General features: G+C 66.0%; 620 protein-coding genes, 12 tRNA genes, 13 pseudogenes and 1 riboswitch (1 of these 646 running past the window's edge). Of the genes and pseudogenes, 386 read left to right on the top strand and 259 right to left on the bottom strand.

Translation table 11 applies throughout. The annotated features are described in order from the left end of the window. On the bottom strand, window positions 1-3,579 hold a 3,579-nt coding region (locus MPARV_RS22480), incomplete at its 3' end, for a WD40 repeat domain-containing protein (RefSeq protein WP_172636564.1). 164 nt (window positions 3,580-3,743) lie between these two features. Here MPARV_RS22480 and MPARV_RS0108165 point away from each other — a divergent pair. From MPARV_RS0108165 to MPARV_RS0108150, 4 genes are all read left to right on the top strand, one after another. Then, window positions 3,744-4,307, top strand: coding sequence for a TIR domain-containing protein (locus MPARV_RS0108165; protein ID WP_012223386.1), 564 nt, complete (start codon window positions 3,744-3,746; stop codon window positions 4,305-4,307). Continuing rightward, the gene (locus tag MPARV_RS22475) at window positions 4,304-9,235 is read left to right on the top strand and encodes an NACHT and WD40 repeat domain-containing protein (RefSeq protein ID WP_020377887.1); all 4,932 of its coding nucleotides are present in this window, start codon (window positions 4,304-4,306) and stop codon (window positions 9,233-9,235) included. Before MPARV_RS0108165 ends, MPARV_RS22475 begins: the two co-directional genes overlap by 4 nt. A gap of 115 nt (window positions 9,236-9,350) precedes the next feature. Then, window positions 9,351-10,370, top strand: a complete 1,020-nt coding sequence (locus MPARV_RS0108155) for a class I SAM-dependent methyltransferase (protein WP_020377886.1) — start codon at window positions 9,351-9,353, stop codon at window positions 10,368-10,370. Window positions 10,371-10,392: 22 nt separating this feature from the next. Continuing rightward, window positions 10,393-11,760, top strand: a complete 1,368-nt coding sequence (locus MPARV_RS0108150) for a TrpB-like pyridoxal phosphate-dependent enzyme (protein ID WP_020377885.1) — start codon at window positions 10,393-10,395, stop codon at window positions 11,758-11,760. A gap of 171 nt (window positions 11,761-11,931) precedes the next feature. Here the strand turns inward: MPARV_RS0108150 and MPARV_RS0108145 are convergent, their stop codons facing one another. After that, entirely contained in the window at window positions 11,932-12,852 is a 921-nt protein-coding gene (locus tag MPARV_RS0108145; protein WP_012223382.1) for a cytochrome c biogenesis CcdA family protein, read from the bottom strand. 30 nt (window positions 12,853-12,882) lie between these two features. Further along, window positions 12,883-13,713: a DsbA family protein gene (locus tag MPARV_RS0108140; RefSeq protein ID WP_012223381.1), complete on the bottom strand. Its 831-nt coding sequence runs from the start codon at window positions 13,711-13,713 to the stop codon at window positions 12,883-12,885. A 218-nt stretch (window positions 13,714-13,931) separates the two neighbouring features. Between MPARV_RS0108140 and leuS the strand changes: the two genes are divergently transcribed. Then, window positions 13,932-16,832, top strand: a complete 2,901-nt coding sequence (leuS, locus tag MPARV_RS0108135) for a leucine--tRNA ligase (protein WP_020377884.1) — start codon at window positions 13,932-13,934, stop codon at window positions 16,830-16,832. Window positions 16,833-16,913: 81 nt separating this feature from the next. On the opposite strand, the gene MPARV_RS24640 is transcribed toward leuS, so the two are convergent. Both MPARV_RS24640 and MPARV_RS22470 read right to left on the bottom strand, forming a co-directional pair. Then, complete coding sequence (locus tag MPARV_RS24640) at window positions 16,914-17,720, bottom strand: hypothetical protein (protein WP_157789517.1); 807 nt, start codon at window positions 17,718-17,720, stop codon at window positions 16,914-16,916. Window positions 17,721-17,764: 44 nt separating this feature from the next. Further along, on the bottom strand, window positions 17,765-18,283 hold the full coding sequence (locus MPARV_RS22470) for a YggT family protein (RefSeq protein ID WP_012223378.1): 519 nt from the start codon (window positions 18,281-18,283) through the stop codon (window positions 17,765-17,767). A gap of 153 nt (window positions 18,284-18,436) precedes the next feature. On the opposite strand from MPARV_RS22470, the gene MPARV_RS0108120 reads away from it, so the two are divergent. From MPARV_RS0108120 to MPARV_RS0108110, 3 genes are read left to right on the top strand one after another with little or no spacing between them, the layout of a single operon-like run. Next, window positions 18,437-19,378, top strand: coding sequence for an ABC transporter ATP-binding protein (locus tag MPARV_RS0108120; RefSeq protein ID WP_031277709.1), 942 nt, complete (start codon window positions 18,437-18,439; stop codon window positions 19,376-19,378). Window positions 19,379-19,410: 32 nt separating this feature from the next. After that, window positions 19,411-20,565: an ABC transporter permease gene (locus MPARV_RS0108115; RefSeq protein WP_157789516.1), complete on the top strand. Its 1,155-nt coding sequence runs from the start codon at window positions 19,411-19,413 to the stop codon at window positions 20,563-20,565. Next, window positions 20,562-21,722 carry an ABC transporter permease gene (locus MPARV_RS0108110; RefSeq protein WP_020377882.1) on the top strand — a complete coding sequence of 387 codons (1,161 nt, stop codon included), beginning with the start codon at window positions 20,562-20,564 and terminating at the stop codon, window positions 21,720-21,722. Before MPARV_RS0108115 ends, MPARV_RS0108110 begins: the two co-directional genes overlap by 4 nt. A 22-nt stretch (window positions 21,723-21,744) precedes the next feature. On the opposite strand, the gene MPARV_RS0108105 is transcribed toward MPARV_RS0108110, so the two are convergent. Continuing rightward, window positions 21,745-23,190: a carotenoid oxygenase family protein gene (locus tag MPARV_RS0108105; RefSeq protein WP_020377881.1), complete on the bottom strand. Its 1,446-nt coding sequence runs from the start codon at window positions 23,188-23,190 to the stop codon at window positions 21,745-21,747. A gap of 177 nt (window positions 23,191-23,367) precedes the next feature. Here MPARV_RS0108105 and MPARV_RS0108095 point away from each other — a divergent pair, with 177 nt between their 5' ends. The 3 genes from MPARV_RS0108095 to MPARV_RS0108085 are packed head-to-tail and all read left to right on the top strand — an operon-like array spanning window position 23,368 to window position 26,390. Beyond that, a complete protein-coding gene (locus tag MPARV_RS0108095) occupies window positions 23,368-24,552 on the top strand; it encodes an ABC transporter permease (RefSeq protein WP_020377879.1) in 1,185 nt (394 codons plus the stop codon). Between the two features lie 57 nt (window positions 24,553-24,609). Continuing rightward, entirely contained in the window at window positions 24,610-25,707 is a 1,098-nt protein-coding gene (locus tag MPARV_RS0108090) for an ABC transporter permease (RefSeq protein ID WP_020377878.1), read from the top strand. A 5-nt stretch (window positions 25,708-25,712) separates the two neighbouring features. After that, entirely contained in the window at window positions 25,713-26,390 is a 678-nt protein-coding gene (locus MPARV_RS0108085; protein ID WP_012223370.1) for an ABC transporter ATP-binding protein, read from the top strand. A gap of 53 nt (window positions 26,391-26,443) precedes the next feature. On the opposite strand, the gene MPARV_RS0108080 is transcribed toward MPARV_RS0108085, so the two are convergent. Beyond that, the gene (locus MPARV_RS0108080) at window positions 26,444-29,692 is read right to left on the bottom strand and encodes an alpha-mannosidase (RefSeq protein WP_020377877.1); all 3,249 of its coding nucleotides are present in this window, start codon (window positions 29,690-29,692) and stop codon (window positions 26,444-26,446) included. A gap of 90 nt (window positions 29,693-29,782) precedes the next feature. Between MPARV_RS0108080 and MPARV_RS0108075 the strand changes: the two genes are divergently transcribed. Together MPARV_RS0108075 and MPARV_RS0108070 are read left to right on the top strand one after the other, a co-directional pair. Beyond that, window positions 29,783-30,205 (top strand): pyridoxamine 5'-phosphate oxidase family protein, encoded by a 423-nt coding sequence (locus MPARV_RS0108075; protein WP_020377876.1) that lies wholly within the window; start codon window positions 29,783-29,785, stop codon window positions 30,203-30,205. Window positions 30,206-30,254: 49 nt separating this feature from the next. After that, window positions 30,255-30,328: transfer RNA gene (locus tag MPARV_RS0108070), tRNA-Arg, on the top strand. A gap of 42 nt (window positions 30,329-30,370) precedes the next feature. Here MPARV_RS0108070 and MPARV_RS22465 read toward each other — a convergent pair. Continuing rightward, window positions 30,371-30,769, bottom strand: coding sequence for a DUF952 domain-containing protein (locus MPARV_RS22465; protein WP_020377875.1), 399 nt, complete (start codon window positions 30,767-30,769; stop codon window positions 30,371-30,373). A gap of 93 nt (window positions 30,770-30,862) precedes the next feature. Here MPARV_RS22465 and bioB point away from each other — a divergent pair, with 93 nt between their 5' ends. Further along, window positions 30,863-31,894: a biotin synthase BioB gene (gene bioB / locus MPARV_RS0108060; protein WP_020377874.1), complete on the top strand. Its 1,032-nt coding sequence runs from the start codon at window positions 30,863-30,865 to the stop codon at window positions 31,892-31,894. 41 nt (window positions 31,895-31,935) lie between these two features. Here bioB and MPARV_RS0108055 read toward each other — a convergent pair whose 3' ends face one another. From MPARV_RS0108055 to MPARV_RS0108045, 3 genes are read right to left on the bottom strand one after another with little or no spacing between them, the layout of a single operon-like run. Continuing rightward, window positions 31,936-33,162, bottom strand: coding sequence for a glycoside hydrolase family 3 N-terminal domain-containing protein (locus MPARV_RS0108055; protein ID WP_157789515.1), 1,227 nt, complete (start codon window positions 33,160-33,162; stop codon window positions 31,936-31,938). A 27-nt stretch (window positions 33,163-33,189) separates the two neighbouring features. Continuing rightward, the gene (locus tag MPARV_RS22460) at window positions 33,190-34,734 is read right to left on the bottom strand and encodes a DUF3152 domain-containing protein (protein WP_157789514.1); all 1,545 of its coding nucleotides are present in this window, start codon (window positions 34,732-34,734) and stop codon (window positions 33,190-33,192) included. Then, on the bottom strand, window positions 34,731-35,510 hold the full coding sequence (locus tag MPARV_RS0108045; RefSeq protein WP_020377871.1) for a class I SAM-dependent methyltransferase: 780 nt from the start codon (window positions 35,508-35,510) through the stop codon (window positions 34,731-34,733). Before MPARV_RS0108045 ends, MPARV_RS22460 begins: the two co-directional genes overlap by 4 nt. 64 nt (window positions 35,511-35,574) lie before the next feature. Here MPARV_RS0108045 and MPARV_RS0108040 point away from each other — a divergent pair, with 64 nt between their 5' ends. Then, a complete protein-coding gene (locus MPARV_RS0108040; RefSeq protein ID WP_012223301.1) occupies window positions 35,575-36,261 on the top strand; it encodes a metal-dependent transcriptional regulator in 687 nt (228 codons plus the stop codon). A gap of 102 nt (window positions 36,262-36,363) precedes the next feature. Here the strand turns inward: MPARV_RS0108040 and MPARV_RS0108035 are convergent, their stop codons facing one another. The 5 genes from MPARV_RS0108035 to MPARV_RS0108015 form a co-directional block, all read right to left on the bottom strand. Beyond that, window positions 36,364-37,698: an ABC transporter permease gene (locus MPARV_RS0108035; RefSeq protein WP_020377870.1), complete on the bottom strand. Its 1,335-nt coding sequence runs from the start codon at window positions 37,696-37,698 to the stop codon at window positions 36,364-36,366. Beyond that, the gene (locus tag MPARV_RS21080) at window positions 37,695-38,453 is read right to left on the bottom strand and encodes an ABC transporter ATP-binding protein (protein ID WP_202948818.1); all 759 of its coding nucleotides are present in this window, start codon (window positions 38,451-38,453) and stop codon (window positions 37,695-37,697) included. The genes MPARV_RS0108035 and MPARV_RS21080 overlap by 4 nt, the downstream gene beginning before the upstream one ends. Then, a complete protein-coding gene (locus MPARV_RS0108025) occupies window positions 38,446-39,768 on the bottom strand; it encodes a peptidoglycan-binding domain-containing protein (RefSeq protein ID WP_157789513.1) in 1,323 nt (440 codons plus the stop codon). The genes MPARV_RS21080 and MPARV_RS0108025 overlap by 8 nt, the downstream gene beginning before the upstream one ends. A gap of 24 nt (window positions 39,769-39,792) precedes the next feature. Further along, window positions 39,793-41,091, bottom strand: a complete 1,299-nt coding sequence (locus MPARV_RS0108020) for a hypothetical protein (RefSeq protein WP_020377867.1) — start codon at window positions 41,089-41,091, stop codon at window positions 39,793-39,795. 115 nt (window positions 41,092-41,206) lie between these two features. Next, window positions 41,207-42,367: a ferritin-like domain-containing protein gene (locus MPARV_RS0108015; RefSeq protein WP_012223290.1), complete on the bottom strand. Its 1,161-nt coding sequence runs from the start codon at window positions 42,365-42,367 to the stop codon at window positions 41,207-41,209. 109 nt (window positions 42,368-42,476) lie between these two features. Between MPARV_RS0108015 and MPARV_RS22455 the strand changes: the two genes are divergently transcribed. Then, the gene (locus MPARV_RS22455) at window positions 42,477-43,139 is read left to right on the top strand and encodes a TetR/AcrR family transcriptional regulator (RefSeq protein ID WP_081582150.1); all 663 of its coding nucleotides are present in this window, start codon (window positions 42,477-42,479) and stop codon (window positions 43,137-43,139) included. Window positions 43,140-43,202: 63 nt separating this feature from the next. On the opposite strand, the gene MPARV_RS0108005 is transcribed toward MPARV_RS22455, so the two are convergent. Continuing rightward, on the bottom strand, window positions 43,203-45,338 hold the full coding sequence (locus tag MPARV_RS0108005) for a HelD family protein (RefSeq protein WP_020377866.1): 2,136 nt from the start codon (window positions 45,336-45,338) through the stop codon (window positions 43,203-43,205). A 214-nt stretch (window positions 45,339-45,552) separates the two neighbouring features. Here MPARV_RS0108005 and hemE point away from each other — a divergent pair, with 214 nt between their 5' ends. From hemE to hemG (MPARV_RS0107990), 3 genes are read left to right on the top strand one after another with little or no spacing between them, the layout of a single operon-like run. Further along, window positions 45,553-46,707: a uroporphyrinogen decarboxylase gene (gene hemE, locus MPARV_RS0108000; protein WP_020377865.1), complete on the top strand. Its 1,155-nt coding sequence runs from the start codon at window positions 45,553-45,555 to the stop codon at window positions 46,705-46,707. Next, the gene (hemH, locus tag MPARV_RS0107995) at window positions 46,688-47,653 is read left to right on the top strand and encodes a ferrochelatase (RefSeq protein ID WP_020377864.1); all 966 of its coding nucleotides are present in this window, start codon (window positions 46,688-46,690) and stop codon (window positions 47,651-47,653) included. Before hemE ends, hemH begins: the two co-directional genes overlap by 20 nt. 30 nt (window positions 47,654-47,683) lie before the next feature. Further along, window positions 47,684-49,117 (top strand): protoporphyrinogen oxidase, encoded by a 1,434-nt coding sequence (gene hemG, locus MPARV_RS0107990; RefSeq protein ID WP_020377863.1) that lies wholly within the window; start codon window positions 47,684-47,686, stop codon window positions 49,115-49,117. Here hemG (MPARV_RS0107990) and MPARV_RS0107985 read toward each other — a convergent pair. Next, window positions 49,109-49,738, bottom strand: coding sequence for a class E sortase (locus MPARV_RS0107985; RefSeq protein ID WP_202948817.1), 630 nt, complete (start codon window positions 49,736-49,738; stop codon window positions 49,109-49,111). The two genes, hemG (MPARV_RS0107990) and MPARV_RS0107985, sit on opposite strands and share 9 nt — an antisense overlap. Beyond that, on the bottom strand, window positions 49,735-50,241 hold the full coding sequence (locus MPARV_RS0107980; protein ID WP_012223276.1) for a DUF456 domain-containing protein: 507 nt from the start codon (window positions 50,239-50,241) through the stop codon (window positions 49,735-49,737). Before MPARV_RS0107980 ends, MPARV_RS0107985 begins: the two co-directional genes overlap by 4 nt. Before the next feature lie 145 nt (window positions 50,242-50,386). Here MPARV_RS0107980 and lnt point away from each other — a divergent pair, with 145 nt between their 5' ends. Next, window positions 50,387-52,039 (top strand): apolipoprotein N-acyltransferase, encoded by a 1,653-nt coding sequence (lnt, locus tag MPARV_RS0107975; protein WP_020377861.1) that lies wholly within the window; start codon window positions 50,387-50,389, stop codon window positions 52,037-52,039. An 82-nt stretch (window positions 52,040-52,121) separates the two neighbouring features. Here the strand turns inward: lnt and MPARV_RS0107970 are convergent. The 4 genes from MPARV_RS0107970 to MPARV_RS0107955 form a co-directional block, all read right to left on the bottom strand. Beyond that, window positions 52,122-52,217 (bottom strand) — tRNA-Sec (locus MPARV_RS0107970). Window positions 52,218-52,242: 25 nt separating this feature from the next. Next, entirely contained in the window at window positions 52,243-53,181 is a 939-nt protein-coding gene (locus tag MPARV_RS0107965; protein WP_012223273.1) for a sigma-70 family RNA polymerase sigma factor, read from the bottom strand. A gap of 221 nt (window positions 53,182-53,402) precedes the next feature. Continuing rightward, complete coding sequence (locus tag MPARV_RS0107960) at window positions 53,403-54,017, bottom strand: hypothetical protein (protein ID WP_020377860.1); 615 nt, start codon at window positions 54,015-54,017, stop codon at window positions 53,403-53,405. Next, complete coding sequence (locus tag MPARV_RS0107955; RefSeq protein ID WP_020377859.1) at window positions 54,014-56,035, bottom strand: methylmalonyl-CoA mutase family protein; 2,022 nt, start codon at window positions 56,033-56,035, stop codon at window positions 54,014-54,016. The genes MPARV_RS0107960 and MPARV_RS0107955 overlap by 4 nt, the downstream gene beginning before the upstream one ends. 175 nt (window positions 56,036-56,210) lie before the next feature. Between MPARV_RS0107955 and MPARV_RS0107950 the strand changes: the two genes are divergently transcribed. Both MPARV_RS0107950 and MPARV_RS0107945 read left to right on the top strand, forming a co-directional pair. Next, complete coding sequence (locus tag MPARV_RS0107950; RefSeq protein WP_012223270.1) at window positions 56,211-56,777, top strand: DoxX family protein; 567 nt, start codon at window positions 56,211-56,213, stop codon at window positions 56,775-56,777. Beyond that, window positions 56,774-58,243, top strand: coding sequence for a malonyl-CoA decarboxylase domain-containing protein (locus MPARV_RS0107945; protein WP_020377858.1), 1,470 nt, complete (start codon window positions 56,774-56,776; stop codon window positions 58,241-58,243). Before MPARV_RS0107950 ends, MPARV_RS0107945 begins: the two co-directional genes overlap by 4 nt. Here MPARV_RS0107945 and MPARV_RS0107940 read toward each other — a convergent pair. After that, window positions 58,155-59,552: an AI-2E family transporter gene (locus tag MPARV_RS0107940; protein ID WP_012223263.1), complete on the bottom strand. Its 1,398-nt coding sequence runs from the start codon at window positions 59,550-59,552 to the stop codon at window positions 58,155-58,157. The two genes, MPARV_RS0107945 and MPARV_RS0107940, sit on opposite strands and share 89 nt — an antisense overlap. 393 nt (window positions 59,553-59,945) lie before the next feature. After that, complete coding sequence (locus MPARV_RS0107935) at window positions 59,946-60,695, bottom strand: MBL fold metallo-hydrolase (protein WP_020377856.1); 750 nt, start codon at window positions 60,693-60,695, stop codon at window positions 59,946-59,948. 121 nt (window positions 60,696-60,816) lie between these two features. Between MPARV_RS0107935 and MPARV_RS0107930 the strand changes: the two genes are divergently transcribed. From MPARV_RS0107930 to MPARV_RS0107915, 4 genes are all read left to right on the top strand, one after another. Continuing rightward, window positions 60,817-60,904, top strand: a tRNA-Ser gene (locus MPARV_RS0107930). Window positions 60,905-61,026: 122 nt separating this feature from the next. Further along, window positions 61,027-62,181 (top strand): tyrosine-type recombinase/integrase, encoded by a 1,155-nt coding sequence (locus tag MPARV_RS0107925; protein WP_020377855.1) that lies wholly within the window; start codon window positions 61,027-61,029, stop codon window positions 62,179-62,181. A 150-nt stretch (window positions 62,182-62,331) separates the two neighbouring features. Then, on the top strand, window positions 62,332-62,772 hold the full coding sequence (locus tag MPARV_RS0107920) for a DUF6932 family protein (protein WP_031277679.1): 441 nt from the start codon (window positions 62,332-62,334) through the stop codon (window positions 62,770-62,772). Then, entirely contained in the window at window positions 62,769-63,200 is a 432-nt protein-coding gene (locus tag MPARV_RS0107915; protein ID WP_020377853.1) for a helix-turn-helix domain-containing protein, read from the top strand. Before MPARV_RS0107920 ends, MPARV_RS0107915 begins: the two co-directional genes overlap by 4 nt. 499 nt (window positions 63,201-63,699) lie before the next feature. On the opposite strand, the gene MPARV_RS21070 is transcribed toward MPARV_RS0107915, so the two are convergent. Further along, complete coding sequence (locus tag MPARV_RS21070) at window positions 63,700-64,107, bottom strand: excisionase family DNA-binding protein (RefSeq protein ID WP_012223253.1); 408 nt, start codon at window positions 64,105-64,107, stop codon at window positions 63,700-63,702. Between the two features lie 245 nt (window positions 64,108-64,352). On the opposite strand from MPARV_RS21070, the gene MPARV_RS0107905 reads away from it, so the two are divergent. The 5 genes from MPARV_RS0107905 (at window position 64,353) to MPARV_RS0107880 (ending at window position 70,197) form a co-directional block, all read left to right on the top strand. Further along, window positions 64,353-64,652 carry a hypothetical protein gene (locus MPARV_RS0107905; RefSeq protein ID WP_012223251.1) on the top strand — a complete coding sequence of 100 codons (300 nt, stop codon included), beginning with the start codon at window positions 64,353-64,355 and terminating at the stop codon, window positions 64,650-64,652. A 267-nt stretch (window positions 64,653-64,919) separates the two neighbouring features. Then, window positions 64,920-65,630 carry a calcium-binding protein gene (locus tag MPARV_RS0107900; protein ID WP_420886226.1) on the top strand — a complete coding sequence of 237 codons (711 nt, stop codon included), beginning with the start codon at window positions 64,920-64,922 and terminating at the stop codon, window positions 65,628-65,630. Next, on the top strand, window positions 65,618-66,199 hold the full coding sequence (locus MPARV_RS0107895; protein ID WP_012223247.1) for a hypothetical protein: 582 nt from the start codon (window positions 65,618-65,620) through the stop codon (window positions 66,197-66,199). The genes MPARV_RS0107900 and MPARV_RS0107895 overlap by 13 nt, the downstream gene beginning before the upstream one ends. Before the next feature lie 896 nt (window positions 66,200-67,095). Beyond that, complete coding sequence (locus MPARV_RS0107885) at window positions 67,096-68,757, top strand: RNA-binding domain-containing protein (RefSeq protein WP_020377848.1); 1,662 nt, start codon at window positions 67,096-67,098, stop codon at window positions 68,755-68,757. A 726-nt stretch (window positions 68,758-69,483) separates the two neighbouring features. Beyond that, complete coding sequence (locus MPARV_RS0107880) at window positions 69,484-70,197, top strand: transposase (RefSeq protein WP_320408787.1); 714 nt, start codon at window positions 69,484-69,486, stop codon at window positions 70,195-70,197. Window positions 70,198-70,407: 210 nt separating this feature from the next. Here MPARV_RS0107880 and MPARV_RS0107875 read toward each other — a convergent pair whose 3' ends face one another. The 3 genes from MPARV_RS0107875 to MPARV_RS0107865 all read right to left on the bottom strand — a co-directional run bounded on the left by MPARV_RS0107875 (window position 70,408) and on the right by MPARV_RS0107865 (window position 75,855). After that, complete coding sequence (locus MPARV_RS0107875) at window positions 70,408-71,634, bottom strand: IS110 family RNA-guided transposase (RefSeq protein ID WP_020377846.1); 1,227 nt, start codon at window positions 71,632-71,634, stop codon at window positions 70,408-70,410. 228 nt (window positions 71,635-71,862) lie between these two features. After that, the gene (locus MPARV_RS22450; protein WP_020377845.1) at window positions 71,863-75,534 is read right to left on the bottom strand and encodes an Ig-like domain-containing protein; all 3,672 of its coding nucleotides are present in this window, start codon (window positions 75,532-75,534) and stop codon (window positions 71,863-71,865) included. Window positions 75,535-75,648: 114 nt separating this feature from the next. Beyond that, window positions 75,649-75,855, bottom strand: a complete 207-nt coding sequence (locus tag MPARV_RS0107865; RefSeq protein ID WP_012230122.1) for an SHOCT domain-containing protein — start codon at window positions 75,853-75,855, stop codon at window positions 75,649-75,651. 110 nt (window positions 75,856-75,965) lie between these two features. Here MPARV_RS0107865 and MPARV_RS0107860 point away from each other — a divergent pair, with 110 nt between their 5' ends. Next, window positions 75,966-77,060: a trans-sulfuration enzyme family protein gene (locus MPARV_RS0107860; RefSeq protein WP_012230120.1), complete on the top strand. Its 1,095-nt coding sequence runs from the start codon at window positions 75,966-75,968 to the stop codon at window positions 77,058-77,060. A gap of 86 nt (window positions 77,061-77,146) precedes the next feature. Here the strand turns inward: MPARV_RS0107860 and MPARV_RS0107855 are convergent, their stop codons facing one another. Beyond that, complete coding sequence (locus MPARV_RS0107855) at window positions 77,147-79,243, bottom strand: putative transposase (RefSeq protein WP_020377844.1); 2,097 nt, start codon at window positions 79,241-79,243, stop codon at window positions 77,147-77,149. A gap of 252 nt (window positions 79,244-79,495) precedes the next feature. Here MPARV_RS0107855 and MPARV_RS0107850 point away from each other — a divergent pair, with 252 nt between their 5' ends. The 8 genes from MPARV_RS0107850 to MPARV_RS0107815 all read left to right on the top strand — a co-directional run bounded on the left by MPARV_RS0107850 (window position 79,496) and on the right by MPARV_RS0107815 (window position 83,313). Next, window positions 79,496-79,822, top strand: a complete 327-nt coding sequence (locus MPARV_RS0107850; protein ID WP_012230119.1) for an STAS domain-containing protein — start codon at window positions 79,496-79,498, stop codon at window positions 79,820-79,822. A 3-nt stretch (window positions 79,823-79,825) separates the two neighbouring features. Continuing rightward, window positions 79,826-80,281, top strand: coding sequence for an ATP-binding protein (locus tag MPARV_RS21065; RefSeq protein ID WP_020377843.1), 456 nt, complete (start codon window positions 79,826-79,828; stop codon window positions 80,279-80,281). Further along, on the top strand, window positions 80,278-81,048 hold the full coding sequence (locus tag MPARV_RS0107840) for a sigma-70 family RNA polymerase sigma factor (protein WP_020377842.1): 771 nt from the start codon (window positions 80,278-80,280) through the stop codon (window positions 81,046-81,048). Before MPARV_RS21065 ends, MPARV_RS0107840 begins: the two co-directional genes overlap by 4 nt. A 4-nt stretch (window positions 81,049-81,052) precedes the next feature. Continuing rightward, window positions 81,053-81,763 (top strand): ATP-binding protein, encoded by a 711-nt coding sequence (locus MPARV_RS0107835; RefSeq protein ID WP_020377841.1) that lies wholly within the window; start codon window positions 81,053-81,055, stop codon window positions 81,761-81,763. Between the two features lie 79 nt (window positions 81,764-81,842). Then, a complete protein-coding gene (locus MPARV_RS0107830; protein ID WP_020377840.1) occupies window positions 81,843-82,052 on the top strand; it encodes a hypothetical protein in 210 nt (69 codons plus the stop codon). Window positions 82,053-82,129: 77 nt separating this feature from the next. Then, a tRNA-Ser gene (locus MPARV_RS0107825) sits at window positions 82,130-82,218 on the top strand. A 136-nt stretch (window positions 82,219-82,354) separates the two neighbouring features. After that, the gene (locus MPARV_RS0107820; protein ID WP_012230112.1) at window positions 82,355-82,846 is read left to right on the top strand and encodes a group III truncated hemoglobin; all 492 of its coding nucleotides are present in this window, start codon (window positions 82,355-82,357) and stop codon (window positions 82,844-82,846) included. After that, on the top strand, window positions 82,843-83,313 hold the full coding sequence (locus MPARV_RS0107815; RefSeq protein ID WP_012230109.1) for a group III truncated hemoglobin: 471 nt from the start codon (window positions 82,843-82,845) through the stop codon (window positions 83,311-83,313). Before MPARV_RS0107820 ends, MPARV_RS0107815 begins: the two co-directional genes overlap by 4 nt. 33 nt (window positions 83,314-83,346) lie before the next feature. Here MPARV_RS0107815 and MPARV_RS0107810 read toward each other — a convergent pair whose 3' ends face one another. Continuing rightward, window positions 83,347-84,000, bottom strand: a complete 654-nt coding sequence (locus MPARV_RS0107810) for a helix-turn-helix transcriptional regulator (RefSeq protein WP_012230108.1) — start codon at window positions 83,998-84,000, stop codon at window positions 83,347-83,349. A 139-nt stretch (window positions 84,001-84,139) separates the two neighbouring features. Between MPARV_RS0107810 and MPARV_RS25795 the strand changes: the two genes are divergently transcribed. The 7 genes from MPARV_RS25795 (at window position 84,140) to MPARV_RS0107765 (ending at window position 89,668) form a co-directional block, all read left to right on the top strand. Then, window positions 84,140-84,274 (top strand): hypothetical protein, encoded by a 135-nt coding sequence (locus tag MPARV_RS25795; RefSeq protein ID WP_020377838.1) that lies wholly within the window; start codon window positions 84,140-84,142, stop codon window positions 84,272-84,274. Then, window positions 84,274-85,146, top strand: a complete 873-nt coding sequence (locus MPARV_RS0107800) for a YwiC-like family protein (RefSeq protein ID WP_020377837.1) — start codon at window positions 84,274-84,276, stop codon at window positions 85,144-85,146. The genes MPARV_RS25795 and MPARV_RS0107800 overlap by 1 nt, the downstream gene beginning before the upstream one ends. Before the next feature lie 51 nt (window positions 85,147-85,197). Then, on the top strand, window positions 85,198-85,908 hold the full coding sequence (gene ric / locus MPARV_RS0107795; RefSeq protein WP_012230104.1) for an iron-sulfur cluster repair di-iron protein: 711 nt from the start codon (window positions 85,198-85,200) through the stop codon (window positions 85,906-85,908). A gap of 654 nt (window positions 85,909-86,562) precedes the next feature. After that, the gene (locus MPARV_RS0107790; protein ID WP_031277658.1) at window positions 86,563-86,994 is read left to right on the top strand and encodes a nucleoside deaminase; all 432 of its coding nucleotides are present in this window, start codon (window positions 86,563-86,565) and stop codon (window positions 86,992-86,994) included. Between the two features lie 156 nt (window positions 86,995-87,150). Next, window positions 87,151-87,834 carry a hypothetical protein gene (locus tag MPARV_RS0107785; protein ID WP_012230102.1) on the top strand — a complete coding sequence of 228 codons (684 nt, stop codon included), beginning with the start codon at window positions 87,151-87,153 and terminating at the stop codon, window positions 87,832-87,834. Window positions 87,835-88,019: 185 nt separating this feature from the next. Further along, a tRNA-Ser gene (locus MPARV_RS0107780) sits at window positions 88,020-88,109 on the top strand. 393 nt (window positions 88,110-88,502) lie between these two features. After that, a protein-coding gene (locus MPARV_RS0107765; protein ID WP_085951951.1) for an IS3 family transposase occupies window positions 88,503-89,668 on the top strand; the annotation gives its coding sequence in 2 pieces (ribosomal slippage) (window positions 88,503-88,755 and window positions 88,755-89,668; 1,167 coding nt in all). Window positions 89,669-89,704: 36 nt separating this feature from the next. On the opposite strand, the gene MPARV_RS25210 is transcribed toward MPARV_RS0107765, so the two are convergent. Next, entirely contained in the window at window positions 89,705-90,154 is a 450-nt protein-coding gene (locus MPARV_RS25210) for an integrase core domain-containing protein (protein WP_020377833.1), read from the bottom strand. 435 nt (window positions 90,155-90,589) lie between these two features. Here MPARV_RS25210 and MPARV_RS0107750 point away from each other — a divergent pair, with 435 nt between their 5' ends. The 5 genes from MPARV_RS0107750 (at window position 90,590) to MPARV_RS0107720 (ending at window position 96,617) form a co-directional block, all read left to right on the top strand. Further along, entirely contained in the window at window positions 90,590-90,886 is a 297-nt protein-coding gene (locus MPARV_RS0107750; protein WP_012230094.1) for a nucleotidyltransferase family protein, read from the top strand. Next, the gene (locus tag MPARV_RS0107745; protein ID WP_012230093.1) at window positions 90,883-91,221 is read left to right on the top strand and encodes a HepT-like ribonuclease domain-containing protein; all 339 of its coding nucleotides are present in this window, start codon (window positions 90,883-90,885) and stop codon (window positions 91,219-91,221) included. Before MPARV_RS0107750 ends, MPARV_RS0107745 begins: the two co-directional genes overlap by 4 nt. A gap of 654 nt (window positions 91,222-91,875) precedes the next feature. Next, window positions 91,876-92,889 carry a tyrosine-type recombinase/integrase gene (locus MPARV_RS0107740; protein ID WP_238538831.1) on the top strand — a complete coding sequence of 338 codons (1,014 nt, stop codon included), beginning with the start codon at window positions 91,876-91,878 and terminating at the stop codon, window positions 92,887-92,889. 1,078 nt (window positions 92,890-93,967) lie between these two features. After that, entirely contained in the window at window positions 93,968-95,206 is a 1,239-nt protein-coding gene (locus MPARV_RS0107725) for a hypothetical protein (RefSeq protein WP_157789512.1), read from the top strand. A 193-nt stretch (window positions 95,207-95,399) separates the two neighbouring features. Continuing rightward, a complete protein-coding gene (locus MPARV_RS0107720; protein WP_012231293.1) occupies window positions 95,400-96,617 on the top strand; it encodes an IS4 family transposase in 1,218 nt (405 codons plus the stop codon). 332 nt (window positions 96,618-96,949) lie between these two features. Here MPARV_RS0107720 and MPARV_RS0107715 read toward each other — a convergent pair whose 3' ends face one another. Next, complete coding sequence (locus MPARV_RS0107715) at window positions 96,950-97,585, bottom strand: hypothetical protein (protein WP_031277654.1); 636 nt, start codon at window positions 97,583-97,585, stop codon at window positions 96,950-96,952. Window positions 97,586-98,027: 442 nt separating this feature from the next. Between MPARV_RS0107715 and MPARV_RS0107705 the strand changes: the two genes are divergently transcribed. The 4 genes from MPARV_RS0107705 (at window position 98,028) to MPARV_RS0107690 (ending at window position 100,439) form a co-directional block, all read left to right on the top strand. Beyond that, window positions 98,028-98,291 carry a hypothetical protein gene (locus MPARV_RS0107705; RefSeq protein ID WP_012230081.1) on the top strand — a complete coding sequence of 88 codons (264 nt, stop codon included), beginning with the start codon at window positions 98,028-98,030 and terminating at the stop codon, window positions 98,289-98,291. Beyond that, window positions 98,288-98,500, top strand: a complete 213-nt coding sequence (locus MPARV_RS0107700; RefSeq protein WP_012230080.1) for a hypothetical protein — start codon at window positions 98,288-98,290, stop codon at window positions 98,498-98,500. The genes MPARV_RS0107705 and MPARV_RS0107700 overlap by 4 nt, the downstream gene beginning before the upstream one ends. Before the next feature lie 1,186 nt (window positions 98,501-99,686). Next, window positions 99,687-99,887 carry an antitoxin VbhA family protein gene (locus tag MPARV_RS0107695; protein WP_012230071.1) on the top strand — a complete coding sequence of 67 codons (201 nt, stop codon included), beginning with the start codon at window positions 99,687-99,689 and terminating at the stop codon, window positions 99,885-99,887. A gap of 12 nt (window positions 99,888-99,899) precedes the next feature. Then, window positions 99,900-100,439, top strand: coding sequence for a Fic/DOC family protein (locus MPARV_RS0107690; RefSeq protein WP_020377826.1), 540 nt, complete (start codon window positions 99,900-99,902; stop codon window positions 100,437-100,439). 137 nt (window positions 100,440-100,576) lie between these two features. On the opposite strand, the gene MPARV_RS0107685 is transcribed toward MPARV_RS0107690, so the two are convergent. Next, window positions 100,577-101,977: an IS1380 family transposase gene (locus tag MPARV_RS0107685; RefSeq protein WP_012231233.1), complete on the bottom strand. Its 1,401-nt coding sequence runs from the start codon at window positions 101,975-101,977 to the stop codon at window positions 100,577-100,579. A 645-nt stretch (window positions 101,978-102,622) separates the two neighbouring features. Between MPARV_RS0107685 and MPARV_RS0107680 the strand changes: the two genes are divergently transcribed. From MPARV_RS0107680 to MPARV_RS22445, 5 genes are all read left to right on the top strand, one after another. After that, complete coding sequence (locus MPARV_RS0107680) at window positions 102,623-102,832, top strand: YlcI/YnfO family protein (RefSeq protein ID WP_012230069.1); 210 nt, start codon at window positions 102,623-102,625, stop codon at window positions 102,830-102,832. Beyond that, window positions 102,829-103,230, top strand: coding sequence for a type II toxin-antitoxin system death-on-curing family toxin (locus MPARV_RS21060; RefSeq protein ID WP_020377824.1), 402 nt, complete (start codon window positions 102,829-102,831; stop codon window positions 103,228-103,230). The genes MPARV_RS0107680 and MPARV_RS21060 overlap by 4 nt, the downstream gene beginning before the upstream one ends. A gap of 221 nt (window positions 103,231-103,451) precedes the next feature. Continuing rightward, window positions 103,452-103,536: transfer RNA gene (locus tag MPARV_RS24635), tRNA-Ser, on the top strand. Window positions 103,537-104,212: 676 nt separating this feature from the next. Next, window positions 104,213-105,523, top strand: coding sequence for a hypothetical protein (locus tag MPARV_RS0107670; RefSeq protein WP_020377823.1), 1,311 nt, complete (start codon window positions 104,213-104,215; stop codon window positions 105,521-105,523). A 16-nt stretch (window positions 105,524-105,539) separates the two neighbouring features. Continuing rightward, window positions 105,540-107,930, top strand: coding sequence for a TIR domain-containing protein (locus MPARV_RS22445; protein WP_081582140.1), 2,391 nt, complete (start codon window positions 105,540-105,542; stop codon window positions 107,928-107,930). A gap of 384 nt (window positions 107,931-108,314) precedes the next feature. Here MPARV_RS22445 and MPARV_RS0107655 read toward each other — a convergent pair. Beyond that, a pseudogene (locus tag MPARV_RS0107655) lies at window positions 108,315-108,719 on the bottom strand (ISAzo13 family transposase); the annotation flags it as partial. Between the two features lie 110 nt (window positions 108,720-108,829). Between MPARV_RS0107655 and MPARV_RS26255 the strand changes: the two are divergent. The 3 genes from MPARV_RS26255 to MPARV_RS0107645 all read left to right on the top strand — a co-directional run bounded on the left by MPARV_RS26255 (window position 108,830) and on the right by MPARV_RS0107645 (window position 111,172). After that, window positions 108,830-109,006: a pentapeptide repeat-containing protein gene (locus tag MPARV_RS26255; protein ID WP_478210073.1), complete on the top strand. Its 177-nt coding sequence runs from the start codon at window positions 108,830-108,832 to the stop codon at window positions 109,004-109,006. Further along, complete coding sequence (locus MPARV_RS26030; RefSeq protein WP_081582138.1) at window positions 109,003-109,404, top strand: pentapeptide repeat-containing protein; 402 nt, start codon at window positions 109,003-109,005, stop codon at window positions 109,402-109,404. Before MPARV_RS26255 ends, MPARV_RS26030 begins: the two co-directional genes overlap by 4 nt. A gap of 1,672 nt (window positions 109,405-111,076) precedes the next feature. Next, window positions 111,077-111,172, top strand: a tRNA-Ser gene (locus tag MPARV_RS0107645). A gap of 261 nt (window positions 111,173-111,433) precedes the next feature. On the opposite strand, the pseudogene MPARV_RS26025 reads toward MPARV_RS0107645, so the two are convergent. After that, window positions 111,434-111,652, bottom strand: a pseudogene (locus MPARV_RS26025) (integrase core domain-containing protein); the annotation flags it as partial. Between the two features lie 596 nt (window positions 111,653-112,248). Between MPARV_RS26025 and MPARV_RS24630 the strand changes: the two are divergent. Both MPARV_RS24630 and MPARV_RS0107630 read left to right on the top strand, forming a co-directional pair. Then, the gene (locus MPARV_RS24630) at window positions 112,249-112,530 is read left to right on the top strand and encodes a hypothetical protein (RefSeq protein ID WP_157789510.1); all 282 of its coding nucleotides are present in this window, start codon (window positions 112,249-112,251) and stop codon (window positions 112,528-112,530) included. A 108-nt stretch (window positions 112,531-112,638) separates the two neighbouring features. Further along, the gene (locus MPARV_RS0107630) at window positions 112,639-113,025 is read left to right on the top strand and encodes a hypothetical protein (protein ID WP_020377816.1); all 387 of its coding nucleotides are present in this window, start codon (window positions 112,639-112,641) and stop codon (window positions 113,023-113,025) included. A gap of 272 nt (window positions 113,026-113,297) precedes the next feature. Here MPARV_RS0107630 and MPARV_RS0107625 read toward each other — a convergent pair whose 3' ends face one another. Continuing rightward, a complete protein-coding gene (locus MPARV_RS0107625; protein WP_020377815.1) occupies window positions 113,298-113,723 on the bottom strand; it encodes a hypothetical protein in 426 nt (141 codons plus the stop codon). Window positions 113,724-114,208: 485 nt separating this feature from the next. Here MPARV_RS0107625 and MPARV_RS0107620 point away from each other — a divergent pair, with 485 nt between their 5' ends. Next, window positions 114,209-116,656 carry a PKD domain-containing protein gene (locus MPARV_RS0107620; protein ID WP_238538828.1) on the top strand — a complete coding sequence of 816 codons (2,448 nt, stop codon included), beginning with the start codon at window positions 114,209-114,211 and terminating at the stop codon, window positions 116,654-116,656. A gap of 784 nt (window positions 116,657-117,440) precedes the next feature. Here MPARV_RS0107620 and MPARV_RS0107605 read toward each other — a convergent pair. Beyond that, on the bottom strand, window positions 117,441-117,704 hold the full coding sequence (locus tag MPARV_RS0107605; RefSeq protein WP_020377812.1) for a hypothetical protein: 264 nt from the start codon (window positions 117,702-117,704) through the stop codon (window positions 117,441-117,443). A 152-nt stretch (window positions 117,705-117,856) separates the two neighbouring features. Here MPARV_RS0107605 and MPARV_RS24625 point away from each other — a divergent pair, with 152 nt between their 5' ends. The 4 genes and pseudogenes from MPARV_RS24625 to MPARV_RS0107590 all read left to right on the top strand — a co-directional run. Beyond that, a complete protein-coding gene (locus MPARV_RS24625; protein WP_157789509.1) occupies window positions 117,857-118,021 on the top strand; it encodes a hypothetical protein in 165 nt (54 codons plus the stop codon). A gap of 6 nt (window positions 118,022-118,027) precedes the next feature. Continuing rightward, on the top strand, window positions 118,028-118,384 hold the full coding sequence (locus tag MPARV_RS0107600) for an S-layer homology domain-containing protein (protein WP_031277639.1): 357 nt from the start codon (window positions 118,028-118,030) through the stop codon (window positions 118,382-118,384). Window positions 118,385-118,405: 21 nt separating this feature from the next. After that, window positions 118,406-118,615: pseudogene (locus MPARV_RS26250) on the top strand (S-layer homology domain-containing protein); the annotation flags it as partial. 99 nt (window positions 118,616-118,714) lie between these two features. Next, window positions 118,715-120,805 (top strand): annotated as a pseudogene (locus MPARV_RS0107590) (RCC1 domain-containing protein); the annotation flags it as partial. On the opposite strand, the gene MPARV_RS0107585 reads toward MPARV_RS0107590, so the two are convergent. Further along, the gene (locus MPARV_RS0107585; RefSeq protein ID WP_157789508.1) at window positions 120,745-121,245 is read right to left on the bottom strand and encodes a hypothetical protein; all 501 of its coding nucleotides are present in this window, start codon (window positions 121,243-121,245) and stop codon (window positions 120,745-120,747) included. The pseudogene MPARV_RS0107590 and the gene MPARV_RS0107585 sit on opposite strands and share 61 nt — an antisense overlap. Here MPARV_RS0107585 and MPARV_RS0107580 point away from each other — a divergent pair. Further along, on the top strand, window positions 121,244-121,441 hold the full coding sequence (locus MPARV_RS0107580; protein WP_012230053.1) for a hypothetical protein: 198 nt from the start codon (window positions 121,244-121,246) through the stop codon (window positions 121,439-121,441). The genes MPARV_RS0107585 and MPARV_RS0107580 overlap by 2 nt on opposite strands. A gap of 551 nt (window positions 121,442-121,992) precedes the next feature. On the opposite strand, the gene MPARV_RS0107575 is transcribed toward MPARV_RS0107580, so the two are convergent. Further along, on the bottom strand, window positions 121,993-122,331 hold the full coding sequence (locus tag MPARV_RS0107575; RefSeq protein WP_155852263.1) for a hypothetical protein: 339 nt from the start codon (window positions 122,329-122,331) through the stop codon (window positions 121,993-121,995). Window positions 122,332-122,637: 306 nt separating this feature from the next. Further along, a riboswitch (cobalamin riboswitch) is annotated at window positions 122,638-122,775 on the top strand. A gap of 66 nt (window positions 122,776-122,841) precedes the next feature. Here MPARV_RS0107575 and MPARV_RS0107570 point away from each other — a divergent pair. Further along, entirely contained in the window at window positions 122,842-124,476 is a 1,635-nt protein-coding gene (locus MPARV_RS0107570) for an S-layer homology domain-containing protein (protein ID WP_085951950.1), read from the top strand. A gap of 70 nt (window positions 124,477-124,546) precedes the next feature. After that, complete coding sequence (locus MPARV_RS0107565) at window positions 124,547-125,008, top strand: 6,7-dimethyl-8-ribityllumazine synthase (RefSeq protein ID WP_020377806.1); 462 nt, start codon at window positions 124,547-124,549, stop codon at window positions 125,006-125,008. 34 nt (window positions 125,009-125,042) lie between these two features. Here the strand turns inward: MPARV_RS0107565 and MPARV_RS0107560 are convergent, their stop codons facing one another. Then, the gene (locus MPARV_RS0107560) at window positions 125,043-126,452 is read right to left on the bottom strand and encodes a wax ester/triacylglycerol synthase domain-containing protein (protein ID WP_020377805.1); all 1,410 of its coding nucleotides are present in this window, start codon (window positions 126,450-126,452) and stop codon (window positions 125,043-125,045) included. Window positions 126,453-126,666: 214 nt separating this feature from the next. On the opposite strand from MPARV_RS0107560, the gene MPARV_RS22435 reads away from it, so the two are divergent. The 5 genes from MPARV_RS22435 to xseB all read left to right on the top strand — a co-directional run bounded on the left by MPARV_RS22435 (window position 126,667) and on the right by xseB (window position 133,501). After that, window positions 126,667-127,944 carry an S-layer homology domain-containing protein gene (locus tag MPARV_RS22435; protein WP_020377804.1) on the top strand — a complete coding sequence of 426 codons (1,278 nt, stop codon included), beginning with the start codon at window positions 126,667-126,669 and terminating at the stop codon, window positions 127,942-127,944. A gap of 154 nt (window positions 127,945-128,098) precedes the next feature. Next, complete coding sequence (locus MPARV_RS0107550; RefSeq protein ID WP_012230046.1) at window positions 128,099-129,730, top strand: acyl-CoA synthetase; 1,632 nt, start codon at window positions 128,099-128,101, stop codon at window positions 129,728-129,730. 55 nt (window positions 129,731-129,785) lie between these two features. Continuing rightward, window positions 129,786-131,669, top strand: coding sequence for an ABC transporter ATP-binding protein (locus MPARV_RS0107545; protein WP_012230045.1), 1,884 nt, complete (start codon window positions 129,786-129,788; stop codon window positions 131,667-131,669). Window positions 131,670-131,732: 63 nt separating this feature from the next. Further along, a complete protein-coding gene (xseA, locus tag MPARV_RS0107540) occupies window positions 131,733-133,241 on the top strand; it encodes an exodeoxyribonuclease VII large subunit (protein ID WP_012230044.1) in 1,509 nt (502 codons plus the stop codon). Beyond that, window positions 133,238-133,501, top strand: coding sequence for an exodeoxyribonuclease VII small subunit (gene xseB / locus MPARV_RS0107535; protein ID WP_012230043.1), 264 nt, complete (start codon window positions 133,238-133,240; stop codon window positions 133,499-133,501). The genes xseA and xseB overlap by 4 nt, the downstream gene beginning before the upstream one ends. 95 nt (window positions 133,502-133,596) lie before the next feature. Here xseB and MPARV_RS0107530 read toward each other — a convergent pair whose 3' ends face one another. Then, complete coding sequence (locus MPARV_RS0107530) at window positions 133,597-134,280, bottom strand: alpha/beta fold hydrolase (protein ID WP_051011903.1); 684 nt, start codon at window positions 134,278-134,280, stop codon at window positions 133,597-133,599. Continuing rightward, window positions 134,277-135,242: an alpha/beta fold hydrolase gene (locus MPARV_RS0107525; protein ID WP_012230041.1), complete on the bottom strand. Its 966-nt coding sequence runs from the start codon at window positions 135,240-135,242 to the stop codon at window positions 134,277-134,279. Before MPARV_RS0107525 ends, MPARV_RS0107530 begins: the two co-directional genes overlap by 4 nt. A gap of 289 nt (window positions 135,243-135,531) precedes the next feature. Here MPARV_RS0107525 and MPARV_RS0107520 point away from each other — a divergent pair, with 289 nt between their 5' ends. From MPARV_RS0107520 to MPARV_RS0107505, 4 genes are all read left to right on the top strand, one after another. Next, window positions 135,532-135,777 (top strand): hypothetical protein, encoded by a 246-nt coding sequence (locus tag MPARV_RS0107520; protein ID WP_012230040.1) that lies wholly within the window; start codon window positions 135,532-135,534, stop codon window positions 135,775-135,777. A gap of 113 nt (window positions 135,778-135,890) precedes the next feature. Then, a complete protein-coding gene (locus MPARV_RS0107515; protein ID WP_172636562.1) occupies window positions 135,891-137,003 on the top strand; it encodes a sensor histidine kinase in 1,113 nt (370 codons plus the stop codon). Beyond that, on the top strand, window positions 137,000-137,638 hold the full coding sequence (locus tag MPARV_RS0107510; RefSeq protein ID WP_020377802.1) for a response regulator transcription factor: 639 nt from the start codon (window positions 137,000-137,002) through the stop codon (window positions 137,636-137,638). Before MPARV_RS0107515 ends, MPARV_RS0107510 begins: the two co-directional genes overlap by 4 nt. Before the next feature lie 838 nt (window positions 137,639-138,476). Beyond that, a complete protein-coding gene (locus MPARV_RS0107505; protein ID WP_012230034.1) occupies window positions 138,477-140,069 on the top strand; it encodes a peptide chain release factor 3 in 1,593 nt (530 codons plus the stop codon). On the opposite strand, the gene MPARV_RS0107500 is transcribed toward MPARV_RS0107505, so the two are convergent. Next, a complete protein-coding gene (locus MPARV_RS0107500) occupies window positions 140,023-141,042 on the bottom strand; it encodes an alpha/beta fold hydrolase (RefSeq protein WP_157789506.1) in 1,020 nt (339 codons plus the stop codon). The genes MPARV_RS0107505 and MPARV_RS0107500 overlap by 47 nt on opposite strands. Window positions 141,043-141,181: 139 nt before the next feature. Here MPARV_RS0107500 and MPARV_RS0107495 point away from each other — a divergent pair, with 139 nt between their 5' ends. Next, window positions 141,182-142,078 (top strand): AIM24 family protein, encoded by an 897-nt coding sequence (locus MPARV_RS0107495; RefSeq protein WP_012230032.1) that lies wholly within the window; start codon window positions 141,182-141,184, stop codon window positions 142,076-142,078. A 115-nt stretch (window positions 142,079-142,193) separates the two neighbouring features. Further along, window positions 142,194-142,267 (top strand) — tRNA-Ala (locus tag MPARV_RS0107490). Window positions 142,268-142,316: 49 nt separating this feature from the next. Here the strand turns inward: MPARV_RS0107490 and MPARV_RS0107485 are convergent. The 3 genes from MPARV_RS0107485 to MPARV_RS0107475 form a co-directional block, all read right to left on the bottom strand. Further along, entirely contained in the window at window positions 142,317-144,005 is a 1,689-nt protein-coding gene (locus MPARV_RS0107485; RefSeq protein WP_020377798.1) for a SulP family inorganic anion transporter, read from the bottom strand. Further along, entirely contained in the window at window positions 144,002-145,519 is a 1,518-nt protein-coding gene (locus MPARV_RS0107480) for a CYTH and CHAD domain-containing protein (protein ID WP_020377797.1), read from the bottom strand. Before MPARV_RS0107480 ends, MPARV_RS0107485 begins: the two co-directional genes overlap by 4 nt. A gap of 182 nt (window positions 145,520-145,701) precedes the next feature. Beyond that, the gene (locus MPARV_RS0107475; RefSeq protein ID WP_020377796.1) at window positions 145,702-146,568 is read right to left on the bottom strand and encodes a maleylpyruvate isomerase N-terminal domain-containing protein; all 867 of its coding nucleotides are present in this window, start codon (window positions 146,566-146,568) and stop codon (window positions 145,702-145,704) included. A 211-nt stretch (window positions 146,569-146,779) separates the two neighbouring features. Here MPARV_RS0107475 and MPARV_RS21045 point away from each other — a divergent pair, with 211 nt between their 5' ends. Then, a complete protein-coding gene (locus MPARV_RS21045) occupies window positions 146,780-147,241 on the top strand; it encodes a DUF983 domain-containing protein (RefSeq protein WP_157789505.1) in 462 nt (153 codons plus the stop codon). 12 nt (window positions 147,242-147,253) lie between these two features. Here MPARV_RS21045 and MPARV_RS0107465 read toward each other — a convergent pair whose 3' ends face one another. After that, on the bottom strand, window positions 147,254-149,050 hold the full coding sequence (locus MPARV_RS0107465) for an AMP-dependent synthetase/ligase (RefSeq protein ID WP_020377794.1): 1,797 nt from the start codon (window positions 149,048-149,050) through the stop codon (window positions 147,254-147,256). A gap of 195 nt (window positions 149,051-149,245) precedes the next feature. Between MPARV_RS0107465 and MPARV_RS0107460 the strand changes: the two genes are divergently transcribed. Both MPARV_RS0107460 and MPARV_RS0107455 read left to right on the top strand, forming a co-directional pair. Next, complete coding sequence (locus tag MPARV_RS0107460; RefSeq protein ID WP_012229997.1) at window positions 149,246-150,454, top strand: thiolase family protein; 1,209 nt, start codon at window positions 149,246-149,248, stop codon at window positions 150,452-150,454. 67 nt (window positions 150,455-150,521) lie between these two features. Beyond that, window positions 150,522-150,929 (top strand): hypothetical protein, encoded by a 408-nt coding sequence (locus MPARV_RS0107455; RefSeq protein ID WP_012229995.1) that lies wholly within the window; start codon window positions 150,522-150,524, stop codon window positions 150,927-150,929. A 113-nt stretch (window positions 150,930-151,042) separates the two neighbouring features. Here MPARV_RS0107455 and MPARV_RS21040 read toward each other — a convergent pair whose 3' ends face one another. Further along, window positions 151,043-151,462, bottom strand: coding sequence for a hypothetical protein (locus MPARV_RS21040; protein ID WP_012229994.1), 420 nt, complete (start codon window positions 151,460-151,462; stop codon window positions 151,043-151,045). 47 nt (window positions 151,463-151,509) lie between these two features. Here MPARV_RS21040 and MPARV_RS0107445 point away from each other — a divergent pair, with 47 nt between their 5' ends. Next, window positions 151,510-152,097: an anthranilate synthase component II gene (locus MPARV_RS0107445; protein ID WP_012229993.1), complete on the top strand. Its 588-nt coding sequence runs from the start codon at window positions 151,510-151,512 to the stop codon at window positions 152,095-152,097. A 17-nt stretch (window positions 152,098-152,114) separates the two neighbouring features. On the opposite strand, the gene MPARV_RS0107440 is transcribed toward MPARV_RS0107445, so the two are convergent. From MPARV_RS0107440 to MPARV_RS0107400, 8 genes are all read right to left on the bottom strand, one after another. After that, window positions 152,115-153,383: a PASTA domain-containing protein gene (locus MPARV_RS0107440; protein WP_020377792.1), complete on the bottom strand. Its 1,269-nt coding sequence runs from the start codon at window positions 153,381-153,383 to the stop codon at window positions 152,115-152,117. Beyond that, on the bottom strand, window positions 153,380-154,426 hold the full coding sequence (locus MPARV_RS0107435) for a PASTA domain-containing protein (protein ID WP_020377791.1): 1,047 nt from the start codon (window positions 154,424-154,426) through the stop codon (window positions 153,380-153,382). Before MPARV_RS0107435 ends, MPARV_RS0107440 begins: the two co-directional genes overlap by 4 nt. Further along, window positions 154,426-156,495 carry a Stk1 family PASTA domain-containing Ser/Thr kinase gene (gene pknB / locus MPARV_RS0107430; protein WP_012229990.1) on the bottom strand — a complete coding sequence of 690 codons (2,070 nt, stop codon included), beginning with the start codon at window positions 156,493-156,495 and terminating at the stop codon, window positions 154,426-154,428. Before pknB ends, MPARV_RS0107435 begins: the two co-directional genes overlap by 1 nt. 106 nt (window positions 156,496-156,601) lie before the next feature. Next, window positions 156,602-158,152, bottom strand: a complete 1,551-nt coding sequence (locus MPARV_RS0107425) for a peptidoglycan D,D-transpeptidase FtsI family protein (protein WP_020377790.1) — start codon at window positions 158,150-158,152, stop codon at window positions 156,602-156,604. Further along, window positions 158,149-159,480: an FtsW/RodA/SpoVE family cell cycle protein gene (locus tag MPARV_RS0107420; RefSeq protein ID WP_012229988.1), complete on the bottom strand. Its 1,332-nt coding sequence runs from the start codon at window positions 159,478-159,480 to the stop codon at window positions 158,149-158,151. The genes MPARV_RS0107425 and MPARV_RS0107420 overlap by 4 nt, the downstream gene beginning before the upstream one ends. Further along, on the bottom strand, window positions 159,477-160,988 hold the full coding sequence (locus tag MPARV_RS22430) for a Stp1/IreP family PP2C-type Ser/Thr phosphatase (RefSeq protein ID WP_012229987.1): 1,512 nt from the start codon (window positions 160,986-160,988) through the stop codon (window positions 159,477-159,479). The genes MPARV_RS0107420 and MPARV_RS22430 overlap by 4 nt, the downstream gene beginning before the upstream one ends. Continuing rightward, window positions 160,985-161,449 (bottom strand): FHA domain-containing protein, encoded by a 465-nt coding sequence (locus MPARV_RS22425; RefSeq protein ID WP_012229986.1) that lies wholly within the window; start codon window positions 161,447-161,449, stop codon window positions 160,985-160,987. Before MPARV_RS22425 ends, MPARV_RS22430 begins: the two co-directional genes overlap by 4 nt. A gap of 46 nt (window positions 161,450-161,495) precedes the next feature. Then, complete coding sequence (locus tag MPARV_RS0107400; RefSeq protein ID WP_155852259.1) at window positions 161,496-162,152, bottom strand: FhaA domain-containing protein; 657 nt, start codon at window positions 162,150-162,152, stop codon at window positions 161,496-161,498. 124 nt (window positions 162,153-162,276) lie between these two features. Here MPARV_RS0107400 and MPARV_RS0107395 point away from each other — a divergent pair. Beyond that, window positions 162,277-162,360 (top strand) — tRNA-Leu (locus tag MPARV_RS0107395). A gap of 49 nt (window positions 162,361-162,409) precedes the next feature. Here MPARV_RS0107395 and meaB read toward each other — a convergent pair. Beyond that, a complete protein-coding gene (gene meaB, locus MPARV_RS0107390) occupies window positions 162,410-163,423 on the bottom strand; it encodes a methylmalonyl Co-A mutase-associated GTPase MeaB (protein ID WP_020377788.1) in 1,014 nt (337 codons plus the stop codon). Between the two features lie 73 nt (window positions 163,424-163,496). Between meaB and MPARV_RS0107385 the strand changes: the two genes are divergently transcribed. Together MPARV_RS0107385 and MPARV_RS0107380 are read left to right on the top strand one after the other, a co-directional pair. Beyond that, the gene (locus tag MPARV_RS0107385; RefSeq protein ID WP_020377787.1) at window positions 163,497-164,855 is read left to right on the top strand and encodes a hemolysin family protein; all 1,359 of its coding nucleotides are present in this window, start codon (window positions 163,497-163,499) and stop codon (window positions 164,853-164,855) included. Then, window positions 164,852-165,988: a hemolysin family protein gene (locus MPARV_RS0107380; protein WP_157789504.1), complete on the top strand. Its 1,137-nt coding sequence runs from the start codon at window positions 164,852-164,854 to the stop codon at window positions 165,986-165,988. Before MPARV_RS0107385 ends, MPARV_RS0107380 begins: the two co-directional genes overlap by 4 nt. Here MPARV_RS0107380 and MPARV_RS0107375 read toward each other — a convergent pair. The 5 genes from MPARV_RS0107375 to scpA form a co-directional block, all read right to left on the bottom strand. Continuing rightward, window positions 165,985-166,884, bottom strand: coding sequence for a hypothetical protein (locus MPARV_RS0107375; protein ID WP_020377785.1), 900 nt, complete (start codon window positions 166,882-166,884; stop codon window positions 165,985-165,987). The genes MPARV_RS0107380 and MPARV_RS0107375 overlap by 4 nt on opposite strands. A gap of 111 nt (window positions 166,885-166,995) precedes the next feature. After that, entirely contained in the window at window positions 166,996-167,787 is a 792-nt protein-coding gene (locus tag MPARV_RS0107370; protein WP_020377784.1) for an SDR family oxidoreductase, read from the bottom strand. A gap of 144 nt (window positions 167,788-167,931) precedes the next feature. Beyond that, window positions 167,932-168,519, bottom strand: a complete 588-nt coding sequence (locus MPARV_RS0107365) for a mismatch-specific DNA-glycosylase (RefSeq protein ID WP_031277607.1) — start codon at window positions 168,517-168,519, stop codon at window positions 167,932-167,934. 69 nt (window positions 168,520-168,588) lie between these two features. After that, a complete protein-coding gene (gene upp, locus MPARV_RS0107360; RefSeq protein WP_031277605.1) occupies window positions 168,589-169,212 on the bottom strand; it encodes a uracil phosphoribosyltransferase in 624 nt (207 codons plus the stop codon). 41 nt (window positions 169,213-169,253) lie between these two features. Then, window positions 169,254-171,461 carry a methylmalonyl-CoA mutase gene (scpA, locus tag MPARV_RS0107355; protein ID WP_012229973.1) on the bottom strand — a complete coding sequence of 736 codons (2,208 nt, stop codon included), beginning with the start codon at window positions 171,459-171,461 and terminating at the stop codon, window positions 169,254-169,256. 71 nt (window positions 171,462-171,532) lie between these two features. On the opposite strand from scpA, the gene MPARV_RS0107350 reads away from it, so the two are divergent. Then, the gene (locus MPARV_RS0107350; protein WP_020377781.1) at window positions 171,533-172,033 is read left to right on the top strand and encodes a GNAT family N-acetyltransferase; all 501 of its coding nucleotides are present in this window, start codon (window positions 171,533-171,535) and stop codon (window positions 172,031-172,033) included. A gap of 25 nt (window positions 172,034-172,058) precedes the next feature. On the opposite strand, the gene arfB is transcribed toward MPARV_RS0107350, so the two are convergent. Together arfB and MPARV_RS0107340 are read right to left on the bottom strand one after the other, a co-directional pair. Then, window positions 172,059-172,502, bottom strand: coding sequence for an alternative ribosome rescue aminoacyl-tRNA hydrolase ArfB (gene arfB, locus MPARV_RS0107345; RefSeq protein ID WP_100221277.1), 444 nt, complete (start codon window positions 172,500-172,502; stop codon window positions 172,059-172,061). A gap of 107 nt (window positions 172,503-172,609) precedes the next feature. Continuing rightward, a complete protein-coding gene (locus MPARV_RS0107340) occupies window positions 172,610-173,305 on the bottom strand; it encodes a hypothetical protein (RefSeq protein ID WP_020377780.1) in 696 nt (231 codons plus the stop codon). A gap of 122 nt (window positions 173,306-173,427) precedes the next feature. On the opposite strand from MPARV_RS0107340, the gene MPARV_RS0107335 reads away from it, so the two are divergent. Then, window positions 173,428-174,171 (top strand): SDR family oxidoreductase, encoded by a 744-nt coding sequence (locus MPARV_RS0107335; RefSeq protein ID WP_157789503.1) that lies wholly within the window; start codon window positions 173,428-173,430, stop codon window positions 174,169-174,171. A gap of 107 nt (window positions 174,172-174,278) precedes the next feature. Next, window positions 174,279-175,562, top strand: coding sequence for a DEAD/DEAH box helicase (locus MPARV_RS0107330; protein WP_051011902.1), 1,284 nt, complete (start codon window positions 174,279-174,281; stop codon window positions 175,560-175,562). A 10-nt stretch (window positions 175,563-175,572) separates the two neighbouring features. On the opposite strand, the gene MPARV_RS0107325 is transcribed toward MPARV_RS0107330, so the two are convergent. The 3 genes from MPARV_RS0107325 to MPARV_RS0107315 form a co-directional block, all read right to left on the bottom strand. Then, window positions 175,573-177,768, bottom strand: coding sequence for a YceI family protein (locus tag MPARV_RS0107325; RefSeq protein WP_020377777.1), 2,196 nt, complete (start codon window positions 177,766-177,768; stop codon window positions 175,573-175,575). A gap of 102 nt (window positions 177,769-177,870) precedes the next feature. Beyond that, a complete protein-coding gene (locus MPARV_RS0107320; RefSeq protein ID WP_012231256.1) occupies window positions 177,871-178,290 on the bottom strand; it encodes a cupredoxin domain-containing protein in 420 nt (139 codons plus the stop codon). Continuing rightward, window positions 178,287-180,410, bottom strand: a complete 2,124-nt coding sequence (locus tag MPARV_RS0107315) for a YceI family protein (RefSeq protein WP_020377776.1) — start codon at window positions 180,408-180,410, stop codon at window positions 178,287-178,289. Before MPARV_RS0107315 ends, MPARV_RS0107320 begins: the two co-directional genes overlap by 4 nt. A gap of 158 nt (window positions 180,411-180,568) precedes the next feature. Between MPARV_RS0107315 and dcd the strand changes: the two genes are divergently transcribed. Continuing rightward, window positions 180,569-181,138 carry a dCTP deaminase gene (dcd, locus tag MPARV_RS0107310; protein WP_020377775.1) on the top strand — a complete coding sequence of 190 codons (570 nt, stop codon included), beginning with the start codon at window positions 180,569-180,571 and terminating at the stop codon, window positions 181,136-181,138. Between the two features lie 245 nt (window positions 181,139-181,383). Here dcd and MPARV_RS0107305 read toward each other — a convergent pair whose 3' ends face one another. Next, window positions 181,384-182,358 (bottom strand): hypothetical protein, encoded by a 975-nt coding sequence (locus tag MPARV_RS0107305; RefSeq protein ID WP_020377774.1) that lies wholly within the window; start codon window positions 182,356-182,358, stop codon window positions 181,384-181,386. Between the two features lie 87 nt (window positions 182,359-182,445). Continuing rightward, a complete protein-coding gene (locus MPARV_RS0107300) occupies window positions 182,446-184,713 on the bottom strand; it encodes a (Fe-S)-binding protein (protein WP_012229680.1) in 2,268 nt (755 codons plus the stop codon). 128 nt (window positions 184,714-184,841) lie between these two features. Between MPARV_RS0107300 and MPARV_RS0107295 the strand changes: the two genes are divergently transcribed. After that, window positions 184,842-185,267, top strand: a complete 426-nt coding sequence (locus MPARV_RS0107295) for a cyclic nucleotide-binding domain-containing protein (protein WP_012229679.1) — start codon at window positions 184,842-184,844, stop codon at window positions 185,265-185,267. Between the two features lie 13 nt (window positions 185,268-185,280). On the opposite strand, the gene MPARV_RS0107290 is transcribed toward MPARV_RS0107295, so the two are convergent. Next, complete coding sequence (locus MPARV_RS0107290) at window positions 185,281-186,585, bottom strand: epoxide hydrolase family protein (RefSeq protein WP_020377773.1); 1,305 nt, start codon at window positions 186,583-186,585, stop codon at window positions 185,281-185,283. Window positions 186,586-186,698: 113 nt separating this feature from the next. Here MPARV_RS0107290 and MPARV_RS0107280 point away from each other — a divergent pair, with 113 nt between their 5' ends. Then, a complete protein-coding gene (locus MPARV_RS0107280; protein ID WP_012229674.1) occupies window positions 186,699-187,985 on the top strand; it encodes a cytochrome P450 in 1,287 nt (428 codons plus the stop codon). A gap of 85 nt (window positions 187,986-188,070) precedes the next feature. Here the strand turns inward: MPARV_RS0107280 and MPARV_RS0107275 are convergent, their stop codons facing one another. The 6 genes from MPARV_RS0107275 to MPARV_RS0107250 form a co-directional block, all read right to left on the bottom strand. Then, a complete protein-coding gene (locus MPARV_RS0107275) occupies window positions 188,071-190,440 on the bottom strand; it encodes a heavy metal translocating P-type ATPase (protein WP_020377771.1) in 2,370 nt (789 codons plus the stop codon). 45 nt (window positions 190,441-190,485) lie between these two features. Further along, a complete protein-coding gene (locus tag MPARV_RS0107270; RefSeq protein ID WP_020377770.1) occupies window positions 190,486-190,788 on the bottom strand; it encodes a metal-sensitive transcriptional regulator in 303 nt (100 codons plus the stop codon). A gap of 55 nt (window positions 190,789-190,843) precedes the next feature. After that, complete coding sequence (locus MPARV_RS0107265) at window positions 190,844-191,362, bottom strand: hypothetical protein (protein WP_157789502.1); 519 nt, start codon at window positions 191,360-191,362, stop codon at window positions 190,844-190,846. 100 nt (window positions 191,363-191,462) lie between these two features. Next, window positions 191,463-192,983: an aldehyde dehydrogenase family protein gene (locus tag MPARV_RS0107260; protein ID WP_012229667.1), complete on the bottom strand. Its 1,521-nt coding sequence runs from the start codon at window positions 192,981-192,983 to the stop codon at window positions 191,463-191,465. Window positions 192,984-193,055: 72 nt separating this feature from the next. Beyond that, window positions 193,056-194,663, bottom strand: a complete 1,608-nt coding sequence (locus MPARV_RS0107255; RefSeq protein ID WP_157789501.1) for an RNB domain-containing ribonuclease — start codon at window positions 194,661-194,663, stop codon at window positions 193,056-193,058. 6 nt (window positions 194,664-194,669) lie between these two features. Beyond that, a complete protein-coding gene (locus tag MPARV_RS0107250; RefSeq protein ID WP_012229665.1) occupies window positions 194,670-195,740 on the bottom strand; it encodes an alpha/beta hydrolase family protein in 1,071 nt (356 codons plus the stop codon). Window positions 195,741-195,826: 86 nt separating this feature from the next. On the opposite strand from MPARV_RS0107250, the gene MPARV_RS22420 reads away from it, so the two are divergent. The 3 genes from MPARV_RS22420 (at window position 195,827) to MPARV_RS0107235 (ending at window position 199,121) form a co-directional block, all read left to right on the top strand. Next, entirely contained in the window at window positions 195,827-196,849 is a 1,023-nt protein-coding gene (locus tag MPARV_RS22420) for a lysophospholipid acyltransferase family protein (protein WP_020377766.1), read from the top strand. Further along, window positions 196,846-197,571, top strand: coding sequence for an endonuclease/exonuclease/phosphatase family protein (locus MPARV_RS22415; protein ID WP_020377765.1), 726 nt, complete (start codon window positions 196,846-196,848; stop codon window positions 197,569-197,571). The genes MPARV_RS22420 and MPARV_RS22415 overlap by 4 nt, the downstream gene beginning before the upstream one ends. A 110-nt stretch (window positions 197,572-197,681) precedes the next feature. Then, a complete protein-coding gene (locus tag MPARV_RS0107235) occupies window positions 197,682-199,121 on the top strand; it encodes a neutral zinc metallopeptidase (RefSeq protein WP_012229661.1) in 1,440 nt (479 codons plus the stop codon). Window positions 199,122-199,138: 17 nt separating this feature from the next. Here the strand turns inward: MPARV_RS0107235 and MPARV_RS0107230 are convergent, their stop codons facing one another. Genes MPARV_RS0107230 through MPARV_RS0107215 form a run of 4 tightly spaced genes read right to left on the bottom strand, consistent with a single transcriptional unit; the run spans window position 199,139 to window position 204,826 of the window. Beyond that, complete coding sequence (locus MPARV_RS0107230) at window positions 199,139-199,948, bottom strand: NTP transferase domain-containing protein (protein ID WP_012229660.1); 810 nt, start codon at window positions 199,946-199,948, stop codon at window positions 199,139-199,141. Window positions 199,949-199,985: 37 nt separating this feature from the next. After that, window positions 199,986-200,633 carry a TetR/AcrR family transcriptional regulator C-terminal domain-containing protein gene (locus MPARV_RS0107225; RefSeq protein ID WP_020377764.1) on the bottom strand — a complete coding sequence of 216 codons (648 nt, stop codon included), beginning with the start codon at window positions 200,631-200,633 and terminating at the stop codon, window positions 199,986-199,988. A gap of 51 nt (window positions 200,634-200,684) precedes the next feature. Then, on the bottom strand, window positions 200,685-201,824 hold the full coding sequence (locus tag MPARV_RS0107220; protein ID WP_020377763.1) for a hypothetical protein: 1,140 nt from the start codon (window positions 201,822-201,824) through the stop codon (window positions 200,685-200,687). Beyond that, on the bottom strand, window positions 201,821-204,826 hold the full coding sequence (locus MPARV_RS0107215; RefSeq protein ID WP_020377762.1) for a DEAD/DEAH box helicase: 3,006 nt from the start codon (window positions 204,824-204,826) through the stop codon (window positions 201,821-201,823). The genes MPARV_RS0107220 and MPARV_RS0107215 overlap by 4 nt, the downstream gene beginning before the upstream one ends. 132 nt (window positions 204,827-204,958) lie before the next feature. Here MPARV_RS0107215 and MPARV_RS0107210 point away from each other — a divergent pair, with 132 nt between their 5' ends. Further along, window positions 204,959-207,535: a penicillin acylase family protein gene (locus tag MPARV_RS0107210; protein ID WP_020377761.1), complete on the top strand. Its 2,577-nt coding sequence runs from the start codon at window positions 204,959-204,961 to the stop codon at window positions 207,533-207,535. A 26-nt stretch (window positions 207,536-207,561) separates the two neighbouring features. Here the strand turns inward: MPARV_RS0107210 and MPARV_RS0107205 are convergent, their stop codons facing one another. Further along, complete coding sequence (locus MPARV_RS0107205; protein WP_012229653.1) at window positions 207,562-207,987, bottom strand: PIN domain-containing protein; 426 nt, start codon at window positions 207,985-207,987, stop codon at window positions 207,562-207,564. After that, window positions 207,975-208,289 carry a ribbon-helix-helix protein, CopG family gene (locus tag MPARV_RS22410; RefSeq protein ID WP_012229652.1) on the bottom strand — a complete coding sequence of 105 codons (315 nt, stop codon included), beginning with the start codon at window positions 208,287-208,289 and terminating at the stop codon, window positions 207,975-207,977. The genes MPARV_RS0107205 and MPARV_RS22410 overlap by 13 nt, the downstream gene beginning before the upstream one ends. 147 nt (window positions 208,290-208,436) lie before the next feature. Between MPARV_RS22410 and MPARV_RS25320 the strand changes: the two genes are divergently transcribed. From MPARV_RS25320 to MPARV_RS0107185, 3 genes and pseudogenes are all read left to right on the top strand, one after another. Then, window positions 208,437-208,673, top strand: coding sequence for a DUF1905 domain-containing protein (locus tag MPARV_RS25320; protein ID WP_020377760.1), 237 nt, complete (start codon window positions 208,437-208,439; stop codon window positions 208,671-208,673). Window positions 208,674-208,685: 12 nt separating this feature from the next. Continuing rightward, window positions 208,686-208,865 (top strand): annotated as a pseudogene (locus MPARV_RS25315) (YdeI/OmpD-associated family protein); the annotation flags it as partial. A 49-nt stretch (window positions 208,866-208,914) separates the two neighbouring features. Further along, window positions 208,915-209,583 carry a nucleotidyltransferase domain-containing protein gene (locus MPARV_RS0107185; RefSeq protein ID WP_020377759.1) on the top strand — a complete coding sequence of 223 codons (669 nt, stop codon included), beginning with the start codon at window positions 208,915-208,917 and terminating at the stop codon, window positions 209,581-209,583. On the opposite strand, the pseudogene MPARV_RS25525 reads toward MPARV_RS0107185, so the two are convergent. The 3 genes and pseudogenes from MPARV_RS25525 to MPARV_RS0107175 form a co-directional block, all read right to left on the bottom strand. Further along, window positions 209,514-209,972, bottom strand: a pseudogene (locus MPARV_RS25525) (serine hydrolase); the annotation flags it as partial. The gene MPARV_RS0107185 and the pseudogene MPARV_RS25525 overlap by 70 nt on opposite strands. A gap of 79 nt (window positions 209,973-210,051) precedes the next feature. Beyond that, window positions 210,052-210,171: pseudogene (locus MPARV_RS26020) on the bottom strand (hypothetical protein); the annotation flags it as partial. 37 nt (window positions 210,172-210,208) lie between these two features. Continuing rightward, the gene (locus MPARV_RS0107175; RefSeq protein ID WP_155852256.1) at window positions 210,209-210,553 is read right to left on the bottom strand and encodes a hypothetical protein; all 345 of its coding nucleotides are present in this window, start codon (window positions 210,551-210,553) and stop codon (window positions 210,209-210,211) included. A 161-nt stretch (window positions 210,554-210,714) separates the two neighbouring features. Between MPARV_RS0107175 and MPARV_RS24620 the strand changes: the two genes are divergently transcribed. Beyond that, window positions 210,715-210,894, top strand: coding sequence for a hypothetical protein (locus MPARV_RS24620; protein WP_157789500.1), 180 nt, complete (start codon window positions 210,715-210,717; stop codon window positions 210,892-210,894). Window positions 210,895-211,015: 121 nt separating this feature from the next. Here the strand turns inward: MPARV_RS24620 and MPARV_RS0107165 are convergent, their stop codons facing one another. Then, the gene (locus MPARV_RS0107165) at window positions 211,016-211,486 is read right to left on the bottom strand and encodes a MarR family winged helix-turn-helix transcriptional regulator (protein WP_012229638.1); all 471 of its coding nucleotides are present in this window, start codon (window positions 211,484-211,486) and stop codon (window positions 211,016-211,018) included. A gap of 89 nt (window positions 211,487-211,575) precedes the next feature. On the opposite strand from MPARV_RS0107165, the gene MPARV_RS0107160 reads away from it, so the two are divergent. Next, window positions 211,576-212,142, top strand: a complete 567-nt coding sequence (locus MPARV_RS0107160) for a YceI family protein (RefSeq protein WP_020377757.1) — start codon at window positions 211,576-211,578, stop codon at window positions 212,140-212,142. A 4-nt stretch (window positions 212,143-212,146) separates the two neighbouring features. Here MPARV_RS0107160 and MPARV_RS0107155 read toward each other — a convergent pair whose 3' ends face one another. The 4 genes from MPARV_RS0107155 to MPARV_RS0107140 all read right to left on the bottom strand — a co-directional run bounded on the left by MPARV_RS0107155 (window position 212,147) and on the right by MPARV_RS0107140 (window position 214,640). Then, window positions 212,147-213,343, bottom strand: a complete 1,197-nt coding sequence (locus MPARV_RS0107155; RefSeq protein ID WP_157789499.1) for a hypothetical protein — start codon at window positions 213,341-213,343, stop codon at window positions 212,147-212,149. A gap of 44 nt (window positions 213,344-213,387) precedes the next feature. Continuing rightward, window positions 213,388-213,954, bottom strand: coding sequence for a GNAT family N-acetyltransferase (locus MPARV_RS23490; protein WP_012229632.1), 567 nt, complete (start codon window positions 213,952-213,954; stop codon window positions 213,388-213,390). Window positions 213,955-214,030: 76 nt separating this feature from the next. Further along, a tRNA-Lys gene (locus tag MPARV_RS0107145) sits at window positions 214,031-214,107 on the bottom strand. Window positions 214,108-214,181: 74 nt separating this feature from the next. Further along, on the bottom strand, window positions 214,182-214,640 hold the full coding sequence (locus MPARV_RS0107140) for a hypothetical protein (protein WP_020377754.1): 459 nt from the start codon (window positions 214,638-214,640) through the stop codon (window positions 214,182-214,184). Window positions 214,641-214,696: 56 nt separating this feature from the next. Here MPARV_RS0107140 and MPARV_RS0107135 point away from each other — a divergent pair, with 56 nt between their 5' ends. Beyond that, window positions 214,697-214,885: a hypothetical protein gene (locus MPARV_RS0107135; protein ID WP_020377753.1), complete on the top strand. Its 189-nt coding sequence runs from the start codon at window positions 214,697-214,699 to the stop codon at window positions 214,883-214,885. Window positions 214,886-214,923: 38 nt separating this feature from the next. On the opposite strand, the gene MPARV_RS22400 is transcribed toward MPARV_RS0107135, so the two are convergent. Further along, window positions 214,924-215,517: a histidine phosphatase family protein gene (locus MPARV_RS22400; RefSeq protein ID WP_012229629.1), complete on the bottom strand. Its 594-nt coding sequence runs from the start codon at window positions 215,515-215,517 to the stop codon at window positions 214,924-214,926. 120 nt (window positions 215,518-215,637) lie between these two features. Here MPARV_RS22400 and MPARV_RS0107125 point away from each other — a divergent pair, with 120 nt between their 5' ends. The 23 genes and pseudogenes from MPARV_RS0107125 (at window position 215,638) to MPARV_RS0107015 (ending at window position 241,252) form a co-directional block, all read left to right on the top strand. After that, window positions 215,638-215,880 carry a MoaD/ThiS family protein gene (locus tag MPARV_RS0107125; protein ID WP_012229627.1) on the top strand — a complete coding sequence of 81 codons (243 nt, stop codon included), beginning with the start codon at window positions 215,638-215,640 and terminating at the stop codon, window positions 215,878-215,880. Continuing rightward, entirely contained in the window at window positions 215,877-217,367 is a 1,491-nt protein-coding gene (locus MPARV_RS0107120; protein WP_012229626.1) for a hypothetical protein, read from the top strand. Before MPARV_RS0107125 ends, MPARV_RS0107120 begins: the two co-directional genes overlap by 4 nt. Before the next feature lie 108 nt (window positions 217,368-217,475). Then, entirely contained in the window at window positions 217,476-217,886 is a 411-nt protein-coding gene (locus MPARV_RS0107115) for a helix-turn-helix domain-containing protein (RefSeq protein WP_235045280.1), read from the top strand. A 53-nt stretch (window positions 217,887-217,939) separates the two neighbouring features. Next, on the top strand, window positions 217,940-219,169 hold the full coding sequence (locus tag MPARV_RS0107110; protein WP_012229624.1) for a glycosyltransferase: 1,230 nt from the start codon (window positions 217,940-217,942) through the stop codon (window positions 219,167-219,169). A 60-nt stretch (window positions 219,170-219,229) separates the two neighbouring features. After that, window positions 219,230-219,694 carry a YbjN domain-containing protein gene (locus MPARV_RS22395; protein WP_020377750.1) on the top strand — a complete coding sequence of 155 codons (465 nt, stop codon included), beginning with the start codon at window positions 219,230-219,232 and terminating at the stop codon, window positions 219,692-219,694. A 9-nt stretch (window positions 219,695-219,703) separates the two neighbouring features. Beyond that, the gene (proC, locus tag MPARV_RS0107100; RefSeq protein WP_020377749.1) at window positions 219,704-220,555 is read left to right on the top strand and encodes a pyrroline-5-carboxylate reductase; all 852 of its coding nucleotides are present in this window, start codon (window positions 219,704-219,706) and stop codon (window positions 220,553-220,555) included. Further along, window positions 220,552-221,544: an SAM hydrolase/SAM-dependent halogenase family protein gene (locus MPARV_RS22390; RefSeq protein WP_012229621.1), complete on the top strand. Its 993-nt coding sequence runs from the start codon at window positions 220,552-220,554 to the stop codon at window positions 221,542-221,544. Before proC ends, MPARV_RS22390 begins: the two co-directional genes overlap by 4 nt. A gap of 183 nt (window positions 221,545-221,727) precedes the next feature. After that, complete coding sequence (locus tag MPARV_RS0107085) at window positions 221,728-223,257, top strand: AMP-binding protein (RefSeq protein WP_020377747.1); 1,530 nt, start codon at window positions 221,728-221,730, stop codon at window positions 223,255-223,257. Window positions 223,258-223,332: 75 nt separating this feature from the next. After that, the gene (locus tag MPARV_RS0107080; protein ID WP_012229618.1) at window positions 223,333-224,052 is read left to right on the top strand and encodes a redox-sensing transcriptional repressor Rex; all 720 of its coding nucleotides are present in this window, start codon (window positions 223,333-223,335) and stop codon (window positions 224,050-224,052) included. A 129-nt stretch (window positions 224,053-224,181) separates the two neighbouring features. Next, on the top strand, window positions 224,182-225,432 hold the full coding sequence (hemA, locus tag MPARV_RS0107075) for a glutamyl-tRNA reductase (protein WP_012229616.1): 1,251 nt from the start codon (window positions 224,182-224,184) through the stop codon (window positions 225,430-225,432). Continuing rightward, window positions 225,429-226,340 carry a hydroxymethylbilane synthase gene (gene hemC, locus MPARV_RS0107070; RefSeq protein WP_020377746.1) on the top strand — a complete coding sequence of 304 codons (912 nt, stop codon included), beginning with the start codon at window positions 225,429-225,431 and terminating at the stop codon, window positions 226,338-226,340. Before hemA ends, hemC begins: the two co-directional genes overlap by 4 nt. Before the next feature lie 49 nt (window positions 226,341-226,389). Then, window positions 226,390-227,172 (top strand): uroporphyrinogen-III synthase, encoded by a 783-nt coding sequence (locus tag MPARV_RS0107065; RefSeq protein WP_020377745.1) that lies wholly within the window; start codon window positions 226,390-226,392, stop codon window positions 227,170-227,172. A gap of 219 nt (window positions 227,173-227,391) precedes the next feature. Next, window positions 227,392-228,138 carry a polyprenyl diphosphate synthase gene (gene uppS / locus MPARV_RS0107060; RefSeq protein WP_012229611.1) on the top strand — a complete coding sequence of 249 codons (747 nt, stop codon included), beginning with the start codon at window positions 227,392-227,394 and terminating at the stop codon, window positions 228,136-228,138. 128 nt (window positions 228,139-228,266) lie between these two features. Next, window positions 228,267-229,274: a polyprenyl synthetase family protein gene (locus MPARV_RS0107055; protein WP_020377744.1), complete on the top strand. Its 1,008-nt coding sequence runs from the start codon at window positions 228,267-228,269 to the stop codon at window positions 229,272-229,274. Window positions 229,275-229,398: 124 nt separating this feature from the next. After that, on the top strand, window positions 229,399-230,400 hold the full coding sequence (gene hemB, locus MPARV_RS0107050) for a porphobilinogen synthase (RefSeq protein WP_012229609.1): 1,002 nt from the start codon (window positions 229,399-229,401) through the stop codon (window positions 230,398-230,400). Window positions 230,401-230,453: 53 nt separating this feature from the next. After that, complete coding sequence (locus tag MPARV_RS0107045) at window positions 230,454-231,743, top strand: glutamate-1-semialdehyde 2,1-aminomutase (RefSeq protein ID WP_020377743.1); 1,290 nt, start codon at window positions 230,454-230,456, stop codon at window positions 231,741-231,743. A 91-nt stretch (window positions 231,744-231,834) separates the two neighbouring features. Then, window positions 231,835-232,890, top strand: a complete 1,056-nt coding sequence (locus MPARV_RS0107040; protein WP_020377742.1) for a glycosyltransferase family 2 protein — start codon at window positions 231,835-231,837, stop codon at window positions 232,888-232,890. An 80-nt stretch (window positions 232,891-232,970) separates the two neighbouring features. Continuing rightward, window positions 232,971-234,218 carry a hypothetical protein gene (locus tag MPARV_RS0107035; protein ID WP_157789498.1) on the top strand — a complete coding sequence of 416 codons (1,248 nt, stop codon included), beginning with the start codon at window positions 232,971-232,973 and terminating at the stop codon, window positions 234,216-234,218. Beyond that, window positions 234,215-237,673 carry a Wzz/FepE/Etk N-terminal domain-containing protein gene (locus MPARV_RS0107030; RefSeq protein WP_157789497.1) on the top strand — a complete coding sequence of 1,153 codons (3,459 nt, stop codon included), beginning with the start codon at window positions 234,215-234,217 and terminating at the stop codon, window positions 237,671-237,673. Before MPARV_RS0107035 ends, MPARV_RS0107030 begins: the two co-directional genes overlap by 4 nt. A 115-nt stretch (window positions 237,674-237,788) precedes the next feature. After that, window positions 237,789-238,226 (top strand): annotated as a pseudogene (locus MPARV_RS26015) (UDP-N-acetylglucosamine--LPS N-acetylglucosamine transferase); the annotation flags it as partial. Further along, window positions 238,212-238,847 carry a glycosyltransferase gene (locus MPARV_RS26010; RefSeq protein ID WP_420886232.1) on the top strand — a complete coding sequence of 212 codons (636 nt, stop codon included), beginning with the start codon at window positions 238,212-238,214 and terminating at the stop codon, window positions 238,845-238,847. The pseudogene MPARV_RS26015 and the gene MPARV_RS26010, both read left to right, overlap by 15 nt. A 184-nt stretch (window positions 238,848-239,031) precedes the next feature. Beyond that, the gene (locus tag MPARV_RS0107020) at window positions 239,032-240,312 is read left to right on the top strand and encodes an O-antigen ligase family protein (protein ID WP_155852254.1); all 1,281 of its coding nucleotides are present in this window, start codon (window positions 239,032-239,034) and stop codon (window positions 240,310-240,312) included. Window positions 240,313-240,397: 85 nt separating this feature from the next. Then, complete coding sequence (locus MPARV_RS0107015; protein WP_020377738.1) at window positions 240,398-241,252, top strand: sulfotransferase domain-containing protein; 855 nt, start codon at window positions 240,398-240,400, stop codon at window positions 241,250-241,252. A 367-nt stretch (window positions 241,253-241,619) separates the two neighbouring features. On the opposite strand, the gene MPARV_RS25310 is transcribed toward MPARV_RS0107015, so the two are convergent. Beyond that, the gene (locus MPARV_RS25310) at window positions 241,620-242,078 is read right to left on the bottom strand and encodes a beta/alpha barrel domain-containing protein (RefSeq protein WP_202948815.1); all 459 of its coding nucleotides are present in this window, start codon (window positions 242,076-242,078) and stop codon (window positions 241,620-241,622) included. After that, complete coding sequence (locus MPARV_RS21000; RefSeq protein WP_202948814.1) at window positions 242,029-243,186, bottom strand: beta/alpha barrel domain-containing protein; 1,158 nt, start codon at window positions 243,184-243,186, stop codon at window positions 242,029-242,031. The genes MPARV_RS25310 and MPARV_RS21000 overlap by 50 nt, the downstream gene beginning before the upstream one ends. Window positions 243,187-243,242: 56 nt before the next feature. Here MPARV_RS21000 and MPARV_RS0107005 point away from each other — a divergent pair, with 56 nt between their 5' ends. Beyond that, window positions 243,243-243,923, top strand: a complete 681-nt coding sequence (locus tag MPARV_RS0107005) for an isochorismatase family protein (protein WP_012229595.1) — start codon at window positions 243,243-243,245, stop codon at window positions 243,921-243,923. Window positions 243,924-243,985: 62 nt separating this feature from the next. Here MPARV_RS0107005 and MPARV_RS0107000 read toward each other — a convergent pair whose 3' ends face one another. The 3 genes from MPARV_RS0107000 to MPARV_RS0106990 all read right to left on the bottom strand — a co-directional run bounded on the left by MPARV_RS0107000 (window position 243,986) and on the right by MPARV_RS0106990 (window position 247,902). After that, window positions 243,986-244,372 carry a pyridoxamine 5'-phosphate oxidase family protein gene (locus MPARV_RS0107000; RefSeq protein WP_020377737.1) on the bottom strand — a complete coding sequence of 129 codons (387 nt, stop codon included), beginning with the start codon at window positions 244,370-244,372 and terminating at the stop codon, window positions 243,986-243,988. A 61-nt stretch (window positions 244,373-244,433) separates the two neighbouring features. Continuing rightward, window positions 244,434-247,070: an FtsX-like permease family protein gene (locus MPARV_RS0106995; RefSeq protein WP_020377736.1), complete on the bottom strand. Its 2,637-nt coding sequence runs from the start codon at window positions 247,068-247,070 to the stop codon at window positions 244,434-244,436. Between the two features lie 28 nt (window positions 247,071-247,098). Then, window positions 247,099-247,902: an ABC transporter ATP-binding protein gene (locus MPARV_RS0106990; protein ID WP_012229591.1), complete on the bottom strand. Its 804-nt coding sequence runs from the start codon at window positions 247,900-247,902 to the stop codon at window positions 247,099-247,101. 79 nt (window positions 247,903-247,981) lie between these two features. Here MPARV_RS0106990 and MPARV_RS20995 point away from each other — a divergent pair, with 79 nt between their 5' ends. Next, window positions 247,982-252,055: an adenylate/guanylate cyclase domain-containing protein gene (locus MPARV_RS20995; RefSeq protein WP_172636561.1), complete on the top strand. Its 4,074-nt coding sequence runs from the start codon at window positions 247,982-247,984 to the stop codon at window positions 252,053-252,055. Here the strand turns inward: MPARV_RS20995 and MPARV_RS0106975 are convergent. Next, a complete protein-coding gene (locus tag MPARV_RS0106975) occupies window positions 252,052-252,684 on the bottom strand; it encodes a peroxiredoxin (RefSeq protein WP_012229588.1) in 633 nt (210 codons plus the stop codon). The two genes, MPARV_RS20995 and MPARV_RS0106975, sit on opposite strands and share 4 nt — an antisense overlap. 355 nt (window positions 252,685-253,039) lie before the next feature. Here MPARV_RS0106975 and MPARV_RS0106970 point away from each other — a divergent pair, with 355 nt between their 5' ends. Continuing rightward, window positions 253,040-253,372: a hypothetical protein gene (locus MPARV_RS0106970; protein WP_012229587.1), complete on the top strand. Its 333-nt coding sequence runs from the start codon at window positions 253,040-253,042 to the stop codon at window positions 253,370-253,372. Between the two features lie 296 nt (window positions 253,373-253,668). Here MPARV_RS0106970 and MPARV_RS0106965 read toward each other — a convergent pair whose 3' ends face one another. Next, the gene (locus MPARV_RS0106965) at window positions 253,669-254,931 is read right to left on the bottom strand and encodes an FAD-dependent oxidoreductase (protein ID WP_202948813.1); all 1,263 of its coding nucleotides are present in this window, start codon (window positions 254,929-254,931) and stop codon (window positions 253,669-253,671) included. 55 nt (window positions 254,932-254,986) lie between these two features. On the opposite strand from MPARV_RS0106965, the gene gluQRS reads away from it, so the two are divergent. Beyond that, window positions 254,987-255,889 carry a tRNA glutamyl-Q(34) synthetase GluQRS gene (gluQRS, locus tag MPARV_RS0106960; protein WP_020377732.1) on the top strand — a complete coding sequence of 301 codons (903 nt, stop codon included), beginning with the start codon at window positions 254,987-254,989 and terminating at the stop codon, window positions 255,887-255,889. Between the two features lie 6 nt (window positions 255,890-255,895). Here the strand turns inward: gluQRS and MPARV_RS0106955 are convergent, their stop codons facing one another. Beyond that, window positions 255,896-258,232: a penicillin acylase family protein gene (locus MPARV_RS0106955; protein WP_157789495.1), complete on the bottom strand. Its 2,337-nt coding sequence runs from the start codon at window positions 258,230-258,232 to the stop codon at window positions 255,896-255,898. Window positions 258,233-258,283: 51 nt separating this feature from the next. Here MPARV_RS0106955 and MPARV_RS22385 point away from each other — a divergent pair, with 51 nt between their 5' ends. The 4 genes from MPARV_RS22385 to MPARV_RS0106935 all read left to right on the top strand — a co-directional run bounded on the left by MPARV_RS22385 (window position 258,284) and on the right by MPARV_RS0106935 (window position 260,306). Next, window positions 258,284-259,009 carry a helix-turn-helix domain-containing protein gene (locus MPARV_RS22385; RefSeq protein ID WP_012229583.1) on the top strand — a complete coding sequence of 242 codons (726 nt, stop codon included), beginning with the start codon at window positions 258,284-258,286 and terminating at the stop codon, window positions 259,007-259,009. Next, on the top strand, window positions 259,006-259,641 hold the full coding sequence (locus MPARV_RS0106945) for a sterol desaturase family protein (protein WP_012229582.1): 636 nt from the start codon (window positions 259,006-259,008) through the stop codon (window positions 259,639-259,641). Before MPARV_RS22385 ends, MPARV_RS0106945 begins: the two co-directional genes overlap by 4 nt. 64 nt (window positions 259,642-259,705) lie before the next feature. Further along, a complete protein-coding gene (locus MPARV_RS0106940; RefSeq protein WP_155852252.1) occupies window positions 259,706-259,957 on the top strand; it encodes a hypothetical protein in 252 nt (83 codons plus the stop codon). Window positions 259,958-259,979: 22 nt separating this feature from the next. Beyond that, window positions 259,980-260,306, top strand: a complete 327-nt coding sequence (locus tag MPARV_RS0106935; RefSeq protein WP_031277551.1) for a type II toxin-antitoxin system PemK/MazF family toxin — start codon at window positions 259,980-259,982, stop codon at window positions 260,304-260,306. Between the two features lie 18 nt (window positions 260,307-260,324). Here the strand turns inward: MPARV_RS0106935 and MPARV_RS0106930 are convergent, their stop codons facing one another. Both MPARV_RS0106930 and MPARV_RS0106925 read right to left on the bottom strand, forming a co-directional pair. Then, window positions 260,325-262,373, bottom strand: a complete 2,049-nt coding sequence (locus tag MPARV_RS0106930; protein ID WP_020377729.1) for a DNA gyrase/topoisomerase IV subunit B — start codon at window positions 262,371-262,373, stop codon at window positions 260,325-260,327. A 78-nt stretch (window positions 262,374-262,451) separates the two neighbouring features. Beyond that, on the bottom strand, window positions 262,452-263,369 hold the full coding sequence (locus MPARV_RS0106925; protein ID WP_012229578.1) for an SCO6745 family protein: 918 nt from the start codon (window positions 263,367-263,369) through the stop codon (window positions 262,452-262,454). An 82-nt stretch (window positions 263,370-263,451) separates the two neighbouring features. On the opposite strand from MPARV_RS0106925, the gene MPARV_RS0106920 reads away from it, so the two are divergent. Beyond that, on the top strand, window positions 263,452-264,462 hold the full coding sequence (locus MPARV_RS0106920) for an asparaginase (protein ID WP_020377728.1): 1,011 nt from the start codon (window positions 263,452-263,454) through the stop codon (window positions 264,460-264,462). 42 nt (window positions 264,463-264,504) lie between these two features. Here MPARV_RS0106920 and MPARV_RS0106915 read toward each other — a convergent pair whose 3' ends face one another. From MPARV_RS0106915 to MPARV_RS0106900, 4 genes are all read right to left on the bottom strand, one after another. Next, on the bottom strand, window positions 264,505-266,997 hold the full coding sequence (locus MPARV_RS0106915; protein ID WP_012229575.1) for a DNA gyrase/topoisomerase IV subunit A: 2,493 nt from the start codon (window positions 266,995-266,997) through the stop codon (window positions 264,505-264,507). A gap of 88 nt (window positions 266,998-267,085) precedes the next feature. Then, window positions 267,086-267,607: a hypothetical protein gene (locus MPARV_RS0106910; RefSeq protein WP_012229574.1), complete on the bottom strand. Its 522-nt coding sequence runs from the start codon at window positions 267,605-267,607 to the stop codon at window positions 267,086-267,088. Window positions 267,608-267,718: 111 nt separating this feature from the next. Further along, the gene (locus tag MPARV_RS0106905) at window positions 267,719-268,291 is read right to left on the bottom strand and encodes a hypothetical protein (protein WP_012229573.1); all 573 of its coding nucleotides are present in this window, start codon (window positions 268,289-268,291) and stop codon (window positions 267,719-267,721) included. Window positions 268,292-268,381: 90 nt separating this feature from the next. Beyond that, window positions 268,382-269,416: an LLM class F420-dependent oxidoreductase gene (locus tag MPARV_RS0106900; protein WP_200865166.1), complete on the bottom strand. Its 1,035-nt coding sequence runs from the start codon at window positions 269,414-269,416 to the stop codon at window positions 268,382-268,384. A 129-nt stretch (window positions 269,417-269,545) separates the two neighbouring features. On the opposite strand from MPARV_RS0106900, the gene MPARV_RS0106895 reads away from it, so the two are divergent. Beyond that, entirely contained in the window at window positions 269,546-270,829 is a 1,284-nt protein-coding gene (locus MPARV_RS0106895; protein WP_020377726.1) for an acetyl-CoA hydrolase/transferase family protein, read from the top strand. A gap of 320 nt (window positions 270,830-271,149) precedes the next feature. Here MPARV_RS0106895 and MPARV_RS0106890 read toward each other — a convergent pair whose 3' ends face one another. Continuing rightward, a complete protein-coding gene (locus MPARV_RS0106890) occupies window positions 271,150-271,968 on the bottom strand; it encodes a crotonase/enoyl-CoA hydratase family protein (RefSeq protein ID WP_020377725.1) in 819 nt (272 codons plus the stop codon). Window positions 271,969-272,025: 57 nt separating this feature from the next. Here MPARV_RS0106890 and MPARV_RS0106885 point away from each other — a divergent pair, with 57 nt between their 5' ends. Next, window positions 272,026-272,769 (top strand): hypothetical protein, encoded by a 744-nt coding sequence (locus MPARV_RS0106885; protein WP_012229568.1) that lies wholly within the window; start codon window positions 272,026-272,028, stop codon window positions 272,767-272,769. After that, window positions 272,766-273,425, top strand: coding sequence for an RsmG family class I SAM-dependent methyltransferase (locus MPARV_RS22380; RefSeq protein WP_012229567.1), 660 nt, complete (start codon window positions 272,766-272,768; stop codon window positions 273,423-273,425). The genes MPARV_RS0106885 and MPARV_RS22380 overlap by 4 nt, the downstream gene beginning before the upstream one ends. Window positions 273,426-273,990: 565 nt before the next feature. Here MPARV_RS22380 and MPARV_RS0106875 read toward each other — a convergent pair. Further along, window positions 273,991-274,470, bottom strand: coding sequence for a hypothetical protein (locus tag MPARV_RS0106875; protein WP_020377724.1), 480 nt, complete (start codon window positions 274,468-274,470; stop codon window positions 273,991-273,993). Between the two features lie 117 nt (window positions 274,471-274,587). Continuing rightward, entirely contained in the window at window positions 274,588-277,695 is a 3,108-nt protein-coding gene (locus MPARV_RS24615; protein WP_031277542.1) for a hypothetical protein, read from the bottom strand. 239 nt (window positions 277,696-277,934) lie between these two features. Between MPARV_RS24615 and MPARV_RS0106865 the strand changes: the two genes are divergently transcribed. Beyond that, a complete protein-coding gene (locus MPARV_RS0106865) occupies window positions 277,935-279,215 on the top strand; it encodes an acyl-CoA dehydrogenase family protein (protein ID WP_020377722.1) in 1,281 nt (426 codons plus the stop codon). A 46-nt stretch (window positions 279,216-279,261) separates the two neighbouring features. Here the strand turns inward: MPARV_RS0106865 and MPARV_RS0106860 are convergent, their stop codons facing one another. From MPARV_RS0106860 to argS, 11 genes are all read right to left on the bottom strand, one after another. Then, complete coding sequence (locus MPARV_RS0106860) at window positions 279,262-280,344, bottom strand: acyl-CoA dehydrogenase family protein (protein ID WP_020377721.1); 1,083 nt, start codon at window positions 280,342-280,344, stop codon at window positions 279,262-279,264. A 91-nt stretch (window positions 280,345-280,435) separates the two neighbouring features. Next, the gene (locus MPARV_RS0106855; RefSeq protein WP_031277540.1) at window positions 280,436-281,623 is read right to left on the bottom strand and encodes an acyl-CoA dehydrogenase family protein; all 1,188 of its coding nucleotides are present in this window, start codon (window positions 281,621-281,623) and stop codon (window positions 280,436-280,438) included. A gap of 79 nt (window positions 281,624-281,702) precedes the next feature. Then, window positions 281,703-282,494, bottom strand: a complete 792-nt coding sequence (locus MPARV_RS0106850; RefSeq protein WP_157789494.1) for a 3'-5' exonuclease — start codon at window positions 282,492-282,494, stop codon at window positions 281,703-281,705. Window positions 282,495-282,622: 128 nt separating this feature from the next. Next, on the bottom strand, window positions 282,623-284,158 hold the full coding sequence (locus MPARV_RS0106845) for a hypothetical protein (protein ID WP_157789493.1): 1,536 nt from the start codon (window positions 284,156-284,158) through the stop codon (window positions 282,623-282,625). 91 nt (window positions 284,159-284,249) lie between these two features. Then, the gene (locus MPARV_RS0106840) at window positions 284,250-285,515 is read right to left on the bottom strand and encodes a magnesium transporter (RefSeq protein ID WP_012229488.1); all 1,266 of its coding nucleotides are present in this window, start codon (window positions 285,513-285,515) and stop codon (window positions 284,250-284,252) included. Window positions 285,516-285,631: 116 nt separating this feature from the next. After that, entirely contained in the window at window positions 285,632-286,378 is a 747-nt protein-coding gene (locus MPARV_RS0106835; RefSeq protein ID WP_012229487.1) for a ParA family protein, read from the bottom strand. A 71-nt stretch (window positions 286,379-286,449) separates the two neighbouring features. Then, complete coding sequence (locus tag MPARV_RS22375; RefSeq protein ID WP_172636560.1) at window positions 286,450-288,009, bottom strand: tetratricopeptide repeat protein; 1,560 nt, start codon at window positions 288,007-288,009, stop codon at window positions 286,450-286,452. A gap of 5 nt (window positions 288,010-288,014) precedes the next feature. Further along, window positions 288,015-289,343, bottom strand: a complete 1,329-nt coding sequence (locus MPARV_RS0106825) for a P-loop NTPase family protein (protein WP_020377716.1) — start codon at window positions 289,341-289,343, stop codon at window positions 288,015-288,017. Between the two features lie 32 nt (window positions 289,344-289,375). Next, window positions 289,376-291,004 (bottom strand): alkaline phosphatase family protein, encoded by a 1,629-nt coding sequence (locus MPARV_RS0106820; protein WP_157789492.1) that lies wholly within the window; start codon window positions 291,002-291,004, stop codon window positions 289,376-289,378. 23 nt (window positions 291,005-291,027) lie between these two features. Beyond that, window positions 291,028-291,999, bottom strand: coding sequence for a DMT family transporter (locus tag MPARV_RS0106815; RefSeq protein WP_012229937.1), 972 nt, complete (start codon window positions 291,997-291,999; stop codon window positions 291,028-291,030). A gap of 2 nt (window positions 292,000-292,001) precedes the next feature. After that, the gene (gene argS, locus MPARV_RS0106810) at window positions 292,002-293,756 is read right to left on the bottom strand and encodes an arginine--tRNA ligase (protein WP_020377714.1); all 1,755 of its coding nucleotides are present in this window, start codon (window positions 293,754-293,756) and stop codon (window positions 292,002-292,004) included. 75 nt (window positions 293,757-293,831) lie between these two features. Here argS and MPARV_RS0106805 point away from each other — a divergent pair, with 75 nt between their 5' ends. Next, complete coding sequence (locus MPARV_RS0106805) at window positions 293,832-294,764, top strand: DMT family transporter (RefSeq protein WP_012229934.1); 933 nt, start codon at window positions 293,832-293,834, stop codon at window positions 294,762-294,764. Window positions 294,765-294,789: 25 nt separating this feature from the next. On the opposite strand, the gene MPARV_RS0106800 is transcribed toward MPARV_RS0106805, so the two are convergent. The 6 genes from MPARV_RS0106800 to MPARV_RS0106775 all read right to left on the bottom strand — a co-directional run bounded on the left by MPARV_RS0106800 (window position 294,790) and on the right by MPARV_RS0106775 (window position 305,358). Next, window positions 294,790-296,952, bottom strand: a complete 2,163-nt coding sequence (locus MPARV_RS0106800) for a hypothetical protein (RefSeq protein WP_020377713.1) — start codon at window positions 296,950-296,952, stop codon at window positions 294,790-294,792. Window positions 296,953-296,974: 22 nt separating this feature from the next. After that, the gene (locus tag MPARV_RS0106795) at window positions 296,975-298,084 is read right to left on the bottom strand and encodes a glycine betaine ABC transporter substrate-binding protein (protein ID WP_012229931.1); all 1,110 of its coding nucleotides are present in this window, start codon (window positions 298,082-298,084) and stop codon (window positions 296,975-296,977) included. A gap of 18 nt (window positions 298,085-298,102) precedes the next feature. Further along, a complete protein-coding gene (locus MPARV_RS0106790; RefSeq protein ID WP_157789491.1) occupies window positions 298,103-298,954 on the bottom strand; it encodes a class I SAM-dependent methyltransferase in 852 nt (283 codons plus the stop codon). Between the two features lie 143 nt (window positions 298,955-299,097). Beyond that, window positions 299,098-301,860 (bottom strand): lamin tail domain-containing protein, encoded by a 2,763-nt coding sequence (locus tag MPARV_RS0106785; RefSeq protein ID WP_020377710.1) that lies wholly within the window; start codon window positions 301,858-301,860, stop codon window positions 299,098-299,100. 72 nt (window positions 301,861-301,932) lie between these two features. Continuing rightward, complete coding sequence (locus tag MPARV_RS0106780) at window positions 301,933-304,131, bottom strand: bifunctional glycosyltransferase/CDP-glycerol:glycerophosphate glycerophosphotransferase (RefSeq protein ID WP_020377709.1); 2,199 nt, start codon at window positions 304,129-304,131, stop codon at window positions 301,933-301,935. Window positions 304,132-304,371: 240 nt separating this feature from the next. After that, window positions 304,372-305,358, bottom strand: a complete 987-nt coding sequence (locus MPARV_RS0106775) for a hypothetical protein (protein ID WP_012226536.1) — start codon at window positions 305,356-305,358, stop codon at window positions 304,372-304,374. 177 nt (window positions 305,359-305,535) lie between these two features. On the opposite strand from MPARV_RS0106775, the gene MPARV_RS0106770 reads away from it, so the two are divergent. Next, window positions 305,536-307,029 (top strand): IS1380 family transposase, encoded by a 1,494-nt coding sequence (locus MPARV_RS0106770; RefSeq protein ID WP_031277526.1) that lies wholly within the window; start codon window positions 305,536-305,538, stop codon window positions 307,027-307,029. Window positions 307,030-307,380: 351 nt separating this feature from the next. On the opposite strand, the gene MPARV_RS0106765 is transcribed toward MPARV_RS0106770, so the two are convergent. The 4 genes from MPARV_RS0106765 to MPARV_RS0106750 all read right to left on the bottom strand — a co-directional run bounded on the left by MPARV_RS0106765 (window position 307,381) and on the right by MPARV_RS0106750 (window position 312,108). Beyond that, window positions 307,381-308,358 carry a hypothetical protein gene (locus MPARV_RS0106765; RefSeq protein WP_238538824.1) on the bottom strand — a complete coding sequence of 326 codons (978 nt, stop codon included), beginning with the start codon at window positions 308,356-308,358 and terminating at the stop codon, window positions 307,381-307,383. Window positions 308,359-308,500: 142 nt separating this feature from the next. Then, entirely contained in the window at window positions 308,501-309,409 is a 909-nt protein-coding gene (locus tag MPARV_RS0106760; RefSeq protein ID WP_100221273.1) for a PLL family lectin, read from the bottom strand. 196 nt (window positions 309,410-309,605) lie between these two features. Then, entirely contained in the window at window positions 309,606-310,613 is a 1,008-nt protein-coding gene (locus MPARV_RS0106755) for a hypothetical protein (RefSeq protein ID WP_020377704.1), read from the bottom strand. Between the two features lie 91 nt (window positions 310,614-310,704). Next, window positions 310,705-312,108, bottom strand: a complete 1,404-nt coding sequence (locus tag MPARV_RS0106750) for a glycosyltransferase (protein WP_157789490.1) — start codon at window positions 312,106-312,108, stop codon at window positions 310,705-310,707. A gap of 314 nt (window positions 312,109-312,422) precedes the next feature. On the opposite strand from MPARV_RS0106750, the gene MPARV_RS0106745 reads away from it, so the two are divergent. From MPARV_RS0106745 to MPARV_RS0106730, 4 genes are all read left to right on the top strand, one after another. After that, window positions 312,423-313,424, top strand: a complete 1,002-nt coding sequence (locus MPARV_RS0106745) for an acyltransferase family protein (protein WP_012226530.1) — start codon at window positions 312,423-312,425, stop codon at window positions 313,422-313,424. Window positions 313,425-313,835: 411 nt separating this feature from the next. Then, window positions 313,836-314,345: a TylF/MycF/NovP-related O-methyltransferase gene (locus tag MPARV_RS0106740; RefSeq protein ID WP_020377701.1), complete on the top strand. Its 510-nt coding sequence runs from the start codon at window positions 313,836-313,838 to the stop codon at window positions 314,343-314,345. Between the two features lie 219 nt (window positions 314,346-314,564). Further along, window positions 314,565-316,778, top strand: a complete 2,214-nt coding sequence (locus MPARV_RS0106735; protein WP_020377700.1) for a bifunctional glycosyltransferase/CDP-glycerol:glycerophosphate glycerophosphotransferase — start codon at window positions 314,565-314,567, stop codon at window positions 316,776-316,778. Between the two features lie 55 nt (window positions 316,779-316,833). Then, entirely contained in the window at window positions 316,834-317,715 is an 882-nt protein-coding gene (locus MPARV_RS0106730) for a class I SAM-dependent methyltransferase (RefSeq protein ID WP_020377699.1), read from the top strand. 77 nt (window positions 317,716-317,792) lie between these two features. Here the strand turns inward: MPARV_RS0106730 and ligD are convergent, their stop codons facing one another. Next, window positions 317,793-318,800 (bottom strand): non-homologous end-joining DNA ligase, encoded by a 1,008-nt coding sequence (gene ligD / locus MPARV_RS0106725; protein ID WP_012226148.1) that lies wholly within the window; start codon window positions 318,798-318,800, stop codon window positions 317,793-317,795. Between the two features lie 100 nt (window positions 318,801-318,900). On the opposite strand from ligD, the gene MPARV_RS0106720 reads away from it, so the two are divergent. From MPARV_RS0106720 to MPARV_RS0106710, 3 genes are all read left to right on the top strand, one after another. Continuing rightward, on the top strand, window positions 318,901-320,292 hold the full coding sequence (locus MPARV_RS0106720; RefSeq protein WP_081582120.1) for an ABC transporter substrate-binding protein: 1,392 nt from the start codon (window positions 318,901-318,903) through the stop codon (window positions 320,290-320,292). Then, the gene (locus MPARV_RS0106715) at window positions 320,289-322,268 is read left to right on the top strand and encodes an ABC transporter permease (RefSeq protein WP_012226152.1); all 1,980 of its coding nucleotides are present in this window, start codon (window positions 320,289-320,291) and stop codon (window positions 322,266-322,268) included. The genes MPARV_RS0106720 and MPARV_RS0106715 overlap by 4 nt, the downstream gene beginning before the upstream one ends. Window positions 322,269-322,344: 76 nt before the next feature. Beyond that, window positions 322,345-323,289 (top strand): diiron oxygenase, encoded by a 945-nt coding sequence (locus tag MPARV_RS0106710; protein WP_012226156.1) that lies wholly within the window; start codon window positions 322,345-322,347, stop codon window positions 323,287-323,289. Window positions 323,290-323,307: 18 nt separating this feature from the next. Here the strand turns inward: MPARV_RS0106710 and MPARV_RS0106705 are convergent, their stop codons facing one another. Further along, complete coding sequence (locus MPARV_RS0106705; protein WP_012226157.1) at window positions 323,308-324,201, bottom strand: 5'-3' exonuclease; 894 nt, start codon at window positions 324,199-324,201, stop codon at window positions 323,308-323,310. A 31-nt stretch (window positions 324,202-324,232) separates the two neighbouring features. Further along, window positions 324,233-324,913, bottom strand: a complete 681-nt coding sequence (locus MPARV_RS0106700) for a hypothetical protein (protein ID WP_012226159.1) — start codon at window positions 324,911-324,913, stop codon at window positions 324,233-324,235. A gap of 198 nt (window positions 324,914-325,111) precedes the next feature. Between MPARV_RS0106700 and MPARV_RS0106695 the strand changes: the two genes are divergently transcribed. Next, on the top strand, window positions 325,112-327,652 hold the full coding sequence (locus MPARV_RS0106695) for an ATP-dependent Clp protease ATP-binding subunit (protein ID WP_020377696.1): 2,541 nt from the start codon (window positions 325,112-325,114) through the stop codon (window positions 327,650-327,652). A gap of 61 nt (window positions 327,653-327,713) precedes the next feature. Here MPARV_RS0106695 and MPARV_RS0106690 read toward each other — a convergent pair whose 3' ends face one another. Then, a complete protein-coding gene (locus MPARV_RS0106690) occupies window positions 327,714-329,306 on the bottom strand; it encodes an alkaline phosphatase D family protein (RefSeq protein WP_020377695.1) in 1,593 nt (530 codons plus the stop codon). Between the two features lie 159 nt (window positions 329,307-329,465). On the opposite strand from MPARV_RS0106690, the gene MPARV_RS22370 reads away from it, so the two are divergent. The 4 genes from MPARV_RS22370 to MPARV_RS0106670 all read left to right on the top strand — a co-directional run bounded on the left by MPARV_RS22370 (window position 329,466) and on the right by MPARV_RS0106670 (window position 333,897). Beyond that, window positions 329,466-330,728 carry a glycosyltransferase gene (locus MPARV_RS22370; RefSeq protein ID WP_081582118.1) on the top strand — a complete coding sequence of 421 codons (1,263 nt, stop codon included), beginning with the start codon at window positions 329,466-329,468 and terminating at the stop codon, window positions 330,726-330,728. A gap of 41 nt (window positions 330,729-330,769) precedes the next feature. Next, the gene (locus tag MPARV_RS0106680) at window positions 330,770-332,053 is read left to right on the top strand and encodes an adenylosuccinate synthase (RefSeq protein WP_020377693.1); all 1,284 of its coding nucleotides are present in this window, start codon (window positions 330,770-330,772) and stop codon (window positions 332,051-332,053) included. Window positions 332,054-332,228: 175 nt separating this feature from the next. Continuing rightward, entirely contained in the window at window positions 332,229-333,344 is a 1,116-nt protein-coding gene (locus tag MPARV_RS0106675; RefSeq protein ID WP_020377692.1) for a hypothetical protein, read from the top strand. 52 nt (window positions 333,345-333,396) lie between these two features. Beyond that, complete coding sequence (locus MPARV_RS0106670; protein WP_020377691.1) at window positions 333,397-333,897, top strand: PPOX class F420-dependent oxidoreductase; 501 nt, start codon at window positions 333,397-333,399, stop codon at window positions 333,895-333,897. A 53-nt stretch (window positions 333,898-333,950) separates the two neighbouring features. Here the strand turns inward: MPARV_RS0106670 and MPARV_RS0106665 are convergent, their stop codons facing one another. Further along, complete coding sequence (locus tag MPARV_RS0106665) at window positions 333,951-335,204, bottom strand: M20 metallopeptidase family protein (protein ID WP_020377690.1); 1,254 nt, start codon at window positions 335,202-335,204, stop codon at window positions 333,951-333,953. A 110-nt stretch (window positions 335,205-335,314) separates the two neighbouring features. Here MPARV_RS0106665 and purD point away from each other — a divergent pair, with 110 nt between their 5' ends. From purD to MPARV_RS0106625, 8 genes are read left to right on the top strand one after another with little or no spacing between them, the layout of a single operon-like run. After that, window positions 335,315-336,550, top strand: coding sequence for a phosphoribosylamine--glycine ligase (gene purD, locus MPARV_RS0106660; protein WP_040055362.1), 1,236 nt, complete (start codon window positions 335,315-335,317; stop codon window positions 336,548-336,550). Then, complete coding sequence (locus tag MPARV_RS0106655) at window positions 336,547-337,833, top strand: 5-(carboxyamino)imidazole ribonucleotide synthase (protein WP_020377688.1); 1,287 nt, start codon at window positions 336,547-336,549, stop codon at window positions 337,831-337,833. Before purD ends, MPARV_RS0106655 begins: the two co-directional genes overlap by 4 nt. A gap of 11 nt (window positions 337,834-337,844) precedes the next feature. Then, the gene (gene purE, locus MPARV_RS0106650) at window positions 337,845-338,375 is read left to right on the top strand and encodes a 5-(carboxyamino)imidazole ribonucleotide mutase (protein ID WP_031277512.1); all 531 of its coding nucleotides are present in this window, start codon (window positions 337,845-337,847) and stop codon (window positions 338,373-338,375) included. After that, window positions 338,372-339,817, top strand: coding sequence for an adenylosuccinate lyase (purB, locus tag MPARV_RS0106645; RefSeq protein WP_020377686.1), 1,446 nt, complete (start codon window positions 338,372-338,374; stop codon window positions 339,815-339,817). Before purE ends, purB begins: the two co-directional genes overlap by 4 nt. A gap of 13 nt (window positions 339,818-339,830) precedes the next feature. Continuing rightward, window positions 339,831-340,748 carry a phosphoribosylaminoimidazolesuccinocarboxamide synthase gene (locus MPARV_RS0106640; RefSeq protein WP_020377685.1) on the top strand — a complete coding sequence of 306 codons (918 nt, stop codon included), beginning with the start codon at window positions 339,831-339,833 and terminating at the stop codon, window positions 340,746-340,748. Between the two features lie 54 nt (window positions 340,749-340,802). Continuing rightward, complete coding sequence (purS, locus tag MPARV_RS0106635; protein ID WP_020377684.1) at window positions 340,803-341,084, top strand: phosphoribosylformylglycinamidine synthase subunit PurS; 282 nt, start codon at window positions 340,803-340,805, stop codon at window positions 341,082-341,084. Then, window positions 341,084-341,764 carry a phosphoribosylformylglycinamidine synthase subunit PurQ gene (purQ, locus tag MPARV_RS0106630; protein ID WP_020377683.1) on the top strand — a complete coding sequence of 227 codons (681 nt, stop codon included), beginning with the start codon at window positions 341,084-341,086 and terminating at the stop codon, window positions 341,762-341,764. The genes purS and purQ overlap by 1 nt, the downstream gene beginning before the upstream one ends. Before the next feature lie 22 nt (window positions 341,765-341,786). Continuing rightward, window positions 341,787-342,602 carry a DUF429 domain-containing protein gene (locus MPARV_RS0106625; protein WP_020377682.1) on the top strand — a complete coding sequence of 272 codons (816 nt, stop codon included), beginning with the start codon at window positions 341,787-341,789 and terminating at the stop codon, window positions 342,600-342,602. On the opposite strand, the gene MPARV_RS22365 is transcribed toward MPARV_RS0106625, so the two are convergent. After that, window positions 342,592-343,587 (bottom strand): 5'/3'-nucleotidase SurE, encoded by a 996-nt coding sequence (locus tag MPARV_RS22365; protein ID WP_020377681.1) that lies wholly within the window; start codon window positions 343,585-343,587, stop codon window positions 342,592-342,594. The genes MPARV_RS0106625 and MPARV_RS22365 overlap by 11 nt on opposite strands. A gap of 220 nt (window positions 343,588-343,807) precedes the next feature. Here MPARV_RS22365 and purL point away from each other — a divergent pair, with 220 nt between their 5' ends. The 13 genes from purL to tsaB all read left to right on the top strand — a co-directional run bounded on the left by purL (window position 343,808) and on the right by tsaB (window position 359,868). After that, window positions 343,808-346,099 (top strand): phosphoribosylformylglycinamidine synthase subunit PurL, encoded by a 2,292-nt coding sequence (purL, locus tag MPARV_RS0106615; RefSeq protein WP_020377680.1) that lies wholly within the window; start codon window positions 343,808-343,810, stop codon window positions 346,097-346,099. 43 nt (window positions 346,100-346,142) lie between these two features. Continuing rightward, on the top strand, window positions 346,143-346,400 hold the full coding sequence (locus tag MPARV_RS0106610) for a hypothetical protein (RefSeq protein ID WP_020377679.1): 258 nt from the start codon (window positions 346,143-346,145) through the stop codon (window positions 346,398-346,400). 86 nt (window positions 346,401-346,486) lie between these two features. Next, the gene (purF, locus tag MPARV_RS0106605; RefSeq protein ID WP_081582115.1) at window positions 346,487-348,085 is read left to right on the top strand and encodes an amidophosphoribosyltransferase; all 1,599 of its coding nucleotides are present in this window, start codon (window positions 346,487-346,489) and stop codon (window positions 348,083-348,085) included. Then, window positions 348,082-349,161, top strand: a complete 1,080-nt coding sequence (gene purM, locus MPARV_RS0106600) for a phosphoribosylformylglycinamidine cyclo-ligase (RefSeq protein WP_020377677.1) — start codon at window positions 348,082-348,084, stop codon at window positions 349,159-349,161. Before purF ends, purM begins: the two co-directional genes overlap by 4 nt. Window positions 349,162-349,285: 124 nt before the next feature. Beyond that, window positions 349,286-349,750: a 50S ribosomal protein L13 gene (rplM, locus tag MPARV_RS0106595; protein WP_020377676.1), complete on the top strand. Its 465-nt coding sequence runs from the start codon at window positions 349,286-349,288 to the stop codon at window positions 349,748-349,750. Next, entirely contained in the window at window positions 349,672-350,163 is a 492-nt protein-coding gene (gene rpsI, locus MPARV_RS0106590; protein ID WP_420886231.1) for a 30S ribosomal protein S9, read from the top strand. Before rplM ends, rpsI begins: the two co-directional genes overlap by 79 nt. Before the next feature lie 39 nt (window positions 350,164-350,202). Continuing rightward, on the top strand, window positions 350,203-351,582 hold the full coding sequence (gene glmM / locus MPARV_RS0106585) for a phosphoglucosamine mutase (protein WP_012223972.1): 1,380 nt from the start codon (window positions 350,203-350,205) through the stop codon (window positions 351,580-351,582). Window positions 351,583-351,798: 216 nt separating this feature from the next. Further along, the gene (locus MPARV_RS0106580) at window positions 351,799-355,278 is read left to right on the top strand and encodes an SIS domain-containing protein (protein WP_020377674.1); all 3,480 of its coding nucleotides are present in this window, start codon (window positions 351,799-351,801) and stop codon (window positions 355,276-355,278) included. Between the two features lie 14 nt (window positions 355,279-355,292). Then, window positions 355,293-355,841, top strand: a complete 549-nt coding sequence (locus MPARV_RS0106575; protein ID WP_012223974.1) for a holo-ACP synthase — start codon at window positions 355,293-355,295, stop codon at window positions 355,839-355,841. 56 nt (window positions 355,842-355,897) lie between these two features. After that, window positions 355,898-357,340: an NAD(P)H-hydrate epimerase gene (locus MPARV_RS0106570; protein ID WP_157789489.1), complete on the top strand. Its 1,443-nt coding sequence runs from the start codon at window positions 355,898-355,900 to the stop codon at window positions 357,338-357,340. Beyond that, entirely contained in the window at window positions 357,337-358,524 is a 1,188-nt protein-coding gene (gene alr, locus MPARV_RS0106565; RefSeq protein WP_020377672.1) for an alanine racemase, read from the top strand. The genes MPARV_RS0106570 and alr overlap by 4 nt, the downstream gene beginning before the upstream one ends. 4 nt (window positions 358,525-358,528) lie before the next feature. After that, entirely contained in the window at window positions 358,529-359,173 is a 645-nt protein-coding gene (gene tsaE / locus MPARV_RS22360; RefSeq protein ID WP_012223977.1) for a tRNA (adenosine(37)-N6)-threonylcarbamoyltransferase complex ATPase subunit type 1 TsaE, read from the top strand. Further along, complete coding sequence (gene tsaB, locus MPARV_RS0106555) at window positions 359,167-359,868, top strand: tRNA (adenosine(37)-N6)-threonylcarbamoyltransferase complex dimerization subunit type 1 TsaB (protein WP_020377671.1); 702 nt, start codon at window positions 359,167-359,169, stop codon at window positions 359,866-359,868. The genes tsaE and tsaB overlap by 7 nt, the downstream gene beginning before the upstream one ends. A 38-nt stretch (window positions 359,869-359,906) precedes the next feature. Here the strand turns inward: tsaB and MPARV_RS0106550 are convergent, their stop codons facing one another. Continuing rightward, window positions 359,907-360,215 carry a hypothetical protein gene (locus MPARV_RS0106550; protein ID WP_012223979.1) on the bottom strand — a complete coding sequence of 103 codons (309 nt, stop codon included), beginning with the start codon at window positions 360,213-360,215 and terminating at the stop codon, window positions 359,907-359,909. Between the two features lie 199 nt (window positions 360,216-360,414). On the opposite strand from MPARV_RS0106550, the gene mbp1 reads away from it, so the two are divergent. From mbp1 to MPARV_RS0106465, 17 genes are all read left to right on the top strand, one after another. Next, window positions 360,415-360,657, top strand: coding sequence for a microaggregate-binding protein 1 (mbp1, locus tag MPARV_RS0106545; RefSeq protein ID WP_012223980.1), 243 nt, complete (start codon window positions 360,415-360,417; stop codon window positions 360,655-360,657). Between the two features lie 251 nt (window positions 360,658-360,908). Then, window positions 360,909-361,064, top strand: coding sequence for a DUF6131 family protein (locus MPARV_RS25145; RefSeq protein WP_012223981.1), 156 nt, complete (start codon window positions 360,909-360,911; stop codon window positions 361,062-361,064). Window positions 361,065-361,239: 175 nt separating this feature from the next. Next, window positions 361,240-361,443 carry a pyridoxamine 5'-phosphate oxidase family protein gene (locus MPARV_RS24610; RefSeq protein WP_157789488.1) on the top strand — a complete coding sequence of 68 codons (204 nt, stop codon included), beginning with the start codon at window positions 361,240-361,242 and terminating at the stop codon, window positions 361,441-361,443. A gap of 156 nt (window positions 361,444-361,599) precedes the next feature. Further along, window positions 361,600-362,118, top strand: coding sequence for a ribosomal protein S18-alanine N-acetyltransferase (gene rimI / locus MPARV_RS0106530; protein WP_012223982.1), 519 nt, complete (start codon window positions 361,600-361,602; stop codon window positions 362,116-362,118). Next, on the top strand, window positions 362,115-363,152 hold the full coding sequence (gene tsaD / locus MPARV_RS0106525) for a tRNA (adenosine(37)-N6)-threonylcarbamoyltransferase complex transferase subunit TsaD (protein WP_020377668.1): 1,038 nt from the start codon (window positions 362,115-362,117) through the stop codon (window positions 363,150-363,152). The genes rimI and tsaD overlap by 4 nt, the downstream gene beginning before the upstream one ends. Before the next feature lie 96 nt (window positions 363,153-363,248). After that, the gene (gene groES, locus MPARV_RS0106520; protein WP_012223985.1) at window positions 363,249-363,539 is read left to right on the top strand and encodes a co-chaperone GroES; all 291 of its coding nucleotides are present in this window, start codon (window positions 363,249-363,251) and stop codon (window positions 363,537-363,539) included. 31 nt (window positions 363,540-363,570) lie between these two features. Continuing rightward, window positions 363,571-365,211: a chaperonin GroEL gene (gene groL / locus MPARV_RS0106515; RefSeq protein WP_012223986.1), complete on the top strand. Its 1,641-nt coding sequence runs from the start codon at window positions 363,571-363,573 to the stop codon at window positions 365,209-365,211. Between the two features lie 228 nt (window positions 365,212-365,439). Then, window positions 365,440-366,159, top strand: coding sequence for an NUDIX hydrolase (locus tag MPARV_RS0106510; protein WP_157789487.1), 720 nt, complete (start codon window positions 365,440-365,442; stop codon window positions 366,157-366,159). An 81-nt stretch (window positions 366,160-366,240) separates the two neighbouring features. Next, complete coding sequence (locus tag MPARV_RS0106505; protein WP_012223988.1) at window positions 366,241-366,630, top strand: hypothetical protein; 390 nt, start codon at window positions 366,241-366,243, stop codon at window positions 366,628-366,630. 111 nt (window positions 366,631-366,741) lie between these two features. After that, entirely contained in the window at window positions 366,742-367,875 is a 1,134-nt protein-coding gene (locus MPARV_RS0106500) for a GuaB3 family IMP dehydrogenase-related protein (RefSeq protein WP_020377666.1), read from the top strand. Continuing rightward, window positions 367,872-369,434 carry a glutamine-hydrolyzing GMP synthase gene (gene guaA, locus MPARV_RS0106495; RefSeq protein ID WP_012223990.1) on the top strand — a complete coding sequence of 521 codons (1,563 nt, stop codon included), beginning with the start codon at window positions 367,872-367,874 and terminating at the stop codon, window positions 369,432-369,434. Before MPARV_RS0106500 ends, guaA begins: the two co-directional genes overlap by 4 nt. Window positions 369,435-369,619: 185 nt before the next feature. Beyond that, window positions 369,620-370,858: a C40 family peptidase gene (locus tag MPARV_RS22355; RefSeq protein ID WP_020377665.1), complete on the top strand. Its 1,239-nt coding sequence runs from the start codon at window positions 369,620-369,622 to the stop codon at window positions 370,856-370,858. A 228-nt stretch (window positions 370,859-371,086) separates the two neighbouring features. Beyond that, window positions 371,087-372,454: a C40 family peptidase gene (locus MPARV_RS0106485; RefSeq protein WP_020377664.1), complete on the top strand. Its 1,368-nt coding sequence runs from the start codon at window positions 371,087-371,089 to the stop codon at window positions 372,452-372,454. 64 nt (window positions 372,455-372,518) lie between these two features. Next, window positions 372,519-374,816 (top strand): DNA helicase PcrA, encoded by a 2,298-nt coding sequence (gene pcrA, locus MPARV_RS0106480; RefSeq protein WP_012223995.1) that lies wholly within the window; start codon window positions 372,519-372,521, stop codon window positions 374,814-374,816. Then, on the top strand, window positions 374,813-376,384 hold the full coding sequence (locus MPARV_RS0106475; RefSeq protein ID WP_012223996.1) for a class I adenylate-forming enzyme family protein: 1,572 nt from the start codon (window positions 374,813-374,815) through the stop codon (window positions 376,382-376,384). Before pcrA ends, MPARV_RS0106475 begins: the two co-directional genes overlap by 4 nt. Window positions 376,385-376,393: 9 nt before the next feature. Next, on the top strand, window positions 376,394-376,747 hold the full coding sequence (locus tag MPARV_RS0106470; protein ID WP_020377663.1) for a hypothetical protein: 354 nt from the start codon (window positions 376,394-376,396) through the stop codon (window positions 376,745-376,747). A gap of 101 nt (window positions 376,748-376,848) precedes the next feature. Further along, window positions 376,849-377,769: an LLM class F420-dependent oxidoreductase gene (locus MPARV_RS0106465; protein ID WP_020377662.1), complete on the top strand. Its 921-nt coding sequence runs from the start codon at window positions 376,849-376,851 to the stop codon at window positions 377,767-377,769. 45 nt (window positions 377,770-377,814) lie between these two features. Here MPARV_RS0106465 and MPARV_RS0106460 read toward each other — a convergent pair whose 3' ends face one another. Next, window positions 377,815-378,354, bottom strand: a complete 540-nt coding sequence (locus tag MPARV_RS0106460; RefSeq protein WP_012223999.1) for a hypothetical protein — start codon at window positions 378,352-378,354, stop codon at window positions 377,815-377,817. Window positions 378,355-378,441: 87 nt separating this feature from the next. On the opposite strand from MPARV_RS0106460, the gene MPARV_RS0106455 reads away from it, so the two are divergent. Then, window positions 378,442-379,212 carry an alanyl-tRNA editing protein gene (locus MPARV_RS0106455; RefSeq protein ID WP_012224000.1) on the top strand — a complete coding sequence of 257 codons (771 nt, stop codon included), beginning with the start codon at window positions 378,442-378,444 and terminating at the stop codon, window positions 379,210-379,212. A 6-nt stretch (window positions 379,213-379,218) separates the two neighbouring features. Here MPARV_RS0106455 and MPARV_RS0106450 read toward each other — a convergent pair whose 3' ends face one another. Beyond that, window positions 379,219-379,989: an SDR family NAD(P)-dependent oxidoreductase gene (locus MPARV_RS0106450; protein ID WP_020377661.1), complete on the bottom strand. Its 771-nt coding sequence runs from the start codon at window positions 379,987-379,989 to the stop codon at window positions 379,219-379,221. A gap of 204 nt (window positions 379,990-380,193) precedes the next feature. Then, complete coding sequence (locus MPARV_RS0106445) at window positions 380,194-381,081, bottom strand: hypothetical protein (RefSeq protein ID WP_020377660.1); 888 nt, start codon at window positions 381,079-381,081, stop codon at window positions 380,194-380,196. 305 nt (window positions 381,082-381,386) lie between these two features. On the opposite strand from MPARV_RS0106445, the gene sucC reads away from it, so the two are divergent. The 3 genes from sucC to purN are packed head-to-tail and all read left to right on the top strand — an operon-like array spanning window position 381,387 to window position 384,088. Beyond that, the gene (sucC, locus tag MPARV_RS0106440) at window positions 381,387-382,535 is read left to right on the top strand and encodes an ADP-forming succinate--CoA ligase subunit beta (protein WP_020377659.1); all 1,149 of its coding nucleotides are present in this window, start codon (window positions 381,387-381,389) and stop codon (window positions 382,533-382,535) included. 33 nt (window positions 382,536-382,568) lie between these two features. Beyond that, window positions 382,569-383,465: a succinate--CoA ligase subunit alpha gene (gene sucD, locus MPARV_RS0106435; protein WP_012224005.1), complete on the top strand. Its 897-nt coding sequence runs from the start codon at window positions 382,569-382,571 to the stop codon at window positions 383,463-383,465. Between the two features lie 41 nt (window positions 383,466-383,506). Continuing rightward, complete coding sequence (gene purN / locus MPARV_RS0106430; RefSeq protein ID WP_012224006.1) at window positions 383,507-384,088, top strand: phosphoribosylglycinamide formyltransferase; 582 nt, start codon at window positions 383,507-383,509, stop codon at window positions 384,086-384,088. Window positions 384,089-384,094: 6 nt separating this feature from the next. On the opposite strand, the gene MPARV_RS0106425 is transcribed toward purN, so the two are convergent. Together MPARV_RS0106425 and MPARV_RS22350 are read right to left on the bottom strand one after the other, a co-directional pair. Next, the gene (locus MPARV_RS0106425; RefSeq protein WP_157789486.1) at window positions 384,095-385,261 is read right to left on the bottom strand and encodes an SGNH hydrolase domain-containing protein; all 1,167 of its coding nucleotides are present in this window, start codon (window positions 385,259-385,261) and stop codon (window positions 384,095-384,097) included. Further along, the gene (locus MPARV_RS22350; RefSeq protein WP_157789485.1) at window positions 385,170-386,879 is read right to left on the bottom strand and encodes an acyltransferase family protein; all 1,710 of its coding nucleotides are present in this window, start codon (window positions 386,877-386,879) and stop codon (window positions 385,170-385,172) included. Before MPARV_RS22350 ends, MPARV_RS0106425 begins: the two co-directional genes overlap by 92 nt. Before the next feature lie 707 nt (window positions 386,880-387,586). On the opposite strand from MPARV_RS22350, the gene purH reads away from it, so the two are divergent. The 12 genes from purH to MPARV_RS0106350 all read left to right on the top strand — a co-directional run bounded on the left by purH (window position 387,587) and on the right by MPARV_RS0106350 (window position 401,195). Further along, on the top strand, window positions 387,587-389,149 hold the full coding sequence (gene purH, locus MPARV_RS0106405) for a bifunctional phosphoribosylaminoimidazolecarboxamide formyltransferase/IMP cyclohydrolase (protein WP_012224009.1): 1,563 nt from the start codon (window positions 387,587-387,589) through the stop codon (window positions 389,147-389,149). A gap of 46 nt (window positions 389,150-389,195) precedes the next feature. After that, complete coding sequence (locus MPARV_RS0106400; protein ID WP_020377656.1) at window positions 389,196-390,095, top strand: tetrahydrofolate dehydrogenase/cyclohydrolase catalytic domain-containing protein; 900 nt, start codon at window positions 389,196-389,198, stop codon at window positions 390,093-390,095. A gap of 11 nt (window positions 390,096-390,106) precedes the next feature. Beyond that, complete coding sequence (locus MPARV_RS0106395; protein ID WP_020377655.1) at window positions 390,107-391,057, top strand: methylenetetrahydrofolate reductase; 951 nt, start codon at window positions 390,107-390,109, stop codon at window positions 391,055-391,057. A gap of 11 nt (window positions 391,058-391,068) precedes the next feature. Continuing rightward, window positions 391,069-391,542 (top strand): DUF4262 domain-containing protein, encoded by a 474-nt coding sequence (locus MPARV_RS0106390; protein ID WP_155852343.1) that lies wholly within the window; start codon window positions 391,069-391,071, stop codon window positions 391,540-391,542. Next, window positions 391,539-392,474 (top strand): oxygenase MpaB family protein, encoded by a 936-nt coding sequence (locus tag MPARV_RS0106385; RefSeq protein WP_020377654.1) that lies wholly within the window; start codon window positions 391,539-391,541, stop codon window positions 392,472-392,474. Before MPARV_RS0106390 ends, MPARV_RS0106385 begins: the two co-directional genes overlap by 4 nt. Window positions 392,475-392,629: 155 nt before the next feature. After that, window positions 392,630-394,060 (top strand): aldehyde dehydrogenase family protein, encoded by a 1,431-nt coding sequence (locus MPARV_RS0106380; protein WP_012224014.1) that lies wholly within the window; start codon window positions 392,630-392,632, stop codon window positions 394,058-394,060. A 27-nt stretch (window positions 394,061-394,087) separates the two neighbouring features. Next, entirely contained in the window at window positions 394,088-396,016 is a 1,929-nt protein-coding gene (locus tag MPARV_RS0106375) for an ABC transporter ATP-binding protein (protein WP_020377653.1), read from the top strand. After that, window positions 396,013-397,896, top strand: a complete 1,884-nt coding sequence (locus MPARV_RS0106370; RefSeq protein WP_012224016.1) for an ABC transporter ATP-binding protein — start codon at window positions 396,013-396,015, stop codon at window positions 397,894-397,896. The genes MPARV_RS0106375 and MPARV_RS0106370 overlap by 4 nt, the downstream gene beginning before the upstream one ends. A gap of 43 nt (window positions 397,897-397,939) precedes the next feature. Next, window positions 397,940-398,929, top strand: a complete 990-nt coding sequence (locus tag MPARV_RS0106365; protein WP_012224017.1) for a malate dehydrogenase — start codon at window positions 397,940-397,942, stop codon at window positions 398,927-398,929. 47 nt (window positions 398,930-398,976) lie between these two features. Continuing rightward, on the top strand, window positions 398,977-399,384 hold the full coding sequence (locus MPARV_RS0106360) for an SCP2 sterol-binding domain-containing protein (protein ID WP_157789484.1): 408 nt from the start codon (window positions 398,977-398,979) through the stop codon (window positions 399,382-399,384). 3 nt (window positions 399,385-399,387) lie between these two features. Further along, window positions 399,388-400,242, top strand: coding sequence for a DNA-formamidopyrimidine glycosylase family protein (locus tag MPARV_RS0106355; protein ID WP_012224019.1), 855 nt, complete (start codon window positions 399,388-399,390; stop codon window positions 400,240-400,242). Between the two features lie 23 nt (window positions 400,243-400,265). After that, a complete protein-coding gene (locus MPARV_RS0106350; protein ID WP_012224020.1) occupies window positions 400,266-401,195 on the top strand; it encodes a DUF7064 domain-containing protein in 930 nt (309 codons plus the stop codon). Window positions 401,196-401,208: 13 nt separating this feature from the next. Here the strand turns inward: MPARV_RS0106350 and MPARV_RS0106345 are convergent, their stop codons facing one another. Then, a complete protein-coding gene (locus MPARV_RS0106345; RefSeq protein ID WP_012224021.1) occupies window positions 401,209-401,802 on the bottom strand; it encodes a hypothetical protein in 594 nt (197 codons plus the stop codon). A 465-nt stretch (window positions 401,803-402,267) separates the two neighbouring features. On the opposite strand from MPARV_RS0106345, the gene MPARV_RS0106340 reads away from it, so the two are divergent. Beyond that, a complete protein-coding gene (locus tag MPARV_RS0106340) occupies window positions 402,268-403,152 on the top strand; it encodes a hypothetical protein (protein ID WP_155852344.1) in 885 nt (294 codons plus the stop codon). 63 nt (window positions 403,153-403,215) lie between these two features. On the opposite strand, the gene MPARV_RS0106335 is transcribed toward MPARV_RS0106340, so the two are convergent. The 4 genes from MPARV_RS0106335 to MPARV_RS20960 form a co-directional block, all read right to left on the bottom strand. Further along, window positions 403,216-403,995: a succinate dehydrogenase/fumarate reductase iron-sulfur subunit gene (locus tag MPARV_RS0106335; RefSeq protein WP_012224024.1), complete on the bottom strand. Its 780-nt coding sequence runs from the start codon at window positions 403,993-403,995 to the stop codon at window positions 403,216-403,218. A 46-nt stretch (window positions 403,996-404,041) separates the two neighbouring features. Beyond that, on the bottom strand, window positions 404,042-405,976 hold the full coding sequence (locus MPARV_RS0106330; protein WP_020377651.1) for a fumarate reductase/succinate dehydrogenase flavoprotein subunit: 1,935 nt from the start codon (window positions 405,974-405,976) through the stop codon (window positions 404,042-404,044). 10 nt (window positions 405,977-405,986) lie between these two features. After that, on the bottom strand, window positions 405,987-406,745 hold the full coding sequence (locus tag MPARV_RS0106325) for a succinate dehydrogenase cytochrome b subunit (RefSeq protein WP_012224026.1): 759 nt from the start codon (window positions 406,743-406,745) through the stop codon (window positions 405,987-405,989). A 287-nt stretch (window positions 406,746-407,032) separates the two neighbouring features. Beyond that, on the bottom strand, window positions 407,033-407,605 hold the full coding sequence (locus tag MPARV_RS20960) for a L,D-transpeptidase family protein (RefSeq protein ID WP_020377649.1): 573 nt from the start codon (window positions 407,603-407,605) through the stop codon (window positions 407,033-407,035). Window positions 407,606-407,837: 232 nt separating this feature from the next. Between MPARV_RS20960 and MPARV_RS0106315 the strand changes: the two genes are divergently transcribed. The 3 genes from MPARV_RS0106315 to MPARV_RS20955 all read left to right on the top strand — a co-directional run bounded on the left by MPARV_RS0106315 (window position 407,838) and on the right by MPARV_RS20955 (window position 411,939). Continuing rightward, window positions 407,838-409,328, top strand: coding sequence for a sigma 54-interacting transcriptional regulator (locus MPARV_RS0106315; protein WP_081582177.1), 1,491 nt, complete (start codon window positions 407,838-407,840; stop codon window positions 409,326-409,328). 56 nt (window positions 409,329-409,384) lie between these two features. Then, window positions 409,385-411,400, top strand: a complete 2,016-nt coding sequence (locus MPARV_RS0106310; RefSeq protein WP_100221271.1) for a vWA domain-containing protein — start codon at window positions 409,385-409,387, stop codon at window positions 411,398-411,400. Between the two features lie 251 nt (window positions 411,401-411,651). Next, complete coding sequence (locus tag MPARV_RS20955; RefSeq protein WP_020377646.1) at window positions 411,652-411,939, top strand: WhiB family transcriptional regulator; 288 nt, start codon at window positions 411,652-411,654, stop codon at window positions 411,937-411,939. A gap of 54 nt (window positions 411,940-411,993) precedes the next feature. Here MPARV_RS20955 and MPARV_RS22345 read toward each other — a convergent pair whose 3' ends face one another. Next, window positions 411,994-412,650, bottom strand: coding sequence for a 5-formyltetrahydrofolate cyclo-ligase (locus MPARV_RS22345; protein WP_020377645.1), 657 nt, complete (start codon window positions 412,648-412,650; stop codon window positions 411,994-411,996). A gap of 15 nt (window positions 412,651-412,665) precedes the next feature. Between MPARV_RS22345 and MPARV_RS0106290 the strand changes: the two genes are divergently transcribed. After that, a complete protein-coding gene (locus tag MPARV_RS0106290; RefSeq protein WP_012224033.1) occupies window positions 412,666-412,833 on the top strand; it encodes a twin-arginine translocase TatA/TatE family subunit in 168 nt (55 codons plus the stop codon). Window positions 412,834-413,008: 175 nt separating this feature from the next. Here the strand turns inward: MPARV_RS0106290 and MPARV_RS20945 are convergent, their stop codons facing one another. Further along, a complete protein-coding gene (locus tag MPARV_RS20945; protein ID WP_162143608.1) occupies window positions 413,009-413,257 on the bottom strand; it encodes a WhiB family transcriptional regulator in 249 nt (82 codons plus the stop codon). Between the two features lie 147 nt (window positions 413,258-413,404). Here MPARV_RS20945 and MPARV_RS22340 point away from each other — a divergent pair, with 147 nt between their 5' ends. From MPARV_RS22340 to MPARV_RS0106265, 4 genes are all read left to right on the top strand, one after another. After that, window positions 413,405-414,736 carry a S1C family serine protease gene (locus MPARV_RS22340; protein ID WP_157789483.1) on the top strand — a complete coding sequence of 444 codons (1,332 nt, stop codon included), beginning with the start codon at window positions 413,405-413,407 and terminating at the stop codon, window positions 414,734-414,736. A gap of 124 nt (window positions 414,737-414,860) precedes the next feature. Continuing rightward, on the top strand, window positions 414,861-415,142 hold the full coding sequence (locus tag MPARV_RS0106275; RefSeq protein WP_012224035.1) for a hypothetical protein: 282 nt from the start codon (window positions 414,861-414,863) through the stop codon (window positions 415,140-415,142). Between the two features lie 32 nt (window positions 415,143-415,174). Further along, a complete protein-coding gene (gene ppk1, locus MPARV_RS0106270; protein WP_012224036.1) occupies window positions 415,175-417,277 on the top strand; it encodes a polyphosphate kinase 1 in 2,103 nt (700 codons plus the stop codon). A 10-nt stretch (window positions 417,278-417,287) separates the two neighbouring features. Continuing rightward, a complete protein-coding gene (locus tag MPARV_RS0106265; RefSeq protein WP_157789482.1) occupies window positions 417,288-418,673 on the top strand; it encodes an MFS transporter in 1,386 nt (461 codons plus the stop codon). Here the strand turns inward: MPARV_RS0106265 and MPARV_RS0106260 are convergent. Together MPARV_RS0106260 and MPARV_RS0106255 are read right to left on the bottom strand one after the other, a co-directional pair. Next, window positions 418,662-419,192 (bottom strand): beta-class carbonic anhydrase, encoded by a 531-nt coding sequence (locus MPARV_RS0106260; RefSeq protein WP_012224038.1) that lies wholly within the window; start codon window positions 419,190-419,192, stop codon window positions 418,662-418,664. The two genes, MPARV_RS0106265 and MPARV_RS0106260, sit on opposite strands and share 12 nt — an antisense overlap. A 69-nt stretch (window positions 419,193-419,261) precedes the next feature. Continuing rightward, window positions 419,262-420,671, bottom strand: coding sequence for a zinc-dependent metalloprotease (locus MPARV_RS0106255; protein ID WP_020377641.1), 1,410 nt, complete (start codon window positions 420,669-420,671; stop codon window positions 419,262-419,264). A gap of 18 nt (window positions 420,672-420,689) precedes the next feature. Here MPARV_RS0106255 and MPARV_RS0106250 point away from each other — a divergent pair, with 18 nt between their 5' ends. Continuing rightward, entirely contained in the window at window positions 420,690-421,808 is a 1,119-nt protein-coding gene (locus MPARV_RS0106250) for a hypothetical protein (protein WP_020377640.1), read from the top strand. A gap of 13 nt (window positions 421,809-421,821) precedes the next feature. On the opposite strand, the gene arsB is transcribed toward MPARV_RS0106250, so the two are convergent. The 5 genes and pseudogenes from arsB to MPARV_RS22335 form a co-directional block, all read right to left on the bottom strand. Then, window positions 421,822-422,901: an ACR3 family arsenite efflux transporter gene (gene arsB, locus MPARV_RS0106245; protein WP_020377639.1), complete on the bottom strand. Its 1,080-nt coding sequence runs from the start codon at window positions 422,899-422,901 to the stop codon at window positions 421,822-421,824. Continuing rightward, window positions 422,898-423,317, bottom strand: a complete 420-nt coding sequence (locus tag MPARV_RS20940; RefSeq protein ID WP_012224042.1) for an ArsI/CadI family heavy metal resistance metalloenzyme — start codon at window positions 423,315-423,317, stop codon at window positions 422,898-422,900. Before MPARV_RS20940 ends, arsB begins: the two co-directional genes overlap by 4 nt. A gap of 102 nt (window positions 423,318-423,419) precedes the next feature. Continuing rightward, window positions 423,420-423,779 (bottom strand): ArsR/SmtB family transcription factor, encoded by a 360-nt coding sequence (locus MPARV_RS0106235; RefSeq protein ID WP_012224043.1) that lies wholly within the window; start codon window positions 423,777-423,779, stop codon window positions 423,420-423,422. Between the two features lie 144 nt (window positions 423,780-423,923). Then, a complete protein-coding gene (locus MPARV_RS0106230; RefSeq protein WP_020377636.1) occupies window positions 423,924-424,982 on the bottom strand; it encodes a hypothetical protein in 1,059 nt (352 codons plus the stop codon). A 386-nt stretch (window positions 424,983-425,368) separates the two neighbouring features. After that, window positions 425,369-425,707, bottom strand: a pseudogene (locus MPARV_RS22335) (DUF4143 domain-containing protein); the annotation flags it as partial. Window positions 425,708-426,016: 309 nt separating this feature from the next. On the opposite strand from MPARV_RS22335, the gene MPARV_RS20930 reads away from it, so the two are divergent. Both MPARV_RS20930 and MPARV_RS0106210 read left to right on the top strand, forming a co-directional pair. Continuing rightward, window positions 426,017-426,769: a class I SAM-dependent methyltransferase gene (locus tag MPARV_RS20930; RefSeq protein ID WP_040055361.1), complete on the top strand. Its 753-nt coding sequence runs from the start codon at window positions 426,017-426,019 to the stop codon at window positions 426,767-426,769. Between the two features lie 411 nt (window positions 426,770-427,180). Next, window positions 427,181-427,576, top strand: coding sequence for a hypothetical protein (locus MPARV_RS0106210; protein WP_157789481.1), 396 nt, complete (start codon window positions 427,181-427,183; stop codon window positions 427,574-427,576). A gap of 30 nt (window positions 427,577-427,606) precedes the next feature. Here the strand turns inward: MPARV_RS0106210 and MPARV_RS0106205 are convergent, their stop codons facing one another. Then, window positions 427,607-428,692, bottom strand: coding sequence for a hypothetical protein (locus MPARV_RS0106205; protein ID WP_012224048.1), 1,086 nt, complete (start codon window positions 428,690-428,692; stop codon window positions 427,607-427,609). Window positions 428,693-428,836: 144 nt separating this feature from the next. Here MPARV_RS0106205 and MPARV_RS24605 point away from each other — a divergent pair, with 144 nt between their 5' ends. The 8 genes from MPARV_RS24605 (at window position 428,837) to MPARV_RS0106165 (ending at window position 435,731) form a co-directional block, all read left to right on the top strand. Next, entirely contained in the window at window positions 428,837-429,292 is a 456-nt protein-coding gene (locus MPARV_RS24605) for a molybdenum cofactor biosynthesis protein MoaE (protein WP_157789480.1), read from the top strand. A gap of 52 nt (window positions 429,293-429,344) precedes the next feature. Beyond that, a complete protein-coding gene (locus MPARV_RS0106195; RefSeq protein WP_012224050.1) occupies window positions 429,345-429,545 on the top strand; it encodes a hypothetical protein in 201 nt (66 codons plus the stop codon). Between the two features lie 140 nt (window positions 429,546-429,685). Next, entirely contained in the window at window positions 429,686-430,696 is a 1,011-nt protein-coding gene (gene mreB, locus MPARV_RS0106190; RefSeq protein WP_031277456.1) for a rod shape-determining protein, read from the top strand. Window positions 430,697-430,818: 122 nt separating this feature from the next. Continuing rightward, window positions 430,819-431,577, top strand: coding sequence for an ABC transporter ATP-binding protein (locus MPARV_RS0106185; RefSeq protein WP_012224052.1), 759 nt, complete (start codon window positions 430,819-430,821; stop codon window positions 431,575-431,577). Continuing rightward, the gene (locus tag MPARV_RS0106180) at window positions 431,574-432,287 is read left to right on the top strand and encodes an ABC transporter ATP-binding protein (protein ID WP_012224053.1); all 714 of its coding nucleotides are present in this window, start codon (window positions 431,574-431,576) and stop codon (window positions 432,285-432,287) included. The genes MPARV_RS0106185 and MPARV_RS0106180 overlap by 4 nt, the downstream gene beginning before the upstream one ends. Window positions 432,288-432,289: 2 nt before the next feature. After that, window positions 432,290-433,216, top strand: a complete 927-nt coding sequence (locus tag MPARV_RS0106175; protein ID WP_051011895.1) for a branched-chain amino acid ABC transporter permease — start codon at window positions 432,290-432,292, stop codon at window positions 433,214-433,216. Continuing rightward, window positions 433,213-434,388 carry a branched-chain amino acid ABC transporter permease gene (locus MPARV_RS0106170; RefSeq protein WP_012224055.1) on the top strand — a complete coding sequence of 392 codons (1,176 nt, stop codon included), beginning with the start codon at window positions 433,213-433,215 and terminating at the stop codon, window positions 434,386-434,388. Before MPARV_RS0106175 ends, MPARV_RS0106170 begins: the two co-directional genes overlap by 4 nt. Then, window positions 434,385-435,731 (top strand): ABC transporter substrate-binding protein, encoded by a 1,347-nt coding sequence (locus MPARV_RS0106165; protein ID WP_012224056.1) that lies wholly within the window; start codon window positions 434,385-434,387, stop codon window positions 435,729-435,731. The genes MPARV_RS0106170 and MPARV_RS0106165 overlap by 4 nt, the downstream gene beginning before the upstream one ends. 3 nt (window positions 435,732-435,734) lie before the next feature. On the opposite strand, the gene MPARV_RS22330 is transcribed toward MPARV_RS0106165, so the two are convergent. Together MPARV_RS22330 and MPARV_RS0106155 are read right to left on the bottom strand one after the other, a co-directional pair. Next, window positions 435,735-436,412, bottom strand: a complete 678-nt coding sequence (locus MPARV_RS22330; protein WP_012224057.1) for a HEAT repeat domain-containing protein — start codon at window positions 436,410-436,412, stop codon at window positions 435,735-435,737. Between the two features lie 60 nt (window positions 436,413-436,472). Further along, entirely contained in the window at window positions 436,473-436,790 is a 318-nt protein-coding gene (locus MPARV_RS0106155; RefSeq protein ID WP_020377629.1) for a hypothetical protein, read from the bottom strand. Here MPARV_RS0106155 and MPARV_RS0106150 point away from each other — a divergent pair. The 3 genes from MPARV_RS0106150 to MPARV_RS0106140 all read left to right on the top strand — a co-directional run bounded on the left by MPARV_RS0106150 (window position 436,789) and on the right by MPARV_RS0106140 (window position 443,618). After that, a complete protein-coding gene (locus MPARV_RS0106150) occupies window positions 436,789-438,039 on the top strand; it encodes a YlbL family protein (RefSeq protein WP_012224059.1) in 1,251 nt (416 codons plus the stop codon). The two genes, MPARV_RS0106155 and MPARV_RS0106150, sit on opposite strands and share 2 nt — an antisense overlap. A gap of 76 nt (window positions 438,040-438,115) precedes the next feature. Beyond that, window positions 438,116-440,449 (top strand): DivIVA domain-containing protein, encoded by a 2,334-nt coding sequence (locus MPARV_RS20915; RefSeq protein WP_020377628.1) that lies wholly within the window; start codon window positions 438,116-438,118, stop codon window positions 440,447-440,449. 151 nt (window positions 440,450-440,600) lie between these two features. Next, window positions 440,601-443,618, top strand: a complete 3,018-nt coding sequence (locus tag MPARV_RS0106140; protein ID WP_020377627.1) for a UPF0182 family protein — start codon at window positions 440,601-440,603, stop codon at window positions 443,616-443,618. Between the two features lie 9 nt (window positions 443,619-443,627). Here MPARV_RS0106140 and MPARV_RS0106135 read toward each other — a convergent pair whose 3' ends face one another. Continuing rightward, window positions 443,628-444,518 (bottom strand): DUF368 domain-containing protein, encoded by an 891-nt coding sequence (locus MPARV_RS0106135; protein ID WP_157789479.1) that lies wholly within the window; start codon window positions 444,516-444,518, stop codon window positions 443,628-443,630. Between the two features lie 249 nt (window positions 444,519-444,767). On the opposite strand from MPARV_RS0106135, the gene MPARV_RS0106130 reads away from it, so the two are divergent. Both MPARV_RS0106130 and MPARV_RS0106125 read left to right on the top strand, forming a co-directional pair. Beyond that, complete coding sequence (locus MPARV_RS0106130; RefSeq protein WP_031277450.1) at window positions 444,768-447,080, top strand: sodium-translocating pyrophosphatase; 2,313 nt, start codon at window positions 444,768-444,770, stop codon at window positions 447,078-447,080. 150 nt (window positions 447,081-447,230) lie between these two features. Continuing rightward, a complete protein-coding gene (locus MPARV_RS0106125) occupies window positions 447,231-450,161 on the top strand; it encodes a CocE/NonD family hydrolase (RefSeq protein WP_238538820.1) in 2,931 nt (976 codons plus the stop codon). A gap of 36 nt (window positions 450,162-450,197) precedes the next feature. Here MPARV_RS0106125 and MPARV_RS0106120 read toward each other — a convergent pair whose 3' ends face one another. Then, window positions 450,198-451,910, bottom strand: a complete 1,713-nt coding sequence (locus tag MPARV_RS0106120) for a molybdopterin-dependent oxidoreductase (RefSeq protein WP_020377623.1) — start codon at window positions 451,908-451,910, stop codon at window positions 450,198-450,200. 22 nt (window positions 451,911-451,932) lie between these two features. On the opposite strand from MPARV_RS0106120, the gene MPARV_RS0106115 reads away from it, so the two are divergent. Next, window positions 451,933-452,523 (top strand): hypothetical protein, encoded by a 591-nt coding sequence (locus MPARV_RS0106115; protein ID WP_157789478.1) that lies wholly within the window; start codon window positions 451,933-451,935, stop codon window positions 452,521-452,523. Here the strand turns inward: MPARV_RS0106115 and MPARV_RS20910 are convergent. Next, window positions 452,506-454,143: an adenylate/guanylate cyclase domain-containing protein gene (locus MPARV_RS20910; protein ID WP_157789477.1), complete on the bottom strand. Its 1,638-nt coding sequence runs from the start codon at window positions 454,141-454,143 to the stop codon at window positions 452,506-452,508. The genes MPARV_RS0106115 and MPARV_RS20910 overlap by 18 nt on opposite strands. A gap of 288 nt (window positions 454,144-454,431) precedes the next feature. Between MPARV_RS20910 and MPARV_RS22325 the strand changes: the two genes are divergently transcribed. Then, complete coding sequence (locus MPARV_RS22325; protein WP_051011893.1) at window positions 454,432-455,943, top strand: glucosaminidase domain-containing protein; 1,512 nt, start codon at window positions 454,432-454,434, stop codon at window positions 455,941-455,943. A gap of 15 nt (window positions 455,944-455,958) precedes the next feature. Here the strand turns inward: MPARV_RS22325 and MPARV_RS0106100 are convergent, their stop codons facing one another. Together MPARV_RS0106100 and metG are read right to left on the bottom strand one after the other, a co-directional pair. Beyond that, window positions 455,959-456,261 (bottom strand): putative quinol monooxygenase, encoded by a 303-nt coding sequence (locus tag MPARV_RS0106100; RefSeq protein ID WP_157789476.1) that lies wholly within the window; start codon window positions 456,259-456,261, stop codon window positions 455,959-455,961. 71 nt (window positions 456,262-456,332) lie between these two features. After that, complete coding sequence (gene metG / locus MPARV_RS0106095; RefSeq protein ID WP_012224071.1) at window positions 456,333-457,877, bottom strand: methionine--tRNA ligase; 1,545 nt, start codon at window positions 457,875-457,877, stop codon at window positions 456,333-456,335. A gap of 145 nt (window positions 457,878-458,022) precedes the next feature. Here metG and MPARV_RS0106090 point away from each other — a divergent pair, with 145 nt between their 5' ends. Both MPARV_RS0106090 and MPARV_RS0106085 read left to right on the top strand, forming a co-directional pair. Further along, window positions 458,023-459,018 carry an LLM class flavin-dependent oxidoreductase gene (locus MPARV_RS0106090; RefSeq protein WP_012224072.1) on the top strand — a complete coding sequence of 332 codons (996 nt, stop codon included), beginning with the start codon at window positions 458,023-458,025 and terminating at the stop codon, window positions 459,016-459,018. An 88-nt stretch (window positions 459,019-459,106) separates the two neighbouring features. Further along, a complete protein-coding gene (locus MPARV_RS0106085) occupies window positions 459,107-460,603 on the top strand; it encodes an aldehyde dehydrogenase family protein (RefSeq protein WP_012224073.1) in 1,497 nt (498 codons plus the stop codon). 43 nt (window positions 460,604-460,646) lie between these two features. Here MPARV_RS0106085 and MPARV_RS0106080 read toward each other — a convergent pair whose 3' ends face one another. The 4 genes from MPARV_RS0106080 to MPARV_RS0106065 all read right to left on the bottom strand — a co-directional run bounded on the left by MPARV_RS0106080 (window position 460,647) and on the right by MPARV_RS0106065 (window position 465,739). Continuing rightward, window positions 460,647-462,017: an acyltransferase family protein gene (locus MPARV_RS0106080; protein WP_157789475.1), complete on the bottom strand. Its 1,371-nt coding sequence runs from the start codon at window positions 462,015-462,017 to the stop codon at window positions 460,647-460,649. Between the two features lie 83 nt (window positions 462,018-462,100). After that, window positions 462,101-463,012, bottom strand: a complete 912-nt coding sequence (locus MPARV_RS22320; RefSeq protein ID WP_012224075.1) for a class I SAM-dependent methyltransferase — start codon at window positions 463,010-463,012, stop codon at window positions 462,101-462,103. 57 nt (window positions 463,013-463,069) lie between these two features. Beyond that, window positions 463,070-464,455, bottom strand: a complete 1,386-nt coding sequence (locus MPARV_RS0106070) for an NAD(P)/FAD-dependent oxidoreductase (protein ID WP_020377616.1) — start codon at window positions 464,453-464,455, stop codon at window positions 463,070-463,072. A 9-nt stretch (window positions 464,456-464,464) separates the two neighbouring features. After that, complete coding sequence (locus tag MPARV_RS0106065; RefSeq protein WP_274517207.1) at window positions 464,465-465,739, bottom strand: MFS transporter; 1,275 nt, start codon at window positions 465,737-465,739, stop codon at window positions 464,465-464,467. A 187-nt stretch (window positions 465,740-465,926) separates the two neighbouring features. Here MPARV_RS0106065 and hxpB point away from each other — a divergent pair, with 187 nt between their 5' ends. After that, window positions 465,927-466,616: a hexitol phosphatase HxpB gene (hxpB, locus tag MPARV_RS0106060; protein WP_031277436.1), complete on the top strand. Its 690-nt coding sequence runs from the start codon at window positions 465,927-465,929 to the stop codon at window positions 466,614-466,616. On the opposite strand, the gene MPARV_RS0106055 is transcribed toward hxpB, so the two are convergent. Beyond that, window positions 466,609-467,556, bottom strand: a complete 948-nt coding sequence (locus MPARV_RS0106055) for a crotonase/enoyl-CoA hydratase family protein (RefSeq protein WP_012224079.1) — start codon at window positions 467,554-467,556, stop codon at window positions 466,609-466,611. The genes hxpB and MPARV_RS0106055 overlap by 8 nt on opposite strands. Window positions 467,557-468,093: 537 nt before the next feature. Here MPARV_RS0106055 and MPARV_RS0106045 point away from each other — a divergent pair. The 3 genes from MPARV_RS0106045 to MPARV_RS0106035 are packed head-to-tail and all read left to right on the top strand — an operon-like array spanning window position 468,094 to window position 469,728. Beyond that, on the top strand, window positions 468,094-469,065 hold the full coding sequence (locus MPARV_RS0106045) for an isopenicillin N synthase family dioxygenase (RefSeq protein WP_020377613.1): 972 nt from the start codon (window positions 468,094-468,096) through the stop codon (window positions 469,063-469,065). Between the two features lie 57 nt (window positions 469,066-469,122). Next, a complete protein-coding gene (locus MPARV_RS20905; protein ID WP_012224082.1) occupies window positions 469,123-469,428 on the top strand; it encodes an AbrB/MazE/SpoVT family DNA-binding domain-containing protein in 306 nt (101 codons plus the stop codon). Window positions 469,429-469,434: 6 nt separating this feature from the next. Next, window positions 469,435-469,728, top strand: a complete 294-nt coding sequence (locus MPARV_RS0106035) for a hypothetical protein (RefSeq protein WP_020377612.1) — start codon at window positions 469,435-469,437, stop codon at window positions 469,726-469,728. 160 nt (window positions 469,729-469,888) lie between these two features. Here MPARV_RS0106035 and MPARV_RS20900 read toward each other — a convergent pair whose 3' ends face one another. Further along, window positions 469,889-470,860, bottom strand: a complete 972-nt coding sequence (locus MPARV_RS20900) for a S1C family serine protease (protein WP_020377611.1) — start codon at window positions 470,858-470,860, stop codon at window positions 469,889-469,891. A gap of 133 nt (window positions 470,861-470,993) precedes the next feature. Between MPARV_RS20900 and MPARV_RS24600 the strand changes: the two genes are divergently transcribed. From MPARV_RS24600 to MPARV_RS0105970, 11 genes are all read left to right on the top strand, one after another. Further along, window positions 470,994-471,500 carry a winged helix-turn-helix transcriptional regulator gene (locus tag MPARV_RS24600; protein ID WP_157789474.1) on the top strand — a complete coding sequence of 169 codons (507 nt, stop codon included), beginning with the start codon at window positions 470,994-470,996 and terminating at the stop codon, window positions 471,498-471,500. Window positions 471,501-471,578: 78 nt separating this feature from the next. Further along, window positions 471,579-472,010: a VOC family protein gene (locus MPARV_RS0106020; protein WP_040055481.1), complete on the top strand. Its 432-nt coding sequence runs from the start codon at window positions 471,579-471,581 to the stop codon at window positions 472,008-472,010. A gap of 50 nt (window positions 472,011-472,060) precedes the next feature. Further along, a complete protein-coding gene (locus tag MPARV_RS0106015) occupies window positions 472,061-472,300 on the top strand; it encodes a ribbon-helix-helix domain-containing protein (RefSeq protein WP_012224088.1) in 240 nt (79 codons plus the stop codon). Further along, a complete protein-coding gene (locus MPARV_RS0106010) occupies window positions 472,287-472,616 on the top strand; it encodes a type II toxin-antitoxin system PemK/MazF family toxin (RefSeq protein ID WP_020377609.1) in 330 nt (109 codons plus the stop codon). The genes MPARV_RS0106015 and MPARV_RS0106010 overlap by 14 nt, the downstream gene beginning before the upstream one ends. 112 nt (window positions 472,617-472,728) lie before the next feature. Then, window positions 472,729-472,805 (top strand) — tRNA-Met (locus MPARV_RS0106005). 248 nt (window positions 472,806-473,053) lie between these two features. Continuing rightward, complete coding sequence (locus MPARV_RS0106000; protein WP_012224091.1) at window positions 473,054-473,353, top strand: addiction module antidote protein; 300 nt, start codon at window positions 473,054-473,056, stop codon at window positions 473,351-473,353. Between the two features lie 227 nt (window positions 473,354-473,580). Continuing rightward, the gene (locus tag MPARV_RS0105995) at window positions 473,581-473,964 is read left to right on the top strand and encodes a helix-turn-helix domain-containing protein (protein ID WP_031277429.1); all 384 of its coding nucleotides are present in this window, start codon (window positions 473,581-473,583) and stop codon (window positions 473,962-473,964) included. Beyond that, window positions 473,961-474,398: a PIN domain-containing protein gene (locus tag MPARV_RS0105990; RefSeq protein WP_020377607.1), complete on the top strand. Its 438-nt coding sequence runs from the start codon at window positions 473,961-473,963 to the stop codon at window positions 474,396-474,398. The genes MPARV_RS0105995 and MPARV_RS0105990 overlap by 4 nt, the downstream gene beginning before the upstream one ends. A gap of 382 nt (window positions 474,399-474,780) precedes the next feature. Next, window positions 474,781-475,464, top strand: a complete 684-nt coding sequence (locus MPARV_RS0105985; protein ID WP_202948810.1) for a type IV toxin-antitoxin system AbiEi family antitoxin — start codon at window positions 474,781-474,783, stop codon at window positions 475,462-475,464. Next, on the top strand, window positions 475,464-476,348 hold the full coding sequence (locus tag MPARV_RS0105980; protein ID WP_020377605.1) for a nucleotidyl transferase AbiEii/AbiGii toxin family protein: 885 nt from the start codon (window positions 475,464-475,466) through the stop codon (window positions 476,346-476,348). The genes MPARV_RS0105985 and MPARV_RS0105980 overlap by 1 nt, the downstream gene beginning before the upstream one ends. 298 nt (window positions 476,349-476,646) lie before the next feature. Next, window positions 476,647-476,726: transfer RNA gene (locus MPARV_RS0105970), tRNA-Met, on the top strand. Between the two features lie 81 nt (window positions 476,727-476,807). Here the strand turns inward: MPARV_RS0105970 and MPARV_RS26005 are convergent. The 6 genes and pseudogenes from MPARV_RS26005 to MPARV_RS25300 form a co-directional block, all read right to left on the bottom strand. Beyond that, window positions 476,808-477,373 (bottom strand): annotated as a pseudogene (locus MPARV_RS26005) (dihydrofolate reductase family protein). Between the two features lie 97 nt (window positions 477,374-477,470). Next, window positions 477,471-478,565, bottom strand: coding sequence for a YhjD/YihY/BrkB family envelope integrity protein (locus MPARV_RS0105960; RefSeq protein ID WP_020377602.1), 1,095 nt, complete (start codon window positions 478,563-478,565; stop codon window positions 477,471-477,473). 260 nt (window positions 478,566-478,825) lie between these two features. Continuing rightward, entirely contained in the window at window positions 478,826-480,184 is a 1,359-nt protein-coding gene (locus MPARV_RS0105955; RefSeq protein ID WP_012224100.1) for a class I SAM-dependent methyltransferase, read from the bottom strand. A gap of 409 nt (window positions 480,185-480,593) precedes the next feature. Next, on the bottom strand, window positions 480,594-482,048 hold the full coding sequence (locus MPARV_RS0105945) for an amidase (RefSeq protein ID WP_157789473.1): 1,455 nt from the start codon (window positions 482,046-482,048) through the stop codon (window positions 480,594-480,596). Beyond that, the gene (locus MPARV_RS0105940; RefSeq protein ID WP_020377599.1) at window positions 482,041-482,358 is read right to left on the bottom strand and encodes a chaperone modulator CbpM; all 318 of its coding nucleotides are present in this window, start codon (window positions 482,356-482,358) and stop codon (window positions 482,041-482,043) included. Before MPARV_RS0105940 ends, MPARV_RS0105945 begins: the two co-directional genes overlap by 8 nt. 202 nt (window positions 482,359-482,560) lie before the next feature. After that, window positions 482,561-484,984 (bottom strand): IS1380 family transposase, encoded by a 2,424-nt coding sequence (locus MPARV_RS25300; protein WP_020377598.1) that lies wholly within the window; start codon window positions 484,982-484,984, stop codon window positions 482,561-482,563. Between the two features lie 262 nt (window positions 484,985-485,246). Between MPARV_RS25300 and MPARV_RS0105925 the strand changes: the two genes are divergently transcribed. The 5 genes from MPARV_RS0105925 (at window position 485,247) to MPARV_RS0105905 (ending at window position 492,183) form a co-directional block, all read left to right on the top strand. Beyond that, window positions 485,247-487,556 (top strand): zinc dependent phospholipase C family protein, encoded by a 2,310-nt coding sequence (locus MPARV_RS0105925; protein ID WP_051011892.1) that lies wholly within the window; start codon window positions 485,247-485,249, stop codon window positions 487,554-487,556. 1 nt (window position 487,557) lies between these two features. Then, entirely contained in the window at window positions 487,558-488,757 is a 1,200-nt protein-coding gene (locus MPARV_RS0105920; protein ID WP_020377596.1) for a hypothetical protein, read from the top strand. Then, window positions 488,754-489,647: an NHL repeat-containing protein gene (locus MPARV_RS0105915; RefSeq protein WP_020377595.1), complete on the top strand. Its 894-nt coding sequence runs from the start codon at window positions 488,754-488,756 to the stop codon at window positions 489,645-489,647. Before MPARV_RS0105920 ends, MPARV_RS0105915 begins: the two co-directional genes overlap by 4 nt. Before the next feature lie 11 nt (window positions 489,648-489,658). After that, on the top strand, window positions 489,659-491,872 hold the full coding sequence (locus MPARV_RS0105910) for an endonuclease/exonuclease/phosphatase family protein (protein WP_012224110.1): 2,214 nt from the start codon (window positions 489,659-489,661) through the stop codon (window positions 491,870-491,872). A gap of 107 nt (window positions 491,873-491,979) precedes the next feature. After that, window positions 491,980-492,183 carry a heavy-metal-associated domain-containing protein gene (locus tag MPARV_RS0105905; RefSeq protein ID WP_020377593.1) on the top strand — a complete coding sequence of 68 codons (204 nt, stop codon included), beginning with the start codon at window positions 491,980-491,982 and terminating at the stop codon, window positions 492,181-492,183. 12 nt (window positions 492,184-492,195) lie between these two features. On the opposite strand, the gene MPARV_RS0105900 is transcribed toward MPARV_RS0105905, so the two are convergent. Further along, on the bottom strand, window positions 492,196-493,014 hold the full coding sequence (locus tag MPARV_RS0105900) for an SDR family oxidoreductase (RefSeq protein ID WP_012224112.1): 819 nt from the start codon (window positions 493,012-493,014) through the stop codon (window positions 492,196-492,198). Window positions 493,015-493,256: 242 nt separating this feature from the next. On the opposite strand from MPARV_RS0105900, the gene MPARV_RS22310 reads away from it, so the two are divergent. Beyond that, window positions 493,257-493,793 carry a hypothetical protein gene (locus MPARV_RS22310; RefSeq protein WP_157789472.1) on the top strand — a complete coding sequence of 179 codons (537 nt, stop codon included), beginning with the start codon at window positions 493,257-493,259 and terminating at the stop codon, window positions 493,791-493,793. Further along, window positions 493,790-494,218 carry a hypothetical protein gene (locus MPARV_RS0105890; RefSeq protein ID WP_012224114.1) on the top strand — a complete coding sequence of 143 codons (429 nt, stop codon included), beginning with the start codon at window positions 493,790-493,792 and terminating at the stop codon, window positions 494,216-494,218. Before MPARV_RS22310 ends, MPARV_RS0105890 begins: the two co-directional genes overlap by 4 nt. Window positions 494,219-494,225: 7 nt before the next feature. On the opposite strand, the gene MPARV_RS0105885 is transcribed toward MPARV_RS0105890, so the two are convergent. Then, complete coding sequence (locus MPARV_RS0105885; RefSeq protein ID WP_020377592.1) at window positions 494,226-495,215, bottom strand: ferredoxin reductase domain-containing protein; 990 nt, start codon at window positions 495,213-495,215, stop codon at window positions 494,226-494,228. A 504-nt stretch (window positions 495,216-495,719) separates the two neighbouring features. After that, the gene (locus MPARV_RS0105875; RefSeq protein WP_012231233.1) at window positions 495,720-497,120 is read right to left on the bottom strand and encodes an IS1380 family transposase; all 1,401 of its coding nucleotides are present in this window, start codon (window positions 497,118-497,120) and stop codon (window positions 495,720-495,722) included. A 124-nt stretch (window positions 497,121-497,244) separates the two neighbouring features. On the opposite strand from MPARV_RS0105875, the gene MPARV_RS23455 reads away from it, so the two are divergent. Continuing rightward, the gene (locus MPARV_RS23455) at window positions 497,245-497,367 is read left to right on the top strand and encodes a sulfurtransferase TusA family protein (RefSeq protein WP_020377590.1); all 123 of its coding nucleotides are present in this window, start codon (window positions 497,245-497,247) and stop codon (window positions 497,365-497,367) included. 23 nt (window positions 497,368-497,390) lie between these two features. Here MPARV_RS23455 and MPARV_RS0105865 read toward each other — a convergent pair whose 3' ends face one another. Next, window positions 497,391-497,624 (bottom strand): DUF2249 domain-containing protein, encoded by a 234-nt coding sequence (locus MPARV_RS0105865; RefSeq protein ID WP_012224117.1) that lies wholly within the window; start codon window positions 497,622-497,624, stop codon window positions 497,391-497,393. 79 nt (window positions 497,625-497,703) lie between these two features. Between MPARV_RS0105865 and MPARV_RS0105860 the strand changes: the two genes are divergently transcribed. Genes MPARV_RS0105860 through MPARV_RS0105850 form a run of 3 tightly spaced genes read left to right on the top strand, consistent with a single transcriptional unit; the run spans window position 497,704 to window position 500,372 of the window. Next, window positions 497,704-499,395, top strand: coding sequence for a DUF2249 domain-containing protein (locus tag MPARV_RS0105860; protein ID WP_031277412.1), 1,692 nt, complete (start codon window positions 497,704-497,706; stop codon window positions 499,393-499,395). A gap of 1 nt (window position 499,396) precedes the next feature. Continuing rightward, window positions 499,397-499,714: a metal-sulfur cluster assembly factor gene (locus MPARV_RS0105855; RefSeq protein ID WP_020377588.1), complete on the top strand. Its 318-nt coding sequence runs from the start codon at window positions 499,397-499,399 to the stop codon at window positions 499,712-499,714. A 49-nt stretch (window positions 499,715-499,763) separates the two neighbouring features. Further along, the gene (locus MPARV_RS0105850; RefSeq protein WP_020377587.1) at window positions 499,764-500,372 is read left to right on the top strand and encodes a NifU family protein; all 609 of its coding nucleotides are present in this window, start codon (window positions 499,764-499,766) and stop codon (window positions 500,370-500,372) included. Window positions 500,373-500,534: 162 nt separating this feature from the next. Here the strand turns inward: MPARV_RS0105850 and MPARV_RS0105845 are convergent, their stop codons facing one another. Further along, window positions 500,535-501,872, bottom strand: a complete 1,338-nt coding sequence (locus MPARV_RS0105845; protein ID WP_051011891.1) for an ATP-grasp domain-containing protein — start codon at window positions 501,870-501,872, stop codon at window positions 500,535-500,537. Between the two features lie 97 nt (window positions 501,873-501,969). On the opposite strand from MPARV_RS0105845, the gene MPARV_RS0105840 reads away from it, so the two are divergent. After that, a complete protein-coding gene (locus MPARV_RS0105840) occupies window positions 501,970-502,800 on the top strand; it encodes a patatin-like phospholipase family protein (protein ID WP_012224124.1) in 831 nt (276 codons plus the stop codon). Then, window positions 502,797-503,825 (top strand): 1-acyl-sn-glycerol-3-phosphate acyltransferase, encoded by a 1,029-nt coding sequence (locus MPARV_RS0105835; RefSeq protein WP_020377584.1) that lies wholly within the window; start codon window positions 502,797-502,799, stop codon window positions 503,823-503,825. The genes MPARV_RS0105840 and MPARV_RS0105835 overlap by 4 nt, the downstream gene beginning before the upstream one ends. 114 nt (window positions 503,826-503,939) lie before the next feature. Here MPARV_RS0105835 and MPARV_RS0105830 read toward each other — a convergent pair whose 3' ends face one another. Beyond that, complete coding sequence (locus MPARV_RS0105830; RefSeq protein ID WP_020377583.1) at window positions 503,940-505,232, bottom strand: HNH endonuclease signature motif containing protein; 1,293 nt, start codon at window positions 505,230-505,232, stop codon at window positions 503,940-503,942. 206 nt (window positions 505,233-505,438) lie between these two features. Between MPARV_RS0105830 and MPARV_RS0105820 the strand changes: the two genes are divergently transcribed. Both MPARV_RS0105820 and MPARV_RS0105815 read left to right on the top strand, forming a co-directional pair. Then, complete coding sequence (locus MPARV_RS0105820) at window positions 505,439-506,311, top strand: alpha/beta fold hydrolase (protein WP_012224131.1); 873 nt, start codon at window positions 505,439-505,441, stop codon at window positions 506,309-506,311. Next, window positions 506,308-507,744 carry a wax ester/triacylglycerol synthase family O-acyltransferase gene (locus tag MPARV_RS0105815; RefSeq protein WP_020377581.1) on the top strand — a complete coding sequence of 479 codons (1,437 nt, stop codon included), beginning with the start codon at window positions 506,308-506,310 and terminating at the stop codon, window positions 507,742-507,744. The genes MPARV_RS0105820 and MPARV_RS0105815 overlap by 4 nt, the downstream gene beginning before the upstream one ends. Window positions 507,745-507,817: 73 nt before the next feature. On the opposite strand, the gene MPARV_RS0105805 is transcribed toward MPARV_RS0105815, so the two are convergent. Beyond that, a complete protein-coding gene (locus tag MPARV_RS0105805) occupies window positions 507,818-509,026 on the bottom strand; it encodes an amidohydrolase family protein (protein ID WP_020377580.1) in 1,209 nt (402 codons plus the stop codon). A 199-nt stretch (window positions 509,027-509,225) separates the two neighbouring features. On the opposite strand from MPARV_RS0105805, the gene hemG (MPARV_RS0105800) reads away from it, so the two are divergent. Genes hemG (MPARV_RS0105800) through MPARV_RS0105790 form a run of 3 tightly spaced genes read left to right on the top strand, consistent with a single transcriptional unit; the run spans window position 509,226 to window position 512,915 of the window. After that, the gene (gene hemG / locus MPARV_RS0105800) at window positions 509,226-510,620 is read left to right on the top strand and encodes a protoporphyrinogen oxidase (protein WP_012224150.1); all 1,395 of its coding nucleotides are present in this window, start codon (window positions 509,226-509,228) and stop codon (window positions 510,618-510,620) included. Beyond that, a complete protein-coding gene (locus tag MPARV_RS0105795; protein ID WP_020377578.1) occupies window positions 510,617-511,813 on the top strand; it encodes a TIGR04053 family radical SAM/SPASM domain-containing protein in 1,197 nt (398 codons plus the stop codon). Before hemG (MPARV_RS0105800) ends, MPARV_RS0105795 begins: the two co-directional genes overlap by 4 nt. After that, the gene (locus MPARV_RS0105790) at window positions 511,806-512,915 is read left to right on the top strand and encodes a COX15/CtaA family protein (protein WP_020377577.1); all 1,110 of its coding nucleotides are present in this window, start codon (window positions 511,806-511,808) and stop codon (window positions 512,913-512,915) included. Before MPARV_RS0105795 ends, MPARV_RS0105790 begins: the two co-directional genes overlap by 8 nt. 11 nt (window positions 512,916-512,926) lie before the next feature. On the opposite strand, the gene MPARV_RS0105785 is transcribed toward MPARV_RS0105790, so the two are convergent. From MPARV_RS0105785 to MPARV_RS0105770, 4 genes are all read right to left on the bottom strand, one after another. Next, window positions 512,927-513,550, bottom strand: a complete 624-nt coding sequence (locus tag MPARV_RS0105785; protein ID WP_020377576.1) for a class I SAM-dependent methyltransferase — start codon at window positions 513,548-513,550, stop codon at window positions 512,927-512,929. 85 nt (window positions 513,551-513,635) lie between these two features. Continuing rightward, window positions 513,636-514,346, bottom strand: coding sequence for a helix-turn-helix transcriptional regulator (locus MPARV_RS0105780; RefSeq protein ID WP_020377575.1), 711 nt, complete (start codon window positions 514,344-514,346; stop codon window positions 513,636-513,638). A 54-nt stretch (window positions 514,347-514,400) separates the two neighbouring features. Next, entirely contained in the window at window positions 514,401-516,755 is a 2,355-nt protein-coding gene (locus tag MPARV_RS0105775; RefSeq protein ID WP_238538818.1) for a lysylphosphatidylglycerol synthase transmembrane domain-containing protein, read from the bottom strand. Between the two features lie 152 nt (window positions 516,756-516,907). Next, window positions 516,908-519,220 carry a winged helix-turn-helix domain-containing protein gene (locus MPARV_RS0105770; RefSeq protein WP_020377573.1) on the bottom strand — a complete coding sequence of 771 codons (2,313 nt, stop codon included), beginning with the start codon at window positions 519,218-519,220 and terminating at the stop codon, window positions 516,908-516,910. A 315-nt stretch (window positions 519,221-519,535) separates the two neighbouring features. Here MPARV_RS0105770 and MPARV_RS0105765 point away from each other — a divergent pair, with 315 nt between their 5' ends. The 5 genes from MPARV_RS0105765 to MPARV_RS0105745 all read left to right on the top strand — a co-directional run bounded on the left by MPARV_RS0105765 (window position 519,536) and on the right by MPARV_RS0105745 (window position 525,965). Then, window positions 519,536-521,908, top strand: coding sequence for an arylsulfatase (locus MPARV_RS0105765; RefSeq protein WP_031277386.1), 2,373 nt, complete (start codon window positions 519,536-519,538; stop codon window positions 521,906-521,908). Window positions 521,909-521,980: 72 nt separating this feature from the next. Continuing rightward, a complete protein-coding gene (locus MPARV_RS0105760) occupies window positions 521,981-522,796 on the top strand; it encodes a bestrophin-like domain (RefSeq protein WP_012224171.1) in 816 nt (271 codons plus the stop codon). A 51-nt stretch (window positions 522,797-522,847) separates the two neighbouring features. Beyond that, entirely contained in the window at window positions 522,848-523,240 is a 393-nt protein-coding gene (locus MPARV_RS0105755) for an SHOCT domain-containing protein (RefSeq protein WP_012224173.1), read from the top strand. Next, a complete protein-coding gene (locus tag MPARV_RS20880) occupies window positions 523,237-524,166 on the top strand; it encodes a YrhK family protein (protein WP_081582100.1) in 930 nt (309 codons plus the stop codon). The genes MPARV_RS0105755 and MPARV_RS20880 overlap by 4 nt, the downstream gene beginning before the upstream one ends. 77 nt (window positions 524,167-524,243) lie before the next feature. After that, window positions 524,244-525,965: a SulP family inorganic anion transporter gene (locus MPARV_RS0105745; RefSeq protein WP_100221268.1), complete on the top strand. Its 1,722-nt coding sequence runs from the start codon at window positions 524,244-524,246 to the stop codon at window positions 525,963-525,965. Between the two features lie 67 nt (window positions 525,966-526,032). Here MPARV_RS0105745 and MPARV_RS26000 read toward each other — a convergent pair. Continuing rightward, window positions 526,033-526,350, bottom strand: a pseudogene (locus tag MPARV_RS26000) (arsenic resistance protein); the annotation flags it as partial. 282 nt (window positions 526,351-526,632) lie between these two features. On the opposite strand from MPARV_RS26000, the gene MPARV_RS0105740 reads away from it, so the two are divergent. From MPARV_RS0105740 to MPARV_RS0105720, 5 genes are all read left to right on the top strand, one after another. Further along, entirely contained in the window at window positions 526,633-527,691 is a 1,059-nt protein-coding gene (locus tag MPARV_RS0105740) for an extracellular solute-binding protein (RefSeq protein ID WP_012224183.1), read from the top strand. Beyond that, complete coding sequence (locus tag MPARV_RS0105735) at window positions 527,688-529,256, top strand: ABC transporter permease (protein ID WP_020377569.1); 1,569 nt, start codon at window positions 527,688-527,690, stop codon at window positions 529,254-529,256. The genes MPARV_RS0105740 and MPARV_RS0105735 overlap by 4 nt, the downstream gene beginning before the upstream one ends. Window positions 529,257-529,307: 51 nt before the next feature. After that, entirely contained in the window at window positions 529,308-530,378 is a 1,071-nt protein-coding gene (locus tag MPARV_RS0105730) for an ABC transporter ATP-binding protein (RefSeq protein ID WP_100221226.1), read from the top strand. A 29-nt stretch (window positions 530,379-530,407) separates the two neighbouring features. Further along, window positions 530,408-531,160 (top strand): helix-turn-helix domain-containing protein, encoded by a 753-nt coding sequence (locus tag MPARV_RS0105725; protein ID WP_020377567.1) that lies wholly within the window; start codon window positions 530,408-530,410, stop codon window positions 531,158-531,160. Between the two features lie 86 nt (window positions 531,161-531,246). Next, window positions 531,247-532,524, top strand: a complete 1,278-nt coding sequence (locus MPARV_RS0105720; protein WP_020377566.1) for an acetyl-CoA hydrolase/transferase family protein — start codon at window positions 531,247-531,249, stop codon at window positions 532,522-532,524. 64 nt (window positions 532,525-532,588) lie between these two features. Here the strand turns inward: MPARV_RS0105720 and MPARV_RS0105715 are convergent, their stop codons facing one another. The 4 genes from MPARV_RS0105715 to MPARV_RS0105700 form a co-directional block, all read right to left on the bottom strand. Beyond that, window positions 532,589-533,218, bottom strand: a complete 630-nt coding sequence (locus MPARV_RS0105715) for a peroxiredoxin (RefSeq protein ID WP_012224188.1) — start codon at window positions 533,216-533,218, stop codon at window positions 532,589-532,591. Window positions 533,219-533,326: 108 nt separating this feature from the next. Next, on the bottom strand, window positions 533,327-533,548 hold the full coding sequence (locus MPARV_RS0105710) for a helix-turn-helix domain-containing protein (RefSeq protein ID WP_012224189.1): 222 nt from the start codon (window positions 533,546-533,548) through the stop codon (window positions 533,327-533,329). Then, window positions 533,548-534,213 (bottom strand): DUF2975 domain-containing protein, encoded by a 666-nt coding sequence (locus MPARV_RS0105705; RefSeq protein ID WP_031277377.1) that lies wholly within the window; start codon window positions 534,211-534,213, stop codon window positions 533,548-533,550. Before MPARV_RS0105705 ends, MPARV_RS0105710 begins: the two co-directional genes overlap by 1 nt. Before the next feature lie 72 nt (window positions 534,214-534,285). After that, window positions 534,286-534,927, bottom strand: coding sequence for a class I SAM-dependent DNA methyltransferase (locus MPARV_RS0105700; RefSeq protein WP_020377563.1), 642 nt, complete (start codon window positions 534,925-534,927; stop codon window positions 534,286-534,288). Between the two features lie 173 nt (window positions 534,928-535,100). On the opposite strand from MPARV_RS0105700, the gene MPARV_RS24595 reads away from it, so the two are divergent. The 14 genes from MPARV_RS24595 (at window position 535,101) to MPARV_RS0105635 (ending at window position 549,440) form a co-directional block, all read left to right on the top strand. Then, window positions 535,101-535,268, top strand: coding sequence for a hypothetical protein (locus MPARV_RS24595; RefSeq protein ID WP_155852349.1), 168 nt, complete (start codon window positions 535,101-535,103; stop codon window positions 535,266-535,268). Then, entirely contained in the window at window positions 535,265-535,354 is a 90-nt protein-coding gene (gene kdpF, locus MPARV_RS24300; protein ID WP_100221267.1) for a K(+)-transporting ATPase subunit F, read from the top strand. The genes MPARV_RS24595 and kdpF overlap by 4 nt, the downstream gene beginning before the upstream one ends. After that, window positions 535,354-537,090, top strand: coding sequence for a potassium-transporting ATPase subunit KdpA (gene kdpA / locus MPARV_RS0105690; protein WP_020377561.1), 1,737 nt, complete (start codon window positions 535,354-535,356; stop codon window positions 537,088-537,090). The genes kdpF and kdpA overlap by 1 nt, the downstream gene beginning before the upstream one ends. A gap of 8 nt (window positions 537,091-537,098) precedes the next feature. After that, window positions 537,099-539,210: a potassium-transporting ATPase subunit KdpB gene (gene kdpB / locus MPARV_RS0105685; protein WP_020377560.1), complete on the top strand. Its 2,112-nt coding sequence runs from the start codon at window positions 537,099-537,101 to the stop codon at window positions 539,208-539,210. Continuing rightward, entirely contained in the window at window positions 539,210-539,803 is a 594-nt protein-coding gene (kdpC, locus tag MPARV_RS0105680; protein WP_020377559.1) for a K(+)-transporting ATPase subunit C, read from the top strand. The genes kdpB and kdpC overlap by 1 nt, the downstream gene beginning before the upstream one ends. Before the next feature lie 9 nt (window positions 539,804-539,812). Further along, window positions 539,813-542,356, top strand: coding sequence for a sensor histidine kinase (locus MPARV_RS0105675; RefSeq protein WP_020377558.1), 2,544 nt, complete (start codon window positions 539,813-539,815; stop codon window positions 542,354-542,356). Further along, window positions 542,353-543,048: a response regulator gene (locus MPARV_RS0105670; RefSeq protein ID WP_012224203.1), complete on the top strand. Its 696-nt coding sequence runs from the start codon at window positions 542,353-542,355 to the stop codon at window positions 543,046-543,048. The genes MPARV_RS0105675 and MPARV_RS0105670 overlap by 4 nt, the downstream gene beginning before the upstream one ends. After that, a complete protein-coding gene (locus MPARV_RS0105665) occupies window positions 543,045-543,455 on the top strand; it encodes a hypothetical protein (protein WP_012224205.1) in 411 nt (136 codons plus the stop codon). Before MPARV_RS0105670 ends, MPARV_RS0105665 begins: the two co-directional genes overlap by 4 nt. Window positions 543,456-543,467: 12 nt before the next feature. Continuing rightward, the gene (locus tag MPARV_RS24590; RefSeq protein ID WP_155852350.1) at window positions 543,468-543,626 is read left to right on the top strand and encodes a hypothetical protein; all 159 of its coding nucleotides are present in this window, start codon (window positions 543,468-543,470) and stop codon (window positions 543,624-543,626) included. Window positions 543,627-543,698: 72 nt separating this feature from the next. Continuing rightward, window positions 543,699-545,189 (top strand): ABC transporter substrate-binding protein, encoded by a 1,491-nt coding sequence (locus tag MPARV_RS0105655; protein ID WP_081582098.1) that lies wholly within the window; start codon window positions 543,699-543,701, stop codon window positions 545,187-545,189. A 5-nt stretch (window positions 545,190-545,194) separates the two neighbouring features. Further along, window positions 545,195-547,519 (top strand): branched-chain amino acid ABC transporter permease, encoded by a 2,325-nt coding sequence (locus MPARV_RS0105650; protein WP_020377555.1) that lies wholly within the window; start codon window positions 545,195-545,197, stop codon window positions 547,517-547,519. After that, complete coding sequence (locus tag MPARV_RS0105645; RefSeq protein ID WP_012224211.1) at window positions 547,506-548,258, top strand: ABC transporter ATP-binding protein; 753 nt, start codon at window positions 547,506-547,508, stop codon at window positions 548,256-548,258. Before MPARV_RS0105650 ends, MPARV_RS0105645 begins: the two co-directional genes overlap by 14 nt. Beyond that, entirely contained in the window at window positions 548,255-548,959 is a 705-nt protein-coding gene (locus MPARV_RS0105640) for an ABC transporter ATP-binding protein (RefSeq protein ID WP_012224214.1), read from the top strand. The genes MPARV_RS0105645 and MPARV_RS0105640 overlap by 4 nt, the downstream gene beginning before the upstream one ends. A 13-nt stretch (window positions 548,960-548,972) precedes the next feature. Further along, window positions 548,973-549,440, top strand: coding sequence for a hypothetical protein (locus MPARV_RS0105635; RefSeq protein WP_020377554.1), 468 nt, complete (start codon window positions 548,973-548,975; stop codon window positions 549,438-549,440). An 18-nt stretch (window positions 549,441-549,458) separates the two neighbouring features. Here MPARV_RS0105635 and MPARV_RS22305 read toward each other — a convergent pair whose 3' ends face one another. Then, entirely contained in the window at window positions 549,459-550,292 is an 834-nt protein-coding gene (locus tag MPARV_RS22305; RefSeq protein WP_020377553.1) for an META domain-containing protein, read from the bottom strand. A gap of 241 nt (window positions 550,293-550,533) precedes the next feature. Between MPARV_RS22305 and MPARV_RS0105620 the strand changes: the two genes are divergently transcribed. Next, window positions 550,534-551,799 (top strand): amidohydrolase family protein, encoded by a 1,266-nt coding sequence (locus MPARV_RS0105620; RefSeq protein WP_020377552.1) that lies wholly within the window; start codon window positions 550,534-550,536, stop codon window positions 551,797-551,799. Continuing rightward, on the top strand, window positions 551,796-552,725 hold the full coding sequence (locus MPARV_RS0105615; protein ID WP_012224223.1) for an enoyl-CoA hydratase-related protein: 930 nt from the start codon (window positions 551,796-551,798) through the stop codon (window positions 552,723-552,725). Before MPARV_RS0105620 ends, MPARV_RS0105615 begins: the two co-directional genes overlap by 4 nt. Before the next feature lie 52 nt (window positions 552,726-552,777). On the opposite strand, the gene MPARV_RS25130 is transcribed toward MPARV_RS0105615, so the two are convergent. Beyond that, entirely contained in the window at window positions 552,778-553,398 is a 621-nt protein-coding gene (locus MPARV_RS25130) for a TetR/AcrR family transcriptional regulator (protein WP_020377551.1), read from the bottom strand. Window positions 553,399-553,663: 265 nt separating this feature from the next. Beyond that, a complete protein-coding gene (locus MPARV_RS0105600) occupies window positions 553,664-554,167 on the bottom strand; it encodes a hypothetical protein (protein WP_100221225.1) in 504 nt (167 codons plus the stop codon). Between the two features lie 168 nt (window positions 554,168-554,335). On the opposite strand from MPARV_RS0105600, the gene ilvD reads away from it, so the two are divergent. The 11 genes from ilvD to MPARV_RS22300 all read left to right on the top strand — a co-directional run bounded on the left by ilvD (window position 554,336) and on the right by MPARV_RS22300 (window position 567,971). Next, window positions 554,336-556,042, top strand: coding sequence for a dihydroxy-acid dehydratase (gene ilvD, locus MPARV_RS0105595; protein ID WP_020377549.1), 1,707 nt, complete (start codon window positions 554,336-554,338; stop codon window positions 556,040-556,042). Between the two features lie 21 nt (window positions 556,043-556,063). Next, complete coding sequence (locus tag MPARV_RS0105590; protein WP_051011937.1) at window positions 556,064-556,891, top strand: nucleoside phosphorylase; 828 nt, start codon at window positions 556,064-556,066, stop codon at window positions 556,889-556,891. Window positions 556,892-557,048: 157 nt separating this feature from the next. Next, a complete protein-coding gene (locus tag MPARV_RS0105585) occupies window positions 557,049-558,083 on the top strand; it encodes a MaoC family dehydratase (protein ID WP_020377547.1) in 1,035 nt (344 codons plus the stop codon). 2 nt (window positions 558,084-558,085) lie between these two features. Next, a complete protein-coding gene (locus MPARV_RS0105580; protein WP_012224234.1) occupies window positions 558,086-559,654 on the top strand; it encodes a protein adenylyltransferase SelO in 1,569 nt (522 codons plus the stop codon). Between the two features lie 136 nt (window positions 559,655-559,790). Further along, a complete protein-coding gene (locus tag MPARV_RS0105575; protein WP_020377546.1) occupies window positions 559,791-561,590 on the top strand; it encodes a flavin-containing monooxygenase in 1,800 nt (599 codons plus the stop codon). Between the two features lie 55 nt (window positions 561,591-561,645). Next, entirely contained in the window at window positions 561,646-562,002 is a 357-nt protein-coding gene (locus MPARV_RS0105570) for a DUF427 domain-containing protein (protein WP_020377545.1), read from the top strand. Between the two features lie 64 nt (window positions 562,003-562,066). After that, window positions 562,067-562,876 carry a siderophore-interacting protein gene (locus MPARV_RS0105565; RefSeq protein ID WP_020377544.1) on the top strand — a complete coding sequence of 270 codons (810 nt, stop codon included), beginning with the start codon at window positions 562,067-562,069 and terminating at the stop codon, window positions 562,874-562,876. 274 nt (window positions 562,877-563,150) lie between these two features. Then, a complete protein-coding gene (locus MPARV_RS0105555) occupies window positions 563,151-564,464 on the top strand; it encodes an adenosylmethionine--8-amino-7-oxononanoate transaminase (RefSeq protein WP_020377543.1) in 1,314 nt (437 codons plus the stop codon). Then, the gene (locus MPARV_RS20875; RefSeq protein ID WP_020377542.1) at window positions 564,461-564,841 is read left to right on the top strand and encodes a TehB-like domain-containing protein; all 381 of its coding nucleotides are present in this window, start codon (window positions 564,461-564,463) and stop codon (window positions 564,839-564,841) included. The genes MPARV_RS0105555 and MPARV_RS20875 overlap by 4 nt, the downstream gene beginning before the upstream one ends. Window positions 564,842-564,868: 27 nt before the next feature. Continuing rightward, window positions 564,869-564,997, top strand: coding sequence for a hypothetical protein (locus tag MPARV_RS25790; RefSeq protein WP_020377541.1), 129 nt, complete (start codon window positions 564,869-564,871; stop codon window positions 564,995-564,997). Window positions 564,998-565,187: 190 nt separating this feature from the next. After that, entirely contained in the window at window positions 565,188-567,971 is a 2,784-nt protein-coding gene (locus MPARV_RS22300; protein WP_172636558.1) for an MBG domain-containing protein, read from the top strand. A 147-nt stretch (window positions 567,972-568,118) separates the two neighbouring features. On the opposite strand, the gene MPARV_RS0105535 is transcribed toward MPARV_RS22300, so the two are convergent. Next, window positions 568,119-569,837 (bottom strand): glycoside hydrolase family 5 protein, encoded by a 1,719-nt coding sequence (locus MPARV_RS0105535; RefSeq protein WP_157789469.1) that lies wholly within the window; start codon window positions 569,835-569,837, stop codon window positions 568,119-568,121. Between the two features lie 156 nt (window positions 569,838-569,993). Between MPARV_RS0105535 and MPARV_RS24580 the strand changes: the two genes are divergently transcribed. The 8 genes from MPARV_RS24580 to MPARV_RS0105495 all read left to right on the top strand — a co-directional run bounded on the left by MPARV_RS24580 (window position 569,994) and on the right by MPARV_RS0105495 (window position 575,360). Continuing rightward, complete coding sequence (locus tag MPARV_RS24580) at window positions 569,994-570,410, top strand: cupin domain-containing protein (protein ID WP_020377539.1); 417 nt, start codon at window positions 569,994-569,996, stop codon at window positions 570,408-570,410. A gap of 73 nt (window positions 570,411-570,483) precedes the next feature. After that, window positions 570,484-571,938, top strand: a complete 1,455-nt coding sequence (locus MPARV_RS20870) for a glycoside hydrolase family 27 protein (RefSeq protein ID WP_172636557.1) — start codon at window positions 570,484-570,486, stop codon at window positions 571,936-571,938. A gap of 42 nt (window positions 571,939-571,980) precedes the next feature. Further along, complete coding sequence (locus MPARV_RS20865) at window positions 571,981-572,931, top strand: MBL fold metallo-hydrolase (protein WP_157789468.1); 951 nt, start codon at window positions 571,981-571,983, stop codon at window positions 572,929-572,931. Window positions 572,932-572,955: 24 nt separating this feature from the next. Beyond that, window positions 572,956-573,135: a hypothetical protein gene (locus MPARV_RS0105515; RefSeq protein WP_031277352.1), complete on the top strand. Its 180-nt coding sequence runs from the start codon at window positions 572,956-572,958 to the stop codon at window positions 573,133-573,135. Between the two features lie 2 nt (window positions 573,136-573,137). After that, the gene (locus MPARV_RS0105510; RefSeq protein ID WP_012224266.1) at window positions 573,138-573,407 is read left to right on the top strand and encodes a metal-sensitive transcriptional regulator; all 270 of its coding nucleotides are present in this window, start codon (window positions 573,138-573,140) and stop codon (window positions 573,405-573,407) included. A 75-nt stretch (window positions 573,408-573,482) separates the two neighbouring features. Beyond that, a complete protein-coding gene (locus MPARV_RS0105505; protein ID WP_012224272.1) occupies window positions 573,483-574,736 on the top strand; it encodes an ATP-binding protein in 1,254 nt (417 codons plus the stop codon). Between the two features lie 25 nt (window positions 574,737-574,761). Continuing rightward, a complete protein-coding gene (locus tag MPARV_RS24575) occupies window positions 574,762-574,929 on the top strand; it encodes a hypothetical protein (protein WP_012224274.1) in 168 nt (55 codons plus the stop codon). Next, a complete protein-coding gene (locus MPARV_RS0105495) occupies window positions 574,896-575,360 on the top strand; it encodes a bleomycin resistance protein (RefSeq protein WP_202948809.1) in 465 nt (154 codons plus the stop codon). The genes MPARV_RS24575 and MPARV_RS0105495 overlap by 34 nt, the downstream gene beginning before the upstream one ends. Before the next feature lie 93 nt (window positions 575,361-575,453). On the opposite strand, the gene MPARV_RS0105490 is transcribed toward MPARV_RS0105495, so the two are convergent. The 3 genes from MPARV_RS0105490 to MPARV_RS0105480 all read right to left on the bottom strand — a co-directional run bounded on the left by MPARV_RS0105490 (window position 575,454) and on the right by MPARV_RS0105480 (window position 577,092). Continuing rightward, window positions 575,454-575,840 carry a DUF1622 domain-containing protein gene (locus tag MPARV_RS0105490; RefSeq protein WP_012224278.1) on the bottom strand — a complete coding sequence of 129 codons (387 nt, stop codon included), beginning with the start codon at window positions 575,838-575,840 and terminating at the stop codon, window positions 575,454-575,456. 94 nt (window positions 575,841-575,934) lie between these two features. Continuing rightward, window positions 575,935-576,642: an SDR family NAD(P)-dependent oxidoreductase gene (locus MPARV_RS0105485; protein WP_012224280.1), complete on the bottom strand. Its 708-nt coding sequence runs from the start codon at window positions 576,640-576,642 to the stop codon at window positions 575,935-575,937. A gap of 12 nt (window positions 576,643-576,654) precedes the next feature. Next, window positions 576,655-577,092 (bottom strand): nuclear transport factor 2 family protein, encoded by a 438-nt coding sequence (locus tag MPARV_RS0105480; RefSeq protein ID WP_012224282.1) that lies wholly within the window; start codon window positions 577,090-577,092, stop codon window positions 576,655-576,657. Between the two features lie 23 nt (window positions 577,093-577,115). On the opposite strand from MPARV_RS0105480, the gene MPARV_RS0105475 reads away from it, so the two are divergent. Then, window positions 577,116-578,087, top strand: a complete 972-nt coding sequence (locus tag MPARV_RS0105475; RefSeq protein WP_020377533.1) for an SDR family NAD(P)-dependent oxidoreductase — start codon at window positions 577,116-577,118, stop codon at window positions 578,085-578,087. 115 nt (window positions 578,088-578,202) lie between these two features. Here MPARV_RS0105475 and MPARV_RS0105470 read toward each other — a convergent pair whose 3' ends face one another. Both MPARV_RS0105470 and MPARV_RS0105455 read right to left on the bottom strand, forming a co-directional pair. Next, window positions 578,203-579,402 carry an acyl-CoA dehydrogenase family protein gene (locus MPARV_RS0105470; protein WP_020377532.1) on the bottom strand — a complete coding sequence of 400 codons (1,200 nt, stop codon included), beginning with the start codon at window positions 579,400-579,402 and terminating at the stop codon, window positions 578,203-578,205. 393 nt (window positions 579,403-579,795) lie between these two features. Then, a complete protein-coding gene (locus MPARV_RS0105455) occupies window positions 579,796-580,956 on the bottom strand; it encodes an ATP-binding protein (protein WP_020377530.1) in 1,161 nt (386 codons plus the stop codon). A 472-nt stretch (window positions 580,957-581,428) separates the two neighbouring features. On the opposite strand from MPARV_RS0105455, the gene MPARV_RS0105450 reads away from it, so the two are divergent. Beyond that, window positions 581,429-582,997, top strand: a complete 1,569-nt coding sequence (locus MPARV_RS0105450) for an SDR family NAD(P)-dependent oxidoreductase (protein ID WP_012224293.1) — start codon at window positions 581,429-581,431, stop codon at window positions 582,995-582,997. Between the two features lie 327 nt (window positions 582,998-583,324). Here MPARV_RS0105450 and MPARV_RS0105440 read toward each other — a convergent pair whose 3' ends face one another. Together MPARV_RS0105440 and MPARV_RS0105435 are read right to left on the bottom strand one after the other, a co-directional pair. Then, window positions 583,325-584,098 carry a class I SAM-dependent methyltransferase gene (locus tag MPARV_RS0105440; protein WP_020377528.1) on the bottom strand — a complete coding sequence of 258 codons (774 nt, stop codon included), beginning with the start codon at window positions 584,096-584,098 and terminating at the stop codon, window positions 583,325-583,327. Next, window positions 584,098-585,063 (bottom strand): DUF808 domain-containing protein, encoded by a 966-nt coding sequence (locus tag MPARV_RS0105435; protein ID WP_020377527.1) that lies wholly within the window; start codon window positions 585,061-585,063, stop codon window positions 584,098-584,100. The genes MPARV_RS0105440 and MPARV_RS0105435 overlap by 1 nt, the downstream gene beginning before the upstream one ends. 133 nt (window positions 585,064-585,196) lie before the next feature. Here MPARV_RS0105435 and MPARV_RS0105430 point away from each other — a divergent pair, with 133 nt between their 5' ends. The 3 genes from MPARV_RS0105430 (at window position 585,197) to MPARV_RS0105420 (ending at window position 588,016) form a co-directional block, all read left to right on the top strand. Further along, window positions 585,197-585,802: a DUF488 domain-containing protein gene (locus tag MPARV_RS0105430; protein ID WP_200865188.1), complete on the top strand. Its 606-nt coding sequence runs from the start codon at window positions 585,197-585,199 to the stop codon at window positions 585,800-585,802. Between the two features lie 61 nt (window positions 585,803-585,863). Then, window positions 585,864-587,081 carry a hypothetical protein gene (locus MPARV_RS0105425; protein ID WP_020377526.1) on the top strand — a complete coding sequence of 406 codons (1,218 nt, stop codon included), beginning with the start codon at window positions 585,864-585,866 and terminating at the stop codon, window positions 587,079-587,081. An 83-nt stretch (window positions 587,082-587,164) separates the two neighbouring features. Beyond that, window positions 587,165-588,016 carry a patatin-like phospholipase family protein gene (locus MPARV_RS0105420; RefSeq protein WP_012224315.1) on the top strand — a complete coding sequence of 284 codons (852 nt, stop codon included), beginning with the start codon at window positions 587,165-587,167 and terminating at the stop codon, window positions 588,014-588,016. A gap of 25 nt (window positions 588,017-588,041) precedes the next feature. Here MPARV_RS0105420 and MPARV_RS20860 read toward each other — a convergent pair whose 3' ends face one another. Continuing rightward, window positions 588,042-588,404 (bottom strand): TraR/DksA family transcriptional regulator, encoded by a 363-nt coding sequence (locus tag MPARV_RS20860; RefSeq protein WP_012224317.1) that lies wholly within the window; start codon window positions 588,402-588,404, stop codon window positions 588,042-588,044. A 237-nt stretch (window positions 588,405-588,641) separates the two neighbouring features. Here MPARV_RS20860 and MPARV_RS0105410 point away from each other — a divergent pair, with 237 nt between their 5' ends. From MPARV_RS0105410 to MPARV_RS0105400, 3 genes are all read left to right on the top strand, one after another. After that, the gene (locus tag MPARV_RS0105410) at window positions 588,642-590,174 is read left to right on the top strand and encodes a helix-turn-helix domain-containing protein (protein ID WP_020377525.1); all 1,533 of its coding nucleotides are present in this window, start codon (window positions 588,642-588,644) and stop codon (window positions 590,172-590,174) included. Window positions 590,175-590,219: 45 nt separating this feature from the next. Then, window positions 590,220-590,591, top strand: coding sequence for a hypothetical protein (locus MPARV_RS0105405; RefSeq protein WP_012224320.1), 372 nt, complete (start codon window positions 590,220-590,222; stop codon window positions 590,589-590,591). Between the two features lie 147 nt (window positions 590,592-590,738). Beyond that, complete coding sequence (locus tag MPARV_RS0105400) at window positions 590,739-592,520, top strand: AMP-dependent synthetase/ligase (RefSeq protein ID WP_020377524.1); 1,782 nt, start codon at window positions 590,739-590,741, stop codon at window positions 592,518-592,520. A gap of 28 nt (window positions 592,521-592,548) precedes the next feature. On the opposite strand, the gene hutH is transcribed toward MPARV_RS0105400, so the two are convergent. Together hutH and MPARV_RS0105390 are read right to left on the bottom strand one after the other, a co-directional pair. Then, a complete protein-coding gene (gene hutH / locus MPARV_RS0105395; protein ID WP_020377523.1) occupies window positions 592,549-594,078 on the bottom strand; it encodes a histidine ammonia-lyase in 1,530 nt (509 codons plus the stop codon). After that, on the bottom strand, window positions 594,075-594,848 hold the full coding sequence (locus MPARV_RS0105390) for an IclR family transcriptional regulator (protein ID WP_012224326.1): 774 nt from the start codon (window positions 594,846-594,848) through the stop codon (window positions 594,075-594,077). Before MPARV_RS0105390 ends, hutH begins: the two co-directional genes overlap by 4 nt. A 121-nt stretch (window positions 594,849-594,969) precedes the next feature. Here MPARV_RS0105390 and hutU point away from each other — a divergent pair, with 121 nt between their 5' ends. The 6 genes from hutU (at window position 594,970) to hutI (ending at window position 601,477) form a co-directional block, all read left to right on the top strand. Further along, window positions 594,970-596,658, top strand: coding sequence for a urocanate hydratase (hutU, locus tag MPARV_RS0105385; RefSeq protein ID WP_051011889.1), 1,689 nt, complete (start codon window positions 594,970-594,972; stop codon window positions 596,656-596,658). Next, window positions 596,655-597,512: a phytanoyl-CoA dioxygenase family protein gene (locus tag MPARV_RS0105380; protein ID WP_012224330.1), complete on the top strand. Its 858-nt coding sequence runs from the start codon at window positions 596,655-596,657 to the stop codon at window positions 597,510-597,512. Before hutU ends, MPARV_RS0105380 begins: the two co-directional genes overlap by 4 nt. A 52-nt stretch (window positions 597,513-597,564) precedes the next feature. Beyond that, window positions 597,565-598,137 carry a peptide deformylase gene (gene def / locus MPARV_RS0105375; protein WP_012224332.1) on the top strand — a complete coding sequence of 191 codons (573 nt, stop codon included), beginning with the start codon at window positions 597,565-597,567 and terminating at the stop codon, window positions 598,135-598,137. Window positions 598,138-598,259: 122 nt separating this feature from the next. After that, entirely contained in the window at window positions 598,260-598,709 is a 450-nt protein-coding gene (locus MPARV_RS0105370) for a carboxymuconolactone decarboxylase family protein (protein WP_012224334.1), read from the top strand. A 58-nt stretch (window positions 598,710-598,767) separates the two neighbouring features. Next, window positions 598,768-600,186: an amidohydrolase family protein gene (locus MPARV_RS0105365; RefSeq protein WP_020377520.1), complete on the top strand. Its 1,419-nt coding sequence runs from the start codon at window positions 598,768-598,770 to the stop codon at window positions 600,184-600,186. A 34-nt stretch (window positions 600,187-600,220) separates the two neighbouring features. Continuing rightward, a complete protein-coding gene (gene hutI, locus MPARV_RS0105360) occupies window positions 600,221-601,477 on the top strand; it encodes an imidazolonepropionase (protein ID WP_012224338.1) in 1,257 nt (418 codons plus the stop codon). Here hutI and MPARV_RS0105355 read toward each other — a convergent pair. Further along, a complete protein-coding gene (locus tag MPARV_RS0105355) occupies window positions 601,394-601,810 on the bottom strand; it encodes a YccF domain-containing protein (protein WP_012224340.1) in 417 nt (138 codons plus the stop codon). The two genes, hutI and MPARV_RS0105355, sit on opposite strands and share 84 nt — an antisense overlap. Before the next feature lie 218 nt (window positions 601,811-602,028). On the opposite strand from MPARV_RS0105355, the gene MPARV_RS0105350 reads away from it, so the two are divergent. Beyond that, the gene (locus tag MPARV_RS0105350) at window positions 602,029-603,378 is read left to right on the top strand and encodes a glycoside hydrolase family 1 protein (protein WP_020377519.1); all 1,350 of its coding nucleotides are present in this window, start codon (window positions 602,029-602,031) and stop codon (window positions 603,376-603,378) included. A gap of 78 nt (window positions 603,379-603,456) precedes the next feature. Here the strand turns inward: MPARV_RS0105350 and MPARV_RS24295 are convergent, their stop codons facing one another. Together MPARV_RS24295 and MPARV_RS0105340 are read right to left on the bottom strand one after the other, a co-directional pair. Next, window positions 603,457-604,527 carry a nuclease-related domain-containing protein gene (locus tag MPARV_RS24295; RefSeq protein WP_020377518.1) on the bottom strand — a complete coding sequence of 357 codons (1,071 nt, stop codon included), beginning with the start codon at window positions 604,525-604,527 and terminating at the stop codon, window positions 603,457-603,459. 33 nt (window positions 604,528-604,560) lie between these two features. Continuing rightward, window positions 604,561-605,538: an aldo/keto reductase gene (locus MPARV_RS0105340; protein WP_012224354.1), complete on the bottom strand. Its 978-nt coding sequence runs from the start codon at window positions 605,536-605,538 to the stop codon at window positions 604,561-604,563. Window positions 605,539-605,639: 101 nt separating this feature from the next. Between MPARV_RS0105340 and MPARV_RS0105335 the strand changes: the two genes are divergently transcribed. Further along, window positions 605,640-606,362, top strand: coding sequence for a flavodoxin family protein (locus MPARV_RS0105335; RefSeq protein WP_020377517.1), 723 nt, complete (start codon window positions 605,640-605,642; stop codon window positions 606,360-606,362). A 48-nt stretch (window positions 606,363-606,410) separates the two neighbouring features. Here the strand turns inward: MPARV_RS0105335 and MPARV_RS0105330 are convergent, their stop codons facing one another. Together MPARV_RS0105330 and MPARV_RS0105325 are read right to left on the bottom strand one after the other, a co-directional pair. Continuing rightward, window positions 606,411-606,674 (bottom strand): ferredoxin, encoded by a 264-nt coding sequence (locus MPARV_RS0105330; RefSeq protein ID WP_012224358.1) that lies wholly within the window; start codon window positions 606,672-606,674, stop codon window positions 606,411-606,413. Between the two features lie 141 nt (window positions 606,675-606,815). Further along, a complete protein-coding gene (locus MPARV_RS0105325; protein ID WP_020377515.1) occupies window positions 606,816-608,972 on the bottom strand; it encodes an acyl-CoA dehydrogenase family protein in 2,157 nt (718 codons plus the stop codon). 197 nt (window positions 608,973-609,169) lie between these two features. Between MPARV_RS0105325 and MPARV_RS0105320 the strand changes: the two genes are divergently transcribed. The 5 genes from MPARV_RS0105320 (at window position 609,170) to MPARV_RS0105300 (ending at window position 614,387) form a co-directional block, all read left to right on the top strand. Next, window positions 609,170-610,903, top strand: coding sequence for a neutral/alkaline non-lysosomal ceramidase N-terminal domain-containing protein (locus MPARV_RS0105320; protein WP_031277328.1), 1,734 nt, complete (start codon window positions 609,170-609,172; stop codon window positions 610,901-610,903). 172 nt (window positions 610,904-611,075) lie between these two features. Further along, window positions 611,076-611,681 (top strand): TetR/AcrR family transcriptional regulator, encoded by a 606-nt coding sequence (locus MPARV_RS22285; protein WP_020377513.1) that lies wholly within the window; start codon window positions 611,076-611,078, stop codon window positions 611,679-611,681. Window positions 611,682-611,727: 46 nt separating this feature from the next. Then, complete coding sequence (locus MPARV_RS0105310) at window positions 611,728-612,714, top strand: metal ABC transporter substrate-binding protein (RefSeq protein ID WP_020377512.1); 987 nt, start codon at window positions 611,728-611,730, stop codon at window positions 612,712-612,714. Beyond that, window positions 612,711-613,547, top strand: coding sequence for a metal ABC transporter ATP-binding protein (locus tag MPARV_RS0105305; protein ID WP_020377511.1), 837 nt, complete (start codon window positions 612,711-612,713; stop codon window positions 613,545-613,547). The genes MPARV_RS0105310 and MPARV_RS0105305 overlap by 4 nt, the downstream gene beginning before the upstream one ends. Window positions 613,548-613,550: 3 nt before the next feature. Continuing rightward, on the top strand, window positions 613,551-614,387 hold the full coding sequence (locus MPARV_RS0105300; protein WP_020377510.1) for a metal ABC transporter permease: 837 nt from the start codon (window positions 613,551-613,553) through the stop codon (window positions 614,385-614,387). A 61-nt stretch (window positions 614,388-614,448) separates the two neighbouring features. Here MPARV_RS0105300 and MPARV_RS0105295 read toward each other — a convergent pair whose 3' ends face one another. Next, a complete protein-coding gene (locus tag MPARV_RS0105295; protein WP_012224376.1) occupies window positions 614,449-615,372 on the bottom strand; it encodes a cation diffusion facilitator family transporter in 924 nt (307 codons plus the stop codon). Further along, window positions 615,372-615,773: an ArsR/SmtB family transcription factor gene (locus MPARV_RS0105290; RefSeq protein WP_012224378.1), complete on the bottom strand. Its 402-nt coding sequence runs from the start codon at window positions 615,771-615,773 to the stop codon at window positions 615,372-615,374. Before MPARV_RS0105290 ends, MPARV_RS0105295 begins: the two co-directional genes overlap by 1 nt. A 156-nt stretch (window positions 615,774-615,929) precedes the next feature. Between MPARV_RS0105290 and MPARV_RS20850 the strand changes: the two genes are divergently transcribed. Next, window positions 615,930-617,018, top strand: a complete 1,089-nt coding sequence (locus tag MPARV_RS20850) for an isopenicillin N synthase family dioxygenase (RefSeq protein WP_020377508.1) — start codon at window positions 615,930-615,932, stop codon at window positions 617,016-617,018. Here the strand turns inward: MPARV_RS20850 and MPARV_RS0105280 are convergent. Continuing rightward, the gene (locus tag MPARV_RS0105280; protein ID WP_020377507.1) at window positions 616,982-617,548 is read right to left on the bottom strand and encodes a DUF2231 domain-containing protein; all 567 of its coding nucleotides are present in this window, start codon (window positions 617,546-617,548) and stop codon (window positions 616,982-616,984) included. The two genes, MPARV_RS20850 and MPARV_RS0105280, sit on opposite strands and share 37 nt — an antisense overlap. Window positions 617,549-617,769: 221 nt before the next feature. Here MPARV_RS0105280 and MPARV_RS0105275 point away from each other — a divergent pair, with 221 nt between their 5' ends. After that, window positions 617,770-618,411 (top strand): class I SAM-dependent methyltransferase, encoded by a 642-nt coding sequence (locus MPARV_RS0105275; protein ID WP_020377506.1) that lies wholly within the window; start codon window positions 617,770-617,772, stop codon window positions 618,409-618,411. Window positions 618,412-618,466: 55 nt separating this feature from the next. Next, window positions 618,467-619,000, top strand: a complete 534-nt coding sequence (locus MPARV_RS0105270; protein WP_012224386.1) for a hypothetical protein — start codon at window positions 618,467-618,469, stop codon at window positions 618,998-619,000. A gap of 39 nt (window positions 619,001-619,039) precedes the next feature. Here the strand turns inward: MPARV_RS0105270 and MPARV_RS0105265 are convergent, their stop codons facing one another. Together MPARV_RS0105265 and MPARV_RS0105260 are read right to left on the bottom strand one after the other, a co-directional pair. Beyond that, window positions 619,040-619,831, bottom strand: coding sequence for a family 1 encapsulin nanocompartment shell protein (locus MPARV_RS0105265; RefSeq protein ID WP_020377505.1), 792 nt, complete (start codon window positions 619,829-619,831; stop codon window positions 619,040-619,042). After that, complete coding sequence (locus tag MPARV_RS0105260) at window positions 619,828-620,232, bottom strand: encapsulin-associated ferritin-like protein (protein ID WP_020377504.1); 405 nt, start codon at window positions 620,230-620,232, stop codon at window positions 619,828-619,830. Before MPARV_RS0105260 ends, MPARV_RS0105265 begins: the two co-directional genes overlap by 4 nt. A gap of 131 nt (window positions 620,233-620,363) precedes the next feature. Between MPARV_RS0105260 and MPARV_RS0105255 the strand changes: the two genes are divergently transcribed. Next, on the top strand, window positions 620,364-621,623 hold the full coding sequence (locus MPARV_RS0105255; RefSeq protein ID WP_012224393.1) for a cytochrome P450: 1,260 nt from the start codon (window positions 620,364-620,366) through the stop codon (window positions 621,621-621,623). 32 nt (window positions 621,624-621,655) lie between these two features. On the opposite strand, the gene MPARV_RS0105250 is transcribed toward MPARV_RS0105255, so the two are convergent. The 3 genes from MPARV_RS0105250 to MPARV_RS0105240 are packed head-to-tail and all read right to left on the bottom strand — an operon-like array spanning window position 621,656 to window position 623,786. Next, a complete protein-coding gene (locus tag MPARV_RS0105250; protein WP_020377503.1) occupies window positions 621,656-622,423 on the bottom strand; it encodes an SDR family oxidoreductase in 768 nt (255 codons plus the stop codon). Between the two features lie 58 nt (window positions 622,424-622,481). Beyond that, window positions 622,482-623,363: an acyl-CoA thioesterase gene (locus MPARV_RS22280; RefSeq protein WP_012224397.1), complete on the bottom strand. Its 882-nt coding sequence runs from the start codon at window positions 623,361-623,363 to the stop codon at window positions 622,482-622,484. A gap of 45 nt (window positions 623,364-623,408) precedes the next feature. Then, a complete protein-coding gene (locus MPARV_RS0105240; RefSeq protein WP_012224399.1) occupies window positions 623,409-623,786 on the bottom strand; it encodes a hypothetical protein in 378 nt (125 codons plus the stop codon). Between the two features lie 75 nt (window positions 623,787-623,861). Here MPARV_RS0105240 and MPARV_RS0105235 point away from each other — a divergent pair, with 75 nt between their 5' ends. The 4 genes from MPARV_RS0105235 to MPARV_RS0105220 all read left to right on the top strand — a co-directional run bounded on the left by MPARV_RS0105235 (window position 623,862) and on the right by MPARV_RS0105220 (window position 627,203). Next, window positions 623,862-624,437, top strand: coding sequence for a 1-acyl-sn-glycerol-3-phosphate acyltransferase (locus tag MPARV_RS0105235; protein ID WP_012224404.1), 576 nt, complete (start codon window positions 623,862-623,864; stop codon window positions 624,435-624,437). 91 nt (window positions 624,438-624,528) lie between these two features. Continuing rightward, window positions 624,529-624,771, top strand: coding sequence for a hypothetical protein (locus tag MPARV_RS0105230; protein WP_012224407.1), 243 nt, complete (start codon window positions 624,529-624,531; stop codon window positions 624,769-624,771). A 19-nt stretch (window positions 624,772-624,790) separates the two neighbouring features. After that, window positions 624,791-626,131, top strand: a complete 1,341-nt coding sequence (locus tag MPARV_RS0105225; RefSeq protein ID WP_031277324.1) for an aspartate aminotransferase family protein — start codon at window positions 624,791-624,793, stop codon at window positions 626,129-626,131. A gap of 25 nt (window positions 626,132-626,156) precedes the next feature. Continuing rightward, complete coding sequence (locus MPARV_RS0105220; protein ID WP_012224410.1) at window positions 626,157-627,203, top strand: D-2-hydroxyacid dehydrogenase; 1,047 nt, start codon at window positions 626,157-626,159, stop codon at window positions 627,201-627,203. A gap of 356 nt (window positions 627,204-627,559) precedes the next feature. On the opposite strand, the gene sufT is transcribed toward MPARV_RS0105220, so the two are convergent. The 8 genes from sufT to MPARV_RS0105175 form a co-directional block, all read right to left on the bottom strand. Further along, window positions 627,560-628,108 (bottom strand): putative Fe-S cluster assembly protein SufT, encoded by a 549-nt coding sequence (sufT, locus tag MPARV_RS0105210; RefSeq protein WP_031277323.1) that lies wholly within the window; start codon window positions 628,106-628,108, stop codon window positions 627,560-627,562. 17 nt (window positions 628,109-628,125) lie between these two features. Further along, the gene (sufD, locus tag MPARV_RS0105205) at window positions 628,126-629,475 is read right to left on the bottom strand and encodes a Fe-S cluster assembly protein SufD (RefSeq protein ID WP_012224416.1); all 1,350 of its coding nucleotides are present in this window, start codon (window positions 629,473-629,475) and stop codon (window positions 628,126-628,128) included. Between the two features lie 2 nt (window positions 629,476-629,477). Beyond that, a complete protein-coding gene (gene sufC / locus MPARV_RS0105200; RefSeq protein WP_012224418.1) occupies window positions 629,478-630,224 on the bottom strand; it encodes a Fe-S cluster assembly ATPase SufC in 747 nt (248 codons plus the stop codon). Beyond that, a complete protein-coding gene (gene sufB, locus MPARV_RS0105195) occupies window positions 630,224-631,660 on the bottom strand; it encodes a Fe-S cluster assembly protein SufB (protein WP_012224420.1) in 1,437 nt (478 codons plus the stop codon). Before sufB ends, sufC begins: the two co-directional genes overlap by 1 nt. 153 nt (window positions 631,661-631,813) lie before the next feature. Next, a complete protein-coding gene (locus MPARV_RS0105190; RefSeq protein WP_020377498.1) occupies window positions 631,814-632,788 on the bottom strand; it encodes an NAD-dependent epimerase/dehydratase family protein in 975 nt (324 codons plus the stop codon). A gap of 225 nt (window positions 632,789-633,013) precedes the next feature. Continuing rightward, on the bottom strand, window positions 633,014-633,490 hold the full coding sequence (locus MPARV_RS0105185; protein ID WP_020377497.1) for a hypothetical protein: 477 nt from the start codon (window positions 633,488-633,490) through the stop codon (window positions 633,014-633,016). Beyond that, entirely contained in the window at window positions 633,487-634,251 is a 765-nt protein-coding gene (locus tag MPARV_RS0105180; protein WP_020377496.1) for a DUF2786 domain-containing protein, read from the bottom strand. The genes MPARV_RS0105185 and MPARV_RS0105180 overlap by 4 nt, the downstream gene beginning before the upstream one ends. After that, on the bottom strand, window positions 634,244-634,702 hold the full coding sequence (locus MPARV_RS0105175; RefSeq protein WP_020377495.1) for an HAD hydrolase-like protein: 459 nt from the start codon (window positions 634,700-634,702) through the stop codon (window positions 634,244-634,246). The genes MPARV_RS0105180 and MPARV_RS0105175 overlap by 8 nt, the downstream gene beginning before the upstream one ends. A gap of 295 nt (window positions 634,703-634,997) precedes the next feature. Between MPARV_RS0105175 and MPARV_RS0105170 the strand changes: the two genes are divergently transcribed. Next, window positions 634,998-636,659 (top strand): class I adenylate-forming enzyme family protein, encoded by a 1,662-nt coding sequence (locus MPARV_RS0105170; protein WP_172636556.1) that lies wholly within the window; start codon window positions 634,998-635,000, stop codon window positions 636,657-636,659. A gap of 94 nt (window positions 636,660-636,753) precedes the next feature. Here MPARV_RS0105170 and MPARV_RS0105165 read toward each other — a convergent pair whose 3' ends face one another. Beyond that, window positions 636,754-637,509 carry an SDR family NAD(P)-dependent oxidoreductase gene (locus tag MPARV_RS0105165; protein ID WP_020377493.1) on the bottom strand — a complete coding sequence of 252 codons (756 nt, stop codon included), beginning with the start codon at window positions 637,507-637,509 and terminating at the stop codon, window positions 636,754-636,756. Between the two features lie 119 nt (window positions 637,510-637,628). Between MPARV_RS0105165 and MPARV_RS22275 the strand changes: the two genes are divergently transcribed. The 5 genes from MPARV_RS22275 (at window position 637,629) to MPARV_RS0105140 (ending at window position 641,288) form a co-directional block, all read left to right on the top strand. Beyond that, complete coding sequence (locus MPARV_RS22275) at window positions 637,629-638,219, top strand: TetR/AcrR family transcriptional regulator (protein WP_081582090.1); 591 nt, start codon at window positions 637,629-637,631, stop codon at window positions 638,217-638,219. An 83-nt stretch (window positions 638,220-638,302) separates the two neighbouring features. After that, entirely contained in the window at window positions 638,303-639,145 is an 843-nt protein-coding gene (locus tag MPARV_RS0105155; RefSeq protein WP_051011888.1) for an SDR family NAD(P)-dependent oxidoreductase, read from the top strand. A 47-nt stretch (window positions 639,146-639,192) separates the two neighbouring features. Beyond that, window positions 639,193-639,978: an enoyl-CoA hydratase/isomerase family protein gene (locus tag MPARV_RS0105150; RefSeq protein WP_031277316.1), complete on the top strand. Its 786-nt coding sequence runs from the start codon at window positions 639,193-639,195 to the stop codon at window positions 639,976-639,978. A gap of 28 nt (window positions 639,979-640,006) precedes the next feature. Further along, window positions 640,007-640,180, top strand: coding sequence for a hypothetical protein (locus MPARV_RS24570; protein WP_020377489.1), 174 nt, complete (start codon window positions 640,007-640,009; stop codon window positions 640,178-640,180). 154 nt (window positions 640,181-640,334) lie between these two features. Beyond that, complete coding sequence (locus MPARV_RS0105140; protein WP_157789467.1) at window positions 640,335-641,288, top strand: hypothetical protein; 954 nt, start codon at window positions 640,335-640,337, stop codon at window positions 641,286-641,288. Here MPARV_RS0105140 and MPARV_RS0105135 read toward each other — a convergent pair. Continuing rightward, complete coding sequence (locus tag MPARV_RS0105135; protein ID WP_031277314.1) at window positions 641,272-642,495, bottom strand: acetyl-CoA C-acetyltransferase; 1,224 nt, start codon at window positions 642,493-642,495, stop codon at window positions 641,272-641,274. The two genes, MPARV_RS0105140 and MPARV_RS0105135, sit on opposite strands and share 17 nt — an antisense overlap. A 121-nt stretch (window positions 642,496-642,616) precedes the next feature. Here MPARV_RS0105135 and MPARV_RS0105130 point away from each other — a divergent pair, with 121 nt between their 5' ends. Together MPARV_RS0105130 and MPARV_RS0105125 are read left to right on the top strand one after the other, a co-directional pair. After that, on the top strand, window positions 642,617-643,876 hold the full coding sequence (locus MPARV_RS0105130) for an acetyl-CoA acetyltransferase (protein WP_020377486.1): 1,260 nt from the start codon (window positions 642,617-642,619) through the stop codon (window positions 643,874-643,876). A 64-nt stretch (window positions 643,877-643,940) separates the two neighbouring features. Further along, window positions 643,941-645,401 carry a carotenoid oxygenase family protein gene (locus MPARV_RS0105125; protein ID WP_020377485.1) on the top strand — a complete coding sequence of 487 codons (1,461 nt, stop codon included), beginning with the start codon at window positions 643,941-643,943 and terminating at the stop codon, window positions 645,399-645,401. 49 nt (window positions 645,402-645,450) lie between these two features. Here MPARV_RS0105125 and MPARV_RS0105120 read toward each other — a convergent pair whose 3' ends face one another. Further along, a complete protein-coding gene (locus MPARV_RS0105120; RefSeq protein WP_020377484.1) occupies window positions 645,451-646,476 on the bottom strand; it encodes a glutathione S-transferase family protein in 1,026 nt (341 codons plus the stop codon). Between the two features lie 186 nt (window positions 646,477-646,662). On the opposite strand from MPARV_RS0105120, the gene MPARV_RS0105115 reads away from it, so the two are divergent. From MPARV_RS0105115 to MPARV_RS0105105, 3 genes are all read left to right on the top strand, one after another. After that, window positions 646,663-648,360, top strand: a complete 1,698-nt coding sequence (locus MPARV_RS0105115; RefSeq protein WP_157789466.1) for an FG-GAP repeat domain-containing protein — start codon at window positions 646,663-646,665, stop codon at window positions 648,358-648,360. A gap of 111 nt (window positions 648,361-648,471) precedes the next feature. Continuing rightward, on the top strand, window positions 648,472-652,665 hold the full coding sequence (locus tag MPARV_RS22270; RefSeq protein WP_020377482.1) for an Ig-like domain-containing protein: 4,194 nt from the start codon (window positions 648,472-648,474) through the stop codon (window positions 652,663-652,665). 100 nt (window positions 652,666-652,765) lie between these two features. Next, entirely contained in the window at window positions 652,766-653,488 is a 723-nt protein-coding gene (locus tag MPARV_RS0105105; RefSeq protein WP_157789465.1) for a hypothetical protein, read from the top strand. Window positions 653,489-653,549: 61 nt separating this feature from the next. Here MPARV_RS0105105 and MPARV_RS0105100 read toward each other — a convergent pair whose 3' ends face one another. From MPARV_RS0105100 to MPARV_RS0105090, 3 genes are all read right to left on the bottom strand, one after another. Beyond that, a complete protein-coding gene (locus MPARV_RS0105100) occupies window positions 653,550-654,200 on the bottom strand; it encodes a hypothetical protein (protein ID WP_020377480.1) in 651 nt (216 codons plus the stop codon). 101 nt (window positions 654,201-654,301) lie between these two features. After that, window positions 654,302-656,344, bottom strand: a complete 2,043-nt coding sequence (locus MPARV_RS0105095) for a hypothetical protein (RefSeq protein ID WP_031277311.1) — start codon at window positions 656,342-656,344, stop codon at window positions 654,302-654,304. A gap of 20 nt (window positions 656,345-656,364) precedes the next feature. Continuing rightward, window positions 656,365-657,042 carry a glycosyltransferase family 2 protein gene (locus MPARV_RS0105090; protein WP_081582088.1) on the bottom strand — a complete coding sequence of 226 codons (678 nt, stop codon included), beginning with the start codon at window positions 657,040-657,042 and terminating at the stop codon, window positions 656,365-656,367. A 142-nt stretch (window positions 657,043-657,184) separates the two neighbouring features. Here MPARV_RS0105090 and MPARV_RS0105085 point away from each other — a divergent pair, with 142 nt between their 5' ends. Genes MPARV_RS0105085 through MPARV_RS22260 form a run of 3 tightly spaced genes read left to right on the top strand, consistent with a single transcriptional unit; the run spans window position 657,185 to window position 659,886 of the window. Beyond that, entirely contained in the window at window positions 657,185-658,186 is a 1,002-nt protein-coding gene (locus tag MPARV_RS0105085; RefSeq protein ID WP_020377477.1) for a GNAT family protein, read from the top strand. 19 nt (window positions 658,187-658,205) lie between these two features. Then, the gene (locus MPARV_RS22265; protein ID WP_020377476.1) at window positions 658,206-659,048 is read left to right on the top strand and encodes a sterol desaturase family protein; all 843 of its coding nucleotides are present in this window, start codon (window positions 658,206-658,208) and stop codon (window positions 659,046-659,048) included. Next, on the top strand, window positions 659,029-659,886 hold the full coding sequence (locus MPARV_RS22260) for a sterol desaturase family protein (protein WP_020377475.1): 858 nt from the start codon (window positions 659,029-659,031) through the stop codon (window positions 659,884-659,886). The genes MPARV_RS22265 and MPARV_RS22260 overlap by 20 nt, the downstream gene beginning before the upstream one ends. Here the strand turns inward: MPARV_RS22260 and MPARV_RS22255 are convergent. From MPARV_RS22255 to MPARV_RS0105045, 4 genes are all read right to left on the bottom strand, one after another. Continuing rightward, entirely contained in the window at window positions 659,823-660,518 is a 696-nt protein-coding gene (locus MPARV_RS22255) for an aspartyl/asparaginyl beta-hydroxylase domain-containing protein (RefSeq protein WP_020377474.1), read from the bottom strand. The genes MPARV_RS22260 and MPARV_RS22255 overlap by 64 nt on opposite strands. Before the next feature lie 15 nt (window positions 660,519-660,533). Further along, window positions 660,534-662,120: an arylsulfotransferase family protein gene (locus MPARV_RS22250; protein WP_157789464.1), complete on the bottom strand. Its 1,587-nt coding sequence runs from the start codon at window positions 662,118-662,120 to the stop codon at window positions 660,534-660,536. 78 nt (window positions 662,121-662,198) lie between these two features. Beyond that, entirely contained in the window at window positions 662,199-664,304 is a 2,106-nt protein-coding gene (locus MPARV_RS0105050; protein ID WP_081582171.1) for an acetyl/propionyl/methylcrotonyl-CoA carboxylase subunit alpha, read from the bottom strand. After that, a complete protein-coding gene (locus tag MPARV_RS0105045; protein WP_020377471.1) occupies window positions 664,304-665,908 on the bottom strand; it encodes an acyl-CoA carboxylase subunit beta in 1,605 nt (534 codons plus the stop codon). The genes MPARV_RS0105050 and MPARV_RS0105045 overlap by 1 nt, the downstream gene beginning before the upstream one ends. 127 nt (window positions 665,909-666,035) lie before the next feature. Here MPARV_RS0105045 and MPARV_RS0105040 point away from each other — a divergent pair, with 127 nt between their 5' ends. After that, on the top strand, window positions 666,036-666,713 hold the full coding sequence (locus MPARV_RS0105040) for an alpha/beta fold hydrolase (protein WP_020377470.1): 678 nt from the start codon (window positions 666,036-666,038) through the stop codon (window positions 666,711-666,713). A 319-nt stretch (window positions 666,714-667,032) separates the two neighbouring features. Next, a complete protein-coding gene (locus MPARV_RS0105035) occupies window positions 667,033-667,476 on the top strand; it encodes a DUF4177 domain-containing protein (protein ID WP_020377469.1) in 444 nt (147 codons plus the stop codon). Here MPARV_RS0105035 and MPARV_RS0105030 read toward each other — a convergent pair. From MPARV_RS0105030 to MPARV_RS0105010, 5 genes are all read right to left on the bottom strand, one after another. Beyond that, window positions 667,427-668,218, bottom strand: a complete 792-nt coding sequence (locus MPARV_RS0105030; protein ID WP_020377468.1) for a nitroreductase family protein — start codon at window positions 668,216-668,218, stop codon at window positions 667,427-667,429. The two genes, MPARV_RS0105035 and MPARV_RS0105030, sit on opposite strands and share 50 nt — an antisense overlap. Continuing rightward, window positions 668,211-669,212 carry a patatin-like phospholipase family protein gene (locus tag MPARV_RS0105025; RefSeq protein WP_020377467.1) on the bottom strand — a complete coding sequence of 334 codons (1,002 nt, stop codon included), beginning with the start codon at window positions 669,210-669,212 and terminating at the stop codon, window positions 668,211-668,213. The genes MPARV_RS0105030 and MPARV_RS0105025 overlap by 8 nt, the downstream gene beginning before the upstream one ends. Further along, on the bottom strand, window positions 669,209-670,243 hold the full coding sequence (locus MPARV_RS0105020; RefSeq protein WP_012224496.1) for a patatin-like phospholipase family protein: 1,035 nt from the start codon (window positions 670,241-670,243) through the stop codon (window positions 669,209-669,211). The genes MPARV_RS0105025 and MPARV_RS0105020 overlap by 4 nt, the downstream gene beginning before the upstream one ends. A 134-nt stretch (window positions 670,244-670,377) precedes the next feature. Further along, the gene (locus tag MPARV_RS0105015) at window positions 670,378-671,520 is read right to left on the bottom strand and encodes an ice-binding family protein (protein WP_040055360.1); all 1,143 of its coding nucleotides are present in this window, start codon (window positions 671,518-671,520) and stop codon (window positions 670,378-670,380) included. A 143-nt stretch (window positions 671,521-671,663) separates the two neighbouring features. Continuing rightward, entirely contained in the window at window positions 671,664-672,443 is a 780-nt protein-coding gene (locus tag MPARV_RS0105010; RefSeq protein WP_020377466.1) for an enoyl-CoA hydratase/isomerase family protein, read from the bottom strand. Between the two features lie 134 nt (window positions 672,444-672,577). On the opposite strand from MPARV_RS0105010, the gene MPARV_RS0105005 reads away from it, so the two are divergent. Then, the gene (locus MPARV_RS0105005) at window positions 672,578-674,113 is read left to right on the top strand and encodes a flavin-containing monooxygenase (protein ID WP_020377465.1); all 1,536 of its coding nucleotides are present in this window, start codon (window positions 672,578-672,580) and stop codon (window positions 674,111-674,113) included. Between the two features lie 4 nt (window positions 674,114-674,117). On the opposite strand, the gene MPARV_RS0105000 is transcribed toward MPARV_RS0105005, so the two are convergent. From MPARV_RS0105000 to MPARV_RS0104990, 3 genes are all read right to left on the bottom strand, one after another. Further along, on the bottom strand, window positions 674,118-676,535 hold the full coding sequence (locus MPARV_RS0105000) for a CHAT domain-containing protein (RefSeq protein ID WP_020377464.1): 2,418 nt from the start codon (window positions 676,533-676,535) through the stop codon (window positions 674,118-674,120). 29 nt (window positions 676,536-676,564) lie between these two features. Continuing rightward, on the bottom strand, window positions 676,565-677,080 hold the full coding sequence (locus MPARV_RS0104995) for a hypothetical protein (RefSeq protein ID WP_012224506.1): 516 nt from the start codon (window positions 677,078-677,080) through the stop codon (window positions 676,565-676,567). Between the two features lie 90 nt (window positions 677,081-677,170). Further along, window positions 677,171-677,848: an NAD(P)H-binding protein gene (locus MPARV_RS0104990; RefSeq protein ID WP_051011934.1), complete on the bottom strand. Its 678-nt coding sequence runs from the start codon at window positions 677,846-677,848 to the stop codon at window positions 677,171-677,173. 142 nt (window positions 677,849-677,990) lie between these two features. On the opposite strand from MPARV_RS0104990, the gene MPARV_RS20830 reads away from it, so the two are divergent. After that, window positions 677,991-678,488 carry a nuclear transport factor 2 family protein gene (locus tag MPARV_RS20830; RefSeq protein WP_012224511.1) on the top strand — a complete coding sequence of 166 codons (498 nt, stop codon included), beginning with the start codon at window positions 677,991-677,993 and terminating at the stop codon, window positions 678,486-678,488. A gap of 25 nt (window positions 678,489-678,513) precedes the next feature. Here the strand turns inward: MPARV_RS20830 and MPARV_RS22245 are convergent, their stop codons facing one another. Both MPARV_RS22245 and MPARV_RS0104975 read right to left on the bottom strand, forming a co-directional pair. Further along, window positions 678,514-679,137 (bottom strand): hypothetical protein, encoded by a 624-nt coding sequence (locus tag MPARV_RS22245; RefSeq protein WP_020377462.1) that lies wholly within the window; start codon window positions 679,135-679,137, stop codon window positions 678,514-678,516. Between the two features lie 2 nt (window positions 679,138-679,139). Further along, complete coding sequence (locus MPARV_RS0104975; RefSeq protein WP_157789463.1) at window positions 679,140-680,609, bottom strand: hypothetical protein; 1,470 nt, start codon at window positions 680,607-680,609, stop codon at window positions 679,140-679,142. A 94-nt stretch (window positions 680,610-680,703) separates the two neighbouring features. Here MPARV_RS0104975 and MPARV_RS0104970 point away from each other — a divergent pair, with 94 nt between their 5' ends. Further along, window positions 680,704-681,525 carry a DsbA family oxidoreductase gene (locus MPARV_RS0104970; protein WP_012224517.1) on the top strand — a complete coding sequence of 274 codons (822 nt, stop codon included), beginning with the start codon at window positions 680,704-680,706 and terminating at the stop codon, window positions 681,523-681,525. A gap of 134 nt (window positions 681,526-681,659) precedes the next feature. Here the strand turns inward: MPARV_RS0104970 and MPARV_RS0104965 are convergent, their stop codons facing one another. From MPARV_RS0104965 to MPARV_RS0104945, 5 genes are all read right to left on the bottom strand, one after another. After that, window positions 681,660-682,919, bottom strand: coding sequence for a cytochrome P450 (locus MPARV_RS0104965; protein WP_031277295.1), 1,260 nt, complete (start codon window positions 682,917-682,919; stop codon window positions 681,660-681,662). Further along, window positions 682,916-684,220 (bottom strand): amidohydrolase family protein, encoded by a 1,305-nt coding sequence (locus MPARV_RS0104960; protein WP_020377458.1) that lies wholly within the window; start codon window positions 684,218-684,220, stop codon window positions 682,916-682,918. Before MPARV_RS0104960 ends, MPARV_RS0104965 begins: the two co-directional genes overlap by 4 nt. 1 nt (window position 684,221) lies before the next feature. Further along, window positions 684,222-685,094, bottom strand: coding sequence for an SDR family NAD(P)-dependent oxidoreductase (locus tag MPARV_RS0104955; protein WP_012224522.1), 873 nt, complete (start codon window positions 685,092-685,094; stop codon window positions 684,222-684,224). A 6-nt stretch (window positions 685,095-685,100) separates the two neighbouring features. Next, a complete protein-coding gene (locus MPARV_RS0104950) occupies window positions 685,101-685,916 on the bottom strand; it encodes an acetoacetate decarboxylase family protein (protein WP_020377457.1) in 816 nt (271 codons plus the stop codon). A 65-nt stretch (window positions 685,917-685,981) separates the two neighbouring features. Then, entirely contained in the window at window positions 685,982-687,262 is a 1,281-nt protein-coding gene (locus tag MPARV_RS0104945) for an amidohydrolase family protein (RefSeq protein ID WP_020377456.1), read from the bottom strand. A 158-nt stretch (window positions 687,263-687,420) separates the two neighbouring features. Between MPARV_RS0104945 and MPARV_RS0104940 the strand changes: the two genes are divergently transcribed. The 7 genes from MPARV_RS0104940 (at window position 687,421) to MPARV_RS0104905 (ending at window position 700,900) form a co-directional block, all read left to right on the top strand. Then, window positions 687,421-687,954, top strand: coding sequence for a hypothetical protein (locus tag MPARV_RS0104940; protein WP_020377455.1), 534 nt, complete (start codon window positions 687,421-687,423; stop codon window positions 687,952-687,954). A gap of 182 nt (window positions 687,955-688,136) precedes the next feature. Next, window positions 688,137-690,506 carry an MMPL family transporter gene (locus tag MPARV_RS0104935; RefSeq protein WP_020377454.1) on the top strand — a complete coding sequence of 790 codons (2,370 nt, stop codon included), beginning with the start codon at window positions 688,137-688,139 and terminating at the stop codon, window positions 690,504-690,506. A gap of 125 nt (window positions 690,507-690,631) precedes the next feature. Beyond that, on the top strand, window positions 690,632-692,146 hold the full coding sequence (locus MPARV_RS22240) for a DUF2786 domain-containing protein (RefSeq protein ID WP_020377453.1): 1,515 nt from the start codon (window positions 690,632-690,634) through the stop codon (window positions 692,144-692,146). A gap of 150 nt (window positions 692,147-692,296) precedes the next feature. Continuing rightward, window positions 692,297-693,904 (top strand): TIGR02677 family protein, encoded by a 1,608-nt coding sequence (locus tag MPARV_RS0104920; RefSeq protein WP_012224534.1) that lies wholly within the window; start codon window positions 692,297-692,299, stop codon window positions 693,902-693,904. Beyond that, window positions 693,901-695,232: a TIGR02678 family protein gene (locus MPARV_RS0104915; protein ID WP_020377452.1), complete on the top strand. Its 1,332-nt coding sequence runs from the start codon at window positions 693,901-693,903 to the stop codon at window positions 695,230-695,232. Before MPARV_RS0104920 ends, MPARV_RS0104915 begins: the two co-directional genes overlap by 4 nt. Further along, window positions 695,229-699,608, top strand: coding sequence for a TIGR02680 family protein (locus MPARV_RS0104910; protein ID WP_020377451.1), 4,380 nt, complete (start codon window positions 695,229-695,231; stop codon window positions 699,606-699,608). Before MPARV_RS0104915 ends, MPARV_RS0104910 begins: the two co-directional genes overlap by 4 nt. Next, window positions 699,605-700,900: a TIGR02679 family protein gene (locus MPARV_RS0104905; RefSeq protein WP_020377450.1), complete on the top strand. Its 1,296-nt coding sequence runs from the start codon at window positions 699,605-699,607 to the stop codon at window positions 700,898-700,900. Before MPARV_RS0104910 ends, MPARV_RS0104905 begins: the two co-directional genes overlap by 4 nt. 335 nt (window positions 700,901-701,235) lie before the next feature. Here the strand turns inward: MPARV_RS0104905 and MPARV_RS0104900 are convergent, their stop codons facing one another. Beyond that, entirely contained in the window at window positions 701,236-702,030 is a 795-nt protein-coding gene (locus MPARV_RS0104900) for a hypothetical protein (RefSeq protein WP_157789462.1), read from the bottom strand. Between the two features lie 241 nt (window positions 702,031-702,271). Here MPARV_RS0104900 and MPARV_RS0104895 point away from each other — a divergent pair, with 241 nt between their 5' ends. From MPARV_RS0104895 to MPARV_RS0104885, 3 genes are all read left to right on the top strand, one after another. Then, window positions 702,272-703,765: an amidase gene (locus MPARV_RS0104895; RefSeq protein ID WP_020377448.1), complete on the top strand. Its 1,494-nt coding sequence runs from the start codon at window positions 702,272-702,274 to the stop codon at window positions 703,763-703,765. Between the two features lie 198 nt (window positions 703,766-703,963). Then, complete coding sequence (locus MPARV_RS0104890) at window positions 703,964-705,694, top strand: ABC transporter ATP-binding protein (RefSeq protein WP_012224544.1); 1,731 nt, start codon at window positions 703,964-703,966, stop codon at window positions 705,692-705,694. Then, entirely contained in the window at window positions 705,691-707,664 is a 1,974-nt protein-coding gene (locus MPARV_RS0104885; RefSeq protein ID WP_012224545.1) for an ABC transporter ATP-binding protein, read from the top strand. The genes MPARV_RS0104890 and MPARV_RS0104885 overlap by 4 nt, the downstream gene beginning before the upstream one ends. A gap of 70 nt (window positions 707,665-707,734) precedes the next feature. On the opposite strand, the gene MPARV_RS0104880 is transcribed toward MPARV_RS0104885, so the two are convergent. Both MPARV_RS0104880 and MPARV_RS22235 read right to left on the bottom strand, forming a co-directional pair. Continuing rightward, window positions 707,735-708,877, bottom strand: a complete 1,143-nt coding sequence (locus MPARV_RS0104880) for a DUF1214 domain-containing protein (RefSeq protein ID WP_020377447.1) — start codon at window positions 708,875-708,877, stop codon at window positions 707,735-707,737. Window positions 708,878-709,046: 169 nt separating this feature from the next. Then, window positions 709,047-709,727, bottom strand: coding sequence for a dienelactone hydrolase family protein (locus tag MPARV_RS22235; protein WP_020377446.1), 681 nt, complete (start codon window positions 709,725-709,727; stop codon window positions 709,047-709,049). Window positions 709,728-709,778: 51 nt separating this feature from the next. Here MPARV_RS22235 and MPARV_RS25785 point away from each other — a divergent pair, with 51 nt between their 5' ends. From MPARV_RS25785 to MPARV_RS0104845, 5 genes are all read left to right on the top strand, one after another. Next, complete coding sequence (locus MPARV_RS25785; RefSeq protein WP_274517201.1) at window positions 709,779-709,910, top strand: hypothetical protein; 132 nt, start codon at window positions 709,779-709,781, stop codon at window positions 709,908-709,910. A gap of 13 nt (window positions 709,911-709,923) precedes the next feature. Continuing rightward, entirely contained in the window at window positions 709,924-710,775 is an 852-nt protein-coding gene (locus MPARV_RS0104860; RefSeq protein ID WP_040055455.1) for an SDR family NAD(P)-dependent oxidoreductase, read from the top strand. An 11-nt stretch (window positions 710,776-710,786) separates the two neighbouring features. Next, window positions 710,787-712,034 (top strand): DegT/DnrJ/EryC1/StrS family aminotransferase, encoded by a 1,248-nt coding sequence (locus tag MPARV_RS0104855; RefSeq protein ID WP_020377443.1) that lies wholly within the window; start codon window positions 710,787-710,789, stop codon window positions 712,032-712,034. Between the two features lie 41 nt (window positions 712,035-712,075). Beyond that, window positions 712,076-712,903, top strand: coding sequence for an alpha/beta fold hydrolase (locus tag MPARV_RS0104850; RefSeq protein WP_020377442.1), 828 nt, complete (start codon window positions 712,076-712,078; stop codon window positions 712,901-712,903). A 133-nt stretch (window positions 712,904-713,036) separates the two neighbouring features. Beyond that, a complete protein-coding gene (locus MPARV_RS0104845) occupies window positions 713,037-714,410 on the top strand; it encodes a family 4 glycosyl hydrolase (RefSeq protein ID WP_020377441.1) in 1,374 nt (457 codons plus the stop codon). Between the two features lie 73 nt (window positions 714,411-714,483). Here the strand turns inward: MPARV_RS0104845 and MPARV_RS23445 are convergent. The 3 genes and pseudogenes from MPARV_RS23445 to MPARV_RS25995 all read right to left on the bottom strand — a co-directional run. Continuing rightward, window positions 714,484-715,392, bottom strand: a pseudogene (locus MPARV_RS23445) (IS982 family transposase); the annotation flags it as partial. 190 nt (window positions 715,393-715,582) lie between these two features. Beyond that, a complete protein-coding gene (locus tag MPARV_RS0104830; RefSeq protein ID WP_020377438.1) occupies window positions 715,583-716,236 on the bottom strand; it encodes a PIG-L deacetylase family protein in 654 nt (217 codons plus the stop codon). Beyond that, complete coding sequence (locus MPARV_RS25995; protein ID WP_155852561.1) at window positions 716,233-716,625, bottom strand: NUDIX hydrolase; 393 nt, start codon at window positions 716,623-716,625, stop codon at window positions 716,233-716,235. The genes MPARV_RS0104830 and MPARV_RS25995 overlap by 4 nt, the downstream gene beginning before the upstream one ends. A gap of 471 nt (window positions 716,626-717,096) precedes the next feature. Here MPARV_RS25995 and MPARV_RS24565 point away from each other — a divergent pair, with 471 nt between their 5' ends. Next, the gene (locus MPARV_RS24565) at window positions 717,097-717,327 is read left to right on the top strand and encodes a hypothetical protein (RefSeq protein ID WP_157789461.1); all 231 of its coding nucleotides are present in this window, start codon (window positions 717,097-717,099) and stop codon (window positions 717,325-717,327) included. A gap of 205 nt (window positions 717,328-717,532) precedes the next feature. On the opposite strand, the gene MPARV_RS0104810 is transcribed toward MPARV_RS24565, so the two are convergent. Continuing rightward, on the bottom strand, window positions 717,533-718,159 hold the full coding sequence (locus tag MPARV_RS0104810) for a TetR/AcrR family transcriptional regulator (protein ID WP_020377435.1): 627 nt from the start codon (window positions 718,157-718,159) through the stop codon (window positions 717,533-717,535). Window positions 718,160-718,271: 112 nt separating this feature from the next. On the opposite strand from MPARV_RS0104810, the gene MPARV_RS0104805 reads away from it, so the two are divergent. The 3 genes and pseudogenes from MPARV_RS0104805 to MPARV_RS0104795 all read left to right on the top strand — a co-directional run. After that, a complete protein-coding gene (locus MPARV_RS0104805; RefSeq protein ID WP_020377434.1) occupies window positions 718,272-719,189 on the top strand; it encodes a haloalkane dehalogenase in 918 nt (305 codons plus the stop codon). A 10-nt stretch (window positions 719,190-719,199) separates the two neighbouring features. Then, window positions 719,200-719,697, top strand: a complete 498-nt coding sequence (locus MPARV_RS0104800; RefSeq protein ID WP_020377433.1) for an SRPBCC family protein — start codon at window positions 719,200-719,202, stop codon at window positions 719,695-719,697. Next, window positions 719,690-720,120 (top strand): annotated as a pseudogene (locus MPARV_RS0104795) (sulfatase-like hydrolase/transferase); its annotated part runs 1,462 nt beyond the window's last position; the annotation flags it as partial. The gene MPARV_RS0104800 and the pseudogene MPARV_RS0104795, both read left to right, overlap by 8 nt.

Here is a 720,120-nt window from a genome sequence, read left to right as displayed (position 1 = left end):
CCGGATGGTCCCATCGTTCGACCCGGAAACCAGCCTGGTCCCGTCCGGTGACCACCCCACCGACAACACCGAGTTGGTGTGGCCTTCAAGACGACCGAGTTCAGTGCGCTCGTCGGGGTCCCAGACCCGGATGGTCCCATCGTTCGACCCGGAAACCAGCCGGGTCCCATCGGGTGACCACCCCACCGACCACACCCCGCCGGTGTGGCCTTCGAGACGACCGAGTTCGGTGCCATCGTCGGGGTCCCAGACCCGGATCGTCCCATCGGCCGACCCGGAAACCAGCCTGGTGCCATCCTGTGACCACCCCACCGACCACACCGTGCGGGTGTGGCCTTCGAGACGGCCGAGTTCGGTGCCATCCTCGGGGTCCCACACCCGGATCGTCCCATCGTCGGACCCGGAAACCAGCCGGGTGCCATCGGGTGACCACCCCACCGACAACACCGTGTTGGTGTGGCCTTCGAGACGGCCGAGTTCGGTGCCATCCTCGGGGTCCCAGATCCGGATGGTCCCATCGTCGGACCCGGAAACCAGCCTGGTGCCATCGGGTGACCACCCCACCGACAACACCGTGTTGGTGTGGCCTTCGAGACGGCCGAGTTCGGTACGCTCGTCGGGGTCCCAGACCCGGATGGTCCCATCGTTCGATCCGGAAACCAGCCGGGTGCCGTCCGGTGACCACCCCACCGACCACACCCGGTCGGTGTGGCCTTCGAGACGGCCGAGTTCGGTACGCTCGTCGGGGTCCCAGACCCGGATGGTCCCATCGGCGGACCCGGAAACCAGCCTGGTGCCATCGGGTGACCACCCCACCGACAACACCCCGCCGGTGTGGCCTTCGAGACGGCCGAGTTCGGTGCGCTCGTCGGGGTCCCACACCCGGATGGTCCCATCGGCCAACCCGGAAACCAGCCTGGTGCCGTCCGGTGACCACCCCACCGACAACACCGTGCGGGTGTGGCCTTCGAGACGACCGAGTTCGGTACGCTCGTTGGGGTCCCAGACCCGGATGGTCCCATCGGCCGACCCGGAAACCAGCCTGGTGCCATCCGGTGACCACCCCACCGACCACACCCCGCCGGTGTGGCCTTCGAGACGACCGAGTTCGGTGCCATCCTCGGGGTCCCACACCCGGATGGTGCGGTCAAACGAGGACGAGGCAAGTCGCCTGCCATCAGGATCCCAGGCGAGGCCCCACACCGTGGCGGAGTGCGCCTCCCAGGCCGCCAACACCGTGTTGGATCGGGTATCCCACACGCGAATGCAGCAATCGAACCCGGTTACCGCGACACGATCTCCCGTGGGCGCCCAGGCGACGGCGCTCACTCCATCAAGAGGAAGGTCGAGGGATGTACCGCTTCGGCGAGGGTCATGTCCTGCGAGCCGACGTACCTGGGTGTCCCAGCGTCCGGCGTCCGTGGCGCTGGTGGAGTGACGGCTCCACACAGCCGCAGCGGTGTCGCGTGGGGCGGCCGCCTTGGCCGTAGCCGGAGCCTCACTCGTAGCCCGGAGAATGAGATGCTGGTCTCGGCGCCAACACTCGGCTGCCTCTGCGACCAGGCGGCCGGCCGCCGGGTTTCGAAGCGCGAGGCGCTCGGCCATCGAGAGGTCGTCGAGCATGCCCTCACCGACCGTTACCGAAACCCGTCCGCCAATCCAGTTGGGGTCCAGCACGGTCTCTTGAATCTCGTCCGACAATCCGGCGCCCTTGAGGTGATGGAACAGGTGTCCCCACAGGTACCGCTCGGCGGGCGCGAGGGTGGACCATCGGGTGGTTCCGTGTTCTTCCGAGACCAGCGATCTGGCCCACGTCACCAGGTCGAAATGCCAGTCCTCTGGGTATGGTCCCCTCCGAATGAGGAAGTCGAGCGTCACGTCGTGAAGCTGGATGCTGTCGGCGCTCGAGATCGCACCGTCCCGGTGCGGTGCCGCTTCGGCCGCCCCCGATCGAGACAGCAAACCGGCGCGCAGCAGCGCCCGAATCGACTGAAGTGCGTCGTCGAGGTCGGCGCCCCACAGCCCGGCGACCACGTGGACCGGCACGGGGGTGTCTTCGGGAAAGATGGCCAACTTCCAGAACCGCTTCGCCAGCCCGGGTTGCGTTGACTCCAGTTGGCTGACCGACACCTCGTGAGCCCGATACTCGGCATCGGCGTCGGGGCCCCACGCCCGGTCATGATCGGCAATACGCTCCGAGACCTCGCTCCACGACACGTCGCGCTTGATCATCCCGGCGTAGACCGCCAGGCGAATGGGCCGCCCGTCCGCTGCGGCAATCACCGGGGCCGATTCGGCATCCGACAGGTGGGGGAGTCCGGCCAGTTGGGCGAGGAACCGCCGGGCCAGCGCGTCGTCCAACCGGTCAATGGTCACCGGTGTGCCCCCGATGCCCGTCACCACCGTGTCGGACCGGGAGGTGACCAGCACCCGCCCGGCTCCCTCGCGTGGCACCAGCGATCGCACTCGGGCGGGGTCCCACACGTCATCAAGAACCACCAAGGCCGTGCTGACGCGCAACAGGTCCCGGATCACGGCCAGATACTCCGACGGTTGCTCACACGGGGCCGAGAGCAGATCGTTCAGCTTGTCGGGCAACGGTCCGGCGGTGCTGCGTCGCTGACGAATGCCCGCCACCAGGTCGCCGTGCAAACGCTCGAACCGGGACGGGTGCTCCGCTGGGTCGCGCCCCAATGTCGTCCAATAGACGCCGTCGGGAAACGAGCCCAGAATCCGGGGGTCTTCGGTCAACTGGGCGGCCGCGATCGACTTTCCCAAACCTCCCTCGCCCACCACCACCGGCGGGCCGACGACGCCGGTGACGGCCGCCTCAGACAACACCGCCGCTCGCAACCGATCCATCCGCCCGTCGCCCAGGTCGGCCCAGTCGTGGTTCACCGGCCGTCCGCGTTGCTCCAGCGTGCGGCGATCCTCGGCCGAGAGTTCAAACCCGCTGTCCCCGGTGTGCACAAGCGGTTGGGCCGTCGCCGGTTCTTCGTCGGTCGGGTCCGCACCGGGGGAGCGCTCGCCGGTTGGGGGGTTGCGGACGGCGAGTTCGGTGCACAATTGGGAGAGCACGGCGTCCATGCGTCGTGTGTCGGCCGTCGCAGGCCGGGACCCTGGGGCGAGATCGTTCTGGAACATCGACTGGCTGAGGTCCCCCAACGCGTCGAACGTTTGGTCGAGGTCGCCGCCCAGCTCCGGATACGCCCGTGCCAAGGCCTGAAGGTCGGTTGTCCTGAGGTGCACCCAAAATACCGGCACCCCTCGGGCCTCGTGTTCCCTCAGGATCGCCGGGAACTCGTGGTCGCGGATGTAGGGGGATCCGCCATGTTGAGGCCCCACCAGCACGATGAACGCCCCGGCGTCCTTGATCCACTGCTGTATTTGAGGGTGGAATTTCTGGCCCGATTGCAGGTGGTCATCCCATCGGAGACTCCAGCCGGGCAGATCGCCGAGCCTCTCCCCGAGCACCTGGAGGAACTTGCGTTCCTCTTCGTTTGGGTCGATCTGATCGCGGAAGTCGTGCACGCGATAGCAAGCGAAGATGGTTCGCTCGGCCTGCGCTTCCGTCGGCATGGGTACCGACACTACCCGAGCATCCGTGAAACCTCCCGGAACCAACGCTCCAACTTCGGCTAGCGCCTCGGGCAGTTCCCACTATCCCCACCAGTACCCCACCAGGTGCCCGTAATTGCCCGGTAAGGGTTGACGGACGCGCGAGCGTCGCTCATACTGTCCGCATGCACGGCCCCAGTCACACACCCACGACCTCACGGCAGCCTGCCTTTGGCGACGCCACCGACGCCGACTATCAGGGCTTCGTGTCGTACGCCCACGCCAACCAGGCCGCCGCCTGGCAGCTCCTCACCGAGATCGACGTTGCCAGCAAGGTTGCTGCTCCCCCAGGCTCCTGTTTCCCGAGGGTCTCGGGGTGGTGGGATGACCAGATCGCCATCGGCCAAGGCCAGTGGCGACAGCAGATCGCCGCTGCGGTGGCACGCTGCGACTTTGGGATTTTCCTGCTCAGCAACGACCTGCTCCTCAGCGAGTTCGTCCGCCGTCACGAGTGGGAACCCATCAGGGACGACCCGACCAAGATCGTGATCGTCGCCGGGCTGGCACCGGTCGACTTCGGCAGAGCTCGAATGCACGGCTTCGACGACGAGCAGGTGTACCGCTGGCGTGAGCGACCCAACCAACACCACCACTGGTTCACCGAGCTCGGACCCCGAAACAGGCGACGATTCGCCATGGGGCTGATCGAAGGCCTTCGCGATGCGCTCACTCAACGGAGGACGTCATGAACGACATCACCAGGCTGAATCGTGCTGATGCCGTTGCCGCATTGCGGGCGGCCGTGGGTCAGCTGACCGGCGCCAAGACCCAACGCCGCGCCGCCGCGCTCGCCGACGCAGTGGAGGCCGAAGCCTACGACGGGCCCCGGTTCCCCACCGCCACCGCGTTGGCCGTGTTCGAGGGTGCACCCGATCCCGATGACTCGTTTAAGGAGTTCCGGCGTGAGTTTGGGCAGCAGGTGAAGAAGGCAGGGGGTGACACCACCCTGTGGCTGGACGGGGCGGGCCACGCGCGTGCGTGGGGGGTGAGCTCTCCCTCGTTCGACCGCGCGCAGACCACAAAGGAGGCCGTCACGAAACACTCGGAGGGAGCCGTCCCGGCTGAGACCATCGATGCCGGCGCTCGCGGGGTGTCGATCAAGGATTCACAGCCCGAGTACCTGGTGTATGTCGACCTGGCTCCCGGACAGGCGAGAGCCGTGGAGCTTCTGGAGGAGCTGGACAAGCTGGCCAGGGTCGATCGCCATCTGCGCTGCCGCATTATCCGGCCGCCGCGGACGGCGGCGGAACGTCAGACGATGGCCCGCACGTCGCTCATCAAGTCGGCACAGGTGGTGGTGGTGGGCCTGAGCACCGACTACCTCAGCGAGTACCCCATTGCTGAGGCTGATCGGGGTTGGTGGACGAGCGGAAGCGTGCTTCCCGTGGTGCTTGATGACCTCTCGGACCGAGCCGAGGAGTACACCTTCGGGGTTCCGGTGGTGAAGCCGGAGGGAACCCCGTTCGTCCGACGGCGCGGTCCCGAACGTCGCGCTCAATTGGTCCGAGAGGTGTGGGCCGCTGTCGTTCATCTCCTCAGTGCCGGAGAGCTACGGGATCCGTCACGGGACGACCCTGCCGACCCCAGCCCGGCGCCGGGTGAGCGGCCCTTCGAAGCGACAGCCGATCTGGGCCGACCCAATCGCGCTCAACCGGCGGAGGGTCCCGACGACGACGTCGAGGCAGTTCGTGCGGGGGATCGAACTGCTGTCGGCAGCCTCTTGGCCTCCGGGATCCCGCTCGACCCGGACATCGGATTGGCGGACGGGCACGTCCCCGGTGAGCGGGTCGCGATTCAGATGGCGCGCCCGAAGCGCCTCGGGGAGCGATCGGCGCCGCAGGCCAGCGGCGAGGAGGGGGCAGCCACTGACGGCGGATACGTGCAGCCGATGCTGGACGAATGGCTGCAGCGACCCTTGGTATCTGCGGAGTGGCTCCGTCGGGACCGGGCCGAGAACCCAAGTTCCGTGGAGCCCGATCCGGGATCGCCCGAGACGCAGCGCGAGGACTCCGGCGCCCGGCCGTTCCTGATGCTGCTGGGCGAGTACGGCATGGGCAAGACCACCGCCTGTCAGCTCCTCACCCACCGGCTCTTGGAACAGCGCGGGCAGGGCGCCGCTGCCCGGGTGCCCATCTACCTGGATCTCCGGCGCCTCGGGCCGGCCGGGCGGGCCGATCCCGACCTGCGTACGATTCTGGCGGAGGTTGTCTCGCGCGCCTGGGAAGCGGACGGCACTCGGCCGCCGACGCCCGAAGAAATAGTCGAGCTGGTGCGAGAGCACGGGGCGGTGATCCTCTTCGACGGGCTGGACGAGGTGCTCAACCACCTCGACGAGGAGCGTGGGCAACGGTTCATCGCCGAGCTCTGGCGCATCCTGCCCCCACGGGTGTTGCTGGACCCCGATCAGCGAGATCGTTGCGGCCGGGTGGTCATGAGTTGCCGAACCCACATCTTCCGGTCGCTCGCCGAACAGTCGGCGTTTCTTCTCGGGGGTGGGCGCGAGCAGGTGGGTGAGCGCTATTACGAGGCAATCCAACTGCTCCCGTTCGGAGAAGAGCAGATCCGGCGGTTCTTTGAGAACAACATCGTGGAAGCCACCTCGTCCACGGTGGAGCGGGCGTGGCAATCATTGGGTGAGATCCACAACCTGCGAGAACTGGCGGAGCGGCCGGTGAGTCTTCGAATGCTCACCGCTCAGCTCGCCGACATCGAGCGGCTCCGGCTGCTCGGCCATTCTGTGGGAGCGGTCGATCTCTATGACGGCTTGGTCGAGAGCTGGCTCCTTCGCGACAAGAAGAAGCACAAGATTCCCGAGCGGTTGAAGCCGTGGCTGATGGAGGAGCTGGCGATCGAGCTGTGGGCCCGTTCTGAACGCACCATGGACGCCGACGAACTCGAAGACTGGTTTGAGGGTCGGCTCGACGACGACTCGCGGTTCGCTCGGGCGGTGGCCCGGCTCCCCGAAGCGGAGCGGCACCCACAGGTGCTGGCGGAGGACCTGCGAAACGCCACCGTGGTCGTGCGTCAGGAGGCGGATCGCTTCGAGTTCGCCCATACGTCCCTCTTGGAATATTTCGTCGCCCGCCGATTGGCCCGAACAGTCAGCGACATGACCGATGGCGGAGACCCCAACCTTGGACCGTGGAGCACGCCGAACCTCTCCGACGAGACCCTCGGGTTCCTGGTCGAGCTCCTGGAGCAGTCCGACACGAAGAAGACCGATGTCCTTCTGCGTCACGTCGGATCGTCCTACCGGCCTGGAGTGAGCGAACTCGTGGTAGAGGTGCTCGCCAAGTGGGTCGAGCGGTTTCCGGACAGTGCCCACACGCTGACCTTGGACGGTTGGGATCTGCGAGGCGGTCGAGTGGAGGGTCTCCAGCTGGGAACGCCGCGCCGCGCAATATCGGCCAAGCGCACCGACTTCCGTGGGGCTTCGCTGATTCGTTGCTTCTTCCGCCACGTCGATCTCAGCAATTCCAGCTGGGACGAGGCGCAGGTGGCATCGACCGAGCTGTGGGACTGCCGGCTGACGGGGGCCACCTGGCGGGACACCGCGGCTACTGTGACCAACTTTCGTCGATGCGACGATCCGCCGAACCTGGTTGGCTCGACGCAACTCCCCGTCCCCCATACAGAGCCTACCTCCGAGGGTCGATGGGCGATAGTTGGCCCTTCGATGCGAGGGGTGTTGTCGGTGGGGTGGTCACCCGACGGCACCCGGCTGGTTTCCGGGTCCGCCGATGGGACGATCCGGGTCTGGGACCCCGACGAGCGTACCGAACTCGGCCGTCTCGAAGGCCACACCAACACGGTGTTGTCGGTGGGGTGGTCACCCGATGGCACCAGGCTGGTTTCCGGATCGAACGATGGGACCATCCGGATCTGGGACCCCGAGGATGGCACCGAACTCGGCCGTCTCGAAGGCCACACCAACACGGTGTGGTCGGTGGGGTGGTCACCCGATGGCACCAGGCTGGTTTCCGGATCGAACGATGGGACCATCCGGATCTGGGACCCCAACGAGCGCACCGAACTCGGTCGTCTCGAAGGCCACACCGGCACGGTGTTGTCGGTGGGGTGGTCACCCGATGGCACCAGGCTGGTTTCCGGGTCGAACGATGGGACTATCCGGATCTGGGACCCCAACGAGCGCACCGAACTCGGTCGTCTCGAAGGCCACACCCGCACGGTGTTGTCGGTGGGGTGGTCACCCGACGGCACCAGGCTGGTTTCCGGATCGAACGATGGGACCATCCGGATCTGGGACCCCAACGAGCGCACCGAACTCGGTCGCCTCGAAGGCCACACCCGCACGGTGTTGTCGGTGGGGTGGTCACCGGACGGGACCAGGCTGGTTTCCGGGTCCGCCGATGGGACCATCCTGATCTGGGACCCCGACGAGCGCACCGAACTCGGCCGTCTCGAAGGCCACACCGACTGGGTCCGGTCGGTGGGGTGGTCACCCGATGGCACCCGGCTGGTTTCCGGGTCCGACGATGGGACCATCCGGATCTGGGACCCCGACGAGCGCACCGAACTCGGCCGTCTCGAAGGCCACACCCGCACGGTGTTGTCGGTGGGGTGGTCACCCGACGGCACCAGGCTGGTTTCCGGATCGAACGATGGGACCATCCGGATCTGGGACCCCGACGAGCGCAGCGAACTCGGCCGTCTCGAAGGCCACACCAACACGGTGTTGTCGGTGGGGTGGTCACCGGACGGCACCCGGCTGGTTTCCGGGTCCGCCGATGGGACGATCCGGGTGTGGGACCCCGACGAGCGCAGCGAACTCGGCCGTCTCGAAGGCCACACCGACTGGGTCCGGTCGGTGGGGTGGTCACCCGATGGCACCCGGCTGGTTTCCGGGTCCGACGATGGGACCATCCGGATCTGGGACCCCGAGGATGGCACCGAACTCGGCCGCCTCGAAGGCCACACCAACACGGTGTGGTCGGTGGGGTGGTCACCCGACGGCACCAGGCTGGTTTCCGGATCGAACGATGGGACCATCCGGATCTGGGACCCCGACGAGCGCACCGAACTCGGTCGTCTCGAAGGCCACACCGGCACGGTGTTGTCGGTGGGGTGGTCACCCGACGGCACCAGGCTGGTTTCCGGGTCGAACGATGGGACCATCCGGATCTGGGACCCCGACGAGCGCACCGAACTCGGTCGTCTCGAAGGCCACACCGGCGAGGTGTTGTCGGTGGGGTGGTCACCCGACGGCACCAGGCTGGTTTCCGGATCGAACGATGGGACCATCCGGATCTGGGACCCGAACGAGCGCACCGAACTCGGCCGCCTCGAAGGCCACACCAACACGGTGTGGTCGGTGGGGTGGTCACCCGACGGCACCCGGCTGGTTTCCGGGTCCGACGATGGGACCATCCGGGCGTGGGACGCGCAGACGAACGAGGAAGTCTGGCGGATGGTGCTCCTTCCGCCCGACCGAGACGGTGTGACCCAGTCGGCCGGCTTCGATGGCGACGGCAACCTGCTGAGTTGCACCCAGAACACCTGGCCGGCGCTGGTCTGGGTGGCCGCCAACGATCGAGGTCTCCGTGGATACCCCGTGGAGAACGTGGCGCCGGAGCTCGTCAGTTTGTTGCAGGGCTGAAGCGACGCAGCGAGCTACCGGGGCCCTTGCCATCCCACCCGAACAGGTCGCCACCGGAGCGGCTACGTTGATGGGACGCACTGGGGGTGCGTGGTGGACAAAAGGAGGGGGCCCTGTGACACAGCACAAGCCGACGACGGTGTTGGATCGCCTCAAGGCGTTCGGCGACCTGTGGCGGCTGTCCGACGCCGACTATCACGCCTACATGGGCACCTACACCGAGCTGTTCACCGACTCACCGGAGAACACCAAGGCCGACTACGAACTCGGCATCCCCATGAAGGGGTACGACCAGGGCAGCAGCGACGAGATCAGCCAGTTGTACAAGGTGATCCACATCATGTGCACGCTGGGCTCGGTCGAGAAGATGTACATGCCGCCCACCGTCGACCCGACCACGTCGGTGCTCGACAACCAGATCCTGTTCGAGCGGATCGTGGCCGACGATCTCGACGTGAAACCCGGTGCCAAGGTCCTGGACCTGGGTTGTGGCTGCGGTGCGATCGCCGAGCACATGGCCGAGCTCACCGGAGCCGAGCTGTTCGGCATCAACATCGATCGCTCACAGATCGCCAAGGCCTGGCGCAACCCCAACCTGAACGGCGCCAACTTCAACGTCGGCGACTTCAACGTGCCGCTCAACTTCCCGGACGAGACCTTCGATGCGGTCTACGCCATCCAGCCGATGACGTACGTGACCAACCTGGAGGCGACCTGCCGTGAGGTGCTGCGGGTGCTGAAGCCGGGTGGACGGTTCGTGGTGAACGACGTGGCCGCGCTCGACGCTTACGACCGGGACAACGCGCACCAACGGGGGTTGATCCAGGACACCCGTGAGCTCACCGTGTTTGGCGGGTTCTGGTACTACAAGTACTGGGAGGACGCCTACAAGGCGACCGGCTTCGAGCTGCTGGACTCCGAGGGCAGGAGCGCCGTCGAGATGATCAAGCGCGAGGTCTCGCTGTACGGCAGGTACGAGGCGGCGGTGGCGGCGCTGGCCAAAGTTCGGATCATTCCCACGAAGGTCAACGCCATGATCCACCGGATGAACGCCAAGGCCGATTCCTACATCCAGGCCGAAGCAGAGGAGCTGCTCACCCTCAACTGGAAGACGGTGGCCCGCAAGCCGGGGTGACCGGTCGGGTACCGTCTTGGTCATGGCCGACGACATGCCCACCAAGATCCTTCTCAGCGAAGACGAGCAGCCCACGCAGTGGTACAACGTCATCGCCGACCTGCCGACGCCGCCGCCACCGCCGCTGCACCCGGGCACGCACGAGCCCGCAGGTCCCGACGACCTGGCGCCGCTGTTCCCGATGGCGCTCATCGAGCAGGAGATGACCGCCGATCGCTACATCGACATCCCCGGCGGCGTGCTCGACGTCTACAAGCTGTGGCGCCCCAGCCCGTTGTTCCGGGCCCACCGCCTGGAGGCGTTGCTCGACACCCCGGCCAAGATCTTCTACAAGTACGAGGGCGTCAGCCCGGCCGGGTCGCACAAGCCCAACACCTCGGTCCCACAGGCCTTCTATAACAACGCTGAGGGCGTCACCAAGCTGACCACCGAAACCGGCGCCGGCCAGTGGGGCTCGGCGCTGGCCTTCGCCACCGCCCAGTACGGCATGGAGTGTGAGGTGTGGCAGGTGGCGGCCTCGTACCGGGCCAAGCCACACCGCAAGACCATGATGGAGATCTGGGGCGCCTCGGTGCACCCCAGTCCGTCCGAGCTGACCGAGTTTGGCCGCGGGCTGCTGGCCGAGAACCCCGATCACCCCGGCAGCCTGGGCATTGCCATCTCGGAGGCTGTCGCCATGGCCGTGGCCGACCCCGAGACCCGCTACGCCCTCGGCTCGGTGCTCAACCACGTGCTCTTGCACCAGACGGTGATCGGCGAGGAGGCGCTGCTGCAGCTGGCCAAGGTGGGTGTCACCCCCGACGTGCTGGTCGGCTGCACCGGCGGCGGCTCCAACTTCGGTGGCCTCGCCTTCCCGTTCCTGCGCGAGAAGCTGGCCGGTAACATGAACCCGACGATCCGCTGCGTCGAGCCGGCAGCCTGCCCCACGCTGACCAAGGGCGAGTACCGCTACGACTTCGGCGACACGGCCGGCATGACCCCGCTGCTGAAGATGCACACGCTGGGCCACGGGTTCATCCCCGAGCCGATCCACGCCGGTGGCCTGCGCTACCACGGCATGTCGCCGCTGGTCAGCCACGTGTACAACGAGGGCCTGGTTGAGGCGATCTCGATTCCGCAGACCGAATGCTTCGCCGGGGCGATTCAGTTCGCCCGGGCCGAGGGCATCGTGCCGGCACCCGAGCCGACCCACGCCATCGCAGCTGCGATCCGCGAGGCCCAGGCCGCCAAGGAGGCGGGGGAGGAGCGCGTGATCCTCACCGCACTGTGCGGCCACGGACACCTCGACCTGGCGTCGTACGAGAACTACCTGGCCGGTGGACTCAAGGATTACGACCTGCCCGACGAGGCGATCGCCGCCGCCATGGAGGCCGTGCCGGTCCTCGACTGAGCGGAGTCCTGGCCGAGAGTTGCTGGTACCAGTCCAAACCGCTCGGTGGACGCCGCGGCCCGCAAGGTGCTGTCGAATGCAGCCTGCTTCGCCCGCTCCACGATCTCGTTGTCTCCGCGCCGGCTCACTTGGGTCAAGCAAGCATGATGGCAAGCGCGATGTCGGCGATGCCTACGGTCTGCTTGACGGGCCCTGCCGTGAAGCGTCGACCGAATCATCGAAGCTGGAGCTGTCGGTCGTATCCGGGCTGTTCGGACCGGCCTCTGCGGGAGAGGCCCCGCTGCGTCGCCAGGCCACGAAGAGCCACGCCCCGGCGGCAATGAACGCGATCACCGCCAACAGGCCGTCCGGCACGCGCCCGCCGAGGTTGGTGGCCCATTCCTCGGCGCGAGCCCCGGCCAGGGCCAGCGTGTTGGACTCGACCAGGTTGCCCCCGTTGACGACCATGAAAACGCCGACCGCCACCAGGACCAGGCCAGAGATCAGTGAGGTCGAGTGGAACGTCAGTCGTCCCAGGCGGACAGTCCGACCTCGAAGCCAACGGTTGACCCGCTGCCCGATGCTGCCCCAGGTCAGCGCCAGCACGACGAGTGGCACCACCATGCCCAGCCCGTAGATCGCCAGCAGCAGTCCGCCCCGAACCGGCTGCCCACCCGCCGCGGCAAGCACCAGGATCGATCCGAGGATCGGCCCGGTGCAGAACCCGGTGAGGCCGTAGGCCAACCCCAGCGTGTAGATCGACATCGGGTTGGTCTGTGTGACCGCCGATTCGCCCGAACGACGGAACAACACGAACCCCCCGCCGAAGGCGGTGACGATGCCGAGCACGACGATTGCGATGCCCGCCACGGTCATTACCGTCTCCTGGTGCGACCGGACGAACACCGTGGCCGCCGACGCCGACACCCCCAAGGGCACCAGTGTGGTCAACAGCCCGAGGTAGAAGACGCCGGTGCGAGCCAGCAACTGGCTGCGGCGATCGAACGCGTACGAAAAGAAGGCCGGCAACAGCAACGCTCCGCACGGGCTGAGCAAAGCCAGCAGTCCACCCAGGAACGCGGCGACGTAGCCGATCTCGCCGGCCGGACTCACCGCTCTGTCCCGCTCATGGCGCTGGGTTCATCACGACGTCGACTCGCTGGACTCCTGCACCTCTGCCAAAAACTTGTTCATCTGCTCGTAACTCGAGAACCCTCCCTGTGGCACGCCGTTGACCACCATGGCAGGGGTGGCGGTGAACCCAATTTGATTGGCCATCCGTGAGTCGGTGGCCACCCGCTGCGCGGCTTCGGCGGATCGGTAGTCGGTCATGAACCGGTCGTAGTCCAGGCCGACGTCGTCGGCAACCTCTTGGATCTTGGCCAACATTGCGGGCTCGCTTTGGCGTTGGTGGTAGGCGGACATCTCAGCAGCGCTCGGCTTGGCGCCGTCGAAGCGGGGCTCCGCGCCTCCGGTGATGTAGGGGTACATGACCTCGGCCAGTTCCCAGTACTTGTTCTGCATGCCGGCAGCGGTGCCGGCCAGTGCCCCGGGGTTTGCCCGTTGCTCGTAGGGCAGCATGCGGGACTCGATGCGCAGCTTGCCGGTGTCCACCCAGTTCTGGATCAGCTTGGGCATGGTCAACGTGTGGAAGTGGCCGCACCATCCGCACCCGAACGACTCGAAGGTCACCATCACCAGCGGCGCGTCGACATCGCCGATCGTCATACCCTCGTCGGTGACCCGCAGCGGCGCCATCCGTTCCCGGTTGGGCCCATCCACCGGTGGCGGTGTCGTCGTCGGTTCACCCACTTCGGGGCTGGGGCCCAGCGGTTCGCCGTTGTCGGCCGACTCGGCGGTGATACCCGAGGTGTCCACCAGGGCCGGGTCGTCGCCACTGAGGACGGTCACCGCAACGGCGACGCCGGCGGCCACAAACACCACGACGGGTATCAGGAGGCGGGGGAGCTTCATCCCCGGAGGGTAACGATCGGGCTTCGTTCTCCCACATCGCGGCGGTGGCAGTACCTCAGCGGCCACCTGGTGGCGGAGGGTTCAGGAGGCGTCGTCTTCTTGCAGCTCACCTCTGGGGGCCGTCAAGTCGCGGCCTCCCGCGTCGCCCCGGGTGGCGATGAACCCGACGGAGTCGCAAGCGCTTCGTTGGTTCGCGGCCATTCGCCTAACCTCGCCGCGTGGCAGACACGCTCCCCCCGTATCGATACACCCCCGAGTTGGCCGCCGAGATCGAGCTTCGCTGGCAGGACCGCTGGGAGGCCGACGGCACCTACGAGGCACCAAACCCTGCGGGGCCGCTGGCCGATCCCGAAGCGGTGGCCGATCGGCCGCGCCGCTATGTGCTCGATATGTTTCCCTACCCCTCGGGCGCGGGTCTGCACGTGGGCCATCCGTTTGGCTACATCTCCACCGACGTGTACGCCCGTTACCGCCGCACCCGGGGCGACAATGTGCTGCACGCCATGGGTTACGACGCGTTCGGTCTGCCCGCCGAGCAGTTCGCCGTGCGCACGGGCGCACATCCCCGCACGACAACCGAGGACAACATCGCCACCATGCGCCGCCAGTTGCGACGCATCGGCCTGGGCCACGACGCGCGGCGTTCGGTGGCCACCACCGACGTTGAGTTCTACCGCTGGACCCAGTGGGTCTTCACCCAGATCTTCGAGTCGTGGTTCGACACTGAGGCCGATGTGGCCCGTCCGATTGCCGAACTGCTGGCCGCATTCGAGTCGGGCGAGCGGCCTACTCCCGACGGTCGGGCATGGAACGAACTGGCCGAGGGCGAGCGGCGGGCGATCATCGACGATCATCGCCTGGTGTACTCCGCCGAGATGCCGGTGAACTGGTGCCCCGGGTTGGGCACCGTGCTGGCCAACGAGGAGGTCACCGCCGAGGGTCGATCCGACATCGGCAACTATCCGGTGTTCCGCCGCAACATGCGCCAATGGGTGATGCGGATTACTTCGTACTCCGACCGGCTGCTGGCCGACCTCGACCTGCTGGACTGGCCCGAGCCGATCAAGGTGATGCAGCGCAACTGGATCGGTCGGTCCACCGGCGCCAACGTGTGCTTCGCCACCGAGGCGGGCGACGTCGAGGTGTTCACCACCCGGCCCGACACGCTGTTCGGCGCCACGTTCGTGGTGCTGGCGCCCGAACACCCAATGGTGGACGCGCTGGTCGGCGACGCTTGGCCTGACGGCACGCCCGAGCGGTGGACGCAGGCAACCGCCGATGGCGCCGCGGCGCCGTCGCCCCATGAGGCCGTCGAGGCCTATCAAGCCTCCGCATCGGCCAAGACCGACCGTGAGCGCCAGGAAGACCGCCAGAAGTCCGGCGTCGCCATCGGGGCGTTTGCCACCAACCCGGTCAACGGCGAACAGGTTCCCATTTTCGTCGCCGACTATGTGCTGATGGGCTACGGCACCGGCGCCATCATGGCGGTGCCGGCGGGTGACGAACGTGACTTCGAGTTCGCTCGGGATTATGGCCTTCAGATCACCGCGATCCAGCAGCCGCCCGCAGCGTGGTTCGAGGTTCGCGATATCGAACCCAGCCTGGATACGAGCACCTGGCCCGAGGCATTCGTTGGGGAAGGCGAGTACGTCGGCTCTGCTGACCTGAACGGCGGGATCGACCTGAACGGCGAGCACACGATCGCTGAGGCGGTCGCGCTGATCAACGGCTGGTTGGAGTCGGTTGGCCGTGGCGAGGCCGCCATCACCTATCGGCTTCGAGATTGGCTGTTTAGCCGCCAACGGTATTGGGGCGAGCCATTCCCCATCGTGTGGGACGAGCATGGTCCCCGATCGCTGCCCGACTCGGAGCTGCCGGTGCAGCTGCCGGAGGTGGACGACTACTCGCCGCAGGCGCACGATCCCAACGATGCCGACTCCAACCCGGTACCGCCGCTGGGCCGGGTTGAGGAGTGGGTGAACGTCGACGTCGACCTGGGCGACGGCCCGCAGACCTACCGCCGCGAGCTCAACGTCATGCCCCAGTGGGCCGGATCGTGCTGGTACGAGCTGCGTTACCTCGACCCGACCAACACCGCGACTTTTGTCGACCCCGACGTTGAGGCCTATTGGATGGGCCCGCGTCCCGGCGGGGAAGGCGAGCCGTCCACGGTGGGCGGTGTCGACCTGTACGTCGGCGGTGTCGAGCACGCCGTGTTGCACCTGCTGTACGCCCGCTTCTGGCACAAGGTGTTGTTCGATCTGGGCCACGTCAGTGGACCGGAGCCGTTCCACCGACTGGTGAACCAGGGTTACATCCAGGCGTATGCGTTCACCGACGCCCGGGGCCAGTACGTGGAGGCCTCGGAGGTCACCGAGACCGACGACGGCTTCTTCTTCGAGGGCCAACCGGTCAACCGTGAGTACGGCAAGATGGGCAAGAGCCTGAAGAACATGGTGACGCCCGATGAGATGTACGACGCCTACGGGGCCGACACCTTCCGCCTCTATGAACTCTCCGGCGGGCCGCTGGAGTCGTCGCGCCCGTGGAGCACCCGCGATGTGGTGGGCATGCAGCGGTTCCTTCAGCGCCTCTGGCGAAATCTGGTCGATGAGGACTCGGGCAAGCTGACGGTGACCGATGAATCGGCTGATGACGAGACCCGTCGTCTGCTGGCCCGCACCGTGGCCGGGGTGGGAGAAGACCTCGACGCGCTCCACGCCAACACCGCCATCGCCAAGCTGATCGAGCTGAACAATCATCTGACCAAGGCGGCCGCCCCAGTGGCCCGCGAGGTGGCAGAGCCGATGGTGCAGCTGCTCGGCATCGTCGCCCCGCACCTTGGCGAGGAGCTGTGGGCCAAGCTGGGCCACGCCACCTCAGTGGTGTGGGCGCCGTTCCCCACCGTCGACGAGGCACTGCTGGTCGAGGACACCATCGAGCTGCCGGTGCAGGTCAATGGCAAGGTGCGGGGCCACATCACGGTGGCCGCCGATGCGGATCAGGCCACCATGACGGCTGCGGCCCTGGTAGTCGACAATGTGGCCGCCCACCTCGAGGGCGCCGCGCCCCGCAAGGTCATCGTCGTGCCCGGCCGAATGGTGAACGTCGTCGTCTGATCGACAGGTGGTGGTCGCCGCCCTGGCGACGATGGTTGCCTTGAACTGACGTCTTCGGTTTTGTGGGCGTTGTCGTCGAAGTCAGATTTGGGATGCGCGGGCGCTGACGAGCGCCTGGATCCTGGTGGCCAGGGTGTCGCACCTGGCGATCACGGCGTTGCGAACCGGACCGAGCGCATCGAGGTGGCCGCCGGCGTGAGCGCCAAGAGCGTCGACAAAGGTGTCGAGCGCCCCCCGTAGTTGGGCCACCGATCGGCCCACACCGTCGACGGCGTTGGTCAGGAGCTCATCCTGGATGTCGATGCCCGCCGCAGAGCGTTCGATGTCGGCGAAGTGCTCCCGCGCAACCGGCCAGGCAGCGGCGACCCGGCCGACGTCGGTGGCCCGGGCGGCCTCGCTCGCCTGCTGGTGTGCCCATCGGGCATCGTCCAACAATCTGTCGAGGCTCTGGGAGGTCGTCGCCGATGGCTGGGCGGATGCATGATCCCGGCTGCGGGTCGACCACACGATGAGCCCTCCGACGAGTCCGGCCAGCAACACCAACGTGACCAGGCCGAACGGCCCGAGGCCGCTGTCCTCATCGGACGTGTCGACGGCCGGAGCGGTTGACGTCGGTGGAGCGGTTGACGTCGGAGCCTGCGTGTTGGTGGTGGCGCCGCCGTCGGGGGCGGTGATGTCGGGGGTGCTGACGTCGGGCAGCGTGATGTCGGGGGTGCTGACGTCGGGCAGCGTGATGTCGGGGGTGCTGACGTCGGGCAGCGTGATGTCTGGGGTGGTGACGCCGGCATCGTCCGCCAATGAGGAGATCGGGCCGGTGCCTGCGAGCGCACCGTCGTCACCGCACGAAGCGAGCAGCGCCACGCAGGCGATGGCAACGGAGATGGTCACGGCTACAAGTCCGATGGGGGGTCGGCCGGCTTGGCCGTCGGCGTTCACAGAACCTCGGTTGGTGAGGGGTCTGATGTGGGGGTTGCGCCACCCATCAGGTCGGGGCGCTGTACCGGGTAGGTGTCGGCCGAATCTGCGTAGGCATCGAGGCGGGCCTGACGGGAGCGGTCACGGTCCATGCGATGGATTCGATCACCCAACCAGGTGACGCCCATGTGCACCGCAATGCAGACGATGCCGTAGATCACCATGGCGAAGAGAAACGACGTGTCGAACACAGCGGGCACCGCCTGCCTGGATGTTCCCAGCTGGATCGGTTCGAAGATGCCCCGGAATGGGTTCATCGCCCGATCGGAGCTGCGATAGATCCACCTGACGAACTCGCTGGTTGGATTCGCGCCGAGGAGTTGAAGGGTGAACGCAAGCGCCAGCACCACCTCCACCACCACCAGGTAGGCGTAGATCATGTAACCGAGCACTCGCACCACGAGGGCCGGGATCCGAAGCAAGGAGTCGTGGCTCTTGCCAGGTTCGACCGTTTGAGGAGTTTGGTTCTGATTCACCGCAGCATGGTACTGCCGATTCCCGGTGTGACCGTGACCGTGACCGTTCTTTCGCCCGCCGTGCGAGACAGGGTGCTAGACACGAACATCCGGCTTGGAGCCGGACTCTTTCGAACGCAGCACACCCATGGAAACCAGCAAAGGTGGCTCGAAATGACCGATCCCGTGTTGGTGGCGAATGGTTTGGTCCGTCGCTTCGGAGACCTCACCGCCGTCGACGACGTGTCGTTTCGTATCGAGCCGGGCGAAACCTACGGTCTGCTTGGCCCCAACGGCGCCGGCAAGACCACCATCATTTCCATGGTTGCCGGACTGTTGGGGCCCGACGCGGGCGAGACCCGAATCCTGGGCAAGGCGATCGGGCCGGGAGTGGTGTCGGCAAAGGCACACATCGGCCTGGTTCCTCAGGAACTGGCCATCTACCCCGACCTGACCGGCCGAGAGAACCTGCGGTTCTTCGGCCGGTTGCAGAAGTTGGGCGGCGATCAATTGAAACGTCGCATCGACGAGGTGCTGACCGTGATCGGGTTGGAGGATCGCGGCGGCGATCTCACCAAGGAGTACTCGGGTGGAATGAAGCGGCGCCTCAACATCGGCATTGGCCTGCTGCACCAACCCGAACTCCTGATCCTCGATGAGCCGACGGTGGGCGTGGATCCTCAGTCACGCAATTCGATCCTGAAATCGGTTGAAGCGTTGGCCGTTTCGGGGATGGCCGTGTTGTACACCACCCACTACATGGAGGAGGCCGAGCGGCTGTGCGACCGCGTCGGCATCTTGGACCACGGTGTGATGCAGGCCGAGGGCACCCGCGACGAACTGTTGGTGCTCACCGGCGAGACCGATCGGGTGCACCTTGAAGGCACCGGCAACCTTGAGGCGGCTACGACTGCGCTTCGTCGTCTTGGGGCGGTGAAATCGGTCACCGGTGATCGCCGCAACATCGACCTGACCGTGGAGGACGCACCGGTGGCGCTCGCCGGTATCGTCGGGGCGGCTGCTGAGGCGGGCATGTCGGTCACCGATGTGGAGGTGGCGCGTCCCGATCTGGAGTCGGTGTTTCTGAACCTCACCGGCCGTGCCTTGAGGGACTGAACGTGGACCTGTCGGCCATTTGGATCATGGCGGTGAGTGACCTGCGCCAGCGGATTCGTGACCGATCGGTATTGATCTTCGCCCTGGTGGTGCCCATCGCCATCATGATCGTGTTCAACCTGTTGTTCTCCGGGCTGGGCTCTTCGGAGTCGCTGAAACCGATCACTGTTCGGGTGGCCGCCGAACCCGACGACCGGGTTGCGCAGGGGCTGATCCAGGCGCTGTCGGCCGTGGACGGTCTGAAGGTGACCGCCACTCTGGTGGCGCTGTCGTCGGCCGATGACCTCGCCGCCGATGTCGAGTCGGGCTCGGTGACGGTGGGCGTGGTGTTCCCGGCCGGGTTTGACGCCGCGGTCCGGCAGGGCGGGTCACCCAAGGTGGAGCTGATCGAACCCGGCGACGGCGGTTTGGAACCTCGGGTGGCTGGATCAATCGTGTCGGGTTACGTCGAGCGGGTGGCCACCGGATCGCAGGCGGCCACAGCGGCGGGAGGTCTCGGCATTCGAGGGGCGGACGTCTCCAAGATCGCAGAGGCGGTGGCCACGTCGCCTCCGACGCTCACGGCCGAGGCGGGACGGCCGTCCAATGAGCAACTGAGCACTGGCGGCTACCTGGTGGCGGGGCAGGCCGCCCTGTTCATGTTCTTCACCATCGGCTTCGGTGTGATCACCTACATCCAGGAACGGGAGCAGGGCACCTTGCCGCGCCTGGCATCGATGCCCATTCCGCCTCGCTCGATCCTGCTGGCCAAAGTGCTGGTCAGCTTCATACTCGGCGTGGTCTCCACCGCCGTGTTGCTGGGGGTCGGTGCGCTGCTCTTCAGCGCCAGTTTCGGCAGGATGGTGCCGGTGACGGTGATGATCGTCGCTGCGGTGATGGCTGTGACCAGCCTGGTTCTGTTGGTCACCCGGGTGGCCCGCACCACCGAGCAGGCGCAAGCGGCCACCTCGGTGATCGGCATCCTGATGGGTGTGCTGGGCGGATCGTTCTTCCCCATCAGCGGTGGCGGGCTGTTGGCTCGCCTTTCCGATTTGACCCCTACCGCTGCGTTCATCCGAGGCTTGGGTCTCACCAACGGCGGCGCAGGGGTCGCCGACCTGGGTGGACCGTTGGCCGTATTCGCTGTCTTTGCCGCGGTCTCGCTGGCGGTTGCGGCGCTGCTTGGTGATGACGAGGTGTTCACATGAGCGCGGTGCTGGCCATCGGAACCACCTCGCTCAGGAGGTTCTTTCGTGACCGGTCCAACTTCTTTTTCGTGCTGGTTCTACCCATGTTGCTGGTGGTGGCCATCGGCCTGCAGTTCGGCGATTCGGGGTCGGCCGGCCGGGTGATGCTGGTTGGTTCCGGGCCGTTGGCCCAGGAGGTGAGCGCAGGGCTGAAGCGACAGGACCTGGCGGTTGATCGCCTCGACGGTGCGGGTACTGCTCGCGAGGTGGTGGCCAGGGGCCGGGCCGACGTCGCCGTGCTGGTGTCGCCAACCCACGAGGCCAGGTGGGCCGCCGGCCAATCGGTGCAGCTGACCGTGATCCCCGGCAGCCAGGCCAACGGTCAGGCGAGTGTTGCCACGGTGCAGTCGGTGCTCGCCACCCTGTCCAACAACCGGGCGGCGGTGCGGGCGATGACCGACGCGGGGGTCGGGCCAAGCGAGGCGAAGCGCTCGCTCGACAAGGTGGACGGTGTTGGGCCGTCCCTGACGGTCTCCCTGGTGGGGCAGGATCTGGGCGACGAGTTTGCCGGGCTGGGAGAGTTCGATCTCGGCGCAGCGCAGCAACTGTCACTGTTCATGTTTCTCACGGCGCTCACCGGATCGGCGATGCTGATCCAGTCGCGTGAGCTGGGGGTGACCAGACGCGAGCTGTCGGCCCCGGTGACCGCAGGCCAGGTGATTGGCGGTGAGGTGCTGGGTCGGTTTGTGATCTCCTTGACCCAGGGCTTGTACATGGTGGTGGGAACCGCTGTGCTGTTCGGCGTGAACTGGGGTGATCCCCTGGCCACGGGCTTGGTGGTCGCTTCGTTCGCCGGGGTCAGCGCCGCGGCTGCCATGGTGCTGGGGTCGCTCATGGACAATGCCAACGCCGCCGGTGGGTTGGGCATTGGGTTGGGGTTGGTGGTGGCCGGGCTTGGGGGCTCGATGCTGCCCATCGAGCTGTTCCCCAGCTCGCTGACGGTGGTCTCGGCGCTTACGCCGCACCGCTGGGCCTACGAGGCGTACGCCGAGATCCAGCGACGCGGCGGGGGCGTAGCCGACGTGCTCCCGCAGCTTGGCGTGCTGGTCGCCATGACAGCGCTGCTGTTGCCGTTGGGCGCGTGGCTGCTGCAGCGGTCGCTCTCGAGGGCGATGTGATTCCCGGGTTGTCGGGGCCCGCTCAGGCCCCAAACCAATTGGCGTGAAATCCAAAGGGGATTCGTTGGGGCATGGTCACGCGGGCGATGGGCCCGGCTTCGACATCTCGGGCGTCCAGCACACACACGTCGGTGCGGTCGCCACCCTCGTAGTACACGGCGTTGATCAGCCAGCCGTCGTTTTCGGCGGTTCCGGCCGGGTCGGGAGCGAAGACCGATTCGCCCACATGGCCCCCGGCGCCGCTGTGCCACATTGATCGCTCGCCGGTTGATTGGTCGTAGGCCACCATGGTGTCGAAGTCGCCCTGGTTACCGACGCTGCCGCCGAACGCCGACATATAGGCGTAGCGGTTTGGTACGCCGGTGTACGCGTCGTTGATACGACAGAAGTCACCGGGCAGATCATCGCTCGGTTCCCAACCGGCGGAACCCGAGTCCAGGTCGACCCAGTACCTGGCCGGACGACCCGGCTGATTGTCGGCGGCCTGCTCGTCCAGTGGCGAAGTGGGATCGATTCCGAAGTTCGGGTCGGCCAGGCGAGAGCCCGAGAACTCGATCCGGTTGCCCGTGGCCCAGCCGTTCCAGAAGTGCTGGACGTGGCCGGGCTCGATCTCGAACCAACGCAGGTCGGCATTGGTGCCCCGGCGAGGCATGACGCCGATGCGGGTGCCGTTCTCGGGCTTCCAGTTGACCATGGGCCCGGTGCCCAGGTTCTCGAGGTCGAACACGATGGGCGAATCGAGAAACACAGCGTGTTCCTCGGTGATGATGAAGTCGTGCATCATGACGGGCGCGGGTAGGTCGAGATCGACGCTGTGCACCAGCGCTCCGGTCGAGTCGGCCACGTGGTAGCGCAGGTAGGGTTCGAACAACGAGTATGAAAAGAAGCACATCTCGCCGGTTCGGGGGTCGATGCGGGGATGGGCGGTCATCGCCCCGACCAGCCTGCCGCCGAAGTCGTATTCGCCCAGGGTGTCGAGGTTGGTGTCGACCTCGGTGGGTGGCCCGCCCTCCCAAAGCGCCAGTCGCCTTCCGGCGTGTTCGATGATGTGGGTGTTGGCCGGGTTCTTCAACGGTCCCGCGTCGCCGGTGAGTTTCGGGTCGGGGAAGCTCATCACCTCGGCCAGGCCGTGGTAGACGGCGGCGCCGTGAGCGAGCTCGGCACCCAGACCCCGCGAGCGGATCCAACGGTTGCGGTAGGACACACCGTCGTCGCCGAAGGTGATCCCGTGCAGCATGCCGTCCCCGTCGAACATGTGATAGCTGCCCAGCGGTTCGAATGCCGGGTTGGGCCCGTTGCGGATGAAGCTGCCCCGCAAGCCTGTTGGGATGGTCCCATCCACGTGGCAACCGTCGATGTCGATTTCGGAGCGGACCGGCATGAGGTTGCCGCGAAGGTCTGGTTGGTCGGCGGCGTTGGTGACCGTCGAGGCGAGGTTCGCGACCGATGGTGCAGTTGCTGGTGCCATTGGAGCAGATTATGGGTATTCGTGTGCCCACGCTCGGAAGAGAGTTCAACCAATCTCACCAAATCCTCCCGCCAAGAACAGTGATTCGATGAGGTTGGTTGAGCCGTCGCCCCTGTCGTAGCTTGCCAAAGCGTCACCGACCAGGAAGCGTCCTCCCCCCGTGATCACCTGGCACACATGTTCGTAGCGTTCAAGGAGATCCGCCGGTCACTCGGCCGGTTCTCGCTCTTGACGTTGGCCGTGGCATTGCTGGTGTTGTTGTTGCTGTTCTTCCAGGCCGTGGCGGGAACCTTGACCAGCGGCCTGACCGGAGGTCTCGAGTCGTCCTCGGCCCAGGTGTTCGTTTACGACCAGCAGGCTCGCAGCAATCCGGCGACCAGCGTGTTGCGGCCCGGGGCGCAACAAGAGATTGCAGCGGTGGGGGGCGTTGCCGCCACCTCGCCGATCGGCCTGAGCGTATTCACCGCACGTCTGATCGGATCGGCGGCCCCGGGCGACGGGTCCGGCGGCGCTCAATCCGGCGGCGCTCAATCCGGCGGCGCTCAATCCGGCGGCGCTGAGCTGGACGTGCAGTTGGTGGGCGGCGACCCGTCCGGGCCGTCGGTACCGGCCAAGGTTGCGGATGGCCGGCTTCCCAAGGCACCGGGCGAAGCCTTGTTCAGCGGGTCGGCGTTCGACACCCCGATCGATATCGGCCGCAAGGTTGCAGTGGAAGGTATGACCTTCACGGTGGTCGGCAGCGCAGACGACGCGGCCTTCAACGTGCTGCCGACCCTCTACGTTCCGTTCGAGGATTATGTGAAGGTGTCTCAGGAGCGTGCCGGTTCGCCGGTCGACGTGCCGCCATCGCTGATCGGAGTGACCGTGGCCGACGGAGCCGAACCCGCCGAGGTCGCCCAGAGGTTGAACGAGTCGGTCGATGGGATCGAGGCGTTGGACCGGGCCGACGCGGTGGCTGCGCTCCCAGGGGTTGGCCAAATCACGCAATCGTTCACCATTCTGTATTTGCTGCTCTACATCGTTGTTGCTCTCGTCACCGGTGTGTTCTTCCTGATCCTCACCGTTCAAAAGGAGGACGCACTGGTGCTGCTGCGGGCCGTTGGTGCGGGCAGCCGTGATGTGATCACCTCCGTGCTGATTCAGGTACTGGTTGTGGTCGGCTTGGGTGCGCTGATTGGATCGGCGGTCACCGCCGGCCTGCTGGCGCTGTCCCGGGACGTGTTCGGCGCCGGGCTGAGCCCCTCGACCACGGCCGCGACCGTGGGCCTGATCGTGGTGATCGGCCTCGTTGCGTCGGTCGGGGCGGTGCGACGGGTGCTGGCCATCGACCCGGTGCGGGCCACGTCGAAAGGCGGTCGCTAGCGCGATGCGGATGTCGGGTGTCAACGTGCCACAAGACGCTGCGGGGGTGAACTAGCTGTGGGGATCTTCTTCAAGGAGTTGGTGCGCCGTCCGGGCCGGTTCGTTCCGGTCGGTGGCGCGCTGACGATGCTCGTCGTGTTGCTGGTCGTGCTCGGCGGTTTTCTTGACGGCTTGGAGCTCAACCAGACCGGTCCCTATCGCGCCCACGAGGGTCGGTTGCTTGTCTTCTCCGATCAGAGCGATCTACTCATCGGTCGTTCGCGGGTGGACGTGAAGCAGGCTGATGTGTTGGCGAAGGCCGATGGGGTGGCCAAGGTGGGCGTGCTGAACCAGATCGCCTCGACCGCCCAGGACGTCGACGGTGACGTTGTCGACATTGTGTTGTTCGGTTACGACCTTCCCACCGACGTGCTGCCCGCTCCTCCAAGCGATGATGCCGTCATCGACGCCGCCCTTGCCGACCGAAACGACGTCAAGGTTGGCGACACATTGTTGATTGGCCCCACGTCGGAGCCGGTCGAAGTGTCGAAGGTTGTCGATGATCTGTCGCAGGGCTCGCCGACGGTCTGGCTGTCGAGCAAGCGGTGGCGTGAGATCGTCCAGAAGGCCAACCCTGCCGCCGTGTTACCACCCGGGGTGGACCAGGCGCTGGTCGTCCAACCGAGCGACACGGCATTGGATACCGGCGGGTTGGACGCACTGGCCGGTCGGTTGGGCGGCGAGGACGGCATCGATGTCGTCACCCCGGAGCAGGCGATCCAGGCGTTGCCGGTGGTCCAACAGCAGTCGTCGACCTTTCGGGGCATCATCGGCGTCACCTTCGTGGTCACGCTCATGGTGGTGGCGCTGTTCTTTACGCTGATCACGTTGGAACGGGTTGGCCTGTACGCGGTGCTGAAGGCGCTTGGCGCCAGAACGCGCGATCTGCTGGCTGGTATTTCGGTTCAGGCGGTGTGCGTCAGTGTGGTGGCGTTGGTGCTCGGCGTTGTGCTGAGTGCCGTCTTTGTCAGCGTGCTTCCCGCCACCCTGCCGGTTCGGTTGGTGCCCGCTCGGCTGGTCCAGATCGCCGTTGGCGTGCTGTTGAGCGCCCTGCTGGGAAGCCTGTTCACGCTGCGCCGAGTTCTTCGTATCGACCCTGCCGAAGCGATTGGATAGTGCGTATGCCCGCATTGGAACTGGACAAGGCCCGCAAGGTTTATGGAGCCGACGAGGCTCAGGTGGTGGCCCTTGACGACGTGACCCTGACCGTGGCGGAGGACGAGATGATGCTGCTGGTCGGGCCATCCGGGTCGGGCAAGACCACCCTGTTGACGGTGGCCGGCGCGTTGCTTCGTCCAACCTCCGGCAGCGTGCGGGTTGGCGGCACCGAGATCACCGACCTGAACGACAAGGACCTGGCCAATTTTCGTCGGGACCAGGTGGGCTTTGTTTTCCAGTCGGTCAACCTCGTGCCCTTCCTCACGGCCCGTGAGAACCTTTTGGTTGTCCGCCAGTTTGGCGGCGCCCGAATCGACTCCGAGGCCAAAGATCGTGCCGACGAGTTGCTCGATGAGCTCGGCCTGGGTCAGCGGGGCGACAGCCTGCCCTCCCAGCTCTCGGGTGGCCAGCAGCAGCGGGTGGCCATCGGCAGGGCGTTGATGAACGACCCGTCGCTGGTCCTGGTGGACGAGCCGACCTCGTCGCTCGACTCGGAGTTGGGCAAGCAGGTGATGGACCTGCTCGAACGTGAGATCAAGGGTCGAGGCGTCGCCGCCATCATCGTCACCCACGACGAGCGGGTGCTTGACTACGGCGATCGCACGGTGCGCATCGTGGACGGGGCGCTCCAGGCCGACTGACCCGGGAAGGGCAGCCCGTTCACAGCGCGTTGGGGTCGTCACGGGGTGCGGAGCTACCTGGCGAACCGAAGGGTGAGCACCTTGAACGGATGAAGGGTCGCCTTGACGGTGAAGTCGTCGAGCAGCGCTGCCGCGGTTCCGACTCGCCGAGGATCGTCGGTCGGAAGTTCGTCCTCCAAGAGGTCGCAGACCTGCACCGTTGCGGCAGGGGCACCGAGCGTGACGGTGCCCGCAACGCGGCCGCCGTGTACCTCGGACAGGCGGACGACCAGATCACCCGAGCCGTCCTCGGCGGCCTTTGCCGCCTCGACGGTGACTCCCGGAATGTCGCAGGTCACCGGTGGAACTGTTGGAGCATCACTGCGGGCAGCGCGGCGAGCAGCGACAACAGCAACGTCCGCTGCTCCGGGGGCGAGGATGGCTCGGACCGGATTGTTGAGGCGCCAGCCCTCGGCGACGACGTCACCCTCGACGAGGTCGCCGAGGTGCGGCAGCACCGCCAGCGTGAACCGGTGGTGACCCTTGTCGGCGGCTGGATCCGGGTAGGTGGAGGCGGTCAGCAACGTCTGGCGGAGCGTGCCGTCCAGCGCGTCGTGGCCATACTTGGCGTCGTTTAACAGCGCTACGCCGTAGCCCCGCTCGGAGGCGTCGATCCACCGGTGGGCGCAGAACTCAAAGCGGGCCGCATCCCAGGACGTGTTCTGGTGCACCGGCCGCACCACGTGTCCGAACTGGATTTCGGAGGCCACCTCGTGAGTGTGCACGTCCACCGGCCATGCCACCTTCAGCACCTTGTCGGTCTCGGCCCAGTCGATGTCGTACCCGACGTCAACGCGGGCGGAGCCGGCAGTGAGATGGATCACCTGGGTGAACGTCGACGTGTTGTGGCGGCGAGTGACCTTCAGTGAGGCCACCAGGGGACCCGCATCGACCACCTCCACCAGTTCCGCCTCGGCGAGCGTCACGGTCGAGTTGGCGTGGTAGGCCTCCAGGTCCCAGGCGTCGAACTCCAGCGGTAGATCCTCGGAGAGCTCGAGCACGTTGCCCGGCTCGCCTGACCGCAGCACCTGTCGACCGCCCTGCACCCGGTGATCCACCAGCGACGTGACCAGACCGTGGGTGTCCCAGGTGAGGGTGAGCAGACCGTTGTCCATGCTGCCACCACCGGCAGGATCGGTCTCGACCCGTACCCGGTGTTGGGCATGGTCTGCGGCGCCACCAGTGGGCGGCACCACCCAGCCGCCCGCTGGGAGGTCGGCCGCCACGGCCAGTCGTCCGTCTGCGAGGGGTTGCGACCCTGCCGGATGAGGGGCCCCGTCGGGCCAGTCGACCAGGTGCACCCCAACCCGGGGGTGCGGCGCCGGGTTGGCGAGCAACACGCCGGTGGCGACGTCTACTCCATTGGTTGGCGACGTCGAAGAGCCGCCCGCCGCACCGCCCCTGATCCCGGTCACCGAGTCTGCGATTGTGCCCAGCGAGTCGGCGATCAGCGCCTCGCAGCGCCCGATGATGCGCTCGTAGCCTGCCTCGGCCTCGCGATGCACCCAGGCGATCGAGCTGCCGGGCAGAATGTCATGGAACTGGAGGGTGAGCGTCTCCTTCCACAGTTCGTCCAACTCTGCTGTCGGGTAGGCGTCGCCGGGGCTGCCCCCTGCGGCTGCCAGCGCCCACCACTCCACCTCTCTCAGCAGGGCCTCGCTTCGGCGATTGCCTGCCTTGGTTTTGGCCTGGGCCGTGTAGGTGGCCCGGTGCATCTCCAGGTACAACTCACCCACCCAGCGGGGCGGATCAGGCAGCTCGGCCAACGCCTCGGTGAAGAACTCGGCGGGAGAGCCGATCGACACCCGGGGGATCGCCTCACAATCGGCGGCGATGCGCGCCCGGGCCATCATCTCGCGGGTGGGACCGCCTCCACCGTCGCCGTGACCAAAGGGCACCAGCGAGGTGTTGGCCACCGCCCGTTCTGCGAACGTGCGGGCGGCGGGCACCAGCTCACCTGGGTCGATCTCAGCGTTGTAGGTGTTGACGGGCGGAAAGTGGGTGGGCAGCGATGTGCCGTCCAGCCCCTCCCACAAGAAGGTGTGATGAGGGAAGGTGTTGGTGCGGTTCCATGAGATCTTCTGGGTGACAAACGCGGAGGAGCCACCCAGCGCAAAGATCTGCGGCAGCGAGGCCGGATATCCGAACACGTCGGGGATCCACGCCTCCCGACAGGTCACGCCGTAGTGCTCTCGGAAGAACCGTTGGCCGTGAAGGAACTGGCGGGCCATCGCCTCACCTGAGGGCAGGTTGCCATCGGCCTCCACCCACATGCCTCCCAGCGGTACCCAGCGATCCGCAGCGACCGCCTGGGCGATGCCCTCGGCAACCGACGGGTATTCGTCGATCATCCACTGGTACTGCACGGCCTGGGAGCAACCGAAGCGATAGTCGGGGTCGTTGTCGATCAGGTCAAGTGAGTTGGCGAACGACCGGGCGCACTTGCGGCGGGTCTCGCGCAGTGGCCACAGCCAGGCGGTGTCAATGTGGGCGTGCCCGATGGCGAAGCAGCGGTGCTCCGATGCGACCGCCGGGGCGGCGAGCACCTCGGCCAGCTCCGAGCGTGCCGCCTTCGCCGAGCCGACAATGTTGTCCAGATCGAGGGCATCGGCAGCGCGCCCCAGGGCCTGCATGATCCGCAGCTTGCGAGAGCCCGAACCGGTATCCAGTTGCCAGCCAAGGCGGACCAGAAAGTCGATCTCCAACGCCAGGTTCCACACGTCGGTATTGAGGGGTGCGAGCTCGGCCTGAGCCAGGCGATACAGCGGTTGCTTCGAGGCGGTCAACACGTCGCCCAACCGAGTGATCACGTTGAGGTTGACGAAGGGGTTGGCCGCAGCCTCCACCAGCAGGTCCACCTGCTCGCCTCCCAGGGCGTGCGGGCTGACCAGGCTCCATTGGCGGGCGGGGTGCAACCCGTGCACCGGGACGCCGTCGCGCCAGATCATTCCCTCGGCATTGAACCCCACCTGGCCCGAGATGAATCCGAGGTTGACGACCGCCTCCACCCGTCGCCCGGCCATGTCGGGCGGCACCGTGCCCGACATCCGAAACCAGGTGGTGCCCCACGGGGGGCCCCACGGGTCGCCGATGGCGAAAGGTTCGTAGTGTGCCTGCTGTGCAGCCACCACGGCGATGGGCTCCCCAGCAACATGGTGGGCCGTCAGGCTCAGCGGCGCACCCGGGCCGTAGGTGGCCGGCCGGATGCGCTCCTCCAACAGACGGCGGATACGGCGTTCGGCAATGTGGGGCTCGTCGTGCATCGACCCATCATTGCGGAGAGCCCCCTACGGTGCAGGCGAGACCGGGAAGCTGGTAGACCGAGAGCCGACCGACATACCTGGGGGAGGGCCATGACCGCCGACGAAGCGAAGCTGACCGAGGAACTGAGCGTGGATGCGTGTTGGGATCTGCTGACCAAGGCGCGTACCGGCCGTCTGGCGGTTGCGATCGGCGACCAGCCCGACATCTTCCCGATCAACCACGTGGTGGACGGCCGCACCATCGTGTTTCGCACCGACCCCGGTACCAAGCTGGCGGCGGCCGTTTTGGGATCCGGCGTGGCCTACGAGGTGGATCACATCGACGACTCCAACGGTGTCGCGTGGAGTGTGGTGCTGAAGGGCAGGGCAAGAGAACTGCACACGGTGGAGGAGATGGCTCACGCCGAAGATCTGGCGCTGTACCCATGGGACCGTGGCGATAAGCACCATTACGTGGCCATCACCGCCGACGAGGTCACCGGACGCCGCTTCCACACCGACCCCCGGAAGTAGCGCCTCCGGCTGTCGGCCGGCGCTGCATGCTGCGACAATGGTCGACCTCGCCTCGGTAGCTCAGTTGGATAGAGCGACCGCCTCCTAAGCGGTAGGCCACAGGTTCGATTCCTGTCCGGGGCACTCAACACTGGCATTTCGTGACCGCCTCATTCAGCGACCGCCTCATTGCGCCGGTGGTTGGTCCGGCCTCTCAGGATCGCCGAAGCCGATGAAGACGCCGGTGGAAGACCGCTGAGCGGCCCGAACCTCAGTGACCGCTCCGGTTGGGACGGGACCGTAGATGTGGGGGTAGATCAACGGGTCGGCGTCGAAGCGCACCTCGCCGGATACCCGTGCCAGGTCGATCGTGAGGCACACGTAGGGCCGAGTGTCGTCGGTGTAGTAGCGGTTTGCCGGGATCAGCAGCGTTTCCAGGTCGATGGTGGTGTGCACGAATCCTTCGTCGGTGAACGCCTCGGGTGCGTACAGCTCACCGACCCGCTGTGCCTCCCAGACCGGCACCGGGCTGAGGTGATAGGTGAGTCCGGTTGGGGTCGGCCACTGATCGGGTGCGTCACTCATGAGCCTCATGCAACCACAGCCCGGGGCCACTTCTCCGGATCGAGCGGGCGGCAGCCTTTGGATGCCACACCAGAATCCCGCGACACTTTGAGAGTGACCGACACCCTGACGCCCGCAGACGTGACCCCACGCACCGCCGCTCAACCAGCACTTCGATCCGCTGAGGCGCTCGACGAGGAATGCCACGACTGGACTCTCGACGAGGTCACCGCGCTGTTCGAACTGCCGCTGACCGAACTGCTGTGGCGGGCCCAGAGCACCCACCGACGCCATCGTGAGCCCGATGCGGTGCAACTCAGCACCTTGCTGTCGATCAAAACCGGCGCCTGCCCGGAGGACTGCGCCTATTGCCCCCAGGCCGCCCAGTACAACACCGGCCTCACCCCAGAGCCGCTGATGGACGTCGAGCGGGTGGTGGCTGCGGCCCGAACTGCCAAGGAGGCAGGGGCCCAACGGTTCTGCATGGGGGCCGCGTGGCGCTCGCCCAAGGACCGCGACATCGCGCGGGTCGGCGCGATGATCGAGGGTGTCAAGGCCCTGGGGCTGGAGACGTGTATGACCCTGGGCATGCTCACCGACGACCACGCTGAGGCGCTGGCCGAGGCCGGCCTGGACTACTACAACCACAACCTGGACACCTCGCCCGAGTACTACGAGGAGATCATCACCACCCGCACCTACGGCGATCGTCTGGCGACCCTCGAGGCCGTGCGTGCGGCGGGCATGAAGGTGTGCTGCGGCGGCATCGTGGGCATGGGTGAGACCCGGGCCGACCGCGTGGGCTTGCTGGTGACCCTGGCAAACCTGCCCCATCACCCCGAGTCGGTGCCGATCAACGAGCTGGTGCAGGTGCCGGGCACTCCGCTGGCCACCGGCGAGACCCTCGATCCCTTCGAGTTCGTGCGCACCGTCGCCGTCGCCCGGTTGCTGATGCCCAACTCGGCGGTGCGCCTCAGCGCCGGCCGCACCGAGATGTCCGACGAGCTGCAGGCCTTGTGCTTCAGCGCCGGTGCCGACAGCATCTTCTACGGCGAAAGGCTGTTGACCACCGAGAACCCGGAGGGCAACAGCGATCGAGACCTACTCGACCGTCTGGGTCTGCGGGCCGGGCTCAGCGAGGCCTGACCACCTGGCAGCTTGGAATCGGCAACCTGACGTCGTTCGATCTACCCGCCTTGAGGCGCGATCGGGCTCGCGCAGGCACCAGAGGACTTCAGGGCCAAGATCCTGGCGAGCGAGCGATCGACCCGGGCCTCGCTGAGGCGCCCCTCGGCCACCACCGTCTCGAGGTGGTCGAGCACCTCGTTCATCTGGTCGACATCACCGAAGTAGAGCGCCATGTCGTTGCCGGCGACCAGGGCCATCTCAACGGCATCCGGCACCGAGATGCCGCGCTTGGTGATGGCGCCCATCTCGGCCAGCTCGTCGGTGACGGTGACGCCGTCGTACCCCATGGTGTCACGCAGGTACTTCATCGCTTCGGGGTTCAGCGAGAAGGGTTCACCGCCATCGGTCAGCCCCGGTACGTCGAGGTGGCCGGTCATCAGCAGTGACCGGTCGCCCATCGAAGCGATCATTTCCTTGAACGGCAGGAGATCCGACTGTTCCATCGCCGCCAGGTCGGGGGTGCGGGCCGGTGCATCGTCGCCGTGAGCGTCGGCGCGGCCGTGGCCGGGGAAGTGCTTGAACGTGGGGAGCACCCCCGCCGAGCAGAGGCCCTCGGCGAAGGCACCGGCGGTGCGCACCACCTCGTCGGGCTCGGCCGACCAGGTGCGGTCGCCCAGCGGGTTGGTTCCTCCGGCCACGTCGAGCACCGGCGCGAAGTCGACGGTGACCCCCCGCTGGGCCAGATTGGTCCCACGGGACGCCCCGGCGGCGCGTATGCGGTCGGTATCCCAGGCGGCCATCTCCCCTGCTGGAGGGAGCGGCTCCATGATCGACGGCAACAGATCGACCTGGCCCCCCTCACCGTCGGTGGCAACGAAGGGCGGCAGCGTGTTGGCCCGGGCGTTGGTCATGACAGAAGAAGCGAAGAGTGTCTCTTCCTTGCGCCCGACGAAAACCCCACCGGCGCCGGCGTCGATCAGAGCCTGTACCTCGCTCGGGCTGGTGGAGGTGCCGCCCGGTCCAGCGTTGAACCCGGGCATCAACATCTGGGCCAACTTCTGTCGAAGCGGCCACGAGACCGGATCGGGTTCAACCTGCGTGGTCTCCGACGTCGGGGCGGCCACGGGTGAACCGCCGGTCGTCGGGACGGCAACGACTGCTGTGGTTCCGGGTGTCACGACCGTCGACTGGGAGGTTGACGGTTCGTCCTGTGCAGCTTCCGACCCTGCACAGCCCGCCATCATCAGGGCGAGGACGAGGAGTGGCCAGACCCTTGAGCTGAGCATGGTCCCCATTGTTTCAGTCCGACTCAACTATTCGGAGCCGGTCTGCTTGATCATGATTCGAGCACGAGGTCGAGCGGGGGCGATGACCGAGACCTCCACTTCAAGGAGTGCAGTGTTCGAGTGATGTAGCCGCACGACTCCCTGGCGACGAGCGGGCTTCGCCAGGCCGTTGCGGAGTTCGATGACCTCGGCGGCCCCCAGTGCGACCGCCACCACCTCATCAGTTCCGAGGATGGTGAGACCAACCGCCTCATGATCGTCCGGCGCCAGGTATGGACGGGCTTGGAAGAAGCTTGTCAACAGGTCGCCCACCTGTTCGGGCGCGGTCGGGTCGCCGGTCGTTTCAGAGGACGCGTCGGTCGTGTCGGAGAGTGCATCGGTCAGGGCGGTGATGTCACGCTCCTCCCATCGGTTGGGGACCAGCCAGGCCAACCGGCCCTCCTGTTGCGCCGCCCCGCTCAGACTCAGGGTCCACGGCTGATCGCCGGCGAGATCGTCATCGGAGCCGTTTGCGCCCAAGCCGAACGGGACGAAGTGGTCATCGCCAGTGTCGCCGGTGGCCATCTCGACCGTCGCTGGAACGTTGATGGGAGTGGTTCCCGACTCATCAATCACATCCGGAGGGTCAGTCTCGGTGAGGTCGGTGGCCGTGCTGAAACCGTCGGGATTGGTTCCACCGTCGAGGCTGTCCGGTGAAGCTCCGGGTCGACGTCGACGAAGCGCGATCCACGCCAGGCCGGCCAGAAGGATCAGGGCAATGACCCCCAGCGCTACGAGCGCCGCCGGCGACGACGACTTGGTTGTTCCAGTGTTGGCGGGTTCGCCGGTTGCTTTCGGTACATCGGTGCCCAACGTGACCGCTGTGCCGTCCTGGGAGGTCGTCGCAGTCGGGCTGTCGTCGGTTCCCGGCGCCTGGGCGATCTCGACCGGTCGTTTCGACGCGGTCAGCACCTCTGGATCCAAGGGCCAGGCGTTGGGCTGACAGCCCTCCAACCCTTCAAACTGGGGGGCCATCACCGCCGCAGGCTCGCCGGGGTTTGGGCACCGGTCCACCTGCTGTGCCTGGCCAAGCAGGTGGCCGACGAGGTGGTTGATCAGATACTGGCGGTAGGTCTCTGGTTCGGCCCAGCCATCGGGGGGTTGCCGCCACGCGGCTGCGTTGATCACCACGATGGTTTCGCGCTGACAACCGATCGTGCCGTCCGCGTCGGCCCCGGCGCACAACGCAGCCGTTGCATCGGGCTCCGCGAGCAGGATCCTGTTTGGGCTGCTCTCGTCCTCGGTGAAGGTGAAACCCGCCCGGACCCAGCCGCGTTCGTCGCCCAGGGTGGCCAACGCTGTCACCTTCAGGACGTCGGGGCTCACGTCCTCCAAGGGGGATTCGAACGCCAACGCCACGTGCTCCTGTGCGGGCCCGTCCTGGGCACCTGCGTTGACACCGAAGGTGGGTGCAAGCGTGATGGTCGCGGCGGTGGCGAGACCCACCGCAAGCATTGCTGAAGTTCGCCTGGCCGCTCGGCTGAGAGCACCGCGACGAGTCACCTGCTCGAAGGTGTGTGGTAGATAGTTCATGGTCGGTGTCCTAGCACGAGAAACTCCGGAGTGGTGGTGGCCGGGTCAAGTGGCCGGTAGGTGCCGGTTTCGGCAGAATGAACAGCGTCTACCACCAGTTCGGCTCGCTCGAAGAGCAGCCGCAACTCGCGTGGGGTGTAGCAGGTGGTCCACAGGTCGACCTCGTTCGATTCGTCGAACTCCGACCGGATCTCGGTGCGTTCGTGGTTGACCCCGGATGCGGCGTCGAACGTATCGCTCTGTTCCAGGTTGGCCACTTGGAAGTAGGCGGAGAAGGCCGAGACGGCGAAGCGCCCTCCAGGACGGAGTGCCCGGGCAATGCCCCCCAAGACGGCAAGATCCGGTTGCAGCAGTTGGGGGTCGTCGGCGTCATCGGCGGGTCCACCCAACCCGAACGCCCCTTGACACAGCGAGATGGCGGCGTCGAAGGACTGGTCAAAGTTGAGGCGTCGGGCATCGACCCGTTGAAAGGTCGCACCATCAGGCGCTTCGGAGTTGGCCAACTGCACGAAGCGCTCCGAGATGTCCACCCCGGTGGCCTCGATGCCACGCCTGGCAAACTCGTGGCTGTGGCGCCCGGGTCCGCAGCCGACATCCAGTAGTGCCATGCCAGGTTTGAGTTGGAGGAGGTCGAAGAGCGAGTCGACCTCGCGCACGGTTCCCTTGGTGAAGGAATAGCGGAGATAGGCCGAACCGAGGTGATCGGCCAGCCCCTCGAACCAGTGCCCGTCGCCCGGGACAACCGGGGGAGGAGTGGCATGTTGGTTGGCCGCCATTCGCTCCACAGTAACGCCGGCGCAGCGGCGACCCGACGGGTCCGGGGCGACCTATGGTGGTGATATGCAGACGTCGAGCCGAGGCAACGCCAGACTCAACGAGTATCACCCGGCGTTCGAGGAGTATTGCGAGACCATCTTCGAGCTTCGCGAGGACGACGTGGCGGTCATTCAGGCACGCATCGCCGAACGCCTCGACGTCTCTCGGCCGGCAGTGTCGGAAATGGTGCACAAAATGGCCGACGAAGGGCTTCTGACGGTGGCTCGGGCCAAGATCTCGCTGACCGAAGAGGGCACCAAGCTGGCCGAGCAGGTGGTTCGCCGTCATCGCCTGGCAGAGCGGTTTCTCACCGATATCCTCGGGCTGTCCTGGGCGCTGGCGCATCAGGAGGCGGGCAAATGGGAGCACGTGATCTCAACTCCGGTCGAGGAGGCGCTGGCTGAACTCCTCGGCGACCCGACGACGTGTCCCCACGGCAACCCGATCCCCGGCAGCGATTATCGAACCCCCGACCTGGTGCCGCTGTCGGACCTGAAGGCCGGTGCCGGATTCGTGATCACGCGTATCCCCGAGGAACTGGAGTTTGCCAAGGGCATGTTGGAGTTCCTCGAGAGCCACAAGTTGCAGCCCGGCGCAATCGGCACCTTGGTGGCACTGTCGCCTGACGGGTCGGCCACGGTGTCGATCGATGACGACACGGTGGGCATCGGCTCGTTTGCCTCCGAGCGGATCTTGGTGAAGGCCGCCTGATCATCGGTGGGTGTTGGTTGGCTGAGCTGCTGTCATGATCAAAACCCGCTCGGGTTGCTTGGGCGAGGGGCTGAATCATGGGCGGCGGGAGCCAAGGGCAGATCAGGTGGCTGAGCGCAAGGCGTCAACCGGCTCGAGGCGGGCTGCCCGCCAGGCCGGGTAGGCACCGGCGAGGAGACCCGCTGCCGCACCGAGCAGCACGGCCACCAGGGGAAGCCACGGATCGAGGACCGGTGTCCAACCTCGGTTGGCAGCCACCACCACGGTCAGCACGACACCGGTGGCCGAGCCGACCATGCCCGCCAGGGTGCCCAGCAACGCACTTTCGGTGAGGAACTGTGCGGCGATGTGACGGCGCCCGGCACCCAGCGCTCGTCGAAGTCCGATCTCGCCGGTCCGTTCCAGCACCGACACCAGGGTGACGTTGGCGATGCCCAGCATGCCCACCAGCAGTGCCACTCCGCCCAGCACCAGGAACAGGGCCGACACGTCTTCGCTCACGCCGCGTCGCACGTCGGAGGGCTCCCACCCCGCCGTGGCGGTGACGAGGTCGGGATCGTTGGGCGAGAGCGCAAGCGGGATTTGGTTGGCCACTTGCCCGGCAGCTCCAACGTCGGTCTCGGCGATGAGCGAGGATGGCGCCTCCAGGCCGAGGCGCGCCTTGGCGGTACCCTCGGGCACCACGATGGCATCCAGCAGTTCGCGGCGTCGTTGAGCGCCCGAAATGATTCCAATCACCGAATAGGGGTCGTCGCCGATCAGGATTGCCGGGGAGGCCTCCAGCCGGGTGATGCCAAGCTTGGTGGCGGCGTCGGCGCCCAGCACCGCCACCTGGTCGGCCCGCCGGTCATGACCGGAGTCGAAGAATCTGCCGGTGCTGAGACGGCCCCGAACTGCAGCGAGCAGGTCGGGCGATGCCGCCATCAGCGGCGGGGCCACGCTCGGTGCTGCCGATGGGTCGATCACCGGTACCGCCGAGATGGTCTCCCCCTCGGGCAGTTCCAGGTCGCTCAGCGTTGCGGCCCCGTCGACCCCGGCGAGTCGGTTCACCCGCTGAGCGGCATCCCACCCCATCGGGTTGCCCACCACCACCGTTTTGGTGCCGTCCATGCCCCCGGGCACGGTGGCGGGCTGCACGTCCACGGTAGAGGCGGCGAGCTCGTCGAAGCGGTCGACGATCTGTTGCCCCGCCGTGCGGCTCAGCCCGGCGGTGGCCACCAGCGTGACGATGCCCAGTACCGTGCCGAGCGCTGTCAGCACAGCCCTCCCGGGGCGGGCAAAGGCCGAGCTGAGCGCCTCGTCGATCAGGTCGATGGCGGCGATGCTCGAACGCTTCGGCCGCTTCGGCCGCCCCCCGCGGGTGGTGAGCGACGTCAGGGTCGTCGCTCCTGCCTCTGGCTCGACCGGCTCATCGGCCGACGCGTCCAGGTTGCTCACGGGGTCCGTCCGGGGCCGGTTGTAGCGGCAGGTTCGGGCCCGGCCCTCACCACGGTGAGGGCGCCGTCGCTCATCGCAGCGGTGGTGCCACCTCGCCGGGCCACGTCGGCCTCGTGGGTGACCACCAACAGGGTCTGGCCGTCGGCGTGTAGTTCCTCCAACAGGTCCAAAACCTCGCCGGTGGTGGTCGAGTCGAGGTTGCCGGTGGGCTCATCGCACAGCAACAGGTCGGGACGCCCCAGCAATGCCCGGGCGATGGCCACCCGCTGGCGCTCGCCTCCGGACAACCGGGTGACCGAGGCGTCGAGGCGCGAACCCAGCCCAACCCTCACGAGCGCCTCGCGCGCCCGTTCGCGACGATCGCTTCGTGGGCCGCGCCGGTACAGGTCGGCCACCATCACGTTTTCGGTGGCGGTGCGGGTGCTCAGCAGATGAAATGCCTGAAAGACAAAGCCCAGATGGCGCGCCCGCAACCCGGCGCGCTGCGCATCGCTCAGTGATGCCACGTCGGTGCCGTCAAAGCGGTACTCGCCTTGCGTCGGCCGATCGAGGCAACCGATGAGGTTCAACAAGGTGGACTTTCCCGACCCCGAGGCGCCCGTGATCGACCACCACTCGCCCCGCTCGATGCGCAACGTCACGTTGGCGACGGCATGGATCGGCTCGGTGCCTTCCATCGTGCGCCAGACCCCGTCCAGCTGAACCAGCACCGGGTTGGCGGGTTCATCCAGAGCGCGTTCGTCCCGATCAGCCACGGTTGGCGTCGGCGCCATCGTCGGGGGAGGAGCCGGTGGCCCCGCCAACCGGGGTTGAGGTGGGCGTGCCGTCTGCGGTGCCCACTACCACCTCGTCGCCGGCCTTCAGGGCGTCCTTCTCCGCAGGGGTCACCTCCACCAGGCCGCCGGCGGTCAGGCCGGGCTTCACCTTGACCGTTGCGGCCTCCTGCGCTGACACGGCGGAATCCTCTGCTGGATCATTCCCCGCCTGCCCGTCGACGGGTTTCACCACCTCCACCCGGGTGGCACCATCGCCACCCAACGACAGCGCGGCCGCCGGCACCACCAGCACCTTGCCATCGGTGCTCCGCACCCGCAACGTGATGGTGACATCGGCGCCAAAGCTGTTTGCGGGCGCATCAGTGGGCGCCAGGGTGACGGCGTAGCGCTCGGGCCCTGCGCCGTTGGTGCCGGGCTCCGACGCGACCGAGACCACCGTGGCGGAGAAACGGTCGCCCGTATCGGTGAGCTCCACCTGCGCGATCTGTTTCGGTTTCACCAACGTGCGGTCCGCCTCGGCGACGGATGAGCGAATCTGGGCCACCTCGGACCCCAACGTCATGACTGCTCCGTCGATGCGTGAGCCGCGCTTCACCGCCGCCTTTGCCACCCGCGCGGGCAGCCGGGGCGCCAAGACCACCTCGTTGGCGGGTAGGCGGGCGCCAGCCTTGGTGCGGGCGGCCTTGAGTGACGCTTGGGCGCGTCGCAGTGCAGCGACGTCGCGTTCCTTGGCCGCAGCATCGGCCTCTCCGGTGAGTCGGCCGATCTCCTCGGTCACCTCGGCCGGAGCGCCGATGGGGGCGAAACCGCGACCTTGGTACAACTTCTCAACTGCTGCGGCGGTGTCGGCGTCGTAGGTGTCGTCTGCGGTCATGGTGAAGTAGCCCAGGCGCCCCAAGGCCTCCTCGATCAGCCGAACGTCATCGCCCAGGTCGCCGGGCCCGAGGTCTCGGTACATCGGCAGGTCGCCGACCAGCGCGATCACCGGGCGATTGCCCACCACCAGGATCACGTCGCCCTCGTTGACCGTGTCGCCCTGGGCCGGCGCCCGCACGACCACGTTGTCGGGCGATCCGATGGTGGACGGGGCCAGGGTCACCTCGGTGGAGTCGGTTGCACCGAGCGTGCCGCGAATGCGCAGGTCGGCGGACAGCACCCTGCGTTCAATTGGCACGGTGATGGGGCCCGATGGTGGCGCCTTGGCCCCGAGCGCAGCGTCGGCCGGTGATTCGATGCTGCGCCCGACCAGCAATCCCACCAGGGCGGCGACGATTGACAGTAGGACCGCTCCCAACGCGATCCGGCGGGGCGTCACTGCTCAGCCCAACCCGGTCAGCTTGGCGAGCTCGTCCAGGAGCTCGCCGTTTCGGTCGACGAAGCGCTGTTCGGCGGCGCTGCGCACCTTGAGGTACTCCGGCCGGAAGAACTCGGCCTGGCAGTCCCGGTCATCCTTGGCCATCGCCAGCTCGTCGGCCTGCAGCCGATTGAGCGCGGCGATGTCCACATCTGCGGGGTTAAAGGCCTGAACGCGTTTTGTGGCCTGCTCCGAACCCGGGTTGTCACCGCCGCCCGCCACCACCTCGGACTCGCCGCCGCCGGTGGTGCCGGGTGCGGTGGGTGCGGTGGTGGTTGTTGTGGCGGCATCTCCGGGCACGCTGGTGACGCCGCCAAGGTCGGGCTCGGGCGAATCGGCCGAGCCGAACAACACCTCATCGAGTCGCTTGGACAGCTGCTTCGTCGGGTCGTCGATCACCTTGACCCGATGGCCGGCCTGCCCCATGCACTCGGCCCAGCGCTGCTGAGCCGTCTGCAACGCGGGAGTGATCTTCACCAATTGAGCGGTGGAGTTGATGCCGAGTTCATTGGCCGCATCGGCGAGCTTGGCCGAGAGCTGCTCGAGTCGGGCGAGGTCGTCGGAACTCTTGGCTCCCAGCCCGGCCAGTGTGCACGAACCACTGAGCTGTTCCAGGTCGCCCTCCGGTGCCTCGGAGTTGCCGGTGTCCAGGTCGGAGCCACCTCCCACGTTGGGGTCCACGGCCACCCCGTCGCCCGAATTCGGGTTGGCCGCCGGGGCGTCGCCCGGGATGGTTGGCGCTGCGGCATCGTCCGCCGGCACGGCCAGTTCCTTCGCGATGCCGGCGCCGAACAGATCGGAGTAATAGCGGGACTGTTCGGACGGGGACAGCGAGGCGACGTAGGCCTCGTTCGGGTCGGCGGTTCCCGTGGTGGATCCGCTCGGCGCACCGTCGACGTAGCTGCCGTCGTCGGCGTAGATGGTGGAGATGCCGTAGCCCCACTTGGTGCGGTACGTCTCCTTGAACAGGTTGGCGTATTCGTCGAGCGAGCCCAGCTCGCTTTCGAGACCGCCCGGAATGGCCACGGGGGTGTAGTCCCAGCCCCGTTCGGCCATGCACGAGGCTGTGAGTTCCTGTTGCTTGGTGGCCAGGTCGGGCGCATCGCCCAGGCTGAGTGCCTTTGCCAGCGGTGAGGCGTAGATCAGCTCGGCGTCGGGTGTGGCGGCGTCCCCCGTGGCGTTGTCGTCACCTCCAGCGCATCCGGCTGCGAGGAGCACAGTTGCCATCACGCTGATGCCGATGAAGGTTCTGTGTGTGCGCACCGCTGCCTCGTCGCCGTTGGGGCCCGCTGCTCTTCCGGGACCGTGAGCCCCACAGGTTACCGTCGGGTTTGGTCCTGTTCGGGCAGCCCTTGGTGTGGGCTCGGGTGACGACGGCTCAGTTGGTGGTTTTGGCGTCTGCCTCGAAGGCGTCCAGGTTGGCGTATTCCTCCGAGGTGTCCACCCAATCTTCAAACTCGATGACACCCAGATGCTCGAAGCGTTTGCGCAGCCAGCCATCCGAGGCGTCCAGCAGGCCCAGCTTTTTGGTGTTGGGCACGATCTTTGAGAACAGCAGTCGCTGAAAGTCGGCCTGTTGGGGGGCGGGGTGCTCCTGCATCACCTTGAGTACGGCGCGGGGGTCGACGCCCATGCGCTCCCACACGTCAACCATGAAGAACCGGTTGCGAAGTCGCTCGGCGCAGTCGAAGGTGAACTCCTGGCGCTCTCGCATCTCCGCGTCGGAGAGCCCCTCGTAGAACTCGCGCAGCGTCAGCACACCGAAGGCCACGTGGCGTGCCTCGTCAGACATCACATAACGCAACAGTTGCTTGAGGAGCGGTTCGGTGGTGGTGTGGAACATCGCACCAAAGGCTGCGAGGGCCAGGCCCTCCACCATGATCTGCATGCCCAGGTAGGTGAGGTCCCAGCGGGAGTCGGTGAGCGTGTCGGTGATGAGGGCCCCAAGATTGGGGTTCATCGGGTAGGCGCCGCCCAGTTTCTCGTCCAGGTACTTGGCGAACACCTCGACGTGACGGGCCTCGTCGACGGTCTGGGTGGCGGCGTAGTACTTGGCGTCGATCCACGGTGTGGTGGCGGTGACGTATCCCGCCACCATGAGGGCGCCCTGTTCGCCGTGCAGAAACTGGCTGAGCTGAAAGCGCTGCATCTCGACGCCGACCCGCATCCACTCTTTCTCGCCGAAGTTCTTGAATGGAGAGCCGGGCAGCCCCTGGAGCATCTTGAAGCGCTCCATCGAGAACTGCATGAGGCCCCGGGCGATCTCTTCGGGGTCGACGTCGATGCTCCAGTCGAGGTCGGTGGTGCCGTTCCACTGGGAGGTCTTGGCCTTTTCGTACAGCTTGGACAGCGCCGGCCGGGAGCGTTCGTAGTCCCAGGTGAACCAGGCGTCTGCGTTCAGTTCAACCGTGCGGCCAATGTCGTCGGCCCAACCCTTGTCGTCGTAGGCGGCCAGGATGTGGTCGACGTCGTTGACGTCCGTGGGCCGTGCGGCGAAGTTGTCGTCGGACGTCCCGCTTGGCGTGATGGTGGCGGTCATGGTGTCTCCCCCGAGATCGTGTGAGGCAACGCGTCGGCGCGGTGATCGAGGCCGTCGCAGCGCCGAGTGTACGCCGTACAACCGGGCTTCGCATGGTAGACCCTGATTTGTGGAACCTCAACGGGCCGATGCCGGGTCTTCGGTAGATCGTGCGACGGGTCAGCCGGGAGGCGGCGGCCTCAAGCAGCAAGACGCGTCCCGACCCCGGACGCCGCTGAGCCTTGAACGCATCGTTGGCGTGGCCATCGAGCTCATCGAGTCCGAGGGCCCGGATTCGCTTTCGATGCGCCGCCTCGCCTCCCGTCTTGGTTCGTCCACGATGGCCACCTATCACCACGTTGCCGACCGTCAGGCGCTGATGGAGGCGATCGCTCAACGGCTGCTGAGTGAGCTGGACCCGGCCGTCAACCCGGCTGGGTCAAAGGAGCCCGTGGACGCGGACCGGCGCGGCTGGGTCGACCTGGTCCGCTCCGAGGTCAGCGCCTTTCTGGAACTGTCGCGCCGTCACCCCGCCACGTTCGCCGCACTGTTGCGCACCCGACCCACCGCTTTGGTCACCCGTGTTGAGGGCATCGAGGCCGATCTGGTGGCCGCCGGCCTCGACGAACTACCGGCACGCCTGGTGGTGCGCACCACCGCCCGCTATCTGATGGGAAGCGTGATGGGCGAGCAGGCCGCCATATCAGCAGGTCAGACGATGGACGAAATGAACGAGTCGTTCTCCTTCGGCCTGGGTGCCCTGCTCGAAGGCATGGCCGCCCGGGTCGGTTGACCGGTTTGGCCGCCTCCCGGACGTATCGGCCATCTGGGGCTTTCAGCCTCGGTCGGCCACTGATCAACCGACCAACACGGCGGGCAGCGGGCGCTGGTGCACCAGCGACAAGCGTTGAGTGGCTCGCGTGAGGGCCACGTACAGCGCCTGCGCCCCCCGGTCATCGGCTTCCAGAATGTCGGCCGGTTCCACCACGATCACGGCGTCAAGCTCCAGCCCCTTCACCATGCGCACCTCCACCACGGTGACCTGCTGGTCCAGTCCATGCCGGGTTGCACGGCCGAAGCTCACCCCGGCCTTGGTCAGCGCGGCCTCGCAGCGGGCGAGCGCACTGCCGGTGCACACCACGGCCACGCTCCCCTGACCAACAGCGCTCACCTCGCGCTGCACGGCTCCAACCAGTACCTCGTCGAATTCGGGCTCGCCCGGGCCGTCGTTCACCTGGTCGATCACCGGCTCTGAGCCCAGTTCGCGGATCGATGTGGGCGGCTCCAGGTCCGGCGCCGCCAGGGGGAGCAGTCGGGCGGCCAGGTCCATGATGGGGCCGGGCAGTCGGTAGCCGGTGCTCAGTTCCACCCGCACCGAAGGCCGTCGTTTGGGCAGGGCGTCGATCACGTCGTCCCAGCTGTCGTGCGCCCACGGTGAGGTGGCCTGGGCGATGTCGCCGACCACGGTCATCGATCCTCCCAGGCTGCGACGACTGAGCGACCGCAGTTCCATCGGGGACAGGTCCTGGGCCTCGTCCACCAGGATGTGTCCGTAGGTGCGGATCACGTCGCTGTCGCGACGGTTGGGGCGAGGCCCCAGGCGAACCAGCGCCTCGTCCAGGATCGGCGCATCGCCAAAGGCCCACACCCGCTTGGAGGGGTCGTCGTGTCGCGGGCTGACCAGCAGGTCCAATTCGTCGGCGGTCAGGCGGCCCCCGGCGGCGGAGGCGAGCAGCGCCCGGGAGCTGTACAGGTCGTTCAGCAGGTCGGAGGCGCTCAGCACCGGCCACATCCATTCCAACGCATAGCGCACCTCATCGTTGTTGCGGATGCGCGAACGCAGGTCTTCGGGGGAGATCGGCTGGCGAGAGCGCTCGGCCAGCCGGCTGAACACCCGTTCCTCAACCTGTCGGCGGCCCGCGTTGTGGTGACGCACGCGGCGGCGAACGTCGGCCACAATCTCCCGGCTCTCTGCAACGCTGAGGCGCAGGCGCTGCAGCCCGAAGGGCACCACCAGGGGCTCGCGCAGTGCCCGTTGACGGTCCTTGACCGCCTTTCGCAACAGCGGCACCATGCGCAGGTCGCCCTTGATTCGGGCGACGGGCAGGGATTCGGTGATCGCCACCCGGGTATCGGGGATGAGGTCGCCGATCACCGCGGTGTGGACGCCCGCTTCGCCCAGCGATGGCAGCACCTGATCGATGTAGGACAGAAACAGCCGGTTGGGCCCTACCACCAGCACGCCTTGCCCCTCGAGCGGAAAGCGGTGGGTGTAGAGCAGATAAGCGGCCCGGTGGAGCGCCACCACCGTCTTGCCGGTGCCGGGCCCGCCCTGCACCACCAGCACACCGGCCAACGGCGCGCGGATCACCTCGTCCTGCTCGCCTTGGATGGTCGCCACGATGTCGGACAACTTGCCCGAGCGGCGTTCCTCCAGTGCCGCCACCAGCGCGCCGTGCCCCTGCACCGAGCCGTGGTCCAACGCCTCGGCCGCCGAGCCGAACAATTCGTCGTCCATGCCCAGCAGCGATCGACCCCGGATGGCGAAGTGGCGGCGACGAACCAGGCCCATCGGGTCCGATCCGGATGCTCGGTAGAACGGTTCGGCCACCGGCGCCCGCCAGTCGACCACGACGGGGTTCTGAGCTCGGTCGGCCACCGACATGCGTCCGATGTAAAACGACTCGGCGCCGTCGGGGGCGGGGTCGCCCACCGGAGGCGCGTGTGCGTCGGGCGGCTCGTCGGAGCGACCTTCGCCGTCGGTGTCGATGCGACCGAACAACAGGGCGGTGTCACCCAATTCCAGCTGGGCCAGCCGGGAGGCCACCCGATCCCAGATCACGTCCCGCTCGTGACGGGCCTGGAAGGTGCCGCCCGCCTCGTGCATGACGGTGTCGCGGACACCCTCGGCGGCCCGGCGGGTGGCGTCCAGGCACTCATAGGCAAAATCGATGTAGGCCTGCTCGGCCGAGAGTTGGGGATCTGGGCTCACGGAACGGGGAATCCTCCGCTTCTGATCGGTCCAAACCGGGCTTGTGGCGCCGTTTTGGGGACTGGGTACCTTACCGGTCGGGCTGTGGTCCCGGCCCATGCGCCACCTCCGGGCGCTCGGCTGCGAGGCCCCTCATGGGGCGCAGATTGCTGTGACCTGTGGCTTGTCGGCGCGCAGATCGGTCGTCGTTCTGCCGGCGGTAGGATGCGCGCCTGTGACCACGTCTTCCTCCAGCGTCTCCCATGGCGACCCTGCCGCCGATCCCGTCGAGTCGCCATTTCTGACCGCCGCACGCGGCGGCAACCCCGACCGGGTTCCTATTTGGTTCATGCGCCAGGCCGGCCGGTCACTCCCCGAGTACCGGGCGGTTCGGGGCGAGGGCTCGATCATTGACGCCATCGTCCAGCCGGAATTGGCGGCCGAGATCACGCTGCAACCGGTGAGACGGTACGGGGTGGACGCGGCGGTGCTCTACAGCGACATCGTCACCCCGGCGCACGCCATCGGGGTTGGCATCGACGTGGTTCCCGGCGTCGGGCCGGTCGTGGAACACCCGTTCCGCAGCCGAGCAGACCTGGCGCGTCTGCGCCCCCTGGATCCGGAGGCCGACACCCCCTACGTGCTGGAGACCATCCGCAACGTCGTCGGCGCCACCGACGTGCCGCTGCTCGGCTTTGCGGGGGCGCCCTTCACCGTGGCCAGCTACCTCATCGAGGGTCGTCCGTCGCGCACCTACGGCGCCACCAAGGCGTTGATGTTCACCGACGAGGCGCTGTGGTTCGACCTGATGGAGGCGTTGGCCGACCTGGCGATTGCGTCGATCCGCTCCCAGGTGGCGGCGGGATGCAGCGCGGTGCAGCTTTTCGATTCGTGGGCCGGTGCGCTCACCCCGGCCCACTACCGTCGCTACGTGCTGCCGACGTCGCAGCGGGTGTTTGCGGAACTGGCCGACCTTGGGGTGCCACGGGTGCACTTCGGCGTTGGCACCGGCGAGCTGTTGGGCCTGCTCGCCGAGGCCGGGGCCGACATGGTGGGCGTGGACTGGCGGGTGCCCCTGGGCGAGGCCCGGGTTCGTGCCGGCGGGCTACCGGTGCAGGGCAACCTGGACCCGGCGATCGTGCTGGCGGGTGTGGCGCCAACGCTGGCAGAGGCCGAGGTGGTGCTTCGGGAGGCGGGTCCCGGCGGTGCGCACGTGTTCAACCTGGGTCACGGCGTACTGCCCGAGACCGACCCTGAGGTCCTCGAGGCACTGGTGGAGTTCGTTCACGACCGTGGACGTGCAATCGCTGAGGAGGGCACAGCCGGCGGCGAGCCGGCCGAAGCCCACCTGGCCCGCAAGGAGGCGCACGATGCATCCCGTCACCAATGAGTCCGACGCCCGCCGTGGCGCGCTGATCATGGCCTACGGCTCTCCGGAGTCGCCAGATCAGATCGAGGAGTACTACACCCACATCCGACGTGGTCGGCCGCCGACCGAGGAGGCGTTGGCCGATCTGGTGGGCCGATACGAGGCGCTTGGGGGCACCTCAACGCTGCGTCGTCGCACCGCAGATCAGGTGGGGACGATCACCTTGTCGTTGCAGCAGGATCAGCCCGGTCGGTGGGCGTCCGCGCTGGGGCAGAAGCATGCGGCGCCGTTTGTCGAGGACGGCGTGGCGCATCTGCTGGACGTCGGGGTGAGTGACATCGTCGGTCTGGTTCTGGCCCCGCACTATTCGGCGGCGTCGGTGGGGCAGTACCACGACCGGGCGCGTGCGGCGTGCTCAGCCGCCGGCATCGGCTACGCCGCAATCCACTCCTGGTGGTCGTTGGATGCCTATCGAGATTTCATGGCGCGTCAGCTCAGCGCCTGCCTGGCCGCGATGCCGACGAACACCAAGGTGTTGGTGACCGCTCACTCGTTGCCGCTGCGTGTGCTGGACGGTGATCCCTACGTCGAAGGGCTGACCGCCTCGGCCACCGCGATCGCTGGGGCGGCCGGGTTGGACGCTGCCAGGTGGACGCTGGGCTGGCAGTCCGCAGGACGCACTCCCGAACCGTGGGCGGGCCCCGATGTCCTCGAGCAGCTTCGGACCCTGGCCGAGGATGGCCACACCGAGGGTGTGCTGGTGGTGCCACAGGGGTTCACCTCCGACCACCTCGAGGTGGCCTACGACCTCGATATCGAGGCGGCGCGGCTCGCGGGGTCACTCGGTTTGGCGTTCGCGCGAACCGCCGTGGTCAACGACGATCGGTCGGTGATGGCCGAACTCGCCGAGCTGATCCACGATCAGGTTGCAGAATCCGGGTTACCCGGTGAAGCCCTGGAAACCTGAACCCGTGGTGACGACCGGTCGGCCGATGCGGTGACCCGTCGGCTTGTAATCGTTGGCGGCGGCATCGCCGGGCTGGCCGCAGCCTGGGAGGCGTCGGCCTCGCGCGGCGTGAGCGTGAGCGTGCTCGACAACGGCGTTCCGGCCCCAGGAGGAAAGCTCCGCACTTCGCCGTTGGCCGGGTTGCCAACCGACGAGGGCGCCGACATGTTTCTTGCTCGTGTCCCGGAGGCGTTGGCCCTGGTCGATGAGCTGAACCTGACCGACCGGCTGACAGCGCCGGCGGCCGGGGGCGCCGCCATCTGGCTGGACGGCGCGGCCCACCCGATGCCCGGTGGTTTGGTGCTTGGCGTACCCACCGATCCGGCAGCGCTCCGGGGCTCGCCGCTGGTGGAGGCCGCGGACGTCGAGCAGGTGCGTGCCGAGCTGAGCCGTGTGGGTGCACCTGTCACCAAGGACCGCTCGGTGGGTTCACTCATTCGGGAACGCTTCGGCGACCGCATCGCCGACCGGCTGGTGCAGCCGCTGCTTGGCGGCATCAACGCAGGGGTGCTCGATCGTCTGAGCCTGGCGGCGGTCGCACCGCAACTGGACCGGGTGGCGCGGGCGGGGCCGTCGCTTGCTGCGGGTCTGGCCGAGGATCTGGCTGCTTCCCGTCAGGCGGCGGCTGTGGCCGGTACCGTGGCGCCGCCGTTCTACGGGCTGCCCGGCGGCATGGGCGAGCTGATTGCCACGCTGCGCGCCCAGCTGACGAACCGAGGCGTGACGCTGCGCGATGGCGTTCGGGCCCGGTCGGTTCGGACGGCCGGGGGGCGTCTGGCCATCGACGTGGAGTCGACCGGCTCGGGCGAACCTCGTGAGGTCACCGCCGACGCGGTAATTCTGGCCGTGCCCGGTGCGGTGGCAGCGGCGCTGCTCCGTGGCGGCGCCGGCCCGGCCCACCCGACTGCGCCGGGCGCGGTGTTGCTGCTGGACGAATTGCGCACCGCCTCGGTGGCCATGGTGCGCCTGGCTGTGCGCCCGGATCGGGTCACCACCCCACCTGGTCGTTCGGGCCTGTTGGTGCCGCACGGTTCCGGCTTCATCACCGTGGCGATCAGCTACGCATCCACCAAGTGGGCGCACCTGACCACCGACGGGCTGGTACGCCTACGGGTTTCGGTGGGCCACGACGGCGATCCCGACTCGTCCCGTCTGCCAACCGACGAACTGGTCGCACGCGTGCTCGGTGAGGCGCGCACGCTCACCGGGTTGGACGGCCCCGTTGAGGACTGTTCGGTGACTCGCTGGCCCGGTGCGTTCCCGCAGTACGACGTGGGGCATCTCGAACGCTGCGACACCCTTGATGCCACCCTGGCCGACGAGTTGCCCAACGTGACGCTGACCGGGGCGGCCTATCGGGGGATCGGGGTACCCGGGTGCATCCGCCAGGGGCGTGCGGCGGCAGCGGACGCCGTTTCAGGCTGATCGGGCCAGCCGCACCACGATGCGCTTGGCGGCCGAGCCGGGCGGGTGGCAGGCGAACAGCGTGGCGGTCGCCGTCGTTGTAGGACGCGCCACCTCCACCTGGCCGGGGTCGACGATCTCGGTTCCGGTCACCCGGTAGGTCACCACCTGGCCGGAAGCGCCGATTCCAACGTCATCGCCGACGCGTAACTCGTCCAGGCGGCGAAACGGGGCGCCGTGGGTGGTGCGGTGCCCGGCGATCACCATGTTGCCGGTCTGGCCGGGTTCCGCAGTGCCTGGCCAATGGCCAACTCCTCGGGAGAGCGCGCCCAGGTCCACACCCTCCACGACCCGCACGTCCTCGCCCAGGGTGGGCATGACCAACCGAACGTCCTCCCAGTCGGTGATCTCGTCCGGGATCCCCGGCTGCGTTGTGGCGGCCGGGGTGCCGGCCGGCATCAGTACCTCGGCGGTCTCCACCCGTCCGTTCGTGGTATCGGCACCTGGCACCGGCACCACGCTCAGCGCCTGCTCGGAATGGTCGTCGGGGAGCAGTTGTCGCACCGCCGCGATCCCACCCACCAGCCCGACCGCCACCGTCACGGCCCAGATGGCGATGGGCGCGGCGTGGCGGCGTGTCACGTCAGCACCACCGCCGCCAGCCACAGGGCGGCCATCATCGCCACGGTGGTGAACTCGATCAGCATCGACAACCCTACGGCACCCAGCGCCGCCTTGGTGGACGTCCAAGCCAGGGCGTGGGTGCGGAGGCGGTACCACTCGGCCCCGTACACCCCGATCACGAATCCCAACGGGGCCCCGACGATCGGCACGACGAAGAACCCGATGATGCCGACGACGCCACCGGCCAGCATGGTGGTGGTGGGGACGCCTCCGCCCTGCATCCGGCGGGTGGGCACCAGGTACTTCACCACGAAACCGACTGCGGCCAGGCCTGAGGTGGCCAGCAGCACAAGCCAGCCGGTCACCGAGCGTTCCGCCAGCGCCCACAACAGCAGTGCCGCCCAGGCCAGCGCCGCCCCGGGCAGGAGCGGCACCACCACGCCCAGCATGGCCACCAGCAGCACCACGCCGACGGTCACGTCCAACCACACCGGCGAGCCGGTAGCCGCCAGCGTCACCATGACCGAGCACCCGGCGCCGGCCAACCACCTCGATCGCCCACAGAGGCCCGTTCCGGGGTGAGTCGACCGGCGTCCGCGCCCGCTCTGGGTTCCCCCCTTCGATCTCGGTACCCGCTCATCGGGCCCAGTCTGGTGTACTTGCGCGGTGAGCGATGCCCACACAAACGAAGTTTTCGCGAATGATCCGTCGGATTCATCCGAGCTCAGCGATACCGCCGAGGCTTCACCGGGGGCGGTGGGCTCGGGTTGGTCACCTGGCCGACCGTTGGCGGCGGCGGCATCGATAGCGGCCGGGCTGGCGGTGTGCGCCGGACTGCCACCCTGGGGATGGTGGCCGTTGACCCTGCTTGGTGTGGCCGGCTGGGTGGCGTTGTTGGCCGGTGCCGCCCCCAGCAGCCGGTTTTGGCGCAGCTGCGGGGTGGGGCTGGGGTGGTTTGTGCCCTCGTTGTTGTGGATGGTCACGTTCACTCCGCCCGGGTACGTGATCGCCGTCTGTGTGTTCGCGTCGCTGCTCGGCCTCGCCGGGCTGGCCACCCCGCCCGGCCCCAGCAGGGTGCTGGCGCTACCCGCAGCGTTGGCGGTCACCGAGTTGATTCGCTACCACGCTCCGTTCGGTGGGGTTCCCTTGTCGATGGCCTCGCTGACGCAGGCCGACGCACCGTTGGCCCCCATCGCACGGCTTGGTGGTCCGGTGCTGTTGACGCTGGGCATCGCGGCAGTGGGGGTGGGCATCGAGGCGCTGGTCCGGCGCCGTTGGGCGTGGGGTGGCTCCTTGATCGGTGTCGTGGCCGCTGTGGCCATGCTGGGCGTCGTGGCCCCTTCGGGCAACGCAATTGCGCCCCTGCGGGTGGCGGTGGTTCAGGGCGGTGGTCCGCAGGGCACCGTGGCGCTGGACACCGACCCGGCCGATGTGTTCGCCAGGCATCTCACGGCCAGCCAGACCATCGACGGCGATGGGGCGGTCGACCTGGTGGTTTGGCCCGAGAACGTGGTCACCATCAGCGGAAAGCTGGCTGAGGACGAATGGAACGACGTGCTGGCCGATGAGGCACGGAGGCTGGGAGCGCCGTTGGAGGTGGGCGTGGTCGAGGGTGTCGACGCCAAACACTTCGCCAACTTCTCGATTGTCTACGGCCCCGATGGAACGGTTGCCTTAAACGCTGCGGGCTCCCGTTATGACAAGGAGCGGCGTGTACCGTTCGGCGAGTACGTGCCGTTCCGACCGATCATCGAACCGATCGAGGCATCGATCGGCGGGGGCCTGTTGCCGCGGCGCGACCAGTTGCCCGGCACGGGTTTGGCGGTGCTCGATCTTCCGCTGGCATCGGGTGAGACCGTGAAGGCCGCCGCGGTGATCAGTTGGGAGATCTTCTTCCCCCGCCGGGTGCGCGAGGGCGTGGCCGCCGGGGGGCAGTTGGTGCTCAACCCCACCAACGGCGCTTCCTACTGGCTGACCCTGGTGCAGTCCCAGCAGGTGGCCAACAGCCGCCTGCGGGCCATCGAGTCCGGCCGGTGGGTGCTGCAGGCGGCACCCACCGGGTTCTCGGCTGTAGTCAACCCATCAGGCGGTGTGGTCCAACGCACGGCGGTGTCCGAGCAACGGGTGCTCCAAGCCACCATCGAACGCCGCGACGGCAACACGATCGCCCAGACGACGGGCCTGCTGTTTCCGAGCCTGTTGTCAACGGTTCTGCTCCTGGCCGCCTGGGTGTTGGCAAAGCCGGGGGAGAGCGCGCTGCGTGATCGGCTGAGCGACCGTCTGCGACGCGGCCGTTCAGCCGGGCCTCGTCGCCCGTAAGCGCACCCGTATCCAGGACGCGCCCAACCCAAAACGCGCATCGGGCCCGGCCTTGGTGGCCGGGCCCGATGGTCAGTGCGATTGGCGGAGGTGGACGGGAATCGAACCCGCCGGACGGGGATCGCCCGTCCCACCCGCTTTGAAGGCGGGGGAGCCCACCAGGTACCCAGACACCTCCAGGACTGAAACTCCGCCGAGGCTGCTCAGACGGCCAGCAGGTCGCGGGCGCCGGTGTCGGACGATGGGTGGCGCAGCTTGCTCATGGCCCGAGCCTCGATCTGGCGGATGCGTTCCCGGGTGAGGTTGAAGTGCTCGCCAACCTCCTCCAGCGTGCGCGGCTCGCCCCGGTCGAGACCGAAGCGCAGCTTGAGGATTTCGCGCTCACGCTGATCCAGCGGCGACAGCAGCCGGGAGATTTCCTCGGGCAGTAGCGCGGTGGCGGCCACCTCGAAGGGTGACTCGGCCGACCGGTCCTCGACCACGTCGCCCAGTTCGGCATCGCCGTCCTCGCGCAGCGGCTCGGACAGCGACAGCGGTTCGGCCGCAAAGCGCAGCGCCTCGGTGACCTTTTCCTCGGGCATCTCCACTTCGGCGGCCAGTTCCAACAGCGTGGCGGGCCGGCCCAGCTTCAGCTCGAGGCGGGCGCGGGCCTTTTGCAGGCGGGCGAGGGTGTCGCCGGCGTGTACTGGAAGGCGAATGGTGCGGCCGGTATTGGCGATGCCGCGGGTGATCGCCTGACGAATCCACCAGGTGGCATAGGTGGAAAATTTGAAGCCCTTGCGCCAGTCAAACTTTTCGACGGCGTGCATCAGGCCCAGGTTGCCCTCCTGGATCAGGTCCAGCAGCGGCAGGCCCGACGCCTGGTATTTCTTGGCGATCGACACGACCAGGCGCAGGTTGGACTGCACGAACGTCTGCTCGGCTCCGTCGCCCTTACGGGCGGCTCGACGCAGCTCACGCTTTTTGGCCGGGGTCAACGTGATCTCGGGGTTCTCCAACTGCCCTCGGGCATCGGCACCCTTCTCGATCACCTGGGCGAGGCGCACCTCGTCGTCCTTGGTGAGCAGGGGGTATTGGCCGATATCGGTGAGGTACAGGCGGACGAGGTCTTCCTCGTCGCGCTCTACGCGATCTTTCGCCACGTGGTTCCTTCCATTGCTGGGGTCGGTGCTGGGTGGTTCGTCACTGCGGCTCTAGTACGCGCGCCTTCGTCTAAGACGATTTTGACGCTGCGGTGTGCTGCTGTGACGTGGAACTGGGTAGATCGCCTCAGTGGAGAATGGGTGGGTCGGGTGTTCCATCTACGAACTGGGGCACTATGCAGGATACGGACGTCGTCAAGGGGTGCCACCCGATATGCGACCTATTTTGGCCGATGAGTGGGGTTCTGCCCCATGCCCGCGTGCTGGATGTCATCGATCTGCGATGGACCCGGATTCTCACCGAGGGCGGCCAACTTTGCTGTCGCAGTAACGAAATCAGCGGTTGTGTCCGTCAACGCCAGCTCGCAAATCCGGCGGATTGAGGCGTCGGACGGTGCATTCGCCAATTCCAGCAATTGTTTGTAGCAGGTCAAAAACCTCGGCAGGATCAGCTGGGCGGTCAACCTCAGCGCCGCCATCGAGGTGGTCCCGGTCCACGTGGTCTCCCCGGGGGGGCCGAGCGACCTTTGGGCCTCGTCCAGCGCGTTGGCCAGGTCGAGAAGCGGGCCGTCGTCGGGCGTCGGGGGGCCAGCCGGCGAGGCCGCACCGTCGGTTCCGCCCCGCCGTTGGGGCCAGAACGTTCGAAGCTGGTCGGCGCGCCGGCCGTGATGGGCGCTGATCGGGGCGAGGGTTGCGGTGACACCGTCGATCGTGGCGGCGGTCGACCAGTGGCCGGCCATCGCCCAGCTTCGGTGCTCGGCCCAGGCCAGGCCGGTCGTCCATGCCGCCAGCAGGTCCCCACTCAGGTGGTGACCTCCTGGGTCGTCGTTCGTCACGTCCTTGCGGCATCGTGGGCGTCGCCCAACAACTCCAGCAGGTCCACCCCCACGCCGACGAAGGCGGAGACGTCGTTGTCGACGTCGCTCAGGCCCGACCGGGCCCGGCCGGCCACATAAAGACGGGCGGGCCGGTGCGCTGCCAGGGCGGAGATTGCCGGTGCGCCCCAGTCGTCGTAGACGGCATCGGACGAACACACCACCACCAGCGGCGCTCCTGATGCGGCGAAGGCTTCGGCGAGTACTTCGGGCGTGTGGAAGCCGTCGGTCTCCAGGGCCTCGATGCCCGCCGCCTCAAAAGCGTTGCGCGCCCAGGAAGCCCGGGCGATGTGCACCGCCGGCGGCCCCAGGTTGGCGAGGAACACCCGCGGCCGCTCGCCGGTGGCGGCCAGCGCATCGTCGCTGCGTTGCCGGAGCGCCTCCCAACCCTGTGCCCAGCGCACCGTTCCCAGCGGTTCGGGCAGCGTCGCGACGGCAGCGGTTTCCTGAGCGGACGGGGTCGCCTGATCAGAAGCCCCGTCGGTCTCCTCCCAGGCGGCGCGAGCCGTCTGGCGGACCGACGCGAGGTCGATGGTTGCTCGCTCGGGCACCGATTCGGTGAGCAAAGGAAACTCCGAGACGCCGGTGATGGGGCGGGCCCGGGTTGCAACCTGGGCGAGGGTTGCATTTCTGGCGGTGGCGATCTCGGCGCCCCACCATCCGGACGTGAGCGCCGCAACCATGCCGCCGTGACGCTCGATCTCGACGAACAGCTCCCAGGCGTTGGTGCACAGGGTGTCGGTGAGCGACTCGACGTACCACGAGCCTCCGGCGGGGTCGATGACCCGCCCCAGACCCGACTCCTCCTGGGCCAGCAGCTGGGTATTGCGGGCCATCCGTCGCGCCAGTCCGTCGCTGTGACCCAGGGCGGTGTCGAACGGAGCGACGGTCATCGATTCGGCCCCGCCCACCGAGGCGGCGAAGGTGGCGGCGGTGCCCCGCAGCAGGTTCACCCACGGGTCGCGTCGGGTCATCATGGCGTTCGAGGTGCGGGTGTGCACCGCCAGTGCCGCAGAGCCCTCGGGGGCGTCGGCCGAGAGGGCGAGATGGCTCCAGCAGCGGCGAGCCGCACGCAGCAGCGCAACACCGCCCCAGATGTCGGCGTCCAGGGTGAGCGTGGCCGTCACCTGCGCCAGCGCCGCCTCCAGGCTCAGCCCGCCGTCGGTGACCGCCGCCAGCATCTGTCGTCCGGTCGCCAACAGCGCGGCCAATTGCTGGGTGGGTGTGGCGCCGGCTTCGGCATAGGGGGCCGTGTCGATGCTCAGAGCGGTGACCTCGGGAAATGCCTCGTGGGTGCGGGCCGCCAACCGACCGGCGGCGGCCAGAGCGTCCTCGATGCCGCCCGGCAGCGTGCCGGTGGCGGCGAGGGCGCCAACCGGGTCGGCGCCGAAGCTTCCCAATGCCTCCACCGGGTCGATGCCGCGTCGCAGCCAAACACCCACCAGCAGCTCGGCGGCACACTCGAAGGAGGCTCCGGCATCCAGGTTGATGGCCGCCGCCTCCAGGAAGATCCCTTCCAACGCGGCGTCCAGGGCATCAACGGAGAGGGCCAACAATCCGTCCACGCCGGCGGTTTCCGTCCATGCATGGTCGGTTGGGGCCAGCCCCCGGCGCGCAGCCTCGTCGAATCGCACCGTCAGGCTGGATGCTCCGCCGGTGAGGTCGGCCAGAGCGTTGGCCGCAGCGGTGGCCGGGTCGGCTGCGTCGACGACACAGCGAATGTCCCAGGCCCCTTCGGCTCGACCGGCTGGGGCCACGCCCCGGGTAAACGGTGCCTGGCCGGGGTAGGGCAGCGAGATGGGGGCATCAGCGCCGTCGGGTCGGCGGTACAGGGGGGCCACCAAGATGCCGTCGCGCCGCGTGGTTTCGATGGCGGAGATCGGCTTGCCCCGGAGCGCTGTGTCCACCAGCGCCAGCCATTCGGCCTCGTCTGGCGCAGTGAAACCCGCGGTCAGGTCGTCCAGGTCGGCGGTTCCCATGTGGTGTGACTCCTCGGCAGGGCGGCAACGGTCCGTTGCCACGGACCCGCCCAGCGTAGAGAGTGGGCGGCGCCAGGCTAGAGAATGGTGCACGACGCCGTGAAGGGGCCCGTGCCGGCTTCGGAATCTAGGATCGCCCGACACACCCTCCCTCGAATGACCGCAAAGGCCCTCAGTGCTCGCACAGTTGCTCGCTTACAGCCCAGACACCGTTCGCCCCGACGCCGCCGCCATCGATACGGCGCTGCTGCTACTGCGGGTGACATTTGGCGTCACCATGGCCCTGCACGGCTACGGAAAGTTCTTCCAAGGGGGTCGTATCCCGGGCACGGCGGGTTGGTTCGACTCGATGGGCATGAAGCCGGGCAAGGTCATGGCGCTGATGGCGGCGAGCACTGAGGTTGGTGCGGGTCTGGGGTTTGCTCTTGGTCTGTTGACTCCGCTGATGGCGGCCGGGTTGGTCGGCCTGATGATCGTGGCGGGGTGGACGGTGCACCGCCACAATGGCTTCTTCATCGTGAAGAGCGGCTGGGAGTACAACCTGATCCTGGCCGTTGGGGCCGTGGCGGTGGCCATGCTTGGTCCAGGCGCCTTCTCGCTGGACCATGTCCTGGGGCTGGACAAGACGCTGAGCGGTTGGTTGGGCCTGGCGTTGTCGGCCGGGCTTGGCATTCTTGGCGGAGTGGGCCTGTTGGTGGCGGTGTACCGGCCGCCCGCCCCCGAGGCCTCCGACACCCCATGAACGCGCGGCGCGGCCGCTCTGGTCTGCAGGGCGTATTCGAACGCATCGGGGTTTGGAGCCGCAGCCCGCGCAATCCGGCCGAGCACCACGAACTGTCAAGCCGTGACCTGGGCCGTCTCGATCGGGTGTTCAAGCGGCTGACCGACACCACCGAGCTGTCGGGTCGCCGACGGCTTGCCGCCGAGTTGGTCACCCTGTGGGCGGAGGACGTGCCACCCGCTCGGGCCAACCTGCTGCGGGCACTGGCCGAGGGTGCACTCCCCGACGATGCGCAGCGTGTGGCCCTCGGCGTGTTGGGCAGTTCCTCCCCCGAGGTCGGAGCACCGGCCCGGCAGCGCCTCGAGCTGCTGGCCGATGCGCAACGGGCGGTTCGCACGCGTGCTGATGCCATCCTCGACGAGTTGGGTGCCGCCCCCGGGGGTGTCAGGTTCCTGGTCGAGTTGCGGGCCGCTGCCATCGACGTGGCCGCCCGCGACGACGATGCTGCGGCATCTGCTTTGGATCTGTTGGTGCAGGCCCGATTGCAGGTGCTGATGACCCCGGCCCTGATCGAGCTGCAGCGCCTCGACTGGGATACGCCCGCCAGTCTGTTGCAGCGGGTGGCCGCGCTGGAGAAGGTGCACCCCATCGAGTCGATCGACCAGTTGCGAAGTCGTTTGGCAGACGACCGGGCGGCGTTCGCCCTGTTCCACCCCGGTATACACGGTGAGCCGTTGGCGTTCGTGTGGTTGGCGTTCACCAAGGGCATCCCGGACTCTCTCGATCGCATCATCGGCCCGCATGCCGGCACCGTGCCCGTCGACCGGGCCGATACGGCCGTGTTTTGGAGTATTTCGTCCCCGCAGCCCGGCCTGGCCGGTATGGGCTTTGGAAATGAGCTCATCAAAGCAACCGTGAACGAGTTGCGAACCACGCACCCGACGGTGTCGACCTATGTGACGTTGTCGCCCGTCCCTTCGTTCGCACAGCATGTGCTGGCCACCATCTCCGGCGATGAGGACCACGAGGAATTTTCGGGCGCCGGTGCGGCGCCGCCCGAAGGCGTGGCCGGCGCGGGCGCCATCGACCAACCCCCCCGCACGATGCTCGGCACCCTTGGCATGAACCGCCCGGCGGACGAGGTTCAGCGGCTGTTGAGCGACGACATCTGGATGGTCAGCGACGAGGCGGCCCGGTATGGGGGCCGTTTCCTGAAGCTTGCGGCGGAGTACCTCACCGACACCGACGCCGGCGGCCGGTCACCCGATCCGGTGGCCAACTTCCACTTGGGCAACGGGGCGCAGCTGGCACGGCTGTGCTGGGGTGCCAACCGAACCCACGACGGTGTGGCACGGTCGCTCACCCTGATGGCCAATTACCTGTACGAGCCCGATCGGCTCAGCGAGCGGGCGGGTCACTATCGGACTGAGGGTCAGGTGAGTGTGGGTGACGACGTCGCTCGACTGCTCGACGAAGCATCCGACTGAAGAACTCGCCGCTGGGGGTTTCGCCCCGCGAGGCGCCTGCCGGATCGTTCCACAGCTCTTCACCCAGGTCGCCCATGCCACCTGGGCCCCGTAGATCGTCTTCGTCGCCCTGCGACATCGAGACGGCGGTCAGTTCAGAGGTGACCACCTCGTGTCGCTGCAGGAACGCCGAGAGGAACGCCTGCACGATCGCTGCTACGGGCAGGGCCAGCAGGGCGCCGACGGGGCCGATGAGGCTGGCGCCGGCGATCACCGATCCAAACGCCACTGCAGCGTGAATGTTCATGGTGCGGGCGGTCACCCGGGGGGCAAACAGGTAGTTCTCCAACTGTTGGTACACGGTGAAGAAGATCAGCAGCGCCAAGGCGGCGATCGGGGCGTTCAGCAGGGCGATCAGAATGGGCAGAGCGCCGGCCAGGTAGGTGCCGATGACGGGTACGAACTGGCTGAGGACGCCCATCCACAACGCCAAGGCCAACGCGTAGGGCACACCCAGAACCTCCATGGCCACCCAGCTGAATATGGTGCACAGTGCAGCGAGCACTATCCGGCTGTAGAGGTAGCCGCCGGTCTTGGCGATGGCCAACTCCCACAGGTCCAACACCATGCGCTGCCGGTCGGGTGGCAGGCGGCTGCAGATGGTCCGGCGAAACTTTGGGCCGTCGGCGGTCAGGTAGAAGGCGAACAGCCCAATGGTGAGTAGCCGGAACAGAGCGCCAACCGCGGCCGCCGACAGCGTGACCACACGTCCACCCACGTTGGTGGCCATGGTGGACAAGTCGCCCTGGTAGGTCTCGATCTGACTGACGAGGTCGTCGGATGTCACCTCGGTGTTGAACCTGCGGTTCACCCAGTCGGTGGTGTCGCGCACGTAGCGGGGCGCGTCGTCCACCAGCCGGCTGGTTTCGCTGATCACCAGGTCAACCATCGCGTAGGTCAGTAGCGCGCCGCCCAACAGCACCACCACAAAGACCAGGCCGGTGGCGGCGCCGCGGCGCCATCCGCGGTCGGCCAGCCAGTTCACCGCCGGTTCCATGGCGAAGCTCAGAAACAGCGCCACCATCAGCATCAAAAGCAGGTCGCGCAGCAGGTAGATCGTGACCCGCAGCAGCACCAGCGAGGCCACGGTGAGCGCGGTGTAGATCAGGGCTCGCGGGTACCAGGGTGGCAGCCGGTCACCGAGCGGACTTGTGGTTACCTCCCGCTTTTCGTGGTGCCGGGTCCATCCAGGGTCGTCCAGGCGGTCGGGGTCATCGTGGGCGGCCGGGCGGTCGCCCTGTGCGCTTCCCGTTCCGGCCTCGTTGGTCATGGCCACAGCTTGCCAGGTTCGTCGGTGAAGAGTCGGGCCCATCCCTTGCGGTTGGCATCCGGCAGTTAGGTGCAATCTGAAGGTCGTCCGGAGGATTCACATGCCTGAAGAAGATGTGCAACCGTCACACGCCGACGACGTCGCATTACCTGGCTTTCTGCACCACCGCCTGTTGCAGCGGTCGGATCTCAGCCGTTGGTCCAGATCGGTGATATCACCGTCTACCCGGGTTACGTGGTGACTCCTTCGGGGTCGGCCCCTTCGGCTGGGTTGAACTGGACCGTGCGAGACACGTCCTTACTCAGCCAGATACCCGTGCCCAGCAAGTTGCAGGTAGGCACTCTTCAACAGTGGGTGATGTACGCCCGGTCGCTCTCCAACGCCTGATAATGCCTATCGTCCGAACATGCCCATCCATTCGGTGGCATTGCGGGGCGCGAAAACGAAGTTGTGCGTGCGGGTATCGCCCATCGATGCCGATGGCTCGGCCGAGTACAGGTGGCCTGGGTACAGCGTGGTGTCGTCGGAAACTTTTGACAGTCGTTGCGTCAGGCTCTCGTACAGCGCCGCCGGGTCGCCGCCGGGCAGGTCGGTTCGGCCACAGCCCTCCAAAAACAGTGTGTCGCCCGCCACCAGCTTGCCTTCCACCAGAAAGCACTGGCTGCCGGGTGTGTGACCGGGTGTGTGTATCAGCGTGATCGGCACTTCGCCCACCATCACCACATCGCCCGATGTGTGGGTGTGCAGCTGGTCGTCGGAAACCTCGGTCACCTTGCGCAGCCACTCCACCTCATCGCCCTGGATGTGCAGCGGAACCTCCACGCGTTCTAGTAACTCGCGTACCCCAGCGATGTTGTGGCCCATCATGTCCCCACCCGAATGGTCGGGGTGGTAGTGGGTCACCAAGGCCCCGGTCAGCATCATGTCATCGGCCTCAAGTACATCGACCAGCTCGCCGGGGGCGTAAGCCGGGTCCACCAGCACGGCCTCGCCGGTTTGGCGGTCACCTATGGCGTACACAAAGTTCACCATCTGCCGGGCGATCGGGTCGTTCTTGGCAAAGTCCCGGCCGGCCAGTAGCTGGCGGAAGTACAACCGGCTGGAGCCGGGCGTGGCGGTGGAGGTTGCAGTGGCGTCGCTCATGGGCACCAGTGTGGCGCAATGTCGACGGCTGCGCGGTCAGGGGTATGCCCGCCAACCTGTCGGTTGCGCAGCAGCCCGACCGCTTCGCGGCCGCCCGCCAACCGGCTCTAAGGTGATGAATGGAGGGATGGCAGAGCGGACGATTGCGACGGTCTTGAAAACCGTTGAGGTGCAAGCCTCCGGGGGTTCGAATCCCCCTCCCTCCGCCATCTACATCCATACGGGCGACTAGGAAGCAGCCCGATTCGAGCGGGATTGCAACTCCTCGTCTCTAGTCGGTTTGAGGCGTCATCCCATCCAGCATCCCATCCGTCCGGTGGGTTTTGGCAGGATGGGGCACGTGCGCGGGTCACTCAGAAACCTGCCGTCAGGGTCGTGGGAGATCCGACTTTTCCTGGGGACCGACGACACCGGCAAGAAGCGGTACCGGTCAAAGTCAGTCAAGGGCTCGAAGCGTGAAGCCGAGCGCACGATGCGCCAGCTGATCGCCGAGATCGAGGCCGGACGAGTCGAGGGCAGCCGATCCGAGCAAACGCTCACGGTCGATCAGCTGCCCGAACGCTGGCAGACAGCGAACGTCAACGACTGGAGCCCGACTACCGCCCGAGACCACCAACGGACAGCCGAGGGCTGGATCTCGCCGCACATCGGCACCGTCAGGATCAACCGGCTGACGGTTGAACGCCTGGAGGGCTTCTACCAAACACTCCTCTCTGAAGGCGGCAAGGCTGGGCGTCCGCTGTCGGCGCAGTCGGTCAAGAAGGCTCACAGCATCCTCAGGGCAGCGCTGTCTGCTGCTGTGCGCTGGCGGCTTATCCCCAACAACCCGGCACTGATCGCCCACACCCCACGCGTCGAGCCCCACCAACACAAAGTGCCCGACCTCGACACGGTGGCGGCGATCATCGGGAAGGCCGACCCGAGGATGGCCACGATTATCCGCCTGGCGATCGCCACCGGTGCCCGCCGAGGTGAACTCGGCGCGTTGAAGTGGTCCGACATCGACGTCGAGCAGCGGCTGATCACGTTCCAGCGTTCGGTCGTTGATGGGGGTCCGGCATCGAAGGTGAAACCGACCAAGACCCGTACCACCGGTGTCGTGTCCGTCGGTGAGGCCACGATGGCGTCGATCGAGGAATGGCGAGCCCACCAAACCGACGCAGCCAGCAAGGTCGGTCTCGGCTCGCTCGGAGCGGACGGGTGGGTGTTCCCCTCACGGGACTGGAACCATCCGTTGACGCTCAACCAGATCACCAACGACTGGCGAACCCTCGCCGACGCCCATGGGCTCGACGGCGTCAGATTTCATGACCTCCGCCATGCAACGGCCACCCACCTCATCGCCAATGGCACCGACGTCCGCACCGTCGCTGGACGTCTCCGCCACGCCAGCCCAACCATGACCCTCGACGTCTACGCCGCCCGCACCACCGAAGCCGACCAGGCAGCCGGGGAACTCATCGACACCCTCCTCGACAAGCCGTAAGCGATCGCTGACCGGCAACGCGCCGCCCTCGCACAACACCTCGAGGGGGTCGCACGGCATCCCATCGTTCGTCCCATCGAAACGCCGATTCGGGTCCAAGGGTCAGGCTTGGCCGCCTGGAACGTCTGACCCAACTGGTATGTTGTGTTGATGGTCCCGCGGTTCGTCGATGGTGTGTTGCCCCCGGGTGAGTGGCTGGCGTCCTGGGCCGAGGTCGAGGCAACGTTTGGGGGAACCGATTGGCGTGTTCACCTCCTCGAGGGTTGCCGCCGGGCGTTGCTGTCGCTGAAGGCGGCCGGGTGTCGACGTGCATGGATCGATGGGAGCTTCGTGACGGCCAAGGTTCACCCCGGCGACGTCGATGCTTCGTATGACCCGATAGGGGTCGACCGGTCGGTGCTGCATCCGGCGTTGTTGGACCTGTCACCCGGGAGGCCTGCACAAAAGGCTGCGTTCGGTTGCGAGTTCTTTCCCAACATCATCGAAGGATCGTCGGGCCGGTACTTCGTGGAGTTCTTTCAACGCGATCGTGATGGCCGCCCAAAGGGCATCGTCGTGATCGACCTGACCAACGAGGGGTTCGAACAATGATCAAAAATGAGCGTCAGTACAAGATCACTCGGTCCAAGGCCGATGAGGTTCGGGTAGCGATCAGTGAGCTGGAGCGGGCGCCTTTGCCCGAGGGGCTGTCTGCCGAGATGCGCGAGCTGCAGATGCAGGCACTCAGCGGGACGTTGGGCGACTTCGAAACCGAGCTGGCGGACTTCGATGCGTTGCATGACGCGACGCTGATTGAGGCGACCGGAATCGGGGAGTTTCCGACTGCGTTGATCAGGGCGCGGATCGCTCGCGGATTGACCCAGCGCGAACTGGCAGATCGGCTCGGAATCGCAGAGCAGTCGATCCAGCGCTACGAGGCCGGCGACTATGCCGGTGTGAGTTTCGCCCGACTCGTCGAAATCGCCGAAGCGCTCGCGGTGACCGTCCACTACGACGTCCGTCTCGCTTCAGCAAGCTAACCGCCCGGGATACGGGGTCGTCCCCAGTTGCTCAGGGGTTCCCCTCGCTGCCGCGATTGGAGGCCTCAAAGGGGCGCCGCGCGGTACACCACGACATGGGGTTCACCCGTGATCTGGCGTTGGCGGTGCGGGCTACCGCATCGGCACGCCCTGGCACCGCCCGTTGCCCATCATGGGAAGGAGGCGTACGCGCTCATCTGAAATGGCAAATTCAGGTTGCGCCCGATTGCGACGTTGCGCCGCGATGTGCGTGGTTCACGATGCGCCCGAGATTCTCAGGATTTGAGGGCGGATCACTCCTCGTCCCGCAACAGGTCGACAGAATCTGGGCAACCGAGGCAACGACAATCTGTCTGGAGGAAACGGTCGGCGTCCCACGCAGCGAAACTTGTGGGCCGGTTCGGGAACCGTCGGTCCAGTTCCTCAGCGCTTAGTCGTTCGGGTGCCACATGCCCAAACTAGAGCCAAGGACGCCAGCCTTCACACGGGACGTTGTCGGTCACGAGGCGCTGTCACGACGGGCGACCCGCTCCCGAGCGCGATCGCGGGCGGCGGCCGTGCGCCTGGCGGCCGCATCATCGTTGGGAGCGTCCCGAACGGCGGCGACCGCGGCTCTTCCAGCTTCCATGCGCCTGAACTTCAGTTCCCACACCGACGTGAGGGGAATCTTGTGATGCGATCCTGTTTTCTGATCTTGCAGGATTCCCTGGTTGATCCAGCGAACAACCATAGGGCGAGAGACGCCGAGCAACTCCGCTGCCTTTGCTGGGGACACGGTCTCCAGATCATCGAGGACAAGGTCGACTAGGTCCGCTTGTCGTGGCGTGAGTTGCACCTCGGTCCCGTCAGCACGCAGCACCAGCTGGGGCCTCTTCGAATGCTGTTCCGTTGTTGTCGGTCCGGCCATCGGCAACCCTCCCGTCAAACTGAAACAACTGTAACCCCTGCCGGACATTTCGCCTTCGTCGCGCCCCGCTATTGGACCCGCCGGTTGGCCTCAGAGTGTTGATCGAGGGCTTCGGGATAATCCGACAAGGGAACGCCGCTGTGACGCCCCGCAAAACCCGAAACTCGCTGAAGTTGGGAACCCAGCAAGAAACGGCTCACATAGTCGTACGTAAATTTGTACATCAATGCACTAGGATTCACGCGATGTCGGTGACCAGACCTCTTGAGATCCTCCCTACCACCGAAGCCCGGGCCAAGCTCTCTCAGATCTTGGCCGGTTTCGAACTCGACGGGGTTAACGCCGAACCCGTCACTTTTGGCAGCCACCGGCGGCCACAAGGGGTCATCATCGGTTGGGACCTATGGCTAGAGATTCTCCCGGCGATTGAAGACCACCTTGACGCGACCGAAGCGCGCCGACGTCTCGATGACGCAGGTCCAGACCGAGTGAGCTTCGATGAAGCCGCCCAGGCCGTCGGCCGACGACCCGACTCGTACTCCTGACGAGCAGGAACCCGACACCGTCGAAGTGCTCGCCATTGGACCGCGCGGAGGCCACGCTGCCTACCAGGCGGCCACGGGCAGAGTTGGGACCGAGTGAAGCCAGCGACTCGTTGACGACGTTGGTTCAGCGTCGATCTTCGGGCGCGGGCAACCCGATGTCGACTCGCCCGAGATATCGTCGCTCACGAGGCGCCCTCACGACGGGCAACCCGGTCACCAGGCGAGATCACCGGCGGCGGAGGTAGGCCTGCGAATGCGCCTGGCGATGTGCGAGAAGCTCCATCCTCGAGCTCAGATCCGTCAGCAGCAGCGCGGCTGGTTGCGTGCAGGGTGCAACAGAACGCCTGGGCGGTGGCGTCTAGTAGGTGTGACGACACGCCACGGATCTCATATATCGCTGTCATGACCACAGGGACCGACACATTCACCTACCAGGTATGTGACGATCAGGGCACCTGCTCGACCGGCACCCTCACCGTGGAGGTCATGGACGAGTCGTCCTGCACAATCGTTGGGACCGACGGCGATGACGTCCTCGTCGGCACCGACGGAGACGATGTCATATGCGGGCTCGGCGGCGACGACACCCTCACCGGAGGACCTGGTGGCGACGAGTTGCGAGGAGGCCGAGGAGCAGACGTCCTTCGACGCGGCGACGGTGACGACCTTGCCAGCAGCGGCCGCGGCGAAGACAACATTCGAGGCAACGCAGAGGCACACCAGCTCTACGGCGGGCCGGGAGCAGATGGCGCCACAGGTGGCGGCGGCAACGACGAGCTCCGTGGCGGAGCAGGCCCGGACATCATCGACGGTCAAGCAGGACGCGACACGATCCGAGGAGGACGCGGCGCCGACCACCTCAGCGGCTCAGCTGGCAACGACGATCTGTCCGGAGGAAACGGAAATGACACTGGATACGGTGGCCGGAGCACCGACACGTGCGCCAGCCTGGAGGTAGTGAGAGGATGCGAAACGTAGAACTAACGACTTCATTGCCGCCAAAGAGGTTCTTGGCGGCCATGGCGGTCTGCCTTGGTCTGATCGTGTTGGGGGGCTGCTCCGACGAGTCAGATTCTTCCGCAGCCGGTAGTTCTGAAGCTGATCTAATCCTGGGCGGTGAGCCTCCAATGTCACCGGAGGCGCAGGCCAGGGCGGATTGGGAGCGCGCCGACCTCAACCGTGCTGATATAGCGGTCACAGGCAGTGTCTCGGAGACGAGCGACACCGGCGCGACCCTTGAACTCTCAGTCGCAGTGCTCGACAAGGAGTCGGCTCGTGGCCTAAACCTCGTCGTATATGTTCCGGACGGCACGGAAGCGACTGAACTCAGTAGCGGCGATCACTGTAGCGACGTGCAAAATGGCAAGTTGAGGTGTTCGTGGCAGACTTCGCTGGAAAAGGGCAATCCGTTCCGGGTGGAAATCGACCTGGAACGTCCTGAAAGGTTTGCCGGAACTCAAGCCAGGGCGGAGGTCTACAGCGCCAGCAACCCTCCGGAAAATGACTCCGACCCATACAACAACTATTTGACCCTGGACCTCAGTTGACCCTGTCCGTCACCAATCATTGCGGTTACCGGCTCCCTTTGCCACCTGCGACAGCCGGGCCAGCCCTACCTTGCTCGGGTTGGCTCGCTGTAACGACCAGCCTGCTTCGTCGGGACGACGGCGATGCCGACACCGATGTACTCCCCGAAACGCGGGAACAGCATCGGCTGCAGTCCCTACTTCTCCGACAACGCAACCTCTCACCTGTTGAGCGCCACGTTCGTGGGTGACGCTGGGGTGGGTTCAGCCCCGGCCCGAGAGCTTGGCACCAGCGGCGATGCGCACGTCCGGCCGTCCCGCGTGCGCTAGCCATAGCAGCGGTATTGCGCCGTCTAACCAGCGGGACAGTTTGGCCATGAAAATGGCCATGATTGGAACTCTCAATGGGGCTATGAAGTCCTAAGGAACTACTAGGCCGCCGCGGTTTCTAGGGGTTTCCGGGGGTACAGAAGGGCTGATCAAGCGTCTTGAAAACCGTTGAGGTGCAAGCCTCCGGGGGTTCGAATCCCCCTCCCTCCGCCACCCAACTCCCTTACGGGGACTTGAAAATGGCCCGAAGCAAGTGGTCTCCGGATCAGCTGCTGGCATCTTTCCGGGTGGCTGCTGCCGAGTTGCAGGCGACGGGCTCTGAGACCGGCTTCGAGATGTGTCTGCCTGCGTCCCCGCCGATTTCGTAGTGGGGATCTCGCAACGTGCTGCGCTGGCGCGGCCGGGCACGTGCCGCGCGCTCGGTGTGTCGTGCCACAAGCGGCCCAGGGCCAGACCGCCGTCTCTGAGCGGCACCAGTAGCCACAGGTGATCGACTTATCCACAGAAGGTTTGCCGTCCGTGTCATAGTTATGCCACCGAATGACATAACTCCAGGTGGCGTTGCATAACTGTGGTATAACTCGCTCATGCTGGCGGCCGACCTCGAGCGACTCATCGGTGGGGGCGAGAGCTACAGCCTTGAGTTCAAGCGGGACATCAACGATTCGGAGCTGACCACGAACGTGGTCTGCCTGGCGAACGGCGACGGCGGGCTTCTACTCATCGGGGTTGACGACGATGGCGCCGTGATCGGCGCTCGGCCGCGCCATGGCAAGGCCACTGAACCTGAACGCCTCCCTGCGCTCGTTGCGAACACGACGTCTCCGCCTGTCAACGTGACGGCGTCGACAGTTGACGTCGGCGGCAAGACGGTCATCGTGATCGAAGTGCCGAAGCAGACGTCGCTGGTCTCGACGACCTCAGGTGTCTACGTTCGACGAGCGCTCGATGTCAACGGCGACGCACAGTGTCTACCTATGCAGCCGCACGATGCGATCGCTCGACTTGCCTCGATCGGACAGCGCGACCTGTCAGCAATGCCGGTCCCCGACGCGACCAGCGACGACCTTGGCGAGATCGAGATCGGCCGTTTCCGTGAGTCGGTACGCACGATCGGCGATCGAACGCTGGCCGAATTGTCGACCGAAGATCTGATCTCAGCCCTTGGGTTCCGGACGGTTGACGGTGACCTCGTGGTGGGCGCGGTTCTGATGTTCGGCACTGAACAGGCGCTGAGGCGATTCGTGCCGACGCACGAAGTTGCGTTTCAAGTACTTGACCAATCGAGCGGGGTGCAAGCGAACCGGATCCAGCGGATCCCGCTGGTTCGGGCGATGACCGAACTCAGCAGTGCCATCGCCCCCTTCAACCTGGAGGAGGAAGTTGAGCACGGGCTTTTGCGAGTCGGGCTGCCTCGCTACTCCGACGTTGCGATCCGCGAGACGATCGCCAATGCACTCGTGCACCGAAACTATGGCCTGGTGGGGCAGGTTCGAGTTGCGATCGAGAACGATGTCCTCTCGATAACGAGCCCCGGCGCGTTTCCCGACGGCATCACGATCCACAACCTGTTGTCCGTACCCCCCAAACCGCGGAACCCGCTCTTGGCCGATGCCTTCAAACGGGCAGGCCTGGTTGAACGGACGGGGCGAGGGATCAACCGCGTCTTCGCCGGCCAACTCGAACTCGGCCGGCCGGCGCCCGATTACTCGCGATCCACAAACGACTGGGTCGAGGTCCGGATGCGTTCTGGGCCGGCCGATCAAGAGCTTGCCGCCTTCATCGCAAGTGTCCGCTCTCGCAACGCGGGGATGGTCGACCTGCGGTTCCTCCAGGTGCTCCACGAGGTGCGCCAGGAGCGTCGCATCACCTCGGACCGAACAGCCGAGGTGCTCCAAGTTTCCGTCGATGAGGCGCGTGCCGAACTCAACAAGCTGGTCGAGCAGGGACTGCTGGAAGCAAGAGGTGAGCGAAAGGGTCGCTCGTACCACCTGGCTTCATCGGTGTACGAGCAACTCGGAGAACAGGCCGAGTACGTGCGAACACGCGGCTTCGACACTCTCCAACATGAGCAAATGATCCTGACCTACGTCGATAGGTACGACAGGATCAGCCGATCGGGGGTCGTCGAATTGTGCCAGCTGAAACCAGCCCAAGCGACCAGACTGCTCGGTCGCATGGTCGACGCCGGGAAGCTCGATATGCGCGGCCAGAAGCGCGGCGCCTACTACGTACTTGCACAACCGTGAATGAGTACTTGCACAACCGTGAATGAGCCGACTGGACGCCAGACCGTGCCGAATTTGGTGAGCCGCTGCCCGCAACGACCGACCCCAACACAGGTTCACAATTGAGAATTGTTCATCCCATCCAGAATCCCATCCGATCGGCTGTGGGAGGTAGTGCGGCCCGACGGGGCACCTCGCGAGCCCTCGGGATCACACAGCTTGCAGCAGGTTCGAACAGCCCTCGGCCGCACTTGAAAACCGTTGAGGTGCAAGCCTCCGAGGGTTCGAATCCCCCTCCCTCCGCCATCTACATCCATACGGTCGACTGGGAAGCAGCCGTCAGCAGATGGCAGGGATGAGTGAGGTTCGATCGGCTTGCCCATCACACCTCAGCGGATTCTTTGAGCGCTCTTGTGGTTCAGCGACCTCTTGGGGTATGAGTTTCAAGTTTGGGCAGGCGTCGGCCAGTGTCGCCCTGCTGGAGTCCCCAGTCATTGGAGCCAAGATGGAGCCTACCTCCGCATCGTCCGCTACTGGCAACAGTCTGGCTGTGGTTCAGCATTCGTTGCTGGCGGCGGAGGTGTCAGCCGAGCCGACGAGAGCATCAGCGGCCCCTAGCGCCGATCTGGTAGGCCCGTCTCTGAACGGCTGATCGCTTGCAGACCAAGTCCGCCCTAGCTTCGCCGAGCTCTGCAGCACCAGCATCGAGCAGGTGGAGACCCCGGATGAGTTACCAGAGGCCCACGGATATCTCGCGCTGGTTGGCACCGTGGAATTCTCCCTCATAACGCCCACCAGTTCCTCGAGGCCTGTGTGGAGCGTGACGTCCGGTTCGTGGTCGGCCACGAACTCAACATCAACATCGCCAAGGTCCTGGTCGAAACACCAGACCACCACTGGGTTCCAGCAGTCACTCCCGACGGGACCGAAGAACGCGAACACGCGGTGGTGTGTGAGTTGACCGGCCGGGTCGACCTGACCGGATGGCCCGAAGGAACCCGGATGATCGCCCGACGCGAACCGTGTCACCCCGGCGCGCAACTGACGTTCACCGACGAAGCCGGCCACCGGTTCCAGGTGTGTGTCACCAACCTGGCCGATGCTGACATCGCCTACCTCGAAGCGCTCTACCGCGGACGGGGCCGAGTCGAACAGCGCATCGCTGACGCGAAAGACACCGGCCTCGCGAATCTGCCGTCAGCGTCGTTCGCGATCAACCAGGCCTGGGTCACAACCATGTTGTGCGCCCAAGACCTGATCGCGTGGACCCAACTGCTCTGCCTGAACGGTGAACTCGCGAAAGCCCAACCGAAACGGCTTCGCTACTGCCTGTTCCACACCGCCGCCACCGTCACCCGCAACTCCCGACAGGACAGCCTCAACCTCTCGGACACCTGGCCATGGACCGACCAACTCCTTGACGCGTTCGACCGGGCCCACCACATCCGCGCCGTCACCTGACCGGGCATGCTGAGCCCGCCGCCCTCAGCACCCACACCCGCCCGGCCGCACACAACCCGCCACCCGCGACTCCTACTTCAACACGCCCCACCAGCACCCGAGCACCATTCAGAGCGTCACGGTTCAGGCCATCAACGGCTCACACCCCGACAGCCTCACCCCAGACCACAACTGAAAGGTCTGGGTTAGACACCCCAGGGGTGGAAGGTGTCAAGCAGCAATCTGTGTTTGTGCTGGTTGACGGTGTGCCCAGGCGGTGTGTTCGTCGTAGTGGGTGCGGGTTCGAAGGCATCCGTGGAGGTAGCCGACGAGCCGGTTCCCGAGCGCTCTGAGTGCTTGGTGGTGGAGGTCACCGGCAGCACGGTGTTGGTCGTAGAACTCTCGGCAGCCGGGGCTCGCTGTGATCGCGCAGAACGCCCATTGGTCGATGGCGTCGTAGAGACGCCGGTTGCGGACATGGCGGGCGAGCACGGCGTGTTTCTTGCCTGAGGCGATGGTGAGCGGTGACGTGCCCGCGTAGTTCCTGCGAGACTTGGCGTTGTCGTAGCGGTCGGGGTCGTCCCCGAACTCTGCGAGCACCCGGGCGCCGAGCACAACACCGAGTCCTGGCAGGGAGAGGTAGATGTCGGCGTCCGGGTGTTCATCAAAATGGGCGGCCAGCTCGGTCTCGAGTTCAGCAATGCTGGTGTTGAGCCCGGCGATGACCTCGACCAGCGCTTTGGTGGTCGCAGCGAACGCTGTCGTCACTGCTGGCGGTGCGTCGAGTTGAGGGGTCCGCAACGCCTGTTGGATCTCGGAGGCCCGCCGGTCGAGGTTCCGTTGACGTCCGCCTTTTCGGAGCGCCGAACGGATCTGGGCGATCGACAACCGTCGGGCCTGATCGGGGTGCGGAGCTTTAGTCAACACCGCGATCGTGTCCCGGTCGGCAAGGCTCTCGAACGCCAACAGTGCGGCGGGGAAGAACTCGCGGAGGTCGTTGCGGAGCCGGTTGGTGTGACGGGTCCGGTCCCAGATCAGATTCTGGTGGGCACGTGCGAGGACTTTCAGCCCGTCGGCCTGGTCGGTGTCACCGGCGACAGGCCGATGGTTGTGCCGATCGGTGCGCACCAGATCAGCCAACAGTTTCGCGTCGCCAGGGTCTGACTTCGCGCCGGCGACGTTGTGGCGGTCCCTGTAACGCGAGACCGACAACGGGTTGATCGCGTACACCTGATACTCGGCGGCGATCAGCGCTTGGACCCACAAGCCCCGCTCGGTCTCGATCCCCACGATCACCTCCGTCGGATCGGTGGTGTGTTCGGCGATCAACGCATGAAGACCCGCGATCCCATCGAGCCCCTCAGGCAACCGTTTCGCAGCCAGCTTCTCGCCGGTCTCGCCCATCAGATGGACGTCGTGATGGGCTTCGGCCCAGTCATCGCCCACGAACACTTTCATGGTGTGCCTCCTCGGTTGTGGTTCAACATGGTGAGCCTGCGGGCTTCCCGAGCGGCGACCTAATGGATCAGTGCTCTACGGCACGACACCCCATGAGCGCTTGATGGGCAACCCGAACCTGCCAGCCGGGGCACGATCTAACCCTAGGAATCCCGGAGGGCTCCAGGCGGCAAGAGTGCTCACCGGCCAGCGGCTCGAAGCCAGACTCTCACGAACCCAGCAACCCCATTAGGCGTAGCCGACTGTGCACACGTAGTGACGGAGGAAGGTGGCCATTTGGGCTCGTGTGACCGCGCTGTCGGGCGAGAACACCCCGGGGCTGGTCCCCGTGGTGATACCCACCTCGGCGGCCCAGGTAGCCGGGACCGTGTAGTACTTGCCGGCCGGTACGTCGTTGAACGGATTCGATGCGGCGGTAGCCGGCTGCCCCGCCAGCGCCCAAAGGAAGGTGGCCATCTGTGCTCGGGTGACCGGTGCGTTGGGCGAGAACCTGGTTGCCGATGTTCCACTCGTCACGCCGGATCCGACAAGGTAGGCGACCGCCTCGGCGTAGTAGGCGTCTGAGGGCACATCGGAGAACCCGGGGTTGGCGTTGCCGGTCGGCCTGCCGCGAAGCCCCCACAGAAAGGTGGCCATCTGTGCTCTGGTCGTGCGGGTGTGAGGCCCGTACAACGTGGGGGTTGTCCCGCTCGTGATCCCCATGGCTTTGACCCAGGCGACCGGACCGTCGTACCAATCGCCGGCGGTGACGTCGGTAAATCCATGCGGCGGTGCCGATGTGCACTCGGCCGGCAGTTCCCGCGTCACCGTGAACGTGATCGTTGCCGTATCGGTCAGGTGGCCGTCGCTCACGGTGTAGGTGAAGGTATCGATCAGTGAGGTGCCGATTCGCAAGAGGTTGGCCGCTGGCGGCGGGTTGTAGGTGAACCCGGTGGCGCCAACTCGGGAGATGGTCCCGGTTCCGCCGCTGGGGAGGGCAGGCACGGTCAACGTGGAAACAGCGGTGTCCACGTCGGTATCGGCCCCGTGGCCTGTGACCGGATCGAATGTCAACCCCTGACCGGCGACCGCCGAGTAGCTGTCATTTGCTGCCACGGGAGCATCGTTGACTCCGGTCACGGTGATCGTGATAGTGCCGGTATCGGTGAGGTCGCCGTCGGTGGCGGTGTAGGTGAAGCTCACCTGCTGTGTTTGGCCTCCCCCGAGCGCTTGGAAAGCGTTGCCCGGGTTGAAAACAAGGTTGGTGCCCGAGATGGTGACCGACCCGGCCGATGGCTGGGTGGTCTTGGTGATCGTCAGCGGCTCGACATCAACGTCGGACATCGGTGCCGCAAACGTCAACACCGTGTCCTCGTCGGTCGTCTTGGAACCGTTGGCGGCGACCGGGCGGTCATTGACCCCGGTGACGGTCACGGTCACAGTCCCGGTGTCGGAGGCCGCACCGTCGGTCACGACATAGTCGAAGGTTCGGTTGGCGGACTCGCCGTCGTCGAGTGCATTGTCGGCCGGGCTCGGTGTGAACCGGACCTCATGGGGCGAGACCCGGGTCGCGGAGCCGGCATTGGGAGCGCTGACGCTCGCTACCCCAAGCGAATCACCTTCGGGGTCGATGTCGTTTATTGTGGGATCGAGCGACGCCGACGTCCCCTGCGGGGTGGCTGCGGTGTCGTTCACTGCGACGGGTGAATCGTTGAGTCCGGTGACGGTGACGGTGATGGTGCCGGTCGCGGTGAGGTCGCCATCACTGGCGGTGTAGGTAAACGTCACCTGACTCGTTTGGCCTGCCCTGAGCGCTTGGAAATCGTTGCCCGGGTTAAAGACAAGGTTGGTGCCCGAGATGGTGACCGAGCCCGCCGATGGCTGGGTGGTCTTGGTGATCGTCAGCGGCTCGACATCAACATCGGACATCGGCGCAGCGAACGTCAACGCCGTGTCCTCGTCGGTCGTTTTGGAGCTGTCGGCGGCAACCGGTGCATCGTTCTCACCGGACACCGTCACGGTCACCGTTGCGGTGTCGGTGTAGCCGTCCTGCTGGCGCGTGTAGGTGAACGTTGCATCTTCGGTCTCCCCGGTGTCGAGACCGTCAAAGTCGGTCCCGGCATCGAAGCGAATTCCTTTCGATGGCATCGAGAAGATCGACGCCGAGCCTTTGGCCGGTTGGGTGATTGCAGCAATGGTGGCGGACGGCGCCGGTGAGGGAATGTCGTTGGCGAGCACGAACACCGAGACGATTCCATGTTCGGTGGTGGCGGCGGTGTCATCGACCGCTTCGGGCTCGTTGACGGTGACCGCGAACGTCTTGGTGCCGGTGGCACCCTTGTTATCGGTCACCTTCAGGGTGGCGGTGTAGCTCCCGGGCGCCGAGTAGGCCTTGGTGCCGCTCGCAGAGGTGCTCGTTGTGCCGTCACCGAAGTTCCAGTTGTAGGCCGTGATCGTGCCGTCAGGATCGCTGGAGAGCGAGGCGTTGTAGGAGAGGGTGCCTTGGTACTGAACCGTGGTCGGGGTGATGGTGCCGTTTGCGATCGGTGCTTGGTTGAAGCTTGTGCTCAGGGCGTAGGCACCGAGGCTTCCGTAGTCGGTGTAGCCCGTGCCGAGCGGGTCGCCCCACCCGACACCGTCGACCTCGATGGAATAACGGCCGCCGGCGAGGGACGGCACGGAGAGGGAGGGCGCGCCGAGCTTCTGCGGGTCGGAGGCGGCGACTTGAGAGCCGGCGCTGTTCAAAAGCCGAAGTCGGGCATCGAGGTTTGGATGCTCGTCCCAGAGCGACAGCGACGCTGTAAACGGACCGGAACCATCAAAGGTGAACTGGTCGATGTCGGCGGAGGTGTTGATCAGCCCCTTCACCGGTGTGGCCGGCGTGATCGGGGTTCCTGTGGCGAGCGTGTCGCCATGGTCATCGGGCTTGAGGTCGACCCCGTTCGCCGCGATCAGCGAGAGATCGTCCTCCTGCCGGTTGGCGTCGTCGTACTCCCCCTTCGACCACTGGACGATCGGGCGCCATGCAGTGGAGCCCATAATCGGACTCCAGTCGTCATGGCCCGCGTAGTAGGCCGCTCCCGAAGTGCCGTCGTGGCCGAGGGTGAACGTGTGCCCAAGCTCGTGGCTTGAGACATCGCCGTAGTACTTCGGCTCACCGTAGAGCGTGTCCGTGAAGGCCCACGCCGGGCCGAGGTAGCTGCCGGTGGCATCAAAGGCACCAATGATCGCCACCCCCGCGCAACCCGTGCACATCCCATGATTCGAATTGGAATACATGACCCGTTGACCAAATACCTGGTCGGCCGCATTCGTCCGCTCGAGGGCGGCGAGACCGGGGTTTGCAGTCGTGACGTTGACGTCCCACGGAGCGAAGTCTTCCGCTACCACGTGCCAGGCGGTCTGAATGATCTTCTGCTCGGCGATCGACAGCGTGGCGCTGTTGCCGTCGATGTCCCAGGGCGGAACCACGATCGGGGCGCCTCCCGTGTAAGTGGCATTCCAGTAGGTGTCGGTGACCGTGCCGCCGAGGAAGTCGAGGTAAATCGTTCGATTTGCACCGGGTTTGGAGCTGAGGTTGAACGTGGATCCTGGCACGAACGCTGCGGAATCGGTCTCACCGGTCCTGGCCTGGGGTGGGGCGGGTGGGGCGGGGTCGTCGTAGGTGAGGATGCCGTCCGGCGTGGCTTGCAGCGACGGATCGGTCGTGAACCGGTCGGTCAGCTCTGCCGGTGACAAACCGGCGTCACTGGCGGCCTGAGGAAGTCCGGCACCGAGGGCCTCGATGGCCTCATCCCCCGTCGTTGGCGCAGCGCTGGGGACCGGCTCGCCCTGCTGTGCGCCCGCTTCAGCGGGAATGACGACAAACGAGGTGGCGAGCAGCGCGAGCGCAGCCGCTACCGGGTAAATGCGCGGACTCATGCTGCCTCCGGGGTCGGTACCAGAATTCCGACCGCAACCCGACTGACGGGGCACGACCATCGGGTGAGGTTACTTCAGTAAGGGCCTCGGCGTGGCGTGGAGCAAATGACGAACTTACAAGTTCGGAAGTAGCAACCACTTGCCGAGTATCCGGGCCTTCCGTTCGGCGAACTCGGCGTCACTCAGCAGCCCGCGATCCTTCATGGTGACGAGTTCGCTCAGCAGTTCCACCGGGTCTCGTTGAGGGGGTCCGGGTATCGGCCGGGCGCCGGATCCGGCAGATCCAGGCCCGATCACCTTGGCGTCGTTCTGCTCGGCCATTGCGCAGCGATGGCTTGGGTGTCGGTGGTGGGTGCCCCGCTCGATGCCGACGCGAAGAGCTGCTGGATGAATTTGAACGGCGGGGGAGCTTGCGGTCGTAGTGTCGACCTATGACCAACTGGACGCCTCAAAGCTGGCTGGTGGGCGGGGGTCGAACCCGCACCCCCGGTGATCCGCTCAACGTGTCGCCAGAATTGGCGTCAAACTTTTATCTGCCCGACGAGCGGCTCTACAGCCGTACCCACGGCACCACCACCACCGATGCGCTCGAGGAGCTGGTGGGTGGTTTGGAGAAGGGCAGCGCGCTGGCCTTCGCCTCGGGGATGGCGGCCGCAGCGGCGGTGTTTGGCCGTCTGCCGGTGGGAGCCCGCATCGCCGCGCCAACCGACCCCTACCACGGTGTCGCCGGCATCCTCGCCGAAGGCGAATCCCAGGGCCGCTGGCACGTCGATCGACTCGATCAGGCAGACACGGCCGCTTGGCTCGATGCCCTTGCGGTCAGCGACCTGGTGTGGGTGGAGTCGCCGGAGAACCCGTTGATGACCGTCGCCGACCTCCCCGCCATCTGCGGTGCGCCGCGGCCGGAAGGCGCCCTGGTCGTCGTCGACAGCACGTTCGCCACCCCGCTACTTCAGCTTCCCCTCGACTATGGCGCCGACGTGGTGATGCACTCGGCCACCAAGTTCATCGGCGGGCACTCCGACCTGCTGGCCGGAGTGCTGATCACTCGTGACGACGACCTGTACGCCGAGTTTGTCGATCGTCGCCTGATCTACGGGGCCACCATCGGCGCCATGGAGGCCTTCCTCACCGTGCGGGGCGCACGCACCCTGGGGCTTCGCCTGGAGCGGGCCCAGGACAACGCCATGGAGTTGGCGTTGCGCCTTGATGCCCACGGCGGTGTCACCCGAGTGCTCTACCCCGGGCTGCCCGCCCACCCCACTCATGAGGTCGCCAAGCGGTTCATGGCCGGGTTTGGGGCGATGCTGTCGTTTGAGACAACCGGGGACGGCGACCACGCGGCCGACGTGTGCGCCCGAGTCGAGCTGATTAACCACGCCACCAGCCTGGGAGGCGTCGAGTCGACGATGGAGCGCAGGGCGGCCATCGCCGGGCAGGAACGCATCCCTCCCACCCTGATCCGACTCAGCGTGGGCTGCGAGAACGTCGATGACCTGTGGTCCGACCTCGTGGGGTCGTTGTAGCGATCGGCATGGGGGCAGCCGCCCGAATTGGGTACGTTATGGAGTCCAGGACTCCTGACCCACGCGGATAGTTGGTGCATGGGGGGTCAGGGGTTTTTGGTGGTGTAGGTGAGGGTGAGGTTGGTGCCGGGGTAGAGGGTTTGGGTGGCGGTGAGGTCGTCGCAGAGTGCTTGGAGTGCTCGGGTTCGGCGGGGGTTGGAGAGCGGTGCGATGGTGATGTGGAGCTTGTTGTTGTGGGTGTGGATGTCGGCGGGGCTGGTGAAGATTTCGTGGAGGAGGCTGCGGGCTTCGTGGTTGGCCCGGTTGTAGTGGGGGGCGAGGAGTCGGGCGAGGGCGGTTTCGGCGTTGTAGGTGGCCATGCGGATGGCGTCGTGGATGCGTTTGGTGTTGTCGTTGAGGCGGGCGGCAGCGGGGGTGATGTCGGTGACGGGCACGCGGACGGGGATGGCCCGTGCAGCGGTTTTGAGGTCGGCGAGTTCGGTCCGTTGGATGTCGAGGGCGTCGGCGACGATCCGGTCACCGGCTGGGGTCCGGCCGGGGCTGAGGTGTGCGCGGCCTTCGATGGCTTCGGCTTCGGCGAGCTCGGTTTTGGCTTGCCGGATGTGTTTCGCTGCCGCCTTTTTGGCCGGGTTGGGGACAGTCCGTTCCGGGTTGTCGCCGATGGTGGTGTAGGTGTCGAGCGCTTCGAGCCCGTAGTGGGCTCGCATGTAGCGAAAGAAGTTCTCTTGTCGCCAGCGGGAGAACATGGCGTATGCGAGTGGGGCGGGGTCGGGGTCGGTGCGTGTGGTGATGATCTGGGTTTGATGCCCGGATGTGGGGTCGAGGCGGACGATCTGACGGCAATCGAACCGGCGTTTGGTTTTGTTGTGGGTGTACGCGAGTCGGACGTCCCGGTCGGCGAGGAGGTAGGTCTGGGTCCGACCCAGATCGTCAACGAGTTGGTGTTCTGTGAACCGGTTACGGGGTTCTGGGGTGACCTTGTATTTGCGGTAGGTCGCGATGTCGAACCCGGCCGCGTCGAGTTGTGCGAACAGTGCCGGGGACCAGCCACCCCGATCAAAGATGATCGTCGGCCGCCGGTTGGGGCCGACCAGTTCGCGGATCTCGGTTGCGACCCGTTTCAGTTCGCCGACCAGCGACGCGCCGGGTTCGGCCTGCCAGACCAGGATCCCGTCCCCACGGCCATCTGAGATCCATGTGTCCAACTCGGCGGGCATCGACATCCGGATCCGTGCAACATGGGCTTTCGGGACTTTCGACTGGCCGTGGTAGGCGCGGACGTGCCCGTCGACATAGAACACCCCACACGCCTCAGGGTTGTTGTTGACATGCCGGTCAGCGAGCGCCTTGAAGAGCTCATCGCCGCGGTTCTGTTCACCGAGGGCGGCCATCCGTTGGCGGACCCGACGAACCTCCGGTGCCCGATCCAATCCCAACAATCTGCCCAAATCGACCGGGTTCAGGCGTGTCAGCCCCTCGGCTCTGGGTTCGCCGACCAAGCTGGCGAACACCAGGGTCAACACCAACGACCGCATCCCATAGAACGCCGCCTTCACAGGTTTGAACACGGTGTCCATCGCGTCCAACAGCCCGGTCGCCGCCAACGCCGGCAAGATCACCAACGCACCGGCCAACGGCAGGCTCGCACCCTCACAAATCACCGGTGCCGCTCCGGCCAGCGCGCCACGGCGGGCCGCTTGGCGTTCGGTCTCACGGCCCTCCGGGCGAGCCAACGGCACCAACACCCGCCCCGACCCCGACCCGGGTTCGGGTTCGGGTTCGGGTTCTGGTTCGGGGGTCTGTTTGGAGGCCAAAGCCCGACGGACCGTGTCAGTCGAAACACCGTGACGGTCAGCGATATCCCGCAACGATGCCCCGCCTGCGCGCTTGGAAACGATCGACTCGGCCATGTCATCGGTCAGCTTCCACGGGCCCTTCGGGCCCTTCGGTTCGTTGACCAACGCGCCGGTCCCGGCCTCCTTGTAGTCATTACGCCACCGCCACAACGTCGACTCGTTTAAACCCAGAACCTCAGCAACAGCACGCTGAGATGCGTGTTGGGCGTTCACCAACTGGACCGCCGCCAAACGTCTCGCCGAGTCGTCACCGGCCGCCCAATACCAGGCCGCCATCCCCCACAAGAACACCGACCCGGCACCATCCTCGTCGATCAGAACATCCACACCCGGTCCGACCGGTATCGACCCCCCAGGACCCATCGGCAACGGCGCCATGGCCCATTCCCTGCCTGAAACCGTGACCGCCATCGCACCCGCCAAACGCCGTGAACCCTTGCTCCTATTATCGCACTTATGCCGCGACAAAACAAGCCCAAACCCCCGCCACACCAACAAATCTCACCTCACCGGGTCAGGAGTCCTGGAGTCCGGAAGTTTGGTCCGGGTGATGATTCGGGTACCCCACTGGAGTACGAGATGGCAGGTAACGAGTTTACGGTCGTGCAAGAGCGGTCGGGAGGTGACGTGGTGTTGGTTCTTGATGGCGAGATGGATATGACGTCGGCACCCGTTGTGGAGGCTGCGGTGGATGAGGTGGCCCAGAATGGCGCCGACAGCCTGAGCTTCGACTTGAGTTCGGTGGGCTTCATCGACTCCTCGGGCCTGCGTTCCCTGTTGTTGGCACGCCAGCGCTTCGGTGACCGTAACGATTCGGTCACCCTGCGATCACCCCAGCATTCGACGGTTCGCCTGCTGGAGGTGGCCGGAGTGCTGGACCACTTCACGATTGAACCGAAGGACTGAGTCATGTTGGGCACCGACGAGATCGACGCGACCACGTTGGGGGAACGCAGCGTGCGCTCGGCCATCAACGGTCCCATCACGCTGGGCTTCCCCGCCCGGCCTCAGCCGGTTCGCCTGGCCCGCCTGGTGTCTGCGGCGGTGGCCGGGTCGGTTGACGCCTCCATCGATGACATCGAAGACCTGCGTATTGCTGTGGGCGAAGCCTGCGCCATCCTGGTGGGGCATGCGACGACGGACGGACGGGTGGAGATCACCATTGTGGTCGGCTCGGACTCCATGACCTTTGATTCACGGCTGACGGGCGGTCGTTGCGACGACCCCCAGGTGGACGAGTTGGCGCAACTGGTTCTGGGTTCGCTGGCCGACGACGTCGACTTTCGGTTGTTGGACACGGGCGCCTCGTTGACGTTCCGGTGGCCCCTCGCCGCCGCGGTCGACGCCGACGCGAACGTCGGATGACCAGCCGGGCCTCGGCGACCCGGTCGGAGCGCCGAAGCAGGGCCGAGCTGCGGCGGGCCGACAACGAGCAGCTACTCGAGTGGTGGATCGCAGACCGCGCCGACAACGTTCGAGCCGAGCTGGCCGAGCGTTACCAGCAGATGGCCCAGAACCTGGCCGCCCGGTTTGCCAATCGGGGCGAGAGCCGTGACGACCTGGCGCAGGTGGCCTCCTTCGGCATCCTCAAAGCGCTTGATCGCTACTCGCCCGACCGGGGCGGCAGTTTTGAAAGCTACGCGGTGCCGACCGCGGTGGGTGAGATCAAACGTCACTTCCGCGATCACGCGTGGGGCTCCAAGGTGTCGCGTGGCGTCAAGGATCTGATGCCCCGGGTGCGCCAGGCGGAGGAGGCGTTGACCGCCCGCCTGGATCGTAGCCCGACGGTGGCGGAGGTTGCTGCGGAGGCCGACCTCCCGGCTGAGACGGTGGACGAGGTGTTGGAAGCCAGACGCATGTTCCGGCCCAACAGCCTGGAGGGTCGTCCCGAAGGGGCACCCGACCCGGCGGTTGGTGATGTGGGCATTCAGCACGGCGTCGATCGCATCTTGGTAGAGGGTCTGCTTGAGCGGCTGCCCGACCGTGAGCGCACCATCTTGGAGATGCGATTTTTTGAGGAACTCAACCAGAGCGACATCGCCGAACGGGTGGGCGTCAGCCAAATGCATGTTTCGCGTTTGATCAAACGGGCATTAGAGAGGCTGGCAACCCTCGTGGAACGAAACGAATGACAAGATGAACCTGCTGATTTGTTCTCCGTCCTCGTTCAGCGACGTGTTCGAGCGGTTGTGTGAGTCCTACGACTGGGCCTGCACCTTGGTGGAGGCGTTCAACGACGGCCTGTTGAGCGAACACCAACTTCCCGACGGAACCCTGGTGATCAACCCCGAGAGCGACTGGCCGCTGCATCGCATCATGACCAGCGTTCGTCAGGCTGCGCCCGGGTCTCTGATCGCAGGCGCGTACGTGGATGACAGTGACGAGTCGCTGCTCAGTGGTGACCAGTTTCGAGGCTGGCTCTCACGGACGGTCCCCGGCCCCAACATCGACCCGGGCGCATGGGCCGACGGCTTTCAGTCGCTCCGACTGGAAGACGGGGGCACCCCGGCCGAGGTTCGCAGATGGGTGGTTGAGTGCCTGGTCGACTGGGGCCTCGATGAGCTGGTCATGGACGCGCAATTGGTCGCCTCCGAGCTGACCACCAATGCACTGACGTCGCGCCTCGCCGCCCAACTGGACGACCCCATCGAGGTGGAGGTGGCCCGGGTGCGTAACACGGTCTTGCTGTCGGTGGTGGACACCGCACCCACCTATCCCGAGCCGATCCCGCTGGCGGACGCTCGCATCACCGGTCGCGGGCTGCACATCGTGTCCGAGATTTCCCACTGGTGGGGCGTGACCGCCTGGGATGCATCGAAGGTGGTCTGGGCCGAATTGGCTGCGTGAACCCGAGGTTCGGGTTTGAGTTGGGACCGTCCGGGTATCCACCCGGGTACCAAACCAACCCAAACCAGGAGGGTCACCCATGAGCGAGCACGGTGAAGTGTCGGACGCCATCAAGGACGTGGATGCGGAGGCGGCCCACACCACCGCCCACGCCGATCGTGTGGCAACGCCCGATGAGGAACAGACGGCCGATGCCCAAAGTGGCGCACTGACCGACTCGGTGCGAGAGCACGAGAAGGACATGATGGAGACGGGCGCCAACGTGAAGGGCGAGGGCGCTGTGGAGTGACCGCCGCCCTCGATGCTGGCTCAGTGGGCAACCGGGCTGCGTCCGAGCGGCCGGCTCTACTACGATGGACGGCACTTGGAGAGGTGCCAGAGTCCGGTCGATCGGGCCTCCCTGCTAAGGAGGTGAAGGGGCAACCCTTCCGTGGGTTCAAATCCCACCCTCTCCGCTCGAAGGTGTCGAGAAGACGCCACAGCGAGCCCCTAAGCCATACGGCTTGGGGGCTCGCCTCGTTTTGGTGCCGGGCGACCTGCCAGGGAAGAGGGGTGGTTATTTCCAGTGTTGGCTGGATAAACTCGGCTCCCATGAGCAGCGCAACACAACTCGATAGAGAACGCGACCTGGATTCCCCTGAGGAGATCGCCGAAATGGTGCGTCGCTTCTATCAGGACGTGGCCCAGGACGACCTGTTGGGTCCCATGTTCAACGACGTGGCCCAGGTTGACTGGGCCGAGCACCTGCCCAAGCTGGCAGCGTTCTGGTGCCGTGCGTTGCTGGGCATGCCCGGCTATCAGGGCAACCCTTTTCGTTCCCATGCGCTGGTGCATGCTCAGGTGCCGTTCACCCCTGAGCATTTTCAGCGCTGGCTCGAGCTGTTCACCGAGACCATCGAGGGTGGGTGGCAGGGTCCCGGCCGTGATCGGGCGCTGGCGTTGGCATACAACGTGGCGCGCGTGCACAGCAACCAATTGCTGGGCGCTCCCGTGGACACCTCCGGCATCGAGCCGTCAACGGCGGCCTCCGAGCCGGTGGCCGCCACCATCGGCCCGTCCTCAAGCGCTGGAACAAACCGATGACCCCGGCGCAGGCGACCTCCACCACGAGGGCTCCCGGCACCGGGTCGGCCCCCCCGCTGGAAGATCTCACCACTCGCGCCAACGTGCACGACCTGGTCGTCGACTTTTATCGCGAGATCGTCTTCGACGAACTGCTGGAGCCGGTCTTTGACGAGGTGGCCGAAGTGGACTGGGCAAGCCACATCCCGCGGTTGATCGATTACTGGTGTCGCATCCTCTTTGGTACCAAGGAGTACGTGGGTCAGGTCACCGCAGTGCACCGGCACCTGCACTCGCTTGACGCCGTGCGACCCGAGCACTGTGACCGGTGGTACAGCATGTGGATCGCCGCGGTCGACCGCCAGGGTGCGGGCCCCACCTCCGATCATGCCAAGACCCACGCGGCCTCGCTGATGGCCGGCATGGCCAAGCACATATTTGGCTACGAATGGACGCCGCCCGAACCGGGCGACTCCCCAAACCCGTAGTGCGGGCACCGCATCGTCGGGGTGGTGGTTTGGCTAATCGGTCGAGGTGACGCGGCAACGCAGCACGCAGTGGGCGGTGCGCGGGTCGCGGGGCGACAATGACTCCACCTCGATGCCGCCGATGGCCTCGGCGGCGCCCTCGGCCAGACCCAGGTGAACGCCGCACACCGTGTCGGGTGAAACCAACACGGCCGATGCAAACGGGCACTCTCCCAAAACGATTTCCACCACATCGCCAGAGCCGGTCACCGTCGGGTCGAAACCCTGGTGCGACATTTGGGCCGCCAGGTCTTCAATGGGTCCGGCCGAGCCGCCGGCCGGCCGGTACTCCTCACGCCCGACTCGTCGGCCCAGTTCCACCGGTGTTTCGTTGGTGGCCAGCGCCTCGGCCAGCCACATGGACAGGCGTTCGTAGGGGCCCGTGACACCCCACCGGCTTTCGGCGGCGGGTGCCACCAGGTATTGCAGGCGGGGACGTCCTCGCCCGCTGGGTGCCGCGACCGACTCCTGCACCAGGTCCGCGGAAACCAGCTTGGCCAAGTGCTGACGAATGGCGTTGTGATTCAGGCCGAACTGCTCGGTCAGTGAGGCGACGTCACAGGGGCCGTCGGCAGATGCGATGGCGCGAAAGATCCGGTGCCGGGTGGGATCGCCAAGCGCTCTCGCCTGGATTTGAAGGTGGGGCATGAGGTTGAGAGAGTCCGATCAGGCGAACGACGAGCAGCTGTCGTCGCACGCGGCTGGGATTCACTCTAGCGACTGCTGGAGAAAATGGAAGTACCTCACAGCGACTCGACAGGGAATAATTCTGGGGTACACTAGAGATATGGTGAACCCCTCGAAGCCCGGACAACCTCGGCCCGATGCCGATCGTCCGTCCCATCCGATGGGAGCGTCCCTGCTCGTGGTCGGCGGGGTCACCCTGCTGATCATCGTGCTGGCCGTGCTGAGCGTGTACTGATGGCCGACACCGTTTCGGTTGACGTTCGGGAGAGCGGATCGGGTTTGGACGGCGCCGCGGCGCCGTCCAAACCCACTCGTCGTCCTACCAAAGCCCGATCGCCGCTTCGCTCGGTGGCCCTGCCCAGCGAACACGGCGGTTGGGGGCTCACCCTCGAGCCGGTACTGCTTGGCCTGCTGGTGGCGCACAGCGTCGCTGCGTTGTGCCTCGGCCTGGCGACGGTGCTGGCGTTTCTGGCCCGTACCCCGCTGAAACTGGCTGCCGTCGACGCCCGTCGTGGCAGAACGCTCGACCGTACCCGCCTGGCGCGCAAGGTGGCGGCTGTCGAGATCGTGGCGCTGGTGGCCTTGTTGGCCGTGGCATTCGCCACCGCGACGCCCGGTTTCTGGTGGCCCATCCTGGGCATCGCACCTTTGATGGCCGTCGAACTCTCCTACGACATCCGCTCTCGAAGCCGCCGCCTGGTGCCCGAGTTGGCCGGTGCGGTTGGCATCGCCGGCATGACCTCGATGATGGTCCTGGCCGGCGGCCGCAGCACCTCGGTCGCATTGGGGTTGTGGGCCATCCTCGCCGCCCGGGCGATCGCCGCAATCCCCACCATCCGCGATCAGGTCATGAAGCTGCACGGTCGACCGGCCCACCCGGCGCTCCCGTTGATCGGTGACGTCGTTGCGGTGGTCGTAGTGGTCGTCGCTGCTGTGGCCGAACCGCTGGTGATCGTGGGGGCCGTGGCCGTGTGCGCCGCCATTGCCCTGCAACGTGCGCTCATCGCATGGGTGCCCACGGACCGGGCCGTCGTGCTGGGTATCCGCCAGACCATCATGGGCGTGTCGGTCGTGTTGGCCACCGCGCTCGGAGTGTTACTTGGCTGACGCGATCCGTCCGCCTGCGAAGCAAGCAAACCCCAAGTGAGGAGCGATCCCATGTCCAGTACCGCCACCGCCACCCAGGAAGAACTGCCCACCGACCCGCCTCTGGGCGCTCTCGTCACCGCCAACCCGGCGGCGGCCAGAGTGCTGGAGCGTTTTGGGCTGGACTACTGCTGCGGCGGGCAAACCCGTCTCACCGTGGCATGCCTGGAGGCCGGGGTCGACCCCGACGAGGTGCGGGCTGCGGTCGCCGACCTGGACGTCGCTTCCGACGTTGAGTGGGCCGACCTCGAGCCGGTCGAACTGATCGCTCACATCCTGGAGACCCATCACACCTACCTGTGGGATGAGTTGCCGGCACTCGAGGCGCTGGCAGCCACCGTTGCGTCGGTTCATGGACAGCGACACCCCGAGCTCATCGAGGTGGGCGCCCTGGTGGCCGAGTTTCGGGCAGAGCTCGAACCTCACATGGCTCGTGAGGAACGAGCGCTGTTCCCCATGATCGGTCAATTGGTTGACGGCACGGGTCCTGCGTCCGCCGCCGACCTGGAGTCGGGCCCGATCGCCGCCATGCGGACCGAACACGATCATGCAGGCGACCTGCTTGCCCGTATTCGTCAACGCTCGTCCAATTTCGAACTGCCGGCCGACGCATGCGCCAGTTACACCAGCCTGTACCAACGGCTGGAGGCAATGGAGAACGACACCCACCTCCACGTTCACAAGGAAAACAACGTGCTGTTCGAGGCGGTTCCCGGGTTGTAGCCCGGCCGGCCGGACCGGCGCCGAAAACGGCTGGGGGCCCCGGGCCGATCAGAAGATCGCGCCCGGGGCCCTCAAACACCGGCATCCACCAAACGACTCTTTGCCGGGCATAGCCTGACATTCAATCGTTTCGATTCATCGCCCGTCGCATCCCTGAGGTGCGGCGGGCGATGCCCTTTTCGGAGGTTTGCGGCCTTTCGGCTTTGCTCCCCCTATGTGGCCCGTCCGCCCGTGAGAGCTTCAAGGCCGCCCGCTCCGATCCGAAGGTCGGGGCGGTGGCGATAGTCCGGTGTCCGCACAGACTCGTCAGCGGGTCCATCCGGTCCTGGTGGGCCGAAGCCTCCAGATCCACCTCGGCGCCGAGGCGCTGCTGGTGTTGTCCGTTTGGAGCGCCGACGTTCCGTGTGGAAGGAACACTGTGCGCCCTTCAAGAACGTACGTCAACCGCTCAGTTCGCAATCCCCAAGATGTCCCCAAAGATTCCTGGTTGTCCCCCGCGAATGCCTGGTTCTCCACCGCGTTCCGCACAGTTCGTCCACAGCGGTGGGCTTCCGGGCAAATGCTACGGCCGGCCGTAGGCTGGCGGATGTGAACGCAGCAGAGTTCGGTCGGCCATCGCCCGACCATCCGGCACCGGGCACCATCGGTGCGTGGATGGTGGCGGCGCTGAGTGAGGCCCATTCGGCGCTGGAACACGGTGACGTGCCGGTGGGTGCGGTGGTGGTGATCGACGGACGGATCGTTGCCGCCCGCCACAACGAGCGAGAGCTCACCGGCGATCCGACCGCGCACGCCGAGGTGTTGGCCCTTCGGGATGCGGCTGCCACCCGCGACGGTTGGCGCCTCAGCGACGCCACGCTGGTGGTCACGCTCGAACCCTGCCCCATGTGTGCCGGCGCGGCGCTGGCCGCCCGGGTGGGGTCGGTGGTGTTTGCGGCCCCCGACCCTGCCGGTGGGGCTCTCGGCTCCAGCTACCACGTTGGCTCAGATCCCCGCCTGGGCTACGAGTTTGATGTCGTATCCGGGCCAGGAGCCCTGGAGTCGGCCGAGTTGCTTCGAGCATTCTTTGGGGACCGCCGGGCCTGAGGCCGCCGCGCTGCATCCTGCTGATCGCCGAGCCTGAGGCGCGGTCAACCTTGGAGTTCGATGAGAACCGTCGGTTTCTCACGTGGCTCCAACCTTGACTGCTCATGGTTGTGCATGCCCCGAAGAGTTCGGGGCACCAGAGAGAGGCACGACATCATGAGAACGGCATCCCCCAACCACACCGCCCCATCGGGCTTCAAGAAGTGGGCGGCCGCAGCGCTGCTCGCCGGTGGCCTCGGCGTCACCGGGCTGGCCCTTGCAGGCCCGGCCTCCGCCCAGGACAACACCTCAACCACGGCCAAGACCGAACAGACCCAACCCACACAAGCCGACGCAGGCACCGCCTCGAACAAGGTGGGCGATCAGGCGGATCGCCCGCCCAAGGACGGCAGGGGCGGGCCCGGTTTGGAGGCCGCCGCCAAGGCGGTCGGCATGTCGGTGGACGACCTCAAGTCCGAACTGAACCAGGACACCTCGCTGGCCGATGTCGCCAAGGCACACGACGTGGAGGCGAAGACCGTGATTGACGCCATGGTCACCGATGCGAAGACCCATATTGCCGAGCAGGTCACAGCCGGAGACCTCACCCAGGCGCAGGCCGACAAGCGTTTGGCCAACGTCACCGAGCGCATCACCGAGCGGGTGAACACCGCCGGGCGGCCCGAAGGCCATGGTGGGCCCGGCGGATGCGACAAGGACGGTGCGCCGCCGGCCGATGGTGAGGCACCAGCCAAGGGCGATGAGGCCCCCGCTGACGCTCCGGCCAAGAGTGACGACTCGTTGGCAAGCACCACTGCCGATGCACCAACCACACAGGGACTTGGCGCCATCGTCGGCTGATGGGCTGAACCTCCATACCACCAGCAGCAACAGTGACCTCGGCCAGGCCGGATGCGAACCCCTCCGCATCGGGCCTGGCCGAGGCGCGTGTGCTGGTGCCGCTGAACACTCGGTTTCCGGGGTGCTTCGGCCGTGCTGCGATTCCCAGTGTGAACGGGACGAGACGCCCGACTAACATCACGGACGGAGAGTTGCCAGAGCGGACGAATGGGACGGTCTCGAAAACCGTTGAATGCGCAAGCATTCCAAGGGTTCGAATCCCTTACTCTCCGCCACTACAACCCATGGGGCGACTGGGATGTAGCCTATTTCACCATGTACTGGATTGCGCCGCTGAACTCTATTCCCTCGGAGTTTTGGGTGGTTCTTCCATGGCCAGAGCATTAGCGGAGTGTCCGATTCCCGCTAGGACCCGCTCCGTCACCGTAAGTTGGACCACTGGCGCGGACCACTCCGTGGGTGTTGGTGCCGAGAAGTCATCCGGCACTTCGTCGGCAGCCTGTGCCTGGCTCGGTGAGGTGGTTTGTGTTGTCGGACGCGTTGAAGCTGGCGCTTGCAGTGGTGTTGGTTGACCGGGGAGTGGTTCAGGCGGCGGTTCGGTATGGGGTGCCCCGAGGATTTCGGACAGTGGGTGATTGATAACATCCACTGACACAAAGGAATCCAATATGGTACGCAAACGAACAAAATACTCTGACACTTTCAAGGCCGAGGCCGTGAAAATGGTGATCGACGGTTCCCGGCCGATCGCCACGGTCGCCAACGAGTTGGACATCAACCCGGGCACACTCGGTGTGTGGGTCAACAAGTACCGTGATGCCCACCCGATCGAGGAGGACCCTTTGACCCCAGCCGAACGTATCCAATTCTGCGAACTCCAAGCCGAGAACCGGGAACTCCGAATGAAAAACGAGTTCTTGGGAAAAGCGGCGTCCTTCTTCGCCCAGGAGTATCGGTGATCTCGAAGTACGAGTTCATCGACGGCGAGAAGGCGAACTACCCGGTCACCAAGATGTGTTTATGGGCGGGCGTGTCGAAGTCCGGCTACTACGACTGGCGGAAACGTCCGCTGTCAGCAACCGCGGAACGACGCGAGGAACTGGCGGTCGATGTCCGCAAGGTCTTCGATGCATCCGATGGCACCTACGGGCACCGTCGGGTCCATGCCGAGCTGGGCCGCAAGAAGATCGCTGCCGGCCTTGAACTGGTCCGTCGGGTGATGGTCGAGGGTGACATGGTTGCCTGTCAGCCCAGGCCATACAGGCGAACGACCGACCCTGACGGCACGCCGAGCACGGCGGACTTGGTCGACCGGGACTTCACCGCCGCGGAGCCGGGCGTGAAGCTGGTCGGTGATATCACCTATATCCGCACGTGGGAAGGGTGGGTGTACTTGGCGACGGTGATCGATTGTTTCTCGAAGATGGTGGTCGGGTTCGCGATGGCCGACCATATGCGCACCGGTCTGGTGACCGACGCGTTGCAGGCCGCGATCGACGCTGGCGGCATTCAGTCGAATGCCATATTCCATTCGGATCATGGGGCGCAGTACACCTCTGAGGAGTTCAAAGCGTTCCTTGCATCAAATGACATGGTTGGGTCGATGGGTAAGACCGGGGTGTGTTGGGATAATGCTATGGCGGAATCGTTTTTTGCTTCGTTGAAGAACGAGTTCGTTTATCGGACAGTGTTCCCGACACGAAGAAAGGCTGTTTCGGGTATTGCGCATTGGATCGAGATTTGGTATAATCGTTCCAGGCTTCATTCGGGGATCGGTTACCGGACACCGGTTGAAGTGCATGACAGCTATCGCGACGAGACACGGGCAGCGTAAGGGCTGCCACAGATCACTGTCCGAGAAACGCGGGGCTCACCAGTATTCGCTGATGAGTCCAGCGCAGGTGGTGTGACGTTTGATCGGTTGGCCTGTGCCGATCGGGATGACGTCGGCACTGTCGTTGGGTGCTCGTTGGTGGAGTCCTCGGTGAGGGCGATGGCTGTTGTAGTGCTCGACGTATTCCTCGAGCAGCTGTCGGAGTTGGTATTCGTTCCAGATGATCGTTCGGTCGAGGAGTTCATGACGAAGAGTCCGGACCCATCGTTCGGCGTAGGCGTTTGCTTGAGGTGACCGTGGTGGTGTTCTGATTGCGGTGATCCCGGAGCCGGCGAGGACTGCGTCGAAGGATCGGGTGAATTGTCCGGCACCGTCACGGATCAGAAATTTGAACGGGTGATGTTCACCGAGCTTCATCATCAGGTTGCGGGCGGCTTGGGTGGTCCAAGAGCCGGCTGGGTTGGCGGTGATCCCCTCAAGGTGCACCTTCCGGGAGCGAACAGAACGTGGAACCTGCGTAGGAATGCGTTGTCGACACAAGCGAAGTCGGTAGCCAGGATGGCTTTCGACTGGGAGCGGATGAACTCTGACCACGATGGGCCGGTTCGGTCGCGTGTCGGGTCGATCCCGGCGGTGCGGAGGATCTTCCAGACGGTCGACGCGGCGAGTTTGTGACCGAGCCGTGCGACCTGGCGTTGCAACACGAGGATCTGGTGACGGAGCGCAAGGATCTCAGCGTCTCGGGAATCACCGGCCGCAAATACCCAGCCGATTCGTGTGAGAACGAGGCGTGCAAGCGAGGGAATCAGATCCGCAAGACATCGACGCTACCGATCTCGACGAACACCCAAAATTCTCAGGACCACAGTGCGGATGACTCCTCGGCGCCTGAAGGGTCGATGGGGCCCGTAGTCTGTGGTCATGGCCGTTCCTGCTCTCCAAGAGCTACGAGTTCGCCGTGAGGAGATCCTCGGGTTGGCTGCGGCGCGTGGGGCTCATCGTGTACGGGTGTTCGGATCGGTAGCTCGTGGCGACTCAACCCCCACCAGCGATGTCGACTTCCTGGTCCAACTGGACGACGAGCGCGGGCTGTTTGACCTTGGGGGGCTGCTCATGGATCTCCAGGAGCTCCTCGGTTGCGACGTCGATGTCACCACCGAGGCGGGCCTTCGGCCGCGCGTGGCCGACCGGGTGTTGGCCGACGCTGTTGAGCTGTGAGAGAAGACAGCGATCTCGTACTCGACATGATCGAGATGTGCGACCTGATCCTGGAGCATGCTGCGGATCCGGACCGTATGGAGGTGGACCCTGTCGTTCAGGCGGCCGCGCAACGATGGATCGAGGTGCTCGGCGAAGCTGCCTCGAAAATGTCCGCCGAGGTCAAGGCGGCGCATCCGGAGATCCCGTGGCGAGACATCGTCGGCACCCGAGTGATTCTGGCTCATGCGTACTTCCACATCGATCCGGCCGTCATCGGTCAGGTGATCAGCGCTGACGTCCCGACGCTTCGCCGGCAGCTCGACACAGTCCTCGCTGACCTCGCCGACGGCTGACGGCCGGGACGCCTGTTGGCGCCGAAAGGCCATCCGGCAGCGACGGAGTTCGTTGACGGACTTGTCAGCGCAGCGAATGCGTCCGTACTGGGCGGAGCCGGAGCCGACCGCGCCAATGCTGCGCCGCCAGCCACGTCGATGTCCGCATGTGTCCATGTTCGCACTGCTGGGGGTGTGGGCGGCTTGGGTAGTTGGCGCAACCGCCCGGGTGCCGTCTTGGCCATGAGAATGGCCATGATTGGAACCCTCAATGAGGCTACGAAACCCCTCGAAATTGCCAGGAGGTCGCGGTTGCTAGGGGTTTTCGAGGGTACAGGAGGGCTGTGCAGCCGTCTCGAAAACCGTTGAGCACGCAAGTGTTCCAAGGGTTCGAATCCCTTACTCTCCGCCACCAACATCCCTACGGGGAACTGGGAAGTAGCCGATTTTGGCGGTTGCGAACTCAGTCGAAATCGTGCCTCTTTTGGTGTCGCATCCCATCTGCCATCCCATCCAACGGTTGGGTCTGACAGGGTGGCACACGTGTGCGGGTCACTCAGAAAGCTGCCATCAGGGTCCTGGGAGATCCGACTTTTCCTAGGCACTGACGACACCGGAAAGAAGCGATACCGGTCAAAGTCGGTGAAGGGTTCCAAGCGGGAGGCTGAGCGCACGATGCGCCAGCTGATCGCGGAGATTGAGGCCGGTCGTGTGGAGTCCGGATGGTCCGATCCGACGCTCACAGTCGACCGACTGCTGGAGCGCTGGCAGGCGGCGAATGTCAACGACTGGAGCCCGACCACCGCCCGAGACCACCAACGGACAGCCGAGGGCTGGATCTCACCACACCTCGGCACCGTCAGGATCAGCCGGCTGACAGTCGAACGCCTCGAACGCTTCTACCAAACCCTCCATACCGAAGGCGGCAAGGCTGGCCGCCCGCTGTCGGCGCAGTCGGTCAAGAAGGCCCACAGCATCCTCAGAGCAGCCCTGTCCGCAGCTGTTCGCTGGCAGCTGATCCCCAACGACCCGGCGGTCATCGCCCACACCCCACGAGTCGAGCCCCATCAACACAACGTCCCCGACCTCGACACGGTGGCGGCGATCATCGAGGTGGCCGACCCGAGAATGGCCGTCATCATCCGGCTGGCGATCGCTACCGGCGCCCGCCGAGGTGAGCTCGGCGCGTTGAAGTGGTCCGATATCGACTACCACAAACGGCTGATCACGTTCCAACGTTCGGTCGTCGATGGCGGGCCGGCATCGAAGGTGAAACCAACCAAGACCCGCACCACCGGTATCGTGTCTGTCGGTGAGGCCACGGTTGCTTCGATCGAGACATGGCGGGCCCATCAGACAGCAGTCTCGGAGAAGGCTGAGTTCGGCCCGCTCGACGACGACGGGTGGGTGTTCCCATCCCAGGACTGGGGTCATCCGATCTCGCTCAACCAGATCACCTACGACTGGCGCACCCTCGCGGATGCCCACGGACTCGACGGTGTCCGTTTTCATGACCTCCGCCATGGAACGGCCACACATCTCATCGCGAATGGTACCGACGTGCGCACCGTCGCCGGACGCCTCCGTCATGCCAGCCCAACCATGACACTCGACGTCTACGCCGCCCGAACCACTAAAGCCGACCAAGCCGCCGGACAACTCATCGACGACCTGCTGGACAACCCATGACCAGCCGTCGATTCCACCGCGTTGGCCATTGGCCGCACGTTGGAGGAACGAGCCTGTTGGCCGTCCCATCTCACATCCCATCCAAATGCTGATTTGTGTCCGTGGGGCTCAAAACCCCCGAAACTGCGCGGTGGCGACTCGATCACCGGAAGGCCGGTGCGAATAGAACGGTTTTCTGGGGGGATTCTTGGGTGTCGGCGGGTACACCGCTGACGTGACCGTCAGTGTGGCTTGGTACCCCCCATTTGGTCAGTCCCTCCGCTGGCGTAACCGTCACCCCGCTGTCAGCAACAAGCTGAGTTCGGGCCTGGCGGGCACTGCGATCAATCGGCTCCGGGAACGGAGTCAGCCCGGAAGCCATCACCGCTCGATGATCCACAGCCAACGCCCTCAACCAGTGCCTCGGCCCGACGGATCCCTTCGCATACCTGAACATCGACTTCGCCGCTCCCGAAGTCGTCGAACGACGAGTCCGTCGTGATCGTCACGGTCTTCCCGTCGAATTCGTGCCGGACCGGGACTGGGTCGCCCTCAGTCGTGGAGAACACGACGTCCCAGACGACGGGACTGCCAGCTTCGAACTCGGTCATGAAGCAGTCAGTGCCTTGCTTGGCGATCTGATCATCGAGATCGTTTGAGAGCGATGTTGCTGGGCAAGGTTTGGATTGTTCGCCAAACACCTTCGACCCGTCGGCCCTCGATCCGCCAGCGCCACACCCGGCAGTCAGAACGCACAGTCCAGCCACGGCAACAACCAACGGGAATTTCATTCAGGGAAGGTACCAGCCTCGCCGTTCATGCCAACTGGCTGTCAGCTCATATGGCTCGGCTCAATCGAGGCCGGACCAAGATCCCTGCACCTCCAACAACTCACCAACGATTGGACCTGTTCGGTTCTCCATGAGCCGATCCATGCGCCGGTGTTGGTACGGTCGACGCGATGGGCCGAAGCCAACTCAAACATAAGCGCGGACGTGTACGCCGCCCGACCGTTCTTGAAGCGTTCGGATCTACGGCCCGGCCTGGAATGATGCGACGATCAACAAGACGAGCAGTGAGCGCGTGCGCCGTTCTCTTCGTGGCCTTTCTGAGCGGATGCGGCGAAGAGCACTCGCCGGACGACACCAACCCCGATCCGGGCGCGGTCTCACTCGACGTTGTGTTCGACTCTGGCCCTCCTATCCAGGTTGCGATGGCACCAAAGGGCGGTGGTGTTCTTGTCGGTGGAATAGTCGAGGCTGCGGTCACTACCGGAGCCTGTTCCGTAGATTCTTGTGAGCGTTCAAACCAACCGAGCCTGTCGGGCTCCTACGGGATCTCCATCGGATTCATCACCGACAGTGCTGGCACCGATCTGCTGCACGTCCTTACATGCAGCACTGACATCGAGCCATGTCCGCCTGTAGACCTATCGGTGGAGTTGTTCCAGGCTGGCGGTGACTATGCACCTATCGCTGTCATCCCACTGAAAAACTATGGGCTGATGGGGTCGAATCCCGTTGTGAACGGCACCATCCGAGGCGAAGGGTCGCCGGTGGTGACCGTCGCCGACGAGGTATCGATGAGTTCGATGGTGTTCGTAGTCGACACGGACGAGGGGACGTTCACCGACAACGACGCGAGCGGCGGGATCGTTGCCGTTTCTCCGGCGCCAGATGGTTCGGTCGTCATGGCAACCAAAAAGGTCGATGTCAGTGTCACCGTCGGCGGCGGTCCCGTTGCCCCAGTTCCAGCGCAGCCGCTACCAAGCTTGACTGTGCCCGAAGGCGTGTCAGGATCGAGCGGGTCGGGCGGCAGTTCCCTCGAACCCGGCGGCACGGAAGGACCACCGACCGCCGAAATTGAGATCCTTCGACTCGACACCACCAACGATCTCGGTGTCGTCAGGACAATCTCGGAGGCGTCTCCCTCCACCCAGTTCCTTGCAACACCAGATGGCTTGAACCTGATTGCCACGGGCGACACGATGGCCACGGATGCCGTGACCGAGAAGGAAGTCAGCAGCCTCGCTGAACGCCCTGCAACAGAGGCATCTACGATCACCGCCCAGTTCTGCGCAGGGTCGGTGCCAGGCGCCCTCCTTGTCGATACAACTCAGGTCCTACCGAACCCGCAGTCAACAACACTGTCGTTCAGCGTTCCCGCCGGTGAGATGCTGAGCATTGCCACCTTCGAACAGACTGGCCTTGTGTCCCCCAATGCCGCATGTGCCGTGGGCGACCGTGTTTTCGCGGTGGTAGCCAGAGCGCCAACGAACCCGAGCGACACCCCCAACCAAGAAGAGCGCAGCGGAGCCGTTGAACTCATGGTTCTGTAGGCCCACGGCCCAGGGGGGCGAAGATGCAGCGCATCACGAGACCCTTCGTGCGGAGGCCCTCGTCGCCAACTGTGGCGACCCAATCCCCCTCGCGCTGACAAGCCGCTCACAGAGCGAAAGCACCCGGCGGGCCACGGCCATGGGTTAGTTGCAATACCGTCCAGTTAGGGTCACATTGGTGTAGTTTGGGTGGATGCCACGTGCTGGACAGTTGAAGCCCGAGTCGGATCGTCGTTTGTCGGATTTGGTGTCGGTGGGGGTGTTGATGAGGGCGTTCCCGCCAGATGCTGTTGATCGGGTGATCTTGGAGGCGGGTGCGAAGGAGCAACGCCACCGGGCGTTACCGGCGTGGGTGATGGCCTATTACTCGATGGGCATGGCCCTCTACGCGGACGGCTCGTATGTGGATGTGTTGGCGTTGTTGACCGACGGGTTGTCGTGGACTTCGGGGTGGGAGGACGCCTGGAAGTTGCCGACGAAGTCGGCGATCTCCCAGGCCCGTCAACGTCTTGGGTCCGCGCCGGTGGAGCAGTTGTTCCGTCAGGTGACCGGCCCGCTCGCAACGGTTGATACGCCGGGGTCGTTTTTGGCTGGCCGTCGTTTGGTCGCGATTGATGGGACCACGTTCGATCTTGATGACAGCCCGGCCAACGACGGGTTCTTTGGGCGGCCGGGGGTGAACAAAGGCGAACGGTCCGCGTTCCCCCAGGCCCGGGTTGTTGCGGTCGCTGAGTGTGGCACCCACGCGATGTTCGACGCGGAGATCGGTGTGTACTCGGCTGGTGAACGCGAACTGGCCGGGCCGTTGATCGACCGGCTGGCCCCGGACATGATGCTGCTCGCAGATCGCGGTTTCTACAGTGCTGCGTTGTGGCAACAGGCCGCATCGACCGGTGCGGATCTGTTGTGGCGGGTCTCGAAATCGATCAAACCCCGCCCGGTTGAGGAACTCTGCGACGGGTCGTGGGTCGTGGAGATCCGCCCACCGAAAACCCCTGGGATCAGCCGGGGCAAGGCGTTCCGGGTTCGGCTGATCGATTACACCGTCGACAACCATACCGGCCAAGAACCCTCGGAGATCCGGCTGTTCACCACCGTGATGGACCCGGGCGACATCGGAGCCCAAGAACTCGCTGTGGCGTACACCCAACGATGGGAGATCGAAACAGCTTTCGACGAGTTGAAAACCCATCAGCGCGGAGCGAGGGTGGTCCTCCGGTCGAGGTCGCCGGACATGGTCCACCAAGAGATCTGGGGGCACCTGTGTTGCCACTACGCCATCAGAACGTTGATGTGTGAAGCCGCCCACCACGCCGGCCGAGACCCGGACCGGGTCTCTTTCGTTGCTGCCATCAACATCGCTCGTGCCACCATCGCCCAACCGGGCGACTTTCCCCCCTCAGCACACTGAAAGCCGCTGGACCCAAGCAATCCGCAGGCTCGCCCACCGGCTCAACCCGCCCCGACGGCTCCGCACCAACCCACGGGTCGTCAAACGCAAATACGTCAGCTGGCACGTCAAACGCGTCCGCCACGCACTCTGGCCCCAACCCGACGGTCCACCCCTCATCACCATCCTCCCTTAACTGGACGGTATTGGGGTTAGTTGTAGGTGCCCAGAACGATCAAACCCAGAGGCGTACCTTGCGGCAGGGGCCTCGGGGAGTTCTCCCCATGATACCGGGGCTTCGCTGGCTGCAGGTGTTGAGCGCCCCACCCATCCCACCGTTGAGGTGCCATGCCCTACACCGATTTTCGTTGAAGCACCACCACCGCTGCGACAACTACCAGCGCAGCGGCGACGGCGATGAGCCAGGGAGCAACCGTTCTCGACGCTTCTGGGTTGGGCTGGTCTTGGCCGACGGTCGTTGACTCCGGTGGTGGCGGAGCCGGTTTGGGTGCGGTGGTGGATGGGGGCGTGATTGCCGGTGCGTCGCTGATCCGAAGCCTCGGCTCAACGTAGGGAATGTTCGGAGCGGTCCCGGTTTTTCGTGCGTGCAGTTGGGCGTCGCCCGGCGATGCGTCGGCGGGGACAACCATCTGCACTTCAAATCCGTACTGTTTGTCTGCGTCAACGGTCCCCAGCACCCATTCTGTGTCGTCTTGGGTGAGGATGATCTCGATGTCGGTTGTCGGGCGACCTAGCGCCCCTTCGCCGTTTGGTGGCGGACCGGTGTCGTAGCAGTTGTCACCCCACGCTTCGCCGGTCACGGTCACTTCGCCACCTCGATCCACATCCTGAGGGCTGAACGACATTGATGGGCCCGAACAGTCGGCGGAAGCCGGGGGTGCGGAAACCAGACCGGCAGCCATCATCCCGACAAGGGAAGCGAACACGCCAAGAAGACGGCGTTTGCCGGGTACGGCGCTGCTGGTCATCGCAGGCATCCTCTCCTGGAAGCAGTGCCCGCCGAGTACCGCCTCCGCTAAGACAGCGGCGGTCACGCGCCGCGACAGCACGGGTATGCGGGCGTGACGGTCTCCGACTCGTTGCAGCGATCCCATACTTACTCCGACGGCCGCCGAGCCGCTCGAGTTCCCCAGAATTTGGTCGATTCCAAATTTGCGCCCGCCGGCACTGCCGGCCCCGCTGACCTCGACCGGCACACCGCTATCGCAGGCACCGTCGTACGTGGCGAACGCCTCGTCTCACCAATCTGAGGCCACAACCCACTACCTCAAGACGTGCTCATCGCATTCCTCGCCTTCGTCGCCCAGGTCAGTCCTGCCGGCTACTGGTCGTGCTCGCAGTCCCAGAGGCAGGGGCGGTTGTGGGTCATGCTGGAGTGGTGAACGACGCAGAACGGCCGGGGAGCACCAAGTGAACGAGCCGGTCTACCTGTTCTCGCGGATCGCGTTCCGCCATGACATCGACGAGGCCGACACCCTTCACGCGCTCCGAAACGCGATCGGCCAGTGGCACCTCGATGCCGAACCACCGGACCGTCCCGACGTCCGGCTATTGAGCATCGGCCCGGCCCGAAACGGGCAGCTACTGGAAGTCGCGGTGATTCCGTCGCATACTTCACATCAAGTGATCCACTCGATGAAGCTCCGCCCGAGCACACGGGCCCTGTTCCTATGAACACCAAAACCGCGCCGACACCCACCCCAGAAACACCGCTGTACACCTACGGCGACTACCTCGCCGACACCGACGGGCACCTCTACGAACCCACCGGCACCGCAGTGATCGTCGACGGCAAACACGCCACCATCGCAGCGATCGAGGCCGAAGCCGACGAATACACCAAACACGGATTCGGTCCCTACACCACCCGCACCGCCAGCTGACCACCCCAACACGGGTCCTCGGCTATCTCACATACGGTGGAACCTGCTTGATGTGAGAGGTTTGTCGCGGACACGGGTTGTGAACACATCGTGCTGCGGCCCTCCCCGATCCGACGTCATTGTCAGAAGTCGGGTGGGCCCGCCACGCGACGTTGCAGCCAGCGGCGTAAAATGAGGACCCCATCCCTGGCCTGCTCGGATTGTTTGGACTGTGGTGCTCCGTGCGGTGCCCACGATCACGCAGATCTCTCAGAGCTGCTTGCTGAAATCCCTAACCTTGGGTTGAGCTGGGGCCTCCCATCTGGTCTGTGTTGGCGTGGACCACCCATGGGGACTCTGGCGGTCTTCGACAGCGGCAAGCCCTCGGGAAATCGACTCCCGTCTGCAGCGACGCATCGTCGTGGTGTTTGGCCATGAAATTGGCCATGATTGGAAGCCTCAATGAGGCTATGAGACCCTATAGAATTGCCAGGGCTCCGCGGTTTCTGGGGGTTTTCGGGGGTAGAGGAGGGCTGTACAGCCGTCTCGAAAACCGTTGAATGCGCAAGCATTCCAAGGGTTCGAATCCCCTACTCTCCGCCACTACATCCCATGGGACGACTGGAAAGTGGCCGGTTTCGCCGTCATTGGACTGCGCCGCTGAACTCGATTCCCTCGGAGTTTTGGGTGGCTCTCTCATGGCCAGAGGATTCGCTGAGTATCCGATTCCCGCTAGCACGCGCTCCTTCACCGCAATTTGAGCCACTGGCGGGTACCACTCCGTTGGGGCCCCATCACGCCTGCGTTGGTTCCCTCGGACCGGGCAGCCAGACCTCTGTCACCACTGCGGATAGCGCGTAGGAGCTACACCTCGTGATGGGACTCACCCTATGGCGGCTGCCCATGTCTCCGATCTCTCCCCGCTCGAGAGTTTGGTCGGACTGGTTGAACGTCGCATGTGGCTCCCAAAGGGGTTGCCACATCCGCCAGGCCAGGGGATACTTGGGAGTGCCAAAGGCACGAGCCAGCGGAAGTGAACCCCGGTGCCATCCTCGGACGAGGTGAGCTGGGGTTCTGCGCGTTCAGTCCCAGCGCTCCCTCCCGCTGGCTGCTCCTCGATTGGCCGTCGGCCCCGCCGCCGAGCCGACTCCTCACGGCCATGGCCCCATGGGAGGCAAGAGCGGAACCGACCAGGTAGAATGTTGGGGTGGCTACCACCGCGAAGACCTCCAGTAGGGCAGTCGCAGCTGCGGTCGCCGATGCCCGGCTCGAAGGCATCGAACTCCACCCCGACGCGATCAGCATTCTTGACCAACTCGATGCTGGGCACATCGACTCCGACACCGCAGGTCGGGAACTCCTCGCCCGCCACGGCATCACAGCACCTGCCGGTCACCCCTTCGCCTGAATCAACTTGGCCGTGAGCGCCATCGTTGACCCGTACCTGGAGCCCGGAACCGAGTGCCTTCGCAACAAGCTCGGAATCCGCGACGCGGGTCTGCTCGCCGTCGTAGAGGCCGAGGTCGTCGCCAACCGCGCAATCCGACTTGCCAACAGCCCTGGTCTGGTCCTCCGGACATGGGATTGGACCCACTGGCAGAACCTGCATCGCCACCTCTTCGGTGACGTCTACGACTGGGCGGGCGAGTTCCGAACCGTCGACATCGCCAAAGACGGGCACGGATTCCACCCGGTCTCCATGCTGATCACCGCCACCCGTTACTGCGCCGAGCAGATACGTGCCCTCGCCACTGGACCGAACCCCGGCCGGGGCCAGCTTCCCGCCCGACTCTCAGTCGTTCTCTCGGACATGAACGAAGCGCACCCGTTCCGGGAAGGCAACGGCCGGACACAGCGCGTCCTCCTCGGCCAGATCGCTGAAGTTCATGGCGCTCACCTCGACTGGACACTGATCAGCTCTGACCCGGATATTGCAGCCCGGTTCTTGAACGGCGTGTAGGCCACTGGTTTGGGTGGGTGCTGCCTCTGGTGTGAGGTTGAATGGTGTTTGTCTGGTTTTGGGGCGCGGTGAGGCAGAAGGTTGTGGTGTGGTCGGGTTGTCCGGGCTGAGTCTGGGTGTGTGGGTGCCTGGCCGGGTCAGGCGAACGCGGGCAGGGCCCGGATGCGTGTGAGGGCTTCGATGAACGCGTCGGCCCAGGCGTGGGATCGTGGGAGCCGCAACTCGAGGCCGCCGGCGTGGTTGACAACTCGTGCTGCGACATTGAAGAACGCGAGGCGGAGCCGTTTCCCACGGCACCGTTTGAACGTCGGGGGCAGCCCGAGGTGACGGACCCAGCGGGCGGTGTTGTGAGCAAGCACAGAGGCGTGCCACCACAACCAGTTCCCGAAGAAGTTCTTCACCGGCGCGTGGATCAGCCCAAAGTCTTCCTTGAGTTGCCGGATGGTGTCCTCGGGGATCCCGCCACGAAGCCGATGGTGGGCCTCGACCTCTGCTGGGGGTGCGAACAGGGCGGGAAGGTTCGTGACAATCGCATGGAACCTCCAACCGTCAAGATCATCAAAGGACAACTGGTCACCGGCGCTGGTGCGTTGACGGCGCACGATCATCCGCAACATGCGCCGGGTCTTGCCTTGCCCCATCACGAAAGGTGTTTCTGCGACCTCGGAACCCCGCTTGGCCTCGCCGGCCAACGCTGGCACCCATTGCGTGTCAGGGTTGGTGGCCAACGCCCGGACTTTCGCTTTCACGTTGGACCGTTGTGGCGCGGTCACGGAGAACACCCCACCCAGCGCCTCGACGGTGTCGAACACGGCGTGTTGGTAGCCGGCGGAATCGACACGGACCCACAGGTTCGTTGTTTCCCGGACCGGGCCGGGGATCGCCGACACACACTCTCGAATGAACCCGGCGTTGTCCCGGCCCGGATGGGCATTCCCAGACCGGGCACGGATCGCGAGCACGTCACCGGTCTCACCACACACCCCGATCAGCGGTGACAAGCCAACCTCGCCCCGGTAGGAGAACTTCGAACCTTCCTTGTCCGGCCCGTAGGTGTCGACCAGCGTGGCATCGGGATCAACCGTGACCATCCCACCAGAAGGTCCCGCACCCGACGCCCACGCCCGAGCCAACATCGTCCGGTTCACCGCCGCGGCTTTCTGGACCCGACCAAAATCGGCTCCGCCACAAAACCGGAACATCGTCGCGTGTGAGGGCAACACGTGAGCGCCCCGCAACTGTTGGGTCGGCCCATCCAACAGGGACCGGTCCGACAAGAAATCGCCTCCGGCCAACAGGATCTCGACCAACGCCCGATAGCACTCCCCGCCGGTGTAGCCGCCAGGCCCGATCGGCCGCAACCGGCGCCCATCGGCGACACCGACCAGGTTCAGGTTGTCCAACATCGGTCCCCACAACGCCACCCCGCCCACCCCGGTCACCTTGTCATCGCTCACCTTGACCTTCACCGAAGCACTCCGGCGGCGGGGCTGTCCGATCAGTTCCCCGGCATCAAACAACGCGCCTGTAGCATTCACCTGGCAGGTGCTCCTCTCGCTAGTCGAATAGAGCTGTTCGTACTCTCCATTCTTCCAGCCAGCAGGGGCACCTGCCGCGTCAAACCACCAACAACCCGCTACCCGGCTGCAATATCCGGGTCTGAGGCGAACATCGCAGCGTCCAAAGCTGCAGGCAGCGATGAGTACGCCTTCACCGAACTTCTCACCCGTGCCATGCACCTTGCGGAAGACCACTAATCCGGCGGTTGGCCCTTCACCCCGTGCTGGGCAGGATGACGGCCACCGCTGGCACCCCGCCAGCCTGACAAGCCCAGCCTCGGAAGTCCCAACTTTTTCGGCGTTCCAGTCAGTGAAAGTGACTTGATCCCACCGATTAGGTCTTCGGGTATAGACCGCAAGGGTTTCGCGACGTCTGAAGCTGGCCTTGAGGCACTACCGGCGGGGCCGCTCTCCTGTCGTCGGGGGCCGGGCACTCTCTTTGTCCAAGGCCACCGACGGTTCATGAATTGCATGGTAGATCGGCGTCCGGCTGGCGATCCCGGGGTTTCGGCCGCCATTGGGTCTCGTCTCCGTGGCGTTTGATGTAGTGAGCGCCCGACGTCGGCCGCAGCGATATCAACCCTACGTATGCGAGGCCGGAGCGCATCTTGATATCATGGTGTCATGACAAAGCAAACTACGGTCCGTTTGCCGGACGGTCTCGCTGACGATGCAGAGGCTGTCGCCCGGGTTCGCGGCGAGAGTGTCAACAAGCTGATCATCGACTCCCTTGCGGCCGAGATCGATCGGGTCCGCGCAGACGAGAGCTTCACCGCACGGGCCAAGAAGCTGCTCGATCGTGACCAGGAGATCCTCGACCGACTCGCGAAGTGACCCGCTACCTCAGCCTCGCTGAGTTCTGGTTTCTCGCCGAACAGGTCACCGGCGTCGCCGCTGCAACCCTCATCAACGCAAGCCGTGTCGATCTCGCGGACTCTGCGCTCCACGCGCCCCAAGCTGGCTTCGGAGAAACCGAGTTCTATCCCGACCTGCACGACAAGGCCACTGTGTTGGCCTGTCGGATCGCGTGGAACCATCCGCTGCCGGACGGCAACAAGCGGGCAGCGTGGGCATGCCTTGTTCTGTTCATTGACATCAACGGCGGGTCATGGAACGACGGGCGGCCCGACCCCAATGATGCCGTCGAAGCGATGCTCGCCGTCGCAGCCCACGACGTCGACGAAACTTGGCTGGCTGCCTGGTTGAAGGACCGCGTCGACCTCCAAGCATGAACTGCGCGGCCACACGACCCCGTTGACCTAAATCCGGCTGGTTACGTTGTGAGCGCCCCCCTTGGCTGGCCCCCCAAGCGAGGCGAACAGCCGGACATTGCCCTCCGTCACCGGTGGCCATCACTGGGGTGTTGGCCATGAGATTGGCCATGATTGGAACCCTCAATGAGGCAACGAAAGCCCTTGAAACTGTCAGGAGCATGCGGTTTCGTGGGGTTTTTGGGGGTACAGGAGGGCTGTGCAGCCGTCTCGAAAACCGTTGAGCACGCAAGTGTTCCAAGGGTTCGAATCCCTTACTCTCCGCCACTACAACCCAAGGGACGAGTGGGATGTACCCGATCTGGTGGGCTGGCGGCGGACAGGCATTCTGGCGCGAATAGAACGGTTTTCTGGGGAGCCCTTGGGATTGGCCGTTGTACCCCTGACCTGAGGGGGACACTACGGGGGTCCCTCGGCTTGGCGGACCCGGGATCTGAGCCTCGTCTCCTCGGGAAGAACGGGACCTTCTCGTTGTGCAGGCTTGGCTGGAATGTGGGCTCATCGCCCGCGCTCCTGGATCCTGCCACCCTCACGGACTTGGTCCCGAACGACACCACGTGATGGGACTCACCCTGGAGTGTCCACCGCTGTGGGCCGGCAATCGGGCCTGCATGAAATCGGCCGATGGGCATCCATATTGTGGTCCGCATGGCGGAGGGTCGCGCGGATTCGAGTGAGAACGAGGGGAGCAGTCCACGAGGCGTCGACGACACCGACTTCGGCGAAGACACGAAATCCTCACGATCACAGGGCGGATGACTTCTCGGCATGCACAGGCCAGCAGACAATTCGAAAAGAGGCCAAGCTCCGAAGAGGCCGCGGGGACGCACCGAGCCCACCGACCAGACCCCCCACATCACTACGGAAACACCGCAACGCCCACCCACATCATCAATCAGCCACGTACAGGACGAATTTGATTCGGGCGACACAATAGGCAAGGATGTCGAGCGAGATCGTAGGAAGGCACGAACTCGCTGATCCTGAGGGGGATACAATGAACAGCAACTACGACGACTATGTGGCTACGGTTGCCGACAACACCCGCCTAGGGCTCAGCGAAGGGGCTCTCTCGATTTCCGACGCCCTTCCATGTCATATCGCCCGCGAGCTGGAAGTTCCCGCAAACCGGTTTATCCAATCGGCCGACCCTCTAGCTCTATCGTACCGTAGCCTCCCTCGCGTTCTCACATCGACACACCCACCAATTCCAAGAAAAATTGACTTCGGGAGTGCCGTATATCTCAAGGAAGGGATCATTGATTCCATATACCGCGACACGCCCGTCACGGTGGTGTTCGTCGGCGATGGCAATAGCGATAAACGATTCGCCTACAACACACACCGACTGCTGGCGGAACAAGATGGTCGTTATGAAGTTCACTGCTATGTCGGCAACGAGGGCCTGATCGGCCAGGAATTCGCCGGGGGTGTTGTACCAGAGGGTTGGAGCGGAGGCCTGGAAAGTGCTCCCCTGTTCTACAACGCTCCAGACTGGTCGCAGCTTGACGTGCTCCACGAAGTCGTCGGGCAGGCTGTAGCGCGCAACAGACGAGTCCTCACAATTGTTGACGTCGATGGGACCTACCTTTGCCCGCGCCCGCTGTTCAACCCGATCGTCAAGGAGGCTCGCCGGCGCGCAATTGTTGAGTTCAGCAATGACTGGTTTGATTCATCCCTCTTCTCTTCACAAACTCCGAGCCATGTTGAGAAGCTGCTCGCCTGCTACGACGCCGCATCGGCCACGACGTTCAGTAAAGACTACGATGATGAAGACCTCACAATGCTACTGACCCTCGGGATCTACTGCGGCACCGTCGAGTCGACTGACACACTAGTCAACCGAGGCGACGACGTGGGATTCGTCGAACCGATCGAATTCTTGACCTATTCTGCCTTCAAGATTGACAATGATCACAACTGGCGTGACAAGCTTTCGAGACTCCGGACGTTGTACACACAATGCGCCACCATCCTGCAGAACGGAGGCCCCACTGCATTCCCTCAGTTCCGCTCTGCGGAGGAGCGTGTGCTGCAGTTGTGGAGCCGAGAGGGTGAGGAGGGTGAACCCGAAGCAGTTCTCTCCCGAGAGATGGCGGATTTCGTTCTGTCGATCGTGGAACTTGGTGCATTGCCAATCGCCATGACGGATCGGCCCAACGTATCGTTGGGACTCCGGTCGAACTCCGACCGCGCCCATACAGCCTCACCGGGCGCTGGCGCCTTTATCAGCCGTCAACTGAGACTCGTTTAGGGTATCGGGGGATCCAGTGTCAGACTACATTGTCATTAGCGTTGACGCCCCCGCCACGACCGCCAACTTGGGCGCTGGCTATGACTGCCTGGCGCTGGGCCTTGACTGGTGGAATCAATTCTATGTAGTAGTGCGTCGATCCGGCATCGTTGTGGAACCTCTGGTGAGGCTGGATATCGACTGGACTACGTTCGGGCGGCAGGACGACCTCATCACGAATCCCGTCACGAATGTATTCGTAAAATCTTTCAAATCGACCGTCGAGTATCTCGCTGATGCAACGAAACTAGGCCTTCCGCCGCTAAATATGTTCTTTGGTTCGAGGGTGAATCTCCCTACTGAGCGTGGATTGGGTTCGAGTTCGTCCGCATGCGTTGCGGGAACGGTTGCCGGATTCGAGTTTCTCAAGTGGTACCGCAGCGAGGCAGAAGTAAGCCGACGCCTACAACATTCGTGCGATACCACGATCGAAAACGATCGGCAACGGCGCGATCTACTGGCGAGCCTAGCTCGGCGCCATGATACTTGTCCGGACAATATCTGTGCCGCTCTCTCTGGTGGCTTAACCTCAGTTTTCGTGGATAGCGGGACAGGACGGTCGAGGTTCTCTGAAGAGCTTCACTACTTTAGTTATCCGATTGATGATCCGTCATTAAAGTGCGCAGTAACCATTTTCAATCATGGCATTTCCACGCCGACGGCTCGCGGGGCGCTGGAAAGCACAAACTATCGCATCGATGACGCTGCGTTCAATGTCTCTCGTTCAACGTGTCTGCCAGCCGCACTAACGTCTAGAAGGTACGAATTTCTCGATCAGTTGACCAAGGACCGGCTCCATCAGGGCCAGCGCGCCGGACTCTACCCGATCGACTTGGACCTACTTTCCGATGCTGCGATGGAAGAGGGCGCCTATTGTACGTTCATTAGCGGCGCTGGATCGACACTTGCGACACTTGCGAGTCAGACGAACGCTGAGAAGGCTATCGAAGCAATAGCCGGACGGTTCGACGAATTGATCAGCGAAGGGCGGGCTCGCGATAGCGGGTGGAGCATCGCAGACAGTCGCGTACTCGATCTTTCACTCCAGGGGGCGGAGTCACGAGCCAAGGTGGTGGAAGTTCCGGAGCGGCGAGTAGCTGAACTCCTGGATTCTGATCACCTTGCGACTTGCGTCTCTGCATGGTTCAAGGAGCTTGCTGCATCGGGTCAGGCCTATCGGCCGACAGAGAAGGAACTCCAAACGGCTGTCCCGGAGGACACAATTGCGAAGGAGAAACCTGAACCGGAGCTTGACCTATTCGTGGTAGAGCTGCTCTCGGATGAGCTGGTTGGTGTAAGCGAACAGGTCTTCAACGAACTACCTGCCGCAGAGCAGGCACTCTTCAATCGGCTGAGCGGGGAGATGCAGATTCGGATTGCAGGCAAAGCTGTTGAGTTGCGCGCCGCATCTGATCGCCTTCCTCCGGGGTCTCCCACACAACGCCGTCTCCAGGCGGCTATCTCTCAGTACCTCCAAGAGCTTGTCCGTCAGCCAGACTCGCCAGCGCTCGCTGGAGCAGTTGCTAAGCTTGCGACCCACGTTGAGGAACTGGCCCGAGGCATGCTCGACGTCCTGGCGAAGTCGGTCTACCCAAAGGATGCTGGCCGAGCGCAGACCGAACTCAAACTGCCCAGCAGGAAGATTCTTACAATGAGTCTGGGAAAAGTAGCCGTGGCTCTTCATACTGCACAGAAGCATCCGGACTTCGTACACTATTCAACCATCCTTGATGATGCTAACGTGTCCGGGTTGTTGGCGTTCAGCGAGATTCGAAATCTTTGGATGTACGAAGCCGTAAGCGGCAGCGCGAGTGTACTAATGAATTCAGCCGGTGGCGCAATACTCGATGGCGCTGAGTTGGTCGAATGGTTGTTGCGATCTCGCTCGGAGCTGGCCGAGATGGAGGGCGGGTCGAATGCTGCAGTCGACCTGGAGGCAGGAGCCGCGAACTTCTTCATTAGCCATGCATCGGAAGACAAGGAGGCAATAGCTCGACCGCTCTATGAGGAGTTGAGCGGCCGTGGCTATAAAGTATGGCTTGATGAAGCGGAATTGACCGTCGGTGACAGCTTGCGACAGAGAATCGACGAAGCAATCTCCTCATGCCAGTTTGGGATCGTAGTTCTGAGCGACGCCTTCTTCCGCAAGGATTGGCCCCAGGAGGAACTCAACGCTCTCTTTACGCGGCAGCTCAGTGGCGTGAAGACTATCCTCCCAATTTGGCACGACGTGGACCAGGCGCGGGTTCTCCAGTACTCACCGCTCCTGGCCGACCGGCTGGCGGCCCGAAGCAGTGATGGCGTCGAGGAGGTAGTGAGGCAGGTTCTCGCAGCCTTCGACGCGGAAATCCGTCGGAGAAAACGTTAACGCTGACGGTGTTTGTGCCGAGAAGTCATCTGATATCTCTTCGGCAACCTGGAACTGATTCGGTGATGTCGTTTGGTGTTGTCGGGCGCGTTGAAGCTGGCGTCTGCGGTGGTGTTGGTTGACCGGAGAGCGGTTGGGGCGGCGGTTCGGTTTCCTTGGAGGTTGTTGACGGTGGATCGGTTGGTCTTTGTCGATCGGGGTGACGTTCTCGGTGTCGTTGGGGGCTCGTTGGTGGAGTCCTCGGTGAGGGCGGCGAGAGTTGTAGTACTCGAGGTTTCGTCGAGGAGCTGGTGGAGTTGTTGCTCGTTCTGGATGGTGGTTCTGTCGAGGAGTTCGTGGAGGAACGTCTGCACCTATCGCTCGGCGTAAGGGCCCGCCGCGGGATTAGGGAGTCGTTTGGGGTGTGGCCCCAATGGTGTAGTTCCAGTCGCTGTGCCAGTCGTGTTTGGTGAGCGGGATGGTCTCGAATTGGGTGTCGGTGATCTTGACGCCTTTGGGGTACACGTGGGCGTCGTAGGACGCTTGGATGGTGAGCCCTGTTTGGGTGGTCGTCGCTGAGATCAGGTTGACGACGGTGTAGATGCTGGTGAGGGGCCGGCCCCGCCAGTTCATCGTGATGAAGCTGAACATCCGATGCTCGATCTTGCTCCACTTCGAGGTGCCGGGCGGGTAGTGGCAGACGGTGATCTCGAGTCCGGTCCGTTCGGCGAGGCGGGCGAGATGCCATTTCCATGCGCGGACCCGGTAGCCGTTCGACCCGCCACAGTCGGCGGTGATCAACAGTCGGGTGGGATTGAGTCCCGGCTGGTGGTGTAGTTCGGTTGTGCGATCGTCGGCGTCTCAGGTCTGGCTTGGAGCGTCGACTCTACAATACATTCACCTCTGATAAGATTTGCCGTATGTTTGGTCGTCGGAAGAGAGCTCAAGAACAAGTTGAGGTGCTGGTAGGCGAGGCGGATTTTGCAACGACTCGCGACGGCCCGTACATGCGGAAGGACTTGACCGGGGCGAACTTTCGAGGAGCGGATCTTCGTAGCGCCGACGCAGCCACCGCTCGCCTCGGACAGCCGACCTGACAGGAGCAGACCTACGAGGGGCCAACCTAGCGTTGTCCGTATTGCAGGAATCTAACCTCACGGATGCAAACTTGGCGGGGGCCAGCCTGTTCAATTCACAATGCACCGCTACCAACTTCGAGCGCGCAAACCTGGTGGGGGCCGACCTTTCGATGAGCAGACTCCAGCGAGCTTGCCTCCGAGACGCGAATTTGTCGAATGCCAACTTGAGCGAAGCCAAGCTTGAGGGCGCGGATTCCCACGGTGCCGACCTGACGGGCAAGTCCGATTGCGGCCCAGGATCGAAGCTGCTTTTCTGCATCTTCGACGTCCACGTAGCCGTGTTCTTCATCTCGCCAACGGGCGTGGAGCAGCTTGGCGGACGCTTTCCGGTAGAGGTCGCGATGAGTTTCGGGTAGCACGCCGGCTTCTCCGACGATGCAATACAGCGCGCAAATCAAGGGAACACGCGCTAGCTGGGCACGGCCCGGTTGTTGAGCCAAATGCTGTTTGAGCCTCTCTGCCGCTGAGGGTTTGAGCCATCCGTCGATCATGGCCACGACATCTTTCGGGTAGCTCAGCTCTTGCAGTTCCGCGACGGCGTGGCGTTCGTCCGCTGGGTCGATCGTGAGTTGTTGGTTCCAAGATGACGGGCGACTGGTGATGAGAATCCGCCAACCTTCGACGGTGGTCACTGATCCGAGTCGTCTGGCGTTGACGACACTGGCTTCGTCGAGTGAATCGAGCACGACCAATGCGTGTCCGTGTTCGTCTATCAGTGTCCCGATTGCGTCCGTGAATCTGGCGCACCCGAGATCGGGCAAGCTCCTTTTGGCAGCTGCGAATACTGCCCGACGCACACCGTCACCTTCAGCGAAGAAGTGCTGGCAGGTGGCGTAGATCGGAATCTCGATCCCTTCGACGGGGACGCCGTGGTTGAGCCTGTCGAGGGCAGTCTGTGCGGACCTGCGAGCTGTTCGTTTGGCGAACCACGTCTTTCCAGACCCGGGCCAGCCGAGGACCACAAGCCGGTCAGAGCGGTCAGCAACTGTGTCTCCGTCGTCAGCTGTTTCGGGGGCTCTGGTTGGGGTGTCGTCGTCGCGGACTGTCAGTTTGCGCTCGATGTCGCTCGGCCTGGGTGCGGAGGCAGCCGCCTCCTCTCGTGTGGGCCAAGGGTCGTCATCGAGGTAGTCGATCATCCCGATGAGGTAGATGCGGAGCACGCGGGCGCCGGCCGGACCTGGGGGGAGGCGATCGCGCAGGAACTCGAAGAGCTTTCCGAAGTAGCGGCGGGTCTGGTCTTGCGTGCTCACGAGATCGTCGTGGATCTGGAGGAACGCCTCGTCAACGCCGTGGAGCGTGTCCTTGCGGAGTCGTTCGAGCAGCCCTGCGAGGTACTCCCGGAACATGCCTTCGTCTAGGTCGCTGAGTTGGAAGCCCAACAGGTTGTTCGCAACGGCAGCAGCGAGGTCCTTCCCTTCTTCGGCCGAACGGGTTTGGGTAGGAGGAAAGCAGGACGCAACGAGCTGTTCCAGGTCGTCGGTAGTGCCTTCTGCAACGCGGATCCATGTGTCTTCCTCGCTCAGAAGCTCCTTCAGGGCCGAGAGCTCGGTCGGGGTCAGATCTCCACCCCCGGAGGCTGCCGACAACGCTCGAAGCGTCTCCTCATCCCGGCCGAGCACCTCGTCGATCCAGCGCTTGCCTGAGGTCCCCATGCGCTGAGCCGTCCACGACACCGGCCATCCCACCGCGGCAGGACCTACCCCTTGCGCCAGAAGCCACTCGACCAACGTCACACGACGGATCGTACGAGATTCAGCACCTTCCGTCAGAGAGTTCATCAGCCAACGGCTCTCCTTCTCCATTGCCCGCGCCGCGCTTTAGCCACTCACCCAATCCGATCAGCTGACGGGACCTGCATCCGTTCGGCAGCGTGTCTCGAATTTGTCACGTTGAACGAACTGCGGAGTACCGCAGTCAGGGCATCCATCACCGGCGCGTCGCCGCCTGCTTTGGCCATGAAAATGGCCATGATTGGAACCCTCAATGAGGGTACGAAACCCGTCGGAACTGCCAGGCGGTCGCGGTTTCGTGGGGTTTTCGGTGGTACAGGAGGGCTGTGCAGCCGTCTCGAAAACCGTTGAATGCGCAAGCATTTCAAGGGTTCAAATCCCTTACTCTCCGCCATTCGCAGCCCTACGGGGCACTGGGGAGTAGCCGATCCAAAGGGCTCCCACGAACACCCCCAGCTGATCCCATCTGAGCGGGGCATCCCATCTCTCCCATCTAGCCGTCAGGTTCTCGCAGGATGGGACACATGCGTGTTCGTGCCGAGGAGTTGTCCGGTGCTTCTCCGGCGGCCTGGGCCGGATTTCGGTGATGGGGTTGGTGTTGTTGGGTGCGTTGAGGCCGGCGTTTTCGGTGGGTGTTGGTTGACCGGGGAGCGGTTCAGGCTGCGGTTCGGTACTCGTTGATGAGTCCGGCGCAGTTTGTGTGACGTTGGATCGGTTGGTCTGTGCCGATCGGGGTGACGTCGGCGGTGTCGTTGGGTGCTCGTTGGTGGAGTCCTCGGTGCGGGCGACGGTTGTTGTAGTGCTCGAGGTATTCCTCGAGGAACTGTTGGAGTTGGTGTTCGTTTCAGATGATGGTGCGGTCGAGGAGTTCGTGACGGAGTGTCCGGACCCACCGTTCGGCGTATGCGTTGGCTTGAGGCGACCGGGGCGGTGTTCAGGTCGCGGTGATTGTGGATCCGGCGAGGACAGCGTCGAAGGATCGGGTGAATTGTCCGGCACCATCGCGAATCAAGAACCGGAACCTGTGATGGTCGCCGAGGCGGCTCGTCAGGTTTCGGGCGGCTTGGGTGGTCCAGGAGCCAGCTGGGTTGGCGGTGATCCCCGCAAGGTGCGCCTTCCGGGAGCCGACCTCGATGACGAACAGAACGTGGAACCTGCGGAGCAAGGCGGTGTCGACACAAGCGAAGCCGGTAGCCAGGATGGCTTTCGACCGGCAGCGGATGAACTCTGACCACAATGGGCCGGTTCGACCGCGTGTCGGTCGATCCCGGCGGAGCGGAGGATCTTCCAGACGGTCGACGCGGCGAGTTTGTGACCGAGCCGTGCGAGCTCGCCGTGGATTCGCCGGGATCCCCAGTCGTGCACCTCGTTGGGGAGGCGGATGGTCAGACTCCTGAGTTCCGGGTCGATCGGTGGACGTCCCGTGTTGGGTGTGGGCGGTTGGGTCCAGTGCCGTGCAACGACTCGGCGGTGCCATCGCAGCACCGTCTCCGGTCGGACAATCAGGAACGTCGCCGCCCGCCGCGTGCGATCGGTGGTGCTGCTCAGGAGTGCAAGGATCGTGCGGTCGGTTTCGTTGAGCTTCGGCCGGTCGACCTGGCGTCGCAACACGAGGATCTGGTGACGGAGCGCAAGGATCTCAGCGTCTCGGGAATCACCGGTCGCGAAGACCCAGCCGATTCTGGTGAGAACGAGGTGTGCAAGCGAGGGAAGCAGGTCCACAAAACGTCGACGCTACTGGTCTCGGCGTAGGTCCGAAACCCTCTGGATCACTGGGCGGTTGACTTCTCGGCAACTTCAGGAGCGCTCCAGGACGTTTCGGGCCCCGACGGAGAGCCAACCGGTGACCGCTATCTAGCCTTGGACACCTCCGGTTCCAGCGTCGAACTTGAACGGACGATCGTCCACGAAACCGGCCACCTGATCTTCTTGAAGCCCGGCACCGATGACACCACCGAATACGCGGACGCCTTCAACGAGGAATTTCCTCCCGGCGCCGACTACAGCGCTGACGCTTTCGTCACCGAGTACGCCGCCAGCTCCCCGGAGGACGGCGGCGAGGACATCGCCGAGTCCTGGGCCATGTTCGTCTTCGGCGACACCGAATTCGCAGGCGACGCTGACGAAGACGGTGACCTGGACGTGGTCGAGCCCGACACGCAGGCCGCACAAAAGGTCGCGTTCTTTGAGGACTACCCCGAACTGGTCGATCTTGCAGACCAAATACGACAGAACGCCGGCGTCTAACCAGCAGCATCCCTGACGGGGGTATTCGCGAACCCAACCCTGGCATCGCGAGCCAGCTATCCGAGCCCGCACATAGCGGCTCCACATAAGCCATCCCCGGGTGAAGGCCAGGCCCGCCCTGACAGTGCCAAAGACGTTGGCGGGTTCGAGGGCAATGTGCCACCGCCCGTTGACGATGTGGAAGTTGACGCTACGCGCGAGATGGGACAGATCCGAGGGACTCGCCACCGCTTGTGGGATGCCGGTGAAGCGACGTGGGACTGGTGGCGGTGTCAGCCAGTTGCGCCTTCGATCGCTGCGATTCGTTTGGTGTAGGCCTCTTGGTTGATTGCGTTGGCCTCAAGTAGGCCGTCGGCCAGCGTGCGTCTGGTGGCCGACTCGCTCGCGTCACCGAATGCCGCGTATCCCAGGTCGGCCTCGACGAAGATGGTGAGGCGAGTCTCTTGAGCGCTGCCGTTGCGTGTTATCTCGACGCCGAGCTGGGCCGTGCCCGCGCCATTGTCGGACGCCGTGACGGTTCCGTTGACTGAAGTCGGTTCTCCGTCGGCGCTGAGCTCGGCGGAGACGTCGACGGCCAGTTCAGCTACTCCGTCGTTGTTCTTGGTGAACCTGATCGAGTCGCCCTGGGTCGTCGCTTCGAATCGGGCCTCGAAGTCCACCGGTGTGCCGACGTCCGTGAACTGTTTCGAGAGTTTCAACTGCTTCTGGAGTCCGGTACCCGGTTTGGTTGAAGCGGCGGCTGAGGTCGCAGTTGTTGAGTCGCTGGAACCGTCCGTCGTTGTAGTTGCCGCTGTCGTCGACTCGGTTTTTGAGGTCGGACTTCCAGTTGACTCGCCGCAGCTGCACCCGCACGCAAGCAGCGTGACCAATGTCACGCTCAGAAGGGGGTGTCGGATGAAGTGAGTTTGCACGAAAGCAGCTTATTATCCGCAAAACAATCCGGATGGGTCAGCAACCCGCACGCAGACCACCGGGGCACAGCGAGGAGACATGATAAATGGGTGGTCATAGTTCGACGTTTCAGCGGCTTCGCACCGGGATTGGTCTTGTTGCAGGCAGCATGCTCGTTGGTGCAGTGGTTGCTGGACCCCTAGCGAGCGCCGACCAGGCGTCTGCTCACGCGTCCGATACCGGTCGAGACACTGCAGCAGAACTGATCAACAAGCCGTACGCACCGGGCACGGTGAATATTGACGCATCTGCGCTGGCCTCTGGGGGCGGGACCGTCAAGGTCGTTTCGAACCCCGACGCCGGGTTCACCTCCGCAAGCGTGACCGCTTCGACTGAAGGTGACCTTGTTGATGTTGTCGGCACCCGTACGAAGCCGGTGGCTGCATCCTCGATGGTCAACACGTTCACCGTCGACGTGGCCAACGGTGACTCCGACACCAGTACGAGTGCGCTAACAGCCGAGGCGACATCATCGGACGGGATCTCAACGGTGTCGGCAACCCTCAAGGCGTCCGACGCCTCCGGCACGGTCCGGTCGATCACCGACCAGGTGTGGGCCACCGACTTCGACGGGGTCACCCTGGTCAGCGAGACGGGCGAACAAGACCTTCGTCTCCAAAAGGTCAGCCACCTTGAGAGCGCGGGGACGGTTGACGTCCCCACGGCGACGGCGTTGCGCAGGAAGATCCAAGGCGCCACCGGTTCCACCATGGCGTCCGCTGCCGCACCATGCGCCGACGTGTGTGTGTCCGGAACGATCGAGTGGACCGACTCCGCTGGCGGCACCCACCCGGTGCCATTCGCACCGGTTCAGATCCGCGATGACGAGACCCCGCCCCTCGGAGTTGACTCCGAACTGGTCACCACGGTGACCACGGGCCTCGACGGCACCTACAGCGCCACGGTCGACAACGACGACGGCCCCGGTCAAGGCAACCGTGACGTCTTCGTTCGGGTTCTCGCTGCAGGTGAGGACTTCAGCGTCGGTGGACAGTTCATCGAAAGTCCCGTCCAGTCCGAGGTTCCCTCCGGCACCGAGCTGACCGTTGACCTGACCGCAAACAACACCGATGACAACAACACGGCGTTCTCGCTGCAGAACGCTATGTACCTGGGCACCCAGTATCTCGACACCCGGGTGCCGGGCGGGCTGCGGTTCCTTGACGTCGTGTACCCCGACCCCGAGGGGTCGTTCTACGACGGTGAGGACTTGCACGTGCTGTCGTTGGACCGATTCGACTGGGACGTGATGCTGCACGAGTACGGCCACTTCGTGGCCAACCAGCTCGACATCGAGAACAACCCCGGCGGCGATCACAGCAGCGCCGACAACCTGTCGGTCTCCCGGGAGAGTAAGGAGATCGGCGTGCCGCTGGCCTTTGGCGAGGGCTGGCCCACCTACTTCGCTGTTTCTCTCCTGCAGATCCAGGGTGCAGCCGACCTCGGCGTTCCCAACGCTGGCGATTCGAAGTACCAGGACACCGAAGACCAAGTGATCACCGACGACTTAGAAGAGGGCGGTACGCTTGGCGAAGACAACGAGTTCACCGTCATGTCGGTCCTGTGGGACCTCTACGACACGCCCGAGGACGGACTCGACAAGGTCGCTTTGGGCGACAAAGTCGTCTTGGACCGTCTGGTGGCAGGCGGCGAGGACGACCCCGGGACCCTGTCGGACGCCTATCGCCTGATCGGGCTCGGCGGCGCTGGCGACGTCAACCCGGTGAGCTGCGTGTTCTCGGGCCAGAACGTCGCCCCCAGGTTGGCCGACCCCAAGGTCACCAGCGTGGGTAAGGACGACAAAATCCCGACCTTCACCTGGGACGCTGGCAACGGCGGCGATTTCCCGAACGACAGCTTCGTCGTGGAACTCCGCGACGCGACCGGGAACAAGCTGATCGAGTCGTCCGAGCCACTCGATGACACCAACTACAAGCCCTCCGCTGCTCAGTGGCTTTCGGCGCTGCGCAAGTCGGACGGAACCTTGCGGGTGGCGGTCGTCGGAACCCAAACCGCCGAGCCCGTGACCGGGCCCTACCGCAGCTGCATGACTGACATCGACGTGAAGCCGATTGCTGACGCTGGCGGCCCGTACAGCGGCACGACAGCCAAGGCCGTATCCCTTGACGCTTCAGTGTCGGTGGTTCCCGGCGGAACCATCGCTAGTTACGAGTGGGACTTCGACGGAGACGGCACCTACGACCAGACAACCACCAAGTCGACAACCACCAACGTCTACAGCGAGCCCTTCGACGGGAAGATCAAGGTCCGCATCACCGCTGGGGCCCCAACGATGAAGTCCAGCAGGCTGGCATTGGCCAAGGAAGGCGACACCGACGTCGCCGAGGCGGACGTCAAAATCGTCAGCGCACCCCCGCCTTCCACCAGCACCCCGCCGTCGACCAGCAACCCACCGTCCAGCAACAACAACCCGCCGTCCAGCAACAACAACCCGCCGTCCAGCAACAACAACCCGCCGTCGGACAACGGTCCCGTTGCAACAGCCGCCCCACGGCCAGTGGTCAAGCCCGTTGTCGTGCCGGTTGCCAAGCCGGTCGCGGTGACGCCGCTGCCGTTGGCCCGCACCGGTACTGGCCCACTTGGGCTGCTGCTTGCAGCCGCAGGGCTCCTACTCGGCGGCCTCGCCCTCCAAACGGTGAGGCGTCGCCGCAGGACGTGACCCAGACGGTTGAGCCGCGAAGCGGTCCGGGTGTTGCGTCGCCATGCAGCAGAGTTCAGCGCCGCCCGCCACCGCATCCAGAAGCCATTCGCCGCTGTAGCCGTCGAAGAGCAATAGCAGTTCAGGCAGAGCGGGTGGTGAATGGCGCGAATCCGCGCTCGGCGTACTGGCGTACCTCAGCGTTGGTGCTCTCGATTGACGCGTGGCAGCCGTCGATGATGACAGCTTGTCCAGTCGGTTCGTAGAGGAACCCGTCCGCGATACCCGCCTGCCGGGTACAACGGCGTGTTCGGGGTGGGTTTCGGTGCGGTCTTGGTGGCAGTCATAGAAGGGTTGCCCGGGTGCTTGGGCGGAGCTTCATGGAATGGATCACTCGGTATGAAGTATGGGCCGGAACGTAGACACCCATTAGCTGACCATCACGGGCAGACCTACAACCAAGATTCTATGGTCGGGTCGCTCGGGCGGTTCAGCATCGAGGGGCTATTCTTCGACGCGGTGGCGAAGGGCGTGCATCCTGTGGTGTCGCTGTCTCGGACTGCTCAGGTGGGTAGGTGATGGTGTGACCCGGTCTGGTGACTCTCATGCAGGTCGCCGGTCCTGTGACTGGCGTGGGATGACCCGGCAGGCCGCCATGCCGTCACCGAGTTGAGCTTCGTTGCTGCCGCCGCCCGGGTCGACGGCCAAGTCAGGGACCGATGTCGACGCCATGCGACGTCGATCTGCAGGTGGCTGCCCCTCCCCGACGCAGTGCTGAGCGCCAGCGGCGTGGCCATGAAATTGGTCATGATCGCTCCGGGTTTCCGTTACGTTCGCGGTCTGGCAGGTTCGATACGTCAACGTTCACCCGGTAGCTGGCAGCTGCGAATCTACGCATCCCCTGAGCGATCAGCCGTTCCTGGGCGATGATCAGCGGGGCCACTCTCCCAGTCAGGAAGCGCTTGCGATTGGCGACACACGACCCTTGAACTTCCTCACCGGGTTCGACCAGCGACGCGGCGGTGCTCGCCAAGTCCTGTTCGAAGTCTCGTTCCCCCCATGCGCTCACGCTACCCAAGCTTGGGACTTGCCCTCGGCAGGTCAATGAGTCCGGAACTACATCTACCGAAAACCTGGCTCATCTCGGGACGCGCTTCCGACCCGACCATTGTGTGAGCCGACACCCGGCTTCATCCGAGTCAATCGGGATCAGGATTCAGCATGACCACCCAGCCAGCGACGGCGGCGCTCGCAAAGGTGCAGCCTGGCGGTGGCGGCATCGGTCGGGACTACCAGGGCATCTACACCAGGACCCTCGAAGGTGATTCCCTATTTGCGGGTTCGGAGGTTGGACGTAGACATTGGGGTCATCTGGGCATAGCGTGACTTCCCATGGTTCGTCAATTCGTCCGCCGTGTGTGGGTTGTTTGGTTGCTGGTGGTGGGCGTGACGGGGGCGTTGGGGGCTCCGGTGGGTGCGGAACCGGGAGCGGTGCGGGGGGTCGATGATGTCGGGGGTGGTGGTTCGTGTGTTGCTCCAGAGCCGCACGGGTTCTCTGATGTGCCCACCGGTTCCTATTTTGATGTGGCGGTCAGTTGGCTGGTGAGCGCTGGAATTACGACGGGGACCTCGCCGGGGAAGTTCTCGCCGTCGCAGTCGGTGACCCGGGCTCAGATGGCGGCGTTTTTGTGGGGCAATGAGGGTGCTCCGGCTCAGTTGGGTTCGAACGGATTCTCCGATGTTCCTTAGAATTCGTATTATGCCGATGCGGTGACGTGGCTGGTCGGTGAAGGGATCACCTCGGGGACCTCGCCGGGGAAATTTTCGCCGTCGCAGTCGGTGACCCGGGCACAGATGGCGGTGTTCTTGTGGCGGGTTGCCGGCTCGCCGGAGCCGAAGGGTCCGAACGGATTCTCCGATGTTCCTTCGAATTCGTATTTCGCCGATGCGGTGATCTGGCTGGTCGGTGAAGGGATCACCTCGGGGACCTCGCCGGGGAAGTTCTCGCCGTCGCAGTTGGTGACCCGGGCACAGATGGCGGTGTTCTTATGGCGGTCGTCGTGTTTGAACACACCCGTGGCCATCACTGCCGGCGCGGACCATTCGTGTGCGCTGAAACAGAACGGCACCGTGTTCTGCTGGGGCCGAAATGGATTTGGTCAACTCGGGGAAGGCACGACCGTAAACAGGTCGACGCCCATACCCGTGAGTGGCCTCACCGGCGTGACCGCAATTGCTGCCGGGTCGGTTAATTCGTGTGCGCTAAAACAGGACGGCACCGTGTTCTGTTGGGGCTACAACGGTGACGGTCGGCTCGGGGATGGGACCACCACCAATCGGTCGGTGCCCACTGCGGTGTCCGGGCTGTCAGGGGTGACCGCCATTGCGGAGGGGTCCGCTCACACCTGTGCGGTCAAACAGAACGCCACGGTGGCCTGCTGGGGGCTCAACGGCAGCGGGCAACTCGGGGATGGGACCACCACCAATCGGTCGGTGCCCATTGCGGTGTCCGGGCTGACCGGAGTGAAGGCGATCAGCGCCGGATCCGACCATACGTGCGCGCTGAAACAGAATGCCACCGTGGTGTGTTGGGGTTCCAACAGCAACGGTCGGCTCGGCGACGGAACCACCACCGACCGAAAGACACCCACGCCGGTGTCCGGTCTCACCGGCGTGACCACTATCGCCGCCGGGAAAAGTCATTCGTGTGCGGTGAAACAGGACGCCACGGTGGCCTGTTGGGGCTACAACGGCAACAGTCAGCTCGGTGACGGCACCGCCACCAACCGGTCGACGCCCACCCCGGTGCTCGGCCTCACCGCAGTCAAGGCAGTCACGGCCGGCGAAGCTCATTCGTGTGCGTTGAAACAGGATGGCACTTTGCGTCGTTGGGGGGCCAACGGCGACGGTCGGCTCGGTGACGGCACCACCACCAACCGCTTGACGCCCTACCCGGTTATCGGGCTGCCCGATGTTGCTGCGGTCGACGTCGGCGGTTCTCATTCGTGCGCGCTCAGACACAACGGCACCACATGGTGCTGGGGGGCCAACGGCGACGGTCAACTCGGTGACAGCACCACCACCAGCCGGTTAACGGCTACCCAGGTGTCCGGGCTCACCGGAGTGATTGCGATCAGCGCCGGTTCGGAGCATACGTGCGCGGTCAAACAGAACCGAACCGTGGTCTGCTGGGGGGAGAACGGCAGTGGTCGGCTTGGTGATGGCACCACGGCAGACCGGTTGATACCCACCCTGGTGACTGGGCTCACGGGGGTCACCGCCATCATCGCAGGCCGCGAGTATTCGTGTGCGCTCAAACGAAACGGCACCGTGGCCTGCTGGGGGGACAACTCCCTCGGTCAGCTCGGTGATGGCACCACCACCAACCGCTTGACCCCCACACCGGTGACCGGGCTCACCGGGGTCACCGCCATCACCGCAGGCAGCGATCATGCGTGTGCGCTCAAACAGAACGGCAACGTGGACTGCTGGGGAAGCAACGCCCACGGTCAGCTCGGGGACGGCACCACCACCCTAAAGAAGACGCCAACCCCCGTGACCGGCATCTCCGGTGTGAGTGGGATCGATGCCGGCGTGAGACATTCGTGTGCGTCCAAGCCGAACGGCGTCGCGGCCTGCTGGGGATACAACGACTATGGGCAGCTCGGTGATGGGACCACCACCGAGCTGCTGACGCCAACCCTCGTGACAGGTATCGCCGGAGTCGCCTCGATCACCTCTGGCTCCTCCTATTCGTGTGCGCTCAAACAGAACGGCAACGTGGACTGCTGGGGAAACAACGCCTACGGTCAGCTCGGTGATGGAACCACCACCAACCGACCGACGCCAGCCCCCGTGACCGGTATCGCCGGAGTCGCCTCAATCACCTCTGGGGGTAATCACGAGTGTGCGATCAAACAGGACGCCACCGTGGGCTGCTGGGGATACAACTACATCGGGCAGCTCGGGGACGGCACCACCACCGACCGAACAACACCCACCGCGGTGCCCTGGCTCGACGGGGTGACCGACGTGGCCGCGGGCGGCACCTATTCGTGTGCGCTCCAGAAAAACAGTACGGCGTACTGCTGGGGATCCAACTCCTCCGGTCAGCTCGGGGATGGTTCCATGATCGACAGGGTGACGCCCACACCGGTGGTCCGGTTGTGACGGGGTACTAGCGCGGTCAGTCCAACCGCACGTCGACTGTCACGGTGAAGCGGTTGAGGATGGAGGCGTCTCCTTCCCATGGCCGCCATCGCTTTAGGGCGATCGCGGTCGTTCCTGCGGCGGCGACGCTCAGGCTCGGTAGCCACGCCGCCACTGCCCGCCTCGCCGCTGGACGTCTCGTATCCCGCTTCGTCCAGCACGATGGATACGCCGGTCACGGGCTCGAGCTCCCACCGGTAGCCGGTCGTGGGATCATCCAACACAGCCAGCAGGATCGTGTCGCCGACATCAGCGTCGATCGCCGTTCCATCCTCAGCGTCGGTCACCTCGCTGGTGGCCATGGGCTTCACCCGGCCCGAGACCCGGGGCTCACACACTTCGAGCCGATCAGAGGAATTCGACTGCGATCGATCGATTGAATCCTCGATCATCGGGCTCATGGCGCACCTCCATCTGGATGGCAAGAGTTCGCCGCACTATCCGACCGGCCGTGTGCTCATCGAGAACGTGCTGATGCTGGCAGTGGAGATGGGGGCCGAGCCGGTTGACCGGGCGAGGTGGGACGAATGCTGCGAGCGCAACCGTTTCAACTTCGCGCTCGGCGCTACGTGGGGGCTCCCGGTGAGCCGCGCCTGAGTCACCGGAGCCTCGCAACGCGACGGATTTAGCTGCATGCGAAGAGTTCGCAGGTCGACCCGCAGTCAGGCGTAGCAGCACCTCTGCAGCGTCAGCGGCCCTGAGCGCCGCGCTGTCAGGGTGTCGGGCGTAAAGTGACCTGCCCGGTGGGACGAGGAAATGGTGAGTCGAGCCAAGTCGCGTGGTTGGTCGGACTGTTTGACAATGGGGGCACTGGGGAGTTGCCGATCGGTGGGTCGGCGGCGGCCTGGCTCGAGAGTGCCGTGGCCGGGCCTCTCGAATCGCTTCGCTGGTACGGTCCCCGATTTGGCTTGGGCCGAGGGAGCGAACACCATCCAGTTCCTCGTCGGTCGGATCGAGCTCGAGCGGATCTCCGCCGACGACTTCAACAAGGCCATCTATGAACGCTTCCGCCAGGGCCGCCACGCGGCCCAGTACTTCGATCCGTCCAAAGCAGAGAAAACCGAACCGGATGCCGGGCGGGCGCTGTCGACAGCAACCCGGGCGCTTTCCCAGACCAGAGCAGTCATCGACGGCGGGGCCGTCGGACCTTACTTAACGAGGGTTCGGTCGAGGTCGATTGGCACCAGTGGGCGGGAGGTGACGGTGTGGTGGAAGGGCCCTTCGTCATTGACCGTCCGCCGCCCGTCGTGTCCGGTGAACCGGGCCGTCCACGATCCGAACAGGTAGGCGCGCTCGATGCCCTCGATGTCAGCCAGTGCTGTGCCGGGTGCCGATGGAAACGCTCGTACGAGGATCGCCGAAAGACCCCCGAAGTAAGGCGCTCCCGTCCGCCGACCCAAGTCGGCCACCGAGAATTCGTCGTCCGGCGCGCCCATGATCGATGGCAAGATCTCGGCCTGCTGCTGGGATCGTAGGATCGGCAGCAACGATGGGGTGGCACTCCTCGCCCCATCGGCATCCATAGTTTGAATATGACCTCTCAGTATGCGGATACACCAGCCAATGCCGTTCGCAGGGTGTCGAACGGATCCCTGGTGTGAAATCGGTGAGAGCCGGTGGGTTGTTGGGCGGGTGTGGCTCAGAGTGGGGCGACAGATGAGGATGGGTGTGATCCGGTGCTCCGAGCGCCACTCGAGTGGTGGTTCGACCGTCGTGGCGCCTCGGCGAGATCGAACCAAGTCACAACCTGAGCAGCGGCGGTGACTTCGGGCTCAGCCGTTCGCCGCAGCTTGCGTTAAACCGCCAGCTGTGCTTGTCTGGCTGAGATCACACGAGGACAGGGGAAGCCGGTCAAAATCCGGCGCTGACCCGCAGCCGTAGGTGGGGTTCGCCCCACGAGTCGGAATGCCTGACCCCGTGCGCTCCCCTGTTAACCGTCGAGGAATTGCGGTTCGGAGCGGGACACCCTCCCGCTGTCGTACCCGGGAGAGGCCCCAATGTCATCTATCACCCACCAGCGAGTGCGCCCCGCTCGACGTCCAGCCGCCATGGCGACCGTCGCAGCAGTGCTGCTGACACTCGGCCTGATCAATCCGGTCGCTGCGGCGCCGCCGAACAACCCGGGCTCGTCGGCGGCCGGCTGGCTCGCCGCCCAGGTCAACGCCGACGGGGTGATCGAGGGATACAGCCCGGGCCAGGCCGACTACGGCATGACGCTTCAGGGCATTATCGGGCTTGCCGCAGCCGGCGCCGAAGGACCGACCGCCCGGCAGATGCTCGACGCGGTCAACGACGACATCGACACCGTCGTCGCCCCATACGGCGGGGACGACCCCGGCCGTCTGGCCCTGGCCACCCTGGCCAACGTCGCCCTTGGCGAGGATCCGACCGATGCCGGCGGGACCGACCTGGTCGCACGCCTCCAGGCCACCCGGCGGACAGTGTCGCCCGACATCGGCCTCTACGGCAGCGGCGACCCAACCTATGACGGCGCCTTCCGCCAGGGCCTGGCGCTGTTGGCGTTGGCGTCGGTGAACAACGATGACCCCGACGGTGAAGCCTGGCTGACCGACCAGCAGTGCGACACCGGTTCGTGGGTGGCCTACCGGGCCGACACCGCCGTCCCATGTCCCGCCGTCGACGCCGCAGCCTTCTCCGGCCCCGACACCAACTCGAGCGCCATGGCCCTGATGGGCCTGGCCACCCAGGGGGTCACCCCGGACCACGACGCCGTGACCTGGCTCGACGGCGTTCGCACCTCGACCGGCGGGTGGCCGTACTTCGGTGATGCCACCGAGCCCGCCGATGCCAGCTCGACCGGGTTGGTGCTCGCCGCCCTCCGAACCGTCACGGGCGCCTCCGACACCGAGGGCCTCGCCGCCCTCCGCACATTTCAGATCCCGTGCGAGGCCGGGGACCCCTCCGATGTTGGCGGCCTGTTCTTCCAGGCACAGGAGGATGGCAGCGAACTGCCCGACACCTTTTCGACCACCCAGGGCCTTTGGGGCCTGGGTGACGTTGCGTTCCCGGTGGTCGACGCCGCCATGGCCGATCACATCGAAACCGACTGCCCGGTCTCTTGCTCCTCACCCGCGCCGCACAGCTTCACCGACGTCGCGCCGACCGACTACTTCAACACCGCTGTCTCCTGGCTCGTCGAGTCGGAGATCACCGCCGGCGTCGCCCCGGGCCTCTACCGACCGAACAGCGTCGTGAATCGCGGTCAGATGGCCCAGTTCCTCTGGAAGGCCGCCGGGAGCCCGGAACCCGCCGAGACATACAGCTTCACCGACGTCGCGCCGACCGACTTCTACTACACCGCTGTCTCCTGGCTCGTCGAGTCGGAGATCACCGCCGGCGTCGCCCCGGGCCTCTACCGACCGAACAGCGTCGTGAATCGCGGTCAGATGGCCCAGTTCCTCTGGAAGGCCGCCGGAAGCCCGGAACCCGCCGAGACATACAGCTTCACCGACGTCGCGCCGACCGACTACTACTACACCGCTGTCTCCTGGCTCGTCGAGTCCGAGATCACCGCCGGCGTCGCCCCGGGTCTCTACGGCCCCAACCGCCAGTTGACACGAGGTCAGATGGCCCAGCTCCTCTGGAAGGCCGCGTGCGGGGCTTCGGCCTGACGGCCGCACTTCCGGTCGTTCAGGTTCATGGTTGGCTGCCCCTGCACACCAGGTTCTACGGTGCCAGCTCATGACCGAAACCGACCGCTCTGAAGCCTTTCCCACGTTGGCATTCGTTCGGGCCGGGTGGCACGCCGACCTGGTCGATCAGGCTCTCCGTGGGTTTCTTGAGGTCGCAACACCAGACCGTGCAGCAGTCGAGACGTTCGAGGTTCCCGGGGCCTTCGAGTTGCCCCTCCACGTGAAGGCGTTGGCCACGACCGGTCGCTTCGATGCCGTCGTCGCGGCCGGGCTGGTGGTGGACGGAGGTATCTACCGGCACGAATTTGTGGCAGATGCAGTGATCGGCGGACTGATGCGTGTTCAACTCGATGTGGGCGTGCCGGTGCTCTCCTGCGTGCTGACCCCGCATCACTTCCATGAGCACGAGGACCATCAGCGCTATTTTGCCGAGCACCTGAAGGGCAAGGGCAGGGAAGCGGCAGAAGCGTGCTTCGCAACACTCGAGGCACGCTCCAGACTGGAAGCGTGAGCGAGGTTCTACTCAGCTCGGGGGCTGCTGATCGTCACGTGGGACGACTTGAGCTGTTGCCTTGGCCCCCGCCGAGTTGGAGCACCTCCTCAAACCCCTCGATCAGACATGCAATGAACGCCTCGGGGTCGGCCACCGCGCCGAGGTCGGCCGTGACTCCGACGTTGCACGTACCCGCATAGGACATGAGCGTGAAGTTGGCGCTTGCCCCAATGGTGGGCCCAAAGGGATAGAAGCCAGTCACGCGGGCCCCGCCCACGTAGACGGAGTCACGAAACCCGGGCACGTTGCTGGCCAGGAAGTCGACGTGCTTCAGCATGCCGCCCGTGACCGATTGCGGCAGCAGGTTGAGAGCGCCGGCAATGAGGTTTGAATAGGGGATCGCCGGCTCATGACGCCACTCCTGGCTGATGCGGTCGATGGCCCGGATCCGATCTGCCGGGTCGTCCAGCCCCACCGGAACGACCATGCGGGTGAGGGTGATGTGGTTGCCACCCTCTTGGTCGTCGGCTGTCCGCAGGGACACGGGCATGGTCACCCGCAACTCGTCGACGGGTTGGTCGTGTCGGTCGTGGTAGCGGGCCAGCCCGCCGGCCACGGCCGCCATGAACGCATCGTTGACCGTGCCGCCGGCAGCGTGGCCGGCCCGTCGCAACTCCGCAAATGGAACGTCGAGTGCCTGGTACCGCCAGGCCAGGCGACGGCCGGTCATCAGGGGTGACAGGGTGTGAGTGACCGGTCGGACGAAGTTGGCGATCGAACCCGCCACCTTCAGGCTGCGGCTTGCCGCACCGATCGGGTTGCGGGCGAGGTCGACCATGTCGCCGGGAAGGCGGCGGAGCCGGTCACCTGCAAAAGCGGCGGTGCGGGACATATTGGAAGAGATCGAGTCGATGGCGAGGCGGGCGGTGGAAGTGCGGTCGGCCGGGGGCACATCCGGCATGGGTCCGGGGTCGGCCGGTTCCCGTTGAAGGTCAACCACGTGCTGGGCGAGTTGGATGGCCCCAATCCCGTCGGTCAACGAGTGGTGCACCTTCATCACCAGCGCCGACCGGCCCTCGGTGAGGCCCTCCACCAACGTGAACTCCCAAAGTGGCCGTGCCGGATCGAATGCGGTCATCCCGGAGGTGCAGGCGAAGTTGATGACCTCCTCGAGGGTGTGCGGCGCCGGTGCGGCCACGCGACGCAGGTGCCAGCCGAGATCAAAGTCCGGGTCTGGGACGCGCCGCACCGGACCAAGCCGCAACGGCGGGTGAACGAGGAGCGAGCGAAACGAGGGGGCCAGCCGGGTGGCCCGTTCCATCCGATCGACCAGCACGTCCCAATCGGGCGTGCCGTCAAACAGCGCCACGGCCACGATGGTTGACCGCAGCAACGGGTCCTCCTCCATGTGCATGGCGAACGCATCGGTCTCCCGAACCACCGGATCGAGGTTTGCGGCCATTGGATCTCCCTCGTGGTCATCGACGGACCGAACCTAGGTCCAATGCCGTTCGGCGGCCAGGGTCGATGGTCCCGAAGCAACGGAGTCGACGATGGAGGTGGGGAAGGAGATGGGTGGTCACAGTGATTCATCTGTGAGGTCTCATTTTTGTGGCATGTGACGTTGGGCATGCGCTTCAATGAAAGGTCAACCCGCCCGCACCAAAGGATGTTCCATGCGCAAGCTCGTCTCGGCAGTGATGCTGATGTCCATCGCCGTCGTCGGTCTCGGCTCCGCCAACCCCGCCGGAGCCACAGCCGGCACCACCAACATCGACTATCGATGCGTCGCCACCTATGGGGAACCCACCGTGGAAGGTCTCTACACCGACACGGTGCGCGATGTGGTGCGAGACCAACTCGACGCGGCCTTGGCGGCGAATCCGATATCTGTGAACGTCGCATATTCCACGCCGAGCAACGGCTCGCCCGGCAGGCCGTTGAAGTCGGACCCGTCGTTCAGCGTGAATGCCGCAATCCCGCAGTTTGAGATCCCGGTGGTTCCCGGCTCGGACGTCAAGGAAGCCAACCTGACCGTGCAACCCGGCGGCTACGGAACGGTCAACATGGCAGGTGCCGGTGTGTCGCCCGCAGCGATTCAGCAGAGCTTTCCGGTGCCGGCATGGAGCCCGCTCAACCTGAAGAGCCCGCCCGTTGGCGGCGTCAGCGCGCCGGTCACGATCTCCGGTAGCGCCACACCATCGGCCTTGGGCACCATCAACTACCAGCCCGGCCCGGTTCGCCTGGTGGCTTCGGTGTACCTCAGGGTGAACATCCTCTTCAACAACAACAAGGTCACACAACCGCTGGTGCTCGACTGCCTGCCAGAGGCACCCGTCGCCAACGTGGGCCCAGGTACCAACGTGGTGACCGACCCGTACCCATGCCGGGCAGACCGCCCCGCACCGCCGCACGGCTTTAGCGATGTTGCGTCCAACAAGTTCTATAACAACTCGGTGTCGTGGCTGGTGGCGTCCAACATCACGTCCGGTGTGGCACCCGGCCTCTTTGGACCGGACAAGACCGTGACGCGGGGGCAGATGGCGGCGTTCCTCTGGAACCTTCAGTGCAAGCCCGAAGCCACTTCCAACCATACGTTCAACGACGTGGCCCCGCCCGCCTACTACGACACACCGGTGTCGTGGCTGGTGGAGGCGGGAGTCACCGGTGGCGTTGCTCCCGGTAAGTTCGGGCCGAGCGCCAAGGTGACCCGCGGTCAGATGGCAACGTTCCTGTGGGCGCTCGCCGGTTCGCCCGCCCCTGTCGGCTCGCCCGGGTTTGTAGACGTGAACCCCGAAGCGTCCTATGCGACCCCGGTGGCCTGGTTGGTGGAGGCTGGCGTCACCGGAGGCACGTCGGCCACGACGTTCTCGCCCAGCGCGCCGGTCACGCGCGGCCAGATGGCTGTGTTCCTGGATCAGTACGACCGGAACGTTTGGCCCCCCACCGTCTGAGCGTCCGAGCGTTGCCTGGGCGGGTGGAGCCGCCACTCCGCTCAGGCAACGGGTGTCTCGTCCGACCTTGTCGTCTCGACGATCCACTGTTGTGGCGTTGGTCCGGGCCAACCAGAAACGAGAACCTGTTCTGATTCGGTGCTAGAACCACCCGATGGGGTTCAACATCGCAGATCTGTTCGAGCGCGCCGTGGACGCGGTGCCCGATCGGACCGCAGTCGTGTGCGGTGACAGGTCGCTGACCTTCGCCGAGTTCGATGCCGAGTCCAACCGGCTGGCCAACCACCTGCTGTCCGAAGGCATCGGGACCGGCGACCACATCGGCATCTACGCCCAGAACTCGGTGGAATGGCTGATCGCCATGATCGCTGCGTTCAAGGTGCGTGGCGTGCCGATCAACATCAACTTTCGCTACGTCGAAGACGAACTGGTCTACCTGTTCGACAACGCCGACCTGGTGGCGTTGGTGCACGACCGGGGCTACGTCGACCGGATCGCGTCGGTGACCGAGCGCGTGCCCGGGTTGCGGCACCTGGTGACGATCGAGGATGGGAGTGATGCCGACCCCGCCACGATCGGATCGGTCGCGTGGGCAGACGCAGTTGGGGCGGCGAGCACCGACCGTCCGCAGGTGGAACGCTCCGGCGACGATCACTACGTGCTCTACACCGGGGGCACCACCGGCATGCCCAAGGGTGTCGTGTGGCGCCATGAGGATGTCTTCTATGCGCTGGGTGGAGGCGTGGACGCCTACACCAACGAACGCATCACCCACGGGCAGGAACTGGCCGACAAGGCACGGGCCTCCGACGCACCGATGGTGGCCCTGAACACACCGCCGCTGATGCACGGCGCCGCGCAATGGGGGTCGCTGCGGTTTCTCTTCGAGGGCAACACCGTGGTGTTCGTTCGCAACTTCAGCCCCGAAGCGGTGTTTGACGCCATCGAGGCCAACCGGGTGACCACCATCGTCATCACCGGCGACGCCATGGCCCGCCCGTTGGTGGAAACCCTGGCCGAACAGCCCGACCGTTGGGACCTGTCCTCGCTGTTCGTCGTGTCCTCCAGCGCAGTGGTGTTCAGCCCGTCGCTGAAGGAACAGATGTTGGATCTGCTGCCCGACATCATCATCGTTGACGCCATCGGCTCGTCGGAGAGCGGCATGAACGGCATGGTCGTGCAGACCAAAGGCGAGACAGCCACCCACGGCGGGGGAGGGCCGACGGTGAAGGCCGGGCGCGACGCGGCGGTGTTGGACGACGATCTCAACCCGATGGAACCGGGCACCGGCGTGATCGGCAAGCTGGCCCGGGGCGGCAACATCCCGGTGGGCTACTACAAGGACCCCGTGAAGACCGCCGCCACGTTTGTCACCGCCGCCGACGGCAACCGTTATGCGGTTGCCGGGGACTTTGCCAGGTTGGAGGCCGATGGCACCATCACGCTGTTGGGGCGGGGCTCGGTCTGCATCAACTCGGGCGGCGAAAAGATCTTCCCAGAGGAGGTCGAGGGCGTGTTGAAGGCCCACCCGGCCGTGTACGACACCATTGTGGTGGGCGTTCCCGATGACCGCTGGGGCCAGGCGGTTTGCGCCGTGGTGCAGCCGAGGGACCTTGAGGCGCCGCCGTCGTTGGCGTCGCTGGCCGACCACTGCCGCTCGCATCTCGCCGGGTACAAGCTGCCCCGCCACCTGGTGCTGACCGACGAAATCGTGCGCTCACCCAGTGGCAAACCCGACTATCCGTGGGCCAGTGTGCTGGCAAAGGAGGAACTCGGCCTCGATTGATCTGCGGAGCCGCCTGCGGGAACACATGGCAGCCCCAGTACGTTGAGCGGACCACATGCACACTTTCAGCTACATGCGCAACGCCCGGATGGGCATCGACGAGGACGAACGCCCCACTCGCCAGACCGTCCGCCGGGTGATGACCTTCGCCCGGCCCTACCGTCGTCAACTGATCGCCTTTGTCGCGGTGATCGTCATCGAGTCGGTGCTGGCGCTCATCCCAACGCTGGTCTTTCGGGAACTGATCGACAGCACCATCCCAAACAAAAACACGAGGCAGTTGGCTGTGTTGGCCGCCGCGGTGATCGCCGTAGGACTGGTCAACGCGGCACTGTCGCTGCTGGAGCGGTGGTGGTCGGCCCGTATCGGTGAAGGGCTGATCTACGACCTTCGGACCGCGCTCCACAACCATGTTCAGCGAATGCCGGTGGGCTTTTTCACCCGCACCCGCACCGGTGCCCTGACCAACCGGATGAACAACGACGTGATCGGCGCCCAACGGGCGCTCACCGGCACGCTCGGGTCGGTCGCCTCCAATGGCGCAGCCCTCACCGCCACACTGATCACGGTGTTTGCGTTGGAATGGCGTCTCACGCTGCTGTCTTTGGTGCTGTTGCCACTCTTTCTCGTCCCGGCCAGCCGGGTGGGTAAGCGGTTGGCCGGCATCACCTTGGAGGGCATGAACCTCAACGCCGAGATGAACACCGGCCTGACCGAACGGCTGAGCGCATCGGGTGCCCAGTTGGTGAAGCTGTACGGCCGATACGACGACGAACAGGCCACGCTCGACAGTCAGGCCGCCCGGGTGCGCGACATCGGGGTGCGTCAGGCGATGACCGTGCGCACGTTCATGACCGGACTCGAACTGGTCGGCACGGTCGCCCTGGGTGTGCTCTATTGGCTGGGCGGCATGCTGGTGGTCAATGGTGGACTGACGCTGGGCACGCTTGCAGCGCTTACCATCTTGATGCCCCGAATCTACCAGCCACTCAGTGCGTTGAGTAATACGCGGGTGGACGTCATGGGGGCCCTGGTGAGCTTTGACCGGGTGTTCGAGGTGCTGGATCTCCCCAACCCGATCACCGATGAGCCGGGCGCTATCGGGCTGATCGCTCCGGCCGGTGCGCTCGCCTTCGACCACGTCGACTTTGCCTATCCCGGCAGTGAGTCCACGTCGATCGCCTCGCTGGAGGCGGTGGGGGAGGATCATCGCGAGGGAGGCCCGGTGCTGCGCGACGTGACGGCCACCATCGAGCCCGGCTGGACCGTGGCGTTGGTCGGCCCATCCGGTGCGGGCAAGACCACGCTGGCATCACTGGTGCCCCGTCTGTGGGACGTGACCGACGGCGCCATCACCGTGGACGGGCACGACGTACGGTCGGTCACCCAGGACAGCCTTCGGGCCGCCATTGGCGTGGTACCTCAGGACCCGCACCTGTTCCACATCACCGTGGCCGAAAACCTGCGCTACGCCCGTCCTGATGCCACCGACGAGGAACTGCGCGAGGCCGCACGTGCCGCACAGGTGCTGCACGTGATCGAGGCGTTACCCCAGGGGTTCGACACCGTGGTGGGCGAGCGTGGTTACCGGCTGAGTGGCGGCGAGAAGCAACGTGTGGCCATCGCCCGCATGCTGCTGAAGGACCCGTCGATCGTGATCCTCGACGAGGCCACCTCCAGCCTGGACACCGAGTCCGAGGCAGCCGTGCAGCGGGCACTGGGCACAGCGCTGCTGGGCCGCACGGCGCTGGTGATCGCCCACCGGCTTTCCACGATCGTCGGCGCCGACCTGATCCTGGTGCTGGACGAAGGCAGGGTGGTCGAACGAGGCCGACACGATGAGCTGTTGGCCGTAGAGGGCCTGTATGCGGCCCTCTACCGCACCCTGGTGGAGGGTTCGGGATCGATGCTGCCCGAGGTCGAAGCCGTGGTCGGGTAGGGACTCCTCGGGGTTTGTCGCTCGGTGGAACCCAACCTCCCGATCGGGCGGTAGCCTTCGCCGGTGGCCGCTCCCACCTTCACCGTCGGAGAGCTGATCGATCAGGCCAACGTCGCCCTTGCCGGAATGTTTCCCGGCGAGGTGTGGGTGGAGGGCGAGATCCATAACAAGGGTCGTCCGTCAGCGGCCGGGCACACCTACTTCAGCCTGGTGGAGGCCCGCACCGACCCGCTCACAGGACGGAAGCAGAACGCCACGATCAATGTGGCCTTGTTCAACAAGGCACGCGATCGCGTCAACCGTCACCTGCGACGCGCTCACGGTCAGGTGCGCATGGACGATGGCGTGCGCGTGCGGTTGCGGGGCACGGTGGCGATCTACCCCGCCAGCAGCACGTTTCAAATGGTGATGGTGGGCATCGACCCCACGTTTACGTTGGGCAGCCTGGCCGCCGAACGGGCGGCGTTGCTCGGCCGCCTGGAGAACGAGGGGCTGATCGGTGCCAACGCAGCCCGTCCGCTGAACCCGCTGCCCCTGCGGGTGACGTTGATCGCCAGCCGAGGGTCGGCCGCCGAGGCCGACTTTCTTCACGAACTCGAGCTCAGCCGATTGGGCTTTCAAATCAGAAGCATCGACACCCGGGTGCAGGGTGTCGACGCCCCCGAGGAACTGGCCGCGGCGCTTTCGCTCGCAGGCTCGTGCCCTGCTGATGCGGTGGTGCTGATTCGGGGCGGGGGCGCCCGCACCGACCTCGCCGCGTTCGATGCCGAGGTGGTGGCGCGTGCCATCGCCGCGTGTGGGCACCCGGTGCTCACCGGTATCGGCCACGAGGTGGACACCTCGGTGGCCGACCAGGTGGCTCATGGCGCCTACAAGACTCCCACCGCCGTGGCGGGCGCCTTGATCGAGGCGGTGTCAGCCCGAGCTCACGAGGTCGAGGAGTGCGCTGCCCGGCTGGCACGGGTGGCCGACGCCTCGCTCACCGACGCAGAGCGCTCCTTCGGCGAACGTCGCACCCGGTTGCGAGATGCGGCGGTGCGAACCACCGAGGTGGCAGACGCTCGCGTGGCCGCCGCCTTCCCCCGGGTGGCGGCGGCGGCTCGTCGGTCGGTGGGCCACAACGAGCGCATTGCGCAGAACGCATCGGCCAGGTTGCCGGTCATGGCAAACGCTGTGCTGCGGGGCGCCGAGGCGGTGCTCGCCGAACCCGTGCGCCGACTCGGCCGGGTTGGATCGCAACTGGACCTCGCCGAAGAACGACTCGATCACCTCGGGGCCCTGGTGGAAGCCGTCGATCCGGCGCGCCTGCTGGCCCGGGGATACGCCATGGTGCTCAAGGAGCCCGAGGGCGCGGATTTCAATGGGGGCGCCGGTCGCCTGGTGCGCAACGTGAGTGACGTGGCGGTTGGCGACCGGTTGGGCATCCGCCTCGCCGACGGCACGGTCGCCGCCACCGTCTCCGGGATCGGCCACCGTCGTCGGCCTGATGCGAACCCCGCCGCAGAACGGTCGAGCCCAGACGGCCTGCCGAACAGCCACGTTCACACGAATGACTCCGGAGATGACCAATGAGCGACACCGATGCCCCAGCGACCGGCGATGAGGACGTCGTCAACCCAGCCGACGCACAGATGGGGTGGGCCGATGCGATGAGCGAACTGTCCACGATCCTTGCCGAACTTGAACGAGACGATGTCGATCTTGACGTGCTTGCCGACCGGGTGGAGCGGGCAGCCTGGTTGATCGCAGTGTGTCGGGACCGAATCGCCGGCACTCGGCTGCGGGTGGACGAGTTGGTATCTGAGTTGGCTCAGGATGACTTGACCGAATGATGCGACGTGGCGGAAGGAGTTGACCCGAGCGGCCCACCCGTCGTTCGGGGTGGACGTGTCCAGGACAAGGGTGGGTGCGTTTTTGGCGGAACCGGTTAGGCCAGGTCGCGTTCCAGGTCGGTGAGGGCGTCGGGGATCGATCCCTCCAACACGCCGGCCTCGTCAACCACCGCCTCCAGCCATGGGGGGCGCACGTGGGCGCATACCCACAGCGGGTGCCGGTTTGGATGTGCAGTCAGCACGAACCGAGCGAAGGCCTGGGCGTAGTCCTGTGGGCGCACGTCGGTGGCCAGGTCGGTGAGTGCCCAAGGATCGGGGGTGCCCGCCCACTGCTCCGCCGGGGCAACGATCGAAGGGCTGCCCGGTTCGGTGCCACCACCGGCGATACCCGGACCGTCCGACAACACCACGCCTGGCACCTGGGCTGAGCGGAGCCCGGCCAGCAGCAGCGCCACGTAGGCGCCCAGCCCGCGCCCGACGAGAACCGCCGAGCCGACGTGGCGTAGGGCCGCGTCGGCATCGGCCACCAGGGTCTCGGAGGTGTAACCCCCGCCGCGAGGTATCGAGGAGTCTCCATGGCCTGTGAAATCCAACCCGTAGATCGGACCCTGCCAGGATTGAGCCACCTGGGTCGGTGGCGCTTCAGGTGTGGCTTCGCCCAGGCCGTGGAGCAACAGCAGGTTGGGACCCTCACCGTCCACCAGACGGTGCAGCGCCAGGCTGATACGTCCGTGGCTGATCATGGTGGGAACCGGCGAAGGTGCTGAGGAACGGCTCACGACAGAAACTCTCCAATCATGTCGGCCACCAGCTCAGGGGCCTCGATGTGAACAAAATGACCGACGCCATCGAGCGTCTCGAAGCGGGCGCCGGGGGGCAGGTAGGCATCGACGTCGCCCGGCCGGGTTCCCCAGCCCATCTCCTCCAGTTCCAAGCCGAGCACCCCAAGAAAGGGCACACCCAAAGCTGGCAGCCGAGCCATCGACCACTCGGGCCGCCACGGCCCCAGTCCGCCCATCCGCAGCGTGGGATCGATCTTCCAGCGCCACCCATCGTCGTCTTCTCGCGCTCCAACGGTCACGAGGTACTGCAACCATTCGGGGCTCATGCGGATGTTCATGCGGGCGCGCCGCCGGGCCAGACCCTCGATGGTGCCGGGCCGTCGCTGCTTGCCTTCAAGCGATGCCCGGTGGTTGAGCCAGGCCAGTGCCGCCTCGGACATCATGGCGTTGCGCTGTTCGGCCACGTCGGGAACGAAGCGCCTCGACGGCAGACCATCGAGGTTGATCAGGTGGCTGACGCGGTGGGGCATCACCTCGGAGAGCTGCATGGTGAGCACGCCGCCCTTGGAGTGGCCAATCCAGGGGATTGCCCGATCGGTGGTGCTGTGCAGCACCGCGGCTGCGTCGCGGATGTCGGCCTGAAAGGAGTACAGGTCGGCATGGTCAGAGTCACCATGACCGCGCTGATCCCAACTGACCACCCGCCATCCGGCGTCGGCAAGTAGTGGGGCAAACCCGTTGAGCGTCTCGGCGAAGTCGAAGCCGCCGTGGGCCATCAACAGCGGGGGACCATCGGCGTCACCCCACTCCACCACCGAAATGTTCACACCGGAGGAGTTCACCCGTCGGCGCCGGTCGGGGCGCCGGGCACCCGCAAATGCGCCGGCCACCGCCTCCGTGATGGGACGGGGCGCCTGCTCATCGTCGTCGGCGGGTGGGACTGTTGAGGTATCGCTCACCTGGCAACCTCGCTGTTTTGAAGGGTATCGGTTGACTGTTTGTAACCGGGACGACCGCAGCATACGAAACGCCAACTAGGTCAAGCGTCACAGCTGCTCCGAAACGATGTACGGGAAGCGCCGGTACTCTTACTGCTATCTAGGCAACGACCGCGCCCACTCTGCGCCCCGACGGGGCTGGGCATCGATGGGTCATGCAGGTCGACCTGCGAGGCTCAGCTTCCCCAAAGACTGCGTCGAAAATGCTTTCAACGAGCGTAATCGAGCTGGCCGAGTTGGCCACGCTGCGATGCACCTTGCCTCTGGGTGGAGTGGACGATTCGAACCTGAATCTGGGCCTGCCGCCGGTGCTGCGGCCAACCTGGGCCCGCTGGTCAACTCCCTGCGGTGGGGAGCGCTCGGATACTGGTTGGTCGCTGTGGTCCTGATTGTGGCAATCGGCCGGGGCCCGGCGCTCGGCCTGTTGAGCGCCGGCCTGGGTTGGGCAGCGGTGATCCCGGGCATGGTGCTGACGGCCGAACCCTCCTACCAGTGAGCTCGCAGAAGGTAGTCCCGGTAGCGGCAATGTTGGCTGGGTTGTCTCTGGTCGGGTTCGGACGGAAACGTTTGCTTGACGTTGAGGCCCGGCGGCTCAATCTCAGCCGACGGGTGAGCGCGCTCAGTGAAACCAACGACCTGTTGAGCGCGCTCAACTCCATCGCCAGAACGCTGCCCGACTCGCTCAACATGCGCGATGCGATCGACTCGGTGCGTCAACAGCTGTTGGAGAGCTTTCAACCGCAGGTGATGGCTTTGCTGGAGCGAGACTCCTCCGGGGCGTGGACGCCGCGTCTCGTCGAGGGAACTCAGTTCTCGCTCAATACCGAGACGGAAGAACTGCCGGAGCCGTTGGCCATGGCAGTCGATCAATTCGCTCCTGTCCTGTGGCCTTCGTTGGAGGGAGAACAGGGTCTGAACGAAGGCTCCTCCAGTGGCATGTACACCGCGTTGAGGGCGCGCGATGAACTGGTCGGTGTACTGGGTATCGAGACGACCCGCCCCGTCGGATACGGGCAGCGGGAGGCCAATCTGTTGTCGGGCCTGGCCGACCTGGCAGCGCTCACCTTGGACAACTCTCGACGATTTGGGCACCTTCGCATCTTGGGGGCTCAAAATGAACGGACCAGGATTGCTTGCGATCTGCACGATCGGCTTGGCCAATGGCTCACGTACTTCAAGATGGAGCTGGAGCGCGTCAGTAGCCGCTCCGACCATGACCTGGAGCTGCTCCGGCTGAGCTGGGAAGCGGCCGAAGCGCTCGACGAACTGCGGGAAACCCTGCGCGAGCTCCGGTCGGAGGTCAACGACCAACGCACCTTTGTGGGGGAGGCGAAGGAGTTGATCGTCAGGCTGGAAAGGCGGAGCGGTCTCTCGGTGAGCCTCGTCGTTGTCAACCCCGGCCAGACGTTGACCCCTCCGGTTGAGACCGAGATGCTTCGCATCATGCAGGAATCGCTGAACAACGTGGAGAAGCACGCCAAGGCCTCGATCGTATCGATCACGTGGAACGTGACTCAAGGAGTTGGCGCCCTGACCGTTGCTGATAACGGCAAGGGTTTTGAAAGGTGCCAGAGTGCGCGCGACAACTCATATGGTTTGATGGGAATGCGAGAACGAGCGGATGCCATCGGTGCTCGCATCAACATCTCCAGCGACCTCGGGGTGGGCACCACGGTTACCGTTTCTACGGCCGATCTTCATTCGAAAGGACCTCATACATGACGAGAATTGTTTTGGTCGATGACCATCAGGTACTACGCGATGGCATCAGACGCAGCCTTGAAGACGCCGGTGAGGAGGTGGTGGGCGAGGCCGGTGATGGCGAGGAGGCGGTGGCAGTGGTGGCCCAAACCCGCCCCGATGTCGTGCTGATGGACCTGGAAATGCCGGTGTTGGACGGCGTGGAGTCGTGCAAACGCATTCTGGCGCAGTTTCCCACCACACTGGTGGTGGTCTTGACCATGCACGAGGACGTGGCACGCACGCGGGCCGCACTGTCGGCCGGAGCGGTTGCCTACCTCACCAAGGGCACGTCGATGAACGAGGTGATCGACGCTATTCGCAACGTGGTGGCGGGCGAGACGGTGTTGTCGGTGGAACTGGCAATGTCGATACTGAGGACGGCAGATGAGAGCGGCGAGGTCAACGACCTTCTTTCGGATCGGCAGGTCGAGATCTTGCAGCGCATTGCGGATGGGTTGAGCACGAAGCAGGTTGCTCGTGAATTGGGGATTTCCCATAAGACGGTGTACAACCACCTCAATGCCATCTACCGCCGGTTGGATACTCAGAGCCTGACCCACGCCGTGCTCTCGGCGGTGCGCAAAGGCATCATTCACCTTGATTCAGAAGAGTGAGCCGGAGGCACATTCCGCCCCGTTCGTTCAGGGTCTTGCCCATGTTTTCGAGTGCTTGGGTGTCGAACCTGACTGTGAGAACTCTGGCAACCACGGTCGACGAGATGTGATGAGCCCTTTCCCGCGACGACCAGGACTCGCCCTCACCGGTTCGTTTTCTGTGCGCGTCATGTTGGCCCTGGTGACTTCGTCGGCGGTCACGGCAGGCGTGGCCGGACCGTTGGCTGCCCAGGCGCTCGATGTAAGAAGCAATCAGGTCGGTGTCGCAGCGTTCCCAGACCGGTTGGGTTTCCCGCTCGACGATCAGCCCAATCGTGGCTCAATGGTTGATGTGCGGAATCCAATCACCCAAACGGGCGAAGCCGTACAAAGCGATGCCGTGCAAACCAATGCCGCAGCCCCGAATGCCCCACCTCCAGCCGCTCCGACCGCATCGGACCTTCCGGAAGCAGCAAACGTTCCCGCCGAGGCGGGAGCTTCCAGCGGGCGGTGCCGACGTCGTCACAAGTTGGGTCGAAAGTCGGGAACTTTGCGGGAGACGGTTCCGTTGGCGGAGGCACCAAGGGCGATGGCTCCGGTTCTGGAGGTTCAGAATGGCTCGATGTCGAGACACTCAGCGAGGGTCCGCGCGTGCTCCGTGTTCTTGCCAACGCGCCGGGCCGAGGCGAGGTTGCCGTCTCGGCCACGTTTGCCGTCCGGCCTGCTGTGGGGGAGTAGGGCCACCAAACCGTCGGGTGACCGCCCGGTGGATTCCGTCCGGGACCCTGCAGCCGGGCCCGGTACCATCGAGTGCGAACGGGGCGCAGGCTCCTCCGCTCCCCGACGCAAGGTCACGCTCATGTCCGACGTTCTCAACGAAGCGGCCCGACGTCGCACGTTCGCCATCATCTCCCATCCCGACGCTGGTAAGACCACGCTGACCGAGAAGTTTCTGCTGTATGGCGGTGCGCTCGCGGTGGAAGCCGGATCGGTCAAGGGCAAGGGCGGCCGTCGGTCGGCCACCTCCGACTGGATGGCGATGGAGCAGCAGCGAGGTATCTCGATCACCTCAACCGTGTTGCAGTTCAACTATCGAAACTGCGTGGTCAACCTGCTGGACACCCCCGGGCACCGCGACTTCTCCGAAGACACCTATCGGGTGTTGGCAGGGTGCGACGGCGCCATCATGGTGCTCGATGCCGCCAAGGGAATTGAGCCACAGACGCTCAAACTGTTCGAAGTTTGTCGTGACAGGGGGCTTCCACTTCTCAGCTTCGTCAACAAATGGGATCGACCGGCACGCGAGCCCCTGGAGGTCCTGGACGACATCGAGAGTCAGTTGGGCCTGATCCCCACGCCTGTCACCTGGCCGGTCGGCGCCGACACCGACTTTCGAGGCGTCATCGACCGTCGCGACGGCTCCTACACCCGGTACACCCGGACCACCGGCGGTGCGCGGGTGGCACCGGAAGAGGACGTCGACCCCGCTCGGGCCGAGGAGTTGGACGGCATGCTGTGGCAGCAGGCCACCGAGGAGCTCGGGCTGCTGGACGAGGTGGGATCCGAGTTCGACGTGGAGACGTTTCTGGCCGGTATCACCACGCCGACGCTGTTCGGGTCGGCCATGACCAACTTTGGCGTGCGCAAGTTGCTTGACGCCGTGATCGACCTGGTGCCGTCGCCTCGCCCACGGGTCACCGCCGATGGCGGTGCCCGACAACTTGAGGCCCCGCTGTCCGGGTTCGTGTTCAAGGTTCAGGCCAACACCGACAAGGCCCATCGCGATCGTGTGGCCTATGTTCGAATCTGCTCGGGTCGTTTCGAGCGTGGCGATGTTGCCATCCACGCTCGCACCGGGAAGCCATTCGCCACCAAGTACGCCCATACCGCGTTTGGGTCCGATCGTGAGACGGTCGAGGAGGCCTACCCTGGCGACGTGGTGGGCCTGGTAAACGCTACGGATCTGCGGGTGGGTGACACGCTGTACATCGACGAGCCGGTGGAATTTCCATCGATCCCGGCCTTCGCCCCCGAACACTTTCGTGTGGCCCGACCGGCCGATGTCAGCCGCTTCAAGCAGTTTCGGCGGGGTATCAACCAACTGGACGAGGAGGGTGTTGTTCAGGTGCTGCGCGACATCGACCTGGGTGACCAGGCACCGACGCTGGCAGCGGTGGGACCGATGCAGTTCGATGTGGCCAAGTGGCGGCTGGAGCAGGAGTTCGGCGCTCCGACGTTGTTGGAGTCCACGCCCTATCAGGTGGCCCGACGCACCGATGCCGAGTCGGCGCTACCGCTGCGCCAAATGTCGGGGGTGACCGTGCTGGAGCGGTCCGACGGCGTCCTGCTGGCCTTGTTCGAGAGCCCGTACTGGCTGGATCGGGTGATCGCCGACCAACCGGAACTCACGCTGGAGAAGTTGCTGGCCGAGGGTGCGCTGCGCGAGCGGTAGCGGCGAAGGTTTCGATCAGCTGGGCCAGGCGCCGGGGTGCCTCCTGCATGACTTGGTGTCCGACGTCGGGCAACTCCACCAGTTCGGCCTGGGGGATCAATGCTGCCAACCGGCGGGCCAGACGCGGTGCGGTGAGGTGATCGTTGGCGCCGACGATCACCAGCGCCGGGCCCTCGTAGCGGGCCAGCGAATCGGTCAGGTCGTGGGCGAGGATGGACCGTCCCGCCTCGATCGACGTGACGGCGGGAACTTCGACGATCATCTGGCGCACCGCCTCGATGGCGACACCCGAAGGATTCTTACCGAAGGCAATTCGAACCAGCGAGGCCGACACGTCACCGGGTCGCCATAGATGCTCGACCGGGAGATCGGAACGGGCGGCGATGCCAGCCAACGCACCGGCGCCGGCACCGAGGTACGGCGTGACCCGGTGGGGCGTCAGTTCGGTGGCGGCGGTGGCGAGAAACACCAGGCCGGATGTGTGCTCCAAGCAGTGCTTTCGATGGTCGACCGCGTAACGCCCCAGTGCCATGCCGCCCATTGAATGGCCCATCACGATGGCGTCGGTGGCGTTGAGATGATCCAGCACTTCGGCCAGGTCTCGTCCGATGGCATCCAAGGTGACGCCGTCGTGGCCGGTGGTGGACCGGCCGTGACCACGCATGTCCCAGGCGATCACCCGAAATCGATCAGACAACAGATGGAAGAGCGGATTCCACGTCCACCATTGCAGGGTCACGCCGTGCAGCAGTACCAGCGGTCGGCCTCGCCCCGCCTCGACGACGTGGAGGATGGCGCCGTCGCTGGTCGGCACCTCGTGGTGGGTCAGGCCGGTTGGCGGTTCCAGCAACGGGTCGATGTCGGGCCGTTCGCGAGTGCGAACCCGGCGACCGCCCAACCGCAGCCCCACAGCCGTAGCGATTGCAGCAACCCCCACTACGCCGGCTGCGAGTCCAACGGTCCTTCGGTCCATCAAGCGACCGTACCGAGCGTTCGTCGGCTCACCCAAGGCCGGCTGGGTCGATGGTCGGGCGTTGCGAATCCGTTCAGCATGGTTTCGGGGTGTTCCGGGAGGTTTGGTGATCCTTCGGGCGCCACTATCTTGGTGTCCCATGACCACCCCTGCCGCTTGGTACCCAGACCCTTCCGACGCCTCTCAACAGCGCTACTGGGATGGCACCCAGTGGACCCAGCACACGCGGTCTGCAACGGCCGGCGAAACCCAAGGATCTGCGCCGCAAGAGACACAGGCGAACCCGCAGGCTCAGGCCGAGCAGGCCCAGGTCGCTCAACCTGCCGGGGCAGCGGCGCCGACGTCAGCGCCAGGGGCAGCGGCTTCGGTGGCTGGTATTCAGACCGACCTGCTGACCGATGAACGCTACGCCGAGGTGGGGTCGAACCAACGGGTCATCAAGCAAAACAGCCGCCTGCTGAAGGTGGTGCTTGGTGATGACGTGCTGGCCAAACAGGGCTCCATGGTGGCCGTGCAGGGCCGAATCGACTTCGATCACGAGGGCGCAGGCCTGGGCAAGTTTATGAAGAAGGCGGTCACCGGTGAGGGCCTGCCGCTGATGCGCTGCAAGGGCCAGGGGGAGTTGTTCCTGGCCGATCGGGGCAATCAGGTGCACATCATCCACCTGAACGGCGCCGGGCTCACCGCCAACGGTCGCAACATCCTGGCCTTCGAGCCGGCGCTCAGCTGGGACATCGAGCGGGTCAAGGGCGCCGGCATGACCGCCGGTGGCATGTTCAATACCCGGCTTGAGGGTACCGGCTGGGTGGCCATCACCACCGACGGTGACCCTGTGGTGCTTCGCACCGATGCGCCCACGTTTGTCGACACCGACGCCGTGGTGGCGTGGAGCTCCAACCTGCAGACCAGCCTGAACCGCACCATGAAGGCCAAGGCCGCCATCGGTCTCGGCTCCGGAGAGGCGGTGCAGCTCACGTTCCAGGGCGACGGCATCGTCATCGTGCAGCCGTCCGAGGGCCGAATCGTCACCGCCTGACGGGCATCCACGATGGGCCCCGGCCAGCGATTGTCGACGATGCTGAGCGGCTGAAGGCATTGCCGAAGTCATTGGAGGTCCGAGGCGCGGTTGGGGGTATCATGTGGGATCACTTGGGGCTGTAGCTCAGTTGGCTAGAGCACCTGCTTTGCAAGCAGGAAGTCACGGGTTCGAGTCCCGTCAGCTCCACTCGAAAAACCATGCGCAGCGGTGGTTCGTTGTCTGCCCATCGCACCTGTCACGGATCGATGTCTCCGTCGGCGGAGGAGACATCGGCCAGCGCCCGTTCGAGGCTGGGATAGAAGTGCTCCTGATCCAGGGTTGTGTTGAGGCCATAGGCGCGGACCAGGACCTGCAGCCTGTCCCTCATCTCGACAAAGGACAGGTGGACGCCCTTGTTGTTCAATTCCTCGTCGAGGTCGCGCAGGACCTCCGCTGCCGTGACGTCGATGTCGGTGATGGCCTCGCACTGCAGCACGATCCAGTCGGGCCGGCGTTCCTTTGCGAGGTTGCGCACCTGGTCACGAAACTGTCCGGCGTTGGCGAAGAACAGCGGTGCCTCCCATCGGAACACCACGACGTCGGGCAGCTGTGTGGCGGAGGGGTGCTCCGCCACGCTGTGCCAACCACCCAGCTCCGGGACGTTGCCCAGCACCGCGCCATGTGGCCACCAGTTGCGCCGGAAGAACAACAAAATAGCCAGCACGATGGCGATAACGATGCCCTGCAGGACGCCCAGAATGATGACGCCGACGGCGGCTACCAGGCTGATGACCAGGGACGAAGGACGGATTGCGGCGTAACGACGGAGGGCGCCCAGGTCCATCAGCGATAGGGCAGCGGTGATGATCACGGCGGCGAGCGCGGTCTGGGGCAAATCGGCCAACAGACCGTTGAGGAACAGCAGCAGAGCGGCGACCAGTCCGGCGCCGGCCAGGCCGGTCAACTGGCTCTTGGCGCCGGATTGATCGGCCACCGCTGTGCGGGAACCGCTGACCGACACGGAAAAACCCTGGAACAACCCGGCAGCGATATTGGCCGCCCCGATGCCGATCATTTCCTGATTCGCATCGACTTCCTCGTTGTGCCGGGAGGCGAAGCTGCTGGAGGTGGCGATGGTGTCGGCGAGCGACACCATGGTGATGCCCACCGCCCCGACGAGAAGCGGAACCACATCGGACCAGCCGCTCCAGGGCAACGACGGTGCGGGAACACCCTTGGGAAGCACCCCAACCGTTGTCACCTCTGAAGCGGCGAGATCAAATACTGCTGAAGCCACCGTGGCTCCGGCGACGGCCACCAGCACCGCCGGCACCTTGGTGGTCAAGCGCGGCAACACCAACAGCACGATCAGGACACACAGCCCGGTGATCAAGGTTGTGCGGTTGGTTTGATCGAGGCCGCGCAAAAACAGACGGACCTCGTCGACGAAGCCGTCGGCGTCGGTTGAAAAGCCGAACAGCTTGGGCAACTGGCCCACGATGATGGTCACCGCCAAACCGTTGAGGTAACCAACCCGGACCTCGCTCGAGAGCAGGTCCGCGACGAAACCGAGCTTGGCCAGCCCGAGCCCGATCATGAGGATTCCAACGAGGGCGGCCAGCATCCCGGCCAGCACGATCGCGCTCGACGGGTCTCCCGTGACGACGAGTGGCGTGATGGCGGCCAGGATCAACGGCGACACCGACGAGTCCGGCCCCAGCACGAGCACCTTCGAGGGTCCAAACACCGCGTAGGCCACCAGACACGCGATCGTCGTGTACAGCCCGGTCACCGGTGGCAGCCCGGCCAGTTCGGCATAGGCCATGCCCTGCGGTACCAGAATGGCAGCCAAAACGATGCCCGCCACCAGGTCGGGCCGCAGCCACCTGCGTTTGTACTGTCGGAAGGTACTCAGCCCTGGAGCCCAGCGTTGTAGGGCGTTCACCGGCGGAGACGGTGACGTTGTTGTCTGACTCGTTGCCACGCCTCCGGCCATTCGCTCCACCGGCGTTTCGAATCGGCCCGGAGTGAGGCGATCATCTGACCCGCCACGAGTGCCGTCGATGGTTGTTCGGCCGCAGCGCTTCGGAGCCAGGCCTGAGCCACCTCGTAGTCGTGGATGTCGCCAAGGACATCCTGCAATCCACCGAGTTTCCGATCGAGCCGGGCCGAACCTGGCCCGAGGATCGGCGCGGCCGCCTGCACGGCTGCCCTGTATCGCTTGGTGATGATGCGGGTTCGGTGCAGCGCATGTGGGGTTGGGCCAGAGGCGAGACGGTGAACCCGACGGTTGAGCTTCCTCCATCGTCGCCGCACCAGCCGCCTGAGGTGTTGTTTGGTTTCGGCGTCATCGACCGTTGGCTGCGTTCGATTGACGAATTCCCGGACGGAATCAACCAGCACGTCGAGCAGGTTCAGGTACCGCTCGCTCGTGAGTGCTTCGAGAATGATTCCGTAGGCCAGCTGGGACTGCTCGTCGCAGCGGCAGAGCAACTCTTCAAGCGCTGCGACATCCTGTGGGGCCACCTCGTCCCGTTCCTTCGCCAGGCGGGCGCGAAGGACATCCAGGTCCCGCCTGGCGCTTGTCGTGCCCGCCAGCCACCCGAGTTCGTGACGAAGCGAGTCGGCCGACGCCATGTCGAGCAGGGCGGCGAACGTGGACAGGTCCGACCGCAGTCGGCGAAGCGCCACCCGGAACTGGTGGAGGTCTTCGTCGTTGCCGCCGAGGCGGACTCGGGGGTCGTGGAACAGGATTTGGTCGACCGAGCGGGCCAGGGCGTAACCGACCGCATCGGACACGTTGGGGTCGGATGTCAGTCTCGGCAGGACCACGTCGGGCGGTCCAAGGCCTTCGGCGTCCAACACCCGCATCAGCTTCGGGAGTTGCCGACCACGCCGACAACCGGCGTTGCGAAGCGCTGCCACCACAGCCCGGCGGGCCTGCTTGGCGCCGCGACCGTGCAGTTGCTCAACCTCGATCTCGTCAAACTCGAGCACCCGGCCATCGGCACTTGTTCCACAGACGTGATCGGTGACGATCTCGACCACCCCGGTGCCATCCGGAGCCTCCAGGCGTTGGGTCAGTCGTGTGGTGACCAGCTCCGCCACCACGTGGAGCGTTCGGCCCCGCAGCTGAGCGGCCAGGAGCCGCTGCACTTCCGGGGGTGGCTCCGTGGCTGGTGCATCGACGTCGATCTCTCGTCGCGCAAGATGGTGCTCCTTTCGTGACCGCGCCGGTAGCTTGACGGTCCACCGGGCACCTTCGGGACCCGTCCTGTGCCGCAGCGTGATCGAGGAGCGGGCCAGCGCCAGGTCCTCGGTGTCGAAGTAGCGGGCGACGAGGCACAACGCTTTGACATCGTCGGTGCCGCTCCCAGCGAAACCGAGCCCCTCGACCGCGCCTGACAGGTCGGGCACAACGAAGCCGGGCGGCGGAACGAGTTTTGTCTCGATTTCCATCAACGACCTGCCCCAACTGCGTTCGTCTCCGCCATCGCCCCAGCATGACGGACGACCTGTCCGCTCGCCTCACCTGCAGCGGGTGATTGGTCACATTCTGATCCCGGTAGAGCCGACGGGCCAGAGCGCCGACCAACCTCTTGCGGCACTGGAGTGTGGGTTGGCCGTCGGCGCCGCAGCGCTCAGGGGGTAAAGGACAGGGTGTTCACGATTGCCCGGCCCAGCACGTCGTCGCCATCGAAGGAGACCGCCGTTGGGTTCGCCCCGATGGCTGCTTCGGTGTCCACCCGTCCTCCGCAGAGGCGCATGAAGGTGTCGACATCGATGTGGATCGAGGTGGTGGGGGCGTGCGGGGTTGAGTCGGCCAACAAGGCGCGCTTCTTTCCGGAGACCTCGCGAACCTCGACAGCGAAGGTCGCCTCGGTGGGACCGGTCAGGTTGACGACCACGGTGGCGCCGGCCGGGGCGGCGGCCCGTTTACCGACGATCATCGGCAGCGCCTTTGCAACGTTGTGCCGGAGTACCGACTCGACCACCGGGCCCGCCAGGTGGCCGGGAAGGTCGAGACCATGACGGACGTCCTGCTCGTGCATCCACAGGTCGAACACCCGAATCAGCATGAAGTCGCGGTAGGTGCCGGGCCCCGCGGGCGTCCAGGACTCCGCATCGAACCCGTCGGGTCCGAGCTCTTCCAATGCTTGTCGGCGATTGGCCAACGTCTCGGCCAGTTCGGCCCGAATCTGTGTGGGTGTGTGGTTGCGCCGCAGTTCGACCGGTGCCTCGACCATGGCAGAGAAGTCGTCGTCGACATGAGCGAGGTGGGCCACCGGCGGGGAGTCCTCTCCGAGACCTAGCATCTGGCGTTCCACCCCGATCATGTGGCTGAAACAATCCTGCACCGTCCATCCGGGCAGATCGGTCTCCCGATCCCAGTCGGCGTCGGGGATCTCGTTGGCCAAGGCCACCACCGCATCAAACTGGGCGGATAAAAGCTGTACCACCGGCTCGTCCGCTGAGGCCGAACTGCCCTCATGGTTCTTCTCGGTCATGTGTGGAACCCCCCTGCGCTTCTTTGCGAGCAACCCTGGCACCGTAGCGACTGGCAGAGTGGTGCGGGGCCGGGGGAGAGTGGGAGCGGCGGATGCGCCGCTACAGCCCCGGCGCTTGTGAGGACATGTGACCCGAATCGATCCCCGCACCGGACAGCCTCGACCCAAGGCGAGCGGTGGCGAACCACCGACGACCATGGATCAACTCGGGGTGTCTCCTGCGCGCATCCTGATGCGAGGTGCCACACGCCGGTGCCCGGTCTGTGGCACCGGCGGGCTCTTCTCGGGCTGGTTCAACCTTGCGAAGAGGTGTCCCAGGTGCGAGCTGCGGTTCGAGCGCGAGCCCGGCACCTTCATCGGGGCAATCGGTATGAACACGATCGTCACGTTCGTTTCGCTGTTCGGCATCATTCTGGTGGGCGCGATCCTGACCCAGCCGAACATCCCGCTGGTACCGCTCGCCTCGCTGGCCATGGGCTGGGCACTCGTGAGTTCGGTGGGGGGCATGCCCTTCACCAAGACCCTGTGGCTGGCGATCGATCTCCTGTTGTCGCCGTTACGCGACGACGAGGCTCCGAGGGCTCCTCGTGTGCTACCTCGCACCGACTCCCCTCGCGGGGCAAAGGTGGCGGCCCCAAAACCAAAGCCGCCACCCCGGCCCGACCTCAACTGAGTGCCGGGTGGCTCAGGCGTACATCGACTCGATTTCCACTTCGTAGCGGGTCAGGATGCCGCGGCGCTTGAGTTTTGAGGTGGGCGTCAGTACCTCGGAGTCGGGCTCCCACTCGTCGCCGAGGATGACCCAGCGCTTCACCGCCTCGGCGTGGTTGAATCCTTCCATCGCCTGCGCGACGCCTGCGTCGACATGGGCTCGAACCGCATCGTGTTTGGCGAGTTCGTCGAGCGACTCGAACTCGATGCCATTGCGCTGCGCCCAGATCGGGGCAACCTCGGGATCGAGCACCAACAGGGCGGAGACGAACTTTCGCTGGTCACCGATCGCAGCCGCCTGGCCGACGATGTCAATCATCTTCAGCTCAGCCTCCAGGTTGGCCGGGCTGATGTTCTTGCCGCCGGCGGTGACGATCAACTCCTTCTTGCGGTCGACGATGGTGAGGTAACCGTCGTCGTCGAGCGTGCCGATGTCGCCGGAGTGCAGCCAGCCGTCGATGATGGTCTCGGCGGTCTTTTCGGGCTGGTTCAGGTAGCCGACGAACACGTTGGAACCTCGGAAGATCACCTCGCCGTCCTCGGCCAGAGCGACCTCGGATCCCGGAATCGCCGGGCCGACGGTTCCCGCCTTGGGGTTTTCGACGGTGAAGGTCATCGGGCCGGTTGACTCCGACATCCCGTAAACCTCGCACAGGTTGACACCGATGGCTCGGAACCAAGACAACAGCTCGGCGGAGATCGGCGCAGCGCCGCTGACCGCCAGTTGCAGTTCCTCAAGACCCAGGAGGTTGCGGATGGTCGAGAAGGCGACGTCGTCGAGGAATTGCCACGTGGCGATCTCCTCTTCGCTCGCAGTACCGGCATCCATCTTCTCCATGATGGGGAGCGCCGCCTCGACGGCCTCGGCGACCTTCTGTTCTTTTTCCGGGTCGGCGGAGAGCACTGCGGCGATGCCGGAGTGGATCTTCTCCCACACCCGGGGCACGCCAAACATCAGGTTGGGATGCACCGCCCCGATGTGGGCGGTGAGTTCGGAGAACTCTGGGCAACAACACACGTCGTAGGCCATGATCGCACTGGCATAGTGCGACGTCATGCGCTCGGCGATGTGAGCCATCGGCAGATACGACATCACCCTGACCCCGGCGGTCTCGGGAAATGGGAACGTCTCACGCAGCGACTCCCCGGTCCACACGATGTTGAGGTGACTCAACATGACGCCCTTTGGGTTACCGGTGGTGCCGGAGGTGTAGATGACGGTGGCCAGATCCTCGGGTGAGGCGTTGTTGACCTCAACGGTCAGATCGAGGGGATCGTGGGCCATGAACGCATCCCACGCCACGGCGTCGGCGTCGGCGTCGGCGTCGTTCAGCATCACCAGGCTCTCGAGAGCGGGAAGCTGATCGCGCACGGCTCGGAAACGCGACGCGAAGCCCTCGCCCTCCACGACCGCGACCTTGGCGGCACAGTCGCCGACCAGGTATGCCACCTGGTCTGGTGACGAACTGTTGTAGATCGAGATGGGAGTTGCGCCCAGAAACGTGGTCGCCAGGTCGACGATGTGAAACTCGGGAATGTTGCGCATCATGATGACGACGCGGTCGCCCTTGCCGACACCGACAGCGCGCAGGCCGGCGGCCGCTGTGGCCACCTGTTCGGCGTACTGGTTGAAGGTGAGTTGCCTCCAGCCGTCCCCAACCATCGACCGAAGCGCCACATGGTCGCCATAGGCGGCAACGGTGGCCATGAAGGCGGTGGGAACAGTCTGGCCCTCGACTCTTGCAAGAATCTCGTCGTCGGTCAGCGTCATGGTGATCCTTCCCCTTGCACCCGGCCGGTGCGGGTTCTCGTGTAGGTAGCAGGGTAGTCCTCAGATGTGCGGTGGGTCACAGGCTGCGGTCGCAATGTGCAATCGGCCGCTGCGATTGACCCTCCGGTTGGGTTGAGGAAGACTTGACCGCCCAGTCAAGAAGCCCACTACACAGATTCACTTGGGAGCACCTCCATGCCGAACGCCGTGATCGTCGATGTTGTCCGCACCGCAGGGGGGAGGCGCAACGGCGTCCTTTCGGGATGGCATCCAGTGGACCTGGCGGCCGAGGTGCTGATGGCGCTCCAGAAGCGCAACAACCTGGACCCGTCGCTGGTGGACGACGTGATCATGGGGTGCGTCATGCAGGTGGGCGCGCAGGGGCTCAACATCGGCCGTAACGCTGTGCTGGCGGCCGGCTGGCCGGACTCCGTGCCCGCCACCACCATCGACCGTCAGTGCGGTTCCTCCCAGCAGGCCTATACCTTCGCAGCCCAGGGGGTTATGGCCGGCGCCTACGACGTGGTCGTCGCTGCGGGGGTTGAGGAGATGAGCCTGGTGCCGATGGGTGCCTCGGTTTCCAAGGGTGTCGGGTTTCCCTTCACCGAGGGCATGAACGACCGCTACATCGACCAGGGTGGCCTGGTGCCCCAAGGCATCTCCGCTGAAATGATCGCCGATCAGTGGGGCCTCAGCCGAGAGGACCTGGACGCCTTCGGTGCTCGGTCCCAGCAGTTCGCCGAACGGGCTCGCGACGAGGGCCGCTTCGACAACGAGATCATTCCGGTTCAGGGTCGCCGCCGCGACAAGGAGACCGGCGAGGTCACCATCGAGGATGCGCCGGTCACCCAGGACGAGGGGATCCGCCCCGGGACCACTGCCGAGGGTCTCGCCAAGTTGAAGCCCGCCTTCAAGCCCGACGTCGGCAAGGTGACAGCGGCCAACAGCTCACAGATCACCGACGGTGCCTCCGCTGCACTGATCATGTCCGAGGAAAAGGCGGCCGAGTTGGGCCTCACCCCCCGTGCTCGCTTCCATGCGTTCTCGCTGGCCGGTGTGAACCCGGTGACCATGCTGACCGGCCCGATCCCCTCCACCCAGAAGGTGCTGGCTCGTGCCGGGATGAGCGTGGACGACATCGACCTGTTCGAGGTGAACGAGGCGTTCGCCTCGGTTGTGTTGGCATGGAAGGCGGACATGGGCCTGGATGACGACACCTTCGACGCCAAGGTCAACGTCAACGGCGGCGCCATTGCCCTGGGTCACCCGCTGGGCGCCTCCGGCACCAAACTGCTGGCCACCCTGCTGAACGAGTTGGAGCGCACCGGCGGCCGCTACGGGCTGCAGACCATGTGCGAGGGCGGCGGCTTGGCGAACGCCGCCATCATCGAACGTCTGGGCTGATCCTCGGTGAGCACCCTCGGTCGTCGGCGGTAGGCCGGCGGCCGAGCAACGGGGCAGACTGAAGGTCGTGGATGATCAGACCCCATCGTTGAGCCCGACGCCTGCAGGCACCGACGACGAACCGCAGGAGCCGTGGCAGACGGTGCTGGGGCGACGACGTTCCTGGGTGTTCAGGCTTGCGCTGGCCGCAGGGGTGTGGGGCGCCATGGTGGGTATCTGGGAGGTGAACCCTTGGCGCGCCGCGGTTGCGGTGGTTGCCATTGGTTTGCTGTTGTACCCGGGCATCGCCATGGCCCGTTCGATGTCGACCCCGCTGCCGCCACCACCCGACCCGGGCACCCTTCGCAAGGTCAAGCTGGTGTATCGCTGCAGCCTGTGCGGCACCGAAGTGAGAATGACCGCCGCGTTGGACGAGAACCCCGAGCCACCTCGTCACTGCATGGAAGATATGGACCTGATCACCCCGATCGAGTGATCGAGCGGCGGCGGAATGCCGCCGAGCGGGTTATCCCCACCTGTGGATAAACCTGGGGGCAAGTGACACCGATGTAACTTCCCTGTAACGCTCCAAGTTGAGGGGAGTGAGGGTCAGCGGTATTGGGTGGCCGTCATGATGCCGGCCAGGATGGCCACGAGGCCGCCGATCAGATACCAACCGTTGGCTCCGCCGCTGGTACCGGGCAGCACCCCTGCGTAGTTCAGGATGATGGCCAGACCCCCGCCGCCGATGAAGGTCCACATGAGCGCAGGGACCCACCATGGCGATGGCATGTCCACATGGCTGGGCGGTGTATAGCGCCGAGACTCGCTGTGATCGGCAACCTTCTTGGAACGCTGCTTGGCGTCCGACGCCCCGGTGCCCGGCTTCAGGGGTCGGGCGCGGCCGGCTGCCTCGTCAGCGGCTGCATCGTCTGTACCCGGCCGCTTCGTGGGGGCGTCCTGCCCGCCCTTGGGCGTGACTCGTCGGGAGTGTTCGCCGTCGATGCGGCGCTTGGTGGGCTTGGCCATTCCCACACACTACCGGCCGACGTGAGTGCCGCAGCTAGCCTGCCCGCGTGTCCGCCCGCATTCTGGTGATCGACAACTACGACAGCTTCACTTACAACCTGGTTCAGTACCTGGGTGAACTCGGTGTGGAACCGCTGGTGTTTCGCAATGATGCCGTCACGGTTGATGAGATCGTCGCGCTGACGCCCGACGGGCTCCTCATCTCGCCCGGCCCGGGTCGACCGGTCGATGCCGGGGTGTCGATGGAGGTGCTGGAGAAGCTCGGCGGCCGGATCCCCATTCTGGGGGTTTGTCTGGGGTTGCAGTGCCTTGGGGAGGTGGGCGGGGCATCGGTGATTCGTGCCCCGCAGGTGATGCACGGCAAGACGTCGCTGATCAGCCACGACGGACGTGGTGTTTTTGTCGGGCTGCCCAACCCGTTTGAGGCCACCCGCTATCACTCCCTGATCGTCGATGCCGCAACAGTGCCGGCACACCTCGAGGTCAGCGCAACCACCGAGGATGGCCTGGTGATGGGGCTTCGCCACCGAACCCAGCCGACCGAGGCGGTGCAGTTCCACCCCGAGTCGATTTTGACCACGGGCGGACACGAACTGCTGGCCAACTTCCTCAACCTCGCTCGTGCGGCTGCCTGACCGCGCGGCGACTTCGTCTAACCGCCGGCCACCGGTACCTCGACCGTCGGCGGCGGTTCGGTCGTCTCGGGTGGTGCGGTGACCGGAGGGACCGGAGGCGTGGTCTCGGGTGGTGCGGTGACCGGAGGCGTGGTCTCGGGTGGTGCGGTGACGGGCGGCGGCGCGGTCGGCTCAGGCGTTTGGGGCCCGACGTCCGTGGCCTCCGGTTGCTCGACCGGGGGCTCGATGGTCACCGGGGCCGAGGTGGTGGCCGGGGGCAGCGTTGGTGGGGGCGGCGGCGCTCGACCGACGATCAGTTCCACCTCGAACCCGGGGTCGACGGAGGTCTGTGGCGGAACACCCTGGCTGATGACCCGGCCATCGTCGGGACTCCCGCGCGGTACCTGCAGCAACAGCAACTTGACGGTCAGCCCGGCGTCGACCACCTCGCCCTCGGCTCGACTCTGGGACAAACCCTCCACCGAGGGAACGCTCACTGTGGGCGGCGGCCCTGCGATCACCACGTCGACGGCGGAGTTCCGAGTGAGCACCGTGCCCGCAGGCGGTGACGTCTCCAGCACGTTGCCCGCCTTGGCGCCCTGGCGGTACACCGTGTCGATGCTGCCGACGCCGAGCCCGCTTCGACCGAGCAGGTTGAGGGCTTTTTGGGCCTGCACATCCACCATCTTTGGGACTCTGCGGGGTGCGTAGCCCGCCGATACCACGATGCTGACGGTGCTGCCCTGGGCGGCCTCGGTGCCCGAGCGGGGCCTGCTCTCGATGACCTCGTTCACCCTGACGCTGTCGGAATACTCCGGCACCGCCTTTGGGAGGAGGCCGGTGGCGTTCAGCAATTGCTCGGCTTCCTCAAGTTCCTGGCCGGTTACGTCGGGCACGACGAACTGGGACGGCCCGGAACTACCGATGAGGGTTACTCGTGCGCCCGCCGGCAATTTGGTGCCCTCCAGGGGCCGTTGGGTGAAGATGGTGCCGGGTGGATAGTCGCTCAGATCGTTGGCCCGGAACTCGATGGTGGCCACCAGACCGCTGGCCTCCACCTCCCGCTGGGCATCGGCGAGGCCTTGGCCGGTGAAGTCCTGAACCTGGATGTCGGGTACAGCCAGGTCACGGTCGACGCCCAATCGCTGGCTGAAGGCGTCCACCGAGAGCCACATCAACGCCACGAGCGCGATCAGCGCAAAGGTCAGTGACACCCACCGTCCGCCACCGTCAACCACCTCGAAGCCACCCAACTCGGTGACCCGGTCGTGTCTCGCAGCGTCGGTTGAGGTCGTGGGAGGGCTCATCCGGGAGCACCCCCGCGGGCAACGGTCAACTCGACCACATCGCCCGGGTCCAACATGGTGCCTGCGTCGGGCACCTGGCTGAGCACCTTGCCGTTGTTGGGATCCCTGGGATTCACCAACTCGGTGGTGGTGGCGGCGATGATCCCCACAGACTCCAACGACTCGATGGCCTGGGTCTCCTGGGTTCCCACCAGGCCGGGCACCTTCGCCTGGGGAGGGCCGTCGCTCACGACCAGCTCCACCTTGGTCCCCTTGTTCAGGTTCTGGCCGGCGGCCGGCTTGGTTCGGAGCACGGCACCTTTGGGGAGGAACGGGTCTCGCTCCTTGGTCACCTTCTCCACAATGAACCCGGCATTTCCGAGAATGAATGCAGCACCGTCGGAGGGCAGCCGACGGACCTCGGGCACGTCGCGTCGCTCGGCGCCCATGGAGACCACCAGCGAGAGCGTGTTACCGGTTCGGAGCACATTGCCAGGCAGCGGGTCCTGGCGGATCACCTCGCCGGCAACGTCGTTCTCGCTGGGAAACTCGACGACTTCGACCTTGACCCCGGTATTGTCGAAGAGCTTCTCCACCGAAGCTCGGGTGCTTCCCACCAACTCGGGAACCACGAAGTCCTCCTGACCCCGGGACACCGTGAGTTTGACCTTGCCACCACGCCGCACCGGCTCTCCGGGGGGCGGATCCTGGGCGGTGATCTCACCGCGTGGCGTGTTGGCGGAGAACGCGAAGGCAGACGATGAGCTGAGGCCCTCTCGGACGAGCGCCTGGATGGCCTTTGGCTGAGTCATTCCCAACAGCTCAGGGGCATCTTGATAGCGGTAGCGACCCAGCAGCAGGTCGGCTGGATTGAGGGTGGGCGACAAGGCCAACAGCGGCACTCCGGCGCCAAGCAGCGCCAGGAAGATCAACACCACGAGTCGCCCGGACCGTAGGCCACGCCTGCGCAACTCGTCAGCCGTTTCCCCCTGCGGATGCTCGGGTTGCCCGATGACGGAACCATCGGTTTGGTCCGTCGGCGAAACCGGATCGGGCGTGGACATCAGGGTTGGTTGGTAGTGGTGGGGGCCGTCGTGGTCGGGGGGGGCGAAGAAGTGGTCGTCGGGGCCACGGTCGTTGGCGCTTCGGTCGGGGGCGGTTTCGTCGCCGGTGGCTGGGTGGGAGGTGGCTGGGTGGGAGGTGGCTGGGTGGGTGTGGGTGCCTGGGTGGTGGGCTCACGGAAGCTGCCCACCTGAAGCGTCACGGTCGAGCCCGCCTGCACCGACTCGCCCCCGGCAGGGTTGGACGACAACACGATGTTGTCTGCAGAGCGGTTCTCCGTGGCCTTGGTCTCGGTCTCAGGTTTGAAGCCCTTCGCCCGGAGCTTCTGCTGAGCGGCCTGCTCGGTCAGGTTGACAACCGACGGCACCTCCACGTTGGCGGGTCCGCTTGAGACGAACAGGACAAGTTCGCTGCCAAGATCAGCGCTGCCGGACGGGTCGGTGCGCGTTGCCTTGCCGGCGGCGATGCGGTCGGAGGCCTCAGTGCTGGTGCTGGCCACGACGAAACCGGCGGCCTCCAGCGTCGCTCGGGCCTGTTCTTGAGTCAGGCCGGCAACGCTGGGCACATCGGTGACCGTTGGGATCGGCACGATGCGCAAGGTGATCTCATCGGAGGGTCGAGCCAGGCTGAGCGCCACCGGCAGTTGTTCCTTGACCGTGCCGGGTTCCCCCTGGGCCCCCTCGACATCGGCGGGCTTGACCCTGGTGAACCCCTTGGCGGCCAGCACCGCCTTGGCATCGTCGTAGAGCATGCCGCGAACGTCGGGAACCACCTCCTGGGCGTCGGACGGGTTGTAGACGACCTTGACCGTTGAGCCCTCCTCCGCCTCGACGCCGGCCTTGGGATCCGTGGCGTAGACGGCATTGGCCTTTGCCTTGTTGTTTTCAAGAGCAACGGGCTCCGCCTTGAATCCTTCGTCCTCGAGTATTTTGACCGCCTCATCGAGCGGGCGGTCCAACACGTTGGGCACCTCTGCGGTGGAGGGCCCGCTGTTGAGCGCTGCCACGATGCCTCCCGCCACCAGCAGCGCCAGCACGAGCAGTGCGATCAGGATGAAGACGAACCGCTTGGAACGTGACCGGTCTTCTTCCGGTTCGGGCTCCTCCTCGGGCTGCTGCGCTGGGACCACCTGGGTTGCGTCGACGGCGCCGGGCGTGGTGGTGACGACCTGGGTGGCGGCGGTGCCGCCGGCCGGGGCGGCGGCCTGGGCCCGCTGAAGGGCCATTTCGGCGCGTGTGGTCTGGCCGGCGAGGAACCGGTGCAGGTCGTCGCGTAGTTCGGTGGCGTCCGGATAACGGTTGGCGGGATTCTTTGTCAGCAGTCGGAGGGTGATCGCCTCGGCTGCAAACGGGAGACCCGCCATGATCGATGCCGGTCGGCGCGGTCGTTCCTGCACGTGCTTGTAGGCGATGGCCACTGGCGACTCGGCCTGAAACGGCGCCTCGCCGGTCAGCATCTCGAAGAGCACCGCCCCGAGCGAATACAGGTCGCTGCGACCATCGAGCGTGTGCCCCTGGGCCTGTTCGGGCGAGAAGTAGGTGGCAGTTCCCATGACCGACCCGGCCTTGGTCAGTTCGTTGTTGGGTGCGGTGGCCAGCCGCGCGATCCCAAAGTCGGTCACCTTTGCGCGACCCGTGCTGGTCAACATGATGTTGCCCGGCTTGATGTCTCGGTGAATGACCCCCTCCGCATGAGCGAACCCCAAGGCCTCTGCCACGTCGGCCGCAATCTCTGCGGCGCGTCTCGGGTGCAGAGGGCCCTCAGCGCGCAGCACCTCGGCCACCGATTGGCCGTTGATGTACTCCATCACGATGTAGTAGGTGCCACCCTGTTCGCCCCAGTCGTAGACGCCCACGATATTGGGGTGGTTCAGGTTGCCCGCCGACTTGGCCTCCCGCCGGAACCGCTCCACGAACAGCTGGTCGGTGGCGAACTCGGCAAACATGATCTTGACCGCGACGGGTCGATCAAGCACCCGATCGCGAGCGAGCCACACGTCTGCCATGCCACCGCGAGCCAGCTTTCGGTGTAGTTCGTAGCGATCGCTCAGCACCTCGACCGGCTGGCTCATCGTGGACACACTCTACCGGTGGCGCCATCGTCCAATGGCGCACCGGGCGATCTTCTGTGAGATGGCTTCACCGGAGCGGCTCTGGTCGCATCGGCCAGGGTGCTCATCAGTTGCCCCCAAGCTCGTTCGGCAGCCCTGCGGACGCAGGGACGGGGCTCAGCGCGGCACGAAGGACCCGCTGTGCGATCGGGGCCGCCACTCGGCCCCCGGTTTGTTCGGACACCTTCGGCTGGGCCTCCACGATCACGGCGACGGCCACCTCGGCCGGCTCCCCCTCGGGCCCGGCGTAGCCGATGATCCAGGCGTGCGAGCGGTCCTCCCCTGCGACGGTCTGCGCGGTGCCGGTCTTGCCGCCCACCTTGAAGCCGGGCACGTCCAGTTCCGTGGCCGTGCCGTCCGCCACCACGCCGTCCATGGCGGTTCTCATGGCGGCGGCCTGTTCCTTCTTCAGCGGGCGCTTCCACACGGTGGGCTTCACCTCGCGTACGACGTTGCCCTCGGTGTCGCGAACCTCGGCTGCAACATGAGGCTCCATGATGATGCCCTCGTTGCCGATCGCACCGGCCGTCATCGCCATCTGGAGCGGGGTGGCCCGGGCATTGCCCTGGCCGATTGCCACCTGGGCCAGCGCCGGGGTGTCCTCGTACACCGTGCCGCCGTCCCCATCGGGAAACGGGCCAAGCGCCTTGCCGTAATCGGTGGGGATCTCCGAGGCGACGGCGCCTGGGATGTCGATTGGAGGTTTGGAGCCAAAGCCGAAGTCGACTGCGGTGTCAACCAGCGCCTCGGGCCCGAGGGTGCGGGCGCCCATCTCGGCGAAAGCGGTGTTGCACGAGACTCGGAGCACCTCGATCAGGGGGCCGCCGCACAGGGCTCCGTCGAAGTTGGACAACGGCCTGGTGGTCCCCGGCGGCGTCCACTCGGTGCGCTCCGGGTAGCTCGGTGACATCAAACTCACGTCGCCGGAACGAATCCCGGCGGATCCGGTCACCACCTTGAAGGTGGATCCGGGCGCAAACAGTTCGCGGTACGACCGGGCCAGCAGTGGCTTGTCGGGCGCGCCGTCCAGCAGCGTCTTGACGCCGATGGCGTCGGCACCGTTGTCGTCGACCAGCAGGTTTGGGTCGTAACTGGGATACGACCAAAGCGCCAAGATTGCTCCGGTGCGTGGGTCGAGGGCCACCACCGAGCCGCGACGGTCGCCGAGGCCGTCGCGTGCGGCCTGTTGTACGTCGCTGCGAAGTGACAGCACCACGTCGCCGGTGTTCGCATCGGCGTTGAACAGATTGGTGAGGGCACGGAGCTCAAGGCTGCTGGATTGCCCCGAGAGGTCATCGCCGTAGCTCCGCTCAACCCCCGTGGAGCCCAGCTCGAGCGTGAAGTAGCCGGTGACGTGGGCGAACAACTCGCCGGTTGGGTAGTTGCGCTGGTATTCGAAGCGCTTGCCCTTGACCTCCTCGGTGAAGGCGACCACGGTGCCGTCCGAGGTTTGAATCTTGCCCCGAGGACGATCAAAGTCGCGCAGATTCTGGCGGTTGTTGCCCTCTCTGGCATTCAAATCGCCCGAGGAGAACACCTGCACCACGTTGAGGCGCACGAACAGGGCCGAGTAGAGCAGCACCATGCCCAGGGCCAGGCGACGGATCTGTGTGTTCACTGGCCGACCCCGATCCGAACACGGCTGCGTCGCGCCGCACCGTCGGACCGGTCGTACACCTCGTCGGAGGTGCGGATGAGGAGCGCAACCAGCACGTAGTTGGCCACCAGCGAGGAGCCGCCGTAGGACAGAAACGGCAGCGTGATGCCCGTGAGCGGGAGTACCCGAAGCAGGCCTCCCATGATGACGAAGGCCTGGAAGGTCAGCGACACGGTGAGCCCGGCCGCCAGCAGCTTGTGGTAGGGGTCGTCGGCACGCATGGCGATGCGGAATCCGGCCCCGGCGATGAGGAGGAACGCCGCCAGCACCGCGGTGGACCCGAACACCCCCAGTTCCTCACCGATCACCACGAAGATCGAGTCGGTGGCCACGAATGCCTTGCCCAACCCCGGTATGCCGTAACCCCTGCCCAAGCCCTGGCCGCCCATGCCGCCCCACGCCAGCGCATAGGTGCCCTGGACGATTTGGTAGCCGGACCCACCGGCAACATCCCAGGGATTCAGCCAGGCGGTCACCCGATCCTGTACGTGGCCCAGCTGCGACCACGCAATTGTGGCTCCCGCAGCGAACAACAGGCCACCCATCACCGGGTAGATCAGCCGCTCGGTTGCGATCCACATCATTGACAGGAACAGCACGAAGAACAACAACGCCGAGCCGAGGTCCTTCTGGGCGATCATGACCAGCAGGGCGACGCCCCAGGCCAGGATGACCGGGGCGAGAAACTTGGGTGCGGGCAGGTGCAGCGGCCCGAGCCGCCAGTTGGTCAGCCCGAGCAGTTCACGGTTCTTCACCAAATAGGTGGCAAAGAACAAGATCAGTGCGATCTTGGCGAACTCGGCGGGCTGCACCGAGAAACCGCCGAGGTTGATCCAGATTCTGGCACCGTTGATCTCTTTCCCGACCACGGGGAGCAGCGGTAACAACAGGAGGCCGAGACCGATGAACAACAGCGTGTACCCGTAGTTGGCGAGTGTCTTCACTTTTCGGACCAACGCCAGGGTCGCAACGAATGCCACCACGCCCACTGCGGTCCAGCCGGCCTGCTTGATCGCCAGGTCCTGGTCGATGCGGGCGATGAAGACGTAGCCCAACCCGTTGAGGAGCGCCACCACCGGCAGAATGATGCCGTCGGCGTTCGGGGCCAACCGACGCACTGCGATGTGGGCGACGATGACCAGGGCCACCACCATGGCCAGGAACGGCACCACGTCGGCGGGGAGCGACGCACGGCTGCCAAGGCTGGCGAGCGTGTAGGCGGCGCCGATGATCACCAGGCCGAGCAGGATCAACCCCAGCTCCGTCGTTCGGCGGTCCTTGCCGTTCATGGGCCTCCCGAGGGGAGCGCCCCGGGGGCCGGTCGGTTCGGCGGGGACCGCAGCGAGTTCGCCTTCTTGGCGGTGGTTGCGGGTGCCTGCGGAGCGGTTTGGGGCCGTGCCGTGGCGGGCGACTTGGTGGTCACCGGCTTGGGCTTCGCCGTGGCGCCGACCTTGGGTTGCTGAGTGGTGGTGGCCTTCGGCTTCCTGGTGGTGGTGGTGGCCACCTGAGTGGTGGTGGTGGCCCGGGTGGTGGTGGTGGCCCGGTCGCGAGCACGCTGGTTCAGGTTCGCCACGTAGGTTTCGGCGGCCGCCCGCCCGCTGAAGATCTTTCCGGGGTCGAGCTCCAACAGATCGGCCTGCTCCAGGTCGTCGGTCCGCAGCGCCGTCTGGTCGATCACCGTCGGCTGAAACCATAGAAACCCGCCGGGTCGCCCCTGATACACGGTCACCTGTTCGGTGTCCGAGATGGCGACGAACCATGACATACGGCCCCAGAGGCCCACACCGGCCAGCGCCACGCCGAATGTCAGGACGATGGCGGTGAGGAACGCCATGGTGCGCACCACCGAACGGGAGGGTGGGTCGTCGACCTCCCCGGCGTGAGCCGGGTCGACGTCGCCCTGATCAGGTGCGTTGGTGGGGGCGACGTCGCCTGCCGCCGGTGCCGGCGGCAGTGGATCGTCTGGCTCCTCGGGCGGACGGGCCCCGACGGGAACCGCCACCTCCCGCGTGGTGTCGTCCTCGTGTGTGGCGATCGCCTGATCTGCGAAGAGCACCTGCGTGAGTCGTTCCTCCACCGGGGTGTCGTCGGGCGTGGCCTGCACGTCCACCACGATCACGGTGATGTTGTCGCGACCGCCCCCCTCGTTTGCGGCCTCCACCAGCCGTTCGGCGGCGGCCTGCGGGTCGGGGTGACCTGCCAGAATTCCGGCGATTTGATCGCCTGAAACCTCGTTGAACAGGCCGTCGCTGCACAAAACCAGCCGGTCGCCGTCGACCGGTCGCAGGGTCCAGGCATCAAGATCGACGTCTGCGTCGACTCCGAGAGCCCGCAGAACCACGTTGCGTTGCGGGTGGGTGAGGGCTGCTTCAGCCGTGATCTGGCCTCTGCGCACCATGGACTCCACCAACGAGTGGTCCTCGGAGAGCTGCTTGAGCGTGCCTGAGCGGTACTGATAGATGCGTGAGTCGCCCACGTTGATGAGGGCCAACTGGTCGTCCTCGGTACGCACGACGGCCACCAAGGTCGTACCCATACCGCGCAACTCGGGGTTTGCCGCCGATTCGGTGTGTACCGCAAGGTTGGCGGCGTGGACCGCATCCACCAGCGCCTCCAGGCCCGACGGATTGGAGTTGCGCAGCACGTCCAGCGACCGCTCCGACGCCACCTCGCCGCCGAGGTGCCCACCCATGCCGTCGGCAACCGCGAAGAGCCCATCGTTCGCCAACAGATTGTCCTGGTTCATCGAACGAACTCGGCCGGTGTGGGTGGCACCTCCCCAGGTGAAGGAGATCATGTGACCTCGACCACCAGGTTGCCTGCCTGCACCCGGTCGCCCCGGCGCAACGGCGCCGGTGCCGACATGCGTTTCCCGTTGAGGTAGGTGCCGTTGGTGGAGCCCAGATCCTCCAACAGGTAGTCCCCGTCACGTTCGACAATGCGGGCGTGTTGGTGCGACAGATAGTTGTCCGTGAGCGGCAGAGTGGATCCTGGGTCTCGACCGATGGTGATGTGTGGGGCCATCTGCATGGCACGCCCGGCCCAATCGGCCGGTTCCAGCACTCGAAGACCCTGGGGCGCCCTGGTTCCGCCGGTGGATCTCCGTCGGCTGAACCGCTTGGGTTCCCCCCCGGTGACCACTGCGGACCCGTTGGTGACACTCACCTCGGCCCACACGGCTCGGAGCACGCGCAGGAAGAACAGGTACAGCAAGACCAGCAGACAGATCTTGAGGAGGTTGAGCAGTTGCTCGGGCACGAAGGGAGATTATCGGCCGGCGGCACCGGTCCGGTGCCGCCGAACCTCAGAAGGCCTCGAAGAAGAAGTAGGTGTGACCGAAGCCCAGTTCGTCGCCGTCGACCAATTGGTGCTGGCTGATGCGTTGACGGTTGATGTAGCTGCCGTTTGTGGAGTTGAGGTCGACCAGCACGAAACCGTCGCCTGACGGGCGAACCTCGGCATGACGTCGCGACACCTTGGGGTCACCCAACACGATGGTGCAGTCGGTCTGGCGGCCCACGGAGACGACGTACTGCCCCAGGGGGACCCTGTCGCCCGTGGGCAACAACAGGCTGCCGACCGGCGAGCCATCGCCCTCCTTGTGGGTGGCCTCAACCTCGAACACGCCTGGGCGCAGATCGGGTGAGACCACGAAGGTGGTTTGGATGGGACCGGCAAAGGAGTAGCCCATGTCCCTGGCGTGCTCACGAGCGGCATCGCCCAGGTCCCGGGCGAGCACCCCGGCCATGTCGGCCAGTTGCTCGTAGTCGTCCTCAGCGAGGACGAAGGTGAAGTCGTTTGGAACGATGACGCGGCCGTTGACACCAACCGACCTTTTGTCGTCGAGTGTCCGGACGAGTTTGCGGCCCAATTCGACCGGGTTGAGACCACTGCGGAACACCCGGGCGAAGGTGCCCTCGATGAGGTGTTCCAGCCGACGTTCGAATCCTTGGATACCCACGGGGCACACGATACCCACCTTCGCGCCACTCGTAGGTCGACCGGCTCGATCTTTCCGCCGTGTTCGCTTCGATCCGGGTGTGCACAGCGCCCGTCAAACCTCTACGCTGTGCGACGCAAGCCACGCGCGAGTGGCGGAATTGGCAGACGCGCTGGATTCAGGTTCCAGTGTCCGAAAGGACGTGAGGGTTCAAGTCCCTCCTCGCGCACTACTCAGATCGAGTCGGCAGCAGGTCCCAGCGACGACGGCCACCTGCGTCATCGGACGGGGTGGCCCGCTCGGTCGTCTCTGCCGGTGTAGCGATCCCAGACCGCGGCGGCGGCCACCGGCGCCGGTTCGGTGCCATTGCGCACCCGCTGCTCTGCCTCGATCAGCGCGTCGGCCACCGCCTGACTGCCCCGGAGGTCGGCGCGCATGTGGTCCTCCAACAGGGCCCACAACCACCGGACCTGCTGGTTGCGTCGGCGCTCATCCCACTCGCCGGACGCCGTCATCCGTTGGCGATGCTCGGCCATCTGTGCCCAGAGGTCGTCCAGGCCGGCGTTGGTGAGGGCCGATGTGCTCAGCACCGGAGGCGACCAGTTGGGGCTGGCAGGCACCAACAAGTGAAGCGCTCGTTTGAGGTCGGCGACCGCCAGGTTGGCCCGCTGAACATTGTCGCCGTCGGCTTTGTTGACCGCCACCAGGTCGGCAAGCTCCAGAATGCCCTTCTTGATGCCCTGCAGCTCATCGCCGGCGCCGGGCAGCATGAGGACGCAGAACATGTCCACCATGTCGGCCACCATGGTCTCGGACTGGCCGACGCCCACGGTTTCCACCAGCACCACGTCGTACCCGGCGGCTTCGCAGACCAGCATCGTTTCCCGGGTCATGCTGGTGACCCCGCCCAGCGTGGAGCCGGTGGGCGATGGTCGCACGAACGCCTGCGGGTCGACCGCCAGGCGTGCCATGCGTGTCTTGTCACCCAGGATCGATCCGCCGGTGCGCGAACTGGAGGGATCGACCGCCAACACGGCGACCCGGTTGCCGGCGGCGGTCAGGTTGACTCCCAGCTTGTCGATAAACGTGCTCTTACCCACGCCCGGCACGCCGGTGATGCCGATTCGATGCGCCCCGCCGGTGTAGGGCATCAACCGGGCCAGTACCTCGCGTGCCACCGTGCGGTGTTCGGGACGGCTGCTTTCGATCAGGGTGATCGTGCGGCCGAGTACCGCCCGGTCGCCAGACCTGGTGCCCTGTACGTAGCGCTCGACGTCCCACACCGCAGCCATCGGTCGCCCAACCTAGTTGCCGCCGAGACCGTGCCCCGCGGCAACTAGGCTTCCGCAGGCGTTCGCGCACCCCATGACGACCTTCCTCGGCCTGCTCGCCATCTTCGCTCTCATCGCGGCCAACGCATGGTTTGTCGCAGCCGAGTTCGGCTACGTGGCGGTACGTCGCCACCGGCTGGAGGAGGCCGCCGCCGACGGTGACCAGGCTTCGGGCCGGGCAATATCGGTGTTGAGTCGGTTGGGGTTCATGTTGTCTGGTGCGCAGTTCGGCATCACGGTGACATCCCTGGTGTTGGGGTTCATCACCGAGCCGGTTTTCGAGGCTTTGTTCCGCCCGCTGTTCGAAGCCATCGGTGTCACCGGGGCGATCCGCACAGCCAGTTCCACCGCGTTGGCCTTCCTGGTGGCGGTGGTGGCCCAGATGGTCCTGGGCGAGCTCGCCCCCAAGAACTACGCCATTGCGAAACCCGAACAGGTGGCCCGGCGCCAGGCTCGCGGCCTCGCCATCTACATGCGGCTTTTTGGGCCGGTCGTTCGCCTGTTCGACGGTTCCGCAAATGCGCTCCTGGCGCGCTTCGGCCTGCATGCTGTCGATGAGATCGATGCCACCGTCACCATCGAGGATCTCGACTACATCGTCGAGGCGGCGGCGGAGCAGGGCAGTCTCTCGGCGGGCCAGGCGAGGTTGCTTGGGCGGGTGCTGGAGTTTCGCAACCTCACCGCCGACCAGGTGATGGTGCCCCGTCGCAAGGTCGATACCCTGCCGGACACGGCCACCGGCGCCGATCTCATGGCCGCTGCCGCCATGGCCCACACGCGGTTTCCGGTGGTGCACCGCAGCGCCGACGGCATCGACGAGGTGCGCGGGTTGGTCAGCTTGAAGCAGTTGATCGAGGTGCGCCCCGAGAAGCGTCGAAGTGCCCGTGTCGTCGACCTGATGACCGTGCATCCGGTGGAGGCGGTGGAGTCGACCTCGGCCAAGGATGTGCTGGAGCAGTTCCGTCGGCGGGGCCAGGAGTTGGCGGTGGTGATCGACGAGTACGGCGACCTGGCGGGCATCGTCACGCTGGAAGACCTGGTGGAGCGGCTCCTGGGGCCGATCGAGGATGAGTACGACGCGCCCGACGATGGTCCCGAGTTGGGCGTGGCCACCGCGGACGGATGGCGGATACGTGGCTCGGCGCTGGTGGCCGACGTGATCCGGGACTTCGATCTGCCGCTGCCCGAGGGCCCGTATGACACCGTCAGTGGGTTGGTGATGACCGAGTTGGGCACGGTGCCCGCCGTCGGGGACGTGGTCGACCTTGAGGTCGATGATGGATCCGTTGCGATCGAGGTGGAGGCGATGGATCACCGCGCGGTCGAGTGGGTGTCGGCCTGGTGGAGTGGTGCGGGGTCAACTTCGACGGGCGTGCCGGAGGGCGGCTCGTGAGCGCGCCACTGGCACTTGGCCTGTCGTTGCTTCTGCTGGTGGCCAACGGCGGCTTCGTCGCCGCCGAGTTCGCCGTGCTCACCGCCCGACGTTCGCGCCTGGAGCAGTTGGCCGTCGACGGCGATGGCCGGGCGGCTGCCGCCATTCGGGCGTCCAAAGAGCTGTCGCTCATGCTGGCAGGTGCCCAGTTGGGTATCACCATGTGCTCGCTGGGCCTTGGTGGATTGGCCGAACCGGCGATGTCCCACCTCATCGAGTCGGCGCTTCGGGGGGTGGTCACGTTGCCTTCGGGTGTGGTGCACGCCATTGGCTTCACCGTCGGGCTGTCGATCGTGGTCTTCCTCCACATGGTTCTTGGTGAGATGGCGCCCAAGAGCGTGGCCATTTCAGCACCCGAGCGCTCGGTGTTGCTGCTCGCTCGTCCGTTCGTCTTCTTCGTGTCGTTGTTTCGACCGCTGATCGTTGTGCTCAATTGGTTGTCCAACGCGTTGATTCGGCTGACCGGCACACAGCCCCGTGACGATGCGGCCGCCTACAGTGCCGCCGACCTTGGTCTGCTCATCCGTCAGTCGGGCGCAGGCGCAAGCGGTGTGGGTATCCATCCGGCCGATCAGGAACTGTTGTCACGCGGGCTGCAACTCAACGCCACCCCGGTTTCGGCGGTGATGACACAGCGAAACGACATCGTCGAAGTGAGCGACCACGACGCGGCCGACGCGATTGAGGAGACCTCCCGTCGCAGCGAACGCAGCCGCCTCGTCGTGACCCGGGGCGCCGACTTGGACGATGTTGCCGGCATGGTGTTGGTTCGCGACGTGCTGTTGTTGGGCTCCCAGGACCGGGTCGAGAAGACAGCGGGTGACCTCGTGCGGGGCGTGTCCTCCGTCTCGCCCGACGACCTGGTGGAGGACGTCCTGGTGGGCATGCAACGAGACCGCGTCCACCTGGCGCTGGTGGTGAGCCGCGGCGGGTTGACGCTGGGCCTGGTCACGCTGCGGGATCTGATCGAGGAGGTGGTCGGTGACGTGGCGGAGCCACCCGTGCGGGTGAAGGTTCAGGGACGCCTGCGCAGCGTGCGCCACAACACACGTCGCCGCACCCCCACCCTGCCGGCGCGTGGCGAGCGGCGCTAGCGGCCGGGCCGGGCGCTGAACGAACCAAGGCTCCCCTGAACCGACCACAGGGGCTCGTAGCTCAACGATGCCGGGCCTCGGTAGCGGAACACGTCCGTCGACACCCGATTGCCGTGGTCCTCCGCCCACTTCAACCCTGCGTGGTGGAACGCCAAGCGCAGCTCCTCGTGGTCCGGCATCCTCGGCATCACCAGCAGATGGTGCGCGGTAGGCGCCATCACCGCCACGTCGGGGGGACAGAACAGGTCGGGAATGGCCAACGAAAGGTCAAGCGCATGGCCGGTCACCGCCAGGCCGTCGCCTTCCACGACCGCAAACGCACAACCCTCACGAGCGCTGATCTCGTAGGTCACCGGCACCTGTTCGGCCCGGTTGATTTCGGCGGTTGCCCAGACCTCCTCGATCGAAACCGGCCACCTGCCGGCGTGTTCCTCACTGATCGAACCCATCGCCTTGTCCAACACGATCCCGAGCCCGATGTACGAGGTGGGGCCCAACGGCTTGGCCAACATCTGCCAGCCCTTGTCGTCGCTTTGCCCGCCGAAGATGCGCACCCGCAGCCGGTCCTTCACCTGGTCCCAGTCGGAGAGCATCTCGTCCAGTGCCTTGCCCCCGATCTGGTCCAGGGTCGAGATCATGTCGTACGCCAGCAGTCGCCACTTGCTTGGGGCCGTGTGTTGGGCGACCTCGGCCATCGTGGTCAAGCCAAACATCGGGCCACCATGGGGCACGGTCAGCGACCCGAGCCACGGATCGACCATCGGTGCCTCGTAGCGGTGGGTCACGATGTCGGTCACGATCTTCAGCAGATCGCCGGCCCGCTCCACGGTCTTGAGGGGCCTCGCCCAAGGGGGCAGCACCTCCAGGTTGAACCCCTCGCCTGCGGTTGAGCCCATGTTGTTGCCTCCGTCGTTGACCGAACGATTCGGTCTCGGGGGCGAACCTAGGAATGGGCTGCGATGATCGCCACGGGTCGCGCAGCCCGTTGTGGACGAGCGGACACGGTCCTACCAATACAGGTTGAGCGTGCTTCGCATCACGTCTTCGAATTCGCTGTCGTCCATCGCCGATCGTGCACCAAGCACCAGATGTGCGTCGTCGCCCACCGGCACTCGCAGTGGCGTCTCGCCGTTTTCGATGGCGTCGACGATGGCCGTCGCCACCGGCTCCGGGCCGGGCCGGCCGGCCGGGTTCAGCGAATCCGACCCGGATGACCACTGCTCGGCCAGCGCCTCGTACTCCGTGCCGTCCACCAGCTCGTTCGAGCCTTTGGCGGCCATTGGCGTATCGAAGTAGCCGGGCTGCATGATCACCAAACGGATACCGAAATGTCCCAACTCGAAGTGGGCCGACTCGCTGTAGCTCTCGATGGCCGCCTTGGATGCCGAGTAGATGCCACCCAGTGGCGTGCCCACGCGGCCCTGCACCGACGACATGTTGACGATTACGCCTGAGCCCTGCTCCCGCATGGCCGGGGCGACGGCGCAGGTCATGCGAAACGTGCCCCAAAAGTTGGTGTCCATGATCCAGCGGGCAACGTCCTCAGGGTAGGCCTCCACCGGGCCGTGACGGTCCACCCCGGCGTTGTTCACCAAGGCGTCCACGGTTCCTGCCTCGGCCATGGCGCTGTCGATTGAGGCCTGATCGGTGACGTCCAAGACCAGCCGTTGCGCAACGTCGAGGTCTGTCAGCGTTGTGATGTCCCGGGCGGTGGCCACCACCTCGTGACCCCGGCGGGTGGCCTCGATGGAGGTGGCTCGGCCAAAGCCGGTGGAACAGCCGGTGATGAGGATGCGCATGTCGCCCAGCCTGCCACCCGCCCGGCCCAGGTGCTCAGGGGGTGCCGGGGACCGGCTCTGCCGAGAGGGCTTGTGCCCGAGCAGGCCTGAGTCGATCCATTGGCACCGGCCGATGACGACGCTGTCGCCAACGTCGTAGATGGTTCAGTGCAGGTCGCCCGTCGGGTGCAGTCCCATGCCGGCGGCAATTGCCGGCGCCCGATAGGCCGCTGCCAGGGAGGTGACGGTTTCGTGGGCGTTGAGCCCGCTGGGGTTGGGCACCACCCACAGTTCGATTCCCTCGAAGGTCTCGTCCTGGAGTCCTGTGGTGGCCTTCGGGCGGGCGAACGCATCCCGGTAGGCGGTGATGCCGGCCACCGCCACCACGGCCGGTTGGTGCAGGGCAACGCATGCTCGAAGTCGTTCACCACCGGCTCGAAGCTCGTCGCGCGTCAGCTCCGAGGCCTTGGCGGTTGCGCGATGGACCACGTTGGTGATGCCCAGGCCTCGGCCGAGGAGGTAGTCACGGTCGGCATCGGACATGCCGTCGGAGCGGTCGACGTCCCGCTCGATGATGCCCGCCTTCAGCAGCGCAGGATAGAAGCGGTTGCTGGGTGAGGCGAAGTGGGTCCGCGCAGCCGCGCTCCAGAGTCCGGGGTTGATCCCCACGAACAGCAGCTTGAGGTCCGGCCCGATCATGTCGGGCACCAGTGCGTCGCGAAAGTGCTCCAGTTCGGCCCGAGTGAACCCCACGGTCATGTCCTCCCAGGTGGTTGTGAGCATGAGATGTGTCCACATTGGGCACTTTTGCTGCTCACAACGTCAGGCGAGGCCGTACAGACGATCGCCGGCATCGCCGAGCCCCGGCACGATGAAGGCATCATCGTTCAAGTGGTCGTCGATCGATGCCAGAACCAGGGCGTCCACCGCACCGGTGCGTCGCAGCGTGGCGACGCCGGCCGGCGCGGCCAGAACACACACGGCGGTGACCTTGCCGGGATTGCTGTCACCGATCAACTCGGCAGCGTGAGCGAGCGAGCCGCCGGTGGCCAACATGGGGTCCAGCACCAGCACATCTCGGCCGTCCAGATCGCCGGGCAACGAGTTCAGGTACGGCTCGGGGATCAGCGTGTCGTCGTTGCGGGCCACTCCCACGAACGCGGTCGGTGCGTCCGGTAGGTGGGTCAGCGCCCCGGCCAGCATGCCCAGACCTGCTCGCAACACGGGAATCACGTAGGGCGGCGCGTCGATGCGCACCCCAGCCGTGTCGGTCAGCGGCGTCGTCACGGTGATGTCCTGGGTGGACAACTCCCGGGTGGCGTCGTAGATCAGCATGATGGCGAGCGCGTTCATGGCCGCCCGAAATCCGGCGGCCTCAGTGGATTCGTCCCGCAGCACGGTCAGGGCCGCCTGGGCCAGGGGATGGTCCACAACGGTCAGATGCATGGGCCCATCATGGCCCATCGAATCGGTGACCACGCCGATGCTCAGGTGTGCTGCGATTCCATCAGTTGGTCGAGCAGGCCGCCTGCCGCCTCGGCGATCACGGTGCCGGGCGGGAAGATTGCCGCTGCGCCGGCTTTGCGCAGTGTCTCGAAGTCTTGAGGTGGAATGACGCCTCCAACGACGATCATGATGTCGTCACGGCCTGCCGCCGCCAGTGCGTCGCGCAGCTCGGGTACCAGCGACAGGTGTCCGGCGGCCAGCGAAGAGGCGCCCACGATGTGTACGTCGGCCTCCACCGCCTGGGCGGCCGCCTCGGTGGGAGTCTGGAACAACGGGCCGATGTCCACATCGAAGCCCAGGTCGGCGAAGGCCGAGGCGATCACTTTTTGGCCCCGGTCGTGGCCGTCCTGGCCCATCTTGGCCAGGAGGATGCGTGGCCGTCGACCCTCGACCTCGGCGAAGCGGTCCACTTGTTCGCGGACCAGGTTGACCTGTGTTGCGTTCTCGCCCATCTCGCTGCGGTACACCCCTGAAATCGTTTTGATCTGTGCCTGATGGCGACCATAGGCCTTCTCCAGAGCATCGGAGATCTCGCCCAGCGACGCCATGGCGCGGGCGGCATCGATGCCCAGGGCCAACAGGTTGCCCTCGCCGGTGTCGGCCGCTTTGGTCAGCGCATCCAGCGCTGCGGTGGTCGTCGGTTCATCGCGCTCCTCGCGGAGGCGACGGAGTTGTGCGATCTGTCCGGCTCGCACCGCGGCATTGTCCACCACCCGTACCTCGAGGGGATCCTCCACTTCGGGACGATAGGCGTTCACGCCGATCAACGGCTGACGTCCGCTGTCGATGCGGGCCTGGGTGCGGGCGGCCGCCTCCTCGATCCGCAGCTTGGGGATTCCCGCCTCGATAGCGGCCGCCATGCCGCCCAGTTCCTCCACCTCGGCGATGTGGGCGAGTGCCTTGCGGGCCAGCGCTGCGGTGAGCGACTCGAGGTGGTGGCTGCCGCCCCACGGGTCGATCACGTCGCAGGTGCCCGACTCCTGTTGGAGGAACAGTTGGGTGTTGCGGGCGATGCGGGCCGAGAAGTCGGTGGGCAGCGCCAGGGCCTCGTCGAGCGCGTTGGTGTGCAGGCTCTGAGTCTGTCCCTGGGTGGCGGCCATCGCCTCCAGGCAGGTGCGCATCACGTTGTTGAACGGATCCTGGGCGGTGAGTGACCAGCCCGAGGTCTGGCTGTGGGTGCGCAGCGACAGCGACTTGGGGTTCTTGGGGTTGAAGTGTCGCTTCATCAATCCGGCCCACAACAGTCGGGCGGCCCGCATCTTGGCCACCTCCATGTAGGTGTTCATGCCGATGGCCCAGAAGAAGCTGAGGCGGGGGGCGAACGTGTCGACGTCCATGCCGGCTTCGATGCCGGCCTGTACGTACTCGATGCCGTCGGCCAGCGTGTAGGCCAATTCCAGGTCGGCCGTCGCCCCCGCCTCCTGCATGTGGTAGCCGGAGATCGAGATCGAGTTGTACTTCGGCATGTGCTGCGAGGCGAACGAGAAGATGTCCGAGATGATCCGCATCGAGGGCTTGGGCGGATAGATGTAGGTGTTGCGCACCATGAACTCTTTGAGAATGTCGTTCTGGATCGTGCCGGCCAGCTTGTCGGGCGAGACGCCCTGCTCCTCGGCGGCGACCACGTACAGCGCCAGCACCGGCAGCACGGCGCCGTTCATCGTCATCGACACCGACATTTTGTCCAGCGGGATGCCGTCGAACAACGTGCGCATGTCGTAGATCGAATCGATCGCCACGCCGGCCATGCCCACGTCGCCCGATACCCGTGGGTTGTCGGAGTCGTACCCCCGATGGGTTGCCAGGTCGAAGGCCACCGACAGGCCCTTCTGGCCCTGGGCCAGGTTGCGACGATAGAAGGCGTTGGAGTCCTCGGCGGTGGAGAATCCGGCGTACTGCCGGATCGTCCACGGCTGTTGGGTGTACATCGTGGGGTACGGGCCGCGCACGTAGGGGGCGATACCGGGCAGGCCGTCGAGGAAGCCCAGGTCGGTGGTGTCGGCGGCGGTCGACAACACAGCCACGTCGATGCCCTCGGGCGTGGCGACGCTGAGGTCTCCGGGTTCGTCGCCCGCAATGGCAGCGGCCTCGGCCCGCCAGCGCTCGGCGGCGCCGTCAGCGGCAGTGGCGGCTGGGATCGCTGCGGGGGGTGGGCCGATGGTGGTGTAGTCCGGGAGAACGCTCACCACCTCAGGCTACCGGAGCCTTGGGTGGGATCGGTCTGTTGAGAGGATGGCGATGGCCCTGAGAGAATCGGTGCGTGGACCTCACCGAGCCGACGCTGACCATCGAGGCGGTTGGTCCCAAGCAGTGGGATCGGGTGCGGGCGCTGCGCCTGGCGAGTTTGAGGGAGGACCCGCAGTCGTTCTTCAAGCTGCTTTCGGAGGAGATCGGCCTGACCGAGGACGAATGGAGGGCCCGGCTGGCCTCGGTGAACACCTGGGTGGCGGTGCTCGACGGGGTCGACGTGGGCGTGGTGACCTCCAGCCCGGACCGCGAGAACCCAACCGCTGCGCACCTGTCCGGCCTGTGGGTCGCCCCGGCGGGTCGGCGCCGTCGGACAGCGGTCGCCTTGAGTGGTGCGGTGGTCGAGCGAGCCGGGAGCGAAGGATTCCGCCGGGTGGTGTTGTGGGTGGCGAGTGCCAATCACGGCGCCGACGCCCTCTACGCCGGCCTTGGGTTCACCCGCACGGGTCGCACCGACACGTTCAAGCCGCCGCGTGACCTCTACACCGAATGGGAGCTCGAATTGTTGTTGTAGCAGGGCGGCAACCGTCGGCGTGGTGTCAGTCTGCGGCCGGGCGGCGACGGTTGGCCTTCTTCTCGCTCTGTTGGCGTTTGGCCTCCAGGCGTCGCCGCTGGGAGCCGCGGGTGGGGCGGGTGGCCCGGCGCGGCGCCTTGGGCGGAGCGAGCGCCGCCCTGATCCGACCGGCCAGCTGCGAACGGGCCTCCACCCGGTTCTTCCACTGTGATCGGTGACGGTCGACGATCACCCGGGCCTCGTCACCGAATTGCTGGGTGAGCCGTGAGCGCTGCCGGTCGTCGAGCACGGCCGAGTTGGCGATGTCGAAGCGCACATCAACGCGGGTGTCGGACGTGTTGGCGTGCTGTCCGCCGGGGCCGCCGGATCGTGTGAACTGCCAGCTCAACTCGCCCTCGGGGATGGTGAGACGCTCGGTGACCTGCAAGCCCCGTTCGCTGGGGATCGGTTTGTGTGAGCCGCCTGCCATGGCTCCAGTGTCGCCCATCGGACCCTGACGAGGGAGACGTGTATCGGCGATGGCATCCGGCGGTCCACACCCCGGCGCCGATGGTGGTCACTGGCAGGGCAGCGTGATCAGCCTTCCTGAATCCACCCGGTGATGGTGGACGGAGCGGTCGAGGTGCCGCCAAAGTAGAAGCCGGAGGCCCATTTTGAACCGGTGGTTGACGTGGAGGGGCACTGGCGTGGCAGTTCGGCGCTGACGTTGACCGACCGACCGGGCAGCGTGCCCTCGACCGAGAAGAGGTACTTGGAGTTGTTGGGGCCACCGATGCGAACCGAGTAGGTCAGGGGGTGTTCGCCGTCCACCTCGGCCTCGCTGAGGCTGAGGAGCGGTGCGGACGGGTAGAGGTGAGTGCCGTTGTTGTTGGCGTACTGCACCACCTCAAGACGCTTCGGGTTGGTATCCAACCTCCAGCGCCAGCCAAACATCGCACCGTTCTTGCTCAGGTCGATGTCCCCGCAGTCCGAGAAGCCGGGCAGCTTGTTGTAGTCGAACTGGTCGCTGGGCTGGGTGGGATCGGTGATGACGTACTTGGCGGAGGAGTCGAAGAAGAACTTGAACGTCCGCGACGACACACTGGTGAGACCAGCGATGGGGCTGGTGCCACCGTTGGCGTCGACCGTGGCCGAGTGCGCTCCTGGGGCGATGGAATACTTGGCCCAACCGGTGTGTGGCCCGGCTGCGGCGGCGCACGAGGCGGCAACGAGCACCACTGCAAGCACGGCGGCGGCTTTGGCCGTCGCTGATCGAATCGAACGTGTGGTCATGGAGATCCCCCGGGGTTGCGTTGCGCCTTGAGATGTTAAGGCGGCTCGGTGTTGCAGGTAAGTGGGATGCCAACCATCGTTGAGAGGCGATCTCGCAGGCTGTCATGTCCTACCCTGCGCTCATGGACGGGGCACCGAAGTCGTTGGATGGTCGCCGGGTAATCGTGACCGGCGGTTCATCCGGTATCGGCGAGGCGATTGCACGCTCGTGTGTGGAGGCGGGTGCATCGGTTGGTCTGCTGGCCAGACGGGTCGAGCCGCTCGCCGCGCTCGCAGACGAACTTGGCGCGGCCTGGCGCAGCGCCGATGTGGCCGACCTGGCGGCGGCCACAACGGCGGTCCAGGAGTTGGCGGAAGCACTGGGCGGGGTGGACGGCCTGATCAACAATGCCGGTCGCATGGACCTGGGGTCGCCCACGGCCACCAACCCCGAGGTGTGGCGGGCCGCCTTTGAGGTGAACGTCATGGGTCTGCTCGCCACCACCCATGCGGCCGTTCCTTACCTCCGCCGGAGCGCACACCCCAACCTCATCAACATGTCGTCGATGTCCGGTCGCCGGGTGGCGAGCGTGGACGGTGGCGTCTACGCATCCACCAAGTTCGCCGTCCACGCGCTGGGCGATGCGCTGCGGATGGAGTTGCAACCCGACGGCATTGCGGTCACCACCGTGTCGCCGGGGTTCGTGCGGACCAACCTGGCCGACGATGCCGACGATGAACATCGCCGTCAGTGGCAACACAGCGTGGCCGAGCGTGGCATCGACCCCGAGGTGATCGGCGAGGTGGTGCGCCACCTGCTGACGCTTCCGACCGGGGTCTGCCCGGTGGAGTACGCCCTGACCGCAACGGCCCAACTTCCGGGGTAAGTGTCATCGGGCTCACTCGGCTGAGCACCGACAAGGTTCGCGTTAGGCTGGTCGTTCTTCGCTCGTGCCCATCTCGGGGTTTGGGCACAACAGGAAAGTCCCCCTCAATGAATACCCCCGTTCCTTCGTTCCGCGCGCTTGGCGTGCCCGACGACCTGTCCGCCGTGCTTGAACGCGCCGGCATCGTCTTCCCGTTTGACATCCAGGTCGCTGCCATCCCCGACGCTCTCGCCGGCCGTGACGTGCTGGCTCGTGCCCCAACCGGCTCTGGTAAGACGCTGGCCTTCGGCCTGCCACTGGTCGCCCAGGTGGGGCGCGGCACCACGCGCAAGCCGCGCGCCCTGGTGCTGTCTCCCACCCGTGAGTTGGCCGAACAGATCCGTCGCGAGCTTGAGCCGCTGGCGGCGGCCAGGGGCCGCAACGTGCTGGCCGTCTACGGCGGCGTCGGCATGAATCCACAACGCTCGGCGCTGAACCGGGGCGTCGACGTCCTCGTCGCATGTCCAGGACGGTTGACCGACCTGATCGAGCAGGGCTGTGTCAGCCTCGGTGACGTCGACCAGGTGGTGATCGATGAGGCCGACCGCATGGCCGACATGGGCTTTCTGCCCACGGTCCGCAAGCTGTTGGACATGACGGCCAAGCGCCGCCAGACTCAGCTGTACTCGGCGACACTCGATAACGACGTGAAGGTACTGGTCGACCGCTATCAGCATCAGCCGGTGCGCCACGAGGTTGGGGAAACCGAACCCGACCTTTCCACCGTGAGCCATCGCTTCATCGAAGCCGACCGCCCTCAGAAGCTGGCGCTTTCCGCTGATCTCATCGATGACGCAGGCCCGACGGTGGTGTTCTGCCGCACGCGCCACGGCGCCGACCGGGTGGCGAAGCAACTCAAGCGCGTGGGCATCAAAGCGGCGCCGATCCATGGTGGGCGTTCCCAGGGGCAGCGCACCCGGGCATTGGAAGCGTTCGCCGACGGCAAGGTGGCGGCGCTGGTGGCCACCGACGTTGCCGCGCGTGGGATCCACGTCGACGGCGTGGCCTGCGTGTTGCACTTCGATCTGCCGCCCGACCCCAAGGATTACGTGCACCGCTCCGGTCGCACCGCCCGGGCGGGCGCCGAGGGCCAGGTGGTCTCGCTCGTGCAGCCGGATCAGCGCAAAGACCTCCGCAAACTGCAGCGTGAGGTTGGCCTGCCCCAGGCCGACAGCGAGGTGGCCTTCGTGCCGAGCGTGCGCGCACAGGTGCCAGTGCACGAGCCGTCTCGGCCGAAGGGTGGGGGTGGCAACAAGCGTCGAAACCCTCGCAACTCCGGCGGCGGTTCGAGCCGAGGGAACTCGGGTTCGGGCAGCGGTCGCGCCCGCTCAGGAAGCTCGGGCCGCCGATAGCCTGGGCGACCTAGTCGGCGGCCTCGGGCGAGTCGGCCTCCAGGGTGATCGGATCGATCAGTCCCGGCTCGATCTCGGGACCATCAGGTGGCTGTTCCGTCCCGGTCCAATGCTGTTCACGCGTGGTCAGCGCCGAGTAGCACATCTCGTCCTCGGTGCCCTCGGCCCACGAAACCCAACGGGGCTCGGTTTGTGGGTTGATCAGGTCTCGGTCCCACGAGCATTCCGCCCGCACGATGTCGCCGGGTTTGATCACCACCTCGTCGGCAGGTTCGTAGTTGAGTTGCCAGTTGAAGTCCCAGCGGTCGATGTCGAGCAGGATCTTCTCGTCCGGCGTGTCCGGGTTGAGGGTGAGGCGAAAGCCCACCCCCAACTCGTGCATGTGTCCGAACACCGACACGACCTGCCCGGTCCCCAGGGCCCAGTGATCACACGATGAGTACGACATGCCGTCCTCATCGACGTTGGCGTTCATCTCGGGCGTGCCGCCGCACATGCCGTTGAGGCCGTCGGCGATCACTGGTGCTGACGATCCGTAACGATCTGCGAGGTCGTCCATCATGGCGTCCCGGCCACATAACGGGCCTTTCTCGTCGGGTCGGCAGGGGATCTCGGCGGGTGCGAGGTACTGGGTGACCGCGATGTCGTCGTAGTCGTCGACCGGATCCTTCCCGAACCGCAGGGCCAGTTCGGAGTGGTCGGGTGGTGCCGCGTGCACAAAGTGGTAGTGCACCTGCACCACGAAGAAGTCGCCCTGGTTCAAGCGCATACCCGACCCGTCGGGGAAGGTGCCGCTGCTCTGTCCCGGTGCCCATGCGGCCACCAGGTCGGTTCCGCCGCCCATGCCGCTGGGGCTGGGGACCACCTCATCGGCGCCCACGCCGCCGAAACATCCGTAGCCGGTGCCAGGGTCGGCCTTGTCTCGCGCATCGACGGTGGGGCGTAGGTCGGCCGCCATACGGAAGATCAGTGCGTGGTGGACGAACTCGTTCTTGTCGGGCACGAACTCGTAGCCCGTCAGTGACGTGTCGGTCTTGAGCTCGGGGTCCATGACCAGGCAGCGGTAGTCGTTGGTCAGCTTGGTGGAGCCTTGGTACGGGGCATCGGCCTGCAACGTGACGTCGGGGTCGATTCTGTTGATCACCTTGCCCTTGGGTTTGATGGGGGTGGTTTTGGGGGTGTCGAGTTGGGCGCCGGCTTTGGCCCAGTCTTCGATGGTGGTGATTTGGGTGGTGGTGAGGCGTGGGTCGTGTTGGAGGGGGATGCCTTTGTTGGTGGCGAGGAAGGGGGGCATGTAGCCGGATTTGGTGATGAGTGCGAGGCCGTCGGCGATTCGGACGGCGTCTGATGCGTTGGTGAGTTCCCAGAAGGGTGCGCCTGCTTCGCCGGTTTGGTGGCATGAGGCGCAGCTGGTTTCGAGGATGGGTTTGACCTGTTTGGCGAAGGAGGGTGAGGTGTTGGTGGGTTTGGGGGGTTGGGGTGTTGGTTCGGCGGCGACGCGGTCGGTGTCTTCGAAGTCGGCGGCGTTGATGGCGGTGAGGTTGAAGGTGAGTTTGGCGTTGTCGCCTGATTGGGCGAAGCCGACCATGTTGATGGGGCCGATGTTGAATTCGGAGAGGGAGATGGTGGTGGTGGCGTTGATGGTGAGGGTGTTGTTGTTGAGGGTGCCGGTGGCTTTGAGGGTGGCGGGTTTGGTGGTTTCTTTGACGGTGAGGTTGCCGGTGATGGTGAAGGGGTAGGGGGTGTTTTGGCTGATTTTGGTGGGGAGGCCGTCGAGTTTGGTGGGGGAGAAGGTGGCGGTTTGGTAGTCGTTGGATTCGAGGTAGTCGTGGCGGAGGCGTTCGTCGCGGAGTTGTTGGTCGGAGGTGAGTTGTTGGACGTTGATGACGATGTCGCCGACGCGTGAGGTGGTGGGGTTGTTGGTGTTGAGGGCGATGTCACCGGCGATGCCGCGGGTGGTTCCGGTGGCGGTGTGGGTGGTGCCGGCGAGTTTTTCGTCGACGTTGTAGGTGATTTTGGATTTGGTGGCGTCGATTCGGTACAGGGTTTCGTCGGGTTTGGCGGTGAGGGTGGGGGCGTCGGGGACACCGAAGTAGACGACGGTGGTTTGGAGGCCGAACATTTGGTTGTAGACGAACGCGCCGACGCCGGCGCAGACCAGTACCAGCACACCCAACCCCGCCAACACCGGATGCTGTGCCGTCATCCCGCGGACCCGACCAACCATGGACTGTGCTCATTTCGGTCGGCGGACGGGCGATTGAGGCTACCGGAGGCATGCCGGCCCGGCAGGCCACCCGGCGCTGTCTCAGGTGACGTCGATACGCACTGAGCCCCGGGGGTGCACGGTGCACGCGCCATCAAACACCCCGGGACTGGGAAACTCGTAGGTAACGGTCTGACCCGCAGGTACCTGGGTGACGCTCACGAAGTGGTCGGCGACGTCATGGTTCACCACGGTCAGCGTGTCGCCGGCCTTGAGGCTGAGTTCTCGGGGGATGATCTCGATCAGTTCGCCATTGTCGAGACGCGCCGCAGTGCCCTTCGGGATGACGTAGCGGTGGTCGGCGGCGCCTCCGGTGAGGGCGAACCAGGCACCACCAACGGCCACCATGATGGCGAGCCCGACGAGGGCAAGGCCCACGTTGCGCCCGCTCCGACCGGCACGCGGGCCGTTGGTTGACTCGGACGACTCCACCGAGGACGTCTGCTCGGGCTGGTTGTTCACTCTCGGGGCTTGACGGTGGCGACCGTGGAGAAACACATCTCGTCTTCGGTGCCCTCGGACCAGGTGACCCATCGAGGTTCCGCCTGGGGGTTGATCAGGTTGCGGTCCCAGGAGCACTCCACCTTGATGACGTCGTCCTTGGTCAGGGTGATGTCTTCCTTGGGTACATAGCTGAACTGCCAGTTGAAGTCCCAGCGGTCGATGTCGAGCAGGATCTTCTCATCCGGCGTGTCGGGATTGAGGGTCATGCGGAACGTGCGACCCAACTCGTGCATGTGCCCGTTGACCGACAAGAGCTTGCCGGGGGAGGAAACCTGGTGCTCGCAACCGGTGGTCGAGATGCCGTTGGCGTCGACGTTGGCGGTCTCCTCCGGGGTCGAACCGCATATGGCGTTGAGTCCATCGGCGATGATGGGCGCAGCCGGGCCGAACTCCTCACCCAGCGCCTTGACGGCCGCTTCACGGGTGCACAACGGGCCTTTCTCGTCGGGCATGCAGGGGATCTCGGCGGGTGCGAGGTACTGGCTGACCTGTACGTCGTCGTAGTCCGCGGCATCGCCTTCGCCAACCTGCAGCACCAGTTCGCTCTGGTCCGGTGGTGCAGCGTGCACGTAGTGGTAGTGGATCTGGGTGACGAAGAAGTCGCCGGGTTCCAGCTTCAGCCCCGTGTTGTCCGGATAGCGGCCAGGCAGACCTCCGGGCGCCCATCCGGCCACCAGGGAGGAACCACGTGATCGTCCCGACGGGCTCAGCCCACCGCCGCCTGCGCCCACGCCGCCGAAGCACTCGTAGCCGGTGCCGGGGTCCGCGGCGTCGCGTTCATCGATGCCTTTCCGGCGATCGGCAGACATGCGATACACGAGCGCGTGGTGGACGAACTCGTTCTTGTCGGGCACGAACTCGTAGCCCGTCACGACGGTTGGCTTGGTGACCTGGGGGTCCATGACCAGGCAGCGGTAGTCGTTGGTTTTGGACGTTGAGCCCTGGTAGGGGGCCTCCGCCGTCAGGGTCTTGTCGGCCCTCGGGTGGAGCGCCACGTCGTCGGGCGCCTTGATGGGGGTGGTTTTGGGGGTGTCGAGTTGGGCGCCGGCTTTGGCCCAGTCTTCGATGGTGGTGATTTGGGTGGTGGTGAGGCGTGGGTCGTGTTGGAGGGGGATGCCTTTGTTGGTGGCGAGGAAGGGGGGCATGTAGCCGGATTTGGTGATGAGTGCGAGGCCGTCGGCGATTCGGACGGCGTCTGATGCGTTGGTGAGTTCCCAGAAGGGTGCGCCTGCTTCGCCGGTTTGGTGGCATGAGGCGCAGCTGGTTTCGAGGATGGGTTTGACCTGTTTGGCGAAGGAGGGTGAGGTGTTGGTGGGTTTGGGGGGTTGGGGTGTTGGTTCGGCGGCGACGCGGTCGGTGTCTTCGAAGTCGGCGGCGTTGATGGCGGTGAGGTTGAAGGTGAGTTTGGCGTTGTCGCCTGATTGGGCGAAGCCGACCATGTTGATGGGGCCGATGTTGAATTCGGAGAGGGAGATGGTGGTGGTGGCGTTGATGGTGAGGGTGTTGTTGTTGAGGGTGCCGGTGGCTTTGAGGGTGGCGGGTTTGGTGGTTTCTTTGACGGTGAGGTTGCCGGTGATGGTGAAGGGGTAGGGGGTGTTTTGGCTGATTTTGGTGGGGAGGCCGTCGAGTTTGGTGGGGGAGAAGGTGGCGGTTTGGTAGTCGTTGGATTCGAGGTAGTCGTGGCGGAGGCGTTCGTCGCGGAGTTGTTGGTCGGAGGTGAGTTGTTGGACGTTGATGACGATGTCGCCGACGCGTGAGGTGGTGGGGTTGTTGGTGTTGAGGGCGATGTCACCGGCGATGCCGCGGGTGGTTCCGGTGGCGGTGTGGGTGGTGCCGGCGAGTTTTTCGTCGACGTTGTAGGTGATTTTGGATTTGGTGGCGTCGATTCGGTACAGGGTTTCGTCGGGTTTGGCGGTGAGGGTGGGGGCGTCGGGGACACCGAAGTAGACGACGGTGGTTTGGAGGCCGAACATTTGGTTGTAGACGAACGCGCCGACGCCGGCGCAGACCAGTACCAGCACACCCAACCCCGCCAACACCGGGTGGGCGCCCACGGCGCCCTTCACCTTGTTTGTCATACCTGTCGATCCCCCTCTGTGAAAGCCGGCCGTTCGCAGAAGCGATGGGCAGACCCGACCATGTAACCGGCGAGGATACTCCATCGCCGAAACGCTGCGACAGCACAACGCCGGCCCTGCCGGCGCCTCGTTGAGGGCTCGGCACTAGCTTCGACAGCGTGATCCTTGCCGATGCCTCTATCCGTGCACTCATCGATTCGGGTGCGTTGGTGTTCGACCCCTACGACCCCGATCTGGTGCAGCCCGCATCGGTCGACGTCCGTCTGGGACGGCAGTTTCGGGTGATGCGCAATACCCGCCTCACCCACATCGATCCCATCACGGTGGACGATGCGCTGATGGAGTCACTCGAGGTGCCCGACGGCGAGCCCTTTGTGCTGCACCCTGGTGAGTTCGCCCTGGGCCACACCGCTGAAACCCTGGGGCTTCCCGACAACATCGTGGGGGTGGTGAACGGCAAGTCCAGCCTTGGCCGGCTCGGTGTTCAGGTGCATGCCACAGCGGGCTTTGTCGACCCGGGCTTTCACGGCGTCATCGTGTTGGAGTTGTCCAACGTGTCGACGCTGCCGATCTTGCTGCGCCCTGGCATGAAGGTGGCCCAGATGGTGTTCCAGCACCTCGATCGTTCTGCGGAGCGCCCCTACGGGCACCCCGGCCTTGGTTCCAAATACCAGGGTCAGCAGGGCGCGGTCGCCTCGCGTTATGCGGCCAATTACCCCGACGCCTGAGCTCTGGGCCGCTGAGGCTCAGCGGGAGATGACCAGCGGGTCTCTTTGATGTTGGTGTCGCAGTACCCGCGCATCAGGAGGGTGGTCTGCTGCCCGTCTCAACGTTGCTGATGAACGTTGAGACGGGGGCGCTGGATACGTGATCACCCTGGTGGTTGCAGGAGGGCGGGCTGACAGCGGCCCGCACGATGAGCCCTCCACCGGAACGACGGGCTGAGGCTCGGTCGATCAGCGTGAGGCCCGAGCTACAGCCGGTACCAGCTATAGCCGTAGCAGGAGTTGCGGTACCACGGTCGGTAGTCGCCGCCCACACCGACACTGAGACAGTGCGCCGCTGCCGCTTGATTGAGCCTGCCGCCCCAGTCGCGAATCGAGTTGGAACGCAACACCTGAAAGGACCAGCTCTTGGAGATCCCGGCGACCACCTGGGCATCGTCCAGCTTACGCCAGTAGCCGCCGTAGTTGGTCCAGGTGCGATTCGAGACATCGAAGCACCACACGCCCTTTTTGGCCGATAGGCCGCACTTGAGGTCGATGTCGAAGTCGGCGTTGACCGGTTGGGTGATCTTGCCGCCGCCCCAACGCCAGCGGGCCGACTCGACGTAGTAGAACGCCCCCGCTCGGGAGGTGCCATACACCTGCCCGTCCCAGTCGACGCCGACCTGGCCGAGCTTGCCACCCAGCGAGGTCCATCCGTCGAACCCGTAGTCGCAGATCTTGGCCTGGAAGACGCCGCCGGCTGGGCCGAGCGCAGCCAGATGCACGCAGTCCTCGTTGTTTGCCGGAGCGCTCCGCACCGACACAACCTTGCCGCCGATGCTGCGCCACTTGGAATCCCACGAACAGTACGTCTCGCCGCACGAGCCTTTGCGGTACCAGGTGTCGCCGTTGGCGCGTCGGCCGGTTACGAGGACGGTGCCGTAGTAGTCAAGTTGATTGATCAGCATCGCCTTGAACCCGGTGCCCAGCGTGGTCCAGCCATGCCTGGAACACGTGGTGTCCTCGGTGCAGTCGACGGGTTCCACCTTGATGGTGCCGGTGTTGGACAGCGTGGCCACCACGTAGTCGTCTTCGCCGTGGTGGGCGACGTCGATGTCGGCCAGATCACCTTTGGTGGCGGCGCCAGAGGTGCTCGGTAACAGCGCCAACGTCGAACAGATCATCATCAAAACGCCGGCAAGCCGGGTGAATCGGTGAGTGGATGTGATGGAACGCTGCATGGTGCCCCCCGGTGAAGCCAATGGTTCAACAAACCATCGCACGCGAGATCCCGACTATGCAAGCGCCATCTTCGAATAGGCGACGCTCTACACCGGGTTGGTCACCGCGCTGAGGGGCAGGCCTACCGGGGTCTCGGCCTCTTCGAGGGCCTCGAGCAGGTGCAGCGCGATGTCGCCCACCTTGACGGCGTCCTCATCGACGCCCTCGCCCTTGACGCCGTCGTCGATCATGACGTAGCAGAACGGGCAGGCGGTGGCGATGCGGGTGGCGCCGGTGGCCAGTAGTTCCTGGCTGCGTTCCACGTTGATCTGCTTGCCGGTGTGCTCCTCCATCCACATGCGGGCGCCACCGGCGCCACAGCACATGCCGTCGGTGCCGTTGCGGGGCGCCTCCACCACCTCGACGCCGCCGATGGAGGCGATGATGTTGCGTGGTGCCATGTAGATGTCGTTGTGGCGGCCCAGGTAGCAGCTGTCGTGGTAGACGATCCGCTCGGCGAAGTTGGTGCCCGACATGTCGATCGAGCCCTCGTCGATGAGGCGCTCGAGCAGCTCGGTGTGATGGATCACCTCGTAGTGGCCACCCAACTGCGGGTACTCGTTGGAGATGGTGTTGAAGCAATGGGGGCACTGGGCAATGATCTTCTTCACGCCCATCGAGTCGAGCGTCTCGATGTTCTGCATCGCCAGCATCTGGAAGATGTACTCGTTGCCGGAACGGCGGGCCGGGTCGCCGGTGCACTGCTCGGACGGGCCCAGAATGGCGAAGCTGACCTCGGCACGCTGCAACAGCTTGGCCACCGCCTGGGTGACCTTCTGGTTCTTGTCGTCGAAACTGCCGGCGCAGCCGACCCAGTACAGGTATTCAGCCTCGAGCGGATCGCCGCCTTCGAGGATCTTGATGCCGTCGACCTTGTCGGCCCACTTGGCCCGGTCGCTCTGGGGCATCGCCCAAGGATTGCCCTGGTTTTCCATGCCCTGGTAGGCGGAGCCGAGTTCGGTGGGAAAGTTGGACTCCATCAGCGTGAGGTAGCGGCGCATGTCGAGGATCTTGTCGAGGATCTCGATGTTGACCGGGCAGATCTCGTCGCACGCCTTGCACGACGTGCAGGCCCACACCTCCTCGGGCGTGATGCGCTCGAACAGGCTGTTGGCGCCGATGGTGATCTCGCCGTCGAGCGCGATGGGTGGGCTGACCTGTGGGTCGCCGGTGGCGGCCATGACCTCACCGGTTTTCAGCACGATCTCGCGTGGGTCCAGCGGCTTACCGGTGCCCGAGGCGGGACACACCGAGGTGCAGCGGCCGCACATGGTGCAGGCGTCGGTGTCGAGCAACTGCTTCCAGGTGAAGTCCTCCACCACCGAGGCGCCGAACGTCTCCAGTTCGGTCTCCATCAGGTTGGGCATGGCCTTCATGGCGCCCTTGGGGCGGTCCCGATCCTTCAGATACATGTTGATCGGCGAGGTGAACATGTGGCGCAGCATGGTGGTTGGCAGCACCACCAGGAAGGCGATGAACGAGAGGATGTGCACGATCCACCAGGTGCGGTGCCACCACTCGAGCCCACCCATGCCCTTCAGAGCGTGAGCCAGGGGGTAGCCGATGAAGGCCAGGTTGTCGCCCTCGGGCATGCCCTCAAGAGCGATGCGGAAACCCTCGGCGATGAACCCGGTGACCCCGATGGCCAGCAGCACGCCGAGCCCGATGGCGTGGTCGGCCTTGGTCTTGATGCGGATGCGGTAGGGCTTCTGCACGTAGCGCCTGACGACGGCCCAGATCAGACCAACCACGAAGAACACGCCGGCGAGATCGGCGATGAAGGCATAGGCCCGGTACACGTCGCCGTGCAGAAACTTGAGGGCCACCGGCAGCTGCAGGTTGATCTCGCCGATGGTGGTGATGGCGAGCAGCACCAAGAACGAGAAGTAGATGAAGCTGTGCATGACGCCGGCGGCCGGGTCGCGCAGCAGGGTCTGCATGTACAGGCCCGAGCGCATGTTCTCCAAGCGCTTCTTGACGTTCTTGGGCTTGGTGCGACGATCGTCGGGCCCACCGCGTTCCCAGTTGCGCACCCGATTGGAGAAGTTGAAGGCGCCATACAGGATGGCGCCGACCACCAGCACGTAGAACGACAGGCGCAGCCAGCCCGGGATGTTGTTGAACATCAGCCGGGAGATCGGCTGCTCCTCGGCATACGTTTCGGCCCAGTGCTCGGCCCACAACTGCTCGGCCACATAGGACGCAGCGGTGATGGCCGCAAAGCCACCGCCGATGACGAGCGCGATTTGGTAGGGACGGAACCGGCGCTTGGCGCCGGTGTCGGTCTCGCTGGGAGTCTCGGTGGAGGTCGCCATAACGGCTCCAATCTACTGCCAAAGGTGCGACACGGGGAACTTTTGGGCGGCACCGACCGCCTCGATGTCCTACCTTTGCAACGTGCCCGCCGCTGGGAGCGGCCGGCGAAACCGTGGGGGGAACACCGATGGACGCCTACTTGGAACGCCTTGGAGCGTTGTCCATGTTTGCCGAGTGCAGCACCAAGGAACTGCGCGACGTGGCCCGAATCGTCGACGAACTCAACGTCGAGGAGGGGCGGGTGCTCATGTCACAGGGGGACGCGGGCCAGGAGGCGTTCGTGATCGAGGAGGGCACCGCCGACGTGGTGCGCAACGGTGAACTGCTGGCCACCGTCGGCCCCGGCCAGTACGTGGGCGAACTGGCGTTGATCGATGCCGGCCCTCGCTCGGCCACCGTGACGGCCACCAGCCCGATGCGACTGCTGGTGATCGGCACACGCGAATTCTCCACGCTGTTGGATGAGGTGCCCGGCCTGGCCCGGCGCGTGCTGGTCAGCACCACCCGAAGGTTGCGGGCTGCGAACGAGGGCGCTCACCAACCCATTCACTGAGACGCGTGGTTGTTCAGCGAACGGTTTGGGCGAAGGCCCGGATATCGTCGATCAGCAGGTCGGGTTCTTCGAGGGCGGCAAAGTGCCCGCCCCGGTCGTAGCGGGTATAGCGCTGGAGGTTGTAGCCGGCCTCCACCCACGAACGGGGCGGCTTGGTGATCTCGGCCGGAAACTGGGCGACGGCGGTTGGCACCTCGACCTTGGCGTCGTGGGTGGCGAAGCGGCCGGTTTTCATCGTCTCGTAGTAGATCCGGGTTGAACTGCCGATGGTGCCCGTGACCCAGTAGGTGGTGAGGTTGTCGAGGATCGCCTGTTGTCCAACGGCGTCGAACAGGTCGCCGTCATGGTCGGTCCAAGCCCAGAACTTCTCGAGGATCCATCCGGCCAGACCGGCGGGGGAGTCGTTCAGGCCGTAGGCCAGGGTCTGCGGGTTCTTGCCTTGGATCTCCTGGTAGGCGCAACCATTGGCCAGGAAGTCGCCCATGGCGGTCAGATCGACAGCCTCAGCGTCGGTGATCTCGCCGTCGCCAGGAAAGCCGACCGCCATATTGAGGTGAACGCCGGCCACGTGTTCGGGGTCGACCAGGCCCAGCCAGGTCGAGACGAAGCTGCCCCAATCGCCTCCCTGGGCGATATACCGATCGAAACCAAGGCCTGCCATCAGCTCTGCCCAGGCTTCGGCCACCCGCTTCACATCCCATCCTGGTTCGGGGGTGGGACCCGAGAAGCCGAACCCGGGCAGGGAGGGCACCACGACATGGAAGGCATCAGCGACGTCGCCTCCGTGGGCGGCGGGGTTGCGCAGCGGCTCGATGACGTCGAGGAACTCGGTGATCGAGCCGGGCCACCCGTGGGTGAGGAGCAACGGCATGGCGTCAGGTTCGGGCGAGCGGGCGACGATGACGTGGATGGGCGTGCCGTTGACCTCGGTGCGGTACTGCGGCCAGGCGTTGAGCCGCGCCTCGGTGGCCCGCCAGTCGTAGGTATCACGCCAGGCACGGCACAAACTCTGAAGGACGGAGCGGTTGGTGCCGTATGCCCAGCCGGCGTCGGGCAGCTCGTCGGGCCAGCGGGTGTGGCCGAGACGGAGGCGCAGGTCATCCAAGACCTCGTCCGGGACGTTGATTGAGGTGGCCTCGAATCCGTTGGGGACCGGACCCGGTGCCGTGTGTACCGCCTGAAGCGGCGCAATCCAGTCGTTGTTGGTTGCCGTCATGGTCCCCCCTCGCGTTGCCCTGCGGTCCGATCTTGTCGCGTCCGGCAGTGGGGCGACGAACTGGAGCGGGTGGGTGCTGTGACCGATGGCGCGCACCTCCATGTGTCCGTTGAACGACGAATGTTCTATGGTGCAAAAAACGAGAACCGGTTCTCGTTTCTGTGCATGAAGCGCCACAAAGGCGTGGCGCAGCAACCCATGCTGGGGGAATCAACGTGACCAAGCGAGTGCAGCCCGATTTCGTCGACGTGCTGGACCTGGACCAATACGTCCGAGGCGACCACCATGCCATGTTCCGACGAATGCGGGAGGAGGCCCCGGTCTCCTGGCATGAGGACCCCAACTCGCGCGCACCCGGGTTCTGGAATGTGGTTCGGCACGGTGATCTGACGCATGTGAACCGCGACACCACCTTGTTCTCCTCACAGATGGAGGGCTCGCTGATGCACGATCAGCCACAACCGTCGGGGTTCGACAGCCGCGGCAGCCTGCTGATCGACACCGACCCTCCGCTGCACACCCGGTACCGCCGACTGATCAACAAGGGCTTCACCCCCCGCATGGTCGGCCTGTTGGAGCAGTACCTGCAGCACCGTGCCGAGATCATCGTCGACAACGTGATCGAGAAGGGGGAATGCGACTTTGTGACCGAACTGGCCATGGAGCTGCCGCTGCAGGCGATCGCCGAGATCATGGGCGTACCCCAAGGCGACCGACGCCTGCTCTTCGACTGGACCAACACGATGATCGGGGCCCAGGACCCGGAATACACCGCCGACGGCGAGGTCTCCGACATGCCGGAGGCCACCGCAGCGGCCACCGAGCTGTACATCTACTCCGAGCAGTTGCGAGAGCAGCGTCGCAACGACCCCAAGGACGACATCGTCACCAAGCTGCTGAACGCCGAGATCGAGGGCGACAAGCTCTCGGACGACGAGTTCGGCATGTTCATGTTGCTGCTGTCCGTCGCCGGCAACGAGACCACCCGCAACGCAACCAGCCACGGCATGCACGGGCTGTCGAGCACGCCCGGGCAATGGGACCTGCTGAAAAGCAACCTGCCGGAGTTGATCCCCAACGCGCTGGACGAGATGGTTCGCTGGGGCTCACCTGTGCTGCACTTTCGTCGTCAGAGCTCAGCACCCACCGAGCTTGGCGGGGTCGAGATCGACGCTGACGAAAAGATCGTCATGTGGCACGTGTCGGCCAACCGGGATGAGACGGTGTTCGAGGATCCTGACACCTTCAACATCGAGCGCCATAACGCCCACGACCAGATCGGCTTCGGCGGTGGCGGCGCCCACTATTGCCTGGGCGCCAACCTGGCCAAGGCCGAGCTGCGGATCATCTTCACCGAAATCGCCACCCGTATGCCTGATATCAAGGTGGTCGGTGAGCCCGAGCGTCTACGCAGCAACTTCATTCAGGGCATCAAGCACATGCCGGTGACCTTCACCCCGGGCAAGCGCAAGCACCCGGTGGAGCAACTGGCTCAGACCTAGCCCTAGCCGCTTGGGCCGGTGCGGGACCGCCGTTTGACGTGACCCTGGCCCGGCGGCTCCATCCCGATGCCTCTGCCCGGACGGGCTACCGGGTGGGTTGGAACCGGCGCAGCCGCAGGCTGTTCAGCACCACCAGCACCGATGACGCCGCCATGGCCAACCCGCCGATCAGCGGGGTGAGGAGGCCGACCGCGGCCAGCGGGATCGCAGCCACGTTGTAGCCGAAGGCCCAGAACAGGTTGACCTTGATGGTGCCCAGCGTGGAGCGCGACAGCCGGATGGCATCGACGGTGCCCATCAGCGCACCCGACACGATGGTGAGGTCGGACGCCTCCATCGCCACGTCGGCACCCGAACCCATGGCGATGCCCAAATCGGCAGTGGCCAACGCGGCGGCATCGTTGACCCCATCTCCCGCCATGGCCACACGGTGCCCCTCGCCCTGAAGCCGAGCGACGATGGCGACCTTGTCCTCGGGCATGACCCCGGCCACGACGTGATCGGGGTCGATGCCCACCTGCTCGGCAACCGCCCGAGCCACCGGCTCGGCATCGCCGGTGACCATCCACGGGGTGATGTTGTGCTCGACGAGCGCGGCGATCGCCCGCTCGCTGTCGGGCCGCACCGTGTCGGCCACCGTGAGCAACCCGCGCACCGTGCCGTCCCAACCGGCGGCGACCACCGTGACCCCGTCCGACCCCAACTCGTCCGCGCGAGACCTCAGACCCTCGGGCCACACCAGACCTTCATCAGCGAGCAGACCGGGACGGCCGACCAGAACCAGGGTGTGCTCGCCGGAAGAGATCACGGTGGCTCGAACCCCCAGCCCCGGATGGTTGGTTAATGACTCGACGGGGGGCAGATCGCCCAACTCGTAGCGTGCAGCGTCAGTGATTGCAGCTGCGATGGGGTGCTCGCTGCCCGACTCGGCGGAGCCGACCAGGCGGAGCAGTTCGGCCCGCTCGGTCCCGGGGCCGGGCACCACATCGACGAGGGACATGATTCCCTCGGTGATCGTGCCGGTCTTGTCCAAAACCATCACATCGATATCCCGGGTGGCCTCCAACACCTGCGGTCCGCTGATCAGCAGGCCCAGCTGTGAGCCACGGCCGGTACCAACCAGAAGGGCGGTGGGCGTCGCCAGGCCGAGTGCGCACGGACACGCGATCACCAACACGGCAACGGCGGCCGCGATGGCGGCATCGACCGGCTGCCCGAGGGCCAGCCAGGCCGTCAGGGTAGCGGCGGCGATCAGGAGCACGATGGGAACGAATACGGCCGATACCCGGTCGGCCAGGCGTTGTGCGTCGGCCTTGCCGGCCTGGGCGTCACGGACCAAACGACCCATGCGCGCCAGCTGTGTGTCGGACCCCACCCTGGTGGCACGCATCTCGAGGCGACCCGACAGGTTGACCGTGGCGCCGGTGATCGCATCGCCGGGGACCACCTCCACCGGCACTGACTCGCCGGTGAGCAGGCTGGCATCGATGGTGCTGGTGCCACCGGTGACCTCCCCGTCGGTGGGGACGCGCTCCCCGGGGCGCACGACGAGGAGTTGTCCTACGTTCACCGCGGAGGCGGGCACGGTGACCTCGGTGCCGTCTGCGGCGACCACCCGTGCCTCCTGTGCCCCGAGCCGCAGCAGCGAGCGAAGCGCCGAACCTGCACGGCGCTTGGCCCTGGCTTCTGCCCATCGTCCGCCCAGCAGGAACGTGGGGACGACAGCGGCAACCTCGAGGTACAGCTCGTGAGGGGCGGCGCCGCTTGTGTGGTCCATGCCGGGCATGTCCCCCATGCCCCCCGAACCGGTGGTGGCGGGCAGCCAGCTCATATCCATCTTCATGCCCAGCTCACCGGCGCCGCCGAAGAACAGCGCCCAGAGCGACCACCCGTAGGCGGCCAAGACGCCCAGCGAGACCAGCGTGTCCATGGTGGTCGTCCCGTGCCGCAGGTTGGTCAACGTCGCCCGGTGAAACGGAAGTGCTCCCCACACCACCACGGGGGTGGTCAATGCGAGCGCAACCCATTGCCAGCCTCGGAACTGCCAGGCCGGCACCATCGAGATCACCATGACCGGCAGGGCCAGCGCGGCCGAGACCCAAAAGCGAATCTTCAGGTCGTGCACCTGTGCCTTGGCGGCGGCGTCATCAGCCTCGGCCGCCTCCTCCAGGTCGTCGTTGTCCGTTGGTGCGGGTTCGGCGCCGTAGCCCAGACCCTCAACCACCCCGATGAGGTCGTCGACGGTGAGGGTGGTCGAGTCACGGTTGATGTAGGCCGATGCGGTGGCGTAGTTCACCGTGGCGGTGACACCGACCTGCTCGTTCAGCGCTCGTTCGACCTTGGCGGCGCAACTGGCACACGACATGCCGCTGACCGACAGCTCGGTGGGGTCGAGGGAGCAGAGGTCCGGCGATGCGGCGTCGCCGGGTTTGGTGGAAAGGGTGTGAGTCGTCATGTCTGGATCCTTTCGAGAGGGAGCGGCCTGGCTGGACCGTGGCGGTCAACTGCGGACGAGGCGCGCAACGGCTGCCGAGGCCTCGTTGAGCTTGACGGTGGCCTCGTCGCCCCCGGTGGTCACGGCATGGGCGACGCAATGGTGGAGGTGCTCGTCCAGCAGGTTCAATGCGACGGACTGCAACGCCCGATTGGCGGCTGAGATCTGCGTCAGCACGTCGATGCAGTACTTGTCGTCCTCGATCATCCGTTGCAGGCCGCGCACCTGGCCTTCGACGCGCCGCAGCCGCCGCAGGTGCGCGGCCTTGGTCTCTGCATACCCAGGCGCAACGTCCGCATCATCGCTCATGGGTCCATCATACCCTAGGGGGGTATCCATGTACACCCGGAGGGTATGACTTCGGCTACAGCAAGCGTGCCTTGGCCAGGATTTTGGCGGTTCGCTTGAGTGATGTGACGGTCAGGACCAGTTTGTACTTTTTCCCGGTGGTCGTGATGGTGAGGCGGTCCTCGGGACCCGCCTCCGACCTGTCGACCGTTCGCAACCTCACCTTGGTGATCGTGGCCCGGTCGACTGCGAAGTTCTTCGGATGTTGGGCCAACAGATCATCTGGATTCATGGCGGCGCACTCGTCAGCGAGTGCCTGGTAGGCACCCGCCCGCTCCCGCATCCGGCCTTTCCAGTCCTTACCCTCAGCTTTGGCACCCTCGCTGAGGCCCTTGACCACCCGTTTCAACTCGGCTCCGGTGAGACGCGCGAAAATCAGGCGCTGGTTGGTGATCACCAGAGTGTGGAGGCGACTGTTCACCCCCAGGAAGCCGGCCGTCCTCATAATGCCGGGGATGGTGGCCTGGACCTGCTCGCCAGGTGGAGGGGTCGGCAGAACCGGAGGGGGAGGAGGAGGGGGCGAGAGATCGGACATGGTTGCCAGGATGCCGCATCAGTGGCTCACCGCACAGGGGCGATGGTCCCGAGATGGGGTCTGGACGCTCCGAGCGTCGTAACCGGCAGTGGGCGTCGGCTCAGCGGTGCACCGACGGGTCGCTTTGGTGCACCCGAGCCCGCAGGGTGAACACCGAGTCGCCCGAAAGCACCCCGCCCCGGCCGAACAGCCGACCCTGTTCCCAGTTGGAGAGTCCCAACTCTGGCCGATCGAATGCGTATTGGCCATCGACCCAGCGGGTGAAGCCGTTGCCGATGAACGGTGCGTCCAAGCCCTGGTAGGCGGCCTCGGCCTCGTCGGTCGCGTCGGCGACGATCGAAACGACGAAGTGGGGCGACCATTCGTTGAACCAGCTCATGGCCTGAGCCAGGTCATCGGCCACCGCCAGGCCGATCTCAGGTGAACCCTCCCATTCCCATTCCCGGCCCAGACCCGTCTCGTCCAATGGTTCGGCACCCGGCTCCGTCACGTTGCCCTCGGCTCTGGCGATGGCGGCTTCGGCCATCCACGAGTCGGGCACCAAACCGGTTGCCGACTCGTGCATCCAGAGCTTCGGGTTGGTGTGGAGACTTGCAGCCGCCGCAGCGAGGCCGGCGAGCACGCGGGGCACCAGTTCGTCGGCCCGACTGCGCAGGACGATGGCCGTGTTCAGCGTGTTGCACACCTTGCGGTCGAGCGAGGCGGTCACTGCCGCTTCAAGACGGTCGGCGTCCGCCGAGTCGCCGGCGATGATCCAGGCGCCACCGGTGCCGTGCAAGCTGACGGGCACCCCGGCGCCTTGGGCCACGGCACCCAACTGGGCGACCGCCGCACCCGAGCCACGGGCCACTGCGAGCGCAAGGCGCTGATCAGAGAAGAGCGCGTGTCCGGCGGACCGCTCGGAAGCGGCAACCAGCGACGCCGCACCGTCCGGTAGCCCGGCGGCCTCGATGGCGGGGTTGAGGGCATGTTCAACGATGGCTTCAGCGGTTCCCAGCGCATCGGACCCAATCCGGAACACCACGGTGTTACCCGAGCGGATCACCCCGCAGGCGTCTGCGAAAACATTGGGACGTCCCTCAAATACAAAACCCACGACGCCCAGCCCGGCCCGCTGCAACTCCACCAGCCAGCCCTCGTGCTCGACGCGGTCGACCACCTGGTCGCGTCCCGACGGGGCCGCTGCCCAGGTGCGGAGCCCGTCGATCATGTCGGAGCGCATCGTGTCGCTCAGCACCAGGCGGGTGGTGGAGCGGCTCTTGGCCTGGGCGGCCGCAATATCGGCCGCGTTGGCCATGGCAATCGGGGCGAAGATGGCGTCGTCGGCCAGACGGTCGGCGAACGTTTCGAAGAACGCAGTGACCGCCTGATCGGACACCGCACCCATGTCGGCGAACGCCGCAGCGGCCCGTCCGACCGCCGCTTCGGTGACCCGCCCAACCGAGGCGGGTACATGCAACAGCGCGCCGGTGCTGGGCACCGTCAACAGTCGGTCGCCGTCGGTGAACGAGCTGGCGAGCTCGGCGGTGACCCGCACGATGCGGTCGCCTCCCACCACGATGGGCATGCCCTCGGTGAGTTCGCAAAGTGGCTCGGTTGCAGTGTGGTTGCCCGGGTTCATGGCGCTCGATCGTACCGGGGGTCGACCTGGCGCCGGGGTCCGGGGTGGCGCCCCGTCAAGAATCGCCGTAACTCAGTCGGCCGGTTGGGGGACGACCTTGAAGCGGGTCAGCCGCTTCATCGGGTCGGCGTCACTCAGGCGTACCCGCACGGTGTCGCCGTCGTTCGCCTCCCCAATGGCGTCCGCGATGACCGGCGGATCGGTCACCTGCACCCGGAGGCCGTCTCGCGCGTGCGAAAGCACCACCGCCGAGAACTCGGCACCGATCTGCGAGGCAAGCTCGGCGGCCTCCAGCAGATCGATCACCGCCCGATCCACCGATGCTGCGCGGCGGTTCGCGTCGTTGAGGATCTGAGGCAGGTCGTCGAGTTGGTCGAGCACCCAAGCCGGGACCGGTCGGTGCTCGTACGCGGCCAGCGCCATCTCGGTGGCGTAGCGGTCACCGAGGCGTCGCAGCGGTGCCGTGACGTGCGCGTAGGGAGCAGCCACCGCTGCGTGCGTGGTCAGTTCGGGGGGTTCACCGTGAAACGCTGCATACCCCGAGCCGCGCAGCCCCTTGGTGGCGCTGAGCATGAGCGCGGCCCCGACCGGGGTGGACGGATCAAGCGACCGAACCCATTGGCCGTACACGTGGTTGGGGCCGCCTGCGGCGGCATCGTCGTCAGGGGGCCATCGGTGGCCGAGGGCCTCGGACGCCCGTCGCAGCTCGGCGAGAATTTCAGGCTCGGCGCTGGGGAGCGTGCGGAGTAGGCCGGTTTTTGAGGTCAGCATCAAGGCGGCGGCGGCCATGCCGGTGGCCAGCGACATCTGAGCGTTCCACTCTTCGGCCGGAAGCGAGGGCGTGGCCAGCAACTGCACGTTGCCGGAGGCGTCTACCTGCACGTCCTGTTCCGGTAGCTGCAGGCTGACGCCACCCCGGTCGGCCTGAATGGACAGTCGCAAGCTGCCGAAGTCGCGCAGCGAGGTGGCTACCTCCACCAGGTCGATCCCCCGCTTGGCCGCCGGGCCGAGGGCGTCGCTGCCCGGATCCTGCAGATCGATTGACTGAGCCGAGACCCCAACACCTTCCGCCGAAGCCGCTTCGTGGTTGGTCGCTTCGTGGTTGGTCGCTTCGTGGTTGGTCGCGCCGTCGTGGTCGGCGAGGATGGTGGTGATCACCTCGTAGCTCGTGGCCACCCGCACCCGTACCGTGGCTCTCCGCACCTCGGTGTTGACCAAACCGCCCTCGACGTCAAAGGTGAGCTTCCACCACACGGCCGGACGTGCTGCACCGGGTAACAGGCTGGCGGCTCCCTCGGACAGTTCACGAGGGTGCAGCGGGGCCTTGTGGTCGGGTAGGTACAGGGTGCTGCCTCGCCGGCGCGACTCGAGGTCGATCACATCGCCGGGCACAATGAAGGCGGCGACGTCGGCGATGGCGTAGTGCAGCACCCAGCCGGCGTTGGAGCGGACCAGGGCGAACGCCTGGTCCAGGTCTCGGGCTCCCGGTGGATCGATGGCCACCAGCGGGAGGTCGGTGGCGTCCGTCCGACTGGTGGCGAACCGGTCGGTGGCCGTCTGCGCGGCCCTCGAGACGTTGGGCTCGAATCCGGAAGGTACCTCCAGATCGCGCCGCAGCAGCGCCAACGCCGAGTTCATCGGTTCGTCATCGAGGCGGAGATGTCGACGGGGGATGGGCACGTTGGCTTACTCCCCGGTGTTCAGAATGGCCACGTCGGCGCCGGCCTGGCTGACCACCCGCTCGAGCCGGGCCTGACCCGTCGGGTCGGCCTTGAGCGTGGCGTCGAAGAAGGCCAGCGTGGCGTCGGTGACCACCTCACCGTAAGGGTCGGCGGTTCCGGTGACGTACGGGGGAATGTGCTCACCGCCGACCAACGTGATCAGGCGCCATGGTGGGCCGACTGCATCCACGGCGTTTTGGGCCAGCGCGTAGGGCACGGTGCCGTCGGCGTCGCCGTGAATGGCCAGCAGGGGAGGTCCGTCCTGAACCGGCGCTCCACCGTCCGCCAAACCCGGAAGATAGGACCCGGCCCACTCGGCCACGGCGTCCACCCTGTCGTCGCGCACCTTGGGGTTGTACCCGACGGCCAGCGAGGTGAACCCGCCGAGGGAGTGGCCGGCGACTCCGATTCGTTCGGTGTCGATCTGCCTCGCCAAAGGTTCCTCGGCGGGCAGGTCGGTGGCCCAGTCGATGAGGCGGCTGACGTCGGCGGGCTGATTGACCAGATCGTCGGTTTTGGGCGTACCCGGTGTCTCGGCGCTGGTCAGCGGGAAGGTGGGGGCCAGGACGACGTAACCCGCTGACGCCCATACCTTGAGCGTGTTGACGTAGGCGGGTCCGGTGCCGCCTCGGCCGTGCGAGAACACCACCAGGGGCCACCGACCGTCAGCGGGGGTTGCGTTGGGCGTGACCTCGGGGGATTCGGTATCGCCCTCGGCCGGATACAGCACCTGCGTGGGAAGCGTTCGCTGCGGTAGTTCCGGGCGCCCACCCCACGCGTCGGTGGATCGCGAATCGTCGACCACGGTCACTTGGCGCGAACCCACGGCGAAGCTGCCGGCGTCGTGAACGTCGCCCGCTTTCGTGGGAGAAGTGGAAGTGGGTGCAGTCGAGAGGGATGCGGGGGTGGAGGTGGAGGCGACCGACTTGGCGACGGAGGTTGCGCCGGTGGCGCTGCACGCGACGGTACCCAACAGCGCAGCGACCACTACGGCGGCGGATCGACGGATGCTTCGCTGACTGCGGCGTTGATTCATGTCGCGAGACTACGGTCAGGCGTCTTGTTTTGGAGGTTGGGGCGATGCCATCGGGGGGTACGCTCCCGTGATGGAACATGAATCAAATGGCTGAATCGCCGATGCGCAACCCGCTCACGCGGCGATTGATCACGGTTCCCGCCACCCTGGCCCTCACGGTGACGCTCGTTGTGCTGGCGCCGGTTGCGCTCCCGCTGATGGTGATCGTTGACCTGCTGCGACTCCGTCCCCGTCTGCCCTTGGTGCGTGGTTGGATCTTCGCCATCGCCTACGGCGTTTTGGAGTGCGCGATGTTGGTCGTGGTGGCCATCATGTGGGTCGTGAGCGGATTCGGCCTGGCGCTGAAGAGTGGGCCGAGCCGGCGTGCACATCGCGCGCTCCAGCGTTGGTGGGTTGGGCGGCTGCTGGCGCTGCTCAGCTCCGTGCTGGGTCTGCGGTTTTCCATCGAGGGCGTCGAGCATCTCACGCCCGGACCGCTGATGGTGCTGGGCCGCCACGTCAGCCTGGTGGACACGCTGTTTCCCGCTTTGGCGCTGAGTGATTCCGGGCTGTCGCTGCGATATGTGCTGAAGCGCGAGTTGGAGGTGGTACCACTGCTCGACGTCGTGGGCCACCGCCTGCCCAACTACTTCGCCGACCGCTCCGGCACCGACACCGAAGGGGAACTCGCGGCACTGTCGAGGCTGGCCTCGGACCTGGGGCAGAACGACTCCGTGGTGATCTTCCCCGAGGGGACCCGCGGCACCGAGGAGAAGCGGGCCCGAGCCGTGGAACGTCTTGGGGAGCATCACCCCGAATTGGTGGACCGTGCGGCTGCGCTTCGTCACACGATGCCGCCCCGTTGGGGCGGCACGTTCGCACTGCTCGATGCGGCTCCCGAGGCCGACGTGGTGGTGTTCGCGCACCACGGATTGGCCGGGCTGCGCGGGTTGCGGGCCATTCTGGCCGCCCTGCCATTTCGGCGTCCGGTGACCGTCGAGCTGTGGCGCATCCCGCGGTGTGACATTCCCGACGGGCACGCCGAGCGACGCGAGTGGCTCTTTGACTTGTGGACCCGCCTGGATGTCTGGGTTGAGGAACAAGGCGCTTCGGTACGCTCTGCGTTGTGACTCAGCGGGGGGTGTTTCGGGTGGCGTGTTGGAACATTCATCACGGCGCCCCCGGCAGCACCTGGTTTGCCAAGAGTGAAAGCCTGATCGCCGGGGTCGCCCAGCTGGACGCCGACGTGGTGGTGTTGTGTGAGGTGGACCACCGGGTGTGGCGATCGCGGTTTCGCAACCAGACGCAGATGCTGGCGAAACGGCTTGGCTATCACGCGCTGTTTGCTCCGGCGCGGCGCCTGACGCCCGGGTGGTACGGCAATGCCCTGCTCAGCCGATCGTTGCCCCGACGCACCGAGGTGCTTGCCCTGCCGGCGCGGCGCGGGGCCGAAAACCGTTCGGCCCTGCTCACCGCGATTCCCTTGGGGGGACGCGCCGTCAGCGTGGCAGGCGCCCATCTACAGAACGCCGGGCGCAGCGGTTCGGGCCGAATCGAGGCCATTGCGCAACTCGCTGTGGTCACTGCAGCCATGGCGGCCCGCCCGAACCCGGCGCTGATCACGGGTGACTTCAACCTGACCGAGGAATTCGTCGAGCCGGCCTTCGCGGGGGCGGGCCTGACCGCCGTGCCCACGGGACCGACCTACCCGTACCCCAACGCGCGACGCCGCATCGATTGGATGGGGGTGCGAGGCTTGAGGGTGGTGTCATCGGAGGCGGTGGCGCTGTACGGAAGCGACCATCTGGCCATCACCGCCGATCTCATGCCGGCCGGCCGCGACGGGCCTTAGCCTGAGAAGTGACCCAGTTCGTAGCTGAGAACGCCTGCAGGCCCAGGCCGAATGGCGTTGCCGATCGGCAAGGCCCCGATACCTTCGTGGGATCACCCCAAGGGAGAGACATGAAAACCCGACTGATAGCCCTGATCGCCTTCACTGCAGTCGTTGCTGCCGCCTGCTCCACCGGCCTCTCAGAGCAGCGCGCCCTCACCGGTGCCGCCCCGGCGGGTCCCGGCGGCACCTCGGTTGAGATTCCGAACCGTGAAGACAGGCCCCAGCAGCCCGGGCGCCCGGCGTTGGGGGAGAACGCCCGTCCGTATGTGGAAACGCTGGAGTTGTCGATTGAGGACATCCAGGCGTTCTGGACCACCAAGATGCCGAAGGTCTTTGGACAAGAGTTCGAGCCGATCCCCAACGACAAGATCTTCGCCTACAGCCAGAACAATCCGCCGCCCGCATGCGGTACCGGTCAGCAGCCCAGCGCCGACGACCTCGTGGGTAATGCGTTCTATTGCTCCGAGGGCGGCTTCATTGCGTTCGACGACGAGAACCTGTTCCCCAAGCTGTACAAAAACTTCGGCAGTTACGCGGTGGCCATGGTGCTGGCCCACGAATGGGGCCACGCGGTTCAGGACCAGATGGGGATATCCGGGGGCAACGTACCCACCGTGTACCTCGAGCAACAGGCCGACTGCTTTGCCGGCGCCTGGACCAAATGGGTGGACGATGGGGACAGCCCCAACCTCAGCCTTTCCCCTGGCAGTCTCGACGCGGCACTGGGGGGCATGCTGGAGTTCCGTGACGAGCCGGGCACGAACCCGAACGACCCTGCGGCACACGGGTCGGGATTTGACCGGGTGCGCGCGTTCCGGGATGGGTTTACCAAGGGCCTGCAGGCCTGCGTCGACTACGAGACGACCCCACCAGAGGTGTTGCAACTGCCTTTCACCCAGGAGGAGTACAGCACCGGAGGGAACATGGAGTTTTCGAAACTGGTCGACTCGCTGGTGCCGGACTTCGACGCTTGGATGAAAGCCGCTTTCCCCTCCTTCAAACCGCTGAGCAAGGTGGAGGGCTTCGACCCCGACACCGACAAGGTCACCTGCGGTGACACCACCCTGAGCGCAGGCGACGCCGACGGCAAGGTGTTCTACTGCGCCAGCGACAATTCGATCCGTTTCGATGGACCGTGGATGGCGGAGCTCAACGCCGACTCGGGTGACTTTGCGACCGGACTGTTGTTGGGCATGCACTACGGCGTTGCGCTTCAGGCACAGCAGGGGGCAGACGACGCCAAGATCACCTCGGAGGAGAGTATCGAGCAGCGTGCGTGCTTGGTGGGTGCCTATTCCGGGTCCCTCGTGGCCGATCGAGTGGAACCCGACCCGAACTCGACCCGCGAGCTGTCGATCTCGGGCGGGGACCTGGACGAGGCGCTGTCGGCGTTGATTCAGTTCACCAGCGCCGACGAGAAGGGTGCGTCAGGCTCCAGCCTGGCGTTCGACCGTATCGAGGCATTCCAGAATGGCGTGTTTGAGGGAGTCGACGCCTGCGGCTTCTGACCCGGTTCGGGTGGCGCTTACCCGCCCTCGCGAAGGGCGGCGCGCACAGCGGGCAGATCATCGCGATGGGTCAGCCCGGTCCATCGACCAGAAGACGGCACCACCCCGACCCGTAGCGCCCCCCGGCTCATCATGTGGGCAATCTCGGTGGGAAGGAGAAATTCGTCGTCCGGTCCGGGGTCGTCGGCCAGAAACCGTTGGAAGCGTTCGGCCATGTTGAGCGCCGCTCTTCGGGGGAGCCCCCAGAGGTTCATCGATGCAGGCGTGTCGTTGCGGTAGCGGCCGCCCGAGTCGTCGACCACGCCGCCCTCGGCATCGTTCGGATCGGCCTTCAGCCCATGGGTCTCCACCACCGAGGTCAACGTGCCATCGACGACGTCACAGATGCCCCGGGAGACGCCACCGTGGGGGCTGAGCGTGCCCGCCAACTCGAAACTCACCAGGGTGCCCTCGTCGGGGCGGTCGCCGAGGGCATCGGCCAGCAGACTGAGCGATGGGTTGCCGTACAGGTCGTCGCCGTTGGCCACACCGAAAGGTCCATCCAGCACATCGGCGCATGCGGCCACGGCATGGGCGGTGCCCCACGGACGGGTTCGGGGCGGCCCGGCGAGGTCTTGGCGGACCGATACCACCTCCATGCCGGACACGTGGGTGTCGGCCGCTGCCAGCAAACGTTCCTCCACCTCGGCGCGGGTCACCAGAATCAAGCGCTTGATTCCGGCTCGTGCCGCCGCCGCGGCGGTGATGGCAAAGATCGGTTCGTCGTTGGGACCAACCGGTTCAAGTTGCTTGGGGCCGCCGAAGCGGGTTCCCAGCCCGGCGGCCAACAGGATCAGTGAGGCTGCGATGACGACACCGTAGGGGTCAGATCTGGCCGTGTTCCAGCTCGGCTGAGATGCCTTGCACGAGACATTTCACGCCAAGTTGGAATTCGGCTTCGCGGTCGTCGGGTGTGGTCCCGATCGTGGAGGCGACCAACGGCAGGTCCTCCCGGTTGATGCTGTGGCGAAACGTCGCCACAGTCTCCCGGTCGTAGCCGTCAAAGATCATGGGGGAGGCGCCGGCCTCGGTGAGCGCATGTCCGACGACGAACGACACCAGCACGGTCACCACCTGGCGGGCCCGTTCCAGCGTGAAACCGACGTCGATCAGTGCGGCCAAAGCCAACTCCACCAGCCCCATCGTGTCCACGCTCATGACGGGGCGAGTGGCAACCACCGGCAACAGGTTGGGGTGGGCCATCAGGCCTTCCCGCAGGGCGGTCATGCCGTTGGCCATCTGGTCCTGCCACCGCTCCTCGTCGAGCTTGATTTCGACCCCGTCAAAGATGCGGTCGACCATCAGGTCGAGCAGCGCCTCCTTGGAGCGAACGTGGTGGTACAACGACATGGCCTCCACCCCAAGGCGCCGCGCCAGTTTCCTCATGGACAGGGCATCGAGACCCTCCTCGTCCACCAATTCGATACTGGCGCGAACGATGCGCTCGGGAGTGAGAGGGTGGGGCCGGCTCATCTCCGGAGGCTATCCAGTACCGAACCGGTGGGTGACGAGCAGGGTTCCCGGTCAGTCGCTGCACAGCGTGCCTGGGTCGTCGCTCGGTCCGTCGGCGAGCACCCAGCCAAGTTCGGGATCGGAGCGCAGCAGCCACCATTTGCCCCTGCGGTCGATGCGCAGCTGGCGTCCGGTCGGCCCTGACGTCACCAGGTTGGCCCGCTGCCGAACGCGGCCCCCAAGCGCCGATGCCCCATCGGCCAGGTCGTCGGGATCTGCGTCGAAGCGGTCCAGCAGCACCGCCAGGCCGGCCTCACCGGCCAGCACCCGTGCGCGTCGGCGCACTTCGAGCTCGTCGTTGCTGAGGCCGCTTCTGGCAGCCACCGTGGTGGCAGCCAGACCACGCTCCACCAAACGTTCGGCCAGAACACCCAGGCCACCGTCGGCCTCTGGTTGTGCGTCGGCCAGCAGTGCGGCCGCTCGATGGGCGGCGAGATCGGCCAATGCTCCCAGCGAAGCCCGGCTCAGGCCGCTGTCTGCGGGTGGCGAACCAACCCGCGTGCGTTCGGTGGGGGGCCGGTGAGCTGCGGGCGTCAGCGGGAGCTGCGGGCGTTTCCAGACCGTCTCGGCGGCCACACCGGGGTCTCGCGCCCGCGGCCAGCCCGGTGGGATCTCGTCCAGTTGGGATTGGCCACCCAGGTCCCCCCGGTCGACGCCCCGCAGCATCAACAGGAGCAGTGGGTCGTCTGCCACCTCGTTGGCCACAGCCACCAGCAGCGAAGCCAGGTGAGCGCAGCCATCCCTCCCACAGCCGCACTCCGCCGACAGGTCGGCTCGGCCAGGCATCGGGTCGGCCCGCAGGGACATCATGGTGTGCCGCAGCCTGGGATGGATGCGGCCGGTGGCCAGCGACCGCTCGATCGCCAGGTCGTCGGCCAACGCGCTGCGGGTGCGTGCCCATCGTGCGGGCCCCCACTGGCGAATCGTCATGACGGTGCGATGCGAGGATGCCGGGTCGACGGCCACCACCCGGCCAGGTTCCATGGTGAGACGAAGCGCCGAAGTGGCGTCCGCCTGCGGTTCACCGAGACGCGTCCGCGCCACGGTGAGCGCCCGGGGTGACACGTCGAGGCACTCCGCAGCGGTCTGCAGCCACTGGCCATGCCAGGCCGGAGCCTCGCCGTCCGGGGTGCTGTCGGGTGGGCCGCTCATGCCGCCTCATCGGTGCTGTTGGACGGCCCATGGCGCCTCACCAGGTTGCCCAGTTCACTGTCGTTGAGGCCGCCAATCCAGCCGTCGACGCCGGTGCCCATGACGGCGCCTGCCAGCTGCCGCTTCTGGGTGAGCACGTCGGCCACCCGCTCCTCCACCGTGCCCTCGGAAATCAGTCGGTGCACCGAAACGGTGGATGTTTGGCCGATGCGGTGGGCCCGGTCGGTTGCCTGGTCCTCGACCGCCGGGTTCCACCAGCGGTCGTAATGAATCACCTGGGTGGCCCGGGTCAGGGTCAGCCCGGTGCCTGCAGCCCGCAGCGAGCACAACAGCACCTCGATGCGACCGGCCTGAAACTCGTCGGTAAGGCGCTGGCGCTCGTTGGGGGTCAGCCCACCGTGCAGGATCGCATGACTGATTCCGCGCCCGGCCAGGTGGGCGGCAAGCAGTTTGGCCATGGCGACGTATTGGGTGAACACCAAGGTCGGTTCGGCGCGGGTGTCGTCGCCCGCATCCCGGGTGCCGTCGAGGAGATCGTCGAAGGCCTCCAACTTTGCGGAGCGACCGTCGAGGGCGGAGCCGTCGTCGAGGTAGTGGGCAGGGTGGTTGCAGATCTGCTTCAGCGACGTGAGGAGCGCCAGCACCAGGCCGCGCCGGGCGATGCCTTCGGCGTTGGCGATTCGGTCCAGCGCCTCTGCGACCGCAGCGTCGTAGAGGGCCCCCTGCTCGGTGGTGAGGCCGACCACCACATCCCGTTCGATCTTGTTGGGCAACTCCGGGGCGATCAGCGGGTCGGCCTTGGTGCGACGCAACACCAGCGGAGCGATGCGCTGACGCAGTTGGGCGTTGCGCCCCTGAGAACCGTGTCGTTCGATCGGGTCGGCGAAGCGGTTGCGGAAGTCGTCGTAGGAGCCCAACAGGCCCGGCGTGACCCAGTCGATCAGGGCCCACAGGTCGCCCAGGTGGTTCTCCACCGGGGTGCCGGTGAGCGCCAGACGAAACCGCCCGGGCACCCGCCGGAGCGATCGGGCGGCACGTGACACGGGGTTCTTCACCGCCTGGGCCTCGTCGGCCACCACCATGCCCCAGGTGCGTTGACCCAGCTCGCCGTGGTCGCGGCGCAGCACGCCGTAGGTGGTGATCACCATGGCGTTGTCGGCCAGCTCGCCCAGGTCGCGGCGGGTGCCGTGGTACCGGTGTACCGGTGTTGTGGGAGCAAACTTCTGACATTCCCGTTCCCAGGTGCCCAAGAGCGACGTGGGGGCCACCACCAGCGTGGGGCCGAGCGGAGATGGGAGGGCCTCGTCGGTCTCGACGTTTGAGACAGTGCCGGGTTTGCCGGTGCCGAGCGGCGGGACGCTGGGGGCGTCCGGGCCGTGGAGCAGCTGGTGAAGGGCGATCGTCTGCAGGGTCTTGCCCAGGCCCATGTCGTCGGCCAGCACGCCTCCCATGCCCAGCTCGGCCAGACCGGCCATCCACGCCACGCCGCTGGTCTGGTAGTGGCGCAGGTCGGCCTGAAGGCCGGCGATGTCCAGCCCGGTTGTGGGCTGCTCGTTGGCAAGGTCGGCCAGTCGGCGGGCCCGAGCAACCAGTTCCGGGGCCGCAACCACGTCGGGTTCGGCTGCATGCAGGTCCTCGAGCGCCAGTCGACCCAGCCCGGCACCCTCGGGTTCGCCCAGCTCGTTCCCCAGCCGGGACATGATGTCGGCCATCGCCGCACCGACGGTGATCTCCGGCCCCCGCTGCCTCAGCTTGGATGTGATCTCTTCGGGCACACGCACCCAGCCGTCGGGCGTGCGGATCAACGGCCGCCGAGTGGACAGGAGTTGGTTGAGTTCGTCTGTGCTCAGCTGCCGCCCGTCCACGTGGGCCCGCCACCGCGTGTCGCACAGTTCCTCCATGCCGAAGGCGCCAGACGATGGCGGGCGCAGTTCGACGCGTACCTGCACGGTGGTGAGGTCTGCGTCCTCGGGCCAGAACAGCTTGATGCCCGCCCGCTTCAACTCGTTGGCGGCCTCGATCAGCGCGTCGAGTTGTTCGTCGGTCAACTCGGTGTCGGTGGGGTGATCCACCGCCGCCAGCTCCGGGGGCACCAGCCAGTGGGCGCCGGCGCGTGACAGTTCGTTGCGCAGGTCCTCCCAGGGGGTTGGTCCCAGCCTGTGCCGCTCCTCGCTCGCTGCCAGGATGGCGGCGAACACGGCCACGCTGGGGTGGGCGCGACTGCGCAGCCGCAGGTTGAGCTTCCACGGCTCGCCGCCCTCCATCGAGGTCGGTGGGGCCAGGCACAGCTCCAACGCGGCGCCCCGGCACTTCTCCGAGATGGCCTTGGCCGCCCACGTGCGCAGGTGTGGCACCCGGGTGGGGGACGAGGCCGCATACAGGTGGCTTCCGGCAAGCGATTCGGAGGCCTCGCCCCTCGGCAGCGAGTCGGCCAACGCATCCCACACGGCCAGCACCGTGGCCTCGGCCCCTGACAGCCGAGTGCCGCTGCGGGTGCCCGGCAGTGGGGTGGCGTGCACCTCTGGCGGGAGCGACGCGGCCAGCGCGCTCAATGCGGCCTGGTCGTCGCTGCCCAGCGGTGCGACGGCCCAGGCGTCCCAGCCCGTGGGGGTGACGCACGGCAGCAGGCGTCCGGCGGCGACCAACGCCAGCCCGGTGCGCACGACCTCACCCATGGCGCGCTGAGATGGGGTTGCCGTTGCCGTCGCTGCGAGCAGCTGCGGCACCAGATCGATGAAGGGCACCAAATTGGCCATGATGTCGAGCGCCGTCGGCTTGACCCCGGGGCGTGCGGGCGCAACGTGGGTGAACAGCGTCGGCTCGCCGGGCAGCTTGGGAGGTGTGACCGCCGCGGTGAACAGGTCGTCCTGCTGTTGGTCCGATTGGGGCAGATGGCAGGCGACCAACGAGCGGCGCGGCGGGTCTGCCGGACAGAATGTGACCTCGGCCGCGGGAGGAAGCATCGCAGCGGGGAGAACCGGGGCTGGGAGCGGAGCCACCATGGCGGTGATGTTATCCGATGAACGTACAGGCGTTCGATGTTGGTGCGGAGTTGCGGTCCCCGGTGTGCGCGACCTGGGCTCGCCGGTCTGGGGGCGTCAAAGGCCGTTGAACGCATTAGTGTCAGGGCTGCCATGGCAAACCACACGCAACGCTCGGATCGTCCCGAATCTCCTCGAAGCCGTCGACTGAGTGAGGGGCTGGTCCGAGGCCGAACCCTGCTTGCAGCAGGCCTGGCGGCGGCGATGGCCATCACCGGCTGCACCAACGATGGCGACACCAACGATGGCGACACCGCCAAAGCAACGGTGATCGGCACTGGCGACGCCTACTCGGCCACGATCACCCGTACTCAGGGTGGTGTCCCCCACATCTCCGGGGAGACGTTGGATGACGTCACCTTCGGGCAGGGCTACGCCTCTGGTCAGGATCACGCGTGCAGCCTGGCCGATCAGGTGTTGAAGGTTCGGGGTCGCAAGGCTGAATTCATGGGGCCCGGGGAAGCGGACGAGAACATCAACTCCGATTTTGCCTGGCGCTCGATCGGCATCGGCGATATCGCCGATGCCGATTTCGAGAAGGCCTCCGATGATGTGAAGGACCTGATGGCGTCCTTCGTGGCGGGTTGGAACGCCCAACTGAAGGAGGTGGGTGCCGACGGCGTCACCGGCTGGTGTGCCGGTGAGCCGTGGGTGGTACCACTTGACCCCAAGGATGCGTACGCCTACGCCCGGGCGGTGGCGCTGAATGCCTCCGGCGCCCGTCTCACCGGTTTCATCGCCACAGCGCAACCGCCAAACGCAGCCCCGATCGATGCTTCGTCCACCTCGGTCGAGGAGGGCGGGACGACCACCAGCGTGGTCGCCCCGGAGGAGCAGGGCTCCAACGGCTGGGCGATCGGATCGAAGAACTCGGAGGGTGGCGGCGGCATGCTGTTGGCCAACCCGCACTTCCCCTGGCAGGGAGAGCTGCGCTTTTGGGAGAACCACCTCACGGTCACCGGCGATCAACCCTCCGATATCTACGGCGCCCAGTTGCTTGGTCTTCCAGGCGTGGGCATCGGCACCACCGACGAGTTCGCGTGGACCCACACCGTGTCGGCCGGCAACCGTTTCACCGCCTACAAACTCGCCCTCGCCCCGGGCGACCCCACCTCGTATGTGATCGACGGCCAGACCGAGAAGATGACGTCCAAGGACATCACGGTGAAGGTGGCCGACGATTCGGGCAAGGTCACCGACCAGAAACGCACCATGTGGAGCACCGAGTTTGGTCCGGTCATCGACTTCCCAGGGGTTGGCTGGACCGGGGACACCGCCATCACCTACCGGGACGCCAACATCGACAACGACGAGTTCCTCGAGCAGTACCGGGCGATGGACACGGCGGGCAGCTTCGATGAGTTTGTCGAGGCCCACAAGAAGTATCAGGGCGTGCCGTTGTTCAATACGGTCGCCGTCAGCAAGGACGGCCGGGCCTGGTACGCGGACACCTCGGCCACCCCGCGTTTGTCCGAGGAGGCGCTCGCCGCCTACCAGCAGGCGCTCGACGGCGACTTCATCACGTCGGCAGCGGCCGATTCGGGTGCGGTGCTGCTGGACGGGTCGAAGGGCTACAACCGCTGGGAAGACGTCGACGGCGCCCGGGATCCGGGGCTCGAGCCGTACTCGGAGATGCCCATGTTGGAGCGCGACGACTATGTATTCAACGCCAACGACAGCTTTTGGCTGGCCAACCGCAACAAGCTGATCGAAGGTGACTACTCCCCGCTGCACGGCCGCCAGGACACCGAGCGGTCCGCCCGAACCCTGCAGAATCTTGCGGTGCTCGACGGGGCCGATACCAAGCGCCTCGCCGGGGACGACAACAAGTTCAGTTTGGATGAGCTGCAGGCCGCCGCGCTGGACGACCAGGCCTATACGGCGGCCCAACTGCGCCAGGACGTGGTCGGCCGGTGCGAGGCCGTTGGCGGCCCGGTCAAGGTTGACGCGCTGTTGGGCCCCGCCGGAGAGGACGACAAGCCCGGCGATGGGATCGCCCCTGCCGGCGACATCGATCTCGCGGATGCCTGCAGGGTGCTGGATGAGTGGGACGGTCACTTCGACCCCGACTCGGTCGGTGCCGTCGTGTGGCGCGAGTTTCTCGCAGCATTCGGCGATGTGTCGATCTGGGCCAACGAGTTCGATCCGGCCAAGCCGCTGGAGACCCCCAACGGCCTGGTCAAGGCGGGGCCCGACGGCGACCCGGTGCTCACCAGCCTGGCCAAAGCGGTGCAACTGATGGACTCCCAGCAGCTGAAGGTCAACGTGAAGCTCGGCGAACTCCAGCGGGATGGTCGTGTCGACGATGGGGCCTCCATACCTGGTGGCTTTGGTTCGGAGGGCATCACCAACGTGGTCGGACGCGGGGGGCTGGGCGGCACCAGCGAGCCGGTGCGGGAGCTGCCCGACTGGGTCACCGACGACACGGACCTCACCACCGATGGCTACCCGGTCACCAACGGCTCCAGCTTCATCATGTCGGTGGACTTCGCCAAGGGCGGCCCCCAGATCCGCACGATCCTCACCTATGGACAGACCGATGACCAGACCTCTCCGCTGTTCACCGAACAGACCGAGATGTTCGCCAAGAAGCAGTGGAAGGACGTCTCGCTCGACCCCACGGTGATCGCCGATCAGGCCCTCTCCGACCCGATCACCGTCAAGGGTTGAGCCACGTCAACCAATTGACAACCGGCCTACCCGGTGGTCGCAGGTGAGGGGACCCGCACAACCTGGATCATCTTCGATGCGGCATCGAAATCGTCATCTTGAGTGAGTACTGGGATTCTCAGTGCCAAGGCGGTTGCGGCGATCCAGGAGTCATTGGCCGGCATCCTGCCGGCGAGGCCGCTCCTGAGGCGTACCCAAGCAGTCACCACGTCCACCGGACCGTTATCGTCAAGGCCAACCACTGGTGCACTGCGGGCATCGGTCAGTGTCGCGGCCCTCCGGTCGCGGATCTCCTCGGAGCCGGCAGCCGCTACTCCGAATGACAATTCGGCCACCGTGATCACCGAGACGACGGGCGCCCACTCGGCAAGAACGCCGAGCCCGCGTCGTTCCTGGCCAACGAAGATGGAGGTGTCGAAGACGGCAGGAAGTGGAACGGCTAGGTGGCCCATGGGTCCACCATGTCGTCGGTTGAGTCAGCTCCAAGTGCAGCGGCGATATCGGCAGCGAACTCGTCGTCGGGAAGGGTTGTGATCACATCGGCGCCGGTGAGCCATCGTGACCCCGGCTCGACCCCGAGCAGCGCGCCTACCCGGTCGAGTTCGGCGCGGTTTTGCGCTGCGATGGTGTTCTCGGTCTGAAGTCGAATGGCTCGACGAACCGCCTCGGATCGGGTGAGTCCGTCACGGCGAGCGAGTTCGTCCAACGCCGCAAGGTCGTCGTCATCGAGCCTGATTGCGAGTTGACTTGTCATGCAACGATCATACCCACCGCATGACGGAATCAGGCGGCGGATTGTTAATCATCCGCTTTGTAGCCTGGTTGGTCGGGGTGTTCGACACCCAGGAAGACTAAATCCCTGACAACCAAGAATCAGGCGACGGCGTCGTTCGACACCGAGTTGGCGGCCTTCGGTCACAAGACCGGCATTGTCGTTCCGCCCGAGGCGATCCAGACGCTGGGCGGCGGCAAACGCCCGCCCGTCGACGTCAACCTCAACGGTTACGAGTACCGAAACACCGTTGGGGTGATGGGTGGCCAGTCAATGATCAGCGTGAGCGCAGTGATCCGCAAGGCGACCGGCCTGACCAGTTGGGACCCGATCGGCGTCACGCTCACGCTGAACGACGCGCCTTGAGAGGTCGAGGTCCCGCCGCAGCTCACCGCAGCACTTCAGGCGCATCCTGAGGCGGAGGCGTTCTTTGCCGGATTGTCCAACAGCCTGCAGCGGTATCACTGCGAGCAGGTGGCCGGCGCGAAGTCCGACGAGACCCGACAGCGGCGAATCGACAAGGCGGTAGCGCTCTTCCTCGCCGGTAAGAAGCGCTGACCGCCCCCCTGGCCTACAGAATAGTACCGATACCTGTACTATTCTGCAGGTGGACTTGGCACGACCTCTCTCCGTCATCACCCCGACGCTCGACGCGGATGTCCTCCAAGTGCTCGCGGGTGCGAACGCTTCCTTTACCGCACCGCAGGTTCACAGGTTCGTGGGCGGTCGATCCGAGTCCGGCGTTCGGCGCACGCTCCAACGGTTGGTGGTGCAGGGGATCGTGCATGTCACAACCACTGGCCGCACCAATTCGTACGTTCTGAACCGGCAGCATCTCGCTGCCGAGCACGTGCTCGGCTTGACCCAACTTCGCACTCGCCTTGCCGATGCGATCGCTGAGGAGGTCGAACAGTGGGACCCGTCGCCGCTTGGACTCGCCCTGTTTGGTTCCGCCGCACGGGGGACCATGACCACCAAGAGCGACATCGACGTGTTTGTGGTGCAGCCGGGTGACGGGTTTGAAGATGAGACACCGGCAACCGACGCCACCTATGAACGGTGGGACGAGCAATTGCTCGGGCTGAGCTGGTTGATCACCGAGTGGACAGGCAACGACGCTCGAATTCTGGAGTACTCCGGTCGGGAAGTGTCGGCCGCACGACACAGCGGCTTTCCGCTGGAATCCGTCTTGGTCGACATCGCCGATCACGGCATGTGGATCATCGGTTCCTCGGCGGACCTTCGCCCGGTGCCTGGGGCGGACGGACGGGGCTGACCCCTGGTTGAGACGCCGAAGGCGTCGTACAGGTCGTTGCACACCTGTTCGTTCCGGCCATTCGGTGCCTTGGACAGCACCACGATCACCAGGTCCTTGTCGGGTGCCACGCTGATGCTCTGTCCATCAAACCCGTTGGCGTAGAACAGGTCGGGTCGTTCGGGGTCGAGCCACCACTGAGCGCCGTATCGGCCCTCGTCCATGGTGGGTGTGGGCAAGCGTGAGTAGTCCACCCATCCCGCGGGCAGGATGCGCTTGCCATCCCACGCGCCGTCCCGGGCGTACAGCAGCCCGAACCGGGCAAAGTCCCGGGGTGTCATGTTCATCCACGAACCGCCGCTGACCAGGCCGTTGGGATCGAGCGTTGGCGGTGCCGGTGGAGTAGGCCCAGAACGTGCCGGGCTCGTGGACCAGCGGTTTGTTCGCGGCGTAGTGGGCCCGGTCGAGGTCGCTGCCCAGCGACTTGATCACGTCGGCGCCGGCGTCGGAATAGCTCTCTTCCCATTCCAACCCGCTGCTCATGGGCAACAGGTCGTCCAACGTGATCTTCGCCCGTGGGTCATCGCCCTTCCACCCGGGTGAATCCACCGGCTACTACGAGCAGGGCCTCGGCCTCATTCGGGCACTACCGCCAGAAGCCGCCCGAGTACGTGCTCGACGTCCCGTTCCAGGAGCTCGTCTTCTTGCTCCACGTGATGTGGTCGCGGCCCCGGCGCTCGGCCCGGACACGGATGGAGTGGCCTCGATCGTCCTTGAAGTCGTAGTAGCCGGTGGTCGACCCCTTGGCGACCTTGCCGAAGCTCGACATGCGACCCGTCTCCCTGCTGGTGCAGCTCAGCTCGTAACTGCTCTTGGCGACGCACGAGGGCCCCGTGAGAGCCATCTCGCGGAACGATCTCGCCGTCTCGTCGACCGTGGGCAGCATCTTCACGTTGCCCTCGGGGCGACAGGCGCCCAGACCGACAACCATGAGGATGCCAGCGGCTGCGGCCCCCACTCGCTTGCGAACAGAACGGGCGGTGACGGACGCTGCAACGGTGATGACAGGTGCTCCTGGATCAGGGGTGAATACGCATTCTATCGGCCTCCGTCCGAAGATCAGGGCCCGATCAGCCCAAGGAGGCGATCAGCGTGCCGGCATCCTTCACGATCTGCGCATCGAGATGGTTGCCCGAGCTGCACCAGGCCGCCGAACCCGACCCGTATCGACGGACCGGCTCCGAGGCCATGCGGGAGTTCACCAGGCCGTCGGACCTGCCGTGGACGAAGAACAGCTGGGCACCGGAGCGCTTGTGGGTCGACGGCCAATAGCGCGATGGCGGCGGCCGCCCTTGAGGCACTGCTGGGGCGCCGTCGGGTGTGGTGTGCCGATGTCATGGCGTCACGGTATCGGCCTCGCCGACCGTTGGACCGGTGTGTGGGTGTCGCTCCCTCAGGACCCCGTGGGGTCGGCCGGATCGTGGAGGCGGCCAAGGACCTTCTGCGACACGGCGGAGATCATCCTGAGTTCTTCCGGGGTGAGCAGATCGATGAAAAGGTGGCGGACACTGGCCACGTGGTCGGGCGCGGCGGCCTCGATGGCGGCCTGCCCGGCATCGGTGACGACCGCCAGCGAGCCCCGGCCATCGTTGGGGCACCGGCGCCGTTCAACCAGGCCTCGTTTGGCCATGCGGGTGAGCTGGTGTGAGACGCGGCTGGTCTCCCACCCCAGGCGCTCGCCCAGCTCGGAGATGCGCATCGATTTGTTGGGTTCCTCGCTGAGGCTGGCGAGGACGCCGTAGTCCTGAATCGAGATGGTGTTGCCGAGTTGGCGATCCAGCCGAGCGTCCAGCTGAAACCTCATGGTGGTGAAACGCCTCCACGCCTGGGCCTCTTCATCGGTCAACCACCTGGGCTCGGCCATGGGCGCCAGTGTATCCGAGGTGAAGTTGTTGACACGTCATCTTTCTGGGATATAGTTGATGTATCAACTAACCCCCCTTGGAGTACACCATGAGCACCGACACAGCAACGACCACACCGGCGATCGCCACCGGCACCTACATGATCGACCCGTCCCACAGCGAGGTTGGGTTCGTGGCCCGCCACGCCATGATCACCAAGGTGCGCGGCGCCTTCCGAACCTTCGAGGGCACCGGCTACTTCGATCAGGAGAACCCGTCCAACTCCCACCTGAAGTTGGACATCCTGGCCGACAGCATCGACACGGGCAACGCCGATCGCGATGGCCACCTGCGGGGCAACGACTTTTTCGACATGGAGAACCACCCCCGGATCACGTTTGCGTCCACCAGCATCGAGGCGGCCGGACACGACACCTACCGGGTCACCGGCGACCTCAGCCTGAGAGGCGTGACCAAGCCGGTCGTCGTGGAGTTTGAGTTCGCCGGCACCGCGATCGATCCCTTTGGCAACCACCGAATGGGGCTGGAGGGATCAGTGGTGGTCAACCGAAAGGACTGGGGCCTCAACTTCAACGCCGCCCTCGACACGGGTGGCGTCCTGGTGGGCGAGAAGGTCACCCTCAACTTTGACGTGTCGGCCATCAAGACCGACTGAGACCTCAATTGGCCTGGTTCCGGTCGATGAAGGCAGCGACCATGGCAAGCGCCTCGGGCTCGGTGGCCAACTTGGCATGAGGGTCGTCGCCCGCCCTGGGGGGCACGTTGATGGTGGGCGGCGCCGGTGTGCCGAAGTCCCACACCACCAGGCCGGACCCACCCGTTGGCAGCGCATCGATCGCCGGGATGCCGAAGAGCGCCTCGAGATCGTTGGACCGCCCGTTTGCCGGCGTCGGCGCCCGTCGGGGCACCCCCAGGGTTCGGGCCAGCTTTTCGGTGGAGACGTTGGCCAACTGGTGATCACCGAACGCCTCCAGCAACAGCACATTTCTGTTCGGTGCTCCGTCGTAGGTGTCGGCGGTGAGGTGCTGGGCCCAGCCTGCGTTCTCGCCGCGATCCCACAGCATTTGGATCAACTCGCGTCCGAGTGCCTGGTCGAGCGGGTCGGGGTAGGCCGCGTTCATCGCCGGTGCGAACTTGTCGAAGTTCCAAGCCAACTGCATGTCAGTGGTGTCCAGCTTGGCCGCCTGCAGGCCTTCGACGACCGTGTTGGTGTGGGCGTCTGGTGAGTTCAGCCGGGCGATGTAGGCCTCGTTCGGGGGCATCGGTTGGCCGTTGGGGCCCACCAGGTTGCGGAGTGCGACCACGTGCGTGTGGCCCTCCACCAACGCGGCTGCGGGCACGATCATCAACGGGGTCGCATCGGGGTCGTTGCCGGCCGCATCGAGCTCGGCCCAGGCCGGTACCCGCTCGTTGGCATCGATGTCCAAGACCACCAGCGGCGAGGCATTGCCAAGCGACGCGCCGAAGTCCGTTGACGGCGGCAGTTTCGAGCGCTCCACGTCCAGCCCCGGGATCACCACCATGGCAATCGACGATGGGCTGAACCCGTCACCTCGGTTCTGGTCGGAGACGTCGATGCGGGTGCCGTCGACGTTGGCCGGCACGCCGTCGGTGGGCAGGTCCACACGCAGTCCCGTGGGCGCGCGGGCGTCGGTACGGGTAAGTCGGTCGTTGGGCCAGGGCAGCAGGCAGGCGCTTGGGTCGAGATCGTCGCACGACCCGTTCTTCGGTGCGGCCGCCACATTTCGTTGCCCGGCCGAGGGTGCGGCGTCGCCACGCCGCTGGCCGCCGGTGTCGGTGCACGCCGCAGCGATCACGCTCAGCGCCAGCATCGGCGCGATGAAGCGTCGCGTCATTGCCCCCCTTGGATCCGGCAGGATCGTGCCGGTCTCCTCCGGCTTCAGGTGGCGGCGGCTCGCGCCGCCCAGGCATCCCGGGAGACCTCCCACTGGTACTCGACGCCTTCTTCCCCGGGCGCATCGATGGGCTTGGTCACCTCGCGGGCCAGGATGAAACCCAAGCGCCGAGGCACCGCCCCGCTGGCGGCGTTGGCCCGATCGTGGTGAATGGCCACGCGTTCGATCCCGGGCTGGGTGAAGGCGAGCGTGGTCATTGCTGAACCTGCCTCGGTCATGTAGCCCCGGCCGGTGTGCCCGGCGTGCAGCCAGTAGCCGATCTCAAGTGAATCGGTGGGGCCACGTCTGTGCAGTCCGACGTTGCCGATGTGTTCGTCCTCCAGGAAGATGCCGAAGATGGCGTCGCCGCCGTCACGCCACTCCTGCTCCCAGGTGGACATGAGCTCACGTCGATCTGCCCGGCTGATCGGCTCGTTTGCCATCCACGGGAGCCACGGGCTGATGTGGTCGGCGCTGTCGCGCAGGCTGGCGCCCATCGCCGGTTCGTCCGCGGGGGTCAGTTGCCGAAGCAGCAGCCGTGTGGTCTCGGTTCGTTCGGGGAGCCGCTTCATCACGCGAGCATCGCCCACCCGGTTGCTGTTCCGCCAAGCAATTTCCGTGAGCCTGCCGAAGGCGGTTGTTGGCGATTGGTGGGCCGCCCGAGACTCGAACTCGGCACCTTGGGATTAAAAGTCCCCTGCTCTAACCCGATGAGCTAGCGGCCCGCTCGACAGCGTACCGGGCGAGCCCGACTCCCCGACGATCGGTTGCACGGGTGGTCGGCGACACAGGCAATCGGCTATCCGCCGGTGGTGAGCGGTTCGCACTCCAGAACCGAGCCCAACTCGTCGGGCATCACCACATCCACCCTCCAACCCGACCGACGAAGCGCATCGCGCACCAAGGTTTCGGCCATCGCCTCGGGCAGGTCTCGGCCTTGAGACGTCAGGTGTCGGCGCACCAGCACCTGTGCTCGTCCGGCGTGGTCGCGCTCCAGCGCGCGGATGGCATCGATGAGATCCTCCAGGCGGCCCTCGTCGCTCTCCTCGATCGGCCCGGGGTCGCCGCTGCCGGTGCGGCGGAGTCCCCAGGTGCCGGCCTGAACCTTGCGGATGGTCCAGAATGCGAACGGGGCGACGATGACGAGCGCCAGCAGGAACATGATCACCAACCGGCCGAGTCCCTCGGGGGGATTGTCCGGGTCGAGTTGGGCCAGCAGGTCGCTTCCGGTGCCGATGACCGTTGCCAAGCTCGTCACGGAGTAAACGCTAACCGTGCGCAGCGATCGGGCCGAGTCCGCCTACGATCGGCCAGGTGACCGAACGTCTTGAAGCTCTGGAACAGGACATCGCCGACGTGGACCGCGCGCTCGCCACCCTGGAGGAATTGCACGCCGAGAGCAGGGGGCGGGGCGGCAGAGATGCCGCCGACCACATTCGGGCCGTGGTCAGCGCCGATCGCTTTCCCGCCGAGCCCCGGGTTCCCGCCGAGCCAGGTGCCTGAACTCGGCGACGACCGCCGGTAAACGCTGGCGGCGTGTGCTACTCGATCACCCCGGGGCTGGTGGCGGCGTCGATGAGCTGCACACGGGGTCCGAGCTCCCAGCGGTCTGCGGCATGACCCACCACCCAACGGCCGCCCAGGTTGGGAAGGCGTCCGGCCGGTTCGCCCAGGTGTCGCTCGACCGCCATGATCAGGCCCGAATGGGTCACGACCGCCACTTGTCCGTCCGACGTCTGGACCCACAGCCCGGCCAACGCCGCGAGCGCGCGGGTCACCAACACCTCATCGGCCTCCCACCCCGCCGGACGGCCTCCTTCGGCCAGGTGGCCGGGCCACCCCGCTTCGATCTCGGGCCGTGTCAGGCCCTCCCACGGCCCGGCGGTGCGTTCCATCCAGCGCGGGTCGGTGAGCACCGGACCCACGCCGATGCCGTCGGCCAGCGCCTCCGCCGTTTCGATGGCTCGTTGGAGGGTTGAGGCGACGACCGCATCGAACGCACCGAGTGCCTCAGCGGCACGACGGGCGTCGTTTCGTCCTTCGTCGGTCAGCGGCGGATCGGCCTGGCCCTGCCACCGTCCAGTGGCGTTCCATTCGGATTGTCCGTGTCGTATGAGCAGGACGTTCAGAGGCATTGCCGGGACTGTAGAACAGTCACCCTCGGCGGAGATGGCATCTTCCGCTTCAGGGTGGAGGGCCCGTCTCTTGCCATCAGGTGCGGTCGGTGGCCTCCCAGGCCAAGTACCCTGGCCGACATGGCTGTTTTGCGCCTCTTCGCTCAGGCACGAGAGGCCGCTGGTACTTCGTCGGTTGAGCTGGATGGCGCCTCGGTGGGCGACGTTCTTGCAGCTGCGTCGGCGCTGTTCGGGTCAAACTTCGACCAGGTGGTTGAAAACTCGAAGGTCTGGCTCAACGGGGAGCCGACCGACGTCGCTGTTGGCGTGGGGGCCGACGACGAGGTTGCGGTTCTGCCCCCGATCTCCGGAGGATGCGGGTGAGCGCCGACGCTGACGCCGACCTTCCCACGCATGCTCGGCGCCGCCGGGACGTGGCCATTCCCTGGGGAGACCCCGGCTCCGAGCATGATGGCGAGGCGCCTTCGGAACCCGCGCCTCGGAATGGAACGGCCCCGAGGCCCAACAGGCACGGGGATGAGGGCTCACTTCCCGAGGCGCAGGGACAGTGGTTTGTCGAAGCCCCTTCGGCCGAGGTCGACCCTCGGCTCCAGCCAGAACCGGAGGTCCACCTCGATGGCGACGTGGGCATCGCCGATGCCGGCATTGCGGATTTGGACGAGTTCGAGCATTTTGGTGAGGCCCCCGTCGGGGACTATCTCGATGGGGCGCTCGACGAAGTGCCTGACGAGACCTTGGATTTGGGGTACTCCTCCCTCAATGCCGACACGCAGGCTGACGGCGGACACATCGACGACGGCGGGTATGACGATCCGGTCTACGTCGATGAGGAGCACGTCGATGAGGAGCACGTCGATTCTGGATATCGCGACGAGTCATACGCAGACGTGGCCTACACCGACGTGGCCTACACCGGTGTGGCTCAAGCGGATCTGGCGTACCCCGATGTGGTGCCGGTCGAAGCGACGTATCAATCCGTCGAACCCGAGCCTGCGGTCGAGCCGATGCCGGAGGTGGAAGGTCCTCCGCTGACGCCGCTGGAGGAGCGGCTTGCCCGTCGTGCGGCCAAGCTGTCGTACCGGGGCAGCCGGGTGGAGGCCGTCTACGACGTGAGCGGACCCAAGGTGCGGCTTGGTGTGCTGTGGTTCCTGTTGGCATGGGCCGGCTTTGCGCTGGGCACGCTTGGCGTCGGCGCGGTGTTTGTCACGGCGGCCACCGTCGCGTCACTTCAGGTGGCCGCGCACCTGATGATCGAGGAGGACACCAACAGCCGCGTGACCGCCGCCGTGATCACTGCTGCCGTCGGCACGTCGGCGATCTTTAATGCCCGGGTGGTGGGCGTAGTGATTCTGGTGGCGGTGGCCGTGGCATTCGTGGTTGCCTCACAGACCGTCGACCGAAACATGACCCTGCACGTCGCCGGGTTGACGCTTCGGGCGTCGCTTCCACTGGGCATTGCCATGGCGGCGATCCTGTACCTGCATCGCATCGACGCATGGGTCTTCATGATCCTTTTCGGGATCGTGTCGATCTATGACGCAGGCAACTTCCTGGTGGGGACCGGGTCTCGACGCATCTGGGTGGGCCCGCTGGCGGGACTCATGGGTGCCGCCGCTGTGGTGTTCGGTGCTGCAGGGTTCGAGGCGCCGCCATTGACTGAAAAGACCACCTGGCTGCTGGGCGGTTTGGCAGCCCTCGCATGTCCCTTGGGGCAGATCGTTGGATCGTTCATGCTGCCCCGCCCCGATGCCCGCGCCCCGGCGTTGCGACGCCTCGACACCTATCTGGTGGCCGGCCCGTTGATGCTGGCGCTCTTCCTGGCGATCGGTGGCAACCGCCCACTGATGTAGCAGACCGGCGTCGATGGGTGCCCGAATGCGCACTTGCGCTGCCCGTCGCTGATGGCTGCTCGCGGCGGTGGGTTGGGTGCTCGCGATCGCGCGCATAGCGTGGCCAGGGTGAAGGACGAGATCGATCGCCGCTGGGATGACGTCGGCCAGTTCATCCGCGAGCAGCGCAACCTCGGTGAACTGTCGCTGCGGCGCCTGTCCGAGATGGCGGGCATCTCCAACCCGTACCTGAGCCAGATCGAACGTGGGCTTCGGCGCCCATCGGCAGAGATCCTGCAACAGATTGCCCGAGCACTGCAGATTTCAGCCGAAACGTTGTACGTCCGGGCCGGCATCCTCGATGAACCCACCGGGGTGTTCGACCTGGTGGCCGAGATCCGCCGTGATCCACACCTCAGCGAAGAGCAGAAGAAAACGCTGGTGAGAATCTACGACTCCTTTCGCCGGGAAAATGGAAACCCTCCCCCAGGCGAGGCACCTGTCGGCGGCATGGGCCGGTCATCCGCAAACGACGACTAGTGCAGCGCTGATCAGGTCATGGTGGCCCACCTCGGAGTGAAGGGCATCGCATCATGACGGTTGCCTCGACCAGTGGACGTCGCGTCCGCCGGCTGTGTGTGTTGTCGATGCACACCTCACCGTTGGCCCAGCCCGGCTCGGCCGACGCCGGTGGCATGAACGTGTACGTCAGAGAGCTGGCGACGTCGCTTGCCCAGGCGGGGGTCGTCGTCCGGGTGTACACCCGAAGCGGGCGTGACGCTCCCCCCGGGCCGGTTGCGGTGGAACCCAACCTGGTTGTCGTGTCGGTTCGGGCCGGAGACCCCGACCTGCCCAAGGAGCGTCTTGGGTCGGTGGTCGACGAGTTCGTCGCAGGCGTTGAGGCCGATGTGTTGGCAACGGGTGGTACCGATGCCGTTCATGCCAATTACTGGCTGTCGGCGGTGGCGGGACGAACGTTGGCCCGGCGTTTGGAGGTGCCGTTGGCGGTCAGCTTTCACACCCTGGGGCGGGTGAAGTCGGCCCATGGTGACGCCGAACCGGCGGCTCGCACGTTGGCGGAACAGCGCGTGGTGGACACAGCGGATGTGCTGTGCGCCGCATCGCAAAGTGACGCCGCCGACCTTGAACGGCACTACGCCGCCGACCCGTCCCGAATCGTTCTCGTGCCGCCCGGAGTGCAGCATGCGTTCTTCTCACCGGGCTCACGTGCCGGTGCCCGCTGGGCACTCGGCCTTGGCGAGGATCCTCACCTGCTCTTTGTCGGGCGTATCCAGCCGCTCAAGGGTCTTGATCTGGCGGTGGGGGCATTGGCCGAGTTGGGGCGGAGCGACGTGCGCCTGCTGGCGATCGGGGGCCCCTCCGGGCCACGCGGAGCAGCGGAGCTGACCCGCGTCAACAACCTGATCGCCGCAGCCCGATTGGGCGACCAGGTGAGCCTGATCGATCCGCAGCCCCACCACATCCTGTCCACCTACTACCGGGCCGCCGACGTGGTCGTGGTGCCCAGCCGCACCGAGAGCTTTGGCCTGGTCGCGTTGGAGGCGGCATCGTGTGGCCGGAGCGTGTTGGCCGCCGATGTGGGCGGGCTCCGTGGGCTGGTGATCCACGGCGAGACCGGCCTCCGGGTTCGGGGACGCGACCCTCGTCGTTGGGCGGCGGCCATCGACAAGGTGCTCGGTGACCCCGAACGGGCCGCAAGGTTCGGAACGGCCGGTGCGGCGCTCGGCTCGACCTATCGCTGGTCGGCTACGGCTGCTGCCCTGCTGGGGGCGTTGGAGCAGGCCGCCACCCGAACGCAATGAGCTCACCTGGGTGCGGCCGTCACGGTTTCGCGGTGCTGGTCACGGTGGCACACTGGTTTGATGGTTGACCGTTCTCCACCAACCGAAGCCGTCACGAAGGCTTCGCTCGAAGCGTTGCACGCCTGGCTGGATGAGGCGGCCGGGTACCCCATGGTGGACGCGGTGGTGCGTGACGAAACCACACCGGACGGGCCTGGCGAACGTTGGTTTCTGCGGTTGACCGGTGACGCCAAGTCGGTGTGGTCGTTGTGGGTCAGCGTGCATCAACGGTCGCTCCATCTCGAGGCCTATTTCACGCCCGCTCCAGAGCGAAACGCCGCGCGTTTCTACGAGCATCTGTTGCGGCGGAACCGCTCCACCGACGATGTGGCGTTTTGTATCGGCGAGGAGGATGCGATCTTCCTGCGGTCCCGTCTGGCGCTGGAACGGGTGGTACCCGACGAACTCGACCGGGCCCTGGGTGCCTTCTATACGGCGGTGGAGGACGCCTTCGCCACCGCCGTCCGACTGAGTTTCGCCAAGTAGCGTCCATCCATGACCAACCATCTCGACGGCGCGTCCACCCATCGGTCAGGACGTGACCCGGCAGGCACCGTTTGTCTGCAGTTCATGGGCGGTGGGCGCATGGGCGAGGCACTGTTCGCCGGGTTGATCGCCTCGGGGGCGGAGCAGGCCGAGACGATCGTGGTGGTCGAGCCGCTGGCGGTCCGACGTGACGAACTGCGCACGGCCCATCCTGGGCTGGAGGTGAGTGATGCGCCGGTTTCGGCGCCAACGGTGGTGGCCGTCAAGCCTCAGGACGTCCGGGCGGCGGTGGGGGCGGCGGTCGGTGCGGGGGCCACCCGGGTGTTGTCCGTTGCGGCCGGTGTCACCCTGTCGGCGCTGGAGTCGGCGGCAGGTGGGGGCGTGGCTGTGGTGCGGGCCATGCCCAACACGCCGGCGTTGGTCGGTGCGGGCGTGGCGGCGATCGCCCCGGGCTCTGAAGCCGGTGATGACACGATGGCCTGGGCCGAAGGGATCCTCGGCGCCGTCGGAGACGTGGTGCGGGTGAGTGAGCCGCAATTGGATGCGGTGACCGGGCTCTCGGGCTCCGGTCCTGCGTATGTGTTCCTCGTGGCCGAGGCGTTGATCGATGCGGGCGTGGCCGAGGGTCTTCCCCGGCCGATTGCCGAACGCCTGGCCGTCGGCACCTTGCGGGGTGCCGGGATCATGCTGGCCGAATCGGGGCAGGGCGCCGCCGAGCTGCGGGCGGCGGTGACCTCGCCCGGGGGTACGACCGCCGCAGGGCTGCGTGCGCTGGAGGCATGGGCGGTGCGGGCCGCGCTTGGAGAGGCGGTGGCCGCGGCCACCGCCCGGTCACGCGAGCTGGGTACCGTGCGGCCATGACCTCCGCCCCTCAGCACCCCGATCCTCAGGTGCCACCCGACCCGGATCAAGGCACCTCCAACCAGTCCGATGACACGTTGGTGCCGCCCGTCGTCACCCTGATGACCGATGTCGGCCATGGCGACGAACTGGTGGGGGTGATGCACTCGGTGTTGGCCCAGATGGCACCGCAGGCCCGGGTGATCGACCTCACCCACGACATCGAACCTCGTGATGTGAGCGGCGGAGCGTTGCGCCTGGCCCGAAGCGTGCAGTGGGTGGCGCCGGGCGTGGTGGTGGCGCTGGTGGCGCCCGAGACGGCTGCAGACGGTCGGCTGGTTGCCATTGAGCTCACCGGCGGACAGGCCTATTTTCTTGGGCCCGATAACGGGCTGTTGGCCCCCGCCATGGCCATGGTGGGTGGCGCCGAACGTGCGGTCGTTCTCGATGCCGACGAGTACCACCTGGAGAGTCCGGGTCGGGTGCACCCGGCCCGCGACGTGCTGGTGCCGGTGGCGGCAGCGCTGGTCGGCGGCACCCCGCTGGAGCAGTTGGGCACCCCCGTGGATCCGATGAGCCTTCGCCCCGGACTGTTGCCATTACCGAGGGACGGGGCGGACGGCTCGCTCGGTTGCGAGGTGTTGAGCGTCGACCGCTTTGGCGATGTACAACTGAACGTGCAGGCCGAGGAGCTGGCGGCGTTTGGGGAGCGCTTGTCGCTCAGGGTGGGGGAGAACACCCGGACGGCCGCCCTGGTGGATCGGCGGGTGGATGCGGGGCGGGGATTGGGATGGTGGACCGACTCGATGGGCATGGTGGCGGTGGTGGCCGACCGGGCGTCGGCGGCCGAGGACCTGGGGGTCCTGCCTGGCGACGAGGTGAGTGTGTCCGAGGCCGGGGCGGACGAGGAGGGCGTCACCACGTCGGTAACCTTGGGGGCCGCTCGTGGAGTGGACGACGGCCCGGTGCATGATCCGGTGCAGCATCAACCCGAGGAGCACAACCCATGAGAGCAGGAACCACCGTCGTCGTCGCCATCCTGTTGTTGGTGATTCTGGCCGCGGCCGGGGTCCAATTCTGGCTGGCGGCGGGCAAGGGCTGACGCTCCGAACCGGTGGCGACGCCGGTCGGTCGGCTCGTTCCAGCCCCCCTCGTTGGAGGAGATCCTCTATCGTGTGTCGGGGAGGATACGCGTGAATCTGGCCAGCATCATCGACGGACACGACGACGACCGGGTGGCTGTGATCAGCCGCGGTCGTCCCACCACCTATGGCGAGTTGCGGCGTCAGGTTGCTGGTTTGCGACGGGGATTGACCGATCTGGGCCTCACCACCGGTGATTCCGTCGCCATCATGGCGTCCAACAACCGCTACTTCGTCGTCAGCTACCTGGCGACGCTTGGAGCGGGCCTGGTGGCGGTGCCGCTCAACCCCACCACTCCTGCTTTGGCGGTGAAAGAGGAACTGGAGGCCGTGAAGGCGCGGGCGTTGATCGCCGGTCCGTCCGCTCGGGCCCTGGTGACCGGCAACACCGAGGGCGCGCTCGACAGCATCGAGTTCGTCATCGGGTGCGGATTTGAGCCGGACGGCGGAACCCAATTCGAGACGCTGATCGAATCCGAGTCGGCCGATTGGGTGGAACTTGACGAGGACACGCCGGCGGTCCTGGCCTTCACCTCGGGTACGGCCGGGCTGCCCAAACCTGCAGTGCTCAGCCACGCCAACCTGATGGTCAACGTCCAACAGCAGCTGTCCTCGGCCGAGGACCGCCAGTGCGCCGACGACGTGTCATTGGCGGTGGCGCCGTTGAGCCACATCATGGGGTTCAACCTGGTGTTGGCCACATCGCTCTCGGTCGGCGCGTCGGTGGTGCTGATCGAACGGTTCGATCCGGTGTTGGCGCTGGAATCGATGCAGAAACACGGCGTCACGGTGGTGGTCGGCCCCCCGACCATGTGGGCGGCCTGGTTGAACCTGCCGGATCTACCCTCCGACGTGTTCTCGTCGGTCCGCATCGCGGCCTCGGGCGCCGCCCGGCTGCCGGTGGAGGTGTCGGAGGCCTTCGAGCGGCGATTCGGGTTGCGCCTGTGGGAGGGCTATGGCCTCACCGAGGCATCGCCGATGGTGTGTTCGTCCTATGGCACCGACGCTCCCCACGGCTCGGTGGGCTTTCCCGCCCCCGGACTGGAGGTCCGCCTGGTGGACCGCGAGGGCGACGACGTGTTGATCGGCGATCCGGGCGAGCTGCTGGTTCGCGGCCCCAACATCTTCTCCGGGTATCTCAACGAACCCGAGGCCACAGCCGATGCGCTGGATGGCGACGGTTGGCTGCACACCGGCGACATCGCCGTCGTCGACGAGCACGGCTACGTGTTCCTCGTCGACCGCAGTAAAGACCTGATCATCGTCTCGGGCTTCAACGTGTACCCGGCCGAGGTCGAGACGGCCATCCGCTCGCATCCGCTGGTGGAGGACTGCGTGGTGGTGGGGGTGCCCCATCCGGGCACCGGCGAGTCGGTGGTGGCCTACGTCGTGCCCGCCGACAAGGCGATGTTGGAGGAGGAAGGCGTCATCCGCCACTGCCAGACACGACTGGCCCGATACAAGTGCCCCAAGAAGATTTGGTTCACCGATGAGGTGCCTCAGGACCTTGGAGGCAAGGTGTTACGGCGAATGTTGCCCGCCCGCCCGTCGGCGCAAAAGACCTCGTGGGAGCCCAACTGAGGGCATCTCGCGACACGCGATCTGCGTTCGGGGTGACTTTGTGAATCGCCGCACGAGGCCGGTACGGTCAGGGATATGACCGAGCGAGCGGGCCGTTCCCGCACCGAGGAGGATGCGACCCCCGCCATCGCTGCGGATCCGGTTTCGTCCCTGAATCCGGTCATCCCCGAGGCCACGGTGGCGCGGCTGCCGGTGTATTTCCGTGCCGTCGTCGCCGAGCGGCAGGCGGGCACAATCACGATCTCCTCCGATCGGCTGGCCGAACTGGCGGGCGTCAACGCCGCCAAAGTGCGCAAAGACCTCTCCTTTCTGGGCACCTACGGCATCCGCGGGGTGGGTTACGACGTGGACCGCCTGATGGCCGAGATGGGGCATCAGCTGGGTATGTACCAAAACTGGCCGTGCGTCATCGTCGGTGCCGGCAATCTCGGCGCCGCGCTCGCCAACTATCTGTCCGGTGATGAACGGGGTTTCTCGGTGGTGGCCATCGTCGACGCCGATCCGACCAAGTGGGGTAGCCATATCGGCTCGGTGGAGGTGCACGCCGATGACGACCTGCCCCGGCTGGTCCCCTCATACGACATCGCAATCGGCATCATCACCACCCCCCCGGCGGTGGCCCAGAGCGTGGCCGATCGACTGGTGTCGGCCGGGGTCGGCTCGATTCTCAACTTCGCCCCGGTGGTGCTGACGGTGCCCGACGGCGTCCTGCTGCGAAACGTGGACCTGGCCCTCGAATTGCAGGTGCTCTCGTTTTATCAGGGGCGAACGCGCGAAGACCCCGAGTCCGCGTAACCCGGTCACACAGGGCGGACACGTCGGAGTGACCGACGAGATGTGGCCCGCGCTTGGCGCGCGGCTTCTCAGACGACCAAGCTGTGGGGTAGCCGGTGAGCCCTCGCCGGGGTGTGAGGAGTCCTCCGCGTGTCAGTGTTGCTCATTGGCGTCACACATCGAGACCTGCCCCTGGAGGTCTTCGAACGCTTCGCGGTGACCGCTGAGGACACCCCGAAGCTTCTCGCCACCCTGACCGCACGCGATCACGTGTCCGAGGCGGTGGTGCTGGCCACCTGCAATCGCACCGAGATCTACGTGAAGGCCGAGCGTTTCCACGGAGCGTTCGAAGACCTCAGGGACCTGCTCGTCGAGCTGTCCGATGTGACCCCGGACCGGTTCCTCCCCCACCTCACGGTGTTGTGGGACGATGAGGCGATCGAGCACCTGTTTTCGGTGGCGGCCGGACTGGACTCGGCCGTGCTGGGCGAGGTGGAGGTGCAAGGACAGGTGCGGACGGCGCAGCGCGTCGCCGCCGATGAGGGCACGCTCGGCCCCACCCTCGAGCTGGCCTTTCGACATGCCCTGGGTGCCGGTAAACGGGTGCGCACCGAGACCTCGATCGCCACCCACACCGCGTCGGTGTCTCAGGCGGCGGTGGAGATAGCTCGCGACGCGCTGGGCGGCGACGATTCGCTGCAAGGCTCGATCGTGGTGGTGGTCGGGGCCGGAAAGATGGCCACGTCGATGGCCAGATCACTGAGCCAGGCCGGATCCCGAGTGGTGGTGGCCAACCGCTCCGCCTCCCGGGGTGCCGAACTGGCCGCCGAGGTTGACGGTCGGGCGGTGGCCCTGGACGACCTGTCGGCCGAGCTTGGCGCCGCCCAGGCCGTGCTGTGTGGCACTTCGTCCACGGCGACGGTGCTGGGCGCGGATCAGCTGGCGGGCGCCTCCGACCTGGTGGTGGTCGATATCGCCATGCCGCGCGACGTCGACCCGACGGCCGGTGACCTGGACGGCATCGACCTCTTCGACATGGACGATGTGACCCGCCTGACCGAGGCCGGGCTCGACCTGCGTCGCAACGAGGTGGACTCGGCCCGGCTCATCGTCGAGGACGAGGTGCTGCGCTATCACAATGCCACCACCGCCCGAGCTGCGGGGCCCATCATCGCATCGGTGCGCACCCGCGCCGAGCAGCTGCGGTTGCTGGAACTCGAGCGGCACGCCTCCAAGCTGGAGGCCCTCGACCCCGAAACGCAGGCGCTGGTGGATCAGGTGACGAAGGCCATGCTGGCCAAGTTGCTGCATCAGCCATCGGTGAGGTTGCGCGAACAGGCGGGCACGCTGCGCGGTGACCGCCTGGCCGAGGCACTCCGAGACCTGTTCGATCTTCCTTGAGCGGCTCGCCACACTCGCAGCGCGAGTTGGCTGTTCGGCTGGCCACACGCGCCAGCCCCCTCGCCCGATGGCAGGCCGAGGCCACCGCGGAGGCCCTGCGGGCCGCCAACGACAACCTCGACGCCGAACTGGTGGAGGTGTCCACCGAGGGCGACCGCCGGTTGGACGTGCCGCTGGAGGTCATCGGCGGCAAGGGCGTGTTCGTGAAGGAGGTGCAGGCGGCGCTGTTGGATGGTCGGGCCGACGTGGCCGTGCACTCGGCCAAAGACCTACCGGCGATCGGCCCCGAGGGCCTGGTGCTGGCGGCCTTCCTGCCCCGGGGTGACCCGCGCGATGCAATGGCCGGCGCCCGCATGATCGACCTGCCCACGGGCGCCCGGGTGGGCACAGGGTCGGCGCGACGCAAAACCCAACTGCTCGACCTGCGACCAGATCTGGATGTGGTTGGTTTGCGGGGCAACATTGCCACCCGCCTTGCCCGGGTGGGCGAGTTGGACGCCATCGTGGTGGCGTTCGCCGCGCTTCAGCGTCTTGGGCTCGACGATCGCGCCGACGAGGTCTTGGCACCGGCCATGTTCTGCCCGCAGGTGGGACAAGGCGCCGTGGCGGTGGAATGCCGTGCCGACGACGGCGCCACACTCGCAGCGCTGCGCGCGGTGGACCATGCTCCCACCCGTACCTGTGTGGAGGCCGAGCGGGCGTTTCTGCGAGAGCTTGGTGGCGACTGCACGCTGCCCGCCGGCGCCCATGCAGTGCTCGACGGGCCACGGCTTCGAATCGCGGGCGTCCTGGACGTGGGGGCGGCACGGCCCGCTCGGGCCACCCTGACCGGTGTGGCTTCAGGCGACTCGCCCCCCGCCCTCGGGGTTGAACTCGCTCGAAAGCTGTTGGCCGCGCGCAGCCGATGATTGCCGAGGCGGTCGTGCTGGTGAGCCCGCCGGGCCGAGCCACCAACCCATGACGCAACCGAAGCGGCCGCTGGATGGTCGCACGGTTGTGGTCACACGCGCCGAGGCTCAATCCGGGCCTCTGATCGAGCGGCTCGAATCGCTCGGAGCGTGCTCCCTCGCGGCACCGTGTATCGCCACCGAGCCCCCAGCCGACGGTGGGGCCGCCCTGCGTGCCGTCGTCGGGCGGCTGGGTGACTATGCGTCGGTGGTGCTCACGTCACCCAACGGGGCCCGGGCGCTGGTGGCAGCGTGCAAGTCCGTGGAGGTGGATAGGTCCGATCTTGACGCATGCACGTTTGCGGCGGTGGGGCCGGGTACGGCGGAAGTTCTGTGCGAGGCCGACATCGTGGTCGACCTGGTGCCCGAGGACCACGTCGGCGAGGGATTGCTGGCAGAATTGGGGGACCCACAGTTCGCCGGTGCGAAGGTGTTGATCGTCCGTGCCGAGGTGGCCCGCAACGTGCTTCCTCAAGGGATGATCGAGCGAGGTTGGGAGGTTGACGTGGTGCCTGCGTACCGCACGGTGACCCCGCCGCCAAACCCCGAGCTTGCAGGTCGGGTGGGCCGGGCCGATGCGATCACCTTCACCTCGTCGTCGACGGTGACGGGGTTTCTGTCCCGGTTTGGCGGCAAGGCCGTGCCTCGGCTCGTCGTCTGTATCGGACCCATTGCTGCGGACACCGCACGGCGGGCGGGCTTCACCGTCGATGCTGTGGCCCGGCCTCACTCCCTTGATGGGCTGGTCTCCGCTCTGATCGGCCTGCTGGTGGCACCCGCCGACGTCGGCTGACCCGGTCGGTCCGGCGCGTCGTCCGGCGGACTTGGGGGCAACATTCAAGTGCGGGGTGATTCCGCCGATCGGCGGGGGTGGACTCAACTGGTTTGAATTCAGCCCATCAGCTCGGGAGTTGGCGTTGGCTGCCGTCGCTGCGGCCGAGTTCCTCAGTGGAGCCCCCGTGTGCCAGCCCGTATGTGAATCCCGCAACGGCCGACCGGTAGCGTCCGGACCATGCGCATCATCGAACAACCCGAACTGCCTCGGGTTCAGGCGGGCGAGATACCCCGTCACATCGGCGCCATCATGGACGGTAACGGCCGGTGGGCCCTGATGCGTGAAACCGAACGCACCGAGGGCCATCGCGCCGCCGAGGAGGCGGTGTACTCCAGCGTGCGGGGCGCGCTCAACCTTGGCGTCGAATGGCTGTCGCTGTATGCGTTCTCCACGGAGAACTGGCGTCGTAACGACTCTGAAATCGCGTTCCTCATGGACTTCTCCGAGTGGTTGCTGCACGAGGAACGGGTGGAGGAACTGCGCGAGCTGGGTGTTCGCATTCGGTTCGTCGGACGGCTCGACGACGAGCGCATCCCCGACAGGTCGCGGGCGTACCTCAACGACATCTCCGCCCGGACCGCCCACAACACCCGGCTGCAGTTGGTGATCGCGTTCAACTACGGCGGTCGAGCGGAGATCATCGATGCGGTGCGCTCGCTGCTGGCCGATGGGGTGGAGCCCGAAACGGTCACCGAGGCCGACTTGGAGGCCCGTCTCTATCTGCCCGAGATGCCCGACGTCGACCTGGTGGTTCGAACCTCGGCCGAGCATCGGCTCTCCAACTTCCTGCTCTGGCAGGCGAGCTACGCCGAGTTTGTGTTCACCGAGACGCTGTGGCCGGACTTTCGGGCCTGGCACCTGTACTCGGCGGTGGCCGAGTATCAGTCCCGTCGTCGACGCATGGGCGCGGCGGTTACCGGATGAGCGCAACCTGAGACCCACCACCGGTGTGAGCCCCGGGCCCCGACCGGAAAGGCCATTCGGTTGGGTTCTGTGAGGGCTGCCGGGTTGGTTGTGGGTGCGCTGATGGTGCGCCCGTAGGCTTCCCACCCATGGACCTTCACGAGCTGTCCGAGCTGTTGGCCCTACCGTCGCTGGTCTCCGACCTGGACGCACTCGAGGCGGCCATGGTGGACGTGCTGCGGGAGGCTGACACGCTCGATGCCTTGGTCGAGCCCGGCATCAGGGTGGTGACCGGAGGTGGCAAGCGCCTGCGGCCGACCTTGACGATTGCGGCGGCGGCGGTGGGCGGCGCGCCCGCCAACGATCACGTGACCGCAGCAGGCGTTGCGGTCGAGTTGGTGCAGGTTGGGTCACTCGTCCACGACGACCTGATGGACCACGCAAAAACTCGGCGAGGCGTCGAGACGGTCAACGCTCGCGAGGGGCTCAACTGGGCCATCCTGGTTGGGGACTACCTCTTGGCGGTCGCCGGCATTCAGGCGGCGTCGGTTTCTGCCGACGTGGCCCACAGCCTGGCCCGCACGATCGCCGACCTCGCCGCCGGGCAGGGCCGCGAGGTGACCCGCCAGGGTGATCCGAAGCGCAGCGTGGCCGAGTACGAGGCCTCGATTCTGGGGAAGACCGCCGCCTTGATGCGTTGTTCGGCAAAGGTCGGGGCGCAGGCGGCGGGGATGGGCCCCGCTGAAGTCGACGCGCTGGCGGCGTTCGGCGAGGGCTTCGGCATGGCGTTCCAAATCATTGATGACGTGCTTGACGTCGTGGCCACCAGCGAGAAGCTGGGCAAGCCTGCGGGCAACGACATCGGCGAGGGCGTGTTCACACTGCCGGTGATTTACGCGCTCGAGGGTGCGGAGGGCGATCGGCTGACCGAGCTTCTTGCCAACCGGACCGAGGAGGCGGCGGCAGCTGAGGCCACTGAACTGGTTCGTGGATCCGACGGGGTTCGCCAGGCGCTGGACGCGGCCAGGGACTGGAACGGCAGGGCATCAGACCTTTTGGCCGGATTCGACTCGCCGACCGCCGCGGGCCTGGCCCAACTGCCCGATCGATACCTCACCTGGGCACTCGACCGAGCGGGCTACGAACCCGCCGGCTGAGACGAGCACCGTTCGTCAAGGAGCAGACCGACGCGAGGTTCGCGATCTGCGAGCGACAGGCTCCGGACTTCCCATCCCCCTGCCTGCCTCCGAGGGGCCATGGCCCCACCGGTACCATGACGGCATGGATCTCGACTCGTCCGGCTTCCCCGCCCGCCGACCCCGACGAATGCGCTCGAGCCCGGCGATGCGCCGGCTGGTGGCCGAGACCCGCTTGGGGGTGGACGATCTGGTTGCCCCACTGTTCGTGCGTGAGGGCATCACCAGGCCCCAGCCGATCGACAGCCTTCCGGGGGTCTCGCAGCACAGCCGGGACTCGCTGCGGGCCGAGGTGACGGCATTGGCCGAGTTGGGTGTGCCTGCGCTCATCCTCTTTGGCGTACCCGAACGAAAAGACGACGTCGGCTCAGGAGCATGGGACCCCGACGGGATCGTGCAACTTGCCATCGCCGATGTGAAGGCCGAGGTGGGCGACTCGATGGTGGTCATGGCCGATCTGTGCCTTGACGAGTACACCGATCATGGCCATTGCGGCGTCGTCGACGGAGCGGGCCGGGTGGACAACGATGCCACGCTCGAACTGTATGGCCGGGTGGCCAACGCCCAAGCGGCCGCCGGTGTGGACGTGGTGGCGCCCTCGGGCATGATGGACGGTCAAGTGGCCGCAATCCGGCGTGCACTCGATGGCGATGCCGCCACCGACGTGGCCATCCTGGCGTATTCCGCCAAGTACGCGTCGGCCTTCTACGGGCCCTTCCGCGACGCGGTCGACGTCACCATCGCCGACGGCGGCGATCGTCGCGGCTATCAGCAGGACCCGGCCAATGCCCGCGAAGCCGCTGAGGAACTGCGCATGGACGTCGCCGAGGGCGCCGACATGGTCATGGTGAAGCCCGCCCTCACCTATCTGGATGTGATCACCCGGGCTCGTGACCTGGTGAACGTACCCTTGGCCGCCTACCAGGTGTCGGGCGAATATGCCGCCCTGCATGCAGCCGCTCAACGGGGCTGGCTCGACCTGGAGGCCGCAGCGCTCGAGCAGTTGCTGGCCATCCGTCGAGCGGGCGCAGACTTCATCCTGACCTATTTTGCCCGAACGATGGCCGAACTGTTTGCCCAGGCCTGAACTACCTTTCGCTCTCTTTCCGCCCCGTCAGTTCCAGCCAACAAGGAGCCCCGATGACCTCCAATCACGATCTGTATCAGCGCGGGCTCAGAGTGATGCCCGGCGGGGTCAACTCGCCGGTGCGGGCGTTCCGTTCGGTCGGAGGCACCCCAAACTTCATCGCTGAGGGCCACGGTGCCTACGTCACCGACGTGGAAGGAGCGGTGTTCCTCGACTACGTGCAGAGCTACGGCGCCTCAATCGTGGGCCACGCGCACCCGAAGGTGATCGCCACCATCGAGGCGGCTGCCAAACGTGGCACCACGTTCGGTGCACCCACCGAGGGCGAGGTGCGGTTGGCGGAGACCATGGTGGGCCGAATCGATGGCCTTGAGCAGCTGCGGCTGGTGTCGTCGGGCACCGAGGCCACCATGTCGGCCATCCGTCTGGCCCGAGGCGCAACCGGCCGCAACAAGATCGTGAAGTTCGTCGGCAACTACCACGGCCATTCCGACGCGCTGTTGGCCTCGTCGGGCTCGGGCGTCATCGAGGGGTTCGACCTGGGCGAGACCTCCACGCCGGACTCGGCCGGGGTGACGCCGGGGTCGATCGCCGACACCGTGGTGGCTCCCTACAACGTGGTGCCCACGCTGGACGAGACGGTGGCCGTCGTGGTGGTGGAGCCGGTGGCGGCCAACATGGGCTTGATCGCCCCTCGAGATGGCTTCCTCGAGGGGCTGCGCGACGAGTGCAACCGAGTGGGCGCACTGTTGATGTTCGACGAGGTCATCTGCGGTTTCCGGCTGGCCTTCGGTGGCGCCACCGAGTTCCTGTCGGTCACCCCCGACATCTGGTGCTTCGGCAAGGTGATCGGTGGAGGCCTGCCCGTCGGTGCCTACGGCGCGTCGACCGAGCTGATGAGTCATATCTCGCCCCTCGGCCCGGTGTATCAGGCGGGCACGCTGTCAGGGAACCCGCTGGCCACCGCAGCCGGGCTCGCTGTCTTGGAGTTGCTCACCCCAGATGCATACTCGCAGCTGGAGGACACCGCCGAGGCGCTGGCCGACGGCCTGCATCGAGCATTTTCGGACGCCGGGATCGAGGCGAGGGTGCCAAGGGTGGGCCCGTTGGTTGGGGTGTTCTTTGGCTCCGATCTGCCCGTCGACTTCGAGTCTGCACGCGCCTCGGTGTCGCTGGGCCTGTACCCACAGTTCTTCCATGGCATGTTGGATGCAGGCATCGCTCTGGCTCCCGGGCCATACGAGGTGATGTTCCCGTCCCTTGCCCACCGCCCCGAGGACATCGCCCGCACCGCCGAGGCCGCCGCTCAGGTGGCTGTGCGCATGGCAGAGGGGTCCATTTAGCCCTTCTGCTCAGTGTCTCGTCGGACAGGGTCGGATCGCTGCCGGCCGGCGATACCCTCGCAACGTCCCTGGCGGGACCACGACAATCGGGATGGGCATGCGGGATCAGGCGAGCGCCGGCAGTGAGCGCGTCAAGCAAGCTGCGGTAGGAAATCACCCATTGGCGGCGACGGTTGCGGGCACAGCCGCAGCGTCGTCGCAGCAGGTGTCCGAGGTCGGCGCGGCTTTGGGTCGGCCCCGAGCCTCGGTGGTGATCTGCACCGTTGATCGTCCGAAACTCCTACGTGAGGCGATCGCGTCCATCGTTGCTCAACGGTACGACGGTGTGATCGAAACCCTCGTCGTGTACGACGGCACCGCACCCGATACCTCGCTCAACGTCAACGACGCTCGTCGCCCGGTGACCGTGCTGAGAAACACCCATCGCCGGGGGCTCCCGGCGGGCCGGAACTGTGGGGCGGAGGTGGCGACCGGGGAGTTTCTGGGCTTTTGCGACGACGACGACACCTGGTTGCCAGACAAGACCGAGACCCAGGTGGCGTTGCTGGAGCGTCGCCCCGAGGTCGACGCTGTGGTGTGCGGTCTGCTGGTGGACCACCTCGGCACGATCACCGAACGGCCGCTCCTCACCGAAGCGGTCACGATGGGCGACCTGCTGGACGATCGCATGATGGAGGTGGAATTCGTCACCACCATGGTGCGCCGTGATGCGTTCCTCGACCCCGACCGTCTCGGCGGCGCCGACGAGGAGATCCCCGGCGGCTACGCCGAGGACTACGAGTTTGTGCTGCGCGCCGCGCAGCGCCATCCGCTGCCCACCACCCGGTCCCCGTTGGTGTGCAAGGGGTGGGGGGGAGGGTCGCTGTTTGCGGAACGCTGGCGGACGATCGACACCGCCCTGGGGTACCTGCTGGAGCGGTTCCCGGAGTTCGTTGACCATCCGAGGGGGCATGCCCGCGTGCTGGGCCAGCGAGCATTCGCTGCGGCTTCGGCGGGCAACCGCGTCGAGGCCAGGCGGCTGATCCGCGCCGCGCTCGCCGCCGACCTGCGCCAGCCGCGGGCCTGGTTGGCCATCGGGGTGTGGGCCCGACTGGTGCCGCCGGGGCGGGTGGTCGCCGCGTTGAATCGTCGTGGTCGGGGACTATGAGCAGGCACGGCGGTGGCACACGATCGGCTGAGTCGCTTGACCAGCGTGGACCGGTCACGGAGCGGGGAGCCCGCACGCAGGTGTTCAGCGACGATTCGGTCGCGGTATTGGGTGATCTCCTGGGGCTTCGACCCGTCGCCGTCGCAAGCGACGACGAAACGCATCGGGCGTTTCCCACCGCCGCGAACCCGAGGTTTTACGTACCGACCGAGACCCGCCGAGCGGCCGCAGCCAGTTGTCTGGCCTACAACCGCCTTCGGCCCCCGGCGGTTGCCCGCCGAAGGGCGGTGGTTGGTTGGGGCCTGGGCAGCGGTGTGCTCCAAAGGGTTCAGGGCACTGCGATGACCAGCGGGCCGCCCACCGGACGTTTTGCGGGCGCCGACGAGCAGTTGGTTCCCCTGCTGCATGAACTGGCTCGACGGCTTGGACGTGACGATCTGAGCTTCGCCACCTCGCCCCGCAACGTGGACCCGTTCTGGACGCCAACGCTGCAGCTCTTCGCCTTGGACGGAACGCCGGTGGCTTACGCCAAGGTGGGCTGGACCGAGCTCACGCGTGCCCAGGTCGAGACTGAGGCGGCCGTGCTGCATCAACTGGTACGACGAAAGCGCAGCCAGTTCGCCAGTCCAACGCTGCTGGAACGCTTCGAGTGGGGCGACACGGTGGTCTCGGTCACCGCGCCGATGCCCGCCGACGTGGTGCGCATGTCGGTTGACGACGGGCTTCGACCCGAAGCGCTTCTCGAGGTCGCCGGCCTGGATGGGCCACCGCGGCTCCAGGCGTTCGCGTCGTCGGGTGGAGCCACCTGGGCTGACGCACTGGTCGCGGCACGGCCCGCAGGCCTGGATTCGGCGAGGCGCGACGCTTGGGACCGGTTCGCCGATGCATGGAAACGTGCCGCCGAGCTGATCGCTGACCTCCCGGTGCCACTGGGCCGATGGCACGGCGACTGGGTGCCATGGAATCTGGCGTGGTCGGGCGCCTCGCTGTGGGTGTGGGACTGGGAGTACTCGGGGGCTGACCGGCCGGTTGGCCTCGACGCCTATCACTGGCATTACCAGCAGCTGCACGTCACCGGGTCGGTCGACGTGGCGAGGGCGCTCCAACGGTCGAGGATTCTTGGGGCTCAAAGCCTCGATTCCCTGGGGGTGGGTGCCGATACGGGGCAGGTGGTGGCTTGTGCTCACGTCTTGGAACTGGCTGCGAGGTTGATCGATGCCGCCCGTGCAGGGGCGCCCGGCCACCTCGAGGCGCTCGGTGACCTGCCTGTGTTGTGCGATGAGCTGGTGAACTGCGCCAAGGCCGCAGCTGGGGGAGGGGAGCGGTGAGGTGGCCGCCGTCTCGTGAACTTGAGATGGACATGGCGCTCGGCGCCGGTCCCAATTCGGCATTGCTCCCGCCGCCGGTGATGAGGCACGAACCTGGCCACTCGGGTCCGCAGCCCGCGCCAGGCGTGCAGGCCGTATTCGGCGAGATCCATGTCGAGGTGCAGTCGGATCTGGACCAAGGCGGCGGTCGCGGTCATCTCCCAGATCGGGAGGCGGGCTCCCTCGGCGGGGTGGCACGCGGCGGCGCGCTCAACCTGGTGGCCGCCGTGGTGTACGGCGCTGCCAACTTTGCGCTCCTGTGGGTGCTCAACCATGAACTTGGTACGGAGACCGCCGGTGTGGCGCTGGTGGCCATCGCCGCGTTCAACATCCTGGCTCGTGTCGCCGAGCTGGGGTCGGCAACGGGGTTGATCCGTTGGATCTCCCGCCTGCGCGCCGTGCACGCGGTGGACGTCATCCCCAAGATGATGGCCGTCAGCCTGGTGCCGGTGGTGGGCATCAGCCTGCTGTTCGCCTGGCTGATGGGGGCACAGTCGACGTGGTTGGCCGACCTATTCGCCAACGGTACGGGCGTGCCCCAGCTGGCCCGGGTGTTCTTGGCGTTGGCGCCGCTGCTTCCACTGGCCGTGATCGAGACGGTGTTGGTGAGTTCCACCCGCGGCTACGAGGTGATGTGGCCCCAGGCCGTGATTGAGAAGATTGGACGGGCGTTGTTGCTGCCGGTCGTTGTCCTTCTCACCACCAGGCTGGGTGGCGATGTGGTCGCTGTGGCTCGCGTCTGGGCTTTGACCAACCTGGTGGCTCTGATTCCGGCGGTCGTCGTGTCGCGGCGCCTGCTTCAAGCGGCCCGTTTGACGCCCGACGAACCCCGTATGGCCAGCGTCGCCTCGGGAGCGGACTCGCCCCATGGTGGCCCGAGCTTTGACCGAACGTCGTGGCCGGCCATCGCCAAGGCATTTTGGGCATTCAGCGCTCCGCGTGCCGCCGGGCAGACCTTCGAGGTGTCGATCGCCTGGATTGACACGCTGCTGGTGAGTGCCCTGGTGTCCACCCAGGCGGCCGGTGTCTACGCTTCGGGCACCCGGTACGTGGTGATTGGCGCCTTCATCTCCGAGGCGATCATGCAGGTGGTTGGCCCCAGGGTTTCGAGCCTGATGGCCAGGCATCGTGGCCGTGCCACCTCGCACCTGGTTCGTACCGCTGCGGGTTGGCAGACGGCGCTCACCTGGCCGATCTACCTGGTGACGATCGGGTTCGCCCCGGTGTTGTTGGGGGTGTTCGGCCCGGAGGTGTTGGCAGCCCAGGGAGCCCTGATCGCACTCTCGCTCGGCCTGATGGTGTTCTCCCTGTTCGGTCCGGCGGGATCGGTCATTCTCATGGGGGGCAAGAGTTCCCAGGCCATGGGAAATGCCGGTATCGCCGTCGTCTTCAACCTGGTCGGAAACCTGGTGCTCATCCCCCGGCTTGGCATCACCGGGGCCGGGGTCATCTGGGCGCTCACCCTGGTGCTGCTGGTGGTGTTGCCGGCCTGGCAGGCCCACCAGCGGATGGGTTTGAACATGATCAGCCGCCCCGCAGCGTGGAGCGCCGGTCTTGCCACCGCCTCCGTTGGCGTCGTCACGTTGCTCTGTCGGGTGTCGTTTGGTGCAACCTGGCTCGGCCTCATCGTGGCCGTTGTGGGTGGCACGGTCACCTTCGTCGGGTGTGTGTGGCGGTTCCGAAGTGAGACCGGATTGGACCGGTTGCTCCCCGGTCGGGCGCAGTCTCGACACGGTCGGCTGCCGGCCCGACTTCGTTCCGAGGCGGCCACGCGTCCGCTCACGGCACGCTCAACCAGCGAGCGGGTCGCCCCGGCGCGGCCGTCGACTCTTGCTGCCAACCCCCGACCATCAAGGGAGGCCGTCGTGGACGGTGAAGACACCCCAACCCTGGCCGACTATCTCGGCCTGGCCCGTCGACGGTTTGTCATCATCGCGATGGCCGGCGTGCTTGGAGCGCTGTTTGGTCTGGCCTACCTGGCCAAGGCCGAGCCCGGCTACCAATCCACTGCTCGAATTGTGTTGGAACAGGCACCGACCGCGCCAGGAAGCTCCGGCACCGGCGGGATCAGCCCGGTCGCCACGCTCACCGCCACTCAGAAGAGCATCCTGCGCTCCGACGAGGTGGCACAGCGCGCCGCTGAACTGTTGGGCGACGACGTGTCGGCCGACCAACTCCGGGACCACTCCTCGGTCACGGTACTTCCCGACAGCCTGGCGTTGGACGTCAGCTATCTGGCCGACGATCCGGCGGCGGCACAGGCTGGAGCGCAGGCGCTGGTCGACAGCTACCTGACACTTCGCCAAAAGCAGGAGGAATCCCGACGATCCCGCGTGATCAATGGGCTGGACCAGCAGGTGAAACTGCTTGACGACCTGGTGCTCGCCACCTCGCGCCGACTGGAGGATGTCGACCCCGAGAAGAACCCCACCAAGGCGACCGTGCTCTCCGCACAGCTCAACTCCCAGTTGAGCGAACAGAGCAACCTGAGGGTGGAGAGATCGGGGTGGCAGTCCATGGACAGCACCACGGGCAACGTGGTCAGTCCCGCAACCCTGCCGGTGGACAGCACCAGCCTGGGGGCACCTGTGGTACTCGTCGGGGTTGTCGCCGCAGCCTTGGTTGTCGGGTTCCTCGTGGCGCTCATTCGTGACCGCACCGACCCGAGGGTCCACAGCAGCCAGGACATCCAGGAGCTGGTCGGGGCCACCCCGGTCAACGTGATCACCACCGACGATGATGCCGACGATGACAACAAGGAGTGGTTTGGTGAGTGGTACGGACGCGCCGCCAGCCGCCATGCCCCCGGGGTGGAGGTGGCCGGCAACGGCAACGGTGCCGAGGCCGAGAGCTACCGTCGCCTGGCCCTCCGACTGGGAGGCTGGGAGGGCCCGGGGCCCAGGTTCCTCCTGGTGACGTCAGCGGGTTCTGCCCCCGCTGAGGAGGTCGCAGCGAACCTGGCCGTCACCCTCGGCCGCGAGGGCAGCCGGGTGCTGTTGATCTGGTCGAACCTGCGCCAGGACACGTTGGGTGCCTACTTCTCGGTCCCCCGAGGGCCCGGGCTCGGTGAGGTGTTGGCCAACACGGCCAGGCTGGAGGACGCCGTGCTGGAAATCCCCGGTTGTCAGGGCCTCTATCTGTTGCCGGTGGGGTCACGCGCGGAGGCACGCGATCAACTGTTCCGCTTCTCGGGCCTCAAGGACGCGTTGACCGACCCCAATGGGGTCGCCTTCGATCAGGTTGTTCTGATCGCGCCTTCGCCCACCGATTACGCCGACGCTCTTGCTTTGGCACCGCAGGTGGACGGCGTGCTGGTGACCGTCGAATCGGAGTCGGCCGACCGCAAGGAACTGACTGCCACCGTCGAGAGCCTCCGTTCCATCAACGCGCACCTCTCCGGTGTGGTGGCACTGTGACCGCACGATGCGCAACCTCGGGTTCGATGCCGAGCCGCCACGCCTGCGCGCCGAGGGTCTGACGGTGGCGATTCGTCGCGGCCGAAAGCGTCCGGACGGCACCGAGGCGTTGGTGATGTTGGTGACGTCCTCCGGTGGGCACCTCTCCCACCTGCTGGAGCTGAGTGGGTTCTGGCAACGGCACCGGCGGGTGTGGGTCAGCTTCGACTTGCCTGATGTCGTGTCGCGGTTGCGGGGCGAGGAGGTCGTGTGGGCGCATCACCCGACCGCGCGCAATCTGCCCAACCTGGCTCGCAACCTGGTGATGGCCTGGCGGGAACTGCGGCGCCGGCGGCCCGACCTGATCGTGTCCACCGGTGCGGGTGTGGCGGTGCCCTTCTTCTGGCTGGGTCGGTTGATGGGGATCAAGACCGCCTACCTGGAGGTGTATGACCGCATCGACTCGACGACGATGACCGGCCGCCTCGTGCGTCGGGTCAGCGACGCGGTGTTGGTGCAGTGGCCGGAGCAGGGTTCGCTCTATCCGAACGCTCAGGTGATGGGCACGATCTGGCCCGATGCGCCGATCGTCGCCGTCAACCCACGCGGTCCAAACGGGGCTGAGGACGACGTCGCAATGCGCCGCGCCGGTTCACACCCGGCATTGGTTGTGGTCACGGTGGGCACCGACAGCCACCGGTTCGGTCGGCTGGTGACATGGGCCGGCCGCTGGGCCGACGATCATGCCGACGATGCCCAGGTGGTGATTCAGCGAGGCACCGCCCCGCATCCAGGTGGGGTCGCGTACTGCCCGGAGGCCTTGGACTTTGACGAACTGTTGGATCTGATGTCCCGTGCGGATGCGGTGGTGTGTGCTGCGGGGCCGGGCACCGTGATGGATGCGTTGCGTGCCGGGGTGAAGCCGCTGGTCGTGCCGCGCAACGACGAGATGGGTGAGCACGTCGATGGGCACCAGGTGGCGTTTGCCAAGGTTCTCGTAGAGCGGGGCGTGACGCTTGGTGCCAATACCGAATCCGAACTGCGAGCCCAACTTGACCGTGTGATGGTCCAACCTGGTTGGTGTTCGGTGACACCCCTGAGCTCGGCCCCAACGCCAGGGGGGATTCGCATCTCTGCCGCCTTGGAGGCGCTGGTGTCGCCGGTGCCGCATGACACGGTCGCCCATCGTGGCTGAGCGGCGCCGGTCAGGCGCGGAACCTGTGCCGGTCCGGGTCGAGTGCTTCGAGCATGCCGCCCGTTCGCAACCGCGACCGCCTGGGAACACCACATGGTCATTGGCGCCCCAGCGAAGGCGCAGCACCGATGAGTGCTCGGACCGTTCGTTCAGTGCCCGGAGGTATCTGTCCATCGGGTGGCCCGTGGCCTTATGGTCGCTCGGCATGCCGGTGTTGTGGCTGCTTGGCCTGTACCCGTTCGTGTGGGTGCTGCCGGCAGTTGCGTTCGGGCCGGTGATCCTGGCTCGACCGTCCCGCTTCCGAGTGCCCACCGGCGCTGTCGCTCTGAGCGGGTTCCTCGTCATCGTGGGGCTCTCGGGAGTCCATATCGAAGAGGCCCAGGGGCTGATGCTGTTCGGTTACCGCTGGGTGATCATGGCCTCGCTCTGGGCCTGCCTCGTGTGGTTCGCAAACGTTCCCCGCCAACGCCTGCCGACCCAGGTGGTGCAGTACTGGCTGGGGTTGATCTTCGTCGGCTGTGTCGGGTTCGGTTATCTGGCGTTGGTTGCGGGCACGTTCACCGCACCGAGTGGCCTGCAGCTGATCCTGCCCGAGGGTGTCGCCACCAGCGGGTTCATCGATTCCGTCAGCAGCCTGCGCTTGGCGGAGGTCACCAACTATTTGGGTTACACCCTGGCCCGCCCCTCGGCGCCGATGGCCTTCGCCAACGGCTGGGGTTCCACCATGGGCCTGACCCTCCCGTTCTTTTTCGGGGCATTCGTGCGTTCACCACTGGCACGGCGGCGTCGCTTCGGCCAGGTGATGCTGGCGCTGTCGACCGTGCCGACGGCGTTCTCGTTCAATCGTGGTCTGTGGATGTCCATCGCAGTGCTGTTCGTCTACTGGGCGGCCCGCCGGGCGATGAGCGGCGATTGGACCGGTGCGAAGGTGGCGGTTGGCCTGGCGGTGGTGGTGGCGCTGCTGTTGGCCTTTTCGCCATTGGGTGACCTCGTGTTCACCAAAATTGAGACTGCGACGGATTCAAACGAGTCGCGGGCCACGCTGTACGTGGATGCCTGGGGTGGTGCCCTGGAGTCTCCGCTGATTGGGTGGGGTGCCCCGACCCCACAGGAGGGCACCCCGCCGATCGGCACCCACGGCCTGGTGTGGTGGATCATGTACAACCACGGTTTTGTTGCGCTTGCGCTGTTCGTCTACTGGATGGTGCGCACCACCTGGGCGGCGCTGCGCACCCGCCGCGACGTGGAGGTTTGGTCAGCGGTCGTGTTGGTGATCTTCCTGCTGCAGTTCGGGTTCTACGGGCTGCTGCCGCAGCTCCCAATCGTGGGCGTGGCGGCCGGGCTGGTGCAACGCGATCGCTGGGAGCGGGCCGCCGGCCGCCGTCGTGCCAAGGAGGCACCGGCGGCGGAACCGGCTCCGATCCTTGCCCGTCACCCTCAATCCATCCTGGCGGGAGCCGACTGAGGTCGATATGAGTACCGATCCCACTCAGGAAGTCGAGACACCGTCAGCCTTGCGAGCGGCTCGAGAACGTGTACGTCAGCACCCCATGGGTCCGCACCTGGCCTCAGCGGCCAAGGCCGTTCTCAGTCGATACGGAAGGGCCACCGCCGCTCGGCGCCCCCCGCCCGAATTGTTGATCGTGGGTTCCAAGCGGGGTGGCACCACCTCGCTCTGGCAGTACTTGGCCGAGCATCCGGGCATGCTGACCCAGTTCCCCACCCCCAACTCCAAGGGCACCTACTTTTTTTCCGAGGAGTGGCACCGGGGCGAGCGCTGGTGGTTGTCGCACTTTGCATCTACTCGAACGCGTCGCCGGGCCGAGGGTCGGCTTGGGTACGCGCCGGCGACCGGTGAGTCGTCACCGTATGACCTGTATCACCCGCTCGCCCCCGTCCGAGCTGCGCAGGTGGCGCCCGACGCGCTCGTGGTGGCTGTGCTCCGCAACCCGATCGATCGGGCCTACTCACACTGGAAGGAGCGCAGGCGCCATAGCGAGGCGCTCGGCTTTCCCGCCGCCATCGAGGCGGAGGCCGACCGAACAAAGGGGGAGGCGGCCCGCATCCTGGCCGACCCGACGGTCACCTCGTTTGCACATCGTCACCAGAGCTACGTCGATCAGGGTCGCTATGCGCCGATGCTCCAGCGTTGGTTTGACGCGTATGGCCGCGAGCAGGTGATGGTGGTGACCGCCGAGGTGTTCTACGACGACCCGCAGGCCTTCATCGACCGGGTCACCGATCGACTGGGCCTGCCCCGCCATCGGGTGTTGGACACCTCGCCCCGCAACGATGCTCCGTCCGACCCGATGGATGACGACCTGCGTTCGAGGCTGCGAGTGGACCTCGCCGGTGACATCGCCGCGGTCGAGGACCTGCTGGGCATCAGCACCGGCTGGAGCTGACCCCGGCGGTCGGGGCCGCATGCTCGGGGGATGATCGACGAGGCTCCTGTCCACCAGGCGGCGTTGTGTCGGCACGGGCTGCTCACTCGAACCCAGTTGCGGAAGTTCGGCATCTCCCCTGCGATGGAGTGTCGCCGAGTGGCAAGGGGCCGGTGTTGGGCCTGGTTGGTGGTGCTGCGTGCCGTGGTCGACCAGCGCTTCGAGCAGCCGGGGACCGCCGGCGACATGGAGTTCCTGTTCCCTGAGATCCTTGAGGGCACGTCGTTTCAGCCGCCGCCCAGCCAGCGGAAGTTCCAGTGGGGACGGGTGGACTTCGTGTGGGATGACGCGAGGATCAACCGCCACGCCACCGGGAAATGGGCTCCGCCTACCCCAGCTTGGCCAGCAGTTCCTGTTTCAGATCCCACAGCGACTCGGTGATGGACACGTGGTACGTGTGCGGATTGACCAACCGTCGAACGCCGGGCCCGAGGGCGGCCACGTCGGCCCGCCGGCGTTCAGAGATCACCCCAAGGTCGTTCAGCGCTTCCATGCCGCCGTCGCTCACCACCTCGCCGTCAGCGATCACCCGCTGAAGCAGTTCGTCAGCGCCGGCCCACTCCTCGGCTCGAATCACCCGGGAGACATCTGCACGCGAATGGTGGTGCAGCGCCATGGCGGCACCGGGAAGGAGCGCTTCGTCGGCGGTGGACAACACGTCGGCGGTAGCCATGCCCTGCTGATCGGTGACGCGCCAGAGACGTTTCGTCCCCGGGTTGAGCACCTTCTCGGGCGTGTCAGATCGTTTGATGGCGGGCTGCCACGCACCATCTCGTTTCAGCGCCACCAGCTTGTAGACGCCATCGAGGCTGGGTGACCCGTCGCTGGTGGCCAAGCGCGAACCAACGCCGAACACCAGGCGGTTGATCACCGCCTGGGCATCGAGCCCGGCATGGGACGCCTCCTCCTGAATCTGATGGGTGATCTGCCAGATCGTGAGCTCGTCCAGTTGGCTGGACAAGACAATGGTCGCCTCGTCGAAGCCCGCCTGGTTCAGCTGCCCGGGCGGCTTGGATGGCGAGGTAGGCGAGGTCGCCGGAATCCAGGCGAATCCCCACCGGTCGGTGACCCCGGCGGCGGAGACCTTCAAAGACGGCGATGGCGTTGGGAACGCCGCTGCCGAGCGTGTCGACGGTGTCGACGAGTAGCAGGCAATCGTCCGGGTAGGTGTCGGCGTAGGCCTGAAACGCCGCCCGCTCGCCCTCGCCCAGCGCCAGGTAGGCCTGGATCATCGAGTGGGCGTGGGTTCCAGACGGGTCCACCCCCCAGGTGTATCCGGCGGCGGTGTTGGACGTGGAGGTGGCACCGCCCACCAATGCCGCCCGGGTGGCCGCGTCGGCGCCCGCCTCGGCGGCGCGACGCATGCCGAACTCCAGCACGGGACGGCCCAGTGCCGATTCGCTGACGCGGGCGGCTTTGGTGGCGATCAGCGTGGGAAAGTTCAGCCGGTTCAACAGCGGGGTCTCCAGCAGTTGGGCGGCGGCCAGCGGGCCCTCCACCACGGTGATCGGCGTGTTGGGGTGAACCACACGACCCTCGGGCACCGCGTGCAGCGTGAGCGCCGAGAAGTCGAGGTCGGCGAACCAGCCCAGGAAGTCGTCGCCGAACAACGCCTGACCCGTGGAGCTGCGGTGCCCCCGCAACGCCTCCAGGTCGGCGTCGGTGGGGTGCGCGTCGGTCATCCACTTGGCGAACGGCGCCATCCCGGCGGCCACGCAGTACCCGGCCTGGTGCCGTCCGTAGTCCGGGTAGCTGCGGAAGAAGTGCTCAAAACGGGCCGGGCGGTCGGCCAGTCCAGCCCGGAAGTACAGCTGCGCCATGGTCAGTTGGTAGAAGTCGGTCGACAGGATGCCTCCGAGGAGCCTGTCGCCGGTGCCGGTGTGCGGAACGCTCATCCCCGCAACCTACGGCCGCGTGTCCCCGTTGCGGTACGACCGGGTACCTTCGGGCAATGGGCCAAATCTTCAACATGACCAACCCGGATGACGACCTCGGTGGCCTGTTCGCCGATCAGGGCGCACCGCCGCTGGAGCCCGAGCCCGAGGATGATCTACGGCCCCGCTACGACGAGCACACCGCATTGGTAATCGTCGACGTGCAGAATGATTTCGCAGACCCGGGTGGCTCGCTGTTCGTTTCGGGTGGGCCCGAGGTGGTGAAGGCGACCAACGTCGAAATCGCCGAGGCGACTGCAGCCGGTGCGTTCGTCGTGTACTCCCAGGATTGGCACCCGCCGGCCACCCCACACTTCGTGACCGGCGGTGGGCAATGGCCGGTGCACTGTGTTCGCGACACCTGGGGGGCGGAGTACCACGCCGACCTGGTGGTTGACGGTCCGACGGTTCGCAAGGGCACCGGCGGCGAGGACGGTTACTCGGCGTTTACGATGGCCGACCCCGAGTCGGGCGAGACCTCATCGACCGGTCTGGCCGATCTGCTGGAGGAGCGACACATCGAGCGGGTGGTCGTCGTTGGACTGGCGCTGGACGTGTGCGTGAAAGCCACCGCGCTCGATGCCCACTCGCTGGGCTTCACCACCACCCTGGTGCGCGCCGCCAGCGCCCCTGTCGTGGAGTCCGACGGCGAGCGGACCGTGGCGACGCTGGCCAGGATCGGCGTCGCGATCGCGTAATCACCGCCGTTCCATCACGCCCCAAGTTCAGGGGTGGTGGGGGTTGCTCGGACCCACCACGGTCAGGCCCGGCCCCTGATGTTCTCGACCGCGATCTCGATGACCACCCGGTCGTCCCGTTCCTTGGGTTGGCGATAACGCTCTGCGTAGCGATTGACCCCTTCGGCCACCCGGTCGGGCTCCGAGGTCACCACAGCGGGGCCCTCCAGCGACAGGAACCGACCGCCGTCCACCTGACACACCGACGCTCGGCCGCCGTCGACCAGGTTGCGGGCCTTGCGTGAGGGGGCGAACGTGATGACGCGAGCCAGTCCCGCAGCGTCGTCCCAGGTGAAGCCGACCGCAACCGAATGGAGCGATCCGTCGGGAAGCAGCGTGGTGAGCGTGGCCAGGTGACGCTCAACGAGAAACCCGAGTACCTCGGCTGGAACGTTCTTGGGGTCGATCATGCCCAGCGGTCTACCAGGCTGCGCCCACCGGCGGGGTCGGGGTGGCTCGCGCCCGCGGTGGCTACTCGTATCCGATTGCCGAGAGGATGGGCCGACGGGCGGCCCGCCCGGCTGGCCACCAGCCGGCCGCCATGCCGGCGATGGCCCCACCCAGACCCAGCACCACCAACTGCACCCACGGCACGTGGATGGTGGCTGCCGCGATGTTGCCCGACAGCACGGTGAACAGACCCGCACCAAACCACACGCCCAGGGTGATACCCACCGACGTGCCGATGGAGGCCATGATCACCGACTCGGCCAACACCAGGCGACGGACCTGGACGCGCGTGGCCCCCACAGATCGCAGCAGTCCCAGCTCGCGGGTGCGCTCGTAAATCGAGAGGTACAGCGTGTTGACGATGCCGAACAACGACAGCAGCACGGTGAACCCCAGCATCACGTACACCAGGTTGAGAGCCAGGTTGAACGTGGCCACCGTGTCGTCGAGCCACTGCGGGACCAGTTGCGCCTTGGCGGCGGGTGCAACCCGTCTCAGCTCGCCGTCGATCCGGTCGGCGACCACGGTCGGGTCGGAGCCCGGCGTGACCGAGATGTAGTAGAGCGCGTCCTGGCGGAAGGCCACGGCGGTCACGTCATCGAGGTTCTCCATGGGCATCAGGAAGCTCGCTGTGCCGATGGGGCCCTCGAACAACAGGGAGATGGGGTACTCAACCGCCCCAACCTGGGGGTAGAACACGCTGATGCTGTCGCCGACCGCCCATGCGTTGGCACGAGCGGTGTCCGCGTCAACGGCGACCGTGCCCGGCGTCAGCGAAGCCGCGGTCCCGCCGATGAGCGGCACCTTGACCAGCGAGAAGAACGGCTTGGGGTCGACGCCCGAGACCGATCCGCCCCCGGTGGGGTTGCCGTCGACTCCGGTGACCGTGGCAGGAATGAATCGCACTCGGGCCAGGGTGTCCACGCCGCTGGTGGCGGCCACGTCACCCATCACGCCCTCGGGGAGCCCGCCGGAGGTGGCGCCGCCCAGGCCGGATGACACCACGATCTGGCCGCGCAACTGATCTGAGAAGCCGGCCTTGACGCTGCCGACCAGCGAGGCGACGAACACCGCCAGTGTGGTGGCGATGGCCACGCCGATGGTCAGCGCCGCCGCCGTGGCGGTGGTACGGCTGGGATTGCGGCGTGCGTTTTCGCCGGCGATGTGTCCCACCGGACCCCCGCCCAACCGAAGGGGCCAGCCGATGATCCGACCGACCGGCCCGACCACCACCGGCCCCACTACGAGGAACGACAGCAGGGTGATCGCAGCGCTGACTGAGAACACCACGGTGCGCAGGTTGACCGCTGTGGCAGCGGTGCCCGCCGCTGGATCGCCCGCAACGAGGGTCAGCCTGGCGTTGGCGTCGATGGCGAACAGCGCCAGCGACCCGGCGGCCAGGCCCCCCAGCGCCATCACCATGCCCAGCAACCGACGGGTAACAGAACCGCGTCCCCGGTCCTCCGCCACCTCGCCGAGTGCAGCCACCGGGGAGATGCGGGTGGCCCGCCAGCCCGGCACCATCGAAGCCGCCACTGTGGTCGCCACGCCCACGATCAGGCTGCCGAATACCACCAAGGGCGTCAGCGTTGGCACCGTGGTGGGCAACGTGATCAGGTTCCCCACCAGTTGTAACAGGCCGATGACCCCCACCACGCCAATGCCCAGTCCGACGATCGATCCGAGCACACCCACGAGCGTCGCCTCGATCATGATCGAGCCGAGCACCTGGGCGCGGCTCGCACCGCAGGCACGCATCAACGCCAACTCCCTCGTGCGCTGGGTGATCAGGATCGAGAAGGTGTTCGCGATGATGATGCCCCCGACGAACAGCCCCACGTAGCCAAAAACCGACACCAATTGGGTCAGCAGTCCCAACGCGCCGCCGGCCTGTTTTTGGGTATCGGCCACGTAACGCTCGCCGGTGACCGCCTCGTATCCGGGTGGCAGTGAATCGTTCACGCGGTCGGCCAACCCCTGCTGGCCGACGCCGGGGGCGGCCCGCAGGGTCACGAACGCGAACTGGCCGTCGGCACCGGTGAACTCCATTGCCTGCTCGGAGGAGAGAAACACCACCCGGGCGCCGATGTTGTCCTCGCCGGTCGGGCCCAGCCCGCCGATGCCCACCACCTGGTAGCTGCGCAGGCCGACGGCACCCTGGAGCGACATGGTGTCCCCAACCCGAATGTGTTCGTCGGCGGCGGTCCGCGGGTCCAACACGATCTCGGTGGGCTTCTTGGGGGGGCGACCCACCACCAACGCGCCCTGGGCCAGTTGGGGGTCGGCAATCCAGTTGGTGACGAGCGTGGGGACCAATCCCGAGTCGATTGGTTCGCCGCCGGGGCCGATCACCCGACCGAACCCCTGCACCACCCCTGCGACCCCGGCCACCCCGTCGACGTCGTCAACGTCATCGACCAGGTCGGCGGGCACCGTTTGGCGCACCTCGGCAAAAGCGGAGGTCTGCACCGACGTGGAGCGCACCACTGCATCGGTGCCCTCGAGGGTCGAGGAGATCAGGCCGGTCGCCGTCTCGGTCAGGGTGTTGCCCAGCAGTTGGATGCCGGACAGAAAGGCGACACCGAGCACGACTGCCAGCGCGGACAGCGCCAGCCTGGTTCGGTGGCCCCGCAGCCCGGTCAGCGCAATGCGGATCATGGGGTGGGGCTGCCGACGTCCGTCCTGCTCAGTTGCCCAAGCCCTTCATACGGTCGAGTACCGATTCGGCGGTGGGCTGTTGCAGGTCACCGACCACGCGGCCGTCGACCAGGAAGATCACCTGGTGGGCATAGCTGGCCGCCACCGGGTCATGGGTGACCATCACAACCGTCTGGCCGTAGTCGTCGACGGCCGAACGCATGAAGCTGAGTACCTCGGCACCAGAGGTGGAGTCGAGGTTGCCGGTGGGCTCGTCGGCAAAGATGATCTGGGGACGGGTGGCCATCGCCCGGGCCACCGCCACCCGCTGTTGCTGGCCGCCTGACAGTTCGCTGGGACGGTGCGACAGCCGGTCGGTCAATCCAACGGTGCCGATGACGGTGTCCAGCCAGCCCTGATCCGGCTTGGTGCCGCCCAGGTCGAGTGGCAGGGTGATGTTCTCCGACGCGGTCAACGTGGGGATCAGGTTGAATGCCTGAAACACGAACCCCACCTGCTCGCGCCGCAGCAGGGTGCGTTCCTTGTCGGACAGTGTCGACAGATCGGTGTCGCCGATGAACACCTGGCCGGCCGTCAGGGTGTCGAGCCCGGCCATGCAGTGCATCAGGGTGGATTTGCCCGAACCGGAGGGCCCCATGATGGCGGTGAAGCGGGCCGACGGAAATGCGACGGTCACGTCGTTGAGTGCCAGCACCTGGGTGTCGCCCGCTCCGTAGGCCTTCGTGGCGCCGACCGAGTGGGCCGCCGGTGCATCAGTCGCCACGCCTGAACCACCGGGCACCGAGGACGAATAGGGGGTTGATCCGGTCGGAGGTACAGGAAATTCACTCATCTCCCCACGCTACCGGCTGAGCGGCTTCGCTCACGTCGGGGGGCAGTGATCCGGCCTGGGCGCACGTAGTCTCTCAAGGGTGAAGTGTCCGTCCTGTGGAGCCGAGGTTCCACCCGGCTCGCGGTTCTGTGGGACCTGCGGGATGCCCCTGGGCGTCCCGACCGAGGAGCGACGCGTGGTCAGCGTGCTGTTCGCCGACCTGGTGGGGTTTACGGGCCTGTCCGAACGGCTCGACCCGGAGCAGGTGAAGCACCTGGTGGACGGTGCCTTCGAGCGGTTGGTGCAGGACGTGGTCAGCTTCGGTGGAAGGGTCGACAAAATCGTCGGCGACGCCATCGTGGCGCTCTTTGGTGCGCCCCTGGCACACGAGGACGATGCGGAGCGGGCAGTGCGGGCGGCCCTGCGTATGCAGGAGAGCCTCGCCGACTTCGCAGCCGAGACCGGGGTGGAGGTGCGCATGAGGGTGGGCGTCAACACCGGCGAGGTGCTGGTGGGGGCATTACGCGCGGGTGGCGACTACACGGCCATGGGCGACGTGGTGAACCTGGCGTCTCGGCTCCAGACCTCGGCCGACCCCGGTTCGGTGCTGGTGGGCGAACCCACCCGTCTGGTCACCGAGGACACGATTGCCTACGAATCCCGGGGGAGGTTGGTGGTTCGTGGCCGGGATCAACCGGTTGAGGCGCACCGTGCGCTGGAACCCATCGCCCGGCCAGGCGAGCGCCCGTGGTCTCCCCGGGTGCCCCTTGTGGGTCGACACTCCGAGATTTCACTGCTGGGCGATGCCCTGACCGGCTCGATCGACCGAAGCCGGGCGCTGGTGATGCTGCTCAGCGGGGACGCCGGGGTGGGCAAGAGCCGCCTGGCCGACGAACTGGCCCATCGGGCCGCCGGGCTGAACGGGGCGCGGGTCTTCACCGGTCGGTTTATCCCGTATGGCGAGGCCAATCAGTTCTCGGCGATCGCCGAGGTGCTGCGGCAGGGATTGTCCCTTTCCGAGGATGCTGACGAGGACGAGACCCGACAAGCGACGGTCGCGTCGGTGAACGACCTGCTCGACCCGGTGGTGGACGGCAACGACCTCGACGGCGTGGTCAACGGCCTGTTGCACCTGCTCGGTCACGACAGCCCGCTGCGCGGCACCGACCCGGGCCGGGCGCGGGTGGAGGCCACCAGGGCCCTGGTCAGCTACATGTCGGCCTCGATCCGTCGTGGCCCCATCGTGGTGCGGTTGACCGACCTGCACTGGGGCGACGATTCGGTACTGGCGCTGATCGACGAGATGGTGGAGCGGCTGGCCGCCCATCCGCTGGTGGTGTTGGCGACCGCCCGCCGGTCGTTGGCCCGCCGCTGGTCTCCCCGCGCCGGGCGTCATGACCTGCTGATGATGAACCTCGACCCGCTCGGGGCTGACGACGCCCAACTGCTGCTGCGTCGGCTGACCCGTGACCGGGAGTTGACCGAAGACGTGGCCGCCGAGTTTTTGGAGCGCAGCGGCGGTAATCCGTTGTTTCTCGAAGAACTCGTCAGGTTTGTTCGCCGTCAGGACGACGGCCGTGAAAGCGCCGCTGACGGCTCAGGCGAGCGGCTCGAGGGCCTGCGGTCCATACCCGAACTGCCCGACACGTTGCGGGGCCTCTTGTCGGCGCGGATGGATGCACTCACCGGGCCCGAAGTGGAGGTGGTGGAGGATGCCGCTGTGTGGGGCCCCACCGGTTCGCTCCTGGTCCTCGAGGAAATGGGCCGGGCCAGAGGTGTTGATGCCGGCCTGGTGTCCACCACGGTTCGGCGTCTCGCCGAAAAAGAGGTGTTGGTGCTCGACGGGGTCGACTGGTGCTTTCGCAATGATGTGCTGCGAGAAGTGGCCTACGGTCGACTGACCAAGACAGAACGACTGCGTCGGCACAGTGATGTGGCCACGTACCTCGGCGGTCTGGCCGAAGGGCGGGATGCCGACGACGGCCTGGTGGAGGCGGTGGCACGGCACTTCACCGAGGCGGCGCTGTTGCAGCGGGGACTCCTCGAATCCGATCAGGTCGGTCCGCAGCTTGACGACGCCGCGTTGGCGTGGACCGAGGACGCTGCCGCCAGGGCCGAAGCCGCCGCCAACTGGCTGCTCGCCGATCGGCTTTTCGGGCGGGCGCTCGAGGTGTTGGACGACTCCGACGATGAGCGACGGCTGGCCTACCTGCTGGGTCGGGCCGGTGCCCGGCTGCAGCGCTGGGCCATCAACGAGGCCGGTGCCGACCTCGACGAGGCCGACTCGTTGACCGGCGGCCGCCCGGTCGCTCAGGCCAGGGTTGACCTGCTTCGATCCGATTTGGAGCGCCGTCGGGGTCGCTTCGAACGGGCCGGCCGGCTGGCCGGGGAGGCGTTGGAGGCGCTGGTCGGTGTCGGCGCCACCGCCGAACTGGCGGAGGCCTACCGCATGCAGGCGATGATCCGTCTGTTCAGCGGGGCGGTGGCAGATGCAGAACAACCGGCGACTCAGGCGCTTGATCTTTACCACCGGCTTGGGAATCCCCAGGGCGAGGCCTGGGCCACCCAACACCTGGCCTGGATAGCCTTCATGTTGGGGCGTATCGAGGAGGGCGAGCGCCGCATCGAGGCCTCCGTCCGGATGTTCGAGGCGGTCGGGGATCGCACCGGCATGATGTGGTCATTGGGGCTGGAGGCCAACCTGCTGTTCCATAACGGGTTCGCCGAGGCGGCTGCCGAGGTGGCCGAGGTGGTGTTGGAGGAGGCCCGGCTCAGCGACAACGCCTGGGCCGAGGGGATGATGGTGTCGGTCCTCGCTCAGGTCGATCTGTGGCGGGGCGCCACCGACGTGGCGTTGACGGGTGCCGAGCGGGCGGTGGAACTGCTTGGGCCGTTGGGTGATCCGTTCGGCCTCACGCAGGCCCGCATGCTGCTGGGTCGTGCGTTGGTGATGGCAGGTCGGGTGCAGGCGGGCCTTGCCGAACTCGATCGCGCCACGAGAGAGAACGGGGACAAGCTGACCAACCAGTTCGTCACCAAAGCAGTGGTCGACTCGTTGATCGGAGACCTCTCGGCGGGTGCCGCCAGACAACTCCTGGGTGATCCTCCCGCCGTTCGCAATATTGGCTCGTTGGAGGTGGTGACAGCGGCGGCACTGGCATTGATTTGTGATGGGGCCGACGAGGAGGCGCGTTCGGAACTGTTGGTGTTTTCGGTGGCCGAGTCAGGGACCGATGCGGGGGCGGCGTTGGGTGGCGACCGTGGTCTGGCACCTTGGCGCCGCGACCTGGACCTGTTGCGCAGTGGGCAACACCGTCGTCGCATGGCCCGGGGTGAGGCCGCCTGGGATGGTGGTGGCGACCGGGGTCTGATGTTGGAGGTGGATCCCACCGAGCGACTCGACGGCGGTGAGGGTGCCGATACGTGGGATGACGTCAGGCGGGTCTCTGCACAGATGGAACGCCCACCCAGTTGGTCGCTCCACCTCAGCAATCTTTCGCCGACGACCGGTGCCGACCCGGCCACGGCCGACGCGGCTGTCGAGCCTGGCACCCCCTTCCCCCCGGACGAGCCACTGCTGGCGGTGGCGGGTCCGGCGTACCCCGACGATGTCGGCCCCGATGACAGCGCTGACCCCGGGGCTCGCTCCGGCGAGGACGCGGGTGTCTGCGAGGGGGCCGGCGGTGGAGCGGGTGATGTCGAGGCGGCGTCCGATCCGACCGATGGCCCGGGCGAATCGTCAGAGACCGGTGGGGTGTTGCCGGAGCTTGCTGCTGCCGCCTCGCGTTACCCGGCGCTCGGGGCCGTTGCCGCGCTGGCAGAGGCGGTCGGCGATCAGCCCGAGCGGTCCGAGGTGTTGGAACGCCTGGTCTTGGCATCCCAACGTGCCACCTACCATGACCGGGCGTTGGCGCTGTTGTCGGTCGCTGTGGCCGCAGCCCGCACCGATCGGCCAACCGACGCGATCGTGGCGATCGAGGGCGCTCGTGCTCAGGTTGGGGCCACCGGCGACCGATTGGCCGGTGCGATTGTGGCCCTGGGCTCGGCCCAAATCGCCACCTCGGTGGGTGACGATCGGGCCGAGGACTGGGTGCGCTCGGCCGAGGTTGCCTGGGAGGATCTGGCGGTCAAACCCAAGGGGTGGCGTCGGCTCTGGCGTCGGGTGTTGCCTTAACCGTTGAGGTCGACCAGGCGCAGGTAGGGCTTCTGCTCCTCCCAGCCCTGGGGGAACAGTTCCTTGGCGTCTTCATTGGAGAGCGCCGGAACGATGATTGCCCGATCCCCGTCGGTCCAATCGGCCGGGGTTGCCACCTTGCGCTCCGAGGTCAACTGCAGCGAATCGATGACCCGCAACAGTTCCTGAAAGTTGCGCCCCGTTGACGCCGGGTAGGTGAGTGTCAGCTTCACCGTGTTGTCCGGACCGATGACGAACACCGACCGGACGGTCAAGGTGTTGCTGGCATTGGGGTGGATCATGTCGTAGAGGTCGGCGACGACGCGATCGGGATCGGCGATCATGGGGAAGTTCAAGGCGGCGCCCTGGGTCTCCTCGATGTCCTTTGCCCATTCGTGATGGTCCTCGATGGGGTCGACGGAGAGCCCGATCACCTTGGTGTTGCGCTTCTCGAACTCGTCCTTCAGCTTGGCGACGGTGCCCAACTCGGTGGTGCAGACGGGGGTGAAGTCCTTCGGGTGACTGAACAGAACCGCCCAGCTGTCACCTTTCCATTCGTGAAACCTGAGTTCTCCGTCGGTGGTGTCGGCGGTGAAATCGGGTGCTTCGTCTCCGAGGCGTACGGCCATGGTCTGACTCCTTGTGGTTCGTTGCTGGGGGTGTGTTCTGATCCCATCCCTCGTCGGGAGGTCTGGGTCGATGATGGCGGTCACGCCGGTACGGCGTGACCGCCTCAATACCCGACTAAAGTAGTCGGGTATCTCGGAGGTTCCTAATCCCGACAAGGTTTGTCGGGAATTGGGTCGATCAGCGACTGAGGCGAGGCTCCCGGTGGAGACGTGTCGCAATTCGGTGACAAACGTCATGCTTACTTTTGCTAGCACTGAGTTGACTCCAGTTGCATCGCTAGCTACAGTTAGCAGTGTTCCAACGAAGAGCAAGCGGCTCGGCACTCCAGATCGGGCCCCGCCAGGAGGCACCAATATGAGCACCACCATCCTTGATCGAGTAGTTGAAGTTCAGGACCAGGTTGTCGACGGTCTCGGCAAGGCCAAGAGCCCGGCCGTGAACGCCACCGAGACCGCCACCAAGTTCGTCCAGGAGCGGGTCGAGGTCGCATTGCGCCCCGTGCCCATGGCCGAGAAGCTGCCGACCCCCGAAGAGGTGCTGAACGCCCACTTCGACTTCGCCGGCAAGCTGCTCGACACGTCGAAGGACGTCGCCCTCGCCGTGGCCAAGGCCGCCGCTCCGGTCACCAACAAGTGGCTGGACCGCAAGCCCAAGCCAGTGCGTGCCGCCAAGAAGTCGGCCGCCTGATCGGCCGGGCGGCAACACGCCGCCCATCGGGTCTCCGCCGCTGTCCCCCCGACGGCGATGACCCGAAGTTCTGGAGATCGGGGACCCACCCTCCCCCCCCTCGGGTCCCCGAATCTCCATCTTCCGTTCGCACTCCGTTCTCCCCCCTTACGTGACGTGCGAACGCTGACCGGCCCCCCTCAGTGGGGGCCGGTCGTCTTTTTCCTCAGGTACTCCACAGCTCCACAGCTCCACAGCTCCACAGCTCCACAGCTCCACAGCTCCACAGCTCCACCGCTCCACCGCCCCGGGTCCGGTCAGCGCAACTCCTCGGCGACGCGCTCCCCGATGGCCAGGCTTGCGGTTGCGGCCGGTGACGGCGCGTTCAGCACGTGGGTGATCCGGCCGGTCCGCGCAAGCACGAAGTCGTCCACCAGGCTGCCGTCGCGTCGCAGCGCCTGGGCACGGACCCCTGCCGGTGAGGGCGTCAGGTCGTCGGCCGTGATCTCTGGAACCAGCTCCGATACCGAGTCGGCGAAACGCCGCCTCGACCATGACCGAATGACCTCGTCGATGCCGACCCGCCAATATCGACCTGCCAGACGCCACAGCGCAGGGTTGATTGCCAGGCCCGCCACCTCGGCCGGATCGACACGGCCCCACGTGTAACCGTCCCGGGCCAGGGCCAGCACGGCGTTGGGTCCCGCGTGAACCTCGCCGTCGACACCTCGGCTGAGGTGTACCCCCAGAAACGGCAGGTCCGGGTCGGGGACGGGGTAGATCAGTTCCCGCACCAGGTCGCCCGCACGTTCTCCCAGCCGGTGGTACTCGCCTCGAAACGCCACGATGCGCAACCAGTTACGGCCGGGCCGGGTATCCGGGGGATTCGGTGGTTGCGGCCCGCCTGGTCGATCTGGCCCGGGCATGGGCGCCACGGCGCCGGTTGCCAGCTTGTCGGCCCACAGCCCGGCGCAGGCCACCACCTGTCCGGCGCGCACGGTGCCGTGGTCGGTGTGGATGCTGACGCCTGAGCGCTCGTCGACCAGTTCGATCACCTTCCAACCCAGGCGTAGGTCATCGGGTCCCAGCTCGGCGAGGCGACGCACGACAGCCCGGTAGTCGATCACTCCGGTCTCCGGCACGAACAGCCCGGCTATCCCAACGGCGTGGGGCTCGTGGTCGGCGATCCCGTTCGGGCCCAGTCGATCGGCCTGGACACCGTTGGCCGCGCCGCGCCGGGCCAACTCGTCCAGCCTGGCCCGCTGGTCGAGGCGGGTGGCCACCACCACCTTCCCCCCAATGCGGTGCGGAATCCGGTGCTCGACGGCGAATTCCACCAGCGCCGCCCGACCCCGCACCGCCAGCTCGGCCTTCGACGAGCCGGGCCGGTAGTACAGCCCGCTGTGCAGCACGCCCGAGTTGCGGCCGCTCTGGTGATGGGCCGGTTCGTGCTCCTGCTCCAGCACCACGATGCGGCGGTTCGGGTGCCTCTGGCGCGCGGCCCAGGCCACCGCCAGGCCCACGATGCCGCCCCCCACCACAACCACGTCGGCATCGATCGGTTCGGTGCTGTTGACCACCGTGCCAGTCTGCCTGCGCCGGCCGCGCGCCGCACTTGATGGGACACTGGTGGCCATGGCCAACGGTCGGTTCGCTCCCAGCCCTTCGGGCCCGCTGCACCTGGGCAACCTTCGAACCGCCATGCTGGCCTGGCTGTTCGCCCGCAGCTCCAATGGCCGATTCGCCATGCGCATGGAAGACCTGACCACCGGCGCGGCGCCGGTCGCCGAGGCGGAGCAACTCGGTGACCTCGCGGAGATCGGTCTCACTTGGGATGGGCCGATCACGCGTCAGTCCGAGCACGCCGACCGCTACCGGTCGGCCCTGACGCAATTGGAGGACGAGGGCCGCACCTACCCGTGTTTCTGTTCGCGCCGTGAGATCCGTGAGGCCGCGGCAGCGCCTCACGGCGAAGTTGGTCTGGGTGCCTACCCGGGGAGCTGCCGAACTTTGGGGTCGGTCGAGCGGGAGCGTCGCGCCGAAAGCCGCCCGCCGGCCCTCCGGCTCGATGCCGGCGCCGCCGAGGTCCAGGTGACCGATGCGCTGAAGGGCCCACTCACCAGTACGGTCGATGATTTCGTGCTGCGCCGAGGCGACGGTGTGGCCGCCTACAACCTGGCCGTCGTGGTGGACGACGCGGCCGAGGGGGTCGAGCAGGTGGTGCGCGGCGATGACCTGTGGACCTCCACCCCGCGACAGGTACTGCTGGGTCGGCTGCTCGGCCTGCCCATTCCCAACTTTGCTCACGTACCGCTGGTGCTCGGTCCTGGCGGCGAGCGTCTGGCCAAGCGCGATGGTGCCGTCACGCTGGCCGATCGGAAGGCGTTGGGGGAGACGCCGGCCGAGGTTCGAGCGGCCCTGGCTCGAAGCTTGGGGCTGGCCAAGCCGGGGGAGGAACCGGCAATGGCTCAGCTGATCGCCCGGTTCGACCCGGCACGCCTTCCGGTCGAAACCTGGGCGTTTCACGCCGGCAGGTGATCTCTGTCAGGTGGGCCGTGTCCCTGCGACCACCTGGCTGGTCAGATTGGGATCGCAGCCGATGTCGGTGTCGGTGAACAGCAAGGGTCGGAGATCTCCGGCGGCGAATGCCCTGGCGCCGTCGGCGTGGTGGGCCGATTTCGGATCGCCGCTTTGCCCCGACGCCAGCACGCCCCACCCAATCGGACCGTTCGTGGTCAGCTCCACTGCGAAAAGGAATGTCGCACCGTAGGTCACCTGGTAGCCGCCTTGAGCGAGTCCGGAGGTGGCCGCCCGTTCGGCGATCGGGTCCTTCACGGTGGGTAACGGCTGGCGGGTGGCCAGGCTGAGCGCCCCGGACGGGCCCAGCACGTTCAGCACCCCTTCCCCTTCGCTTCCGCCCGGCACCGGCACCCGTTTGCCGTTGCGGTCGGCCCACTGGCATTCACTCAGCGCAGTGTTGAGGACAACGCCCGCACACCCCAGCGCAACGACGGCGGCGTCGACGGCCCGCAACAACGCGCCGTGGTCGGTGGCCAGGCCGGACGGTGTCTCCAGCGGCGCGGCGGGGTCGAAGGGCACCTTGAACAGCGTCCCGGCGTTGCGGAGGTCGGCGGCACCGATGGTGGCCATGATCTCGCGCCACAGGGCGGTGCCGGGGTCGTTCAGCCCGGCGGTGTCGCCCCACGCCGTCAACACGTCGGCGACTTCGGCGCGACCCTCGGCTCGACAGACGGTGACCACCTCGTCCTTCAGCAACTCGGCGCTGAGCGAGGCTCCGTCGAGCACGGCCGCGATCAGGTCGGTGACGTCCACGCCGCCTCGTTGGGTCAGCGCCTGGGCCAGACGCAGGTTCTGGCGGGTGCGCAGGCTGAGGGGCGTGCGTTCCAACCCGCACAGCACCGAGTATCCCTCCAAAGGGTCATCGGGGTGGCTCAGCCAATGGCTGTCGTTGGCGTTGACGAGGATGTCGCGGCGCAGCAGCTGGGGGTGCCGATCGAAGGGCTCCAACCCGGGCCGGGCGGCTTCGGGATGGTCGAGCCAGTCGTCGTCCGGGTCGCTGCCATCGGTCAACGCCACCCGGTTCTCGTACAGCAGGGCGGCCACCAGGTCCTCGGACAGGCGGCCGGTGAATCGGGCCTGAGCTGCGCTGCTCAGGTGTGGGGTGGCCGACGCGTCGGCGTACCAGGCTGCCCCGGATGTGTCTGCTGCCAGGGTGTTGGCCCAAGGCATGGCGTCCAGCCGGGTGTAGGTGGCGCGCAACTCGGCCACGTCGGCACAACGGTTGGCCGCCACGAACTGCTCGAGGACGGCGGTGTTGGTGTCGTTGGCGTCGCGGTAGGCGAAGCCGACCTCGTTGCCCCACCCCAGCAGCGGCAGGTTGACCATCGGGCCGTGGTGAGTGCGCCACAGTGTTCGTTCCACCGGCTCGATCGAGCCGTCGGGGGCAAGCACGTCGACGCTGTACCAGGCCGACGTCATGTCGCGGACCTCGTCGCCGAAGCGATAGCGGGTGGGCTCGCCGGGATGCAGCTCCAGCCTGCTGAGGGTGAATCGGCTGCCGCCCGAGAAGGTGTGGGTCCAGGCGAGGGTGCGGTTGAAGCCGATCTGCACGCCGGGTAGGCCCAGCAACGACACGCCGTACACGTCGAGTTCGCCGGGCAGGGTGAGGTGGCACTCCCAGAACCGGGCCTCGCCATACCAGGGGAAGTGCGGGTTGCCCAGCACCATGCCGTGGCCGGAGGCGGTGACATCGCCGCCGACGGCCCAGCCGTTGGAGGCGCCGGGTGCCGTCTGTCCCAGGGCCGAGTCGGGCGACGCCGGGACAGGGCCCTCGGGGCCGGGTGCCTCCGCCCGCCCGATGAGGCTCACCAGGTTGCGGCCGCTGGCCATCATGGCCACGTCGGCGAAGTAGGCGTAAAACACCTCTTCGCCCACCGGCTCGATCCACCGGGCGGGGGAGCCGTCGCAGTTGCAGGCCCACGCGGCCGCGCCACCGCTGTGTTGGGCCTCGGCCGCCACCTGGTTGTATCCGGCCACGTAGCCCGTGATGATCTCCCGCACATGGGATGGTTGTGCCTCGCGCATCGCCCGGCCTCGCCCCAGCACGTCGAGTGCCAGGTAGCCCAGATCGCTGGCTACGTTGGCGTCGGCGGCGCCGGGCCCGTGGTGGGCGGCCAGCGAGCTGCGCACTTTCACCAGCTGGTCGGCGATGATCGCCAGGTTGTCCTGAGCGCATGCCAGGCCTTGACCAAAGCCAACGTCGCCCCAGGTCTTGCCCTCGATGTGAGCGACACCTCCGGTGGTGCGGCGCAGGGTGGCCTCGTAGGTGTCGTCGCCGGTCTGTTGCATGGTGTCCCTCACAGCCTGATCGTACCCCTTGACTCCGAAATCTAATGACGTTAGGTTTCCTACGTGGCTACGGAAACTGATCGTCGAACCCGTAAACGCATCGCCCGGCGTCGCGAACTGCTCGACATTGCGGCCGACCTCTGGGACGAAGGCGGCCCCGAAGCGCTGACCCTGGCCGCCATCGGCGAACGGGCCGACCTCACCGCGCCGTCGCTGTACACCTACTTCCCCTCAAAGTCGGCCATCGTTGCGGCGTTGCAGCGGGAGGCGTTGGAGGTGCTGGCCCAGGTGGCCCGGGAGGCGGTGGGCTCGTGGCAGGCGCCCGCTGATGCAGAGCCGCAGGCGGTGGCGCTGGCTCGCCTGGTGGCCTTCTCCGATCTCACCATGAGCGGCCCCGCGAAGTACCCGAGGGAGTTCGGGCTCCAACAACGGCTGATGGCAAACCCCGGCCTCCAAGACCTCGATGATGCCGCCGGGGTGTTGCCGGCCGCTCTTGGGGCGCTGACCGTCCCCGTCCAACTGATCGATCAGGCGGTCAGGGCAGGGGCGCTCGGAGACGCCGGCGCCGGCGCCTCGGCCGACAGCGGCGATTCGTCGATGGTTCGGGCCGTCCGCTGGCTGGCTGCGCTCAACGGCGTACTGGCAACCGATTCGCTGCCCGTTGGGGTGCCCGCCGATGGCCACACCATGGGGCGGCTGCTCAGCGGCGACCTGCTGCGGGGCTGGGGTGCCAACCCCGAACGACTCACCGAAGCGGTCGCTCTGGCCGATGATTGGAAGATCCGATGACCCAATTGCTGTGGATGCTCGTCGCCTTTGTTGGGGGGTGGGTTGCCTGGACGCTCGCCGAATACCTGCTGCACCGCTTTGCCATGCACGCCTTGGGGGGCAAGGGCATCATGAGCCGTGAGCACCTTGAGCATCACGTGACGTCGTCGTGGACGTTCGATCCCGTCATCCTGCTCGCATGGCTGGGCATCTTCGTGGTCGGGTGCGCCGCCTGGATACCGCTCGCTCGACTGGCCGGAGCCTCATGGCCGGTCGCCGCGTCGATCGCAGCGGGTTGGGCCATCGGCTACTTCTTCTACGAGTTCTTCCATGCCCGGGCCCACCTGGTTCCGCCCACCGGCACCTACAGCACCTGGCTGCGCCGCCACCACTTCCACCACCACTTCGGCCATCCGATGGCCAACCACGGGGTGAGCGTCATGTGGTGGGATCGGGTGTTCGGCACGCTGGAGCGGCCCGACACCGTCCGGGTGCCACGCCGCCTGGCCCTGCCGTGGCTGGTCGATGAATCCGGTGAACTGCTCTCCGAGTTCGCCGACGATTACCGCCTGGTCGGCTCGGCCGAAGCCGGCGACCGCGAGGCGATGCTGGACCGGGCAAGGGCCTTCGCCTCGGCGGCACCCGTCGACTGAGCGCCAGACGCGCGATCACCCGCCACCGGATGCAGCATGAGCCGACCGGGGGTAGGCTACTGATGTGGCGCCTACACGGACGACAACTTTACGTCTCCCGGTGGTGCTCCGGGATGAAATCGCCAGGCTCGCCGCGCAACGCGACTCGACCTTGCTCGAGGTGGTGACCGATGCGGTGCGGCGCATGCAACGAGATCAGTGGTGGAGCGGTGTGCACGAGGCGCTTGACGCAATGAACCCCGAAGAGCTTGCCGAATACCGAGCCGAGACCGATCAGCTCGATGGGACTGCGTCAGACGGTCTGCGTGGGGACTGAGCCCACCTGTCGCCGAGGTGACGTGTGGCTGACCGACCTTGGAATCGACCCGGCCGATCCGGAGCAGGCGTTCGTACGCCCGGCTCTCATCGTCAGCGATAATTCGTTGCATCACCCCAAACTCAACATGGTCGTCATAGTGCCAGGAACATCGAAGGTCCGAGGCCTGCCGATGCATGTTCTTGCCCATCCGAATGCGGGGACCGGATTGGACGTCCCGACGTCGTTCCAGATCGAGCAGGTGCGGTCGGTCTCGACCAGGCGGCTCATCCGGCGCCTTGGTCGATTGCGAACCGAGCAACAGCACGCGATCGACGATGTTCTCAAACACGTCTTGTCGCTTCACTAACACCTTCCGGTTCTTCGCTCAGACGTCGAGCGCCGCCGGGTCGACCAGCTCGGAGTTCTCCAGGAGGAACGCCTTGCGCCGGGCGACGTCGGAGCCCATCAGCACCTCGAAGCGGTCGGCGGCGCGGGTGGCCTCCATGGCGTCCTCCATGGTGAGGCGCCGCAGGATGCGGTTGTTGGGGTCGAGGCAGGTCTCCACCAACTCGTGGACATCCATCTCGCCCAGGCCTTTGAACCGAACCCAGTTGAGCTTCTCGGTGTTGCGTCCGGCGGCGGCCAGCTCGGCGGTGAGCGCGTCGCGTTCGGCGTCGGAGAAGGTGTAACGCACCTCGTCGCCCACCTTCACCGAGTACAGCGGCGGCTGAGCGGCGAACACCCGGCCCTCGGTGAGCAGCGGGCGCATGTAGTGGTAGATCAGGGTGAGTAGCAGGCAGCGGATGTGGCTGCCGTCGACGTCGGCGTCGCACAGGATGATGATGCGCCCGTAGCGGGCATCATCAAGGTTGAAGTCACGACCGAACCCCGCACCGATGGCCGTGAACAGCGCCTGGGCCTCGGCGTTCTCCACCACCTGTTTCATGTTTGCCTTGCCCGCGTTCACCACCTTGCCCCGCAGCGGCAGCACGGCCATGTTCTCTGAGTTGCGGCCGGCCTTGGCGGGCCCGGCGGCCGAGTCGCCCTCCACGATCAACAGCTCGGCGTCGATGCCGTGGGTGCGACAGTCGGCCAGCTTGTCGGGCATTCCATTGGCGCCCAGCTTGGCGGCCTTGCGGCGCGCGTCCAGCGTCTGCCGGGCGGCCACCCGGTTGATGACCGCCTGGGCCAGTTTCTCGCGCACCGCCGAGACATGGCTCTTGGTGCCTCCGCCGTCGAACCAGGCCACCATGCCGTCCTTGGTGATTTCATAGGCGATCGACTGCACGCCTGGCGTGCCCAACTCGCCCTTGGTCTGGCCCCGAAACTGCGGCTCGGGAAGCGTCACCTTGAGGGCGGCCACCAGGCCCTCCTGCACGTCGCCCTTCTCGGCGCGACCCTTGCCCTTCTTCTCCAACGCAGCCAGTTTGCGCAGGCCGGGCAGCAGGGTGTCGTTGACCGCCTTGGTGAGCGCACGCTCAAATCCGGCGACGTGCGTGCCACCCTCGGCGGTGGGAATCGTGTTGACGAAGCTGACGATGCGGCTGTCGTAGCCCTTCACCCACCGCAGGGCCAGGTCAACCTCGCAGGTGCGCTCGGTCTCGGTCAGCTTGCCGTCGACGGGCACCTTCTCGGTGAACGTGCCTTCACCCTTGATGGTGATGATCTCGCACAGCGGTTCGCCGATGGTCAGGTAGTCGACGAAGTCGGCCAGGCCGCCCTTTGCCGAGAACTCCTCGGGTTCGGGGGGGTTGGTGCCGCGCTTGTCGGCCAGCCGCACCTTGAGGGTGGGCACCAGGAAACACACCTCGGCCACATGGTCGCGCACCCGGCCGTAGTCGATTCGAGCCTCGGGATCGAAGATGTCCAGGTCGGGCCAGAACCGCACCCGGGTACCGGTACGCCGGGCGGGGATCTTTCTGACCCGCTCCAGCTTGGACGATGGGGTGAAACCGCCCCTCGGACCGACGTGACCGGGCCGACGCTCGGCAAAGTCCAGCCGCCACGTGGCGCCGTCCCGGTCGACTTCGGCGGTCAGCTTGGTGGCCAGAGCGTTGACCACCGAGGCGCCCACGCCGTGCAGGCCGCCCGACGACCCGTAGGCGCCGGAGCCGAATTTGCCGCCGGCGTGAAGCTCGGTGAACACCACTTCAAGCGCAGTGCGACCGTCGGGCTTCTCACCGATGGGGATGCCTCGTCCGTTGTCGGTCACCTCAACCGACCCGTCACGATGGATCGTGACCTCGATCAGGTTGGCGTGACCCGCAGCCGCCTCGTCGACGGCATTGTCGATCAGTTCCCACACCAGGTGATGCAGCCCCGACGAACCAGTGCCTCCGATGTACATGCCTGGCCGCTTGCGAACCGCATCGAGGCCTTCCAGGACCTCGATATGAGAGGCGTCGTAGCCGGATGGGGGCTGGGTGGCGGCCATGGGAGGCAGGGATCTCCTGGGAGCTGAGGCGAGGGACCAAGAATGTTGGCGTTAACGAACGGGTGTTCGTGGACGAGATTACTCGTTGGTGTTGCGCTCGAGACCCATCGGGTTGGGAAATGGCACCTCACCTGAACGCCTCACGGCATCGGCGAGTGGCCGGAGCGACGCCTCGAGACGGTCGAGGTCAGCCGGGTCATGCCGGGCGAAGGCGCCCCACGCCGCCCGGTCGGTTGCCGCCTCCACCCGCAACATGGTGTCGTGGCCCGACATCGTGGCCTGCCCCGACTCGAACAGCAGCCCCCAATCGGCCAGGCCTTCTGCTTCGGCCTGCCATTCGTCGGTATCCCATGCCCGGGCCTTTCGCAGAGCCTCGCCCGGGATGCGCCCGACGCCCACCTGCAACAGGTTGGCCTGCACTCCGGTGAGCCCCTCGGTGAGGTAGGCGGCGACGTGCCCGTCCCCCCGGTGTTCGCGCAGCAGGGTGGCTGCCCGCCAGAGGTCGGCCACCGGGTCGTCCACCCGCTCCACGGTGAGGTTGGCGGCAAAGAGCCCCCGGCCGTCGGGTGGAGCCTCCTCGGCGATGTTGGTCAGCTCGTCGGTCAACTGCTGCAGCGAGGTCTCAGATGCTGGGGACTCCACGCCGTGGTCCGCCCAGATGCGGCGAAGGGCGGTTGCCGAGCCTGATCGGCGGGCCTCCAACATGGCTTCCGGCGAAGTGAAACCCCAAGCCTCAGGCAGTGCCCGCAAAATCCGTCGTGGATGGAAGTTGGCGAACATCGCAATGACCGGCGCGGCCTTCACCGGACCCAGCGGTGCTGCTCGACTTGCCACGTATCCCATCCAGAAGCCCTTGGCGCCCGCCTCGTCGTAGGCCGCAAGCGGCTCGGGGGAGAAATAGGAGACCGCGTGTATCGGCTCCAGCAGTTGCCAGATACGCCGGGAGCGCTCGCGGTCTGTGGGGTGGATCCCTCCACGTGGCGCCGTGCTGGTCACTCCAGCACTCTATGGCGCACCTGCCCACAGCATGTTGTGCGTTGCGCAATTGGTTGATGTTGTGGTGTGTAGCGTGCCGGGCATGTTGAAGCTGACCTGGAGCCGGGGGGACTTCGCCGACGGGGTCAACCGTGTGGCGGTGGCGCTCACCCGTCCGGACGGCTCGGTGTTGGAGCATCCTGCGTGTGATCCCAACCACCGGGCGTTTCTGCGCTCGGCGGCCAAGCCGGCGCAGGCGGTCGGCGCTGTCCGAGCAGGCACGCTGGAACGATTCGGTCTTGACGACCGGCACCTGGCCCTGGCATGCGGCTCGCACAACGGAAGCGACCTGCACGTGGCCCTGGCCGCTGAGATTCTCGAGGCGGCGGCGGTGCCACTCGATGCCTTGACGCCCGGTGACGACGGGCAGGGCGGACCGCTACAGCATCAATGCTCAGGCAATCATGCGTTGGCGTTGGCCTGGTGCGTCGCCAATGGCTGGCCGCTCGACACCTACCTCGACCCGGGCCATCCGCTGCAGGAGGCCATCAACAGGTGGGTGACCTGGTGGCTGGGTTTCAGGCCCGAAGCAGCGCCGGACGGCTGCGGGATGGTGGCGTATCGAGCGACGCTCGCCGATTCGGCTCGCGCGTTCGCCCACCTTGCCCGGGCGGCGGCGGGGGATACCGAGGTTGGCGCTGATGTCGCCCATGGCCCAGACGCCGTCCGCCACGTTGGTCACGCAGGCGGACGGGAGGCGCTGGGCCGTTGCGGCGCCGCCATGGCGGCGCACCCGGAGTTGGTGCGTTGGCCAGGGCAGTTGGACACCGAGCTGATGCTGACGGCCCGAGGAGATGGTCTGGTGGCCAAGACCGGAGCCGAGGGTTTTTGGGCCTGTGGCACGTCCGACGGCTGGGGATTGGCGCTCAAGGTGCTTGATGGCGCCAACCGTGCCTGGCCACCCGCCGGTGTCTGGGCGGTCCGACAGTTCCTGGCTGACGAACTCGACGCCGACCTGATCACGCCGGCGCTGGATGCCATCGCCCAGCCTCCGGTGCTCGACGGCAAGGGCGCCACCGTCGGTGGCGTCACCATCATCGTGGAGCGGTGCTGAGACAACCTTGGCGGCCCGTGCGGTCACCGGCGTCCTGTGCGGTCACCAGCGGCCTGTGCCGATCCCCAACCAGCGCCTGGTGGTGGGCGGGCTGATCAGGTCGCGGCCGGTGACCTCCAGCGTGAGGGGTTCGGGGCTTGGGTCGGGCCGAGCGGGATTGTCCTCCTGCCCGACCACCACCAGGCGCCCGTCCTCGGGCCCCACCCAGGCCCAGTCCAGCCGTTTCTCGTCTCGAAACCTGGTGAGCCGCACCCCGCCGGTGGCTCGACCCTTGACGGGAATCTCGGCGGCGTCGGTGGCTTTGGCGGTCTGACCGTCGGTCACGCTGAGTACCACCGCGTGAGGGCCGACGGGCCCAGCGCCCACCACCGTTGCGCCCTTTGCCAGCTTCATGCCCGCAACCCCGCCTGCGGTTCGACCCTGCACCGAGATGTTTCCGGCCGACGTGCGGAGCGCCTGGGCGTCGGAGGACACCATGATCACGTCGGTGCCGTCCGAGGCCTCGAATGCGGCCACCAGCGAGTCGCCATCCTTCAACTTCATGGCGGGTTGACCAGGACGGGTGCCCACCAGTTCGACATGAGTGATGCGCTTGGCCTGACCCTGAGCGCTGACCATCAGCAGGGTCGGTGTGCCGGCGGCCTCCTCGCCGGAGTTGGTCTCGCTCCCATGCGGCGCCGCGGTGCCTTCAAGGGCGCTTGGAAGCGCAACGAGGCGGAGTACCTCCTCGCCTCGTTCCAGCCCGAAGGCGTCGCCCACGGCCGTGCCGCGGGAGCGACCGGCCACCGCATCCAGTTCGGCGACGGTGGCCGATACGGCCCGGCCCTGGGTGGTGATACCCCAGACGGTCGATCGAGTGGACGAGGCCACCCGATCAATCAGCACGTCATGGCGACCGAACGTCGCCGCCTTGGGGCCGCCAGGCGGTTCCACCCCGATGACGCCGGAGGATGACAGTGCCACCACGCAGGGCTCGTCAGTGGCGGGCTCATCCCCGACGGCAGCCTCGGTGGCGGTCACGTCGCTCAGCGCATCGGGCGACACGATGCGGGTTCGGCGGTCCCGTCCGTAGGCGTCCACCATCTCCCGAAGCTCCTTGAGGACCAGGGTGCGGCGCCTCTGGTCTGAGTTGAGGATCACCTCGAAGTCGGCGATTGCCTCGCGCAGTTCGGCGATCTCGGTCTCGAGTTCCAGGCGAGCGAGCGCGGTCAGGCGTCTCAGCGGCATCTCCAGGATGTCGCTTGCTTGAATCTCCGACAGCGACAGCTCGGCCATCAGCCGATCTCGCGCCTCGGGGGTGTCCTGGGACGACCGGATGATCGATACCACCAGGTCGATGGCGTCCAGGGCGATCAGCCGACCCTCCAAAAGGTGCAGCTTGGCCTGTGCACGGGCCAGGCGGTGCTCCGTCCGACGGACGATTACCTCCAGTCGGTGGTCGATGTAGTGCTGAGCCAGTTGCGCTACACCCATGGTGGTGGGCACGCCGTTGACCAGCACCACGTTGTTGATGCCGAAGCTCTCCTCCAGAGGCGTCTGGCGGTACAGCTCGGTGAGCACCGCCTTGGGGTTGACCCCGGCCTTGCACTCGAACACCAGGCGCAGACCGGAACTGCGGTCCGACAGGTTCTTGACGTCAGCGATGCCGGCGATCTTGCCGTCGCGGATGAGGTCCTGGGCCCGCGTCAGCACCCGCTCCGGACCGACGTTGTAGGGCAGTTCGGTGACGACGATGCCCTGCCGGTTCTTGGTGACCCTGGTGATCTCCGCGGTGGCCCGGATGCGGAACGTGCCCCTGCCGGTGGCGTACGCCTCCGCCAGGCCATCGTCCACCACGATGCCGCCGGATGGAAAGTCGGGGCCTGGGATCACGGCCATGATCTGCTCGATGGTGGGTTTGGGCCGACGCTGGGTCATCACCAGCTCGATCAGGTCGGCCACCTCGCGCAGGTTGTGGCTGGCCATGTTGGTGGCCATGCCAACGGCAATACCGGACGTGCCGTTGACCAGCAGGTTGGGCAGGCGGCCCGGAAGCACGACCGGCTCGTCTCGCTGGCCGTCGAATGTGGGCCGGAACTCTACGGTGTTCTCGTCGAGCTCGGCCAGCATGTCCTGGGCGGCGGGCGTCAGCCGACACTCGGTATAGCGGTACGCGGCCGGTGGGTCGTCGAGGCTGCCGAAGTTGCCGTGCGGGTCGATCAGGGTGACCACCCGGGAGAAGTCCTGCCCCATGCGGGTCAGCGCGTCGTAGATGGCCCCGTCGCCGTGTGGGTGATATTTGCCCATGGTGTCGCCGACCACCCCGGCGCACTTGCGATGGGGCCGGTCGGGCCGAAGGCCCATGTCGTCCATGGCGTAGAGAATGCGGCGTTGCACCGGCTTGAGTCCGTCTCGCACGTCGGGGATGGCGCGTGCGGTGATGACCGACAGCGAGTACGCCAGGAACGACTCCGACATCTCATCGGCGACGGGTGTGTCCAGCACACGCGCCGCAAACGTGGGGGCCTCGGCAAACAGTTCGCCCTGATCGGACACGGGGATGACCTCCGGGGGTGGCAGGCAGAACGGGTGTTCGTCACCCTACCGGCCGCGCGCCCAATCACCATGAGGCGATGCCGGCGGGTTAGGAGGCGGGGGTGATGGTGACGTTGGCGCCCTGCTGGGCTCCGGTGTCACCGATGCCCATCAACGTGACGGTGCCTTCGCTGCAGTTGAGGGTGACGATGGCTCCGCCCGTGGCGGCGGTTGCGTCGTCGGTGGTGCAGCCGGCGGCCTCGGCCTGTCCTTGGAGTGTCTTGACCAATGCCGACCCGGGGGTCTTGCCGGTGAGCGTGACGTTGACCGATCCGTCACCGGAGCTGACGGCCGAGATGGGCTTGAACCCATCGGCCTTCAGATAGTCCGGGTACCCATCGGGATAATCGGTGTCACCACCGGCGGAGAACGATCCGTCGCCGGTCTTGACCTTGACTCCGTCCTTGGAGATGTCGACGTCGCACTCTTCCCCGGGCTTATTGTCCTTGCAGGCCTGCTCGCTCAGCTTCTCGGTGGCCGTTTCGCTGGCCTTCTCGGCAATCTTTCCGCAGCCGCTCAGCGTGATCATGGTGATCGCTGCGACCGCGACCGTTAGCCCTCTGATGCCCATGGTGGGAACCTCCTTTGGTACGCCACACCGACTGCGGCTGAATGGGACGATACCCGCCGCCGGCGCTCGCCGCTGGGACTTTGCAGCGGCGAGCGCCGGGTCATCGGTTGGCTACTCCTTGTCGTGGATCGAGACTAGGAGTAGCTGCTCGGACCCTTGGCGATCGCGCAAGCTGATCCCCACCGGCCCTACCGGGCACGTCAGTCGCGCCGTGCTCATACCCATGTCGGAGAGTTTGGCGTTCAACGAATCCGTATCCCCGTCCGGGGTGCAGCCGGCTTCCTCGGCCTGGCCGCTGAGTGCAGCGAGCGAATCTGCGTCTCCGGCGTCCGGATTGACCATCGTCGTGACAACAAACCCGCCCGCACCGTCGCTCCCGGACCCGTCGTCGCTCCGTATGGTCTGCGTCGGGGTGAAGCCGTCCAACTTGAGGTAGTCGGGGTAACCATCGGGGTAGTCGGCGTTCTCTCCGAACGACATCTCGGTATCGCCACGTTTCACCGTGGCGCCGTCCTTGGAGAGGTCGACCTCGCAGTCGCCGCCGTCCTCGCAGGCCTGTTCGATCACCTTTTCAGTGGCCTTTTCAGTGGCCTTTTCGGTGGCCTTCTCGGCCAGCTTGCCGCAGCCTGCGGCGGGTATGGTCGCCAGCGCCGCTACGAGCAGAGCCACGCGTTTGAGGTTCATAGTGATCCTTCCGTTATGGAGGCCACATCTGCCTCCCCAACAACCAACCTATCAGACCCGACAAAAAAATGAACTTGATAACTCGAAAAGCTACCCTTCGAGGACCAACTCTGCGGCCGTCCGGAGGCCGTGGCTGTCCGAGGCGTGAATCAACAGCGTGGTCACGGGCGAGTCCCTCCAGACGCTGAGCCGTTCTTTGATGCGTTCGGGTGGCCCGACCAGTGCGATCTCGTCGGCAAAGGACGCCGGCACGGCGTCGATCGCTCCCGCCTGGTCACCGGCGAGAAATTTCCGTTGGATCTCCAGCGCGGCGTCACCCAGGCCCATGCGTGAGGCCAGTTTGGTGTGGTAATTCTGACCTTCGGCGCCCATGCCCCCGATGTAGAACGCCAACATCATCCGGATACCGGCGAGCCCCTCGGCAATCTCGGCCTCGGTCGGGCCGGTTACGACGAACGGGCAGATCACGGCGATCTGGAAATCGTCCGATGCGCCGGTGAGCTGATCGGCGTAGACGTCCTGACGCCAAGGGGAGTAGTAGAGGGGAAACCAGCCATCGGCGATCTCGGCGGTCTGGGTGACGTTCTTGGGGCCCTCGGCGCCAATGAAGATCGGGATCTTGCGACGTAGCGGGTGGGTAATCGGTTTAAGGGCTTTGCCCAGCCCGACCGAGCCGGGCCCGGTGTAGGGATGCTGGTAATGCTCACCCTGGAAGTCGACCTTCTCCTCCCGGGCGATCACGCGACGAATGATCTCGACGTATTCACGGGTCCTGGCCAATGGTCGGTTGGATGGCTGGCCGTACCAGCCCTCCACCACCTGCGGACCCGAAACTCCGAGACCGAGGTTGAACCGTCCACCCGACAGATGGTCGATGGTGAGCGCATGCATGGCGGTGGCGGTCGGGGTGCGGGCCGCCAGTTGCGCCACAGCGGTACCCAGCTGGATCTTCTCGGTGACCGCCGCCAGGTAGGCCAGCGGGCTGAACGCGTCTGAACCCCACGACTCGGCGGTCCACACCGAAGTGAAGCCAAGCCGCTCCGCCTCCTGGGTGAGCTCCACCAGGTTGGGGGGCGGCAGTTGGCCCCAGTAACCCCACATCATCCCCAGATCCAGATCGCCCACGTCGGCCTCCTCGTGATGGCCCACCTCTTGGTGGGTCTCCGGATGGCAGTCTCTCACTTGAGGGAGGTCGCTAGGGTCACAGCAACAACTGACGCCGGAGGCATCGTGAGCACGTTCCAACCCGATTCAATGGACGAGGCCGTGGCCTCGATCCGCCCTGTCGACGAGTTGGGCGTGCCGTTGGGGCCTGGTCACCCGATCGGCCTCCTCCACGCGCTTGGTGCACGCGACGACTGGGAGGATCTCACGGTGGCGGGGGCGCTCCTCACCGATCTGTACGACCTGTTCACCAAACCGACCGTGCGGTTTTTGTCCGGCTTTTTTGGGCCGATCGAACGGGGCTACCGGGATGCCGGTTTCAATATCGAGTTCGTCCCGGCCGATTTTCGTCGGTTTGCTCCGGTGCTCGAGGCACAGGCGCCTCGGGTGATGGCCACGGCCGCTGCGCTTCCCGACGCCGCCGGTTGGATGAGCCTGTCGCTTCATGCCGGCGCCACCGTCGACGAACTTCATCGGGCAGGTGCCGATCCCGATCGGGTATTGATCGTCGAGGTGAGCCCCCACTTCCCCCGCACCTTGGGCCTGGGCCCTTATTCGCACCGCATGCACGTCGACGAGTGCGACTTCGTGGTCGAGACCGACCGGTCTCCGATAGCACTGCCCGATCCTGAACCCTCCGAGATCGACCGGGCGATCGCCGGGTTCGCCACTGGCTACATCTCTGATGGGTCAACGATTCAGACGGGCATCGGGTCGATTCCGTCCACCATTGCCAAGCTGTTGGTCGAGGGCGACGGTGGCGACTATGGCATCCACTCGGAGATGTTCACGAGCGGACTCAAGCTGCTGCACGATTCCGGCAAGGTGACCAACAATGCCAAAGGCATTTTCCAGGGCTACTCGATCACCACCTTCGCCGCCGGAAACCAGGGCCTGTACGACTGGCTGAACGACCGTGATGATGTGCGGTTCCTGCCGGTGCACGTGGTGAACTCGGCCGAGGTGATCGCCAACAACGCCAACATGGTGTCGATCAACGGCGCGATGTCGATTGACCTCTTTGGTCAGGTGGTGGCCGACACCATTGACGGCAAACAGTTTTCCGGCATCGGAGGCCACGAGGAGTTCGTCTCCGGGTCGGGCCTTGAGTTGTCCGACCGATCGCTGATCTGTCTCCCGTCGACGGCCACGATCGACGGTCAGTTGCGGAGTCGAATCACGGCGACGCTGATGGCCGGCTCGGTGGTCACCACGCCCCGGCATCACCTGGACGTGGTGTGCACGGAATACGGAGCGGCCGAGATGCAAGGGCGGACCGTGCGCGAGCGTGCGGCGGCGCTGGCTGAGATCGCCCACCCTGATTTCCGCGATGAACTGTTCGAGGCGGCTGCGGGGATGGGTCGAGGCCGCTAACTGAGCTACTGGTCATTTTGATCGCAGCCGAGCGGGCGAAGGTCTGCCTCGAGCGGTTCACGTCTTTTCGGCAGACCGAGGTGGAACTGTCTGCGCTCGATGTGTTGACGTCCTGGTCTTTGGGTGACGGAGCACGGACGCGCCGCGCGGCTCGACCCAGACCGCACCTTCGAAACGCTTCGCACGGATTTGGTCCGCCTACGTCAAGACTCTGGACGGTCCAGTCATGGTGGGCGAGGCCGATTGGGGCGCCTTGCGGCTCTCATGCCCGCACTGGTGAGCGTGGCTCACTTGGCTTGAGCCATTCGGATCGGGTGGGGCTACTTCCCCTTGAAGTTGGGGGTGCGTTTTTCCTTGAAGGCCCGTGGACCCTCCCGTGCGTCCTCAGAGGCGAACACATCCCACCCGTAGGTGAACTCGTGGTCGAGTGCCTCGGTCTCCTGCATACCGTTGGTCTCCCGCAGGGTGCGCAGGATCGCCTTCACGGCAAGGGGACCATTGGCGGCGATGCGCTCAGCGATCTCCAACGCCTTGGTCAGTGCTTCGCCGTCGGGCACCACGTGACCGACAAGGCCCAACTGCAGCGCTCGCTGAGCGTCGATGTGGTCGCCGGTCAGCAACAATTCAGCGGCCACGGTGTACGGGATCTGGCGTGGGATGCGCACCACCGACCCGCCCATCGCATAGAGCGACCAGCGCACTTCGGAGATGCCGAACTTTGCGGACTCCCCCGCCACGCGAATCTCGGTGGCGCCGGTCAGTTCGGTGCCGCCGGCGATCGCCTGCCCCTCGGCTGCGGTGATCAGCGGAACGTTGGGCCGCCAGGTGCGCAGGAGCGCCTTCCACGGTAAATCGGGGTCGGCGGCCAGACGGCCCTGCACGTCGACACCGCTGGTGTCCTCGCCCTGATGGCCACCGGCCATTTCTTTCAGGTCGGCACCGGCGCAGAAGTTCTTGCCTGCGCCGGTGATGATCGCCACCCGAATGTCCGGGTTGCTGTCCGCCTCCAACATGGCGTCGTAGAAGCGCACCAGCACCTCGCCATTAATGGTGTTCATGCGGTCCGGACGGTTGAGGGTGACCACCAGCACGTGGCCCACCCGTTCGGTCAGCACCGCCGGTTCGTGATCGTCGGCCATGGTGTTTCCCCTTCTCAAAGTCAGCGCGGCACGTTATCGGAGACCAGACTGCATCCCATGAGCCGCGTCTACATCCACGAAGAGGTGGCCATCTCCGGGGCCAACCGCTCCCGCTACCAACATCACATGACCGCCAACTGGTGGCCCGACAACGGCCCGGCACGGCGGCAGCTGTGCTTCGGGGTCTTCTCGGTGGTGGGCTCCACCGGGACGTGGCCAAGCGTGGTGAACCTGTGGGAATACGCGGGGTGGGACGACCTGGCCCACAACTTCGGCCACGAACTGGTGGGGCCGAGTCATCAGGACCCAAATCTGGTCCGGTGGTGGGAGGCTGCTGCCAAGTTTCGCCACGGGGGATTCGACCGCATCGCCGTCGCACCCGAATGGTCGCCCGGGATTGAGGCCCATTTGCGGAACGGGTGGTCGGCCGGCGGGTACCTTCACGAGTGGTGGCGATGTCCGGTTGGTCGTAGCGCAGAAATGATCGAGGCGCTCCGCGAGTTGGTGGAGCACTACGGGCGCCAGGGGCTCTCGTTGGCGCTTGCCCTCTCGACAGCGATGGGCGACGACAGCGAGTGTCTGATGCTCTGGGGATTCGACACCTGGGAGACTTGGGCCGATTTCGAATCCTCTCGGGCCGGAGATGCTGAGCTGCGAGGCTGGGGGGGTCGTCATGAGCGCCTGATCAGCGGGCGCCGCAGTTCGTTGCTGGTCGATGCCGAATTGTCGCCACTTCGTACCGGGCGTCAACCCCAAGTCGAGGATCGACGGATGCTGAACGATGGCGTTGAGGCAACATGACCGATCGATTCGAGTTGGACGGCGACCAGATCCAATCGATGCTCGAGGTTCTCGGCGACGCGCAAAGCCTCGGATTTCTGGGTCAGGGGCCGGTGGAGCGACACATCGATCATGCGCTGGGTTTTGCGGAGGCGTGGAGTGACGCCCGGCCGGTGTTGGCACCCGCCCGTATCGCCGACCTGGGTTCGGGGGGCGGAGTTCCAGGGTTGGTGTTGGCGGTTGTCACCGAGGCTCATCTGCTGCTGATCGACGGCAAATCCAAACGCACCGACTGGCTGGCGGAGGCCGCCTGGCGACTCGGGGTTCAGTCTCGGGTGACCGTGCTGAATCGTCCGGCCGAGGAGGTAGGCCAGGATCCGGAGTGGCGGGGCACCTGCGACGTGGTGGTGGCACGCAGCTTCGCTGGGCCCGCCCCAACCGCTGAGTGTGCGGCTGGTCTGGTACAACGCGGGGGTGTGGTGGTGGTTTCGGAGCCGCCCGAGGTCACGGACAGGTGGAATGCGCTGGCAGCGGCGCCACTTGGCTTTGGTCCGGCTCTTCTGGTCGATCTGCCGGGAGGCCACTATGCCGTGCTGATCGCACGGGACGAGCCGCTGGAATCCCGGTTCCCACGCACTTGGGCGGCGCAAAAGAAGCGCCCGCTGTTCGGCCTTTGACGCACACGAAGCCAACGTCGGCTGGGGATGTTGCCACTATCCACGAGCTTGTCGTGGAGCTCGGTAATCCTGTCGGCGCCGACCTCGTCATAGATCTTGTCGCCCCTGCACGACGCCTGCTCCTCTGTGAACGGCGACCCTTCGCCGGTGGCGGCAGCAGCGAACTCTTCTTTGAATTTACTTCGCGAGACCGATTGCTCCTGCGGCGACGCTGTTGAGGTGGTTGAGTTGCCGGTGGTCGTCAAACCCCCTGTTGCCTCTGCTCCGCTGAGATCGTCGCCGCACCCAACAAGAAGTGCCGTGGCGGTGACAACCGCGATGGCGGCGGCGGCGGACCGAAGGAGTAGTGATGACCTGGTCAGCCGCCAATTTTACCTGAGGATGGCTGAACTGGAGTCGGCCGCCGACCGATCATGGCCTACTCGCTGGATCTTGTGGAACGCGCTCGTTCTTTCACGAGCAGTGTGAGCCGCCCGCTGTGGCCAGGACTACATGGCCACAGCGGGGCTCACAAAGCCTGAGGTGATTCGCCCTCAAACCTGATGTGAGGACGAATCAAGCCCATTTAACCGCCGACGCATTTGGTGGCCATGTCCGTAATGGCACCTTGCAAATCGTCTGCTTTCGACTGATCGCCCGCGGCTGAGGCGGCGATGGCGTCCCACACCTGCTGGTTCAAGGCTTTGTCGTCGTTGATTCCAGAAGCGATGCAGTCGGCCTGCTCCGGGGTGATGCCCGACGCGGTCAGCTCATCCTTCAGGAGGTCTCCGGCAGGAACGCACTCCGGGCCGGCCTTGGCCACGGGCGCAATCAGTTCCTTGGGGAACTCGTCGCTGCCTGCGAGTTCGTCATTGAGCTCGGTGATCTTGTCCTCGCCGACCTCGTCGTAGATCTTGTCTCCCATGCAGGTGGCCTGCTCCTTCGTGAACGGCGAGTCCTCACTGGTTGCAGCCTTGGTGAACTCGGCAGTGAAATCGGATTTGGAAACCGATCCGCTGCAACCTGCCACGGCGAGGGTCAATGCGGCGATACCGCCGATGAGCATGGTCTTAGTTCGTCGCATGGGAACTCCTTGGCATGACGCATCCCGAACTTCGGGACCGTCGGTTGAGACTAGCCGGAGCCCTTGCAGCGCTGAGTTGGCGACGCCCGGCATGTGGGCTCAGATGTTCTGTACGACCCAGACGGTGGCCATCAGCAGACCGATGATCGCCAACAGTGCAGCGATGGCACCTATCACGTTGGCGGCTGTTGTTCGGCGAGTGCGTTCAAGCCAGTCGCCGTGCGAGTCCTCGGTGTCCTCCACCCAGCGGTCAACACCATCACGGTCGTCAATGGAATCCAGCTGGGCTGAGCCTGGCTCGGCTTCGTTGTATCGTTCGGAGATCGCCTCGCTGTCGTCGACAACCGAGGTGAAGAGTCCATCGGCCTCGTCGTCATCGGGATCGTTGAGGCCGTCCTTGCCGTCGTCGTCGTGGGCGTCGAAGAAGGCGTGCATTGCAGCCTCGTAGGCGACTGAATCTGGCCCATCGAGCGCATCCAGGTCGCTCGGTTTCGAGGCGGTGGGTGGAGCGGCAAGATCACTCGCGACGAGGCTGATCTGCTCGGTGCCGGTGAGGTCGATGGCCTCGGTGGCATTTGCGGCCGCACGAAATCCGGCCCGGTCGTCGTTGCGTTGGGTTGTGTCTTCGAAGTCCCACCAATCGTGGGAGTCAATGTGACCATCGGTGTCTGGAGCATCGTCAAGAATTCCGCGTATGCCCTCGGTTCCGTCGAGGTCGGCAAGTTCCGCGAAGACGTCGTGGTTTGGCTGGCGGGTGCTTGACGCCCCGCCGTGGGGATCAACAGCAACGCTGTTCAAACCCGCGGGCATCATCGCCGGAATGGCGATCATCGCCTCTGGCCGGTCGCCTGATTCTTCGGGGAGTTCGGCCAGATCGACGACCGGAGTGGCTACCCCAGTCGATACTGCCGGGGGTACCTCGCTCTGGTCTGCGGCCTGCGAAGTGTCATCGAGGATGTCGAATTGAAGGGCTGCGGTTTCCGGGAGGCCATGGTCGTCGGCATCGGTTCGCTCGGGCTGCTTGTCTCGAAGCATGAGAAGGTCAGCCAGAATCCCGTCCAAGCTGAAGAACTCAGTTACGACTGAAACCGCCGGGCCGTTGGCCGCCGGATGAACGATGGGTTCGGATCCATCCGCCCAGGACGGCACATAGTCGTCAAAAAGTTCGAGAGCGTCCTCGGCTGGTTTTTCATGGTTGGCGACCCCGCCGACCATGAAGGCCGCCGCATCAATGGAGAGCCAGTCCTCGTCCTGGTCTTCGGGGGGGATGGCGTCCACTTCAGCGTGGGCCGAGGTGACCAGAGGGTATTCGCTCGGAAAGAGCAGCTCGGGCTCGGGCTCGGGCTCGGGCTCGGGTTCGGGTTCGGGTTCGGGTTCGGGTTCGGGTTCGTGAGTTGGCTCCGGCTCCGGCTCGGATGCGACAGTGCCAATGTCAGTATCGGGGGTGATCGCTTCGCTGAACCCAGCTTGGTTGACGGTGAGCCAGTCCTCGTCCTGGTCTTCGGGGGGGATCGCGTCCACTTCAGTGTGGGTGGCGGTGACCGGAGGGTATTCGCTCGGAAAGAGCAGCTCGGGCTCGGGCTCGGGCTCGGGTTCGGGTTCGGGTTCAGGTTCGGGTTCGGGTTCGGGTTCGTGAGTTGGCTCCGGCTCCGGCTCGGATGCGACAGTGCCAATGTCAGTATCGGGGGTGATCGCTTCGCTGAACCCAGCTTGGTTGACGGTGAGCCAGTCCTCGTCCTGGTCTTCGGGGGAGATCGCGTCGACTTCAGTGTGGGTGGCGGTGACCGGAGGGTATTCGCTCGGAAAGAGCAGCTCGGGCTCGGGCTCGGGCTCTTCAGTTGACTCGGGCTCGGGCTCGGGCTCTAGCTCTAGCTCTAGCTCTAGCTCAGATGTGGCAGCGCCGACTTCGGCATCAGGGTTGATCGCATCGCTCAGCCGAGCGGCTGTAATTTCGTCCAGGGGGTGCCAGTCGGTATCCGGGACCGGCGCAACAAAGAGTTCCGACGCCGCTTCGATGCTGGGGATGTCGACGGCGGCAGTTTCAGGCGCATCGGAAAATAGCGACGCAGCAGCAGCATCATGAGTGTGCCCAAACAACTCACCAGATGCTGGGCGTTCGGGCTCAACGCCTGAGAACTCGAGGATTTGGTCGTCCGTGCGTGACCCTGACGGGGAGACCAACGGCGCTTCGTCGGTCCACCCGATGGAGGTGGCCTCCGGAGGCTCCACGACGAGAGGCTCCACCGTCGGGCCGGTGAAGAGTGAGCCTTTTGGCAGCACGTCGTTGGTGTCGATGATGGGGAATGGCGGGCTCGGCGGCTCTTCTTTCGGCATGCCCGGTACTGCCGCTTCGATCGATTGGAGTGCGCCATCGTCGGTGGTGGCTTCCGTCGATTCCTGCTGCCCTGGGAGTACGACGTTGCGTCGAGGTCTGCGCTGACTCCTTGGAGCGCCAGGCAAATCGGACGAGCCCCCAGGAAAGGGCTCCGGTGTATCGCTGGACGCTTGGTCTTGAGCCTCCCGCTCGTCCTGCGGGTCGCTCGTCTCGGTAGCGGCGAAGGTCGTATCGGACCCCATGACCGGCTCCGGGACGATGGTGGGTGTTGGCGGCTCCTCGCCTCGGCGTCGCCGGCGACCGAACAGGCGGCGCCTTGGTGAACGTTCATCCGGATCGGGCACGGCGACATCACTGATGTCGCTGGGCTCATCGCTCGCGTCCGAAGATGGACCCAAGGTGAGGCTCTCTGGCACCTCGGAGACCGTCTCGGCCGATAAGGGAGGGGGCGCTCCGTCCGATGGATCCAGCGGGCCGAGTTCGTCCAGGGCGAGCGGGACGTCGATGACCGTCGAAATCCCCGTCGGGTCGTTGTCGCCCACCACGATTTCATGATCGTCGGTAGAAGGCTCGGGGCGAGCGAGCTGCTCGATGGGGGGCGTGAGGCCGTCGGGCCAGGTTGGTGTGATGGCGTCGATTTGGCCGGTTGGGGTGGCGTCGTCGGTGGGGGGTGTGGGGTGGTCGGGCCAGGTTGGTGTGATGGCGTCGATTTGGCCGGTTGGGGTGGCGTCGTCGGTGGGGGGTGCGGCGCCGGCGGTTTGCTGCTCCGGGAGCATGCTGAGGTCCAGAACAGGGAGGGCAGCGGTCTCGTCGTTCGGCGGCGGTGCCTCGGGCTCCTGTGCCTGCAACTCGACGGCCTGCAGGTCGACCACACTGGTTCCCTCCGCTGGAGTCGGCTCGCCGGCAGGGAAGTACTCAACCTCCAAATCCGATTCGGAAATGGCGGTTCTTGGCGGCGTCTCGTTGGAGTGAGAGTGTGGACGCGGCGAAGTCACAAGACCTCACACTACTCAGCCAGAACACCGGGTTTGGTGGTCATTGTGCCCTTGGGCGGCGGAACCTGTCGTGTCAACGTGACTTGCGCTAGAAGAAGCAGCTGAAAGAAGGTCCGATGGATTTTGATGACACACCGGAAGAGGCAGCGATCCGTCTCGATGCCCGAAGGTTTCTCGACGCGCACGCTGCTCGACGTCCCGTGGATGACAGCTCTCACCTGGCTGCCCACCGTCCCAACACCATTGAGGCCGACCGGCGACACCGGATCGAGGCAGCGGACTGGCAGCAGACCAAGCTGGCGGGTGGTTGGGGTGCTCCTGCCTGGCCCGTCGAGCAGGGTGGCAGAGGGCTCGGCCCACACCTGGCTGCCATCTTCGCAGAGGAGGAGCGCGACTACGACGTCCGGGCCCGCTACTTCCAGGTTGGGCTCGAGATGGTGGGTCCCACTCTGTTGGCCCACGGCTCGGCACCACAGCTGGAGCGTTTCCTTCAGCCGCTGTTGCGTGGCGATGAGATGTGGTGCCAACTGTTCTCCGAGCCCGGAGCGGGCTCGGACCTGGCAGGGCTGGCCACTCGTGCGGTCCGCGACGGTGATGAGTACGTGATCTCTGGTCAGAAGGTGTGGACCACCGCTGCTCATCTTGCGGAGTTCGGCATCCTGCTGGCGCGGACCGACCCGGACGTGCCCAAACATCGGGGCATCTCTGCGTTCCTGGTTGATATGTCAACGCAGGGGATCGATGTCCGGCCGCTCCGGCAAATCGATGGCGCCGTGCACTTCAGCGAGGTGTTCTTCGACGAGGTGCGGGTTGGGGCCGGCGCGTTGGTGGGCGGCCTGAATGCCGGATGGGGTGTGGCGCTCACCATGTTGAACTTCGAGCGTTCGGCCATCGGTGGAGGCGGCATGATCGAGTGGCCCCAAATCGTCAACCTGGCGCGGGACCACGGTGTGGTGGTGTCAGCGGTTGGAAGGGATCGAACCGGGGCCCCGAAATCCGGCGCCGATGCCGGCGTTGTGACTGCCCGCCAAGACCTGGCCCGCCTCTGGAGCCGTCTTGAGATACTTCGGTTCCTTGGTTACCGGGTGCGCACCGCCATCACCAGGGGTGAACCGCTTGGCCCCGAGAGTTCGGTCATGAAGCTCGCGGTCTCGGGCTTCTACGAAGACGTGGGCAATGTTCTGATGAGCCTCCAGGGGGCCGACGGCATGCTCTGGGGCGATGCCGACCCGAACGGGGGCGTCTATACGGGGATCTTCCTTGCGCAATGGGCGCCCCGTATTGGCGGCGGCACCGATCAGGTGCAGCGCAACATCATTGGCGAGCGGGTGTTGGGCCTACCGCCGGAGGCTCGCCCCGACAAGGCTGCTCCGTTCAAGGACCTTCCCCGCAGCTGAAGCCTTCCCTCAGCCGGCAGACAGGCTGAGGAACCGGGGCTCAAAATCAGCTGGTGGAAACCGGAGCGGCCAGCAGCGCAGCCTGATGGTCGGCCAGTGAGCCGCCACTGAGCTCCAGCAGGCGGGCCCGGGTCACGAATCGGTGCGCCGGATGCTCCCAGGTGAAGCCGATGCCACCGTGGTTTTGGATGTTCACCTCGGCATTGGCGACGGCTGCACGGGTGGCCATGACCCGCGCCGACTCCACCTCGAACGCTGCCGACCCGGTGCTTTGGGCCGAGTCGTCGACCGTGAGTGCCGCCCAGCGGGTTTGGGTGATCGCCGCTTCGGCCCGGGCCGCCATGTCGGCACATCGGTGCTTCACGGCCTGAAACGAGCCGATCGGCTGACCAAACTGCTGACGCTCTTTGGCATAGTCAACCGACATGGCACAGGTTGCCTCGGCGATACCGGCCAGCTGAGCGGCGATCAGCGTGGTGGCCCACCGAGACGTTGCGCCGGTTGAATCGGACGCACCGGGCACCACCGAGGTTGCCCGCATACGTCGAAGCGGGGTCGGGGGGTCGAGCGGTGCGAGGTCGCCTGACGACGTCAGGTCGGATGTAGCCAGCAAGACGGCGTCGGTTCCCGAGATGGTGACGACCCAGGTGGCCCCTTCCGGGTGCTGCACCAGGAGTTCGCCGGTGGTCGGGTGTCCAACAGCGACCGAGGTGTCGGTGGAGAAACCAGAGGGCTCCCCCCAGGCTGCACGCACGGTTCCGTTCGCCAGTGATCCGGCGTCCGCAAGCCCCGCCATCGCCGCCAGGCGGGCCGCGATGATCTGCGCGACAAACGGGCCCGGGGCCACCTGTCGCCCCAACTCCTCGGCTAACAGCACCTCCTCGGCCAGTCCATAGCCCACGCCGCCGTGCGCTTCGGCCAACCCAAGGCTGAACCATCCCAGGTCACCAAAGCCGGTCCATGTCGACGCATCGATGAGGGGCGAGCGGTCGTCTGACGACGACAGGGTGGTGGCCTGGGCACCGATGACGTCGTAGCGATCTCGGTTGCTCATGGGGAACGACGCCTTCAACGCGCTCGCCACGGTTGACGCGATTTCGGCTTGTTCGTCGGTGGGAAGCAGGTCCACGGGTTCGGGTCCTTTGGGAGAGATCGGAAGCGGGGCGGAAAGAAAAGTGAAAAGGTCGGCCGACGGCGGGTTGTCAGCAGCGGTATGGGCGTCAGCGGGGTGGCCGGGGCAGGCCCAGGACCCGCTCGCCGACGATATTGCGTTGGATATCGGTGGTGCCGCCGCCAATCGTGTAGGCGAAACTCTGGAGGTATGGCCCGGTCCAGTTGCCGTCGCCGTCGATAGGTGTGAGGGCTAGAGCGTCCGTCCCCAGAATGTCCATGCCCAGCTGGTACACCCGCTGGTGTAGTTCGCCGTGGAACGCTCGAACCATTGAACCCTCCGGGCCGGGCATGCCGGTGCGGCGGGTGCGGCTGATGCCGGCGACGGTCATCGAGCGCAACGCCGCCACCTCGGCGCGGGCTGTGGCCAGACGTCGAGCGATCTCGTCGTCGTCAATGCGGGCACGGCCTCGGGCGTCGGTGCGGTTGCGGGCTTCGCCGATCAGCGCTTCGACGGTGGCCGCCAGCTCGATCTGGTCGGCCATGAAAGCGGTGCCTCGCTCGAAGCTGAGCGTGCTCATCGCCACACGCCAGCCATCGTTGATCTCGCCCACGACGTTGGCCAGCGGGATGCGAACCTCGTCGTAGAACACCTCGGCGAAGTCGGTGTGGTGCGCCATCGTGTCGATGGTTCGCACCTCGATGCCGGGAGTCTTCATGTCGCAGATCACCCAGGAGATGCCCTTGTGCTTGGGGGCGCTCGGGTCGGTGCGGACGAGCAGTTCCTGGTAGTCGGCCACGTCGGCATAACTGGTCCAGATCTTCTGGCCGGTCACCACCAGTTCGTCGCCATCGATGACGCCCTTGGTGGAAAGGCTGGCCAGGTCAGAGCCGGAGTTGGGCTCGGAAAATCCCTGGCACCACACCACCTCGCCTCGCAGGATCGGGGGCAGGTAATCGGCCTTTTGCTGATCGGAGCCCGAGGCCATGATCGTCGGGCCGCCGTGGTTGTTGCCTACGAAGGTGCAGCTGTTGTTCAGGGTGAAGGGTGGATCGGCCCGTGCGAACTCGGAGTACCAGATCATCTGCTCGATGTCGGTCAGCCCACGCCCGCCAAATTCGGTTGGCCAGTTGATGCCGGCCCAGCCCCCCTCGTGCAGGGTGCGTTGCCAAGCCAGGTCGAATTCGCGCATCGGCTGCCCCATGGCGGGCCGTTGCTCGGTTGGGAGGTGGCCGCGAAGCCAGGTGCGAGCCTGGTCGCGGAACTCCTGTTCCTCCTTGGTGAACTCCAGATCCATGATCGCCTCCAGGTCGCGCCGTGCCCGGGCGCAAACCCCAAGACTACCAAGACCTGACACGTCGTCAGATCTCGATCGCTCAGTCGATCAGCGGAAGATCGCGCGCCGAGGCGACACCGGCGCGGTCCAGCAACGGTCTCAACAGTTTGGCGGTGGCGACGGCGTCGTCGGTGGCCCTGTGTGCGGTTGCAGGCAGTGGCGACTTGAGCGCCCGAGCCACTTCGGCAAGTCTCAGCGGCGCCATACCCAGCCGCCGGGCGAGGTCCAGCGTGCACAGCGGACCAGCGAGCGTTGCCGGTGCGGGCCGCCCGGCCCGCTCGTACTCACGTGTCAGAAAACGAATGTCGAATGGCGCGTTGTGCGCAACCAGGGTGCGTCCACGGAGTGCCCCCGTCACCTCATCAAGGATCTCCCCAAACGTGGGTGCATCGACGAGGTCGGCCTCACTGATGTGATGCACGTGCTCGGCGCCGTGGCGTCCATCGTCGGGACGTATTCGCCAGGTGAAGGTGTTGGTCAACGAGCCCAGACCGTCGGCGTGCACCACGGCAATCTCGATCACCCGGTCGACAGTGGCGTCCAGCCCGGTGGTTTCGGTGTCGACGACGGCGAATGGCAGGGGCAGACGTTTGCCCCCCGCCGGCCGTCGCAACCAAACGATGGTGGCGCCTGCGACCAAGCCGGCGGTGACTGTGGCGACCAGGGTGGTGCGTTTCGCAACCCGACGCTTGCGGCGTTCGCGGGCAACGACGACAGCTGCCGGGAGCGACGCTGCGCCCATCACCAGGAACATGCTGCGGCCTGCACCAAGGCGGTGGTGGTGGCGGATTGGGTAGATCGGTTGGCGACCCTTGCTCAGTCTTGGTCTCACGTTTCGGACCCTACGGACCGCGGGTGACGCTCAGCGCTTTGATGGGAAGAACTGTGGCCGGGCAGTCGAGCGTCGATCGGGTAGGGAGGGCCGTTGGGTGTTGGGGGGAGCCGTCTCGTAATGCCTCGTCACCCCGTGAATGTGGGGCGTAGCGGCACACCGGGGGACGGTTGTGCAGCATTCCGGGGCGCGTTTCCTGCGGGTGCGTTTCCTGCGGGTGCGTTGCGGTTGGGTGCGTTGGTGTTGCCGTCGGCCGGTTCGCCGTTGCTGTCGGGGGATGGATCTTGGGCGCTGCTCGCCTGGGCTGACAGGCGATCCGCGAAGGAACACGCGTCGCTTCCCAACTCTTTTGCCTCGTCACATTCCGGTGTGCCACAGGCCCCCATGTCATCGATGCAGGTGTCGCCGGGCTCTGGCACGGACGGGCCGCAGTCGATCTGCAAATTCGGATCGTCGCAGGGATCGCCGAGCGCGAGCGGCATGATCACCTCGGCCAAACCATCGGCACATGCAGCCGGGTCGCCATCGTCGCAGACCCGGTAGGTGGCCTGTGCACGCACGAATGGCGCAAACTGCAGCCCGGCGAGCATTGGGAATCTCTCGCGCTCCATCTGGTCCGGGCTTTGGGAGCCGTCGGGGTAGGGGGCTCCCGCATTTGAGATCGGCCCTGCCGTAAACGTCAGTTGGTCGCCATTGGTCTCGATGTCCACCAGTTCGTCGGTGGAGGAGACCGACAAGGAGTTCGGGTCGATGGAGCGGCCCGAACCGAGCGCTTCGTCGTTGGCCAGGACATCCAAGCGTGCAGTCGGGGTGGTGGAGAGCAGCCGGTCGGTCCTGGCTCTGATACCTCCTGGCTTGGCGACGAAGCCGTCTGCCAGAGGCTGCGGGGCGGCGATGGGAACTTCGGCGCCGTCCCACTCGGGGTCCGGTCCACTTGGAAACGAGGTCGTTTGAGGTTCGCCTGCGGTTTCGCAGGACATGGACAGGGTGGCGAGGTCCAACTGGCCGGGGTTCGAACTCCGTTGGTTGAGGGCCATTTCCAGGTCGACGTCGTAGTCCAACTGCGCCGGCCCGCCCTGTGGCGAAGGTGTCGCGGTGACGGTGATGTCGACCGAGATGGGCGTGGGCGAGGCGTTGGGGTCCTGGGTCACTGGACCGACGGACTGTTCGGTGGAATCGCCGGTGACGCCCGGGCCGGAGACACCGACGTGGTTGCTGGCTTTGAGGCCGAAAGGAATGGTGATCCCGAGGTGCCTCATTGAGGTGAGGAACCCGTCCGAAAGCTGGACTGAACCGTTGACCCTTACGGCAACTGGAGCGTCGCTGGTCAACATCGCATTCGGAAGGTTGTGGTCCAACTCTGCGGTTGCTGCAAATCCCAGCTGTGGTCCGGGGTAAATCTGTGGTTCGTCTGGTCCTGGCAGGCCGATCTGTCCGATCAGGAAGCCGACGAGGAACTGCGAATCGAATCCACCCGTGGAGGTATCAGGGAAGAGCGCGGCGGAGTCGTTCGAGGTGCCGGAACAGATGAGGTTGACCCCGTCGGCCACTGCCCCAGCCGGGGTCACCGTCGAGGTGATGACGCCCGACAAGGTGCCAACCAAGAGGGCCAGCGATGCCAGGGCCCGCCGTGCAGGCTGCGTGCCTAAGCGTCCGACGATCATGCGACCATCCCGGTGAGTCATATGGCTCCCCCCTTCCTCATCAGAGTAACGATGATCGTTGGAAGGCGATAGGGGTATTCCGGTGGGTCGGCTACACCTTGGCGATCCAGCCGAACGTGCTGAAGGCCACCACCAGTGCCACCACCCCAACGAAGTCCATTGAGGCGGTCACCGTTGGGGTTCCATAGGTGTCGGGGTCAACCTTGAGGCGCCACGCTGCGATGGTGCCGTAGTAAGCCAGCACGGCAACCACTGCCAATGCTGCAACCCCGGCGGTCAGCGTGCCGGCCACCATCGGGAGGAGTCCGGGACTGGCCTGGCCGGTGAGGCGCCCCAGCACCTGGGCGCCAACGGCGTTGTACAGGAACACCGGGATGCCGATGGCGCTGATGGTGAAAATGTCGCGGCGCACGTCGGCGCCCGGCACCACGTCGGGATCAATCAGGCCCAGATGCAGTTTGGTCGACAGCCTGGAACTGAGGATGCCCCCCAATGCGCCGGCGCTGGAGACGAAGGCGGGCTGCAGAATGAAGAGGGCCGGCAGCAGGGCAAAGGCGCTGAGCTGCTTGGTGACCACAACGCCCGCCATGGTGGACAGGGCCGCTGCGACCACCAGGATCGGGGCTGACTCTTTACAAACCTGGGAGAGAACCGGCAGGCGAGAACGCAGTGCAACGACGAACCAGGCCACCGACGCAGCGGCCAACACCCATCCCACCGTGGTGATGGCACCAGCAGGCAGGCCCAGCGCCAGGCTTGCGAGGAACAGGGTTGGCACGGTGATCACATCGCCGAGCGTGGACACCGATGGTGCAACCAGGTTGTCGAGGTCCCAATTGCGGCGGACCCCCACCACGGTCAGCGCCACCGTGGCGATCAGCACCAGAATGCTGGCCGAGAGTCCACCCACGATCGACACCATGGCCAATTGGCCCAGGTTGAGGTTCGACTCGATGCCGAACGCACTGGCCACCACCGAAGCGATGATCGCCAGGACGAATGAGAGCACCGATGAGAGCGCCAACGACGCACTGACGTTCTGGCGCATCAGGGTGCCGTTTCGAATCGACACCGAGAACGTGCCCGTGTGGATGGCGGTCGACAGGCGGTTACCGAGGCCGCCCATGACGTTGCCCCGGAGCCCGATTGCGGCGGGGACGAGGGTGAGCAGCGTGGGGTAACGCTGGAAGGTGCTGAGTGCCGAGGCGAGTATCAGCCCCGCAACGAAGCTGGAGGTTGAATTGAACCCCAGCGCGGTCAGGCTTTGACGCGCCGCATCGCTGGTCGGCCCAACCAGGTCGACCAGGCGACGGCCGACTGCCAGCAGGCGTCGACGCAGCTCTCGGTGGGAGGACATGGGTCCGCCATCGGGGGTCCTTTGCGATTTCGGCTCAACACGAATGGGCCGACACAGCAGTCTACGTGGTGCGGTGCGAATCAACAGGCGTTGCGCGGCGCCTGAATCCAGCCGATCTAGTCCAGCCCGATTCGCTCCGCGACCTCGGCCCAGAGCGACCGATAGCGGCGTGAGGCCAGGGACGCGGGCGAGGTCATCACCGTGGGCCGCCGTTCAAAACCAAGGCGTTCCACGGCGGTGGAGTGGGGGATCGACGTCGTGAGAAACACCGGGTCGGTGGCCCGGTATTCGGCGTACAGGTGGCGCTGGGCCACCTTGGTCTCGTCCAGGAGCGAGAAGAACGCCGCTAGTGGCAGGTTGGTTGTCCGTTCACCGATGAAGTCCTGCATTTGGGCGAGCGTGCGGATGGACAACGGGGTGGGCTCCACTGGAACCAGTGCCAGGTCCGCCAAAGCGATCAGGTTCTCCAACACCAGCGTGGGCCCAGGTGGTGTGTCCACCACGACCAGGTCGTAGGCGTCGGAGAGCCGGTCCACCGCCTTGGACAGCACCCGGGCCGGGTGCCGCCGCTCGGACATGGCGATGTCCAGGCTGCGCAGCGTTTCGTCGGCGGGGATGACGGACAGGCCAGGCACCTTGGTGTTCCTGGCGAGGCGGCTGACTTCTCGCCGACCCCGCACCACGGTCCGGGTTGCGTTTCCCGGCTCTGGCTCGAGGCCAACCGACCAGGTGGCTGCGGCCTGCGGGTCAAGGTCCCACAGCAGGGTTCGCAGCCCGGTTCCGGCCGCCAAAGCGGCCAGGTTCACGGCGGTTGAGGTCTTGCCCACCCCACCCTTCATCGACGCCAAGGCCAGTACCTTCATGGTGATGATCTTAGGAGCCCTGGCGGGCTGGCCCGGTTACCAACCGTCACCAATTTATCGGCCTGAGCATGTCAGCTACCCGGCTCGACCAGATCCTGGAGTTCGCTGAGCTTGTTGAGGCTGATCGAGTGGTCGCGGAGTGCTTCGGGGGTTCCGAGCTGTTCGGCGAGCCGCTCGGCGATGTTGAGGGAGCTTTGGTAGGCGGCTTCGGCCTGGGTCCAGTCGCCTTGTGCCCGGTACACGTCACCGATCTTGTTCAGGCTGATCGAGTGGTCGCGGAGTGCTTCGGGGGTTCCGAGCTGTTCGGCGAGCCGCTCGTCGATGTTGAGGGAGCTTTGGTAGGCGGCTTCGGCCTGGGTCCAGTCGCCTTGTGCCCGGTACACGTCACCGAGGTTGCTCAGGCTGATCGAGTGGTCGCGGAGTGCTTCGGGGGTTCCGAGCTGTTCGGCGAGCCGCTGACGAATGTTGAGGGAGCTTTGGTAGGAGGCTTCGGCCTGGGTCCAGTCGCCTTGTGCCCGGTACACGTCACCGATCTTGTTCAGGCTGACCGAGTGGTCGCGGAGTGCTTCGGGGGTTCCGAGCTGTTCGGCGAGCCGCTCACCAATGTTGAGGGAGCTTTGGTAGGCGGCTTCGGCCTGGGTCCAGTCGCCTTGTGCCCGGTACACGTCACCGAGGTTGCTCAGGCTGATCGAGTGGTCGCGGAGTGCTTCGGGGGTTCCGAGCTGTTCGGCGAGCCGCTCGGCGAGATCCTCTGCCTCAGTGCTCAGAGCCAGTGCATCATCTGCGTCCCCAGCGGACGCGGCCAGGGCGCGGAGCCCCTCAAGCACGATGAGCCGGCCGCGCTGATCTGGCATCGAACCCGCGACTTTGCGCAGGTCATGTCGGGCCCCGGCTGGATCGTTTCCCAGGCGGACTCGTCCTCGCCGTTCGTAGAGCGCTGTCAGCAGTTCACCCTCGCCTGCCTGCTTGGCCTGCTCGATCAGATGGTTGAGCTGCTCTGATGCTCGACCTCCAAGGGCGCTGTCGCTCATGGCGAGCACGGTCTGAATTTCGTCGTAGTCGGGTGTTGTCGTCGGAGGGAGCGTCAGCGGAACACTGGACAGCGTTGTCGGCCCAGCCGTGGGCTCGGATGAAGCAACGTTCGCAGTGAAACCCACGGTCGGCGCCACCTCGACCAGAAAGTCGCGCACCGACCACAAATCGGTGCTCACGCGCATGGCATGCACCTTGATGGAGGGCGGAGCGACGATGATCAGCCCACCAAGCGAGCTGCGCAGCGTGTCACGCCGGTGGTTCAAGCTCTGGAGCAGGTCGATCCATGCGGCATCCCAGCCGAGTGACTGGCCGGGGCCATCACCGGTGTGCACCGCCTCAACCCACGTGCAGCCGCGAGGCGGGTAACCATCTGCTTCGATCTTTGAGACCGAAGCGGCAAGGCCCTCAGGCGACGATGGTTGCAACTCGAGAAACGGTTCGGCACGGAACCGTCGGTTCCAAGAAGCCCGTTCGGCCAACAGGCGGGCGTCCGCCGGATCCGAGACGAATATGAACCCCAGCCAGAACGATCGGGCCCGGTCGAGGTGTGTGTGAAGTTGCCGCCATGCCTCCTCAACGCCGTCGGCTGACGACACCTGCGTCATGTTGAGGAGGGCTGCGATTCGGTGACGAGATCAGCGATGATCGGATGGACGTCGTACCACAGCTCGCCGTTCTGAAATCCCAAGACGAGGTGGCGGTCCAACAGGTTCGCCAGCGTCTCCCACTCGTGCTGTTCCGCCAGGTGAACCTGGTGGGTGGTGGCGACCCGACCGAGATAGGAGATTTCGTCGTCGGCGAGTGGGATGAAACCCTCGCGTAACTCTTGGCGACCACGGGCGATGGCCGCATCTGGAAGCGGTAGCGTGTCGGCGGTTGCGGCGACTGTTGCGCTTCGAATCAAGCGAAAGAAATCGCGAAGGTGGCCGCCGGAGTCGTGAATCAAGCCATCCAACACATCCTCAGTGAGGAAGTCGGTGGTTGTCGTGTCCGGTGGACAGCGCAGCTGAAGAATCGTGCGCATCGTCTCATATCCCGGTTGGAACCGCCGTTTGTCCCGATCTCGAACCTTGATGTTGCTCAACGAGCGATTCGGGGCACCTTCGACGCGAAGCCACGGCGGGACGATGTATGCCGTGCGTGTCGAATGCAGCTGGATGGATGACGCTTGGTGATCCACGACGTCGACCAACGCCCTTCGTACCTTGTCGAAGTCGTCGCCGCGGATGTGATCGAGCGAATCGACGAGTACGACGAGACCTTTCCAGTTGCTCCCGGCTTTGTCTGGCCAAGCTGAGCGAAGCTCGTCGACCAGCTCGTCGACCACCTCGTTGGCTTCGGCGACCAAGGCGCTGAGTCGACCCTCGAGAAACCGGCGAAGTTGCGCAACAAACGACTCGTCCGCGCGCAGGCTTGCTTTGAGCGCAACCTCACCTTGCAAGAACCCCAAGTCTGCACCCGTAGAAAGCTTGGCCTCCGGTTGCATTTCGATCCGGCGCGGCAGCGCCTGCACCCAGTCGCGAAGCCGGGACCAGATACGTGAACCCGCATCGGGGAGCCAGCCGCTCGTTTCGACCTGATCGGCGATACCGCCAACCAGGAAGAAGAGAAACTCGGTGACGTTGATGGGCAACCTGATGTTGAGGTAGTCCTCGGCATTGAGACGAACCACCGCAAACCCCTGTGATTGCAGATTTGCCTGAAGCCGGAGCAACTGGGTGCTCTTTCCCGACCCGCGCAACCCAGAGAGAAAGTACGTCGAACCCGGCGTTGACCAAGCGATGTCGCGGCCGAGTTCCGCAATGACGTCGGGTCCAAAGGACTCCAGGTGATCTTCGAACGGGACGTACCTGACGTCGGTTGGCTCCAACTCCACCTGTTCCAGGTTTTGGTAGAGCTGCCTGAGCAGGCTTTCGACGTCGTCGGGCACAGAGGCGATAGTACATGGGGTCTGGCGCAGCGTCACTCCGTCGGTGATGCGGGTTGGGCGGTGGTGGCCAGGTGGTTGACGAGTGGCCCGCGGGTGTTCCGGAGTCGCCATGCGAGCGTGTCCCGGGCGGCCTCCAGCAGCGCGGGCGCGGCGTCGGGATCGTTGCTGCGGTCGAGGTGGCAGGTGGGATCGGAGGCCAGATCGAAGGCCAGCGGCGGCATCGTCGGCGCCCCGGAGAAGGTGACCGTCAGCCACTCGTCACTGCGGCGGGCCACCAACGAGCACTGGTCAAGTTGTAGCCCGAGCGCCGCCTCGGGCAGGCGGTTGACGGGGTCGCGAAAGTCCCACTCCCAATGCGCGGCGCTGCGCGACGGTGCCGTCGGCTCGCCGGTGAGGTGGCCCAACAGCGAATGCCCATCGAGCTGACCGTCCAACTCGCTGGACATCAACCCCGTCGCGGTCGGCGAACCATCCGCCAGGGCCACGGCATCGAGGATGGTGGGCAGCACATCGACGTGCTCGGTGAACGTATCGACGACCTTGCCCGAGGTTGACTCGTTCCCCCCGGCTGACGTCCGCAGCCCGGCGGGCCAGCGCATCACCAGCGGCACGTGATAGCTCTCGGGAAACCAGCCCAGCTTGTGGCGAAGCCAATGGTCACCAAGCTGTTCGCCGTGGTCGGAGGTGAGGATCACCAGCGTGTCGTCGGCCTGGCCATCGGCGTCCAGCGCGTCGAGCAGCCGTCCGAACTGATGGTCCACCTCGGCGATCATCGACGCATACGTGGCCCGCCAGCCGGCGTTGCCCCATTCAGATGGTTCGGTCAGCTGCGGAATCAGCAGAAAGGTCGCCAGCAGCGGGTGGATGGCGGCCTCGGCGGCTCGATCGGCCGACCGATTGGGTGATGCGACGTCTGCGGCATCGATGAAACCGAACCATTCCTCGGGCAGCACAAATGGTGGGTGCGGCTGCAGGTAGGTGACGTGCGCACACCATGGTTCGCGTCGACCTCGTACGTACTCGATGGTGGAGTCGGTGAGGTGAGCTGCGGGCGAGAGTTCGGCGGGATAGGGCCCCGGGCGCCCGGCGAGCGCCGATGAGGGGTCCGATTGGTCGGCCACACCGTAGGCGGACCACACGTCGGAGAATCGGTGACCGTGCTCGGCCAGCCATTCCAGCCAGGTGTCGGCTGCGGTGTTGACGTTGACCCCGACATCGTCACCGGTGGCGGCGCCGGACCTGAAGCCGGGCATGGGCTGTTCCCAGCTGGATCTGCGGGGGTCGTTCGGCGCCAAGAGTCGAGGGTCGAGCGTGGTATCGGTGTAGCCGAACAGGACCGGGTCGTAACCGGCCGCCTGCATCAGACGCGGCAGTGTGGGCAGCTCTGCGGAAAGTGGGGTGCCGTTGTTCACCGCCCGGTGCCCCATCAGGTAGCGGCCGGTGAGCATGGAGGTGCGGCTGGGCCCGCACGGCGCGGTTGCCGTGTGATGCTTGGCAAACGTCACCCCATCGGCGGCCAGCGCGTCGACGTTGGGGGTGATTGGGAGCGGACATCCGAGGAATCCCAGGTGATCGGCCCGCCACTGATCGAACGTCACCAGCAACACGTTCGGCCGCCGCAGATTCGGTGAGGATGGATCGCTGTTGTGCTGCTGTGTCACCATCCCACCCTACGACGGTCGGCTCAGAGCACCTCGGGGTCCACCTGGTCGATGATCGCCTCGAGAAACTCCGGACGTCGGGCGTTGTAGGCGGTCACGCTGGCCAGGGCGCCGAGGGTGATCACGATCCCGAGAACCTGCACCGGAACGACCGACTGGTCGAGGAACAAGGCCGCCAGGCCGGTGGAGAGCACGGGCATCGCCAAGGTGAGCAGGCTGGTGGAGGTGAGCGTGGTGTGGCCGTGCGCCCAGTTCATGATGACGTGGCCGCTGCCCGGCACGGCGACGATGAGCGCCACCCACCCCAGCCCCGACCACGAGAATGCCTGGTTGGTGTCCAGCCCGGCGATCAGGATCACCGGGGTCAGCATCAGCGCCCCGATCAGGTTGATCCACACCAGGTACTCGTTGTTGTTCACGTGGCGTCGGGCCGACTTGGAGCCGATGAAGTAGCCGGCCCAGCACACGAGCGCGCCGATCGCCCACAGGTTGCCGGTCAGGGAGGCTGCGCCGTCGGTGCCTGCGCCGAGCACCACCATCACGACGCCCACGATGGCGACGGTTCCCCACACCAGGTGGGTTCGGGTGACCCGCTCGCCGAAGAAGAACGCGGCAGCCGCCAACACCCCGATGGGTTGCAGTGCCGAGATGGTGACCGCGATGGCCACGCTGGTGTATTGCAGTGCCAGATAGAACGCAATCAGGTCGGCCCCAAAGAAGAACCCGCCCATCGCCACGGCCCGAAACTGGGACCCGTGCAACCGGACCCCGCGGGCCAGCATGACCAGTCCGTAGCAAGCGAACGCCAGCCACAGCCGCAGAAATGCCAGGCTCAGCCCACCGATGGGCGCGGCGGCCACCAGCACGTTGCCACCACCCCACAGCGAGACCGCCAGCCCCGCTGCCGCCAGGCCGGTGGAGGACGGCTGAGCCTCGCGGCCCGTCTCGGTGCGTCGCAGTCCCCCGTTCGTGGGGCCGTCCGACTCGGCGGACATCGCTACATCCGCTGAGGAGCTTCGATGCCCAGCAGGTCGAGGCCCCGGACCATTACCCGTTCGGTGCCGACCGCCAGCGCCAGACGGTGATGTCGCTGCTCGTCGGTGTCTGCCTTGAGGATGGGAGCCGCCTCGTAAAACCGGGTGAAGGTCTGCGCCAATTCGAAAAGGTACGTGCAGAGGCGGTGCGGTTGAGCTGAAGCAGCGGAGTCCTCGACAACTCGACCGAAGGAGAGCAGCGCCAGCCCCAGCGCTCGTTCCGCCGGTTCGACCATGCCAATGCGGTCGGGGACTGGTTCGTCTCGCTCGCCGGGCACGGCGATTCCCTCGACGCGGGACTTGCGAAGGATCGATCGCACGCGGGCAACCACGTACTGCAGGTAGGGCGAGGTGTTGCCGTCGAAGGCCAGCATGCGGTCAAAGCTGAACACGTAGTCCCGGGTGCGGTCGGAACTGAGATCGCCGTATTTCACGGCGCCGATGCCAACTGCACGGGCCACCTCGGCCCGCTCGGCCTCATCCAGATCGGGGTTCTTCTGGGCGACGATCGCCGCCGCCCGGGCGACGGCCTCGTCGAGGAGGTCAGCCAGCTTGAGTGACGCCCCGGCGCGACTCTTCATCATCTTGTTGTCCTCGCCCAGCACCGAGCCAAAGGCCACATGGTCCACTTCGGTGGCGTCGGTCAGCCAACCCGCGTCCCGGGCCACGGCGAAAATCATGGCCAGGTGTTCGGCCTGCGGGGACCCGACGACGTAGAGCAGTCGGTCGGCGCGTAGCCGATCGATACGGTCGCGGATGGCGGCCAGGTCGGTGGCGGCGTAGCCATACCCACCCTCGCCCTTCTGCACGATCAACGGGAGGGGTTCGCCCTCGCGGTTGCTGAACCCGTCGGGGAACACGCAGCGTGCGCCGTTGGAGGTCTGCAACATCCCGGCTGCGTCGAGGTCGGCCACCACGGTAGCGAGCAGTTCGTTGTAGGTGGACTCGCCGACGAGGTCGTCGATGGTGAGTCGAACCCCGAGCCGGTCATACACGGCCTGGAAGTACTCGGCCGAAAGATCAACCAGGATGCGCCACAACCGCAGCGTTTCGGGGTCGCCTGCCTGGAGTGCCACCACCCGGGCCCGGGAGCGGTCGGCAAACTCGGACGACCCGTCGAACGACACACGGGCCTGGCGGTAGAACGTGTTGAGTTCTCCCAGCGCCAACTCGGCGATGGCACCTTCCTCGCCCAAATCGATGAGGTGTTCGATGAGCATGCCAAACGGGGTGCCCCAGTCCCCGATGTGGTTCTGGCGGATCACCGTGTCGCCCCGCGACTCCAAAATGCGGACCAGCGAATCGCCGATCACGGTGGAGCGCAGGTGGCCGACGTGCATCTCCTTGGCCACGTTGGGGGCCGAATAGTCGATGACCACCCGCTGTGGCTCCTGTGAGGCAACGATGCCTTGGGCCTCATCACCGATGGCTTCAGCGACTGAATGACCCAGAAAGGCCTCGTCGAGGGTGAGGTTGAGGAACCCTGGGCCCGCAATCTCGGCCGTGGCAACGCCGTCGAGTTCTGCGGCATCGAGCACCTGCTGGGCCAACTCTCGGGGGTTGATGCCCATCCGCTTGGCCAAGCCCATGATGCCGTTGGCTTGAAAGTCGGCCCGGTCTGAGGGCCGAACGACCGGGCCGATGCCCCCGGCATCCGGTGCTGCAGCCGTCATGGCATCGGCGAGGCGTTGGGTGAGCACCTTGACGGGGTCGATCATGGTCGCGATGGTCCGTCGCGGCGCGCCCCTGGGTCAACCTCAATCGTTGGGGTCTGCCGGGGTGGGGAGTTCGGGATGGCCCGAGAGGATGTGTTTGCCTTGCCGGTAGCCTGCGCCGCCGTGCCCATCCTTCTCGCCCTGCTCTCTGCCGCTTCCTACGGCGTGGCCGACTTTCTGGGCGGCACGGCCAGCCGACGGTTGCACGCGCTGGTGGTCACGCTGATTTCGATGGTCGTTGGAGCCTCGATCATTGCGGTGGCATGCCTGGTGCAGGGCGGCGTGGTGACCAGTGCCGACGTGGCCTGGTCGCTGGCGGCCGGCGTGGTGGGTTCGATGGGGCTTGCCACGTTCTATTCGGCGTTGGCCATCGGCCCAATGGGAGTGGTGGCCCCGGTGTCGGCGGTGACCTCGGCCATCGTGCCGGTGACGTCGGGGTTTGCGCTCGGTGAGCGTCCGGCACCGATGGCGCTGTTGGGTATCGCTCTGGCCCTTCCTGCAATCGCCATGGTGGCCCGCGAGCGGCGCCTGCCCGGAGAACCTCGGCGGATGGCGAGCAGCACCCTCGTTCGGGCCCTGGCCGCCGGGGTTGGGTTCGGCAGCTACCTGGTGTTGATCAGCCGGACGGGTGAGGCCTCCAACCTGTGGCCCGTGCTGATCGGGCGAGGGTCATCGATCGTCGTGGTGCTGACGTTGGCCGCGGCGTTTGGGGTGTTGCGTTGGCCCCGCCGACATGATCGCGGCGTCGATGGCGCACAAGAAGTCGTCGATGAGCCCGGGCGAGGCCTACGCCTGGCTGCCGCCGGCGGGGTGTTCGATGCGGGCGGCAACGTGTTCTACCTACTGGCGGTCCGGGCCGACCTGCTGGCGGTCGTTGCGGCAGTGCAGTCGCTCTATCCGGCGGCAACCGTGGGCTTGGCCGGGGCCTTCCAAGGCGAGCGGCCCCAGCGGGTCCAGGTGGTGGGCATGGTTCTCGCCTTGGTGGCGGTGGCCCTGGTCAGCCTGGGATAGCGGTGAGCGTGATCCGCCCAGGACGTCAGCCGGGTTCGGAGCGTTCCAAAGCCACCAGCGCATCGAACGCCTCGTCGGCCCACTGCGGGTTGTTCGGGCTGGTGATGAGGGCGCGGGCCAAACGGCCTGCTGGGCTGCTGCCCAGCCCGGCGAGTTGGTCGGTGATCTCGTCGGCAGGTCCGGCGCCGGGGAATGCCCTTCGGTACGCTCGCATTCGGGTGAAACACTCGACCGGAGCGTTGCGTCTGCATGCAGAGAAGAAGTCGTCGTCCGGCAGTATCCGCTCGCTCACGAGGTCACTTGCCAGTTGCAGGTCGGCACGTGCCGCCGGGTTGCGCAGCGTGTAGACGCCGTTGTCGAGCAGGGTCTGACCGTCGCTGCAGGTCCCCGCTTGGTTGAGGTCACCATCTGGGCTGTCAGTGGTATCGGTGTCGATTCGTCGATACGTGGCGTCGAATCGGGGGTCCCGTCGGATGGATCGGTAGGTGCACGACCAGGGTTCGGTCAGCATCCAGGTGTCTGGGGGCATGATGTCGAAGAAATAGCGCTTGGAGATCGCTGCCCTGAGTTTGGTGTTCGGCTCGAGCAGGACGCGGAGCAACAACGGATCCCCAATCTTCCCGAGATCGACCACCTGAGCCTCGTGGCGAAACGCGACCCGCCCGAGATCCGGGTTGGCCACGATGGGTATCAAGCGCTGGTCAACCTGTCCGACCGTCTGTCGTGCCGTCTGCAGCAGGATCGTGTCGCGCGGCGCAATGACCCACCCCAGATAGAAGGTCTTGGAAAACGACTCATCTGCCGGCAGTGAACTCTCCCGCGCGACGATGAGCAGCGTCAGGACGGCGAGACCGGACGCCGTGAGCGTGGCACGGACCCGAACGGCGGTTGAGCGGGGGGTCTCGCCTGCACGTTCCAGCCGATTTCCGATCAGTTTGGCCACGACAACCACCGTGGCCAACGAGAGCACCGGCACCGCCATGGAAACGACGCGAGCCGGGTGAATTCGGCTGGGGCCAAGAATCAACGCGTAACAGGGCACCCACACCACAACGGTGGTGTAGGCCGCCAATCGCTTGGGTCGGGCAGCGGGAAGGCTCCACCCGCTGACCACCGCGCCTGCCGTCCAGATCACCCCAACCGACCACATGGCGGTCATCACCAGGCCTCCGACGCGGCCGTCCCCCACCCGCACACTCAAGGCGGCTGCTGCGATCAACATCGCGCATCCGGCGAGCAGCACGCCCCCCCCGGTTGCGGCACGGTTGCGGCCCGGGGTTTGTCGAGACATGCGGTGGACGGCCCACAAGGTTGCGAGCCACCCGGCGACACCCAGCGCAGCGATGCCCAGCAGGTCCAGGGTCGCCGCGGCATCGCGACTGCGATTGGCGATGGTGGTTGAGCCGACCGATCCGAAGTACAGGTACCAGAGGGTGACGGCCGTAAGTGGGATCAGGCAGGCCGGCAGGGCGAGGGCGCCTACATGTCGCAGGCTGCGCTCCTCGCGGCGCATGAGGCTTTCGATCACGATCACGGCGGTCAATGGGGCAGCAAGGGTGATCGTGTCCAACCGAACGATCGACAGCAGACCGAGCATCACCCCGAGCCACACGGCAGATGGCAGCGAGGCATTGACACGGTCCCATCGCCACATGATCACGATCAGCAGTAGCGCCCCAATCGGATTCTCCATGCCGGAGAACTGCCAACCGAAGAAGCTCCAGCTCCCGAGCTGCAGGCCCGCCACCGCCACCAGGGCGGCCCACCGAATCGGAGCCCGTTCAGTCTGAAGTTCCTCTCCGACGAGAGCACCGGTGGTCGCACCGATTCCGATCAGACACAAAAAGCCCAAGGCCCGACCCAGAAGCTGATAGCTGCTTCCGCCCAGGAGGAAATAGACCACACCCACCATGAAGTGCAGGGGTGCGCTGAACCCGGCCACGCGATCCCCGAATGCCCCGACGGAGATGGAACCTGATTGCACCAGGCTTTTGGCGTGAGCCAACGTGATGATGCCGTCGTCCCGGTCGACGAAGTTGATGGACCCGCGTAGGTGCCACAACAGCAAGGCGCCGGCGACCCAAAGCAAGCCCCCCGACATCGCCATGGTGAGGTTCGTCGGCCGGGTGCCCGATTGCGCCGCTTGATGATCGCTCAGGACGGGAGCCTGCCCACCGGACGTCTCCATGCGCGTCGCCGAGGGCGCCTGCTCACATCAATCCCTGACCCGAGAGGTAGTCCTTGGCGACCGCAGCAGGGTCCTCGCCGTTGGCGACCCGGGCGTTCAGGGTGGCCATGGTGCGATCGTCCAGTGGCTCCAAGATGGCGGTGGCGATGGTGTCGAAGGCTTGCGGCCGTTGTTCGTACAGCGCTTCTCTGACGGTGGCCGAGGCATTGTTGATTTCGAGCTGGTCGTCGGATTCCACGAGCGTCAGGTTGAAGTTGACGATGGCGCCGCTTGTGGCGGCGAACTCGGAGAAGGCGCAGGTGCCATCGGCGGTGTCGGGCCCGATCGTCGCGCTGTCAGCCTGCTGAAGCTGGTTGGACGGAATGGAAAAGCCGGTCAGCTCCTCAAACCGACCCATTCCAGCAGCGCTCAACGTGTTCTTGGGTTGGAGACAGACCGACGCGTCGGGATGGCCCCGCAGGTAGGAGACCATTGAGTCCAGCGTGAAGGGGCCCTGTTCCTCAGCGAGTTGAGGTCCGACCGCAAAACCGTAGGCATTGTTGAACGTAGATCTTCCAAGCCACACGATGCCGTTTTGGTCGCGATCAAGTGCGCCTGCCTGTTTGGTGAACTCGGCCGGGTCGGTCGGAGGGTCCTCGTCGCTCAGCGACCGGGACCAGGCGAGTCCGTTGTACTCGACCGAGGCGTCGATTCGATCCGCCATCATCTTCCGACGAACCGAGGCAGCGCTCCCAGCACCAACCTGCGACTCGACCTTCGCTCCCGCCGACTCGTACGCCACAACGAACATGTAACCAAGCAGGTTGTTTTCCGGAACGTCCCTGGTACTCACACTGACCGACAGACCGCTCAGGTCGGCACCGGCAAACCCGTCAGACCTGCGCACATACAGCGACCACCCCAAGGCCGCTACACCGATGGCCACAGCCAGGAAGCCAATTCCAAGTGCCAGGAGGATGCGCGTGTTGACGCGGGTTCTGGACGCCTGTGGTGGCGCAGCGGTTGGTGGTGGCGTCGACGCAGAGGTGCGAATGCTCGCCTGCTGCGGAGGGGGAGCAACGGGTAACGAGGGCGCGGGCGGCGGGAGCGGCTTGGGTGGGACCGGTGGCATCGTGGGTTCGTCGTAGGCCATGGCAGGACGCTGTCCGAGCTAGGCAGTCAGCCGTTGAACCTTGTTGGCAACCTTGTTGAGGAACTGCTTGATCGGTACCGAGGCTCCTGCTTTGGCTGGGACGGGTGTTGCGCCCGTCTTTGCAGGGGCGGCCGCAGGGGCTGCTGCCGCCTTCTTGGCCTTGTTCGTAACCACCCGGATCACGCGTTCCTCACGGACGATCGTATGAAGATCGGCCCGGAATTCACCCGACTCGGCCAGACGCTCCATCAGTTCGCGTTGGTAGGGCTCCGGATCACCCCAGGTGGCGTACATCTTGCGCTCACTGGCACAGATCGGATGCAGATCGTCGTTGACGATGGTTTCCCAGACCGCATTGGCCGTGCCGATGGTGTGCTCGGTTCGGAAGTCGTCGAAGACCACCACACCGTCTTTCCTCAGCAGCCTTCGGGCTGCAGCGGCGTCCTCTCTGACGTTTACGTACATGTGGGAAGCGTCGATGTGGATGTAGCGACAGCTTCCGGCCGTGACGTGATCTTCGATGGCCGAACTCAGGCCCCGAACGACCTCTGGAAGCGTGTCATGAAAGGCCAGGTAGTTGTTTGCGAACTCTTCTTCCGAGAGTGTTCTGTAGGCATTTCGGTCAGCTTGATGCAGTGTCAATTCTGAGGTGACGTCCTCGAACAGGTCGCACACGGTGAACGTCTCGCCCGGCTGCTGGTGCCTTCCGATGACGATGGCGCTCTTCCCCTTGTACACCCCCAACTCCACGAGATCGCCTGGTGCCTGAGAGCCAACCTGGAAGCTCAGGATGCGCTCGAAGAGCCACTGGTCGGCACGGATCATCCAGCCGGGTACATCGTCCAACTTTTTTGGAGTTGTTGTTGCCATCGAAATTACCTCGGGGGTGAAGGGTGTACTGGGTGGCGCCACCGGAGTGGGATCGCCGAAATTATCACGGTGCGGCTTGCATTCGAGCACTCGCGAGGTTTCCTCAGGCCCCTGCCGCGGGCACACCTTGAGCCCGTGCCGGTTCATGAACCGAATGCGTCACCCGGCTCGATACCTCCGCCAAAGGCGTTCTGGGAATAGGCGATGGATGAACCCCCAGGGCGCTGGGGTGAGGTACCGGCCCGGTTGCGGGCGCCGTCAAAGAAGTGCATGGTTCCCGAATCGACGATGGAGCCCAGGTTCTCGCCGGGCACTCCCACGGTGATGTCCGCCAAGCCGTCGCCGTTTCGATCAAGGATCTCCAGGTGGGCGCCAAAGTGGTCGCCCCATTCGGCGCCGTAGCCGGTGAGTGGGGCGGTTCCCTGAGCGATCGAGCCTGATCCACTCACCCCACCCTCTGCACCAAAGGCGATCCCCACCATGCCGGCGCCGGTGCTGGACCCGAAGCTCTCGTCCGGAGCACCGACGATCACGTCGCCGTAGCCGTCCTCGTCGAGATCGCCAACGGCCACCGATGCGCCTACTGCGTCGTTCGCTTCTGCGCCGCCCGGGAGTGCTCCCGACTGTGTCAACACGCTGGCGTTGGTGCCAACCCTCGACGACGGCGACCCGTGTAACACGGTGGCACTCCCGGCCGATCGCTGGGATCGGACCCAGTCGCCCGGTGTGCCGACAACCAGGTCTGCGGCGCCGTCGCCGGTGACGTCACCCGTCGCCAACGAGGCGGCGAAACGCTCGCCGCCGGCCCACGCCCCGGGCGCGCCGTCCCCTTGAGCTACGGCGTAGTTCCCAGCGGTCGTGAGCCCGTTGGCAGAACCCATCAGAAGGTGCGACATGCCCACGTTCGTCCTGGTTCCGAATGCCTCGCCGGGTGCCCCGATGGCAAGGTCGTCAAAGCCGTCGGCGTTCAAGTCGTCCGCAGCCAGGGATGCAGCGAACTCGTCGCCGGTTTCGGCGACTCCCACCACTGGTCCGTACTGGCCAATGGACACGCTGCCCGAGTCGTTCAGTCCGTTGGCGGTGCCGTAGATCAAGGCCAGGTAGCCCTGGGACGCGTTCTCGCCGGGAACCCCCACCACCAGGTCATCGAAGCCGTCATGGTTGAAGTCGCCGGCCGCCAGCGCAGCGCCAAATCGGTCTCCCGACTCTGCGTACCCGGGGATGGGGCCGTTCTGGTCGAAGGAGCGTTCGCGTCGAGCGTCCAGGCCTGCCGGTCCACCGTTGAGCACGTGGATTGCGCCGGCATCACGTTGCGAACCCACGTCTTCGCGAGGAACGCCGATGACCAGTTCGTCATACCCATCTCCGTTGAAGTCACCAGATGTGGTCACGTCTCCGAAGTAGTCGTTGGTTTCTGTTGCGCCGGTGATGGGCCCGGATTGGCTGAGAAACTGCGGGCGCAGCCGGGCTATGCCGAAGACCGGACGATCCGGGGTGATGCCCGGGTCCTCCCCGTAGCGCACGTTGACGGCGCCGGCGTTCTTGACCGAGCCGATGTCCTCCCCGGGAGCGCTGAGGGCCGCGTCTGCCCAGCCATCACCGTTGAAGTCGGCGCCGATGCGCTCGGACCGGGCCTTACCTGGATGGGGCGCGCAGGTGGTCTTGCCGTATGCCTTGCAAGCGACCACATTGCCAAGTGAATCGATGGCCAATGCCGAGTCGCCCACCGGTTCAGGGTCGAAGATCGGTGCCGAACGGTTCATGAACAGTCCGGTTTGCGAGTCGGTGCCTGGGCCGATCGTGACCCGAATGGTGGCGGAGGGTGCCAGGGTGATGGGTGCGTCGATGGTCTTGATGTGGGGATAGGACTCAAGGCGCCAGTCCTGAAGGTTCACGGTGGTTGTTCCGCGGTTGGTCAGGTCGAAGTAGTCATTGGTGCCCCATGGTGCGGTATCCAACCTGGTGATCTCCACGTTGGGCGCCGCCGTGTCGTTGCAGGGCCCGACACATGGCCAGAAGTTGAATGCCCGCATGTCACGCTGAGGATCGAGAAGGAACGCTCCGTCGATCCCGGAGAAGATCGACGAGGTCTTCCCGAAGTACTGGTCGGTTGCGGTATTGGTGCCCTGCCCGGTGTGAATGGTGAGTGCACCTCCGGGTGAAATCTGGGTACCTGACGGGAAGTTGTAGAACTCCAGAGCGCTGTCCTTCCACTGCCAGCCGGTGAGGTCGAAGGGGGTGGTTCCGTGGTTGCGCAACCGCACGTACTCGCCGTTCAGGTTGCTCTCTTCTGCGCCGTCAGCATCGCCGTTGGTGCTCATGGTGATGGGGAAGTCAGCTCGTGGACCTGCCCCACACAGGTTGGGGTTGTGTATCCCGACGCCCGCCCGGTTGGCCTCCCAGAACGCCGTCACGTAGTCGGCGGCGTAGTCGTACTCGTTGTTCTCGGTGAAGATGATGGGCATGCCGTAGCCCTCCTTCAACATCAACTGGGAGACGTTGGTGCCGTTGACGAACACGTGCCTGATCGCTCGGTTGTCCTTGGTGTATGAATTGGCACGCTGAGCCCGAAGCGTGACCTGTTTGCCGTTCACCAGGCTGGACAGGCGCGCCGTCGCCTCGTCTGCGTAACACTTTGGTGTCTCGTGGTTCTCATTGGTGTTGATGCCCGCCAGTCGGATGACCTTCTGAGGACTGCCACCGCCATCGATCTCCAAGGTGTCGCCATCGAGCACCCTGGTGACCTTGCCGTTCCATGACTGCAGGGCAGCTCCCGCTGGAGTGGGGGCAGCCACCTGGAGCGCGAGCGACAGCGTCGGAACGGCGAACGCAAGGCCGGCGATGACGACCGCCGCCTTGGCAAGGGCGGATGCCTGCCGGATTCGAGAGTTTCGTGAAGAGGGCACAGCCTCATGCTAGACGACGTTCAATCTTGACGCCACTCATCGGGCCGGGTGTTCACCCTGACACCGCTCGGTTTAGCCGGGGCGGTTCAACTCCCAGGTCCTGAGGGCCGGACGGGGTCCGTGGAGCGATTTCGGTGGCTCAGGCTCGTCATCGAGGAAGAACTTCTTGATCACGCGCTCGGCCGCTCGCCCATCGTCGAACTCACAGAAGATCGCCTGGAATCGTGCAAGCCGCTCTCGGGCATCGTCGCTGTCATAGGCCTTCGAGGTAAATACGTCAACAAGTTCGTCCATGGTGCGCACGGCAGCCCCAGGGGGTTCGGCCATGATGTCGAAGTAGGTGCCCCGCTGGGACCGGTATTCGTCCCAGTCATATCCGTAGATCACGATGGGGCGGCCGAGGTTGGCGAAGTCGAACATTGCGGAGGAGTAGTCGCAGATCATGACGTCGGCTGCCAGGTACAGCGGCTCAATCTCCACGTCGTCGCTCACGTCGATGATCCGCCCGGTGTCCACCAGGCCCTCAACCCGGTCGCTCGGGTCGTAGAAGTAGTGACCTCTGATCAGCAGCGTGATGTTGTCGCCGACGCTTTCGATGAACTCGGCTGCATCGAGGCCAAGATCAAATTGCCCCACGCCGTCGCGGTGCGTGGGCGTGTAGAGCACTGCCAGGTTCCCTTCTGGCACTCCCAGCCGTGTTCTGGTTTCTTCGCGAACTTTGTTGTTTGGGTTGATCAGCGCATCGTTGCGGGGATAGCCGTATTCAAGGATGTCGTGGACGGCGGGAAATGCCCTTCGCCAAACCTCGGTCGAGTAACGGTTGGACGACAGGTTGAAGTCCCAGCGGTCGACGCGTTTGAGGAGCCATCCGAACGACATCTTGTTGGCAGCCACCGGGTAGGCCTGAAGGTCGAGCCCCATGAACTTCAGTGGGGTGCCGTGTTGGGTTTGAAGCTCGAGTTGACCGGGCCGTTTCACCAACTCGTTCGGGAAGTTGACGTCGTTCACAAAGAACTTGGCGGAGTGGCAGAGCGCCCGGGCTTCGCGGCTCCCTGCAACGACGTGAGGCAGGGAGCCGACGTCGTCTGTAAACCGCTCGCTGATGATCCACGTGCCCTTGATGTGGGGTGCGTGCTCCGACAGCGCCCGGTAGATGGCCAGGGGGTTGCCAGATGGGGGGCGGTTCCAGAGCGACGTAAAGACAGCAGAGGATTCGTTCAGCCTGGTGCGCTTTGCAGCGTTGGCTGCCGCGCGCAGTTTGGGACCAAACTTCTTCTTCAGCTTCCGGGCGCGGATTCGCTGGCCATTGACCACTTTGAGCGCTTGGAATGCCGGATAGTTGTTCATCGCCACGAGTCGATACTTCAACCCGAGGTCGGTCATGGGGAGCTCGAACATGGGAGGGGCTGTGGGTCCCAGAACGGCGGCCGACTTGTGGAAGAAATCGGCTCGCCGGCTGGCGGGCAGGCGGCTCTCACCGGCGGCGAGCACGGCCAGCACGTGTGAGCCGCCGCGCATCCAGAAATCAGTCGCAAATGGCTGAAGTTCGGGATGCTCCGCCACGATCTCGAACATGCGCTCCAGTTGATCGATCAACTCGAAGTGGCGCTCCCCCGACGACCTCAAGATGCTGCCGCCACGCCGTTGCCGATACGCCATGCACACCCGATCCAACATGGCAATCGACGAGGCGAGGCCCATAACCGGGTAGGTGAAGGGAATGTCTTCGTAATATCCGTGGGGAAACGTCAGGGCGGTTGTTTCCAAGAATTCCCGCTTGTAGGCCTTGTTCCAGGCAACGTTCAGCAGTTTGAGTAGCTCGGGATCGTCCGCCAATGTGAGGACATCAGGCCGGTCTGCGAACAGCCGCGCAAGGATGTTTCTGGAGCGACGATCGTTCCAATACAGCCGTTCGTAGTCGAAGATCACCAGATCGGCGTCGGTGGTGTCGCAGGTTTCGCGGATGGCGTCGAGCGCGCCGGGATAGTAGTAGTCGTCGCTGTCCAGAAACAGCACGTAGTCGCCGGATGCTTCCGCCATGCCAAGGTTGCGTGCGGGGCCCAGCCCGATGTTTGCTTCGGGTCGAAGGATCCTGATTTGCGGGTTCGCCTCGGCGAGTTCCACGGCAATGTCGTGGGAGCGGTCGGTGGAGTGGTCCTCCACCACGATGATCTCGTCGCCGTCGACGACCTGGTCGACCGCTGACATCAGACACTGACGTAGGTAGCCCTCCACGTTGTGGACGGGAATGATCACGCTGAAGTTCACCATGGGCCTACCAAGTTACTCGTGGGAATGACCGCTCCGAATTTGGGGGCGCCTTGATGTCGGAGCAGCGACCCCATCACGGACCACTCAGCAGCCGACCTCGGATGCTGCGATGGTCGCCACACCCCCGCCGACCCGTCGAGCGAGGACGAAACGGAACGGGCCGACCGCACAAGACGATCGGCCCGTTCAATGGGAAGATGACGTGGACCCAGCAATCGCTGGGTGCTCAGCCCTCAGAGGCTAGAGAGCCAGCCAACCGTTCGCCTGGCGGTAGGTGTTTTGATACCAAGGGCCGTAACCTGCACCAACCCCGACCATCAAATCCCCGCTTGTAGCCAATTGGTTCACATTGCCGCCGTAGCTCGTGGCTGCTCTGCCATCATGGGACCAGGCTCGCCAGTACTTGCTGATACCAATGGTCTTGCCATCGTCCAGCTTGCGCCAGTATCCGCCGTAGTTGGTCCACTCGAAGTTGCTGGTGTTGGCGCACCACAGGTTGCGTCCTGCGCCCGCCAGGCCGCAATAGTGGGTGGTCTTTCCAATGTTCACTGCAGGTTGGGTGATACGCCCACCGGCGCTCGTCCAGCCGTAGCCATGGTTCCACCACAGTGCGCCGGAACTAGACGTTCCGAAGATCTTGTTCGAGTAGCTGCCGATCTGGCTGAGCTTTCCGCCTGTGGAACTCCAGCCGGTCACGCTGTCTCGGCAGATCTTGGCTTCGTACACATAGCTGGACGGACTCGTTCCAACCAGGTAGGCACAGCTGTTGCGATTCGAAGTCGCAACCTTGGTGACCTTGCCTCCGAGGCTGTACCAACTTGCCCATGAGCAACTGGTTCCAGCACACGTTCCACGGCGGTACCAGGTGTCACCGTTCGAACGCCGGGCGATCGCCACGACGCCATCGCCGCTTTGCGGCTGCATAGCGACGGACTTGAAGCCTCCGCCCAACGATTTCCAACCATGCTTTTGGCAGTTGGTTGTGCGGGTCGGGCACACCACGACTTCGGCAGAGATGACACCACTGGAGGTAAGCGCTCCAACGACGTAGACACCCTTGCCGGCGGAGGTGACGTCGATGTCGGCGAGGCTGCTTGGCCGGGGCGCCGCGCTTGCCGTACCCGACGTGGCAACCAGTGAGCCCCCAAGCATCAGTAGTATTGCGAACGACTTCAACGGCAGGCTTAGCCTGCGACGTTGTGGCTTGGCCATGGACGTTCGGCTCATGTGAACTCCTCGTGGTCAGGTTTGGGTGGTCTGTCGGGGCACACTTCGAACAGAGCCCCTTGCCTCACTACTAGCCTCGATCCGGCATGGTAGAACCGTGAAGAACTAGGTTCGGACGCGACAAATGCGCTCCGTTCCGGCAAACTTGTGGTTGTCGAGACACACAAGGAGGCTGGGATGGAACGCACCCGTCAGGTGCAATGTAGCGCGTCGGAACCGGTCCGCTATGACGGCGATGATGAGACCGACAAGATCGTCGCGTTGGCTGGCTTGGGGCCGCTCGCTGAGTACACCGACCGGCTGGGAGTGACCGGCGGGTTCGCCGGTGCTGTGCCCTATTTGGGCCCGGGAATACCGGTTGTTGACCGGGGCGGGTTGTTGGTCCATGGCTTGTTGATGTTGAACGCCGGAGGAGATTGCTGCACCGACCTGGCGATGGTCCAAGCCGCCGAAGGTGTGCTGGGTGACGTCGGTTCGGACACGACGTTCCGGCGGATGATCGCCGACTTCGCCAAAACACCCGGATCGACTGGTGCTATCGACGGCGTGATGGCCGAGGTCCGCACCCGGGTGTGGGCCGAACACGGCTGGTCGGACCCCGGCCGTCGGGTGACCTTGGACATCGACGCCACCCTCACCCGTGTGCACTCGGAGAAAGAAGACGCCAAAGGCAACTACAAACGCGGGTACGGGTTCCACCCGGTCGCGTGTTTCGCTGACTGCTCCGGTGAGGCTCTCGCTGTTGAGCACCGGCCCGGCAACGCCGGCGCGAACACCATCGCCGATCTCGTTGGGATCGTCGACGCAGGACTGGACGCGCTCCCCGAAAGCGTCGCCCGGTCCCATCGCCCCGGCGCTGTCGCTGCTGACGCGGCCAACGAAATCCTCGTCAGATCCGATTCGGCCGGGCACACCCTCGGGTTCATGTGGGACATGTGGGACCGCAACGTCCGGTTCTGTGTCACCGGAAGGTCGAACACCGTCTTGAGCTCGGTGATCCTCAGCTTCGACGACAACACCAACTGGGAACAGGCGTTGGAACCCCACAACGTCGACCTCGACGACGAGCATTCCGACGTCGACGCCCGCAAAGCCCAAGTCGTTGAGGTCACCGACGACCCAGCCATCGCCAGATGGGTTGGGCTGAAGAAACGACCCAAAGACGACCTCGATGTTCACTACCCGCCCGGCACCCGAGTCGTCGTCCGACGCGAACCGTTACACCCCGGCGCCCAGCAGCGGATGTTCGACACGAACGGCTGGCGCCACACCATCATCATCTCCGACCTCCCAGGCGAATCAGCTTTGGAGATCGACCGGCTCCAACGCGAACACGCCCACGTCGAAGAGAACATCAAACGACTCAAAACCTGTGGCCTCGACCGGTTCCCGTTCCCCGACACCGCCCGCAACAAGGTCTGGACCTCAATGGTCGGCTGGGCCCACACCCTCTGTCGCTGGTTCCAACTCGACCTCCTCGCCGGCACCGAGTTCGAACACGCCCACCCCAAAAAGCTGAGACGTTGCCTCTTCAACACACCCGCGATCCTCCGCGTCCGCAACCGGCAAACCTGGACGCTATGGCCCAAACAATGGCCATGGAACCCCCACCTCCGCAACGCAGGACGCCGCCTCCGGACCATGAACCCGCCCGCACCACTCCAGATCTGACCGTCACCTACTCCAGACAGCCAGTCCACCAGCCCGAACCTTCGGCCGGGCTACTTCACCGACCCCACACACCAACCCGAACACACCTCAACACACTGGACAGCCGGGTAGCAGCCCTCTGAACCCGCCACGAGCACCCCACCACATCCGATACCAACCCCCCTCACACCAAAACGGCTTTCAGGCCGCCAACACCGGAGAAACGTGCCGGATCGCGGCTAGTCGAACCGCCACTCTCAGTCAAAGCGTGTGGCGGTGGCCGTGGCGGCGAACGTGCGACGGGCCGACCACGTCGCGTGGTCGGCCCGTTGAGGAAAGAGCGTCGCCTACCGGCTTACACCGGAGCGAGAGTCAGAGGGCTCGCCAACCGTTGCCACCTTCGTTGTAGGTGTTCTGGTACCAGGGCTTGTAATCCGCACCGACACCAACCATGAGGTAGTCATTCCACGCCACCTCATTGACTTGCCCACCGAAGCTGACTGCGTCTCGGTAATCGTGGGCCCATGCCCCCCAATATTTGCTAACGCCAACGGTCTTGCCATCATCAAGCTTTCGCCAATACCCACCATAGTTACTCCACTGGTAGGTGTACTGGTCGAAGCACCAAAGGTTGCGACCTTGGCCAGCCAGACCGCACAGCTCGTCTGAGTCACCTACGTGAAGCGCGGGTTGGGTGACCCGGCCACCTGCACCCGACCAACTGTCGCCGTCGAACCACCAAAGGCTTCCCGACGGCGAAGTTCCGAAGATGGAGCTGCTGGAGGTGGCGATTTGGCTGAGCTTGCCGCCCGTGTAGCTCCATCTCTTGAAGCTGTCAGAGCAGATCTCGGCCTTGAAAACAGATCCGGTGCTGCTTCGGCCTGCGAGTTGAGCGCACGAGTAGCTGGTGTCGGCCGCGATGGTGGTGACGGATCCGCCCATGCTGTACCAGCTGTTCCATGAGCAGGTCACACCCGAGCAGTTCCCTCTCTTGAACCACGTTGCGCCGTTCGTCCGCCTGCCAATGAGGACTGGACGTCCATAACCTATGTATTCAACAATGACCGACTTGAAGCCGCTGCCAAAAGATGTCCAACCGTGTTTCTGACAGTTCTCGTAATAGCAGGCCACCACTTCGGCCTGGATGGTTCCCCCACTGGTGAGTGCCCCAACGACGTAGACGTCGTTGCCGATACCCTTCACGTCGATATCGGCGAGATTGCCGGGTGCCGCTCCGGCAGTGGCAGAAGTGGCAACCAGCGATCCCCCGATCATCAGGAGTGCAGCGAGCAACTTGAATGGTAGATGTCGCCACCGGTTGGTGGCTTGGTGATGATCTATCTCGTGCATGGGAACTCCCTTGTTGGACTTCGGTCGGTCGTAAACGGTCACGCTACTCATGAATCTGTTTGCCCGTCGAGGTCGAAGGAATCCCGCGAGTGGCGCCGATCCCTAGATGGCCCTGGTCATCGATTCCACGCTCGGGACGTGCTTAGAGTCCCCGCCAACCGCCTGCAAAGCCCCCGGCGGTGGTCTGATACCAGGGGTGATAGTCGGATCCGACGCCGACCATGAGTTCGAAGTCCTCTGACCAAGCGACTTCGTTCACTTTGCCGCCCCAGCTCGAACGATCGTAATCCTGGCCGTTGGTCCACACATCCCAGGCCTGTCCAATGCCAATAGTTTTCTGGTCGTCCAGTTTGCGCCACGAGCCGCCGTGGTAGGTCCACTGGTTGGTGTACCTGTCGACGCACCACAGATGTCGGGCGCCATCGGAAAGTCCGCACATCTCTCCATATCCGAGGCCCCACACGGGTTGGGTGACGTTTCCGCCGGCCCACCTCCATTCTCCGTATTCATACCACCACATCTGCCCGGAAGCCGAGGTCCCAAAAATGCGGTAGCCGTCGTTGGCGATCTCGCTGAGTTGGCCGCCTGTGTAGGTCCACCCCTGCACCGAGTCACCACATACCTGGGCCTGATACACGCGTTTGGTGGAAGTCTGACCCGCGAGTAGAGCGCATCCGGTCGCATTGGATGCCAAAACATTGATGACGGCGCCTCCCAGGTTTCTCCAACTCTCCCAGGAACAAGCGGTACCGGAGCAGTTTCCACGCTTATACCAGGTGGCACCGTCGTCACGTCGGGCAATCACCACCACGCGTGGTCCGGTGAGGTATTGGACCGTCACCGATTTGAATCCGCTGCCAAGCGAAGTCCAACCATGCTTGTCACATGCTGGCCCGGTGCAGGTGACCACCTCGACCTGGATGGTTCCCCCGACGGTGAGCGCTGCGATCACGTTTGTACCCATCGTGACGGCCGTGACGTCGATGTCGGAAAGGCTGCCGGGTGATGCCCCTGCGGGGGTGGAGGTCGCGGCGAGCGACACTCCTGTCATCAGCAGCACACCGAGCAGGGCTATCGGCAGGCTTCTTCGATGGTTTGTCTGTTGATGGAGAGCGAACCTGCGCATGTGCCGGCCCTTCGTTGGAGGGAGTGGAGCCGCTGGGTCACGCCGCCGGGTTCATGAAGATGCTGTCGGTCACAAGGTCGGGGTTCCGACGCCACCCCAGATGTTGGGGGGAAGGAGTGGCTCAGAGCGTCGCCCAGGTCCCGTGGCTCGTCCCGAGAGTGTCCTGATACCAGGGGCGATAGTCCGACCCGATTCCGACCATGAAATCCTTGGTGTCGGTCCATGCCACTTCGTTGACCTTGCCGCCGAAACTGGTGGCGACGTTATCCTCGTAGTTGTTGCCGGCGTTCGCTTCACCATCGAGAACCCACGCATCCCAACCTCCTCCGATGCCGATTGTGCGGTCATCGTCGAGCTTGCGCCAGTAACCACCGTGATTGGTCCACTTGTTGGTGGATGTGTTAACACACCACAGTTTCCGGCTGCTCTGAGAAAGCCCGCACAATTCTCCATCCCCGAATTTGGCTGCGGGTTCTATGGTGTTGCCGCCCGCCCCCTTCCAGAGCCCATTTTTGTACCACCACATTTGTTGGGACGAGGTGGTCCCAAAGATGCGGTCACCGCTGACGGCGATGTTGTCGAGCTGACCGCCGGTGTAACCCCATCCCTGCACGGTATTGGCGCAGACTTTGGCCTGATAGACCCGTTTGGTGGCACTTTTACCTGCCAGCAAAACGCAATTGCCTCCAGAGGCTGAGGTCGCGATGTCGATGACGGAGCCTCCCAGATCCTTCCAGCTGATCCAGGAGCAGCTGGTCGCCGAGCAGCTCCCACGCTTATACCAGGTGGCGCCGTTATTTCGCCGGGCGATCACGACAGGGCGGCCTTCGGCGAGGTACTCAACATTCACCGATTTGAATCCTCCACCAAGTGAGGACCAGCCGTGCTTCGTGCAGGTCGACAAACATGTCACCACCTCGACCTGGATGGTGCCGCCGGTGGTGAGTGCGGCGACGACGTATCTGCCATCGATATCCGCCACATCGATGTCGGCAAGATTGCCGGGTTCCGCGCCGGCGGGAGCGGAGGTTGCGACGAGCGAACCTCCGATCATCAACAGCACAGCGAACACAGTGAACAACTTGGATCTGCTCGTGCGATACGGATGGCTGTCACCGTTTCGGGTCATGCGAAGGTCCCCTCATGAAATACATGGCTGTCGACCAGCACGCTAAGGAGGGTTTGACCAAAAGTCGAGCGAAAGTTCGTGGTCGTCAGGCTCACTCGGGAGGTGTGCGACCAAGGATGGCGAAGAATCGGCGGGCGTCGCTCAGCCACTCTCCAGGCAGCTCCAAACCATCGGCCAGTCCCTCTCGCCAGTTCGACTCCACCCAATCCACCAGGGGCTGTTTGGTCCAGAGCCGCTCCACGTGGTTTGCGAAGTCCGTGGTCTCAAGGCCGCTACGATCGACGACGCGCTGCAAAAGGGCCGCGTAGCTGGCGCCGAACCAGCGTGCACGCTGCACACGGCCAACCTGCCAGAAGGTGGCTTCACGCCGACCGAGAAGTTCGGCGAGGCGTTGCGGGGCGGTGGGGCTACGATGCAGCGCCGCACGATGATTTCGGTAGAACAGCGGGCGGTCGCCGAACGCCTGCAGCATCATCGCCAGCTGGGGATACATCGTGAGTCCCAGGTATGGCTCCGGGTCGACCGCCATGAACGGTTTGCGGCGCATGACCACCTGGCTGATCCACCCCAGTGATGAATTGACCCCGTTGTAGGTGCCCACATCCACCAAGCGGTCAAAGCGATGCGCCTGGCCTGGGTCCAACTTGATTGGAGCGTTGCCTTCGCGGTCGGGCAGCGGGCGGCCATCCAAACCGATTCGAGATTTTTCGAACAACAGAACGTCGGCCGGAGCAGCCCGAATGTCCTCCAGTACCTGAGCAAAGCCGCTGGGCACCCAGCGGTCGTCGTTGCCGAAGATCCAAAGGTATTCACCGCGACATCCCCTTGCAGCCTCCAGCAGGTTGGCCTCCAGACCGAGGTTCTCCGAGTTGATGCGGAGACCGACGAATGGGTGCATCCGAGCAAACTCAGCCGCCACGGCTGCGGCCCGACGGTCGGGTGACTGGTCGTCGGTGACGACGATCTCGACAGTGCCTGGTTCCACGAACTCCAACTCGGCCACGATCGATGCCAGGCATTCCTCAAGGAGGGACGGACGGTTGAATCCCGGCACGGCAACGCTGAGCAGCGGGTGAGGCGCATCTCTCACCGCCACCGGTGCGACGGCACCGACATCGGTCAGTCGGCCTTCGATCTCATGGCGGAGGGTTGTGCCGGTGTGGACGGCCAACTCCATTGCATCGTTGGCGGTCCTGGTGGCGGTCGCAACCTGGCTGCGGGATTCTGCGGCATGCTGAGCGGCTGCTTCCAACGCGGTTTTGGCACGCGTGAGATCCTCACCAAGGCGTCGTAGTTCAGCGCCTTGGGTCTTGAGCATCTGCTGCTGTTGCTGGGCCAGGCTCTGATTGCTTTGACCAGTCAAGCGAAGGAACCGCAGCTTGATCGCCAGGAGGGCGGCGCTTCCAAGCACGACGACGGCCCCGGTCACCTGCTGTGCGGCCGGTAACCCAGGGCTTCCAAGCACCGCCCACGCGCCAACGCAGCCAAGCCCCACCAATGCCATGGTGCCCTTCGTGATGTTTCTCGAAAAAACCTGACGCAAGTGGTGTCCAGTGACGATCAACGTGACAGGCGCATTCACCTAGTGTTCGGTGACGGTCTGGGAGTGGTCTGCGATCTTACCGAGCACGGTGGAGGCAAGCCGCGTTCGCTCAGCTCCGAAAATTTCGGGCCGGGTGCCAGCAGCGTTACCGTGGGGGATGGCCGAAATGGACATGCAACCCGAGCTTGCCGGATCAGGTAAACGGTTGTGCCCCCGGCGCAGCGCAACCTGCGACGGTTTGCCGTTGGTGGACCGGAGCTCCGTTGGTGACTGAGCGCTCGGCTTGGCACGACAACGTACGGGTGGTGGGAATCTGCCTGGTGGTCGCCGGCCACTGGGGTTTGGCACGAGGCTTCTACCCAGGGGTCTCGGACCCTTCCGGCGATATGATCTTCTTGTTCCACATGCCGCTGTTCGTCATGTTGTCGGGTCGCTTCGTGAAGCCGGCCGCCGCTCCGATGCTGACCTTCCGGAAGAGCTGGGGAAGCCTGATCCTGCCGCTCGTCATGTTTGCGGCCTTCAACCTCAGCGTGGTGGCGCTGGTGGCCGACCGCCCTCGGGTAACCTTGGGCTACGTTCCCTTCGGGCTCTGGTTTCTGGTGTCGTTGTTCTTTTGGAGGCTGCTGGCAACGGTTGTTGGCCGCCGGCGGGTGGTGGACTGGTTGCTGTGGCCCCTTGCGCTGCTTGGCGTCGCGGTCAGCGGTTTGATCCCGAATCACTACTCGATTATGCGAACGCTGGCCTTCTTTCCGGTGTTTCTCTTTGGGATGCAGATACTTCCTCAGATTGAGACCTGGCTGCGCCGGCCCTGGGTGCGCGTCTCGTCAGGCGCGGTGGTCGCCGTTGCCGGTTCCGTCGTCTGGGCCAATGCGGCGAGAATTCAGAACGTGTGGTTTCAACACCGTCTGACCTACGCCGAGCTCGGCGGTTCTGCGACCCGTTCCGCTGGGATACGGATTTTGGTTCTGGTGATCGGCGTGGTGGTGTCCTGTGCGGTGATGTCACTCGTGCCGGAGCGCCGGGCTGGCCGGTTGTCAGAGCTTGGCCGGTACACCTTGTACGCCTACCTGATTCATCTTCCCGTGACTCTCGTCCTCAATTTCTGGTTGTCACCCCGTATCGAAGATCGACCGGCAGCGAGGCTGGCGCTCCTGCTGGCGATGGTGCCGTTCACCTTGCTGGCGATGAGTCGACCTGTTCGTCGGCTCACAGAGCCGATGGTTGAACCGGTGAAGTTCGCGACGTCCGGGCACCCGACTTCGGCGTAGGCGGCCTTTCCGGGAGCGGTCGGCCGATCGAGGCAGCCGGCTTGTAACCCAAGGGTCCAATAGCCGACAGTCGAATTGCGACCCGATAACGTCCCAAGAGGGAAGACCCGGGTGGTGTCACACATCGCGCGATCGACCCGGAAGCTCCCGGTGGTACGCACCACCAGCCACAACCCAAAGAACCCCAGACGGAGTTCATGTGAAGTCGGCAGTCAAGGGCTGGGCGGCACGAGCTGCCAGGTTCCTCACCAACGAGGTAGCTGACGAACTCGAACGCCGAGCGGCGCGCAATCCGGCTGGCGTGGCTTCGTCAGGGCCTCGATTGAAGATCGACGTCCCGGACGCCGTCGCACAACTGGCATCCTCCAAATCGCGTGCTCATCTTCATCACCTGATGGTTTGGAATCATCGGTGGATTGCGAAGAAATCATCCACCTCGATGGCCAGATCCTCGATCTCGGCGTGTACCAAGGGGCCAGCACCAGGACGTTGGCTGGAATCTATCCACATAAGACCATTCACGGATTTGATTCATTCGAAGGTCTTCCGGAGGATTGGGGTCACCACGGGAAAGGATCATTCGGCGAGGTCCAAGGTGCGCTCCCCAATGTGCCCGACAACGTAGAGCTGCACAAAGGCTGGTTCGACGACACGCTGCCAGGTTGGCTTGCTCAGCACAATGAACAGCCGATATCACTCCTGCGTGTGGATTGCGACCTGTACTCCTCAACTCGCAAAGTTCTCACGGTGCTTCGGCCCTTGATTCGCTCGGGAACTTGGATCCTGTTCGACGAGTTGATTGGCTACCGAACGTGGGAAGACCATGAGTATAAGGCATTTATGGAATTCGTGGATGAGACAGGATTCGAATTCGATTACATAGCATACGGCCTGACCTATACGCTCGTGCATTTATTGTGATCTCCGCTTCGTTGAGCGCCAACAGTAGGGACACGGGAAGGAATCCACCGGACTGCTCTCGCCCGTGGGTGCCCTGAGGGATCGCCTGAGCGCTCAGGGCTGCCAGCTTGGCTCCATCATCGGCAAGCTGGACCATCCGTCCCAATCAACTGCTCGCCGCTGCTTCCAAGGCGCCCCCATTTAATAGCAACCGCTAAGTCCACCTGCTAGGATGCACCGATGGCATATCTCACAATCGTCATTCCAGTGTACAACGTGGCCGAGTATGTTCGACAGTGCATCACATCAGTCGTCAGCCAGGCCGACAATGCGGTGGAAGTGGTCATCGTTGAAGACCACTCGACGGACCGGTCCTACGAAATTGTTCAAGAACTGGTGGGCAAGCACGACAACGTAAAGGTGGTGCGCCCCGAGCGAAACTTCGGGCTTGGAGAAGCAAGAAATCTTGGTGTGGCGCACTCAACCGGCACGTATGTAGCGTTTCTCGATAGCGATGACTATTTCGCGCCGGGAGCAATTCGCAGTATTCTCGATAGGTGTAGGAGCACCGAGGCCGACGTGATCTTCTACGATTATGCTCGCCTCTATTGGAATAATAGGAAGGTTCGAAACAAGATGGGTTACCTGCTCGGGTTGCATCACGACCCGATCCGGTTGCAAGACTGCCCAGACCTTCTCAAAATTCTCAACATCGCACACAACAAGGCCTACAAGCGTTCGTTTCTCAACGAGAATCATCTGACGTTTCCAGCTGGATATTACGAGGACGTTCCTTTCACCTATCCCGTTCTCTGCCTGGCTGACTCAATAGCCCTCCTGGATCGTGTTTGTGTGATGTACCGGCAGCGAGTCAAGGGAAGTATCCTTCGGACAGCCGATGCGAGACACATGCAGATTATTGATCAGGTCGATCTTCTGTTGGAACGCTTCGATCATGATGAGCGCCTTGAGCCCTGGCGTGACGAAATTTGGGATAGGTCGGCGAATCACTGTGTGGCGGTCTTGGCGAAGGGCCCCGAGCGTCTCCCCGCTGAGCTGAGAAAGGAGTTCTTCGACAGGGCTTCAGCCGTACTCGCTCGGCACCTGCCAACGCAGCACCAATTTCAACTCAACTCGCAAGGATTGAAGTATCGCTTCCTTGTTCAGGGAGATTATCGCTCTTTCCAAACGCTAAAGCTGGCAAATTCGTACCGAGTCAAGATCCGCAACAAGTATAAGCCCAAAATCCAGCGAGCTTTGAAGCAGGCGAGATCCAGCCCGCTCGTGCTGCCGGCAATCGATGAGAACCTGGCAGTCTTTACAACCATGTGGGGTAGGGAGCCACGAGGCAATCCGCTGGCAATAGCTGAGGGGTTGAAAGAGTGGGCCCCGAAGGTCCGTGCGGTGTGGCTGCTCAAGCAACTTGAGGTCGACGAGTTGGACGGCATCCCAGACTACGAGTTCGTGACCATGGGTAGTGACGACCACAAGCAGTTGATGAAGACTGCGAAGTTCTTCGTCAATGATGTCAACTTCCCCAACTCGCTTCTGAAGCGAGAGGGGCAGGTTCACCTGCAGACTCAGCATGGCACGCCTCTGAAGTTCATGGGGATGGATATGCAGGCATATCCGGTTGCGGCCAACCACATGAATTTTTGGAACCTACTTGGTCGGATAAAGTTTTGGGACTTTGACCTTTCTTCGAATCGGTACTCAACGGAGATTCTCGCCCGGGCCTTTCCAGGCAACCATGAAATTCTCGAGTTTGGCTATCCGAGGAATGATGTGTTGGTGAATCCTCCGAGAGGTATGGCTTCGGACGTCCGGAATCGTCTGGGAGTCTCCGATGAATCCTTCTGCGTCTTGTATACACCAACCTATCGCGATGGCTACACAGAGTTTGATCTGGATCTGGACCCGGAGGCTGTGTTGGAGGCTCTGGGTGAAAATGCAACATTGTTGATCCGAGGACACCACTCGTACCGGGACACGTCGAGTGCCGAGCGGCTCACTGAAGAAGGCCGTGTCATTGATGTGACGGACTGGCCGGAAGTGGCGCCGCTCTACTTGGCTTCGGATCTGCTGATCTGTGACTACTCATCGACGATGTTCGACTTTGCCATCTTGGGTCGGCCAATCGTCATCTACGCGCCCGACTGGAAGCGATATCGGACAACTCGGGGTACGTACTTTGACATTCTTGCGGAGCCCCCTGGCGCTACTGCTCAGTCGATGGAGCAGCTGGTTGGAGTGCTGAGTGACCGTGAGTTCGACTCGGACGAATCTCAGGAGCTGCTGCGCGTCTTTCGCGGTCGATTCTGTGAGTTTGATGATGGGGATGCCACCGAACGAGTGATCAAGCGCGTGTTCTTGGGCGAGTCTCCGGAGCCGCCTGTATCCCGGTTCGATGAGCCGCGCGCGCTCTCTACGTGGAATCTGACGCGACCGGGTTGAGAGTAGCCTACGGAGGTCGACTCCCAACTCCCACTGTGAAAGAAGATGAATTGGTATGATTGATGTTGGCAAGGACCTTCCCAAGAAGTTGGACGATGTGCCCGGATGGCTGTCGTATGGCGATCAACTGGTTTTCCAGTGGCTGCTTGAATGGCAGAGTCGGACCCAGGAGCCCTCGGATCTGGTTGAGGTGGGTGTATATAAGGGCAAGAGCGCGATTCATCTGGGGCGCTTCCTGCGCGACGGCGAGCGCCTGACAGTTTGTGACCTTTTTGACGTCGCCGGGAGTGAGGAGACGATTCGGGACGATGTGAGGCGGGCGTACGCTTCGCTTTCACAAGATGAGTTTGAGTCGAACTACCTGGCCTTTCATGATGAACTGCCGGAGATCATCCGTGGGCTGTCCTCGCTGATCACCGATCATGTGTCGGCGGGGTCTTGTCGGTTGGTACACATCGACGCTTCGCACATGTACGAGCATGTTCGCGGCGACACGTTTGCGGCGAAGGAGATGTTGCGCCAGGACGGCATTGTGGTTTTTGATGATTACCGGACGGAACACACGGTGGGCACGGCAGCTGCGGTGTGGGAGGCGATAGCGAACGATGGGCTGAACCCGATTGCGTGCACGGCGATGAAGCTCTACGCCACCTGGGGCGACCCGGTGCCGGCCCAGAATGAGATCCGTGCGCAGGTCTCCCAGCGAACCGACTACAAACTCGATCCGGTTTTCGTTCAACGAGACCTGCCGGTGCTCCGGGTGGTGCCTGCCAAGAAGCCTCGTCCGGCAGCGGCTCCGGCGTCGGAGAATTCAGTTGAACTGAGGAAGATTGCGGAGGAAGCCCTCGCAAAGGCCACCGAGGCGCTGGCGAAGACGTCGGGTGGCGGCCGGATCGAACGCCTGGCTCGAAAAGTGAGGGCTCGTATCAAGAAGTGACCCAACCGGCGCGACCCAACCCGCTTGCGTGTTCGGCGTCGTTGCTGGGCGGGTTTGGAAATGCTGGGCGAGTGAAGTCACGAGCTCGCTCGTCGGCTGGGTGCCACGCGGCGGTCTTCTCCGGGCATTTTGGGGAACGTGGGCGGCCATGGCGCATCGGGTAGCCCGTTGGCCGTGTCCCGATCGGCCCACGCCAAGAGCCCGCCAAGGGAGCCAGGCGATTTGTCGATGTCTGCATGTGGGTCGCCTTGGGCGGCTACGTGCGCGACACCGTTGGCCACTGTGATATCGCCGGGCTCGATGTCATCGAGATCGGCCCAGCGGAAGGGCGCTGACACGGTGGCCGTGGGTGTGGGTCGCGGGGACCATGCGCCGCACACGGTGCGGTCTCGGCAGTTCTGGTTGAAGTCGACGAACGTCCGCGCGCCGCGTTCCTCTTTCCACCAGGCGGCGGTTGCCAGGTTCGGCGCCCGCCGCTCCAGCTCCCGAGCCAGCGCGACGGCCGCATCCCGCACCTGCACAAAGTCCCAGCTCGGGGTGATGCGCACCAGGACGTGGATGCCGCGCTTGCCCGACGTCTTCGGCCATCCGGTGAGGCCCACCTCCTCCAACACCTCCCGGGTGAGTGCGGCCACCCGGCGGGCCTCGGCAAACCCAGTGCCGGGCGACGGATCCAAATCCACACGGAGTTCGTCGGGGTGATCCGGCCGCCGGCTTCGGGTGGGCCAGGGGTGAAACTCGATGGTGCCCATTTGGGTACCCCACACCAGGTGCGCCACATCGGTCGGACAGAGGGCGTCGGATGCCGTGCCGTTGGGTCCTACGATGTGGGTTCGGTGGATCCAGTCGGGCCGCTGATTGGGGATGCGTTTCTGGAAGAACCCCTGCTCTTCGATGCCCTTGGGGAACCGGTGCAGGTGTACCGGCCGGTTGCGGTACCCCCTCAGGCCAACCTCGCCAAGCGAAGCCCAGTATCGGGCAAGGTCGCCCTTGGTGATGCCGACTTGGGGCCAAAGTACGCGGTCGGGGCTGGACACGCGTACTAACCGGTCACCCGCCTGCACCTCGATCGCCGTAGTGGCCATGGGCGAAGTCTGCCACGGACCCCGCTGTGATCGATCAGGCATTCTCGCCGCCGAGGTGTGACGGGCGTCAACGTCTACGATCGCATCTGGAGGGGGACCCATGAGAGCTCGAGGAGTAAGCGGACGGAACTCGGCGTTGCGCCCGGTTGTCGCCACTGTGGTGTTGTCGGCCGTGGCGCTGGCGGCCGGATGCTCCGAAACCGGTCCGGTTGGGGGCGAGCAGGCCCAAGCAGACCCTGGTGCGGGCGACGTGATGGCAGCGGGTGGCTACGAGGCGGTTCGCAACGACGGGCCTGTGATCGAGCGGTTTCCCGGTGCGAACTGGTTTCATGGCGAGCTTCCGGCCGAAGCCAAGAAGGCAGACCCCGACGCAACGCCGGTGAAGGTGGGTTTTATCGGCATCAACGACGGCCCGATCGCCGCGCTGCCGGAACTGCTTCAGGCCACTGAGACCGCTGTGAAGTTTGTGAACGCCGAGTTGGGCGGTGTGGACGGACATCCAATCGAGTTGGTGCCGTGCTCGGTGTCGCTATCGCCCGAGAGTTCGCAGCGCTGCGCCCGGGAGGTGTTGGATGCCGGGGTGGTGGCGGTGCTCGGTGGAATCAACGTGATGGGCGGGCCCGGCATCGCGCTTTTGGAGGAGGCCGGCGTGCCCTATGTGGGCGGTGTACCGGTCGGGGTGGACGAGATGACGAGCCCGATCAGCTTCCAATTCTCTGGTGGTACCTCGGGGGCGTTTGCGGCATTCGCCGCCGACGCGGCGACACGGATCAAGGCCGACAAGGTGGGGATGGTGTACGTCGACTACGGGGCCATCGCCGACGGAGCACACCGATACGGCGCTCAGCTGATGAAGTCCCTCGGCGTGGACGAGGTGGTGGAGGTGACGTTTCCACTCACGTCCACCGACGTCGTGGCGCCGATCCAGAAGGCCCTCGAAGCCAAACCCGACGCGCTGATCGTCGGCGCTGCAGATACATCCTGCGCGCCTGCGCTCGAAGCCATCGCCGACCTCAAGTTGGATGGTCCGGTGTACATGATGGGCGCCTGTGCCGATAAGAAGTGGCTCGACCAGGTGGGTGTCGAGAAGACGGTCGGCACCATCTTCAACATTGAGGGCCGGCTCAACCAGCGGGTGGTTGACTCGGCCGACACCGAGATCTACAACGCAGCGGTCGGCGAGTACGGCCCCAAGGGCCTCAACCCTGCCGGCGCTGCCACGGTCAGCTTCCGGTCGACCATGAACCTGTGGGCCGTGCTTGACGACCTGGGCGCGGAGGCCACCCCCAAGCAGATCATTGAGAAGTTTCGTACTGCGGTGGACGAGCCCAGCTTTGACGGCCATCCGTACACCTGCGACGGCAAGCAGGTGCCCGACATGCCCTCGCTGTGTTCCCCCCAGCAGGTACTGGCCGAGTTGGTCGGCCCCAACGAGTTCGCCGAGGTCTCCGATGGTTGGATCGACGTACCCGCCCTGCTGAACCAATTGTGAGTTCGCACCTCGGTTACCTGCTGCTTGGTCTGGGAGCGGGGTCCGCCATCGCTGCGCTGGGGCTCGGTCTGGTGATGGTTTACCGGGCATCGGGTGTGATCAACCTGGCCCAGGGGGCGCTGGGCATGTTTGTCGCCCTGGCCTTCTTCAACTTTCGCGAGACCGGTGACGTCACCCTGCCGCTCGTAGGGCTGCCTGCGTCGTTTCATGTGTTGCAACGGCCAACGTTGGCCACTGCGCTGGCCGTGTTCATCCCCTACGGGCTGGTGCTGGGGGCCGTCGTCTACCTGCTGGTGTTTCGGCCGCTTCGTCGTTCACCACCGCTGGCCCAGGTGGTGGCGTCGGTCGGCCTGTTTCTCTACCTGTGGGCGGTTGCCGAACTGCGCTTTCCCGGTGAGGTGATGATTCGAACGATCGTGGACGACTCCGGCCTCAACGTCTTTGGCCGGCTGGTCACGTCCGATCAGTTCTACGTTGCCGCAATGGTGGCGGCCGTGTCGGGAGCGTTGTGGCTGGTCGGCAACCGCACCAGGTTCGGGTTGGCCACCACGGCCGCGGCGGAGAACGAGCGGGGAGCGGTGTTGGCGGGCCTGCGTCCCGACCTGTTGGCCTTGGGAAACTGGTCGTTGGCGGTTTGCCTGGCGGGCACCTTCACCATCCTCGCAGCGCAGATCACCCGCCTCGACCCGCTGACCACCAGCCTGGCGGTGGTCCCGGCCTTGGCTGCCGCCTTGCTCGGCGGCTTCCGAAGCTACGGCGCGGTGGTGATCGGTGGGTTGGTGCTGGGCATGGGCGCCTCCGAATTGACCAACCTGCAGGCCGATCACACCTGGGTGCCGCAGGTCGGGTGGCAGCAGGGACTGCCGCTGTTGGTGATCCTCGGGGTAATGCTGCTGCGCGGTCGTCCATTGCCCGACCGGGGTGCCCTCGCCGCGGTCAGGTTTCCCGGGGCACCACAGCCCCGCCACGCCGTTGTCGTTGCGGCAGTGGGCGTGCCGCTGGCTGCCGCGGCGATGTTCGCGGTGGGCCCTGACCTTCGCAGCGGGCTGATCGCCTCTGCCATCGCCGCGGTGATCAGCTTGTCGGTGGTGGTGCTCACCGGCTGGGTCGGGCAGATTTCCCTGGCCCCGTTGGCGTTCGCCGGAGTGGCCGGGTTCGCTCTGGTTCGACTCTCCGCAGCCAACCTGGGGCTCCTGGCCCCGGTGCTGGCGGTGGTGGTTGCTACCGCAGTGGGTGTGCTGGTCGGACTGCCGGCAGCGCGGGTGCGAGGTATGAGCCTGGCGATCGCCACCCTGGCCGCAGCGGTTGCAATTGAGGAACTGCTGTTTAAGTGGAGCTGGTTCACCGGAGGCGTGGAGGGTGTTCGGGCGCCCAAGCTCTCGCTTTTTGGTGCCGACCTGTCGATCTCGGCGCCGGGTGCCGAATTTCCCCGTCCCATCTTCGGGGTGGTCTGTGTGGTGGTGTGCGGCGCTGCTGCTCTGGTGGTGGCGGGCTTGCTGCGGTCCCGGGTGGGGGTGGCCTTCTTGGCGGTTCGGGGCAACGAGCGGGCCGCCGCCGCGGCCGGTGTCAACGTGTCCCAGGTGAAGCTGATGGCTTTTGCGGTCTCGGCGGCGTTGGCCGGGGTGGGTGGCGTGCTCTTGGCCTATCAACGCCAAAGCCTGTCGGTACAGAGCTATCAGGTGTTCGTCTCGTTGTCGGTGGTGGCGCTGACCTATCTGGCAGGGATCACCTCGATCTCCGGTGCGCTCCTGGCAGGCGCACTCGCACCGGAAGGCCTGGTGACCGCCCTCAGCGGTTCCACCTCGTCGTCGACTACGCAGTTCGCCATCAACGGCATGGCACTCATCGTGGTGGCGATACTTGCCCCGGAAGGGATCACCGGTGTGGTGCGCCACCGCTGGAAGTCGGCCGCCATCGGACGCTCCTTCAACCGAGCCGAACCCCGGGCGGTTCTCAAATCCGAAGTGGGGGGTTGAGCAGGTGGTCACCGAGCGCCGGGCTCCCCGCTTTGTTGTGAGCGCCGAGTTGGGTGAACGGTCGTAGACTCAAACCATGACTGCGACAGCCGAACGTGTTGAGCGACTGAATCGAGCCTCCCTCAAGCGGGTGATCGAACCCGACGTCGACCTGCCCGGAGCGCTGGGCGACGGGCAGTTGATGCCCGACGAACTGCTGAGCACAGCCGGGTTGGATCTTGACCTGACTGTCGACCAGCGCCGAACGCTGAGCCGCGAAGAAGTGGCATCGATGTTTTCCGCGGGGATCCGATTCGAAGCGATCCTCGAGATGGGCTTCGCCCGCCAGGTGGCCTACGCCCCGGACCTGACCGACCCCCGTGTCACCTACCTGCTGCACGAGATGGGGGAGGAGACCCGTCACCAGCGGGTCTTTGCCCGGCTCGTCTCCCAGATCGACCCCCAAGCATCGAACCCCTTGGACGGCAAGGTTTGGGTCGACCGCCTCGACCGCTTCGGTTCCGGCTGGATCACCCGGCACCCCGCCATGTTGTACGTGCTCGTGTTGGCCGGAGAGGAGATCCCCGATCGCATGCAGAAACTGGCGTCGGAGCATCCGGACACCGACCCTTTTCTGGCCGAGGTCAACCGCTATCACCGTCAGGAGGAGGCCAGGCACCTCAGCTTCGCGCGCATGATGCTGCCCGAGGTCTGGGCGGCTGCCTCGCGCGTGGAACGGACCGTGGTGCGTCGCATCGCTCCGCTGGTGATCCACGACCTGTTCCGCTTCATGGTGCAACCCGGGGTGTATGCGGAGGTGGGGCTGGACGCGTGGTCCACGTGGAAGCGGGTCAATCGATGCGACAACCGTGTGCAACTTCGGCGGGTATCGACCCGTCCGGTTCTGGACGCCGTAATCAATGCGGGCATTCTGCAACGTGGCGCCATCCCCCAGGCATGGCAGAACCTCTGCGGAGTCGACGAACACGGCACCGCCGACGAGGTGCTTCCGGGCGCCGGCCGGTTGCTAAGAGCCGAATAACACCGCCTCGCTTGCGGCCTACCTCGTCAAGGCAAGCCGTTCTGCGGTTCGGATGAGGTCGGGTGCGTCGAGCATCGCCGCATACCGCTCCAGTTCGGGGGTGGGGCCGCTCCAGCGCCAGCTGTCCACCGTGCCGACATCGGCGTCGGTGCGCAGGGTGGCGATCGTGCGAAACAGCTGGGCGTCGGCACGTTGCTCAGCGAGGGTGGCCGCCAGTTTGGCGGCGCTGCGCACGCTGACCTCCCACTTGCCAGGGGCGTCGGGGATGTGTTCCAGGTGTTTGTAGTGGGCCAAGACGGTGGCGGCCGATTTGGCGCCCCATCCTGGCAGCCCGGGGAACCCGTCGGCGGTGTCGCCCACCAGGCCCAGCCAGTCCGGGATCGACTCGGGGTCGACGCCGAACTTCTCGCGCACGCCGTCGGAGTCCCGGAACACCTGGTTGCGCCGGTCGTACTGCACCACCTTGGGCCAGGCACAGCACTGGCCCAGGTCCTTGTCCGGCGTGAGGATCACCACGCGCTCCACCGAGGTGTCATCCGAGGCCAGTCTGGCTGCGGCGGCCAGGGCGTCATCGGCCTCCTGCTCCACCATGGGCCAGACGGTGAAGCCGGCCGCCCGTAAGGCGTCCTCGAACAGCCCGAACTGGCCGAACAGGTCAGCGTCGATCCCCTCGCCGGTCTTATAGCCATCGTACAGGTCGTTGCGGAACGATTCGATCACGTGGTCGGTCGCCACACCCACATGGGTGGCCCCGTCATTGAGGAGGGCGAACGTGGAGCGGAGGGCCCCCCGCACCGCCCCCACCTCGACCCCCTGGGCATTCCTCTGGCCACTGTTGCGACCATAAAACTGGCGGAACAGCTCGTAGGTGCCGTCGACGAGGTGGACGTGTACTGCGCCGGTCTGCGTCATGGCATGGCCTGGGTCATATCGCCAGCATGGCTCATGGGGGGTCAGCGAGGCTCGTGCGGCCGCGGTCCCGACTGCGAAACCAGGCCCAAGCGCCGAGCCCGACCAAGGCCAGCAGGCTGCCGAGGCCGATGAGTAAGCCGGCCGCGGCGGTCGCCAAGAAGGTGCCCGCCGCCCCACCAACATCGCCGAGGTCCGGCATGGCACCTGTGGCGATGCCCACCGAAGCCACGTCGCCCGTGCTCGGAGCGACCTGCACCTCGGACGTCCCCGTGGCCGTCGTGCGAAACCGCCCGAGGCTGACCCCCACTACATCGCCTTCGAAACGCCGTGTGGTCGTCCCGCCGCTGAGGAGCGGCACCACCGTGCCGTTGGAGTCGGTGATCCGAACGGCCGGCATGGCGACGTCTTCGGGCACGATCGGGTCGTTGCCGGCTGGATCAACCAGCCCAAACAGTTCCCACACCCGTGGGCCGTCCAGGTCGACGAAGGAGGTTTCGCCGGCGGACACCTCGGCCTCGAGTTCTCCGTCCCGAGAGCTGCGCTCGTTCGCACGGTCCAACGAGTTGTCGAACAGCCCCACCGTCACCATGAGGAGCGCCGCCCCGACCGCCATGGTGACGCAGCCGGCCACCACGAGCCGGAGGGCGGTGCGGGCCGGGAGGCGCTGTGGCGGAGCGGAAACCGTGTCAAAGCGATCTTCGTCGTCTGCCATGAGATCGTCACGGTAGCGGAGGGTGCGCGCCCTTGGTTTGGTGGCGGTTGTTGGGGCCTCGGGGAATGCGAACGATGGTTGGGCGGGTTACAATAAGGGCACAGAAAACCTAAGCGTCCTACCATCAAGTTTGGTTGGGCGTTTCGGGATGCTGCTGCCTGCCACCGCCCACCCCGCATCGACAGAGAGGTCGACAACATGCCCCTCGATCCCAATACCTGGACCCAACTGACCCGCAATGCCGTCGAGGCCGCCCAGGCCGCGGCCCGGGAGCGCGCAAACCCCGAGATCACCCCTGATCACCTGCTTGGAGCGTTGCTCCGTCAGGACAAGGGCATCGTGTTGCCCCTGATCCGGCGTCTGGGGCTGGACCCGGTGGCGGTCCGTAATGCCGCCGACGAGGCCGTGGCGGCCTTGCCCCAGTCCCACGGCGGCGAGACCCGGTTTGGGCGAGAGTTCACGGCGTTGATCGACGCTGCCGTTGTTCTGCGCAAGGACATGACCGACGAATACCTCTCCACCGAGCACCTGCTGCTGGCCCTGGTGGACGCCGACCAGAAGCGGCCTGGCGGCGGCCGCCGCCTGGGGCAGGTCGACCGCGACCAGGTGCTGTCGGCGCTGCAGGAGGTTCGGGGCAGCCAGCGGGTGACCAACGAAAACCCCGAGGACACCTATCAGAGCCTGGAGAAGTACGGGCGCGACCTCACCGAGTCGGCCCGCACCGGCAAGCTCGATCCGGTGATCGGCCGCGACGAGGAGATCCGTCGCGTGATCCAGGTGCTCAGCCGCCGGACCAAGAACAACCCGGTGCTGATCGGTGAGCCCGGCGTCGGCAAGACCGCCGTCGTCGAGGGCCTGGCCCAGCGCATCGTGGAGGAGGACGTTCCCGAGTCGTTGAAGAACAAGCGGGTGATCGCGCTCGACCTGGCGGCGATGGTGGCCGGCGCCAAGTACCGGGGTGAGTTCGAGGAACGCCTGCAGGCCGTGCTGCGCGAGATCACCGAATCGGACGGCGAGATCATCACGTTCATCGACGAGATGCACACCGTGGTGGGCGCAGGGGCCAGCGGCGAAGGTTCGATGGACGCGGGCAACATGCTCAAGCCAATGCTGGCCCGGGGCGAACTGCGCATGGTGGGTGCCACCACGCTGGACGAGTTCCGCAAGCACATCGAGAAGGACGCTGCCCTGGAACGCCGCTTCCAGCAGGTGCTGGTGGAGGAGCCCTCGGTCGAAAACACCGTGGCCATCCTGCGAGGCCTGAAGGAACGCTACGAGGTGCACCACGGCGTACGCATCCAGGACTCGGCCCTCGTCGCAGCGGCGGTCATGTCCGACCGCTACGTCACCGGCCGGTTCCTGCCCGACAAGGCCATCGACCTGGTCGACGAGGCCGCCTCCACGCTGCGAATCGAGATCGACTCGATGCCCACCGAGATCGATGTCATCGACCGCCGCATCCGCGGTTTGGAGATCGAGCGGGTCGCCTTGGCCAAGGAGTCCGATGCCGTTTCGGCCGAACGGCTGGAGGCACTGGACGAGGAGCTGGCCAACCTCAACGAGGAATTGGACGGCCTGAAGGCCCACTGGACCGCCGAGAAGACCAAGATCCACGAGATCCGGGAGATGAAGGAACGGGCCGAGGACCTGCGCGCCGAGGCCGACCGGTCGGAGCGTGAAGGCTCGCTCAGCCGGGCATCCGAGGTGCGCTACGGCGACCTTCCGGTGCTGGAACGCCGGATCGATGCGGCCACCGCCGAACTTGCCGAGCTGCAGGCCGAGAAGCAGATGCTGAAGGAAGAGGTGGATGAAGAGGACGTGGCCGTGGTGGTCAACCGGGTCACCGGCATCCCGGTCAGCCGCCTGATGGAAGGCGAGATGGCCAAGCTGGTGCGCCTCGAGGAGGTGCTCGAGCGACGGGTCGTGGGCCAAGACGATGCCGTCACGGCCGTGGCCAACGCCATCCGTCGCAGCCGCGCCGGAATCTCCGACCCTGACCGTCCAATCGGGACGTTCCTGTTTCTCGGCCCCACCGGCGTGGGCAAGACCGAGCTGGCCCGATCGTTGGCCGACTACCTGTTCGACGACGAACGGGCCATGGTGCGCATCGACATGTCCGAGTACATGGAGAAGCACTCGGTCAGCCGCCTCATCGGTGCGCCTCCCGGGTACGTCGGGTACGACCAGGGCGGTCAGCTGACCGAGATCGTTCGTCGCCGGCCGTACTCGGTGGTGCTGCTCGACGAGGTTGAGAAAGCCCACGCCGACGTGTTCAACGTGCTGTTGCAGTTGCTCGACGACGGGCGCCTGACCGACGGACAGGGCCGCACGGTCGACTTCACCAACGTCGTGCTGATCATGACCTCCAACCTGCCCGGCGAGCCCCGCGACTTCTTCCGGCCCGAGTTCATCAACCGGTTGGACGACATCGTCCGGTTCCGGGAACTCACCCGTGCCGACATCGATCAGATCGTCGACATCCAGCTCGACCGTCTGCGCCGCCGCCTGACCGATCGCCGCATCGGGCTCGCCCTCACCGAGGAGGCGCGCACCAGGCTGGCCGACGAGGGCTTCGACCCCGACTATGGCGCCCGTCCGCTGAAGCGGGTGATCCAGCGCCAGCTGGGCGATCGTCTGGCCATGGCCATCCTGGAGGGCACGGTGACCGAGAATTCCGAAGTCACCATCGACATCGCCGACGGCGACTACCAGCTGAGCTCGGTGGTCAACCCCGCCTGATCGACACGCAGGCAACCGGGGGGTGCAGGGCGGCACCGGAGCGCGCTCTGTGCTCCCCGGCCTATCGCCGCACGAGCTTCCTGGCTCCGGCAGTGAGCTCGACGGTTGCATCCACCGTCGCGGGCGCGTCGTCGTCGCTGACGTTTGCCACGGTCATGAACTCGGTCGTCCATCCCTCCGGGGTGATCGTGACGCGGCAGTAGCCGTGGTCCTCGGCGTTGACGTACACGGCGTCCTCGGCGACCTGCTCCACCAATTGGACGACGTCGGGTCCCAGCTCGGCGATGATCGACAGCGAGGAGATCGATGTGCTGACGAACTCATGGGCAACAGGCACCCGAGTGCCGTTGCGCTCGGCGAACAGGTCGCTGGCCCCTCCGGAATGGATGTCTCCCGACAACACCACCACGTTCTCCCGGTCGGCGTCGATGATGGCGTCAAACATGCGCTCACGGGCGGCGACGTAGCCGTCCCACTGATCAAGGTTGAGCACCAGGTCATTGAGCACCAGCGGGAACACCACCGTTTGCTGCGCAATGACCGTCCACGTGGTGTCGTTGGCGGCCAGGCCATCGGCGAGCCACTGCTCCTGTTCGGCGCCCAGCATGGTTTGGCTCGCTTCCAGCCGCTCGGGACACGCTGATGCCGGTACGGCCAAGCGATCGCCGCACACCTGGTCGCTTCGATACTGGCGCCCATCCAGCACGAAGAACTCAGCCAGCGTGCCCACTCTCACCGATCGGTAGATCTGCAAGGACCCATCTGCCTCGGGCGGGCCGGTTCGAATTGGCATGTGTTCCCAATACGCCTGATAAGCGGCGGAGCGACGGTTGGCGTACCCCGTGGTTGACTCCGGTTCCTGAGGCACCTTCCCGGCGTAGTTGTTGCCCACCTCGTGGTCGTCCCAGGTGACCACCCATGGCACCTGACGATGCACCCGTTGCAACAGCGGATTGCGCTTGTAGGCGGCGTACTGCACCCGGTAGTCGTCCAGCGTCTCGGTGACCCGGGGTGGAACCTTGGGCTCCATGAGCCCCCCGCCGTGCTCGTAGATGTAGTCGCCGAGAAAGACCACCAGGTCGAGGTCGTCCTCGGCCATGGCGCCATAGGCGGCGTAGGTGCCCGAGTTGAACTCCTGGCACGACGCGACGGCCATTCTCAACGTGTCGAGGGTGGCGTCGAACGCCGGCATGGTGCGGGTCCGTGCAGGCACGCTCTGGGTCGCTCCCACCGAGAAGCGATACCAATACCAGGTGTTCGGCTCGAGGCCCGTGGCGTCGGCATGCACCGAGTGCCCCCAGCGGGGTTCCGCCACCTCGGAGCCGGCGGCGACCACGGCGTCGAAGCCCTCGTCGGTGGCCACCTCCCAGGTAACCGGCACCGGCTTGGCGGGCAGGCCGCCGGAGGGGGCCAACGGATCGGCCACCAGGCGGGTCCACAGCATCACCGAATCGGGAAGTGGGTCACCTGATGCCACGCCGATGGTGAACAGATCGTCGGGTAGGCCGTCGGGAAGGGGCGGTGGGGGTTTGGACACGCCGCTGGGGCCCTTGGCCCTGCTGCCCGCCGCATCGTCACCGCTACACCCGGCCAACGCCGCTGCCGCCACGCCCACCACGCCGGCTCCCAACACCGTGCGCCTTGGGGTGGTCATCGTGAACAATCCGGCCCCTTTCAAGCGCGGCCGGGAACGCTACTTCAGCGGGTCGTCCGGCGGGCTGTTCTTGGGGTGGCACCAGGCCGGAGATGTTTGATTCCGTTACCGGGACGAGTCACGGTGAGGTTGGGTGCGGTTGGTCGGTAGCCTTTTGTCATGCCAACGCCCACCCCGCCGCCCACAGAGCGCCGTCCCGTCGCTCATGGTGCCGCCCCGAACCGCGTGCAGAGGTTTGCGGTGGTCGGGGTTTTGGTCACGCTGGTGGACGTTGCGGTCTTGGTGCCGCTGATCCGCCGCCAGGGGTACGACGCGTTTTCCGCAGACCTACTGTCGGTCAGCCTGGCCACCCTGGTGTCACTGCCGCTTCACCGTGTGGTGACGCTGTCCAACAGTCCCACCAGGCGGTGGTTCGAGGATCACTCCGGTTCATACCTGGCCGGGCTGGTGGGCTCGCTGGCGCTCGATGTGGTGATGTTTACCGCCTTCACCCGGGTGCTCGACGTGCGTTCGGTGTACGGGTTGCTGATCGCGAAGGCCGTGTCGCTGTCGGCAGCGGTGTTGTTGCGGGCCACCGCCTATCGCTCGGTGCTGGGTGCGGTGGTTCGGTCCGACCAGTTCGCTCCTGGCGAACCCCCACCGCTTCGCGGCGACGTGCCTCGCCTCAGCGTGGTCATCCCCGCCTACGAGGAGGCCGACCGCATCGCCGGAACGATCAGCGAGGTGCGCACCCGGTTGGCGGGCGTCGCCGATCGGGGTGGGGTCGAGGTGGTCGTGGTTGATGACGGCTCACAGGATGCCACCAGCCGTGTGGCCACCGAAGCCGGGGCCGACCGGGTGGTTTCGCTGCCCGTCAACCGGGGTAAGGGCGCCGCCGTCCGCTCCGGCATGTTGGCGGCCACCGGGTCGACGCGGGTGTTCCTCGACGCCGATCTGGCCTACTCACCCGATCAGGTGCTGGAACTACTCAAGCGCACCGAGGCCGGGTGGGATGTGGTGGTGGGCAGCCGCAAGCACACCGCCACCACCACCCTGGTGCGGGCGGGCCGACTGAGGCAGCTGGGCAGCCGGGCCATCAACGTGCTGACCTCCTTGGTGCTGCTCGGTCGTTACCGCGACACCCAGTGCGGCCTGAAGGCGTTCCGGGCCGAGGCCGCCGAGAAGATCTTTTCGCTGACTCGAATCGATCGGTTCGCCTTCGATATCGAGGTGCTGTACCTGGTGGAGCGACAACGCATGTCGTTGTCCGAGGTGCCGGTGCAGGTGGCCAACAGCCAGCGGACCACGGTGCGGGTGGTACGTGACACCGCCCGCCTACTGCGAGACCTGCTGCGGATCCGTGTGTTGGCTCGAAACGGGGTCTACGACCTGGCCGAGTCCTCGCCCGATCCCGCTTCGGCGGTAGGATCCCCGGCTGCATAGTTCAGGCGCTCCTCTTTCGATGCGCCCGGAAGGAACCAGCCATGCCAGCCACGATCGTGGTCGGAACCCAATGGGGTGACGAAGGAAAAGGAAAGTTCACCGACCTCTTCGCCAAGGAGATGTCGATGGTGGTGCGCTACCAGGGCGGCCACAACGCGGGCCACACGTTGGTGGTCAACGGTGAGTCGTTCGCGCTACAACTGGTGCCCTCGGGTGTGCTCTACGACCACATCATCCCGGTCATCGGCAACGGTGTCGTGGTCGATCCGATCGTGCTGCTTGCCGAGATCGACATGCTGACCGCCAAGGGGGTCGACTGCTCCCGTCTGGCCGTCTCCGGCAATGCACACCTGATCCTGCCCTACCACCAGGAGATCGACGCGCTCACCGAGCGCTACCTGGGCAAAAACAAGCTGGGCACCACCAAGCGTGGCATCGGTCCGGCCTATGCGGACAAGTCCACCCGGGTGGGTATCCGTGTGCAGGACCTGCTTGATCCCAAGATCTTTCAGAAGAAGCTGGAGGCAGTACTCGACGACAGGAACCAGGTGCTGACCAGGGTGTACAACCGACTGCCCTTCGAGGCCGACGAGTTGGCCGAGAAGTATCTGGGCGAGGTGCGAGACCGGATGATGCCCTACGTGGCCGACACGGTCGGCATGGTGCACGAGGCGCTCGAAGCCGGCCAACACGTCCTGTTCGAGGGGGCCCAGGCCACGTTCCTCGACCTCGATCACGGCACCTACCCGTTTGTCACGTCGTCGTCGCCCACCGCCGGCGGTGCCTGCACGGGAGCAGGCGTGGGGCCCCGCCACATCGATCGTGTGGTCGGTATCGCCAAGGCCTACATCACCCGTGTGGGGGCCGGACCGTTCCCCACCGAACTGTTCGACGAGATCGGCGACCACCTGGTGGACGTCGGACATGAGTACGGCACCAACACCGGTCGTCGTCGACGACCCGGGTGGTTTGATGCGGTGATGATGCGCCAGGCCGTGCGGGTCAACTCCCTGTCGGAGATCGCTCTGACCAAACTGGACGTCCTCGACCAACTCGATGAGGTGTCGGTGTGTGTCGCCTACGACGTTGACGGCGAGCGCCACGAGACCCTGCCGTACCACCAGAGCGACCTGCACCACGCCAAGCCGATCTACGAGACGCTGCCCGGCTGGAAGACCGACCTCACCGCCATGACCGAGTCGGGTGAACTTCCGGTGGAGGCGCGCAACTACCTGGCCTTCCTCGAGGCGCAGGTGGGCTGCCCGATCAGCCTGGTCGGTGTTGGCCCAGGGCGCGAACAGTTCGTGCATCGCAACCACGGCTGAGGCTTGGTGGGAGTTCGCGTCCCGTCCCTACGGTTGGGAACCGACACACTTGGTTCGGATTGGGACTAGGTTGCGATTGCAGGTTCACGCTCGTTGGACCCAGCGCCCACGGGGGGTTGCCATGATTGGATCCGGAAGACGTCGTCCTCGACGGAGCGCGTGGTGGGGTGCCCTGATGGGAGCGCTGCTGGTGATGGGTGGGCTGGTCGTCCCATCGGTCGCGGGGGCACAGGTCGAACCGACGGTCGAGTCCCCGGGCTACTGCCCTGCACTCCGAGACCTGGTCGACAGCGCCAACCAACTGCCGACGAATGACGAGGAGTTCGCCCAGCAGCTCTCGGACGGTACCCGGCTCCTGGTCGAGCTTCGTGCCGTCGCCCCGGCCGAGTTACTCGACGACCTGGACGCACTGGAGGCCTTTTCGGTTGCTGCGAACTCGGAGCTCGCTGCTGTCGACGGCGTCGCAGGCCTCGCCGTTACCCAACGCCTGGAGCTGATCAGTCGGTCCGAACTCGTACTGGAGCCGATCATTGCGTTCTACGAGCAGTCATGTCCCGGCGCCAACATCGGCGGTCTGCTCTACCCCGAGTGCAACATCGGCGAGGAGCTGTGGCCGCCGGCGCTCATGGTGTTCAACAATTCTTCCAGGGCCGTTGAAGTGCTCGCCGGTGAAACCACATTCACGGTGGGCGCCGATGACTTCGAAGATTACGAGGTTTCCGCCGACCTTAAGCCCGGCGACGTGTTGATCGACGGGATCGCCGGGCTGGTGAGGGTCGGGCCGTGCGACGACTTTGGTGGGCCGATTGAGGAGGAGTTTGCAGACAACTTCTCCGCCACCTTCATCCCCGGATGCCCGGATTCAAGCCCGCCGACGCCGCCGCGCCTCGTCCTCGGCCTCACACCTCTGGGTCAGGCATCCCTCGACTCGCTCGAGGAGGATCTCGGGCGGGACCCTGGGCTCATTCCGGTGTACTTTCAGGTAAACGGCGACGCTGTCATCGTCGACTTCCCGGGAGGGCTCAACCTGATCTTGCCCGCCGACGCAGAGGTGCCGGAAGTGGGCCTCTACATCGACGGCATCGAACTGGTGGCGGCGATTGCCGAGGCCGATTGTTCGCCGGCGACTCCACCTTCATCGTCGTCCGAGCCGCCACCCAGCGGGTCTGCCGGGCCGTCGTCGTCCGAGTCGGCACCGAGTGGTTCCTCCGGGCCGTCCCAGTCCGGCCGCCCGTCCGCGCTGGTCGGTGGTCCGGTGGCCAAGCCCCTCGCCCCCCGGTTCACCGCCTGAGGAGCCGGTTCCTACGTGCCTCGTTGGAGTGCGGCGGGTGAGAGAGTTGACTATGACCCGAATCCCGCGCAGCGACCCACGGGCGGCACACGTCGCTCGCAACGACACCGTCAGCCGCACAGAGCTCGACAAGTTCGTCGGCTGTCGTCACCGCTGGTTACTGGCGACCTTGCGGGCCGATGGGAGGCCGCAGATCTCACCGGTTTCCGGCGGGTTGATGCCCGATGGTCGCCTGGTGTTGTCGACTTATCCGGAGCGGTCCAAGGTGGCAAACGTCAGGCGCCGCCCTGAGGTGTCGGTTGTGGTCCTCTCCGACGATTGGAACGGGCCGTGGGTGCAACTCGACGGGGACGCGAGGGTGTTGGATCTGCCGGAGGCCCTCGATGGTTTCGTCGAGTACTACCGGTCGATCTCGGGTGAGCACCCGAACTGGGACGAGTACCGCAGGGCGATGAGCGAGCAGGGCAAGTGCCTGATCGGCATCGAGGCCACCCGGTGGGGTCCCATCGCCAGTGGCGGATTTCCCGAGTCGATGTTTGAACCCGAGCCCTGAATCCGGAGATCGCCGACGAGCGCGTGTCTGGTGCTGACGAACCGGGCCCTGCCTCAGGTGTTGCGAGTGAGCCACTCGATGGCGACTCCGGCGTGCATGGCCGCGCCGAGGGGCAGGGCGTCCTCGTTCAGGCGCATGACGTCCGAGTGGCATGAGGGTGCTTCGAAAAAGTTCTCGATGTCGGCTGGGCACACGCCGAGGAACGCCATTGCCCCCGGCACCTGCTGAAGTACGTAGCTGTAGTCCTCGGCGCCCATGACCGGGGAGGGCAGCGGAAACATCGTGTCGGAACCGATGACGGCGTGGCACACGTCGCCCACCAGTGCCGTCATCGCAGCATCGTTGACGGTCACCGGGTAGCCCCGGTGGTACTCGATTTCCGCAGTACAGCCGTGGGCGGCGGTCACCCCGTTGACCACTTCGGCAAACAGCTGTTCCACCCGGCTGCGTGTGTGGTCGGACACGCATCGCACCGTGCCTTCCATCAACACCCGTTCGGGGATGACGTTGTGGGTGGTGCCGCCGGTGAGGTGGGCCACGGTGAGGATGGCTGGATCGAACGCCTCGATGCGGCGGGTGATCATCGAGTTGAGCGCGCCGACAAGTTCGGCGGCGGCGGGCATCGGGTCCACACCGAAGTGCGGCGTCGAGGCGTGTGTGCCCCTGCCACGGATGGTCACGCTGAACTCGTCGGCCGATGCCATGAGGGCGCCCGCTTTCGTGCCCATGAAACCGGTGGGGATGTTGGGGGTGACGTGCATGGCGAACGACCCCGTCACAGGGTTGGTCAGCCCGTCGGTGAGTACGCCTTCGGTCAGCATCACCTGTGCCCCGGCGTGGCCCTCCTCGCCAGGCTGAAACACCAGGCGCACGGTGCCGGGCAGGTCGTTGCGCCGGGTACTCAGCAGCCGTGCCGCGCCGAGCAGCATGGCCACGTGGCCGTCGTGCCCGCAGGTGTGGGCCCTCCCCTTCACCACGGAGCTGAACGACTCGTCGCTGTTCTCTGTCATCGGTAACGCGTCAGTGTCGGCCCGCAGCAGGATCGTCGGACCATCGGGGTCGCCCACAATGTCGGCCGCCACCCAACTGGCCTGCTCGCCGGTGCGAATTGGCAGGCTGAGTGGCGCCAGCGCCTCGATGATGAGGTCCCGCGTGCGAGGGTTGTCGAGGCCCAACTCCGGGTTGGCGTGAATGTCGCGCCGCCAGGCCACCAGATCGTCGACGAATCCGTTGGCTTCGGCCGCCAACTCGGCCAGTGGGCCGTTGTTGATGTCGGATGTGGCGCCGGTTTGCGTGGGGTCCCCCATGGAGCCGGACGCTAGCCCGGCTGCTCAAGCCTGGTGGTGAGGCAGTGAGGCACGGGCCGAGGTGCCACTCCGGTACGGGCGGGTTTCAGCGCGTGGGGCATGATGGGACGGTGAGAGTCTGTGTGGTCGGATCGGGCGGACGCGAAGCTGCGTTGGCCGACGTGTTGGCTCGGGATGCCACCGAGGTGCTCGTCACCCCGGGCAACCCGCTGATTGAAGGGTCGGTCGACATCCCGCCCGAGGATATCGACGCCGATCTGTATGTGATCGGCCCTGAGGCGCCACTGGTGGACGGCCTGGCCGACCGGCTGCGCGCCGATGGACGTCTCGTGTTTGGCCCCGGTGCCGACGGCGCGCAACTGGAGGGCTCCAAGGCGTACATGAAAGACCTGCTGGCCGAGGCCGGCGTGCCCACCGCCGCCTACGGATCCTTCACCGAGGCCCAACCCGCAAGGGCCTTCCTCGACACGATGGCGCCTCCGTTCGTCATCAAAACAGACGGCCTGGCAGCGGGTAAGGGCGTAGTGGTCACCGACGATCTGGCCGAGGCACGCAACTCGGTGGACGACTACCTGTCCGGCGATGCGTTTGGGGACGCGGGGCGGCGGCTGGTGATCGAGGAGGGCCTGGTGGGTCCCGAGGTGTCGGTGTTCGCCGTGTGCGACGGCACCCGAGGTGTGTTGCTGAGCCCGGCCCAGGACTTCAAGCGAATCGGCGATGGCGACACCGGCCCCAACACGGGCGGCATGGGTGCCTACAGCCCGTATGGATCCGATGGCGACCTGAGCAGCGACGAGTTGACACGCACCGTCGCCGACGACTTCATTGCCCCCACGCTGGCAACGCTGCGGCGTCGCGGGATCGACTTTCGGGGCGTGCTCTACGCCGGGTTGATGCTGACTGCGGACGGGCCGAAACTGCTGGAGTACAACGTTCGCTTCGGTGATCCGGAGACCCAGGTGGTGCTGCCTCGCATGACCTCGAGTCTTCTGGAGCTGCTCGGCCAAGCCGCCGCCGGGTCGATCGAGGCGCAGCCGACCTGCTCCGATGATGCGATGGTCAACGTGGTGTGTGCCTCCGAGGGGTACCCGGTGGCCCCACGAATCGGCAACCACATCTCGGGGCTGGAGGCGGCACGCCTGCTGCCCGGCGTCACCGTGTACGGCGCCGGGGTGGCCATCGGGGAGGATGGTGATCTGGTGAGCTCCGGAGGCCGGGTGCTGTCGGTGTGCGGCAGAGGCGCCGACGTGGCCGAGGCGCGGCAGCGTGCTTACGCCGGGGTGGCCGAGCTGAGCTGGCCGGGCATGACGGTGCGCACCGACATCGCCGCGGCCGTGGCCTCATGAGCAGCGCTCTGCGGCCAGAAACCGGGCTCGACCTGCCGCCGGATCGTCCCCCCAGGGTGGGCATCATCGGTGGGGGGCAGTTGGCCCGCATGATGGCCCAGGCGGCGGTGTCGCTGGGTGTGGAGGTTCACGTGCTGGCGGGCTCCTCTGACGAGGGCGTGCCCGGGGTGTTTGCATCGGTTACCACCGGCGATCCCGAAGATGTGGCAGCGATTGACGCGTTCGCCGACACGGTCGACGTGGTCACCTTTGACCACGAGAACGTCAGCTGGGAGGCCCTCGACGCGTTGGTGGCCCGCGGGGTCATCGTGCACCCCGGCCCCGAAACGATGCGTTCGGCCGACAAGGCGTTGCAGCGCGAGCACCTGGCCCGTGCCGGGTTGCCGCTTCCGCCGTTCGAGATCGTCGACCCGGCGGTCCCCACGATCGACGGCGTGCCGGTTGGGCGGGCGGTGCATCGCTTTGTCGAGGCCCATGGCCCGAAGGTGATCGCCAAGATCAGCCGCGGCGGCTATGACGGCCGGGGCGTCTTCGCGCTCGATGGCGTCGATGAGGTCGCCGGCTTTGTGGCCAACTGGTGTGAGGCCACGAGGGCCGATGGCGGCGCCTCTGCCCCGGCCGGTATTTCCAGCGCCGGGGTGCGGCTGGTGCTGGAGCCAGCGCTCGACCTGGCGGCCGAGGTGGCCGTGGTGACCGCACGTCGGCCCGGCGGTGAGCACACCACCTACCCGGTTTTCGAGACCATTCAACGAAATGGCATGTGCAACGAGGTGGTGGTGCCGGCGCGCCTTGACGATTCGGTGGTGGAGGAGGCCGGCCGGGTGGGGGCCGAGGTGGCGCTGGCCGCAGCGGCGGTTGGCGTGCTGGCGGTCGAGTTGTTCATCACCACCGACGGAACGGTGCTCGTGAACGAGTTGGCGCCTCGGGTGCACAACTCCGGCCACCTCAGCGCGGACGCATGCGTCACCGGCCAGTTTGAGCAGCACCTGCGAGCCGTGCTCGACCTGCCGCTCGGCGACATCTCGCTCCGTACCCCGGCCGCCGCCATGGTGAACGTGGTTGGGGCCGGTGAATCCGACCCCGAGGTCACGGAACCACGCGGCCGACTCGCAGCAGGCATGGCGGTCGACCCGGCGGCCAAGATCCATCTGTACGCCAAGACCCCCAGGCCCGACCGCAAGATCGGACACGTCACCGTGTGCGATGGCGACGTCGACCGTGCGCTCGCCAGGGCAACGGCGGTCGCACGGATGCTGGACGGCCGAAGCCCCGACCCGAAATGAGTACCCCCGACATGGCATCAGCCCGTCAAGGCGAGACGACGACCCCCACGGTGGGCATCATCATGGGTTCGTCATCGGACGCCGACACCATGGCACCTGCATCGGAGGTGTTGACCGACTTCGGTGTGCCCCATGAGGTCCGGGTGATCTCCGCCCACCGCTCGCCTCACCGCATGGTCGACTATGCATCGGGCGCGACCGCTCGGGGCCTGTCGGTGATCATCGCCGGGGCCGGCGGCGCCGCCCACCTGCCCGGCATGGTGGCGTCGATGACCCGGCTGCCCGTGATCGGCGTGCCGGTGCCCTCCAAACACCTGTCGGGCGAGGACTCACTGCTGTCGATCGTGTCGATGCCCGGCGGCGTTCCTGTGGCCACGATGGCCATCGGCGGCGCCCAGAACGCTGCACTGATGGCGGTCCGGATCCTGGCGCTCGCCGACCCGATGCTGGCCGACGCCCTCGATGAATACGCACACGCGCTGGAGGCCAAGGCCATCGCCCAGGACGCCTCCCTCAACCAGACCGAAGGGCCCGCCACGTGACCGTCAATTCAACCGGTGCCGCTCCGGCCATCGCCAACGTTTTGGCTGGGCGCTACGCCTCGCCCGAGATGCGCGAGCTGTGGTCGCCGGAGGGCAAGGTGATGCTGGAACGCCGGTTGTGGATCGCCGTGCTCACCGCCCAGGCACAGCTGGGCATGGCCGTGCCCGACGGAGTGATCGCCGACTACGAGAGCGTGGTCGAGGCGGTGGATCTGGCCTCGATCGATGCTCGTGAACGGATCACCCGCCACGATGTGAAGGCCCGCATCGAGGAGTTCAGCGCACTGGCCGGGCATGAGTACATCCACGCCGGGATGACCAGCCGCGACCTGACCGAGAACGTCGAGCAGTTGCAGTTGCGGCGTTCGATGGAGCTGCTCGCCGACCGTGCCCTCGCCTCGTTGGCCCGTCTCGCCACGCTTGCCGCGGAGCACGCCACCACCGTCATGGCCGGACGTTCGCACAACGTGGCTGCTCAGGCGACGACGCTGGGGAAGCGGTTCGCATCGGCGGCCGAGGAACTGCTCGAGGCCCATGACCGGCTGCGAACGCTGATCGACCGCTACCCGCTGCGAGGCCTGAAAGGGCCGGTGGGCACTCAGGCCGATCTGGTCGACCTGCTCGGATCCCACGAGCAGGTGGCCAACCTGGAACGCCGGGTGGCCACACACCTCGGCTTCTCCAACGTGATGACCAGCGTGGGTCAGGTGTACCCCCGCTCGCTCGACTACGAGGTGGTCACAGCGCTGGCACAGCTGTGTTCCGGGCCGTCGTCACTGGCCACCACCATCCGGTTGATGGCGGGTAACGAGTTGGCGACCGAGGGGTTTCGCGAGGGGCAGGTGGGATCCTCGGCGATGCCCCACAAGATGAACGCCCGGTCGGCCGAGCGTGTGTGCGGCCTTCGGGTGATCCTCGACGGCCACGTTGCCATGATCGGCGGGTTGGCCGGGCACCAGTGGAACGAGGGCGACGTGTTCGACTCGGTCGTGCGGCGGGTGGCACTGCCCGACGCTGCGTTCGCCACCGACGGGTTGTTCAACACCTTCATCGATGTGCTCGACGGCTTTGGTGCGTACCCGGCGGTGATCCAACGAGAGCTCGATCGATACCTGCCGTTCCTCTCCACCACCAAGGTGCTGATGGCGGCGGTGCGTCATGGCGTGGGACGCGAGACCGCCCACGAGGCGATCAAACGCCATGCGGTTGCGGTGGCCAAGGAAATGCGTGAGGCAGGCGCCGAGGGCAACGATCTTCTCGACCGACTGGCCACCGAACCGGCATTGGGCCTTGGTCGGGCACAGATCGACGCAGCGCTCGGTGAACCGCTCGACTTCGTCGGCACCGCCCAGCAGCAGGTGGCCACCGTGGTCCAGCGGATCGAAGCGACCCTGAGGATGTACCCCGACGCCGCCGGGTACACGCCGGAACTGGTGCTGTGACGAGGAGCGTGACATGGAACTGATCTACTCGGGCAAGGTTCGAGACATCTACGACGCCGGCGAGGACCGTCTGGTGATGGTCACCTCCGACCGCATGTCGGCCTTCGACGTGGTGATGGCCGAGCCGATCCCCGACAAGGGCAGGGTGCTCACCGCCACTTCGGCGTACTGGTTCGACCATCTGGCCTCGGTCGGCGACGGGTCGATCGGATCGCACCTGATCAGCTGCGATCTGGCCGATGTCCCCGGCGGCGGGGAGCATCCCGAGTGGGCCGGCCGCGTGATGCTCACCCGACGGGCCGAGATGTTGCCGGTCGAGGCGATTGTGCGGGGCTACATCACGGGTTCGGCCTGGCGCGAGTACTCGGCCTCCGGCACGATCCACGGCATGACCGCCCCCGAGGGGCTGGTCGAGTCGTCTCGACTTCCGCAGCCGATGTACACGCCGTCGACCAAGGCCGAGGTGGGCGCCCACGACGAGAACATCTCGGCCGATGCGGCGGCCGAGATTTTGGGTGGCGAGATGGCCCAGCGGGTGAAGGCCGCAGCGTTGGCGCTCTTCGCCGCGGGCTCGGCCGCGGCGGCCGAGCGGGGCCTCATCCTGGCCGACACCAAGTTTGAGTTTGGGTTGATCGATGGCCACCTGGTGCTGTGCGACGAGGTGCTCACCCCCGACTCGTCCCGGGTGTGGCCTGCCGACGGGTACGCCCCCGGTGGTCCGCAGCCGGCGTTCGACAAGGAACCGCTGCGGGCGTGGCTCTCCAAGCAGCCCTGGGACAAGTCCCCGCCTCCGCCCGCCCTGCCGCCCGAGGTGGTGGCCGAGACCGCCGATCGTTATCGAGAGGCCTATGCCCGCCTCACGGGAAGGGCGCTCACCGACTGGCCCGGCGCCGCAGCCGAACGGATCGGCCCCGGCGCCACCGTGAGGTGACGACGTTGTGGCCTCCAGGCCGGTGAGTGCCGAGGTTTGTGCGATCATGGCGCCATGACCTTCGACGTCGTCGTTGATATCAGCCTCCGTACCGGAATCTCCGATCCTGAGGGCGCCACCATCGAGCGATCGTGCGGGGCCCTCGGTTTCGACGGCATCAGCGGCGTGGGGGTCGGTAAGACCGTTCGCTTCACGCTTGAGGCCGCCGACGAGGCCGCCGCACGCGCCGAGGTTGAGGATCTGTGCAACAAGTTCCTCACCAACCCGGTGATCGAGGAGGCCGAGGTTCGCCTCACCCGGTCGCAGGGCACGGTCGCTGCGGCAGGCGTGGCCTGATGGCCCCGGTCGTGGCGGTCATCCGCTTCCCAGGCACCAACTGCGAGTTCGACGCCGCCGAGGTGCTCGCCGACGTGGGTGCCGAGCCCCGGCTGGTATTCCACGCGGAGGAGTCACTTGAAGGAGTTGACGCGGTGGTGCTGCCCGGAGGGTTCGCCCATGGTGACTACCTGCGGCCCGGCGCCATCGCCCGGTTCTCACCGATCATGTCGGCCGTCACCGCCATGGCCCGGGCCGGACGTCCGGTGGTGGGCATCTGCAATGGTTTTCAGGTGCTGTGTGAGGCGGGTCTGCTGCCCGGCGCGCTCCAGAAGAACGCTCAGCTGAAGTTTGTGTGTGGCCCCAGCGTGCTCTCGGTCGCAGCAGGAGACACGCCGCTCACGAGGGGCCTGGAGGTGGGTCGCCACCTGTCGATCCCGGTCAACCACTTTGAGGGCAACTACACGGTCGACGCAGTCACGCTCGCCACGCTGAGGGCCCAGGACCGCATCGTGTTTCGCTACGTCAACAACCCCAACGGCTCCATGGACGACATCGCAGGCGTCTGTAACGAGGCCCGCAACGTGGTCGGCCTGATGCCCCACCCCGAGCGGGCCGCCCACGAACTTCTGGGCTCGACCGATGGTCGGGCGATGATGGAGGCGCTGGTCGAATCGGCGTCCGAGCCGGTGTTGGCCTGAGCGGTCGTCTCGGGTCGCACAGGTGATCACCGGGGGCGTCGACTTTGCCGCCGATCCCAAACGCACAGCGCTGTGCTCGATCGACTGGTCGAACGGTGAGGTGACGTTGTCCAACGGTGCCGTTGACGACGACGCCATCGTCGAACTCGCTCACCGGGCGAAGCTGAGCGGCTGGGACGTTCCACTTGGTTGGCCCGACGCCTTCGTTGGGGCCATCGGTCGTCACCACGTCGACCCGATGCCGGCCAACGACGCGGCGAGCGTTGAAGGTGGCGCCGCGACCGGGGTGATCGAAGCAGGCCCGGATGCAAGACGGTTGATGCGCTACCGGCTGACCGACCGTCGTTTTGTGGAGTCGTCGGCCGGTGGGCGCTGGCCGCTGTCGGTGTCGACCGACTTGATCGGTGTGCCGGCGCTCCGCTCCGCAGCGCTGCAACAACGCCTGCTCCAGGAGGGGCTCAGGGTCGACCGGTCGGGCGTCGGCGGCGTGGTTGCCGAGGCCTATCCGGCCGGTGCGTTGGCGGCGTGGGGTTGGCCATCACGCGGCTACAAGGGTGCCGACGGCGCCAGTATCCGGGCGGATCTGGTGAACCGGTTGGCCGATGCACTGCGCTCGCTGCGGCTTACCGACGATGTTCGGCAGGCACTGACGGGCTCAGATGACCGGCTCGACGCGCTTGTGTGCGCCCTGATCGCCCGGGCGGTCATCACCGGCCGCGGTACCCCGCCACCGTCGGCCGATCTCCCCGTCGCCCGACGTGAGGGTTGGATTCACACGTGTGCGGTTGCCCCATCCATGTTGGAGCACACGGATTCTCGGGGTCGGCTCAGCCGGTGAAGGCCGGCTTGAGGGGTGCGGCCGCCGGGCCGTTGCTTGTCGAGGCCGGGCCGTTGCTTGTCGAGGCCGGTGCGTTGTCTGTCGAGGACGGTGCATCGTTTGCTGAGGACGGCGCATCGTTTGCTGAGGAGGGTGCGGCTGTGGCGGCTGGCTCTTCGGCTTCGGGGAAGTCGTTGGGCAGGATGCTCAGCGAGATGTAGCCGTTGTTGAATGCCTCGACGTCGCTCGCGGGGTTCGCCAGCGTGGAGGTGCAGTCCTGGGTGGTGACGTCGGTGCCAGCGGCGCCGTCCCAGGCCACGTTGACGACCCCCCGGTTGGTTCCCTCGGTGCAGGTTGGGGCGTTGATGCTGGACACCTGCACCGGCTCGGAGCCGTCGCGCAGCGCTGCCTCATGCACGTCAAGCCAGTCCATGGCAGCTCCTACCGACACGGGATAGTCGGGGTTGTCGCTAAAGCCTTGGGACACGGCGAGAGCCGGGATACCCGCCCGGGCGCCGGTCTGGGCGGCGCCGACCGTGCCGGAGAGCGGGGCGAGGAAGCCGATGTTCTGACCCTCGTTGGTGCCGGTCATCACCAGGTCGGGTGCACCCTCGGTGCCGGGGTTGTCCAAGGCGTGCTGGACGGAATCGGCCGGTGTTCCGTCGACCGCCGTGCCGGCAAACCCGCTCTTGGTCGTGCCTGGCGCAGCCGGGGCGTCGGGCGTGGTCGAGTCGCCCTTGCCGCTCTGGTTCTCCTTGGGTGCCGACACGATCAGGGTGAGATCGGGTCGTGTGCGCAGCGCCTCCACCAGTGCATCGATGCCGTCGGCGCCGATACCGTCGTCATTGCTCACCAGGATCACCAACGGATCGGTGCCGGTCTCGGCGCCCGCTTTGGGGGTGCCGAGTGCGGCGACTGCGAGCAGCGTGAGCAGCGCCGCCCCCACCGCGGCGGCCGCCCGTTGGATCGACGGTCGAGCGCCGCCTGTCTGGGTGGTCGGATTCATGTGTGCTCCCCTTCTTCGGCCCGGCATCGATGGCGGGCTCATGTCGCCGGCCTCTGCGGTGGACTGGGGGAATGTTAGCGGCATGGCGGTCCACGCGGCGCTCCAATCGACGGGGTTCCGGCCACCTCTGCCGTTTTGGCGAGGTGGGTGGCGGGGGCGACCGGGCGGACGAGTCGTTCCACCCCGGTTGGTCCTGCGTGATCCCCGGTAGGCTGGCCAGGTGAGCGACCCCTCCCCTCAGGCCGCATCCGACGTCGAATCAGATGGCGTTGCATCCGGTCCCCCCCTCCATCAGGCGCTTGGCCTGACCGACGAGGAGTTCGCCCAGATCGGCGAACTGCTGGGCCGCGGGCCCAACGACCTCGAGCTGGCGATGTACTCGGTGATGTGGTCCGAACACTGCTCCTACAAGAGCTCTCGGATACATCTCCGCCGGTTTCCCACCGAGGCCCCGTGGGTGCTGGTGGGCCCGGGAGAGAACGCCGGGGTCATCGACGTGGGTGACGGCATCGCTGTTGCCCTGCGCATCGAGAGCCACAACCACCCGTCGGCCATCGAGCCCTACCAGGGTGCGGCCACCGGCATCGGCGGCATCGTGCGGGACATTTTCACCATGGGCGCCCGACCGATCGCCCTGATGGACCCGCTGCGGTTTGGTCCGCTCGACGATGCCCGCAGTCGCTGGATCGCCGAGGGGGTCGTCTCGGGTGTGTCGGGATACGGCAACTCGGTGGGCATCCCCACCGTCGGCGGCGAAGTGGTGTTCGACGAAACCTACGCCGAGAACCCGTTGGTCAACGTGTTCTGTCTTGGCATCCTGCCAACCGAGCGGCTCGTGCTGGCCAAGGCGTCGGGCGAGGGCAACCTGGCGGTGCTGCTGGGCAACTCCACCGGGCGAGACGGCATCGGCGGTGTGAGCGTGCTGGCGTCAGCGGAGTTTGCCGAGGGTGATGAGGAGAAGCGCCCCAGCGTGCAGGTGGGGGATCCATTCGAGGAGAAGCGCCTGATCGAGGCCACGCTGGCGTTGCTGGACGCCGGTCTGGTGGTGGGGATTCAAGATCTGGGTGGTGCCGGCCTGACGTGTGCCACCTCGGAGACGGCGTCCAACGCGGGCATGGGGATGGACGTCGACGTCTCCGCCATTCCCCAACGAGAGCCCAACATGAGTGCTGTGGAGGTGCTCACCTCGGAGAGCCAGGAGCGGATGCTGGCGATCGTCGAACCAGTTCACTTGGACGAGGTTTTGACGATCACCGATGCTTGGGAGGTGCGGGCCTCGGCCATCGGCACGGTGACCACCGGCGGGTTGCTTCGGGTGTTCGACGAGGAGGGCGGCGAGTTGCTGGCCGAGGTGCCTGCAGCAACGCTGCACGAGGATGCGCCGCTGTATCGTCGTCCGCTGGCGCCGCCGGACGATCTGGAAGCTCGCTGGACACGGGAGCCCGGCGGTACACCTTCGGGAGGCTCGGACGCCACCGGTGACCAGAGCGATGCGCTGCTGGCGATGATGATGGACACGTCGTGGGTGTACAGCCAGTACGACCACCAGCTCTACCTCAACACCGTGGTGGGCCCGGGTGGTGACGCCACGGTGCTGCGCCTGCGAGACCCGCGCAGCGGGGCCGACACCGGTCGTGGCCTGGGCCTCAGTGCCGATGGCAACCACCGCTGGTGTGCCAGTGACCCGGAGCGGGGCGCCGCCATGGTGGTGTGCGAGTCGGTGCTGAACCTTGCTGCGGTCGGGGCCCGACCGCTGGCGCTGGTGAACTGCCTGAACTTCGGCAACCCTGAGCATCCCGAGGTGATGTGGCAGCTGTCGGGCGCGATCGACGGCATGTCGGAGGCATGTCGGGTGATGGACCTGCCGGTGGTGGGTGGCAACGTGAGCCTGTACAACAGCTCCGGCGGCCGTGACATCGACCCCACTCCGGTGGTGACCACGCTGGGCATGATCGACGATCTCTCGGCGGTGCCGCCGGGAATGGCGCTGAGCGACGGCGACACCGTCGTGGTGCTGGGTTCGTTCGTGGACGGTCTGGCCGGTTCTCGCTGGGCGTGGGATCAGGGCCTCAAGGGCGGTCGGGTGCCCGAACCCAACCTGGCGATGGTCCGTGTCTTGGCCGACCTGGTTCGTTCGCTCGTGGCCGAGGGGTTGGTGACGGCAACACACGACGTGTCCGAGGGGGGGCTTGCGTTGGCACTGGCCGAGATGGCTTTGGCCGGGGGGATCGGCCTGGAAGTCGATGCCGACTCGGATTCCTCCTTGGCTGACACCGTCAGTGGATGGTTTGGGGAGGCGGCCGGCCGCATGGTGGTGACGGTCGACACCGAGCATCTTGGTCAGGTACTTGGTCGAGCCGAATCCGTTGGAATTTCAACGGTTGTTGCCGGCGAAGCCGGAGGGTTCAACCTGCGACTTGGTGCCACGGTGACCGTTGAAGTCGACGTGCTGCAGGGCAACTGGCGCAGCCGGTTGCCTGGGGCGCTTGCCTCCGGCAATCTGGCGGAGTGAACCAAAACTGTTTTGGCTCCGGTGCTGCGTCGAAGGATCAGCCATGACCACGCCCAACCTGAATGCCCCCCACGGGCCGGGCGGCGAAGAACGCTCGTCGGACCTGGACAGCCATGGTGGCGGTGGCTCGAAGCGATCCTTCAACCCCCGAAGGTCGATGCGGGATCTCACTCCGCTCATCTTTTTGGCGATGATCCTGATTCCATCCCTCATCATTCTGTGTCTCGCCATCGCCGATCCGGGCGTCGCTCCTCCGAGTCCTGACGCACCACGCGTGATCACCGCCACACCCGGCTCGTGAACAGCGGCTCGTCAGAAGATCTGCGGTTGGCCCCGATGTCGGACAGAACATGGTGTTGACCGCGCTTCCATGACACACTGATTGAAATGTCTCCCCCGGACGATTTGGCCCTTATCCATGGACCCGGGACGGGCGTCTGCGACGCGCCGACCGAGGTGATCGACCCTGACGCGGATCGGCCCAAGGAGGCCTGTGGCGTCTTTGCGGTGCGGGCGCCCGGTCGTGCCGTTGCGCACCTGACCTACCTGGGTCTCTATGCGTTGCAGCATCGGGGTCAGGAGTCCGCCGGCATGGCGGTCAGCGACCGTGAGCACCTCACGGTCACGAAGGACATGGGGCTGGTCTCGCATGTCTTTGATGATCGAACGCTGGCGGCGCTCGATGGCGAGTTGGCCATCGGCCACACCCGCTATTCCACGACAGGGTCCAGCGAGTGGTGGAACGCCCAGCCGGTGTACCGCTCCACCGGCGACCTCAACTTTGCGTTGGGGCATAACGGCAACCTGACCAATACGGCCGCCCTGGCCGCCGAAACCGCCACGTTGCCGGGCACCATTTCGTCGGACACCGACCTCATGGCCGAACTGTTGGCAGGCGATATCGAGGTCCAACGCAATCGGGGTGTTTCCGACGACGAATTGCTGGTGGAGGCTGTGTGCGCGGTGGCCCCCCGTATGGAGGGGGCGTTCTCGCTGGTGCTGATGGACAACGACCGGGTGATCGGCGTGCGCGATCCCAACGGCTTCCGCCCGCTCGTGCTGGGTTCGCTGGGCGACGACTGGGTCTTGGCCTCGGAGACCGCGGCGCTGGACGTGGTGGGCGCCACGCTGGTGCGGGAGATTGCGCCTGGCGAGGTGGTCGTTATCGATGATGACGGGCCGCAGAGCCACTTTCCCTTTGCTGAGGACCGCATCAACCCCACGCTGTGCCTGTTTGAGTTTGTGTACTTCGCCCGTCCCGACACGTTCCTTGGTGGCCGAGGGGTGCACCAGGCCCGGGTCCGCATGGGGGAGGTGCTGTCCACCCAGCAGCCGGTGGAGGCCGACATGGTCATGGGCGTGCCGGAGTCCGGCATCCCGGCGGCCGAGGGTTATGCCCGGGCCAGCGGTATTCCGTTTGGTCAGGGGCTCGTGAAGAACCGCTACATCGGCCGTACCTTCATCGCCCCGACGCAGGAGGTGCGCGCCCTCGGAGTGCGCATGAAGCTCAACCCGTTGCGCGACACCATCGAGGGTCAACGTCTGGTGGTGGTCGACGACTCGATTGTGCGGGGTACGACCACCAAGGCGATGGTGGCAATGCTCTTTGACGCCGGTGCCGCGGAGGTGCATATGAGGGTCTCGTCCCCGCCGTATCGCTGGCCGTGCTACTACGGCATGGACACCGGCGCCCGTGAGACCCTGTTGGCCGCCAACATGACCGTGCCCGAGATCGAGGAGTACCTGGGGGTTGACAGCCTGGTGTACCTGGAGTTGGACAAACTGCTCGCCGCGGTCGGCCCCACGCCCGGTACCGATCTTGATCCGGCCGACCAGTTCTGCGCCGCATGCCTCACCGGCCACTATCCGGTGGAGATACCCGTCAACCTGGGGAAGCATGTGCTGGAGCAGGCACCGACCCCGGTGACCTCTCAGCCGACCCTCTACGACGACGTCGTGGTAAGCCCGGTCGGCGTCGGGTCGTGACCAACCCCGCGCGCGAAGCGGTCGGAACTGGGGCGACGTACGTCGACGCAGGGGTCTCCCTCGATGCCGGCGACGAGGCGGTTCGGCGCATTCTTCCCATGCTGCGCCGCACGCACACGCCGGGTGTGATCGCCGACATCGGTGGGTTTGGTGGTCTGTTCGAACTACCGGCCGGGTACGCACGGCCGGTGCTGGTCAGCTCCACCGATGGGGTGGGCACCAAGTTGGAGGTTGCCCGCTTGGCCGACCGGTGGAACACCGTCGGGCTCGATCTGGTGGCCATGGTGGTGGACGATCTGGTGTGTTCCGGCGCCAAGCCGTTGTTTTTTCTCGATTACCTGGCCGTCGGTCGCCTGGATCCCGACCGGGTGGAGATACTGATGTCCGGCCTGGTGGAAGGTTGCGAGACCGCCGGGTGTGCGCTGGTTGGCGGCGAGATGGCCGAACACCCGGGCACCATGGACCCCGACGCGCTCGACGTGGCCGGGTTCGCGGTCGGTGTCGTGGAGCGTGACCGGTTGATCACGGGCGATGCCGTGGCCCCCGGCGACGCGTTGGTGGGCCTGGCGTCGCCCGGGCTGCGCAGCAACGGCTTCTCCCTGGCCAGGGCCGTGCTGATCGACCCCGACGATCCTGCGGGTTCGCTGGCCGCAGCCGCCTACGCCGATGCACCCGTTGGGCCCAGCGTGGCCGACGAGTTGCTGTGCCCGTCGGTGATCTACGCCCCGGCGATCATGGCCATGTTGGCCGAGGCGCCGGTGCACTCGATCGCACACATCACCGGGGGCGGGTTGGTGGGAAACCTGCCGCGGGCCATGCCTGAGGGCACCGAGGCCCGCCTGGACCCCACAACCTGGGAACGCCCGCCGATCGTCTCCGAGATCGCCCGTCGAGGCAACGTGGCCGAGGACGAACTGCGTCGCGTGTTCAACCTGGGTATCGGCATGGTGGTGGCTACACCCAACCCCGACCTGGTCATCGCTGCGGCTCGAAGCGTCGACACCGCGGGCGCGGTCATCGGGGAGGTCGCACGGGCCGTGGGAACTCCGCAGGTGCACTTCACCTCCGACATCTGAGCTCGGGGTTGGTGGAAACCGTCGATATGCGTCTACCATGGCGAGTCGCCCTCGCGGCGTCCGACGCTTCTCCTGCGTCGCCCCCGCTCTTCAACACCGTTCTCCATCCGTAAAGGAATCACCGGTGCGCACTTACGCCCCCAACGAAGCCGACATCGAGCGTGCCTGGCACGTCGTCGACGCCGACGGCCTGGTCCTCGGTCGCATGGCCACCGAGGTCGCCACGATCCTGCGTGGCAAGCACAAGCCCACGTTCGCTCCCAACGCCGACGTCGGTGATCACGTGATCATCATCAACGCCGACAAGGTTGTGCTCACGGCCAACAAGGCCGAGCGCAAGCAGATGTACCGCCACTCCGGCTATCCCGGTGGCATCAGCTCCACCACCTACGCCGAGATGCTGGAGAAGAAGCCCGCTGACGCCGTGCGCGGCAGTGTCCGGGGCATGATCCCGAAGAACAGCCTTGGTCGCCGCATGCTCAGCAAGCTGCAGGTGTACACCTCCACCGAATACCAGGACCAGGGTGGTCACCCCCACGCTGCCCAGAAGCCGCAACCGTTGGCCATCGATCACGCCCGGGCGCGCTGAGCCCTCCACAGGAGCACATCATGGGACACCCCCTCGTTCAAGCAACCGGCCGACGTAAGCGTGCGGTCGCCCGTGTCCGGGTCCGTCACGGATCCGGCCAGATCACGGTCAACAACCGTCCGGTGGAGGCGTACTTCCCGAACGAGACCCACCGCATGGTGCTCGCAGAGCCGCTTCGTCTCACCGAGATGGGCGAAAATTACGACATCGACGCCACGATCCACGGTGGCGGCCCCACCGGTCAGGCCGGGGCGATGCGCCTGGGCATCGCTCGTGGCCTCGTGGCACTCGACGCCGAGCTGCGCGACTCGCTGAAGCAGGCCGGATTCCTGACCCGCGATGATCGCAAGAAGGAATCCAAGAAGTACGGCCTGAAGAAGGCCCGCAAGGCGCCGCAGTACTCCAAGCGCTGATGTGGGCGTGCTCCCCGTTACCGGTGGGGCGACGCTGACATGAGTTTGCGCTTCGGCACTGATGGTGTGCGGGGGGTGGCCAACACCGAGTTGACCCCCACGTACGCCCTCGCTCTGGGTTCGGCGGTCGTCGACGCGTTCGACGCCGACGAGGTGGTCATCGGGGTCGACACCCGACAGTCGGGTGCCATGCTGGCGGCAGCCGTGTCGGCCGGGGTGGCGTCGGCGGGGGCCGATGCGATGGAACTCGAGGTGATTCCCACGCCTGCGGTAGCCCGTGAGGCGCGGGTGCGTGGCTGTCCCGGCGTCATGGTGTCGGCATCACACAACCCGTTCTTTGACAACGGTCTGAAGGTGTTTGGCCCCGGCGGGCAGAAACTCTCCGATGCCGAACAGACCCGTATCGAGACCACGATCATGACGATCCTCACCACCGGGCGTGGGGTGCGGGTCTTCGACACCGGCGAGACCGCCGAGGAACTCCCGCCGCCGACCGGTGCCGACGTGGGGCGAATTCAGTGGGAGCCACAGGTCTCCGAGGACTACGTGGCCGAGTTGGTGCGCGCCGGCGGTGGTGACGGTGCGCTCGACGGCATGGTGGCCGTGCTGGACGCTGCCCACGGCGCCGGATCGGCTGTTGGTCCGAGGGCCTTGCGCCGCCTTGGTGTCGAGCTGACCGTCATCGGCGACCTGCCCAACGGCATCAACATCAACGACGGTGTCGGTTCGACCGCTCTCGGTTCGTTGCGTGAAGCTGTGCTGAACACCGACGGCGCCGTTGGCTTCGCGCTGGACGGCGACGCCGACCGTTGCCTGGCCGTCGACGAACACGGCAACAACATCGACGGCGATCAGATCATCGCCGTCTGCGCCTTGGAGTTGGCACGCACCGGGAAGCTGGACAATTCCGCCGTGGCCGTCACGGTGATGTCAAACCTGGGTTTTCGTCAGGCGATGGAGGCCGCCGGCGTCGGCGTGGTGGTTACTCCGGTCGGTGACCGCTTCGTGGTTGACGCGATGGCCCGAGAGGGGCTGGTGCTGGGCGGCGAGCAGTCCGGCCACGTGATCTTTGCCGATGTTGCCACCACCGGCGACGGCCTGCTCACCGCAATTCGTTTGTTGCGGGTGATGGCGAACCGCAGGCAGACGCTGCACCAGTTGGCCGCCGACGCCATGGTGCGCCTGCCCCAGCAACTTCGCAACGTGTCGCTCGATGTGCGTCCGCCCGACCTGCTCGACCGCATCGGTGATGCGGTCGACCGCGCCGAAGCCCGGCTGGGCAACGAGGGCCGGGTGCTGATCCGCCCGTCCGGCACCGAGCCGGTGGTGCGGGTCATGGTGGAGGCGCCAACCGCCGAATTGGCCGCCGAAGTTGCCGACGAACTCGCAGCCGAGGTCGCTCGGGCGGCCGCCGCCTGACCTGCGGCGTCGGTCCACCGGCGGGCAGGGCCGAGTACCAGACCGGATCGCAGAGGTTGAGGCCCGGCCGGTGGTGTGGGAGGCGGGACTGATCGGCAAGTCCTACACTGAGACTCCTGCAACCGATCGTCTGGTGGGCCCGCCACCGCGTGGGCGGCTTCGTCAACCAAGCTCACCAAACACGCCGATCCCCTCTCGGCCCAAGGAGTTGCCACGATGTGTGGAATCATCGCCCTGTTGCGTCGACCCGCGGCGGTGCATCGCCTCGATCTTGCTCCGCTGGTCGCACAGTTGGACCACGCCGCCGATCGTCTCGCAGGCGACGGCCCCACCCCAAGCTGGGAGGCGCTGGGCGCCGCTGCTGCGGCCGCCACCGAGGTTGACCGATCGCTCCGGGGTCTCAACGGGGCTGCGTCGCTGTTGGCCGACCCCCGGCGTGTCACCGAGTTGCGCCTGACCTGCGAACGCCTGAATGCCCTGGCCGATCGCATCGAGGCGGCCGAGGCGGCCGGGGACGTGCCCGCCGATCAGGTTGAGGCGATCAACGCCGGGCTGATCGCCCTGCGGGACCCGTCGTGGGCCATCGCCCGGGATCGTCTTCGGGCAGCCGTCGGCATCGTCGACCTGATGGGCGCGGATCCGTCGCCCGGTGCGATGGCGGCCGGCCTGTCGGTGCACCAGGCACTCTCGGCGCTCGACCGGCTGGAGGTTCGCGGTCGCGATTCGGCAGGTATTCAGTTGTTGGTCACGGGCCACGGCCTCGACCTCGACTCGCCCCAGATTTCGGCGCTTCTGGAGGCCCGGCGGATGCCGCTCTTCGGCTCCGGCGCGGTGCGCACCCCGGAAGGTGCGTTGAGCTTCGTGTACAAGGCTGCTGCTGAGATTGGGGAACTGGGCGACAACACCGCGTCGATTCGCGCGGAAATACAAAACGATGAGCTGCTGAGTCTTGCGCTGGAGTCGCCTGACGCTTGGACGATGGTGCTCGGTCACACCCGTTGGGCCTCCGTCGGCATCATTTCGGAGGCCAACGCCCACCCGCAGTCCAGCGAGGAGGCTGCTGTTGTGGCCGAGCTTCGCGCCGGGGCGACGCCGGTCGGGACCACCCCGTTCACCACGGCGGTGCTCAACGGCGATGTGGACAATCACGCGGACCTGGCGGCTGCGGAAGCCCTCGAGCTTCCTGTCGAAGTCACCACCGATGCCAAGGTCATTCCCGTGCTCTGGAGCCGGCGTCTGGCCGAGGGGCTCGCCGGTGAGGTTGCATTCCGCAATGCGGTGGCGCCCATGGAGGGTTCCGTGGCGATCGCCGGCCACAGCGCGGCGCATCCCGACGAACTGATGCTGGCGCTGCGTGGATCCGGTCAGGCCCTGTACATCGGCCTGGCCGACGACGCGTTCGTCATCGCCTCGGAGCCCTACGGCGTGGTGGAAGAGACCTCCCGTTACGTGCGCATGGACGGTGAGACCCCGAGTGATCCCGCCAATGCGAATGCCACCAGGGGCCAGATCGTCCGGTTGGACGCCGCCGCCGCCGGCCAGGTTGAGGGGATCAACCGTTGGAGTTACGACGGTACCGAGTTGCCGCTGAGTGAGACCGACGTGGTGACCGCCGAGGTCACCACTCGTGACATCGACCGGGGTGATCATCCCCACTTCCTGCTGAAGGAACTGGGCGACGCCCCGTCATCGTTCGCCAAGACCCTTCGCGGCAAACTGTTGGAGCGCGCGGACGGCGGTCACGAGGTGCGGCTTCCCACCGCCACCCTGCCCCAAGACGTCCGCAGCTCGCTCCGTGACGGCACGATCGACCGCGTGTTGGTGATCGGTCAGGGCACCGCCGCAGTGGCGGGTCAGAGCCTGGCCTTTCAGCTCGCCAACCTGCTTGGCGACACCGACGTCGATGTGGAAGCGCTGCCCGCCACCGAGCTTTCCGGGTTCCAACTGCGTTCGGACATGTCCGACACGCTGATCGTGGCGATCAGCCAGTCGGGCACCACCACCGATACCAACCGCACCGTCGACCTGGCCCGCGGCCGGGGCGCCAGGGTGGTGGCCATCGTCAACCGGCGCAACAGCGATCTGGTCGACAAGTCCGATGGTGTGCTGTACACCGCAGACGGCCGCGACGTCGAGATGTCGGTGGCCTCGACGAAGGCGTTCTACTCCCAGATCGCAGCCGGACTGCTGCTTGCGTACGGCATCGCCTCAGAGATTTCAGGCGCCCGCACCGCCGATGACCCCGCCGAACAGCAGGTGTTGGCTGCGCTGGCGCAGATGCCCGTCGTCTTGGAGGCCACCCTCGGGGTCCGTCCCCAATGCGCCGAGGCCGCCCAGCGCTTCGCCGTGTCTCGGCGCTATTGGGCGTTGGTGGGCAACGGGCCCAACATCATCTCGGCCCGCGAACTGCGCATCAAGTTGTCGGAGCTGTGTTACAAGTCGATGGCATGTGATGCCACCGAGGACAAGAAGCACATCGACCTATCGTCGGAGCCGCTGATCCTGATCTGCGCTGCCGGATTGGTGGGCTCCACCGCTGCCGATGTGGGCAAGGAAGTAGCCATCTTCCGGGCCCACGAGGCCGCCCCCATCGTCATCGCAACCGAGGGCGCCAGCGAGTTTCCCGCTGCGATGCACCTGATCTCGGTGCCAGAGACGCACCCTCGCCTCGCGTTCATCCTGTCGGCGATGGCCGGTCACCTGTTTGGGTATGAGGCGGCGCTGGCGATCGATGCACAGGCGGGCATTTTGCGGGAGGCACGGGTAGTGGTCGAGGGGGCGTTGGCCGAGGGCGCAGACGCCGGTGAGCTGTTAACCCGGCTGAACGACGAACTGGCCCAAAGCGCCGCCACCTGGTTCTCGGCGCTCCGGGCCGGTGAGCTGAACGGTCACCTCGAGGCCTCAACCGCTCATCGCGTTGCAACGGCATTTCGTTTTGCGCTGGGCACGTCGCCGCTGGACGCCTACCAGGTGGAGCAAGGCAGGATCGGCACCCCGGCGGTGGTGGTCGACGACCTGACGGCAGCGTTGAACGACGCCATCGACGAGCTGACCCGCCCGATCGACGCCATCAAGCATCAGGCCAAGACCGTCACCGTCGGCATCAGCCGCAGCGACGAGTCCGTGCTGGAGATCCCGCTGGTGAAGGAACTCTTCGCTGCCGGGGCCAACCGGGACCGCATCAGCTACCGCACCCTGCGAACGCTGGCCGACCTGTCGCCTGCGGTGCTCGATGTACGTGGTTTTGTGCGATACGACGTGACCGACGGCGACAGCGATGCCCCCACCGCCACCGTGCTGGACAAGGGCGGGGTCGCCGCTGCACTGACCTCCCGCCTGGAACGTGACCCCCGCTTGCGGGGCACCAAGCACCTGGTGGCCCGCGAACAGGAGTTGCTGGTGACTCGCGGTCGCACCGATGGGCGAACCGTCATCATCATTCCCCAACTGAAGGACGGCATCACCACCGGCCTGGTGCTGTTGCACGTCGAGCTGGCCGATCGGCTGGCATTCTCCACCGCTCGCAGCGTGTTGCAGGGCTATCGCCGTCGCTATCAGGGGCTGAGCGACGCGGTCACCGAGACCGAGGAGCACTTCCGAGACGACCTCCTGGGCGAGCAACGCGTGATCGACCTCCTGGCCTTGCCGGTGCTGGAGCTGGCCGAGCGTTGGCGCAGCGCCCCGGCGTCGGGCTAGCCGGGCGCGGTTCCATGAGCCCGATCCACTGGTTGGCCTCCAACGGTCCGATGCCGGAGCGCCCCAACTTCGCGGACGTCGCAGACCCAACCGAGGCTCAAGCGGGGCTTCACCTGGCCGCCGATGTGCGGTTCAGCGGAGGGCTGCCGGACGGGGAAGGGCCATCGGCAGCCAGGCCGTCCAACGCGGTGGCGGTGGGGATCGACTCGGTGGATGTGCCCCGGTTGGACGCCGTGCTCAAGCGGACCCCCGCGATGCGAGAGCGGTGTTTCACCTCGACCGAGTTGGTCGATGCTGCAACCGGCGGGGATGAGATCGGGCACCTGGGCATTTGCTTTGCGGCAAAGGAGGCGGTGGCCAAAGCGTTGGGATGTGGCATCGGCCCGGTGGGATTCCATGATGTAGAGCTGGTGCGGGGCCCAACGGGAGCTCCGGAGCTCCGGGTCGGCGGAGCTGCGGCTCCACTGGCCGATGCAGCGGGCATCGGCGGATGGTTGGTCTCGGCCACCCACACTGCCACGGTGGCCCAAACCATCGTGATCGCCGTGAGCGCCGCCGGCTGAGCCATCGATTGCGCCACTTCCCCTGACGGTCCGGGGTGGAGTGGCAAACTCTGGGAGTGGAACCGGTACTCACCCCCGACGAGATGGCCGCCGTCGACGCGGCGGCGTCTGAGCGGATGGGCGATCTGGTGCAGCGGGCCGGGGGCGCTGTGGCCCGCTCGGCGCTGGGATTGCTTGGCGGTGGGTACGGGCGGCGGGCGCACGTGGTCGCAGGGCCGGGCAACAACGGCGCTGACGGGCGGGTGGCCGCCGAGCTGCTGCGTCGCCGCGGGGTAAGGGTCAGCATCGGTGACCACGCCGATTCGATCCCAGCCGATGCGGCACTTGATCTGGTGATCGATGCAGCATTCGGCACCGGCCTCAGTCGGCCCTACGCGCCCCCGGACCTGCCGGGCGATGTTCCGGTGCTGGCAGTGGACATCCCGTCCGGCCTCGATGGCCGAACCGGCGGTTTTTGCGGCGCACCGTGGCGCGCAACGGCGACCATCACCTTCGCTGCGCTGAAGAGCGGCCTGTTGTTGGGCCACGGGCCGGAGTTCTGCGGCCGGGTCGAGGTGGCGGACATCGGCCTGAGCGTCGAGGCTGAGGTTGGCACGGGTGATCACCTGACACGGGCGTTGATCACCAACGGGGACGTGGGCCGATGCTGGCCCCGCCGGGCGGCTGACGCCCACAAGTGGATGAGCGCGGTGTGGATCATCGGCGGCGCTCCGGGAATGACGGGGGCTGCTGCGCTGACGGCGGAAGCGGCGGGTCGGGCGGGGGCGGGGTACGTGTTGGTCAGCGCCCCACCGACTGTGGGGTCGCGTTCCAGCACCGACGATGGTCGGGATGTGGCGGGCGGTCACCTGCCCGGCGCACCGCTTCCTGTGGAGACGGTGGTGCGTTCGTTGGCGGCCACCGGTGGTGTTGATGGCTGGCCGCACACGGTCGCCGACGAGCAGCGGGTGGGGGCGTTGGTGATCGGCAACGGTCTGGGCTGCGGGACGCACGTACTCGACGGAGTTGTTCGGTTGCTGGCGCTGAGCGACGCTGCGGTGGTGTTGGACGCTGATGCATTGGGCGCGGGTGGAGCCCGGCTGCTCGATGCATGCGCACATCGACGTGCCACCACCGTGCTCACCCCACACGACGGTGAATATGAGGCACTGATGGGCGAGGCGCCCGGGGACGACAGGTTGGCAGCGGCGGCCAGGCTGGCCGAACGGTCCGGGGCGATCGCGTTGCTGAAGGGTCCCACCACCGTGGTCGCCGCACCGGATGGTCGGGTGCGCCTGAGTAGTGCCGGCGACCAGCGCCTGGCCACCGCCGGCACCGGTGACGTACTGGCCGGGGTCATCGGAGCGGCGTTGGCGCTGGGGGAGGGCGACGCGTTGACCACGGTGGCCGTGGCCGCGCACGTCCATGGCACGGCGGCGATGGGCGGTCCGGCGACCGGGTTTCGAGCGGGCGACCTGCCCAAGCTCGTGGGTGCGGCCCTGGACGACCTGGTCCGATGACGCGTCAGAGCCGCCTCGAGGTTGACCTGGCAGCGATCGCTCAAAATGCGACCGTGTTGGCCGGGTTGGCGGGTCGAGCAGGGTTGTGCGCCGTCGTGAAGGCAAATGGGTACGGCCATGGAGCGGTGCCGGTCGCGCGGGCTGCCGTGGCCGGGGGTGCGGTCATGCTGGGCGTCGCCACCGTCGAGGAGGGCATCGAACTGCGTACCGCCGGCATCTCGGCTCCCATCCTGGTGCTTGGTCCGCAGCCCGCAGATTCGATCCGGGATGCCGTTGCGTACCGGTTGGAGCTGATGGTCACGTCACCGAGCGAGATGGAGGCTGTAGCCGCCGCTCACTGCGGTGCAGCATCGGCCACCAGAGTGCACTTGATGGTGGACACCGGCATGCGCCGTGTTGGGGTCGAGCCTGAAGACCTGGTGGATCTCCACGCGCGGGCGTTGACGCTCGACGGGGTGGACCCCGTTGCCGTCGCCACCCACTTTGCCTGCGCCGACGCGCCTGATGATCCGACCACGGATCGCCAGTTGGTCCGATTCCGCGCTGCGTTGGCTGCCTTGGACGCCGTCTCGGCCGGGCCGCACCTGATTCACGCGGCCAACTCGGCGGGCGCCATCACGCGCCCCGATGCCCGCTTCGATCTGGTCCGCTGCGGGATCTCGCTGTATGGGTTGGAACCATCCCCGCAATTGGAGCACCACGATGCGGTCCGACGGCTGCGCCCAGCCTTGCGGATGGTCAGCGCCGTCAGCTTTGTGAAACGGGTCCCGGCCGATCAGGGGGTGAACTACGGACACCGGTTCGTGACCGGACGTCCCAGCACCCTGGCCACAGTGCCGGTCGGCTACGGCGACGGTGTGCCACGCAATCTGGGGCTCGCCGGTGGTGAGGCGCTGGTCGGTGGCTTTCGTCGCCCCATCGTGGGTGTGGTCACCATGGATCAGTTGGTGCTGGACTGCACCGACGGCCCAGCGGTCGAGGTCGGTGACGAGGTGGTGTTCCTTGGCTCCCAGCCGCGCAGGGGCGAGGTCGGCCGGGCCGAGAGCCATGGCGGTGACGCAGCGGTTGGGCCAGGGGAGTGGGCACGCATTCTCGACACGATCAACTATGAGATCGTCACCCGGCTGGGAGCCCGGCTTCCCCGCCATCACCTCGGAACCTTCGAAGACGCAGCACTAGCCTGAGCTCGTGGCAGCACGACACTCCGCAGCGGAGGACGAACGGTTGACCCGATCTCGCCACCGTCTGTCCACCAGGTCGGCCGGAGGAACGCAGGCGGTGGCGGCGGCGCTGGCCGGCTGGGTTGAGGCGGGCGACGTGGTGGTGCTCACCGGCGACCTCGGTGCCGGCAAAACCACGTTTACTCAAGGTTTGGTTCGGGCGCTGGGGGTGTCGGAGCCGGTGACCAGTCCCACGTTCACCATCGCATCTCATTATCACGGGGTGCGGTTGGGATCAGACCAAACTCAGGCTCTGGTGGTAAATCACCTGGATGTCTACCGCCTGGGATCGTTGGATGAGGCCGAGGCGCTTGGTCTGGACGAGATGCTCGATGGCGATGCGCTCACCTTGATCGAATGGGGCGAGATGATCGAACCGTTGCTGCCGTGCACGCGGCTGATCGTAAAGCTGGAGTTGGTGCCGTTCGATGAGCCCCCGGTCGCGCCGTCTGCCGACGTGCAGCACGTGCCTGATGAGGTTTCCGCCAACCGAAGGGTCGTCGAGGTGGCAACCGAGGGACATGGTGCGGCGCGCCGAGAGCGCCTGGCTGACGCACTGATCGAGGCGGTCGGCCACATTGACGTCGAGCGGGATCGTGACGACCGATGCTGATCCTGGGCATCGAGACTGCGACCGATCGAGTGGGTGCTGCTCTGGTGGACCACGTCGGAGTCCTGGCGGAAACCCACCTGTTGGGAGGGCGCCGCCATGCTGAAGCGCTTGGTCCGACCATCGAATTTCTTATGGCGCAGGCCGATCGGCGACCCCAGGACCTTGCGGCGATTGCTGTCGATGTGGGTCCGGGGCTGTTCACCGGACTTCGGGTGGGGCTTGCGCACGGAAAGGCCATGGCCCATGCGTTGGCCATACCGATGCTGGGGGTTCCCAGCCTCGACCTGGTGGCGTTCCCGCTTCGCTACGGAGACAAGCGCGTCGTGTCGGTCATCGACGCCCGTCGCGGCGAGGTCTACTGGGCGACCTACTGGCCGGTGCCGGGCGGCGTGCAGCGTGAAGGAGAGCATCGGATTGGTGCCCCGGAGCAACTCGTGTCCGAGCTCACCGCCGATCCAGCCGACACACTGCTGGTGGGCGACGGCGCGCACCGCTACGACAACGTTTTCGGTGGCATCGATCACGTGGAATTGGCCGATCCTGCCCTGTCTCGGCCTTCGGCCTCATCGTTGGTGCAGTTGGCGCACCCCCAGGCGATGCGAGAGGAGTTTGTGGATCAATACGAAATCGAGCCCCTCTACCTTCGCAGGCCGGACGCCGAGATCAACTGGGTCACGCGCAACGACCAGGGGTAGTTGGCACTGCGACGATGACGCGACCGGTGTCGACGTCCTCAGCGGTCACGCGCCCGTCTGCTGAGTGCTCGAACCGCAGCGACGTCGTTCGGTGGTGTTTCGGGCCCGAACGCAATTGAGTACAGGCTTTTGTGTTGGCCGCAGTCCAGCGCAAAGAGCACTGCCTCGTCGTCGGGGTTGCTGTCTCCTTCAAAACGGACGACGTCGTCGATCGTCACGTGATCCGGCTCGCAGGTGGATCGACAGCCTGAGCAATGCAACTTTCCATCGTCATGGGCCGCCACGCTTTCGGTGTAACCCGCATGTTCCAGCCGGGTGATTGCTTCGGAGAGGGTTTCCATGGCCATGCCCTGAACCTATCCCGCATGGACGGGCCAGTTCAGCCGGTTCCGCCAGGCGATGGCTGTCACGTCTTGTTCGTCGACGCCCGCCAAACCGGGGCAACGTTCTTGAGCAGCGTTCTCCCCGGATGCGAATTCTGGTAGTGCGGGTTTAGCGGTGGCCCTGACGGGTACTCCCCAATTCCCCGAGACAAAGGAGCCTCCCATGGCTGACCACGATGATTCCGCAGTTGAAAAGGGCGCGAAGGGCGCCTTCGAAGGAGTGAAGGGCAAGGCGAAGGAGGCGGTCGGTTCGGTCGTCGGCAACGATGAACTGAAGCGTGAGGGCGAGGCTCAGCAAGACAAGGCCGACGCTCAGCGTGACGCTGCCGAGAAGCAGACCGAGGCCCGAAAGGCCGACGCACAGGCCGAAGCAGCCGAAGCACGGCAAAAGTCCAACCAGGACTGACATGCACGTACCCTCGTCTACGGGAGGGTCGATGTGACCAATTCACGAGCCGCCGCTTTTCAAGAGCGGCGGCTCGTTCGCGTGGGGTCATCCCCAGGCCACGGTATCGGTCCGATACCACGCACGGCAGCATGGATAAGGCGTGGAAAAAGTTTGACCTGGGTGTTTCTCCGATCGAGTTCCGGGTATTGAGAAGGGGCGAGCGAGACAGGTTGTCTCGACGCCTCAGGCCTTGAGGGAGGGCCCACATCATGATCATTCTTGGTGTCATTCTCATCATCATCGGCGCACTGGCTGACATTGGAATTCTGTACACCATCGGCGGTATTTTGGCGGTGGTTGGTTTGATCTTCTGGATCCTCGGCGCCACCGGCAACGCGATCGGTGGGAGAAATCACTGGTTCTAGGCGGCATGCCCACCGCACCGATGCCGCAGCGGCCCCTGACCTCGTGACGTGCGTGACGAAGGAAAGGGGCCGCTGCCGCGCCCGCTGCCCGATGGTACGTATTCGTCACGAAGCCTCATCGATGGAAAAACGTCAACATCTACTCTCGCTCATAACGAGGCAAGAGGAGTGTCACATGACAAATCGAATTGAAACCGTGGAAGAATTGCAACGCAGGTTGAGTGGTGTGCAGGTTGCGATGTTGGCAACGCAGGATGAACACGGAACGATCTCCTCTTGTCCGGTTGCGCTGCAAGACATTGACCAACGAGGCGACCCGTGGTTCTTGGTTGATCGTCATGGGGGATGGGTCGCACCGACGAACTGCGAGATGGAATGAGCGAGACCTTCTTTACGGGGAATGCCGAGCCGCCGGCAGCGCGGATTGCCGGGAACACGATCGAGTGGTGGACGGCGGGTCGCCGTCGTAACCGGCACGGTTTGTTTTGACGAATCACATCGCGGCGCGGACCGGTGGACGTGCGATCCTGAGCAGGTGAGCGTGAACATCGCCGAGCACCTGCGTATCCGGCCGATGCGTCGGCGACACCTGGCGGCTGTGGTGCGTATCGAGGAGGTGACCAACGGGCACCCGTGGAGTCGCCAACTGTTTGCCAACGAACTGCTCCAGCCGACCTCGCACCACTACCTGGTGGCGATGGTCGGTCCGCAGGTGATCGGGTTTGGTGGCTTGATGCAGGTGGCTGACGAAGGCCACGTGACCACCATGGCGGTCGATCCTACGTTCCGTCGTCGCGCTGTCGGAACGCGCCTGCTGCTGGAGTTGTTGCACCTCGGTTCGGCGGCCGGGGTGGTGGACGCCACCCTGGAGGTTCGGGTATCGAATCAACCGGCCCAGGCGCTCTACCGCCGATTTGGTTTTGCCCCTGAGGGAGTGCGACCCCGGTACTACTCGTCGCCAACCGAGGACGCCTTGATCCTCTGGGCACGCGGTGTGGAGCAGCCAGGGTACAAACGAAGGTTGGAGTCCATCCGCGCGAAACTGGATCCGTGAACGATCACGACCAGACCGATCGGTCGCCGACGACCCCCACCCGTGGCCTGATCCTTGGGATTGAGACTTCGTGTGACGAGACCGCGGCCGCCGTCGTGGCGCGGGGCTCCGATGTCCTCAGCTCGGTGGTGTCCTCCCAGGTGGATCTGCACGCTCGGTTTGGTGGCGTCGTGCCCGAGATCGCCAGCCGCGCGCACTTGGAGTTGCTGGTGCCGGTGGTGGCCCAGGCCATGGTCGAGGCGGGGGTCGCCTCCAACGACCTCGACGCGGTCGCCGTCACCCACGGGCCGGGGCTGATCGGCGCGCTGTTGGTGGGTCTGTCCGGCGCCAAAGGCCTGGCGCTGGGTTGGGGCTTGCCCCTCGTGGGGGTGAACCACCTGGAGGCCCATCTCTACGCGGCTCAACTGGAACATGGTGAAGTGTTGCTGCCTCAGATGGTGTTGCTGGTGTCGGGCGGGCATACCCAGTTGGTGCTGGTTGATGCTCCCGGCGAGTACCTGCTGATCGGTGGAACGCTCGACGATGCAGCCGGCGAGGCGTTTGACAAGGTTGCTCGATTTCTCGGCCTTGGGTACCCGGGCGGGCCGGCGATCGAAGCGGCGGCCACTTCGGGCGACCCGACCGCCATTGATTTCCCCCGGGCCATGGCCAACTCCGGTTTCGACTTCTCGTTCTCCGGGCTCAAAACGGCGGTGATCAATCATGTCCGTCGTCATCGTGAGGTGGCGACCGACGATGTGGCGGCGTCATTTCAGGCCGCCGTCGTCGATGTGCTCGCGCTTAAGTTGGCCCGTGCGGCGGCGGAGCACGCTGTGGCCGGGGTGGCTCTGGCCGGAGGCGTCGCAGCCAACTCCCCGCTACGGGAGCGGGTCGCCTCCGATGCCGCGCGTGCGGGCCTTCAGTGCCTGGTGCCCGGCAGGGAGTACTGCACCGACAATGCGGCCATGGTGGCGGCCGCCGGTTGGTATCGCCTGGCCTCGGATGGGCCGAGTGGGTTGGAGTTGCCGGCGGTACCGGGCCTCCGGCTGGGGTGAACTAGCACTCGCCCTGATCGAGTGCTAGAACTGGCACTCGTCAATCACGAGTGCCAGCTCCCGGAGATGCCGGGCTGCGAACAATGGAGGCATTGCATGAAGCTCAAGCCCCTCGAAGACCGGATCGTCGTCAAAGCCGACGACGCCGAGGAGACCACGGCCAGCGGCCTGGTCATTCCCGATACCGCCAAGGAGAAGCCCCAGCAGGGCACGGTCATGGCCGTCGGCCCCGGTCGTATCGGCGACGACAACGACCGCGTCCCCATGGACATTTCCACCGGTGACACGGTCGTCTACTCAAAGTACGGCGGCACCGAGATCACCGTTGACGGTGACGACCTGCTGATCCTGTCCGCCCGTGACGTGCTCGCCGTCATCGACGCCTGAGCCCACGAAAACGATCTGAGGAGAACAACACATGGCAAAGATTCTGAAGTTTGACGACGAGGCACGTCGCTCGCTGGAAGCCGGCGTGAACGCGCTGGCTGACGCGGTGAAGGTGACCATCGGCCCCAAGGGCCGCAACGTCGTGCTCGACAAGAAGTTCGGTGCGCCCACCATCACCAACGACGGCGTGTCGATTGCACGCGAGATCGAGTTGGAGGACCCGTACGAGAACATGGGTGCCCAGCTCGTCAAGGAGGTGGCCACCAAGACCAACGACGTCGCCGGTGACGGCACCACCACCGCCACCGTGCTGGCCCAGGCGCTGGTGCGCGAGGGCATGCGGAACGTGGCCGCCGGCGCCAGCCCCATGGGCTTGAAGCGCGGCATCGAGGCCGGCGTCGCCGCCGCCGTTGAGGCCATCGCCGATCAGGCCAAGGAGATCGACGACAAGGCTGAAATCGCCCAGGTCGCCGCCATCTCCGCCGCCGACACCCAAATTGGTCAGGTGCTCGCCGACGCCATCGACAAGGTGGGCAAGGACGGCGTGGTCACCGTTGAGGAGTCGAACACCTTCGGCATGGACCTCGACTTCACCGAGGGCATGCAGTTCGACAAGGGCTATCTCTCGCCCTACTTCGTCACCGATCCGGATCGCCAGGAGGCCGTGCTCGAAGAGCCGTACATCCTGTTCGTGAACGGCAAGATCAGCTCGGTTCAGGACATGGTGCCCGTGCTCGAGCGCGTGATGCAGGGCGGCAAGCCCCTGTTGATCGTCGCCGAGGACGTCGAGGGCGAGGCCCTGGCCACCCTCGTGGTGAACAAGATCCGTGGCACGTTCAGCTCGGTTGCCGTCAAGGCTCCCGGCTTTGGTGAGCGCCGCAAGGCGATGCTCCAGGACATGGCCACCCTCACCGGCGGTCAGGTCATCGCCGAAGAGGTCGGCCTCAAGCTGGAGAACACCACGCTTGAGCTGTTGGGCAAGGCCCGCAAGATCGTCGTCACCAAGGACGACACCACCATCGTGGACGGTGCGGGCAACTCCGAGGACGTCGAGGGCCGCATCACGCAGATCAAGCGTGAGATCGAGGACACCGACTCCGACTGGGACCGCGAGAAGCTGCAGGAGCGCCTCGCCAAGCTGGTCGGCGGCGTTGCCGTCGTCAAGGTTGGCGCCGCCACCGAGGTGGAGCTGAAGGAAAAGAAGCACCGCATCGAAGATGCGCTGTCGGCCACCCGTGCGGCCATCGAGGAGGGCATTGTCGCCGGTGGCGGCACCGCCCTGCTGCGTGCTCGCTCCAAGGTGGCTGAAGCCGCCGAAGGCCTGTCGAGCGACGAGCGCACCGGCGCGCTTGCGGTTCACAAGGCTCTGGAGGCTCCGGCTCGGCTGATCGCCGACAACGCCGGCCTCGAAGGCGCTGTCATGGTGCAGCGTGTGGAGGCCGAGACCGGCAACAACGGTCTCAACGCAGCCACCGGCGAGATGGAGGACCTGGTCAAGGCCGGCGTCATCGATCCTGCCAAGGTGACCCGCGCCGCGCTGCAGAACGCAGCGTCCATCGCAGGTTTGCTGCTGACCACCGAGGTACTCGTTGCCGATAAGCCTGAGGAGGGCGGCGCCGGTGGCGGCGCCCCCGACATGGGTGGCATGGGTGGCATGGGCGGCATGATGTGACGCCCTGACCTCAGACATCCTCGGTGACCGCCGAGGTAGATGAGGTCGATGACGATGGGGAGTGCCTCCTTGTGGGGCACTCCCCATCGTCCGTTTTCGGGTGCCGGGCATCCGTCACCTCCGCCTGGTGCTCCTGCCCCCGTGCCAACTACCATGAGTGACCGTAATTCCGGCGAAGGTCACGGAGTGTGGGATGGGTGGTCGGTCGACCGCGTTAGGGTGGTTGGTGTGAGCCCGGGTCGTTCCGCACGTCAACATCTGCCTCGGCCGCAGCTGTGGACACCCGGCGCTGAGGCGCCCTGGGCAGGGCTTCCGTCCGGGGCGCGTCGGCTGACCGTTGCATCGATCGGCAGGTCCATCTCCGCCGGCGCACTCGAGACGTCACCAATCGACGTCGCCGACGTAGGGCCGGCGGCGTCGGTCCTGGCCGTGTTGGCGCCCGCCGCCGACGACGAACTGGAGGTGATCGTCACCCGCCGCAGCCGGCACCTGCGCGCCCACGCCGGTGAGCTCAGCCTCCCGGGGGGCGCCCAAGACCCCGGCGAGGCCCTGGTCGACACCGCATTGCGGGAGGCGACCGAGGAGGTTGGGCTTCGACGTGGCGACGTCGACGTGGCGGGCTACCTCCACCCGCTTCGTACCGCCTCATCCGGGCGTTGGATCGTGCCGTTCGTTGCCGTGGCCGAACATCGGCCCAACGTTTGGATCGCCTCACCCAACGAGGTGGCCGAGGTGCTTCACGTGCCGCTCGTGCACCTGTTGAAGCCGGGGGTGTTCTGGGAGGAACGATGGGGGATGGGCGATATGTCTTGGCCCATCTCGTTTTTCGACCTGGGCCCCGATGTGATTTGGGGCGCCACAGCCGCCATGTTGCGCGACCTGTTGGCGCGATTGCTCGACGTGGCGGTTCCTCCCCGACAGGACCCTGCCACCTGGGTCCGAACGTAGTGAGATGAGGCGCCGTGCCTCGGTGCTGGGCCAACCGGACAGGGGCGACGCAGGCGAGGGTGACAGCGGTAGGGTGCGGTTATGCCGACGCTGAGCTTCGAGGGTGAAACACACGGTGAGATCGTGGTCAAGGTGCGCCGCTGGCTGGCCTCTCTGGAGGGTGAACCCAGCGGTCAGCTGACCCCGGCAGAGGCGATCACACAGGGCGCGGAGGTGACCAAGGAAGCGCTGCGCGTCATTGCTTCGTCGGCGCCGGGCCCGGTCGCCCAGTCAGACTTGATGAAGGCATTGACGACGATGGGTTACAAGGCCACCGACGCGTCGGCCGACGCGCTGATGAGCAGCCTCGACGGCATCGAAGAGGCCACGGGTGGCAGCGTGGTTCGCCAGGTCACCGAGGCCGGGCGCCGGGCGGCCTGGGAGATGAACGCCACGATCGCCAAGCAACTGCTGCGCTCGCTGCGTCCCTGATGCCCGGCCCCGGGGGCCACCTTGGCGCCGGCGCTAGCATTGACCGCTTTCCCCAACCGGTGCGTCGACGTGGTCGACGCCGCCGGATCCAGCCACCCGACGGGAGTAGCCGTGGCCGAAACGCAGATCGGACTGGGTAAGTCCGCCAGACGCGGCTACCGCCTGGCTGAACTCGACATCGTTCCCAGCCGTCGAACACGAAATCCCGCGGAGGTGGACACCTCCTGGCAGATCGATGCGCTGCGCTTTGATTCGCCCATCGTGGCCGCGCCGTCCGACGGGGTGGTCAGCCCTGCAACAGCTGTGGCCATGTCGAATGCCGGCGCACTCGGGGTGCTTCACTCCGAGGGCGTGTGGTGCCGCCACGAGGATCCGGCGCCCGCCTTGGCCGAAATCGCTGGGATCGATCCGGCCGCTGAGGGCGCTGCTGTCGAGGTGCTCGACCGGGTGCATTCCCTTGGGCGGCCCGAGGTCCGCCCAGAATTGGTCAAAGCCCGCGTGGCGGAGATGCGCTCCGGTGGGGCCACCGTGGCATTGGCGGTCAGCCCCGGACTGGTCGAAGCTTCGCTCGAGGCCATCCTGGCAGCCGAACCCGACCTGCTGGTGATCGAGGGCACCGTGGTGTCGGCGGAGCATGTCTCAGATGGTGAGCCACTGAACCTGAAGAGGGTGTTGCGACGCTTGGAGGTCCCCACCATCGTCGGGGGGTGCACCTCGTATTCGGCCGCCCTTCACCTGATGCGCACCGGCGCCGCCGGGGTACTGGTCGGGGTGGGCCCCGGCCGCGTTGGCCCGACCCGCAACGTGTTGGGCATCGGGGCCGCGTCGGCAACCGCCATCGCTGACGCCCGTGCGGCCCGCATCCGACACCTCGACGAAACCGGCGTGTACTGCCACGTCATCGCCCATGGGGGCGTTCGCAATTCGGGTGACCTGGCCGCAGCGATCTGCTGTGGGGCCGATGCGGTGGTGTTGGGCGATCTGCTCGCAGCCGCGACCGAGGCACCCGCCGGCGGGTGGACGTGGGCGCACCGCAGCGATCATCCCACCCTGCCCCGGAGCAGGGTCGAGCACGTCACCACCAACGGTCCATTGCAGCAGATCCTGCATGGCCCGGCAGTCGGCGCCGACGGCACCACCAACCTGGTGGGCGCCCTGGCCCGGTCGATGGCCTTCGCCGGGCACGTCAGCTGCAAGGACTTCCAAAAAGCCGAGTTGCTCGTGGCCGAAGGGGACTTCCGATGAAGCCGCCCCAGGCGATCACCGGTGAGGAAGAGGTGCTGGTCCTCGACTTCGGCGCCCAGTACGCGCAGTTGATCGCCCGCCGGGTGCGTGAGGCCCGCGTGTACTCCGAGATCGTGGCCCACGACATCACCGCGGCCGAATTGGCCGCACGCGCGCCGAAGGCGGTGATCCTCTCCGGTGGGCCCAAGTCGGTGCACGTGGAAGGTGCCCCGGGGATCGATCCCGAGATCTTCGACCTGGGCATCCCAATGCTGGGTATTTGTTACGGCGCTCAGTTGATGGCTCGTGACCTGGGCGGCGAGGTCAACTCGTCCGGGCGGGGAGAGTACGGCCGAACCGAGCTGACCGTTGACGAAGGAACCGGTTCGGAGCTCTTTGGAGGTCTTCCCACCACCCAGACGGTGTGGATGAGCCACTTCGACGCCATCGTGTCGCCCCCCGACGGTTTCGTCGCCACGGCATCCTCGCCGGGGGCTCCGGTGGCCGCGATCGAGAACCCCGACCGACGCATGTGGGCCGTGCAGTACCACCCGGAGGTGGCCCACACGCCCCACGGCCAACGCATCATCGAGCGTTTCGTGCACTCGCTCGCCGGCTGTGCCAACACCTGGACGATGGCCAACTTCATCGACGAGGCCACCTCGGCCATCGCCGCCCAGATCGGTGCCGGCCGAGCCATCTGTGGACTGTCGGGTGGGGTGGACTCCGCTGTGGCCGCCGCCCTGGTGCATCGGGCGATCGGCGCCCAACTGACCTGTGTGTTCGTCGACAACGGCTTGATGCGGGCGGGTGAGGGTGAACAGGTGGTGGAGACCTTCCAGCGGCATCAGGGTATGGAGTTGATCCACGCCCGCGCCGGCGATCGGTTTCTTGAGCGGCTGGCCGGCGTGATCGACCCGGAGGCCAAGCGCAAGGCAATCGGCGAGCTGTTCATCCGGGTGTTCGAGGAGGCCAAGGGCGGACTGGTCGATGCCGATTACCTGGTGCAGGGCACCCTCTACCCCGACGTGATCGAATCGGGCTCGGCAACCGCCGCCATCATCAAGAGCCACCACAACGTCGGCGGTCTTCCCGATGACCTCGATTTCGAGCTGGTCGAACCGTTGCGGAGCCTCTTCAAGGATGAGGTGCGGGAGCTGGGCCGAGAGTTGGGCCTCCCCGAAGAGATCGTGTGGCGGCAGCCCTTTCCCGGGCCGGGCCTCGGTGTTCGCATCGTGGGCGAGGTGACGCCCGAACGGGTTGAGCTGGTGCGCGCCGCGGATGCCATCGTGCGGGAGGAACTGCGCATGGCAGGCCTCGAACGCGAGATCTGGCAGGCGTTCGCCGTGCTGCTGGCCGATGTGCGCAGCGTGGGTGTGATGGGGGACGAGCGGACCTACGGCAGCCCCATCATCGTGCGCGCCGTGACCTCGGAGGATGCGATGACCGCCGATTGGGCCCGCATCCCGCCCGAGGTGCTCGACCGCATTTCCGGGCGCATCATCGCCGAGGTGGCTGGGATCAACCGGGTGGCCTACGACATCACGTCCAAGCCGCCGGCCACGATCGAGTGGGAGTAGTTCGCCATGACCGTTGTGTCACACCTGTGACATTTCGCAGTGATCAACCCGTTGATCGCAACCTCGTTGTAACAATGCGCAACATTTGGTAACCTTTGCAACTCATGCGCTGGATCTCCCCCCCATCTGACCATGTCGCTGCAAGCTGCGCTGGTTCCCCTCGCCGTTCCATTCGCCATGCATCGGTGAAGTCGCTGGCAATCAGCGCACTGGCTGCCATCGCCATCCCCGTGGTTCCGCTGGCGATGGCCGGCACCGCCGGCGCGCAGGACTCGTCCGACCTTGCAGCCAAGGTTGAGCGCATTCAGGCCCGTCGTTCAGAGCTCGGCGACAAGATCTCGCTGCTCGACGAGGAGGCCAACGAGGCCAAGCTGAAGCTGGCCGACCTGGAGAAGCGGGCCAACACCAACCAGGCCGACGTCGAGACCGCCAAGAAGCAGATGAGCGGTGCCAGTAAGGACGTGCGTGCCTATGCGCTCAAGTCCTTCACCGCCAGCCCGGGCACCGAGATGATGGGCAACGAGACCGACCCCAACGCCGCGCTGGTGCGTCGAACGCTGCTGCAGACCGCCCGCGGCAACCGCGAAGAGGCGATCGACCAGGTGCGGGCTGCCAAGAGCGACCTGGCAACCAAGCAGGGCTACCTCGAGGACACGTCCACCGAAATCGCCGCCGCCAAGGCCAAGGCCGATCAGGCTCGCAAGGAGACTCGGGCCACCGAAGCGACGCTCGCCAAAGAGGAGTCGCAGGTGAAGGGGGCGCTGAAGGTTGCGCTGGAGCGTGAGGAGGCCGCCCGTCAGGCGGCCGCAAAGGCCGAAGCGGAACGCCGCCAGGCGGAGGCGGAGGCGGCCGCCGCAGCGGAGGCCGCCGCCCAACTCCAGGCCGCATCCGCAGCGTCGTCGGCGGCCCCGGTGGCCATTGCATCCCAGGGTTCATCTGGCGCGGTGGCGGCATCGCGCTCCGCCGGTACCGCCCGCGCCGGGTCATCAACCCGCAACGTCGCCTCGGGCCGCACCGCCGCACCGCCGGCCGCGGTGGCGCCCGCAGCGCCGTCCCCCGCTCCTCCTCCCGCTTCTGGAGGAGGAAGTGCCGTGTCGGCGGCAATGTCTGTCCGAGGCACGCCGTATCGGTGGGGTGGTGAGAGCCCCGGTGGGTTCGATTGTTCCGGCTTGGTGGTCTGGTCGTTCCGCCAGGCTGGGCGCGGTGGTCTTCCGCATTCGTCTCGGGCGTTGGTGGGCATGGGCCGCCGCATCTCGGTCGGACAGTTGGTCCCCGGTGACCTCGTGGCCTATGGCTCCCCCGTCCACCACATCGGTATCTACATCGGTGGCGGTCAGTACGTGCACGCGCCGCATACCGGCGACGTGGTGAAGGTGTCATCGATCTATCGCGGCTCGGGCTCACCGATCGCCCTGCGGATCTGAATTCAGCGGCACTCTCCAGTGTGGTCGACTGAGTTCGTAGCATGACGTTGCTGTGACGAACACACCACTGTTCGACACCTACTTGTAACAATCGTCATCGTCTGGCAGGATCTACGGATGCGGCGGATTCCCCTCCTTCGACGATCGCTGTCGGTTCTGGCTTCCCGGTCGTTTTCGGCGACGAGCAGGCGTCAAGCCCGGCGATCACTGACATCACGAGCGGCGGCGGTGCCCGCAGCCGGACTCCTGGTGGTCTCCCTCCTGGGCGTGGCCCCGCCCGCATCGGCCCAGGCGCCGGACGGGTCGAAGGAGTTGGCTGCCCGCGTTGATCACATCGTCGCCCGTCGAGCCTCGCTGGGCGATCGCATATCGGTGCTCGACGAGCAGGCCAACCTGGCGGCTGAACAACTGGCGGACGTCAACAATCGAGCCAAAGTCAACGAGTCGGACGTGTCCTCGGCCGAGCAGGAGATGCAGGAGGCGCGTGGGCAGGTGCGTCGCTACGCGGTGCGCGCCTTCACCGGTGGCGTGGGTTCGGGATCTGCCTCTGCCCACGACAATCCGACGGAAGCCATCCGCTCACGCACCCTGCTTGCAACCGCCCAAGGCAATCGAGAGCAGGCCGTGGAGCAGGTGCGGGCCGCCCGTTCCGACCTGACGTCCAAACAGCAACTGCTGGACGAGACCGCCAAGGCCAAGTCCGATGCGCAGCGACGCATCAAATCAGCCCGGACCGAGACGAAACAGGCCGAACAGGAGCTTGCTGCCACCGAGGCGCAGGTGAAGGGCGACCTGGCCACAGCGCTGCAGCGAGAGGAGACGCAACGCATCGCAGCCGAACGCGCCGAGGCCAAACGCCGTCAGGCCGAAGCCGAGGCCGCTGCTCAGGCACAGGCGAAGGCCGCCGCTGAGGCGGAGGTGGCGGCCCAGACCGTCGCTGAGGCCGAGGCGGTCGGCCTCACTGAGTCCGGCTCGCCGAGCGCCGATTCGGCCGGCTCGAATCCGAGCGAGACCCCAAGCCGGTCGACGACGACCAGGCCGCCTGCGGGCTCGAAGCGGGCGTCGGGCGGGACGTCGTCGAGCGAGGCCTCAGCACCGGCAACGAAGATTGCAGCGGAGCAACCGAAGACGCCGGCAACACCAGTTCCGACGACCAACCGGCCCCGACCGACGGTCCCTGCGCCCACCGCCCCGCCCAGACCGGTGGCACCGCCCCCGCCTCCACCGCCCCCGCCGCCTCCATCCTCAACCGGGCAGCGGGCCGTGCAGGCGGCGCTGTCCATGCGAGGTACCCCCTACCGTTGGGGCGGGGAGAGCCCCGGCGGGTTCGACTGCTCGGGTCTGGTGCTGTGGGCCTACGCCCAGGCGGGTCGCGGCGGTCTCCCACATTCCTCCAGCATGCAGGCGTCGATGGGTCGCCGTATCAGCGTGGGCGAGCTGATGCCCGGTGACCTGGTGGCGTATGGCTCTCCGGTGCATCACATCGGTATCTACATCGGTGGCGGTCAATACGTTCACGCCCCGCGCACCGGCGACGTGGTGAAGGTGGCGTCGATCTACCGCTTCAACGGCACGCCCATCGCGGTTCGCATCTAAAGGCCACCCCGGGCGGTCTCGTCGCCGGGGAGGCTGTCGCTGGGGTCCCGTAGGATGGGTCCTCATGTCAGCCCCGCTCCTCGATGGCCTCAACCCAGCTCAGCGCGAGGCGGTGATGCACGGCGAGGGCCCGCTGTTGGTGGTGGCCGGTGCAGGCTCGGGCAAGACCAGGGTGCTCACCCATCGCATCGCCCGGCTGATCGAAGACGACAACGTCTCCCCATTCGAAATTCTGGCCATCACCTTCACCAACAAGGCGGCCGACGAGATGCGTCACCGCGTGGGCTCGCTCGTGGGGCCGGTGGCCCAGAAGATGTGGGTCTCCACCTTCCACTCGGCCTGCGTCCGTATCCTGCGTCGCGACGGGGCGAGGTTGGGATACCCCAGCTCGTTCACCATCTACGACCAGGCCGACGCCACCCGGCTTGTGGGGTACGTGTTGCGCGACCTCAACATCGACACCAAGCGACTTCCGGCCCGCTCGGTGCAGGGCCAGATCTCGTTGGCCAAGAACGAACTGCGCAGTCCCGAGCAGTTGGCCGATGAGGCGACCCACATCATCGAGCGCAAGGTGGCCGATGTGTACGCCGAATACCAGGCGCGCCTGCGGGCTGCGGGTGCCATGGACTTCGATGATCTGTTAGGCGTCACGGTCGAGTTGTTCCGCACCCACAGCGATGTGTTGGAGTCCTACCAGCGACGGTTCCGTTATCTCATGGTTGATGAGTATCAGGACACGAACCGAGTGCAGAACGAACTGGTGATTCTCTTGGCCGGTGCGCATCACAACGTGTGCGTGGTGGGCGACTCCGACCAGTCGATCTACGCTTTCCGCGGCGCCGACCTGCGCAACATCTTGGAGTTCGAATCGGCGTTCCCGGACGTCACCCAGATCGTGTTGGACCAGAACTACCGGTCCACGCAACGCATCCTGGACGCAGCCAACTCGGTGATCGCCAACAACATGTCCCGGCGCCCAAAGGACCTCTGGACCGACGAGACGGGCGGCGCTCCAATCGTTCGTTTCGTTGGCGATGACGAGGGGGATGAAGCTCGGTACGTGGCTCAGGAGATCGCCCGTCTCGTCGACTCGGGTGAGGTGAGTTATCCCGACGTGGCCATCTTCTATCGGGCCAATGCTCAGAGCCGGGTGCTGGAGGAGGCGCTGTTCCGCCAGGGGGTGCCGTACCGCGTTCTTGGGGGCACCCGGTTTTACGACCGGCGTGAGATCAAGGACGCGCTGGCGTACGTGCAGACCATCGTCAACCCGGCCGATGAGGTATCGGCCAAAAGAATCGTCAATGTGCCAAAGCGAGGGATCGGCGACACCACCATCGGCCGGGTGGACGCCTATGCGCGGGCGCACGCGCTGACGTTTGTCGACGCGCTCCGAAAGGCGGACGCCGCCGGGGTGTCGTCACGAGCCCAACGGGGCATCGAGCGGTTTCTGGAGATCATCGACGCACTGGGGTCGACCGACGGCAACGACCCGGCTCCGGCCCCGCTGTTGGAAGAGCTGCTGGAGCGCACCGGCTACATCGCGGAGCTCGAGGCCGAGCACACCATCGAGTCTGAGGGGCGCCTGGAGAACCTGGCCGAGTTGGTGGGCGTTGCCGCCGAATACGAAACCATGCCTGAGTTTCTCGAGCAGGTCAGCCTGGTGGCCGACACCGACAGCCTGCCCGGCGAGGACGATCCGGGGTCCGGCGAGACCGTGATGATGACGCTGCACTCGGCCAAAGGACTGGAGTATCCGGTGGTGTTCCTGGTGGGCATGGAGGAGGGGGTTTTCCCCCACATGCGCTCGATCGGCGAACCGGCCCAGTTGGAGGAGGAGCGCCGCCTCGCCTATGTGGGGATCACCCGGGCCCGCGAGCGCCTGTACCTCACCAATGCCTGGAGTCGCACGTTGTATGGCGCCACCCAGTACAACCCACCCAGCCGATTCCTGGGGGAGATCCCCGAGGAGTTGCTCGAGGAGGCAGAGGGCTCATCCACCCGGGGGTCCCGCCGTCCCGGAACCTCCGGCAGTTGGTCACGGGGCGCTTCCCCGAGCTTCGCCGGGCGGGAGGCGCGTCGGGAGCGGGCGACATCCAGCGGCACCGTTGGATCCGGTTTCGGGGTCACACGGGGAGTCGGCCCGGGCACGGGTTCGGGGTCGTCGCCCAGCGGCCCGCCTGCGACTGCGGGCGTCTACAACCTGAAGGTGGGCGACGATGTTGCACACGCCACTTTTGGAGAGGGCATCATCCTTGATATCGAAGGCCAAGGCGACAAGGCCGAGGCCACCATCCGCTTCCCGGACGTGGGTGAGAAGCGGCTGCTGCTGTCCTGGGCACCACTGGAACGAGTGAGCCCATGACCCGTCCGCTGGTTCGTATCGTGCGGCGTGAGGCGGCCCGTCTGGGCATGTTGCGAGCGGGGCTGACGTTGGGCTCGCTGCTGGAGCGTGCTGCCGCCGTGCACGGATCATCGGTGATGGTCGATCAGGCGGCGGAGCCTCGCACCGGCGTACCGGCCCGAATTCTCACCGTCGCCGCAGCGGCCGAGCTGGTCGACGTTTGGGCGGGTGCGCTGGTTGCAGATGGAAAGCTCGGTGCCGGCGATCGGGTGGTGGTCGCCACGCCAAACTCGGTCGAGATGTTGCTGGCCACCCTGGCAGTGTCCCGTGCGGGCGGTATCCCGGCCCCGGTCAACGATGCCATGCGTGACGACGAGATTGCCCACGTGGTTCGGGACGCTGACGCTTCGGTGGTGATCCGTGGTGTTGACGAGTTGGATGCGCTGGCCTTGCGCCTGGGGGTGAACTCCGGCCTGGGTGAAGACCGGGGGGCGACCGAGCGGGTGGCCGCGTTGTTCTATACGTCCGGAACCACCGGAAGCCCCAAGGGTGCTGCGTTGACCCATCGGGCGTTGGTCGGCGAGCTTGGCCGGCTGGCGGCCCTCCCGGCCGGGCTGCTGATCTCCGAGTTGGCCCTGGCGCTTCCGGTGGCCCATATCTATGGGTTTGCAGCTTTGGTGGCAGCCTCGGTGGGAGGGATTCCGGTGCGTTTCCGCCCGCGTTTTCGGCCGACCGAGGTACTGGACGACATCGAGTCACGCCGCAGCTCTGCCTTCGCCGGGGTACCCACGATGTACCGCATGTTGGAGGAGGCGGGGGCCGATGACCGTGACCTGCGGTCCGTTCGCCTCTGGATCTCCGGTGCGGACGTGATGCCACCGGAGTTGGCCCGTCGCTTCAAACGGCGCGGCGCCGCACTGAGCCTGCCCGGTCTGGGGGCGGTGGGCGAAGCGACGTTCGCCGAGGGGTACGGCATGGTGGAGACCGGCGGGGGAGCTGCGGCCAAGGTGTCGCCGCCCTTCGTGCCCCTGGGCCTGGGCGACCAATTGGGTATTCCGCTGCCCGGCTATTCCTTCCGAGTGGTGGACGAGCACGGCGACGAGGTGCGTCTCGGTGCCGTCGGACAGCTGCTCCTGCGCGGCCCGGGTGTACTCGAGGGGTATTGGGGCGACGCCGATGCCACCAATGCTGTGCTCGACGACGAGGGTTGGCTGTCGACAGGGGACCTGGTCCGTCGGGGCCCGATGGGCACGTTCTCCTTTCAGGGGCGGGAGAAGGCGGTGATCAAATCTGGGGGGTTTTCCGTGTATCCACCCGAGGTGGAACGGGTCATCGAGCAGCACCCCGAGGTCGTCGAGGCGGGTGTCGTGGGCCTCCCCGACGACAAGTTCGGCGAGGTGCCCGCCGTGGCGGTGCGGCTGGTCGACAGCGCCACGGTGACGTCTGCTCAGCTTCTGGCCTGGATGGGCACGCGCCTGTCGGACTACAAGACACCGCGTCGCGTGTTCATCGTGGACGATCTGCCCCGTACGGGAACCAACAAGTTGCAGCGCTCCGAATTGGTCGAGCGCCTCCGCGACCGCGACTGAGCAGGCCTGATGGGATTGCCCCCCCGACAGCTGCAACGCGGTGTCGTCCGCACGGCTGCCTGGATCATCCTCAGCGCAGGAGCCCTTGGGTGCGGAAACTCCTCAGGCTGCGACGACTTCGCCCCCACCAGTCCTCAGTTCGAGGCTGGGCGGACCCAATCGGTGGCCGTGGAGATCAGTGACGGCGGTTGGACGTCGGCCGATGCGGGCGGGAACTTCTGGTCGGCCACCGAGCCGGTTCCTCCCGGCGTCGCCGACGGACTGCTCAAGGGGCAGGCCACACCGATCGCCTGGGATCGGATCAGCGTGGACTTCGGTACTGCCGGAACGATCGAGTTCACCGGCCCGGACTACTGCTACTAAACCTGGCTGCCATCATCGGTGGGTGAGGACGTCCAGCGCGCAGCTCAGGTCTCGTCGCCGGGCGTGACCCGCCAGTTCGTAGCCACGATACGTTGGCAGCCATGGAACTGCGCATCTTCACCGAGCCTCAGCAGGGCGCCAGCTACGACGACCTTCTCGCGGTGGCGCTCCGTGCCGAACGCTTGGGCTTTGGGGCGTTCTTTCGGAGCGATCACTACGTGGCGATGGGGGACGGCTCGGGTCTGCCGGGCCCCAGCGACGCCTGGATCACGCTTGCCGGCCTCGCCCGCGACACCTCGACGATCCGGCTGGGCACGTTGGTCACCTCGGCCACGTTCCGCCTGCCCGGTCCGCTGGCGATCTCGGTCGCCGGGGTGGACGCCATGTCGGGCGGTCGCGTGGAGCTGGGCTTGGGCAGCGGCTGGTTCGAGACGGAACACGAGGCCTACGGCATTCCGTTCCCGCCCCTCGGCGAGCGCTTCGACCGGTTGACCGAGCAGCTCGAGATCATCTCGGGCCTGTGGGCCACCGCCGACGGGGACACCTTCGACTTCCAGGGCGATCACTACTCACTGAGCGGATCGCCTGCGCTTCCCAAACCGATCCAGAGCCCGCCGCCGGTGATCGTCGGAGGGTCCGGCCCGATGCGCACCCCCAACCTGGCCGCTCGCTTCGCTGCCGAGTACAACACCCCGTTTCTCGGCCTCGACGACGTCATCGCCGCCAACGAGCGGGTCGACCGTGCGTGCGAGGACCTCGGGCGTGACCCGACGACCCTGGTGCGCTCGGCTGCGCTGGTCGTGTGCGTCGGTGCCGACGAACCCGAGGTCGAGCGGCGCGCCCGGGTGATCGGGCGGGAGCCCGCCGAGCTGCGCGAGAACGGGGTGGCGGGGCTGCCCGCCGAGGCCGCCGAGAGGTTGGGTCGCTTTGACGAGGCGGGGATCGAGCGGGTGTATCTGCAGGTGCTCGATCTGTCCGACCTCGATCATCTCGACCTGATCGCCGGTACCCTCTGGCAGTAGCGGACCGACCGGTCGAAAGGTCCAGCCCCACGCAAACGAGGCTGGTCAGGGGGTTGTGGTGGTGGGCTTCGTATCGCCGAGCGTGACGAACAGGATGCCGTCGTCGGAAACCTCCCAAGGAAGCTGGCGCAAGCCCTCCCCGTTTTGGGGAAAGGTGGCGTCGTCGCAGCGCTTGCCGCTGGCATCGGCGGAGACCGCGGAATCGCCGATCTCCTCCGAGACGAACCTTTTGATGGTGCGGTCCCAGCGCAGGAAGCAATTGTCCGGGGTGTTCGGTGCCTTGGCCTCGAAGATCGCCCAGCCGAATTCGGGCTCGGGGCCCTCGTGGCTCACGGCGATCGGGCGTGTCTGACCGCGCCCTGAGACATCACTGAGGAGGAACGGGCCCTGCTTGGCGATGGACTCTGCCCGCTGGGCGGCGGGTCCAAGGGCAAACTCGTCGGAGCCCAGGCTGACGGTGGATGGTTCGCCGCCACCGCCTTGACCAAACAGCACCAGCACCAGCGCCAGGCCGGCGCCCACCATCAGCATGGCGATACCGGCGGTGCGGAACTGGTTGGACGTGCTGCGTTGCTCGACCGGCATGGAACTCCCTCGGTTGGGGGATGACTCGGGCGCCACAGTCTGCCCGCTGTGGCCGGATAGCGGAACTCGGCCGTTATCATCACGGCCATGTTGGAACCGGCAACCGCGCGCTCGCTGCCTTCGACCGACCAGCTGTACCTGCGCGATGCCTACCAGCGCACGATGGCTGCGGAGGTGATTGCCACCGATGCTGACCGTGTGGCACTTGACCGCACCGTGTTTTATGCCACGGGTGGGGGTCAGCCCCACGACACCGGCATGATCGAATGGGACGATGTGAGGTGGTTGGTCACCGATGTCCGCAGCGACGGCAAGCTGCTCTGGCACACGCTTGCGCTCCAACCCGGGGGTGCGGGCCCGGTAGCCGCTGCGGTTCCTCCGATTGGTGCCACGGTGACCGGTACCATCGACTGGGCACGCCGACATGGCCTCATGCGTACCCACACCATGTTGCACGTCATGGGCGGGGTGATCTGGAACCGCTGGGGCGTGCCCGCCACCGGCGGCAACATGGAACCGCTCAGCGCTCGAATGGACTTTGGGTTTGGTCCGCTGCCGGAAAGGTTTCGTGACGAGGTGACCGCGGCGGTCAACGCCGAACTGGAGGCCGACCGGCCCATAACGGTCAGCTTCCTCGACCGGGGGGCCGCCGACGTTGACCCGGCCCTCCTCCGCACCAAGGTCAACCTCATTCCGGCATCGGTCACCCAGGTTCGGGTGGTTGACATCGTCGGGCTCGATCGTCAGGCAGACGGAGGCACGCACGTGGCCTCCACCGCCGAGGTGGGACGCTTCGAGATCACCAAGACCGAATCAAAGGGCAAGGGCAACAAGCGCCTGCGCCTCAAGGTGAGCTGACGGGAGCTACCCGCCACTCCTCATCTGCTTGGTGCCGACTCGACGCTGGATCGCCTCGGAGATGCCCGGGGCAACCGTTGCCAGCGTGACGACGGCACGAAGTTCGGAGGGGGCGACGAACAGCTCCGCAGGATTGGTGCGGATCGCCTTCTCGACGGCCTGGGCGACGTCGCTTGGCGACTTGGTGCGGATGCCCTTGGGCAGGTTGATGCCGCCGTTGGCGAACATGCCGGCATCGCGAATGAAGCCGGGCTCCACCATGGTCACCCCGACATCGTGTTCCTCCAGGTCTTGGCGCAGCGAGAGGCCAAACCCTCGAAGACCAAACTTGGTGGCGTTGTACAGGCAGGTGTCCGGCGTGGGGGCCAGACCGGACAGCGATCCGATCAGCACGATCTGTCCGGGGCGTCCGGCGGCGATGCAGGCCTGAGCGAATGCCCCGCTGAGCACCATCGGTGCCCGCAGGTTCACGTCGAGCGCACCATCGATGACCTTCACGCCCAGTTCGGCACCGCCGGCTTCGCCACCTACGCCCGCGTTGGCGATGATCACGTCGAACCCGCCGATGATCTTGACCAACTTCTGTACATCGCTTCGCTTGGCCAGGTCGGCCTCCACCACGGTGCCTCGGGTTTCATCGGCCAGGCTGTCGAGCGCCGGCCGGTTTCGGGCAGTCAGGGTCAAGTGCGCGCCGTAGCGGGCGAGCCGCCGGGCGATCGCCTGGCCCAGGCCGCCGCTGGCGCCGGTGAGCAGGATGCGGCTGCCGGTGAGTTCCATGAGGGGGTCCTGTTCCTTGTGGCTGAGACGGGCGGGGTTGGCTGAGACGGGCGGGGTTGGCTGAGACGGGCTGGCGCGCCGGTCCAGGAGGACCGGCGCGCCTGCTTCCCGTGAAGCTGTGGCGGTCGAACGTTGCCGCGATCGACTCTACCGGCCTGTCACGTCGCTCCCTCAGGCGGCCCTGCCGTTCAGCGGCCCTGCCGTTCAGTGACCTGACAACGCCTTCCGGACCTGGGCAACCAGCAGTTCGGGTTCGTCGGTGTAGTCCCACCAGGTGAACAGCAGCACCTTGATGCCAAGTAGCTCCAGCCGGTTGCGGGCGCGTCGGTCGCCGATGAACGTGGCCCGATCCCGGTGATGGCTCAGCGAGTCCAGCCCGATGGCCAGCGCTTCGGACTGGTTGGGGTAGGCCAGGTCGACCATCTGGATCAGCCCCTCGTCGTCGTAGAAGTTGTGCTCGAGCACGGGTTCGGTCAGCCCGCCGGCGACGAGCAGGTCGGCAACCATGCGGCTGAAGTCGCTCATCGGCACCCGCTCGTCCTCCACAAACTGCGCCAAGACCTCGCCCAAAGCGGCCCGGCCGGGCGTGCCGAGCGGGGTCTCCACATGAAATCGAGCAAGTGTCGCCATGGTGAGGTGCTTCTCGCGGATCAGTTGATCGATGCACGCACGAAGCCGCACCTTGGGCAGGTAGGAAGCCAGCTGGCCGATCAGCACCGCAGGGCCCACGACCGCAATGCCGTTTCGTTCGGAGTGCCCGGCCGGACTCCAACGGCGGGTTCGGTGCACCTTGACGCCCGTCGGTCGAACCCGTCGTTCGAAGGGAACGAGTACCTCAGGCTTCGAGGCACGGAAGCCCTCCAGCTTCCACAGCACCGCAGCCGCCCGGTGGCTGGCCACACCGCCAGTAGTCCGAGTCGCCCACTCCACACGGTGGGTCCAGGTCAGCGGCCGGTCGGCCGGGGCGTACCAACCTCGACCCACTCGTTGCAGACCTCCGGTCGCAGCCCTCTGGCGGAGCGCGTCACTGCTGATGCCGAACGGTTCGGCTTCCGCAGCGCCGAACACGCGATGGGCACGTGAGAGGGCCATCCACCGCTGATCATGAGTGCGACTGTTGTTGGAAGATGCCGATGGCAGTGAAGGAGCCATCCGGCATGGTCGGGGGTGGCGAGCCGTCCGTCCACGGGTCGCGGTACCCGTTGACGTCGGCACGGTAGGGGCGCGTGGGCGGCGAGCAGCCTGGATCGCGGGGGTGTGGAGAGGGAGCAGAGGTGTGGAGCAGAGGTGTGGAGGTGTGCCGGTGAGATTCACCGGCACACCTCCACACCCCTCCGGGACTCCGAGATGATGGGGTCGTATTGCCTGGCGGGCGGGCTTCCTGGAAGGCTTCCCGCGTGGACCTCTTCGAATATCAGGGCAAGCAGTTCTTCGGCTCATTCGACATTCCGGTGTCGGCCGGTGAGGCGGTGACCACCGTCGAGGACGCCGTCGCCGCCGCCGAGCGCCTGAACACCTATCCGGTGGTCGTCAAGGCCCAGGTGCAGGTGGGAGGGCGCGGTAAAGCGGGCGGTATCAAGCTGGCCAACGACGCCGACGAGGTGCGCACCTTCGCCACCGACATCATCGGCATGGACATCAAGGGCCACACCGTGAACGTGGTGTGGATCGAGGTTGCCTCCGACATTGCCGAGGAGTACTACGCCAGCTTCACTTTGGATCGGGCCAAGAAGGCCCACCTCGGCATGCTGTCCGCTGAGGGTGGTGTCGAGATCGAGACCGTGGCCGACGACAACCCTGACGCCATCGCCAAAATCTGGATCGATCCCGTCGATGGCCTGGACGAGGCCACGATCCGCTCGTGGGTGGCCGCCGCCAACCTCAACCCGGATGCCACCGAGGGTGCGGTCGACATCCTGGGCAAGCTCTACACCGCGTACGTCGACGGCGACGCCGACCTGGTGGAAATCAACCCGCTGATCCTCAAGCCCACCGGTGAGGTCCATGCCCTTGACGCCAAGGTCACGCTGGACAACAACGCCGGGTTCCGTCATGAATGGGCTGCCTACGAGGCCACTCAGGAGCGCGACGAGCGCGAGGAGGCCGCCCACGAAGCCGGTCTGGAGTACGTCGGCCTCGAGGGGTCGGTGGGCATCATCGCCAACGGCGCCGGCCTGGCGATGAGCACCCTGGACGTCGTCAACCAGGCGGGCGGAAGCCCCGCCAACTTCCTTGACGTCGGGGGCGGCGCAGATGCCGACAAGTTCGTCGCGGCGCTGACCATCCTCGACAACGATCCCCGCGTGAAGTCCATCCTCATCAACATCTTTGGTGGCATCACCCGCGGCGAGGAGGTGGCCAACGGCATCATCGAAGCGCTCGGTCGTATCGACCTGGCCCATCCGATGGTGGTGCGTTTGGACGGCACCAATGCCGACGAGGGGCGCGAGATCCTCAAGCCCCACCTTGGCGACACATTGCAGATGGAATCCACCATGCTGTCCGCCGCCGCCAAGGCCGTCGAGCTCGCCGCAGCCCGCGCCTGAGCATCAGTTACTAGCCAAGGGACCTGAGAACTCATGAGCATCTTCGTCGATTCCAACACCAAGGTCGTCTACCAGGGCCTCACCGGCTCGACCGGTCGCTACTACGGTCTGCTGAACCGTGACTACGGCACCAACGTGGTTGCCGGTACCAACCCGAAGAAGGCCGGCACCGACGTCGATGGCATCCCCGTCTTCGCCTCGGTGGCCGACGCCGTCGCCGAGACCGGTGCCGACACGTCCTGTATCTTCATCCCCGCCCCGGGCGTGAAGAGTGCCGTCATGGAGGCCGCCGAGGGTGGTATCAAGCTGATCATCGTCATCACCGAGGGTGTTCCCGCCCAGGATGAGGCGTGGTTCTTCAACAAGCTCAAGCGCGACCACCCCGACGTGCGCCTGCTCGGCCCCAACTGTCCGGGCCTCATCAGCCCCGGCCAGGCCAACATCGGCATCACCGCCGGTCACATCGCCAAGGCGCCGGTCGACGGCGAGATTTCGGTGGGGATCGTCAGCCGTTCCGGCACGCTCACCTACCAGGCTCTGTACGAGTTGCAGCAGCAGAACATTGGCGTCACCACCTGCGTTGGTATTGGTGGCGACCCGGTGCCGGGCACCAGCTTCATCGACTGCCTGGAGGCCTTCGAGGCCGACCCGCAGACGTCCGCCGTCATGATGATCGGTGAGATCGGCGGCTCGGCGGAAGAGGACGCAGCGGAGTACATCGCTACGCACATGTCGAAGCCGGTGGCGGCCTACGTGGCCGGTCAGACCGCCCCCGCCGGCAAGAAGATGGGGCACGCCGGTGCCATCGTCTCCGGCGGCAAGGGCACCGCCGCCGCCAAAATGGAGGCGCTTGAGGCCGCCGGGGTGAAGGTGGGGGCCAACCCGACCGAGTGCGGCGAGTTGATGGTTGAGATCGTCAAGAACCTTTAACGGATACGCCCGGGTGAGCGTATGAGGTCGGGTGACAACCGATGAGGCTTGGTGTGATGGTCTCGGGTTCGGGCACGCTGCTTGACGCCATGGTGGCATCCGGCCTTGAGGTGGCGGCAGTGCTGGTCGACCGCCGTTGTGCAGCCGAGCAGGTGGCTCAGCGTCATGGCCTTTCGCTTCAGGTGATCGAACGAACCGACTTTTCGGACGACTTCGACCGGGAGGGCTATACGTGCAAGGTCGTTTCAGCGTGGAATGACGCCGACATCGACCTGGTGGCAATGGCTGGATGGGGAACGATCCTCACGCAGACGGCGTTTGATGCTCGGCCCGGGAACATCATCAACACCCATCCGGCCCTGTTGCCTTCGTTCAAAGGTTGGCACGCAGTGCGAGCCGCTCTTGACGCAGGGGTGAAGGTCACGGGTTGCACCGTGCACGTTGCCACCCTGGAGGTGGACGCGGGTCCCATTCTCGCTCAGGAGGCGGTGCCGGTGCTGCCCGGTGACGATGAGGCCAGCCTGCATGAGCGGATCAAGGCCGTTGAACGCCGCATCTACCCGCAGGTGCTGGCCGAGGTGCTTGAACGCGGCTGGGTGCTGACGAAGTCCCCGGGCCGCTGAGGTCGCTCAGCCGTTTGGTGGGGGCGGAGGCGCGGTTTTCGACGACGACGACGTCGTGGCTGTGGTTGCGTCGGCGTCGGGACTCAAACCCCGCTCCTTGGCCACGCGCTCCAGCTCCTCGGTGAGGAACGCCCCGGCGAGCGGTGAGCTCTCGGAGGAGAAGTGGCCGCCGTCGGGTCGAAGCCGCACGCCGTCGAGTTCCTCAGCGCACTTGGTTCCCTCGCAGATCCAACCGGCCAGGTCGATCAACGCCGCGTCGTCGGGACGGGAGGCCACCAACTCGGTGATGATCTTGTTGAGCGCCACCTCCCGACGCTGGCTTTCGGCGACGTCGGCGTCCTTCGTGATGGACTTGGTCGATGCCACGTTGGGGATGACGGTGGTCAACACCACGAGCGCGCCGGTCTTGGACATCACGTCGATGGTTTGCCCGTAGTACTTCTTGATCCGCCGGCGCATCTCGTCGGAGTCAAACGCAATACGTCGTCCATCGACGTCGCGGTCGAGGATCATCCACTGACTGACCGGGAGGAGGACGACCTGAGGTTGGAACTCGTCGAGATAGGTGGGCCAGCGCTCGGCCCAATCGGGGCATTCGGTGCTGACGGTGCCCGGCAGCCCGAGGCGCGGGCCCGGTGCCGGGTCCGGGTAGCAGGCGAACTCGGCCTGATTCCACAACAGAATCTTCTGATCCGCTGCTTTGGTGGTGCCATGAAAATTGGAGCCGATCGACCATGCCACCGAGTCGCCCACCAAAAGCACACGGAGCTGGTCGCCTGATGCCTCGCGGGCCAGGTGGTCGGTGACCGCCCGGCGGGCCACGCCGGCGAGCGCCGTACCAAATGCCTCTGCGTTGGGGCTGACCACCTCGAACCGGCCCTTCGCAGGGTAAAGACGCGCTTGGTCGATGCATCGCACCGGGCCGCACCACAATCGCTCCATGGAGACCTCCTGGACGGCGCCGTTGCGCCGGACGGTGACCTGCCGGGCCGCCTCGCGGGTGCGTTCCACAACGAAAGGGTCCAGCGAGCCGTCTTCGCTGCGCTTCGGAGCGGTCAGAAACACCACGGTGCGGCCGCCGTCAGCGGTGGGCCCGGCACCAAGCTCCGTCGCCAGCCGATCCATACCGTCGACGAACGCCGATTCGGTCAAAGCCGCATCGAAGACGTCCATCTTGGCGTTGGTATCGTCGAAGGGCTGCCAGTTTCGGATTGCCACCATCACAACGTCGGGTGACGCCTGATCGACGCGCGCCTTCCACCGCTGACGCCAGTCGTCGCACAGCCTGGTGGCGTCGTCGCAAGCGGTTCCAGCCAGCGTGACCGACCCGGTGGCAGGACCGTCGCCGTCCGGGTCGCCCCAGTTGGCGGGAAGGGCGAGCGCCAATTCGTCGCCCAACACCAGGGTGTCGGTGTGGTTTGGCGTGGCCACCGGCGCGACGGTCTGGACAGGCGCCGTTGTGCGTTGGTCGGCGGCGTACGCCTCTTCGAGGGTCAGCTCGCCGCCTGTGGTGGTGACCAGCAGGGCTACCGCCAAGGCAACCGGCACCACCCCGAGGCTCGCGAACTCGACCCGGACCGGCAGCCGCCGCTCTCCGATGGGGACCTCCCGGCACCCCCCCGAGGCTCGCGAACTCGACCCGGCCCGGCAGCCGCCGTTCTCGAATGGGCACCTCGAGCACCAGCAGGCTCACCACGGCCAACGCCACCGAGATGGCGAATCGCAACACGTTGAGCGCCGGCATGGGAAGGCCTGTGCGTTCGGGGGTGAGCGCCAGGATCACCGGCCAGTGCCACAGGTACAGGCCATATGAGATGCGGCCGAAGAATCGGAGAGGTCGGACCGACAAGGCGCGGTCCAGTGATGAACGTGGGTGGGCCATCGCCGCCAGGATGACGACGGCGGTCAGCACGGCGATCAGCAGAAACCCGCCCTGATAGAGCCACGCGGGGGTTACGTCGGTGACGATCGCCACGAGGAACGCCAGCCCTGCGGCCCACCCGGCGGGCACCAACCATGCCGGTGGGGCGGCCATGAGCCGTCGACCGACGGCGTCGAAGAGCGCTGCCAACGCCACTCCAATGAGCAGTCCCTGCACGCGAGTGTCGGTGCGGAAGTACAGGCTGGAGTTGTCGGGCGAGTACAGCACGGCCATCAACGTGGCCGAAGCAGCCGCGCCGATCAGCCCAACGAGCCCGAGCGGCACGTCGTAGCGACGAGCACGATCCAAGGTGCCCTTCGCTCGGCTGCGCCAGGTGAAGAGCGCCATGACCACCAGAGGCCAGACGACGTAGAACTGCTCCTCGATGGCGAGTGACCAGTAGTGCTCCAGCGGACTCTTTGCGGCGAAGGTGTCGAAGTAGCTCGTCTTCTCTGCGGCTCGAGCCCAGTTGGTGACGTAGAACAGTGATGCGAGCCCCTGGCTCCGAATATCGCTGAGCTGCTCGGGCTGGGCGAGAAACACCGCAAACGCGGCGACGGCTGCCAGCACGACGAGCATGGCGGGCAACAGTCGCCGTGCCCGGCGGACCCAGAACCCCTTCAGGTCAATCCGCCCGTGCTTGGTCCATTCGCGGATCAGGAGGGTGCTGATCAGGAACCCGGACAGCACAAAAAACACATCGACGCCCAGGTACCCGCCGCGCATCCACCCAAGTTCGAGGTGAAAGAACACCACGGTGAGTACGGCGAGGCCCCGGATGCCGTCCAGGCAGTTCCGGTGACGCAGCATGGGCGGGTCGCCGGCGCTCGTCGTGGGGGAATCATCGGGCGGAACGGGCGCGGTCGTCACCGGACCGGCACCCTCGACGCCGATCGTCAGGTCGAGGACGGTGCTGTCACCGGCTCCCTCAACCCGTTGGGAGAGCGACCTGGGATTTTCGTCGGCAACGTCGGACCCGTTCGCCGACGCGGACCGGCCACCGCTGTCCGTTGGCGGGTGGTTTCCCGGAGGGTTGGCTGGAGGTGCGCTCGGTGAGGTCATAACCGTTGCAGGCGCGCTTCAAGGGTGACGCACACCGGGGGCACGCTAGCTTCCAAATCGGCCAGGCCGGGGTCGTCACGCCAGGCCGGGCCGATCAGGGGTCAGACCGCAAACGTCATCACCATCAGCAACAGGCCGAGAATCGCTCCTCCAATCAGCGCCACGATTCTGATCAAGGTCTCGATGCTTTCGAAGAAACGACTCACACTGGTCCCCTTCTCTCGCTCGACGAGCGCTGTGCCGGAGGATGGTGAACCAGGAACGAGCCCCAGCGCCGGTGGCAGCGCCCAGCCGAAATGTGTTCTGCGTGGGCGCCGAGACTGCGTTGGCTCGACTGGTGTTCAGTCTTTCTGAGATGGGGTTCAAGGTCAAGTGAATTTCTTGAAAGGGGACCGAAAGGTGCCGTGGGTGCTCGCCGACCCGGGGCCGTTGGTGGCCTCTTGGGGTGGCCCGGTAGGGTCGACCGGCGCCGGCGCCCGAGTGTGACGTCGGCCAACGAACCCCGGAGAGTGATCATGGCGGAACGCCGCCGAGCCCTGCTGTCGACCTATGACAAGACCGGCGTTGTTGATCTGGCGAAGGTGCTGGTGCGAGCGGGTTGGGAGTTGCTCTCGTCCGGGGGCACCGCCGCCGTGCTTGCCGAAGCCGGTATCACGGTGCAACCTCTTGCCGAGCTCACTGGTTTCGGCGAGATGCTGTCGCATCGGGTGGTGACGCTTCATCCTGCGGTTCACGGTGCGCTGCTGGCGGATCGTGATGATCCCACCCACCTGGCCGACCTTGCGGAGCATGGCATTGAGCCCATCGATCTGGTGGTGGTCAACCTGTATCCGTTCGCATCGGACCCGGGCATTGAGCTGATCGACATCGGCGGGCCCACCATGGTGCGGGCCGCGGCCAAGAACCACGCGCATGTCGGGGTGTTGGTCGATCCCTCCGACTACGCGGGGGTGGTGGATGAGGTCGAGCAAACTGGCGAACTCTCGGTCGACACCCGTCGGGCGCTGGCGGTGCGGGCCTTCGAGGTGATCGCCGACTACGACGTTCAGATCGCAGGCTGGATGCGGACCGGGGCTCTGCAACCTGAGGCTTCTGCGTCACCGGCAAACCAGGAGGGCGAGGACGTTACGGACATCAGTGCTCTTCCCGAGCGCTTGACCCTCGCCGCCACCCGGTCCGCCGTGTTGCGCTACGGAGAGAATCCCCACCAGGTCGGCGCCCGGTACCGAACGGGCAACGGTGGGTGCTGGGACGATGCGGTGCAGCATCAGGGTAAGGACCTGTCCTACCTGAACGTCTACGACGCCGACGCCGCCTGGCGCTTGGTCTGGAGCCTCGGCGACGGTCCGGCAGCGGTGGTGATCAAGCACGCCAACCCGTGTGGCGCAGCGGTGGCCGACGATCTGCTGACCGCCTATCGGCGCGCCCACGAGGGCGATCCGGTGTCTGCGTTCGGCGGCATCGTGGCGGTCAATCGAGACCTGACGGGCGAGGTGGCCGAGGCGCTGTCACCCGTGTTCACCGAGGTGGTGGTGGCGCCCGGCTACACCCCCGAGGCCCGGGAGATTCTGGCGAAGAAGAAGAACCTTCGGCTGTTGGAGACCACAGCGCCGACCGAACCGGAGCTCCAGGTGCGGTCCATCTCCGGCGGGCTGTTGGTGCAAACCACCGATCAGGGAGGGTTTGACCGGGCCGCTTGTGTGACCGTGACCGAACGGGCTCCCGATGAGGCCGAATGGCTCGACCTGGAGTTGGCCTGGAGACTGGCGGCAAAGGTCAGCTCCAACTGCATCGTTCTGGTGAAGAACAAGACGGCGGTTGGAATTGGTGCCGGGCAGCAGAACCGCCGGGATGCCGGCCGGATCGCGGCCGAGAAGGCGGCCGGCCGTGCGGTCGGTGGTGCATGTGCCTCCGACGCGTTCTTCCCGTTTCGTGATGGGCTCGATGCCGCCGCTGACGCCGGTGCCACCTGCGTGATCCAGCCGGGCGGCTCGGTGCGGGACGACGAGGTGATCGCAGCGGCCAATGAGGCGGGCATGGCCATGGTGTTCACCGGGGTACGACACTTCCGGCACTGACCGGCCTCACCGGTGAGGTGTATGGGCGGCCGGTTAGCGTGGTCCCATGACTGCGAAGACATTGGACGGGCAGGCGTTGGCCGACCGGATCAAGGCCGAGTTGGCGGTCCGGGTGGAGCAACTTGCGCGCCCCGGCGTTTTGTCGGAGCAGGGTCGTCCTCCGGGGTTGGGCACCGTCCTTGTGGGCGACGACGGCCCCAGCGCCCGGTACGTGGCCGGTAAGCACCAGGATTGTGCCGACGTGGGCATGGCCTCGGTGCACCGAGGCATGCCGATGGGCACGACTCAGGACGAACTCGAGGCTGTCATCGCCGAGATGAACGCCGACGATCGGGTCGATGCGTTCATCCTGCAATACCCGGTTCCAGCGGGGCTCGACTTTGAAGCAGCGATGCTGGCCATGAGCCCGGCCAAGGACGCCGATGGGTTGCACCCGGTCAATCTGGGCAAACTGGTCATGGGGGAGGAGGCGCCCCTCCCGTGCACCCCCAACGGCATCCTCGCGCTGCTCGCCGAACATGGGGTCGAGCTCGCAGGCCGCCATCTGGTGATCGTTGGGCGAGGGCTGACCATCGGTCGGCCGCTGGCGCTCCTGGCCGCGCTGAAGCGTGAGGGCGCCAACGCTGCGGTCACCGTGGTGCACACCGGCGTGGAGGATCTCGGATCGTTCACTCGAACCGCCGACGTCATCGTGGCGGCCGCCGGTGCACCGGGCGTGATCACCGCCGACATGGTGCGGCCCGGTTCGGCGGTGGTGGCCGCCGGCGTCACGATGGCCGGCCGCAAAGTGGTCTCCGACGTCGCCGATGAGGTGGCGGAGGTGGCCGGTTGGCTGTCGCCCCGCATCGGTGGTGTGGGCCCCATGACCAGGGCCATGTTGTTGGTCAATACGGTCGAGGCTGCGGCCCGCTCCGTCGGCATCGCCGGCCCTACGAGCGACGGGTAGCCTCGGTTCCCATGGCCCCTGGTACCCCACATTCTTCGGTTCCCTCCCGGCCCGATCGTTCGACCTCGGCTCATCAGGACGCTCGAATCGATGACCTCTTGGCCGAGGGTCCCACGTTGTCGCTGGAGTTCTTTCCCCCCAAGACCGACCGTGGGGTGGCAAACCTGCTGGACACCGTGGACGAGTTGGAGGACCTGAACCCCGATTTTGTTTCGGTCACCTACGGTGCGGGCGGCTCGACGCGGGACCGCACCCGCGATCTGGTGGTCAGCGCCAACGCCGACAGGAACTACCCCGTGATGGCCCATCTCACCTGCGTGGGGCATACCCGAAGCGAGCTCGCCGAGTTGCTGGAGGACTACGCCGCCAGCGGTGTACGAAACATTCTGGCGCTGGCGGGGGACCCGCCGGCCGACGGCAGCCCGGCAGGCGGCGACTTCACCTACGCAACCGAGTTGGTGGAGCTGATCCGGGAGGTCGGAGACTTTTCGGTTGGGGTCGCCGCCCACCCTGAGACCCATCCGCGCTCCCCTGATCGGGCGAGCGACCGTCGACACCTTGCCGACAAGCTCGAGGTGGCCGACTTTGCCATCACCCAGTTCTTCTTCAGCGCGTCGGACTACTTCGAGATGGTCGACGAGTTGACCGCGCTTGGCGTCACGACCCCGATCGTTCCCGGGGTCATCCCGGTGACCAACCCGGTCTCGGTCGCCCGGTTCGCCGACCTGGCGAAGGCGCATCGTCCCCACGAGCTCTGGGCCCGCTACGAATCGGTTGCCGATGACGAGGCCGCCCTCATGGAGGTTGCGGTCGAGGCTGCCGCCAATCTGGCCGAGGAACTGTTGGCCGGAGGCGCACCGGGCGTTCACCTGTATGCACTCAATCGTGCGGAGGCCCCGTTGGGGGTCGGCGCCCGTCTGGGTTGGCGCATCCGGCCGGCCGTGGAGGCGACGGACGGGTGAGCGGTGACCCGATGCCTGATCGCCATCTGGATCTGCGTGACAAGCTGGCGTGGATGGTTGAGACCCGGGGCTACGCGGTCGAACCGGTCACGCAGGTGGATGACCCGCTCGATCCGCGTCCGGGCTACACGTTTTCGGTTGGCTTCGAGGCCACGTGGGGACATGCCGAGGTGGGGCTGTGGGGGCTGGCACCGTCGGCGGCTCGGGGTCTCATCGACCTGATCGCAGCGCAAATTGCTGCGGGAATCGAGTTGCCGGTGGGGGTGGTCTTCTCGGGCCTTTTGGAGAACGAACTTCGCTCGGCGTTGCTCACGGTCGACGTCGACGTGGCCGACGAACGGTTTCCGGGAGCGGCCGTGTTCTACGCCCAAACGCCGTTTCGAATGCAGCAGTTCATGTGGCCCGACCGTGCCGGGTTGTTGCCATGGGAGGACGGCTATGACCATCGGCTCCGTGTGGCACAGCCGATGATCGGGCATTGGTGAGTGCCGTGATGGCGGCCGGGGTGACACCCGCCCGGGCGCTGGGTTGGGCGGCGACGCCGCTGCGAAACGCCGTGGGTGCCCAGTTGCGGGAGGCGTTCGACTCCAACCGGTTTCCCCAGGAGCGTTACGACGAACCGGCCGGCGACCCGGGCTGGTTCGGCCCCGACAGCGTCACCTGGTGGGTTCACTCCGATCTGTCGATGATCGTCGGTGGGTTTGGCTCGTTGATGGTGCAGGCGCTGCATCCCTTGGCCATGGCCGGTGTGGCCGAGCACTCGGATTTCAAGGAGCGACCGGCCGAACGCCTGTCGCGCACCGCCAGCTTCGTGGCCGCCACCACCTACGGCGACTCCGAGACCGCCGAACGGTTGTGCAGGATCGTGCGTCGAACCCACCGGCGGATCACCGGGATTGCACCCGATGGGCGTCCCTACGACGCCAACGACCCGGCACTGTTGCGATGGGTGCATGTGGCCGAGGTGTCGATGTTTGCGGCGGCCAATGCCCGATACGGACGCCGGGTCATGACCCCGGCCGAGCTCGACGCCTATTACGACGAGATGGCCGTGGTCGCCGAGGCGTTGGGCGCCACCGACCTGCCCCGCAGCAGCATCGAGATGGCCGACTATTTCACCGACGTGCAGCCGGAGCTTGCGGGCGGTGATCAGGCACAGGACACGTTGCGATTTCTTGCCAACCCTCCGGAGGGCGACCCGGTGACCCGCAGCGTTTCCGGCATGTTCTCGGCCGCCGCCTGGGGAATACTGCCCACCTGGGCGCATCGAATCTACGGACGACGGGGGCCGGGCCCGACCGAGCGGGCGGTTGTGGCAGCTTCGACGCAGGCGCTGCTGGCAACGCTGAAGGCGGCCGCAGGAGACAATCCGGTGCTGGAGCAGGCCACCCGCCGCGCCCGTGCGACCCGCGTCTAGGCAACCGACGCCTGGGGCCGCCGGTCACGGCAGAACTGCCACTCTGCTGGGGCAATCGGGGGGCTCGGCCGGTAACGTGAGCAGTCCAGTCGATCGGCCGGGTCCTTCGCCCCGGCGACCATGGGGCTTCGCGCCCCGACACCCAAGGGGAGAAGATGAAGATTCACGAGAAGTTTTACATCGGGGGCGAGTGGGTGGTTCCAGCCGGTACCGCCACCGAAGACGTCATCAACTCGGCGACCGAAGAGGTCATCGGTCGGGTGCCGATGGGCTCGGCCGAGGACGTCGACCGTGCCGTGGCCGCCGCCCGCCGCGCGTTTCCCTCCTGGTCCACCACCTCACTGGACGTGCGGGCAAAATATCTGCGTGACATCGGCGCGGCGCTCACCGCGCGTTACGACGAGGTGGTCGACACCATCACGGCGGAGGTGGGGTCACCCAAGGCCTTCGCCCAGATGGTGCAGGCCGGCCTGGCCGTCGGTGACTGGAACAGCTACGCCGACCAGATCGAGGCGTTCGAGTGGGAAAAAGAGTTGGGCAACTCACTGGTGGTCCGCGAGCCGATCGGCCTCGTTGCGGCCATCACCCCGTGGAACTACCCGCTGTACCTGATCGTCTGCAAGGTGGCCCCGGCGCTGGCCGCCGGGTGCACGGTGGTGCTGAAGCCCTCCGAGGTGACGCCGCTCAACGCCTATCTGCTGGCCGAGGTTCTCGATGAGGTGGGCCTGCCCGCCGGTGTCTTCAACATGGTCATCGGCAACGGCCCCGACGTGGGCGGTGCCATGACAGCGCACCCCGACGTCGACATGGTCAGCTTCACCGGCTCGGGTCGGGCGGGCAAAGAGGTTTCCAAGTCGGCCGCCGACACGGTCAAGCGGGTTGAGTTGGAACTGGGCGGCAAGTCGGCCAACATCGTGCTCGACGACGCCGACCCGTCCACCATCGCCTTCGGTTCGGTGTTCGCATGCATGCTCAACTCGGGCCAGACCTGCTCGGCGCTCACCCGCCTGCTGGTGCCCGCAGCAATGCATGACGAGATCGTCGACGCCGTGGTGGCCGAGGTGGCCCAGGCCAAGCTGGTCGATCCGGCAGCCGATGAGCCCGACCTGTTCCATGCGTTCGGCCCGCTCGTCTCCGCCGCTCAGCGCGACCGCGTGCGTGAGTACATCCAAAAGGGCATCGACGAGGGCGCCGACCTGGTGATCGGCGGCCCCGAGCAGCCCGAGGAGCACCCCCGCGGCTTCTACGTGAAGCCCACGGTGTTTGCCAACGTCGACCCCAACAGCACCATCGCCCAGGAGGAAATTTTCGGGCCGGTGCTCGCGGTGATCCCCTACGAGGACGAGGACGACGCAATCCGCATCGCCAACAGCACCATTTACGGTCTGGCCGGCGGTGTGCAGAGCGCCGATCCGGAGCGGGCCAAGGCGGTTGCCCGACGCATGCGCACCGGCCAGGTGGATATCAACGGTGGGGCGTTCAACGCCACGGCGCCCTTCGGAGGTTACGGACAGTCCGGCAATGGTCGTGAGCGTGGGGAGTGGGGCATCGACGGCTACCTCGAGACCAAGTCGATTCAGCTGTGATCCTGGCTGGATCCTGGTGAGTCCACGATGAGCGAGCGGTCGTCGGCCGAACCGCCGGCGGCCGAATTGCAGACAGATCCGCCGCCGGTAGCTGAACCGCAGACAGACGCGGCGTTGGTGCCTGAGCGGGGTCTTGATGGCGCCGGCCTGGCGCGGTCGGGCCTCACGCTGGTGAGTCGATTTGCGCGCATGGAGCCGTGGCCCTTTTCGCTGGCTCTGTTCGGCGGTACCGCGTGGGCGGCCACCGTGGTGGGCTCCACCGTGGTGATCGGCATGGTCAACGACAGGGTCATCGTCCCGGTGCTTGCGGGGGAGACCCCTCGGAGCGCAGCGCTCTGGGCCGCCCTGGCGCTGTTGGTGGTTGGCGTGCTGCGGGGCGGTTCGGTGGTGTTGCGCCGCTGGTACGGGTCGGTCACCGAGGCACGGGTGCAGGCCGAACTGCGTCGTCAGGTGGCCGACCGGGTGCTTGCGATGCCACTTTCGGAGCATCGCAAGCGGCCCACCGGCCAACTGCTGGCGGTGGCCGACAGCGACGTCACCTTCTCCACCTGGGCGCTCATGCCGGTACCGCTCACCTTCGGGCTGGTGGCGCTGCTGGTGTTCTCGATCATCAGCCTTTTGATCGCCGACTGGACCTTCGCGCTGATCGCCGCCGTGCTGTTTCCGCTGCTCGTCGGGGTCAGTCGGTGGTTCTCGTCCCGCATGGTTGAACCGGCGACCCGCTCTCAGGAGCAGGTGGCGCGGGTGTCGGCCATTGCCCATGAGAGCTTCGAGGGTGCCCTGGTCGTCAAGACGCTGGGGCGCGAGGCGGAGGAGTCCGATCGTTTCAACGGTGCGGCGGGCGCCCTGCGAACCCAGCGCCTTCGTCTGGCCCGCCTCTCATCGTCCTATCACCCCCTGGTGGACGCGTTGCCGCTGCTGGGCATGGTGGCGCTGATCGCCGTAGGTGCGTATCGGGTCCGCGCCGGTGCGGTGACCTCGGGTGAGGTGCTGGCCGCTGTCACCTTGTTTGGATGGCTCAACTTCCCGGTTCGGGTGGCGGGGTTCCTGTTCGAATCTTTGCCCCGTTCGCTGGTGTCGATGGGGCGCATCGAGTCGCTCCTGGACGTCGACGATGGCGTTGACGCGTCGCCTGCCGAAGCTGTGGATGAGCGTCGACATGACCGGCTTCCTCCGGAGGCGCCATCGGTGAGCTTCGATTCGGTGAGGTTCGGATTTGAGCCGGGCGTCGACGTGCTCACCGACGTCAACCTTCGCATCGAACCCGGCGAGGTGATGGCGGTGGTGGGCGCCACCGGGGCGGGCAAGTCCACGCTGTGCGAGCTGCTGGTGCGGCTCGACGAACCCACGGCGGGGCACATCGAGTTGGGTGGTGTCGCCCTGGGGGAGCTGACCCCCTCCGAGTTGCGCTCAACGGTTGCCCTGGTGTTTCAGGAGAGCTTTTTGTTTGCCACCTCGCTGCGCGACAACGTGGCGCTGGGGCGTCACCTCGACGACCACGAGTTGTGGGAGGTGCTTGAACGCGCACGGGCGCGCCGCTTCGTCGAACAGCTGCCCGGCGGCCTCGACACCGTGATGGGCGAACGGGGCGTAACCCTGAGTGGCGGTCAGCGCCAGCGCGTCGCCCTGGCTCGGGCACTCGTGCGTCGCCCTCGGGTGCTGGTGCTCGATGACGCAACGTCGGCGGTCGATCCGGTGGTGGAGGCCGAGATCCTGGGCGGCCTGCGCGACGGCTCCGGTCGGCACGAGTCCTCTGGCATGACCGTGCTTGTGGTGGCCCACCGTTTGTCCACTATTGCAATGGCCGACCGGATCGCGTTTCTGGAAAGCGGAAGGGTGACGGCTGTTGGGACTCATGGGCAGCTCCTTGAACACCCCGGCTATGAAGCGCTGGTGACCGCGTACGAGCGGGACGATGTCGCCGGCGCGGCGAGCAGCATTGGTGCAACGGGATGACCGCGATCGATGAGGACGGGGCGCAGAGGGTGGTCGCCGAGCTCGACGCCGGCACCGGCCCGACGGTGGCGCTCGACGTCGATCCGTTCTCGGAGGACGTCACCGAGCGCCCCGGCGCCGTGGACCTGCTGCGGGCCGGAGTGGCCGCCACACCGGAACTACGCGCGGGGCTCGGCACCGCCATTGGATTGTCGGTGGCAAACGCCGCCTGGCGGTTGGTGGTACCGGTGGCACTCCAGCAGGTGCTCGACCGAGGCCTCAGCGGCTCCGGCGGTGTGGACATCCCGTTCGTGCTGGGGGCCTGCGCTGCCGCGGCTGTGGTGGTGCTGGTGCTCACCGTGGTGGTGCAGCGCCTGACCATGGCGATGGCCCGGGTGGCCGAAGATGTGCTCTACGCCCTTCGCACCCGCGCCTTCGCCCATGTGCATCGCCTGTCGATCGCAGCCCACGGGGAATCCAAAACCGGCATCCTGGTCAGCCGGGTCACCTCCGACATCGAGACGTTGGCGCAGTTCGCCACCTGGGGTGCGGTCAACTGGACCGTGTCGTCGGGCGTTCTGCTCGTGTCGCTCATCACCATGTTTGTGTATTCCTGGCAGTTGGGCCTACTCACCGTCCTGGTCCTCGCCCCGGTGGTACCCATCATGGTTGTCGTGCAGCGGCGCCAACTGGTTGCCTACGACACGCTGCGAAACCGGGTTGGCGACACCCTGGGGCGCATCGCCGAGACCGTCTCGGGCGTTCGTGTGATTCGCGCCTACCACCACTCCGAGGCGGCGCGTGGCGACCTGCACGGCGCCATCGGTGACCAGCTGGCGGCCCAGCTGAAGGCCCGCTTCTTCTTTTCGATCATGTTTCCCATGTCCGACGTGTTCGGTGGCCTGTTACTGGCGGTGGTTGCCGGCGCCGGGGTGTACTTCGCCGGGTCGTGGGGGTTGACCGCCGGGGCGATCGTGGCATGTCTGCTGTTGGCCAACCAGCTGGCCCAACCCATCGCCGAGATCGGTGAGGTGCTGGACCAGACCCAGACGGCGCTGGCCGGGTGGGGCAAGATCCTTGGGCTCCTCGACCAACCGGTGGATGTGATCGAGCCCACGGCGGGTGCTGACCTGCCGCACGGAGCGCTGCCGGTGGACATCGAGCACGTGACGTTTTCCTACCTGCCGGGCCAACCGGTGCTTCATGACGTGTCGCTCCGGATCCCCGCCGGCACGACGGTGGCCATCGTGGGCGAGACCGGGTCGGGCAAGACCACCATGTCAAAGCTGTTGTGCCGCTTGGCCGACCCGCAGCAGGGGCGAGTGGCCATCGGTGGCGTTGACCTTCGCGACCTCGACCCGGCCGCGCGGCGGCGGAGTGTTCGCCTCGTTCCCCAGGATGGCTTCCTGTTTGACGACACCGTGGCGGCCAACGTGGCGCTGGGGCGTCCGGGCGCATCCCGCGCCGAGGTCGATGCGTCGTTCGACTCCCTCGGGTTGACCGATTGGGTGATGGGGTTACCCAATGGCGGCGACACCCGGGTGGGGGAGCGCGGCGGTGGCCTGTCGGTGGGAGAGCGCCAACTGGTCGCGCTGGCCCGGGCGCAGCTGGCCGACCCCGGGCTACTGCTGCTCGACGAGGCCACCTCCAACGTGGACCCCGAGACCGAACGGGTTCTGGGTTCCGCGCTGGCGGCACTGTCGGAGGGACGTACCACGGTCTCGGTCGCCCACCGGCTCTCGACAGCCGAGGCGGCCCAACTGGTGGTGGTCTTCGATGCCGGGCGAATTGTCGAGCTTGGACCACACGATGAGTTGGTTCAGGCGGGTGGGACGTACGCCCGCCTGTACGAAAGCTGGATCGGCAACACCCGTTCGGGTGCAATGACCCAGCGCCGGTAGGCTCGACCAAGTTCCAGCACGTCGTCAGATCAGGAGTCCTATCGTGTCCACCAATGCCCCCGTTCGAGTCGCAGTCACCGGCGCAGCCGGTCAGATTGGGTACTCGCTGCTCTTCCGCATCGCCTCAGGCGCCATGTTGGGTACAGATCAGCCGGTGGCGTTGCAGATGCTGGAAATCACCCCTGCGCTCGGAGCGCTCAAGGGCGTGGCCATGGAGTTGGAGGATTGTGCGTTTCCGCTGCTGACCGAGATGATCCAGACCGACGATGCCGACGTCGCCTTCGGTGATGCCGACGTCGCCCTGCTGGTGGGTGCCATGCCCCGCAAGGCGGGCATGGAGCGCGGCGACCTGCTGGCGGCCAACGGTGGCATCTTCGGCCCCCAGGGCAACGCCATCGGCCGGTCGGCCAAGGCGGACGTCAAGGTGCTCGTCGTGGGCAACCCCGCCAACACCAACGCGCTGATCGCCCAGTCGGCCGCTGCCGGCATGGACCCCGGCCGTTTCACCGCCATGACCCGGCTCGACCACAATCGGGCCATGGCCCAGCTGTCGGCGAAGACCTCCACGCCGATCGCCGACATCGCCAAGGTCACGATCTGGGGCAACCACTCCAGCACCCAGTACCCCGACCTCAGCCACGCCACCATCGGGGCCAGGGCGGCAACTGACGCGGTGGACCAGGCGTGGATGGCCGATGAGTTCATCCCAACCGTGGCCAAGCGTGGCGCGGCGATCATCGATGCCCGGGGCTCGTCCTCGGCGGCATCGGCGGCCAACGCCGCCATCGATCACATCCGCACCTGGACGGTGGGCACGGACGAGGGCAATTGGACCTCGATGGCCGTCCCTTCCGACGGCAGCTACGGCGTCGACGAGGGTCTCATTTCCTCGTTCCCCTGCACCTGCGCCAACGGTGAGTACTCCATCGTTCAGGGCTTGGAGATCGATGACTTCTCACGGGCGCGCATCGACGCCTCGGTTGCCGAGCTGCGCGAGGAGCGCGACGCAGTCGCCGAACTCGGTCTGTTGTAGGCCTTCTCGGGCCGTTGACAGCCCCAACCCCGAGGTACCCTGCCATGGTGTCTCACGCCTCAAAGGATGCCCGCCCGGACGACGGCCCGACCCTGATCGAGATCGAGCAGTTGCTGGCCTCGCCGGCCGTGACCAGGCAACTGGCGGAGGCCATCGGGCACCTTGCGGTGACGGTGCAATATCGGGTCGAACCTGACGGGGCAGCGTGGTGGTGGAGTTCGCGGGGGGACTCAACGGCCACCGGGGTGGGTTCAGCCGAGCACCCCGATGTGGTGGTGACCTGCGACGGGCGTACCGCTCGGCGGCTGCTTTCGGGTGATCTGGATGTCTCTCGCGCTTTTCTCCTGGGTCAACTTCGTGTGGAGGGCGACCTCGGCTCGGTTCTTCCGCAGGTCTCCGGGGAGCGACGTACCCGGCGGACGGCAGTTGACGCGCAGGTCCCGAAGGACGGCTGAGCCTTGCCTGAGCTCCCCGAATTGGAGGCCCACGCCGCACGGCTTCGGGCAGGCTGGGTTGGGGCCGTGCTCACCCGGTTTCATCCCTTGAGCTTCACCGTGATGAAGACGGTCGACCCAGACCCGAACGTGGCGACGGGTCGTCCGCTCACCCACGTGGGGCGCCGGGGCAAGTACCTGATCTGCGACTTCGACGGGATTGCATTCGTAGTGCACCTGATGCAGGGCGGACGGCTGCGAACCACTCCTCCGGCGAAGGGCCCGAAGGCGCCGAGGGGCGCTCAGGCCAGATGGAGCTTCGATGGGTTCGATGACTGGCTGTTGACCGAGGCCGGCAAGGAACGTCGGGTTGGGGTCTGGGTGTTCGATCGACGCCATGGCCCGTCCTCCGCCGAGGCCGAACTGTTCGCCGACCTGGGTCCTGATGCCGAGACGTTGACCGCAGCCCGGTTGGGTGAGCGTTTGCGGAGCCGGTCGGGGCGGCTGCACAACGTGTTGCGTGACCAGCGGGTGATCGCCGGTATCGGGCGGCGCCTGGCCAACGACCTCTGCCATGAAGCCAAACTATCGCCGTTCGTCTCGACCGGGAGGCTGACCGACGATCAGGTGTTGGCGGTCCACGGTGCGTTGTCCCACCTGGTTGAACGAGACCTGGCCTTCGAGACCACCCAGGAAGAGTTGGTGAACACGGCCAAGCGTCCCACGAACGTGCATCGTCGCATGGGAGATCCCTGCCCAAACTGCGGGGAGGCCATTCGGGAGGTGACCTACGCGTCCCACGTGGTGAACTACTGCCCGACCTGTCAGACCGGGGGTCGGTTGTTGGCCGACAATACGACCAGCAAGTTTCTGAAGTAGGCGCGAGCCCAGGGGGAGTATCCATGGCAAAGGTCAACGAAGCCGACGAGGCCCGGCACGAGCCCACGGACGAGCAGTTGTGGAACGAGTCGTATTACTACGACTTCTTTGCTCCGGATGGCAGCTTCGGGGGCTACCTGCGCCTCGGGTTCATCCCCAACCTCAACCGGGTCTGGTACTGGGCATGCGCCGTCGGGCCCGATCGACAACTGGTGACGGTGGTCGACAACGAGGTGCCCATGCCCGCCGACGCAGGGTCACTGGAGCTTCGGAGCGATGGGCTCTGGGCGGATCATGTCATCGAGGATCCGCTCGTTCACGCCACCTGCAACCTGGAGGCATTCGGTTTGCGGGTGGACGACCCCGCCGAGATGTATCGCACCGAACCACGGGGCGAGCGGGTGGCCTTCGGTTTCGAGCTGGATTGGGAGAGCAACGGCCAGGCCTACCAGTGGCCGCCGATCACACCTCGCTATGAGATCCCGTGCACGGTGCACGGCCGGGTGATGATTGGCAAGGAAACCTTCGAGGTGGACGGGTTCGGTCAGCGAGACCACTCGTGGGGTGCATCGCGGGACTGGTGGGCCAACACCTGGTGCTGGAATGCGGGTCGCCTGGAGGACAACACCCGGTTTCACACCACGGGTGCCTTGCTGGAGGGGTCGGATTTTGGCGTTGGGTACGTGATTGGTCCCAGCGACGAGTTGACCGAACTTGAGGAGGTGCGGGTCACCACCCGTTTGGGACGCGAGGGCTTGGCCGAACACGCGAGGTTGGGTTTCGGCGATCTTGACCTGGAGGTGACCCCGCTGGCCTTTTCGCCGGTCCTGCTGACGCATCCAGATGGCCGGTTGGACCGCTTTCCGCGCGCACTGGCCCGGTTCGGCGCCGCCGATGGACGGGTCGGTCACGGCTGGATTGAGTGGAACCAGCCCCAGAACGGTGATGCGTGAGCGTGCCTCTGGGCTACCCCTCGCTGCACAACGTGGTGATGCGCTTGGCCAGTGCCGCGTTGGCGGCGTTGTAGGCATCGTCGTTGTAGGCGCCGGGGCTGATGGTGCCCGATTCGGCCGCTTTGCGCGCCGCTTTGGCCACCTCGTCGACATCCTTGGCCGCATCGGTTCCCAGGACCTCTTTCAGCTGAGCGGCCGAGTCGTCGATGTCAGCAGTGGAGGTGGCTCCGAGCAGCGACAGGTTCAGTTTGCCCAGTGCGGTGCTGGCTTCGACACAGCTGCCCACATTCTTGGGTACGGTGAGTTCGACCCCCTCCGGCAGGGTGATCTCGGTGCCGTCGGGCAGCGTGATGCCCGTCGTCCCCCCCGAGCCGGTGTCGTCGGTGGTTTCTGGGGTGGCCGGGGTCTCGTCGGCTGGCGGCTGAGTGGTGGGCGGCGACGAAGCGCCGGTTGCCTCGGTGGTCCGCGCCGGGGAAGTGGATGGTGTGGCCTGTTCGCCGGCTGACAGGTCGTTTCCGCATCCAGCAAGCACCGTCATGCCAACGATCAGCACTGCCAACTTGATCAGCCGACCGGAGCGCGGCTCAGAGGTGGTGGTGTGCTTCATGGGTGCTCCTGATCGTGGTTGCGGTAGCGCAGCGGGCTGCCGCAACGCTACCGGCGTGAGTTGTTTGGTTGGTGTCACCGGCATCTGGGGCGCATGCCCGATCGGGCGCCGATAAGGTGTTCCTTCATCAACTGAGTGGGGAACTTCACCTCGGACAAGCGAGGTGCCGCTGCCCTCGCTGATGGCGAGGTCGTGGGAGTAGGACCCCGTTCCGAGAAAGTGGAGGCACACACCATGTTGACTCGCGCACGCACGATCGCCGCTTTGCCGGCAGCGGGCCTGGCTTTGACGTTACTGGCAGGGGGTTGCGGCAACGACACCGATCCAAAATCCGTCGAGTCCACAAAGCCGCCGACAACGTTGGCCTCTCCGAGTACCAGCGCCGAAGCACCTACCGAGTCCACCGCTGACACGCCGGAATCAACCACTTCGACAGTGACGGCAGCGACGGCAGATGTGTCCGGCGTGGGATACATGGATGGTTTCCGCTTCGAGCTCACCGGCGCCGAGTTTGGCGAAACCAGCAGCGGTCAGTCCGGGCTGCTGGTCGAGGCCGATTTGGAGAACCTCAACAAGGATTCCGACCAGCGCTTCGACCCGTCCGTGAGCTTGGAGGATTCCGATGGCAAAGCCATCAACGGCGGTGTCGTCGCCGACCTGGTGCCCAGTGGGTCCTCGAGTTCCGCCACCTTCGAGTTCAATGCGGAAGACGGCTTCGACACCCTTGACGGCCGCACTCTGTTGGTCGGAGCAAGCGGTGAGGCACAGGTAGAGCTGCCCCTGGACGACAAGGGAGAGGCCGTCGGCCGGATACCGGTTGAGCTTGAGCCAAGCGAGTCGGAGTTGGGCGTCGAGGGGGTCGACGTCACGATTGATCAGCTGGATCTTCGCTGGTACGGCCCCGACTTCGACCAGGTGGGCGACGACGAGATCGTGTTGGCTGCGGAAGTGTCGGCCCGCAACGGCACCGAGAACCAGACCTGTGTGCGGGATACCATCAAATTCGTTGGGCCCGACGACGACACCACCGCCGCCGAGAGTCAGGGGGCGGACTGCGAGCCTGCTGGGGAGTCGAAAAAGGGTACCAAGGTGGTTGCCGTCATCCAGCAGCCGGAGGCCGGGGAGTGGGCCCTTCAGGTGGTCGGCGACTGGGGCCCGGGAGGCAAGGAGGTCACCGGTGAGGTCACCTTCCAGCTCACCGACGAGATGATCTCCGGCACGAAGGGCGACGACGAAGACGCTTCGGGCGAGGGTTCCAACGACGCCGGCACCTCGACCACCGAGGCGACCGACTCGGGCTCATCGGGTTCCACCTCATCATCTTCCACGACCACCACTACGGCCGGCTGAGTCCGAGGGTTGGGCGGTCCCGCCGGCCGGACGACTCCGGTCGGCGGGATCAGCTCATCCTGCTTAACCGGTCTTGCGTTCGCCGAGCCGACGGCGATTGGTCCACTGGGCCTTGGCGTAATCCCGGTTCATCATGGCGATGAAGTCGATCGAGATCTCCTTGGGGCATGCCTCGCCGCACTCGCCGTAGTTGCGGCATGAGCCGAAGAACTCGTCCATCTTCTCGACCATGTCGATCGAACGGTCCCACCGCTCGGCCTGGCCTTGGGGCAGCAGGTTGAGGTGCTGCATCTTGGCTGAGGTAAACAGGCTGGCTGCCGAGTTGGGGCAGGCCGCCACGCAGGCGCCACAGCCGATGCAGGCCGCGGCGTCCATCGCCGCCTCGGCTGCGTCCTTGGGGATGGGGATCAGGTTGGCGTCCGGCGTGCCACCGGTACTGACGTCGATATAGCCGCCGGATTCAACGATGCGGTCGAAGGCGGCGCGATTCACCATGAGGTCCTTCACCACGGGAAAGGCGGCGGCGCGGAACGGTTCGATGACGATCTCGTCGCCGTCGTTGTATTGGCGCATGTGCAGCTGGCAGGTGGCGGTTGCCTTCTGCGGGCCATGTGCCTGGCCGTCGATCATGACGCCACAGGTGCCGCAGATACCTTCTCGGCAGTCGTGATCGAACACGATCGGCTCGCGGTCCTTGGTGATCAGGTCTTCGTTGACATAGTCGAGCATCTCAAGGAACGAGGCGTCGTCAGCCACGGTGGTGGTGTAGGTCTCGAAGGCGCCGGGGCTGTCTGGGCCCTCCTGGCGCCACACCTTGAGGGTGAGGTTCAGCATTTCGGTCATCGTGGGTGTCCGTTCTCGGTATGCAGATCTTCTCGGGTGCGAACAGCTACTTGTAGGAGCGCTGCGAGGGGGTGACGTCTTCGAAGATGAGCTCTTCCTTGTGCAGCACGGCGTCCTGGGCGATGTTGGGGCCGCCGTACTCCCATGCGGAGACGTACTGGAAGTTCTCATCGTCTCGCAGCGCTTCGCCCTCGGGGGTCTGGGACTCCTCCCGAAAGTGGCCGCCGCAGCTTTCGACGCGGTCGAGGGCGTCCTTGGCCTGGAGTTCGGCCAACTCCATGAAGTCGGCAACTCTCAGCGCCTTCTCCAGGCTCTGGTTGACGCCTTCGGCTGTACCGAGGATCTTCACGTCACGCCAGAACTGCTCGCGCAGTGCGGGAATCTCGGCCAATGCCTTTTCCAGGCCGGCTTCGTTGCGGGACATTCCGATGTAGTCCCACACCAACTTGCCCAGCTCGCGGTGGTAGTGGTCGACCGACTTGGTGCCCTTGACCGACATCAGCTTGTCGATACGACTTCGAAGCTCGGCCTCGGCCGTCTCGAAGGCGGGGTCGTCCGTGGAAATCGGGTCCGAGCCAAGTTTGCCGGCCAGGTAGTTGGCCACGGTCGGGGGGGCGACGAAATAGCCATCGGACAGGCCCTGCATGAGGGCGGAGGCGCCCAGGCGGTTGGCGCCATGGTCGGAGAAGTTGGCCTCGCCAAGTGCGAACAGCCCGGGGATGGTGGTCTGCAGGTTGTAGTCCACCCAGAGCCCGCCCATCGTGTAGTGGGTGGCGGGGTAGATGCGCATCGGCACCACGTACGGGTTCTCTCCCGTGATGCGCTCGTACATTTCGAACAGGTTGCCGTAGCGCTCCTCGATCAGGTCCTTGCCCAGGCGCTCGATGGCGCTGGCGAAGTCGAGGTACACACCGTTGTGCAGCGGGCCGACGCCGCGGCCACTGTCGACGGCGGTCTTGGCGTTGCGCGACGCAATGTCGCGAGGCACCAGGTTGCCGAATGCCGGGTACTTGCGCTCCAGGTAGTAGTCCCGCTGGTCCTCGGGAATCTGCGCGGGCGGCGTGTCGACGTCGTCGACCGACTGGGGCACCCAGATGCGGCCGTCGTTACGCAGCGACTCCGACATCAGGGTCAGCTTCGACTGGAACTCGTCCGACGGCGGAATGCAGGTGGGGTGGATCTGGGTGTAGCAGGGATTGGCGAATGCCGCGCCCTTCTTGTGGGCCCGCCACGCCGCCGTTGCGTTGGAGTTCATGGCGTTGGTCGACAGGAAGTACGTGTTGGAGTAGCCGCCGGTGGCCAGCACGACCGCGTGGGCCGAGTGCCGCGACAACTCGCCGGTGTTGAGGTCGCGGGCGATGATGCCTACGGCGGTGCCCTCGTTGTCGAGCACCAGGTCCAGCATCTCCATTTTGTTGTGGAGCGTGCAGGTGCCGGCGTTGATCTGGTGGGCAAGAGCCTGATAGGCGCCCAGGAGCAGTTGCTGGCCGGTCTGGCCTCGGGCGTAGAAGGTGCGGCTCACCTGGGCGCCACCGAAGGAGCGGTTGGCCAACATGCCGCCGTACTCGCGGGCGAAGGGCACGCCCTGGGCCACGCATTGGTCGATGATGTTCAGCGACACCTGGGCAAGCCGGTAGGTGTTTGCCTCGCGACTGCGGAAGTCGCCGCCCTTGATCGTGTCGTAGTACAGGCGGTAGACGGAGTCGCCGTCGGCCTGGTAGTTCTTGGCGGCGTTGATGCCGCCCTGAGCGGCGATGGAGTGCGCCCTGCGTGGGCTGTCGTGGTAGGTGAAGACCTGCACGTCGTAGCCCAGCTCGCCGAGCGTGGCGGCGCAGGCGCCACCGGCCAGGCCGGTGCCCACCACGATCACCTTGAACTTGCGGCGGTTGCTCGGGTTCACCAACTTCATCTTGAAGAGGTGGTTGTCCCACATTTCGGCCAGGGGGCCTTCGGGGGACTTTGCGTCGAGTGAGATGGTCATGTGGCGCTCCCTACTTGACGATGTTCAGCATGGCGGCAAGCGGCATGATCGAGTTGCCGACACCGATCAGCACGGCCAGGCCGATGGCGAAATAGCGCCGGGCGACGTTGTACTTGGGGCTGTTCACGCCCAGGCTCTGAAACATCGACCAGGCACCGTGATAGAGGTGCACCGCCAGCAACAGGTTGGCGATGATGTAGAAGATCGCCACTGGCGGGCGACTCATCGAGGCCACGAAGTTCTCGTACGGCATCCCCCGCTGCCAACCCTTTCCGGCGACGCCGCTGACGCCCCAGGTGAGGTCGGCCAGGTGGAAGAGCAGGTACGCCAGCACGATGGTGCCCGACACCGCCATGGTGCGGTTGGCGTAGTTGGCGGCGATGTAGTTGCGCTTCGACTGGTAGTTCACCGGGCGAGCCTTCTTGTTCAACAACACCAGCCGGTAGGCGGCCAGGATGTGCACCAGGAACGCGCCGATCAGCCCGATGCGCATGATCCACAGGAAGACGGTCCTCGGGAGGATCGGATACAGCAGCTCCCGTAGGAACTCGCCGTAGTGGTTGATGGCCTGGTTGCCGAGGAACATCTTCCAGTTGCCGATCATGTGGAAGACGATGAACCCGATGAGCATGATGCCCGAGAGGGCCATCACCCACTTCATGCCCACCGTGGTGTTGACGAAACGGATGGGCCAGGGAAGATCGCGCCGCGTGGGACGCTGCGCCTCAGGTTCCTGGGCTCCTGGTCGACGTTGGACCACCTGCGCCATGGATTTGGCCTCCGGTTGCGCCGGGTATTGGTCCGGCTGTGATGAGCGAGCGAAACGGCGGCCGAGGCAACCGTTGTGGCAGGCAATCTAATCGTGGGGGATCACGAGCGACCAGAACGGCACACCGTCGAGTCGTCGACGGGTTGGGAATGCCATGGCGATTTGTCCGGAACGTGGCCCGCGCTCAGCAGCTTCGGAGATCATCCGCAGCCGGTTCGTCGCAATGGCTGAAAGCAGCGGGTGGGCGAAGCGAGTGAGAGTAACGCCGCTGTGGCCGTCCCGATTGTTCAGTAGACCCAGACCGTGGTGCCGATGCGGCCCCACGGGGTACCCCAGAGGAAGTTGATCTCGGGGTCGGTCAAGCGCACGCAGCCGTGACTGGCGGCGTAGGCGGGCACCGACGGCGAACCGTGAAGGGCGATGCCGCCGTTGAAGTACTTCGGGCGCCACAGCTTGCCCAGTGGCGAGATGCGCAGTCCGTTGATCTGACGAAAGATCTTGAAGCTGCCACGCGGCGTTCGGTGACTGGCGTCGCCGGTGGACGTGTTGAAGACATGGTGCACGTAGCCACCTTCGACGAGCATCACCACCTGCCGGTTCAGGTCAACCTCGATCACCCGGCCCCTGGTGCTGCGGGCGTTGGGTCTGCCCACCAGGTTGATGTGGTTCAGCGTGCGAGGTCCGGCAACGCCGTCACGGCCCAACCCGTAGAACTTCTGAAACGCCATCACTGCGTGAAAGGTGTTGGAGCCGTAGGAACTGTCCGGCGATACAAAGAACCCCAACTGGTTGAGGCGGGTCTGCATGGCTCGCACGGCGGAGCCGCTGGAGCCACTTCGCAGGGTCTGCGAGGTGGGCACGGAGGGAGCGCTGCGACATCCGCACGACGCTCCGAGCGTTGCCATGACCACCAGGGCGATCAGGATCCGTGTGCTGCTTGACCGACTTCGCCGTCGTGAAGGACTTTCTTGTGCCGCCATCATCACCCTTACTGAGTCTTCTCGAATACTCATACATGGCTATCAGATCCTGCCGCCGATTGCAGTGATCGGTTCTGCCACGACGACGGAGTTGGCCTGGGCCCCCGATTCGATGGTGAGGCGATACGTTGCCAACGTGAGCGCACACGAACCCTCAACCGACACCACGACCGTTCCGGAGCTCCGGGTCCCCACCCCGCCCGCCGGTTTGCCAACCACCCTGGGAGCCCTGGTCTCGTCCGGTTGGGTGTCGCGCCCGGTCAGCGAGGAGCTGCGGAGCAACGCAATCGCCCGTCTGCGTTCCGGAGAGCCGCTGGTGCCCGGCGTGATCGGCTACGACGACACTGTGCTGCCGCAGCTGACCAATGCCCTCCTGGCCGGTCACGATCTGATCCTGTTGGGTGAGCGTGGCCAGGCCAAGACGCGGATCATCCGAGCCCTGGTGGGCCTGCTGGACGAGTGGCTCCCGGTTGTGGCCGGGTCGGAACTGGCGGACGACCCCACCGCCCCGGTGAGCCCGGGTGCGGTCGCCGCGGTGGCCGAGGGTGGCGACGACACGCCGATCGAGTGGCTGCACCGCTCGCAGCGCTATGCCGAGAAGCTGGCGACGCCGGACACCTCGATCGCCGACCTGATCGGTGAGGTCGACCCGATCAAGGTGGCTGAAGGGCGACACCTCGATGACGAGGGCACGATCCACTTCGGGCTGGTGCCCCGCGCCAACCGCGGCATCTTTGCCATGAACGAGTTGCCCGACCTGTCCGAACGCATTCAGGTGGGCCTGTTGAACGTGCTCGAGGAGCGCGACGTGCAGATTCGTGGCTATCGCATCCGGCTGCCGCTCGACGTGATGCTGGTTGCGTCGGCCAACCCCGAGGATTACACCAACCGCGGCCGCCTGATCACCCCGCTGAAGGATCGGTTCGGCGCCCAGATCCGCACCCACTACCCCTTGGAGGTCGCCACCGAGGTGGCAATCCTTGATCAGGAGGTGACCGTGCCCGACATCGATGGGGTTTCGGTGACCGTGCCCCGGTCGATGGCCGAGGTGGTCGCCACGTTCTCGCACCTGGCCCGCCAGAGCTCGCAGGTGTCGCAACGCTCGGGTGTGTCGGTGCGGCTGACGGTGACCAACGCCGAGACGATGACGGCCAACGCAGTGCACCGCGCGCTGCGACTGGGTGAGGTCGAGGCTGCGGCGCGGGTCTGTGACCTTGACGCGCTTCCCGCCTCCACCATGGGCAAGTTGGAGATTGAGAGCCTGGAGGAGGGCCGGGAGGCTCAGATCGTCGGGCAGCTGATGCACCACGCCGTGCTCACGGTGTTTCGCGACCTGGTCAGCCCCGGTGACCTGGGGAGGGTGGTGGACGAGATCGAGCAACACGGTGCGGTTGAGGTGGGCGACGACGTGACGCTGGCCGAATTCACCGAGCTGCTCTCGGGCACGCCGGAGCTGACCAAGATCGCCGCAGGTGTGGCGGGCGACGCAGCCACGGCAGCGGAGCTGGCCTCTGCCGTCGAGTTGGTCCTCGAGGGTCTGCACCTGTCGAAACGGCTCAACAAGGATGCCCTTGGCGGCGCAACCACCTACTCGGGCAGATAGGTCGTGCACCTCTTGGATCCCATCGTTGTGCCGGCCGCCTCGGCGGGGGTGTGACCGTGACCTCCCGGCTTCGCTATTCACCCTGGGACGGCACCCAGGTCGGCTTTGAGGTCGATGCACTTGACATCATGGAGGAGCTCACCGATGACCTGTTGTACTCGGGTGACGTCAACGCGGCGTTGCGACGTCTCCTCAAGGAGGGCATGACCGACCGCGACGGACGGCGCATGGAGGGTCTGGCCGACCTGATGGAACGGCTGCGGGCGCGGCGTGAAGAGTTGCTGGCCAACTCGGACCTTGGTTCGGCGGTGGAGGGCATCGGTGAGGAACTGGCCGAGATCACCGACCTTGAGCGTTCCGAGATGGACCGCCAGGAGCGGGCGGCTCGTCAGTCTGGTGATGAGGATTGGGCGCGTGCCGCTGAGCAGTCGTTCGCGGACAAGCGTTTCGACCTCGACCTCATGCCCCCCGATCTGGCCGGTTGGATGAAGGCGCTTGAGCATTACGACTTCACCTCCGATGAAGCGAAGGAGCGGTTCGAGGCGCTGACCAACCAACTGCGCAGTCACCTGCTGGACCAGGCGTTCAACCAGATGTCCGGTGCCATGGCCAATCTCAGCCCGGAGGACCTTGCCCGCAACCGCGACATGATGGCCGAGCTCAACTCGATGCTGGAGGCCCGGTCCGCGGGACGCGAGCCCGACTTCGAAGGCTTCATGGAGCGGTTCGGTGACATGTTTCCCGAGAACCCTCAGAATCTGGATGAACTGCTGGAGGCGCTGGCGCATCGCATGGCGGCCGCCCAGGCGTTGATGAACTCGCTGTCGCCTGAGCAGCGTGCCGAGTTGGGTGCGCTGTCCGAACAGCTGTTGTCCGATCTCGGCCTCAACTTCGAGATGTCACGCCTGGCGGACAATCTGCGTCAGATGTTCCCAGACGCCGGCTGGTCGTCCCGCTATGACACCACGGGGTTCGACCCGCTGGACCTGGCCCAGGCATCGGAGCTAATGGGAGAGCTGGGCGACCTGGATTCGCTCTCGGGTCTGCTGCGGTCGGCGGCCACCCCCGGAGCGCTCGACGAAGTGGATCTCGACCGGTTGTCGGACCTGATGGGCCCAGAGTCGGCCGAGCAGGTGAAGCGCCTGGCCGAGCTCACCCGTCAACTCCAGGACGCCGGGCTGATCGATACCAAGGAGGGTCGCTTGGAGCTCACCCCGGCGGGTTTGCGCCGACTGGGGCAGAACGCATTGGTGCAGGTGTTTCGCCGGCTCAGAAACGATCACCTTGGCACCCATGAGCATTCCGAGACCGGCGTGGGGCACGAGCCTGCGTACCTGACCCGCCCGTGGGAGTGGGGCGACCCGTTTCGGGTCGACCTGCACACCACGGTGCGCAACGCAGTGCTGCGCGAAGCGGCCGAGGGCAGGCCGCCCACCGGCAGGGTGTCGCTGTCGCCGGACGACTTTGAGATCGCCGAGACCGAGCATCAGGTTCGCGCTGCAACCGTCTTGATGCTGGACCTGTCGCTGTCGATGCCGATGCGTGACTATTTCCTGCCCGCAAAGCGGGTGGCCATGGCGTTGCACGGGCTGATCACGATGCAGTACCCCAGGGATTATCTCGGCATCGTGGGATTCTCCGAGGTGGCCCGGGTGCTCACACCGGCCCAGCTTCCGGAGGCCAGTTGGGACTATGTGTACGGCACCAACATGGCCCACGGGTTTCAGTTGGCCCGCGAACTCCTCGCCCATGAGCAGGGCACCAAACAGATCCTGATGGTGACCGATGGCGAACCCACCGCCCACATCGGTCGGTCCGGCGAGCCGCAATTTCAGTATCCGCCAAGTCAGGCGACCATCGACGCCACACTCACGGAGGTGGGTCGATGTACCCGGGCGGGGATCCGCATCAACACCTTCATGCTGGAGCCGGACGGTGGGCTGGCCCGCTTCGTCGAGCGCATCAGCCAGATGAACGGCGGACGTGCGTTTTTTGCTGATCCTGGCAACCTCGGGGAGTTCGTGTTGGTCGATTTCGTGGAACAGCGGCGAAAACTCCTCGGACGACGCTGACGAAGAGGACACCCGCTTGCGTCTCCTGGTGGTCGCTGAACGCCAACTTGGGGGCTGAACCGCAACTCGGCATTGCGTTCGCCGCCTCGATGTGGGCAGAATAAACCACACTGATGTAATTACATGCGTGTCTCACTTGAGGTGGGGACGTGGCATCGGCGGATACCTGAGCCTCTCAATGAGGGGCCCGAGGGCCACCGAGGTCATCCCGCCCACCCGGGGGGAGAGACATGGCTGGAGGCCCTGCACCAATGGATGACGACGCGATCGACGAGCCAGAGGAAGCCGGCTGGCAGCTGGAGGCGAACTGCCTCGGCGTTGACCCCGACTTGTTCTTCCCGGAGCGGGGGGCCTCCACCAAAGAGGCCAAGGCGGTGTGCAAGGGCTGTGTCGTGCGCGAGGACTGCCTGGAATTTGCCCTCCAGAACGGCGAGAAGTTTGGAATCTGGGGTGGCTTGAGCGAACGGGAGCGGCGACGAATCCGCCGTCAGCGTGCATTGGACCGGGCCGCGAAGCGGGACGACTCCCAGACCGCCTGAGCGACACCCGGACATCCGCCGCCCCTGCGGTCGGCGGACCGAACGTTGCAACGTTCATCTGGGTCGGACGACGCCTTCCGGCGTAGCGACGAGGTGCATGGGCACGTCCCAGGGTTGTGCCGTCAGGTGTTCGACCAACTGAAAGTCGTGCGCAATGCCGACGAGTAGCGGGCCGGCGCCGATCGGTCTCCGGCCAAGTCCGCTGAGGAGCCGGTCGTACCATCCGGCACCATTGCCCAGTCGATTGCCCGCCCGGTCGAACGCCACCGCCGGCACCAGGATCAGCCCATGGTCCTCGGCCGGCACGCGCGCTGCGCCGTCGGCCGGGAAGCGAAGGCTGCCCCAGGCGGTAGCGAGGCTGGTGGTCGGCTTCCAGGCTCTCAACTCCGGAGATGCGCCGGGATGCCCCGGCAGGGTGAGGCCGTGTGCCGCAGTCAAGGCGCCCCGGGTTGCCTTGACCGCGTCATCGTTGGGTCCTCCGAGGCGCACATCCGGTTCGCCTCGCACCGGCCAGTACACCGCCACCGGCCCCTGTCGTGCCGCTGCGACGATGTCAGAGGTCGCCTGGAGCAGTTCAACGATTGCGGCCGACCCGGGTTTCACGTCGGCGCTGGACAGGCCCCGGCGCTGTGCCAGCAGGCGGCTTCGCAGTGCATCCCGGCCTTCGTCAGATCGGCTGGGGGGGCCTGCGATGGTGGGCGGCTGATTCACGGGTAGCATGCTGACATGAACGAATGGGTATGGGTCCTACTGATTGCAGCTGTGGTGCTGGGTGGGTCACAGATTCCGAAGCTGGCGCGCAACCTCGGCCGGGCTCAGAACGAGTTCAAACGAGGCCTCGACGAAGGCAAGGCCGAGAGCGACCCTGACGCTGTCGACGAGGGCACCAAGTAAGAGCACGCTGTGCCGTTGGAGCAACGCAAGCCACGTGATCTCCAGAGGGGCTCTTAGCCTCCCTGGGTACAGGGGCGTGCGGTGCTGCCAACGACGCGGGGGAGCACTTGGCCGGCGGCCAGCTTCAGATTTTCAGTTTGGGGGGGGGGATTGTGCGAACTGGAGGAGAAGGCGCTCAGCCGACCGCGACCGGGGTGGCCACGGATCGACGCTTGAGAATGCGGCGACGTTCACGCTCGGACGTACCACCCCAGACACCGTGGTCGATCCGGTTCACCAAGGCGTACTCCAAGCACACCTCTTTCACCGGGCAGTCGGTGCACACCTTTTTGGCGACCTCGACTCCAACTCCGTCACTGGGGAAGAACAGGCCGGGCGGTTGCTCGACGCAGTTGCCTTCGTCCATCCATTCACTATCCATCATGGACTTCATGCTTCCTACAACTATCAGCCGTAGGATTTGTTCCCAAACGTCCGTGCTGAGAGATCCCTCGGTCTGAGAGAGGGCACAGATGCTCGGAAGGTGTGGCGGTTGGTGAACCGGGCGGAAAGCCAGCATGCTGGGGTGTTCATGGACGTTGATTCTGCGAGCCCCGGGCCTGGAGACGAACCGTCCTCGGACGCGTCGTCGTCCGGTCGGACGGAGCCGACACCCAACACTCCGCCGGCGTTGCCACACTTCATTCCGGCCGGACCCGTGCCTCGGCTCGGTGAGGCCGAACGCCCCGGCGCAGTGCCACCGGTGTTCGAGGGCCCCCCGTTGGGCGGCGGGACCGCCTTCGGCAATGATCCCGCAGCAGTGCCCACGCCTGACAGCAAGGCACATCGGCCGGAGCGGGTGTGGCGAACGGCCGTGATGGGTGGCGTCGTCGGTGCTTTGGTGGCGGCCTTGATCTTCGGGGCGGTCTTTCTGCTGGCCCCCCGTCGGCAGGTGACGGAGGTCCGACCCGCCGACGAACTCAAGCGCGAGGCGCTGGATCTGCACTCGCTGATCGAAGTCGTGCGTCCCAGCGTCGTCACCGTGAACACCGGTGAACGGTCGGGGCAGGAGATGTTCGGCGGCACCGGGTCAGGCGTGGTCTTGTCGGCCAAGGGCCTGGTGCTCACCAACGCCCATGTGGTGTCGGGTGCTCCGGCAATCAGCGTCGACCTTGCCGACGGACGGACGCGCGACGCCACCCTCGTGGGCAGCTTCCCCGACCGAGACGTGGCCGTGATCCAGATGCAGAACCTCGACGCGCCGGTGGTGCCGGCAAAGCTGGGCAGCTCATCGGACCTGCAGGTGGGCGATGACGTGGTCGCCATCGGCAACGCGCTCGGGTTGGGAGAGGATCCAAGCGTGACGACGGGCATCGTGTCGGCCAAGGGGCGCAGCATCCCAGGCCCTCAGGGGCAACTCGTCGACCTCATCCAGACCGACGCGGCCATCAACCATGGGAACTCGGGCGGTCCGCTGGTGGATGTGCAGGGTCGCGTGGTTGGCATCAACACCGCGTTTGCCGCCAATTCCCAGAACGTCAGCTTCGCCCTCGAGATCGATTCGGTGATGCCGTTCGTCGCCGATATCGAGGCCGGGGAGTCACCCATTACCGCCGACAGTCCCTTTCTGGGGGTACGCACCCAGGATGTGGACGGCCTGTCCAGCGATATTCGCACCAACTTTGACGTGGAGACCGACAGCGGCGCATTCGTGGCCGGCGTTGTCCCCGACTCGGGAGCGGCCGAGGCGGGCCTGATGAAAGGGGACGTGATCGTGGAGATCGACGGTTCGTTGGTGGCCAAATCCGTCGAGGTCGGCAGGGTGCTCGCCGATGCCAAGCCTGGTGCCAAATTGAAGGTGACCTACCTGCGGTCGGGCGAGCGACGTCAGGCGGAGGCGACCGTCGGCCGGGTGGGTGGATAGCGGCGGAGTGCGGGTGGGCGGAGAGCGGCGGAGTGCGGGTGGGCGGAGAGCGGCGGAGTGCGGGAGATAGCATGGTCGGCTGCCCGCCTGCATTGCAGGCCGATCACGATCCTGGAGTACGTCCATGGCCTACGAAGAGCCGCTTTATGACCCCGACTCCCCGCCCCGAGCCGACGTCACCATCGCGTATGGCGGCCCCGTCGCCCCCCATTGGGATATCCGTACCTCGTCCGGCGATGCGTCGGTGGCGGACGCCTTCGCTGCGCGGGTGAACGCCCGTCTGATGTTGCTGCCTGCCCATGACCCGCAATTTCGTCGCAACCGTGAGCGGGTGAACAAGGATGCTGAACGTGAGCACATTCGCCTCACCTGGGATCTGGGCTACGACGATCCCGACGATCGCTGATCGTTGAGGGCCTGGGGGAGGGCGCCGGCGATATGAGTGGAGACCTGCCGCAGCCGATCGCCGAGTTTGGAACGGATCGGTTTGTCAACCGCGAGATGTCCTGGTTGGACTTCAACGCACGCGTGTTGGCTTTGGCTGTCAACCCGGACACGCCATTGCTGGAACGGGCCAAGTTCCTGGCCATCTTCACCTCCAACGGCGACGAGTTCTTTCAGGTACGCGTCGCGGGGCTGATGGAGCAGGTCGAGTCGGGCGTCACCACCCGAACCGCCGACGGGCGCACCCCGGCGCAGCAGCTGCGGGAGATCTCGCGTCGCGTCGCCGAGTTGGCCGATGAGGCCGACGATGCGTTCCTCGACGGGTTGGTGCCGGATCTGGCCAAACAGGGCATCGCCTTTCTGAAGTGGCGGGAGTTACCCCCGCACGACCAGGACTGGCTGCGTGATGTGTTCGACGAGCGGATCTTCCCGGTGCTGACCCCGCTGGCCGTCGATCCATCACATCCCTTTCCCTACATCTCCAACCTCTCGCTCAACCTGGGTGTGCGGCTGCGCGATCCGCTGACCGAGGAGGTGCGATTCGCCCGGCTCAAGGTGCCTCAGTTGCTCGACCGGTTCCTGGCGCTGCCCGACGGGGAGCGTTTCGTGCCGCTCGAGCAGGTGATCGCCGCCCACCTCGATCGGCTGTTTCCTGGCATGTCGGTGGTTGACTCCACCATCTTCCGGGTGACCCGCAACACCGACCTGATTCTGGAGGAGGACGACGCCGAAGACCTGCTGGCCGCTGTGCAGTCGGAGGTGAGGCGTCGCCGATTCGGCGGTGCGGTTCGACTGGAGGTCGACGATCACGCGTCGGAGGAGATGGTGGACATCCTTCAGGAAGAACTCGATCTGCCCGCCGAGGCGGTCTATCGGAGGCGGGTACCCCTCGATCTGACCGGCCTGTGGGCGGTGTACGCCCTCGACCTTCCCGACGGCACGTTCCGCGAGTTCTCGGGCATCACCCAACCTCGTCTGAAGTCCATCGGTGAGGGTGCTCCGGCCGACTTCTTCGCAGCGCTGCGCAAGGGCGACATCATGGTGCAGCACCCCTACGACAGCTTCTCGGGCAGCGTGGACGAGTTCATCCGCCAGGCGGCGCGCGACCCGGAGGTGCTGGCGATCAAGCTGACGCTGTACCGCACCTCGGGCGATTCACCGATCGTCGAGTCGCTGATCAAGGCCGCCGAAGGGGGCAAGGCCGTGGCTGCGCTGGTTGAGTTGAAGGCCCGCTTCGACGAAGAGAACAACATCGTGTGGGCGAAACGCCTGGAGAAGGCCGGTGTGCACGTCGTGTACGGCATGGTGGGGTTGAAGACCCACACCAAGGTGGCGCTGGTGGCCCGCCAGGAGGGCGAACGGGTGCGGCGCTACTGCCACGTCGGCACCGGGAACTACAACTCGAAGACCGCCCGCATCTATGAGGATCTGGGCCTGCTGACAGCGGACGAGGTGATCGGTGCCGATGCCACGTCGCTGTTCAACTACCTCACCGGTTACGCCCGCGATGTGGCCTATCACCGGCTCTTGGTGGCCCCTCACCACCTGCGCGACGCGCTGGGGGCGCGCATCCGGGGCGAGGCGGAGGCACCCGAGGGCACGGGCCACATCATCATGAAAATGAACTCGTTGGTCGACGCGGACATGATCGATCAGCTGTACGCAGCTTCGGCGGCCGGCGTGCGGATACAGCTGATCGTGCGCGGCATCTGCTGTCTTCGTGCCGGCGTGCCGGGACTGTCGGAGAACATCGAGGTGCGCTCGGTGGTGGGGCGCTATCTGGAGCACAGCCGGGTGTATCACTTTGCCAACGGTGACGGTCATGGCAAACCCGCCACCTACTTCGGATCCGCCGACCTGATGACCCGCAACCTCGACCACCGGGTGGAGGCGGTCACCCCGGTGCTCGACCCCGACCTGCGCGAGCGACTCGCCACCATTTTGGCCGTCGCGCTGGCCGACGACACCCTGGCATGGACGCTGGAGGATCGCACCTGGCAGCGGATCAACCCGCTGGGTGCGGGGCCCGGCACCGTGGACAGCCACGTGGTGCTCGAAGAGGAGGCCATCCAGCGGGCCGCCCTCAACGTGATGTAGGTGAACCTGCGTGGAACCTAGGGCCGGCGGTCCCCGCACGTGGGACGGTCCTCCGCCACTGCCCGGGCCGCAAGGGCCGGTGGTGCGCTGGAACGATCCCTTCGCCCGGCTGGCCGTTGCCCATGCGCTGTCCACCGCCGGCGATGCGGTGGTCGCCATTGCGCTGGCCAACACCCTGTTCTTTCAGGTCGATCCCACCGATGCGCAGGGTCGGGTCCTGCTGTACCTGCTGTTCACGATGGCGCCCTTCGCGTTGGTGGGACCCTTCATCGGCCCGGCGATGGACAAGGTGCCGGGTGGTCACCGCCTGGTGATTCTGGCCTCGGCGCTTGGCCGCATGGTGCTGGCCTTTGCGATGATCCCCAATGCCGGTGGCGGACTGCTGTTGTTCCCCGAGGCGTTCATGGTGCTGGTGTTGGGCAAGACCTATCAGGTGGGCAAGGCGGCCCTGGTGCCCAGCACGGTTCGCAGCGATGGCGAGTTGGTGGAGGCCAACTCCAAGCTCCAGTTGTTGTCCGGCCTGGCCGGAGCGGGCGCTGCCATCCCAGCCGGGCTTGCCTCACTGATCGGCCCCGGTGCGGTGCTGGCGCTGGGCGGAGTGGTGTTCCTCGCAGCGTCGCTGGCCGCCGTCCGCGTGCCCGACCCGCGGCGCCCGGCCGAGCGGATCGAGCCGAAGGCGGCCGCGGAACTGAACCGACTGCCGGTGCAGACCTCGGCGGCAGCCATGTCGTGGCTGCGGGGTGTGGTGGGGTTCGTCACCTTCCTGTTGGCCTTCGCGCTCCGTCGGCCCGCTGCGGCACCGCCGGTTGGGCGCACCATCGGCGAGGTGGTGGGCGCCGGGAAGGCGTACGTGCCGACGGTTCCCGCCGGGCCCTACCCAACCTGGTACTTCGCCATGGCGGTGGTGGCGGCCGTCCTCGGTGGGCTGGCCGGCTCGGCCCTGGCCCCCAGGCTGCGTGCCATGGCGCGGGAGGGCACCATCCTCTCGACCTCGATGGGCGTCGTGGTGCTCAGCGCGCTGCTGGGTCTGATCATGCCCGGGCTGGTGGGCATGGTGCTGCTTTCGGCGGGCGTAGCGGCGTCTGCGGCGGTGGGTAAGCAGGCCTTCGACGCGTTGGTGCAGGCGGGAGCGCCGGATGTGGACCGGGGTCGGGTGTTCGCCCGCTTTGAGAGCCAGTTTCAGCTGGTGTGGGTGCTGGGCGCGGCCCTTGCCGTCTTTCTGCGCCTGGGGATTAGGGCGGGCTCGTTCGTGGTGCTCGTCGGCGGAGCTTTGGCGTTGGCGTTGTACCTGGTGGCTGCCTCGGGCATCGACCCCAGGCTGCTGCCGCCCCAACGTTTGCTGTCCAGGTTCTCCTCGGGAGGTGACCGGGAAGACCCCCAGCGGTCAGCTTCCTGAGTTGGTGCTCGGGCCGTCCACGGGGTTCAGCTGACCGGTGGTGACGTCGTAGACAAACCCGTGGATGTTGTCCTTGTAGGGGATGAAGGGGCTGAGCTCGAGCCGGGCGATGCTCTGGGTGACGTCGGCGTACGGGTCGACGAACGACTCCAACGCCCACCACGGCTTGATACCCAGCTCGTCTTCCAGTTCGGCCTTGAAGGAGTCTTCGGTGACCGTTTGAAGGCCACAGTCGGTGTGGTGCACCAGGATCACCTCGCGGGTGCCCAGCTTTCGCTGAGACAGGCACAGCGACCGAATCACGTCATCGGTGATCACCCCGCCGCCGTTGCGAATGATGTGGGACTCACCGTTGGCCAACCCGAGGAGGGCGAAGATGTCCATGCGGGAGTCCATGCAGGCGATCACCGCCACGTTTCGGGTCGGCTGCACCCCCAGGTCCGGCTCGTGAAACCCGGCGACAAACCTTGCGTTGCCCTCGATGATGTCGTTGACGTTGGGGGTGAACTCTTCGGTCACGTGCCTCTCCTCGTTGATGCTTGTTCGGGTTGCCGCTCTTGGGTTCCCGGTTTTGGCGGATGCCACACCTCAGAGGTCGGGAAAATCCGGCACGTCGAGGTCGCCTGATTCTGGCTCCGGGCCGCCACTCGGCTCCACTCCCAGCCGGGCCAGCCACAGCCCGGGTGCGTCCAGCTCGTTCGGCGTGGGGATGGCCTCGGGATCGGTCACCAGCCGGGTGAGAACGTCGGCGTCGGCCCGTTCGAGCACCCCGGCAACGAAATCTCGGCCCCGGTCCATCAGGTTCTGGGTCAATTCAAGGCCGAAGAGTCGCTCGACGAAGCGGCTGGCCGGATCGGTCGTCACCCGGCGACGCCGCAGCGCCTCGGCCACCCGTCCACCGCCCGGCATCAACCGGTCGGCCACGCTGTCGGTCACCCACCCGGCCCAGCCCTCCAGGGCTGCGACGGCTGCGTCGATGCGCGGTCGAAGGGCCTCCTGCTCGGGGGAGCGCAACGATCCAAGCAGGCGCTCCGGGTCCAGTGCCAGCGTGGAGGGGTCGAAGTCGCCGCTCATCGGATCGAAGTCCGCATCGGGATCGTTGGGATCCACCCCGAGCATCGACGCGATGGCATCGTTGGACAGGTCGGTCGGAGATGCGTCGACGTAGGCGCCAAGCAGCGCCTCCAGTTGCGGGCCGAAGGCGGCCCGGCTCAGCGCGGCGTGCAGCGCAAGCTCCTGCGCGGTGATCCACAGCACCAGGTTGTCCCGGTCCAGCTCCCACTCGTCTGCGAAGGTCTCCAGGTTGGAGGCGATCAGGTTGACCTCGTCGGTGTGGCGGGGCAGCGGAAGGTCGTAGCTGCCGAAGCTGCGGATCGCCAGTTGGCCGACGGTGCCCGATGCCATCATCGTGTAGAGCATCGAACCCATCAGTGGGCCCATCGACATGAACGCCTGGAAGGCCATCGGGTCGATGCCGTCGGGCAGGTCGGCGGCACTCGGCGGACCCTCGGCGGCGGCCTGGTCAAGCTGGCCCTTGGCCAGCGTGCCCAACGCATCCGACAGTCGACGCAGCAGCGGGCCGTGCGCCTTCAGCGTGGTCGCCGCCCACTGGCTGCGGTTCACGGCGCTCACCTCCACCCCGGCCAGCGAGAGCCCGGTGATCTCGGTCACGTGCAGCTCGGCCACCCGGGCCAGTTGCTCGATGCGGATCCGCTCCGCGGGGTCGATGTTGGGCTCGGGACGGCCCTCGGCGGCGATGGCGCCGGCCAACTGCGCCAGGTGCGCCGTGTCGGGCTCGCCGCCAGCCATCGATCCCATGCTCGAGAGCAGGCCCTGCAACAGGGCGTTGAGGTCCATGCCGGCGAGGCCTTCCATGCCGGGCATCCCACCTCGACCCGGTAGGCCACCGAAGGCGCCATCGCCAGGACCGCCGGGATGGTCGTCGGAGTCGTCGCCGTCATCACTGTTCGACGGGTCGAATGGATCGTTGAGTGCCACGCGGGCATGGTAGGCGCCATGAGTCCACTTGCCGAGGCGTCGGCCACCGAAACATCTCAGGCCGACCCTGGGGCGGCCGCCACAGCCGATCGCGTGGTGTTGGTCGGCGGTGACTGCGTGTTGGGCGTGGCCCTGCTGGAACGTTGGGCCGAGGCGGGCATCGCCGCCACCGTGATCGGCCGCGTCTTGGATGGCGAGCCGACCGAGTTGGTGGGGCACCCGGTGATCGACGTGGATCGGCACGGTGCGGTGGCGGCGACCCTCGCCGGTGCCGACGAACTGACGATCTTGGCCGCCTCCGGTGTGGACGACGTGGACGGCTCGGGCATTGGGTTGGCCGATGAGGGGCTGGTGGCGGCGGTGCTGCTGGCGGCAGCGGTTGACCCGCCCGCGCACGTCACGGTGATATCCACCGCGCTGGCCTACGATCGACGAACTCCGGTCGTCTCGCCGCCGGTGGCCAACGTCGAGTCCGATCCGTTCGGCCTGGTGGCCTCGTTGAAGCGTCTGCCCGAAGCGTTGGGGAGTCGGGTCACCCTCGAGTACAACGTTGCCCAGTGGGGCGATCGCAACAACGTGCCGGTGGCCGCGCTGCGTCCCGTGCTGTGCGCCTCCCTGTATGCCAGGGGTTGGTACGACCGCTCGGGCTGGCGCACCCGGCGGTTGCGCCCGGCGCCGCAGCCCACCGTGCAGTACGTGCACGTGCGGGACGTGGTCGCCGCTGTCGAGACCGTGAGGTCGGGTCGCTGTTCGGGTCCGTTCAACGTGGCGCCGGACGACGTGCTCGACGGCCCCTCGGCGGCCGAGTTGGGCGACCGGCGCCTCGGTGTAGGCGTCCCCTCCGGGCTGCTGAGGGTGCTTGACTGGGTTCGTTGGTTGGTGTGGTGGTCGCCCACCCCGCCGTCACTCGTCCGCCTGGTCGGCGCCGACCTGGTGGTTGACTCCACAGCGCTCGGGCTCACGGGCTGGTCGGCCACCCACACCAGCGCCGAAGCGTTTCTGGTGGCCCACGCTCCAGCATGGTGGCCGTCGCTGAGCGCTCGGCGACGTCAGGACCTGGTGTTGGGTGGGGCGGCTTCGGTGCTGCTGGCGGGCCTCGGTGGCGCCGGTTGGGGTATTGCTCGGCGCTGGAGGTAGGAGTCCCCGGGGATCACTCCCCGTACCAGCGCCGCTTTGCCCAGAGCGCGACGTAGACCAGCCCGACGAGCACCGGCACCTCGATGAGCGGCCCGATCGTGCCGGCCAGCGCCTGACCCGACGTCACGCCGAACACCGCGATGGCCACGGCGATTCCAAGTTCGAAGTTGTTGCCGGCCGCCGTGAACGCCACCGACGTGTTGCGGTCATAGGGCAGGCCCAGCCGGTATCCGGCCCCGAACGAGCCGAACCACATCAGCGTGAAGTAGATCAAGAGCGGCACGGCCACCCGGGCCACGTCGAGCGGGCGGTCGAGAATCTGGTCGCCCTGCAGCGAGAACAGCACCACGATGGTGAACAGCAGCCCGTAGAGGGCGATGGGGCCGATGCGGGGGAGGAACGAGTGCTCGTACCAGTCGGTGCCCTTGCGGGCCTCCAGGATGGTACGCGTGAGAAACCCGGCCACCAGGGGGATGCCCAGAAAGATCAGCACCGACTTGGCGATCGGCCACATGCCGACATCCAGCGACTGCGTCTCCAGTCCCAACCAGCCCGGCAAAAGGTCGAGGTAGAACCATCCCAGCACCGTGTACATCACGATCTGGAACACCGAGTTGACCGCGACGAGCACCGCCCCCAGCTCGCTGTTGCCACACGCCAGGTCGTTCCAGATCAGCACCATGGCGATGCATCGGGCCAAGCCCACGATGATCAGCCCGGTTCGCAGTTCGGGCAGGTCGCCGAGGAACACCCAGGCCAGGGTGAACATCAGTGCCGGTCCCACCACCCAGTTGAGCACCAGCGACAACCCCATCGTCCGGCGATCGCCCAGCTCCGCTGAGATGCCCCGGTAGCGCACCTTCGCCAGCACCGGGTACATCATGGCCAGCAACCCGATGGCGATCGGCAGCGACACGGTGTCCACCTTCACCTTGTCCAGGGTGTCGTTGAGGTCGGGGATCAACCGCCCCAGCAGGATCCCGCCCACCATGGCGCTTCCGATCCACACCGGCAGCAGGCGGTCCAGCGTGGACAGCTTCGGTGTCGCCTCGTCATTGAGCGTCGGGGAGGGGGTGGGGGTATCGGTGGTCACGGAGCGCAGCAGACCTCGGTCGTTTCGTCGGTGATCACGCGGTTGGCCATCTGGTCGGCATCGCCGGTCTTCACGTAGAACTCCCACGGCGCGCCGTCGGGGTCGGTCACCCAGGTCTCGGTCTTCTCGGCGAAGCAGCAGACGGTGTCGTCGACGCCGGTGGTGGCCAGGCCGTCGCCGCTCAGGCGGGTCTCGGCCGCAACCACCTCGGCGGCGGACGTGGTCTCCACGCCCAGGTGGTTCAGCGTTCCGCCACCCACGCCCTCGATCAGTACCAGCTTCAGGGGCGGATCGGCGATCTCGAAGTTGGCGTAGCCGGGCTTGCGTTTGGCCACCTCGGTGGCGAAGAGCTTGGAGTAGAACTCCACGGCGTCGTCGATGTTGGACACGTTCATGGCCAGTTGTACTCGGGACATCAGGACCTCCTCAGGTCGTTTCGACATGTATCGATACGAACACCCTACACACGTATCGATGAGTATCAAAGCGATCATGGTTCGGATCGTCGCCAGGGCGCTTCAGCTCTGTGCCGTCGGCACCGGCAGGATTGCCAGCGCGGCGCTGATCGACTCGAAGCTCTCGGCCCGAATTCGAAACCACGCCCACTTGCCTCGCTGTTCTCGATTCAACACCCCAGCGTTCACCAGCAGGCTCAGGTGATGGGAGATGGTGGCCTGAGTGCGGCCAAGCGGGCCGGGCAGGTCGCACGCGCACACCTCTCCTGACTGCGATGCGGCCACCATCGACACCAGCCGAAGCCGTACCGGGTCGGCCAGCGCCTTCAGGAATGCAGCGATCTCCTCGGCCTGGTCGGCATTCAGTGGACTGCCGGTTGGCTCGAAGCAACAAGGTTCTGGATCGTCAGTGCGCTCCGCCATGGTCAACACATTGACACACGTCGTTTTGAAGCGGTGATGCCGAGGTCCCAATGTGAACAGGAGCCGACTTCTGCGGTCATGTTGTCTGGGAATGCTGCATCGCAGCCTGGGCTAAGCCTGGGCTAAGCCGGGGCTAAGCCGGGGCTAAGCCGTCCAGCCGTCCTCAGGAGTGTGGGTCGGCTCGGGATCGACGTCTGGCTGCTGTCGCGTGATTCGCGGTGCCGGCGGTGTCCAAGGAGTGAGGTCCTCGAGCACGGTCCCGTAGAAGGACGTGATCTGACCGACAACCGAGTCGATGAACCCGACGGCCGACTTGGAAGTCTTGCGCGCCACTCCGATGTCTTTGGAGATCGAGAGGCGGAACCTGCCCGGCTCGCGCTTCTCATCGCCCAGCAGCACGTCTTTGTCGGTGCGGACCGCATCAAGGGTTGCCGAGGTGCTCCGGTTGGATCGCTTGGGGAACGCCTCCACAACAATCCGGCCATCAGCATCGGCGTCGATTTGCCGAGCGATCCACGTGCAGCGAGCCTTGGCTCCTCGATCCTGAGGCGCGGTGACGGACACTGAGGTGGTGATTCGCCTCGCTCTGAGATCGACTTGTACGTCGAGATCCCCTGCGGTGTTTGGAATTCGGAGCAGGGCGTCCAACTGCCCAGTGGAGGCGAGTTGGTCAATGACGTGCTGGAGACGAGCCGCTGGGTCCTTATGCGCCGCAGGAAGCTGGAGCGCGACGGTCTCGCCGATACTCGCTTCAAGTCGCAGCGCCGTGTAGCGCATCAGTTGATCCCATCGTCGGGCGACCTCGGCAACCGAAGCGTCCGACTTGGAGAGCGTCTTGTCACGTGCTCCATCTCGGACCGATACCCAATCCGGTCCCATGTCGTCGAAAGGATCAGCTCCAGAATTTGGATGGCGGAGGTAGCGGATGAGTTCTCCGAGGATCCAGGCCTGTTCCGGGTCGTCGACCCCACGGTGTTCTCGAATGACCTCGCAGGCCGTGAGGAGCGCAGGCCACGAGAGATGTGCAACCTTCGTCTTTGAGTTGGACCTGACTTTGAGGCCGGGTGTCGGGTGGGTTCCCGGGGAGGGCGCAATCTCGTTCGAAATCGTCAGAACGGCGTCGTATCCCTCGGTCCTTGCGATGTCCCAGTAGGTGTTGATCTGATCGGCGTCGAGGGTGGCAGTGCCGGTCTTGACCTCCACGAGCGCCGTCCATGTTGCTGATCCGCGTGTCACTTGGATGAGACCATCGGGCCGAGCATTCGAGGAACTGTTCTTGAAAATCACCTCGGTGTAGCAATCAACAAGAGCGGTCTTCGCCTTGGTAGCCCCGATGGGCCCAAGAATTGCTGCCGAAAGATCCCGAACAACGGCTATGACCGCCAAGAGCGCTGATGTCGCCCGCGCCTCTGCTTCCTTGGTCGAGCCGATTCCTGAAACCGGGATCAATCTCGCGTGTTGCCATTCGGACATGGCTGGAAACCTCCAAGGTTGATCGGTGAATGATCCTATTCCGGCTTGGCCAAGTGGGAGTTGTTTGCCCGCATCGTGCCAGCCACTCCGCTAGTCCATGCCACCGGTTTCACCCCCTACCCCCAGAAGGCGGAGATCGGGGCTGCGAAGATGTCGGAACCCAGTTGGATCACGTCCGGTCCTGCGTGCAACACGGCACCAGTGAGGATCCGGTCCGGAAAGCGGTCGCGCAGCCGGCACAGATGCCTGGCACCTCGAGCCTTCGGGCTTGCCGCCGCTTTGATCTCGAGAGCGATGAGTTCGACGCCGGGTAGCTCAACCACGATGTCGATCTCCTCCCGGCCACCCTTCGTTCGGAGGTGGTACACACGGAGGCGTCGCGAGGTGGTGGCAATCTCGGGCCGGAGCTGCGCCATGACAAGCGTGTCGATTGTCCGGCCAGCAAGTCGATGCTGCCCAAGACGGCGTCGGCGGCGGCTTAGAGCGCCGCGGCCATCATGGCGCCATCCACGACGTAGCGCTTCGGTGACTTGGTCAGGCGGTCAAGCCGGTTGCCGGCCCAGACAGACATGGTCTCCGCCACGTTCATGTTCGGTCTGGACCAACCTTCAACATCGTTTTGGATCAACGCTGAGCATCGGTTTGGGCCAGTCGAGACCCTGGCTCTGACCGCATGCATCTCGTGGCCGGTCCTCCTGGCCATCCGTTGTCGACACGAAACGCATCCCTACGTTGGTGTTGACGTTGGCGCGACACTCACGTCGATGGTTGAAACTTCAATTGTGCGCCAAGGAGACTACGGATTCGACGCCCCCTACGTCCCCGTGATCTTCGGCTTGCTGTCCTTGGGTTTCCTCACCCTGGCCGTGCTGAATGCCACCCAGGGTGCGGTCGTGGGCGTCATCGCCACCCTCCTCGCTGCGATGTGGTTCTTCGGCTGCATGGCCAGCTACATCTACACCACCAGGACAGGAAAGTTTGTCGTCTGGTCGCAGGTCCTCGACGAGATGAACCTGACCGGCCAGGAACAGGTCCTCGACCTCGGGTGCGGTCGTGGAGCCGTCCTTCTGCTGGCGGCAGAGCGACTTGACGGTGGACGGGCCCACGGCGTCGACCTCTGGCGCAGCCAGGACCAAAGCGGAAACGCGGTCGAGACCACGACTCGAAACGCTGAAGCCGAAGGCGTTGCCGATCGGGTCGAACTGCACACAGCCGACATGACCGAGTTGCCATTCAGTGACGGCCAATTCGATGTGATCGTCTCCAGCCTGGCCATCCACAACATCACATCGAAGTTCGGACGTCAGCAAGTCATCAACGAGGCGCTGCGGGTACTTCGTCCCGGTGGTCGATTGGCGATCGCCGACTTCCGCCACGTCGCTCGCTACGCCGAAACGCTGAGTGTTGCGGGCCTTTCTGACGTTCGCACGCGTGGGTTGGGATGGCGGTTTTGGTACGGCGGGCCGTGGGCTGCCACCCGCCTGGTCCAGGCCACCAAGCCGGACCGCATCGCCTGAGGGCTCGCCGTCCCGGCCGTGTCGCAGCGGCACGTGGGTCGGTGTCGGGAGCAGACTCCCATCACGATCGAGACACTGCCAACCGCACACAGCCTCCAGGCTTGCATTCTCGACATGCGGGCGTGTCGTGGACGAGTTCCGCAGCACCAACCGGACGAGTGGGGCGACCCCGACCTGTAATCCGAGGTGTCGACCATCGAGACGCCCCAGTGTCTTGATGACGAGGAGGCAGCTGTCGGACTGTCGCCGTGGTAGCGCGAGGGGAGGTCTGGTGGTACGAGCATCCCCAGGCGGGACGTCGTCCCTACCTGGTGGTCAGCGGTCACCGGGCCGAGGTGCCCGGCGCTGTCGGCATCGACCACCCCGGTGAACCCCGAACGCACCATTGCCGTCAGAACCGGGCGAAGGACGGTGGCAACCAGGTCGGCGGGCACCTCCATCGCACACTTCTGGGCCACCATCGGCACGATCTCGACGGTTCGTCTCGCCGGTGATCAGCAGGTCGCAGGCCTTGGGGCGTGGGTTGGCTCAGGCACGATGGGTTCCCTCCAGCGGCCGCATGAACGACCACAGTCCGCCCTCGGAGCCTCGGGTGCTGTACCCGCGGTAGCCGTTGGGCTGGTCGACCGGCCCGTAGACGATTTCGGCGCCAGCATCACTGGCACGACGGAAGTGCGCGTCGACGTCGACGACGAAGCAGACCTGCGCCGTCGACCCCGGTCGATTGGGAGGTTGGTGGGCCGGGTTTCGTCGGATGAGTTTGCCTCGATCATCGATGCGTTAGGGCTTGCCTTCGGACCTGATTGACGAACCCGGGCGACCGAAACGGCCGACCGGTTATTCCAGCGCGACGTCGACGGTGACCGATTTCGCCGATCGCTCGCAGCGCACCATGGCCGTCGTGCCCTCAAAGTGGATCGCCGCGATCGCCCGAACCTCGGCGGCGCTGGACACGGCGAGGCCGTCGATCGCCTCGACGCGGTCGCCGGTCTGCAGCGACCCATCGCTCCATTCGTCGGTCACCATCGGGCTGGAGCCGTCATCGCTCAGGTTGGCAGGAAGGTCGCCCATCGAGCGGGGAGCGGCTTGCAACCGGGCACCCAGGGCCCGCAACATCGGCCATGGGATCACCATCGAGCGATCGTCGGTGGTGACGATGGACATGCCCACCACCGTGCCCCCCTCGGCCAGTGGAGTGCCCGGCTCGGCTGGGGCACCCGACAGGTGGGTCATCAACATCGGGCCCCAGGTGCTGGGCAGCAGCCTCGGAGCGAGAAGGTTGAGGTCGGATGAGCCGTGCGGCACGGTCCAGTTCCCCGAAGGGTGAACCAGCGCCGTGGTCGTAGCTGGTGCCATCAGCGCGGTGGTGGTGGCGGCGTTTTCTGGCGGCACCACCTGATATGCGGCCAGCCCCAGATCCGGGGCAAAGGCTCGAAGCCTGGCCGGTGTCCGGCGCCGACCGGTCTCCAGCGTGGCGGTCGCCGGGGGATCGGTGATGGCAACCAGCGCCAGGCCCTGCGGGTCCACCATGAGGCCACTGGCACTGGCGGAGCCGCTCACGATGGTGGCGGTCTGCACTGGGGCGTGTGGGCCCGGGGGGATGGTGACGCGGGCTGTGGCGGAGGGGCTTTGCGCCAGCGCCACGACGCTGCCCACCGATGCCACAACAGCGGCGATGCCGGCGGCGATGACCAGCGAGGTGGGGATGCGGCTGATCCACGAGCCTGCCCGCTCCTGGCGGGCGCCGATGGGTGTGGGGACCGGGGCGGTCACCGTCTCGCGGCCTGCCTGACGCATACGGGCCAGCTCGCTGGGATGGCGCCACAGGCGGTCGTCGGGGTGAACCGGAATTTCGCCGGTGTCCGCATTTTCCATCTGGGACGCGGTGTCCTCGGGTTCCTCGGGGTGGGTCCCGCTGGGCATCCGGCCACGATATCGACGCTGGATCGCCGACGGGCCGCGCCCCAGGCTTGGGAGGCAACCCGGTGGCGTCGCCGCACGAGGAGTGTTTCGCCGATCGAGGACAGCGAATCGGTGCTGGGCCCGCTGATCGATAGCTTGATCCGGGTGATCCGCTCCGATGACACATGGCTCGAACTCAGCGGGGCACCGTTGCCGGTGGAGGACGTTCGTCGCTGGGCAATCCGACCCGATTGTGGTGCGGTCGTGGTGTTCTGTGGCACCACGCGGGATCACGCCGGTGATCGCGTCGGGGTCACCGAACTGCACTACGAGGCCTACGAGGCTCACGTGGTGCCCCGCCTGGAGGCCCTGGTGGCCAAGGCACGCATCGCCTGGCCCGCCATCCGGGCGGTGGCGGCGCTGCACCGGACCGGCAAGGTTGCGTTGGGCGAAGAGGCCGTTGTCGTGGCAGTCTCTTCCGCCCACCGCAGCGAAGCGTTTGCGGCGGCCGCACATCTCATCGACCGGTTGAAGGCCACCGTGCCGCTCTGGAAGGAAGAGGTGGCGCCGGACGGGCGGGAGTGGAGTCCGACTGCGTCGGTGATCGAGGAGCCAACATGAATGCGACACTGCTGAGCGCCACGATGGTGCGCCCGACGCGGGTGTGTGACAGATGAGTCCCGCATTGTTCCTGGTGGTGGCCGTGGTGCTCAGCGTCGTGGGGTCGTTGGTGGCCTGGCTGCTCTTGCGCGACCGGTCCAAAACCACCGATGCCATGACCGATTTCCAGCGGAGGATGTCGGCGCTGGACCCCTCAGCCGCCAACCAACCGCGCGACCGGAAGTCCAAACCAGGGTCTCGCCGCAGCAACTGACCCAGTCCAACCGGCCTGTGTCCCGCTGTGTTCGGAGGTGCCCATGCGTGCCACCGAAGGCGCCATGAGGCACGATAGAGGTCACGGCCTCACCGGCTGATCCGCACGGCTTCACCCTGCTTGTTCGAGAGGACCCCCCACTGGCACGCGACCTTGCCATCGACCTCGGCACCGCGAACACCCTGGTGTACGCGCGCGGCGAGGGGATCGTCCTGAACGAACCCTCGGTCATCGCGATCAACAGCCGGACCAAGGATGTGCTGGCGATGGGGCGCGAGGCGTGGCACATGATCGGCCGAACGCCCGCCCACATCGTGGCCGTTCGGCCGCTTCGTAAGGGTGCGATCACCGACTTTGAAGTCACCCAGGAGATGATCCGGCTGCTCCTCAAACGCGTCGGCGTCAGCCGATTCAACCGTCCAAGGGTGGTGATCTGTGTGCCGTCTGCGATCACCCCGGTGGAGCGTCGGGCAGTGATCGATGCCACCCGCCGGGCGGGCGCTGCGGATGCCCAGTTGATCGAACAGCCAATGGCGGCGGCGATCGGCGCAGGACTGCCGATCAACGAGCCGATCGCCAACATGGTGGTGGACATCGGTGGTGGCACGTCGGAGACCGCGCTGATCTCGATGGGCGGCATCGTGGCCATCCAGGCGGTGCGGGTGGGGTCCTTCGACCTCGATTCCGCGCTCATCACTTGGATTCGCCGGGAGTATGGCATTGCCGTGGGTGAGCAGACCGCGGAGGAGATCAAGATCACCATCGGTTCTGCGTACCCGACCGAAGAGGAATTTCAGGCGGAGGTGCGGGGCCGTGAATTGATGTCGGGTCTGCCCAAGACGGTGCTGCTGAGCCCCGAGGAGGTGCGCGATGCCCTGGCCGAGCCGGTTGGGGCCATGGTGGACTCGGTGATCACCTGCCTGGGACAGGCGCCGCCGGAATTGGCTCAAGACCTGATCACCCAGGGTTTGTATCTGGTGGGTGGCGGGTCGCTGCTGCGGGGGTTGGATCGCAGGTTGGCGCTCGAGACGGAGGTCCCGGTTCGTCAGGCGGCCCAACCGCTGGAGACGGTGGTGTTGGGTGCCGGCCGGGTCATCGAGAGTTACGAGGCGCTACAGGCCATGTTCATGGATGCCCGCAAGGGCGTCTGAGCGCAGTGTCGCCCGGCAGGCGACTGTGCGCAGTGTCGCCCGCAACGGTTTGGGCCGGGTCGCCGGCAACGTTGTCAGGTAGTGTCCGGGGCTGCGAGGACGAGACGCCGAGGGGGGTGACGATGCCGCAACTGGAGGTGGAGGACATCACGCTGCGTTTTGGGGGCGTGGTGGCGCTGGATGACCTGTCGTTTCGGGCGGAGCCCGACTCGATCACGTCGCTGATCGGCCCCAACGGAGCGGGCAAGACCACGTTGTTCAACGTGGTGACGAGGCTGTACGAAGCCAATTCCGGGTCGGTGCGCCTGGACGGTCAGGAACTCCTGGCCACACCGGCGCATGAAATCGCCAACCTGGGTATTGCCCGTACGTTTCAGAACCTGGCGCTGGTTCCCGGGCTGACCGTGCTCGACAACGTGATGATCGGCGAGCACTCGAATACCGCCGGCGGGTTTGTCACCTCGCTGTTTGGCCTGCAGTTTCTCGGTCGGGAGCAGGCGACCAGGCGGCGTGGCTTTGAACTGCTCGACCGTCTTGATCTGGCGCAGTACGCCAAGATGCCGGCCGCCGGGCTTCCGTTCGGCACGCTGAAGCGCATCGAATTGGCCCGTGCGCTGGCATCCGGGCCCAGCCTGCTGCTCCTCGACGAACCGGCATCGGGCCTGACGCACTCCGAGGTTGCCGAATTGGGTGGTGTGATTCGCTCGATCCGGGACGAATTCAAGCTGACCGTGCTGTTGGTGGAGCATCACATGGGCATGGTGATGGAGATTTCCGATCAGGTGGTGGTGATGGAGTTTGGTTCCAAGATCGCCGAGGGCGACCCGGTGACGGTGCGGGCCAACCCGGTGGTCATCGAGGCGTACCTGGGGGCGTCGTGACCGGGCGGCTGTTGGAGGTCGCCGACCTCACCGCCGCCTACGGGCCGGTTCAGGTGCTCTTTGGTCTGGACCTGGTGGTCAACCCTGGCGAGTTCGTGGTCATGCTGGGCGCCAACGGTGCCGGCAAGACCACAACGCTGCGGGCGCTGTCGGGCCTGGTGTCGGCCTCGGGCACCATGAACTTCAAGGGCAAGTCGATCCTGGGCGATCGGGCCGACAAGGTCGCCAAGGTGGGTATCGCCCATGTTCCTCAAGGGCGGGGCACCCTGTCGGACCTCACGGTGGAGGAGAACCTGGCCGTCGGTGCGTACCTGCGCAGCGACGACCAGATTGACGACGACGTGGCCCGGTGGTTTGACACGTTCCCCCGTCTGGCCGAACGTCGCACCCAGACCGCCGGGTCGATGTCGGGTGGCGAGCAGCAGATGCTGGCCATTGCCCGGGCCATGATGGGCCGGCCCAGCCTGATCCTGTTGGACGAGCCGTCGCTGGGTCTGGCGCCGCTGATCACCCGCGAGGTGTTTGAGCGGCTGAGCGCCATCAACAAGGCTGAAGGCCTTGCGGTCCTGCTGGTTGAGCAGAACGCCAACCTGGCACTTGAGGTGGCCGACCGCGCCTATGTGCTGGAGGCCGGGAAGATCACCGACGAGGGCACGGCTGCGGAGTTGCTGGCCAGCGAATCGGTCCAACGGGCCTACCTGGGGGTGTGAGCGTGCAGTTGCTCGTGGCTTTCGATACCAACTTCTTCCTTCAGCGGCTGTTCGACGGTCTTCAGCAGGGCGCGGTGTACGCAATGCTGGGCCTCGGCCTGGTGATCATCTACCGCAGCTCCGGTATTTTGAACTTTGCTCAGGGTGAGATGGCCATGTTCAGCACCTACCTCGTATGGGCACTGGTGGGTAAGGACGGCGGGGGTGGGCTCAACATCTGGGTTGCGCTGATCGTGGCCATGGTGATCTCGTTTGCCTTCGCCGCAGCCATCCAGGCACTGGTGATCCGCCCACTGGGTGACCCGCATCTCAACCCGCTCGCCGTCGTGATCGCCACGATCGGGTTGTATTTGGCGGTGCACGAGTTGCCGGCGCTGTTCTGGAACTCGGCGAATCACGAGTTGGCGACGCCGCTGTTTGGAAGGGGCTCGGTCGACATCGCCGGCACGCCGCTGTCGTACCAGGCCATCGGTGCCGTGTTGCTGTTGTTTGCGGCGGCGGGTGCGTTTTGGGCACTGCTGAACTTCACCAAGCTGGGCCTGGCGCTGCGGGCGGTGTCCACCAACGCCGAGTCGGCAAGCCTGAGCGGTGTGGCGGTGCAGCGCACGCTGATGCTGGGGTGGGGCCTGGCCGTCGCCATCGGCGTCGTCGCCGGGGTCAGCGCCGCCGGTTCGCTGAACTTCGATCCCAACTTCATGTTGGTGGTCATCATTTACACCTTCGCCGGAGTGACGCTGGGTGGCTTCGACAGCCCCGTCGGCGCGGTGGTTGGCGGGTTGATCGTTGGAGTTCTGACCGAGACCCTCCCCTATTACGTGGGCGCCATCGGCGGCGAGTTTCAGCTGATGCCTGCGTTCGTGCTCATTCTGGTGGTGCTGCTCGTTCGGCCGCAGGGTCTGTTTGGTACCAAGGAGATGCACCGGGTATGAGCACCTCCAAGACGGTGACAGCCGATGATTCACGCCATCTGGACGAGCTGATGGCCCCGGACCGGCGGTCGCAACTGATCAAGCTTGCAATCGGCCTCGCGCTGGCGATCTTGTTGCTGTCGCTTCCCCTCCAGTTCGCCAACTTTCAACTCGACCGCTTCTCCAAGGTGATCGCCTTCGCGATCGCGGCGATGGGCCTCAACCTGCTGACCGGGTTCACCGGCCAGGTGTCGGTTGGCCACGCTGCCTTCTTCGGGGTCGGCGCCTACACGTCGGCCATTCTGGTGAACGATCACGGGTGGCCGCTGTTGGGCTCGGTGGCGGCGGCCGGGCTGGTGGCGCTGGTGGTCGGGGTCATCGTCGGTTTGCCGGCGCTTCGGATCAAGGGCCTGTACCTGGCGCTGGTCACACTGTCGCTGGCCATGCTGTTTCCTCAGTTGGTCAAACGGTTCGCGTGGCTCACCGGTGGCTCGGAGGGCAAGCCGTTGCGCTCGGAGGTGGACGTCGGCAACGGCGTCATCAAGCTTCGCACCGTCCGTTTCGACCCGCCGTTCGGCAACCTCGAGCCGTCGCAGTGGACGTTCTATCTGTATCTGGTCATCGGCGCGTTGTTCTATCTGGCGGCCTGGAACCTCATCAGGTCGCGAATGGGTCGTGCCATGGTGGCCGTGCGCGACAACGAGATCGCAGCCACGTCCAGTGGCATCAACCTGGCCCGGATCAAGGTTTCGACCTTCGGGCTGTCAGCGTTGTACGCCGGTGTTGGTGGGGCCATGTATGCGTTGAACGAGGGCAACATCGTGCCGGACAAGTTCGGCGTGGAGGACTCGATCTATCTGCTGGTTGCCGTGGTCATCGGTGGCGCAGCCAGCCTGTGGGGCCCGGCGATTGGTGCCATCGCCATCGTGTTCCTGGCCGATCTGGTACCTCAGGATCTGCAACCAGTCAGCCGATTGATCCAGGGGATCCTGTTGATTGCCCTGATCATCGTGGCGCCGGGCGGCATCACCGGCCTGGCCAAGCGCGCCAAGGCCACATTCGTCCGTTGGATCCGGAGCCGATCCGGTCCATCCCCGGACGCATCGGATGGCACAGCGGAAGACAACGATTCGACCGTTCGACCTTCGAGCGGGTTGAGCACTGATTTGCCCACCCAGGAGGAAACACCATGACCAGAACCCGCACCTGGCGACGTTCCCGGCTGTTGGCCGGCGCGTTGAGCCTGACCATGATCGCCGCAGCCTGCGGCGGACGCGATTCGGAGGCCAAGGGGGGTGACAGTGGAGACGAGGGCGGCAGCAGCGGCACCGAGGTCGCCGGAGGCCAATCGCTGGTCGACACCTCGATCTGCGCCGACTACCAGCCCACTCAAGGCGTCACCGACAAGACGATCAAGCTGGGCACCTCGATGCCTCAATCCGGCCCGTTCGCCGTGTTCGGCGGCATCCTCAACGGCCTCAACGCCTACTTCGACTGGCGCAACGACAACGGCGGCGTCGCCGGTCGCCAGGTGGAACTGGTTGCCTACGACGATGAATACAAAGCCGATCGAACCTCGGACAATGTGAAGAAGCTGGTGGAGGAGGACAAGGTCTTCGCCCTGGTCTCGGTGTTGGGTACCCAGAACAACCTGGGGGTTCGCGACTACCTCGACGAGAACTGCGTGCCCGACATGGGTGTCGCCACCGGTTCCCCTCAGTGGGGCGACGCGGCTCAGTACCCGTGGCTCCAAGGAGGCATCCCGTCGTACGCACTGGAGATGAAGCGACTCGTCGACTACCTGGAGGAGGTGCAGCCCGACGCCAAGATCGCGCTGCTCCGCCAGAACGACGACTTTGGTGATGCCTACGAGAACTCCCTCAACCTGTTGACTGAGAAGAACGACATGGAGGTGGTCGCCACCGAGACCTACGACCCGCTGGCTTCAACCGACACCAAGGCCCAGGTGGACAAGCTGGCTCAGAGCGACGCCACCGTCTTCGTCAACGGAGCGTCGGGTTCGCAGTGCCCCAACACCTTGAAGTTCGTTCCAAAGGAATGGAAGGTGCTCACCTACGTTGGGATCACGTGCAACTCCAAGCTGGCGCTTTCGTTGGCCGGCGGTAACGAGGAGGGCATCATCTCCACGCAGGCCACGCTGGACCCGGCCAACACCGAGGACCAGAAGGATCCTGCGATGCAGGAGTTCCTCACCGAGTCGGTGAAGCACGGCCTGACCAAGGATGAGGCCGAGTTGGGAGTGGCCGCCATCGGCTGGGGCTTCGGTGCCCAGATGGCTGAGCTGTTGGAGAGCCCGAAGGAGCTGACCCGAGGCGACCTGATGACCAGCGCCTGGTCGACCGACGCCGATGCGGTTGGCCTGATGCGTCCTGGTTCCAAGCTCATCACCGATGGGGCCAAGGATCCGTGGCTCCTCGAGTCGCTCCGGATCGTGAAGCGCACCGACGGACAATGGGTCGAGGCCTCCCCGATGAAGGACTACAACGGCCAGTCCAACGACTTCGTCGGCAGCTAACGGTCAGTCTGGGTGATCTGTTGGAAGCGGTGCCGGAGATGGCGCCGCCTCCAACAGATCCTCGGCGCCCTGGCGAACCTGCCAGTCGCGGTCGGACAGGGCGGCGTTGAGCCGTCGCTCCACCTCGGGGCCCTCGAACGCCGCCAACGCCAGCACCGCTCGCCTCCGCACGGTGGCCACGTCGTCGTTGGCCACCAGCACGGCCGCCAACGCATCGGGGTGTCCGAGGGAGCCAAGCGCAGCAACTGCGGCCTCCCGAACCAACTTGTCGGGGTGGTCGGTGGCGGCCTTGGACAACGCCCGCACCGTGTGGAGATCAGCCGGTGCTTCACGATCTTCGCCGGTCTCACCCAACGCGGCTGCGGCAGCCTCGGCGACCAGGTGATCGTCACCGGCGAGTAGGTCCAGTAAAGCCGTACGTATGGCGTCGTCGTGGGTTGCCGGGTGGGCCGCCGCCAGCCGCAATGCGCAGAGTCGGACGCGTTGATCGGCATCGTTCAAACCTGCCATCAGGTCCTCCGGCCGGAGCCTGTCGAAGCGTCCCAAGGCCAGCAGCAGCGCTGATCTCACGGCCTGATGTCGGTCGTGGGGGTCGGCAGGTGGATGGCCCTGCCCGTCCCACAGCAGCAGGGCGCGGCGGGCGTCGCGTTCCTCGTGGTTGGAGTCCGTCGGTTTAGGCACGGAACGACGCTGTCATGGTCGATGGCCGATCATCTCGACGGGGCCGGTGGGGTGATTGCCTCAACCGATGGTGCGATCGGCGAACAGCCCCACCGCGAAACCGATGGTGCCGGCGATCACCGCCATGGCGGCCGCCAGGCAGGCGATCATGATGACCAGGAGCAACGCCGATCGCAACCGTGCGCCCCAGCCGTCGTTTCTGCGGCGCCCAAGCCACAGCCCAAAGACCTCTCTCAGGGGCGGCATCGGGATGAACCGCCACGTGCCCGCAGATGCGGGTGAATCGGTGACAGGCTTGGGCCGAACACCAAACAGCAGGTAGCCCGCAACGAGTGCGGTCACCGCAACGGTAGCGAGCCCTACGATCAGCATGAACATGACAGACGACAGCGTACCGCCCAACAACCAGGTACCGAGCGAGGCCGGCGCGGTCGCGCCCGGCGAGGTTGTTCCGACGACCGGGGCAGACCCGATTGTCGACCTGACGGGTGTTGACCCGGGGCCGCAGACCGATCGGAGCAAACGGAGGGCTGCCGGGTGGCTGCCGTGGGTGGTGGGTGTGACGTCGCTGCTGATGGTGGCCGGTGGCATCGCCGGATCGGCCGCTGTGCGCACCGATGAGGTGTTGTTTGCCCCGGGCAGCGTCCGTGGTACGGCCGACCGGGTCACGATCGAAGGCGCCACCAGTTACCCCATCAAGGGGGACGTACTGTTCGCCACGGTGTCGGTACGTCAGGCAACGCTCTTCGACACCCTGTTTCGGCGCCGCCTGGACGATACGTTGCGTTTCACCGACATTGACGACGTCTATCCCGACGGCGACAAGGCGTCGGTGGACGCCGCCAACGAATCGGCCATGAACGATTCCAAAACGGTTGCCAGCGTGGTGGCGTTGCGTCACCTGGGCCGAAAGGTCACCTTCACCGGCGATGGCGTCGCCATCGTCAAGGTGTCGCCGGACCTGCCCGCCGACGGGCTGCTCCAGCCTGGCGATCTACTGGTGGGGGCCGACGGCCGGCGCCTGCAGCTCACCGACGATCTACAGAACGCGTTGGCGCCGAAGAAGCCCGGCGATGCGGTGGAACTGACGGTGATCCGGGGTGGTGCAAAGCCAAACGATCAGGCACACGGCAACGATGCATCGAAGGGAGTCACCGACTCGTCAGAGGCTGCCGACAAGTCCGACGAGGAGCAGGTGCGGGTACCGCTGGTGGCCGGTGAGGAAGGGCGGGCGATCATGGGGGTCCAGGTGGCGGATCACAACCTGGATGTGAAGCTGCCGATGGAGATCAACTTCGATTCCGGTGAAGTGACCGGGCCTTCGGCCGGACTCGCCTGGACGTTGGCCATCGTCGACGAGCTCACCCCCGACGATCTGACAAATGGAAAGCGGGTGGCGGCGACCGGCACGATCGGCCCCAACGGTGAAGTGGGGCCGATCGGCGGGTTGCCTCAGAAGACGGCGGCTGTCCGCCGTTCCGGCGCCGAGTTGTTCCTGATCCCCAAGGGCCTGCCGGCCGATGACCTGGCCCAGGCCAAGCAACTGGCGGGTGGCGAGGTGGACCTCGTAGAGGTGGCCACGCTGGACGAGGCCGTTGACGCCATCGAAAAGTTCGTGGGCGACTGACCGCAACTCGATTCGAGAAGGCGAACCTTGGTGGCATCCACCGTTGCCCCCATAGGCCCGTCGTACGATCGCTGCTATGGCCGAGCCCATGCGAGCCCCCAGGGGGGGACAGATCGACGACCTTGAGCAGCGCGAATTCTCACGTGTGAGAAAGGGCTATGAGCCCTCCGAAGTGCGCGCCACACTCGTGCAGACAGCAGCTGAGCTCCGGCGCCTACGCGCCGAACGGGGCAGGTTGTCCGATGAGCTGTCGGCTGCTCACGCAGAGACCGAGCGGGTTCGACGACAGAGCGAGTCTGCGCCGGTGGTGCTGCCCGACGACTCCGAACTCACCCGTGTGTTGGGCGAGGAGATGGTGAAGCTGCTCGACGATGCGCGCACCACCGCCGCCGGAATCGGGGAGCGGGCTGCAGCGACCGCGGACGGGGTCAAGGCCGAGGCCGAGGCCGAGGCCGAGGAGCGCATGGAACGCTTGGAGCACGAACTCGCCGAACGCCGAGCGGAAGCGGAGGCGGAGGAGCGCGAGATCCTTGAGCGGGCCAACACCGTGCTGGCCGAGCGCACCGAGGCGGCGGATGAGGCTGCGGCCGAATTGGCCAAACTGGCCGAGGCCGAGCTGGCCGAGGCTCGTGACGCGGCACGCGAGCACATTGAGGCAGGCAAGGACGAGGGTCGGCGCCTGGTGGTGGAGGCCAAGACGTTCCGCGAACGGATTCTGCGCGACCTGGCCGGCCGTAGGAAGTTGGCCCGTAAGCAGCTCGAGGCCATGCGCGCCGCTCAGGAGCGGCTGCTGGGAGCGTTCACTGCGTGCGCGGTGGCCGTCGAATCGGCCACGAGTGAGCTGCACACGGCGTTACCGGAGGCCAAGGTGGCGGCTGACGATGCCGCCAAGCGGGTCACCGACGACATCGAGGACGTGGTCGTGGCCATGGAGGCCGCCATTGCCACCGGCGAACTGCCGGCGGTGGTACTGGGCGAGATCGGTCGTCCGGACCTCTCGGGCCGAACACGGCTGACGTCGGCGGCGCTGCCGGTTCGCCATCCGAAGGATGCCGATGCGGAGCAAACCGACCAGGCCGTCGACGAACCGGCGCCACCGGTGCCCGCCGAGAGCGACCAGGACCATCGTGACTCAGCGGATGAATCTGCAGAGGATGCCGCAGAGCCTGCCACCGAGGCGAAGGTGGGGCTGCTCCCATCCAGCGACGAACCCGACTCCTCCGAAGAACCTGCGTTGGAAGCCGAGCCTGGCGAGGACGACTCGATTGCCGAGGATCCCGAGACGACCGGTGAGCATGCCACGCTGCGCGTGAACACCGATTCTGAATGGACGAAGATCGACGTCGACGACCTGCTGGAGGCCACCGCAGCCACCTCCGGGTCGGCGATGGAAGCCGAGCCGGCCACGTCGCCGCGCGATCACCTTCGCCTTGTCCCGGTCGACGAATCGCTCGACACCGAAGCCGACCCAGCCGCCGAAGCCGAGAACGACATGGTGGTTCTGGGCGAGAAACGCGACGCTGAGGTCGACGGTGACGAAGAAGCTCATCAGGGGGAGGTGGGCGACATCTTCTCCAGATTGCGTGCGGAGCGCGATGAGGCGGTGACGCAGGCTCGACAGACCCTCGGAGTCTCCGATGGCTTCGATGCCGACTCCGAGATCGCTGACGGGGTGGAGGACATCCTCGAGATGGACGTTGACGAGGCGGAGGAGGAGCCCCTCTCGGCCATGGCCGGCTCCGAGGCCGATCAGATTCTCGACGGGCGCGACGACTCGATCGGACCCATCGAACGCGGTGTGTCCCGACGGGTCAAGCGGCTTGTCGACGATGAGCAGAATCAGCTGCTGGATTCGTTGCGACGAAGCCGCCGCAACGTCACGGTGTCCAACCTGCTGCCCGACGCCGATGATCAGGTGGAGACCTTCGCCGAGCTCTTGGTCTCGGATCTGACCGATGCGGTTGCCGCCGGTGCCGCATCGGTGGCCGCCCGCTCCGGCACTCCGGTCGCCCTCGGCAGAGCAAATCTGGAGCGCCTGGCGCAGCAGTTGCGGCCCACGATCGCAGCCAGGCTCGTGAGCCCTTGGCGCGCCGAGGTCGCCGCGATCGTCGCCAGGGAGGCTGACCGGGCCCAACTGGGAGAGGCGCTGCGGTCGGCTTACCGGGAACGGAAGACGGTGGCACTCCCGGAGCTGGCGTCAGGCGTGGTGGTGGTGGCCTACAACGTGGGCGTGGCCGCTGCGGCCAAGGCCGGGCCGGGTCTGGAATGGGTCCTGGATCATGGTGGGGACGCCGTCGATGCGCACCTGCCGCGGGTGCGTGGTGGAAATCCTGGTGATGTGGTGGAGGTGCTGTCGGCCCCCGAGGTGCCGGTCGGTTGTCGCTGCCTGTTGGTGACACGCCTCCGCTGAGGCCGTCGCCCGTCGAGGTCCGGGTGGTTGGGCCGGCGTGACCGGCCGGTGGGCTACATCTGATCGTCGGGTATTGGCACTAGCCTCCGCCCGCATGCGGATGCCTCGGGATATGCCACGTCCACCGAAGCGTGGTCGACGTACACCATCGATGGGATCCCGCAAGGTGCTGGTGGGGATCGTGGCGGCGCTGATCGGCCTGTTGGTCGCTCTGCGCCTCGCTGCGGAGGTGCATCTCGAGTACCTCTGGTACGACTCGGTTGGGCAGGCCGGGACCTGGTTGACCACCAGTGGTGCCAAAGTGCTCCTCGGCGCAGTGTTTTCACTGGTGTTCTTCCTGGCGTGCCTGTCCAGCCTGACCGTGGCCGACCGCGTGTCCCGTCGGCAGGAACTGCTGGGCGCCGACGAGTTCATCCTGCGCTACCACGAACTGGTTGGATCACGTCACCGGGTGGTTCGGGTGGTGGCTGCGCTGGTGCTCGCCTTGGCCGCCGGGTTACCCGCCGTGAAGGCCTGGGAGACCTGGCTGCTGTTTCTCAACGGATCCAAGGTGGGCATTGCCGACCCCCAGTTCGGCTACGACCTTGGGTACTACTTTTTCACGCTGCCGTTTCTCGAGTACGTGCTCAGCTGGCTGTTCGCGGCGCTGATCACCATCGCTCTGGCCACCGGAGGGGTGTATTACCTGAACGGCTCGCTGCGCCCGCGGGGGGCCCGACGGGCCGGTATCGGCACGCCGGCGGTCAAAGCGCACCTGTCGGTGTTGCTGGCGGCGCTGGCCCTGGTCAAGGCCGCCGAGTACTACCTGGTTCGTCGTCCGGCGCTGACGTTCACCGAGGGCCGGGTGTTCGACGGTGCCGGGTACACGGCCATCAACGCCCAACTCCCAGCGACGTTGCTGCTCACATTGGTTTCGCTGTTCTGCGCCGGTCTGCTGATCTACAACGTGCGGCGTCGTGGTTGGGGCCTGCCGGTGGTGGCGCTCACGCTGTGGATGGCCGTTGCGGTGCTGGGTGCCGGCGTCCTGCCGGCCGTGGTGCAACGCTTCCAGGTCGATCCGCAGAAGGCCGCTCGGGAGATCAGCTTCATCGAGCGCAACCAGGCCGCCACCAAGGCCGCGTATGGGCTCGACACCTTGACGACCGACAAGTTCGACTACACCGAGGCGGTCTCAGACGCTGAGGTCGACGCCGCCCTTCCGGTGATCCAACGGGTGCCGGTGCTGGACCCCACACTGATTGGCGACACGTTTCGCGCTCAACAGTCCAAGAAGCCTCAGTTCTCCATGGGGGAGGTGTTCCTGGATCGGTATGTGATCAACGGCTCGGAACAACCGGCAGTGTTGTCGGTGCGAAACCTGTCGCGCAACGACCTGCCGGGCCGCTCCTGGGAGCAGGAACACCTGGTGTACACCGCCGGGCTGGGTGTGGCGCTGGCGTCTGCCGACAAGGTGGCCGCAGACGGTCGCCCCGACTACCTCATCCAAGACCTGCCGGTGCAGACCACCGACGACTTCAAGCTCGACAAACCACAGGTGTACTTCGGCCGGGGTCTTGCCGATTGGTATGCCATCGCCGGCACCTCCCGAGAGGACGGCGAACGCTTTGACGGGTCCACCGGCATCGCGTTGGGCAGCGTGTGGCGTCAGCTCGAAACCTCGCTGCGTTTCGGAGCAATCGACCCGCTGATCTCGTCCTCGGTAGACAAGAACTCCCGTCTCCTGATGCGTCGTGACCCCAACGAACGGTTGTCGGCCTTGGCACCGTTCGTGTCGTGGTCATCCGAGGCGCTGCCGGTGGTGTCGAACGGGCGGGTGATGTATCTCCAGATGGGTTACACCACCGTGTCGACCTATCCGTACGCACAGTTTTCACCCACCGACGACCTTCCGGAAGGGTCCGACCTGCGGACGCGGCGCTTCAACTCGATGCGCGCCGCCGTAGTGGCAACGATCGATGCCTACGACGGCTCGGTCAAGATGTATCGGATCGACCGCGAGTTCACAGATGGTGCGGCGACCAAGGAGGATCCGGTGATCGCTGCGTGGCAGCGGGCACTGCCACAGCTGTTCACCCCGTTCGACAAGCTGCCCGCCGACCTGCGCGAGCACCTCCAGTATCCCGATGAACTGTTGCGGGTTCAGAGCCGCATGTACGGGCGCTATCACGTCGAGGACCCCGAGTCGTTCTTCGACGGGTCTGAGAACTGGGTGGTGGCCCGCAACCCGGGCAACGATGTGGCTGAGGCCACCGGCCAGAGCGCGGGGCGCATCGCCCCCACCCAGTTGCTACTTGACCGCGACGGTACGCCGGGATTCGTGCGGACCCGACCGTTGACCCCGGGCACCGAGGAGGCGGCACGGGCCGATTTGTCCGCCAATCTGGTGGGTGACTCCGACCCGGAGCGCTTCGGCAAGCTCACCTCGTACACGATGAACACGGTGGACGCCAATGGGCAGCGCCGTGCGGGCGCCGAGGTTGAGAACCCAACCAGAGCGCAGGTGGCCATCAACAACGACCCGCGGATTTCGCAGAAGATCACGCTGCTCAACCAGAGCGGGTCCAACGTGCAGTTCGGGGCCATGATGTTGGTGCCCGTCGGCGAAAGCATCTTCTACATTCGACCCCTGTACGTGGTTGGCAAGGGCGAGGACTCCTCCCCGGCGCTGAACCAGGTTGTGGTGGTGTGGAAGGGATCGGCCTACCTGGGCGACACCGCTGAGGACGGCATCCGCAACGCCGTGGCCGGGCGCAAGGTGGTCGCCCCCGAAGCATCAGGTGTGTCTCCCAACTCCAACCCCGAGGCTGAGGTCCCTACCGCCACCACCTCACCGGCCGGATCAGAGTCGGCGACTCCGACCACGGCACTCCCGGTCGACGGCACCACCACCGCACCGGAGCTGATCGCCCAGGCAATCGGGTTGATGGACGAGGCGGATCGGGCCAAGGGCGACGAGGGCGGGCTGGCCGCCTACGAGCAAAAGAACACCGAGGCCCGGGCTCTGTTGGACCGGGCGGCCAAGCTGCTGGGCGAGGCCCAACCGGCCACGCCCGCTCCATCGACCACGCCCGCTCCATCGACCACGCCCGCTCCATCGACCACGCCCGCTCCATCGACCACGCCTCCGGCTGCGCCCACCACCAAGCCCACCTCGACGACCACGCCGTAGCTGGTCGGGTCAGCCGACGGACGTGGTTTGAACCTCGTCCTCGTCCTCGACCTCGTCTTCGGAATCATCCCCGGCGAGGATGCTCAGGCCGATGACCAGGACGCCGCCGACCACGGCCAGCAGGATCGGCATCCAAACGTCGCCCGAAGGCATCGACATGTTGCTGACATCCTGAAACTCCTTGCCCGCCGGTACCTCGCGCCAGGGCCACAGCACCCGAAGCGAGCCCAGCATGAGCCCGGTGAGCCCGGCCAACATCAACTGGTGGTAGTGGTGCAGCGCCCAGTGCAGCACGGTGGAGAAACCGGCGAGGCCAAGCACGGCGCCCAGACCGAATACGGCGATGAACACCAGGTCGCGGTCGCTCACCGCCCCGAGCACGGTCTCGTACAGCCCCATCATCAACAGGAGAAACGAGCCGGAGATGCCCGGAAGGATCATGGCGCAGATGGCGATTGCACCGGCGATGAATACAAAGGGAAGCGCCGGATCGTCGACCGTGCCGGATCGCAGGCCGAGCACAAAGAACGCAACGATTGCGACGCCCAGCAGGGTGGCCATACGCACAGGATCGGGCTTGAACCGCTGGGCGGTCACGACGATCGAGCCGATCACCAGACCGAAGAAGGCTGCCGACATGCGCACCGGTTGGGTCTCGAGCAGGTGCTCGATGGTGTGGGAGAGGGCGATCACCGCCACGCCGATGCCGACGAGCAACGGGATGAGGAACGCCCAGTCGACCGCCTTGAACCTTTCAACGACGCCGGAGAAGTCGCCCTTGACCGCCGCACCCAGCACCGAGGCGCCGTCGCGCACGGTGTCGATCAGGTGGGTGTAGATCCCCAGCACCAGGGCGATCGTCCCACCCGAAACGCCTGGCACGATGTCGGCGCTCCCCATCAAAAATCCGCGAACCACTTGCATGGGGGCTTGTTTCAACATCCTGCAACGCTAGTGGTTGGGCCCACGAGACGGCAGTTGAGCGGTCCACAAACCAGCGTGGACGACGTCGCTGCGATCCCCTCTTTTGACGCCATCGCCCTTGAGCGGCTGTCATATCCGAGTCTTATGCAATAGAACACGTCCGCAACTCAGCGCGTGTGATGCCGAGTGGGAGCCGCCCTCGATGGTGCGTTCCCGGAGGAACCCATGACCAACCTGTTCGCATCAGAAGGCGGGTACCAGCTCTTTACCCTGGGCAGAGCCGAGTGGTTCTGGCTGGTGTTTACGATGGCGGTGGCCCTGCTTGCCTTGGTGGTGGGCGGCTTCACGATGAGGGGCGTCCTGGCCAAGCCCACCGGCACCAAAGAGATGGGCGAGATCGCCGAAGCGGTGCAGGAAGGGGCGATGGCCTACATCACCCGCCAGTTCCGCACGATCGGCATCATCGTCATTCCTCTTGCGGTGATCGTGTTCTTCACCTCGAGCAAGGTGATGGATGAGGTCAGTAACGAGGGACTCACCTTCGCCCAGTCGGGAGGGTTCCGCACCGTGGCGTTCCTGGTCGGCGGCCTGGCGTCGGCCTCGATCGGGTTTCTCGGTATGTGGCTGTCCACCCGGGCCAACATTCGCACCGCAACCGCCGCCAAGGCCCATGACATGAACGGCGCCATGCAGGTGGCGTTCCGCGCAGGTGGCACCGTGGGCCTGTTCACCGCCGGTTTTGGCCTGGTGGGCGCCACCGGCATCGTGATGCTGTTCCAGAACACCGCCTCGTCGATCCTGATCGGCTTTGGTTTTGGTGGCTCGCTGCTGGCCCTGTTCCTCCGCGTTGGCGGCGGCATCTTCACCAAGGCGGCCGACGTGGGTGCCGACCTGGTGGGCAAGGTTGAGGCCGGAATTCCCGAGGACGATCCTCGCAACCCGGCCACGATCGCCGACAACGTGGGCGACAACGTGGGCGACTGCGCCGGCATGGCGGCCGACCTGTTCGAGAGCTTCGGCGTCATCCTGGTGGCGTCGATCATCCTGGGTATCACCGCCTTCAACTCGGTGGGCATCGGAATCGACGAGGCCGCCAAGGGCATCATCTTCCCGTTGGCCATCATGGCAATCGGCCTGTTGGCTTCTGCGGTGTCAATCTTCTTCGTCAAGGCACGACCCGGCGAGACCAATGCGCTGCCTCCGATCAATCGCGGCGTGCTGTTGGCGTCGGTGCTGACCCTGGCCGGCGCAGCAGTGGTCGCCTTCGGCTACGTGGGCAACCCCACCGGTTCGACGATGTCCAACGTGGGCCTCCGGCTCTTCCTGGCCATTGTCGCCGGTATCGTGCTGGGCCAGGTGGCCAGCCGCATTACCCAGTACTACACCTCCAGCACGTTCAAGCCGGTGCGTGACATCGCCGAATCGGGTCGCACCGGTCCGGCCACGGTGGTGCTTTCGGGCATCTCCTCGGGTCTCGAGTCGGCCGTGTGGGCCGTCATCGCCGTTGGCGGGGCCATCTTGGTGTCGATCGGCATCGGCGGAGGCGACATCAAGTTCTCGCTCTACCTGGTTGCTCTCGCCGGCGTCGGCATGCTGGCGACCACCGCCATCATCGTCGCCGAGGACACCTTCGGGCCCATCGCCGACAACGCCCAGGGCATCGCCGAGATGTCTGGAGAGTTCGAAGGCCAAACCGAGGTGATTCTCGATGGGCTCGACACGGTGGGCAACACCACCAAGGCGGTCACCAAGGGGTACGCCATTGCTTCGGCGGTCATCGCCGCGGTTGCGCTGTTCGCCGCCTTCCGCGAGATCATCGCCGAGGAACTCTTCAACGGTGACTTCGCCGCCGCGGTGATCAACATCGCCGACCCGAAGATCTTCGTTGGGGCCCTATTGGGGGGCGCCGTCGTGTTCTTGTTCTCGTCGCTGTCGATCCTGGCCGTCAGCCGCACCGCCGGTGTGGTCGTGCAGGAGGTCCGTCGTCAGTTCCGAAACAAGCCGGGCATCATGAAGGGCACCGACCGGCCCGACTACGGCCCGGTCATCGACATCTGCACGTCGGCTGCCCTTCGAGAGCTGGCCACCCCGGCGCTGCTCGCAGTGCTACTGCCGGTGGCCGTCGGGTTCGGCCTGGGCGCCGAGGCCCTTGGCGGGTACCTGGCTGCGGCCATCGTCATCGGTGCGCTGATGGCCAACTACCTGTCCAACGCCGGTGGTGCGTGGGACAACGCCAAGAAGTACGTCGAGGACGGAAAGCTGGGCGGCAAGGGCTCGGACGTGCACACCGCCGTCGTCATCGGCGACACCGTGGGCGACCCGTTCAAGGACACCGCCGGTCCGGCGATCAACCCGCTGCTCAAGGTGATGAACCTGGTGGCCCTGCTGGTGCTGCCCGCCGTGTTCTCACTGTCGGACAACGATGCTGCACGAGCGATCATCACGGTTGGCGCTGCGGCCATCCTCATCGCTGCCGTGATCTTTTCCAAGCGTCAGGGCTCCGACATCACCGACGAGTCCACCACAACAGCCGCCTGAGGTTCAGCCATCGTCGGCCACCCGGCCGGCGATGGCGTCTTGGGCGTGTTGCGAGGAGTAACGGGGTGGGTCATTCAAACCGGGTCCCGCCCTCCGGCGTAAGGTGGTAGCCGTGATGAGCCGGATGACACAGGTCCAATGGTGACGCGGGTGGGTTGGCGGAGATGGGGTGTTGCCGCCGCGTCGGCGACGATGCTGCTGGTGTCGGCCGCTCCGGCATCGGCGCAGTCGACCGGCGTGCCCCCCGCCACCGGCGCGGTGCCACCCACCGGTGCGGCGTCCGACCCCGCTCCCACACCACCGGGTCCTGCCGACTTCGGGCCGCGCGTCGATGCCGCAACAGGCCTGACGCTCAGCCCGGGGGTGGAGACGCTGACGGTCACCGGTGCTGCAGCCGGCGCCGCCATCACCCTGCTCGATGGTGATGGAGCCGAACGGCTGACGCTGCTCGCAGATGCTTCGGGTCAGGCCCACTTTGCCTACGTGCCGGACACGCCGATGACCTTGCAGAGTGGCACGGGTGAGGTGCCCGGCGGCTCGGGCGGTGTTGTGGAGCCCGGGACGTATCTCATCCGAGTCGCCGGGGTCACCAGCAATCCCGTCAGGGTGCTCGCCACCGGCGAGGTTGCCGACCCGTCGTTCTACTCCGGCCAGCAGATTGGTAACGGCTTCGGCTACGTCACGACGCGTGACGGCACCACATTGTCGGTCATGGTGCGACTTCCCGGCCCGATCGAGGATGGTCCCTACCCGACGGTGGTCGAGTACAGCGGCTACGGGGCATCACGGCCGGCGGACCCAGAGCCGGGCTCCCGCATCGCCGGGTTCCTTGGCTTCGCCACGGTTGGCGTGAACATGAGGGGCACGGGCTGCTCGGGCGGCGTGTTCGACGTGTTCAACCCGGCCCAAATGGCCGACGGCTACGACGCGATCGAGGCGATCGCTTCGCAGGACTGGGTGGCCAACAACAAGGTGGGCATGATCGGGCTGTCCTACGCCGGAATCAGCCAGCTGTACGTGGCGTCCACCCAGCCGCCCAGCCTGGAGGCGATCAGTCCGATGTCGGTCATCGACGGGCCGTGGCGGGAGCAGTGGCCGGGTGGGGTGTACAACGACGGATTCACCAAGCAGTGGTTGGCAGAGCGTGACCGGCAGTCCCAGGCCGGCGGACAGAGCTGGGATGGTCAGCGGATTGCTCAGGGCGACACCGTCTGCGCCAACAACCAGCGGATACGAACCCAGAACCTGGACTTCGAGAAGTTTGGTCGGGCGCTGGAGAACTTCCCCGATGCTCTGAACGCTCGGTTTCTGCAGCGCCTGGTGCCCAAGATCAACGTTCCGGTGTATTTGTCGGGTGGTTACCAGGACGAGCAGACCGGGGGCCGGTTCGGTTATCTCTTGGATAAGTTCACCGCTGCACCCGTCACCCGCTTCAAGTTGTTCAACGGTCATCATCCCGACGGCTACAGCCCCATGGTGGCCACCGACTGGCACGACTTCCTGTCGTTCTATGTGAAGCGTGAGATCCCCATGATTTCGAATCTGGTGCGGTACTTCTCCCCAGGGGTGTTCGAGGACGAGTTCGGCGTCAAACGGGGGTTTGGCCCCAACCGCTTCGATTCGTTCCAGCCCGGCGACTTTGCCGGAGCGCTGGCGGCGTACGAGGCCGAGTCCCCGGTGCAGGTGCTGGTCGAGTCGGGGGCAACCACCAGCCCACAAGGCGCCACCGGTGAGCGCACCCGCTGGAACCTGCCGTCGTTCCCACCTCCTCAGGCGGCGGCAACCACCTGGTACCTCGCCGGGAACGGCGCGTTGCAGCCGACCGCGCCCACGATCGATGCCGCAGATCGTTACATCCCCGAACCGGGGGCCGGCTCGATCGTGACCACGAACGCGAACAGCACCACGTTTCAGAAGCCGGTCTCGGCTCTGAACGCCCAGTGGAAACAGGCCCCCGAGGGTGATCTGTTGGCGTATGCCTCCGGCGCTCTCGCTGCCGACACGGTGGTGGCCGGCCCCGGGTACCTCGACCTCTGGGCCAAGCCGGGAGCGCCCGAGGCCGTGGTGCAGGTCGATCTCACCGAGATCCGTCCGGATGGACAAGAAACCTATGTCCAGTCCGGCTGGCACAACCTGGAGCATGCGGGTCTCGATTCCGGGCTCACCAAGGGCTTTCAGGTGGAGTACACCTACACAGAGGCGGACCGGGTGACGCTGGATCCCGACGGGTGGGTGCACCGCAAGGTGCCCATTCCGGCGGCGGCGCACGTTTTTCGTGCCGGGTCGAAGCTGCGGATCACCGTGTCGTCCCCCGGCCGAAGCCGCCCTCTGTGGACCTTCGAGAATCCCGTGCGGCCACCCGATGCCCCAGTCACGCTGGGGCGCGGCGGAGCGCATGCATCGTCGCTGGTGCTGCCGACCATGTCGTCTCAAACCCTGCGGGTCGCCACCACCGGAGGGTCGGGACCTCGCTCCGGCAAGTCGTCCGCCACCTCGGACATCCCGACCCGGCCCGAGTGCGGCACCCTGCGGGGCCAACCGTGCCGGAACTACCTCGGCGTCGTCAACGTCACCGACGACCCGGTGGAACAGCCGCCAACGACGGCTTCTCCAACGACGGCTTCTCCGACGACGGGGTCCCCAACGACGGCTTCTACAACGACTGTGACTCCAACGACTGTTTCTCCAACGACGGGGTCCCCAACGACGCGTCCTCCATCGGGGTCCCCAACAACCGGGTCGCCAACAACAGCAGCGGCTTCGACGACCGCGGCTCCAAGCACGGGGTCGGTCGGGCCGTCCACCTCAGGTTCTCCGACCAAGGTGCCGCCAACAGCGTCATCATCCACGACGCAACCATCCAAGGTCGGTCCGGCGGGAACCGTTGCCGCGGGCACCGTCGTGGCAGCGCCGGGCGGTGCCAACCCGTCGGGCCTGCCCAACCCCACCGCCTCGCCAGGTGGGCGGCCCGGCGCGGCTCGTCCGGGCATGTCGCCTGCCCCTGGCGCGTCTGGGGCGTTGCCTGCGGGCGCAGGTTCTGCGGCGGCACCGCTCCCTCTCAGCCCAAGGTTCACAGGCTGACGCTCGGCGATCTCCGTGATGTCCCGGTTGGAGCTGCTACCTGACGGTGACCACCACGGCGTGCCAGCCGGTGGCACCGTTGGGGTCGGGTCGGCTGGGCCGTGCGGTCTGAGTGTTGCCGGCCCCATCGGTGGCCCGCACGGTCAGGGTGTGGCTGCCGGTGGTGGCGTTCCAGTCCGTCCACCATTGCCGCCAGGTGGCGTCCGACAGCTTCGGACCCAGGTTGGCGGGGCGCCAGGGCCCGCCGTCCACCCGTGTCTCCACCTCTGCCAGCCCGCGGATGCCGGCCCAGGCCACCCCGGCGATCGTCGTCGGCCCGGCGTTGACGGTGGCCCCATCAGCGGGCACGTCGATGCGACTCTGGGTCTTGATCGGCGCTTCCCGAGACCAACCCCGGGGTACCCAATAGCCGGTGAAGTCCTCCCAGGTGGTCAACTCGATTCGTTCCAGCCACTTGCAGGCCGACACGTAGCCGTACAGGCCGGGGATCACCAGCCTGGCCGGAAACCCGTGAGCGAGCGGCAAGGGTTCGCCTCCCATGGCCACGGCGATGATCGCCGGTGGTGTGGCGTCGCCTGAGGGCCGGTCAAGGGTTTCGATGGGAAACCCGCAGGTCCAGCCGTCGGTGGAGGTTGCGCCCACCTGCGTCGCACCCTCGGGTACCCCGGCTTCGGCCAGCAGCGGTGCCAGCTCAACACCCTGCCACCGTGCGTTGCCCACCAGGTCACCTCCAACCTCGTTGGAGACGCAGCTCAGCGTGCAGTCGATCTCAACCTGCTCCCGTGCCAGGAGGTCGTCGTAGCTCAACGTCAGCGGCCCATTGCTTCCTCCGGCGATGGTGAGGGCCCACGTGTCCACGTCCACGCTGGGAATCGTGAAGGCGGTGTCGATTCGATAGAAGTCATCGTTGGGGGTGATGAGCGGCGAAAGCCCGGGGGTGCCCGCACCTGGGGCGGATGCGGTCTGCTTGGGGAGCGGGGCGAGGGGCGAGTCGACCGGGGGCAGCGTCACCTGGCTGCGAGCCTGTTGGGCCTGGGTGCGGCCGCCCACCACGCGAATGGCTCCGGCCAACGCAAGTTGGACGATGGCGGCCACGCCAAGACCTCCCAGCACGGTGCGTCGACGCATGGGGGAGAGCAGCGGCGCCTCGTGGTCGAGTTCGACGTCGGGTTCGGATTCTGGGTTTGGCCCGTGGGCTGCTGCCGGGTCCGGTTTGAGGGCTGGAGCCCTGGTGTCACGGCCGCCGACTCCTGGCGTTGTCCGGCGGGTCGCTCCGAAGAGCGCCCAGAGGGCACCGGCCGAGACTGCAGCGCCCGCCAGCGCGCCGAAGCCCGAGCCCATCCCGCCACCACGCCCACTCCAGGCGGCCACCGCACCGATCACGCCCATACCCATTGCCCCCGCTGCGGCCCATGCGGCGGCTCGGCGCCCACGAGCCGCCAACACGCCAAGACCTGCCGACGCGAGTGCCAGCAACACCAGGGTCCCGAGGATGGTGACCGGCTTGTCCAGGGTTCCCAGCGTGGAGATTGCCCACTCCCGAACTCCGGTTGGGCTGAGGTCAACCACCCGGTCGGCCACCGCCAACAAGGGGGAACGGATGGGGCCGATCAGGGCTGCCAGCAACTCCCCGAGGCCAAGCCCGGCCGCTCCCGCCAATATGCCGGCCACCGCCGGCCGGCTGGGTGGGTTGTGGAACGCTGGGGTGTGCGCCGGTGGGATGGGCGGGTTGTGATAGGACGACGTCATCGCCCCACACCCTGCCACCCGGATGATTCAGATCCAGCGCGCCCGTCCGCTTGCCACCGTTCGCTGTCTACGCGGGGCGGCCGCACTTGTCGCTGTCGGGTTGTTGGGAGCGGTGCCGAGCGGTTGCTCCTCCGGGCCGACGATGGCCGAGTGGGCGGATCAAGCCGACGGTGTGTGCGCCGAAATCAACGCCAAGGTGGAGTCACTGCCAGACCCGGGCAATGATCCGGTCACCTTTGGCGCCTACATCACCCGGGTGCGGGAACTGCTCACGTCCGAGCAGACGAAGCTGGCGGCACTTGAAGGGCCGGACGGTGGTGAGCCGCCCGCTGCCATGGCCGACTACTTGAAGCGTCAGTTGTACCTGATCGACCAACTCGACGAAGCGGCCACGGCGGGCGATTCGGCGAGGTTGCGCTCGGTGCTGGACCAGTCGGCCCGAGAGCTGGGGCCCCTGGGGCGGGATGTGGCCAAGGCCACCGGAGTCAAGAAGTGCGCCACGACGGGTCCGGTGGGCGGCGAGGCTCCGGCAACGTCAACCACGACAGCTTCAGTGCCGGCAGCGTCAACGTCAACGTCAACGTCAACGTCAACGTCAAAAACCGAAGGGTAGGAGCTCGTACATTTCGGTGTGCTGGGTTCGGCCGCGGAGCAGGGCCCGGCCTCGTCGCTCGAAGGTGCTGCGCCGCAAGACGGCTTGGGTGGCGTCGTTGACCACGCCCTCGCGGGATGCCTGGACGGCTTCCTCGGCCACCAACACCCCGGCGTCGGTGTGCTTGGCCTGGTCGCAGAGCCGGGCGGCAACGTTGACGATGTCCCCGATCACCGTGTACTCGTAGCGGTCCTGGGTGCCCACGTATCCGGCCAGCGCCGTGCCGGTGGCCACACCCACCCCGGCTCGGGCACCCACCCGGGCGAGGGCGGCGGGCAGTTCGGCGGCCACGGCCAATGCCCGGGCGGCGTGATCCTCCTGGGTGACCGGGGCCCCGAAGATGCAGAGTGCCGCATCGCCCTCAAACTTGTTGATCCAACCTCCGTGGGCGGTCACCATCTCGGCGACGACGGCGAAGAACCCGTTGAGCATCTCCACCACCTCGTGGGGGGTGTGGCTCTCGCTGTAGGCGGTGTACCCGTCGAGATCGACGAACAGCACGCTCAGCGGACGCTCCTCCCCACCCAGGTCGCGCCCGTGGTGAAGGGCCCACTGGGCCACGTCCTGGCCTACCTGGCGGCCGAACAGGTCCTGCAGCACCGCCCGCTCCTCCAAGCCGGTGGTCATCGCATTGAATCCCTCGGCCAGGCGACCCAGGTCGCCACCGTCGTCCACCGGGAGTCGAATGTTGAGGTTGCCTTGGCTCACCTCGCTCATGGCTCGTCGAACCCGGTCGATGCGGCGTCCCACCGCCGATGCCGCACCCCACATGACCACGCCTCCCGCCACCAGCCCGACGCTCAGGAGCACCCCCAGGCGCCAGGGCGACACCGGGGTGCCCTCCGGTGCGGTCAGCACGACCAGTCCGACACCCAGGAGGGGAATCCCGCTCCCGAGCAGCCAGAGCACCCAGAGCCGCCGTTCCACGTCGCGTTTTCGGCGGGTCGTGACCTCGCCGCCTTGGGCCAGGTCGATCAATGGCCGGATCGGACGGTCCAAGAGCAGATAGATGAGGGTGCTGGTGATCAGCCCGGCCAGGGCGATTCCAAATCCGATTCTGGGTGATCGATTGACCATGGCGAAGATCGCACCGGCCAGCGTCCACCAGAGAAAGTTCTGCACCGCCAGCGTGATGGCCAGACGCAGCACCAGCCCTCGGCGGAACCTGCCGGGTGCCCGATTGTCCTCGGCCCAACGAACCGAGATGTGCATCAGCACGTTCTGGATGGGGATGGTTACCAGGGTCACTCCGACCAGGTAGACCAGAAAGATCCGCTCGTTCAGGGTTTCGTTGATTGGGGCCCCGGCGTCGTTCCAGGGGAAGAGCCACCGCAGGTAGGCCCACACCACGAAGCCGCCGATGCCGTTGGCCGTTGCCAACCGGATCCGTATCGCCCAACGCAGTCCGTCCGCCTTTTGGGCTGCCTCCGACTGCTCCGAATCGGATATGTCGGCGTCCGTGAGCGTGGCGCCATCGTGGGGGATTGGCTCCTCGTTTTCCCGACGGTGGCGCCGTGTGGGGCCGTCATCGCCCGCGTCCATGTCGGGTGGTGTCGCGTCGGATGCTGCGGTGGCTGTCACGACACCTCCCCGCTGCGGATGCTCGCCCTGGGTGGCGAAGCGCCGCAACTGGCGCGCCCACCCGGAGTAGGCATGCTAGGTCACGATGATCCGACGACCGCTCTGCCGGTTGTGCCTCTATCATGGGTTGATCGCCAGTCAACCCCCGCGTGGGACCGGATCGTGCCTGGCCCAATCTGCCAACCTCGATACCGCATCCTTCGCTCCATCCGCCCGCCCGGTGCCGCGTTCCCGCCGGGCCACCGACGTTCGATGATGCGCGCTCGTTCACGTCGCCGTCGAACGCGCTTGGCCGTCACCGTCGTGGTGTTGTTGTCGGTGGGTGCGGCCGTCCAGCCTGCGGGTGCTTCGCCGCGTCAGGACCCCGGGGCCACGGACACCACCATCACGCCTGCGGTGACCGAACCACCGGCCGCCACAACCACCGTGGCCACCGCAACCGACCCCGCGGCGACCGCCCCCCAACCGACCGACATCGGCGCCGCTGCGACGACGCCCACCACCGCTGCGGCCACGGCCACCGGCGATGGGGCCGCAGCGGTCACGGTGGCGTCGTCCTCTGACCAGCCGGCGCTGCTGCAACAGGCGGTCGACAAAGCCAACCGTGAGGTTGCCGGCCTGGCGGACCAGCTCACCGCTGCCGAGGAGGCCGACGTGCAGGCCCGGGAGGCCGCCGCCAAACGTGATCAGGACTTGGAGGCCGAGCGGGTCCAAGAGGAGGGCCTGGCCAAGAAGGCCCGCTCCCAGGCGGACGAAGCCCGCGTCGAGGGCGACAAGCTGGCCAAGTCGTTGAAGAACGCCGATGAGGTGCGGGTGGGAGCCAGCGAGGGTTGGATGACGACGGTCGGCAAGCTCCGCACCTTCTCCGTTGCCGCCTACGTGGCCAACAGTGCGCCGCCCGGCCTGCCGACGCTCGAAGAGGCCGACTCCCTCGCAGCATCCCGTCGGCGCGAGTTCCTGCGCAGCTCAGGCAGGGCACACGTGACGCGAACCAGGGAGGCCGAGGCCGAAGTTGCCGAGGCCGAGACCACGGTGGCGGACCTGGCCAAAGCCCGCTCGGCCAAGGTGGATGAGGAACAGCGGCAGTTGGAGATCGAATCGGGCCATCTGGGTAAGGCCGAGGCGGTGACCGACGAGCGTTCTTCGGCCGAGCAGGCCGAGCTGACCCGGCGCCAGAGCGCTGCCGAGCAGCGGCTGCAGGTGCGTAAGGATCTGGAGCGGGCCAATACCATTGCCAAGCAGTTCACCGGGTTGTCGCTGGACCAGACCACGGCCATCAACGGCGAGCCGCTGCTGACCGGCGAGGACCTGTCCCGTTGGTTCACCGCCGACGGACGCAAGGCGAACACCACCGTGTCGATCCAGGAGCTGACCAACCTGTACGTGGAGGAGGGCCGTAGCGAAGGCATTCGGGCCGATATCGCCTTTGCCCAGTCCATCCTGGAGACCGGTTCGTTCGGCTATCCCAGCTACGGCCAGGTCAAGGGCACCGACAACAACTTCGCTGGGATCGGCGCCTGCGACTCGTGTACCAACGGGTTTGGTTTCCCGGATGCCCGCACCGGCGTGCGTGCGCAGATGCAGCTGCTGAAGATCTACGCCAATCCGGGCCTTACCGCAGCGCAGTTCGCCAACCCGAAGGTGCGGTGGGATCCGGAGAAGTTGGGCGTCCGCGGGTGTTGTCCCACCTGGAAGGACCTGGCCGGGGTGTGGGCCTCCAACACCGACTACTTCTCACAGATCCAAACGGTGTGGAACGAGATCGTCACCTGGGTGGTCAAGGACTACGTCCTGTCCTGAGCGAGCCGCCGGTCGCTACATGAACTTGGTCTTGTTCGATGCCTGGTAGCTGTGCAACTCGATGCCGGTGACGCCGAAATCGCCCATCTGGCCCATGAACGCCGCCATGTGGTCGGCGCCCATGTGCGCATCGAGCGCAGCCTGGTCGGCCCACTCCTCAAAGATTCGGTAGGTGCCCGCTTCAAGCGGGTCGACATAAAAGCCGTAGCTGACGTTGCCTTCCTCGGCCCTGGTGGCGGTCACCAGCGCCTCCAACGCCACGTGAAAAGCGTCGGCCTTGGACGCATCGAGGCTGACGGTGCCGGAGATGATGATCATGAGCCCTCCCATGGGCGGAGCGCCATGGTGGCACTGCCGAGCCACCGAACCTATCCGAGGACGGGTGCGGGTCAGGCCTTGATGCGAGGGAAGAGCGGGCTTCCCTTTTCCACCGGCAGGCCGCCGGGGTAGCCGCCCCATGCCAGTGCGCCGGGCACCGCAACATCGGTCGGTAGGTCGGGTTGCCCGTCGGCATCGGCCAGCCCGATGCGGCGCCAGAGCTCGGTGGTGGACTCCAACAGGGCGGGCGAGGCCAGCACGGTCACGATCCGCAGAACCTCCAGTGCGTCGCCGAGCACCCGATCGACCTCGGGCCCGGGTTCGGCCTTCCAGGGCTCGTGGTTCTCCAGGTGTGCGTTGGTCTCCCGAATCAGGCGCCAGGTGGCCTCGAGTGCCCTGGGCGGGGACGTGTCGGCCCAGGCGGCGGACGCCTCGGCCACCACGTCGGCGGCGAGCGGGGCCAGCACGCTGTCCGGGTCGGGGGCGGGCCCCACGCCGTCGCACTTCTTGGCCACCACCGTGGCCACGCGGGCGGCCAGGTTGCCCAGGTTGTTGGCCAGGTCGGTGTTGTAGCGGGTGACCATGCCCTCGTAGCTGAAGTCACCGTCCGGACCGAAGGGTTGGTCGCGCAGAAACTGGTAGCGGAACCCGTCCACGCCGAAGTCCTCCACCAGTTCGGCGGGGGTGATCTGGTTGAGTGATGTCTTGGACATCTTCTCCCCGCCCACCAGCAGGTAGCCGTGCACGTTGAACTGGCGGGGCGGAGCCTCGCCGGCGGCCAGCAGCATGGCGGGCCAGTACACACAGTGGAACCGCAGAATGTCCTTGGCCAGCAGGTGATGGACCGCCGGCCACCAGGTGTCGAAGCGTTCGCGGTCGTCGTGGTAGCCGATGGCGGTGACGTAGTTGATCAGCGCGTCGTACCAGACGTAGAACACGTGGCCCTCGGCCCAGGGCACCGGGATGCCCCATTCCACGGCCGACCGGCTGACCGAGATGTCGCGCAGGCCGCCCCGGATCAGGCCGAGTGCCTCGTTGCGCTTGCCGTCGGGCTGAACGGCGTTGGGGTTGGCCTCGTACCAGTCGAGCAGCGGTTGTGTAAACGCTGAAAGGCGGAAGAACCAGTTCTCCTCGGCCAGCCACTCCACCGGCTTGCGATGGATGGTGCACAGCGGCGTATCGCCACCGTCGAGCGCCGGGTCGAGTTCGTCGTCGGTGTAGTACGCCTCACACGGGACGCAGTACCAGCCCTCGTAGGTGCCCGAATAGATGTGGCCGTTGTCGTAGATTCGGCCCATGAACTTCTGCACGGCCTCGATCTGGCGGGGCTCGGTGGTGCGGATGAAGTCGTCGAAGCCAATGCCAAGTTGGTCCCAGGCGTCGCGATATCGCTGAGCGTTCAACTCGGCGTGCTTGGCCGGGGCTCGGCCGGCGGCCTCGGCGGCGCGGGCCACCTTCTGACCGTGTTCGTCGGTGCCGGTGAGAAAGAACACATCGTCGCCGATGAGGCGGTGCCATCGGGCGAGGGCATCCGCGGTCACGGTGGTGTAGGCGTGTCCGATGTGGGGCGCATCGTTGACGTAGTAGATCGGGGTTGTCACGTAGTAGCGGCTCACCCGGTCGAGGTTATCGACGACGCCGCGGCGTCCCGAATCAGTTCGGCCTCTCGCCCCGACCGGTAGTATCTGACGTACCGTCAGATTTCGTGGGCATCAGCAACTGGGCGCGCGGCTACCGGGACACAGCCAGCAGGGAGGGGCGATGGTCGCCATGATCGGTGAGGGTGAGCAGCTTCGGGGCGTTCAGCTGCCGATCCAGTCGAAGAGCCCCACCTTTGTTCAGCCGTGGGAGGCCGATGCCGGTCCCGCCGAGTTGGCCCGTATCGCAGCGGCCGCCGATGAGTCCCGGCTGGGTTACGTGGCGGTCTGCGATCACGTTGCCGTGCCCACGGACCTGAACATCAGCTCCACCTGGTATGACACGGTGGCCACGCTGGCGTGGCTTGGCGCCCGCTGCCCCAACCTCTGGCTGCTCAGCCACGTCTACGTTGCCGCCTACCGGCATCCGTTGGCTGTGGCGAAGAGCTTCGCAACGCTGGACGCGCTCACCGGCGGCCGAGTGATCCTCGGCGTGGGCGCCGGCCACGTGCAACGCGAGTTCGAGGCGCTTGGCGTGAACTTCGATGATCGTGGCTCGGCGCTGGAGGAGGCGATCGTTGCGGTGCGCACGGCGTTCGAGGCCGCCAATCCCGGCGACGTCGACGCCGGGTTCAGCCTTGTCGGCAAGCGTTATCCGGCCACCTCGGTGCGGGTTGGCCCGGCCCCGACACGCCCGGGCGGCCCGCCGATCTGGGTGGGTGGATCCTCGCCGGCGGCGGTGCGGCGCGCCGCCCAGTTGGGTGACGGCTGGCTTCCGCAGGGGCCACCGAAGGGCGGTATGCGGGCCGCGATTCAACGCATCGGCGAGTTGCGCGAGGCGGCCGGACGAGTCGACGAGCCGTTTGCAGTGGGCGTGCTGTGCGAGCCGATCCGCCTGGGCGATCCCATCGAGGGCCAACCCGATTACACCCTGAGCGGCCCGGCCGAAAACGTCGCCGACCGTCTGGCCCGTTACGCCTCCCGCGGTATCAACCAGCTTCAGCTGAGCTTCCTTGCCACGTCGGTCGATGACTACTGCGACCAACTGCTGCGTTTCGGTCAGGAGGTGGCACCACATCTGCCACCATCGCCGGCCCTGCCATCCGACCCGGCTGCCTGACCCGCCGACCGATCCAACCCGCCGTCCGAACCTTCACCCCGACCCGATCACGACGATCCCACCGACCGAGAAACGGAACCCCACCGCCATGAGCAGCACCGACGAAGCAGCCACCAACGCACCCGATCCCGATCAGCCGTGGACGTTGATCATCGGCGGCGACCGCCCAGCCGGCGGCGCAGGCACCTACGACGTCATCAACCCGGCCACCGAGGCGGTTGTGGGTCGCGCCCCCGAGGCGACCACCGACCAGGCCGCCGACGCCGCGGCGGCTGCCGCCGAGGCGTTCGAGTCGTGGTCACGCACCACCCCCGAGCTCCGCTACGAGCTGCTCAACCGTGCCGCCGAGCTGATCGATTCCCACGCCGCCGAGTTGGTGCCGCTGGTGCAGGCTGAGACCGGCGCCACGATGCGCGTCACCAAGTCGATGCAGGTGCCTCAGGCGGCGGCCCGGTTCCGTCGCTACGCCGAGGGGGCCAAGGAGTCGCCGGTAACCCCGCTGCGCCCGCAGAGCGTGCCGTCAACCGCGTTGGCCCCCGGCGGTGTGATCTCGGCGATCGCCAACCGGGCCCCGGTCGGCGTGGTCACCGCGATCTCGTCGTACAACTTCCCGGTGGTCAATATGGCGGGCAAGGTGGCCCCGGCCCTGGCGATGGGCAACACGGTCATCATGAAGCCCGCACCGCAGGATCCTCTCGGCGTCATCCGCATGGCCGAGCTTCTCGTGGAGGCCGGGTTCCCGCCCGGCGTCGTCAACTGTGTCGTCAGCCAGGATGTGGCCCCCTCCGAGGTGCTGACCACCGACGAAAATGTCGACATGGTGAGCTTCACCGGCTCGACAGCCGTCGGGCAACGCATCGGTGAGGTGTCCGGCGCCCGCATGAAACGCCTCCTGCTGGAGCTGGGTGGCAAAGGCGCCTGCATCGTGTTGGACGACGCAGACCTGAAGGCGGCCATCGGTGGCATCTCCTCCGTGTGGGGCTTCCACTCCGGGCAGATCTGCACCAGTCCCACCCGGGTGATCGCCCAGCGGGGCATCTACGACCAGCTGGTGGCGGGTCTCACCAAGACCGCCGCCTACATGCCGGTTGGGGACCCCCTGGAGCGGGGCACCGTGGTCGGCCCGGTCATCTCGGCGGCACATCGAGCGCGGGTGGAGGGCTACATCGAGGCCGGGCGGGCGGAGGGGGCGACCATTGCGGTCGGCGGCGAACGCCCCGACATGGAGCGGGGCTTCTACGTGGCGCCCACCCTGCTGGCCGACGCCACCAATCAGATGACGCCGGTGCGGGAGGAGATCTTCGGCCCGGTGGTTGCGGTGGTGCCCGTCGACGACGCGGAGGAGGCGATTGCCGTCGCCAACGACTCCGACTTCGGACTCTACAGCTATGTCTTCACCAGCGACTCGGCGGTGGCGCTGGACATGGCCAAGCGGCTTCGCTCCGGCAACGTTGGCCTCAACACGCTGCAGCGCAACCACGAGGCCCCCTTCGGTGGGTTCAAGCAGTCAGGCGTGGGGCGCGATGGCGGCTCCTACGGCCTGCATGCCTACAGTGAACTGCAGAGCATCGTCTGGTCCAGCTGAGCGCTGCCGTTTGGTCAACCAACCGATCTGCGGCGGCCGAGCCTCAATCGGACCGATCGGCCCGATCGATGGCCGGCTCGGCGTCGTTGGGGGGCGAGAGCCAACGCACGAGGGCGGCCAACACCAGCACCGGTACCACTGCGGGGCCCACGGGCTGGAGCCCTTCGATCACCAGGTAGGCGATGGCGGCGGCGCCGGCCGTCACTCCGAGCACGGCCGCCCACAGCGGGGTCCCGGTGCTTTGCGGCGCCAACAACGAGCGCACCTCAACCGGTGCGGCCCGACGTAGGATTGGCGAGAGAACCACCGCCAGCACGCCGAACCACAGCGGCCTGGTGGCCCACCACAGCGCCGAGCCGGGCGTGGGTTGGGCAATGCCGAGGGATGCGGCCAGCGCTACCAGGCACACCCCGATGGCCATCGCCGTCAGGTGCCACAAGTACAGGGTCATGCCACCTGCGCCGATCCGCATGACCGGCGTCCAGTAGCGCTCCTGGGCCAGGACGGATCGCAGCCGATCCCAGGCCGCCAGGATCAAGCCCAGCTGCGCGCAGCCCAGGGCCAGCAGGGCGATGCTCGGCGGCGCCATGTTGGACACCTTGCCACCAACGCCCACCATGGAGAGGCCATACGGGCCGATGCCCACCAGAAGACCGAGGGCCAGGTAGCCGCCTCCGGCGAGCATCCACCAACGATCGCGGTTTGCCACCAGCCGGTCCCAACTCATACCCACCTGGGTGAGTGCGGCCCAGACGAAGACGAAGTTCAATGAGGCCAGTGCGGTGTCGTGGTCGTTGAAGCGCAGAACGTCGACGGCGACGGCGGCGACGGCCCAGGGGACGACCGCCCAGATGCCCAGCCGGGTCTGAAGACGCACCAGCAGCGGGGTCATCGCTGTGATCACCAGGTACACGCCGAGGAACCACAACGGCTTGGTCACCAGACGGTGGCCCCCATGAACCAGCCGGGGGTCCAGAAACGGCTGGGCCACGGCGACGACCACCAGCCAGACGGCCAGCAGCCCAATCGCCGGCGCCAGCAGGCGGCGCATGCGGTTGGCCACCCAGTCAGCCCACCGGCCACCCCGGTTGACGGTCCGGGTCCACGAGACGGCGTTGGCAAACCCACCGACGATGAAGAACAGCGGCATCACCTGCAGCACCCAGGTGAGCCATTGGGTCCACGGACGTAGCTCCAGCATGTTGGCGAGTTGCACCCGGTAGGCGCCGGTGCCCGTTGCTTCGGTGCCGATGGCGGCCATCAGCCAGTGACCGGCCACCACCACCACCAGGCAGCCGGCACGAACGGCGTCAACCACCCGATCTCGCTCGGCCGGGTCGGTTTCGGTTGCGCCGGGCCGGTTGGCTTCGGGTTGGGGCTGGGTGTTTGGCCGGCCGGACTCGTTGGTGAACATGGCCCCATCTTGGGCGCGCACTCCATCGGTGTCCGGTGGGTCAACCCCCCAATCATCGCTGGGGAAGGCCCCAGCGTCGGCGCTCACGGCCGGGTTGCGGTCACCAGGTGCGCCGTTGCCGGATACCGCACCCCGGTGCCGTCGTGGTGTGGGGCCAAGACCTTGCGAAGTACAACATTCATCGGCTCCAACAGCTCTGGATGGTCGTGCAGGGTCGGCGCCATGGCCGACCCCGAGGTCAGGAAGTTGACGGTTGATTCAACGGAGCCCGGGCCTCCCAGGTAGAGGTCGTTCGTCAGCGTTCGCACGGATGCGTTGGTCCACCCGGCACGCTCAAGCAGGTCGGTGGGGCGGGTGGGATCGGCCATGGAGAACGGTCCTGGGGCATCCCGCGGCGGCTCGGCGGGCGGGGCCGCCAACACGTGCTCCAAGATTGGAAGTGCGGCGTCGCGCGGCTCGGTGAACCATGGGTTGTCCTGCAGCGCGGCCCAGCACACCAGGCCAAGGCGGGCGCCCGGTGCGGCTGCCGAGGCCAGGTTGGTGAAGGCCGCCACGGGGTCAGCAAAAAACATGATCCCGAATCGGCTGGCGATCACGTTGTAGGCACGGCTCTGGTTGAGCGCCGCCAGGTCGGCCACCTGCACGTCGGCGACCGCAAAGGAGGGGCGTCGGTTGCGCTCGGCGCCGGACGCGTCGGCAGCGGCCCGGGCTCCCGCCACCATGGCGTGCGACAGGTCCACTCCCACGGCAGCGCCGGCGGGTGTGACCTCGACGGCGAGTTCTCTCGTGGTGTACCCGGTGCCGCAGCCCACATCCAGGCAGTGCTCACCAGGCACCGGTTTCAGGGCGTCCATCAACGCGTCGGTGTAGGCCCGAAGTTGCCCGTCGTAGGCGACGCTGCGCCGAACCCACGACTGGCCTCGGCTGCCACCCCAGAAGTCGCGCATCGGGGTGTTGCCCGGGTCGATCGGGGAGAGCGGTGCGGTGTCAACCATCCCGCCAGTACAGCAGGCGGCACCAAATCCGTATGGTTCATCGGTAGTGGCGCGTGGTTAGGCCGAACGTTCGGCGGGGTCCTCCAGACCACCGGCGTCGTGGCGCAGGCCGGGAGTCCGTTCCCCGGCACCGACCTCGGCCTCCGGGATGATGCGGCTGGCCCGGTCGTAGGTGACGTAATTCCAAGCCCAGTTCACCAACACGTTGGCCCGGTTGCGGAAGCCCACCAGCTGCACCAGGTGCAGTGCCAGCCAGGCCAGCCAGCCGATCAGCCCCGACAGGCGCAGCCCACCGGGCAGTTGGGCAACCGCTGATGCCCGACCCACGGTCGCCATCGAACCCTTGTCGGTGTAGTGGAAGGCGCTGGTCGCCTCGCCGTCCAGACGGCGATGGATCATGGCCGCGACGTGCGTTCCGCCCTGTATGGCCACCGGCGCCACTTGTGGGAGGGGTGTACCAGAGTGGTCGGTGGCCGCCGCCAGGTCGCCGATGACGAAGACCTCCGGATGCCCGGGGAGCGACAGGTCGTCGCCCACCGGGATACGCCCGGCCGGTCCGTTCGCCAGATCGAGCGCGTCAGCCAGTGGACTGGCACGGATCCCGGCGGCCCACACCATCGTGTGGGCCGGAATCACCGCTCCTTCGCCCAGCATGCGGCCGCTGACCACCACCGAGGTTCGGTGTACCTGGTCGACGGTGGTCCCGAGGAGCACCTCCACCCCCCGACGTTCCAACGTGGCCTTCGCTTTGGCGCCCAGCTTGGGATGGAACGGGGGCAACAGTGTGTCGCCCATTTCCACCAGCACCACCCGGGCACGGCGGAGGTCCAAGCGGGGGAAGTCGTGGCGCAACACGTGCTCGATCAGCTCGACCATCCCGCCGGCCAACTCCACGCCGGTGGGACCGCCACCGGCGATCACCACGTTCAACAGCCCGTCGTCGATCAGCTCGGGCCGAGCGTCCGCCTCCTCGAAGCAGCTGAGCACATGAGCCCGCACCGCCAGGGCGTCCCGGAGCGACTTCAGCCCAAAGGCATGCTCGGCGACGCCCGGAATGCCATAGGTGTTGGTGACGGCTCCGGCAGCCAACACCAGGTGGTCGTAGCTCAGCTCGGATCCGTCGGCCAACGCGAGGGTTCGACCGTCGAGGTCGCCTCCGACCACCCGGGCCATGTGCACCGAGACGTTGGCCTGTCGGTGGAAGATGCCCCGGGCGGCGTAGGTGACGTCGCCGGCGTCCAGCCCGGCGGTGGCCACCTGGTAAAGCAGGGGTTGGAACGTGTGGTGGTTGTGGGCGTCGACCACGGTGACGTCCACCGGGACGTCGTCCAGCGCCCGGGCGGCGGCCAACCCACCGAACCCGGCGCCGACCACCACCACGTGATGGCGGCGGTGTCCCGGATCCAGCGCGGGTCGCCGTCGACGTGTGTGCAGCCGGTCCATCACGTCAACCTACGTCGCCTGGGGCTCGACCCACACTGGGGGTTCGGGCGGATCCCGAGTTCCGGGCGTGGTCGTGGTTTCGGGCCGGGTTGGCGAGGTCTGGTCGAAGCGACGGGCGGCCAGCGTGCCGAACGCGGCAGCGGCCAAGGCCCCGACACCGCCGATGAGCACCGGGGCCCGTGCACCCAGCGCGTCGGCGACGGCTCCCAGGATCGGTCCGCCGATCGGCGTGGTGCCGATGAGGAGCACCATCTGCACCGCCAGCACCCGGCCGAGCATTCGGTTGTCGGTTCGCAGTTGGGCGATGGCGGTGGTTCCGGTCATGTAGCCGATGCCCATGGCGCCGACCGCCACCGCCACGGCAGCCGCCACCACCGGGTTGGGCACGAACGCGAGCACCAGCATCGAGGCACCCAGCCCAGCGGCGGCCCGGGCGACGTTGGTGATGGTCACGACCGATCGCCGAGCGGTCACCAGCGCCCCGACCAGTCCCCCGGCGCTGAAGGCCGCGTACACCAACGTGTAGGCGCGGTCGCTGCCGTGCAGGGCCTTGACGACGAAGAGCGGAAAGGTGACGGAGAAGTTGTAGCTGATGAGTCCGATGATCAGCAGCATCGCGAAGGTGATCCACAGCTCCGGCACCCCGGTGATGTAGCGCAGTCCCTCCCGCACCTGCCCGGCGCCGCGTGGTGTGCGGGGCGCCCGCCGCAACTCGTCAGGGCGCATCAGCGCCAGCGAACCCAGCACGGCCACGTAGGACACGGCGTCGATCGTGAACGTCCAGCCGAACCCGACGGTCACGATGAGCACGCCGGCGATGGTCGGCCCGGCGATGCGCGCGAGGCTGTTCATCGCGCTGTACAGCGACACGGCGTTGGCGACGTCCCCGATCGGCACCAGCTCGTTGACGAACGGTCGGCGCACCGGGTTGTCGACGGCCAGTGACAGGCCGCCGATGAAGGCGACCACGTAGAACGCGCCAATCGGGGCATGGTCCATGAAGGCCAGCACGCCCAACGCCGCCGACTGGCACATCGCCAGGGCCTGGGTGAGCATCAGCAGGTTGCGCTTGTTGGACCGGTCGGCGATCAGCCCCGCCCAGGCCGAGAACAACAGCACTGGTCCGAACTGGCAGGCCGACAGCAACCCGATGGCCATGCCGCTGTCGGTCCTGCGCAGGATCAGCAGCGTGAGGGCCACCATCGTCATCCAGTTGCCCACCTGGGAGATGGTCTGTCCGACGAAGAACAGCCGGAAGTTTCGCGATGCGAGTGAGGCGAAGATGCTGCGACGCCCAACCGGCGCGGCCGCACCAGGTTCGTCGTCGGGCGGTGGCGACTGTGGGTGTTGAGCACCGCCGTTCGGGTGGTCGGGAGAGCGTCGAGCGATTCCCCATGGCTACACCCGTCGGGGTCCGCCGACCCGCCGGGGAGTGTCGACGTTGAGCCTGAAGGCGGTACGGTGCGCCGCCATGGTGCGCCCCACGAGCCCGACCGTGATCTTCGATCTGGACGGGGTGTTGATCGACTCCGAACCCCGATGGGAGGCGGCCGAGGTGGAGGTGTTCGCCGAGGTGGGAGTTCGCCTCGACGCCGCCGACACCGCCTCGACCACCGGGCTGCGGGTCGACGAGGTGGTCGGGCACTGGCTGGCCCGTCGCCCATGGGACGTCACGGCACCGAACTCATCGGTGGGCGCCGTGGCCAACGCGATCGTCGATGCCATGGTCGATCATGCGCAGAACGGCCCCATCGAGATCGCAGGAGCGACCGGTGCCGTCGCTCGGCTGGCCGCAGCCGGTCATCGGCTGGCCGTGTGCTCGTCGTCGCCCAGGCGCCTGATCGACGCCTCGCTGCTGGGCCTGGGGCTTGGCGATCGCTTCGAGCGGGTGCACTCGGCCGAGGACGAACCCGCCGGGAAACCGCATCCGGCCTGTTACCTGAGCACTGCAGCGTTGCTCGGCGTTCGGCCCGGCACGTGCGTGGCCATCGAGGACTCGGTCAACGGCGCCATCGCCGCAGCGGCCGCCGGCATGCGGGTGGTCGCCGTCCCGGCTGCCGCGCAGGCAGATGATCCACGGTTCGAGTTTTGTGATCGGGTGCTGCGCAGCTTGGACCGCGTCGATGCCGAGACGATCGACACCCTTCGTCAACTCAGGTGAACGTGGGCTCGTCCCACCACGGATACCAGTCCGGCAGGTCGGCGGGCAGCGATTGGGTCCACACCGGCGGGCGTTTCTCTAGAAACGACCCGATGCCCTCGGCCGCGTCGCTGCCGCGGCCCTGGGCCACCACCGCCCGGCTGTCGATGCGGTGGGCCTCCATGGGGTGGGCGGCGCCGAGACCACGCCACATCATCTGGCGGGTGAGCGCGGCCGACACCGGGGCCGATCCGGCGATGAAACGTCGGGCCAGCTTCCGGGCATCCTCCACCAGCTCGTGAGGCGCATGAAGCGAGCGCACCAGACCGGCGGTCAAGGCCTGGTCGGCTCTGACCAGGCCGGCGGTGTAGCACCACTCCAGCGCGGTGGAGATGCCCACGATGCGAGGAAGGAACCACGACGACGTCGCCTCGGGCACCAGACCCCGGGCGTTGAACACGAACCCAAAACGGGCGGTTCGGCTGGCCATGCGGATGTCGGCGGGCAGACACATAGTGACGCCGATGCCCACCGCATCGCCCCCGATGGCGGCGATGATGGGCTTGGTGCAGCGGAACATTCTCAGCACCACGATGCCGCCGGTGTCGCGTATGGCGTCGGGGCCGTCGCCTCGCATGTCATCGATGCCGCCATAGAACGCCACCACGGGGTCGTCGCCCGCAGCGTCGGCCTCGTCACCCCCGAAGACCGAGTCGCCCCGGGCTTCGTAGTCGAAGGTCGACGTGCCCGCCGCCAGGTCCGCCCCCGCACAGAACGCCTTGCCCTCACCGGTGATGATCAGGGCCCGCACGTCGTCGTCGGCGTCCACCAGGTCGAGCACCGCGATGATCTCGGCGGCCATCAGCGACGTGAAGGCGTTCAGACGTTCTGGCCGGTCCAACGTCAACGTGGCGATCTGATCGCTCACCTCGTAGCGGATGGTCTCAAAGTCGTTCCCCATCGGCGAAGTCTGTCAGAGCGGCCCCCACCCTGAAGCTGTCAGGGCCTCGTCGCACGGCGCCTGCGTATCACGAGCCCGAGCGTCCATCCGATCGACGATGCGAGCATGAACCCCAGCATCAGCCAGATCGGTCCCCAGCTCAGGTGGACCCCGTTCTCCGGTGTGCCGTCGGGAATCCGACCGGAAGATCGCCGGGCGACGGCCTGCCCGAAGAGGTCGTCCGCACCGCGTCCGTCGCCGGAGCCAAAGTTGTTGCTCGACCACCCGAGGCGAGACACGATCTGCAGGTCCACGAGGAGCTTTCTGTCCAAGCGCGCTCGACGTGACCGGCCGGCAGGGCGCTGAGGCGCCGCTTCCACCCCTTCACCAGCTCAGCTCCACGACCGAAGGCCGGCATCGAGCGGGTGACACCGTCGCACCCTATCTATCGATGCTCGATGGCCTTGGCGCTGTGCCGATCGACCGAGTCGTGTCGACCGGTGGCGGAGTTCGGACGTCCGGGGGAGACTGCATGGGCTCGCCGCCCGAAGGAGGCCCATGACCGACGAGATTCTCGACGTTGACCTGCTGGCCTTCGAGTCGGGCGACGATGCGGTGCGGCGTGCCGTGGTCGATGGCGTCATGCGATCGCTGGAGACCGGGTTCGTCTACACCACCCACGACATGGGCGAGGGCTTCCTCGACGAGGCCTACGGCTACCTTGCCGAGTTCTTCGGCCGCGACGCCGACGAGAAGGACCGGTTCCGTGCTCCGGGGTCGATGGGGCAGACCGGCTACACCGGCCTGCTGGTGGAGACCGCGGCCGTCAGCGACACGCCGGACTGGAAGGAGATGTTGAACTGGGGCGAGACCGTGCCCGAGGGCCATCCCCTGCGTCGCCGCTATCCGCATCGCTACGCCGACCTGGTGTTGCCCGAGGCTGCGGTGCCCGGCATCACGGACGTGCTCATGGAGTTCCATCGGCGCATGGCCGATCTGCAGCGTCGGTTCCTGCGGATCATCGCCCTGGGGCTCGGCGCCGCCGAGGGGTTCTTCGACGAACTGGTGCGAGACGGTGCGACGCTCACCCGGGCCATCCATTACCCGGCGATGGACCTGGCGCCCGGCGTCAACCACCTGTGGGCGGGCGAGCACGCCGACATCAACCTGATCACGGCACTACCCCGGGCCACCTCGAAGGGGTTGCAGGTGCAGGTGGACGATCGGTGGGTCGATGCGGTGCCGCCGGACGGCCACGCCATCATCAACACCGGCATCATGTTGGAGCGGCTGTCCAACGGGTATATCCCGGTTGGCTGGCACCGCGTGGCCGCCGACCCCGAGGCGCCCGGGGAGCGCTACTCGGTGGTGCAGTTCTGCCACCCGACGCCCTGGACCATCCTGGCGCCCATCGAGGCTTGCATCACCACGGACAACCCGCAGCGCTACACCGGCATCGAGGCGGGTGATCTGCTCGACCAGGTGTTGTGGCAGATAAACCTGGTCGAAGATGGCCGCCGAGTGTCGTAGGCGGTCTCACCGCCGCGATGGTCGCACTTTCCTACTTTCGGAATGTATGCTTGTTCCATGGCGCGAACCACGTTGCGGGCAAAGGGTCAGATCACTTTGCCGGAGGAGATCCGGAGTTCGGCACGTCTTGAGGAAGGCGACCTCCTTGATGCTGAGCTGACCGAAGATGGCATTTTGCTGCGGCCGCAGAAGGTCATCGATGCCACGCAAGCGTGGTTCTGGTCGCCGGAATGGCAGGCTGGCGAGCGCGAGGCCGACCTTGATCGTGCCGCTGGTAGGAGCGAGCGCTTTGAGTCAGCTGAGGAGTTCCTCGATGCGCTTTCGGCGAGAGCCAAGCCGTCTGGCACTGCGGCGACGAGCTAGTCGGCGGTGCCGACCTTCGAATGGCTTGGCCGGTTCCGCGCCGACTTCGACCACCTCTCGCCGGCGCAACAGGCAGCGTTCCTGCTGGCTGTCCGCCAACTCGTTGCGGATCTTGCTGAAGATCGGCCTCTCCGAAAGGGGTTGCGGGTCAAGGGTGTCCAGGGCGCCAAGGGCATCTTTGAAATGACCTGGGCTCCGGATGGCCGGGCAACCTTTGAGTATGGCGATGAAGCCGTTCAGGGTGAAGCCCACGTGATGTGGCGTCGTATCGGGACCCACGCGATCTTCTCCCGGCCTTGAGCGCCCGTGGGCAAACTGATCCTCACCACCGTGTACCCCTTGCCGGCCGGCCGCTTGGCCTCGGACTCCAGGTTGGCCTTGTCGCCGCCCATAAACCCGCCGCCGTAAACCCGCCGCCGTGGGTCAGCACGATGGCGGCTTCGTTCGGGTGCTTTGGCGCTCAGCCCTCGGGCGACTCGCTCGCGGTTGCCTCGAAGCGCACGGTGACGGTGAGCTCGTCGGTTGCTCGCACGATGCCCAGGGTCAGGGTGTCGCCGTCGGCGACCAGCTCAAGTGCCGCGTACAGCTCGGGGATCTGGGTGATCTCGCCGTCGCCGACAGCGACGATCAGGTCGCCACGCTTCAAACCGGCAGCGTCGGCCGGCGAGCCGTCGTCCACGTCGCGGATCAGGATGCCGTCGCGCTCGGGCAGGCCAACCGAGGCTCGCAGGTGGCGGGCGGCCTTGGGCGGGGCGATGCTGATGCCCAGCGTGCGCGGCCGGACGTCCACGCCCTCCGACAGGCGATCCACGATGGAGCGGAGATCCGTCGTGGCGGGGCGGGCCAGGTAGAAGCCGTCGCCGAGGCGGTGTGTATTGATGCCGAGCACGGCGCCGGTGCGGTCGACCACGACCCCGCCGGAAGCGCCCCGGGGCAGGGGTGCGGTGTGCTCGATGGCGCCGGTGATGGGTCGGCGGTGCGGGCCGCGGAACGTGCGGTCGGTCGCCGACACCGTGCCCCACGTCAGCCGGGCGCCCTGCTGGGAGGCCGAAGCGGCGAACACGATCTGGCCCAATTCAGCGGGCTCGGCCGACCAGGTGACTGCGGGGCGATCGCCGGTGTCCACTTCCAGTACCGCCAGGTCACCGGCCGGGTCGACGCCCAGCAGCGCGCCCTGGGTGCCGTCGGGGAAGTTCACCTGGGTGGTGCGGTCGCGCAGGTTGTGGGCCGAGGTCAACACCCGGTTGGGTGCAACGATCACCCCCGAGCCCCGGCTTCGGCGGCCGATGCCCACGATCGAGTCGAGCACGGAGGAGGCGGCTCGGGTGGCGTGCTCCAGCGCATCCAGCACCGAGTCGCTCTGGGCCTTGGATGGGCTGTTGGTGGATGTGGGGTCGTTGGATGCGGATTCGGTGGTCGTGGTGGTGCTCATGGGTTCGCCTTGGGGTGTAGGTAGTGACTTGCTATCGAATAGTAACCACACCTCGGGGTGGCGCCAACGCGCCCCACGTGGCAACACGTTGTCTGAACCTTGCGGGCGGCCCCGTCTTGGGCCAACGTTGGGCATGGCAGCCCCCGCACATTCGCCAGGTCGCCGGCCGCCGGGGCGAATGCGCCGCAACGCTGCAAGCGGCCTGGCGCCAGGTTCCGTCCGGCTACCGGGCTTGGATGCGGCGCTGCGGCGGGTTGGGGACCGCTGGACACCACTGGTGCTCGTGGAGTTGGCCGCTGACGACGCCACCTTCGGCGAGCTGTCCGAGCGGTTGGATGGGATCGCTCCGAACGTGCTCACCAAGCGGTTGCGGTCGCTGGAAGCCGACGGCCTCATCACCTCCGAGCCCTACCAGCAGCGGCCGCTTCGGGTGCGCTACCGGCTGAGCGACACCGGCCGACAGCTCGGTTCGGTGTGGTCGGCCATGGGGGCGTGGGGTTCGACGCACCTGGTCGATGGAGGCGACGGCGCCGCGGCGCCGTCGCACGGAGTCTGCGGGTCCGACCTGGAACTCCGTTGGTATTGCCCCACCTGCGACGAGGTGGTCGGCGCCGACCACGATGAGGCCGTCCATCTGTGAGCTGGGCCGATGGTGGCGTCCCCTCACTGATCCCAAATGTTCAAGACGGTCGGCCAAGTCAGCGAGGATGATGGCCCCATGACGAAGCCACACCTGCAACCCCGCCTGGTCGTGCGCGATGCGCCCAAGGCCATCGAGTTCTACGTGAGCTCTCTCGGCGCCGAGGAGGTCGACCGCTACACCGAGCCATCCGGCAAGGTCGTGCACTGCGAACTCCGCATCGGGGACGATGTCTTCTCACTCACCGAGGAGGATGTCGACCACTCACCATCTCCCCTCGCAATCGGTGGGTCCGGCCTGCTGCTCCGGCTGATGGTGCCCGACGCCGATGCGGTTGGGCAGGCGATGGAGGCGGGCGGCGCCGAGGTGATCGTCCCCATCGAGGCCCGCTATTACGGACCCCGTGAAGGCCGGCTCCGCGACCCATTTGGGCACCTGTGGATCCTGAGCCAAGCAGGGGAGGACCTGTCTCCCGAGGAAGTCCAGGACCGCATCGACCGGGGCGCCTGATTCGCCGGGTCACCGACCACGTGTAGTTACATTCGTGATACACTCGAGCCATGGCGCAAGCAATTTCGGTTCGACTTGACGACGAAGCGGAGCGGGCGCTTCGCTCGCTCCAGCAGTCTGGGAGGTCTCGATCGGATGCGATCCGATCAGCACTCGTCGATGCGGCTGCTCGCCAAGGCCGAAGCTCGCAACTGGCGGCCGAGTCCGCTGCGCTTGAGGCCGACGACGAGGATCGCAGAGAGATGCTTGCGGTGGCTGAAATGATGGATTCGCTTCGTGCTCCGCGGTGATGTGTACCGGTTCTTGGTGCCCAAGGGCACCGGGCTCGAACAACGAGGCAACCGCTACGGCGTCCTGATTCAAGCGAACGAGCTTTTGCCTCGGTCGGTTGTTCTCATGGCTCCGACGTCGCTGAGTGCCCGCCCGGCCTCCTACCGGCCCGAGGTCGAGGTGCGCGGCGAGCGAACACGAGTGCTGGTCGAGCAGATGGCGGCCGTCGATGTCGCTCGACTCGGCGAGCTCGAGGGCCACTTGGGCCCGGAGGAGCTCTGGGGTGTGGACGAGGCAATCGCGACGGTTGTTGGGCTGCGTGGTTCCACTTCCTGATGTCGCTCACGGCAGGCGGATGCCGGTGGCCGTTGGCTGGGCATGGTTGTTGCGACCATACGGCTCAGTGGTTTGTCACTGGGCGCATCTCCCGATATCATGACCATCACGCCGCGGGGTGGAGCAGTCTGGTAGCTCGTCGGGCTCATAACCCGAAGGTCGCAGGTTCAAATCCTGCCCCCGCCACCAACGAAATCGGCAACAGAAGGCCCGGAATCCCAAGGGATTCCGGGCCTTTGTCATTCCTAGACGCGCCGAGGCGGCCAGAATTCGGGGCCGTGTCAAACAGGTCAAACGGGGTCATCCGCCAGCAATGGCCACGATCTTGCCCGTTGACGCCGCACCGTGGCGTTCGCCCGACTTCATTGTCCACCGATAGAACCGTGCGGCGGCGACGCCTGATCTAAACAGCTCGATCTGTCAGATATAGTCGACACGTGGTCGAGGTCATCAGGACGCACGACTTCGACGTGGCCAACTATCTCGTCGATTTGGACGACATCGCCGGTTACCTCGAGCTTGCGATCGAGGAGTCGGACGATGATCCCTTCGCGGTCCCGCGTGCTCTGGGGGTAATCGCGCGCACGCAGAACATGAGCGCGTTGGCGTGCCGTGTCGGGATGAGTCGCGACGGGCTCTACAAGGCGCTGTCGGCTGACGGTAATCCCACGTGGACCACGATTCTCAAAGTGACGACCGCTCTCGGGCTCCGCTTCGAGCTGCATCCCGTCGCATGAGCTCAGCAACAACCGGCAGCGTCAGTGTGTAGTGATGAACGACACCGCAGTAGTCGTCGCCGCCAGCGATCGAGACGCCATGGTCTGGGCGTCGAGGTCGATGCGGCTGGTGACGTGTCGGGCGATTCGATGGAGTCAGGGACGGAACGGAAAGTAGTTCTCGAATCCCCTCCTTGTGACAGATGCTACGGTTGGTGCAGATAGAGCAGATAGCGTGGAGGTTTATCATGACCGAAATCTTGACTCGAGATGCTGACAAATTGCACCAAGCGCTGGCGAAAGTCGGCGACGAGGTCCGCCTGTCTGTCTCGCGGGAGACCGCCGAGTGGATGGCACGGCTCGTCGATGCCAAGGTCAGCGGCCACGACGTTGTGCTCACGAACAGTCTTGGGGATGTCACGCCGACCCAGGCTGGTCAGTTGCTGGGCATGTCCCGGCCCCAGGTCCGCAAGCTCATGGACGACGGCAAGCTTGCCTTTCGCAAGGTGGGTACTCACCACCGGATCCCCGTTGTCTCGATTCGGACGTTCCTAGCGGCTGAGCGCGAGCGGCGAGCGCCTGTCCTCGCTGAGCTGGCCAGGCTCCAGAACGATGCGGGACTCGTGGAGTGACTGGCGAGGCCCCGGAGGTTGTCGGCCCTACAAGGATCGTCCTCGGCGATGCCAACGTCCTCTACTCCCGCGTGCTCCGGGACTACCTCGTCTACGCCGCAGACGAGGGTGCCATCTCGATCAGGTGGAGCAGGGCGATCCTCATCGAGGTTGTGAAGCACTTGCAGGTCAACAACTCAACGTTCGACGACAAGCGGGCCGAGCTGCTCATCCGGCTCCTCAACGATGCCTACCCAGAGCCTGAGGTCGAGCCAACGGCACAGGCTCGACGCAAAGTGAAGGGGCTCGTCATGCCCGATGACGACGATCGCCACGTTCTTGTGGCAGCGGTGGCCGCGCACGCGGACATCCTGTGCACCGACAACGTCAAGGACTTCTCACCCGAGGCGATGGCGTCGGTGGGGATCGGGCAGCCCAGGCACCCGATCAGATGATTGACGGCGTTCGGGTTGCCTGACGGCCCGGGTGCGCAGCCTTGTCGCTGTAGCTCGTCGGGCTCATGACCGAAGGTCACAGCTCTCATGCTGCCCCCGCCACCGGCCAGCGCCGGGCAGGTCTTAACTACGTGCCCGGTTCTACCCCCTGAGGGTGTAGATTCGGGCTCAGACCTAAGAGAGGGACCGGTGGATGAGCAGAACAGGTGGTGCTTCACGTTCGATCCCAGGGTGGGCAGCGGATCTGATTGCGGTTCTCTCTCGGGATCGTCCGGCAGTCGTCACGCGACAGGATCTCGCCGGCCGCCTTGAGGAACTTGGAGTCGGTCGGGACCTAGAAAGGACCGCCCGCGACCTTCAGCAGCTTGGCTGGTTCGCGAGCTTGCATCTCAAAGGCGTGTGGGCGTTCGTGCCGGCGGGGGAGGCCAACGTCACCGACCCATACATCGATCTACGGGCTTGGAAGGCGCGCGAACCCGATGCCGCGTTCGCTCTCGCAGGAGAGGCGGCGGCTTGGCACCTTGGCTACCTCCCCCGCAACTTCGGCGGGACGATCGCGGTCTGGCTGCCGCCGAACGAGCGCGTTCCGCACGGACTGCGGAGCTACGTCTCGCTCGTACGGCTCAGCTGGGCGGGCGAAAAAACCAGCGAGTTCGTGCCCAACTCTCGTCTCCTTCGTCGCAAGGGGCTGGACCTGACCAACTGGGCCGCTGGGCTCCCGGCCTTCGGTCCTGAAGCGCTGGTGGTCCAGTTGGGTGCCAGGCCCGCGTCGTTTCGGGTCTGGGCCGACCTGGTTCCCCAACTCGATGTCTTGGCATCGGACTGTGACACCGACAAGATCGAGCGCCTGCTCGGCGGTCAGTCAGCCTCCGCATGGCAACGTGCCGCGTACCTTCTGCACCGCGGAGGCAGAAGCGACGACGCTGTTGATCTACTCGACCGGCGTCCAAGCAGGTCGATGCCGGTAGCGTCCTTTGGCGACGGCGCTACCGCAGCATGGTCATCACGATTCAGCGTCAATGATCACCTGATCGCACCGTTGCAAGATCAACTGGGGAAGGCGTGATGGCCGCTGGCACGCTGACCGAAGCGCTAGTTCGACTACATGGAGCGGGCCGCGCCGACACCTACGGTGCGGCGCTACTCGACGTCGCGCAGGATCATCTGCTGTGGTTACTGGCCGAGCTCGGTCACTTCGATGACGGCACCTTGGTGTTCAAGGGCGGAACTGCGCTCCGGAAGTGCCGACTTGGCAGTGGGGGACGATTCTCCACGGATCTCGACTTCGTCGCCCCTGATGACGACACCGTTCTGGAGGTGTGCGAGTCCATCGATGGTGCGAGCGTCGCCGGGTTTCAGTATTCGCTCCAGTCCACTCGCGGCGACGGGCGGCACTGGACCATGCAGGTCCGACATCCTCAGCTCGGCCAGCCCGATGTCGCCACATCGGTGGAGTTCGCGCGGCGGCCCCTGATTCTGCGGCCCGAGCGCATCGGCTTCGTTCATCTGTCTATACACCGGGTGTACGAGATCGCCCTACCGGAGCTTCCCGTGATAGCCGAGGCGGAGGCGTGCGCGGAGAAGCTCGCTCGCTACCGGCGCGTAGCGCTTGGCCGCGACGTCTATGACCTCGCTCAATTCGCTTCCGGAGCGATGGACGAAGCTCTCGTGCGACGGCTGTGGGTACTCAAGGTGTGGGGTGACGTTGTCGACGATGGCCGCGGCGACAAACCGGCCGACCCAGCGGACATTCTCGAACCCAGATCCGAAGGCGACTTCGCTCCCGACTCGATCGGCAAGCTGACCCAACCGGTGGACCTCAGACGCTGGGAGAGAGTCGTCCGAGAACGATTCGAGTTCCTCGTAGCCCTCGACGAAGATGAACGTCGCTGGGCCGCCTGCGACCCTTGCCATCGCCACGAGATCGAGGCTGCCATCAGCGCCAGCTGATTCGCGTAGATGCCAGGCTCCGACTGGTTTCGGTCGCCGACTCGTCAGGCGCAAGCGACTGAGCGCTCTGACCGACGCCAACAGCCCCGGCTGTGTCCGCCCAGGAGCAATGCTGCTTGCTGGCAACCGCCAAGCGACGGCTGTTGTGCGGGTGTCCGCCATCGATGATGACGGTCAGGGTCATTTCAGCATCCTCCCGGGGTCCGTGGCGAAGAACCGCCACCTGCTGAAGCGCATCGTCGCTTAAGGGCCAGCACGAAGGCCGCGCGTCGACAAGGACGCGAGCGGAGGGCAACGAGGCTGTGGTGCAGCGCTGGGATGGTGACCATCGGGCTCATAACCCGAAGGTCGCAGGTTCAAATCCTGCCCCCGCCACCATCGAAGATGCAGGTCAGGCCCCACTTCTCGGAGTGGGGCTTTCTGTTTCCCCGTCGATTTGTGCGCGTGTTCGGGGCACGGTCAAGCCGGAACTCGCGTGGGTCGGTATCGCATGGCTACCGCTCCAGACCGGAACTCTTGGTGCTCCACAAGTTGAAGTTGGACGCGCTCACGTAGACCGGCGAGCAACGTCGGCCCGTGTCCGGCAAGGACTGGCTGAACCACGAACTCGTACTCATCGATGAGCCCCAGGTCTGCCAACGCCAAGGGGAGCGTCACGCCGCCCACCCACAGGCCCTGGCCTGACTCCTGCTTGAGCAGTTGTACCGCTTGCCCCAGGTCGCCTCGCAGTAGCTCGGCATTCCAGTCGACCGAGCTCAGCGTGCTCGACACGACGTACTTCTTCTTCCCGTCGATGGTTTCGGCGAACGGGGTCTCCCATTCATCCAGTCAGGCCAGGTGCGCGTGGCCGGCTGTCGCCACGCCGACTCCATCATCTGGTAGGTCACCCGGCCGAACAGCAGGGCGTCGGCCCGTCTGATGGCTGTGGTCCAGTAACGCATCGACTCTTCGTCCGGCGGTAGCCCTGCCTCGTGATGGCAGCAGCCGTCGAGCGTGACGTTGATCGAGTATCGCAGTGGTCTCATTCGTTACCTCTCCCCTGATGTGCGCCATGGCGCGGTCACCGGATCGCACGTAGACGACTGACGGCGCCAATTCTCATCGGTACCCTGCACGCACTGCTCAGATTCTTGTTGGGCGGCCAGGGTCTGGGCTCTCAACCTGGCTTAGCGTCTCGATGCTGGTGAGCAGAGGGTCGTCGATCTCGCTCGCACTTGGCTCGTGAGACTCCACCGATCGGCCATCGACGTCCAGGCTGAAGTGGTGCCGCACCCAGGCGGATCGTCGACGCGCAGATCGAAGCACGGGTAGCGCAAACAACGCCTGCGACAGGCTTCCGAAGCGATCGAACAGCGCGGCGTTGATGGCGAATGAGAAGGCGAGGGCTCGTCCGAAGATGAAGAGCCAGCTGAGGGTGACCACCGCTACGCCCATGCCGCCATAGAGCTGTGAGGCTTCGGAGAGCCGACCCGGAAGGTAAAATTGAGAGAAGGCCTGCATGCCGTGTACCACGAGACTCGCAAAAATCGCTCCGGGCACCATGGCGGCGGGGTCGAGGGTCCGGCGTGGGAGAGCGGCCATGAGGACAACGAACACGACCACGTACAGTGCTGCGCTCAGGCTGACCGACATCCCGGCAGCTGCGATGCCGAATTGGCTGCGGATCCGATTCATCACCAATCCCATGAGCATCAAGCTGGTGATCAGGCCGATGCTGATCGCCATGACTTTCGCCTTGGCCGTGACCTTTCCGCCGGTGAGCCAGACGAGGCTGCTCGACGCGACGAGCGCGTTGGCAAGTGTCCGACCGGCCATGAGCATCAGGAACAAGCCGGTGGCCAGGGTCAGATATGCCGCCTTTGACGACTGGCTCAGCGCAGCGCGCACCTGGGTGGCGAGCGCGCCGCTGATGCTGGCGGTGCTGGTCACGGTCTCGGAATCGATGTGGCCGGACAACGCACCCAGAAGGCCGACGAAGAACACGACGGTGGGCACGAAGAAGAGAAAGAGCCGAAAGGCGATGGCGCTGCCGAGGACGGAACCCGCAGCGACACGGTCACGTTCGTAGATGACGAATACCGCATCGACGAGCGAGGACCGTTCGCGGAGTCTGCTCGCCCATCTGTTGGCAACGGCGATTTGGGTCTTGGCGGTCGCCTGCAGGGCTGCGATGCGGCTGCCGCTTTGTTCACTCTGATCTTGGGGAGCGGCAGACACTGGCTGAGTTCTAGCCGGGTTCGTTCGAAGCCGTGACGAGGATGGTTCCGTCCGCGTGGAAGAAGGCAAGCGGCGAAGGAGTGACTTGCACCGTATGTGCCGCCTCAGGCGCGGCGGCCTCCTGCTCCATCACGCCGGCAGGGCGGGTGCGAGCGCCGCAACCAGGTGCAGGTTGTGGTTGGAACGTCGTTGGGGGCGGGGCAGGCGCATCGTGCTTCCTCTGGCTGGTCGAAGATTCGGAGATGCTCATGGCAACGTACTCATGGTTTTGTGCTGGCGCCTTCAACTGAAAGCCCAACCCACACCGGGGTCGATCCGGCCATTTCAAACCAACTGACACGGTCTGAAACCAAGTCGAACTGAAGCCGCCAGGAGCCCGGACCGGGATTTGGAATCAGAGCGGTACCCTCGATGGTGTCACCGGGCATCACGCCGTTGGGTCCGAGGTCGATCCGGTGATGGTCCAGGTCATGCAGCGTCCGGTCAAGGTCGTAGAGGTGGACGCCGAGCTGCACCGGGCCGACCGGCGCCGACGACGGGAGCCATCGGCCGGACCCGGTGTTTGTCAGGGTGTACGACACGCGCAATGGCTCGTTGTCTGGGAGCGATTTCGTTGTCGGGCTCACCTTGATTGTCGCCTTCAGCGAGTCGACCGATCGACTATCGGCCATCTCGTCGCCGTGTTTGTGGAGCATGAATATTCGGCGCCGCTTCAGAAACTCGCGGTTGGAATAGAGGTGCCGATATCCGGGTGCTCGCCCGGCCAGCAGCCGTTCGTAGTCGTCGATGCTGAGGTGGAACGGTGTGGTCGAGAACACCGCCAATTGTGGTGGCTTGAAGCCGGCCTGAGCCGCCCATCGCTCAATGCTGCGCATGAGGATGTCGTTCTCGATGACGGTGTAGTTCTTCATCTCGTACTGGGACTTGGGGTCGATGGAGTGATTCGCCCCGGGTTCGGCAAACGCCGCCCGTCCGCCAGGTCGAAGCACCCGTCCAAGCTCGGAGATGACCTCCTGCGGGTTGATGGTGTGGTGCAGGGCGCCGAAGCAGATGACTCTGTCAATGTCGGCATCGGGGAGGTCGAAGGTCGCCCCATCGAAGAGAAGAAACTCGGGCGTTGGTTTGTCGCCCAGAACGCGATATTGGTCGTAGAGCTCACGAGCGAGCTCGAGCGCTGTCGGTGAGACGTCGCAGACCACCACCTCACATCCCAGCTGTGTCAGCATCCGCGACATCCAGCCGCTACCTGCGCCGAAGTCGAGCACCCTCATGCCGGGGGAAAGGTTGAGTCCTGCGAGGAGTTGGCCAAGGACCATCATCGTGTCGGTGGCATCGGCCACGTTCCAGAACGGTTTGGCCAGCCAGTGGTCCTTGGCCTCCATGTTGTTCAGGTAATACGCGTCTGCCGTGTCGGCCAGCTCCTCGACTGAGAGCTCGCGGGCGAGTCGCTTGGCATCCACCGCGCCGGCAGGTCGCGGGGCCTGCGCATCGATCGACCTGACGCGTTCAGGGACCACCGCCCGAATGGTCCGTAGCCGGTCGGTCGATCCTGCCGGCAGGTGCTTGACGATGAAGTGTTTGGCCGACTCGCCGAGCTGATGAAGGCTTGGTTTTCTCATGAGATCTCAGTCTGGCACGCGGGTTACGGCCTTCGAACAGGAGCCACGGGTGAGGCCGAAGCATGGCTGGCACGACCACCGCTGCGGTGGTGCGCAGCGTCGGTTTCCAGACGCTCAACGGGCGAGCGTATGGGTGGACTCGTCCGGTTGGGTTGATCACGGCGTACTCGTCGGACATGTAGCCGGCCCCCTGGGCCAGGAGGGTACGCACCAGGGTGGTTTTGCCGGACATTGATCGGCCGGGAATCACGATCGCCTGGCCGTGCCGCGGCACCACTCCCGCATGAACAAAAACAACGAGGACGGCTGCACCCCGATACCTGACCGCCAAACGCACGGTGCAGGTTGCCGAGGCAGCCCGACCGGCACGGCGGGGGCCTCTCTTGGCCTTCGGTCAAGCGGCTACCCGTCAGACGAAGTCGGAGAGCTTCGGGAAGCTGCTGGCCTGTTCAACCTGGAGTGCGAGTTCCAACAGCAGTCGTTCCTGCCCGACCCGGGCGGCGAAATGGACCCCGACCGGCAAGGTGAGGTCGGCGTCGAGCCCCACAGGAAGGTGGATGCCGGGTGCACCGACGACGTTGTGGAGCGGGGTATAGGCGGCCCACCGCATCAGGCGGTCCATGTGGGTCTGGTAGTCGAGGTCCTTGCCGAGGTGGGCCAGGGTTGGTGCCGGGTCTGACACGGTTGGGGAGAGCACCACGTCACATGCTCCAAATTGCTGGTGGTAGAGCTCCGGCGCCGCCTTGAGCCGCCGGATCGCGCCAGGAATCAGATGGATGTTTCGGCGGGCGTGGCCTGCGAGTCCCCGGGTGAACGACGTGAGTTTTGACGAGTCGAAGGCCGGGTTGATCAGCTTCTTTCCCCCAATGGCGAGGGCTCCGGCGAGGAAGGCCCAGTACAGCACGAAGTCGTCACCAAACGCCTGGGTGGTCGCCTCGTCTGACTCGTCGATGTAGGTCACGTGGTGGCCAAGATGCTCCAGCAGCGAGGCGGTCTCGTTGACCGCAGCGGTCACCGACGGTGAGGGGGTTCGGTTGACCGGGCTGGTGGTTAACACGCCGATGCGCAGGGGCCGGTCGAGTGGGCGGTCGACGAGGCCGACCGGCGTCAGGGCAGGCTGGGGGAAGTGCTGTTCCGCGGCCGCCAGAAATGCACACTGATCGGCAACGCTGCGGGAGAGCACGCCGTAGGCGGAGATCTTCACGGGCAGCGGAGCGACATCGTTCTCGTGGGGAAGTCGGCCCCGACTCGGCTTGAGGCCGACCAGCCCGCATGCGGCGGCAGGAATACGGATCGAGCCGCCACCGTCGCCTCCGTGCGCCAGGGGTAGCACTCCGGCGGCGACCAAGGCGGCAGCCCCGCTTGAGGAGCCGCCGGCGATGTGGTCACGGTTCCACGGGTTGTGAGTCGGTGGCCCGTGGTGGAAATCCGACGACGAGGTGAGGCCGAACTCCGGCAAGGTGGTGGTGCCGAGGCTGATGGTGCCCACCGCTTCGAAGATTTCGGTGATCGGCGACGATGTGGCGGAGGGTTCTGCGTCGGCGAGTGTTTGGGAGCCGAATCCAAGGGGCAGCCCGGCCACCGCTGTTTGGTCTTTGATGGCGGTGGGCAAACCGCCGAACCGGCCCTCGACGGGACCACCCGCCCGCCGGCGGGCGCGGTCGAAGTCGGTCGTAGCGAAGGCTGCGATCAGCGGCTCCGCCCGCTCGGCGCGCTCGATGGCCGCGTCGACCGCTTCTGCAGCGGAGATCTCGCCTGACGCAATCAGGTCGGCAACCCCAACGGCGTCGTGATCGCCGAGGGCGTCATCTGTACCCATCCAAACGGGGCCGGTGTCCGGCTTGTCTGCGGGGTTGTCAGGCATGGTCTCTTCCAGGGCTCGGTTCGTGGTCGCCACGGCGCATCAGCTCGGACTCGAGTTCGTCGATGCGGTCGATCAGTTCCGCTACGACTGCGATCGCCGAGTAGCTCAACCCGAGCCCCGAGCGAAGTCGACGAATACGGCCCACCGCCGCAACCTGGCGTCGTTCAAACCAGAGCCGGCCCTCGTCGTCGCTGACGGTCTCGAGGAGTCCGAGAACGATGAAACGTTCGACCAGCTCGGGATGGAGGTCACACACCCGGGAGAACACCTCGAACTCGATGCGTTCGGCCGGCTCGATCTCGGATGCCATCAGCCGCTCCTCGGGTCGAAGTCACTGACCCGGATATTGCAGCCCGGTTCTTGAACGGCGTGTAGGCCACTGGTTTGGGTGGGTGCTGCCTCTGGTGTGAGGTTGAATGGTGTTTGTCTGGTTTTGGGGCGCGGTGAGGCAGAAGGTTGTGGTGTGGTCGGGTTGTCCGGGCTGAGTCTGGGTGTGTGGGTGCCTGGCCGGGTCAGGCGAACGCGGGCAGGGCCCGGATGCGTGTGAGGGCTTCGATGAACGCGTCGGCCCAGGCGTGGGATCGTGGGAGCCGCAACTCGAGGCCGCCGGCGTGGTTGACAACTCGTGCTGCGACATTGAAGAACGCGAGGCGGAGCCGTTTCCCACGGCACCGTTTGAACGTCGGGGGCAGCCCGAGGTGACGGACCCAGCGGGCGGTGTTGTGAGCAAGCACAGAGGCGTGCCACCACAACCAGTTCCCGAAGAAGTTCTTCACCGGCGCGTGGATCAGCCCAAAGTCTTCCTTGAGTTGCCGGATGGTGTCCTCGGGGATCCCGCCACGAAGCCGATGGTGGGCCTCGACCTCTGCTGGGGGTGCGAACAGGGCGGGAAGGTTCGTGACAATCGCATGGAACCTCCAACCGTCAAGATCATCAAAGGACAACTGGTCACCGGCGCTGGTGCGTTGACGGCGCACGATCATCCGCAACATGCGCCGGGTCTTGCCTTGCCCCATCACGAAAGGTGTTTCTGCGACCTCGGAACCCCGCTTGGCCTCGCCGGCCAACGCTGGCACCCATTGCGTGTCAGGGTTGGTGGCCAACGCCCGGACTTTCGCTTTCACGTTGGACCGTTGTGGCGCGGTCACGGAGAACACCCCACCCAGCGCCTCGACGGTGTCGAACACGGCGTGTTGGTAGCCGGCGGAATCGACACGGACCCACAGGTTCGTTGTTTCCCGGACCGGGCCGGGGATCGCCGACACACACTCTCGAATGAACCCGGCGTTGTCCCGGCCCGGATGGGCATTCCCAGACCGGGCACGGATCGCGAGCACGTCACCGGTCTCACCACACACCCCGATCAGCGGTGACAAGCCAACCTCGCCCCGGTAGGAGAACTTCGAACCTTCCTTGTCCGGCCCGTAGGTGTCGACCAGCGTGGCATCGGGATCAACCGTGACCATCCCACCAGAAGGTCCCGCACCCGACGCCCACGCCCGAGCCAACATCGTCCGGTTCACCGCCGCGGCTTTCTGGACCCGACCAAAATCGGCTCCGCCACAAAACCGGAACATCGTCGCGTGTGAGGGCAACACGTGAGCGCCCCGCAACTGTTGGGTCGGCCCATCCAACAGGGACCGGTCCGACAAGAAATCGCCTCCGGCCAACAGGATCTCGACCAACGCCCGATAGCACTCCCCGCCGGTGTAGCCGCCAGGCCCGATCGGCCGCAACCGGCGCCCATCGGCGACACCGACCAGGTTCAGGTTGTCCAACATCGGTCCCCACAACGCCACCCCGCCCACCCCGGTCACCTTGTCATCGCTCACCTTGACCTTCACCGAAGCACTCCGGCGGCGGGGCTGTCCGATCAGTTCCCCGGCATCAAACAACGCGCCTGTAGCATTCACCTGGCAGGTGCTCCTCTCGCTAGTCGAATAGAGCTGTTCGTACTCTCCATTCTTCCAGCCAGCAGGGGCACCTGCCGCGTCAAACCACCAACAACCCGCTACCCGGCTGCAATATCCGGGACTGAGCTCCGCCAGCTCTTCGTACAGGCGCCGGTCGTCTGGGGACGACTGTTCGGGCACGACGATCTGAACGCGGGCATAGAGGTCGCCGGCGGTCGCCGGCCCGGGGAGCCCCTGGCCGCGAATGCGCAGCCGCTTACCGGTCGACGTTCCCGGAGACACCTTGATCTTGGTCGTGCCACCCGGACCCCCGACGGGCACCGTGGCACCCAGCACCGCTTCCCATGGTGCCAGCGGAAGGTCGGTCTCGATGTCCCGGCCATCCAGCCGGAACCTGGGATCGGGCTCGATGGTGACGTGAAGGAACAGGTCACCCGGCGGGGCACCCTCGGACCCACGGGCGCCTTGTCCCGGCAGGCGGATCGTCTGGCCGTCGGTCACCCCGGCGGGGATCTTCACCTGGATGGTCCGTTCCCCGGTGGGCCCGGCCATCGTGAGCGACCGACGCCCGCCGTGGAATGCATCCTCGAGGCTCAAGGTGATGCCCGCCCGCTGGTCAGCACCCGGGATCGGACCCCACCCGCGAGCGGTTCTCCCTTGTTCGCGAAGGAGGTCCTCGAAGAAGTCCTGGAACGCGGCGTCGTCGACGTTTTGCTGCTGGCCCGGCGAAGGCCGGCCGCCCTGGTCGCGCATGCGCTGGGCGTTGGCCCATTCCTCTGGATCGACATCGTCGGGTACATGGCGGAAGTCGGCACCGAACGCGTCGTACCTTGCGCGCAACCCGGGGTCTGAGAGCACCTCGTTGGCCTGGCCGATTTCCTTGAACCGCGCTTCGGCCGATGGATCCTTGTTGATGTCGGGGTGATGCGTTCGGGCCAGTTTGCGATAGGCACGCTTGATCTCGTCGCTCGTCGCAGTGCGATCGACTCCGAGCACCTCGTAGTAGTCGGTGGAGTCGCTCATGATCTGGTCCCTGCGCGGTGATGCTTGGCGTTCCGCCCTTGGCGTGGTGGCGGTCGGCCAAGTCTAGGTCGAGCCGTTTGAGCTCAGGTTGCGTGCCCACCGCGACCACCCATGGATCACGCCGTCTTTCCAGCCAAGGGCAGTCTATAAAGACATTGCAATATATGATGAGTCTGGTAAAGTGTAAGCGCTTTCGTTCCGCGGTCGGCAATCTAAATCTATTGGAATACGTGCTTTTTGTCGATGGCTCGTTGGAGGCCTCATGCCTGGCTGGTACATTCATATGGAAGCCGCGAAAAAGACGGCCGACCAACTCCGCAACGGCGATGTCCCCATCGACTTCCCGATCGGTAAGGACGGGGCCATCGATCTCGGAGAGATCGCCTACAAGTGGCGCAACTACCTGGCCGCGGGCGCGCTAGGTCCCGACATCTTCTTCTTGCTGCCCGACTTCTCCGGCGACAAGGGAAACGTGCTCCGCACGATCATCGACTGGATTCGAGATGTCTGGGAAGTGCTCGACGAGGAGTTTCTGAAGCGCTGGAACGAGTGGGCAGCCCCAGTGATCAGCGGTGTGGGCAACGTGATCAACCAGATCAGCGGTGGTGTTGCAAGAGAGATCGGAACGATGCTGCAGGAGCTCGCCGAGCTGATCAAGGATGCGATTCTCGGACTACTCACCAAGCTCTACGACTGGTTCGGCCTGCTCACCAGTGGCGTTCCGAAAGGCTGGGGGGATTCGGGCTTTTACTGGTCTGACATGTTCCATTACCGAAAGACGTTTGAGTTTGCCCGCAAGCTGTACGAGAACGCGACCACCGAACAACATAAAGCCTTCGCCCTCGGCTGGATGAGTCACTGTGCAACCGATGTCACCGGGCACTCGTTCGTGAATGCCAAATGTGGTGGCCCGTTCCGCCTGCATTGGCAGCGTCACCACCTGGTCGAGAACCACATGGACGCTCGGGTCTACGACGCGCAGCACGGCGGGACCGAGCCTTACGGGGAAATGGACACCGCTGCCCTGCACTTCCGACTTGCGTTCCGAAACGGACAGCAGGCCCCCTACCTGGGCGCTTCAGATGCGCCTGCGTACGACTATTTCACCGGCCTGCCGGGTTATCCGACGGATGACTCAGCGGCCGCAGATCACGAACGCGAGGAGCTGTGGGACCTCGACACCCTCGACCTTCCTGCCGACCTGTGTCGTCTCATCATCGACACGATGGCCGACGTCTACGGCGACGACGGCCCGAGGCTGCTCACGCAGGGCTCGGCAAGCTTCCATGACGGATCGAGTGGCCGCCCCAGCGTGGACGCCATTCAGGACACTTGGTGGACGCTGTACAAGTACGTCAAGTACACCAGCACTTCGGGATACTCACCCCGCCGACCGACGGCGCCCCCTGTCTTCAACGATCACAGTCCTCCGTCGCCTCCAGGGTTCGGCGGACATGACGATCCGGCACGTGGAGGTGACGACGACGACGACTTCGATCTGCTCGACATGCTCTTGGCGGTGTTGAGCTGGCCTTTGTATCTGGCAGAGCTTGGGGTTTGGTTTGGCACCCTGCCTGTCGCCGTGATCAATGATCTCGCCACGTATCCCGTCCGTGAAGTTCTGTACGAAAACGTCGTGGTCCCGATGTGGAGCGCGATGCTTGCCGCTCGACAACCACTCGTGATGACGGGCTTCCTCATGCCGAAGCACGAGGAGATTTCCGAAGGCCTCGTCCGCCTGGGTATCTCGACGGCTGCGGGTCCGAACCTGGCAGCGATGCTGAAGAGCCCGACCGGCGTGCCACCCTTCCCAGTCCCGGACGAGCCGTCGGGCCGCCAAGCGGGCTCCCCACGGGACGCAGATGCCGCCTACCCCCGCTCGATTATCCGTGACGATCCGTCCACATTTCAACAGGTGTTCGGGGCGATCGTCGGTGATTCCTGGGCTGACGGCAAGGCTCCCTCGGAGTTCTTGCGACCTTGGCGGTACCCACACCGGCACAACGACGGAACCGTCAACGGCTGGGAGCCATCGCTGACCCATGCCGGTCCGTGGCAGCAATGGCAGGACGCGACGGCGCTTTTCGGAAACGACCCCGGCCACACCGAAGCCCGCAGGCTTTTCGACGCTGCAAAGACTCCGCACGCCACCGAGGAAGCATGCGATTTCCACCTCGGCAAGGGCGAGCACCTCGGCGACCCGGTCGATTATGGCCTCCACGTGATCGGCCGGATGACGTCGGGCGACCAGCATCCCGACTACAACCTCGATGCCGACCGGGGGTACGGGTATCACTGTTGGGATTGGAACCGTATGACGGGCACCACCACACCGGACGGATCTGAGTTTGATGGCACGTTCAAGTTCGGTAAGCCGTGCACCCCACCCGAGGGCTACCAGGGGAACACCGACGCTCGGGTCTACGACGCGCACACCCATCTGGCGATCCACTATCTCGAAGGCGTTGACCCCGGTTGCAACCCACACGAGGGCGACTTGAGCGGCACCGAGGTGACCCCGGATGACATCGTCGCTGCCGGGGGTCTCGACCCGGCCGGACGGAAGGAATGACGTGAGCGACATCCGTGAGCACTTCGACCATCCCGAACTCACGCCGGAGGAGGATCGTCTCGCTCGCGGCGGCGATCCAACCACCACTCGTAAACATCCGTTACAACCGCTCCACCACCTGCCCGATGAGGCTGACGAGGAGGACGCGCTCAGGCACGTCCTCGCCTGGGTCGATGAGCGAGCGCCCGGTCGGCGTCCCCGCCAAGACCAGTTGCTCCCGTACCTCCTCATCCGGGCGATGACCGGCGATCACGGCGTACGAGAACCGCCTATGCCCTACTTCTGGCAGTCGCCCGACATCATCGTCGTTCCCGGCATCGTGGACTCGATCGACGCTCAGGCTGCAACGCTCACGCCCCGGCTGGGCGAACCGCACACGATCTTTGTCCGGGTGTGGAATCTGGGTCGCCTCGCCGCGATCGGAGCGCGCGTTGATGCTTACTGGGCGAACCCGGCCTTCTCCTTCGGCGCCGGTTCGCCCCATCCTCCGGAGCTGATCGGGAATGCAGGTTTCGATCTTGCCGACCGCACGTCGACCGCATGTATGAGCGTCGTCCGCATCGCCGAGCCGTGGATCCCGAGGTGGGAAAACGAGGGACACGAGTGCCTGCTCGCGGTCGTATCGTGTCTGATGGATCGCGCCACGGTCGGGTTCGACGCCGCCACGGACCGTCACGTGGGCCAGCTCAACCTCCACGTGGCCCGCCCCGATCTCGATCTCCACCCACTTCTTCTCTGGCTCGGCCGGCAGATCGGCCCCAACGACTCGATGCAGTTGGTTCACGGCCTTGAAACGGTGACCGACGTGCTCGCACCACACGCGCTGGCCGGCGGCGGGGATTGGGTGGGCATTCCCCGCCCGCGCCCACCTACCCATCTTTTGGTGAGGCACGACCGGGGAGAATCCGAGCAGGAGGAGAGCGCCTCTCGCACCCGTGGAACCATCGGGTGGGTCACCGCTCCTGAGCGTGGCAGCCGCCTCTACCGCTTCGGTCAGAACCCCGAGAGCGAAGGCGAACCCACGAAGCGAGGGCGGTCCGCAGTTGCCCTCGCTCGCCTGATCGAGGCCGATGAGCTGACGGGCCGGGCGTTGGCCGCAGCAATGTCGGAAGATCCGGCGGACACGCACCTGCTCCGGTTCGAGGCACTGCGCGACGGCGTCGTGATCGGCGGTTACAGCATTGTGGTGACTCAGTCATGAAGGTTTACGTGAGCGATCGTCGGCGCTGCGAGGTCATCGTGCTCCCGGGCGATCTGGCTGATGTCGATGAGCGCTTTGGTGCACGTGGGAGCGGCATCGGTGAGTTTGAACGACCGCGTGGGCTGGCCTCCGATGATGTGAACCAGTTGTTGGTCGCTGACGCCGGCAACCATCGGATCGTGTCATTCGATCCGGTCGATTTTGTCGGATCGTGGCAGGAGTACGGCACGTTTGGTTCAGGGGTCGACGAGTTCGACACACCGACTGCGGTCCACGTGGACGAGAAGGGTGTGATCTGGATTGCCGACACCGGTAATCGCCGGGTTGTCCGTGTCGATTCGCTGTCCGGTTCGGGTTGGGCCGCGTTGGGTCCGTTGCCGGGCCCTACATCGGCAGATCCCGATGCCATTGGTTTCCTCGCTCCGACCAGCCTCGCCCACGATGCCGCTGGTCGCATTTACGTCACTGACGGACGTGCCGGCCGGGTCGTTCGTATCGACGAGATCGGAGGGTGGGGTTGGTCTGCCATCGGGCCGTTCGTCGGGGGGGTGCCACTCGCTGCACCCGTCGGAGTCTGCGCGATCGGAGACACGGTGCTCGTCGTCGATGTCAGACGCTCGGCGTTGGTCGAGATCCTCGATGCGGGCACGGGTGTCGAGACCTTTGTGGAACATGGAGCTGCAGGGGTCCTCGTGATGCCGTCGGCCATGGCGAGCGAGTCGAGCAACGTGGTTTATGTCACCGATCCACGCGCATCCGTGATCGTTCAGTTCGTCACCGAGGGAGCCGGCGGGTGGAGCCCCAACACGACGCTGTCCTCCATCGTTGCCGAGGGCGAGCCCAGACGGTTCGACGAACCCGTCGGCATCGCCATCGCTCACTTCGCCTGATCGGAGCCACCATGCAGCCCTTACGCATCCTGACGTTCAATACCCAGCTGCGGTCCTGGGGGATGGAGGCTGGTGCCGACAAGTCCCTCTTTCCGTCCGAGAACGCCGAACCTCGTGCTCATTCGATCGCAGACCGGATCCTGGCGAGCCCCCAGGACTACGACATCGTGCTCCTCAACGAAGTGTTCGACGAGGATGCCCGCGAGATCCTCGCTGATCGGCTTGGGGGCCGCTTTGGCAGCATGATCACGAAGGCCGACGAAGACCAACTCGGCCTGCAGCTGCTCGGAGTCGGCTTGCTCGTCGCTCCATCGCTGATTTCGCAGCTGGTAGGGCTGGGGCTCATCGGTTGGTCGTTGCTGGAAGGGATCTGGGAGGACAGCGGCCTGATGCTCTTCAGCCGGTTGCCATTCGACACGGTCCCGGCGCCTCCCGAATTCGCCGGTGTGTTCCCGAATGGAGTGCCGTTCGTTGGTTATGAACCCTTCAGCGAGACGGCCGGTAATGACGTCCATGCCGCCAAGGGGATGATCTACGCCCGACTCCGCTCAGGTGCTGACCGGGTCCACGTGTTCGCGTCTCACACGCAGGCCGATTCGGACGCCGTCGGCGAACACGCCGAGACCCGCGTCGACCAGATGGCCCAGATGCAGCGGTTCATCGAGACCTGCGTGGGGACGGCAGCCCCGTTCCAGGAGGAGGTGTACCTGCTCGGCGACCTCAACATCGTCGGAGCCAACACGAACCCCGCGACGCCCGGCGGGACCCCTCTCGGCGCCGAAGAGTGGAGCAATCTCTTCTACAACCCCGGAGCGTTCTTCACCGATTCGCTGGTAGAAGCATGGGGCATCGAGCAGTGCGGTGACGACAACGGCCGCGATCCAGGCCACACTGCGCCGGCCCGCTACGAGCCGAAGGAGCAACGGCTTGACTACTTCCTGCACCCGGCCTCGTTTGCGGGTCGCCTCGAGATGCAACACCAATGCCTCGCCCTCGAGATCCTCGACCCCTCGAGCTCGTACACCAGCGACCATCGCCCCGTCAGGGTCGACTTGGCCCATCAAGACGAACACAACTCGGTAGCGCTCGCCCAGGTGATCTCAGCTCCGCCGGACGCCTCCGAGAGCGGGGGGATCTACTCGGGGAGCATGTGGTGGTTCCGCGTGGAGGAGAAGGGGAGCTACGAGATCGACCTGCACCAGAAGTACGGGACTCCCGAGCTGGCAGCCTTCGCTGCGACGAACCTGTCCACCCCGATGCCTCCCTTCGGGATTTCGGAGTCCGAACGCGGGCGGCGGTTCGTGTTTCCCGATGTTCCGTTCTTTCTGCGGGTCTCGGAACTTGTGCGTGATTCGAAGTCCGGCTTTGAGCTTCGCTTACATCGAAACGAAGGGCTGGATAGGTTCGATGCGATTGGCCTGTTGCCTTCAGTCGAAGCCGCTGTTGAGGCGCCGAGCAGCCCCAACTTTGCGAACGACGATTCCAGCACGCCCTTCTCCGACGAAAACGCGTTGTGGTTCATGTTCGACACCGTGAAGGTGGACACCGGCGCCGAGCAAACGGTGGAAGTCCAACTCGGCGGTGCCGACGCAGCGGGATTTGAACTCTCCGTCGTGGAACTGCGAGATGGCAACCAATGGTCGGTGTTGGGAACCGACGGCCCGGGATCGAACACCCCGTCGGTTCGGTTCGGGACCGCCGACAACGGCCACTTCTTCGCGGTCGCGAGGCGTCTCGACCCGGACGCGCGCGACCTGACAGCGATCTGGCGCACCGATCTCTCCGTGCTCTACGGGCGGGGATCTGGCATTCCGAACAGTGAGATCACACTCTTCTGCGAAGACGAAACCGATGGCTTCTTGGGGAACGAGTGGGGTTCAGACGACATTGCTGTAGAACTTGTCGCCGACGAGAGTCTGACGATCAAGATCAGCAATGATCAGGTGGGCGACTTTGACGACGATGACTCCCGCACTCTGGACCCCTGGATCACGTCCATCACCTACGTCGACAAGATCGACGTGACCATCATCGAGCTCGATGATACGTCTGCGAACGACAGAGCATCGGCGACGCTCCTCGGAGCCGATCAGCTGGCAGGCTCGCCGAACTTCAAGATCCTCCGGGAGGAACCAGGCGGTGTCGTCCATGGTGAGCTGGGGTTCGACTTCGGAGATGGGAACTACCGGTTGACGGTAACGGTGGGCCACTGGCTTCCGTCATGAATGTGATGCTCGATATCCGCAGCAGGTCGGTAGATTCGTCTTGAACTTGTCAGACGGGTGGCCAACAACCACCCAACCCGACCTCAGCACCCCTCAAGGAGGCGACAGTGTCCGAGCAGGAGACAACTTTCAAGGTGCCCGACGTCAGCTGTGAACATTGCAAGGCGACCATCGAATCGGCTGTCGGGGCCATGGCCGGCGTGCAGTCGGTCGAGGTTGACGTGGCATCGAAGAGCGTGACGGTTGTGGGTGGCGACCCCGATGCTGTGAGGTCGACGCTGACCTCGGCGGGGTACCCGGCCGCCTCCTGAGCCAGGGTCGATTCAGCCTCCGAAGGTGGCGGTCAGATCCTGTCCGGCCACCGACCCACCGTCGGCGACGAACTCGGCACCCGTGCAGTACGACGACTCGTCCGATGCCAGAAACAGCGCCAGCCGCGCGATCTCGATTGGGCGACCCAACCGGCGGATGGGTTGGGTCGCGCCCTGAGCGTCGGATGCGGCCAGGGTGGGGTTGGATTCGGCCTCACCGGGTCCGGGCGGTTCGACCATCGCGGAAACGTCGGTCACGCCAACCATGGGAGTGGTCACGCCGCCGGGGTGCAGCGAGTTGACCCGCACCCCGTTGGGTCCGAGCTCGATCGCTGCAGATCGGCTGAAGCCGCGCAGGCCCCATTTGGACGCGACATAGCTGCTGATCATCGACATGCCCAGCAACCCGCCGGTGGAGGAGACGTTGACGATCGAACCGCGTCCGGCGTCGGCCATGGCCGCTCCCACAACCTTTACTCCAAGGATCGGGCCAAGCAGGTTGACGTCGAGCACGTAACGCAACTGCTCGACCTCGAGCTCGCGGATCGGTGACGGCACGAGCACACCTGCGTTGTTCACCAGCACGTCGGGGCACCCGAACACGTCGGTGGTGATTTTCATCAGATCGAGCCAGGCCGCCTCGTCGGTCACATCGAGCGGCACAAATCGAGCGGCCTCGCCGATGTCGGCTGCCACTGCTGCGCCCTCCTCGGTGAGCACGTCGGCGATCACCACCCGGGCGCCCTCGGATGCGAACAGCCGTGCCTCGGCCTCACCCATGCCCCTGGCCGCACCGGTGATAATGGCCACCTTGCCGTCGAGTCGTCCCACTGGACCTCCCCTTCGTCTCCGACCCAACGATAGGCCCTTGAGGGAGGGGGCCTGCGCCGCGGCGCCGGCCCACGTCGGCACGTAACGAAGATTGATGAGATTGTCAAATCCGTCTGCTAGCATTCGCAAACAGACGTCGGTCACGCAGGGGGCAGCCGATGAGCGCAACGGGTGATGCCAATTCGGCCAATGTTGGTGCGTCGAGTGGCGGGCAGCGTGCGGCACCCCTCGACATTCAGATCGTGCCGCTCAAGGGCTTGCCGATAGCGGCTGCCGCGCTGGTGCTCGTAATATTTTCGATCGCATCAAATTCAACCTGGGCGTTGATGCTGACTCACGTTGCAGGTGGCGGAATCTGGACCGCGGTTGATCTCTTCGTGGGGTTGGTCATCGGGCCGATCCTGGGAGGTCTGTCCCCTCCCGCCCGTGTTGAGTTTGCGTCGAAGTTCATGCCGAAGATGGTGCTGTTGATGCCGGTCCTGGTCATGATGACCCTGGCTGCCGGCTTCCAGGTGGCGATCAATTACGGCAACCTCTATCCGGAATCGATCAATCGGCCATGGTTGATTGCTTCGATGGTTGTCGTTGGAATCATGGCGGTCATCGCGCTCGGCATTCTCGAACCGGCGAACATCGCGGTGCTGTTCGAAATGAAGAAGGCTCCGCCCGACGGCGATGTCATCGATCATCTGATGAAGCGATTCGTTTATACCGCCGGCATCACCGGCCTCATGCAGGTTGCGACGCTGCTGATCATGACCCGGGTTGCCACGCAATGAGCGCCGTACCAACCGCCGCAGTGCGGCCCTTTGAACGCCGGCTTCCGCCCGTGGTTGTTGTGGCGATGCTCGGATTGACGTTGGCAATCACCGGTGGGGTTCTTGTCATCGCACAGATCGGGAAGGAGCCATCGCTGGCGGTGCCGACCGCATCCATGGTCGTAGCGATCGTCCTTGAGCTGAGCGCCATCGTGATGCTCGTGAGGATCCACCCGTTCGCGTGGGCCCGATTCCTTCTGGTGCTCAGATGGACGCTGCTGGCCTACGTCATCCAAAGCGCAGTCATCGAATGGTCGTTCATCATCAATGACGTTCCGGGACGCCCACTGGCGGTCCTCACCGCCGGACTTGTGGTGTTTGCGACGATCGTGCCGCTCATGATCGCCTTCACGGTCGCCCGCTATCAGAGCGTCCCGGAGAGCTGACCTCGGCCTACCAGAACTCTTCGAAGTGGATGTTGCCTGGGTCTTTGCGCTTGTCGAGCTTGAAGCCACGCTCGACGAGGATCTCGGACACTCCGAGGGTCGTGGGGAACACCGGCTGATCGCCGGACTCATCGGGCAGCCCGATCATGTCGGGGTTGCCGCAGACGAACACGTGCGTGTTGGTGGGGTCCAGCTCGAATCCAAGCTTGTCTGCGGTGAAGTCGTTGCGCACCACGTCCTGGATGTAGCGCTTTTTCACGTCCGGCTCCCGGGTGGGGATCGGCAGGTAGGTGTAGTTGTCGAAGCGCTTCTCGAGCGCCCGGTTCTTGTCCACGTACACCAGGTCTGACCAGTGCCGTGCGGTCACCACCGACACGATTGGGCCTGTATGACCGGTGCGCAGCAGTTCGACGATCATCGCCATCTGGGGGGCTTCACCTGTGCCGGTGGAGAGGAAGACCAGCGGTGCAGTCGGGTCGTCAACCGCAGTGGCGTCGTAGCGCCCCGCCATCTTCCGGCCCATAAACAGTCGGTCGCCAACGTTCTTCATCGCCAGGCGCGGTGTCAGGCCGGGCACGAAGTCGCCGTCGGGGCTCACGAGCACCGCGTAGATCTCGATGTCATCCAGGTCCTCGCAGCGGGCCAGGTCGGCCACCCCATGATCGGCGTGGTAATCGTCGCTGGTGAACATGGGGCTCGACACCGAATAGGAGCGGCGCGCCAGTTTGGACCACTGCGTGTCGATGTCGGACTCGATGGCATCGTCGATGCGGGGTTCCCAGTAGCCCAGGCCCAGCGAGGTGTACTGGCCGGGCACGAAGGAAACCGGCCCATCGTCCGGCTTCACGCCGAAGATCCACACCTCGTCGGTGAGCCGGTTGAAGTAGCTGATCGTTGCGTTGTAGTAGGCGTCCGACAGCTTGGAGGTGAGATCCGGGATGGTCGTCCGGGCCTCTTCGAAGGTGACGGAGGTATCAATCGACTCGGGAATGGCCATCGGTTAATTCTGGCAGGGATTCTCAAACCGCAGAAACCCTCGGGCACCACCGGCGGGAGTCGGTGATGCAACGACCGTCTTCGGGTGGGCGCACCGCGCACTCCCAGGGCGGAGGACGCGGTCGGCGCCGCACCGTCCGAGAACACCTTCTGGTAGTCTTTTCTAGTCAACACTAGAAGAACGCGGGAGGCGTGATGAGCGGAGTAACCGAGAGCGACGACCGAGGCTCTGGTGAGGTCCTACTCGACGTGCGTCCCATGCTTGAGCGTGGGGAGGAGCCGTTCGGCAAGATCATGGAGACCGTGGCCTCGCTCGATGGCCGGTCTCTGACCCGGATATTGCAGCCCGGTTCTTGAACGGCGTGTAGGCCACTGGTTTGGGTGGGTGCTGCCTCTGGTGTGAGGTTGAATGGTGTTTGTCTGGTTTTGGGGCGCGGTGAGGCAGAAGGTTGTGGTGTGGTCGGGTTGTCCGGGCTGAGTCTGGGTGTGTGGGTGCCTGGCCGGGTCAGGCGAACGCGGGCAGGGCCCGGATGCGTGTGAGGGCTTCGATGAACGCGTCGGCCCAGGCGTGGGATCGTGGGAGCCGCAACTCGAGGCCGCCGGCGTGGTTGACAACTCGTGCTGCGACATTGAAGAACGCGAGGCGGAGCCGTTTCCCACGGCACCGTTTGAACGTCGGGGGCAGCCCGAGGTGACGGACCCAGCGGGCGGTGTTGTGAGCAAGCACAGAGGCGTGCCACCACAACCAGTTCCCGAAGAAGTTCTTCACCGGCGCGTGGATCAGCCCAAAGTCTTCCTTGAGTTGCCGGATGGTGTCCTCGGGGATCCCGCCACGAAGCCGATGGTGGGCCTCGACCTCTGCTGGGGGTGCGAACAGGGCGGGAAGGTTCGTGACAATCGCATGGAACCTCCAACCGTCAAGATCATCAAAGGACAACTGGTCACCGGCGCTGGTGCGTTGACGGCGCACGATCATCCGCAACATGCGCCGGGTCTTGCCTTGCCCCATCACGAAAGGTGTTTCTGCGACCTCGGAACCCCGCTTGGCCTCGCCGGCCAACGCTGGCACCCATTGCGTGTCAGGGTTGGTGGCCAACGCCCGGACTTTCGCTTTCACGTTGGACCGTTGTGGCGCGGTCACGGAGAACACCCCACCCAGCGCCTCGACGGTGTCGAACACGGCGTGTTGGTAGCCGGCGGAATCGACACGGACCCACAGGTTCGTTGTTTCCCGGACCGGGCCGGGGATCGCCGACACACACTCTCGAATGAACCCGGCGTTGTCCCGGCCCGGATGGGCATTCCCAGACCGGGCACGGATCGCGAGCACGTCACCGGTCTCACCACACACCCCGATCAGCGGTGACAAGCCAACCTCGCCCCGGTAGGAGAACTTCGAACCTTCCTTGTCCGGCCCGTAGGTGTCGACCAGCGTGGCATCGGGATCAACCGTGACCATCCCACCAGAAGGTCCCGCACCCGACGCCCACGCCCGAGCCAACATCGTCCGGTTCACCGCCGCGGCTTTCTGGACCCGACCAAAATCGGCTCCGCCACAAAACCGGAACATCGTCGCGTGTGAGGGCAACACGTGAGCGCCCCGCAACTGTTGGGTCGGCCCATCCAACAGGGACCGGTCCGACAAGAAATCGCCTCCGGCCAACAGGATCTCGACCAACGCCCGATAGCACTCCCCGCCGGTGTAGCCGCCAGGCCCGATCGGCCGCAACCGGCGCCCATCGGCGACACCGACCAGGTTCAGGTTGTCCAACATCGGTCCCCACAACGCCACCCCGCCCACCCCGGTCACCTTGTCATCGCTCACCTTGACCTTCACCGAAGCACTCCGGCGGCGGGGCTGTCCGATCAGTTCCCCGGCATCAAACAACGCGCCTGTAGCATTCACCTGGCAGGTGCTCCTCTCGCTAGTCGAATAGAGCTGTTCGTACTCTCCATTCTTCCAGCCAGCAGGGGCACCTGCCGCGTCAAACCACCAACAACCCGCTACCCGGCTGCAATATCCGGGTCTGATGCTGGTCGCCTCCTTCGAGCCGACTCCGCTGATGGGCGTGCTCTCCTCGCAGGGTTTCACCTACGAAGTTGAAAAGGTGAGCGACGCTGAGTGGAGGGTCCGCTTCGAGCAGGCCGGGTAATTCCTCGGCCCCTGTCGCAGGCTTCAGACCTTGCCGATGCGGACTCGCCAGACCTCAGGACCCTCTTCCAGGTAGTCCCAGGAGAACTCGCGGGAGTGCTCCGCCTCGAACTGGTAGCGCAGCGGCTTGGGGTCGTGGTCGTTGATGAGCACGAAGTTCTCACCGGCCCCGAGCTTGCCGTAGGTCTCGAAGATGAGTTCGTGGCGCCGGCGGGGTACCTCGGTGCGGATATCGAGGGTTTGGTCGGTGCTGGGCATGTTGTGCTCCTTGATCGTGAGTTATTCTAGCAAGTGCTAGAATAGCCCTGCATTGCAGCGCAACCCAGCGGAGGCTCAGATGAGCGCAGACAACCTGACCGGTGACACAGGTGAGGTCCTGCTCGACGTCCGTCCCATCATCGAACGAGGGGAGGAGCCCTTCGGAACGATCATGCAGACCGTGGCCGCCCTTGATGGTCGGTCCCTGCTGCTGGTGGCGCCGTTCGAGCCGACGCCCCTGGAAGGCGTGCTCGCGGCGCAGGGTTACACCTATCAATCCGAACGAGTGACCGACACCGAGTGGCGGGTCCGCTTCGAACCCGCCGATGCGGGTGCGGGTGCGGTAGCGACCGACCAGTCCGAAGCGAAGGCGGTGGCGGAGTCACCCTTCACGATCAAGTCGAGAACCTCTCCTGTCCCCTCAGCAACGCATGCCCCCTCAGCAACGCATGCCCCATCGGCGCCGACGTTGCCGGCCTCGGTGATGGCGATGGACCCGACGCAGAACGTGCCCCCGGCCTGGCTGCCGCTCGGCTTCCTGGCCGCCGCCGGGGCGGGCCTGATCGGGTTTGGGGTCGCCATGATGGTTACGGCACCAACGGCGGTGACCTTCCCCAGGGATGACCATGTGTTGGCAGCGGTGCATTTCGGCGTGCTCGCATTTCTGAGCGCCGCAGTGCTGGGTGCGCTGCACCAGTTCGGCCCGGTGGTGGGGGCCAAGCCGCTGCGGTCGGTTCCCGCCGGCGTGCTCACCGGCGTGCTGTTTGTGCCGGGGGCATGGCTGATACCCCTCGGTTTTGCCACCAGACACACCGGCGTGGTGCAACTGGGCGGAGTGCTCGCCACGACGGCGGTCTGCACCGCAGCTTGGAACCTCTCGCGGCCGCTGTCGGCCACCGGTAAGGGTGCGCCGATTGTTGGACTGCGCCTTGCGGTGGCCTACCTGGTGATCACCGCTGGATTCGGGGTCACCTACGCGTTCGATCGTGGGTTCTACTGGTTCCCGCTGCTGTCCGACCGGGTGCTCGCCCATGCTCACCTCGGCTTGATCGGATGGCTCGGCCTCGCCTACGTGGCGGTTGCCGAGAAGCTGTGGCCGATGTTTCTGCTGGCGCACCGTCCGCACGCCCGCGCCGGCGAACGGGCAGTTTGGTTGGTCGGCACCGGGGCGCCGATCGTGACGCTTGGGCTGTTGTTCTCGTCGCAACCGGTGACGATCGTCGGAGGAGCGCTCGTGGTGGCGGGCCTCGGTTTTCACCTCGCCTCGCTGGCCTCGGTCATCGCTCACCGCAGACGCAGCCTCGAACTGCTGCACGGCTTTGTGCTTGCCTCCGCAGCCTTCCTGGTGATCGCCATCATGACCGGCATCGTGGCCGGTCTCGCTCCCATCGACACCGAACTCAGGACCCGGCTGGTGGTCACCGAGGTCTTCTCCCTGATCCTCTGGCTCACCTTGGCGGTCATTGGCCACTCGCACAAGATCGTGCCATTCATCACCTGGAACCGATTGCGCTCCCGGGGAATCATGAAGGGGCCCGACGGCAGGGCGCTCCTGTTTGCCCACCTCGTGAACGACACTGCGGCTCGGGTGACCTTTGGGGCGGCGGTCGTCGGTGCCGGTGCCGGTGTGCTCGGCGTTCTCACCGCCACCAGTTGGCTGGTGCGGGGGGCGGGTATTTCACTGGGTCTGGCAGGCGTTCTTGCCGTGGCGAACCTGGTGTCGGGCCCGCTGCTGATGATTCGATGGCACGATCAACAACAGGAGGCCTGATATGGCACTCACGAACGATCCGATCGAAGCGATCTACAACGCGTTGCGTCAGGTGTATGACCCCGAGTTGGGGTTGGACATCGTCAGCATGGGGCTGATTTACCGCCTGGAGGCGGAGGGCGACCGGGTGAAGATCGACATGACGCTGACCACACCCGGATGTCCCGTCTCCGAGACGCTGCCGGAGATGGCCCGGCTGGCGGCCGCCAACGCGCTGGGGCCCGACGGCGAAAGCCGAATCGACTTCCAGATCGTGTGGGATCCGCCATGGTGCCCCGACCTGATCGAACCGGAAAGCCTGGCAGCATTGGGCCTGTGATGGACCTTGCTTGGCCCTACCCCAACGAAGTCACGCCTCGGAGGTTTCGATGAATCCCGTGGTGCTCGTGACCGACCTTGCCCGGGCCAAGATCCTCGACCTGCTCAACGAGGAGGAGGCCGCCACCCCACAGGGGCTGCGCATCGAGGTCACCGGAGAAAGTGGCCCCGAGTATCGCTACGAACTCTCCTTCGACGCGCTGGACTCGGCCGAAGCCGACGACTCGGTCGTCGACTGGCTGGGTCTGGGCGTGATCGTGCCGGCGAGTTCGATCGACAAACTTCAGGGGGCAACACTCGACCTTCCCGCCGGCGGATCGGGGATGGTGCTGCGCAATCCGAACCGGCCCAACCCACTGGCCGGACTGGATGTGGAACTCACCGGGGAGGTGCCCGAGCGCATCAACCTGCTGCTGGAGAAGGCGATCAATCCGAGCCTGGCCCAGCACGGCGGCTACGCCGAGTTGCGCGCCTGGGAGGAACCGAAGGCGTACATCCTGATGGGCGGGGGCTGCCAGGGCTGTGCCGTCTCGGCGATGACGCTGCGTTCGGGGATCGAGCGCACGCTGAAGGACCAGATCCCCGAAATCCTTGAGGTGGTCGACGTCACCGATCACGCATCGGGAACCAACCCCTACTACGAACCCGCCAAGAAGTAGCTCGCCTCAGGGCGTGCTCGTCATGGTTGTTGAAGCGGCTGTAGCTGGAGTTCGGTCGGTTCTGCGCAGGTCGCTCTGGCGCAGGATCAGCTCCACTTTGGTGGTGCAGCCGAAGGTGAGATGCGGCTGGCGGTGTGCATCGGCACCGAGATGGCCAGGGCGTCAACCCCGACGAGTGCGCCCGGATCCCATGGCCGCACCGACAGGTCGAGGCACGTCGATGATGTTGATTTCCAAGGCTGCGTGCGCTTGCCGCAGGGAGGCCTCAACCAGTGCCGGTGTGTCCCGCCGTGCGAAAACGAAACCGAGGTAGCGCCCTCCCTCCGGGAGAGCTTGGATCAACCGGCCGGGCCGGGCGGTGATCTCCACCCCGACGATGCCCTCGACGGCGGCGGCAGCCTCGACGCCGGCGAACTCGACCAGGAGGCCGGACCGGGGGATCGGAAGCATCATCACCCCTGCGGAACCGCGGCCGGCGGGCCCGCCGGTGAAACGGGTGAGTTGGCCGGTATCGAGCCCCAGCGCATGGCGCAGAATGACCTCTTCGAGGGAGACACCGGCGCCAAATCGCAACACCCGGGAGCACAGACCGCCGATGGAACGGGCCGCCACCTCCAACAACCACACCGCTGGCTGGGTATCGGTGGTGTCGTTGCCCACCCGGACCTCGGCGTGAACCGGGCCCTCGCGTAGACCCAACGCATGGCAGCCGGCAGCGGCCACCTCGATCACGGCGTTCTGCTGGGCAACGGAGAGGCGCGATGGGGTGACGTAGATCGTTTCCTCGAAGTAGGGGCCATTGAGCGGATCGGGCTTGTCGAAGAGCGCGAGAACCTCCAGCTCGCCGTGACGCAACAACCCCTCGATCGACACCTCGGCCCCGGCGACGAAGTGCTCAACGAGCAGCAGTTCGTCGCCCGGCCGGTCGTGTGTGACGAGAATCCTGCGCACCCGTTGGGCCACCAGGGCGGCGTCATCAGGGGTGTCGGCGCGGATCACACCGGTGCTGGCCGAGAGCGAGATTGGTTTCACCACGCAGGGCAGTCCCACGAAGGCAGCGAGCGAGGCGATGTCCGCATCGGAATCGGCGACCCGGAACTCAGGTTGGGGAACCGCCCATGCCTTGAGCACGCTGCGCATCTCCACCTTGTCCCGGGTTGCCGCAACTGCGTCGGGCGGATTGTCCGCCAGGCCCAGCAGTTCGCTTGCGTGCGCCGCGGTGAGCACGCCCTGATCATCCACCCCGACCACGGCATCAACCGGGACCCGCTCGGCGAGTGCGGCGATCTTTGCGGCCGACACCTCGGGCCGATCGAAGTCGACATCGACCAGGCGACCCTCCATCTCGGTGGCGAGTGGCGGGGGGTGTTCGGTGGCCACAACCACCTCGACATTGAGCGCAGAGGCGGCATCGAAGAACGCTTCGGCCCGATAGCCCTCGGTAGGGAGGAGGAGCACGATGCGTGCCTGCGGCTTCGTTCCCAGGGTGGCTGCCATCATCACGGACACGATACCTCTACGTGATACTAGAAAAACCTACCTCCACCTGCCGTCGGTCGGAGCCACCAGGTGACCACCAAGGTGTAGAAACTGCGTGATGGAAACAGAGACGGCGTTCGTCCTGGGTGGCGGCGGGGATCTCGGTGCACACGAGGTGGGAATGCTCGGCGCGCTGATCGATTTCGGCATCATTCCCGACCTGGTCGTGGGCACCTCGATTGGTTCCATCAACGGGGCCATGATCGCCGCAGACCCTTCCGCTCGTAGCGTCGAGGCGCTGACCGAGCTGTGGACCACGCTCGACCACTCGGGGGTGTTTGGTGGCTCGGTCTTTTCCAAGGTGACCACCCTCGCCAGATCGGGGACCCACCTGAGCGACAACCGGGTGCTGCGGGAACTCCTCGAACAGATCCTGCCCGTTCGACACATCGAAGACCTCGCGGTGAGCTTCGAGTGTGTCGCAGCGAGCATCGAGCACGCCACAGCCCACTACTTCTCGGCGGGGCCCCTGGTTGACGCCATCCTGGCGTCGTCGGCCGTGCCAGGCATGTTTCCCCCGGTTGAAATCGACGGCGAGCACTTCCTCGATGGCGGGCTGGTCTCCTCGATTCCCTTGGACCGGGCGATCACCCACGGTGCGACCACCATCTACGTGCTGCAGGTCGGCCGGGTGGAAGCGCCGTTGGCGCCGCCGTCAAACCCGTGGGAGGTGGCGATGGTGGCCTTCGAGATCTCCCGTCGGCATCGTTTCACCGAGGCGTTGCGCAACCTGCCGGACAACATCGCAGTGCACGTCCTGCCGACCGGAGACCCGAAGTCGTTCAACGACGTGAGCCAGTATCGGCGCGGCAACTCGGAGTCGATTGAGCGTCGAATCGACAGGTCCTATGAGGCATCCGTCGACTACCTGAATGCATTCGAATCGTGAAGCTGCCCCCTCGCTGGGTGCGTCGAATTGTTTTCTGGCCACTTCCGCTGCTGATCTTTTTCCTGTACGTCACGACCGTGCCGCTGCTTCTGATCGCCGCGCTGATCCTGTCCTATCGACTTCCCGGCAAGTGGCGGGCACTGCGCCTTTTGGGGCTTGCCACGTGCTATCTGTTCGTCGAGGTGGTGGTCACCGTGGCCGCCCTTGGTTTGTGGTTGGCGTCGGGGTTCGGCTGGAAACTCTCGTTGGAGGCGTTTGTGAGCGCCCACTACCGGCTGCTGCGTTGGGCATTGCGGCTCCTCGTGTACACGGGAAGCCGACTGTTCTCCCTCAACATCGAACAAGACGGAATGGCGTTGCCCACCGATTCCCGTGATGGCACCAGCAGCGATGCCCCGCTGATCGTGCTGAGCAGGCATGCCGGACCCGCCGACTCGTTTCTCCTGCTGCACGAGGTCATGTCCTGGGAGGGCCGTCGTCCCCGAATCGTTGCCAAGGCGGCGCTTCAGCTTGATCCGGTGTTCGACATACTGCTCAACCGGCTTCCCAACCGGTTCATCATGCAGAACCCCGCACCGGGCAGCGACACGACCTCCTCGATTGCCGAACTGGCATCAGGTATGACCAACCAGGGTGCGTTTGTGATCTTCCCGGAAGGTGGCAACTTCACCGAAGGCCGCCGCACACGGGCCATTGAACGGCTGCGAAGCGACGGCCACGAAGAGGCGGCCCGACGCGCAGAGTCGATGACCCATGTGTTGGCCCCGCGCCCGGCGGGCACCTTGGCCGCCATCGACGCATGCCCCGCCGCTGATGTGGTCTTCGTTGCTCACACCGGCCTCGATCAGATCTTTACGGTTTCGGACCTGTGGGCATCGCTCCCCGAGGACAAGACGTTGCATTTGGCCTGGCGGGTTGTCCCGGCCAGCGAGATTCCGACCGACTCGGCCGAGCGTATGGACTGGCTGTTCCGGGCCTGGGAACGCATCGACCGGTGGATCGACGAGCAACGCGAGAGGGAATAGCACCTCGATCGGTCGTGGTCGCAGAGGCGGTCACACAAACCCTCATTGTCGAGGTCGGTGGGGCTGGTGCGCGTTGATGACATCTTGTTGGCCGGGTTTGCGGCGACTACTGACCTACGCTGCGGCTGGTTTGCTGCGTTGGTGGTGTCGTTGGGATTCGAGGAGGCGACCGGTGGGGGTCCTCCATCGGAACCGGATTTCGTTGGGGTCTCCGGTGTCTTGATCCCGGGTCATGGCCCAGCCGGGCCGGTGGGTGACTCGGTGGTGGTGCCGGCACAACAAAGCGAGGTTTTCGATGTCGGTCGGGCCGTTTGTGTCCCAGTGGTCGGCGTGGTGGGCGTCGCACCAGTGAGCGGGTCGGCCGCAGCCGGGGAAGAGGCAGCCGCCGTCGCGGACCGTGAGGGCCCGGCGTTGATGGCGGTTGGCGCAGCGGAGGGTGCGGCCCATTCGCAGCGGGTCGCCGGAACCAGCCATTTCAAGGGGTCGGATGAGCCCGGCGGCGATGATGAACCGGAGGATCACCGGTGAGAGGTGGTTGCCGTCGTCGTCGGTGAGATCACCGGTCTGATCGTTGAGGATGACCACAATTTCGGGCTCGGGGAGCTTTCCTGTTGCGTCGGGGATGCTAGAAGCGCGGTCGACGAGTTCGCCGAGCGCTTCGGCTGCGGCTTGTGCTCGTGACGGCACTGGAATGTCGCCGTCGGAGGCTTCAGCGTCGGACCGGTAACGGGTCAGAACCCGGTCGGTCTCCCCATCGATCAGCTGTTTGATCGTGAGTGCCAGTTCGCCGACCAGCTGTCCGGAAATGTAGGTGATGCCGCCGGTGGTGGGCACCAGGTGAAGCTGGTTGTTGGTCGGGTCGGTGGCGGGGTCGTAGCCGCCATCCTGGTCGAGACGGTCGGCGATTCCGCGGACTTCTTGGGACCAGCGTTCAAACGTTGCTACCTGGGCGAGGTTGATGATCCCTGGCAGCAACTCGATCATGGCTGCTCGGATGCGGCTGTTGGCGGCCCGATCGAACACCACAACGTGTTGCCATCCAACCACCCCGGCCGCAAGCGCGTCGGCCAATTCGCCGCACCGGTTGTGGAGCCGCTGCGCGGTGCGCATGCGTGAAGATGCGGTGTAGCGGGCCTGTCGGGTTCGGTCGGCGAACCAGACGTTGGGGTGATGTCCGTGCAACACGTCGCACACGTCGGTTTGGGCAATCTCGGCCAGCAACACACTCTCGCGGTGATCCAACCTGCACCGCTGAGCGGCGATCGCCACCAACTCATCTAGCTCCGGGGCACCTTCGGAAGCCCCGACAAGGTCGCCGGAGATGGCCGCCGGCTCACCGTCGCGACCGCTGTCACAGCGGTTGCCGTCGCTGTTCGGTTGGTTGGGGTTTGACTCGCCGGTGGACATGGTTATATCGTACACCTGTTCGATATAAATGTCGATGAATTTTTGGGCTGAGCAGCAGGTAATCGTCCCGTCAAAAGGCTCTGAGTTGATGACGGTCGCTTCGACGATCATGAAGCGCCCCCGGTGAGGTGAGGGTTCTGACCCACCCGGCGCAGAGGGACTCGTTGCTAGGCTGAAATCCCTCGAAATGAATGGCGAGGACGCCCATGACCTACCGAACGTCCAGCTTCGAACACGAGGGCCACCGACTGGTCTACGACGAGTACGGCTCGGGCGACAGCGTCGTGGTGTACCTGCACGGGTTGTTGCTCGACTCCAACCTCAACCGGGGCATCGCCGACGCGCTGGCCGACCGCGGAAACCGGGTGGTGCTTTTGGATCTCCTTGGACACGGTCGCAGCGACAGCCCGGCGCACGCGGCCGAATACCGAATCGACAGTTATGCGGAGCAGGTCATTGGCCTGCTCGATCACCTTGGGGTCGAGCGCGCCGTGCTTGGTGGGCTGTCACTTGGCGCCAACGTCAGCCTCTTTGCTGCGGTCGAGCACCCCGAACGTGTGCAGGGCCTGGTGCTGGAGATGCCCGTGCTGGAGTGGGCGGTGCCTTCAGCCGCGCTTGCCTTCGTGCCCATGTTGCTGGCCGCCCACTATGGGCGGCCGGTGATGCGCGTGACGTCCGCTGCGGTGAGGCGCCTTCCAAAGACCCCATGGGGGCCGGTCAACGCGCTGATGCACGCCGGTTCGCTTCCGCCCGAGGTGATGGCGGCGATCCTGCACGGGGTGCTGGTTGGCCCGGTGGCGCCCAGCCTTGACCAGCGGTCACGCCTCGAAGCGCCCACGCTGGTGCTGGCCCACAGCAACGATCTGATCCACCCGTTCAGCGATGCGGTCAACCTGGTGAACCAGCTGCCCAACGCCCGCCTGGAACGTGCGCGTTCGCCGGTGGAGCTGCGCTTTTCGCCCGCGCGTCTGACCGACTGCGTCGTCGAGTTCATCGATGAGGTGGCGGGGCGAACGGCCGCCAAGCCAAGGCTCACCGTGGCGGGGAGCAATACCTCCAGCGGGGCGGAGGTCTCGTGAGCCACGAGCCTCTCAGCGCCGAGGACGCAACGCTGCTCTTCGTCAGCGATCCGGAGGCTCAACTTCAAATCGGGGCGGTGTGCTTTTTTGAGGCGGCGCCCCTGCGGGATGAGGTCGGCAACCTTCGGCTCGACGCGATTCGGGCTCACGTTGATGCCCGGTTGGACCAGTCGCCCCGATTTCGCAAGCGGCTTGCCTCGATCCCCTTTGATGCCGGTCGCCCCATGTGGCTTGATGACGACCACTTCCACATCGCCCATCATGTGATGGCCTCGACCCTGCCGGAACCGGGGGGTGAGGCCGAGCTGCGTCGCTTCGTCGGCGAGTTGCTTTCGGAGCCACTGGATTGGTCACGGCCGTTGTGGGACGCGTGGTTCGTCGAGGGTGTGGACGACGACCGGGTGGCATTCGTGCTTCGGGTCCACCATGTGTTGGCCGATGGCTTGTCGTTGTTCGACGCTGCGATGTTGCTGATGGACCTTGAACCTCGGGATGATCCCGATGTGGGCGCGCCGTGGAAACCGGAGCCATCCCCCGGGAACGACCGGCTACTGGCCGAGGCACTCATGGCCCGCGCCCGACGTCAGGGTGAGATTGCTGTTGGGGCGGTTCGCTCACTTGCGTCCCTGCTGGATCCCCGACGGGTGCCCGGGGTGGTTCGGTCGGTGGCCGACACCGTGGCCGGCGCCATGCGCGGAGGGGTCGAGACGGCGCCACCAATGCCGCTGAACGGTCGGGTGGGCCCCCACCGAGACGTGCTCTGGGCAGCGATGTCGATGCCCGACCTGATGTCGGTGAAGCGCGCTCACGGCACCACGCTGAACGACGTGGTGCTTACCGTGGTGACCGGCGCCCTTCGGCGACACCTGGGTGATGAGGTCTCGGCCGAATTGGCCGACCAGCCGCCACGCGTGCTGGTGCCGGTGGGGTCGGTGGGCGGGGACGATTCCGGGGCGGGCAACAGTTTCTCGGCACTGGTCGCTGAACTCCCGGTCGCCACGGCTGATCCACTGGAGCGTCTGGCCGAGGTCCATGCAGAGATGGTGCGCCGCAAGCAGGGCGGAGGATCTTCGATGGTCTCGTCGTTGTTCTCGGTGGTGGACGTGGTGCCACCGCTGCTGCTTCGTCGGCTGGGACCACTTGCACTGTCCCGGCAGCCGTTTGCAAACCTTGCGGTCACCAATATTCCAGGCTCGCCGCTACCCATGTACCTCCTGGGTTCCCAGCTGCAGGCAGTCCACCCGTTCATCACCGGCGTTGGAAACATTGCGCTCATCATCGGGGTTTTGTCCTACGGGGAGGAGCTCGGGGTAGGCCTCACGGTCGACCCCGAGGTCATCGATGACCCCGATGGGTTCCTCGCGCATCTTGAGGCGTCTGCTGCGGAACTGGTGGCACAGGCGGCGCCGGCGCGTCGAACCGCCGAGCAGTGACCTGAGCAGCTGGCGGGTGGGGCGAGGATCGCCCTGTGGTGCAGCCTCGTGTTGTCGGCCCTTGCCGATGGGGCTACGGGTTGACCGGTAGGTCGAGGTCGAGCAGCTTGATGGCATTGCCGCGGCACAACAGGTTGACCGTTTCCTGGTCGAGGTGGCCCATCAGCCGCTGTGCGGTGGCTTCTGTCTCCGGCCAGACACTGTCCGAGTGCGGGTAGTCGGTCTCGAACAGGATGCGCTGGGGGGTGATCTTGTTGAGCGCCTCGGAGGTCAACCCAAACTCATCCTCGAAGAAGCACGCATAGATCTGCCGGTGGAAATAGGTGCTCGGCGGTTCGGGCACGCTGTCGCCCACGTCGCCCCACGCCCGGTTTGCCTCCCAGACGTGGTCGGTGCGCTCGAGGATGTAGGGAATCCAGCCGATCTGGCCCTCGGAGTAGGCGAGTTGGAGTTCGGGGAAGCGAACGAGCACGCCCGACAACATGAAGTCCACCATGGACGACATGGCGTTGCCGAACGTCAACGCCGAGGCCACGAGCGCCGGTGCGTCGGGGGACGTGGAAGGCATTTTCGACGACGAGCCGATGTGCATGTGGATGGACACGCCGTGCTCGGCGCATGCGGCGAAGAACGGATCCCAGTATTCGGTGTGGATTGACGGTAGGCCCAGGTAGGCGGGAATTTCGGAGAAGGTGACGGCTCGTACGCCCCGCCGCACGTTGCGAAGCAACTCGGTGGCCGCCAACTCGGGGTCCCAGAGCGGAACGATGGCCAACGGCATCAGCCGCCCGTTGGAATCGGCACACCATTCCTCGATCATCCAGTTGTTGTAGGCCTCGATGCAGGCGAGCCCCAGGTCTTTGTCCTTGGTCTCGGAGAAGGTTTGGCCGCAGAACCGCGGGAAGCTGGAGGGGAAACACAGTTGTGCCTCGATATGGCCCTGGTCCATGTCGGCGAGCCGGGCGGTGGGGTCATAACAACCCGTCCGCATCTCCTCGTAGGTCGTTGGGGTCACCGTGATGTCGGCGCGGTCGTAGCCCACCGCTGACTCCACCCTGGTTCGTGGAATCAGGAGGTCTTCGAACCGCCACCAATCGCACGGCACACCATCGTCGCCGGGCTCGGCGGTGAACTTTCCCCCTACGTAACCCATGTGGGCGCACGGGATGCGCTCGACCCTCGGTGCACGGCCGCGGAACTCCGGGGCGATGTAGTTCTCCCACAGGTGGGGTGGCTCGATGACGTGGTCATCGACCGAGACGATCCGGGGGATTACAACCATGGGTGGCTCCGCTTCCTGGTGGTCGATGGTTCATCGAAAAGTAGAACACGTTCTAGTTACGCGCAAGACCGGATGCTGGAGCGTGCTGTGCCCACTGGCACCGCGTCCGGGTGATGGCAGCGCCGCCGGTGCCCGGTAGCTTGCGAATTGGGCACGACGGCAGTCGGTCCGGCGCAGAATCCGGGAGGTTTCCCTCGGTATGGTGCAAGCTTCTCTGGCAGTGATCGGTGGGGGTGTCACCGGGTTGGTGGCTGCTCGCAGGCTGGCCGGTGCCGGGCATGACGTCACCTTGTTCGAGGCCGGTGCTCGGCTTGGTGGGCAGGTGCGCACGGTGGAGATGCTGGGGCAGCCGGTGGACGTCGGCGCCGAGTCGCTGCACCTGGCCGGACCCAACGCACAACTGCTTGACGAACTGGGGCTCACCGACCAACTGATCACCGCCGACTCCAGTTTCGCCTGGATCTGGGACGGCGCCCGTCGACGCCGATTGCCGGCAGGCATGGGCCCGGCCGGCCCCACCCGCATGTGGCCTATCGTCCGCTCCGGGGCGCTTTCGCCCCTCGGCATGGCCCGTGCCGGCTTGGAACCGCTGCTGCCCGCGACCCGGGAGCAGCGAACTGGCGCCCAAGGCGATGTATCCGTCGGTTCGTTCATTGGTCGACGTTTTGGCGCCGAGGTGACCGACCGTTTGGTGGACCCGGTCCTCGGCAGCCTGCACGCCGGCGACGTGCACCGGCTCAGCATGCGGGCCGCCACCCCGATGCTGGCGGCGAAGGCCGCCCGCCACCGCTCGCTGCTGCTGGGCTCGGTCCGCTCCGCTCACCCGGCCCCGTCCTTCGTGACGTTTGCGAATGGGCTGGCGACGCTGATCGACCACATCCTCGCTGGGACCAACGTGCGGGTGCGCCTCTCGTCCCCGGTCGAGACCATCGCCCGCTCGGGGCGCCGCTTTCGGCTGGTGGAAACCGGCGCCGACGGAAGCGAGTTCGATGGTGTGGTCGTGGCGCTGCCGGCTGCGCCGGCGCTGGGCCTGATGCAACCGCTGCTGGGCGTGGACGCAGCGCCGCTCGGCACGCTGCGAACCGCATCGGTCGCGACCGCTGTGGTGGCATGGGACGCCGCATCGGCGGCGTCGTGCGATCCCCTGCGCGCCACCGGGATACTTACCCCTGCCAAGGCCCGCACGCTGATGAAGGCGGCCACGTTTCTGTCCACGAAGTGGCCGCATCTTCGTCACCCCGACCATGTGCTGTTCAGGCTCTCTGCGGGACGGGTGGGGGAGCAACGTGTTGCAGCGCTGACCGACGGGCAACTGGTCGACCAGATGGTGGACGAGCTTCAGCGGGCCACCGGGCTGACGGGTTCGCCGCTTCAGGCGCAGGTGTACCGATGGCCCGGAGCCATCCCACAGCTGGAGGTGGGGCACCTGGAGAAGCTGGCCAACGTGCGGGCGGGGCTCGCACGGCTGCCCGGTCTTGCGCTGGCCGGTGCCGCCTACGACGGCCTGGGCATCTCCAGTTGCATCGCTTCGGGCCACCGCAGCGCCGAGGCATTGATCGACGAACTTGTTCTCAACGAGGAGGCACAACCATGACCACAACGTCGCAGACGGCCCCGGGCACCCGCAGCGCGGTGCGAACCTTGACCTTGGACCCCTCCGATCGACCCTTTATCGTCATCTGGGAGGTCACGCGGGCCTGCGCGCTGGCCTGTGCACACTGTCGGGCCGATGCCATCACTCGGCGCAACTCCCTCGAGTTGAGTACCGATGAGGGCAAGGCACTGCTCGACGACCTTGCCGGGCTGGGCGCTCCCCGCCCCATCGTGGTGCTCACCGGAGGTGACCCGTTTGAGCGCGACGATCTGGTCGAGCTGGTGCGACATGGGCATGACCTTGGCCTCCCGATGGCGCTGTCACCGTCGGTGACGCCGCGTTTGACCAGCGAGGCATTGATCGAATTGCGTGAGGCGGGGGCGTCGGCGGTGTCGCTCTCGCTCGACGGTGCCACGCCCGCCACCCACGACGCATTCCGAGGGTTTGACGGCGTACATGCTGACACGATCGAGGCGGCAGCCAACGTGCGCGCCGCCGGGTTCCGACTGCAGATCAACACCACCGTCACCCGGGACAATGCCCAGGAGCTTCCAGCATTGCTCGACACGATGATGGCCCTTGGCGCCTCGTTGTGGAGCGTGTTCTTTCTGGTGCCGACCGGCCGCGGCGAGCAGTTGGTGGCCCTCGACGCCCGAGGGGTCGAGGACGTCTTGATGTGGCTTGCGTCGGTCGCGGACCGGGTGCCGGTCAAGACCACGGAAGCACCCCACTTCAGACGGGTGATGCTGCAACGAGCCGAGGCCGGTGGCGATCCGCCCGGGTATGAACCTGGGCCGGTCGGGCGCGCCCTGCGAGCAGCGACCGTTCCGCCCGCAGCGGCTGCATCAGACGGCGCTTCCACGCCGCGCACCGGCGCGGGGCCTCGACGTCCGCCGTTGGATGTCAACGCCGGCCGTGGGTTTGCGTTTGTCGATCACCTCGGCGTCGTCTATCCCAGCGGCTTCCTGCCCCGAGCGGCGGGATCGGTGCGCAAGGCGCCGTTCACCGAGATTTACCGGCGCTCCGAGTTGTTGGCGTCCCTTCGCGATCCGGCCCGGTTGGGCGGAAAGTGCGGTCGTTGTGAATACCGGGAGGTCTGTGGCGGTTCCCGCTCGCACGCCTACGCGGTGACGGGCGACCCGCTGGCCGAGGACCCCACCTGCTTCTACGAACCGGTTGGACGTGATGGGTGAGCAGATGCTCGATGTGGTCGCCGCTGCCGACCGGGAGCACGCCCCCACCGAGGTGGAAGGGCCATCACCACCGAGCCGTGCCCGGCCCGCACAACTGAGCATCTGGCTGTTTGGGCTCGCAGCGATCGTGTTGGTGATGATCGTGGTGGGAGGCACCACCCGGCTGACGCAGTCCGGCCTGTCGATGGTGAGTTGGGAGCCGGTCAGCGGTGCCGTGCCGCCCCTTGATGAGGCTGCATGGAACGACGAGTTCGACGCCTATAAAACCTCGCCCGAGTTCCAGCGCATCAACACCGACATGACCCTGTCCGAATTCAAGGGCATCTACTTCTGGGAATACCTCCATCGCCTCCTGGGGCGGGTTTTGGGCCTGGCGCTGGCACTCCCCTTTTTCTGGTTCCTGGCCAGGCGTGCCATCCCGCCCGGCTATGCGCGCCGTCTCGGTGCATTGGTGCTGCTGGTGGGTCTGCAGGGCCTGATCGGCTGGTGGATGGTGGCCAGCGGATTGGTGGACCGTCCCGATGTGGCCCACGAGCGGCTGGCGCTACACCTGATGACCGCCCTGGTGCTGCTGGTGGCGCTCATCTGGACCGCCCTCGACCTTCGGGCGCTCGCATCGCACCGTAGTGCCGTCACGGGTCGGCCGTCCCGCTGGGTGTGGCCGTTTGCCGTGTTGCTCGGCTCCCAGATCACCTTGGGTGCATTTGTCGCCGGGCTGGACGCAGGACGCATCTACAACACCTGGCCCATGATGAACGGCACCTGGATACCGCGCGGGCTCAACGAGTTGTCACCGGTGTGGTCGAACGCCGTGGACAATCCCGTGGCGGTGCAGTTTCTACATCGCTGGCTGGCCGTCGTCGTCGCTGTGGCCGCGCTGGCGGTGGCCGCCCAGCTGTTTCGTGCAGGGGCCCGGGGTTACGCGATTGCGGTCGAGGCGGCCGTTGGGGCGCAGTTTCTGCTGGGCGTCCTCACCCTGTTGCACTCGGTCCCGGTGGCGCTTGGCGTGGCACATCAGACGGGCGCGGTGGTGCTCCTGGTGGTCACGGTTGCGGCGGCACACTGGTCCTTGGGGGGCGCCCGACGATTGGTGACGCCTTGAACCCGGGTTGGTCAGGTGCGTTCGGCTGTCAGCGCGACCCACGTAAATGGCTGAATGGCCTCGCTCGGCGTCACGTGCTCGAACCGGCCGGACCCGTTCACCGTGAAGCCGGGTCCGATCTCTGCAACGAGCCGGTCGGCGCTGTAGCGTTCCACCGGCAGCGACGAGCAGGTGGTGGGGCCGTCCTCGGCGAACGTGGCGACGATCACGGCGCCTCCCGGGCTGAGGGATCGGTGCAGCAGTTCGCGGTAGGTGCGGCGTTCATCAGGGTCAACGAGGAAGTGGAACACGGCGCGGTCGTGCCAGACATTCCAACATCGAGCAGGTGACCAGGCAAGGAGGTCGGCTCGAATCCAGGTGACCTCCTCGGGGCGCTCGACACCCTGCTTCGCGGTATCGAGCGCCTGGGCGGAGACGTCCAGCACGGTCAGGTCGGTGTAACCACCCTGCTGAAGCCTGGCTGTGAGCGATGATGCGCCGCCGCCGAGATCGATGATGGAGTCCCCCGGGGTGGCCCCAACGAGTTCGATGAGATCGAGCGACAGTTGTGGCTCGGCCTCGAACCAGCTTGCGGTGGTTCCACCCGTGGCGAGGTATCGATCGTCCCAGTGTGATTGCCGCCGGTGTTGGCTCATGTGGTGCTCCCGTCGCCTCCGAGACGATCATTATACCCTAGGGGGTATAGGGTAGCCCACCGCGGAATTCCCTGAGCGGCACGCTTCAGGTTCGGTACAGCCGCACGCAACAGGCGTTGGGGTCTGGCTGGAGCCTGGCTTGAAGGTCGCCGGCGTCGAGTTCGGTGAGCGCGGTGTCGATCAGGCAGTGGTTCATGCCGCAGATGAGTTCGGTCTGCTGTTGGGCCAAGGCATGAAAGGGGCAGTTGCTCAGTTCGATGGTGCCGTCTTCGTGCTCGTCGGGCTCGAAGCCCTGCTCGGAAAGCACTTCGATGGTGGCTCTGTGGGCGCTCTCAGCGGTTTGTCGTCCGCCCATGCGTTGCTTCATGTCGCGGCCCAGGCGACGCCCGGCTTCTTTGGTGACGGTATCGATCGCGACCTCCACCGCGATGCCATTTGATTGTGCGAGCGCCACGGCGTCGGCGAGGAGTGCTCCGGCGAGTTGATAGTCCCTTGGGGGGAGTGTCACCTGGATGTCGTACGTGGCGCGTCGGTACACCTTTGCGGGTCGACCGGCGCCGGGCCCGGAGCGTCCGCTCAGCCGTTGAAAGTCGACCTCAAGGAGACCGTCTGCGGCAAGGCGGTCGAGGTGGTGGGCGGTTACCCCGCGTTGCAGCTCGGTGGCGTCGGCAGCCTGGTCACGGCCGACCCAGTCACCGGCTGCAACGACGTAGTCGTACAACGCCCGCCGGTTGGGTTCGCCCAAGGCGCTGACCGCGGCCAGCGAATCCTGGGTTGAAGGATCTCGGTTGCTCACCCGATCAAGATATCTAAAATCAAGACCGAGTTGCAGTAGAGGGAGGTGCAGTGCCTACAGAAAACTGTTGCGTTGTAGCCATCGCATGGCCATCCAGCCCCACAACGGTGGCAGGTAATAGGTCGTCGCTCGGAACAACAAGGCGGTCGCCATTGCGGTCGACGCATCGATACCGGTGGCGGCCAGGCCTGTTGCCAGCGCCGCCTCCATCACCCCGATGCCGCCTGGAACCGGCATGAATCCGCCGAAGAGCGCTGCGCCGATGGAGATCACCAGCAGCGTCGCCAGGTTCGCCGATGCCCCAAACGCACCCAGCGAGAGGCCGAGTGCTGCAGCCAGGATGAGTTCGCTGAGGAGGTTGCCGCCAAACAGCTGTGCGAGCTTTGCCGGCGATTGGAGCGAGCTGAGCGTCAAACGAGCGTCGGCCACGACGGGCCGGACGCGATCTGCGATGCGGGTGCGGAGCTGTGGCACCGCAACGGCAACCACGACCGCCACAACGATGCAAACCGCCACCACCCCGAGGGCAATGGGGATCCAACCCAGCTTGGAGGAGCCCGAGATGTCGAGCGTGAGGTCCACCTGGCCGACGCCCACGACCAGGGTCAGCAGCAACACGGTGATCTGGACGAGAAATCCGCTGAACCCGTCGATCGCCCCCACCGACAGCGCAGTCGGCGCGGTCATGCCTTGGCGCTGAAAGAACCGCACGTTTAACGCAAGGCGCCCCGCGGTCGAAGGGACCGCCAAGGCGATGAACGCCACGGATGCCTGCAGCATGGTCAACGGTCCGAGGGAGACCTCCTTTGGTGAGGCCCCCCTGATCGCGATCGCCTGGGGGACGTACACGAGTTGGGCGACGCACAGGGTGGCGAATGCCCAGCCGGGCGACATGTCGGCGAGCAGGTCGGCGAGCTCGGCCAGATCGATGTTGCCGAAGGTGCTGATGAGGGAGAAGGCGACGAAGGCGATGAGCCCTACCATTGCGATCGACTTGGGCGACACCCGTCGGAGCTTGGCGGACTCGGGCGGCTCCACTTCGGCAGCGCCGGCCAACGCCGTTCGGAATTGTCCCAGATCGATATCGGCGGTCTTGATGCTTCTCCGTGACTCCCGGCTGAGCGCCGGGACCTGCAGGTATGGCAGAACCGCCTCGATGCCCGCCGGTCCAAGCTGCTCGGTGACGATGCCCACTGCTGCGTCGACCCCGACCAGCGCCGCGGTGATGCAGCTCAGCTGGGCCAGGTCGGTGGTGCGCTCGTCGTCGCTGATCGACATCGTGGCGGGCGCCAGCTCGGCCAAAACGACCGTGCCGTCGACGGAACCAAACGAATCAAGACTCAAATCGCCATGGACGATGCGGGCGTTGTGGAGTTGGTGGATCAACTCCCAGAGCTGCGGAACGACCTGTGTGGCATCAAGGGACACGAGGTTGGTCAACGGGCGCCCGGCCCCCCGCAGGGCAATGATGGCGTCCCTCTGCACGGTCATACCTGCGGCAACCACGTCTGGGACCCCCGCTTCCGAGGCTGCGGCGAGCAGGGTGATAAAGGCCTCGTGCTCAACCTGTCGTTCGCGGCTGCCCGAGAAGGACGTGTCGTTGCTGTACCAGGCTCGGCGCCACATGGCATTGAGCAACTGGGCGTCCCGCGCGTCCCGCCCGTACACCTTGACCCGCATCGGCTCGCGGTCCGCCCCGATGCCGTTCATCTCCACGATTCCCGAGGATTGGCGTGGTGAACTGGTGAGTGCGGTGACCTCCAGCCCGAGTGCCCGTAGCGCGGCCGTTGCTTCCTCGACGGTGGGACGGCCGGTCGATGTCCCGAGGCCAAGGTGGGCCGATGCCGCCGCAGCGACGCCCAGAAGCACGCTGATCAACCCGCCGGCCGGTGTGGTGAGGCCGAGGAGGACGGCGGATGCGGCGCCAACGAAGACGCTCCACCGACCACCGATGCGCGCAGGTTTGGTGGAGTGAGGTCCCGCCGCTGAGGACAGCGATGCGGCGACCGCCAGCAGTGCGAGAGGGACCGCGCCGTGGGCGCCGCCGGTGACGATCTGGTCGACGCTGGGCCAGCTGCGGTTGACCCGCAGCGACGCGATCATTGCAAAGCCAAGGCCAACGATCATGCTCAGTCCGATCTCGACCAACACCCCCCATCGGCGAAGCAACGCAGCACCGATGAGCACCGTCACCACCCACAGCCCAAGTCCGGCGATCCCGAGGCGCCAGATGATGTCCAGCCCCCGCGGGACCGCAGCGACGAACGCGGAAACCGCACGCTCGAATCCGGACTCCGGCACGGCGATCAGCCCCAACAAGAGGGTGGGCGCCAGCGTGAAGAGCAGGAGCGCCAGGTCTGAGGCCGAGCGTTCCCGTGCCCCGCCCGCCTTAGCGGAATACAACCGCATTGAGGCGCGTGTGTTGCGCCGTGGCACCGCCATTGGCTTCGGGCGTCTGCCGTTGCGGTTCGGGATGCCACCCCGCAGGTGCGGCATCGCTGATCTGAGCCACGAGCCTCCCCCGCCGGGAGCGCGCGGTGACCAGACGATTTGGCCCGTTGCTACCGTTTGGTCTGAACACGCTGCCCTCCTTGTGGTGGGCCTGAAACCAACCGTGAGTTCAGCGCTGCGGCGTGGGTGGCAGCGGGACGTTCCTGAATCAGTCCGGCGCTTCGGGCCAGCAGCACCGCATTGCTTCTCGACGTGGCGCCGAGCTTTCGGTAGATGGCGGCCGCGTGGCTTTTCACGGTGTTGCGCGACACGAATAGCCGGGTTGCGATTTCGGCGAGGCTGAGGTTGGTCGGCAGGAATTGGACGACCCGCAGTTCGGCCGCGGTCAACGACCAAGACCGCCCCGACAGCAGCCGGGTGGCTGCCTGCGCCTGATGGCGAAGCTCGCCGGTCCGGGCCGCAAACGGGGTGGTGTCGTCTTGGATCGCCATGCTCAGATCAAGCTGTCGGAGCAGATCCCCCGCAGTTTGGGCATCGTCGAGCAGCAGGCAGGTGCGGATGAGCGTGACGAGTCCGAGGATCCGGTACCACGGGGCGCAGCTCTCGAGCATGTCGAGGCGCCGGCGGCTGGCCAACAGGTGTTCGGATGCCAGTTGATGACGCCCGCGTCGCGCTTCGATGAGCGAGGCGATCGCCATGGTGAGCCCCGTTGCCGGATACGTTTCGCCGCGCCTGGTGTCGAGGAGTCGAAGCGCACGTGTGCAGAGCCCGGCGGCCTCATCCTGGCGGCCTTCGAGATCGAGCACGATCGCCAAGGCCGCGGCGGCACCGGCGTTCATGATCGACCAGTCGCCGACCTCGTTCTCGAACAGCGCCTCGTTCAGGGTGTCGATCGCGCCCGCATCGCCGGAGAGGTATCGGTTGACGCCCAGTGCAAGGCCTGCGAATGCTCGCCATGGGCCGCCGGGGAGGAGGGCGAAGGCATGGGCACCCACCGAGATGAGATCAGCAGCTGGACGTGGTTCGAGTGCAGCCTGAAGTGCCTCCGCCTGCAGGACGAACTGGTCACCCAACCGAACCGCCGCGTCGTCAGCGCGGTCAACCTCACGCCAGGCCAAACGTGACCAGTTCAGCGCCGCCTCGCCATCGCCGACGTCGATGGCGATCACCGCCGCGACGATGCACATGTGAGGCGATGCGCGAATCCTGTCGGCGCCGAGGTGGGTGAGCCAACGCTGCACCGTGGTGTGCATACCGCGCACTGCGTAGAGCGGGGTGTGGGTGGCGATCAGCTGCTCGCACAGTTCAAGATGCTCGCCGGCCACAGCGTATTCGATTGCAAGATCGACATCGCCTCGTTGCTCCCACCAGCGGGCGGCGGTCTCGTGGATCTTGCTCCACAGGGCGAGGTCCTGGCTTCGGAGCCGGACGCAGAGCCAGCGCTGGAGGAGCGGATGGAGCCGATACCATTCCCCTCGTTGATCCATTGCGAAGAGCACCAACTGTTCGCGGCACAGTCGGTGCAGCGTCGACGACGCATCTGCGAGGCCAAGAATGGCTGCGCATGACTCGCCAGAGAAGCGTCCGAGGCACCCGAGACACATCAGGAGCCGTTGATCGTCGGCATCCAGGGCCCCGAACCACTCTTCGGTGATGTACCCGGTGATGTGATCGAGGCTCCCCAGCTGATCGAGCGGGCTGTCCAAGCCGTGACGTCCGTTTGAGACGGCCATGCCGGCCAGACGAAGTCCGGCAGGCCAACCTTCGAACTGGTCGGCGAGGTCGGTGAGGTCGTCGATGTTCGACTCGACGCCCATCGACTTCAGCATCTGTTCGGTTTCGGCCAGGTCGAACGCCAACGCGTCGGCACCCACATCGATCACGCCTGGATCGAGTCGAAAGCGGGCGACGGACGCGGACCGGTGATGGGCCCGCCCCACGATGACCAGCGTCGACGCCGGAGGGAGGTGCTCGATGAGTGAATTGAGGAGCGTGAGCGATGCCTCTCCCTCAAGATGATGGATGTCGTCAAGAACCAGGACGAACGGGTTGGTGCACCCTCCGAGAAGACGCGCTGTGTCGTGGCCTGCCGGCGCGTTGGGCCCGGTCGGGTCCAGGTCGGTCGGGTCCAGGTCGGACAACGCCTGGTTGAGGGAATGGCCAAACACCAGGGGGTCGTTGTCGATGGGTTCGAGGTCGATCCAACGGACGACGCGCTCGTCGTGCTGAGCCCATCGTGCGACGAGGGTGGACTTCCCGTAACCGCCTGGGGCCAGGACGCGAACGACTCCACCGGTTGCGGCCCGATACTGATCGTCGAGGCGGGTCCGTTCGATGATCTCCGACCCGGACGTGGGTGTGAGGAGTCGCGTGGGCGGCCCGGTAAAGCGGGCTGGATCGCGAACGGCAACCAGGTCAATCACAGCTCAATACTCTCACCTCTTGGCGGACGCTCCGCGTCGGAAGGCCGGGCCCGCCATGATGAGTAGTTGGCTGGACGGCCAGCGGCCCTGCTCGTATCCATGGGTGCGCCAATATATCGCCGCTTCGATCGGTGTCTCGTCAACATTGGGAAGCGGGCCGCCTCCGGCTTCACCCACACCTGGGCCAGTGGGGGTCGGATCAGAATCGTACGGAGTGGGTGATGCTGGTCGGTATCCGGTCCTACTAACTTCAGAACCTCGTTGTGTATCGGGACGATCCACCTTCCCGACCGGACCTGAATTTGGAGATTTGCCATGGCGAATAGACCCGACACGCATGCCCGCTCGATGCTGCCGATCCCGGACCGCCCCAAGTTTGGGCACACCACCTATGACGCCAAGGACCCGGAAACGAACTTTCCGCCGATCGAGCCGTTGCTGCCACCCGAAGGTGCGCCCAACGTCCTGATCGTGTTGCTCGACGACGTCGGGTTTGGCGCGTCCACCGCCTTCGGTGGGCCGTGCGCCACCCCGAACGCCGAGAAGCTGGCCGCCGGTGGCCTGAGCTACAACCGCTTTCACACAACCGCACTGTGTGCGCCGACCCGCGCCGCGATGCTCAGCGGCCGCAACCACCATTCCGTCGCGATGGGCTCGATCACCGAAACCGCCACCTCTGCGCCGGGCAACAGTTCGGTGCGGCCCAACACCAAGGCGCCGCTGGCGATGACGTTGAAGCTCAACGGCTACTCGACCGCCCAGTTCGGCAAATGCCACGAGGTGCCGGTGTGGCAGTCCTCGCCGCTCGGTCCCTTCGACGCCTGGCCGTCCGCCGGCGGTGGGTTCGAGACGTTCTACGGCTTCATCGGCGGCGAGAACAACCAGTGGGACCCCGCGCTGTACAACGGCACCACCCCGGTTGAGCCACCGGCGACACCCGAGGAGGGCTACCACCTCACCGAGGATCTGGCCGACCACGCGGTCAACTGGATCCGCCAGCAGAAGTCCCTGATGCCGGACCGCCCGTTCTTTGCCTACTTCGCCCCCGGCGCCACCCACGCCCCCCACCACGTGCCCGAGGAGTGGCCCGAGAAGTACGCCGGGCAGTTCGACGACGGTTGGGACGCGCTGCGGGAGGCGACCTTTGCCCGCCAGAAGGACCTCGGGATCATCCCGGCCGATGCCCAGCTCACCCCCCGTCCCGACGAGATCACCAGCTGGGATGACATGCCCGAGGAGATGAAGCCGATCCTCGCCCGCCAGATGGAGGTGTACGCCGGCTTCCTCGAGCACACCGACCATCACGTCGGCCGGGTGATCGATGCGATCGATGAGCTTGGGGTGCTCGACAACACGATCATCTACTACATCGTCGGCGACAACGGCGCCTCGGCCGAGGGCACGATGAACGGTGCCTTCAACGAGATGGCCAACTTCAACGGCATGGCGGCGCTCGAGACGCCCGAGTTTCTGGCGTCGAAGATGGACGAGTTCGGGACGCCCAGCGCCTACAACCATTACTCGGTCGGCTGGGCATGGGCGATGTGCACGCCGTTCCAGTGGACCAAGCAGGTGGCCTCGCACTGGGGTGGCACCCGCAACGGCACCATCGTCCACTGGCCCGACGGCATCGAGGAGAAGGGCGGGCTGCGCACCCAGTTCACGCACTGCATCGACGTGGCCCCCACCATTCTCGAGGCCGCCGGGCTTCCCGAACCGACGATGGTCAACGGCGTGCAGCAGAGCCCGATCGAGGGCACGAGCATGCTCTACACCTTCAACGAGGAGGCCTCGCCGGAACGCCACGACCTCCAGTACTTCGAGATGTTCGGCAACCGGGGGATCTACGACCAGGGCTGGAGCGCCGTCACCAAGCACAAGACGCCGTGGATCATGGTTGGCGGCGACATGCCGGCGTTCGACGACGACGTGTGGGAGCTGTACGACTCCACGTCCGACTACAGCCAGGCCGTCGACCTGAGCAAGGAACACCCAGAGCTGCTCGCCAAGCTGCAGCGGAAGTGGCTCATCGAGGCGACGAAGTTCAACGTGTTGCCGATGGACGACCGCACCGCCGAGCGGCTCGAGCCCAAGATGGCCGGTCGGCCGACGCTGGTGCATGGTGACACCCAGAAGTTCTACCCGGGCATGGGGCGACTCTCCGAGAACAGCGTGGTCAGCATCAAGAACAAGTCGTTTTCGGTCACCGCCGAGGTCGACGTGCCCGCCGCCGGGATCGACGGCGTGATCATCGCCCAGGGCGGACGGTTCGGTGGCTGGGCGGTGTATGCCAAGGACGGCCTGCTGAAGTTCGTCTACAACGTGCTCGGCATCGAGGAGTTCATCGCCACCTCCGACAGCGCGGTCCCCGAGGGAACCCACCAGGTTCGTGCGGAGTTCGCCTACGACGGTGGCGGCCTCGGCAAGGGCGGCGACGTCACCCTGTACTGCGACGGCGACGCCATCGGCACATTTCGGATCGGCGGCACCCAGCCGATGGTCTTCTCGGCCGACGAGACCACCGACATCGGCTACGAGTCGGGCACTCCGGTGGGGTCGGAATATGACCTGGTGAGCAGCAAGTTCTCCGGAAAGATCCACTGGGTGCAGATCGACCTGGGGTCGGACACCCACGACCACCTCATCGATCCGGAGGATCGCCATCGCATAGCGATGGCTCAGCAATAGGTGAGAGCCAGCGCGTCGACCCCCTGGCCGGCCGATCGCCGGCCTGGGGGTTGACCCTGATAAGGAGTAGCGATGACCCCCTTTCAAACCAACCTGCTGTATCTGCTCGTCGCCGGGCTTGTCGTCGGTGGGCTGGGCTTTGCGGTCCGGCGGGTCTTTCCGCGTGTCGAGAACGTCGAAGCGGGACCGTGGGCCGCAACGCTGTCCTACGTCTCGACTGCGTTCGGCGTGGTCGTCGGTTTTTCAATCCTGTTCCTGTTCGGGCAGTTCGCCGCAGCACGCTCCGCCGTCGGGGACGAGGCGACGTCGATCGGCACTGCATTCGAGGAGGCCAAACTCTTTCCCGGCGCTTCGGAGGGCATTCAGGGTGCGCTGATCTGTTACGCGCGCAGCGTGTCGGAATATGACTGGCCTTCGATGCGGGACGACGGTGTTGGGGCGGCGCAGGTCGACCAGACGTTCAGCGATCTCGTCGCGTCGCTGGGCCAAGGCGACACAGCGACCACGGGTGCCCTCAACTCGGCCGCCGCAACCAACATGGCCTCGCAGGTCGGCAGCATCTCGACCGCCCGGGAAACCAGGCTGGTGGCGGCGGAGACCACGGTGCCGACCATGCTCTGGTTGCTGCTGTTCGTCGGCGCAGCGTTCGTCGTGGTGCTGATCTTCATGGTGACCCTGTCGGCCACCCCGGCAACCCAATCGTTGCTCGTCGGTTCGTCGGCGATCTTCACAGCGGTCCTGATCCTGCTGGTGGTCTCGCTGAGCCGGCCCTACTCGGGCGGCGGCGGGTCGGTTACGCCCAGGCTGATCGAGCAGACGACGACCTTCATGGAGAGTTCGGCGCCCCAGGTCGCAGCCCAGTCGTGCCCAGCCGCATCGGCTGACTGATCACCCGATCGGGGTGATGACCAGGTCGTAGCTCGGGCTCAGTATGGAACCATGTTTGCCTACGATTATCCCCTTCTTTCCATCTTCTGGACACTGCTCTGGATCTACCTCATCTTCGCTTGGTTCATGTTGCTGTTCAGTGTCGTCGCCGACATCTTCCGCAACCATGAGATGCGAGGCTTCTCCAAGGCGATCTGGCTGGTCGTCGTCATCCTGATCCCGTTCCTCGGGGTGTTGATCTACGTCCTGGCCCACGGAGACGAGATGAGCCAGCGGAGGCTCGCCGAGGCTCAGGCCCAGGATGCGGCAGCGCGCGCGTACGTGAAAGATGCGGCCGGCACCACCAGCCATGCCGACCAGATCAGCCAACTGGCCGCCCTCCGTGACCAAGGCACGATCAGCGAAGCCGAGTTTGCTGCGGGCAAGGCTAAAATCCTTGCATGATCGGGCGGCCGGACCAGGGAAGTGGCTTGGCCACTGCCCCTGAAGACCGGCCGGAACGTGCCAAGTGGGGTTTGCCGCACCTTCCCGACGGTTGGGCGGTGGTCGACACCAGGCACGCCGGGCCGTTTATTACCAGGGCGCACTTGCGGCGGCCCGATGGGCGCCTGGTGGAGTGGCGCTCTCGGGCCCACCGCAAGCGTCTCGGTCTTGGCGGGGATGAGGCTTCCACAGGCCGTCGCGCTCGGCGGCCGTCGCCGTCGTGTTGGTGGATGGCCGGGCTGTTCGCGGGTGGTTCGATCTGCTTTGCGTTTGGATCGATACCGCTGTTTTTCAATGCGGTCGCCTCCTCGGTCGTGTCCGCCACCTTTTTCGGCGGCTCGGTGCTCTTCACCACCGCCTCGATCATCCAGTACGACGAGAGCCGGGCAGCGCCATCCAGCATCGGGGCGGGCGCCACGAAGCGTCCACTCCGCCAACGACTACTTGGCGCTTCCCCCGGCGACCTGGGCTGGTGGGCTGCCGCCATCCAGCTCGGTGGAACGTTGTTCTTTAACCTCAGTACGTTCGCCGCCACACAGAGCAACCAAGACCTCGAGCAGGCCCGCCGCCTGATCTGGGCTCCGGACCTTTTGGGTTCGGCGTGCTTTCTGGTGGCTTCCTGGCTGGCCTTCCTCGAGGCGAACGCGGGGGCCCGACCACGCCCGGACGGCTCGGTCGGATGGCGGATCGCTGCGATCAACCTGGGGGGCTCGGTGGCATTCGGTGTCTCGGCGATCGCAGCGCGCTATCTGACGTCTGGGCAACCTGCCAACATTGCGCTCGTCAACCTCGGCACCTGTCTCGGAGCAGTCTGCTTTCTGATCGGAGCGATCCTGCTCCCGCTGGAGGCGGCCAAGGGAGCGCCGGTAGCGACACCGTCGACTTGATGGCTGTCGATGGTTAGCTTCGTGGATATGGGCACTGACGTCGTTCCTCGCCGGTACCAATCGATGTGGGTCGGCTGATGACCGAGGGCGGGCGGCCCGCGCCTCGTCTGGCGGTGAAGCGGTGGTGGTCGTCGATTCGGCCGTCCGACCGTGGTGCGCTGCGAACCGACGCCGTCGCCGGACTGCCGGTTGCGATCGGCGGCGTGCCCGACGGTATGGCCGCCAGCGTGCTCGCTGGTGTGAACCCGGTGCATGGGCTGTACGCCAGCCTCGTCGCTCCGATTGCCGGGGGGATGACCAGCAGCACGCGGCTGATGGTGGTCACCACCACGAGTGCAGCGGCGTTGGCGGCGGGGTCGAGCTTGGCACCGGTTGACCCGACGAAGCGCACCGAAGCGCTGTTTCTTCTGACGCTCCTGGCAGGGGCGATCATGGTCGCCGCGGGCCTCCTCCGGCTCGGTCGCTACACCCGCTTTGTCTCCCACTCGGTGATGACCGGGTTTCTCACCGGCGTTGCCGTCAACATTCTCTTTTCCCAGCTCAACTACCTCACCGGCGTGCCCTCCGAGGGGGGCGTGGCGCTTCGCCGGGCCATCCACGTCGTCACCCATCCCGGCCTGTTCGACTGGCCCACGCTGGTGACCGGGCTGGTGGCCATCGCCATCCTGCTCGCACTCCGCCGGGGCCCGGTGGCGTCGTATGCGTCGATCGTGGCCCTGGCTGTGCCGACGATCGCGCTTCAGATCCTCGGCACAGCAGGCGTGGTGCGCGTCGGCGACGTCGGCGAAATCCCGGCGGGTTTGCCGTTGCCGCACCTCCCATCGTTGAGCGCGTTCTCGCTCGACGTGGTGGCCGGCGCCTTTGCGGTGGCCGCAATCGTTCTGGTGCAGGGAGCGGGGGTGAGCGAGTCGGCACCCAACCCCGACGGCACAGCGGCCGATCCGAATCGAGATTTCATCGCACAGGGCGCCGGCAACCTGGCCGCCGGACTCTACCGGGGGCAGCCCGTCGGTGGCTCCGTCGGCCAGACCGCCCTCAACCGCAGCGCAGGCGCCGTCGGAAGGTGGGCGTCCGTGGCGGCCGGCGTGTGGATGCTGATCATCTTGGCGCTGTTCTCCAGCCTGGTGAAGGTCGTGCCGATGACGACCCTGGCAGCGGTCCTCATCGTGGCTGCGTACGGTGCGCTTCGTTGGGGGCGTGTCATCACGGTGTGGCAGGCCGGTCCCAGCTCGCAGATCGCCCTGGTCAGTACCTTTGTGGCCACCCTGTGGCTTCCGATCGCGGCCGCGGTGGGTATTGGCGTGACGCTCTCGTTGCTCCTTCAGCTCAACACCGAACTGATGGACCTCAAGGTGGTGCGTCTGGTGCCATTGGAGGACGGCCACTTTGAAGAGGCTGCGGTGCCCGGCCACCTCGAAAGCCGTGGTGTGGTGCTGCTCGACGTGTACGGCTCCATGTTGTACGCCGGTTCACGAACGATCGAGAGGCACCTGCCCGATCCCACCGGGGCGGACACCCCGGTGGTCATTGTGCGCCTGCGAGGTCGGTCCACCTTCGGATCGACCGCGCTCGTGGTGGTGGCGGGCTACGCGGATCGTGTTGCCGCTGCCGGCGGTCATCTGTTTTTGAGCGGCGTCAGCGGCCCCGTGTTGGCGACCTTGGAACGCTCGGGTCGGATCGACCTCAAAAACAAGGTCACGGTATTCGAGGCCGACGCCATTGTCGGACATTCCTCCGAAGCGGCCTACCGTGCCGGCGAAGCGTGGCTCGACGAACATGCTGAGGACGAAGAATCATGACCAACCAGTCAGGCCAATCCTGGTGTGGTCCTTCGAAACAACCGTTGGCGTCCGGCCCCGCACCCGCTCATGGCTGCGCTCGGGTATCCAGGGCGACGAGCACCGGCACCTCGATGAGCGGCCCGATCGTGCCGGCCAGGGCCTGTCCGCTGGTGACCCCAAACCACTGAGATGGCCACCGCGAAGGCCAATTCGAAGTTGTGGCCGGCTGCGGTAAAGGCGACTGACGCATTGCGGTCGTAGGGGAGACCCAGGCGGAAACCGGTGACGAATGATGTGAACACATAACGCCGAAGTAGATGAGCAGTGGAACGGCCACCCGGGCCACGTCGAGCGGGCGGTCGGTGATTTGTTCACCCTGAAGTGCAAACAGAACCGAGACCGTGTCGACCTTGATGCGGTCGCCAATCGGTGAGCTCGGGCACTGCCCGGCCGAGCCCCAGCGCGGCCACCATCGCCAGACCGATCCACAGGGGAAGGTAGCGGTTGAGGGTGGAGAGTCGGGCCTGGGCTTCCGACGGGCGAGGGTTTGGGGGCACTGGCGCTCCTGGTGGGAGGGAAGGCGGCCGCCTGATTGGGATGAGGATTCCACAATCCGTTAGGTTCACCTACCAAACCGACGAACGGTGTCTTGATGTGGGTTCCGTCGCTGTGCAAAGGAGACGTCATGGTCAGGAAGCGTGGTTTGCGAGTGGGCAAGGTGGTTGCCGGAGCGCTTGCAATGGCTATGGCCGTTGCCGGGTGTGGTGGCGGCGAGGATTCGGAGACGACATCCTCTGGCGGCGGCGTGACCCTCACCATGTACACCGACCAGCACGCAGAGCTGATCGAGGGGCTGACCCAGGCCTACACGAAGGCAACCGGGGTGAAGTTCAACATCCAGAATGACGCAACGGTCGGTCAGATCGAGGCCGAAGGTTCGGCGTCGAAGGCCGACCTGTTCCTTTCCGAGGACCCGACCCCGGCCGCCAGGCTGGGGGCCGACGGCCTGCTCGCACCCGTCAAAGCGTCGACGCTCGCCCAGGTGCGTCCCGGGCTGAGCTCCGGCAAGGGCCTGTGGGTGGCCTACGCCGCACGGAGTCGCGTGCTGCTGTACAACCCGAAGCTGATCGATGAGGCCGACCTGCCCGCGACCCTGGCCGACATCGTCGATCCGAAATACCAGGGCAAGTTCGCCTGGGCGCCGTCGGGCGCTTTCGTGGCCACCACGCAGTACCTGCTGGAGACCGAGGGTGAGAAGGCCACCCGGGAATTCCTTGATGGCATCAATGCCAACGGCCTCAACGAGAAGAAGAACGGTAACGTGCGAGACACCGTTGAGGCCGGGAAGCACGCAATGGGCTTGTCCAACCACTACTACTGGTGGGTGCTGGCAACCGAGTCCGGGGGCCCGGATGCGCTGGCATCGAAGATCCACCACTTTCCCGTCGAGGATCCGGGCAACCTGGTGCTGTCCTCGGGCGCCGGGGTGCTGAAGTCATCCAAGAACGCTGAAGAGTCGCAGAAGTTTCTGGCCTGGCTGACCTCCAAGGATGGCGGACAGGACGTGATCGCCAACGGCGACCCACAGGTGTCTGAGGCGCAGTATCCGGTGGCTCCAGGCGTGGCCAGCGCGGTCGCCGGTGATCTGAGCGAGGTGAAATCACCGAAGTTCGACATGGACCAACTGGCCGATTCGGCTGAGGCCCAGGACCTGCTGAAGGAGCTCGGAATGTCCAGCGGATGAACCCTCGGGTTCCACGAGTTGGCTCGGCGGCGACTGCGCTCGGTGCGGTCGCCGTCGCCGCGTTGTCGCTCGCGCCGGTCGTCTACCTGTTTGCCACCGGGATCTCGCTGGGCGACATCCGCGCCGAGTTCCGCTATGCGGCAACCACGTCAGCCATGGTGCAGACGTTGCAATTGGTCGTGTTGGTGAGCGTGCTGACCGTGGGGCTTGGGGTGTTGGGTGCGGTGATGGTGGTGCGCACCACGGTGGCCTTTCCTCGAACCTGGACGGTGTTGCTGACGCTGCCACTGGCCGTCCCGGGCTTCGTCAGCGCCTACGCGGCGTTTTCGGCCGAGCTCGTGTTTGCACCGCAGCGGACGTGGGTGACCAGCCTGCCCGGGGCGTCGCTGGTGCTGGCCCTCTCGCTGTATCCCTACGTGTTTCTGCCGTGCGTCGTTGCGCTGCGAAACATCGATCCGGCGTTGGAGGAGATGTCGGCCAACCTCAGCGCGTCACGGCTCAGCCGCATTCGCCACGTCACGCTTCCCAGCCTGCGGCCAGCCCTTGCTGCCGGGTTGCTGATCGTGGCACTGCACGTGCTCGCCGAATACGGCGCCATGGTGCAGCTCGGACGCAGCACGTTGACCACGAAGATCATGGCCGAGATGCTCGACTACGGCGACTACACGTCGGCGCGGTCGCTGTCGCTGTTGCTGGCCGGCTTCTCGATCCTGGTGCTCCTCGGCACCCGGTTGTTGTCGCCAAGCGGCTCGGCTCATCGCGTGACGCGGGGCACGACGCGCCCCCCAACGCGTGTCCGGCTGGGCCGCCGGCAGGTGCCGGTTCAGGTTGTGGCGCTGCTTGTACCGTTGCTGGCGGTTGGCCCGACGGTGTTGATGACGGTGCGCGGCCTGACCAACGTGCGGCGGTCGGTGCCGGTCGAGTGGGGACAGGTGATCAGCGCACTGTCCAGCACGGCCGGGTACGCGCTGGTGGCCGCAGCGGTGGCGACCGTGGCGGCCTTCCCGGTGAGCTGGTGGATCAACCGTCGCCCATCGACCGCCTCGATGCTGACCGAGCGTTCCGTGTGGGTGGCCCACGCCATTCCGAGCGCGATTCTGGCCCTGGCCCTTGTGTACCTCGCCACCCGGCTCACCCCGTCGCTGTACAAAACGCCAACGGTGCTCGTAGCTGCTTACGTGATCCTGTTTCTTCCGTTGGCGGTCGGGTACCAACGGGTGGGTCTGGAGGCCTCCCGGAAGGTGTACGACGATGTTGCCGCCTCGCTCGGGTCGCACCCGGCGCGCTCGTTTGCCCGGGTCACCCTGCCATTGGCCCTCCCCGGATTTATGGCCGGTGCAATTCTCGTGGGTCTCGATGCCGGCAAGGAACTGACCACCACCCTCATGTTGATTCCGTTCAACGCGGACACGCTGTCGACCCGGTTGTGGGCCACCACCAACGGTGAGTCGCTCGACTTCACCGCGGCCGCCCCCTACGCCGCGATGCTCGTCGTCCTTGGGGTTGTGCCGGTCGTGCTGCTGGTTCGCAGCACCCTTCGCCACGTTCAGGACCTTGCAGAATGAGGGACCGACCATGAAGCCCACTTGGATCAGCGTCGATACGATCGCAGTTTCGTGCTGAGCGTCCGCGGGTTGACCAAGACGTTTTCCACCCGTCAGGGGCCGGGCACGGCCGCTCTCGACCGGGCCGACCTCGAGGTTGCCGACGGAGCGTTCGCCGCCGTGCTCGGTCCGTCCGGATCGGGAAAGACCACGCTGCTGCGCTGCATCGCCGGATTTGAGCGGCCCGATACCGGTGTGATCACCCTCGGCGGCCGCACGCTCGACTCGCCGTCAACGCCAAGCGTGCGCGCCCACGACCGCGGTATTGGCATCGTCCCGCAGGAAGGGGCCTTGTTTCCCCACCTCTCCGTCGCCCGGAACATCGGCTTTGGCCTGACTCAAGTCGACCGGAAACGCCGACGAGACCGGGTTGAAGACCTCCTTGAGCTGGTCGGCATGGAGGGCCTGGGCGACCGACGCCCGCACCAACTGTCCGGTGGCCAACAGCAGCGTGTGGCGCTGGCCCGGGCGCTGGCACCCGAGCCACAGCTGATCCTTCTGGACGAACCGTTCTCCGCTCTTGACGCCAAGTTGCGGGTGGAGCTGCGCGAGGAGGTTCAGGCCATGCTGCATCGAGTTGGCGCCACCGCCATGTTGGTCACCCACGACCAGTCGGAGGCCCTCGCCATGGCCGACCACCTGGTGGTGATCCGTGACGGGCACATCGTTGCGGCGGGCGAACCGAGAGATGTGTACGACCGGCCTCCCGACCTTGATACCGGTCGGTTCTTGGGCGACGCAGCCGTGCTGCCGGGCGATGTGACCAGCGACGCCGATGGGCACTCGGTGGAGTGCGTGCTCGGACGGCTGGCCGTCGACGCCTGGCATGGCCAACTCGGCCCGTGCCAGGTGCTGGTTCGCCCCGAGCATCTCAGCGCGGTCCGGGCGGGCGGCCCGTCCGATGCCGGGGCCGCCGGCACGGTGACAGCGCTGTCATACCGGGGATCCGAACTGAGACTGAGCATCGCCCTGCGCACCTCGCGACTGCGACTGGCGGTGAGCGCCCCGGGGACGTGTCGACTTGGCGTGGGCGATTCGGTGCTGGTCAGCACGGATGCAGCCGTGTGCACCTACCCGATCTGACCTCCTTCGGCAGAGCTAGCCTTTCGAAGATGAGCGATACTGCCGACGAGTCACCGGCCTCGCAGGCCGCCCGCGAGTGCGCCGACGACATCGGCGCGGTGGGGGCGATGTTCATGCTCGACATGGACAACCATGTCGCTGCCGCGGCTGCGGGCTACGAAGGCCTGGCCTTCTACTTCGGCGGGCGAGGCGGGGTGCTGGGCGACGTGCCCGTTGCCGCAGTGGTGAAGGCATTCTGTTTCTTTCCCTCGGCATCGGTGGAGGCGGGCTGGACGCAGGCGATCGGCGTTGAAACCCGACACGAAGCGGCTGTTCGATTTGCCCGCGCGGCCGAAACCTGGGCGGCGAGCCACCTGCCGAGCGACGGCATCGGGTACGAGCGGCTCGGAGAGTTGGCCGGCAGGGTCTCCGCCGCAGCCGACGGCGCGTCGGCTCCGATCTTCGACGGATGGCGTGCGTTGGCCGAGCCCCGGTCGGCGCGCGAACTTGCCTACCATCGAGTGAATTCACTTCGTGAACTTCGGTTCGCCCGGCACGTGGCCGAACTTGATCGCCTTGGTCTCGATCCGCTGGTCGCCTTCATGATCAAGTCGCCTGCCATGGCTGACATCTTTGGGTGGCCCCAGCCGCGACCCACCCCGACCGATGAGCACCGTCGGGTTTGGGCCCAGATCGAGGCCGGCACCGACGTGGCGTTCGGCGCCGACCTGGCGGTGCTCGAGCCCGCTGAACTGTCCGAGTTGGTTGCGCTGCTTGGGTCGATGCGAGCTGCGATCACCTGAGCCTCGCCCGCCGTCCCTGATTGTCCTGGGGCTGCTTCCACACGTCCTAAGTTGGCCATCATGCCCCGAGACGCAGCCCGAACTCGATGATCCGTCTTCCGCCCCCCGTGCCCGCCGAGGCTGTGCTCGACCTGCTCATCCCGGGCGCCGACGTCATCGTGCCGCTGGCCAACGGTGAGCCAACGTCGATCCTCGACGCGATCGAAGCCGCCGCCGACCAGCTTGAAGGGGTGCGGATTCACCAGATGCACGCTCTTCGCGACCGGCCGTACCTTCACGGCGTCTACGGCGATCGGCTGCGCCACGTGTCGTACTTCTTGTCCCACATCACCCGGCCCGCATATTGGGAGGGCACGATCGATCTGGTGCCCAACCACTTCTCCGAGGTGCCGACGCTGCTCCGTCGGAGCACCCGCTGCACGGTGGTCGTCGCAGCCTGCTCGCCGCCGGATCAGCACGGCTACTTCAGCCTGGGCACCAACGCCGACTACGTCGTCGACCTGATCGGACGAGTGCCGATCTTCCTGGAGGCCACACCGCACATGCCCCGCACACGAGGGGCCAACCTGGTGCACCACTCCCAGGTGGAGGGCTGGTGCGAGTCCGATCGCCCGCTGATCGAGGTGCCACGCTCCGAGCCCAACGATGTCGATCGAGCGATCGCATCACTGGTGGCCGAACGAATCCCCGATCGTGCATCGGTGCAGATTGGTATCGGGTCCATTGCGTCCGCCGTGCTCGACAGCCTGGGCGGTCACCGTGACCTGGGCATCCACACCGAGTTGCTTCACGACGGCATGGTCGACCTGGTGGAGGCCGGCGTGGTCACGGGGGCCTACAAGGAGGTGCGCCGCAATCGTGTGGTTACCACCTTCTGTTTGGGCACGCGCCGCCTGTACGACTGGCTCGAGGACAACGCCGTGGTCGAGCTGCTTGGGGTCGACTTCGTCAATGATCCCCGGGTCATCGCCCGGATGCGGCGGTTCAACTCGGTGAACGCGACCACCGAGGTCGATCTGATGGGCCAGTGCGCATCGGAAACGATCGGTGGCCGCTATTGGTCCTCGTCGGGAGGCCAGGCCGACTTTGCGCGCGGCGCGATGTATGCCGAGGAAGGGCAGGCATTCATCGTCACTCCGTCGTTGACCCGAGCGGGCGACAGCCGCATCGTTGCGTCGCTCACGGCCGGGTCGGTGGTGACCACCCTCAAGAACACCGTGGACCATGTGGTCACCGAGCACGGCGTTGCAGAACTGCGGGGTCGTTCGCTTGCTGACCGGGCCCGGGCGTTGATCGCCGTCGCAGACCCATCCGCGCGAGATGACCTCAACCGGGCCGCCCGCAGGTTGGGGCTCTTCGTCTGAACGACCCGGAACGGCGGGCGTTCGACCGGTCTGTCACCGGTCGAACGCCCAGTGTTGCCGCGGGTTACTTCGGGGCGTCGGCGTAGCGGAGGTAGGGCTTGAACTCCTCGACGTTCTCGAACTTGGCCTTGGCGTCCTCGGTGGACATGCCCGGGGACACGATCACGCGGTCGCCGGGCTTCCAGTCGGCCGGGGTGGCGATGGGGTTGGCGTCGGTCGCCTGCAGCGCGTCGATCACGCGGACGATCTCGTCGAAGTTGCGGCCCACCGACTTCGGGTAGGTGAGGATGAGGCGCAGTTTGTTTTCGGGGTCGACGATGAACACCGAACGCACGGTCGAGGTATCGCCCTCGCCTGGGTGGATCATGTCGTAGAGCTCGGCGACCTTGTGGTCCGGGTCGGCGACGATCGGGAAGTTGAGCGGGGTGCCGGTGACCTCGCCGATGTCGGGAGCCCAGGCGTGGTGATCCTCAACCGGGTCGATCGAGATGGCCATCGCCTTGGTGTTGCGCTTGGCGAACTCGCTGCCGAGGGCGGCGGTGCGGCCCAACTCGGTAGTGCACACGGGCGTGAAGTCGGCCGGGTGGCTGAAGAACACCGCCCACGAGTCCTTCTTCCAGTCGTGGAAGGAGAGCTCGCCATCGGTGGTCATGGCGGTGAAATCTGGCGCGGTATCTCCGAGGCGAAGCCCCATAAAGTATGTCCCTTCGTAGGTGCTGCATCGGTGCAGCGGTCTGGAGGTTTCAGACTAGGCCGGGCGCGCCGGGTGCCGCGCCCACCCTCGGACCGACCTGGGTGGGTGCTACCGCTCGACCGAGAACAACTCGCCCGGCTGGCAATCAAGGGCGTCACAGATGGCGGTCAGGGTGGAGAATCGGATCGCCTTGGCCCGGTCGTTCTTGAGCACCGACAGGTTGATGGCGGTCACGCCGACCAGCTCGGCCAGGTCGGTTAGCGAGATGTTGTGCTCGTTCAGCAGGCGGTCGAGGTGGCAGTGGATGCGGTGCGGCTTTTCGGGAGGCATCAGATCATTCCGGCGACGTCGTCCTGCAAGGCCACACCGGCGTGCCACACCGACGCCAACGCGGCCACGCCTGAACCGACGATGATGGGAAGGAACGAGATGGTGAATGCCGTCTCGGTGAGGCCCGCTGCGGTGGATCCACGGAACATCAGCATCGCCGCCACCCCGCTGAAGAACGAGTAGGCGGTCCCGCCGCCGGCGATCAATGCGGCAAGCATCCACAGCCGCCGCTCGTTCCGGGCGACGAACGGGTTGCCGGCCCGTGCCGACCGGACGATCGAGTACACCAGCCACAGACCGGCGAGTATCAACAGCGGGCCGCTCACCTGCCAGATCAACCAGACCGCTCGCTGTGCCGGGCTTGGGGCGAGAAAGGTGAACCGGGCGGCGGTCGGCCCGCCGACCTTCACCGGCGGTTGGCTGGTGGCGACCGGGACCCCGTCGTTTGAGGCCATCGGTGGCACCTGGTCGCCGAAGTCGATCGGGAACGAAGGTTCGGCGTCGACGACCGGATCGTCGTTGCCGACAAGGCCCATCGCCGGCTTGGAGAGGACTATCGCCACGATGGACAGGCACATCACGATCATGCCGACCAGCAACAGGCCCTCGAACCACTTGATCACACCTGGTGACCTGGTTTCACCAGCCGCGGCTGTTGCGTTCATGATGACTACCTCCGGCGATATATCGATTGTCGATATGCGTGGAGATGAGTATGCATATCGATAATCGATATGTCAAGCCCGAAGTTGGTCCGCCGTGCAGGTGGCAAGAAAGAGGGGGTAGGGACGGTCGCCCTTCATGACCTGAGCGACCGAGCGCTCCACGGTGATCGAGAAGCCCGCGTCCGCGAGCCGGTCGCTCAATTCATCGGGATCGAACCCATCGTGAACATGGAAGTGCCCTTCATGTCCCGCTGCGTTGTCCTCGTGAAACGAGCCGTCCTCGGCCTCGAGGTCGACGATACAGAGGTGTCCGCCTTCAGTGAGCATGGTGGCAAATCCGGTGAGCACGGGCCGAAGCTCGGCTATGTGGTGCAGTGTCATCACCGTGACGATGAGATCGAATTGATCCTCGGGCGGCGTCTCGGCTGCGAGGTCAAGCCCCCACACGCGGGTGGTGTCGGGGAGCGCCCCGGCGTCCACCTTGGCCTGTGCAACCTGGCGCATGCCCTCCGACGGGTCGGCGAGGGTGATCTGCCCCACCGAATGTGCCAGCTGCTCGGAAACCAAACCGGTGCCGGCGCCGTACTCGAAGACCCGCGTCGTGCGATCGAGCGGCACGGCCCTGGCGATGGCCTCGGCGACCACGCGGGCCCGCTCGATCTTGTCCGGGTCGTCCCAGGTGGCGGCCCGGTCATCAAAGGAACTGTGTGGCACTGAAGCGACCTCCCGGGTGAACGTATGTCTACCCATCCTACGGCGTGGTCCCGCCGCTCGGATCGTGCCCCATCGGGGGCTTGGCCCGAACACGGCGCCAAGATGTGGCTCTTGGCCGTGAAGATGGCGTGAAGGCCGTTCCGTCGAGGCGGGGGGCGATTAGACCCCTCCGCATGACAGATGTTCTTCTTCTGATTCTGCTGGTCGGGGCCTTTGCCGCTTTTGCCGGTTATGTGCGCATATGCGACCGCGTCGTCGGTCCGGACGACAGCGTCGATGTGACGCCGACAACCACGCCCTCGGCGTCGGCGGCAACCCCGACCACGGGGGAGCGACTGTGAACCTCGAGAGCATCGTGGGCCTGGTGATCGCCGCTGGGCTGTTGGCCTACCTGGTGGTCACCCTGATCTGGCCGGAGCGGTTCTGATGTCCGCCGCAGCCATCTTTCAGCTTCTCGTCCTGTTGGTGCTGCTCGGCGTCACCGTGCCGCCGCTCGGGCGCTACCTGGCGGGCGTGTTCGGCGACCCCGAGCTGGGCGGTGAGCCCGAGCCCACCCTTGGCGAGCGGCTGTTTGGCCCGATCGAGCGCGTCATCTATCGGGCGTGTCGTGTCAACCCCGGAGCGCAACAGCGTTGGACCGTGTACGCCATGTCGCTCCTGGCGTTCAGCCTGGTGTCGGTGCTGGGTCTGTATGCCCTGCTCCGATTTCAAGGGACGCTGCCATTGAACCCCGACGGCCGCCCCGGCGTCGGCCCGACGGTGGCGTTCAACACGGCCGTCTCGTTCCTGACCAACACCAACTGGCAGGCCTACGGTGGCGAGACCACGATGAGCCACCTCAGCCAGATGTTGGGGCTGACCGTGCAGAACTTCGTGTCGGCGGCCGCCGGCATGGCGGTGATCGTGGCGATCATCCGCGGCATCACCCGGCGCGGATCGTCCACCCTGGGCAACTTCTGGGTGGACGTCACCCGGATCGTGGTGCGGGTGCTCGTGCCGATGGCGTTCATCGCCGCGATCCTCCTGGTCGGCCAGGGCGTCATTCAGAACTTCTCGGGGCCGCAAACCGTCTCGGGCGTGGCCGGCGCCTCGCAGTCGATCCCCGGTGGCCCGGCGGCCTCGCAGGTGGCGATCAAGCAGCTGGGCACCAACGGCGGCGGGTTCTTCAACGCCAACTCGACCCACCCGTTCGAGAACCCCAACGGCTGGACGAACCTGCTCCAGATCTGGCTGATCCTGGCGATTCCGCTGGCGATCCCGCTGGCCTACGGGCGCATGGTGAAGGATCGCAAACAGGGCAACGTGTTGCTGGGCGTGATGATGGTGCTGTGGCTCGGCTCGGTGCTGCTGGCCGTCACGGCCGAGACCGCCGGCAACCCGATGCTGACCGACCGCGGCGCCGACCAGGCGGTGGCCGCCCAGCAGTCCGGCGGCAACATGGAGGGCAAGGAGACCCGGTTCGGGCCGGGGACGTGCGGGCTGTATGCCGCTACCACCACCGGCACCTCCACCGGCGCGGTCAACTGCATGCACGACTCGATGACCGGTGCCGGCGGCGGCGTGGCCATGGTCAACATGCTGCTCGGGGAGGTGAGCCCGGGCGGCGTGGGAGTGGGGCTGATGGGCCTGTTGATCTATGCCCTGCTGGCGGTGTTCATCGCCGGGCTGATGGTCGGGCGAACGCCGGAGTACCTGGGCAAGAAGATCCAGGCGACCGAGATGAAGCTGGTGGTGTTGTACATCGTGGTCATGCCGCTGACCGTGCTGGGCATGACGGCGGTGAGCATCCGCCTGGGCACCGTGCTCGACCACTCGATGCAGGACGTCGGGCCGCACGGCCTGAGCGAAGTGCTCTACGCCTACACCTCCGCCGCCAACAACAACGGCTCGGCCTTCGCAGGCCTCGACCCCGCCACCAACTGGATGACCATCACCCAGGGGATCGCCATGTTGCTCGGCCGTTTCGGGCTGATCATCCCGGCCCTGGCCATCGCCGGATCGCTGGCCCGCAAGGAACGGGTTCCGGTCACCGCCGGCACGTTCCCCACCGGCACTCCGCTGTTCGGCGGCCTGGTGACCGGCGTCGTGCTGATCGTCGCCGGACTGACGTTCTTTCCTGTACTGGCGCTCGGCCCGGTGGCCGAGGCGCTGGCGATGCGCTGAGGAGCCTGATGACCGCCACCATTGTTCCGCCACCCCAACCCCCATCGCCGGACGATGCCGTACCCCATGATCCGGCCGACACTCGGCATCGGGCCAAGGCCTCGGTGCTCGATCGATCGATCATCGGTCCCGCCCTTCGCGGCAGCGTGGTCAAACTCGACCCCCGGGCGATGGCCAAAAACCCGGTGATGTTCGTCGTCGAGGTGGGTGCTGTGCTCTCCACCGTCCTGCTGTTCGCCGGCATGGGCACCTCGTCTGCGTCGGAGAACACCTTCAACGTCATCGTCACCGTGGTGCTGTGGTTCACCGTGCTGTTTGCCAACTTCGCCGAGGCAATGGCCGAGGGCCGCGGCAAGGCGCAGGCGGCCAGCCTGCGGGCCACCCGTCAGGAGACCTCGGCGCGGCGCCGCAACGCCGATGGCAGCATCTCCGATGTGGCCTCGACCGATCTCGACATCGGCGACGAGGTGGTCGTGGTGGCCGGTGAGGTGATCCCCGGGGACGGCGACATCGTGGAAGGCATCGCAACCGTCGACGAGTCGGCCATCACCGGCGAGTCGGCGCCGGTGGTGCGCGAGTCGGGCGGCGACCGCTCGGCGGTCACCGGCGGCACCAAGGTGCTCTCCGACGAGATCGTCGTGCGCATCTCGACCCGTCCGGGTGAATCCTTCCTCGACCGGATGATCGCCCTGGTCGAGGGTGCCGAACGCCAGAAGACCCCCAATGAGGTGGCGCTCGGCATCCTGCTGTCGGGCCTGACGATCATCTTTCTGCTGGCGGTGGTCACGCTGCAGCCCTTCGCCACCTACTCGGGCGACAGGCAGTCGCTGATCGTGCTCACCGCGCTGCTGGTGTGTCTGATCCCCACCACGATCGGTGGCCTGCTGTCGTCGATCGGCATCGCCGGCATGGACCGGTTGGTGCAGCGCAACGTGCTGGCCATGTCCGGCCGGGCCGTCGAGGCGGCAGGCGACGTGTCGACGCTGCTGTTGGACAAGACGGGCACGATCACCTTCGGCAACCGCCGGGCCAGCCGGTTCGTGCCGGTGCACGGCGTCGATGAGGTTGAGCTGGCAGAGGCGGCGCTGGTGACCAGCCTGGCCGACGAGACCCCGGAGGGTCGCTCGATCGTCGACCTGGCCGCCGAGCAGTTTCAGCTGTCCGCCGAGCTGGAGGCGGGCGCCGAACTGGTGCCATTCACAGCCCAGACCCGCATGAGCGGCGTCGACCTCGTCGACGGTCGCCGGCTGCGCAAGGGCGCCGCCGACTCGGTGCGCCGTTGGGTGGAGGAGCAGGCGGGTACGACGCCCCCGGAGCTGGTCGCCCACGTCGCCGACATCTCCAACTCGGGCGGAACCCCGCTGGTGGTGGTCGATGGCCCCCGGGTGCTGGGCGTGGTGCACCTCAAAGACGTGGTCAAGCCCGGTATGCGTGAGCGGTTCGATGAGCTGCGGGCGCTCGGCATCCGCACGGTGATGATCACCGGCGACAACCCGCTGACCGCCAAGGCGATCGCCGCTGAAGCGGGCGTGGACGACTTCCTGGCCGAGGCGACCCCCGAGCAGAAGATGGAGCTGATCCGTGCCGAGCAGGCCGGCGGCCGGCTGGTGGCGATGACCGGGGACGGCACCAACGACGCGCCTGCGCTGGCTGCTGCCGACGTGGGGGTGGCGATGAACACCGGCACCCAGGCCGCAAAGGAGGCGGGCAACATGGTCGACCTGGACTCCAACCCCACCAAACTGATTGAGATCGTCGAGATCGGCAAGCAGCTGCTGATCACCCGGGGCTCGCTGACCACGTTCTCGATCGCCAACGACGTGGCCAAGTACTTCGCCATCATTCCGGCGATGTTCCTGGTGGCCTATCCCCAACTGGACGCCCTCAACATCATGGGCCTTGGCTCGGCCCGCTCGGCGATCCTGTCTGCGGTGATCTTCAATGCGCTGATCATCGTGGCACTCATCCCGCTGGCACTTCGCGGTGTGCGGTTTAGGGCGGTCGGCGCCGCCGAGGTGCTACGTCGCAACATGGCGATCTACGGGCTGGGCGGGCTGATCGCCCCATTCATCGGCATCAAAGCGATCGACCTGATCATCACCACCCTGGGAGTCTCCTGATGCGTCGTCAACTGCTGACCGGCCTGACCATGTTTGCCATGATGACCGTGCTGGTCGGCGTCATCTACCCACTGGCGGTCACCGGGGTGGCCCAACTGGCCTTCGGTCACCAGGCCAACGGCTCGATCATCGAATCGGATGGGCGCCCCGTGGCCTCATCCCTGATCGGCCAGAGGTTCGAGGGCCCGGGGTGGTTCCACCCCCGACCGTCTGCGGCGGGCGATGGCTACGACGCATCCGCCAGCGGGGCGTCGAACCTGGGCCCGACCAGCGCTGAGCTGGGAGACCTGGTCGACGAACGCGTGAAGGCCTACCGGGCCGAGAACGGTCTCGGCGATCGTGCTCAGGTGCCGGTCGACGCCGTCACCGCCTCCGGTTCCGGCTTGGATCCACACATTTCCGAAGCCAACGCCCGCGCGCAGGCCTCCAGGGTGGCAGTGGACCGCGGCCTCGATGCCGACGTCGTGGCCGGTCTGATCGACGACGCCACACAACACCGCCCGCTCGGGGTGCTCGGCGATGACGGCGTCAACGTCGTCGAACTCAACCTGGCCGTCGAGCAGGCGGAGGCCGCCAATGGCGGCGGTTCGTAGACTTCGGTCGTGAGTCGAGGCCGTCTCCGCATCTATCTGGGCGCTGCGCCGGGCGTGGGCAAGACCTATGCCATGTTGGGCGAGGGGCGCCGCCGGCTCGACCGGGGTACCGACGTGGTGGTGGGTTTCATCGAGACACACGGCCGCCGCAACACCGCAGATCGACTTGAGGGACTTGAGGTGGCGCCCCGGCGGCGCATCGAACATCGCGGTGCCGTGCTCGATGAGATGGACCTCGACGCCCTCCTCGCCCGTCGGCCCGAGGTGGCACTCGTCGACGAGCTGGCCCACACCAACGCCCCCGGATCGCGCCATGCCAAGCGCTGGGAGGACGTCGAGGAACTGCTTGCCGCCGGCATCGACGTGATCTCCACCGTCAACGTTCAGCACCTGGAGTCGCTCAACGACGTCGTGGAGGCGATCACCGGCGTGCGGCAGCGCGAAACCGTGCCCGACCGGGTGGTCCGCGACGCCGAGCAGGTGGAGTTGGTCGACATGACGCCCGAGGCGCTGCGCCGCCGAATGGTCCATGGCCACATCTACGCGCCCGACAAGGTCGATGCGGCTCTCGGCAACTATTTCCGCCTGGGCAACCTGGGCGCGTTGCGCGAGCTGGCGCTGTTGTGGGTTGCCGACAAGGTCGACGAGGCGATGCGCCGCTACCTGAGCGATGAGCGGATCGCCGGTACCTGGGAAACCCGCGAACGGGTGGTGGTGGCCATCACCGGAGCCCCGAGCGGCGACCACCTGATCCGTCGGGCCGCCCGCATGGCGCGCCGAAGCCACGGTGACCTGATCGGGGTTCACATACGTCCCGGCACCGGGCTACGAGAGGGCCCCAACGAGGAACTGCTCGCCCACCGGACGCTGCTCGCCGACCTGGGCGGCACCTACCACGAGACGACCAGCGACGATGTCGCCGAGGGACTGGTGGCCTTCGCCGGGTCGGTGCGCGCCACCCAGATCGTGCTTGGCGCCTCCCGCCGCGATCGGCTGTCCGAGCTGGTGCGGGGCTCGGTGATCAACCGGGTGATCCGAGCGGCGGGCGAGATCGACGTTCACGTGATCTCTCGCGACGACGGTGCTGAACGGGCGGCGCTGCCGCCCGCGCCACGGCGCCATGGGTCCCCGCTGTCGCGTCGGCGGCGGGCTGCCGGCTGGGCGCTGGTGGTGGTTGGACTGCCGCTCCTGACCGTCGTTCTCGACGCCGCTCGCAACTCGATCGGGCTGCCCTCGGTGCTGGTGATCTACCTGCTGTACGTCTGTATCGTGGCAGCGATCGGTGGGTTCGGACCGGCTTTCGTCACTGCGCTTGCGTCGACCGCAGCGGCCAATTGGTACTTCACCCAGCCGCTGTACACGCTGCGGATCAGAGACCCCGAGCACCTGATTGCGGTGTCGGCCTTCGTGTCGGCCGGTGGCCTCGTCAGCCTGCTCGTCGCCCGAACGGCCCGGCGCACGGCCGATGCAGCCCGGGCGCGTGCTGAAACGGAGGCCCTCATCGACGTGGTCGGGGCCGATGTCGGCGAGCACGACCCGGTGGGGGTGTTGCTCTCCCATCTGCGCATCACGTTCGGCCAGATCGGAGCCGCAATCTTCGTCCGTGAGGGCGATCGCAGCTGGAGCGTCGTCGCCGTGGACGGCCTTGACTCGACGCCGGTTCCTTCCGAGGGTGAGCGACTCGAGCTGGGGGAGGACCACCTGCTCACCCTGACGCCGGGTGGGCTGACCGCCGCCGATCGACGGGTGCTGGGGGCGTTCGGCGCCCGGCTGGTCGAGGCGCTTCAACGGCGCGTGCTGGAGGCGGCGGCCAGCGACGCTGCAACTCTCGCCCGGGCCGACGAGCTGCGCACAGCGATCCTGCGAGCTGTGTCACACGATCTGCGCTCGCCGTTGGCGTCGATCAAGGCATCGTCGACCAGCCTCCTTCAAGACGACGTGGACTGGAACGCCGAGCAGCGCGCCGAGTTTGCCCGCACGATCGACGAGGAGGCGGATCGGCTCGACGACCTGATCGGCAATCTGCTCGACATGAGCCGCATCGAGGCCGGCGCGGTCGAAATCACCGTTCGTGCCGTCGGGCTCGACGACGTCATCGCCGCTGCTCTGGCCAGCCTGTCCGAGCCCACGGGCCGCGTGGTGATCGAGCTTGACGACGACGGTCCGGCGGCGCTGGCCGATGCGGGGCTCTTCGAACGGGTACTGGCCAACATCGTGGCCAACGCCCTCGCTCATTCGCCGGCCGATCGCAAGATCCTGGTGCAGGCAACCAGCCGGGACGACACAGCGGTGATGCGGATCGTCGACCACGGGCCGGGTATCTCGCCCGAGGCGCGTGCCACCATGTTTCAGCCCTTCCAACGCTTCGGGGACGACACCAGCGGGGGAGTGGGCCTGGGGTTGGCGGTCGCCCGAGGCTTCATGACCGCCATGCACGGCGTGCTGAGCGCCGAGGAAACGCCCGGTGGCGGCCTCACCGTAACGCTGTCGCTGCCCCTCGCCGGGAAGAGCGACGCACTGCCCCTTCCCTCCCCGGCCGGAGCGGCGTCGTGACCACCGTTCTGGTGGTCGACGACGAGCCCCAGATCCGGCGCGCGCTGGCGACCAACCTGCAGGCCCGCGAGTTTGACGTGGTGCTGGCCGACACCGGTCGCGCTGCGCTGCAGCTCGCGGCCGATCGCCACCCCGACCTGGTGCTGTTGGATATCGGCTTGCCCGATCTCAGCGGGATCGAGGTGGTCCACGGCCTGCGCGGGTGGACCGAGGTGCCGATCATCATGTTGACCGTCCGCAGCGAGGAGGCCGACAAGGTGGAGGCGCTCGACGCGGGCGCCGACGATTTCGTCACCAAGCCGTTCGGTATGAACGAACTGCTCGCCCGCATGCGAGCTGCGCTGCGGCGCACGGCGTCGGTGGGTGAGACCGTCCCGGTCGTGGTCGTCGGCCGGCTGCGGATCGACCTGGCCGACAAGCGGGTGGAGCGCTCCGGCGAGGCCGTCCACCTCACCCCCACCGAGTGGGAGCTTGTGGAACACCTGGCGCGTCACAGCGACCGCCTGGTTACCCAACGTCAGCTACTCACCGCCGTGTGGGGTCCGAACTTCGACGACGAGTCCGGCTATCTGCGGGTCCACATGGCCAACCTGCGCCGCAAGCTGGAGGGCGATCCCTCCCACCCCCGCTACTTCAAGACCGAACCGGGGATGGGCTACCGATTCCTCACCGACGGAGATGAAGAACGATGAACCGTTTCGACCGCACCCTGCAACGCATCGTCGAATCGTTCAACGCAACCGAATCGAGGCGGGTTGGTCACGGCCGTTTCGAGACGGTCGAGCCGGCCGAGGGCCAGCCGCTCCAGCGGGCCCGGCTGATCGCCGGCTACGTCCTCGCCGTCGCCCTGCCGGCGGCGACCGCAGCGGCGACCATCCCGTTGCGTGGGTCGCACACCAGCGCGGCGGCCGTGATCCTCGTGCTTTCGGTCGTTGTCGTCGCTGCGATCGGCACCACCGGCTGGCCATCTCCGATGGCGACGACCTGTCCGCCGCCATCTCGCTGGTCATCGTCGGCATCATCGTCGGGGTGCTCAGCAGCAGGCTGGCCGGCCTGGCCGCCCGCAATACGGCGCGTCGCAAGGAGCTTCGCCAACTGATCAGGTTCATCCGTGCGGCGGACGCGGCCACCGTTGGGATACCTGACCCTGTCGCCCCAGCCCGGCCACCGCACCTCGGTCGAGAAGCGGTTGACCGCAGCGACGATGGCCACGGTCTTCGCCGGGGCCATCGCCCGGCTGGGTCGCCAGGGGGCTCGGCCGGAGGACTAGACCCAAAAGGGCGCGCGAGAACGCGTTCTTGCGAGTACGGTGGCGTTCGTCACAGATCCGGGGGGACGCGACATGATCGTTGGGGGACGGCGGAGGCCGGTCGTGTTCGGTGCGCCGCTCCACAAGCGGACGGCGGTGGCAGTGCTCGCCGCGGCGGTGCTCGTCGGCGGTTGCACCCGCGGGGCCAACGAAGTCGAGACCGGCGCGGCCGCACCGGTCGCCACCGCCGGGGGCGCTGCCACTGCCGCCGCCGACACCTTGGGTGGCAACGGAACGCAGGCCCCCAACGAACAGACGACGGCGGCGGGCGACTTTGGTGATCTCAAGGGCGTATGTGGGCCCGGCGACGCCTCGGGGGCGACCGCTCAGGGGGTCACCGATGACGCCATCCAGGTGGGCACGATCGCCGACCCCGGCTTCGTCGGACGCCCCGGTCTCAACCAGGAGATCTTCGATTCGGCCGAGGTGTTCACCGCCTGGTGCAACGACGCCGGCGGCATCAACGGTCGCAAGATTGAGGACGTCGAGCGTGACGCCAAGCTGACCGAGTACAAGCAGCGCATCACCGAGTCCTGCCAGGAGGACTTCATGCTCGTCGGCAGTGGCGGCGTGTTTGACGAGACCGGTCAGGAGGAGCGCCTCCGCTGCATGCTCCCCGAAATCCCCGGCTTCCAGGTGTCGCCCGAGGCGCGCGCCTCCGAGCTGTCGGTGTCGCCGGTTCCCGCCGCCATCGACGAGTTGCAGGTCGGCCTGTTCCGATACCTGGAGGACGAGTTTCCCGGATCGACCGACCGGGTCGGCTTTCTCACCGGCAATATCGGCTCGCTGGTGTTCGTCGACGCCCAGGCACAGGACGCCGCCAAGCAGCTGGGATGGACCTCGGTGTACAAGGCCCAGTACAACTCGACGGGCGAGGCCAGCTGGACGCCCTTTGCCGAGGCGCTGTCGAGCGACAAGGTCGAGGGGGTGGTGTACACCGGTGAGCCCGAAGGTCTGGCCAAGCTGCTTCAGGCGATGGCCGACATCGGCTACGAGCCCAAGTGGATACTCGCCGGCACCAACGTGATCGACCAGGGCTTCATCGACGTGGGTGGCGCCGCCGTGAAGAACGTCTACGCCGTCGCCTCGGTCGTGCCGCCCTTCCTCGCCGAGGACAATCCGGCCACCCAGCAGTACCTCGATCTGTTTGGCGAATTCCTTCCCGACGGCAAGGACGAGGCGCTGCTCGGTTACCAGGCCTTTTCGGGCTGGCTACTGTTCGCCGGCGCGGTGAAGCAGTGCGGCTCGGACGTCACCCGCGCGTGCGTGTACGACGCCGCCCGGAAGGTCACCGACTGGACAGGCGGCGGCCTGCACGCCGAGGCCAACCCGAGCAAGGACCAGGGCCCCGAATGCATGATGGTGGTCGAGGCCACGCCAAAAGGGTTCGTCATCCCCGACGATTTCGAGCCCAACGATGGGCTGTTCTCCTGCTCCAAGGACAACATCATCAAGCTGACCGGCGACTACGGCTCGGGCACCACCCTCGAGTCGGTCGGCAAGTCGATCGACGACCTCGAGTGACCTGAATGGAGAAGTTTCTGATCTTCACGATCGTCGGCCTCACCCTGGCGGCGATCTACGCCATTATCTCCAGCGGCCTGGTGCTCACCTACACGACGACGGGGATCTTCAACTTCGCCCACGGCGCCATCGGCATGCTGGCCGCCTTCGCATACTGGCAGATCCGTTTCCAGTGGGGCTGGCCCACCCCGCTGGCCTTGTTCGTGGTGATCGGGGTGATCGCGCCGCTGTTCGGGTTGATGCTCGAGCGGGTGATCATGCGCGGCCTGGCCGGCACCAGCGAGGCCACCAAGCTGGTCGTGTCGATCAGCCTGCTCGTCGGTTTGATCGGTCTGGCCAACCTGATTTGGACGCCGGGCCAGAGCCGACCGATGAGCACCTTCTACCAGGGTCGCAGGCTGGACCTGGGTGTCACGTCGATCACCTACCACCAGGCGATCACGATCGGGGTGGCGATCGGGGTGGCGATCGGCCTGCGCTGGCTGCTGCACCGCACCCGCATCGGGGTCTCGATGCGGGCCAACGTCGACGACCGCTCGCTGGCGCTGCTCAACGGTGCCCGGCCCGACCGGATCGCCCTGATCAGCTGGGCGGTCGGCGTGGGGCTGGCCGCAGTCGGCGGCATCCTGATCGCCCCGTCGCTGTCGCTCGAGGCCGGGTCGCTGTCGCTCCTGATCGTCAACGCCTACGCAGCGGCGATCTTTGGGAGATTGCGATCGCTGCCCCTGACCTTCGTCGGAGCGATCGCAATCGGCCTCACCGAGGGTTACCTGGCCGGTTACCTGCCCGGGGACAACCGCTACCTGGCCGGGATGCGCCCGGCCGCAGCGGTGATCGTCCTGTTCCTGGCGCTGTTGTTCGTGCCCAACCCCCGACTGCGCACCCGCACTCAGCTGCGTGAGTACTTTCCGTCGCCGTCACGGACCGGAACGTTTGCCCTCGCCGGTGCGGTGGTGGCCGTCGGTGTCGTCATGGTCACCACCCTCGACGCCGGCAGCCTGATCTCCTACGGGCCGGTGTTCTCGCTCGGGATCGTCGCCCTGTCGCTGGTGCCGTTGGTCGGGTTCGCCGGGCAGATCTCGCTGGCCCAGCTGACCTTCGGCGGCATCGGCGCCATCGCCGTCGCCCACCACGGTGGCGGTGGATCCCCGCTCGGCCTGGTGCTGGCAATGGTGTTCGCCGCCGCCGTCGGGGCGCTGATCGCCCTGCCGGTGATGCGCCTGTCCGGCATCTACCTGGCGCTGGCCACCGCTGCCTTCGGCGTGGCGATGGACCGCTGGATCTTCAACCTGCCCGACTTCGACCTCGGCCCGATCCACGTCAGCCTGTTCAACGTCAACTCAACGAGCATCGACGCTTTGTCATTGTTCGGCTACCGCTTCGACACCCCGGGCCGGCAGTTGATGCTGTCGGCGGTGGCCTTCGCCGTCGTTGCGGTGCTGGTGGCTGCGCTGCGTTGGGGCCGCTGGGGCCGGCAACTGGTGGCGATGCGCGACAGCGAGGTGGCCTGTGCCACGTTCGGGCTGGATCTGCGCTGGCCGCGGGTGGGCGTGTTCACGCTGTCGGCGGCGATCGCCGGGCTGGGTGGGGCGCTCTACGGCATGCAGTTGGGCACGGTGTCCCCGTCCCGCTACGACCTGCTCACCGGCCTGCCGATCTTCATCCTGGTCATCGTCGGCGGCGCCGGGCTGATCGGCGGCGCACTGTTCGCCGGGATCAGCCTGTTCGGCCTGATCCCCCTGACCTCGGGCCTCGGCCCCCTGTTCGCCAAGGTCAACACGATCATCCCGGGGCTCGCCGGTATTGGGCTCGGGCGCAACCCCAGCGGCGTGGTGCCCCTGATGTCGGATGGGGTGGCTCCGCTGCGCCGGGACCGACCGGTGCTCGTCGCCATGACGGCGGCGATGGTCGGTGCCTATGCGCTGCGTCTGGCCGGCGTGATCGGTAACCGGCCCTTCGCCCTCCTACTCGCCGTGACGTTTCTGGTCGCCGGTGCGTTGGCGAGCATCCGATCGACTCGTCCGGCCCCGGTGGCGGCCGCAGTTGCGAGCGCAGAGTTGGGTGCGGCAGCGTCCGACGGGGTGGCCACCGCTGCACTCCCCGAACGTCCGAACTTCGAACGGGCCGGTATCGAGTGGGCCGGTCTCGCGCGGGCGTGGTCGCCGGCCGACCTGACGGCGATGAACGACGAGCTGGGCTTCGACGGCACCACCCGCGACGGCCTGGCCTTCGTTCCGGCTGCCTTGGTGGGGGCGAAATCGCCCGGCGGGCGTCCGTTCGAGGTGCGGCCGGCGGGCAACGAGCAGGGGGTGGGTAATGGGGGTGCTTGAGGCGACCGATGTCGTCGTGTCCTTCGGGGGAAACCGGGCGCTCGACGCGGCATCGGTCGTTGCAGCGGAGGGGCGGATCACCGGGCTGATCGGGCCCAACGGCGCGGGCAAGACCACCCTGTTCAACGCGATCACCGGGCTGGTCACGCCGTCGTCGGGCCGGATCACGCTCGACGGGGTCGATCTCACCCGCAAGTCGATGCACCGGCGGGCGCGCGCCGGGTTGGCCCGCACCTTTCAACAGCTCGAGCTGTTCACGATGCTGTCGGTGCGAGAGAACATCCGCGTCGCCGCCGACATCCACCACCGCTGGGCGCGTCACGACGGCGACCCGGCAGCCTCAACCGAGGCGATCCTCGACCGGGTCGGCCTACGAGACGCGGCCGACGAGCGCGTCACCACGCTGTCGACCGGCCACGGCAGGCTGGTCGAGCTTGGCCGGGCGCTGGCATGCCACCCGAGCGTGCTGCTGCTCGACGAGCCTGCGTCGGGCCAGAACGATACCGAGACCGCCCGGTTCGGGCGCCTGCTCGTCGAGCTGGCCGACGACGGCATCACGATCGTGCTGGTCGAGCACGACATGTCCCTGGTGATGGAGGTCTGCCACACGGTCAACGTGTTGAACCTGGGCCGGATCCTCACCAGCGGATCACCGGCGCAGGTACAGACCGATCCGGCCGTGCTCGATGCCTACCTCGGCGCACCGAAGTCCGATCTGCCCACGCCGGTGGCGCAATGAGCGACGGCCCGCTGGTGGAGCTGCGCGGCGTTCACGCCGGCTACGACGGCATTGACGTGCTGCACGGCGTGGACCTGGTCGTCGGTGCCGGCGAGGTGGTGGCGATCCTCGGGCCCAACGGCGCGGGCAAGTCGACCACGCTCAAGGTGCTCGCCGGCCTGCTGCCCGCCTCGGCGGGCGACATCATCATCGCCGGACGTCGGGTGAACGGCGCCCGGGCCGACGACCTCGCCCGCCGAGGCCTGTGCCTCATCCCCGAGGGACGGGGCATCTTCCCCAACCTCACCGTGCGCGAGAACCTGTGGATGATGACCCACCGGGGTCAGGACCGGGCGCAGATCGAGGAGCGCTCGCTCGCCCGGTTCCCGCAGCTGGCCCAGCGGATCGACCAGACGAGCGGCACCCTCTCCGGTGGCCAGCAGCAGATGCTGGCCATGGCACGCGGCCTGGCGACCGACCCGGCCCTGTTGGTCCTCGACGAGCTGTCGATGGGCCTGGCGCCGATCATCGTCGACGAGTTGTACGACACCGTGGCCCAGGTGGCCGCCGAGGGCACGTCGGTGCTGTTGGTCGAGCAGTTCGCACGCATCGTGATCGACGTGGCCGACGTGGCCGTCGTGCTGGTGCAGGGCCACGTCGTCGACGCCGGTCGGCCCCATGACATCGAAGATCGCCTCTCCCAGGCCTACCTGGGCGGATGAAGGAGGAAGCCCCGTGACCGACAGCCCAGCGCCCGACAGCCCAGCGCCCGACAGCCCCGTGACCGACAGCCCTGTGCCCGACGGCCCTGCGATCGAGAACCCGTATTCGCCCGAGCCGCCCGGAACTGCCGATGGGCCGGACCGGGTTGAACGCTTCAGCGCCGAGATCGCCGACATGGCGCTGCCCGGCGGCGCCGGCAGCCGGGACCGCGCGCTGCTGTGGGTCGGCGTGGCGCTGATGGCGTCGGCGATCGTGGTCGTCATCGTCGCCTACGTGATCAGCCACAGCACGACCAACCCGTTGCAGCAGCGCGACGCCATCGTTGCAGCCCTGATCGGGTTGACCCTCGCTGTCGTCGGTGCGGCGCTGTTCGTGCGCTACTCGATGGCCCAGTTTCTGCGCTTCTGGATGGCTCGCCTGTCCTTCGACTCCCACGCCGCCACCGACCGCCTGGTCGACGCCATGCGCAAACGGGACTGAACGCGAGGGTGGGACGGGCTACCCGTCGGCGGCCCGCTTGGCCGCGATCAGCATCGAGCCCTCCGAGTTGAAGATGATCAGCTGGTCGCTGACCTCCACCCGGGCTGCGGCGTCCAGGGCCTTGCCCAGCGCATCCTCCTGCTCCATGACGCCCTCCGGGTCTGCGCAGGCCATCAAGGTGCGCCGGCCGTCATCGATCGTGAGCGACGAACCGTCGAGCTCCCAGGTGGCCCCGATCTGATTGCAGCCGGCGTTGGCAGCCAGGGAACCGTCGTCGGCGAAGTCGATCGTCGGCGTGGTGCCCTTGAGGGGCGTGGCCAGAGCGTCGTTGGTGGCCAGGTTGACGATCTCCCACGACCCCAACAGCGCGGTTGCGGGGTCCTGCGCGTCGAAGATCAACTCGACTCCGTCGGAGCCGGTGAGGGTCAATCGGTCGCCGTTGGCGGCGACGGTGTCCACCCGCTCGAGCGCCTTGAGGAAGTCGTTCTCAGCCTCGTTGACCTCCGGCTCGCAGGCCATCCTGGTCGTGGCGACCGGCCCCACCTCAACTCGGTCGCCGTCGACGGTGAACTCGGTGCGGTAGGTGTTGCACGGTGCCTGTCCGGACACGTTCCCCGAGTCGTGGACGAGGGTGACGGTGGCACCGGTGGTAATCGCAGGGGTACTACCCGTTCCGTCGAGGATCCAGGTGCGTTCGCCGAGCGTTTCGTTCGGGTTGTCCGCCCCGCCGGACCCGCCCGGGGTTGGGCCGTCCTCGGACCCGCCGCAGGCAGCGAGTGCCCCGGCCGCAAGCACCAAGGCGACGCCGAGGCCCAACGGATGGCGTCGCGAGGTCCGTCCCAGGGAGGTCATCGGCTGAGCCTATGTCGGGTCGACGAAACGCGCCGGGAGGTGCCTGATGCCGTCGATCCAGTTGGAGCGCAGTGGAACGGGTGTGGGAGGGCGCTGCCGCTGGTCAACCAATCGGCTTTCGCGCTGAGGAGGTCGTTGGCGATGCCAGCGAGAACGTGTTCTACTTGGAGATGCCTGGGGCGGGGCTGATCCGTCGCCGGCACGCGGTTGTCGCAGCTCAGCTCCACGGAAGGTTGGCCCCATGACACTCACCGAACCTGTACCCACCGAGACAGCCGATCGAGCAGGCAGCGCCGCCGCCCCCTACACGATCATTTCGGCCGACTGTCACGCCGGCGGCAGCCACCAGGCCTATCGGGAGTACCTCGACCCCGAGTTCGTTCCGGACTTTGACGCCTGGCGCGGCGAGTACAAGAACCCGTACAAGGACCTGGGCGACAAGCGGAAGCTGCGCAACTGGGACAACGAGATGCGCAACGCCCAGCAGGAGGCAGACGGCATCGCCGCCGAGGTGGTGTTCCCCAACACCGTCCCGCCGTTCTTCCCCAGCTTCGTGCTGTTCGCCAAGCCGCCGACCGACGAGGAGTACCGCCACCGCCATGCCGGGGTGACGGCCCACAACCGCTGGCTGGTCGATTGGTGCAACGAGTTTCCCGAGCGCCGTGCCGGCGTCGGCCAGATCTTCCTCAACGATGTCGACGATGCGATCGCCGACGTGCGCTGGATCAAGGAGAACGGCCTGCGCGGCGGCATCCTGCTGCCCAACATCGCCCCGGACGTCAAGTGGGTGAAGCCGCTGTACGACCGCTGCTACGACCCCTTGTGGCAGGTGCTGCAGGACCTCGAGGTGCCGATCAACATCCACAGCGGCTCGGGCAACCCGGACTACGGCCCCTACCCGGTGTCGATGCTGCTCTACATCAACGAGGTGCCGTTCTACACCGAACGCCCCCTGGTGCAGCTGATCCTCTCGGGCGTCTTCGAGCGGTTCCCCCGCCTCAAGGTGGTGCTCACCGAGGCCGGGTGTGCCTGGGTGCCGCCGCTGCTCGAACGCCTCGACACGAACATCCGCAGCATCCGTGACACCGGGGCCACCGGCGAGATCCGTTACGGGGCCGACCACATCCTGCCCAAGGACGCCACCGAGTACTTCCACCAGAACGTGTGGATGGGGGTCAGCCAGCCCCGACAGGCCGACGCCGACGCCCGCCACATCATCGGCCTGGACAAGTTCATGTGGGGCAGCGACTATCCCCACGACGAGGGCACCTACCCCTACACCCGCGAGAACCTGCGGGCCCGCTTCAGCGCTGCCCCCGAGGCCGAGATGCGCAAGATCCTCGCCGGTAACGCCGCCGAGATGTACGGCTTCGACCTGGACGCCCTCGCCCCGTTGGCGGCGCGCATCGGGCCGACGGTCGAGGAGGTCGCCCGGCCGATTGCTGACCTGCCCGACAAGTCGATCGAGCGGATCTCGGGCGACATGGATGCGAGCGCGATCAAGTGAGCGACACCCCCGACGACCAGAGGATCGCTGCGGTGGAATCGACGTACGGCACGGTGGCGCCGCAGGCCGCGAGCTCCGACAACGTCCCGGCGCTCGGCTCGGCGCCCGAGGTGCTGATCGTCGACGACCCGGCACCGTTCGTGCGCCGCCTCACCCTCAACCGGCCCGAGAAGCGCAACGCGCTCAGCCACCAGCTGCGCGCCGAGATCATGGCTGCGCTCCAGCAGGCCGACCAGGATCCCGACGTGCGGGTGATGATCGTGCGCGGAGCCGGCAGCTGCTTCTCCGCCGGATACGAGCTGGGCGGTGCCAACGAGGGCGTCGACATGCCCCACTTCACCGCCGAGGGCGAGGGTCAGTGGCCCCGCCACGTCACCGAGACGTGGATGAGCATCTGGGACCTGGCCAAGCCGGTGATCGCCCAGGTGCACGGCTACTGCCTGGCCGGGGGCAGCGAGCTGGCCACCGGTTGCGACCTGGTCTACGTCGCCCACGACGCCAAGATGGGCTACCCGGCCGTGCGCTTCGGCGTGCCCGACATGCACTTTCACGCATGGATGCTCGGTATGCGGGCGGCGATGGAGATGATGGTCACCGGCGACTCGATCTCGGGCGACGAGGCGGTGCGCCTCGGCTGGGCCAACCGGGCCTTCGACGAGGCCAACCTGGACGACGAGGTGCTCGCCGTCGCCGGGCGGGTCGCCAACATCCCCACCGACATCGTGTCGCTCAACAAGCGGGCGGTGCATCGGGGCATGGACACGATGGGCATGCGCACCGCCATCCGACAGGGCACCGAGCTGTGCGCGATGGGTACCAAGGCGGCCACGTTCACCGAGTTCATCGACAAGATGCGAGATGAGGGCCTGACCAAGGCGCTGTCCGAACGAGACGCAGCCTTCGGCGACTACCGCACCGGCGGGTGAGCACCGGGGCCGCGTCGTTCGACGGACCGACCAACACGACGGGGCCGGCGGCTCAGGGGTTGTACGGCGAGATGAGCACCCGGCAGGCACGGTGGAGCTCGTCGGCCACCGTGTCGAAGTCGGTCCGGCCGTTGGCCCAGGTGATGAGCGCCGAGTACCAGACGTGGCCGAGTACGGCCAGGATGTCGGCGCGGGTGTCGGCGTCGAGGTGGGCCAGGATCGGGTCGCCGACATCGGCGATTGACGATCGCACCGCGCCGCCGCTGCTGCGCACGCCGGCGTCGGGTGAGGCCATCGCCCGGACCAGCGCCTTGGACAGCTTGGGTTGGCGGGCCATGGTGGCGCACGCCCGGTCGAGCACGTCGATCATCTGATCGGTGGGGTTGTCGCCCCTGGGTGGGCGCTGTGCCACGCGGTCGCGCAGGCGCCCGGTCCACTCCGACATCGCCTCAGCCAGCAGGTGGTCCTTGGAGGTGAAGTTGCGGTAGATGGTGGCGAGGGCGACGTTGGCGGTGGCGGCCACGTCGCGCATGTGCACCGCCTCGTAGCCACCGGCGGCGCCCAATTCGAAGGCGGCGTCGATCAGACGCCGTCGGCGCTCCAGCTGCTCCGGCGTGTAGTCGGGGGTCTCGCCCACGGGATCTCCGTCGGGTGGGAGGGCGTCGTCAGCCACGATCGGCCGATGTGGGGACGTCTCGAAAGGGCACGTGCGTGTCCTGGCGTGCCTCCTCCGGCGACTCGTCGAAGTCCATCCGGCTCCTTCAGGTGTAATGGTTGACCGCGGGATCAGCAGGCAGGACGACCGCCGGCGCGAGAACGTGTTCTACCACGAAGTTGGGTGCGTTCACGGCGTTCTACAAGAACGCATTCTGAAATGTTTGACCCGTTGGTACGCTCCCGATCGACCACAAGGTGAGAGTGCCAAGGAGCCTGGTCCACTACCGGGCATCGGGCCAAGGGTTGCCCGAGTCGACCCGGGACGGCAGCGGACAGAACCGCTCGCCCTCAAGTCGGGCGATCACCGCCCAAGCGAGCAGCGCGATGGCAACCGCCTGCAGGACCGGCTGGATCGGCTCAAACCAGGTGAGCGCACCGGCGCTGCCCAGGACGATCAGCACCACCTTGTTGCACACCGGGCACCCGACGGCGAAGAAGGTGAGCAATCCGCCGGCTGTGCCCTTTCGGCGGTTGGTCACGTCGTCGTCGTTCGCCGGGTCGCGCACGTAGGTGGCGACGAGCAGCCCGCCCAGCACCGAGCTGACAATCAGCGCAGGCCACGACCACCACGTCGGCGGTATCTTCCGGCCGAAGATCGGGTTGGGGATCAGGGCGGTGGGAATGGCGATGGTGAACGCGAAGGCGATGGCGGCCCCGACCGTCACCGCCCACCGGCGGGCGGGCCATTCGAGCAGGACACCGAGAGCTTCGGTCAGGCGCTTCATGGCCCACCCTGCACCGGCAGACCGGCGAGGCGCCATTCGAGCATGCCGTCCTCCAAGCGGGTCGCGTCGGGATGCCCTCGCCCACCGACCTACGTCACTGCCGGTCTGTCGGCCCCGAAATCGTTACTACTGGTGGGCCGACCGGCCGCCTGAGGTACTTTCGTTTGCATGACTGAGACGCACGAGACCGACGTTGACATCAAACCGCACAGCCGGGACGTCACCGACGGGTTTCAGAAGGCGCCGTCGCGTGCGATGCTGCGGGCGGTTGGCATGGGCGACGACGACTGGGTGAAGCCCCAGGTCGGCATCGCCTCATCGTGGAACGAGATCACGCCCTGCAACATGACGCTGGCCAAGTTGGCGGGCCACGCCAAGACGGGAGTCCGCCAGGCCGGTGGCTTCCCGATGGAGTTCGGCACGATCACCGTCTCGGACGGCATCTCGATGGGTCACGAGGGCATGCGTGCCTCGCTGGTGAGTCGCGAGGTGATCTGCGACTCGGTCGAGACCGTCGTGTTTGCCGAACGCCTCGACGGGTTCGTGGGCCTGGCAGGTTGCGACAAGTCGATCCCCGCCATGTTGATGGCCGCCGCCCGCCTCGATGTGGCCAGCGCCATGATCTACAACGGCTCGACCATGCCCGGCAATCACAACGGCGAGGCAACCGACATCACCAGCGTGTTCGAGGGAGTCGGGGCCTGCGCCCTGGGCACGATCACCTCCGAGGAACTCGACGAGATCGAGCGCACCGCCTGCCCGGGTGAGGGCGCCTGCGGCGGCATGTTCACCGCCAACACGATGAGCTCCATCGGTGAGGCGCTCGGCATGTCGATGCCCGGGTCGGCATCACCGCCCGCCATTGACGACCGTCGCGACGACGATGCTCGTCGGGCCGGTGAAGCGGTGGTCAATCAGCTCAAGGCAGGCATCACCGCCCGCACGATTCTCACCAAAAAGGCCTTCGAGAACGCCATCGCCCTCACCTCGGCACTCGGCGGGTCAACCAACGCGGTCCTTCACCTGTTGGCGATCGCCAATGAGGCCGAGGTGGACCTCGATCTGGACGACTTCAACCGCATTGCCGCCCAGGTTCCCCACCTCGCCGACATGAAGCCTGGTGGCAGGTTCCACATGACCGACCTCGACCGGGTGGGGGGCGTGCCGATGGTCATGAAGATGTTGCTCGATGCCGGGCATCTCCATGGCGACGCGCTGACGATCACGGGCAAGACCGTGGCCGAGAACCTGGCCGAGGTCGACCCGCCCGGCCCTGACGGCACCGTCGTGCATCCCTTCGACGCGCCGATTCACACCGAGGGCGGCATCAACATCCTCACCGGTTCGCTGGCCCCCAAGGGGTCGGTGGTCAAGGTTGCCGGTCTCACCAAGGAACAAATGCGCTTCGACGGCACCGCTCGTGCCTTCGACGGCGAGGCGGCAGCCATGAAGGCGATCCTCGACGGCACGATCGAGCCGGGCACCGTGCTGGTGATCCGCAACGAGGGGCCGAAGGGGGGGCCGGGTATGCGCGAGATGCTGGCGATCACCGGGGCGCTCAAGGGCGCCGGCCGTGGTGGCGACTGTGCGCTGATCACCGATGGCCGCTTCAGCGGTGGCACGTGGGGGTTCTGTATTGGCCACGTGGCGCCCGAGGCGCTCGACGGCGGCCCGATCGGGCTGGTGGCCGACGGCGACCGGATCCTGATCGATGTGCATGAGTTCAAGCTCGACCTGTTGGTCGACGACGCCGAGCTGGAGAAGCGCCGCCAGGCGTACACGGCGCCGGAGCCCGTCTACACCCGGGGTGTGCTCGCAAAATTTGCCAGGTTGGTGCAAGGCGCCGAGACCGGTGCGATCACCAATCCCCGCTGAGAGGGCCCGCACAGCTAGGTGATGGTTCCGTCCCCCGCTCCTGAGCCGAAGGTCCACTCCGCGTCGGATCGACCTACCCCGCTGCTTCGCGCCAAGCGCTACGACGCGCCGTCGGTGTTTGAACCGGCCAATCTGCTGCGGGAGGGCCGGCGCCAGCTTGGCCGGGCCGACGTTCCTGTTCCGGCGGTGTGCCTGCTGGACCCCGACGGCGACATCGTTCGTCATCTGTGTGGGCTGGACTTGGCGGTGGAACACCCTGGGTGGGCCTGCTATCACACCACCCTGTGGACCTTCGACCTTGATGGCACCCGTGTGGGGGTCATCGGGTGTGCCGTCGGTGCGTCCTTCGCCGTCCTGCTGGCCGAGCAACTGTTCGCGTCCGGGTGCGAACTGCTCCTCAGCGTCACCCCCTCCGGCATGATCACCTCCCTCGGCGACCCTCCGTACTTTGTGATCATCAACCGGGCGCTGCGAGACGAGGGCACCAGCCTTCACTACCTTCCTCCTGGCGACTGGTCAGCGGCGCCGGGGCGCCTTCTCGATCTGGTGGACGGACGCCTTGGTGGCCTTGTGCAAAGGGTGGTCACCGGCTCCACCTGGACGACCGATGCCCCGTACCGCGAGACCGCGGCGGCAATCGCCGAGGCAGAGGCGCTTGGAATCGCAGCGGTCGAGATGGAGGCCGCTGCGCTGTACGCGTTCGCCACCGCCCGGCACCGCGACGTGCTGTGTCTCGCCCACGTCACCAACTCGATGGCGACCGGTGGCGACGACTTCGAGAAGGGCGAGGATGGTGGTGCCCCCGACGCGCTCGCGCTGGTGGCAGCCGTCATCGCCGCAGTGCGCTGAGCCTGGGCCCCGATCTGCTCCCGGCCTGCTCGTGAGGCGGACGCGCGTTTCCTCGCTCTTGGCCTTCGGCGGGGTGCCCTGGGTTGAAACTCGGCCGAGTTTGTAGGTTGATGGGCCGCAAGGACACCGACCTCCACCCGATCGAGCAAGGGACGAGATGACCAAGACCAACCCGGGCAACTTCTTCGAGGACTTCGAGCTGGGTCAGGTGATCGAACATGCCACGCCCCGCACGGTGACCGACGGTGACCGTGGCGTGTACGGCGCGATCTACCCCACCCGGTTCGCTCTCCCATCCTCTGGGGAGTTCGCCTCGCAGTCCGGCCTCGACCGGCCGCCGGTGGAGGAACTCATCGGTTTTCACATTGCGTTCGGCAAGACCGTGCCCGACGTCTCGCTGAACGCCGTGGCCAACCTGGGCTACGCCGAGTGCCGTTTCCGCCGCCCGGTGCTCACCGGTGACACGCTGCGCACCAGCTCCGAGGTCATCGGCCTCAAACAGAACTCCAACGGCAAGACCGGCGTGGTCTATGTGCGTTCCACCGCCACCAACCAGCGAGACGAGGTGGCCATCGAGTGGGCCCGATGGGTCATGGTGCACAAGCGCAACGTCGACGCACCGGCGCCGGAGACGTCGATTCCCACGTTGGCCGACGCGCTGACCGCCGACCAGCTGATGATGCCCCACGGCCTGGACTTCACCGGCTACGACTTCGCTGCCGCCGGCGAGCCACACCGCTGGGGGGACTACGAGGTGGGGGAGAAGATCGACCACGTCGACGGCGTCACCCTGAGCGAGGCTGAACACATGATGGCCACCCGCCTGTGGCAGAACACCGCCAAGGTGCACTTCAACACCGAGGCCCGACCGGATGGCAATCGGCTGGTGTACGGCGGTCACATCATCTCGATGGCCCGTGCGCTGTCGTTCAACGGCCTGGCCAACGCGCAGTTGATCGCAGCAATCAACGCCGGTGCCCACACCGCACCGGCCTTCGCCGGCGACACGGTGTACGCATGGTCCGAGGTGCTGGACAAGGCCGAGACATCGGCGCCCGGTGTGGGGGCGCTGCGCCTGCGCCTGGTGGCCACCAAGGGTCGGGACGAGTCGATGACGCTGCGGGGCGAGAACAACAAGTACGCACCGGGCGTGTTGTTGGATCTCGATCTCTGGGCGCTGGCCCCGCTCTGATCGTGGACGAGACAGCAACCGCCCCGCTGAGCGGCCTCGAGTCGACCTTTGCCGATGCGCTGCCCGAGCTGTGCCTCGTGTGGGAGGCGGCGCAGGTGCCCGATCCGCAGGCGGTGGCGGTCAACGACGAATTGGCAGCGCAGCTGGGACTGGACGCGAATCAGCTGCGTTCCACCGACGGCGTCGCCATGTTGGTAGGCAACCTGGTGCCACCCGGCGCCACACCGGTGGCCATGGGGTACGCCGGGCATCAATTTGGCAACTACTCGCCCCGCCTTGGCGACGGCCGTGCGCTGCTGCTCGGCGAACTGATCGATCCGCAGGGCGCCAGGTGGGATGTGCACCTGAAAGGTTCGGGTCGCACCCCGTTCTCCCGGGGTGGCGACGGTAAGGCCACCATTGGGCCGATGCTGCGGGAGTACCTGGTCTCCGAGGCGATGCACGCGCTGGGGGTGCCCACCACCCGAAGCCTGGCGGTCATCACCACCGGCGAGCGGATCATGCGCGAGGGGCCCGAGCCCGGTGCCGTGCTCGCACGCGTTGCCGCCGGCCATCTGCGTGTGGGCACGTTCGAGTACGCCGCCCGCCTACAGGGCGACGATCTGCTGCGACGCCTCGCCGATTACGCCATCGCACGCCACTACCCGCACCTCGTCGATACCGACCGGCCATACCTGAAGCTTCTGACAACCGTGATCGAGGCCCAGGCCGCGCTGGTGGCGCAGTGGATGTTGGTTGGGTTCATTCATGGGGTGATGAACACCGACAACACAACGATCTCCGGCGAGGGCATCGATTACGGCCCGTGTGCGTTCATGGACGCCTACGACCCGGCCACCGTGTTCAGCTCGATCGACCGTCAGGGTCGCTACGCGTACGGGAACCAGTCCGCCATCATCGGGTGGAACCTCGCACGTTTCGCCGAAACCCTGGTGCCGCTGTTGGTCGACGAGGTGGGCGGCGACACCGACGCCGCTGTGGCCGACGCAACGACGGAGCTGCAGCTGATCGCCGATCGGGTCTCGCTGCACTGGACAGCAGGCATGGCCGCCAAGCTGGGCCTTACGCAACGCCCGGCCGACGATCCGGCGCTGTTCGACGACCTGTTGACGGCGATGAACGCCGACGCCGCCGACTGGACCGGCACCTTTCGGAGGCTGTCCGAGGGCCTGGTCGCCGAATTGCCCACGTCCGACTCGGCAACGTCCGACTCGGCAACGTCCGACTCGGCAACGTCTGATGTGCAGCGGCTTGACCAATGCGACGTTCTGCCGGCTGTCGGTGATGCGATCGCGGCCTGGTTGCCCCGGTGGCGCACGGCGCTGGCTGCCGAGGGGTGCAAGCCGGCGGACGTCGCGTCCCGGATGGACGCCGTCAACCCGCTACACATCCCCCGCAATCACCTGGTGGCCGAGGCACTCGATGCTGCAACCGACGGGGACATCGCTCCATATAACGAACTGCTCGCGGCCGTGCGTCGACCCTTCGATGCCGACGGGGTCGACCCCACCTATGAGCGGCCGGCGGGTGCCGGGTTCGCTGCCCGGTTCAGAACCTTCTGCGGCACCTGAACCGGCGAAAAGGGCTTCGCAGGTTCCAACTCGTGGCGCAAGGCACAACGGCGTGGCATATGACCGCGCCCAAATCGGGGGTTGAACGTGCTTGCAACAGTCGCGACCGAGCAAACTCTCGGCGGGAGGACAAGCCATGTCTCATGAGTCCGAAAGCCCAACCAGCGAGATCGATCCGGTCGAGGCGGCCAAGGAGCGCTACCGCCTCGAGCGAGAGAAGCGTCTTCGCTCCGACGGGTTGGCGCAGTACTCCCAACTGGACGACTACGAGGAGTACGACCACGACCCTTGGGTGGAGCCGGGCTTCACCAGGGAGCCGGTTGTCGAGGAGACCACCGCTGTCATCGTGGGCGGCGGGTTCGGCGGCATGCTGTTGGCGGTCAATCTGATCAAGCGGGGCATCACCGACTTTCGCATCGTCGAAGCGGCGGGCGACTTCGGCGGCACCTGGTACTGGAACCGGTATCCCGGCTGCCAGTGCGATGTGGAGTCCTACATCTACATGCCGCTGCTCGAAGAGACCGGCTACATGCCGTCCAAGCGCTATGCCCCGGCCACCGAAATCTTCGAGCACTGCCAACGCATCGGCCGTCATTTCGACCTCTATCCCCACGCCCTGTTCCAGACCGAGATGGAGACGGCGGTCTGGGATGAGGAGGCTGCTCGCTGGCGCATCACGACCGACCGTGGCGACCAGCTGACCGCCAAGTTCATGGTGACCGCAGGTGGCATCCTGCACAAGGCCAAGCTGCCTGCCATCGAGGGCATCACCGACTTTGAAGGCCGGGCGTTTCACACGGCCCGCTGGAACTACGAATTCACCGGTGGGGGCCCCACCGATCCGATGGACAAGATGGCCGACAAGCGGGTGGGCATCATCGGCACCGGGGCCACCTCGGTGCAGGTGGTCCCACAGCTGGCCCGTGCCGCCAAAGAGGTGTTCGTCTTTCAGCGGACGCCGGCGTCGGTGGGCGTGCGCAACAACAGCTTCACCGACCCCGAGTGGTGGAAGACCCTGAAGCCCGGCTGGCAGGCAGAGCGTATGGCCAACTTCACCTCGGTGGTCAGCGGTGAACACCCCGACGAAGACCTGGTGGCCGATGAATGGTCGGTGGTCTGGGGCACCGACACCCAGAGCGAGCCCGCCACGCCGGAGGAGGCGGTGGCCCTGGAGCGCCATGACTTCGAGGTGATGGAGACGCTGCGAGGCCGCGTCGACGACGTGGTCGACGATCCGGAGACCGCCGAGAGGCTCAAGCCCTGGTACGGCAAGCATTGCAAGCGGGTCACCTTCCACGACGAATACCTCGAGGCGTTCAACTCGCCCAACGTGCACCTGGTGGACACCGACGGACGCGGCGTGGAACTGATGAACGCGCAGGGGCCGGTGGTTGACGGCGAGCAGTACGAGATCGACCTGCTGATCTACGCGTCGGGCTTTGAGGTGACCACCGGGCTGGTCAGCCGGCTCGGCTTCGACCCGGTGGGTAAGGGCGGCGTGAAGCTCAGCGAACGCTGGGCCGATGGCGCCCACACGCTGCACGGTGTGTTCACCCATGGTTTTCCCAACATGTTGGTGTGCCACTTTGTGCAGGCCGGCTTTGGGCTCAACTTCACCCATTACCTGTCGGAGTCGACCAACCATCTCGCCTCGATCATCGCTCGGGCCGAGGACGAGAACATCGTGTCGATCGAGGCCACCGAAGAGGCGGAGGAGGCCTGGCTGGCGACGCTGTGGCAGGCGGGCAAGGGCTTTGGACGCTACGGCGCCAAGTGCACGCCCAGCTACGGCAACTCCGAAGGCGCCCGCAGTATGGAGGCGGCGCGCAACGTGGTGCATCCAGGCAACCTGATGAACTACGTCGCCTACCTGCAGGAGTGGCGTGATGCGGGCGACATGCCCGGCACCGTCGTCGTTCGCGGCGACGAGGTGTAACCCGCCACTTCCCGGCGCGCGGAATAGTCGAGCCGCCGTCGACGTTGCCCCAGCCATGACCCAGGGACACACGATCAGCACCCATGCCGAAGACGTCCACGTCGAGGTTCGCCTCGACGGTGAGCTCGTCGCCGACGCCAGGCGGCCGGTGATGTTGGAGGAGACCGGGTTGCCGACGGCCTACTACCTACCCAAGGACGCTCTCACGGTGGACGCCCGGCCGATCGAGCTGAGCACTCACTGCCCGTTCAAGGGCGATGCGTCCTACTGGACGATCGAGGTGGGTGGCCGCACCCACGATGCGATCGCATGGAGCTACGAGACCCCTAACGAGGGCGCCGAGGACATCGAAGGCCACGTGGCGTTCTTCGCCGACCGGGCCGAGATCCTCGTCGACGGCGTCGCCGTCTGACCCGCCACCCGTTAGGCTGACCTAATACGCATTGGATCCGGAGTGGTTCGCGGAGGCGAGGTCAATGGCTACCCCCACACAGTACGGACGGGTCGAACGGCTCGTTCAGCTGACGCCCAACATGATCAGGGTGATCCTGGGAGGCGACGGTCTCGCCGGGTTTCAGCCGACACGGTTCAGCGATCAGTACATCAACGCCCAGTTCGTTCCCGAGGGCGCGCCCTACTCGACGCCCTTCGATGTCGACGCGGCACGGTCGCTGCCGGCGATGCAACGTCCGCGCGGTCGCCGGATCACCGTCAGGGAGTGGGATCCGGTCGAGCGCCTGCTGACGCTGGACTTCGTCACACACGGCGACGTCGGATACGCCGGGTCGTGGGTTCGTTCCGCTCAGGTGGGTGATCTCTTGCAGTTCCTTGGCCCGTCCGGTTCGTATCTGCCCGATCCCGAGGCCGATTGGTACCTGCTGGTTGGCGACGAGACGGTGCTGCCGGCCATCGCAGCGTCGCTTCCGCACATTCCGGCCGGGCGACCGGTGGTGGCGATGGTGTTGGTCGACGGTCCCGAGTGCGAGCTGACCCTCGACTGCGAGGCGGACCTGACCACGATTTGGCTTCACCGCGATCGGCCCGGCCACGATCATGATCGTCAGCTGCGGGCGCTGGAGGACCTGTCGTTCCCGGAGGGTCGGGTGGACGGTTTCGTTCACGGCGAGGCCGGCGAGACCCGGGCGGTGCGCCGCCATCTGCTCGCCGACCGCAACGTGGCCAAGGAGCAGCTGTCGGCATCCCCCTACTGGCGCTGTCGCTTCAGCGATGAGGACTGGCGGCAGGTGAAGAAGGCCTGGGTGGCCGAGATGGAAGCCGAGGTTTGAGCCGTTCCCGACGCGTGGTTCCGACCTCGAAGCCCGGCCCGGCTGCCATGCCCGGGGTCGGCTCCGCAGTAAAGACACCCACGGTGCAACTGGGTGTCTTTGCTGTGTACAGGTCCGCAGTCATGACACCCAGATCAGGCATGGGTGTCATTGCTGCGCGAGGAGGTAGCGCATGTCGCTGGAGACCTGCGGGGCGAGCCAGTGCACTCCGCCCATACTGGTGCCCATGACGAGCGACCATGCTGCTGGCGCCGATGGCGACCCGAATGAGGGAATGACGCAGCTCGGGTCGGCCAAGGCCTTGGCCTTCGACCAGGCGCACCTGTGGCACCCCTACACGTCGATTCCCGCCAGCCCGGCACCGCTGCTGGCGACCTCGGCCTCGGGCTGTCGGCTCAACGTGCGCACCTCCGACGGTGAGGAGCGCACGCTCGTCGACGGCATGTCGTCGTGGTGGGCTGCGGTCCACGGCTATTCGCACCCGGTGCTGGTCGATGCGGCTCGCAATCAGCTGGAGACGATGAGCCATGTGATGTTCGGCGGGCTCACCCACCAGCCGGCGGTCGAGCTGGGACGCCGGCTGGTCGAGCTGACCCCGCCCGGGTTGGAGCGCGTGTTCTTCTCCGACTCGGGCTCGGTGGCGGTCGAGGTGGCGGTCAAGATGGCGCTTCAGCACTGGCGTTCCAAAGGCAAGCCCAACAAGCGTCGCCTGCTCACCTGGCGCAGCGGCTACCACGGCGACACGTTCATGGCGATGTCCGCCTGCGACCCCGAGGGTGGCATGCACTCGATGTGGTCCGGGGTGGTGCCCGCCCAACGGTTCGTCTCCGAACCGCCGGCCGGCATCGACGCGCCGATCGACGATGACTTCGTGGCTGAGATCGACCGAGCCCTGACCACCCAGCGGGACGAGCTTGCTGCGGTGATCGTCGAACCTGTCGTGCAGGGAGCCGGGGGCATGCGCTTCCACAACCCGGGCTACCTGCGGGTGCTGCGCGACCGTTGCGATCACCACGGCGTGCTGCTGATCTTTGACGAGATCGCCACCGGGTTTGGCCGCACCGGGCCGATGTTCGCCGCCGAGTGGGCCGGGGTGACCCCGGACATCATGTGCGTCGGCAAGGCCCTCACCGGCGGCATGATGACCCTGGCCGCAACCCTGTGCACCGACCGGGTTGCGGCGGCGATCTCGGCCGGGGAGGTGCCGGTGCTGGCCCACGGCCCCACCTTCATGGCCAATCCGTTGGCGTGCGCCACGGCGGTTGCATCCCTCGACCTGCTGGTGTCCTCGGACTACCGCGCCTCGGTGGCGCGGATTGAGGGGGCACTGTCGAGTGGCCTCGCCGCGGCCGGCGACCTGCCTCAGGTGAACGACGTGCGGGTGCTGGGCGCCATCGGTGTGATCGAGCTGGACCGCCCGGTCGACATGGAGCGCGCCACGGCCGCTGCCATCGATGCCGGTGTGTGGCTGCGCCCGTTCCGCAACCTGATCTACGCCATGCCGCCATACATCTGCGACGATGAGGAAATCACAACGATCTGCGACGCCATGGTCTCGGTGGCCGCAGTCCATAGCCTGGCCACATGACCAACCTCCCCACGCTTCCCGACGGCCTCGAGCTCGCCCGCACCACCAAGGTGTTCGACAACGAGACGGCGCCGACGGGGTTGCTGAAGGCGCATCAGGTTGCCGAGGCCGTGTGGGGCCGTCTCGTGGTGCACACCGGTTCGGTCGGGTTCGTGTTTGAGGACATGCCCGACGACACGATCCTGGTCGGCGCCGGCGATCACGTGGTGATCCCGCCCCAGCGACACCATCACGTGGTGTTGGGCGAGCCCGCCACGTTCGTTGTGGAGTTCTACAAGGCTCCTGCCGGGGACGTCGTAGATGCAAGCCGTCCCACCACGACCTTGTCGATGGGCCTCCTCGGCTCATCCGGCTCGGTCGACCCCGACCCGGCGTAGCCCGCCCGCAACCTCCACCCAACGGAAGTGGAGCGGCAGGGAACCTGGTGGCCGGGTTGTGACGGTGCGGCGGATCTGCAGTTCGGCCCGGAGCACGTCGATGTCGTCGATCTTCTCAAGATGGGGGAACTCACCTTTGGGGTGACCGAAAAGTGATTCAATCCACTCCTGATCGGTCGCGTCTCGGGTCGGCCCGCATCGAGCATTCTCAGGCCGCCTGATTGCTCGCACGAAACTCCAGGAGAACGCTTTCGGTCATGTGTCGTACTGGTACGTTCAATTTGAGTTTCGTCTTGGGGGTGTCATGGGCAGTGCAACGAGTCGGCCTGTCGGTCGTGGTGTGGCGTTGAGCCGTCGGGGTTGTGTGGGTGTGGTGGCAGCGGTTGCCGTGTTGGCGTTGGGTTTGGTGGCGGTGGTTGGGGTTGCTTCTCCGGCGTCAGCGGCTGCGGGGTCGACGGGCTGGTCACAGGTTTCCGCCGGTGACCTTCACACGTGTGCGATCGCTGAGACCGCGGGTGCGGCGTACTGCTGGGGGGCCAACGGCGACGGGCAACTGGGCAACAACGATCTGGGTGTCGGTTCGGGGGTGCCGGTGGAGGTGGAGGTCCCTGGTGGGGTGACCGGCTGGTCCCAGATCACCGCCGGCGGCCGTCACACGTGTGCGGTCGCTGAGGTGTCCGGTGCCGCGTACTGCTGGGGGGCCAACGGCGACGGGCAACTGGGCAACAACGATCCGGGTGTCGGTTCGGGGGTGCCGGTGGAGGTGGAGGTCCCTGGTGGGGTGACCGGCTGGTCCCAGATCACCGCCGGCGGCCGTCACACGTGTGCGGTCGCTGAGGTGTCCGGTGCCGCGTACTGCTGGGGGTACAACGATAAGGGGCAGCTCGGCAATAACGATCCGGGTGTCGGTTCGGGGGTGCCGGTGGCGGTGGAGGTCGCTGTTGGGGTGACCGGCTGGTCTCAGATCACCGCCGGTGGCTATCACACGTGTGCGGTCGCTGAGGTGTCCGGTGCCGCGTACTGCTGGGGGTACAACGATAAGGGGCAGCTCGGCAATAACGATCCGGGTGTCGGTTCGGGGGTGCCGGTGGCGGTGGAGGTCGCTGTTGGGGTGACCGGCTGGTCTCAGATCACCGCCGGTGGCTATCACACGTGTGCGAACGTCGCCACGTCCGGCGATTGGTTCTGCTGGGGAGAGAACCAGTTTGGGCAGCTCGGCAACAACAACCTGGGCGTCAATTCGGGGGTGCCGGCGGCGGTGGAGGTCCCTGTTGCGGTGACCGGCGGCTGGTCTCAGATCACCGCCGGCCTCTATCACACGTGCGCGATCGCCGCCACGATCGGTGTCGCGTACTGCGGGGGCCTCAACAACGTCGGGCAGCTCGGTAACAACAACCTGGGTGTCGGTTCGGGGGTGCCGGTGGCGGTGACGCCGGCCGGGCAGTCGATCCTGTTTGGCGCCCCGCCGGACACGGCGTTGTCGTCGGGCCCCGTAGATGTGAGCGGCGAGGTGGCCGCCACCTCGGGTCTACCGGCCACAATCGTGTCGAACACACCCACCGTGTGCACCGTTTCAGGGGCGACGGTCAGCCTGGTGAACACCGGAACGTGTGCGTTGACGGCCTCCCAGGACGGCGACAACGCGTTCGCACCCGCCACCCCGGTCACCCAAAGTTTCGAGGTCACCCCGGGCGCTCAGACGATCACCCTGGACGCACCCACGACGATGATGTTCGGTGAAACAGCGACCGTGTCTGCGTCTTCGACGTCGGGGTTGCCCGTTGTTCTTGCCGTGTCTGGTGGTTGCACGCTGGACGGCTCGATGCTGACCGCGACCGCTGCGGGTTCGTGTGTGGTGACCGCCTCCCAGGCTGGTGACACCAACTGGGCTCCAGCGACACCGGCTGTGCAAACAATCACGATCGGTAGGGCTGGAGCGGTGGTGGTGATCTCTGGTGATCTGGTTGTTTATGACGGTGGGCCTCACGGGGTGGTGGTGTCGACCAACCCGGCGGGTTTGCCCGTCACAGTCACCTATGACGGGTCGACGGTCGAACCGACCTTGGCGGGCAGTTTTGGGGTGGCGGTCACGGTGAACGACCCGGACCATTCCGGCACCGCGTCGGGGACTCTCACGATCATGCCCGCGTCGACGACGGTCACCGCTGGTGGGGACGACACGGTCATGGTTGGGAACACCGCAACGGTGACCGTGGGGGTGAACGCCGGTTCGGGTGATGCCCCCACCGGGGAGGTGACCCTGGCTGGTGCGGGCACTCCGATGGTCGAAACACTTGACGGGTCCGGTGAGACAATGTTTGTGGTTGGTGGGCTTCCGATTGGTACTCACAAGCTGACGGTCGACTATCCGGGCGACACCAACCACTCCGCATCGACGACCACCGCCACTGTTGAGGTCACCCCGGCGGCCGCGTCGATCACCGGGGTGCCCGCCACCACCGATCCTGGTGAGGTTATTGAGGTGACTGCGACGGGGTTTGTTCCTGACGAGACCGTCACGTTCATGTTGAATTCCGAACCGGTGGTGTTGGGCACCGCGACAGCCAACAGATTCGGCACCGCCACGGCGACCCTGACCATCCCCGACCTGCCCGGTGACCACACCATCACCGCCACCGGCAACACGTCCAACACCGTCGCCTCCGCCCCGACCACCATCACCACACCCACCGAACCAACAACACCGGCCGTGCCGTCCACGCCGACACGACCGACCAGTTCTGCACCGGCGGTGACCACACCCCCGGCCCCGTCCTCGGGTGGGGACCGTCCCCCGGCAGCGATGGCACCGTCACCGACAGACGGACCGGCCCCAACGGCCGGACCCGCAGCAGTTGCTGGACCCGTTGCTGTTGTTGGACCGACCCCAGCCGCTGGACCCGCTGCAGTTGCTGGACCGACACCAACGGCTGGACGTTCAGCTGCTGCTGTTGGGCCGACCCCAGCCGCTGGACCCGCTGCTGTTACTGGGCCCACAGGTTTGCCGGCTGCTCAGGCGAATACCGGGATACGCGTTGCTCCCACAGTCGGCACCGGTCTTGCTCTGGTCGTGTTCGGGATATTTGTCATGTGGGCCGCCCACCGGCGCCGGACCCGACAAACCGCCTGACCCCGGTCGGCCCTTCTCGGCGGGACTGTCATCAGAGCAGGTGTCGGGTTGCGCCCTGGGTTGGGGCGATCACAGGACGGTCGACGTCGCAAAGCGTCCCGGGTTTGGTGAATCCGATCTCGCCTGGGGCGCTTCAGGCCATTGGAACTAGCCGGTGAACTTCGGGGGGAGGGGCACAGAGGCCCTACCGGTCGCCGACGTGTTGGATTGCGTTGGGGCGGAAGGCGTCGACGCGGGTCCGCTCGGTGGTGCCGACGGTGCTGAGGGGCCCGATGTTGGTGCTGGGCCCGATGGTGATGCGGGCGCGGCCGGCGCCTCGTCGACCGGCCCGACCCACAGGCGGTAGTCCCCGGCGGATCCAACCGTGGCGGTGATGAGACGGCCACCGGGCACCTCGGTCTCCGCCACATTGATCAGATTGCGCGTCTCCACTGGATGGGTGGAATCGGCTGTCGTTGGGGTCCAAACCACCAACTCGCCACCCGGTTTGGGTGCGGTGGCGGCCATGGACAGGAACCCGGTGTCCGGGTCGCTGCGCAGCTCGGTGATGCGGCCCGGTGTGGCACGGGGGTAGCCGCGGCCCAGGATGTCCAGAAACGCGTCGTTGGGACCCAAGTCGATGTTGGCCGGGCACTCCTGCTTGTTCAGATGGACCTCCACACCGGCAGGTGACACCACCTTCCCGTCGATCCATTGCAAGGTGTGCGGGTCGCCACACGACTGGCGCCACTGCCACCAGGCCCCGCCCCAGGCCAGCCGGTCCTCGTCGGTGGCGTAGCGCCGAGCCTTGACCAGTGTTTCGGGGCCGGTGTCCCAGAACCCGTATTCGCCGCCCCAGTTCGGCACCCCGATAACGGTGGTCAGCCCATCGACCACCTCGTTGAGGCCCTCGATGGTGAAGCCGTTCTCGATCGATTCGGAATAGTTGTGCACCGATGCGACCACGTTGGTGGTGTCGAGGTTGACCGCAGCCGGGTCGGGGATCACCAGGCCGCGGCTTTGGTCGCCTGCGGGAAGGGCGGGTTCGATCAAGATCAGTTGTCCGAATGGTGCGTTGGCCTGGGCTGCGCGGATCGAGCCGATCGTCTCGGCCAAAAACTCGTTGTAGGTCGGTGCCAGCTCGCCGGCGGGCTTGGGGTTCTCCGGCTCGTTGAGCACGTCGAATCCGGCCACCTCGCTCCGACCTGCGAACCGTTTGGCCACCGCCCCCCAGGTGGCGACGAACCGGTCGCGGATGCCGTCGGTGTTGTCGTAGAAGTGGTTCCAGGCTCGGTTGACCGCGGGGGAGCTGTTGCGTTCGCCATTGGTGAGGCAGGTGGACAGACCATCGGTCAACGTGGCCCAGGCGGGGGCTCCGTCCCACCCCTTCGCCGGGGTCGTTCCATCGGGGCAGTCGGCCGGGTCGGTCGTGAAGATGAACGCCGAGTAGGCATCCTGGTGCATGTCGATCACGCTGTACATGCCGTGCTCGGCGGCAGAACGGACGTAGGCGTCCACCTCGTCCAGGTAGCCCTGGTCGATGGTGCCCCGAGTGGGCTCCACCCGCGACCAGGTGATCAGCAGGCGGATCACGCTGAAGCCGTGAGCCGCCATCCGCTCCCAGTCGGCCTCACTCACCGGAATGGTGGGATCTAGCTTGGGCACGCCCTGCCAGTACTCGCCCAGCGAGTTGACGTTGGCGCCGCGCAACAACATGTCACGACCCTGCGAGTCGACGATGCGGCGGTCTTTCGAGGTGGACAGCGGCAACAGCTCGACGATGTCGGCCACGGTGGAGCCTGCCGATGCCGATGCCGATGCCGATGCCGATGCGGTGCCGGTCGTCGCAACCGTGGCGCCCGCAGTCAGCATCAGAAATGCGGTCACGGCGGCTCCGATGCGGCTGACGTGATGTGATCTGGGTGGCATCGGTGCGCCCTTCCTCCGGTTGGTCAACGAAGTTCATCACATCCCGCTGCGTTGCATCTCAGACCCGGCTGTAGCACGCTCGAATCGTCTGCCGTCGAGAAGGGGAGCGGGTACATGGATGAGCACAGCGGCGAGATCGAGCCGGGCACGGTGATCGACATGGCGGGCGAGGTGATCGGACTGTCGGCATCCCACGGCGAGGTCTGCCTGATGGCACATGGGTCCGGACCGCCCGTGCGCCTCGAAGGGCACACGATCGGCCTCGGCTCGTTGACGGCGGACTCCATGCCGCCACACAGCGGTGAGATGCACCCGGACGGCGACGAGGTGTTGATCACGGTCTCCGGCGTGATCGATGTGGACCTCGAACTCGACTCTGGCACACGGACCGTCCGGGTCGGGCCGGGCCAGGCCCTCGTGGTGCCGAAGGGTGTCTGGCATCTCATCCGCCTGGTCGAACCCGGGCAGGTGGTCAACATCACCCCGGGGCCTCGCGGCGAGCATCGTCCGTTGGCCCCGATTCCAGGCTGAGAACGGGCGTCAACGCGCCGCGTCCATCAATGAATGGGTGTCCGCCGATGGGGGGCTCGGTATGGTCGGCGCAATGTCCACCCCCGACATCGCCTCGTTCGATCCGTTTGCCGGCCCTCCGCAGCTGCACGGCGCCCGTCGCTTCGGGGTCCGGCCGGGAACCGAGCTGATCCATCCGCTCGCCGTCAGCGGCGAGCGACCACTCCGCTTTGAGGTCGCCGGGCTGCCCGACGGGCTCACCGTGGATGGCGACGGCATTGTCAGGGGCGTGGCCCCGGCCGGTCCCGGTGAGCACGCGTTGGTGGTGACCGCCACCAACGCGCTGGGCGCGATTGTCGAGCCGGTCACCCTGTGCCTTGGCGGCACGCTGGCGTTGACCCCACCGATGGGCTGGAACTCGTGGAACGTGTACGGCGCCACGGTCAGCGCCGAGGTGGTGTTGGCGGTGGCTCAGGCGATGGTCGACACCGGCATGCGCGACCTCGGCTACTCGTACATCAACATCGACGATTTCTGGCATGCCTCCGCTCGCTCCGCCGATGGTCGACCACTGACCAACCCTGAGACGTTCCCCGGGGGCATCGCCCCGGTCGCCGAGCGGGTCCACCAGCTGGGCCTGAAGCTGGGCATCTACTCTGATGCCGCCGAGCTCACCTGCGGAGGGTGTTTCGGCAGCCTGGGCCATGAGCAGGTCGACGCCGCGGCCTACGCCGAGTGGGGCGTCGATCTGTTGAAGTACGACTACTGCCACGCCCCCGTCGGCCGGGACGCCGCCATCGAACGCTACGGGGCCATGGGGCGGGCGCTCGCCGAGGCCGACCGGTCGATCGTGTTCAGCGTGTGCGAGTGGGGCCTGCGTCAACCCTGGCGCTGGGCCGCCGACCTTGGCGGCTCCCTCTGGCGGACCACGCCCGACATCTTCGACTCCTACTCCTGGCTGCCGCTCGGCGTGCGCGGCCTCGCCGCCCGCAACGTGAAGCTGAACCGCTACGCCCGGCCGGGCCACTGGAACGATCCCGACATGCTGCTGGTCGGCAATCGGGGTCGGGGCAGGAGCACCGGGGAGTTGCGGCTGCCCAAGGGGCCCCGGCCCAAGGTGTGGAGCTTTCGCGGCATCAGCGACGTGCAGGCCCACAGCCACATGACCCTGTGGGCCATGATGGCGGCTCCGCTGCTCACCTCCCACGACCTGGCCTCAACCGGCGAGTTCGACCGGCGGTTGCTGACCAACCCCGAGATTCTGGCGATCAACCAGGACGAGCTGGGCGTCCAGGCCCGCAAGGTCTCGCCCCGCTTTCGCCCGTGGGTGCTCGCCAAGCCACTGGCGGATGGCTCGTTGGCGGTGTCGATCACCAACATGGGGCGTCGGACGCGACGGGTGAGCCTCCCGCTCGGCGAGGTCGGCTGGGACGGCGATGCCGAGGTGCGCGATGTCTGGCGGATGCGGGACGTCGGCCGCCTGGATCGGCTCGACGTCGAGCTGGCGCCGTTCGCCTCGGTGGCCTACGTGTGCCGTCAGACCGATTGAGCAACCCACCGGGCTGTCCCGACGATGGAGGATCCTTCACACATGGACCTACGACACCTTGGCCCGTCTCGCGTTTCGGCGATGATCGGCTCGGTTCGTCACCGCAACGACCCGAGCGTTCAGGCCGATCTCAACTGGGGCAGCCACGAGGTCGGCCTCCCGGTCGGCCTGGAGATCCAATGGCTGGGAACCGCCGGGTTCCGGCTCGCCTACGAGGGCACGACGATCGTGATCGACCCTTACCTGTCCCGGGTGTCCCTGGGCGACCTGGCCCGTAACCGCGTGTTGCAGAGCGACGCGGCGATGGTTGACCGCGTGCTGCCCAACGCCGATGCGGTGCTCGTCGGTCATAGCCACTTCGACCACGCAGTCGACGTGCCCCACCTGGCCGCCGCCCACGGCTGCCCGGTATACGGCTCGGAGTCGGTGCGGCACCTGCTCGGCCTGTTCGGGCTGGCCGAGCAGGCGGTGGTGGTCGAGCCGCGTCGACGGTATGAGATCGGCCCGTTCACGATTTCGTTTACCCCGAGCCTGCATTCAAAGTTGCTGCTGGGCCGCAAGGTGCCCATGGACGGCGAGCTGACGTGTGGATCCCTCAAGCACCTCGGCGGCCGGGAGTATCGCTGTGGCCAGGTCTGGGCGTTCACGATCGAGGTCGCCGGCATCACGATGTACCACCAGGGCTCGGCCGACCTGATCGATGATGAGATCTCCACGACGGGGGTCGATGTGCTGTTGTGCGGGATTGCCGGACGGCTGTGGTCGCCCAACTTCACCCGCCGCATCATCGCTGCGGTCGACCCTGGCCTGATTATCGCCCATCACCACGATGACTTCTTTCGTCCTGTCGACGCCGAGATGGGGTACTCCTTCAACGTCAACCTTGGCGGGTTCGTCGAGGAGGTTGCCGCCGTCGATCCCAATCTGCCGGTGCAGGTGCTTGAGCCGCTCCAAACCGTGAGGGGTGGTGGGGCAGGGGCGGTTGCATCCTGATACCCCTAGGGGTATCATGTGAGCATGTGCCAACGAGTGACGTGCCCAACCTGTCAACGACCGACCTACGCCGGCTGCGGCAGCCACATCGAGCAGGTGCTCGGCGACGTGGCCCCTGCAGATCGCTGCCAGGGCCACGCCCGAGGCGCCGGCAACTCCACAGCGAAGCGGTCGTGGTTCGGTCGACGCGGCGCCAAGGTGTAGCAGTGGATCTGCCCGAGGAGGTCGTCGACGACCTGAGGAAGCGACTTCGTCGCATCGGCGGTCAGATCCAAGGCATCGAGCGCATGCTGGAGGAGGGTCGGGAGTGTCGAGACCTCGTCACCCAGATCTCCGCCGCCAACCGGGCGTTGGAGCGCACGGGGTTTCGCCTGGTCAGCGCCGGTATGGAGTACTGCATCTCCAACCCGGACAAGGCCGAGGCGGAGGGCTACCCGATCGATGAGGTCGAGAAGATGTTCCTGCGGCTCGCCTGACGATCCAGCGAATACCCAGCCCTGAACTCTGAAAAAGCCATAGGCTGGACACTGAAAAAGCACTAGTCTGGGCGCATGGGGCTCCTACGGCGAGGCATAGAGCCGACGATTGGACGGTTGCTTGACTCGGCCAAGGTCGTTGTCATCGAAGGAGGCCGGTCGGTCGGCAAGACGACGCTCGCTCGTCGGATAGCCACCGAGCGCGCCTTCGAGACGGTGTTCGACCTGTCCGATCCCGCCGATCTGGCGGCGCTGGAGGCTGACGCGTTTCGAGTGCTCGACGCGTCGCCTGGCCCGGTGCTCATCGATGAGGCTCAGCTCATCCCCGACCTCACCGTGGCGGTCAAGCGCCTGGTGGACCAGTCGGGTCGGTTCGGACAGGTGCTGCTCACCGGCTCCTCCCGCATCGGCCGAGGTGCGCTGGGCGGTGGCGATCCGCTGGCCGGTCGGGCGGTGCGCGCCCGCCTGACGTCGTTCACACGCAGCGAACTGGCAGGGACCCCAAGTTCCACGCTGGCTGACTGGTGGACTGGTGATCCGACCCTCGAGCCACGGGAGGCGATCGATCTGCTCGACCTGACCGAGGCTTTGGTGGCCGGCGGCCTTCCCCCGATCGCGCTGAACCCCGCGGCTGGCACGGCGCTCCGAGGGGCGCTGATCGAGGCCTACGTCGAAGGTGTCCTGACGATGAACCTTGCGGGGAGTCGGGTGGATCGGTCCCGGCTCGCCCAGACCTTCAGGTATCTGGCGGCGAACCCGGGACAGATCCTCAACATCAGCCGAGCGGCATCGGAACTCTCGATGAGCGCCGATACTTTTCAGCGCTACCTCGAACTCTGCACCACGGCGTTTCTGCTCGAAAGCGTTCCGGCCGTCCGTCCCAACGAGCACCAGAGCGTGACCGCTCATCCACGCGTGTTTACGAGCGACGTGGCGCTGGCCGCATGGGCGGCGGACACGTCCCCGGAGCGGTTGGTGCGCCAGCGAGCCCTGAGCGGGTCACTCCTGGAAAACCTGGTGGCCCACGAGTTGCTGGCCCAATCGGCCTGGTCGGTCGCGCCCGCTCGATTGATGCACTGGCGCGACACCCGGGCAGGCCACGAGGTCGACCTCGTGCTGCGAGACGGACCGGGTTCGTACCTGGCGTTCGAGGTGAAGTCGGCCTCAACCGTGTCGATCAGCGACGCCCGAGGTCTGCGGGCATTTGCCGAGGCGGCCGGCGAACGGCTGATTCGATCGTTCGTCGTCCATACCGGGCGCCTGGTCACCCAGCTCGACGAACACATCTGGGCCGTGCCGGTGACAGCGCTCTTCGAGGGCGGACGGTGAAGCCGACGGGTTCGAGACCTTCGTCGTGAACGAGTTGGCCACGCAGCTGGACTGCGTCGGAGGTGTCGACGGCATGTTTCATTGGCGAAACTGCCAACGCGACGAGGTCGACCTCGTCATGGACGCCGGGCGACACATCCTGCCGCTTGGTGATGATGTGTGGGCCGTACCGATCTCAGCGCTGTGGGCGTAATTCGGCTGGTGCCCGAACTCAAGGTGAGCGACCTCGGCGCGAGCCGCGCCTTCTACGTCGACGCTCTCGGCTTCGAGGTCGCCTACGAGCGCCCAGAGGAGCGATTTGTCTACCTCGATCGCGCGGGCGCCGAGCTGATGCTGGACGAGATTCAGTCCAACGACCGCGTCGAGGTGGCGCCACTGGAACGACCCTTTGGGCGCGGGGTCAACCTGCAGATCGAATGCCCGGGCGGCCTCGGCGAACTGCTCGAATCGCTCGACCGCCACGGCGTGATGCCATTCCTTCCCTTGGAGGACCGCTGGTACCGGCGGGGAAGTACCGAGCTGGGTAACCGCCAGGTGTGGGTCCAGGATCCGGACGGCTACCTGCTGCGGTTCTTCGAGGATCTGGGCCAGCGGAGCGTCGCTGGGGAAGAGCCGCACCTGTAACGCATCGGGCCGATCTCGTTGCCGTTCTGATCTGAGATCTTGGCACCCTCGTACACGGACCCATGTTTCCGGAGGAGCGCGTGAGCCGCCGGTCTACTGGTGAGGTGGCAACTCGGACAGCCCCCGCTCAGCCTGCTCGGCCTCGAACTTCTTTCTGCGCCACGGAGCGATGCCATCGACCTCGGCGTCGAGCGACAGGCTCAGCACGGTTCGCACCACGACGAGTACGCCCAGGGTGACCACGCTCTCGACCGTGCTCTCCACCGCCACGGTCTTGATCACGTCGGCTGCGACGAGCACCTCGAGGCTCAACAGCAGGGTGCGACCCAGGCGGATCCGGCTCTGCTCGTAGGCCGGCTGCCCGCGGATCAGTGCAACGACGCTGGTCCATGTAACCAGCAAGGCGCCGACGATCAGGATGCCCACCCCAACCAACTCGAAGGCTTGGGCAACCTTCGACATCCCTTCAGTGAACTCCATTCCGTCTCCTTCGTTGGCTTACGTGCTCGTCCACGTCCAGGTCGACGTGGCGGTCGGGTCGCTTCGGACGGTGCCGCCGCTCCGCCGAAGAAACTCAGGCGCTGGCACCACCGTCGATCTCCAGGGTGGTGCCGCTGATGTTGGCGGCCTCATCCGAGGCCAGGTAGGCGACTGCGGCGGCCACCTCGTCTGCCTCGACCAATCCCCCCAAAGGTGACATCGAGCGCTGGAGCAGCGTCATATCGGCATCCTCGGGCAGGTGGTAGTCGCTGAGAAACGGGGTGTTGACAGCACCAGGGCATACGGCGTTGACGCGCACGCCCGTCGACGCCAGCTCGACCGCCATCGATTTGGTCAGCGCGATGACCCCGCCCTTCGATGCCGAATAGGCGGCGTTGTAGGGCGTCCCGCGAACGCCGGCAAGCGAGGCCATGTTGACGATGACCCCTCTCGATTCGAGCAGCGCAGGTAGCGCCGCCTGGGAAAGCAGGAAGGTGCCGGTGAGATTCACCTGAATCACCCTGTGCCATTCCTGCGGGGTGACGTCCTCGATCCGGCCGCCGGCACCGATTCCGGCAACGTTGACGACGATGTCCAGCTGGTCGTGGCGCTCGAGAGCCTCGGCGATCGCCGCAGCGCAGGACTCGGGGTCGGTGACGTTGCAGGTGACGCCGTCGTCGATCTCAGCGATGTCGGCGGCGACGACGGTGGCACCCTCGGCTGTCATGCGGTCGACCACGGCGGCGCCGATGCCGCTGGCCGCACCCGACACCAGGGCCACTTTGTTGGTCAGTCGTTCCATACTGGTCGCTCCCTACGGGTTGAACTTCAGATGATGGGTGAGGTCGCCGGTGAGGTCCACGAACATCTCCCGGGTGTCGAAGCACCACTCGCCGTCCACGCGATGAAAGGTGTCGTGGTACCGCCCGGTGATGATCGCCTGGAGGGGCAGCCCGTCGGTGGCCTGAAGCACCGTGTACGAGGAGCAAGCCTTTGCGGTCTGGCCATCGTCGCCAATGTCGACCGCAACGTTGGTGATGAGGTGCTTGGTGCGAGGGGTGCCGTCCGCGTGCAGCCTGACTGCGTCGTCGTACATGGCTCGAACCTGTGTGGCACCCTCGTGCACCACGCCGGGCGCGGCCTGAATGCGCCCGTGGGCGAACAGATCGGCCACTCGGGCAAGGTCTCCCGAATCGAGGTACTCGGCGTAGGCGAAGATGAGTTTTTCGATCTCGCGTCCGCTGTCCCCCATGGCCGAGATGATAGTGATGCAGCGTGACGACCCTCCCCGCTGATCATTTCGACGCCGACTCCACCACCGACGAGGTGCTCGATGGTCTCGACCTCAACGGACGCAACGTGGTGATTACCGGCACCTCGTCCGGGCTGGGTATCGAAACCGCCCGAGCGCTCTCAGCACGCGGAGCACACGTCGTCGGTGTGGTGCGCAACATCGACAAGGCGCGTGCCGCCCTTGCCGAGGCGGGCGCCTCCGAGGTTGATCTCTACGAGGCCGACCTGGCCTCGCTGGAGTCGGTTCGGGCGTTCACCGACCGGTATGTCGCCGACGGCCACGACCGCATCGACGTGCTGATCGCCAACGCCGGCATCATGGCCTGCCCGCAGGGCAGCACCACCGACGGGTTCGAGCTGCAGTTTGGTACCAACCACCTGGGGCACTTCCTGCTCATCAACCGCCTGCTGCCGTTGCTGCTCAACGCGAAGGCGGCACGCGTGGTCATGTTGTCCTCGTCCGGGCACAGGTTTGGCGACGTCAGCCTGGACGACCCCAATTTCGAGCGCACCCCGTACGACGCCTGGATGGCGTATGGCCGGGCCAAGACCGCCAACGTGTTGTTTGCCGTCGAGCTCGACCGGCGCTACCGCAGCCAGGGGCTGCGGGCGACGGCGGTGCACCCGGGCGGCATCGTCACCGATCTTGGTCGCCATCTCACCGACGAGACGATCAATGCGCTGATTGAGGCCCGAAGTGGCGCCGAGATCAAGTGGAAGAATGTGCAGCAAGGGGCGGCCACCTCGGTGTGGGCCGGCTTTGTGGCCGACGCCGACGCGGTGGGCGGTCGCTACTGCGAGGATTGCGCCGTGGCTCCGGTGATCGACGATGTGGCACACACGCCGGGCGTGATGGGCTACGCGCTTGACCCGGACACCGCTGCCGGGTTGTGGACCCTGTCCGAACACCTGGTCGGCGAGACGTCTTCTGCGGGTGAGATCCAACCGCGATGACATCCACTGGTCACCGGCGACACGCCCGCCCGCTCGGCAGGTTCCACCACCGTCCAACGACTGGCGTCGGGAACTGACTGCCCGCGGGCACGTCGATCCGTGCCACAGGGTGCGGCTACCCGCGGGGCACGTCGATCCAGGGGATGTCCTTGTCGCTGCGAGGCTCGCCGGGCAGGCCCAGCACCTGTTCGCCGAGGATGTTCTTCATGATGTTGGTGGTGCCACCCTCGATCGTGTTGGCCTGGGACCGAAGGAACGCATGCCCGGGGGTGCCGCCGGTGAGTGCGGCGATGGTGGGGCGGCGGAAGGTGAAGTCGTAGCCCACCTGTCCAGCGGGGCCCATCATGTCGAGCACGGCCTCGGTGATCTCCTGGTTCAAGACGGCGCTGACGGCTTTACCGACCGAACCTTCGGGTCCGGGGTTGCCCGCCTTGGCGGCCTGTGAGGCACGGAAGTTGGTCAGGCGCAACACGTCGGCCCGGACGTACAGCTGCATCACCTCGTCGCGGGCGGCCGCCGACAGCGTGTCGGCATGGTCGGAGTAGGCGGTGATCAGCTCGGCGATCGGCCCGGTGCCAGCCTTTGGGGCGCTGCCACCGCCACCGCTGCCGCCGATGGCGGTGCGCTCGTTCATCAGGGTGGTGAGCGCCGCCCGCCAACCCTCGCCCTCGGCGCCGATGCGGTGGGCATCGGGGATGATCGCGTCGGTCATGAAGACCTCGTTGAACTCGGCCTCGCCGGTGATCTGGCGCAGCGGCTGCACATCCACACCGGGTGCGTGCATGTCGAGGGCGAAGTAGGTCATGCCACGGTGCTTGCGCACGCTGGGGTCGGTGCGGGCCACCAACATGCCCCAGTCGGCGATGTGGGCCAGGGTGTTCCACACCTTCTGGCCGTTGATCACCCACTCGTCGCCGTCCTTGACCGCTTTGCAGCCAAGCCCAGCGAAGTCCGATCCGGCGCCGGGCTCTGAGAACAGCTGGCACCACTTCTCCTCGCCGGTGAACATCGGGCGGAGGAAACGCTGCTTCACGGCCTCGTCGCCGTGGGTGACGATGGTTGGGCCGGCCAGCGCGATGAAGAACATCGACAGGTCCATGGGCGGTGCGCCCGCCTCGGCCAGGCGCCTGTTCACATTCCGCTGCAACTGCGGAGCCACGCCGAGCCCGCCGTTGCCCTCGGGGTACTGCACCCATGCCAATCCAGCATCAAACTGGTGTCCCCGAAACTCTTCGTACCCCTCAGCCTTCGGATCGTGGTCCGCCAACAGGGCGTCGAGGGCGGTTTCAACCTTGGCTGCATCTGCGTCTGTCATGGCTGCCAGTATTCCAGGCGACCCGGAGGTCGTGTCGACCGGCTATGCCGAGCGATTGGGCACGACAGGCTCGATTGTGGCGATGTAGCCCCTCCTCCGGTCTGGGGCCGCACGCTCAAGGTCCGGTCGGGGTCAGCGCCAGAGGTTCATGTCTTCGATTCGGATGTGGCTGCTCGGCTGCTCGGCTGCTCGACTGCTTGGCCTCAGCCCGGCAAAGTTGGGCACGTTGACACCGTCGGCTTTGACCGAGTTCGGCCACCTCTTGAAAAGCCTTGTTGTTGGGGGCTGCTGAAACAGGCGTCCTGGAGCGACGCGGACCTCCGGTAAGGCTCCCCACGGGTCCGCCTGTTTGTACGGTGGGGAGCCGACGAGATTGAGTGCCTGTCAAGATTGTTACCAGTCGGTTCGCGTGGCCAGTTCGTTGATGCTCACGGCCTCAACATCGGCGGTCAGCGCAAAGGTGTGCTCGCCTGCGTGCACGAGGTAGGTGCGATCGAGGCCGAGCGTGTCGATCGCCATGCGAAGCGACCTGGTCGGGCGAGGTGCGGAGGTTCGCTTCACCTCAAAGCCGACTCGTTCGGCGCCTCGCACGATGAGTAGGTCAAGTTCGGCTCCGGCGTGGGTGGCCCAGAAGTAGCGCTGGTCGGGGCGGCTTCCTGTGATCGAGGCCAGTTGGTCGATCACGAAACCCTCCCACGACGCACCAAGGATCGGGTGGCGTTCAACAGCAGTCCGGTCGGGGAGATCCAGCAGCGCGTGCAGCAGCCCGCTGTCGGCGATGTACACCTTCGGTGACTTCACCTGGCGCTTCGACACGTTTTCGTGCCACGGCTTCAGCTGGGTCACGACCAGTGCCGACGTCAACAGGTCGAGGTAGCTGCGCACCGTCGTGGCCGCAACACCAAAGGAAGACGCGAACCTGGCCCCGTTCCAGACCTGCCCGTGCACGTGGGACAACATGTGCCAGAACCGGTCGTGCGTTGCGCTGGGCACCGTGCTGCCGAGTGCCGGCAGGTCGCGTTCGACAAACGTGCGGACGAAATCGAGTCGCCACTGGAAGCTGATCGGGTCGTCAGTTGCGAGGTAGCTGCGCGGGAATCCCCCGCGAAGCCACAGCGAGTTGAGGTCCAGCCGATCGGCCGCAGCGAGTTCATCAACTCGCAACGGCGGCAGGTTGTAGTGGGAGATGCGCCCGGCCAGCGTCTCCGATGACTGACGAAGCAGTTCTGGAGCGGCGCTCCCAAGGATGAGGAAGTGCCGGTTGGGGTCTCTGTCGATCAGGCCGCGCAGCACTGGAAACAGATCGGGGCGCCGCTGGATCTCATCGAGGATCACCAGCCCGCTCAGTGGTTCCAGGGCCAACTCTGGTTCGGTCAGCCGGGCCAAATCGGCGGGTCGTTCGAGGTCGAAGTATGCAGTCTCGCCGTCCCATTCCTCCGCAATACGGTGTGCGATCGTGGTCTTACCGACCTGGCGGGCCCCGAGCAGCGCCACCGCCGGGTTGGACTCCAAACGCTTGGCGATCTCTCGTTGATGAGCCGATCTCGACAACATCCCGTGCACCATACTTGAAAAACGAGTGGCAAGCAACCGATATTCGAGTATAAATTCTCTCTTGGACCCGCACACGGACGATCTCTTCGAATGGGCGAAGTCGATCCTGGGTCTTCCGATACAGCTCGCGACGGGCGCGCGGAACGGCTCGGATGCGAAAGCGGGTGGAACTCCTCCGGCACGACAACGACCACGTCGTGGCCCGCGCGAGCGAGACCGGACGCGATCGGAACGTACGGGAACACATGGCCCCGGTAGGCCATCGAGTACACCACGATCTTCGCCATGATCAGCCGGTCCTTTCCTGGCCCACAGCGTTGAACGCCCCAACCCAACCGCTAATACCGAACGCAACTCAGGCTGGGTGGGCCCGGCAGACCGAATCGGCCGCAGGAGCGAGGCGGGTTGTCGTTGTCGGCGACCAGTTCGTGTGGACTGCCGGCGTTGAGAAGCCGGTCGGTACAGTCGAGCGGTGAACGACTCGGGCGCATCGAGCAGCGACGACGATCTGCGGGCACAACTACTGGAGGCCACCGCGCTCCTCCGGCGGGTCGCCGGGGCGAAGGACCTGCTGGCACCCCTGTCGGTCGAGGAGCGAACGGCGCTGCTGAACGCTGCGGGCGACGTGTTCTGTGGCGACGCAGATGAGCGGCGGCTTCGGGTGAAGGCCCGACGCAAGGCGCAGCGGGCCCAGAAGATCCGGCGCGACGATGAGGTGCTGTCGGAAACCGGCATCCGCACCCTGCGCGACAAACCCGTGTTCACGACGCCGAATGTGTTCCCCCCGGAGGGGTTCGAGCAGGCAGATGTTGACGACGCGCTGTTTCGCGAGACCGTCGAGCCGCAGCACTGTTACGTGTGCAAGGCGAAGTACTCCTCCGTGCACCACTTCTACGACCAGCTCTGCCCCGAGTGCGCCCAGTTCAACTTTGCCAAGCGTGGTGAGACCGCCGACCTGACGGGCACGGTGGCGTTGCTGACCGGCGGCCGGGTGAAGATCGGTTACCAGGCCGGCATCAAGTTGTTGCGCTGTGGTGCCGAGTTGATCGTGGCCACGCGCTTTCCCCGTGATGCCGCGGCTCGGTACGCAGCCGAGGACGACTTTGAGGACTGGGGCGATCACCTGGAGATCTTTGGCCTCGATCTGCGCCACACCCCCAGCGTCGAGGCGTTCTGCTCCCACGTGCTGAACACTCGGGACCGGCTGGACCACATCGTCAACAACGCCTGTCAGACCGTGCGCCGACCGCCGGGTTTTTACGGGCACATGATGGAGGGCGAAACCGCCGCGCTGGCATCGCTGTCGCCGGAGGTGTTGGCGTTGGTCGGCGCCTACGAGGGGCTGCGCCGCTCTGACATGCTGCCCGCCGATGCATCGGGGGTGGCCCTGACCGCGCCCGACGGTGACGGCCCCTCCGCCGGGTCTTCGGGATTGACGCGGGCCGCCGAACTGTCCCAGGTGCCGCTGCTGCCCGGTGACCACGGCGGGGACGGCGATGCCTTGTTTCCGGAGGGGCGCTTGGACCAGGACCTCCAACAAGTGGACCTGCGTGACCGAAACTCGTGGCGCCTGTTGCTGCACGAGGTGTCGTCGGTGGAACTGCTTGAAACCCAACTGGTGAACGCGGTTGCACCGTTTGTGATCAACGCCCGCCTGCGGCCCCTGATGGAGGCGACCCCGGGCGCCCACAAGCACGTCGTCAACGTGTCGGCGGTCGAGGGCCAGTTCTATCGACGATTCAAAACCACCAAGCACCCACACACCAACATGGCCAAGGCGGCGCTCAACATGATGACCCGCACCTCGGCGACCGACTTCCACGCCTCGGGCATCCACATGAACAGCGTCGACACCGGGTGGGTGTCCGACGAGGACCCGGTGGACAAGGCCAACGAGAAGCGAGCCGAGCACCGCTTTCACCCGCCACTCGACATCGTCGACGGCGCCGCCAGGATCGTCGACCCGATCATCGACGGCGCCAACACCGGCACCCATGTGTGGGGACAGTTCCTCAAGGACTACCGACCCACCGATTGGTGAGGATTGCTCACCTTGGCGGTCCGGTCGGTGTCGGCTTCGAGGAGCGCCTCACCCCAACCGTTCACAGCGTCGCTGATGGTGTGCCAATCAGCGCCGAACTCACCAGCGACCTCAGCAACGGTCCGGACGTGGTCGCCGAGCTGACGACACGCCCACAACCAGGTCCGGCCTGCGATGTGGTCGTCGGCTCGGGTGATTGGAGGATTGCTCGTGAGCGCCGCTCCTTTGGGAATTGGGCCGATGCTGACCTCACGTGCGGGTCACACGGTTACCCCTTGGCATCAATGGGCTGATGCCTGTTCCAACCCCGCTCCTGGTCGACCGGAGCTATGGAACCTCGCGGATGGCGGTGACGCTGCGGGCAACGGCTGTGAGCGTGATCGGGCCGGGGGGCGACCCCAACTGCTCGTAGAGACGATCGCGAAGCAATGCTTGTTGGAGGGCGGGGAGCGCAACACAGTGGGCGCCTGCGGGGCCGATACCCGCCTGGAAACCGGTCCAGACCTCATCGAAGTCGACGTAGGTGGTGTGCACCTCGATGGTGGTCTCGTTGATGTCAACGAGGTCTGCCTCGACGAAGAGCCTGGCGATCTCGCCGGGACGGCCGAATCGCAGCTCTCGGGTGGTGTCCGACACGTCGGGGTCGACCTCGTGGACGGCGTCCCAAAATGCTCGCAGCACGTCCATCTCCCGCTCGGCGTCCCACACGCAGGCGGCGACGGTGCCGCCGGGGCGCACGACTCGCCGCAGCTCGTCGGCGGCTGCCGGGGCGTTTGCAACGAAGTGGAGGACCAGTTGGGCTGCGGCCAGGTCGAACCGGGCGTCGGTGAACGGGATGGCCTCGGCCTTGCCGACCTGCACCTCGACGCCCGGGTTGCGCTTGGCGCACTCGTCGACGAACCCGGGCGAGGGGTCGCATGCCGCCACCGCTGCCGGGCCGAGGCGTGTGGCCAGCGCCGAGGTCAGGGCTCCCGGCCCACATCCGACGTCGAGGACCTGCTGGCCGGCGACCGGGTTGAGCGCGTCGACGAATTCAGCCGCCAGCGGGGCGGAGTATCGACCCATGAAGAGGTCGTAGGAGGCGCCGCCGGCGTGAAACATCAGTGAGTCGCTCTCGATCCGTGAGTGCGTGCCGCCTTGACCCGCGTGATGACGGCGACGAGAACGAAGCCGACCGCCAGACCGATCAACGCGGATGCCAGGGTGTTGACCACCCACGACAGCACGCCCCCGATGCCAGCGATGTCGTGCACCCGCGTTTCCAGGGAGTGCACGAAATCGTAGGGGCCGTGCCAACCCAGCTTGTCGGTGCCGTTCAACAGAATGTGGCCGCCGACCCAGATCATGGCGGCGGTTCCGATGGTGGCCAGGGCGGCCAACAGCTTGGGCATGCCATTGACCAATGCCCGTCCCACCCGCTGCGACCCGTTGCCCGATCGCTGGGCGAGGTGCAGCCCCACGTCGTCCATCTTCACGATGAGCGCCACCACGCCGTACACGGCCACGGTGATCAGCACGGCGACGATTGCCAGGATGATCGCTCGGGAGAAGAGGCCCTCGTCGATCACCTCTTTCAGCGCGATGACCATGATCTCCGTCGACAGGATGAAATCGGTGCGAACGGCGCTCTTCACCGTCTGCTCCTCCTGCTCGGGGCCGTCGGCCGGGGCAATGAGGTCGGGCGCATCGTGCGCGGCCTCGTCGACGTGGGAGCTGAAACGGTGGTGGATCTTTTCGGCCCCCTCGAAGCTCAGGTAAGCGCCACCGAACATGAGGATGATCTCGACGAGGATCGGGGCAACCTCGCTGAGCAGCAGGGCAGCCGGGAGGATGATCAGCAGCTTGTTGCGCAGCGAACCGGTGGCGATCCGCCTGATCACCGGCAGTTCCCGATCGGCGGTCAGCCCATCGACGTAGGTGGGGGTGACCGCGGTGTCGTCCACGACCACCCCGGCGGTCTTGACGCTGGCCCGTCCGGCGGCCGCACCAACATCATCGATGGAGGCTGCCGCCAGCTTGGCGAGTGCGGCGATGTCGTCGAGAAGACCAACCAGGCCACCGCTCATGTGATCCCCCTACCGCCGAAGGCGGCCTCGTTCGTCGTTGGGTGTTCCATAGTTTGCCCGCTGGGCACCGTCCAACCCGGAACTGCTGTTGGCCGGCTGTTTCGGGACCCTGAAACCGGCGGAGGAGAAGGGTTTGCTGTCAGCGCGATTCGGGGATGACGATGAGGTGAATGGCGCAACGGTATCGACCGATGGCGGGGCGGGGCCCGACGCGATCTACACGATTGGTCATGGCACGCTGCCCGCCGAAGCGCTGATGGAGCTGCTGGAGGCGCAAGACATCACCCGGCTGGTCGATATCCGGTCCTTTCCCGGCAGCCGACACAACCCGCAGTTCGGCCGGGAGGAAATGGAGCGCTGGGTGCCGGCGGCGGGGATTGACTACCGCTGGCTCAAAGTGCTGGGGGGACGACGCCGGTCTCAGGACGAGTCGCGCCATATGGCGCTTCGGCACCCGGCATTTCGCTCCTACGCCGACTACATGGAAACCAACGACTTCGCCTCGGGCATGGCCCAGTTGCTGACGCTGGCCACCGAGCAGCCGACGGCGATCATGTGCAGCGAATCGGTGTGGTGGAAATGCCACCGCAGGCTGGTGTCAGACCATCTCGTGCTCATTGAACACATTCCGGTGCTTCACGTGATGCACACCGGGAAACTGAACGAACACCCTCCGCTGGCCGAGGCCAGGGTGGAGGGAAACGATCTGGTGTACGACGTCGGCACGCTGGGGCTGTGACGTTGGGACGATCAGGTCACACGGGTGAAACGATCCTGCGCCCGACCTACCATGACCGACGATGAGCTTGGCCGACGCTGGGAGTTCCAAACCGAAGGCCGCCCCCAACCGGGTGGCGCAGGCCCAGGCGCAGGCTCGACCAACCTTGGTGCTGGTGGCCCTGTTTTTGTTGGCCGCTGCGGTGGCGGGTGCCGTGCCCCACTCGACCGGGCCGTGGTTGCCACTGCACCTGGCGCTTGCGGGAGCGCTGCTGCTGGCGATCTCCGGGGTCACCCAGTTTCTGGGGGTGACCTGGGGTGCGGCACCGGCACCCAACGCAACCCTGGTGATGACCCAACGTGTGCTCATCGCTGCGGGCACGGTGATGGTGGCTGTGGGCCGGGAGGTGCCGGCCGATGCACTCACCGGGCTGGGTGGGCTCTTGGTGATCGCCGGCCTGGTGGTGCTGATCGTCATTCTGGTCGGCATTGGGCGCAACGCGCTGCAACGGCGGCTGCGCCCCGCCATCGTGGCCTATGTGGCAGGCGCCCTGCTGGGTCTGGTTGGAATCACCCTTGGCGCAATCCTGGGTTCGGGCGGCGGGGGTGGTTGGTACGGGCAACTGCGCGAGGTGCACGCCACGATCAACCTGTTGGGACTGTCCGGACTGGTGATCGCCGGGACGTTGCCCTTCTTCGTGGCGACCCAGGCCAAGGTCAAGCCGTCGAAGCGGGCCACCCAGCGCGCTCAGTTTGGAATGCAGGCGGTGATGGCTGTCGCCCTGGTGCTGGCGGTCGTCGGGCTACTGGGCGAGTGGAAGGTGGTGGCGACGGCGGGGTTTGGGTTGTATGCCGCCACGTTGCTCGCCTTGGTTGGGCTCCTCCCGAACCTGGGTGGGAAGCAGTTTCATTGGGCCGGACCCAGGCTGGTGCAGGCGAGTGCCTCGATCGCTTGGTGGATCGGTGGGGTGACGCTGGCGGCGGTTCACGCCGCAGACGGCCGGGCCCCGATCTCGGGAGCGGTGATTCCGGCGTTGGCGATCGGGGCATACGTGCAACTGCTGGTGGCGTCGTTGTCGTACTTGGGCCCGGTGCTGGTGGGCGGCGGCCATCAACGACTCACGGCCAACTTTGCGATCACGCGTTCGTGGGTGGGGCTGGTGGCCGGCAATGTCGTGGCCATCGCCGCGTGCGCCGGCCTGGGTCGACCGATCTATGCGGGAGCCCTTGCGGCCTGGACGGTCGATGGGACGGTTCGGGCAACGTTGCTGATCAGGTCCCGCCTGCGCCCGGAAGTCTAAAACTATCAGTGATTGACATTACAGCCTGACCGTCGTACAACGAATTGCATGCTCGGGTCGTCGATCAGCGGGGAGGTACCTGGGTGACCACAGCATTCGTCTTGTCGGGAGGGGCCGCCCATGGCGCGGTCCAGGCGGGCATGTTGATGGCGCTGGACGAGCGCAATATCCGTCCGGATCTGATCGTCGGCACATCGGTTGGAGCGATCAACGGAGCGTGGCTTGCCGGCCACCCTCCCGGCGACTCCGATCTTGCGGGGCTGGCAAACCTCTGGCGGTCGCTGAAGCGCAGCCAGGTGTTTCCCACCCGTCCGCTGCTGGGACTGCGCGGGTTTCTGGGGCAGGCGCGGAACCTCGTGCCCGCCGGGCCGCTGCGCCGCCTGGTACGCCAACACGTGACGTTTGAACGCCTGGAGGACGCCCACGTCCCGCTGCACGCGCTGGCGGCGGACGTGCTCACCGGCGAGGGCGTGCTGCTGTCCACCGGTGACACCGTGGACGCGGTGGTTGCCAGCGCGTCGATCCCTGCGGTGTTCCCGCCGGTGAAGATCGGGGAGCGGTACCTGATGGACGGTGGGGTCGTGAACAACACCCCAATCTGCCAGGCCGTCGAACTGGGCGCCGACCGGATCTGGGTGATGCCCACCGGCTATGCCTGTGCGCTGACCGAACCCCCGGCCGGGGCGTTGGCAATGGCGCTCCACGGGGTGATGATGATGATCAACCAGCGCCTGGGTGGCGACGTGGTGACCTACGAATCGCAGGTGGACCTCAGTGTGGTACCCCCGCCATGTCCGATCCGAACCAGTCCCGCCGACTTCTCTCATGGTGCCGAACTGATTGAGCGCGGCCATGACACGGCGGTCGCCTGGCTGGATGGCAACATCCCCGACCTTGGCGCTGCAGTGTTCCTCGACCCGCACCATCACGGATGACGGTCGTCGGTTCGTAGCTGTTGGCCTACCAGGCGGCGGCGCACCCGATGCAGCGGTCGGCCTCGGGGATGGCCTCCATGCGCTCGAACGGGATGGCCTTGCCGCAGTCGACACAGACGCCGTACTTGCCGGCCTCCAGGCGTTGGAGCGCATCTTGGAGTTCGACGACGGCTTCTAGCGCGGCGTCGAGTTCCTCTCGACCCAGCTCGCGGTCGACCGCCGAGTCCGAGTCGGCGAGCGCCTCAAAATCGATGGTGGCTTGCTGGACGCGCTCCCGCTGAATGGTGAGCTGGTCGGTCAACCAGTCTCGAAGGACCTGGCGTTGATCGTCGGTGAGTTGCCCTTCGGCACCCACGTTGGAAGATGGACTGGCGGTTGAGGTCGTCACGGCTGCGTTCCTTCCCGAGCTACTTGGTTGAGGTGCTGCACTTGAATGGAAAAGCGTTGATGCCGGGGCAGCGAACAAGCGTGCCCCGGCTGCGAATGGCCGTCGTCAGGACGGTGGCGCTGGCTTACGGGTCCAACAGTACGGCGCTCAGGGGCTCCCAGCTTCAGCAAAAACCCACGGATTCACGCCGTTGCACTGTGAGTTGTTCACAGTGCAACGGTTGGTCAAACTATCGTGATGTGGCGGACCTGTGACGTTGGTGAGGTTGTCGACTTGTTGGGGGGCGACGCTCAGGTGGTGGCAGGCAAAGCCGGACTGGGTCGACAGGTGAGTCGGGCGAAGGTGGCGGCGAATGCCGACCTGGTCGGTCGGGCCGGTTCCAATGAACTGCTGGTCACCACCTCTGAGGCACTGGGCTCGGTCGACGATGGCTGGGACCTGTTGTTCGGAAGCCTCGATGTGGCGGGGGTGGCTGGGTTGGGGGTTTGTCTCAACACCTCGGGCGACCTCCCAGCCGGTCTGGTGAGCGCCGCAAACGGCCAGGGCATGCCGGTGGTCGTCTTTGCCGGCGGCGACGAGCTGGTGGACGTGACCGCGGGCGTGCTCGATGCTCTGCTGGAGGCGCAGGAGCGGCGCTTGGACCGGATCCTCGAAATCCACGAACGGTTTACCCCAATCGTGCTCGCCGGGGGAGGAGTGCCCGAGATCGCCACCACGTTGCACCTGTTGTTGGAGTTCCCGGTCGCCGTGCTGGACCCCGAGGGGCGCACCATGGCGATCGTGCCTTCGGATGCCCTGGATGGTGTCGACCTTGCCGACGCCTCGTGGCCTCGGCAGTCCATCAGCGCCGGACAGTTTGATTACGGCGAGATCGTGGTACCCACCGGCGAGGGCCTGAAGGAGGATGGGCGCCTGGCCATGCAGCGTGCATCGCAGGCCATCGCCGTGCGCATGGCCCATGCCAGCGCCGCTGCAGCCGAACGCGAGCGCTTTGAAGCCACCTCGTTGGAGGAACTGATCGCCGGTCACGCAGGAGACATCGCTGACGTGACCGAGCGTGCCATCAGCTTCGGGTGGGACCTGGCACGACCCCGCGCCGTGTTGCTGGCGTCGATCGACCCGCCGGTGGACCGCGAGGTTCTGCCGACGGTGCTGGGCACCATCGCCGCTGCAGCCCGGGCCACGCTGGGTGCCGACGCAATCGTCTGGACCCGCAGCACCACGATCGCCGCACTGATCGCACCCGAGACCGCCGACCCCGTCGAGCGGCGGGAGATGGCCGAACGGCTGCGCACCGAACTGGACAATCGAGTGGATCAGGTAACGGTGAGCATCGGGGTGGGCCGCCGAGTGGACGATCCCATGGCGATGCCGCAGAGCTACCAGGAGGCCGGCCGGGCCGTCGACGTCGGGCGGTGGGCCAAGGGCCGACATGCCACAGCGGTCTTCGACCAGTTGGGGCTGGAGCGTCTGCTGGCATCCACCCCAACCGAGGAGTTGGCCGAGTTCGTCGAGCATGCCATCGGTCCGTTGGCTGCCTACGACCGGGCGCACGACTCCGACCTGGTGGAGACGCTGGGCCTGTGGCTGGAGACACGAAACATGGCGGAGGCGTCCCGTCGCGTCAACATCCACTACAACACGTTCAAGAACCGATTGGACCGGATCGAGTCGATCCTGGGCCCGTTACTGAGCGACGCTGCCCGGTCGTTGGAGTGCGAGGTGGCCATCTACGTCTTCCAGCGCTACGACGGGCCGTGGTCGCAGTAGCTCGGCGAGGCGACGGACCGGGGCCGTGCGGGGCATGATGGTGCAGTGACGCTGATCGATCTCGCCGTGGTGTTGGTGGTGGGGTACTTCCTCGTCACCGGCCTGACGTTTCTTGTCCGCCCAGAGTCGGTGGCCTTCTACGGCCTCAGCGCCGACGGGCCGGCCGGACGCACCGAGGTGCGCTGCTACTACGGGGCGCTGGCGCTGGGCCTCGGAGCGTTCGTCGGCTACCTGGGCCTCAACGATCTTGGGCGTGAGGCAATCACCGGCGTGTTGATGATCGCCTCGGCCATCCTGGTGGTGCGGGTGATCGGCGCCTTCGCCGATCGTGGCTGGTCCGAGCGCTACAACCGGCTGGCGGTGCCCACCGAGACCGGGTTTGTGGTGGCGCTTGGGGCCGTCTTGTTCTTCGGCTGAACACACCCGGTCACCGGAGTGTTCCGACGGTGCGCGACGCTGTAGTAGAGGGTTCGAGATGTATCCGGAGGAGACGAGATTGTGACCACGACCGATGCTGTACCTGAACCGGTGGCGGGTAGAGGCGGCACTCATGGGCAGCGGCAGGTGAGCGGGTCGCACCTCGCTCCGTTGGCGCCGAACGCCCACCTGCTCGAGCCCCTGATCGAACGGGCTGCCATCGACCCCGACCGGGTCGTTGCCGCAGTGCGGGAGGGGTCGGGCTTCCGCAATGTGACCGCGTCGGAGTTTCATGGTCGGGTTCGAGCGATGGCGAAGGGCCTCATCGCCTCGGAGGTGGCGCCAGGCGACCGGGTGGCGTTGATGTCGGGCACCCGCCTGGAATGGCTGATGGTGGACTACGCCATCCTGGCCGTCGGCGCGGCGACCGTACCGATTTACGAGACGTCGGCTGCCGACCAGGTGTCGTGGATCCTGGCGGACAGCGGAGCGGTGCTGGCCGTTGCCGAGACCTCGAACATGGCCGAACTGATCGATGGCAGCGTCGTCGATCCCGAGGTGGCCTGTGGCGAAGTGCTCGTCATCGACGGCGCCGGGTTGGACGACCTGGCGGCGAAGGGGAGCGAGGTCGCAGATGAAGAACTCGACAGGCGAATCGCCGCCCTGACCATCGACGACCTGGCAACCCTCGTCTACACATCGGGGACGACGGGCCGGCCCAAAGGGTGCATGCTCACCCACGGCAACCTGCGGGCCAACGTGAAACAGAACCTCGATGCGGTGGCGTCGATGCTCGGCCCCGACGAGCGCAGTCTGCTGTTCCTGCCGCTGGCCCACACGTACGCCAAGATCATCGCCCTGGTGGGTTCGGAATACGGAATCAAGGGCACGTTCTCGTCGGGGATCGCCAACCTGCCCGAGGAACTCGCCCTTTCCTCGCCCACGATGGTGGTGGCGGTGCCGCGCGTGTTCGAGAAGGTGTTCAGCACCGCACAACAACGGGCGGAGGCGGGCAACGTTGGCCCCATCTTCGACCGGGCGACCGAGGTGGCCATCCGCTATTCACGGCAACGGGCCGAGGGGTCGGTCGGTTGGCTCACCCGCGCCGAGCACGCACTGTTCGATCGGCTCGTCTATCGCAAGGTTCGCGACGGGTTCGGCGGCTCGATGCGTTTCGCTTTCAGCGGGGGCAGCCCGCTGGGTGAACGTCTGGCTCACTTCTTCGATGGGGTCGGTGTGCGCATCTTTGAGGGCTACGGCCTGACCGAAACCGGACCGGTGCTGGCGGTGAACCGCGTCGACGCCTGGCGTCCGGGAACGGTGGGCCGACCGGTGGCGGGCACCAGCCTGCGTCTCGCCGAGGATGGCGAAGTTGAGGCGAAGGGGCCCCAGGTGTTCCGCGGCTACTGGAACAACGAGGAGGCCACCCGCGAAGTGCTGGCAGACGATGGCTGGTTCAATACCGGCGATGTCGGCCGAATTGAGGACGGGTTTCTGCGCATCGTCGGCCGGAAGAAGGAACTGATCGTCACCGCCGGCGGCAAGAACGTGGCTCCCGAACCGATGGAGGACCAGTTGCGGGCGCATTCACTGATCAGCCAGGCGATGGTGGTGGGCGACAATCGTCGGTTCATCGCAGCCGTGGTGACGATCGACGAGGAGGCGTTCGACGCCTGGTGGCCGGGGGACCCCAACCACGAGATCAGCGTGGCCGAGGCGGTCGACCACCATGATCTGCTGGCCGAGGTGCAGCACGCCGTCGATGCGGTGAACGCAAAGGTGTCGCGTGCGGAATCGATCCGAAAGTTCGCAATCCTCCCGAAGGACCTCACCGTGGAGGATGGCGAGATCACGCCCACGCTGAAGGTGCGACGGGCGATCGTGGCTCAGCACTACGAGCACGTGATCGACGAGATGTACGCCACCTGAGCGGTTTGAATCCTGGGGCCGGCCCCACCTACTCCAGCGTGATGCCCAGGTCGGCGAGCGCATCGCCCAACGCACCGACGCGGAGCAACTCCTCAGCGGCCTGAAGCTCGGGGGCCAGGTAGCGGTCGGGCCCGCAGCCGGCAACCTCGGCCCGGAGCCGTTGCCGCAGCGCGTCGGTGGCGGGGGACGGCTGCAGCGGGGCGCGCAGATCGATGGCCCGAGCGGCGCAGACGTACTCGACGGCCAGGATCCGTCGCACGTTGTCGATCACCTTGCGCAGCTTTCGCACCGCCAGCCACGCCATCGACACGTGGTCCTCCTGCATGCCGGAGGTGGGCAGGGAGTCGACCGAGGCCGGCGCGGCCAGACGCTTGTTGTCGGATGCCATGGCCGCAGCGGTGTAGTGGCCGATCATCAGGCCGCTGTCCACGCCGACCTCCTCGGCGAGGAACGGCGGCAGACCCTGGCTGCGGGTGTGGTCGAGCATGCGGTCCATACGCCGCTCTGCGATCGCACCCACCTCGGCGACCGCGATGGCCAGGAAGTCTGCTGCGAAACCCAGCGGGGCGCCGTGAAAGTTGCCGCAGGACTCGACCCGGCCGTCGCTCATGACCATGGGGTTGTCGATGGCCGACGCAAGCTCGGCCTCGGCCACCGAGGTGCAGTGGGCCAGGGTGTCGCGCACTGCACCGTGTACCGAAGGCGTGCAACGAATTGAATAGGCATCCTGAACCCGGGTGTCGTCAGGCGTGTCATGGCTGGCCACGATTGGCGAGTCGGCCAGCATGGTCACCAGGTTGGCGGCCGAAACCGCCTGGCCCGGTTGAGGGCGGAGCGTCTGAAGGTCGGCTGCGAAGGGCGAGGCGCTGGCCAGCAGACCCTCCACGGTCATGGCGGTGATCGCGTCGGCCTGGGCGAGCAGACGTCGCGTGTCGTCGATGGCCAGGCACAGCATGCCGAGGATGGCGTCGGTGCCGTTGGTGACCGCCAAACCTTCCTTCTCGGCCAGTTCGATTGGCTCCAGACCGGCTTCGGCCAAGGCCTGGGCCGCCGGCTTGCGGACCCCATCGACCATCACCTCCCCCTCGCCCAGCAGCGCCAACGCTCCATGGGCCAAGGGGGCCAGATCTCCCGACGCGCCCAGCGACCCGTACTCGGGAACCACTGGCGAGATCCCGGCGTTCAACAGGTTGACCATGCCCTTGGCCACCAGCGGGCGGGCGCCGCTGTGGCCCAGTGCGAGGGTGCGGGCCCGAAGCAGCACCATGGCCCGAACCACCTCGTCCTCAACCGGCTCGCCCATGCCAGCCGCATGTGAGCGCACCAGGGCAACCTGAAGTGCCCGACGCCGTTCGGGTGGAATCGACGCGGTGGCCAACGCCCCGAAGCCGGTGGAGATGCCATATCGGGGCTCGCCTTCGGTCATCCGGTCGACGACGGCCCGCGCCCGGGCCATGGCGTCGAGGGCCGTGGCGGTCAACTCGACCGCCTCGCCTCCGCGGGCCACGGCGACCACGTCGTCGATGGTGACGCCGGGTCCGTTCAGCTGGATGGTCATGCGAGGTCCTCCCCGGTGACGCGGAGTTGACGCTCCAGCGCTTCGACGGCCTGATTCAGTGCGGTTTCGTGATCGGAGCGTTCCTCTGGGCCGAAGCGGTGCTCCGGCCCAACGATCGATACGGCGATGCCGAGTGTTCCCTCGACGGGCAGCGCTCGGCTGATGGCTGTGATGTCATCTTCGACCGCCCCGGTTCGGTCGACGACCTGGCCGGGGCTGCGCAGCGCCGAACCCAGGGCGGAATTCTCAAGCGGCACGTCCTGGCCAACCCAGCCCACGTGGCGGATGGCCCGCGGGCTCTCTGCGGCAGCGACGTAGGTGCCGATCCGCCCGTCGCTGATCGCCAGGTATGCAGACTCGCCGGTCTGTTCGGCGAGGCGATCGAGGTGCGGCTGTGCGGCCGACGCGAGACGGTCGATCACGCTGCGGTCCCGGAGCGATGCGGCAAGACGCAAGAGGGTGGACCCGGCCGAGTAGTCGCCGGCGGCATCCCGCGCCAGATAGCCGCGAAGCTCGAGGGCACGCAGGTACCGGAGGGTGGTTGTTGGTGTCAGCCCGGCGCTTTGGGCGGCGTGGGTCAGGTTGCAGGCGTGCTTGGCGAGGACGATCTCCAACAGGTCGAGTACCCGGCCGACCGAGCGAGGCACCGCCGGATCTTCCAGCGTGGCACCCTCGGGCGTGGCCGACGTGGTTGCCGGATCTTCGGAAGCGTCCTCGACGGAGTCGGTCGGGCTTTCCGAGGGCGGCGCTTTGGGGGCCGGGGTGGTCATTGCCTGCTCCGATCGTTGGTGAGGTCGCTGCGGCGGTAGAACGCGGGAATGAGAGTGTCATTCCATGACAATGAATGTTGCTGGTTGACAACGTAGCCAAACGTTGACCACACTGCAACCCATGAGTAGCAGCTTTGGAGCGATCGGCACGCCCGTGAGGAACATCTCGGCGCCTCGGGGCACCGACCTGACCTGCAAGGGTTGGCCCCAGGAGGCCGCCTTTCGGATGTTGCAGAACAACCTCGACCCCGAAGTGGCCGAAAATCCCGACGAACTGGTGGTGTACGGCGGCACCGGCCGCGCCGCCCGATCGTGGGACGCCTACCGGGCCATGCTCCGAGGGCTCACCACCCTAAAACGCGACGAGACGATGCTGGTGCAGTCCGGCAAACCCGTCGGGATCATGCGCACCCACGAGTGGGCGCCCCGGGTGATCCTGGCCAACTCCAACCTGGTGCCCGATTGGGCGAACTGGGATGAGTTTCGTCGCCTCGAGGCCCAGGGGCTCACGATGTACGGGCAGATGACCGCCGGTTCGTGGATCTACATAGGCACCCAGGGAATTCTGCAGGGCACCTATGAGTGCTTCGCCGAAATCGCCCGCAAGCGCTTCGGTGGCACGCTGGCCGGCACGCTCACCGTGACCGCAGGCGCAGGCGGCATGGGTGGGGCCCAACCGCTGGCGGTCACGATGAACGACGGCGTGGTGCTGATCGTCGACGTCGACCAGTCCATGCTGCAGCGCCGGGTGGATCACCGCTACCTCGACGAGATCGCCCCCGATTACGCAACGGCGATCGCCAGGGTCACCGAGGCCAAGGCAACCAAGACGCCGCTGTCCGTCGGTTTGCTCGGCAATGCGGCCGACATCCTTCCCCGCCTCCTGGCCGATGGTCTGGACGCCGACATCGTCACCGACCAGACCAGCGCCCACGACCCGCTGAGCTACCTGCCCAACGACCTCACCCCGGAGGCAGCCGCAGAACTGAAGCAGAACGACCCAACGGAGTTCACCCGCCGAGCCCGTGCGGCGATGGCCGCTCACTGCGAGGCGATGGTCGGCTTTATGGACGGAGGCGCCGAGGTGTTCGACTACGGCAACAGCCTGCGCGCCGAGGCCAGGCTCGGTGGCTTCGAACGGGCCTTCGACTACCCGGGCTTTCTTCCCGCCTACATCCGGCCCCTGTTCTGCGAGGGCCTCGGCCCGTTCCGCTGGGTTGCGCTGTCGGGTGACCCGGCCGACATTGCCGCCACCGACCGGGCGGTGCTCGAGGAGTTCCCCGACCACGAGGGCCTCCACCGCTGGATCGAGATGGCGGGTGAACGGGTGGCGTTCCAAGGCCTACCGGCCCGCATCTGCTGGCTCGGCTACGGCGAACGGCACCGGCTGGGCCTGCGCTTCAACGAGATGGTGCGCTCCGGTGAACTGTCGGCGCCTGTGGTAATCGGCCGAGACCACCTCGACTCGGGCTCGGTGGCCTCCCCCTACCGGGAGACCGAGGCGATGGCCGACGGCTCCGATGCCATCGCCGACTGGCCGCTGCTCAACGGGCTGATCAACACGTGCTCGGGCGCCACCTGGGTGAGCATCCACCACGGCGGCGGCACCGGCATTGGCCGCTCGATCCACGCCGGTCAGGTCAGCCTGGCCGATGGCACCGACCTGGCCGCCGAGAAACTCGAACGCGTGCTCACCAACGATCCGGGCATGGGCGTGATCCGTCACGTCGATGCGGGTTACGACCGGGCCATTGAAGTGGCCGATGAGCGCGGCGTCACGATACCGATGAAACAGGAGGGCAACTCATGAGCGTCCAACCGGGCGATCGCAACCACGCGGTCGAGGGTCACTGGGAGGTTGAGGGCGACTACGACGCCGACGGCGCCGTCTGCGTCCGAGGCGCCTTCACCCCTGAGCAGGTGGGCTGGGCCACCGAGGCAATCGATGAAAATCTCTCGGCGCTATCGCCGCGGGCCAAGCGAGCCTCGGCCGACGGCGACGGCGCTTTCATCGAGGACTTCTGCAACTGGAATCGGCTGCCCGCCATGGAGCGCTTCATCAAGGAGTCCCCCGGGGCCGAGATCGCAGCCCAGCTGACCGGGTCCGACACGATCCGGCTGTACCACGACCACGTGCTGGTCAAGGAGCCGGGCACCAAACAACACACCCCCTGGCATCAGGATCAGCCCTACTACAACGTCGACGGAGTTCAGAATGCGTCGATGTGGTTTCCGGTCGACCCGGTGGCTCGATCAGCAACGCTGGAGTTCATCGCGGGCAGCCACCGAGGCCCCTGGTACATGCCGCGGACCTTTCTCGATGACGAGGCCAAGTGGTTTCCCGACGGCGCCCTCGCCGAACTGCCCGACTTTTCCGCCGAACCCGAGCGCTGGCGGGTGCTGGGCTGGGAACTCGAACCGGGCGATGCGGTGTTCTTCAACATGTTGACCGTGCACGGCGCCGGCGGCGTGTCCGGCGTCAACCGACGTCGGGTGCTGTCGGTGAGGTTCCTGGGCGACGACATGGCGCACGCCCCCAGGCGCTGGACCACCTCGCCCCCATTCGATGGCCTTGACGCCGAGATCCCCGACGGTGCGCCGATGGACCACCCGCTGTTCCCGATGCTCTGGACCCGCGCCGACGGACTCGTCGCAAACGCGTGAACAGCCGTTGCCGGACCCTCAGCATGCGTCGGCCTCGGGCAAGGAGAAGGCCGTGAGCATCCGAGAGGTGTTGTCGATCGGCCACCCGGCATTGCGCGAGGTGGCTCAGGACGTCCCGTTGGCCGAGGTGGGTTCGGCGCAGGTGCAGGCGTTGATCGACGATCTGGTCGCCACGATGCGCCACGCAAACGGCGCCGGCCTGGCCGCCACTCAGGTGGGCGAACCGGTGCGCATCGCCGTCATGGAGGTGGGCGACAACCCCCGGTACCCCTACAAGCCCCGCATCCCGTTGACCGTGGCGATCAACCCGGTGATCGAGCCGCTGGACGACGAGCAGGTCGTCATCAACGAGGGCTGTCTGTCGGTGCCGCTGCGGGGCGAGGTGCGGCGCCACGTCAACGTGCGGGTGCGCTACCTCGACCGTGACGGTGCCGAGCACGACGAGGTGATTCGGGGCCTCACCGCCGCCACCTGGCAACACGAGTGCGACCACCTCGACGGTGTCCTGTTCATCGACAAGGTGGACGACCCGGCCACGCTCAGCACGTGGGACACCTATGAAGCGTTTCACCGGGACGCGTTCGTCGAGCGCATCACCGCCTTCGTCGCCAGGGTTGGCTCGTGAACAGGGTCGGCTCGTTCCGAGCATCGCCACGATGATCCCCGCGGGCCGTCAGGGTTTGCGGCGCAGCAGACTGGGGGCCGCACGGGGCCAACAGGACTCCGTCGGTACGGGAGGAGTTCGTCATGGAACAACGGCTCGATATGTGGCAGCTGGCGCCGGAGGCGTTCAAAGCGGTGTTGGCACTCGAGACCTGCGCCAGGAAGGGCGTCGAGCCGAAGTTGTTCGAGCTGATCAAGATCCGGGCGTCCATGCTCAACGGTTGTGCCTATTGCGTCGACATGCACACCACCGATGCGTTGAAGGGCGGCGAGGATCTGCGTCGGATCGTGGCCGTTTCGGCATGGCACGAGTCGCCGTACTTCTCAGAGTTGGAGCGCGCCGTGCTCGACCTGACCGACGCGGTGACCCGGTTGGGCGAGGACGGAGTGAGCGATCAGATCTGGGAGTCCGCAAGCGAGCATCTGAACGAACTCGAACTCACCAACGTGGTCATGGCCATTGCGGTCATCAACGTGTGGAACCGCGTCGCGGTGACCGCCCACACCCCTGCTGCGCCGTTGGCGGTTGGCTAGGCGGTTTTCACGAAGCGACCGGGACGCGGTGCGGTCGACCTCCCGCTCGGGTGGGCCCATGAGCGCAGTCGGCGCCGGGCGCTACCACTGCGACTTGGCGGTGATCGACGGAACGGTCCAGACGTCGGTGTCGATCGAGGTGGTCGACGGCAGGTTCACGTCGATCACCCAGGGTTCCGCGCCCGGTCCTGGGGCCACCCGTTTGCCGGGCCTCACGCTGCCGGGCTTGGCCAATGCTCACAGCCACGCCTTTCACCGCGCCTTACGATCTCGCACCCAGGCCGGAGGCGGCACGTTCTGGACGTGGCGTGACGTGATGTATCGGGCGGCCGCCCGGCTGCAGCCCGACAGCTACCACCGCCTGGCCCGGGCAACGTTCGCCGAGATGGCGCTGGCCGGCGTCACCTCCGTGGGCGAGTTCCACTATCTGCATCACCGCACCGACGGCGGCCGCTACGACAATCCCAACGCCATGGGGGAGGCACTTCTGGCGGCCGCCGCCGAGGCGGGGATCCGCATCACGTTGCTCGACACCATGTACCTGCACGGTGGCCTGGGCGATGCCCCCTCAACGAGCAGCTCCCCAAGCGACGGCTCCACTCACAACGGGTCCCCACAAACAGGTGGCTACCTCCCACCCAACGACGCCCAGCTGAGGTTCAGCGACGGCAGCGGCGACCGCTGGGTCGAACGCGTCGATGACCTGCGCGTCATCGACCCCACCACCCAGCGGGTCGGTGCGGCCGTCCATTCGGTGCGGGCTGTCGATCCTCGAGCGATGACGGCGGTCGCAGCATGGGCAGCGGCAGCAGGGGCACCGCTGCACGCACACGCGTCCGAACAAACCGCCGAGAACGAGGCGTGTCTCGCCCACCACGGTGTCACGCCAGTGGCCGTCTTCTCCGAGGCCGGCGCACTGGGCCCCCGGTTCAGCGCGGTACACGCCACCCACCTCAGCGAAACCGACATCGCACTGCTGGCCGCAGCGGGTGCCACCGTGGCGATGTGCCCCACCACCGAACGGGACCTGGGCGACGGCATCGGCCCCACCCACCGATTCGGCGCCGAGGGCATCGCAATGAGCCTTGGTACCGACTCTCACGCCTCGATCGACCTGTTGGAGGAGGCGCGGGCACTGGAGCTGAACGAGCGGCTGCGCAGCCATCGCAGGGGGAACCACGCGGCATCCGACCTGCTGGAGATGGCGTCCCGAAACGGTCATCGCAGTCTGGGCTGGGACGATGCGGGCACGATTGTCGTTGGGGCGCGCGCCGACCTGGTGACACTGGCGCTGGACTCGGTGCGCACCGCCGGCGCGCCGACATATTCGGCGGTTGAGGTGGCGATGTTTGCCGCGTCGGCAGCGGACGTGACCCACGTCGTTGTCGACGGACGGGTCGTCGTGGCCGACAGGCGCCACGCCACCATCGATGTCCCCGCCGAACTTCAGGCGTCGATCGCCCGGTTGTTCGAATGAGGGCCGGGTTCAACCAACCGAGGAGTCGCTGGATATGACCGCTGAATCGCTGGTGATCGACAACATCGGATCGCTGATCACCAACGACCCGGCGTTGGGCCGTGGGTCACTCGGCATAGTCGAGAACGCCTGTGTCGTCATTGCCGACGACGTGGTCGTCGCTGTCGGGCCGGCCGGCGCGGTCGCAGACCGTCGCATCGACGCCGGAGGTGCGTGCGTGCTGCCCGGCTTCGTCGACTCGCACACCCACCTGGTGTTCGCCGGGGATCGGTCGGAGGAGTTCACCGCCCGGATGGACGGGCGGCCCTATGATGGCGGTGGCATCCAGGTCACCACCGACGCCACCCGGGCCACCTCCACCGCGAGGCTCGATGCGCTGGTTCGAGAACGTTTGGCCGAGGCCCATCGGGCGGGCACCACCACCATCGAGATCAAGTCGGGCTACGGGCTCACCGTCGATGACGAAGTCCGCTCGGTCGACATCGCCCGTGCCCACACCTCGGAGGCGACGTTCCTTGGCGCTCACCTGCTGCCTCGGGAGTACGCCGGGCGCGCCGACGACTACATCGCTCTGGTGTGCAACGACATGCTCTGCCGGGTGGCCGGCACGGCCAAGTGGGTGGACGCATTCTGCGAGACCGGGGCGTTCGATGCCGACCAGTGCCGGGCGGTGCTCGACGCAGGCCGGGCGGCGGGGCTGGGCCTGCGGCTGCACGGCAACCAGCTGGGCCACGGCCCGGGCGTGCAACTGGCGGTCGAGTGCGGGTGCGCATCGGTCGACCACTGCACGTATCTCACCGACGCCGACATCGATGCGCTGGCGGGCGGCGAGACGGTTGCGACGTTCTTGCCCGCCACCGATTTCTCCACCCGCCAGCCCTATCCCGACGCCCGCCGGGTGCTCGACGCCGGCGCCACCGTGGCGCTGGCCTCCAACTGCAACCCCGGGTCCAGCTACACCACGTCCATCTCGTTCTGCATCGCCTTGGCGGTGCGGGAGATGCACATGACGATCGACGAGGCCATCGCAGCAGTCACCACCGGCGGGGCCGCAGCTCTGCGCCGAGAAGACGTTGGTCGGCTTTCACCGGGTTCGGCCGGGCATGCCGTGATACTCGATGCCCCGAGCCACCACCATCTCGCCTATCGCCCGGGTGTGCCGCTGATCCGTCAGACGATCGGCCCGCTCTCCAGCCGGGCGCTACCCCTATGTGGGCACGGAATGGGTGACGACGGCGTCGGGCGACAGCGAGTCGATGGGCACGATCGACCGGCCGAAGGGCCACAGTGACAATGCGCTCAGCTTGAACGCCTGGATCCCGAACGGAAACCCGATGATGGTGATGCACAGCAGCACACCGGCGGCGAGGTGGGCCAGGAACAACTCCCAGCCGACCAGGACCAGCCATACAACGTTTGCTCCCACCTCGAGGCAGCCGCCCTCGGGGCTGGCCACGACGGTCTTTCCAAAGGGCCACAGGGTGAATGCCGCCAACTTGAACGCCTGCACGCCAAACGGAATGCCGATGATGGTGATGCACAGCACCAGCCCCGCCAGTGCGTACCCCAAGGCCAGCCAGAGGCCGGCGAAGACGAACCACAGAATGTTGCCAAGAGTCTTCACGATGTGCCGTTCCGTTTCGTTCGTTCCGCCACCGACTGCTGGACCCAAAATATCAATTCTGGGGTGCGGTCGGTCGGGTTCGTGACGGGCTCGCAGGCATCTGCGAGCGGTGTGGAGGTTAGCCGTTTGCGCCTCGGCGGGCAGCGGTCAGCCGGTTTCTGGCTACCATGCCCGTCCATGACCCCCGACAGTGAGACCCGACGAACGGTGACGTACCTGTGAAGCGAAGCGATTTCGGCGACGACTTCACCTGGGGTGTGGCCTCAGCGGCCTTTCAGATCGAAGGTGCACCCTCCGCTGACGGTAAGGCACCGTCGATCTGGGATGAGCTGACCCGCACCGGCAAGATCGCCGGCGAGGGGGGCGATCAGGGCATCGACTTCTACAACCGGTATCCCGAGGACATCGAGATGATCAAGGACCTCGGCTTCGGTGCCAACCGCATCTCGCTGTCGTGGCCACGCCTGATGGGTACCGGGCGTGAGCGGCTGAACCCGAAGGGCGCCGACTTCTACGACCGGGTCATCGACGCCACCCTGGAAGCGGGCATGGAGCCATGGGTGACCGTCCACCACTGGGACATTCCGCTGGCCTTGTGGCAGGAGGGCGGCTGGACCCGCCGAGGCATCGTCGAGGACTTCGCCCGATTCGCCGAGGTGTGCGCCGAACGGTTTGGCGACCGGGTCAAGAAATGGATGGTGTTTAACGAACCTGCCAGCGTCGCTGGACACCTGGTGCTGGGGCTGTACGGCCGAAAGGGCCTCCACCCCAACACCACGCTGCGCAGCGTGCACCACATCAACCTGGCCTGCGCCGAAGCCGGACGTCGGATGCGGGCCGCGTTGCCCGAGGACGCTGAGATCGGCACGACCAACGTCATGTCGGTCGCCTACCCCTACGAGCCAACCGACGAGCGCACCGCCCGCCGCAAGCGGGCGATCGAGGCCCTGGCCATCGACATGCACCTCGACCCTGCCGGTGGGCTGGGCTACCCGTTCGAGGCCAACCGGCTGCTCAACTTGATGAAGCGCCACATCGAGGACGGCGACCTGGAATCGGCCCGCTTCGAGTACGACTTCATGGGTGTGCAGTGTTACGGGCCGTTGGTGGCGCTGCGCAAGTTGCCCGTCGTCGGGGCGGTGCCGACGATGACGGTGCCCGGTGCAGAGGCGAGGGTTTCCTCTGCCATCGGCATTCCTCAGGACGCCGACGCGTTGCTGTGGACGTTCCGCAAGTACGCCAACCACCCGGTGGCCAAACGGATGGTGGTAACCGAGGGTGGGTTTGGCGGCCAGGATCGTTTGGAGCCGGACGGCCGGGTGCGCGACGACATTCGTATCTGGGTGTATCGCCGCAACCTCGAGGCGGTGTTGGCCGCAAAGGCCGAGGGCATCAACGTTGACGGCTACTTCGCTTGGTCCTATGCGGACAACGTCGAGTGGGTGCTGGGCCGCAGCCCCCGCTTCGGCATCGTCTACACCGACTACGACAACGACTACCGCCGTATCCCCAAGGACTCGGCCAAGTGGTTTCAGCGTCTGCTGACAACCGACGCCGGCGTCGACTGAGTCGCTGTCGGCGGCGACTGGACCGTTGGCGTCGACACCCTGATCGGTCGTTGACACTCACCGCTTTCGGGCTCGGAGCTACCCACCTGCCGGACGAAGCCGGGTGCGAAGGTGCGTTGCCACATCGACCACCCGGTCGTTCAAGGGTCTACCGGAGGTGACGACCTTTGGGAGACCCTGGGGCCAGACGACGACCACACCCTTGACCCGCTGGGGCCGGCGGAGTAGGGGCCATTCGACGCCGATGAAGCACAGCACGCCCCGGATCGCCACGCCTGCGAATTCGTCACCGAGGGTGGTGCGAACCACCTCGATCTGGTGGCGCACCCCGTCGACCAGTTTGGTGCGGTCACGGCCCTTGACGTAAAGCCTCGGGTCGTGACGGAACATGCCACCGACGTCTCGGGCCTCCAGCTTGCCCGTGTACTTCTTGGCGTCGATGACGAAGACGCCTGACGGGCCGACAACCAGGTGGTCGATGTTGGCCCGGCTGCCCGGGATGAGGCGGTCGTGCAGCACCTCGATGCCTCGCACGCCCTTGAGTACCTCACCGACGAGCCGTTCGCCCTCGGCGCCCACCCTCCAGTTGGCCGTGGTCTGCGACTCCGGTGTGATCTTTGGCTTGGCGGTCAGCGCGGCCGCCAGGCGACCCATCACGGGACGCGCTGCCTTGGCCTCTTGGCGCCATCGGGCATCGGCGGCCACGATCTGCTGCTTTTTGGCCAGTTCCCGAGCAGATTTGCGGTTGTACATGTTCTGGGCCGATACGCCGGCGGTATCGGCATCCGCCGGGGGCGCGGGCGTAACGAGGGGACGATCATCTTGGAGTGAGCCGGTAGTGTCGCTGCGGTCGCCACCGGATGGCGGTTGCGCTCCCATGTGGGTGGCCCGCCAGTCCTTAACGAAGCGGTCCAACATGTCGCGCAGGATGGCTTGGTCCATCGTGACCCGACCGGTTTCCAGATTCACTCGTCCGATCTTGGACCCGTCGGGTGCGGTGACGTACAGCATGTCGTTGCCGTAGACGCGCTTGCGCCTGCCGATCAGCCCACCGGTTGCCTGGTTGTGACCGGACGCAGCGATCGTTGAAGTGCGAGGTTCGCCGCTCAGCCGTCGTACCTCATCCCCGCCGAAATGTGTGTCTTCCACTGATCCTCCGCGTGCGACGATGCTGGACCGAGCCTAGGTCCAGGGACGTTGGGAGCGTTCGGCCCAGTAGCGCTCAGGCTCGATCGGGGCGTCGCCTCCAAGGGCCAACGTCGGGTCGCCGTCCAGCATCACCTTGGTGGCCAGCAGGTTGGACTGCAGGTGTTCAACGGTGGCCGCTCCACTGAGTACCACGTCGGCCCACGGTTGGGAGGCGGCAGCCGCCAGTGCCACCGCGTCGGGCGGCCAACCCGTGAGGTGGGCGACGTCGGCCCGGTTACCAGCACCGGCCAGGCGGCCGTTGGCCAGGGCCTCCTTGACGATCACGCCCAACCCGGCGTCGTGTGCCTCGGCCAGCGCCGGTCCTGCCGAGCGTTCCAAGAGGTTCCACGTTGCCTGCACCGTCGAGAACAGCGGGGTGCCGTTCGCCTCCACCTTGAGGGCGCGTCGGATGACGTCGGCCTGGTCGGGTCCGCTGGTGGTCAGGCCGACGCGCACCCCGGTGGCCCGCAACTCGCCCAGCGCAGCGATCACGGCGCCGTCGTCGAGGACCGGCGAGTCCGGGGTCACCGAGTGGATCTGGTAGATGCCGAGATGGTCGCACAACTCGGCGCGGGTCTCGCCGAGTTGTCGCCGCAGGGCCGTGTGGGAGTGGTTCTTCACCTCGTGAGTGGTGGCGTCAGGGTCCCAGTCGGCCACGTAGGTGTAGCCCCACTTCGAACCGACGCTCACCCGATCGGAGGCGCCCAGCCGCCCGAGCCAGTGGCCGAGGAAGCGCTCGCCCAGACCGTAGGAGCGGGCGGTGTCGAAGTAGGTGACGCCACCCGCCAGCGCGGCGTCGAAAACCTCGCCCGCCCTTGCCTCGAGCGACTCTGGATCGGCAGCGCCCGCCAGGTCTTCGCAGTGGGTCTCGTTGATGTACAGCGGTCGACCGAGGGCGGCGGTTCCCAAGCCGATGATCGAAACCTTCGGGCCGCCGTCACCCAGCGTGCGCTGCTCCATCGAGGGGGTCATCGTCCGACGCTACCGCCGCATCGATGGTTTGGGTCGCGCCATTGCAGGGGTAGACCGAGGCAGCGGGTCCGGTCAGGACCCGGTCGAACCAAGGAGTCCAGATGCCCGACTTTTCCCAACTCAGCGCCCTGTTTCTCAACTGCTCGCTGGAGTACGACCCCGCCGACTCCCACACCGGACGGTTGATGAGTCGTTCGGCGGGAATCATGAAGACCGAAGGGGCGTCGGTCGAGACCGTCCATGCCCTCGAACACGTCATCCCCCACGGGATGTACCCGGACCTCACCGAATTTGGCCGGCCACGAGACGACTGGCCTCTGATCCAGGCAAAAATCATGGCCGCCGACATCTTCGTCATGGGCACGCCGATCTGGCTGGGCGTGAAGTCCAGCGTGGCCACCCTGGCCGTCGAGCGCATGTACGCCTCGAGTGGCGAGACCAATGACAAGGGCCAGTACCTGTACTACGGCAAGACCGCCGGTTGCATCGTCACCGGCAACGAGGACGGGGTGAAGGCGTGCTCAATGGACATTCTCTACGCCATGTCCCACATCGGCTACACGATTCCGCCGCAGGCCGACTGCGGCTGGATCGGCGAAGTGGGGCCGGGCCCCAGCTACGGGGACGTCGTCGAGGGTTCAGACACGCCAACCGGTTTCGACAGCGACTTCACCAACCGGAACTGCACGTTCATGACGTGGAACCTGATGCACACTGCCGCCATGTTGCGTGCCAACGGCGGTATCCCCACCGACGGCAACCGCGCCGAGGATTATCAGAACTTCACGAACGCCGCCGACCAGTCACCTGAACCGATCGGCTGAACCGTCCCGCCCCGGTCGGGGAAACCGACCGGGGGTGCGGGTTGCGAGCTACTCGACCTCGATGAAGATGCACTCGCCGGGGCACTCCTCGGCGGCCTCGATGACGCTTTCGATCTCCCCATCGGGGATTCGGGCCTGACCATCGGGACCGGCGGGGTTGGTGTCACCGTCAAACTTCTTCTCGGTGCCGAAGTTTTTCGCCGACTCCTTCACGTAGTAGAGGCCGTCGTCCTGCGCGAAGAACACCTCTGGGGCAATCTCCTCACACAGGCCGTCGCCGGTGCACAGGTCCTGGTCAATCCATACGTGCATGAAATCGTCTCCTCCCGCCGATCTGGCGGGGTCTCGAATGGCTGTGGCGAACAAACCGAGCCGGTTGTCAGGGCTCACAGTCAACCACCGGATGAACACACCAGGCTAACCGAGCGGCTCGGACACGCCCCCTCGGCGACGTCAGTTGATCAGCGGGTCTCGGGGCATGCCCAGGATGCGCTCGCCAATCTGGTTGCGCTTGATCTCAGACGTTCCGCCGGCGATCGACAACGCCCGGTGCATGAGCACCATCGGGTTGCTGATCGCCCCCATCCCATCCATGAACACCGAATCCGGGCCGTAGCACTCCGTGAGAATCGAGGCGGCGTCGTGGCCGATCTCGGAAAGCACCAGCTTGGTGATCGCTCCGCCCACCCCAGGATCGGCACCGGCGACCGCACGGTTGGCAGCACGCAGGTTCATCAGACCCATCGAGTGGTGCTCGGCGATGTAGTGGCCGACGCGGGCAGCGCCACCCGCCAGACGGTCGGGGTGCTCGTCGAAGGCCGACAACAGCAGTTCCGGAGGCATCGCCATGCCGCCATCGCCGCTGCCGATGCTGACGCTTTCATTTCCGAGGGTGGCCCGGGCCACGGTCCAGCCACCGTCGACGGGCCCCACCACGTCGTCGTCGGGAACGAACACGTCGCTGAAGAAGACCTCGTTGAACTCCTTGCCGCCGTTGACCATCTTCAGCGGACGCACCTCGACGCCTTCAGCGTGCATGTCGATCACCATCATCGTGATGCCGTCATGCTTCGCAGCGTCCGGGTTGGTGCGCACGGTGGCGAAACCCATCCCCGAATAGTGGGCGCCCGAGGTCCACACCTTCTGGCCGTTCACCAGCCAGCCGCCGTCAACCCGGGTGCCCTTGGTGGTGACCCCGGCTGCATCCGACCCGGCGTCGGGCTCGGAGAACAGCTGACACCACACGACCTCCTGGTCGAGGGCGGGCTTCACCCAGCGGGCCACCTGATCCTCGGTGCCGTACTGGATGAGGGTGAGGATGTTCCATCCGGTGATGCCGTAGCTGGGACGAGACACCTTCGCGGTGCCGAACTCCTGCTCGATCACCAACTGCTCGACGGCACCCGCCGCCCGTCCGAAGGGCTTGGGCCAGTTCGGCATGGCGTAACCGGTCTCGACCATCCGGGCCTTGCGCTCATCCTCGGAGAGCCCCGAGATCGAGTCGACGAAGCTGCGGACCTCCGCGCGGATCGTCTCGGCCTCCGGCGGCAACTCGACGGTTTTGGCCCGCGCAACCCCGGCGCGTGAGAGGTCCACCAGGTCGGCCGCCGCACCGTCGGCATCGAGGAAGTACAACAGCGTGGTGGCGCGCCTCATGAACAGGTGGGCTTCGTGCTCCCATGTGATGGCGATGCCGCCGTGCACCTGGGTGTTGAGGTTGGCGCACAGGTCGGCGGCAGGTGCGGCCAGGGCGGCGGCGACCGCGGCGGCGTAGCTCAGCTGATCGCCGCCGGTGGAAGCGGCGCGGGCGGCGTCCCAGACGGCGCAGGTGGCCATTTCGGTGGCGACCGCCATGTTGGCGCAGTGGTGCTTGACCGCCTGGAACATGGCGATCGGCCGACCGAACTGCTCGCGCTCGTTGGCGTAGGCCGCCGCCGACTCGGTGCACTCGGCGGCAATGCCCACCGCATCGGCGGCCAGGATCACCCGGCTGAGGTCGCGCAGCGCAGTCGCTCCGCCGGTCAACACGGTGACTGCCGTGTTGTCGAGGGTGATCCGGGCCGAGCGTCGGGACGGATCGAGGTTGGGCGGGGTCTCCACGGTGACGCCGTCGGCGCTCGTGTCGACGATGACCACATCGTCACCAACTGCAACCAGCACGATTTTGGCCAACGCTCCACCGAGCACCACCCCGGCGCTGCCGGACGCAGTGTGGCCGTCGATGGTCACGTCGCCGTGGAGGGCAACGGCACCGGTGAGCGAGCCGTCGCCAAGACCTGGCAGGAGCTTGGCGCAGGTGGCCTCGTCCCCGATGGCGGCCAATGCGGCGCTGGCGATCACCGTTGGCACGAACGGCCCCGGTGCCACCCGACGGCCCAGTTCCTCGACGACGACCACCAACTCCTCCAGGCCAAACCCGGAGCCGCCGTGGGCTTCGGGCAGATGCAGCCCCAGCCAGCCGAGGCCGGCGATCTCATTCCACACCGCGGGCAGGGCCTCCTCGTCGGCTTCGAGCAGCGCGTGGTTGGCCTCCAACAGTTCCCGCTTGCGGGCGAGGTCGGCGACGGTTTCGCCGAGTGCCAGATGGTCTTCGGTGATGGCGATGGCCATGGGGGGCGTGCTCCTGGTGATGGAAGTGGCTAGAAACGAAGCGCGACCCTATTCCCGCGTTGCCGTGCTGTGCGACGTGAGCCGCTTCCGTTGCTCACAACCAGTTCCGTTGCTCACGACCGGTTCCGTTGCCTCCCGCATCGCTGAGCGGGAGGCGGGGGCGCGTAGGGTCGGTATCTCGACGACTTGGGGTGTTGATGTACCAACTGGGATGGGCAAAGGCCGATATCGGTATCGAACCTGCGGGTCGGGCCATGTGTGGCTACGGCATGTGGGATCACCGGGCCCGGGGGCAGCAGACACCGCTCTATGCCCGCGCCTGGTGGGTGGGCGGCGCCGACGGGCGGGCGGCGATCATCTGCGTCCTCGACATGGCCATGGTCACCCACTCCATGCGAGCAGGCGTGGTCGATGCCCTGACGGCCGAACTGGGCGACGACTTCAACCCGGAGACCTTCGTTTTGGCGTGCACCCACAGCCACTCCACACCGGGCGGATGTGGTCATGAAGCCATGTACAACATCGTGACCCCGGGGTTCGTGCCCGAACACCTTGAGGCGGTGGTGCGGGCGTGCGCCACCGCCGTCACCGGCGCCAAGGCGGCGGCGGCCCCCACCGAGCTCACCCTGGATGCCTCCGAGTTCGCGCCCAGTGACGATGTGGCATGGAACCGTTCGCTGGGGTCGTACCTGGCAAATCCCGAGGCGATGCCGCTGACCGAGACCGAAACCCACCTGGCGCTGGACCGCACCATGTCGGTGCTGACCGCTCGGCGTGACGGCAAGCCGGCCTCCTTGCTCAGCCTCTTCGGCGTGCACTGCACCAGCCTGGGCAACTCGCTGGAACGACACGATGGTGACAACAAGGGCTACGCCGCAGCGTATGTGGAGCAGGCCCTGGCATCCGACGGTGGGGGAGAAGACGAATCGGTCGCCATCTTCGCCCAGGCCACCGCGGGCGACGTGTCACCGCACTTTCACGGCCCCGGCGATGTGGCCCGTCGCAATCGAATCTCCGGCGAGGCCGAGTACGTCGAGGCGCGGCGCAACGGCGACCTGCAAGGCGAGACGGCCCTGGCCGCAACGAGCTCGACGCACGGCAGGGGGTCTGGCGTCGACGGCCCGATCGACGGGGTGATGACCTACCTGGATCTCACCGAGCAGACCGCCGATCCGCGGTTTGTCGACGGGCACCCCAACGCCCGCACCGGCGAGCCCTGCCATGGGGTGGCGTTCTTTGCCGGAACCCGCGTGGATGGTCCCGGCATGCCCAAGGCGATCGCGGTTGCTGCCCGGGCGCAGTCGAAGCTGCTGCGACGCCGCCGTCTGCGGGGGCTTGCCAAGCTGCCGGTCGAGGAGGCCGAGCGGCTGCGACGCATGTACGAGGCGCAGGACCCCAAAGACATCCTGATGGAGGCAAAGCCCAAGCTGCAGCTGGGCACGCCGATCGACCGCGTGCGACTCCCCGACTGGGCAGACCCGTCGCTCGCCGAGATGAAGCGGCAGGCCAGGATCGGGGCGTTGAAGACCAGCTCGATGGTGCCCACCGTGCTGCCGATTCAGATCGTGCGGATCGGACAACTGGCGCTGATCTGCTGCCCGGGCGAGTTCACCACGGTCGCGGGTCGGCGCGTGGTGGAAACGGTGCGTGCGGCGCTCGATGGCCACGGGGTCACCGAGGTGCTGATCATGACGTACTGCAACGACTACATGGGCTACGTCACCACCCACCAGGAATACGAGCAGCAGGCCTACGAGGGCGGTCACACCATCTTCGGTCGTTGGACCTTGGGAGCGTTCCAGACCCAGTTCGAGAAGCTCGCTCAACAACTGGCGATGCCCTCGGACGACCGTGATTACGACCGGGACACCCGGCCGGCTCCCCAACCCGCCGACGAGCTGGCGCTGCGGAGCAACCTCCCGGTTCCCTAGCCGCGAGGCGCAGGCTGTCCTTCGGCAGGTTGGCTGAAGCGCCAACCGAGGGCCACATCCTCGCTGGGAAGCGAGCGCGAGACCCGGGTGATTCGCACCTGAAATCAGGCTGCATCACCGGTCGATATCCGAGAGATTTAGTGACGCACTCACCCGTTGTAGGGTCGTGGTCATGGCAACCGCCGGACTCCCTTCGCCGCCGTTGAGTAAGGGAGAGCAGACTCGCCAGGACATCCTGCAGGCCGCCATTGTCAGATTTGGCCGAGATGGGTTCCGCGGTACGTCGGTTGCCGATATTGCGCGCGACGCCAACGTGAGCGGAACGGCCGCGTATGCGTACTTCAACAACAAAAAGGCGCTGTTCCTTGCTGCCCTGGACGAGGATGCTGCGGCGGCCATCTCCGAAGGTATGGCCATCGTCTTTGACGAATCGGTGGATCATCGCTGGAGGGACGGGTTGCTGTTCAGCCTGGTGGGGTCGGTGAGTCGCCACCCGCTGGCCCGTCGCGTGCTGGCCAACCACGAGCCGGATGTGCTTGATCGGGTGGTCGACCTGCCGGCCCTGGCCGAGCTGCGCAAGGCGGTGGCGGCCCGGCTGAGTGTCGAGCAGTCCGAGGGCACGGTGCGTCCAGACATCGACGCTGCGGTGGTTGGTGCCGGGCTGGTGTCGATCATCTTGTCGCTGCTGATGACCATGACGCAGTTGGGGGAACATGCGCCGGAGGATCAGGCGACCGACGTTCTTGCGGTGTTCGAGGCGGCCCTGACCATTCGCTAGACGCAGAGTTGTGCCACCTGCGAACTATTCGCAGTAACGTGACGGCATGTTGCGTACTCTGCAAGCGTTCGCCGTTCTGGTTGTCGTGGCGGCTTCGGCCTGCAGCGGGGGGTCGGACACGGCCACCGACGGCAGGCCGGTCATCGTCACCACGGTGGCACCGATCACCAGCATCGTTTCCAGCGTGGTCGGAGATCGGGCAACGGTCACGGGAATCGTTCCGGAGGGCAGCGACAGCCACACCTTTGAACCGAAGCCAAGCGCCGCCGAGGTGCTGTCGAAGGCGGACGTGGTGTATATGAACGGGTTGCAATTGGAAGAGCCCACCAAGAAGCTGGCCCAGGCCAACCTGGCCGACGGCGCGGAGGTGGTGGAGTTGGGGACACAGGCGATACCTGAGAGTGAGTACCTGTATGACTTCTCCTTCCCGCGTTCCGGGGGAAAGCCCAACCCGCATCTGTGGACCGACCCGCCGTTGGCAAAGCGCTACGCCGAGATCGTCAAGGACGACGTATCGAAGCGTGATCCGAAGAACGCCGACTATTACGACACCAACTACCAGCGCTTCGCCGCCCAGGTCGACGAGTTGGATGCCGCCATGCGCACCTCGTTCAAGACGATTCCCAACCGGCGGCTGCTGACCTACCACGACGCCTACGCCTATTTCGCGAAGACCTACGACTGGAAGGTTGTCGGCGCCATTCAGGTCTCGGACTTTGAGGATCCAACTCCGAAGGAGGTGGCGTCGCTGGTCGGGCAGGTGAAGCGGGAGAAGGTGCCGGCGATCTTCGGGTCGGAGGTGTTTCCCAGCCCGGTGCTGAAGCAGATCGGCCGCGAGGCCGACGTTCGCTACGTCGACGTGCTGCGCGACGACGACCTGCCCGGCGAGCCCGGCGAACCAGAGCACTCGTGGATGGGGCTGATGCGCTTCGACTTCATCACCATGACCGAGGCCCTTGATGGGGACGCCACCGCGCTGAAGGCCGTGGCGGTCGGTGACGGCGTTGAGGACAAGGCCGACTACCCGCAATGACGTCGGCTGTAGCGGGCGAACTGGTCCGTCTCGAGGGCGTCAGCTGTCGATACGGCGGGGACCCGGTGCTCTCCGACGTCAGCCTGAGCGTGGGCGCAGGGGAGTTCATCGGCGTGGTTGGCCCGTCCGGCTCAGGTAAGAGCACGTTGTTGAAAGCCATCTTGGGCATGGTGAAGCCGTTGGCGGGTTCGGTGTATCGGCGCCCTGGCGTTCGTGTTGGGTACGTGCCTCAGGTGGAGACGGTGGACTGGTCGTTTCCGGTCACGGTGGCCGAATGCGTGCTGATGGCCAGAGCCCGCCGCAGCGGTGGGGGATTTCGGCGCTGGGCGCCCTGGCCGGATCGCACCGAACGCATGGAGGTGGACGCCGTGCTGGCCCGCCTTGGGATCGCCGAGTTGGCTGATCGCCACATCCGCCACCTCTCCGGTGGTCAACAGCAGCGCGTGTTCGTGGCCCGGGCGTTACTCGGCCGTCCCGAACTCTTGCTGATGGATGAGCCGACCTCGGGGGTGGATGTCGCCACCCGTCACGAGTTCCTCCACCTTCTGCGCGACCTCAACCAGCCAGGCCCGAGTTCGCGGGATCAGCACGAAGACGGGCTCGCCATCGTGTTGACCACCCACGATCTCAACGGTATTGCCACCCACCTTCCGCACGTGGTGTGCCTCAACACCGAGGTGATCGGTGCCGGTGCCCCGCACGACGTCCTGACGGCGGAGGTGCTGGAACGCACCTACGGCGCCCGCATGGACGTGCTCGAACACGCCGGCATGCCCTTTGTCGTTGAGCACCACGAACTGGTTGCAGCCCCGATCGACAGGATTGGGGCCTGACCCGTGGACCTGCTGGGGCCCTATCAGTTTGAGTTCTTCCGCAACGGCGTGATGGTGGCCACCCTGGCGGGAGGGCTGTGTGGTCTGGTCGGTGCCTTCGTCGTGTTGAAGGGCATGAGCTACATCGGCCATGGCCTGTCGCACGCCATATTTGGCGGGTTCGCCGCCAGCGCGCTGTTGGGCGTCAACTTTGTGTTGGGTGCGGGCGCGTGGGGCATCGCCTCGGCGCTGATGATCAATGGGGTCACACGCCGACGGGTGATTGGGGCCGATGCTGCAATCGGTGTGATCACCACCGCTTCGTTCGCGCTGGGACTGGCGTTGTTCGCCGTGTTTGGACGCCAGGGGCAAAGCTTCGATGCGGCGCTCTTCGGCAGCATCCTTGGTGTTGAGCCCGCCCAGGTGTGGGGCATCGCAGCACTGTTCGCGGTGGTTGGAGCGCTGGTCTTCGTGTTCTATCGCCCGCTCCTTTTCACGACGTTCGACCCGGAGGTGGCCACGGCGTCCGGGTTGCCCACCGCTCGCATCGATGCGGCGCTCATGGTGGTGCTGGCTGCAACCATCCTGGCCACCATGCAGGTGCTCGGGGTGACGCTGATCGCCGCCGCACTGGTTATTCCGGCCACGGTGGCCCGAATGCTCACCAACAGCTTCAGCCGGTTACTCGTGCTGGCCACCGTCATCGGCTCGGCCACCGGGTTCGTGGGCATGAACGTGAGTTATCACCTGGACATTCAGTCCGGCCCGGCCATCGTGCTGGTCGGCGCGGGCTTGTTCGCCGTGGTTTTCGTGGCCTCGGGATCGTCGATACGGGGTCGTCTCGCCATCGGGCATCACTGAGGGGCCTGACCGATTCGGGGGCCGTACCGGCCGAGAGTTGGCGGTGGCGGTCGGTTGCGGGCTACCAGGCCAGCTCGTCGCATCCCTCGTGGTCGGCCGGCTCCACCTGCAGGGTGGCGTGGCCGATGCCATAGCGCTGCTGGAGCAGGCTCCGTGCCCGGTCGAGCACGTCATGGGAATCGTCGGTCGACTCCACCACCAGGTGCACTGACGCGTTCTCCATCTCGGACGTCAGGGTCCACACGTGCAGGTCGTGCACGTCGATGACCCCGGGGATGGCGGCCAAGCGTTCGCCGACCTCCGCCAGGTCGATCTCGGGCGGGGCCGCCTGTAGCAAAATCCGCACGGCCTGGCCCCCCAACCGCCAGGTGCGGGGCAGTATCCAAAGGCCGATGGCGGCGCCGATCACCGGGTCCACCCAGGTCCAGCCGAAGAGTTGCAGCAGGAGTGCGGCGACGATGACCCCCACCGAGCCGATCGTGTCGGCCAGCACCTCCAGGTAGGCACCCTCCACGTTGAGGCTCTCGGAGGCACCCTCCCTCAGCAGGACAAACGCCACCAGGTTGACCGCCAGGCCCAGCGTCGCCACGATCAGCATTGGAATGCCGAGTACCTCCGGGGTGCCGGTGAAGCGACGGAGCGCCTCGATCAAGACGTAGATCGCCACGCCGAACAGCAGCAGGGCATTGACGAACGCCGCCAGGATCTCCAGGCGGTACAGCCCAAACGAATGCTGGCTGATCTCCTGCTTGCGAGCGTGGTTGTTGGCCAGCTGGATCGCCGCCAACGCCATGCCCAACCCCACGACGTCGGTCAGCATGTGCCCGGCGTCGGACAGCAGGGCCAACGAGTTGGTGAGTATGCCGCCGACGGCTTCGACCACGAAAAACGCGGCGATCAGGGCGAAGGCGATCATCAGCCGCTTCTGGTGGCGGGCACCGGCGCGCAGCGCCCCGGCCCCGTGGTTGTGACCGTCGCCGCCCATCAAACAACGGCCTCAGCGTCGGCGCCGGGCCGGTGGGCGTCGTGGGCACGGGACACCTGGAGCAGCATGCGCACGTGGGCGTCATCGAGCCGGTAATAGACCACGCGACCGTCACGTCGGTTGGCCACGATGCCTGCTGCGCGCAGCAGCCGCATCGAGTGCGACACAACCGTTTCGGTCACCCCCACCGCTGCCGCCAGGTCGCACACGCAGAGCTCGTCTGCTTCGTACAGTGCGTAGAGGATGCGAAGCCGGCTGGGCTCGCCCAGCAACTTGAATCCGTCAGCCAATCGTCGGGCCTCGGCGGAGTTGATGAGGAACTCCTTGGTGGTGGCCACCCGGTCGGGGTCGACCATGCGAACCTGGCAGCCGTCGGAGTGCAGGTCGGTTGCAGTTGTCATCGTCTTCACATCTGTGAGGATGGCAGGCCGTTGGTGGATGGTCAACCCTCGTTGGTGTGGGCCGCCGCACCTTCATGTCGCTGGAACGGTGGAGGTCGGCACTCGGTCGGCACGTAGATTGGCCAATCCATTGAAACCCGGCCACGCGGGAGGGCAATGTCCGACTTCACCCACGTCCCCATCGTCGACCTGTCCGGCCGAGCCGGTGATGAAGCCGAGCGGCGGGCACTGGCCGAGCATCTGCGCGGGATCTGTCACGAGATCGGGTTTGTCGTCGTCACCGGGCACGGGCTCGGGTCCTCGACGATCGACGACGTGTTCACGCTGATGGACCGGTTCTTTGCACTTCCGGCAGACAACAAGGCGCTGATCGACAAGGCGCGCTCGCCGCACTTTCGGGGTTGGGAGGCCGTCGGCGCCGAGCAGACCAACAATCGACGTGACATCCGCGAGCAGATCGACCTGTGGTCCGAGTGGCCAGAACACCAGGGCGACGGGCCTGCCTATCTCAACCTGCTGGGCCCCAACCAGTGGATGCCCGAGGAACTGCTCCCCGGAAGCCGTCGGGTGATGGGGCGATGGTTTGATGAACTCGGTGCGTTGGCGAACGATCTGCTCGGTCTGCTGTCCATGGGGTTGGGGCTTTCGGAGGATCACCTGGTGACCTATTTCGGCGACACCCCGATGTCGCTGACCAAGCTGATCAATTATCCGCCCACGCCGCAGGGACAGGCCGGGGTCAACGCCCACCACGACACAGGGTTTCTCACCTTGCTGGCCACCGGTGAGGTGCCTGGGTTACAGGTGCAGAATTCGGCGGGGGAGTGGGTGGACGTGCCGCCCCATCCAGATGGCCTGGTGGTCAACCTGGGGGAACTGTTGCAGGCCATGACCGGCAACTACTTCGTGGCCACCGCCCACCGGGTGATTGCGCCCCGACGGCGTCGTTCCGCCGCCTATTTTCACGGCCCGTCGCTTGATGCCCGGCTGGACCCGCTGCCGCTCGACGAGTCGTTCGCGGCAACGGTGGCCGCAAGCGAGCGGCACGTGAGCGCCGGGTTCATGGCCCAGCGCGACGAGACCGATGCCGGTGTGGCCGACATGGCCAGCCGACATCGGCCCGATACCTACGGCGAACAGCTGTGGAACTACTTCGCACGCAGCTACCCCAACCTGATGGCTCGGTACGCTTCCACGGGCACGGTCGTTCAGTCCTCGCCGGGGAAGACATCGTCCTCGGACTGATGCCACACGGGGTGATCGCCGGCGGTCTCCACGTTGAAGCCGTACTCAAAGACCAAGGCACCGCCGAAGGTGGCGCCGACCGACACCAGTGCTGCAATCACCACCGAAAGCACGGCGATGGCGGCGGGTGTGGCGGTCGCGGTGTTGTACTGGCTCAGGCGCCACGCCAAGTTTGCCAACGCCAGCACCGTGACGGTGATCATGATCCCGGCGTGGGCGTTGATCGTCCGTCGGGCCTGGGTGCCCGCCTCGGATGAGTCTCGGGCATCGGCCAGGCCGGTGAGCGCTGCGAACACCGACACGGCGGCTCCGGCGATGAACAGCCAGGTGCCAGCGTGCCAGAGTTCCGCCGCCCAGCCGGTGTCGTCGCCGACGGCGGTTGAGACGACGTCGAAGCCCGCTGCGATGATGTACGCAGCGATGGGGATGTCGGTCAGGGGCGGGTGGCTCGGTTTGCCCGACCAGCCGCGGGGTCCTTTGAACTTCCGGCCCTTCAGGGTCAGTGTTGGCGCGAACGAAAACTTCTTCATGGCACACGCTCCTTCTTCAGCTGAGTTTTGAATTGGCACGCTCGGTTTGGCCGGGTGTCCTTGTTGTGCTGCCTTCAGAGTACCCTTTCTAACAAGAATGTAAAGTGATTTTAGAATGGATGTCGACGGGTTGTGCGGTGCTGGTGACGGCCTTGAGGATCTAGCTTGGAGGCAGCGGTCGCCGACCGGATACCAACGCACCCGATTGAGGCACTGGCACCATGGTTGAAACCAGCAAGTGGGTCGAGATCACCGACGCAGACCCAACCCACTCCCAGCGGTACATCGATCGCTTCGCCAAGATGGCGGAGGAGGGGAGGGACCTGGCCGGCGAGGCTCGTTTTGCCGATGCCATGGTGCCGCGAGGAGCGCGCGTTCTCGACGCAGGTTGTGGACCTGGACGGGTCGGTTCGCAGTTGGTGGCGCTGGGCCATCAGGTCGTCGGCGTGGACGTCGATCCGGTGTTGATCGCCGAGGCCCAGCGAGTGTGCCCGTCGGCGACCTGGCTGGTGGGCGACCTGGCAGAACTGGATCTGGAGGCTCGCGGGGTCGCGGGGGGTTTTGACGCAATTCTGTGCGCCGGCAACGTGATGACGTTTCTGGCGCCCAGCACGCGGGGCCAGGTGCTCGTGCATCTGGGCCGACACCTGGCAGAGGGGGGTCGGCTGGTGGTGGGCTTCGGCGCCGATCGCGGCTACGAGTTTGAGGAGTTTCGCCGTCATGCCGAGGAGGCGCACCTGGCGGAGACCTTGGCGTTTGGAACCTGGGACCTCCGTCCGTTCACCGCAGCGTCAGACTTTTTGATCTCCGTGCTCGGTCGGGCGGTGTCGTCATCGCCTCCGACCGCCGATCAGGCGGCCTGACCTGCGGCGTTCTGTGACGTCCGGTCATTTATCCTTCCGTCACTAGAATATTCCCATGACTCTTTCCACGACAGCGAGTTCGGACGCTTCCCCCGACTCGGATCAGGCGACCGGCGATGTTCTGGTGTTACCGGTGGCCTGGCGCAGCGGACTGCCGTTTGCTTGGTTGGGTTCGGCCTCGATCCTGGCCGGTGGGGTGGTGGCTGCCGTCTCCCGCCCCACCGGGTTTGAGCAGGGCCCGTGGGTGGCGGCGTTCCTCGTCCTGGTTGCCGGAGTCGCGCAGTTGTCGCTTGGGGTCGGACAGGCCGCAATGGCGAGCGCATCCCCAACGCCGCTGGTGGTTATCGCAGAACTGGCGCTGTGGAACCTTGGCTGTGTTCTCACCATCGTTGGCACGTTGGCCGCCGCACCGGTGCTGACCACCATCGGCGGGGTGGCTGTGATCGCCGCGCTGGTGGTGTTCCTGTGGTCGGTGCTCACCAACGGCTCAGCGGGCGGTTGGTTGCGAATCGGCTACCTGACGGTGTTGTGGTTTGTGCTGGCCAGCACTCCGGTGGGCCTGCTTCTGGCCTGGCTTCGACACAGCTGAAGGTGCCCGCCTGCTGTCGTCGCCATGGTGGCCCGCTGGTCAGTCACCATGTGCCAGGGCAACGGCGGCATCATCGCCATCCAACCGAAAGCCGACGGTCTCGGTGAGAAAAAGCTCCACCGCGTCGGCGTCGTGGTTGCGGTAGCCCAAGGCCACGTCGAACGATGCCTCAAGATGGTGGTCGCCGCCCTGCATCGAGAGCAGGAGCGCGCCATCGATGGTGGGCGCCCACACCAGCGGCCCGCCGGTGATTGTCCGCAGATGGTCCACCACGAGGCCGCCCTGGTCGGTCGATTCCATCACCCCTCGGTAGCAACGAGGTCCGAGTGCCAGCCCGTAGGGGCCGCCCACCCCGGCCTCTCGCAGGATTGATACCGCCTCCGCCACTGCAACGGGATACTCGGTGTAATCGGGGGGGATGGGCACAACCTCGTGTGGCGCGGCCGTGCGGATCCCCCTCGTTGCTGTGCCCTCGACCCCGTGAAACACCAGGTTGTCCTCAGCATTTGCGATACCTCGCGCGGCCTCCCGCAGCGGATCGAAGTCAACGTCGACGGCACCTCGTTCAAGCGCCTCGAGTTCGGTGCGGTTCATCGTGAAGCGGGTGTTGAACTCGAACATTTCCACCGTGACCAGCCGGGCCACGCTGACGTCGCCGTTGATCACCTGCTCCACCCGGCCGGTTGGCAGACAGGTGGCTCCGGTTGGGCCATGGAAGTCCATCAACCGTCGGGCGGCCAGAAACACGCGCAGGTTGTCCGCCGCCTCGGCATCCAGTGCCGCCCAGGCTGAGTCGGAGATCGGGGCAAGTTCTCGATGTAGCCGGTTCATGGTGATTCCAGTCCTTTCATCCCGCCGATACCGAGGCCGCTGGGCCCGTTGGTGGGGAGGCGGTGGCCTTCGGCAGGATCTTCATCGGTGCCGTCTTCGGATGCTTCTTCGACCGTCAGCAGGGGGCGGTCGGTGAAGAGGTAGGTGCACAGCTGCTCGTCCAAACCCGGGTCGTGGCGTCGGAGCCACTCCAGGTTCATCGCTGCGTGTTCCTTCTCCTCGTCCCGGTTGTGGGCGAGCAGTTCGGCCAGCGACTCGTCGGTGGTGGCCTCCACCCGTTGGTCGTACCAATCGACCGCCTCGAGCTCCTCCATCAACGACACGATTACCCGATGTCGGTCGATGGTGCCCTCCGACAGTCGGGCGGGGTCTTCGTGGAGCTCTGCACTGGATCCGGCCATGCGTCGTCCTCTCGTCCGAGTATCAAGCCTCGTGCTCATACCCGCAACGGCATCGGCGTAAACCGACATCGTGAGCGCTTGGCGGTCAGTCCCTCGGTAACGTGTCCCTTCCGTTGACAAGGGGAGCACGGATGACCGCATCGATGCGACTGGCGCAGCCAGAGTTTTGGAATCGTCAGCTGGCCGAACGCATGGCTGAAATGGCCGAGATCCGGGAGCGGGGGCCATTCGCCCACACGTCCTACATCAACCCGCTCACCGCGGAGACCGAGTCGTTCTACGCTGCCACCCGCTACGACGAGGTCGTCGAGATCTCCAAGCGGCCCAAGGACTTCTGTTCCGGCAAGGGCGCAGTGTCCGTGCCCGACATGCCGGAGGAGGCACTGAACTTCTTCGGTTCGTTCATCAACATGGATGATCCCCGCCATGCCCGCCAGCGCGGCATCGTGGCCCGCTCGTTTACACCCAGGCAGTTGCAGGGGGTGCTGGACTCGGTGGAGACGATCTGTGCCGAGGTGATCGACGGCTTCTGCCAGGACGGCGAGGCCGACCTGGTGCAGGTCTTCTCCCAGCCGTTCCCATTGCTGATCATCTGCGACATGATGGGTATCCCGCGTAGCGAGTTCGAGACGGTGCTCACCGCCACCAACGTGATTCTGGGCGGTGGCGACCCCGAGTACATGGGCGACGGCGACCCGCTGGAGGCGCTGTTCACAGCGGGCATGGCGCTCACTGCGCTGATGGGCGAACTGGCCGAGGAACGCCGTGCCAACCCCACCGACGATCTCACCTCCAAGCTGGTGCACAACGACGTTGGCGAGGACATGCTGGACCCGTCGGAGATCGCACCGTTCTTCATCCTGCTGGCAGTTGCCGGCAACGACACCACCCGCACCGCAATCAGCCACGGTATGAACCTGCTGGGGCTCAACCCCGACCAGCGCCGGCTGTGGCAAAACGACCTGGACGGCATCGGCCCCACAGCGGTGGAGGAGGTGGTGCGGGTGGCCTCGCCGGTCACCTACATGCGGCGAACCGCCACGCGAGACCTCAGCCTGTCGGGCCAGGACTTTGTGGAGGGCGACAAGGTGGTGCTGATGTACGCGTCAGCCAATCGCGACCCACGAATTTTCGATCATCCCGAGACGTTTGACGTGCGACGTGACCCCAACCCCCACCTGGGTTTTGGTGGCCCCGGACCGCATTTCTGTTTGGGTGCCCATCTGGCCCGCAGGGAGGTATCGGTGGCGTTTCGACAACTGTTGACCCGCCTGCCCGATATCGAAGTCTGCGGCGACCCGGTACCGTTGCAGACGATGGGCATGCCGCTGGTGGGTGGCATCAAATCGCTGCCGGTTCGTTTCACCCCCACCGAACCCGTCGGTTCGTAGAGCCAGGCCAACGGCGGTTCGAACGCCGAGGGTTATTGCAGGCCGTCCCAACGGCCGCCGTCCACCGGTATGGCGGCACCGGTGATGAAACGCGCCGACTCCGAGCACAGAAACGCCGCCACCCGACCGAAGTCGTCGGCATCGCCCACGTGACCCATCGGCACGTCTGCGGCGGCCCTGCTGAGGTCTCCCCCGTAGAGGCTGCGCAACCGCTCGGTGTCGTGCGAGCCCGGCTGGATCGAGTTGACGGTCACCCCGTCGACGGCCACCTCCAACGCCAACGACTTGAGGAAGCCGGTGGCTCCGGCCCGCGCCATCGTCGACAACATCAGCTTGGGGGTGGGCTGACGGACGGTTGCCGAGGTGATGGCCAACACCCGTCCCCATCGAGCTGCTCGCATGGCGGGCACCGCCGCCTCGCACATGCCAACGGTGGAGAGCGCGTTCAACTCGAAGGCCTTGGCGTACTCGTCTGTCTGGGTACCGGCGAACCCGCCGGCGGGTGGGCCCCCTGCGTTGGCCACCAGAATGTCGATGCCCCCCAGCGCCTTGGCGGCCTGCTCGACGAACGCACGGCCACCGTCCATCGTGGCCACGTCTGCCCGGATGCCGACGACGTCGCCGCCGCCGCCGCCGCCGCCGCTGCGGATCGAGTCGGCCGCGGCGTCGAGTCGCGTCTGGTCGCGGCCGCAGATGGCCACCCGCACCCCGTCGGCCGCCAGCGCCTGTGCCGTTGCGAGGCCCAACCCGCCCGATGATGCCGCCACCGCCGCCCGACGTCCGCTGATACCCAGGTCCATCGGCGCAGGGTACCCCCGACATGTTCGCTTGGCCGTGTGTGATCGGGTGGAGCCTCGCTCAGCCTTCTCCCGGTGAAGGCTTGGCGGCAGCGAAATCAGTTGGGCTGAAGCGCATCATCGAGGATGTCTGGCTCGCCGTGGCGAGCAGCGCTCCCGACTCGGACCAGACGTGCGCGGTCCCGTGGCCATAGTCGCCCACCGCCAGGTGTGGTCGAAGGTCGATGAGCACCCACTCGGTTGTCTCGAAGGCCCCGATGCGGATCGTGTTGTCCAAGCTGATGCCACCGGCCATGACACCGCAGGCGTGGGCCACTGAGAGCGGCACCATGTCGGCCACGTACGACGCAATCGCCGGGGTGATCGCAACCTGATCGCGGCGGCGTGCCCACACACACATCCGGCCCGGACCCGGATCGGGGTGAGCTTCGACGGTGGGCTCTCGGAAGTCGAGTGCGGCATTGAAGCCGAGGTCGGTCGGGAAGTTCGAGAAGTCCGCTTCGATGCCGGCATTTCTCACAACGGCAACAAACGGGTTGGGCCAGGGTTCGGAGCGCTCGGGTGGGCTGACGGTGGGTGCCTGATCGAACGTGCCGGCGAGTCCAGACTCCTTGTGGTGGCCGGTGGCGCCGAGCGAGGCGAACATGATGTCGCCTGCGGCATCGGTGCCCGTCACGCGCACCTGGTTGGTACGTCGACCCGGGGCCAGCACCTCGGTGTGGACCGAGATCCGCTCGTTTGCCGGTGCCGTGGCGATGAACTGTGTGGTCATCCACAACGGCGAGCGGTTCGTCAGAGCTTCGGCGGTGGCGATGGACACGGCGATGGCCGTGCCGCCGTAGAGGAGGCCGTCGAGGCGCGCCAGGTGGTTCTCGACGGTGAAGTGAAAGTGGCCGGGGCCGTCACCCGCAGTGAGCCCAAGGAACTCGATGTCGGTGTCCATCGGCGCACCGTATCGGGCGCCACGCGATCCTGGGACGCTGCCGGGTTATCGTCCGATGGCGGTTGCCAGGGCTCCCGGATCGGCGACGCTGACCCACAACGACGAGTGATCCTTCAACCCGATCACCTTGGGCACCTTCTCGGCGAAGGCGATGCACAGTCCGGAGGTGTGGTTGGTGCCGAAGGTCAGCCCATCGTCGGCGAAGCTGAGCCGAATGCCAACCGCCGTGTACCAGCGGTGCGGGCCGGTCACCCTGGTGTGGTCGACGTTGGCCAACGGGGTCTCCAGCGAAAACCGTCCGTAGGTGGCTCTGAGCTGTCCATCGTCGGTGAGGGTGACCCCGTCCGAGTTGCTGACGCCCAGGAGCACAAACATCGGCTTCCAGCGATGGTCCAGGCGATACGGAAACACGGCGTCGGGCATGGAGCACAGCCTGCCACCCCGGAGGGCCCCTCGCCGCGCCGGGGTGCCGCCATCGATTGCCGGTACGGTTGTGAGGTGAAGAAGACCGTCGCCCGCCTCGCCTTGACCCTCGGTCGCTACAAGGTCGTCAACCGTCCGCCAGCCGAACCGGTGATGTTGTTGATCGCCGCCCCCCACACATCCAACTGGGATTTCATCTTGATGCTGTGCATGGCGTGGGCCAGCGACCTGTCGCCCCGCTGGCTGGGCAAGCGCGAGATGTTTGATGGCTTGCTCGGTCCGCTGTTCCGTCGATTGGGTGGCGTGTCGGTGGATCGAAACAACCCTGGCAGCCTGGTTGATGACCTGGTGGCCGAGGCCCGCAGCACGTCCTCCCTTGCGCTCGTCATACCGGTGGAAGGCACTCGGGAGCGCGGCGAGTATTGGAAGTCGGGCTTCTACCGCATTGCGTTGGATGCCGAGATGCCGATCGTGCCCTCGTACCTCGACGGTCCCACCCGTACCGGCGGGTTTGGCCCGACCGTCATCCCGTCGGGCGACGTCTCGGCTGACATGGACAGGTTCAGGGACTTCTACGCCGACAAGCGTGGCGTCAAGCCGGAGAACAAGACCACTCCGCGCCTACGCGAAGAGGACTCGGCCATCGCCTGAGTGCGCCGCGGCGCCGCAGGTGATTGGGGCCCAAATTGATGGCCTCGCCGTTTCGGCTTGCCGGCCGTGTGTCGCCGGCTACTATCGAGCTGTGAGCGACTACGTGATTCCCGATCCGGAGCCCAAGGAGATCGACGAGAAGTTGTCGATCGAATTGCGCCACCTGGCCGACAACGCCGTCCTGAAGGCCAAACCCCAGGGCGACGAACGCTGCGACAACTGCCTGTATTACCTGGAGAACACGGCCGAGATCTCCTATTGCTGGCACCAGAAGCTGCGCATCCTCGTCGGCGGTGAGTGGTGGTGTCAGTGGTGGGAGGAGATCCCTGAGTAACGACCCGTCCGCCGCGCCGCTGTATTGGAACGGCACCGACACCGCTGCAAATGACCGCGCTCACGTGTTCCATTCGTGGTCGGCTCAGGCCCTGATCAACCCGGTGGCCATCGCCGGTGGCGAAGGCAGCTGGATCTGGGACTTCGACGGCAACCGGTACCTCGACTTCAGCTCGCAACTGATGAACGTCAACCTGGGCCACGGCCACCCCACGCTGGTGGCGGCCATTCAGGAGGCGGCCGGACGCTTGGCGACGATCGGTCCGTTCCATGCCAACGCCGACCGCTCCGAGGCCGCCCGGCTGATCGCCGACGTCGCACCTGACGGTATGAACAAGGTGTTCTTCACCAACGGCGGTGCCGACGCCAACGAGAACGCCATCCGGATGGCCCGGCTGCACACCGGGCGACACAAGATCCTGTCCGCCCATCGCAGCTATCACGGCGCCACCGCCGGAGCGATCACGATGACGGGCGACCCGCGTCGTTGGGCATCGGAACCTTCAATGCCGGGAGTGGTGCGGTTCTTCGGGCCCTACCCGTATCGATCGTCGTTTCATTCCGAGAGCCCGGAGCAGGAATGCGAGCGGGCGCTGGCCCACCTCGAGGAACTGGTCATGTTCGAGGGCGCCCACAATGTGGCGGCCATCATCATCGAGCCTGTGGTGGGCACCAACGGCATCCTCGTACCGCCTGACGGTTACCTCGTCGGTATGCGCGAGCTGTGCGACCGCCACGGCATCATGATGATCTCCGACGAGGTCATGGCAGGTTTCGGCCGCTGCGGTGAATGGTTTGCCATCCAGCGATGGGACGTGACCCCCGACCTGATCTGCTTCGCCAAGGGTGTCAACTCCGGCTACGTGCCGCTGGGCGGTGTGATCATGTCCGATGCCATCGCAGCCACGTTCGACGAGCGGGTGTATCCCGGTGGTCTCACCTATTCCGGCCATCCGCTGGCCTGCGCATCAGCGGTGGCTTCGATCGGCGTTTTTCGGGAGGAGGGCACCTTGCATGCCGCCCGTACCCTTGGCGACGACGTGATCGGGCCCGAACTGGAGGCGATGGCCGAGCGCCACCCCTCGGTTGGGGAGGTGCGGGGCCTCGGTGCATTCTGGGCGATCGAGTTGGTGCGTGACCGTGCCACCCGGGAGATGTACGTGCCGTACAACGCTGCCGGCGACGCCGCCAAACCGATGAACGACGTGGTGGCGGCCATCAAGGAGCTGGGTGTGTGGGTGTTCGCCCATTTCAACCGCATACACATCACACCGCCGTGCAATACGAGCCACGACGACGTGCGCAACGGTTTGGCGGCGATCGACAAGGCCCTGGAAGTCGCCGACGCCCATATCGCCTGAGCGGTCCCGCCGTAGGGTCGCACCCATGAACGAATCCACCGATGGCCTGGTCGTCGCCGTTTCCGTGTCCGAGCGCATTCCGGCCATGGAGCGGCGCATCATGGCCGCCCACCCCGGGGTGGAGCTGATTTGGACGCCGTATGTCGAGCCGCTGGAGGTGCGTTCGTCCAAGGCCCGCAACGGCGGTGTCGACCCTGAAGGGATGGAGACGCCCGAGATCACCGGCGAGTTGCGCGAGGCGTGGGCACGGACGCAGGTGCTGGTCGGACTCGACCTTCCCGCCGATGCGGCCGAGCTGTTTCCCCGGCTGGAGCTGTTTCAGCTGGCCTCGGCGGGCTACGACAAGTGTGACCTGGCAACACTTCGGGTGATGGGCGTGCGCCTTGCGACGAGCAGCGGCCTGGCCGCGCCCAGCATTGCCGAGTTCGTCATGGGGCGGCTGCTGGCCGAGTGGAAACACTTCCGCACGCTCGACGCCCAGCAGCATGCCCACGTGTGGACCCAGCAGTTGGGGGCCGAGGTGGCGGGACGCACCCTGGGCATCGTCGGGCTGGGCTCCCTCGGGCGCGCGATCGCCCGCCGGGCCAAGGCGTTTGACATGATGGTGCTGGCCACCCGGGCCTCCGCTCAGCCGGGCGACACCGACCCCGACGTCGACGAATTGCACCCGGCATCGACGCTCGACGAACTGCTACCCCGCTGCGACGCGGTGGTTGCCACGCTGCCCGCCAACGAGTCCACCTTCGACATGTTCGACGCCTCACGGTTTGGGGCGATGGCCGAGGGCGCAGTCTTCGTCAACGTCAGCCGCGGCTCGCTCGTCGTCGAGCCGGACCTGGTGGAGTCGCTGCGTTCAGGCCACCTGCGTGCCGCTGTCCTCGATGTCACCCGGGTGGAGCCGCTGCCCGCCGACGACCCCTTGTGGGACGCACCCAACCTGTACCTGTCACCCCACACGTCGACCTCGCTCGACCGCTATGCCGACAACCTGGTGGACCTGGCCGCCGACAACCTGAACCGTTTCGTCGAGGGCCAACCGCTACGCAACGAGGTCGATCTTGCCGGCCGCTGAGTTGGAGAAGGGAGAAGTGCTCGTGGGTGACGTCGCTCGAGCACGGATCTGGGTGGGGTTGTTGATCGTGACACTGCTGACGTTGGCCTTCTTGGGCCTTGCCCCTACGGGGGAAGGGACGTACTTCTGCGATGTGCCTCCGGTCGCGAGGCTGTTCCAACCCGAGGCCGAAGCCGCCCCCGCCGGCTTCCCGGATGAGGGTGCTCCGAGTGCCAACCAGCCTGAAGCGGATGTGCCTGACGCAGTCGCTCGGCGCTGGACACCACTCCTGCGCAACGAGAGGCCGTCGAACTCGGCCGTCGGCCTCGCTGCTCGCAGCAAATCCGACGGCCGCTAGCCGACTGTCTCCCGCAGAACTACAGCAGGCCGAGTTCCAGCTTCACCGCGTCGCTCATCATGTGAGCACCCCACGGCGGTGAGAACACCAGTTGCACCTCGGCCTCGTCGACGCCGGGCACGGCCTCGGTGGCCTTCTTGGCGTCACCGGTGAGCACGTCACCCATGCCACAGCCGGGCGCGGTCATGGTCATGTCGATTTCGATGCGACGACGACCGTCGTCCAGAATCACCTCTTCGACCCGGTACACCAGCCCCAGCTCCACGATGCTGACGGGAATCTCGGGGTCGTAGACCTCCTGAAGCGCCTCCTCGACGTACTCCATCGAGAACGGCCCCTTTGCCCGTTCGGCGTCGCGTGCGATCTTGTCGGCGAGCTCTTTGGGGAGCTCCCGTCCCAGCGCATCGGCATCCATGCCGTCGACGCGCATCAGGTTGCCGTAGTCGGTCTTCACCGTGAAGCTGCCGCCCAGCTCCTGGACGACTCGAACCTTGTCGCCCTCCGAGAGGACCACCTTCTCACCGTTGGGCACCGTGACGGCGTCGCAGTCCCGCGAGAGCGGACGCATGGCCGACGCGATGCCGCTCACGACGCGTCCAGACGCTTGGCTTCCCGGTGGAGATCGTCGTGACCGATCGACACCTCGGCGTGCTTGGCGGCGACGATCGCCTTCAGGTGATCGCGGAGCGACTTTGGCTTGACGGTGTCGATCACCTCGCGAATGAATGCGTCGATGAGCATGCTGCGGGCCAGGTCGGCTTCGATGCCGCGGCTGCGCAGATAAAACAGCGCCTCGTCGTCCAAACGACCGACGGTGGCGCCGTGGGTGCAGCGCACGTCGTCGGCGAAGATCTCGAGCCACGGCCGGGTGTCGGCCTGCCCGTTGGGGCTGAGGAGCAGGTTGCGGTTGGTCTGGTGGGCGTCGGTGTCGACCACGCCCGGGCGCACGATGATGTGGCCGCTGAAGGAGCTGCGGGAACGCTCCTCGATGACCGACTTGAACTCCTGATCGCTGTAGCAGCTCGATGCCCGGTGATCGGCGGTGATCATCGTGTCGTGGCGCTGCCCCTCGTTGAGCACCTGAATGCCCGACAGGTTGGCGGTGGCGTGCTCGCCGGTGAACTCCACCCGGAAGGCGTTGCGGGCGATCCGAGCGCCGAACATGACCGAGGTGGACATCAGGGTGCTGTTGGCGGCCTGGATGACGTCGGTGTGGCCGATGTGGATCGCCTCGCCGGCCTCGGTCTGCACCCGGTGATGGGTGAGCGTGGCGTCGGCACCCAACGAGATCGTGGTGTCGGTGTTGCGCAGCGCCGCGCCATCGAGGCCGACGAAGGATTCGATGATCGCCGCGCTGGCGTTCTGGCCGATCACTATGACCGTGCGGGGATGAGCGACCTCCAGCGTGTCGCCGGGAGCGGTCAGGTGCACGATGTGAATCGGTGCGTCGGTGGTCGACCCTGGTGCGGCGATTACGACGGCGGCCTCGCCCCCGTCGGCACGGTTGAGCGCATGGAACCCATCGGTGAACTCACGGGCTTCGGCGGTCTCCACCAGCGAGTGTTGTTCGGACGGGACCTGGCCGCCGGGCCCGCACCACACCTCGGAAGACGTGGCCGGGTCGGACAGATCGGCCGAGTAGAACCCGTTGACGAACACCAAACGCGGGCCGCCATGTTGCCCTGCGAGCGACTCGATGGTCGACGGGTCGACCGACCGGGCCTGCGCAGGTGCGGCGTTGCCCATGGCGGTGCCGAGCTCGTTGTGGGGGGAGTAGTGCCATGGCTCGTCGTGCCGGGTGGGCATGCCGTGCTCGGCGATCCAGGCGAACGCCTCGGAGCGCCGGGCGGCGGTGCCATTGGCCGACTCGGTGGGCAGTGGATGGACCAGACGCTCCAGGGGGGCGACTTCGAAGGCGGTGTTGGTCACGGCCATGGTTACGCCGGTGCGGCGGCGCCGGTCAGGTAACCCTGCGCCTCGATCTCAGTCGCCAGTTCGGGGCCACCCGAGCGCACGATCTTGCCCCCGGTGAGCACGTGCACGAAGTCGGGACGAACCAACTCGAGCAGCTTGGGGTGGTGGGTGATGATGATCATCGAACGGTCGGGGGACCGCAGCGCCTCGACCGCGGTGGCCACGACGCGCAGCGCGTCGACATCCAACCCGGAGTCGATCTCGTCGAGGATGGCCAGGCGGGGCTCGAGCAGGCTGAGCTGGAGCACCTCGTTGCGCTTCTTCTCGCCGCCGGAGAACCCGGTGTTCACCGAGCGGCTGAGGAAGGCGGGGTCCATGTCGAGGAGGGCCATTGCAGCCTTGGCCTGCTTCAGGAAGTCGGTTGCGGCGATCTCGGGCAGGCCCATTGCGGTGCGGCGTGAGTTGACCGCTGTGCGAAGGAAATACATGTTGCCCACGCCGGGGATCTCGGTGGGGTGCTGGAAGGCCAGGAACAGGCCGGCCTTGGCACGGTCCTCGGGATCCATCGCCATCAGGTCCTCACCGTCGAAGTCGACGGTGCCGCCGATGGTGTAGCCGTCACGGCCCGTGAGCACGTTGGACAGCGTGGACTTGCCCGCGCCGTTGGGGCCCATCAGCACGTGTACCTCGCCAGCGCCCACCTCCAGGTCGAAGCCGTTGAGGACGGTCTTGCCGTCGATGGTTGCCGTGAGGTTCTTGATGGAGAGCATCAGCCCACCGTTCCTTCCAAGCTCAGTCGCATGAGTGCCTGTGCCTCGACCGCAAACTCCATGGGGAGTTCGTCGAAGACGTCGCGACAGAATCCGTTGACGATCATTGAGGCGGCGTCCTCCTCATCGAGGCCGCGCTGGCGACAGTAGAACAGCTGGTCCTCGTCGATCTTGGACGTCGAGGCCTCGTGCTCGACCTGAGCCGTCTCGTTCTTCACCTCCACATAAGGGAAGGTGTGGGCGCCGCACTCCGAGCCGATCAGCAGCGAATCGCACTGGGTGAAGTTGCGGGCGCCCTCGGCGGACCGAAGCACCTTGACCTGGCCCCGGTAGGTGCTCTGGGCCTTCCCTGCCGAGATGCCTTTGGCGAGGATCGTGCTTTTGGTGTTCTTGCCGATGTGGATCATCTTCGTGCCGGTGTCGGCCTGCTGAAACGCAGTGGTCACCGCCACCGAGTAGAACTCGCCGACCGAGTCGTCGCCCTGCAGGATGACGCTGGGATACTTCCAGGTGATCGCCGAGCCGGTCTCCACCTGGGTCCACGAGATCTTGGCCCGATGGCCGGCGCGACCACGCTTGGTGACGAAGTTGTAGATACCACCCTTGCCCTCTGCGTCACCGGGATACCAGTTCTGCACGGTGGAGTACTTGATGCTGGCGTCGTCGAGTGCCACCAACTCGACCACCGCTGCGTGCAGTTGGTTTTCGTCGCGCATCGGGGCGGTGCAGCCCTCGAGGTAGCTGACGTTGGCACCCTCCTCGGCGACGATGAGGGTGCGCTCGAACTGACCGGTCTGGGCGGCGTTGATGCGGAAGTAGGTGGACAGCTCCATGGGGCAGGCCACACCTGCCGGGATGAAGCAGAACGACCCGTCGGAGAACACCGCCGAGTTGAGTGCGGCAAAGAAGTTGTCGCGGGGTGGCACCACGGTGCCCAGGTACTTCTTGACCAGTTCCGGATGTTCGGCGACCGCTTCCGAGAACGGGCAGAAGATGACGCCCGCCTCGGCCAGCGTCGCCTTGAACGTGGTGGCCACCGAGACCGAGTCGATGATGGCGTCCACCGCTACGCCGGACAGCCGCTCCTGCTCTCCCAGCGAAATGCCCAGCTTGTTGAAGGTCTCGAGGATCTCCGGGTCGACCTCATCGAGGCTTTTGGGCCCTTCCCCCTTGGGTTTGGGCGCCGCCCAGTAGTGCATGTCCTGGAAATCGATCGGCGGGTGATGCACGTTCTGCCAAGTGGGTTCCTCCATGGCGAGGAAGTGCTCCAAGGCGTTGAGCCGCCACTCCAACAGCCACTCGGGCTCGTTGTTCTTCGCGGAGATTAACCGGACGACACCCTCGTTCAGCCCCTTTGGTGAGAAGTCTGTGTCGATGTCGCTGTGGAATCCGTAGGCGTACTCCCGCTCTACGAATGTGTCGATGACGTCAGTCATGCTGCTCCTGCGGTTGCGTTCGGCAATAAACCTAGCGTGGGGGAGGTTTATTGACAAGCCGTCAGGCGTCGCTGTGACCCAGGGCTCGATCGACGGCCCGTGGTGCTCAATCTACGTCAGAGGTGGTGCTCACCCCCATCGGCGACCGCCGCCTCAGCTGCCTGCCGCCGCGAACCAGTTGAGGGTGTCGCCCACCGTCTCATGAATGGGGCGCACCCGGTAGCCCAGTTCGGTGGCAGCCTTGTAGTGGCTGACCGAAGGTGAGTACCTCAGCGCGTGCAACGAGTCGGGGGTGAAGATGGGGATCCTGTTGCCGGGGGTCAGCCTCATCACCAGCGGGCCGAGCGGGGTGATGAGCGACAGCGGAACGTCGATCCTGGGGACCCTCGATCCGGTGAACGACGAGACGATCTGGGCAAGTTCCTTGATCGAGATGCGGGTGCCCGAAAGCAGATAGTTCTCCCCGGTTCGGCCTTGCCTCCAGGCCGCAATCATGCCGTCGACCAGGTCGCGAACGTCGACAAAGTCGAAGCCGCCCCCGACGTTGACGGGGATCTTGTTGTCTCGCAGCTCCAGGATGGTTTCGCCCACACGCGAGGGCCCGTGGTCGTGGATGCCGATGACCCCGGTGGGGTTGACGATCACGAAATCGAGGTCGGTCCCGGCGGCCTCCCGAAGCGCCTGCTCGCCGGCGAACTTCGATTGGTCGTACGCGGGGGCGGGCGCGCCGGCCGTGCGGGGTCCGGTTTCGTCAAGCGACGGCCCGCAGCTGTGCAGGTCGAATGCGTGCACCGAGGAGCAGTGCACAAAACGTCCGACCCCCGCTGCTCGGGCGGCGGTGCCGGCGTTGCGAGGCCCCTGGACGTTTACCTGCCGAACCTTGCCGGTGGGGTCCCCGACGATCGAGATCATGGCGGCCAGGTGAAATACGACGTCGGCGTCGGCGAAGGCGGCGCCAAGTGCCTCGGGGTCGAGGACGTCGGCCTCGACATGCTCAACGTCGAGGCCGTCGAGCGAGTCGGTGCGCCGCACGTCTGCGGCTCGTACCACCACCCCCTGGTCGAGCAATGCTCGGACGAGGTTGGCTCCGACGAGCCCATACGCTCCGGTGACGGTTGCGCGGGTCATGTTTCCTCCGGACACGACAGAGGCGGGGGCCCTGACCGTGTGCCGTTCACGATAATCAAGCCCGTGGTCGCCCGCCGGCAGCGGGGCGTGGACCTCCCAGGTCGTCGGGGGGTCTCGCGGCCAGATGATCCGGGAGGTGATCGAAGCTCAGCCGGCCGACGATGACGATGAGCAGATCTTGCGGTGAATCATCGAGGGCTATGAACCTGGGTTCCGTACACCACTTCAGTTGCTCGTGAACGGTTGGCCGGGCCGGTTGCCCGTCATCCTCAGGTTGAGCTGTGCCGACAGCTCGGTGGCGGCGGGGAAGCCGCACTCCCGGCGCCACAGCGCCAGCAATGCTGTGCGGAACCCGGCGTCGTGCCCGGATCCGGAGGCAACGTGTGCCAGTTCGTGACAGACGACCCCTGCATTCCAGTGCTCGCCGTCGACGATCCACACGATCCCGGCGCCATCGGCACGGCAGGCGGCCGAGAACGTGGCTGTGCGGGATCGGCGTTCGACGTGCATCTCGATGGGTGCCGAGGGGAACGTGTCGGCCCACCAGTCCGAACTGACGATGGCGTCGACGTGGGCCCGAAGGTCGGCGAAGCTTCGGTAGCCCCGTGGCGGAAACGACGCCGCGGCCTCATCTTCTGCGGCGTAAACCCGAGCGGTCTCCTCGTCGATGACCGAGTGTGCCGACGAGGAGCGACGTGTCATCTCGACAACGTTTTGGGTGCCGGTTTGAGGCGACCACCCAACTCGGCCTGGTTGCCGGCGCGCACGCCGGCCCTGGCTCCGGACGCGGAGCCGCCGGAGGTGACGTAGCTGCTGCGCAGCCGAGGGAACTGCCGCCTGGTTTCCTCGTCCACCCGGTGAGAACGGTCGGCCAGCACGATCGCAGCGGTGGATTCGCCGGCCGGCGAGGCCTGGTCGTGGTCGACCCCCGCACGTCGACGTGCTGCCTGCAGCCGCTGGCCCACCCGGTTGGAGAACGCCACGATGAAGCTGCGACGCCACGACGCAGTTGCCGAGGCGCTGCGTTGGCGGGACTCGTCGACCAGCATTGCCCGGGTCATTTGCACCAGCAGCGACGAAAACAGCAGTTCGGTCACCTCGATGTCGTGCGCGAAGCCGACGACCGCCAGCCGGTGGCCGTCCGATGCCGTGTCCAGCCGGATCGCCCGGCATCCGTTGGCCTCGGCGATCACCCCCAACAGCACGCTCTTGCGGGCGGCGTACGGAGCCAGAACGTCGATGGTGCGGGAGGTCGGTGCCGACCGTTGAGCGTCCGGCGTGTCCGCCCACACCATCGCCTCGTCCAACTCCCATTTGGCGACGAGCGCTGCTGCCTTCTCCAGGTACGTGGTGGCCTCGTCGGGGAAGTTGGTTTCCTCCGCCTTGGCCAGCAGCGCCCGAACCTTGCGGAGTCGGTCGCTGCCCAACCCACTGGAGGTGGTGTCGTTCAGTCCATCATTCACGGCTGCGGAACACCTCCCACCACTTGTCGCCGACGATGACGGCCCCCGACTTGTCGGGCCACCCAAGCGCCTCGAACGTCACGTCGAAGATCCCCGTGTCGGGCTTGGCCGACCCGGCCTCGGTCGAGATGGTGATGGCATCGAACAGGTCCTCGATGCCGAGGCGGTCGATGCGGGGTCGCTGGACGTCGGCCGGCGCATTGGTGGCGACCCATTGCTCGAACCTCGACACGTGCACGTCGCCGGGGGTGAGTTCGCCCGCATGGACCGCGTCCCAGAGCGCCTGGTTGATGTCCCGGTAGGCGTCGTAGTGGGCGGCGACCCGCTCGATCCCCAGCTGTGCGACCGTGCTGTTAAACGCATGGGCCTCGGCGCCGTCGGGGTCGAACAGGGTGAGGTCGAAGTCGAAGAGCCGGTTGGGTACGTCATCGTGTCGAGCACGATACGGCACCAGTCATCGCTCTCACACCAGGGCTGACACACCAGGGCGCTCACACCAGGGCGCTCACACCAGGGCCCCCGCCCCGGGGAGGGCGATGACGGGTGGAGGGCGATGACGGGGGAGGGCAATGACGGGTGGAGGCTCAGGCGGTGGGGAATCGGGGCGGCCGCACGGTGGGCCGCACGGGGAACCCCCGACCAATGGGTCGACGGTCGGGCGCGGGTATGGACCGGTATCGCTACTCTGACACTCCGTCAGATCGAGTGAGTCTGACCCGATGCAACAGCCTGGGGGCAACAGCGCGATGACTGCGACCAACGATCAGCAGCCAATCAACGTCGACGTGAGCGGGGCGGCCGAAGACGTGGCGGTGGAGCTCGACGCCGAGACCGTCGCCAGGTTTCAATTTCATGGACAGGACGTCGGGTGGCTGCTCGACCAGCGGGCGACCAACCGGGCCGATCACCCGTTTTTGGTGTGGGAGCCCAAGGACGGTCCGAGCCGAACCTGGACCTATGGCGAGTTCGCCGTCGCCACCAGGAAGGTCGCCGCCGGGCTGGCCGAACGGGGTGTTGGCGTGGGGGACGCGGTCCTGATCCATGCCGAGAACTGTCCCGAAGCGGCGATCGCCTGGTACGCGGTGGCCCGCCTTGGCGGCATCGCGGTCACCACCAACACCCGCAGCGTGGCCGCCGAGCTCAGCTACTTCATCGAGCACTCGGGCGCTGTCGGGGCAATCACCCAACCCAAGTTGGCGTCGGTGGTGGCAGAGGCGGGTGCCGACCTGGCCTGGGTGGTCGTGACCGACGACAACGTGGGCGAGCCTGCCGACGATGAGCAGTTGGCCCATGGAGGTGAGTCGTTCGACTCGTTGTTCGGCGACGCCGACACCGTGCCGGCGCTCCACCCCGATCCGTTGCGCCCGGTGAGCATCATGTTCACGTCGGGCACCACCTCCAAGCCCAAGGCGGTGGTGCACACGCACGGCAACGTGCTGTGGAGCGCCAAGGTCAACCCGCCCAACATCGACTTCGGCCCCGATGACACCTACCTGTGTTACCTGCCGTTCTTCCACATCAACACGCAGGGCTGGGCGATGTGGACGGTGCTTGGCGCCGGCGGCACCGTGGTGTTGCAGCCGAAGTTCTCCACCAGCCGCTTCTGGCAGGTCATCGCCGCCCACCGTGTCACGCACATTTCGTTGATCCCGTTCGTCTTCAAGGCAATCGGCGCCGAGCCGATCCCCGAGCACACGGTTCGGGTTGGTGTGTTCGGCCTGATCATGCCGTTCCTGGATGAGTGGCTTGGTATGCGGGTCATGGCCGCCTACGGCATGACCGAGCTGGTGACCCATTGCGTCCGCTCGGTCCCCAACGAGGCCTACCCCGACATGGCCATGGGTCGGGTTGCACCCGGTTACGAGATGATGGTCGTCAATCACGAGACCAATCGCCCAGCCGAAGTGGGCGAGATGGGCGAGTTGTGGATCCGCGGCGTGCGGGGCATCTCGGTGTTTCAGGAGTACCTCAATAATCCCGAGGCCAACGCCAAGATGTTCTCGAACGACGGGTGGTGCCGCACCGGGGATGTGGTTCGCCTGGAGGCCGACGGCAACATCTTCTACTGCGACCGCGACAAGGATGCGCTGAAGGTGGGCGGCGAAAACGTGTCGGCCCGCGAGGTGGAGGACGTGTGCCGCACGGTGCCGGGTATCGACGACATCGCGGTCGTGGCCAAGAGCCACGACATGTTGGACATGGTGCCCGTGGCGTTCGTGATCCGCAACGCCGGCGCCGAGTCGGAGGAGGTGATGGCCGCCGCCATCATCGACGCCTGCGCCGGCGCTTTGGCCGACTTCAAGGTGCCTCGGGCGGTCTATTACCTCGACGAGTTTCCGACTGCTGAACTGGGCAAGATCTCCAAGAAGGACTTGCGGGACCTGGCCGACACGTTCGCAGCGGTCTGAACGCCGCCATGGTGTAGTCGATCCAGTGAAGACGGCCGTCCGGTTGATGCCATGACCATGGCCGAGACCCATCGAGACGGCCGCTCCCGAGTGGCTACATTCCCGAGCGTTGCTTGATCGCCCTCCGGTGCAGGCTGGTCGGTGCCTTGTTGATGATGGCTCGCTGCAGCCTGGACATGGCGTTGTCGACCACCCAATGAACCCGAGTTCGGTCCTCGGTGGCAGCGACAATGACATCGGCCACGTCTTCCGAGGTGAGGTTGACGCCAACGGCATCGACGATCTCGCCGGCGGCTCCGTCGAGCATGGAGGTGCCGACAAACCCTGGCGCAATGTCGCACACGTGAATGCCCTGTGCCTCCCACTCGAGGTTGATCGCCTCCGTGAACCCCTTCACCCAAAATTTGCTGGCCGAGTAGGTGGCCAGCTCGGGCACGCCGTAGTCGGCAGAGGCCGAGCACATGTTGATCACCGTCGGGTTGTGTCCCTTCGACAGGTAGCGGTGCGCCAGGTGCGTGCAGTTGAGCACGCCCTCGACGTTCACCCTGGTGATCAGTTGGTGCCGGGCGAGGCTGAACTCGGTGAACGCGCCCATCGAGAGGAGCCCGGCGTTGTTGAGCAGCCCGTCGAACGAGCCCCCATGGGTAGCGGCAAAAGCCGCGAAGACCACAGCGACCGCTTCTGCGTCGGCCACGTTCATCACCTGATAACTGTGGCGGTCACCCAACTCGGTTCGCAGCGCTTCCAGTGACACTTCGTCGACGTCGGTCAGGCACAGCGTCCAGCCGAGTTGAGCCAGCCGCCGTGAGGCAGCGAGGCCGATTCCGGCTCCGGCGCCGGTGATCACCATGGTCTTCAACGTGGTTGCTCCCAGCTAGGCGAGAGGAAGGTTGACACCACTCCCCAAAAATCAACATGATGTTCGGAACCATACAGAGTGCCAAGTAACTCTCATGAAGGGCGGGGGCCATGGAGCTTGACCAGACGGCTAAGGACAAGCGGGTCAAACGATCCAGGGCGGCTCTACGGGCGGCCATGGTGGGGCTGGTGCTGGAACAGGGGTATGACGCGGTCTCCGTCGATGCGTTGGCAGAGCGAGCCGACGTGACCCGGGCGACCTTCTATACGCACTTTGGGACCAAGGCCAACCTGCTGACCGACGTGGTTGACGAGTTCGCCGGCAACGTCGCAGCGGCATTCGAGGCCTCCGATGCGATCGGATCGGACGGCGGTCGCCTGCGGGTGTTGCTCGAGTATGCGGGAAAGTGGCCCGATGTCTTGACCATCATTGTTCGGGGCGAGGGGGACGGCGCCCCGTTGCGGCGCTTCACCGCACGAATCGCAGAGGTACTCGTCGAGGACTTCGATGACCAGCTGCTCGAGCTGGGCACCTCGCCACAGGCCGACCGAAGCCTGGTGGTGGCGATGTGGGCTTCAGCGCTGGCAGGGGCGGTGCGCTGGTACTTGGAGGCCGACGAGCCATCCGAGCCGGTCACGACGGCGAACGACGTCAACGCCATTGCAGAGCTGGGCTGGGCCTGGGCCGCAGGTCGCCCCTGAGGCTCCAGCGTCTGTACGCCGTCGCTTCCCGCATGGCTGGGTAGCATCTCCCGCTTGGACCGTCGGCCGGCCGAGGGGGTGTGATGGAAGGCTTCGCAGCGAGGTACGGGGGGTGGGCCGTGGTCACTGGCGCCGCCCAGGGCGTGGGCCTGGCGTTCACCGAGGCACTCATTGAGCGTGGACTCGGCGTGGTGATGGTGGATGTGGCTCCTCAGTTGGAGAACGTTGCCGCCGAACTCGGCGATGAGGCAACCGTCAGGTCACTCGTCGCCGACCTGAAGAACCCGGCGTGGATCGAGGCACTCGGGTCAGCGACACAAGGCCTGGAAGTTGGTCTCGCCATCGCCAACGCCGGTGTGGCGTTTGTCGGTCGCTACCTGGACATGGCCCCGGCAAGGCGCCGCGCCATCATCGACGTCAACTGCGCCGCCACCGCCGACCTGGCGTCGTGGGCGCTTCCGGCCATGGTCGATCGAGGACGCGGTGCTTTCGTCGCCACCAGTTCTGGTTCTGCACTCGCCGGCACCGGGGGAGTGGCGCTGTACAGCGCCACCAAGGCGTTCTCGGTCAACCTGGTTGAGGCGCTGGGCTGGGAGTTGGCCGATACCGGCGTCGACGCGCTCGCAGTCGTTGCCCCCACGATGGACACCCCCATGTTTCGCTCCGGTGGTGCCGACCTGGAGCGGGCCTTCGCCCCTCCCGTCGACCCCCGGGTTGTTGTCGAGGGCGCCCTTGATGCCCTCGACGGTGGCGGTCGCTGGCTTGCAGATGAGGGACTTGAGTTCGCTGCCACGATCGGCCGACGTGAGCGGGTGAACCTGATGAGCACGGCCACCACCACCATGTACCCGGGCATCTTCGAGGCCCCCGCCGATGATGGTGGCACCGCAACCAACCCCAACTCCTACAGCAGGGACCAGCAGTGACCAACCCCGCCCAACCATCCCCAGCCGGCTCAGCCGGCGCTGATGACCTGAACGACTGCCCCAATATCAAGGTGAGCGACGCCAACCGGATCCGTACGGTCACGATCGATCGGCCGGAGGCCAAGGGTGCAATGCGGGGTGACATGTGGAACGCCCTCGCCAACGCAATGGTGGATGCGCAGGACAACCCGGCGGTCGCCGTCGTGTTGTTGACCGGGACCGGCGATGCGTTCTGCGCCGGGGTCGACCTCGCCGAAATGGCCGAGATCGCCCTTGGCACCGGTGATGCCGATGTCCATGCGTTCCCCCGTCTCGCCGACACGATGGCGACCTTTGCCAAGCCGCTGATCGTGGCGGTCAACGGCATTGGGGTGGGTTTTGGGGCCACGGTGCTGGGCTTCGCCGACCTGGCGTTCATGTCGTCGACCGCCCGGGTGAAATGCCCGTTCACCCGTCTCGGCGTGGCTCCCGAGTTGGCGAGCAGCTACACGTTTCCGGCGCTCCTCGGGCGCCAGCAGGCTTCGTGGGCCTTGCTCAGCTCCGAGTGGCTCGACGCCGAGGAGTGCGCACGGATGGGTCTGGTGTTTCGTGTGTGTGAGCCCGACGATCTGCTTTCCGTCACGATGGACCACGCCCGGGTTCTCGCCGCCAAGCCGATCAGCTCGCTGGTGGAATCCAAGACGGCGATCCTGGCGGCGATGGCACCGCAGATCGCCGCCGCCCGCCAACGCGAGGACGAGGCCTTCCAACGCCTGCTCGGCACGCCGGAGAACCTGGAGGCCATGACCGCCTTCGCCGAGAAGCGCGAACCCGACTTCTCCAACCTCGGCTGAACGCTGGTCCTTCGGCCGGGTCACCGCCGTGGCGGGTGCTCTGGAGACCACCCTGGCGCAGAGCGGCGGGGTGGCGCCCGGCGACCGGGTGGGGATCGCCATGGGCAACTACCCGGAGTGGGTCGTGTGTTCGGTTCGGTCACCTCGACCGGTGTCCGGGATGGTTGCTCGCCGCCGCCACAGCGATCGCACCCGTGCCTGAACTGGGTGGCATTACTGAGGGACGGGCCTCAGCGATCACACCCAGATCGGCCGTGGGTGCGATCGCTGTGGCATGTCCTGGTCGTGCCGGTTCGCTCGACCCCGGGGAGCGATACCCGGTGCCACAGGGGGTACTTGGTCGTACGGTCGCCGGCATGGCACCGCTTCCGGGGAGGATTGACCGACTGGCGAGCGCACAGCGCGGCGTGGTCGCCCGGAGGCAACTGCTCGAAATCGGGCTGAGCGAGTGGCAGCTACGACGGGCGATGCAGACCGGTCGGCTCGAGTCGATCATGCCGGGGGTCATGCGATTGCCCGGATCTCCCACCAGCGAGGAGCAGCGGCTGTGGGTCGCTCACCTCAGGGTGGGGCCCGAGTCGTTGATCTCCCACGGTTCGGCCGCTCGGCTCTGGGGTCTGAAGTCGATCGTGCGGTGCCGGCCAACGCTGGTGGTGCCGCACCGTCGGACACCCAAGGTGGGAAGCGAGATGATCGTTCACCGCACCCGCAGTCTCGACAAGGCTGATGTTGGCGCCGTTGATGGGTTGCCGGTGACGACGCCGGCCCGCACGCTGGTGGACCTGTCGGGTGAGACCAGCAGGGCCCGGCTGACCGCCGCGCTGGAGGAGGCCCATTACGACAAGCTGGTCGGCTACCTCAACGTCGGGAGAGCGCTGGTTCGACTGGGGGAACCGGGGCGCCGGGGCTCCGTGCTGCTCGGGGAGTTGCTCGATGAACGAACCGGCGGCCGGGAGCTGGAGCAGTCGGCGTTGGAGCGCCTGCTGAGCGAGCTGTTCGATGCGGCCGGGATGGGCGAGGTGATCCGCCAGAATCCCTTGCCGTCGAACGGCGACGTGCGCGGGCTGGTCGACGGGTTCATCCCGCGTGGGGCGCTGATCGCCGAGGGCGACGGGCGGCGCTGGCACGGCCGCTGCGCCTCCATGGTGCGGGACCGGGAGCGTGACCTGGCGGCCGCTGAGGTGGGCATCCAAACCGTGCGGTTCATGCACGAGCAGCTCACCTCAGACATGGAGGGGTGCGCCGCCCGGTTGCGGCGCACCGTTGAGCTCCGGGCGAGCCAGGGGCTTGGCGTCAGACGCGTTCGATGATGATGGCGGGTGCCATGCCTCCGCCCGCACACATGGTGACCAGGCCGGTCTGGAGGTCGCGCCGCTCCAGCTCATCGAGCACCGTGCCAATCAGGATCGAGCCGGTTGCACCGATTGGGTGGCCGAGGGCCATGGCGCCACCGTTGACGTTCACCTTGTCGCGGTCGAGGTTGAGGTCGCGCTGAAACTTCTCGGACACCACAGCGAATGCCTCGTTGATCTCGAACAGGTCGATGTCGTCCAGCGTCATGCCGGCTCGCGCGAGCACCTTGCGGGCGGCGGGGACGGGTGCGTTCAGCATCAGCGTGGGGTCGTCGCCCATGTTGGCGGTGGCCACCACTCGGGCCCGAGGCTTGAGCGTGTGGGCCGTGGCGTAGGCCTCGCTTGCCAGCAGGATGGCGGCGGCGCCGTCGACCACACCGGAGGAGTTGCCGGCGTGGTGAACGTGCTCGATCGTGAGATCGGGGAACTTCTGTGCGACCAGCTCGCGGTAGGTCTTGGAATCTTCGGTGTGGCGGTAGTCGGCGACAACCTCGAACGAGGGCCGCAGCTTGGCGAGCGACTCGGCGGTGGTGCCGGGCCGCGGAAACTCCTCGTGATCGAGCGCAAGGCTGCCGCCCAGGTTGTAGACGGGCACCAGGCTGCGGTCGAAGCGACCCTCCGCAATTGCCTGGCCGGCCCGGGCCTGGGAGGTGGCGGCGTGCGCGTCGAGCGCGTCGCGGCCGATGCCGTCCAGCGTGGCGATGGCGTCGGCGCACACGCCCTGGTGCGGTTGTGGATGGAGCTCCTGGAGATGTGCGTTGTTGGCGCCGATGGGCAACATGCCCGTCTTCGGTAGCGACATCATCTCGGTGCCACCGGAGATCACCAGGTCTTCCATGCCCGCCATGATGGCGTTGGCGGCGATGTTGGTGCTGGTGATGCCCGAGCCGCAGAACCGGTCGAGCGTGACCCCGCTGGCCTTCACGTCGTAGCCGGCGTCGAGGGCGGCCATGCGGCCCAGGTCGCCGCTCTGCTCCGAGACCTGCGAGCTGGTTCCCCAGACGATGTCGTCGACGTCGCTGGTGTCGAGGTCGTTACGGTCGCGCAGCGCCGCCAGCACGGTGGCGCCCAGGTGCTGGGGGTGAAGGTGGGCAAGCGCCCCCTTGCCGGGCTTGCCGATGCCCCTCGGCGTGCGGCACGCGTCGATGATGAATGCGTCGGCCATGATGGATCCCCCGGAGTTCGAACTGGTGTGCAGAATGATTTGCGTCATGCGTAGCTGATCCGTGCCTCGCTTCGCCAGAGCGCCGTTACGCTGGGGTGATCTCGACCGGCAGGGGGCCGCCGTGAGTTCGACGTGGATTCTCGGCGGGTACCAGAGCGACTTCGCCCGCTCGTTGGGTCGCGAGGGCCTGGGCATCTCCGACCTCACGCAGGAGATCGTGGAGGGAACCCTCGAGGCGGCGGGCGTTGACGCCGACGAGGTCGACTCGGTCCACGTCGCTAACGCGTTCGGGCAGCTCTACACCGGCCAGGGTCACCTGGGGGCCATGCCGGCCAGCGTGGTGCCCGAACTGTGGGGCGTGCCGGCGATGAGCCACGAGGCGGCATGCGCGTCCAGCTCGATCGCGGTGCTGGCGGCGATGGCCGAGATCGAGGCGGGTCGCTATGACTGTGTGCTCGTGCTGGGCGTCGAGGTGGAGCGAACCATGCCCGGCGCCGCCGCCGCCCGCACCCAGCAGGCGGCGGCATGGGTGGGCCACGAGACCGACGGGGTCGACTTCATCTGGCCCGCGACGTTCGACCGGATCGCGGACGAGTACGACCGTCGCTTCGGCCTGGACGATGCCCACCTGCGGGCCATCGGCGAGCTGAACCTGACCAACGCCAAGGACAACCCGCTGGCACAAACCCGGGACTGGCGCTTGAACGAGCGCAGCTTCGGTACCGACGATCGATCCAACCCTCCGGTGGCCGGACGGCTGCGTCGCAACGACTGCACCCAGATCACCGACGGTGGCGCCGGGGTGGTGTTGGTCTCGGATCGCTGGCTTGCCGACCGGCAGGGCGCTGCAACACCTGGCGGTGCCTCCGGTCCGCTCGGGCGCATCGCGGGGTGGGGCCACACCACGGTCAGCCTCGGCCTCGAAGCCAAGCTGCGGCGCAGCGCCGACGGCGGCGCCGATCCGAGCCCCTTCGTGATGGGCCACGTTCGGCGTGCGATCACCGACGCCCATCGGCGGGCCCGGATTGCGGGTATCGACGACGTCGACTGCGTCGAGACCCACGATTGCATGACGCCGTCGGAGTACCTGGCCATCGACCACCTGGGCATCACCGGCCCCGGTGAGTGCTGGAAGGCGATCGAAGACGGGCGCATCCGGCGAGGTGGGTCGATCCCGGTCAACCCGGGCGGTGGTTTGATCGGTGGTGGCCATCCGGTGGGTGCCACCGGCGTCCGCATGCTGTTCGACGTCGCCAAGCAGGTGAGCGGTACCGCCGGTGAGCCGCAGGTGGACGGGGCGCAGCGGGCCCAGACGCTCAACATCGGTGGATCGACCGCCACCACGGTCTCATTCGTCGTTGAATCGGCGGTGTCTCGGTGAGTCGTCTGGCCGACAGGCTGCGCTGCTCAACGGTCTCATTCGTCGTCGAAGAAGTGGGTGCCCTATGAAGGTTCAAGAGATCGCCGGCTATGCCTCCGACCTGCCGAAAAACGACGACCATCCGTATCGGACCGGTGCGTGGCGACCCCAGCACACCGAGTACGACGCCTGGGACCTGGACGTCGTCGGCGAGATCCCCGAGGACCTGACCGGCACCTACCTGCGCAATACCGAAACGGCCGTGTTTCGACCGATCAAGCGCTATCACCCCTTCGAGGGCGACGCGATGCTCCACTCGATCAGCTTCGGCGGCGGTGAGGCCCGCTACGCGAACCGATTCGTCAAGACCGAGGGGTTTCTGGCCGAGCAGCAGGCCGGCCGGTCGTTGTGGGCGGGCATCACCGAACATCCGTCCAACGCGATCGCCGAGCACGGGTGGGGCGCACGGGGCATGTTGAAGGATGCGGCCTCCACCGACGTGATCGTGCACCGGGGCGAGGCGCTGGCCAGCTACTACCAGTGCGGTGAGCTGTACCGCCTCGACCCGGTCACGCTCGAGGACCGGGGTGTCAGCAAGTGGGGCTGCCAGTACTCCGGCCGTGGCGTGGCCGCTCACCCCAAGGTGGATGCGCACACCGGCGAGCTGATGTTCTTCAACTACATGCGCGACGACCCCAACCTGGGCTACGGCGTGATCGACGCCGCCGGCGAACTCACCAACTACGTCGAGGTGCCGTTTCCCGGCCCCCGCCAACCCCACGACATGGCCTTCACCGAGAACTGGACCATCCTGAACGCACCGTCGCTGTACTGGAATATCGAGGCCCGGGCCGCCGGCTACTTCGTCAACACGTTTCACGAGGACGAGCCGCTGCGGTTCGCACTGATCCCCCGGCACGGCAGCGTCGAAGAGGTTCGCTGGTTCGAAGCCGACCCAACATTCATCCTGCACCTGACCAACGCCTACGAGGACGGCGACGAGGTGGTGCTCGACGGGTTCTTCGAGCACAACCCGGGCATCTGGGGGAGCGGGCCATCCAACCCGAAGTACCCGGGCTTCGATGCCCTTGCCCTCGATGCGATGGACGCCAGGGCGCACCGCTGGCGGTTCAACCTGGTGACCGGCCAGACCAGCGAGGCGCCGATGAGCGAGCGGTGCGCCGAGTTCCCGATGGTGAACCACCTCCACGCCGGGCGACGTCATCGTTACAGCTACAACGCGCTGGGCGTGCCGGGCATGTTTGCGTTCAATGGCCTGGTGAAGCACGACCTGGATACCGGCGACGAGGAGGTGCTTGAGGCGCCAGAGGGCGTGTTCCTGTCCGAGGCGCCGATGGCCCCCAGGGATCACAGCACCGCCGAGGACGGCGGCTACCTGCTGACGTTCGTCTCGGACGTTCCCAACGATCGATCGGAGTGCTGGGTGCTCGACGCGTCGTGCCCGAGCGACGGTCCGCTGGCCCGCATCAGCCTGCCCGAGCGGATCTCGAGCGGCACCCACTCCACCTGGTCACCTGCAACCTGACCAGGCCGGAGTCTCGACGCCCCTCACCGACCGGTCGGCATCCGGTGGCTCAGCGCGGCCAGTAGGGGTTGGTGCCGGCTCCCGGCAGTTCGTCGATCGGCGGCGGCCCAGGGGCGGTACCGTCGCCGAACGGGCGGCCGCCGAGGCGCTCGCGGTCGTGCGGCGTGGCCCACGGGGTCAGGTCGGGGCCGAGCGGCACGATCCCCGATGGGTTCAGCTGCCGGTGCACCAGGTAGTAGTGCGCCTTGGTTTGCGGGAAGTCGATCGTGTCGCCGAAACCCGGCGTTTGGAACAATTCGCGGGCGTATCCCCACAGTGCGGGCATCTCCACCAGTTTGTTGCGGTTGCAGCGAAAGTGGTTGTGATAGACCGCGTCGAAACGAACCAGGGTGGGCCACAGCCTCACGTCGGCCTCGGTGATCGTGTTGCCGACGAGGTACCGGTGAGTGTCGAGGTGATCCTCGAGTTCGTCAAGCCGGGCGAACAGCCGATGGTACGCCTCGGAGTAGGCGTCGGCGTCGGTGGCGAACCCGGCCTCGTACACGGCATTGTTGACGTCACGAAAGTTGGCGTCCACCATCGCCATGATCTCGTCGCGATGCTCGGGCGGAAACAGATCGTGGGCCCCCGGGCGGTGCAGATCGCGCCATTCGTGGCCGAGGTCCAGCGTCATCTGGTGGAAGTCGTTGGTCACCACCTTCCCGCTGGGGACGTCGACCAACGCCGGCACGGTCACACCGCTGCCGCTCTCGACCCCTCGGGCCTCGTAAGCCTCTCGCAGCAGATGGATGCCGAGCACCGGGTCGGTCTCGCCCTCGTCGAGGTTGAACGTCCACGACTCCTCGCCGTGGGTGGGGCCGGCCAGCGCCAGCGAGATGCTGTCCTCCAGTCCGTAGAGCCGGCGGGCAATCAGCGCCCGATTGGCCCAGGGACATGCACGGGCGGCGGCCAGGCGGTAACGGCCGGCCTCGACCGGCCACCCATCGGCGCCGTCACGGGTGACGCGGGTGGTGATGTAGTCGGAATTACGCCGATAGGCGCCGGTCTCGTCTGCGTAGTCGGTCTCTGCGCCCATCCGCCGGGTCTACAGCTCTGCTCGCCACAGCGGTAGCCGGGCGTGCCGGGCCGGCCCCTGGTCACAGCGCCGGCATCTTGACCTCCTGAGACACGATCGGGCTGGTGCGTTGGGTGCCCGAGTTGGGAGACCTGGGTGCACTGCCGGAAAGATGGTGCCGTGACTCGCAGTACGAGCGTCAAGCGGTTGAGCGCAGCTGTGGTGAGCGTGGTGCTCATGTCAGCGGCGTGGTGGCTGACCCGTCCGGCGACTGACGGGGACCCCGAAGCGGCTGACACAGCGAGCGCACCCGTTCAGTTGGCTGCGGGCATTGCGTCTCCTCGCCCGAAGTTCGTTGACGTCACCAAGCAGTTCGGACTCGCAGGGTTAACCCAGCAGGACCGGTCCGCCGTTGATGCTGGGCGGTTGGGCCCGCCGGATCTCATGACGGGTGGCGTGGCTGTGGTCGACGTGAACGGCGATGGTTGGGAGGACCTTTTCTTCCCCCGGGTTCGACAGTCCGACGTGTGGATGCTGAACCAGGCGGGTGCCGGCTTCAAAGCGGCGCCTGCGGGCATGCTTCCGGGCTCGGCCTCGGAGTCTCATGGAACGAGCGCTTGGGGTGACCTCGATGGTGACGGGGACATCGATGGTGTGGTGGGCGGCATCGGTGATGGTTCGACGGTGTTGTACCTTCAACGCGACGACGGCACCATGGCGGAAGTTGTCGACTCTGGTCTGGTGTTGCCGCCAAACGCCGACGTTGGCGACCAGTTGGTCTTTGGGCTCACACTGACCGATCTCGATGCCGACGGCGACCTGGACCTGGTTGCGTCGGGATGGCGATACAACCGGGTGGCGGCGGATGGGCAGACCGCCGTGTTCGTCAACGACGGCGCCGCGAAATTCACCGAGATGCCGACCGCCATTCCAGAGGTGGGCAGGTTGGCGGCGTTCACGACCGCAGCGGGCGATGTTGATGGCGACGGTATCCTCGACTTGGCCGTCGCAGCGGATTGGAATCTCTCACGGCTCCTGACCGGCCAGGGTGATGGAACGTTCGTCGACGCCACGAAGACCTCCGGAGTGGGAACCGATGAGAACGGTATGGGGTCAGTGCTCGCCGACATCGATGGTGACGACGACCTCGATTGGTTCGTCACGTCGGTCAGCGCTCCAGGGTGCAAGGGGCCGCTCGACCCCACAGCCGGCGGCGAGGTCAAGGGCTGCACCGGCAACCGGTTGTTCATCAACGACGGAGCCGGCCGATTTACGGATGGAACCGATGCGTACGGCGTTCGGGACGGGGAGTGGGGTTGGGGCGCGGCGATGGAGGATTTGGACAACGATGGCGACCTGGACCTGCTCCACACCAACGGCTTCCGCCCGGCGAAACCGCCGCCCGGTCAGGAGCGGTATGTCACCGACACCAACCGGGTGTTCTTCAACGACGGAAAGGGCCCCTGGGTGGAGGACGCCGCAGCGGTCGGGCTGGGCGGCGCCGGAGATGGGCGGGCGATGGTGACGGTGGACGTTGACCGCGACGGCGACCTGGACGTCCTGGAGGTCGACAACCTCGATGGACCGCAGCTGTATCGCAACGAACTCCCAATCGGTGATGACTGGGCGGAGGTGCAGCTTGTGGATGCACAGGGCGCGCCGGTGGTTGAGGCCACGGTGTGGCTGGACGACGGCAGGTTGCGTGACGCCGGAGTGAGTCGGCGCCGGGACCTGCGCGCCGGCGACTCGTACGCGGCGCAACGGTCCGCCGTGGCCCATTTCGGGCTCCCCACAGGTGCGCCGGACAAGCTCACCGTCCTGGCTCAACGCCCTGGCGATCGTGCCCCGAAGAAGGTGGGGGTTGTCGAACGAGGCGGGAGCGCTGAGTTCGTCCTGTCTGAGTGATCGCACCTAGAACTTCTGATATCGAGTGCGTCCCGTTGCGTGATGAGCGGCTGTTATGACATATTGTTCAGGTTGGTAGGTCTACACGGGCACCGAGGGGTGGTTATGAGAATGTTCTCGACGAAGGTACGGCGCTCAGCGTTGGCCGTTTTGGCGTTATCGCTGGGGGTCGTCGTGGGGGTGGGGCCCGGCAACATCGGTGAGGTGAAGGCAGGAGCCCAGGGGTCGGTTGCCCCGACGCTCGATGCGGCCGACATCACGGTCAATGATACCCGAACTGACTTCAATGGCTATCCGGGTGGCAGCTACGACTTCGGCGAGGTCATCGAGGTCAGCGTGGCGGGCGGCGCAGGGTCCAACCTGTGGGCGTTCATGAACGTGAAGTACCCGACTGCTGTGCGTGCGGGTCAGCCCTTCACCTACCAGTGGTGCATCGATGGCGTGCAGATTCAGCGCTCACACGGGGGCTACGAGTCCAAGATCGAGGACTTCACCTTCGACGGCACCACGTACGGCGGAACGAGCATGACGCAGGGGACCACCAGCAACAACTACAACCCGGACCCGTGCAAGACCTACACCATCACGGCGCCGGCCGGCGTCGGGGCCTCGGTGCCGTTCCTGATCCCTGGTAAGAGCTACGACTTCCGGGTTGGGGCAGGCTACGCGGGAGGATCCAGCGAGGCGTCCGGTTGGTCCAATGCCACCGGCACCTCCCCCGGTCAGCCCATCAACCTGAACGTGTATTCGCCCCCTGTGGCCGTGAACGACGGGCCCATCGGTGTGGCGCAGAACGGCTCGGTGTCGGTCCCTGTCCTGACCAACGACTCAATCGGCACGGCAAGCCGCCCGGGTACCAGCACGGGCATCACCATCGGCTCTCCGGCGACGAAGGGAACCTGCCTGGTCTCTGGTCCCAACGTGTTCTATGTGAACAACGGTGTCACCGGCACCGATACGTGCACGTATTCTTGGAATCAAGCCGAAACCGACGATGAGGTGCCGAGTAACGGTGCTGTCTCTGCCACCGTCAGCTTCTCCATCTCCGGCCCGCCAGTGGCGCTCGATGACGTCACCTCGGTGTCCGAGGACGGTCCGCCGGTCACGTTCGACCCCCGACTCAATGACTCCGATCCCGAGATGGGGCCGCTGACCGTCACTGCCGTGGACGATGCGGGCACCCAGGGCAGCGTGACCTTCACCGGCACGAGCATCACGTACGACCCGGGCACAACCTTTGACTACCTCAAGCAGGGTCAGACGGCCACGACCACGTTCAAGTACACGATCAAGGACAACGCAAACCTGACCGACACGGCCCAGGTGACCGTCACGATCAACGGTGTGAACGACGCTCCGGTTGCCGCGAACGACACGATGACCACCGGGGAGGATGGACCGGCGGTCAGCATCGACCCGCGTGGCAACGACTCCGACGCCGACCTGGGTGATGCGTTCACCGTGACCTCCATCGACGACACCGGCACGCAGGGCACGGTGGCCTTCACCGGCACCTCACTGACCTACACCCCGGCCGGATACAACGGCCTCGCTGCGGGTGATACAGCCACCGATACGTTCACCTACACGATCACCGATGGATTTGGCGGCACCGACACGGCAACCGTGACAGTCACCATCGTTGGCGAGAACGACGCACCCGTGGTGGTTGACGACATCGGCTCAGTTCAGGAGGACGGCCCGGCGGTCTCGGTGTCCCCATTGGCCAACGACAGTGATCCCGACGTCGGCGATTCGTTGACGCTGACCGGCGTTGACCTCGTTTCCGGCACCGGAAACGTCTCCTTCTCCGGCTCAACCGTCACCTACGACCCGGCCGGCTCCTACAACCGCCTCAGCGTGGGAGATACGGCCACCGTCCGCATCGACTACACGGTCGAGGATGGTTCGAACGCCGAGGTGATCGGAACGATCACGATCACGGTCTTTGGCGAGAACGACGATCCGACCGCAGTGGACGACACGGCCAGTGTCTCGGCGGACGGTCCGCCAGTGGCAATCGACGTACTGACGGCCGGCATCGACGACAGCGACCCCGATCAGAACGACGTTCTCAACGTGACCGCAGTCGGTCCGGCATCTGCCGGCACGGCCACCCAGGTTGGCAACACGGTCACCTACGACCCGGGCCTTGCCTTCGTCGGCGTCCCGGCCGGTGGGTCTGGAGTGGCCACGTTTACGTACACGATCTCTGATGGCAACGGCGGTACGGCACAGGCCACCGTGACCGTCACCGTGTTTGGTGTGAACGACGCGCCCTCAGCGCAGGACGACACCGCAACGGTGAGCGAGGATGGCCCTGCGGTCACCGTCAGCCCGCTGGACAACGACTCCGATCCGGACGCCGGAGACACGTTGGCGGTTCAATCGGTGACCCAACCCGCACGCGGCGAAGTCGCTTGGGCCGGCGGCGCCACCTTCGATTACCTGCCGGGTCCAAGCTTCAACTCGCTGGCGGTCGGTGAAACCGACACCGACACCTTCAGCTACGTCGTCACCGATTCCTCCGGCCTGACCCACTCGGCCATGGTGACCGTCACGGTCACCGGCGCGAACGACGATCCAACCCCGGTGGATGACACGGCGGTCACCGACGAGGTGTCACCGGTAAACATCACCCCGTTGGACAACGACACCGACCCGGACACCTCCGACGTGTTGACGTTGTCGGCCGTGGACACCACCGGCACCCTCGGGGGGGTATCGCTTGCGGGTAACACCCTGACCTACAACCCCGGCACGTCGTTCGGTTACCTCAGTGCAGGCCAGACGGCCACCGACACGTTCACCTATACGGTGGTCGACGGCAACGGCGGTTCTGCGGTTGCCACGGTGACGGTCACCATCACCGGCCTGAACGCCGCTCCTACCGCCGTGGACGACGCGGTCACAACCGACGAGGACTCGCCCGTTGGCATCAACGTGCTCACCACGGGCACCGATGACTCCGACCCGGACACCGACGACGTGCTCACCGTCTCGGCCTTCGACACGACCGGCACGCAGGGCGCGGTCACCCAGGACGGGAACACGCTCACCTACGACCCCGGTGAGGTGTTCCAGAACCTGGCTGTGGGCGAATCAGCGACCGATACGTTCACCTACACCATCGATGATGGCAACGGCGGCTCGGATACTGCCACGGTGACCGTCACCATCACGGGCGTCAACGATGCTCCGAAGGCTGTCGACGACGCCGCCGAGACCGACGACCGCAGTCCGGTCGAGGTCGAGGTGCTGAGCAATGACACCGACCCGGACAGCACCGATGTGCTCTCGGTCTCGGGCACTGACACCGCCGGCTTGCTCGGCGCCGTGTCGGTGACAGGAAACACGGTGACCTACGACCCGAGCGGCGTGTGGAATCAGCCCGGCGGCGTCAATCCGCTGCGGGCCGGTGACACGGCCGAGGTGTCCTTCAAGTACACCGCGGACGACGGCCACGGTGGAACAGCCACGGCGACGGTGAAGGTCACGATCAAGGGCTCGATGCCCCCGGTGCCCACCGAGTGTCCGCCATCAGCAGGAGGCCTCAGCCTGCTCTCGGGCTCGTTGCAGCCAGGCGAGACAGTGACCGTCTCCGGAGGCGGATTCCTCGCCGGGAGCACGGTCACCTACTACGTGTGCTCATCGCCCGTAAGAATTGGTGATAGCGCAGCTCAGGCCAGCGGGGCCATCGAAGGTGGCGGAGAGATTCCCGCAGACCTTGCACCGGGCGACCACGTGCTGTTTGCGCTGGGCCTCGGCCCAGACTCGAAACCACGCCTTCAGAGCCTTGACTTCGCAGTGAGGGAAGAGCCCACCAGCACGACTGCGGGGCCAAGCACGACTACTGCGGGGCCGAGCACGACCGCTGCGGGGCCGAGCACGACCGCTGCGGGGCCGAGCACGACCGCTGCGGGGCCGAGCACGACCGCCACGGGGCCGGGCACGACCGCTGCGGGGCCGAGCACGACTGCTGCGGGGCCGAGCACGACTGCTGCGGGGCCAAGCACGACGGTCGCCCAGAGCACCACGACCGGTGTTTCGGGTGGGGCAGGAACCACGGCGCCCACCGGCACCGGCAGTAACAGCTCCAGCAGCAAACCGGCCACTGCGGTCGCCGGGGCCACTCAGACCCCGAGGGGTGCTTCGCTCGCCAGTGGCTCGGCCAACCCCGGCTCTGGGTCGTTGGCCACCACCGGTGCATCGGTATCGGTGCTTTGGCGGTTGGCCATCGGGCTGGTCATGTTCGGCCTGGCATTTGGTGTCATCGGCCGCAACCGTCGACGCAATCGCAACTAGCACTTGACGCCGCGAAACTCGGGGCTTGGATGATGTCGTATCGTCCAAGCCCTTGGCGTCTTGTCGCACGCCATGCTGCCCCGGGGCGAAGGAGAGATCAGTGAACCAACGGTCGCTGCATGTGCCGGGTCGGACTGGTCGTGCCCGCTTGCGAATTGCGGCACTTGTGGCTGTGGGCTGCCTCGCTGCAACGTCGTGCACGGGTAACGACGAGAAGGCGGCGCCGACCACGACCAGCGGGAAATCCACCTCAGTGACCGATGGCGGCAAAACCCCGCCACCAAAGAACACCAGCGTGCCCTCGCCGGAGGACTCCCTGATCGACTTCGGCAATGGTGTTCGTCCCGTCAACTTCCGCGGTGGAGCCGTGCCTGCGAAGGCTTTCGTTGACGTGAGCTCGAAGGGCAATGTGGAGACACCCATGGAGGTGCTCTTCCCGGCCGGCGTGGACGCCAAGCTCTCAGACCGTGCCCGCAATCAGGTTCGCACGGTGGTGGCGGCCGCCACCGATGAGCGCGGAGAGACCCCTCGCGCCGATCCGTTCTGGGTGCAACGCAACGCGGACGGCGATGTGGCGCTCTTGGTGATTATCGACAATCCCACCAAGGATGATCTCAAGAACCTCTCCGTGCGGGCTGAGTTACTGAAACCGGACGGGAAGTCCAACGGCATCGCCGAGTTCAAAATTCCTGCCAAGGAACTTGACGGTCTACCGGCAGGCGACGCGGCGTTCTTGGTGTTGACGGTCAGTGAAGATCGGTTGGAGGATCCAAAAAGCGATGTCACCCGCGGTGGCGTCCGATTGGACCTGCAGTATACCTGAGTTTTTCGGCGCTGCGCTCGGCGAGCCGCTCTGCCCAGGTTGCTTGTGGTCCAGGCACTCGCTAATGGCTGTGTTCGTCGCCGATGTCCGGCACCACCATCTGGCTGGCAAATGGTCCGTTCGGATTGTCGGTGAGCCACATGTGCAGCATCTCCGGTGTTTCCCGAGAGAGCATCGACTCGTTGGCCGGGTCATCACACTTTTGAGCATCCCAGTCGACCCGCATGATCTGGCCGTACTGGAAGCACCTTGGGCCTGAGTAGGTGTGTCGATGCCAGATGAATGCGTTGCCGAACGGCTGGAGTCCGTGAGCGCCGATGCGCCCTGCAAGGAACATGACCCCCTGCACGTCCACCTTCTGCCCGGCGTCCGTTGGATCGATCATGGGGGGCTGTACCACGAGAAACTCCGGCTTCTCAACGTTCAGGGTGTACCCATCGAGAATGTTCTTCTCGTTCACCCAGTGGCTGTTTCCTTCGCTGATCGGCGAGAACCCAGCAGCCTTCAAGCTGGCAAAGTCGGTAAACCCGCCGGCTTCCACGCTCCTTTTGGCGCTGGCTCGCAGCTCTTCTGCTTCGCGTGTTTGTTCTTCTGTTGGCATGACCTCGAACGCTGTATCGCTTACCTCGGTCATGCCCTCCCCACCAACGAATCGCTCGTAGAGTCCCGAAGCGGAGCGCTCGACGGGGTTTGCAACCGCTGTGTCGGTCACGCGCTCGGCGGCGCATCCTCCGATGGTGACTGAGGCAGCGACGGTGACTGAGGCTGCGACCGCAACAAGACCGAACCTGTGTCGGCGACCTGGTCTCCCGTTCACGTTGGTTTCCTCGATCCGAAGAGTGCGCGACCCAGCGACGATTTGGCCGGGGCAAGCGTGGTGGCAAGTGCCCCGATGAGCGCGACGAACGTCAAAAACGCTCCGATCCTGGTTGCCGACAGTCCACTTGGGGCAATCACGATGTTGCCTCCGGTGGGCCTGACGATGAAGAGTGCCTCACGAAAGATTGCAGCCTCCAGCGTGTCATCGCGTTGAACGTAAATAGTGCCGAGGACGTCGGCCCCGGTGATCGACACTACGTCGCTTGAGGTTGCGATTGGCAGCGCCAGCACGTCGGACGATCGGAACTTGGACGCGTCGAGGGTGAACTCGTAGTCACCGGCAACCGTAAAGGCGGTGCTGGGCACCTCCGTTGCGCACGTCTGCACCTTGGGAATTGAGATCCGGTCTTTCGCAGCCGCGATGAGCGCAGGATCTCGAAGCGGCGAGCAATCGTCCGCATCGAGCAGGGGTGCCTGGAAGAGACCCTTGTTGAATGTCTCGGAGGCGTGTGAGCGGTCGTTGATCTGGTCGTCGACCAGCCGTGGCCCCAGCTTGAAGCCCACCGGTACGATCGCGATCGTTCGCAGCGAGTGGTAGGCCATGCCGCAGCACTCGAGTATCAGCAGTGTCGCCAGCAGGCGGGTCAGGAGCGTCAGGTTTCGTCCAGCCTTCCACCACCTGTCGAGCACGATGGGGATGGCGAGCGCCCCCAACATGGACGCCCAGATGTAGGGGCGGTTGACGTATTGATTGATGCGCATGATGGGGATGGCGTAGGCCAGGTTGGACCGAAGCAGCAGCGGTAAGGCAAGACCGAGCACCGGCAGCGCAATGAGCAGGGGCGATGCAGCTCGTCGCCGGACGAGCACCACGGAGCATCCCAGGGTCAGCAGCAGCAAGGCCGCGGGAACCGCCGCAAACGACGGCTGGAGTTCAGGGCGAATCAACGCGGATCTGAGTGGGTTGACCAGCCAGGAGATTGGAGGCGGCTGCGCAGCGTTGTCGTAGAAGTAGTAGTCGTTGCTGCCAAGTCGGCCGAGGTCGCCGGCTCCGTCCGTCTGAGGCCCAAGAAGCGTGAACGGTACGAGCCCCCAAGCATTGAGTGCGATGCCAAGGCCGATTGCTGCGCCGTGCGTCATGGCGATCCGCCAGGTCGTCCGTATCGATCTGGACAGCGCCATGGCGGCCAGAAAGCCGGTGAGCCAGATCAGACCCATGACGAAGCTGATCGGGTGAGCGGTGAAGAGGAGGCCCGCGACCAGGCCCCCCACCCAGGTCTGTCGTGAGGCCGGATGTCCAGTGGCTGCGAGCGCGATGATGGCGGTGACCGCCATGATGCCGGTGACACCGATGAGTTCGTGAAGGGCTCCGCGGCCGAATACCAGGTTGAGCGTTCCGGCCGAGCCCACCGCCAGGAAGCCCGCCACGGATTGGAACCGGGGAGCGACCCCAACCGCGCGGGTGATGATGGTGGCGGTCAAGCCGATGCCGACCATGGCAGCGAGCGCAACAAGCATGTAGACGAGCGAACCGGTGACACCCGGGATCAACGTCAGGGCCCCGAGCGCCACAAACACGGTGCCGCCAGACACCGGGATCACGTTTTGAAGGATTGGTCCCGTCGGGAAGAAGGACGTGATGGTGGACACGCGATGGGTTCGGGCGAGCTCAGACCCGATCGTGTCGAACAGCGAGGTCCAGACCACTGCGTCACCGGTGAGGTAGACGGCCTCACCCCAAGCAAGGGGGCACCACAGCAGGTACGCGGTGAATGAGACGATCGCGAGCGGGCATTGCGTCCAGTCGGTCAGCCACTGTCGAAACGACGTGTAACCGGAGACCGCTCGCTTCCGGCCGCGAGGAGCCGGGCCGGCCTCGTGGGATGCAAGAGCCGCCGGTGCGAAGAGCCCGCCCACCAACACCGCCAATCGCCACAGCGATTGTGGTTCGGTGAGAGAGGCGACGACACTCCAAACGGCGACGGAAGCTCCCAACCCGAGCAACACGTGTTTGGTTTGAGGTTCGAGCAACCTCACGATGCCGAGAACATCACGTGTTAGGTCGCTGCCAACGCAGAGCGAACGACGACCCCGAGATGCGCTGCCGATGTTCGCAGGCTGTACCTGCTGGAAGCTGCCGGGTGCCTGGATATTGTCATGGGGAGGCGCCCGGAGGTCGTTGCTGCTCGAAGCAGCGCCACGTCGATCGACGGGTCGCTCTCGTCGAAGAGACCCACGGGAAAGAGCCTGGCGGCCGAAGCGTCGGCAACCGGTGCGAGCGGGCGCGTCAGGCCTCGAATGGCTGATGACGTCCACCGCTTCCAGCGAGACGAGGAGGTCCAAACGATGTAGCCGGCCCACTGGGGGCGCCGGGCCTTCAGGATGGCCGTGAAGAACTCCTTACTGACCAATGCGTCGTCGTCGAGCGTTGCGATCCAGTCGGCTCCCCAACGTCTTGCGGTTGCAACCCCGTGACGGGTCGCCGCCAGTTGGCCGGCATTGGAGGGGAGAACTTCAACGTCGATGGGGATGGCGCAGGCCGTGGCTGCACGGCGCGCACAGATCGGTGTGCGATCAACGCTGCCGTCATCGACGACAAAGATCCGACCATCGAGGGCGTCATGAAGCGGCGACCCGCACTCGGCCGCCTGTTGAATCGAGTCGGACAGTGCGGTCAACGTGTCCTCGATCCAGGCTTCGCTGTTGAAAGCCGGTACCACTACCCCAAAGCGCACTGAGTGAGGCTAGCCGAACGGATCGCTGGGTGATCTTGAAGTCTGCGGAGTAGAGTCGGAGCGCAACGCAGTGGGACGGTGGAACGCCTGAAGTGGTCTGGCCGGGCCTGGCCTTACGCCGCTCCGAGCCGAAGGGGATTGTATGGCCGTGAGCGTGCAGCGCGGTCTGGGCTCATCGGATCGAGAAGCCGCTGTTGGCCTTGCATCGTCCAATCCGTTTGATCCGCTCCGCAACTATCTCCACTTGGGGCTGGATCGGTCGGCCGACGCAGGCGACCGGTTTCGGTCGGCGCTGGACACCGAAGGTGCCTCGGTGTTGTGCGCTGTTGATGGGGGAGTCCTGCGCGGAGTGGCGGTGGTGGCCCATGACGAACGGTTGTCGCAGCACTTCGGTTTTGGTTGCGCCTCGGTGCGCGCCTTTGCTGTCGACCGCAGCGAGCCTTCCGCAGGGGTGCTCGGCGTACTCGCAGCGGCCATGCGCGACCTCGTTGGCGCATCGGGTGAACGACATCTCAGCGTTCGCGCCGCCGCCGACGATTTCGAGATGTTGACCGCGTTCCAATCACACGGATTCTTGGTGGCCGACACCATGGTGACGCACCTGTTGAGCCCGACAAATCCCCAGACGGCCCTGCCCCGACGGGATATGGGCAAGGTTGAGGTGCTGGTGGCATATGGTGCCGAGATCGAACGGCTCCCCGCGCGTCTAGGAGCGACCATGACCGAGGTGCTGCGGCGTCACTACGTGCTCAGCCGGTTTCATGCCGATCCGTTGTTTGACGACGACCGGGCGGGCGAATGGTACGCGCAATGGTGCGAGCGGGCGTTCAGCGGATCCGCTGCCGACGGCATGATGGTGGCCGTTCACGACGAACAACCCATGGGGTTCATCTCATGGAGCAAGGATCATGCCGCAGAGAAGCAGCACGGGCTGTCCATCTTTGGCAGTGGGCTGGGAGCATCGCTCGGACGTGGAGCGTACGCCGCCATGGTGGAGTTTGCTGCGATCAGTCCCACGTTTGCCCACGCCGAATTCGACGTGCACGTGAGCAACTTTCCTGTGAACCGGGTGCTGGGTCGCCACCCGGCGTCCCGCATCTTGAGGGTGAGTCATGCCCTTCACCTCTCCATCGGGCAGCCGTAGGAGCAGTCGGAGCGCTCGTATGGAACTCGTCTGGCTCAAGTTGTTGCTCATCCCCATCGTCGTTGGGTTGGTTGGAGGCGAGGGCTGGTTGGCGGCCCGACGCCGCAACACCCACGGTGATGTGGCGGGCTGGAGTTCTTCCGATGCTTTGACCTCGACCGGGATCGGGGCGGTGGGCCAGATCAGCGGTGGCCTCTTCCGGTGGGCGATGTTCGGTGTTGCCGCTCTTCTCCAGCCCTTTGCGCTGGTGCACTGGCCCGATCATGGAGTGTGGGCGGGCGTGGCCCAACTGGCGGCGGCCATCCTGGTGTGGGACATGCTCTTTTACTGCTTTCACCGAGCGGCTCACCGCACCTCGATCGGCTGGGTGTCACACCGGGCCCATCACGAATCGCCCTACTTCAACTATGGGGTGGCCTTGCGCCTCGAATGGTTTCCGGTGCTGACGGTTCCGATCTTTGCAACGCAGGCACTTTTCGGGTTCAGCTTCGGGGTCATGGCGGCAGCCAGCATCGCCAACGGCCTCTACCAGGGACTGCTGCACACGGAGTTGGTTGGCCCGCTGCCCAGATACGTCGAAGCGGTGTTCAACACGCCCACCCATCACCGTTCCCATCACGACGCAGAGCTGACGCGGGGCGCCAACTTCGGCAGCATCTTCATCGTTTGGGATCGACTCTTCGGTACCTTTGCGACGCTTCGGTCAGCACCGATCACCTACGGCGTGACCGGTGCGGTCCCCCTTCATCAGCCGCTTGGGTTTCTGACGCCATTGGTACGGCCGGCACCACGGCTCACCGGAGTGATCAACGGGGTCGCCGATGCGTTGAGACGAGCGAAGCGTGCGGTTCGTGTTGGCTGATATCGACCCGGTCGCTCTTGCGAAACTGGCCATTGTTCCAATGGCAGTGGTGCTGGTGGTGGGTGAGGCATACGCGCTTCGAACCATCCGTCGCAGGCCGCTGGGGTCGGTGGTCGGGCGGCGCGTGTCCGCCACCGGCTACTCGGCGCAGAATGTGATCGGGTCGGCAGGTATCGGCGTGGCCGCCAAGGTGGTTGGGTTGGCGCTGGCCGTTCCAACCCTGGCGATTGGCGCGATGCTCGCCCCGCTCTCACTGGTCACGGCGCCGTCAGGCGCGGCCGGGGTGGCCTACGCCGTGCTGGTAGCCGACGCGCTGCTGTACATCTTCCACAGGCTCTCCCATCGGACGACACTTGGGTGGGCATCGCATATCACCCATCACGAAACCCCCTACTTTGATTATGGGGTTGCCCTTCGGGTGGAGGTCTTTCCGGTCGTCGGACTGGCGGTCTTTCCGCTGGCGGCACTGTTCGGGGTCGGGCCCGAGATGATTGCGATTGCCTTCTTGATCCATGGTTTGTACATGGGCGTTCTTCACACCGAGGTCATTGACCGCCTGCCTCGATGGTTCGAGTTGGTGTTCAACACCCCATCGCATCATCGGGTTCATCATCTGGCCGATGACCGCCGGGGTCATAACCTGGGGAGCATCCTGATCGTGTGGGACCGTCTCTTCGGCACGTTTCGACCAGAGGCGTCCGGCATCCATCACTACGGCGTTGCGAACCTGCCGGATCGGCGCTGGCCCGGGTTTCTCGGACCGGTCGAGAACTTCTACCGGGTACTGCGGCCGCGTGGCGACTTGAGGGTATCGGCGCAGAACCGACCTGCCACCTGACTCTTCCGATGCACAAACTTTAGGAACGTGCTGAGTGGCGAAAGCCTGCCCAGCAGAAATTCGAGTTGCGGGAATCTTCGCACCGACGTGTAGTAGGTGCGCGACGCAAAGCGCACGGGGCGGGCCCAACGGCTCACCTCGACGTCTGGATGTTCCAGGTCGAGCGAGAGAACCAGCCGGTCGGTCAATGCGTCGTTTCCGGCGGCGTGGGTGGTGGTGTCGTCGAACCCCAGCCACTCGCCGGGCTGCCACGTGCGACGGTCGCCACCCACCTCGATCCACGCTTCAGCAGGCGTGACCAACCCAAGATGAAACCGTCCCACACCGATGGGGTTGCCTTGGTGCTCGGCCAGGGTCACCCCGGGGGCGAGACGCATGTAGGCAGCGGTGATCACCGCAGGGCAGGCCTGCACGAGTTCTGCCAAGACCGGCGCCGACAGCGACGCCGGCCGGTCGTCCGCGCCGAAGTATCGCACGGGAACGATGCTCCAGCCCCCGACGGTCAGGTGTCGATCCGGGTGGTCGACCCAACCGCTGTTCAGGGTCGTGACCTCCTCGCGCAGTGCCCTCCATTGCGCGGTGAACGGCGCCAGGTGCTGCTCGACAGGCTTGAGGTCGAGATACCCGTTCATCTGGCCGTCACGCCGTTACTGCCCACGAGGCTTTTGGGATTCGCCGACAGCGGCTCGCAAGTCGGCGGGGTTCAGGGCAGCGCTGTCCACTTTGATGGCCCGGTAACTGAAGTCGCTGTTTGGCGTGGTGACCCGGAGGAGTAGTTCTCCAGATTTATCGAATTCGGAGACGGCGGTCTTCGATGCGCCCCAGCCGACAACACCGGCGCCGTCGGGCTGCACCCGGTAGCTGCCCATTGCCGGAGATGCCGTGGCGTCCGGACTGTTGATTGACGACACCAGCTTGGCTGACGACGAGTTGAGATCGAGATCGAATTTCAGTGCTCGGGCAGGGCCACCGACGACGTCGGAACGATTGTCGAACACGGTGAGTTGGCCCTCGGGGGTGAGCCGGGCATCGTGTTGCAGGATAAATCCGTTCAGCGGATCGTCGCTCAACTTGATGTCGGCGGTGGCTGGGTTGGTTGGTGGCGCCCCTCCAAGCTTCCACAAGACGTCGCCGTCGTCGTCGGCACCCGGATCGCGCCGGATCGCGAAGACTGCGTCGAGGTGCCTGGTGCTGACGATGACATCTCCGGTGTCAGGCACGATTTCGAGAGAGTTCAGATGCACCAGATCGACGACCGACCGTCCGTCATCGAACTCGTCGACAATGTCGGTGCCGTGGGTTTGAGCCGTGGTTTCGGCGAGACCGATGTGGTCCTTGGAATCCCACTCCCACACCACCTTGCCGGCCGCGGTCACCTCTTGGATGACAGCGTCGGCCACGGTCGCATCCTGTGCGAACCCGTCACCCAACTTCGACACGTCGACCCCCGCCCGTTCCCGGTAGCTGCCGATGAGCGCGTTCCCGTTGTCGAGGATCAGCAACTCATGGTGATCGGTCGGTGTTCCAACCGTTGCCCAATCCCTCACCTTGGTGCCGGTGAGTGAGTATTCGGAGAACGCACCATCAGGATCGGTGCCGTAGGAAAATCCGAGGGCCGGCGCCCACGACAGGTTCCCATTGGGCTCGATGTCGACATCGATCGTGGGTGTTTCCGTGCGGCGGTACCAGATTGGGGCACCGAAGGTGTCGAGGATGACGGCGTAGCCAACAGGGGGCTCCGAATCGAAATGAATCGACGGGCTGAACAGGTAGTAGCCCGGAGACGGGTTGCCAGGACGATCGACCACAAGTTTGGGAAAGTCCGGCGGCAGGCACCGGATCCAATACCGATGCCGCCCTTCGCCCTTCTGAACGATGATCTCAATCAGCTCGTCGGGTGTCACCTGCACGTCGCCCGACTTGGCACCAACCACGCTGACCGTCGCACCCGGGGTGGCCGTGGCGTTGAGGTGGAACTTGTTGGGGCCATCCTTGCACGCCATGGCGTAGTCGGTCGCCTGAGCGTTGAACGCAGGTTGAAGGCTTCCGCCGTCCACCTGGAGTGATTGAAGGCGGGCATCGGTTGGGATGTCCGGCACTGTCGTCGTGGCCGGTGTGGTGCGGTCCTCCGCTCCACCACCACAGGCCGCAGAAATGATCGTCACGGCGGCGCCGATTGCCACCGCGAGCAGCGCTCGGGAGGGCCGGGCCTTGTTTCGGGTCGCGTGGTGCAAGTGTGGGCAATCTGCGATGGAGTTGTGGACGTCGGCCACCCACAATCTAGGCGAACCAGTGAACGATCAGAACTTGTGTCAGTCGGTGCCGTCGAGGGTCACCAGCAGGTCGCCGGTGTCCACCCGGTCGCCGGCGACGAAGTGCACCTCTGCCACGGTGGCGTCGCCAAAGGCGGTGATGCGGTGCTCCATCTTCATCGCTTCGACCACCATCAGCAGTTCGCCGTCGCTCACCTGCTGTCCGGCCTCGACGTGCACGGCCAGCACCGTGCCCGGCAGGGGCGAGACAGGCCCGGCGCCGATCGCCTCGATGTCGTGATCGACGAAACGGGCCGGCACGGTGAACGTGGCTGAACCAAATGGCCCGGAGGCATTAATGATGTCGCCGTCAAGCCTCACGTGGATCACCTGTCGCCGGCCGTCCACCTCCAGCACCGTTCGGCTTGGCTCTCGTCGGATCAGTCGCACGCTCACCCGGCGCCGTTCGTCGGCCGGCAGCGCGCCGTCCTCGTCGGGTTCGGGCAGAGGTCCGACCAGCAGGTCGGCCCGGTCGCCGGTCAGCACATACTCCAGGTCACAGGGAGCGTCCCCGTCGAACAGCGCCACCCGTTGGCCCTGAGTGAGCAGGTTGCGAAACCCGGACGGGGCAAATCCGGTAGCGAGGTTGGCCGCCCGGTCGCGCTGCTCCAGGGCGAACGTGGCTGCGATGAGGAGGGCGAGGCGATCGTCGCCCGACGGTCCGGGTGCCTCGGTGACCTCGGGGTGACCGTCGAGGTAGGAGGTGGGGGTTCTGGCAGCCAGAAAGTCGGGTTCGCCCAGGACGGCCACCAGCGTGTCGACGTTCGTGCGTACCCCGGTTATGTTCGAACGGCGGAGGGCTCGGGCGAGTTGCCGGGCCGCTTCGCTGCGGGTGGGTGCATGGGCGATCACCTTGGCCAACAGCGAGTCGTAGTCGGCGGACACCTCGGTGCCTGCTCGAATGCCGGTGTCGGTGCGCACCATGGGCGTCGACGAGCGGACCTCGATTGAGGGGCCGTCGATGGAAAAGCCGTCGACCAGGCCGGTGGATGGCAACCATCCGGCGGCGGGATCCTCGGCGACCACGCGCACCTCGATGGCGTGGCCGTCACACCTGACGTCATCCTGGGTGATGCTGAGCGGCTCGCCGGTGGCCACACGCAACTGCCACTCCACCAGGTCCAGCCCGGTGACCGCCTCGGTCACCGGGTGCTCCACCTGGAGCCGGGTATTGACCTCCAGAAACGTGATCGTTGGATCATCGGTCTCGTGTGCAGCGTCACCGACGAGGAACTCAACCGTGCCCGCACCCCGGTAGCCCACGTGCCGGGCCAGGGCGAGCGCCCCCTCACACACGGCAGCGCGGGTGGCACCGTCGATGCCGGCGGACGGTGACTCCTCGATCACCTTCTGGTTGCGACGCTGGATGGAGCACTCCCGCTCGCCCAGGTGCACCACGTTGCCGTGGGCGTCACCCAGGATCTGCACCTCGATGTGGCGGCCGTGCTCGATGTACGGTTCGATGAACACCGTGCCGTCGCCAAAGGCCGACTTGGCCTCCCGGGAGGCGGCCTCGATTGCATCGGCCAATTCGGATTCGTTGCGCACGACGCGCATGCCGCGCCCGCCGCCGCCGGCAGCGGCCTTCACCAGCACCGGCATGGCGACATCGCCCGGTACCTTGCCAGGTGACGCTTCGATGATGGCGGTAGTGGGAACGCCGGCTTCGACGGCGGCCCGCTTGGCGGCCACCTTGTCGCCCAGCAGAGTGATCTGTTCGGGCGTGGGGCCCACCCAGGTCAGCCCGGCGGCCTCGACCTGGCGGGCAAAGTCGGCGTTCTCGGCCAGAAATCCATAGCCGGGGTGGACGGCATCGCAGCCGGTGTCGAGCGCCCCCTGAATGATGGCGTCGCCGCGCAGGTACGACTCGGCGGGGCTGGCTCCACCCAGGGCGACGGCCACATCAACGGCGTCGCAATGCATCGCGTCTGCGTCGGGATCGGAATACACACCAACAGTGTCGATGCCCATGGCGGTGGCGGTGTGGGCGATGCGCACGGCGATCTCGCCGCGGTTGGCAATGAGGAGGCGGCCGATCTGTGCGACTGAGGATGGTGGAGCTGTCCTGGAAGGATCCGTAACGGGTGTACTCGACGTGGTACTCATCAGTGCCTCCACACTCCGTATTCGGTGGCGCCGGTGACTTCGGTGGAGTGCACCGCTGCCAAGGCCAGCCCCAGCACGGTGCGGCTGTCGGCCGGATGGATGATGCCGTCGTCCCAAACCCGCCCGGTGGCGTAGAGCGCGGTCGACTCGTTCTCGATCTGGGCTTCGAGGAATGCCTTCCCGGCAGCGATGTCCTCCTCCTTGATCTCGATACCCCTGCCCGCCGCCGAATTGCGGGCGACGATTTCCATCACTCCTGCCAGTTGCTGGGGACCCATCACTGCAATGCGGTGGTTGGGCCACGAGAAGATGAACCGGGGCTCGTAGGCCCGACCGGCCATGCCGTAGTTGCCGGCGCCGTAGGAGGCGCCCACCATCAGGTCGATGTGGGGCACCATCGAGTTGGACACCGCATTGATCAGCTTGGCGCCGTTGACGATGATGCCGCCCTGCTCGGCGGCCGAGCCCACCATGAAGCCGGTGATGTTGTGACAGAAGATGATCGGCGTGTTGGTGCGGTTACACAGTTGGATGAACTGAGCGCCCTTCTTCGCCTCTTCGGAGAACAGGATGCCGTTGTTACCCAACAGCCCGACTGGGAACCCGTGGATCGAACCCCATCCACACAGCAGCTTGTCCCCGTAGCTTGCCTTGTGCTCCTCGAAACGGCTGCCGTCGAGTATGCGGGCAAACACCTCGCGCATCTCGAACGGGATCCGCACGTCGGCGCGGGCGCAGTCGATGAGTCCGGCCGGGTCATAGAGCGGCTCGTCGGCCGGTTCGGTTGGGCCTGGGCCCAAGGGGCTCCAGTTGAGGTGAGCGACGATCGACCGGATGATGCGCAGCGCATCCAATTCGTCGACGGCCAGGTAATCCGAGAGGCCGCTGGTGCGGCTGTGCATCTCGGCGCCGCCCAGCGTTTCCTCGTCGACGTCCTCGTCGATTGCCATCTTCACCAGGGGCGGGCCACCCAGGTAGGCGGTGCCCCGCTCCTTGACGAACACGGTGTAGTCACTCATGCCAGGCGTATAGGCGCCACCGGCGGTGTTGGGGCCGAAGGCGGCGGTGATCGTGGGGATGCCTTCGGCGGAGAGGCGGGTGAGCGAACGGAACTGCCCGCCGCCCCGAATGAAGATGTCGGCCTGACGGGGAAGATCGGCGCCGGCGGACTCGCTGAGCGAAACCATCGGCAGGCGGTTGGCCCGGGCGATCTCGAAGAGCCGTTCCAACTTGATCAGGGTGGTCGGATTGACCGAGCCACCCTTGTAGGTCATATCGGAGCCAAAGATGGCGCACTGGACGCCCTCAATCACGCCGATGCCCGTGGCCACGCCCACCCCGACCGCATCGTCGGTGCCCCACCCGGCCAGCGGGCTCAGTTCAAGGAACGGGGTGGTTGGGTCCAACAGCGCCTCGATGCGTTCGCGTACCAGCAGCTTGCCGCGCTTGCGGTGTCGGTCGACGTAGCGCCGGCCGCTGATCGTGGGCACCGACGCCAACTGCTCGGCCACCTCCTGCCACAATGCCTCCATTGCGGCCCGGTTGGCGAGTGCCTCGTCGGAGCGTTGATCGAGGCGGCTCTTCAACTGCGATCCGATGGTCATGGGGTCCCCTCCGCGTCGCCCGTTGCGGCGCAATTGCGTAACGTCGACGAGTCGTTGCCGACGTTGTTCTGCGCAACCGTACCCACTGGGCCCGACCATTTGGGCGGCTCTCAGCCAGAATGCAGCCATGTCTGTTCCGGTTGTTCTCGTCCACGGTTTCGGCACATCGTTCCAGCTCACCTGGGTGGCCAACGGCTGGGTCGACCTGCTGGGTGATGAAGGCCGGGAGGTCATCGGAGTGGACCTGTTGGGCCACGGCACCGCACCGAGGCCCCACGACGAATCGGCGTACGACGACCTTGGCGCCCGAGTGGTCGAGGCACTGCCCGCCGATGGGCAGGTGGACGCCATTGGTTTTTCGTTGGGCGCCAAGACGCTGCTCAAAGTGGTGGCCGCCCATCCCGACCGCTTTCGGTCGCTGATCGTGGCCGGCGTGGGAGCCAACCTGTTTCGATTCGACGACATGTCCGCCGTCGTGCGGGCGGTCCGCACGAGTGAAGACGGCGACATCCCCGCCCTCGGGTACTTCTCAGGTTTGGCGCAGCTACCGGGCAACGACCGGGAGGCACTGGCCGCCTGCATGGCCAATGGCGGGGGCCGCGTGAGTGCGGACGAACTGGCGGCGGTGACCTGCCCGGTGCTGGTGGTGCTGGGCGAATACGACTTCGTCCAATCGGCCGATCAGCTGATCGACGCCCTGGTCGACTCACGCCTGGTGACGCTGCCCCGCACCGATCACGCCCGCACCCCCAAGTCGTTCGAGTTCATCGACGCCGCCCTGGACTTCCTCCGCTCCCAGACCTGATCTTGAATGTCGATGGCAGATTCGACGGAGATGGTTCGGTCGACCCAGTATTGCCCGGCGGACCAACCGCCAATGGATGTGAGGGGTTGTCCAGATGACGGATCCGAACGCGTGGACACATCAGGAGGCCGCACCACCATGGGAACAGGAGCCGGCTCCGGCGGTGTGGGCCGGGCAGCCCCCTCAGCGCGCTCCTCAACAGCAGGACCCCCAGGAGGGACCTGTCGGAGGGCAGCCCTCACACGGCGTCGCCCCTGCTGGTGCATCCTCCTGGCTACCTGAGAGCCCCGGGACTGTCGAGCCTAGTTCGATAAACCAGATGCTGTGGGAATACAAGGTGATCAGCGCCACCTTCGGTGGCAAGCTTGAAACTGAACTGAACACCTGGGGCGCCATCGGTTGGGAGGTCGTTTCGATCGCTGGAATGGGCGGCACGGTCACCGTGACGGGCAACAAGATCTTTGTTGTGCTCAAGCGTCGCAGCCTGCGACACGAGGAAGCCGCCGCGGTGGCCACCGAATACCTCCAGACGCTTCGAAACCACTACGGCCCGGCCGTCTTCGACCAGCTCGCAAACAAGCACGGTAACGAACTGATGATGCGGGGTGCTCGTGCGCTCATCTCGTCGGGTAAGCAAGCGAACAATCCGCTCGGTGTGCTGGACCAGAGCTGCGCGCTGATGGCGAACGGCAAGCATTCGAAGGACGATCAGGTTATAGAGGTGGTGTGGTACAGCGCAGAGGGTCAGCCTTTTCCTCGCTGATCGACGCGGCTGAAGGTCGAAGCGGACCAGAACCTGTGAACCGCGTGTTGGGTGGGTCGTGGGCCCAGGGTGCTGGCCGGTCCCAGGCGTCGTCGAAGACCAGTTCCTCGATGGGACGGCGCCGCACCGGGCCGTGTCGTCCGGCTGGGCGGCCCAGCGTGAGCGTGGCCGAGATCCCCACCTCCGCCGGAATACCGAGCAGTTCACGAAGTTCGTCCTCGACGTAGGCATGCCACATCGTCATCACCCCGCCATAGCCCATGGCCCGGGCGGCCAGCAGCAGGTTCTGGCAGGCCGGGTACACCGAGGCTCCCTCCGTGGGGGTGGGATCGCGGTGACGCACCAGGCAGGCCAGGATGACCACCGGGATGGACTCGAAGTGGTCGACGAAGTGCTGCATCGTGTCGGCCATTCGTGCCTTCGGGGTGTCGGTTGTGGCGCCGCTGCCGGCGTCGTAGCCGTCCCGGCGCCGCTTCTCGGCCCACAGGGCGCGAAAGCTCTTGCCCAGCAGCGCTTTGGCCTGGGTGGCCAGCGGCCCATCGCGGAGGATCAGGAATCGGAACGGTTGGCGGTTGCTTCCCGACGGTGCCCGGGTGGCGTGCCACACGATGGTGGCCAGGTCCTCCTCGGCCACTGGCTCGTCGGTGTAGCGGCGGATCGCCCGGGTCGTGGCCAGACCCTGGAGGAGACCAAGCGAAGCCTGATCGGGGGCAGAATCCGAGGCCGGGCGATCGTCAGTCATCGCTGCGGATGCGCTCCGCCGCTACCGCGCCTCCATCGGGCACTACGCCCTCCTCCGGCACTGCGCTGGAACCGACTTCGCTGTCGGAACCGACTCCGCTGTCGGAGCCGTCGGGCCTCGTCGGCACACGATGTTGATGCAGCAGGTTTGGTTTGTCTTGGACGGTGCGGAGGTAGCCGCGGGATGCCGAGTAGGCGCCGCTGATCAGCTCGGTTGTGTGATCCAGTTCCAGGCTGGAGAACCTTGCCCGGGGTGGTCCGGGTAGGTAGAGCACCGCGACGTCTGCGGGGATGAAGGGCAACGCTGCGCGGGCCTGGCTGTTCTGAGTGAGGGAGACGGACCACTCCATGATCTGAAGCAGATTGGTTGGCCGGGGCGCCGGTTGTCCGGGGAAGGTGCAATCGAGCAGCACCAGGCTCTTGGCCCCCATCCTCAGAGCTTGCCCAATCGGCAGCTTGGCAACCAGCCCGCCGTCGTAGAGCAGTCGCCCGTCCCGCTCGATGGCGGGAAGAAACCCGGGGAGGGCGGCGCTCGCCAACAACGCAGACTTTGCGGGCCCGGTGGTCAGCTCCACTGCGGCGCCGCTGTCGACGTCGGTGGCCATGGCGGTGAACGGCACCACCAGGTCCTCCAGGTTGTCGACGGGAAGGTGCTCGTCGATGAACTGGGCCAACCCGTCGTTGGAGTACAGGTGCGTTTTGTCGATGCGCAGTGTACGAAGTGACTGCCAGGGCGACCCGGGGAAGATCTGCTGCTTGGTGATCGTTGGCCAGATGTGGGACAGCCGGGTGGCGCCACCCGTCGGATCGCTGGCGAGAAATGCTCCGTTGAGCGCGCCGACCGAGGTGCCGACGATGAGATCGGGCGAGATGCTGTGCTCCGAGAGCGCCTGCAACATGCCCACCTGGGTGGCACCCAGGCTGGCGCCGCCGCCCATCACAAACGCGACCGGGCCGGGGAGGTGCAGCGTTGCACCCGGAGGGTCGGTGGTCACAGGTCGTCGCCCGCCCGGTTGGGCGCTCCGGTGCCCTTGTCGGCTTTGCGGGGACCCTTGCCGGACCTGCGTGAGCTTCTGTCGAACTTGGTGGAACCCTCGGATGGGTCGGAATCGGTGGAGAGCGTGGGATCGTCCACATCCGGAGGTATCGGGTCGGCCCGGTAGAGCCGGGGTGCGTCCACGTGAACGTTGGTGAGGAACGTCCGGGAGGCCTGGTACGCGGCCGCCATCAGCTCGACGGACGAGTCGAAGTCGAGTGGTGAAACGGTGCCTTTGGGAGCGGCGGGGAGGGACAGCACCGGCAGCGTCTCCGAGATGTAGGGCAGGTCGGCGGTCGTCTGGCTTCGCAGCATCAGCCGGACGGTCCATTCCAACACCCCCGACATGCTGTCGGGGTAAGGGTCGCGTTGGCCGGGGGCGTTGCAGTCCAACAACACCAGCGAAGCGGCGTTCATCTTCAAGGCCTGGCGGATTGGCAGGTTGGCGACCAACCCGCCGTCGTACAACAGCCGACCGTCGCGTTCGACTGGCGGAAAGATCACCGGGATCGCCGTGCTCGCCAGCAGGGCCGAACGAAGATCACCGGTATCGAGGGCGACGCTGAGGCGGGTGTCCACATCGGTCGCCATGGCCACAAACGGCACTTCAAGTTCCTCGAACGTGTTGGCCGGAATGTGTTTGTTGATGAACTCGCTCAGCTCATCGTTGGGAAACAGGTAGGTCTTCGAGGTGCGCAGCGTGCGAACCGACTTCCAGGCTGAGCCGGGAAAGAACGTCTCGCGGCTGAAACCCGGCCACAGGTGGGACAGCTGGTTGGCGCCACCGAACGGATCGGCGGCCAGGAAGGCGCCGTTGAGTGCGCCGGCCGAAGTGCCGATGATCATGTCCGGTGTCACGCCGTGCTCGTTCAGCGCTTGCAGCATGCCTACCTGGGATGCGCCCAGGCTGCCACCGCCACCCATCACGAAGGCGATGGGACGGGGCAGGTCCAGGCCGGTGCGGTCGATCCTTTGTGGTCGTTCACTCACCTTTGGATTGTGTCACCTCGGCGTCGTCACACGGGTGCTCAACGTCGGGCTTGCGAATCTCGTGCGCACTGTTGGTAGCTGGGTCCGTCACACGAGACCCCGCTGTGTCGGTTCCTGCACCGGAAGGGCTTCTGTTAGTGGGTCTTGCTGGCCCGACGGCGGGAGAGGGCGATGATTGCGGCTCCCATGAGGAGCGAGATGGTGCCCGCCACTGTGGCCGGCAGCGCTGAAGTCCCGGTCTGAGCGAGTGGCGTCGAGGCCGACTGTCCCGTGCCCAGGCTGCCGTAGGGGGAACCAGGGCTCGACGACGATGTCCCCGACGTCACTCCGCCGCTGAAGGCTCCGGTGGGTGTGCCTCCGGTGGGTGTGCCTCCGGTGGGTGTGCCTCCGGTGGGTGTGCCTCCGGTGGGTGTGCCTCCGGTGGGTGTGCCTCCGGTGGGTGTCGTGGACGTCGTGGACGTCGTGGTGTCATCAACCTCAGTGGTTGTCGTTGCGCCGGTGGTGGTGGTGGTGGCGCCGGTGGTGGTGGTGGCACTGGTGGTTGTCGTGGGCAGCGTCACATCGGCACAATCGGGCCGTGTGATCACGTTGTTGTCAAGAGTCACGGCACCGTTGCGAGCGAGCAGACTTCCCACGACGGTGGCGCCCGTGTTGGCGGTGATGGAGGTGAGAGCCAGGATCGTTCCCTGAAGCGAGGTCCCGGTACCAAGCGTGGCGGAGGAACCGACCTGCCAGAACACGTTGCAGGGGTTGGCGCCGCCGATGAAGGCGACAGCGCTGTTGGTGGCGGTAATCATTGTGCTGTCCGACTGGATGACGAAGACGGCGTCGGGGTCGCCTTCGGCGTCGAGGGTGACGGTTCCGGTGATTTCAAGCGTCGCTCCGGTGTACACGCCCGGTAGCAGGATGGTGCCCCCGAGCTCTGCGGCCACTGAGGTGGCAGGCGTTCGTCCGGCGGCGTCGTTGTAGGCGGTGACGAGATCGATCTGGGCCTGGAGGGCTTCAGCGCCAGCGGCGTGCTGGACGCCGTTGACGGTTCCCGGCGGAAACCCGGTGATCGAGAAGCCAGGACTGACGCCGACGTCCCCGTTGATGACCGATGAGCCGGTGTTGGTCACCGCCGATCCGGCGAGAACGGCGTAGCTCTCGGCCGTACCAAGGCCAACCGGAGCCTCGGCTGCACCGGCTGGGCGCACCACCACCAAGAAGGCAGCGACGCACACGGTGGCAAGCAGACCAATCAAAACAGTGGGCAGCTGACGAGATCGCAAGTTCATGGCATAACTTTCGAAAGGCGCGTCCCAAATCGCTGGAGTTCCCCAATTCCCCCGAGCGGGTACTCAGGAACTCAAGGTACCACCGATCGGATGGAATCGCGCCCAAAAAGTTGGGCAGCAGACCGTTTGTCAGCCGCTTGCTGTCAGTCCTTGGATCGCGAGGCCAGGTAGCCGGCCGCCGCGCCGCGTGCCTCCGGGTCGGCGAGAGCCACCGCCAGGTGCGCAGAGGCCGCCCACCCCGATCTGGTGGTCAGCAGGTCCTCGGCCGCCTCGTGAACCTGACGTTTGGTCATGCGCAGCAGCGAGACCGGCTTGGCCGCCAATGACGCCGCCAGCTCGTCGGTCTCAGCGCGCAGCCGATCGAGTGGCACCACTCGGTTGATCATCCCCAGGCGCTGCGCCTCGATTGCGTCGAACGGACGGCACGTCATGACCAACTCCCTGGTGGACGCTGCGCCCACCTCGCGGACCAAACGCGGGATGCCGCCCCAGGCCAGAGGAATGCCCAGATCGATCTCGGGGATGGCAAACCGGGTGTTGTCGGCGGCGATGCGCAGGTCGCAACCAACCGCCAGCAGGATTCCTCCGCCGACGCAGTGCCCGTGGATGGCTGCGATGGTGATGGCATCCATGGCCTCGACCGCGTCGACCATCAGGTAACCAAGGTCGACGTCCGGTGCCTCGTCGGAACCCCGGGTGAGTTCCCGCAGATCGAAACCGGCCGAGAACGCCCGATCACCGGCAGAGGTGATGACGACCACCCGGGCGCCCTCATCGTCGAACCAGCGCGCGGCCTTGGCGATTTCGGTCAGCGCGTCGGACCCCAGCGGGTTCAGCTGGTCAGGCTGGTTGAGCGTCAGCCGGCCGATGCCGCCGGACAACTCGACGGTGAGCGTGGAGAAGGTTGCACCTGAAGATGTCATGGGGCGATCCTCCCAGAACCGTGTCGTCAGCGTGCGCCAAAGTGGCGGTTCGCCTGGCGGGCCCGGACGAGAATGAGAAGGCGCCCGGCCGCGCGTAGCCTGGCCGCCAGCTTGAGCACGAGGGGGACAACCAGATGACCACACCCGAGCACTTCGACGTGGTGGTGGTGGGCGCCGGCATCTCCGGCATCGGCGCCGCCCATCACCTGGGAGCGATGAGCCCCGACCGTAGCTACGTGATCCTTGAGGGCCGCGACGACCTGGGCGGCACGTGGGACCTGTTTCGCTACCCGGGGGTGCGCTCCGACTCCGACATGCACACCCTCGGATACAGCTTCAAGCCGTGGAGGGCAGAGAGGTCGATCGCGGACGGCCCATCGATCCTCGAATACCTCAACGAGACGGTCGACGAGTACCAGATTCGTGGTCAGATCAGGTTCCGAACGCTGGTCGAGCGCGCCGAATGGTCAAGCGAGGATGCCCGGTGGACAGTCACCACACGACGCCGGCTGAACCCGGGCAACGAGGTGCCCGGCGACGATGGGCCCGGTCCGACCGAGGCGGTCACCTACACCTGCAGCTTCCTCTTCATGTGTTCGGGCTATTACAGCTACAAAATCGGCCACACACCCGAGTTCCCCGGGCGGGACCGCTTCGAGGGCGACGTGGTGCATCCGCAGTTCTGGCCTGAGGACCTTGACTATTCGGGCAAGCGGGTGGTGATCATCGGTTCGGGGGCCACCGCAGTCACGCTGGTGCCGTCGATGGCCGGCACTGCCGAGCAGGTCACGATGTTGCAACGCTCACCCACCTACGTCATCAGCCGACCGGCCAAGGATGCGCTGGCCAACAACCTGCGCAAGTGGCTACCCGAACGGATGGCCTACGACATCACCCGTTGGAAGAACACGCGCCTTCAGGAGTTGCTGTATCGCAGGACCCGCACCAATCCGGGGCAGGTGAAAGCCACGCTCCTCAAGTTGGTGCGCAAGGAACTGGGGCCGGACTACGACGTCGACACCCATTTCACGCCCAGCTACGACCCGTGGGATCAGCGCCTGTGCCTGATCCCCGACAGTGACATGTTTCGGGCGATCCGCTCTGGTGCCGCGGAGGTGGTGACCGACCATATCGACACGTTCACCGAGTTCGGCATTCTTCTGAAGTCAGGCCGCCACCTGGACGCCGATGTCATCGTGACCGCCACCGGGCTGGAACTGGTGACCCTGGGCGAGGTCGACTTCGTGGTCGACGGCGAGCCGGTCGATTTCGCCGACACCTGGACCTACAAGGGCCTGGCCTACTCGGACGTGCCCAACCTGGTGTCGTCGTTTGGCTACGTCAACGCGTCGTGGACCCTTCGGGCCGACCTCACGTGTGCCTATGTATGCCGCTTGCTGAATCACCTGCGCAATACCGGCGCTGAGGTCGCCACGCCTCGCCTGCGGGCATCGGACGCCGACATGCCTGCCCGTCCTTGGATCGACGGCTTTTCGGCCGGCTACATCCAGCGCATGCTCCCGTTTCTACCCAAGCAGGGCGACCGGGAACCGTGGCTGAACACCCAGCGTTACTCCGAGGACAAGGCGCTGATTGCGACGGCGCCCATCGACGACGGGGTGATGACGTTCTCCGCGGCTTGCGTGTCCGCGGGAGCCGCAGCCTCGTAGGCGGTTACGCGACGCCGACCAGTGTGTGACACGCCCAGTCCTCGGGCGGTGCTCCAGATTCGCGCAGCTCCAGCTGAGCGCTGCGCAACGCCGCACCCGGGCCAATCGTCGGATCCCGAAGTTGGGCCAGGTACCCGAGCGCGATCGCATGTGCAGGGGTCGGATCGACCGCGGCGGTGGTGATGCAGGCCGACATCGCTCCACCGCGTAGGAGCCCGGTCCAGAACCCTCCCGGGAGATCGGTCCGTCCTCGGGGCATCACGCCCGAGTAGCAGGCGTTGAGCATCATCGTCCGAGCCACAGGATGCGCTGTTGACGCCAACATGCGGCCGTCCAGGCGAGCCTTCCCGGCCAACTCGATCGAGGCCGCCGCCAGCACGTCGGCGTTGTCGCTCACCTCGCCGTGGGCGATGAGGTAGGCCACATCGTGGTCACCGAGCGCGTCGAGTACCACGTGCGGTTTGGCTGCGTCATCGATCAGCAGCGTGGACCGCAGCCACCCCAGATCAGCGACCTCCACTGCAGATGCGGCCAACGGCCCGAACCCCTGCTCCTCACCGACCCCGATGGCCAGCGCAGTGTCCACCGCCAGGTCGCTGCCTCTGGGCGATGACACCAACCACCCGATACTGGGCACGAGGCTGACGCTGAGGGCATCGCTCAGCATCCGGCCGTCGGCCAACGGCAGCGCTGCCCAAGGCAACGACCACATCGAGCCGTCGGCGATCACGTACAGGTGCGATGCCCCGCTCACCGCCTCGGTGAGGATCTCGCCGAGGAGTGCCCCAACGGTTTCGAGCGAGGCGAACAGCTGAGCCCTGGCTGCGATGGCGGCGGCGGTTCCCGCCAACTGCGGAATCAGGCTGTTGATCGGCGTTGGAGTTTCGACGCGGTGGGAGCGACAGCGTCCACTTGGGTCGGTCAGCGTGACGATCAGCCGATGGCCAAGGTCGGTGCAGGTCATCATCGAGGCTTGATCGGTCCGCAGCCGTTCAGCGAGCTGTCGGCTCAGGTCGATGCCGTCGAGGGCATCCAGCGCATCGGCCTTCCCGATGCCAGTCGCATACGCCTTGCCGATCTCAATCCAGCGCCGGGTGACATCCCCATCGTTCAACAGTGTCGCCTGGTTGGCTGCTCCTTCCGTGAGGGTTTGGACCTGGTCGAATCGCAGGGTCCATCCGTCGGCATCGGCGTCTGCGACCATGTCTCTCAGCGCAGCCCGGCAGTCCTCAAGTGCCAAAAGGGCACCACGCGGGTCCTCGTCCACCGATTCCACTGCCGCCCGGTAGTTGGCGGCCGTCATGCGATCGATCGGTGTAGCCGCCAGCTTCGTCAGGTCGACCACCAACAAACGGGCCTCGTCGGCCCGGCCTTCAGTGAGTAGCCCCAGGATCCGAGCCCCCAGGAGCGCAGCGTGGGTGTCCGGCCGGTCCTGTTGGCTGAGATGCCGGGTGGTCTCCTCAACTTCGGCATCGATGCGTCCACGGAGTGCGCCCGACACGCTGGGTGCCAAGGCCGCGAGGTCGACTGCGGCGTCGGTCTGCCAGTCATTGCTGCCGGACCGCCTGGCCAGCTCCAGTGCTTCGAGCATCTTGGCCGCAGCCAGCTCGTGTCCGCCCTCGATCACATCGGCGTTCTCGGAGAGAAACCGTCCGACCTCCAGCAGAACCCTCCATCGTGAGGCCGTGACGGCACCGTCGCGTTCCATGGCCAACAACGCAAACCGGTAGGCCGCCTGGGCACCGCCGACGTCGCCGAGACTGCTCAGGTGACGGGCCCGTGCCAGCGCAGCGTCGCTGCGAATCGTGGGGGCGGTGGCGGCGGTCAGTTCGTCCCAAGGGGTGCGCTGTTCGTGCAGCGTTGCGTTCAGCTGTTGTCGCCACCCATCTGCCCAAGGCTCATCGCTGTGATGATCGGTGGTTGCCAGCGCCCGCGTGAGCAGCTCGACCTGTGTGTTTCGGTCGCCGTCGGTCATCGCCATAGAGGCCTGAAACGCCAGCGTGCTGACCATGCTTTCAAGCTGACCGGCTGTGGCGTGGAGGGCGACGGCGCGGGTCATCAGCGTCTGTGCCTGACAGGAGTTGTGGGCCCGGTGCTCGAGGCGGGCCAACGTTCCGAGCGCGTACGCCATGGCTCCGGGATCATCGTCTGGGGTGGTGGCGATGACGGAGTCGATGACCTGGCGGGTTTGGGCGTCGGGAACCCCAACCTCGATCGCCACCTCGGCCCAGAGTTGCTGCAGGCCGGGGTCGGCAGCACCCGACCGGGCGGACAACTTGATGGCCCGGTCGAACAGGGCCAGGGCGCCGGGCAGGTCGGTGCCGACGAGCTCATTGGCCTCGATGGCCACGTCCCACGCCTCCTGATCGGATGCATCGCTGCGGGCGCTCGCCCCGCCGAAGTCTTTGTTCGCAGCGTCCATATCGAAGCCGGCCTGCTGGGAGCCGAGACTCAGCCCAGCAGGCCCGTCAACTTGGATTTGACGAAGGCTTCGACCCCTTCGATCAGCTCCTTGGGATCACGGGTTTCCAGGCTGAACTCGGTGGACGTTGAGGTTGCGCCGTCGGCCGCCTTGGCCGTGGATCGCTTCAGCTCCAGCTTCTTATAGCTGGCCATCAGAAACACGATGGCCCCGATGATGAGGGGGATGGGGGCCAGGTGCGCCTCTTCGGCCGCCGACACCGAGTCGTGAACCACGCCCTGCAACTCGGGAATCGCTTCCAGCTCGATCAGAATTGCACGGGCTGCGGCTCCTCGCAACGGGTCGTTGGCGTTGTCGACGACCTCGGCCCTGAACTGTTCGACGTCGCCATCGGCCTCAAACCCAACCTCGCCCACGACCATCTCCGCCTCGGCATTGGACGGGCGTCCGCCCACCCACAGCGACGCCGGTGCCCGGTCCCAAAATTCCAGCAGAGCCCGTTGGGCGCCAGCATCGCTGAGTGCCTCGATGTTGCTTGAATCCATGTCGCATCTCCCCCTGTCGCGGCCGTCGGTGGTGCCGACCAATTTCGACCCTACCAATTCAAAACGCGCGTAGGGGAGGGTTTTACCGGGTCAAACCTGCCGCCGGATCTCGGGGACCGATGCACCGACGCTGCGGACCGCATCGACGATGGGCATGGACCCGGCGGTCAACTGAACGGTGGCCATCAGCGGGGGAGCATCGACCAGGAGCGACTTGATCACGGCGGCCACATCCGCCCGGGCGATGGCGTCGCCGGCTGCATCGGGCGAGAGCGTGACCGTGCCGACGGGGTCGTCGTCGGTCAGCGTCGTGGGTCGCACGATGCTGTATCCGAGAGCGCTGGACCGCAGTGCAGCATCCGCCCTGCCTTTGGCGCGAAGGTAGGCATCGAACACCTCGTCACCCTCGTGGTCGGCGTTGGCACCCATCGAGCTCACCATCACGTAGTGATTGACGTTTCGGCGCTCGGCCGCATCGATCAGTGACACGGCAGCCCGATGGTCAACGGCCTCCTTGCGGTCAGCCCCGCTGCCCGGTCCGGCACCTGCGGCGAACACCACACCATCGGCATCACCCATCGCCTCCGACAGCTGTTCGACGGTCGTGCCCTCAAGGTCGATCAGGACCGGTGTGCCTCCGACCGCCTCAATGTCGCCGAACTGATCGGCTTTGCGCACCAGGGACGTCACATGGTGGCCATCCTCGGTGAGGAGTCGGGTGAGTTGCCGGGCAATGGTTCCGTGTCCGCCGGCGATCGAGATCCTCATCGATGACTCCAAGGTGGTTGGTGCGACCGTGCGGCCGCCCCTGCAGATTCCCATTGTCGAGCAGATGAAACCTCAACGACGCTCCCACGGTTCGATCGCAGCGTCGCGTCGAGTCGGGACCGAGCCACCGTAGGGTGCTGGGATGAGGCGTTCGACGACCGACGACGTGGTGGCTCTCGGCCAACTCAACGCAGCCTACGCCGATGTGATCACCCGTCGTGCCTTCAACGAGTTGGGCGAACTGCTGCTGCCTGACTGCGTGGTGCATCTGGACCTGGTGTCCGCTCCGGCCCGAGACCTGGTTGGCCCAGAGGCGCTTGCCGGGATGCTGAGGTCGGCGCTGGAGCGCTTCGATCACTTCATGTTGGTGATCCGAAACAGTGTGGTTGAGGCGGACGTTGACGAAAGTGGGGTGGTCGAGCGGGCCACGGGCCGCATGTTCATCAGCGAGATCCGCCACGATCGCTCGACTGGCGCATGGGAGGAGACTCACGGAATGTACGAGGACGACTACCTGCGGGTCGACGGGCGTTGGTGGTTCGCCGAGCGGCACTATCGATCGCTGGCCCGCAATGCGAACGGCGCTGTGGTGCTGGGCCTACCCGAACGGCTTCGGCACGCGAGCCGACCCGGTCGCTGACAGCGGCCCTGACGGAGATCGTTGTCTAGTCGGAACCTTCAGGTTCTGGCGGAGGCGTAGGGGCCGGGGTCGGCAGACGGGTCGTGGGTGGGCTCGGCAACGTTGTCTGTGGCACCCGTGCCCCTCGTGACGCCAACACCTGCAGATCGACCCGGCTGGCGAAGGGCTCCATGATGTCGCGCAGTTGAGCGCTTACCGCCTCATTGCCGGTCAGACAATTGTCCACGTCGAGGTCAACCCGGTCGCTGGAGCCGTCGTTGATGGTGAACTCAACCCCGGTTCCGCCGGCGCATCCCTCGCTGGATCGTTCAGGCTGCGGGAGCTGGGCCAACTGGCCCCCCAGACCGTGGACGAACTTTGCCCAGTCATCGCTTGGCAGCGGCTTGGTCACGTCGTGCAGCACGTCACCATACGAATCGACCACCACGTGCACCTGCCCCTCGCTGACCGTCAGCACGTAACTGCGGTGGTACTCGGGTGGCACCGACGAATCGCGAAAGCGAAGCGTCACCGTGGTGGTCGCCGGATCGAGGCCGGAGAGCCCGGCGGTGCTGATTCCAGAACCGCAGGCGACGAGGGAAGGGAGAAGGAGCGTGATGAGGAGCCAGGCGGAGGCGGAGGTCCTCCGGCCGATCGGTTGTCGCTGCATGATTACTCAGACGACCCATCGGCCGGACGAGTTCCCGACTCGTTGGCATCACCCACTTCGTCCCCGAACCCAAGGTTTCCCCCGAACTCTTCGGCGAGGTGTTCCAGACCATCGCTGAGCGCCTGCCCCCATACCTTCGCCGGGTCGATGCCCGGCTGAACGTGCGCATCGAGGCGGGCCAGGGCTTCCACGGTCACCGATTCGGGCCATCCCTTCAGCCGGTGGCAATAACGGATCCAAGCCTCCACCACCTGTCTGAACCGGTCATGCTCCGCCCCGTCATCGGGAGCGTCGTCTGATGACGTCGTGCGTTGGTGGTACCAGTCGAGGAACGCAGCGGCCACGGCGGGACTCCAGCGATGAACGTCGCCATCGGACCGCTGCTCGACGTAGTCGAACAGCGGCTCGCAGCGCTCTCGCACCTCGACGGGCGCAACGCCATTGAGCACCGACCGCTCAGGGGAGTTCAGGAACGACGACACCAGCTCATCCCGTTCGGCCTCCGACGTTGACGATGGTTCCTCGGGTCCCGCCACGGGGAGGCGGTTGAGTAGGAGGCCGGCGAGTGGCGCCAGGCTGTCGTGGCCGGGCTGCACCGGCACGTCCGCGTGCTCAGAGGCAACCAAGAGCCCCAGCTTCAAGTCCCGCAGTGTTGCTGCCAGGTCGGCCTCGTCAAGGAACCTGATGACGTCGGCCAGGTAGGGCCGACCGTCGGGTCCCGCCGGGTGCCCGGTTCCGGGCGTGTACACCTCGGTGAACTCGTCAAGGGTGGACACCACCAGGTCGTTGACGAAGGGACCCTCGGTGATGATGAGGCTGCCCCACAGCACGCGCCGCTCCCAGCCGCCGGGCCAGTCCAACTCGACACCCAGGTTGACGCTGTCGCCCAGCAGGTCGCCTGCCCGCCACGCTCCGATCGGCTGTCCACTCCAGATGGCATCCGCCCACTGCGGCACGGGTGCCCGGTCGCCTGCCCGTTCAGCCGCTGATCGAGCCGCCACCCGTGCCGCATCGTCCAAGAACGGGTCGAGTGCCCGCAGACAGTCGAGGTAGTCCGCATGAGGCCGTGCCCGCTGGGCCTCAGCCTCGGCCAGCAACCTGGCGGCCACGCCGAGCATCTCGAGGGCGCGCGCCCGATTGGCGGCGCTCGGAGAACCGTCGGCGGGCTCGTCGCCCTGTTCGGATGCGGCGATGGCCAGGATGGCGACGAACTCCGACGCCAACTGCTCAACGTCGGCCGGGTGGCCGTCACGCAGCGACCCGATCGCGCCCGCCATGGCGGAGAACACGTCGCGCACCTCGGGCTGCGGGCCCGGAGCCGCGGCGTTGGCCGGCCAACCGGAACTCAACTCCTCGTCACCGAGCCCGAACGGGGCGAACCCCGCACCGGGTCGCGTCACCGGCTTTTTCGACGTTGACGGGGTGACACGACCACCCTGCCGCTTCTTGTTGGCTTTGCGCTTCCGAGACATGGCGTCATTCTCGCAGCGATGCGGGACCGCGCCGCAGGCGTGGCGTTCCTTCGAGTTGGCCGTCGGTAGGTTGACCGGCAGAGGGGGCCACCACATGACCGAAGCTCTGCCATCCAACCGGATACCAACCAACGCTGCTCCAGCGGGCACTCAGACGTCGAGCGGGCCGAGCCCGACGAGGGTCGACTTCCACTTCGATGTGCTGTGCCCCTACGCCTACCAGACGTCCAAGTGGATTCGTTCGGTGCGCGACCAACTGGGCATCACGATCGACTGGCGGTTCTTCAGCCTGGAGGAGATCAACCGGGTGGAGGGTAGGAAGCACCCGTGGGAGCGCGAGTGGAGTTACGGCTGGTCGATCATGCGCATCGGGGCGCTGCTGCGCCGACGAAGCAACGACGACCTTGACCGTTGGTACGAGCGAACCGGTCGAGCGCTTCATGAGGAGGGCCAACGTCCCCACGACCCGGCGGTGGCCCGCCACCTGCTGGCGGAGCTCGGACTTGAGCCGGGCATGGTCGATGAGGCGCTCGCCGATCCGTCCACCAACGACGAGGTACGGGCCGACCACGATCGGGTGGTTGGTTCCGGTGGATACGGCGTGCCAACCCTGTTTTTCGACGACGCCGGGTTGGGCGAGCGCTGCCTGTTTGGCCCGGTACTGATCAACCCACCCACGGGTGAGGCCGCCGTGCGGCTGTGGCACGCCGTGACCGCCTGGTGCGAGTTTCCCGACGTCTTCGAGCTACAACAACCCAAAACCACCGCCGACGAGGTGCGCATCGCCGAGACCTTCAAGCCTTACCTGGAGGCCCGCGATTGGGTCAGCATCAACCGGGGCAAGGTGATCGGCTTCACCGAGGATGGGTTCACCGCCGAACGCAACGCGGACGGGTCTGCCCTCAGCGCTGGTTGACCCCACAGCGATCGCACCCGCGGTCGAACTGGGTGCGATCACTGAGGCCCGTCCCACAGCGATCGCACCCAGATGGGGCATGGGTGTCATCGCTGCGGGACGACGTGACGGCGGGGACCTCCCCGGTACAGAGTTCAGCGTGGAGCGATGGTGGCCCGAACCGGCAGCGAAGTGAGGCCGCGCAGAAACATGCGGGTGGCCGCCACCGGTTGGCCGGTGACCTCCAAACCGTCGAGCCGATCGAGGATGGCGGTGAAGGCCACCTCGGCCTGAAGCCTGGCCAAATGCGAGCCCAAACAGGCGTGGGGCCCGGCGCCAAACTGAAGGTGCTTGGAGGCGTTGGCCCGGTCGACCCGAACCTGCTCGGAGTCGTCGCCCCAGAACCGGGGGTCGCGGTTGGCTGATGCCAGGCCTGCGTAAGCGACGGCTCCGGCGGGCAACTCCACCCCTCCGAGCGTGGTGGGCCGGGTGGTGATGCGGCGGGTGAACTGGTTGGGTCCGTCGTAGCGCAACAGCTCTGAGATGGCGTTGAGCAGCAGCGAGCGGTCGTTGCGAAGCATCTCCATCTGGTCGGGGTGGCGGGTGAGTGCCAGCGTGCCGTTGCCGATCAGTACCGAGGTGGGCTCGTGCCCTGCCATGTACAGGGTGACCAGCTGGCTCATCAGGTCGAGATCGTTCAGCCGTTGCCCGTCGATCTCGGCATGCACCAGGTGCGACATCAGGTCATTGGCCGGTTCGGCGCGCTTCAGGGCGGCCTGGTGGGCGAGGTACTCATACATCTCGTCGAGTGCGACGATTGACTCGTAGCGCTCGTCGGCCGGGAGGACCGGGTCGACCGAGCGGGCCACGCATTGTGTCCAGCGACGGAACTTGGGTTGATCCTCACCGGGCACGCCCAGCATCTCGGAGAAGATCTCGACCGGTAATGGGTACGCAAAGTCCTCGACCAGGTCGAAGTCGACCGGCCCAGCGGTTCCCCCGGACGTGCGGCCACGGTCTGCAAGCTCGTCGAGCGCGGTGTGCATGCGCTCGTGAACCCGTCCCCGCAACCGCTCGATGGCGGCCACACGAAACGGTTTGGCCATCAGCTTGCGGGTTCGGGCGTGATCGGGGTCGTCCATCATCACGATGGTGCGGGCGGCACGGGGTTGCTCGGCGAGACGCTCGATCTCGATCTTGGTGACCGAGGTTGGCGTGGCGCTGTGGACCGATGACGAGATGGTGGGATCGCGGAGCAGGGCGGCCACGTCGTCGTAGCGGGTGACGACCCAGCCGCACAGCAGATCGGAGTACTGCACCGGGTCGTTGTCGCGCAGGTTGGCATACAGCTCGTAGGGCGACTCGGTGAACGACGGGTCGAACGGGTTGAACTGTGGCGCCACAGCGACCGTCATGAGGCCGGAGCCGCCCTGGGCCACGTCTCGATGCCGGTCCGCCACGGCCGGCCCGCCCGCTTGGCGTCCGCCCACTTGGCTTCGATGTCGGCCTGGCTCTGCGGGCCGCGCTGGCCCAGCTGGGTTGGGGTCGGCCCAAACTCGTTGGCCAACGGGCGGAGGGCCTCGACGTCGAAGTCGTACATGTCGGCGGCGTTGCCACCGAGCATTGCGGCGGTCTCGTCGTCGGGGATGTCCCGGAACACGTCGGCGAGGAACTCGGCGGTGTGGGGCCAGGTGCCCTCGGGATGAGGGAAGTCGTTGCCCCACAGGATGTTGCCCACGCCGATCTCGTAGCGGCGGGCCATCTCCACCCGCAGCGTGTTGGAGGCACCGATGAAGCAGTTGCGATCGAAGTACTCACTCGGCCGCATCGACATATCGCTGGTGAGCTGCTCCCCCAGCTTCTGGCTGCCGTGGTCGCGCTCGTACACCAGGTCCATGCGCCACAGCAGGTCGTTGACCCAGAAGGCGCCGCACTCGGTGACCCCGAAGCGCAGGTCGGGGAACCGCTCGAACGCGCCCGACCAGATGAGGAACCAGAGGGGTCGACCAGACCAGAACCGCACCTCGGTGGTGTAGATCCCGATGTGGGGCCCGTACGAGGCCTTGTCTGCCGGGCCGGAATGCACGTGCACCGGCAGCCCCAGCTCGGAACAGACCGCCCAGATCGGGTCGTACTTTGCGTGGTGGTAGGGATCGTGAGGCTGCCACATCGGCGGGATGAGGATGCCGCCCCACAGGCCGGATGCGTGGGCACGACGGATCTCGGCGACCGACTCGTCCACCCCGGCGATGATCGGCACCACCGCGATGCCGGCACGACGCTTGGGGCTGGTGGCGCACAGTTCGGCCAGCCAACGGTTGTGTGCGGTGGCCCCGGCCAGCAGCAACTCGGGTGGGGTGTCCGATCCGGATCCCAGGCCTGCACCGAACGGTGCCGAGGCGCCCGACGTCACCGAGTCGGCGTCGGGGAAGATGACCTCACCCACCACCCCGTCGGCCGAAAGCTCCTTGTCCCGCCGCTCGCCGTCCCAGCCGCCCCGCAGGCCCTCTTCGTTCTCGGCGTTCCACTCCTCGGCGAAGTCGGTGTTGAGGAACCCCTGTGCGGCCATCTCCTGCTGCCGGGTGCGGGCGATGATCGACTCGTCGAAGGCTTCACGAACGTCCGGGTCGAGCCACTCCCGGTACTGCTCGTTGGGCAGTCCGGCGTGGCAGTCGGCCGAGATGACCAGGTACGGATCGTCGGTGGGTTGGGTCACGTCAGGCCTCCATGTAGGTGGGTTGGGAACGGGCCAACATCGAGTCGGCCCGGGTGCGGATGCGTTGGTCGATCCGCTCGCTCTCGGGGAGGATCCAGAACCTGTTTGCCCGGATGGCGTCGAAGGTGGCCTCGGCGACGAACTCCACCGGCGTGTACGTGAGGTCGACGCCCGCCGCCAACATGGCGGCCTCGAACGACGCAATGGTGGTGTAGGGGGTTGTGCGGGGCGTGTCGTTGGCCCACGCGTCGGGTCGGTGGCCCGACGACTCCAGCAGGCCGGTCTTCAACACGTTGGGACCGGGGTACAGCACCGACACGCCGATGTTGGCGTCGATTGAGTGCAACTGGCCGTAGAGCACCTCGGTGAAGGCGGTGACCGCGGCCTTGGACGTGGCGTAAACGGCGGTGTTGGGGAGGGGGGCGATGCCGCCGTTGCCCGACGAGGTGTTGACGATGTGGCCCGGCTCGCCGCCCTCCAACATGGCGGGCACGAACGCCTTGACCCCATGGATCATGCCCCACAGGTTGACGTTGAGGCCCCAGCCCCAGTCGTTCAGCGTGTGCTCCCACATCTTTCCCTCCGCCCCGGCGCCCACGCCGGCGTTGTTGCACAGCACGTGCACGGCGCCGAAGTGGCTGTAGGCAGCGTCGCGTAGGGCCTCGACCGACGCGAGATCGCCAACGTCGGTGGGCAGGCCGATGGCCCTGGCACCCTGCCCGGCGAGCTTGGCGACCGTGGTGGCGACGCGATCCTCGGCCAGGTCTGCGATCACCACCGACATGCCCGCGGTGGCGAAGCGCTCGGCCATGGCCGCCCCGACGCCGCCTGCGCCACCGGTGATGACGGCAACCCGGTCGGTGAACTGCTTCACTCCGACCTACTTCCGGGTGTCCACTGGGGACACGTCGTCATAACGTTGGTGCGCGTAGGGGAGGACGTCGGCCGCGGGCACCCGCTCCACCAGACGGCCCGCCTGTTGGCTCCGCCGCTCGGACAGCGTGGCGGTCACCGGTCCGAGGATCGGGATGTCGGCCACCGGATCGAAGCGCGACTCGCGCAGGGTGAGGGCAACGTTGGCGGCCCGATGGCTGCGGGTCTCGGTCTCGCGGGTGCAGTACACCAGCCACGGGTCGTCATCGAAGCCTGCGCCGCCCGGGTCGCGGAGGAACTTCAGGTAGTAGTCCAAACGTTCCCCGGACGGGGGTGGGTCCAACTCGTCGCCCAACGTGCCGTCAAGCTCGATGATGCCCACCCCCATCCTGGTGACCAGCCCGCGGACGGCGCTCCCTGATGATTGCTCCGGCACGGTCTCCAGCGTGATGTCCGCAAGCTTCTTGGGTTCTCCGAAGGTTTCGCGGCCGCCGATGACGGCCTGCTCGGTGGTCATCGGCATCAGCAAGGGGTAGTAGCCCTCGGTGTCCCGGTGGCGGGCCGCCACTGCGAAGGTGCCTGCCCCAAACGGAGCTCGTCCTCCACCCAGGTCCACCCTCGAGATGCTTACCTTCACCATTGGTTCGGCGGGCGGCTCGAGCGGAGGGGGCAGGACGGCGGCGATCACCTCGGGATCGGTGAGGAAGGTGGCGGTCAGCGACGTGGACCAGGCCCCGATCTTGGTGGCGGCAACCTCCCGGTTGGGTACCTTGCCGTCGGTGGTGTCGGCAACCGGCCGTGGCCCGTATCTCAATTGACTCATGTGATCCCCCCGGATGCTGGAGCGTGTCGAAGTGTCGAAGTCGAAGTGTGGATGTGGCCGGCGGGCTACCCGCCCAGAAACCTGGCCGATGCGAAGGCCGGGCAGCGCAGCGAATCGTCGGGAATGTCCTCGACGCCAAGGGGCTGGGCCACCTCAGCGACGGTCGGTCCAAATCTGGCCGCCAGCGGCGCCAGTGCATCAAGGTCGAAGCCGTAGACCCGGGCTGCGTTGCCGCCCACCATGGCCCGAACCTCGTCGGTGGGTACGCCCGCAAAGGCCAGGCGGAGGTGTTGGTGGGAGTACGGCCAACACCCCTCGAGATGTGGAAAGTCGCTGCCCCACATGATGCGCCCGACGCCTACCTGGTCGCGTAGGGGCACCTCTGCTGCCCGAATGAAGCTGGAACCCAGCTGGCACTGGCGGGCCCAGTATTCCGACGGCTTCAGCGACAGCGCACCCATCGCCCCGCCGAACTTGGACTCCTGCGACCCCGCTGCGGCACCGGCGCCGCTGAGACGGTGGTGGTAGTAGTCCAACCGCCCAATCTCCTCCGGTAGCCAGGCGGTGCCCTGCTCGGTGAACACGAACTGCAGGTTGGGGTGCCGCTCCATCACGCCGGAGAAGATGAGGTGCCACAGCGTGCGGTGCGCCCACCACACCACCTCGAGCAGAAACATGGCCTGTGCGGCCGGATAGTCGCCGTAGTCGGGGGCGGCGCTGCCGCTGTGATGGTTGATCGGGAGGCCGAGCTCCTCACACACCGACCAGATCGGTTCGTACTCCGGGGCATAGAGCGGTGGCACATCCGATCCGGGAGGGGCTCCGGGAAGTAGCACCCCACCTGTGAGGCCCGCTTCGGCCGCCCAGCGGATCTCGCTGACCGATCCCTCGACGTCGTGCAACATGATCTGGCAGATGCCCGCCCGGCGCCCGGGGGCATCGCCGCAGAAGTCGGCCAGCCAGCGATTGTGGGCGCGAAGGCCGGCCCAACGACGCTCGAGATCGCCGTCGGACGCTCCCGGCGGCTGATGCATCAGCGACGTCTTGGGAAAAAATGGAGGAATGGTGTTGGGGAACACGACCTCGGCCACCACCCCGTCGGCCTCCAGTTCGGCCAGGCGGCGGTTCGAGTTCCAGTTGCGTTCGGCGTCGTCACCCTCGATGTCGGGGTAGGGGTTTTCGAAGGACGTGCGCCACGCATCGAAATCGTCGTGGTACCTGGGCTCCAGGTACGGCCGGTAGTCGACAATGTTGGCCCCGCCGTGACAATCGGCCGAGATGACGACGTAGTTCGGCTCGATGGTTGCAGGCGCTTGGTCGGCCGATGCAGCCGCAGGTTGTGCCATAGGTTCGCTCCCCCCGAAGCCTTGCTGAAATCGCCGCTGGTGGCACCGCCGTCGGAACCTACCAGCATCTGACGCTCCGTCAGGTGGAAGTCGGGTTGGTTCCGCCCCACCAGATGTGGCTTCGGCATGGCGGCGCCGGCACTCATAGCCTCCGGGAGATGGAGTTGCTGAGGGTCGAGTTGTCAGGGGTGGCTGCGCAGGCGGAAACCGCAACGGGGTCGGACCCCTACGAGCGGGGGGTGTTGGGTATCTCGGTCGACTCGAAGCGGATCGAGGGTACCGACCACACGGTCATGCAGGTGATGTTCGACGACGATCGCCCGGGCTTCGATGCTCGGACGCTCGAATGCCCGCTCGTGGCCGAGATCAGATCGCCGGCAGGTGACCTCATCACCCGCGAACTGTTTGATCACGATGCGTTCCGACAACGGCTACGGGTGGACCGGGACACCGGCGACAACGACCTGCGCGGTGTGCTGCTGCTGACCGCTGGAGAGCTCCCGCCCGCCTACCTGCGTTTCGCATTCCTCGACACCCCACTGGCTCGCATCGGAGGGTGCACCCTGGTGGTCGCTCGATCGGAGCGTGTCGATCTGGTCGCATCCATCGAGCAGGGGTACGGCGACGGATCGCTCACCGACGAGGAGTATCAAGGTCTGATGACGGGGATCGACCAGCGCCACCCGGCGTAATGGGACAACCAAACTCCGGCGTCAATGAAGCAGGCGCGAGCCGCCGGTTTGGTGTCAATGGTCACGTTGGGTGTTGCCGGCTCGTGATCTACGGGGCTGATTGCTAGTTTTCGTACACTGTCCGATCGGCGCCGCCTCTTGCCGTGCCCGCTTGGACGAAGCCGATCTGGGAGCCCCCACGCATGTTTCGACGCCTCGCCAACTGGTGCCACGACCGACGCCGCCTCGTGCTCGGTTTGTGGTTCCTCGTCCTCGTTGGAGGCGGTGCCCTGTCGGGCGCCGTCGGCACCGACTTTCGTTCCGAGTTCAACCTGCCCAACGTCGAGAGCCGCCGGGGTCTCGACCTCCTTCAGGACGACTTCGGCGACGGTGCTGGGGGACAGGGCGGCACGATCGTGTTCCAGTCGGATCGTCCGGTGACGGACCCGGCAGTGAAGGAGCCGATGACGGAGCTGTTTGAGCAGGTGGCCAAACTGCCCGACGTCGAAGCCGTCGTCAGCCCCTACAGCGAAGCGGGTGCGCGGCAGATCTCTCCCCTCGGCGATCAGGCGGGCAAGATCGCCTATGCCGATGTGAAGTTGTCCGACGACATCGATCAGGCAAGCGGGCTGAAGGTCAGCAAGGCGATCGACAAGGCCATTCCGGAGATCGATGGCGTGCACGTCGAGCTGGGCGGGCAGGTGTTTGCCGAGTTTGAGAGCCCCTCGTCGGAAATCCTGGGCTTGGCATTCGCCATCGTGATTCTGATTCTTGCGTTCGGTTCGGTGCTGGCCATGGGGCTGCCGGTGGGTGTCTCGCTGTTCGGCATTGGCGTGGGCAGCATTGCGGTGGCGTTGCTGAGCAACCTGTTTTCCGTTCCGGACTTCGCCACCGTGCTCGGCGTGATGATCGGGTTGGGCGTCGGCATCGACTACGCGCTGTTCATCGTCACCCGCTACCGGGAACAGCTGCATGCGGGCCATGACGTGCGGGACTCCATTGCCATCGCCATCGACACCGCGGGGCGTGCCGTCGTGTTCGCCGGCACCACCGTGGTCATCTCGCTGATGGGCATGTTGATCATGGGCGTCAGCTTCGTGACCGGCCTGGCCGTCGGGGCGGCGTCGGTCGTGACCGTCACCATCGTGGCATCGATCACGCTGCTGCCCGCCCTGCTGGGCTTCGCCGGCAACCGGATTGAGCTCACCAGGTGGCGTGGTCTGATCGCCGCCGGCATCGCCGCCATCGGTCTCGTTCTGGCGGGCCTCAAGATCGTGCCGATCTATCTCACCCTGCCACTGGCAGCCGTGGTGCTGATCGCCGGGTTCTTCGTTGGGCCCCTCAAAGCCGAGGTGCCCATGCGGCGCCAGAAGCCCATCCGGGAGACATTCGCCTACAAGTGGAGCCGCATCGTTCAGCGTCACCCGTGGTGGTCGGTGCTCATCGGCGCCGGCGTGCTGATCGTCATGGCGCTGCCCGTGACCGGCCTTCGGCTGGGGTTTTCCGACGAGGGCAACTTCCCCGCGACCAGCACCACCCGGAAGGCCTATGACCTCTTGGCGGATGGGTTTGGCCCCGGGTTCAACGGTCCAATGTTGATGGTGGCCGAGTTGCCCAATGGGTATAACCCAAAGATGTTGGAGCCCATTCAGGCTGCGGTTCAGGCCGACCCGGGCGTGGTGTTCGCCTCACCGGCTCAGCCCAACAACACCAAGGACCCGTCCAAGGCCACGGCAGTTCAATGGTTCGTCATTCCCAACAGTTCGCCGCAGGATGAGGCAACCACCAACACGGTGAAGCGCCTGCGGTCCGAGGTGCTTCCTCAGGTCGAGAAGGCCGCGAACGTGGACGTGGCACTCACCGGCTCGGTGCCGATCCAGATCGACTTCTCCGACTACCTGGCATCTCGGTTGCCGTACTTCTTTGCGGCCGTGCTTGCGCTGTCGTTCCTGTTGCTGATGGCCGTGTTCCGATCGCTGCTGGTTCCGCTGAAGGCGGTGATCATGAACCTGCTGTCGATCGGCGCCGCCTACGGCCTGGTGGTGGCGTTGTTCCAGTGGGGTTGGCTGAGCGGCATCACCGGCGTGGAGACGGCACCGATCGAGCCGTTCATCCCGATGATGCTTTTCGCCATCGTGTTCGGCCTGTCGATGGACTACGAAGTGTTCCTGTTGTCCCGGGTGCGGGAGGAATGGCACCGCACCGGCGACAGCCACACCTCGGTGGCCGACGGCCTGGCCGCCACCGCCAAGGTCATCACCGCAGCCGCCGCCATCATGGTGTTCGTGTTTGGCAGCTTCCTGCTGGAGAACGACCGCATCATCAAACTGTTCGGGGTCGGCCTGGCATCGGCCATTTTGCTGGACGCCACCGTCGTTCGCATGTTGCTGGTGCCCGCCACCATGGAGTTGCTTGGCGATAAGAACTGGTGGCTGCCAAAGTGGCTCGACCGACTGCTGCCCAACATCGACGTTGAGGGCGCCTTGGACGACGACGAATCACGCGACGACACAGGTGCCGACGGCTCTACTCAGGCGTCGAAGTGCGGCGAGACCCCGGAACTCGTCGGCTGAGGTCGCGCTGTTTCCCGAACGTCAGCGAAATCGTTGGGGAGTTGTTCGATTGGTGGCGCGGCGGGATCCCCGCGTCGCGGCGGCCACCGTCGAGGCCTGTCACAGGGGTTCGTTACCGTGCTCGTATGGGAAAGAACAGCAAGGCAAGGCGGGCGGCCAAAGCCAGGTCAAAGACCCAAGCGAAGTCGAAGGCGCGAGAGAAGGCCAAACGACGCGAGCGGCCCAGCGGCGGTAGCCGGCCCAGCGGCGGTAGCCGACCTGGGGGCCACGGCGGTCGAGGCGGCGCCAGGCCGGGTGATGGTCCTAACCCGTTCGGGGAGCCGTTTCGGGAGGACCCCGAGGGCTGGGCCCACAACCTGTTGGAGGAGGCGGCCTGGCTTCGGTATCAGAACTCCAACGGGATCGACCACAGCGAAGGGCACCAGGCGTCCATACTCAACGATCTGAGGAGTGTGTCGGTCGAGGTGCTGGCCCAGGCGGGGGAGCGTGCGATTCTCCGTCGCCTTGGGCAGATCTGGGACGGTGGTTGGCAACCCGCAGAGTTGCTTCGCCAGGCTCGGCTGAACGGCAAACGTGCGACCACGGGTCGGCTGGTGGGCCAGGCCATCGCCAACGACGATGTCCGTCGGCGAGCGACCACGCTCGATTCGCGATGGATCGCCCAAACCGAGGCGATGGGCCTGCCCGACGCCGATGGGAAGTCCGGGTGGATCCGCAGGTTTGCTCTGATGGAGGGCCTGGATGCCGCCGAGGTGCGTGATCTGCTCATCGACGTCCTGGCCGTGATGTACTTGCCCAAGGTGGAGACGCTGATTCCACCACCCGGTTCCAAGGGTGCGGCTCCATCAGGCAGGTCGATACGTGACCCGGCTTCGGCTGACCGCGACCCGATGTTGGAGCGCATCAGGGCGCTCCTGGCCAAGGCGGAGTCGACCGACTTCGAGGAGGAGGCCATGGCCTTCACCGCTAAGGCCCAAGAGCTGATCACCCGCCACGCCATCGACTCCGCCCTGCTCGACGACGCTGGAGGCACGGGCGGCGAGGAGCCGGGCATCATCAGGGTTCCGCTCGATCCACCCTATTGGGATGCGAAGGGCCTCATGCTGCAGATCGTGGCCGAGCGGACACGTTGCCGGGCGCTGATGATGACCGGGCTTAACATGTCCCGCGTCGTCGGATATCCATCCGACCTTGAGGCGGTCGAGATGCTGTTTACCTCCTTGCTGATTCAGGCGCAGACCTCGCTGGCCCAAGCGGGAAGGTCGGCGCCGCCCGGCACCCGAACCCGGAGCACCTCGTACCGAGCGTCGTTCCTGGTGGCCTACGCCGGTCGCATCGGCGAACGACTCGCCGAGATCAACGCAGCCGTAGCGTCCGAGGTCGCCGAGACTCAGGGCGGCGGGTTTCTTCCGGTGCTCCGGGCACGTGAGGACACCATCGACGAGTTCATGGCCGAGCACTATGGCGACTCCTCCAAGGCGAGGATTCGCGGTGGCTACGACTCGGCGGCGTCTGCACATGGCCGCATGGCGGCCGACTCGGCGAAGCTCAACTTCGGCGACGTGGAGGGCGACGGATCACCTGGCCCGAGCGGCGCCGCGCCGCCGCACGCCCTCAGCCGCGAATCGTCAGGCAGCTGAAACATCATCCAGCTCCAACGACGGAAGCTCGTCGACGATCCTGTCGGCGGTCAGGCCGCCTGCAACCATGTTGACGGCCTTGGGGGCGCCGGTAAGGTTGCATCAGGTCCGGTGGGAAGGGTGTGCGGCGCCTGGGATACCGTCGCGTCGATGAATCCTCTGGACAGCGTCCCGTCGGCGGGGGAGGCGCAGCCCTCCGCCAAGGCCACGACCGGCGCTGATCACCGGCAGGCCGAGGCATCGCCGATGCCGGACCAAGGCCCCGGTGCGCTGCACCTTCGGGTGCTCGATGGTGAGGAACGTAACAAGCTGAGGGTGCTGAAAGCCGCCACGGAGACCAACGCACCGATCTACCTGGCGATCCTGGCGGTGTTCGTCGCCGCCCGGGAGCGCTACGAGGTCGAGATCCGCACCGAGCGCATCGCGGCCGAACTCACCGGGGCGGGTATCGACGTCGAAGGGCTGGACCCGGCCCTGGAGCAGCTGCGCGACTGGGGCAACCTCACCTTGACCCAGGACACGGTCCGGGTCTCCCGCCTGGAGGACTTCCGACGGCGCCGGTCACTGTGGCAGCTGACCGCAGCCGGTCAGGCCTCCCACGAGGCGGTGCTTGCCGTGCTCGGGGCATCCGACCAGGGCGGCTCGCTGCAGCGAACACTGTTCCGGGACATCCGCGACAACCTTGCCCTGCTGGCCGACGCGATCGACCGCGCCGATGCCGAGCAGGTGTACCTGCGCCTGCGCGACCTGGACGGGTCGCTTCGGGAACTGGCCGCCAACGCCCGCGACTTCCACGCTGCCGTGGCCCAGCTGCGGCGGGAACACGACGTGGACCCAGCCAGGTTTCTGGTCTACAAGGACCTGCTGATCGACTACCTCGAGCAGTTCCTCGATCACCTGATGACCCAACGTGGTTTGGTGGCCCGGGGCGTCGAGGCGGTCAACGAACGGGGCATCGAACGGTTGGGTGAGTTGGCGGCGGCGGGTGACGACTCTGCTGGATTGTTTGACACCGGCGACCGGGCCGCGCTGTGGCGTAATCGCTGGACCGGCCTGTCGGACTGGTTCGTGTCGGTCGGTGATCGACCCTCCGGGGCTGATGACCTGACCGCGGCCACCACGACCGCCATCCGCGAGCTGCTTGCCCTGTTGCGGCAGGTCACCGAAAGCGCCCGGCGATCGATCACTCGGGCATCCGAGCTGCTGGTGCTGGCCCGCTGGTTCCGGCGCATCGACGACCGGGCCGCCGCCGAACTGTTCGATGCCGCTTTCGGCCTGGGGCGGCCGCTGCATCTCAGCGATGGCGAGACCGACGACGAGTCCGTCGCCGCATCGGACTCGTGGTGGGATGCGCCGCCGGTGAACGTGCCGGTGACGCTGCGCGAACACGGGCGCCGCCCCTCGCCCGGTCGCCCGGCACAGGCCACCGACTACGCGTTGACCAAGGCGCAGTTGATGGCCGAGCATCGGGCGGCCCAGTCGGCCCGGGCCGAGGCGGCCGCGCGGCTGTGCGCCCGACCGGTGGAAGGGCGGGTGTTGTCTGACGCCGAGGCGACCATCTTGTTCGAACTGCTCGACCGGGCCGCTCACCTGCGTTCGGTCGGCGACGAGCCGGGCAGTGACGACCCGGTGCGTGTCGAGGGCGCCCAGGCGACATTTCGATGCGACCCCGACGGCATGGTCATACAGACCCGCCGAGGATCCCTCACCATCGGCGAGCATCGCCTGCACATCGAGTCGGTCGGAGCGACACCGTGAGCGATGCGACGGGCCTGATCGCTCCCTTCGGCGGGACGACGGCCGGACCGCGGGCGGCGGTGCAGATCGACGCCGGCGAACTGGAGGACTTCCAGCGCACCGCCCGCCTGCTGCTCGGCCATCCGTTGGTCACTCCAACCTGGCCAAACCCCAGGGCGTTGACGACGGTGCGCCGCTGGGAGGTGCCGCTGCGCAACGAGTTCTCGCGGGTGCTCGGCTTCCGTCTCGATGTCGGTCGCAGCTCGGCCCGCCTCTATCGGCGGGCGGCCACCACCTCGGTTCACCGGGGGCCCTTCACCCGTACCCTCCGTCCGCTGGGTCACGTCGCGTGTTCGTTCCTGTGTCTGGTGCTGGCGGCGCTGGAGGAGCTGGGCGACCAGACCACTGCGTCCCGCCTGGCCGACGCCGTGCTGCGGTTGCGCTCGGGCGACGACGCGTTGCCGGTTGACCTCACCGTCTACACACAACGGAGAGCGTTCGTCGACGCGGTCACGTGGCTGGAGGACCGCGGCGTGCTCGGCCTGCGCGACGGAGGCGCCGACCAGTGGCTGGATCACGATGCCGAGGGTGATGCGCTCTATGACGTGGACCGGGACTGTGTGTCCCGGCTGCTGGTCAGCTCGCCGAGCGTGCTGCGGGGCGTTGGGGAGGCCGCCGACTTTCTGGTGGAACCCACCGCGCCCGGCACGGAGGATCGGCCCCAGGCGCTGCGCCACCGGCTGGCCCGTCGACTGGTCGAGGGCCCGGTGATGTCGTACATCGACCTCGGACCGGAGGAGCTGGCTTACGTGCGCGAGCGACGGACCCGTCTGGTCCGCGACCTGGAGCAGCTCACCGGCTGTCACGTCGAGTCCCGGGCTGAGGGCATGAGCCTGGTGGACGCCCAGATCGAGCCGATCACCGAGTCGAAGCACCGCTTCCCCGGCGGGGGAACGCTCACCCAGGCTGCGTTGTTGTGGGGTGCCGCGTTGGTCGACCTGGCGGCAACCGGCGAGGAGGTCGCCGCCGAGATGGTCCGGGACCCGGAGGTTCGGCCCGCCGTGGCGGCCGAACGATGGGTGGGCGATGCTGCCGGCGAGCAGGCCTGGGAGGACATCGTCGAGGAGTACCGATCGAGGTTCTCGTCGGACTACCGCGAGTCGCCCGACAAGCTGCGACGAGAGGTGAGGGAGTTGCTGGGCCGCTTTGGCCTGCTGGGTGTCGAGGACGACAGGCTGAGGGTGCACGCGGCGCTGGCCCGCTATCGCCCCGACACCGAGGCGGAGATCGGCGTGGCCGCCAGGCAGAACACGTTGACGTCACAGTTGTTTGGAGACGATCACTCGTGAGCGAGACGGGCACCGACCACCAGGCAAACTCCGATGAGGTGGCCGATCGGTGGCGGCCACACCGGGCGGGCGTCCGCAACGTGTGGGAGTACGACGACCAGGTGTTCAGCTTTGCCGACGGACGCCTGATCCTCCGGGGCCCCAACGGCTCGGGCAAGTCCAATGCGCTCGCCCTGCTCTTTCCCTTCCTGGTGGAGGGGGTGATGAGTGCCGACGCCATGGACCCATTCGCCGGCGGTCGCTCGATGCGGTCGTTGCTGTTGGGGGTGCTGCGGGATGACGATGCAGGGTCGCGCAAGTTCCGTCACGAGCAGCGGCTGGGCTACGTGTGGATGGAGTTCGAGCGGACCGCCTCGGGCAATGGAGCGACGCCCGAACACCTCACCATCGGCTGCGGCGCCCGAGCCACCGCGGCGTCCACCAACACCGCGTCGTGGTTCTTCGTAACCGACCAGCGGGTCGGCCTCGACTTCGAGTTGGCGCCCGACGGGTCGCCCCTCACCCGGGGCCGCCTGCGGGACGAGTTGGGTAACGCCGCCGTATTCGACACCGCCGAGACCTATCGGGCTGCGGTCGATCGTGCGCTGCTGGGTCTGGGGGCGGACCGCCACCAGAAGCTCACCACCCTGATCCGAGTGCTGCGCCGTCCGCAGCTGGCCGGAAAGCTCGATCTTCGCCTCTTGTCGGAGGTGCTTTCCGGCGGCCTGCCGTCGCTGGACGATCGGGTGCTCGATGACGTGGCCCAGAGCCTGGACGACCTCGAGGCCACCCAGCGCGACCTGGCCGACCTGAAGGTCACCCGGTCCATCGTTGACGCATTCGTGCCCGTCTACGTCGCCTACCTCGGGGGTGAGGCGCTGGGCCGATCGGCGGCGGTGATCGACGCCGCCCAGGTGCTGCGCCGGGCCAACCGCACGGTGGTCGACGCCGAGGCCGAGGCGACGCGCCTCGACGGTGCGATCGCCGAGAACGAGTCCAAACGCCGGGGCGCGGCACTGGAGCGATCGGCTGCCGACGGCCGCCGCAGCGCCGTGCTGGAGTCACCCGCCTACCGGGATGCCAGCAGCCTGGTTGAGGTGGAGGGATCGGTGGGCCGTGCTGCGAAGGTCGAGCGCAACGCCGCCGAGCAGCGCGACGCCTGCGCCGGGCGTGCGGAGGCGGCTCAATCCGCAGCGTCGACGGCCGCCGAGCGGGCCGCCGAGTCGCTGTCTGGAGCCGAGGCTGCGCTCACCGAGGTCGAGGACGCTGCCGATGCCGCCGATATCGCCTGGACGCTCACCCGAGACGAGGCCCGCCGTCCCGACCGCCTGGAGCCCGGTGCGCGGGTGGCCGAGCGGGCGCGCCGAGACGACCTCAAAGTGGTGCGCGCAGCGCTTGTGCAGCGGAACGAGGCGGCCCGGGACCACGCTCGAGCCGAGGAGGCCGCTTCCCAGGCGTTGCGCGCCGTCGACGAGGCCGATGTCGCCGTAGCCGAGGCGGAGACGTCCACCCGGCAGCGGCGCACCGAGCTGAGCGAGTCGGTCGAGCGGTGGGTGGCAGGTGCGCCCTGGTTGGCCGAGGTCGTCGATGCGGCGGCGGAGCGGGAAGCACGTGACCCGGCGTCGGTCGACGCACAACCTGTCGACACGGCGGAGGTTCGCGAACGACTGGCCGCGGCCGTCGGTACGGTTGGGGAGTCAGGTGCACCGTCGCTCTCGGCTGCCTTCAGGGAAGCCACCGACCCGGCTCGCGTTGGACTCATCGAGCGCCGCAGCGCCAGCAAGGGCCACATCGATACCCTCACGGCCGCCGTCGGTTCGCTGGAGACCCAACGAGACGAGGTGGCATCGGAGACCGACCCGGGTCCGGCACCACCAACCTGGCGCACCGAACGCGAGCCGGGGCGTCCTGGCGCACCACTGTGGCGATGCTGTGATTGGGCACCGGGTGTCGACGACCACGACCGGGCTCAATTGGAGGCGGCGCTGGACGCCTCCGGGCTGTTGGACGCATGGATTGAGCCTGATGGGGACGAGCCCGCCACAAGGACATCCGAAGGGTCGGCCGACTCCTGGTTCGCCTCGCTCAGCGACGCCGAACCCGGAGACCCCACCGGTCTGGCCTCGGTTCTGGTGCCGTCGGTGCCCGAGGGGTCGGGCCTCGACGAGCAGGTCGTCGCCCGGGTGTTGGCGTCGATTGAACTGACCGACCACGGCGCCATCAACAGCGGCCCAAGGCGCGGGGCATCAGGGGTCAGCGCCGGCGGGCGGTTCGCCCTGGGCCCGCTGCGGGGCCGGGCCACCAAACCCGAGCCCGAATACGTGGGGGCCACCGCCCGAGCCGAGCGTCGCCGTCGTCGCCTGGCCGAACTCGACGCCCTGATCGTCGCCGCCGCCGAGGCGGTCGAAGTCGAGATTGCGGTGTTCCAGACCCTGGAAGCCGCACTGGTCGCGCTGAGGGCGGCGTCCTCAACACTGCCGTCGGAGGACGGACTGTTGAGGTCGTTGAACGCCGAACGCAGCGCCCGATCCCACGCCGAGGCCCGCCGCGAGGTGGCCGAGCGGGCAGAGGAGGCCGAGTCGGTTGCCGCCGGGTCTGCCGCAGCGGCCGAGTCCGACCTTCAGTCGACGGCCGCCCGGCACCGACTGGTGGGTGACGACGCCTCGCTCGATCGTGTGACCGAGTTGGTCGATCGATATGCGGGCGCCGTCCGGAGCGCTCTCACTATCCGCCGGACCGCCGAGAGCGATGCCGAGCGGGCCGATCAGGATGCCGAACGGGCGGCCGAGGCGACACAGTTGCTGTCCAACGCCGAGCGGGACCTGGCCGCGGCAGCGGAGGAACACTCGACGCTGGCCTCCCGGGCAGCGACCCTGCGCGAGCGCCTGGGTGACGACGCCGAGGCGCCATTGGAGGCGCTGAAGCGGGCTCAGGCCGACCTGGACGAGATCGAGGTGCGCTTCGACGTGTTATGGGAGGCGCTTGGCGAGCTGCAGACCTCGCGGGGGCGCGCCGGCGAGGCCGCCGACCAGGCGCGGGCAGCGGTCGCCCGTCACGAGGCCACGCTGACCGCGCGTTCGGAGCGGCTGCCGGTGCTTCGCCGTCGCGACCTGTTGGCGCTGTTGCTGCCGGACCACTTCCCGGCCGACGCCCCGGCGCCCGATCCTTCGGAGACCCGGCAGGGCGACGGCGACGCGGCGCCGTCCATCGAGGCCGATGCCGGGTCTTCCGCCCGTCCCGACCACAGCGTTGACGCGTCCCGGGGGCCGGAAGCCCACGTGGTGCCCTCGGAAGAACTGCCGGTCGACGCGGTGGCGTTCGCCCGGTGGCTCAACGGACGCCTCGACGGTGTCGCCCCGACACCGCAGCAGCGGGAGCAGAACATCGCGGCGCTGGATCGGGCTCAGAAGAAGGTGATCGACGAGCTGCATCACGGCTACGACGCCGCGTTCCCACACGACGACGACCTGGTGACCGTCGAAATCAACTCGGACGCCGGCATGGTGTCGCTCGCTGATCTCACCGCCGAACTGGCCCGTCAGGACGCAGCCCTCCAGAGCTACCTCACCGAGGGCGACCGGGAGGTGTTCGAACGGTTCCTGCTCAACCAGGTGTCCCACCAGTTGCGACGCCTGCTGACCGACGCCGACGAGTTCGTGGCCGGTGTCAACCAGGCACTGGCGGACGTTCGCACCACCAGTCGCCTTGGCGTGGACCTGGGTTGGGAGCTCAACACCGACGATCCCGGTATCCGCCAGGCGGTCAAGTTGTTGCGTCACGATACCGAGCAGATGGGGGAGGATGAGCGCCAGGCGCTGCGGTCGTTCTTCGAGCGGGTGATCCGCGCTCAACGGGCGGAGGACCCGACCGCCGGGTACCGGGCGGCGCTGGAGAAGGCGCTCGACTACCGGGCCTGGCACGAATTCCGGCCGTATCTCCGAACCGCCGACAACAAGCGGGTGAAGCTGACCCGCAACCAGTACCGCCAGCTCTCCGGCGGCGAGCAGGCGATGGCGCTGCACCAGCCGCTGTTTGCGGCGGCGGCCGCCCACTATGACCGTGCCGATCCCACCGCTCCCCGCATGATCGCCCTCGACGAGGCCTTCGCAGGTATCGATGAGGAGATGCGGGGCAAGCTGATGGGGCTGACGGTGGCCTTTGACCTGGACGTCATCCTCACCGGCCACGAGCTGTGGGGTGCCTACGGTGAGGTTCCGTCGGTGGCGGTGCACGACCTGCTGCGCCGCCCACCCGCCGAGGGGGTCAGCGTCGTTTCATTGCGTTGGGACGGTCACGAGCTGATCGAGGACGACGAGCTGGCGGGCACCGCCACCGAGTCGCTGTTGCAGGTGGCACCTGACGAGGGCCTGTTCGCATTCGATCCCGACGGAACGTGAGCGACGAACGTCGCGTCGCCGCCCGGGCTGCACTGCGGGGAGCCGAGTTCGGGCCGCTGTGGGTCAAGGCCCGGCGTCGGCTGGAACGCAACGGCCTCAGTCTGGAGGGCACCCCGCTGCGCCTCGATGGTTTGAATCCCGCCCAGCGACCGGCCATCGCCGGGCTACTCGGCACGTCGGCGGCAGGCGACAAGCCACTCTCGGTCCGGCTTGAGAACCTCGATGGTCGGCTGCGTCGGGGCGCCGCCGCCGTCGGCCTCGTTGAATGGCTGGAGGCTCTCGACGGCCCGATCCGCAATCGACCGGCCGAACGCGCCGGCGCACAGGCCGAACGGGAGACGTCCTGGTCGAGGACCGAGGCCCACCCGATGCTGGTCGAACGGGGCGAGCTTCGGGCGTGGATTGCCGAAGTCCGTCGGAGTGGGGCGGCCACCCGCATGGCCGGATCGGTTTCCGCCGGTGCCGAGCTGGCGAGCCGGGTACTCGACGTGGTGGCGGTCCTCCCAGCCAGTCACATCACGCTGGCCCAACTTGGGGCGCAGCTCACCGGTGACGCCCACGCGCTCGATCGGGACCGTGCTCTGGGCCGCCTGGTCGATTCTGCGCTCCGGGCGATGTCCGCGGTGGCCGACGAGGAGTCTGATACTGGGACCCGGGGAGAGGTGACCAGCGTCGGCGGGGCCAACGACTGGCGCCGGCGTTGGGCCCGCCAAGGTGTGATCTGCGATGACCTGTCGGTGAGCACGCTCGTTCTCAACCTGCCGACCTCGGGTACCGACCTGATTGCTGCAGTGCTCAGCGACCACGCGTCGTGTGGTGAGCCCGTCCGGCTCACGCTCCGTCAGCTGGCAGAGGCCGAACTGGGGATCAAGAAGGGAACGCTGGTTCGCATCTGCGAGAACCCGTCGGTCGTCGCACACGCCGCCACCACGCTGGAGGGTGACTCGGCGCCCTTGGTGTGCGTCGAGGGTCAGCCAAACACCGCCGTGCTGAGGTTGTTGGATCTGCTGACCGCCGACGGGGCGGTGTTCGCCTACCACGGCGACTTCGACTGGGGCGGGCTGCGCATCGCCAAGGCCATCATCGATCGTTACGACGTCAATCCGTGGCGCTTCGGTGTGGACGACTACCTTGCCGCTGCGCCATCGGGCACCTTGACGCTGGGTCCACCCGCCACTGGGGTCGCCGCGCCTTGGTCTCCAGGACTTGTTGAGGCGATGACCGCCCACAACGTCGCCATCCATGAGGAGCAGGTGCTCGACCACCTGCTCGCTGATCTGACCACCAGGTAGGCGAGCAGGCTACGAAAAGAATCTACCGGTCACATATGACCATGGGGTTTGGAGGTAGTTGCGAGGGTGCGTCACGATACTTGGCGCAATCGGGCTTGCCAGAAGTGCTGTTGATGCGGTCTGGTCAAGCAACTGCTCGTTTCGCGGCAGCGCTTCTTCTGCTGTGACCCGCCATACGATCATTGCGAGCAGTGCCGGCCAGCTGATGGATGCGAATACCCGGGTGCCGTCGAGCGTGGTGATGGTTACCAGGGCGGGCAATCCAATGAGTCCTATCGAGACCAGGCCCACACCGAGCCGATCCTGGCTTATTCCCCATAGGCACAGGATGACGGCTATCCATGCCAAACCGAACCAGCCGAAAATGCCCGTGGTCCCCATTGTGATGTTATTTCTGAGCGAATCCGAGAGAACCCAAGAAAGATCCCACTCCTGGTTGTCACTTCCACGCCGCTGGCCGTAAACCACAGTGAGATTGCAATACGGGCAACAACCAGTCCAAAAAGGGCAGCGGATAGTCGAAGGACCATCATCTTCCACTCGGACTGTCGACCTTCACCCCGAAGCTTGGCGAGGAGCACGAACCCAAGCGAGAGCAGCGCCACCACCCCTTGTTCGGCATTGGAGGCGCCAAGCACCAAGCCGCCGACCACTGCGGTTGGGAGGCCTGAACCCAGCCCCAGCAGCGCGCCACCCAGCAGCATCCACAGGTCGTAGAGCCCAATCCATTGAAGGTTTGCGGCGGGCGCCGACGAGAGCGAGAGCCATGTCAGGGCCACCCGCCAGCTCCGTTGAGTGAGCTTCTGCCGGAGAAGAAGGACCACCGCTGCAAAGACCAGAAGGAGGAGTACGCCGTGAAGGGCCAACCACTGAGCCTTTGTTGTTATCCCGAGCACCCGACCAATTGCCGGACTGATGATTGACCATGAGAAGGAACCGGTGGTCGGGGTGGGAAAGGTTTTGACCACCCCTACCGGGACAGCATTGTTGCCCGAAAACCCGACCCGAAGAAAGAAAAAGAACGCCACGGTCAAAAGAAAAAGCGCCGTGCCCGAGCGCACGAAGAGCCAGCTCCGGAAACGATCGAGTGGGTTCAATGTGGGGGGAGGTGAACTGCTTTGAACTTCCATGATTGAATCGGATTGTAACCCGGTGAGCGAGCGTCGTGCGTGGCTCGTTGGCTGATTCTGAGGGTGACTCATGGAGTGATGGAAATCACCTGGGTGAATGGGTGAGTATGGATCAGCGCCACTTCGGATTTCGTTGGTGCCGCCCGAAGAGTCACCTGAGCGACATGGTTGCACCCGGTGGTTCTATGGTCAGCAGTGGTGCCGGCGCCCACGCGTCGGTGGGCACAAGAGGGGGAACACCATGAGCTCGGACGTCGACCGGCTGCTGGACGAGCATGACGCCACCGGGGTGGCAAATGCCGTTCGCTCTGGCGAGGTCGATGCGACCGAGGTGGTGGTGGCGGCGATCTCCCGTGCCCAGGAGCGGAACCCGGCGCTCAACGCGTTCGTCTCCACCCGCTTCGACCAGGCACTCGATGAGGCCGAAGCTGTGAATCGAGCTGCGCCGTTCGCCGGGGTGCCGTTCGTGGTGAAGGACCTTGCGGTCCAAGTGGCCGGGCTGCCGCACACCAGAGGCTCGCGGCTGTTCGCCGACGACGTTGCCGACGCCGACTCGGAGTTGGTGCGACGGTACCGGGCGGCCGGCCTGATCATCCTCGGCACCACCAACACGCCCGAACTGGGACGCAACGCCTCCACCGAGCCCTTGCTCAACGGACCCACCCGCAACCCGCATGGGCTCGACCATTCCACCGGCGGGTCGTCGGGGGGTACCGCCGCAGCGGTGGCATCCGGGATCGTGCCGGTGGGCCACGGCAATGATGGGGGTGGGTCCATCCGCATCCCGGCCTCCGCCTGCGGGCTGTTCGGTTTGAAGCCGTCCCGAGGCCGGGTCAGCGGACATCCGGACTACGCGCTGGTGGCGTACCCGATGGGTGTCCACCACGTGCTCTCCCGCTCGGTTCGAGACTCCGCCGCCCTGCTGGACCTCACCGCCGGACCAATGCCCGGCGATGCCTATGAGATCGCGCCACCGCAGCGACCGTGGATCGACGCGGTCGGTGCCGACCCTGGCCGGCTGCGTATCGCCATGGCGCTCAGCCCTGCTGATGGCACCGAAGCCCATCCTGAGTGCGTGGCGGCGGTCGAGTCGGCGGCGGCGGCGCTTGGCGATCTGGGCCACGAGGTGGTGGAGGCGGACCCGCCGTGGACCAGCGACCTGATCTTGGAGGTGTTGAGTGGCTTGATGGGCGCGCCGATGGCCGTTGAGATCGATGCGCGCCTGGCCGAACTGGGCCGTGATCTCGTCGACGACGATCTCGAGCCGTTCACCCGGTTCCTCTATGACTCGGCCCTTCATGCCTCGGCCAGGGACATCGTGTCGGCGATGGTCGGCCTGGAGGCACTTGGCCGCGCCATGGGTGAGTTCCTCACCACCTACGACCTGCTCCTGACCCCCACGCTCCCACAGCCAATGCCACCGTTGGGCTACCTCGACACCACCAATATCGTGGCGATGTTTGAGCGGGCCGCCACCTCGTCGGCGTTGACGAGCCCGTTCAACATCACCGGCCAACCGGCGGTGTCGCTGCCGCTGGCCACCGGTTCCAACGGGATCCCCATCGGTGTGCAACTTGCTGCGGCGTTTGGGCGGGAGGACCGGTTGTTTTCCGTGTCGGCACAGGTGGAGGCTGCTCATCCTTGGTCGATCGCGCCTGTGTGGCCCGCCCGATCTGAGGCCGGGTGGCCGTCCTATGTCGAGTCGCACGCCCACCGAACGATGCACGAGGCCTGACCGGACCGGGGCCGGCGGGGTCGAGCCCAATCAACCCAAGGTGGCAGTTGTGTCAGTTGGGAATACAATCGTCCGACGGTTGTTGACACCTCGGGCGGTCGGCGGCGTCGACCGCCCCGACCCGTCCAGCCTGAAGCCTCCGACACGAGCCGCTCGTCCGAGTCGCCCCCGCCCCCTCCAGATGTAGGTAACGCTCCCTTGCTCATCAAACTGCTGAGAAACCACCTGGGCCCCTTCAAGTGGCTGCTGGTGGGCATCGTCTTCTTCCAGTTCCTCCAGACGTTGGGCACGCTGTTTCTGCCCACGTTGAACGCCGACATCATCGATAAGGGCATTGCCAACCAGGACACTCCTTACATCTGGCGGATGGGCGGCGTGATGCTGGTCATCACCTTGTTTCAGGTGTGTTTTGCGGCGGTTGCCGTGTACTTCAGCGCCAAGATGTCCATGGGCTTCGGCCGTGACGTGCGAGCCGACCTCTTCCAGAAGGTCACCGGCTTTTCCACCCAGGAGGTAGGGCAGATTGGTGCGCCGTCGCTGATCACACGGGTCACCAACGACGTGCAGCAGGTGCAGATGGTGTTGCTGATGGCCGCCACGCTGATGGTGGCTGCGCCGATCATGGCCATCGGCGGCATCATCCTGGCGCTGCGACAGGACGCCGGCCTCTCCGCCTTGTTGTTGGTGAGCGTTCCCGCCCTGGTGATCGGCGTCGGACTGGTGCTCGTCCGGTTGGTGCCCCAGTTTCGGGCGATGCAGGAGCGCCTGGACGTGGTCAACGGAGTGCTGCGGGAACAGTTGATGGGCATACGGGTGGTGCGGGCGTTCGTGAGGGAGCCGTTCGAGGGCCTGCGCTTCGGTGGCGCCAACGCAGATCTCACCGAGACCTCGCTGAAGGCCGGCCAGTACATGGCCTTCATGTTCCCGTTCGTCATGGTGGTGCTCAACCTGTCCAGCGTGGGGGCGGTGTGGCTGGGCGGAAGCCGCATCGGTGCCGGCGACCTGCAGGTGGGACAGCTGATCGCGTTCCTGTCATATCTGATCCAGATCCTCATGTCGGTGATGATGGCCACGTTTATGGCGGTCATGGTGCCCCGGGCGGCGGTGAGCGCGGATCGCATCCAGGAGGTGCTCGACACCCCGTCGTCGATCGCCATACCCGACCAGCCGGTTGAAGCGCTCGGTCGCCGGGGCTCTCTCGAACTGCGCAACGTCGGATTCGGCTACCCCGGCGCCGACTCGCCGGTTCTCGAGGGCATCACCCTCAACGCCTCACCGGGCCAGACCACCGCCATCATCGGCAGCACCGGGTCGGGCAAGACCACGCTGCTCAACCTGATCCCCCGCTTCTACGATGCCACCGAGGGCGAGGTGCTCGTCGATGGTGAGAACGTCCGCGAGATCGTCCCCGAGCTGTTGTGGAGCCGCATCGGCATGGTGCCCCAGAAGCCCTATCTGTTCTCGGGAACCGTCGCCTCCAACCTTCGCTTCGGCGATGCCGACGCCACCGACGACCAGTTGTGGGAGGCCCTCGAGGTGGCCCAGGCAAAGGACTTCGTGTCCGAGATGGACGGCGGACTCGACGCCCGCATCGCCCAGGGAGGCTCCAACGTGTCGGGCGGTCAGCGTCAACGTCTGGCCATCGCCCGTGCCCTGGTGCGCAAGCCCGGCATCTACCTGTTTGACGACTCGTTCTCTGCGCTCGACCTGGCCACCGACGCCCACCTTCGTGCGGCGCTGGTGCCCTGGACTCGGGATGCCACGGTGATCGTGGTCGGTCAGCGGGTGTCGTCCATCCGATCGGCCGATCAGATCCTGGTGCTGGAGGACGGCCATCAAGTGGGACTGGGCACCCACGAGCAACTGATCGAAACGTGTCCCACCTACCTGGAGATCGTCGAATCCCAGCGGGTGGAGGAGCCGGCATGAGCGACCCAACCAGCAACGACCGGCCAACCAACGACCGGCCAACCAACGGCAGGAACCCCAACGCGCATCTGGCGGATTTGGAGAGCGACGCCGAAACGGGTTCGGCCGCCGACGCGAAAAAGGTGGCTGCCGACGCCCGAGCGTCTGCGACCCAGGGCCCCAATCGGGCGGCTGCAGCGGGCATGCCGGCGGAGAAGCCCCAGGATCTGGCCGGGTCGGTGAAGCGGCTGGCCGGGCTGATGGGCCCGGAACGAATCGGCGCAATCATGGTGGTGCTACTGGCGATCGTCAGCGTCACGCTGACGGTGATCGGCCCGAAGGTGTTGGGGCGGGCCACCGACGTGATCTTCTCGGGCATCGGCTCCAAGGGCGGGATCGACTACACGCGACTGCACAACACCCTGTTGTTGGCCGTTGGGTTGTATCTGGTGGCGTGGATCCTCTCGTACGGGCAGAACTACCTGCTCGCCGGAGTGGTGCAACGGACGATGTCGCGTATCCGCACCGATGTTGAGGAGAAGATCAACCGATTGCCCCTGAGCTATGTCGACCGGCAGCCCCGCGGTGACCTACTCAGCCGGGTCACCAACGACATCGACAACGTGGCCCAGAGCCTTCAGCAGACCCTGGGCCAGATGCTGACCTCGCTGTTCACCATCGTCGGCGTGATGGTGATGATGTTCATCATCTCCCCGCTTCTGGCGCTGGTTGCGTTGATCACGATCCCCAGCGCACTCTTTCTCACCAAGTTCATTGCGTCACGGTCGAAGACCAAGTTCATCGCCCAGTGGAAGCACACGGGCACGTTGAATGCTCAGGTGGAGGAGTCCTTCACCGGTCACGCATTGGTGAAGGTGTTCGGCCGCCAGGCTGAAGCCGAGGAGAAATTCAACGAGGTCAACGAGGAGCTGTATGAGGCCAGCTTCGGTGCCCAGTTCATCTCGGGGATCATCCAGCCGGCGATGATGTTCCTCGGCAACCTCAACTTTGTGGCCATCGCGGTGATCGGCGGGTTGCGGGTGGCGTCGGGTGCGTTGTCGCTGGGTGACGTGCAGGCATTCATCCAGTACTCGCGGCAGTTCACTCAGCCGCTCACCCAGGTTGCGGCGATGGCGAACGTGTTCCAGTCGGGTGTGGCATCGATCGAGCGGGTGTTCGCGTTGCTCGACGTGGACGAGGAGTCTCCCGACGCGGTCGTGCCTGCCGAGATCGAGGGCACGGTAGAGGGCCGGGTGGAGTTCGCCGACGTGTCGTTCTCGTACGATCCGGACCGTCCTCTGATCCGGGACCTCTCGCTGGTTGCCGAGCCGGGCGAGACGGTGGCGATTGTGGGGCCGACGGGTGCCGGCAAGACCACGCTGGTCAACCTGTTGATGCGGTTCTACGACATTGATTCGGGCACGATCACGATCGACGGGGTCGACGTTTCGGAGATGACCCGTCATCACCTGCGGGCGTCGATGGGCATGGTGCTCCAGGACACGTGGCTGTTTGGCGGCACCATCCGCGAGAACATCGCCTACGGCAACCTCGAGGCGTCCGAGGAGGAGATCATGTCGGCCGCGAAGGCCACCTACGTCGACCGGTTCGTCCGCACCCTGCCCGACGGGTACGACACGGTGATCGACGACGAGGGCGGCAACGTTTCGGCGGGCGAGAAGCAGTTGCTGACCATTGCCCGTGCGTTCCTCGCGAAACCGGCGATTCTGATTTTGGATGAGGCGACGTCGTCGGTCGATACCCGCACCGAGGTGCTGATTCAGCATGCGATGGCGGCGCTGCGGACGAACCGCACCTCCTTTGTGATTGCGCACCGCCTGTCGACGATCCGCGATGCGGACATCATCCTGGTGATGGATGACGGCCACATCGTCGAGCAGGGCAACCACGACGAGCTGCTGGCCGCCGGCGGTGCCTATGCCACGCTGTACAACGCCCAGTTCGCCGGTGCCGCCCGCGAGGTCGTGTAGGTCGACGAATGCGCTGTGGCTGTGGCCGGTACCCAGCTTGAGCGGTCATGAGCGATCAAATATTTCGCCCTCACCGCCCGCCGTCGTCCCTACCGTCGAGCTTGGTCGTTGCCAATACTGCCAAAGGTTCGGAGTCCCCGCTCCTCCGGTTTGTGCCGACGACGTAAGTGGCCTCGGAGAGCTCCGACTCGCCAAGCAGTACCCGATACGCGACCTGGCCCTTGCGATACCCGCGTAACGGGATCCAGTTGGCGAGGCCCGGGTTGCTCTCCGAGACGACGACGGTCACTTTGCCGTCTTCGTCGACCTCGGCCGTGGCGCTGTTGATCGACGCCGGGGTGGAGCGCTGCTCCAACGACTCGAACCACGGGGTGGACACCACGACCGACCAGAACCGGCACGCCGGCGGCCTGAATGTGATCTCAAGCTGGTCGTCGGTTTCGAGCGTGAACCGACACCCCTGATAGGCGATGTCAGGCGTCGGGTAGAACAGCGACACCAGGTCGTCGGGAACCTCGACATCCTGTTCTGCCTGAACACTCGATCCCTGCGGGAAGGCCATCAACCCGTAGAGGGCGGCATCGGCGCGGGCCTGGCTGAGTATCCAGTCGGCGGCGGCATCGATGCCGGCCGTCAGATCGTCTGGGTTCGGGAGTCCGTCGGTGATGTCGCCGTCGGTTCGTTCGATCGTGATCGTCGACGCTCGATGGTTGCGGGGGTCGGAGAAGTACTCGCGCACCATGATCCAGAACGACCGATCGTCAAGAAGGAGGCCCTGGGGGTCATCCGGGTCGACGTCGGACCCGACCTTGATCTCGAACCGTCCGTCGACCGACTCCAACCTGGTGTCGATCACGCTCGACACCGCTCTCACCGGGCCGCCCGGCTCGTCCCGTGCATAGACGACCACGCCGATGTAGACGGCATTGCCGGGCTGGATCGTCAGGGCGTAGGTATGGTCCGGTGACACCGGGACCGTGGTGTAAATCGTGTCCGGGCTGTCGCCAAGGAACTTGCGGGTGGGCGACATCCACACGGTCGGCAGCGGCCGGGCCGGGTCGGCCCGCTCGACGTACAGCTCAAGACCAGCCGAGCAGAGCCGCAGCAGGTGTCGATGAGCGTCGGCCTCCTCCTGCGCGCTGTCGAAGGGCCCCATCTCCTCGAGCGCTTCTCCCACATGGTCCAACAGGCGGCGCATCGCATCAGCGGTCATGCGCGGCAGGGTATCCAACGGCCGCTTCGTCTCAAGCCGTCCGGAGCGCGATCAGCGCTGCGGCGTCGGCGAGGCCGTTGATTCCCCGGTGGGCGATCAGCGCTGCGGCGTCGGCGAGGCCGTTGATTCCCCGGTGGGCGAGCATTGGTGCGATCAGGCGCTGTGATCATCAAGGCTGGGCGTCCGCCGCCCGGTTGGTGATGAACGACTCCGAGGTGGTGATCATCTCGTCCGACCAATCGTTGTGCTCCCCTTCCCAAAACGTTAGCTGCTTGCCGGCGGCGTGAATTGCGTGGAAAAGGCGATGCACGCCGGGGACCGGAAAGATGTGATCGTTGGTCGTGTTCAGCATCAGCACCGACGCGTGCTGGAGGTGTGAGGCGCTGTCGGTGAGCAGATCGTTCAGCGGCTCGTCGTCGATGCCACCCCCGTCGGGGTATCCAGACACGACGAACACGGCGGCCCTGATCGAGGGCATGGCAGCCACCGTGGGGAAGCCGAACAGGGCACCCATCGAGAAGCCGACGTAGGCGACGGGAGCCCCGATCTCGTGTAAGGCATGGGCAGTCGTCTGCCAATCACGAACCATCTGTGGGCTGTTCGTTGAGTGCCACTGGCGAGGGAGCGATCCGGGAACGGCATCCTTCGCCTTTCGTTCCCCGTGGGCGATGGCGTCGATACACGCCACGGCAAGTCCGGTTGCCTCGGCATACCGCCTGCACAGGCGAACGAAACGAGTGCCATCCTTGCTGTATCCGCCGCCGTGCCCCAGCAGGAGCAAGCCGGTTGCGCCCTCCGGCCGGCACAGCCTGGCGGGGACCCCGCCGTTCTCGATGCGTTCCTCGTGCACAACGTGAGGGTAGGCGAGACCATGACCACCCTGGCTGGCTACGCTCGGCCCGTGAGCCCACAGATCACCATCAACCTGCCTGATGCGCCGTTGATCCGGGTGGACGCCTTGGCTATCGCCTCGATCGCCTCGATCGCCTCGATCGCCTCGATCGCGGAAGAGCCGTGGGACCCGTGGTGGTAGTGAGGTGCGCGTGGTGAACCAACGATTCTTGGGGCGGCGAGCAATCGTGACCGGGGCGAGCCGGGGGATCGGCGCCGGGGTGGCGGAACGGTTGGCTGCAGAAGGTGCGGCGGTGGCGCTGGTCGCTCGAACCGTCGAGCAGCATGATCGCCTGAGCGGCAGCTTGCAGGAGACGGCCGACCGTTTGGCCGGCTACAGCGTGAGCGTGGCGCTGGTGCCGGTGGATCTGTCCGATCCCGAAGCTCGGGCGCAGGTGATCGAGAAGGCGTCCGAGCGGCTGGATGGACCGATCGACATCCTGGTGAACAACGCGGCTGCGGCGATGTATGGCGAGGTCGCCGACATGCCGCTGAAACGGCGCCGGTTGTTGTTCGAGTTGAACGTGCACGCACCGTTGGATCTGGCGCAGGCGGCGATTCCGGCGATGCGGGCGGAGCGGGAGGGCTGGATCGTCAACGTGTCGAGCGCGACGGCCAGGCCGTGGGCCGGACCCCCGTTCACTCTTGGCACACAGGGTGCGACAACCACCGCCTACGGGGCATCGAAGGCGGCACTCAACCGCATGACCAATGGACTCGCCGCCGAACTGCACGGCACCGGCATCCGGGTGAATACCATCGAGCCTCGTGGGGCGGTGCTGACCGAGGGTGCCGAAGCGTTGATGGGCGGGAAACTTCGGCCCGATCAGATGGAGACCTTGGAGCAGATGGTGGAGGCCGTTGTGGCACTCTGCGACTGTCCCGCCGAGGTGACGGGTGCGTCTATGGTCAGCCTTGACCTGCTCGATGAGTGGGGGGTCGAGGTTCGGGGGCTCGACGGCACCGTGCTGGAGAGCATGGGGCCCGGCAAGGACACCCGCGAGTAACAGGGGGAACCATGGGCGAGACACCGAGGAAGCGGATTGATTATGCGGGCAGCGTTCACGACGAGGCGGAGATCGCCGCCGTCGTCGAGGTGCTGAGCGGGTCGCCGACCGCACTTCGCATCGGCAAGAACGTGCGCAAGCTGGAACAACTGGTGGCCGCCACCTTCGCCAAGGAACGCGGCGTGATGGTGAACAGCGGCTCGTCGGCGCTGTACCTGGCGGTCGAGTTGCTGCGACCCCAGCCGGGCGACGAGATCATCACCTCGCCGGTGACGTTCTCCACCGACATCGCGCCGATGGCCCGAGCCGGGGTCACCCCGGTGTTCGTCGACGTGACGCCCAACACCTACCAGCTGGATACCGTGTCGCTGGAGGCGGCGGTCACCGACCGAACCACCGCCATCCTGGTGCCCAACCTGATCGGCAACTGTCCCGACTGGGACGTGATCAGGGACGTGGCCGACCGCCACGACCTGGTGGTCATCGAGGACAGCTGCGACTGCATGGGTGCAACGCTGCGGGGTACCCCCACCGGAGCCCGGTCCGATATGTCCCTCACCAGTTTTGCGCTGTCCCACATCATCACGGCGGCGGGCACGGGCGGCATGATCTGTTTGAACGACGATGAGTGGATCGACAGGGCGCTGAAGCTGCGCCGCTGGGGGCGCCGAAGCGAGGTGGCGCTGTGGGGCTCCAAACGGGGCGCACCTGTGGAGGAGGGCGAACGACGGTTCTTCTCGCAGTTGCCCGACGGCCAGACCTACGACGACCTGTTCATCTTCGACGAGCTGGGCTGGAACTTCGAGCCGTCCGAGCTGTCGGCTGCGTTCGGTGTTGTGCAGATGGACCGGTTGGATGGTTTCCTCGAGCGCCGCAAGCGCAACGCGTTGTTGCTGACCGAGTTCTTCGATCAACACCCCGAGCACTTCGTGACGCCGCAGCTCACCCCCGACGTCGATACGGCCTGGCACATGTTTCCCATCCAGATCCGACCGGAGTCACCAATCGATCGGGGCGACTTTCAGCTGCACATGGAGCGGGCCGGCGTCGACACCCGCATGGTGTGGACCGGCAACGCCACCCGCCAACCGGCCTTCGCTGACATCACCTTCAAGCAGCCGTCCGGTGGCCTACCCAATGCCGACCGGGTGATGGAGACCGGCCTGGTGCTGCCCTGCAATCATGCGATCGACGACGACGCCGTCGCCTACATCTGCGAGACGGTCACGGCCGCTCTGGACGGGCTCGCGGGTTCGTAGCAGCGCCTCGTCAGAACCGGAGCGTTGCGTAGCATCCGGTGATGGCGCTGACTTCGTATCGCAACGACGGGTTGACCTTCGAGGTCGACGACAGCGGTGGGGACGGCGAGGTGGTGGTGCTGTTGCACGGCTTCCCGCAGTCACGCACCAGCTGGTCGAAGCTGACGCCGCATCTGGTGCAAGCCGGCTACCGCGTGCTCGCCCCCGACCAGCGGGGCTACTCGCCGGGTGCGCGCCCGAAACGTCGCCGCGATTACGCGATCGACCTGCTGGTCGCCGACATCGTTGCTCTGGCCGACAACGCGGGTGCCCGACGGTTTCACGTGGTCGGCCACGACTGGGGAGGCGGGGCCGCCTGGGCGCTCGCCGAGCGTCATCCCGAACGGTTGCTGTCGATGACGTCGCTGTCGACGCCCCACCCACGGGCGATGGTCGCCGCCATGGTGCGCAGCAACCAGGCGCTGAAGAGCTGGTACATGTTGGCGTTCCAACTGCCGTGGCTGCCGGAGGCGGCGATCTCCTCGAAGCGTGGCGGCACCCGGGTGCGTCAGGCGCTCATCGATGCCGGCATGGCGCCCGCTGAGGCCGAGTCCCGCCTGGACATGTTGCGCGGCGGCGCCGCCCGCGGTGCCCTGGGCTGGTACCGGGCGCTTCCGTTTGCCGGCAAGCCCGCCGGTGGGAAGATTCGGGTGCCGACGCTTTACATCTACAGCACCGACGACGTGGCGCTGGGCGGCAAGGCCGCCGACCTGACCGGGAGCTACGTCAGCGGCCCCTACACCTACGAGGTGCTCGACGGCGTCAACCATTGGATCCCCGACGTGGCCGCCGACACGATCGCCCCGATGATCCTGGATCACCTGGCCTGAGCTGGAGAATACACAGCGCATTTTCAACTGGGTCCTGGCGCCGCCAGAGGGGCTCGAGGACGCATTTGAAGGGGGCCGGCCGTATCGTGAGGCGCATCAAAGCAACGCTTCAGATCGACGGGGGACTCCACTGATGTCATCGACTCGTATCACGGCCGAGGCACCCAAGATCACCATGGTCGGTGCCGGCGGCATGTCGTTTGGGCCGACCATGGTCAACGACGTGGTGCACACCGCCGGCCTGAGCGGCGCCCGGCTGGTGCTGCACGACGTGAACCGCGAGCGCCTCGACCGGGCCTACCGCTTTGCTGCGAAGCTCAACGCGTCCAGCGGTGCCCCGGTGATCCTTGACCGCACCACCGACCCCGCCGAGGCACTCACTGGAGCCGACTTCGTGCTTTCCAGTGCCGAGTTCGGTCGGTTCGAGCACTGGCGCCAGGACTACGAGATCCCCAACCGGCACGGCGCACGGCAGATCACCGGCGAGAACGGAGGTCCGGGAGCGGTGTTCCACTCGCTGCGATCCATCACCAACACGCTGGGAATCTGCGCCGACATCGAGCGGTACTGTCCCGACGCGTTCCTCATCAACCTGACCAATCCGATGAGCCGCGTGACCTTGGCGATCAACCGGGCCACCAAGGTGCGCAACGTTGGAATGTGTCACGAGATGCCGATGGGCATCAATCGTCTGGCGCGACGCCTGCGCGTGAAACGCAGCGACATCGAGGCTCGGGCGTCTGGCATCAACCACTTCACGTTCTTCACCGAGTTTCGAAACAAGCGGACCGGTGAAGACCTGCTGCCAACGATCCGGGCCTGGTTCGAGAAGCCGGTCTTCGACTACTCACCGAGGACCCAGCGCGTGGCGCGGCGGCTGGACCGATCCCTGGGAGGTGCCGGTCTGGTGGAGTTCAACTACATGCCCTTGGTGACCCACGTGGTGCGCGAGCACGGCCTGGTGCCGTGTTCGGTGGACAGTCACATCGGCGAGTATCTGCCCTTCGCGCTGGATGTCGCCGACTGGATGCCCGTCCCGATGGACTTTCATCAGCCGTTCTCAGAGCTGGCCGAGCGGGCGGCCGCGTGGGCGGCCGACACCAGAGTGCCGCTGCCGATGCAGATTGCGGGCATGTCGGGCGAGGAGGTGGCGGCCATCATCGATGCCATGTGGAACGACGAGCCGGCGAGGATCCTGGCGGTCAACGTGCCCAACGACGGCTACCTTCCGGACGTGGCCGAAGGGGCGATCGTCGAGGTTGGCGCCGTGGTCGACGGTGACGGGATCCACCCCGAGCACATGGACCCACTGGGCGAACCATTGGCGGGATGGGTGAAGACTCAGGTGGAGCTTCAGGAGTTGGTGGTGGAGGCCGCGCTTGCCGGGGATGCCGACCTGGCGTTCAAAGCGGTCCGCGAGGATCCGTGCTCGCCGCCGGACGAGGCTTCGTGCCGGGCGATGTTCGATGAGTTGCGACACCTCCAAGCCGACAAACTGCCATTCTGAGCAGCGTTGTCGCCGCCCTAGCCGGTGGCCGGGAACCTGGATGAGTAGTTCCAAGGGGTGTTGACCGCGGTTGGTGGTCGTATGGGGTGAGGTGGCGGGCTGGTCCTGGTCGGCTGGTGGTTCCGTTGTGCCAGATTGCTGTGGTGAGCGCGAGAAGCCGCTGGAGGACCCGGGCGCAGACCCCTTCGGCCTTACGTCCGCCGTGTCGTTCGAGGTCGAGTTGTGCTTTGAGGGTCTGGTTGACCGACTCGATGATCTGACGGAACGGCTGCAGGAACCGTCTGCCTGGTCGTTGTTTCTCGCCTTTGCGAGTGGGTCGGATCAGGGTGATGCCCTGGGCGTTCAGCTCGGCTTCGAACGCTGCTGACCGGTAGCCCTTGTCGGTCTTGAGCTTCTGGCCGGGCCGATACATGGCCGGATCGGTGTCCAACATCGCGATCGCGGCGGCTCGTTCGTCGCCTTGGTCGCCGGTGAGCGCTGCGGCGATGGGGAGCCCGGAGGGCGTGCAGATCAGATGCAGGCGGAGGCCCCCGAAGAACCGGGAGCGCGACGCGCAGTACCCGTAGCTGGCCCACCCGGCAAGGTCGGAGCGTTTCGCTGTTTCGCGGGACCGTCCGCACTCGACCGGTGTGGAGTCCACAAGCCAGAGGTCTTCGTGGTAGGTCTCACAATCGCGGCGGAACACGGCCATGAGGTGTTGCATCAGGACCACCGGGTTCCTGAGCCGTTTGTTGTAGCCGGACCGTTGGGGGAGGCAGGGGAACCATGGGCGGAGGTGGGCCCGGGCATGGCGGAGGAACTGTGCCTCGGAGGCGAACCCGAGGAGAGCTTGGATGATCGCGAGGGTGATCAGCTCGGCGTCGGTCAGTTTCGGGGGGATCCCGATCGCGGGCCGTTCGGGTGCCCATGCGGGATGATCCTTCAAGGCGTCGTCAATCCTCACGTAGCGTGTGGTCGCGAGGGTGTCCAGGTTGGCGTTCATTCGCAGGTCCTCCAGGGCCGGTGCGTGTGATCACCGCTGATCCTGGACGCTCTCGCTAAGTGGTGGATCTTCGCGCGGAGCGCGCAAGGTCACTCTCAGACGCGAAACAGCCCCACCAACACAGGCCCAGCCCGCTACCCCTCGGAACTACTCATCTAGATGGTCGCCGACGACGAAAGCGGTGTCTTCCTCAGCCGTGCACACCGCACGCCCCGGCCGGCCGCCATACTGCAAGCTCGAACGCTTCCATCAAGGCGCCCGGTTGCCCGGCGACCTGCGCCCACCAGCTCGCCCTCGTTTGCAGGTACTCCTCACACATGTATGGCCGGTCCAACAGGTTTTGGTATGCCGTCACGGCCGCAACCTTGGAGGCCCATGACTGCCCAACTTCACAGAAGACATTGCCGTCGAAGTCGGAGGAAGAGATCGGTGGCTCAACCCCAAGCACGATCGCAGGACTTGGCCAACGACGCGTACTCAAACGAACAGCGTCATGTAGTGCGATGTGGTCCTGGTTCTGGATGCCGCTGCGTGCATGAGTGATGACAAGCTGCGGCTCGCTTTCTCTGATGAGGTCGTCGGTTGCACCTACGAGCTCGGCGTCGACCCGCATCGACCCTGTCTCGAACTTCAAGAGTCGGCTCTGTGCCCCCAAGAGGGTGCATACCTGTTTAAACGCCTCGTCGCGCCCTTGAGCTCCGTCTGAGAAGCAGACGACGGTGGTCTCGACATCGATTCTTGTCAGCTCCGCAATCGTCCCACCACACAAAAGCGCCTCGTCATCCGGGTGAGCGAGAATGACCATGGCGCGGGTGAGCCCGCTCCCCACAAGTTGGTCGATCATCGAGGTAGGCGCCATCCGGCTAGTGCCCACGCCGCTGCGGCGACCGCATCACACCCACCCGTCACGAGCTCGTCGACCACCCGGTCGGCATTGACGAGTCGGACACGATCGACCTCGTCAGTGCTCGGGGTTCCGACCTCGAGGATGTCTCGCACCATGCAAACGTGACACGTCTCCGTTGTAAGGGCCGTCGACGGGGTGACCTGTCCGATGACTTCACAGGAGGTACCGCGTATGCCTGTCTCCTCCTCAAGTTCCCGCACGGCAGCTTCCCGAGGAGTCTCGCCCTCATCAATCGCTCCTCCGGGGAATTCTGTGAACGTCTTCTGATGAGCGATCCTCCATGTGTCGACCAGGACGGTGCGCTCGTCGGGCATCCGAGCGATCACTGGTACCGAATCACCTTGCTTGACAACGTAGTAGGTGTCCAGCCCGTGAGGGACAGCGTGGACGGCCCAGAAGGGATTTCTGAAAACCTCCGTAGTGCTTACCACTCGATCTCGCAGATGAACTCTTCTGTGAAGTTGGCCGCCGCCACATCCCGCGCCGATCGCAATAGAGCGTTGCAAGAGCCACGGCTGTACCGTCGCGAGCGCGGACAGTCACACTCGACGCCCCTTGCCCGACTGCCCCGTCTCGAGAAGCCGTCGAGAGTTCGACGGTGGCCGTAAAGCGCAGTGGGAATCTTCCGAACCCTATTGAGCGCGAGCTGATGCAGCATGAAGTCCAAGTCCTCGCCTGGCGCTCCCTCATAGTACGGGTACCACTCCCGGACAGCTTTTCGAAAGACCACGAGCTGATGCAGGTGCGGCTTCGCTCCGCTGATGTCAGGGTCATCAAGAAGCAGTCTTGGAGTGGGGATGTACGACAACGAGTCGGGTACGGCCGCTGTTCCACCATGGTCGTCGATGTACCACATGCCGGTCGTGTACACGTCCGCTAGTTCGGCCGCAGCCGCAGCGTTGGCCATCGCCATCGCCATCGCCATCGCCATCGGGTGGATCAGATCATCGCCATCCAAATATGTAACCCAAGCGGTCGAAGCTCGGGCCACGCCAGCGTTGCGAGTGGCGCCAGCGCTCCACCCTTAACGGAGACGACCTCACAGCTAGAACGGTCCCACTGTTGTGCGACGGTGCGGGGTCAACTGGGCCAGGGGGCGGACGCCGTCATCATGCACGGCTCCACCCCGGCGGAACTGGCCCCGGTGGTCGAGTCGTATCGGGTCGCAACCTGAAGGGGCGGCACGCGTGGTCGGTGGGCGGCGGCACCGTCGGTGAGACGCCGTGTGGGTGATCAGGACGCGAGCAGCACCTGGAGGCACTCGGTCCAGGCGCGACGGATCTGTGATTGGGAACGGCCGTGGGTGTCGCGCAGAAGTTCCCACGACTCGAACGATGTGATCGAGTCGATCACCCCCACCAGGTCGTCGCCCCGGGCCGGAGTGCGGGTTCCGAGTTCGGCGGCGAAGTGGGTGCGGACCTGGTTGGCCGAGCCCGCCCGGGTTGTTGCGAGGGTGGTGGCGAACCGTGGTGTTTCCAGCGCCCGAAGCCGGGCGATGTGGGCGATGGGCGCGATGGCATGGTAGAGCGCAAGGCGGGAATCGACCATGGCCGAAAGGCGACGGGGGAGCTGGCCTTCGCCGAGGTTGGGGATCTCGAAGAGCGGGGCGAACCGTTCGAAGTACCGTCCGATGGCGAGCTCACGCAGGTCGTCCAGGCCGTCGAAGTAGCGAAAAATGGACGAGACCGACACTCCGGCGCGCGCGGCGATCTCCTCGACGGCGGGCTGCACACCCTGTTCCTGAAGAAGGGCGAAGAGTGCGTCCACCACGGCGGTGCGGCCCCTGGCGCGACGGGCGCGACGGCCGTCGACGGTGTTGGCTTCACCGGGAACGTCGGCGGTTGGGATCGCATCGGACATTAAACCATCGTAGGGCGGATTGGTCGTTGTGCGATGCGGACTCCCAGAACCTTTTGACAGTGTTACTCTCACTTGTCCCCGCCCTGGTGCCACCCGATTTGAGGAGCCGACCATGCAGACCGTGCGCACACCCGACGACCGGTTCGCCGACCTGGTCGGCTACCCGTTTGCCCCGAACTACGCCCAGGTTCAGGCCGATGAAACGGACCGTGGCACCATGCGGGTGCACTACCTCGACGAGGGCCCGGCCGATGCCGCCCCGGTACTGCTGATGCACGGTGAGCCCACCTGGAGCTACCTCTACCGCCACATGATCCCCGTGCTCGTTGCGGCCGGGCATCGGGTGATCGCCCCCGACCTGGTGGGTTTCGGTCGCAGCGACAAACCAACCGAGCAGGGCGACCACACCTACGCACGCCATGTCGGCTGGATGAGCGAGTTGCTCTTTGGCCACCTCGACCTGCGGCACATCACCTTCTTTGGACAGGACTGGGGTGGCCTGATCGGCCTGCGCCTCGTCGCCGCCCGGCCCGATCGCTTTACCCGGGTGGTGGTGGGCAACACGGGGCTGCCCACCGGGCACGGGAAGCCCACCGAGGCGTTCCTCGCCTGGCAGGAGTTCAGCCAGACCACCGAAGAGTTTCCGGTGGGCTTCATCATCAACAGCGGCTGCACCACCGACCTGAGCAGCGAGGTTGTCGCCGCCTACGACGCACCGTTCCCCGACGACACGTTCACAGCGGGTGCCCGCGCCCTGCCTGCGCTCGTGCCGACCAGCCTCGACGACCCCGCCAGCGCCGACAACATCGCTGCCTGGGAGGTGCTGACGGCCTTTGATCGACCGTTCCTGACGGCCTTCAGCGATGGCGATCCGATCACCGGAGGCGGAGAGGCACCATTCCAGGCCAAGGTGGCAGGGGCGCAGGGGCAGCCGCACACCACCGTCGAGGGTGGCGGCCACTTCCTTCAAGAGGATCGAGGCCCACGGTTGGCACAGGTGATCAACGACTTCATCGCTGCGACACCGTGACGGTTCGGCTGTGATCACCATCGAGCGACGACTCGACGTTCCCCATCCGCCTCAGCAGGTGTGGGATCGTTTGGCTGATTTCGAGGCGATCAGTGCGTGGGCGGACAATGTCGATCACTCATGCCTGCTGCATCCCGGCGGGGAGGTTTCGCCGGTGGGGGTGGGAGCAACCCGGCGGGTGCAGGTTGGCCGCCGCACCCTGGTGGAGCGGGTGGTGGTGTGGGACGAGCCTCAACGCTTGGCCTATCAGATCGAGGGCCTGCCGCCGGTGGTGACGAGCCTGCAGAACGAGTGGCGCCTCCAGTCGGTCGCTGCCGGCGCCTGCGGTGCCGGCGCGGGCGGTGCCGGGGCGCATCACACCCGGGTCACGTTGGCCACGACGGTTGAATGCGGGCCCCGTCCGCCCCAGAAGCTGGTTGCGCGGCTGATCGCCCGCCGCATGGCAGGCGACTCCGACACGATGCTGTCTGGGCTGGCCCACTCGATGAAGGAGTCGTCACATGCCTGATCCGGATCAGACGTCGGGGCGCCCCGACGTGGTCATCATCATGACCGACGAGGAGCGGGCCATCCCGCCTTACGAAAGCGACGAGTTGCGGACCTGGCGGCGGGACACGCTGCCCGGAAGGGCCTGGTTTGATGCCCATGGGGTTGGCTTCGCCCGGCACTACACCGGCTCGTTGGCCTGCGTGCCCAGTAGACCCACGCTGTTCACCGGGCAGTACCCGGACCTTCACGGGGTCACCCAGACCGACGGTCTGGGAAAGACCGCCGACGACTCCCGGCTCCGCTGGCTGCATCAGGGGGAGGTGCCCACGCTGGGCAACTGGTTTCGGGCCGCCGGCTACGACACCCACTACGACGGCAAGTGGCACATCAGCCACGCCGACCTGATCAGCCCGGATACCGGCAGGCCGCTGGCCACCAACGA

This window comes from Candidatus Microthrix parvicella Bio17-1 (assembly GCF_000299415.1).
GTDB classification, from domain to species: domain Bacteria; phylum Actinomycetota; class Acidimicrobiia; order Acidimicrobiales; family Microtrichaceae; genus Microthrix; species Microthrix parvicella.
This window is presented reverse-complemented; position numbering and strand designations above follow the sequence as displayed.

Coding starts and splice junctions, on each gene's coding strand:
- MPARV_RS0105925 (WP_051011892.1), top strand. CDS start 485,247: ATGCCTGGCTGGTACATTCATATGGAAGCCGCGAAAAAGACGGCCGAC.
- MPARV_RS0107460 (WP_012229997.1), top strand. CDS start 149,246: ATGCCGAACGCCGTGATCGTCGATGTTGTCCGCACCGCAGGGGGGAGG.
- MPARV_RS21040 (WP_012229994.1), bottom strand. CDS start 151,462: ATGGCCAAGCCCACCAAGCGCCGCATCGACGGCGAACACTCCCGACGA.
- MPARV_RS0107210 (WP_020377761.1), top strand. CDS start 204,959: ATGGCAAACCACACGCAACGCTCGGATCGTCCCGAATCTCCTCGAAGC.
- MPARV_RS0107305 (WP_020377774.1), bottom strand. CDS start 182,358: ATGCAGCGTTCCATCACATCCACTCACCGATTCACCCGGCTTGCCGGC.
- MPARV_RS20880 (WP_081582100.1), top strand. CDS start 523,237: ATGATCGGGCGGCCGGACCAGGGAAGTGGCTTGGCCACTGCCCCTGAA.
- MPARV_RS0107560 (WP_020377805.1), bottom strand. CDS start 126,452: ATGGCCGCAAACCTCGATCCGGTGGTTCGGGAGACCGATGCGTTCGCC.
- hutH (WP_020377523.1), bottom strand. CDS start 594,078: ATGACCATCCAGCTGAACGGACCCGGCGTCACCATCGACGACGTGGTC.
- guaA (WP_012223990.1), top strand. CDS start 367,872: ATGAAGCCGCCCCAGGCGATCACCGGTGAGGAAGAGGTGCTGGTCCTC.
- MPARV_RS0106425 (WP_157789486.1), bottom strand. CDS start 385,261: ATGGACGTCTTCGATGCGGCTTTGACCGAATCGGCGTTCGTCGACGGT.
- alr (WP_020377672.1), top strand. CDS start 357,337: ATGACGCGTCAGAGCCGCCTCGAGGTTGACCTGGCAGCGATCGCTCAA.
- MPARV_RS0105860 (WP_031277412.1), top strand. CDS start 497,704: ATGAGCGCAGACAACCTGACCGGTGACACAGGTGAGGTCCTGCTCGAC.
- groES (WP_012223985.1), top strand. CDS start 363,249: ATGAAGCTCAAGCCCCTCGAAGACCGGATCGTCGTCAAAGCCGACGAC.
- MPARV_RS0105830 (WP_020377583.1), bottom strand. CDS start 505,232: ATGTCCACCGGCGAGTCAAACCCCAACCAACCGAACAGCGACGGCAAC.
- MPARV_RS0107580 (WP_012230053.1), top strand. CDS start 121,244: ATGGCGCACCTCCATCTGGATGGCAAGAGTTCGCCGCACTATCCGACC.
- MPARV_RS0106945 (WP_012229582.1), top strand. CDS start 259,006: ATGACCCAATTGCTGTGGATGCTCGTCGCCTTTGTTGGGGGGTGGGTT.
- MPARV_RS0106155 (WP_020377629.1), bottom strand. CDS start 436,790: ATGTTCATGCTGATCGTAGGGCTCGCTACCGTTGCGGTGACCGCACTC.
- MPARV_RS0107315 (WP_020377776.1), bottom strand. CDS start 180,410: ATGACAAACAAGGTGAAGGGCGCCGTGGGCGCCCACCCGGTGTTGGCG.
- MPARV_RS0105050 (WP_081582171.1), bottom strand. CDS start 664,304: ATGAGTACCACGTCGAGTACACCCGTTACGGATCCTTCCAGGACAGCT.
- MPARV_RS0105340 (WP_012224354.1), bottom strand. CDS start 605,538: ATGACCCCCTCGATGGAGCAGCGCACGCTGGGTGACGGCGGCCCGAAG.
- MPARV_RS0106390 (WP_155852343.1), top strand. CDS start 391,069: ATGCCTGATCGCCATCTGGATCTGCGTGACAAGCTGGCGTGGATGGTT.
- MPARV_RS0107175 (WP_155852256.1), bottom strand. CDS start 210,553: ATGGTTGTCGGTCTGGGCGCCTGTCGCCCCGAGGGCAACGTGAAGATG.
- purF (WP_081582115.1), top strand. CDS start 346,487: ATGTCTCCCCCGGACGATTTGGCCCTTATCCATGGACCCGGGACGGGC.
- MPARV_RS0107850 (WP_012230119.1), top strand. CDS start 79,496: ATGGCAGGTAACGAGTTTACGGTCGTGCAAGAGCGGTCGGGAGGTGAC.
- MPARV_RS0105410 (WP_020377525.1), top strand. CDS start 588,642: ATGTGGCGGACCTGTGACGTTGGTGAGGTTGTCGACTTGTTGGGGGGC.
- MPARV_RS22395 (WP_020377750.1), top strand. CDS start 219,230: ATGGTTGACCGTTCTCCACCAACCGAAGCCGTCACGAAGGCTTCGCTC.
- MPARV_RS0107875 (WP_020377846.1), bottom strand. CDS start 71,634: ATGAAAGTGTTCGTGGGCGATGACTGGGCCGAAGCCCATCACGACGTC.
- tsaB (WP_020377671.1), top strand. CDS start 359,167: ATGCTGATCCTGGGCATCGAGACTGCGACCGATCGAGTGGGTGCTGCT.
- MPARV_RS0107165 (WP_012229638.1), bottom strand. CDS start 211,486: ATGGCCGAGCCCAGGTGGTTGACCGATGAAGAGGCCCAGGCGTGGAGG.
- MPARV_RS0106760 (WP_100221273.1), bottom strand. CDS start 309,409: ATGACAGGAGTGTCGCTCGCCGCGACCTCCACCCCCGCAGGGGCATCA.
- MPARV_RS0107475 (WP_020377796.1), bottom strand. CDS start 146,568: ATGACCGAGAAGAACCATGAGGGCAGTTCGGCCTCAGCGGACGAGCCG.
- MPARV_RS0105805 (WP_020377580.1), bottom strand. CDS start 509,026: ATGGTTGTAATCCCCCGGATCGTCTCGGTCGATGACCACGTCATCGAG.
- MPARV_RS0106140 (WP_020377627.1), top strand. CDS start 440,601: ATGGGATCCCGCAAGGTGCTGGTGGGGATCGTGGCGGCGCTGATCGGC.
- MPARV_RS0105720 (WP_020377566.1), top strand. CDS start 531,247: ATGATCCGTCTTCCGCCCCCCGTGCCCGCCGAGGCTGTGCTCGACCTG.
- MPARV_RS21070 (WP_012223253.1), bottom strand. CDS start 64,107: ATGGCCGGACCGACAACAACGGAACAGCATTCGAAGAGGCCCCAGCTG.
- MPARV_RS0107005 (WP_012229595.1), top strand. CDS start 243,243: ATGGGCCAAATCTTCAACATGACCAACCCGGATGACGACCTCGGTGGC.
- MPARV_RS0105255 (WP_012224393.1), top strand. CDS start 620,364: ATGACCGCATCGATGCGACTGGCGCAGCCAGAGTTTTGGAATCGTCAG.
- MPARV_RS0107340 (WP_020377780.1), bottom strand. CDS start 173,305: ATGACCACACGTTCGATTCGATCAGCGACGGCCAAAGCCGCCGCCGTG.
- MPARV_RS0107670 (WP_020377823.1), top strand. CDS start 104,213: ATGTCGAGCGAGATCGTAGGAAGGCACGAACTCGCTGATCCTGAGGGG.
- MPARV_RS0106975 (WP_012229588.1), bottom strand. CDS start 252,684: ATGGCCGTACGCCTCGGAGACGAAGCACCCGATTTCACCGCCGACACC.
- MPARV_RS25795 (WP_020377838.1), top strand. CDS start 84,140: ATGGTGAACCCCTCGAAGCCCGGACAACCTCGGCCCGATGCCGATCGT.
- MPARV_RS0106250 (WP_020377640.1), top strand. CDS start 420,690: ATGAGTCCACTTGCCGAGGCGTCGGCCACCGAAACATCTCAGGCCGAC.
- proC (WP_020377749.1), top strand. CDS start 219,704: ATGACCAACCATCTCGACGGCGCGTCCACCCATCGGTCAGGACGTGAC.
- MPARV_RS0105330 (WP_012224358.1), bottom strand. CDS start 606,674: ATGCACGTATGGATTGACCAGGACCTGTGCACCGGCGACGGCCTGTGT.
- glmM (WP_012223972.1), top strand. CDS start 350,203: ATGAGTTTGCGCTTCGGCACTGATGGTGTGCGGGGGGTGGCCAACACC.
- purS (WP_020377684.1), top strand. CDS start 340,803: ATGACCTTCGACGTCGTCGTTGATATCAGCCTCCGTACCGGAATCTCC.
- MPARV_RS0105655 (WP_081582098.1), top strand. CDS start 543,699: ATGATCGTTGGGGGACGGCGGAGGCCGGTCGTGTTCGGTGCGCCGCTC.
- MPARV_RS0105755 (WP_012224173.1), top strand. CDS start 522,848: ATGTTTGCCTACGATTATCCCCTTCTTTCCATCTTCTGGACACTGCTC.
- MPARV_RS0106735 (WP_020377700.1), top strand. CDS start 314,565: ATGGCATATCTCACAATCGTCATTCCAGTGTACAACGTGGCCGAGTAT.
- MPARV_RS0107300 (WP_012229680.1), bottom strand. CDS start 184,713: ATGGCGACCTCCACCGAGACTCCCAGCGAGACCGACACCGGCGCCAAG.
- MPARV_RS0107065 (WP_020377745.1), top strand. CDS start 226,390: ATGACGCAACCGAAGCGGCCGCTGGATGGTCGCACGGTTGTGGTCACA.
- MPARV_RS0106670 (WP_020377691.1), top strand. CDS start 333,397: ATGACCCGAATCCCGCGCAGCGACCCACGGGCGGCACACGTCGCTCGC.
- MPARV_RS0106845 (WP_157789493.1), bottom strand. CDS start 284,158: ATGATCGTCGGACGCTTAGGCACGCAGCCTGCACGGCGGGCCCTGGCA.
- MPARV_RS0105030 (WP_020377468.1), bottom strand. CDS start 668,218: ATGACTGACGATCGCCCGGCCTCGGATTCTGCCCCCGATCAGGCTTCG.
- MPARV_RS0106680 (WP_020377693.1), top strand. CDS start 330,770: ATGCCAGCCACGATCGTGGTCGGAACCCAATGGGGTGACGAAGGAAAA.
- MPARV_RS0105590 (WP_051011937.1), top strand. CDS start 556,064: ATGGTTCCGTCCCCCGCTCCTGAGCCGAAGGTCCACTCCGCGTCGGAT.
- MPARV_RS0107810 (WP_012230108.1), bottom strand. CDS start 84,000: ATGCCCCACCTTCAAATCCAGGCGAGAGCGCTTGGCGATCCCACCCGG.
- MPARV_RS0105170 (WP_172636556.1), top strand. CDS start 634,998: ATGACTGCGACCAACGATCAGCAGCCAATCAACGTCGACGTGAGCGGG.
- pknB (WP_012229990.1), bottom strand. CDS start 156,495: ATGAGCCAGCCGGTCGAGGTGCTGAGCGATCGCTACGAACTACACCGA.
- MPARV_RS0107370 (WP_020377784.1), bottom strand. CDS start 167,787: ATGCGCATCCTCATCACCGGCTGTTCCACCGGCTTTGGCCGAGCCACC.
- mbp1 (WP_012223980.1), top strand. CDS start 360,415: ATGGCTGACCACGATGATTCCGCAGTTGAAAAGGGCGCGAAGGGCGCC.
- MPARV_RS0106455 (WP_012224000.1), top strand. CDS start 378,442: ATGTTGGAACCGGCAACCGCGCGCTCGCTGCCTTCGACCGACCAGCTG.
- MPARV_RS0105845 (WP_051011891.1), bottom strand. CDS start 501,872: ATGATGGCAGCCACCCTGGGAACGAAGCCGCAGGCACGCATCGTGCTC.
- MPARV_RS0106045 (WP_020377613.1), top strand. CDS start 468,094: ATGACCGACGAGATTCTCGACGTTGACCTGCTGGCCTTCGAGTCGGGC.
- MPARV_RS0106775 (WP_012226536.1), bottom strand. CDS start 305,358: ATGAGCCGAACGTCCATGGCCAAGCCACAACGTCGCAGGCTAAGCCTG.
- MPARV_RS0106115 (WP_157789478.1), top strand. CDS start 451,933: ATGATTCAGATCCAGCGCGCCCGTCCGCTTGCCACCGTTCGCTGTCTA.
- MPARV_RS0104810 (WP_020377435.1), bottom strand. CDS start 718,159: ATGTCCGATGCGATCCCAACCGCCGACGTTCCCGGTGAAGCCAACACC.
- MPARV_RS0106185 (WP_012224052.1), top strand. CDS start 430,819: ATGCCGCAACTGGAGGTGGAGGACATCACGCTGCGTTTTGGGGGCGTG.
- purN (WP_012224006.1), top strand. CDS start 383,507: ATGAGGCTTGGTGTGATGGTCTCGGGTTCGGGCACGCTGCTTGACGCC.
- MPARV_RS0107820 (WP_012230112.1), top strand. CDS start 82,355: ATGAGCAGCGCAACACAACTCGATAGAGAACGCGACCTGGATTCCCCT.
- MPARV_RS0105885 (WP_020377592.1), bottom strand. CDS start 495,215: ATGGCCATTCCCGAGTCGATTGATACCTCCGTCACCTTCGAAGAGGCC.
- MPARV_RS0104830 (WP_020377438.1), bottom strand. CDS start 716,236: ATGATCGACCAACTTGTGGGGAGCGGGCTCACCCGCGCCATGGTCATT.
- MPARV_RS0105125 (WP_020377485.1), top strand. CDS start 643,941: ATGAAGGTTCAAGAGATCGCCGGCTATGCCTCCGACCTGCCGAAAAAC.
- MPARV_RS0107885 (WP_020377848.1), top strand. CDS start 67,096: ATGCTGGCGGCCGACCTCGAGCGACTCATCGGTGGGGGCGAGAGCTAC.
- MPARV_RS22475 (WP_020377887.1), top strand. CDS start 4,304: ATGAACGACATCACCAGGCTGAATCGTGCTGATGCCGTTGCCGCATTG.
- MPARV_RS0106720 (WP_081582120.1), top strand. CDS start 318,901: ATGAGAGCTCGAGGAGTAAGCGGACGGAACTCGGCGTTGCGCCCGGTT.
- MPARV_RS0105335 (WP_020377517.1), top strand. CDS start 605,640: ATGCCCGACTTTTCCCAACTCAGCGCCCTGTTTCTCAACTGCTCGCTG.
- MPARV_RS0107860 (WP_012230120.1), top strand. CDS start 75,966: ATGACCAACTGGACGCCTCAAAGCTGGCTGGTGGGCGGGGGTCGAACC.
- MPARV_RS0105915 (WP_020377595.1), top strand. CDS start 488,754: ATGAAGGTTTACGTGAGCGATCGTCGGCGCTGCGAGGTCATCGTGCTC.
- MPARV_RS21065 (WP_020377843.1), top strand. CDS start 79,826: ATGTTGGGCACCGACGAGATCGACGCGACCACGTTGGGGGAACGCAGC.
- MPARV_RS0106995 (WP_020377736.1), bottom strand. CDS start 247,070: ATGATCCGCATTGCGCTGACCGGGCTGCGGGGCCACCGAACCAGGCTG.
- MPARV_RS0106575 (WP_012223974.1), top strand. CDS start 355,293: ATGAGCCCGATCCACTGGTTGGCCTCCAACGGTCCGATGCCGGAGCGC.
- MPARV_RS0104975 (WP_157789463.1), bottom strand. CDS start 680,609: ATGTCTCGGAAGCGCAAAGCCAACAAGAAGCGGCAGGGTGGTCGTGTC.
- MPARV_RS0106710 (WP_012226156.1), top strand. CDS start 322,345: ATGACTGCGACAGCCGAACGTGTTGAGCGACTGAATCGAGCCTCCCTC.
- MPARV_RS0107160 (WP_020377757.1), top strand. CDS start 211,576: ATGAGCACCGACACAGCAACGACCACACCGGCGATCGCCACCGGCACC.
- MPARV_RS0105370 (WP_012224334.1), top strand. CDS start 598,260: ATGGAACAACGGCTCGATATGTGGCAGCTGGCGCCGGAGGCGTTCAAA.
- MPARV_RS0105995 (WP_031277429.1), top strand. CDS start 473,581: ATGACCGAAATCTTGACTCGAGATGCTGACAAATTGCACCAAGCGCTG.
- MPARV_RS0107520 (WP_012230040.1), top strand. CDS start 135,532: ATGCACCTTGCCTCTGGGTGGAGTGGACGATTCGAACCTGAATCTGGG.
- MPARV_RS0105760 (WP_012224171.1), top strand. CDS start 521,981: ATGACCCCCTTTCAAACCAACCTGCTGTATCTGCTCGTCGCCGGGCTT.
- MPARV_RS0105470 (WP_020377532.1), bottom strand. CDS start 579,402: ATGACAGACGCAGATGCAGCCAAGGTTGAAACCGCCCTCGACGCCCTG.
- MPARV_RS26010 (WP_420886232.1), top strand. CDS start 238,212: ATGGGCACGATCTGGCCCGATGCGCCGATCGTCGCCGTCAACCCACGC.
- MPARV_RS0105650 (WP_020377555.1), top strand. CDS start 545,195: ATGGAGAAGTTTCTGATCTTCACGATCGTCGGCCTCACCCTGGCGGCG.
- MPARV_RS0106655 (WP_020377688.1), top strand. CDS start 336,547: ATGAGCAGCGCTCTGCGGCCAGAAACCGGGCTCGACCTGCCGCCGGAT.
- MPARV_RS0107550 (WP_012230046.1), top strand. CDS start 128,099: ATGGGGTTCAACATCGCAGATCTGTTCGAGCGCGCCGTGGACGCGGTG.
- MPARV_RS0106730 (WP_020377699.1), top strand. CDS start 316,834: ATGATTGATGTTGGCAAGGACCTTCCCAAGAAGTTGGACGATGTGCCC.
- MPARV_RS0105140 (WP_157789467.1), top strand. CDS start 640,335: ATGGCACCGCTTCCGGGGAGGATTGACCGACTGGCGAGCGCACAGCGC.
- MPARV_RS0107800 (WP_020377837.1), top strand. CDS start 84,274: ATGGCCGACACCGTTTCGGTTGACGTTCGGGAGAGCGGATCGGGTTTG.
- MPARV_RS0105480 (WP_012224282.1), bottom strand. CDS start 577,092: ATGGGGGACAGCGGACGCGAGATCGAAAAACTCATCTTCGCCTACGCC.
- MPARV_RS0108015 (WP_012223290.1), bottom strand. CDS start 42,367: ATGACCGCCACCATCACGCCAAGCGGGACGTCCGACGACAACTTCGCC.
- MPARV_RS24565 (WP_157789461.1), top strand. CDS start 717,097: ATGTACGACAACGAGTCGGGTACGGCCGCTGTTCCACCATGGTCGTCG.
- MPARV_RS0108105 (WP_020377881.1), bottom strand. CDS start 23,190: ATGGCACCAGCAACTGCACCATCGGTCGCGAACCTCGCCTCGACGGTC.
- MPARV_RS0107505 (WP_012230034.1), top strand. CDS start 138,477: ATGTCCGACGTTCTCAACGAAGCGGCCCGACGTCGCACGTTCGCCATC.
- kdpB (WP_020377560.1), top strand. CDS start 537,099: ATGACCGCCACCATTGTTCCGCCACCCCAACCCCCATCGCCGGACGAT.
- MPARV_RS0106085 (WP_012224073.1), top strand. CDS start 459,107: ATGAGCAGCACCGACGAAGCAGCCACCAACGCACCCGATCCCGATCAG.
- MPARV_RS0105040 (WP_020377470.1), top strand. CDS start 666,036: ATGTCTGTTCCGGTTGTTCTCGTCCACGGTTTCGGCACATCGTTCCAG.
- MPARV_RS0105485 (WP_012224280.1), bottom strand. CDS start 576,642: ATGGAACGACTGACCAACAAAGTGGCCCTGGTGTCGGGTGCGGCCAGC.
- MPARV_RS22465 (WP_020377875.1), bottom strand. CDS start 30,769: ATGAGTGACGCACCCGATCAGTGGCCGACCCCAACCGGACTCACCTAT.
- MPARV_RS22390 (WP_012229621.1), top strand. CDS start 220,552: ATGACCTCCGCCCCTCAGCACCCCGATCCTCAGGTGCCACCCGACCCG.
- MPARV_RS0106015 (WP_012224088.1), top strand. CDS start 472,061: ATGGCGCAAGCAATTTCGGTTCGACTTGACGACGAAGCGGAGCGGGCG.
- MPARV_RS0105305 (WP_020377511.1), top strand. CDS start 612,711: ATGACGTCGGCTGTAGCGGGCGAACTGGTCCGTCTCGAGGGCGTCAGC.
- MPARV_RS0106400 (WP_020377656.1), top strand. CDS start 389,196: ATGACTGCGAAGACATTGGACGGGCAGGCGTTGGCCGACCGGATCAAG.
- MPARV_RS0105620 (WP_020377552.1), top strand. CDS start 550,534: ATGACACTCACCGAACCTGTACCCACCGAGACAGCCGATCGAGCAGGC.
- MPARV_RS24625 (WP_157789509.1), top strand. CDS start 117,857: ATGACCACCCAGCCAGCGACGGCGGCGCTCGCAAAGGTGCAGCCTGGC.
- MPARV_RS0107565 (WP_020377806.1), top strand. CDS start 124,547: ATGACCGAAACCGACCGCTCTGAAGCCTTTCCCACGTTGGCATTCGTT.
- hxpB (WP_031277436.1), top strand. CDS start 465,927: ATGGTGCGCCCCACGAGCCCGACCGTGATCTTCGATCTGGACGGGGTG.
- MPARV_RS0106780 (WP_020377709.1), bottom strand. CDS start 304,131: ATGGTGAACTTCAGCGTGATCATTCCCGTCCACAACGTGGAGGGCTAC.
- MPARV_RS0104885 (WP_012224545.1), top strand. CDS start 705,691: ATGAGCGACCCAACCAGCAACGACCGGCCAACCAACGACCGGCCAACC.
- MPARV_RS0106470 (WP_020377663.1), top strand. CDS start 376,394: ATGGGATTGCCCCCCCGACAGCTGCAACGCGGTGTCGTCCGCACGGCT.
- hemB (WP_012229609.1), top strand. CDS start 229,399: ATGGATCTCGACTCGTCCGGCTTCCCCGCCCGCCGACCCCGACGAATG.
- MPARV_RS0105045 (WP_020377471.1), bottom strand. CDS start 665,908: ATGACCATCGGATCGCAGTTGAAGAGCCGCCTCGATCAACGCTCCGAC.
- MPARV_RS0105320 (WP_031277328.1), top strand. CDS start 609,170: ATGTACCAACTGGGATGGGCAAAGGCCGATATCGGTATCGAACCTGCG.
- MPARV_RS0106895 (WP_020377726.1), top strand. CDS start 269,546: ATGGACGAGGCCGTGGCCTCGATCCGCCCTGTCGACGAGTTGGGCGTG.
- MPARV_RS0107040 (WP_020377742.1), top strand. CDS start 231,835: ATGGGCATGCGGGATCAGGCGAGCGCCGGCAGTGAGCGCGTCAAGCAA.
- MPARV_RS0106765 (WP_238538824.1), bottom strand. CDS start 308,358: ATGCACGAGATAGATCATCACCAAGCCACCAACCGGTGGCGACATCTA.
- MPARV_RS23490 (WP_012229632.1), bottom strand. CDS start 213,954: ATGAAGCGGCTCCCCGAACGAACCGAGACCACACGGCTGCTGCTTCGG.
- MPARV_RS22280 (WP_012224397.1), bottom strand. CDS start 623,363: ATGGACACCGACATCGAGTTCCTTGGGCTCACTGCGGGTGACGGCCCC.
- MPARV_RS0105640 (WP_012224214.1), top strand. CDS start 548,255: ATGAGCGACGGCCCGCTGGTGGAGCTGCGCGGCGTTCACGCCGGCTAC.
- MPARV_RS0107815 (WP_012230109.1), top strand. CDS start 82,843: ATGACCCCGGCGCAGGCGACCTCCACCACGAGGGCTCCCGGCACCGGG.
- MPARV_RS0107700 (WP_012230080.1), top strand. CDS start 98,288: ATGAACACCAAAACCGCGCCGACACCCACCCCAGAAACACCGCTGTAC.
- MPARV_RS0105735 (WP_020377569.1), top strand. CDS start 527,688: ATGAACCCTCGGGTTCCACGAGTTGGCTCGGCGGCGACTGCGCTCGGT.
- uppS (WP_012229611.1), top strand. CDS start 227,392: ATGCGCATCATCGAACAACCCGAACTGCCTCGGGTTCAGGCGGGCGAG.
- MPARV_RS0105250 (WP_020377503.1), bottom strand. CDS start 622,423: ATGGACCTGGGTATCAGCGGACGTCGGGCGGCGGTGGCGGCATCATCG.
- MPARV_RS0105165 (WP_020377493.1), bottom strand. CDS start 637,509: ATGGTGATCACCGGCGCCGGAGCCGGAATCGGCCTCGCTGCCTCACGG.
- MPARV_RS20955 (WP_020377646.1), top strand. CDS start 411,652: ATGGATGACGACGCGATCGACGAGCCAGAGGAAGCCGGCTGGCAGCTG.
- MPARV_RS0104845 (WP_020377441.1), top strand. CDS start 713,037: ATGTCATCGACTCGTATCACGGCCGAGGCACCCAAGATCACCATGGTC.
- MPARV_RS22400 (WP_012229629.1), bottom strand. CDS start 215,517: ATGCCTCTGAACGTCCTGCTCATACGACACGGACAATCCGAATGGAAC.
- MPARV_RS0107220 (WP_020377763.1), bottom strand. CDS start 201,824: ATGAGCGGCCCACCCGACAGCACCCCGGACGGCGAGGCTCCGGCCTGG.
- MPARV_RS20940 (WP_012224042.1), bottom strand. CDS start 423,317: ATGTCCCGAGTACAACTGGCCATGAACGTGTCCAACATCGACGACGCC.
- MPARV_RS0106370 (WP_012224016.1), top strand. CDS start 396,013: ATGACCGCGATCGATGAGGACGGGGCGCAGAGGGTGGTCGCCGAGCTC.
- groL (WP_012223986.1), top strand. CDS start 363,571: ATGGCAAAGATTCTGAAGTTTGACGACGAGGCACGTCGCTCGCTGGAA.
- meaB (WP_020377788.1), bottom strand. CDS start 163,423: ATGGCTGCGGTGTGGGACGTCGAGCGCTACGTACAGGGCACCAGGTCT.
- MPARV_RS24580 (WP_020377539.1), top strand. CDS start 569,994: ATGGATGAGCACAGCGGCGAGATCGAGCCGGGCACGGTGATCGACATG.
- MPARV_RS0105665 (WP_012224205.1), top strand. CDS start 543,045: ATGAACCGTTTCGACCGCACCCTGCAACGCATCGTCGAATCGTTCAAC.
- MPARV_RS0106790 (WP_157789491.1), bottom strand. CDS start 298,954: ATGGCAACAACAACTCCAAAAAAGTTGGACGATGTACCCGGCTGGATG.
- MPARV_RS20870 (WP_172636557.1), top strand. CDS start 570,484: ATGTCCACCCCCGACATCGCCTCGTTCGATCCGTTTGCCGGCCCTCCG.
- MPARV_RS22435 (WP_020377804.1), top strand. CDS start 126,667: ATGCGCAAGCTCGTCTCGGCAGTGATGCTGATGTCCATCGCCGTCGTC.
- MPARV_RS0105980 (WP_020377605.1), top strand. CDS start 475,464: ATGGCCGCTGGCACGCTGACCGAAGCGCTAGTTCGACTACATGGAGCG.
- MPARV_RS0105955 (WP_012224100.1), bottom strand. CDS start 480,184: ATGAGAAAACCAAGCCTTCATCAGCTCGGCGAGTCGGCCAAACACTTC.
- MPARV_RS20830 (WP_012224511.1), top strand. CDS start 677,991: ATGAGGCGTTCGACGACCGACGACGTGGTGGCTCTCGGCCAACTCAAC.
- MPARV_RS0106465 (WP_020377662.1), top strand. CDS start 376,849: ATGGAACTGCGCATCTTCACCGAGCCTCAGCAGGGCGCCAGCTACGAC.
- MPARV_RS0107545 (WP_012230045.1), top strand. CDS start 129,786: ATGCACACTTTCAGCTACATGCGCAACGCCCGGATGGGCATCGACGAG.
- MPARV_RS0105135 (WP_031277314.1), bottom strand. CDS start 642,495: ATGGCCGACGCATTCATCATCGACGCGTGCCGCACGCCGAGGGGCATC.
- MPARV_RS0106475 (WP_012223996.1), top strand. CDS start 374,813: ATGACCCGTCCGCTGGTTCGTATCGTGCGGCGTGAGGCGGCCCGTCTG.
- MPARV_RS0105005 (WP_020377465.1), top strand. CDS start 672,578: ATGACCACACCCGAGCACTTCGACGTGGTGGTGGTGGGCGCCGGCATC.
- MPARV_RS0106690 (WP_020377695.1), bottom strand. CDS start 329,306: ATGACCACCCCAAGGCGCACGGTGTTGGGAGCCGGCGTGGTGGGCGTG.
- MPARV_RS0105945 (WP_157789473.1), bottom strand. CDS start 482,048: ATGCCTGACAACCCCGCAGACAAGCCGGACACCGGCCCCGTTTGGATG.
- MPARV_RS0105515 (WP_031277352.1), top strand. CDS start 572,956: ATGTGCCAACGAGTGACGTGCCCAACCTGTCAACGACCGACCTACGCC.
- MPARV_RS0106055 (WP_012224079.1), bottom strand. CDS start 467,556: ATGGGGAACGACTTTGAGACCATCCGCTACGAGGTGAGCGATCAGATC.
- MPARV_RS22450 (WP_020377845.1), bottom strand. CDS start 75,534: ATGAGTCCGCGCATTTACCCGGTAGCGGCTGCGCTCGCGCTGCTCGCC.
- MPARV_RS0107260 (WP_012229667.1), bottom strand. CDS start 192,983: ATGAACCCGGGCAACCACACTGCAACCGAGCCACTTTGCGAACTCACC.
- MPARV_RS0108120 (WP_031277709.1), top strand. CDS start 18,437: ATGACCGATCCCGTGTTGGTGGCGAATGGTTTGGTCCGTCGCTTCGGA.
- MPARV_RS0106855 (WP_031277540.1), bottom strand. CDS start 281,623: ATGGATCTGGAGTTCACCAAGGAGGAACAGGAGTTCCGCGACCAGGCT.
- MPARV_RS0105185 (WP_020377497.1), bottom strand. CDS start 633,490: ATGACACGTCGCTCCTCGTCGGCACACTCGGTCATCGACGAGGAGACC.
- MPARV_RS20850 (WP_020377508.1), top strand. CDS start 615,930: ATGTCCGACTTCACCCACGTCCCCATCGTCGACCTGTCCGGCCGAGCC.
- MPARV_RS0106610 (WP_020377679.1), top strand. CDS start 346,143: ATGACCACGCCCAACCTGAATGCCCCCCACGGGCCGGGCGGCGAAGAA.
- hemG (WP_012224150.1), top strand. CDS start 509,226: ATGGTGCAAGCTTCTCTGGCAGTGATCGGTGGGGGTGTCACCGGGTTG.
- MPARV_RS0107045 (WP_020377743.1), top strand. CDS start 230,454: ATGACCTCCAATCACGATCTGTATCAGCGCGGGCTCAGAGTGATGCCC.
- MPARV_RS0106345 (WP_012224021.1), bottom strand. CDS start 401,802: ATGAAGCACACCACCACCTCTGAGCCGCGCTCCGGTCGGCTGATCAAG.
- MPARV_RS0105710 (WP_012224189.1), bottom strand. CDS start 533,548: ATGCCTCCCGAAAAGCCGCACCGCATCCACTGCCACCTCGACCGCCTG.
- MPARV_RS0107680 (WP_012230069.1), top strand. CDS start 102,623: ATGACAAAGCAAACTACGGTCCGTTTGCCGGACGGTCTCGCTGACGAT.
- MPARV_RS22420 (WP_020377766.1), top strand. CDS start 195,827: ATGGCTGAATCGCCGATGCGCAACCCGCTCACGCGGCGATTGATCACG.
- MPARV_RS20900 (WP_020377611.1), bottom strand. CDS start 470,860: ATGAGCACCACCACGACCACCGAATCCGCATCCAACGACCCCACATCC.
- MPARV_RS0108165 (WP_012223386.1), top strand. CDS start 3,744: ATGCACGGCCCCAGTCACACACCCACGACCTCACGGCAGCCTGCCTTT.
- MPARV_RS22460 (WP_157789514.1), bottom strand. CDS start 34,734: ATGAACTATCTACCACACACCTTCGAGCAGGTGACTCGTCGCGGTGCT.
- MPARV_RS0107155 (WP_157789499.1), bottom strand. CDS start 213,343: ATGACGCGACGCTTCATCGCGCCGATGCTGGCGCTGAGCGTGATCGCT.
- MPARV_RS0107235 (WP_012229661.1), top strand. CDS start 197,682: ATGAAAACCCGACTGATAGCCCTGATCGCCTTCACTGCAGTCGTTGCT.
- purE (WP_031277512.1), top strand. CDS start 337,845: ATGGCATCAGCCCGTCAAGGCGAGACGACGACCCCCACGGTGGGCATC.
- MPARV_RS0106070 (WP_020377616.1), bottom strand. CDS start 464,455: ATGGACCGGCTGCACACACGTCGACGGCGACCCGCGCTGGATCCGGGA.
- MPARV_RS0105000 (WP_020377464.1), bottom strand. CDS start 676,535: ATGGACGCTGCGAACAAAGACTTCGGCGGGGCGAGCGCCCGCAGCGAT.
- MPARV_RS0106840 (WP_012229488.1), bottom strand. CDS start 285,515: ATGTCCTCCCACCGAGAGCTGCGTCGACGCCTGCTGGCAGTCGGCCGT.
- MPARV_RS0104990 (WP_051011934.1), bottom strand. CDS start 677,848: ATGAGGATCTCGATCGCCGGCGGACACGGAACCATTGCCCGGCAACTC.
- MPARV_RS0106275 (WP_012224035.1), top strand. CDS start 414,861: ATGGCCTACGAAGAGCCGCTTTATGACCCCGACTCCCCGCCCCGAGCC.
- MPARV_RS0105240 (WP_012224399.1), bottom strand. CDS start 623,786: ATGCCCGACGCCGTGTTTCCGTATCGCCTGGACCATCGCTGGAAGCCG.
- MPARV_RS0105715 (WP_012224188.1), bottom strand. CDS start 533,218: ATGGGGCTTCGCCTCGGAGATACCGCGCCAGATTTCACCGCCATGACC.
- MPARV_RS0105010 (WP_020377466.1), bottom strand. CDS start 672,443: ATGACATCTTCAGGTGCAACCTTCTCCACGCTCACCGTCGAGTTGTCC.
- MPARV_RS0107720 (WP_012231293.1), top strand. CDS start 95,400: ATGCCACGTGCTGGACAGTTGAAGCCCGAGTCGGATCGTCGTTTGTCG.
- MPARV_RS0105555 (WP_020377543.1), top strand. CDS start 563,151: ATGACGCAGCTCGGGTCGGCCAAGGCCTTGGCCTTCGACCAGGCGCAC.
- MPARV_RS0106350 (WP_012224020.1), top strand. CDS start 400,266: ATGGCAAAGGTCAACGAAGCCGACGAGGCCCGGCACGAGCCCACGGAC.
- MPARV_RS0105705 (WP_031277377.1), bottom strand. CDS start 534,213: ATGAACGCAACAGCCGCGGCTGGTGAAACCAGGTCACCAGGTGTGATC.
- MPARV_RS0108045 (WP_020377871.1), bottom strand. CDS start 35,510: ATGGCGGCCAACCAACATGCCACTCCTCCCCCGGTTGTCCCGGGCGAC.
- MPARV_RS0106020 (WP_040055481.1), top strand. CDS start 471,579: ATGACGAAGCCACACCTGCAACCCCGCCTGGTCGTGCGCGATGCGCCC.
- MPARV_RS0104895 (WP_020377448.1), top strand. CDS start 702,272: ATGAGCTCGGACGTCGACCGGCTGCTGGACGAGCATGACGCCACCGGG.
- MPARV_RS22305 (WP_020377553.1), bottom strand. CDS start 550,292: ATGACCTCCCTGGGACGGACCTCGCGACGCCATCCGTTGGGCCTCGGC.
- MPARV_RS0106195 (WP_012224050.1), top strand. CDS start 429,345: ATGAGTCCCGCATTGTTCCTGGTGGTGGCCGTGGTGCTCAGCGTCGTG.
- arfB (WP_100221277.1), bottom strand. CDS start 172,502: ATGGCAGGCGGCTCACACAAACCGATCCCCAGCGAACGGGGCTTGCAG.
- MPARV_RS0107465 (WP_020377794.1), bottom strand. CDS start 149,050: ATGACGCTGACCGACGACGAGATTCTTGCAAGAGTCGAGGGCCAGACT.
- MPARV_RS0106375 (WP_020377653.1), top strand. CDS start 394,088: ATGAGCGAGCGGTCGTCGGCCGAACCGCCGGCGGCCGAATTGCAGACA.
- MPARV_RS0105310 (WP_020377512.1), top strand. CDS start 611,728: ATGTTGCGTACTCTGCAAGCGTTCGCCGTTCTGGTTGTCGTGGCGGCT.
- MPARV_RS0105575 (WP_020377546.1), top strand. CDS start 559,791: ATGTCTCATGAGTCCGAAAGCCCAACCAGCGAGATCGATCCGGTCGAG.
- MPARV_RS0104950 (WP_020377457.1), bottom strand. CDS start 685,916: ATGAGTCAATTGAGATACGGGCCACGGCCGGTTGCCGACACCACCGAC.
- MPARV_RS0106395 (WP_020377655.1), top strand. CDS start 390,107: ATGGCCCCTGGTACCCCACATTCTTCGGTTCCCTCCCGGCCCGATCGT.
- MPARV_RS0105380 (WP_012224330.1), top strand. CDS start 596,655: ATGAGCGTCCAACCGGGCGATCGCAACCACGCGGTCGAGGGTCACTGG.
- MPARV_RS0104945 (WP_020377456.1), bottom strand. CDS start 687,262: ATGGCACAACCTGCGGCTGCATCGGCCGACCAAGCGCCTGCAACCATC.
- MPARV_RS0107270 (WP_020377770.1), bottom strand. CDS start 190,788: ATGAGCGATGATGCGGACGTTGCGCCTGGGTATGCAGAGACCAAGGCC.
- MPARV_RS0104940 (WP_020377455.1), top strand. CDS start 687,421: ATGGAGTTGCTGAGGGTCGAGTTGTCAGGGGTGGCTGCGCAGGCGGAA.
- MPARV_RS0105820 (WP_012224131.1), top strand. CDS start 505,439: ATGACCTACCGAACGTCCAGCTTCGAACACGAGGGCCACCGACTGGTC.
- MPARV_RS0107740 (WP_238538831.1), top strand. CDS start 91,876: ATGCGCCAGCTGATCGCGGAGATTGAGGCCGGTCGTGTGGAGTCCGGA.
- MPARV_RS0107905 (WP_012223251.1), top strand. CDS start 64,353: ATGTCGGTGACCAGACCTCTTGAGATCCTCCCTACCACCGAAGCCCGG.
- MPARV_RS0107510 (WP_020377802.1), top strand. CDS start 137,000: ATGACGAGAATTGTTTTGGTCGATGACCATCAGGTACTACGCGATGGC.
- sufC (WP_012224418.1), bottom strand. CDS start 630,224: ATGCTCTCCATCAAGAACCTCACGGCAACCATCGACGGCAAGACCGTC.
- MPARV_RS22320 (WP_012224075.1), bottom strand. CDS start 463,012: ATGGTTGACACCGCACCGCTCTCCCCGATCGACCCGGGCAACACCCCG.
- MPARV_RS22240 (WP_020377453.1), top strand. CDS start 690,632: ATGGGAAAGAACAGCAAGGCAAGGCGGGCGGCCAAAGCCAGGTCAAAG.
- MPARV_RS0106910 (WP_012229574.1), bottom strand. CDS start 267,607: ATGGGCATCAGAGGGCTAACGGTCGCGGTCGCAGCGATCACCATGATC.
- MPARV_RS0106100 (WP_157789476.1), bottom strand. CDS start 456,261: ATGATCATCATCTCCGGCACCGTCAGCCTCGATGCGTCCAAGGCCGAC.
- MPARV_RS23455 (WP_020377590.1), top strand. CDS start 497,245: ATGCTGGTCGCCTCCTTCGAGCCGACTCCGCTGATGGGCGTGCTCTCC.
- MPARV_RS24600 (WP_157789474.1), top strand. CDS start 470,994: ATGGCAGCCCCCGCACATTCGCCAGGTCGCCGGCCGCCGGGGCGAATG.
- sufB (WP_012224420.1), bottom strand. CDS start 631,660: ATGACTGACGTCATCGACACATTCGTAGAGCGGGAGTACGCCTACGGA.
- MPARV_RS0106080 (WP_157789475.1), bottom strand. CDS start 462,017: ATGTTCACCAACGAGTCCGGCCGGCCAAACACCCAGCCCCAACCCGAA.
- ppk1 (WP_012224036.1), top strand. CDS start 415,175: ATGAGTGGAGACCTGCCGCAGCCGATCGCCGAGTTTGGAACGGATCGG.
- MPARV_RS22430 (WP_012229987.1), bottom strand. CDS start 160,988: ATGATCTCCTTCACCTGGGGAGGTGCCACCCACACCGGCCGAGTTCGT.
- MPARV_RS0105325 (WP_020377515.1), bottom strand. CDS start 608,972: ATGGCCATCGCCATCACCGAAGACCATCTGGCACTCGGCGAAACCGTC.
- MPARV_RS0106795 (WP_012229931.1), bottom strand. CDS start 298,084: ATGGCCTACGACGAACCCACGATGCCACCGGTCCCACCCAAGCCGCTC.
- MPARV_RS24610 (WP_157789488.1), top strand. CDS start 361,240: ATGACAAATCGAATTGAAACCGTGGAAGAATTGCAACGCAGGTTGAGT.
- MPARV_RS22255 (WP_020377474.1), bottom strand. CDS start 660,518: ATGAACGGGTATCTCGACCTCAAGCCTGTCGAGCAGCACCTGGCGCCG.
- MPARV_RS20945 (WP_162143608.1), bottom strand. CDS start 413,257: ATGATGGATAGTGAATGGATGGACGAAGGCAACTGCGTCGAGCAACCG.
- MPARV_RS0105190 (WP_020377498.1), bottom strand. CDS start 632,788: ATGACCCGCGCAACCGTCACCGGAGCGTATGGGCTCGTCGGAGCCAAC.
- MPARV_RS0107080 (WP_012229618.1), top strand. CDS start 223,333: ATGACCGAGCGAGCGGGCCGTTCCCGCACCGAGGAGGATGCGACCCCC.
- MPARV_RS0105570 (WP_020377545.1), top strand. CDS start 561,646: ATGACCCAGGGACACACGATCAGCACCCATGCCGAAGACGTCCACGTC.
- MPARV_RS0105600 (WP_100221225.1), bottom strand. CDS start 554,167: ATGAAGCGCCTGACCGAAGCTCTCGGTGTCCTGCTCGAATGGCCCGCC.
- MPARV_RS0107055 (WP_020377744.1), top strand. CDS start 228,267: ATGGACCTTCACGAGCTGTCCGAGCTGTTGGCCCTACCGTCGCTGGTC.
- MPARV_RS0107600 (WP_031277639.1), top strand. CDS start 118,028: ATGGTTCGTCAATTCGTCCGCCGTGTGTGGGTTGTTTGGTTGCTGGTG.
- MPARV_RS0107015 (WP_020377738.1), top strand. CDS start 240,398: ATGGGTCCGCACCTGGCCTCAGCGGCCAAGGCCGTTCTCAGTCGATAC.
- MPARV_RS0105890 (WP_012224114.1), top strand. CDS start 493,790: ATGAGCGCCGTACCAACCGCCGCAGTGCGGCCCTTTGAACGCCGGCTT.
- MPARV_RS0106505 (WP_012223988.1), top strand. CDS start 366,241: ATGCCGACGCTGAGCTTCGAGGGTGAAACACACGGTGAGATCGTGGTC.
- MPARV_RS0106130 (WP_031277450.1), top strand. CDS start 444,768: ATGACCAACCTGTTCGCATCAGAAGGCGGGTACCAGCTCTTTACCCTG.
- MPARV_RS20915 (WP_020377628.1), top strand. CDS start 438,116: ATGGCCGAGCCCATGCGAGCCCCCAGGGGGGGACAGATCGACGACCTT.
- MPARV_RS20875 (WP_020377542.1), top strand. CDS start 564,461: ATGACCAACCTCCCCACGCTTCCCGACGGCCTCGAGCTCGCCCGCACC.
- MPARV_RS0105725 (WP_020377567.1), top strand. CDS start 530,408: ATGAGCGATACTGCCGACGAGTCACCGGCCTCGCAGGCCGCCCGCGAG.
- MPARV_RS0106705 (WP_012226157.1), bottom strand. CDS start 324,201: ATGACGCAGACCGGCGCAGTACACGTCCACCTCGTCGACGGCACCTAC.
- MPARV_RS0106990 (WP_012229591.1), bottom strand. CDS start 247,902: ATGAGTGAATTTCCTGTACCTCCGACCGGATCAACCCCCTATTCGTCC.
- sufD (WP_012224416.1), bottom strand. CDS start 629,475: ATGGCCGTGACCAACACCGCCTTCGAAGTCGCCCCCCTGGAGCGTCTG.
- MPARV_RS0107000 (WP_020377737.1), bottom strand. CDS start 244,372: ATGATCGACCCCAAGAACGTTCCAGCCGAGGTACTCGGGTTTCTCGTT.
- sufT (WP_031277323.1), bottom strand. CDS start 628,108: ATGCGTCCGCTCTCGCGGGACTGCGACGCCGTCACGGTGCCCAACGGT.
- hutU (WP_051011889.1), top strand. CDS start 594,970: ATGAGTAGCAGCTTTGGAGCGATCGGCACGCCCGTGAGGAACATCTCG.
- MPARV_RS0107290 (WP_020377773.1), bottom strand. CDS start 186,585: ATGGAGGTGCGCGCCATCGGTCACAGCACCCACCCGCTCCAGTTCGTC.
- MPARV_RS0107935 (WP_020377856.1), bottom strand. CDS start 60,695: ATGAGCGACGCCACTGCAACCTCCACCGCCACGCCCGGCTCCAGCCGG.
- MPARV_RS0107570 (WP_085951950.1), top strand. CDS start 122,842: ATGTCATCTATCACCCACCAGCGAGTGCGCCCCGCTCGACGTCCAGCC.
- MPARV_RS0107980 (WP_012223276.1), bottom strand. CDS start 50,241: ATGGTGACGCTGGCGGCTACCGGCTCGCCGGTGTGGTTGGACGTGACC.
- MPARV_RS0106450 (WP_020377661.1), bottom strand. CDS start 379,989: ATGGAACTCACCGGCAGCCGCATCCTGCTCACCGGCGCCAGCGGCGGC.
- MPARV_RS0107440 (WP_020377792.1), bottom strand. CDS start 153,383: ATGAGCCCTCCCACGACCTCAACCGACGCTGCGAGACACGACCGGGTC.
- MPARV_RS0107330 (WP_051011902.1), top strand. CDS start 174,279: ATGAATACCCCCGTTCCTTCGTTCCGCGCGCTTGGCGTGCCCGACGAC.
- MPARV_RS0104970 (WP_012224517.1), top strand. CDS start 680,704: ATGACCGAAGCTCTGCCATCCAACCGGATACCAACCAACGCTGCTCCA.
- MPARV_RS0107925 (WP_020377855.1), top strand. CDS start 61,027: ATGGGGCACGTGCGCGGGTCACTCAGAAACCTGCCGTCAGGGTCGTGG.
- MPARV_RS0105840 (WP_012224124.1), top strand. CDS start 501,970: ATGGAAACAGAGACGGCGTTCGTCCTGGGTGGCGGCGGGGATCTCGGT.
- MPARV_RS0106120 (WP_020377623.1), bottom strand. CDS start 451,910: ATGACGTCGTCCTATCACAACCCGCCCATCCCACCGGCGCACACCCCA.
- MPARV_RS0105085 (WP_020377477.1), top strand. CDS start 657,185: ATGGCCGTGAGCGTGCAGCGCGGTCTGGGCTCATCGGATCGAGAAGCC.
- MPARV_RS0106235 (WP_012224043.1), bottom strand. CDS start 423,779: ATGGCGGAGCGCACTGACGATCCAGAACCTTGTTGCTTCGAGCCAACC.
- MPARV_RS0106325 (WP_012224026.1), bottom strand. CDS start 406,745: ATGGCGCAGGTGGTCCAACGTCGACCAGGAGCCCAGGAACCTGAGGCG.
- MPARV_RS0105585 (WP_020377547.1), top strand. CDS start 557,049: ATGACCAAGACCAACCCGGGCAACTTCTTCGAGGACTTCGAGCTGGGT.
- MPARV_RS0106290 (WP_012224033.1), top strand. CDS start 412,666: ATGAACGAATGGGTATGGGTCCTACTGATTGCAGCTGTGGTGCTGGGT.
- MPARV_RS0106920 (WP_020377728.1), top strand. CDS start 263,452: ATGTTGAAGCTGACCTGGAGCCGGGGGGACTTCGCCGACGGGGTCAAC.
- MPARV_RS0105265 (WP_020377505.1), bottom strand. CDS start 619,831: ATGAACCGGCTACATCGAGAACTTGCCCCGATCTCCGACTCAGCCTGG.
- kdpC (WP_020377559.1), top strand. CDS start 539,210: ATGCGTCGTCAACTGCTGACCGGCCTGACCATGTTTGCCATGATGACC.
- MPARV_RS26255 (WP_478210073.1), top strand. CDS start 108,830: ATGTTTGGTCGTCGGAAGAGAGCTCAAGAACAAGTTGAGGTGCTGGTA.
- MPARV_RS0106445 (WP_020377660.1), bottom strand. CDS start 381,081: ATGGCCCTCTCACGTGCCCATCGCGTGTTCGGCGCTGCGGAAGCCGAA.
- MPARV_RS0107715 (WP_031277654.1), bottom strand. CDS start 97,585: ATGACCAGCAGCGCCGTACCCGGCAAACGCCGTCTTCTTGGCGTGTTC.
- MPARV_RS0107205 (WP_012229653.1), bottom strand. CDS start 207,987: ATGGGCCACCTAGCCGTTCCACTTCCTGCCGTCTTCGACACCTCCATC.
- MPARV_RS0108075 (WP_020377876.1), top strand. CDS start 29,783: ATGACCGCCGACGAAGCGAAGCTGACCGAGGAACTGAGCGTGGATGCG.
- MPARV_RS0108085 (WP_012223370.1), top strand. CDS start 25,713: ATGCCCGCATTGGAACTGGACAAGGCCCGCAAGGTTTATGGAGCCGAC.
- MPARV_RS0108140 (WP_012223381.1), bottom strand. CDS start 13,713: ATGAAGCTCCCCCGCCTCCTGATACCCGTCGTGGTGTTTGTGGCCGCC.
- MPARV_RS0104850 (WP_020377442.1), top strand. CDS start 712,076: ATGGCGCTGACTTCGTATCGCAACGACGGGTTGACCTTCGAGGTCGAC.
- MPARV_RS24595 (WP_155852349.1), top strand. CDS start 535,101: ATGACAGATGTTCTTCTTCTGATTCTGCTGGTCGGGGCCTTTGCCGCT.
- pcrA (WP_012223995.1), top strand. CDS start 372,519: ATGTCAGCCCCGCTCCTCGATGGCCTCAACCCAGCTCAGCGCGAGGCG.
- MPARV_RS0106580 (WP_020377674.1), top strand. CDS start 351,799: ATGTGTGGAATCATCGCCCTGTTGCGTCGACCCGCGGCGGTGCATCGC.
- sucD (WP_012224005.1), top strand. CDS start 382,569: ATGAGCATCTTCGTCGATTCCAACACCAAGGTCGTCTACCAGGGCCTC.
- MPARV_RS20930 (WP_040055361.1), top strand. CDS start 426,017: ATGGTTGAAACTTCAATTGTGCGCCAAGGAGACTACGGATTCGACGCC.
- xseB (WP_012230043.1), top strand. CDS start 133,238: ATGAGCGACACCGATGCCCCAGCGACCGGCGATGAGGACGTCGTCAAC.
- MPARV_RS22340 (WP_157789483.1), top strand. CDS start 413,405: ATGGACGTTGATTCTGCGAGCCCCGGGCCTGGAGACGAACCGTCCTCG.
- MPARV_RS0107785 (WP_012230102.1), top strand. CDS start 87,151: ATGAGAACGGCATCCCCCAACCACACCGCCCCATCGGGCTTCAAGAAG.
- MPARV_RS22245 (WP_020377462.1), bottom strand. CDS start 679,137: ATGCAGCGACAACCGATCGGCCGGAGGACCTCCGCCTCCGCCTGGCTC.
- MPARV_RS0104935 (WP_020377454.1), top strand. CDS start 688,137: ATGTTTCGACGCCTCGCCAACTGGTGCCACGACCGACGCCGCCTCGTG.
- MPARV_RS0107835 (WP_020377841.1), top strand. CDS start 81,053: ATGAACCTGCTGATTTGTTCTCCGTCCTCGTTCAGCGACGTGTTCGAG.
- MPARV_RS0107945 (WP_020377858.1), top strand. CDS start 56,774: ATGAACGCGCGGCGCGGCCGCTCTGGTCTGCAGGGCGTATTCGAACGC.
- MPARV_RS0105035 (WP_020377469.1), top strand. CDS start 667,033: ATGCTGTGGGAATACAAGGTGATCAGCGCCACCTTCGGTGGCAAGCTT.
- MPARV_RS0106165 (WP_012224056.1), top strand. CDS start 434,385: ATGACCAGAACCCGCACCTGGCGACGTTCCCGGCTGTTGGCCGGCGCG.
- MPARV_RS0105745 (WP_100221268.1), top strand. CDS start 524,244: ATGACCGAGGGCGGGCGGCCCGCGCCTCGTCTGGCGGTGAAGCGGTGG.
- MPARV_RS22410 (WP_012229652.1), bottom strand. CDS start 208,289: ATGACAAGTCAACTCGCAATCAGGCTCGATGACGACGACCTTGCGGCG.
- MPARV_RS0106550 (WP_012223979.1), bottom strand. CDS start 360,215: ATGGCCATGGAAACCCTCTCCGAAGCAATCACCCGGCTGGAACATGCG.
- MPARV_RS0106460 (WP_012223999.1), bottom strand. CDS start 378,354: ATGCCGGTCGAGCAACGCAGCACGTCCAACCAGTTCCGCACCGCCGGT.
- MPARV_RS0106805 (WP_012229934.1), top strand. CDS start 293,832: ATGGCCCGAGAGGATGTGTTTGCCTTGCCGGTAGCCTGCGCCGCCGTG.
- MPARV_RS0105440 (WP_020377528.1), bottom strand. CDS start 584,098: ATGTTTCACGCCGGCGGCGCCTCCTACGACCTCTTCATGGGTCGATAC.
- MPARV_RS25300 (WP_020377598.1), bottom strand. CDS start 484,984: ATGAGCGACTCCACCGACTACTACGAGGTGCTCGGAGTCGATCGCACT.
- MPARV_RS0107295 (WP_012229679.1), top strand. CDS start 184,842: ATGGACGCCTACTTGGAACGCCTTGGAGCGTTGTCCATGTTTGCCGAG.
- MPARV_RS0105275 (WP_020377506.1), top strand. CDS start 617,770: ATGGTTGAAACCAGCAAGTGGGTCGAGATCACCGACGCAGACCCAACC.
- MPARV_RS0106800 (WP_020377713.1), bottom strand. CDS start 296,952: ATGGAGACGTCCGGTGGGCAGGCTCCCGTCCTGAGCGATCATCAAGCG.
- MPARV_RS0104805 (WP_020377434.1), top strand. CDS start 718,272: ATGCAGACCGTGCGCACACCCGACGACCGGTTCGCCGACCTGGTCGGC.
- MPARV_RS0107275 (WP_020377771.1), bottom strand. CDS start 190,440: ATGACGACTCACACCCTTTCCACCAAACCCGGCGACGCCGCATCGCCG.
- MPARV_RS0105120 (WP_020377484.1), bottom strand. CDS start 646,476: ATGGGCGCAGAGACCGACTACGCAGACGAGACCGGCGCCTATCGGCGT.
- hutI (WP_012224338.1), top strand. CDS start 600,221: ATGACCGCTGAATCGCTGGTGATCGACAACATCGGATCGCTGATCACC.
- MPARV_RS0105740 (WP_012224183.1), top strand. CDS start 526,633: ATGGTCAGGAAGCGTGGTTTGCGAGTGGGCAAGGTGGTTGCCGGAGCG.
- MPARV_RS0106835 (WP_012229487.1), bottom strand. CDS start 286,378: ATGAAGGTACTGGCCTTGGCGTCGATGAAGGGTGGGGTGGGCAAGACC.
- MPARV_RS0108040 (WP_012223301.1), top strand. CDS start 35,575: ATGCAGACGTCGAGCCGAGGCAACGCCAGACTCAACGAGTATCACCCG.
- MPARV_RS0105155 (WP_051011888.1), top strand. CDS start 638,303: ATGGAAGGCTTCGCAGCGAGGTACGGGGGGTGGGCCGTGGTCACTGGC.
- MPARV_RS22275 (WP_081582090.1), top strand. CDS start 637,629: ATGGAGCTTGACCAGACGGCTAAGGACAAGCGGGTCAAACGATCCAGG.
- MPARV_RS0106970 (WP_012229587.1), top strand. CDS start 253,040: ATGAGCACCACCATCCTTGATCGAGTAGTTGAAGTTCAGGACCAGGTT.
- MPARV_RS0107940 (WP_012223263.1), bottom strand. CDS start 59,552: ATGACCAACGAGGCCGGAACGGGAAGCGCACAGGGCGACCGCCCGGCC.
- MPARV_RS0106930 (WP_020377729.1), bottom strand. CDS start 262,373: ATGGCCGCCACCCAGCCCCCATCCGGCTACGACGCCTCTCATATCGAG.
- MPARV_RS0108055 (WP_157789515.1), bottom strand. CDS start 33,162: ATGCTCAGCTCAAGGGTCTGGCCACTCCTCGTCCTCGCCCTGATGATG.
- MPARV_RS20865 (WP_157789468.1), top strand. CDS start 571,981: ATGGACCTACGACACCTTGGCCCGTCTCGCGTTTCGGCGATGATCGGC.
- MPARV_RS0105795 (WP_020377578.1), top strand. CDS start 510,617: ATGACCACAACGTCGCAGACGGCCCCGGGCACCCGCAGCGCGGTGCGA.
- MPARV_RS0105435 (WP_020377527.1), bottom strand. CDS start 585,063: ATGAGCGGTGGCCTGGTTGGTCTTCTCGACGACATCGCCGCACTCGCC.
- MPARV_RS0105505 (WP_012224272.1), top strand. CDS start 573,483: ATGGGGCTCCTACGGCGAGGCATAGAGCCGACGATTGGACGGTTGCTT.
- MPARV_RS0106865 (WP_020377722.1), top strand. CDS start 277,935: ATGGATTTTGATGACACACCGGAAGAGGCAGCGATCCGTCTCGATGCC.
- MPARV_RS0105015 (WP_040055360.1), bottom strand. CDS start 671,520: ATGAACTTGCGATCTCGTCAGCTGCCCACTGTTTTGATTGGTCTGCTT.
- MPARV_RS0105940 (WP_020377599.1), bottom strand. CDS start 482,358: ATGGCATCCGAGATCGAGCCGGCCGAACGCATCGAGTTCGAGGTGTTC.
- MPARV_RS22270 (WP_020377482.1), top strand. CDS start 648,472: ATGTTCTCGACGAAGGTACGGCGCTCAGCGTTGGCCGTTTTGGCGTTA.
- MPARV_RS0106700 (WP_012226159.1), bottom strand. CDS start 324,913: ATGGCAGACGACGAAGATCGCTTTGACACGGTTTCCGCTCCGCCACAG.
- MPARV_RS25145 (WP_012223981.1), top strand. CDS start 360,909: ATGATCATTCTTGGTGTCATTCTCATCATCATCGGCGCACTGGCTGAC.
- MPARV_RS0104880 (WP_020377447.1), bottom strand. CDS start 708,877: ATGACCGCTGATGCGATGCGCCGCCTGTTGGACCATGTGGGAGAAGCG.
- MPARV_RS0106335 (WP_012224024.1), bottom strand. CDS start 403,995: ATGACCGAAATGCTGAACCTCACCCTCAAGGTGTGGCGCCAGGAGGGC.
- MPARV_RS0107480 (WP_020377797.1), bottom strand. CDS start 145,519: ATGGAAATCGAGACAAAACTCGTTCCGCCGCCCGGCTTCGTTGTGCCC.
- MPARV_RS0105865 (WP_012224117.1), bottom strand. CDS start 497,624: ATGCCCAGCACCGACCAAACCCTCGATATCCGCACCGAGGTACCCCGC.
- purQ (WP_020377683.1), top strand. CDS start 341,084: ATGGCCCCGGTCGTGGCGGTCATCCGCTTCCCAGGCACCAACTGCGAG.
- MPARV_RS0106770 (WP_031277526.1), top strand. CDS start 305,536: ATGGAACGCACCCGTCAGGTGCAATGTAGCGCGTCGGAACCGGTCCGC.
- MPARV_RS0107125 (WP_012229627.1), top strand. CDS start 215,638: ATGGCTGTTTTGCGCCTCTTCGCTCAGGCACGAGAGGCCGCTGGTACT.
- MPARV_RS0105765 (WP_031277386.1), top strand. CDS start 519,536: ATGGCGAATAGACCCGACACGCATGCCCGCTCGATGCTGCCGATCCCG.
- purH (WP_012224009.1), top strand. CDS start 387,587: ATGGCGGAACGCCGCCGAGCCCTGCTGTCGACCTATGACAAGACCGGC.
- MPARV_RS0105295 (WP_012224376.1), bottom strand. CDS start 615,372: ATGGGCGGCGACGGTCACAACCACGGGGCCGGGGCGCTGCGCGCCGGT.
- MPARV_RS0107375 (WP_020377785.1), bottom strand. CDS start 166,884: ATGGGCTCAACCGCAGGCGAGGGGTTCAACCTGGAGGTGCTGCCCCCT.
- MPARV_RS0104995 (WP_012224506.1), bottom strand. CDS start 677,080: ATGGATTCAAGCAACATCGAGGCACTCAGCGATGCTGGCGCCCAACGG.
- MPARV_RS0107895 (WP_012223247.1), top strand. CDS start 65,618: ATGCGAAACGTAGAACTAACGACTTCATTGCCGCCAAAGAGGTTCTTG.
- MPARV_RS0105645 (WP_012224211.1), top strand. CDS start 547,506: ATGGGGGTGCTTGAGGCGACCGATGTCGTCGTGTCCTTCGGGGGAAAC.
- MPARV_RS0107420 (WP_012229988.1), bottom strand. CDS start 159,480: ATGAACGGCAAGGACCGCCGAACGACGGAGCTGGGGTTGATCCTGCTC.
- MPARV_RS0105260 (WP_020377504.1), bottom strand. CDS start 620,232: ATGGCCGGATCCAGTGCAGAGCTCCACGAAGACCCCGCCCGACTGTCG.
- MPARV_RS21000 (WP_202948814.1), bottom strand. CDS start 243,186: ATGAGCGTTCCGCACACCGGCACCGGCGACAGGCTCCTCGGAGGCATC.
- MPARV_RS0106905 (WP_012229573.1), bottom strand. CDS start 268,291: ATGAACCTCAAACGCGTGGCTCTGCTCGTAGCGGCGCTGGCGACCATA.
- MPARV_RS0105290 (WP_012224378.1), bottom strand. CDS start 615,773: ATGACAACTGCAACCGACCTGCACTCCGACGGCTGCCAGGTTCGCATG.
- gluQRS (WP_020377732.1), top strand. CDS start 254,987: ATGGCCAACGGTCGGTTCGCTCCCAGCCCTTCGGGCCCGCTGCACCTG.
- MPARV_RS0106150 (WP_012224059.1), top strand. CDS start 436,789: ATGACAGACGACAGCGTACCGCCCAACAACCAGGTACCGAGCGAGGCC.
- MPARV_RS0106640 (WP_020377685.1), top strand. CDS start 339,831: ATGGAACTGATCTACTCGGGCAAGGTTCGAGACATCTACGACGCCGGC.
- MPARV_RS0105270 (WP_012224386.1), top strand. CDS start 618,467: ATGACTCTTTCCACGACAGCGAGTTCGGACGCTTCCCCCGACTCGGAT.
- MPARV_RS0106675 (WP_020377692.1), top strand. CDS start 332,229: ATGGGAGCGCTGCTGGTGATGGGTGGGCTGGTCGTCCCATCGGTCGCG.
- MPARV_RS0105280 (WP_020377507.1), bottom strand. CDS start 617,548: ATGAAGAAGTTTTCGTTCGCGCCAACACTGACCCTGAAGGGCCGGAAG.
- ilvD (WP_020377549.1), top strand. CDS start 554,336: ATGACTGAGACGCACGAGACCGACGTTGACATCAAACCGCACAGCCGG.
- MPARV_RS0105490 (WP_012224278.1), bottom strand. CDS start 575,840: ATGGAGTTCACTGAAGGGATGTCGAAGGTTGCCCAAGCCTTCGAGTTG.
- MPARV_RS0106315 (WP_081582177.1), top strand. CDS start 407,838: ATGGTGAGGCGATACGTTGCCAACGTGAGCGCACACGAACCCTCAACC.
- MPARV_RS0105565 (WP_020377544.1), top strand. CDS start 562,067: ATGGCTACCCCCACACAGTACGGACGGGTCGAACGGCTCGTTCAGCTG.
- MPARV_RS0105220 (WP_012224410.1), top strand. CDS start 626,157: ATGAACGAATCCACCGATGGCCTGGTCGTCGCCGTTTCCGTGTCCGAG.
- MPARV_RS0106135 (WP_157789479.1), bottom strand. CDS start 444,518: ATGGGGAGCGCCGACATCGTGCCAGGCGTTTCGGGTGGGACGATCGCC.
- MPARV_RS22285 (WP_020377513.1), top strand. CDS start 611,076: ATGGCAACCGCCGGACTCCCTTCGCCGCCGTTGAGTAAGGGAGAGCAG.
- MPARV_RS0107500 (WP_157789506.1), bottom strand. CDS start 141,042: ATGGACCGAAGGACCGTTGGACTCGCAGCCGGCGTAGTGGGGGTTGCT.
- MPARV_RS0107750 (WP_012230094.1), top strand. CDS start 90,590: ATGGCCGTTCCTGCTCTCCAAGAGCTACGAGTTCGCCGTGAGGAGATC.
- MPARV_RS0107840 (WP_020377842.1), top strand. CDS start 80,278: ATGACCAGCCGGGCCTCGGCGACCCGGTCGGAGCGCCGAAGCAGGGCC.
- MPARV_RS0106755 (WP_020377704.1), bottom strand. CDS start 310,613: ATGACCCGAAACGGTGACAGCCATCCGTATCGCACGAGCAGATCCAAG.
- MPARV_RS0106665 (WP_020377690.1), bottom strand. CDS start 335,204: ATGGGGGACCCCACGCAAACCGGCGCCACATCCGACATCAACAACGGC.
- MPARV_RS0105790 (WP_020377577.1), top strand. CDS start 511,806: ATGGGTGAGCAGATGCTCGATGTGGTCGCCGCTGCCGACCGGGAGCAC.
- MPARV_RS0107790 (WP_031277658.1), top strand. CDS start 86,563: ATGGTGGCGGCGCTGAGTGAGGCCCATTCGGCGCTGGAACACGGTGAC.
- MPARV_RS0105390 (WP_012224326.1), bottom strand. CDS start 594,848: ATGACCACCCCGGCCCCCAAAGCGCCGCCCTCGGAAAGCCCGACCGAC.
- MPARV_RS0107955 (WP_020377859.1), bottom strand. CDS start 56,035: ATGGGAACCGCCGACCTGGACGACCTGACCGCGGGTTTCACTGCGCCA.
- MPARV_RS0108150 (WP_020377885.1), top strand. CDS start 10,393: ATGGCCGACGACATGCCCACCAAGATCCTTCTCAGCGAAGACGAGCAG.
- MPARV_RS0104920 (WP_012224534.1), top strand. CDS start 692,297: ATGAATCCTCTGGACAGCGTCCCGTCGGCGGGGGAGGCGCAGCCCTCC.
- MPARV_RS0105365 (WP_020377520.1), top strand. CDS start 598,768: ATGAGCGCAGTCGGCGCCGGGCGCTACCACTGCGACTTGGCGGTGATC.
- MPARV_RS0108110 (WP_020377882.1), top strand. CDS start 20,562: ATGAGCGCGGTGCTGGCCATCGGAACCACCTCGCTCAGGAGGTTCTTT.
- MPARV_RS0106885 (WP_012229568.1), top strand. CDS start 272,026: ATGAGCCGCGTCTACATCCACGAAGAGGTGGCCATCTCCGGGGCCAAC.
- MPARV_RS22380 (WP_012229567.1), top strand. CDS start 272,766: ATGACCGATCGATTCGAGTTGGACGGCGACCAGATCCAATCGATGCTC.
- MPARV_RS0107265 (WP_157789502.1), bottom strand. CDS start 191,362: ATGTCCGATCTCTCGCCCCCTCCTCCTCCCCCTCCGGTTCTGCCGACC.
- MPARV_RS0106890 (WP_020377725.1), bottom strand. CDS start 271,968: ATGGCCGACGATCACGAACCGGCGGTGCTGACCGAACGGGTGGGCCAC.
- MPARV_RS0104855 (WP_020377443.1), top strand. CDS start 710,787: ATGGGCGAGACACCGAGGAAGCGGATTGATTATGCGGGCAGCGTTCAC.
- MPARV_RS0106170 (WP_012224055.1), top strand. CDS start 433,213: ATGAGCACCTCCAAGACGGTGACAGCCGATGATTCACGCCATCTGGAC.
- MPARV_RS0107585 (WP_157789508.1), bottom strand. CDS start 121,245: ATGAGCCCGATGATCGAGGATTCAATCGATCGATCGCAGTCGAATTCC.
- hemH (WP_020377864.1), top strand. CDS start 46,688: ATGCATCCCGTCACCAATGAGTCCGACGCCCGCCGTGGCGCGCTGATC.
- MPARV_RS0105775 (WP_238538818.1), bottom strand. CDS start 516,755: ATGCGGTTGTATTCCGCTAAGGCGGGCGGGGCACGGGAACGCTCGGCC.
- MPARV_RS22365 (WP_020377681.1), bottom strand. CDS start 343,587: ATGAATCCGACCACCCAGACAGGCGGCGCTCGACCGTCGATCCAACGG.
- MPARV_RS0106815 (WP_012229937.1), bottom strand. CDS start 291,999: ATGTCCGCCGAGTCGGACGGCCCCACGAACGGGGGACTGCGACGCACC.
- MPARV_RS0104900 (WP_157789462.1), bottom strand. CDS start 702,030: ATGGAAGTTCAAAGCAGTTCACCTCCCCCCACATTGAACCCACTCGAT.
- MPARV_RS0107225 (WP_020377764.1), bottom strand. CDS start 200,633: ATGAGCCGGCCCCACCCTCTCACTCCCGAGCGCATCGTTCGCGCCAGT.
- MPARV_RS0106380 (WP_012224014.1), top strand. CDS start 392,630: ATGAAGATTCACGAGAAGTTTTACATCGGGGGCGAGTGGGTGGTTCCA.
- MPARV_RS0107250 (WP_012229665.1), bottom strand. CDS start 195,740: ATGAATCAACGCCGCAGTCAGCGAAGCATCCGTCGATCCGCCGCCGTA.
- MPARV_RS0106090 (WP_012224072.1), top strand. CDS start 458,023: ATGGTCGCCATGATCGGTGAGGGTGAGCAGCTTCGGGGCGTTCAGCTG.
- MPARV_RS0108080 (WP_020377877.1), bottom strand. CDS start 29,692: ATGCACGACGAGCCCCACATTGCCGAACGCCGTATCCGCCGTCTGTTG.
- MPARV_RS0107495 (WP_012230032.1), top strand. CDS start 141,182: ATGACCACCCCTGCCGCTTGGTACCCAGACCCTTCCGACGCCTCTCAA.
- MPARV_RS0105785 (WP_020377576.1), bottom strand. CDS start 513,550: ATGAGCCAACACCGGCGGCAATCACACTGGGACGATCGATACCTCGCC.
- MPARV_RS0107920 (WP_031277679.1), top strand. CDS start 62,332: ATGGTCCCGCGGTTCGTCGATGGTGTGTTGCCCCCGGGTGAGTGGCTG.
- MPARV_RS0105455 (WP_020377530.1), bottom strand. CDS start 580,956: ATGTTGTCGAGATCGGCTCATCAACGAGAGATCGCCAAGCGTTTGGAG.
- MPARV_RS0106875 (WP_020377724.1), bottom strand. CDS start 274,470: ATGCTCATCGGCGGTATCGCCGCATTGACCCTCGCCGTGGCAGGTTGC.
- MPARV_RS0107865 (WP_012230122.1), bottom strand. CDS start 75,855: ATGGCCGAGCAGAACGACGCCAAGGTGATCGGGCCTGGATCTGCCGGA.
- MPARV_RS0104965 (WP_031277295.1), bottom strand. CDS start 682,919: ATGACGGTCGCTGTGGCGCCACAGTTCAACCCGTTCGACCCGTCGTTC.
- MPARV_RS0106330 (WP_020377651.1), bottom strand. CDS start 405,976: ATGACCATCTCACTCGACGCAAAGTCCCCCGAAGGCCCCCTGGCCGAA.
- MPARV_RS0107385 (WP_020377787.1), top strand. CDS start 163,497: ATGACGACCTTCCTCGGCCTGCTCGCCATCTTCGCTCTCATCGCGGCC.
- MPARV_RS0107830 (WP_020377840.1), top strand. CDS start 81,843: ATGAGCGAGCACGGTGAAGTGTCGGACGCCATCAAGGACGTGGATGCG.
- MPARV_RS0107335 (WP_157789503.1), top strand. CDS start 173,428: ATGGACGGGGCACCGAAGTCGTTGGATGGTCGCCGGGTAATCGTGACC.
- MPARV_RS0106695 (WP_020377696.1), top strand. CDS start 325,112: ATGCCCCTCGATCCCAATACCTGGACCCAACTGACCCGCAATGCCGTC.
- MPARV_RS0105910 (WP_012224110.1), top strand. CDS start 489,659: ATGCAGCCCTTACGCATCCTGACGTTCAATACCCAGCTGCGGTCCTGG.
- MPARV_RS0107110 (WP_012229624.1), top strand. CDS start 217,940: ATGACGGTTGCCTCGACCAGTGGACGTCGCGTCCGCCGGCTGTGTGTG.
- MPARV_RS0107215 (WP_020377762.1), bottom strand. CDS start 204,826: ATGGTGGCTCCGCTCCCAGCCCCGGTTCTCCCCGCTGCGATGCTTCCT.
- MPARV_RS20905 (WP_012224082.1), top strand. CDS start 469,123: ATGGCGCGAACCACGTTGCGGGCAAAGGGTCAGATCACTTTGCCGGAG.
- MPARV_RS0107915 (WP_020377853.1), top strand. CDS start 62,769: ATGATCAAAAATGAGCGTCAGTACAAGATCACTCGGTCCAAGGCCGAT.
- argS (WP_020377714.1), bottom strand. CDS start 293,756: ATGATCGACCCCGTCAAGGTGCTCACCCAACGCCTCGCCGATGCCATG.
- MPARV_RS22265 (WP_020377476.1), top strand. CDS start 658,206: ATGGAACTCGTCTGGCTCAAGTTGTTGCTCATCCCCATCGTCGTTGGG.
- MPARV_RS0108095 (WP_020377879.1), top strand. CDS start 23,368: ATGTTCGTAGCGTTCAAGGAGATCCGCCGGTCACTCGGCCGGTTCTCG.
- MPARV_RS22370 (WP_081582118.1), top strand. CDS start 329,466: ATGCCAACGCCCACCCCGCCGCCCACAGAGCGCCGTCCCGTCGCTCAT.
- kdpA (WP_020377561.1), top strand. CDS start 535,354: ATGTCCGCCGCAGCCATCTTTCAGCTTCTCGTCCTGTTGGTGCTGCTC.
- upp (WP_031277605.1), bottom strand. CDS start 169,212: ATGCATCTGACCGTTGTGGACCATCCCCTGGCCCAGGCGGCCCTGACC.
- MPARV_RS0105425 (WP_020377526.1), top strand. CDS start 585,864: ATGAGCTTGGCCGACGCTGGGAGTTCCAAACCGAAGGCCGCCCCCAAC.
- MPARV_RS0107435 (WP_020377791.1), bottom strand. CDS start 154,426: ATGTCCACGCCCGATCCGGTTTCGCCGACGGACCAAACCGATGGTTCC.
- ligD (WP_012226148.1), bottom strand. CDS start 318,800: ATGGCCACTACGGCGATCGAGGTGCAGGCGGGTGACCGGTTAGTACGC.
- MPARV_RS0107325 (WP_020377777.1), bottom strand. CDS start 177,768: ATGACGGCACAGCATCCGGTGTTGGCGGGGTTGGGTGTGCTGGTACTG.
- MPARV_RS0106205 (WP_012224048.1), bottom strand. CDS start 428,692: ATGCCCAGCGGGACCCACCCCGAGGAACCCGAGGACACCGCGTCCCAG.
- ric (WP_012230104.1), top strand. CDS start 85,198: ATGTCCAGTACCGCCACCGCCACCCAGGAAGAACTGCCCACCGACCCG.
- MPARV_RS0105855 (WP_020377588.1), top strand. CDS start 499,397: ATGGCACTCACGAACGATCCGATCGAAGCGATCTACAACGCGTTGCGT.
- MPARV_RS0105850 (WP_020377587.1), top strand. CDS start 499,764: ATGAATCCCGTGGTGCTCGTGACCGACCTTGCCCGGGCCAAGATCCTC.